The organism is Pseudoalteromonas sp. MT33b, from assembly GCF_014117385.1.
Taxonomy (GTDB): Bacteria; Pseudomonadota; Gammaproteobacteria; order Enterobacterales; family Alteromonadaceae; genus Pseudoalteromonas; species Pseudoalteromonas lipolytica.
In genome coordinates this window covers 1,939,804-2,862,549 of record NZ_CP059831.1, presented here as the reverse complement: position 1 = coordinate 2,862,549, position 922,746 = coordinate 1,939,804, and the positions used below count along the sequence as shown (strand labels likewise).

Here is a 922,746-nt window from a genome sequence, read left to right as displayed (position 1 = left end):
ACTGCACCTGTTGAGCTGAAAAATATGCATACTGAAATATCAACGGTTGGTTACGTTCAATATGATGAAGATAAGCTAATTCATATCCACCCACGTGTTGATGGTTGGATTGAAAAACTCTATGTCAAAGCGGCAGGTAACCCTGTAGAGAAAGGGCAGCCTCTTTATACACTGTATTCTCCTCAGTTAGTTAACGCGCAAGAAGAACTTTTAATAGCTTTAAAGCGCGACAATAGTTCCTTAATTTCGGCGGCGAAAGATCGCCTTAAAGCGTTACAGCTTTCAGCAGATTTCATTCAAAAGCTAGAAAAGACTAGAAAAGTTCAGCAAACCATCACCTTTTATTCACCACAAGCAGGTGTTGTTGACGGTTTGAAGATTAGAGAAGGCTTTTATGTCAAGCCGGGAAACACTTTATTAAGCATTGGTCAACTAGATCAAGTTTGGGTTGAAGCAGAAGTGTTTGAACGTGACGCAGCCTTAATTAAAGAAGGACTGCCTGTATCAATGACACTGGATTATTTACCCGGAGAGGACTGGGCTGGTGTCGTTGATTATGTTTATCCAACATTGAATAGTAAAACACGCACACTCAGAGTGAGACTGAAGTTTGACAACCCAGACTATCAATTAAAACCAAACATGTTTGCACAAGTCTCTATTCACGCTAATCAAGCTGATAGCACGATACTCGTACCTAAAGAAGCCGTCATTCGCACAGGTAAACAAGACAGAGTTGTACTTGCCTTGGGGGATGGGCAATTTAAGTCTATCGAAGTGACAATTGGCCGGGTTGATATCGATAGTATCGAAATCTTAGAGGGTCTTAATGAAGATGATGTTGTGGTGACATCTGCTCAATTCTTGATTGATTCTGAATCAAGTAAAAACTCTGATTTTAAACGAATGACTCATGACGAAGTGCCTAGCTCTGTTTGGATGGAAGGCGAAATCAACAGCGTCATGGCGGGACATCGTATGGTTAATATTACTCATGGTCCTGCTGAGGCTTGGGATTGGCCTGAAATGACAATGGACTTCGATGTAGGTGAAAAGGTAGATATTGATTCACTGAAGTCTGGTCAATCTTTGCACTTTGAAGTGAGCAAAACCGAAGAGGGTGGATATGAAGTTACTGGAATTCATATCATGAGTGAGCCTGCTGATATGAGTGAAGAAGTATCATCAGCAACAGTATCAGGTTTAATTAATGCGATTGATATTGATACACGGATTCTAAATATTAGCCGAGGCCCAATAGAGAAGTGGGATAGACCTGCTGCGACGATGGATTTTATCGTCGCGGACAATATAGAAATAGTTGATTTCAATGTTGGTGATAATGTCACTTTCACTTTTGAGGTTAGGGATGACTTAGTTATCACTGAAATCTCTCTTGAATCAGATGAACAACACGGCAAGGAAAATAAAGCTGCTGTTGATCATTCTAATCATTAAGTGGGAGAAAAATAATGATTGAATCAATTATTAGATGGTCTATCGGCAATCGTTTCTTTGTTTTGTTGATTACCTTAATTATCGCGTTTGGTGGTTTGTATTCATTACAAAAAACGCCAGTAGATGCACTCCCAGATCTTTCTGATGTGCAGGTGATAATTAAGACGAGTTATCCGGGACAGGCACCACAAGTTGTGCAGGATCAAGTGACATTTCCACTTACTACAGCGATGCTATCAGTGCCGGGGGCGCAAACTGTTCGTGGTTACTCATTCTTTGGTGATTCCTACGTCTACATTATTTTTGATGATGATACTGATTTGTATTGGGCTAGAAGCCGAGTACTTGAATACTTAAGCCAAGTAGCATCAAGCCTGCCTGATTCGGCAAAACCTCAATTAGGACCTGATGCAACAGGTGTGGGTTGGGTATACATTTACGCTTTAACAGATAAGTCTGGAAACCATGATCTAAGCCAATTAAGAAGCATTCAAGACTGGTTCTTAAAGTATGAACTACAAACTGTTCCGGGCGTGTCCGAAGTTGCCGCCGTTGGTGGTATGGTTAAGCAGTATCAAGTGCAAGTAGATCCTGACAAATTGAGAGCTTACGATATTCCTCTAAGTTTAATACAAATAGCCTTACAAAAAGGGAACAAAGAAACTGGCGCATCCGTTGTGGAAATGGCTGAAGCTGAATATATGGTTACCGCAACGGGGTATATTCAATCAGTTAGTGATATAGAGAAAATTCCACTTGGTATTAACGAACAAGGCACGCCGTTGCGTATTGGTGATGTTGCCAACGTTAACCTTGGTCCTCAAATGCGCCGTGGTATCGCAGAACTTAATGGCGAAGGCGAAGTTGTTGGTGGTGTTGTCGTTATGCGCTTTGGTGAAAACGCTCAACAAACCATAAATGGGGTAAAAGAAAAGCTTGAGTCGCTCAAATCTTCTTTACCAGAGGGGGTGGAGGTTGTCCCTGTCTATGACAGATCGAAGTTAATAGATCGTGCTGTTGATAACCTTTGGAGCAAGTTGCTAGAGGAGCTTGCGGTCGTGGCTATTGTCTGTGTTGCTTTCCTATTTCATCTTCGCTCATCAATTGTGGCAGTTGTTACTCTACCATTAGGTATATTGGTGTCATTCATCATCATGTATATGCAAGGCATCAATGCCAATATTATGTCTTTAGGCGGTATCGCTATTGCTATTGGTGCGATGACTGATGGTGCAATAGTGATGATTGAAAATATGCATAAACATATGGAGAAAACACCACTAACAGATGAAAACCGTTGGCAAATTGTAGCTAAGGCTGCGAGTGAGGTAGGCCCTGCATTATTTTTTAGCTTGCTGATCATAACTGTCTCATTCTTACCTGTGTTTATCTTAGAAGCGCAAGAAGGAAGAATGTTTTCACCGCTCGCCTATACAAAAACCTATGCAATGGCTGCATCAGCAGGCTTGGCAATAACATTGGTGCCTGTTTTGATGGGCTACTTTATTCGAGGCAAAGTCGTCTCTGAAAAGAAAAACCCATTAAATCGATTATTGATTGCTATCTACATGCCTGTTTTAAAGCAAGTCATGAAGTTTCCAAAATTGACAATAGTCGCAGCAGTATTAGTGACTATCGTTGGTTTTTGGCCTGTCGATAAAATTGGTAGTGAATTCATTCCGCCATTGGATGAAGGCGACCTTATGTATATGCCTACTACATATCCCGGCATTTCAATCGGTAAAGCAAGAGAGTTATTGCAGCAAACGGACAAGCTTATTCGCACTGTGCCAGAAGTTGAAAATGTATTCGGTAAAGTAGGACGAGCTGAAACCGCAACTGACCCTGCGCCTCTAACCATGATTGAAACCTTTATTCAATTGAAGCCACGGGAGGAGTGGCGAGAAGGCGTGACAACTGAGTCGTTAAAAGCTGAGTTTGATAAGTTGGTTAAATTTCCGGGCTTAACCAATGCTTGGGTCATGCCAATCAAGACCCGCATTGACATGTTAGCTACAGGTATAAAAACGCCTGTCGGTATTAAAGTCGCCGGACCAGAACTTGATGTAATTCAGGATATCGGCCAACAAATAGAACAACTCTTGCCAGAAGTGACAGGCACAGCGTCAGTTTACTCTGAACGAGTTGCAGGTGGACGATATATCAAGGTTGATATTTCACGAGATAAATCAAGTCGCTTTGGGTTAAATATCGAAGATGTCCAACAAGTAGTTTCTACTGCGATTGGCGGTATGAATGTGACACAAACGATAGAAGGTCAAGAGCGTTACCCTGTTAATCTGCGCTATCCGCAAGATTATCGAGATTCTCCTGAGCAGCTAGCACGATTACCTGTTGTAACACCAAGTGGTCAACGCATTGCACTAGGTGATGTTGCTGATATTCGAGTAGAGAATGGCCCACCGGGTATTAAAAGTGAGAATGCCAGAATCAATGGTTGGACTTTCATTGATATTGATAGCGTTGATGTAGGTACTTATGTTGAAAATGCTAAAGAACACTTAGCAAATAACCTGACATTACCAGCAGGCTATTCAATTACTTGGGCTGGACAATACGAATATATGGAAAGAGCGAAAGAAAAGCTCACCTATGTATTGCCTTTAACACTCGCCATTATTGTTATTCTGCTTTACCTGAATTTCAGAGCGTTTAGTGAAGTGGCTATCATTATCGTTACCTTGCCGATGGCAATGATCGGTGGGTTATGGTTGATGTATCTAGAAGGGTTTAATTTCTCAGTAGCTGTTGGTGTGGGCTTTATCGCTCTAGCTGGTGTTGCGGTTGAGATTGGCGTGATAATGCTGGTTTATCTTAATCAAGCACTTGCTGAGCTTAAGGAAAAAGCGGTGGAGCGAGCAGAACTCATCTCAGATGATGCATATCAAGATGCATTATTGCACGGTGCTGGCTTACGAGTTCGTCCAGTAATGATGACGGTAGCTACAATCATTATAGGTTTAATGCCTATTTTATATGGTACTGGTACAGGTTCTGAGGTCATGAGCCGCATTGCTGCTCCTATGGTAGGCGGAATGACAAGTGCTGTGCTGCTCACGCTTATTGTACTCCCTGCAATTTACTCAATCATTAAAAAGCCTGAAGTAAATGCCTTTAACAAAGAGCTTTCTAACGTGGAGCCTGAGAATAATGCTTAGCACGGCTAGAAAATATCACAAATGGCTAATGGCATTTGTCGGAATACAATTCCTCTTCTGGTCTATTACAGGCGTGTATATGGTGACTATGGATATTCACTATATACACGGCGAAACCTTGGCTAAGAGTGAGGAAGCCAAAATAGATTTAGCAAGTATGGATTACTCCATTGTAAAGCTAGCTGCGGATTATCCTAAAGCTAGCCAAGTTACACTTACTCAAAGTATGGGCCGTCCTTTGTATTCTTTTATTAATGGAGAAAATGGAAAAGTAGCAATAGATGCTAAAACTGGAGCTGTTCAGGCCCTTGTAGATGAAACCAAGGCTAAAGAAATCGCACAATACCATTATGCGCTGAATCATCAAATCGACAGCATAAGGTTGATTAAGTCAGCGACAAACTTGCCTGCTGAGTTGTCCCCAAGGCATTTACCTGTTTGGAGAGTGACGTTTGAGCAATTCTCCACACCGACATTTTATATAAGTCAACAAACAGGATCACTTGTTGCCAAGCGTCATGATTACTGGCGATTGTTTGATTGGATGTGGCGGTTCCACATTATGGATTACTATGATGGAGAAAACGTATCAAACTGGTTTTTGTTCTTGGTCGCAACTCTAGGTCTAATGGGAGCAATTACTGGCGCAGTATTGACTTATTACCGAGTGCTTTCCCCAAATAAAAAGAGAGTCATTTGATGCGACTATTTAAGTTAAATACAACGATACACAAGTGGCTTTCTTTATTTGTTGGTTTACAACTGCTTATTTGGTTGGGAACGGGCCTTTACTTCAATTTGATGGATCACAGTAAAGCCAGTGGTAATGAACTTAGAGTTCATTCTCATCATGAAGGTAGCATTACAGGCTTTGACCTATTCCCTATTAAAGACATTACTAGTAATGCTCCGCAGGAAGTAAACCTTATATGGGTTTTACATCAGCCTTACTATCATTTTGTGTTCGATAAGGGGCAGCATAGCTATCAAGAGCGCCACTCAAAGCTATTTGATGCTGTAACAGGAAAGCCATTTAATTTGTCTGAAGAACAAGTACTAACTTTGGCAAAAAACTCCTACTCAGGACAGGGTAAGTTAACTACTCCAGTGTTATCTCAACCTCCGTTTTCTGATCACGTAAGGCAGCAAAATCCTATGTGGCAAGTTGCCGTTGAGGATGAGAACAATACAACTATTTATTTAGATAGTATTACAGGTCAAGTACTTCGCCATGCCAATGATGATTTCAGATTGAAAGATCTGATGATGAAGCTTCACTTTATGGACTATGGCAATTCTGGAGGATTTAACCATTGGTTGATCATTGCATTTGCTTTTGCAACGCTATTCCTTTCAATTACTGGTGTTACTTGGCTGATACAACAGTATAGAAGTGGTTTACTGAAGCTAGGTTGGGGCACTAACAGGCAAAAAGTGGCAGTGACGTTTTCCAATGAAAATACTATTACTGACATCTCAGCAGTTGGTCGCTCAACTGTATTAGAAGGGCTAGCTAGTTCACATGTATACCTTCCTTCAGGTTGCGGTGGTGGCGGTACTTGTGGCAAATGCGTGTTCTTAAGTTCAACTAAATTACCTATCACACTATCTGAACAGGAACATTTATCTCAGGAGCAACTTAAGGAAGGTTATCGGCTTGGATGTCAGCATAGGTTCTCTGAAATTAGTTCGATTGAAGTTAATACTGATCGCAATATTGAAAATCATGAGCTAGTTGTGGTTGCGACTAATTTCATTACTCCTTTTATCAAGGAAGTGAAATTTAAGCTGAAATCAGGCAAACAGTTGGCATTTAAAGCTGGTGCATATATGCAATTTGATGTGCCAGCAGGGATGAATAGCTTACGTCCAGATGATATGCCAGAGTGCTATGAAAAATACTGGGATAGCTACTATCATGGAAAATTTTCTCATAACGGTGTAACTCGCCACTACTCATTAGTTAACTTTGACGAGGAGTCTGATGAGTTAATGTTTAATATCCGTTGGCAGACCGCAAAGAATGGTTTTAAAGCAGGAATAGGTTCAAGTTATTTAGGTTCACTCCAAGTAGGTGAAACGATAACTGCAAGAGGCCCTTTTTCTGATTTTTATGCCACTTCAAATAAAAAAGTTAGTCGCGTGTTTATAGGTGCGGGTTCAGGACTTGCACCACTGAGGTCTATTATTTTTGAACAGTTGAAAAAGCATAAAGATAAAAGTGGTTTGACTCTTATCTATGGTGCGCGAACTGAAGATGACTTGCTATACCATAATGAATTGAAGTCACTGAGTGAGAAGCATAAAAACTTCTCTTATATTCCTACTCTTTCTAATCCTTCAGAAGAATGGCAAGGGCACTCAGGCTATGTTCAAAAAGTACTTCTGCCGTATATGAACCAAAAAGCAGAACTGCATTTGGCTGAGTTTTACTTGTGCGGTCCAGAAGCAATGATGAGTGAAGTGGAAAAAATAATTACAGATGCTGGGATTCCAAGTAATCAAATTTTCAAAGATAAATTTAGTCGTTAATCCATTAAATAAATAGAGGTATATATGAAAACATTAATTAAACTTTTAACCATAATCAGTGTTGTTTTTAGTAGTGCAGTATTTGCACATGTGCATCTTGAAAAAAGCGTGCCTGCTGATAATGCAATGCTAATGAATACTCCAGAAAAATTGACATTGGGATTTAGCAAAGAGGTACGTGTAGTTAAAGTTACGTTGAAAAATAAAAAAGGTGAAAATATTAAATTTGACTTTAAACCATCAAAAGAAGCTTCCAGAGAGTTTTCATGGGAACTACCTAAATTAGCTCCAACAAACTATATCGTTGATGTGACCTATTTAGGTAAAGATGGACATAAAATGAAAGATAGCTTCGGCTTTATGGTTCATTAGTAAGGCTGTGTGATTGATATGGAAATGTATATCTGGAATACAGTCATTGTACTGTCAAAAATTGTATTTTACGTCGGCTTTGCCTGTATTGCCGGCTATACATTTTTCAGACAAATTTTTGAGCATAATGAATCTCATAGTAATGCTGTAATAGCGAATTTAACGTGGACAAGAACTTATATAGTTATGGCTTTGATCGCTAATATTACTTGGTTCTTTGCCAGTACTGGTGCAATGGCAGAAGAGGGAATTCAGGGGGCGATAGACGCTGATATATTGGCTATTATGTGGGACTCCTCTGTCGGCACTGGAGCTTTGCTTCGAGCGCTTGGGCTAGTTACCGCAATAATCGCTTTAGCTTTAAGGTTCAAACTCGCTGTGAACTCGTACTTAAAACAAAGCGCTTTAATGTTGAGTTTATTAATCCTTGCATACTCATTCACGTTACTGGGTCATATTTCTGAGTTAGGCACAATTGAAAAAGGCTTGCTTATTTTGCATGTGCTCGTTATGGCATGGTGGTTTGGGGCGTTATTGCCACTAAAACAGGCTTGCCATCAGCTAAGTTATGCAGAACTTCATTTGCTGATGGAAAGCTTTGGCAAACAAGCAAGTTTTACATTGAGCCTATTGTTGGTAGCAGGCCTCTGGCTCGTGATTCAATTGGTCGGAAGTCTTGATGCACTAATAAGCTCAAGTTACGGACAAACACTGTTGTTTAAATTGGCCCTTGTAGTGTCTATTTTGGCACTTGCTGCTAAACATAAACTAATACTCGTTCCACAACTTAAAAATAGTCAAGGCAGAGAGGCTTTATCTAAATCTATCTCGATAGAAATGGTAGTAGCTTTTGCCATTTTATCTGTAACGGCTGGGCTTACTAGTGTTGTTGGCCCTGCAAATTAAAACCTAAAAGAGAGAATGAAAATGAAAACAATAAATATATTACTCGTTTTATTAATGACGTTTAGTTTCGCAGCAAACGCTCATGGTGATAAGAACAAAGACAAAGGTTTGTTTAAAGGTATAGATACCCCAGCCGCAAAAGTTGTTTTGGCATTTCATCAAGCACTTGAAACTGGCAATCAAAAACAGGCTAGAGCGCAGTTAGCGGATGATGTCACCATTTTCGAGGGAGGCCGCGTTGAAAGGAGCGCTGATGAATATGCTCATCATCATATGTTGTCGGATATGAAGTATTTAGCAGCGATGAAGAGCGACACACTTGAACATCAAGTGACGATACTTGGAAATACCGCTATCTCTGCGTCGCGCAGTCAAACTACAGGTACTCATAAAGGTGTTGAACGCGATTATCAAGGCATGGAAACGATGGTGCTGGAAAAACAAAATGGTGAATGGAAGATTAAGCACATTCATTGGTCACATTAATTTATTGTTCAAACAACGGAGAGTAAAATGAGAAATAACAATCCATTACATCAAGTTTCTACGCCACGTAGACGCTTTGTACAAGGATTAGCTGCTGGCGGTGTATTAGCTGCTTTTCCAAGTGTTCTTCATGCAGCTTCATCTTTGCTTGCTGGAACTTCAACAGGTACTGCGCCCGAACTAAGTGGGGAAGTCATAGATCTGGTGATAGATGAGTCACCAGTAAACTTCACAGGTGTTGTAAGAATGGCTACAACAATCAATGGCTCAATACCAGCTCCTACCTTGCGCCTCAGAGAAGGTGATGACGTTACTATCAGGGTAACGAATAAATTATCAGTGCCGAGTTCAATTCATTGGCATGGGATCATTCTTCCGTATCAAATGGATGGCGTACCGGGTATTAGCTTTAAAGGTATAATGCCGGGTGAAACCTTTGTTTATAAATTTAAGCTGCAACAAAGCGGCACATATTGGTATCACTCACACAGTGGTTTTCAAGAAATGACAGGTATGTACGGCGCATTAATTATTGAGCCAAGAGAAAAGGATATTATTAGTGCTGACAATGAGCATGTCATCCAATTGTCTGATTGGACTGATGATGACCCAATGGATTTGTTTCGCAAGTTAAAAGTACAGAGCGATGTATTTAACTTTAATCAACCTACTGTTCCAGAGTTTTTTGATGACATTTCAAATAGCAGCGTTTCAAATGCGCTACAACGCCGGGAAATGTGGAATAAAATGAGAATGAACCCTACAGATCTTGCAGACTTATCAGCATCTGCAATGACTTTTTTAATGAATGGTTGTGCGCCTTTGACAAATTGGCGTGGAATGTTTAAAGCTGGCGAAAAGGTTAGGCTTAGATTTATTAACGGTTCTAGCAATACGTTTTTTGATGTAAGAATACCTGAGCTGAAGTTAACAGTTGTACAAGCTGATGGACAAAATGTTGAACCTGTGACAGTAGATGAATTTAGATTTGGTCCCGGTGAAACTTATGATGTACTTGTCGAGCCAAAAAATGACGCATATACGATTTTTGCACAAAGCATGGATCGCTCAGGTTATGCTAAAGGTACTTTATCAATGGCACCTAACGTTGATGCACCAGTACCTTCTTTAGACCCCGTTGAGTGGTTAACGATGACAGATATGATGGGCAATATGACCCATGATAGTGTGCATTCTACAATGGCTGATACGGCAGGTATGTCGGGCATGAATTCTAATAAAATGGATCATAGTGCAATGGGTCATGGAGCGATGGCAATGGATCATAGTAAACATGGAATGACTAAAAACCCATTAGCTGTTGCTAGCACTAAAGTGCGTCATGCAAAAACAGAGTATGGAGCTTCTGTTGATATGCGTGTTGATATGCCTAGAACAAACCTTGATGATCCCGGTATAGGTTTACGTAAAAATGGACGCCGTGTTTTAACACTTGCAGATTTACATTCTCTTGAGGGAATTACAAGCCAGCAAGAGCCTGAGGCTGAAATTGAATTACATTTAACTGGAAACATGGAGCGTTATAGCTGGTCATTTGATGGCTTGGAATTTGGAAAAAGCACGCCAGTTCACATGAAGCATAATCAACGTTTAAGAGTTATTTTACAAAACGATACAATGATGACACATCCAATGCACCTGCATGGTATGTGGAGCGATTTGGAGAATGAAAAAGGTGATGTACAGGTTCGTCGCCATACTATCCCTGTACAACCAGCGCAAAGAATTAGTTTTTTAACAACACCTCATGACGTAGGTCGCTGGGCATGGCATTGCCATTTATTATTCCACATGGATGCAGGTATGTTTAGAGAGGTAGTTGTATCATGAGAAAATTAATACTAACCAATACGTTAAAACTATTATTAATAGGTTTGCCCCTTATAAGTGTATCTGTATCTGCAAAAGATGAGATGACTGAGATGGGTGATTCTAAAATGCAAGCACAAGGTGGAGATGCACCTAAAGATGCTAGAGACCCTCATGCTTATGCCGCAGGTACAACATTGACTGAAGGTCCTTATGCACTCAATAGCGACAAACGACTGACTTTGGCAGATGAGCATTCATTTTACGCGCTACTAGGGGATCGTCTTGAATATAATGAGCAAACAAACGCAGGTGTTTTTGACTTTCAGGCATGGTATGGCACTACTTTTGATAGATTAGTCATCAAAACTGAGGGAGATTTTAGCGAAGGTAATTTAGAGGAGAACCAAACAGATTTTCTATGGGGCCACGCAATATCTGCTTATTGGGATACACAAGTCGGTATTCGACTTGATTACAATAACGAAGGTGAAAACCGCAAATGGCTAGCTTTTGGTTTACAAGGTCTAGCCCCTTACTGGTTTGAAATTGATATGACTGCGTATTTAGGAGAGCAAGGTAATAGTGCATTTTCGATCGAAGCTGAGTATGAGCTATTACTTACTCAAAAGTTAATTGTTCAACCACGAGCAGAGTTGACGCTTTACGGTAAGGATGACGTCCAAAATAACCTTGGTAGTGGCTTATCTAGCAGTGCTATTGGTTTTCGGGTTCGTTATGAGTTTACCCGCCAGTTTGCTCCCTATGTTGGCGTTGAGTGGACAAATAAATTTGGTAATACAGCCGAATTTGCGAAGTTAAATGGGCAAAGTACTCGTGATACTGCTTTTGTTGCAGGTATCAAGTTCTGGCTCTGATGTGAAGAAATACTATATTGACTTGATGAGAGCTACCGCAACTATATTGATGGTAGCTTTTGTTTTTTGGGATTTAAACCATTTTAGTTATGTTAGGAAAGGCCTAGCTAATAGTTTTTTTGGAAAGAACTAAGAGCAGTAATAGTAAGCTACTTCTTGTTTTCAGTCTGTGCCAGTCTGGTGTATACCTATCAAGGTGGAATATCAGCTAAGAAGTAAAGTTGGCGAATGGTAAAGGTTAAAGAGTCAAGCCAAAAAACATCGCCATTGAAAGACGTACAATAGACTATTTTATCACTTTTGATGAACGGGAATTGGGTGTGCTCGGGATAGAACCGATTGTTGCAAAGTACTGCGCTTAAAGCTGAACAATTGGAAAAATGATCCCTTACTCAATACCTAGTTATGAGCGTAGGGTTTTTATTTTTTTTATGGTGCTCATGCTTGGCTTCAATCTCATGAGTATAAATCAGACACCCCTTTTATACTTGTTAAGTTTAAGCTGTTTAAAAAAGTAAAAAGTTTAGGTTTTAGTTCAAAGGTTGATCAAGATCATAAAATTATTTTTATAAAGTGGCTAATATTGTAGGAGCTAAAGAAGGAATGATAATGTTTGGACTTTTCAGGTGGTTTAAAATAGTGATAATAACTGTGTTGCTTACGCAGCATAGTTTTGCTACAGCTAAGCCAATGAATTGTGAAGAACATCAAAATGGATCTTCCGACACGCATATTATGCAACGAAGCAAAAATATTCACCATCAATCAATGAATGACAATAGTCACTATCACACTGTAAACTCGCAAGACTCTAAACACCGTCATGGTGATGAAGTCTGTGAAAAATGTAAAGCTAGTGATTGTGTTTGTTGTGAGGGGGGATTTTGTTCAAGCTTTCATTTAAATCCCTATCTTGTGCAAGCGCAAGAGGAAGGTATTTGCAATATTTACTCTGAGCTATTTCTACAGCGTACACCTCTACCAAAATCTGGTATCCATCTCTTACTTTATCGTCCACCAATTATTGGCTAATCACGGGATCAGTGCGTCTTTTTTTCGCCACTCCCATCAAAAATAGAATGACTTATTCATTGATTTAAATAATCAATTGTTTTGAACGATTAGTACGATATTTTGAAGGCACTATGAAAATTCTCAAACTATTGCCATTTACAGTACTTAATGCTGTCGATTTTGGCCGAGATTTCTCTTTTACCAAAAAATTATTTTTTAGCTTATTCACTAGAATTAGTACTTGACCTGTGTCTTAGACACAGGTCTAAGCTGTAGGTGAGAGTACAAACTTAGGTGAAAAACTAAGGAGTAAATATGAAAGTAGCAGAACTGTCAAAAAGCCTTGGAACGACTGCTGATACGGTGCGCTATTACACGCGATTGGGACTGTTAAAACCTGCTAAGTCAGTGAACGGCTACAAGTCATACTCGAATAAAGAAGTATCGAGACTTAAGTTCATTTTAAGTGCCAGAAATCTTGGTTTTTCCGTTGCTGATATCAAGCAAATTCTTAATGAATCTGAAGATGGTACAAGTGCGTGCCCATTAGTCAGAAGCCTCATCAAAGAGCGGCTTGAAGAAACAGAAAAACAGTTTCAAGCAATGTTGGCACTTCGAGGGAAAATGTCTTCAGCGCTTTCTCAATGGGAAGAAATGGAAGACAAAGCGCCGACTGCAAACATGGTTTGTCATCTCATCGAAAACTTTGAACAAATTAAAAAGGCATAGGAGGAAAAATGGTAACTACTAATACAAATATAGAAACCGAATCAGGCTGTTGCTGTCAGGCAAAAACTCAATCCTCTTCGTGTAAAAGTAAGGAGAATACGTTGGAAAAAACATCACAAAGCCAACAGCTCATCATTGAAGGCGCTGGGTGTGCTAGCTGTGTAGGCAAAATTGAAGGGGCGTTAAAGGCAACTCATGGAGTCGTCAGTGCAGAAATGAATTTTGCTGATAGGACTGTAACAGTTTCTGGGACAGCTAAGACAGAAGAATTGATCAAAGCTGTTGAGTCAGTGGGGTATAACGCGAAGCCAATTGATGATAGCTCAGCAACAGATGCGCTTGACGAGAAAGAGGCGGCGGATTGGGCATATTACAAAAAGCTAATGCGCGATACGTTTATTGCCCTTTCACTCGGCGTTCCTTTGATGATCTACAGCATTGTAGTTGGAGAAATGACAGTTGAAACAAACCTTGAACGCATGTCTTGGCTGGTTGTCGGTATTTTAACTTTTGGTGTTATGTATTTTTCAGGTAAGCATTTTTATGTTGGCGCTTGGAAAAGCTTTAAAAACCACTCCGCTAATATGGACACACTAATAGCTTTGGGAACAGGTACAGCTTGGGTGTACTCAATGGTTGTTGTGTTTGCACCTGACGCCGTTCCATTGATGGCACGACATGTCTATTTTGAAGCTACCGCCATGATCATTGGCTTAATTGATTTAGGTCTAGCATTAGAAATAAAAGCCAGAGGTAAAACCTCTGAGGCCATTAAACGTCTTATCGGCTTGCAGGCCAAAACGGCAACTGTAGTTCGTGATAATAAAGAGGTTCAGATAGGTATCGAACAGGTTTTGCTTCATGATGTTGTGAAAGTAAAGCCGGGTGAAAAAATTCCCGTAGATGGCGTTGTATTGGAAGGACACACCTCTATTGATGAGTCCATGCTGACAGGCGAACCTATGCCTGTTGAAAAAGCCGAAGAAGATGAGGTTGTCGCTGGTACTTTGAACAAATCAGGCATGATTTTATTTAGAGCGACACGCGTTGGTAAAGACACGGCGCTTGCACAGATCATCAATATGGTGAAACGAGCGCAAAATTCAAAACCGCCGATTGGCCGCTTGGCCGATGTTATTTCCGCCTATTTCGTTCCTGTAGTCATGATCATCTCGGTGTTAAGTGCGTTAGCATGGCTTAACTTTGGCCCTGAGCCAGCAATTGCTTTTGCTATCGTATCAGCAACTACTGTGCTTATTATTGCCTGCCCGTGTGCTTTAGGCTTGGCAACGCCTATGTCTGTCATGGTGGGAGTAGGAAAAGCAGCAGAAGCCGGAGTACTTATTCGCAACGGTGAGGCACTGCAAACCGCCTCTAAAATCACTGCCATGATTTTAGATAAAACGGGCACTATTACTGAAGGGGCACCTAAGGTAACCGATATTGTTTTAGCAAAAGCTACTGACGAAAAAGACGTACTACAGCTTGCAGCAAGTTTAGAAAGCGGCTCAGAGCACCCTTTAGCGCAAGCGATTGTTGAAAGTGCTTTAGATAAGGATATTGAGTTACTAAAAATTGAATCGTTTAATGCTATTACGGGTTTTGGTGTAGAAGCAAACTGTAACAATAAAGTCCTGCTTTTTGGTAACGATAAACTAATGAAGTTAAAAGGCATAGACCTCACAGGCTTTGTTGGAAAAGCCCAGTCTTTAGCCAAAGAAGCCAAAACACCTATGTACTTTGCTGTAGATGGTGAACTTGCCGCAATCATTGCTGTCGCAGATCCCATTAAGTCAGACTCAATCTCTGCTATCAAACGGCTTCAGGCTAATGGTATACGCGTCATCATGTTAACAGGTGATAACAAGGAAACCGCTGCCGCTGTTGCCAAAAAAGCAGGTATTAGCGAATTTCTTGCTGAGGTGCTGCCAGAAGATAAAGCCAACAAGGTGAAAGAGCTACAAGGCAGTGGCGAAATTGTTGGTATGACAGGAGATGGCATCAACGATGCTCCTGCGCTAGCGTTAGCCGATGTTGGCTTCGCCATAGGCACAGGGACTGATGTAGCTATCGAAAGTGCTGACATTACCCTAATGCGTGGTTCACTTCATGGCCTTGCCGATGCCATAGCGGTAAGCAAAGCTACTTTACGAAATATCAAACAAAACTTGTTTGGCGCGTTTGTCTATAACGTAGCTGGGATTCCTTTTGCTGCGGGGGTTCTATATCCCTTCTTTGGCATTCTGCTTAGCCCTGTAATTGCAGGTGCTGCAATGGCGTTTTCGTCATTGACTGTGGTGTCAAATGCAAATCGACTTCGCTTTTTTAAAGCAAAAGAGCATTAAGGAGAAGAGCGATGATGTTAATTAACTTATTAGGCTTAATGTTAATCGCGCTGATTGTTTGGTGGTTTTGGCTATATAAACCCAATAAAACAATCGTTCAAGGTAATGAAGTACTCATTGAAGTGAGGGATGGCGTGTATTCCCCATCCTCAATTCAGGTGTCTGCTAGCCAACCTGTTACCTTGAAGTTTATACGCAAAGATCAATCCCCCTGCGCTGAAACAATGCTTATTCCTTCATTGGATATAAGCGAACAGCTTAAGTTAAATGAAATTACTCAAATTACCTTATTAAACTTGTCACCGGGAGAGCATGAGTTTCACTGTCAGATGCAAATGTATCGCGGTGTCTTAAAAGTCGTTTAGGAGGGCAATATGAAAAATCAACACCCTAATTTTTGGTCAACACCTACAGGCTGGGCTGCACTGGCACTTATTGCCGCAGTGACCTACTTCTTAGTGCTTGAGCATGGTCAACATACGCTGCAATTTCTTCCCTACTTGATTTTATTGCTATGCCCCTTGATGCACGTATTTATGCATGGCAGTCATGGTAAACATGGTCACGATCATTCACATGCGCCTGATGAAAAAAAGGAAGAGAGCTTTCAAGAACTCACGGATAAAAATGCAGCCTATCGCGATGGCTACATACAAGGCTTAGAAAAGGCACGTAAGGAATCACATAAAAAGGAGAGCAGTGATGAATGAAACATATGATTATGGCTTATGGTCAATGGTGATACTGAACTCAGCAATTTTTATCTTTTTTGCCTTTAGTTTTGTCAAACCAAAAACATCAACTGATTGGAGAAGTCTAAGCGCGTTCTCTGCCTTTATTGTTGCCCTATTTACTGAAATGTATGGCTTTCCTTTAACTATCTATTTTCTGTCGGGGTGGCTGACGGAGACCTATCCAGAAGTAAATTTCTTTGCGCATGAAAATGGGCATTTATTACATACTTTCTTTGGATTTCAAGGTGATGCCCATTGGGACCCATTTCATATAGTGAGTATGGTGTTTATTGTTGCAGGTTTCTTTATGTTGTCTTCAGCATGGAATGTATTGCATCACGCGCAAAAACATCATCAATTGGCTACAACTGGATGGTATGCAAGATGTCGCCACCCACAGTATGTAGCTTTCATTCTAATCATGTTCGGCTTTTTATTGCAGTGGCCGACAATCCCAACACTTGCGATGTTTCCGATCTTAGTCGTTGTTTACGTCAAGCTAGCGAAACGCGAAGAAGCACAGGCGATTGCTGAATTTGGTTCGGAGTACCACAGGTATATGGAATCGACACCAAGTTGGATCCCAAGTTTTAATAAAAGTGTAGAAGGTAAAAATCATGAAAACGTTAACTAAATCAATTTTATTTATTAGTTCACTACTGATAACCACTAGCTCATTTGCCCAAAACAATGAGCATAAACATGAAGGTGCGAACAAAGCTGATATGCATCAAGGCATGACAATACCACATGAGAACATGGGAGAAATGCATAAAAAAATGATGGAAATGAAAAAGGAAGTCCATGCCATTAAAACTGAAAAAGATCCTGACAAGCAACAGCAGATGATGGTTGAACATCACCGTTCAATGATGAAGATGATGCAATCCATGCACAAAAATATGGAAGAAATGCCAATGCATCAACAAATCAAGATGACTGAACATCATTTAGAAATGATGGAGAACATGATGCCGCAGATGAACCGGAAAATGGAAGAAATGAAAGATAGCAATCAACAGCATTCACACAAACATTAGGAGAAAAATTATGAGCGATTTAGATCATAGAGTTGGCGTTAGAGAGCAAAATTTAGTTGTTCGAAATCTAAAGCTTAGCAATGTCACAGAAGAAAGCTGTGACGAGTTAGTAAAAGAAATAGATCAGCTTTTTGGTATAGATGAAGTTAGTTACAACATCAAAGAAGGTGAAATACACCTTGCCTATGATGCCGCAAACGTAAGCCTTGATGGGATTGAGGAGGTAATCCGTAAGTATGGCGCAGATGTTCATGATGATTGGTGGACACATACTAAAGAAAGTTACTATAAATTTGTTGATCAGAACATCAAAGATAACTCTGTTCATAAGCCTTGGAGTTGTCATCAAGCACCTTCGGGGGCTGGCCGGAAAAACAAATGAATTCATAAAAAAGTGTATAGATAATTAGTTAGTCAAATGAGGTAACAGTGATGAAAACACCCTATATAAAAGCTCTTTTATTGCTTACATTCGGTTTATATTTAGTGGGTTGTTCTAATACCACTTTTTATCATAAATACATGATGAGAGGTCAGGTAGTAGAAAGTTCTGATAATCGAACTCTAATCTGTATTGGTGCTAAGCATGGCGCAGAGGTTGGGCAAAAATACAGTGTTATTAGATTCCATGAAAGAATAGTATTGAGTGAAGGTGACGATCCCTACACTATCGAAAAGGTAGGAACGGTACAAATTACTAAAATTGTGAATGATCATTTCGCAACTGTAAAGCTAGTGTCTGGTGACATTGCAGCGAAAGATATGGTGGAACTTGAAAACTAATAAAGTGGTGGCGAAAGCCACCACAAGAGCATAACAATAAAACTTAATGAAAAAGCTTTAGTGTTATTTTGTACAACCTTTGAGATTGTTTGCTCAGTTCTGGTTATCTTGATGCCAGTACGACAGAAAAAATGTTACATATGGATTAGAAAGGTGTGGGCTGGCATCCTAGGTCTAATCTTAACAGTTAAGGAGCCGCCGAATAGAGCTATACCTTTACATCAGCAGCATAATCAATGCTCCCGCGATCATAAATAAGTTTTCAGATAGCGATACAAATCCAAGTGGCACACTACTATCGCCGCCTACACAGGCACACTTTAACTGGCGTTTGTCAATGTAAACGGCTTTGAAAACTGAAATTGCTCCAACTGTGCCGATAAACAATGAAAATGGTGCCACTGCGAGAGGCTGTAGTTGGGCAACCATACCAATACCTGCATATGCTTCAATGAAGGGATAAATATAACCATATCTTATCCATCTCATCGCTAGTAAATCATAAGTAATAAACGAATTTGTGAAACTGTATAGGTCTTTCAGTTTTTGCACCGCTAAGAGCGTCATTGAAAAAGCTATAAATAGCATCAGTGTTCTGATGGAGATAAATGAGCCGGAAGCAAAATGTTGAGATGCGACAGCAAGAAGTGCAGCTATCGAGAAAATGGCTACAACTGGCGTGTAGGTTGTGCCAGTTTGACCTGCTTCATCTTTACCAAAATACTCTCTTAAGTCATCGTATCCTCCGACACGCTTTCCTTCAATAAAGGTTTGTGGCGTAGTTTTGACATCATGCTTATCTTTGAAGTCATCAGCTTGTTGTCTTGACGTGAGCTTATGATCTTCTACATCATACCCTTGCCTCTCCAGCAAATCTTTCGACCTTAAACCATAGGGGCAGATATGTTCGTCAGTGACCATTCTGTACAGGGTAGCTGTCTTAGTCATCTTAGTCTCCTTTGTTCAGTGTGCCTTCAAACTTTGGGAGCGGTCGTTGCTCAGCCTGAGCTTGTGAGCTGACCTTTCCATTTTCAGAAATATCCTTAATCAGCCATTCCATTTCTTTTATTTCTTTTCGTTGGGCTTTAATAATACCATTTGCCAATTCACGCACGCGTACATCCTCCAAAGTTGAATGCTCACTAGTAAGAATAGCAATGGAGTGATGAGGAATCATCGCTTTCATGTAGGCAGTGTCAGAAATTGTGCTTTGAGAGCGAACAAGATAAAGACATATGGCGAACAGTATTGTCGCCAATAGAAAAATAGCCATGTTGAGCTTCTTGTTACTGTACATGCCAAGCATAAAGGCCAGCATGATCATTGCCATACCTGCTCCCATATACAACGCCATATAGATACGCGTTTCACTAAACCATATATGTGATACTGCGTAAGTGTTGAGATACATCATGACAAACATAGCAATGGTTGAGGTGATGATCATTGCAGCAAATCTTGAGTATTTCATAAGTAATCCTTACATTGATAGTGTAAATATTTCCCACTGTTAGCCTATTATTCTCTACATGTGGTCATGTTCTCGAAAAATTGCAAGTAATGAGCCAGTATCAATAAGAGTATTTGTAATACGATTGACTCAATTTCAGCGCAATTATTGTGAATCAGTACTAATCTACACATTTCGGTGTAAGAGTTTATGGGCAAAAAATCTTCTTTGAAGGAGATCAAATCAGCTTATATTTAGAGTTTGAGTTTTGAACTTGTGATAGACACAGGCGGAATTGGCTTTAGTTAACAATCTAATGTGGGAACTCAAAGTACTACAAGCTGAGCTTCAACAAATGTAAGCTCGTGTACAAGTGAAGACACAGTTAAAGCATGTGGAAGAATTAATCTTGATAGTTAGAGTTGTCATTTATTTCACTTTTTAAATGAACGAATATTGATCTTTTATCTCGTTCATGTCCGAAAGCTAAAAGTTTCCTACACATGAAAGTGGTTTTGCAAGAGTATCTACTAGAGAACAAGATTTGAATGCTCAACTGTTCAGTTGGGCTATTATGGTTGTAAAAAAATATTATAAGGCAATGTGTCTGGTACTTCGGTTAGAAATGAAAAAAGTTAAAGAAGCTAATCGATTTCATCAGGTAGGGTGATGAGGTAATAGTTACTCGCCTTGATCGGCTAGGCCGATCATTAAAGTCTATTCTTGAGGACATTGAAAGTACTCACAAACGGGGCGATTGTTCAAAGATTATTAATGGTTCTGTCAGTACAAAAAATGATAATCCGTTTACCAGTTTCATTCATAATCTGCGCAATTAGCAATAATGACGTGCGTTCATAACGGTCATAAAGAGCAATCCCCCTGCGCTGAAATAATGCTTATTCCTTCATTGGATATAAGCGAACAGCTTAAGTTAAATGAAATTACTCAAATTACCTTATTAAACTTGTCACAGGGAGAGCATGAGTTTCATTGTCAGATACAAATGTATCGCGGCGTCTTAAAAGTAATTTAGTTTTAAATAGGTCTTTTTACACACCTGAACGAGCAAAAGTAACTTAACAAAAGGCTTCTCGAAAACATTACGAGAAGCCTCTAAATTAAAGTTAAGATTTGTATTTACTGTAAACAATTCTATATAGAACAGGCAAAACAACTAAAGTAAGTAAAGTAGAGGAAATAATCCCTCCAATTACCACCGTTGCTAATGGCCTCTGAACTTCAGCCCCAGTTCCGACGTTTAATGCCATAGGAATGAAACCTAAGCTAGCAACCAAAGCGGTCATTAATACAGGGCGAAGCCTGATAGTTGCACCTTCGATAATTGAGTTTATTAGCTCTCCTGTTTCAAGTAATCGCTGTTTAATGAATGACAGCATCACCAGTCCATTTAATACAGCTATCCCTGAAAGAGCGATAAATCCAACAGCAGCAGAAATTGAAAGAGGCATGTCTCTTAACCACAAAGCCAATACGCCGCCTGTAAGTGCTAAAGGCACACCACTAAATATGATCAGGGCATCTTTTATTGAACTAAATGCTATGACAAGCAGTGTCAAAATTACAAACAATGTGGCAGGTACTACGATGGATAATCTTTGCGTTGCACTCTCAAGTTGCTCAAATGTTCCGCCGTACTCAAGCCAATAACCAGCAGGCAATTCAACATTTTGTTGAATTTTTTGCTGTGCCTCTTGTACGAATGAGCCTAGATCTCGGTTTCTAACATTTGCTGTAATTACAATTCGTCGCTTACCATTTTCTCGGCTTATTTGACTTGGAACTGTCGTATAATTTAACTCTGCAACTTCGCTTACAGGTACAAACTCACCACTTTCTGTCGCGATTGGCAAATTACCTAGCTGATCAAGGTTGGCTCTCAACAGCTCAGGATATCTAACTACAATTTCAAATCGACGATCACCTTCGAATATTAACCCTGCGCCTTCACCTGACACGACTGTTTTTAACCAAGACTGTAAGTCGCTTGCATCCAACCCGTATAGCGCTAATGCTTCAGGCTTGGGGTTAACGGTAAAGATAGGCACGTCATCAACTTGTTCGAGCCGCGCATCAGCAACACCTGAAATTGTATTGAGTGTAGCCAAAACTTCTTGTGCAGAAATGACAAGTTGGGATAGATCATCACCGTAGAGCTTAATCCCTAAATCAGCTCTTACTCCGCTAATTAATTCGTTAAATCGCATCTGAATTGGTTGAGTAAACTCATAATTATTGCCGGGAATAGAGCTGAGATCTTTTTCCAGCCTTTCAACAAAATCCTCTTTCGTTAAATTAGGGTCGGGCCATTGCTCTCTCGGCTTTAATATCAGAAAAGTATCAGTCACATTTGGCGGCATCGCGTCTGTCGCAACTTCTGCTGTGCCCGTTTTTGAAAACACCGTAACAACTTCATCATATTTCATAATTTGTTGTTCAAGTACCTTCTGCATTTCTACAGCTTGGTCAATACCCGTGCCCGGAATACGCATCGCGTGCAGTGCAATGTCACCTTCATTAAGTTGAGGAACAAATTCAGATCCTAATTTACTACCAAGTAATATGCTAAATGTCACAAGTAAAGCAGCGCCGCAAACAACTAGCCAACGTAGTTTTAAAGCCCACTTCAAAACAGGACTATAAACTGACTTAGCGCCGACAATTACTGGACTTTCTTTTTCGCTGATTTTGCCTTTCAAGAATAAAGCAACCGCAGCGGGGACTAGCGTGAAGGTAAATACCATTGCAGACAATAGAGCGATTATCACCGTTGCGGCCATCGGATGAAACATTTTGCCCTCGACACCCGATAAGGTAAACAAAGGTAAATAGACAATCGTTATGATCAATACGCCAAAAACACTAGGTCGTATAACCTCATTGGTAGCAGAATAAACAATGTCTAGGCGTTCTTTCAGGGAAATGACAGAACTATTTCGTTTTTGGCTTTCTGCTAACCGCCTAATGCAGTTCTCAACGATTATTACCGCGCCATCGACAATCAATCCAAAATCTAAGGCTCCCAGACTCATTAAATTCGCAGAGACTTTGCTTTGAACCATGCCCGTGATTGTTGCCAACATTGCCAAAGGAATTACTGCGGCGGTAATCAAAGCGGCGCGTATGTTACCCAGTAATAGGAACAATACGAAGATAACCAGTAATGCACCTTCAATAAGATTTTTCTGTACGGTGCTAATTGCTTTATCAACCAGAGTTGTCCTGTCATATAAGGGAACTATGGACACGCCTTGAGGTAAACTGTTTTGGATTTCACTAAGCTTGTCACCAACAGCCAATGCCACCGAGCGTGAATTTTCTCCTACCAGCATCATTGCGGTGCCAATCACACTTTCCTTGCCTTCCAGTGATGCAGCTCCTGTCCTTAGCTCTTTTCCTATCGCAACTTCGGCGACATCTTTAACTTTTACAAGTGTGCCGTCGTCGCTTTTTATAATGACGTTTTGGATGTCTTGAATAGATTGCAACTGAGCTTGTGAACGAACAAGAATTTGCTGTCCGCTTCTTTCGATGAATCCAGCCCCTTGATTTGCATTATTTCGCATTATTGCATTTGATAGTGCTTCACTGGTAATACCGAAGTGCAACATCCTTAACGGATCGGGATTGATATGGTATTGCTTTTTATAGCCACCAATTGCATTGATTTCCGTAATCCCTTTAACCAATGCAAGTTGTGGTTTCACTACCCAGTCATGGATCTCCCTTAACGCCATCGCATCATAGGGTAAGCCATTATTCTGCTTTGCACTTTCGTCGGCAGTTATACTGTACATGTATATTTCACCGAGGCCCGTAGCAATTGGTCCCATTTCTGGTTCAATGCCAAACGGTAGTTGCTCCTTAATTGCGCTAAGTCGCTCATTGATTAGGTTTCTGGCAAAATACAAATCTGTGCCTTCTTCAAACACAACAGTCACTTGCGACAGGCCATATCGAGAAAGTGAACGGGTATAATCCAGCTTAGGTAAACCTGCCAAGCCCGTTTCGACGATAAACGTAATCCGTTGCTCTGTTTCCAAAGGTGAATAACCTTGAGCCTGCGTGTTTATTTGTACCTGTACATTGGTTATATCTGGCACAGCGTCAATAGGTAGCTTCTGATAGTTCCATATTCCTAAAGCGATGATAAACAAGGCCATAAGCAACATAGTACCACGTCTACGGATAGATAATTCTAGTATCCAAGCGATCATATTTTCACCTCGATAATACTGAAGCCAATATGTAGAGGACAAAAAGGTCGGAGATTAGTGTTCATGTCCAGCCTCCGATTTTTTTAGATCAGCAACTAGCAGATAACTGTTCTTTACAACCACACTTTCGCCGACGTTCAAACCGTCGATGATAGCAATATTGATAGCGTCTGAAGCGCCAGTTTTTACGGCGCTAGGGTGGTATTCATTGCCTTCTTTAATAAAAACAACATCTTTGCCTTCAAACTCTTGAATGGCTCCTTTTGGCACAACAACTGGAGCAGAGTGTTGACTGGTCGTAACCGCACCTTTAATTACAGTGCCAAGCGGCCACTTGTTGGTTTTGTTATCCAATTTTACAAATGCCAATGAGTATGGCTTGTCGTTTAGTGATGGTGTTAAATAGCTAATTTGCGCACTTTGATTAAATTCAGTGCTATGAATTAGCACCTGCTGGTTAGCGTTAACCTTACTTAGCTGAGTAGGAAACACTGATAGTTGTGCCCAAACCACGTCAAAATTGGCTATTGTCAGCAAGTTTTCACCATTTGTAAGCTCGCCAATATTGGCTTGCCTAGCGACTATACGCCCAGACATTGGTGCTTTTATCGAATATTGATTTAAGCTCTCATTGGATTCAATCACTACCAACGTTTCACCTTTTTTGACCTCTTCGCCGAGATTGACTTTTACTTCCTTAATAACACCATCGAATCTAGCGTTAACGTGCGCAAGTGAGGCAGGATCGGCAACGATTTTTCCATATACAACTTCTTCGTTATGAATAACACCGCTAGTTGCTGCTACTGTTTCAATGCTGTTTTGTTTAGCCATCTCAACAGACATAGAGACTATTTCATCTTTGTGTTCTTCACTGGCTGAGGTCGTGATGGAGGTGAAACCAATTACAGCAACAAGCATTAATTTGAAAAGGCTGATTGGTGAATTTAATATATTTTTCTTTTTCATGATTAATTCTCAATAAAGCTTGAAAGTTGGCTTTCTGTATTGCCGGAAGAAATTAATGGAATGCCTGATAAGGACTCAATGGAGGCGCTTTGTTTGTGAACCTCACTTGCGGCAAAAATAAGCGCATATTGCATCTCAATAAGCTCTTTTTGAACTGAAACTAGCTCTAAATAACTAAAGCGCCCGTCCGAATAGGCTTTTTGCACTAATGACAAAGCACTTTCTTGAGGCGGAATAATACTGGTTTGTAAGGTTTCAACCGTAAGGCGAGCCTCTTCCTGAGCCGCATAAAATGTCGCTAATTGGCTGTAAATTGCTCGCTCACTGGCTTTCCGTTGCTGCTCAACTTCATCGAGTTTTGCTTTTTGAGATTGATAGCTGCCTCTATTTCTATCACTCGTAAACAGAGGGACGCTAATTCCTGCAACCAACGCAGTCTCATTGCTACCTTCAAGTCTTTTCACACCTGCGCTCCACGTTATATTAGCGTGGCTTTGTGCGTTGATTGATTGTAATTGAGCTTGCTGAATTCTCGATTGCTCTGCATAAGCTAATATATGAGGACTTTGAGAAAGTTGAGCCATGATGTATTCGAGTGATATTGTTTTGGGAAGTGCAAATAAATCGCCTGATACACGAGAGAATTGCGGTGATTGTTCTCCCCACATAATAGCTAACTTACGAACACTGGCCTCTAACTGCTTGGAAATGGTTAGCGTCTTTAGTCGAGCTGTTGCTAAAGCTGCATCAGCTCGTTTTTGCTCTGATGACGGTGCCGAACCAACACGAACTTTTTTGGAGACAGTTTGATAGGTTTCTCGTGCTAGCTTTTCTGCATTTTCATTGACGAGCATGATTTGCTGTAACGTCAAAACATCGATATAGCGAGCTGCTACTTCACCCAAAATATCGAGTGTTTGTATTCTTTTTTCAACAGCTATTGCTTGCTGTTGGGCATTAACATAAAGCTTTCTGCTATTTACCTTATCTCCCAATTCCACCACGGAAGATATTGATAAGGTAAGTTCAGCGTCGCTGAATCCAGATACATCACCTGTACCTGCAAAGTTTTCCAATTCAGCGCTGACGTTATATTCAGGTTTTAACCCTGCGGTAGCTAACTCGCCGTCTAAACGCTTTTGTTTGTATTTAAAAGCTGTTAGCTGTGGGTTGTTTGCAAGTGTTCGTTGTATTGCCTCTGACAATGAAACTGAATCAACAGTTAAGTCATTTGCAAATACATTATTAGTTGTCACTAAAAACGACAACAGAAGCAACCGTTTTACTTTCTTCCAAGCAAGTACGGGGGCCTTAAAATAAGACATATTCATATTTTGTCCTGTTTATTTTATGAAACGAGCGTTGGCTTCACCGCCTAACGCGCCAATTAAATAAAAGGACTAACTTTTGGGAGGTCGAAGTAATCTGGAAGGGGGAGCTTCAATGACTACTTTTAAATAATCAAATACCTGACTTGATTTGAAATCAATGTCTCTACTGATGTAAACATGCGTAGCAAACTGTACATGCGAGCCATTGCAGTGTCCGCAATGATGACAATCAGCGGGGTTGTGTTGGTCATTATCTGCTGATGATTGTATTAATTTTTCAGAAGAAATGTGGTCATCTAAAGCATGAACATGCTCGGTTTTTATATGCTCGGAATCAACAATATGAACATCAGCAACTTTTGCCACAGCAGAAAATGACTGAAGTAATATCAGCACTATCATGATGTATGCAGGGAATTGTTTAATATTCATTTCGTTTCAACTATCTCTTAGTTATGCCAATGTTAACACTATCGTTTAGCTTGCGTCACGACATTGCTCGTCTATGAACTCTATTTCAATTGTTGTATGAGCAAAATCAAACTCTTTAAGCTCCTGTCGCAACTCTAGCTTGTACGATTTCAGCTCTTCGTTAGATATTTCAGTGTTTAAAACAATATGGGCGGTTAAAACGTTGTGTTCACCATCAAGTGACCAGATGTGTAAGTGATGTACTTCACCCACAATGGCTTTAGAAACTATTTTCGATTTAATATTTTCAATAAGATCAATATCTGGTGTCGCTTGCAAGAAGAGCATAAGTGTCGTTTTCAGTGTTCTTACAACATTAAATAAAATAAAAAGGGTAAACCCAATTGATAAAATAGGATCGAGTATGGGCCATTCAACAAACATCAATACGATTGATACAATAAATATAGCTATCCAACCTAAAACGTCTTCAAGCAAGTGCCAGTTTAAAACTCGTTCATTTAAGGTCTTTCCATGACTTAGCTTATAGGCAGCGTAACCGTTTACCACCATGCCAAAAATAGCTAATAAAAGCATTCCTTCGACTTGAGGCATTTCGGGGTTAGCTAATCTTGGTATGGCCTCAATTAGTATAAAAACAGAACCAACAGTTAATACCAAACCGTTAATCAATGCGCCAAGCAATGAAAAGCGCTTGTAACCATATGAAAACTGGCTAGAGGCAGGCTTGTTACTGAGCTTATTTAATCCCCATGCGGTGCCTATGGAGATGCTATCTCCTAAATCATGGATAGCATCTGCCATGATTGCCGTACTATTGGTTAACCAACCTCCGATAAATTCGATGATGGTAAACGTGAGGTTTAGAAAAAAAGCCCAGCCAATGCGTCTCGAAGCGTCCTCATCATTGTGAGGGTGATCATGACCGTGAGAGTGGTTATGCATGTTGAGCCTCGGCGGTTACATTTTTTCTTCTAAGCCTTTGTACATTCCAATTAATGATATGACGGATAAAGTTTTGGTACGCCCAACGTTTAATACCCGTTAGATTGGTTCCCTGCTCAGCATAGAATTCATCGGGTGAGTCATAAAAGCCAAAGTCGTCGTGTATGCCTTCTTTTTGAATATAAGTATCTTTACCAACCCAGTTCGTCTCTGGGTTACTTATGCAGGTAGTAGCTATTCCATAACCACAAAAATTATCTTTAGCTTGACTGAATTTGGATTGAATTGAACTTAGGTAAGCTTCGTCGAGAATGAAGCCTTCTAAATTGATCCACTTACCTTCATAGAGCACTTCTACCCAGCTATGGATAATGGATTTTGGGGCAAGCCAAAATACATAAGAAGGAATAGCGCCTTTCTGAAGCTGTTGGTCAATCGTGAAACCATGAAATCGGCACTGAATACCAAGCGCTCGGAATAGAGCCATTAACAAGTTTCCCTTGGTATTGCACTGTCCATAGCCATCCGCTAAAACTTCACTCGCAGATATATCATCGCTGCGGTTGTAACCAAACTGAATCTCATCTTTAACAAAGGTGTAAGCAGCTCCTATTGTGTTGTATTCATCCATTGTATTCCAATTCCGATCTGCTATTAGAGATTGGATGCTGTGATCATCTAAGTCTAATATTTGTGTTTTCTCTAAATAATTAGCACTCATTATCCATCTCCTTTAAGAACATGATTTTGATTTACTTCCACTACAGCTATTGTTTTCGCTTGTTAACTCTGCGTTGCTCAGCTCTTTCTTCGCATCAGTAATAATCAGGTAAGCCCCTCTTAAAATTAGGGTTGCAATCACACTACCAATCACAATGTCAGGCCAGCGAGAATCAAGTAGCATCACTAAAACACCAGCAGCAATGACCCCCAAGTTTGCGATCACATCGTTGGCTGAAAATATCCAGCTTGCACGCATATGGACTTCACCATTGCTTTGCATTCTGATTAAAACTAAACAAATGACGTTTGCTATTAATGCTACAAAACCAAAGCCGATCATGAACCAAGAGTGAGGCTCACCTTCTCCGAGTCTTCTTACTATGTCAAAGATTACCAGTATTCCGAGTGTCAGCTGAAAGTAACCGCTGATAAGGGCTGCATTGGCTTTATGCTTTAAAGATCGGCTCACGGCATATAGAGCAATACCATAGACAATTGCGTCAGCCAGCATATCCATTGAATCTGCTATCAAAGCCGTTGAGTTTGCATATAGGCCCACAGTAATCTCAACGCAGAACATAACCGCATTAATACCTAGCAACCAATACAGCACATGTTTTTGTTTCGCATCTTTTAGTTCGACTTCGCAACCACAACCACTCATTGCACGGCCTTAGTTATTTGCTTGATAACTTAACTATAAAGTCTATAGTGACTATAGAGTCAAGATTTAGGACTAAAGTTTTATGAAGATAGGTGAACTTTCAAAAACGACAGGGTGTTCGATACAAACAATTCGGTATTACGAGAAAGAAGGGTTGCTTTCAACTCCTGAACGTACTGAAGGGAATTACAGGTTATACGGTGAACGGGCTTTAAAAGAATTAGAGTTTATAAAGCATTGCCGAAGTTTGGATATCCCTCTAACAGATGTTAAACGCCTTATGGAACTGAAAAATAAGCCAGAAGAAAGCTGTGCAAGTGTTAATAAGCTCATTGCTCAACAATTGGCCTTAGTTAACAATCGAATGAGAGAACTCAAAGCACTAAAAGCTGAGCTTCAACAAATGGCAAGTTTGTGTACAACTGAAAACACCATTGAAGCGTGTGGAATAATTAAGTCACTTGATAGTTAGAATTGTCATTCATTTTCTATCCGTGTTGTGTACGAATAACTATATTTTATTACGTTCATGTACGAAATTTATTTAATGTACTTTCGTTCACTTGATTGTTAAGATGTACGAAAGTTACAGGTTTCGTACATATGAAAGTTGGTTTTGCAAGAGTCTCAACTAAAGAGCAAGATTTAAATATTCAACTGTCCAAGTTGGACGCTCATGGCTGTGAAAAAATATTTCAAGGAAAACAGTCAGGTGCTTCCATTAGAAATGAAGAAAAGCTAAAGGAACTCATCGATTTTATCAGGGAGGGTGATGAGGTAATTGTTACTCGCCTTGATCGGCTAGGCCGATCATTAAAGTCTATTCTTGAGGCTATTGAAAGTATCCACAAAAAGGGGGCTTGTTTAAATATTATCGACGGCTCTCTCAATACTAAAAATGATAATCCGTTTGCCACCGCCATGATCAACCTATGTGGAGTATTCGCTCAACTTGAGCGGGATCTTATAAAAGCCAGAACCGCAGAAGGTCGCGAAGAAGCGAAGGCTAAAGGCAAACATATGGGTAGGTTGCCTGCTTTATCAGACAAACAAGCGAAAGAATTATATAAAGATAAATTAAATGGTGAATCGATCTCTGCATTAGCGAAGAAATATTCTGTTAGCCGCCCGACGGTTCATCGAACTATTGAAAGAATGGAACAAAAAAATAATAAATAAAAGGAGATGTTATGTGGTCTGATAAAGAGTCAAAAATTGACTTCTTAAACTTTAATGAAACGGCTGAGTCGATTAAAGATCTTATCACTGAAAAGGAATTAATGCCTATTAGTATAGGTGTCTTTGGTGATTGGGGCGCTGGAAAATCCACGATTCTTGAACTTACCAAAGCATCTTTGGAAACTGATGAACAAGAATATATACAAGTGCATTTCGATGCATGGACTTTCCAAGGATACGATGACGCTAAAGCAGCGCTATTAGAAACAATTGCATCTACTTTAGTAAAAAAAGCAGCAGACGATAAAAATCTAAGTGCAAAAGCAATAGAGTTTGCTGGACGAATAGATAAGATCAGACTGATGGGACTGCTAATGGATGGTGGTGCAGCATTAGCTGGTATACCGACTATGGGTGGTATACAGAAGATCATGGGACTATTCAGTGGTGGTGACGATGGTGAACTTGATGTTGATGATGTAAAAGGTGCTGTCGATGGCGCTAAGGATGTTGCGAAGAAAAACAAAGGTTTGATCAAAGATAAGAAATCATTCTCACCTCCTAAAGAAATTAAAGAATTCCGAAAAGCATATTCTGATCTGTTAAAGGAGTTTGATAAGCCACTTATTGTCTATGTCGATAATTTAGATCGCTGCTCTCCATTTAATGCCATTTCAACACTTGAGGCGATCAGATTATTTCTATTTTTACCAAATACCGCATTTGTCATTGCCGCCGATGAAGACATGATCCGTTTGGCAGTACCTGAATATCACAAAGGTGCATCTCAACGACATCAAACTGATTATTTAGACAAGCTTATTCAAATTCCTGTGCATGTACCAAGGCCCGGTGTTCTTGAGATAAGGGCATATTTAATGATGCTCACCGCTCAAGACCACGGAGTGACAGATGCTCAGTTAGAAGCGATAAGATGTGCCCTTGAAGAATCATTAAGGCTTTCTTGGAAACAACCACAAATTACCGTTGATGAGCTTCTTCAGGATCACGATATCGAAAAGCATTCAGGACTCAGAAGCAAATTTGTAGTTGCTGAACAGTTAGCTCCACTATTAGCTGAATCCACAAACATTAACGGTAACCCTCGCATAGTTAAGCGATTACTCAATCAAGTTAAGATGAGAAAGAAAACGGCTCACCGTCGAGGAATGCAGCTTGACGAGAAAACTATCACTAAGCTGGTAATTTTTGAGAGGTGCTTAGGCACTCAGGCTACTAACAAGCTTTATGAATTAATTGATAAGGAAAACGGATATCCAAAAGTTTTAGCGGATCTCGAAAATTCAGAAGTTGAATTTGATGAAATAAAGTTACCTGAAGAGTGGAAACTCGACCTAGCTTTTATTGATAAATGGTCAAAATTACCTCCAATGTTTACTGAGATGGATTTGACCCCAGCGGCATACCTTAGCCGAGAAAGCATTCCAATGGGTGCTGTTAATGCGGTAATGTCGGGAGCTGCTCAAAAACTTGTAGAAGAATTAATGAAGCAAAAGGTAAGGGTCAGTGGCGTTAACTCTACTGCGATTACCACAACTCCGAAGGAAGAGTACATGTCAGTCATGGATGGTTTGATTGAAAACTTTAAGTTGATTGGTGATTGGACCGAAAAACCAACAGGCATCTATGGAGCCGTGTTACTTGCCAAGCAGGATGATAAATGTTGCTTAAGTCTTCTTACATTCTTAAAAAGCTTGCCTCGTCAAAGGTGGCTCAATCCAATCTTAAAAGAACTAGAGGGAATTAAGTAATATGGGTACGTCCGCATCGTCTACAGGACCGAATAACAAGAGTCCGCTAATTCCATCTTGGGCAGAGCAAGGAGATCCCGTCACAATAGAGCCTGCATCAGGTACTGATGGGGATGATCAAACTGGTTCTGATAACAATCAATCTGATGATCAGAATGACCATACCAACGATATTGACAATGACAAGGTTCAACAAGAAATCGGTGGTTCGCCAACAGCAACGCCACCTCCAAATAGGTTTGCCAGCGCCAGAAGAGCATTTGGTAAATATGCACAAACAGGTGGCTCAACCTCAGATCTAAGGCGTTCATTAAAAAGTTACTCTAGAAAAGGCTCTGGCGGAGGTAAAAGCACAAGCCGGAGACTAGCAAGCGGTATAACGGCTGGTTCTGGATTGCTTGGTGTCATGCGTGGCGACACCGTAACGGTTAATAATCAAAGCTTATCATTAGGTGATCTAACTGGGTTATCGACTGACCAAGCAATTGACAAAATTGCTAGTCATTTGGCACCTGATAATGCCGATTCGGATGCTGTAAGAGTTGCGTTGGATTACGCACTAGAGGAAGCATTACCCGATACAGAAGAATTTGACCCAAACAGTTTTACTGACGAAGTTATTCAAGAAGCCATAGGCTGTTATTTAACAGATCTTATTTTTCAGGATGTGGTTGAAGGCATGGGCAGAGCTTGGTTTCATGTTGAGCCTGCAAGTAAGCATCATCAAATGGAAGTAGAATTAAGGGAATTAATAAAAGTGATCACACAAGAGCAGTTAGACAAAGTAACTAATGGCAACCCTAGTACTATTAGCAAGGAAAATATTACTAAAATTCAAGCTGATGCAATTGCAATGACAGTGGATGAATGGGAGAGTTTTGATGACTAATTTTTATTTTAACCATGACCCAGCTAACTTGCCTGATTTTTCTGAAGACTGTCATCCTGTCCAAATGTTTCACACGCATCAAAATGACATCACTAAGCACAGCTTAGTGTCAAAACAACTACTACAAACAGTTCGTGATTTAGGATTGCATGTAGATGCTGATGCAATAGATCTGATAACAATTGCAACCGCCGTTACCGCCGCTGATACATTTGAATTGAGGGATAATGCAGAAAATGCATGGGCTAGAAAAATGCACTTGCATGTTCCTGTTACCGATGAGGATATGTGGAATACTGTTGAGCCTGAACTAAGTTCTTTGCTCAACTTTCTAACGGGCGATCAATGGCAGTTTACTTTTGAAAAAACAACTATGCCGATGCCGACTCCTAAAACAAGTGAGCAAGCGAAAGCAAAAGCAAAATCATTAATTGGACTCAACTCAGTCTGCCTTTTTTCAGGAGGTCTTGATAGCGCAGTTGGTGCAATTGACATTTTAAACGGAGAGTCAGCCTTAAAACCGCTTTTGGTTAGTCACGCTTATCGTGGTGATGGCGCAAAACAGGAAGATATTAAGCAATTATTGTCCCCGCCATTCGGCGAATTGTCCTATTCAATGTCTCCTCATATTATCAAGCAGTTAGAAGGTAAAACTGACATTAGCATGAGGGGAAGAAGCTTCAACTTCCTAGCTATGGCGGTACTTGGTATATCAGCCTTAAGAAATGCTAATTGCGATAGCAGTATTGAAACTATTGTCGTCCCTGAGAATGGCTATATTTCTATAAATCCACCGCTTACCAGAAGACGGATTGGTAGCCATAGTACTAGAACTACTCATCCTAATTTTCTAAGCAGGCTTGAATCTTTGCTTAGAGACACTGGGTTTCATGTCAAATTTGTAAACCCCTATCAATTCAAAACTAAAGGTGAAATGTTAGCGGAATGTGTTGATCAAGACGCAATTAGAAAAGCAGTTCCTCTGAGTGTTTCTTGTAGTCATTGGCACAGAGAGCATAAACAGTGTGGGCATTGTGTACCTTGCCTTATTCGAAGAGCGTCAGTTTTTCATGCTGGTTTTACACAAGATGCGCCATACAAGACAAAGCGGTTGAGAGGTCTTATTAAAGAAAAAGATACTCGCGATGATCTCCAAGCGGTTCAAACTGCCATTATTAGATTGAAACAATCAGATAACTATCGTTCTTGGCTTCGAAAGTCAGGACCAATACCACAAGAAAAAGATATACGAGAAAAATTAGAATCAACTATTAAGCGAGGATTGGCAGAGGTTGAATTATTTCTCCAAGCGGATAAATCATCATGATGGATCTTCATTGCCATGTTGATTTATATCCAGATTATCAAGAGGTATTGAACGACATAAAAAGCAGTAATTATTACGTGCTATCAGTAACTACGGTGCCGTCAGCTTTTGAAGGTACTGTCCAGTTAACAAGTGACATAAAACACTGTAAAACGGCTTTGGGTCTGCACCCTCAACTTGCTCATTTAAGGAAAAATGAACTACCTCTATTCGATAAGCTAGTTGATAGAACTAGATATATTGGAGAAATTGGGCTGGATGGCTCAAAAGGTTATGCTGATTACTTTGATGATCAATTAGAGGTTTTTACGCATATTTTGAAAAAATGTGAAGGCTTTGATAACAAAATATTAACTATCCATAGTCTTAATGCGACAGGTGAAGTACTTGAACAACTTAAGTTATACCCCGATGCTGGTACTTCTATTCTTCATTGGTTTTTAGGTACTAAGAAGCAAGTTCTAGAAGCCGTCGAGCTAGGCTGTTTCTTTTCTATTGGGCCAGCCATGCTTACTTCAGCCAGAGCTAAAAAAGTAATATCGTGGATACCTCAAGATAGGATTTTACTCGAAACTGATGGCCCTTTCGCCAAAGTGGCGGGGAATATTCTGTTTCCTTCAAGTGTTGGCACTGTTACTGAATATCTGGCTGAAATTTGGTGTAAAAATAAGGCTTCGATAATTGAGCAACTGTCAGCAAACCTTAGGTGTTTAACATCAGTCAAGTAACTAATTATACGTCACGTAATCTTATAACAATTTTATTCAGGTTTAATCGATTTGTTTGAAGTATTTGTATTAGCTATAGCACTCAGTATGGACGTGTTTGCAGTATCCATAGGCTTAGGTTCTAAAAAAGTAGCAAATGCTGAAAAACTCTTTATTAAAGCCGTTGCTTATTTTGGATTTTTCCAAGGCTTTATACCTCTTTTAGGCTATTACAGCGGTAAAGGATGATCATCTTGGATTGAAGATTATGCACCTTGGATAGCTTTTATTTTGCTATTATTTATCGGTGGCAAAAATGATTTATGAGTCCCAATCTGAAGGAATTGAAGAAGATATTGCTAATGTTACTCATCGTGTGCTATTTGTTCTTGCTATTGCCGCCAGTATTGATGCAATGGCGGCAGGTTATGCAATCACATTGCTTGAGGTAGACATAGCCGTAGCTTGCTTGATAATAGGCGTCACGACGTTTGCCTTTAGCTAGATTGGTGTGAATATCGGCGAAAGAAGTGGCGTATGGCTGGAGTCTAAAGCTGAACTATTTGGTGGTTTAGTGTTAATCGCAATCGCATTTAAGATATTACTTGGTTGGCACAGAACCACCGAATACTAGGCTACTTACCTGAGCAACATGCATTGCCTTCTTGAATAGGAGGACACTTAACTGTTCCATAAGAGCAGTAAACGCAACAATCACCTTTGAACGGTTTAAGTAGTGCTTTACAGCTTTCGCATTCGTAATACCATTGGCAAGCGTTTGTAGGCATGGTTTCAACTTTGCTAAATCCACATTCAGGGCAAGTTATCTTAGATTTTAATTCTATACCTTGCATACTGGTTCCTTAATGGGCTTAACAATATCTAAAATAGACATTACGACCATCCAAATGATCCCAAAGTAAAATAAGTAAGTGCTCCAGTCGTATTGCCATAAAGGATAAAGGGTCAGCAATACTGCAATTGGGCCAATGACACTTAAAATGCCTCTTAATGACTCTCGATGTTGATACCAATTATAGAAATTAACTAACAACGCTAGTGAAGCAAATAATGGCAATAAGGTGTTCACCGCTATCCCTTCAAAATGTGAAAGAAAACCTAACCCAAGCGCAGATGCCAATGAGCCGAGCGCAGGAAAACATGCTGTGCAACTAAGGGCGGCTAGCCAAACGCCACCAGAACCTACTTTATCTAGAATTTTATTGATCATAACTATCTACCTCAATTTTTAAGGTAGTATAAACTCCGTACATAAGTACGGGGTCAATAGCTATTTAAGTGAATTTATTACCGGGCAGGATTGAGGGTCTTGATTGGCCTTGCAAGAATCTGTCATATCTTGAATTACTTTCTCTAACCGCTGTAAATCAGCAATTTTATTACGGATGAGATTAAGTTTTTGCAATCCCATCGATTCTATATCAGCGCAACTGCTACTTAGTGACATCAGTGATTCAATTTCTTTCAGCGTAAACCCTAATGCTTTAGCTTTCAGAATAAATTTGAGTTGATTAGCGTGTGTCTCGTCATACTTTCGATAACCTGATTCGGGTTTTGGAGGCTGCTCTATTAAACCTTGGCGCTCATAAAAGCGGATCGTTTCAACATTGATATCTAAATCTTTTGCCAGTTTTCCAATGGTTCTCATAAACATACTCTTTAGAAGCAGAGACATCATTATACAATTAATGCGGATTGCCTAAACTCAATTTTATTGCATGAACGGGGTCGCTAAGCGTCCGCTTTGTAGAATTAAGTTCACATATCCAGATCACTCTGACCGTCTCTTGTTCGCTCTTGCTGCCTGTCAGGTGAAGTCTAAACCTAATCAACAAAACTGTAAGATGAGATATGAGCTACTACATCTAATCTATTGTTTCGTTGAAACTAATTCAATAATTTCACCAGTAGACGTATCCACTCTTATTTCTGTATGTTGCCCTGAGTGCTGAAGTTGATTTTTTAAATCAGCATTAATCAGTTTGAGCTTATCTATTTCAGCGTACATTTCTTGTAATCGCACCAGTAGCTTTTCAAAATCCTTATCGATTTCCTTAGGGTCAATCTCGTTTTTTTGCTTTTCTTTAGCAAGCTTGCTTTTTAGTTCGGCTACCTTTGTTCTGAGTTGTTTTATTAAATTATCTTTATTTTTTTCTTCCCAAGTTAATTGAGCTTTTTCAATATTTTCTCGTAACTTTACCCATTTTTCTTCTTCTTTAGATAGATTTGCAATATTTCTTTTAGCTCTCGTTGCTACTGCATTTTTGGTTATCTTGCTGCCATCAGATTTCATCTCTTCAAAAGCACGTTTTATATCATCGTATGCGCTACTCATGCTTGTTCTCCTTGGTTTGTATGCGCTTTGCCTTCATCTAATACATAGTCAGCTGCTGCTATATTATTTTTCCAGTGAATAGCAAATAGCTCGTAATCTTCTTGCTCTTCTTTGGTTAATGCCGCATATGCCTCTAGTTTCTGCGTTGCTTCTTTTTTTATTATTTGCCAATTGACCTTGTGGCGTTTGGTAATGATTTTACTACCACAATACACACAGCCACTAGGGATTCCTGCTCCTTTTATCTTGCAAGCTTCTCCCGCAGTGCAGTACCCCGTAGGTAAGCCACGTATGTTTTTAATATTTTTGACGAGAAATTTTTTCAGTTCTTCAATTGAACTGAAATGGATCTGCTTAATCACAGTCGAATCTTTACTTTGACTATCAGTAATACCTATTATCAGATCTTTAGATGTTTTATTAATTTGCTCACCAGCACCACCTTTAAGTGATTGTGACTCGGCTTCATCTATTAACTCTTCTGCAACACGGTCAATTAAAATCTCATTAAACTCTTCAGTAGTTTTAATTAAAGTTGTTGAGGCCAAAAATGCTCTTCGAGTATAAACAAACGTCATTAGGCTAGTTAAATGTTTAAATTGATATCTAATATCATCAAGCTCACCTAATTTATTGGCAATGACAAAGTAGGCCAACGTATGTCGAAACATGTGAGCGGTTAATCTAAACGTATCGCCTTCTTCGTATGGGACACCTCTATTCTCTCCTCTAACTTCTTTGTAGTTAGATTCAAGGCGTTCAAGCTCTGCTATATCATCATCGTCTAGAGTTAAGTCAAAAAGCTCAATGTTTTCACTGTTTTTAACCTCAAATTTTGTGAATCGCCCAGCATCGCTAAAACTAACACTACAGCTACTATGTGAAACCCCGAAAAGACGGTTTCTTTCTAACCCTTCTTTCAAATTGTGTGCTTGACTACTTGTTATATTGGCTCTGCATGAAGAAAGTACAGCTTTTGCCCTTTCTTGCATACCGATCACATATTTTTCGTAAATACCAACACACTCATGTACTTCAGCGTTTGAAAACCATTCCATCTCAACCTTACTGTTGTCGGTTTTGGTCATAATTGCCGTAATGTAATAAATATCATCTTTGTAATTGGCACAGCCAACCTTGCATGTAAGTACTTCGTTATATCTCATACCTGTATAGGCCAAGATATTAATGTATGTGGCTAATTTTAAATCTTCTAATTCTTCGGATAATTGAATGAATTCCTCTTCATTGGGTAAGTTTCTTACATGTTTTGCTATTAGCTCACCTGTATTCATTTTGGGCGGTGGTTCAATGGAGCCTTCATGTAAACTATCTATTAAGCGTGCATTTAATTCTAGCCATCGTTCTATCTTATCCTTAGAGTTTTCAACTATTTTTTCTGCAAACTTCAGAATTTTTTTCATTACTTTAGTAGGAATGACAGGGTGCGAATAAGTGACTGGTCTCGGATGGTGTAACTCGTTTAGTTGGTTAAGCACATCAATAAAAACACTACACACCTTAGGGCCAAAAAGACGAAAGCTTCGTTGCACGTCAAATAGTTTAGTAAATGAGTGTGATTGTCTGTAAATAGCTATTTTCCCGACTTCATATAAATAGTCTTTTATGAGATTCCTAATAACTAAGTCAGATTTGAACTCCAACTCATGAAATGAGTGATAACCTCTTTGTCTTAAGAAGGCTGCAATTAAATTTAGATACGTTACATCATTTTGAAGTGTAGAGATTTTTAGAGGTTTACCGCCTACAACATCACCATGTGTGAGTTTAATTAGTGAATAAATTCGAATTTGATATGCTAATTCATCAACACCTTTAAAATTCACATTTCTTTGCGTTTCTTCATAGCTTATCCAAGTGTCATCGCCAAAGTGAATAGTGCCATGTTTAGCAATATTCAATGCTCTGTTTTCCCACAAAGCAATCGAATTAAAAGCGCTAGTATCATCAACTTTAAAATCTTCTAACACCTGAACCAAAGGTTTTATAGTGATTTGACCTGTATGTGTTTTTACAACAGCGATATCAAGTAGTTTTGTTTTAGTTATCTCTTTGGTCATAGCAAACCTGTGTTTTTCCAATGAGGATGAATACCCTCTGTTCTCAATAATTCTTTTCCATCAATCACAGCTTGAGCATTAAGCTTGGCAATATCAGTTAATATTTCGTTAACTCTATTTTTCAACTGCTCTATGTTTTCCAGTTGCTCTGTTACAGAGTCAAATGTTGCGGCTGAGTTTTCCATATCAGCAACAACAAAATCCCGGTATGACAAAAGTTTCCAAACATGCAATGCGTCAGCAACACAGCGATAGAACGGACACCACAAGCATGCGTTAAAGTCGGCACATGCATGCTCGTTTGTATCTCGCTGGTCTAATAATTTCCTGTTTTGAGATTCGAATGCCACTACTGCGGATTTATCTTTTGAGTTAATGCATGTGCCATTCGGGACTTTTTTACCGTCTTCTGGTGGAGTCTGCAAAATGATTACTTTGTCGGTAACATCGCGAACAAAATAGTCTGCCATTGTTTTTGTCGCTCTGTTGATTGTCATTGCAACATCTTTGTTATCTTGCATTAAATAATGACGCAAGAACGTTTCATAAGAGTGCTTGCCAGCTTTTTGATACCACTTAAATTCTTTGGCAACTTTTCGGTAAATGTAGTTAAGCCCTGATTTTCTGATCTTTTGCGAATTAAATACGATATCACACCCAAGCTCAGTCAATATCCTATCTATAGAGGTCTTGAAACGTGATGCTGTTAATAATTGAATCTTTACTTCTCCAATACTATTTACTTTGGGAAAAACAAAAATTCTTTTTGATAGGTTCTCAATAGAAGGGCGGTAAATAGACGTAAGTCTAGTCGCAGCCTTAATATCAAATATTACTGGTTCGACAACGTCGCCGTATAAGACGCCTTCTTTTTCTAGATCTTCGGCTTTAATTTCAAATTTATGCCATTGAGTTTGATAATTAGCTCGGCGTTTAAATAAACGAAGAGCAGGAGTTTTACTTGAATGTAATGGCGTGTTAAAGAAAAATAAGTCGTCAGTATCAAGCTCTAGCGTAGGAGTTGAATTCCAACCAGTTTTCAATATGACTTTTGCTGCATAAAGTGTAACTTTGTCTTTAATTGTGAGTAAGGTCTCAGAAAGCCCTTTTTCTATGTAATATGCTAATTCTACTACTTCTCTATATGAGTAGAGTTTATCTTGATTCTGAGATAGTTGCTCTTGATGTTGTGCAGTTAATTCGGTGTTGACCGGAAAGCTTTTAATAGTATCTAGACCATAAAACGATAGTAATTTGTCGATAGCGCTCTGATATTGATTACCAACAAAAACCGACAAATCGCCTTGTTTTGATTTTAGTTGAATTGCCTCTCTTATAGCCTTTAGTATCTCACAGTTATTTTCAACAAAAGCATGAACCCCATGACTGGCAATAAGCTTCATTTGTTCATCTGTTAATGATGATGCATTTTCTTTCAATGCTCTAGCCATACTACCTATGTAACCTTTGAGAGTGACGATACCTATGCTCTCGCCATCAATTCGCTTTGTAAAAACTTTATGGTATTCGACTAGGTTTTGATAAAATTTATAGGCATTGTCATATACCCACTCATGCTTCTGCCATTCGGTAGTGTCACTTTCTTTAAGGTAATAGCCCAATGAGTAGGGTAATAAACTTTCCTTTGCGATTTTTTCACCCGTAACAAAGTGGTAAAGGTCCAATGCAGCGTTTAGTAGCAGTAAAAACTGCTGGTTATTTTGAGTTTCTTCTTGGTAATGCTTATAAAGGTATTTAAATCCCTGAAGGCCATTTTCTGCAAACCCTTGAATTCCACGCTCACTAAGCAGCTTAATTATTGGTGATGCTACGCTACCAGCACTATTCAACCACCTTGGAAATGATAAAGTTGAGGATCTAACTCTTGTTGTATTAGCTTCCGAAGCGCTTGCTATCTGATTTTTCAAAAAAGCATCAACTTCATTGCCAAATTTGGATGATATGCTTTGTGCATACCCTATTACTTCGGCTTCAGTTTTAAATTGATTGACTCTAGCTTTACCCCACACATCGGGTAGTATAAATTTTAAAAAAGTACGGAAGTTGTGATTGCATATAAATGATGAAACGAATTCCCTATCCTGTAATGTTGCCAATAATGGCAGTTTGACGCGTTCAGTATTCTTAAAAGTATCATGTAGACAAAGATTTATAATAGCTGTCGCAGTTTTGAGGATATTGTCCCTAATAGAAGAATCTTTGAGGCTTAATTCTGGAAGGACGAGATAGTCCAGATATTTATTTAGTAATTTACGAATCTCTTTTACTTGATGGAATTCAAGTTCGAATAATTTAGTTATGTCGATTGAAGTAGCCCCATTTACTAGCCTAAAAGGAGCGTTGATAGCGTTATCATAAAAATGAAACTTAGCTAAGTTTTCTAAGGCTTCTTCTATACGAGTAGCATAACTAGGTAGCTTGACATCATTTATTTCATTAATGCAAAAGTATTCCAGTTCTTGCCAAATTTCAAAGTCTGATAGAGCATTTAATCCCGAAGTTTGAATTGATGTCGCAGTATCTGTACTAACCTTATTAAGGGCTAGAGGAAGAGTATGTTGTAAACTGACACAAGCATTCCGCAAGCGACTCATTGAAATAGCAGTGTCGTCATCTGCGCTAATATTGTTTTCTTTGTCATATGCCCTGTTAAATAAAACGTCTAACTGTTTGGCTAGAACAATTGAATGAGGTTTAAATCTAGCAGGAATACGATTGGACTTCCGCGTTTTAACTTGCTGCTGCATCTTCAGCCTCACGCATCAGTAATTCGTCAACATCACCGTAGATATCTTTCACCCACTCTGACATTGCTCCGTATGCATCCACTGCTACACTTTTGGCAAAGTCGATGTAACGTTTGGTTGTTTTAAAACTTTCGTGACTCATCAAGGTCATTAGTGTCTGTCTGATGGAACTCTCCGATTCACCTTTGTCAATTAGGTATTTAGCGACATAAGTAGCAAAGGTAGCGCGTAAGTCATGGAATGTGCGTAATAGTATTTCTAATCCCTGCTTCCTTTGTTCTTTTCTAACTATGGAAATAGTATTCCCCGGTGTATCTTCGCTTATCCGCGATCCTGAACTATTCATAAACAAAGGAAGCGGATGTTCACTATTGTCCATACCATGATTAGTCTCATGTTTGGTACGTCGCTTCATATTTTGAATTGTCAAAGTGTGATTGTACAAAAGCTTCATTAGAACTCGCGCTATTGTTAATCTCACTGGCTTATGTCCTTTTCGTACAATGTTCAATTTTGGAATACGTTTCTCGTTTTCTTTTTCATCAGGATCAAAAAGGTCTTTCTGGTCGATGGCTGAAATCTCAAAAGAACGAAGTCCACCTAGCAAAGCACATTGCAAATAAAGCTTATAAGTCTCTTTTTGAGCCGTATCCGTCTCCAGCAACTGTTTAAGTTCTTTTGGAGAATATGGTTGTAGATCTTTTTCGGGTGAGTCTTCCTTTTGTTTCAATGTATTTGGAATGCTCAAATTACTAACCCACTTCCATAAGCCTCCAGAACGTGTGTTGCTAGTAGGTAATTGAAACAATGAACTTACACTTGATTTAGCTTTCGATTTAATACGTACCTGTTTGTATTCAAGTGAGAAGGGGAGGCTATCTATAGCCCCGCGCTTATGGCTCCATATATAGAATGCTTTAACAGCTCTAATTCGTTCTTGAGCGCTGTTAAAGCTTATGCGTTTAGACTTATCTTTGGTTTCGACTCTTTCACATAAATGTTTGTGATATCTCCACACAGGTAACCTAGAAATATCATCATCTACAGATTGTTTTGAAAGTGGTGCAGCTATTACTTCAAAATAGGATGCATCATCTTTATCCAACCAATCTAAGAAAGCTTTTAAGTGCTTAGCTATACTGCAAACAGACTTAACATCTAATGGCTTTCCCGGTTGGCTGGCATGATAAGCGTCACTAAAAGCCTCATTGTCTATTTGATTCTTTTTGAGACTGAAATGACCTTCAAAGCGGTGCATTAAAAATAAGTTCATTTCTTGGCATTCGGTGAAGCGAGTCGGGTGATATAGCACTGGAAAATTAGGTTCTATTTTATCGTGCCTATATGAGTGAGTTCTGATGCCTTTTTCAGTCTTAATAGGTTGCCCTGATTTATCGAGATGAAAAGACATTCCTTTTCCAAAGTTGACTGATGTTTTAATTATTTTAGTTTTTGTTGTATTTCGAAGTATCATTTTCGTTCACCTTTGATTCTTAGCTAGAGTATGTGTGTAAAAGCTTTTTTGTTCAAGTTTATTAAGGGTATGATAGTATTATATCAATTCGGGGGTGATATTAGATGAAAGTCAAAATTTAACCGCCTCTCAATTGAAGACCATAATCACCCGCTGTGGTGAGGGCACGAAGTTAATTTGCTCAGGAAACTTAGCGCAAATCGATAGTAACTATTTAACCCCTGTTACCTCAGGTTTAACCTATATTGTTGAACGATTTAAAAATTTTGAAGGAAGTGCAACCGTTAACTTGAATGGTGTTGTTCGTAGTCGCTTGGCAAGCTTCGCTGAAGAAAATTTATAACTTGCCAGTGAATCTTTGCCTCGTTAATCTAGGTGTTACCGAGGCAAGGTACTTAAAATCGAGTGAATTTTTTACCACTAAAGCATTATTATCGTTCTCTGGCCGTGGCGCTTATTGTGCCATTGCTGGTGGCGTTTATTCTGTGTTTACACTTATATAATCTAAAGTTAGAACGCTCACAAGAAAGCCGACAAAGTAGTTTTAATAATATCTCTGCTCAGCTTGGTCATGCAATGCATGCGGCTGATGGATTGATTGATACGATGTTTAAGTTGTATGAGCAGCCATTATCATATGACTTCGACCCCAACTGGGCCCGCAATGTAAATCAGTTTGATCACTACTATTATCAACCCATAAAGGGAGGAGTGGGTGAAATTGTGGGGCAAGGTAAATTTGCATCCACTGCCTTTGCTCTTACTCAGTGGCGTCAAGTGCTTGCATTAGGGCCCTCGTTCAACACAACGCTGGCATTGATTCAATCGTTGCAAGGTGTTGCCTATGTTAACGAACAGGGTTTTGTTTATATAAAGCGCCGTTCAACAGCTGAAAGTGAATTGCTGACGAGTGTGTTGGATAATAAATTTCGACCGTCGCGTTTAAATGATAAAGCGCTGGCCTCAAGTGCTGTTATTACTGTTAATGGCCACGCGTACTTTGCAATAGGAAAAAGACGAGCGTTACAAAGCGACGACTACATCATTTTAATTTATGACTTAGAGGCAATCTCTAAGTGGTTAATGAAAATTGCCCCGAGTAACGGCGAATATATTTTCATTAATCAAGATAACCAAGTAATAGCCAGCTCAAGTAAAGTATTAAAAACAGCGATTAATGCCGATGATTATTGGCCCGAAAGTGAGATAAACAAAAACACAAAAAGTCACAGTCACTTAGTGCAACCATCGTCTGATTTACCAATTTATACCCGTTACTTTGAATCTCAAAAAGCACTCAGTGGGCCTGTCCGCTACGACATGTTTATAGAATTTGTGTTCTTAAGTGTTTTTTTAGTCATGATGTTCAGCGCGGTATTTTGGTTGAGTCAGCGCATATTTGTAAAGCCAATGACTCACTTGATGAATTACCTAGAAAAACATGATGAAGGCCAACATACACTGGTAAATTATCGTATTCCTGCTGATTGGCAACCTTGGTTTAGCCGAGTTAAGCGGGTTTTTACCCGTAATGAAGAGCTTGTTCAATCATTGCAAGAGGCGAACAAAGCGCTTGATTCACAAGTGCAAGTTAAATCAAAACAATTGCGCCGCAGTATTGATGCCAAAGAACGTCATTTAGCCTTACTGAACACCATGCTTAATAATGTGCCAGATCTTATTTATTTTAAAAATATTGATGGTTCATTTTTAGGCTGTAACAAGGCGTATGAGAGTTATATCGGTTTACCGCAAGAAAAACTCGTTGGCCAGCAGTTATGTGATATCAGTGATGATAACGGCGAGCTAAGTGAACTTGAGCGACAAGTATTACAAGACCGCCAAGTGTATCAAAAACGTTTAGTAACCAATGATAAAACCTATCATTTGAGTATTGCGCCTTTTTATAACGAGCATCAACAATTATTGGGAACTATGGCGATAGGCCGTGATATTACTGAGCAGCACGCGGCATTAAACGCATTACAAAGCTCTGAAGCCAAATTACGCAGTGCAATGGAGTACGCTGCCAATGGGGTTATATTACTGTCTCTTGATTACCGCGTACTGCAAATGAATAAAGCGGCGCGTAAAATATTTTCACTAGAACGCAGTGACACCTTGAGCAGCCAATATAGGTTGGATGATTTGTTTGGCGAGCAATCACTAGACACGTTAAAAGGTACCTTACTTGAATTGCTCAGCGAAAAGAAAAAAGTGTATCACTTTAGTTTGCCCCAGCAAGAACAAAAATGTTGGCTACAAATTAGTGTTTCATTGGTATGGAATGGTGAAAAAAATCCAGATTACTTTGTTGTCCATGTCCAAGATATCACTGACTTAATACAAGCTAAAAATGACGCCGAGCGTGCCACATTAGCTAAAAGCCGCTTTATTGCCAATTTAAGTCATGAGATACGCACCCCACTTAATGCCGTACTGGGCCTAATAGATGTCATTGCGTTGCAAGGCTTGTCGTTGGAGCAGCGCACACATGCTGAGCAAGCGAAGTCAGCAGCCAACAGCTTATTGTCTTTATTAAACCGTATGCTCGATTTTGCCCGAGCCGAAAGTTCGCAAGTTAAATTAACTAAAGCCCCCTTTAGCTTGTCTGATTTAATTAATTATTGCGAAGGAATCGTCGCGCCACTGTGTAAAACGAAGGGGTTAGAATTCAGCGTTGAGTGCGATGAAAAGATCAATTCTAACCTAAGGGGCGATCAAATCTGTTTACAACAGGTGTTAGGTAATTTACTGACTAATGCCGCTAAATTCACAGAGCAAGGAAGCGTTAAATTAAGTTTAAACTTAGTCGAACAAACCTCTGAACAACAACTAATATGCTTTGCTGTAAAAGACACCGGTATTGGGATTAGCGATGCGGATCAAAGTCGCTTATTTGATGCCTTTACACAAGGTGATGAGTCACTAACGCGTTCACATCAAGGCGTTGGGCTTGGGCTTGCAATTGTAAAGTACGAAGTGGCGTTAATGGGCGGCGAAATAAAACTAGCAAGTCAACGAGGCAAAGGCAGTGAATTTAGTTTCTGCTTACAGCTAGATAAAACCAGCGAAACGGCGAAAAAGGCGGTTGTATCCCTCCCTTCAAGTGCCGATTTATCGGGTCTATTAGTGTTAGCCTTAGATGACAACCCACTTAATCTAAGCATTATTAAAAGTATTTTAGAGCAAGCCGATATCACCGTTGTGTGTGCAGACAGTGGTGAAAAGGGCATTGAGCTTGCTAATTGTCTCAGACCTGACTTGATCTTTATGGATATTCAAATGCCCCAGATGGATGGCTGCCAAGCTACGCGTATAATTCGCCAGTCATTCACGAAAGAGCAAATGCCGATTTATGCATTAACAGCACACAGCGAAGCGGCTGACATAGAGCAATCCGTTGCGGCGGGCATGAATAAACACCTCACTAAACCCATTGTTGCCAGTACACTGTTTTTGGCGATGAGTGAGCTTGAAGTACAGAAACAGGCTTTTTTTGACCGTACGTTTGTTTTCACTCAGTTTTCAAATAATACAGAATTAGTATTAACTATGCTGTCAAAGTTTGCGACCATGGCAGCACAACAGCTATTACAAATTTCAACATTAAAGACCACCGATGAGTTGATCAGAGTTGTCCATAATGTGAAAGGGTCGGCCGGTAATCTAGGCTTTAAACGTTTGTCAGCCTGCGCTCAGCAATGTGAGGCTAAGCTTAAAGCACAAGGCGAACTCCCTGAGTTATTAAACGATGAGTTGCAGTGGCAGATTAAACAAGTCATTGCATTTATCATCGAACAAGGATCTACAGATGCTAAAAAGAGCCAAGGTACTGATTGTTGATGACGATCCGTTGAACCGTTTGGTATTAGAAAAAACATTACAGCAAGATTATGATGTTTTTTGTGTTGAAAGTGGTGAAAAGGCACTGACGTTTTTAAAAACACAGTCCGTTGATTTACTGATTCTGGATATTGTTATGCCCGGTATTGATGGGTATGAGGTACTGAGCAAAATAAAAGAAAATACCGTCACAAATATGCTGCCTGTTATTTTTATTTCTGCTAATTCGAGCCATGACGACGAAGCAAAAGGCCTCGAGTTGGGGGCGATGGATTATATAACTAAACCCTTTAGTGCTGCGATTGTTCGTGCGCGTGTGCGTAATCAGTTATTAATCAAACAAAAAAATGACTTGCTCGAAATGCTAGCGTCAATCGATGGCCTGACTGAAATTCCTAATAGACGTTATCTAGATGAAAACCTTGCCCGAGAATGGCGTCGCTGTCGTCGCGATCAAACCCCTTTGTCTGTACTACTCATGGATGTGGATCATTTTAAACGGTTTAATGATTGCTATGGCCACCGAGCGGGTGATGATTGCTTAAAACGAATTGCTCATGCGCTTGTTGGGGCCTGCGAGCGAGGCAGTGACTTTGTGGCGCGCTATGGGGGGGAAGAGTTTGCGGCCGTTTTGCCTAATACAACGGCAACACAAGCAATCGCATTTGCTAATAAATTACGACATGCAGTGAGTAATTTAGGTATTCCCCATACCGCTTCGTTAAATTCGGATCATGTGACAATTAGTATCGGCATTGCGACCACAGAAACAGGCCAAGTATACGCTGAACAAACGCTGCTTGAAGAAGCTGACTTAGGGTTATATCAGGCTAAAGATGGCGGACGTGACCAAGTTGTGTCGCGATTAGTGAATGTGAGTGGGTAAAGAGTAGGCAAGGCCTACTCTGCCATTTTCGGCTAATTAGCCATTGCTCAGTGATTTATAAATGGTATCACCAACGCCAATTAGCTTATCGTTTTTAAATACCAGTGGTGTGCACTCATCTTTTGTCATTTTACCATCAGAGTGAATGCTATGAGTGGCATAAAACAATACTTGGTAAACATCGTCACCTTGTTTTAGTAATTCAGTGAAGTTAGGGGTGTGAAGTTTATTAAGTACCACTTGGTAGTTAGTATCAAGCGCAAGAGTCGAAATGATTTCGCGGTTATTTTTGTGCTGCTTTTGCCAGCTCGTCGATGAATCACCTGCCCAATGTGTTTCAGCTTCACCATCAGATACTGCAATGACACAGCCAGTTAAAAATGGTGCAGTAAGCGCTGCAATTAAAAGTGCTTTTTTCATTTTTTTATCCCTAGAATTTAATGTTTACGTTGCTCTTAATTAGCAATCAGCTTGCCACATTTTAAAAAGTAAATTAAATCAAGTGATTAGCTTTTAATTGGTCAATTGGCTAGGAGCTTTTTTGCAAACCATTTCGCTCAATTGACCAAAAAATTGCAATTTAGACCAACCTATTGCGCTCATTTCCTTGGTTAAATGCTTTGATATTTAACGCGATTTCTTTCACTAAGCGAATAATAGACTCTTTACTTGCCCAGGCAATGTGCGGCGTAAGTAATAAATTGTCGCCAGTGTATCGGGCAAGTGGGTTATCTGCCTCGGCGGGTTCTTTACTGAGTACATCAACACCCGCGCCAGCAATCACATTATTAGCAAGCGCAGATGCTAAATCAGCCTCATTAATAATCCCTCCACGGGCAGTATTAATAAGGATGGCAGAGGGTTTCATCATGTTCAGCTCATGAGCCGCAATTTGGTCGCGAGTTTCTTCTGTTAACGGGCAGTGAACACTGATTATATCAGCCGATTTTAATGCTTGCTCAAAACTAACGCGACCTTCACGCGGTGTATGTCCTTTACGTTCACTGATAATTACATGGGCACCAAATGCGGTTGCAACTTCAGCAACCGCTTTGCCCAACGAGCCGTAGCCAATAATTGCTAAGGTTTTCCCCGCTATTTCATTAAAGCTGTAATCTAAGCGACAAAACATCGGACTCTGCTGCCATAAACCTTGCTGGCAATCACGAATGTACTTGTGTGTGTTACCAAGCAGATTGGTGATCAATGTAAACGTGTGTTGAACCACTGAAGGTGTTGAATATCCGGCCACATTGGTCACGGCGATGTTATGGGCTTTTGCTGCTGGTAAATCAATATTATTGGTGCCTGTTGCAGCAACGCAAATTAATTTTAATTGAGGTAACTGCGCCATTGCTTGTTGATTTATAACTACTTTATTCGTTACTACTACATCAGCGTCTTGGCAGCGTTCAATTAATTCGTGCTGATTAGTTAGGTTATAGCAAGTGAGTGAACCTAATTGTGCCAGCTCATCTAACGAAGTGTCTGCTAATGTGGCGGCATCAAGGACGACGATATTCATATACTTTCCTTATTAATTTTTGCTTGACCTTAGGGTGTACTCCAAGGTTTATAGTGAGCATAATAAATAAACGCTTCACAATGGAGACAGTGATGAAAATAGGTGAGTTTGCCCGTCAATTAGGCGTCTCAACAGATACGTTAAGGTACTACGAAAAACATGGTTTGTTAACGCCAAGTTCGCGTTCTGAGGTGGGATATCGGTTTTACTCTGATGCAGATTACAAGCAAATGTCGTTCATTTTGCGGGCAAAAAACGTTGGTTTTAGTCTGTCTGAAATAAAAGAGTTATTGCAAATTAAGTTTCATAAAAATCAGCATTCATGCCATGAGGTTAAAGCAATGACATTACAAAAACGTGATTTAGTGGCCGCACGCATTGCTGAACTCACGCGTTTTTATGACTCTCTTTCATTATTAGCAGATAAATGTTGTGGTGGTGAAGAGCCCGCTGAGAACTGCTCGATACTGACGACACTGGAGGATATTGATGGACTTACTCAATAATTTTTGGCAGTTATTCTTATTATCTGCCCCATGGCTAATGTTAGGTTTATTGATTGCTGGTTTATTAAATGTGTATTTACCGGCCAATTTTCTCAATCGTCACTTAGGAAAAGAAGGGCTTTGGACAACCATTAAGGCTGCTTTTATTGGTGCGCCTATGCCATTGTGTTCGTGTGGTGTTATTCCAGCAGCAATTGGGCTTAGAAGAGCGGGAGCATCGAAAAGTGCGACGACGGCATTTTTAGTTTCAACACCCGAAACGGGCGTTGATTCAGTGTCAGTTTCGTATGTTTTATTGGGGCCATTTATGGCCATTATACGCCCAATCGCAGCGGTGTGCAGTGCGATAGCTGCGGGTGTCTTGGTTGGGAAAGACCATGAAATTCATTCTCAGCATAAGCATCAAGCCGCCACTGCAGATGATAATAGTGCAGGCTGTTGCAGCAGTAATACCGCAGCTGAAGTTAAAAAAGAGCCCAGCTGTTGCAGCAGTAATACCTCGGCTGAAATTAAAAAAGAGCCGAGCTGTTGCAGTAGTAATACTTCGGCTGAAGTTAAAAAAGAGCCGAGCGGCTTTAGCACTGAAGATTCTGCATCGATAAAAGCAGACCGTTGCTGTAAAAGCGAAAAGCCCAGTCTTTCGATAGAGAGCCGTGTTGCTAAATTTAAACGCGCTATTCGTTTTAGCTGCAATAAACTGTTAGAAGACACCATGGTGTGGCTGGTGATTGGTCTCTTTTTCGCAGCGCTAGTGCAAACGTATGTTCCTGAGTCTTATTTAAGTCAATGGGGAAGCGGTATTTTTGCGATGCTGGTGGTGATACTGATTAGTATACCAATGTACATTTGTGCGACTGCCTCGACCCCGATAGCAGCAGGGTTACTGTTAAGTGGCGTATCCCCTGGTGCGGTATTGGTGTTTATGCTTGCAGGTCCTGCGACGAATATCGCCACCTTGGGAGTGGTGGGTAAGGAGTTAGGTAAACGTGCGGTGTTTGCTTATTTAACTGGGGTAATCGGAATGGCTTTACTGTTTGGCTTTTTAACGGATTACTTAGTGGATGAATTTGGCTTTGTAGTGGCTCCCATGATGGGCACTGAACACGAGGTTCTACCGCATTGGTTAAGCCTTGCTTCGGGTATCATTTTGGCTATTTTAATGCTGAGATTAGTGCTCAAAATGGCATTAAAAAAGTTCGTTGATACTGGTAAGAGCATTGCCTAATTAATTGTTGTAAAAATAAAATTTTATCAATATAGGGAAATATTTAGGTTAACTATCGCGTCTCGGTTCGCATTTAAAATTGCCTGAGTTATAATCCGCCAACTATTTAAACGGTACGCCATGCGTGCCGTTTTTTAACTTAAGCAGTTTTTATGAGTGAATGTGTGGATAAATACGCCGATATTAGACCTTACAATGATGACGAAGTCGCTGATTCAGTCGCCCGATTAATTGCTGATAATGCCTTTGTGGATGTTATCGCCAAGTATAATCTGCCGCGCTTTTTATCTTATTTTCCATTTATAACTCGCCCATTAGTGCGCCAGCAATTAAGAAAAAAGTGGGGAAATACGCAATCTGTTGAGCAAGTTCAACAAGAGGTGGCCAGCTATTTAAATAAACTGATCACCCGTACCACATCTGAAGTGACATTTTCGGGTCTAGATAAACTGGATCCAAAACAAGCGTATTTGTTCATTTCAAATCACCGCGATATTGTCTTGGATCCAGCGTTAGTTAACTGGGGTTTGTTTAAACACAACATGCCGACAGTGCGCATCGCCATTGGTGATAATTTGCTGCAAATTCCGTATATCACAGAGTTAATGCGCTTAAATAAAAGCTTTATAGTGAAACGTTCAGCAAAAGCACCCAAAGAAATGCTCAAAGCGTTATCACAACTCTCAGCCTATATTTATGATTCATTGTCAGAGGGTCATTCAATTTGGATTGCACAAAAAGAAGGGCGTGCAAAAGATGGTTTTGATCAAACGGATCCTGCACTGCTTAAAATGTTGCAGCTACAAGGTCGTAAACAGAAAAAAGAATTTGCTGATTACGTTCGCGAATTAAAAATAGTGCCAGTCTCTATCTCGTATCAATATGAACCGTGTGCGATTGCGAAAGCGAAAGAGCTTTATCACAAACAGCATCACGGCCAATATGTAAAGCAACAAGGTGAAGACATTGCCAGCATTGTTGAGGGCTTTAGCACAGCAAAAGGGCATGTACATTTAGCGTTTGGTGAGCCAATTGAATCTGGCTGCGAGTCACCAGAAGAGCTTGCAAAAACGATTGACCAGCAAATTGTTGATTCGTTTTTCTTACACCCAGGTAACTATATTGCGGGGGGGTGTAAGCAGGCCGTGATTGATAAAAAAGATGCTGAAGCGTTTAATGCGCGTTTAGCTAAAGTACCTGAAGAGTTAAAGCCACTGGTTTTAGCAATGTACGCGAAACCTTTTCATCGCAAAGCAGAACTTTCTACGAGCGAATCAGATTAAATAATCTAAAGTTGATAGAATGCGTTCGCATTTAAATCAATGTGCTAATTACTTTTTTAAGCAATGTTTTGATTCGTTAAATGAGCCACTTTTTGAAGTGGCTTTTTTTATGATTAATTTTCGGGCTATACTTCTAAGATGATTAATTAACTGGCAATTGTGATGCAACAAATTGAAATATTTGAGATCCCAAGCCCTTGCAAAGGGATTTGTCAGGTTAATAATCGGGGCTATTGTAAAGGCTGTTATCGCAGTCGCGATGAACGGTTTTACTGGAATCAGCTGAGTAATGCTGAAAAACGCAAAGTAATCAGCTTATGTCAGCAGCGTTATAAGCGTTATTTACAGAAAAAACAGTTGGCAGAAAATAACCAACCGACACCTGAACAAGGCGGATTTGATTTTTAAAACTCGGTGAGATTGTATTTCGTTTTTAGCGTGCGCACCGTGCCATCGGCTTCAAGCTTTTTAAGAATATTTGTCAGTTGCGGAATAAGTGCTGCGTGGCGTTTATGCACAAAGTGAAAGCTTTGCATCGACATTAAAATCTCTTTATTAAAAGCCGCTTGGTTAAAGTCAGGGTGTTTTGTAGAGAGTAAAAAGTCTAATAAAATGGTGCCTTCAACGCGTTTTTGAGTCAATAAATTCAATTGAGCCGTGACGTTTCTTACCTTTATCACATCACCTTTAATGGGATTTTCTTCTATGTAGCTCTGTGCTGCGGGATAACTTGACTGAATAGCGAGTGACTTAAGATCACGATAATTGCATTGCTTGCAGTTTTTTAATAATACAAGGTTAAATTCGAACAGGGGAAAGTCGACCTTTAATAAATTTGGATAATCGCGGGTAACAAAATCAATACGCCCTAACTGTCCATCAAGCACACCTTGGTTTGCAGCTGCTAACGAACCTTGATGATTAAAATCAATAACGTGAAGCTCATAACCTATCTCTTTATAAGCGGTGCTCAATAAGTCAACCACATAACGTGCTTGCGGTGTGTCGGCTGGGCGATTAAAAATTAAAATATGAGAATTTGCGCTGCTAGGAAAGCAAAAAAACAGCAGAATAATGGTCAAACTAGGTATCAGAAATTTTGGCAACGTGCGTTCCTTGCGAGCATGTATTCGGCGTTAATTTACTGTTATGTGTTTCCAAAATCAAGGTTTAAAATAGGCGATTAATTTGAAGCAACTTTGTTATACTTCATAAATCAATACACTGTTGCTGAGAAAGTATGAGCTTTAATTTATGTAAATTGCCTCGAGAGCTAAAATATCAAATTCAATTAGACTACGAAGCCTCTTTTTGGGCCTACCAGATTAAGCGTGGAAAAAATACCCGCGAAGGGGTGTATACAGCAATTAATAATCGTCCTATGTCAGAGCAAGCCTTTTTAAAACAACAGTTTGAGCATTATTTATCCTTAATGAGTTAATCATGACGGAGCTGAAATTTTGTTTACTTGACGCAATCAAAACCCCGTTGGTAAATAAGTTTTACGATAAACACAATGCGCGGGGGCGTGCCACTAAAGCTGATCAAGTGTGGGTGGCGTACCATGGTTTGGATATCGTTGCGGCATGTCGGGTTCAAAATAAAGCGGGCTTTTTATTTTTATCAACTCTGTATGTTGATGCTGCATGGCGAGGTAAAAAAGTAGCCTCACAGTTACTCACCACGCTTATTGCTGAACAAAAAGGGACAGTTTTTACCTTTGCCTATGAAAATCTGATTGATTTCTATCTAGTAAATGGGTTTAACTATACATTAACATTACCCAATTCTTTGCAATCGTTGTTTGAGGTATATGCGCATCGCAATATCGTCGCGATGCACTTTACGTGTGACACCGCGCCAAGTTAGTAATTTGGAACGTCAATGACTAAGTTCTTTTCTTTATCAGCTCTGCTCATTATTGTGATTTGTGGTTTGTTTAGTCATTCCAGTTTTGCGCAAGTGAAACGCTTATCAACCAGCGAAGGGTTGTCGCAAAGTTATGTCAATACGATGCTTATCGATAACAGTGGCTATTTATGGTTATCCACTGAGGGCGGTTTAAATCGTTATGATGGCTATGAGGTTGTGCATATCAAAGGCCCTAATGGAGAGCTTGAAGACGCCATCATTGACCGCATTTATCAAGACCCCCAAGGTTATATTTGGATAGCATCTTTGCAAGCAGGGCTATTCCGTTATGATCCGAGTACTGACAGCTACCAACAATTTATTGCAAAGCCCACCACCGAAGAGCAAATTTTTATAGAATCTGTGTTTAGTATGGTTGCGGTTGATGACAAAACGCTCTGGCTAGGCCGAGGCTGGGATTTTGCAAAACTCGACTTAGAAACGCAGCAAGTCACGTCTATTTTTGAAATACCTGATCGTGTAAAAAGCAGCGTTATTCGTGAGTTGTATCCTTATCAAGGTTACATATTTATGGGCACGAGTAATGGGGCATTTGTTTATGAAATCGCATCGGGCCAGGTAAGAAAGCTTGAACATCTAAGCCAAGCGCCAACACACATGTATCAAAACTATGTGAAGTCGTTTGCCGTAATAGATGAGCATACTTTGTTGGTCGGGGCTGTTCGGGGTTTATACGAAGTCGATATTAGCAACTTACCAGAGATGTTTAACACGCCTGAGGTTCAGTTTAAAAATAAGACCCTAATTAGCGACTTAAATATTTGGGAAATTATTCCACAAAATTCAACGATTACCTTGGGAACCGATAAAGGCTTATTTAACTTTACCCGGGCAACCGGCGACTTGGTTAAAAGTACACGCTTAAAAGACAACGGTTACACCCTTGCTGATACAAGTATCATTGATATCGTAAAAGATCGCTCCGGAGGCATGTGGTTAGCCACCAAGAACGATGGCGCTTTTTATCTCTCGTATGATAATTATAACTTTGTAAATGTGGTGGCCAATTCGATTAAAGGTGACGGTTTATCGCATCATTCAATTTGGGGTATTGCAGAGTTTCAGGGCAGGCTGTGGCTTGCGACCCACAATGGTCTAACGGCCGTTGACTTAGACACGTATGAAAGCGAAGTCTTTTTAAAAGACTACCAAATAGATTTAATCACGACCGAATTCACTGTTTACCAAATAATGCCTTATAAAGCGCAACTTTGGTTGCACACGAATCGGGGAATTTTTAGCTTTAATCCAAAGACGGGTGAAGTGACTCCCGTTAAAACGGCAGACCCTAAACAGCAAGAACTCATTAACGATTGGGTGCATGGGGTTCTATTAATGCCGTCGGGCGATTTGTATTACGTTCACCCCGATTTCGGTATGTTTGTTTACAATATTGATAGCCAAGAGGTGACACGTTTAGGCGGTAAATTTGATGAATTTGAACCTTTCTTAGCCTATGGGTTCTTGCCTGCCTTATCAAGCAAGCCCGATGCACCGTTATTTTATAATGCGGGGATCTTATATCAGGTTGATCCTCACAGTTATGAACTGACCACCATTTATACGGTGCCTGAGCAGCATGAAAATGTTGCTGTGAATGTGATGTCTTACATTATTGATAACAATAATGTCTTGTGGTTATCGTTATCGAATTTTGGCTTGATTGGCCTAGATGCCACAACGTACGAGCATATCTACACCATTGATCTTGAAAAAAATAAGCTAGGCACTTTATTGTACGATATGGTGCTTGATGAAGCCGGAATGATTTGGATGAGTAGTCATAAAGGGCTGTGGCGACTCAACCCCGATAATATGCACTTTCAACAGTTTACTGGTTCAGAGGGGCTTTTTTCTACCGAGTTTAATAGTGGCGCATTTACCAAATTAAAGTCTGGGCAAATTGTTTATGGCACCCTTAAAGGCTTTACCTATTTTTACCCGATGGATAACCACTATCAGCAAGCTTTGATTGATCACGTTAATATCACCAACTTGGATTTAATGTCTCGTGACTTACCTGCTGAGCTTAAACAGCCAATAGACAGTGTGGTACTTGAGCATGATGACATCGGTCTCGAGGTTGCTTTCTCAGCCATGGCGTTCAATTACCAAGAGCGTATTATTTATGAGTATCAACTTGGCGATGGGCAAAAAACCTACACGCGAAATAATAACCGTGTTCTTTTTCCAAAATTAAGTGCAGGCAAGTACCACCTTAAAGTGTGGGCAAAAGACCCCTTAACGGGAGATTTAACCCCGCCGGCAACATTAAACATCGAAGTAAAATACCCACCATGGCGTGCGCCACATTTTATTTTGCTTTACCTTATATTAGCGGCGCTACTTGTAGCTGCTTGGCTCTTTAGACGTAATCGTATGCAGCAAATTTTGCTTGCCGCACACAAAGAAAGTAAAGAAAGTGAGGCGCGACTAAAACTTGCATTAGAGGGAAGTCATTCTGGTGTTTGGGATTGGTCGTCGCAAAGCCCGATTATTTATCAGCCTAGGCTGAAAAATGAACTGGGCTATGACAGTGACAGTGTTAATCTAGATGACTATTTGGCAAAGATTCACCCACATGATAAACAAACCTTTCGCTTAGAGTGGCTGGAGTTTTTATCTACTCAAAAAGGCTATTTTAACTGCACGTATCGTTTACGACACGCCGATGGTCAATGGCGTTGGTATAAAGATTTCGGCAAGGTGGTTGAATGGCAAGACAACACGCCTGAGAAAGTGGCTGGCACCTACACGAATATGACCCGAGAACTGGTATTTGAAGAAAACGCCCGTTTATTTGGTGCGGCGTTTGAACAAACCCGAGACTGGGTGTTTATTATGGATAAAAACTTGCGTATTCGTGCTACCAATCAGTCGTTCCAAAGTGCCTTTGGCTTTCCTGCTGATCCGCGTTCGAGTCGTTCTTTAACTCTCGGGTTGTCTATTCCGGCACGTATTCACTATTTACGAGTAATGCAAAAACTGCAATCAGGTGAACACTTTTCAGCAGAAGATGTTGTTGAAGTTGCCAACGGCGAAAAGCGTCAAGTGCTCATTAAAATAAGTGCTGTTGCGGGGAGTAATCGTCAACTCGACAGTTATGTGATTATTGTCACTGATATCAGCGCGCAAAAGCTGGCTGAGAATGAACTGCACTTATTAGCCAATTACGACACGCTCACCGGGTTGCCGAACAAAACATTATTCAGTGACCGTGTAAGCCATGCTATCGAGCAAGCTGATTACCATCAAACGAAAGTAGCCTTGTTAAATGTAAATATTAAGCGATTTAAATACTTTAATGATTCATTGGGTCACGAAGAGTCTGATGAGCTTATCAAGCGAGTTGCAAAGCGATTGAAACAAGTGCTGCGCCCGCAAGATAGTTTGGCAAGGTTTGAAGGTGATGAGTTTGTGATCCTCGCTGAAGATCTCAAACAGGTCGATGAGCTATTATCGCTGTGCGCGAAAGTTATGGACTGTGTTGAAAGCCATATTGAGCTTAATCAACAAGCGGTTAAAGTGAACTTAAGTGTTGGGGTTGCTGTGTATCCCGACGATGCCCTCGATACAAAAGCGCTGTTAAAAGCGGCGAATGTTGCCCTCTACCATGCTAAGCGGTCTGTGGAGGGACGTTATCAGTTCTATAAGCAAGAGATGAATTTACAAGTGCAGCGGACTCTGCATTTAGAGTCACAATTAAGCAAAGCGTATCAAGAGCATGAATTTTGTAATTACTATCAACCCATTGTTAGTTCAAAAACACGTCAAGTTGTAGGGTTAGAGGTGTTATTACGCTGGCCTAGTAATGATGATTATCAGCCTGAAGATTTTGCCAATGCTGCTGAAAGCTCAGGGCTTATCACTAAAATTATGCTGCAAACTTTATCGCGTGCATTAATCGAGTTACGACAATGGCGCGTGTCGCACCCCGATTTATATATCTCTATTAACTTATCGGCATTTGATTTTGAAAGTACTCATTTAGTCGAAAATATTCATCAAGCTTTAACACTCAGCCATGTACCCGCCAGTGCTGTTGTATTCGAAATTACTGAATCAGTGATGATGCGAGATTCAGAGAAAGCCCAATTAAGCATGAATAAATTAAAAGCATTAGGCTGTAAAATTTATATGGATGACTTTGGCACGGGCTACGCTTCTCTAACGTATTTAAAACGGTTCCCGGTTGATGTTTTAAAAATAGATAAAAGCTTTGTGCACGATATCGGGGTTGATAAAGATGACGAAGCTATTATTAATTCAACACTCACATTGGCGAAAAGCCTAGGCAAGGAGTGTGTTGCTGAAGGGGTTGAAAATACCACCCAGCTTCGCTTCTTACACGCTCGTGGTTGTGAATACTTACAAGGTTATTTGTTTAGTAAAGCTGTTCCTGGGGATGAAGTAAGCCCCTTGTTAAATGCGCAGTGGCATGCAGAATTTGATGACTAAAACAGATAAAGCCGCGGACTTTATCTGTTTTACTGTTAATCTTGGCGTTTACCGCAGTGACGGCAATAAAGATTACTGTGGCGATTTTTAAGTTCGTTATGAATCGCCTTGTTTGCTTCTTGCTTACTTAAACCGAGCTTGTAACGCAGATTCTCAAGGTGTTCTTCTTGAATCGCTGATAAATGACCATCTTCCATTGCTTCATGCACCGCATCAGTAAACAACAAACGGCGCTTACGAAGTTGCTCAGAAAAGCTGGATGCTAATAAACCGGTAGGAATTGCCACCATTCCCATACTGACTAAGGTAATGGCACCCCCAAATAATCGTCCAAGCGGAGTAACAGGCACCACATCCCCATAACCTACAGTCGTCAGAGTGACCATGGCCCACCACATAGCCGATGGAATAGAGCCAAACTTGTCGGGTTGCACATCGTGCTCAATTAAATAAATTCCGCATGATGCAATGATCAGCACAACCGCCATAATGAAAAAAGCGGCAAGCAAAGAGCTACTTTCATCGCGAAATGACTGTAACAACAGCTGCATAGCTCGAGAATAGCGGGTGAGTTTAAAGATACGCATTAAACGTAGTACCCGCAAAAAGCGCAAATCAACACTGACGAAAACCATTAGCAAGGTCGGTAAAATGGCAATAAGGTCGATGAGTGCTAAGGGAGAAAAAAAGTATTTAATACGAATTTTTGAGTTGGTTAGCGGGCTCTCTTTATGGGCACTTTTATCGACACATGACCAAAGGCGCAAAATGTATTCGAGCGTAAAAATACCGACAGAAATAAGCTCGAGCATTAAAAACTCATGCTTATACTGTTTAGCGAGGTGACTTACAGACTCTAAAACAATGGCCACCACATTGATCATGATAAGTGACATTAAGAACACATCGAGTGCTCGTCCTAGGCGTCGGTACTTGCCGTTTCCTTCAAAAACACGGGCGGTATAAGTTCTTAAGCGATGCAACGTTCTAATCCGTTTTTAAGTTAAATTTAACAGCATATTGATGCTGCCTTCTTCAAAGTCGCGGGTAATTTTAAAGCCCAGTTTACGCGCAAGTTCGATCATGCCGGTGTTTTCGGGTAATGTTATTCCGGCAATGCGTTTAACCCCTTGGCTTTTGCAATGTTCAATAGCGGCATTCATGAGTATAGTGCCAAGCCCTAAACCTTGACAGTCAGAGCGTACCACAATTGCAAATTCGGCTTCTTGTTTATCAGGATCCATTAATACGCGAGACACGCCTAGCGTGCATGCAGAGCCATTTTGCTCTTGGCTAACAATGAACGCCATTTCACGGTCGTAATCAATTTGTGTCATTTTTGCCAGTTGGTCGTGATTAAACTGTGGCAGTTCGCCAAAAAAGCGTTTGTAGCGATCTTCTTTTGTTAACGATTGATCAAACTCAAGGTGCGCCTGTTCATCTTCGGGTTTTATTGGTCTAAGTTGAGCTTGAGTATTGTTTTTTAAAGTTACTTCTTTGACCAACTCAATGGGATAAGGGCGTATACACAAGCGCTTGCGGTTTGCTTTTGCTTTGTAGCGGCTTAAGCTTATTGTGGCATCAAGAACTAAAAATTGCCCGTTGCTAGCAAGGATAGGGTTGAGCTCTACGCTGGTAATATCAGGCTGGTCTATTACCAATTGCGAGATACGAGTGAGTAGGGCACATAAACGGTATTTATCGACTTTTTCCGGTAATACGCGGTCTTTTAACACGCCTTTGTCGTGGGCTGCTGCAATTAAATATTTCGCAAGATTCATATTAAGAGGAGGAAGCGCGACCGCCGCTTGCCCAAACTCAAGGCCTGTGCCTGCTTCGCCAAGTAAAATAACAGGGCCAAAGTTTGGCTCTGTTTTAATGGCGATACGCAGTTCATTTGCGCCGGCACGGGGGGCCATTTTTTGCAGTGAAAATCCTTCTATATGCGCATCAGGATAGGTGTTTTTAATTCTAAGCAGCATCGCAAAGGCGGTTTGCTCTACTTCTTGTGCATCGTTTAAGTTAAGTACCACACCGCCTACTTCTGATTTAGACGGAATACTGGGGCTAATTAGTTTTAACGCCACTGGAAAACCAAGCTCAATGGCTTGTTCTTTCGCCTCTGTAGGCGTGTAAGCAACTTCGGTTTGAATACAGTCAATACCATAGTGGGTTAAAATTTGGCTTGCCTGATGTGTTGATAAGTAGCTTTGCTCATCGAGCAGAAACTCATTGACCAACGCCTTGGCAGCTTCTTTATTTATTTTCGCATCATCTGTATTTGATTCGGGTGTCTGTGTTAAATGTTTTTGATTTCGACGATAACTTACTAAGTGCATAAATGCCCCCACCGCGCCTTCAGGAGTACGGTACGTAGGAATCGCATTATTGGCACACACTCGACGCGCAGCGTAAGCAGCATCTTCTCCCATAAAATTGGTCATCACATAAGGGCGCGCCATTTTGGGAATTTTTTGCAGTGTTTCAACAATAATTTCAGCGTAATCTTCGCTAGGGGCAAGGGCCGAAGGAGTATGAATAATCAAAAGATTTTTAACTTCTTTTGCTTGCAGCAATATCTCTAGAGCTTGTTGATAACGTTTAGGTGCTGAATCGCCAAAAATATCCACTGGGTTTGAGGTCATCTCTGATTGTGGAATAACTTTATTAAGCGCTGCGCGTGTTTCATCGCTAAGCTCTGCTAACTTACCTGAACTTTGTAATAAGGTATCAACGGCCATCACACCAGGCCCACCGCCATTGGTGAGAATAGTGAGTTGCTCAACTTTTAGAAGTTTTGGGTGCATTGCCAGCGTTTGTGTGGCTGCAAATAGCTCCCGCAAATCGTTAACGCGAAGCATCCCCGCACGTTGAAAGAGTGCATCATACACAGCATCTGAACTTTGTGTTCCACCGGTGTGGATTTCGGCGGCCAGTGCCCCTGCGCTAGTTTTACCTGTTTTTATGGCAATAACAGGTTTGCTGAATGCTGCAGCACGGGCTGCTGAAATAAAATTGCGAATATCTTCAATGTTATCAATATATAAAAGAATGGCTTTGGTTTTAGCATCACGGCCTAAAAAGTCGAGCAGCTCATCAAAGTCAATATCCAGACAGTCACCAACAGAGACAAAATACGAAAAGCCAATTTCTTTGTTTTTAGCCCAATCAAGTATGGTTGAACACACCGCGGCTGATTGCGAAACAAAAGCGAGCTTACCTGGGCTTGCAATTGTGTGCGAAAAGCTTGCATTTAAGCCAATATGCGGAATTAATAAGCCAAGGCAATTAGGCCCAAGTAAAGATACATTTGCCGTTAAAGCGGCTTCTTTTAGAGCCAGCTTTTGCTCAGGGTTAAGCCCCGCAGCAATCACCACCGCGTGTTTACAGCCTATTTCACCCAGCTCATTAATAATATTTATTAAGGTATTTTTGTTAGTACAAATAACAGCAAGGTCTGGTATTTTTGGTAACTCGGCAATACTTGGGTAGGCAAGTACACCATGCACCGCCGTGTGATTTAGACTCACGGGCATGATTGGACCTTTAAAGCCTCCTTGCAAAAGGTTACGCATTACCACAAAACCGGCTCGGTTAGGGGAATTAGAGGCGCCAATAACAGCGACTGACGTTGGATTAAAGAATTGGCTAATGCGTTTAACGCTCATGCTGTGTCCTTTGCTTGCGCATTGTTGTAAACATTTCAGGGTCTGTTAAGTTTATATACATAAGATAACCCTTTTATACATATAAGATAACCTGTTTACTGTGACTTTTCGAGTCGAAAACAGTGACCTATATCAAGGAGAAAGGCATGAGTAAAGCACAGCCATTTAATATTGTTATTGCTGCTGTGGCATTGGCAATAGGTTTACTGGGACTTGGCTTTATATTGAAAAGTGCGGCACTTGATGTCAAAGCAATGGAGCGCACCGTCAATGTTAAAGGGCTTGCTGAAATGGAAGTGGCTGCAGACACCGTAATTTGGCCATTACAATTTTCAGATGCCGATAATAACCTAGAGAAGCTTGTTGCACGCATTGAGAATAAAAATGATGCGGTGGTGGCATTTTTAAAATTACACGGCTTTAATGACGAAGAAATTAGCAATGGCAGCCAATCAATTATTGATAAACAAGCCCGAGAGTATGGGGGAGAAAATCAGCAATTTCGCTACATTGCTCGCTCAAATGTGATTGTATATTCTAGCGATATTGAAAAAGTTCAGCATGCTTTGGGTCAAGTTAGTCAATTAGCCAAGCAGGGCATTGCCGTGGTACAAGATAATTACGAAACACGCATTCAATATTTGTTTAATGGTTTAAACGAAATTAAACCAAAAATGGTCCAAGAAGCGACCGAGAAAGCACGTGAAGTCGCCATGAAATTTGCCAAAGACTCACAGTCTAAATTGGGCAAGATAAAAACGGCGCATCAAGGCCAGTTTTCGATTAATGATAGAGATTCAAACACACCACAACTTAAAAAAGTACGCGTGGTGACCAGTATTGAATATTATTTATCTGACTAAGCCAAATACAACAGCAAGAGGCAGTCGCATGTGAGTGCACACTATCACCATGCGGCTCAGTGCACCTAATATAAACCCGCCACTGAATGCGACAGCAACTCCCAGCAAACCCCACTGATCTTTTAAAATGAATGCCATTAAAATTGTCACGCTGGTCGCCGCTAATAATACGTATAAATTAATCAGCGGATTGCCTTTTAATTTTATAAGACTGCTTGCGAGTATGCGTGCAGGCAGAAAAAGTTGCCCGAGTAACATGAGCATAAGCACCCAAAAACCTTGTTGTAATTGTGTTTCGCCATACAGGCTCAGCAGTGGCTTTGCTAATAGTGCTAGGATAATGATTGCGCCAAAATTAAATCGCCACAGTACACTCATTAATTCTCTAACGGCTTTTGAATTATCGTTTTCGGCCATTAATATCGGTTTTAAATACTGGTTGGCGGCATTGCCTAAAATAGTCAGCAAGCCTGCAATCACAACCGCAGGAAAAAACACACTTACGCCCTGCGCGCCAAACCAATGATGAACAAGAAGTACATCGAGCTTGGCAACCAGCACTGTGCCAGCACCGCTTGCTAACATGATTAAGGAATCTTTACACCACTGTTTCGTTTGATAGCGTGCGATACGTGGTTCAATTATGCCTTTGATGAGCCAGTATTGATAACACACTACGCAGAGCATACTGCAAAACAACAACACACAAATACTGACTAGTGATAATTCGCCATAGCTAAAATAAAGCAAAAGACATAAAAGTGCGCTGAGCAGTTCAAAAATGCATTGCTGGGTGATAAGGCCGATTTTAGGTTTATTTAAAGCCACTAAAAAAGCAGACTGACTTTGCATAATGGCACCAATCGGGACTAGTAGCAGTAAATAAATAACGTGTTCTTTGGCACTTTGATGCGGTGAAATTGCTTGAAAGCTAATAACGATAGAGGCCACAAAAAGCACCCCAAAAATAGCCGACGCTGCTAAATAAACATGCCTTAAACCACGTAATAAGTCATGTTGTTGGTGTGTGTATAGCGGGTAGCTAATGCGCATTAATGATGAGGAAAAACCCATGCTGGCTGGCAGTAGAAGAATTTCACACAGCGCTAATAAAGCAGCAAAAGTACCAAATTCATCAGTGGTAAGTAACCGTGCCAAGCACAAGGTAAGAATGATACGGCTGCCATGGTTAAGGGCCGTAAAACTACTTAAAGACAAAAAGCCTTTGACGACATCTTTGCTCATATTACGACTGTTTAAGTGCCGTGATTAATTGACTCGTTGATACTTGTAAATAGGCTGCACACAGCAAAACTTTACAGTCTGCATTTGTTGGCAAATGCGGCGCGTAAAACGCTTTTAGTTGAGAGATTAATGCATTTACGGCGGAAGGACTGTGGCGTTGGTCAACTTCCATCATGGCCAGCAGAGCTGAAAACTCATGCTTTGCCAGCATCTGGGTATTTTTATTACACGCGATAAAGCAGCCAATTGGCGCTAACTGATCATGGTTTAGGGTTGTTAGAGCATCAGCTAAACTTTCGTTACTTTCAAAGAGCATGAGTGAGCGCAGGTAGTTAAATGGTAGCGCGTCTGCTCTACATTGACTAAAAAGGTGATGTAACAGGGTATTGCCTTGCTGATCGGTGATACTAAACGCGTTTTGAAATTTCAGACCGGGCGTGAAAAAGCTAAGCTTATCAATATCATCGATAAAGCTCACCGCTTCGCGAGGCAAAGGGCTTGCCTCAAGTAAGTGCGCTGCAACATTTTGTAAAAACAGGTATTTTACTTCACTACAGCACGCTAGTTGATAGAGGTGTTGTAATTGCGCTGCCTGCAAAACCCCCGATAAACGTTGGTAATCGCTAAGCAGTTCTTTTAATTGATGATGCTGAAGTCGGCTGTTCAATTGATCAATAGCGCTTTGCATGAAAATACTCGTTTTTTATTATTTATACATTTATAGCTCAACGACTTGTTTAAATAAATAAAAAAGGCCGCTGAGCGGCCTTTTTAAAGTCTATTTAGTTTAAGCAGCTTGTTTTTTTGCAACCCACTGGTCAACAAATTTCTCAAGTACATTTAATGGTACTGCACCATTTTTAAGTACAACATCGTGGAACTCACGAATATCGAATTTATCACCCAGCTGTTCTTTTGCAGCTTCACGCAGCTCTAATATCTTTAACATACCCACTTTGTAAGCGGTTGCTTGAGACGGCATTACAATGTGACGCTCAACCATTTTAACGCCATCAGACGTTGCGTTTGGTGTGTTATTAACGTAATAGTCAATACCCTGTTGGCGTGTCCATTTCATCGCATGGATACCGGTATCAACAACTAAGCGACACGCACGCCATAATTCCATTGCAAGGCGACCGAAGTCTGAATATGGGTCTTCATATAAGCCCATTTCTTTTGGTACTAGCTCAGAGTATAAGCCCCAGCCTTCAACATACGCAGTGTAACCACCAAACTTACGGAACTTAGGCACGCCTTCAAGTTCTTGTGCGATGGCGATTTGCATGTGGTGGCCCGGAATACCTTCGTGATAAGCAAGTGCTTCCATTTGGTAAGTTGGCATTGCTTCCATATCGTAAAGGTTTGCGTAGTAAATACCTGGGCGAGAGCCGTCTGGCGCAGGTTGTTGATAGAACGCTTTACCTGCTGCTTTTTCGCGGAATGCTTCAACAGCTTTTACTTTTAAATCGGCTTTTGGTTTAACAATGAAAAGCTCATCTAAGCGAGATTTCATGTTATCAATGAGGGCTGTCGCTTCATCAAGGTAGCGCTGTTTACCTTCCGCTGTATTTGGGTAGTAGAACTGCTTATCAGTTTTCATGAATTGCATGAATGCTTTTAAGTCACCGTCAAAGCCTACTTTTTCTTTAATCGCGCGCATTTCGTCGTGAATACGTGCAACCTCAGCTAAACCAATTGAGTGGATTTCTTTTGCCGTTAAGTCGGTTGTTGTTGTGCGTGCAAGGGCATTGTTGTAGAACGTTTCACCATCTGGGAATTTCCACGCACCATCACGCTCGTCAGCGCGTTTTTCTAACTGCGCTAAATAGTTAATTAACTTCGTGTAAGAAGGCTTAACAGCCGCTTTTAGTGCTTTTTCTGCATCGTTGATAAGCGCTGATTTTTCGCTTTCACTAATTTCTAATGCGGCAACTTTACGTTTAAAGTCAGCTAAAAGAGTTGAGTCTTCACCTGTATCAAATGGTGCACCATGTAGAATGTTCTTACTTGAATCAATGACATGTGGGAATACAAATTTAGGTGCGATGATACCTTTATCAGCACGCACGTCGAGGTCTTTGATTAGCTGATCAATAACCATCGTTACGCCGTTTAAGCGAGAGATATACGCTTTCGCATCTGAGACATCAGCAATTTGATGTTGGTTAATTAAAAATGCAGGGATCATCGAATGAACACCAAACATTTGATTTACAGGGTAGTTGTAATGACGCCATTTGAAATCTGCAATTTCATTTTCAAGTGCTTGTTTTTTTAGGTCGTAGCTTACTTTTGTAGCGTCATCTAATAGTTCGCGGTTAATTGCTTTTAAAGCGACAAGATCAGCTTTGGTTTGCTCAAAGTCTGCAAGAACGCGTTCTTCGCTACCATCATCCCATTTATCGTAATCTTTTTTGATACCCATGTATGTTTGATAAACAGGGCTTTTCATTACATCACGGTTAAACGTGTCTTCAAAAAACGCATTCGCTTTATCGATTTCACTTTGTACAGGTTGGGTTTGTACAGTGGGCGCTGGGGTTGGTTGTTCTTGCATTTGTTGGCAACCGCCAAGTAATGCAACACTTACCGCTGCAGCGATGAAGGTCAGTTTACGCATTATCGTTCCTTTCTTGTTAGAAATTTAATTATTAATAGAATTCTTAAACGAACAATTCTAGCAGGTCATTTAAAAAGCGCTGGCCTTTTGCACTGACTTGCCAATTGTTTTTATTATCTGTTAGTAAGCCTTTTTTAATTGCTTCGTTCAAGGCTTGTTCTTGGCTTTGCAGTGACAAATTTGTAAGCAAAGATAAATCACCTTTTGGGCAAGGCTCAACTAAACGAAAACGATTCATAAAAAATTCAAACGCTAAATCATCGTCAGCAACCTGCCATTGTTCGTACAAATAAGGCTTTGCGAGATCCATATAACCACGCGGATGTTTTACTTTTACTGTACGCGTGATGATCTTCGTATTTGCGTCAGTCACCTTACCATGGGCCCCACAGCCAATACCGAGATAATCGCCAAATCGCCAATAATTTAAGTTATGTTGACATTGGTAGCCGGGTTTCGCATAGCCAGAAATCTCGTATTGCTGATAACCTGCATCTGCAAGGAGTGCTTGTCCCTGTTCTTGAATATCCCACAATATATCGTCGTGCGGTAACGTGGGGGGTTTTGAGGCAAACTGAGTATTAGGTTCAATTGTTAATTGATACCACGAAATATGCGGGGGATTTAATGCGATGATTTTTTCAAGGTCACTAAGTGCATCTTCAAGAGATTGCCCAGGTAAACCATGCATTAAATCTAAATTAAAACTGTTGAGCCCAGCTTGGTGTGCTTGTTTTGCTGCATAGCTTGCTTCATCCGCGCCATGTATACGGCCGAGGGCTTTCAGCTTGTCGTTCTGCATGCTTTGCACACCAATCGAAATTCGGTTTATGCCAGCCGCGACATACTCTTTAAAGCGGCCTGTTTCTACAGTGCCTGGGTTGGCCTCTAAAGTGATTTCGCAGTTTTCACTCAGGCCAATTAATCTATCGACCTCGCCAAGTAAGCGGGTGTATGCCTCACCTGTGAGTAAACTTGGCGTGCCGCCACCTATAAAAATACTGTGGATTTTACGCCCTTGTACTAAATGTAAATCCGCTTTTAAGTCATCAATTAGGTGTTGAACATACTCTTTCTCGGGGATCGTACCTTTTTGACCATGGCTGTTAAAGTCGCAGTAAGGACACTTTTGCACGCACCACGGTACGTGCACATATAAACTTAACGGGGGTAAACTCACAGGCCGCCTTTTTGCTGCAATTGCGCAAGTAGTTGCTTAAGTGCTTGGCCGCGGTGGCTCAGGGCATTTTTTTGCTCTTTTGTCAGCTGTGCGCTGGTGCATTGTTCTGAAGGCACATAAAAGATGGGGTCATAACCAAAACCGCCTTGGCCATCTTGGCTGTGCGTGATTTCACCTTCCCAGCTCGCACTGCAAATAAGCGGTGTCGGGTCACCAGCATGGCGCATTAAAACCAGAACACACCAAAAACGAGCGCTACGTACAGGGTTATCAGCCAGCTCGCTTAAAAGTTTATCAATGTTGTCTTGGTCACTGGCATTTTCGCCAGCAAAACGTGCAGAATAAACACCTGGTGCGCCATGTAAGCCATCGACTTCGAGGCCAGAATCATCTGCAATTGCAGGCAGCCCAGTAATCTTTGCTGCATGACGCGCTTTTATTATCGCGTTTTCAACAAATGTAGTGCCTGTTTCTGGCACGTCAGGAACCTGAAAATCGCTTTGTGGAACCACATTAATGTTAAGCGGGCTAAGCATGCTCGCCAGCTCTTTTACTTTGCCAGGGTTACCCGTGGCTAAAACTAAAGTGTTGTTCATAGGGGCATTAATCTACGTAAAATTTTTGCTGAAATGTCAGAGTTTGTACTTTGCCGTTTTTATTAATCTCGATATTAAAACGGTAAATTTCTTCATTGCTGTAGTCGATTTGTGCAAGGTAATAAATCGCATCGCCTTCAACAACTTCTTTAAATTCAAGTTGTTTACTATTGCCGAGTAGGTTACGTGCCGTGCCTGTTAGTGTGGCAGTTTGCGCCGTTTTATCGCTGTTTTTTAGCACCGAAATATTAATAATTCCTTTGCTTGGGCTGCGCACTAAATCGTAGTTTTTGGCAATGTCGGGTTGTATAAAGGTTGAAGGAAAAGCGATGTAATGTACTTCAAATGGACCAAGTATTTTATATTGTGCGCCGGCTTGTTGTTCAGCCTTCGCTGCTGTTGTGAATAAACTGAGGGCAAGTAAGGTAAAAAGAATAATCTGTTTCATGGTATTTCTCACTTAATAAAAGAGGCCTTACGGCCTCTAAATTAGATACTCAATGTTTAGCCAATCAAATCAATTAATAAAAATTGTAAGAACTGCAAGGCAATGATCAGTACTAAAATTGACAAGTCTAAACCACCCAGTGGTGGAATAACTTTACGAATAGGGCGTAACATAGGTTCAGTTAGCTGGTGGAAAACCGCTTCAATAGGGTTGTAGCCTTGGCTTACCCAGCTTAATAAAGCACGAATAATTAACACCCAAAATAGTAAGTTTAACCCTTCTTTTATGACCGTGATTAACGCAGTCACAAAGACAGGCGCGGCAGCCCAACCACCATAAAACAGTAAAAAGACGGCACTAAGCTTTGCCACTGCGACTAAATACGCAAGGACTAACGACGCGATGTCAAAGCCACCCAACCCTGGAATGATTTTACGTAATGGGTTTACTGCAAACGATGTGGCTTTTACCACAAACTGGCTAATTGGATTATAAAAGTCAGCTTTTGCCGCTTGTAACCAAAAGCGTAAAAGGACCACCATTAAAAAGAGATCAAAAATAATCTCAACGAGGAATTGCATGGCTTGCATAGTTTTACCTTCAACAAAGTAAGCTTAAAGTTCTTTTTCCATTTCTTCTGCGCGGGCAATACAGGCATCCATTGCATCGGCAACGGTACCAACAAGGCCTTGTGCTTTCAGGTGCTCAACGGCTGCGTGAGTTGTACCGCCTTTTGATGTGACGTTTGCACGCAGCTGTGAAATACTAATGTCTTGCTGAGAAAGCGCCATTTCAGCTGCACCTAGCGCCGTTTGTTGTACTAAGCGGCGTGCATCTTCATCACTAAAGCCAAGTGCTTTTGCCTTTTCTTCGATGGCTTCCATAAATAAGAAAAAGTAAGCGGGCGAAGAGCCGGTAACGGCGATGATATCGTTTATTTGCGACTCTTGCTCGACCCATACAACAATACCTGTACATTCAAAAACTTGCTGTACAAACTCATGCTCTTCTGCGGTTTCGTCAGCGCCAAATAGACCCGACACGCCACGACCAAGTAATGACGGTGTATTTGGCATACAACGAACCATTTTTACTTTTTGGCCCAGCATTTCACGTAAACGATTTACGGTTAAACCTGCCGCGACAGAGATAAATAGCTTGTCGCTAAAATCAACGCCTGAATCTTGGAATGATTGGCATAAATCGCCCATCATTTGTGGTTTAACAGACAATACAATCACATCTGCATCACGAAGTGCCGCGTTGTTATCCGCGGTGGTTTGCACCCCGAAATCAGCAGCAACCTTAGCTAATTTCTCTTGGTTGCGATTGGTTGCAATGATGTTTTTTGCTGCAAAACCGTTCTTTACCATGCCGCCAATAATGGCGTAGCTCATGTTACCCGTGCCTATAAATGCGATTTTTTTATCTGACATATGTCTGTTATCACCTTTTAATTTCGTTGGCCAAATATATCCGTGCCAATGCGTACCATGGTTGAACCAGCTGCAATTGCTGCTTCAACATCGTTACTCATACCCATCGACAAGGTGTCTACTTGGGGATATTGGGCCTTTAGTTTATCAAAGCAAGCGCTTAATTGCTCAAAATATTGTAATTGTTGCTGTGCATCGTCGGTTTTGGCTGGGATAGCCATCACGCCACGCAAACATAAATTATCGCAGCCACTAATAAATTCTGCCAGTGACATTAGCTCATCAGGGTGGCAGCCTGACTTAGCCTCTTCTAAACTGATATTAACTTGGATTAATACGTTCAGTGGTGTTTTGTCTTTTGGTCTTTGCTCGTTAAGACGTTTGGCTATTTTTGTACGGTCGACACTTTGTACCCAGTCAAAATGTGTGGCCACTTGGGCGCTTTTATTGGACTGAATGGGACCAATAAAGTGCCAAACTATGTCTGTTAAGTGGGCAAGTTCAGTGACTTTTGTCACGGCTTCTTGCACGTAAGACTCACCAAATTGGCGTTGGCCGTGCTGGTAGGCAGCCACAATATCTTCGACTGGTTTAGTCTTTGAAACTGCTAACAAGCTAATAGCGTGTTCATCGCGTTGATTATTTTTTGCAGCTAGGGCAATTCTTGCGTAGGCGGATTTGAGTCGTTCTGCTATTGTAACCATATAATTATCAGTTGGTTGTGGAGTCATAAATGGATATTACCGAATTATTGGCCTTTAGTGTGCAACACAAAGCCTCGGATTTACACTTATCATCGGGTGTGTCACCTATGATACGCGTTGATGGCGATGTGCGTCGTATTAATATTCCAGCATTAGAACAAAAAGATGTAAATAGTCTGGTTTACGATATTATGAACGATAATCAGCGTAAGGACTATGAACAAAACCTAGAAGTGGATTTTTCATTTGAAGTCCCTAATCTTGCGCGTTTTCGTGTTAATGCATTTAATTCAAACCGTGGTCCTGCGGCGGTATTCCGTACTATCCCCAGCGAAGTATTAACGCTTGATGATTTAGGTGCGCCAGATATTTTTAAAACCATTTCCGATAACCCGCGTGGTTTAGTGTTGGTTACTGGGCCTACGGGTTCGGGTAAATCAACTACCTTAGCGGCAATGGTTGATTACATTAATCAAACTAAGCATCATCATATTCTCACGATTGAAGATCCTATCGAATTTGTTCACGATAACAAACTGAGTCTGATTAACCAACGTGAAGTGCACCGTGATACTCACAGTTTCTCGAATGCGCTGCGCAGTGCGTTGCGTGAAGACCCAGATGTTATCTTGGTTGGTGAGCTACGTGACTTAGAAACTATCCGTCTTGCTATGACCGCGGCCGAAACGGGTCACTTGGTTTTTGGCACCTTGCATACGACCTCGGCACCAAAAACAATCGACCGTATTATTGACGTTTTCCCAGGTGAAGAAAAAGACATGGTGCGCTCAATGTTGTCTGAATCATTACGGGCTGTTATCTCGCAAACACTGCTTAAAAAAGTAGGGGGCGGGCGAGTGGCTGCACATGAAATCATGATTGGTGTGCCTGCAATACGAAACCTGATCCGTGAAGATAAAATTGCGCAGATGTACTCATCGATTCAAACGGGAGCATCTCATGGCATGCAAACCATGGATCAATGTTTAGCAAATCTAGTGAACTATGGGATTGTTACAAACGCGGATGCGCGTGCGAAGGCGCAAGATAAAACCCAATTTGGTGGCTAACGGAGAAAGTTGACATGTCTTTACCTTTAAATCATTACTTAAAAGTGATGATTACTAAAAACGGCTCTGACTTATTTGTTTCAAGTGAGCTGCCAGTAAGTGCGAAAATTAATGGTGAACTCATCCCGTTAAGTGACGAGAAACTTTCTGATGAAAGCGCACTTGCTATGGTTGAGTCAGCGATGAACGAGAAGCAGCGCAAAGAGTTTCACGACACCAAAGAGTGTAACTTTGCGATTGCTAACGATGAAGGCCGTTTCCGTGTTTCGGCATTTTGGCAGCGCGATCGGGCTGGCATGGTTATTCGTCGAATCGTGACAACCATCCCTGATGTTACTGATTTAGGCTTACCCTCTATTCTTACCGATGTGATCATGGCGAAACGGGGTTTAGTTCTGTTTGTCGGTGGCACGGGAACGGGTAAGTCAACCTCGCTTGCGGCACTGCTTGGTTATCGTAATCGAAACCAGCGCGGGCACATTTTAACTATTGAAGACCCGATTGAATTTGTCCATGAACATCGTAAAAGTATCATTACTCAACGTGAAGTGGGCCTTGATACCGAGAGTTTCGAATCGGCGTTGAAAAGCTCACTGCGTCAGGCGCCTGATGTCATTTTGATTGGTGAGATTCGCTCGCAAGAAACCATGGAATACGCATTAAGCTTTGCTGAAACAGGGCATTTATGTGTGGCAACACTGCATGCTAATAATGCTAACCAAGCCATTGACCGTATCATGCATTTAGTGCCAAAAGAAAAGCACGATAAGCTTAAGTATGACTTAGCACTTAACTTACGTGCCATCGTCGCGCAGCAATTAGTGCCGACCTCTGATGGGGAAGGGCGCGTTGCTGCCATTGAAATTTTACTTAATTCTCCTATGGTTGCGGAGCTTATTAAGCGCGGCGATATTGGCTCAATAAAAGAGACCATGGCAAAATCGAAAGAAATGGGAATGCAGACCTTCGACCAAGCTTTGTTCGAACTTTACAAGCAACATCGCATCAATTATGCCGATGCCTTGCATCATGCTGATTCACCAAACGACTTACGCTTGATGATTAAGCTGCAAAATAATGAACAAAAGGGCGCTGGATTCTTACAGGGCGTCACCATTGATGGCCTTGATGGTAAGAGTGAGGACTGATGTTGTTGCGAATAAATTTAATCGCTGTGTTATTGCTGTTGAGTTGTGCGCTGCCCGCGCACAGTATTGATGCAAATGAAGTGGTTATTTTTATTCGCGATGATGTGTTTGATGATTACAGCCGGTTTTTAAAAGGGCGAGAGCCTATTGAAGTAAAAGACTTTAGCGGCGCGTATATTCGTCGTGATGTGGTTGATATGATCATTGCCCAGCAAGCTTTGATATTGGGGGGATTTACCAAGCCTTTTCGATATCACAAAGGCAATATCAATTACCGAAACACCAAACTGTTAGAAAATGGTAAGTTGCTTATTAGTTTTGACAGTGTGTGGTCACTCGATGCAAATAAGTTGACACGGGATGTGTATGTGTCCGCCCCGGTGATCCGCGAAGGGGAGTATTTTGCGGGGGTATATACTTCGCCTCGTAATGAAAAAGTATTTAAGATAAACCAGCTGTCTGACTTTTCTCAGTTAACGGCGGTTTCTACACCACGCTGGCAAACCGATTGGCAGACACTGTCTGCGTTACCGCTAAAAGAATTACTGCGCGAAGATGAGTGGCTGAGCCAAGTCCGAATGGTATCAATGCAATGGGTTGATTTTGTGATGATGCCCTTAATGCCAAGTTTAAATAATCGCTATATTCTGGAAGATATTAACCTTGTCGCGGTGCCTGATGTGCTACTGCAGCTAAATGATAGTCGTCATTTTATTATTTCGAAGAAACACCCCGATGGCAAAGCAGCGTATACGGCTTTGCAAAAAGGCTTGCAGCAATTACGCGAGGCGGGTGCAATAGAAAAAGCCTACCGCGAGGCAGGCTTTATTCCTGATTTAACACACTATACGGTTATTAATAAACAACCTTAGTCGCCATAAAACTGTTCAAAGAAACTTTCAAGAATAATCACCGCAGACATATTATCCACGTTACCCTTACCTAGATTTCTGTAACCGCCTTGTTCAAATAAGCGCGCTTTGGCATCTGCCGTGGTGAGTCTTTCATCCTGGGTTTCAACCGGAATCGCAAAGTGATTGTGTAGTCGGTTTGCAAACTTTTTGGCTTTGAATGTGACATCTTGCGTGGTGCCATCCATATTGAGTGGCAAGCCAACAACCATCAAATCAGGTTGCCACTCATCGACCTGTTTTTTAATAAGTTGCCAGTCTGGGATACCGTCTTTTGCTTTCACTGCTTGTAAGCTAGAGGCTGTCCCTGTTAACTCTTGACCTATGGCGATACCAATGCTTTTGGTACCAAAGTCAAAGCCCATTACAGTGCGTTCACCGATGGGCTTAAAAGTGCGTTTTGTCATAGTTGCCGTTTAATTAGTGCGTTTAGGTTAAGCGTGACCGGCTTCAGAGCTTAGTTGACTGACATCAAAACCCAGCATAGAAACCGCTTTTTCCCAGCGTTTTTCTACGGGGGTATTAAAAATAATCTCAGGGTCAGCTTTAATGATTAGCCACGCATTTTCAAGTAGTTCTTGTTCAAGTTGTCCTTGATCCCACCCGGCATAACCTAAGGTGATAATAAACTGCTCGGGTGCTTGCGCTGTGGTGAGAGTTGCGAGCACATCTTTTGAGGTGGTGATCATAATATCACTACTGAGCTTTTGACTCGCCGTGTAGCCCGGCTTAGGCGAGTGCAGTACAAAGCCGCGATCCGTTTTCACGGGGCCGCCGGCGAACACTGCGCGGCCTGCGGCTTGTTGCGTCTTGTCGTTATCAATCTCGATTTTATCGAGTAACTCACCCACCGTGATATTGATAGGCTGGTTAATCACCAAGCCCATCGCACCATCTTGATTATGCTCACAAATATAAGTAACAGCACGCTTGAAAAAAGGGTCTTGCATGCTTGGCATCGCGATTAAGAAATGGTTCTCTAATGACTGCATAGGTCGCCCCTTTTGTTAGGTTTAATTAAGTATGGCTCAGTTTTCTCTCAATGGCATCAAATAAGTGACCAGTAATTGAAATGTCGTAAGCGGCTTCAATTTCTTTGACACAGGTTGGTGCCGTCACATTGATTTCTGTTAGGCGATCGCCAATAATATCTAAACCAACAAAAATAAGCCCTTTCGCTTTTAGTGTCGGTGCGACAGCTTCAGCAATTTTACGGTCTGAATCACTAATTGGACGTGCTTCGCCACGCCCGCCAGCCGCAAGATTGCCGCGCGTTTCGCCATTTTGAGGAATGCGAGCAAGGCAGTATGGCATGACTTCACCATCAACGACTAATACGCGTTTATCGCCTTGTTTTATTTCTGGAATATAGTTTTGTGCCATGGCAAAACGGCTACCATGTTCAGTCAACGTTTCGCAAATAACACCAATATTCGCGTCATCTTCTTTAACGCGGAAAATTGACGCTCCCCCCATACCGTCCAATGGCTTTAAGATAATGTCTTTATGCTCAGCTAAAAATGCACGAATATCGGCTTGGCTTCGTGTTACGAGCGTATCTGGAGTGTGCTCACTAAACCAAGCGGTGAACAGTTTTTCATTGGCATCACGTAAACTCTGTGGTTTGTTGATAACCAACGTGCCTGCTTGTTCTGCACGCTCTAAAATATAAGTTGCGTAAATATATTCGGTATCAAAAGGAGGATCTTTACGCATTAAAATTACGTCTAAATCAGCAAGGGCAATGGAGGCTTTTTCTTCAAGCTCATACCAATGATTTACATCATCAAATACACGGGCTTTTGCTGCTGTGGCATAGCCTTGACCTTGGCGCAGTGACAGGTCGTCCATTTCCATGTAGTAAAGTTCGTAACCGCGTTTTTGTGCTTCCATCATCATTGCGAAGCCAGTGTCTTTTTTAATATTAAAGCCACTAATAGGATCAGAGATTATGCCTAACTTAATTGCCATGTTTTTGCCTTTCAATGGTATTGCCATACTGTGGTTAGTGATCTTGATATATGGGTGTTTTTACGATTTTCAATTCGCTAAATCACCAAACTGTAATTGCAATGCACTCAGTACCGTTAATGCCGCGGTTTCGGTGCGCAGTACACGTGGGCCTAAACGAATATCAACGAACGCTTGTTGTTTCGCAATCTCAAGCTCTTCATCGGTAAATCCTCCTTCAGGGCCCACTAAGAACCGCACGCCTGACGAAGGAACTTGAATGGTCTTAATGCTGTGCTCTGCACGTGGGTGCAAGGTTAACTTTATGGCATCGCTGCTTTGTTCTAACCACTCTTTGATATCAATTGGAGGGTGCACCACAGGGACAAAATTTCGTCCAGACTGCTCAGCAGCTGCGATGGCTATTTTTTGCCATTGTTGGTGTTTTTTAGCTAAACGTTCACCGCTGAGTTTGACACCACATCGTTGACTAAAAATAGGAGTGATTTCAGTGATCCCCAGCTCCACTGATTTTTGAATAGTAAAGTCCATTTTGTCACCTCGTGAAACCCCCTGACCTAGGTGGATTTTAAGTGGAGACTCTACGTCATGATCAATAAACTCGAGTGGTTGTACAACGACGTTCTTTTTACTTACTTCAATGATTTCACTGAGGTATTCGCCACCTTCACCATTAAATATTGACACCTGCTCACCGACTTTCATACGAAGTACGCGACCAATATGGCCTGCAGCATCTTCATCAAGGGTGACGGGGTTATCTAATATGATAACGGAAGGTTGATAAATATGAGGAACTCGCATGGGCTGTCACTTATAAAATAATTTAGCGATATGGTAAGTAAGCAGCGGCTTAGGTGCAATTATTTATTTAAATCTTCGCTTAAAGTGAGGAGGTCAGCGCTTGTTTCGGCAATATCTGTTTGGCAAGATAGGTGGTTAATATGTGCGGGATCAGGGCAGGGAATGAAATCAAAGCCTTGCTCGTCTTGGTTTACTAAAAAGCGTATTTTATGCAGTGAGTTATAAATAAATTTTTGCGCGTCGTCTGCTAATTGGTAATCGGTTTGATTAATTAAAACACCTTGAATGTTATGGTGTTCATGTAAATAGCTGGCAAGCTCAGAGACACTTATTTCATTACTAAAATCACAGTAGCAATAATCTTTAATGAGTTGTTCGAACATCAGTTTGACCATATGACGGCTATTCGCACCTGCTACCACAAGGGTAGACCCTTGTGCGTTGGCAAAGTAATGTTGCGTAAATGCGCGACTAAAGTCACTGTCTACATCAACAAGTAAGTAATTGTTTACTTTAAATGGCATGGTGCCTCACGATGTACGTACTTCCGTATCAAATTGAAAACATACTAATAAGTAAATAGCCTATCGCGCCGAAAACGGCAAACTCTATGCATGCAATACCTATGTTATCTTGGTGATCCACTTCTAATGATGTATCTATATTGGGTAGTGAAATATATTTAATTATGTAGCTTAGCACATATAACAATACCCACATCGCACCACAGTGAGACACTAAAGTAAATAAGTTTTCAACCATCTTACCACTTATAAATGAAGCACTGGCAAGACCAGCGTAACCCGCCAATGCAAGGCCAATAGACTTACCCGCATAGCGAATACCAATAGAGGTGTTTTCTAAATTAAAGTTACTTTGTAATGAGGCACCTTGATTTGCTTTAGCAAAGCGGTATTCACGAATTTTACTGTCCAGCGCAAACATCCCTTGTAATACAAAGAAGCTGACCGTTGCGATTAATAAACTACTGTATCCTTGAGTATGGCACCAGTTGTAAAGTCCTAAACTGATAATACAGTTTGCGATTAACATACCGGAGTCTACAAGCGCGGCACACACGTTTTGCTTGAGAATGGCGGCCTCTTCGTTAAAGCGATATAGAATCCATTTGCGATGAATTAAGTGGCCGACTTTAATAAAGGCAAATAATAACACTATTAAAATAACCACCTTGAGTGGGTTAGACTGGGCTGCACTTAAACTAATTTCATCAAAAATGTACGCGATAGTCGCGATCACTACTAAGATTTCACTGGCAAAGCTGATCCCCATTGCAAAGTTATCATGCTGGGCTAGTTCTTCCTTAAGCGCTTGTTTTGCTTTGATTTGCGTTAGGATGCGTAGGAGCACGATGGTGACGCAAATTACAGCGAAACTAATGGCAATCGCAAGTAAACTAGTGTTAGATAGTGATAAATATTGCATGCAGATCCCTGCTAAAAAGATTCTTTGATAATCATTCTAGTACGGTTACAGGTAAGTTAAAAGAGAGTATTTAATGAGTAATTTACACCCGCTTCCAGAAGCGCTTCAGCAGCTAGGTCAGACACGCTTTGCTGATTTGTATCCAGGCCAAGATGTTGAACCAAGTATTGTTAACTTATTGTCTTTAAGTGACTTTGCCTGGAGCTGCTTACAATCGCAACCAACATTAAAAGCGTGGTTGTTAGATACCAATGAACTTGCTAATCGCACCACAGAACCGCCCCTCAATAGCAATGAACTCTCAACCCTTGATGATGCGGCGGCAATGGCAAAATTGCGTGTATACCGAGAAAAATATTGGCTAAAAGTCGCCTATTTAGACTTATGTTGCCAAAACCCGATTGATGACAGCATTGCTTATATCTCCGAGCTTTCAGATCAACTTATCGACAGTGCGAATCAGTGGGCATTTGCACAAGTAGCAAACGTGAGTGGCACACCGCTGAACAGTGCTGGAGAGGCCATTCCTATGATGGTACTTGGCATGGGGAAATTAGGGGGCAAAGAGCTTAATTATTCGTCTGATATTGATTTGATTTTTTCATACCCGCGAGATGTCGCAACCCAAGGTGGACGTCGCTCTGTCGAAGCACAGGTTTTTTACACAAAGGTTGCCCAAAAGCTTATTATGGCGCTAAATCAAACCACCGTTAATGGCCAAGTTTTTCGTGTTGATATGCGTCTGCGCCCATTTGGCGAAAGTGGCCCTCTGGTCATGAGCTTTCAAGCACTTGAAGATTATTACCAAGAACAAGGGCGTGAGTGGGAGCGCTACGCCATGCTTAAAGGGCGTTTAATTGGCGCTGAAAATGGTTACTGGAAAGAGTTTTATGAGCTACTAAGGCCCTTTGTATACCGACGTTATATCGATTTTTCGGTGATTGAATCTTTACGAAAAATGAAACAAATGATCGCACAAGAAGTACGCCGAAAACGTTTAACTAATAACATAAAACTTGGCGCAGGCGGAATTCGTGAGGTGGAATTTGTGGTGCAAGCACTGCAAATGGTTCGCGGCGGGCGCGAAGCTAACTTGCAAACTCAGTCGCTCTTATTAGCTTTGCAAGAGCTTGTTAATAATCAAGTGATTGAGAAAAAAGAAGCTGATTTACTTAAGCATAATTACTTAGCGCTTCGTCGTATTGAACAGTACTTACAAATTTTCGCAGACAAACAAACACAAACATTGCCAGATGACGCGCAAAATCAGCAGCGTTTATGCTACTTACTTAAGCAGCCCGATTTTGATAGCTGTCTTGTGGCTATTAATAAAATAATGGCCGACGTGCACGGTGAGTTTGAGCAGGTGATAGGCTTTGAAAGTGACAGTGCAGACCCATGTGAAAGTGAATTTATCAGTGCATGGGAAATGACCGACGTCAGTTTGATGTGCGAGCCTAATCTAGATTGGCAGACTGCGCTTGATGATTTTAAAGCACGCTTAACAAAAGCCAAAATAGGCACCCGTGGTCGTGATATTCTCGATAAACTCATGCCACTATTGCTTAAGCAACTTACGGTAACGAAAGCGAGTAGCGATGCCTTTACCATGATTTGCCAAGTGCTGAATAAAATTATCTCGCGAACGGCTTACCTAGAGCTTTTATATGAAAACCCAGGTGCACTTAATCAATTGGTTGCACTGTGCTGTCATAGTAAATGGATTGGCGAACATATTTCTCGTTATCCAATTTTGCTTGATGAATTAATTGATCCCCAGGTGCTATACAAACCAACGCCGTTATCTGCTTACAAAGATGAAATTAGGCAGTATTTTCTACGCATTGAGCATGGCGATCTTGAGTTACAAATGGAAGCTTTACGCCAGTTTAAGCAAACTCATCAATTGCGGATTGCCGCGGCCGATGCCACAGGTGTTCTTGATGTCATGAAAGTAAGCGATCACTTAACTGCGCTTGCAGAAGCGATTGTAGAGCAAGCGGTTAATATTGCATGGCATGCTTGTGTTGAGCGTTTTGGCCGACCAACAAATACCTCGGAGCAAGAAAAAGGATTTGCAGTTATTGCTTATGGAAAAACGGGGGGATTTGAAGTGGGCTACGACTCTGATCTCGATTTAGTGTTTGTTCACAACCACGATGGCAGTAGCTACACCGATGGCGACAAGTCGATTGATTCGCGTCAATTTTATTTAAAACTCGCTCAGCGATTAATGCACTTATTTAATACTCGTACAGCATCAGGCATTTTGTATGAGCTGGATACGCGTCTGCGCCCTGAAGGGGCGTCGGGGTTACTCGCAATTAATCTTGAAAGCTACTACCACTACCAGCAAACGCAGGCCTGGACATGGGAGCATCAAGCCCTTGTACGCTCGCGTATGATCTACGGTCAGGCATCGTTGAGTGAACGTTTTGCAGAAATTCGTCAAGATGTATTGTGCCAAGCGCGTGAAGCAGACAAATTACAAAAAGACGTGGTTGAAATGCGCGAAAAAATGCGTGCCCATCTTGCCAAGGGGACCGAAGAGTTATTTGATTTAAAGCAAGACCAAGGCGGTATAACCGATATCGAATTTATCACTCAATATGTTGTGCTCAAAAATGCGCATCAGCACCGTGCGCTGACATGTTGGTCTGATAATGTGCGCATTTTGGCTGATGCCGCTCGTTTTGGGTGTATTTCAGAACGTATGCAGCGCGATTTAGTCGCTGCATACATTGAGTATCGCTCGCGTTATCATATGATGAGTTTAAATCAGCAAGGCCGTTGTGCCCCTCGTGCTGAGCTAACTCAGCACATAGCACTTGTAAAGCAGGTGTGGCAGCAAGTATTAGCTTTTTAAACGACGGCAGTTTTCACGTACATAAGCAGAGGGCAGTTCAGTGATCACCGCTGCTCTTTGCTTAAAGCAGAAAAATGTATACACCTCGCTTTCAAAGTCGTCGTTAATTGCCCTGCCTACTTGGTACAGGGCAGAGACAAAATTACTATCAACACGAAAGTGATCTTTAACAACGTAATCTTTGCTTAAATACCAATACAACACAATGTCTTCGTTACGTGCGTAATCGGACAACACATCCTTGAGGGTTGTGCCGTTTTCAAAGCGACGCGGTTGCACATCACCCGTCCAGTTAGGTGAAGAGGGCTCAACGACTTTTTCTCGTTCAAACAACGCCATATCAAGGCTTGTTTCAGGTGCGGGCAACTTGAGCACGTATTTATCACGCTCGTTGTCTTTACTGTTCACTTGATTTCTAAGGGCAGCGTAAAAACGGGATAGTCCCTGTGCTGCAGCATTCTGAGTATCCTTGATATCAAGAACTGGCCCGCTGCCAAATAAAAAATAAATCGCAGCAGCAATTAAAATTACAGCTAATGATAAATGCTTAACCCAAAACCACATTTCTAATTCTCTTGTTGTTTACTCGTTTAATAAAACCATACAAATTAAAAATTGTCACTCTACTTATAATAAGAAGGGGCATTCTCATCAGGGCGTGTTTTAAAACGGCGGTGTAACCACATGTATTGTTCGGGCGCTAAGTCGATTGCCTGTTCCATACGTTGGTTAACACGCGTCACATCTGTCAGGTTATCGCCAGATGGAAAATTTTCAAGAGCCGGCAGTACCGTTAAATGATAACGCCCTTGCTCATCTCTGCGACTAGTCAAGCTCACCGTTTCACAATATTTACTGCTTGAAAAAAGTAATGTTCCCGTGGTGGTTGCTGCATCTTGAACAGCATAAAAGGGCGCAAACTCACAACGGTTACGGCCATAATCTTGATCAGGTAAGTAGTAGCATACTTTTTTGTTTTTAAGCGCTTGTAGTAAGCCTTTTACATCGCGTTTGCCAATTAGGTATTCGTTAGAACGCAACCGCCCGTTGGTGGTGAAGTATTCCATCAATGGGTTATTGTGTGGGCGATAAAAGCCTATGCCTTGGTGCTTTATTCCCATGATTCGACTGGCCATTTCTAAATGTAAAAAATGTGGAACCAGTAACAAAACTCCTTTACCCGATTGCTGCGCTTTTTCAAAGTGTTCAAGTCCTGTTACTGAACCAAACACTTTTTTAATTCGCCACTCTGGCCACCACCAAGCCATGCCTGTTTCCATCATGGCTATGCCGGTGTTTTCCATGTTTTTTAGTACCAACTCACGTTGCTCGTGTTCAGGCATATTAGGAAAACATAACCGAATATTTACTTCTGCAATATGGCGGCGGCGCTTCATAAAGCGATGCACTAAACGGCCGATGAGTTTGCCGAGAAATAATTGGAATTTATGTGGTAACCAAGAAATTAAATACAGAAAAAATACGCCAACCCAAGTAAGCCAATAACGAGGGCCTAAAAAAGACGCTTTAAAGGGAGATGAACTAACCACAAAAATTATCTCTAAAAATAAAAAAGCTAGTTTAACTGTAAGTGTTTAAAAATACAAAAAGCCAGCAATAGCTGGCTTATAGAATCGTCAAGAATGATAAGAAATACTTAGATTTCTTTTAATCCTTGATTAATCGCGACGAGGTCTTCACCTGTTAATGTACCCGCAGCTTGCTTCAAGCGTAATGTAGAAACAACATAACGGTAACGTACGTTGGCAAGGTTACTTTTCGCGTTATAAAGATTTTGTGTGCTGATCAGTACGTCAACAATGGTACGTGTACCGACTTCAAAACCTGCTTCAGTCGCTTTTAATGCACTTTCGGCTGACACAACCGCTTGTTGAAGTGCTTTGTATGTAGCGATATCTGAAACCACTTGGTTATAAGACGTAATAACAGAACGTGTAACTGCACGTAAGCTTGCTTCTAAATCTTCGCTTGCTGCAACGTAGAATGCACGCGCTTGATCTGTCGCAGCTACGGTTGCTCCGCCAGAGTAAATTGGTACACTGAAATTAACGCCCACTCTGGCCGTATCTGTGCGTGGCTCATGTGAGTTTTTATTTAAATCTTCTAGGCCGTCACTGTACGATGCGTTGAGTGTCAGCTTAGGGTAGTGTCCTGCTTTTGCTAAGTCGATTTGATCTTTTGCAATATCGACAGTCACTTTTGACACTTGCAGATTTAAGTTTTTCTCTTCAGCGATTTTTATGTAATCAGTTGACTGTTTACTAGGTGCAACCGTTGAAAAAGTGTCCGTGTTCAACATGTCTAATTTAGCATGATATTTACCCGTGATTTCACGCAGTTGCTCACGCGCTGTTTCGACACTGTTCTTAGCAACAATTTCTTTTGCGACTGAGTTATCAAACTGAGCTTGAGCTTCATGAACGTCAGTTATCGCGGTTAAACCCACTGCATACCGCTCTTTTGTTTGTTGAAGTTGGCGCTCAATGGCACGTTTCTCAGCTTGCACAAACTCTAAGTTATCAATCGCGCTCAATACATTGAAATAGCCTTCTGCCACACGCACGATAAGATCTTGTTTTGCAAAGTCGTATTGTGCAGATGCTTGTAAAGCCTGTTTATCAGCAATACCTAGGGTATTCCAAGCACCTAAATCAAATAATGTTTGGCTTAAGCTGATGCCACGGCTGAATACATCTGTATCGCGACTAAACTCAGCATAACCTGTCGCATCAGTGCCTTCGTATAATGTTGAATCTGTTGATTCATAGCCAAGGCTAAGACCAATTTGCGGTAATAGTGCACTTAACGCGCGATCGCTCTCATAAGCTTGCGCATCTGCTTGGGCTTTTGCTTTAAGTACGGTAGGATCGTTTGCTGTTGCAATCTCGTAAACTTGAAGTAGGTCTTCAGCGTAACTTGCTGTTGCAGTCAATGCGCTTGAAAAACCGATAAGCGCAGCGAGTAGTGTTTTTTTCATTGTTCGTTCAGTCCTTAGACAATTTTCGTACTGTCACCATGGTACTCTTTTTTAATGAATAACCAAAAAAAAAATACGTAAATCTGCATGTCCAAGTGTAACAGAATATAATTGGCCGTATTTTTTACGCATAATGTATAGGAAATAGAGAATGAAAATAACCGCAATCTCACAATTTAGCCATGACGACATAGAGTTAAAGCCTATTGAACGTGTTTATGATGGTTTTTTTAAGATCAATTTATATTGCTTTCGTCATGCACTGTTTGCCGGTGGACAGTCTGTCGAAGTAAAGCGTGAAATATTAGAACGAGGCCATGCGGTTGCCGTACTTCCTTATGATCCGGTGACTGATCAGGTGTTGTTAATTGAGCAAATACGCATTGGGGCATTGGCCTCAAAACACTCTCCTTGGTTACTTGAATGCATAGCGGGTATGGCTGATGGCAGTACTGACTATGAAGAAGTCGCCAAACGCGAAGCGTTTGAAGAGGCGGGGATTGAGCTTGATAAACTTGAATTCATGATGTCGTATCTTTCAAGTCCGGGTGGAACAACAGAGCGTTTGTTCTTGTATTTAGCCTATACTGACCTATCTCAATACCAAGGTGGTATTTTTGGTCTTGATAACGAAGATGAAGACATCAAAACACATATAATGTCATATGATGAAGCCATGCTGCGATTGGAGCAAGGTGAAATAGACAATGCTGCAACGGTTATTTCGCTACAATGGTTAGCACTGAACAGGCAACGTATAGTGTCTGATTTGCAAAACGACTAACGAGTAGGGGGCATTTTGACGTACGTCACGGCTGAACAACGTTACATTCAGAGCTTACCTAAGTACTTAACTTTGTGTGAGCACAATTATGTGCGTGCATTAAAGTTACTTCCTCAAGAGCGTCAAGTTGACCAAGAACGTAAAGTTCAGTTGGGAAGTAGTACTTTTGTGGTCAAAATTGACAATACAGCAAAGTACACCATGGATATCTCGATTAGCCAGGAAGCGGGGCACGTACATTCGGTTAAACCGCTGTATTTAACCGTTCGTATGTACCATGATGCGAAAGTCGCCGAAATAATTCATCATGATTTTCATCAGCGCATTAAACCTTCGTATGCTTATCCTAATCCAAATATGCATCAAAAAGACGAGAAATATCAGCTGAATGCTTTTTTATATGACTGGTTAGTGGCTTGTGTTGAAAATGGTCGCGCAGTATTAAATTGGGATGTTAACAATGGCTTGGTTTAGCGACGCTTACCATTTTGAAAAATCGCAGTTAACGGTTGCCCATATTACAGATTGCCACTTATTTAAAGATCAAAGTGGCGAGTACTTTGGGGTTAATACCGCAGAGTATTTTGCACGTTGTTTAGCCGCAATTGCAGAGCATCAAGTCGACTGCGTTGTATTTGGTGGTGACTTAACGCAAGATCATAGCAGCGATTCATACCAGTTATTCGCTAAACTAATTGCGGATTCACCGTTGTTGTGTCCCGTATTTTGGTTGCCGGGTAATCACGATGAATTACAGGAATACCATGCGATTGCGGGTTCTCACATTTTAAGCCATAAGCGAATTACTTTTCAGGGTGGGCAATTATTGTTGGCTAACTCGAAAGGCGCAACACCTGCGGGGTGGGTAAAGCAGGCGCATTTAGAGGAGCTTAGTAAGGGAGTGGATGACATACCTAGTGTGGTGTTTTGTCATCATAACCCATTACCTATAAACGGTTATCTCGATAAACACCTCCTTGAAAATGGCCCGCAATTGTTAAATGCGTTGGTGAACACTCATCACTGCATCGCGTTGTTTCATGGTCACGTTCATCATGATTATAAGTATGCATTTCGCGGCTTGAATATATACGCGACACCCGCAAGCTCCATCCAGTTTACCAAGCAAACTACACAGTGGCAGCAAGAGGATTTAGGGCCTGCTTTTCGTTTAATTACCCTAAACTTTGATGATACGCATAGCGTGCAGTTAACAACGGATGTAGTATGGCTAAACGGGTAATTTATATTCATGGCTTTAACAGCTCTGAAAAGTCCTATAAAGCGGTGCGTTTTGGTGAGCATATGGCGCAATTTGATGTTGACTATCAAGTGCCTCGTTTAACCCATGAGCCATTGCATGCCATGCTACAGCTAGAACAGCTCATCACGGCAGATACCGTGTTGTTAGGCAGTTCGCTTGGTGGGTTTTATGCGACGTATTTGTCGCAGCGTTATGGCCTCCCTGCTGTTCTCATTAATCCCGCGGTTCGTCCTTTTGAGCTGCTTGATAATCTCTTGGGGCCAAACTATAACCCGTATCAAAATGTTCATTATGAGCTTGATAAGCGGCATATGGATGCATTGCGCAGCTTGTATTTAGCGCAAATAAAAACGCCGTCATTACTCTATTTGTTACAGCAAACAGGCGACGAAGTACTGCCTTATCAAGAGGCGGTTAAATATTATTCTCAGTGTAAGCAACGCGTTGAATTTGGAGGCGATCATAGTTTTATCGGCTTCGAACAAACCTTTGCAAGTATTGTAGATTTTCTTAAAATCACGTAAAACATAGCTAAGCGCATAAAAGATATAAAAACTATGAGTCAGCAAAATTATAACGCCGAAGCAATTGAAGTCTTAAACGGGTTAGAACCTGTTAAACGCCGCCCTGGTATGTATACCGACACGGTGCGTCCTAATCATTTAGGCCAAGAGGTTATCGATAACAGTGTCGATGAAGCAATGGCAGGCCATGCAACAAAAATAGATGTCATTCTTCATGAAGATAACTCATTAGAAGTCATTGATGATGGCCGAGGGATGCCAATCGATATTCACCCTGAAGAAGGAATTCCTGGGGTAGAGCTTATTTTTACCAAGCTACATGCAGGCGGTAAGTTCTCAAATAAGAACTATCAATTCTCAGGTGGTTTGCACGGCGTAGGTATTTCGGTTGTGAATGCGCTATCTACTCGTGTTGAAGTGACTGTTCGCCGCGATGCGCAGCAATTTAGAATGGCCTTTGAACACGGCGATAAAGTCGAAGACTTAAACGTAATTGGCACGGTTGGTAAGCGTAATACCGGGACAACGGTTCGTTTTTGGCCTGATGCCAGCTATTTTGACTCAGCGAACTTTTCGATCACCAAGCTTAATCACTTATTAAAAGCCAAAGCCGTATTATGCCCAGGTTTGCGCATCAAATTTACCAATAAGCAAACTAAAGAAACACTCGAGTGGTACTACGAAACAGGCCTAAAAGACTATTTAAATGAGGCTGTAAAAGGCTTTGATGTCTTGCCTAAAGAGCCGTTTATAGGTGAGTTTGCCAGCTCAACAGAAGGCGCTGATTGGGCAGTTGTGTGGTTACCTGATGGTGGTGAATCGATTGCCGAGAGCTATGTAAACTTAATTCCAACCGCACAGGGCGGAACCCATGTAAACGGCTTGCGCCAAGGGCTTTTAGAGGCGATGCGTGAGTTTTGTGAGTTTAGAAACTTACTGCCACGTGGTGTAAAACTGACCCCAGATGATATTTGGGAGCGTTGTAGTTATGTGCTGTCAGTTAAAATGCAAGACCCGCAATTTGCAGGTCAAACAAAAGAAAAGCTGTCTTCGCGTTCATGTGCTGCATTTGTGTCTGGTGTGGTGAAAGACTCATTTAGTTTATGGTTAAACGAGCATACCGAAACTGCCGAGTTACTTGCCGATTTATGTATTTCTAATGCGCAACGTCGTTTACGTGCAGCCAAAAAAGTAGTGCGTAAACGCATTACCTCAGGCCCTGCATTACCTGGTAAGTTAACAGATTGCAGCGCGCAAGATAATGACCGCACTGAACTGTTTTTAGTTGAGGGTGACTCGGCGGGTGGTTCGGCTAAACAAGCACGTGATCGCGAGTTCCAAGCGATTATGCCGCTGCGAGGTAAAATCTTAAATACGTGGGAAGTAGAGTCTGGGCAAATTTTGGCATCGCAAGAAGTTCACGATATTTCGGTGGCACTCGGCATTGACCCTGATTCAAGTGACCTATCAGGTCTGCGCTACAATAAAATCTGTATCTTAGCGGATGCTGACTCGGATGGATTACACATTGCCACCTTGTTGTGTGCATTGTTTGTGCGTCACTTTCCTGCGCTTATCAAAAAAGGCCATGTGTACGTGGCAATGCCCCCTTTATTTCGAATCGACATTGGTAAGGATGTGTATTACGCCCTTGATGAAGACGAAAAAAATGGCATTTTAGCCCGGATAGAAGCAGAGAAAAAACGCGGTAAAGTTAATGTACAACGCTTCAAAGGTCTTGGTGAGATGAATCCGCTGCAATTACGCGAAACCACCATGGATCCTAATACACGTCGCTTAGTGCAGCTAACACTTGATGAGGAAGAGCAAACCATGGAAATGATGGACATGTTGCTTGCTAAAAAGCGTTCTTCAGACCGTCGTCAGTGGCTAGAAGATCACGGTAATCGTGCACAAGTTTAAATATAGAGCTGCAACTTAGTTGCTGAAAATGAATTAAAAGGCAAGAAAAATGAAAAAAATACTGACTTCATTATTATCACTGAGCTTGTTGTCAGCGCCAGTGATGGCAAAAGATATTTTAGATAAACTAACGGTTGCTGATGGCTTCAACGTTAGTTTATTTGCAGATGATGTTGAGAATGCGCGTCAAATTGCCGTTTCTAAAAAAGGCATTGTGTATGTCGGCTCGCGAAAAGCGGGCAATGTTTATGCGCTTATCGATCATAACAGTGATGGTGTAGCAGATAAGAAAATTGTGATTGCCAAAGGGCTCGAAATGCCGTCGGGTTTAGCAATAAAAGACGGCGATTTATACGTTGCTGAAGTGTCACGTATTATTCGTTTTAAAGAAATTGATAAACATTTAAAAGCACCCAAATTTGAGGTGGTTTACGATAAGTTCCCAACCGATCGTCACCATGGCTGGAAGTTTATTAGCTTTGCGCCAACGGGGGAGTTAATTGTTCCTGTTGGTGTACCGTGTAATATTTGTGCAGAAGATGACAAGTACGGCCGTATTTTCTCTTTGGATGTTGATACCAAAGAAATTAAAACGATTGCCAAAGGTGTACGTAATTCAGTGGGCTTTGATTATCACCCAACTACCCATGCTTTTTGGTTCAGTGACAATGGCCGTGACATGATGGGCGATGACATGCCTCCATGCGAGATTAACCGAGTAGGTGAAGGAGAAGAAGGCGCTCATTACGGTTTCCCTTATGTGCATGCAGGGGCTATTTTAGACCCTGAATTTGGCAAAGGTAAGCGTATTGCTGATTACAAATCACCTGCACTGGCGCTGGGGGCGCATGTTGCACCATTAGGTATTCATTTCTACAACGGTAAGCAATTTCCGGCCAACTACAAAGAACAGTTATTTGTTGCTGAGCATGGTTCGTGGAATCGTTCGAAAAAGTCGGGTTATAGAGTCATGCTAGCCAATGTTGAACAAGGCCGTATTACAAAGTACACCCCATTCATTACTGGCTTTATGCAAAATGAAGAAACATTTGGTCGCCCAGTTGCATTTGCAGAACTTGCAGATGGCAGCTTATTGATCTCAGACGATTACGCTAATGCGATTTACCGCGTTAGCGCTAAGAAAAAATAGGTAAGCGTTAATGAGTGATACAGATACCTTGCTGATGCAGGGCATAGAACAACAAACAATGGGGCGCTTTACTGAAGACGCCTATTTAAATTATTCGATGTACGTCATTATGGACCGCGCCTTACCGCATGTAGGCGATGGTCTAAAACCTGTACAGCGCCGTATTATTTATGCGATGAGTGAGTTGGGCTTATCGGCACAAGCAAAATATAAAAAATCAGCGCGTACCGTGGGTGATGTTTTAGGTAAATACCATCCACATGGTGACAGCGCATGTTACGAAGCCATGGTCTTAATGGCGCAGCCGTTTTCTTACCGTTATCCGCTGGTGGATGGGCAAGGTAACTGGGGGGCCGCTGATGACCCTAAGTCATTTGCTGCCATGCGTTATACCGAAGCACGTTTATCAAAGTTCTCAGAAGTTTTACTTAAAGAGCTTGGGCAGGGAACTGTTGATTGGACGGCTAACTTTGATGGCACATTAGATGAGCCGATGGTGCTGCCTGCTCGTTTACCGCATATTTTACTTAATGGTGTGACGGGTATCGCGGTGGGGATGGCAACCGATATTCCACCACACAATGTGCGTGAAGTGGCGAGTGCATGTTGTTTATTACTCGATAAACCAAAAACTGAAATCGAAGAACTGCTGGAATTAGTGCATGCGCCTGATTACCCAACAGAAGCTGAGATCATCACACCAAAAGACGATATTCGTAAAATTTATCAAACTGGTCGTGGTTCAATTAAAATGCGTGCAATCTACACCGAAGAACATGGTGATATTGTTATTACGGCGCTACCGCACCAATGTTCAGGTGCTAAGGTACTTGAACAAATAGCTGCGCAAATGAATGCGAAAAAGCTGCCAATGGTGGCAGATTTACGTGATGAATCTGATCACGAAAACCCAACGCGTATCGTTATTGTACCGCGCTCAAATCGCATTAAAGCAGAGCCATTAATGGCTCACTTATTTGCGACAACCGATTTAGAAAAGAACTACCGCGTAAACTTAAATATGCTGGGTTTAGATGGACGCCCACAAGTAAAAGATTTACTCAGCATTTTAACTGAATGGTTAACGTTCCGCCGTGAAACAGTACGTCGTCGTTTACAGTACCGTTTAGATAAAGTACTTGCGCGCTTACATATTTTAGAAGGTTTATTAACTGCTTTCTTAAATATTGATGAAGTGATTGAAATCATCCGTACTGAAGATAAGCCAAAGCCAGTGCTGATGGAGCGTTTCGCAATAACAGACACGCAAGCCGAAGCGATTTTAGAATTAAAACTACGTCACTTAGCAAAACTTGAAGAGTTTAAAATTAAAGGCGAGCAGGATGAGCTTGCCAAAGAGCGTGATAAATTAGAGCAAACGCTAGGCTCAGATCGTCGTATGTCGACGTTAATGAAGAAAGAAATTCAAGAAGCTGCTGAAATGTACGGAGATGATCGTCGTTCGCCTGTTGTTGAGCGTGTTGAAGCAAAAGCGTTGAGCGAGAAAGATCTTATTCCATCAGAATCAGTCACTGTTGTGCTGTCTGAAAAAGGCTGGGCACGTGTCGGTAAAGGCCATGATTTAGATGTGGAAGGACTCAGTTATAAATCAGGCGATAACTACAAAGCATCGGCGCGAGGTAAGAGCAACCAGCCTGCGGTGTTCCTTGACTCAAGTGGTCGAGCATTTGCCACGGATGCGCACAGCTTACCGTCAGCGCGAAGCCAAGGTGAGCCAATGACAGGGCGCTTTAATTTAAGCTCTGGGGCTAACTTTGAACATGTGGTGATGGCAGAAGACAATCAAGTATTATTGATGGCTTCAGATGCAGGTTATGGCTTTATTAGCGACTTTAAAGATCTTGTTAGTAAGAACAAGAATGGTAAAGCGTTGGTTAGTGTGCCTAAAGGCGGAGAACTACTTGCTCCTATCCGTGTGAGTGATGTTGCGACAGATTACTGTATGGCGATTTCAAATGAAGGCCGTATGCTGTTATTCCCATTACGTGATTTACCTAAGCTAAGCAAAGGCAAGGGAAACAAGATTATTTCTATTCCTAGTGCAAAAGTACAAGCCCGTGAAGAGTTTGTAAAAGTACTTGCGGTGGTGCCAGAGGGCAGCAGTGTGACACTTCATGCAGGCAAGCGTAAATTAACCTTAAAACCAAGTGATCTTGAGCATTATCATGGTGAGCGCGGTCGACGAGGTAATAAGCTACCACGAGGGTTACAGCGTGTAGATGAAGCGGTGGTAGAAATAACACACACCGATGAACCAGACGAATCCTCAACAGATTTGAGTGAATAAATTAAGAAGGCCTGCTAAGCAGGCCTTTTTTATTGCAACGAAAAGAGATTAATATCTTAGCGCACACATGTACGCCAAAAGCTATGGTAATGACATATTTCACGTTATAATGCGCGCTGATTTACTCGAGGAGAATCCGTTTGTTAGCTGTTTTTCGTATTATTATCATGGCGTTATTTATTGTTCTAAGCTGTGTGTTTGGTTTGCTTTTATGCATTTTTAAACCATTTCACAATAATAATGTGCACATTGTTTCAGGTTGGTTTAGTAAAATGGCGGTGTTGCTAGGCGTTAAGCTTGAGCTGACTTATCACCCTGACGCTAAAAATGTGGGTCCAGCAGTGTATGTAGCAAATCATCAAAACAACTACGACATATTCACCTTACCCGCGATGGTGCCAGAAAATTGCGTCAGCCTTGGTAAAAAAAGCTTAAAGTGGATTCCGTTTTTTGGTCAGCTATACTGGCTTTCAGGTAATATTTTAATTGACCGTGCAAACCGCTCAAAAGCAGCGGGTACCATTTCTAAATCAGCCGAAAAAATAAAGCAAAAAGGTCTGTCTGTGTGGATGTTCCCAGAGGGAACTCGGAGTTATGGTCGCGGTTTACTGCCTTTTAAAACGGGGGCATTTCATACCGCAATGAGTGCAGATGTTCCCATTGTGCCTGTTTGTATGAGTACCACGCATAAAACTATTAAGCTAAACCGCTTAGACAATGGTACAATTTACCTTGAAATGTTAGCGCCGATTTATCTTGATAAAGACGTAACTGCACGTGAGCATGCGTCGCATGTTCATAATATTATGGCTGCTAAAATAACTGAATTAGATGCTCAAGTGAGAAATAAATAATGGAAAATTGGCGCGAAATTAGTGAAGACATTGTTACTTCACTCCTTGAAGATGGCTCAGATCCTGAAGTACTGTATGAAGTTGAACATCACTTCGTAAGTGAAAACTTCGAAAAATTAGAGCAAGCTGCGCTAGCCGCATTTAAACTTGGCTACGATGTTGAAGAACCTGCAGAACTTGAGCTAGAAGATGGCCAAAAAGTATGGAGCTTTGACGTCGTTGTTGAAGCTGAGCTTGACGTTGAAGTCATAATGGAAGATGTTGATAAATTAGAAGCTCTTGCACAGCAATGTGACGTTGAGTATGACGGTTGGGGCACATACTTTCAGGAATAAAATGTAGCAGCGGGTTTACCCCGCGTTACTGTCTGAATTATGGCGCGATATACAATCGCGCTTATAATTTCCTAACCTCTAACCTCTAACCTCTAACCTCTAACCTCTAACCTCTAAAATTAACTCATACCTATTTCGTATTCGAGACTTGATCTATAGACATTTTTTTCGGTTGGGCGATAATGAAAACTCGATTTTTTATGCACTAACCTTTTTATGTTAATCACCTTACCGATTGCCGAACTTGTACCAGGGATGTTTGTTGACAGTGTCAGTAAGCAACAAGAACACATAAACAGCATTAAAATAAAAACGCGTGGTTTAGTGCGTGATAAAACCATTATTAAGCGTTTAATTTCTGAGGGCGTTGAAGAACTCCTTATCGATTTTGCTCAGAGTGATGTTGCGCTTCCTAAAAAATACCAACCAGTTGCAGAACCAAGCAAACCAATTGTAGAGCAAACTGACGCCCTTAATACTAAGTCGCACGCTGTAACGGTTGAGCAGGAGTTTCTTAAGGCGAGTGTTCACTACGAACAGTACAGCCGTAAATTACAAGCACTTTACTCAGACATCACCGCGGGTCTGAAAATGAATATGAGTTTATTAGATGATATTGCGGTTGATATTGTCGGCTCTGTGTTTCGAAATCACAATGCGCTGACGATATTAACGCGTCTTAAAGACAAGCATATCTATAATTGGCGTCATATGATTAATACCGCAATTTTAGTTAGTGTGTTTGCTAAGTATCTAGGCTACAAAGAAAAAACGATAAAAGAGCTTGCTATGGGGGCGCTTTTGCATGATATAGGGCAAGCAAAAATGCCGCAAGGAGTGCTATCAAAGCCCAGTGCATTGAATGACACAGAAATGCAGGTTGTTAGAAAACATGTCGCACAAAGCTTAGGTGTGATTAAAGGTGAAAAGGGAATTAGCCCTTTAATGCTTGATATGGTCGTTAATCATCATGAACGCTTAGATGGCAGTGGCTACCCGCGTGGCATTGGCGCTGAAAAGCTGAGTCGGCCAGCGCGAATGATGGCCATTGTCGATGTGTATGATGCAATGACAGCAGACCGCCCTCATCAATTAGGCGAAGAGCCTATCTCGGCATTACGTTACTTGTTGGCTAATAAGCACCTGTTTGACTCAGAACTTGTACAGCGGTTTATTAAGTGCTTGGGAGTACATCCAGTTGGCACAATTGTTAAGCTTAACAATGAACGCCTTGCGTTAGTGATGGAAGGGAATCACGAGAACCCTATAAAGCCTAAAGTAAAAATATTTTATAATGCTAAACACAAGCACCATATTACCGCTAAAGATGTTAATTTAAGCGAAAACCATGAATTAAAGATTGTTGCTAGTATCAAACCGCTTGATTATCAGCTTAATTTGGCTCGTTTGTTAAAAGAGCATTTGCTTGTTTAGCTTTAGTGCAGCGCTTTTTGGCATTACGTTTAGCTGAAATAAATGCACCACTAAAACAACTTACCATTAATACCAGCCACAATAATGTGCCTTTTTCGACATGCAAAGCAACACAACACAACAATAACGACATAACCGCGCTGCACATCGCACCTAACCAATACTGATTAACGGGGTTATCGCACTCACCGGCTTTGGTGCAAGCACAGTAGTTTGCTTTACAGAAGTAGTAAACACTGACTCCACATAAGAGCAATGCAGTAAAAATAAAAGCGATTTCCATAACCATGCCTGATCCATTAACACACTGTTTTTAGTCTAAAGCGATGCTAAAAAGATGTCAATGCAAATGATAATTGATATCAATTGCTGTTTGTTACCAGAGATCTGATGAGTTTTAATAAGTTGTTATCTTGTTGTTAAAATGTGGGTTTTTTACCTATTTCTAACGAAAAATTACAGTTTTTTGATCTTAATTAAGGTAATGTTCGAAAGTTTGTAATTATTAGAATAAAACATCTAATACCAACATCTAGCGCTAACTTTAAAAGCTAACTAGCTGGTTGCACTATAAATTGGTATCGCTAACGCATTAGATTGCAAGAGGACACAGATTTATGAAGTTCACTAAAACATTAATTGCAGCATCACTTGCTGTTGTTTCTGCTGACAGCTTTGCTGCAGCTTTCCAATTAGCAGAGCAAAATGTATCGGGTTTAGGCCGTGCATACGCAGGTGAAGCAGCCGTTGCTGATGATGCTTCAGTTGTAGCTCGTAACCCTGCACTTATGTCTTTATTCAAAGACAAGCAAATTTCAGTGGCAGGCATTGCTGTTATTCCAGACGTAAGCTTAAAAGGCCAGAGCGCTGCATATGGTTTAGATGCAAACTCAATTGATGATGATAGCATCGCTCCATCTGCATTTATTCCTGCGGGTTACTTCACCATGCCATTAAATGACAAAGTGTCGTTAGGTTTTGGTGCTTTTTCTAACTTTGGTCTTTCAACTGAGTTTAATGACGACTATGCGGCAGGCTCGATTGCGGGTGAAACTGAAATCGTAACTGTTAACATGAATGCCAGTGCATCGTACAAAATCAACGAGCAGTTCAGCGTAGGTCTTGGCTTAAACTATGTTTACGCTGATGCAAAAGTAGTTCGTAATGCCGGTGCTAACCCATTTGGTATCCCTGCGAATACGCAAATTGCTCACCTTGAAGGTGACGATTATGGTTTTGGTTGGAACGTGGGTGCAATGTACCAACTTGATGAAAATAACCGCTTTGGCTTTAGCTACCGCAGCGAAACAGATATCGATTTTGAAGGTGAGTACTCAAACCAATTACCTGCAGCTGTGGGTGGTTTAGCGGGCATGACTGTACCTGGCGAGCTAAAATTAACATTACCAGCGATTGCTGAGTTCTCTGGTTCACACCAATTAGACAAAAAGCTAGGCGTACACTACAGCATTTTATGGACTGGTTGGGATAGCTTCCAGAAATTAGAAGCGTATACACCAAGCCGTGAAACGCCTGTTTTCTCTAAAGAAGAGAATTTCTCTGATTCAATGCGTTACTCAATTGGTACTGACTATCAGTACAGCGATGCGTTATTACTTCGTGCAGGTATTGCTTACGATGAATCGCCAGCTGATCAATCACACCTTTCAATCTCTATTCCTGATACAGACCGTTTCTGGTTCTCGTTCGGTGGTAATTACGCATTCAGCGAAAACTCAAATATCGACTTAGGTGTGAGTATTCTTCGTGGTAAAACACAAAACTTCACTGAAAAAGATAGTTTAGCAGCGTCACTTGGCCAAAATGTTTCATGGGAATATGAATCAAAAGGTCATGCTGTACTATTAGGTGCTCAGTATAACTACACATTTTAATATTTAAGGCGGTTTTTATACTGTGTAAAAATCGCTGATACTTATTAGAAATTAAAAAAGCCGCATCATGAAATACCATGATGCGGCTTTTTTGTAAGCGCGAATTAATCGCGCTTAGTGTATGGCGTTATAGGCTTTCTATTTTCGCCTTTTGCGCTAATAGTTTGTCTTTTGCATCTGTAAACTCAGCAAGCTTAGCGTGCTCTTTAGCAAGAACTGCTTCAGGTGCGTTGTTCACAAACTTTTCGTTGGCAAGTTTATTTTGTACTTGCGCTAAGCCTTTTTCAGCTTTTTCTAGCTGCTTAGCAATACGACCAAGCTCAGCTTCAACATCAATTAAACCAGCCATTGGGATCATGATTTCCAAGTTGCCAACATACGATGTTGCACACGCTGGCGCATCGTCTTTATTTTCAAGCAGCGTGAACGCTTCAAGCTTAGCAAGTGATGCTAAGAATGCTTCGTTATCAGCTAAACGGCGCGTGTCTTCATCTGATGCATTAGCCAGTAAAACCGACAATGGTTTACTTGGGCTAATATCCATTTCACCACGGATATTACGGATAGCTAGAATGAACTGTTTAACCCACTCTAGGTCGTCCATTGCTTGGCTGTCGACGTTTGCAGCTGTGTATACAGGGAAAGCTTGCACCATAATACTGGTGTTTGCAGTTTCAATACCCGCCAGCGGAGCAACACGTTGCCAGATTGTTTCTGTGATATAAGGCATCATTGGGTGCATTAAGCGCAGTAAGCTTTCTAATACCGTGATAAGAGTATGACGCGTACCACGTTGTTGTGCTTCGTTGCCTTTGAATAATACCGGCTTAGTAAGCTCTAAATACCAATCACAGAACTGGTTCCATGTGAACTCGTAGATAGTGTTTGCAGCAAGGTCAAAACGGTAGTTTTCTAGGTGCTCTGTGTAGGTTTTAACCGTGGCTTCAAATTGACCTAAAATCCAACGGTCAGCCAGTGAATACTGCTTTTCAGCCTCAGTATTAAAACCACAATCTTGCTCTTCCGTATTCATTAATACGTAACGGCTCGCATTCCATAGTTTATTACAGAAGTTACGATAACCTTCAAGGCGGTTCATATCCCAGTTTATGTCACGGCCTGTTGAAGCCATTGCCGCTAATGTGAAACGTAGGGCATCTGTACCGTGTGCTTCAATACCATTTTCGAATGTTTTACGGGTATTCTTTTCAATCTTCTTCGCAAGCTGTGGCTGCATCATGTTGCCAGTGCGCTTTTCAACGAGACTTTCAAGGTCGATACCGTCAATCATATCGATTGGGTCAAGTACGTTACCTTTTGATTTAGACATTTTGTCGCCGTTTTCATCACGGATAAGACCGGTGACATAAACGGTTTTAAATGGAACTTGTGGCTTGCCGTCTTCATCTTTGATGAAGTGCATGGTCATCATGATCATACGCGCAACCCAGAAGAAGATAATGTCGAAACCGGTTACCAATACATCTGAAGGGTGGAAGGTTTTTAAATCATCTGTGTTTGCAGGCCAACCCTGTGTTGAGAAGGTCCACAGTGCTGATGAAAACCATGTATCAAGTACGTCTTCGTCTTGTTTAAGCGCCACGTTATCAGCAATGTTATTGTCGCGGCGAACTTCTGCTTCGTCACGGCCAACATACACGTTACCTTCGTTGTCGTACCAAGCTGGAATACGATGACCCCACCAAAGTTGACGTGAAATACACCAATCTTGTACGTCGTTCATCCACGAGAAGTACATGTTCTCATATTGTTGTGGTACAAATTTAATGTCGCCGTTTTTAACGGCTTCTTTGGCTGGTTCTGCAAGCGGTGCTACACGCACGTACCATTGGTCTGTTAGTAGAGGCTCAATTACCACACCAGAGCGGTCACCGTAAGGAACCGTTAGGCTGTGGTCTTCAATTTTTTCTAATAAACCCAGTTCTTCAAATTCGCTAACAATTGCCTTGCGTGCATCAAAACGGTCAAGACCGTGCAAGCGTTCAGGAATAGGTGCATCAAGCGCCAGCTCTTTACCGTCGAAAGTATAGCTTTCGCCTTGGCTTAATACTGCCGCATCTTTGTTGAAGATGTTGATCATAGGCAGTTGATGACGTTTGCCTACTTCGTTATCGTTAAAGTCGTGCGCTGGCGTGATTTTCACACACCCCGTGCCTTTTTCCATGTCGGCATGTTCATCGGCAACAATAGGAATACGACGATTGACGATAGGCAGTAAAATTTCTTTGCCGATCAGGTCTTGGTAACGCTCATCATCAGGGTTAACAGCCACGCCAGTATCACCTAACATGGTTTCTGGACGCGTTGTTGCTACGATGATGTAGTCTTTACCGTCTTGTGTTTTTACGCCATCAGCGAGTGGATAGCGAAGGTTCCACATATGGCCTTGCTTGTCTTTATTTTCAACTTCAAGATCAGAGATGGCTGTGTGTAACTTAGGATCCCAGTTTACTAGACGCTTACCACGGTAGATTAAATCGTCTTTATGAAGACGTACGAACACTTCTTTTACGGCTTCAGATAGACCTTCGTCCATAGTGAAACGTTCACGGTCCCAATCGACTGACGCACCTAAGCGACGTAATTGTTTGGTAATTGTGCCGCCAGAGTGATTTTTCCACTCCCAAATTTTGTCGATAAATGCATCACGACCTAAGTCATGGCGTGTTTTACCTTCTTCGGCAGCAAGCTTACGCTCAACCAGCATTTGTGTTGCGATACCTGCGTGGTCGGTACCTACTTGCCATAATGTGTTGTTGCCTTGCATACGCTTTAAACGTGTTAGCGTATCCATGATAGTGTCTTGGAATGCGTGGCCCATGTGTAAGCTACCCGTGACGTTTGGTGGCGGGATCATGATTGAGTATGCGTCACCTTGGCCAGATGGTTTAAAGTAGCCTTTTTCTTCCCAGTCTTGATATAAAGACTGTTCAATATCTTGCGGATTGTAGGTTTTATCCATTACACAGAACCTTAAATAAATGCTTAAATGTCAATTTCTTGCGTTGCAATATGGGCGCCCAGTTGGCGAAGCTTTTTAAACCGCTCACGGGCAGCTTGTTTAGCGGTTGGCTCAACGGGAACAAAGTCAAAAACTTGCTGAAAACGGCGAATAAAATCCGGCAGGTGTTCAGCTAAGTTGATTAATATCTTTCTGTTGCCGACAGGTGGCGTCATACCAATTTCTACTGGAGCGCCGCCTTTAGGGCCTTCACCTTGTAGGTTGTGTGGTATGAAACTATCTGGTTCAAATGACCAAATGATGTCGTCGATTGTGTGGGCCGTGTCGATGTTATCGGCGTAAATAAATACGCGATGACCAAGACGATACTGATCCGCAGCGATTTTAGCGGCAAGATCAAAACACGCTTTATCAGCTTGCTGGCTGTTATCATCTTGTTTTAGAACGTAAAATTGTGCGTTCATGCTCATTGTGACGGGCGTCCCCACAGATACACAGATCAAAGCAGAGATTTTGACATAGAACGCGTATTGCTTCAATTAATAAGGCGCCATTTGGCGCCTTATTTAGCGTTACTTACTCTGTAAATAACGTGCTTAGTCGTGGCTTGCTTCGCTAATGCCAGCACGGTTTAGTAAATACTGTGTCAACATTGGCACCGGACGACCCGTTGCACCTTTGTTTTTACCACCACTGCGCCATGCTGTACCAGCGATATCTAAATGCGCCCAATTGTATTTTTTGGTGAATTTAGACAAGAAACACGCAGCAGTAATTGTCCCAGCTGCACGGCCACCTAAGTTGGTGAAATCAGCAAATGGGCTTTCAAGTTGTTCTTGATAATCATCCCACAGTGGCAACTGCCATGCGCGGTCGCCACTTTGCTCAGATGCTTTAAGTAAGTCATGGGCAAGCGGGTTATGATTTGAAAGTAACCCCGTTGCATGCGAACCAAGCGCAATAATACAGGCACCCGTTAAGGTGGCTACATCGACCACGGTATCGGGTTCAAAGCGCTCAACATAGGTGAGTGCATCACACAGCACTAAACGGCCTTCTGCATCGGTATTTAATACTTCAACAGTTTGACCTGACATTGTCGTTAAAATATCACCCGGACGATAAGCATTTGAACCAGGCATGTTTTCACAACCAGCAAGCACACCAACCACATTAATAGGTAACTGCATTTGAGCCAATGCGCGCATTGTGCCAATAACCCCAGCGGCACCGCCCATGTCGTATTTCATTTCATCCATGGCTTCGCCTGGTTTGATTGAAATACCGCCAGAGTCAAAGGTTAAACCTTTACCAACGAGTACGATAGGGGCTTGGTCTTTGTCGGCACCTTGGTATTTAATTACCGACATCACAGACTCGTTCGCACTACCACGGCCGACAGCAAGGTATGAATTCATGCCAAGCTCAGCCATTTTTTCTTCACCAATAATTTCAACCGTGACATTGTCAAAGTTGTCGGCAAGCTCTTGTGCTTGCTCACCTAAATACGCTGGGTTACAGATATTAGGTGGCATATTGGCAACGTCTTTACATAATTTACTACCGGCTGCGATAGCTAAACCATGCTCAATTGCACTTTCGCCAATCGTGAGTTCACGGCGTGTCGGTACATTGAAGACAATTTTGCGTAATGGTCGACGAGGGTCGCTTTTTTTACTTTTAAGCTGATTAAATGTGTATAAACAATCTTGTGTCGTTTCAACGGCTTGACGTACTTTCCAATAAGTATCACGGCTTTTAACGTGCTGCTCTGTTAAAAAGCATACCGCTTCCATAGAGCCTGTCTCGTTCAGCGTGTTAATGGTTTTAGAGATGATTTGTTTATATTGTTTGTCGTCCAACTCTCGCTCTTTACCACAGCCTACAAGTAAAACGCGTTCGCTCAGTACATTGGGTACATGATGCAACAACAATACTTGACCAGGCTTACCCTCAAGGTCGCCACGGCGCAGTAAATTTGAAATATAACCATCGCTGATTTTATCTAGCTGTTCACCAATGGGCGATAAACGACGTGGCTCATAAACGCCAACTACAATACATGCGCTACGTTGTTTTTCTGGACTACCACTTTTTACGCTAAATTCCATTGTCACTCCTGATTTTGAGTCGTATAACCTTAGTAAATAAGGGTAAGAAATTCATTTTCGAGTCCTTTCTTACATTTTTTAGTTTATTAACACTAATATTAGCTCATAAACTATGACTCTATTTACGTGTTTTTGAACTTTATCTTATTGTGAATATCAATATCACATAATAGATGCCATCTGTACTATAAATGCAAGATTATATGTTCTTGCTAGGTATGATATTTAATTGTGATGGCATATAATAAAGTGAGTAAAATAACTAGTTTACTCAAAATTTCTTACTATTCCAGTGAAACACGATGTTTAACAGGGGCGAGCATTGCTAATTTTCCGTTATTTGACCACTGAAGTCTTAAAGTCGCAGGTCGCCGTATTTTTAACTTTAATGACCATTTTTGTGTCGCAAAAGTTTGTGGTGATTTTAGGTGATGCCTCAGATGGAGGACTTCCTGCAAAGCTTGTGCTTTCGATGATCGCGTTAAAACTACCGCAGCTTGCGTCGCTTATTCTCCCTTTGAGTATCTTTTTAGGTATTATTTTGGCCTATAGTCGTATTTATGCCGATAGCGAAATGACGGTGTTTAGAGCCTGTGGCGTCAGTGAATGGTATGTTGTGCGCGTCACGCTTATTTCAAGTACAGCGATGGCCATTCTTGCGGGTGCCTTAACACTGTACATTGCACCATGGGCGAGTGAGCAAGAGTATCAATTAAAAGAACAAGCAAAAGCCGATGCTGGTTTGTCTGCACTTCGAGCGGGTCGTTTTCAGCAAACAGGCAACGAAAAAGCCGTTGTCTTTATTCATAATATTGAAAACGGTGGTAAAGAACTTCACAAAGTTTTTGTTGCCCAGTTACCTGACCGTGAGAAAGGTGATTTGGCACGGTTAGTCTACGCAGAGCGTGGTGTCGTGATTGAACAAGATAACGGTGAGCAACAACTTATTTTGAATGATGGTAAGCGTTATGAAACAGACGGTGAATCTGCGGCGCTTAACCTGACAGAGTTTGATGGTTATAGCGTACAAATCCAAGACCAAGAAATTGAACATCAACGCCGTAAATTAGAAGCCGTACCAACGTTTGATTTATTTAAAATGAAAAGTGTAGAAGCGGTTGCTCAGTGGCAGTGGCGTATTGCAATACCGCTTTCGATTCCACTGCTTACTTTACTGGCCGTTCCGCTTAGTGTGGTTAACCCACGACAAGGTAAATTTGCTAAATTAGTGCCTGCAATCAGCTTGTATTTAGGGTATTTCATCCTTCTTAATGCCGCTAAATTTGCTGTTGAAGATGGTAAAATACCACCTTCAATTGGGCTGTGGTGGATTCATTTATCTGCCTTGTTTATTGGTGGTTTATTGATTATTAAAGGCCGCCCGCTCGGCGCATGGTTAAAAGCAGTGGTGACTAAGCGGGAGTTAAGCGCATGATGAAAACACTCGACTGGTATTTAGGCCGCAGCATTATTCAAACTACAGGATTTGCATTAATGGTGCTGGTTGGTATCAGTACCCTTATTAAATTTATTGAACAGTTAAAATCGGTAGGGCGTGGCAGTTATGATATTGCGACAGCACTGATTTACACTGTGTACAGCATGCCGGGAGACTTGGTTATTTTCTTTCCGATGGCAGCGCTCATTGGTGGCTTAACGGGACTCGGTGCTTTAGCATCAAACAGTGAGTTGGTGGTGATGCAGGCCGCGGGCATGTCGCGTTTACAGATTATTGCCTCGGTAATGAAAACAGCCATGTTTATGGCTATCTGTATGATGGCGCTTGGTGAGTGGGGAGCGCCCGAAGCACAGCTTAAAGCGAAAGAAATACGCAACCACGCTATTAACGGGGGCGATGTCTTTAATGCCAAACAAGGTGTATGGGCAAAAGATGGCAGCAACTTTATAAATATAGAAGATGTTGATCAGCAAGGCGTATTGCGTGGTGTACATATGTATCATTTTGATAAGTCATTGCAATTAACTCAAATAACGAAAGCAAAAGAAGCCGTAAACCGAAAAGATGGTTGGCTGTTGCGTGGCGTTAATAAAGTTAAAATCACGCCAGAACAGATTAGCACTGAACAGCAAACTGAAGAGTTTTACGATTCACAGTTAACAGCAGAAAAATTAGGGGTTGTATCGGTAAAACCAGAAGCGTTATCGTTTACTGGGCTTTGGTCATATTTGAGTTACCTAAAACAAAATGAACAAGATACCAGCACCTATGAGTTAGCACTGTGGCGCAAAGTAATGCAGCCTGTGTCTATCGCGGTGATGTTATTAGTGGCGTTGTCGTTTATATTTGGCCCACTGCGAACCGTTACAATGGGCGCTCGAATCATTATGGGGGTTATAACCGGCATTACCTTCCACTTAACCAATGAAATATTTGGCCCTGTGGTGATGGTATATCAAATTCCAGCGGTTGTCGGTGCGGTGTTGCCAAGCATTCTATTTATTGGTTTTGCGACCTACTTGCTAAATAAGCGTGTGTAGTAAACGTACTTAATTACAAAAAAAGCGTGACTATCTAGTCACGCTTTTTTGTATCTACTGTATCGCTTTACCAATCAGTGATTACACCAATAAGCTTAATTAAGCGAACTGCGCCTAATCCAATGAGCGATAAATGCGTTTATTTTCTTCTTTTGTGAGCGTAATTACTTCTGTTTTAGCTATGTAATCTTGCAGTGCACGTTTGTTTTTAAAATCAATCAGCACCACTAAATTACCCAAACCTAATAAAGCACATATTGCTCTTAGCGCACCTTGTTGCCAGCTAATCAGCTTACCATCGAGGGTTTGTACTTTTAAGCGCCATGCGCGCATGCCTATGGTTTGCCCGCTTTTAGCCCAAAAGTAACTAAAAAATGCCACGCTCACTAACACCAGTAATCCACTACGGATGCCATAAAGCAAAGGGGAGTTTTGAATATACGCTGAGACATCCTCAGCATTGCCAATACTCAACACATCAAGTGAAATAAGTCCCTGAACAGCCAGTAGGTATAGCACAGTTGTGAGCATTGCAAAGGCAATCACAACCAAGGTGTCGTAAATTAACGAGGCAAAACGGCGCCAAAAATCGGCACGAGGAAACTCAGCTGACATAAACACTCTCATCCTATTAAATTGCGCTGTAGTTTAGCAAAGTCCTTAGCAAACAAGAAATACTTAGCGAGGGTTTCGCTTGTCGACAAACAGGTCTGACCTGCTATAGTTGAAAAAATAATAAAAAAGAGAGCCCTTCTATGTCTGTTTCTTCGAGTGAAACCCACGTGGTATTTAATCAACCCAAACCGCTTGAAAACTATAACGCGTACGAGGCTGACGACGTGTTGCAGTATTGGCAAAATTGTTTTGCGGGACAATGGGGAACAGCGCATCTTTCTGCTTTTGGGCAACAGGTGGGAGGGGAACTGTTACAAGCTGGGTTCTTGGCAAATAAGCATTTGCCTGAACTTAATACACATAACCGCTTTGGTGAGCGTATTGACCATGTTGATTACCATCCAAGTTATCATCAGCTTATGCAGCATGCCATAGCGCAAGGACACTGTGCCTTACCTTGGCAGCAAAAAAAGCAAGGCAGTCATGTTGTACGCGCGGTGATGGCTGTACTACATAATCATGCTGACCCAGGGTCAGGTTGCCCGCTAACGATGACCTTTTCGAGTGTGCCCGCTATTGCCAGTCAAGCCAATATCGCTGAAGTTTGGCTGCCAAAAATACTGGCCAATCATTATGATGGCGACAACAAGCCGTGGTTTGAAAAACAAGGTGTTACGATTGGTATGGCCATGACCGAAAAGCAAGGAGGCACCGATGTACGAGCAAATACCACCAAAGCAACACCATTAAATGAAGGCGGTGCAGGGCAGCTTTACGTGCTTGAAGGACACAAATGGTTTTGTTCAGCCCCCATGAGCGATGCTTTTTTAGTGCTCGCCTATGCCCCTAATTCACAATTGTCGTGCTTTTTAGTGCCGCGCTGGCTTGAAAGTGGTGAAAAAAATGCCGTCTATATTCAGCGTTTAAAAAATAAATTAGGAAATCAGTCAAATGCCAGTTCTGAAATCGAGTTTAGATCAGCGCATGGCTGGATGTTGGGCGAACCAGGCAGTGGTATTAAGACGATTATTCAAATGGTCGCACTCACACGGTATGACTGTATGCTCGGCTCAAGTTCATTGATGATGCAAGCAGTAAAAGAAGCGGTATGGCACACATCAGAGCGCGCTGTTTTTGGAAAAAAACTGCATCAACAGCCATTAATGCTGAATGTCTTAGCTGATTTAGCATTGGAAGCAGAGGCCGCGTTGGCAATCTCGATGCGGATTGCCCACGCACTTGATAAACAAGACGATGATAGCGAAGCTGCACTCGTTCGCAGTGCGACTGCGATTGGAAAGTACTGGATTTGCAAGCGTGCAGTTCAGCACACCTTCGAGGCGATGGAATGCATTGGTGGAGTAGGTTATGTGCAAGACAATATTGCCAGTCGCCTTTATAAAGAAGCCCCTGTTAATTCAATTTGGGAAGGGTCAGGTAACGTGCAATGCTTAGATTTAATGCGCGTGTTTAACCGCGAGCCAGAATCGTTAACGGCGCTTATGAAGGAGCTTGAAAAAGCACGTGCACTAAACAGTGATTACGCCGATAAGCTTGATGAATTGCAGGCATTACTAACCGATACGTCACATTTAGAAATACAGGCTCGGCGGATCATTGAGCGCTTAGCACAGCTTTGGCAAGCCGCAACGCTCTTGCAGTTTGGTGAACCCATTATCGCACACGCATTTGTAACAAGCCGTTTGAAAGGTCCTCACTTTTCGCAGTATGGTTGTTTAAGCCATGAAATAGACTGTCAGGCCATTGTTTCTCGAATGATGCCAAAGCACACTGGTTAACAACTTGTTTAATAATTGTGCGGTTGATTCATCAGGCCGCATAAAACGCTTGCTGCCTCACCCATTCTTTGTATAATGCTTGGCATAGAGACAAAAGCAGTTAAAAAGCTTATTGCTCTAAAGTGGTTTTTCTTTATCTTCTCGTGTTTAGAAGGTTAAAGAAAAATGAAGCCAGTGTGATGGAATTGGTAGACATGACGGATTCAAAATCCGTTGCCTTCGGGCGTGGCGGTTCAAGTCCGCCCACTGGTACCACTTTTTAACCTCAGCACCTTTTGCTGGGGTTTTTTTATGTCTGAAATAAATCAGTTATGTGTCTTATGTTGTGTGTTCGCGTTTTTGAGTAACACACGGGGCGTGGCAATTAGGCAAGTAAAGTCTGCGCACCGTGTCTTTTTGCCACCGTACCTTTTAACCACTGTATCTTTTAGCCATCGTATCTTTTAACCACCGCAACTTTAAACATTCGTGCCTTTTGCAAGAGGGGGCATAAAGACAGCTTTCAGTATAATGCCATGGCTAACCTTTCATTCATTTTCTTCTGGCATGCTCTGATTGCCCCTATAAAATCCTTTTTGTTCTATTATTAATCACAGGTGTTCAAACAATGTTGAGTAATTAAATAACCCCTGATTTTGTGTGTCTACTTGATTGAAAATTAATCATAATGGACTAGAGTAGCATGGTATTTATAGGCTTCATGTAATACAATTTGAAACCTTAACTTTAAGTTAAGTCAAACACTTAGTGCATATAAGATAAGGCGGGAAGCGTGGGTACATTCGACCTAAAACGTATTGTTGAAAGTATATCTAATCTTAAAAGTGAAAACTTTTATAATGCTATATGCCTCTCTTTGTCAGAAGTGGTGGGTGCGTCACACGTTTTTTTAGCTCATGTTGATGAAGACACCATGCAGGCAACAACGCTAACGTTGGTGGCCAATGACGAAATCGTTGAAAACATTAGTTATGATATTCGCTGCACGCCTTGCAACGATGTAAGTTGCGGCGGTATCTCGAGCTATAGCTCAGGCGTACAGCAATTATTTCCAGACGATAAATTACTCGTTGATATGGGTATTGAAGCGTATGTCGGGGTGCCCTTGCAGAGTATGTCTGGTAAAACAGATACCATTCTCGTTGCACTTTTTCAGCATGCAATCAGTGATGCCATGCAAATTGAGTCTTTCTTTTCCTTATTTACAGGCCTTATTCAACGAGAGATTGAAAAAGATCGCTTTATTGCCAAGTTAGATTTTGCCAATCAATTGATAGAACAAAGTCACGAAGCTATTTTTATCTGCAATGAAAATGTCGAGATCATATACGCAAATACTGCATTTACGAATATGACTGGCTATTCGTTCGACGAGATTATAGGAAAAAATCCTAAAATATTGAGTTCGAATAAGCATGCATCGCATTTTTATCGTGCCATGTGGCATCACATTGATACCGAAGGTAAATGGTCTGGTGAGATCATGAATAAGAACAAGCAAGGGGACTTATACACCCAGTTTTTATCAATTACTAAAATGGTTAACAATGGTGAGGTGTGTTACGTCGCCTTCATTCTCGATATCACAGAGAAAAAAGAAGCTGAGCGGAAAATTTATTTTCATGCAAATCATGACCAACTGACGGGCCTCACAAATCGCTTTTATTTTAAAGAACGTATTTGTGATTTAATTTCGGCACCGTCGCATCAAAATGATGTTAATACGCACTTGGCAGTGATTTATTTTGATGTTGATCGATTTCAAGATATTAACACCGTATATGGCTTAACCTTCGGGGATAAACTGCTATGTGAAATAGCAAATCGGCTGGCATATACCTTTAAAGAGTGTGCATTTTCACGCATCGATGGTGACAGCTTTGCAATATTACAGACCTATCAGGATAGCCATGAGCTTGAACTTGTCTGTAAACAAATTAATGCTTTATTAATTGAGCCTTTTTCTATTGGCGGTATTCGTCAGCATGTAACAGTGACACTGGGTATCAGTCATTATGAATATAATAATGTACTGACATCGCAGGTTAAAATTGAAAAAATAGCCCGTCGTCTTATTAGGCAAGCTGAGCTGGCTAGCTTAAACGCAAAACAAACAGCGGATCCATATTTACACTTTTGTACTGAAATGGACGACAAGGTTAAAAAACACAATTTACTGGTAGAGCAACTGACACAGGCTGTTAAGAACAACGAGATAGAGGTTTATTTTCAACCAATTATTGATATTGAAAATAACACAGTTGCTAAATTCGAGAGCTTAGTCAGGTGGCAAAACCAAGGGCAGTGGGTGTCGCCTGTAGAGTTTATACCATTAGCGGAAGAGTCGCGTGTCATAATTCCACTCGGTGAATTGGTGTTAATAAAAACGTGTCAGCAAATTAAGGCACTTGAAGCACAAGGGTATGATCAACTGGTATTTAATGTTAACCGTTCATTATTTGAGTTTGCAGAGTACAACCCTGAACGCAATGTGTGGATTGACATCATAAAGAGTCAAGGTGTTAAGCCTTCGCAAATATCGTTTGAATTAACTGAAAGTGTACTTGCCCCCGAAAATACCAATCACCTCGACGTGCTTACTCAACTTAAAGCAGCAGGGTGTTTAATTTCGTTAGACGACTTTGGTACTGGTTACTCATCGTTAAGTTACCTGCGTCGTTTTCCGGTTGATGTGCTCAAGCTCGACAAGTCGTTTATTGATGAAATACATGTTGATTTAGCTGACGAAGCCTTAGTTAGATCAATCATTCAAATGAGTCGTGTACTGGGTATTAAAGTGGTTGCTGAAGGGGTTGAAGAATACGCTCAACTTGAAGTGTTAACGGATGCTGGTTGTGACTATATTCAAGGTTATTACTTTTCAAAACCTTTGCCACCCAGTCAGATACTTCCTTTTTTAGAGCAATTTGCTAGAGACCGCTGAGTATTCGCGGTATGATTTTGGTATACACAAACGAGCAAACGTAACTATGCCAAAATTAACCGCTAAGCAAAATATTCAGGCGATTGTCAGTGCTATTAAAACAGAAGAACAAGCACTGAGAGCGAAATACCCTGTTCTTAATCAACAAAATAGTATTGCTTTGGTTATTTTGTTGTTGTCACTATTGTCATTAATTGGTGTCGCGTCACTTTATTATATGAGCCTCATTCCCGCGTGGTTGTGTATTATTTTAGCGGCTGTGATTACGTCTATTTCTCACGAACTTGAACATGACCTTATTCATAAGCAATATTTTAGTAAACGTCCTTGGCTTCATAATTTTATGATGCTGGTTGTGTGGTTAATGCGACCAAATACGGTGAACCCGTGGTATCGACGTAAAATTCATTTGCACCATCATAAGGTCTCAGGAACCAATCAAGACTTAGAAGAACGTTTGGTCGGTAATGGCATAAAAAACCCGCTTGTTAGGGCTGTGGTGATTGTTGATGGTTTGTTGGGATTAGTAATCAGCAGTAAGCGCTTTAATAAAGAAATTAAAGGCTTTAAGTTTTTGACCGTATTTAACGCGGGGTTTCCAATTGCGACCGCCTATTTCGTTATTTTATATGGGGTAATCGCGTACTACTTACTGCAGTTATTTATGCCGTTAGAATCTATGTTACCTAGTTGGGGGGTAGATGTGCTGGCGGTTGCTGAGTTTTTGATGGTGGTGTTAATAATACCAAATATTATTCGTTCATCATCGCTCAATTTTATTACTTCATCGATGCATTACTACGGTGGTGTAAACAATGTGATTGAGCAAACTCACGTGATTAATAGTCGCTGGTTTATACCTTTTCAATTATTTTGTTTTGACTTTGGTCGTACCCATACTATTCATCATTTTGTGCCAAATCAGCCGTTTTATATTCGCCAACTTATTAGTCAAAAAATACTGCCTATTATGGCGCAGCACGGGGTAAGATTTAATGACTTACGCAGTATCAAGCGTGCGAATCTATACGAAACTAAACAAGAAGGAGTTTAATATGCAAATCACGGGTCGTTGTCACTGTGGTGAGGTAACTTACCAAGCGCAAGTTGATGAAAATAAAGTATTTAACTGTCATTGTACCGACTGTCAAATAATTTCAGGGGCACCATTTCGTACCGTTGTTATGTCAATGCCCGATGCTGTTACATTCACGGGTGCTACACCAAAAGAATATATAAAAATCGCTGAAAGCGGTAATCAAAGAGCACAGGGGTTTTGTGCTAATTGTGGTACTGCTTTGTACGCGACCTCAGTCGGTGAAGGCGAGCGCATTTATGGCTTACGTTTAGGGGCTGTTGAGCAAGCCGCTGAGCTTATCCCAAACACACATATTTGGTATCGTTCTCATAAACCATGGCTTGATAACTTAGCGGATATGAGCACATTTGAAATCACGGCAGCCAGTCAATAAGGGGCTGTACTATTTATTGTTGATAGTCACGTCATTGATAGTCACGTTTCGGCCACTCAAGTAACCAAATAGCGCGCATAACAGGCTTGATACAATACATAGCCATAGCGCGCCAGCCCAATTATTAAAAAAGCTATGTAATGTACCGGCCAAGATTGGCCCTGTTGCGGCCAGTAAATAGCCGATACATTGCGCCATACCTGATAAAGCAGCAGCTTGCTGCGCATTATGAGTACGTAAACTCACAAACGATAAACCTAAAATAAAACAAGCACCTGAGCAAAATCCTAAGGTGACAGACCAAAGCATAGCGAAGCTTGGGGCGTACAATAATCCAAATGAACATAGCGCACCTAATAAGGCCAAGCTAAAAGTGAGTATTCGCTGATCATTTAGTTTTGCTAATAAGGGAATAAGCACGATACCGGGTAATGCTGAGGCAACTTGAAACGCACCTTGCAAGGCTCCAGCGTGTTCAGCTGTATGACCAAACTCAATCAAAATACTCGGCAGCCAACCAAGCATAATGTAAGTAAAAAATGAGTTAAAACCGAGTAATAGTGTTATTTGCCATGCTAATGGTGAATGCCAAACTTTCGCCTGAGTGGTGTGCGATACCTGTGCTTTGCCAGGCATCGTATGCTGTTTTAACTGAGGAAGCCAAACAACAATGGCCAGTAACACCAGTAATGAGTAACTGGCTAAAGCCACTTGCCAGCCTATTTCTTTGTATTCTGCAAGGGGAGTGATCAGTGCTGAATAACTCCCGCCAAATATACCCATTGCAAGTACGTAGCTTGACGTCATTACCGCCACTTTATGCGAAAAATCACGCTTAATAAGACTTGGCAATAATACATTACCAATCGCAATACCAACGCCAATCACGGCGGTGCCAATAAATAAAACACTTGCAGAATCAATCAGGCGAGACAAAACACCCACGCCAATCAGGAGCAGAGCGATAAACAACGACAGTTCCAGACCATATTTTTTAGCCAAGCTTGCTGCCATGGGGGAGGCAATGGCAAAGGCTATCAGGGGTAAAGTGGTCAACATACCGGCTTGCGATGCTGTGAGCTTAAATTGCTCAATAATCTGTTCTAGTACTGGCGCAATGCCTGTGATGGGCGCGCGTAAGCTGGCTGCAATAAGAAAAATGCCAAGCACTAATAAAAGGGTGCGAATTGCGTTTTGAGAAGATGGCACGCTGTTTAGACACTTAAGTAAGAGATAAAACTATCATACCTAAATACTAAACAGCGTGGGTGAACTATGAGATAGCTCACCAAATAATGCGGTCACTTAAAACTGATAACGTGCTGATAACATTGCGTTGCGGGGTCTTCCTGGAAAATAGCGATCGCCGTTAAAGCTCGTGTAGTCTGCTCGTTCAGCATAGTGCTCATCGGTTAAGTTGTTCACGCGCAGAGTGACAGCAAACGTAGGGGTAAGCTGCCAAGCTGCTGTTAAATTAACCAGCGAGTGGCCTTCGTAACGATGAAGATTTTCAGGGTCGGTAAAATAGCCGCTGGTGCTGTAGAGCTCAAGCGCTACCCGTGTCATATCATTAGCCTGCCAAAGTAACTGTAAGTTAGCGATATTACGCGGGGCGGTATCAACCTCATTGCCATTGATATTAACCTCACCTAATAGTTGGTCATAGCTGTAGGTATGCTTAGCGTGCGTTGCAGCTAATTGCATTGAGATAGTGGGCGTAATGGCGTAGGCGAGTTCAAGCTCAATGCCGCGATGCTGGGTTTGCCCGTCATTGACATAGAAAAAGTCACTGTCGCGGAAAATCGTATTTTCTTTATTCATAGCATAAGCACTTATCACGTAATGGAGTTGTGCTTGCTGACCTTTGAAGCCAAATTCTAGATTTTTTGCAATTTCTGATTTTAACTCAGCAACGCTTTGTTCACGCTGAAGCTGATAAAGCTCAGCCGCTTGCGGCGCTCGAAAGCCTTCAGACGCATTGGCATAAATAAAGTGATTATTGGTAAATTGGTAGCTTATGCCAAGTTTAGGTGAGAAATTAGCAAAGCTATTAATACCGCTTTCTGGGCGAGAATAGCGACAGCCACCCATTCCGCACGGGGTGCCATCTTCTTTCGTGCGCCCTGCGAGCATATGGTTCGTGTAATCATAACGCATGTGTTCGTATCGGCCCCCTACAGTGACTAATAGTTCATCATATTGCCAGTCTAGGTTTATAAATGGTGCCAGTAAGCGACTCGTAACCTGATAATCATAATGTTTACCCTGAGGGACTGTTGCGACCAAAAAAGCAGAACCCTCTGTTGGCTTATCTTGGTATTGTAAAAAATCGGCATCGGTAAGCTCACCATCAAAGCCCACGGTAAGCGTACTTGCGTTTGCAAATTGGTGCTGCCACATTGATTGTATACCTACGCCTTGTTGCGCGTTTTCTTCCAAAGGTGTGCCGGGTAAAAAGTGTTTAAAAAAGGTCATGCTTTGGTCGCGCAGGTAAGGGGTTAGCGTGAAACTATTGTTGTCGTCTTTTGTCCAATTTAACTTGGACCACACACGCATCGATTGTGCTTTTCTAAAGGCATCGGGGTTTGGATTTGACTGTGCAATGTCTTCATCTTTGTAGCTTTCAAAGCCTTCAATATAGCCTGCGGTTTGTTGATCTAAATGCGTATAAGTAAGGCCGCTATTGAGCGTGAAATTGTCAGCATCATAACGATAACGCATGGTCACTTTTTCTTGGTCAACCCCTTCATCATCACGGTAGCCTGTGTCGCGAGTGATACTCACATTAATACCAAGGCCTTGTTTGCCAAAGTCGTGACCTTGCCCCAATTTATAGCGGCTATAGCCAAAAGAACCATAGTCTAAACCAAGTGTGGTGTGATCATAGGTTGTATCGGGCGTAATAACGTTAATAACCCCATGGACTGCATTGGAACCATAAAGAGCTGAGCCTGGGCCTTTTAATACCTCAATGCGCTCAGCCATTTCTGTGTGCGCTTCAAATAATTCGTTGATATTACAAAAACCAGCGGCACGCAGGGGAATACCATCTTCTGCTGTGAGTATCCCACCGCAGGCCCCAGCGCCCGATAGCACTGGCGAGCGAAGAGCGGGTAAGTACTCTTGTCCATTACCATGTTGTAAGTTTGCACCTGCAACCTGTTTAAGGGCTTGTTGAATATGCGTGGGCGCAATGAGTGATAATTGTTGTTTAGAAATACTGCTTACAACCACAGGAAGTGGATCAGCAAGCACTTCAGTACGAGAGGCGGTGGTAGTGATATGCTCAAGTTCATTTGTTGCGGCAAATGTATGGCAGCTAATTGAAAGAGAGCCAATAAGCGCTGAGATTAATGACAACTTCATGAAAACCCTTTGATTAAACAACGACAACGAGAATCAAAGGGTAACTGCTTTTAACGGTGTGTAAAAGCTTTCGCGATTAATGAATTGCTTTTCGTCGCAGACACACAGTCCCCAAAAGTAAAGCGATAAGCCAAAATAGGCTACTGCCACTGTGCCCCTTTTTATGGCTGACATTGGCAATTTTCTCGTCTTTAACGCGAATTTTAAATTGACCTAATTCGGTATCTAGATTTCCTATCATGTCGTCAACAGCAGCATTAAAACTTGCTAGCGATTGCTGTTTCGCGACCTCATCGATACCTATTGCTGTACTTCGTTTCTCTGCTTTATGGATACCTGGCGCACGGAACAACATTTTTCGGCTTTTAATATCAAATACCGCGGTATCGACGAATGTTTGCACCGTGTTTTCATTACCCGGAATGACATAGAGACCAACAATGGTGAGGTATAAGAAGGCTGCATTATTTTCTAAACTTTGTGACACTTGGTCATAAGACACCAGCGCCATAATGTCCACATCGTATAAACGTGATACCTGCTCTAAAGTAGTAAACCCCTCGCCTCCCTTTAAGTAGGTACTTGGGATGACTTCGATACGGTCAATATAGTCATACTGCATAAATTGTTTTTTAACTTTGTTGAGTAGTGCTATTTCGTCACTATGATGGAGGCCGTTGTTGTATTTGTTAGGAATAAAGGCAATACCCACTGTGGCGGGTAAGTTTAGAGTGGGCACACTGATTTGTTCGGCTGCTCGTTGTTGTTGATCTGGGTATAAATAGTCAACCAATGAGCTAGATTGAGTTTGCTGATTACCGTGTTGACTCAACATGGTACTGCAGCCAGTTAGCGTAAATATCACAATGATCAAACACCACTTTAATGAATTCATAAACGATCCTTTTTTATAACGTGTTCGAAAACAATGGGTGTAATTTTGGTTTTTTAATCACAGTCATTGTTCCTAATTGAAGCTTTCATTCAGACAGAGAAAGTCATGAAAAGTGCCAAAGAAGTTTAAAGAAATGTAAAGATTGTTTTTATAACGTATTGTTATTTATGATCTTGTTATTTTTAATTGTAACCCTTCATCTATGATTCAGGCTTGCTTGATAGGCTTTTCAACAAGAGCAAATGCAGAGGGTCTCTATTATGAATAAAATAATTACTATCTCGTTAGCCGTGCTAGGTTTGAGTTTGGTGCCTATAGAAGCGAGTGCTAAACATGATCGTGACCATGACAGATACGAGTACAAACACGAACGTAAAAAGCACCATAAACATAAAAAGCATCATAAGCATCATCGCCATGACCGTGATTGTCATCACGATAGGTATGACCGCTATAGCTACCGTGATTTACCACCCGGTTTATACAAAAAAGTAGGTTATGGCGGTGGATTACCGCCAGGTTGGTACAAACGCTATCATCATGGTGATATTCTCGACAGAGATATTTATCGCCACGGCCGAGTAATAAAGCGTCGCGATAGAAATGGCATTATTGCCATTGAAATTGATGACCGCTTAATACACTTAGTACATGACACACGAGAAATTTTATCCATCGTGTCGCGTCATCGTTAATCCTGTTTAAAGCCGCTTTGCGGCTTTTTTATACTCTTTCATTCCCAGTTCAGAAATAGTTGCTACGCTTAGTAGAATACATAAAAAGGAGAGTTCGTATGAAAACATTTTTAACAGTGGCTGTTTTAGGGCTTAGTATTGTTGCGACAGGCGCTTTAGCAAAAGACAAAGATAAGGACAAAGACAAAGGAAAAAGCTTACCGCCTGGTCTAGAGAAAAAACTTGAAAATGGTGGAGATCTTCCGCCTGGTTGGCAAAAGAAATACCGAAAAGGTGACATACTTGACCGTGATATTTATCGTCGAGGTAAGGTGATTAAATCGCGTAATAACGACGGGTTAATTTCAATTCAGGTTGATGGCACCATTGTTCGTTTGGTAGAGGATACCCGCGAAATAGTCTCGATTCTGAGCCGATAAATTGTGCCAATGAGTTATATGAGCCATGCATTGAGTGTACTGTCTGTACTTTTGCTTATTGTCTCACTATTGCCATTTTCGTACTCCCAGCATTATTTAATTCGAAGTTGTGATTTTGTGCGGCTGCAAGTAGCGTATCTTGCAGTTGCATGTTTGCTGGGAGCAAGCGTGTTATTTTACCTCTCCAACAGCCATTATTTACTCGGTTGTATTGTTATAAGCTTTGTGGTTTTGCTACTGCAAGCGAACTGGATTTACCCCTACACATGGTTCGCTAAGAAAGAAGTTGTCTCAAGTAGTAAAGATGATGCTCACAGTATTCGCATAATGTCTGCGAATGTGCTGATGTCGAATACGCACTACGGCAAACTTATTAAACTGGTAAAAAACCACCAACCAGATTTACTCATCACGCTTGAATCTAATGAAACGTGGCAACAGCAGCTCAGTTGTCTAGAAGCAGATTACCCATATCGTATCTATTGCCCTAAAGATAATCGTTACGGTATGCATTTATACAGTAAGTTTGAAATTAAACACCAACAGGTATGTGAATTAATCGAAGCGGATATTCCTTCGATTCATATCGTATTTGAAGATGCCAATAACACAGAAGTCGAGGCGCACTTTATTCACCCAGCTCCTCCAAGTCCCACCGAAAAAGACACCTCGCGTCCTCGTGATACCGAGCTTATTATTCTGGCCAAAGCCCTTAAAAATAGAACGCGCCCTTGCATCGTTGCAGGCGATCTGAATGATGTTGCTTGGTCACGGAGCACGCGTTTGTTTATGCGAGTTTCTAAGTTGTTAGACCCGCGTAAAGGACGCGGCTTTTTTAATACATTTCATGCGGGTTACTTTTTTATGCGTTGGCCGCTTGATCATTTATTCCACAGTGATGAGTTCAGTGTAAAACGAATTGAACGCCTTGCTAAGTATGGCTCTGATCATTTTGCACTATTAACCGAATTGACTTATGACCCCGCTGCTTCAAATCAAAAACAACATGAAGATATTGATAAAGATAAGGCGATTAAAGAGTTAAAAATGCCTATGGCATCTAAGCAGCAAGTTCCGACCTTTGATGAATGAGAAAGGGCTCAATGAGCCCTTTCAGTGTGTATTATTGGTTGATCATAATGGTTTTAATATTTACAAATTCGCGTAAGCCAAAACCACCATGCTCTCGGCCATAGCCACTGTCTTTCACTCCACCAAACGGCAAGTTTGGCTGAGCGAGTCCATAGCCATTTATATTTACCATTCCTGTATCAAAATGCAGCCTAGCCAGTTCAACAGCCTGTTTCTCGTTGCTAGAAAAAATACCTCCTCCTAATCCATAACGCGAGTCGTTGGCTATACGCATCGCGTCGTCATTATCTTTGGCGCGGATCAGAGAGGCCACGGGACCAAATAGCTCATCATCGTAGGCTGGCATTCCTGGTTTTACATTTTCAAGTAAGGTCGCTGGGTAGTAAAAACCAGTGCCTGTTGGCATGCTGCCACCGACAATCGCCTTCGCTCCAGCATCAATAGAGTCACTTACTTGTTGGTGAAGCTGTGCGCGTAAATCTTCACGTGCCATTGGCCCAAGCCCTGTGTTTTCATCATTAGGGTCACCCAGTTTTACTTGCTCAAACTGTTCTTTAATACGTGCTTTAAAGTCATTATATACTGCGTCAACCACCACAAAGCGTTTCGCCGCGACACATGTTTGGCCATTATTGATAAGACGACCTTGGGTACATGCTTCAATGGCGGTATTAAGGTCGGCATCATCAAGGACAACGTAAGCATCATTACTGCCAAGCTCAAGCACGGTTTTCTTGACATGCTTACCGGCACGCTCTGCCACTTTTTTACCCGTGCTGTCACTGCCAGTAAATGTGACCCCTCGAATAGCGGTATGCTCAATTAATTCGCTGGCTGTTTTACCGTCGATTAATAAGTTTTTAAAGCAATGGGTTGGAAAACCAGCTTCATTAAATAACTGCTCAATTTTTTCAGCCATTCCAAATACGTTACCGGCGTGTTTTAGCACGGTTGTGTTACCAGCCATAACATTAGCACAGGCATAACGAATAACCTGATAAAGAGGGAAGTTCCAAGGTTGAATACCTAAGATAACACCGATAGGTTGGTAGCTAATGATGGCGCGGCCACCTTGCATATCGCGTTTTTCTTCGGCGAGGACCTCAGGGCCTTGGTCGGCTGTGTAGCGACATATAGCAGCACAAAGTTCCGTTTCTTGTAAGCCTTGTTGATAAAGCTTGCCCATTTCGTCAGTCATTAACTGTGCTAATTCATGTTTATTATCGTCAATCAATTTTGCAAGTTGATTAAGGTATTTAGCTCGCTCTAATAAAGATGTCTCGCGCCATGATAAAAAGGTTTTATGGCATTTATCTATTTCAGCCTTAGCTTCTTGTAAAGACAAGAGAGTGTAGGTATTTAAAGTTTGCTCGTTTGTTGGATTGATTGTAGTTACTGTATCAGTCATCATTATCTCCTTACAAAATGTACATGACCTTGTGCAAAGCTAACACCAGCTTTTCAAATGTTTTTTAGATTTTTGTTTTTATTGGCTTTTATTTGTTTTTATCTGGTTTCTGTGTGTGTGGAAATATGTAAAAACTGCAAGAGGCTGCAAAACTTACAAGGATAGGCTATGAGTAATACATTGTTTAATACAGAGCTTGCGATTATCCAAGCGCCCATGGCAGGGGGGCAAAATGCACAACTGGCGGTTGCTGTGTGTGAAGCGGGAGGTTTGGGGTCGTTACCTTGTGCCATGCTCTCGAAAGAGCAACTGATTAACGAGTTGGACTATTTAACACACCATACTAATAAGCCATATAATTTAAACTTCTTTTGTCATCAAGTCAGCCCGTACAGCGAAGCTGAGCAACAGCAGTGGCATGAACTATTAAGCCCATATTTTGCTGAGTTTGAAATAGATGCATCGCAATTCAGTCGCAAAGCCTCACGACAGCCTGTTGATCAGCAGGTAATTGATACAATTGCGACTTATAAACCTCCCGTGGTTAGTTTTCATTTTGGCTTACCTAATCAAGAAATTATCGCGCAAATCAAAGCATGGGGTGGCAAGGTTTTGTCATCAGCAACGACTTTAGACGAAGCTCGTTGGTTAAAAGAGCGTGGTGTTGATGCAATCATTGCACAGGGCAAAGAAGCGGGTGGACATCGAGGATGCTTTCTATCGATGGATTTATCGTCACAGCCCAGCACAGAACAGCTCGTTCATGATTGTTTATGTTTGGATATACCGATAATTGCGGCTGGGGGCATTAGTACGCCAGAACAGGTAAAAATGTTTAAAGAGCTCAACGTGGCGGCAGTACAAGTTGGCAGTGCCTACTTGTTATGTGAAGAAGCAACGACAAGCGCATTACACCGTGAAGCATTAAAAACGACAGCGGCAAATAATACTGAGCTCACCACTCTTTTCTCGGGTCGTCCTGCGCGCGGGATACGAAACAGAATTATGCAAGAGCTTGGCGCAATGCCAACGCAAGCGCCTGCTTTTCCTTATGCCTCGATAGCCTTAACAGCCTTGCGCTTAAAAGCAGAAGCACAAGGAAGCAGTGGTTTTTCACCGCTGTGGTGTGGTGAGCATTTCAAAGCCAGAGAAGGCATTAACGCCAAACAAATAACCGCGCTATTAATGCAAGGGTGGCAATCTTGACGGATACTCAGTTACTGCCCTTGGGTGATAGTTACCATTACCTTGCTAATGAGTTTCGTAATAAGCTTGCGGGCATGATTGCACTCAAGCGATACGCTAAAGAGCATGTGCTGCTACAGCAAGGTGAGCAACAACAAGCGGGGTATTTAATTGTATCTGGAGTACTTGGTGCATTACATGTATCAGAGCAGGGCGCTCAAAAGTGCAAAGAGTTTTACTTTCAGGATGAGTTTGCACTGCTTTATGGCAACTGGCTAACCGAAACTAATGCGTTTTACCAACTTAAAGTAATGCGGGACGCTGAGCTTATCAAAGTGCCACTGACTTTATTTGATAACCCAGATTGGCAAGCAATGAAGCATAAATTAATCACTCAACAGCTATTATTTAAAGAGGCAAAAGAAGCCTTTTTATTACTGAATACGCCAGAGCAAAGGTATAAATATTTGCTGGATAACAAACCGCATTGGCTCGCACAATTGAGTTTAAATGAGGTCGCAATGTATTTAGGTATTTCAGCTATTTCATTATCGCGAATTAGAGGGCGTCTTAACTTAAGTTAATGTGCGCGATTTTAAGGAACATTACACTGCTGATTTTTCAGGAGTTGGTATGTTTATTTTATCGCAATGCTTGGTCGCTATTGCCACATTACTCGATTTAGCGTCATTTCAATTTAAGCAAAGGCAGTTTATTTTAGCCTGTTTGTTTAGTTCAGTGTTGCTCACTTCTGTGCACTTTTTGCTACTTGATAACTTAAGTGCCGCAAGCTTAATGCTCATAGCCGCAGTGCGCTACGTATATTGTATTTTTGCCCGTAAAACCAGGATGATGGTTGTTTTCATGTTGCTGAGTATCACTGCTGTAAGCCTGACTTGGTATAACTGGGTGAGTGTTATAGCCCTCGCCGCAACCTTAATTCAGACTTATGCTTCGTTCCAAAGTAAAGACTTATCATTACGGCTGATGATGGTGGTAGGTACGCTATGTTGGATAACACATAACGCGCTCTTGTTTTCGCCAGTCGCAGTGGTGATGGAAACGGTATTTTTATTGAGTAATTTAGTCGGAATATGGCGCTATTATGCGCCGCCTAAAGCTGTATGAGTATCAGTAAGGTATTAGCACGGCATTATAGGCATACCGTGCTTTTCCATCGAAAAAACCTCAAAGCGTGTTAGCAATCAGCTTGAGTAAGTAGGTTTCTCGTTGAATAGATAAACCTTGTTTTTCGCTCATAGCCAAGGTGGTCTCGTTATGAGCGATGGCGTCATAAATATTAATCCACTTTGGTTGCATGCCATTTTGTACTTCGTAGTGCTCCATTTTGGGCGCGGCTAGCTCACCGTTGATCTCGCAAAAGTAGCAGTAAGATTTAATATGCACACAATCAAAATCATCTTTATACCACGGCCTAATTTCTTCGTATAAGCCTAGTGGGTGCGTTATGTTTATCTGTTGTGCACCGGTTTCTTCTGAAAGCTCTCTGTACAGGCCTTGTTCAATACTTTCACCGTTATCGACCCCACCACCCGGTAGACTATAGTCATCATAGCGTGCGGTGTATAAAAGCAGTATGTGTTCACCTTTTAGCACGATTGCACGCGCGGTGTTGCGAATAAATACCGAACCATAATCATTACTGAGGCTTGGATGAATAACTTTTCTTAATAATTTCATTTAATTACAACGTAGCAACTTCGCTAAAGTACAGCTTAGCTTAATATTTGGTGAGTTATGATAACGTGTTATGAATATTCAATTCATTATAATTACCCCAAATTGAAACTTAATGCGATAATATAGTTGTAATTAATAATAACTTAGCTACCTAACGCTCGTTGTTTTATTTTCGGAAAAACTGTGCGTAGAATGGTAAAAAAAGGCTTAGGGAAAGAATATGTTAAATGTGCTTTTAGTTGATGATGACAGTGAGTTTAGTGATGTCGTGTGTCACATTGTAGAATTCCTCGGGCATAATATAAATACAGCTGCAAACCTTGCAGAAGCAGAGCAATGGTTCGAAAACAATACATTCGACCACGTCTTTTTAGATTTTATGTTACCAGATGGCAGTGGTCTGCACCTACTTGAACACCTTAAAAAAATTGGTCAATCCCCGCGAGTGACTCTCATTTCTGGCCACCCTTCGGTGAAGGGGAAATTAGCAGAAATGTGTGAGGCGAATGTAGGGCACTTAGTTAAACCCCTTCAGCGCGAAGACATCGAAAGGGTTCTCAACCCTAAAAAAGCAAATACAAAGAAAAAGTCAGCACCGAGTATTAAACGTCATTTTGGCACGCTCATTGGTGAATCTGATGTTATGCATAAGCTTTACACCATGATTGAACGTGTCGCAGCAACCTCTGCCAATGTCATGCTCATGGGGGAAAGTGGTGCCGGTAAAGAAGTCGTCGCACAAGCGATTCACAATGCGACAGCCTGCGATGGCCCGCTTGTTGCTACAAACTGTGGTGCATTTTCTAAAGAGTTGATTGGCAGCGAATTATTTGGCCACGAAAAAGGCGCTTTCACAGGGGCTGTTGCACGCAAAGAAGGGGTGTTTGAGCAAGCTGCTGGTGGTACGTTATTTTTAGACGAAGTCACCGAAATGCCCATTGATATGCAACCAAATTTATTGCGTGTCCTCGAAAATAAACGAGTGACCCGTGTCGGGGGGACAAAAGAGCAAGCGGTGAACTGCCGTGTTATTTCAGCAACCAACAGGACGTTGGATGACCTTGCGCAGAACAACGTGATCCGTGAAGATATCTATTTTCGCTTAGCTGTTTTTCCGATTGATATTCCTGCGCTACGTGAGCGTAAAGAAGATATCCCGCTACTTGCGAACGCATTTTTAGAGCAACTAAACGAAGAAAATGGCACAGACTTTAAATGGCAAGCAAGTCAGCTAAAAGAACTTGAAAGTCATGATTGGCCCGGTAATGTGCGAGAGCTTCGCCATGCTATTCACCGTGCTTTTATAATGAGCGACCCTAAAGGCAGTGCTATTACTTTACCTGAATCGCTCGAATCACCATTTTCTCGCGTCAATAAAGAAACACAGACCAGCCAGGTTATGGCTGGACAAACCATAGAAGAAGTCGAAAAAGAGCTGATCCACGCAACCTTGGATAAAGTACAAGGTAATAAAACCATCGCAGCACAAATGCTGGGGATCAGTACTAAAACACTCTATAACCGTTTAAATGCTTATGGCGGCATCGGAGAATACAAATAAAAAAAGGATAAAAAATGAATAATCACGAGTCTTTACGTCAGTTGGTACACGATGCTCGCGCACCACTTAACCGTATTTCAATGAATGCAGAGTTAGTTAAGCTCGTATTAGAAAACGATATGCCTAAAGAAAAAGCATTGGCCGCGCTTGATAAGATTATCGCCAATTGCCAGCAATGTAGTGAGCAACTTCAGCAAATTAGTGATACGCATACCAGCGATTAACGAATAAGCCATTGGGAAGAAAATGCATAAACAAAAGGGAAAAATCACATTAAATTGGGCAGGCTTTATAGCAATTGTGCTGTGTATTGTGATAGCCAATGCCATTTTGGCAGTAAACACGATTCGCTCACTGACAGAGACACAAAATAGTCTTGATAACACCAATTCGCTAAATACTGCCATTGAACGATTACATTTATCGGTGGTGCAAGCTGAGTCGGGTCAACGAGGTTATTTACTGACAGACCGTGAAGATTATTTGCTGCCATACAATGATGCGATTGCGTCTATGCAAGCGCAAATTATGCTGGTTAAAAGTTTACATTCAGAGATACCCGGTCAGGCTGAGCGTATTGCGCGGTTTATTTTTTTAGTGAATGACAAAATCGCAATAATGAGCCAAATTACGGATCTTGCTTTGGCCGATAAAAACGTGAAAGCTCGGCGTTTGCTTTTAACAGATAAAGGGCGCGAACTTTACAAAGACATTCGCGCTGCTGTTGATGAAATTCATATGCGCGAACTTAATTTTAAAGTCGAACAGTTTGCTAAATTATCGCAAATCAAAAACGACGCAAAACTGACTTTTGTGATCACTGCGGTGACCAGTACGCTATTGATCATTGGCATGTTTATTTTGACGCGGATCAACTCACTTAATGCAGCAAAATACCGTGCAGATTTAGAAGTGCAAAATGAAACATTGGCCGCTAAAGTGTCAGAACGTACCCAAGAGTTAACCATTTATTCAGACGAATTAAGTCGCTCGAACCGAGAGCTAGAAGAGTTTGCGTTTGTTGCCAGCCATGATTTACAAGAGCCTCTGAGGAAAATTCAGGCGTTTAGTGATCGGCTCGAAAGTATGTTCAAAGACGATTTGGGTGAAAAAGGCCTCGATTATATTAATCGTATGAAAAATGCGGCGCAGCGCATGTCTAATTTGATTAATGACTTATTAGAGTTTTCGCGAGTTACAACCCGTGGCAAAGACTTTATTGATACAGACCTTAACGAGGTCGTTCATGAAGTGTTAGATGACCTTGAGATTGCCATTAAAGAGTCAGAGGCAACGGTAAACTTAGATACGTTACCGCATATTCAAGCTGATCCGAGTCAGATGCTGCAACTGTTTTTAAATATTCTTTCTAATGCCGTTAAATTTAGACGTGAAAATGTGCCACCTATCATTACCATTTCCTATCAACGAACTGAAGAGTTTAGCCCTGCACACAACAGCGATGTTGCGTGGGAAATTATTACTATTTCAGATAACGGTATTGGCTTCTCTGAAGAGTACCTAGAAAAAATATTTGTTCCATTTCAGCGCCTTCATGGTCGTTCGCAATACAAAGGCACTGGAATTGGCTTGTCTGTATGCCGACGAATCGTAGAACGCCACGGTGGTGAAATTACAGCAACCAGTCAAGTGGGTGAGGGTGCAAGCTTCACTATTAAACTACCTGTGGAAACATCACTTTTCACATTGCAAGGAGAGGCTTAGATGCCACTTAATAAAGTAAAACCCATAACCATTTTAATGGCAGATGACGATGAAGACGATCGTTTATTAACCCAAGACGCTTTAGCTGAAAGTCGCGTACTCAATGAGCTGTTTTTTGTTGAAGATGGTGTTGAGCTACTTGAATACCTTGAACGAAAAGGCAAGTTCAGTGAGAAAGAAAACTCGCCGCGTCCAGGGCTAATATTGCTTGATTTAAATATGCCTCGCATGGATGGACGTGAAGCGTTACAAGCGATTAAGTCTAACCCTAATTTAAAAGGGATTCCGGTTGTTATTCTTACTACATCAAAGCAAGAGGAAGATATGATCAAAGGCTACGACTTAGGTGCAGCCTCTTATATCACCAAACCGGTTACTTTTGATGGATTAGTCGAGCTCATGAAAACCTTAGGAAAATACTGGGTCGAGTTTGTTGAACTACCGCCATCAAATAATGATTAAAGGATAAGCAATGTTAGATAAGGTAACCCGATTACTGTTAGTAGAAGACGATGAAGATGATTATATTCTGACCTGTGATTACTTAGAGCAACTGGGTTCCCATACATTTGATGTTGAATGGTTAAGCTGCCCTGAGCAGGCGATTGGTGTACTGAGTGAGAACAAACATGATATTTGTTTGTTAGATTATCGCTTAGGGGCATCGGACGGATTAGAAGTGCTAAAACGGGCTGTTGCGAATGGTTTTCGCGGCCCGATAATTATGCTTACGGGGCAGTCTGACGAAATGCTTGATTCCGCAGCGCTCGATGCGGGAGCTGTTGACTACTTAGTCAAAAGCGAAATGAGCTCAGGGCGTTTTGCGCGCGCGATACGTTACGCACTAGCGCGACGAGAAGTCGAAGATGAGCGTGTTGAGCGTTTAAAAGCCGAAGCTGAAAACCGCTCGAAAGACCGTTTTTTAGCGCACTTAAGTCATGAGTTACGCACCCCTTTGTCGTCAATTCTTGGCTACACTGAGCTATTAATGCAAAGTGAAAAAAACCAGCATGCGCAGAATGAGCTCGGGGTAATTTACAGAAACGGTAAACATCTTTTGAGTTTGTTAAACGATGTACTTGATTTGTCTAAAATTGCTGCAGATAAACTTGAGTTGAACTGCAGTGATGTAAACCTTGATAGCTTGATGGCTGATGTGTACACGCTGATGCGGGTATCTGCGATTGATAAGGGGTTATCATTGCGATTTGAATCGCAGCAAGCCCTGCCTTTGATCATTAATTCAGACGCCACGCGCTTACGACAGATTTTAATTAATATTATTAATAACGCGATTAAGTTTACGAACCACGGTGAAATTGTCGTGCGCGCATGGACTGCGTGGGTTAATGAGCGCGAAATGCTGTTTTTTAGTATTAAAGATACAGGGCTTGGTATTGCACCAGAAAAGCAAGCTATTATCTTTAAACCGTTTGAACAAATTGCCGATGTTGAATCACGCGATGTGGGCGGAGCAGGCCTAGGCCTTGCTATTTGTTCTGAGCTGTTAACGCGTATGCAGGGGTCAATCAGTTTGGAGTCAACTCAGGGAGTCGGGTCTGAGTTCACCTTGTCGATTTACCCTGGCAATATTCGCGATGTTGAACGCCAACGACTTCGCTTTGATTCGAATCCAGATTACCAACAAAAGTTAACGACCTTGACCACCCATGGCCGTGTGTTAGTTGTAGATGATTTAAAAGATTTGCGTATTTTAGTGGGCCATATGATCGCCAGCACTGGGGCTGATGTTGAATACGCTGAAAACGGCAAACAAGCGATTGAAAAAGTGGCCGCTGCTGAAAAAAATGGTAAGACGTTTGATATTGTTTTTATCGATTTGCACATGCCTGTTATGGGCGGCAAAGAAGCAACCATAGAGCTCAGAAAAATGGGTTACCAAGGTCCTATTATTGCGTTAACGGCCGCCACAATGAAAGGCGTAAAAAGCGAACTTACCGCGCTTGGCTTTAATGACATGATAGCGAAACCCCTTGATTCAGGTCTACTTTACCATGTGCTTAACCATTATATTTGCCAAGGAAAAACCGACCCCGTCGTGGCACGTGATGATTGCCCCGCCATAACACAACAAAGTACGCGCTACTTGCTGGTGGAAGATGATAGTGATGCCGCGCAAATTACGCAGCTATTGTTAGAAAGCTTGGGTGTCGAAACGGTGATTGCAGCCAGTTATAAGGCGTGCCTACAAACCTTACACACGGACCAACACTTCGATAAAGTGTTACTTGATATGCACCTACCTGATGGTGAAGGACTTGATTTAGCACGCGAAGTTAAACAGCTTTACCCCAACTTAACGTTAGTTATTGTCAGTGGGGCTGAGCCTGAACCAGAAAAAATTGAACAGTTAGATATTGATCAAGTGCTGTTAAAGCCGATTAACTTAGGCTTGTTAACCCAGCTTATTGAGGGTTAGTGGTTATCGACTGCCTTACAACCAGCTCAGGTTCAAATACGGTTTGCAAAGGAGCCGTTTGCTTTTGATAAACGTGGCTCAACACCCAATCTGCCGCCATTTTGCCCATTTCGTTAATAGGGTAGTTTATGGTACTGAGAGGGGGGTAAACATGGCGTGTAAAAAACACATTATCGTAACCCATTATAGAAAGTTGATCAGGGAGTGTGAGACCGAGCTCTCTGGCGCTCGCCATAGCACCGGTTGCCATCTCGTCATTGGCACAAATAACCGCACTAAACGGCTTAGCGTGTTGATAAAGCGTTTTTAGGCCTGTAAACCCGCTGGCTTCCATAAAGTCACCTTGATAAAGTAATTGTTCATCAAAGGGTAACCCATACTCTGCGAGTGCTTTTTTATGGCCTTCAAGACGGTCTTGCGCGTCTTTTTTCCAAAGTGGACCACTAATATATGCAATCTGTTTATGGCCTTGTTCAAGCACATGTTTCGTTGCAAGGTAGCCACCTTTAATATTGTTTAAAATAATGCACCGATCGCTTAATTCACTAATAAAGCGATTGATTAGCACAAAGGGCACTTGGCTTTTACTGAGTTTTATAAGGTAGTCATCACTTACGGCTTCAACATGTAAAATAAGCCCGTCACAATTACGACTAATAAGGAATTCAATACCTTGTTTTTCACGCTCTTCATTACTGTGGCCTGCGGCGATAATTAAGTGCTTTTTTTGATTGCGAAAAGTATTTTCTATACCGCTCATCATCGGTCCATAAAAGGGACCATGTAATTCAGATACCAAAAGGCCAACACTGTTTGAGCAATTCGACGCTAATGATTGGGCGATTGAGTTAGGTCTATAACCAAGTTCATCCATCGCTGCGGTAACTTTTTTGCGAGTGGCATCACTAACATTAGCGTTGTTATTCATTACTCTTGAAACAGTCGCAAGTGATACACCCGCTAGTTTCGACACCTCGTAAATGGTGGCCATGTTATTCCTTTTTAAAATCCAAATTATGGATGATTTTTCAGTGACAAGTCAGCACTGATCTGCTCAACTGTTTTATTATCGAGAATATACCTTTTCATGATTAAGGCGACAAGCACGCTGCCAATTGCAGGGTATAGCGTAAATGAAATCAAAATTCCCGACAGTGTTTGATTACTCAGCGTTGTGTTTGCTTCGTAACCGTAAAATGCGAGTAACCAGCCAGCAATAGCCCCACCCAAAGCAAGGCCAAGCTTAATGAAAAACACCACACTGGCATACACTAGGCCGGTTAATCGCTCACCGGTTTTCCATTGACCATAGTCAATCGTGTCGGCCATTTTGGCCCACAGTAACGGGGTGGCCATTTGGGTGAAAAAGCACCATAAAAAGTAAATAATAAAGGCAAGTGCTAACTGTTCGCTCGGTAACCAAAATGCCACGCAACTAATGATGGCCGAGATGTATTGTAAGCGAATATAGGCCGTTTTTTTATCGACACGTTTACTGAGTGGTTGCGCACAAGCACAGCCTAAAATATTACCTATCATGCCAATTGTAATAAAGTAAGTGACCAGTTCAGCTTCGCCAAGAACATACTTGACGTAATAAATTGCCAAGGTGGTACGAAGTACCATACTGGTTAAAAGCATAACGGCGGCAAAACAAAGTACCTTAAACGGGCCGTTTTGCAATAAGGTGCTCATGCGGCTTTTCCAGCTCAGAGAGCTGTTATGCTCGGCTATAACACGCTCTTTGGTAAAGCGAAAACAGATTAAAAATAACACCACACCCAGGCCACTCATCAGTGCCATAGTAAGCTGATAACCTAGGGCGTTATCACCTTTACCTAACCAATTTACCAGCGGTAAAGTACAGGCACTGACAATCAATCCTCCTAACATACCGAATACAAAGCGATAAGACTGTATAGATACGCGTTGCTTAGGGTCTGGGCTTAATACGCCCCCTAAAGCAGAGTAAGGGATATTGATAGCGGTATACACAAGCATAAGGAGTGTGTAGGTGATAAAGGCGTAAATGACCTTGCCCGACTCGGGTAAATCGGGGGTTGTGAAGGTGATCATACTAATCACCCCAAATGGCACAGCCAGCCACAGCAAATAAGGCCGGTAACTGCCATATTTAGTGCGTGTCGAGTCGGTTAATGCGCCCATAAGTGGATCGGTAATCGCATCAACGACTCTTACCACTAAGAACAAGGTGCCGACAACTGCTGGCGAGATACCAAAAATATCGGTATAGAAAAAAGTTAAAAATAACATCACCGTTTGAAAGATAATGTTACTCGCTGTATCTCCTAAGCCATAAGCTATCTTTTCTTTTGTTGTCAGCATGTGTGTTCTCGTTTGTTATTATTTTTTTCGCTGCTTTAACAGTGCGCGATACTGCTTTGCACTTTCTTTTAAAATGCGTTGTTGGCTTTGATAGTCGATATAAACTAACCCAAAACGTTTTTCATAACCATATGCCCATTCAAAGTTATCCATTAAGCTCCATGCAAAATAGCCTTGAATATTAACGCCTTGGCGAATTGCATTACACACAGCATTTAAATGAGTGTGATAATAATCAACGCGTTCAATATCGTATACTTCACCATCTACTAAACTATCAGCCATGGCTGCACCATTTTCGGTGATATACATTTTGGGTAAATTATAGTGCTGATGTAATGAAACAAGCAGCTCAGTCAGGCCTTCTGGGTATACTTCCCAGCCCATATCTGTGACACGCACATCGGTCAGCGGGGCTTCTTCAAACCAGCCATCAGGCGTGTTTTTGTAGTGTATGCGGGTATAGTAATTAACGCCAATAAAGTCGACAGATTGACTAATAATTGCCATATCATCGGCTTCGATAATGGGTTTTACATCCGCCGCTAAGTCATCAAAAAGCGGGGGATAGCATCCCTCTAAAACCGCTTTAATGTACCACTGATTATGGTATTGGTCAGCAAGCTTTGCTGCGTTGCAATCATTCTCTGTCAGTGGGTAGGTTGGACTGAAGTTTAATACGATACCTGCCTCGGTATTAGGGCAGTTTTTGCGTAATACTTGCATAGCCAAACCATGAGCCAGTAATAGATGATGAGCCGCTTGACGACCTGCTTGCTGGCTTTTTATGCCAGGTGCATGCACACCAATTTCGTAGCCTAAATACGCACTACAAAACGGTTCGTTCAACGTGGCAAAAGAGTCAACCAAGTCACCTAAGTGACGACTGACTTTGTCGGCATAGTCTTGGAACTTGTAGGCTGTTTCGCGATTCAGCCAGCCCCCTTTGTCTTCAAGGTGCTGGGGTAAATCCCAGTGGTATAAGGTGACATATGTTTTGATATTGCGTGCTTTAAGTGCGCTGAGTAACTCAGTATAAAATGCCATGCCTTGTGAGTTTACAGAGCCATCCTCGTTGATTACCCGAGGCCATGAAATAGATAAACGATAGGCATCAACGGCTAAATCAGCAATCATCTCAATATCGTGTCGCCAATGTGTAACATGATCGCACGCTACATCACCGTTACTGTTATCGGCAATGGCGGAAGGTTTTTCGCAAAAAGAGTCCCAAATACACGCTAAGCGTGTATCCCGTGCGCCTTCAATTTGAAATGAGGCAGTAGCAACACCAAAGGTAAACTCGGGCTTAAGTAAATACGAGTCGGGCAAAAGAGAAATAGTTTTAAACACAGTGGATAGTCTTCCTTCGCATTGATTGTGTAAGGCGGCTGGCATACAGCATAGTAGTCAGTTGTAAGCGCTTACAGTTTTTCTGCAAATAAATTGCTTAATATGATTTATATGTTATAAATGTAAGCGCTTACATTTTATGTTGCAACACTTTTTTGTTTTTTCTTTAACCATGAAAAAGCACTATATTTGCTGTAACAAACTGATAAATATAAATAACTAGAGAATAAAATTATGGCTCATGTTTCAACGCCTGTTGCGGCAACATCAAGTCAAGTGGCGATGCCCAAGCAAACTTTTGCACTGGCATCATTAACCACTTTGTTTTTTATGTGGGGATTCATCACGTGTTTAAACGACATTCTGATCCCGTATCTAAAAGGCATGTTTTCACTTAACTACACGCAAGCGATGCTGATTCAGTTTTGCTTTTTTGGCGCGTACTTTGTGATGTCTATTCCCGCCGGTAAGCTTGTAAGTCGTATTGGTTATCAGTTTGGTATTGTTGTAGGGCTGGTTGTAGCAGCAATTGGATGCGCACTGTTTTACCCTGCGGCTGTCGCACATGTGTATGAGTTGTTTTTACTTGCCTTGTTTGTGCTTGCATCAGGCATCACTATTTTACAAGTCTCTGCTAATCCGTATGTCAGTGTACTTGGACCACAAAAAACCGCGTCTTCACGTTTAACAATGACCCAGGCATTTAACTCGCTAGGCACCACGGTTGCACCTATTTTTGGTGGGTGGTTAATTTTAACGGAAGTGAGTCATGCGACTGCGGAACAAGTGAAGTTTCCTTATTTAATGTTGTCTGCCAGTTTGCTTGTTCTTGCCCTCATTTTTGCATTCTTAAAATTACCTAAGTTAGGCAGAGAAGCTGATAACGAAGCGGAGCATCAAGACCTTGAAGACTTTGTTGATTTAGGCAGCGTTTGGCAGTATCGCCATTTGATTCTTGGTGCTGTGGGTATTTTTGTTTATGTCGGTGCTGAAGTCGCCATTGGTAGCTTTTTAGTCGGCTTTTTAACCCTTGATAACATTGCAGGCTTAACTGATAAAGAAGCCGCTCATTACATTAGCTACTATTTTGCTGGCGCCATGATCGGCCGCTTTATCGGCGCGCTGGTAATGCAAAAGTTCAATGCAGGTAAAGTGCTTGCGTGTCATGGATTACTGGCTGTTGTATTGATTATTGTTGCAATGACCGGCGAGGGCAGCCTTGCAATGTGGGCGATTTTACTGGTTGGGTTATGTAATTCAATTATGTTTCCAACCATTTTTAGCTTGGCACTGCATGGCCTGGGTAAATACACCTCAAAGGGGTCAGGTATTTTATGTTTAGCGATTGTTGGCGGCGCCATTATACCGCTTATGCAAGGTATGCTGGCTGATTCAATCGGTGTACAGCTCGCGTTACTACTGCCAATCGCTTGTTATTTATATATTACTTACTTTGCGCTTTCTGGCTCAAAAGTAGTGTCTCAGAACCGTCATTCTTAAAGGTGCAGACTATGACAATAAAAAAACCATTAACGCTGTGTTCGATAATGATTGCCAGCATCAGCATTCTTGGCTGTACAGGGCAAGATAAGGTGGCAAAAATGAACGCTGAGAATGAAATCTGGCCTCGTATCGAAACGGGCATTAACGCAGACCCAGAAATGGAAGCGCAAATAGCTGCTCTTTTGGCAGACATGACGCTTGAGCAAAAAGTGGCGCAGATGATTCAACCTGAAATTCGAGATATCACGGTTGAAGATATGCGTAAATACGGGTTTGGTTCTTACCTAAATGGTGGAGGCGCATTCCCTAATAATGATAAACATGCCAGCGCCGCTGATTGGATAGACTTGGCTGAAAAAATGTATCAAGCATCAATTGACGATTCACTTGATGGCAGCAAAATCCCTACTATGTGGGGCACCGATGCTGTGCATGGTCACAATAACGTAATTGGGGCGACCTTATTCCCACACAACATTGGCTTAGGGGCGACAAATAACCCCGCCTTAATTGAGAAAATTGCAGCGGCAACCGCACAAGAAGTGATGGTAACGGGTATCGACTGGGTGTTTGCACCGACCGTTGCCGTGGTTCGTGATGATCGCTGGGGACGCACATATGAAGGCTATTCTGAAGACCCTGAAATCGTTAAAGCTTACTCAGCAGCAATTGTAAAAGGATTACAAGGCGCAGTTGATGAAGACTTTTTATCGGATAAGCGCGTGATCAGTACCGTTAAGCACTTTTTAGGTGATGGAGGGACTGAAGGGGGTGACGATCAAGGTAATAACACGGCATCTGAGCAAGAGTTATTTGATATTCATGCCCAAGGCTATGTCGGTGGACTAGGTGCCGGCGCACAAACGGTGATGGCGTCGTTTAATAGCTGGCATGGAGAGAAAATTCACGGCAGTAAGTACCTACTTACCGATGTGTTAAAAGGTAAAATGGGCTTTGATGGCTTTGTTGTTGGAGACTGGAATGGTCACGGCCAAATTCCGGGTTGTACAAATGGTAATTGTGCACAAGCTGCGAATGCGGGTCTTGATGTTTACATGGTACCAACAGATGCGTGGAAGCCATTGTATGAAAATTTAATCAAACAAGTTAACAGTGGCGACATAGCCCAAAGCCGAATTGATGATGCAGTAACGCGTATTCTGCGCGTTAAAATGCGTGCCGGTTTATTCGATAAACCAAGCCCGGCAAACCGTCCGCTTTCAGGCAAAACAGACATCATTGGCAGTGCTGAGCATCGTGCAATTGCCAAGCAAGCGGTGCGTGAATCGTTAGTGTTATTAAAGAATAAGCAACAGCTGTTGCCATTATCGCCTAAAGCAAATGTGCTTGTCGCGGGTCTGGGTGCTGACAACATTGGTATGCAGTCGGGTGGCTGGACAATTACGTGGCAAGGCACTGGTAATGAAAACAGTGATTTTCCGGGTGGATCATCAATTTACGATGGTATTAAACACACGGTTGAGCAAGCTGGTGGACAGGTTCAATACGATTTAAACGGTGAATATACAACAAAACCTGATGTGGCCATTGTGGTGTTTGGTGAACAACCATATGCAGAAGGCAATGGTGACCTAGATAACCTTGAATATCAGCGTGGTAATAAATCAGATTTAGCCTTACTTAAAAAGTTGAAACAAGCCGGAATTCCAGTGGTATCTCTGTTTATTAGTGGTCGCCCAATGTGGGTGAATGCTGAGCTTAATGCCAGTGATGCGTTTGTAGCAACTTGGCTTGTAGGCAGTGAAGGTGATGCCATTAGCGATGTCATCTTTAAACAGGCTGACGGTTCAATTAATCATGATTTTAAAGGGAAATTATCGTTCTCTTGGCCAAATAATCCGGTAGAAAATTATAATCGTGGCGATAAAAACTACGCACCTCTGCTGCCGTATGGCTTTGGCTTAACCTACCAAGATGCCAATACCTTAACTGATGAACTAAACGAGGTATCTGACGTGGCCACTAAATTAGAAGATTTAGTGTTATTTGAACGCGCAGTAAAAGCCCCTTGGTCATTGCAACTGCAAAGCGGCAATGAGCAACAAACAATGACAAGTAGCCGTGCATCACTCAATGCGGTAAGCGTAAAAACCTTTGATAAAGACGTACAAGAAGACGCGCGTGCGATTACCTTTAATGGTAAAGAGCCTGCTGCGGTACGTTTAATGGCTGCGTTCCCGTCAGATTTGCGTTCATATGTTGAAAAAGCGGGTCAGCTTGAAATGCAAATTAAGATAGACCAAGCAGCAGATGCACCATTGATGTTAGGGATGCAGTGTGGTGAAAATTGTGACGGTCAATTTGATATTAGCAAACAGCTAACACGCACGTCTGAGTGGCAAACACTCACGGTTGATTTGAACTGTTTTGTTGAGCAAGGCGTTAACCTTGGACAAATATTCTCACCATGGCAGCTTGCAACTGACGGTGCGTGGCATGTATCTGTTGCTAAACTTAGTGTGAGCAGTTCACACGCACAGGACTCAACAATTTCATGTCAGTAAAAACCTATGCTGTTATTTTGCTAACAGGCGCATTGAGTGCCTGTCAGCAAACAGCAGAACCCATTAAAGCCAGCCTAGGTGAAGGCTGGCAGCTTGTTTGGCACGATGAGTTTGAACAAAACACCATTGACCCAACTAAGTGGCAGCACGAAGTTAATTGCCGTGGTGGTGGTAATGATGAGCAGCAATGCTATACCGCCAGAAGCGAAAACAGCTTTGTTGAATCTGGCTTGTTGCATACTGTTGCGCGTAAAGAGCAATACACTGGGCCTTTACATAACGCAGATGAAGTTACTCGCGATGCTGAAAGGGCGTTGGTGGCTACTCAGCCTTTTACGTCGGCACGGCTTCGTACTAAGCACTTAGGTGATTGGCGTTATGGACGCTTTGAAGTTCGCGCTAAATTGCCAGCAGGACAAGGGGCGTGGCCTGCTATTTGGATGCTGCCTACGGATTGGCACTATGGTCGCTGGGCGTCATCAGGCGAAATTGACATTATGGAAGCGGTTAATTTAAACACTCAAACTGATGATAAAACAGCCCCAGCTGGTAGCTTAGAAACACGCGTGCATGGCACCTTGCATTACGGTGGACCTGCTCCTGAAAATGTTTACAGTGGCACGCCTTATCGTTTTAGTGATGCAGATAACCCCGCTGATAATTTTCATGTTTATGCGCTTGAATGGCAGCAAGATGAAATTCGTTGGTATGTTGATAATGTGCACTATGCAACGTTTCGCCATGACCAGTGGTATTCAACATCACAGCAAGCCGATGGCTCATTTGTAGAAAATAGCGGTTTTGCCCCTTTTGATCAGCGTTTTCATTTATTACTCAACTTTGCAGTTGGGGGTAATTGGCCCGCCAATGTGAATGATAAAGGGGTTGATATGAGTGGTTATCCAAAGCAAATGCTAGTGGATTATGTGCGTGTTTTTCAGTGTAGTCAAAACAGTGAAACGGGCAAGGGGTGCGCTTCTGTGCAGCCATCAGCAGTGCACATAAAAGGCAAACGTCAGTGAATTATGAGCCAAGAGCCTGCAGGTGTTTCGCCGAACTCGTTGCATCTGCTGGCTTTTGGCTCATTCTATCGGTTGAGCTTTTGTAGTAATAATTGTCTTATTTTTCTTGCGGTTAATTCATCAATATCAGCCAAAATACCGTGTGCAGGCTGTGCAATATGGCTGGTTAAATCGAGCTCATCATCAAATACATAGTGATTAAACAATTGCTGCCATTTTTGTTTATGCTCTTTTGGTAAGTCCTTTATCGCCAACATGCTATGCAACATAGCATCAAAGGGGTTGGCCAAATACTCCGGAGCTTGTCGCCACCAATAATTAACTAACACATTAAATGGCTGGGTTGCACTGACTTGGTGCCACCAAAGTGCAGGAATATAAATAGCATCCCCAGGTGTTAATGTCGCTGTTTGCGACTTTTCTGTTGCTTCTTTGAAACGTGGAAAACGCGTGAAATCAGGGTTATTAAAATCAACTAAGCTAATAGCCTGACCCGCGGGTGTAAACTCAAGAGGCCCAACATATAAATTATTTACCTGCTCAGTGGGTAGTAAGGTAAAGGTGCGCTTACCCGCAGCAACACACGCCAAGTTATCGGCATTGTCGTAATGAGCCGCAATATGACTGTGATTTCCGACCCAGAGACTTGTTAGGCAGTTATAATCGGTCACCTCTAATGGGTTGTCGAGGCTAAAGCCCGGCGCGCAGTATTCCACAGCGGTTGACCCCATATACAACGAGTCAGCCTGTGTGTGCGCTAATTTATCGACTAACTTGTCTAGCACGCTTTTAAGTGAGTCGGCGTGTTGTGAAAAATTAAGTCCCGATAAATCAGCATTATAAAAATAGCGGCCTTGATGCATAGCATCGGCACTAAAACTGCGAACAGGCGCATTATTGGCCAGCTCTAAAAGGTAGCTCAATGCCTGTTTTTCGCCTTTTTTGGCTGCTGCAACCTGAGGCCAGTGAGCACACAGCTCTCTTATCACCAAAGGCTCAGTTAAGTCGGCTAAAAACGCTTTGAGGTTGGTAATCTCTGAGGCATTGCACTCATTAATTGGCGCTGCGCTAAACATTACTGCTGCGCCCACTTCTTATTCAGTAAGTGTGGGATCTGTTCCATTGATGCAAGTACCATATAAATGGCTTGTAAGTCGCCTTGCTGTTGCAACTGCTTTAACTGTTGCGGTGTTAAATCATTTAGTGCGTGTTGATTAATGGTATAAAAACCTGTCACTGTGACTTTTTCGCCATTCTTTTGGGCATATTCGATACTGAATGCTTCCAGTAGGTTGGCGGCAAGTAGGCGCTCAAAAAAACCATTAATTGTTTGATGCTCTTGATGTAGGGTATTCAGTACTTGAGCAATGTGATTTAAGTAATCACTGTTACCGCCATGCTCAAGGAAAATGGCTTCCCCCTGACTTGTACTAACACGAGGGCTGTCTAAATCAATATGCACCACTAATGATTGCTCAGGAATTCCATTGTTATATTGCGTCTGTTGGCCTATTAAAAACGGTTGGCGCAGCATGCTAAGCGGTAAGTAACTTAGTTTTAATTCGCCTTTTTCATCAAGCAGTAGGTTTTCACCATTTTCAAAACCAAATAATGCCAATGCTTCAAACTGACCTGTTTGTGGTTGCTTACGAAATACGATAGGTTGGTTTGCTTGTATTTTTGCAAACTCGCTTGGGAAAATAGTGGCGCAGCTAATTTTATCGCCCCAGTCGGCACCGCGTGCGGTGATCACTTTCAGGTCTTTATGGCTAATATTATCAAGTAAAACGTGATTGGCCATTGGGCCTCCTAATGCTGATATTAAATAGGTTGAATACCAAATTGCTGAATATGGTTTAGCAGCTCACGATTTGTTGGTAGCTGCTGTAAAGCATGTTTGGCATGTTGTTGATTAGCAGTAAAGTGCTCAACAATTGCAGCAGGCATTGCCATGCTTGGAAATTTAGGCAGCTGTTTCATGCCATAGAGCACATACTGATAACTGGCCGCAGAGAATACCTCTTGGGCACGATCAAAATCGTTGAGCCATGGACTTTGATACTGCCACAGCGCTAAATTCTCTTGCAGTTGCGCCGGTACACTTGCGGCTTCTTTATGTGCTTGCCAGTATGGACTGGTCCGTTTTGATAACACGTAATGCAGTTTTAAAAATTCGATTATGCGCTGCCAGCGATAATGGCATTGGTCATCAAAGCGTTTGGCAAGCGTAGGCATCGCTGCACGGTGTGTGGGGAAATTAGCCAGTAAATTATTAAGACCAAGCTCCACCATCACGAGTGCAGAGGCTTCTAGCGGTTCAATAAAGCCAGCTGACATTCCGATTGCTAAACAGTTTTTATGCCAAAAAGTGCGCCTGTAGCCGGGTGTAAAACGAATCTCGCGAAATGTTAATTGGCTTTGGTCTGTGCCTGGCTGGGTGCTTTCAATGTAGCGGCCAAGCGCTTGTTTGGCATCATCACTGTTGGCAAAACGACTTGAGTAAACCATACCAAGCCCACGACGACTTTGTAGGCCAATATCCCAAATCCAGCCCGCATCTTGAGCGGTGGCTTTGGTATAAGACAAAATGTCTTGTTGTGGGCTTGCATAAGGTACTTGCACTGCCACTGCGCGGTCGTTAAATAGCACATCTTGTTGCTCGATTAATTCAACGCCGTAATGTTGATGTAAGAGCTTTGCGTGTGTCCCCGAGCAGTCAATAAACAAGTCGCCGGTAATTATTCCATGATCGCGTGTTTCTAATGAGCTGATGTAGCCTTCATCATCGTTATTAATGCTTTCAACATGGCTTACAATATGCTCGACATTAAGTTGAGTGGTGCAGTGAGTTTGCAATAACATCGCAAACTTTCCAGCATCTAAATGATAACCATAGTTTGCTTCGCCTTGGTAGGCGCTGTGTAGGTGGTTTTTTGGGGCTTTGTGGTGATCGCATAAGTAGGTTTGACTTGCGACGGCATGGCTAAAACTTACGGCCTCTTTATTGGCGAACCAATAGGGAGCAATGTTTAGCTGCTGATAGGCAACAGGTAAACTAAACGGGTGGTAATAATGGGTGCTGCCATCATCTTCGCACCAGCCATCAAAGCGTGAACCTTGTTTAAATGAAGCATCGCAGGTTTGAATAAAGTCACTTTCACTAATGCCGATGGTTTTCAGTGTTTGGCGCATTGTCGGCCAGGTACCTTCACCAACACCAATGGTGGCAATATCAGGGGATTCAATGAGGGTGATCTGTGCGTTATGGGTTAAATGTGGCTGTGCGGCAATTAAACCCGCGGTTAACCAACCGGCAGTTCCCCCTCCTAAAATGACCACTTTTTTTACATTATTCTGTTGCATGTTCAAAGCTACCTTAAACGCTATAAAGACAAACTAGCATATTTGTGAAAAAAAAAGCCGCTGTTGAGCGGCTTTTTTGACAACAAAATGCTAGAACGAGTAGCGGAAGCCGATGTTGTAGCGCGCACCGTACTGGTTTGCACGTAACAGCTGCTCAGAGTAACGAACGTAGGTACGCTGCGTTTCATCTGTCAGGTTTAGACCTTCAACAAACACCGTTAGCTTTTCGTTCACGGCGTAGTTCACGTTGATATCCCACTGGCCATAAGACTCAGTAAAAACAGGTGATGAGTGTTGATCAAAGCCTGTTAAGAATTCATCGCGCCAATTATATGAAATACGCGCCGATAAGCCGTTTAAATCATAAATAGCTGAGAAGTTTGCTGAATCACTTAAGCCCGGTAAGGCAAATTGATAACCGATAGCATCTCTGTCTGCTTCAACATCACCAAATACAAACGTTGCGTTGGCTGCGATACCAAATCCAGTTTCACCAAACATGTGCTGTGCAGCAAGCTCCCAACCCCAAAGGTTAGCGGTCTCAACGTTGTTATCACGAGATACAAAGAAGTTTGCCAGTGGGTCAGTGCTATTGCCCACAATCGGTGTGCCTTCTTCAGTGCCTTGGTTTTCGTTGATTTTATCGTGAATTGCTTGGTCAGACGGTTGCTCACCTGCCGCAGCTAGATCTTCACGCGCTTGCTCAGCACGGTCACCAATGAATGGGTCTGTGATGCCGTCAATTGTTTCTTCTGTGGTGATGTTCACTAAGAAGTTATCAACTTGCTTACGGTAGTAACCAGCAGAAACATAGCTGCCTTCACCGTAGTAGTACTCAAGTGATAAGTCGATGTTATCGGCTGTATAAGGTTTTAAGTTCGGGTTACCTACCGCAACTTTACGTTGACCCACTTTGGGGTTACCCAAGAAAGACGTTGTTGAACGCAGTGCGCCAACAGGTGGGCGAGCTAGGGTACGACTATATGAGAAACGAGCAATCACATCTTCAACCACTTCGATGTTCATATCGATATTTGGTAAAAATTCTTTCGTGCTGCCTTCACCGTTTGAGAATGTACGCTCATCAGCATAAATGTATGACCATTCGTTGCCGTTTACCCATTCCATTGCAACAGCAGGGCGCTCTAGGCTGTTTGCTGTAACATCTGTTGATTCGTAGCGTAAGCCTGCGGTAATGTTAATTGGCATGCCGTTGAATTCTGTTTCGAAGTTAGCTTGTGCATAAAATGCCGTCGTTTCTTCGCTAACACGGTGGTCATCATCAATTGGACCCGCTTGCACCTTGCCGTTTACATCCGCTGGCCAACTACATGCACCAATGCCGCCATCTGGGTGGTCACAGTCAATGCTTTCGGCGATTGCAACGATTTCATCAAAGTCAGCATCGTAGTAGTAGTTTAATAGCTTGTCGCTACCGCCACCTGAGAAGCCATCAAGTAAACCAGAGCTGTCAACACGCGTAAACATGCTGTCATCATACCAATCAGCAGAATTTAGCCACCAACCAGCCGCTAACTGACCTGAATAAGCCGTGGTAGTACGGAAATCAACTTTTGTATGTGATACACCAAAGTTAATGCTTGAAAGCGCGCCTGTGTTTTCATTGTACCAAGTACCTTTTAACTGGTACTGGTCTAGATCGTTAGTGTTCGTGTCTTTATTAACACCAGCGAATAGGGTTCCCATATCGCTTGGTAATAGCTCTGCTTGACCGTTGGTCAATGTCATATCGATCAGTGGGATTTCGCCTTGGCTGAAGTCAGCCATTTTCTCATCAATATTCACTGTTGGGTTTTCACACCATGAACACGATGTATTACCAATGATCATAAATGCATCATGGCCAAGACCAACCCCAGCACTTTCTGCTGATGAGTTGTGAGCATCAAACTCGATGTTTAAGTTATCAGTTACTTGCCAATCAATGTTTAAACCCAGTGATTTGTTTTCGTTTTCTGTGGCACCACGATTAAGGTTTGTCGAATAATCACCACCAATTTCAGTAACTTTTGTGTAAGTGCCATTTTCGTTGATGTTCGCTGAACTTACGTTACCACCATTATTGAACCACACACCGAAACTACGACCGTCTTTTTCAAATTCAAGTTTTGAGTAGGTGTAATCGAGTGTTGCTGTAATACGGTCTGTTGGCGCGTATTGCAATACAAGTTGACCGTTAGTACGTTTACGTGTGTTGTCCGAGAAGGCATAACCGGCATTTTGTGGATACCATGTTGCCCCATCGGCACGTTGATTGTTGTCTGTTAACGCTAAATCTGGAGATGACGAAATATCAACATTCGGGATCCAGTTATCAACCGCCATTGATTGCTCGCGGTTGTTACGCTCTTGCACTGAACCTGAAATTAAAACACCAAAACGGTCATCATTGAAAGTGTTACTGTAAATGCCAGAAACTTCAGGTGTAATATTATCGCCAGTTTCGTTTGATGTATCATGAACCGCTTTTGCACCAATTGATGCCTTAAGACCTGGGTTCGATAATGGTTTTGCTGTAGTGATATTAACGGTTGCACCGATACCACCACTAGGTATGTCTGAACGAGCTGTTTTGTAGACTTCAACACCGCTGACGCTTTCAGTCGCGATATCACCAAAATCAAATGAGCGGCCGCCCGTTGTTGGCATTTGGCGGTTGTTTAACGTGACTAAGTTAAACTCAGGACCAAAACCACGTACAGTGATTTTACTGCCTTCACCGTTACTGCGGTCTATAGACACACCTGTAATACGTTGCAGAGATTCTGCTAAGTTTGTGTCTGGAAACTTACCGATATCTTCTGACGTGATTGCATCAACAACACCTGCAGATTGACGTTTGATATCCATTGATTTTACAAGGCTACCGCGGATCCCCGATACTTGTATTACTTCAATATCACTCGCTTTCTCGGATTTTTCTTCGGCAGCAGCTGAGTGAGGAACTAGCGTGCTTAATCCCATTGCCATGGAAAGGCTAATGGCAAGCTGCTTTTTCTTGAATAGTGTGTGGTTCATGCAAATCTCCAGATTTGGTTTTATTTTTCGTGTTTGTTGTCTAAATGTAAGCGCTTACATTCTATTGCAAAAAAAATCGCCGAACCCGATTTTTATAAATGTAACCGCTTACAATAAGTTATTAGAAAGTTAAACAATGGTCAATATAAATCACTTTTTAGTTGGCAATTAATATGTATGTTCATGTTATTATAAGGAATAATTAAGTGTAACTTTTTGGCTTTTTAACGGGTTTTGCAGCTGTTTTAGGTAAAATTAGATAATTCAATTAATGTTAATATAGTACAAAAGGTGTTGTAGATTATAAGGAACCCACAATGCACTCAGTCAAATTTGTTAACGAAATAGTGACACCAAGTAAAGTGGTGTGTGTTGGTCGAAACTATGCCGCTCATATCGCAGAGCTCAATAACGAAACACCGACCAGTATGGTGTTATTTGTAAAACCGAACAGCGCATTAACGCAGTCGCTGTATGCTAAGCACGGTTCTGAGCAATTACATTACGAAGCAGAGTTGTGTTTTTTAGTTAAAAATAAACAGCTTGCTGGTGTTGGCCTTGGACTTGACTTAACCAAACGCGATTTACAAACTCAGCTAAAACAAAAAAGCTTACCCTGGGAGCGTGCTAAAGCCTTTGATGGAGCGGCACTTTTTACAGAATTTGTGCCAGTCAATGAGTCAGGGCAGTATCAATTTAGTCTACACATTGATGGTAAATTAGCCCAGCTTGGCGACACTCAGTTGATGATCCACACTGCTCAGCAGATTTTAGCTGAGATCAATGAATTTATGAGTTTACAGGATGGTGACATCATTATGACAGGCACCCCTGAGGGAGTGGGTAAAGTTATTTCAGGTGCCACTTTTAATGTGGCGCTAAAAGATGGCTCTACTCAAGTTCTAACCCATCAATGGCAGGCGATTTAAGTGGCGCTAAGATAAATCGTTGGTAGTAATTTAAAAAATCAGGAAAACTTTCCTCTAACCAAGCTCGTTGGTTTTGTTGATATTTTTCACTTGGTAATACGGTGTTTTTAAGCGCGTTATTAATGTCGACTAACACGCGTTGTGCATAATTATTGGGGGCGCTGGTTGAGCAGCCAATCGCACCCAGCACAACATGCTGTTCAGGGTCACCGATGGCGAGTTTTTTTATATCTTGCTGGTATTTATTATTGTAATAGTCTGCCACAAATGGGTAATCAATGGTGTAGTCAATATAGCCGTGATCAAGCTGCGTGAGTAGTGCATAACTTGCTTGACTGCCGGTACTGCTCAGTGCTGCATAGTCATAAAGCTTAATGTTTTTTGCAATGTTATCCAGTGTGTTGCCAAACTTGCGTGCATCATTTTGACCATACATAAAGTGTGCATCCGTTAACAGCGAAATTAATGACACGGGATTACCGTGAGCTTTATAAATTTTTTCAGCTTGCTCGCTATTACTTAAGATAGTAAACGGTGGGTAAACCGTGGTCGGAATAGAGTAAGTAACGCGATGTGTTTTTTGTTCACGATGAATCATACACGCATAACAAGCCATGTGGCCTTCATCTAAATATTTACTTGCTCGCTTTTGTGGGATTGTCACCTTGGTATGTTTTATGTGTGGCAGGGCGGTGATGAGTAAATCGGTTATTTCGTTACATAAACCCGCGTGAGGAGTTGTTTCATTTTTTTCGATATAAAAAGGCCCGCTATCGTTTTCGAGCCATGTAATTGATAGTTGTTCAGAAGCATGCACATACGAGCCAAGTAATAAGCTAGAAATAACATAGAATGCTTTTTTTAGATGTTTTCTCATCGTTTACCTTACAACTCAATAACGATGATTAACTATACACCAAAGTATTGAAAATAAAATAAACAGCAATTAAAAATGGTTATATAGTATTGGTTTTGGCGGGATTAAAGCCTATCAAACGATAGGCTTTACAGCATTAAAATGGCATTGGGTAGCGATTAAATACCTGTGCTATTTTTTCAAGTGCCTCATCGGTGAGCGTCACTGAGAAAGCATCAATATTTTCTTTTAACTGCGACATTGACGTGGCACCGATGATGGTTGAACTGACACCATCGACCTGATCACACCATGCAAGCGCAAGTTGTGAAGGGGTTAGATTAAAGGCATTCGCTATCTCTACATACTCTGCGATAGCTTGTTGCGACTGAGGCGTGTCTCTAAATAGGCCATTGCGTTGTACCAGTGTCCAGCGGCTACCTTCAGGGCGCGCACCATTAAGGTATTTACCACTTAACATACCACCACCAAGGGGTGACCAAGGTAAATACGCAATATCTTCGTGAATACATTGCTCGATTAAGTAAGGCCAGTCTTTGGCATGCAGTAGACTAAATTCGTTTTGAATAGACACCATGCGCGGCAAATTATGTTGCTCACTTAAACGCAAGTATTGGCTAATACCCCATGGACTATCATCAGAAAGACCACAGTGTTTAATTTTACCGGCTTTAACACAGTCATTCAGGCCTTCAAGAATATCGAGCATACCTGCAATATTTTGCTCGGTGTCGGCATCTGAAAAACGCACAATGCCGGGCCATTGTTTACCAAAATGCGGCGAGGTGCGGTTAGGCCAATGAAGCTGATATAAGTCGATAACATCAGTGTGTAATCGTTTTAATGAGGCATCAACGGCGTTAACCACCGCTTGACGAGTGATATCTTCGCCTTCACGAACCCAAGGTAAACCATTACCGGCAATTTTAGTCGCAATAACGAGGTTTTCACGTTTATCTTTATTACGTGCAAGCCAATGACCAATAATCTCTTCGGTCTTACCATAGGTGTCGGGCGAGGGCGGTACGGCATACATTTCTGCCGTGTCGATAAAATTAACGCCTTTATCTAACGCATAGGCAATTTGTTCATCGGCATCAGCTTGGTTATTTTGCATACCCCATGTCATGCTTCCTAAGCAAACACGGGAGACGTCAATACCACTTCGGCCAAGTGGGCTATAAAGCATATTAGTTCCTTGTTAATCGTTAGAGTGGGCTTTAAGTGCAGCTAAAAGCTCATCGCTTAGTTCTGCTTTTTTACCCGTAGTAAAGTTAAACATGACAACGTGTGATGAGCCAACAGTGGTAACTGCCTTTTGGCTCTCACTGAATACGGTGTAGTGCATCATAAAGCGATCTTTTTCAATGTCACTTATGGTTACACCAACATGCACGGAATCTGGAAACGTCACGGGGCGTTTATAGCGAGCATTGTTTTCGCTGATCACCGGACCCACGCCTGTTGCTTGTAAATCTTTAAGAAAGCCTAATTGTGTAAAAAAGTCGATACGAGCGGTTTCAAAGTAACGAAAATAGACCACATTATTCACATGCTGAAGGGCGTCCATTTCACCCCATGCTACATTAATTTTTGTTCTGATAGGGTGTTGTTCTATAAACGATTGCATAGCAAATCCAGGTTAATTGTGAGAAAAGCTAGGTTAGCAACATGCTGCTTTTAGCTCAAGAAAATTAGAAAACTAAGTATATTGTGCTAACTTTATAAGTTCACGCTTACGTAAAGTGTGAGTAAATCGAACACACATGAAGGACCTAGTTATGCAGCAACTAACAGCGAAAATGATAAAGTGGGCAGTATTATTCATCTTACTGGCTCTGGCTCTACTGTGCTACAGTATGGGCACAATGTCTGGGTTTATCGTACTAATTGTCTTGGGACTTTTTCTCGAAGCCGCCTTTTGGTTATTTGGAGCACGGCTGTTTAATCGCAAAAAAACACGCGAGCAAACACGTCAAACCTCTTAGTATGTTCGCTTGCACTATCAGGTAGATTAAACAATAATAACTGTATAAATGAACAGTTGTTGTATGCCTGATGAAAAAATTCATTCATATTGATATGGATTGCTTTTTTGCTGCAGTAGAGATGCGTGACAATCCTGCACTTGCCAGTGTGCCTCTTGCGATTGGTGGGAACAGTCGCCGTGGTGTGCTTTCTACGGCCAACTATATTGCGCGCCAATATGGCGTTCGTTCAGCTATGTCTAACTACCATGCTAAACAATTGTGTCCTGATTTAGTCATTGTGCCCGGACGAATGCATGTATACAAAGAAGTCTCTCAACAAATCCGTGAAATTTTCGCTAAATACACTGACCTGATTGAACCCTTATCGCTTGATGAAGCTTATTTAGATGTTACCCAAAGCAGTGCATGCAGAGGCAGTGCGACTCTAATGGCTGAGCAAATTCGACAAGAAATTTTTACCACAACAGGCCTAACTGCATCGGCGGGTATCGCACCGATTAAATTTATTGCCAAAATAGCCAGTGATGAGAATAAACCCAATGGTCAGTGCGTGGTACTGCCTGAGCAAGTGGATAGCTTTTTAGCCAAGTTGCCGCTAGGCAAGATCCCAGGTGTAGGGAAGGTGACGCTTGAAAAATTGCAACTTAAAGGCTTATACACGGGAGCTGATGTTCGCGAAAAAGGGGTTAATTGGATGCAGCAACACGTGGGGAACTTTGGTGTTTCGCTTTATCAAAAATGCGCAGGAGAATACGTAGGTAAAGTGTCTACGGAACGCGTACGTAAATCGCTGAGTGTGGAACACACTTATGAATTCAACAAAAATAGCTTAGCTGAATGTTTATCTGAGTTACCCCGTTTAATGACAGAGTTAGTACGCCGTTTAGAAAGGCAGCAACTGAGTAACAGAATCAACAAATTATCAGTTAAAGTGAAGTTCGCAAATTTCACAGTGACCAGTGCCGACCAAAGTCATCATCAGTTAGATGACAGCATTTTTACAGAGTTAATGAGTAAAGCGTATGAACGCGGAAATAATAAACCCGTCAGACTCTTGGGCATTGGTGTGGGAATAAAGAGTGAAGCCCACGAGCATTTTCAGTTAAGTATATTAGACTAAAGGTTAACACCTAGGTTGTTTAAAGTTTGTTAGTGTTCAGTGTGGGGTGTTGAACCATTCGTGTTCACGGCCTCTAGACAACATTATAACTACATAAGAGAGATGACTATGCAATCGGTCGTGATCGTGCTGCTCGGAATAGTCGGTATGTTATTCGGATGGTTTGTTTATTCGAAATTCATCGCCGAAAAAATCTTTAAAATGGATGATAACTTCGTCACACCTGCTCATGAGCTTGAGGATGGTGTGGATTATGTACCCACCAATAAGGTCGTGTTGTGGGGCCACCATTTCACGTCTGTAGCAGGTGCGGCACCGATAGTCGGTCCTGCTATTGCTGTTTATTGGGGCTGGGTGCCTGCCGTGTTATGGGTCGTATTTGGAACAATCTTTTTTGCTGGCGTCCATGATATGGGGGCTCTTTGGGCCAGTGCTCGCAACAAAGGTAAGTCGATGGGGGCTTTGTCTGAAAGCGTCATCGGTAAGCGTACCCGTGCGTTATTTATGATTGTGGTATTTTTAGTGCTACTGATGGTGAATGCGGTGTTTGGGGTTGTTATTGCTAAATCATTTGTATCCCAGCCAAATGCGGTTTTTCCTGCTTGGTCAGCCATTGTTGTGGCCCTTGTTATAGGCCAGTTACTGCGCCGTAAAGTTTCTTTAATTCCTCTGTGTTTAATTGGTGTCGGTATCCTTTATTACACCATTTATCTTGGCAGTAGTATGCCCATTGCGTTGCCAGATGAGATGTTTGGCTTAAGTGCAAACGCAAACTGGATCATTATCTTGTTCATCTACGCTGCAATTGCTTCTTTACTGCCTGTGTGGATGTTATTACAACCTCGCGATTTTATTAATGGTATGCAGTTGCTGGTTGGTTTAGTGCTTTTATATGGCGCGGTCTTTATTTCAATGCCAGATATCACCGCACCTGCATTTAATACACAAACGGCAGTGGATACGCCGAGTATTATTCCGCTGTTGTTTGTCACCATAGCCTGTGGTGCGGTATCGGGTTTCCATGGAATCGTGTCATCGGGTACCAGCTCTAAACAGTTAAACAAAGAAACTGACGGTCGCTTTGTTGGGTATTTAGGTGCTGTGGGTGAAGGCATGCTTGCACTTATTACGCTGGTGGCGGTAAGTGGTGTCGCATTGGCTGTATCACCTGAAGAATGGCATGAAATTTACAGCCACTTAGGAGCGGGGAGCGTGAGTGCCTTTATCAATGGGGGTGCAAACTTAATCGAAAGTGGTTGGGGTATTTCACAAGAAGTCGCGTCGACCTTACTTGCGGTAATGGTGGTGCTATTTGCAGGCACGACAATGGACTCTGGCGTTCGTTTACAACGCTACATTATTCAAGAGTGGGGTGATATTTATAATATCAGTATTATTCGCAATGGGATTGTCGCAACGCTTGTCGCTGTACTGTGCTGCTTGCTACTTGCCTTTGGTGCAGGTGGTGCCGATGGCAGCGGCGGAATGATTATTTGGCCGCTGTTTGGCTCTACCAACCAAATCCTTGCAAGTTTAACGTTACTGGTTATTTCGGTAATGTTAATCAAAGCGAATCGTCCTGCGAAGTACACGTTAATACCGATGAGCTTTGTACTGGTAATGGCATTCTTCGCGGGTGTGATTAAGCTAGGTGAATATTACCAACAAGGCAACTGGTTACTTGTAACGCTCGATTTACTGGTACTGGTGATCAGTGTGCTGGTGATGCTAGAAGCATGGTCTGTCATTGTGAAACATCGCAAAGACAACCAATCTGTGTCTGAGCAGTAAACTTTGCTTGCCAGCCGCTCATTTGCACGGCTGGCAATAGCGCGTTAAATCAATGATAATAAGGTCCTATGTTTCTAACAGCAGGACCTTTTTTTATGGCATACCCTCATGCAGTTGTCGCCTCTCAATTAGCTGATGCAGATCACGATGCATTGATTATTATCGGTGATAATTTTTCGTCTTTAGCCGATGCAAGCTTAAGCCACGCTATCAGTGCTCAACAAGCCATTGATGCACGTATCTCTAAGCAAGTCACATTACTTGTGATTGACTCAAAGCGCGTTATTTTAGCGCCTACAGGTCCGCTTAATCGCGATTATGACGATGTACGTCGTTATTTTGATGCTGCTAAATTAGCCGTGCTAGAAGCAAAAGCTTCGGGCAGCACCAAGCCTGCTATTTTACTTGCGAGTGCACACCACGATGCGCGTTACAAACATGCACTTGAAGTTGCCTTTTTAGGTGCTTGCCAAGCATTATGGCAGCCACTTGAAGCGCGTGAGTTTCATGGCCAAGCGATTGAGCCAATCAGTCAAATTAGCTTAGTGGGTGCTGATGAGGCCATGGTTAAAGCATTGAATGCAATTGCCGCAGGCCAATATGCTGCGCGTGACTTATGCGGTACAGAGCCTGAGCGCATGGCACCGCCACGTTTTGCCGATTATTGTGTTGAGTTATTTGCGGGCAGTAAAGTGTCTGTTGATGTGATTTCAGATATCGACACTATCGATAAAGATTACCCAATGATGAGCACTGTAGCGCGTGCATCATACGCTGTTGAGCGTCATCATCCACGTGTTGTTAAGCTTGAATATGTTCCTGAGGGTGACATTGAGCGTACGTTAATGTTCGTTGGTAAGGGGCTTGTTTATGATACCGGTGGTGCCGACCTTAAAGTGGGTGGCTTTATGGCGGGTATGAGCCGCGATAAAGGTGGCGCAGCATCGGTCGCTGGTTTTATGAAGTCAGTGGCTGATTATGCACCTAAAGGTGTCAAAGTGATTGCTTACTTAGCCGTGGTTCGAAACTCAATTGGTTCTGATTGTTTCGTGCCTGACGAAATCATTACGTGCCGTGAAGGCGTTCGTGTACGCATCGGTAATACCGACGCAGAGGGGCGTTTAGCAATGGGTGATTTACTCAGTGAAATGAAAGACCGCGCATTAAATGAAGTAAATCCAGAGCTATTCACTGTTGCAACGCTAACAGGTCACGCAGCACGTGCGATGGGTCCTTACAGCGCTTATGTTGAAAATGGACCCGCTCGTCAAGCGCAGGTTTCACGTAAAATTGCTGATTTAGGTGATTTATGGGCTGATGGCGCAGAGGTCTCTCGCAGCCGTCGTGAAGACTACGACTTTGTTAAGCCTCGTACATTAGCCGATGATGTACTTTCGAGTAACAATGCACCGTCAGCAGTGACTGCACGTGGCCACCAGTTCCCAATGGCATTCTTAGCGATTGTAGGTGGTTTAGATAAGCATGGCACTGAATCAGCACACCCATTACCGTATGTTCACATGGACATCGCGGGCAGTGGTGTAGAAGGCGGTGATTGGCAACATGGTAAGCCAACCGCAGCAGCTGTCAGCAGTTTATTTGCACGTTATTGCTTGTAATATTTAAGCATTAAAAAAGCCCCGCAAAAATGAAGCGGGGCTTTTTTTCGTTAAAATTTAGCTCAATCAAGTCTAAAGCGATTTACCACATCGCTCAGTGCTTGTGAGCTTTGCTTTAAGCTTTCACTGGCATCTGATAGCCCTTGGGTATTAGATAGTGACTGTTCGGTTGATTGTGACAGCTCATTGATACGTAAGTTAACTTCATCTGCCGCACTCGTTTGTTGTTCTGTGGCGCGGGCTATTTGGCTATTCATATCTTTAATAATTGTGACCAAACGCTCAATTTCACTGAGTGAGCTGCTTGCTTCACCTGCTTGTAAGACGGTTTCGCTCGACAGTTGTTGACTGGCAGATACCGCATCAACCGCAGCTTTAGCACCTGCTTGTAACTTACTGATCATGGCCTGAATTTCATCAGTACTTTTACCGGTACGGCTAGCCAGTGTACGCACTTCATCGGCTACGACAGCAAAGCCGCGCCCTTGCTCTCCCGCGCGAGCCGCTTCAATCGCGGCATTAAGCGCAAGTAAGTTTGTTTGCTCTGCTATGCTGCGAATAACATCCAGTACAGAGCCTATATTGTTACTCTCTGCAGCAAGGTCGGTGGTTACCTTACTAACCTGCTCAATATTATGCGACAGAGTTTCAATAGCGGTAATGGTTTTGTTGAGCACCTGTTTACCGGTTGAAGCATTTTGCGCCGCGTCGTTTGCGGCATGCTCAGCTTGATCTGCATTTTGGCTAACATCATGAATTTGATGAGTCATTTCTTCCATTGCGGTGGCAACTTGTGTTGAGCTGTCGTTTTGCAGTTCAATAAAAGAATGATTGGTTTTAGTGGCATCATCCACATTGTGGGCGTACTGATTGACCTGTTGAGCATTTTGCGCGACTTGCTTGAGTGACTCTCGCATTTTTGCTGTGTATAGGTTGAAGTAACGCGATAGCCGAGAGACCTCATCATTGCCGTTTTCATCAAGTTGTTGGGTTAAATCACCTTCACCTTGCGAAATGTCTTTCATCATATCAGCAGCCAATTGAGTTGGTCGTAATATGCTATTTGCAATTAAATAACTGAGCGCAATTAACAGACTAATAATAACCACCGCAGTGATAATGACGTGATTTCGTAGTGAAGCAAATGCATCTTCAATGGTGTCAATGTAGACACCCGAACCAATAATCCATTGCCATGGTGTGAAACCCTTAACATAGGCAATTTTATCAACGGGTTGATCCTTTCCAGGCTTAGGCCATTTGTATGGAACAAACCCTTCGCCTTGTCGTTTAACCACGTTCACCATGTCAACAAACAGGTGTACCCCGTCGGGGTCTTTATTGTTGGCAAGTGATTTACCTTCAAGCTCTGGTTTGAATGGGTGCATAACCATCGCAGGTTGATAGTCGTTTATCCAAAAGTAATTGCTTTTGTCATAGCGAAGTGCAGCGATAGTATCCAGCGCAGCTTGTTTTGCTTGCTGTTCACTGAGTTTACCTTGTTGGAATAAAGCATAATTGTGTTCAATAATGCTGTGAGCTGACTCCACTAGGTTTTGAGTTTTGGTGTATTGTTCTTGTTCTAAAGAATCATATTGCTTCATTAAGCTTGAGATACTTAAAAAGATCAATCCAACCACCACTACACTAACCAACATGGCAAGGCGTTGTAAGATTGTAAAACGGCGTAAGTAGTTCATGTGTATTCCTTGGTCATGCTTGTCTAAAAGCAATATGTTAAGTGTAGTTAAAACAGGTATTAAATCTAGTTGTGGATGGAATACATTGAGACAAAAAAAAGGCTGATTGGACAATCAGCCTTTAGTCTAAGTTACCGAATTTAAAGTCAACTATTGTACGTTAAAGTGACGGTTGAAAAAGCTTGTGATAGTTTGGTGCAAGTGTGTTTGCACACTCTTACCACGTAAACTGTGCTTAGAACCTGGGTACGTCATCATCTCAAACTGCTTTTCTTGATCTTGCAGTTGCTTAAATAACTTCGTGGCGTGAGTAAATAACACGTTGTCATCAGCCATGCCGTGGTAAATCATTAGCGGTCCTTTTAAGCCTTCAGCATAAGGGAAAACGGCACTTGCTTCGTAGCCTTTTGCATTTGTTGCAGGGTGGCCTACGTAGCGTTCTGTGTAGTGTGTGTCGTAAAGTGCCCAGTCGGTTACTGGCGCGCCCGATACACCCGCTTTGAAATAATCACCGGCTTTAAACATGGTCATTAGTGCCATATAGCCACCGTAACTGTGACCGTAAATACCTATGCGCTCAGGATCAACGTAATCAAGAGTGCGTAAGAACTCAACCCCTTTAATTTGGTCAGCGACTTCAGCAACCCCTAAGTGTTTATAGATAACGTCTTCAAACTTTTTACCACGGTTGTAAGAACCACGGTTATCGAGTTGAAAAATAACGTAGCCTTGCTGTGCCATGTATTGGAAATACAAGTTTTTGCTGCGCCAGCTATTTGTCACTCGTTGGGCATGTGGGCCGCCGTATACGTTTACAATAACAGGGTGCTTTTTACCATCTTGATAGTTAGTCGGCTTGAATAAACGGTAATGCATTATTTGGCCGTCTTCAGCTGTTAATGTACCGTATTCAGGAGTGATTAAATCGTCTAAGTACGGTGTAAGTGGATGCGACTTATCGAGTTTGTTTTCTTCAAGCCAGGTAATAAACTCGCCGTTAATTTTACGAAGTGCGGCTGAACCTGGTTTATTAACCGATGAGCTGTTGTCGATAAAGGTTTTATTATCTTTGGCGATAACCACATTATGATAAGCACCGAGCTCTGTTATGCGCTTAATATCCCCTTTTTTGAATAACGGTGCACTGTATAAATGGCTTTCAAGATCGGTGTCTTTACGCGCTGCAAAATACACAATGCCTTTTTTCTCATCGATTCCTTTTAAGCTATCAACCACCCAGTCACCTTGCGTGATTTGGCGGATCATTTCGCCATTTGTGCGGTACAAATAAAGGTGTTTAAAGCCGTCACGTTCAGAGGCCCACACGAAGTGTTTTTTATCGTTTAGGAACTGTAGATCAAAGTGTAAGTTAATCCATGTATCGCTTGTTTCTGTTAGGGCGACCTTTTGCTTTTTCGTTTCACTGTTGTAAAAACGCAGCTCTAACGTTTGCTGTGAGCGGTCTTGCCATTGATAAGATAACGTTTTGTTATCTTTTAACCAGTTGGCGCGAGCAATGTAGATATCTTCGTCTTCGCCTAAATCAACCCAATCAGTTTGTTGGTTGTTAATGCTAACAACACCGAGTTTAATTTTAACGTTGTCTGTACCCGTGAACGGGTAACGCTGGTTGAAAAGCTTTACTTCATCAGCGTAAATTTCGTTTCGAATCGCTTCTTTTACAGGGCTTTCATCGACACGCGTATAGGCAATTTTTGTTTCATCACCTGACCACCAGTAGCCCGTCATGCGGCCCATTTCTTCTTGAGCCACGAATTCAGCCATGCCGTTTTTAATAACGCCACCGCCGTCTTTACTTAACTGGATTTCTTGACCCGTTTTTAAGTTCAGTGCGTAAAGGTTTTGCTCGCGAATAAACGATACAAAATGACCTTTCGGTGAAAAACGTGCATCGGTTTCGAATGCTTCGGTATCGGTCAGTTTGCGGCTTTTAGCTGAGGCAAGTTCGTAGTAATAAAGGTCGCCATTCAGTGGGAAAAGCAGTGCTTTACCATCTTTTGACCATTTATACTCTAAAATCCCTTTACCAAAGATACGCTGACGCTCACGTCGTGCTTTTTCTTCATCTGATAGGTTTTCTGGGCCTGAGAATAGTGCCGCAGAGTCAACTAATAAGCGGTTTTTGTTATCTTTTAAATTGTATTCCCACAAGTCATAACGGTTGTAGTCGTCGGTTTTACCTTGTAAGTAGGTAACGCGGCTACCATCGGGTGAGAATTTAAGTTGTACAGGTGCTTTACCTGCTAAACTAGGATCGTCAAAAATACGCTCTAGTGATAGTGGTTCAGCATTCACACTCAGTGCTGTTGCCACTATTGGTAAGGCAAGTGAGAGAGATTTAATTTTTTTTAGCACAGGGGTACCTTCGCTCGAATAAAAACTGCCACGATGTTAATGGTAAGCTTAGGCAACTGCAACTAAATGCTATAAAGTAGCAGGGGTACAACTTAGATTTAAGGACTTATTGATGAAAAATGCTGATATGCCATTTTCCTTGGCACCTGAATTACAGCGTGATTGTATTGAATTAGCAGATTGGCCACTGTGTAAAGTATTGTTAATGAATGACAGCCAATATCCGTGGTTTATTTTAGTCCCGAGAGAAGCAGGTTTAAAAGAAATTATCGACCTTTGTGAAGCGCAGCAAGTGACACTTTTACGCGAGTCGGCCAAACTAAGTAAATTATTACAGCAGGTTTTTAATCCAGACAAGCTCAATGTGGCTGCTTTGGGAAATATGGTGCCACAACTGCATATTCATCATATCGCACGCTTTAAAACAGATGCTGCTTGGCCTGCACCTGTGTGGGGTAAGTTACCGGCGGTTCCGTATTCTGATGAGCAGATTACTTCGCTTAAAGCGTATTTTTAAACGGTGAATATCGAAAATATAGTCCAGCAAATATGAAAAAGTGGCACGTTAGCGCGGCAATAATAACACGTTGTTTTTTTGTGACGATGTTATCTTTGAGTGCCTTTGAGAGTGTGGCAAAAAGTTATTATTTTGTAGGAAGTCATTTTCCTGCCATTTTAGAACAGGATCAGCACGGTTCTCCAACAGGACTCGGGGCTGACATCGTTTATGAAATAGGCAAGCGATTGGGGCATACTATTGTGATTGATATTATGCCGCTTAAACGGGCTTTAAAAATGGTTGAGCAAGGTGATGCCGATGCCATTATTGGCCCTTATAAATCGTTTCAGCGTAACCAATACATGCTCTTTAGTGCATTACCCTTTTATGAAGACCCTATTGTTTTTTATACCAAACCGAATAATGAAGTTACTTGGCGAGGAAACTTCGCCAGTTTAAAAAAAGATGTAATAGGGGTTATTCGTGGCTGGGATTATGGGGTTGAATTTAAGCGCCATGAATCGAGTTTACTGTTATCGGAAGTCGCCAATGTGCGGGCAAGTTTTTTACAATTAATGTATGACAGGGTTGATTTAATTCTAACTCACCCCCGCGCAGCAAGGCCGGTGATAGAAAGTTTGGGTATTGCCGATAAGGTGATCATACTTTCTCCTATTTTAACGGTTAATCAAGGTTATTTTGGTTTTACTAAGCAGCGAGATTTAGCGCAATTTATTGATGAGTTTAATGCTGAGTTTCAAAAAATGTTGCTAAATGGGGAAATCGTAAAACTAAACAATAAATATGGGCTGAGCTTTGTGGCGCATTAATGACAGTTGTTTAAGCATAAAAAACGCTGCTCTAAAGCAGCGTTTTTTGTTTAAACTGGTTATTACTCAAATGAGAGTGCGTTTAGTTTAAACCTAATACCTCTTTACCTTGTTTAAAGGTCACATCAACAGGGATGTTTGCTTGGCTTAGCTTTTCTAAATCTTTAGCAAGCTCGGCTTTAATTTCACCATGAGTCGCGATTAATTGGTCGACTTTTTGATAATCGCCGTCACCTTGAATCGTTAAGATAAGGCGCGATAGTTTTGCCATCGCTAAGCTCATTTTTTCCATATTTACGCTGTATAAGCCATCTGCATTTTTAGAAAATGCACCTTCTTCGGCAAAAAAGTTAAAACGGATCATGTTTGCTTTACCATGTGCACTTGATGCACCAAAACGCACTGAGCGGAATATACCAGCCATAAAGGTGATGTAGTAATCTTCTAGCGTACCGTCAGTGATTTCACCTTTTTTAAGTAACTGCTCAACCATGTAAAGACCAAGGATATCTGCTTTACCTTCTTCAAGCGCGCTGGCATGCTCTTGCAGTGATTGACGCACAGTCCCTTTGTTGGTGATAGTGTTTTTAATTCCTAAGCCATGTGCGACTTCGTGGAACATGGTGTTTGCAAAAAACGCATCAAAGGTGATGTGTTTACGCTGCTCAGGCACAATTAATTGCTCTGAAATTGGCACTAAGATTTTGTCGAATTTAGCGCGCATCGCGTTTTTAAGCTGTAAACGGCGGGTGCCTTTTTCAAGCTGTACTTGCTCATCATTAGGCAAGTTAATAGCAATTGTTTTGCTGCCGGCATTTGAGTGGCCCGCATAGTAAACAACATCATATGCATTAAGGTCAGCGTCTGAACCCGGTACTTCTTGCTTGTACTTATCGTCTACGGGTAAGCCTTTTTGTAGCTCTGGTAAGAAAGCTGCAAACTTAGCTAAACGCTCACTCCACGCAAGGTCTTTAATTAACACGTAAGACTCGTAAGCGGCACGGTAACCAAAGAGTTGATCTTCGTAGGTTTCGATTGGACCAATAACAACATCAATTGGGTTGTTTTTCATGTCCATCCATGCGAAGTCAGAGGGTTGGAAGTTATCACTAACAAGTGCATCAGCACGCATGCTTAAGTAGTTTGCAAATTCTTTGTCATCGGCGAGTTTACTTGCTTCACGGAGTAAGTTTGCCGCTTTTTCTAGTTCCTGTGCGTATTCTACTGAGTAAGCCACGCTGTATAGTTTGCCATTTTCATCACGTTTAATAACTGAATAAAGGCCTGTTTTATCTTCAACTGTTGCGTTGTTTAACTCTTCTTTAGTGATATCGCTTGGGTAAAACTCTGCGCCAAGTGGTTTTTCTTCATAGCCAGATAAGAACACCTGATCGCCGTTTAAACGGTCCCATGGGCCGTAGTTGATATCTGCAAATTTTTGCACTTTTTCGTCATTAATTTTTGCCAAAAATGCTTCTTTGTTTTCACCAAATGCTTGACGCCAAAATAATGCATCCATGATTTTTGATGCGTCAATAAGTTTGCCAACCATTTGCTTTTGGTTATCGCTTAAGTGGCTCAAGTCTGAGGTTAATGTAAAGTCTGTATAGATATCTAAGCGGTTTCTGTCTGCATTGATTAGTTGCGGATTATTTTCTTCAGTATTTTGAGTCGTTTGCTCTGCAGCAGGCTTTGTTTGAGAAGGGGTCGCTTGTTGGTCAGAACATGCACCTAGAAAAACTGCACCAGATAAGATAAGTGCGTGGCTAATTTTATTTAATGTCATTTTTTTGCCCGTTAAAAAGAGAGAGTCGTTGCTTTGAAAATAAATGTGTAAGCATTAAAGCAAACCTAACATATAAATGGCAAGTTTACTGCGCAGTATGTGATTTTAAGCAATTAAATCGGTGTCTTAAAATATAAAAGTAGATTATTACTGTGAATTTCTTAACTTTAGCGCTAACTTAGACAATACTAAAACAATAATTAATCTAACAATGTCAGTCATTAGTTTGATTTTATAAAAGCAAGCTAATTCAAGAGGATGGCAAAGATATGTCAACAGAAAATGCACTACTGACCATTTTGGTCGACCGAATTAATAATGACACCCTAGTGTTGCCTACTTTACCTGAAGTGGCTGTAAAAGTCAGACAAGCTGCAGACAATCCTAATGTCAATTTGATGCAAATGGCCGATGTGATTTCACACGACCCCGCGCTTTCAGCCCGCATGATTAAGGTGGCGAACAGTGCCTTTATGGGGCGCTCGGTTAAGGTGACAAACCTACACCAAGCTGTAACGCGGATAGGTTTACGGCAAATTAAAAACATTGCAACGGCCATGGCAATGGAGCAACTGTTTGTATCGCACAATGAGTTAATTAAAGGCTACATGGACAAAGCGTGGCAAAAAACGCTGAAGGTGGCTTGCCACTCAATTACCTTAATGGATTTTTTCTTACGTGATAATAAGAAGACGTCATTAAATCGCGACACCATTACGCTAGCGGCTTTAGTGTATAACATTGGCGTGTTACCCATTTTAACGGAAGCCGAAAAACACCCCGAAGTATTTGCGAACCCCAGCTTTCTTGCGCATGCAATTCAAAAATTGGGAGGCAAAGTAGGGGGAGCGATTATGCGAGCGTGGGGCTTCACTGATGAATTTGTTGAAGTTGCTGAGAGCTGGGCAAACCCTAACTATCGTCCTGAGCATATTTGCTATGTTGACTTTATTCGCATAGGCGCGATCTTAGAGGGCATCCTGCAAGTATCAGATAAGTCTTCAGCATTACAGACCTATTTAGATAAAGGTGTTATTTCGTCACTTGATATGTTTAATTCAGATGAATATCACGACATGTTAAATGATGTAAAAGCGGTGTTTACTGAATAACGCATTAAAAAGCGCAGATTACGACTAATCTGCGCTTTTAGTGTCAACAAGCTGATTATAAATCGCTTGCATCTCCTAATCCTTGAGTTAGTTCTTCAAGTAATTGCTTAATTTCTTCTGATGCTAAAATGAAGTCTGCATCTAGTTTTACGGCCATATCTTCTTTAGGGATATCGGCGTTTTCTTCTTTAAGTGTTTCTGAGTAGCTTAGTCGTTTTATTGACCCATCGTTTTGCAGCATGAACTTAACTCGCTCTTGCCAATCAAGTGCAAGCTTAGTCACGCGCTTGCCATTTTCTAGATGCGATTTCACTTCATCACACGATAAATCATGGCCTTTAAGTTTAACCTGTGCGCCACTATCGTCTGCTTCTTCAAGTTCTGCATCGTTGCCAATAGCGAACCCCTCAGGCGCATTAAATTGTGTTAGCCAATCGGTTAGAAACACATCCAGATCATAGTTTGCAAATGCGGGCACTACAGGTAACGACCCTAACGATTTACGTAACAAGGCAAGAAGTTCTTCGGCTTTGTTAAAACTACCACTGTTAACAACCACCCAGCCATTCTTTTGGTCAATAAATGCAAACTGTAAGCTCGACTTTTTGAATGCTTGAGGAAGTAGGGTATGCAGAATATTTTCTTTTAGTTCGTCTTTTTCTTTTTTCTTAACTGGGCGGTTTTCTTCCGCTTCAATCTGCTCTACTTTTTCAGCAACCAGTTCGTTAATAACCGCTGCGGGTAATACTTTTTCTTCACGTTTTGCGCACACTAAAATGCTATCTTGAGAAAAGTGCGATAGGGTTTGACCATGTTTACCAAAGGCTTTGGTCCAACCAAACGTTGATAACTCTTGACCACCACATGAGCGAAACAGATCTTGTTCTAGGGCTTTATCGAAGTCTTCTTGGTTGTATGATACGTCTTGTTTAAAACGGTAACAGATAAGGTTACTAAACCACATAATTAGGCTAATCCTTTCATTAAATTTGCCCAATCATAGCAATAAAAAAGTGATGCCGAAATGAATGATTTCGGCATCAGGGGGTTTTGTTTATGTATTAAACATTGAAAGTGGCTTTGGCATGTTTTTAGGGAAACTAATGTGGTAATGCAAGCCTTGTCCAGGCTCGCTTGTTACTTCTATATCGCCACTGAGCGTTTGTTTTACTAAGTTAAAAGTAATGTGTGTGCCTAAACCGCTGCCGCCTTGGTCGCGCTTGGTAGTAAAAAATGGGTCAAATAGCTTTTCTAACTGCTCTTGAGTTACACCATTACCGTTATCTTTAAAGTCGATGATAACCTCATCGTCTTCTTCTTTTATAACAATTTCTATGATGCCGCTTTCTATGCCTTCGAAACCGTGAATGAGTGAATTCATGATTAAGTTAGTGAAAATTTGACTAATTGCCCCCGCAGGTAAATTGAGTGTTAAGTCTTCAGGGCAATCTAGGTTTATATGGTGCGATGTTTTTTTAAGTTTAGGGTGTAACGAGCGGATCACCTCGCCTAAATACTCTTTAAAATTAATTGTACGCACCGCTTCACTGGCTTGGTCTACCGCGATTTGTTTGAAGCTGGCGACCAGCTCAGAAGCACGGTCTAAATTACTGGTTAATAAGCTGGTGCTTTGTTTTGCGTCGTTTATAAACTCTTCTAATGCTTTCGGCGAAAGGGTTTTGTCTTTATAGGCTGCTTCAATTTGATTCAGGCGCTCTTGTAAAAAAGAGGTCGCTGTAACACCAATACCAATCGGGGTGTTTACATCATGAGTAATACCGGCAACAAGCCCGCCTAATGCGGCCATTTTCTCTGAGCCTACTAACCGCTCTTGGGCCATGTTCAGTTCATCAAGGTAACGCTGTAGTTCAGTTTGCTTTGTTATGAGCTCTTGTTCGGTTTGTTTACGTAAATCGATTTCTTCAGTTAAGGTGAACTTTTGTTTTTCTAGCTCGTATTTTTGTTGCTGTAAGTCCATCATTGCTTGGCTCAAGTTTGATGTCTTACGAGCGACTTCCTGCTCTAATTGCAGGTTTTGTTGATCCAGTTTTTCGTTGCTTATCAGTAATTCTTTTTGTGTATGTTCAAGCTCTTCTCGGTACAGTACCACTTTATCAATCAGGCGATTAAATGACTCTTCCATCACTTTTAATTCGTTATGCTCACTGGTTTGAATGTCGATATGGCGACCTTCTAAATCATTGAGTTCAAGATCTTCTATTTGTTCTGTGAGCTGGGCTAAGGGTTCTGTTAACTGTTTTCTAAAGGCAATTAAGAATAGGATGATCAAAAATGTTGTTTTGATCATCGCATTACCGATTAAGAAATAAATCGAGATCATAATACGGCTAAATACGACGTCTCTGCTTGAAAATAGGGTGACATCACCCACTTGGGTGGCTCTGCCTGAAAACTCAAAAATCAGCGGGAAAGTGTAACCAAATAAACCTGACGGGGTGTCTTCAATAATCGCCTCTTCTTGCACTAGCTGCTGACTGTATAACTCATGTATGTCTAAAGAGCGCCCTAATTGTGATAACACTTCACCACTGTCATCTCGCACAATAATGCCTTCAATCATAGGGATCGCAAGTAACCCCTCAGCTGTGGTGATCGTTTGCTTAGTGTTCAGCTCCCAAATGGCGCGTGTGAGGCTGCGACTGAATGTTTTTTGCAACGTGGTTAATTCATCGCGAATGTAATCTTTGGTATTAACGTACTCAGCAATAACCTGCCCACACGTAACGACAAACGTTAATAAAAAATAAACCGAGAGCACACTGGTTAATAATTTTTTTGACAGGCTTTTTTGTAGCATGGATTATCCATAGCTCCTTGGTGAGATTTGTAATACATTCAGCTAAATCTAAAGTTAGCTAATAAATGATTAAAAATAAATAAATATATCCTTTTTTACGGGATCATTTACAGATTGTAACTAAATCATGAAAAAACTTGACCTTACTGCCTTTTAAAAAGTGTGATATAAAATTAGTCATCTTTAATTTATCCTCTATTAACGCTGTGTTTGCAACAGCGAAGATGTATATTTCATGAGTAATTCTAATTTTTCAGTGCTTGTCTGTGATGATTCAAACGTTGCCCGAAAACAGGTCGTACGCTGTTTAGGTGACTGCATCAGTGCCGACATTAAACAAGCCAGTAACGGCCGTGAGGCACTTGCTTTATTGCGGCAGCAAAACTTTGATTTGCTTTGCCTCGACTTAACCATGCCAGAAGTTGATGGTGTTGCTGTACTTGAAACGATTAAAGCCGAAAAAATAGAGTGTTTTGTGTTGGTTATTTCGGCGGATATTCAAACAGAAATGAAGCAACGAGTCGCAAAACTTGGTGCCATTGATTTTATTGATAAGCCGATAGAACTTGTCCGCTTAAGAACAACCTTGCATAAATTTGGTATTCATTAAGTCTTTATATAACCTAATTGCATAATTTATCTTTTTATTAAGGGTTGACAGACTGGCTGTTTTTAAGGCAGTCTAGGGGCTATGAAAACATTTAATCACGCAACGACCATTATTATTACAACCATCATCCTTACGGGATAGTGGCATAGGTCGGTGCAACAAAATTAAAGGCCTGTGTTCACTAGAACACGGGCCTTTTTTCGTTTATGGGATGAGGAAACATAAATAATGCGAGTATTAAAATTTGGCGGGTCGTCCTTGGCTGACTTCGCATGTTTGCAACAGGTAGCTCAGTTAGTCAAACAAGAACTTAAAGATGAAATGCTATTAGTGCTTTCTGCACCGGGCGGCATGACTGATTCACTCGTTGCGCTAGCGAGTGCAGCAGAGGAGGGGCGTGATTATAGTGAGTTATGGCATGCACTGGTTAATCGTTGTGAGCAGTTAAAGGCGGATGTAGAAGCAGAGTTTGGCGCAGTTGATAATTGGCCTAATTTAAATGACCTAAAAAATAAATTGGATGGTGTTGCATTATTAACGTGCTGCCCAGACCAAGTTAAAGCTTATGTTATTAGCTTTGGTGAGCGAGTGAGTGTAGCGCTCATGCAGCGTATGTTAAAAGAGAGTAATGCGCACTACCTTGAGGCAACCGATTGTATTGCTTCTGTTGGTGGATATATTGATGCAGAAGCAGACTTAGCCGCGAGTAAGCTGCGTTTTCGTGAAGCATTAAAAGCAGCACCAAGTACCATTTACATCATGCCTGGTTTTACTGCGGCTAATGAGCAAGGCGAGCTTACAACACTCGGCCGTAATGGCTCTGATTATTCGGCAGCAATTGCTGCAGCCTGCTTAGAAGCCGATGTTTGTCAAATTTGGACCGATGTTGACGGTGTTTACAATGCGGACCCGCGTTATATCAAAAAAGCCTCTAAAGTAGATTCGCTGTCTTATAAAGAAGCGATGGAACTTTCTTACTTTGGTGCCAAGGTGTTACACCCAAAAACAATTTTGCCATGTGCTAAAGCTGGCGTACCTTGCGAGATCAAAAATACTCATAACCCTCGCGCTGAAGGCTCTGTGATCAGTAACGATAGCGTATCATCAGAACCGGTTAAAGCGTTATCAAGCTTACAAAACCTTGCAATGTTAACGGTCTCAGGACCCGGCATGAAAGGTAAAGTGGGTATGGCATCTAAGGTGTTTAATGCCCTTGCTCATGACAATGTATCGATTGTGTTAATTACACAATCGTCGTGTGAATTTAGTATCAGTTTTTGTGTTCACGAAAGTGATTTAGCGCTGGCTCTAGAAGCGTTGCAAACGGCTTTCGAACTTGAGTCGCAAGCTGGGCTTATTGAACCCGTTCAAGTACAACGTAATTTAGCGATTGTTACTTTAGTGGGCGACAATATGCGAGCGCATAAGGGTCTTGCAGCAAAATTCTTTGCTTCATTAGCACAAGCGCAAGTCAACATTGTGGCGATTGCCCAAGATTCAACAGAGAGTGCTATTTCTGCGGTTATTGATGGTGAGCTGTGCAATGATGCTGTGAAAGTGTGTCACGAGAACTTTTTTACACATATTCCATCAATCGATATGTTCTTATTAGGCTGTGGTTTAGTTGGTCAAGAGCTTATCCAGCAACTTGAGCGCCAGCAAGCATGGCTTGAAAAGCGCAATATTAAGCTTAATTTGTACGGTGTTGCTAACTCAAAACAACTCTATCTCGACAGTGACGGTATTGCCTTTAGTGATTGGCAAGAAAAATTAGCGGTATCGGAGCAAGGTTTTGACTTAAAACTCGTTGAGCAATTTGTGAAACAAAACCATTTAATCAACCCTGTTATTGTTGATTGTAGCTCAGCCGATAAACTCGCCGCGCAGTATGTTGATTTCTTAAATGCTGGTTTCCATGTTGTGGCTGCGAATAAAAAAGCAAATACCAGCTCATTTGCGTACTATCAAGATTTGATTTCTGCGACACAAAAGAATAACCGTAAGTTTTTATACGAAACCAACGTAGGGGCAGGTTTACCAGTCCTTGATAATTTAAAGTCATTATTTGGCGCGGGTGATGAACTTATTAAGTTCAGCGGCATATTATCAGGCTCATTGTCGTACATGTTTGGTGCTTTGCAAGATGGCCTCTCGTTGAGCGAAGCAACTGTAAAGGCAAAAGAAAGTGGCTTCACTGAGCCAGACCCACGTGATGACTTATCAGGTACCGATGTTGCTAGAAAGCTGCTGATCATTGCGCGTGAGTCTGGACTTGAACTTGAGTTAAGCGATATTGAAGTTGAATCTGTATTACCAACAGGGTTTGCAGAGGGAGATTCGGTTGCTGAGTTTATGGAAAAACTGCCCAGTCTTGATGCTGCTTTTAATGACCGTATCCAAAGTGCAGCAAGCGAAGGTAAAGTGCTGCGTTATGTTGGCACTATTGAAAATGGTCACTGCAAAGTAGGTATTGAAGCGGTTGATAGTAAGCATGCACTTTATGATATTCGTGATGGTGAAAATGCACTGGCGATTCTTAGCCAATATTATCAGCCTCGTCCGTTTGTTATCCGTGGCTATGGTGCGGGTGCAGAAGTGACTGCCGCAGGTGTATTTGCTGATATCTTAAAAACATTATCACGCTAGGAGAAGGTTATGATCCGTATTTACGCACCGGCTTCTATCGGTAACTTTGCGGTTGGATTTGATGCTTTAGGTGCCGCATTGGCACCTATTGATGGCAGCCTACTTGGTGATGTGGTTGAGGTATCTGCAGCTGAGCAAGACACATTTGTGTGCTCAGGAGAGTATGCCAGTAAGTTACCAGCTAACGCAGAAGAAAATCTTGCCTATCAGTGCCTTATTCATTTTAAAGCGCATGTTGCACCGGCCATGCCCACCGTGAAACTAGAGCTTAAAAAGAACTTACCAATCGGTTCTGGGCTTGGTTCAAGTGCATGCTCGGTGGTTGCCACATTTGCTGCGCTTGATCAGTTTGCTAAAACTGACTTATCGCAAGAGCAGTTGATTGAACTAATGGCTGATTTTGAGGCGATTGTGAGTGGTGGTCGTCATTACGATAACATCACGCCATGTTACCTAGGTGGTTTACAGTTAACAGGCGATCTTATTCCCAATAAATCCATTGCGTTACCGGTTGATGAGCGCTGGTATTACGTGGCAGCTTTTCCTGGCTTTTCTCTTAATACGGCAAAAGCTCGCTCGGTTTTACCCACGCAACTATCAATGCATGACAGTGTCGAGTTCGCACAAAGATTGTCTGCATTTAGTAGCTTGTTACTGACAGGGCGTTTTGATGATGCCTTATCAATTATGCGTGATGAAATTGCTGAGCCACACCGAGCGCCACTTATAAACGGGTTTAGCGAGGCGAAGCATGCTTTACCAGAACTTGGCGCTGAGATTGTGAGTATTTCGGGTGCTGGACCGACTCTTTTTACAGTGTGTAAAAGTCTAGAAGCCGCTAAGCAATGCGCAGCGTGGCTTAATGATAATTACATTAATGAACATGGTTTTTGCCATATTTGCCAGCTTGATCAGCTTGGCACACGACAGCTATAAAGAATTTAAGGAACTACAATGCAATTACATAATTTAAAAGATGCAACACAACAGGTGTCGTTTATTGAAGCTGTAAAAACGGGTTTGGGTCGTAACCAAGGCGTTTTCTTTCCAGATAGCTTGGCGCCTATTGCTGATATTGATGCTTTATTGGATTTGGACTTTGTTACTCGCAGTAGCAAAATCTTATCCCATTTGATTGGGGATGAATTACCCGCAGACACCGTTGCTGAGATGGTACAAAATGCGTTTAACTTTGATGTAAAACTTGTTGAAGTCGAAAAGGATATTTACTGTTTAGAGCTTTTTCACGGGCCAACATTAGCGTTTAAAGATTTTGGTGGGCGTTTCATGGCAGAGTGTCTTGCACAATTTAGCCAAGGAGAAAAAGTTACCATTCTAACCGCAACGTCGGGTGACACAGGTGCTGCGGTTGCGCATGCCTTTTACAACAAACCGAATATTGATGTGGTTATTCTATATCCGAAAGGCAAAATTTCGCTAGCACAGCAAAAACTATTCACTACGTTAGGCAACAACATTCATTGCTATGCGGTTGATGGCAGCTTTGATGATTGCCAAAGCATGGTAAAACAAGCGTTCCTCGATGATGAAGTAAAAGAAAAGCTAGGGTTAAACTCAGCGAATTCAATCAACATCAGTCGTTTAGTTGCACAGGTGTGTTACTACTTTGAAGCAATAGCGCAATTGCCAAAAGCGCAACGTGCTAAAGCGCACATCTCTGTACCAAGTGGAAACTTTGGTAACGTGTGTGCTGCGATGATTGGCGCTGTACTAGGGATGCCAGTGGCAAAACTCAGTGCAACAACCAACCAAAACGATACGGTACCTCGTTTCTTGCAAAATAAAGAGTGGGCTCCTAACGCAACGATTGAATCGTTATCGAACGCGATGGATGTGAGTAAACCAAACAATTGGCCGCGTGTTCAGCACATGTTAGATAATGCATGGTTTAGTTATGATGACTTTTATTCAAGCTGTGTCGATGAAGAGACAACCAAAGAGGTGATGAAAAAAATTCATCAAACAGGGTATGTTGCAGAGCCTCATACTGCGATTGCATACCAAGGCTTAAAAGAAAACATTGCACCGGGCAGTACGGGTATCTTTTTAGCGACAGCACACCCCGCTAAATTTAAAGAAAGCGTGGAAGAAATACTCGAGATTGAGTTACCGATGCCAAAGCCTTTAGCAGATGCATTAGCAAAGCAATGTCTTGCAGAAGATATTGTGTGTGATTACCAGCTTTTGCGTACTGAGCTGTTAAAAAAACTGGCGTAAAAAACCATAAAAAAGAGCGGCTGAGCCGCTCTTTTTTAATGCAATATTGAATGACTATGCCGGTTTAAAATCCGCATCACAAGAATCACCACAGCGGTAATACACAGTAACACGCCAATCACTGAAACAAGTTCATTTTGTGTCCATTGGATCAAGGTATATGCCGCAATAAAAACAATAAATGGTTTAAATTCATAGTAATAATAGAGCTTTCTTTGATTTACTCGTTGACTTGAATGATCTGTGCGTCTTGCATTTGAGCGCATTCGCCAAATATTTGCACCCAGTAAAAAGAGTACGATACCGATGACTGTAGGCACCACATTATTTGCTAATGTGATGCAACTAATGCCGAGGATAAAGTAGCCATAGGGGGCGGCTTCGTAAAGAGGTTTTGCTAACATGAGATTTTATACCATCCTTGATATTTATTAAGACTATTAGGGTAGTTTGAAAATAGTAAAAAGCAATGCCTGTGTGCTATTTTTTTATGCAAATGACATTTTAAAAACCTATGTAATATTTTAAATTCATAAATTTTCGTTATGTATCAATAAAAAAATATCATTATTAAAACACTGTGAAATAAATTCAATCCCTGTTTAAATATGTTCATCTTTACACGATAGGCAAATGTGCGTTTTCAGCGTACAATATAGCCTTCAAAAAAACACCATACACGTTGCCTTAGGAGACCCCATGTTAGAACGTAGCATGAATATTTCGGATTTCGATCCAGAGTTATTTGCAGCCATCACTAAAGAGACGGCTCGTCAAGAAGAGCACATCGAACTGATCGCGTCTGAAAACTACTGTAGCCCACGCGTGCTAGAAGCACAGGGTTCTCAGCTTACAAACAAATATGCTGAAGGTTATCCAGGCAAACGTTACTATGGCGGTTGTGAGCACGTTGACGTTGTTGAACAATTAGCAATTGACCGTGCAAACGAGTTATTCGGCACAGACTACGCAAACGTACAACCGCACGCTGGTTCACAAGCTAATGCGGCTGTTTTCCAAGCGCTTCTTCAGCCACATGACACCGTACTAGGTATGAGCTTAGCTCATGGTGGCCACTTAACGCATGGTTCACACGTTAACTTTTCTGGTAAAACGTATAACGCAATTCAATATGGCCTAAATGAAGAAACGGGCGAAATTGATTACGCTCAAGTTGAAGCGCTAGCACTAGAGCACAAACCAAAAATGATCATTGCGGGTTTCTCTGCATACTCAGGTATCGTTGATTGGGCTAAGTTCCGTGAAATCGCTGATAAAGTGGATGCGTACTTATTCGTAGATATGGCACACGTTGCAGGTCTTATTGCGGCTGGTGTATACCCAAGCCCAATCCCTCACGCGCATGTTGTTACAACAACAACTCATAAAACATTAGCGGGCCCTCGTGGCGGTCTAATTGTTTCTGCGTGTGGTGATGAAGAGATCTATAAAAAGCTTAACAGCGCCGTATTCCCGGGTGGCCAAGGTGGTCCTTTATGTCACATCATCGCTGCTAAAGCGGTTGCGTTTAAAGAAGCATTACAGCCTGAATTCAAAACATACCAAGCGCAAGTGGTTAAAAACGCACAAGCAATGGTTGAAGTGTTACAAGAGCGTGGCTATAAAGTTGTTTCTGGTAAAACAGACAACCATTTATTCCTTCTAGACCTAATTGATAAAGATATCACAGGTAAAGATGCTGACGCTGCCCTTGGTAATGCAAACATCACAGTAAACAAAAACTCAGTACCAAATGACCCACGTTCACCGTTTGTAACGTCGGGTCTTCGTATTGGTTCTCCGGCAATTACGCGCCGTGGTTTCAAAGAAGCTGAGTCTAAAGAACTTGCTGGCTGGATCTGTGACGTACTAGACAACATCAACGATGCATCAGTACAAGCAGAAGTAAAAGAGAAAGTTAAAGCAATCTGTAAAAAACTACCTGTTTACGCTTAATTGCTGGTTAAACCGTAATTAAGATAACAATAGTGTTGTTTTTTGCTATTATAAAGGCCGCTTATTAAGCGGTCTTTTTTTGTTTTTTATAAACGGAAGTTTAACCTTATGCATTGCCCTTTTTGCACAGCAAAAGATACTAAAGTAATCGATTCACGACTTGTTGGCGGTGGTCACCAAGTTAGACGCCGTCGCGAATGCAACGAATGTCACGAGCGTTTTACCACCTTTGAAGGTGCTGAACTTGTTATGCCAAGGGTGATAAAGCAAGACGGTAGTCGAGAACCTTTTAACGAAGACAAATTATTAAATGGCCTGCACCGCGCATTAGAAAAACGCCCAGTGAGTACAGAGCAAATCGAAGAAGTCGTTAACGTGATTAAATCACAGCTACGTGCCACCGGAGAGCGTGAAATCTCAAGCCATTTAATCGGCGAGTGTATTATGGAATCGCTCAAAAAGCTTGATAAAGTAGCTTATGTTAGGTTTGCCTCAGTATATCGCTCATTTGAAGATATTCGTGAGTTTGGCGAAGAAATTGCCCGTTTAGGTGATTAAGCATGTCGTTCACTGAACTTGATAGCATTTATATGGCACGCGCTATTGAGCTTGCCAAACAGGGCCGTTTTACCACGACGCCAAACCCTAATGTGGGTTGTGTACTTGTTAAAGACGGCCATATAGTTGGTGAGGGTTTTCATCAACTTGCCGGGCAGGGTCATGCCGAGGTGAATGCACTGGCCGTTGCTGGCGATAATGCCAAAGGGGCAACAGCCTATGTGACGCTTGAACCTTGCAGTCATTATGGTCGTACTCCGCCCTGTGCTGAAGGTCTAAAAGCGGCCGGTGTGAGTAAAGTGATTGCTGCAATGGTAGACCCAAATCCAGCAGTCAGTGGCCGTGGCTTACAAATATTGGCTGATGCAGGTATTGACGTTGCCTCTGGGTTACTTGAGCAACAGGCGCGCGATTTAAACAAAGGCTTTTTGAAGCGAATGGAAACAGGGTTGCCTTTTGTTACCTGTAAAATGGCCTGTAGTTTAGATGGAAAAACGGCACTTAATAACGGCCAAAGTAAATGGATCACGGGTCCGCAAGCACGCCAAGACGTTCAAGCATTTCGCGCACAAAGCTGCGCAATTTTGAGTGGTGCAGATACCGTTATCAGTGATAACGCCAAATTAAATGTGCGTACTGAAGAGCTGCCATTTGCAATGCCAACATCATTGCCGATACGTCAGCCAACACGTGTGATTATCGATTCGCAAAACAGACTCACCCCAGATCTCGCTTTATTTAGTATTGAGAGTCCGGTGATTATTTTCACAACACAGCTTGATAATCAGCAGCAATGGCCACATTTTGTAAAACACGAAGTGGTGGCAGCTAACAAGAATAAAGTTGATTTATCGGCCGTTTTAGCACGGTTAGCCGAATTACAATTTAATCATATTTGGCTTGAAGCAGGAGCAACCCTAGCGGGCGCTTTTGCACAGCAAGACCTAATAGACGAATACATTGTTTATATTGCCCCAAAGTTAATAGGTGATATGGGCAAAAGCTTACTAAACTTTGCAGAAGTAACAGCCATGGGTGATGTCACTCAATTAACGTTTACCGACACACAGATAATTGGCGACGATATCCGCTTAACAGCGTACAAAGCAAAGCAAGCCACACACACTGAAGATAAAGAGTAGCATTATGTTTACTGGAATAATTGAAGCAACAGGTAAAATTGTTGAATTAACACAAAAACAAGGTGATCTCGCTATTCGTATTCAAAGTAATGATTTGGATATGAAAGACGTAAAACTAGGCGACAGTATTGCAACAAATGGTGTGTGCTTAACAGTGGTTACTAAACATAGCGATGGCTTCAGTGCTGATTTATCAAATGAAACCATTAGCCTGACAGGGTTTGCGCACTATAAAAAAGGCCAAACCGTGAATCTAGAAAAGGCCATGCAGCCAATTTCTCGCCTTGGTGGGCATTTAGTGTCAGGCCATGTTGATGGCATCGCGACAGTTGAAAGCATTACCGCCAATGCTAGAGCAACAGAGTACTGGCTAAGTACCGACCATAATTTAATGAAATACATTCCGTATAAAGGGTCGGTATGTATTGATGGAATTAGTTTAACGGTGAATGAGGTCGAGCAAAATCGCTTCAAGCTGACCATTGTTCCACACACCGCTGAGCAAACGACGATTGCAGAATTTCAAGTGGGCACGCAGGTTAACTTAGAAGTTGATCAAATTGCTCGCTACTTAGAGCGCCTGATCAAAGGGGCTGAACAACCTTCCCGTTCAGACATATCTATGAGCTTGTTAGCGCAAGCTGGTTTTATTAAATAAGCGAAGATACGTCATTATTAATCATACTCTCATGGGCACATTATGAATTTACACAGCGCGCAAGAAATTATCGATGACATTAAAGCCGGTAAAATGGTTATTTTAATGGACGATGAAGATAGAGAAAATGAAGGCGATTTAATTATCGCAGCAGAGCACATAAGTGCAGATGCTATTAATTTTATGGCAACGCATGGTCGTGGTTTAATTTGTTTAACCATGACTCAAGAGCGTTGTCAGCAGTTAGAATTACCGTTAATGGTTAAAAATAACGGAGCGGCTTTCTCAACAAACTTCACAATGTCGATTGAAGCTGCAAAAGGCGTAACAACCGGTATTTCAGCTGCTGACCGTGCACGCACAGTGCAAGCGGCCATTGCGAAAGGAGCTGTGCCAAGCGATATCGTACAGCCGGGTCATATTTTCCCAATTATGGCACAACCTGGCGGCGTTCTTACCCGTGCGGGTCACACTGAAGCAGGCTGTGATTTAGCGCGCTTGGCTGGTCTTGAGCCTTCTTCTGTTATTGTTGAAATTCTCAATGCCGATGGCACCATGGCCCGTCGTCCCGACCTTGAAGTGTTTGCTAAAGAGCATGGTCTGAAGATTGGTACAATTGCTGATTTAATCGAGTACAGAAATCTAAACGAAACCACCATTGAGCGTGTTGCAAAATGTAAGTTGCCAACCGATCACGGTGAATTCGATTTAGTCACGTATAAAGACACCATTGATGGTCAGCTCCACTATGCATTGCAAAAAGGCGACGTATCGAAAGATGACGCTACGTTAGTACGTGTTCACTTACAAAGTACGTTTAACGATATTTTATTGTCAGACCGCAGCGCAGATCGTAGCTGGAGTTTATCAGATGCAATGGCCTATATTGCTGAGCATAACGGCGTATTGGTTATCTTAGGTAAACAAGAATCAACCGAAGATCTTGAAGCAACGGTCAAAGCATTTGCAGCAGAAGATGCGGGTGAAAATGTCAGTCATCGTAAATTCCAAGGCACGTCACGCACAGTGGGTGTGGGATCACAAATTTTAGCAGACCTTGGCATTGAGAAAATGCGCTTGATGAGTCGTCCGAAGAAGTATCATGCATTGTCTGGTTTCCACTTAGAAGTGGTTGATTACGTTGAGCCGCAGTCTTAATTAACGCACAGCTTAGTTAACAAATTTTACTAGCAAGCTAATTTTAAGGCCAAGGTATTCTTGGCCTATTGCATGTAAATTCAAGGCAGTAAGCGTTGAAAGTAACCGCTGGAGATAGATTTATTATCCAGAGTTCAGGTTAACTAGGCGACTTTTATATTTTTGTGGTATTATGCGCCGTAATTTTTGCGCAATCGCAACCGCTTAAACTTATTTTTTAGGGTTATTAAATGAAAATTATTGAAGGTAACAAATACGCACCGGGCAAAAAATTTGCCATTGTCATTTCACGCTTTAATGACTTTATTGGTAGCAGCCTTTTAGCAGGTGCTGTTGATGAGCTTAAGCGCACAGGTGGTGTATCTGACGACGACATTACTGTTGTTTACGTACCAGGTGCCGTTGAATTACCTTTAGCAGCGAAACGCGTTGCAGCAAAGAAAGAACATGATGCAATCATCGCCCTCGGTGTCGTGATCAGAGGTGGTACACCACACTTTGATTTAGTCGCTGGCGAATCAAACAAAGGTCTTGCACAAGTATCACTTGAGTACGATATCCCGGTTGCATTTGGCGTATTAACCACTGAAAGCATTGAACAAGCAATCGAACGCGCAGGCACCAAAATGGGCAATAAAGGCGGCGAAGCTGCTTTAGGCGCGCTCGAAATGGTTAATGTGTTAGACAAAATTTAAGTTTAAGGAATCTCTGTGAAACCAGCAGCAAGACGTAAAGCACGCATCTTAGCACTTCAGGCCGTATATTCTTGGCAGTTAAGTGCCAACCCAATTGCTGATATCGAACAGCAAATGTTAATTGAAAATGATGTGACTAAAATCGACGTCGAATATTTCAAAGACCTAGCACGTGGTGTTGTTGTTAACTGTAAGCAACTTGATGAGATTGTTGCACCACATTTAGCACGCCCTGCTGATGAGTTAGATATGGTCGAAAAAGCAATTTTACGTCTGTCTGCCTATGAGCTTAAGTTCCGTGAAGACGTACCCTATAAAGTAGCAATCAATGAAGGTATTGAGCTTGCGAAAATGTTTGGTGCTGAAGACAGTCATAAATTTGTCAACGGTGTACTTGATAAAGCAGTTAAAGAACTGCGTAAGTAAGTAACCCCGTAGAGGAGAGCCGGCTTGGGCCGGCTTTTTTGTGTATGAAGGAATTTGAATTAATCAATCGTTACTTTAAAGGTCGCGGTATTATCCGCCGTGATGTAAACCTTGGAATAGGTGACGATTGCGCGTTGGTCACCGTGCCTGAAAACTGTCAGTTAGCCGTGACAACTGATACCCTCGTTGCAGGAGTTCACTTTTTTGATGATATCTCTCCTCGTGCACTTGGACATCGAGCACTGGCCGTCAACTTAAGTGATTTAGCGGCGATGGGTGCAGAGCCTACGTGGATTTCGGTTGGTTTAACTTTGCCAGAAGCAAACGTTGAATGGCTTGAAGAGTTCACTGAAGGGATGCATGAAATTGCCGAATACTTTAATGTGCAAATTATAGGGGGAGACACCACGCAAGGGCCTCTCACCATTACTATTTGTGCAAAAGGTATCGTACCGCAAGGCAAAGCTCTGCGTCGCAGTGGTGCAAAAGTGGGTGACTGGATTTACGTGACAGGCCCCTTAGGTGATGCAGGTGTGGCGATTGAAGCGCGCAAGCAAGGTTTCAATATCGCACCAGAGCATTTATCGTATTTAAATAATCGCTTTGATTACCCCGCTCCTCGTGTTGCCGCAGGACAAGTATTGCGTGGTGCAGCATCTGCTGCAATCGATATCTCCGATGGCTTGTTGGCTGACTTAGGGCATATTTTAGCGCTTTCTCAAGTAAGCGCGGTTATACATGTTGATAAAGTTCCGGTGTCTGACGCCGTGAATGCGTCAATTCCGCGTGCTGAGCAGTTTGATTATATTTTAAATTATGGTGACGATTACGAACTACTTTTCACTGTGCCAGAAAGTAACAAAAGCATGGTGGATATGAAGCTTCGTCAGTATGGCGTTGAAGCCAGTTGTATTGGACAAATCAAAAATGGCGTAGGCGAAATTGAACTTTTACTTGATGGTGAAAAATTTAACTATCAAGGTAAAGGATTTCAGCATTTTACGAAGGAGCCGGTTTGAGCAGTAACCGTTTATTCAATTTAAAACGTCCACATCAATTTTTTGGTTTGGGTTTCGGTTTAGGTTTAGCGCCTAAAGCGCCGGGTACATTTGGTACTTTTGCTGCGTTGCCACTAATTTTTACTACAATGTACTTTCCACTGTGGTTGCAAATTGTGTTTGCTGTGGTGATTAGTGTGTTTGGTATTTGGGCATGCGGTAAAACAGCTGATGACTTAGGGGTACATGATCATCCTGCCATTGTATGGGACGAAGTAGCTGGTTATTATATCACCATGATTGGTGCTGCTCTCAGTTGGCAGTCACTGTTAGTTGGTTTTTTATTGTTCCGTTTTTTTGATATCGCTAAACCAGGCCCAATACGTATTCTTGATAGACGTTTACATGGTGGTCTGGGCATCATGGCTGATGATATTCTAGCAGGTGTATTTTCATTGATTTGTGTTCAAGCTTTGTTTAAAAGTGGCCTTTTACCTTTTTAAGCAATGAATTAAGGTTTTCTTGGTGGCAAAGGTATGATGCGATTTCTAGTGGTTTGTTTGTTGATGTTTTGTAGCACGTCGGTGTTTGCATCTATCACTGAGTACGTTGTCAAACAATGGAATATCCAAAATGGCTTGCCATCACAATCATTAAAAAGCATTGCGCAAGACGAACAGGGTTATATGTGGCTAGGCACCCAGTTTGGTCTTAGTCGTTTTGACGGTAATACATTTACTAACTTTAATACACAAAATAGCGATTTTTTACCAAGCAATGGTATCAACAAGCTATTAGTTGATAGTGATGGTTTGCTGTGGGTTGGCACCAAAAATGGGTTAGTCACACTCGACCCCGAAACCATGATGTCGCAAACTTTCAATGTGAAAGGCCCCGTGCGGGACATTTTAGAAGACTCAAAGGGCAGTATTTGGATTGCTGCGAATGGTCTTTATTATGTCGCTCGTAATCAGGTAGCACTGCAACAGAACTCAGCGTTAAGTGTTCCGGTGTCTAACGCAACCGCAATCACGCAAATTGTGGGTTCTGTCAGTCAAATGGCGCTCTCTCCTGAAGGAATTTGGCTGGTAAATGAACGTCACTTACTGCGCTTAACCAATACCTCATCTGATTTTGCGAAACTGCGCTTAGAGTTAACCGCAAAAGTCTCACTTCCCGAGCGTTTAGCACAAACGATTATCCATGATATGGCTTGGCTTGAAGGTAACTTGTATCTTGCTTCTGAGCTGGGTGCTTACTTTCTTGATTTAGACGATGAACTACGCCCATTTCCTTTGCCTAATGCGAGTAACTCGGCGGTGTATAAATTCATGAGTGACTCCGATGGGGCATTGTGGATCTCAACCTATGGGCGACTCTTGTTCCGTGATAACTCGGGTGACTGGCAATGGGTAGAGCCGAGCCAACTTGATCAAAGTATTTGGTTTGCAGATATCTTCCGCGATAACCAAAATAATATTTGGTTAGCAAGCTTTAGTGAAGGTTTATGGCTTGCACATGAAGGGCGTATTGAGCGCCACTCAGCAATTTCTAACATGACCGAGGCGGTAATGGCGATAAGCCAAGCCCCCGACGGCAAGCTGTGGGTTGCTAACCGAAGTGGTGTTGGCTATTTCGATTACAATAAAAACTTTGTTAACAAAATCCCTAGTAATCAATTTGGCCGTGCCGCCGTGCACGATTTGCAGTTTGATGGTGATCGCCTTTATATCGCAACAGGTCGTGGCGTTTTTTATTACGAGAACCAAAGTTTATATACGGTGCCCGGCCGTGCATTACGAGACAACCCAGTGTTTGCTATTAGTCGCTCCAATAAAGGAGGATTTTGGTTAGGGACTGGGCGCGGTATGTATCGTTTAAGTTACGGGGGGCTTACTCCATTTGCCTATAACGCGTTCCTTGGTAGTAAATTTATTACTTATGTACTTGATGAACAGAACTTTGGTCTTATCGGAACCAGTAAAGGAGCTTACTACTTTACCGACCGCGGTATTGAAAAAATAGGCGACCAAACAAGCTTAGAAAGTGCCTACGTCACCAGTATTTTAAACATTGAAGGGGTTGGCATTTTAATAGGCTCATTAAATGACGGCTTATTTTATCGCAGTACAAAAGGGCAGTGGCGGCAGCTTGATGCCACCGATGGTTTACCTTATGGCTCTATTTTTAGTCTAGTGTATGACAAGCAGTTGAAGCGTATTTGGGTTAGTACCATGAAAGGCGTATACCGTATGCCGGTTGAACAGTTTGGTACTGATATTGAAAGCTTGAAAGTGGAGCAGGTTATCTCATCGTTTGATCGTCAACTCGATGGTAAAGCGAGTCAATGTTGTGCGGGGCTTGGCCATGATGCGGTTGCAGATACAGGAAATTCAATTTGGTATCCAAGCTTGCAAGGTGTTGTTGAGATTCCGAAAAGTGTAGAGCTTTTTGGAGTGAAAGCATTAAAGCCACGCATTGAAAATATTGTTACTCCATTGCGCCATTTGAGCACCGCAACATTAGGTAACAAACCTGAGCTGCAAATAGATGAGCGTGACATAACGATTAAGTACACAGCGATTGATTACTATGCGCCTTCGAGTATTGAATTTCGTTATCGATTAAGCGGATTAGACAATGATTGGCGATACGCGAATACGCGACGTGAAGCTATTTATACTAACTTACCCCCAGGTTCTTTCTTATTTCAACTTGAAGCAAAACGCCGGGGTGAAGATTGGAAAAAAGCACGCCGAACAGAGTATTCATTTATTGTACCGCGCCGCTTTGATGAGACTATTTACTTTAGGTTGCTGATCACCAGCAGCTTTATTCTATTGTTTTATCTTGTATTCTGGGTGTTTAGAGCGCAAGAGAAGCGTAAGCAATTGGCGCTGGAAAGTTTAGTTACTGAGCGTACCGTAGAGCTTCGTGAGGCTAACGATAAACTTAACCAAGTGAACTCGCAGCTTAAGTTAGTCAGCCACTCTGATGAGCTAACGGGGCTTCGTAGTCGTCGCTTCTTATTTGATCAATTACCGAAAGACATTGAACACTTTCAGCGAAATTCACAGTCATTGCAGGCACAAGGTAAATCGTTGGTACTGTTAATTATTAATTTTGATAATTTTAGCCGTATTAATGACGCGTATGGTCCGCTTGCAGGCGACAGCTGTTTACAACAAATGGCTACGTTGCTTAATAGCCGTACTCAAGGTTCCGACTACGTGGCTCGATGGAGCGGCGATGAGTTTTTACTCTTACTGCGCGATTTTAAACGCACCGCGATAGATGATTATGTTGCAGAATTATGTGAAGCAGTGGCGAGTAACTCATTTAGGTTACCAAATGGTGAGTCGACAACAATCACCGCATCAATCGGTTGGTCGTTTTATCCATTGCCTTTATTAGGCGGCCAAGTAATTGGCTGGGAAACGTCTGTCAATTTAGCTGATATTGCACTGCATCAGGTTAAAAAGCGCGGGGGTGATGGTGTGGCTAATATTACCTTTGATGAGCAGCTAGATGCATTTGAGTTTGAACAAACCAATAATGTTGATCAGCAACTCAGTGTTTTACAAGAGAATGGCCTAGCAGACATCAAGATTTGGATGCGTTAAAAATGCCTTGTCTATTACTAGAGAAGGCATTGTGAGGCTAACCAGGGCGCTTGTTACCTAAGCCCCCTTTTTAGTTTTAATGGTTAAGCCAAGCCGGTAAAATAGCCACTGACTCTGGTGCCGTGAATGAGTAACTCACAGTCGCGGCAATATCACCACTTGGGCTATTTAAAATATTATCGAAGCGCATTACCAAACCATTCGACTTTTCAGCGACATATAAATGGTTGCCTGTATACATAATATCAACGGGGTTACCAAGCTGACTAGCTGGCCCTGCAATGTTGACGCTTACATTGGTTAAGCCGCTTGCTTTTGATGCGTTATTTAACACGTAAATTTTACCGTCGGTAGCATCGGCTGCACTGCCTACATCTGACACTATCAATGAATCACTTAGAGGATCATAATCAATACCATGAAGGTTAGTTGGCGCTGCAAACGCCGTACCGCCGGATGCTGGTGTGATCAAACGGTCTTCTCCAGTGATGGTTGTCATGCCTGCCATTAATTTGCTTTTCACTTCGTCAAATACTGCAACTGTGCCATTAGTCAGGGCAACAAATGCTTTGTCTGTTGCAGGGTCATAATCAACATCCCATGGGCGAGCACCGCCGTTGGCTGTTAAAGTCATGAGTGGGCTAACATTGCCCGTTGCACAGCTCGAAAAGATTAAAATACCAGGGGTTGTGGCATTAAATTCAGCCACAAATACCATGCCATTATCAGAGGCCACATCGATACCTTTAGGTGAAATGATACCTGTATTTGCTCCAGTGATTAGCCTGTCTTGGCTGGTTGTAAATGTGTCGCCATCACGATGGGTTGCTACTTTGTTCGAGACAACGAGACCGCCTATTGATGTCGTTGCATTATCGTACGTGGCATAGCTTGTCCCTGATTTGTCGAAGGCGACACTTTCAATGGTTTGACTTGCATTATAGCTGGCAAGCTCTGCAGTCAAGGGGGCATTAATGCGGCTAATTTGACCGGTTGTAGCGCCTAGTACAGCTGGGTTGCTACTGACAGCAACGCCCAATAATGGCATGTTAATCATGACGCTGTCAGAGCTATCTTGCATACCATTGTGCATGACTGTAGGTGTGATTGATTCAGGCTTTGTGGTTGCTGTCACTAAGTTAGGAGCAATATCACCGCTGTCACCAGCGAAAATATTGCTAAACACGAGTACGGCATCATTTGATTTTTCGGCAACACGTAAATCACTGCCTGTCAGACTAATATCAACCGGATTGCCAAGCATAGACATTGGGCCTGCGATATGGCGGTCAACTGTGACCATGCCATCAGCCTGTGATGCATTTGAAATAACAAAGAGCGCACCGTCGGTTGCATCAGATGCACTTCCTACATCAGAGAGCACTAATTTATTAGTATGTGATTCAAGCGAGATGCCATGAAGGTTCACTGATATTTTGGCGCCGGTTTCATCGCTAGGGGTAATTGTCCGCGCGGGTGTAGCTGCAAAGCCGCCCATCACATAGTTATCATATACGGCCACATCACCATTAGTGAGTGCAACGTATAATCGGTCGTTAATTTCATCGTAGGTTAAATCCCACGGTTTTGCGTCTGTCACTGTGCTGGCCAGTGGTGCAACATCTCCTGCGGCTTCTTTACCGAACACCGTTACTTGCATACCATTAAAGTCAGCAGCAAAAATTAGCCCGTGCTTGTTCGAAATAGTGATGCCTTTGGGGTTGACTAAGGTGCTGTTTGTACCTGATATCATTCTATCAACGTCACTGTTATACATCCCGCCATCACCTCGGCTGAGAATCTGACACACTGTGCTGATTGCCCCATTGCCCGAATCGGCTGCTTGTACAAGGTTACCTAAACTGTCGAATACGACACCTTCATTTGCCCCAGTGTTAAAACTTGAAAGCTTAGCGGCATTTTGATTGATAACATTGACTGTTCCCGCATTTTCTTGGCCATTATTAGCGAGAATAAAGGTGGCAGCTGCAAAACCGGGTGCACCATCGTTACCATCCATACCGTCTGAACCATCAGTGCCATTTGTACCATCTTGACCGTCAACGCCATTGGCTCCGTCAGCACCATCTTGACCTGCAACACCCTGAGCACCCATCGCACCGTCTTTACCGTCGTCACCACTACATCCACTTACGCCGAGCAACACGGCTAGTGTTAATGTACAAAGAGTAAATTTTGTTAGTGTTGAATCTGTGTGAGTATGTAGTGCTATTTCATCATTTTTAAACGCTTTCATTTGTTCATACCTTATTTAATAATCCATCAAAAAGTGAACAGACAACGTGTAGTGCTCAGAACCGCTTTCAAAAGCATAACCCTTGCTCACGAGTTAACCTCATTGAGTAAACGGGGAAGGAGGGAGATTGGATGCAGGAAAAAATAACTTTTTTAGTGTTTGTTTTTATATTATTGATTTTAAAATTAAAAAAAGGAGCATTATGCTCCTTTTTATTTGAACTGATTGTGTAAGTTAAGCAATAAAGGCTTTAATGCTGGCTAAAATACCGTTTGCATCTAGGCCCATTTCGGCATGCATTTCTTCCTGCGTACCGTGCTTTATAAACTCATCAGGGATACCCAAATTCAAGATAGATGCATTGGCTTTAATGGTAGCAAGGTATTCATTAACTGCAGAACCTGCACCGCCAGCAATCGCGTTGTCCTCGAGAGTGACAATCACATCGTGCTCGCTTAGTAAGTCGCTAATTGCCTGTGTATCGAGTGGCTTAATAAAGCGCATATCAAGCAGAGTTGCATTTAATGCTTCTGCGGCAAGCTGTGCATTATCTAACAAGGTTCCAAATGATAATATGGCCACCTTGTTTCCTTGTTTTATTGTACGGGCTTTACCAAGTTCAATTGCATGCATCTGTGCTTGCACTTCACAATGGCCAGCGCTACCGCGCGGATAACGTACCGCAACTGGTTGATTACATTGATAGCCAGTATAAAGCATTTGGCGGCATTCATTGGTGTCACTCGGTGCCATGATGATCATGTTTGGTATACAGCGCATAAAGCTTAAATCGTAAGCACCTTGGTGTGTTTCACCGTCGGCGCCAACAATACCTGCACGGTCAATGGCAAATAAAACAGGGAGGTTTTGCAGTGCAACATCATGAATTAGTTGGTCATAGGCACGTTGTAAGAAACTAGAGTAAATAGCAACGACAGGCTTTAAGCCTTCGCACGCAAAACCTGCAGCGAGTGTCACGGCGTGTTGTTCTGCAATGGCAACATCGAAGTACTGTTTAGGAAACTCTTTTGAAAAGCGTACCATGCCCGAGCCTTCTCGCATTGCAGGGGTAATTGCCATGAGTTTGTCGTCTTGTTTTGCCATGTCACAAAGCCAATCACCAAACACATTCGAGAATGTGGCTGCGCCCAGTTTTGATTTAGGCAATTTTGACATGCTAGGGTCAAATTTCGGTACCCCATGGTAGCCAATAGGATCCGCTTCAGCAGGTTTATAACCTTTGCCTTTTTGCGTTTTTATATGCAGTAATTGCGGCCCTTTAAGGTTACGCATATTACGCAGGGTATCAACCAACATATTCACGTCGTGGCCATCTATTGGGCCGATATAGTTTAAACCTAACTCTTCAAAGAAAGTGCCTGGAATGACCATGCCTTTCAAGTGCTCTTCCATTCGGCTGGCAAGTTCTTTTACGGGCGGTAAACCCGAAAGTAGCTTTTTACTGCCTTCTCGGATATTGGTATAGAAACTACCTGATAAAATGCGAGCGAAGTGGTTGTTTAATGCGCCCACGTTTTCTGAAATCGACATTTCGTTATCATTTAAGATAATCAGCACATTTGGGTTTACATCACCCATGTGGTTCATCGCTTCAAATGCCATACCCGCAGTAATGGCACCATCACCAATTACGGCAACTGTTTTTCGATCTTTACCTTCTTTTTCTGCCGCAATTGCCATGCCTAGGGCTGCAGAAATAGAGGTGCTAGAGTGACCTACACTGAATGTATCGTATTTACTTTCTTCACGGAATGGGAAAGGGTGTAAGCCATCCTTTTGACGAATCGTATGCATTTGGTCACGACGACCCGTTAAGATTTTGTGTGGGTATGCTTGGTGACCCACATCCCATACTAAACGATCTTCAGGGGTGTTATAGACATAATGCAGCGCAACAGTTAACTCAACAGTGCCTAATCCTGATGCTAAATGACCACTACTTTGCGAAACTGAGTTCAAAAGGTATTCACGTAACTCTTTACTAAACGCAGGTAATTTGTCTTGCGCTAAATCACGCAGTTGTGCTGGTTCGTCAACCAAACTTAATAATGGATACTTGCTACTATCAAGTGTCATGTTTTTTATACATCCTTCGCTAACCAGAGTGCATTATAGCCCATAGCGGCTCTGATTTTTTAGTTATTTTGTCTTTCTTTTATAGGCACTAATATTTACGTTCAACTATATAGCTGGCAAGGTTTGCCAACTCATTTGTGTCGTAATCTATTGCCTCAAGAGCCTGATGAGCTTGGGCAAGTAAATCTTGCGCTTTTTGTTTAGCACCTGCCATGCCTAATAAAGCAGGGTAGGTTGCTTTATTAGCCGCAATATCTGACCCTTGAGGCTTTCCTAATGTTTCAGTATCAGCTTCAACGTCTAGGATATCGTCTTGTACCTGAAAAGCCAGACCTATCGCTTGACCAAATAGATTTAGTTGCTGCAATGTATGCTGATCACAGTGAGTCGCGCACAAAGCTCCCAGTGTAATTGCACAATTTAAAAGCGCTCCAGTTTTCAGTTGGTGGATACGTTCCAATTGCTCAACACTGATCACTTGATCGGTATAGACAATATCCAGTGCTTGTCCCCCAACCATACCTTCAATACCTGAGGCTTTGCTTAATGAGGCTATCATTTTAACCTGTTGTGTCGCTGGCACCGTAAATTGATGATTAGCAATTAAATCAAATGCAAGCGTTTGCAGTGCATCGCCGGCTAAAATTGCCTGTGCTTCGCCATAAACAATGTGGCAAGTTGGTCGGCCTCGGCGTAAATCATCATCGTCCATTGCCGGCAAATCATCGTGTACAAGTGAGTAACTATGGATACACTCAATGGCTGCTGCAAGTACATCTAAATCGGCTTTGTTTGCTCCCATCATACGACCGGTTGCGTAAACAAGGTACGGGCGTAAACGCTTCCCCCCATTTAAAACACCATAATGGGTTGCGTCTTTAATTGTTTGTTCGGTATTAAGTGGCTGGTCAAAATAGCGATTTAACATGGCTTCAACATCGTGTTGAGCACGTTGTAGTTGTTCTTTTAATTGCACTGAATTAGTCCAGGTTTGAATCAAAGTTGCTCAGAGGAGCTTGGCTATCGTTGCCCATTAAAATGGCCACTTTTTGTTCTGCTTGCTGTAATTTACCTGATGAGGCATTTGCCAGTGCAATACCACGTTCAAACTGTTTAAGTGACTGTTCTAAAGACAGTTCACCTTGCTCCATTTGCACAACTATTTGAGATAATTCATCCAGCGCTTCTTCAAAGCTTAAGTTTTCTGGTTTCTTTGCCGCCATTGTGGCCTCGATAGCTATTAGAAAGTGAGGCCAATTTTAGGGGGAATGCTAAACTAGGTCAAAGAATGATGTGTTTTTTTACGCATAAAGCGATTTCGATATGCTATTTTTACGCTTTTAGATACAGCTTAAACTTGTAGCTTAAAAATCTTACATTAAAATAAAATTAATTCATTTAATGATTTAAGTAATTCAATTGCTTGCCGATAAGCAGTTAATAATAAAAATTTGATGCCTGAGGGTGTCGTGTTATTTTCCTCTGGAGGGGTATGTGGATTTAGCAACCATAATAGGTATTCTTGGTGCCATAGGCTTAATTGCTATGTCGATGGTGTTAAGTAGTGACGGCCAAGTTGCAATGTTTTACAACACACCTTCGGTGGTCATTGTATTCGGTGGCTCGATTTTTATTGTGTTATCAAACTTCACCATGGGACAGTTTTTGGGGATAGGGAAGGTTGCAGCTAAAGCCTTCATGTTCAAAATTGAATCTCCAGAAGAGTTAATTGAAAAAGCAGTTGAACTAGCTGACTCTGCACGTAAAGGTGGCTTTCTCGCGCTGGAAGAGGCTGATATCCCCAATGCGTTCATGCGAAAAGGGGTTGATATGCTGGTTGATGGTCATGATGCCGATGTTGTGAGGGCTACGCTACAAAAAGATATTTCTTTGACATCTGCACGTCATGAACATGGTGCCACTTTATTTAAATCGCTTGCTGATATCGCCCCGGCAATGGGTATGATTGGTACGCTGATAGGGTTGGTTGCGATGTTATCAAACATGGATGACCCTAAAGCGATTGGTCCTGCTATGGCGGTGGCCTTACTTACCACCTTATACGGTGCATTTTTAGCGAATGTTATTGCTATTCCTATTCAGGTAAAGCTTGAGCTTCGTAAAGACGAAGAAGCACTAAACCAGCGCCTCATTTTGGATGCGGTTTTAGGCATACAAGATGGTCAAAACCCGAAAGTAATTGAAGGGATTTTGAAAAACTATTTAGCCGAATCTAAACGTAAAGTAGATACTGAGGAGTAGGCATGTCTGATCAAGAGTGCAAATGTCCGCCCCCTGGCCTGCCAGCTTGGATGGGCACGTTTGCTGACTTAATGTCGTTATTAATGTGCTTCTTTGTACTCTTACTTGCTTTCTCAGAAATGGATGTACTTAAGTTTAAGCAAATAGCAGGCTCGATGAAGTTTGCTTTTGGTGTGCAAAATAAGATTGAAGTAAAAGATATTCCCAAAGGAACCTCGGTGATTGCAATGGAGTTCACGCCAGGTAAACCTGAGCCCACGCCGATTGAAACGATTCAACAACAAACCGTCGAAATGACTCAGCAAATGTTAGAGTTTCAAGCGGGTGATGAAAGCTCTGCTGGTGGTCGCCAAGAGCAACGAGGTAACAAGCGCGGTGGTGAATCGCAAAGTACTGCGCAAGAGCAAGCGATGGAGCAGTCAATTTCAGCGGCTGATCAAGAGCAAACTAATGAGCTTGTGAAAAAAATTGCTCAGCAATTAGAGCAACAGATTATGGATGGGGCGATTGAGCTTGAGTCGCTTGGTCAGCAAATTATTATCCGTATTCGTGAAAATGGCTCGTTCCCATCGGGCAGCGCATTTTTACAGCCTAAATTTAAACCTATCATTCGTGATATAGCGACCTTACTTAAAGACGTACCTGGTGAAATTACGGTGTCTGGCCATACTGATGATTTTCAGGTTTCTAATGAGCTATACACCAATAACTGGGATTTATCTTCGAAAAGAGCGGTGGCGGTTGCCAGTGAAATGGAAAAAGCCTCAGGTTTCGATAAGTCGCGCATGGTGGTTGTCGGGCATGCTGAAACACGGCCGCTTGTTCCCAATGTGACCGATGAAGATCGCCGACGTAATCGACGTGTCGAGATCTCTATAATGCAGGGTAAAGCGCACGAGTCAGACCCTATTGATGTGAGACCATAAATCCATTACAGTAAAACTTCGTTAACAGATGTAATGGAGTATACAAATGAAAAAAATAGATAAGTACTGCTACATGCCAGGTAATGGTAGTGGTGATGATGATGATAAAACTGATTAAGGTAGGTAATTTTGCCTGATTGGTTTGGCTCCATCATATCAATATTAAATAATAGCTGGGTATTCATGTTGAGCCCAGCTATTTTCGTTTTCTATCTACAAAAAGACTGGTTTGCCTTTCGGTTTGCACTAATCACAGCCTGCTTCTTTTTATACGGCACGTTGATTCATGACCATTTACGTGGTTTTGATGATATTTATGTCTGGCGCTATGTAGTGTGGGCTTTCAATGATATTGCTTGGATGGCTGTAATTGCGTATTTAGGGATCAAAGATAAAGTTTATTTGTGGCAGAGTGTGTTGGGTCAACTTGTTGTTATTATGGCCCCTATTTTACAACTCTTTCGTTTAGTCGATCGTCACCTTTGGGACTTATCGTACAGCACATATATGTATAAGACGCTGCTGCCTCTCATTAATATTGCTACTGTTATTGTGTGTTATTTACCACTGATTTACTTACTAACACGGCGAGCAAAGCACGCTTAACTTATTCCTAAGTTAAAAACCCTATGCTAGACTACTGTTCATATAAACAGTATCTAGTGTTGCTTTATGAAACTTTACATTGCCGAAAAACCTTCTTTAGCACGCGCTATAGCAGATGCGCTGCCAAAACCTCAAAAAAAGCAGGATGGTTTTATTGAACTTGCCAATGGTGATTGTGTTTCATGGTGTATAGGTCATTTACTTGAGCAAGCTGAACCTGATGAGTACGATGAACGCTTTAAAAAATGGCGTTTCGAACATTTACCTATCGTGCCAGAGCAATGGCAACTAAAGCCAAAACCAAAAACGCGCAAACAACTTACCGTTTTAAAAAAGTTAATCAAACAGGCTACTCAGATTGTACACGCAGGCGATCCTGACCGCGAAGGGCAATTACTTGTCGATCAAGTGATCGATCAAGTTAAACTTAGCCAAGCAAAAAAACAGCAAATACAACGTTTACTAATCAGCGATTTAAACTTAAATGCAGTAAAAAAAGCACTCAATAATTTGCGGTCTAATCGCGAGTTTATTCCTTTAAGTGTCTCTGCTTTGGCTCGTTCACGCGCTGATTGGTTATTTGGCATGAATTTGACTCGTGCTTATACATTAGCCGGTCAAAAAGCTGGATTTGGTAATGTGTTATCTGTTGGCCGTGTGCAAACGCCTATTTTAGGTTTAGTCGTCAACCGTGATAATGAAATTGCTAATTTTACAGCCAAGCCTTTTTATGAAGTATTGGCCCATCTAAAAACCCAAAACCAGCAAACATTTACAGCTAAGTGGCAACCGAGTAAAGCGTGTGAGCCGTATCAAGATGACGAAGGTCGCGTGTTGCACCGAGGACTTGCAGAAAATGTTGTATCGCGAATAACTGACCAGCCTGCAACGGTATCAGAACTTGAGCAAAAGCAAAAAAAACAACAAGCACCTTTGCCCTATAACTTATCCGCTTTACAAATAGATGCAGCAAAAGCGTTTTCGATGCCAGCACAAAGTGTGCTCGATATCTGCCAAAATTTATACGAGCGCTATAAATTAATTACTTATCCTCGTTCAGATAATCGTTACTTACCAAAAGATCATCACCGTGAGGCTGCGGGCATTATTGCTGCAATTGCGCATAATGATGGACAACCTAATGAAGCATGCAATAAAGCCGATAGCAGTAAGCGAAGTAAATGTTTTAATGATAGCAAGGTCGCTGCGCATCATGCGATAGTGCCAACAGTTAAACAATTACGTACTGCAGCCTTAAATGCCGATGAGCAAAAGGTTTATAGACTTATTTGTCGCCAATATTTAGCTCAGTTTTATCCAGATTATATTTTTAATGAAACCAAAGTGAGTGTGATGATTGCGGGCGGGCTTTTTAAAACAACAGCTAAGCAAGATGTTAGTCTGGGCTTTAAAGCATTAATGGGTAAAACAGAATTAAAGGACGAACAAACACTTCCTCCATTGGAAAAAGGCCAGCAACTGCATTGTTACGAAGCTCAGCTCGTTGACAAAATGACGTCACCGCCCGCGCATTTCACAGACGCCACTCTATTAAGTGCTATGACGGGCATTAGTCGTTATGTAAAAGATTCAGAAATCAAAAAAATACTGAAAGAAACTGATGGACTTGGAACAGAGGCCACGCGAGCGGGCATTATTGAGTTACTCTTTAAACGACGTTTTCTAAAACGCCAAGGTAAAAGTATTATTGCTACAGAAACAGGGCAAGCGCTTATAAGTGCCTTACCTCTTGCGTTAGCGAGTCCTGATTTAACAGCGAAGTGGGAAGCTTCTTTGAGTAACATTGCTGAACAGCAAATGAGTTATCAGCAATTTTTAACACCGCTACTTGATGAATTGCAGCAACTTGTTGAACAAGCCAAACACTGCGATAGCCAGGTATTCGCGCAACTACCAAAAACGCCACCTAAGCGGCGTTTTAAAAGAAAAGCAAAATTTAAGGCTAAGCCAGCTTAGCCTTAAAACGGTTATTGATTGAATAATGCGACAGCGGCGTTGCTCATCGCAGTTATTCCTGTAGGTAGGGCTTTTTTATAATCTGGCGCAAATTTACTGGAGTGCAGTGAAGGTAAAGTGCTACCCGATTTTATTGCATCATTGTACTGGTTAGGCTCGACACCCCCTAACCAAAATAGCGTGATAGGGACATGGTGCTCTGTACGACCATACAAACCAAAATCTTCACCTGCCATTACTGCATCTGCATCAAGTACATTTTCTTCACCAAGTGCACTGGAAATCGCATTACGTACAACATTTGTTTGTGCGGGATTATTATAAGTTGATGGAATAGACTCATCTTCATGAACGTATACCTCTGGGATTAAGCTTTCATCCAAACCAGCACTCAGTGCAATACCTTTACTAATTCGTTTAATCGCCGCAATTTGCTGCAAACGTACTTCGGGATTATAGCTGCGAAGTGTTAATTGCAGTTTCACTTCATCAGAAATGACATTATGTTTAGAACCACCATGAATAGAGCCAACAGTAATGACCGAGGGTTCTAATGGAGAAAGCTCGCGACTGGTTATTGTTTGTAATGCTAAAACAATGCGCGAAGCGATAACAACGGGGTCAATTGTTGTATGTGGGTAAGCACCATGGCCCCCTTTGCCTTTTACAGTGATATCTACAGAGTCAACACTGGCCATGGTATATTCATTTTTCATACTCACTTTCCCCGCAGGGACGCTCGCACTAACATGCAGCGCAATGACATGATCTGGGGTCGGATATTGAGAGAAAAGTCCTTCTTTTAGCATGGCTTTTGCACCGCCACCAACTTCTTCAGCGGGCTGTGCTACCATCATTAGCGTGCCTTGCCATTGTCTTTGTGAGATATTAATTGCTCTGCGGTCCCAATAAAAGAGCTCATATGGATATCATGGCCACAACCATGCATCACACCAACAGTCGCACCGCTGTCATTTTTCACAGTGACTTTAGAGGCGTAAGGCTTTCCCGTTTGTTCAACAATAGGTAATCCGTCAGTATCTGTGCGGATCATGATAGTTGGGCCTTCACCATTTTTATAAAGGCCTACAACCCCGTAACCACCCACATTATCAGTCACAGTAAAACCAAGCTTTTTAAGTTCTTTTGCTAGTTTTTGACCTGTTTGCTTTTCGTGATAAGACAATTCGGGTGTTTGATGTAAATCTAAATAAAGCTTTTCGATATTTGGCATTGATTGCGTTAGATTTAAATCCAATGATGCGGCGTGAGCAAGTGGACTAAGGAGTATTAATGCAGCACATATGCGCGATAATTTCATAATGACCTCGACTGAGTGGGCTTGTAATTGTTATGTTCGTCACCATATAAAAACCTAAATGAATATATAGTGCAATCGATCACATGAACAATATGATAAATCTTACACCGCAGAATCTGCAGCAAGCATTGGGTGAAACATCTTCAGAAAAACTAGTGCTACTTAGTTTTTATTCTGCACAAAACCCAGAATGTCATCAGCAAGCTGCAATTTTAGAGAAAATAGCCAGCGAATATGGTGAGCATTTATTAGTAGCAACACTAGACTGTGATGTGGAGCAAGCGCTGGCGTCGCAATTGGCACAACAAATTGGCTTGCAAGCTTTGCCTACATTAGTATTGCTAAAAGATGCTGCTCCTGTTGATATGTTGCCAGGCGCACAGTCTGAGCAGCAAATTCGTGATGCACTTGCAAAGCATTTACCTGCACAACATGAGTTATTACTTGAACAAGCTAAACAAGCCTTAATTAATCAAGATCTAAACAATGCTTTTAATTATGCCAAGAAAGCGTATGAGCTAGACCCAAGTCATACGCGCGTAAAATTAGTGCTCGCGGATATTTGTATTCAAATTCATAAATTAGATGATGCGCAAGCTTTATTAGATTCAGTTGATGAAAGCGAGCGCGATGCTTATTTTACAAACATTAAAGCTAAATGTGAGCAGGCATTGGCAGCAACAGACTCACCAGAGATAAAAGCGTTACAAGTAAAAGTAGAAAAGTACCCGAACGATTTAGAAATAAAGCTGGAATTAAGTAATGCATTTAATGGAGCAGGGCGCAAAGAAGAAGCATTAGAGTTATTGTTTAATGTACTTAAGAAAGATCTAAACTTTGCAGATGCAAAACCAACATACCTAGAAATTATTGCTTCATTACCAGATGGTGATGCGTTAGCTTCAAAGTATCGTCGTAAACTCTACAGTATCTTGTATTAATATTTAGAAAATGAAAGAAAGCGTCATTTAAATAAGGGCGCTTTTTTTATTTTTAAAACTTGCTTATTACCTAATTTCGATAATACTTAAGATCCTCTCGAGAAAAGTTGGCTGTATTTTGTACAGTAAACTGTGTTTTTTACTGCCTTTAGCTTGTTTTTTGCGCGAAAGGTAAGTTTTTAGTAGTTTTCTGCAAAAAAGTGCTTGCGTAAAAAATCCATCTCCCTATAATGCGCATCCACTGACACGGCGGGCAGCAACGAAAGACGCTGAACAACGTAGCAGAGAGTTAAGTAAAACTTCGGTTTTAAGTCTTCGAAAGAAAGTTTAAAATTAAGTGTTGACTCGAAAAATTAAGGATGTATTATACGCATCCCTCGAGACGCGAAAGCAACTCGAAACGTTCTTTAACAATATAAAGCAATCATCTGTGTGGGCACTCGTACAGATTGAGTTCTAACAGTCGAGCTACTTAGGTAGTAAGACAAACAAATTTAGAGTCTCAATTTAAACTGAGTGACCAACGGAAATAAGTTTACTTATTTCAGCACAGTCAATTCAACATCGAAAGATGTTAAATAAATTCAGAATTCATTGAGCATGTCCGCTCCCTTAATGGGAAGGACAGAAAAAACTTTTAATTGAAGAGTTTGATCATGGCTCAGATTGAACGCTGGCGGCAGGCCTAACACATGCAAGTCGAGCGGTAACAGAGAGTAGCTTGCTACTCTGCTGACGAGCGGCGGACGGGTGAGTAATGCTTGGGGATGTACCTTATGGTGGGGGACAACAGTTGGAAACGACTGCTAATACCGCATAATGTCTTCGGACCAAAGCGGGGGACCTTCGGGCCTCGCGCCATAAGATCAGCCCAAGTGGGATTAGCTAGTTGGTGAGGTAACGGCTCACCAAGGCGACGATCCCTAGCTGGTTTGAGAGGATGATCAGCCACACTGGGACTGAGACACGGCCCAGACTCCTACGGGAGGCAGCAGTGGGGAATATTGCACAATGGGCGCAAGCCTGATGCAGCCATGCCGCGTGTGTGAAGAAGGCCTTCGGGTTGTAAAGCACTTTCAGTAAGGAGGAAAGGTTGGATGTTAATAGCATTCAGCTGTGACGTTACTTACAGAAGAAGCACCGGCTAACTCCGTGCCAGCAGCCGCGGTAATACGGAGGGTGCGAGCGTTAATCGGAATTACTGGGCGTAAAGCGTACGCAGGCGGTTTGTTAAGCGAGATGTGAAAGCCCCGGGCTCAACCTGGGAACTGCATTTCGAACTGGCAAACTAGAGTGTGATAGAGGGTGGTAGAATTTCAGGTGTAGCGGTGAAATGCGTAGAGATCTGAAGGAATACCGATGGCGAAGGCAGCCACCTGGGTCAACACTGACGCTCATGTACGAAAGCGTGGGGAGCAAACAGGATTAGATACCCTGGTAGTCCACGCCGTAAACGATGTCTACTAGAAGCTCGGTTCCTCGGAACTGTTTTTCAAAGCTAACGCATTAAGTAGACCGCCTGGGGAGTACGGCCGCAAGGTTAAAACTCAAATGAATTGACGGGGGCCCGCACAAGCGGTGGAGCATGTGGTTTAATTCGATGCAACGCGAAGAACCTTACCTACACTTGACATACAGAGAACTTACCAGAGATGGTTTGGTGCCTTCGGGAACTCTGATACAGGTGCTGCATGGCTGTCGTCAGCTCGTGTTGTGAGATGTTGGGTTAAGTCCCGCAACGAGCGCAACCCCTATCCTTAGTTGCCAGCGATTCGGTCGGGAACTCTAAGGAGACTGCCGGTGATAAACCGGAGGAAGGTGGGGACGACGTCAAGTCATCATGGCCCTTACGTGTAGGGCTACACACGTGCTACAATGGCGCATACAGAGTGCTGCGAACCTGCGAGGGTAAGCGAATCACTTAAAGTGCGTCGTAGTCCGGATTGGAGTCTGCAACTCGACTCCATGAAGTCGGAATCGCTAGTAATCGCGTATCAGAATGACGCGGTGAATACGTTCCCGGGCCTTGTACACACCGCCCGTCACACCATGGGAGTGGGTTGCTCCAGAAGTGGATAGTCTAACCTTCGGGAGGACGTTCACCACGGAGTGATTCATGACTGGGGTGAAGTCGTAACAAGGTAGCCCTAGGGGAACCTGGGGCTGGATCACCTCCTTATACGATTTAGAACTTATTTGTTCGTAGTGTCCACACAGATGATTGTTAGTTAGTAAAGCCGTTGGCTTCACTAATTAATATGCTCTTTAAAAATTTGGAAAGCTGATAATAAAATTCTGATGAATGACAATTGTTATTTATCAAGAGTTTTCAAAAGTAAAAATATGCCAATTAATTGAAAAATTAATCGGTATCTACTTTAGTATTCTCATCATTATTTGATGAATTAACTTCTGGCGAAGTTAACAGCTGTCACTAACAAAGACTCGTTTGGGTTGTATGGTTAAGTGACTAAGCGTACACGGTGGATGCCTTGGCAGTTGGAGGCGATGAAGGACGTATTAACTTGCGATAAGCCTAGTCAAGCTAGTAAAAAGCGCTTGAGACTAGGATTTCCGAATGGGGAAACCCACCTGCTTGCAGGTATCTTACACTGAATACATAGGTGTAAGAGGCGAACGCGGAGAACTGAAACATCTAAGTACCCGTAGGAACAGAAATCAACCGAGATTCCGGAAGTAGCGGCGAGCGAAACCGGACCAGCCCTTAAGCTTATTATGTGTTAGTGAAACATTCTGGAAAGTATGACGATACAGGGTGATAGTCCCGTACACGAAAATGCATCTTAAGTGAAATCGAGTAGGTCGGAGCACGTGAAACTTTGACTGAATATAGGTGGACCATCATCTAAGGCTAAATACTCCCAACTGACCGATAGTGAACCAGTACCGTGAGGGAAAGGCGAAAAGAACCCCTGTGAGGGGAGTGAAATAGAACCTGAAACCGTGTACGTACAAGCAGTAGGAGCCCACTTGTTGGGTGACTGCGTACCTTTTGTATAATGGGTCAGCGACTTATATTTTGTAGCGAGGTTAACCGATTAGGGTAGCCGTAGGGAAACCGAGTCTTAACTGGGCGTTGAGTTGCAAGGTATAGACCCGAAACCCGGTGATCTAGCCATGGGCAGGTTGAAGGTTGAGTAACATCAACTGGAGGACCGAACCCACTAACGTTGAAAAGTTAGGGGATGACCTGTGGCTAGGAGTGAAAGGCTAATCAAACCGGGAGATAGCTGGTTCTCCCCGAAATCTATTTAGGTAGAGCCTCGGACGAATACTTACGGGGGTAGAGCACTGTTAAGGCTAGGGGGTCATCCCGACTTACCAACCCTTTGCAAACTCCGAATACCGTAAAGTACTATCCGGGAGACACACGGCGGGTGCTAACGTCCGTCGTGAAGAGGGAAACAACCCAGACCGCCAGCTAAGGTCCCAAAGTCATAGTTAAGTGGGAAACGATGTGGAAAGGCCCAGACAGCCAGGAGGTTGGCTTAGAAGCAGCCACCCTTTAAAGAAAGCGTAATAGCTCACTGGTCGAGTCGGTCTGCGCGGAAGATGTAACGGGGCTAAACTATGCACCGAAGCTGCGGATTCAAAATTTATTTTGAGTGGTAGGGGAGCGTTCTGTAAGCCGTTGAAGGTGTACCGGGAGGTATGCTGGAGGTATCAGAAGTGCGAATGCTGACATGAGTAACGATAATGCGGGTGAAAAACCCGCACGCCGGAAGACCAAGGGTTCCTATCCCATGTTAATCAGGGTAGGGTAAGTCGACCCCTAAGGCGAGGCCGAAAGGCGTAGTCGATGGGAAACGGGTTAATATTCCCGTACTTGGTATAATTGCGATGGGGGGACGGAGCAGGCTAAGCAAGCATGGCGTTGGTTGTCCATGTGAAAGTGAGTAGGTTGAGAGTTTAGGAAAATCCGGACTCTTAAGACTGAGACACGAGACGAGCCACTAAGGTGGTGAAGTTGTTGATGCCATACTTCCAGGAAAAGCCTCTAAGCTTCAGATTATACCGAATCGTACCCCAAACCGACACAGGTGGTCAGGTAGAGAATACTAAGGCGCTTGAGAGAACTCGGGTGAAGGAACTAGGCAAAATCGTACCGTAACTTCGGGAGAAGGTACGCTCCGATTGGTGATGAGACTTGCTCTTTAAGCTGATTGGAGCCGCAGTGACCAGGTGGCTGGGACTGTTTATTAAAAACACAGCACTGTGCAAAATCGCAAGATGACGTATACGGTGTGACACCTGCCCGGTGCCGGAAGGTTAATTGATGGGGTTAGTTTTCGGACGAAGCTCTTGATCGAAGCCCCGGTAAACGGCGGCCGTAACTATAACGGTCCTAAGGTAGCGAAATTCCTTGTCGGGTAAGTTCCGACCTGCACGAATGGTGTAACCATGGCCACGCTGTCTCCACCCGAGACTCAGTGAAATTGAAATCGCAGTGAAGATGCTGTGTACCCGCGGCTAGACGGAAAGACCCCGTGAACCTTTACTACAGCTTGGCACTGAACATTGAACCTACATGTGTAGGATAGGTGGGAGGCTTTGAAGCAGAGACGCTAGTCTTTGTGGAGCCGTCCTTGAAATACCACCCTTGTAGTTTTGATGTTCTAACGTTGGCCCCTAATCGGGGTTACGGACAGTGCCTGGTGGGTAGTTTGACTGGGGCGGTCTCCTCCCAAAGAGTAACGGAGGAGCACGAAGGTTGGCTAAGTACGGTCGGACATCGTACGGTTAGTGTAATGGTAGAAGCCAGCTTAACTGCGAGACAGACACGTCGAGCAGGTACGAAAGTAGGTCATAGTGATCCGGTGGTTCTGAATGGAAGGGCCATCGCTCAACGGATAAAAGGTACTCCGGGGATAACAGGCTGATACCGCCCAAGAGTTCATATCGACGGCGGTGTTTGGCACCTCGATGTCGGCTCATCACATCCTGGGGCTGAAGTCGGTCCCAAGGGTATGGCTGTTCGCCATTTAAAGTGGTACGCGAGCTGGGTTTAGAACGTCGTGAGACAGTTCGGTCCCTATCTGCCGTGGGCGTTTGAGAATTGAGAGGGGTTGCTCCTAGTACGAGAGGACCGGAGTGAACGAACCGCTGGTGTTCGGGTTGTCATGCCAATGGCATTGCCCGGTAGCTACGTTCGGAACTGATAAGCGCTGAAAGCATCTAAGCGCGAAGCAGGCCTCGAGATGAGTTCTCACTAGACTTTTAAAGTCTCTGAAGGGCCGTTGAAGACTACAACGTTGATAGGCAGGATGTGGAAGTGGTGTGAGCCATTAAGCTAACCTGTACTAATTACCCGTGAGGCTTAACCATACAACGCCAAACGCGTTTTATGACAGCGTAACAGACAGAAGTTAGTATACTAAAGTAGATTTACGATTATCAGATTTCCGAATTTTATGTAGGGTGAACCGCAGCGCTTAATGCGAAATCAGTTCACCTTGCGCAAAGGACTCGTAAGCGCGATGCGCTTTGTCGAGAATCCTTTCCACGCATTTTGCTTGGTGACAATAGCGTTTTGGACCCACCTGACTCCATGCCGAACTCAGTAGTGAAACGAAACAGCGCCGATGATAGTGTGGCATTTGCCATGTGAAAGTAGGACATCGCCAGGCTCCTAATTCAGTCGAAAGACTTTAAATTTAAAAATTAATAATAAGAAAATTGAAAAGAATTTTCTTGGTGACAATAGCGTTTTGGACCCACCTGACCCCATGCCGAACTCAGTAGTGAAACGAAACAGCGCCGATGATAGTGTGGCATTTGCCATGTGAAAGTAGGACATCGCCAGGATCCTAATTAAAGAAAGCCCGATTCGAAAGAATCGGGCTTTTTTGTGTTTAATGCTTTCTACTATATCGGATGTCAGAAAATAGATGTCTGATACCATTCCGCTTAATTAAGTGGTCTATTTTGAGGCAATAAAACCGCGTTGATAACAAGGCAAAAATTTAGTTATTTAGTTGTTCTAAATCAGAAATTTTTAACGCAGGTAGCGACTGGTTTGATCACTCAAAATGATTAAGTATTTTTGCGGATTGGTATGATCACACAGATTGAAAGGTTCTCTTAAATTGCTTATTTCACCTCACGCTGAGATAATTAGGACGTAAAAGGCACTTTAGTGCTGAAAAGTCTCTGAATTACCACTGTAGTGTATCTTTCAGGTTAGGACATTGTTGAGTTTTTAGCGCTTGCTACTCTACTTTAAACTCCTTGCTTCCCTATCTTTGTTATGCGATAAAGCGCTTTATATTTGTAATACAATTAAGGTGTTTTGTGTCTCGTAAGAAAACAACAAAATCGAAAGGCTCATCAGGTTTAAACCGTAAGAATAGTGAAGCATTTATCAGCAAATTTTCAGCTCATCCAGATACACAAGTGTGCCCATCGGGTTTGATGTATAAAGTTGTAGAGGATGCGGCAGGTGACAAGCTCACAGAGTTTGATACTGTTGTTATTAATCAACGAATTATGCTCGCTGACGGTCATGTTATTGCCGATAGCTATAAAGCGGGTATGCCGGAGGTGTTTGCTTTATCGGAAGCGATTGAAGGCCTAAGAGAGGGACTTTTGTTGATGAATATAGGATCTCGCTATGAATTTGTGATCCCTCCTGCGCTTGCGTGGGGTAAAAAGGGGAATGGTGGTAAAATTGGTGCAAATGCAGTGCTGCATTTTGATGTTCGCTTAATTCGTTTAGCCTAACTCGACACTGAGCTAGAAACGCGTTACCGTCTTGTATGGCTGATTAAGGATATTTATGGACGCATTTACTTCACGGGTTTACTTACTACGGCATGGCGAAATTGCAACTCCGGGCATTCTTTGTGGGCACGTTGATGTTGCTTTGTCAGATGTAGGCTATGAACAGATGCGTCTAGCAAGCGCAAAATTATCTCGCTTCGATGCTATTTATAGCTCTCCGCTAAAACGTTGTTCAACGCATGCAGAATTCTTAGCTCGTCAGCATACAATCAATGTGCAATATAACAATGCATTGAAAGAGTTTAATTTTGGTGATTGGGATGGCCAAGATTACCAACAACTTTGGCAACAAAATGGTAAACCTCATGTCGGTGATTTTTGGCAACATCCGTGGCAGGTTAAAGTGCCAAATGGTGAATTAATGGCTGACTTTTACGCGCGAGTCGAAGCATGGTGGCAGGCATTTTTAGTTTCGCTTACAGAGTCCAAACATACGCAATCATTAGTGATTAGCCACGCCGGTGTAATTAAACAAATCCTCGCTATTATTTGTCATATGCCTAAACAAACGAATACTCACCTTAATGTTTTTCATTTACCTTATGCAGGGCTAATAACGTTAGATGTATATATAGATGAACAAGGGCAAGCGTGGCCTAAAATAGTTTTTTAGCCATCTAGAGTGATATTCATTGAATTATTTACTTAGCCCGCCATAATATACCGAACTACCTCAAAATTTAGATTTCGGCGTTTTACAGGGGCTTTATATCAAGGCGTTACTTTGCAGCACGTTTATAAGTAACAACTTAGAAAGTAAGTTTTTGAACAACGTTCTGCGGGTTGGTTTAAAGCGATTAATTCCGCGTTATTGATTTTAGGAAAGGAATAACCATTCTGTGTAATCAATTTCTTGCCTATATTGCTTTAATTCCAACAGAAACTCGCATCATGAGGTCGTTTAGGTATATCTATATGCTATGGAATGGGGTGAGATTCTCCAGCTGTTCCCGCAACTGTAATCCATGATGAACATGGTCAGCCAGATACTTAGCAACAACAATTAGTCTTATTATGCTAATACAGTAGAGTGTTTATCGATTTGAGCGATTTAATATTCAAACTAATTAGTATCATTGAGCGGGTCAACTCACGTTATCTACTGATATAGGTCAGTGCTTTCTGGTGCGTTGATAAAACTCGCCAAGAGAGTGTAATTTGCAATTAAAAAGCCAAGGCACAACCCCTTTAATTTCAGTATCTGATTTAAGCTGGGGAATTGCTGATAAAACAATTCTTAAATCAATCAATTTGCAGTTAAATGCAGGTCAATTTATTGGTTTGCTGGGACCTAATGGCGCCGGTAAATCAAGTTTATTGCGTTGCTTATATCGCTATTTAAAACCACAACAAGGTGCAGTCTTTTTAGCTGGCGATAATATTTGGCAAATCAGTGCTGATGAATTCGCTAAAAATGTTGCTGTGGTTTTACAAGAGTCTCCTTCGCAATTTAATTTATCTGTTTTCGATGTAGTTAGTTTAGGTCTCACCCCACATAAAACCCTGTTTAGTGCGACTAATGCCGATGATAAAAAGCGTATTTATCAAGCAATCGAGCAGGTTGGTTTAAGTCATCATACACAGCAAAGCTTTGATTCACTTTCGGGTGGAGAAAAACAGCGTGCACTTATAGCCCGCTCAATTGTTCAGCAACCAAAGTTATTGATTATGGATGAGCCAACCAGCCATCTTGACGTTAAGTATCAAATTCAAATTATGGAGCTTGCTAAGTCACTTGATGTCACTGTGCTCGCTTCATTTCATGATTTAAATCTAGCTGCTAGCGTATGTGATGAGTTACTTGTTATCGATGAAGGTCAATTAATTACGCAAGGCACACCAAAAGAGGTGCTTACCGAGCAGCTGTTAAGTGATGTTTTTGGTGTTTGTGCAAGAGTGTCTGCTCATCCTCAGTCAACCTCGTTTGATGAGTTCGTGCCACATATTACCTACTATTACGGCTATAACAGACAGGAGCATCAAGATGACTGATAGGGTGCGTTTTAGTCTCTGTGTATGCGTTGCACTTGTCAGTTGCTTTTTAGCACTCAGTTTTGGTGCCGCGAGTACATCAATGAGTGATGTGCTGCATAGTTTAATCAGCCAGGGCAGTGATGAATTTATCCAACGTATTATTTTGCAACTGCGCATGCCACGTATGATATTGGCGTTTTTAGCTGGAGCTGGGCTCGCGCTTGCTGGGCTTATATTACAAACCGTAACGCGAAACCCGTTGGCAGACCCTTACTTATTTGGTATTTCTTCAGGTGCCTCATTTGGTGTGGTTTGCTTTATATCGCTTACCGGTGTGAGTTTTGGCTTTAGTATGTCGATTGCTGCATTTTTGGGCAGCTTACTCTCTATGTTTTTGTTGATTGGCATTGCTGGGCGTCGCCATGTAGGGCAAGTTGAAGCGATGTTATTGGCGGGGGTCGCACTGTCATTTCTGTTTAGTGCTTTAACCAGTTTATTACTTTATTTTAGCGATCCTCAAGCGATTACAGCTATCTTATTTTGGACTATGGGAAGTTTTTCACGTGCTGAGTGGGGAACGCTCTGGATCCCGCTCACCGTAATCATTGCGTGTATGACGTTAATAATCGCTTTTCGTCGTCAGTTAAACGCTATGTTGCTTGGTGATGAAAGCGCGGCAACACTGGGGATTCATGCTCAACGTTTCCGTATTTTAATGTTACTGCTTAGTTCGTTAATTACTGCTGTTTTGGTCGCTATGTGTGGGGGGGTTGGCTTTGTTGGGCTTATGATCCCGCATATTGTCCGCTACTTTACGTCGCAAGGCTCAAGCCACAACCTTTTAATGACGAGCCTTGTTGGTGGTACATTTATGGTATGGGTTGATGTGCTTTGTCGTACTTTACTGACTAATCAAGAATTGCCTGTGGGTGTGATCACTGCGGCTATAGGCAGTGTGTTCTTTTTATCTTTACTTTATTTTCGTAAACAGCGCAGGTAGCCCATGTTTAATATCGCACCTCTTAACTCGCAGTATGCATCTGTAATTCAACAAAAAATAGATCTTAAAACCAAACCCTTAGGAGCGCTTGGTCAATTAGAAGAGTGCGCAAAAACGTTGACACTCATTTTAAGTCAATCTCTTAACTCAGAGCACGCTGTAGATGAATTTAAACCCGTTATTAACGCGCCGACACTCGTCGTTTTTGCAGGTGATCATGGTGTTGCTAGCCAAGGGGTTTCGATTGCGCCAAGCAGTGTGACTTCACAAATGATTGCGAATTTTGCGCATGGTGGAGCGGCAATTAATGTATTTTGCCGTCAACTTGGATGGCAGCTTGAGGTCGTTGATGCAGGCACTTTGTCAGAACAGCATCATATTAGTGTTCATAATCAACGTTTAGGGCATATTACTGAGTCAATAAATACCTCAATGGCGATGTCGCCAGCGCAAGTTGAACAAGGCTTTAAGTTTGCTAAGCAGCGTGTGAATGCAATAAAAAATATAGGGTGTAATACCGTAGCATTCGGTGAAATGGGGATTGGTAACACAACCAGTGCGGCAGCATTAATGGCTGCTCTATTATCATTACCTGCCGCTCAATGTGTGGGTAAGGGCACGGGCGTAACGGATGAGGTGGTAGCTAAAAAAATTGCGGTTGTTGAACAAGCCGTTAATTTGCATCGGGCGCATCTAAACGATCCATTAATGACATTAGCGGCGCTGGGTGGCTTTGAAATAGTTCAAATAACAGGTGCTATTTTAGCCGCGGCAGAATTAGGCATGGTGGTGGTTATTGATGGCTTTATTTGCAGTGCCGCAGCATTGGTTGCGACACGTATAAACGCGCATGCACGTGATTATATGATTTTTGCTCACGCCTCAGATGAGCAAGGACATAAAGCCATGCTGGCAGCGTTAGACGCATCGCCATTATTAAACCTTAATTTGCGCTTAGGAGAGGGCAGTGGTGCCGCCTTGGCGTTACCATTATTACAATCATCGCTTGCATTTTATAACGCAATGGCAAGTTTTGCAGATGCACATGTTGAGCAGGTTGTTTAAGCAATGAATACACACAACCCATCGCCTTCTCAAAAGCAGCTATTATTGCTAGCTGTTAGTTTTTTAACACGTATACCTGTGACGCTCAATTTTGAGGTATCAACGACGGCATTGAACCAAGCCAGTCGCTATTTTGCTTTGGTAGGGGTTCTACTTGCGGGGATTTTAAGTTTAGGTTATCTCGTGTTTAGTTACTTTTTTCCTGCTTCAATTTCCGTGGCACTTGTTATGGCCTTAGGGTTAATTTTGACGGGGGCATTTCATGAAGATGGGTTAGCAGATGTGTGGGATGGCTTTGGTGGTGGCTGGAAAGTTGAAGATAAGCTGACCATTATGAAAGACAGCCGTTTAGGAACCTACGGAGCGGCTGCGCTTATTATTGTGCTGCTTATTAAGTTTCAAAGTTTAGTTGTGTTGTCTGAGTCACTAAATTTGCTACTCATTGCGTTGCTATTAGGGCAGAGTTTAAGCCGAATTGTCGCAACGAGTTTAATTGCTGACATGGATTATGTTAGTCACGATGCAACCAGCAAAGTAAAACCCGTTGCGATGTATTTAAGCACCGAAAGTTACCAAATACTGCTTGCGACAGGCGGGGCAGTGATACTTTTCGCATGGTTATTTTCAGTGCTCAGTATTTGGCACATCTTCACTGTAATCCTTGTACTTATTATAACGCGTTTTATATTGATTCACTGGTTCAAAAAACAGTTATCAGGTTATACCGGAGACTGCCTAGGTGCCGCACAACAAATTGCTGAGCTGGCTGTATATTTAACCTTAGTGAGCATGTTATGAAGCAACCACATACCTTGATTTTAGGTGGCGCACGCAGTGGTAAAAGCCGCTTTGCAGAGCAACTAGCTAGCAATTCAGGCAAATCGATTATTTATCTTGCGACAGCCAATGCGGGTGATAGTGAAATGGCTGAACGCATTGCACGTCATCAATTAGAGCGCGATGGTCGTTGGCAAGTTATCGAAGAGCCACTGCAATTGGCTAAAGTGCTCAAAGAGCATGGCAAAGCAGACCGCTGTATTTTGGTTGATTGCTTAACACTTTGGCTGAGTAATTGTTTATGTCAGCACGGTGAAGCATATTGGCTAGAGCAAAAAGCAGCACTACTTGATGTGCTTAAAGAGCTTCCCTGCGAGGTTATTTTTGTTAGCAATGAAGTAGGCCATGGTATTGTGCCATTGGGTGAATTGAGCCGCCAGTTTGTTGATCATTCGGGTTGGTTACACCAATCACTTGCCAAGCAGGTTGCTCGGGTTGAGTTTATTATTGCTGGCCTTGCACAAACATTAAAGAGGGAGCAATGATGAAAACCCTTATGGTGCAAGGCACGACATCTGATGCAGGTAAAAGCACTTTAGTGGCGGCATTGTGTCGCATTTTTGCTAAACGCGGCATTAAGGTTGCGCCTTTTAAGCCGCAAAACATGGCACTTAATAGTGCTGTAACCGCCGATGGAGGCGAGATAGGGCGTGCACAAGCACTGCAAGCAGTGGCAGCTAATGTGCCCGCTGAGGTTGATTTTAACCCTATTTTACTAAAACCAAATAGCGATACGGGTGCACAAGTTATTGTGCATGGAAAAGCGCTTTCGAATATGGAAGCCGGCAGTTACCACGATTATAAAAAGGTCGCTATGGACGCTGTACTCACCTCTCAAAAGCGCTTAAGCGAACGGTTTGAGCTATTAGTTGTTGAAGGCGCAGGCAGTCCAGCAGAAATTAACCTCAGAGAAAATGATATTGCTAACATGGGTTATGCTGAGGCTGTCGATTGCCCAGTGATCATTATTGCTGATATTGATAAAGGCGGGGTTTTTGCTCACCTGGTTGGGACGTTATCGTTGTTATCTGAATCAGAGCAAGCGCGCGTAAAAGGGTTTGTAATAAATCGTTTTCGTGGTGATATAGCACTGTTACAAAGTGGTTTAGATTGGCTTGAGCAATACACGAATAAACCTGTATTGGGGGTTTTGCCATACTTACATGATTTAGCCTTAGATGCCGAAGATGCCGTGGCTATTGCTAATAAAGTTGCTGAGCCACAGTTACACATTGCTGTTCTTCTTTTACCTCATATTAGTAATCACACTGATTTCGATGTCCTCAGACTGCAACCAGAAATAGACCTTCACTATGTCCGTCATACACAATCGATTCCTGATGTTGATCTAATTATTATTCCAGGTAGTAAGAATGTGTTAAGCGATTTAGCCTTTCTAAAAAATGAAGGGTGGGACAAACAAATACACCGCCATCTTCGTTATTCAGGCAAAGTGCTGGGGATTTGTGGTGGCCTACAAATGTTAGGGATGCGAATTGCCGATCCTCATTCTGTTGAGTCTAGACTAGGGGAAGCAAAAGGGTTGGGAATCGCTAATTTTGAAACTCAGTTAGGCCAACAAAAAGTGCTGACACAAGTAACTGGAATATTGCATTTAAACAGCAGCGAACAGCTAGTTTGTGGTTATGAAATACATGCCGGAATAAGTGAGGGGCCAGCGCTTGAACAGCCTTTTATAACGTTTGAACAGCATCCGAATGGCTTTACCCATGACGGCTTTATTAGCGATGATAACCAAGTAGCAGGTACTTACTTACATGGGCTTTTTGATACACCTGATGCAGTAAATCAGTTGGTCAGATGGCTAGAGCCTGAGACGAAATTGACACCTATCGATCTTAATCAACACCGCGAACAGCAGTTAAATAGACTCGCAGACGTAGTGGAAAAACATATGGATATTGAGCAAATTATCAATATTTATGACACCTTTAGTAAGGAAAAATAATGAGCGAAAACAACCAAGATAAGCACCAACAGCGCCAACAAAAAGTAAAACAAAAAGTAGACGAGCGCATCGCCGCGGCTCAAAAAGAGCAAGGTATTTTTCAGGTCATTACAGGTAACGGGAAAGGAAAATCAACCTCAGGCTTTGGTACTGTAGCGCGTGCTGTGGGTCATGGCATGAAAGCAGCTGTTTGTCAGTTTATTAAAGGCACTTGGGAGTGCGGTGAACGTAATTTACTCGAAAAAGCAGGCGTCGAATTTGTCATTATGAATACGGGTTTCACTTGGGAGACTCAAAATAAAGACTCTGACACAGCGGCAGCGCAAGTGACATGGCAAGAAGCAAAACGAATGCTAAAAGATGAGTCTATTAATTTAGTGATGCTCGATGAAATCACTTATATGATTACCTATGGCTACATTGATTTAGATGAAGTCATTGCTGCAATTAGTTCGCGACCTGCAATGCAATCAGTGATTATTACAGGGCGAGGCGCGCACCGAAAACTCACAGAACTTGCAGACACCGTGAGTGAAGTACGTAACGTGAAGCATGCATTTGATGCTGGCATAAAGGCACAAAAAGGGTTTGATTACTAATATGAAAGCACTGACCTTTAGTTGCTTATGGGCATTGATGTGGTTGGCTCAGTTTTCTTACGCACATGAAATTAAAGAGCCTCAGCGTATCGTTGCTTTGGCTCCGCATATAGTCGAAAACCTGTTTGCAATTGGTGCTGGAGATCGGATCGTTGGAACCGTCGATTATGCCGATTACCCTGCACAAGCCAATGAAATTGAACGAGTGGGAGGTTACTATGGCATCAATATGGAAAGGCTCTTATCGCTGAAACCTGATCTTGTTCTTGCATGGAAGACCGGTAATAAAGCTGAAGATCTTGCTTACATTGAGAAATTAGGTATTCCGGTTGCTTACAGTAACCCAGACCAAGTGGATAATGTGGCTGATGAGTTACGTAAATTAGGTGAGTTAACCCATTTAAAAACGCGAGCCGATAGAGTCGCCACTGAGTTTGAAGTAAAGCTTGCTGCCATCCGTGCTTCACAGCAGGATAAACCCCCAGTGAGTGTGTTTTATCAGTTATGGCCAGAGCCGATGATGACGGTGGGTGGTAACACATGGATTAATCAGTTACTAACGATTTGCCATGCTGACAATGTATTTGCAAACAGTGAAACCGATTATCCGCGTATCAGCATTGAAAATGTGCTGGTAAGTAAACCCGAGGTGATTATTATCCCCGATGAAAAATCGAAAAAGCCGCAACCTCAAATAGATTGGCGACAATGGCCTGAATTACCGGCCGTTCAGCATAACCAATTTATTAGTGTTAACGCTGATTTATTACATCGCTTTACAACCCGCATGCTTGATGGCTTGAGCGAGATGTGTGGTAAAATAGACATTTCAAGAAAGCAAATACAGGCTTCAAAATGACCAACTGGCAAGATTTTTTAAAGGCTGAATTAGCCAAGCCCTATATGCAAGACACACTAACCTATGTTGCTGATAAACGCGCTGCGGGTGTTGTTGTATTCCCACCTGAAGAACAGGTTTTCTCAGCCTTTAACGCCACTCCTTTAAACGATGTGAAAGTGGTTATTTTAGGGCAAGACCCTTATCACGGTGAAGGGCAGGCACATGGATTATGCTTTTCAGTGCAACCTGAGGTTAAAAAACTGCCACCTTCACTTAAAAACATCTATAAAGAACTGGCCACAGATATCGACGGATTCGAAATACCTGAGCATGGTTACTTACAAAGCTGGGCAGAGCAGGGCGTGTTTTTATTGAATACAGTACTGACCGTTGAGCAGGGAAACGCGCATTCACATAAGCACTTGGGATGGGAGCAGTTTACAGACCAAGTTATCGCACTGATCAATCAGCAATGTGAGGGAGTCGTGTTTGTTTTGTGGGGGGCACATGCACAAAAGAAAGGTAAACACATCGATACATCGCGTCATCACGTGATCCAAGGCCCACATCCTTCACCTTTGTCTGCACATCGAGGTTTTTTTGGGTGTAAGCACTTTTCAACGATTAATCAGCGACTGAGCGAACAGCATAAAACACCGATTAATTGGCACCTTCCTAAAATTTAATGCAAACAAAAGGCCCTTGCGGGCCTTGGTTTAAAAGTCTAGCTCATCAATCGCTATACTGTCTGTAAAGTAGTCTAACTCCTGTAGTTCTTTACGTAATCTGTGCTTGTCTTTCAAAGCTTCGATTTCGCGCCATTTTCTCTTTTTATTTTTTGTAGAGGTCTTTTTTGTTGTACTAGGACCTTCTAATATTTCTAAAATATCGTCTAGGCTATCCATGAACTTCTCCTATTGATTATTTTGAACCTCGGAAATACCTATACCACAGGCTAGACAAAAATAGAATAAAAAAGTGACGATATTGTTACAGAAATGTGATTGCTAGATGAATAGATCAAAATTTTGTATGGTATATAAACAAAAACGCCACCGAGAGCGGTGGCGTTCATTTACAATGATTTTTGCAGATTACATTGCTTTAAAGCGTGCTTCTAATTCAAGCTGCGCTTCGGCAAAAGAGCGAATGCCCTCAGCTAGTTTTTCTGTCGCCATGGCATCTTGATTATGTAACCAACGGAACTCACTTTCAGTCAGTGGTGCTGGTTTTGGTTCAACGGTAAAGTCGCTTTCAAGTAAGTACTCTTGTGCGTCTGTAAGCTCACCAAGCTCTTCAAGTAATGCAGGGCTGATTGTTAATTTATCACAACCAGTAAGCGCGATGATTTCACCTGTGTTACGGAAGCTTGCACCCATCACGACTGTTTTATAGTCATGGCGTTTGTAGAATTCATAAATACTACGAACAGACTGTACACCAGGATCTTGCATTGGATCAGTCGGTTTTTCCATACCATTCGCTACATGCCAGTCAAGAATACGGCCAACAAACGGTGAAATTAGAAATACATTTGCGTCGGCACAGGCACGTGCTTGTGCTTCTGAGAATAACAGCGTTAAGTTACACTTAGTGCCTTCTTTTTCTAATTGCTCGGCAGCTTTGATGCCTTCCCACGTTGATGCAACTTTAATAAGAATTTTATCTTTGCTTACCCCTTCTTTTTCGTAAAGGCTAAGTAAAGTATGTGCTTTATCAATCGTCGCTTGTGTATCGAAAGATAAACGCGCATCGACTTCTGTCGAGATATAACCCGGTACAATTTCGCTAATTTCTTTACCAATTAATACGGCAAAATAATCGCAAGCAAGTTCAAGTTGCTTGGCTGCATCTTGCTCTGTTTCTTTTGCGTATTGCCATGCCTTGTCTAGATAAGGTTTATACGCTTCAATTTCACTGGCTTTTAAAAGTAAAGATGGGTTAGTTGTTGCATCTTCTGGTTGGTGCTTTTTGATAGCTTCAATATCACCTGTATCTGCAACAATAGATGAATGCTGTTTAAGCCTTTGTAGTGCTGAAGTCATTTGCTTTCCTCATTCCAAGCAAGTTAAAAGAAAATCCATTATAGCCACCTTAATGCTGCAACACTATGACAGTGTTTAATAGGTCAAATGTCCTTAACTAAGAAAACTAAGGCATTAGATGTGAAAATGCAGCGAATTAAGGCGGGGCGAAACAAAACGTGCATTTTGATTCATTTAATGTTGAAATTGACATCAAACAAATTACAAGTCAATAGCTATCTATGATCACAGTTATTTCACCTGCAAAAAATTTAGATTATGAAACACCAGCCACGACCGACAAATTCACTCAGCCTGAATTACTCGAGCACAGCGAAGAGTTAATGTCAGTTTGCCGTGATTTAACCCCTGCTCAAATTGGCAGTTTAATGAAAATCAGCGATAAACTAGCCGGTTTAAATGCAGCGCGATTCGCACAGTGGTCACAGCCGTTTACAACAGAAAACGCAAAACAAGCCGTCCTTGCATTTAATGGAGATGTGTATGGTGGTTTAGATGCACAGTCGTTAACACACTCTGACTTAGATTATGCACAGTCTCACTTACGAATTTTATCTGGCCTTTACGGTGTACTTAAGCCGCTCGATTTAATGCAAGCTTACCGCCTAGAAATGGGCACTAAGCTTGAAAATCCACGCGGTAAAAACTTGTATGAGTTTTGGGGGAGTGTGATAGCCGAAAAACTCAATACAGTCTTGGCAGAGCAAGACAGTAAGTACTTAGTAAACCTTGCTTCAAATGAGTACTTTAAAGCAGTTGATAAAAAAGCCTTGAATGCACAAATTATTACACCTCATTTTAAAGATTGTAAAAACGGCCAGTATAAAGTGATCAGCTTTTACGCGAAAAAAGCCCGCGGCATGATGGCGCGTTACATTATTGAGAATAAAATTACTCAATTGAGTGATTTAAAAGATTTCACAGTAGCGGGTTATTACTTCAGTAGCGATGCAACCGCGAAAGAGCTCGAACCTGTTTTTCTGCGAGAAGAACAGCACTAGAAAAAGAGCCTACTTTAGTGTGTTAAAAGCCGTGCGATGCACGGCTTTTTTTATGGTTTTTATTTGTCTGATTAAACATGGCGTTCATTTTGCAAATTACCGAGTTAGTTAATATAAGATAACAAGGTATAAACATGCTAAAAATTCCATCCGTTAGTGAAGCTGAAAAGCTCATTGAAGAGAAGCTTGGTGGTTGGATTGATATTGTTATAAGTCATATTCCTAACTTCATCGTCGCAATCATAATAACCATTTTATTTTCGCTTTTAGCGCGAGTGTGTGGCTCAATGCTGCGTAAAATCTTACGTCGCTCTTTGGAATCAACGCAAATTGCTGATTTGATGTCGTCTATTGCAAAAGTGGTTATTCTTTGTGTAGGGCTGTTTGTTGCGCTCGATTTTTTAGGCCTCAGAGGCACCGTGACTTCATTACTCGCAGGTGCTGGTATTGTTGGTCTTGCTATCGGTTTTGCTTTTCAGGATATGACCGAAAACTTAATAGCAGGTATTGCCATGGGTATTCGTAAACCCTTTAAAGCAGGTGATGTCATTCGAACGGAAAGTGTATTTGGTACAGTGCGCGCGATTAACCTCAGAAACACCCTTATCGAGAATTTTTATGGGCAACTAATTCTCGTACCGAATAAAATTTTATTTAGAAACATACTTAGTAATTACAGTACGTTAGGCGTTCGCCGTATTGAGGTGCCTGTGGGTATTTCGTATGCCGATGACCCAGAGCAAGCTGCAGAGGTTATCGTTAAAAAAATCAATGAATTTGATTTTGTGATCAAGCAAGAAGAGACCGCCGTGTACGCCGAAAGCTTTGGCGATAGCAGCATTAATTTACTGGTGTGGTTTTGGATTAAGTACCCCGGTGAAGCTGACTTTATGACTGTACGCCACAAAGCTGTTGTGGCTGTTAGAAACGCCCTAAGCGAAGCTGATATGACCATTCCATTCCCAATCCGCACGTTAGATTTTGGTATCAAAGGCGGCGAGAAATTAAACACCATGATCAGCGAAAAACAGCCAGATAAGGCCGCGGATGCAAAGCCAGCCGATAAGTAAAATTTACTGACTCACCGGCGTGATTTACACAGGGAAGTGTACGTGAGCGGGTGGTTGTTAGGTTTTATTATGGGTGAAGGAAATCTAGTCGTTCTGTGTGGTTTATTTAAGTCATTGAGGGGGGGACCCGTTTTTCTTGTTCGCTTAACCAAAGCAAACTGTTTTTGCCCAAAGACGAGTTAACGTAAATGCTCTAAGGGCGGCTCTGAGCGAATATCGGAAGTTCAGATTTTGTCTAATAATGATAAAATGATGCTAGTTGTATAAGAGAACCTGCTTATGAAAACCATAGGAAAGCTGGCTAAAGAACTAGACGTTAACGTAGAAACAATCCGATTCTATGAGCGTAAAGGGCTAATAGTACAGCCACTAAAACCTGATAGTGGTTACCGCATGTATGACGAAACCCATGTCAGTCAACTTAAATTCATATTAAAAGCTAAAGCGTTAGGCTTTACACTTGATGAAGTCGCTTCGCTTATGTCGATGAGTGGAAACTGCTCTGATGTAGAATCAATGGGTTTACAAAAACTTAAGTTAATACGAGAGAAAATTGCTGACTTGCAGCGGTTAGAACATGTGATTCAAGATATGACAAACTCTTGTAAAGCCAACCAAGACCCTAATTCCTGTCCAATTATAAATTCGCTCAATTAGCTATTGACTCCGTACCTATATACGGAGTTTAAACTACCTCAAAAGTAGAGGTAATTATGATTAATAAAATTCTAGATAAAGTAGGCTCTGGTGGCGTTTGGCTAGCCGCACTTAGCTGCACTGCATGTTTTCCTGCACTCGGCTCACTAGCATCAGCCCTAGGGCTTGGTTTTCTGTCTCATTTTGAAGGAATTGCGGTTAATACTCTATTACCATTGTTTGCTGCGCTCGCTTTATTGGTCAACTCGTATAACTGGTATCAACATAAGCATATGGTAAGAGGCATATTAAGTGTAATTGGCCCAATTGCAGTATTGCTGACTCTTTATCCGTTGTGGCAATACGACTGGAGCACTTACTTATTTTACTTTGGGATCACATGGATGGTATTTATGTCAGTGTTGGATATCGTTAAGCCTGTTAAGGAACCTGTATGCAAGATATAGAATTAGAATCTAAGATTACTTGTCCCGAATGTGGATATAGTAAGGTCGAGACTATGCCAACAAATGCCTGCCAGTGGTATTACGAATGTGAAGGGTGTAAAGCGTTACTCAGGCCATTAAAAGGTGATTGTTGCGTTTATTGCTCTTACGGGACTGTAAAATGCCCACCTATTCAAGAAGGAAGCAGTTGCTGTAACAAACCTTAAGGGCTGCTATTGGCACAAAGCTGTCCTTAGTCTCTAACGTGTTTTTGTCCAAAATTGGCTTGAAATACCATCTGCTGTTTACTCAAGAATGGTTGGTATTTATTACTTATAAGTAACCGCCTCGCGCGAAATAAATTTACGTCTATGCTGAGCTATTTTTGACTTGGCGCTTAAAACTTAAAACTATCGGCTTACAGCGTGGCTTACTTTGCTGGGTTTCGCTCCGCTCTTATCTTCACACAAAATCAACTGAGAGAGGGCGGCTTAAGTTCAAGATCAAAAAAGCGCAATCAGTCAAACTGGTTGCGCTTTTTGCTTATTCGCTGTGTGAGCGATTAGTGTAAGATACGAGCTCTGATTGTACCTTCAACTGCACTTAGTTCTTTAAGTGCGACTTCTGAATGGTCTGTGTCTACATCAATTACTACGTAACCAATCGCTTCGTCAGTTTGTAAGTACTGTGCTGCGATATTGATACCGTGCTGTGCAAACGCTTGGTTAATTTGCGTTAACACGCCGGGTCTATTTTGGTGTACGTGCAATAAGCGACTGCGGTTAGCGAGTTCAGGCAGTGATACTTCAGGGAAGTTCACGGCTGTAATTGTTGACCCATTATCTGAATATTTAGCAAGTTTACCCGCAACTTCAATACCAATGTTCTCTTGTGCTTCTTGCGTTGAGCCACCAATGTGTGGGGTCAAAATAACGTTATCAAAACCACGCAGAGGTGAAACAAATTCTTCGTCATTCGATTTTGGTTCAACAGGGAATACGTCGATGGCAGCACCGCTTAGCTTTTTCTCGCGCAGTGCTTCTGCAAGCGCATCAATATCAACCACTGTACCGCGTGATGCATTGATTAAAATCGCGCCTTGCTTCATGACTTCAAGCTCAGCCATGCCAATTAGATTTTTAGTTTGCGGCGTTTCTGGTACGTGTAAGCTAATTACATCGGCACGTTGCAATAACTGGGTAAGGTTATGTACTTGTGTCGCATTACCAAGCGATAGTTTGTCTTCGATATCAAAGAACTCAACGTTCATACCGATGTTTTCAGCCATGATACCGAGTTGTGTACCAATGTGGCCGTAACCAACAATACCTAACGTTTTACCACGGGCTTCAAATGAACCGTTGGCTGATTTTAACCAACCACCGCGATGAGCGAGGGCGTTACGCTGTGGAATACCACGAAGAAGTAATAAGATTTCACCAAGCACTAACTCTGCAACAGAGCGCGTGTTTGAGAATGGTGCGTTGAATACAGCAATACCACGCTCACGCGCAGCTTGCAGATCAACTTGGTTTGTACCGATACAGAAGCAGCCTACTGCAACAAGCTTTTCAGCTGCTTCTAATACCGCTTGATTAATATGAGTACGAGAACGAAGGCCAACAAAGTGCACATCTTTAATGCGCTCAATGAGCTCGTCTTCAGGTAAGGACGTTTTCACGTAGTCAATGTTACTGTAACCATTACGCTTTAGCGTTTCTACAGCACTTTGGTGCACGCCTTCCAGCAAGAGAATTTTAATTTTGTCTTTTGCTAACGATACCTTACTCATATCCTCATTCCTATTTACTTGATTTGCGGCCCATTTTTGGTGCCGATAATAACTTTGTCTGCACCGCGATGGGCAAACAAGCCGTTTGTGACTACCCCAACAATCTGATTGATTGTTAGCTCTAATTCTTTGGCATTGCTGATATCAAGGTTATGCACATCTAAAATGATGTTGCCGTTGTCTGTCACTACACCTTGGCGGTACACTGGATCACCCCCAAGTTTTACGAGTTCACGAGCAACGTAGCTGCGAGCCATTGGGATTACTTCAACTGGCAGTGGGAATGCCCCTAATGTCTCAACTTCTTTTGATTCATCAACAATACATACAAATTGTTTTGCTACCGCAGAGACTATTTTCTCGCGTGTTAGCGCTGCGCCACCGCCTTTAATCATTTCGTTGTGTGGGTTGATTTCATCAGCGCCATCAACATAAACATCAAGGCTTTGCACATCATTAAGCTCAAATACTTCAATACCAAGTGCTTTTAACTTTTCAGTTGAAGCTTCTGAACTTGAAACAGCACCCACAAGGGTGTCTTTTACCGTGTCTAGTGCATCAATAAAATGATTTACTGTTGAACCTGTGCCAACACCAACAATGGTGTTTTCTTTTACAAATTCGAGTGCTGCCCAGGCAGCGGCTTTTTTTAATTCATCTTGCGTCATAATTATGTGCTCAGTTGGCTGTCAGAGAGATACTTATTCAAGTGTTCATAGTATACAGAGAGAAGTGCTACCATTGGTAGATTTTCTCTGGGGTGATGATGTGTTTTAGCGGAACATCCCAAGATTCTATTGGTAAAGAAGGCACATGCTGACATTGATGCGCCAGACCGATTAATATCGGCTTTTGCCAGTTCTCTTGGTAGTATCGTGCTAATGTTTTGTCATAAAACCCACCGCCCATACCTAAACGGTTACCTTGATCATCAAATGCCACGAGTGGCATTAATAAAATATCAAGCTTGTCTAAAGGACATATTTGACTGCAATTCAACTTGGGCTCCAAGATACCATAGCGATTTGCAGTCATGGGTGAATTTTCTTCATACCTTTGAAAGTACAAAGTAGTGCCATTAAACGGGTGGATTATAGGCAAGTAAAGGGGCGCTTTTTTGTGCCATAATTCTTTAATTAACAATGAGGTATCTAGTTCTCCATCATTGCTAAAATAAATGCCTATACGGGGATTTTGGGATGTATTTAATGATTTTAGGTGTTGAGTAAAATTCATTTTCAGCGCAATTGCTGCATTTTTTTGTTGCTCTTTGCTAAGAGAATTACGCTTTTTGCGAATAGATTGTCTTATTTCTGCTCGTATGTTGCTCATGTCAATATGTATATTAACTTTCTAAAAATGAGAATAGGTCAGGAAACAGTTCCACAATACCCAGCGCAATTAACAACACAACCACCATGGCAATCAATGAATAGAGCAGGGTGTTTGGACGCTTTTTAACAGGTTCGCAATATGCTTCTTCATCAAGCAAATCTTCTTCTTGCCAGTTATCGGTGCTGCTTAGTTCACTGCTGTTTTCAAGTTCAGGGAGCCGTTGTTCAAGGTCGTCTAGCTTTTCTTCTAAGCGAATAAGACTACTGGTTATGTAGTCAAGCGCATCAAAAATACGCTCATCACGTTGCTTTGCGTCAAGGCCAATACTCGCAGGCTGCTGACTAACTGGTTGTAATTTAGCTTTTATGCCAACACTGGCCAGTAGTTTAGCTTGCTTAAGTGCTTTTTCTTGATCGCTCGGAGCAAACAAAGGTTTGTGCTCAAAAAGCCCTGCAACTTTGTCTGTGCTGGTTTTTAATTTTGCGGCAAGTTGCTCAGTCGCTTGTGTTTGATCTATGCCTGATTCAAGCCCGGCAAACATCACACGAAATTTTTCTGCCATGCTGTGATTTCCAAATCTCTAGAGTGTATGGCTGAAAGTATAAACCTAAATAGATCAATGGATAAACAAAAGCCCGTAAAAACGGGCTTTTTTCTTTTTGGAATTTACTTTGCGTGATTAGTATTTGGCGGCTTTGCCTTCTGCTGGCAGCGATTTCAAAATAAATTCACGTAAGTCATTGTTTGATGATTCAAGGTCGGCATGACGTAAATACATCATGTGACCACTGCGGTAGCCTTTAAAGCTTAAGCGATCTTTCATTTTGCCACTTGGATCTAACTGCCACATTGTGTATTTAGCGTCAAAGTAGTTTGTTGCACCATCATAGTAACCAGATTGGATCATGACATTCAGGTACGGGTTTTGTGCCATTGCTAAACGCAGGTTTTCGCCAGTGTTATTACCTGAGCGGTCCCAAGGGTGAACATTACCAAATAAGTTGTATTTGATATCAGTTTTGTAATTTAACTCTTCACGTAGGTAGTAGTTAATTGCGGGTGTGAATGAGTGTAACCATGACGTGAGCTCTGCCCAGTAGTCTGGTGATTCACCCGCATCGCGTTTATCGATACCTAAGTAGCGTGAATCTAAACGACCCACCGTTTGACCGCGGTCACGTAGCAGCTCTTTCCAGAAAAAATCAGTTGGAATATCAAGGTTGTTTTGCTCAACAAATTTCTCTGATAAGCCAGCGTATTTAGCTGCTTGCTTGATAATAGCGCGTTTTTCATCAGCCGCTAAAAAGCCCCCTTTAGCAATCGCTGGAAGGAACTTATTTACCGTGAAGTCTTCAACTTCTGGTAGTAGCTCATCTAAGTCTTTAGCTTGTAAATCAGCACTTAAAGCTTTGTGATACCACGCGGTTGCTGCAAAGTAAGGTAAGCGGTTAGCGGCTTCTACAGGGCCTTCGCGCTTAATGCCAATTTCAGTTGGTGAGACTAAAATAACGCCGTTGATATACATCCATTGACGGTTTTGTAATTCGTGAGCTAGGCCTGAAACACGGGTTGTACCATAGCTTTCACCAATTAAGAATTTGGGTGAGCGCCAGCGTTCATTGCGCGATACAAAGGTGTTTAACCACTCCGCTAAGTATTTTATGTCGGCATTAACACCAAAGAACATTTTTTGTTGATCAGATTTACTTGGCAGTTCGCCTTTTTCGTTCTCTAATACGCGAGAGTACCCTGTATTCACGGGATTGATGTAAACAATATCTGCAACATCTAAAATTGAATATGGGTTATCTTTAACGCCATAAGGTTGCACAGGGTAACCTTCGTCATCAATTTTTAATACGCGTGGTCCAGTATAAGCAAGGTGCATCCACACTGACGCAGAGCCCGGTCCACCATTAAACGAAAACACCAGCGGGCGCTTTGTACGATCGTCTACTTTATCGCGCTGATAATAGGTGTATTGTAACGTGGCGACGGCATTTCCTTGTTCATCCCAAACAGGCTGGGTCCCAGTGGTTGCAGTGTAAGAGAAGCGCTCACCGTTTATACGTGCTTTGTGTTCAGTCACGACATTGCTGTCTACGTCGATACGACGTTCGTTCTCAGCAAAACTAGGCGTACTAAAGGTCAATGTTAGGGCGGTCACAGACAAACCAATAAAACTAACGAGTTTCATGTTGATTCCTTATTATTCGAATTGCAGTCATTAGAAAGAAAAGCGCGCGCGATGACAAACTATTGAGACTAGTCACCAATATTAGTCGTTAAACAGAGAAATAATGAGAATGGCTGAGAAAATACCAAAAAGCGCGTTTTTTTATTAAAGATAGTTTGGTTAAATATTTAGCTAAATTGAAAAATAACGTATATTTAGCAAGTTTTATGATTTGTAATACATGCTTATAAAAGAGAAGTTGCGATGCAAAGAGTGTTAGTGGTTGAAGACAGTAAAGTAGTACAGCAGGTGTTACGTCACTTGGCTGCCCACTATTTAGATGTGGATGTCGACTTTGCGTGGTCTCTAAAAGAAGGCATTTCCTTAATTGCTAAGCATGAATATACCTTGGCGCTGGTCGATTTAACCTTGCCCGACGCGATGAATGGTGAGGTGGCTAAATACACACTATCAAAAAATATCCCAACAGTGGTTTTAACCTCAAAGATTGACGAATACATTCGCCAACAAATGTTAGAGCTGGGTGTGGTTGATTACGTTGTGAAAGATAATAGAGACTCTTATCACTACGCTATTAAACTCGTTGCGCAGTTACTGCGTAATCATGGTTGTAAGGCGTTGGTTGCTGATGACTCTGTACTTAGCCGCACGTTAATGAAACAAATGCTCGAAAAACAGTTGTTTGAAGTGAGTGATGCCCACGACGGTGAACAAGCATTGCAAATGCTCAAAGACGATCCTGAAATTAAATTGTTGCTCACAGATTATGCCATGCCAACAATGGACGGTTTTGAGCTTGTTAAAGCGGTACGTAACTTTAGAGGCCGTGATGATTTAGCCATTATTGGGTTATCGGGGGCGGGCAAACACGGCTTATCTGCACGCTTTATCAAATATGGTGCAAATGACTTCTTAACAAAACCTTTTATGAACGAAGAGTTCCATTGCCGTGTTATGCAAACTATGGAGCAGCTCGCTTTAATTGCCGACATAAAAGAAAGCGCATACCGAGATCACTTAACGGGTTTGTATAATCGTCGTTATTTTTATCAATATGCAGAAAAAGTACTGAAACATGTTGAGCAAGACAATGTGCTTGCCTTATTAGACATCGACTTTTTCAAAAATATTAATGATCAGTTTGGTCATGAGGCGGGCGACCAAGCATTAAAACAGGTCACTTCATTCTTAAAAACAAAATTTGATGATTTTACGATTGCACGTATTGGCGGCGAAGAATTTGCGGTTGTGCTGGACAATATGGGGCTTGAAAAAGCAGAGCTGAGGTTGAATACCTTTAGAGAGCAACTGGCCGAGCACGCGTTTTCTATCAATGGCGAGCCTTATTCATTAACCATGAGTATAGGGATTACGCCATTTTCTAAAGTATCACTGACTGGTGCTATGCGCTTAGCAGATAAAGCGTTATATCAGGCAAAACAGCAACAACGTAATTGCGTGGTTAGCTTACAGTCCAATTAAGTGCACCAGTGCTGGTAAATTGTTAAAAAAATGCACCATGAGGGTGCATTTTTTTTGTTTGAACGTCGTGGTTATCTCTTAACTTATTGAAATTAATTAATAAAAAATAGTGGCACAAAGGTTGGATTACATAAACCAACAGGATAACAATAAGCGTCCGAAGGGGGCCACTATGAAAATGATTAGTGCAATAATAAAGCCATTCAAACTTGATGATGTACGTGAAGCGTTGGCTGATTTAGGCATTGAGGGGATGACAGTTGTCGACGTTAAAGGCTTTGGCCGTCAACGTGGTCATACTGAACTATATCGTGGAGCTGAATACCAAGTCGATTTTATTCCAAAGATCAAACTTGAAATTGCAACGCGTAGCGAAAATTGTCAACGCGTCGTTGATACCATCACAAAAATTGCTTCAACAGGCAAAATCGGTGACGGCAAAATTTTCGTTTACGACCTAGACCAAATTGTTCGTATCCGAACGGGCGAACTAGACGAAGAAGCAATTTAAGGGGGATTTATGGAAAACACGATAGTAGAGTTGAAGTTCTCGCTCGACACATTTTACTTTTTAATGTCGGGTGTATTAGTCATGTGGATGGCAGCTGGTTTTGCCATGTTAGAAGCAGGTTTAGTTCGTGCAAAAAATACAACAGAAATACTAACTAAAAACGTTGCACTGTTCTCTATTGCTTGCACTATGTTCTTACTGGTGGGTTACAACATTATGTATGTTGATAACGCAGAAGGGGGTTTTGTTCCTTCGTTTGGTGCTTTAATTGGCACGCAAGCGTCAGATGCTAATCACTCTTTAGAGTCTGATTTTTTCTTTCAAGTGGTATTTGTTGCAACGGCGATGTCTATTGTATCGGGTGCCGTAGCTGAGCGTATGAAGCTATGGGCATTCTTAATCTTCGCGGTTATTTTAACTGGTTTTATCTACCCAATTGAAGGTTATTGGACATGGGGTGCCGGGTTCTTATCAGAAATGGGCTTTGTTGATTTCGCAGGTTCGGCCATTGTACATGGTGCAGGCGCTGCAGCAGCATTAGCAGGGGTTCTTTTCTTAGGCGCTCGTAAAGGTAAATACGGTAAAAACGGTGAAATTTACCCAATTCCAGGTTCAAACCTACCACTGGCAACACTGGGTACATTAATTCTGTGGATGGGGTGGTTTGGTTTTAACGGTGGTTCACAACTGCTGATCTCTGATGCTGAAAACGCCACCGCTGTAGGTAAAATTTTCCTTAATACAAATGCTGCCGCTGCCTGTGGTGCAATTGCCGCATTGGTTGTCTGTAAAGTGTTATGGGGTAAAGCCGATTTAACAATGGTGCTAAATGGTGCATTAGCAGGTCTTGTAACGATTACAGCTGAGCCAGCGTCACCTTCTCCATTGCTAGCATGTTTACTTGGTTTATTAGGTGGCTCACTTGTGGTGTTTAGCATTGTTGCACTTGATAAAGCGAAAATTGATGACCCAGTTGGCGCTATCTCGGTTCATGGTGTGTGTGGTGCATTAGGTATCATGTTAGTGCCTTTATCAAACTCAGATGCAACCTTTGTTAATCAGTTAATTGGTTTAGTGTGTATCTTAGGTTTTGTGTTCATTACGTCATCAATCGTATGGGCAATTCTGAAAAATACCATGGGTATCCGTGTTACCGAAGAAGAAGAATTAAGCGGTATGGATCAACATGACTGTGGTATTGATGCTTACCCTGAGTTTGTATCAGTTCGCAGTAACTAATTTTAATGCGTGTGCCCAGCGCACACGCTAAATAATATCATTGTGTGTTCAAATCAAAGCTCTACTATTGGTAGAGCTTTTTTGCGTTAAAAATAAGTGTTTTCTTATAGGCGAGAGGTGGTTTTATTGACTATGCTAATAACACTTAACTAAAAAGGGAAAAACATGGATAACAAACTGTTACTAATCATTTTATCGTTATTTTTACCGCCTGTTGCGGTATTTCTGAAAGCGGGCGTAGGTAAAGATTTAATCATCAATATTATTTTGTGTTTTATCTTTTTCATCCCCGCTGTCATTCACTCACTTTGGTTGTGTACACGCTAACCGAGTTTAAGTGACTGTTAATTTTGCAGGTGTTAGTATTGCGCTGTTATGCAAAATATAACCCTGTAAAATTAACTGACCAATAGCGAACTCAATGGCTGATAAAAAAACTCCTGCAAAAAAGTCGTCAGGTAAAAAAACGACGGCAACGAAACGTTCAACTGCAAAGCGTTCAAACGCATCTCAACCGACAACTAAAGTACGCGTGCTTCGAAAAATGTGGTCAATTTTTTGGAAGCTTTCGTTGGCTGTGGTCATTACCATGGTGCTTTATCTTATTTATTTAGATGCCAAAATTACCCGTCAGTTTGAAGGCAACAAATGGCAACTTCCCGCCCAAGTCTATGCGCGCGCAATGAGCTTTTACCCAGGACAGTTCTTGTCTCAACAAGAGGTTGTTTGGGAGTTAAATCGTTTAAATTATTCGTCAGTAAATAAACTAAGTCGTACAGGTCAGTATGTAAAATCTGCTAACACCATTAAAGTATATCGCCGTGAATTTGAGTTTTACGATGGCCTTGAAGAGGCTCATGTTATTGAGCTGCGTTTTTCTGGGCAAAAGTTAGCAACCATTAAAGATAAATTCGGTCGTCGTTTAAACACCGCGCGCCTAGAGCCGGTGCAAATTGCGCGCATTGGTAACGACTCAAAACAAGACCGTGAATTTGTCCCGCTAGATAAGTTTCCTGCGATGTTAAAAGACACGCTGCTGGTGGTCGAAGATCGTAATTTTTATCAACATCACGGTGTGTCTGTTTGGTCAATAATGCGCGCTTTATACAGTAATATTAAAGCGGGTAGAACCGTGCAGGGTGGCAGTACGCTGACTCAGCAATTAGCAAAAAATATATATTTAACGCGTGAGCGTTCATTAGTGCGTAAATTTAATGAAGCATTAATAGCACTGATTTTAGATTACCGTTACAGCAAAGATGAAATCCTCGAAGCGTATTTAAACGAAGTGTACTTAGGTCAGTCCTATAACCAAGGTGTACACGGTATGGGGCTTGCCGCTGATTTTTATTTTTCAAAGCCTGTCGATGAACTTGAGTACGACCAAATAGCGCTACTTGTTGCCATGGTAAAAGGCCCATCGTATTACAACCCTCGTCGTTACAGTGAACGCGCCATGGAAAGACGAGATTTAGTATTGCGCTTAATGGTGGAGAACAAACTCATTGATACGCGTGAATATCGCGCCGCTTTAAAGCGTCCAATCGACATTGCACCTATGAAAGACAGCCTGCAAAAGTCGTATCCAGGTTATTTAGAACTGGTTAATCGTGAACTAAAACGATTACTGCCCGATCAACAGGTATTAGATGCGGGTGTGCGAGTTTTTACCTATTTTGACCTTCAAAAACAAACGGCGATGGAAGAGTCGATAGAAGCAAGTCTGCCTTACTTAGAAAAACGCCCTAAAACAGAAGAACTTGAAGCTGCCATGATCTCTGTAAATGTTGAGAAGGGGGGAGTATCGGCACTCGTAGCAGGCCGAGATGTGCGTTACTTTGGCTTTAACCGTGTACTTGATACAAAACGTAATATTGGCTCGTTAGTGAAACCCGCCGTTTATTTAACGGCCTTTGAAAGCGGAAAATTTAATGTAGCAACCTTAGTGGATGATTCACCACTACAAGTAACAAATGAACAAGGGAAAGTGTGGCAGCCTGAAAACTTCGATAAGCAATTCCGAGGCCCAATGCCACTCTATAAAGCGTTTAGTAACAGTGTAAATATCCCAGCGGTCAATACGGGGTTAGATGTAGGTGTTGATAAAGTGGCTGACACACTGAAGCGCTTAGGCGTTGATGAACGTATCGAACAATATCCGTCACTGTTATTAGGGGCGTTAGAGCTTTCAAGTTTTGAAGTGGCTCAGCTTTACACAACGCTTGCGGCAGATGGGCAATATCGTGAGCTTACGTCTATCTCAGCGTTAACAGACTCGGTTGGTAAAGTACTTTATAAACATGATGTTGAATCGCAGAAGCGTTTTGATGATGCCTCTGTATACATGACAAAATATGCCATGAAGCGGGTAACAAAAGATGGCACTGCTAAACGTTTGAATGCCCACTTTCCATCTATTCAACTGGCTGGTAAAACGGGTACAAGTAACGATTTACGTGATAGCTGGTTTGCAGGCTTCGATCAAAATACAGTGACGGTGGCATGGATTGGTCGCGATGATAACAAGAGCACGGGGTTAACGGGCAGTGTTGGCGCACTTGAAGCCTATATTCGTTATCTTAAACCGCTCAATCCTGAAGCGATAGCTGACACGCGTCCAGCATCAGTTCGCTGGGCATTCATTAATGAAGAAACCGGACTACAAGCACCGCCAGGCTGCGGCAAAGTAGTGCAGTTACCAATTCGCGCCAGTGAGTTTGAACCACGGCCGAACTGCCAGCGTTAAAAGTTTTTCATTGGTGGCTAAATGGAGGCAGAGCAACTGCCAAGAGTAACTAATTACTGGAACTTGGCTTAAAATAGCTCTTTTAATTAAGCAAATTGGTATACAGCATTTTAAAGAGTACTTGCAGAGTTTTAAGAGTTTCGTATGATTGCTGTTTTACCTAAATTAGTTTTTAAAGACGAGTAATTTGAAGTAGAGAAAAGTTTAATAGAGTTAAATAGTTAAACTTAGATACGCTTATCACCAGCCTCTTTGTAAAAGTACTAGCTTAAAACTATATAGAGTAGTTAATTCATACTCATAATAGAGAGGGAAAATCATATTTTTATTGAATACAGAGTCACTTAAAACATTAAAAATGAAATAAAAGCCTCATTGAGAGGCTTTTAGGTTATCTACTTATCTTGTTCAATTAACTGAGGTTAAAAGTCGTAAGAAGCAGATATTTGGACTCGACGAGGAGATTGATAACTTTGCGGTAGACCGAATGTTGCACTGTCATCACCAGCCGCTATTTCAGCGACTTCGTCGTAACGAGTTGCTGTAGCTGCATCAAATACATTGAAAATATCTAATGCGAAGCGCACTTTTTGGTCATTGAAATGCAAGTTGTACGTAAAGTTAAGATCTAATCGAGCTGTCCAGGGAGTTGTTCCCATGCTGCCGCGAGGGTAGCGTTTATCACCTACATAATAGGTATCGCCATAATCATATAAGTCTGGGTTTGGTGTATAGCCCGCACCTAATGCTGTCCAAGGGCGACCAGAAGAAACATTTAAGTTTGCGCCTACTAAGAAGTCTTCAGTAACTGCGAATGCACCGTAAACTTTAATATTGTGACGACGGTCTGCAGGTAAGTTACCGTTAGCACCATCCATAAGGTAAGGGTAATCCCAATCTTGTGTTAAACCAGCATCATCTTGACCATTATCAGATTTAACAAAACCTTCAGTGTTACCGTAGTTATGTGACCAAGTGTATAGTGCTTTTAAAGACCAAACACTGTCCCAGCTTTTCTCAATAGATAGGTCAACGGCAGCGTATCGACGTTTAGCTTCAGGATAACCTAGCTCTTCGGCGGTGAAACTGTATTCTTCAGTTACTCCATCACCATCTAGGTCAAAGTTAAATGTTGCACCATTTCCTGGGTTAAATAAGAACCAATTTTCACCAAGTTTTTCACCATCTTCATCAGTGAAGATATATGAGCCATCATCAATTTGATTGCCAAGTGTGCGGTATGTCCCTTTGATGCTCCAAGACCAGTCATCATTTATAGCCGCTTGATAACCTACAATAATTTCATCATTGTACATTGGCTCAAGATCTTTATCTGCTAAGGTATTTGATGGTTTTGCAGTACCATCACCCCCGTTTGAAATCGCAGGTTCACCTAACTGGTTACTTAGACCAATTGGAGTACCGTCAGCATTTAAACCTTCATATTCATACCAAGTTTGAATATAGGTTTCTGCGCCAGCTAAACGAATGTTCGTGTTTGCTGCAACAGGTAAATAATAACGTCCAGCAGTAATAAATAACTTACTGTCACCATCACCGTTGATATCCCAAGATGCACCTAATCTTGGTGCAATTTGGTTATCAATAGAAACAAACTCGTCACCATCAGCATTATAGTTTGTGAAGCTGTCATTACGAAGCCCTAAGGTAAGCGTTAAGTTTTCAGTAACGGCCCATTGATCTTCAAGGTAAATAGCCCAGTTTTCAACTTCAAATTCACCGCCATTACTATAATTACGTACGCGGGTTGTCTTCATATCCTCAGTAAGAACATAACCATTTGGGAGACGAGCACCTTCTTCGTATGTTCTGTAGTAGTAGTAAATACCGCCTGAGTTGATTGTCGTTGCATTCGATGAATTGGTTTCTGAGTCATAACCAAATCTTAGCGTATGCTCATCATTTAAGTACCAATCAAAGTCGACGCGCAATTGCTCGCGCTTATCTTCGTTAGCACCAACAGTGAAGTTTACATAACAAGTAGTATCAACACCTAAGTCTGCATCATAGCCAGTAGGGCAGTCATCAAAATCTGAATAATCAGTTTCTGAAAATTTAACTTCACCGTACATTGCAGACATGCTTAAGTCATCAGTCAAGTTACCTGTATAACGTACTGCAAAACTTTCACCACCGCGCTTGTGATAAGCTGTACCGCCGTCTAAAGTGTAGTTACCAGTGCCATTAGGATCTTCGATTGTGCTTTCTGAGTATGTGCGTTCATCACTAAATCCCCAGAGCATTAATTGATGATCCTCATTAATGTTCCAGTCAATACGCGCTAGATAATAAGGGTCATCATCTTTCTCTTTTGTTAGAGAGGTTTGAGAAGCGTTACCGTACTCTGTTTCATTATCACGGAATGTATAAATACCATAGAAGAAAAGTGTATCTTCAATCAACGCACCTGATGCATAAATATTTGTTTCAAATGAGTTTGCATAGTCATCTTGGTTGTTAACAAATAAGTCACCGATACAGTGGCCATCAGCATCCTCACAACGCTCATTTTGTAAGTAAACCGAATTTGGTGCTTGTTCTCTTAATGAATCAGGCGAATAAATTGATTCAACACCAAAGTGAAAGTCATTAGTACCTGATTTTGTAACTGCAGAGATTAAGCCACCCGTTGTTCGACCAAATTCAGAAGAATAGCCGCCAGTTTTTATCTGAAAACTATCGTAGGCTGAGAATGGGATGGTTGCACCGCCTAAGCCATTACGAAAGTTAGTCATGTTCAAGCCATTTACGTAATAAGCATTTTCGGCGACAGATGAGCCACCAAATGATGCTTGATCACCAAAGCGACTATCACCTTCAGTTGCTCCTGGCGCTAGTAAAGCAACCGATGTTAATGAGCGAGCAACTGGTAATAATTCAAGTTCTTCTGAGCTAATGTTTAATGATGATTCAGTAACAGAAACATCAACGGCACGAACTGCACCACCTACAACGGCGATACGTTCAATATTACCTTCGACTAATGGAATTTCGAGAAGGGCTGTTTTACCTACACCGATGATTACATCATTTATCTGTGCTTTTTCAAACCCAGCTTGTGACACCACTACATCATATTTACCAACAGGTACTTGGTTAAGGTTAAACTGGCCATTTGCATCTGCAGTAAGTGTTTTTTCATAACCTTTGCTTTTATCACTAATAGTAATTGTTGCGCCAGCTAAAGAAACACCTGATTGAGTTGTAATATTACCTTTTATTGCCCCATTAACATTATCAGCCATAGCAGGCATAGCTGCACTTAAGGTCATCGCAACGGCTGCAGCCGTGAACGAACGCTTAAATGTTTTTGAAAAGTTGTTTTTCATTGAGATTTCCCTGTGAAAATTTAATTGTAAATTGTTGTTATTTGTTAATAACTTTCACGCCTTGTATTTTTTTATTTGTGTTTTTCACTTTAAATAAAAGGGTGAAACAAATTGGTAACATGGCGGGAACATACAGATCAATCTTTTATATTATAAATACGATAAACCAACAAAAAAACGCCTTGGAACGATCTAATTTTTATTTATAATGTTTATTTACACATAAAATAAACATATGTAACTATATGTAATTGCTTTAATTTTTTCTTAATTATACTTTAAGTTATTTTAAAGTAAGGTTTTAGGTTCAAGTTTGCGAGTAGATTCTTTTATAAAGATAACAATCGGGAAGGAGAAGGTTTTTATGTATAAAATATGTTTTATTTGTAATTTATAATGTGTTTTTATCTGATTTTTTTGTATTGCTTATCTGATTATTAAGCGGATCATGATGTGACAAAAGAGATGAAGTTACTATTAGGATTAAGACCACCTTAAATAAGGTGGTCTGTTCAGATATTATAATTTAGCGAAAGCTCGCTCTGCTGCTGCAATGGTGTCTGCAATTTCTTTTTCAGAATGCTCTGCACATACAAAGCCTGCCTCAAATGCAGAAGGTGCTAGGTATATGCCTTCATCAAGCATTAAGTGGAAGAACTTTTTAAAGCGCTCTAAATCACACTCTGTTGCTTGTTGGTAGCTGGTTACTTTCTCTTTATCAGTAAAGAAGAAACCATACATGCCGCCAGCATAATTGGTTGTTAGGGGAATGCCTGCTTTTTTCGCTGCTGCTTCAAAGCCGTCACATAACGCTTTGCTCTTAGCTTCAAGTTCATCATGTAAACCATCAACACTTAATAGCTCAAGTGATTTTAAGCCGGCAGCCATGGCTATTGGGTTACCTGATAAAGTACCTGCTTGGTAAACCGGACCAACGGGCGCGATATAATCCATGATTTCTTTTTTACCGCCAAAAGCACCCACTGGCATACCGCCACCAATAACTTTACCAAGGCAAGTAAGGTCTGGTTTGATGTTGTAATATGCTTGTGCGCCCCCTAAAGCAACACGGAAACCTGTCATCACTTCATCAAAAATAAGCACTGACTTGTACTCATCACACACCTCACGTAGACCTTCTAAAAAGCCTGGTACTGGTGGGATACAGTTCATGTTGCCAGCAACTGGTTCAACGATGATACAGGCAATCTCGTCGGCGTATTTGGCAAAAATGGCTTTTACTTCGTCTAAGTTATTAAACGACACCGTTAATGTGTGTTTAGCAAAATCTTCTGGAATGCCCGGTGAGTTAGGCACGCCCATAGTCAATGCACCTGAACCTGCTTTAACAAGCAGTGAATCAGCGTGACCGTGGTAACAGCCTTCAAACTTTAATATTTTGTCACGGCCAGTGAAGCCACGAGCAAGGCGAATCGCACTCATTGTTGCTTCAGTGCCTGAGCTCACCATACGTACTTTTTCGATTGATGGAACAAGCTCTTTTACTTTTTCGGCCATTAAAATTTCGGCTTCAGTGGGGGCACCATAGCTTAAGCCATTTTCAACTGCGTCGAGTACTGCCTGTTTAATCGCTGGGTGATTATGCCCCATGATCATTGGGCCCCAAGAACCGACATAGTCAATGTAGCGGTTACCATCGGCGTCGAACGTAAACGGACCTTTGGCTTTGGTGATAAAAAGAGGGGTGCCGCCTACGCCATTAAATGCACGAACGGGTGAGTTAACACCGCCTGGGATTGATTCTTGCGCGCGATTAAAAAGATCTTGGCTAATTGTCATGAATAGTCCTATTTGGTTGTCACGTTAAATGAGAGGTTTGCAAGGGCTCAAGCGAGCCCTAAACGTAGATTATTAGCTGTTACGTTTACGGCTAAACCACGGTACGTTGACTTCATATTGCTCAACTTTGTCAGCAACATCTAAGGTCAGAGCAAACAAGGCCATGCGAATTAATACGCCGTTTTGAACTTGGCGGAAAATTGCAAGGTTATCGTTGCTGTTTAAATCGTTATCAAGCTCGTTTGCTTCTAAACGGCTGTCACGTGGAAGTGGGTGCATCAGTACTGAATTTGGCTTACAGTGTGTGTTGTAAATTGCTTGGCTGATACGGAAACCACCACGGTATTTGTTTGCTTCTTCTTGCGAAGGAAAGCGTTCTTCTTGGATGCGGGTTTGATAAACAATATCTGCCGCAAGGTTGCCTTCCATTTTGTCAACCAGTTGAATTTTATGACCCGCATTATCAACAGCATCTAAAACATAGTCTGGCATTTGTAAGCCGTCAGGCGCGACCATTGAAAATTTAATGTCTTTATAGTGGCACAGTAATTTAGATAACGAGTGAACAGTACGGCCATATTTTAAATCACCAACAAGGGCAATGTGCATACCGTCTATTGGTTGATTAAAACGCCCCAGTTCACGTTCGATAGTTAATAAATCGAGTAGTGCTTGAGTGGGGTGTTCATTAGGACCGTCACCGCCGTTAATGACAGGTACATCACAGCCTGTTGCAAACTCGGCTACCGAGCCTGCGTCTGGGTGACGCATTGCAACGGCATCAGCATAAGCTGAAATAACACGTGCTGTGTCGTACAGTGATTCACCTTTGGCTAACGCTGAGCTTTGCATGCCCGTAGTTTCACGCACTAAACCACCGAGTAGGTTAAAGGCGGTGCCAAAGCTGACACGTGTTCGCGTGCTTGGCTCGAAGAATAAATTAGCTAATATAGCGCCTTCTAACACATTGGTGCGCTTTTGCTTTTTAGCATAGGGCTCCATTTTCTTAGCAACTGCAAAAATACGTTCAATACAATCGCGATCAAGTTGATTGACCGACAGGATATTTTCACCTTGGAAACTTAACATGGGGCTTGTTCCTAATCACATTTATAAAGGCGCTGACACTCTGTATGGGAGGCCGCATAAATTTGCGCCGTACTATAGCAAATTTTTAGCGTACACAGCAGCAAATTATAAGCTAGGTTTAATAATTGCTAATGCGACAATCGCCAATAGAATCAGCACCGGAATTTCATTAAAAATGCGATAAAAACGATCGCTACGTGTGTTGCGATCATGCTTAAAATCAGCCAATAACTTAAAACAGTAGGCATGGTAGATATATAAGATAATAACGAGCACTAACTTATAGTGCAGCCACATGCTGTATTTGAACCATTCACGGCCATATTCAACAATTGTCAGTACCCCAAAAACCAGTGTTAATACCGCAAAAGGGGTAACGAATAACAGTAAGCGTCGCTCCATTACTTTTAACATTGAGTTACAGGCTTTTTCTTCGCTCATGGCGTGGTAAACAAATAATCGTGGTAAGTAGAAAATACCAGCGAACCAAGCAATCATAAAAAATACATGAAACGTTTTGTAAATTAATAGCGCACTCATTTATTGATCCATTTTAATTGTTATAACAGGCTATTGCGTATGGTCAGAATATGTCTAATTTGGTCCCAACGCAAAAGCCCCATAATTTGCTGATTATCAAGTAAGTTATATATATACACCGCACCGCTTCGTTTATCTTTAAGCAAGTCAAAGGCATCCGCGAGTGTGGCTTGGCTACTTAAACCTGCGAGACTGACATATTTAATATTACTGTTTTGATCTGACATCAAGCTCAAGTCATATTCTGCTAGGCGATAGCCATTTTCGTCATCGTGAACAATTAATGGTGTTTGACTGTCAATGGCATCGAGAGATGCTTTTATTTGTTCTTTATCATCGCTGTATAGCAGTTTGAAATGCTCATCCATTTCTTCCATCACACCCACTTTTTGCAACGCCTCGGTTGCTGGCGAAATTTGATATTCAAGTCCTTGGAAATCCAGTTGTTGCATAAAGATAGAGCGGTTACCAAAGAATTGCAGCGCGGTAACATACGCTGTTGAGATAACGAGCATGGCAGGCACAATAATCTCAGGACTTGAAGTTAGCTCCATCACGGTTGTAAGTGCGGCAAGCGGCGCATGTAAGGTGGCCGCAAGTAAGCCTGCCATTCCAAGCATGCTGTAAGTACCTGCAATATCAACCCCTGGGCTAATAAACTGCGCAAAAAATGCCATTAACGTGCCCATAAGTACGCCTAATCCAATCACGGGGCCAATAATACCGCCGGGTATCCCCAAGCCAATAGCAAATAAAGTTGCTAATAGCTTGGCAATTAAAATGGTCGTCAAAAACTGCACATCATCGGGTGATTCAATGGCAATGGTAATTGCACTCATACCAGAGCCCATCGCATGCGGCACCATGTAGGCAATTAAACCTGCAATTAACCCTGCAAGTAATAAACGTGGAAACATGCTTAATGGTTTAAAAGTGCGAATGATCAACATTAAGTTTTGATTAAACGCATACGCAACTGCTCCCAGCGCCATACCAAATAAGATTAAAAATGGGTAATGCCAGCCACTGAGTGGGTTCATGGTAATAAGCGCCAGTTCAGATGCATCACCAAACACAAATTGGGTGGCGAGTGCGCCTGTCACCGCGGCAAGCATAATTGGTACAAATATGTGTACTTTGTATTCCCTAAGTACGACTTCCATTACAAAGATTACTGCAGCAAGTGGGGTATTGAATGAGGCTGCGATACCTGCTGCAACACCGCAGCCAGTCAGGGTTCTCATGGCATTGTGGGGTAAATGCAATTTATCGGCAAGCAAACTTGCACCCGTTGCTCCCATGTGGACAGAAGGACCTTCACGACCCACCGAAAAACCACTAATTAACGCCAACGCTCCACCAACAAATTGGTTAACGGTGTTGTACAGTGGCATTTGGCCATAATGCTTTTTGATTCGGTGAATTACAAAGGGGATCCCTAAACGGTAGTGTTTAAAACCCGTTAATGCGGCAAATAAAGCAATTAATAAGGCGGCGCCGACAGGGAGTAATACACGTTCAAGTGTGGGAAGAGTCGTAAAGTCGTCAGGTTTTTCTAAAAATAAGCTTTGGAAAAACATGATCGTGAGGCGAAATAATATGATCAACACTGCCGCAATTAGTCCCGCACTTACACCAAGTAAGCACAATTGCACAGATGTTTTAGGCTTTGCTAATCGACGCCTTAGCCTTTCAAGCCACATGCATTCTTCCTCACAGCACTTTTGAGCCTGAAGTTTAGCAAATCAAACTCGCTAAGTCGTTGGGATTTTATAAATTTATCTAGTTTTTGGGTAAATTTGGCTGTTCTATGTTGTCTTTGTCTAGTTGCCTTTTTAATTCGGGTAGCCGTGCTTTAATTGCTTTTGAGAGTTCAGGTATCAGCGCTGCGTGTTTTTTATTTATCACGGTATTGACTGCTAACTGACGTAATACGATTACGTGAAATTCTTTTTTTAAAGAGGCAAGTTCATTTTCAAGTGCGGGATACAGAATATAATTTATTCGTTTTTTTCTTAATAAATCAAGGCTGTGATTGAGCGCTTCGTTGTGCGTAATACGCGCTTGAATATCAAACTCACTTAAAAGCTCAGTATTGCCAGTGGTGCTGATAATATTCTTGCTAGGATCGTACAATATTTCTCGACTGCAAGGTAACGCTTGTCGGCATAATAATACAATGTTTATCACGCTGAGACTTGGCTCTACTACAACGACATTTTCAAACTCTTTAATAATACTTTTAGCTCTGACAACGTCTGCATCAATGATCCCCGCGTTTAGCAACAAAAGCCCTCTTCGTGCTGGGGTTGCTTGTATTTGGGTTTTAATGCCAATGTCATCATATATTTGACTAATGAACTCATTAAACGGTGAGATACTCGGTATGTCTATATAGGTTAATAGCAGCTTTTTTGGTTTTGTGTAGACCATCGTTTCGAGGTTATTGATGTTAAATAACGATTGTAAACGCGTGGCTTTTTCGCGGTTTTCAGGCGCATTACGAATGCCTATCACTAAAGGGGAATCGACAAACTGGCTAACAATATGGGGTTTAGACACATTTTGCTGCGTGGCAAAGTAGTTGAATACTTCAGGGGCTGCAATGGCAAAGTTTATTTGGTTTGTCTGAAGTAAGTGAAAAAGCTCTTCATCATTTGCGGCGCGAATAATACTGCTTTCGTAAGCTTGGATGACTTTTTCAACTTCATCAGGGTAAATATAAGCACCAACGATACCCACTTTACTTTTACTAAATAGTTGCTCAATGCTTTCAAAGTGTTGCACGCTACTTTGGCTGGTCATCACAGCAAGTTGTGAAGTTAAAATGGGGGATGAAGCAATAAACCCTGCTTGTATCTCAGAAAGCCACGCGGGATAGTAACCTAGATACCCCGGTTGCTCTGCTTTTTTTAGTGCATCTTGCCACGGTAAATATTCCACGCTTAGCGCTATCCCTTCTGCGGCAAGTGAGTCTCTTAATAAGGCGATTGCATCTCCGCCATTGGCCATTTTACTGCTCGCATAAGGTGGCCATTCTAACGAGATTATTTTCCATGCTTGTTGCTCATTAGCGCTCGTGAAAGCAGCATGAAATATGCAAAGCAGAAATAGAGTGACGGATAAATAGGGTGCGCGCATGGAAAATATTTTTTATTAATCGTTTAATAAGTATACGCAAAAAAACATGTTGCAGACATTTTATCTTTTTAATTATTCATTTGTACTGGGGTATGCTTTCATGGCTACTGCGTTTTTGTTTATACATGCGCTCATCGGCTTTATGAAGTAGTTCATCAAGTGATTTAGCATCATCAGGATAGATGGCATAGCCAACGCTCGTGGCAATATTTAAATAGCCAACTTCAGAGGCGATAGGAGCCGAAATAGCATTGATAAACCGCGTAAGTGCCCGTTTCACTTGGCTAAGGTTTTCGATATCGGTTATGACAACAACAAACTCATCGCCACCAATACGCGCGACACAATCTGTTTTACGAGCCGTATCTTGTAATCGTTTGGCTACTTCAACAAGAACAAAGTCACCCATTAAATGGCCGTGGGTATCATTAATAGGTTTAAACTTATCTAAGTCAAAGTATAAACATCCCACCTTTGCCCCGGTGCGTTCACTGCGATCAAATTCGTGTTTTATGAACTTACTGAGAGCATTTCGATTAGCAAGGCCTGTTAAATGATCTGTTTGTGCTAACTGCCTTATTTTCTTCTCTGCCATTACCCGTTTAGTAATGTCAAAGTTAACCCCAATCATACGGTTGCCATAAATACGTCCATCGGCATTTAGGTAACGAGTTTGCCCAGAGGGTAATACTATTTGAAATTCAGCATGAAACTCTTCGTTGTTTAATAGAGCAAGCTTGAGTTTATTGGTAACTCGCTCATATTCATCAGGGTGCAGAGTATTAGCCCATGTTGCGTAATCGCCTTTAAACTGTGACTTGGGTATTTCGAACAGGGTATGCATCCAGTCATCCCAAATTAATTCGTTGGTTTCAAAGTTCCACTCCCAAATACCAATGTGCGCTGCATCGGCAGCCATCGACATGCGTTGATGCAAGTTTTCAAGTTCTGTTTTGGCTTGTTTTAGCTCTGTCACGTCTTCTGATACATCGAGTAAATATCGTGCTTTTCCATTACTGTCTTTAATAGCCAGTTTACGAGTACGTAAGTAATGTGTTTTACCGTCAACCGTTACTGGCTTTTCATCTAATGTGATTATTCCGTCTTTATTAAGCACGTCTCGGTCTGTTTGGGCAAAGTTTGCAGCTTCGTCATTACTAAAAATATCAAAATCATTCAGACCTATTAATTGCTCTTTACGTCTGCCAAGCAGTTCTTCGCCAGCTTTATTTACATGGCTAAAACTTAAATGCTCAGCTTCTTTTACAAACAGCATGATGGGCAAGTTATCAAAAATGGTTTGTGTGAATGCTTCCTGATTTTGGATGTCACTTAAATCTTTAATCGTGGCGACATAGGGGCCTTTTTCTTGTTTGCCTATCGAGCTGATTGTGAGTGTGATGGGAAACAACTGTTTATTTGCTCTTTGTCCTTTTAACAGTCGACTTTTACTTTTTTTTGCGTTTGGTATGTTAAGTTGAGAGCCGTTAAATATATCGCTGAGTTCAGCTGATTTTTCAGGGATAAGAAGGTGAATATGTTTACCAATTAAATCATCGGACCGGTAGCCAAATACAGGTAACACGGCTGGATTCGCAAATTCTATAATTCCCGTGCTATTAAAGCTTATAACGACATCTTGAACAGTGTTAAGCACGGCTTTGAGTTTGGCGGATAATAAACTTCGGGCTCTTAATTCAACAATCCCCAGCACAAGAAGGCTCAGCGCCAATAAAACAGTCATCACAAGTTGTGCAAGGGTGGAGTTGTCGTGTGTGTTTATATATACGGTGTGCTCTGTTTCAAATACAGACATCGAAATCATACCAATATAATGCATGCCCGATATAGCACTGCCCATTATAATTGCGCCAAGCAGATTAATGCGGGTGTGATGAATGCCTCGAGATTGTCTCAAATCGTTAATTTTTAACGCAATACCCGAAAGAACAATGGCAACCAAAATAGACAAAGAGAATAACCAAGGCTCATAAGCCATATGAGCTGGCATCATCATGGCCATCATGCCAACAAAATGCATACAGCCGATCCCAGCCCCCATTAAAATACTTCTGAATATGAGTCTTCGACCGTGGCTAAGTGCCGGTGACAATACAATGTAGCTTGCAAATACACTGGGTAGTACCGAGAGTAAAGTAATGGTGGTGTTGTATTCAATGGCAATGGGGAGGGTATAAGCCAGCATACCAACAAAGTGCATGCCCCAAATGCCAATCCCTAAAAAGCAGGAAGCCAGTATTGTCCATATTAAGCTTTCGTTTTTTAAGTGTGAGCTTTTAATGCGACTAGATAGTAAAAAAGACACATACGATGCGAACACCGCAGTAAGTATCGAGGCAAAAACCAATAAACCATCATAGCTTGCGGGGATAACCGGTGCGCTATCTATATTGGCATTAATAAAATGGAGCCTTAAATGATCTATCACTATGATGATCCCTCATCGTTAAATTTTGCTTAATTCAAAAGTAGTACAAATAAACATTAGCTCAATGCTAATGGGTTGGCCAATTCGGTCTCGTAAAATATGATGACTTTGTGGCGATACTTGATTAAAACACTCGGGTATTAGATAATCGTCATATCATAGGTTTTGAGGGTTTTGGTATGTCGGATGAGTTGCCAATAAAGTTCAGCGATGCAGCAGCTGTTCGTGTTAAACAGTTAATCGAAGAAGAAGAGAATCCAGATCTAAAATTACGTGTTTATGTAACAGGTGGTGGTTGTTCAGGTTTCCAATATGGTTTTACTTTTGATGAAAAAGCCAACCCTGGCGATTTAGAAATTGTAAAAAACGGGGTGACCTTAGTTGTTGATCCAATGAGTATTCAATACCTTGTCGATGGCACAGTGGATTACACTGAAGGCCTTGAAGGAGCACGCTTTTTTGTCAACAACCCCAACGCAACAACAACCTGCGGTTGCGGCGCTAGCTTCAGCGTTTAAAAAATAATTTGAAAAAAGCCACTTGATGTGGCTTTTTTATTGCTTACACTTCCTAATTATCCCAGCCTAACTATACTTACGCATCATTAGAAGGAATTTTGCGTTGCTAAATCTAAGAACAGCACTCGAAAAGAAACCTTATATTTTAGCTATTTTTATTGTACTCGTGATTGTACTTTGGATGCTTTCTGGCATGACTGAGTCACCGGAAGTCGATGATGAAAATAATCACCAAGTTACAAATTCAGACCGAATTGCCAAAGTACAGGTGGTGCGGTTAACCGCACAAAATATAAATAAAAACCTTACTTTTTATGGTAAATCAGAGCCAGATAAAACCGCCAATATTAGTGCCAGACAAGCAGGCCAAGTAACTGAAATTTTGGTTGAAGAGGGGCAGTTTGTAAAACAAAATGAGATTATCTTACGGCTTGATAAATCAGATTTAAAAGCTCAAATAACCTCGGCCAAAGCGCTGGTTGCTCAATATGAAACTGAATATGAAGGCGCATTAAAACTGAATCAGCAAGGGCTGCAAAATAAAGTACAAACGATGCGTGCTCAAGCATTATTGCAACAAGCTAAAGCGGCGCTTGCGAGTTTAGAGCTGATGTATCAGCGCACAGATATTCGAGCGGCATTTGATGGTGTGATCAACAAACGCTTAGTACAAATCGGTGATTATGTTGGCATTGGTGACCCAATTCTGCAATTGGTTGACCTAGACCCTCTGATAGTGAGAGCCGATGCGACACAAAAAGAAATTCAAGGTTTACAGGTTGGTCAAGCCACGTTTGCCCATGTTCTTAATGATAAAACCTACCCAGGAAAAATTCGTTACATCGCCTCCGTCGCAGATGAAAGCACAAATACATTCAGAGTGGAGGCTGCATTTGCGAACCCAGGTATGCACTACAAAGCCGGGTTTTCGACACAATTAAATATCGAGTTACCCGCAGAACCTGCCATGCTTTTAAGCCCTGCTTTTATGGCATTGGATGAGCAAGGCAATATCGGGGTAAAAATAGTCAATGATGATAATAGGGTAGAATTTAAATCGGTAAATTTAGCAAAAACTACCGAAGAAGGTGTGTGGTTGTGGGGCCTAGGTGAGCAAGCAAATGTGATAACTTTAGGGCAGGGCTTTGTCAGAGCAGGAGATAAAGTTGAGCCAGTATTTGCTGAGGTAGCGAGCAAGTAAGTATGAAAAACTTAATTGAGGCGTCGTTAACTCATACCCGCACGGTATTATCTATTTTTATTCTATTGTTGATATCGGGATGGGTGACTTATCAAACCATTCCAAAAGAAGCCAATCCAGATGTCACCATTCCTTTTATATATGTTTCGATTATTCATGATGGCATTTCGCCAGAAGATGCCGAGCGTCTGCTTGTAAGGCCTATGGAGATAGAGCTTCGCTCAATCGAAGGGGTCAAAGAGATGACAGCCGTGGCAAGCGAAGGCCATGCTTCGGTCACACTGGAGTTTCTTGCCGGTATGGACCCTAAAGAAGCGTTGGCAGATGTACGCGATAAAGTGAGTTTGGCAAAAGCGAAGTTACCCTCTGAATCAGAAGAGCCAGAAGTACATGAAATACTGATGGAAGATCAGCAACCAACCATTACTTTAACGTTGTCAGGTAATTCGCCAGAGCGAGGGTTACTCACATTAGCGCGAAACCTTAAAGATGAGCTTGAAAGTATTTCTAGTGTCCTTGAGGTCGATGTCGGTGGTGACCGAGAAGACATGGTTGAAATTGAAGTTGACCCATTAGCCATGATTTCATATGGGCTAGAACCAAGCGATATAATTCAACTGCTGTCGAATAATAACCGTTTGGTCGCAGCAGGAACCCTCGATACAGGCAAAGGTCGCTTTGCGGTAAAAATACCGTCGGTTTTCGAAACGATTCAAGATGTAATGGAACAACCTGTCAAAGTCGTGGGTGACCGCGTTGTGCGTTTTATGGATGTCGCAAAAATTCGCAGAGCCTATAAAGATCCAACCTCAATAGCGCGGATTAATGGTCAACAGGCTGTTTCGTTAGAAGTTAAAAAGCGCGCAGGTGAAAATATTATTGATACCGTTGAGCAGGTTAAACATGTGGTTAATGAAGCTCAAAAGCGTTGGCCTGAGCATGTTCGTGTGGACTACACCGGTGATATGTCGAAAGACGTTAAAATGATGCTGTCAGATTTGCAAAACAACGTGCTTTCGGCCGTTTTGCTGGTGGTGATTGTTATTGTGGCTGTACTAGGTGCTCGTACCGCTTTTTTAGTTGGCATTGCTATCCCCGGTTCATTCCTCACCGGGATTTTGGTCATCTCCATGTTTGGCTTAACGGTAAATATTGTGGTGCTATTTGCACTTATTATGGCCGTGGGGATGCTGGTTGATGGTGCGATTGTGGTTAGTGAGTTTGCTGATCGGGAAATGAGTGAAGGAAAACCTCGCAAAATAGCCTACCGTCATGCAGCCGAGCGAATGGCTTGGCCTATTATCGCGTCAACAGCCACAACCTTAGCTGCATTTGCGCCATTGATTTTCTGGCCGGGAATGATGGGCGAGTTTATGAAATACTTACCAATTACATTAATTGCTACGTTATCGGCATCACTGTTAATGGCCCTTGTATTTGTTCCTACTATTGGCGGCTTAATTGGTAAAACGAGGCCATTATCTGCACAGCAAAAACTTGACTTGGCACTGGCTGAGTCGGGCGATTTAACGCAAATAAAAGGTTTGCTTGGGCGTTATATCCGAATGCTTGACTTTGCTACGCAGCGACCGTGGTGGAGCTTAACTGCTGCGATTATATTCTCTGTTTTGGTGTTTTTTACTTTTGCCGTATCAAAATTAGGGGTTGAGTTTTTCCCCGATGTTGAACCTAATGGCGTCAATATTAAGGTGCGTTCGTACAGCGATTTATCTATTTATGAAAAAGATGTGATCATGAAAGAGATAGAATCAAGGATCTTAGAAGTCCCAGGTATAAAAACCTTGTATGCAAGGACAGGGGGCAAAGATCAGGTGGGAACGTTCAGAATGAATCTTAAAGAGTGGGATGAACGACCGCCAGCCGAGAATATTATTAGCCAAGTAACGGAAATAACAGCCGGTTTCGCAGGTGTTGAAATTGAACTACGCAAGGATGAAAACGGGCCCGGTGGCGGCAAAGCACTGAGTATTGAGCTAAGTTCAAAGTTTGTAGACGTATTAAATAGCGAAGCAAAAAGAGTGCGGCAAGCGATTGAAGATGACGGGGCGTTTCGTAATGTAGACGATACAGCGTCTAAGCCGGGGATTGAGTGGCAGCTTAAGCTTAATCGCTCAGATGCAGCGCGTTTTGGTGCCGATGCAAGTATGTTAGGTGCGAATGTGCAGCTTATTACAAATGGCTTGAAGCTCGGCGAGTACCGACCAGATGATGTCGATGATGAAATTGATATTCGAGTTCGTTTTCCTCACGATAAACGAGATTTAGGCCGCTTAGAAACGTTACGTGTCAAAACCATACACGGACAAGTGCCGATTAGTCATTTTGTTGAGCGCCAAGCCGCTCCTAAAGTTGATACAATTCGCCGTGTTGATTCACAGCGTGTAGTTACCGTTAATGCCGACATGAAGCCAGGTGAGCAGCTTGCCAAAGCGCTGCCACGCTTACAGGCGCAATTAGAAGAGCAAGGTCTCGACCCGCGAGTAAAAATTAAAGTGCGGGGTGAAACTGAAGATCAAGATGAGTCAGAGCTTTTTCTTGAGCAAGCATTTGTAGTTGCCTTGTTCGTGATGGGGATTATATTGGTTACTCAGTTCAATAGTTTCTATCAGGCATTTTTAATTTTAAGTGCCGTGTTATTCTCAACTGTTGGTGTATTCTTAGGTTTAATTGTACTTCAACAGCCCTTTGGTATTGTTATGTCGGGTATTGGCGTAATTTCACTGGCAGGGATTGTCGTTAATAATAATATTGTGCTGATTGACACTTATAACGTGTTGCGTCAGCAGGGCTTGGCTGCAAAAGATGCAATCCTCAGAACAGGGGCACAGCGTTTACGGCCCGTACTGCTTACTACCGTTACGACAATTCTTGGCTTAATGCCGATGGTGCTACAGGTCAACATTGACTTATTTAATCGCCAAATCGACTTTGGGGCACCTTCTACGCAGTGGTGGGTGCAATTAGCAACGGCCGTAGCGGGCGGGTTAACATTTGCAACAGTTTTAACGCTGGTGTTAACACCCTGCTTGCTTATGCTACGAGATCGCGCGCGCTAGTTAATAGAAAGTGACCCTAGTGTTGGGTCACTTTAATCATTAGTAAGAAAAAGCCTAAAACCACTCCAGATATGATCAAAATATAGACGAACCCTTTTTTGCCTTGCTTAATTGGTACACGATTTTGTTTTAAAAAAAGGTACCACGCTACACAGAGTACAATTGGCAACAAAAATAATATACGAAACATTTCCTAGCCTTTTTCAGTATTTACATACACTTTAAGCATAAGTATGCAATTTTTAAAGTTATATTTTCAATTTTACAAGGTTCCAATTGATCGATTTTTTGGTACAGTTAAGCAACTAACAATAGAGCTTGTGCTTTAATTTTAGCTTAAACTTAGACTTGTTCACAAAAACGGTCTATACCTAAAAAATGGACATTTGTATAATTAACCGTTCACAGAAAAAGTTATTAGTATATAATGTGTCCAAGAGTGAGACGGGCAAAATTTCGCTCTAAATTTATTAACTTGAATCATCTAGTAGGAGATGTATTTTATGATGGGTAAAACAGTTTCTTCTGAAGAAAACTCAAAATTAACAAAATGGTTAAAAACTAAACGCCATGAGAAAGGCCATACAATGCGCAGCCTAGCACAGGTTTTAGGTACGCCGCATTCGTTCATTGGTAAAATTGAAAACCAAGAACGTCGTTTAGATGTAATCGAATTTATGCGCTATTGTGATGCGCTAGAAGTGGACCCATACGAAGGTCTTAACTTACTTAAAGAAGCTTAATTATTCATTACACGCAGGCAGCCCTTAGCGTGCGTGGTAATGCAAATAGTGCATGGATGCACTATTTAAGACCCCTCTAAATACTGGTTACATTTAATCACATACGTTCTTATTTTGTTAATTGCTCTTATGATAGTTGCTTTCTAATGCATAAAGTTTGTGGCGTATTAAGAATAAAAATACCAGCGACGGAATAACCATAACGGCAGTAAGCACAAAAAACAGTGCCCAATTCCCTGATAACCAGTCATCAATCACCACACCACTGTAGCTTGAGAGTAGAGTTCGGCCTAAATTTCCTAATGAGGCAAGTAAGGCGTAGTGCGTTGCACTGAAGGCTCGGTCACAGAGCATTGATATAAACGCCACCATGGCAACGAGTGACCAAGCTTGTGTAAAGCCATCAACAATAATAGCAAACGCGTATAGGCTTAATTTAGGGCCTGCCACGGCAATCCACGCAAAGGCTAGGTTAGAAGCAGCCATTGCAATACCACTGATAAATAAGCCTTTTACAATGCCGTAGCGCTGATTGAATAGACTACCTACGAAAGTAAAAGCGATAGTAAGAAAAGCGGTACCCACTTTTGAGAAGGTAGCGATGTCGCTATTGCTAAAGCCAATCTCTTTGTAAAACACGATAGACATGCGCCCTAAAAATGCTTCCCCTATTTTAAATAAGAAGATAAACGCTAGTAGCGCGAGCGCGGTTTTTACCCCGTTGCGTGCAAAGAAGGTTCTAAATGGATCAAAAACGGTTACCGCTAACCATGCAAGTACTTTGGCCAATCGCGTTTGCTGTCCCCCAGCGAGTTTTTGCTGGTAGGTGTGCTCAAGTTCAGCTTGGACAACTTCACGGTTTGATTCAGGCTCTTTTGCCCAAAACACACTGCTCATTAATAGCAGCATGACAACGGATAAGAAAAAATAAACTTGGGGCCAGTCAATGGATGGAATATCTGCCATATAAAAGGGCAGGGCACCTAATAGTGCGTAGCCACTCCACCAACCTGATGTCGCCATAGCGGCGGCTGCCGTCGCTTTATGGCTTTCATTCTCGCTTAACGTATCAATACGAAACGCATCAATGGCTATATCTTGAGTGGCAGAGGCAATGGCGATAACTAAACACAGTGCAGCAGCAAACCAAAGGTTCGCTTTGATATCTAGTCCTGCCAGTGAAAAGGTGCCTATAAAAATCACTGACTGACAAAGCAAAATCCAGCTGCGACGCTGGCCAAGCCATTTAAATAATACTGGCAACTTTACGCGGTCGACCAACGGAGACCATAAAAAGTTAATACTGTATGCACCAAACACAATGCCAAATAAGCCAATCATGCTGCGGCTTAACCCTTCATCTTTCAGCCATGCTGACATCACCGAGCCAATCAGTACCCAAGGAAAGCCACTGCTAATGCCGAAGATAAAAATATTGATCAGACGTTTGTCTTTGAAGTACGAAAAGTACTCTGAGATTGAAAGGGTTTTTGTCATAGTGTTGCCGTGTTTGTGGGGGCGCCAAGCCCCCTAATTATTATTGATTAGCTTCGAGTACTTTTACATTTAAAATAACGACAGGGGTTTTAGGCACAAAGCTGTAACCTATTTTTTCATTGAATGCAGTTTCAACACGCATGATCTTGTCTAAGGTCTCATAACCATCCATAACCATACCAAACACAGCAAATCCCCAATCACGGCCCGGATTCAAGTGATCGTTGTCATCCATGTTAAAGAAGAATTGACGTGTACCTGAGTGCGGTTTACGGTCTTGATAGGCCATGGCGATACTGTACATGTCATTTTTTAGACCGTTACCGCTCTCGTTGAAGATAGGGTCGTTCTCGTGCAGACCGTCGTAGTCTTTATCGTAACCCCCCCCTTGAATTACAAAGTCGCGTTCATTATCTTCATCACGTTCAACGCGATGAAACACGCTTCCTTGATAGCTGCCGTCGGCCACATAAGTTAAGAAGTTATTGACCGTTATAGGGGCGCGAGAGCGATCCATTTCAACAACAATACTTCCCAACGTGGTCACTATTTCGACCCGTGGAAACATGTTGTCTTTTTGAATAAATTTACCTTCAGTTGCCGCGAATGAACTGTGAGCAAATAATAAAATAAAACTAAGTAATAAAATGCGCTTCATAGTTAACCTTCTAAATAGGCGATTAATTCTGGGTCAGATACAATGCGGGTAATTAATTGTTCAGTCAACTTATTCAGCTGACTCTCAATTTTGGCTCGGTCATGGCTTAGAGGGCCTTCAAGGTTCGCATTGCCATGGTAGACTTTACTGAAGCTACTGTCGTTTCTGATAACTCGCACACCAAACTCGATGCTTGCGGCGCTGGTGTGAGTCATCATTTTTTCAGTGACCACTGCTTGTAATTTATGGATATCAATTTCGAAACGCGTGGTGGCAAGATTAGAAATACTGACACCATTGCGGCTCAACGCGCTATCAAGTGCACTTTTAACAGAGTCGGTAATACCTGGGCTTGCAAGCGTTTTGGTTTTATCTGATTCAATAATTTTTAACGTCACATTGTCACCACGTAAATCAATGACACTGGTGCTCACATTACTATTAATTTGAGTGATTTTACCGCTTTGATATACGGGGTTTAAAATTAACTGATTTGGTTGATTGCTGCACGCAGCCAGCAAAAGCACCGCACATAAAGGAAGTATTTTTCTCATTTATATTGCTCCATTAATTATTTTTAATCGCACTAAGCACGACAAACTTTTTATTAGAACCTAATAACTTACAGTTGCCGAACATACGCTTTAATTTTTCATGATAGTCTAAATGACGATTACCAATTATTCTTAACTCGCCGCCAGGTTTAAGCGTCTGTTTAGCTTGTTTAAACATCTGCCAAGCAATGTGGTCTGTGACAGCTTGCGCCTGATGAAAAGGTGGGTTGCATAACACCAGGTCAACACTATTCGCTGCAAAATCGGTTAAGCAGTCGTTTTGCACAAACTCACAGTGTGCTAATTGTTCGGGTAAATTAGTTTCAACATTGAGTCGTGCTGACTCAACCGCCATATACGATTCATCAACAAACGTAAGCTGTGCTTTAGGGCAACGTTTTAAAGCCATTAAACCCACCACACCATTGCCACAACCTAAATCGATGATACTGCGCGCTTTACTGGTTTGTGGTAAATAGTTAAAGAAAAAGCGGGCGCCGATATCTAATGAATCGCGCGAGAAAACATTTGCGTGATTTTGAATTTCAAATTCGCTGCCCTCCAGTGGCCAGCTAACCGGAAATGCAGCGTGTTTATCTAATCCACTTGTTTTACTTATGACTAAGCGTGATTTTTTTACGGCTAAGCTGGTTGTTGTTTCACCGATAAACTGGCTAAACGCTTTTATTGTCGAGTTATGAATCTCTTTAGTTTTTCCCGCGGCTATTACATCAATACCAGCAGGTAATGCTGCACTAATCGCTGCTAATTGATGTTGCAAATAGCCTAAATTTCGTGGCACTTTTAAGATCACTAAATCAACGTGGTTTGGTAAACTCTCAAGTGAGTTTAAGCGCGTTAACGAATCCGCTTTTAACTCATTGGCGTTTAAATTATAAAGGGTGGCCTGATGGGCAATATACGAATCATTAACTGAATAAACGGTTAACTGGTTAAATGCACATGCCAATGCCCCAAAGCTGTCATTGAGAATAAGGACAGAATTTGCGTGTGGATGGTGTTCATGTACATAATCAATTAGGTACTCATCACCAGAGTCCCAGGCTTGGAGGCTACGATTTTTTTGATCTAAAGGAAAACGTTCAAGGGTATAGGTGCTATCACCGAGCTGTGCTTGGGTGGTCATCATGTTTTTACGATAAGTATTTAAGTATAGGTAAATTCTAACATGCAACAGCCAAACGCCAACCCTAATCATCTACCAAATGGCTTTTCTTATCAGGCCCAAGCTCTTAGTGCCCAAAAAAGCCTCGACTTATTTTATTACTTAGAGCAAAACCTACATTGGCAACAGCCCGAAATTACGGTGTATGGCAAACGTCATGTTATCCCACGCTTGCAGTGTTTTATTGCTGATGAAAACGTTAATTACGCTTACTCAGGATCAACATTGATTGTTGAACCTTGGCCTGATGTGCTGGATGCTATGCGAAAACGTTTAACGGCGCAGTTACAGATACCTTTTAATGCTTTATTGGTTAATTTGTATCGAGATGGCCACGACTGTATGGGGTGGCACAGTGATGATGAACCCGAACTTGGCAAGCAACCGACGATTGCGTCTATTTCGCTGGGGGCTGAGCGTGTGTTCAAAATAAAACATAAACACACCAATGAGCAACAGAGTATCGTGCTACAAAGTGGCAGTTGCTTAGTAATGAATGGCACAAGCCAACGGGATTATCTGCATAGTTTACCTAAGCAGCAAAAGCTTAAGCACCCACGAATTAACCTGACCTTTAGATCAATAATGTAAAATCATTGGAAAAATGAACCATCCCCTTGATATAGTAACGCTCAATTATTTTGCTAAAAGGTTTATGACAGATGTCAATGCAACAACAAATTGAGCAAAAGCTCGCCGCGGGTATTCAGTGCAAGCACCTGAATGTTGTTAATGAAAGTCATATGCATAGTCGCGGCACTGATTCACATTTTAAAGTGATTGTAGTGAGTGAAGAGTTCGCAGGTAAGCGCTTACTAGCCCGTCATCGTCAAATAAATGAGTTATTAAAAGATGAGCTTGCTAATCATATTCATGCTTTAGCGATACACACGTTTACGCCTGATGAATTTGCACAACATCAAGGGCAAGCGCCTGAATCACCTGCGTGTATGGGCGGTTCTAAGTTTGATTAATTGGATGGTGTGATCAGTTATATATTTTATATGACTGATCAGACCTGTATTTTTACTATTAGCCTTTAAACTAGCGCTAATTTTTATTGTGATAGATATAGGATGATCAATGGTCATTAAGCCTAAAATTCGTGGATTTATCTGCACTAACGCGCATCCAGTAGGGTGTGCTGAGCACGTACAAGAACAAATTAATTATGTGAAAGCGCAAGGACCACTAAGCAATGCACCTAAAAATGTATTAGTCATTGGTGCGTCAACAGGTTACGGCCTAGCATCACGTATTACGGCTGCATTTGGTGGCGGCGCAAACACCTTAGGTATCTTCTTCGAAAAAGAAGGGGCAGAACGTAAAACAGGGTCTGCTGGCTGGTACAACACCGCTGCATTCCAAGCCGCTGCGGAAGAAGCTGGTCTGTGGTCTAAAAACATCAATGGCGATGCGTTTTCAAATGAAATCAAGCAAAAAGCAATTGAGACTATCAAAGCAGACTTAGGTAAAGTTGATTTAGTTATCTACAGCTTAGCGTCACCACGTCGTACAGACCCAAATACGGGTGAGACATATTCGTCTACATTAAAGCCAATCGGTTCAGATATCACGACTAAAAACTTAAATACGTCTAAGCGTGTGATTGATGAAGTAACGGTTGAAGCGGCAAGCCAAGAAGACATCGACAATACAATTAAAGTAATGGGCGGTGAAGATTGGGAAATGTGGATTGATGCATTAAAAGAAGCCGATGTACTTGCTGATAACTTCAAAACAACAGCGTATACCTATATTGGTAAAGAGTTAACGTGGCCAATTTACGGTCATGCGACAATTGGTAAAGCAAAAGAAGACCTTGACCGTGCAACGCAAGCGATTAAAGAGTCAACAAAAGACTTAAATGGCGAAGCGTATGTGTCTTCTTTAAATGCTGTGGTAACGCAGGCAAGCTCGGCAATTCCAATTATGCCACTTTATATCTCTGCATTATTCAAAGTAATGAAAGCAGATGGTACGTACGAAGGCACCATTGAGCAAATTCACGCGCTATTTACTGAAAACCTTTACGGCGACACGCCTCGTTTTGATGACGGTGGTCATTTATTCCAAAACTACAAAGAGTTGGAAGACGATGTGCAAGCACGTGTACAACATGTTTGGGATACCGTTGATACAGAAACGATTGACGAATTAACCGATTACGTGGGTTACCATAATGAGTTTTTACGTTTATTCGGTTTTGGTATCGACAGCGTTGATTACGAGCAAGATGTGAATCCTGTTGTTGAAATTTCTCAGTTGATCGATTAATCGATAAAAAACGTTAAATTTATAAAAGTCGCTTTTTTAAGCGACTTTTTTGTTTTTTCTCTAAAATAAAACGGCATCAATAGCACTTTGGTCTATATTGAATTTTATTCAAATGGATTTTGTAGTCTAAATAATCACATCAGTCGTATAAATTTAATATTTGCTCTCGCATAGTCACCCTGATTGATGTTAAAATTCGGGCAATATATGTGAGGAGTTTACTGCGTTGCTTGTTTGGGGTGTTAAACAAGCTGTTCTTAGATACTAAGAATTTGACTTGAGCATATCAAAGAGCGACGTAGTTGGTACGATTTTTCAGTTTCTTTCCGTTAATGTAATGCAAGTGCGTATGATCAACATAAAAAAAGGTCTGGATTTACCGATAGAGGGCGCACCTCAGCAAGTTATTCATGATGGCTCTGCCGTCAAACGTGTAGCTGTGCTAGGTGAAGAATATATTGGTATGCGTCCAACCATGCATGTCCGCGTGGATGACCAAGTCAAAAAAGGCCAGGTACTTTTTGAAGACAAAAAGAACCCAGGCGTATTATTTACTGCACCAGCTTCTGGGGTAGTTAAAGAAATTAATCGTGGTGCTAAACGTGTGCTGCAATCTGTTGTTATTGAAGTTAATGGCAGTGAGCAAATCACCTTTGACTCTTTCAAGGCCGACGAGCTTTCGAGCTTAGACCGTGAAAAAGTGAAAGAAGTACTTGTTCAGTCAGGCCAATGGACAGCACTTCGTGCTCGCCCATTCAGCAGAATAGCTGCGTTGGATGCAAATCCTAGCTCTATTTTTGTAACGGCTATCGACACTAACCCGTTAGCTGCAGATCCTGCAGTTATTATTGCTGAGAATTCTGCAGCATTTGAAGCGGGTTTAGCGGTGGTATCTCGTTTAACTGACGGCAAAGTATTTGTTTGTAAACACGCTGGTAGCCAAGTGCCTAGTTCATCAATCCCTCAAGTAGAAGTACATGAGTTTGGTGGCAAACACCCGGCAGGCCTAGTGGGTACACACATTCATCACTTAGACCCAGTTTCTGCTAGCAAGCAGGTTTGGCACTTAGGTTACCAAGACGTTATTGCCTTTGGTAATTTATTCCTAACAGGTGAAATCTTCACAGATCGTGTTGTTTCGCTTGCAGGTCCTCGTGTTAAAAACCCACGCTTAGTGAAAACTCAGTTAGGTGCTTCTTTAGATGATTTAGTCGCTGGTGAATTAGAAGACGGTGATAACCGTGTTATTTCTGGTTCTGTTTTATCAGGTTCTATTTCACAAGGTCCACATGCGTTCTTAGGTCGTTACCATGTTCAAGTATCTGTATTACTTGAAGGTCGCGAAAAAGAATTGTTTGGTTGGATTGCGCCAGGTTCTGACAAGTTCTCAGTAACACGTACCTTCTTATCTCACCTAACGCCAAGCCGTCTATTCAACATGACGACTTCGACAGGTGGTTCTAAGCGTGCCATGGTTCCAATTGGTAGCTATGAGCGTGTTATGCCTTTAGACATCTTACCTACATTATTACTACGTGACTTAATTGCACGTGACCTTGATAGTGCTATAACGTTAGGTGCTCTAGAGCTTGATGAAGAAGATTTAGCGTTATGTACCTTCGTTTGTCCAGGTAAATACGAGTACGGTTCAATCCTACGCGATTGCTTGACTACGATCGAGAAGGAAGGCTAGAGAGATGGGTTTAAAGAAATTTCTAGAAGATATTGAGCCGCATTTTGAACCGGGTGGTAAACACGAAAAATGGTATGCGCTTTACGAAGCTGCAGCGACTATTTTTTACACGCCTGGTTACGTAAATAAAGGCAAAACACACGTTCGCGATAACATCGACCTAAAACGTATGATGATTTTAGTGTGGATGGCGACGTTCCCTGCTATGTTCTTTGGTATGTTCAACATCGGTCATCAGGCCGCAGGTGCGCTTGCACAAGGTTTTGAACTAGCAAACTCATGGCAAGTTGGTCTGTTCCAATTGTTTGGCGGTGAATTATCTGCTGAATCAGGTTGGGGCGCGAAAATGTTTTACGGTGCCTGCTTCTTCCTACCAATCTACGCGACAACATTTATTGTCGGTGGTTTCTGGGAAGTATTATTTGCTTCAGTGCGTAAGCACGAAGTAAATGAAGGTTTCTTCGTAACGTCTGTATTATTTGCACTAATCCTGCCTGCAACGATTCCACTATGGCAAGTTGCGCTAGGTATTACGTTTGGTGTTGTAATCGCTAAAGAGATCTTTGGTGGTACAGGTCGTAACTTCCTAAACCCTGCGCTTGCTGGTCGTGCGTTCTTATTCTTCGCATACCCTGCACAAATTTCAGGTGACACAGTATGGACAGCAGTAGATTCATTCTCTGGTGCAACTATGCTAGGTCAGGCAGTTGTTGGCTCACTTGATTACAGCAACATGGAACTATGGTGGAATGCATTCTACGGTTTCATTCAAGGTTCTGTTGGTGAAACATCAACACTTGCACTATTAATCGGTGGTTTATTCCTGATTTATGTGCGTATTGCTTCATGGCGTATCGTGCTAGGTGTTTTCCTAGGTATGGTTGCAACGTCATTCTTACTAAACACGGTTGGTTCTGAAACGAACGCTGTATTTGCTATGCCTTGGCACTGGCACTTAGTATTGGGTGGTTTTGCATTTGGTATGTTCTTCATGGCAACAGACCCAGTATCTGCATCATTCACAGACAAAGGTAAGTTCGCTTACGGTGCGTTAATCGGCTTTATGGTTGTAATGATCCGTGTTGTTAACCCGGCATTCCCAGAAGGTATGATGCTAGCAATCTTATTTGCTAACTTATTTGCGCCATTATTCGATCACTTTGTAGTGCAAGCTAATATCAAGCGGAGGTTGGCACGTAATGTCTAGTAATAACGAATCAATCGGCAAAACGCTAACCGTTGTTGTTGCACTATGTTTAGTGTGTGCAATCATCGTATCGTTTGCTTCAGTTCAGCTTCGTCCTTTACAGCAAGCTAACAAAACACAAGATATTCAGCGTAATATCTTAGCGGCTGCAGACATTGAAGTTTCGGGTACTGTTTCAGATACCTTCAACTCAAAAATTGAAGCACGCGTAGTAGACATGAGCACAGGTGAGTTTGTTGAAGGTGTTGATCCTAACTCATTTGATTTCGAGAAATCTAAATTCGACCAAGCGCGTAGCTTTGCGTTGAAAGCAGAAGGAATTAAAGACATCGCGGGTATCCAGCGTATGACGAAAAATTCACCTGTTTATATCTCGAAAAAAGCAGATGGTTCTACAGATGCAATCATTCTTCCTATCCAAGGTTACGGCCTTTGGGGTGTAATGTATGGCTTCTTAGCGCTTGAGAGCGATGGTGAAACTGTTAAGAACATCAATTTCTTCAAGCACAATGAAACGCCTGGTCTTGGTGGTGAGATTCAAAACCCACAATGGACTGCTAAATGGCAAGGTAAAGAGTTACCAATCAATATCATGAAGAGCGGTGCGAGCAATGAACATCAAATCGATGGTCTTTCAGGTGCAACGTTAACGTCAAACGGTGTTGATCATACAGTTGACTTCTGGACTGGCGAGCATGGCTTTGGTCCATTCCTTGCGAAAGTACGTGAAGGAGCGTTGAAATAATGGCTGATACTAAAGAAATGAAGTCGGTCCTATTTGGCCCGGTATTCGCAAATAACCCAATCGCACTTCAAGTACTTGGTATTTGTTCTGCGCTAGCGGTTACATCAAGCTTAAAAAATGCACTAATCATGTCAATCGCATTGACACTTGTAACTGCGTTTTCTAGCTTCTTTATCTCATGTATTCGTAACCAGATCCCATCATCTGTACGTATTATCGTGCAAATGACGATCATTGCGTCACTGGTAATCGTTGTTGACCAAGTTTTACAGGCATTCTCTTACGCAACTGCAAAAGAGCTATCTGTATTCGTTGGTCTAATCATTACTAACTGTATCGTAATGGGTCGTGCGGAAGCATACGCAATGAAATCACCACCACTGATGTCTTTCTTAGACGGTATCGGTAATGGTTTAGGCTACTCAGTCGTGCTATTGACGGTTGGTTTCATCCGTGAGTTATTCGGTAAAGGTTCACTATTCGGTGTTGATATTATCCCACTTGTACAAAATGGTGGCTGGTATCAACCAATGGGTCTATTGATTTTACCACCGAGTGCATTCTTCATTATTGGTTTATTCATTTGGGTACTTCGTACCGTTAAGAAAGACCAAGTAGAAGCAAAAGCGTAAGGGGCGAGCAGTGGAACATTATATTAGTTTATTTGTAAAAGCGGTTTTCATTGAAAACTTAGCTTTAGCCTTCTTCCTAGGTATGTGTACTTTCCTTGCAGTATCAAAGAAAGTAACTACATCAATCGGCCTAGGTGTGGCAGTTATCGTGGTATTGGGTATTTCAGTACCAGTAAATAACTTGGTTTACCACGCTGTTCTTGCACCGGGTGCATTAGAGTGGCTTGGCTACCCAGAAGCAGACCTTAGCTTCTTACGTTTCTTGACATTTATTGGTGTTATTGCAGCACTTGTACAAATTCTTGAAATGGCATTAGATAAGTTCTTCCCTGCACTATACAACGCGTTAGGTATCTTCTTACCTTTGATCACAGTTAACTGTGCAATCTTCGGTGCGGTATCTTTCATGGTTGAACGTAACTATAACTTCGGCGAGTCTGTTGTTTATGGTATCGGTTCAGGTGTGGGCTGGGCACTAGCAATTACATTACTTGCTGGTATCCGTGAAAAAATGAAGTACTCAGACGTTCCTGATGGCTTACGTGGTTTAGGTATTACTTTCATCACTGTTGGTCTTATGGGTCTTGGCTTTATGTCATTCTCTGGTATTTCACTTTAAGGTAGCGAGGATAAATCATGAATGAGATTTTCTTAGGTGTTGGTGTTTTCATCGCTATCGTTGTACTACTAGTTTTAGTCATCATTGGTGCTAAATCTAAGTTAGTTGCAAGCGGCGATATCATCATCGGTATTAATGGCGACCCAGAAAAAGCTATTAAAACATCTGCAGGTAGCAAGCTATTAGGCGCGCTGTCTGATTCAGGTATTTTCGTATCATCTGCATGTGGTGGCGGTGGCTCATGTGGCCAGTGTCGTGTACACATTAAAGAAGGTGGCGGCGATATCTTACCAACAGAACTTGATCACATCTCTAAAGGTGAAGCCCGTGAAGGCTGCCGTTTAGCGTGTCAGGTTAATGTTAAAAACGACATGGAAATTGAACTTGAAGAGTCAATTTTCGGTGTTAAGAAGTGGGATTGTGAAGTTATCTCAAACGATAACAAAGCAACGTTTATCAAGGAACTTAAGTTACAAATTCCTGATGGCGAATCAGTTCCGTTCCGTGCCGGTGGTTATATTCAAATCGAAGCCCCTGCGCACCACGTTAAATACGCTGACTTCGATATTCCTGAAGAATATCGTGGCGACTGGAACCACTTTGGTTTCTTCGATCTGGAGTCTAAAGTAGACGACGAAACAATTCGTGCTTACTCAATGGCTAACTACCCAGAAGAAGAAGGCATTATTATGCTTAACGTGCGTATCGCTACGCCGCCGCCAAGAGACCTAAGCCTTCCATGTGGTAAAATGTCGTCGTACATTTGGTCACTTAAAGCAGGCGATAAGGTTACTATTTCTGGTCCATTCGGTGAATTCTTCGCGAAAGACACTGATGCAGAAATGGTATTCGTAGGTGGTGGTGCAGGTATGGCACCAATGCGTTCACATATCTTTGACCAACTTAAGCGCTTAAAATCTAAGCGTAAGATGAGTTTCTGGTATGGTGCGCGTTCTAAGCGTGAAATGTTCTATGTTGAAGATTTCGACGGCTTAGCAGCAGAAAATGATAACTTTGTATGGCATACAGCACTGTCTGATCCACAACCAGAAGATAACTGGGAAGGTTACACAGGCTTCATCCATAACGTACTTTATGAAAACTACTTGAAAGATCATGAAGCGCCAGAAGATTGTGAGTTCTACATGTGTGGTCCTCCAATGATGAATGCAGCTGTTATCAACATGCTTAAAGACTTAGGTGTAGAAGACGAAAACATCTTATTAGATGACTTCGGTGGCTAACACCCATACACAAAACAATTAGTTTTGGTTAGAATACAAGCCTCGTAGCACACCGTGTTACGAGGCTTTTTTATTTCTATACCACTGTCGATTGGTATCCAAAAGGTGAGTTGCTATGAATAAAGTGTTTTATCGCCAAGGCTTTGTGGCCTTTTTCCTACTAACTGTTACTTTACTCATGGCTGGTTGCAGCCAAGCAGATAAAGCCCAAGAGCTCTACCTTGAAGGTAAGACCATGGGAACGACATACCACATTAAAGTATTTGCTGAACCTTCTAAGCTAGAAGGGATTGATTTGCACCCTGAAATTAAGCAAGTGCTGAAAGAGGTTAATCAATCTATGTCGACGTATATTCCAGACTCAGAAATTAATCAATTTAATCGTTTGCCTGCAGGGCAGGTTATGCCGATCAGTGATGATTTTCGTCAGGTCGTTGCGGAGTCTATTCGTTTGGGTGAATCTACAAAAACCCTTGATGTGACGATGGGTCCACTAATTGATTTATGGGGCTTTGGTCCAGATAAAAAACCGACTAAACGCCCAAGCGATGAAGCGCTGGCTGATATGGTCGCGAAAATTGGTGTTGATAAGCTTCAGTTAAGCGATGCTGGTCTTCTGAAGACGGTGGATGGCTTAGAATTGTCATTTTCAGCAACAGCAAAAGGCTACGGTATTGATAAGGTTGCGCAAGTAATTGAAAGCCATGGCTTAGAAAATTATATGGTCGAAATTGGCGGCGAGCTTCGTGTGTCAGGTATCAAGCCAGATAATATCACCTGGAAAATCGCTATCGAACAACCCGACGCTGAGCCGGGTGTGCGCAAAGTACATAAAGTGATTGAGCCGGGCACGAATGGCATTGCAACGTCGGGTGATTATCGCATTTTCTACGAGATGGATGGGGTAACCTATAGCCACTTAATCGACCCTGTGACGGGGATGCCAAGCCGCCATGATTTGGTGTCTGTTACCGTATTGCACCCTTCGGCAATGACGGCTGATGGTTTAGCAACAGCACTGACGGTAATGGGAATGGAGCGGGCACAAAAATACGCTGAACAACATGACCTGCCAGTGTATTTAATTGCTAAGTCAGACAATGGCTTGGTCACTTATTCTAGCCCTGCCTTTAAACCATATTTGTAGCAGAGCAAGAAGCAGTTTATAATACGTGCAGCCCAGTCGACTGGGCTTGATTTAATTGCTGACGATAGGGGCAAAGCAATGTCACTTTTTCTTCTTACTTTTGGTCTACTTATTTTAATTGTGGCAGCGATGGCTGTGGGCATGATTGTGCAAAAGAAATCAATGGCCAGTAGCTGTGGTGGCTTAGGTGCCGTGGGTATCGATAAAGCCTGTGACTGTGATGATCCATGTGACAAGCGTAAAAAGCGCATGGCAAAAGAACAAGCGTGGAAAGAGAATCAAATTCTGTAACCACACAAAAAAGCGCCTAAGGGGCGCTTTTTTAATGCCCGCGATTTTTTATTCTCGAATAGGCACCTAGTTCAACCCAATTAATTTAGCACCCAGGACTGCATATTGATTTGCATGGTTTGCTGTTAGCAAAAAGGCTGCAGGAGCATGAAGTGTTGGAATCGAGGTGAACACTCTTGGACACGTATATATAGGCCATTGTGAGTTATTCGTGAGTTTATGCACCTGACCTGAGAAACAGCTATAGCCTTCTTTTAATAACGCCTTATAAGTGCTGTCAGTCAATGTGATTGGTTTCGTAATAATGTAGCTGTTGCCTATATTAAAGCTCAATTTGCTGGCATCTAATGTCTGGTAACCTTGGCGAATACTACTTATATCGCCGAGTTCTTTGATGGTAGGCAATCTACCCTTATCATTTATGGCAATATCAATCTGATAGTCACCCATCTCACTGTTTACCATCACATCATCAATGAGTAGGTCGACCCAATTATCTTTAGCATTAAATGGGATTGCATGATACTGCGCTACAGTGGCTTTTTTCCAATCACCCGTTACTAAAGAATCAATCGCCTTTTTATAAAGAACACGGTTAACTTTTCGCGCTACTTGACGGTTTGGATCCTGAGGGTAAGCACCCGATTCAATTAAAATAGTGCGAATCCCTTTTTCAGAAAACGTATCACCAAAACTGCGGTATGAGTAGCTGTCGTTGTATTTGCCTAAGTGGCCGGGGATCATGTTTTCTACCGTGGCTGCTAAATGGGCCGTAAACTGCATCGCTTCTGCACGCGTGGTATTAATTTCACGAGCTTCATTATAAGCCGGTGCGAGCACAGAGATGGTTGCTTGTTTGCCTTTTTTGCCAGCCCCATAATAGGCATTTTGATCGTGTAAGTTAAAGCCAAAATCAGGCTTAAATTGCGTTGCAGCCGCCATTAAAATTTGCCCTTCTTGGGTGCGCAGAGCTTTCGCATCACGATTAAGATCGATCCCTTGTGCATTGTGGCGCGTTTGAATGGCGGCACCGTCAGGGTTAACCATAGGAATAATGCGCAGTGTAAGCTTTGTTTGCCACTCTTTTAACCATGCCGCGTTTTCAGGCGCTGTGATAAAGGTTAAAAAATCCATTAGTGCTGCTGTTGCGGTGTTTTCGTCGCCATGCATTTGGCTCCACATCATTACTTTAATAGCGCCAGAGCCAATATCAAGTGCATTTATGGGTTGCCCTTGGTATGAGCTACCTAGCTGTTGCAAAGTAATTGCAGGGTGCATAGCAGCTTTTTTTAGTTGGGGTTCTATATCGCTGTAATAAATTGCTGGCTTATCGAATCCATGAACTCTGGTGTCTTCAATGCTGTTTGCAAATGTATGTGAACTGCTAAGTAATAAGGCGGTGGTAAGTGCATACTGGTACATATATAACTCTATTATTCTTAATCGTGTTTTAATGAAGAATATTATATTTTATCTCTCTTGGCTAACCCTTGTTCAGTAACACAATACAAGTAGATACTGAGTAGGTATGTGTTTAAACGCCATTTTTATGCAATTTTCTTTTTAGGCATTGCTTTTTGCTATATTAAATACTCTAGCTTTTTTAGATGCTTAGCTTCATATTCTGGGGTTGTTTACATTTATTTATCAGTTGAATAAACAATGCTTAACGCAGTGCTGTTAAATTCTACTTGTACCGTACGTTGACTTTGTTATACTCCACATCGAAATTTCAGTAATTACTGAAACTTTATTGATGAAGATCAAGTTGCCGCGCTTAATTATAGGGTAGAGCGTCTACCTTTATTGCGGCCAAAGTTATAAAAAGGCATGTGTTTTGCGAGTAATTAATCCGTCACAAGGTGTTAAACAATCTAGTTTCGCTAGATTGCAATTAGCTGCGCGTGCGTTTTTTGCTGGCAAAGAACTGTTGTCTGTTTTAGCCTTGCTGATCATTAATTCAGCCATGCTAATTAACGGTGCGGTAGAAGATGCACATGAGTTAAGAAGTTTATTAAGCGAAGGTGCTTTGTATGAAACACCGTTACTTAATGTATTGAGCTTTTTAGCTTACCCCGTGGTGTCTTGCCAATTATTAATTGGCTTATGCTGGTTGGTCTTCCATTTCTTTCCTGCGCGTCGTGCAGGTGTCATTTTACGTAAAGCGGCCTTCGCTGCACGTGAAACGATAAAGTCTTTAGTAGTACACAGCGCACATGGCTGTCGTGCTCCTCCTCGTGTAAGTGGTTGTCTGTAAATAAGCTTTGTTGCTTAAGTTCAGCCATTTTAGTCGTTTTCTAAGTTGTCTTTACTAAGCACCTAGTGGGCTTTCTACGTCCAAATTTCAGTCAGCTAACCTAACTATTCCCTCTCTTAACGTGGCGATAAATTGTGCTCGTTATGTGGCTAGGGATATCTGTGGCCGTTCGTTGCTACAGAAAAGCGTCGTGTACTTATCGACAAGTGTTAACTTTTAGGTTGTAGGATATTCCTTTGTCAATTCGTAACCTTTGTAATATTGCTCTAGCGTCTTTAGTGCTGGTTTTGACTGGCTGTGAAGGCGGGGTACTTGATCCAAAAGGTCAAATTGGGGCCGACGAAAAGTATTTAATCATCGTAGCAACGGTATTAATGCTGATTGTTGTAATCCCAGTGATTGCCATGACAATTTATTTTGCATGGAAATACCGTGATGGACGAGACCAAGAAATTTATGCTCCTAAGTGGGCTCACTCTAACAAGATTGAAGCGGTGGTGTGGGCTATTCCTATTATCATCGTGGTTATTTTAGGTGTGATCACATGGCAGTCAACGCAAGAGCTTGACCCTTATAAACCGCTAGAAGGTAAAGGTGAGCATCTCACTGTTGAAGTGGTGTCTTTAAATTGGAAATGGTTATTTATCTACCCTGAGCAAGGCATTGCGACAGTCAACGAGTTGGTGTTTCCCGCTAACGTGCCTGTTCAATACAAGATTACCTCAGAAAGCACCATGAACTCGTTTTTCATACCTCAGCTTGGTAGCCAAATTTATTCAATGGCAGGCATGGAAACCAAACTGCATCTAATAGCTGATGAACCGGGTACTTTTAAAGGTTTCTCTGCTAACTACAGTGGGGCAGGTTTCACAGGCATGAAGTTTAATGCTATCGCCACGCCAACCCAAGCAGACTTTGATGCATGGGTAAATAAGGTGAAAAATTCAGGGTCTGCGCTTACTAAAAAGACCTATGTTGAACTAGCTAAGCCAAGTGAATACGACCCAGTTAAATACTATGCCAGTGTAGACAAAGATATGTTTCATTCAATTGTAATGAAGTATATGCAAGCGCATGGCTCACACGGTGCAATGCAACACGCAATGCCTGAGCACTCTGCTCATAAAGGGCACGGCGAGGACGAGGAATAATCATGTCGTTGTTAGGTAAATTAACATTAGACGCAATCCCGTTTCATGAACCAATTATCATGGTTACCATGACGGTGGTTGCTGTCTTAGGCTTGCTAGTTGCAGGCTTAGTAACAAAATATAAAAAATGGGGCGTGCTTTGGCACGACTGGATCACGTCAATTGATCATAAGCGCTTAGGGGTTATGTACATCATTCTTGCGCTTATTATGTTATTCCGCGGCTTTGCTGATGCCATTATGATGCGATTACAATTAGCAATGGCTACGGGCGGTGCAAGTGGTTACTTACCACCTGAACATTACGACCAAATTTTTACGGCGCATGGGGTGATCATGATCATCTTTATGGCGATGCCGTTCATGATTGGTCTAATGAACATTATTTTGCCACTGCAAATTGGTGCGCGTGATGTTGCTTTCCCATTCTTAAATAATTTAAGTTTTTGGCTAACTGCTGGCGGTGCGATACTAATTAATATTTCACTGTTTTTCGGTGAGTTTGCAAAAACAGGCTGGGTTGCCTATCCACCATTATCCGAGTTGTCGTTTAGTCCGGGCGTGGGGGTCGATTATTATATCTGGGCCTTGCAAATATCCGGCTTAGGTACCTTGCTAACGTCGGTTAACTTCTTAGTGACAGTTTTCAAGATGCGTGCACCCGGCATGACCTTAATGAAAATGCCTATTTTTACGTGGGCATGTACGTGGGCAAATATCTTAATTGCAGCCTCGTTCCCAATTTTGACTGCTGTGCTTGCAATGCTGACACTTGACCGTTATCTCGATTTCCACTTTTTCACCAATGAATTAGGTGGTAACGCGATGATGTACATCAACTTATTCTGGGCGTGGGGTCACCCTGAAGTTTACATTCTAATTTTACCTGCGTTTGGTATTTTCTCAGAGGTTATCTCTACTTTCGCTGGTAAACGTTTGTTTGGCTACAAGTCGATGGTTTATGCAAGTGGTGCGATTTCTATTTTAGGTTTCATCGTATGGCTTCACCACTTCTTCACTATGGGGTCAAGTGCAAACGTTAATGCCTTCTTTGGTGTCATGACCATGGTGATTGCAGTGCCGACGGGTGTAAAACTCTTTAATTGGTTATTCACTATGTACCGTGGTCGTTTACGAATCACAGTGCCCGTACTTTGGACTCTGGGTTTCATGGTGACATTCACCATTGGTGGTATGACCGGTGTATTACTTGCAATCCCTGGTGCTGACTATGTATTACACAACAGCTTATTTTTAATCGCTCACTTTCATAACACCATTATTGGTGGTGCAGTGTTCGGTTACTTAGCAGGTTTCGCATTTTGGTTCCCTAAAGCAATGGGCTTCAAACTTGACGAACGCTGGGGAAGAAGATCTTTCTGGTGCTGGTTAATTGGTTTCTTTGTGGCATTCATGCCGTTATACGTGCTTGGTTTCTTAGGTATGACTCGTCGTTTAAACCACACAAATAACCCAGATTGGAACATGTGGTTATACATTGCAGCAGGCGGTGCGGTGATCATCATGTTCGGTATCTTGTTCCAAGTAGTACAACTTGTTGTGAGTTTTAAAAACCGCGAGCAATTAGATGATACAACAGGTGATCCATGGAATGGTCATACGCTTGAATGGGCGTCTGCATCACCTCCGCAGTACTACAACTTTGCAAAAATTCCCCATGTTGATGACATTGATGCATGGACTGACATGAAAGAAAAAGGCTTAGCTTACAAACAAGAAGCATCTTATAGCCCAATTCACATGCCAAAAAATACGCCAGCGGGTGTATTGATGAGCGGAGCATTAACAACGTTCTGTTTTGCCATGATTTGGCATATATGGTGGCTTGCAGCCTTTGGTTTACTGGGTGCTATCGCGATATTTATTAAACGTTGTTATACAACTGATGTTGATTATTACGTGCAACCAGATGAAATTGTTGAACTTGAAACGGCGCACAATACCGCCGCGACTAAAGGGGTGAATGCATGAGTACTATCACTGCAGATTTAAACACCTTAAGTAATGCTCAAGGTCATGTTGAAGCACATGATAGTGAGCATCACGACACAGGTGGCAACACGGTATTCGGTTTTTGGCTTTATTTAATGACCGACTGCTTATTATTTGCTTCTTTCTTTGCAACTTATGCCGTGCTGTTTATGAACACAGCCGGCGGTGTGTCAGGCAAAGACATTTTTGAACTTGATTTTGTCGCGGTTGAAACCGCGGCACTCCTACTAAGTAGTATTACATTTGGCTTTGCGATGATTTCTGCACATTCGCAGAAAAAGGCAGCAACATTGACCTGGTTACTTGTCACTTTTGCTTTTGGTGCTGTGTTTATTGGTATGGAAGTGTATGAGTTTCATCACCTAATTGCGCACGGTAATGGCCCGCAACACAGTGCCTTTTTAACGTCGTTTTTCTCTTTAGTCGGTTTACATGGTCTGCATGTAACAGCGGGTTTAATTTGGATGACAATCATGATGATCGAAGTTGTTCGTCGTGGTTTAAACCCGCAAACAGTGACACGCTTAAGTTGTTTAAGTTTGTTCTGGCACTTTTTAGATGTGGTGTGGATCTGTGTGTTTACCGTTGTTTATTTAATGGGAGCAATGTAATGAGTCACAGTGAATCGCATGTCATTAATAACTTAGAAGTACACGCACACGACACACAATCACATGGCAGTATGAAAGACTATTTTATTGGCTTTGTGTTGTCAGTGATTTTAACGGCTATTCCATTTTGGGCTGTGATGAGTGGGTCGTTTTCAAAACCAGCCACCGTCTGGTGCATTGTGACGATGGCGGTTGTGCAAATTTGGGTGCATTTAAAGTACTTCTTGCATTTAAGCTTTAAAACTGAAGACGGCAAAGCCAGCTCATTGTCATTTATCTTCAGCGCCATAATTATCGTGATGGTGGTTGGTTTGTCGGTGTGGATCATCTACGAATCGAACGCCATGATGATGTATTAAATAACAATTATTTTTATGTAATTGATATAAAGATTTACGAAAGGAGCTGGTTAGTTTGAGATTGTGTCTCCAGTTCTTACAGTCTGTTATTAGCTAGTTTCTTTCGTAATTTTGCGTTTGTGCAGAATATTAGAGGAGTCGAGGAAGTGTTTCGACGTTATTTAAATGTCACTAAACCTGGCATTATCATGGGCAATTTAATCTCTGTTGCGGGGGGATTCTTGCTAGCCTCTCGTGGCGATGTTGACCCATGGTTAATGGTCGCAACTTTGCTTGGGTTATCTTTAGTTGTGGCATCTGGATGCGCTATCAATAATGTGATTGATCGTGATATTGATGTTGCAATGGCGCGCACTCGCAAACGCGTCACAGTCACTGGCGAAATGTCAGCAAAGGCCGCTATGGCACATGGCATCGTGCTGGGTGTTTTTGGTTTCACATTATTAGCCGTTTATACCAACGTGGTGGCACTCTTATTTGCTACGTTTGGTTACGTCATTTACGTCGGTGTATACAGCTTATATATGAAACGTCGTTCTGTGTATGGCACCTTTGTCGGTAGTTTATCGGGCGCAGTTCCACCTGTGGTGGGCTATTGTGCGGTAACGGGACAGTTTGATGCCGGTGCTGTGATTTTATTGGTAATGTTTAGTTTATGGCAAATGCCTCATTCATATGCAATTGCAATCTTTCGTTATAACGACTACCAAGCGGCCAGAATTCCCGTGTTACCCGTAGCGCAAGGGATCGAAAAGGCAAAGCATCACATTGTTTTATATATCGCCGTGTATGCGTTGGTTGTGATGTTATTAACCATTAGTGGTTATACAGGTTTAGCTTTCATGGCTGTAGCTTGTACAACGAGTTTTTGGTGGTTGCTTATGGCGCTCAGAGGTTATCGTCGCAATATTGATGTAAGCGGTTGGGCGCGCCAAGTGTTTGCTTTTTCGATAGTAAATATTACGGTTTTGAGCATAGCGATGGCTTTAGATTACCACTCAGTAGCTCCTCAGCTACTGGTTTTAACTTAGAGAAAAGTTGCTAACATATCCCAATGTTACAGTAGCAAAGGCCCGGTTTTTTCTCCACCGGGCCTTTTTTCGTTAGTTAAAAAACGAGTTAGACCAATTTTTTAACTAATCCCTCACTATCATTCCGAGTAATTACAAGTGGTATCACTAAAACTGAGCAGCTTGCTCTACCACTATGCCGTGACGAGCGGCTAAGCGGCGATGATCTTTATCATAGCCACCACCAATGACCGTTGCGACAGGCACATTATGTTCAAGGCAGCGTTTAAGTACTAAATGGTCGCGTTGTTCAATGCCTTGCCAGCTTATATCAAGTTTTCCTAAGCCATCTTGCTGCCATACATCAACACCTGCATCGTAAAGTACTAAATCTGGATTAAGGGTTTTTAGTAAGTAACTTAGCGTCTCATCAACGATGCCAATGTACTCTTTATCGCTAACACCCGGGTTTAAGCCAATATCGAGATCGCTGGCTGATTTGCGAAATGGAAAGTTTTTCTCACAATGAATCGAACACGTATACGCATAGGGTTGATGGGTGAGCATGGCTGCAGTGCCATCGCCTTGGTGAACATCTAAGTCAAAAATCAGCACATTGGTCACTTCGCCACTCTTTATCAGTGTTTCACTGGTGAACGCTAAATCGTTTACCATGCAATAACCCGAACCAAAATCATAATGGGCATGATGAGTGCCGCCGGCTAAGTGGCAGGCAAGCCCATGTTTTAAAGCGAGGCGTGCGGTTTGTAAGGTGCCAAGTGGGGCTGTGAATGTTCGTGCCATCAATTGTTCAGACCAAGGTAAACCAATTCGGCGCATGGCTTTTTCATCCAAGCGGTTATGCCACAGGTCATTAATATAGTCATCGCAATGCACCAGTTCTAGTGGTGCGGGGCTGCCTAATATCGGCTGTACTAAATTATCACTGATCAGGCCAAGGCTATGAACATGGTCATATAAATAAGCAAATTTACTCATTACAAAACGATGGTTAGGATCGAAGCTAAAGGAATAATTAGGGTGATATACCAAGGGTAAGTGTGGGTTTAAGTACATAACTCATTTAATAACGGGATTTGCTACAGCATAGCGAATTTATTCGCCGTTGTTTACTCTGGTACGTGAATTAAGTGTGCTAACTCACGATGTAATAGGCCTTCATCGCCTAAGTTCAGCTCAATCAGGCGCTTCAAATGACTGATACTGTCGATATCAATATGTTCGCAAATAAGTCCGGCATGCTGCTGTTCTACATGGCACAACTCGACTTGCATTTTAATCTCTACAGTTGAGTCGGGTAGGGTAAACGATAAAACGGCTTTACTGTGGATAGGAACTAAAAATGAATCGCTTTTGGTTATAAGCGCACCATGCAAGGATAAATCAAGCAGTTGACATTGATACTTATACTCATCAATACAAAGCGTTGCAGGGCAAGAAAATAATACCCGAGAAAACTGTCTACGCTCATTCATGGTGTGATCCCCAAGTCATTGTCGTTTCATTAACTTAATTCGCTAAAATCAGTATAGTTCAATATGCAAGGTGTGAGTGAAACGATAGCTGGTAAACGTTATCGGCCACAAAAAAGCCCCAAGAAGGGGCTTTCGAATAAGACGGTAAATTAACCAATCTTTTTATATTTAATACGCTTAGGTTGTGCGGCTTCTGCGCCTAAGGTTTTCTTCAACCACTCTTCGTATTCTGTGTAGTTACCATCGAAGAAGTTAATTTGGCCTTCGTCACGGTAATCAAGAATATGCGTAGCGATACGGTCAAGGAACCAACGGTCATGCGAGATACACATTACACAGCCTGGGAACTCTAGAATCGCGTTCTCAAGTGCACGAAGTGTTTCAACATCAAGATCGTTAGTCGGCTCATCCAGTAGTAATACGTTACCACCCGCTTTTAATAGCTTTGCAAGGTGTAAACGGTTGCGCTCACCGCCTGATAAGTCTTTAACGAATTTTTGTTGGTCGTTACCTTTGAAGTTAAAGCGACCAACATAGGCGCGGCTTTGGAATTCAAAGTTACCAATTTTTAATACGTCTTGACCGTTAGAGATCTCTTGGAAAACGGTGTTGCTTTCATCCATGTCGCCACGGAACTGATCAACGGTAGCAAGCTCAACAGTTTCACCCACAAGGATTTCACCACTGTCTGGCTTTTCTTCACCGCTTAACATTTTGAATAAGGTTGATTTACCCGCACCATTGGCACCGATAATACCTACGATTGCACCTTTTGGCATCGCAAAGTTTAAGTCGTCGATTAAAACACGATCGCCAAAGCTTTTCTTAAGACCTTTTACTTCAATAACTTGGTCGCCTAAGCGTGGACCCGGTGGAATGAATAGCTCATTCGTTTCGTTACGTTTTTGGTAATCGTTCTGTTGTAGCTCAGAGAACTGTGCCATACGCGCTTTAGACTTAGCTTGACGGCCTTTCGGGTTTGAACGAACCCATTCAAGTTCTTGTGCAATTGACTTTTGACGAGCTTTTTCAGATTTTTGTTCTTGTTGTAAACGTAAATCTTTTTGCTCAAGCCATGATGAGTAGTTACCTTCCCACGGAATACCTTCACCACGGTCAAGTTCTAAAATCCACCCAGCAACGTTATCTAAGAAGTAACGGTCGTGGGTTACAGCGACCACAGTACCTTCGTAGTCGTGTAAGAAACGCTCTAACCATGCCACAGACTCTGCGTCTAAGTGGTTGGTTGGTTCGTCAAGAATCAGCATGTCTGGTTTTTCAAGCAGTAAACGACAGATGGCAACACGGCGACGTTCACCACCCGAAAGGTGTTCAATTTTAGCATCCCACGGTGGTAAACGAAGAGCATCTGCTGCGCGCTCTAATACGTTATCGATATTGTGACCGTCGTGTGCTTGGATAATTGCTTCAAGCTCGCCTTGCTCTTTTGCAAGTGCATCAAAGTCAGCATCTTCCATAGCATACTCGTTGTATACTTCATCAAGACGGTTTAGCGCATTTTTAACTTCGCTTACGGCTTCTTCAACGGTTTCGCGTACTGTTTTGTTTTCGTCTAAAACAGGCTCTTGCGGTAAGTAACCTATTTTTGTGCCAGGTTGTGGACGAGCTTCACCTTCAAAGTCTTGGTCAACACCTGCCATAATACGAAGTAACGTCGATTTACCTGCGCCATTTAGACCAAGCACACCAATTTTTGCGCCCGGGAAAAAGTGTAAAGAGATATCTTTTAAGATAGTGCGCTTAGGCGGCACAACTTTAGAAACTCGACTCATCGAGAATATAAACTTATCTGGTAACACCATGAAAAGAGCCTTCAATTTATAAGAAAAATTAACAGCCACTATTGTATACCCAAACCACCTCAAAATACAGAATTCAGCGTTTATCAGGGGCTTAATATCATGGTACTGCTTTGCAAAAATAGCGCACGCATTTAAGGAGCATAAATGCAGAGTAAGCGCCTTGTAAGCATTGCACAAAGGCTTAAAACTCATTTTTACAGCGGTGTTGGCTTAAACACAGTAACAAGCCACTTTTTGAGATGCTTGCTCTTTTATCGTGATTAAACACAACCGTCATTCGTAGAGGCACTGCTTTTGGCAATTTAAGGGCCTGCGCATCAACGAAACTGGCTTCCTAAGAGGTTGCTTTAGCACAAATAAAAAAATCATTTGGACATCTAAACATCTAGAGGTTGAAATTTCTAACTATCCGTTCATAATTAGCAGTCTAATAAGTATGCTCGGAGCCCACTATGCCCATTACAGTCAAAGATGAATTGCCCGCAATTGTAAAATTACGTCAAGAGAACGTATTTGTAATGCCTAAAAGTCGTGCGAAAACGCAAGAAATTCGTCCAATGCGTTTGGCCATCTTAAACTTAATGCCGAATAAAGTGGAAACCGAAGTGCAGTTTATTCGGTTGTTGGCTAATTCACCGTTGCAAGTGAATGTTGAGCTGCTGCGTTTAGACACCCACCGAAGTAGCAGTACCTCAGAGCAACACCTCGATACGTTTTATCGTTACTTTTCTGAAGTAAAAGACAATAACTACGATGCCATGATCATCACAGGCGCGCCGCTTGCACATTTAGAGTATGACGACGTTGCTTACTGGGATGAGCTAAAAGTGATTTTAGACTGGGCTGAGCACCACGTTACGTCAACATTATTTTCATGTTGGGCGGCTCACGCAGGGCTTTATCATCACTATGGTTTAAAACGAGAGTTAATGCCTAATAAGCTCAGTGGCGTGTTTACGCACAAAAGTTATTTTGAGCATGCCGCGTTAACGCGCGGTTTTGATGATACCTTTTTAGTTCCGCACTCGCGCTATGGCCACATTGATATTGAAAAAATTAACAGCTGTGATGATTTAGTAGTATTAGCAGGGTCTGAGCGTGTTGGGGCGTATTTAATTAAGAATAAATCAGGCAGCCAAGTATATATAACGGGCCATCCTGAGTATGATGCGCATACATTAAAAGGGGAATATTTACGCGACTGCGAAAAGTCAGACGATGCGCCAAAACCAGAAAACTATTTCCCTGACGATAACCCAGATAACGAACCGTCGAAAACATGGCAAAGTCACGCCTTTTTATTGTTTTCGAATTGGTTAAACTACTACGTGTACCAAACAACACCGTATGATATTAACCTAGTTAGCCAAGACGTAAGGACTAACAACTATGCCGAGTAATGCAGTGAATAAACGCGAACAATTAACCGAGGCGCTCAAGCAGCGAATTTTGATCCTCGATGGCGCGATGGGCACCATGATCCAAGAACATAAATTAGAAGAACAAGACTATCGCGGTGAGCGTTTTAAAGACTGGCATGTCCTTATTAAAGGCAATAATGATTTATTAAGCCTTACTCAGCCAAAGATTATTGCTGATATTCACCGCGCATACCTTAATGCAGGTGCCGACATTATCGAAACCAATACGTTTAATGCCACCACTATTTCGATGGAAGATTATGACATGGCAAACTTAAGCCGTGAAATAAACCTTGAGTCGGCCAAGCTTGCGCGTGCAGCGTGTGACGAATTTACAGCAAAAACACCTGCAAAACCGCGCTATGTTGCAGGGGTCTTAGGGCCAACTTCAAAAACCTGTTCTATTTCACCTGATGTCAATGACCCTGGGTATCGTAATATCAACTTTGATAAATTGGTAAATGCGTATGTTGAATCGACCCTTGCCTTAATGGAGGGGGGGGTAGACATCATTTTAATCGAAACTATCTTTGATACGCTCAACGCAAAAGCCGCTTCGTTTGCTGTAGAAGAAGCGTTTGAACAAGCAGGACGAACTTTGCCAGTCATGATTTCTGGCACCATTACCGACGCCTCAGGACGAACGTTGTCGGGGCAAACAACCGAAGCTTTTTACAATTCAATCCGTCACATTAAACCACTTTCAATTGGTTTAAACTGTGCGCTTGGGCCAGATTTGTTACGTCAATACGTAGAAGAGTTATCGCGTGTATGCGAAACCTTTACCTCGGCTCATCCTAATGCGGGCTTACCTAATGAGTTTGGCGAGTACGACTTGGAAGCGCCTGAAATGGCGAAAGAAATTATTGATTGGGGACAATCGGGATTCATTAATATCGTGGGCGGTTGTTGTGGTACAACCCCTGCACACATTAAAGCCTTTGCCAAAGGCCTTGCAGGAGTTAAGCCTCGTCCATTGCCTGAGCTTGAAGTGCGTATGCGCTTATCGGGCCTTGAAGCGTGTAACTTAAACTAAGGTAGCCGAAATGACACAACAAATAGCAGTATTTACTAACGTCGGCGAACGTACCAATGTGACCGGTTCAGCCATGTTCAAGCGATTGATCATGGAAGAAGATTACGAAACCGCTCTTAATGTTGCCCGTGAACAAGTCGAAAATGGTGCACAGATCATTGATATCAACATGGATGAAGCCATGTTGGATTCAAAAGCCGCGATGGTGAAGTTTCTGAACTTGATTGCCTCTGAGCCAGATATTTCTAAAGTACCGATCATGATCGACTCATCAAAATGGGAAGTTATTGAAGCCGGCTTAAAATGTATTCAAGGCAAGGCGATTGTAAACTCAATTTCACTGAAAGAAGGTGAAGAGCCTTTTATTCGTCAGGCAAAGTTAATTAAACGTTTTGGTGCTGCTGCAGTCGTCATGGCGTTTGACACCGACGGACAAGCAGAAACCGCAGATCGTAAATTTGAAATTTGTGAGCGGAGTTACCGTATTCTAGTGGACGAGATTGGTTTTCCACCAGAAGACATTATCTTCGACCCGAATATATTTGCAGTAGCAACCGGGATTGAAGAGCACGACAACTATGCTGTTGAATTTATTGAAGGCACGCGCCGAATAAAGCAAAACCTACCGTACTGTAAAGTGTCGGGCGGGGTGTCAAACGTGTCGTTCTCGTTCCGTGGTAACAACCCCGTACGTGAAGCGATCCACTCAGTATTTTTATACCATGCCATTAAAGCGGGCATGGATATGGGGATTGTGAATGCAGGCCAGTTGGCTGTGTATGACGATATTCCGGCTGAGCTTAGAAAAGCCGTTGAAGACGTTATACTGAATACCGACCCCGGTGCGGGTGAGCGCCTTGTAGAGCTGGCTCCAAAATACTCAGGGATGGCGCAAGCTGAGCGAGTTGAAGATTTAGAGTGGCGTACATGGTCCGTTGAAAAGCGCCTAGAACATGCGCTTGTAAAAGGCATTACTGAGTATATCGACGAAGACACTGAAGAGTGCCGAGCTGCAGCTGATAAGCCTATTCATGTGATTGAAGGCCCGCTGATGGATGGCATGAATGTGGTGGGTGATTTATTTGGTGCAGGTAAAATGTTCTTACCGCAGGTGGTTAAATCGGCGCGCGTAATGAAACGCGCAGTGGCTTACCTAGACCCCTATATCGAAGCAGAAAAAGAAGAAGGTGCCACGAACGGTAAAGTGGTTATGGCGACCGTTAAAGGCGATGTACATGATATTGGTAAAAACATTGTTGGCGTAGTACTGCAATGTAATAACTACGACGTGATCGATTTAGGTGTGATGGTGCCTGCGGAAAAAATTCTACAAACCGCGATTGACGAAAAAGCCGATATTATCGGTTTATCAGGCCTTATTACGCCCTCATTAGATGAAATGGTGCATGTTGCTAAAGAAATGACTCGTCGTGGTTTCGACTTACCCTTATTAATTGGGGGTGCTACTACCTCGAAAGCCCATACCGCAGTGAAAATTGAGCCACAGTACGATAAAGGTGTGGTGTATGTAAATAATGCCAGTCGTGCTGTTGGTGTGGTCTCTAACCTATTGTCTAAAGAGTTAAAACCTGCGTTTTTAGAAAAAACCAAAGCGGAGTACGAAAAAGTACGTGAACAGCAATCGCGTAAAAAACCACGCTCGAAGCCTGTCACCATTCAACGTGCTCGCGATAATGCCGCACAACTTGACTGGGATAACTACACCCCACCCGTGCCTAAAAAGCTCGGAGTGACAGAGTTTAAAAATGTGTCGATTGCCACGTTAAGACAGTACATCGATTGGACACCGTATTTCATGACATGGTCAATCGCAGGGAAGTATCCGCGTATTCTTAACGATGAAATTGTGGGTGAGCAAGCGCAAAGCTTATTTGCTGATGCCAATGCGATGCTCGACGATTTAGAACAGTCAGGTGCGCTACAACCACTGGGCGTGATTGGTTTATTCCCGGCAAACCGAGTGGGTGATGACATTGAAATTTACACCGATGAAACGCGTACAGACGTGTTAACAACCTCGTGCCATCTGCGCCAGCAAACAGAAAAAACCGATTTTGCGAATTATTGTTTAGCGGATTACATCGCACCTAAAGGAGTCCCCGACTACTTTGGTGCCTTTGCCGTAACCGGAGGGCTTGAAGAAGACGACCTTGCTGATGCCTTCGATGCGAAACAAGATGACTATAACAAAATTATGGTTAAAGCCGTTGCAGACCGTTTAGCTGAGGCTTTTGCGGAGTATTTGCATGAGCAGGTGCGTAAAGAGTATTGGGGCTATGCAAGCGATGAAAACTTATCGAATGATGAGCTTATTCGCGAAAATTACCAAGGTATTCGTCCTGCGCCGGGTTACCCTGCGTGCCCTGAGCACACAGAGAAAAAGAAAATCTGGCAGCTACTCGATACTGAAAATCGCATAGGTATGAAGTTGACGAGCTCTTACGCAATGTGGCCGGGAGCGGCGGTGTCTGGTTGGTACTTTTCTCACCCGGATTCTAAATACTATGCTGTGGCGCAGATTCAAAAAGATCAGGTTGAAGACTACGCTAAGCGCACCAACATGACGCTTGAAGAAGCAGAGCGTTGGTTATCGCCTAATTTAGGTTATGAGCCAGAGTAAAAAATAATAATGTGCTATTCAAAAGCACCGTAAGTACTTAACTTACGGTGCTTTTTTGTTTTTATTTAAGGAAAATTGCATTTATATCTCCGTTAAAACGCGCTTTAAAATCATACTTTCTTCCTTTTAAGCAGCATTTAGCATGTGAAATGAGGCCAATATCCTTCAAATTTAAATATTTGTGTTAAAGTTATTAGTGTAAAGCAAGGTAATTAGGGTAAAGGTGTGATTGATTCAAGCAGCGCAAGTGACAAAGATAAAGCGCTATTTTTACGCGTATTTGCATTTATTGGTGCCATTACTTCTTTTGTAATGTCGGTTACAAGCTACCAAGATGGCTACATAACACTCAGTTTTTTACTGGTTATTGGCGGCTTTGTTTTTGTATCGCCCTTTGTCCTTAAAAATCGCGACCGAACTATTGCTGTGTTAATGCTTTATGCCTTGTACTCGATGATGTGCTTTTTGATTGTGTCGGGTGGTAATAATGGAACTGGGCCTTTGTGGTTATTTATTGTATCGCCTGTTACCTTTTTTATACGAGGTTTAAAACGCGGCGCATTTGACTTAATCATACTGGCTATTGTGATTTCAGTGCTGTTTTACTTCACCGATAAGCTTGGGTATTACAGCTATCCGAATCATTATTTTACGACCCGTGTCATGCTGTGTTTTTCGATTCTTTGTATTCTTGGTGGTTTCTACGAGTATTACCGTAATAAGTACAGTCGAGAGCTTATTGAGCAACTAAAAATAAATCAAAAATTAGCCCGTATTGATGCCATGACCGATTTGTTTAATCGCCGTTATGCTACTGAATGCTTGCAAGATGCGCGTTTTAACGAAGGGGCTGTCTTTTTGTTGATTGATGTAGATAACTTTAAACAAGTGAATGACACCTATGGTCATCAAATTGGTGATGATGTGCTCACTTTCATTGCTTCAATCCTCAAAAGTGTGAGTGGCGAAGAAGACATTGTTGCTCGCTGGGGCGGAGAAGAGTTCCTTATTGTGACCCCGCAAGGACATGAGCGTAGAGCAAGACAATTAGCTGAAAACATTCACCAGCAATTGGCGCAACATGCATTCCAACAAGGGGTTCATAATTTTAAAGTGACGCTGAGCATAGGGCTTCATCAGCGGGCTTCTAACGAGAGCATTGATCACTGTTTAAGTGTGGCAGATAAGTGTTTATACCTTGCTAAATCACACGGTAAAAACCAAACCGTTGCTGAGCTAGATAGTGAAACACATTCACCTGCTTAGGTAATAAAAAACCGCCAAAATGAAGTGACCCCCAATAGTTGGACATTCCAATTACTGGGGGTCTTTTTATGTGCAAAATTAGTGACTATTTTCAAAGTCACTGACTTCGCTCTCAGCTTCTTCTTTCGATTTGCCGTATTTTTGTTGGATTTTACCAACAAGCTCTTTACGGCTACCTTCAATTTTATCTAAATCGCCATCGGTAAGTTCACCCCATTTACGTTGTGCTTTACCTTTTAACTCTTTCCAATTGCCTTCTAAACGATCGCTGTTCATCATAATCTCCTTACTTTGTTAAACATTCACTTTAATAAAAGCAATCGTTATGCCATTCATGGTTTATATATAACCAACTGAATTACATCGTTTTTATTATTATGATTAGACATAGAGTGTTACATGCCTGCAATTTGTACTGGGTTTTAAGGAAAACCTTGTAATTCTTTCATTCAATGAGAGGCTGTTCATCGTTTTTTGATACAATGGGCAAAAAGAAAGTAAGAGATGCCAGACGTGCTGCCAGTTGAAGATATTTATCAATCCCTGCTAACAACAATAAAAAATAACCCTATGGCCTTATTACAAGCACCACCGGGCGCAGGTAAATCAACATGGCTGCCACTCACATTAATGCGTGAAGGGCACTTTAAACACATTGTCATGTTAGAGCCAAGACGTCTGGCTGCACGTAATATTGCCCAGTATTTGGCGAGCCAACAAAACGAAAAAGTCGGTGAAAGTGTCGGTTTGCGTATTCGAGGGGAGTCAAAAGTGAGCCCCGCCACTCGGCTTGAGATTGTCACCGAAGGTATGCTGACCCGTATGCTGCAAAACGATCCTGAGCTAAGTGGCGTTGATTTACTTATTTTTGATGAGTTTCATGAGCGTTCAATTGCTGCAGATACCGCGCTTGCCTTTGCCCTTGAAACGCAAGCGGCATTGAGAGACGACTTAACAATATTACTGATGTCGGCCACCTTAGACGGTGAGCGGTACAGTGAGTTTTTTGACTGCCCAATAATATCCTCTGAAGGGCGAAGTTACCCGATTGATGAAGTGTATATTCCACTCAAAGACGAAAGCCGATGGCTCGATGGTATACCCGCAATTATTAAACAAGCGCTCAATGAGCAAGCTGGCAGCGCATTAGTTTTTTTACCCGGACAGCGCGAAATATTACGGGTGCAGCAAGCACTAAGCGACCTTGCAGATCAGTGCGAGGTGTTTACTTTATTTGGTGAACAAAACAAAGCAGAACAACAAGCTGCAATCGCCCCTGCAACGAAAGGGAAGCGTAAAGTTGTGTTGACCACCAATGTAGCTGAAACCAGTTTAACCATCGAAGGTATACGTATTGTAATTGACAGTGGTAAGCGCCGTGCAGCCAGCTTTAATTTAAAAACCGGTGTTACAGAGCTTATAACGCAAAATATTTCGCGCTCATCGGCGGTGCAGCGAGCCGGTCGCGCAGGGCGTATTGAACCGGGCGTGGTGTATCGCTTAGGGAGTAAGCAAACCTTTGAGCGTCGCAATAATCACGACGCACCTGAAATTCTCACCAGTGATATTAGCCAGTTATTACTTGAGGCAAAGCAATGGGGCGCTTCACTTGAAGAGCTAAGCCTGCTTGATGTACCAAGCACGCAACAAATTAAGCAAGCAACAGCGCTGTTGAAAATGCTGGAAGCCATAGATGAAAATGACAAGCTGACACCGCTTGGCAGTCAAATGCTCAGCTTTGGTGCCGATATTCGGTTGTCACATATGCTGATTAAAGCACAAAAATTACAAGTAACGATGCCAGGCATATATGAGCTAGCGGCGTATTTAATCGCCTTACTCGAAAGCCGCATAACGATGCCTGCCGATCTTAATTTGGCGCTGCATAGCCAGCATACAAAGCCGCATCCCGTGTTTAAACAGCAATTAAACTATTGGTTATCACGTTTGCAATTAAAAGCAGCCTTTGAGCTTAAAACGCAATACCTTGCCTTGCTGGTGGCGTTTGCATTTCCTGATCGATTGGCGAAAAAACGCGGTAATGGTTACTTACTTGCCAATGGCGCAGGTGCTGATTTAAGTGAAGAGTTTTGGCATAACGATGACTACATTGCCATTGCCAGCATGGGCGGCCATAAAGGGAGTCGCGTATTTGCTGGCGTGGCGTTTGTGCCCAGTGAACTTGAAGATGAACTCGGCCATTTATTCACATCGCAGACGCGATGTGAATACGACGAAAAAACAGGACGTTTCATCCATCAAGATGAAGTAAAACTAGGGGCTATCACAGTATCAAGTCAGCCAAGTAAACAGCCGCTTGATAAAGCTCAGCGCACTCAAGCGTGGTTAAACTTATTTAGCAAGCATGGTTTTCAGTTATTTAATGAGCAAACTGACAATGAACAGTTACTCACTCGTATGAGTTTGGCAAGCACGCTGTTGCCAGAGTCATTCCCGACCATTAATCGAGATGAACTACGTGCACATAGCCAATGGCTAGCGCCTTACCTGAGTGATATTAAAAATCTTGAGCAGTTAAAAAAGTTTAATTACGGCGAAGCACTAAAAAATTGTTTCGATTGGCAGCAACAAAATGCATTAAATGAGTTACTGCCATTGCGTTTAACTGTGCCAAGTGGCTCTAATGTAAGAATTACCTACCAGCTCGATGGCCCTGCAAAGCTGAGTGTGCGTATGCAAGAAGTGTATGGCATGACCAGCACACCTTTGCTTGCACAAGGTAAGTTACCGTTATTAATGGAGCTTTTATCACCTGCAAAACGGCCTCTGCAGCTTACTCAAGATTTAGCGAATTTTTGGCAAACCAGTTACCGCGACGTACAAAAAGAGATGAAAGGGCGTTACCCAAAACACTTTTGGCCAGACAACCCAGCTACGAGCCAAGCAACAAATAAAGTAAAAAGTAAAATGTGAAGTAAATAGCAAACCAAGCGAGTAGCGGGGCTTTATAGTGACCCATCAAATTAAGTTTGCCATGGTCATAACCCGTTACAATTTCCTGCATTGTATAGGTTTCGTTTTTACTGTCTCTTTAGTAGTCTGATAAGGTCAATATCAAAAGAGAATGCCAGTGTCTACGCCTATAACCCTTGCTCAATACGTTAAAAAACGCACCGGTGTGCCGCTGGGGCATAAAGACTCGATGCGTAATATGCTGAGTCGTTCGTTAGGTGCAAGTTCGTTTTATTTATTTTGGCGTTATTGGAATCCCATTTGGAGCTACTACTTATCGCGCTACGTGATGAAACCCAGTAATGAGGTGCTGCCAGTTTGGTGTGCTGTACTGGTAACCTTTGCCGTTAGCGGCGCTTTACATGATTTAGCGGTGAGTATAGTAAAGTTAAAACCGGTGTTCTTTTTTACTCCCTGGTTTAGTGTCATGGCTGTGGTGGTGCTTATTACTCAATTTAGTCAATTACAGTTTAGCTTTGCCCCCTGGTGGGTAAGGGCGCTCGCCAACATTAGTTTTGTGGTGCTGAGCTATTGGTTGACGAGCTTACTGTTTTAAATGCTTTAAATATAATGTGGTTATTTTAATACTCAGCCGCAGTGTCTTTAACTAAGTAATTGCTAATTACAGTCTTTGTCGTTATTTTAGGTTTAAGATTAATAGAATAACGAACAAGGAATAACAATGAAGCATCTTTATTTTTTAGCTATTTGCCTGCTTAGCGCATTTAGCAGCCAAGCAAAGCAAGCTAACCCGGAGCTCGCAGCGCTGGCACAGCAATACTTTAATACCATGGTCGCAACGCAAGCGCCTAACGCCACTAAAAAAGAATTAGAGGCCTTTTTAGCTTTATTAACAGACGATGTAGCAAACCAACATTTACCTTATCAAACTGATGATTCAAGAGAGCCAGATGGTAAAGCGATGATGCGCAAAGGGATGACTTTTTACCTTGGTGCACACACTGAATATCAAGCCAACTTACTAGATACCTTCATTTTTAATGACTCAGCCATTGCGTTGCGTTACACCCATCACGCAAAAGGTATCCACCCGCAAAATCAGCAAGCCATTGAGTACACGCAAACCATCATGGATGTACTCGAAATAGAAAATGGCAAGATAGCCGTTATTCGAAAATACCATGAATGATCTTAGCTGTATTTTTAACGTATCGTGAGCGCTTGAATAAGCGCTTTTTTAATAAAAACAACCCGCAAAAAATAACCTCCGTTTCCTACTTATTTGCCTAAATTCATACTTTTTAGACTTTATTTTGCATAAATTTAAAACTTTTTTATATCTCGAATAATAAACTGAATAACAGAGGCTTAGCTAAACTTTAGTGGGTCGGTTTTCGGATGTTTACAATTTGTCAACCTTGAATTGGCAAATTGATTACCTTACCATTTATTTTAATTGAACGTTCAATCAATAAAAAATTATGCCGAAAGTTGGAATGGAACCTGTTCGCCGTCAGCAGTTAATTGACGCCACAATTGAGTCGGTTGCAGAGCTTGGTTTGCAAGGCACCACCATAAATAGCATTAGTAAAAAGGCCGGCTTATCGTCGGGTATTATCAGTCATTATTTTGGTGGTAAGCAGGGCTTGATTGAAGCCACTGTGCGTTATTTATTGTCGAGCTTAAAGAGTGCTTTATTGAATCGAGTAACGCAACAAACCAGCCCTGAGCAACGACTGATGTTTATCGTTGAAGCAAACTTTTCGCGTACTCAGCAGCAAAGCAATAACACCAAAACCTGGTTGAGCTTTTGGGCGCATTCAATGCACGACGCTCAATTGCATCGCTTACAAAACGTTAATAGTAAACGTTTGTTTAGTAATTTATTGAGCTCATTCAAACAGTTAATGAGCGATAGCGATGCTAATTTAGCTGCTGAGTTAAGTGCAGCCATGATCGATGGTTTATGGTTAAGAGCCGTATTAAGTAAGTCAGACCAAGATCAATTTGAACATTGTGAGCAATTAGTAAAAGACTACATTCGTTCACTAATAAAACAGTATGGAGCCTAAAATGACCACACCTGTTTACGAAAATTTTATAAATGGCCACTTTTTGAAGAATCAAAGTGGCGATACCTTTGCGGTAAAGAACCCAGCGACAGACGAGGTGATTTATCACGTTGAAGTGGCCGATGAGTTTATTCAAAACGCCGCTATTAAAAGTGCGAAGCAAGGCTTTGCTGCTTGGTCTGCAATGACCCCGATTGAGCGTAGTCGAATTTTATTAAAAGCGGTGTCTATTTTGCGTGAACGTAATGATGAACTAGCAAAAGTTGAAGTGCTTGATACGGGTAAACCATGGCAAGAAGCTGAGTGTGTTGATGTAGAAACTGGCGCAGACGTGATTGAGTATTTTGCTGGCCTTGCGCCTGCTCAAGTAGGTCAGCAGCAAATGGTCGGTAATGACTTTTATTACACGCGTAAAGAACCTTTAGGTATTTGTGCGGGCATTGGCGCATGGAACTACCCACTGCAAATTGCGTGTTGGAAATCAGGCCCCGCACTCGCTGCAGGTAATGCGGTGATTTTTAAACCATCAGAAGAAACCCCACTGGGTGCCATTAAACTTGCTGAAATATTTATCGAAGCAGGTGTACCAGCAGGTGTATTCAATGTTGTACAAGGGGCTGGTGAAGTAGGTCAATGGCTAACAGCAAACCCAGACATCGAAAAAGTGTCGTTTACGGGTGAAGTAGGCACAGGTAAAAAAGTGATGGCAAGTGCTGCGGGTTCACTAAAAGACGTGACCATGGAGCTTGGCGGTAAGTCACCGCTGTTAGTGTTTGATGATGCCGATGTTTCACAAGCGGTAAGTGCCGCAATGCTAGGTAACTTTTATACTCAAGGCGAAGTTTGTACTAACTGTACACGAATTTATGTGCACAAAAATGTGTATCAGCAGTTTATTGATGAGCTGAAAACACGCACTGAGCAAAATATTATTGCTGGCGACCCAATGGATCCTGAGGTGAATTTAGGGGCGCTGATCTCTAAAAAACACCAAGAGTTGGTGCTTAGCTATATCGATAAAGGTATTTCAGAAGGGGCGACGTTATTAACCGGTGGTAAGGCTTTATCACCTGCCTCAGCACCGAACGGCTATTTTGTAGAACCGACCATTTTCGTTGATTGTAAAGACGACATGACCATTGTTAAAGAAGAAATCTTTGGTCCGGTAATGAGCGTATTAGTCTTTGATGACGAAGACGATGTGATTCGCCGTGCGAACGATACTCACCTCGGTTTAGCTGCGGGCGTGTTTACGAAAGATATCCAACGTGCCCACCGTGTTATTCATCAATTACAAGCGGGTATTTGTTGGATTAATAGCTATGGTAACTCACCAGCAGAAATGCCTGTAGGCGGTTATAAGCAATCGGGAATTGGTCGCGAAAACGGCATTGAAACACTTGATCACTACACCCAAACAAAATCGATTTACGTGGGTATGAGCAATATAGAGAGTCCATTTTAATGAGTACACAGAACTATGATTACATCATAGTCGGTGCAGGCTCAGCAGGCTGCGTGTTGGCTAACCGACTATCAGCAGACCCTTCAAACAAGGTGTTATTACTTGAAACGGGTGGTAGCGATAAAAGCATCTTTATTAAGATGCCTACAGCGCTGTCAATTCCAATGAATACTGATAAATATGCATGGCAGTTTCACACTGAGCCAGAGCCTTATTTAGATAACCGCCAAATGCACTGTCCTCGCGGGAAAGTACTAGGTGGTTCGTCATCTATTAACGGCATGGTGTATGTCCGAGGCCATGCAAAAGATTTTGATGAGTGGCAGCAGCATGGCGCTGAAGGTTGGGATTACCAAGCCTGTTTGCCTTACTTTAAACGCGCTGAATCGTTTTATTTAGGGGGAGATAGTTACCGTGGTGATAACGGCCCATTAGGGGTTAATAACGGTAATGAAATGGCGAACCCTTTATACAAAGCGTTTATCAAAGCGGGCCAACAAGCAGGGTATGCTCACACCGATGATTATAACGGTGCACAGCAAGAAGGTTTTGGGCCAATGCACATGACTGTGAAAAATGGTGTGCGCAGTTCGGCAAGTCGTGAGTATTTAGACCCCGTTAAGTCACGTAAAAACTTAACCGTGGTAACCGGCGCATTAGCTGAAAAAGTATTGCTTGAAGGTAAAAAAGCAACCGGTGTTGAATTTTCTTTATCGGGTACTAAACAGCAAGCGTTTGCCACAAAAGACGTTATTTTAAGTGCCGGTCCAATTGGCTCGCCGCATATTCTTCAGTTGTCTGGCATTGGCGATAAAGAGGCACTCGCTAAAGCGGGTGTAGAGGTTAAACACCACTTACCAGGTGTGGGCAAAAACTTACAAGATCATTTGGAGTTTTACTTTCAATATAAGTGTAAGCAGCCAATTACTTTAAATGGCAAGTTAGGGCTTATTTCGAAAGGACTCATTGGTGCGCGTTGGTTATTAAACCGCTCAGGTTTAGGGGCGACGAACCACTTTGAATCGTGTGCGTTTATTCGCTCAAAACCCGGTGTCGAATGGCCAGATATTCAATATCACTTTTTACCAGCAGCGATTCGCTACGATGGTAAAAGTGCCTTTGATGGGCATGGCTTCCAAGTGCATGTTGGTCATAACAAACCTAAAAGCCGTGGTGAGGTGACGATTAAGTCGGCTGATCCTAGGGTTGCACCTAAAATACAATTTAATTATTTACAACACAAAGATGACATTGAAGGCTTTAGAGCTTGTGTTCGATTAACCCGTGAAATCATTGAACAAAACGCTTTTGATGCGTATCGCGATGATGAAATTCAACCGGGTAAAAATGTGCAAAGCGACGAAGAAATCGATGCATTTGTTCGTCAAGCGGTCGAAAGTGCTTATCATCCTTCGTGTTCGTGCAAGATGGGTGAAGACGAGATGGCAGTCGTTAACTCGCAAACTCAAGTACACGGCATTGAAGGTTTAAGGGTTGTAGATTCGTCTATCTTCCCAACCGTTCCAAACGGAAATTTAAATGCGCCTACCATTATGGTGGCAGAAAAAGCGGCAGATCTAATTTTAGGTAAGCCTTTATTAACGGCATCAAGCGCAGATGTTGCTATGGAAAAACAATGGCAATCAACGCAGCGTAGTTCGGAGATTTAATAAGGCCACCCGCAGTGTCGGCTGTGGGGCTTGCAGTGGCGCGCATCATAAGTTGTTTGTGATGCGTTAATGCGAGGGAAAAAAATGGGAGAAACAATGAAGTATTATTACTTATTTTGGGGGGGTAACTATGACCTTATGGCTTAGTGCTGGCATCATTTTTACCCTATTAGCAATTGCGGTTATTTTATTTAAATGGGGTACTGTAAGGTGTGTAGGTGTCACACCGGTGAGAACATTTACGTTCATAGCAATTTTATTTACATCAGGCCTAGACGTTGGCTTGATTATGTTTCCACTGACAGAGTTTGCAGGTTATGCAGACATAAAAGCAAGCCCAGAGTATGCGTTTGCCAATCCATTAGCCATTGAGTTTGGTTTTTGGGGCTTCTTGATCTGGGGATTTTATTTCCTTACGTGCTTTTATTTCTGTGTAATAGAACCCAAAGTGAAGTTTTTTGAAATCGCTTGGGTAAAACTAATTAATAACATCGTTATTATTGGTACATGCGCATTTACTGCATTTTTACTACTGTCGAACTTACCGTGGTATTTACCTTCATTAGGTGATGGTGAGTCAATTATTCCGACTTTCTACTTACTGGTGTTTGCAGCAATCTGTTTTGCGGTGTACTCAAGTACTGACATTAAATATGTCCGCTTTTTAAGTATTTCTACAACGTGGTTATTTATCGCATTAATTGCGTTTATGTGGGTCGGTGCATTTGTTGGCTCAGAAGCGCAAACATCTGCGTTTGTCGATAACTTAACCCTCATAGGTGGCTATTTTGGCAACATCGATGAGTTTGTATTACCTCTGAACGATTACCATGCTTTTTATCTATTTTGGTGGTTTGCGTGGAGCATAATGATTGGTCAATTTACGTCGCGTTTTGTGGGCGGGTTAAAAACTTATCACGTGCTGGCAGCCATGTTAATTTTTCCGTCTATTCCTATTGCTATTTGGTTTAGTGTTTTATACCAGTACCACGAAGCGGGTATTGCCACTGCGGGCCTTAAAAACATAGCGATGGTATTTGTTGGTGTGGTGTTTGTGATTAACTCACTCGATTCTTTGATCCGTTTATACACAGATAATCTAAACTTAACGGTGAAGCGATTAGGCAAACTTAATTATATTGCCTTAAATGTGGTTGCGCTTTCATTACTGACTCTGCTGTTTAAGTTCGACTTTTTACAGATCCAATGGGTTGGTGCGTTAGTTATCGCGTTATTTTTCGGCTGCGCCGTGTTTATTGGCTATAGCAAATATAAAACCGTGAAAAACATCGAAGGCTCGCCAAAAGACAACAAATTAGATTTTACAAAAATAGAAACAGTTAGCTAAGGGAAACCAACATGACAACAAGACAAACAGTATTAGCAACAGCGTTGCCATTGGCACTACTTTCGACATCAGCGATGGCTGACTTATCTACCACCGTTACACTTGCATCTGACTATACCTTCAACGGTGTTAGTCAAACGATGAACGACCCTGCTATTCAGGGCAGCCTAGATTATGCCTTTGCAGATTCAGGCATGTATGTCGGTACGTGGGCCTCAAATGTTGATTTTGGTGAAGGCACCGACATTGAATGGGATGCTTACTTAGGTCATTTTGTTGAGCTCAATGAGGCCCTCAGTGTTGATTATGGTATTGCATATTACTCGTACCACGGTGAAGATTATTCTAGCGATGGTAACTACTTTGAAACCTACGCTAAATTTGGTTATACCAACAGCTTAGGTTTCACAGAGTTGAACTTTTGGTATGCATGGGATTATTTTGGTACCGATGCAGGCCATGTGATTTCTATGATTGCCCACACGGTTGAAATTGCGCCGAATCATGCGATACGCGCAAGCTTTGATATTTCTAACTCGTTAGATGGTAATAAATTTGCGTGGGATGGCAACGATAAATCTTATAACCATTATCGTTTGGCGTACCAAACTAGTTTTGCAGGTTTTGACTTTGAGCTTGCAGGTGAAAACACCAGTCTAGACTGGGATACTGCCGATGAGCGTATCGTCGCGTCTATTTCGCGCAGTTTTGATCTGTAAAAAGAAACCCTCTATTTATCAAAACGGCTAACCTAGGTTAGCCGTTTTTTAATGCTGAAAATTAAAACTCTATGCCTTCGTGTTGCATGGCCAAGTCATCAAGCTCGGCTAAGGTATAATCAAACCCTGAGTTATCCGCTTCATAGCGAATCTTCACGCCAAAACCGCCTTGGCATAGGCTGGCTTTAACATTAGCCACAGACCAGTGTCTGAGTTTATTTAAAAAGCGGTTAGCGGTTTGTTGAGAGTCAAAGCGATAACGAACCTCTGATTCCATGTACTTATTAGCCTTTAAATTTTTTCGAGAGTGTATGTAATTGCTCCGCTTAAATCAATTGCTCGTTAAAAAATGCGAGTGTGCGTTGCCAAGAAAGCTCTGCCTGCTTTTCATCATAGCGTGATGTTGAATCGTTATGAAAACCATGGTTTGCCTTCTCGTACATATGCATCGTGTAGGGGACTTGGTGAGCTTTTAAATCAGCCTCATAATCTGGCCAAGTCTCATTCACACGTGTATCGAATTCAGCTAAATGTACCAATAACGGTGCTTTGATGTTTTTTCTAAGCTCTTTAACCGCGGGAGTACCATAGTAAGGCACGCCTGCATTAATTAACGTGCTATCGACGGCGGCTAAGTAATTCACCATATAACCCCCAAAGCAAAAGCCCACAGCGCCAAGTTTGCCATTGCTGTTTGGGTGTTGTTTTAAGTACTCTGCTGCGGCGACAAAGTCTTGCTGAATTTTTTCTTTATCCATTGAACGCTGCATTGCGCGGCCTTCATCATCGTTACCAGGGTAGCCACCTAACGGGTGCAACGCATCTGGGGCAAACGCAATAAATCCTGCTTTGGCAAGGCGGCGAGCGACATCTTTAATATAAGGATTAAGCCCACGATTTTCGTGAATAACGAGTACAATAGGGCGCTTAGAGGTTAAATTTGTCGGTTCGACTAAATAGCCTTTACCCTCGCCATGCCCTTTAAAGGAGTCGAAGGTTTTATAGCTGGCTTTTATGTCTGGGTCGTTAAAGGATACTTGCTCTGCTAAGGCGTAATTAGGCAGTAGAGCACTACTTAATACTGCCATCGAATAACCAAGAGCAACAAGACCACCGAGTTTTTTCATAAAAGTACGACGGTCTATCAAGCCATGGGCATATTCGTCGTACCAATCGAAGGCTTCTTGGGGAATGTGGTTGTGGCGTTGCTCAGTCATACTTATATCCTTTAAAAATGAATTCAGTTTATAACTTTAGACTAATTATCAGTGATTAAAAGCCTGTTCTTTTGTTTGCTTTATGACATCGATAAAACGGCGCTGCCAAATAGCGTTGAATGCTTTATTGAACAAGTATAAGAATATTAAAGGCATTAATAGCAGCTTTAAAATAAGCAACGACAAAATATTTAAAAAGTCGATAAACAAGTCTTCAACGGTGGCCACCATATTACTAATGCCCGAGGTGACGGTGTCGATAATTTTACTCACTTGTGATGATGAATCGTGGTTAAGCGACGCATTCAGGGTATCAAGTTGCTCGTTTAAGGCGTCTTTTTCTTGATTAAGCGCCATTTGTTGTTCAAGCACAGCATTAAACTTGCCGGTGAGTTGCTGCTTTTGATCGAGTAATGGTTTTGCTTTGGCTAGTTCTTTAAAAGTGATTACCTCAGATAAACTGCGAGTGGCTTGAATCGCTTCTATTTTTTTGTCGAGTTCAGCCATTTGTAGTTTGAGCTCGGTCGCTTGCTGGTGGTTTTTAATTTGTTGATCATTAAGTAACGATAGCTTGTCGAAAAGGGTCTGTTTTTGACTGTCTACTTCGGCTTTTAGCTTTGCTGACAGTGCCGACGTTGTGCTGGCATTATTATTTACGGTAGCCACTTTTTCGCTGACTTGTTCACTTTGTTGGTTTATTTGCTCGTCTAAAAATACTTGGCTTACCAACCCCGTCGTTAGCACCACCGCAGGAACTAAAAAGCGAATAAGGATCAGGCTCGCCATTAATTTATGGCGAAGCGTTGGGTAAAAATCACGCCACTCACAAATAAGGTATGCAATTACTGATACTGTAAAAACACTGCTAAATATGACGCCGGATGAAATCGTGTATAAAATTCGCTGTAAAAATAGTGAGCCAATGGCAAGACGCATCGCATCCGACATGTACTCCGCTAAATCGTTGACGGGGTCAAGTAGCTGAGCTGGTTGAATACTGGCTATACCAATACCGACTTCGGCGGATTGTAATAAAGAAATTGCTGCATTGACGGTACGTGAAGACGCATACACAAGAGTCGATTGCAGCAGGGCGCTGTCAATAAAGCTCATAATATACTGTTGAAACTGTTCTAACCAACACAGTAGTAACAGTACTATGAGGCTTAAATACTTGATAATATGTTGTTTACTTAGCATAACGCCCTCTGAAATTTGTACGCTTACCTACGCTACACTAATCATAGGCGTTGAAGCAATGAACTCAGATTGAATTATTTTAGTGGTTAACGGTCTATGAATGACGATTAACTGCGGTGAGGAACTATGAAAGAACCTGTATCTATTGGGCAATGCCGTATTGAAGACTTAGATCCCGTTCAAGATCTCGGGCGATTGGTGTCGTATTTGCGCTCTAATTTAGTGACTCACCTAGACTGTGCTCTAAAAAGTAAAGAACTGACTTCGGCACAATACATTGTGGTGGTACTGCTTGCTCGAGGAAAAGTAACAACGTTGGCTGAACTGTGCGAGCACATGGTGTATGACCGTGGTGCCATGAGTCGCCTATTAAGCCGTTTAGAAGATAAAGGGTTAGTAGCTAAACAGCAGTCAATAGAAGATCGCCGTTCAACCATTTTATGCCTTACAGAAAAGGGCAAACAGCTTTATCCTGAGATACTGCCCACCGTTAATGATATTTACCGTGAGGCACTAGCGGGCTTTTCTGAGGATGAGAAAAACCAACTTGCCAGCTTACTCTTTAGAGCGATTCATAATTTAAAAGCATAAATTTCTCTAAGCGGTACATTGTCGCTGCCGTGTCGTTTTGATAATATAGTTGCCTAGGCATTTAATTTAATAAATACTGGGTTGTTATGTTTGAATCATCGTTACTCGCTCAGCTTCAAGCTCAGTTTCCATCACATCAATTTAGTCGTGAAGGCTTGTCTGTATTGCACACAGGGCGCTTTGCCAATGCAATTGTGTATCGTTATAAAGACGCACAACACGATTTAATCATTAAAGATTTTCAGCATAGCCCGTGGTGGGTTAGAAAAACCATTGCTCCACTGTTTATAAATCAAGAGTACAAGGGATTGTCACGGCTTAAAGGTGTTGACGGTGTGGTAGACCACTTTTGTCGTTTATCGCCTATTGCCATTGCCTATGATTTTATTGAAGGTACACCACTAAGGGAGCTTGCATTGCAACAGCAGCAATTACCGCGCGACTTTTTTAAAGAGTTTGAGCGTTTAGTCGCAAAAATGCATCGCCACGGTGTGGTGCACTTAGACCTGCGTAATCTGGGTAATGTGATTTGTTCACAAGATGGTAAGCCTTATATCATTGATTTTCAGTCGGCAATTCGGTTTGCTCGTTTTCCGCGTTGGTTGCAGCGCTTTATGCGAGGGGCTGATATGAGTGGGGTTTATAAAGCATGGCAAAAACTAGCAAACGACTCATTACCGCAAGCAAAAGCGGCGTATTTGCATGACTTTAATCATGTTCGTAAACGCTGGATTTTTAAAGGATACCCGCTACAGCGAGCATATGTGTGGGGCAGTGGCGTTGTCACACAAATTTTAAACTCTGACTTTATTCGCAGTATTTTTGAAAGGTTCTAAAAAGCGCGTTTGCACGCGCTTCATGAAAGAAAACTAGTATTTAGGCCACCCATTCGCATCCCAATTAAGTGTGCTAATAAGCAGCTTTGGTCTGCCATTGTCACCCGCATCATATGCATGGCGCACAATCACATCGGTATTAAGGATATCTTGTCCACCTGGACCGACCCATTGGCTGTTACCTGCATCAAGGATACTACCGCCCCCTGATAGCATGTTGTTGCCATTTTTATCAAGGTAAGGGCCACGGATATCAGTTGAACGACCGTATGCAATTCGATAGGTACTGTTAGTGCCTTCACAACACTTACCCATAGAAACGAATAAGTAGTAGTAACCTTGGCGATAGATAATAGTAGGGGCTTCAATACCACCAGAGCGACTCGCTAATGAGTAAATTTCGCCAAAGGGTTTCATGGTCATTGGGTTAATGCGCGTAAGCTTGATCCCTGAATTCCATGAGCCAAATGTAAGCCAAGGCGCACCATCTTTAGCCACGATTAAATCGGGATCAATCGCGTTGTAATTATTGCTATTTGTGGTGTTGATCACTAAGCCATCATCACGCCAATTGCCTGCGGCCACGCTACTGGCTGATGCTAAACCGATGGCACTGACTCGTGAACCAAATGTCGAAATAGCGTAGTATAACCAGCTGCGATTATTGTAACGTTTTAATTCAGGCGCCCACACATCTATTCCATCATGATCAGGTACATAGTTGCCCCACCAAGCAAGTCCGTTTGGAAAAACAGGTAAAGCATCATTCCAATCTACGCCATCACTTGAGTATTTGCCGTAAATACCGGGACCTGTTTGAAAAATCCACCATGTGCCATTTTCGTAACCAATCGTCGGATCATGGGTCACTAAACTGCCTGTTAATGGCCAGTGATTGGCTGCACCATTGGTGGTCGATGGGTCAAAAGGAGTGGATTCTACATTGGCGAGTTTAGTAAGCTGCCATTGCTGAGCATCACTGCCGTTGTAACTCCACTGACTAATATTCGCGCCATCATTCCCATTAAATTCATATAAGTCGAGTGCTTTACCGCTGTGATCATTGATAAAGCTATAATAGCCACTGCCTTCTTCATTGATTTGCCAGTGCTGACTGGCAATGTTTGCATACTCATATTGTACAACGTTGCCTCCATCGTCAGTCGAGAAATCAAATACTTCGAGAGCTTTACCACTGTTCAAGTTAATGACCGAATAATTACTGCCGCCAATGTTGGTAATTAGCCAGCGCTGTGTATCGTGGTTCGTATTCCCCCATTGACTCACGTTTGCGCCATCATTGGTTTGGGCGTTAGCAACTTCGACAAGTTTTTCACTGTATTTCGATTTAATCGTATAAACGCCGTTATCAATGGCATAGGCACTCGGTAACAGCAAACTGGCGGCTAATCCGATAACGCCGACTGTATTTTTAGAAAGTATCATTGTGTCTCCAAATCATTGTTTTTGAGCTTTCCTTGGTGTGTTCTGATCCTTGGATTAGTTTGAAGAAATCAAACTATTTATAATACTTTATTATATTATTATTTTTGTAAAGGTTTTGGTGAAGTAAATTAACAAATAATTTACTTGGTGGCGGTTAGAGAGAGAAGTTATAAAAAAGCCACTCAGTGAGTGGCTTTAAAAATTATTGACTAATAAACTGATTAGGAATGTCCCATTGTAGGGTGTGTAATTGACCCTGCCATGTCTGAATTGTGACCCACAATTTGTCATCGGCCGAAATAGCTTTCGGGGCTATTGCATGTGCGTGTTGACCATGTGCCGTTCCATGCATAAGGCCTTCTTCATCTTTTGCAAATTCAGTGAGTGGCAGCGGCGCTTCACCTATATTTAAATAGGCTTGACGTATATTGCTAATATCACCTTGATTAAAGGCGATAAAGAAATCTTTTACATACTCGTTATGATGCGAATAGGGGGCATCTTCATTAAGTGGCATTGGTGCAATTTTAAACTCACCAGCTTGTTGCTCTTGCCAAAGAGCAGGGAATTGTGGGTTGAGCGATTGGTAAATAAACCACACCGGTAAGGCGAGCACAATTGCATGTAACAGGTACTTTTTACGTTGCCACCACGTTGCGTTTAAACGTGCCATTAGTTTGCCTCCTGAATGTTATTAACGGGCGCAGCTTGGCGTGCTTTTTCAGGTTTATTTTTTACCAATTTAGAGGTGTACATCATAAACCCTGTGACCGACATACCACTTAAAATTAAGCCAAAGATAAACCAGATAACTTTGGTCCAAAGGCCACCAATATTACCGTAATGAAGGGGGTCGGTAATGTGCGATAGAGTTTGTAATCCTGTCATTGTTTCTGGACTTTTGCTGGCTGCTATCTCACCGGTCCATGGATTAACAGAGGTTGAGTACGCATAGTTATCATAAAAAATCGTATCACCACTGCCCATAATGTTGAACATACCGCGATTATGCTCAGGTAGCATCACATAGCTCGGTTTAAAGTCGGGATACTTTGCTTTTGTGGCTGCTAATGCGGCTTTTAAATCAGTTGGTGGTGTTTGTTTTGTGGCGGGCAATGTCGACACCGCCACTAACGGGGCGTGCTCTTCAATATCAATTTCGTTGTGCCACATAAAGGCTTGTACAAAATACCATAAGCCAGTCAACGCCATGATTGCCATAAACCAAATTGACCATACTCCGCTGAGTGTATGTAAGTCCTTGAGGAAGGTTTTACGGCCTTGATTAAAGCGCAATTTTGGTTGCGTAAATGCACGCCAGAAATTCTTATAAATAACTAAGCCAGTGATTAGGGCACCCAGAATAACAAATGCCATTGCGCTTACTAAGTAATAACCAATGCTGTAGCCTTCTTGCCAAGGGAAAAATAACCAACCATGCAGGGTACGCATAAACTCAATAAACGAAATGGTGCTGTTTACAGCCTGCACTTCGCCAGTGTATTGATTGACGTAAGCAACAGCATAAGGTTTGTCTGTGTCGGTAAAAATGACTGCGTTTACAAGGTAAGGCTCATAAGTAAGTACACTCATAACATCGGCACTTGGGTAAGCACTTTCTACGCTTTCAATAACCTGATCAACAGGCATCGCCGGTAAATTATTAGGGTTAGTTGCGCGTGCTTCGCTGTTGGTTAACCACGTCAGTTCATGGCTTATTACTGAAATTGTGCCCGTAACACAGATAAAGCAGAATAACACCCAGATAGGCAGCGAAAACCAACCGTGTAGCTGGAACCAAAGACGTTTACTCATGAAAAATAGCCCGACATTTAATTGATGATAGTAATTGTTATCATTCAAATTGTACTACAAAGCTTTAATGAAACACAATCTCTGTCGTCGCGAGGTAAAAAAGGTGCTATTCAGCACCTTTCTCATGTGTATGATTAAGTGTAACGATCCGCTGTGGGAAGGGAATGTCGATATCTGCACCCTGAATAGCGCTGAATACTTTGCGGTTAACCGAGAGCTTGGTTTCAATAATTTTGGTCGTCGGCACCCAATAACGATAACTTAATGTCACGCCGCTGTCTGCAAAGCGCTCGATACCCACTTGTGAATGAGGCTCGTCGGCAACTAATTCGTGCTCTTTTAATACTGTTTCGATGAGTTCAATTGCTAAGTCTGCGTTGGCATCGTAGGCAATATCAATTTCACCTTTTACCAGTGAATAACTAAACGAATTATGTAAAATTTCACCAACAATGTGTTTGTTTGGGATAGTGATTTCGACTTTTTCTTCGTTAATCAAAATAGTATACCCAAGTTCAATAGTTTTAACTTGTCCGCTAACGCCCTTTACTTCAATCGTGTCGCCAACAACAAAAGGGCGCGTGGCAATGATTGCAAGACCAGCCCCATAATTTGACAGCATACCTTGCAGTGCTAAACCAGCCCCTAACGATGCAGCACCGATTGCTGCAACAAATGGCGTAACACTGATGCCTATTTTACCCAGTGCGATAACCAAAAACATAATAATAAGCAGTACTTTAACAACGTTACTGACAAAGTTAGTTAAGGTTATGTCAATGTTGTGCCGTTGCATTAATCCAGCAATCATTTTTGATACTTTTTGTGCGACCCATAAACCAAAGAACAGGATTAAGATGGCACCAAAAATTTGCATGCTGTAGGTAACGAGGTATTCGGTAATCAAGTGGTAGTATTTTTCAACTTGTTGTAATTCAGAATCGATCATGTGTTTTCCTAACAAGGTTACTGCTTGCCCTGACTATACCAGAGCATGTTGTAAAACAGGATAGAGTAAGGGCACTATTATAGCGCTTAAAAGCGCACTCAGTGCCATTGCGACCGATGCAAATGCGCCGGCTTTTGCCTCTTCAGTAATAAGTGAGGCGGTGCCAATAGCATGACACGCGGTGCCGATGGCAACACCTTTAGCTTGTGCATTACGGATGTTTAATAGCGAAAAAATTAAATTGCCAAAAATCCCACCCAGTACACCAATAAAAATAACCATTGCAGCAGCAAGAGAAGGAATACCGCCCAGTGCATCCGTGACAATTAACGTGATGGGCGTTGTAACAGAAAGGCTGGCAAGCGATGCACTAAGCTCAGCGGGGGCAGCAAAAAAATAGCAAATGAGTGAGGCAACAACAGTGGCGTTAATCACCCCTAAGCTACAGCTAATCACGATGAGTAATAGGTTTCTTCTTACGTGCACAAACTGCTGATACAGCGGCAAAGCGAGGGCGACTATCGCCGGTTCTAATAACCAGCTGAGTATTTTGCTGTGCTCAGCAAACGGCGCATAAGGTAAGTCGAGTGTTACAAGTAACGCAGCAATAATCAAAATAGCCCAGCAAACAGGGTTGCTAAGTGCTTTAGAAACACCGTGAGTTGTTTTGTTGTTGAGGACTCTTAGTAACAAAAAAAGGCAAATAATGACTGGAACGCTTAACCACCATAAATTAGTCGTCATTTTCACGCCCCTTAAAATAGGCGATAACGCCACCAATGAGCAATACGCTGCTCAAAGGCACAATAATAAATACAGTGAGCAGAAGCGACCAATGTTGACCAATTAAACCAAGGTGCTCAACGATGCCAACGCCCGCTGGAATAAAAAATAATGGCATGTAATTTAACAGAGGGCTGGCTGTCGGTTTTAGCTGATGCTCTTTAACAACCCCCGTTAATAGCAGTAAAAGTAACATGACCATAGCGAGCAATGGCGCAGGAAAAGAGCTGTTAAGTAACAGGCTTAAATACTTAGCGACCGCTAAGCACGCAAGAATAATGGCACTACTGAACAGGTATTTCATGATAGATGGAAAATGGCTTGTGAAAGTTCAACTACATCATACCCTTGTCAGTAGTACTATGCGACTTTAGCTTACCATGACTTGGCGTTGTTAAACTCAATATCATCTGCTCCTTTTGCTTTAGCAATGGCTTTTTTGGTATTTGGGTTCATTAATAAGCGAATTTGGCTCCAGGTTTCTTTTGCTAAGATTTTACGTTGCTGCGAGCGATAGCTCTGTTGAGTAAGCCGCTTAATTGCTGCCAATGTATCTGGTGAACGCGCCATGAGGGTTTCGAGCATTGCCGCGGTGTGTTTATCAACATCATCTGTAAGCTGGGTAACAAGCCCATAGTCTTTAGCGTCTTCAGCAGATACGGGACCGGCATGACTTGCCAGCCAGAGTGCTTGGTCACGTTTCATTAATCCTGCAAGCACCACATTTGCTCCCATATCGGGGCATAACCCCCAGCGTGCTTCCATAATGGCCAGTTTGGCGTGTTTATCTACAATTCGGTAATCGGCACCGAGTGCTATTTGCATCCCTCCGCCAAAGCAATGCCCCGAAATTTTTGCGATTACAGGAATACTTAAATCTTGCCAGCCTAAGACCACTTTTTGCGCAAGGTTCTGATTGCCCGGCAGCCACTTAAAAAGCAGCTTCATGATGTTACTGGGCTTTTTCATAACGGCTGCGACATCGAGCCCAGAGCAAAAGTGTTCACCTTCACCACTAATCACCACAGCGCGTAAGCGAGGGTCACGTTTAATTTTTTTGATGACGCGTGACAGCTCGACAAACATATCAAAACTAAGCGCATTTTGCTTTTCTGGACGAGCAAGGTAAACCCAAGCGACGTGTTGTTTTATTTCTAGCTTTATCATGGCAACTCCTCTGACCTGTGTGTTAGAGCTTACGAGCTAATGACAAGTATGTAAAGAAATGCTGATGTGTCGCAAAGAAACGTTAATTTTTTCAAAAAACGGTAACTCTGTCATATGCTTGATTACAAATTGATGTATATTTTTAAAACAAAGAAGCAGGTTTTCAACTAGCTCAATTTTGCTATCGGTAAGATACTGGCTCAAACTTTCGCAAAATACCACGACACGACTAGACTTAGCGTTAAGTCGCGCTACAAGGAGTATACATATGCTGATGCGCAAAACAGCTCGCATAAAGAATCAATCATCATCTTTTATAACAACCGCCTTATTTACCGTGGCTTTTAGCTCGGCTTTAGTAGGCTGTTCCGATGATAAATCAACGAAACAGGCTACGCCGCCACCGGCGGTATCTGTTTTTAATGTTGTTACCCAAGAAGTCGGAGATTATCGAGAGTTTGTCGCCCGCACTGAAGCGTTTCAAGAAGTTAAAATTAGAGCCCGTGTTGAGGGGGAGCTCATTGAGCGTCACTTTGACGAAGGATCTGCGGTTGAAAAAGATCAGTTATTATTGCGTATAGACCCGTCTGAATACCGCTCCACGGTGGCCGAGGTTGAAGCCGATCTTAAAAGTAAAAAGGCTGCTGCAAGTGCTGCTCAAAGAGACTTAAAACGGGGTCGAGATGTTGCCTCTCAAGGGTTTATTTCGCAGTCCGATTTAGACAAGTTATTAACTAACTTTGAACAAGCGACAGCCGCGGTGAAAGCAGCCGAAGCTGAGCTTGAAAAGGCAAAGCTGAATTTAAGCTACACTGAAATTCGAGCCCCATTCGCGGGTCGTATAGGTAAAGTGAACTACGATGTGGGCAACATTATTGGGCCCTCATCGAATGAACTGGCAGAGCTGACTGATGTAGACCCCATTTATGTGAGCTTTCAAGTTGAAGAGGCTGACTACATAAGCTACCGACAGCAACATCAAACCCCAGATCGCGACCCACGTGATGTACCTATTGATTTAAGTTTACGATTACCAAATAACTCCGTTTTTCCAGGCAAGGGAGTCCTTGATTTTGCGGATACTAAAATAAATCGAAACACGGGGACCGTTGAATTAAGGGCTTCGTTCGACAACCCCGACGGCATGGTTATGCCTGGCTTGTTTGTTACATTAATAGTCGAGAGCACCAACAAAAAAGAATTAGCCTTGATTCCACAAGTTGCAGTACAAGAAAATCAACAAGGTAAGTTTGTACTTGTTGTTAATGATGAAAACACAGTATCGATGCGCGTTGTGAAACTTGGTCGTCGTATTAACGCGATGTGGGTGGTTGAATCAGGCCTTGAAGCAGGCGAAAAGGTGATTATTGAAGGCTTACAAAAAGTCCGCCAAGGTGCAGAAGTCAAAGCCGTTGAAAAAAATGTTGATGCAACAACGGGCACTATTACTAGCAAAGCCAACTCTTAGGGGGCAGAGATGATTAGTAAAACGTTTATATCTCGCCCTAAATTTGCGCTGGTAATATCGATAGTCATTACGATTGCGGGTTTAATCTCAATGACATTATTGCCGGTGAATATGTACCCGCAGATCACGCCACCGCAAGTACAAATTTCGACAAGTTACCCCGGAGCCAGTGCTCAAATAGTGGAAGAGTCGGTGATCAGGCCCATTGAAGAGCAAGTCAATGGGGTTGAAGACATGATGTACATAGAATCGACTTCGACAAATAACGGCACGGCAAATATTACTGTTTATTTTAAGGTTGGTACTGACACAGACATAGCACAAGTGAACGTGCAAAATCGTGTTGCGCTCGCTGAAGCGGGATTACCTGAAGAAGTAAAGCGCCAAGGGGTATCGGTTAAGAAAAAGTCGAGCTCTATGTTGTTAGGGATTAACCTTTACTCAAGTAAAGATAATATCGACGCTATTTTTCTAAGTAACTATGCAACAAACTATTTAACGGAGCCACTTGGTCGTATAAATGGGGTTGCTTCTGCGGAGGTGATGGGTGAGCAAACCTATTCGATGCGTTTATGGCTTCGCCCAGATCGAATGGCATCATTAGGCTTAACGGTGGCCGATGTTCGAAGCGCATTGCAAGAGCAAAATACCATTGTTGCAGCAGGTAAGTTAGGCGCGGCTCCTACGGGGCCCAGTCAGCAATTTGAATATTCGATTCAAGCAAAAGGGCGCTTAAAAACCCCAGAGGAATTTGGCCAAACCATTATTCGTTCGAGTAAAGACGGTAATTTTGTTCGTTTACATGATATTGCCCGTATCGAAATGGGGGCGGCAAGCTACAGCACCTCCGCTAAATTGAATCAGCAAGATACAGCATTTATCGTTATTTATCAGTTAACAGAAGCCAATGCCACGCAGGTTGCAGAGGATGTTAAAGCCCGTATGGCTGAGCTGGCAAAGCAGTTACCCGATGGCATCGAGTATTCTATTCCTTACGATACAACCGAATTCATTAATCGTTCTATTGAAGAAGTAGTGGTAACCCTTTTACAAGCGGTTGGTTTGGTTATTTTAGTGGTATTTTTGTTTTTACAAAATTGGCGCGCAACCCTGATTCCCACTGTTGCTATTCCGGTGTCTTTGGTGGGGACGTTTGCTTTTATGATGATGATGGATTACTCCATTAACTTAATCACCTTATTTGGTTTAGTACTGGCAATCGGTATTGTGGTGGATGATGCGATTATCGTTATAGAAAATGTTGAGCGTATTTTAAAAGAAGAGAAACTACCAATAAAAGAAGCCGTTACTAAAGCAATGGAACAAGTGTCTGGGCCTATTGTTGCAACCACACTGGTGTTGCTAGCGGTGTTTGTACCGGTTGGATTTATGCCTGGCATCACCGGAGAGTTATATAAACAGTTCTCGGTGACTATTTCATTTGCAGTGCTAATTTCCTCAGTGAATGCATTAACCTTGAGTCCGGCGCTTTGTACGCTATTACTCAATGAAAAAGCGATGAAACCGATTAAGTGGCTAGCCCCATTTGAAAATATTATTACGCGCTCGACCAGTGGCTACAGTAAAGTCGTTAACTTTATTCTAAAGCGTAGCGCACGAATGGCGTTGTTTGCGGTTATCATTTTTGCGGCCGCGGGATGGTTAGTTAAAGCTGTCCCCACCGGATTCGTGCCAGCCGAAGACCAAGGTTTTCTATTTGTTGATGTGCAACTGCCAGATGCTGCGGCAAGTAACCGCACCAAAGAAGTCATGCATAAATTGGGTGATATTATTAAAAATGAACCCGCAGCAACTGATTTTATCGCCGTTTCAGGTTTTTCATTATTAGGCGGTGCAGGTTCAAATAATGCCTTGGGTATTGTGGTACTAAAAGATTGGGAAGAGCGCACAGACGCTAATTTAGGTCTGCGAGCGGTGTTAGGTCGTTTGATGGGGCAGTTTTGGGCGATGCCAGACGCACAGATAATGGCATTTAACCCGCCATCAATACCGGGGCTTGGCACCAGTGCCGGTTTTGAATTTAGACTGCAAGACAGTGAAGGGCGTGAACCCGCTGCGCTTTCTCAGGTGCTTAACGGCTTAGTATACGAGGCTAATCAACGGCCTGAACTGTCAAATGTGTACAGTACATTCAGAGCAAATGTTCCGCAGTACTTTTTAGAAATTGACCGTAATAAAGCCAAAGCACAAGGAGTTGCGTTGAGTGATATCTTCTTAACACTGCAAGCACAGCTAGGTTCTTTGTACGTTAATGACTTTAATCAATTTAGCCGAACGTATCGGGTCATAATGCAAGCCGAAAGTCAGTATCGTCAAAACCCCGCAGACTTACAGTACTATTACGTGCGTAACGACGAAGGGGTAATGGTTCCTTTAACAACACTGGCCAAACTTGAGCCGATTCTTGGCCCGACAAGTTTAACGCACTTTAATTTGTACCGAAGTGCCAGTATCAGTGGCCAGCCAGCGCAAGGGTATTCAAGTGGGGATGCGATTGCTGTTATGCAAGAATTGGCCGCTAAGCTACCCTCTGGGTACGTGTATGAGTGGGCAGGGCAATCTAAGCAAGAAATTGAAGCAGGCAACGTCGCGCCAATTTTATTTGGTTTAGCGGTCGTATTTGTTTACTTGTTCTTAGTTGCGCAGTACGAAAGCTGGACGATTCCATTTTCAGTTATTGCAGCTGTTCCTTTAGCTTTGTTTGGTGCCATGCTTGCACTGTACGTGATTGGGATGGAAAACAATATTTATGCGCAAGTTGGTTTAGTGTTGCTGATAGGTCTGTCGACGAAAACGGCCATATTAATTGTTGAATTTGCGATGGAAGAGCGTGCCGCCGGAAAAGGCATCGTTGAGGCAGCACTCAACGCAGCAAAATTGCGTTTTAGAGCGGTATTAATGACGGCCTTGTCATTCGTGCTTGGCGTATTACCGCTTGTGTTTGCGAGTGGGGCTGGGGCAGGCAGCCGAATATCATTAGGTGTGACTGTGCTCTTTGGTATGCTAGCGGCCACTATTTTTGGCACGTTGCTTGTTCCGCTATTTTATACGTTAGTGCAAGCTATGCGTGAAAAAGTGAAAGGCCAAAGGGTCGAAAACTAAAAAAGAGACACTAACGATAAAAAAGTCAGGGTAACCTGGCTTTTTTTTTGGCAAAACAGAAAAGAGGTTTGTTATCATACCTAAAATAACGCAGTTTGCATGTGCAGAGGGTTTAAGGAATGGCTGGTCCACGCTTATATAGTGAAGAAGAAGTAACACATCAGGCGTATGATATCTTTTTAGAGTTAGCACCCGATAACTTAAGCGAACAAGATATTAATGATTTTAACGAGCACAGAGAAGAGTTAGGTTTTATCGAAGAAAGTGAGCCTGACGATCAATGGCAAGATTTTGTTGCATTAGAAATTGAACCTGAGCTGTTTGTACAAGTCTTAGTAGGGCTTGAGTTTGATAACCAAGATATTTTATTTGCCAAGATTTTAATTAGCCGAGATAAAGATGCACCGTTTTGCCACATTCTCTGGAAAGATAGCGAATAACTCTCCAGCCGATGTTTGACTCTACTTTTTGTTGTCTTAGTACAATTAAACGTGTTTTTCTAGCCGCCTTACTGCTTAGCAGTTGGCAGGCTATTGCTGTTGATCCATTTGAAGATTTTCATGAATACGGGCAGTTGTCAGAAGAAGAAATCCATAAAATCCATAAAGGCGAAATGCTGTATGGTGATTTGGAGTTCGGTTTTATGGTAAGTAGAGGCAATACCAATTCAACGAGTTTCAAGTTCAAAGGTAACCTTTATCAAGACTTTGAAAAGTGGCGTAATCAATTCAAAATAGACACGCTTTACAAACGCGATCGCAATGAAGAAACCGGCGATGAAGAAGTATCAGCAGATCGTATTTTTGTCTCGGGGCAAGGAAACTATAAGCTGAACGTGAAAAATGAGTCTTTTTTCATTTACGGAGATTACGAAGAAGATAAATTTAGTGGTCTTGAGTTTAAGAGTACGGTTGCAACAGGGTATGGCAATCGTATTTATCAAGGCAGTAAAAATAAAGTCGATATAGACGTTGGACCGGGCCTTTATCGTTCAGTTGCCGATCAAGAAATTGCAACGGAAGAAGACGAAACAAAAACCGGTTATCTGCTCCGTTTAGCGTTGCAATGGGAGCGTACCGTTTCTGAGCGCACACGCTTTAATCAAGATGTGAGTTACGAGCAATCTTTGTCAGGTCTTAACTCGCGATTAAAGTCAGAAACATCATTGATCAGTAAGATTATGGGCGATGTGTCACTTAAATTTACCTATATGTATCGCTACAACTCAAAACCAGAGGAAGACAAGCTTAAGTATGACTCAGAGCTAAGTGCGACCTTTGTTTATAGCTTCTAATTAGAGAATTCTTTATGTATCAACATAAGCAATACGCAGTGTTTATTTTTGTTGTTTTGGGCTGGATAGGTGGTTTTCTTGCCTTGGCGTGGAACTTAATCGGCGCAGATGTGCCATTAATGGGGTTTTGCGCCATTTTAGTGTTAGTGGCTTTTTTATTTCATAGCTTAACTATTAAAGTAACCGATAAAACAGTGAGCTGGGCATTTGGGCCGGGTGTATTTGGTAAAACGGTGAGCTTTGACGACATTGAATCAGTCAGAGCGGTCAGTAATTCATTTCGCCATGGAATTGGTTTACGTATAACCCACGATGGCTGGGTTTACAGTGTATCAGGGTTTAAAGCTGTAGAATTAGCAATGAAAGATGGCACTCACTATCGTTTAGGCACCAACGACCAAGAAGGCTTGCTAGCGGCATTGCAGGCACACATAACTGAACCTGAATCTAAGCCAGAGCCGGAACATAAACCAGAACCAGAGCAAGTGGATGATTAATTAAGCTAATTGGTATAAAAAAAGCGCCTCAGGCGCTTTTTTTATACTGCGAGTTTAGTGGCTGTGACCACAACCGCCTTCACCGTGCACATGACCATGTGCTAACTCTTCTTCTGTTGCATCACGTACTTCAAGTACTTCAACATCAAAGTGTAAAGTAATCCCTGATAATGGGTGATTACCATCAACAATCACTTCTTCATCTTGGATATCGATGATCATCACTGATTGATCGCCTGCATCGGTTGTTGCACGAAACTGCATACCCACTTCAATGTCCATCCCTTCAAACATTGACTTAGGTACAGCTTGCATTAAGTCGTCGTGACGCTCGCCATAGCCTTGGTCTGGTTCAACGGTAACACTGAAAGTATCGCCAGCTTCTTTACCTAGTAGTGCGTTTTCTAGGCCTGGGATCAAGTAACCTGTGCCAACGATAAACACCAGTGGTTCACCATCAAACGAGTTGTCGATGGTGTTTTTGTTATTATCCAATACTGAATAATGCATTTTTACCACTTTGTTTTCTGCTGCGATCATAGTCATTCCTATTTATTCATCTTCGAGAGAGTAAGGCAGAGCTTGAATCGATAGCTCAACCTGAGGGAGGTGTTTAGCACGTAATAATTGGCCTGTTTCATTGTCATTCGGTAACACAACGAGTCCCATTAAAGTGCGCGTTTCTTGATTATAACTTTGACTGATAAGCTTGCCAGCGCGACGCCAGTTTTCACCCATTTGTGTTTCGAGTTCAAGCTCATCGAGTAAACCATCTGCTTCACCCGCAACGATATACATGGCGCGCTTGTTTTTGCCAAGATACTTCATACGGGCAACGGTTTCTTGGCCTGTGTAACAGCCTTTTCTAAAGCTGATACCGCCAATCGCGTGTAGGTTAACCATTTGCGGCACATATTCGCCAATGGCCTCACTGTTAAGTGAAGGCTCACCCGCGGCAATCGCTGCTTGTTGCCATTGGGCATCGTTATCGAGTGCGATAACGTTTTCGGGTAAACTAAAGTCACTATTGACCATGAGTAACACGCGGTTTTCTGCAAGCTTAAGGGCTTTTCCGTCGGCAAAATCGACAGCCGTTTGCTCATCATTAAATTGAATATTAAGTGCCTCTAGCACCTCTGAGAGGTCATCACCCATCAAACCAATTAATGGCTTTTCACAGGGGTCTATTTCAACAGCAGAAAAGACCGCATATTTTTTTAACTCAACCAGAGACTGCTCAACTTCGGCTTTAGAACCAACAAGGTAGTAACTGTCTTGGTAGGTAAACAAGCGAAAAACGCCCCAAAGCTTACCTTTGGCATTACAGTGACCCGCCCACAAGAACGTATCATTAGTGAGCTTATTGATATCCTGTGTAATTTGTCCGTGAAGGTAAGACAACTTATCTTTACCTGTTAGGCTGATAAGCGTATGAGATAATGGACTTGCGTAAACAGTCGACATAAAAACCTTCTTTACGATATAAATGAGTGCTAATGATAACTTAGTTAGGGTGGCAATTTAAATAGCTGTTTATTCGATAGCAATTTGTTAAACTGCTGACAAATAAGTACGAGGTTTAAAATGACTGAAATTCACAGTAAAGAACGTATTCGTTGGGCATGCCGTCGTGGCATGTTAGAACTTGATGTTTTATTTATGCCATTCGTTGAAGAAGCGTTTGACTCGTTAAGCAAAGAGCAACATGCCACATTTCAACGCTTACTAGAATGCGATGATCCAGACTTGTTTGCATGGTTCATGGGTCACGAAACGTGTAAAGATCCCGAGCTTAATAGCATGGTCTCATTAATTTTAGACCGAGTTCGTGTATAGATTTAGCGTTAAACAGAACACACCAGACCACAAACCCTTTGTGGTCTTTTTTTGCTTTGTAGCCATCATACTTAGCTTTGCGTATCAGCAACTCTTTTCTCAATGTCTTGTTTTCGTCTCAAGCTTTATTATTGGGGTGATTAGCTATAAAAAAGTAACGCAATTACAGCCAGCACATGGCGCTATTATTTTAGAACAGTCACAGCTTCGTTTTTTAAATAATCGTGTGCAAATGCAAGGTGCGATAAGCCCTAAGAGTAAGATCTTTTCGAGTTTTGTGGTTATAAAACTAGCGGGATTTTATAAATCACACTGGCTGATTATAACGGCAGCCAGTGTTGATGAGGTAAGCTTTTCACGCTTAAAACGGGCAATTATTGCTGTGCAGCAACCGACTTCGGTGTAAGTACCGTAGGCGTTGGGTTTTCATTTTGCGCTGGGTAATCAATGGTGTAATGCAAGCCTCGGCTTTCTTTACGTTCCAGCGCACTGCGAATAATCAGTTCAGCGACTTGCACTAAGTTACGTAGCTCTAATAAGTTGTTAGAAACTCTAAAGTTAGCGTAGTAGTCGTGAATTTCCTGTTGCAGTAATTCAACACGATGCAATGCACGTTCTAAACGTTTAGTTGAACGCACGATGCCAACGTAATCCCACATAAATAACCGTAGTTCATGCCAGTTATGCGTGATAACAATTTCTTCGTCAGAGTTCGTAACGCGGCTTTCATCCCACAGCGGTAGTGTTTCAAGTGCAGGACTTGCATCAATTTTACTCAGAATATCCTGTGCTGCTGCGTGGGCAAAAACAATGCATTCGAGCAATGAGTTGCTTGCCATTCGGTTTGCACCATGCAGACCTGTATAAGCAACTTCACCAACTGCATACAAGTTATCTAAATCAGTACGTCCATTAAAGTCAGTCATGACACCCCCACAAGTATAATGGGCTGCAGGGACGACAGGAATAGCTTCTTTGGTGATATCTAAACCAACACTTAAGCATTTTGCGTAAATTGTCGGGAAATGCTCAATAATAAAATCTTTATCTTTGTGGCTAATATCTAAATAAACACAATTAGCGCCTAAGCGTTTCATTTCAAAATCAATCGCGCGGGCAACAATATCGCGGGGAGCCAGTTCTTCACGTTCATCAAAGTCTTTCATAAAGCGTGTGCCATCGGGGCGTTTTAAGTACGCACCTTCACCACGCATTGCTTCGGTAATTAAAAAGTTTTGCAGCTCAGGGTGGTACAAGCTCGTAGGGTGGAATTGATTAAATTCCATATTGGCAACACGGCAGCCCGCTCGCCATGCCATGGCAATACCATCGCCACTCGATACATCGGGGTTAGAGGTATATAAATACACTTTACTCGCACCGCCTGTCGCTAGCGCAACAAACTTGGCTGCAATTGTTTCTACTTTTTTGTCTTCACAATTCCACACATACAGACCGTGGATGTGTTTACCTTTTCGGCCTAAGCTTTTATCACCAATTAAATCAATGGCATTGTAGTTTTCTAATAAAGTGATATTTGGGTGGGCTTGCACTTGGCTGATAAGCGTAGTTTGAACGGCGCGACCTGTCGCATCGGCAGCATGTAAAATGCGGCGATGACTGTGACCACCTTCGCGCGTTAAATGAAAACGTTCTTTACCTTTTGAATCAAACTCCATATCAAAAGGCACACCTTGCTCAATTAACCATTTTAAACATTTTTTGGCATTACTGGCAGTGTAGTGCACAGCGTCGCGGTCACATAAACCACCGCCAGCATCGAGCGTATCTTGAACATGTGACTCAATACTGTCATTTTTTTTATCAAAAACCGCGGCAATACCACCTTGTGCATATAAAGTAGAGCCTTCAGTTAATGCGCCTTTGCTAAGCACGGTGACGTTACAGTGATTAGCAAGTGATAAAGCAAGCGAGAGGCCAGCGGCGCCGCTGCCGATAATAGCGACATCAGTAATGTGATGTTTATTTTGGTTCATGTCTGTGGTCTTTGCAGTTACAATGCTCTGGAAATAGTGCTAAAAGTATGAGCAAAAAAAATTGTATATGATATACGTATATGTACCATATTTGCCGTAACACTATTAGTCATTTTAATACGTTATACCAATATTATTAGGTTTATCGTCACTTAAACAGCGAATTTTTAACTGTTTAGCATTGTGAATCAAACTGACTATGAATAGAGATAACCGTTGAATTATCAGCAGTTACTAGGATTGTCGAGTAATAAGATTGGTATAACTCACATTATTTGCGTGCTATTTTATAAAAAAATTATTTTAAACTGAACTTTTATATTCATGGTGCAGTCATAGTTTGTGTAAACAATGGCGAGTATATGAATAGCAAGCAAGAATCAAACAGAGGAGTACCGGCTCGAATGAGCGAGCAGGATTTGGATTTAGCGCTAGTAAAAAGGGTCCAGCAAGGAGATAAAAACGCCTTCAACCTATTAGTTAGAAAATATCAGAATAAAATTGCAGGTTTGATCTCACGTTATGTTTCAAACCAAGGTGATGTTGCTGATGTCGCACAAGAAGCCTTTATTAAAGCTTATCGTGCTTTGCCTAACTTTAGAGGTGATAGCGCCTTTTATACTTGGTTGTACCGTATCGCCGTAAATTGTGCTAAAAATTACTTAGTTGCTCAGGGGCGTAAGCCGCCAGCTAACGATGTTGATGCCGAAGAAGCAGAATTTTATGACAGTGCAGACGCAATGCGTTCAAACGCATCGCCAGAAAACCTGTTATTAAGTGACGAAGTACGTGCTGTAATTTTTAATACGATTGATAGTTTGCCTGAAGATCTTAAAACTGCGATTACCCTTCGTGAAATCGAAGGTATGAGCTATGAAGAAATAGCCGTGGTTATGGATTGCCCCGTGGGGACGGTACGTTCGCGTATTTTCCGTGCCCGTGAAGCGATTGACAATAAATTAAATCCATTAATAGGTGAGTCTTAGTATGACAAAAGCAGACGTTAACAAGTTGGATAATGAGCAGTTATCCGCATTACTTGACGGCGAGCAGCAGTTAACTGATGAAGCGATTACAAACGACGATGTAACTACATTTGGTCGTTATGCAATGATCGGTGACGTAATGCGTGCTGAGGCAAATAACAGCGCCTTCAATTTTGACATTGCTGATGCAGTGGCAGATGCACTCGAACATGAACCTGTGTACGCAGATTTCGCGAATAAAACAACGGCACCAAAAAGCGAAGAAATCGTGGCGGCAACAGGCACCGACAATGTCGTTGCATTTAATTGGCGTCGACCCTTTGCCCAAGTAGCGATTGCTGCAAGTGTGGCTATGTTTGCGATTGTTGGTGTACAAACCCTGCCGCAAAACAGCGAATCACCGCAGAGCGAAATTCCTTTATTACAAACAACACCACTAACCGGTGTGGCATCACCTGTCAGTTACTCATCTGAGCAACCTGCACTTGAAAATGCCCAACAAGGTTTACGCGAATTACAACAGCAACGTATTGGTGCGCTTGTACTTGAACACCAACGCCAAGCACGTGTTGCATATTCGCTTGAAAAGTCACAAACTGCGGCTAACGCAGATGAGGAAAAAAACTAATTAAATGAAAGTGTTTACTTTTATTTTGTCGCTGGTGTTAATAGCTCCCGCTTTTGCCAGCGACGAAAACCCCGCCAAAGCATTATTACTCGATATGGCTGAAGCCGTTCATACCCGCAATTTCGACGCATCGTTTGTCGTCGTTAAAGGCCAAGCAATGGAACCTTATCGCTGGCTGCATGCCAAGCAAGGTAATGTAGAGCTTGAACATTTAAGTTTACTAAATGGCGCAGGGCTTGAAATGGCTCGCGTAAACGATCAAGTGACTTATTTTGAGCCCCATTTAGAGCCATATTCTGTGCAAACTGATTCAATTGCAGGGCCTATTCCTGAAGTACTTTTTAAAGATATAGAGCGTTTAAGTGCGCAGTACGATTTTGTACTAGGCGGAAAAGGTCGTATAGCAGGGCGCTCAGCGCAGCTTGTGCGTATTGAGTCAAAAGATGAGTACAAATTCAATTATTGGATATGGTTAGATTTAGAATCATCACTGTTATTGAAATCAGCGTATGTGAACCACAAAGGTGAAATGCTTGAGCAATTACAGTTGACCCACATTAGTGTGACAGAGCAACCTGCACAGATGCTGTTAGAAATGCAAAATCGTGATTTTCCTCCTCCGCTTCCGGTCAGTGAAATTGATAACGAAAGCACAGGCAGTGCGGTTAATAATTGGAAAATTGGCTGGTTGCCAGCAGGCTTTAAATTATTAAAGTCAGACCGTCACAAGTTAGATTTAAATAACGAACTAACCGATTACTACTTGTACTCTGATGGTTTTGTTGAGGTTTCTGTGTTCGTACAAAGACCACTGCCTGGTAAACGACCCAGTGGGGCGCTGTCATCGGGTGCGACAACTGTGTATGTTCACAATGGTGGTAGCTTTGACGTGTCGGTTGTTGGTAATATCCCCGCTATGACAGCCAAAGCCATTGCAGAGTCGGTAGCGCGACCTCTTTAAATAATGATAGAACAAACACTCACTGTCGTGTCGGTAAAAGGCACGACAGCCGATTTAGAAGCCGAGCAAAAACAAGCCTGCGCAGGATGCAATGGTCGTTGTGGCTCGCAAATCTTTGCCAAGTTATTTGGTACTGCCAAAAAAACATTCCCATACACTTTCGACAGTGAGCTAAAAGTCGGACAAAAAGTCACCTTAGCATTAGACGATAGCCACCTTGTAAAACACGCAATGGCCGTGTACATGTTGCCGTTATTATTTAGTTTAGGGTTTGCTTTGGCTGCTTTTTCAGTGTTTTCGCTTGCTGAGGGGTGGCAAATTTTAGCTGCTGTATTAGGGGGCTTAACTGGCTATGCGATAGCTAAATCAAGGGTTAAGAGCCTAAAACATGATATTAAAGTAATAAAAATTCACCCAATTACTATTCCTTTCACTCAAATAGATGGTGATTAAAGCCAATTAAATGTAAAATTGCCGCTTTATACACTTAGTCCATTTTATATAGAAGTTTAGAATCCAGTTTATGAAGCATATCCGTAATTTTTCGATCATCGCCCATATCGACCATGGTAAATCGACTCTCTCTGACCGTCTTATCCAAGTTTGTGGTGGTTTAACAGACCGTGAAATGCAGCAGCAGGTGTTAGACTCAATGGACATCGAGCGTGAGCGTGGTATTACCATCAAAGCGCAAAGTGTAACACTTAATTATACAGCCAAAGATGGCGAGACCTACCAATTAAACTTTATCGACACACCAGGACACGTTGACTTCACTTACGAAGTATCACGTTCGCTTGCTGCCTGTGAAGGTGCGCTTTTAGTTGTTGATGCTGGTCAAGGTGTAGAAGCGCAAACACTTGCGAACTGTTACACAGCGATTGAAATGGATTTAGAAGTTATTCCAGTACTGAATAAAATCGACTTACCGCAAGCGGACCCACTTCGTGTTGCAGAAGAAATCGAAGACATTATTGGTATTGATGCGCTTGAAGCCGTGCGTTGCAGTGCAAAAACAGGCGTGGGTATTGAAGACGTACTCGAAGTTATTGTTAAAGATATTCCGCCACCAGTTGGCGACAAAGATAAGCCATTACAAGCGCTTATTATTGATTCATGGTTTGACCCATACCAAGGCGTTGTATCACTTGTGCGTATTAAACACGGTGAATTACGCGCGGGCGATAAAATTAAGATCATGTCGAACGAACAAGTTCATATCGCAGATAAAGTGGGTATTTTCACACCAAAACAAACTAACACGGGTTTATTAAAAACCGGTGAAGTAGGCTTTGTTATTGCTGGTATTAAAGAGATTCATGGTGCCCCTGTTGGCGATACAATTACGTTACAGCGCAACTCTGCACCAGAGCGTCTACCGGGTTTCCAACGCATTAAACCACAGGTTTATGCGGGTATGTTCCCAATTTCATCGGATGATTATGAATCATTCCGTGATGCGCTAGATAAACTTAGCTTGAACGATGCATCGTTATTCTTCGAACCAGAAAACTCAACTGCACTTGGTTTTGGTTTCCGTTGTGGCTTCTTAGGTATGCTACACATGGAGATTATTCAAGAGCGTCTTGAGCGTGAATACGACATTGATCTTATTACTACGGCACCTACGGTAATCTACGAAGTAGAAACCAAAGAGGGCGTTAAACAGATTGATAATCCATCTGATCTTCCGCCGGTAAACAACATTCTTGAAATCCGTGAGCCAATTGTTGAAGCTAACATATTAGTTCCGCAAGAGTTTTTAGGTAACGTTATTACGCTTTGTGTTGAAAAGCGTGGTGTACAAACTAAAATGAACTATCACGGCAAGCAAGTTGCGGTAACGTATGAATTACCGATGGCTGAAGTGGTTATGGATTTCTTTGATAAGTTAAAATCAACAAGCCGTGGTTTTGCTTCGCTTGATTATAACTTTAAGCATTTCCAAGCATCAGACATGGTACGTGTTGACGTACTTATTAATGGTGAGCGTGTAGATGCATTAGCTATTATTGTACACCGTGATATTGCACAATCGCGTGGTCGTCAGTTAGCTGAAGCGCTTAAAGAGCTCATTCCGCGTCAACAATTTGATATTGCAATTCAAGCGGCAATTGGTCAGCATGTTATAGCGCGTACAACGGTTAAACAATTACGTAAAAACGTAATTGCAAAATGTTACGGTGGTGACGTGAGCCGTAAGAAAAAGCTTCTTCAGAAGCAAAAAGAAGGTAAAAAGCGAATGAAGCAACTAGGTAACGTTGAAGTACCGCAAGATGCATTCTTAGCTATCCTCAAAGTTGGTAAATAATTAGAAGTAAATAAAGGAATTAATGCATGGCGGGTTACTTTTCGATTTTTTTAGTGTTGTTAACGCTAGGCTCAGGCTTAATCTGGTTAATTGACCACTTTATGTTTGCGCCTAAACGTCAACAGCGTATCGCCCTTGCTCAAAACGCGGCGGGCGGTGAATTAGACGAAGAAACCGCTGCATTAATTGCACCAGAGCCAAGTATTACTGAAACGGCTAAATCAATCTTTCCGATGATTGCGGCTATTACTATTTTCCGTTCATTTATTTTTGAACCGTTTCAAATTCCATCAGGCTCAATGATGCCAACATTACTTGTTGGTGACTTTATTTTGGTACAAAAGTACTCATACGGCATTAAAGACCCAATTTGGCGCACCCAACTAGTGGATGTGGATGAGCCAGAACGCGGTGATATTGTGGTATTTAAATACCCATTAGATGAGCGTATTGATTACATTAAACGTGCCATTGGTTTACCTGGCGATAAAATTGTTTATCGCAATAAGCACCTTTATATTCAGCCAAAATGTGAAGAAGGTGTCGAACAGCAAGGTGATTTGCTGTGTAATGAATACAATAAAATAGATATGGAAATTCTCAATAGTGACGAGTTCAAGCAAGGGTCAATGAATTTAGTGCGTTTAGAAGAAAACCTAAGCCCATTGAATCACAACATTTTGATTAACCCAGAGGCGCTTGAAATGAAAGGCCGTTATTATCAACAACCGGGTACACGCTCTGACGAGTGGGTTGTTCCTGCCGATCATTATTTTATGATGGGTGATAACCGTGATAACAGCCAAGACAGTCGCTTTTGGGGCTTTGTGCCAAAAGAAAACTTGGTAGGTAAAGCCGTCTTTATATGGATGAGTTTTGAATTTGAAAATGGCCCAGATGACTTTTTACCAGGCTGGGTTCCAACTGGTGTTCGTTTTGAACGCCTAGGTAATATTCAGTAACGATGAAAAAAAACGTAACAGAGTTATACAACAAAATAGGTTATACATTTACTGATCAAGCTTTGCTTGAACAGGCAATGACGCACCGCAGCCACAAAGGTCAACATAACGAGCGTTTAGAGTTTTTAGGCGATTCGATTTTGAGCTTCGTGATTGCGAATGCGCTTTATACTAAATTTCCAAAAGCACGTGAAGGCGACTTAAGCCGCATGCGCTCAACCTTAGTACGTGGTCAAACACTGGCTGAGTTTGGCCTTGAATTTGGTCTGGGCGATTACTTACGCTTAGGGCCTGGCGAGCTGAAAAGTGGTGGCTTCCGTCGTGAATCGACTCTTGCCGATGCAGTAGAAGCCATTATTGGTGCCGTGTTCCTAGACTCAAGCATTGAACAATGTGGTGAGTTAATCTTAGATTGGTATGAATCACGCCTTGATGCAATTTCTCCTGGCTTAAACCAAAAAGATCCAAAAACATTACTTCAAGAGTACTTACAAGCGCGCAAATTATCGTTACCGGGCTACACTGTCATTGATACAAAAGGCCAAGCGCACAATCAAACATTCACGGTTGAATGTATTGTTGAAGGGATGGATAGCATTATCTCAGTAGGAAGCTCGCGTCGTAAAGCCGAGCAAAAAGCTGCTGAAAAAGCCTTAAAGATACTTAAAAATGAATCTTGATGATTTAATTAGCAAAGAACCTGCAGAGCTTGATACGCACTGTGGGATGGTGGCCATTGTTGGTCGTCCAAATGTGGGTAAATCGACCTTACTTAACTACATTGTTGAGCAAAAGGTGAGTATTACCTCGCGCAAACCACAGACCACGCGTCACCGTATTATGGGTATTCATACCGAAGGTAAATACCAAGCAGTCTACGTTGATACACCGGGTCTACATGTTGAAGAAAAGCGTGCCATTAACCGTTTAATGAACCGTGCTGCATCCAGTTCGATTGGTGATGTAGAGCTGATTATTTTTGTGGTTGAAGGCACTCACTGGAATGAAGATGACGAGATGGTACTGAATAAAGTCCGTCAAAGTGGTCGTCCAGTGCTATTGGTTATGAATAAAATTGACCAAGTAAAAGACCGCGACTTAGTGCTTCCGCACATGCAGTTTTTAGGCAATAAATTTGATTTTGTTGGTATTATTCCTGTCTCAGCAAAACAGGGTAAAAACATTGAGCTTATAAAAGCAGAAGTAACTAAGCGTCTTCCGCTGTGTGAGTTTTACTTCCCTGAAGATTATGTGACAGACCGTTCGATGCGTTTTATGTCGGCAGAGGTTATCCGTGAAAAGCTAATGCGTTTTATGGGTGATGAATTACCGTATTCTGTTACCGTTGAAATAGAGCAGTTTAAATGGCTCGATAACGGCGTGTGGCAAATTAATGGCCTGATCTTAGTTGAGCGTGAAACGCAAAAACGCATGGTTATTGGCAATAAAGGCGAAAAGCTAAAAGTTATTGGCCGTGAAGCACGTAAAGACCTTGAAGAGATGCTTGATAACAAAGTATTTTTAGAACTTTGGGTTAAAGTGAAGTCTGGCTGGGCTGATGATGAGCGTGCGCTACGCAGCTTAGGCTATGGTGAAGATTAAGCTTAGCTTGAGACGCCATGGATAGCGATTTCTACACAGCATACTTGTTGCACCGACGTCCATTTAGTGACTCACAAGTAATGCTTGATATGCTGGTAGAAGGCGTGGGTCAGCTTAGAATGCTGGCCCGAATTAGTGGTCGCCAGGCCACTAAACATAAAGCACAACTGCAACCTTTCCAATCACTGCTGGTACAATACAGCGGTAAATCAGATTTAAAATACATTAATCGTTTTGAACCCCATGGCACGCAAACCATGCTCACGGGGACTGAGTTGTATTGTGGATTTTATTTAAACGAATTAACGAATCGTATCGTACCTATCAATGAACCTATGGAAAGTGTTTACCATTTGTATAAACAGCACTTGAGTGATTTATCGGGTACTCAACATTTGCAAGCAGTGTTACGTTCGTATGAATTTCAGTTACTCGAATTGCTCGGTTATGGGGTTGATTTTAGTGTCGACGCGCACGGTGATGAGATCATTGGCAGTGCCAGTTACCAGTACTTTGCTGAATATGGCTTTTTGCTGCATGACGACCCGCACAGTGGTTTTTCAGGTGCGCAATTAAATGCCATTGCTGCCCATGACTTCAGCGCGCCTGATGTGTTATATATGGCAAAGCAGTTAAGTCGTTACTTACTCAAGCCTTTACTCGGTAAAAAGCCATTAAAAAGTCGTGAGTTATTTATTAAGTAGGCTGAATAGCAGCCGTTAATCGTTGTTTTAAACAGGTAAAAAAATGAAAGATATTCTTCTTGGTGTAAACGTTGATCATATTGCCACTTTACGCCAAGCGCGTGGCACAAGTTACCCAGATCCTGCTCATGCAGCCAGTGTTGCAGAGCATGCCGGTGCAGATGGTATCACCATTCATTTGCGTGAAGACCGTCGTCATATTCAAGACCGTGACGTGTATGTAATGGCTAAAACCATTCAAACGCGTATGAATCTTGAGGTTGCCGTGACTGATGAAATGATTGATATTGCGCTTGAAGTAAAACCCGCTTATGTGTGTTTAGTGCCTGAAAAACGCGAAGAGCTAACAACAGAAGGCGGCCTAGACGTAGTGGGTAACTTTGAAAAAGTAAAAGCGGCGACTGAAAAATTAACGGCAGCGGGTATTAAAGTATCGTTATTTATTGATGCTGATAACGCGCAACTTGATGCTGCTAAAGCCTGTAACGCACCGTATGTAGAAATTCATACTGGCGCGTATGCTGATGCAGAAAACGACGAAGAGCTACATACAGAGCTTGAGCGTATTCGCAGCGGTGTACAATACGCCCACGGTCTTGGTTTAATTGTAAATGCTGGTCATGGCCTGCACTACCACAACGTAAAACCAATTGCTGCAATGCCAGAAATTTACGAGTTAAACATTGGTCATGCGATTATTGCGCGTGCCGCGATTGACGGCCTAGACAAAGCAGTACGTGATATGAAACGCCTGATGATTGAGGCGCGTTTGTAAATATAAGCTTCAAGCACTTTTAAGCAAGTATTGAATTGAGAGCGCGGTGGATGTTGTATCCAGCGCGCTTTTTATTTCATCAAATACGCAATAAATTGTGCAAGCAATGATGATAACAAAGGTGAAATACAGAGTAGGGTAACTATGTACTGATGCTTTTTCTTAAAGCTTTTTAAAACACCATCATCAATGGCCGACAATTCGCCTTGTTTAATTGAATGAAACACAATTGAGTTGGGTGTTGCTCTCATTAAGCGGGCTTTACTTTCGTATGTTTGCCACTGCTCAGCGTAATTGATTTTTACGTAGTTATTAGCTTCTTTACTTAGTTTTTTATAGCGAAGGAAAAACCACGTGAGTGAAATAGCGCTAAAGAGAATAAGTAAGATAAAATACAAAGCAGGCTCCCTTTAATACTTCACAATTCGCGTACCCGTAGAATAAATAATATCGCGACTAGGGCATGAATAATTAGGTTTTAGTGTTCTACAAGATTGCTCGGGTGTGTCAAAACAAAAATCAAAGCGAGTTTGGGTTTTCACCGCTTTATCAGTAATATTTTGCGGCAGCTCATTCCAGTGCCAATGCGTGATTACTTCTTTTGCTGCATCGGCAAATACAGGGTGAGTAGAGGCAACTACCTGAATATCTTTAATCTCATTGTGTGGCGTAATAACATACTCAATGGTCGCGCACCCTTCTGTTGCTTGGATAACTGCTTTTTTTGGGTATCTGGCAGGAAAGCGCTCAAGTTGCTGCCATTTTGGTGTTTTCAATTCATCATAGCTAACTGATAAATCCGCATACTCTAGTGTCATCGGTTTATCTGCAGTTGAAGCACAGCCAAAGGCAAGTAAACTGCCCGCTAGAATTAAATAACTTTTCATTTATATATTCCTTTATATCGTTTTATTGAGCGGCTTTTATCGTTGCTGCTCTACCATGCCTGCATCACTTAACAAATTATTCAGCTCGTCAATAAGCTCAAATAATTCAGGTTCAATATAATTTAAATCACAATCGCCTTTTAGTGACGTTTCAAGGGTTTCGGCAAGCGATTTTAGCTTTGGTACGCCGGTGTAACAACACGCGCCATGGAACTTATGCACGATGCTAAGTACATGCTCGCAATCTTCATTTTCTATTGCTTCATTGAGTAGACGCAAGGTCTCAGGCACGCTGAGTAACAGCATATTGAGCATTTCAAGAGCGAGTTCTTCTTTGCCGCCTGCGCGCTGTAGCGCAAGCTGCCAATCTAGGCGTGTGCTCTCAAATGGAGGTTCAGATTGAACGGCAACTGTTTTGCTTCGCTCTCGGTTAATAGGGGATTGTGGGCTATGATCACTAATGATCTGCTTTAGCATATCTTCGTCAATCGGTTTGGTTAAATAACCTTTAAAGCCATCTTTTAGCAGCTGCTCTTTTTCACCAGCCAACGCATGCGCTGTTACCGCAATAATTGGGGTGTCTTCATTAAGTGATGACTCACGAATAAGCTTACACGCTGTAATGCCATCCATAATAGGCATTTGAATATCCATAAATATTAAGTCGTATTTATGGCTTTTACTTAAGCTATAGGCTTGTGAACCATTATGGGCGGTATCAATAAGCTCAATTTGTTCATCTAATAGCGTACAAATAAGTTTTAGATTTGCGTCATTATCATCAACAACCAGCACTTTTAATGGCAGTAGTTTTTCATCGCCTTGCTCAATATTGTGTACCGGATGGTCAAGGCGATACGGGGCTGCTAATACTTCACATAATTTACGATGATTAAGTGGTTTACTTAAACAGGCATCAGCACCACTACCCACAAAGGCTTCACGCATATTATGCGACACCGTATTGAGCATAATGTATAAATAGTCAGTGACGGGTCTTACCGCTTTAACGTAGCCTTTAAGCTGCTGCATATCATCGATTGTTGCGGTGTGACCGATAATACAAATATCGTAACTAAAGTCTTTGTTTATCTCGTTTAAGAAACTTTCTTCATCAGTACAGGCGGTAACTTGTGTTTGCCACTCATTCAACAATGACAAGGTTGCTTGGTGCGTATGTTCGTGCGGTTCTAAGTATAGAATGCGTTTATTAATCAGTGATTGAGTTGGTAAGTCACTGGTGATTGAATTAGACGGCGTTCTAAACACCGCATTAAACGTAAAGCAGGTGCCATTACCGGGGGCTGAGTTTAAGGTAATGCGGCCATTCATGGCTTCAACAATATGCTTGGTAATAATTAACCCTAAGCCTGTGCCGCCAAATTTGCGGGTAATACTTGAATCGGCTTGGCCAAATGGTGTGAATAAAGCATCTTGCTTATCCATAGGTATACCCACACCGGTATCGGTTACCGACACCAAAATAGAGGCTCGCTCTTCATCAAGCAAACGATAACCGACATCGACTTTAATAGACCCTTTTTCGGTGAACTTTATCGCATTACTGAGTAAGTTAATTAAAATTTGCTTAAAGCGAGTCGGGTCGCCAGTTAAGTTATCGGGCACTTGCGGGTGAATAAATATAGATAGCTCGAGTTGTTTTTCGTGGGCGCTAGGAGCAAGCAATGTTAATACTTCATTGATGGTATCGCGCAGTTGAAACTGCATCGATTCGAGTTCCATCGCACCGGCTTCTAATTTCGAGAAATCTAAAATATCGCTGATAATGGTCATTAAACTGTTAGCAGACAACTCAATCGTATCGAGGTAATCCTTTTGGTGTTTATTCAGAGGCGTTTTATATAGCTGACGCGTAAAGCCAATAACCCCATTTAAAGGAGTACGTAATTCGTGACTCATTTTCGCTAAGAAATCTGATTTAACACGGTTGGCATCTTGAGCATCTTTTTTTGCAATACTCAGCTGAATATTTTGTGTTTCGTACTGTTCGAGTGTTTCTCGGTAATCTGCAGTGGCTTGGTCAATGTGCTTTTGCATTTCATCGCGTTGCATCACCATGGTGTCTGAAATCGTATTAAGTCCTTCACGAAGGAGCTCAAATTCGCCAAACATTTTTTGATCAAGGCCTGTATCGACTTTACCCTCATTAAGTTTATCTGTAGCAAGTACTAACTTATTAAGAGGTTGAATAAACATACGCGATAATCTAAACGCCAGCACGGTTGCTAAAACAAGCGCCAGTAAAATAACTACACCACTCACTAATAACGCACGTTGTTGACCAATAATGGCTTGCTGCTTATTGAGCATGATCACCACAGTGCCTAAAGAAGCCTGATAACTATGGTGATTCCATATCATGTCTTGGCGGCTATGATTAATAATAGCCGTTGAAAAGGTTAAATAATGTTCTGAGCTTTGCATATGAACACCGTCTAATATCGGTTTGTTCGTGTTCATCAGCTCTCTAAATTCACTTTGGTATTTACTGAAAATAACCAGCTCGTTATTTTCATCAAAAATAGCAATAGACTGAATAGCAGGCGAGTGTTTGTTGTGAGTATGACTAACTAAACGAGTTAACAGCGCTTTATTTCGTTTAAGTAAAGGTTGCTCTACAGCGATAGCAAGGGGCTCAATGATGGTCTCGCCTTGTTGATACAAAATTTCATCGAGCTCAATGTAACGATTTATTGTAAAATAACCGCCCAGCAACAAGCCTATGATCACAGTCGGTATAAGTGTGAGGGTTAAGACTGAGTCACGTAAGCCAAATTTAGTCATAAAAGATGTTGTTATCATTATTATCGTAGTTTAAGAGTATATACTTACTCCCGCTTTATCAATAATTAAGGTGTTGCCCGATGGCACAGATTTTCAAAGCTAAAAAGAAATCCGTCTCACAAAAAATGCTCACACTCACCGTTTCGGCCATGGATCACCAAGGACGAGGTGTTGCAAAGCAAGGCAGTAAAGTGTGCTTTGTGAACGGTGCGCTGCCCGGCGAGGAAGTTAAAGCACAGCTCATTGACGATAAGGCACGTTTTGCCAGTGCTGATTGCAAAAAAGTATTGCGCGCGTCAGCGCATCGAGTAACGCCTTTTTGTCAGCATTATCAAGTATGTGGTGGTTGTCAGTTACAACACCTCGATGCATCGCAGCAATTAGTTGAAAAGCAAGCAGCTGTGAGCCAGCTATTCAGTAAATTTGCCAAAGCAGAGAATTTAAATTGGCAAGCGCCGCTTGTTAGTGAAGCGCGTCATTACAGACGATCGGCACGTGTTGCCGTAATGCATGATAAAGCCGCGAAAAAAATGCGCGTTGGTTATCGTGCTCAAGGGTCAAAGCAGCTCGTGAGTATTGAGCGTTGTGATGTGCTTTCAACTAAATTTAGCGCGTTATTTACGGTCTTTGATGAACTGATAAATAACCATGCAGGGCTAAGCTGTATTAGTCACTTACAACTGTGCGAGGCAGACAATGCCGCTTATGTTGTCATTCGCCATACAAAACCAATTAGCAATGCGCTTAAAACGGTTGTTGAGAAAGCCTGTGATGAGTATCAATGGTGCCTAGTATGGCAATCACACAGTGGTGAGATTGATCACACTCATCATCCAATGCCGTACTACACTATACCAGAGTACGACTTAACCTTTGAGTTTGGCTTAGAGAACTTTGTGCAAGTAAATCCGCATGTTAATCAAGCCATGTTACATCAAGCAAAAGAGTGGCTTGATTTACAGGGTCATGAACAGGTATTAGATTTATTTTGTGGTATTGGTAATTTTTCATTATTGATTGCAAAGTATGCAAAACACGTTATTGGTGTCGAAGGAGTGGATTCTGCGGTTGCATTAGCGAAACAAAATGCGCAAACTAACTCATTATCGAATACCGATTTTTATTGCTTTGATTTAACTCAATCAATGCAATCAGCTGCGTGGTTCAGCAAAGACATTGATGTATTGGTGCTTGACCCGTCACGAACTGGCGCTATGGCTATTTTAGAGCAGTTACCACTTACTCAGTTTAAAACGATTTTATATGTCTCTTGTGATCCTGTTACTTTAGCCCGTGACAGTGCAATTATTTTACAAGCAGGCTTCAGCATTGAAAAAATGGGGCTTATGAATATGTTCCCGCATACAGGGCATATTGAAACGATGGCGTTATTTCACAGGAGGTAAAGCGCACTATGGTAGCCACTAGACAGTCACATCAGCTTACTAAGCCGAGTGATTTTACCAGCCGTATAGAGCTGTTAGCGCTAACAGAAGATAAATCTACCTTATTAGAACAGGCGCATCAATTGTGCCTGCATTGCGATGATGTTAAACGCCAGAATATGGCCATTGAAATGGTGGAGATTTTAGCTGAGCTAAATTTAGATGCTGATTCATTGGCAACCGCCTTTTTAACGCCGTATTTTTTAGCTGAAAAAATTTCTATCGACACAGTAACAGATAAGCTTGGTAACCACGTTGCCTTGCTGCTTACTGGTGTGAGCCAAATGGCAACCATCAGCACCTTAGCACATCAGGGTAAAGGCACCGTTCAAATTGATAATATTCGCCGTATGCTTTTGGCAATGGTTGAAGATGTGCGTGCAGTGGTTATTAAACTGGCTGAACAAGTGTGTTACCTACGCGAAGTGAAAAATGGCAGTGAAGAAGAGCGCGTAATAGCAGCAAAAGAAACGCGCGATATTTTTGCGCCACTCGCCAATCGTTTAGGGATAGGTCAGCTTAAGTGGGAGCTAGAAGACTTATCTTTTCGTTATTTGCACCCAGACACCTACAAAAATATTGCCAAGCAATTAGACGATAAACGGCTTGCCCGTGAAGCCTACATGGAAAATATGGTGGCACTGGTTAAAGCACGCCTCCAAGAGGCGGGTATTGCTGGCGAGGTGTATGGTCGCCCGAAACATATTTTTAGCATTTATAAAAAAATGGCGCAGAAGAACTACGAGTTCGATCAATTATTTGATATTCGTGCCATGCGTATTGTGGTTGAGCGTTTGCAAGATTGCTACGCGGCCTTGGGGATTGTTCACACAAACTGGCGTCATTTAAATAAAGAGTTTGATGACTACATTGCAACGCCAAAACAAAATGGTTATCAATCGATTCATACCGTGGTGTTTGGTCCTGAAGGTAAAACCGTCGAAATTCAAATTCGTACCAGCGAGATGCACCAAGATGCCGAGCTCGGTGTCGCGGCTCACTGGATGTACAAAGAAGGCGCATTACCGGGGCGTGGCTCAGGTTATGAGCAAAAAATTAGCTGGTTGCGTAAGTTACTGCAATGGCAAGAAGAAGTTGTTGATGGCAGCGACTTAGCCGAAGAGCTTAAAAATCAGGTGGTGGAAGACCGTGTTTACGTGTTTACACCGAAAGGCGATATTTTTGATTTACCACTCGGTGCGACGCCGCTCGATTTTGCCTACTACATTCACTCTAATGTAGGGCACCGGTGTATTGGCGCAAAAGTATTTGGCAAAATTGTGCCTTTTACGTACCAACTAAGTACGGGCGATCAGGTTGAGATTTTAACGCAAAAGCAAGCGAACCCGAGCCGAGATTGGTTAAATCCGTCGTTAGGCTATATTAAATCGTCGCGAGCACGTTCGAAAATTCATCATTGGTTTAAGCAGCTCGACCGCGATAAAAACTTAAGTGCCGGTAAAGAAATTCTAGAAACAGAACTACACAAGCTCGATCTTACAACCAAAGATCTTACCCCCGCGATAGAGCGCTTTAACTTACGGGGTCTTGAAGATTTAATGGTCGCTGTTGGCGCAGGTGATGTGCGTCTTAACCAGTTGCTTAACTTTATTAGTGACCGTGATGACGACGAGCCACAAATCAGGTTTAAAAAACCAAAAAGTGTCAACGGTGATAAAAATGGCATTGTGGTTGATGGCGTCGGCAGTTTATTGAGCCACGTGGCTAAATGTTGTCGCCCTGTTCCCGGCGATGAAATTATTGGGTATATCACGCAAGGGCGGGGGATTGCCGTTCACCGTGAAGACTGTGATTCATTTGAAAAACTGCGAGAAAAGCACCCAGAGCGTGTGATCTCAGTAAGTTGGTCAGACGATGTAAATGGCTCTTACACGCTAACCATTAAAGTAGAGGCAACCGATAGATCAGGGCTTATTCGTGATATTAGCTCTGTACTTGCCAATGAAAAAGTAAATGTGCTGAACATGAACGTCAACACAGTCGAAGACAAGCAATTAGCACTTTTCTCAATGCAGGTAGAAGTTCACGACTTATCAAGCACAAACCGCTTGTTATCTAAACTTCACCAAATTGAAGGGGTCCATGAAGCAAAACGTGGGCATGCGTAATGACAGATAAACACAGTATTGATGACTCATTAGCGATCATGGAAAAACTACGGGACCCAGATACTGGGTGCCCGTGGGATTTAAAACAAAATTTTAAATCGATAGTGCCTCATACCATTGAAGAGGCTTACGAAGTTGCTGACTGCATTGAAAAGGGCGAGTTGAGTGAGCTTAAAAGTGAACTGGGTGACTTACTCTTTCAGGTTGTGTTTTACGCGCAGCTTGCAAAAGAGCAGGGGCTATTTGATTTTAATGACGTTGTCAGCACATTAAACGAAAAACTAGTGCGCAGGCACCCTCATGTGTTCGCTGAAAAAACAACACTCACAGAGGCCGAATTATCACAGCAGTGGCAAGCAATAAAAGCACAAGAGCGGGCGCAAAAAGCACCCACACAGCAACTGAGTTTATGGCAAGACATTCCCGATGCGATGCCAGGGCTTACTAAGGCGAAAAAGATTCAGCAGCGGGTGGCAAGTCTTGGCTTCGATTGGCCAAGCTATCAGGGGGCACTTGATAAAGTGGCCGAAGAAGTCGGGGAAGTGAAAGAAGCGCTTGCACATGATCCGTACTCAGAACACAGCGCAGAAGAGCTGGGCGATTTGTTATTTGCAACGGTCAATGTGGCCCGTCATATGAAACGCGACCCTGAGCAATTATTACGCAGTGCTAACGCTAAGTTTATGGCACGCTTTGAAAAAGTGGCCGCTTATTTAAGTGAGCGCGGGCAATGTTTAGAGACCGCCAGTTTAGAAGAGATGGACAGCGCGTGGGAAGCCATTAAAAAGCACCCACAATGACACAGCATAGGGACAGGAATGCCGCGCTCGTTTTTTGTGCACTTATTTGCTAATTTTATCTGGATTGATAGCAGTGCCTTTGCTATAATATCGCCCCGTCTTGATTCTATATTATTCCTTTTAATTCCTGATATTCTAGGGTTCGCATGAGTACAAAATTTATCTTCGTTACTGGCGGGGTTGTTTCTTCGTTGGGTAAAGGTATTGCAGCAGCGTCGTTAGCCGCAATTTTAGAAGCACGTGGTTTAAACGTGACTATTTTAAAGCTGGATCCTTACATCAACGTTGACCCAGGCACTATGAGCCCAATTCAGCACGGTGAAGTATATGTTACTGAAGACGGTGCAGAAACTGACCTTGATTTAGGTCACTATGAGCGTTTCATCCGTACTAAGATGAGTAGCCGCAACAACTTCACACAAGGCCGTGTTTATGAAGATGTTTTACGACGTGAGCGTCGCGGTGAATACCTTGGTGCAACAATTCAGGTTATTCCACATATCACAAACGACATTAAGCAACGTGTATACGACGGTGCCGAAGGTCGTGATGTAGCCATCGTTGAAATTGGTGGTACAGTGGGTGACATTGAGTCACAACCGTTCTTAGAAGCAATTCGTCAGCTTGGCACAGAAATCGGCCGTGAGCGCGCATTGTTTATTCACCTAACGCTTGTGCCATTCTTAGGCCCTGCAGGTGAAGTTAAAACTAAACCAACACAACATTCAGTAAAAGAATTACGTTCGATTGGTATCCAACCAGATATCTTAATTTGTCGTTCTGATCGTAAATTACCTAATAACGAGCGCGCAAAAATCGCACTTTTCACTAACGTGGAAGAAAAAGCCGTTATTTCATTACCAGACGTAGAAAGCATCTACAAGATCCCAGCGTTACTTAAGTCACAAGAACTTGATAACTTTGTGTGTCGTCGTTTTTACCTTGAGTGCCCAGAAGCAGATTTATCTGAGTGGGAGCAAGTATTATATCAAGAGTCTAACCCAACGGGTGAAGTGACAATTGGTATGGTAGGTAAGTACATTGAACTACCAGACGCTTACAAGTCAGTAAACGAAGCATTAAAGCATGCGGGTCTTAAAAACCGTTTAACAGTGAACATCGAATACGTTGATTCACAAGACTTAGAAAGCAAAGGCACTGAGATGCTTTCTCACCTTGACGCTATTTTAGTACCAGGTGGTTTTGGTGGTCGTGGTGTTGAAGGTAAGATTTTAGCGGCTAAATACGCACGTGAAAACAAAGTACCTTACCTAGGCATTTGTTTAGGTATGCAAGTGGCACTTATTGAGTATGCGCGTAACGTTGCAGGCCTTGCAGATGCAAACTCAACGGAATTCAATGCAAAATCAGCACACCCAGTGGTTGGCTTAATCACCGAGTGGCAAGATGCCGACGGTAACGTTGAAGTACGTGATGAGCAGTCTGACCTTGGTGGCACAATGCGTTTAGGCGCACAAAAATGTCACTTAACGCCAGGCTCTAAAGTAAGTGAAGTATACGGTAGTGACGAAATTGTTGAACGTCACCGTCATCGCTACGAAGTAAATAACCACTACGTAGAACAGCTTGAAAAAGCAGGTTTAAGTTTCACTGGTTTATCTGAAGATAAGAAACTAGTCGAAATTATCGAAAATAAAGATCACCCTTGGTTTATTGCCGCGCAATTCCACCCGGAATTCACGTCAACACCACGTGATGGTCACCCGCTATTTGAAGGGTTTGTTGCAGCTGCACACACTCACCAAAAAGCGTCATCGTAATTTAAATAGGCCGTGCTATATGCACGGCTTATTTGTTTTAAAAAGCCAACGAATTAACAAAGTTGGCATAAACTCACCATTTTCGGGAAAAGAGGAATCAAGATGTCAGAAATCGTAAAAGTGATTGGTCGCGAAATCATGGACTCGCGTGGTAACCCAACTGTTGAAGCTGATGTACATTTAGCTGATGGTTCATGGGGCCGTGCTGCAGCACCTTCTGGTGCATCAACAGGTACTCGCGAAGCGCTTGAATTACGTGATGGTGATAAAGCACGTTACTTAGGTAAAGGTGTTTTAAAAGCGGTAGGTTATATCAATAACGAAATCGCAGCGGCTCTTAAAGGCCAAAGCGCACTTGATCAACAAGCTGTTGACCAAGTAATGCTAGATTTAGACGGCACTGAAAATAAAGAAAAATTAGGTGCTAACGCAATCTTAGCGGTATCTTTAGCAACAGCGAAAGCAGCTGCAAACTCTAAAGGTGTTGAGCTTTATGAGCACATCGCTGACTTAAATGGTACGCCGGGCGTTTACTCTATGCCATTACCAATGATGAACATCATCAACGGTGGTGAGCACGCAGATAACTCTGTTGATATCCAAGAGTTCATGATCCAGCCAGTTGGCGCTACAAACTTCCGTGAAGCACTGCGCATGGGCGCAGAAGTATTCCACAGTCTTGCAAAAGTACTTAAAGCAGACGGTCACTCTACATCAGTAGGTGATGAAGGTGGTTTTGCACCAAACCTTGAATCAAATGAAGCGGCACTTGCTGCAATTAAAGTGGCTGTTGCAAATGCAGGTTACGAGCTAGGTAAAGACATTACTTTAGCGCTAGACTGTGCTGCATCTGAGTTCTACGACAAAGAAGCAAACATCTACGACCTGAAAGGCGAAGGTAAAAAATTCACGTCAGAAGAATTTAACTATTTCCTTAAAGACCTAACAGAGCAGTACCCAATTGTTTCAATTGAAGACGGCCTAGATGAGTCTGATTGGGACGGTTTCGCACACCAAACAAAACTAATTGGCGATAAAGTTCAATTAGTAGGTGACGACCTTTTCGTAACAAACACGAAAATCTTAAAGCGTGGTATTGATAACGGTATTGCTAACTCAATCCTAATCAAGTTCAACCAAATCGGTTCATTAACTGAAACGCTTGCTGCGATTAAAATGGCAAAAGATGCTGGTTTCACTGCTGTTATCTCTCACCGTTCAGGTGAAACAGAAGATGCAACAATTGCAGATCTTGCTGTTGGTACAGCGGCTGGTCAAATTAAAACAGGTTCATTAAGCCGTTCTGACCGTGTTGCTAAATACAACCAACTTCTTCGTATTGAAGAAGCGTTAGGTGAAAAAGCACCTTTCAATGGTCTTAAAGAAGTGAAAGGTCAATAATAAACACACCGTTTATTTATACTGATAAAAACCTCCTGCGGGAGGTTTTTTTATGTGTGAAAAGTTAAGCTTGAAAAAAGCAAAATAAAAAGCCGCGTGACTTTCATCACGCGGCTTTCTTATTAGTACGCTTGGGTATTAAAAAGAGTAGCTGTAACCTACTTGAAGGGTACGTGGCTTACCAGGTTGAATACCTCCGTTTGCACGGTTTGCAACGTAGGTTTTGTCAAACAGGTTGTCGACCGTTAGGTATACTTTTTGTTTGTCGTCGATAAGGTATTTAGCGGCTAAATCCCACACTACACGGCTGTCAATTGCGTTACGACCTGAAGTTGATAAGTCAGCGTGTGCATCAGACACATAACGCATTTGCGTATCAAACACAAAGCTTGAGAACTCGGCACCAAACGAAAGCGCTAGCTGGTTTTCTGGTACATATGGCATAGCATCACCACTTTTAACGCTGCCCCAAAGATCTGATTCAAAGTCATTTTCAAACTCAGAGTTTGTGTAGGTATACGTTAAACGCACAGGGAATGAGGCTGTATCTGTTGCAAACACTTTACCGGCGCTCACTTCAAAACCAGATACCGACACTTCACCGTAGTTGTACTGGTCGCCAATGTTATTGTCGTTACAGCCTACAGCAGCAGTACAGTTACCGTGCATGTTCGTGTAGTCAGAGTTAAAGTAAATCACTTCACCATTAAAGCCTGCATAGTCGTAACGACCTCCAAGCTCAATGTTAACACTCTCTTCTTCTTCTTGATCCGCATTACCTGGTGCTGCTGGCGCATACCCTTTTTGAATACCAGCAAGTAGCGTTAAGCTATCGCTAACAGTGTATGTTGCGCCCAGTGACGGCACTAAAATTTCAGTGTCGTTGCTGATATTTTTAGTTAAACCGTTTGCACGTGTTGGATCTGATTTTGCCCATTCTTCACGTTTAATCGTGATATCTTCATAACGCAGACCCGCGCTAATTACTAATGCGTCTAATGACCACTCATCTTGAATGAATAGCGTTGTAGCTTCAGCGCTATCTACACGGTTGCTATCTGAACCTGGTACGCCTTTTTCAGTTAGCGTCATTGAAAGGTCTTGATTAAGCGTGTATTTGTCTTGCCATTGGAAGCGATCCATTTCGTCTTCGTGATAACGCGCACCCACTGTAATGTAGTGGTTACCCGCAGGAATATGGAACTCTGTTTGTAAACCTTTCGCTTGGTAGTCACGGTTATTTGCTTTAACAGCAACCCCTTCGATACCTTCGCTGGTTGGGTTTGCTTCAAATTCGCTGTACTGTTCAAGGTAGCTTGAGCTTACTTTGCTCGCTTTATACCAGTTACGGTGGAAGTCATTTAAGTAAGCAGTTGCAAGTAACTCGTAACCTTTACCAAAGCGATATGCATAGTTAACTTGGTATGCATTGTGTTGCGTGTTCATTTCATCATTTTGCGAGGCAGCATAACGACGATATGGGTTTTCTTGGTAGTCTGCATCGGTTAAGCCCATGTAAGTTTCATCAGAGCGCTCGTCTGAGTATTTAACTTTCATTTCAAGGCTGTGAGCTTCGTTATCACCAAAATCAAAACCAAACTTTAATAAGAAGTCGTTCTTTTCAAAACCAGAGTTATCGCTACCAACCGGTAATTCTTTAAAGCCATCTGCGCCGTAAGTGAATACTTCAACTAAGCCTGCTGCATTGTTTTTCTTTTTACCGAAGTATGCGTGGCCTTTGTAAAAACCATCGCTACCTAGTTCAGCGTTTAATAAACCTTTAGAACCTTCGGTCGGTAAGCTGCGTGATACTAAGTTTAAAACACCGCCCGTTGTACGTGGACCATATTTAACCGATGCAGCACCTTTAAGTACTTCGATAGACTCCATGCGGCCCATAGTAGGGAAGTAGTAAGCCGATGGTGCAGAGTAAGGAGCAGGAGCAACAAGAACGCCGTCTTCCATTACAGAGATTTTATCGTTACGGCCAGTACCTGTACCACGCATACCAATGTTAGGGCGTAGACCATAGCCATCTTCTTCTTGAACGTATACACCGGGTACCGCACTTAAAACACGTGAGATGTCGGTGTATTCAAACTTTTCAAGATCTTGCTCGCTGATGAAAGTAGCAGAACCCGGAATATCGTTAATAGCAGATGCAGAGCCAATGACAGTAATTTGCTCGAAGTTCTTTTCTTCTTTAGTTACATCTTTAGCAAAAGCATTAGCGCTAAGTGATAACGCTATGGCAGTAGAAAGAGTTGAAACAATAAACGTAGGTTTCATTGTGCGTCCTGTGTATGTTTAGATTTTTTTAACCGGCGCAATTTAAACATGTAAAGTAATACGAATCAATCCTATTTGTAATAAAATTGATATAAAGCATAAGTTCATGAATTAAAATGAAAATAATAAATACAGTAGTATTGTAGTATTATTTGTGTGCGAGACCTCGTTAAGTAATACTTAACGATGTGCTGATTGGGTGAGTATGATGCAAAGGTAATATGTGTTGCTGCATAACACGCTAACCCCTTGCAGGTTATAAGTTTAAACCTGCACGGCGAAAACGTGCCCACAAGTAGGGTATTGCAGAGGGGGGGATTAGGTGTCAGCGTGCAATTTATTTTGCTAGAAACGCCTTAATACGAAACATAGAAGGCGTTTTAATGCCGAAAAAAGACTTTCAAGGTGAAATAAAACAACACTCATCGAAATACTCATCCATCGAAACGCACAACGAAACACTCACATCCACATCGAAATACTCAATCAATGAATTAATCGCCACTCGCTTACGTTAAACGCAGCGCAATAAACTCGGCAAGTTTATCAACTGCATTGCCCGGTTCGTCAGCTCGCTTAATTAAACTAATTCCTATTTGGCCTAATTCAGGCAGATCCTTGGTGTGTAGTTGATAGTTTAGCTCATTCGGTACGGTGCTTTTTGCTAAAACAGTAATACCTAACCCTTCTTTTAATGCCGCAGTAAGGCCTGTTAAATCGGCATTACTGTACGCAATACGGTATTTAATCCCTGCGTGCTGCAATGCCTCAATCGCGCGGCGACGATAAATACAGCCCTCGGGAGCGGTAACAAGGGTAACTACATCGTTTTGTGCTAGGTTTAAATCACCTACCCACACCAGTTGATCTTGCATAAAAATAGGGAACTTGGCCGACTCGAGTTCTTCGTTTAGAGCAAGCACCAAATCAAACTGATCTTGGCGCGATACCGACAATAAATGTTTACTTAAGCGCGAGCGAACCTCTAGCGATACATCAGGGTAGAGCGCCACAAAGTCGCCAATAATAGAAGGCAAGATACGCGCAGCAAATTCGCTGGGAATACCTAAGCGCACTTTACCGGTTACGTTTTCGCTGGTGAACTGCTGCAAAATGGCATCGTTTTGTTGCAACATTTGTTTTGCCAAAGGCAGCAATAACTCACCGTATTGATTGAGTACTTGGCGTTGCCCTTGCTTTTTAAATAGCTTGTGGCCAAGCATATCTTCAAGCCGTTTTATTTGCAGACTAACCGCCGGTTGCGACAGCCCTAATAACTCGCCAGCTTTGGCAAAGCCACCTACTTCAACAACCGCAACGAGGGTGCGTAAACTATCGGTAGAAATATTTTTCATTTAAAAATTCTATTTATAGGGCTGCATATATAAGTATTATTTATCAATTGATAAATAATTACAATTTGTTGTTGCAAGCACGGGGCAATATACTTCAAGCATTAAAGATTGATAGGTGTCACATATGACTTTTACGCCAATAATGTTTGCTCGTCACAGCCAAGCTAATACGCCAGCAAACAACGTGCTACAAGCAAATAGCGATACTGCCATTATGGATTTTAGTGGCACTGAAGCAATCCCATTTTTAACGACTATTTTAGGTCTTGATATTAATAAGCTAACCGCCAGCGGTTTAGGCTTACGCAGCTCATTAGACGATGACCTAACAAGCAGCTACGCTTATGCGTTGTATTACTTTAACGAGACCGCTTTTCGTTTTGTACTCGCCAAAGACGCCAGCGTGCAGCTACAGTCGCTAATAAACGAGCAACAACTGCGTTACGATATTGATTATGTTATGCGTAACGACTTAAGCGCGTTAACCTTAAGTGGTGAGCAAGCGTTTGATGCCTTGGTAGATAACTTTAAGCTAACACCAGGCCTGCGTTTATCTGACATGCGCAGCTGTTATGGTGCACAAAGCGGTGAGGTATTTATTACCGCGATTGATAACCAAGATCAGCAGCAGTTTCAACTGGTAGCGCGCCAAGCAGAGCTTGATAAATGGCAAGCGCACTTACAGCAGCTCGGGTTTGATTTAACCTTAGCGGATGTTGCTTAAAGTATAAATTTTAAAAACAGCTACACACTTGGGTGTTTAGCTGTTTTTTGTAGTTACAAATCGCAATTTGGGTGTGACAACTGTGCAACTAATGTATAATCGCCGCCCATGTTATTCCCCCTCATTAAATTGAGGCCACGCCCACTCAGTGGGTTAATTTAAAAGTGAAGGAATATTATGACTTCTAAAACAGTTTTACATGCTAAGCACCTTGAAGCTGGCGCAAAAATGGTTGATTTTCACGGCTGGGAAATGCCAATCAACTACGGCTCACAAATCGAAGAGCATAATGCGGTTCGCACAGATGCAGGTATGTTTGACGTATCGCACATGACAATTGTTGATGTGCAAGGCGAACAAGCACAAGCGTTCTTACGTAAGCTAGTAGCAAACGACGTTGCTAAGTTAACGGTACCGGGTAAAGCACTTTACACAGGTATGCTTAACGAAGAAGGCGGCGTAATCGACGACCTTATCATCTACTTCTTCTCAGAAACTGACTACCGTTTAGTTGTTAACTCAGCAACCCGTGAAAAAGATTTAGCGCATTTAGCTAAAGTTTCGGCTGATTTCGCCGTAACGGTTACTGAGCGTCCTGAATTTGCAATGATTGCCGTTCAAGGCCCTAATGCACGTGCTAAAACGGCCACTGTACTTACTGCAGAGCAACAAGCTGCTGTTGAAGGTATGAAGCCGTTTTTTGGTGTGCAAGCTGGTGATTTATTTATTGCAACAACAGGCTATACTGGCGAAGATGGTTATGAGATCGTAGTACCTAACGATCAAGCTGCTGATTTGTGGCAACAACTTCTAGATGCAGGCGTAGCGCCAGCGGGTCTAGGAGCACGTGACACACTTCGTCTAGAAGCAGGTATGAACCTTTACGGCCTAGATATGGACGAAAGCGTATCACCACTTGCTGCTAACATGGCGTGGACGATTGCGTGGGAGCCAGAAGATCGTAAGTTTATCGGTCGTGAAGTATTAGAACAGCAACGCGCTGACAAAAGCACAGACAAACTAGTTGGTTTAGTGCTTGAAGAAAAAGGCGTATTGCGTAGCGGTTTAAAAGTCATCGTTGAAGGTGGTGAAGGGGTGATTACCTCTGGTACATTCTCACCAACACTTGGTCACAGTGTCGCTCTTGCACGCGTTCCGCGTTCAACTGGCGAAACAGCTCAAGTAGAGATGCGTAAAAAACTGGTTAACGTTAAGGTTGTTAAACCTTGCTTTGTACGTAACGGTAAATCAGTTATCTAAGTAATATAAAAAATTTGGTGTTATCACCCAATATAAACCAAAGGAACAAAAAAATGAGCAATATCCCAAGCGAATTAAAATATGCTACTTCACACGAGTGGGTTCGCGACGAAGGTGACGGTACGTTTACTGTAGGTATCACTGAGCACGCACAAGAACTTCTTGGCGACATGGTATTCGTAGAATTACCAGAAGTTGGTGATGAAGTTGACGCGGGTGAAGACTGCGCAGTAGCAGAGTCTGTTAAAGCAGCATCTGACATCTACGCACCAATCAGCGGTGAAATCGTTGCAATCAACGAAGATCTTGAAGATTCGCCTGAAACAGTAAATAACGACCCGTACATCGACGGTTGGTTATTCCGTATCAAAGCATCTGACACATCAGAGCTTGATAACCTGTTAGACGCTGAAGGCTACGCTAACACGATCGACGAAGACTAATTAATTAGTCACGCCGACTAAAAGCCCCGTCTAGATCCCCAGCTAATTAAATGCGTAGCTTGGGTTTCATAGGGGCTTTTATGATTTTATAGCTTACCTTTCCATACGCTGTAAGTTATTGAATCACCCTGTTTTTAAGTTATTGCCAGTTACCCATTGGCAGTAACCACTTTTTTTTGGATCATAGGAATCTGGACAAATGTCAAACGCCAAATCTCTTGAACAATTAGAGCAGAAGCAAGATTTTATTCGCCGTCACATTGGGCCAAGCCCAGCGCAAGTAAGCGACATGCTGAGCGCTCTTGGAGTATCGAGTGTTGAAGAGCTGATCGGTCAAACGGTACCTGCAAGCATTCGCTTAGAGCAAGGTTTATCAATTGGCGAAAGCCGCACTGAAGTTGAAACACTAAGCTACTTAAAATCTGTAGCAAGCAAAAATAAAGTGTTCAAATCTTACATTGGTCAAGGCTACCACCCAACTCACGTACCACACGTAATTTTACGTAACGTACTAGAGAACCCAGGCTGGTACACGGCGTATACACCATACCAACCAGAGATTGCACAAGGTCGTTTAGAATCATTATTAAACTTCCAGACTATGACCCTAGACCTAACTGGTCTTGACCTTGCAAGCGCATCGTTACTTGACGAATCTACAGCTGCGGCTGAAGCAATGGGCCTTGCAAAGCGTGTTGCTAAATCAAAATCAAATGCATTCTTCATCGCTGATGACGTACACACACAAACAATCGACGTTGTTGCGACACGTGCAGAGCAGTTCGGTTTTGACGTTATCGTAGGTAAAGCGGCAGAAGCGCTAGACCACGACATTTTTGGTGCGTTATTCCAATACCCATCAACAACGGGTGAAATTACAGACGTAACTGATTTAATCGCTGGTGTTCAAAGCAAAAAAGCAATTGCCTGTGTTGCCGCAGACATCATGAGCTTATTACTACTTAAAGCACCGGGTAAACTTGGCGCAGACGTAGTACTTGGTTCAGCACAGCGTTTTGGTGTACCTATGGGTTACGGTGGTCCACACGCTGCATTCTTTGCAACACGCGACAAGTACAAGCGTTCATTACCGGGTCGTATTATCGGTGTATCTAAAGACCGTTTAGGTAACGACGCACTACGTATGGCAATGCAAACACGTGAACAACACATTCGTCGTGAAAAAGCCAACTCAAACATTTGTACAGCGCAAGTATTACTCGCGAACATGGCTGCGTTCTACGCGGTTTACCATGGTCCAGAAGGCCTTAAAACAATCGCTCAGCGTATTCACCGTTTTGCTGATATTTTAGCGACTGGCTTAAAAGCGAAAGGCGTAAACCTTAAGCACGACACATGGTTCGACACCATTACCGTTGTTGCAGACAACAAAGACGACGTTGTTGCACGCGCAGTAGCAAATGGCGTTAACTTTGCGTCAAACCGTGCGGGTGAATACTCAATTTCTGTATCAGAAACAACAACGCGTGCAGACGTAGCAGAGCTATTCGACATCATTTTAGGTGACGACCACGGCCTAAGCGTTGACGCACTTGCGAACGAAATCGAAGTAAATGGCAGCAACTCAATTCCTGCAAGCCTAGTACGCGATGACGAAATTCTAACGCACCCTAACTTCAACTCGTACCACAGCGAGACTGAAATGTTGCGTTATATCAAGCGTCTAGAAAACAAAGATTTAGCGCTTAACCACTCAATGATCTCATTAGGTTCATGTACCATGAAACTTAATGCGACAGCAGAGATGATCCCAATCACTTGGCCTGAGTTTGCAAACCTACACCCATTCTGCCCACTTGATCAGGCAGCGGGTTACCAAATCATGATGACTGAGTTACATGATTGGTTAGTAAACATCACAGGTTACGATGCCGTTTCACTGCAACCTAACTCAGGTGCACAAGGTGAATACGCAGGCTTAATCGCTATTCGTAAATACCACGAGTCACGCGGTGAAGGTCACCGTAACGTATGTTTGATCCCAAGTTCAGCGCACGGTACAAACCCAGCGTCTGCACAAATGGCAAGCATGAAAATCGTGGTTGTTGACTGTGATAAAAACGGTAACGTTGATATGGCAGACCTTAAAGCGAAAGCCGAAGAGGTATCTGAAAACCTATCGTGTATCATGATCACATACCCATCTACACACGGCGTTTACGAAGAAACAATTCGTGAAATCTGTGACATCGTGCATCAGCACGGCGGTCAAGTGTACATGGACGGCGCAAACATGAACGCGCAAGTAGGTGTTACAAGCCCAGGTTCAATCGGTTCTGACGTATCGCACCTTAACCTACACAAAACATTCTGTATTCCACACGGTGGTGGTGGTCCAGGTGTTGGCCCAATCGGTGTTAAATCTCACCTAGCGCCATTTATGCCTAACCACAGCGTAATTAACGTTGCTGGCACAAACATTGGTAACGGCGCGGTTTCTGCAGCCCCTTACGGCTCAGCAGCAATTTTACCAATCTCGTGGGCATACATTGCCATGATGGGCTCTGAAGGCTTAAAACAAGCAACAGAAATGGCTATCGTGAACGCTAACTACTTATCAGAGAAGCTAAGCGAGCACTACCCAATTTTATACCGTGGCCGTAACAACCGCGTTGCGCACGAGTGTATTGTTGACTTACGCCCACTTAAAGAGCAAACAGGCGTGACAGAAATGGACGTAGCTAAACGTCTTCAAGACTACGGCTTCCATTCACCAACTATGTCATTCCCAGTAGCTGGCACACTGATGATTGAGCCAACTGAGTCTGAGTCTAAAGTTGAGATCGACCGTTTCATCGAAGCCATGGTGTCAATCAAGTCAGAAATCGACCGTATCGCATCTGGCGAATGGTCAATTGAAAACAACCCGCTAGTGTTTGCACCGCACACACAAGCTGACGTACTAGGCAATGAGTGGGACCGTGCATACGACCGTTTCTACGCAGCATTCCCAGTACCAAGCGTAGCAAAAGACAAATTCTGGCCTACAGTAACGCGTATCGATGACGTATACGGCGACCGTAACCTAGTTTGTTCATGCCCTGCGGTTGAGACATACCGTGACTAAGTTTTGATTAAATTCAAATGCCAAAAAGCCGTTGCAGCAATGCAACGGCTTTTTTGTTGGAGAAAGTTAGCGAGTTGCGAGGGGAAAGTTACGAGGAACGAGTTTCGAGATGTGAGTTGTAGGAGGCGTTTTAACGCCGAAAAAAGAGTTATTAGATATCAGTCGTCAGAAGTCAGATTAAGAATATAAGTTAGCGAGGGGAAAGCGTAAAGAAGCTAGTTTGTGCCTACACATAGCTAAGGCTAAACACGCTACCGTAGGCGTGAAATTTATTTCGCGCGAAGTTTTTTGATCGCAGAGAATTATGGTAAGTCGAGTAAAGTCAAAAAGAAAGACCTGACCCCAAACATTCTCGGGTCAGCGCTTCTTAGACAAAGTCATCAACCTCAATATTCCTGATGTTTATCAGTACGGTGAGTCTGCTTTGATAGAACAACTTGAAAAACGCAGAAAGGCAATGCAATTTGAAGAGTTGTTTGCTCGTATTGAATCGCCATCTTCTACTCGTGCGGCACTACGTCTTTTTAATGTTAGCAATGAAGAGCTTGCGGCAACTTTTAAGCCTAGCCCAACTGAAAGCTAATCTTAAAAATTAGTAACTAGTAGCCGAAATTACTCGTCGAAAAGAAGTTTATAAAAAATCTCTCGCTGATATGATCATCTTCAATGAGTTGGAGCTTACGATTTCTCAATAGTGCTTTTTTCCATTATTAATGACATAAACACGATACTACAGTGAAAAAAAACATTATTGTGTGTCTGGTTATTTGAGGAAAGATCAAACAAAAGGCATTGCTGCCGTAAAATTTTTCCGTTGCGCTCCAAAATTGCCGCAGTGTGTGGTGTTAGGACTTTGGTTAATAGAAAATAGAGGATTGTCTTGAAATATATTTCAATTGATGGAGATGACGTAGGCCGTAAGATTACGTCACTATATTTAAGTAACAATGAAAAAGGTCTTTCTCAGCTAAGCCAATTGCTAAAGGACTCCACAAAAGAAATTGCTGAGTTATTAGATGGGAATGAATTTAAGGTGATTTTTTGTGCTGCTGATGGAGTTGTAGCATCTATTGATAAAGATGTTGATATATCTAAGATCTTTGACGAGATACAAAAATTAGCTCCTCAAGGAATAACTTTTTCAGCTGGATTGGGAGCAAGTTTAAGGGAGTCATACATGGCCCTAACATTTGCTAAATGTAACGGAAAGAATTGCCTTCATGACTATTCTGTATTGTCAGCAGGTGAAGGCGGAGTTGAATGTGTTTAGGATAGTAAGATTTGATCTCCTTCTTAAATATATAGCTTTTGCAACCGTTGTGTTGAGCATGGGTATATATTCACTTATTCAAACATATTGGTTTCCACAGTTTTCTCTGTTTAAGGTTGTAACCATATCATCAATTGTAAGTACCGTTTTAGTGATGTTATTACTGACATCATTTGTGTCTAGAAAGGTATGGGCAGTTCTATCATGGTTTGACAAGTCAATGTATCCTGATTTAAATGGAACATGGGAGGGTGAGATAACTTTAGAAGATGGTAGTAATCTAGTCGCAAGAGCTGTTATTCGACAATCCTTACTTGCAACACAAGTTGATATGCATGGTGAAACTACAAAATCAATAACCTTAGAGACAACACCAACAATTGAGCAAGGCCAAAGAAAGCTATATTACGTATATCGTTCAACCCCTAAAAATCCTGAATGGCATTCCTATAATGGATCTACGTTGTTCGATATCCGAACAGTTGGCGATAAAAAAAATAAGAAATACGAGTTATCCGGAATTTATTATACAGATAGAAAAACAATTGGAAGGATTCGATTGACCCAAGTATGTACAAACTCAAACAAAGATGTTTCCTTTTATTGAAATGAGCCTGATAGAGGGTTTCAGGCTCGCGTCTTGCGCTGTGCATGAATTATCTGGCACAAAACACGCTTTCGCTATAACCTGCAATTAGTCACTCCAGAAGAAAGCTAAATGAAAAGCTGAATTCCGTTCGGGCTATTAAGTCAAAATATGGCTACTTAATTCACACATTAGATAGCCATTTTATCAATTGCTTATGCATTCAGCACATCATAATCTCCGCTATAAAAACGTCAAAGAGTACCAAAATCACTCTACTTTTAGCCCATTAACCTTCCTCGTAAAATTATTGCAATTAACCTCTTGAAAAACATATGGTTCGCTCAAATATTGATCAAATGATATTTGGAACAAAGGGATAATATGCACGATTACGCAGTATTTGGTCACAGTAGAGCCACTATAGGTAGGTGGTTAGGAGTTTCCTCGGTTGTTATTACTGGGGCAATTTCGAGTCTTATTAGTTACTTGCATCAATTAACGGGATTTCAGGCGGTAACAAGCGTTGCTATCACGACAGGTATTGTCTACTTCGCATTACACTGGTTGTTCAATAAGTATGCTTGGAAAATTCCGTTTTTTAGTATCCCTGACCTAACAGGCGTTTGGAAGGTCAAAGGAACAACTCTTGATGAGGATGGAAACAGTAAGTATGAATGGGAAGCAGAGATAGATGTTGAGCAAACTTGGGAAAAAATGGTTATCTGTTTAAAGACCAGTAAAAGTTCCAGTGAGAGCTATACCGCAACATTAGCAAAAGCTAATGGTAGTCGAGGTGGTTGGTTACTGAGTTATAGCTACAACAATAATCCAAATATAGATCAATTTCACGAGCTTAATTCACACAAAGGTTATTGTGAAATTTTGCTTAACAAAGAGCTAACTAGCGGTACTGCGGCTTATTTCAACAGCAATGGCAGACGTACTTTCGGTAAGATGGATTTAAGTAGAGAGCAACATGATTAATTTTGACAATAGACTAAAAAGCTTAAAAGACCGCAGACAAGGAACCCGTGAACGGATATTGCTTGAAAATAACCTTTCTCAGTATGACAGTCGTGATTTTAGGACTAGAGAGAGTTATGAACAATTAACTGAAAGCGCCTCAATAAAATACGCAATAGGAGCTATGGCAGCAGTTGACAATAATTCAACCCGAATTTCAATTCAGGAGGGTGAGCGTGTCGCGGATACTTTAATTTCCATGTTAGCTAGTGCAGGAATCCAAGCCGTGAAGGAAGTTCAAGGCTCTGTAGCTCTTGATATACATATTGAAGGCCATTCTGACGTAGACATGCTCATCTTAAAAGATGATATTGTATTAGTTCAAACTCCGAAGCTTGACGGTTCACAATGTGTTGCGTCTGATCAACGGCCCATGAAAGAGATAATAAAAGAACTAAGACTAAAATCAGAGGAAAAGTTAACATCACGGTATTATGAAGCCACGGTTGATTGTTCGGGAAATAAATCCATCGCTCTAAGCGGTGGTAGCCTTAAGAGAAAAGTAGATATTGTTCCTGCATGTTGGTATCACACACATGATTATCAACGCGGTAGACAAAAGCATGATAAAGAAGTCCAAGTTTATCATAAGGCAGACCATGCATTGATTGGCAATAAGCCATTTATGCATATTAAAAAAGTAAATGATAAAGATTCGCTATATTCTGGAAATCTAAAAAAAGTAACTCGGTTAATGAAGAACTTAGTAGCCGATATGCCAGATTATAAAAAGAACAAGGCTAAGCGTTTATCCAGTTATGACTTAACTGCGATTGCATATGCAATGAATGAACAACTTAGCTGTCCATCTTACATGTCGCTGGCGTTAGTAGAGCGCTTACGATCACATTTATCATTGCTTGTAGCATCAGAAGTGCTCAGAGATCAAATTATGGTTCCAGATGGTAGCCGCAAAGTTTTCAATGAGGAAGGTAAATTAGAAGCCTTGCAAATTTTATATAGCGAAGTTGATGATTTAGCTAAGACTATTTTTAATAGCTTGAGGCCGTTTGCCACAACTCATTATGATTCTAATGCACTAACGCAAAAGCATGTTTATCTATAATGCAATATCACTGATATGTGATGGTAATTATGGATATCTTTATCGGTGCTAATGCGCTTCATATAGCTCCTTAAACGAGGAGAGAGCGCTCTCCCCATTTTTTCGTCATAGGTGTTTTTGGCTTAGATATGGGATCTCCTGATGTCTGTTAAATGGATATCTGATAATAGGAAATGAGCCTTTTAAGGTAAGCAGGGTAATTGGAGAGAAAATTTTTAATTGATTTTCAGCGTTCAAGTCGTCACTAATTCAAAGCATGCAGCTGATAGTGGGGATGTAATTATGCAGTCTTTAGTTATGGAGTAATACTTTGATTTATCACGGATTAGATGACGAACACATAAATTTTGCTTTAGATCCTATTAAGCACAAGAGTGTTCTCGGTGTCTCCTCTAGCCCTTTTTTAAGAGCCATTGATTTTTGTCGAAATCTTTTGTTCCAGAACAAGACAGATGTGGAGGAATTCGAAGAATTCCTGTTCGATATACTCGTTCAAGCTGAACAGCAAATATGCTCTCTCTTAAAAAATCCGCCTAACCAACAGTACGATGGTGATGATGCTCGATTTCTCAGTAAGCTTAAGGACTATTTGCGTATCATCGTTGCAGTAAGCAATGAGGATGCTTCTAATCAGACGTATAAGCACGCAATCTTGAAATACATTGATGATCAAATAGTTGTCTCTTTCAGTTACCAAGTCGATAGGCTTTCTGAGCGCTATAAAATTAAGAGAGAGCACTTTTTGTTGGTTGATAGCTCTTTAGTGGTTTCAGCCATGATACTTAGTGAGATATATGCATTCATTAAAGCTGGTTATTTATGTGTTCAAAAGCTAAAAGGTGGTTTCCAACTCGAATTAAATGATGCCGCACATCATTATCGTGAAGCACATGGAATTTCAGAGCTGCTAGAAGATAAATCCAATAAGTCAGACTGTTTTAATCTGTATCAGGCTACGTCATGGATGAACCTCCGCTATACACCGCCAGAATTAGCCAGTCATCTGATAGATGAAGTATTCGATAAGGTTTTGTCCATTAAGACGAGATACATATCTGATGAAGTCAAGTCATCCAAGCACTACAGGTTTATGAGGGAGTGTGTCGCCATTCTTACATTTGCCGAATGTTTTAAGCTGAGAGATTTTGATGTACCGGCTACGTTTTTTATTGAGAACAAGCTCTGCCGTTCTGACTCAATGTCAATTATCATCAATAACTTAAGGGAGCTGAATACACTAGAAGGCAAACATTTTAGTGCGTTAACTTTTGATGGTAAATCTTTTAAATCCGGCAATTTAGAGTTCAAACTAGCAACTCGACATGTTGCCTATAATTCTTCCAAGCTGCTCACTAGAGATGCCGATGTGAAGAAGGACCTAATAAAGTTTGGGGATATCTTTGAAAAGGATTACATCTTTCGATATGTGCAAAGTCTCGATCCAGCTAGATATCATGTATATCCCAGTATAAGCCCTAATAATAATGCCGAAGTTAAAGGTTACGATATTGACTTGGTTATAGAAGATAAATCCTTTAATCAGTTTTATTTTGTACAGGTAAAGTATCGAACCAAATGGTTGCCTAAGTTTTACTCAGAACGTTACTGGGAGCTGAATACTGGCATACTAAAAGACTACGAACGTCAATTAAGGATTTTTAAGGATAATTTCAATCATCCGAGTATCCGACAAAAGCTAAATCATCAGAAATATAAAGGGTTGGAGAGAGCCACGAAAGAAAACTCTCACTTTGTATTTTTGCATAATCTACCATTCTTGAATTTTTACGAATTCGACGGAATTTATTTCTATGAGTGGAACTTGTTCCGCAACCTAATGCAGGGTGCAAAAACATACTGGAAGCAGGGAGCAACAAATGGAGTCGAAAATCGTAAATCATTCATGCTTCATGACACTGTAGCTGCAATTGCAGCCTATTCAGGCAATGATGAGGAGAAAACATCTATTGGGCCAGACCTTGGTGCTTACATTAACTCAGTGATGCAACTGAAAGTAAAACATCGTGGTACTACTACCCATGTAGACATGCCTTTGATTTAGAATTTCATGCTTGATTTTATGTTCTGCTGTAATCAAACAGGATACTTTGATCTAGGGAATCCCCTGATAATTCCTTTTACAATCAATTAGTAGATACGCATGGTGTTGTTTGATCTAATCAATTTCGCCAAAAACAAACTAGAACAACACCATGCGTGACATTACGATACTACATGACTCTCTTAACAATCAATGCGCTTCCATCCACAAAAAACGTCTTAATTCTCTTATGGTTGCCACTAAATCATTACTAGATGGTGCTCAACTCTCTTTGACCCAACTGGGCCGTAATATCTTTGGCATTGTTGCGCCTAAACACACTATCAAACGCATTGACCTCTTGCTTGGTAATTGCCACATCAATAACGACCGATTGACGATATATCGATGGCATGCAATGCACCTTTGCGGTGCTAACCCTATACCTATTGTGCTTGTCGATTGGGCCGATGTGAGAGAGCACTAAGTTTAATGATATTGCGTGCCTCCATTAGTGTTCAAGGACGCAGCGTGACCCTTTATGAGCGTACTTTTGAGTTCAAAGATTACAATGCACCTCGCAGCCACAATACTTTTCTGGCTGAATTGGCAAAGGTGCTTCCGAATAGCTGCTGCCCGCTAATCGTCACCGATGCTGGTTATCGCAATACTTGGTTCGCCCAAGTCGCTAGTCACGGCTGGTTTTGGTTAGGGCGTGTTCGTAGTGACATCAGTTATCAGCATGTTGGAACGCCTCAATGGCACTCCAATAAGTCGCTTTACCTAACAGCGACAAACAAAGCCAAATATATCGGCCGTGTTAACCTCGCCAAGAAAAGCCCATTGCCCTGTCATTTACACCTGTACAAAGCGAAAGAAAAAGGTCGTAAAGACCGCCGTTCATCTAAAGCAGGAAGAAACCATACCGCTCAAGCAAGATATGGAAGAAGCAGTAAAAGCTGTGGTTATTGGCAACCAACTTACCGCCTAACCATTTCAACTCAGTCCAAATCACAAAGCTCTACGCTAAGCGAATGCAAATTGAAGAGACTTTTCGAGACTTGAAGAGTCCACAATACGGCATAGGGTTGAGGCACTGCAAAAGCCGTTGTCCGAAGCAGCTAGATGTGTTGCTGCTCATCGCTATGCTGGCAGAAATTACCTTATGGCTCATTGGTATCATCGCCTTGCATCTAGGCTTGCAAAAAGCACTTCCAGGCCAACACCATTCGGCACCGGCCATTGATGTCAATTGTTATGTTGGGGAAAGAGGTACGGCGAAGAGAAAACTATCAAATAACAACGCAACATTTACGCTGGGCAATGCATGAATACATCAAGTTAGTTCACACTGCTGGGAGACCTGAATTATTAGGGTTTTCTAGATTAGGTGTGGTGAGTAACAGTTCGGTTTCCAACATGATTGGCTTTTGGAGCTAGAAAGTTATTCTCAAATTAGGCAGAAGTTTCCAACTTTATCTGTTCGATTTACTTTATTAACTCATTGATTTAGAGATATTGAAATTGCTGAATAGTTTCCAACTAGATTTGATGTGATCATGATTAAATTCAAATGCCAAAAAGCCGTTGCAGCAATGCAACGGCTTTTTTGTTGGAGAAAGTTAGCGAGTTGCGAGGGGAAAGTTACGAGGAACGAGTTTCGAGATGTGAGTTGTAGGAGGCGTTTTAACGCCGAAAAAAGAGTTATTAGATATCAGTCGTCAGAAGTCAGATTAAGAACACAAGTTAGCGAGTTAGCAAGGGGAAAGCGTATATAAGCTAGTTTGTGCCTGCATATAGCTTAGGCTAAACACGATACCGTAGGCGTGAAATTTATTTCGCGAGTAAATTAGAGTAAAGTCAAAAAGCAAGACCTGACCCCATTTCTTTTGACCCCATTTCTTTCCCCAGAGTAAAGCGCAACTCAACGGGCTATTCAGTATTTTGTTTTAAGTTATAAAAACGATTAAATATCAAAATACTAGGTAGACAAATTAGGATAGGTGTCTAACATCAATTTTAAGTGAAGATAGGGAAGTCCTAAAACACACTGTTTTTATACGGTAGTGAATAAACCGACCTTCAATGAACATGAGTTAGCTTTATAAAATATGCTGGGTAAAACGCCATAACTCGAATGGCGAGCTACTGTAACTAGGGAGTGTAAGTATGGGAATCTTTGAGCGCTATTTATCTGTGTGGGTCGCGATATCTATTGCCGCTGGGGTTGCGTTAGGCATTGTTTATCCGCCTTTGTTTGAAGCGATTGCAAAGCTCGAAGTTGCACATGTCAACGTGGTTGTTGCTGTTTTTATTTGGGTGATGATTTACCCAATGATGGTGCAGGTCGACTTTTCAACCATTAAAGAGGTCGGTAAAAACCCGCAAGGCCTAGTATTAACTTTAGTGATTAATTGGCTTATTAAGCCGTTCTCTATGGCTGCATTAGGGTGGCTGTTTTTCGAAGGATTGTTTGCCGACTTTGTTTCACCGGAAACGGCTCAAGAATATATTGCGGGTATGATTTTACTGGGGGTAGCCCCTTGTACGGCAATGGTGTTTGTGTGGTCGCAATTAACAAAGGGCGATGCTAATTACACCTTAGTACAAGTGTCGGTAAACGATATCATCATGATTTTTGCTTTTGCTCCTATTGCTGGTTTATTACTCGGTGTGACAGATATTCATGTACCGTGGGGCACCTTGTTTATATCTGTCGTGTTGTACGTGTTATTGCCTTTAATCGCGGGTGTACTTACACGAAAAAGTATTAATCGTTCAGGGCGAGACGAAGCGTCTATTGCTGGCTTATTGGATAAGTTAAAGCCGTTTTCTGTTATTGGCTTGTTGGCAACCGTGGTACTTTTATTTGGTTTTCAGGCGAATACAATTATTGAGCAACCTTTAAATATTGTATTAATTGCTATTCCATTAATTCTTCAAACCTACGGCATTTTCATTATTGCTTACTTTATTGCGGTAAAACTTAAGCTTAAACACAACATTGCAGCACCCGCTTGTTTAATTGGCACTTCAAATTTCTTTGAGTTGGCGGTAGCCGTGGCTATTTCTCTTTTTGGCTTACATTCTGGTGCGGCATTAGCAACGGTGGTTGGCGTGCTTGTTGAAGTACCCGTTATGCTTTCTCTTGTAGCTATTGTGAATAAAACTAAACATTGGTTTACCGAATAATAGAGATTTAGCGCCTAAACTAGACTGTAAACGTGAAATTTATTTTGAGCGAAATTTTATACTACAGAGAATTATAGTGGTTAGAGTAAAGTCAAAAAGATAGACCTGACCCCTTTGGATTTGTACATTAAACAAAAAACAACTTGTTATCATGTAAATCGTAAAGATATGATTTAACTAGAGGCTCTACAAAACTGAGCTCCTGTTATATAGGGCTTACGCATACATAAAGGGATATTATTTCATGGATGAGAACCTTTTGGCTTTTCCAATTAATTACAAAGCAACATTAAAACATCTCCGTCAAGATCTTAAAGATGATTGGTTTTTTGATACCGTTAGATATGAAGATTTACTTTCGAATACTCTAGATTTACATGAGATCTTGTCTAAAAACTTGGTAGTAAATCAAGGTGAATATAAGCCTGGCCATCGAACTATGTACGATGTACCGAAAAGATCTTTAGGCCTTCGGTATTCACTGGAAACAGACTTCTACGATAGATTTCTTTACCAAGCTATTTGCACTTATCTGATCCCATTTTTTGATCCAATTTTGTCACATAGAGTGTTTAGCCATCGTTATAATAAGCATGGTAGAGAAAAGTATCTTTTTAAACACAGAATTGAGCTTTGGAATACGTTTGAAAATATCAGTTACACAGCTCTTGAAGACGATAAAACGCTACTCATAACTGATCTGTTAAATTATTTTGAACAAATATCAATTGAAGCTATTGAGCATGCGTTTATTGAAATGATGTCTGAAATTGATGCCTCTGGGGCTGAGAAAAACAATATTAGAAGTGCCATTAATACCTTGAAAGTGTTGTTGCAAAAATGGTGCTACAACGACAGGCATGGTTTACCACAAAACCGCGATGCTTCATCTTTTATAGCAAATGTTGTTTTAGATGCCGTCGATAAAAGCATGGTCAATAAAGGATATGACTACTTTAGGTATGTCGACGATATTAGGATCATTTGTAGCGATGAATTTGAGGCAAAAAGAGCTCTTAATGATCTTATTTTTGAACTGAGAAAATTAGGCTTAAACATTAATTCCAAGAAAACGGAAATACTAAGCAATAACAGTAAAAATATAGAAGAGTTTTTCCCAAGTTCTGATGAAACGATGATCCTTATTGATACCATGTGGCGCTCAAAGAGTAAAAAAGTAATTACTCGTTCCATTCCTATATTGTTTCAATTTCTGCAAAAGCAAATCCAGGATGGTGAAACGCAAAGTAGGCCTTTTAGATACTGCATAAATCGATTTAAGACATTAATCAGTTCAAATATTTTTGATTCAAAATCAATTCTAGCCGGTGAAATTGCTGATGCTTTGATAGCAGAGCTACCGCATCAAGCGGTATCTTCAGATCAGTTCAGTAAATTATTGATGGATTTAGAACTATCTAATCTACAGTGTGAAAATATCGTAGATTTTATTAAAAACAAAGATGTAGCAATACATGGGTGGCAGAATTATCACTTGATTATGCTTCTAGCTTACAAAAAGTTTAAGTCATTAGCATTGGTTGAGCACTGTAAAAATCTAGTAAATTTAGACGCTAAAAGTCCAGAATCTCCAGCATGTTTTATTTATCTTGCATCAATTGGCCTTGAGCAAGAAGTTGAAAGCTTTATCCCACTATTTAATGAGTCATGGCCTTATCAACATCAAAGGTATTTCTTTATAGCATTACAGGAGACTGAACCTAAGAAGTTTAGGCCTATATTTGACAAAATTGGTTATCGTACAAAAGGAACAGTTAAAAGAATGAAGAAAAATAAGCACTTCTCAGGAGAAACTGTTTATCTTAAAGACTTTAATACTACAGTTATTACTGAGGTCTATAACGAGTTATCGCCTTATGAGTAACCTGAAAACGCACTTTTTACTTTATCAAAAAGATTTCTCTGAAAAGGGCGGAGATCGTTATTTTCTTTACGATGGTATTGATTTCTCTGAGGTGTCGTCAGAAGAGATCATTTTGATAGAGGGGGTTATTGTTACACATGATTATTGGTTGATTTCTAGTTCGATTTACAAAAAGCATCAATCTCTTCCGAATAAAGTAATAGATGTCGTTTTATTGTCGAGAATAGTTGCTGGACACAAATCTACTCAAGGAGATGTGCAGGCTTGGGATATTTCTCAAACAATAAAGCCGTTGTTTAATGATGTTGCTGACTTTGATAAATACCTGGAAATTTTCTACAGGCGTAAAAATTTAGAATTAGATGCGTATATGCTATTTGCTCACAAGTTGGCAGATTTTTTTGGTTTAGTTTCAGATAAAGCCTTAAATGCTGGAGAAAGCACGCGTTTTTATCAGTTGGAATTGCCTATTTATAATAAGTTGACGTTAGCATCTTGTAGAGGAATTAAAATTGATAACGACCGTTTAAGAGAACATAAATGTACTTTAAAGTATGACTTTTATAGGAATCTAAAGTTATTTGCAGAGAAGCATAATGTCATGTATGCGATTCCAAATGATGGTGAAATTAAAGAAAAATTAGCAAGTTTAGGGTTTAATGTTCAAGATTATAGTACTGAATATCTACTAGATTTTTTGCCAACTAAGACAGGATATGGCAAAGATTTACGCACGCTTCAAAAGTTAAATAAGAGTTATAGGATTTTTAATTCAATTTCATCAGGGAGCAATCGTTTGAGGCCAATAGTTGAAACCTATTGGACTACAACCTCAAGAATTTATCATCGTTCTCCGAATTTACAGAATATTTCTAAAAAATACAGAGATATATTCATCGCAGATGAAGAGTTTCAGCTTTGTTATGTTGACTATGATCAGTTTGAAGTAGGTATTATGGCAGCATTATCTTCTGATCCGAAGATGATGGAAATTTATGAAAACAAAGATGCTTATGCTGATTGTGCTAAAACTATTTTTGGTGATGAGGGTAAAAGGAAAAAAGCGAAAGTTTTATTTTTATCTTATACATATGGGATGACTTTGGAGAATATTCTTAAGTCAGTTGAAGTTAATGGCGGAGACAAGAAAGCTGCTCAAAAATATTTTGCAGATTTCACGGTGTATGAGGAATGGAAAGAGAGTATATATCGGGAATATTTTGATAATGGTCGTATTTCTTCAATCTCAGGCAATTTCTTAAATAGGGGTTCTGAGGGTGAATTAACTGAGAAAGAAAAAAGATCGGCCGTAAATCATGTAATTCAAGGTACAGCAACTTTCATCTTTAAAAAAGCTTTGCTGGAGCTTTCAAATTTAAGTGGAGCTCAAATACTTATTCCTATGCATGACGCCGTACTTTTTCAATATAATAATACAGTTGATCCTAAATCTGTAATTGATATTTTTGAACTAACTATGACTGAAGTTTTGGAGAACAAAGTCAATGGAAAAGCTTCTCAAGAACCGTTTTATTTAGAGTAACTTAGTTTGTTTGATAAAGTTTTTTATCCAAAACCGACTTCAGGGTAGGGCGGCGCTGCAGAATTAACGGGTTCATGCTCTTTTCCCTCCCCCTTACCAATCCAAAACCTAGCACCTAGCACTATAGGCGTGAAATTTATTTCGCGCGATGTCTAATTTATCGGGGTCAGATCAATTCATCTGACTTCTAACGACTGATATCTAATATCTCCTTTTTTGTTCGGCGTTAAAACGCCTCCTACGACTCGAATCTCATTCCTCGCAGCTCGCCCCTAAAGCCAGTTAGTTTGTTTTCGATCATTGCGCTATAAGGTACTCAAATCTATACTTTTTTGTATCGATGTTGATTAATAATATCAGTACTTTATAAGCGAATGGAAAATCTTACTATAGCCATGGCTGGGCTTACCGCCATTATTCTTTTTATTTTTGGTCTCGAGAACTTTTCTCGGGAGATCGAGAATATATCTGGCGAGCACTTTCGTAAGTCGTTAAGTCGCGCAACGAATATTCCTATTTTTGGGGTGTTAATTGGTGCGGTGGTGACGGCTTTTATTCAATCGAGCTCTGCAACCTCGGTGATCACTATTAGCCTGGTAAATGCCGGGGTGTTAACGTTTAAAAACAGTGTTGGTATTATCTTCGGTTCGAACGTGGGCACCACCATCACGGCACAGCTGGTGGCTTTTAAGCTAACTGTGTTTGCCCCTGTGATCATTATTATTGGCTTTTTTCTGTCGCTGACTCGTAACCGTTTTTCAATATTTGGAAAGGCTATTTTCTATTTCGGCTTTGTGTTTTTTAGCCTTAATCTGATTTCTTCGTCACTTGCGCCGCTGCAAAATAACCCCGCATTAATTGAAATTTTAACGCAGCCGCAAAATCCGCTTATCGCGATTTTAGTGGGCTGTGTATTTACTGCTATGGTGCAGTCGAGCTCGGTAACAACGGGGTTGGCAATCGTATTTACACAACAAGGTATTTTGGGGCTTGAGAATGCCGTGCCACTTATTATGGGCGCGAACATTGGCACCACGGCTACAGCCATGATTGCGGTGTTTGGCATGGATATCGCCGCGAAAAAAGCCGCGCTTAGTCACTTTTTGTTTAATGTGGGTGGGGTGCTGTTGTTTCTGCCTTTCATTTTACTGTTTGGTAATAAGTTAAGTGAAATCACCATGGAGCCAGCAATTGCGTTGGCGAATATTCATTTTATTTTTAATGTGGTTGCCAGCTTGGTTTTTATTCTTTTTCTTAATCCTTTTACGCGATTTGTGGATTTTCTGCTTGGCGAAGGCAAAATGGATTTTGAACGTCTTGAGTTACCTACCTACCAAGAAGATGAAGAGTTTCAGCACGTTGTTGATAAACTAGAGTCGGGGAACCAACAACTGCTTAAGTTTTTGAAAGAGAATTACAACCAAGTCACGCTTAGCCTTGAGACAAACTTTAAGGGTATTCAAGACACCGCGCAAAAGCGCTTGGAATATGCCAGTTTTGTTGAAAAGGAATACATTACTTATTTCACGACTATTGTTAGTAAAATCAATGATGAAGAGCAGTCACGAGAATTAATGCTGCAAATTAATCGCTTTGATTATTTGTTTCAAATTCACGACTCCATCATCGATCTGTTTGAAAGCAAACGCATTATGAATGAGCAATTTATTGAGCTAAAAAGCGATATATTGATTTTGATCCGCGAACTTTCGAGCGATACGCTTACCCTGTTTACCCATACGAGTGAGCACCTTGATCAACCTAAAAATGATGAAATAGAAAAAGCAGCGAAGTCACTGCAATTGCACCTTAATCAAGCGCAGCGAAAGTTGTTAATGCTGCTCGCCGATACCAATAGAAAAGACGCTGGCGCGCTGACAAATTTTGTGACTTACTCGCAACGACTTAAAGATAAACTATTGAACTTACATAAAATGTATTCACATAAAAATGCCGAATTATAGTGTAAACATGACTCTAGCTGTGTTGAGTGAATTGATAAATGACATATGTTTGGGTATGTATTAACTGCTTTAGGTGTTTTGATTAGTAAGCTGACAGTGCGGGTATTCAAGCGTACGGAGCGCATATTCTGTACGCTTGAATCTGGCTTTATTGAATTAAGCTTACTTGTTTTACATAGGTGTCGGTTTGCAAACCAAAATGCCCTAAAACATAAGTGTAAGTGGCGTTTTCATTCCATAAACGGCTACTGTGTATACCGTACACATAACATGTGCCCGTTGAGCATACGATTTGATCAGAGTAACTCTTTATAGAATACACTTTGTCGCCCAATGCCTCGCCATAAATACTGTTGAGTAAGGGGCTACCCACCGACAAACCATAGTAACCACATGTACTATTCCACACGTTGTACGGGTAAACGCCGCAGCTTAATAAGCCGCGAGCTGCACCGGCTACACCAACGAAGGTATCAACGTATGCTGCCATGCCTAATTTATAAATTTGTTGTGCGGCCAGTGTGACTCCCATTGAATGGCCAATAATATCAATCTGACCTGTGCATGATTGGTTAATAGCCGTAAGAATGGCGTTGCGTACTGGTGTTTCTTCACTGCCATTGTGATCATTGCAACTAGCGCAAGATTTTGAGCCCCAATCTGGGGTGAAAATTTCACTACTAGCATACCCTTTTCGTTTTAATTCATTGATGGTGTTGTTCCAGCTAGAGGGGGATGCAGTGTTGCCATGCACCAGTACCACATTATCTCGACATGCTGCAAAAGCAGTTGTACACATACCCAAGCAGAGGGTAAATAAAGTGAGTAGGCGTTTCATTGAGTGTTCTCCTGTTTAACAATTACTTTACAACGTATGAAATTTAAACAGGGCTGGATATAGTACTTTCGTGCAGCAGCACTATTTCATAATATGCAATGCATGATTTTTTATTTTGCTAACCGCTAACCGCTAACCTCCCTCCCAAAACCTAATAATTTGTACTTAAAAACAACACTAAAGTTAAATAATTGTAAATATTTTCTTGCAATCGTACCTGTTTAGTCTATTTTCTGATCGGAGGTCACTCCTCCAACCTGATAGATATAATTACAATCAACAGGAACACACATGAAAATAAAAACACTCTCACTAGTGCCGGCATTAGTACTGGCCGCGGGTATGAGCCACAGCGCGTTTGCGGCGCAAGGGGTTGCATTTGTTCACGGCACAGGCCAGCAAACAGATGCATATAACGACTATTGGACAGGCAGTTTTGTTAATACGGTACGCCAAGGTTTACCAAACACCAGTAACTACACGGTGATCAATTGTGACTTTGAGCAGTATATGTGGGCCGATGGAGCCGCGGGCTGTTTAGCTGGGCAGCTAACCACATTTATAAATAATAAAAATATTACTGACTTAACACTGATCACTCATTCTAACGGTGGCAATGTGGTGCGTTGGATTTTATCAAACCCGACATGGGACAGCCGTTTTCCAAATATTATAAATAAAGTAACGCGCACTATTGCACTGGCTCCATCAAGTGGTGGTACGCCGTTGGCTGATGCGGTTGTTGCGGGCAACTCGTTTGAGCAAAGCTTAGGCTGGTTACTGGGCTATGGCAACGATGCAGTAAAACAACAACAAGTATCGTGGATGGCATCGTATAACGCTCAGTGGTTGTACGGCACACCAAACCGCCCAAGTTTACCATCTCGTTTTGAAACGGTTGTCGGCAGTGATGTTGATTCGGCTGTGTGGGATAGCGATAGTTATTGCGGCGGATACCAAAATCAAGTGGCACTTGAAGTGACACAAAATTGGTTAGACAGCTGTTCAGATGGTTTTTTAAATTGTAGCTCTCAGTCGCTAGCTGGGACGGTGTGGTTTACAGATAAATCACGCACGAAAGGCAGTGAGCCTTTAAGCCACCAGCAAAGTCGTCGCAATTGTTTTGGCTTGCCAGACATGATTAAAAATCGAATTTAGGAGCCAGACAATGATCAATAATTTAAGCAAAATATGTGCTGCAATACTGCTTGTGAGCTCTGCGGCAAATGCAAATGAGCAAACCGTTTATCAATTTCCTGAGGTTCAATCGGCGTCTGTAGCGCAGTTACAAATGCTTGAAAAAGACAGCGTAGAGTATTGGCAACGCGTGTCAGGCAAAGAGCTAAAGCGCGGTGTACCGGTGTTTGTGAACCAAGCGGAACATTTTATTCGTATCGCCCCTAAAGCGCGTTTTGAGAGCGGTGAAGTGTTTAAACCGCGCGACTTGCAGCTCGATAAGTTTTCAGTGAGTGATGCCAATGCGCAACAGCTGCCAATGCACGCTATTGCGGCGCGGGAGCAAATGCAAAATGCCGGTTTTACTGATGGCAGTGTTGGCCTTAAGCTTGGCCAAGTTAACGCTAAGGCAATGTTAAAAACAAGCCAAGCGCTTAACGACAACGACACCTACTTAGTACATGTTATTGAAAAAGGCTCGCGTAACGCCTTACATGCCAAAACGCAATTTAAAGTAAACGACCAGCAGCAGCGCGTAGGCATGCAGTTGAGTATGGGGCAAAAGCGCGTTAAAGATAACGAGGTGCAACTTAGCTTATACAGCCCTGAAGGCGAGCAACTTGATGTACGCTATGAAAATGGTGAGGCAGTTTTCACATACCCGCTTGAAACCCTCGGTGCAGCAAATGGCTATTATGAGCTTGAGGCGAATGTCGAAACAAAAGTAAATGGGCAAACTGTAAAACGCTCTATAAAAATGCCGTTTGTGAACAGTTCGCAAACCATTACTATGGATAAGGCTAAAGTTACGGCACTTGGCAACAACCAGTACCAAGCATGGGTGCCTGTGCAAGTTACTGACTCTGGACGTTACGCTATTCGTGCCACTTTAACCGGTAAAGGCGATAAGGGCGAACGCGTAAAACTAGCAACAGTAGAAGTGGCTAAGCAAATAGACAATTATGATCAATTTTTGATGCCATTTTCTGTTTCAAAAGCTGCTAAAGCCCCGTTTGAGCTGGTGGATATTGAACTTACCGACCAAACGCGAATGTTAAAGTTTGCACAGGGGCAATAAACACAACTAACCAATTTGTAAGCCGGTGCATAAACCGGCTTTTTTGTGCCTTAAGGCTGAGCTATAAAGCAAATGACCCCCCTAAGTAAGTTGATTACACCTCTTAATCACTAAAGCCATTTCAGCTGTATCAAAGTGTTTTAAGTTATTTGAAGCCGTGAAATTTATTTCGCACTAAAGGGCTAAATATCTGTTTAATAATGCGCCTTTTATGTTTAAGATAAAATTTGGACATAAAAATGTGGGACTGACAATTTTACTAAGGAAAGGGAATGCCAGGTATTTATTTAGCAGTATTGGCCAATATTGGCTTTATAGCTTTCATTGTTTTGCTCTTAACGTTACTTAAAAAAGTGACCATTAGCCCTCGTTGGTTATGCATATCATTAGTCATTTTTATCTGTTATTGCTTCGCCTTATTTAATGGTAAAGCGATTATTCCACTCGACGTATTGTTCTCAGATCTTAGGTGGAATTGGTCAGGAAAAATAGCCGCCATTATCCTATGGGGGGGTGTATTACTTGCTTTAATTCGCTTTAAAAAAGACTTTAAAATTAAAGAGGCTGGTTTTACCTTTAAGCAAAATGAAGGCTCTATTGAACCTGCGTTTATGATGATGGGTTTGTTTATTATTTTGCAGGTAGTTATCACCCTGATTTTAGGAAGCGATCCTAACTATGATCTTGAAACATTACTGTATCAAGCAGTCATCCCCGGATTTGATGAAGAGCCTATGTTTAGAGGGGTATTATTGTTTTGTTTTTCTTTAGCAGTCATATCAACGCGTTTTAACTTGCTGGGTGCGCCAATAAATGTTGCTGGTTTACTGTTGGTTTTACTATTTGGTTTAGCGCATGGGGTCATGTATAGCGAGGGAGAATGGTTTTTTTCTACCTTTAGAATCGCATTAACGAGCACCTATGGTTTTATTTTACTGTGGTTAAGAGAGCGTACAGGCAGCCTTGTATTTCCTATTTTGGCGCATAATTCGGTGAATTTAGTTGGGCAGTTAGTGTAGCCGCAACGAGATTACTGTGTTTATAGGCGCTGGGCGCGTTATTTTAACTATTCACGGTTAAGCCTCTTTTAGGGTTAACCGTGATTTGGGATGCTTTTTGTAGCCGTGAAATTTATTTAGCGCTAAAGAGTCTTAATCCGCATTTTGTGGCTTTAACGTTTAGCCTTCACCCTAGATTCTACAGCCTGTTATCTTTTAAACTGTCATAAACACATTATCTTAGAGAATACGTTGAATTACTTGGCTCATCTTTATTTAGCAAAACCAACAGCTGATTCGCATTTTGGCAATTTGCTGGGAGATTTTGGTGGGCGTAGGCATTTGGCGCAGTTACCTAAGCCCGTTAAGTTTGGCCTTGAAAATCACTACCTCGTTGATAAATTTACTGATACGCATCCACTCGTTAAAGAGGCCAAGCAGTACTTTTCACCTGCACGTAAACGCTTTGCCAGTGTTGCACTTGATGTGGCGTTTGATCATTTTTTAATTCAACATTGGTCGCGTTTTAATAGCCAACCATTGCATGACTTTAAACACATGAGTTATTCGCTTTTAAATGCGCGACGCGCCATGATGCCTTTGCGTATGCAGCATGTTGTAAAAAGCATGACTGAAAACGACTGGTTTAAAGAGTACGAAACTCTCGATGGAGTAGGTCTTGCGCTCGATAACATTGCACGACGCATTCGCTTTGCTAATAACTTTGCGGGTGCAGCTGAAGACATTGCCCGTCATTACCATGATTTAGACGCCGTGTTTTTAGCTTTCTTCCCTGAATTGGTTGAACATGTTAAACAGCAGGCGATTGAAAAGCTGTAAGCAACTATAAATACCGAATTACAACCCCCACGACGAAAGCCCTTTATACCTAGATAACAATGGCCTGCTGCTTAATCGTCGCTTTAAAATTGCGATGTGCGCAAGGTTTTTAAAAATTCACTCGTTAGTCCTCACAGCCTCCCTTAATTTAGTCATTCAATACTTTTGTAATATTTATATGGAAGGGGGGTGGCGCTTTTTATTATGTTTAGTTATTATCTATCTAAATGATAATGGTTGTTGTTTTCATGCTCATAAACATACCTTTGCCTGTAAGTTTACCTTCACTCAACGCAGTATCTTATGGGTTTTATTGACACTATTTGAGTAAGAACCTAACCGATTAAGCTGTATTTATACCCAAGAGATAGAATGACTATAATTAACCGATACCACTTGTCAGCCCTTTCAGTTGCTATTAGCACGCTTTTAACTCCTACTGTTTATGCAACAACAGCGTCACCGAATATAGAGAAAATATCTGTATCGGGTGTTAGGCAAGCGTTCCGTGGGGACATTCCTCTGAACGAACAACCACAAAGTGTTGAATTTATTTCTACTGAAAGTCTTGATGATGCGGGTGTGAACACGCTCACCGATATCTTTGATTTAACCCCAAGTATTGCTGAGCAAAATGATTTTGGCGGTTTATGGGAAAGCTTTGCTATTCGTGGATTAGTCGGTGATGAGAGTATTCCGTCAGGCTTTTTAATTAATGGTTATTCATCTGGGAGAAGCTTCAGCGGTACGCGTGATACGAGTAATATTGATTACGTAGAAGTAATGAAAGGACCGGGTTCTGAGCTTTATGGTCGTTCTGAGCCTGGCGGTACAATTAATATTATTACTAAAAAGCCACAGTTTGCACAGCATGGTTATGTAAAAGTAACGGGGGGAAGCTGGCAAAATTACCGTGCAGAAGCCGACTATACTAACGCGCTTTCAGAGCACGTTGCTTTTAGAATAAATGGGGCTGTCGAAGATGGTGAAAGTTTCCGAGACTACCATGAGTCAAGTAAAAGGGTGGTTACTCCTTCAATATTATGGTTAATTTCAGACACATCAAAGTTAAATTATGAACTTGAGTATGTCGATCAAAGCACAACCTTTGACCGCGGTATTGTTGCCATTGATGGAAAAATTGATTCATTACCCATTGAGACTTTTTTAGGTGAACCCAGTGACAAGCCAACAGAGGTCGATGCTATTTCTCATCAACTTACTTTTGAACACCAAATTGGACAGTGGTCTCTTTTGAATGGTTTTAGTTACAGTGATTCGAAATTTTTAAGTGAATCAAGTGATGCCGAACTGGCACCCAGTAGACAAGTTTATTTTAAAGATGGCGAAACATTAAGTCGGCAGCATAATCAGCGCGACTTTCAAACAGCGTATCTTTCTGCGCGAACAGAGCTTAGCGGGAGTGTTGAGCTCGCTGGTTTTACACACCATTTATTAATTGGCGCAGATGCCAGCAAGTTCGACTTTGATAAACTGTGGTATCGATACCGTCCTACACTGGAAGATACCCGTTATGCCATTAACATGTACAACCCTGTGTATGGAAAAACAGCGCCAGAAGGGTCACTTTTATATAACAGCACTGAAGTACAGCATAGCTATGGGATTTATATTCAAGATCAAATAGATGTCAGTGAGCAATGGAAAGTACAAGTAGGTGGTCGTTTTGATTGGTTTGATCAGCAAATAGATAATCATATTAATCTAAAGCAGTCTAAAAGTGATCAAAGTACATTTAGCCCGCGTGTAGGTTTAGTGTATGCCCACTCAGACAACCTGCAGTACTACACAAGTTATTCTGAAGGCTTCAGACCCAACAGTGGTTACGACAGTAACGGCGATGCATTTGAGCCTGAAGAAACCGCTTCTTTCGAGGCCGGTATCAAGTTTAATACCGATAGTGTCAGTGGTAGTTTTACAGTCTTTAGTGCTGAAAAAAGCAATATGTTAACAACAGACTTGCAAGCAGGTGTATCAACGGCGTTAGGTGAAGTGACAAGTGATGGTGTTGAGCTTGATTTACATGGTGACATGACAGACAGTATGTCATTCGATTTTGCCTATACCTACACAGATGCCAAAACAGCAAACGACACTGTTAATCCTGACTGGTGGGTAAAACTGCCAAAGGGGAGTCCGTTACTTAATATTCCTAAACACAGTGCTAATGCTCAAATAAAAAGAGATTTAAACGACTTAGTCGATTTAAATGCAACGGTTGGACTCGCTGTACAATATGTTGGTGAGAGGTTAGGTGAAACCATTGATCCTACTTATTATTTACCTTCTTACACTTTAGTAAATATGTTTGCCAAATATCATGTGAACAATGATGTAAGCATACAATTTAATGTAAATAACTTATTGGATAAAAAATATTACGCCAACTCTTATTCTGCTATTTGGACTCAGCCAGGCGAGCCAATAAATTATAAATTAAGCTTAAAATATACCTTTTAACGAGGTTGGCGCTAAGCTAAGCCCTTTACGGCTAAAGTTACGCCTACGATTATTGCAACACGTTGCTATTTAATCGTAGGCGTGAATTTACTCTGCTTACAAGGACTAATAGGCTTACCCCTTGTAACCGGTATTATATTTTAACGATTAATCATCAGGCCCTTTAAGGGTAAATACTAAGTGCCTGCGCATGTCTTTTAAAATCACGCCTTTTTTTAGCATTGCGCCACTTAGGCGCTTTTGCCACGTTAATAATTCTGGGGTTGCAGCATCGAGTGTTTGTTGGTTTTCGAACTGAAAACAAAGCAATAATGAGCCAGGAAATAAGTGATATTCAACATCAAACCAGCATTGCACCATACCTTCAAGCTCTGCGCGGCCTTGAATTTCAAGGGCATCGGCAACGTTTAATACAAGCGCTTGTTGTTTTTGTTGTACTTTAGAAAGCTTTTTCATTTAAAAACCAAAATTCAGTCGAAAAAGAGATTATACCTAAGCTTTAACGAGGCCAACAATATTTTGCAGGATTAATTCGTTTTCAGAATAAGTGCAACTAATGGTTTGTTGCTTATTCAGCAAAGACGTTACTATGCTATTTATGTAGTTAAAGGTGTGCGCAGAGTCGAGAGTCGGTCATGCTTGTATCATTTATGAGGTCGGTCGCTTATCGACAATTCTTTTCACTGTTTGTTAAAAATGATGTTATATTTGTTTTCTTACTTAAAAGTAATAAAATAATACAAATTAAATTTAACGATCAGGTTTCAAGATGACATTAAAAACAAATAGCCCGTTAGTCGAGCAGCGTGCCGACCCGTTTGTACATAAGCACAATGATGGTTTTTATTATTTTACTGGCTCTGTACCAACCTACGACCGTATTGAACTTAGAAAATCACAGACTCTCGAAGGGTTAAAAGACGCAGAAACGTTTGATATTTGGTTCAAGCACGACAGCGGCCCTATGAGCCGTCATATTTGGGCACCTGAAATCCATTATCTTGATGGAAAATGGTATATCTATTTTGCAGCCAGCCAAGAAGACGATATTTGGGCATTACGTCCTTATGTTCTTGAATGTAAAGGCCAAGATCCATTAAATGATGAATGGGTTGAGCTAGGTATGATGCAAGCAGCAGATGGCGACGATAAGTCATTTACCGATTTTTCATTAGATGCCACAATTTTTGAAAACAACGGCAAGCGTTACTGCTGTTGGGCAGAAAAAACGGGTGGTCAATTTGCTGCATCAAACTTGTATTTAGCGGAAATGGAATCGCCAATAAAACTAAAAACAACACAGTTTATGCTGACCACGCCTGACTATGATTGGGAGCGTGTTGATTTTTGGGTTAACGAAGGTCCTGCCGTACTTAAGAATAACGGTAAAATCTTCATTGCTTTTTCTGCAAGTGCAACAGGTGCATGCTACTGCATGGGTTACATGGAAGCCGATGAAAACAGCGATCTGTTAGACCGCAATTCATGGACAAAAACGCGTATGCCGGTGCTTGAGACAAGTGTTGAAAAGAGAATATTTGGTCCGGGTCATAACTGTTTTACGGTGGCCGAAGACGATAAAACACCTCTGTGTATTTACCATGCTCGTGATTACGAACACGCAGTGGGTGAACCAAGTGTTGTGCCAAAAACCGATACACGTCCGCTTGAAGAGATTGTTAAAGATCCACTCTATGATCCAAATCGACATGCGCGTGTTATGGAAGTTAACTATGACGAAAATGGCAGACCGTTATTTGCGTTGTATTAATGAGCATTACGCTAAATTCAAAGCCACCTAATTAGGTGGCTTTGTTGTCTTTATATTAAGCAACGATAGCGGGATACCAGCTTGCAAGGACTACGCCGAATAAACCGGTCAAAAATATCGCAGATATCAGTAACATTAAGCAGGCACAAGTGAGTGTTATTATTGTATGTGAGGTTTTTTTAGCTGCATATCTCACTAACTCGGCAATTAAAATAGGGAACACGTAGGAGCATAAACTAATAAAGATGACCGTTGGTCCGGTGAAAGTGGCGGTATCTATTCCCAGTGAACCAAATACGATAAACCATGCAAAAATCATCAGCCTAAAAAATAACACGCCGTTAGCAGCAAGGTATAAACGAATAGCCCATATTTGATGAGCATTGATATTACACGCTCTAGCCGTTTTTACTGCAAATATGCTCGATACAATGACCAATAAGCCTCCAAACATGGTGAGCGCATGCATCAGTGTATTACCAACAGTTCCCCTTACTATAATTAAGTACAATCCTGCGAGTGAAATACAACACGCCAATATAACAAACACATAGCCATTATAGCGGTGAAATGTTTTATATTTTGCTCTTAATGTGGGGATTAATTGCAAACTCCCGCCGATGATCATAATAACAGCCAGTAAAACATGAGCAGCGTACATGACGTTACCGGTCATATCATTTGCTATGTACGCTGTATTATTCAGGCGAGTCCACTGTGATAAACCATGAGTAATACCTGTTACTGCATAACCGAGGATGAGGTAAGTTACAAAGCAGACTTGTGCAAGGAGTAAGCAAATAAACCAGAGTTTTTTACTTGTTTCGAGTAGGTTAATAGGGGTGTGTGTTGTTGTATGGGGAGCCATGTCTCTTTCCATTTCACTTTTATAATGCCTCAAATATAAAGGGCTGCAGCTTAATTTCTTCTCAAATTCGAAATTTGAGCAATGAAATCGTGTTAATTTTTTCCTGTGTGTTGAATTAATTAGACACATTCACTAACAAAGTCTTTTTGCTAAGATGAAAGTTAGTTTGTAAGATACGTGTAACGCTCGATAATTGAATAAGCACACTCTTTTTAAAGGCATAAATGGCTATGCAAAATAATTCCTCCTATTACTTCCTTGTGATTGTTTGTATGGTGCTCATGCTGGTTAATGCATTAAAAAACGATAAGCAGCTTATTCATTATTTATTTGCGATATTTTGCGGCTCGCTGTGTATGGTGGGGGTGCAAAAGCTCAGCGCTCCTACGATTGGCGTCTATCACTATTTAATTGGGTTATTTACGTGTGCAACGTGTAATGTTTCTTGGCTAGTATCACGAACATTATTTCGTAAAAGTAAGCCTATATCAGGTGTTCATATTGCAGTTGCAGTGTCTATTGCAGGGCTGATTATGTTCAACCAAACGTGGCATTACTTAGTCAGTATCGACGCTCAACCTTTCCCCGATAGCCAGCAAATGTGGCGTTTAAAGCAAGGCATGAATGAAATAACAGTTTTACTGTCATCCAGTATTCTTGTGCTGTCATTTTGGGAAGCATTGAGGGGCTATAAACAAAAAAATGAAAGCCAAAAATTACAGGCAATTATTTTTGCTAGTAGTTACGCTTTTGCCGTTTTTAATGCCAGCATTCTGCCTAAATTCCTGTTTAGTGAAGCCGATATCAAAGCATACGAGCCGTTTATCATTACTTCTTCTGCCTTATTAATTGTGTTAGCAATGCAGGTTGTCATGGTTTTACAAAGTAGAGATAAAACGCATTGCTGTAATCAAACTGAAAGCGAAACAAGCGATGAAGTGAATCGTGTTAAAGTTGATGAGCCATTTGAGGAAATGGATATATCACCAAAGCTCATTAAAGGGATAAACCAATTGATTAATGAGCAGCAATTATACCTACAAAGTAACTTAAAAATTTCAGATCTTGCGCAAGCCCTTTCAGTGCCAGAGTACAAAATAAGTCGCGCAATTCGACATTATTACAAAGTAGCTAACTTTAATTTATTTATTAATCAGTATCGGGTTAAGCATGCTCAGGCCTTATTACTAAAAGATGAAGCACGGCACTGGAGCATTTTGAGTATTGCATTGGAAAGTGGTTTTTCTTCTTTGGCTACGTTTAATCGTGTGTTCAAAAGCATCGTGGGCGTGATCCCAAATGAGTTTAGAAAACAAAATGATAAGGTGCAAAATTCAAGTTTACCTGAGCTTGCTGAGTAGATGAGTGAGTTTTTCCTCCTTTTATTTTTGTTGATTTTTTTTGCAATTATTTAATGCAAACGTGTGTATCCATTTAAAAAATACCCCTCAAGTGTTCACCTAAAGGGCACTCATACAAGGCACTCATACAGGGCTTTTTAGTGCATTTAACTACGTCTATTGCAGTGTATTAACAGCTTTACGACGATTGTTTTTGTATGTTTAAGGCCAAAAAACTCCACGATTGATTACCTAGTTTCAATTGTTACGTTCCCTTTTTCAAGGTCAAACCTTGATGGTTTGAGCTCGTTTAATTTACTGATTTATTGCAACTTGATAAGCAAACACACGAAACAGCGTTATACTTTTTAATACTAATTTCGTTTTTTACAATTTGGCATACTATTTTATGGTGATAGGCACAAAACTCAGAAAGCAATTATTACTGGCTTTTACAGCAGCCTGCATCGCTATTCTTAGTGCGCAAACGATTATTCGGCATTTTTGGATATTGCCTACCTTTGAAATGATGGCTAAACAAAATGATCGGATAGACATCCAGCGAGTTGAATCTCAGCTTCAACAGCAAATAGATGCGTTATCGAAAATGGTATTCGATAGTGCAGCATGGGATAGCATGTACGATGCAGCCAAAAACCGCCGTACAGCGTGGTTCAACAATGATTATGTAATAGCGGATGCACTTGAGCGTTTAGACGTTAATGGTTGGTATCTTTACGACACCAACGCGACGATCATTGGCGGAGGAAGCTTTGATAATAATTATCAACCTTACTCACCAGACATACTCGAAGTACCTCAACACCTTTTAGACAATGATTTAATTATTTTACCTGAAGAGATCATCGCAGATTCAAAAGCCATGACCTCTAAAATTCACTTTTTAAAAATTAATGAGTTACCTGCAGTGACGGTTGCTTATAACGTGACTAAATCAGATGGAACAGGTTCTCCTGTTGGTACGCTATTATTGTGGAGCTTTATTGATAAAGAATTTATTGAAAACCTCACCCCTGGCTTAGCTGACGATATTACGTATTACCAAGGTGAAAAAGCACAGGCTTTAAATGCGTACATCACGTCGTTTTTTGGCCATGAAAATACCGTTAATACGCCGATAGAGCATGACAAAAAGCTTTATATAGGAGTGCAAGATAAACACGCTAACTTGCTATTTGTTTTGTCTATTCCAATGCGTGAACGCACCTATGATAGAAGTTTATTTGACAGTTCTTTGATCACGGGGCTGCTTATATCGGGCTCGGTATTTATGTTGTTTTATTTATATATTAATCAGCAGTTACTGCGGCCATTGTCAGAAATGTTTGTGTCGGTGAGCAGTGCGCTTAATCATAAAGATTTCACTGTGCGCGCAGAATATAAAGGCGACAATGAGCTTCATCAGTTAGGTCGGGGGATGAATGAGCTATTTATGCTAATTGAAACTCAGCGAGCAGAAATTATAGAGCGACACGAAAAGTTAAGGCATATAAGCAACACCGATGCGATGACAAGCTTGGCAAATCGTCGTGCGCTGGATACTCACTTAGAAACGCTTGCGAATGACCCTGAGAATATAAACGAAAACGTGTCGTTGATCGTTGCTGATATCGATCACTTTAAACTTTATAATGATTATTACGGCCATGACCAAGGTGATAAAGCGCTTTGTAAAGTGGCTCAAGTTCTAAAAGCATTTACAAAACGAGGAACTGACTTTGTTGCACGTTATGGCGGCGAAGAGTTTGTTATTGTGCTTAGTAACACTGATGCGCAAGCAGCACTCGCTGTCGCTGAAACACTTCGTAAAGCAATAGAGTCTGCTGCCATTGTGCATGAGGGGCGAAAGGACGTTAAATTTGTAACATTATCGATTGGCATTGCTAGTAAACCTGTATCACAGCAGTTTGACTCAAATACACTGTTTAAGCAGGCTGATGAAGCGCTATACCAGGCAAAAGCCCAAGGCCGAAATTGTTGTGTGTTAAGTCGCTAATTTTATAATATTTATTGCTGTAATATAATTATAAAAACACGCCTTTTTGTAGTGGTAGGCTCTCCCTATTTATACATCTGTTTACAGAGCTTATACATTTTTGTTTTTAATTTTTTACATGTGAATTAATCTTAATGCTCAAATATGTAATTTAATAATACTATTAGAGAAGGGATTTGTTTTATGTATAAAGTGACACAAAAATCTAAAAAAACTTCACTACTGCAGTGGGGGTTTGCTTTGTTAGGAGCGCTATCCTGTTATTCAGTGCAGGCTGAAGATTGCAATGCTATGCCTGAATCGGGTCAATTGTATTCTGTTATTAACCGAGGCTCTGGCTTAGCGTTAGATATTAATACGACTGATTCGGGAGCTGCACCTAATGTCATAACGTATGACTATTGGGGGGGCAATAATCAAAAGTTTCAATTTATTAAAGAGAGTGATGGCTATTGGATTATCCGCTCTAAGTACAACAATAAAGTGTTAGATGTGCTTGATTCGTCTCAGTCTAATGGAGCAAACGTTATTGTTTATGATGATTGGCAGGGCGCAAATCAACGCTGGCAACTTAAAGCATCGTCATCAGGCGGATTTAATATTACGAATAAGCTAACGAATAAGTCATTGACTGTGGCAGGGTCAAGCAATGCGGCTAATGTTTATCAAAATGATGACGCAGGTGTCAGTTCTCAAAGATGGTTCATAAACCCTGTTGATGCAACATGTGGCAGCAGCAGTGGCGGCGGCAGCCAACCAACGCCAAGTAATTTAGTGGGATTTGCTGCACAACCAGGCCAAGATGGCTTATCAACAACGACGGGTGGCGGTAATGCAACACCTATTACGGTAACAAGCTGTAACGCGTTAAATACGGCGTTAAGCTCGACATCTCCTGCGGTGATCCACATACCTGATAACACGACGATTAACTGCCAGACCAGTAATAGAACTGTGCAGGCATGTCCCTTAGACTGTGGTCAATGGAACGATTACGGTAAAACATGGTACCGAGTGCCTGTTGGGAATCAAAGCTGTAGTGAATTGGGCAGCTCTTCAAATTCACCGGTTAATGTGACGCGTAATGAACGCCGTATTATTGTTCAGTCTAATAAAACGTTACAAGGTTTAGGTAAAAACTCAAAAATAGTGGGTGCCAGCCTCGTTATAAGCAAGCAACGAAATATTATTATTAAAAACGTCATGCTCGAAAACATTAATCCTGCACTTGTAGAAGCGGGCGATGGTATTTCAATTGATGATAGTAGCCATGTTTGGATTGATCATATGGCCTTTAACAAAATAAGTGATGGCTATATCGATATTGATAATAGTCAGAATATTACCCTGAGTTGGAATCGCTTCTATGGTTATAACACCCAAGTTTGCGCTAATCAGCATTGGTACACTCATTTATTCAGAAACTCTCAGGTGACTGCTCATCACAATTTTTGGGATACAGCAGCAGGGCGAAACCCTAAAATAGATGGCTATAATTCACGCGTTCATATGTTTAATAATTACTGGAAAAACATTACTTATTTTGCAATTAGTGCGAGTGATGGTGCTGAAGTACTTGTTGAGAACAATTATTTTGAAAACTCAGCAAAGCCTCATTGGAATCAAGGCTCTGGATATTTTAGTGCCTCAGGAAACATTTACACAGGACGTTCAGCAACAGATCAATATCGTGATAGTGGTGCAACGGTCTTTAGTGATGTGCAGCTTTACCCATATCGATTAGACAGTGCAAATACTTTGGGCAGCCAAGTAGATGGAGGAACGGGCCCTCAATAGATTCAGAGCCCGTTTTATTGCTCAGTGAATGTTTTTAACATGCGCTGAGCAAGTTTATTACAGTGCGACTAAGCTCTGTTCAAGCATGGCTTTTATTTGTGCAACGATTTTGGCTTCTGTTTCGGGCTCAAATTGTGCGATACGTGGCGTATGAATATGACCCGTTGGAATGTCTGAATTAAGCTCATCGCGTAGGCGAATACTCCGGTACGAAATTTCGTTTGATAGGTAGCCACCACCGCCACCTTTAACCGCAATTGCACCTTCAAGCTCTTTCAGTGATTGTGGTTCAAATGCTTTTTCAAGAGTGACCACTTTATGATTGTCGTTGATTGTGAATGGGCCTTTCGCTTTTTGCATATGCTCTACAGGTAGGCTGAAAGTCACAAATTCATTACCCGGCAATGGGCGGTCGTGAAGGTGTGATATTTTTGGTGCAGTTGCAGTACCGCCATACACTATATTCGCATTGTCTGGCGCAGTGACGCTACGGCGTTTACCCGGAAAGCGTTCAAGATCAAAATCTTTACTGCCCATGCTGATCGTAGCAATCATATCAACATTATTCAGCGCATAATATGGTGCAAGTAATGATTCAATAATACCTTGATCAAAGTCTTCATAGCGTACCGGCACCATTACCGTGTTTATTTCGGCACTAATACCTTGATAGCTAATCACTTGACCATCTAACAAAAGCGCTGCCACACCCGATGGGTTACTTTGGTTAATGTTTTTATCAAGTAAAAAGGGATCAAAGCCGGTAATTAAGATCTTTTTGTCGGTTTTTTTGCTGTAATCAAGATCGGTGCGACCACGGCTGCCATTTTCAAGCATGATTAATAATGCGGTTTGTTCGCTGTCTGTGATGGCAAACTGTGGTTTGCTGGTACGCATCACTTTGCTTGAAAGGAGGCGTGCCCAATATAGTTCGCGGTCATCAAAGCTATTTGTTTTGCTGATACGTGCTTTTGCATTGCGCCAAAGTTGTTTTGAATAATCATCTATAAGATCACTTGCTTGCTGGTAGCTCGACACCGCCTGCCAGTCTTTTTCAAATTGCGCGACCTCTTTCGAAAAAGCAGCTAACACTGTTGGCATGGCTTTTGTCGCTTTTTCGATACGAAGCTCTTCAACAGTTAGCTCTGCTGCAAACGCAGTAAATGATGAGGCAATAAGGCTGGTTGCAAGTAAAACGTTTTTCATAGTTATCCTGTTAAGTTACAGCAAGTTTTTAGACTAAGTTAACTATCCTATGGATAAAAGCCCAGCGCAAATAAAATCGTTCAGTGCCGCTATTGCCTACATTCAGACAAAAAAGCGTGCGTGCAACTATCTTAGGATCAGTTTTGTTTGTTTACTCTGTGAGTCTGAAAGCAGCTTTCGGTACTTGGCAGGTGTAATGTGCATAATCGCTTTGAACTCTTTAATAAAATGCGGCTGATCGGTAAAGCCACACGCTTGCGCTATATCGGCAAAACTCATAGAAGGGTGATCTTTTATGGCTTGTTTGGCCATTTTTACGCGATAAATGCGTTCAAAATACTTAGGTGTTACTCCGCACTGGTTTTTAACTTGTCGTTCAAGTTGTCTTTGACTGAGTGGTGCTCGCTGATAGGCGGTTTCGAGTGGGGTTAAATTAATTAGGTTACGAATTAAGTGCTTAGAGTGCTCAGTTCCGCGATTAATCACTTTGGGTAGGGTTAAGTACTCGCTTAAAAGAGCCACAAAAGCACTAAGGCTTGGGTCTTTTTTAAGGCCTGTTGCTATTGTATTGAGTGACTCAACGTTAACTAAAGAATGTGTTGTGGCGTGCAGCTGCGGCAGTATTGTGGGATTAAAACGTATGCCGCAAAATCGTGCCTCTTTTGAAAAACTCAATTTTGATGCATGTGTCGATGTTTGCTGAAAAGCATAGGGTGGGGCGACTGGCTGATCATCAAGAAAAAGCTCACCAGCCACAGGAAAAATAACCCCAGTTGCCCCATCGCACGCGAGCCATTGGTCACCCTCTGAATGCGCCGAAGCACACCAGATAGCTTGAATAATTTCGGCTATGTCACCTTGTGGCGTCATGAGCTCAAGTGTTAAATGATTATTCATTAAACTCGACATCAGGTTTAAATGTTTTCACTATACGATTCCAGCTATTAATTGCATTAATGGCAACCGTTAATGCAACAAGCCCTTGCGCTGAAAATGCGTCAGTCAGTGTTTGATAGAAAGTATCATCAATTGGTTGTGCTTGTGTCAATTTTTCGCACAGTTTTAACGCAAGGCGCTCATGCTCAGTATAAAGCGGCATGTCTTGCCAAGCACTTAAACCAATAATGCGATTAGGTAATTCGCCATACTCGCGTGCTTGTTTAGTATGCATTGCAATACAAAAAGCACATTGATTAAGCTGCGATACCCTCAGTTTTATTAGCTCCCATATTGTTAAGCCGAAAGTCGCTTCGGCAGCATTTTTAATTAATGATTCTTGGTTAATAAGGTGCTTTATAAGCACGGGGCATGAAGAAAGATAATTAGCACGTTTCATAACGGTTCCTTTTTGAATGTTATTTGTCTACAGTCATTCGCACCCGATTTTTAATCCTGTTATGCTAGCTTTATTAGCAATCACTGAGTGTTTAAGATGATTAATGATAATGATGTAATCGAAACATTAGATGAATTAGAGACATTTTTACGTCTTGTCGAAAATGGTGGCTTAGGCCTTGAAAATGTAGCAGGGGTCGCCTTGGCTACAAATAACAGTGATGGTCGCCCATTTGTCGCTGTTCTTGATGATAATCATCAACTATTACTGGGTCGGTATGTTAGTCATGACGTATACGAGAATGGTAAAGATATGGTGCGATATGGCGTGAAAAAACCGCATTAAAAACGGGTTTTGTACCTATAATGTTGTGCTTTTATGCCTGTAGTATAATAATATGTTCTTATCGAGCGCTAAATTAATTAAAAAAAGGGAAGTATATGAAGTTTTTAAGTGTTGCTTTTTTAGCCGTGTTAATGACCGGTTGTGCGAGTTCAAGTGATGAACAAGCAAGTAATGATGGTTTAATTTGTAAAATGGAAAAGCCAACGGGTAGCAATATACCTAAGCGTGTTTGTCGTACTCCAGAACAAATTGCAGCAATGGAAAAAGAAGGCCGAGATGGCATTCGTGATATTCAACGAAATAGCACAAATACAGTGAGACTATAATCGCTGAATAGATTTTTCTGAATCGAATTAATAAGGGCCACGTGTAAATACGTGGCCCTTTTTTGTTATAGTGCGGTGCGTATACCGAGGGCAATACTGCGACCTGGCTGCGGGGCTAAATATCGTAAATAGCTTTGATGTGGGCGTATTTCTTGGTTTGTTAGGTTGTCTATAGTTATAAACAGCTCATTATCAAATCCCAAAAGTGAATTTGCGTAACGCATGTTCATGCCCATACTGTAGTAGCTTGGTGATGCGTGTTCAAACTTTGCAAGCTGCTCTTGCGCTTTGCTGTGTTGGTAATCAATCGTGGTTTTTATATTTTCAAATTGCCAATGAATTGCTGCGCCATAGCTGTCGGCAGGTGTGCGAGGAATGCTATCTCCTTCGAGTCGACGGCGAAAATACTCAGCCTCTTGGGCTTCATCAGGGTTAAAAAAAGCCTCTGGTGTAAAAGGGTCATAGCTTCCGTCAAATTGATATACCGGTGTGTTTTTTGTTTCGTCAGCATACGCAGTAAAGGTGAAATCGCCTAAATTTTGCGTGTTGAGTGTATAGTTGAGCTCAACTTCGAAGCCTTTATTTAAGGTATCTGCTTGACGCCATTCTTTAACATACACACCTCCTCTGTATACTCCTGTGCTGCCTAGGTAAATATAATTATCGTAGTTATTTTCGTACCAACTCGCAGTCAGGCTTAGGTTGTCGAAGTGAAAACCTGTGCCAATTTCGTGCGCTTTATTCACTTCTTTTTCGAGGCTTGAATTACCTTGCTCTTCAATTAACAGTGCGTAATGTGGGTTACTTGCATACAGTTCATTGATACCGGGGGCGCGCTCGGCATGGGTCGTACTTGCATCGACATACCAAAACGAAGAAATATCCCAATTTGCAGACAATGAATGATTAAACAGCTCAAACTCATTATCTTTTATGGCTGCTCCTTGACCTCGTCCGGGCTGATAGTGGTCGTTAATAGTTGGCGTGTAATTGACTTTTTCGTAGCGTGCTCCAATTTGCAACGAAACAGGCCCAAGTGCTGCATCTTGCAGTATGTATGCACCTTGGCGTTTAGCGTTAATGTCGGGTAGGTAATTGTTTTTGCCACTGCCTTGTTTTTCACTTCTACCGACAACGAGTCCGAATGCACCAGCGAATTGTTCTGTAAATTGATAATTTAACGTTGGACTAAGTTGCCAGTTTTTTAAAACGAATGTGTTCACGCTGCTCTCGTCGAGATTTTCGTCGTCTAGCTGTTTTGAGTACACCGCTTTTATATTGAACTCATTTAAGTATGGATTAGCTGAAAAATGTTTTTGGTAAAGTGCATCAATACGATATTGAGATGAGTAAATACGAATATTTCCCGACTGTTCAGTCTGTTGTGCATCGTGTGAATGCACTGCTGGACGGGCTATGTGAACAAACCCCGGTATTGCCCTATTTGCGGAGTTGTAATTCACAGACATGCCAAATAACTGCTCATCGTCAAATCGCTGACTGCCACCAAAAGTTAAGTTTGTTTGGTAATAACTTGAATTGACTACTTTATTTTTAGAGTTAGCGAGTTGATGAGTAATTATTTGCTGCTCAATAGGGGTGACATCAACAAACTGAGTGCCATCATGCTCCCATGTTGGTCTTGCCAAAGAAACTTGGCATTGGCTTACCTGTTGGCTATTTAAAACCAGCGAGTCCCAATTTGAGCAGTCTGCTGCTTTGCTAGTATGAGGAACTTTATAATCACTCTGCTCGCGATAAAGAAGGTTAACGTTATACGCAAAGTCGTGTTCTTGACCGCTTGCGGTGCCAAGCACAGAAGACGGGGCATTGTAGCCCGTTTGAATTTCAAGTTTGTCTTCTTCTTCAATACCTTGTTGTAAGGGAATACGGCCATCATTTATATCAACAATCCCAGCCATGGCTTCACCACCAAAAGGAATTGTTGCACGAGCGCCTTTAAGTACCGTGATCGATTCTGCAAAAAAAGGCTCAATAGGTATGAGTTGATCGTCGCTCACAGCTGACATATCACGAATAGGCATGCCATTACTGGTGATCAGTACTCGTTGGCCTCCTTGACCACGAATTTGTGGCCGACTTGCCGAAGAGCCGAAAAAACTGGCACTAACACTGGGTATTTGTGAAAGCGTATCACCCAATGTTGTTGCTTTTTGTTGCTCTAAAAGATCACCAGACAATACAGACTTACCTACAGCAACCTGGTTTATGGGGGAATAGTCTTTTATGTCGCTTTTTATCTCTATGTGTTCGATTTCATTTGCGTGCATAGATGAAGAGATACCTAAGCATAAAAGGGAGATTTTAAATTTCATTACTTTCTCTTTGTTATGTTACATCATAACAATTGTATTCTGTATCTAAATACGGTTCAAACAATTACGTTCATTATTAACTTAATTTTTAAGTGGGCTTAAGTAGGGTCGGTTAGAGTGCTCCACTTACTAGGGAGCACTGCGACGCTGAAAAACCTTGCTAAGAAACTGTTGATGGATATTTTCTACGTGCTTTTTTCAAGGCACGATTGATTCGCCAATGCTTCTAAGTAAAGCACAGAGAATCAGATAAATGGTACAAAACACACCACGTCGCTATTAATTTAAGTCGACTTTTGCTTGCTTAAAATATCGTCATTACTATAAATTAAAGTGCCGATTAGTTTTACTATAAGTTGTCTTAAAATAAGGATAATCATATGACAGATAATTACACACCACCTGAAGCAAGCCTTGAAATTCCCACAGAGAATAACTCAGGACAAGGTAAGGTGGGCGAGTTACCAGAAGGCGTAAAGGGGTTTAGTTGGGGAGCGTTCTTTTTAAGCTGGATTTGGGCAATTGGCAACAGTACGTGGATAGGCCTATTAGCTTTAGTTCCTTATATTGGTTTTATTGTGTCTATTTACTTGGGCTTTAAAGGCCGAGAGATGGCGTGGCAAAACAAACGATGGGACAGTGTTGAGCATTTCCAACGTGTGCAAAAACAATGGTCATTTTGGGGTGTACTGATTGTTGGTGGCTTATTTATACTGGGTATCGTGGCAGCTATTTTACTTCCTGCGATGCAATCAAGTAGCTATTAAGCTTTATACTGACAAGTTTTGTTAATGCCAGTTTTTACTGGCTCAATATACCATCAGGATATTCGCTTTTTATAAAATACCACAGTGAACGGCGTCGATAATATAGAAGACTTTGTCAGTACAAATAAAAATGAAGTAGAACAAATGCAACAGCTCGGTGCATAGCAATACTGCCATTATAAAGTTTAAAGCCCCTTTGTTGGGGCTTTTTTTTAGCCTTAACAAATTGAGCATTGTTCATTATGACGAACAACTATAGTATTTCAGTAATTTGATTAATTAGGGCAGGGCGTATGTTACGATTTTTTTCTATTAACCAAGGTGTGATCACCGAAACTGAGCCAGCCCCCGATACACCTTTAGCAACCGCTATTAAAAATGCGCATTGGATAGACACCATTAATCCAAGTGAAGAAGAGCGCCAAGCACTTGCAAGCACATTAAATATTACGCTTCCTGCGGCGGATGATGTAGACGAAATTGAAGCATCATCGCGGTGTTTTATCGACCACGAAGGCTTGCATGTGCATGCATTGTTTATGTCGCCTAACGAAGGGCGTTTTAATACGGTGACGGTCGCATGTTTACTGCAAGATAACTGCTTACTAACGATTCGCGATGATGAATTAGCCGATTTTCGTTTATTGCGTTTACGTGCTCGCAAAGGGCAAGTGGCATGTGATAACCCTAAACAATTACTCGTGACTTTATTCGATCAAAAGGTCGAAAACCATGCAGATATGCTTGAAGATATGCATCATCAACTCGAAAAACTCAGTGCGTATGTACTCGAAGAGGATGACTCAGATCTTGAGGAAGCAGTGAGCCGAATTTCTCGCCTTGAGGACAACAACGGTAAAGTACGTTTATGTTTAATGGATACGCGACGAAACATTTCTTTTTTACTGCGTAATTTGGGAGCGCCCAGCGAAGACCGCGAGTCTCTGCGTGAAATTGTCCTCGATATCGATACCTTGATGTCTCATTGCACCTTTTTGTTTGATAAGGTGAACTTTTTAATGGATTCGACTCAGGGCTTTATTAATATTGAGCAAAACCAAATAATTAAGACTTTCTCAATCGCCTCAGTGGTGTTTTTACCTCCCACCGTGGTTGCCAGTATTTATGGTATGAACTTTAACTCTATGCCTGAGCTTAACTGGGCATGGGGATACCCGTTCGCGATTGGCGTGATGTTGTTGTCGGGTTTTGCCCCTTATTTATTTTTTAAACACAAAGGCTGGTTATAACGTTGTTTTAAAGAATAAAAAAGCCCAGCAGATGCTGGGCAAGGGGTCTTCGGATAGAAGGGAGGGTTTAACTTTTCAGTTCGCCCGTTGACGATTCGATGTGCGCACGAACAAACCACTGAAATTGCTCTAAGTCTGCTAATTGACCTGTGATCATATCTTCAGAAACAGGGTCAAGCTCGGCTAACTTTTCAATGGCTTGGCGGTGATCTTTATTCACCCCGTTATACACTTTATCAAGGGCTGACAAGTGGTCGGTTACGAGCCCTTTGCCAATTGAATAATCTTTCCAATTACGACGGTCGACAATCGATTGCGGTGTGCCTACGGGCACACCACCCATAGTTGCAATACGCTCTGCGATAGTGTCGGTCATTTCTTGTACGGCACTTACTTGTGGATCGAGCATTTCGTGCACACCAATAAAGTTAGGGCCGACTACATTCCAATGAATGTGTTTTAAAGTGAGGTGTAAATCGATTAAAGCGACCATACGTTGGTCTAAAATAGCAATCGTGTCAGCGGCTGATTGGTTATTAACACCGGGTGCTGTGAATTCTGCGACTTTCGATGATGTGTTACTCATTACTCCTCCGAGTTTCTTTAAAAAGTTGTTCCATGATGCTTTCTGTATGACCAGAAAGCGAAGTTATTTAAAGAGGAGCAAGCGTTGTACCAAAATTAATGATATTTATAAGTTGTTGTTTTTATTTGTTTGTTTTTTATTTTGAGGTGTGCCGTGAGGTTTGCGGGTTTAGCTCATTATGAAAACTCTGCACACTGAATGTAAAAAATTCAGTGTGCAGTGGTAGAAATAATTACTCGTTTATATATCAAGATAACAATGCAGCTGCTAAACGAACAAAGTCAGACGAGGTTAAAATACCTACTAGGTTATTGTCTTCGTCGACAACGGGCATACAACCATGACGATTCTCGACAAAGAATTTAGCCACCTCATGCAGTGGCTGCTTTGCAGAAATACTGGTGAAATCGGTTGCCATGATATCGGCTACTTTGGTTTGCTTTTCTTTTCGCTCGAGTGCGCTGGCGCTAAAGTTGGCCATAATGTTCATTACTTGGGCAATCATTATTTTCTGCGTGAGCATGCCTACTAAGCCACCGTGCTCGTTAATAACGGGAATGTGGCGGATGTTTTTTTCTTTCATTAAATTGTGGGCATCATGCAAGGTGTTGTGCGCACTAATCGCAAATGGGTCTGGAGTCATTAAGTCGGCGACGAGGTGTGTCATGGTTTATTCCCTACAAAGTAATTAATAAGGTATAAGTTTAGCTTTAATTGGGCTGAATACACTTTGTTCAGATCAAAGTTTTATTGATCGATGAAATTTTTTAGATCAGCAGTGACAGCCTGCCATTGTTACTTTCATTGCTTTTTAAATATAACTAAAAGTACTTTTTAACACGGCTGTATATTTGCTACTTTCTTAGAGCTTAAAAGGAGAAAGTTATGGCAATAAATAAATTATGGCGGCATCTCACTGAGCCTTGGCAGCGCGCAGCAGGTGCGTGGTTTGCTTTTTTTCTGTTATTCAATGCCTATTGCTTTTTTTGGCGTCACTATATTGGTGGCGGTCATTACCAATTTTTTGATTCACAATTATTTTGGTTAAAAGAGTGGGGAAGCTTATGCGTGCTTAGCATAGGAGTTGTTGCATTTTTTAATTTAAAAGCGCGCGTTAAAAGTAGAATTTACTTTTATCCTACGATGTTATTGATGAGCATCTCATTGATCATTAGCTTACGTATTTTAATAGATTTTGATTTTTATGGTTATGCGCTCGCAGCCTCGGTTACTCAGCTTTTTCCAAAATACTTCATTGCGAGCACTCTAGTATTAATACTGTGGCATGTTTTCACGGTACAAGCAGAGTCAACACCTGCGACGGTCCGACCTGAACACTCTGAGCATCTTGAAAAGACTGACTATATTGAAGTGAACCATAAAGGAGTCGCTAAAAAGCTGCCGTTAGCGTCAGTGGTTTTTATAAAGTCAGCAGGTAATTACTTAGAGATACAGACCGTTGAGAATCGTTACTTAAAGCGAGATACCATTAAACATCTATATTCTGAACTACCGTCTGACACATTTTGCCAAGTACACCGTAGTTATATTGTTAATGTTGCCCAGATTGCTGATTTTAATCTAGCGCTCAATAAGCGAAAATTGACGATGGCTGCAGGTTTTAGTGTGCCAGTGAGTAAGTCGTTTAAAGCCCGTGTATCTGATTTGCTCAGCGTCGAAGATTCATTCATCACAAAATAGGTGATTTCGTCACAGTTCTATATAAATCATAAGGTTAATCATTATTCTTGAACACATGAAAATCATTGTTTAAGGATTAATTAAATGAAAAACACCAAGCAAACTACGCATAAGTTCTTGCACTGGTTGAGTGCGCTATTGGTTTTGACTGTGATTGTAATGGGTTACTACATAACCTGGGTTACCGATTACAGCTTATACCACTGGCATAAGTCGATAGCGGTTATGATTGCGATGCTATGGGTAGCCAGAATTATCTATCGAATACGAAATCCGTTTCAATCAGCTGTGCAAAATCGCCTTACCAAATGGTTGCATGTTTATCATTGGGGGCTGTTAACTTTATTAGCTATCATGCTTGTTTCTGGCGCATTTTATAGTGGGTTTGGCGGCTTTGGTATTGGCTTGTTTTCGTGGCAACTCATTGCTAGTAACTACAATGAGGCAGGCGAGGCGGTTGCCTCTATTGCTTGGTTAAGTGAGGCAGGATGGCAAGTTCACATTTTGTGTGGTTATTTATTATCAGCCGCGCTGTCGTTACATATCTTAGCGGCACTTAAGCATCACTTTATTGATAAAGATATGACTTTAAAAGCCATGCTTTAAAGGTTTATTTCAACCCGGTTTCTGCCCTTATTTTTAGCCGAGTAGAGCGCTTTATCTGCTCGGTTAATTAGGTTATCGAATGTGTCATCTTGTTGCCAACGGGTTAGCCCGAAACTGGCAGTGAGTGTGATGTTATTTTCATGAAAAACAATTTCGCTGGTTTCAACAATAGTCCGAAGCGTCTCTAGCTTTTGTTGAGCAGCATTTTCGCTGGGCTCAAAACTCAGAATGAGGAATTCCTCTCCGCCCAAACGGCAACATAAGTCTTGCTTGGCTAAATGGTGATTTAACAGTTCAGAGAATACTTCAAGTACGAGATCTCCCCCTTCATGGCCATAACTATCATTGATACGTTTAAAGTAGTCTATATCTACCACGCTGGCATACAGTTTTGAGTTGTGTTTTGAGGTTAATAAACGCTGTTGTTCAAGTATAAACTGTAACCCTCGGCGGTTGTATAAATTGGTGAGGGGATCTTTTAAAGAAAGGTCTAAGTAACGTTTTTTCTCGTCGATAAGTAACGTTGTTATGAGGCCTAGTCCTATCATCACAAACACAGTGGCATGCCCAACAACCGTTAGCGAATAAAGCACCGCAACAGTTAGGTTCCCAGAGACTACAATGGCTAATTGGCTTATTGCGATGATCAATAAAATACACAGGGCAGTGGCGAGTACCCCATTGCCTATATTACTTTTTAGTATGGCGCGTTTGAAACTGACATAAATAAGAACGGGCAGAGTTATAAATGTATAACTTAGCTGCGCGATAGCTAATTGGTTTATGGTTTTCATAAAAAATATAAACACGGCGCATACGAGACTAAAGGCTATTACTTGCAGGTTGAAGCGAGACTTTTCGTCGTAATTAAAAATAGCTAACTGAAGCAACATAATAGAGAGCACGTACATGGCGACACCTGAGCGAAAGTCAGGTGTGAGCTCAAAAATATTCTGTATCCATAACCACGAAAAGCCCGCCATTCCTAAATAGAAATACAGGTTAAATAGTGAGATTGATCGACTGTTAAACCCACTGGTCATTAATTTTGTGGCAATAACCGAGCAGGTAATAACGGTGATCATTAAGAAAATATAGAACCCGTGATAAAAATAGTTCTCGATGCTACCAGTCATGAGTCACACTGAAATGCGCTGTATTAGTAAAGAGTAGCACAGAAAGTTTCCCCGCGAGAAAGAGATATATCCCTGATTATTCAGGGTGATGAATATGTGAATAAGCATCTATTGCATCAATACTGGGTTTGATCCCCTTTCCCAAAACAATGATTAACTGTGTTGTAATTTCACGCTTTGCAATGTGGGGTGGCGACTCACTAGGGTAAGGTGAAGCTTGCCTTGAACAGGTAAGTAAACCACAGCGTGTTGTATAAGTTGCAGTTTGTCTGTGCGAGTTAAGCGCTGTATTGTTGTGCGATATGTGTGTATCTTGCGTGGTGACAACGAACCAGTCGTAACCTTGTTTTAGAGTTAGTTTGGCGGCGTGATGCAAACTAGCATCAAGCACGCCTTGCTTTGATAGCCTATTACTTTTATAGCGAAGCACATATTGGTTTTCTGCGAGCGGCTTAATTGTCAGTCCAACATGATTATCAATGTCATTATGCTGATCTGTGCTGCTGCAGCCACTGAGAATAAGGGTTATTAATAGTGTGATTAAAAACTTCATGGTTATTTTGCCTATTGCCACTTATTCTCGCGTGCTTGCTGTTCTAGAGTGCGGTCGAGCGGCTGCCCCTTAATTGTATTATCGATAAAGGTGTCGAGCGCTGACGTGTTACTCGCGAGGCTATATGTTTGTTGATCATAGGGCTTTTGCTCAGTAGAGACTTTAAGTTGCCAAGTACCGTGTTCTTTACAGGCAATATGAGACTGCTGTGTTTGTTGTTGGTAAAGGGTGTACTGTCGACAAAAGTCCCCCGTCGAATTAATAAAACTTAATTGTGCTGTAAGTGAGCGTGCACTATCTATATTTGTTTTGTCACCGCTTAGTTGCTGCTCTAATGCATTTGCTATGGGCTGTTCAATATTTAATTGCTGTTGTTGCGTTAAACTGGCAACGCCCACAGTAAATAGCACTGCAATACCTGCTGCGACAGCGAGTTGCTTACGGCTGGCTTGTTTTATTTTTTGCCACTTCGACAGTGAAACAACCGTGTCGTTTGTTTGCTTGCCAAGGGTTTTTTCTAGCGATTTAGACAGTGGCATTGCATCAATTTGCTCAGCATGTTGCTTCACTAGTAAATCAACTTCGCTTAATTCGGCAAGGCGCATAGCAAGGTCTTCATTTTGCGCTATGGCGCTGCGAACTCGCTCCATTTCTTGCGCTGATAATTCATTGTCTAAAAAGGCACTGAGAGTTTGGTCGTCAATCATTAGGCGTTTTCCTTAGTGAAGTCAGGCTTTATTAATTGATACAAGGCACTTCGAGCTCGCGATAACTTACTCATAACGGTTCCAACAGGAATATCTAGCGTGTGTGCAACGTCTTTATAAGCCATGCCTTGTACTGCAACTAACGAGATGATTGCACGCTGCTCATCGGGCAGGGTAGTTAAAGCGTGGTTGACGCGTTTAAGAGTTTGCGAGGTCGCCAGGTGTTGCTGCCCATCATCGCATGTGGGTTCTTGTAAATCGGTATTTTGAACCGCTTTTAACCTTACTTTTTGCGAGCGATATTCATCAATCCATACATTACGGCATACTTTAAACGCCCACTTTAGTGGCTCAATATCGTCAGGAATTCCTTTTACCAACAGCTTTTCGATGGTAATTTGCACAACGTCATCTGCATCAGCTTGGTTGCCGGTTAGCGAAAATGCAAAACGCCTAAGTGCAGGTAATAAACTGGTTAGTGTATTAGTCATGTTTTCCCTTATTTGTTAGGGCGTGCGGCCTTATAAATTAAGTGACTCATGAATGATTCAGCCTACACGCACTACTATAACGAGTAGAAACTGTTTTTATTCCCTAAATATGCAATTTATTTTTATTTCAAACGTTATACCTTTAACCTTAGTCAAAAGAGAAGTGACTGTAACATGAAAATAAAAGATGTTGCCCTTGGCACGTTATTGCTCATGTCGAGTAATTTATATGCCACGGTTATAAAACCGATCAGCCCTATTATAGAGCAGATAGACCCAGCTATTGAACGTATTGAAGATAGGCTCGATATTCCACGTCGCGCATTGCCTAGCATTGATTCTATTCAACAACTTGCGACTGATATAAGCGCATTACCCAGCCGGTTGGCCATTTTGAATACGGTAGGAAAACCAGCATTCATAGAAATCGAAACAGAGCAGGGTTTTAGAGCCGTCGAACGACAATGGATTTTGTTAGCCAATGAGCAGCATAGAGCGAAGCTAGAGCACATTGGTGCACAGATAGTCAGTCGTCAATCATACGATGCTTTGGGAATGGTTTTACTACGATTTGTGGTGCCTGAACAGTTTGATTCAAAAGCTCAATTACAACGTCTTTTGTCGATAGATGATGCGGCCTTATTAGGACGTAATCACATTTATCAAGCGCAGCAAGGTCCTTTGCAAGGTGTTAACACACATAAAAACCTGCCCGTTTGCGACTTGCCTGTGCGGGTAGGCATGATCGACAGCGCACTTAACTTGGCGCACCCTGGTTTTGTGGGGAGCACCATTGAGACTCGGTCATTTCTACCCAATTCCGTGGCATCACCTGACTTACATGGCACTGCGGTCGCCGGTGTTATGATTGGTAAAACGGCCAAGTTATCGCCATTATTAAACCAAGCAACGTTATACAGCGCGGCGGTTTTTTATCGTCAATCAGACTTGTCACAGGGTGCCACATTGGCTGCTATTGTTGATGCCTTAAATTGGCTGGTGGCTGCGCAAGTTCCAGTGATTAACCTGAGTTTTACTGGGCCAGATAATGCTATTTTAGCGGCAGCAATTAAGGCGACAATTGCGCAGCAAGTGACTCTTGTTGCAGCAGCCGGTAATGATGGCCCCGCTGCATTGCCGCTTTATCCCGCGGCGTATGAAAATGTTATTGCAGTGAGTGCGGTTGATAAAAATGGGCAAATATACCGTTGGTCAAATAAAGGTGACTACATTGATTTTGCAGCCTTAGGTGTCAACGTATTAACACTAAACTCGGGCGGTGGTGCAGGGGTTGAATCAGGGACTTCAATGGCGGCGCCGCAGGTGACTGCGGCTGCGGCATGTTTGGCGGCGAATTCCGATTACACACCCCATTCTATCTATAAAAAGTTAGTTGAGCGTGCAGTCGATAGAGGAAAACCCGGAAAAGATAGCGTGTTTGGGCATGGCTCAATCACTTATTAAGGCTTAAAATTCAGCACGCAAAGAAATGGACGCAATGCTTTGTGTGTACGTATTTGCCTCTAATTGAGATTGATAATCCCCATACTCAGCCTCGGTAATTAAACTTAACGAATCAAGCAGCGATAGTTGCCAATGCGCGGTTAAAATATGGCGGCTTTCATCACGTGATGGGGTTGGCTCAGTGAGCATATCGTTTGGATTCTCTTGATAGTCTTTATCTTGATATCGCCAACCAATGCTCGCTTTATTTGTGTTGCCGAAAGCGGTGAACGTGTGTGAAACGCGCGTATTTAAAGTCCAGCCAGAAAAGTCATATTGTTGCTCAGTTGCCTCTTCTTTGTCGAGACTCGCACCCAGTAGCAACATGGTATTACCTTGATTTATAAAATAAAAAAGACTGGTGTTAAGGCCAAGGCTTTGTGCATCACGTGCAGGTTGAGTGGTAAATTGTTTTTCACCCGCTTTCAATGCTGCTCTTAAATATGTGGTGTTATTGACAAAGTGGCCTATGTAAAGACTTCCTTGGTCGAGCGTTAAAAATGTTTTGTTAGCCACTTGGGCTGTTGCACCATCATAACGAAAGCCAATGTCAGTGTGTGTTAGCTTATAATTTGTGTCTAACCCGTATTGATGGAGCGATAAGTCGTATTGATCCAAGGTATGGTAATTGGTGTTTTCATAACGATAACTGGGTGTGAACTTGAGCGCATCGGTTGCTTTAAATTCTGCACTTAGACCCGCAGACAGCAAGGTGCCAGTGTCACTTTGCGATGAAATGACATCGAGCTCTTTTATTGCTAAATCTGAGTTGCTCGTTAAACCAATCTGAGCATGTGTATTAAACGTTGCATCGGCTGCGGTTGCATGAATGCTTAACGTCATTGCACTCATTACAGCAAGTGTTGTTAGTGTACGCATAGCGACCTCCTTAAAAGTGCGCCGGGTAATAACCCGGCACAATACGACTTTAAAGGCCTAAATTAAGGCTATTTTGGATACTGTTAACCACTTCTGTTGTTGTGGTCGCGGTGACTTGATCAGCAACTTGTTGGCTGACACTATTACTCACTGTAGAAGTTACCGTTTGCTCAACACTACTTTGCACAGAGTCGATAGCGACTTGTTGCACATTCCCTGACAGGCTTGATTGTAGGTTGTTGCTAATAGCAGATACTTGGTTCACATCAAGCAGTGGGAGCTCGGTTATGTTCGCTTGAGTTAATGAACTTGTTTGCTGATCTAACTGATTTTGCAAGGTCAGTGCAGTAGGGTTAATCGCATTACTTGTGGTCATTGCATTAACCATCGATATGCTGTTATCAATAGTTGCACCTGCTTGGTTTGATATCGCTGTTACATTCACTGAGTTTGCAGACTCATTAATGCTATTAAGTGAGCTTGCGGTAGTTGCAGTGGGCGTTTGTTCTGCATTTTGAGCCGTGTTTGTTGTGTCTGTTTCAGTACTGGTTTGTGCACTGTTGCTCGTAGTCGTGTTTGTTTCTGTGGCTGAGTTTTGAGTTGTCGCAGAGCCTGAAACTTGGCTATTTTGCATCAATGATGTCGTGCTTGTTTGGCTTGCATTAGCCGGTGCAAGAGATGTTTGCATATTACTTGAAGCTTGTTGGTCGGTTGATACCGATAATTGCACATCTGCTGCGTAGCTCGCCGTTGTTAAACCTGCTGAAGTTACTACACACATTGCGATTAAAGTTTGTTTAAAGTGAGTCATTGTCTCGTCCTCTTTTTTACGAATTGACATAGAGGTAACGAACAGACGAGATATTTATTCCCAATTTTTTAGCAGATGCTAAAATTGTAATTTTGGTCTCATTTTTAAATAAGGCCCGTTACTAAAGCAAACTAAACAAGACCGACACGACTAAAAGTAGTGCCATTAAGTAGTTAAATAGTTTTAAACGAGTGGGGCTTGAAAGCCAGTGTTGTAGTTTTTCGCCTACTAAGGTCCACGAGCTCACGCAAGGTAAATTAATTAAACCAAATACGGCACTGACAATTAATACCGCTGATACGTTTTTGTTTGGAGCGTATAAGCTTATCGCACTAAGCGCCATTGCCCATGCTTTAGGGTTCACCCATTGGAAAAGGGCCGCTTGAATAAAAGTAAAAGGCTTACCTTTATTTTGTGTGTTGTTGTCCGTTGCTGGTGGCTATTTTATAAGCGAGATATAACAAATAAACAACACAAAACACTTTTAGAATGAGGTAGCTTAGCGGAAATAAGTCAAACAGCTGCATAATGCCGAGGCCAACTAAAAATAGCATCAACATAAAGCCTAACGTTACACCAAACATATGCGGTGTGGTCCTTTTAAAACCAAAATTGGCACCTGAGCTCATCAATATTAAGTTATTGGGCCCAGGGGTAATTGACGAAACGAGGGCGAATAACGCCAGTGCTGTCATCATCTCAAAACTCATCATAGTCTCTCCCTGTTTGTTAAGTTGCAATTATAGATTGAAATGCACGCAATTATCGCGCTTAATGTTGTTTTTGGTAGTTTGAAATCACAATTTAAAATGAAGAAAGATAGAATTAACGACAGAATATTGCATGAGTTAAGGCGTGATGGCCGTTTAGCAAATACTGAGCTGGCAGAGAAAGTGGGGTTGTCGCCATCGGCATGCCTAAGAAGGGTTCAAGAACTTGAGCGGCTCGGGGTGATTTCGGGGTACCGCGCAGTGATTAATCATCACGCTGTTGGTTTAGGTTTTATCGCTTATGTAGGCGTGGGTTTAAACGACCACTCAACAAGCTCGCAGCTCGCATTTGAGCAAGCACTCGCGTTTATTGATGAAGTTAAAGAGTGTCATAACGTGACCGGTGCGTTTGAATATTTACTGCGGGTAGAAACGGCAGATTTAAAATCATATAAAGCATTTCATGCTGATGTGCTCGGTTCAATTCCTCAGGTAAGAACCATTACGTCACATGTGGTGATGGGGTCTCCTAAAGATGAGCGAGCATAATAGGAGAGATTAAAAGAGTGATAAATGACTCTTAAGCATTTTAATAATCATGTTAATCACTCTATGAATACAGCAGACTGCTCATACGTTTAATCAATACGTTGAGAATGTACCTGTTAAATAAGGTTACTTATAAAGTCCAGAAATCCCCTGTTTTGTTAGGCATTTTTTGGCCGATACAGCATGGCGTTACTTTCTAAACTCATTTTTTTCAATGTGTTAAATGTAAAGTTGCTGTTTTTTTAGAGGCGGTTTTTATGAGAGGGCTTTTGTCTATAGGTAAAAATAACAAGTTATTTTTAAGTTATGGAAAAATATATTCAATTTTATATCTTTACGCTATAGAACAAATAATAGTCAATTCGAGGATTATATTCTAAGTTTGGCTATTGAACTTGCCTTAATTGTTGGTTTATTATCCACCCCCTAATTCTAATTAAGGGATAATAATAAGAATGGATCTCCACACATTGCTCGTTTGTACGGCACTGGTTAGCTTTATAATGATGTTAACAATGGCTGCTTTGTACATTGCGAGTCGTAACGAAAGTTATTTAATTGATTGGCTGGTGTGTGGTGCATTATTTTTCGCTTCCAATTTATCGGGTATTCTCGCGACTAATGTCGATTTTCCTTCGTTTTTCCATCCTGCTTTTGCGAATGCTTGCTATTTAGCTGGGCATGCAGCGCTTTTCAGTGGCGTATCTAAATGCTTATATAATCGTTCGATGTGGGGGGTTGTGCTGATCGTTTTTGTTGGCATTTTTGTTATGCATTTTGTGCCAGCAATGAATGAGTCAATTGAACTGCGTATTGTTGTTTTGTATCCGATGATTGCTGCACTTGATATTTCGGCGATGCTAGCACTTTGGAAGCACCGAAAAGAAGAGGCGGGTAAAGCGTATTACTTGCTCATTATTTTGTTGTTTATTTTCTCGGCGCAACAGTTATTTAGAGGCTATTTGTTACTGACAGGTATTGAAAATACGCCATGGATTGAAAAGCATCAACTTTTAAACATAGGTAGTTTAGCGGTTATCGCTTTTTACTTTTTACTGACGATAGCATTTTCTGTTGTGGTGACTTGGCGTAAAGAACTCGCGTTAAGAGAGTATTCTTTAACGGATCATTTAACAGGGTGGTATAACCGTAAAGCGCTTGAGGTATTTGCTAATAAAGAGCTAAAGCGATGTATACGCAATGACACCCAGTTAGCCTTTATAGTGTTTGATATTGACCACTTTAAATCAGTGAACGATCAGTTTGGACATATACTTGGCGATAAAGCTATCGCACATGTAACCGCAATTGCTAAACAGCAACTCAGGGAATATGACCAATATTTTCGCTTAGGAGGCGAAGAGTTTGCTGTGTTAGTGAGCCACATAAGCGGCCAAGACGTTGAATTATTGGCACAGCGTATTCGAAAATCTGTTGCAAAAACACCGCTTATTTTAGACGATGAAACTGTGTATCTGACAGTAAGTGTCGGAGTTGCAATGTTGAACCCACAAGAAACAAGTTGGCAAACAGTACTAAAACGTGCAGATGATGCGTTGTATCGTTCAAAGCATCAAGGTCGTAATCAAGTAACGAGTTGTGGCGACTTAGCAAAAATATAAGCATCTCGAAAATAATTGCTTATTCCGAGTTTGAAACACTCCACTAGAGAGAACATTAACTTTTCACAATACTGTGATGATGACTTTTAAGCGCATTCATAAAATGGCTAGTCTGGTTATGTGAATGGTTAGTTTTGCAGTTTGGAATATCACCGTTATTTAATTTTATTGTGCCTAATCAACAACTCGTAGTGGTTAAAGCGTCGTTATTAGGTGCTTTATGACATTTTCGTGAAGATTGTGATACTGTAACTTTTTATGATTTCTTTGCTTTATAATGCTCTTTTTATTTGTATGATAAAGCTGGTTTCAGCTTGGAGTTAGCATGGTTTCACGTCGAGAATTTTTGGTAGGGGCGGGTACGTTAGCCTTTTTAGGGTTATCAAAAAGTGCCATTGGCAAAGTGTCGCTTAATGATTTGCAAACAACGATCAAAGGGTTTGGTCCTTTATTGTCTGACCCTGATGCGCTATTAGATTTACCCGCAGGTTTTAGTTATCAGATTATTTCGAGCTTAGGTGAGAAAATGTCAGATGGCTTCACTGTTCCCGACAAAGCCGATGGTATGGGCTGTCTTGCCCTTGGCAATGACCGTGTTGCTTTGGTGCGTAACCACGAATTAAAACCAACAGATTTAACTAAAGCCGAAACCAGTATCGCACAGCATAAAACACCATTCGCCTTCGATACTAACCGCGAAGGTGTCGCACTTCCTGGTGGTACTAGCCACATTATTTATAATTTAAAAACCCATCAAAAAGAGCAAGAGTATCTTTCGTTAGTGGGCACTATTCGTAACTGTTCTGGTGGTATTACGCCTTGGGGCTCGTGGCTGACTTGTGAAGAAACAACCGACACCAAAGCCGATGGATTCAATCAAGATCATGGTTATATTTTTGAGGTGCCTGCCAATAGTAAAGGCCTCATTAAACCTGAGCCATTGAAAGCCATGGGACGCTTTAATCATGAAGCGGCCGCTGTCGACCCTCGCACTGGTATTGTGTATTTAACCGAAGATAAGGGTGACAGCGTTTTTTACCGTTTCATTCCTAACGAATATGGCAAGCTGCACAAAGGCGGCCAATTACAAGCAATGGTCGTTAAAGGGAAACCACAGTTCGATAGCCGTAACTGGCATAGTAAGACCATGCCACTGCATCAAGAGTTGGATGTTGAGTGGATTGACTTAGATAACCCAGAAAGCCCGAAAGATGACTTACGCTTACGTGGCTTTAAGCAAGGCGCTGCTTTGTTTGCGCGAGGTGAAGGCATTCACTGGGGTGATAAAGAGCTTTATTTTTGTTGTACTAATGGCGGTAAAAAGCAACTTGGTCAGGTAATGAAATACCAGCCATCAGAATTTGAAGGCACTAATAAAGAAGCTGAGCAACCTGGCAAGATATCGTTGTTTGTTGAGAGTACCAGCAAAACACTCTATAACTTTGGCGATAACTTAACAGTGTCACCAAATGGCCATTTAATTGTTTGTGAAGATCAATACACCGATGTGGTTGATAATCACTTACGTGGTGTGACTCCTGAAGGACAGGTTTATAATTTTGCGCGTTTGGTTGCGCAAACAGAACTTGCTGGAGCCTGTTTTTCGCCCGATGGCAGTACCTTGTTTGTAAATGTTTACTCACCAGCAAAAACACTCGCCATAACAGGTCCTTGGCATCAGTTTAGTGGTTGATTAAAGCGCGCTCATAACGTTTTTCATTCGTAATGAGTATGCGTTATTTAACGGAGCTTTTTTGATGCTCTACGGGCATGCTTTGCTATCCATTTAGTCATCTTTTTCATTAAAGCGGGTGGAAAATCATGCCCCATGCCGGGCACCACTTTTAATTTACTGCGTTTGATTATAAGTGCGGTATTAATGCCAGCTTCAAGAGGGATGACAGGGTCGGCACTGCCGTGAATAATCAAGGTCGGGGCTTTAATTTTTTTCAATAGTTTTTCGCGATAAGGGGTTGCTGCAATGGCTGCTAGTTGGCGTTTGAAACCCTGTTGATTATGAGCGGCACGCTTACTATAACGGTTTGCGTTTTCATACAAAGCGCATTCATCTTGCGGGTAAGCAGGGCTGCCAATTAATTGATTAAGGCGTACGTTGTATTTTATTTCGGCTTCTTTAGTTCGGTTTCGTGGCTGTATTTTAGCTAGTTTTATGAGTAAATTAATGTTCGAGCCTGAAAACGACCAAGGTGAACTACTCGACATAATGGTGGTTAAACTGAGTACGCGCTTTTTGTATTTTGCAGCAGCTATTTGTGCAATCATGCCCCCCATTGATGCCCCCACTAAATGCGCTTGTTTGATAGAAAGTGCATTCATCAACTCTTTTACATCACGGGCCATGTCATCTAATGAATAGGGGAGGTGGGTGCGTAGCGGTAAACGGCGGCTCAGCCAATGTTTTATAAGGCTTGGTTTGCCTAATTCATCGAGCGATGATGACAGCCCTGCATCGCGATTATCAAAGCGAATTACTCTAAACCCTTTTTCTACTAAACCACTATACAAGGCCTCTGGCCACACGGTAAATTGTGCGCCTAAGCCAATAATCAATATGATCACAGGTGCATCAAGGTCACCTTTATCTTGGTAACTAATAGATATACCGCTGGCTGTGAGAATATTTTCCATTCTTTAACTAACAGGCTTACGCAGGTTAATGAAGTATAAATGGCATTGTTGGCAGTTTAGTGACAGTCGGATGACCTGCTCGAAGTAGGCAGCACAACAGTGAGTGCTGCCTATATTCAGGGAGAAAAATATTAGAAGTAAGCGGTAACGCCAATCCAGAAATTACGGCTTTTATCTTTTACGTTGTAGTCATCAGTGAAAGTGACTTCACTCACTACGCCACGACCTGTTAGGTACTCGTACTCTCCATCCCCATTTAAGTCGGTATAGCTCGTACTATAAGAGGTGAAATCTTCGTCGAGTAAATTGTTTACGCGAGCGTTAATTTGCACGTACTCATTAACATAGAACTGTGCACCTAGATTAAGTAGGTTGTAGTTTTTGTAATACAGCGCTTTATCGTGCACGTTATCCCAGCCACGGTAACGATCTGAGCGATACACACCTTGTAAATAAAGGTTGATTGAGTCGGTGGCTTCCCAGTTTAGCGTTAAGTTGGCCATGTGCTCAGCACTGTTAGTTAATGGTTTGCCTTGTTCTGGTCCGCTCTTTTGTTCGCTGTCAGTCCATGTGTAGTTACCATTGATTGACACCGTGTTGGTTAGTGTATATTGGCCTGCAATTTCAACACCTTGTAGATCAACTTCATCAATATTAATTTTTTGGCTGTAGCTGTCATAGCCCAGTTGATCGTATTGGCCTAAGTTAACACACGGGCGCACACCATTGGTTTGCTCACAGCTTAAAATGGTATCGCCGCGGGCTATTTTATCTTCGAACTTAGTGTTGTAATAAGTGACATTGATGTTGTGATCACCTTCAAGTGATGTCCAATAAAGCGCGATTTCTGAGTTAACACTGGTTTCTGGTTCTAAGTCTGGGTTACCAGCAAATGGGCTGGTGCCTTGACCACCAAAACCAGTAATACCGTCGTATAGGTCGGTTGTTTGTGGGGTTTTATAGCCAGTGCTAACACCGCCTTTTAAAGTCCAAGTGTCGGATAAGTTGTACACAGCGTACACACGGGGTGATACTTGGCTGCCAAATACATCATGGTCGTCGTAACGGGCACCCAAAGTGAAAGTAAAGTTATCGGTTGCCATCCAGTTATCTTCGGCAAACACCGAGTACATGTTTTGTTCTTGAACTTGACCGGCTTGGTCACTTTCAAGACCAAATACACCATCTTTTAACTCACCATCAATTAACTGACCACCAATCGCTAAATTGTGGCTGCCAAAACCGCCAGTGATTGGAATATCAAAGCGTAAATCATACGTGTACTGACTGCTTTCGAGTGGGCGAGCTGGGCGGGGTAAGAAGGTGTCTTCGGCTAAATCTTTACGTGCTTGCTCATCCATACCTTCATATTCGCCAGTGCCATCGTACATAGCTTGCAGCTCTATACGCTCACTAACGCTTAGAGGCAAAGTGCGGCCGTTATTTTGCGTATCAACATACGATACCGACGCTTTAATAGTGGCCCATTCAAGCTCACCATCATAACTAAATGACCACCACTCACGGTCAAACTCTTGATCGGCGGCATAACCTGCACGTGGATTAACCTGACCGCGGCTGTCTTGCCAAATAGATTCAATATTATCTTTAGTGCCTAAAGGGTAAGTAATAGTGCCTGATTCAATATCGTAGCTTGGCGTGTTGTCATACACTTGGCTTGAGTTGTCATAATCAAACCGTAAATGATGAGAATCAAAAGGTGTGTAAGTTAAAGTAAAGCCGTATTGTTCGTTGGTATTATCAACAGTACGACCACCACTACCAAAGCCAAGTGAGCGAGTATGCACTACACCATTAGGATCGACCGCAGGTTCAAATGTTGGCGAGGAGGCTTGTTGCTCATAAATACTGCCGCGCACACCTAAGCTTAAAACATCTTTGATAAGCGGACCCATCACGCTAAAGTCGGTGGTTATGTCATCACCAAAGTCGTCGTTTTGCTGTAATGAACGGCTAAATGACACTGCACCGCTCCAGTTATCAGTGTGCTTTTTAGTGATGATATTAATAACACCACCAAGTGCGTCTGCTCCATAAAGTGTCGATGCAGGGCCGCGAATAACCTCAACACGTTCAATAGCGTCAACCGGCGGCACGTGATTAAAGGCGTTACCACCAAAGTTATTAGGGTATATATCACCGTGGTTGTTTTGACGTTTACCATCGATCAATAGCAGGGTGTATTCACCTGTTAAACCACGCATACTCACACTGCCTTGGCCTGTTTTGTCGCGGGTTGTACCAATGTCGATGCCTTCTAAATACTGCACTGCATCGAGCACTGAAGTAAAGGCGTGAGATTTAATATCTTCATTTGTGATAATTGAAATACTTGCAGGTGCTTCAGTTACTTTTTGCTCAAAACCAGTGGCTGTAATAACTAAATGTTCCATGTCTTGCTTAGGCTTTGCATCATCTGCTATTGCTGAAAATTGTGCGGTAATTGCCAGAGTTAATAAGCTAAGTCTTATTGATTTCATTGTTGATCCCAATTTTTTTTGTTAGTCCATATAAGATGGCGGTTATAGTATATAAAACACAAATAAGATCAAGAATAATTCGCATTTGAGTGTTTGTTTTAAAGCCAGCTTTCCACGGCGCTTATTTAAAAAGGGGCTGATAGCGGGTAATTAACTATCATTACTTTTATTGCAGAAAAGTAATGGCAGAAAAGTAATTGAAAAAGTGAAGTGGGGGAATAAGCTTACGAAACGCTGTTTAAACGTTTAAATTTTAATGAGTTATAAATTTTAATGAGTTATAAATTCCTTTATAAATTGTTTTATAAAAACATGAGATGCCAAAGCCTGCCAAAAACATACTGAACTCGGCACGTGCTTGCGCTTACACGAACAACCGAGAGCCATATTTGCACGGTAACGCTTTTAGCCGCTTTGTTTTAAGTGGCTAAAATTATAAGTTCAAATGGTTAGGCATTATTGCTGGTTATAGCGATGACTCAACGCGTGTAGTCGATGTCTTTGAAGGCATCATAAACCGCTAAATGCAATGTGTCGCCGTGCTCATGTTCGGAGAAAAACTGGAATTTCACTTGGCTTTTGTCTTTAAGTGAATGAGCAAGTTGTTTGTATAATTCTTTCGCAACTCGCTCCATTACATGGCCTTCTTTGCCAACTGCAATGTACACCGATTTAGGAGGGTGATTTGGTTTAAATTGGCTTTTTAATAACGCCTCATCGTCCCACCACAAGCTTGGGCTTATGATTAGGTAATGATCGAATAACGCACTGTGATTATACAATATTTCAGTTGCAAGCAAGCCCCCTAAAGATTGACCTATTAGGGTCTCTGTGCCGTTAGTACGGTACTCTTTGGCGATTAATGGTTTTAATTCATGCTGTAAAAAATGGATAAATTGTTCAGCCCCCCCATGGCTTGGAAGTTCTTGCTGGTCAAAGTGGTTGTTACTTTTTGTGGTGAAGTCGTGCTTTCTATCAATATTACTTATCCCGACAACAATGGTGTCGGGGATCATTTTGATCCATGAAAAATTCGCAAATTGCACCAGGCCCGCTATATGAATAAAGTCTTCATTTTTAGAACCATCTAATAAGTAAATGACCGGATAATATTTGCCTGTATTTTTTTCATAGCTTTGCGGCAAATACACATTTATAGAGCGAACTTGATGCAACACTTCAGAGTTAAAGCTTAGGGTTGTGGCAAAGTCAAAAGGGGTGGCGTTTATAGCAATGTCAGCTTTTGTGGGATAGCTGGTTATTAAAAAGAATAAAGTGATACATATCACGCTAATAGATTTCATGGTTTTCCAAATTCAAATTGCTCGTTTATTCCTTCATTAATACTAGCCCTAGTAAGGTTATTTTAATACATGACGCACACTCAGAAAATTCAGAACTTACTTGAGTCGGCTATTTTTTGAAAATGTTTTGATAGCGTTGTCAATTTACGTCTTTCGTGCGAGTTAATAGTGTGGCTCATCCCCTTATAATGTTAAAAAAATGTATACATCGAATATAAGATTAATGAGCAAACCTTTTTCTTCATACCAGCATGCGCTTTTAAGCACAGCAATACTCGCTTTAGTAACGGCGTGTGGCGGTGGTTCAGAGCCACAAGAAACGCCCGTTACACCTCCGGTCACTGAAACACCGCAAAATCAAGCACCTCAAATCAGTGGGCAGTCACAAACGTTAAAGGTCGGCGATACGCTAAACTTTAACCCACAAGTGTCTGATCCAGATAATGATCCACTCACAATTTCGGTGAGCAACTTACCTAATTGGGTCAATTTTGATAAAGCAACGGGGGCGATAAGCGGTATACCTGAGCAGGCAGGCGTGTTTTCAAACATAGAGTTTAATGTATCGGATGGGCAGTTATCAGCACAGCTGTTGATTGATATTACGGTGGAGAAAGCGCGGGAAGAAAACACATCGCCAACGCTTACTTCAACGCCAGCTAATGCGAATGAAGGCCAAGCCTACGCTTATCAGCTCACATTTAGCGATGCACAAAACGATACGATTATAGTGAGTGACGTTGCACAGCCTGATTGGTTAATTTTTGATAATAACACTCAGCGCTTTTCGGGGACTCCTGCATTTACTGACCGTGGCGAGCAGCTCATTCGTTTTCGTTATTCAGATGGTGAAGTATCGCAGCTTGCTGAGCAAATATTTACTGTGACCCCTCGCGCTAATTCATTGCCTAACATTAGCCCACTCGCTGCAGAGGCGCGTGCAGAAAACGCATTTAGTTTAACGCTTACCCATAATGACACTGACAATGATGAGGTAAGCCTAACGGTGGCAGGTTTACCTGCATGGCTTAGCTTTAATGCGCAAACAAATACCTTATCGGGCACGCCTAGCGATGAGGATGTAGGTGAACTTCGGTTCACTATCACAGCCAGTGACTCACGTGAACACGCGAACTATGAATTTGTGTTAAACATAGTGCAAAGTTATGTGGCACAAGCTCTTGCATCGGGAAACGCCCTTGATGTGCCAAACAGTGATTTATTACTTGATGCGGCACTGAATGAAATTGACACTCACAAAGCGCGCTTTCAAACGATTAAAAATCGTTTATTTGGTTTAGACACACAGTCACCCTTGGATGCACTAAGCTGGTATCCAACATGGGATGCAACGCTGTTAAGGGCCACTTATCCATTTAATGAGCCCGTACTGTTAACCAATAATAGCTGGCAAGAAGGTTATGAAGCAAAAGTAAGAAACCTTGCCGTGGTGGGTAGCAGTGATGCACAGCGCGGCCGCTACCTCGTATTCGGCAGTAACCCGTATCGCAATACGATTAATGAGCAAATGCTCAGCTTTTTGAAAAACAGCCATAGCTGGCTTGCAGGCAGAGAAGCAACTGAAGAGCAGCCTCTTAACCTTGTAATGGCACAGCTTGATCAGAGCTATTATTTTCAAGACCGCATTCTCACTAGAGAATGGTTCGATACGCATTACAAGGACCGAGTTCGTTATAACGAGAAAGCCAGCTGTGATAACGATGCCTTGGCGGGATGTTTAACTGATGACACTGATATATTAATTATATCTCAGCATGAACGCGAAGGATTAAATATTGATAATGTGGTTGCAGCAGTAAAGCAGGCGCTAGCGAATGATATTGCCGTGATTTATGTTCAGCGCGATGGTAGTCAAACAGCGTTGGGTAACGCCTTGTTTGAGTTATTCCATGTCAGTGTTGCTGGTGATAACTATTGGCACCGATTAGAACTCGCAGAATGGAACCCAAGTGTAATCAGCAACAGCCTACCGAGTGATGTGCTCACCATTAAAGCCCTATTGAACCGCTTTAAAACAGGTGAATTCACTGTAGATTTAAGCACCTGTGATAACCGTAGTTGTCCGAGTGATAGTCAATACCAGCAACAATTCAGCGATGCAGCCACTAAAGTTAACTCATTATTTAGAGGCTTTGACCAAGCAAAAACCGATATTTTTGCAGAGCAAGGCTATCGCTTTTATCAATTATTAGCGCTGCTTGGCGATCATTATCGCCAAGATGTGCGTTTTCCGATGGATAAGCTCAGTACTGATAATAATGCTTTTTTTCGTTCGTTATTTGCTGATCATGCGGTATTAAATGTGCGTAAAGTGAACCCAACCCAAAGTGATATGGGAAATTTTAGCCGCAGTGACTTTAGCCATGTAACGCCAAAAAGCGTGACAGTAAACATGCAAAGTAAAGCGCATTTTCGCTCAACAGGTGTGTATGCGCTGCCCGGGCAAACATTCTCGATAAAGCGCACCGACAACCAAGCCGTTAACACCAAGGTGTTTGTAAATACCTTACGTGATGGCGCAACGCACTATATGAGCAGTAATGGTTATAATCGTCCTGCTAAATTGCAGTCGGTGCATGTGCCAGTGACAAGCAATGAAACCGTGTACTTTACCTCACCCTATGGTGGGCCAATTCAAATTGCGTTCGATCAAAATGATTTAGACGTCAGCTTTGAATTTAACAATGTTGGTGAGCATCCGTATTGGCGAAGCAGCAGCGATGATACACGTTTTGCTGAGCTACTTGAAAAAGGCGACTACGATTGGGCCGAAGTAGCAACTGGCGGTTTTGAAGTACACTCAAAGCTTGAGAAAATGCGTATTTCGATCAACGAAGGTTACTGGTCAATTGCCTCTGACTTTGCCCATGCCGTGGAGCGTTATACTCATAACTACCCGCATGTATTAGCGGGTTTTAAAGGCCCAGGTATTGATGTAGTTACCGAAATTCATGACTTTGCTAGTGCACGCAATCTTGAAATACAGACCATTGATATTGTTAAGCACATGAATGCCGACCAACCCACATGCGGCTGGGGCTGCTCGGGTAACCCGTATGACGCGGGGTGGAATTTTAATCCGACTGGGCATGGCGATATTCATGAGTTAGGCCATGGTCTTGAAAAAGACCGATTCCGTATCGAAGGCTTTGGTGGTCACTCCAATACCAATTTTTACTCTTATTACAGTAAGTCTAAATTTGAAGATGAAACGGGATTCTCGGCGTCGTGTCAAAACTTGCCATTTGAAGGTTTATTTAATCACTTACAGGCCAGTCAGCAAACGGCTAATCCCTATGCTTATATGCAAGAGTTGGCAATGTCAGAGTGGTCACAAAGCCATGCAATTTACTTACAAATTATGATGGCGGCACAGGCATACAATACGCTTGAAAACGGCTGGCATCTGTATCCGCGTTTACACATTATTGAACGGGCTTTTAATCTAGCTGATAACAGTGATGCTAATTGGCAGGCACAAAAAGATGGGCTTGGTTTTTCGAACTACAGTTTGTCGGAGGCACAGAGCATAGGTAACAATGATTGGCTATTAATAGCGTTGTCAGAAGTAACAGAGCTCGATTTGAGCGACTACTTCAGCATGTGGGGCATGGCAACCTCAGATAAAGCACAGCAGCAAGTGAAATCCAAAGGCTACACGGTGTTGGGTGATGTTTATTTTGCTTCTTCTGCGACAGGCTATTGCACAACGCTTAGTCATCCTATGCTTACTGTTGACGGGGAGCAAAGCTGGCCTGAATAACCAATAAACCTTGCTAAAAAACGCCTGCGATCATGAATGTTCGTGGGCGTTTTTGTACATAAGCTAGTGATTTTGTGAACAACTGCTACCTTTAGAGAAGACATGTTCCAACACGAGGTTCAATATGGCTATATCTGCAATACCTAAAGGTTACCATGCGGTAACGCCTTATTTGATTATTGAAGGTGCCACGAAGGCAATAGAGTTCTATAAGCAAGCGTTTGCTGCTGAACTGGTGATGCAAATGCCTTTACCAGACGGTGGCGTGGCACATGCCGAAATTAAAATTGCCGATTCCTACATCATGCTTTCAGATATGTGCCCCGATGTGCAGTTTAAGTCTCCACATCAGCTTGGTGGTACACCTGTGAGTATTATGCTGTATGTTGAAGACGTTGACGCTGTATTTGCCAACGCGTTGTCGCTGGGTGCAAAAGAGCTGCGCCCAGTTCACGATCAGTTTTATGGCGACAGAGCTGGGACCTTAGAAGACCCTTTTGGTCATATTTGGACCATAGGCACACACAAAGAAGACCTCAGTGAGCAAGAGTTGATGCAGCGTATGAGCGAGTTGATGAGTAAAGAGCAGGATGCTTAAAAAGTTGTTTCAACCGACATTCCTATTTGCCATGAATCAACCTCTTGGTAACTGCCAAGTGGCGTACTAAAGTCGATATGTATAACGTTGTCGTTACTTGAGCGCGATGAATATAGGCGAATACCAAGACCTGCACTGGTTAGCATTGAATCTGATATATTCGCAGTTTCAGTGCTGCCAAATGCTTGGCCTACATCAACAAAGCCAACAAAGCCTACATCTACGAACTGATACAAATTAATATTAGGGTACATTCTTAGTTCCGCCGTTGCTTGTATGCTTGAAGTACCATGTTGATAACTTTCTGGGAAACCACGCATGCCTTCTTCACCGCCAACAGCCAGCGGTTTATCAGCAAATTCATGGTTTTGCCAATGACCATTTACATGCGCATAAAAAGCAAATGAGTCTGACCAGCGATAGTTCATTTGTGCTTTTGAATAAAGCGCTAAGCGGTCATCAAGCTCTGTACCAATATTGCCTTTGACCCCTGTGGCAAACCGATACAAGGCATTATTGTTAAACCACGCTTTGGTGAGGTTAGTATCAAATAAAAAGCCTTGCCCCAAATTAACCGTATCGATGGCAAACTTTGAGTTTAACTCCCAGCCTAGGTTAACGTCTTCATTGTGGTTTATTAGGTCAATATCGTGCAACACAGCGTAATTGTCTTCTAACCAATGCAATCCTAGCCAAGGTGCAGCAATGCTGTAATCGTTGAGACCTGCAAGTAAAGGTTCTGTTTGAAAAGGGCGGTAGCTGACATCTTGGTAGTCAATCCCTGCAAGCCAGTGGAAGGTTTGCTGACTGTCTTGCGATAAAATACCACCATAGGCAAACTGGGCGATTAATTCATCAGTAAAAAACTCTGAACGAGTTATACCATTTTGATAGATATAACTTTTTTTCTTTTGAGATTGTGCAAAGTAGCGCATTAGTGCGTCACTGCTGCGTTGATAAAAAGGCTGATGATAATCCACTAAAAAGACTTGCCCGTCATCGTAATCATCAGCTTGTAAAGTGAGGGTCGCATGAGGCTGCCAAGGTACTGGCATTTGCAGTACTGAATGGAAGCCCGAACGTTCGTGATCAGATTTATACTTTAATGATGCGCGAATACCGTACCCTAAAAAGTTTTCTTCTTTAAAGCCCAAGCTGTATTTATTGTTGCCACTACTTCGCCCAAAATTAACGGTTGGTAATAAACTCCAGGTATCCCAGGTATCTATTTGTACAACTTTAGGCTCATCCACAAGGCAATCTTTTGTATAGCTAACTTTGGCATCTCTTAAGTATTTTTTATTGCGCAGAATACGCTCTGCTTCTTGTAACTGACGCTCACTTACTTGCTCACCTTCTTTAAAGGTAATTTGCTCACTGATAACTTTGTTTTTGGTATCTATGTGTAACCAGTTAATAAAGCGGTGTAGGGCGGTCGTTTCAGGATCGTTTGGATCAAAAATAGTATGTGTATCAATGTTGAGTTTATCAACAGTGATGTCTTTGTCTTCGCTTAACTCAGCAGTGGGTTTGCTTTTTACCTCACAGACGACATCTAAGCTTAAAGGCTCGTTTGCATAAGCTGTCCCTGTAGCAGTGCATGTGAATAATAAAACAGGTGTTATTTTATACATTTGGAACTATGCCTACTTAATACTTAGCGATGAGGTTGTCATGCTACATCAACCTAAGTCGTTAAAAACGCTTCATTTTGAAAGCATAAAAGAACTAACTTAAGAAAAACTTAACTAAAACTGAAACTTAGTTGAAGATTGTAAGAGCTTGATAACTTTTGATTTAGATAATGCGTTAGCGTGAAATTAATCGGTAAAAGGCTGGCTTGCGTATGATTTATTAAGATTTCTAATAGAGTAAACAATGAAAAAGCGCGTTTTATATTGGCTGCAAAATGACTTAAGAATGAGTGATAACGTCATACTATCTGAACTTGAACACTTTAACGGTGAACTTGACCTTGTTTATGTGATTGAGCCTAGGTGGTTTAAACAAAGCAATTATCAGCAACGGCCTGTTGGTAAGCATCGATATCGTTTTTTAATACAGAGCCTACAGGCTTTTTCTAACGCTGTGGAGGCGCTTGGGCAAACCTTACATGTGGTCACAGGTGAGCCCGAAGTGGTTATTCACGGACGTATAAAAAAACATGGTATTTCAACGCTTGTCTGTACAGAGCAAGTGGGCTATTACGAGCAAAAACAGCTTAAAAAAATAACTGAGTTATGCCCAGAACTTGACATTAAAACCTACCAGCAAGACACTTTATTTACAGCACCTGATTTACCGTTCTCAGTTGCCGATTTACCAAAAAATTTCACGGCTTTTCGTAAAAAAGTTGAAGCAGAACCTGCGGCTATTGCTGCACCGCGTGATGCAGTTTCGCGTTTGCCACAACCAGTGCAGCTTTGCCCAGCTCAACCAATCCCAGATGCAGTGACAGAGCCTGAAAGTGTGTCTGGTGGCTTGTTTGCTGCTCAACAACATTGCCAGCACTATTTTTCATCGCCCGCACCGGCCTGCTACAAAGAAACACGTAATGAATTAGACGGCTTCAGTAACACGACTAAGTTTAGTTTGTGGCTTGCGGATGGGTCTATTAGTGCAAAACAAGTGTATGCTGAGGTTGAACATTATGAGCATATAAATGGTGCGAATGAGTCAACGTATTGGATTAAATTTGAATTACTCTGGCGTGAGTATTTTAAGTGGCATGCTAAGCATGTTGGCAGACAGCTATTTCGCTTTAAAGGCCAGAAAAAAACAGCGCCGCTAACAACATTTAATAGTCAACGTTTTGCATCTTGGCGCCAAGGAACCACACCTTTTCCACTGGTCAATGCAATAATGCATGAGCTCAATGAGACGGGCTATATTTCGAATCGTTCGCGGCAAATTGCAGCCAGTTGTTTGGTCAATGAGTTTGCGGTTGACTGGCGTTTTGGAGCGGCTTACTTTGAGCAACAGCTCATTGACTATGATGTCGCTGCGAACTGGGGTAACTGGCAATATATTGCAGGAGTTGGCGTGGATCCGCGAGGTGGGCGTCATTTCCACATTAATAAGCAAACGGCATTATATGACCCAACAGGGTGTTATATTCGCAAATGGCAGGGTGATAAAACAGTGAGTCGTGTTGTTGATATATACGATGCTGCAGATTGGCCCTTAAATGAGTAATTTTAATTTAAATCAAAAATCTAAATGTCATTTTTAGTCTTTTTTTATTTTGTTATCTAAAATAGAAATAAAGGCTTACTTTTTCACCGTGATCCAACTCAAAAGGTTAACTATGGCATTTAGTAAAGGATACGAGGGGATCCAGTCGAAGCTCGGAATAGACATCGCCCAGCTTATACTTGATAGTAGCGATGCGGGGATATGGCTATGGAATATAAAAACAGGTGAAACCATTTTTAATGAAAAATGGGCGGCAATTATTGGTTATAGTTTAGCTGACTTACAGCCGGTATCTATTGATACGTGGCTTGCGCATGCACACCCTGATGATCTCGAAAAATCGCATCGACACCTTCAAGCCCATTTTAGTGGCGAAACTGAGCGCTATATATGCGAAGTCAGAATGAAGCACAAAAAAGGGCACTGGATTAAAGTACTCGACAAAGGCCAAGTGCAAACATGGGATGAAGAGGGGGATCCTGAATGGATGTTTGGCGTTCACATAGATATAACCAATCAGTGGCGAAAAGAGTGCGAAATAGAGTCTTTACATAACAAACTGCAAAAATTTACTGATAACTTACCGGGCCTTGTTTTTCAGTACGTAATAGATAAAAAAGGTCACGGTTCATTTCCTTTCACAACGTCAAAAGTAATAGAAATTTATGGCTGTACGTCAGACCAATTGAAAGAGTCTGATGCTTTTGCCATGCAGGTAATACACCCTGATGATCTGCCTCGTGTGCTGACAAGTATTGAGCGTTCGCGAGTTGAATTATGTGACTGGCATCAAATCTATCGGGTAAATCACCCAAAAAAAGGGCTCATATGGGTTGAAGGTAAATCGTCGCCTATTGCGCGCCATGATGGTTGTTTTGAGTGGAATGGTTACTTAGAAGATGTCAGTGAAGAAGTGACGAGTAATGAAAAAATAAAATTGTTAACCGCCGTCTTTTCAACCACCAGTCGAGGAATTTTAATTACAACCCCAGAGCCACGCATTGTCGATGTTAACCCCGCATTTGAACAAATAACCGGATACAGTAAATCTGAAGTGGTAGGCCAAAGTCCAGCAATACTTTCAGCTAAAAAACAAGGAAAAGAAGTGTACCAACAAATGTGGGCAACACTACTGAGTAAAGGTCGCTGGCAGGGGGAGGTGTGGAACAAGCGTAAATCGGGCGAAATTTTCCCAGAGCTGCTTTCTATCGATGCTTTATATGATGAAAAAGGATGTGTAAGTCATTACATAGGTGCCTTTGATGATATTTCGCTGGCAGTTGAAAAACGTCAATTATTAACTGAGCTGGTTAATCAAGACCCGCTTACTAAGTTACTTAATCGGCGAGGGTTAGATATTCAGTTACGTGCAATCACGCAAAGTACAACGGCAAATAACCCTAAGTTTGCGTTAATTTACCTTGATCTTGATAATTTTAAATTGGTTAACGACACCTTTGGGCATGAACAAGGCGATAGTTTATTGCTTACGATTAGCCAGCAGATAGCGTTACAGCTACGTGAGCAAGATATTCTTGCACGCATAGGAGGTGATGAATTTGTGATTGTACTACCTAGTTTAGCAAAGCCTGAAGTATGCGAAGAAATTGCATTGCGTTGTCAAAAAGCGGTGGAAGTAATTGCAAAAAACTATGCCACTGCCCAGCCTGTCAGCGCAAGTTTTGGTATTGCGCTGTATCCGCATCATGGCAAAAATGTGAAAGAGTTGCTTACCATGGCTGATAAGCAAATGTATAAGATGAAATCGATACCAAAATCGTTACCATTCGGTTGATATTTCAACACTGGGCAGTTTATTGAGTAGCGGCAATAGCGCCCGTTCTTTGCGCAAGTCATTACGTTCATCTTCTAAACTTTTACGCTCATGGTAGAGGTTTTTACGCTGTTGATTATCGAGCTGATTACTGTTTAGTTCAGCACGAATAGTATGTAGCCGACGATCAATTTCTTCTATACGATCATCGATATCAATAAGCCGTTGCTGTACTTGGTAGCGGTCGTTACCTTCTTGCCATGCTTTACGAAACGCAGTGCTGTTACACACGCCGTTATAAGGCATGCCTTGCATGGCCAACGTAAAGCCGTTTTCGGGTTCACAATACACATTGAGACCTTGATCATAACCCGATTTATATTCGCTTATGTCTGCACGTACGCCAAACTCACTGCATTGTGCTAACGCATTTACGCCATCTTGGTATTGGGTGCCATTAACACCATGTTGATAGCCAATGCCATACCAATTTGCTTGCAAACATTCATCTTTACTCAGTGATGTACAACCCGTTAAAACAACCAAAGGCAAAAGAGGGTAAAGCCATTTTTTCATGTGTTTAAGGCTCATAAAAATACGAAATAAGTTCAATAAGTTTAGCGTGTTATTCGTTTTTTGGGTACGTTTAGTTTTATTTTAAAGCAGCTTATTCTCGGTAGGGTAAATAATACATAGCGTGGCTTTCAATAAAGTATAAAGGCCTTATTAAAAGGCCTTTGGTAACATTACAAAAGCATTTAGCGATTGTTTAGTTGTTGGTTGATCTCGTCAAAAATAGAGGCGTCATCAATCGTTGATGGAATGTTTAATTCTTCCCCATCGACTAATTGACGAAGGTTTTTTCTAAGAATTTTCCCTGAACGTGTTTTAGGTAATCGTTCAACATGCAGAATATTTTTCAAACAGGCGATTGCGCCAATTTGATGTCTAACAGCGTGGATTAACTCTTTTTCAACCTCTTTGCTATCACCGAGGTAATCATCTTTTAGAACGATCATCGCCATTGGCAATTGCCCTTTTAGTGAATCACTTACACCAAAAACGGCACATTCAGCAACGGCAGGGTGAGCCGCGACAATTTCTTCCATTTCCCCCGTGGATAGGCGATGACCCGCAACATTAATCACATCATCGGTTCGGCCCATAATGAATAAATAGCCATCGTCATCAATATAACCCCCATCACCAGAGAGGTAATAACCAGGGTACTCACTCAAGTAACCCGCTTTAAAACGCGCGTCATTTTGCCAGATAGTGGGTAAACAACCCGGAGGTAAAGGCAGTTTTATTACAACTGCACCGTTTTCATTTGGTGCGCAACGCTCACCATTCATATCTAAAATTTGCACATCGAAGCCCGGTGTGGGCACCGTTGAACTGCCAGGTTTTGTGCCTAGCTGCTCAATGCCAATTGGATTACAAGCAATGGCCCAGCCTGTTTCTGTTTGCCACCAATGATCTAGCACCGGTAATCCCGTGTGCTCTTTAAGCCACTCATACGTCGGAGGGTCAAGGCGTTCACCGGCTAAAAATAAGCGTTCTAACGAGGAGGTATCGTATTTTTTAAAGCCTTCGGCTGTTGGATCTTCTTTTTTGATAGCCCTAAATGCGGTAGGTGCACTGAATAACGCGGTTACCTTGTGCTCTTCTACCACACGCCAAAATGCGCTGGCATCGGGCGTTCTAATGGGTTTGCCTTCATATAAAACGGTGGTACAGCGATAAATAAGAGGTGCATAGACGATGTATGAATGACCGACTACCCACCCGATATCGGAAGCCGCCCAAAATACCTCGCCCGGCTTCATGCCATAAACCGTCTCCATGCTGTAATGCATTGCAACTGCATGCCCCCCGTTTTCTCTCACCACGCCTTTTGGCGTGCCTGTGGTACCTGAGGTATAAAGGATATAAAGCGGGTCATCCCCATTTACTGCGACAGGCTCTATAGGATCGGCTGCATCGCTGGCCGATTGCCAGTCAATATCGCGACCTGCTTGCATATCGGCTTTTGCTTGTTCACGCTGGTAAATAATGCAGTGTTCAACATGATGCTTTGCGGTTTCAAGGGCTTCATCAAGCAGTGGCTTATATTCAATGACATGATTGATTTCGACCCCACATGATGCGCTAAGCACAAGTTTAGGTTTTGCATCATCGATACGCACGGCAAGTTCGTGGGGTGCAAAACCACCAAAAACCATCGAGTGAATAGCCCCTAGTCGTGCACACGCTAACATGCCAATAACCGCTTCGGGGATCATCGGCATATAAATAACCACGCGATCGCCCTTACTAACGCCCAATGAATGCATTAGGCCTGCAAATGTTGCAACGCGACTTTGCAATTCTGAGTAGCTGATTTTTTGTTTTGTGTTTGTAACGGGTGAGTCGTAAATTAATGCTGTTTGTTCGCCGAAACCGGCATCTACATGCTGATCAAGTGCTAAATAACAGGTATTAAGCGTGCCATCGGCAAACCAATGATAAAAATTGTTTTCATCGTTTTGATACGGTGCGCTGGGGGCTTTAAACCACGCAATACGTTTACTTTGCTCAAGCCAAAACTGACCGGGATCGCGCTGAAACTGTTGATATTGTTGTTGATATTCGCCCGACATAAAGAGGCTCCTATACTTTATTTGTGAGAGATTTATATCCGCTCCCCTTGAAGATGCAATGTTAAGTGCTATCACGTGGGAGCGTGGATATTTAAAATGTAGGCGCTTTTTTGGTTAAATAATATGCGACCTTGGTCTGCACTTAATCAAGGCCTGAGAGGCGATAACAGGGTTGTTAGCAGTGTTTTAATCTTAATAATTTTTTAATTAATAAGGTTAAAGTGTTGGTGTGAATGTGTGTAAGAATAAGCGTGCTTGTTGCAGCATAAAGTAAAAAACTAATGTGGTTTTTTACTGCGTGGAGCACCCAGCAATATACCAATATGGCATAGACACACGGCGAGAAATGCACTGATCCCCAAAGCCCCACCATAGCCATTTAAAAGTGGGACAAGATACTCAAAAAGAAGAGAAAAAAGTAAGGCTGCAATGGTAATGGTAAAAATACCAAAGCGTTTAGGGGCACTCATGCCAATAAAAGTGCCGCCAAAAAATGCCACACTGTATAAATCTGCGTGAGGGGTGATATAAACCATCACACAGTAAGCAATAATTGTTAACGAGGCCGAGGCGCGGATGCCGTCAAAGCGATTTTGTTGTGCAAGAAGATAGGTGCCAAATGCGGCAAATATTGACAGTAAAGTAATCGCGAGGTTCATAAAAACGCACTTTTCGTAAACATGTAAAGAGCCACACTGGCAAATGCGACACTGCCTAAGCGACCACCAAAACCAGCAAAAAGATTCATTGTCATGACATATAAGCTCGCACCAAAAAATGAAATTAAACCCAGTTCCCAGTAATTATTAATTAAACTTGATGAGCACATACCCGCAAAGCTGCCCGCATAAATAGCTGCATAGGGGTGAGACTTATACACGCGTGAAAAAGGAATAAAAGTGCCAATTAACCCAGTGCCAGCTGCGGCCACTACAATGGGAACATTGAATTTATCGTGCAAAATAAAGCTTAAAAAGCAGCCACAAAAGAAACAAATATACTTAACTAAAAAAAAGCTGAAATGATATGAAATGCGCTGAGTGCACAGTTTAGACATGTGGGGTTGTAAAGCGGACTTAAGCGATTTCATACTTACTTTTAGGTAGTTATAAAGGCGCTAATTTTCACATTTTATACTCATAAAGTACAATACGATAAGGCACTGATTTACGCTCAGCGCCTTATTTTTTATATCGTATTGTTACTACTTATTCGTGTTTACGTGTATTTTTGGTGCCCCGAGTATGGTGGCCATAAAGAGAGACAATTAAAAAGCACAGAAGAGGAATAATAAATGAGCTGGCCGTATCCAATGTATCAATTAATGTTGCTTGGAGTAACGGTAAAAATGCACCCCCTAGAATCGCCATTACTAATCCTGCAGCGCCAATTTTTGCATCATCGCCGAGTCCCTCGAGTGCCGTGCCATAAATAGTCGGAAACATAAGCGATAAGCAGCCAGAAATACTCACAAGTGCCACCACTCCCAGTAAATTAACTTGAGTGATAACCAAAACACACAGTGCTGCTGCGACTAAGGCCATAATCCGCAGTAATTTAGCACCACTCAAAAAACGCATGAGCCACGTCATAATAAACCTAGAAATTAAAAAGACGAGCATCGAATACTGTAGCACCTGACCCCCAGTGACTTCATTTGTTGTGAGTGCCTCCATGGTGTAACCAATAGTGTAGGTCCAGACACATGTTTGCGCTCCAACGTTAAAAAACTGCGCAACAACACCAAAACGATAATGCTTATTTTGATATAAGGTTTTAAAAGCGCTTGTTAAATTGCGTGATGGGGTGTGGGAGTGCGTTATTGTTTTAGGAGATTTACTAAAAAAGATACACAGCCATAATAAGATTAAACAACCCGCCATCCCCACGTAAGGCACCATCACTGCACTGAGCTCACTGCTCACAATCGCCTTTAATTGGCTTTCACTCATGAGTGCTCGGTGTGCATTATCGGCCTGATTTAAACTGGGTAAAATTAACGTGGCGGCCAGAAATACACCGATATTGGTGCCCACTGGGTTGAATGCTTGCGCCAAATTTAGGCGGCGAGTGGCCGATTTTTCGCACCCTAGCTGCATTACATAAGGATTTGCAGAGGTTTCTAAAATAGATAACCCGCCAGCCAGAATAAATAAAGCAAGTAAAAAGTGGCTGTATAGCATTGTTTGGCTCGCCGGATAAAACAACAACGCGCCACATGCGGCCATGGCTAAACCAACCAGCAGACCTGTTTTGTAATTAAAACGACGATTAATTAGAGCCGCAGGCAACGCTAAGCAAAAATAAGCGCCATAGTAACTAAATTGCACCAATGCTGATTGCAGCGCACTCATCGAAAACGTTTTACTGAAAACCTTTACTAAAGGATCGGTCATGTTTGCTGCTGTACCCCATGCAGCGAAACAGGTGGCGAGCAAGATAAATGGCCATAGCATTTGGCGCGATACAATAGCTGATTGTGTTGGCATAGATCACCAGATTGTTGTGTTCATATTGTTGTGGCCGATAGTATTCACGACTCCAGATAATAAATCAACATAGTTGATTTATTATTTTAACTAGCGGATAGTATGGCAAAAAGGTCTAATAGGTGGGTCTTTAACCGTATTAAGAAGGATGCTATGAAGCGTAGTTTATTGCCGACAAGGCGAAGTAATAATGAACGAGCTATTTTGAGCTTGATTAGGCAATGTGAAACGCTGCCCAAAGCACAAATAGCGAAAGCGCTCTCGTTATCTGCACAAGCTGCTACGGTGAATATTAATAAGTTGGAAGAAGATAAATTATTGCTTCGTGATGCCCCTGTAAAAGGGCGAGTAGGGCAGCCAAGTGTGCCTTTTCGGCTGAATCCTGATGGCGCTTTTAGCTTTGGTTTAAAGATTGGACGCCGACGTTTTGATTTGATTGTAATTGATTTACAAAGCACGCAAAGAGCCAGTGTATCCGTTGAGGTCAATGTGCCTAACATTGACGAACTCAAGGCTTTTTTGAAAACCAATATCCCACAGCTATTGCGAGAGTTAGGCTGTGACTTAAGCACGCGAGTATGTGGTTTAGGAGTGGCAATGCCTTTTGATATTTGGCATTGGCATGCTGAGAATCCTGAGCAACAAGCGCAATTACTTGAATGGCAACATTTCGATTTAAAAACGTATCTAGAAACTGAATTTGAGCTACCCGTTTACATCAGTAATGACAATAATGCGGCGTGCTGCGCAGAGCTTAGCCTAGGTAATCGTCAAAATTACAGTGATTTTTTATATGTTTATTTGGGTGCGTTTTTAGGTGGCGCGGTCGTGATTAACCGCCAGCTTCTTGAGGGTAAAAGTGGCAACGCGGGCGCAATCGGTTCAATGTTAAATGCTCAGCATGAACAGTTGCTTACGTTATGCTCGTTGCTAGAATTACAAAAACAGTTTGACGCTGCACAGTTAAATTTATCGGTGTATCAGCTTACAGATAGTCAATTTAAAGAACATTATGCCCTGATACTACCTTGGCTTAAAAAGGCGGCTGAGGCGATAAGTGTGGCAATGCATCACAGTTTAAGTTTATTAGATATGCAGGCTGTTGTTATCGACTCACCGTTACCAAAAGACGCATTGGATGTTGTAAGGCAATTAACACTTGAAGCATTTGCACGCTTAGACAGCAGAGGGCTGCGTCTGTGTGACGTTAGTGTTGGGGTCTGTGGTGAAAAAGCGCAGTCAATAGGCAGTGCTCAACTTGCGCTTAGTCATCATTATTTTTGAGCAGCAATGAGTCACCCCATTACTGCTCAAAATGATTATTTCTTATATTGATTAAACCACGCAAGCGTGTATTCAATTTTAGAAATCATCCGTGATGGACGACCCGCAATACCATGCGGTGAACCCGGAACACGTATTAGTACTGTATCGACCTTACGTAGTTTTAAAGCTTGATAGAATTGCTCCGATTCAGAAATCGGTGTACGGCGGTCTTCTTCGCCAGTCATGATCAGTGAAGGTGTTGTCACATTTCCCACTAAAGACAGAGGCGAGCGTTGCCAATAGTGTTCAACATTATCCCACGGCATTCCTGGGAATTGGTTACGAATTTGACCAATGTAGCTGTCGGCTGTTAGCGTTTTACTTAACCAGTTGATAACCGGTTTTGTGATAGCAGCCGCATTAAAGCGATTTGTTAAACCCACCGCATACGCCGTTGCAATGCCGCCTGCTGAACCACCAGCAATGAACAAGTTGTCTTTATCAATAAAGCCTTTTTCAATCATGGCATCCACGGCGGTATTATGATCGGCAAAGTCTTCTTTTGAGCTGTATTTACCATCAAGAAGTAAGGCAAAGTCTTTACCGTAACTAGTTGAACCACGGTAATTTACATACACAACCACATAACCTTCAGCAGCATAGCGTTGCAGTTCGGCTGTAAAACTTGGGCCATAGGCTAAATGAGGACCACCGTGAATTTCAACCATCAGTGGGTACTGTTTGCTTTCGTCAAAGTCGGGCGGTGTGATGTACCAGCCTTGAATTGCTTGACCATCAAATTGTGATTTCACATTCAGTTCGTGCACTTTGCCCAGTTTTTTGTGGCCTAAAACATCTTCGTTTAACGAGGTTAACGTTTTGTTTTTGCCTTTGTACAAGTAACCTAAATCAGCAGGGCGGTATTCACTGCCGGTCGTGTAGGCAATGGCACCATTGCGTGCCATGCTAAAGCTACCACTGACATACGGGCGACCTATCGAGGTGCCTGAGACCGTGTCGGTTAAATCGGTGACTTTACCGCGGCTTGATACTTTAGCAAGCTTGCGCTTACCGAAGTCATCATACTGAATAACAAAATCGCCATCACCAAACCATTTGAAGTCAGCCACTGAACGATCCAGCTTTTCTGTTAGGTGTTTTACTGACTTATCATCTAAGTCAAGCACCGACAGTGTCGAGTTTATGTAAGGCACGGGGGCGTTATCACGGGCAATAAAGGCCAGCTCGTCTGCATCTTTAGCGTAATGAGGGTTACTTTCACGACCCGGAAGGTCTGTTAATTGCGTAAGTTCACCCGTTTTTACATTTATTTCGTATAAATCAGATTCAGTGGTGCGGTACTCCCACTCGTCATGGCGGTCTGAAGAAAAGACGACTTTGGTATTGGTTGGATCCCATGCTAATGGACCGCGGTGTTGGTAGTTGCCCGACGTTAATTGGCGGGGTGTACCACCCGAAACAGGAATCACAAATACATGGCGATAAGCGGGTTCTAAGAAACCAGCACCATCGGCTTGGTAACGCGCTTTTTCAATGACTTTGACCGGTTTTGACCAATCGGCACCTTTCGGTTTTTTTGGTAACTTAACCGATTTCGCAAACGCCGATTTACCTTCAGGAATGCTCATTGTAAAAGCAATGTGCTCAGCGTCATGTGACCACGTTAAGTCGCCTACTGATTTTGGTAATTGCGTTAACAGTGCTTGTTTGTCTTGTGCTAACCAGTAAACGTGTAATTGGTTTGAGCCACTTTTATTACTGGTGAACGCAATTTTTTGGCTGTCTGGCGACCACGTTGGCTGACTGTAATTGTGCTCATCAGAAAAAAGTGGAGTGTGTTGCCCTGATTTTAAATCGTAAAGCCAAAAGCTGCGTTTGTTACCATCTTTCATGATGTCGTAGCCACTTCGCACATAAACGATTTTTTTACCGTCAGGGCTTATTTGCGGGTCGCCCGCGTATTCAAGTTGGAAAATATCCTCAGAAACAAATTTGTCGTTCGCGTAAACCTGCGCTGTTGTTGCAGCACACAGCAAACTGGCCCCAATAATGAAGTGTTTTTTTAATTGCATGTTAGCGTCTTTTTTTAGCCGTAAAATTTCATCCTAAAAGCTGACCATAAATCACGCAAGGACAATGAGATAAAGCAGCACTAACTGAAGTTGAAAAACGCATCCCAGCGTTTATCTAAGCGTTGTTTTGCTGTTCTTAAATCAACGGCAAGGTATTGACCCTTGTTTTCACTGACCAATTCAAGATTGACCAGTTTATTAATTGCATCGTCTATTTCAAAATCAACAGTGCAGTGGTGATTGTTGCTAAACCAAGTTTCAATGGTGTCATCGAGTTGCTTGGCAGTCATGGCTGCGTTTGCGTGCAGTAAAAAGGTGTAGGCTAGGAGTGCTTCTTTTACGTCTTCTTCTTCGGCCGCATCGACCAAAGTATGAAACACGCCTGCATTATTATCGAGGTTTTTAAAGTACAGGTTATCGGCTAAGGCTTTCATAAAGCGAATTTTACGGTTTTTAAATTTACTCCACTCTTTAAAGATAAAACTGCCGAACACCCCCATACCAATGGCAAAGGTGATAAAGTGCTGTTGGCTCATATGCACTTCTTCGCTGCGCCAGCCACCCCAAAATGCAAGCATGGCAATTAACAGTAAAATTGATGCGCCAAGCTTAGTAACAAGCACCACCGCTCCCCCGATAAGGGCTGATGAGCCAATAATGAGTTTATCAATGGGGCGCATTTTTACTTCGCTGTTTGGAAACAGCATTTCTAAATCGGCTTTGGGGACGTTTTGAAACAATTTGACGATTGTTGAACTAGGCTCAAAACCCACCGGCATGCGGCCTTTATCGATAAAGTATTGTTGGTCTTTAAAGCGGATAAAAACCGCAACCCGATCGTAATTAGTAAACGATATGTGCTTTTTTTTCAGCCCCCACCAGGTACGTAACGTTTCGGTTTTTTGTGATTCGCCTCGGCGATAAAACACCACTTCAGCGAAGTCATCAAACTCGACTTCTAAACGCACTTTAAACAAAGACTCTTCGGTTAATGCCTCTTGTAAGTCTTGAGTCGTGATGGTTTCAAAATTAGCGGCATTGAGCACTGTGGCAAAGTGCTTAGCAAATTCGTTTTGGTACTTTCTGCGCGCCTCTTCATTAATCGACGTGAGTGAGCGAGTGTCTGAGTTAGGATCAAATGGCGCATAGCTATTTTTTAATGACTCAAGTAAGCCGTGATACTGATAATGAATAACACTTTGCAATAAGCTGCAAAACTCTAGAAATGAGGCACGGTGTTGCGCATCTAAATAATCATTGCATAGGGTGATAATGTCGTGCTTTCGAAAGGGAATAAAACGTGCGTTAGTCATTACATTGGGTATGAGTCGTTAGTGATGGCACAGATAATAAGAAAATATCGGCTTGAATGCGACACCTTATATCCTATGGTACTAATTTGGGTAATTTTATTACCCCTTATGTCTTGTTTTTAGATTAATTACTCCAGCCCAAATGCTGGTTTTTAGGTGAACAGAGTGTAATTTTCTGTACATCTATTTACCCTTTGATACTGTTTGTTCACTTGCTGTAAATTGTAGTTATGCCTATGAATGAGACGATGATTCCTCTTGAGGGGAGTGCTAATTCTGCTCCTGCCCCGATACTTTTGAAGCAATTATTTATTAGCTTCTTTATTGTAACTCTGTTGTGTATTGTGGTGGGTTATTTATCAATTTTTAATCGTCTAGAAGTCAATATTTATATAAATGGCGTACTCTCTGATGTGATTAATTTATTGATCCTAATTTTTATCTTTTCATTTGTACAAACGTCGGCGGTTGCTAAGTTAAGTTACTTATTTTTGAGCAGTGGGATCTATTTATGGAGTATTGGCTTAACCTTCGACTTTCTTGATGAGCTGGTTTATCAACCGGTATGGATTGGTATTTATATCGAAGACATGTTTAGAACAATTGGCATGTTAGTCACCAGCTTTGGGTTGTTTTTGGCTTTGTCAGACTTAGCAAAAGCGCACAAAAACTTAGCCGAAGAGCTTAAAACAGATGTACTCACCAAAGCCTATAACCGCCGCTATTTTTACCATTTTGTTCAGTTAAACCAAACCAAAACACACAGCTTAGTTATTATCGATATTGATCACTTTAAAGCAATTAATGATGAACACGGTCATGATGTGGGCGATCAAGTCTTGATCGACTTTGTTTATCAGTGCCGACAACAGCTTGATCCGAGTATTTTATTTGCCCGCATAGGGGGAGAAGAGTTTGCGCTTTATATTCCCACAGATGATCTCAATGTCGTGCAAACGATATGTGAGCAGTTATTAGGTTTAGCAAATAATGTGATGATTTCACCCGGTAAAACGCTCAGTGTGAGTGCGGGATCAGCGATAAAAAGAGCAACCGAAACCTTTAGCAGCACCATGAAACGAGCCGATCAGGCGTTGTATCAAGCTAAAAATCAAGGACGTAGCCGCTATATCCACGCACCGTAAGCGACGGTTAATCATTTTTGCTGTAACCTTAAAAGCAACACGATTGTTAAGGATAAATGATGGGTATAGCAAAAAAGCTTAAGCAAAAAACACGGCAGTTTGTTGATTCTAAACATATGCTGAGATCAATCACGATCGCCTCGTTTTTAGAATCGACTATTGTGCCCATACCTCTTGAAGCGGTGCTTGTGCCACTTATGCAAGCACGCCGCGAAAAGTTGTGGTTAATTGCGCTGATGGCGACAGTCGGGTGTATTATCGGTGCTGTATTTGGCTATGCGTTAGGGTATTACTTATTTGATGTAGTTGGGGATTGGGTTATCAATACCTTTTCAAACCCTGAGCAATTCGAGCAAGTAAAACAAAAGATGCAAGGGCAAGGATTTTGGTTTGTGTTGAGTCTTGGCATTATCCCCATTCCGTTTCAAATTGCGATGTTAGCCGCGGGGGCAACAAAGTTTTCGTTGGTGCTGTTTTTACTTGCGACCGTGATAGCACGCTCTATTCGATATTTTGGTTTAGCGCTTGTGGTGTATTACGCAGGTAATCATGCTGAACGCATTATTCAAAAGCATAAAACCAAAGCATTGGTAGGGCTGTCGATTTTAGTGTTACTACTTTGGTGGTTAAGTACGCTGATTTAATTTATTTCGTGCCTATAAATTTAGTTATTCTGTCTATACTTAGCGGGTTATGGACGCTAATTATAGACAGGATATATCATGAATACCTTTGTGGCTGCGTTGCCCATTTTTTTACTCATATGGATGATGGTTAAGCGCAGTCCCGTGCCTTCTTATGTTGCACTCCCTGTGTCGGCATTGGCTGGTGTGCTGCTTCAGTTACTTTATTTTCAAGCCGATCCTCGTTTACTCCTCGCCAACTCCTTTATGGGCATGTTGTCGGTACTGACTCCTATTTCAATTATCGCCGGGGCAATTTTACTTAATCGAATGTTAGCGGTGTCGGGTGGTGAAACCACGATTAAGCATTGGTTAGAGTCGATTAGCGGTAATCACGTTGCGCAGTTAATGATTATAGGGTGGGCGTTTGCATTTATGCTCGAAGGCGCGTCGGGGTTTGGCACCCCCGCGGCAATTGCGGCACCTATTTTAGTCGGGCTTGGCTTTTCGCCTTTTAAAGTGATTGTGTTTACGCTTATTTTAAACTCGATTCCTGTGTCGTTTGGGGCTGTGGGAACGCCAACGTGGTTTGGTTTTTCGGCACTTTCGTTAAACGAGCAACAGGTGTTGGCTATCTCTCAGTGGACAGCGCTGTGTCATGTGGTTGCCGCTTTGGTGATACCCATGATTGCGCTGTGTTTAGTATTGCCTTTTCACACGGTGCGCAAAAACAGCGTTTTTGTTTATTTAAGTGTGCTGTCATGTGTTTTACCTTATTGGTTGTTTGCGCAGTGGAATTACGAGTTTCCATCACTCATTGGCGGAGCAGTGGGGTTATTGGTGACTATATTTTTGGCAAAAAAGGGCATTGGACTGGTTAAGTCACAACAGCCCCCCGTCTCTAATAAGCCAATAGATGGCAAGGCGTTATTCTTGGCTTTTTTTCCGCTTGTGTTATTGATTTTGGTGCTTGTGCTGACGCGTATTCATCAGTTAGGTATTAAAGCACTTTTAAATGATGAAACCGTTTGGTTGAGTATTCATTTAGGATTTGCCCAATTTGAGCTCAGTAAAGCACTGATAATATCGTTGCATGAGCTGTTCGGTACAGCCGTTAGTTGGTCATATAAAACCTTGTTTGTGCCAGCACTGATCCCGTTTGTGTTGGTGGTATTGGTGAGTGTTCCGCTGCTTAAGATGAATAAAAAGCAGGTGTCGCACATGGTTCATGACACCTTAAGCCGAATTGCATTGCCTTGTGTGGCATTAATTGGCGCGTTAGTGATGGTGAATGTGTTAATGCAAGGAGGGCATAAGGCGCCGATATTTTATATCGCCAATACGTTTGCTAATTTAACCGGTGAGCATTGGGTGTTATTTGCATCATACCTTGGTGCGCTAGGTACGTTTTTTTCGGGGTCTGCGACAGTTTCTAATCTTACTTTTGGGGGGATTCAATATGGTATTGCCCAACAGGTTGGGTTATCAGAAACCTTAGTGCTGGCTCTTCAATCGACAGGAGCGGCAATGGGCAACATGATTTGTATCAGCAACATTATTGCTGTGGCCAGTATTGTTGGGGTGAACAATCAAGAAGGCCCCGTGCTTAAAAAAACCTTTTTCCCAATGCTGATTTATGGGGCGCTGGTGGGCTGTTTTAGTTACCTGTTTTATCGCTAAGGTAATGCCACAGGTCGCCTTACTTAATAAAAAAGGTGTTGAGATAAGCCCAACACCTTAGCGGAGTCACTTTAGCGGTTATTTCAGCGCTTTTTTCACTTCACGCCAGTCAATAATCTTAAAGTTTTGCGGTGCTTGTGGCATGCGGTTATAGCCATCTTGCACAATTAACACTCCTTCAGGATAGCCCGGCAGAGGGGTTGCTGTGACCGTTAATCCGTCGGTTTCTGAAACGCCGTCAATGGCACGTTCAAGGTTATTACTAATTGCGAATTTACCAGCAAATTCAAGGCGTGGCACGTTGCCGTCGATGATTTTATACAGCACATAGCTGTTATCTCCTTGACTAGACACGACTAAATAACGCGTATCTGTGGCGTGATAAATTTCCATGCCTTCTATGTCATCAACCAACATGTCGTTGATTGTTTGTAACATCACGGGCTGTGTGCCTGCTGTTGGTTCAGCGCCAATAAACCAAATACCTTCGTCTTCTTCACCTAAAAAGAGTTCCCCGGTTTTATCATCCGCGCTGCAACCCTCTGGTTGGCTCGGTACATTAAATTCTCGCACCAGCTTGGCATTAACTGAGGTGGCGTTACCGGTTAATTTGTACTGTTGAAATAGCCCCGATTTATCATTCATGAACACGTAGTTACCCGTGGATGATGAATACATACACATACCGTAAATCTCAGTCAGTGTGGTTGGCAATTCGGCTAAGTGTTGCACCTTGTTTTGTGTATCAACGGTATACACACTGATACTGTTATGAGTGCGGTTACTGCCGGTGATCCACGTATGGGCTGGGTTATCAATGCTATTATTCTGGCGTACATCAACGTTATTTAAACGGCCCGTTTCTAATGCTTGAAGCTCGTTCCCTGCAAGGTTATACACCATTAAACCGCGGCGTTTATCAGTGCCAAGAATTAAGCTGTGCGCTTTATCATGTGTGTTGATCCATATTGCAGGATCGTCAGCGGCGTCTCCAAAAGCTCGCACAGCATCTGTTTGCGCTTGTGCGGTAATGTAAGTGACCGCCTGTTTGGTAGGTTTTACCTGTTCTTGATACGGCGTGTTGATGAAGCCTTTTACATAATGCCCCGATTCATCATCGTAAAAAACAATATCAGCTTTGGTGTTGTTAAAGTGGACCGCTGCTGATTCGAGTGCTAAGTCACCTGCAAATTGCCAGCTGCTGAAGCGTTTATCTTTGCTCTCATAGCGATGTAGCGTGTTATCTTCAGTGGTTGTAAACCACAGGCTGCCATCGCTTGTCATGCTTAAGCCGCCAATCTCAGGAACCAAGTTGCCAAATGGGGCCATAAGTGCGACAGGCGTTTTATCTGCACGCGACTCGGCATCGGCATTAATTCGCCAAATACCCACCTCTCCCTCACTTAAGTAAAGGGTTTTATTGTGATCGTCGACCGCACAGCCAGATGTGTCACTTATTCCTGCAAATTCACGTAATTCAAGGTTTAAAGGGTGATTGTTTTTGACATCATAAACCAAGGTTTCGCGAATAAGGCCGCGCGCATCACTCACAAACGCCGACACCGCGTGTGTGGTTGAGTTTGAAAATAAACACACCGCTTCGGGTTTCGCTTTTGGTGGCGTAATTCTGCTTAACGTTTTTAATTGCCATTGGGCATCTTTTTGAAGTTTAAATATAACGGCTTGGTCTGTTTCATTGTCAATACTTGCGACAAGGTAGTGGCCGTTATCAAGCGCCTTCACCGACAAGGTTTCAAAGTTACCGCTTTGTAAAGTATGGCTGTTGCCCATTTCATCAATGAGTTGTAACCCTTGGCTTTCTGAGCTTATTAACCATGTGTTATTGGTGAGTGCTGCTGCTTGTGAACCTTGTACATTTTCAGTGGGTCCAAATGCGCGAACCTGATTAGCACTGTCGACAGGGGCGTTTGTTTGGCTACAAGCCGCCACTGTACTGAGCAAAATAGCACTGGCGATAAGGTTAAATGATTGTGTGATATTCATGTGATTTCCCAAGATAAAACAAGGCAGCAATGAGCTGCCTTAAAACGGTCTATTAAAATTAAAATGCGTAACGCAGCATTAATTGAATAACAGGCCCTGCTTCTTCAGACTCCAGCTCATACTCGTCAAAGTCACGGTTGACTTGATCATCAAGCGTATCGAATTTGTTGAACGTTTCGTCTTTGCTTGCATCGAGCAAATTTGAGCCGACTAATCGTAGGGTGATGTCTTGCCAGCGTTTTTCTACGAATACCTCAAGGTCGGCTCCGTAGTGTGTTGTTACTTCTTCACCCACTATGCGGCCATACGCATCGCCTTGTTTACGGTATGTGGCACCAAATGAAGCGCCCAGATCTGGTAAGTCTTGAATAAAGCCAACGTTAAATACGTAGTCAGATTGGTCATTAAACTTACGTGAACCAAAATTGTCATTAACGTCAGAGTCAAGCCATGAATAGTTAAAGAAAATCCCTGTATTTGGCATACTTAAGGCTGTTAAAGGTGTTGATAAATCAAGCTCAATCCCTTTTACATTACCATCACCGGTGTTGCGCGGTTGCAAAATATAGGTGCCTTCGCCTTCAGAACCTTGTTGGCTGGTATTGGCAACTTCAATTAAGTCACTTACATCACGGTAGAACACGTTAACACCCACTACACCGCTTTTACCTAACCGGTATTCGTAGCCAAGATCCATCCCCCACGATGATTCGGGTTGTAGGTCTGGATTACCTAAAAAGTCGTTATCACCCAGCTCTTTTTCAAGCAGAGCAGGGGTAATGTAGTCAAAATCTGGGCGACGTAAGCTACGAGCCACAGAGGCGCTAACACGGCCGTTTTCAGAAACGTTGTAGCGTAAGTGGGCCGATGGTAAGAAAAAATCGTAATCATTTTTCGCCGTCACATCATTGACATTATCAGTGATGGTTGAGTCGGTTGTTTCGTAGCGTACCCCCATTTCCCACGAGAAATCTTGGTCTTCGTGTTTGATGAGTGCGAATACATCTAGACGGTCTTCTTTAAGCTTATTAACACCCCCCGCGGCGGCTTCAAATTCATTGTTAAAGCCGGCAAGTGACAGTGGGTTTTGACTAAATTGATCCCAACTTGCAAAACTTTGCTCATTTTCATCTTCTGCTTGATAAACCGCTGTATCACGCTCTTTACCTTGCACAAATGCACCAAACTGAATGGTTTTATTTTCACCAGCAAATAGGCTATGTTGCCATTGCAGTGACCACTCTTTATCGTCGATATCAACGGTTTCTTCCTCTTCTTCGAACACCATTGGGAGTTCTGAGGTATCAATTTCGACCTCTTGCTCGTAGACCGACTCTTCGAAGCGGGCATAACCTACTTTAAATTTACTGGTGCCACCAAATAGCGGTAACTCGTACCCAGAGTTAATGTTGTAGTTAGTTTGATCAATGAAAGACACATTGGCGTTATCGGTTTCGAGGTTTCCGCCTTCTACAATTGCGTTACTTGTTGCTGTTGGGTCATCGTATTCAAATGAGCGTTCATCTTCAGTCCGGTCGGTATCAACCCAAATGGCACTGATGTCAAACTTGCTGCCATTATCAAAGGCAATTTCGTAACTGGCATTCAGTGATGTGTCGTCGCCATCGCGAATATCAGATTGATCTTCGCGGTTATCAAATTCTTCAGTTTTGTAATTTTCGTTGTTTTCAGGGCTGTCGCCATACCGCAAGCTAGATTTTTGTTTTGGGTTATAGCGTCCTTGTAAGTTTGCGCCAAGTAACAAACGCCCACCGGCAAATTCAGTACCGTACACACCTGCAAAGCTTTCTTTTAATTCGCCGTCGTCGTAACGCAGGCCGCCAGCACGAATATAACCACCGTCTAAGCTGTAGCCATCACGCAGAACAATATTAAGGGTTCCTGCAATTGCATCGGCAGAACGATTAGCACTCGAAGCGCGAATGATTTCTACACGCTCGATCAGTTCAGCAGGAATGCGGTCAACAAAGAATGAGCGATCAGCGCCTGCCCCTGGTACTTCTTCACCATTAATAAGTACTTTAGTGTAAGCCGGGCTCAAGCCACGCATACGGGCGCCATCTGACTCTAATACGTCAGATAAAAATGTCACACTAGGAACACGTTTTAAAGCATCACCAGCGGTAAGTGGCTCAAAACGTTGAAAATACTCTTGTGAGTATTCAAGGGTTGGGGCCAGCTCTTGTGAACGGTTGCGATAACCTATTTCACCATACACAACGAGCTCTTCTGATACTTTTACTTTCTTTTCATTGTTGGTGTCTGACTCTTGTGCAAAGGCACCGAATTGACATAAGGCGAGGGCGCTTACAAGTGCCTTCGTTTTAAACTGTTTCATGGATTTGCTCCTACTTGTCCTTGGTTTGGTGAGCAAAGTACCCAGCTTAAATGACGCAAATGTGACAGAAAACCGCTGGCAGCCTTTAAAAACAAGCTATTAGAGGCGTTTATAAAGCATTTTGAGCTGTAATCACCCCGCTTAATCAAGGTAAATACAGCGATTAAAGTCATCAAAAAGGGGGGAGTGTCGTTTTGCTGTCACATCATTGAGCTAATATGACCCTGCTGCTAAAAATGCGAACGGGTTAGCATGGCAGCACGATTCATAGTTAGGTGTCTTTCATGCGATTTAATCCTTTTATTCATCACCGGTTTTTAACAAATGCGGTTATAGCGCTATTTGTGAGCGCTTTTATCCTCAGTGCATATGACGGAGAGCGAAAAGCGCTGGCCGACATATCATGGCTGGATATTGTCGGCGAGGGCGGCATTGTGATGATGACGCTAACATGGATATTTGCACTGCTCATTTCCAGACCCCCCGGAAAAGTCACCTGCTTTTTAGTGTTAGGGCTTGGTCTTTTTATGTTTTCGGCCTCGCTGGACTTATTTGATGAATGGTTACATCAGCCAACAAATACATGGCTAAGTCTGATTGAGTCTTTACCTGCCCCCATTGGTATGGTTTTCACAAGCCTAGGTTTGTATCAATGGCACCAAGAGCAGTTTGTGCTTAATCGTCAGTTAAAGCGCCGTGAAGCAATGCACCGTGAGCATGAATTAGTGTGCTCAATTACTGGGCTTTATAAAGCCGATTATTTACAAACGGTGTTAAAAGAGCAGTTGAATGAGTCGCAGCCGTTGCAACTTGCGGCCATTGATATTCGTGGATTTGCCGATTTTAATGCCGAGTTTGGTTTTATCGAAGGTGACAGGTTACTGCGAGAAGTCAGTGAGCTTATGATAATGAATTGTCGTCTTACGGATGTGGTATGTCGCTATGCGGGTGATTGTTTTATGGTGCTAATGCCAAACACCACCGCGTTACAAGGCAAAGAGCTGGTGGCACAAATATCTTCGGCACTGAGTCACTGCGCATTTAAGGTTGAGGGCGAAAAACACGCGAAGTTTCAGCATGCAACCGTTGCGTTAGTGAGCAGTGAGCAAGGAGATACAGCGCACTGTTTGAGCGCGCGTTTACACGCCGCATTACAACAACAAAAACAACACAGAGTCAGCCATTGTGAAGCAGTATCTTAATCAAGATGATAAGTATTTAACCGCGCAAGGTCTGATTACGACTCTGGTAGAGCTTGCTCTAAGTCGCGGTATTGGTTTACATAAATTACTCAGAGGCACGGGGGTATTTGAGCAAGACTTAATGAGTGTACAGCATCAGTTTAGTCTCTCTCAGCAATTGCGTTTATTGATGCAGTTTAAGCTGTTAATGAAATCGGCCGACAGTGGCTTTTTGTTAGGTAGCCAACTTGCTAATGACACCTCGGTTGTGGCACAAGGTGTTTTGCAAAGTTTGAGCATTGGTCAAGCTCTAAAGCAACTAAACGCCTTGCGTATGCAACTTGCACCGCTGTTATTTAGCCACAGTTATGTGCATAACGAGCAGTATTATATTGAGTTGCAAAATGCTGTGGGTCTTGATGATGAAATGAGCCAATATGTGCTCGAAATTTACAGTGCTGCATTTTATCAAACGCTTAAAAAAGTGGCTGGCGAGCGGGTGCCTTGTCAGTTTGATTTCGCTTATAAACGGGCAAGGCACAGCCAAGAGTATGAGCAACATTTAGGGCTAAACGTTGCGTTTGAACAGCCCATTACTCGCTGGGTATTAAGCAAACAAGCATTAAGGCTTACAAACCCTACCTTTAGTAGTTTTCGCTTTTCACAAGTTAACTCTCAATTGGCAACATTAAACACAGCAAACAGCACCTTTGTTGAAGCGGTGAGCAGAGTCATTTATCAAAACCCAGCGCTTAATTTAGAACAAGTCGCAAGCCAGTTTGCAATGAGCTCAGCGACGTTTAAGCGAAAGTTAAAAGCTCACGGTGTACGTTTTTCAGCGTTGTATGAAGAACAAAGTAAACGCAAAGCCATATACTTACTGACTATGCGTGAACAATGTAATGAGCAGGTCGCAATGCGCTTATCGTTTTATGATATTGCTAATTTCAGGCGCGCGTTTAAGCGCTGGACTGGGCTTACCCCAAGTCAGTTGAAGGTATAAGCCGGTATTTCGTTATAAAGATTAATAAGGTATACAGCGAAAAGTTAATGCACATGACTGAGATGATACAAGGAAAAATAAATCAATGATGGGGCAGTTATTTTAATAAAGCTGCGTTAGACTGTTGTTATTGATGTATTTAACCGAGCTCTTAGATGATTGAGTATCCTGTTGATCAACTTCCACAACTCATTGATGAGTTGCTTCAGTGTGACACCACAACGCGAAAAAATAAGTTACTTGCCGACGCCAAAGAAAAACTGTCGACAGAACATCTCTCGCTGCTGTTTGAAGCATTACCCAAAGAACAACGATTAGAAATTTGGCAACTGCTTGACGAAGACACACAGCATGAAATCTTCATTAATTTGGGGGGAGACAGCTGTCGGTGGTTATTACAAAGTTTAGACGAAGCGCAAGGGTTTAAATTACTTGATGAAGTGAGCGTAGAAGAGCTACTCGAACTTGAAGAAATTATTCCAGAGCGTTTTGTTGATTATGCGCGTCGCCAGCTTGATGAAGTACAAACAAAGCGTTACGAACTTGCTCAGCAGTATAACCCTGAGCAACTAGGACACTGGTTAGACTTTGATGCGTTAAAAGTGTCAGAAAAGCAGACGGTGGCGGGCGCTCGTAAAATTTTACAAAAAGGCTTGCCGCAATACACCGAAGTAATTTATTTGGTAAGTCGTAAAGGCACATTGATTGGTGAAGTCCCTGTAAACGCCTTATTCAAAGCCAATGATGCCGATACCTTATTAGAGCATGCGAACCTAGATACATCAGCCTTACATGCTGATGATGACTTATATGAAGCGGCAGAGGTGGTGATCCACAGTGAAAAAATGGCAATGCCAGTGGTGAATGCCGACAATAAGTTATTAGGGCGTCTAGCGGTGTCATCGGCCTATGAATTACGCCAAGAAGTAACCGACGAAGCCGCTGCGAAAGCGGGTGGTCTACGTGAAGACGAAGACCTGTTCTCAAGTGTCACCAAATCAGCGAAAAACCGCGGTATTTGGCTAGGCATTAACTTAGCGACTGCATTTTTAGCATCTTGGTTTATTGGTTTGTTTGGTGCCACCATTGAGCAAGTCGTGGCACTTGCGGTATTGATGCCAGTGGTTGCGTCGATGGGAGGCATTGCAGGTAGCCAAACATTGACCGTGATTGTGCGCGGTTTAGCGCTTGGACAGGTTACCGACTCTAACCGCAGAGCTTTATTGCAAAAGGAGCTTAGGGTAGGGGCATTAAATGGCTGTGTATGGGCATTGGTGATTGGTGTACTCACTTATTTTTGGTTTAACGACGGGATGTTAAGTGTGACTATCACTATTGCCATTTTACTTAATTTAGTGGCTGCCTCGCTGTCTGGCGTTGTGATACCGTCTATTCTAGATAAGCTTAAAATTGATCCTGCATTGTCTGGTTCTGTAATTTTAACCACGGTGACAGATATTGTTGGTTTTGTGACCTTTCTCGGGTTAGGAAGCCTGTTGCTACTATAAATCACAGTGAAGCCAATAGTTCTTCATACTTATTGGCTTCTATTTAACAGTATCAATGGATACGTTGTTTACTTATCTTGTGTAAAACTAAAAATTGATACTAATAATTTTTGTATATAAAACGGATACTTAGGGTTAGAGCAGTCTACAATAATACGCAATTTAGCCAATGGGTATAATAAACACGCGATTGCACGTTAAAATTATCAAACACGTCAAAAAGAACTGTCATAAAGTATTACTTTTTGTTATTTTTTTGGTTGTGTTCTCACTGAGATGTTAGTGAATGAAGAAAACGTTAACCTTATTGTTAGGCTTCGGCTGTTTTTATGCAGCCGCGTCTGAAAATTTTAGCGATCACGAGGTATATTGCGCTCAGCAGTCGCAGGTAAGCTGCTTAGACTTCATTGATCAGCAATTAGCCAGTGCGCAGCTTTATTCTGATAAATGGTATGAGATAAAGTCATACCAATTTGATTATTATTACGACAAACTGGCTTATCAAACGTTAAAAGACAGTACCGAACCTTTTATTGAAAAATCCGATTTACCCATCGTATTTCAAGTCCAAGTGTATTTTTACTATGCTAAATCAATGCACTATTTAGGTGACTATGAAACGGGTCGTAAATACGCAACGAAAGCCTTTGATAAACTACAAGCCATTTATGACTCGTTTGGTAACCCTATGCGTATGGTCGAATTGGCTAACTTACAGCATGTGTTTGGCAACAAAGAAACTGCTTTGCATATTCTTGATAGAGCTGAGCGTCGTTTTGGTAAAAGTAAAGATCCTATTTTTCATTTTGAGCTGGCGTCAAACAAAGCAAATGTGTTCCATTCGTTAGGCGATATTGAGCGCGCTTTGGTTAGTCGGGTTTCTGCGGTTGAATGGATTTTGAAAACTGACCATAGCCGAAAAATATCAGTGGCAATGGGGAATCTAGCCCGCACTCATCAATTATTGTCACAATACGATAAAGCAAATCACTTTTATGTCGAGTCGCTAAACTACATGGACGCGAAGTCAGACCGACTTGTAATAGCAATCTATAAACTTCGTTTGGCACAAATTCACTGGCAAGCGGGTAACCGAGCTCAAGCTGCACATTGGTTTAAGCAAGTGCATAAAGAAGACATTCGCCCATCTCATGCCAAACTTTATACACAGCTCAAAACGCAGCTTTAGGCTTTATATAGTGTAAAAACACCCCGATTTTTCAGTTTCACCCGGCGCTAAAATTTGCAAATGGGTCGTCTCACCTTGCTCCATCATTGGTTTCATAGCCTCATCAAATAACGTGGCAGCTTTTTCCATGTGCTTAGCTTGTTCATCTAACGCTTTGAAGTCGGCATCATGCGAGGCGATTAATTCATCAAGCTGTTTAGTTAGTTTATCTTGTTCTTTTAACAGACTTTTATTTATTCTAAGGTGGTTTTCATCTTCGACCACAGCTTTTTTTGTAATCGCTTCTATTTGCTGTGAATAGGCCGTGACTTGCTCTTCCATGTCGCTTAGTGGCAACTCCAGTGATTCAAGCTTTTCTTGTTCACGTTTTAATTGTTGATAGGCGGCAATTTGCTCGTTGTTTAACGTGCCTTCATGAACTTTTTTACAGTCTTTAAACGTGATAACACGGTAGTTGTTATCGTCAATAGTCGTGCTTGCGCTTGAAAGGCCAATACAGGCTGTGGTGGCTGCGGCTAATAGAGCTGATGTCGTAATGCGTACTAAATTCATGATGCTGTCCTAATGGGTTAAGTTATTAAGTTAGTCGCAGCAGGTCTGAAAAAAGTTGGTTACAAGCGAGATATTTTTACTCGCGGGCTTTACTTACAAAGTAGGACGCGGTGCCAGCCTAAGCCAGCACCGCTTATTTTTAGAAGCTATAGGTGATGTTTCCGTAGATAAAACGGCCATCTAAGCTATAAGGTGTGAATGCACTGTAGGTGAAAATTTGATTAAAGTCGCTGTAGCCTATATTGCTTACAGTATCTTGTGGATACTGATCAAATAAGTTGTTTGCGCCAACAGCAAATTTCCACTGTTCAGATGGGCGGTACGCGACTTCTAAGTCCGTGATCCATTTTGCATCAATGACTTCATCACCTTCTGGTGTGCTTGATGTATCCACAACTTCACCATAACGCGTAGCACGTAATGTTGTTTGAAAGTTTTCAAAGTCCCAGGTTGCCGACAAGTTCCACTTATCTGCTGGCGTGCCATCTTCAAAGCGGGTGATTTCACGGCGTGCAAAGTACTCGTAGCTGTCACCAAGCGCTTCCAGCTCAGTGGGGTTTTCTTTGACATGAGTCACTTCAGTATCATTAAAGTTAACAGCCGCACTTAAGCGTAAATCGCCGTAGCTTTCTAAGCCTAATGAATAGGTTGCAACAATATCGACACCTTGCGTACGTGAATCAATGGCATTGGTAAAGTAGCGAACACTTTGAGTATTAACTTCGCCTGCTTCGGCTAAAATAGCTTCTACTTCTGGGCCGCTTAAGTTTTCAGACAAGACGATACGGTCATCAATGTCAATGCGATACGCATCAAGTGTTAAACTAAAACCGCCTTGCGTAAAGATAAAGCCTGCAGTCATGTTGACTGATTCTTCTGCATCAAGGTCACGAGCACCCAGTGCTTTTGCGGCAGGTTCATCAACAGGGAACAAACCAACTTCACTTGGAATACCATTTTCAAACACTGTGCTTACCGATTTGTAAGACGTTTGTGCAAGTGATGGTGCTCTAAACCCTGTGCTGATTGCACCGCGTAGCGACAATGATTCATTAATGCTGTAACGCGAAGCCAGTTTCGATGTAAAGGTACTGCCAAAGTCACTGTAATCTTCAAAGCGACCCGCAAGAACCACATTCCAGTCGGTTGTTAGGTACGTATCAAACTCAGCAAATACCGCGACATTATGGCGGCTCTTGTCGGTGGCACTTTCTGGTGAAAAGCCCGCTAAAACTTGTGCGCCACCCGCCGCAACAGGGTTGCCTTCTTCATCAAGTACAGTGATGTAAGAGGCTTTTTCACCTGCTTTGATTTGGTAGTTTTCGTGGCGATACTCTGCACCAATTGTCACAAATACATCGTCGGGTAAACCTAAATCAAGGGTATTGCTGGCATCCATGTTAACGAGGTATTGCTCGTAGACAAGCGCACCGTTATCAAACTCAGTTGGGCTATTTACACCCATTGAGGTGTTCAAGCTATTGCTTACCCCTAACGCAAAGTCATTACGACCATAATTGCTGCTTATATCCCATGCCCAGTCATTGGTTTCGCCGTTAAGGCCAATAGCAAATGAGTAGTCATCTACGTCGGTATCAATTTCTGGTAAGAAACCGTCTGGGTAAACCTCAGTTAAGTTACGAGAGTCTTTGGCACGACGGTAAAAACCTGCTGAGTTACCTTTACGGTTTGAGTAACTGGCAAATGAGTAAAGTGATAGCGAGTTATCAAACTCGTAACCTAGGTTATAAAACACAGCAATATCTTCGATATCAGCTTTACCAAAACGGTGGTTGTAGCGGTCAAAGTCAAACTCACGTGGGTCTAGGTTACCGTTTGCATCGCGGCTATATTGCTCGCGCTGGTCAATACCTGAGCGGTTAGTTGGCTCGTTATTACGTGATTCAACTGAGATATTAATAAAGCCATTATCTGCAAATGAAAAACCCGCATTAGCGCTTGCGGTGCGCGAAATACCATCGTTTAATTTACGGTTAGCGCCTTTTGCAAAGCTTAAGTTGCCTTCGCTGTCTGCGCCTGTGCTTAATAACTGTGGCGAGCCTGCCATTTGCGTGTCGTACTCACCATAGGTGTAGCTTACACTACCGCCTTCATCGGCATCTTTTAGTACAATGTTAATTACACCAGCAATGGCATCGGAGCCATACTGTGCCGCTGCGCCATCACGCAGTACTTCTACGCGCTTAATCGCAGAGGTAGGAATATTATTTAAATCAACTGCCGTTGAACCACGACCCACTGTGCCACCTAAATTCAATAGCGCACCTGCATGACGGCGTTTGCCGTTAACAAGTACTAAGGTGTGATCAGGAGCGAGGCCACGTAATACAGCAGGTTTAGCGTGGTCGGTACCATCAGCAAGGGTCGCACTTGGGTAGTTGAAGCTTGGTAATTGAGAGGCAAGTACTTGGCTAATTTCAAGCTGACCTGTGCTTGCTAAGTCGCGGCTTGTTAATAAATCAACCGGTACTGTACTTTCAGACAGGCTACGTAAACTACGACGTGTGCCCGTCACTGAAATAACTTCAATGTCTTTTGCTGTATTTTCAGCAGGTTGCTCAGCAGCGATTGCAGTCACTGATGCAGCAAGCGTACTTGCAATTGCAAGTTGCAAAGGTAATTTGTTGAATAATGCCATTGTTGATTCCCATCTGACTTATCTATTTTAGCGCAGTGTAAAATGCAAAGTGGGAACAAACAAATAATATTAAAGTATAGTATATGCGTAACTAATACGACTTGTTAATTAGGTTTTTGGTTTGTTAATTAAGTGTTTATAGGCTCGTGCTGATTTTATTTCTGCCTTCTGTCTTTGCTCGATATAACGCGGTGTCGGCTGCACAAATTAGCGCTTCTGATGTGCGATATTGATTATTATATTCACATGCAATACCTTGGCTTACACTTATTCTAAAGTCGCTCGGTAAACCAATGTCGGTAAATAGCGTATTATTTATTTTAATTTGAATATGTTTAGCGATGGCCTCTGCGGTGTCTTTTTGGCAGCGAGGTAATATAATGGCGAATTCTTCGCCACCATAACGCGCAGCTAAACAATCGCGAGAAGGCAATGATTCGGCAATTATACTCGCGACTTTTTGTAAGCATTTATCGCCTTTAACATGACCGAATCGGTCATTAAATAATTTAAAATAATCAATGTCGATTAATATAGTGCTAATCGCTTGATTAGTTTGTACGCTTTCTTGCCAATGTTTTTTTAATGACTCTTCTAATGTAAGGCGGTTTGCAAGACCGGTTAAATGGTCAGTGGTGGCTTGTTTAACTAAGCGATTATATTGCTCTTTGTGTGATGATAAATCATGTAATACACAAATAAATAAGTTTTCTGCAATAGCTATATTTTTTGGCAAGCTTGAAATACATAAATCCGCTTCAAGGGTTTTACTATCGGCACGGTTAATTTTAACTTCGTTTGGCCCAAGGCTAATGGGCGAGTCTTTATGGTCTAACCAACTGAGTAGGGTATACATGTATTTGTCACGGTCGGTGTCGTGTAGGTAATGTAACAGGTTTTGACCGATTAACGCTTCTTGGTTGTCACCTAAAAGTTGTGCCGCCATCGGGTTTGCAAATTCAAACGTGCCTTGACCATTAATGATAAACACTCCCTCAGGAATGTTCTGAAACATTTGTACAATTAGTGCAAGTTGCTCTGAATTGATAGACTGCGACAGTGCATTTTTCACTTCTGATTTAGCAGTGCTTGGTTGTTCATTTTTGTTAGTAGACACGTTCGTTTCCTTTTTGCCGATGCAAACGATTTTGGTGTCTATAAAGTTACTTAAAAAAGTGCAAATTAACCTTCCGGTAATCTTCTGGTTTTAAGTTATTGTTTATAAGTAGTAAAAGGCTCCTTGATGGAGCCTTATGTGGGTGTTGTTTAGTTTTCTTTTTCATTGTTTACTTGCGGATCGGCACTTTCATAACTTATGCCATTGCACTCTACAGTGAAAACCATACATGCTTTACCGCTATTCTCATCAGAATCTGAAATCTGAATCGTTTGGCCATTATCAGTAACAGAGTGGCTAAAGTCTTGCGCACATTCGCCCTCAATATTTGAAAAGTTAGCACCTGTAAATACAAATCCTGCTGCACTCGTTGCTTCATCTAATGTATAGATACCTAGGCTGTTTCTTTGGTTAACAGTACCGCCACCAGAAACTTGCTGACCGTCTTGGAAGTATGTAAATACAGCTTCATTTTCAGTGTTAAGTGAAACATTCACTGTAAAATTGTAAGTTTGATTTTCGCTCATGTTTTTCCCTTTAATTTTTATAGTTCAAAGTTAGTGATACCTAACTCAATCAGTTTGTTTTTTAGTGTATTGATTTCACTTTCTTTATTTAAGCAAGTATATGCTTGAATTAGGGGGTAGGTCATTTTAATGCTTTTACTACCATTATTGTTTTCTTCGATTGTATTAATAGTTTCTTGGCATGCTTGTTGTTTTGATATTTTGTCTTTAGCGAGCTTTGCTTTAATTAAATTAGCTTTTATTAGTGCAGAGTTGTTTTCTATTTTGCTAGTGTCAGATATTCTCTCAATAAAATCTGAGTTGCTTTCTAGTTTTAATAGTAGTTCTTCAGCTTCATTTAAAAGGTTTCGATTTATTAAATAATGAATAACACCTATTTGAACGTTTATTAAAGTCGTATCTGAAAATCCCTGTTCATCAATGTAACTTAAAACTTCTGGTACTCTGTCACTTGTTTTACTTTTATCTAATAGCATTAATTGATATGCAAGCGTTCTATAAAAAGTGCGTTGAAACTTTTGATTTTTTGGATCTTGGATCCTAGCTCTATTAATCGCATTAGTTGCTTTTTCTGCTTTTAAAAATGCCGCTCTCTTATTTGGGAAGTAGCTCAATAAAAAGCTTTGTTGCATATAAGTGTTTGCTAAATAATTATGTAAGCTTGCATCATTCGGTGACGTTTCAAGCATGTTGACTAGTTCTTGAGTGGCTTGTTCAAGCAGTTCGAGAGCTGCGTTTAAATTACCTAGCCTTTCTTCTGTGGTTGCAATCCAACTTATGGTGTCTGTTTTATCGCGTAATAAATTTTTGTTATTAGGTTTTAGCTCAAGGGCTTGGTTTTTAAGTTTTAAAGACTCAGTAAAGCTCTGCTTTGCGAGTGCGTAATTAAACTGCTTTAAATACAGTGAACCCAGTGAATTGTGTGAGTAAGATAGCTCCATAATCGAATTAAAGTCATTAGGGGCAAGCTGATACATTTTTTCGCTGTAAGCCAAGTAACGTTTAAACATTGGTTCAGTAGCTAGGTAATTACTTTGCTCATAAGTTAAGTTACCAAGCCAGAAAGCATTGGCCCCTGCAAGCATTAAAACATCAAGGTTGTTGGGTTGAATTTTTAGTAAAGATTCTAGGCGCGTTCGCGCATTTTCAAAGGCGGTGAAGGCTTCGTCGGTTTTGCCGCGCGAATAGGCGACTTCGCCCATGGCCTCTAAGGTTTGAGCGTATTGAAAGCGGTTATTAAACTGAGCTTGTTTATCGCTAAAGTCAAACAACGAGGCAGCTTCTTCGTCTTGATTGGAAAAATATTCAAGAGCCTTATTGCTAATACCATCCAGTAAATCCATACGCTTAACGCTTCTGAGTTTGTCGGCAAATTCACCGACCATAAAACCCAATAAACTCTCAGCTTCTTGGCGTTTTTGTTTTGCTACTTGCTCTGCATGGTAGCTGCGCACGCTCATAAATGTAGCAATAAAGGTTAAGCAAACAAGTGCAGCCACCGTTATTTGTAATACGCGTTTTTTACGTTTGGCTTTATTGTTAGAAGCTTTAATTAACGCTTGTTCGTCGCTTGATAAGCTAAACATAGGGTTTTTAACTAGGCTGTGTGCTTCTTGCAGCGGTTTGCCTTGGGCTAATAAAAAGTCGCTATGTTTTTGTTCAAGCAGCCAACGCTCGGTAGCTATTTGCACGCGGCTTTGAATTGCTAAGCTTTGTTGGTGTTCTTGCACCCAATCGATAGCGCGTTGCCAATGGCGCAGCAACGCTTCGTGGGCAAGACTAAAGCAGGCTTGCTCATTTTTAAGGTGCGATACAAACAAGCGGCTGTCGACCATAGCCTGAACAAGTTTGGTTGCAGCTGGGCTGGTTAATTCGCTCCAGCGAGCAGCGCGGCTGGTGAGTGTTTCGCCATCTGGGTTTAGCGTGATCAGCTTTGAAAGGACTGCGGCAAGTTCTGCTTGTTGGTCTTTGGGTAATTGGCAAAATACCTGTTCGGCTTTTTGACCGATGGCTCCTTCGATGGTGCCTAGGGCTTGGTATTCAGTAAACAGCAGTTCGTTGTCTGGGCTGCGCTGCAAGTAAAGCTGTTGCAACGTGTATTGCAGCATCGGCAGTGCATCAGGGTTATTGGCGGTGTCGTTACAAAGTTGTTCATCAAGCGGTGTGTGATGCTCTGGGTGATGTTGCCAACTTAAGCCTGCTGCCAGTGCTGGCAAACGGATCATTTGCTTAAGCTCTGAGCGCGTTGGCGCTAATAAGTCAAAGTGTGCGCCATTGGCTTTGCCCGCCATTAAACTTGGTTGGCTCACTACTTGCGGGTAAAAGTCATTACGACAGGCACTAAAAATGATCATGCAGTCACTTGTCGCTAAGCATTCTATGAGTTTTAAAAACTGACTGCGCTCGTCGTCGCTAAATACCGGTGATGACAATAGCACTTCGAGCCTGTCGATAAATAAAAATAAATAGGGCGTAGTGTGCTCTGTATTTAGCGTTGCAAGGGCTGCTTTACAGCGGGTAATAACCTGTTCTGGATCTGTTAATAACAATTCAGCCAGTGTATCGGCGCTTATATCGCGAAGTACAGGTGCGTCGTTTATTTCTAAATCGAGCAAGGTTGAGGCTAAATCAAGCAGTAAGCGCTCTTTGCTGACATCGGCAAAGTCGAGTTGGCAGTAACTGTGTACTCTAATGCCATCGTAGCCATTACTCGACATTAAAGCGGGCAATACACCTGCGTTAACTAACGACGATTTACCTGAACCACTGGCGCCTAAAATTAAGCAAAATGCGCGACCAAACTCAATTTGAGCTGACACTCGCTGTAACAAGGTGGCAATTTGTTTGTTACGGCCAAAAAACACATCGGCTTGCTCAGGTGCAAACGCACTTAAGCCAACAAAAGGTGAGTCACCTTGCCAACTGGTTTGGCTGGCTTTTTGTTCTTCGTTGAGCACAAAGTTGATTTCGGCAATAACGCGGTAACCGCGTTTACGAATGGTCTCGATGTACTGCGGGTTACTTGCTTTATCGTCAAATGCTTTGCGTAGCTGCGTGATGACTTTATGTAGCGGGTTATCGCCAAGCGCTACATTTGGCCAACAGTGATTGATAATTTCATCGCTGGTTAACAGTTCACCTTGTTTTTCGCATAGCAGCAATAATACATCCATTGCTTTTGGTTCGATGTGTTTTACTTGCTCGCCACGTCGTATTGAATTTGTGCTGGGGGTAACTTGCCACTCACCAACGAAAAACAGCGCCGTACTCATAGTGTTATCTTCTTTTTATTAAAATTAATCGCCTGGACCGATTTTGTTCATGCCACGCACACTCTTGATTAATACTATATTATGAGATTGACGGCAAGTGTGTTGCCTTTTTTGAAACAAAAAAGTCAACATATCGAGTGTATATACGTTTTTATAAAGTGTATTTAACGTAAGAATCGAAGAGGTATTACGGGATCAATAAAAAGAGAGTAGCAAGTTGAAGGAGGCGTTTTAACGCCGAATGGTAAGCCATTCTTGGTTAAACGCCACTCCTTCTACGCGATATGAAATCGCGGCTACAAATTTGACTAACTGGTTAACTTTCAACGCGTATTTTTTTCATTTGTATTGCGCTTAATGACCACATCATAAAGCCGCCTAAAAAGAGGGCTGCCGAGACATAACCCGTTTGACTGGGCAATGCACCTTGGGCAATGGCCATACCACCAAGCCAAGGGCCAATGGCATTGGCTGTATTAAATGCGCATTGTACGAGTGCACCTATCATGGCATGGCCTTGTGGTGATACATCCATTAATAGTGATTGAATAACAGTACCCAAACCAACACTAAAACCAATAAAGAAAATCACCGTATAAAGTAGCCAAATATTGTGGCTGGCACTGACATAACTTGCTGCAAATACGACGGCACCTATAAGTGCTGCCCCTGTGGTTTTTAGTGGTGAATGGTCGGCTGCCTTTCCTAACACATAGTTGCCTAAGGTGCAGCCAATACCAAACATGATCATAGCGATTGATATCGTGTAAGCGGGCGTATGAGTCACAATTAAAATAGTGTCGGCAATGTAAGTGTAAACACAAAATACGCCGCCAAAACCAATAATAATGATGCCTAAAATAGTCCATACTAGCTTGTTTTTCAGCACACTTAATTCATCTAGAATTGAAGTGGGTGATGAGTTCTTAACGTTTGGTACGTATTTTACAATTAGCACTAAAGCAACAAGAGCAAGCACTGCGGTGCCAGCTAAACAATAGCGCCAACTAAAGTTCTGTCCCACTAACGTCACCATTGGTACACCCACGATGGTCGCCACGGTTAAGCCCATAAATACTTTTGACATAAAGCTGGCACGTTTGTCGGCAGGGGCAATGTCGGCGGCCAGTAAAATAGCGGCGGCAAAATAGGCTCCATGGGGCAAGCCACTTAAAAAGCGAAATAAAATCAATTGATCAAGAGAATGTGAAAAAGCACTTAAGCCATTGAATAAAAACATCATAGTAACAAACAGAAGTAGGGCATTACGTTTTCGCATATTGGCTGTGGTGATCATAAAAAGTGGCGCACCCACCACCACACCAATAGCATAGGCGCTAATGGCATACCCACTTTGTGCCGGAGTTGATGAAAATGTTTCGCTAATAAGCGGCAGCATTGGCATCATTGAAAACTCAGAGAGGCCAAGAATAAATGTTCCTAAGGCTAATACGATTAAGATTGTAAAGGTGCTTTCGCGGCCTTGAGTTTTGGTGACGTTAGTCATGTAACTCCTTTAAAACATGTTTTAAGAGAAATAGAAAATGCCAGAACCATGTTGCGTTCTGATGATAAGAGGTGCGATGCGCTATTGTAATACAAATAAAATAGAGTAAACCAGCACTTTTTGGAACGTTCTATATTAGTTAGCTATAACGAATAAAGTTGAACTTCTTAAGGCTGAGCATTTCAAAATAAATACAAATATAAATCCCAACTATACTGTGTATATAGACTTGGCTTTGGAGGGAGTGGCAATGGAAAAGATATTCGCCTGTATTGATGGTTCAACTATCACCAGTGCAGTGACAGAGGCTGCTATTTGGATAGCCAAACGTACTTCGCACCCCATACGTTTTTTACATGCGCTAGAGCCTCCTTTGCAACAGGGTAGTGATGACCTAACGGCGATTATTGGCTTAGGTTCGCAAACATCATTACTTGAACAGCTTGCCAAACTTGAACAAGAGCGCAATAAAGTCGCTTCTCAACATGGCCATTTACTGTTAGAGGAAGCTGTAAAGAAAGCTGAGCATGCAGGGCTGACCGCTGTTGAAAAACAACAGCTTTCAATGAGTTTAGTCGATGCGTTACTGACACATGAAGACAGTGCCAGAGTAATGATTATTGGCCGTGCAGGAAAAGGACACGGTGATAATTTTAAGATGCTAGGGTCGCATATCGAAACCTTAATTCGTCAAGTTCATACTCCTGTGGCAATTGTGCCGCCGCAGTTTCATGCTCCCACTAATTTTATGCTGGCTTACGATGGCAGTGACAGTACTGACCAAGCAATAAGCCAAATTATTAAAGGGGGGATTTTAAAAGGCTTAGGTTGTCATTTAGTCATGGTCGATAAGCATGATGGTCATTGTCAAGATAAGCTGGACACCGCATCGGCACGCTTAGCAGAGCATGGGTTTAATGTGAGAGCACGCATGCTCGATGGCGATGTATATGAGGCGTTATGGCGTTACAAAAGCGACCATGCCGTTGATCTTATGGTGATGGGGGCATTTGGTCACTCTAAATGGCGACAATTCTTTTTGGGCAGCACCACATTAAAAATGCTTGAAGATAGCCGTATTCCGTTGGTGGTATTACGCTAGTATTTTACGTATTTTTTGTATTCTGTAAGTTTTGACTGCGCAGCGGGTGCGACAATATGTCACGTGTTCAGCCAAATTAATGCGTTTTATAATCGGTTTATAAATTAACTTTTTGTTTTATAGACTTATGAACACGCATTTAACTCCCCCTCGTTTTTTAGTTACTAAAGTTGCTGCATTGATTTGCGCTATTTTAAGTGTCTCTGCTGTTGCTGATGATTCGATTGAAGTGATCGAAGTGCAAGGTCATGCCCAAAATAGTCATCAATTGCTTGGCTCTGCCGATTCACTGTTATCTGATTTAGGCGTTGATTTTTCAGCGGCGGGTGGTGTATCAAGCTTACCTGTATTAAATGGCATGATGGGAGACAGGGTTAAAGTATTAGTGGATGGTGCGGATGTCACTGCGGCGTGCGCTAATCAAATGAACCCACCCTTGTCCTATGTCTCTGCTAATCAAGTAACATCGTACAGTGTTGTTGCGGGGGTATCACCGGTTAGCAGCGGGGGCGATAATATTGCCGGGGTTATTCGTGTGAATACTATTGCGCCCGAGTTTAGCGATTCGGAACAGCTCACTTGGCGCTCAGGTTATACCACCGCACAATATAAAAGCGTTAGCGACAGCCAAGCCTATGGGCTAGGTATGGGTATTGCGAGCAACAATGTAAGCGTGTCTTATCAAGGCAGCTTTGAAGAGGCTAACAGTTATAACGATGGTCATGGGGAGCGTGTACTCGACACGTTATATCGTGTGCAAAATCATGCATTAACAGGTGCTATTCGTGATGATAAACAGCAGGTTATAGTAAAATTTAGTCATCAAAAAATTCCCTATCAGGGTTTTCCAAATCAATACATGGATATGACCGATAACACCAGCTATGGCTTAGTTGCTCAGTATAAACGAGAGCTTGAAAATGGTGATTTGCAGGTGCAAGTGAATGCGCATGATGTAAAACACAAAATGGGTTTTTTTAGTACAGAGAAACCCGGCATGATGCCTATGAATACCGACGCACAAGACTACAGTTATCAGTTGCACTGGCGTTTAGACTTATCTGCAGAATCGTCACTTTTGTTTGGGCACGAATATTACAGTTATCGTATCGATGATTGGTGGCCTGCTGTTGAAGGGTCAATGATGATGGGGCCGAACGAATACGTAAATATTAATGATGGTAAACGTAATCGTCTGGGTGCATTCGCAGAGTATGAAAGTCAAGTTAATCAAGCATGGTGGCTGTCGGCAGGCATGCGTATTGAACAGGTAACAACAAATACAGGCGACGTACAAGCCTATAACAAAGGGGCTATGGGCGGTGTGGGTCATATGAACTCAATGATGGACATGTCAAAAACCGATGCACAGGCTGCGATGGAATTTAATCAGCGGGATCGCAAACGTGACGATACTTTAGTTGATATTAGTCTGCTTGCACGCTACCAAATAAGTCGCAATGATGAGCTGCAATTTGGTTTTGCTCGTAAAAACCGAGCCCCTAATTTATATGAGCGTTACAGCTGGGGTGTTGGCACTATGGCAAGTACCATGATTGGCTGGTTTGGTGATGGTAATGGCTACATTGGTAATCCTGATTTAAAAGCCGAAACCGCTCATACGCTAAGCGCTAGCTACACTAAGCTGGCAAAAGATGATAGCTGGCAAATAACGGCGAATGCCTGGTACACGCAGGTAAATGACTATATTGATGCTGAAGTGACGCAAAGCTTTAACCGCACTGACAGTGCTCATACCAAGCGACATATTCTTACTTTTACTAATTTAGATGCGACGTTGTATGGGCTAAAATTAGCAGGCCTTATTGAGCTGTATAATTCGAAGCAAGCAGGTAAATGGCAGTTAAAAGGAGCGTTTACCAGCAATTATGGCGAGCGCGATGACAGCCACGAAGATTTATACCAAATTATGCCATGGCACACAGAGCTAAGCCTTGAACACGCATACAAAGGCTGGGAAAGTACCCTGAGTTGGCAATGGGTTGACAGTAAAGACAAGGTGGATGAGCGCCGATTAGAAAATCAAACCGATAGCTACAATTTATTAGCTATCTCAAGTAAAAAAACATGGCAAAATTTAACCTTTAAGTTAGCAATTACCAACTTACTTGATGCGTATTATCAGCAGCCACTTGGCGGAGTGAATATTGCTAATTATAAGCACGATATACGCACTGGCTTTGAGCAGCTAGCAGGACAAGGTCGCTCCTATAATGCCAGTATCAGTTATCGGTTTTAGGCAAGGGGTTTTGTATTTGTAGGCGCGATGTCAAATCGCGCCTACAACCTGCTTACACGCTTCGTGTCACTTAATCGGCAAATAAATATCAGTTTGCAAATCACATTCATCCACCTCATGAATTAAATTGAGGTAATGAAAGAAACACGGAAAATCACGCACTTCTTCACCACTTTGTGGTAGCCACTCGCGGTATAAATAATACACTGTATCGCTAATCGTATCGTGTGAACCATTATGGCGCACTACGGCACAGCGTCCCGCTGGGATCTCGCCATTTCTGACTCCTTGTGGGTTATCAGGAATTGGCTTTGTAATGCTGCCGGCAAAGTCAAAACGAAAGGCATGATCTTCAGTTGTTGCAGGGTCACTGTATGGAATACCATAGGTGTTGCTGGTTTTAACCGGTGATAATCCTGAGCTTTTTCGCCAATCAATAAAATGTGCGGCGGTATTCATAAGGGTATTTGCAGCGCCTTGATGGGTTAATAAAGCAACGGGCTGGGCTTTTAAGTCGACAATGTTTACATTCATAAAACAGTCCTTTTTATCAGGTAAAGAAAATTCAAACTGAGAGTGCCAGTTAGGCCAGTTTGGTTTGCTTCTGAATTCACTAGGAGACTGTGTAAAAGTGCGTTTAAAGGCGCGGCTAAATGCCTCTGGGCTATCAAACTGTGCTTCGAGTGCAATATCAATCACTTTGACTTGATGCTCAAATGCTAGTCGAAATGATGCACGTTTTAAGCGAGCAAGTTGCGTGTACTTAGTCACACTGACTCCCACTGAAGCGGCAAATAAACGGTGAAAATGATATTTTGAACAACAGGCTACATCACTCAAGGTGTCGAGTGATAAAGAGTCATTGAGATGCTGACTAATATAATCACAAACATGCTCAATACGTTGTTGTTGCTTCGTTTTCATGATGACTCGTTAATGCTTATTCAGAAGTGTGTTAAGTGTGTCATGACCCTTAAATGGTTACCTGATTGAAATTGCGCATTTTGAGTTTAATTGATATTGAGTAAATAGGTAGCGTGCTAGCAGGTGTTGCTTTAGGGCAAAATAAAGACGCGCTAAAGCACGACCTAAAAATAGCGGGGATGAGATGTGCCCCAGGTTTATGCTAAAAAATTATGTGATGTAAAATCGCGGCTACATCTCATTTTCTTGTTGCGCTAGTTTTTCACGCTCAGCTTTTGAAACATACGCAGGCTTACTGCTTTTGTGTAATTTAGCATTGGCGCGTTTGTCTTTTTGTTTCAGTTTAGTGAAGATCTTTTTTCTACGGTTCATGGTACTTTGTAAGTTATGGGATAGGCCAGTCAGTATTGTACAGAGCAATTGCTCAGAAGCCGAGCAGTTTTCGTCGCACAAGAGATATCATGTCGCGATTATAACCGTTACAATCAAGGTCTACTTGCGAAAACCTTCTAAAACTCTGGAGCTTATCTTGAAACATTCATTACTTGCTGCATTCTTATTTAGTGCCTTTTCTGGTCAGGCTGCCATCGCTGAACAAAGTGAACAACTGGCTAACTATGCGGTCGAGCGCTATCAACAAGCACAAATTCATACCCTCGAAAATCTAGTTTCGTATCCAACGGTCAATAAAGAGGGCCTAGCTACGCCCGATAATCCAGACTTTATTGGCTTTAAATCATTTTTAAAAATGAAAGCGGCGCAGTTTGGTTTTGATTATCAAGATTTAGGCTACACAGTATTAATAGGCATGGGCAACCAAGCTGAGAAAGTAACGATTGTTACGCACGGGGATGTTCAACCTGCTGATGCCAGTAAATGGCAACAAAGCCCGTTTAAAATGGATAAAACCTCTGAACCTGGAAAGCTGATTGCCCGTGGTACTGAGGATGATAAAGGCGCAATTGCCACAGCACTCCATGCAATGAAAGCCATTAAAGATAAAGGGGTTACTCTAAATAACCGTATTGAACTGATGGTATACCTTGCTGAAGAGTCGGATTGGGCGCCACTTAAAGAGTTTATGAAAACCTACCAGCAACCTAAGTATGCGGTGACGATTGATGCGTCGTATCCGGTCGTAGTGGCAGAAAAAGGCTGGAGTTTAATTGCGCCAACATTTTCAGCCACTTCAGCGCAAACAGGCTTATATGTCACTGATTTAAAAGGCGGTGCTTTTGTAAGTCAAATACCAGAAGATGCCAGTGTGTTAGTGCATAATGCGGATGCCGCGACTGTGGCAAAATTACACGATAACGTTGGTAAACTTAAAAACGTGAAAGTGGCGATAAAAGAACAAGAAGAAGGTTTATTGGTGCAAGTAAAAGGGACCTCAGCTCACTCGTCTGAGCCGGAGTCGGGCGAAAATGCCATAGCGCATCTTGCTGAAATATTTAAAGGACTAGACCTTGAAAACAACAGCGACGGTCAAGCAATCGAGTTTATTAACCAGTTAATTGGCCTTGACTTATATGGCGCTCAGTTTGGTGAAATTGCTTATCAACATGATTTTATGGGGCCTATGACTGTGTCGCCAACATTGTTATCACGTGATGGGAATGAAATTAAGCTGTCGGTTAATATGCGTCGCCCTGTCGGAAAGCAAGAAGACGTATTAAAGCAGCAAATTAATAATGCGCTGACTGCGTGGCAAACACGTAATAACGTGACATTAAAAGACACTGATATTGTTATTGGCACGCCTATGCTGTTAGACAGCGCACCGCATGCACAAGCTTTATTGGATATTTTTAAGCACTTTACGGGTGATGAAGACGCGGGGTTTGTGTCGATTGGCGGGGGCACAAATGCAAAGCTGTTTGATAATGCTGTATCGTTTGGGCCATCAATGCCAGGTAAAAAATACACGGGTCACTCAGAACATGAGTTTATTACTGAACAGCAATTAGCGCTGAATTTAAAAATGTACACCGCGATGATGATAAAGCTCGGAAATATGTAATCATTTGCAAACGTAAAAACGCCACTTCAATGAAGTGGCGTTTTTGTTTAGTTAATTTAATTTTTGGCTAAGGGAAATTTCTGCATTCATGAGTTTTGATATAGGGCAACCTTGTTTAGTTTGCTGGCACAGCTCGTTAAACGTCTCTTCAGAGATATCAGCTATTTTTGCTGTTACCTCAAGAGCGATGTGGCTGACCTCAAAACCATCATCGACTTCATCAAGACTGACGGTGGCTTTGGTTGTAATGTCATCGGCAGTATACCCTGCTTCTGTTAATGCCAGCGACAGTGCCATACTGAAGCAACCACTGTGTGCTGCTGCAACTAATTCTTCGGGGTTCGTACCAGCCTTGCCCTCAAAGCGGGTATTAAACCCATACGGTTGTTTATCTAAAGCACCGCTTTGGGTACTAATACTTCCTTTACCTGATTTAATGTCGCCAGACCAGCTTGAATGTGCGGTTTTTTTAATCGTCATAGTCATCTCCTTTGTAATTATTTCGGCGAGTGTGAAATGCTTTCATGGTTTTCGCCAAAAAAAGTGTCACTTACACGATACGTTGCAACTTAAAGGCCAAGGTGACTGTGCACAAGCCGTTCGCTATGAACAAGTTAGTATGGCGTTAGCTGATTGGTAAGACGTTATTTTGCTGTTTGCGTTCAACTTAAGTTGGGGCAATTAACACCACATAAAAATAACGTCGATTTATTTTGTAAATTTAGAGGACCTGATAGGGCGATGTTAACTGGCGGTTTTGGAATGACAAAATAGCCTTATTTTTTACTATTCCGTTTTCAATATTGATGGCGCGTCGAATTGTTTCATCTTTTTGCCATTGCGCTCTTCCCGCTAACACGCTGGGTAGATAAACAATTAACGCAGCAGAGATTGAACGTGTTGCACTTTCCCATAAATAGCTAGGCGTGTGGTCAACAGCGTAATAATCAATGGTTTTATAACGAAACATTGGTTCGGCAAATGACGTGGGTTTAGCAAAAAAGAACCCCATACCTTCATCGCAACTTACATCTATAATTAAGCTATTCGGTTTAAGGCAGTCAGCCTCTGACTCAATCACAAAATGCACTGGGTTCGCTGTTTCTTGAAAAGTGCCATTAACAATAATATCGGCTTCACTAATGAGGTCGATTAAGGGTCTGTGTGTTCCGTCGTGTTCTACGACCATCATTCGGGCTTCTCCCTCAGAGCCTTGACGTACTTTAACGTAATGACAGTTTAAAACCTCTTCACGAACTTCATGATCAGGGCGTTGAATACAAATTGTAATGTCTCTAAAACCATGAGCTTGTAACGCATAAATTGCCCCACGACTAACAGCACCAAAACTAAAAATAACGGTTTTGCGTTGATTTCCGTAATGACCGTCAACCCCTTTTAATTGCAATGCATGGATAACGGCGCAGTAACCAGCCATTTCGTTGTTTTTATAAAAAGTGTGACGACCCGCATGCCCATTTGGTGACCAAACAAACATATCTTCAAAGGCTATTAAGGTTAATTTTCTATCTAATGCTGCTTGGGTAATATCGCGTTGTTGAACACAGTGAGCATACCCCCACAGAGTCCCGCCTTCTTTTAATTCGTTTAAATCGGCAAGAACGGGTTTAGCGATAATCACTGTACCAAGGTCTTTTAAAAGTGCGCTGCGAGAGGCGATACCACCTGTAAGCGCTGCGATTTCATCATCTGTTATATTAAAGTCTTTTCCGTAGCCTTGTTCAAAAATAAGCTGCTTTCTGTGTTCTTCAGGAATCCGTTTTAAGTGCTCTGGGTGAATAGGGTAACGTCGTTCATCTGTTTTGCGTGAAGTGCCAATGACGCCGATCTTTAATTTATTCATGCTACAACCTTGATTATATGTTCATTAACGCATGTGTTAATAAACTCGAAAAGGACTCACAGGCAAGCGAAAGCCTACGCTGTAAAGTGATGCATAGTAAAAGGTGTTAATAAGTGCTGAATGTTAAGCAGTGATAAATCAGGATTTTAACGTGCTATGAGTAACACGTTGGTTGTGCTGTAGTGTGCGCACACCGTGAGTATAACAGGATAACTGTTTGCTTTGTGAGCTTTAAGCCTCCTTTTAAATTGTTTTATTCCGCTTTGTTTTTAGTGTATTTACAACGTTCTGAGCAGTATTTAACGTGTTGCCAGTCTCGTTGCCATTTTTTACGCCATGCAAAAGGGCGCTGGCATACAGGGCATATTTTTGTCGGTAAGTTCACTTTTTTATGTGCCATTGTGCTGCCTTTGTAAACTGAGGATGTGCTTTTTGAGTACCGCTCTGGCACCATGTTTTACATCATCACGCTCTCTAAACGCCCACAACCTTTCGCGGGCTTCCTTTGCTGCTTGCGTTAAATCAACCATGGGCTCAGGGTAATCTTCACCCAATTTAAAATTATTAAATAACGCTTCCATTGGTGGCTGTTGCCATGGCTGGTGGATATATTCGATGGGTAAATTACTAAGCTCTGGGCACCATGTTTTAATAAATATGCCGTCTGCGTCTTTATCTTCAGATTGTTTTATGGGGTTGTACAGTCGAATCGTATTAGTGCCAGTGACAGAGGCTTGCATTTGTATTTGAGGATAGTGAATCCCGGGCTCAAAATCTAAAAAGTAGCGCGACAATATAAGACTGACACAATGCCAGTGAATATTTAAATGATGGGTCATAAAGCTGACTAACATCGCCCGCATTCTAAAGTTAATATAGCCTGTAGCTGCAAGACATCGCATACAGGCGTCAATAAGCGGGATGCCTGTGTTGCCGTGTTCAAACCGTGATAGGTGCTCGCTAACCTTGTCGTCATTTCGATAGGGGTAGTGTTGATACGCAGGATTTTGCGGTGCGAACTCCATGCTGCATTGAGTTTCAAACTTTTGCATAAAATGACAGTGCCAATGCAATCGTGATTCGAATGCATGCAGCGAACGGCGCCAACTCGAAGGGCGTTTGGGTAAGTAGTATCTGAGAGTTTGATACACTTGACGAAGGCTTAAGTTTCCCCATGCTAAATAGGGTGAAAGACGTGAGCACGACTCTTTGCTTTTTGATGGGCTCGAAATACCTTGTTGATAGCTCTGAGCTCTTGTCTCTATAAAGCTTTTTAATACGGCTCTGGCTGCGTGGGGTCCTCCGTGCTGAAACTGCTCATCATTTGTTTGATACTGTTTTACATGCTCGCAAGCACTGTAGCCCGAAGGTAAAATAGCATTAAAAGAATGCCAGTTAGGCGTGATTAAAGGTTGCTGCATCACGGTTTGCCAATGCTGCTGCCAATCAAATTGTGCTGGTCGTGCCCTTACGACTGCGCCTAAGGGCGTTTCATGCCAAACAATAGCTTTTTCTTTGAGCCATTTATGCACTGCTTTATCACGTTCAAAGGTATTGAGTAAGCCAATTTCTTGATGACTGTATATGGCCTTAATATCAAACTCATTAGATAAAGATTTAAGCAAGGAGATCATGTCTTGATTGTAAATTGCAATTTCGGCTTGTTGTTTTTTTAGCTGTGCATTGAGATCGCATAATGACTGATAAACAAATCGCCAGTGACGGTGGCTATAATGAGGATCATCTAACAAAATTGGCTCAAAATTATAGATAAGCAAACAGGGTAAAGGTGAATCGGCGGCCTGTGCGAGTGGTGCATGATCAGAAAGCCGTAAATCACGTTTAAACCATACTATATTGATTTTTTGTTTCCCTGCAGTGGGCATAGCTTGATAGTTAATTGCTTGAACACGTGATTGATACGTATGAGAACGCAGATATGATTATTCAAGGAGAGAAATAGTTGATTATGAGGAGGCGTACGATTGAATGGCTTTTACTAAAAGTAAAAGCGGCCACTGTCATCGTGGCCGCTCCATTTTTTACAGGTTATCTGTAAATGAACTAATTTGTTGCTCTGCAGCTTGCAAGCTTTGCTCTGCTCCCGGCATTGCTAAGCCTTCGGCATAGATAAAGTTAATATCTGAGATACCCACAAAACCAAGTACATCTTTTAAGTATTTAGTTTGTGTATCCATGTCGGTGCCTTGATATATACCGCCACGAGCAGCGAGTACAACGACTTTTTTGTTTTCAAGCAAACCGACAGCGCCTTGCTCTGTGTATTTAAACGTAATACCAGCGCGTGCGATACGGTCAATCCATGCTTTGAATGTTGATGGAATACCAAAGTTATACATAGGCATACCAATAACAATTAATTCGTTATCAGTAAGTTCTGCAATTAACTCGTCAGAGATAGCCGCCAGTGCTTTTTGCTCGTCGCTACGTTCGTTAGCGTCAGTCATCCATGCTGCCATTTCTGTTTGCGTTAAGTGAGCAATAGCATCATTGCTTAAATCGCGAGTGGTGACAGCAATTTGTTGTTTGCTTGATAGTTGCTCAACAAATAGCTGGCTAAGTTTAGTCGAATTACCTTGTTCACCATTTAAAGATGAATTTAACACAAGTACTTTTTTCATCATGTCACCTAAGAAACTGAATTGATGTAACGATTATAATGAGGGTATGAATGAAATAATAATGGTAAAAATTGAGTGATACGTTCGCTTTAATAGAACGGTTGCAACGCTGCTATAATTTCTGTTCGCATTTTTTAAATGCTTAATGTTATGCTCATTTAACAATTTTAAAAAAGGACTTTTATATGAAATACTTAATGCTAAGTATTTTTGTAGTACTGTGCTTGACTGCTCGCGCAGAAGAAAAGCCGTCACTGTCTGTTGAATCATTTGCTTCATTAAGAGCTACCAGCCAGGTTAAATTGTCACCAAGTGGCACGCACTTATCCTTTATTCGTAATATAAAAGGTGAGCTGGTGTTAATGGTGTATAACCGCAAAACACAAGAAGCTGTTCCCATTATTCGCGCTGATAATCATACGATTTTCTTTGATTGGTATACGTGGGCAAACGATGAGGTATTACTTCTCGGTGCACGCTATATACAACGTCAAATTGGCGGCCCTAAATATTCATCTACTCGCCTTTATGCGTACAATATTAATGATAAAGGCAAAGCAAAGCTTGCCATTAAGCCTAACTATGGACGTGATGAACGCCAACCCCAGTTTGCTGATCAAGTTATAAGTTTTTTACCTGACAAAAAAGATAAAATCTTGATTCAAGGCGACTTTGAAATAGCAAATACACCAGGAGTCTATGAGCTCGATCTTAACACGCTGAGAAAGAAAAGAGTTCAACGCGAGCGCAGCAAAGTGACCGATTGGATAGCTGACCGTCAAGGTAATGTGCGTATTGCTCGAAAAATGGATGAAGATGAATTTGAATATTTCCTGTATGACGAAGGTTCATTAGACCGCCGCTCATTATTCAAATTTAAAGCATTTAGCCAAGAGAGTGTGACAATATTAGGCTTTGATAAAGACCCCAATATTATCTATTTTAAAGCGCTTCAAAATGGCTATGACGCATTATTTAAAATGGATTTAACCACGAAAAAGCAAGAGCTCGTTTTTAGTGATGATAATTACGACTTTGATGGAGGGATTTTTTACTCTCCTCTGACGGGCGAAGTTGCAGGGTTTACTCATTCAAATATTGAAGAAGGGATCCGTTATTGGGATGACGATTTAAATAAGCTGTATACATCACTGCGTGCGGTATTACCGGCTGATAAGTTTGATATTGATATAATCGATACCAGTGAAAACCAGCGCCAATATGTACTTTACCTGACAGGTGATGGAAGCACGGGAACATATATGCTTGGTAACCGTGACACCAATGAACTCACCGTGTTCGCCAGCGCGTACCCAGACATTGATGACCGTGTTTATTCAGGGAAAGAAAAAATTAGTTATAAGGCACGTGATGGTTTAACGATTGAAGGGTACTTAACCTTGCCCGTGGGCTATAAAGAAGGGGATACGTTACCAACAATTATATTCCCTCATGGGGGACCTATGGCGCGTGACTACTCAGGTTTTGATTATTGGACTGCTTTACTTGCATACAATGGGTATGCCGTTTTACAACCGAATTTTAGAGGCTCAAGTGGGTATGGCCATGAATTTGAAATGGCAGCAGTGCAAGGGTTTGGTAAAAAAATGCAAGATGATTTGCAAGATGCCGCTCTTTGGTTAGTTTCACAAGGTATCGCTAATAAAGATAAAATTTGCATCGGCGGTGCAAGTTATGGTGGTTACGCCGCGTTGATGGCTGTTGTTAAGCATCCTGAAACATTTACATGTGCCGCGAGTTTTGCGGGTGTCACCGATTTAGAACGCATTGTGAGTAAAGCGCGTTACTTTACAAATAAAGAAATTGTGCGTAAGCAATTTGGTACCGACGACGATGAGTTGGCAAAATACTCACCGGTTAATTTTGCAAAGCAAATTAACCGTCCAGTTTTGCTCGTGCATGGTTCAGACGATAACGTTGTGCCTGTTTATCATAGCCGTGAAATGGAAGATGAGCTGAGCGATGAAGGAAAAAATGTCACGTATATTGAACTCGAAGAGGGAGATCATTATCTGTCACATCAGCCTTATCGTATTACAACATTAAAAGCGTTTTTAGATTTCTTTGATGAACATTTAAAAAGCGACTAAAAAAGGCGACTTAGGTCGCCTTTTTATTAATAAGCTAATTCTGCATCAATATTTCTGACTAAGTTTGAAACCCAGTTAATGTATTGGCGGTGAATTTTATCGCCATCATAATCTAAGTTGATCGAGTCTTTGTAATCAATTGAGTACTCAGTGGCGTTGTAGTTAATATCAACACGCAGCTGGTGCTTTCTAATATCAAGCTTTCCTAATATTTTACCGTCTTCGCTCGCGCGACATGTCCAGCCAAGTTTCATACATGCTTTGAGAATATTTGTTTTAACGCTGTCAGCAGTGTGTGTTTTATTGGCGGTTTGTGGGACAGGGTTACTGTCGAAGTTACGAATAGGTACACTTGTACTGCACGCTGATAAAACAAGTGTAGCCGCAAGTACTAAGCAGAGCTTTTTCATGATAAATCCTTTTTATGTAATAAAAACGGCATGATTATGCGTTTTTTTTGAGGCGGGGTCTAGGCATCAGGTAAAAACCAAGCACTGATAGCACCAGCAATACCCAGCACACTGTAAAATAGAATCAGCTCTGCGGTGCTTAAATATGCATTTAATAAGCCAACACTCCCAAGTACCAATAATATAAGACCGATCACCGTATTGCTCACCGATACATAATCGGTTCGTTTGTTGCCTTCAGCCATATCTACCAAGTACGTTTTACGACCAAGACGAACTCCCTGATGAGCAACAGTGAGCAAAAAATAACATAACGGGAGAAGCCAAAACTCACGGAGGGTTGCAGGGCTAAAGTGTGCGATTAAATAAACGGCTAAGCCATTGAGAGTGACTAACATGGCTGCAAAAATTAAAACGCGTCGACTTGATAGGTCACTCAACCTACCCCAAATGGGTGCTGACACGAGACTCGCAAGCCCAGAAAGGGCCATAAAAGTAGCAAGCAAAGAAAAATCAAAAGCCTGTTCGCTGGCTAAAACAATATAAAAAGGAGCGCTAAGTGCAGAGCAAAGCAATAAAGCACGCGTAACAATGAAGTGGGCAAATTGTTTATCTTCGTACAGTAGCTTTAGTTTCTTAAACGCATGCAATAAACCATTTTTAGCTCCTTCAGTCGCTCCTTCATATTCTTTGATGCGACTGTAGCTCAGGGCAGCAAATATCCACATGAGGGCTGCCAGCATCAACGCAACATAAACACCATTTTCGTAGCCTAACGTTTGTAAATACCATAAGCCTAAACCAAACGTAAGTGTCGCAAAGCCTGCAAAACTGGCGGCAAGACCACTAATGTTGCCACGTTGCTGTTTGGGAATCACTTTTCCAAGTACATCTTTAGCGGCGATAGAGTTAAAGCCCCGAGCAAGGCTAAACACAACTAAAAGAGTGAGAATGGCATACCCGGCACTGCTTCCTGTTAGGGTTAATGCGGTAATGAGCATTGCTACAATGCATAATGCTTGCACAATGGCGCCGACAACCCACACCCACTTGCGTACTTTAAGTTGGCGGATAACGTTGGCAATAGCAAGTTGCGGCAACATTGAGCCAGACTCTCTAATAGGAACCAGCCACGCAATGAAGCTGCTGGGCACATTAATGCTGTGTAATAACCAAGGCAAGGTTACTTTTGGGTTGAGCAGAGCATCGGCAAATTTACTAAATAGTTGACTCACTAAAAGGGTAATAAAGTTGCCTGGCACAACCTTACACGCGGCCTCATCAATGGCCTTGCAGGCGCGCGCGTCTTCGGTATTGCTGAGTCTTTGATAGATGTCTTCTTTACTGAGCTTTTTCATCTTTGAATCGGATAGAGGAATTTATGTAGCAAAGGGCTGCATAGCAGCCCCACTGTTAAAAATCGTTCTTACTGTGGCGTTCTAAAAGTTGCTCAGCTTCATCACCCCACGTACGATTTACACGGCGACCTCGTTTAACTGCAGGGCGACGTTCAATTTGTTTTGCCCAGCGTAATACATGGCTGTATGACTCAACATCTAAAAACTCAGCAGCATCGTATAAATAACCCAGTACCAAACTGCCGTACCATGGCCAAATAGCAATATCGGCAATGGAGTATTCGCTACCAGCCATGTAATCATGATCACTTAAGTGACGATTTAATACATCTAACTGGCGCTTTACTTCCATGGTGAAACGGTCAATAGGGTATTGCATTTTAAACGGTGCATAACTGTAAAAATGGCCAAAACCACCGCCTAAGTAGGGTGCTGAACCCATTTGCCAAAATAACCAATTACGGCACTCTGTTTTACTGGTATGGTCGCTGGGAATAAGCGCATCAAACTTTTCTGCTAAATACTGTAAAATAGCGCCCGATTCAAATACGCGGGTAACTGGCGTGGTGCTATGATCCATTAAGGCTGGAATTTTTGAATTCGGGTTGACACTAACAAAGCCAGAAGAGAATTGATCGCCATCCGCTATTTTAATTAAGAACGCATCATAATCAGCGTCGTCGATACCAAGCTCTAATAGCTCTTCGAGCATAATTGTCACTTTTTGACCGTTTGGTGTCGCAAGTGAGTACAGCTGCAAAGCATGCTTACCAACAGGTAAGTCTTGTTCATGGGTTGCACCCGCTACAGGACGGTTTGTTTTAGCCCATTCTCCCCCATTTTCAGCGTCCCATTGCCACACTTTAGGTGGCGTATAACTGTCGGTATTACTCATTGAAACTCCCTAAATTGTGCTTTAATGAATGTTGTTACGAGATTACCATCCTAGTTGATCAACCTAGTCAAGGGAAGTAGAGTTAGAAAATAGCATTATTACTGAGTGTAATAAGTACCTAAGTAATTAAATTGAAAGTAATTTAATACCGAAGTCGACGACTGTTAAGGAGCATGAGATGAAAAAACACGGTTTGGCCATTGGTTTAGAGCGCATAGGTAGTACCTTTTACCTAACTTTTAAAGTCGTTGGTAAGCTTACCCACGCTGATTACGAAACGCTCACCCCTTTAGTGGATAATGCACTTAAAGCAGTGCCTCGCGCAAAAATTAGAGCATATGTAGATATTACAGAACTGGAAGGGTGGGAATTACAAGCGGCTTGGGATGACTTTAAATTAGGGCTGAAACACAACAAGGAATTTTGTCGTGTTGCGGTACTGGGTAATAAAAAGTGGCAAAAAGTAGCCAGCAAAGTGGGTAATTGGTTCACAACGGGTGAAGTGAAGTATTTTGAAGATGCAATAATTGCAACCGAATGGTTGCACGAAAAGGTAATCAGTGACAGCAACTAATCAATTAAAGGTAGCGACATTTAATTTATACAATTATTTAGCGCCCCCCGATGCGTTTTATGATTTTCAGCGTATTTATAGTGCTGAACAATGGGCTAAGAAGCAGCGTTGGTTGGCTGATTATCTTCACAATCAGCAACCGGATATTATTGGCTTTCAAGAAGTGTTTAGTATTGATGCATTAAAACAGCAAGTGAACGATGCAGGCTATGCGCACTTTGCGGTGGTTGATGAGCCGAGCGTTATCGATGAGTTTATATATCGAGACCCGGTTGTTGCAATTGCTTCTCGCTATAAAATTATGGCTTTAACTGAGGTTGAACCCGACCCTCACTATGCACAGCAAATGGGGCTTGTCGGGGAGTTTTGTTACAGTCGTCGGATTATTCGCGCCACGATAGATGTGCCACATATTGGTTATGTAGATTGTTATGTTGTGCATTTTAAATCAAAGCGTAGCCTGCTTAATAGCGTTGAAGATAACAGCAAAACCGAGGAGCAAAATCTGCTTTTGCAGCTAAAAGACCAAGTAGCAGGGCGCTGGGCGTCAAGCATACAAAGGGGCAGTGAAGCGGCGTTATTATTAATTGAAATTATCAATCGCAGATCACAGACAGACAATCCTGTTATTGTGATGGGAGATTTTAATAATGAACTGCATGATGGCGTGCTGAACCATTTAATTACTGACTCATTGCGATTCACCGCTAGTCGACATAGCAAGGCGTTTACCGCCAAGTATGCGCTGCAAGATAGTTGGCAACTTTATCAACGCCATGTTGTAACGGACAATGAGAGAGAGGCAACCCATTACTTTGGTAGCAGTAGTTCGGTGTTTGATTACATTTTGCTTTCTAGAGAATTTGATGCAGGCTTTCAAGGTAGCTTCTACGAAGTCATTGACTATCACACCTATGATCAGCACTTAATCAATCCACAATTTGCCTATGACGACCAAAGCACCGACCATGGTGTGGTAATGGTTACATTAGCATTAAGGAGTTAAATTCATAACTCCTCAAAATTATCGAAGATGCTGTTTGTCTCGCTTTGCAAAGAGATAACCGATAAATGCACCGCTAATAGCGCCGAACAAGTGGCTTTCGAACGAGATATGAATACGCTGCGGGAATACACCCCAAATTAAGCCACTATAAAGTATGACGACAGCAATACTGATGAGAATCGCTTTGAATGAGCGATGCATAATACCATAGCAAATTAAGTAGCCCCACAAGCCATAAATTACGCCACTTAAGCCCACATGTATATTGCTGCGGCCAAATATCCACACTAACAATCCTCCAAGCAATGCAGTACTGACAAATACCAGCCAAAAGCGTTTTACACTGTATTGACATACTAACCATGCGAGAATCGCAAAGGGCACTAAATTACTAAAAAGGTGTGCCCAGCCACCGTGTAAAAAGGGGGCAAAAAATATGCCTGAAAGGCCCGATAGTTGGCGAGGCAAGATACCTAAGCCATTAAGGTTTATACCGGGCAGTGTATTGATAATTTGTAGTACAAGACACAGTAGCATTATGCCCAGAATAGCGAACCGTTTACTGCTGATAGGGGGAAGTTTAGTAGCTGATTTTTCAGTCATGGTTGAAGGCTCTTAAATCAATTCGACTGAATCAGTATAACGTATTAAGAGTGAAGGTAAACACCTTGTTTTGCAAGGTGTTTACTGGTTGTTATCTCGCGTTTTTAGCCAAGTTTAGTAAGTAGTTTTTTAGCTGCAAGTTCTGAGCTTGCTGGGTTTTGACCGGTGATCAATAACCCATCTTCGATAGCCAGCACGCCCCAGTCATCGGTTTTTTGGTACTGACCACCTTGTTTAATGAGTTCATCTTCAACAAGAAGTGGTACAACATTCGTTAGTTTTACAGCCTCTTCTTCAGAGTTACTGAACCCCGTCACTTTTTTGTCAAACACTACCGACTTACCCTCGGCATTTTTGGCATTTAATAAGACGGCACTGGCATGGCATACCGCACCAACAGGCTTATTAGAGTTTAAAAACTGTTCAATTAAACGAATAGAGTCTTGGTTATCAACTAAATCCCACAGCGGACCATGGCCGCCTGGGTAAAATACAGCGTCGAATTCATCGGCATTCATTTCGCTCAACGGTTTGCTGTTTGCCATTAAGGTTTTTGCGGCGCTGTCTTCTTCAAAGCGTTTAGTTGCCTCTGTTGCAGCATCAGGAGCGGCACTATTTGGGTCTACAGGCGGTTGCCCCCCTTTCACTGATGCTAATGTAACGTCAACGCCTGCATCAATAAAGGCATAATAAGGGGCTGCAAATTCTTCTACCCAAAACCCTGTTTTATGACCCGTGTCACCTAATTCATCGTGTGAAGTAAGTACCATTAAGATTTTCTTCGCTGACATAATTAATCCTCGTTAATTGTTTAATGAATAGCGTTGATATCACTATAGGGGTTAAAGCTAAGTTTAACAACGCAGATAAAATTGACTTCATTGGTTTAATTATTGATACAATTGAGCGAGGTTTTAGGAGAATGCCATGAATGTATCGTTTGAACAGTTAAAAAGTATGGTGGTATTTGCACATATTGTGCAGCAGGGGAGTTTAACGAAGGCAGCCGAGCAACTGGGTCTTTCGCGCGCTGTGGTGAGTTATCATTTAAAGAAACTAGAGCAGCAATTACAGCTTACCTTATTAAACCGCTCAACGCGTACTATGACCTTAACAGAAGCGGGTAAAGTCTATTATGAGCGTTGTCACGCAATTGCTGAACATGCCCAAGCGGCTAATTTGCATCTAGAAAACTTAAAAAATGAACCTGTCGGGGTGATAAAACTCAGTTGCCCAGTGAATGCTGGTTTGCAGCTTATTGTGCCTGCGCTTGCACAATTTAAACGCTTGTATCCAAAAATCGATATTGATCTGCAACTAAGCGATGACGTTGTCGACATTATTAAAGAGGGGATAGATTTAGCGATCCGAGGTATTGCGCTTGCTGATTCAAGTTTACAAGCAACTAAACTGGCAACAATGAAAACGTGTATATGTGGCTCTGTTGATTATTTTGCCAAGCACCCAGTGCCCGAAAGCATAGATGATTTAGCGAACCATACTTGGGTTGTTTATCAGCGAAGTAGCGCCACGCTGAGCCTAGAAAAAGATAAGCGTCGCTTTGATGTTCCCCTTAAAGGCGGGATTAGCACTAATAATGCCGCAGCGCGCACGGCATTTGTTGAAGCGGGGCATGGTCTTGCAAAAATCCCTGTTTATGACGCGTGGCCAAAAGTAAAAGCCGGGCTTTTACGTACCGTGCTTGATGAGTATAAATCGGCTGATATTGAATTGTATGGTGTCTTCCCGCCGGGGGCTGCGGGAAGCAAAAAATTGCGAGTATTGCTTGATTACTTAAAGGATTATTTTGCTAATCAAGTTGCCACGATGGGTATTTAAGCAAACAGGGTTAACGCAAAGTACGATTAAACAATGCAACAGCTTGTTGGTACATAGTTAAAGCGAGAGCTGGGTCGTAACGATCTCCCTCATCGCGCATAAATGCATGTTGTGCGTTAACTTCTTGCCACTGGTAATTAATTCCGGTAGCAACGGTTTGTTGGTAAATTTTAAGGCGGCCTTCTTTTGGTACATGTGGGTCTTGTTTGCCCCAAATAAAGTGAATTTCTCCTTGTATATCTGCCATGCGCTCAAACGAGTTATTGCCTGATTGTGCGGGCAATGTGTCACTGTGTATGTCTGTTGCATATAAACAAAATGCGGCTTTGATATCAGGATTCAGTGCGGCACGATAAGCAAGGTGACCACCAATACATACACCCATCGCTCCCACATAGCCTGTGCAATACGCTTGCGCGCGGGCAAATGCGATAAGGGCTGTGGTATCAGTGTCGTGGCTTTCAAGTGGTTTAGCCCATTTGTCGGCATTGCCTTTATCTTTGCCTTCATCATCGTAGGCAAGCACCGTGCCGAGTGGGTTTAACTCATGAAAAACCTCAGGCACTAACACGATAAAACCATGGCCTGCGAGCATAGCGGCAGAGCGTGCAATGGGGGCTGTTTCTTGAAAAATTTCAGAGTAGAAAATAATACATGGGAATTGGCCTTCGACAGCTGGGCGGTAAATGCTGGTTCGCATCAGACCTGTTGGGGTATCTATGTCGTGGCTATGGTGTTGAATAATCATGTTAATCCTCTAAAAACGGTTTAACCAATAATACCTCAGCCCCATCTTTTGGACGAGTAAAAGCCCTTGAAATTTATTGATGCTCAGTTAATTCTCTGAGGCAGGGTACTGCATACAGCTTGCGTAATAGGTAAGAGTAGCAGGCCAATCAGAGAAAATAGCCATCACTCCCACTTGCTTAGCAAGGACGTCTATCACAGTCATCATTTGCCCATCTTGTTTAATCACAGGGGCAATCGACTGGTAATAATATCCACCACCATTATTTAATGGGCCTGAGCGCTCTAAACTCCAAGTAATGATGTTCAGTCCGGCTTGTTTAGCTTTCATAGCATACAGCGAGGGCACGATTTTACCTGACTGATCAAGACTTAATAGCATCCACATTGGCGGTGCAATAATGCGTACTCCATCGTCATACAGAGCCTGCATTGATGGCTGCCAGCTTGTTTCATCCATAGCATTAAAGTGTGCTTGCTCATCTCGGCCATCAAGGTAAATACTGTTGTTTGCAAATTCAGGGTGATTGTTTAGCCAATACTTCACATCGTTAAGATTAAATGATTGCGGATAAACATCTTGGCTATTCACGCCTAAGGCCTGATATTCATCAAGCATTTTTTGCGCGTAATCTTGCTGGCTAAAACCATCAAAGGGCATGCTAACTGCTGGGCTTTTTAGCTCAGGGGTCATTTTCACACCCAGTTCTTTAAACAGCGCAATACTTTGCTGGTGGGTCATTACAGTACCACTGTTTGCATATAAATCAGTGCGCCAGTTTGGCGTCCCTTGCAAATACTCTGCAACCGTTTTGGCATTTGGATTGGCGCCATCCATTTTTGCTTTTAACGTTAAAAACTCAGCTTGGGTGATATCGCTAGTGCAGCATTTAGCCTGAGCCGGTTGGCCGTCTTTGGCCGGGGTAAAAGGTTGGCTGCATTTTGCAGCGAGTTCTGGAATAGCTAAAATGTTGGTAGTGGTGTGTAAATCACATTGTGAATGACGACACACGAGTTGCTTATCTTTGGTAAAGGCAACGTCACATTCAAGTACGCCAGCCCCCATTCTTGCTGCGGCTAAATATGACTCTTTACTATGCTCAGGAAACTGCATGGGGGCACCGCGATGACCAATGACAAAATCAGTTTTGTAAAAAGGGCCATTACCGCATGCCGCAAGTTGCTGCTTTAACGGCCCATCAGGCATATTGTCGATTAAATAGTAAGGCCTAGCGCCAACTTGCACTGCCTGCTCCTCTGGCAGACTCTTACAACCTTGAATAATGAACACTAAACAACATAAAACCAGTGCGCGCATAACAGCATCCCTCTAATCGAATAGAGTTTAGCTTATCAATACTACGTGGCAGTTTTATTAAGTTTCTGATTTATAATAAGTGCTAATAAGATAATCGCCGCGCCGATGGCAAGCTTGATGATATCGGCATCACGATTCCAAATAACAATGTTAACTATTATCCCTGCTGGGATCAGTAAGTTATTCATTACCGCAAGCGCGCCAACATTCACAATAGTTGCGCCTTTATTCCATGCAAAGTAGCCAAGCCCAGAGGCAATCGTGCCTAAGTAAATGAGTACGCCCCATTGTGTCGTTGTGGTGGGCAGCTTGCTGGTATCGCCAAACAAACCGTAACAAATCAGTGCAACAATTAGGGCACCAATAAAGAACCAAGCAAACACCCGAGAGTGAGGGTGCTGCTCATCTTGCATCAAACGTTTGTAGGTTACTTGCCCGGTAGCAAAACAGATATTGGCAGCCTGAACCATTAACATACCAATGAGGTAGTTCTCATCAACGCCTTCGTAACGTATAGCGACGGCTCCCAAAATAGCCAGCATTGCGGCGAATAAAAATTTGGCATTAAAACGTTTTTCAAGCAAATCGTTTAATAAGGTGATGTAAAGCGGCGTCATTACCGTGAATAGTAGTACCTCTGGCACACTGAGGTACAAAAACGAATGGTAATAAAAGCTGTACATGACACCAAGCTGTACCGCGCCTATTGCCATGAGCTTTAGTGCTAAGGCTTTAGGGGTTTTTCGCCATTGTAAAAAGGGTAAAAACACGCACGTTGCTAAGCCTATTCGCATTAACACACTAAACCACGCATCTACTTGCCCTGCTAAATACACGCCAATAAGACTAAATGAAAAGGCCCACAGAAGGGTAACAGCGAGTAAGTAAGTCATGTTGTTTTAGTTTTGTTATAAAAGGGGCAGTGTATATGAGATAACAAAGAATTAAAATTGCCCATGACAATAATACGCAGCCATGGGCAATGGGGGGGGTTAGGGTTGGTTTGCCACGAACGCTTTTGCTTGCTGTTTTAATCTATCCAAAGCATTACGGTCGTAAAATGTGTTATGACTGATCACACCGCTAAGCGTTTTGGTGTTTCGAATATCTGTTAGGGGATTTTGTGAAAGCAAAATGATGTCGGCCACTTTACCTTTGGTAAGTGCCCCATACTGTTTCTGTTTATTTAAAAATTTAGGCCCCGCAAGTGTTGCTGATTGAAGCGTTTGCAACGGTGTAAGACCATAATCAGTAAAGATTGCTAACTCTTGGTGTAAAGAAAGCCCAGGATAGATAAACGAATTTAAAAAGCCTGCATCGGTGCCTGCAATAATGCTTACACCCGCTTGTTGTGCCAGTGGTAACAATTGTGCCGTTTTTGTGAAGCGAGCTTTTCGCTGAATGATTTGTTCAGGGGTATCTTTATTAGCTCTGTCTACACGCCATTGGTAGGTCGCTTTTAAGCCCTTGCCAATGTAATTTAAAAAAGCGTCTTGCTGATGATTATCTTCATCGAGATAGGCGGTGATCTTGCCACCAATTAAAGTAGGCACAACCGCTGTGTCGTTGCTAGCGAGTACCGTAAACTTTTCTCTGGCTGTAGATTCATCAAATTGAGCGGTAATAATAGGCAGAGCGGTGCGATAGGTGAGTTCTTTAGAGGCTACTTTGGCTGAAATATTCGCTTCGTTTTTGGCGGCTGCTTTTAGCATGTAAGTCATATGCTCGATGGCATCAAGACCTGCCTTGGAGACATCAGTCACAGACAACGAAAACGGGATATGACCTGAAATTTGGTAACCCCGTTTTTTAACCTCTTTTACTGCCTTTAGATAAAGCTCAGGCGTTAATGCACTGTCGGTAATTTTGATAAAGTCGACATTCATGGTGTCTAGCAAATCCATTGCTGCGTGCATTTCTTCAGTCGTCTCAACTTCTAAGTCGCCGGGCCAAATAGAGCCTTTTCCTTCAAGTTTGGGGCCTGATGTAAAAATAGTTGGGCCGACTAACTGACCTTGTTTGACTTGTTCACGCCAACTGAGAACTGACTCACTCAGATCAGCCGCAGCATCACGCACCGTTGTCACGCCGTGGGCTAAATAAAGGGGGAGTAATTGTTTGTTTTCTTCTATGAGCTTTTCACCACCGCCAAAATGGACATGCATATCCCAAAGACCCGGCATGACATACTGACCTTTTGCATCTATAAACGTTGAACTTTGATATTGGGCACTCAGTGGCTGGTTACTGCGTTGTATGATAATGCCATCACGAATAGCCAGTGATTGGTTTGCTGCGATTTCTCCAGTGCGCATATCAATGATCTGAGCGTTATCGATAACAATGTCGGCGTGCTCATCTGGGATTGATGAGCATGCAGCTAAAGCTGAGCAAAGTCCTAAAAGTAAAGGGTTTTTCATGTGTGAACTTATGTTTTTCTTTGAGATTAGCAAAAACGAGTTAACTGACAATTGCTTTGAGGTGAATAGGAGTAAAAGCGGGGTGAAAAATCAATTAATACTTAAAAAGTATGAGGGGTGCCCCTCATACTCTAAACAACATTGTGGTTATTCAACTAAGCCACGACGCTTTAATAACGCGTCGGTTGTTGGCTTTTGACCACGAAATTCAATGTAGCTTTGCATTAAGTCGCGGCTATTACCTTTAGATAAAATCTCTTTACGGAAGTGATCACCGTTTTCGCGAGTTAAGCCGCCTTTTTCAGTCATATGAGTGAATGCATCTGCAGCGAATACTTCAGTCCAAAGATAAGCGTAGTAACCTGCTGAGTAACCACCGGCAAAAGTGTGGCTGAAGTAGCAAGATTTATAGCGCGGCGGCACGGGGTAGTACGCAATACCATGTTTGTCTAACGCATCATGTTCAAACTTTTGTACGTCTGTGATATCGGCATCAACACCGAATGAGTGCCATTCCATATCAAGGAGTGCCGCAGCTAAATACTCAGTTGTATCGAAGCCTTGGTTGAACTTTTGTGACTCAAGTACTTTTGCAAGTAACTCTTTTGGAATTGGCTCACCTGTTTTGTAGTGCTTGGCATAGTTCGCAAGTACTGTCGGCTCAACATTCCAGTCTTCGTTTGCTTGTGATGGGAATTCGACAAAGTCACGAGACGTTTTTGTCCCCGCCAAACTTGGGTATTTTACGTCAGAGAATAAACCATGAGCAGCGTGACCAAACTCATGAAATAAAGTTGTCACCTCAGAGAAGGTCATCAGTGTTGGTTGGCCTTCTGCAGGTTTGGGGATATTTTGCGCGTTGTAGATGACAGGCTTGGTGCCTTTTAAACCACTTTGACCTACATAGGCACTCATCCATGCACCCCCTCGTTTGCCTTCACGTGCATATGGATCCATGTAAAATAGGCCAATGGCACTGCCATCTTCATTGAATACTTCGAACACCGTGACGTCTTCGTGATATACAGGCAAATCTTTACGCTCTTTAAAGGTGATACCATAGAGTTTATTCATGGCAAAGAACAAGCCATCGTGGATCACTGATTGCATTTCAAAGTAAGGCTTAACTAAAGCTGGGTCTAAGTCGTACTTTTCTTGACGTACTTTTTCTGCATAAAATGCCCAATCCCAAGGTTGTAGAGCAAACGTTTCACCTGATTTATTGATTACCTGTTGAATTTGCTCCGCTTCTGCTTCGGCTTTAGCAACTGCCTTTGGTGCTAAGTCATCTAAAATACCGTATACATTTTCTGGCGTTTTCGCCATTCGCATCGTCAATACATAAGAAGCCCAATCTTTGAAACCAAGTAATGCCGCTTTTTCAGCGCGCAATTTGGTTTCCTTGAGAATAATAGGGCCGTTTGTTGCTTGCGCACGATTTGCAGATGTAGTCCAAATTTTTTCACGCAGTTTACGATTTTCAAGGCTTTGTAAAATAGGTTGGCGAGTGGTGTTCACCAGTGTGATCATATAACCTTCTTTACCCGCTTTGTCAGCCGCGGCTGCAAGGCTTGCAATTTCACCGTCAGATAAACCAGCAAGTTCGCTTTTATCTGTGACTAAAATTACATCTTCTTTGAACGATTTTAAGAGATTTTGTGAAAACTCGGTTGAAAGTTTTGCAAGTTCAGCGTTGATTTCACGCATTCTTACTTTGTCTGCTTCGTTTAGTTTAGCGCCCGCGTTGATAAACTTTTTAAAATAAAAATCGACTAAATGTTTGTCTTCAGCACTGAGGTTTTCTGCATTGTCGTAGATAGCTTGCACACGATTGAAGAGCGCTTGGTTTAGATAAATATCGTCGGTATGAGCAGATAAAATTGGCGCCATTTTAGCGTCAATACGTTGGTACTCGCTGTCAGAAATTAATCCAGATAAGTTAAAAAAGGCATCGGATACGCGATCTAATAGCTCACCTGATAACTCCATTGCAACGAGTGTATTTTCAAATGTTGCAGGCTCTGGGTTATTGGCAATCTTTAAGATTTCAGCTTTTTGCTCGGCAATACCTGCTTCAAATGCAGGTTCGTAGTCGTTTGTTGATATTTTATCAAACTCAGGAGCCATATATTGCAAAGGGCTCGGCTTGAAAAATATAGACTCAGTATTCTTTTTTTGTGTTTCAACAATAGGTTGATTTTGTGTGTTAGCTTGCTCTGGACTACAAGCTGATAATAAAAATACACTAGCAACGGTGGTGGCTATTAGGGTCTTACGCATGATGGCTCCAATAATGTGGATAAATTTTCTATAATCTATCAAATTTTTGATGCCAAATAATAATATTTATCTTTCATTTTTCGTGTTTTAGAAATAATTAGTCGATTTGGTGTGGTTGGCGCTAAAAAAGCCATCAATTAGTGTGATGGCTCGCTAGATAAAAAGTGGTATACGCTGTCCCATATTGATGGATGCTTTAAAGCGTGCCATAAGTTAGTTGTAACCTAAGACAAACTTTTTCTCTGAACCAAAATTTTCTGGCATGGCGTTGCCGAACTCTTTGTTAATTAATGCTAATGAGTGTTCTTGTTCGGCAAGTAAGTTCAAAATGCGGTTGCGATACTCTAGACTTGATTCAAAAAGGTTTAAGTCAACGAGTGGCTGTAATGTTGCAAGTTTTTGTGTAAGTGTCATTTGTGACATTGTGCTCTCCTCATGCTATTAAAAGCTTTCACTATGTATATAGCACTTATGGTCTAAAAGAGTTAATAAATAGCGCTTTTTGCGCATAAAGATCTTAGAATTTACTAAGATTTCATCTATTATGCCGTGTTAAACTTAGTGACAACTGAATCAAACACGACTTTTTACTAGGAATGTTCATTTATGACCCTTGCTGATTTGCAATCTGCATTATCGTTTGTTTTGTTTACATATAACGATGTACAAATCACTGTGCTAAAAGTTATTCAAGTACCTTTGGTGCTGTTTTTAATGTGGTTTGTGGTCACATGGATAGGTCGATTAATTAAAAAAGCACTGTTGGCAAAAAACCTAGGGCCAGACACAGTTCATTTATTCACCCGTATTTACCTTGTTGTTACCATCGCAGTGCTTGTGTTTACTTCACTTGAGGTACTGAATATTCCGTTAACGGCATTTGCATTTGTCTCTGGTGCGATAGCCATTGGCGTCGGTTTTGGTGCACAAAATATCATTAACAACTTTATTAGTGGCTGGATACTCATGTGGGAACGCCCGATTAGAATCGGTGACTTCTTAGAAGTGGGTGATGCAAAAGGCGTGGTTGAGACAATTAATACCCGTTCAACTCGTATTCGTCGCAATGATGGCGTGCATATGTTGGTACCAAATAGTCAATTGCTCGAAAACACAGTCACTAACTGGACGTTGATTGACCGTAATGCGCGTTCATCGGTAAACGTGGGTGTTGCATATGGCTCTGATGTGGTGTTAGTTGAAAGGCTGATTAAGCAAGTGCTAGATGAGCATCCTGCTATTTTAAAAAAACCAGCCTCGTCAGTATTGTTCGATGACTTTGCTGACAGTTCACTCACGTTTAGTGCAATATTTTGGGTGTGTGCTGAGTCTGAAGCGCCGCTTCGTCAGGTACGCAGTGAATTACGCTTTAGCATTTATAAAATTTTTGCTGAGCATAATGTAACGATAGCTTTCCCACAGCGCGATATTCATATTGATGGGCAGATAGCCTTGAAAAGAACACATTCAAAATAACAATAAGAAAAGCGGCATTTGCCGCTTTTTTTACGTTGCCTCATGCAGTTTTTTAAGTTTAAACGACAGAAGCACCATGATGAGTCCAAACACAATCGCATAGCTTGCAACGAGCCATAGTAATGTAATGATACCGGCACCCGGATTAAACATAAGGTAGCCACCAAAAACAATTGAGATAACCCCACTGCCAATCAAAAGCCATTCATTGCTTATTTCTTTACGTAGCTTACTTGCAATGACAATTTCAATGACACCAATAGCGATAGCCCAAGCTGCAATAAAATAAAGCATTAGAATCGCAGTGACATTGGGGGCAAATAAGGTCACTAAAGCTGCTGCAATAGAAATTAGACCGCCTATGAGGAGCATCCACCATAGCGGGTTATCTTTTTTAGAAGCAAACGCTAACCAGGCTCTAATCGAGCCATCAACAAAAAAGTATGCAGCAAAAATAAACATCAATACGGCGAGGGATGCTTCAGGCGCAAGCCAGCCGCATAAACCAAAAATAATAGCGATAACACCGTGAATGAATAAGGAGGACCAATGTGGAACCAGCGAATTTGAAATGTGCATGATAATTTTCCTTTGCTTAAGTCTCTCTATAACTAACATTTCAGATACAGCTTGCAAAGAAATTTAATTATTTTTTGTACAGTTAATGAAAGCATGCTCTAATTTAAAAAGATAAATTTTTCTATGGTTTAAAGTTTTTCGGACAAGGAAAGAAGTGTGAAGAGTATAGCTAAGAAGTTTACGCTAGAGCTAGTTGGGTTATTACTGTGTTGCATGGTACTGTTTTCGCAGCCTGTGACTGCAACGACAACTCCCGAAGTGACCGTTAAGTCGCTTATCGATAAAGACAATAAAGAAGAGCACACCGAAACAAAACCCGAGAACCAAACTCAACAAGCCGTTACCTCACAACCTGATCCTAAGTTAGTTGAACCGACTGATGAATTACCGTTCGATGCCTTTTCTCGGATGACCCCGCGAAGTTCAATGCAAGGTTATTTAAAAGCAACCCGTGCTCGTGACTTTGAACGTGCCAGTTTTTACCTCGATTATCGTAATCTGCCGAAAGATGTTGAAGCTATTGGTAAGGCACAACTTGCCGAAAACTTATCTGTGGTCCTCGACCGAACCTTATGGGTTGATGTTGATAGCTTAAGTAATAAGCCAAAAGGAAAGCAAAAAGAAAGTGTACCGAGTTATCGTGACTTAGTGGGTGAGATCACGACATCACAGGGCAAGGTGCAAATTTTATTGCAAATCGTGCCAGATGAAAAAACAGGCAACCGTATTTGGAAAATTTCAAATGCAACGGTAAGTCAAATCCCCTTACTGACGAAAGAGTATGGATATAATCGAGTGGGTGAATGGTTATATAAGCGCTTGCCTGATGTCGAATTTTTAGGGGTAATGCTCTGGCAGTGGATTTATTTTGCATTCACATTTTTGTTATTTTTAGTGGTTGCAGTCATTTTAACGCGCATAGTGACCTTTGTGCTTGCGCATTTAAAGGTCCCAGTCGAAAAAGATGTAGTACGGTTTATTAACGGGCCTGTTTGTTTATTACTGGCCGTATTAATGTCGCGATCGTTAAGTGATCAATCTAATGTGACCATTGCCGTACTGGCTCTATTTCATGGCGCAACGGTGTTATTAATAGCTTGGGCATGGGTATGCTTAAGAGCGGTTGATATCGCCAAGCATAGGCTAAGTAATCGCTTCATTATGCAAGATAAACCACAGGGAGTGTTCTTATTACGTCCTGTAAGCAATGTACTTAAAACCAGCATCGTCATTATTGTGCTGTTTATGTGGTTTGAGAATTTGGGGTTTAATGCGACGACGTTATTGGCTGGTTTAGGGATAGGTGGCTTAGCAATTGCGCTTGCAGCACAAAAAACGGTCGAAAATATTATAGGCGCAATTACCTTATATATCTCGGCACCGGTCAAAATTGGTAGCTTATGTAAATTTGGCAGCCACCTTGGAACAATTGAAGAGATAGGGCTTAGAGCCACGCGTATTCGTACATTAGACCGCTCTGTTATCTATGTGGCCAATGCTAAATTTGTTGATATGCAACTGGAAAATATTTCTGAGCGAGAGCGTATTTCGTATCGGCCAAAGCTGATGCTTAGTGCAAACACACCCAAGCAGAACTTAGAAAGCTTCATGCAGGCAGTGAGAGAGTTATTAGAGAAACATCAACACATAGCGTTTGAGCCATGTCGGGTACGCTTTAAAGGCTTTACACCTTGGGCTTTGCAAGTTGATGTACTAAGCTACGTAGAGACTGTTGATTTTGCATTTTATATGGAAGTAATTGAGGAGTTGAACTTGGCTATTTTGGGGTTGTTGAACGAGCATCATTGTGAGCTTGCTAACCCAGAATTTGCGCGAGTAACCGATTAGTGGACAATGAACGCTTAAATGACAGTCGTTATCATTTGCGCATAATGTATACACATTCTTGCATTTAATTGAACAGGACATATGTCCGCTAAAATAAAAAATATTTGCATAAAATCCTCTAAATGTGTCGATGTTGTCGCTAACTGTTGTAAAAAACTTGTTTATTTATCATTTTTAATGCAGTAAAAGTGTCATAAAGTGTTATAATTGTCAGCGTTCGTTCAGCCTCTTTACCTCGTTTTGCACTCTCGATTAAGAGGTCCGCGCAGCTTATTACAAGGCGCGAAAAATTGGCCGAACCCGTCAAATGAATTGACGCAACATCATCACCGTTGAATAAGAGTGCATTAAAAAGGTTAAAACCCGACATGAAAGCAATGAAAAGATCTACGTTAGCAACCCTAATTAATGCGACGTTGTTCTCTGCAGTAGCAGGTACTTCATTTTCAACTCTTGCTGCAGACGAAACACCTGCAGTAAAAAGCAACCAATTAGAAGTCATTCAAATCACCGCGCGTAAGCGTGTAGAGAATGCACAGGAAGTGCCTGTTGCAGTATCTGCACTGCAAGGTGACAACTTAGATGCTTATAGCTCAGCAGGTATGGATATTCGCTTTATGAATGCGAAAATTCCAAGCTTATCAATCGAATCTTCGTTTGGTCGTTCTTTCCCACGCTTTTATGTTCGTGGTCTAGGTAACACTGACTTTGACCTAAACGCTTCTCAACCAGTATCACTTGTTGTTGATGAAGTTGTTCAAGAAAACGCAATCTTAAAAGGTTTCCCTGTATTTGACGTGGCTCGTGTAGAAGTATTACGTGGCCCACAAGGTACGCTGTTCGGTCGCAACACGCCAGCGGGTCTTGTTAAATTTGATACCGTTAAACCAACTCAAGAATTTGAAGGTTATGGCTCAGTTTCTTACGGTAGCCGTGGCGCAGTTGATTTTGAAGGTGCTGTTGGCGGTGGCCTAACAGATCGTCTATCAACACGTGTTTCTGTACTCTGGCAAGAAAAAGACGATTACATTGATAATCGTGCGCCAGGTTTTGAGCAAAATGATGTACTTGGTGGCTACACTGAAAAAGCAGCCCGTGTACAGTTCTTGTATGAAGGTAATGATTTCACCGGTTTATTCAACTACCATGTTCGTGATATGGATGGTAAACCAATCGCATTCCGTGGTAACGCAATTAAAGCAGGTACTAACGATTTAGTTGATGGCTTTGAGCACGATGTTGTTTACCATGATGCGGCTTCTCGTGCGACTCAACAAGTTGAGTCACAAGGTGCGAGTTTAAAGCTTGAGTGGGACATTAATGATTTAACACTTACGTCAATTTCTGCATGGGAAAGTGCTGAAATCTATTCACGTGCTGACATCGACGGTGGTTACGGTGCAAGCTATTTACCAGATATGGGCCCAGGTTTTATTCCGTTCTACTCTGAAAGTGCTGACGGCATCCCAGACCAAGACCAATATACGCAAGAGCTTCGTTTATCGAGCAACTATGCGGGTGATGTAAACTTTCAAGTGGGTGTTTTCTACTTTGACGAAGCGTTAACAATCGAAAACTTTAGCTATGATACCTATGGCGCTACACCTGGTGAGTTAAACGGTTATGTTATTCAGCAGCAAGACACTAAAGCATGGGCGGTATTTGGTTCATTAGATTACACAATCACTGATGACTTAAAAGTGACAGCGGGTCTTCGTTACTCAGATGACGAAAAAGAATTCTCAGCAAACCGTACTTTAAGCCCTGCTGGTGGTGGTGCATTATTCCTTACACAGAACCCAAGCGATGACCACGTAAGCTGGGATTTGTCTGCTAACTACAAGATTAACGATGACGTTAACTGGTATGCGCGTGTTGCAAATAGTTTCCGTGCTCCTAGTATCCAGGGTCGTATCTTATTCGGTGATGAAGTTACGGTTGCAGAGTCTGAAACGGTGACATCATTCGAAACAGGTATCAAGTCAGATGTACTTGACGGCCAAGGTCGTGTTAACGCAACTGTGTTCTATTACACGATGGATGACCAACAGTTAACTGCTGTGGGCGGTGGTGCGAACTTCAACCGCTTGCTAAATGCAGATAAAACAACTGGCTATGGTTTTGAATTAGATACTGAGTGGGTATTAACTGACAACCTAAATGCAACCTTTAACTTAAGCTACAACAATACAGAGCTTAAAGATAAAGACTTATCGGTAGCAGTATGTGCGCAGTGTACAGTAACAAACTCACTAAACAGCGCAGGTCAAGCTATCCTCGATGGTAACAGCTTACCACACGCGCCAGAGTGGATCTCTAACGTAACATTACGTTATAGCCGCGAAGTTGCTGATGGTGAGTTCTTTACGTATGCTGACGTGTCTTACCGTAGCGAAATCAACTACTTCTTATATGAGTCAGTTGAGTTTGAAGGCAAGCCATTAACAGAAGTGGGTTTACGTGCTGGTTATGCTTGGGCGCAAGGCGATAACGAATATGAAGTATCTGCATTCGTTCGTAACATGTTCGACGAGCAACAATCAATCGGTGCTATCGACTTCAATAACAACACAGCAATGGTTAACGAAGAGCGTTATATTGGTGCTGAGTTTAAAGTAAGCTTCTTCTAAGCTTAAACGTTACGTTTTTAAAACCCGCTTTATAGCGGGTTTTTTCGTTTATAAACCTTCTTGTTACTGATAAAGTACGGGTTATAACTTAATTTATAAGAGAACTATCATGGCTGGATTTTGGAATTACCGTGTCATTTTTTGTGAAGCGACTAAAGATGAGGCTGCACAATATCAAATTCACGAAGTTGAATATAATCTCAATGGCAAAGTGACCAATTGGTCTGAAACAGGTGCCGCACCGTTTGGTCATACTGTTGAAGAACTAGAAGCCGATGCAGACCGTTTAAAAACCGCTTTTTCAAAACCTATATTGAAAGTGGTAAGAAAGCAGCGTGGCTATGAGTTGGTTGATGTTGAAACGGGTGAAGAAGCTTTTGCAGAGCCACCTGCGGGTTTAACTGAGTAACATATTATATTTATCGAAGGTGCCAAATGGCACCTTTTATCTTTTAGACTGTAAAAGGAATGAGGATGACTTTAAAAGCAGTATTGTTTGATATGGATGGCACACTTGTCGACTCTGAAAGTGTGCATTTTAATATCTGGAATGACATTTTAGCGCCATTTGGCGTTCACTATGATGAAGCCACTTTTTGCCAGCGATTTTCGGGCAGGCCAACCCTTGAGGCAGCGAAAGAAGTGGTTGAAAACTATCAATTAACTATTTCGCCTCAGGCGCTTACAGACGCGAAATACACTGCATTTGGTCATTTTGTGAGTGCAAACTTACCGGCTTTAATGCCACATGCAAAAGACGTGCTTGAGCAAGTTAAAGAAAGTGGTTTAAAAATGGCCTTAGTAACAGGAAGTGCTAAAGATGAAGCGTATCCGATTTTAAAGGGATATGGCATATTTGATTGGTTTGATTGTATTGTCACGAAAGACGATGTTAAAAACCCTAAACCTGCAGGTGAACCCTATCAACTCGCCCTTAAAAGTCTGAATATTAATGCCGATGAGGCTATCGCTGTTGAAGATACATTTACCGGTGTTACAGCAGCAAATAACGCTGATGTTAGTGTGTTTGCAGTGCCTAATCACTTTACCGTTGAACACGATTTTTCAAAAGCAGCCGCGGTTATGGCAAATCTTCAAGAAGTTTTCAAATGGGTACAAACTAAACTATAATAAAGGAAAACGTGACTACTCGATTATGGTCACGTTGTTATTAATTACTGCAAGGAAGCAATTATGATTACCTTTATTAAAAAGCACCTGTCTGTGTTTTTACTCGTTATCAGTTTTTCATCCACCGCAGCAGTCACCCCAGATGTTCTCCTTGCTAATGTTTATGATGCAGACAAGGTAAATATTAATGATTACTTAGTGAGCGAAAAATATGATGGTGTAAGAGCCATTTGGACAGGAAGTAAACTTGTCACTCGTAATGGTCACCTCATCCATGCACCCGTTTGGTTTACAGCCCCATTGCCTGATGTTTGGCTCGATGGTGAGTTGTGGACGAAACGCCAAGATTTTGCCAACCTTAGCGGGATTGTTCGCACACATCAACCGAACGATAGTGAGTGGCACACAGTAAGTTATCAGGTATTTGATATGCCTGATGCTACGTTGCCATTTAGTCAGCGGTATCAGAATTACGCAGGCTTAGTAACGCAAATTAACGCAGAGCATATCAGAGCAGTCAAACAAAGACGGTTTACCGATAACCATCAGCTAAGCTTATTTATGGATGAGCTTGTTGCGAAGGGCGCTGAAGGCGTAATGTTGCACCTTGCTTTAGCTACACATAAAGCGGGTCGCAGTGATGCTTTGTTAAAGCTTAAGCCTTATCTTGATGCAGAAGCGGTCGTGATTGCTCACTTTCCAGGCAAAGGTAAGTATAAAAATATGTTAGGTGCAATTAAGGTGCGCAATGCCGAGGGTGTCGAATTTAAAATAGGTTCGGGGTTTTCTGATAAGCAACGGCAATTTCCTCCTGCGATAGGTAGCACCATTACTTATAAATATCATGGATTTACTAAAAATGGTTTGCCACGTTTCGCGAGCTTTTTACATGAGCGAGTACCGCTGTAACGTTTAAGCATTCAAAAATGGCCGCGACTATGGTAAATTTCGCGGCCTTTTTGTTGATGTATAGGTGATAGAATGTTTGCAGGCTTTGATTACGGAAGCTCTAATTGTGCAATAGGTGTGATGAATAATGAGCAGCAAGTATCATTGGTGCCGCTTGAGCAGGGCAAACACTATTTACCATCAACGTTATATACCCACCATAGTGCACTTGTTGTTGATTTTGTTGCGAAACATTTGACAGGGAGCGATCAAGAAGCTGAATTTAAGGCACAGCGCCAAGCGCTACTCAATACCATACCTCGTGTGAAGTCTGATTTAGATATTCAAACAGGCGATGAAACCTTATTTATTGGTCGTGAAGCGATTAGCGAGTATGTTCAATTTCCTGAAGAAGGTTATTTTGTTAAATCACCCAAGTCATTTTTTGGCGCAGTCGGCTTAAAGCAAGGTCAAATTAACTTTTTTGAAGACATAGCCACAGCGATGATCTTAAAAATTAAGCAACGTGCAGAGCAGTCTTTACAGCAAAACTTAACTGAAACAGTGATTGGTCGGCCTGTAAACTTTCAGTCAGTGGGCGGAGAAGAGTCAAACCAACAGGCACTGGGAATTTTAGAACGAGCAGCAAAACGTGCAGGTTTTAAAGAGGTATCATTTTTATATGAGCCACTGGCTGCGGGGATTGATTATGAAACGTCGCTACAGGCGGATAAAAAAGTACTGGTAGTTGATATTGGTGGGGGCACCAGTGATTGCTCATTTGTGCAGATGGGTCCGGGCTTTCGTCAAAATCAATGTCGCGACAATGACTTTTTAGCACACAGTGGTAAACGAGTAGGGGGCAATGACTTAGACATCGCCCTGAGCTTTCATGGCTTAATGCCATTATTAGGCTTAGGCACTGAGTTTAAGTCGGGCTTACCTTTACCAAATCAGCCATTTTGGCAAGCGTGCAAAATTAATGATGTGAACCTGCAAAGCCAATTTTATAGTGACGCTCATCATCGAGAACTTGTTACGCAATTGCGCGAAGTGCAGCAACCTGATTTATTTAAGCGCTTAATTCATTTACAGCAAAATAAGCAAGGTCACCAGTTGGTTCAGCAAGGTGAGGCTGCAAAAATAGCACTTTCATCAACAGACACATTCAATACTGATTTAAGCTTTTTAGATTCAGAGTTGAGTCAATGTTTAACGCTCAATGATTTAGCTTTAGCGGTAGAAGATTCAATAAACCAAATTGTGGCACTGGCTAAACAGGCGATACAAGAGGCCGGCACTTCACCCGACGTAATTTATTTAACGGGAGGCAGTGCCCAGTCGCCATTAATTAAAGCAGCGTTAAAAACACATCTGGGAAATATTGATATGCTCAATGGTGACCATTTTGGTAGCGTAACAGCCGGATTAACTAAATGGGCACATACGCTTTATCGCTAAATGTGCTCATTGATAAAAATTACAATGCTACTTGGCGCGTAGCTAAGTACTTCTCGTAATCAGGTAGCGTACGATTAAGCTCACTTTCCATCATTGGTGAGCTTAAGAGCATATCTGCACTGACTTCATTACACGCTACAGGTATGTTCCACACTGCAGCTAAACGCAGTAACGCCTTTACATCGGGGTCGTGAGGTTGAGAAGCCAGTGGATCCCAGAAAAATACCAGCATATGCACTTCGTGTTCAGCGATTTTAGCCCCTAGTTGCTGATCTCCACCCATTGGGCCACTTAACAGCTTAATAACCTCAAGACCTGTTGTACGCTCTATTAAATGGCCTGTTGTGCCTGTGCCATATAAAGTGTGTTTACTTAATATCGCTTTGTGTTTTTCACACCATGCTTTCAGTGCTGCTTTTTTACCATCATGGGCAACAAGGGCAATATTTTTTTTGGCGGGTAAGGCTTGTTGTTTTTGTTCCATAAGTGCTCTTATATTAGAAGGTTAATTGCCAGTGCAATAAAGACCAGTCCTGTGATTCTATCAATCCAAAGTTGGGTTTGCGGGTGATCACGAAAGTAACTGGCTATCTTATCGCCGAAATAAATATACGTGCAGTCGATAGGAAAAGCAAAAAGAGGATAGAGTAATCCAAAAAATGCTAACTGAAATGTGGTTGACGATAAGCTTGGGTCGACAAACTGCGGTATAAAAGCAATAAAAAACAACGCAACTTTTGGGTTAAGCACTTCGGTCATCATGGCTTGAAACATGACATTCTGCTTTTTACTGGTGCTTACATGGGGCTTATCTTCGCATTGTGGATTAGGCTGACTAACCGTTGCTTTTAACGTCGTTAATCCTAAATAACACAGGTAGGCAGCACCTAAATATTGAACCGTGGTATAAGCAACTGTAGAGGCTTTTAAAATAGCGGTTAAACCTATTACAGCAAAAAAGGTATGCACAACCCCGCCTAACGCAAAACCAAATGCGCTTTGCAAGCCTGCCGCTCTTCCATTAGCAAAGGTTTGTGCCATTAAAAAAGCGTTAGAAGGACCGGGGGCAATAGCGATTAAAAAACTGGCGCCTAAAAACGACAGTAAAAACTCAGGATTGATCATTGGCACAGGTGAATAAAGCTAGGTGCTTGATGTTAACAAGTTTTCAAGAAAAGAAAAAGCGGGCAATGTTGCCCGCTCATCGAGGTTGGGGAAAGTATTAGAACGCGACTGTGCTATTGTTTGAGCAAACAGTTGTGCTTTGTGCTTCACATACTTGATAAGTGTAAGAACCGCCGCCTTTCGCTGTAATTGTGTCTGTGTAACTGTTGTTATTTGCTACAGACGTTACTTTGCTGCCGTTACGGTAAATATCTACATTACTGGTTGCTGCGCCATTCCAGCTAAGATCAACATACGCAACACCTTTTGATTTATAACCTGATGTTGATAAGCTAATTTCGTCACCACCCGGTGTCGTACCGCCACCGTTATTACCACCCGCACAGCCATTAGCTGTTAGGTAGGCATCAGCCGCAGCCGCTTTAACAATACCGTGGCCGAAGTAAACGTCGTGACCCGCAGCGCCTTGGTCTTCGGCTGTTGCTTTAAGTGCAGCACGGATTTCAGTACCAGTACATTGTGGATGATTTGACCAAACCAGCGCTGCCACACCTGAAACTGCAGGGGTTGCCATTGAAGTGCCGCTCATGTAGCCGTAATCGCTAGTACCAATGTTAATGCTAATGTTCGTGCTTGCAAGTAAAGCTGCACGGTCTTCAAGTGCTGCGCCTACGGCTGGAATGCTTGTGTTGTTCGTATCGCCTAACGTACCGTATAACATACCCGCTTCGTTATTGATGATAACTGCACCAATACCGCCAGAGTTTTCACAGTTTGCCACTTTGTCGTAGAACGAAATGACACCACGGTCAATCATACATACTTTGCCTGATGCTGCTGTATCAACGCTTTCTGCTGTGCCCATATAATAAGCCGTGCCCGCAGCATTTCCTGAGTTTTCCATTGCAGATGTAGCATAGCCGGTATTATCCGCGGTTAAGCTTGCAGCCGTTGCCATGCCAGCAGGGTATGTAGATAAGGTATCAACACCACCCGCAGTAACTTCTACACAGATTGTTTCGTCAGTCGTTACATTTTTACCACGGCCCGACGTACAGCTTGGGAATTGTGAGAAATCAGCAATTTGATTGTTTGCATCGTTAGCACCTACCATCATTACTGATGGGTAACCAGCAGGGTATGAACGAACACTGTTTCCATCATTACCCGCTGCTGCTACAACAAGGCCGCCAGCGTTTGTGAAGTTTGCGAATGCATTTGATTCTGTGCTGTTTGAGCCACCACCGCCTAGGCTCATGCTGATAATATTAGCGCCTGCTTGAGAACATAAATCAGCTGCATGAGCTAGATCAGACGAGTAACCCCATCCCTCAGCGTTAAATACTTTGATGATGTGCATAGCAACACCCGGAGCCATACCAACAACACCTAGGTTGTTGTCAGCAGCACCAATAGTGCCTGCTACGTGAGTACCGTGAGGACCGCCGTTGTCAAACCAGTTGCCTGTGCCACTATCGTTATCACCTGTGATATTACCCCACACAAAATCAGGGTTTGATGCATCAAGGCCTGAGTCAATGACACACACTTTCATACCAGCATTGGCATCAAATGTTACTTGATCAGCTTGTGACTGATAAACTGCATAGGGAGTTAACTGTTGCTGCATTGCATTGCCAGCATCATCATTGTATACCGCCATGGGTACACGTTTATGATCTTCTTCAATGAGTTTAATATGTGGGTTATTAAGTAAGCCTTTAACGCTTGCTAAATCGTGACCAGTAAATTGTGCTGCAATAAAGCCATTACCATCAACTTTGATATCACCACCCAGTTTTTTAGCAAGGGCTTTCACCACGCCTTTTTTATTGTTGTCTACTTGGATGATATAACGGTCGTTTGCTGCGTGTGCAGTTCCTGCTGCACACAGACCACTGATGATTAACGCTAAAGCTAATTTATTCTTTTTCATATTTGTATCCCAAACGTGTTATTGAGTTAACTAAATGTTAACTTACTTAAACAATAATTTAATAAAACCGTGGGTACAAGTAAAATTATCCATAAAAACGGAACAAAAAATTCTAGAAACAGGTCTTTTATAACCTAATGTTATATTGAGAAGTCTAAACGGGTAAATAGAATATAACTATTCTCATTTACCCGTATTTGGTAACGAATGTGAACTAAACTCTATGACAAGTGTTTATGTTTTAAGAGTAAATAAGCAAAGGGTATAAGCATTAAGAAGTGCACACCGATTAAAACGGGCGTAGCTAAGTTTAAATACTGTGTTATAAACACCAGTAAACTTGCGCCACTCATTTGCATTAAACCAATAAGTGCAGATGCAGTCCCCGCTTGTTTTGGGTATAAGCTTAACGCTCTACCGGCTGATGACCCTAAAGTTAATGCAAAGCCAAATGCAGCTATAAACATGGGGAACATGAGGGCAATAGCGCTACGCTGCTGGCTTAAAATGAGCATTAAACCGCCAGAGAGCACTAATAACATAAGGCCAATTTTTAATGCGCGTTTAGGTTGTCGCTTTATATACAGAGGCATTATGAAACTAGCTAGAATGCTAAGCACGGCGTTACAGGTAAACCAAAAAGTAAAATCGCTGACGCTACCGCCTAATTCAGTAATAAGCCAGCCGGGTGCTAAGGTTACAAACACCAAAATTGCTGACATAGTCACTAAACAAATTAAGCTATGAAATAAAAACAGAGGGGTGCTGATTATGGGAATAAAGCGCCGTAAATCAAGAATGTGACCACTGTATACACTGTCGGCAGGGCGTGTTTCTTTATAAAGTATTAGCGTAATAAGTAAGCCTGCGAGGGCAAAGGCAGCCATAAATAAAAAGTTCATACGCCAGCCAAATTGCACCGTTAACCATGCACCTAAAATAGGGGCGAGGGCAGGGATAAAACACACGATACCATTGAGGTAAGTAATTATCTGACCGCTGCGCTCACTGCCAAATCTGTCTCTAACTATGGCAAATGCCACGACAAAGGTTGCACAGGCGCCCAAGCCTTGCAGTGCTCTTGCGATCATAAGACTGGTAAAGTCAGGAGATAGGTAAGCGCCATACGCAGCCAAACCATATAAAGTTACTCCTGCAATGGCGACAGGTTTACGGCCAAACTTATCTGCTAAAGGACCTGCGATTAACTGCCCAAGTCCTACGGTCAGCATAAAAATTGCGACGGTTTGTTGTACTTGTTTCTCCGATGCATGAAACTGGTCTGCAATAGTTGGAAAAGCCGGTAAATAAATATCAATAGCTAACGGGCTAAAGATAACCAGAAGGCCTAAGATGAATAGTAAACTGGGGTTTTTGTGCTGGCGTGACTGCATTCGCTCTCCTTAAAACGGTATTTTATGTGCCCCTTAAAGAAAAGAAAAGCGTTGATGCGGGTTATTGTGTGATACATACGTTGTCATTATGTTTGCGCGAGTAATGGTTACTTTAAATTTTCATTTCGCTATCTGGTCTGATGTGTTAGTTTTTATTTCTAATAAAAAAATTGGATAGATGTCGTGAGCTCACAATCGAATCTGTTAAAAATTTGGTCGAAGTGCCAGTCTTTGCCAAAAGGAAAATGGCTTTTTAGTAAAGCCGTGTGTTTTAAAGCGCCTTACTTTGCTTCAATAAAGCCTGTCGTCAATGAATTGAAATTGGGCTATTGCAGTGCAACGGTTAAAAATCGCCGTGCGATACATAATCATATTGGTACGATACATGCCATTGCTCAGTGTAATATTGCTGAATTATGTGCAGGGCTAATGGTTGATGCCACCGTACCTGCTAAAACGCACCGCTGGATCCCAAAAAGTATGACGGTTAATTATTTAGCAAAAGTGGATAGTGATATGCGCGCAGTGGCTGAGATAGATTTCCCTCGGCAATGGCTAGATAAAGAAGATTTAGTTGTACCCGTTAAGGTGTATAACAGCCGCGATGAATTGGTATTCACCGCAGACATTACAATGTATATAACGGCTAAAAAGCGTTAAGACTTGTCAGCGGCTTGTTTATTAACAAATGACAAGTCGTTGTCATCATCGACTAGCAGCGAGGATGTACTTTCTTCGCTCGCTTCAGGTTTAATAGGGGCAACGTTGTCTTCTTCGTGTCGATGTTTTAGGCTGCCTTCTATCATTGCACCTGCTTCAATGCTTAAAGTGTCGTGAAAGACATCACCATGCACTTCGGCACTACTTTCAATCATCACTTTGTTTGCAATCAACGAACCAATAATTTTACCTTTAACGACCACGCTATCAGCTTCGATCATGCCTTCAATCATACCGGTTAGGCCAATCACTAAATGCTTTACACGCAAATCACCTTCAATGCGACCATCAAGTTGAACTTCACCTTGGCTGGTGAGTGAGCCTGTCAAACGCATATCTTCTGCAATGATAGAGGGAGTGTGGTTGGTTCTTTTTAAAGATGAGCTACTGCTGGTTGCTGCTTGTTTTTTCTTACCGAACACGAGAAAGCGCCTTTGTTATTTTAACTGGATTGACATGTTTACCATTCACTAAAACTTCGTAATGTAGGTGCGTGCTGGTGCTTCGACCAGTGCTACCCATTAAACCAATTACATCGTCTTTAGTGACTGTTTGGCCTTTTTTCACCTTAATTTTATTTAAGTGACCAAAGCGTGTTACGAAGCCATTTTTATGTTGTAGCTCGATAAAATTACCATAGCCGCCATTGCGACCTGCGCGAAGTACGGTGCCATCAGCAGGCGCAAAAATTTCTGTTTTGTGCCAACCTGCCAGGTCTACTCCTTTGTGAAAAGCGCGACGGCCATTCATTGGATCTTTACGTAAACCGTAACTGCTTGAAATATAGTAATCGGCTGCAGGCAGTGTTTGCGGTAGTTCACTTAATAAATTTTCTAAATTGTTTAATGCCAAGAGTTTGTCTGCAATGGCCAAAAATTGACTGGGTATTTTAGACTCATCAAATAAGTCTAACGGACCCCCTTGTGCAGTGTCGGTATCTTCAGCTACAGAACTGCGAGCAAGTGCGCTGTCTAATCCTGCCCCTTCAAGCATTGCGATAATCTCTTCGTGGCGTTGCTTAATTTGCTGATCTAAAAAATTGAAGGTGTAGTCATAGCTCTTATTAAGGCGTGTAATGCGCATTGAGGCGCTTTCGTATTGTTTTGCCTGTGCAGGTAGTTGCTCGTCTTCTAATGGGGCATGAAACTCGTCTGCGTTCTCTTGAATCGGCAGTAGGATAGGTTCAGCCTCATTATTTAATGCTGGTTTGTTCATTGACTCAGGTAAAGACTCAATCATGCTTTGCAGTAAAGCTTGTTTTTGCTCTAACACCGCCAATTGTTCAAGTTGTTTTGTGTAAATGGCTTGCTGTTGTTGGTATTGCTTTTGCCATTCTTGTTGTTTGCTAAGCTGGGTTTGCTCTATTTGAGACATTTTGTCAGCTTGCGAAATGATTTGTAATGTTGACACGCTCAACCAAACAAGAGCGGTTAAAACGACGAGTAAAGTCGTTAATTGTACCCAAGGTGCTAATATAAGGTGTTTTACTTCGCCGTTTTGACGGATCAGCAGCTGTCGAGCTGGAAAAAACGTGCGATAAAAAGACTTAAGTTTAACTAACATGGCGTACATAAATCGGCTAATAACCGAGCTAAGATAGCAATCTGAACTAAAAAAGCTAGCAAAAAATTGTAACTCAGTTAAAAAAAGTACAAAAAAAAGGGCAAAAAATGCCCTTAGTTTATGAAAATAGATAAGTATTTCTATTTAGCAGGTAATACGGTGCCTTCAACTCTGCCGAAGCCAATACGTGCAAAACCTTCTTTTTCACACCAGCCACGCATAATAACGTTGTCACCATCTTCTAAGAAAGTACGTTGTTCACCGTTCTCAAGTGTGATTTTTTCTTTACCACCACGTGAAAGCTCTAATAAAGAACCCGCTTCTTCATGCTCTGGGCCAGATTGCGTACCCGAACCAAGCATGTCACCAGGTTGGAAGTTACAGCCGTTTACCGTGTGGTGTGTGACCATTTGTGCCACTGTCCAGTATGAGTGCTTGAAGCTTGATTTAGAAACTAGCGTTGGAGCGTGACCTTCTTTACGCATTTTTTCAGTTTCAATTTGCACATCCATCTTAATATCGAATGCACCAAATTCACGGTTGTGCGTCGATTCTAAGTAGTCCATTGGTTGCGGATCATTTTCATCGCGCGTCCACTGTGTTCTATACGGTGCAAGTGCTTCTGTTGTTACAATCCATGGTGATACAGTTGATGCAAAGTTTTTCGCAAGGAATGGACCTAAAGGTTGGTATTCCCATGCTTGCAAGTCACGTGCTGACCAGTCATTGAATACACAGAAACCAAATACATGGTTTTCAGCGTTTTCGATGGCAATTGCATCGCCCAGCTCGTTACCTTTACCTAAGTAAATACCAAGCTCTAATTCGTAATCTAGGCGTTTACACGGGCCAAATGAAGGTACTTCAGCGTCAGGTGCTTTTGTTTGACCATTTGGACGGTGGAATGTTTGACCTGATACATCAATTGATGAAGAACGACCATGATAGCCAATGGGTACCCATTTATAGTTAGGCAGTAAAGGATTATCAGGACGGAATAAGCTGCCGACAGCCGTTGCATGGTAGATAGAGGTATAAAAATCTGTGTAATCACCAATGCGACATGGCAGTGCAAATTCTATATCAGCCTGTGCAATGAGGGCGTCAGTAAGCTGAGCTTGCTCCTTGGCGCCTTCGCGAAGTGCGTTTGATAATGCAAGACGCAGTGCAGACCAGTATTGCTGACCTAAACCCATAAACTCATTAAGCGTTGCTTTGCTAGCCGCTGCAACAGCAACCTGTGCATCACCTGAGAAGATACCAAGTTCATTCACTTTCGCTAAATCAATTACTTGATCGCCAATAGCAACGGCACCACGAAACGCTTCGTCTGAGTTTTTACGACGAACTTCTGCGAATGGTAAGTTTTGAATCGGGAAGTCACAGTTCGCTTCGTTTGCTGAACTCACCCAGCTTTTTAAATTAATATCATGGGTTTCGTTAATTAGGCTCATACTCTTTCCTTATTAGTTCGCGCTGATGTGTTAGATAGTGATATGGAGGCAATCTGCGCAATTTAAACAGTTACGTTGAAAACAGAAATCAAAACGACAAAAAGCAGCGTGTTAAACACGCTGCTTTTTTGATTACGTGTGGTTTAGATTACACCACGACGCTCTTGATCACGTTCAATAGACTCAAACAATGCTTGGAAATTACCTTCACCAAAACCACCGTCGTCTACACGTTGGATCATCTCAATAAAGATAGGACCAAAAAGGTTCTTCGAGAAGATTTGTAGCAAGTAGCAGTTTTCGCTCTGGCTATCGACAAGAATTTGGTGCTCACGGATTTTTTCTTTGTCTTCTTTAACCCAAGGTACACGGTCAAAAATGGTGTCGTAGTACTCAGGGATGATATCTAGCGTTGCAATTGTTGATTGGTCTAGCTTATCAAGTGAACCTACTAGGTCATTCGTTAGGAATGCTAAGTGTTGTACACCCGGACCATTGTACTCATTTAGATACTCATCGATTTGGTTGTTGTTGTTATCTTTACCTTCGTTGATTGGAATAGAGAAGGTTCCGCACGGTGATTTAAGTGCATAAGATAATAACGCTGTTTTTTGACCTTTAATGTCGAAATAGCGAACTTCAGTAAAACCAAATACATTTTTATAGAAGTTAGCCCATGTTTCCATGGTGCCTTTGTAGACGTTATTTGTTAAATGGTCGATACGAAGGAAGCCCTTGTCTTCAACAACGTTTTGCTCTTCTAAGTCTTCGAAATCAGACTCATAGATTGAACCTTTGTCACCAAATTGTTCGATGAAGTAGATTAAGCTGTCACCAATACCGTAAATTGCAGGGTAAGGTAAGTCTTTGTGTGCTGAATCAGTGGCAGGTTTTGCGCCACGTTCAACCGCTACTTCAAATGCTTTTTGAGCATTCTCTACACGCCAACCCATTGAACAGATTGCTGGGCCGTGGCTTTTAGCAAATTCGGCCGAGAAACCTTCACGCTCATTGTTTAGTAAGAAATGAATGTCGTGCTGGTTATAGTAAACAATGTCTTTACCTTTGAATTTTTTGAGTTTCGAGAAACCAAAATCAGTAAATACTTTGTCCATGTAATCTGCATCAGGTGTTGCGTATTCAGTGAATTCAATGCCCACTAAACCTAACGGATTATTTACTTCGCTCATTGTCATTACTCCCGCAATTATAAGCACTGCGCTAAAAAAGTTATTGTTGTGTAATGAGCGGATGATTAACCAGAAAACCGATAAGGGGAAGATCTGAGGCTTATTTAGCGACGGTGTGTTTTGTAAATTAAATGGGACAATGATTTTAATTTCAACAATCACCCTAGGCTTAAGCAAATAGAAAGGCTTAATAGGACGCATGATGCACACTGTTTTTTGTTATTAAGCTTTTGAATTTAAATGCTTTAAATGCTTCTTTTAAAGGAGTTAAAAAGGCCAATATTGGCCTTTTTATTTAGCTTGTGTGTATTAATTAGTTTACACTTTGGCGTTGTTTGTTAAAAAACTTACTGCGTTGCTGTAACCACGGATTATTCATTATGTGTGGTGCCGTTTGGTAATGACGTTCAACAACGTGATTTAAGATGCGTGTTGAACGGACATAATTCAATTGTTGTTTTGCTGCGCCTAAGGTGGCTATTTCATTGTCTGTCATGGCTCGGCCTGCAAACAGCAGCGCATTTAAATACCCAGGCTCCGTTTCATAGTCATTATCGGTCAGCAGTAAGGTTGCTTTATCAATCGCCCAGCGCTGGTTTATTTCGCCTTCGTCTTTCACACCGATAAGCTTACCATCTAGGTAAATTTTTAGTGCTCCGTTAGTCGGCGCTGCATAGAATACAAAAGCAAGGCGATGCCACTCACCAGCGTTTAGGTTACCAAAGTAACCACTCTCAGTTGTAGCAATACCTATCGCGTTAGCTTTATTCGTATATAAGTCGGCATCGCTTATATTGGTGATATCGGTTTGTAACAGAGCGCGCCATTGTTGACTGCTTTGTTCAGGCCACAGTAAATCCATGACGAGTGTGTAATCGGCAATCAATCCGTCATTGGTAAAGTCGCCATTGGCAGCACTATTTGCTGTTAGTAGTAAGCCTTGACTTGGACTGTGCCGAGAAAACGCTAATACCCCTGAGATACCGTCTTTTAAATCAGCAATTTGTAATGCGCTGGTCGTCGAAAATTGGCTGTTTTCTTCTCCCCAATTACGTTGTTCTGGGTCGAAGAAGTTAAGAGTTGCGGGACCTAAGTCACTTTTAAACCCTTGGCTCGGATCATTAAAATTCCAGACAGTGACTACATCCTCATTTTCGCAGGCACTCAGTGTATTCTCAGTGTCTAAATATAAACACTGGCTGGTACGAAAACGGGCATAGTTATCCAGTATCCACCAACTTTCGGCCAATAAATTTGCCTCTAATGCTGGCACAGTCGGGAAGAATAAGGTGCTATTGAGGGCAGGGCCTTTAAAAAGTGCCACTTGATACTGTGCAGCATCGTCAATACTCGCGGGGGCTAAGTAAACCCACTCAGGTTGGCTTTGTACCATGGCTTTAAGCTCAGCGCCTGTGACATTGACTTGGTAAATTGCATTGAAGCCTGATGTATTTGAGGGTTGGCGCTCAACTTTAAACGCGGCATGAAAATCTTCTTGTGTGAGTGTGCCGGGCAACCAGCGATCTTGTACTTGGCTTGCATCAAAAAGGGCTGCATCAATAGCTGCAAATTGTTGTTTTGTTGCTTTCGCTGTGAGCAGGGCTACTTCCTCCGCGCTTGGGTAGTTTTCAGACACAGCAATTTCGGTATTGGCGTCGGGGGCATAGCGGCCCATAATTTCGTCTATTGCTGTTTTTGTGTCTGTGCTAACTGTCATTATGTCGCTGGTCGATACCGTATTGTAATCAACATCGGTGATACTTTTATCTTTAAGGTCGAAGGTTAAGGTTAAATCGGTTAGACCTTGGGCAAAAAAGTTTGGCTGAATTACAAGACTGCCGTTTTCGAGAGTTTGATAATTTTCGCCGCCATGGGTGTGCCCACCGAGCACTAAGTCAATGCCAGATACAGTGGTAGCAATACGCGTATCAGTGCCTTCCCCAAGGTGGCTTACCATCACCATGTAGTCTACGTCTTGTCGATATTGATTAACGATTTGCTCTGCCACTTCCTGCCATTGCCAGTTCATTTTGAAGTTAGCAATAAAATCTGGAATTGGATCATCTTCAATCGGATTATCAAGCTCATTCCATGGCACTGAAGTCATGCCAAAAAAACCAATACGCAGACAGCCTACCTTTACCACTGAAAAATCAACTGCTGCAAATTCAATGTCGGCATTACCGTCGTATTCCGTGTTGCTGGCAAGCACAATGGCATTATCGTCATCGGCAAAATCAAGTAATTGCTCAGGACCCCAGGCGTAATCGTGGTTACCAATAACCCTCACATCAAATGCCATTGCTTTAATGGCTTCAACCGTAGCTAAGCCTTGCGATGTTTGTTCAGCAACCGTGCCTTTTTCATAGTCATCCCCACCATTCGTAAAGAGGGTGTTTGGGTTCGCTTGCTTTGCATTGTCGTAATAACTGCGGATACGACTAAAAAGCTGCTCTTTAAACCCAAAGCGAGCATGTAAGTCAGCTACATGGATAAAGCGGACGGTTTGTGATGTTGCGTTATCATCACATTGTTCACCAATCGTTTTACTGACCGCAGGCACACTGCGCGACTTTAAAGCAAATGTGCCAAACTCAGTGATTTGACTGACTGCAAAGTCATCGTCATTTTTTATTGTAGTAAGGGGCTGCCATTGCTCATTTTTTAAAATTACGATGCTAAAAGCAACATCAGCTTGTTGCTCTGGTAGCTTAATCGCTAAGGTTAGTGGGTCTGAAAAAACCACATTATTCGGTCTGAATGTATAGCGCGCAGAGACAATGCCTTGGTCAGTATCGGTAGGTGTCGCAGCTGTTGATGTATACGTGAACGTTGTGTCTGTTGTGACGGTATTCTTTGGGGCTGTGAGAATGACTTTGCCATTATCAAACTGCTCAGTTAAGCCATTATCGGCAGAAATAATTAACCCGGTTTGAGTAGGGGGGACTGCTGTTTCTTTTGTTGTTTTGTCACCCCCGCAGGCTGCGAGTAATGAAATAGTTAAAAAAACTGACAGTTGAATTAAAAAGCGCAATGTAACGTCCTTGCCGATATACCGATTAACGTTGGATTATAGTATCAGTATTGAGGACGGGGAAGTAGCCTTTAGAAAGAAAATCCCCACAGCAGGCGCTGTGGGGAAACGTATTATTGCTTTTCAGCAGTCACTTCTAGCTCTTCTGCAAGAATGTGTTCTTGTGTGTGAGGCACATGCTGACCTTCAGCACCGTGCATCCACTTAACAAGTTTATCGCTTAATAAGTACATGATGACAGCAGAGATAATTGCTGTCGCACCTAAACCAATAAAGATACCCATTGCATTTTCAACGGCCGCTTCGCCTTCGCCTAGGAAAGAACCTACGAAACCAGCAATCTTGTTTGCAACAGCTGTACACAGGAACCAAATACCCATAAGCATTGACGCTAAACGCAGTGGTGCTAGTTTACTTACCATTGATAAACCAATCGGTGATAAACATAGCTCACCTAGTGTATGGAATAAGTAAAATAACACGAGCCACATCATGCTGATTTGCAGGTTATCGCCTTGACCTTGCGTCATTAGTGCCAAAATCATGGTGATAAAGCCAAGTGCTAAGAAGATAAGTGCAATAGCAAACTTAACAGGTGAGTTAGGCTCACGCTTATCAAGTTTTAACCAAATAATGGCAACGAGCGGTGCAAATACAATGATGAAAATAGAGTTTAACGATTGGAACCAAGATGCAGGTACTTCAAAGTCAAATAGCATACGGTTAGTGTAGTCGTTGGCAAATAGGTTCATAAGACCACCTGCTTGCTCAAACCCCATCCAGAAGATGATACTGAATACACTCATTGTGAAGATAACTTTAATACGGTCAGTTTCCACTTTAGTCAGTGGCTCTTTCGTGTTTGATTCTGATTGTGCTTGTGAAAGCTTAGCAGAAGGAACCACACCGATATCGCCTAGGTATTTGTTGCTCAGTGCAAGTTGCATTAGTACAGAGATCACCATACCGATACCTGCCACTACAAAGCCCCATTGCCAGCCCATTGATGCAGCAGCATAGCCAGCGATAAGTGGACCAAGCGCACCCCCTAAGTTGATACCCATGTAGAAAATAGTGAACGCGCCATCACGACGTTGATCACCTTCTTTATATAGATCACCTACCATTGTTGAGATGTTTGGCTTAAATAAACCATTACCTAAACACAGTAGTGTTAAACCAAGATAAAAAACGTTTTCTTCTTGGCCTGCTAAATAGCTGTGAGGAATACCCATGGTAAAATGGCCAGCAGCCATTAATAAACCACCTAGGATAATTGCTTTACGCTGACCTAGCACGTTATCAGCTAACCAACCACCAAGTAATGGCGTAATATAAACAGCCATAGTGAAGGTACCGTAAAGGCTCAATGCATCAGCATTTGACCAACCAAAACCACCTTCTTGAACAAGTGCAACTAAGTACAGCACTAAAATGGCACGCATGCCGTAATAACCAAATCGTTCCCACATTTCTGTGCCGAACAACAGGAATAACCCCTTAGGATGCCCTAAAAAGTCACCTGCTTTAGGTAATGAACTCATATTTACTTCCTAACTTTAAGTTTTTGTTGAGGCCTTGTTATTTTTGCATTGGTCGTTCTGTGTATTTTATTGTTGAACGGGCGGCCATGTGTGTGATGCAGCTAAGATAATGGTTTGTTGTTCAAGTTATGAACTTGAGGGTAAGAGACACACCCTTATCCTAGCTACATGCGCGCTACAGTATACATAGACCTTCAGTTCAGGGGAAGGGTTATAGGCCAGTGTTTAGTAGCTTTGGTAAGGTACAACGGGCTTTCCAGGGAAGGTCAGTTCACTATAAACCGGCTTAAAGTAGTACCTAAAATAGAACTGTGCATAGTTTGGTTCGTAAAAATCTGCACGATCTAAATTTAAATACCCGCCAAAAAACCAATGGGGTGTAAAACGGTATTCAAAACTGGCTCCTAAGTTATAAGAAAGCCCATTACTTTTATCATCTTCAAAAATAGGCGTCACTCCGGTTACATCTGTTTGCGCGTGTGCTTGAGCCTGCAAAAGAGCATCGTTCGGGAAAAATTCAATTTCGTCAGTCGTTGTTGTTGACCACGATACACCCGCACGAAGACGATAAATAAAATTGTGACCAATTCGGTGATCATAAACCACGGGAAAAGAAGCCCCTAAGTAGTTTTGCGGGCTGTAATAGCCACCATGACCCCACGTTTCTTCACTTAAATTATATTTATAAGACCAGTGTAATAGGTTAATGCCCAAGCTTAACTCTTGATCCCGCTGTCGGATGGCTCGGTAGTAACTGCCCCCCATAAGACTGTAACTTTGATTGTCTTTAACGTTTTTACCTTTGAGCAATTGATAGTTTGTGCTGCCCCAAAATCCCCAGTCGAGTCCTAGATCGTGAGAAAGGCTGAGCTGAAGTTGTGTAGCGCGTACGCCACCCCACACTTGGTTAGTGAATACATCTTCTAGACCCGCATACGATAAAACTGAGCTGGTGACAGGGCGTTTATTCACTGTAACACCATAGCCAAAATCACCAATATCGCCGTTGTAATCAATGCCCCAAACAATGTCCTCAACTAAAAAGCCCAGTGGGGTCGTGCCAATATCAAAGCGCCACTGTTCGTTTTGCCACGCAAGGCCAATATCGATACCTTGTTGCTTCGGCTTAATGCTGGTCAATGGGCAATCGAAAATACACAACGCACCTTGTCCGTAGCGGCTACCCGCGAAGGTTTCATCAAAACGTGTTTCTTGACTTGAAATCGTCATCGGATCGAGCTTTACAATACCGGTGCCACCAAAAAGCGGGAAACCAGCCTCTATGGGAGTGGCGCCTGCCCCTAATGATGACTCATTTTGAGTACTGGTTTGGCTGCTAAGGTTGATGGCCGCAGTAATATACGCCTGCTCATTGCGCTCAATACGCTGCAACTGGCGTTTCGCATTATTGACGTACCAAGGTGCATCGTCGTTCAGCGCGTAAAGCGCATAATTTTGTTCATCACTGAGAGTGGTCTGGTTGTGTGTTTGCGGGGCGATTGCAGTACGATACCAATTCTCTGCACGGGTAGTTTGTTCAAGCGAATCGGCAACGGATGCCGCTTGATAATAAAGCTCGGCATTATTGTTTGACTTGGCGAGTAATTGTTGAGCGAGCTTGAGGGCTTTTGACTGGTTTTCAACATTACCGAGGGCAGCCATTAGCTGTTGTTGGCGGTATGCCTCTTGTGCATTAACAGCATGGACCTGTTCTGCAATGATGTGATCCGCTAAAAGGTGCTCACCTTGCTCTCGACTTAATTTAGCAACTGCCAATGCGGTATCAATCGAAACACTGAATCCGGCCGCAGTGTGTTGTTGGTATCGGTTGATTGCAGCGTTGCCTTCACTTTGTTCAATATACGCAGTGATAAGGGCTTCAGCTAATTGGGGATTATTATTGTGTTGCTGATCGAGTGAGCTCAGTTTTGCAATACGACGTTGTCCTTGCTCAAAGGTGTTAATGTAGTTAATTTGCAAAGCTAACCACTGCGCTTGCTCGGCCTCAGTTGCCTTAGTGGGTAATTGGTAATGCGCAAGCCATGTGTCGGTGTCTGCTTGATTAGCGCTTTCGATAAGCCAGCCACCATAGAGCATATGCCAGTAAGGGTTGAGACTTGGATCGCGCGTAAGCGCCTTCTTTAACTGTCGAATAGCATAGTTATTTTCATTAATTTGTCGCCACTGAGTTGCCAGCTCTGCCTGCATAAGCGGGGTGAGTGGTTGCGCTTCTAATTCCGTGAGTTTATAAATAATTGTAGCTTTATTCGTTGCCGTATTATTTGTCGCGAGTTTTTCAAGTTTGGCATTAATACTCAGTTGCTCAGTTAATACATTAATTTGCTCAGTGCGTGCGTTATTTGGAATATAATCAAGGGTTGCTAATGCCCCCTCGTAGTCATTCAATGAGCGTAAAAACAAAGCATGGCTGTAGCGAAGCTCAGCATCAAGAGGGAATTGCCATAAGGTTTTTTTGTAAAGAGCTTTGGCATGATCAACCAACCCCTGTTGTTGGTATAAGTTTGCTAGATCATAGTACAACCAACTTTGGCGCGGGCTTTGTTTTATGGCGACTAATAAGCGTTGTACTGCTCCATCGAGGTCTCCTTTGGCGGTTAATTCATCGGCTTGTTCACGTAATTGCTGAGTTTGTAAAAGTGTATAATCTTGGGCTATAAGCGCTTGCTGCTGAGTGCTTAAGCCATTATAAAACTGATGGCTTCTCGTATAATTACCATCTGACGCACTGAGGCGAAGCATTGCGCTTAGGGTCGACTCTGCCAGAGGATCGTTTTTTAATACTTGCTTATACAAATTCATAGCCGTTTGATATTGACCACTTTGTTCAGCAAGTTGTGCGCGGTAAAACAGCACGGTGTCTGGGTCTTCATCGAGAGTGTCGGCTAAATTTAGCTTAAGTTCAGCACGTTTAAAGTGTGATGCACTGAGTGCCGATTTTGCCTCATCGATGTACTGCCAAAATCGTGCTGTGTTTGCTAAGCCTTTTAATACGGTAATACGATTTACATCTGTGCTGAATTGTTGTGCTTTTTTAAAAAAGTTGTAAGCCTGCTCATTATTGCCTTGCCGAAGATTAAGCAAACCCAAACTATTATAGATTTCTGGGTCTGTTGGACGCCCTGATAACGCAGAATTAAAATACCTCTGTGCTTTTGAAAAATCTTTCTTTTCAAGTGCTTGGTTGCCTCTAACCCACGCTTTGTAGGCAGGATCTGCAAGCTTTCTTTGCTCTGCTTGGTATTTTTTTTCAAAATCACTAAATTGTAACTGCCCCTTACTGCTTTTTGGGTACGCTTCAAAATAACGTGCATAGGCACGCATGGTTTGTTGGGTAAGCGGCATGTCTTCGAGTGCTGAAAGCCAAGCAAATTCGGCTTCTACACCATATTGATTACTGTGTGCGTAGTGACTTAGCAGGTCAATCGCGTGTGCATTTTCAGGATTTTTCTTAATAAGATGACGGGCATAAGCCAACTCAAAACGGCCGCTATTTGGGTAGCGTTTCATTAAAGAACGATACCCCCTTAGGGCGTGTTGATATTGGCTGCTGTCTTGGGCTAGCCAATTAATATGCTCAAGCTCGAACTCGATATTCGGATAAGTCGATTTAAATAACGTATTGTAAATTTTAACTGCTGCAGCATATTGACCCGCACGCGCACGCAGGCGAGCCTGTTGAATCGTGGCTTTATCTTCGTTATTTACTCTGGCCAAAAGCGCAAGGCTGTCAACACAGGGGTGGGGCTGTTGAGCAATACCTGCAAGCAAGTTGTTGGCTTGCTCTGTTTCTTTCAGCGCATACAGCACGCGTATCTCTGCACACTGCACTTGCGTGTCTTTAGGCGCGATACTCAACAGCTTATCTAAACTATTGGTCATAAGTTCAGTGTCTAGCTCTATCTCACCGAGTTGCACTTGGCTTATTAACCAATCAATAGATTGGGTATCAAGGCTGTTTTGTGTCGAAGAGGCGATTGCACTCGGACTTGCTATAATTGCAGCAAGTAACCATTTTATTGGCATTTAGCACTCCAGTTCGTAATGAGTTCGCCATTTTTATTAATGCTGAAGCGTTTGCTTAATGCGCTCGTGCCAAATAAATACAACACACTGTCATAGTAGCGGCTACTAATAAAACCGGTGTCCATCATCATTTGCTGTTGTAATGCGGTGATTGATTGCGATGCATTCTCTGCCGCTAAAAATGGCAACAGTGCAGCCCCAAAGCCAATAGGTCCCGTACCTGATACTTTCCCCGTGACAGCCTGTGTTTCTAGGGGCACTTTGCCTGAAGAAACAATGTGCTCAACCATGGGGGTTAATTGTTTCATTAATGCTGATTTGTAAGGCGCATCTTCAGCCATCAAACTGGCCCATAAATAAACCCGTATTGCATTATAACTTCCCAGAGCAGGTGCGTGTTTATCATGAAAAAAGCCTTGCTCTGCATTGTAATTAACCCAGTCAGGGCTAAACCCTTTAGCGGCTGTGCTAATAAGCATATTGGCAGAGTTGTCATGCAATTGCTGCCAAGGAGAGTGCGGATAAAGTTCAGCAAATTGCTTAAGGATAAACAGTGGGGCATAGCTTGGATTAAGCTTCCAAGTGTTTCCGTCCTTAAAGCCATTAGGTCCAGGCAGTAATGTAATCCCCAGTTTAGGAAGCTGTGCGGTTTCTTCACGAATAATACGTTCTGCAAGCACACTGCTTAGCACTGCATAGCGCCTGTCTTGCCATAGTTTGGCTGCTTGAGAGAGAGTGTATGCTATCCATAAATCAGAGTCAGAGGCTGGGTTTGAATCTAAAATTTTACCTTCACCTTCCTTTATACCCCATTTCCATGCAGGCAGGCGCGTACTTAAATCGCCTTCAGAAAGATTAACTTCCGTCCACTCTAATAATGTATCAAAGCTGGCTTGATCGTTGGCAACTAAGGCGAAGAAAAGTGAATATGATTGACCCTCCGATGTCGTTATATCATATTCGCTGCCTAAATCGATAACACGTCCTTTAGGCGAAATAAAATGCGTTTTAAACGTATTCCACTGTGGCCACGCTGCACAGGTTAATTGTGCAAAAGCGGGTGTTGAAAATGCTAAAACGAATAGCAAAGAAGCAAGAGTTTTCATTATGCTTTATCTCCTTCAGATAAACGTTTCTTTGTTAACAACATTAATAGTCGCCATAACATAAATGAAATGAGCAGTAGGGTAAGAATTGATAAAATAGCCAACAACAAAGGTTGGTCTGAAAAATGGAACCAAATTAGCGTGTGGATTGGCACGTGGCCAACAAAATACTGGTCATCGGTTTTTATGGTTTTAATGCCTTGGTTATTAATAATTGCAGAGCTACCCATTATTTGTGATGTTTTCGCGTTATCTAATAGTGCATCTGTAAGCAATGAGTAAGCATTGTCGTTAGTGGCAATTAAAGACACTACTGAGCGGTCAGAATCAAAAGGCGATTGGAAACCAGATATAATGGCTAAACGGCCCAAACTCCGTATATTGACTTTAATTTTTTCGGCATCGGTACTGTCATAAGCACCATTATAAATAGCTTGATCGACAATACGTTGATTATTATCAATCAATACACTGAGAGAGCTGTTTTCGGCGACCGAGCTTAAAAATGAATCTGGTTTACCAATAATGACAATATCTTTGTCAGCAAAATCTAGCTGACTACTTGGAAATTGAATACTCAAACGATGAGCAGGATAACCGGTAATCGCCCCTAAATGGCCTGTAAAATTCAGCAGTAAGCTAATCGCATTTGTAGAGCTATTAGCCTCCATCACTAAAGTGCTTTGATGTAAATCGGCATATTTCGTAAAGGGGAAACCGCCACTCGCAAATGCTCGTAAATTGGGTAAAGCAATATAGTGATGGAAGTTACTCACATCAATTGTAGAGCTGCCATCGATAGCACCAAATTCGCCACCGGCAGGAATCGCACTGCATTCGCCTGTTTTTACAACGGCAAAGTTAAAGTCATAAGTGAGTTGATTGTTAGTGGTTAAATCAAGCCCTGTTAGCTCAAAATCTTGGCGTGATTGGCTCGGGTTTATGTCTGATAATAGCGGCAGTAAGGTTTGCGTAGTAATGGTTTTACCATGGTCGTTCTCAAGAATAAAACCATCTACAAATTTGCCATTTATAAGCATATTTAAGCGCGACAACATGCCATGCTCAACAGGGGTATTGCGGTAGTTTAGCGTAATGGGAATGCCATTTTCGCGCCATGTAAATAAGTCGGGCGCAAAGCGTAAGTCTAAACGGACAGGTTGTCCACGAAAGCCTTGTGATTGTAATTGGGTCGGGTATTCGATAAATTCATCAAAACTCACAGCACGGTCTGAACGAACCCACAGCGGCGCATCGTAAGCTTTTCTTAAAGGCAGGCTGGCAATTGCGTCAACGGTGGCGCTTCGACCTGTCATGACTTTATAGCCAAACACTAATCCAACAACTGCCTCTTTTAATTGCTCTGTGTTTTTGCCTAACACTAATAAAACTTTTGCATAGCGATGTGTCGGGCTGCTGATGATTTCGATTGTTGGCTTATCGACATCGGGATAATTTAGTAAAAAGTCAGGCTTATTATCATTGGTTGCAAACACCACACTATGCTCAGTGGGCGTACTATTGATATGGACAGGAAACTGCGCTTTACGCCATTTCGCTTGCGCACCAAAAAAACTTGATAGTGCAGCGGCAGCTTCCAGTGTTGGCTCATCGGGTTGCGAAGAAAAAATAAATGGCAATGTCAGCTTGGTGTAATCACGCGAGTCAAAAAACGGCGCCGGGAAATACTCAAGTAAACTTTCAAGTGCAAGTGATTGTCTCTCAATGCTGATATGACTACTTTTGCCAATTTCTGCCCAAATTGTTTTACTGTAATCGTCTTGGCACACTAAATCGTAGTAACCGATGAGTTCAAAACGCACTTGGTTAAAATCTTTAATTAGCTTGGGATTAAGCGCAACACTGTGCTCGGCTACACTGCCGAGTACCGTATTTTTATCGTCAATAGGTAATACAGTGACTAAGTTTTCATTGAAAAATATTTTTAGATGCGAGACTCGGCCTATTAAAGAAGGTGAGTAAGTATATGAAAAGTTGAGCGTTAACTTTTTCCCGAGCCTGTCTAAACGGTTGGTAAACTCAACACGTGTATTACTACTCACGCCATCGAGTTTAAACTTACTAAGCCCTAATTGTTCAAAACTGAGCGTTAAACTCTCGACAGGGGCACTTTCAGGGTAACCATCATCAAAAATAGATTTATCAGGGAGTGGCTCTGCGCTCATAGCCCAGCCAGATAAACTGAGAGTGCCAACTGCTAATAACAAGGTTAATAGTGATTTCATCATGATGGTTTAAACGCTTTTGTTGGTTTTTTAGGTAATAACGAGGCCACAAAATATAAGACCTGCGATACAAATACAATGACGGGTCTTAATTCATTTGGAGCGTGGAAAATCAAGTTCTTAAAGCCTCGAAGGCTGGTGTAAAATACATTTGAAAAACTGTATGACGGTTTATCGTGTTTAAAGTTTTCTTGCCAATCAAGCCAGGCATCTGCACGAGAGAAGGTGCATTGAATAAACGCTTTTTGTTTTTCTAAATCTAGATCACGAAGCGTTAAGCCCAATTGTTTGTCGCGTGTGTTGCAAATGTAGGTGGCAAATGAATACTGCTTAAAGCCTCGGCTCATTAGTAGTTCAACTTTATCGTTTACACGGCACAGGTGGCTATGTTCTGTTTCAAGCCCGACGCCGTTATCAGAGTAATCGGTGATTTTGACCTTTATCGTGTGTCCGTTGGCTAATCTAATTGCAGCAGGGAAGTTAGCTTTAATTCGGTGTGAGCTACGTACTTGTTTTGCTTCAGCTGCAACGGCAACCGCAGCACCCAGAATTATAACGTTGTAGCTTGCCCATAACATACTGATAATTAACACACCTATCTGTGATGTATCACCAAAAAAGAGTCTGAATACGCCATAAGTCATGCCGATAACATTGATAAGTAAAAGGATGATGTAAGGCCTTGAAATAGTCCAGTCGTAATGATCGGTGTCGTTTAATCCCCCTTTTTCAGTCACATTAAACTTTCCTTTATTAGGGTTAATTAACGCAACTGTGGTGGGTTTTAAAATATACCACGCAAGAACAGACTCATAGACCTCCCCCCAAAAAGAGTAACGATACTTACCTTGAATACGAGAGTTAGTAATTTTTACCTGCAATAATGTTGGCACTATATATAAGAAAATAGCCACAAAAGGCGCATAGATAATTTGTGCATTGAAGTAAATTAGTGCAAGCGGGGCCGTTAAAAAGACAATGCGAGGGATACCAGATAAAAAGTGTAACATTGCATTGAGATAACAGAGTCGTTGAGCAATATTCAGGCCTTTACCAAACAACGGGTTATCTAAGCGGAAAATTTGCGCCATCCCTCGTGCCCAGCGAATTCTTTGACCCACATGTGCCGATAAACTGTCAGTAGCCAACCCTGCAGCTTGTGGAATATTGATATAGGTGGTTTTGTAGCCTGCACGCTGCATTCTTAATGCAGTGTGAGCATCTTCGGTGACGGTTTCAACGGCAAAACCGCCTATTTCTTCAAGCGCACTTCGCCTGAGTACAGCACACGAACCACAGAAAAATGTAGCGTCCCACATGTCATTTCCGTCTTGAATTAAGCCATAAAACAGCATGTTTTCATTCGGGATTTTTCGATGGTTTTTTAAATTTCGTTCAAATGGATCCGCAGAGAAAAAGTGATGTGGAGTCTGCACTAGACACACTTTGCTGTCGTTAAGAAATTGCCCCATAGTCATTTGTAAGAAAGAGCGGGCAGGGATGTGATCGCAGTCAAAAATAGCGATATATTCGCCCTGTGTCACTTTCATAGCCTGATTCATATTACCCGCTTTAGCGTGATTATTGTCTGAGCGAGTTAGGTAGCCAACCCCAATTTGTCTTGCAAATTCAGCGAATTCAGGACGCTTACCATCATCTAAAATGTAGATGTTTAACTTATCAGCAGGCCAGTCGATGCTTTGGGCAGCAATAGTGGTAGGTTTAACGACACTTAATGGCTCATTGTAAGTCGGAATATAAATGTCGACGGTTGGCCACGTTGACGTGTCTTCATTAAGTGGTAAAGGCTTACGTTTTAGTGGGTTAATGGTTTGAAAAAAGCCTAAAATAAGCACCAGCCACGCATAGCTTTCAGCTAATAATAAGCCAATACCTAACGCTAATGCGACGGGGTCATCCCAGTTAAGCGTGTCGGTGTAGCGCCACCATAAATAACGTGTTGATGTTGTGACTGCCAGCGTGATCATGGTGATGGTGGCCATCTGTCCTTCAACGCGCCTTAGCGAGTAGGCAACGATAAGCAGTAAACTAATGAACACCGCTTGTGCTTCGATACTGAAAGGCACCGTGACAAAAACTGCCACAGCAAAAATGAGTATGGTGAAAAACGCGATTTTCAGTATGCGATTGTTCCAAATTTCAGCTTTACTAATACGCTGGTAAGATTCTGCTGATGGGTTTGTTTTAGCAAACAGCCAAAGTCGCTTAAATGCACGCACTAATTTTTTGTCGACAAGGCGCAGTATTCTGAGTGAATGCTTTATTTTTCGCCATGTTTTACGCTGCTCATAGCTTATCTGTGCCTGTGATGTTGTTGTGGTGTTGAACAAGGCTAAATAAATACTTTGCAATAAAATGCGTACACAGTTACTGGGTGTGACAACGGGGCGCGTTACATGCGGATAAAAGTACTTTAACTTTTGTTTTATTTGGTTTTTTCTGTTTTTGTCCAGTTTTATAAACAAGGATAAAAATAACACCAAAAAAGGCAGAATAAATGCCCCAAGTAGGCTTATTTTATGCTGATTAAAGTAGCCATGAAATTTAAAAAACACAAAACGAGTTATCTTCTTTGTAAATAAGAAGCCTAAGCAGGTTTTGATGATACGTTCAGGTAATTTCATTGCTGTTGGCTTATGATTCATTATTGTTTGCACGACTAACGAGCCAACCGGCTAAGGTTTCAAAGTCATCGTTGGCAACACTGTATGGAGCACAATTAATCGCCACATTACGAAATGCGGTTGCTTCCATGATAGCTTCGTCTTTGTTGATGTATAAAGGCGCAAAAAGAGGTAATTCAGATTGCCATAGCTGTAATAAGTCAGACTCTAATTCAGACGCTGAATTAAAACGATTAGTCAAGAAGTAGTGCTGCCACGATGAACCAGACTGCTTTAAAAAATTCAGTTGCTTATACATCAAACTATGGCATATGGCGTCACAATTGATGACTTCAAGAAAAATATCTTCAGAGTCAAGCGGGTATTCAAGTGCATTAATATGTGCAGGGCAATCAAATAAGAACCACGCGTCATCGCTGTCATGAAGTTGCTGGCAATGATTTATTATATCTTTAAAGCTGCTTTTTGTGTTTGAGCCACTTCCGTACGGTAAGAACGTGACGCCGTCATTATCTTGATGGAACTGCTCACTGGCAGATGCAAAATCGGCGTAATCACTCCATCCTAGTAAATGGTCCCATGCAAGCCCTAGGTGTAAGCCTATGTCGCTTTTAGGATCGAGATCTATTACATAGACTGTTTCATGTGATTTTCTTAAAGCACACGCAAGGTTTGCCACTACCGATGTGGTTCCAGTACCTCCTTTTATCCCTTTCACGAAAATCTTTTTCATTCTTTAGTATGTGCTTTTGTTAAATAATTTATCTTGTTGTGTATCTTTAATAGATAAAGCGATATCTTTAATTAAAGGATATTTATCGATCGTTTGACGGTTTTTTTCAACGTCGACTATTTCAATATAACCTTGATTTTTTCCGCCAAATTGGCGTAATAAATTGTCAATGTCATTTTTTGTTAAAACAGTTGATTTTTTAAATGCAAAGTCATTCATCTAATAGACCTATAACGGCAAAAACTGAATTTAATTTGTCTACGATACATGGACATAAGCCGCATTATATATAGAATAGCGCTTAAAACTAGCGCTAAAGTATCTTTTAAAAGGATTTTCTGGTGCCCCATTTACAAATTACAGGATTACAAAACGCTTACTCAGCGCTCAAGCGCTGTGCAAATTATGCACTGTTGGCATCTTTAGACAATCAGTTATTAGAGTTAGTAAGACACCTATTAGCTAGTAATAAAGACCCTGTTTTCCTGCTCTCTGAGCACGTTGAGGTGTTTTTTGAGAGTGAAAATAACACGCTATTATTTAGCCTTTTTGAGCAAGGTTTGCTGCATCCTTTTCATTTACATCACGATGCAAATTTAGCAAAAAACTTACATTTCTCTCGCGGCGTGATTCAGGAATTAAAACAATATAAAGAGCTTCGAAATAGTACACTGATTTTACACTTGGATTCAGAGCTGCTAGTACCTCTTACTGAAGCGCAATTAACTAAAAAGCTCGGGTTTTACCGTGATTTATCTATTGCTAAAAACGTAACAGTTATATTCTTGATTTCGGGCTCGCGTATTAGTGATGTAAGGCGCCAGTTTCTGGCTTTAAATACGCTTTTTGATGGCCAAATTTTTATTACTCAAGAAGCCTCAATTCGTACCTTAGAATATGACTATTGGAGCCATAAAGATGGCGTAATTGCGGGTCATTCTATAAATTGTGAGCTTTTGCAGGGGCAATTGAGCGTTTTTGATGCTCATTTAGAAGAGTCGAATGAGCAAACATCATCGCAACAAGGATTAGATGAAGATGAGGTATGGCTTGTTAAACATGCGTTGCCGCAAGGGACGAAGTTACCGCTGTCTTATAAAATAGTCGAAGATAATAATGCACTGTATAAACTAGGCCTTACAAAAAAAGCTGCTACATTAGTGTTTTCGGTAACGCGCTACACTGATTTGTCTGCATTGGCTGGTGAGTGCTTTTCGCTTCGCAAACAATGTGGTCGAAAGTTAAAGCTAGTCATTCAAAATGTAGATGGCATTATTCGCCATCAAGATGAGTGCCTCTTTTTAACGTTAGGCGTGAACCTTATTTTATACAGTTTCTCTGAGCCTTCGCGGTTACAATCACAAATTCAATCAATCCAAGGATTCCAGTTTTCAAGACCACTTCCTAACTCAATTGATGAGGTATTGAAATACAGTGAAAACGTACTGACTAAAGGGTATCTGCCGATAAATAAATTTGTTGAACAAGTTGCTAAGCATAGTGACTCAGCTGCAAATTTAGGTGTTAGCGGGGTGCTTGTTATGTTACAACTTTTACCCCGTATAGATGCAATACACCCGCTGCATTTGTTTCATGTAAAACGTGAAGGGGATATTTTTAGCTTTGCTGACGATTATATTTACCTGTATTTACATGCGTGTCGTGAGCATGACGTAGAAAGTGCGATTAAGCATTTATTTAAGCTTGAAATTAGCGACTTTTTTATGTCGAAAAATGTGATTGCAGATCATTTCTACATTCAGCAAGAATGCCGTCATCTGCAGCGCAGGTATACCAATGTTGACGTGCCTGATTACACCGAGCAATTAAAAGAAAATGTCAGTTATGTTTTTGATGCTAAAACAGCTGATATTTCTTCATTGAATAAGGAGACTCCTGAATTTAAAAAGGTGATTAGGCCTATCTCTAAACCCGTAAAAGTAACTTTAAAAGGTGAGCAAATATGAGTTTAAATCAGTTCTTTATTACTTTTATTATCGCTTTATTATTGGGGGTTTTGATTAGTAATACAGGTAAAATCTTGTTTAAAAAAATAGTAAGCATTTACCGTACATTGACTTTTAGGCATGTGTTATTAACGCCCTATACTCCCAAAAAACAGAAAAAGGATTCTCAGTGAGGCTTTCAGGATTAGGTGTTTGGAACTTATACTTTTTAGTAAAGTTTTTTCTTTATAGTCGTGGTGATATTTCATTTGATCTCGTCGCAAATTTAGCGTTTTTTGCTTTTTTAGCCGTGTCATTTCAAATCAAATGGTTAACGTATTTAAAACAGAGTATCAGTGTCGTAGTTGGGGCTGCACTTTTGTATCACGATTCGTGGCTCCCCCCCATTTCACGTTTAACTAAACAAGCTGAAAATGTACAAGACTTCAGCTTTGCTTACTTTGCGGAGATTGCGACGCGAGTGATCAGTGTTGATATATTACTGGGGCTGTTTGTTTTAGTCGTGGTGTATTGGTATTCAGTAAAATGGATACGCTACACCAGTATTTCAGTGGTCGGGTTTATTTACGTTTATTGGCTGAGTGCGACGACAGTAACAGATACACTCTCAACCCCTGTGGTTGTGAATAATCAATCAACGAAAAAACAGGTACCTGTCGCAGTGTCGAGTTCGTCACCACAAAAAACGTTTGATCAACAACTCGATGATTTTTATCAGCAACAAACTCAACTAAAAAGCCAATTTCCGACTAATTTCAATGGACAACCCTTTGACGTGGTTGTGCTTAATATTTGCTCTTTGGCCACTGCGGACCTGGACGCCATTGGTGTGAGACCGCGTGATTTATTTGATAACTTTGATATTTTGTTTAGTAATTTTAATTCAGCAACCTCATACAGTGGTCCTGCAGCAATAAGGTTACTGCGTGCGAGTTGTGGGCAAACTCCTCAAGACCAATTGTTTAAACCTGTAGCTAAAGAGTGTCAATTATTTAGTAACTTATCGCAGCTAGGTTACAACACGAGCGTGGCATTAAATCATGATGGTCATTTTGATGACTTTATTGGCTTGATCAAACAATACGGTGGCGTGTCAGTGCCTAATTTGGATTTTAGTCAATTTCAAGCTGCGCAATATGGTTTCGATGGAAAGCCTATTTATTCAGATGCCGCTATCTTAAGTAATTGGTTGGAGAGCCATAAAAATACCAAGCAGCCACGTGCGCTTTATTACAACACGATTAGCTTGCATGATGGTAATCAGCTAGCGGGCCGCTCTCGCATGAATAGCCTAAAGAGTTATCCAATTCGCCAGCAGCATTTATTTAGTGATATTGATGACTTTATTAGTCAGCTTGAAAGAGAAGGGCGCAATGTACTGTTAATGGTTGTGCCTGAACATGGCGCAGCATTAGAGGGTGATAAACTACAATTTGCAGGTCTTCGTGAAATCCCAAGCCCGTCAATTGTGTCTGTACCCACTGCCGTGAAGTTTATTGGTCCTGATGTTAAACACAGCGGTTTGAATGATGTACAACAGACGATGAGCTATTTTTCGTTGTCTGAACTTATCAATAACACCATGAAACTGGATGTATTTGCGGGTACGGTGCCTGTTAAGCGTGTGCTTGATAATTTACCAAGTGCTCCGGTAGTCGCTGAAAACCAAGATACCGTTATGATGTACATTAAAGGACAGCCTTATATCCAATTAGATGGCCAAGAGTGGACCAAGTACCCAAGCAATTGAGTTTTTTGCACACGTTTGTCCAAAAATCTTTACAATAGACTACCCAGAAATGGGGAGTTAGCGTATTATTCTCATACTATAGGTTCCCGTTCTTTGAGGATGTAATGCGTTTAGATATTCACTGTGCCGACCGAATTGGTATCGCACAAGAAATTCTCAATATTTTGGTAAGTTACCAGGTCGATTTAAAAGGTATCGAAGTTGATTCGGTTAATTGCCGAATGTATGTGAGTTTTCCACCGATAGAGTTTGAGCAGTTTCAAAAAATTATGCCATCAATTCGTTTAATTGATGGCGTAAAAGATGTGCGAACAACTGCATTCTTACCTTCTGAGCGAGAACATAATGAGCTAAATACACTGCTGAGAGCCTTGCCCGACGGCGTTATTTCTATAGACGCAAAAGGATGGGTGCGTTTATGTAATGATGCAGCATGCCGTGATTTACAGTTATCAGAAAAAGAAGTCATTGGCGCTAATATAAATAATTTATTGAAAGGCTTTAACTTCACCCGCTGGCTTGAGGGTAAAGAAGTATTAGGACAAACCACGCGTGTTGAAGTGGCAGGTGAAGACTTTATTGCCGATATTCTGCCTATTTCAGTTCCCCAAGGCGTTGAAGGGGATGTGCTTGCAGGTGCTGTTATTAATATTAAATCGCAAAGCCGTCTTGGTCAGCAGGTCAGTGCTTTTCGTCGTTATGGGCAAGAAAGTTTTGCCACTATTCATAACTTTAGTACTGCTATGCGTCGTGTTGTCAGAGAAGCACGGAAAATGGCGCAACTCGAAGCACCTATTTTAATAACCGGTGAAACAGGTACGGGTAAAGAGCTTTTAGCGCGTGCTTGCCACTATGCGTCTAATCGTTCTGTAAAACCTTTTATTGCTTTATCGTGCGCCTCGTTACCAGATGATGTTGCTGAATCTGAACTGTTTGGCTATGCAGGTTACGAGGAAAATGCAGCCCCAAAACGAGGCGTGTTAGAGCAGGCTGATGGCGGCACCGTATTCTTAGATGAAGTGGGTGAAATGTCGACTCAGTTGCAGACTAAGTTATTACGCTTTTTGCAGGATGGAACTTTTAGAAAAGTAGGCGATGAAAACGAAGTTAAAGTGAATGTTCGTATTATTGCGGCGACTCAAAAAGATTTGCCAGCCATGGTTCAAGAAGGCACCTTCAGAGAAGATCTTTACTATCGTATCAACGTTTTGACTCTTGAAATAGCGCCACTTCGTGATAGAAAAGCGGATGTGGGTCCACTTGCTGAGCATTTTATTCAAAAATACGCTCAGCAAAACGGTCATTCGGTGCCTGTTTTATCGGAAGAATGTTTACGGTTTTTACAGGATTATCCGTGGCCGGGTAATGTGCGACAATTAGAAAACGCGATTTATCGCGCTGTTTCATTGTTAGATGATAATGAGCTTAGAATTGAGCATTTACAATTACCAACATTTACACATGATTTAGGCTATTTGGAGTCAGACTTTGAGGGCACACTTGACCAAGCCGTAAAACGCTTTGAAGCCACGTTACTTCGTAAGTTGTATCCGGCGTATCCAAGTTCTCGTCAGCTAGCGAAGCGTTTAGGGTTAAGCCATACCGCGGTGGCTAATAAGCTTAGAGATTACGGCATTAATCGTAAAACGGTGAAAGTGTAATTACCCTATGGGCACTATTGTTTAGTGCCCATGTCTTTTGTGACGCCATCAATGGCGATGTTTTTTATACCCTCGTTATCAAATTTAATAACAATACTGATATTGTTGCGCGCAAAAAAGTAGTCTCGGTTATCTAGGCTTATCACATAATCGCCCTTGACTGCTTCAGAAAACTGACGTTTTTCTAATGCCAGAGTGTGCTCGCCAATTTGCCAACGAAACCCTTCGAAGAACCCATTATTAAATTCCTGTACCCATATTTGTTGCTCATCTTTACTTAATGTAATGGCGACAGAGTAAGACTCAGGCAACGACATATCATAGGTTTTATTACCAATGGTGAATTTCTCTGTGTCTTGTTGCCAGCCAAAACCAAACTTAAAGGGTTTCTCAACCCCAGTAGGGTAACTTAAAGTCCCTTCGCCCGGGTAATTAAAATCAGCAAAGGCAGATTGAGTATATAAGCTTGCAGTCAACAAGGCCGCTAAATTAATAAATTTCATTAGATTATTCTTTTTTTATACTAATATATGCACAGATTAGAGCAGAATATTCGCCATAGCAATATGCTGTGATACACTTTGCTCATTAACAACTGGTTAGACCTTTATCGTGAACCTCTATTTCCGACTCATTTTATTGTTTTTTAAAATTAAACGTAATCGTGATTACCAAGACTTACTTGATACGATTGATATTGAATTTAAAGCATTACCCACTGATTGTGATATAAATTTTCATCTGACTAACTCTCGGTATTTAGGCATCATGGATTTAGCGCGTACTTGGATGACTGAGCGGGTTGGATTGTTGCAGCATATTATGAAGCGTCGTTGGTTTCCAATCGTTAACGCAACGGCAATCACCTACATTCGAGACATTAAACCGATGCAAAAATACACAGTAAGCACGCGTTTAGTCGGATGGGATCATAAGTATTTTTATATTGAGCAAAAGTTTCATTCAGAGCGTGGCTTACATGCCATTGCTTATGTACGCGGTGTATTCAAGCGTAAGAAAGGAGTGGTTAGTGTTGAAGAAATGCTTGAAGTTGCTGGGTTTAAAGGTGTTGCGCCTATTTTACCGGCAGAGATAATGCATTGGAAAGAAATGCTTGAGCAAAAAAAGATCACTAATCAATGATGTTAATACGCTGCCAAAACACTCACTATTAGCACGTATAAGTATAATGCTCAAAGTAAAAAAAATGCCAGCGATTTGCTGGCATTTTTGAGGCTTTGAACACAATTTATTTCGCTGTACACACCGTGTGGCTAACAAACGTTAAGTCGTTTTATAACGAATACTGTCTCTGCAATGATCTATTCTGAACAGGTATCATCTTACTGCTTTAGAGTAAGTGTATTCAAACGAGGAACGGTCCTGTTTATATGCGAAATACCCTAATAATTAGGTAACTTATTGACGATAAAACAGTTGTTTTATCTTTGGGAAAATTCTGATTTTTCAATTACTTTGGAGGTTTAAAATGCTAAACCTCCTTTAGTATGATTTTTATTTTACTTTGTCATTATTTAGTTAATCTTGTTCTGACTTGTTCGCAAACCACCCCGCTTTTTGATTTCGATTTAACTTACCCAATACTTTTATGGCTTTTTCTAATGTGATGCGTTGATCAGCAATGTCTTGGTAAATTTGATTTGCGCGCTTTTTACGTTTAACAGCAGCCCCAGCATCTAAAAAAGATTCAACGACTTGGTTAAAGTAACGTGTAAAAGCATGTTGATGTTGTTGTGTGTGTTGTTGCTTGTTATCTGTTTTATCTAGTTTGTTGAATAGACTTGTGATCTCAGCTTGGCAAAACTCATTTTGCGCCAATGCACTTTTCTTTAAAAGCGCTAGTTTTTCTTGAAGATAATCAATATCTAAACGATTGAAAGACACAATCATATTTAAATTAGACAGTGTACTTCTAAACTCTTTGGCCGTGCATTGCTCATCAAAAAGGTGTTCTACCGAGTGTGAAATCTTTTGCCACTGTTGCCATGCATAAACATAATTGAGGCCGACACCTTTAATATTTTGCATCCCAACAATGACTTGATGAGTATTTGCTAATGCTAAGTCAGAGATTGTGTCGGTGAGTGCATCCGCAGATAAACTACTATCATCAAGCAAGGTCACTTTTGATTTTGCAATACTGAGTAGTTGCTGCTTGATTTCTTCACTGTGCTTAGATATGTCTTGTTTTAAAGAGTCTAAGGTTGTTCGGGCTTGATAATGTTTTAGGTTTAATAGGATTGTCGAAATTTCCTTTTTACTCGCATCCGTGAGTACTTCGCTGATATCGGTTTTATTTACAGAAGTGCGGTGCGCTAACAAGAGTAATTTCTCAGCAATATCTTCATCATAGGCGATAACTAAACGTGCCTTTAGTTGACAAGATGACATTAAATTAAGCTGAGTGAGTAAAATCTCAAGGGCCTTGGTGTCATTATTGCTGATAATTTTATCGATGCGCTCTGTGAGTGCTTGCAGGTAATAACTATAAAAGCCATCGACGTTAGTACCAATGACAACGATGCGGTCAAATCGCAAATCATGGCTTAAAATGCCGGCAAACACCTTGGAGCGTGCCACACGATCATTACGGTTATTGATTAAGGCGATCACTTGCGTATCTGCTTTATTATTTAAATCATAAAGGCTCAATCGCTGCCAATTTTCTAGTGTTGCTAGGCGCTCATTGGCTGACATGCTATTAACAAACGACTGAGATATTGCGCCTATGCGTGCCTGTGGATAGTGTTGCAATACGCCGATATCAGGAATAATGCGTGCAGAGGTTTCTTTAAACACATAGTCTTTACTAAGGCCGATGTGTTGCGCCATTTTACACACAAGGGCAATATTAGCGGGGTGTTCTTGATATGGGTATAAAGCACGAATATCGTCAGTAACTTGCATACCATCTGCCCAATGCACTTGAATTAAACTGGCATTTTTTCGTTTGGCATTGAGTTCTAAAATCGGCGCCATATTTTGTTCACTGGTAAAAACAAGGCTATTCTCACCAATGAAATGACTTGTTTCGTTTGCAACATCAATGCCTGTGGGGCCTAATATATCTTCATGATCTGGGTATGCATTGGTTATTGTTGAAAAGTTATCTTGCATCCAGTTTCTCAGAATACGGACATAACGAGGTGTTAACCCCATGCATTCCCACAAAAACACATCGGCCTTAACATTTTTTGCAAAATGAAGCACATCACCTTGCTCCCAAATACTGGCTTTATCGAATGGTCTGAACAAGGGGATTTCGAATTGCTCACCACTGGCTCTTGCATAAATTAATGTGGCTTCACAGCCTGTTGTTTTACTGATTAGCTTTAAACTCAAGCTACTAAACAGTGCTGCTTTTAATCGCTCTGTACCTGATTTTCCGCGAGTACCCCAACCACCAATAGATACAGGAATTTGCGCTCTGTCGGCGCGAATTTGGCGGCTCACTTTTATGTGGCGTGTCCAAAAGTAACCTATGAAAGCCAGCACGAAAAATACCAGCTGACCAATACTGTTTTGATAAATTGAATAGGCATATTCTTTAAAGCTCACCCAAATATTAAACATAAAAGGGGTAACGGCGAGTTTTTTATACAGAGTCGCAATACTTGATTCTACCGGGAAGTCGCTATCGAGTACCGCACCATATTGTTGGAAATCAAATGTAAATCCTTTCGCTCTTAAAGCATTTAAAAAATTATTTTGCTCTATGTCTGAGCCGTTTCGTAAATTATTAAGTTCTTCAAAGTTAAATGAAATCCAGCAGTATGCTTGAAGGCGTTTAAATACTGTTTTGGGTGGTGTTACGACTAATATGCCGTCAGGGGTATAGGTTTTCGCTGGGGATTTTAAGTTATCTTGCGATAAAGTACTTAAAAGAAAGTCGAGCAATGGCAAATGAGGACGCGAACTAAATTGTAGGTCATCAAATCGCGGTTCGCCGGGGACATCTGTTTGGCTAATTTCTGTGACAGTGCAGCTAGGAACATGCATGTATGCACTGGGTTTTCTTGCTTGTAAATGGTTATAGCTTTGGCGCTTACCTGTACTGGGGTTTTTAAATTCATGCCAAAAGCGCCAAAAGCGGAAGCCGCGTTGATAACCTTGATTTATGTGCCAACCTTGTTTCTTTTGACTCACATTGTAGGCTTCATATTTTTGCGCCTGTTGACTTAAAAGCCGGCCTAGTAGTGCCTCGTCAATGTTTTGGTTATTGATTGACGAATGGGTGTTTAAGTTTGCCTCGAGTTGAGCAACGTGTTGTTGGTGCATAAAACTGACAAGTTGTTCACGGACACGGCTAATAATCCGCTTTATGGCAAGGTTTTGTTGTGCTTCAAGGTGTTTATTTAAGGTGTCGATGAAGCGCTTGAAAATCGTATTGGCTTGTTGCTCCTCACACTCAACCTGTAAATTAAACATAATACGTGGTGCAAGTTCGAGCAATAAACGTTGCTCTGCAAAATGTTGAGCTTGCATCAGTTGCTGTTGCCAAATAATCAAGCTGTGTTGCCCATCGCTAAATCGGGTTGCGGTTAATTGTTTAATTAATGTGAGCCTGATTGCGAGGTGGGTTTCTTTTTCTAAACGCTCGGTTATTAGTGCAAGTGCGAATGAGCACGGCAAAATAAAACATTGTTCTATCACACTTTGACGCACGCGCGGGTAGGGGTGAGCTGCCAGCAACTGTAACAGGTTTTGATTTGCCTCATTGAGCGTTTGTTGTTTACTGATGATGGCTGAAAAAGCGCTTAATAAAAATAATTGCTGGCGGTCAGCTTTACCCGTCTTTGGGACCTCTAAGTCAATGTGCGAACGCATGAAATAACGGGTAAAGGTGGGGCGAAGGTTGATCAATATTTCTAATATATCCACTTTGGCTGCATGTGGTGTGGTTGATTTCTCAAGTGAGAGTAACAGCATTTCAACCAGATCCGCGCTAAATTCCGGATCGTCCACATGCTCGCTTAATAAAGTAACTTGGTTTGCCAAGGCTCTAAAAAGAGAGTTTTTTATTGCATCATTATCAGTGTGTTCGAGTAAATCTAAAAAAAAGCTTTCTAAATTTACGGTTTGCCATGACTGCTCTATTTCATGTAAATGAAGGCATAAATAACGGTGCGTTAAGTCGCCCAGTTTACCAATTAAAAACTTTAATGATTGCTCAAGTTCAGACACTTTATCTTGATAACGGTTGATCATGGCCCCTTCATCAAACCAACGTGTGAAGGCTTCTTGATCTTGTTGTAACTGTTGTTTATCAGCCCCTAACGTGGCCGCATAATCCAGTATATGGAACTGTCTTTCTGCTTTGAGTTCGGCATGACTTAGCTTTTCTATAAAACGGCTGTGATCTGCATCTAACTTTGTAAGTTGATGTTGTAGGGTATCTATTTTATGAGTTAAAAAGGCAATTGCTTGCAGTAATAGCCAGTCATCTTCGTCGTGTCCGTCTGGTTGGTTCTTGATCAATTCCCATTGACTTAGCTCGTTGACTAATTGACGGTATTTTTGCCTGTAGAGATCTAACCAAAAGCTTGCGATATCTGCAAAAAGTAAGGTTTCTAAGCGTTTTTTAAGTTCTTTACTGCTCATAATCTCTTCGCTCTAGCAAATGGTTAAGTTGAAGTGTCGGAAAAATAATTTCATCATGGGCATAGGGAGCAAAGCCAGTATGCTGATTATTGCCCGATGAAAATTCCAGACTGATATTATGGTTATTCCATCCCCAGTCTTGCTGCCAACTGATTTTTAGCCAACCCTGTGAGAAGGAGCCTATATCAATTTGCTTTTGCCAAGCTACCCGACTGATGTACTGCCACGTGGCTGTTGCACGATGATCATCGGCAAAACGGTAGTAGCTATCAAGACCAACTTGCAAAATGTGACCATGGTAATATTGGTTCCAACTGCTGTTAAACCGCAAATAATCAAGACTTAGCCAATCATCATTTGAGCCAGATGCAACACCAAAGTTGAGGTAGTTATCTACCCAAGGTTGGTAGCGATATTGGTAAGAACCTTGCCAGCCAGAAGCATGATTTTCACGATAAAAATTAAAAATATTAGAGTTTAGTTTCTCGTCATTGAGGTAGTCGTTTAAGTCTGCGCTACTGATGTGAATAAAGGGGGCAACAGACCATTGATGCCGATGCACTGTATCTTGGCGCCATACTTGTCCAATACTAATAGCGCCATTTAACGCGTATTGGCTATCTGAGTTATCACGACTAAGCTGCCATCGACTTGTGATCTGTGAATCGATAAACCAATGGCTCGTGTCATCAAGCCAAGAGTGGTAACCATTTAAGGCAATGAAGTCATGCTGCTTTTCGTCAAACGCATAATAGCCTTCTAATTGATACCAATGTTGTTGATCATTAAAGCGAAGCCTCACACCTATGTCGGTTTCTTGTTGTGCAGGAATGTCTTCTGCACTTTGAAATATATGTTGTCGATCAAAGCGAATAAAGCCTTGTAGGTTGGTCTCATCGCTATGCAAAGTGGCTTGCTTATTCACTATTTTAGGTGCTGATGGTGCCTGATAAGTGATTAGTTCTGGCAGCGGCGTATTGATGTCAGAAAAACTCGTAATCTTGTTGTTTCTTTCACTTAAATGCCAACGATAGAGGCGTACATACTTTAATTGATCCGTGCGCACTTCAATTTTACCTGCTGGATGGAAAAAACGACGCTCGCTACGTTTGTTTTCATTCATCTCTTCTAGTTTTACTAATGTATCGGCAGGTAAGTTAGCAATAAGTGGCGTATCAGCTGATACAGTATAAAACGCTAAATTTGTTGGTAGCGGCAACGCTCTCCATTGCCCCGCAATATATTGCTCTGCTTCAATAGCAAGCTGTTGCGACAAGTATGGGTTGAGCCAACGTACGGCAATTGTATTGTTGTTTAACTCTCGCTTATTAAAAGTGAATGGAATGCTTTGCTGCTCAGAAACAGACCACACCTTTTGTTGATTTGCTAACTGAAAAGAGATATTTGCTCTATTTGCACGCGCTAATTCTGCGCTAGAAAAGTTAAATTTAAAGCGAATTTGTGTGCCTTCAGTCTTCGTTAAATCAACGTATAAAGTATGAAAAGGGCGTAATAAGATCCCTTGCTCTGGTGCGGATTGAGTCGTGTGTTGAGCAAACCTGTCGGCAAAACTACGTTGTTCAGTCTCTTGCATATTAAACAGACGTGTACCAGCGAAATCGAGCATGCTTTCAATGGGCTGCCACTGACCAAAGCGTTCAATTCTATTTTGTAAGAAAACCGAATGGGCAGAGGGGGGAAGCGTGTCGATTCGTTGCAGCAGTTGTGTGTACTGATTATTGATGAGACGTTTTTCAGATAGTAGATACAACCCATTGATAAGGAGTTTGTTTGGCGTTGTATCGTACGCATGAATAAGCGAGCTAATATCATCGCTAGTTGCTTGAGTGGTGGCATCAGAATAATAATCAAAAAGTGCAAATAACTGCTTTGGAATAACACTTATATCAAGGTAAGCAGCTTGATTGGTGGTCACAGTGAGCGTTTCACCGGCTTGCAAGCTAATAACCAAATTAGCGGCAATAGAGACTGCTTGCTGATTACTGACGAATTGGGATGTGGCCGCTATATCACTAAAAATGGGCATTAACTTATGCTGATACTGACTATCAGCTTTTAACCACGCGGTATGATATTCACCACTTTGATCGGCTTTAGTCCGCGCCTTTATGCTTAAATGCATTGCGTGGTTAGCGGTAAATACCCAAGGTATATCGTTATTAACGAGGGTGCTTTGTTGCTTTCCTTCTGGGTTAATAAACGCGTATTGCGAGCCAATAAAGCGCTGGTAAAGTGCCTCTTCAGGTTTTTCAAGTTCCGTTAAACTCTGATAATTGAGCGCACTAAAACTGTGTTCAACCTGTGTTTGCGCCTGGGTGTGATGTGCAAGCCATACTGCTAAACGGTTCTTTTGCTGTTTTACTGCGAGGTTTATAAGTTGAGCTTCACATTGCTCTATTGTCCTCACGTTCCCCGCACATAATGCAAAAAGTTTATGCTCGATTTGTTCTGCTTGATAGGCACGAACAAGGGCTTGTGCGGCATAGTGTTTTAACTGAGCGTGCTGCGCGCTTTTATACAAGCCTTCAAGGTAACTGTTGGCAAGGTGAAACTGATGTTGTTCACGCAGTATGGCTACTCTTAGCTGCCATGCTTGAATTGCAATATCAGGGTCTGGGCTTGTGCTCAACGGTTTTAACAAAGCCAGTGCTTCTAGAGGCGCTGATGTAGCAATATGTTGTGCTTTTGTGAGTGACGCTTGCCAGTCTATATCGGGGTTATTTTGCAAAGCCGGTGTATAGGGTTCGATTGAAGCCACATAGTCGTCATGTTGTTTGTTTAAATAACGACTCAATAAATTAGCGATAATAGGGCTTGTTTCACTGAGGTCTCCCTGTTGCTGATACAGTAATTCGTCACTCGGTAAGGAGGCGAGTGTTCTCGCATACAGGGCAAAATCGATAGGCTTCGAGGTGTTGGTTAGCCTTTTAATCGTTACCGATGAGGTTGAAATAGGCACCGAAATCATAAGTGTTTGATAATGTTCGGTCGCTTTTAGGTTTATAAGCCAATTACGCTCACCCGCGGTTAACTGAAATTGGGTGTCTTGTTGTGTTTTTGCATTAAGGGTTAACCACGGCGTTGCACGTTGTTGAATGCTTAAATCGAACTCAATGGGTTGGTGTCCAAGGTAGGTTAATTCGCGCACTTGTTGATTAATACGTGGGTAAAACCGCTCATCAACGAGGCGTTGCTCCACTAATTCGCTAATGGTTTTGCTATGCATTTGTAGTGATGAATGCTCTGTGCTGCCTGTGAGTTTTGATTGCACTGTCATCATCGATAATAAGTTGTAATGACGTTTTATAGAAAGCGGGTTGTTTTGTGTGTACACATCATCGCTAAACACACTAAAAGAGTGTGTGTTATAAACCGATTCAATCGCTTCATTTGCGGTTGTTAGCCAATAGGGGAGTAACAGTTTTTCTTGTTCTTTTTCGGCTGCGCGGTCATCATAAATAGCGCGGTGGCTTTGCTCTATTTTAATATACGCATTGGTGTGACTTTTAAGAGTTAAATACTGCCCAGCCGCAATGGCAAGGTAGTCACTGTTTACAAGTCCAACATCGTATTCGCTAAATTCAAATGCTTGGCTATTTATGGTATTTACTCTGGCAACCAGTTCGTTATCAATAGATGCGTACACCACACCATTAGGATCGGGCTGCTGCATATTTTGACGTACAGAGATCGTTAGTTTTTTTGCGGCAGGAAAAAACAGCTTCACTTCTTCATTTTTTTTGAGCGCATAATACCGTTCATTTCCTTGGGCTGAGCTTAGTTGTATGGAAGGAGCGGCTATTTTTATGGCGCGCCTAAAGCTGTCTCTTGCGCCTTGGTAATGGCCTATCATGGCAGTAAATTCAGCACGCTCGTCGAGATGATTTTGTATGGCAATAATGCGGTTATGCCCAGTGGCTGGCAGCTGACAGCGTTTGGTATTACAAAGTAAGTCGCTGTGAACGCGTAAGCGTTGTTGTAAATACTGCGTGTTCCCTGCACTTAGAATAAACTGATTTAAAAGTGCGGGGGCTATTTCAAGCCAATGACCTTCTGGTAGCCACAAATAACGGTGCTGTTTGGCATCAAAAGTTAGGTGCTGCGTTGTCGCCAAAGGCGATAAGTGTGGTGATGTGTTTAACCAAGTAGGGGGCATCAGCACGGCGTGTTTTGGCTGTGAGGCTTTGGCTGGCTGACATAGCAGCAGCGTTATACTAACGAGAGCAATTACGAAGTAAGGCATTGTTTAAACAGCTTTAATAAGTGGTTATCAGTAATTAATTTTTCGCGAATTTCGCGGCTTAATTCAATATGGATAAATTGACTATTGCTTGGCGCAAGGGTTGTGAGTATATTTTTTGTTCCTCCAAGCTCATAAATATCTCGGCCATAGAGCATCACAGTAACGTTTAGTTTTTCATTTAGGCAGTCGGTGATATTACGTGTAAATAACGATGCATTTTCACGACCTTGACTGACAATAATGTCGGCTTTTCTGCCTTGATTAGTTTTACGTTTTTCTTTGGCGAATCCATGTAATTGGAAAATGGTAAAAGACTCAACGGTATCCGCATAAGCTAAAATAAATGCATTTGCAGCACTTTCTTTATATTTACCAAAGTCAATCAGCACGCCATTTGCGTCGCGACTTGTGCGGTGCTTGGTATTGGTAAGGAGTACCTGGCAGTCATTAAATAGGGAGCGTGCAATATCTAAAGTATGCAGGTCATAGAAGCGGTGTGGGGCATACGCAATACAGGCATATCCGGTTTCTTTAAAATGTATTTCACCGCCAGAATCTAATGATTCCTTTGCGTATAACCCCCCATCCTTTAACGTGAAATGGGAAGGGACGGCCTCGCTATTTTTTAACCACTGTTGAAAGTCGGTATGAAGTTCAGAGATGTTTGATTCAGCTTGGCATGCCGAGACCAATAACCCCATGATAATGATGATAAACTTAATATTCATTGTTCCACCACCTTACTTTTTGCTCCCCCAGCGGGTACTCCTGAAGTATCGATAACCAGACTGTCTCAGATGCGCTAATTGTCAGTGAGTGCAGTTTATTTATGTCACTTGATACCGTATGCGTGACGCTAGGGTAGCTATTTAATTGGCTATTTTTTGGATGAATTAGAAACGCGTTAAGTAATTCTGAGCTATGCAATTGAACACGCTGTTTAGCGATACTGTACTCGCTGGTTAATCCTGATTTGTAATTAGCTTTTTCAAGAATGTTAAACTCAATAGGCTGTGCACTGCGCGAACGAAACAGCTTAAAGACCACACTCATTGGTTGTTCTTGCGCATCAAAGTTGAGTGTTAAAGGCGTATTTTTATTGAGTTGATAGAGGCGTTGTTTAATCCACGGTCTCTCACCATGCCAGTTTTGATAGGTTGCCGTTGCTTTATTTTGTAATTGTTTTAACTCAGTCGCTGACACATCTGATGCATTACGTTCTTGAGCACGGGTATTAGACAACCTAAAAATCAGTTTGTTATCACCCGTATCAGAATAACTGGCTGGGGTCTTAGGTGTGTAAAGTCCAAAGTTAAAAATTTGTGCCGGTTGTTTAGGTATAAAGTAACGGTCAGGGCTAAGTGCGAGGGCCACATTTGAAATAGGCAGTAGAGTGTAAAGCTCTCTTGGCTGATAAAAGGTCGTCATTGGCTCAACTTCAGCAGGGGGCGTAAAGGTTCGAATATTGGCAAAACGTGCCTGCTGTGTTAATTCAAAGTGATTATTCGCGCGTAGTTCGTACCACGCTGCAATATCATAAAATTGATCAATCGGCGTTGTGATATTTTGATGAGCAACTACACGCTGATAATGAAATTGTGCGTAACGAGCGCGCAACAGGACATAAGCGTCTTTATTCGCGTTTATTTGTACTCGATACGCATTAGCTGGCGTGCGCAAATAATACGAGGTGAGTAAACCAATACGCTGCCTTTGTGTTGTATCGTCGATAAGGCGATCGTAGTGTGAGACGTCGCCTTTATGCGCTAAAGAGTAGCGTTCGATTTCTGTGTGTGTTTGATCAAATAAAACGACCTCTAACTGACTTGTTTCTAAAGCACGTACGTCTAGCTTTAAGTCACTTTTGGGGTCAATATCAAACTCGACATTACCTTGCTCATTTATTAAATAACTGCCAGCATAACTCGTTAAAATTGGGGTGTCTGAGAGAGTTTGCCATTGAGTAAGTATCGCTTCATCACTACAAATACTCACTAATCCAGCTGCAATGAGCTGTGTTTGATAGCGGTTTTCAATATCGGTAGGAGCAAAGCTGACAGGCGTCGGCGCCGAGAATTGCAGTTTGTCATACCAAATTAAATGTGGCAGTTTTGCGCCTTCTTTGACGGTGAAAATAAGGCTGTCGGGTTCATCTAAGCGAACGCTGGCGCATAAACCCTCTTCGGTAAAGTAAGCACCTAAATCGTGCTGCTCAGCACTAAAGTCATAGGTCAACACGTTATAGGGGAGGCTTTCGTAGAGAATATCAGATTTAAAGTCGATATCTGGAATACCTTGCGGGGCGATTTTCTGCCACCAATAAGCCATCGCATTACTGATTTCGTTACTGGTTAAGGCATTTTCACCTAACGTTAAATAGTTTGTTGCCCGTTGACGGCGATCTAATGGTCTTTTAAGCCATGTGTTAAGAGGATCAATACTTTGTTCAGGGGTTTTAGCATGCACACGAACGACCACTCCTTGAAGATTAGCCTGTTCGGGGATCATAGTCAGCTCTAAGCTGGTCGCATGTGGGTAATGAGCTATGGGTAAGTAAAAAGATTGTCCCGAGGCAACACTCAAGGATTGTTTGTTTTCAATAATTTGCTTAACTTTTTGGCCGTCTAAGTCGGTGTACAGCTTAGACGCATGATGATAAACATCGTCTAAAATCACACGCTCTTGTTGGTCATACAGAACATACTTAATAGCGTAGTTAACCGGTTGATCAAAAGAAATCGAGTTATCAAATACGGCATTAGAAAGAATGCGCAACGAGTGGGTCCGCTGATTCGAAAAATTGAATCGCAGCGGCTTATCGCTACTCAACCATTGCACATTAGAGCGTGTTTCTTCGCCTGTGCTGGCACCAATAGGCTCAGCTGAATCGAGCCAAACAAAAAAGTGTCGACCTAAGAACAGTAGGAAGAATACCACACTGACAATAACAAGTAGCGCAAGCAAGCGTTTAATTAAATACACTGTCGCCTCCGCTCATCATAAGATTAAACCCATCTAGGTCAAATAGCTGATTTTTAGTGGGGTAATATATGGCTGTGATTTTGCTGTTGTGTTTGAACATTAAAGCATATTTATTGACATGCTCTAACTCAATTGTGTGCAGTGAACATTTATTCATTTCGTTGCATAATCGTGCTAAAGACGTGAGACGTTGGTTCGCGGCGTAGCTATCAATAATGCTCTTCATATTTTGCTTATCAAGGTCGCTTAACGCTTGCCAGTTCGATGGCGACAAAGTAGCGAGATTGATCACTGTTAGTGTTGGTGTGTTCGAAATAGCCAGTAAACGCTGTAACAAACTGGTTTGGCTTACTGAAAATTGTGTTTTGAAATCAGACGCTAACCACAAGGTTGCCAGCTCGCTATTCGCATTAAATTGTTGATAGCCCGCTTGAGGAGAGTTACCAATTTCAAGCCCTCTGGTTGCTGCTTGTCCTTCAACAACTTGATACTTAATTCCCAAAGCTGTTAACTGATTACTCAGTTGATTCATCAGTGGTGTGGCAAGCTCATTAATCTGTGTCGTCGAGAACGCGATAGCATTCGGGCGCACCCAAGAAGGCGCGCTGTGGCTTCTTATCTGAATGTTTAAACTGGGTGTCATTTCATTAAAGCGTAAGTAGCTTTGATGAACGATATTAAATAACGACTCTACATTATCGACGGCTAATACATTCGCTTTTGGATGTGCATACGGATGAGCACCCGCAATTGCTAAGTAAGCTGCATTGGTGCGGCTGAACAACTCGCTGGCAACAGCCAATGTATTACTTTCAAATAAAGGGCGGGGAACACTAAGAGTGATAGACTCATGTTCACTTAACTTAAAGATATATAAGCCCTGACCTTGCTGATACGCTTGGTTTTTGTCCTGAGGGCTCAATAGTAAATAGCGGCCGTTCATTGTCTGGACCTGTTGTAATTGGTAGTTAAGTAACTCAGCAGTGCCATTAATTTGTTTTAACTGATTTAGGTTATTCTCATTGAGAGGATCATTTCCTATCTGTGCAATTAATTTATACAGTGGTTTGAGTATTTCGAACTCCCAAAGGGCCACTTGGTTTTTAGACAGTGGTTGATATTTAAAACTGCCTTTTTCACTGATATGCACAGAAAAATCATCAATTATTTGGTTAATGTCTCGTTCTAATTTATTAAACTGAAGTGTGCTGTAGCGTTTATTATCGCGATAAGCATTGGCTAATATGCTCGCGTAGTTGTCGCTATCTAAAAACACCTCAAGCAAGGAGCCCGAAAATTGTGAGGTGGGTAGACTATTTACTGTTGCGCTACCAAAGAACGTTTCTTCAGACCCCATAAATTGGTGAATTTCTCGTTGGCTTATTGATGCAGGAAGTTGATTATAAATCCAATATTGGCTCTGTGATTTTGCTGGAGAATCATTTAAAGAGACTTTAGTAAAGTGGTTAGACTCACGTACCTGCAATACTTCATCAGTGTTAAGTGCCGTAATAAATGCCTGATAGAAAGGACTTTGTTGATTCTCTTGCGCTAACGTTTGTTGTGGTGTCTTTGCGGTACCATAAACCAGCGCTTTGCTATTGAGGTGCTGAAATATAAGCCCTGCTGAATCACTTGCTAAACTTTCGGTGATAGGAAATGGTACGGTGATCAATAAAGGCGTTGATTGCGGATTTTTATTTAATACGAAAAGGCCGCGCTGCTGATCTTCAAACGTGTCTATTATATAAATATAGTCTTCATCACTTTCAAGTCTGAATCCTATCGGGTTAAACAGCGCGTTAAGACTGGCTATCGATTGATTATTTTTAATCGCCTGATTAACTTGGTAAACCCCATATTTAAAATCAGTGACAGCTTGATTTGCTTTATAGCTACTCACGGTGACTTTGCTTGACTGTGCGGTATATAAATAACTTTTGTAACGGCTGATTTGCTGGTCAAGGGTGAATACGTGGTGACTCTGAATGTCTGAAGTCTCAGTGTGTTTTGACAGCATTGACGGAACAAGCATCACAATAAAACCAACCAAAATGGCAAATGCCCCCCCAACGACTGAAGTTTGAAACGTTGCCCTGATCACCAGCCCTAATGCGTTTTTTTGGTAAATTTTGAGTGCAAGTAAGGTGGCAAGCATATAACCAAATGCAAACGTATCGGTGACCTTTATAGCGGGGAAATACCACACCACAATGTAGTTGAGAATAAGTTTATACACGAAGCCAATAGTGAAGAAGAATAGCAGTAATCGAGCGCCTTCAATATTGGCGTGCTTAAGGCGAGTAAAGTGAATTAACGAGCCGCCTAACACTAAAATGACCGCTGTTTCAGCGAAAGAGGTCAACAGTTTACTGGGTTGAGTTAACTGAAGTGCTAATAAGGCGGGTAGCATTATTCCGTTAAATTCCCAGCCGTATTTTATGTTTGCTCTTGAGGCAATAAAGGCCGTGATCACTAAAATAATATAGGCCTTGGGAGCGGCAATAATGGATGCCGCAACGGCTTCGTACATAATACCTAAATTAGCAATACTGAAATTAGTAAACGGCATCAGTACGAAGCGAACGAGCACAAAGGTGATCACAAGTTGAATAAAGGTGACTTTTAGACCGTATTTGAAGCCGCCATTCCACATTACATTTGCTGTTAAAGCAATAATCACAAGACCCAAAGAGTACAGTTGTGACGCGTAGTCTAGGGTAATATCCCACTGACTTAATTGATTGGCAACGGGAGGCCACACTAACGTGTCCATACAAACACGTACTAAAATACTCAGCAATATAATGGCAAAAAACCGGTCACGACCAAACATCTCGCCATAACCACATTTTTCCATTATGTAATGGGCGCTAAATCGCATTAAGCCATAAACAACGATTGCTTCAATAATGATAACGACGGCAGATGTGGGACTGATGATGAGCAAAGGCACGATATAACCTGGCACCACAAGCCCCGTTAATGGGAAACCAAAACGTAAGTTCAATAGACAAACAACGGCCGTACCCACCCACACGGTGGTAATAACTGACTGTCCAAGGCCACTGCCTGCGGGAAAGAGAGCTAAGACAAAGTCCATTATTGCTCACTCAGGGTTTCATTATAACCGTCGTCGAGTTGTGGCTCATTCTTAAAGGTATCGAGAAATTCAAATAAAATACCCGATACTTGAAATGGTTCACCCGAAGCGGTTTGCGATCCATCGGTATGAATCGCTTTTATATTTAAAACATAATGTTGATTATTAAGGACTGCCGGTAAATGAATATCCGCCTTATTTAATGTGACATAGCGCAATTTACCTTTGGCTACTTCGCTATCAAGGGCGCAGCTATGACATAACAAATCTAAGGCTGTCATTTCAAAAATGGTAAGCTGATGTTGCTTAGCAAAGTGTTCTAACGCTGCATTTGTTTGTACGACTTGACCGAACAGGTTAAAGAGAACCGTTGCGCAGCGTGTATGATTAAACACCAACTCTAAGGTTGTTAACTTTTGCTCCATGTCATTGAGCGAACGTTTAACTTGCTGATCGATTGGTTCATGTAGTTTGAACGAGACAAGTCTATTGAGTAAGTTCTGATTCTTCGCCTGAGTTGTTTTATAGATATGATAATGAAAGAGCAGTTCAGCGACTTGTGCTGCAAATTTGTTCACATTTTTCTCAAAGGCGTGTCGATCAAAAGTCTCATTTGGAATAACCGATAAAGCCCAAAAACCCCGAACATCACCCGCGTAAACAAGGGGGACCATAAACTCTATTTCGGTGTTGAGCACATTTTTAAAAAAAGGTCGGCTAATCTTTACAATACCCAGTGCTTTTAATGCGTCACTGTACGGGGATCGTTTGTAGTCACGGCGCATTTCTTGGATATTGTCGAGTTCGCAATTGATCGCTCTTATTTCAACAATGCGATGATCATCTTCTTTTCTCGCCAAAAAAATTGATTTTTCGAGATCTAATTGCTGGCTTATTAGTTGAATTATTGGATCCCATGGAGAGGCTTGCTCAATAAAGGTTTGCGGTAAAAAACGGCCCATCATTTTCTGTTGGATATTATTTACAACCCCTGTTAGCGCTTTATCTTCAGATAGTTTTCGTACAATCAAAGCCGAAAAAAGGGTCGAAAAGATAACAATAATGTATTGGCCAACAGGGATATAAACAGCAGCAAACTCGATACCAAGGTAACTGACCACGACCCAGAAAAGGCAACTTGCCAAGGCAATGACAAATGAGTAAATAACAGCCAGTTTTTGAAAGCTAAACAGCAGGCTAATTACCAGAGCAAGTTCAATGAGGGCGCTATAACTAGGTTTAAGCTCTATCACCGTGGTTGTTTTTTCGATACTGTCTGCGGCATAGGCCATAAGCAGGAGAGGATCGTTCAATCCCGTTAACTTAGGAGCATGAATATTTACATTAAACGCAGAACTTGTTTGGCCAACAATAATGACTTTATTCTTTAATTGTTCACTCATAACATCAGAGCTTAGAACCCGCTCAGCACTGAATTTAGGAAGAGCACTGACCGCTAACTTAAAATCAATTAGCCGAGGTTGCTGACCTTCATAGCCAAAAACAGTTTGCCAGATGCTATTACACAGAGATTCTTTATCATTGGCTGGGATTCGCATGTGGTAACTTGACCACATTTCAACACGTGGTACACAGTATTCGCTTTGCGTTATAGGATAATAAACACGGTTGGTAATTGAAGGTGGTATATTTTGGTTTGATAAAACGATAACGGCCTTGGGGTTATATTCAGTTATTTTTTTTATAAGTTCTGAATGGTTTTTAGCCAAGTTCTTACTTGTTATAAGTACGATATTGGTGTGCTGTGTTTCACCAAACGATACTAACTTTTGATAGAAATAAGCATTACTAGCTTGAAAAAGATTCAAAACATTATTAATCACCACTAAAGCAAACAAGCCAAGCGTAAGCCAAAAAATATGGTGATTCTTTAATAACAATAATCGTTGAGTGACAGCCACGCTTCTTCCTTAATCAAGTGAAGTAAAAGTGAGTGTTAAGCTTGCTGTATCGTTTACAGAGACCTTTAAAAAGTCATATCCGTGCATTTTATCTGTGTTCCACTGACTGTTTTGCAGTGCAACGCTTTTTTGCCATGAAATCATCGCAATATCATCAAAGCGAGTCATGGCCTCTCCCTTATTAGGAGCATAGTGCCTAAATTGTAGTTTTACACCCCGAGGTGGTTGTTTTTTTTGACCTAATGTAAATTCATCAGATGGTAATGTGAAATCGTGACTAAAGGATTGCCATGCTCTGTCACCACCTTCACTAATTAAGACCTGATGTTGTGAAAAAGCCAGATCATCTACCTCTGTGGTATAGGTGAGTAAGCTTTCTAGCTTGCCGCCGTTTTCAGATTGAATGTAACCAAATAAAGAAAACTGCTTGCTAAGCATTGGTTGAAAATTTTCATCAGTTAGCTCCATCACACGCATTGTGTGTCTAAAGGGAATGATTGAGGGGGTATTATCAAACTCATCGCGTGTTGAGCATAAAGCTTGAATGCCATTGTGCGGGTTTTCAGTGCAGGGTAAAACGCTATTACTGCTATGATCCCAGCGGCTAATTTCAAATGCCTCGCTGTCGTTATCCCAATCTTCAAAGTCCCCAAAGACCATTAAATCTCGCCCAAAAGTAAGCTCATTTAAAGTGCCATTGGTGACTTCTATTGCCGATAGATAGGCGGCAGAAGAGGGAGCATACTCACGTAAATCAAGGATAGGAGTCTGTGAATTTACTTCAACGCTGACTTTGTGATTGCGTTTGGTTGCGTGTGCTTTTTTAAAGTACACCTCAGCATAATTATCGCGGGGGATAAGCGTAATATTATCGTCTGAAAATTCGGCTAGGCGCCTTAATAAATAGTGACTTAAAAAGCCCGTTGTAAAACGTGGTTTGTAATCTTCAATAAAGATAGGGTAGGCAAATGCACGCTGAACGGTTTGAGTTTGTGAGTCTAATTCGACCATCACCGTTACCCCTAATAAGGTATCGAGGCGAGCTTGATCAAACACGAGGTTACCTAACCCTAAAATGGCAGGCACATTATTATATACCGCAAAACCTTGTGCTACATGAGGGTGGTGAGCAATGAGTAAGTCGGTATTTTGCGTTGATAAATCATCTAAGCGACTTGCAATAAAGCGCGAAGGAGAATAAGTGTATTCGTCGCCACCATGCATTTGCGCAATAACAAAATTACTTGGGTGTATTTTCTCAAGCGTTTCTTGCACATACTCTGCATTTGTTAAATCTGCAGCACCGCCTTTCATTGCATCGGTGACGTAAGTAAATTCGTGCTCTTTTCCGGTAATTGATGTAGCAGCAAAGAGTACTAAATTGAATGTGTCGAGCTGTGCTGTAATAGGGCTGAATGCAGCAAATTCATCAAGACCTGCACCACTATACAGCAGCCCTGTGTTTGATATTTCAAGTAGTGTGTCTTCTAAACCTGTTTGTAAATAATCGTAGATATGATTATTACCAAGTCCTACGTAATCAATCCCAATTTCTGTTAAGCCTTGTAACGAATCAGGTAACGAAAAAAAGCTAAATTCTTTGGTCGGATGAACGACAGCAGGGTTACTGGTAATCGGTGACTCTAAATTGACTGAAGCAAAATCTGCGTATTTAAACAGGGGAGCAACATCTTTAGTAATTGCGATGCTATCTGCTGCGGCTGTCGCTGGACGAATGAGTGCGTCACTCACATTGGGGATTGTGGTGCCCATTGTTGCGAGACTCGGGTCTAAGTAACGACGTCCAAACATTGAATCACCCCCAAATACCAGGCTTTTACTCGTTGCAGGTTTGGCGTGGAGTTTGATTTGTGTGGTTGTCGAGTTTGGGTGATTTACAAGAATACCTACTTTGGTAAAGTAACCATTCTGTTGAATTGTAATGGCATGATTACCGTAACCCAGCTTATCAATAAATACCTGACCACTATTGTCAGTCGTATATTGTTGCTCTGCAATAGTCAGCGGAATGTTACTTAAGGGAGTTAAGTCGTCATTAACGACAGTCAGCGAAACACTAGCATGGCCTGTTAAAAGTGATTCACGTGCGTCGATCACATCTTGCTTTTGTTGTTGAGGTTTATCTTCATTTGGATCTTTTACTTTGCATGCCGCTAAACCAAGACAAACAAATAAAAGCAAAAAACTCACAACTACTTTAAACAAATGATCCTCGTTTTTACTTTATTTACATTTCTTTAGGGCAATATTTACTGCGGACGCATTCTATCGACGTTAACAGATTGGAACAACCAAACATTGACTCTGAAAATTCAGATATTGTCCTCATAAATGCAACATGCCATCTACTTTTATAACCAAAACTGTAATTTTAGTGCTTTGTTTGTGCACCGAGTGTTAAGTGTAGTTTAGATTTAATACTTCGCAGATTTTTACTTTTAATTTTATACAACTAGCGCTGTGAAGAAAGGAATAAAAAGACAATAAAAAAGGCCTTTGCGGCCTTTTTGTGCGTATGGGCTTTTACAAAATGAAAGTTAGAATTTGTATTTAACACCAAGCATAGTAACAACTGGATCGATTTCTACCGTTGATGTGAGTGCTTTTGCGCCATCTGCATACACGGTTGCATCAGTATCGATATCGATTAATGCAACCATACCGTGTAGACCCCAGTTTTCATTCATCATGTAGTTGAAACCAGCTTGTGCTGCAAAACCAAATGAATCATCTAATTTTACTTCTACATCGTTTGTACCCAGCGTTGCTTTTAACGCTGCTGAAGGCTGCTCATCAAAGAACGTTGTATAGTTGATACCGACACCCACAAATGGACGGAATTTGTAAGTTGAATCTAAAAAGTGATATTGCGCGATCAATGACGGTGGTAATTGTTTAATGTCAGCAATCTTGTTGCCTGCTAAGCCACCCGTGCCTTGAACATCATGACTAAATGGGGTTGCTGCAACTAACTCAAGTACCCAATTATCATTAAATGCGTAATCGATAGTGATACCCACTTGTGTATTGTCATCACCACGTAAACCTAAAGTAGGTGCTTCGTTGATTTTTGAACTGTCGTTATCAGGGTTAACATTAATCGCACCGACGTTGACGCTTAAGTTAGCGTTTGCAACAGGAGAGAGTGCTAATAATGAAGTCAGTAATGCAATGCTTAATTTAGTTTTCATGCTGTTCTCCACGAACTACTTGTCTTGTTTGGTTGAGGCTATTATTACCGAGTCGACACAGCTAAAACCTGTTCTAGATCAAAGTTTCAAAAATGTTTGAACGAAGTGAAGCTTTTTTTTGATTTAGATTAAGTTTTTAACCAAGAACAGAAAAAAAGTAATTGACTTTTATCGGTTTTTTGAACCTCTATAGCCGCTCTTTTTTATTGTTTATTTGTATTTAGTACATCTTAATCATTACTAAAAAAGGGCCTGCAATTGTGCCCTTCCTTGGCAGAGAGGGGCATTATTCATCATGGTTTTCGCAACAGTAACGTGCTGTGCAAAGTAGGCTTATTAATGAATGCAAATGACGATAATGCATGGCGAACAGTCATTACTTTCACTTTCACATTGCGGTAATAAAAGCGCGCTGTAATACCCTTACTTATCTCAGTGGCTAGGGTTATTATGAACTGCGTACTAAATTCACACGTTGAGCAACATTTATCTGCCTATGATGAGGTGGTTGATGTTTTACAAACCTTAATTCGATTTAAATCTGTCACACCCGCACAAGCAGGAGCGATTGATTGGTTAGCAAAAAAATTAACCACGGTTGGTTTTGAGTGTGATGTGTTTAGCGATAATCAAGTAACGAATCTAATCGCTAAAGTCTCATTTGGTGATGGACCTGTAGTGGCTTTCTCAGGGCATATTGATGTTGTTCCTGCTGCACAGGGGGATTGGAAAGTTGATGCGTTTTCGGGTGACATTGTTGATGGCGCTGTGTATGGACGCGGCGCCGCAGATATGAAAGGCGGTGTAGCTGCCATGTTATGTGCAACACAGGCGCTGCTGCAACAACGCAAAAACGTGCGAGGAACCTTTTATTGGTTGATCACCTCAGATGAAGAAGGCGAAGCCGAGTATGGTTCTCTTTTAATTGCACAGAAACTGGCTCAACAAGGCGTCATACTGGATGGGTGCCTCGTGGGTGAGCCAACCAGTCATTTGCATGTTGGTGATACGATTAAAAATGGTCGCCGCGGAGCGCTTTCTGCACGTTTATTTATAAAAGGGAAAGCGGGGCATGTTGCTTATCCTGAGAACACCGTGAATGCGGCACATATTAGCGCAGAGGTCGTAAAGCGACTCATCGCCATTAACTGGTTTAAAGATGAACCAAGCTCAGAAACGACATTACAAGTAACCGGTATTAATATTGCCAATGTGGTCGATAATCTTGTGCCTGCACAGTGTGAATTAACGTTTAATGTACGTTACAGCCATGGCTATAAAAGTACCGATATAAAAAATGAAATTCAGGCTGCCTTGGCTGACTTTTCGCAGCACCTACAGGTGCAGTGGGAGCGCCCATGTGAGTCTTATTACACCCCCCATAAATCAGGCGGCTGTTTGCTCAAACAGGTTGAGCAGGCGATACATCAAGTAACAGGCACATTTCCAGTCTTAAGCACTCACGGTGGTACATCAGATGGCCGTTTTTTTGCGAGTGAGCATACGCAAGTAATTGAATGTGGTGTGCGAAACCACACTATTCATCAGGTGAATGAACATGTTCCTGTGGCCGACTTACAACTCATTGAAAAAATTTACAGCGAGCTGTTGGTTAATATCTTTAGCAATGTTAACACCTAAAAAGCTTAGATAATCGGCCGATTGGCCGATATCCACTGTGTGTTTTAGCGAGACTCGCCCAAATAGCGTTTAGCTTTACTGGCCTTTACTTTATTAAGATCAACCAGTACAAGACCATCGATACAATTATTAAACTCAGGATCGATACTAAAGCTGAGAAATTGTACGCCGCCGGGTTCGCATAATTCGGTATATTGTTTAAACAAAGTGGGGACTTGAGCGCCAATATTAGCCAGAATATGCTTCAGCTCTACAAAATCCTCTTTAATATCATTTCCTGAAAATAACTGAGTACATTGTTCACGCTGTTGTTCAGTATGACGAAATTCATTGTTGGGTATCGCTAATGTTTGCTGCGCACCGTAATAATGCTGATAGTAATGAACGAGTAAAGATTTTGCTTGTTCAGGTAAGGCATTTGATACACTAACAGCACCAAATAAATAGCGATATTGCGGGTACCTATTTACAAATGCACCAATACCAAACCATAAGTAATCGAGGCTTTTTCTGCCCCAATATTTGGGCTGTACAAAACTGCGACCCAGCTCAATACCTTGTGCGAAATATGGCGCCATTTCGTCGCTGTAACTAAATAAGCTATCGGTATACAGTCCCTTTTGGCCATGTTTTTCTATAATATCTTTTGCACACGCAAGACGATATGCACCAACTAGTTCCAGTTGTTTTGCATCCCACAGTACGAGGTGCTGATAATCCATATCGTATTTATCAATATCACGTCGCTTACCACTGCCTTCACCGACAGCACGAAAGGCTATTTCGCGTAAACGACCGAGTTCACGAAAAATCGGAGAGCTACCGCTATATTGATAAAGATAAATTTTCATTCCGTCTGATGTTTCACCGAGCAGTTCGCACTGTTCAATGGCTTTCTTTAAATCCTTAGTGGCCTCTGGGCTTGCGATTGGCGTTTGTGTTTTTAAAGGTAATGGCTTTTTAGTGATCAGGCGATAAAGCTGCTTTCTGATTAATTGCGCAATTTCTTTATCTTTTAAATTCTCAATTAAATATGACTCAGGCGGTATTGATGCACCAATTTCAAACTCTAACGATTTTTGTCGTTGTTTAAACATTTCTTTGACCAATAACAAGCTTGCTAATGGTTTGTAGATCATCGAAGTGCCATAAAATAGTGGGCTGTTTTTGGCTTTAATATAAATTGGCAAGATCGGCGCGTTGGCTTTTTTTGCCATGCGTAAAAAGCCGCTGTTCCACTTACAATCTTTGATACCTGTAGGGCTTAGTCGTGACACTTCACCAGCCGGAAATATTAACAATGCGCCTTCTGATTTTAAATGCTGTTGAATATTGGCCAGCTCTTTCTTTTTACTTGTCCCCGATAAGTTGTCGACGGGTAATAACAATGAGTGCATTGGCGTGATTGACATCAGCATGCGGTTAGCAACGACTTTAAGGTCGGGTCTAATGCTGGATAGCACTTTGATTAATGCTAATGCATCGAGCGAGCCAATTGGGTGGTTCGCAACAATAACAACATGGCCCTCACTGGGGATGTGTTCCATTTGTTTTGGTTTGTAACGTGTATCAAAGTCAAGTTCATCGAGTACTTGCTCAACAAACTCGAGTCCCTGTAAGTGAGGGTAGGCATCGCCAAAGGCAACAAACTCTTGTTCATGTAATAAATAGCCTAACCCCTTTTTTACCAACCCTTTTACTTTTGGTGAATTTTCTAACTGTGGTAAATTTGCTTCTATTACTTTATCAACACTGATCATACACACCTCAATCTTAAACGCATCTAGCGATATAAGTAGGGTAAAAGCTCGCTGTGACAGTTAAGTTGCAGTTGTGTGACTTTTTAAAGAGCGCTAACGATAAGCGGAGAACAAAATGATTTTACTTGTGGCAATCACTGGCCGAGATTGCAGTCAATTAATTGAACGATTACGTACTTTATTACCCGAAGTGGAAGTACAGTTGTGGTCAGAATGTACAGATTATAGCGCCGTTGAATTTGTATTGGCGTGGAATGCGCCTGCAGACTTATGGGCGAAACTCCCTAATTTAAAAGCTGTGTCGTCGTTTGGTGCAGGCGTAGACAGCATTGACTTAACGGCGATTGCACCCTCTGTTCCTGTGGTACGTATTGTCGACGAGGCCCTTGCCAGCGATATGGCTGAATATGTGTTGACCCATGTATTAGCGCAAAAATTAAGATTGAAAGAATATTTTTTAAAACAATCACAAGGAGCATGGAAACCCAAACGAGCCTATGCACATCAGCATGTGGGTATTTTAGGCTATGGTGAGCTTGGAAAGGCATGTGCCAAACGTTTAGTGGCGAATGGTTTTACGGTAAGTGCATGGTCAAATAGCGAAAAACAAGAACAACAGGTTACTTGTTACCATACAGAAAATGGCTTGAATACAATGCTAAAACAGGTTGACTACTTGGTGTGTTTGTTGCCTCTTAATCAACATACTACAGGCATTATTGATGCTGCATTATTAAGTAAGCTGCAAAATCATGCGGTGCTCATTAATGTCGCCCGTGGTAAGCATGTCGTTGACGCCGATTTGCTGGCGGCTTTAGATAACAATTCCTTACGTGGCGCAACGCTTGATGTGTTCGCTGAAGAGCCTTTACCTGAAGGGCACCCATTTTGGTCTCATGATAAAATTACACTCACTCCTCATTGTGCTGCTTTATCGGATATAAACACGGTAACTGAACAAATTGCAGGTAATGTAAAAAGATTACTAAATGGGGAATGGCTAGTAAATCTGGTTGATAGAACAAAAGGTTATTGACATCTAATAAATTATTTTATTAAACAGCTTGTTAACATCTGTAACTTTGCTATGCTGTTGGTGGACAATAAACCAACAACAATAATAATAAGAGGTGTTATGAAATCTAATCAAGGTGGGGCAAAACTTAGCTTAGTGGTGGTGTCTGTAATCGTATTAGGTATATCTGCATGGTTTAATCAAGCCAATGCTGCAGGTGTTGACGTACCAGAAATTGTACAAAGTCAATCATAACGTTTTAAGAGGTGCTTCGCAAAGTGAGCGTTGCACCTGATTACATCTAAATTATGTTATTAACTTCTCTTAGAATGGCGCTCTCTATTCTCGTGCTTTTTCTCATCTGACTTTTTGATCATTACATAGGTAGCACCGTTGCCACCATGCTGCTTAAGTGCGCTGTGAAACGCAAGTACAGCGGGTATTTCTTGTAGCCACTTATTGGTGTAGCTTTTTAAGATACCCGGTTTTGATTTATTTTTAATACCAATTCCATGGCGAATTAACACCACGCGAATATTGCGCAGGTGGCAATCATTAATAAAATTGAATAAGGTGCTACGGGCATGTTGGAGTGCCTGTCCATGCAAATCTAGGGTTGCATCAAGCTGATATTTCGCTAAGCGAAGATTTTTATAAACTTGGGCTTGAACGCCATCTTTCTTGAACGCTAAAACTGCGTGTGGATCAAGTAATTCAACGAACTCACTGCGAAGGTAGTTTTCATCGATTGCGAGATCAGACTCAGCGGCTTTACGTTTTTCTTGTTGTGACAGAGAAGGGCCTTGCTTGGTGGTATCGAGTTTTACAGTATCGTGCTTGAGAGGCTTTACATCTTCCATAGAAGAGAGAAATAAGTCGAAGTCGTTTAATGACATAAGGCACCTCTAAAATATCTTTATACGGAATATATGGTATCTCAGTTCAGTCATATTGTAAGTAAAAAAAAGCCCAAACATAGCGATGTTTGGGCGTAAAGGATGATAGAAGCGTTAAAGTGTTCTATCAAATAATCTTGGGAGAAGATTAACCTTGATTAATATTCAATTGGCCAAAAGTGTAGACCTTGAATAAATAAAATGTGTTGATCAACACTAAGCTCATATTTGAGATCACACTTGATGACATCAGATCTAAACTAAACGATAAAAATAATAAACTACACGCGCTAATAGCAGCAAAACGCAATAAGGTTAACTGATTAATAAAAAAAGCACCTAATCCTAGTGCAAGTAACGTAAAGTTTAAAAGCCAATCTAGCTCGTTTAGCATGGTCGTATCTAATAGTGTCTGTGTTGAAAAAGGAGCGCCATTATGGTGATCTTTTACACAGCTTTCAACCAAGTAATTTTTTATTTTCAGATTAGATTTTTTAATCCATTATTAGCTTTTTCATTGCCGCAAAAAAACCGCTTTGCTCTGTTACACGGTATTTTTGGCAGCTCGCAGGGTCGCGTTTATCTTGGCATAAGTAAATCACATTACGGCTAAGGTCTGCACGGGGTATAAGGGTTGAGTCAAAGAGGTTTGCCCCGAAGCCAAAAACACCTGGCCAATACACGCTTTGAGATACCATCCCTAGTTTTTCATAGGTAATGAGAACGGGCTTGGGCGTAATTAGCATAATTAATACAACAGCGGCAATTGCATACCAACGGCTTGCACTTTTTTTAACCGGTTCGGAGGCGCCAGCCTGCTGCACCGTTTGGGGGGGGACACGTTGCGGGTTTGCAGGTCGTCGTTTTGTTGTCGATGTTGGTTTTTTTCGTGCTGGTGTTTTACCTAACAGCGATTGTTTTTTTATTTTATTAGACATAAAGCTTATCTGGCCTTTTATACATAGCTCTCTATAATGAGATTATAACGAAGTTTTTGATATAATAGTCAAATTCAGATCATATAACACTGATTGTCTTATTGCGTCACAGAGTTACATTCAATTAGTGTGAACCTTTATTGCTTAAGAGGAATAGTATGGATACGCAGCTTTCAATTCTTATTGTTGACGATGTGGGAACAGTCCGTAGCTTTTTAAATCAAACGCTCATGCACTTGGGGATTGATGACGTGCGTGAGGCTTCAACGGCTGCGCAGTGTTTAAGTGAATGTAAAGAGAAAGAGTTTAATATCATTTTTTTAGATATTGAATTGCCAGATGGCGATGGTAAAGAAATTATTTCTCATATTAACGACATTTCACCAGAGGCGAATGTGGTGATGGTGTCAGCCCATTCAACAGTTGAAAATGTGAAAGATGCAATTGATAAAGGCGCTAAAGGGTTTGTTGTTAAGCCGTTTACACCGAAGAAAATTGCGGCAATGTTGAAAAAGTTCTACCCAGAGCTGGAAATTGTGTAACGTCAAATTTCAGGTAAAAAAAAACCGGCAAAAGCCGGTTTTTTTATATCTTTCAAAAACAAATTATAGCGCTTTGATTTTAGCTGCTAAACGGCTCTTATGACGAGCTGCTTTGTTTTTGTGGATTAGACCTTTAGTTGCGTAACGGTCTAGGATAGGTGTTGCAACAGCAAATGCTGCTTGTGCAGCTTCTTTGTCGCCCGCTTCAATTGCAGCAACTACTTTTTTGAAGTAAGTGCGCATCATTGAACGACGGCTTGCGTTATGTTGACGATTTTTTTCGCTCGTGATAGCGCGTTTTTTTGCAGACTTGATGTTAGCCAAGGTTTGCTCCTAACAATCTTAAAATAAGCTTAATTTAAAGGCCGTGGAATATGCCTGTTTTTATCATGAATGTCAATGAATTTTTGACAGCTCAAGAAAAACTGCTCCTTATAACGAACATCAATTTGCCGCTTTAGCAGTTAATATCGCCATTGTAACAAAGCGTCGTGTCCGAGCCTAGTGCTTTAGAGATATTTTAGGCATAATCGCCCATCTTAAAGGTTTTTTGATAATAGGTTTAAGGTGGCAAAAGGATTATTTCGTTCCGGGATGATTGTCAGTGCGATGACGATGATTTCGCGTATTTTAGGGTTAGTTCGCGATGCGGTTGTTGCTAACTTGCTGGGTGCAAGTGCGGCAGCTGATGTGTTTTTATTTGCTAATAGAATCCCTAACTTTTTACGACGTCTATTTGCCGAAGGCGCATTTGCACAGGCATTTGTGCCCGTATTGTCTGAAATAAAAGAGCAGCAAGGTGACGACAAGGTTAGACTCTTTGTCGCGCAGGCTGCGGGCACTTTGGGCACAATTTTGCTGCTCGTCACTTTATTTGGTGTGATAGCCTCGCCAGTGATTGCCGCTTTATTTGGTACTGGCTGGTTTATTGATTGGTGGCAAGGGGGAGAGGATGCCGCTAAGTTCGAATTAGCGAGTGCGTTATTAAAGCTCACGTTTCCGTACTTGTTTTTTGTGAGTCTTGTTGCTCTTAGTGGCGCAGTAATGAATGTGTATAACCGCTTTGCCGTGGCCGCATTTACCCCTGTATTATTGAATATTTCAATTATTGCCTGTGCTATTTTTCTGCATGATAAATTTGCAGTAGGTGCTTATGCATTAGCAATAGGGGTGTTCATTGGTGGCTTGGTGCAACTGATTTTTCAGCTGCCATTTTTGTATCGAGCGGGCATGTTGAGCCGACCTAAGTGGGGGTGGCAAGACGAAAATGTCGTGAAAGTACGAAAGTTGATGTTACCGGCCTTGTTTGGTGTATCGATTAGTCAAATTAATTTATTGCTCGATACCATGATTGCCTCAATGCTTATGACAGGCTCTATTGCGTGGCTTTACTATTCAGACAGATTGATAGAGTTCCCTCTTGGGTTATTCGGTATTGGTATTGCAACAGTGATTTTACCGGCACTGTCTAAACTACATAGTACGAAAAGCACGCTTGATTTTCAGCATACGCTTGATTGGGGGGTGCGATTTGTTATTTTCTTAGGTTTACCAGCCATGTTTGGTTTAATGGTGATAAGCCCGTTGATCATCACGGTGCTTTTTGACCATGGTGCGTTTCAAGACGGTGAAATTGATCACGTTCAAGCGGTTAGTTATGGCGTGATGGCGTACTCGGTAGGGTTAGTCAGTTTTATGTTAATCAAGGTGTTAGCGCCTGGTTTTTACTCGCGACAAGACACTAAAACCCCCGTGAAAATAGGCATAAAAACCTTGGTTCTAAACATGGTATTTAACATCATGTTAGCGCCTTTTATTGGTTATTTAGGGTTAGCTTTAGCCACGTCTATGTCGGCCAGCTGTAACGCGTTTTTACTTTATCGGCAGTTACGCAAAGAAGGGGTTTATCAGTTTTCTTCAATGAGCGTCGGTTTTACATTTAAGTGTTTGTTTTCGAGTATTTTGATGGCGACTGCGGTATGGTATGCAGGTCAGCACTTTGCATGGCGAAGCTGGCACTTTAGTGAACAAGTTATGTTGTTGGCAGGGCTGCTTGTGCTGGCTGTATTGGTATACTTTGTTGTGCTCTTTATTTTAGGAATACGACTAAATACGATAAAAAGTGTTGCAACTACTGAATCCAACTAAAAAAAAGATTATAATCGGCGCTTCAAGCCCGATGAACATGTTTTGGGCGTGCTGACAAAGGCAAATAGGTGGCATGGAGTTAATTAGAGGTATTCATAATATTCGCGCACAACACTATGGTTGCGTGTTAACGATTGGGAACTTTGATGGTGTGCATTTAGGCCATGCTGAAGTGATTAAAGGCTTGCTACTTGATGCGCAAAAACATCAGTTACCCAGCACTGTTATGTTATTTGAGCCTCAGCCACAAGAGTTTTTTGCTAAAGATAACGCACCCGCTCGATTGACACGTTTGCGTGATAAGCTTCGATTGTTAGCAGAGCTGGGTGTTGAACGCGTAATTTGTATTAGTTTTAATCAGCAGTTTGCTAACATGGAAGCAGAGCAGTTTGTTAACGAAGTCTTGGTTGATAAGCTCGGCGTGAAAGCGCTCACTGTCGGTGATGATTTTTGTTTTGGAAAACGTCGCAGTGGTGACTTTGCGTTGCTAAAAAATATGGGTGCAGCGCTGAATATAGATGTTAAAAGTACGGCCAGCTTTCGTCGTCTTAATGACAGAGTAAGTAGCACACTAATCCGCCATGCGCTAGCAGCAGGGCAATTAGAAGAGGCTAAAACGATGCTGGGTCATGGGTATGCGATTTCTGGACGTGTTATTCACGGTTGGGCAAAAGGCCGTGAGCTTGGTTTTAGAACGGCAAATATTGCCTTGAAACGTCAAGTATGCCCAGTAAATGGCGTATTTGCGGTGAAAGCGACCGTTGGCAATGAACAGCTGTTTGGGGTTGCAAATATTGGCAACAAACCCACATTTAACGGGACACGCGCATTATTAGAAGTTCACCTTTTTAACTTTGCGCAGGACATTTACGGACAATTTATGCATGTGGAGCTTGTAAAAAAGCTTCGCGATGAGAAAAAATTCGAGACATTAACACAACTGACGGCGCAGATTGCAGATGATGTAACCGCCGCTAAGCAGTGTTTTGGTTTAAATTAGGTAGCCGATACGGAAAGTAGGATTAATGAGCGACTACAAACATACTTTGAATTTACCGGAAACAGCGTTTCCAATGCGCGGCAATTTGGCACAACGTGAACCAACTATGCTTAAAACATGGTATGAAGACGATCTATATGGTCAAATTCGCAGCGCTAAAAAAGGTAAAAAAACCTTCATTTTGCATGACGGCCCTCCGTATGCAAACGGTGACATCCATTTAGGCCACTCTGTAAACAAAATTCTTAAAGACATTATTGTTAAGTCAAAAACCTTGTCTGACTTTGATGCACCTTATGTGCCTGGTTGGGACTGCCATGGTCTACCTATTGAATTAATGGTTGAAAAGAAAGTTGGCAAGCCTGGTGTTAAAGTGTCAGCGGCTGAGTTTCGTGAAAAATGTCGCGAATATGCTAAAAAGCAAGTTGAAGGTCAAAAAACAGACTTTAAACGCTTAGGGGTATTTGGTGATTGGGACAAGCCTTACCTGACCATGAACTTTGACTTTGAAGCGAATGCAATCCGTGTATTAGGCCGTATTATTAAAAATGGTCATTTACACAAAGGTGCTAAACCGGTTCATTGGTGTACAGATTGTGGTTCAGCACTTGCTGAAGCAGAAGTTGAGTACCAAGACAAACAATCACCTGCTATCGACGTACGCTTTGAGTTTGCAGATCAAGATGCCGTTATTAACGCATTTGAACTTGCCGATGGTCATCAAGGTACAGGCGCTGTAAGCACTGTTATCTGGACAACTACACCGTGGACACTTCCTGCCAACCGCGCAGTGGCTGTTCATGAGAAGCTTGAGTATGCATTAGTTCAAGTTGATGACGAGGGCGCGCAACAGCGTTTGATCTTAGGCTCTGAACTCGTTAAAGATGCGATGGATCGTTACGGTTTCAATCATTACCATGTACTGGGTTATGTTAAAGGTGCTGCCTTAGAAAACTTACACGTTGCTCACCCTTTTTATGACTTTACAGTGCCTGTGATTGTTGCTGATCACGTAACGACAGATTCGGGTACGGGGGTTGTTCACACTGCACCTGGTCATGGTCAAGAAGATTTCGCGGCTGGTCTTGCATATGGTTTAGAAGTAGCAAACCCGGTGGGTGCAAATGGTGTTTATTTACCTGATACGCCACTGTTTGCAGGTCAACATGTATTTAAAGCCAACGCGAGTGTTATTGATGTATTAACAGAAAATAACGCGCTGTTGCATCATCATGCACTCAATCATAGTTACCCACATTGCTGGCGTCATAAAACGCCAATCATCTTCCGTGCGACACCACAATGGTTTGTAAGCATGGATCAAGCGAACCTTCGTCAAGATTCATTGAGTGAAATCAAAAAGACAGAGTGGTTACCTGAGTGGGGTGAAAGCCGCATTGCGAACATGGTTGAAGGCCGACCTGATTGGTGTATTTCACGTCAGCGTACATGGGGTGTACCTATTGCGTTGTTTGTTGATAAAGACACAGGGGCGTTACACCCGAATACGCAAGCATTAATCGAAGAAGCGGCTAAGCTAGTTGAAAAATCAGGTATTCAAGCGTGGTACGATTTAGACCCCGCAACATTACTTGGTGATGACGCTGATCAGTACATGAAAGTACAAGATACCTTAGATGTTTGGTTTGATTCAGGTGTGACTCACGCGTGTGTTGTTGATGCACGTGAAGACTTGACGGGCCCAGCAGATCTTTACCTTGAAGGGTCTGACCAACATCGTGGTTGGTTTATGTCGTCAATGATGACATCGGTTGCAATTAATGGCCATGCACCTTACAAGCAAGTGTTAACGCACGGCTTCACCGTTGATGAAAACGGCCGTAAGATGTCTAAGTCACTGGGTAATGTTATTTCACCGCAAAATGTGATGAACAAGCTGGGTGCTGATATTCTTCGCTTATGGGTTGCATCAACTGACTTTACTGCAGAGATGACGGTTTCGGATGAAATCTTCAAGCGCTCGGCAGATCGTTACCGTCGTATTCGTAACACGAGCCGTTACTTACTTGCTAACTTAAATGGTTTTGATCCAAAAACAGATCATGTTGCTATCGACGATATGGTTGAACTAGACCGCTGGATTGTTGGTCGTGCTGCCGAGTTACAAGATGAAATTTTAGCTGCTTACGACAAGTACCAAATGTTACTTGTAACGCAAAAATTAATGAATTTCTGTACGGGTGAGCTTGGTTCATTCTACTTAGATGTAATCAAAGACCGTCAATACACAGCGAAAAGCGATAGCCATGCACGCCGCTCATGTCAAACAGCGCTTTATCACATTGCAGAAGCAATGACGCGTTGGATGGCACCAATCTTAAGCTTCACTGCACAAGAGATTTGGGAAGCATTACCGGGCGAACGTGATAAATTTGTATTCACATCAGTGTGGTACGATGGGCTTAAAGCCTCTACGCAAGGTAAGTTCAGTAACGATGATTGGCTCACAATTCTGAATGTACGTGATGAAGTGAACCGCGTATTAGAAGCGGCGCGTAAAGAAGACATCATTGGTGCGACTTTACAAGCAAATGTCAGTATTTATGCAACTGAAGCGTTAAGTTCAAAACTTGCCGCATTAGGTGATGAATTACGCTTTGTATTATTAACTTCTGGTGTCACTGTTGAAACGGTTACTGAACAACCACAAGGTAGCCAAGCAACTGAAATTGATGGCTTGTTCATCAACGTTACAGCAACAACGGCAGAAAAATGTGAACGTTGTTGGCATTACTGTGATGATGTAGGTGCTGAGCCTGCTCATCCTGAAATATGTGGCCGTTGTGTTAGCAATGTTGATGGCGACGGTGAACAACGTCAGTTCGCATAGGAGTTGTTTGTGAGCAAACTAGCCGGAAAAAGTGGCTTAGTATGGTTATGGCTGAGTCTACTACTTTTAGTAGTAGACCATGCGACAAAAACACTTGTTGTAAATACTATGACCTACAAAGAATCTATTGAAATTTTGCCATTCTTTAATTTTACCTATGTGCATAACTATGGTGCTGCCTTCAGCTTTTTAAGTGATGCTGGTGGTTGGCAACGCTGGTTTTTAAGCTTAATTGCTGTGGTTATTAGTGTGCTTTTAACATGGTGGTTAAAACGTTTACCTGCCAGCAATAAGGTGTTGTGCTCTGCGTATGCACTTGTACTCGCGGGTGCGATTGGTAATTTATACGATCGTATTGTTTATGGTTATGTCATAGACTTTTTGCATGTGTATTATGAAAATTGGCACTTCCCAGCATTCAATATTGCCGACAGTGCAATTTGTATCGGTGCAGCATTACTTTTATATGATGCCTTTACAGGCGAAAGTCCTAAGGAGCAAAAAGCATGAGCCAAGCAGTAATTGGTGAAAAGTCTGAAGTGATCTTCCATTTCTCAATTAAATTAGAAGATGGCTCAGCAGCTGATTCGACGAAGGTGCACAATAAGCCGGCAAAATTAAGAATGGGCGATGGTAGTCTAACCGCCAACTTTGAAAAGTGTTTGTTAGGCCTAGCCGCAGGCGAGAGTAAGTCATTTGAACTTGAACCTGAAGATGCCTTTGGGCAACCAAACCCAGATAATATTTACTATGTAGACCGCAGTAAGTTTGGCGCTGACACTCCAGCTGAGGTGGGGAACATTATTGCCTTCACTCAACCTGATGGCACTGAATTACCAGGACTTGTCCGTGAGGTACAAGGTGAGTCTGTAACGATTGATTTCAATCATCCACTTGCTGGCCAGCGTTTAACCTTTGAAGTCGATATTTTAGAGGTAACAGGGTAATGGATATTTTATTAGCTAACCCACGTGGTTTTTGTGCAGGTGTTGACCGCGCAATCAGTATCGTTGAGCGAGCACTAGATATCTTTGAAAAGCCTATTTATGTGCGACACGAAGTGGTGCATAACCGCTATGTAGTAGACGGTCTTAAAAACCGCGGTGCTGTATTCGTTGAAGAACTTGATCAAGTTCCTGATGACAGCATTGTTATTTTTAGTGCTCACGGTGTATCTCAAGCGGTACGCAGTGAGGCTAAGCGTCGTGAATTAAAAGTTTTCGATGCAACCTGTCCGCTAGTTACCAAAGTACATATGGAAGTAACGCGCGCGAGCCGTAAAGGCATCGAGTGCATTTTAATAGGTCATCATGGTCACCCTGAAGTAGAAGGCACCATGGGGCAATATAATAACGAAGCAGGGGGGATCTACTTAGTAGAAACACCGGAAGATGTTGCAAATCTGACGGTTAAAAATCCTGACAATTTATTTTATTGCAGTCAAACAACCTTGTCGGTTGATGACACTGCCGATGTTATTGATGCTTTACGTACAAAGTTTCCTGCAATTGATGGTCCGCGTAAAGATGATATATGTTATGCGACACAAAACCGTCAAGATGCGGTGCGTGACTTAGCAGATAAAGTTGATGTGTTACTGGTTGTGGGAGCTAAGAATAGCTCAAACTCAAATCGTTTACGTGAACTTGCAGATAAAATGGGCACTAAAGCGTATTTAATTGATGATGCAAGTAACGTTGAAGCTGATTGGTTTAACAACGTCAATGCCGTAGGGGTTACTGCGGGCGCATCTGCACCAGAAGTGTTAGTGCAGCAAGTAATTACTCGTCTAAAAGAATTGGGTGGAAACCAAGTTGTTGAAAACCCTGGCGAAGAAGAGAATATAGTATTTGCCGTTCCTGTTGAGCTACGCTAATCTAAACGAGTAGTTAACAACAGATACTAGGAGAGCCCATGAGCACACAGCCAAATCAAAACGGCTTGTTGATTGCGGCTCTTTTTCAATCCCGAGGTGTGCTTGCTACACTCGTGGTAAGTCAAGTTATTGCTATTTTACTAGCGTTTGCCCCTGCAACCGAAGGCGATGTATGGCTTCGTCTTGCCATTTTCAGTTTCTTTTTGCACTTAATCTTTCTGACAAGTGTTGCCGCACTGTATATTTTTAGAAAATACTTGGCACGCTGTTCTAATAATTTCCAACTACTTATCCTGACTATTTCATTATTGCTATCAACGTGTTTTTACAGTGTGGCTGTATTATCTCTCTTTGCAGATATTTATTATATTGAATCAGCAGGCTATTTTATCGCGAGTAATGTACTCATAATCTTTTTAGTGGCGGCATTATTTAGTCAATTTGTTGTTATACAAAACCAAAAAGAGCTACAAACCAAAGCATTAGCGCATGCTGAGTTAGATGCGTTACAAGCACGTATTCGTCCACACTTTTTATTCAATAGCTTGAACACAGCTGCCGAGCTAACGCATTATGATGCCGAAGCCGCCGAGCAAGCTATTTTGGCTTTAGCTGCGTTATCACAAGCTGCAATGAAAAGCGGTAAAGCGATTTCTTTGCAAGACGAGCTGATATTATGTGAGCAATATATTGCACTTGAGCGTTGGCGTTATGGCGAGCGATTAACGGTTAATTGGCAGATGCCAGCGTGCGTCCCAGACGTTGAAATTCCGTGTCTAACGATACAGCCTATTATTGAGAACGCGGTGTATTATGGCCTTGAACCGGCTTCTGAGGGCACAAAAATTACCATAGAGATGCATATAACCGATAAAAGCTATACGTTTATTATTATTAATCCTGTGGTTGAAAATGCAGAGCAGCGCCGCGCTGGCAATGGCATGGCACTTGAAAACATTCGCCAAAGGTTGGCGCTGTTTTATCACTATCGCGCCAAGCTAACCACCACACATCGCGATAGTGAGTTTAGAGCTAAACTCGTTATTCCAAGGCAGGAAATTACATGAGCAATGTTTTGATTGTTGACGATGAACCGCTCGCTCGGGCACGTGTTAGGCGTTTATTAACCATGCATCCTAACTACCATGTTGTTGGCGATGCAGACAATGGTGAGCAGGCGGTAAAGCTGTGTAAAGAGTTGCAACCAGATATCGTGTTATTAGATATTAATATGCCAAAATTAAGCGGCTTAGAGGTCGCAAAGGCATTAAAGCTGCTTGCTATACCTCCGGCTGTGGTGTTTTTAACGGCCCATTCTGAACATGCTCTAGAAGCATTTGAGTTAGCGGTAGATGGCTATTTAGTAAAACCTGTAACCGAGCAAGCACTTACAAAAACCTTACTGCAACTTAGCAAACTAAATCGTACACAAGTTAATAGGCCTGTTCATTCACATATCACTTATCAGTTAGCGGGTGCTATGCGCCGAGTCAATATCGACGATGTGGTGTGCTGTGTTGCAGAGCAAAAATATACGCGACTCATTTTTGTTGGCGGTGAAGCTATTATCGAGCATAGCTTGAAACAGCTTGAAAGTACGTACTCACAACAATTATTGCGTATTCATCGTAATACCTTGGTTAATAAGCTGCATATACAGAGCCTTCATTGCTCTGTGTCAAGTGGTCATCATTTAAGAGTGCGACATTATGATGAACCTCTCACCATTAGCCGCCGAGCACTTAAAACCGTAAAACAAGCGATGGGTGAATAGTTTTATCACACAGTTTTACGGTGCCAATTTTCGATGCTTTTTAGTCGGTATGTACGGACCGCTTATCAATTAATTTGACCGTTCATCTAAACCCTCATTGCTATTTATTATTGTCCTTTTATGCTTATTGTATGGAAATCTATGAGCTGATTTTAATATGACACGGCATTCACATGTTCAAGGCTTTACCTTAGTTGAAGTACTTATTGCTTTTGTGATTTTAAGCTTTGGGTTGTTAGGCGCTGTAGCGCTGCAGGCAAAAGCTAAGCAAGCTAGTTTTGATTCAATGCAGCGTGCTGCAGCGGTGGCGTTAGGGAACGATATTATTCAACGGATGCGAGCAAACGATTCCACAGGATTTGCAGCCCTCTATAATGGCACTTTCACAAGTGACACTGCGTTAAATACCAATTTACAATGCTACAACGCAGCGTGTAATGCTCAGCAACTTGCAGCCCTTGATAAACAGCAATGGGTGCGGGCTATCCAAGCGCGTGAAAATACCGGGGCGCTAGATGATGCAACGGTGTGTATCAAGAGCACGCCTGTCGCAGCGGGTAATGCAAGTGAATTTAATATTAACGTGGTGATCAGTTGGCAAGGTCGACAAGCAATTAAAGCAAATGCAGGTACGTCGGCAATTGAATGCGGTGCAGCCAATGATAAGCGTCGTTTAATTGTACTTGAAAGCTATATTTACTTAAGGTCTTGATATGAGAAAGCATGCAGGATTTACGTTAGTTGAAATGATGGTTGCGCTATTTATAGGCGGACTTGTTTTAGGTGGCGTTATGTTCACCTATATTAGTATGAAAGTGACCACGCGTGACACCATGACAATTGGTGAGTTACAAGAAACAGGCCGATTAGCGATTAATATTATGCAACGTGATATTGAGCAAATAGGCTTTTGGGGAACGTTTTATGAAGACTCGTTTTCGCCAGCAAATACAGAGTCAACCGCTAATCCTACTCCCGATTGTTCTCAGGGGCTTAACAATGGCAGTTTCCCGGTTAAAACAGCTACGAGTAACTTTCGCTCGGTGTATGCAGTGTTAACCGCGACTGGTGATGCATTAGGCTGCATAAAAAACGCTAAAAAAAATACAGATGTTCTGCAGTTAAAGTTTCTTGAAGGTTTGCAAATTCGACCTGATGATACAGGTGCTGGCAGTTATTACTTTGTTGCCGAACAAGAAAGAGCTCAGTTTGTACAAGGGCCAATTGATGGTGCCTCACTTAATGTTAACGCGACTGTGTGGCGTTATCGTCATCACGTTTATTATATCTCAGAGCAAAATTACACAATAAATGACCAACCTGTCACTGTGCCCGTTTTAATGCGCAGACGTTTAAAACCAGGCTCAGGCATGGTTACAGAAACGATAATGGAAGGTGTTGAGGACATGCATTTTGTATTTGGTCTCGATACAACCAATAATAGTCGTGTTGATACGTATAAAAGTATTAACCAAATGACGAATACTGATTGGGAAAACCGTCATGGCATCTTAACTGTGCAAGTTTTCCTATTAGTCAGAGCGCTTACCCCAGATGGCGATTTAAATATTCAAAATCAAACGTATACCTTGGGTGAAGATCAAAGTAGTAGAGAGCTAACTTTTACTGATAATTACCGTCGAGCATTGTTTACCACGACTATTCGCTTAAATAATGTGGGAGCTAATTTATGGCGTATATAACGTTAGCAAAAAGACAACAAGGCGTTGTGTTAATTGTTGCTCTTATTATGGTTGTCGCGGTTACAGGCATTGCAGTTACTCTCATGAGTAGCAGTAGTATTGACATTAAAATCACCAATGCAGCACAAGAACGTGAAGCTGCAGAAAATGAGTTAATTGGCACGGTACAGCGCGTAATAGCCAACCAAGCTGCTGCAGGGGCAAATAGTGCCTTTTTTAAAAGAGCATCAGCAATACCTGGCGGAGTTCATGATTTAGGGAATATTGGCGATGCATCAAGTTCGATGGTTAATTTAAATAACGGCCCGAGTGATATTCCTTGTCCACGCAAGTTTAATTTTACAGCGGGTGTGTCATGCAACATGTTGCAAATAGATACGTCAATTACCTATGGCTCTAAAAGTAATCACACACTCACAATCACAACGGGTGTTGCTCAAGAGATGGTAGGCCGTAATTCAGGCCGTTAACGGAGACTCATGATGAAAATGAAAACGTTAGTGCGCAGTATACTGACTGGTTTTGTAACCTGTATGGTTACTGCAGTGTATGCTGAAGACATTGAGCTATACGTTAACTACAATGTTAGCAAAAATGAAAAACCGCGTGTTTTACTTATTTTTGACACCTCTGGAAGTATGGCATTTTCCTCTACAACAGGTGATGATTGTGGGCAAGATCGTAATGGCTGGATTGTCTGTAGTGATAGCCGTTTGGCTGCAGCAAAAAATGCAATGAATCAATTAATTGATACAAATCCGGATATTGACTTTGGGTTAATGCGTTACAGAGAAGTAAGTGGTGGTTATGTATTAAAAGGGATTGGTAGCCCTGCATCTGAAATTAAAAATTCTATTTCGAACTTACCTGCCAACGGAGGCACGCCACTGGCTGAAACACTCTGGGAAGCTTACTTATATATAACAGGCAAAGACTTGTTATACGCACAAAATGTAAATGGTAGAGACACTAGCATTGAATCAGCAATAAATAATCCGATAAAAAAGCAGGAGTGTAGATGGACTTGGTCAGGATATCGTTGTAAAGATGTCTGGATAGATAATTTTACTTATTCATATATCTCTCCCTTTGCTGATAGCGTCGCAGAAGCCAAACGATGTGATAACTCCGTTAATATCATTTACATGACTGATGGAGACCCCTCTACAGATAATGACAATGACAGTGATACAGATATTAGTAATCAACACAACTCATTATTTGGTAATGCTTTGGGGAGAAATGATTATATTTACAATAATTATCTTCACCAATTAGCCAAGGTGATACATGGTACAAAAGATATAAAAGTAGATTTATATCCTGCCACACCTGATATTCATGAAACAGGGCGTCTTTACACCATTGGTTTTGGCTCTGGTATGAGTGCTGAGGGCCAAAATTTATTGAAAGCAGCCTCAGAAACCTACGGTGGAGGCAAACATTTAGTGGCAGGCACTCCTGAAGAGTTGGTAAAAGCGTTGAATCAGGCTGTTTCGGCTATAAGAAAAGTGAATGATACTTTCACATCACCGTCCATTGCCAGTAATAATGTAGACCAAACACGTAGTCGTGATGGTATTTATTACGCGATGTTTTTTCCTAAAGAAGGCGCTCGTTGGCGAGGAAACCTCAAAAAGTTAAAAGTATCGGGTGATGAAATTGTTGATTTAAACGGTAAACCAGCACTTAATGAAGATGGCCTGATTGACGATGAGGCAAAAACGTTTTGGTTGCCTGTAAATGAAAGTGCAGATGGGAATAGCGTAGAACAAGGTGGGGCTAATTTGATGCTCTCTAACCTTTCATCGCGGACCATTTATACCGATGCCGGGAGCGCTGGATTAGTTGATTTTACTAAATCTGCAGTTTCCTCGGCACTAGGTGGCGACTTAGCGGCAGCGTTAAAGTTTAATTTAACTACAGCAACAAGTGTCAATTCGTTGACTCTTGGGCTCTTATCGACCGAGTTAGATAAAACGATTAAGTGGAGCCGAGGAATAGATGTGGATGATGAAGACGGTGATGGCAGTACCAGTGATCAACGACAAGATATTTTTGGTGATCCTCTGCACTCAAAACCTGTGACAATTGATTACGGTAATGATGATGTGCGCATTTTAATTGGCACCAATGCAGGTTACCTACACTTTTTTCAAGATAAAAATGATGTATTAAAAGAAAGCTGGGCTTTTATACCCAGTAGCTTATACAAAATTATTAAACCATTACGAGAGAATCAAGAAAAATCAAAGGTCTATGGTGTTGATGGACCTATTTCTGTGTTCTTTGATGATAAAAATGGTGATGGAGTTGTAAATGGCACTGATCGTGTTTGGGCGTTTTTTGGCTTAAGACGTGGCGGCAATAATTATTATGGACTGGATATTACAAACCCAGATTCACCTCGACTCATGTGGGGGGGACCGATTATTGGTGGAACGGGAGACTTTAAAGAACTTGCGCAATCATGGTCTAAACCTACGGTGACATACATTAACTTAAAAGGGTATGAAAATCGACCACTGCTTGTTTTTGGTGCAGGGTACGACACCAATAAAGACAATGTTCTGCGTACTGAAGACACAAAAGGGCGCGGTATTTATATTGTTGATGCACAGAGCGGCAAAAAAGTGTGGGCTTTAACGTCGAGTGAAAATGGCTTTGCAGGTAAACACAGTATTGCTTCTGATATTAGTGTTTTGGATTCTGATTATGACGGTTACACTGATCGATTATATGCATCCGACACAGGCGGTGATGTATGGCGTATTGATATGCCTTCAAATAGCCCAACGAGCACAGAAAGTCCTTGGACACACTTTAAACTTGCGAGTTTAGGCAGTGCACTTGCATCTCAAGATCGTCGTTTCTTTTATAAACCGATGGTTGCGAGAACAATGTTTAGTAAGGTCTCTGAAACAGACGTAAATGGTAAGTCGGTTAAAACACGTATTGATACCCCCTTTGATGCAGTATTACTAGGTAGTGGGAATCGCTCTAAACCAACGGGCACCACAACGAGTGATCAATTGTTTATGATCCGCGATATCAATACAGTGACGCGCTCATTCCAAAGCGATGAGATTCCAGCGGCGATCACCCAGGCTAATTTAATGAATATGGATGCTGACCCGTTTGGTAATGCACTTGATAGTGTAGATAAATTTACCGATTTAGAAGTTGAATTAGGTCAATACCATGGTTGGTATTATACCCTTCCAATGGCTGGTGAAAAATCACTGGCAGCAAGTACGGTTATTGGAGGAGTCGCTTATTTCACCAGTTACGCACCCGCTTCTTCAACAGAAACAGCGAATCAGTGTTCATTAACGGGAGGCTCAGGGGGATTATATGCGTTCCACTTACACTACGGTACAAAAGTGTATGATAGTCTAAAATTTACGACCTCAAATGATGTACCTGATACACCTCAGCTTTATTTCGGTGTTGGTGATAGCTGTGTTGATAGTAATAACAATGGTTTTTGTGATGGAAGCCCGGATGCTGATAACCCAGATGAGATTAAGGATACAGACGAAAAAGTCAAAGAGATGAGTCAGTTCTTAACCATAGGACCAGGTCTTAAAGGCGAGCAAAACCCCTTTAAAGTGAAAGAAATACAAGGTCCGGGTTTAACGGTTAAAGATGGAAAAATACAACTGGTTAATGATGCAACTCCGATTGGTTTTGGTTTTAAAACACAGCAAACCTATATTTATAAGCGAGAAGTAAATGACAAGAGTAACTAATAAAGTAAAAGGGTTTACCTTAATCGAACTGATGATTACCGTGGCAATTTTAGGCATTATAGCCAGTATTGCGTTACCAAGTTACTTTGAGCATGTTAAACGCACTGCCAGAACAGAAGCCATTACTGCATTACTTGATGCTGCCAATAAGCAAGAGCAGTTCTTTGTCGATAACAGGCAGTATACAACAACTTTGGCTAACTTAGGGGTCAGTGCTACAACTGAGAATAATTTTTATAAAATTTCAGTTGTTGTCGATAACAGTGCCGGTACATTCGCGTTTACTGCCACACCTGCAGCAGGACCCGTTTTGCAAGATGGTGAATGTGCAACATTAACTATTTCAGATACAGGATTAAAAACCTCAACGGGCTCTGCGAGTGCGAGCACCTGCTGGGGTAAGTAATCCCTCATTGAATAATTGAAATATCAGGATTGGCATTTGTTGGTGTCTTTTAGCCGAGTACGCCCAATAGAGCTTATTGAAATAGCAAGCCCTTTAAGGCTTGCTATTTTGTATTCAGGGCAGTACACAAAGGTGCCATTATTAAATCCCACAGGCATGCCATCTGAACGAAATGTGATTGAATGGCGGGGGTAAGTTAGCATATCAAGTTTATCGACTGCTTCAAGTTCCCAAATAATAGTATCACCTTCATCAAGCACTCCAATATCGCCCCTGTCGACAAATACGGTGAGTGCTTTGTGCCAATGCTCTCGATTGCATTGATTTTCTTGTAGCCCACAAAAAGTAACGTATGTGCTGTGGGTTTTTGCGTTATGGCGGCTTACGCTTAATGCGCGTTTAACTAAGTGAGTGCGGTTTTCTAGGCGACTTTTAGCTAGATAAGGCTTATATTCAAACAGCGCAATATTCATAAGTATTGCGACTATTGATAGCACCACTAAGCTTTCAATGAGTGTTGCACCATTTCTATGGTGCAACGTGTTTAAGGTCTCCATCCGTGAAGACTCCAAATTGTGACAGTTTAATTAACTATAGCTGGACCTAAAATGGTGTCAAATTATGGGGCTTAATCACAGGTATTTGTTGTATCACCTAGGTATAAAGCAGTGCCAGATTTAAATACCTGCAATGCTTTGTTGTTATCATTTGCGCCAGAAGGACAAAAAGTAAAGGTACCTGGATCAGAGGTGATCATACCGCTAGTATCAAAGATAAGTGCGTTATTGCCACTGAAACTCAGTTTACTCGTTTTAGGGATTTCTTGGAGGACTCTCAAAGTGGTATCGCCATTAGCAGGGTTATAACTGCCATTCTGATCTGAATCAAAAAATACAAAGACCGTGCCTTGGTCCCAATCATTAGAGCAATTCATTTCTGTATTACTCTCAATATTAGCTGTTGCTCCACTACAGACTACAACAATTGCATCGCTACTGGTGGCTTTTGCCCGTGCAAAGCTAATACTGCGCTTTAATTCTTGTAAGTAGCTTTCGGCGCGGTCATTTTCTAGCAAATCAGAGCTATCCCACAGTGCTATGGCAGCCACAATGCCCACGATTGCAATGGTGACCATCAGTTCGAGGAGTGTAAAGCCCTTTTGTAATGATTTCATTGTTGTCTCTACTTTTAATACTTTATTTAATAATATCATGATTGTTGATTTTATCACCGTATTTCATAGCTTTGTTTGCTATAGAGAGCCGTATTGTCTAAAATCGAGGCAATCAAGAAATAATAAGTAGCCTTAAAATGAAAAAAATCGAAGCAATTATTAAACCATTCAAGCTTGATGATGTTCGAGAAGCATTATCAGAGGTAGGCATCACCGGGATGACGGTTAGTGAAGTTAAAGGTTTTGGCCGTCAAAAGGGGCACACAGAACTTTATCGCGGTGCTGAATACATGGTTGATTTTTTACCCAAGGTAAAACTAGATATTGTACTAAGTGATGAAGACGTAGATAGAGCCATTGATGTGATTGTTAAAACGTCACAAACGGGCAAAATTGGTGATGGTAAAATATTTGTCACAGATGTTGAGCGTGTTGTGCGTATTCGTACCGCAGAAGAAGATGAAGACGCAATTTAACGAAATAGCAGTCACACACACTGTAAAAAAGGCGCCAAATTTGGCGCCTTTTTAATGCTTATTCAGCGCTTAGGTTATTTACGCTTATTTGCTTCGCGCGTTTCTTTAGCATGCGCACTTAGCCCAGGTAAACCTAGCTTCTCGTAGCTTTTCTCCATGATCTCTAATGCTTGATCTAGATAACTGCTTTGCGAGTAGTGTTCAACGACATATTTACCTCGGTTTGCAGCGGCAAGATAAGCTTCACGCTCGTAATAGTACTCTGCTACTTTTAGTTCATAACGCGCCATTTTGTTAAGTAACCATACTAAACGTTTTTTCGCTTCTGGCGCATAAACGCTATTTGGGAAACGTTTCAGTAAGGTTGATAAATCGGTAAATGCAACCCGAGTGCGATTTGCATCTCTATCCGCACGGTCTACACCAAAGTATTCTTGGAATGCGTTTTTGTCTGCTTTGATATTAACCAAGCCACGCATGTAGTACATGTAATCTAAATCTTTGTGATTTGGGTTTAAACGAATGAAACGGTCAATTGTTGCGAGAGCTTGTTCAGTATTGCCTGCTTGATAATGTGCATACACGAGATCCATTTGTACTTGTTTTGATAGTGGACCAAATGGATAGCGTGAATCAATAGCGCTTAATAACTCAATAGCTCGTGCATAAAGGCCCGAATCTAACGTTTGTTTCGCATCTTCATATAAAGCTTGTGCAGATTTATTCGGAACGCGTTGAATATCTTCTTGATCAGGAGCAGATGAACAGGCTCCTAGGCCAAGTAATGAAACTGAAAAAACAATGGCGAACGCACGTTTCCCTATTTTATTTATCATTTTATTTATTACCTTCGATGTCTTCGGCTAGGCCAAGTGAGGAAAACCGAGTAAACTATACATACAATGCTAATTAAAGCGATTCTAACCCAGTCGAGCAAAGCTTGCACTGGTAAATTGGGTAAAGTTACTAATGTCAGAGCAAATTTCTCTCCAAGCCGAGGTTCCAATTGACCTTGGCGGTAAACGTCTAGACCAAGTATTGGCGCAATTGTTCCCTGATTATTCTCGTTCACGTATAAAAACGTGGATTTTGGATGATAAAATCACCGTGAATGGTGAAATATTAAACACCCCGCGTGAAAAATTACTCGGTGGTGAACTGGTCAGTGTTGAAACAACCATTGAAGCACCGCGCGAGTACGAGGCACAAAATATCAAATTAAACATCGTTTATGAAGACGATGATATATTAGTAATCAATAAACCGATGGGATTAGTGGTACACCCAGGGGCTGGTAATCCAGACGGTACAGTATTGAATGCCTTGCTTCATCATTACCCCGATATAATTAACGTGCCGCGTGCAGGTATCGTGCACCGTCTTGATAAAGACACCACAGGTTTAATGGTGGTAGCAAAAACAATTCCTGCGCAAACGCACTTAGTGTCTGCACTGCAAAAGCGTGAAAACTTCACACGTGAATATGAAGCAATTTGTAATGGCACTATGACGGCAGGCGGTATGATTGAAAAGCCAATTGGCCGCCATGCAACAAAACGTACTCACATGGCTGTTCATGAAATGGGCAAACCTGCGGTGACTCATTACCGTGTTGCTGAAAAGTTTCGTGCACACACACGCTTACGTTTACGCCTAGAAACTGGCCGTACTCACCAAATTCGTGTGCACATGGCGTATTTAAACCATCCACTGGTTGGTGATCAGTTATATGGCGGGCGCCCACGTCCACCGAAAGGCGCAACGCCAGAGCTATTTCAAATGCTGAGAGACTTTAAACGTCAGGCATTGCATGCGGTTAAATTGTCAATTGCGCACCCTATCACAGGTGAGTTAATGACTTGGCAGGCGCCTATTCCAGACGATATGGCCGCTATGACAGAAGCATTGCGAGCTGATACGAAAGCCAATCCAAATATTGAGTATTAAACATTATGATTACGCCAACATGGACTGCCCCTGACACTATTGGGGCCCTCAGTACAACTCGTGAAAACGGGGTATCTAAGGCACCGTTTAATAGCTTTAATGTGGGGTTTCATGTTGGTGATGATGAGCAAGCTGTGCAGGCAAATCGCACTGCTTTAACGAGGCAATTGCCAAGCCCAGCTGTGTGGTTAAATCAAGTACATAGTGCGGATGTGGTGGTGGTTGATGAACGCGTTGATATTCATTCAGTAAGTAGCGCTGATGCACTTTATACTCGCCTAAAGCAGCAACCGCTTGCCATCATGACGGCCGATTGTTTACCCGTGCTATTGTGTTCAACGTCAGGGGATGAAGTTGCTGCGGTTCATGGTGGGTGGCGCGGATTAGCGAAGGGAATTCTTGCCAATACACTGAGTAAGTTTAAGGCTGAGCCTGCTGACATCATTGCCTGGTTTGGTCCTGCTATCGGGGCTTTGCAGTTTGAAGTCGGGCAGGATGTTAAAGATTGTTTTTGCGATCAAAACCAGATTCATCAGCATGCATTTACTGCCCAAGGTGAAAAATACTTAGCGGATATTTATTTACTTGCCAAGCAGCAACTCACTCAGCTTGGTGTTGTGGGTATTTATGGCGCAGAGTATTGCACCTACTCACAGCCATCATTATTTTTTTCGTATCGACGAGATGGTCAAACAGGGCGAATGGCAAGCTTGATCTGGCGCAAATAATCGCACTTTTTAGTGATTAAATTTTCATCTCTTACTTGAACAAACTACATATCATACCCATTAATTAAGCAATTAGTTTTTTTAATAGGTAAACCTTCATGCGTTTAGATAGATTTACAAGTAAATTTCAATCTGCGCTTTCAGATGCGCAGTCATTAGCACTTGGGCGCGATCATCAATTTATTGAGCCCGTGCACTTAATGTATTCATTACTTCAGCAAAGTGGCTCTAGTGTTCGTGCACTCCTTGCGCAAGCTGGTGTGAGTGCAGACGAGTTAAATACAAAATTATCACAAGAAATCGAAAAGCTTTTTAAAGTAGAAGGCGTTGGTGGCGACGTACAGCTATCGAATAATATGGTTTCGTTAATTAACTTATGTGATAAATATGCTCAAAAGCGTAAAGATAAATATATATCGAGTGAACTTTTTGTACTTGCTGCGTGCGATGATAAAGGCCCGCTTGGAGATATATTTAAAGCGCTCAATATTACTTCAACAAAAATTGAAGCGGCCATAGAGGCTATTCGTGGCGGTCAAAAAGTGGATGACCCGAATGCGGAAGAAACCCGTCAGGCATTAAAAAAATTCACCATCGACCTTACTGAGCGTGCCGAGCAAGGTAAGCTTGATCCTGTGATTGGCCGCGATGACGAAATACGCCGTACCATTCAGGTTTTACAACGTCGTACGAAGAACAACCCCGTGTTAATTGGTGAGCCAGGCGTGGGTAAAACAGCCATTGCTGAAGGCTTAGCACAACGTATTATTAATGGTGAGGTACCCGAAGGGCTCAAGAGCAAACGCGTGTTGTCGCTTGATTTAGGGGCATTAGTTGCGGGTGCTAAGTACCGTGGTGAGTTTGAAGAGCGTTTAAAATCAGTTTTAAATGAATTAGCCAAAGAAGAGGGCCAAGTAATCCTCTTTATTGATGAAATTCATACCATGGTTGGTGCAGGTAAAACTGATGGTGCGATGGATGCAGGGAACATGTTAAAACCTGCTCTTGCACGTGGTGAGCTTCACTGTGTGGGAGCCACAACGCTTGACGAGTATCGCCAATACATTGAAAAAGATGCAGCACTTGAACGTCGCTTTCAAAAGGTATTCGTAGCAGAGCCATCGGTAGAAGACACTATCGCGATTCTTCGTGGTTTAAAAGAGCGTTACGAGCTACATCACTCTGTTGATATTACCGATCCGGCAATTGTTGCAGCGGCGCAGCTATCGCACCGTTACATTAGCGATCGTCAGTTACCCGATAAAGCGATTGATTTGATTGATGAAGCGGGCTCGTCAATTCGTTTACAAATTGACTCTAAACCAGAGTCACTTGATAAACTTGAGCGTCGTATTATTCAGTTAAAACTCGAAGATAATGCACTTGCCAAAGAAAAAGATGAAGCAAGTCAAAAGCGTCGTACTGAAATGCAAGAGCTAATAGCTGAACTTGAAGTGCAGTATCGTGAGCTTGATGAAGTATGGAATGCCGAAAAAGCTTCTTTGCAAGGCACACAAGTGATTAAAGCGGAGCTTGAACAAGCTCGTTTAGACTTAGAAGTCGCGCGCCGAGCAAGTGATTTACAACGGATGTCTGAATTACAGTATGGCCGTATTCCTGAACTTGAACGCAAGTTAGATCTTGCATCGCAAGCAGAAATGCAAGAAATGAGCTTACTTAAAAACCAAGTTGGTGAAGATGAAATTGCAGAAATTTTATCGCGCTGGACAGGTATACCCGTCTCTAAAATGCTGCAAGGCGAGCGAGAAAAACTACTGCAAATGGAAGATCAACTTCATCACAAAGTCATTGGCCAAGATGAAGCCGTGGTTGCTGTAGCGAATGCAATTCGTCGGTCACGTGCAGGGCTTGCTGATCCAAACCGCCCAATAGGTTCTTTTTTATTCTTAGGCCCAACAGGGGTAGGTAAAACAGAGCTTACTAAAGCGCTTGCAAGTTTTATGTTTGACACTGAAGATGCCATGGTGCGTATTGATATGTCTGAGTTTATGGAGAAACACTCAGTGGCACGCTTAGTGGGAGCACCGCCGGGTTACGTTGGATATGAAGAAGGTGGCTATTTAACAGAAGCTGTTCGTCGTCGTCCATACTCTGTTATTTTGCTTGATGAAGTAGAAAAAGCGCACCCCGACGTGTTCAATATACTTTTACAAGTGCTTGATGATGGCCGCTTAACTGATGGACAGGGTCGTACCGTTGATTTTAAAAATACGGTGATCATTATGACCTCAAACTTAGGATCAGACATCATCCAAGAGCAAGCTGGTTCGAACGACTATGCAACGCTAAAAGAGAAAGTGATGGGCGTGTTGGTAAGCCAATTTAGACCCGAGTTTATAAACCGGATTGATGAAACGGTGGTATTCCATCCACTTGCGAATGATCATATTAAAGAAATTGCCGATATTCAGTTAGGTAAACTGCGTGAACGCTTAACCGAAAAAGGCTATCTTCTGGAGGTAACTGATGCTGCCCTTGACCGTATAGCAGAAAGTGGTTTTGATCCTGTCTATGGTGCACGACCGTTAAAACGTGCAATTCAGCACACCATAGAAAACCCGCTAGCGCAGCGCTTGCTTGGAGGTGAATACCTACCTGGTGCTATTATCCATATTGATGCAGATGAAAATGGGTTGGTTTTTTCAACCCGTTAATATCGGCAAATAAAGAAGCCGCATCAAATGATGCGGCTTTTGTGTTTGATTAAACAATTTAAATAAATCGCTTATTTAAGAAACACTAAACTTTAAACGTTAATAGCATATCGTTTACTTTGCGCGACCCCTCAACGAGGCCTGCGGCATCTTTAGCTACGTTATAGCTGAGCTTTAAGTTCTCTTCGCTGTGTCCTTTAATACTTTCAACGTTTTCGCGTATATCTGCACTGACAACTTGTTGCTCTTCGGCTGCGGTAGAGATTTCGGTCGCCAAACCAGATATTTCATTTATCTGTGCGAATATACTCGCAAGCTCAGCTTGAGTATGTGTGGTTGTTTCAACACAACTATCAGCTTGTTGCTTAGTTGACTGCATTACTTTAGACCAACTAAATAATGTATCTTGAATTTCTTTAATTGAACTATGAATTTGCGCAGTGGCGTTCTGTGTTCGTGAAGAAAGTGCACGCACTTCATCGGCAACGACAGCAAAACCTCGACCATGATCACCTGCACGGGCAGCTTCAATTGCGGCGTTTAAGGCAAGTAAGTTTGTTTGCTCAGCTATACCTTCAATTTCAGTCATCACTTGGCCGATTTTATCGGCTTCACTGGCTAATGAATTAGCGGTTGTTGCTGCTTGTTCAACTTGGTTAGCAAGGTCTGATACCATTGCGCTATTGTCTTCAATATGCAGTTTGATATCTGTACAGCTTTGGTATGTATCATTTACTTTTTCAGCTGTATGGTGCGTATTTGCTGATATTTCACCAATGGTTGCGCTCATTTGTGTCATTGCAGTCGCAATATCACCTAAACGCTGACCTTGTGCCGCTATACCCTGCTCAGTAAGCGATGACTGCGTATCTAAGTTTGTAGCGATATTCTTAAAGGAGTAGGTCGAGTCTTTAACGCGACCCAGCACTGTTCGTAATTTTGCAAATAGCATCTGCTGGTTATATTGCGCAATACTAAATGGGTGTGCACCGCAATACACATAGCGTGACACAGAATCAAACTCTGCACGCTGTGATTTAAGTGCTGAAGGAGTCACTATTAACTCATCATAATTAAGCGCAGCAAGCAGTAAAATAATGGCAAGTGTCGCTAATACAGTCATCAACGATGTGGTAAAACCAAGTGCAATAACCCCCGCAAGAATAATAATCAAAGACACTATTTGCCTTAGTGACACATTTTCGCGAAACGAGGCGATTGATTTGCCATCATTAATCTTTTGATACAAAGCCGTAGCGCGTGTTTTCAAGTGTTCAGAGGGTTTTGTACGCACTGATTGATAGCCGACTAATTGTCCATGTTCGTAAATGGGTGTGACAAAGGCATCAACCCAATAATAACGTCCATCTTTACAGCGGTTTTTTACCATGCCTCGCCAAGAGTGGCCTTGTTTAAGCTTTTCCCACATTTCTTTAAATGCGGCTTTAGGCATATCTGGGTGGCGCACTATGTTATGGTTTTTACCTAATAGCTCATCTTCGGTATAGCCCGCTATGTTACAAAATTCTGTGTTTACGTAGGTAATTACCCCGCGTAAATCGGTTGTCGAGACAAGCTCCTGTTGTTCAGAGTATGTCACTTCTTGATTAATGATTTCTTGCCCACGACGCATATGAGTCCTTGAAATATACTTTATTACGGTGTGCGGATTATAATCTCAGAAAAATGTAAGGGAAGAGGGGACAAGCTGATTACTGCTAAAGTTTTAGAAATTTTATTCATCCCTTGATCTAAAACAATAACTTGTCTGATAAATTATGCTTAAACTAACCCTTTTGTATTGCATGAAATGAATGTCAAAAATAATCGGTCTTGCTGATGGGGGTGATGAAGCAATTTAGCATCAATGAAGTGCCCTCAAACCAATTGTATAATAGTATTCACAATGGCAAGATGAGCTATGAGTGACGGAGCATAAAATCAAACAACTATTTACTCTTGAGTATTTATTTTTTGCCCCCATACACTTAGGATTAAAGCCACGCGGCTCGAGGAAGCATTTTTGATAAAACATAATTTAAATAAAACGCTAGAAGCGTTAACAGCACATTTTCCACACGCAATAAATGGGATTAAACGTGGCATCGAGCGAGAAGCATTAAGGATTAAACCAAATGGTGTTATCTCAAAACAGGGTCACCCACAAGGAGTGGGAAGCGCCTTAACCAATGACCATATCACCACTGATTTTTCTGAGTCTTTATTAGAATTCATTACGCCTGTTAGCACATCGGCTGAGCAAACATTAGCGCAGCTTAAAGATTTGCAAAAGTTTACCTTGTCACAGATGGATGATGAGCTGCTATGGCCTATCAGCATGCCATGCTTTATTGATAATCAAGATGACATTGTGTTGGCTCAGTTTGGTGACTCAAACATAGGGCGCATGAAAACGTTGTACCGAGAAGGGTTAAAGAATCGGTATGGCAGCATGATGCAAGCTATTGCTGGTGTGCATTTTAATATCTCTTTTCCTGATGAGTTATGGCAGAGCTTGCACGTGTTGAGTGCCAGTGAGCAACCACTTAGCACCTTTATTTCAGATGGTTATCTGGGGCTTATTCGAAACTTTAAGCGTGAGCTTTGGTTAATAAGTTACTTATTTGGTGCGTCACCTGCATTATGTAGCTCATTTTTACAAGGGCGAAAAACTGATCTGCCATTTAAAAAGTTGGGCAAAGGCACATTGTACCTTGAGGTTGGCACCGCACTGCGATTAGGTAATTTAGGTTACACAAACAGCGCTCAATCATCGTTGCGAGTGATGTATAACTCGCTTGAGGAGTACGTAGCAGGTTTGAAAGCTGCCATTCATACGCCTTCAGATATCTACGGTCATATTGACGACTACACCCGTGCTGAACCAAAGCAGCTTAATAAAAATATCTTACAGATAGAAAATGAGTTTTACTCGCCAATTCGACCAAAACGTAATGCTACATCAGGCGAAACACCGACAGATGCCCTATTACGAGGGGGCATTGAGTACATAGAAGTGCGTGCACTTGATGTAAATCCATTCAGTGAAACAGGGATCGATTTACAGCAAATCCGTTTCCTCGATGTCTTTTTAACGTATTGTCTTTTAAGCGAATCTCCAACAATGGATTGGCAAGAGCAACAGTTAAGCACGCAGAACCTTGATGCGGTAGTTAATGAAGGGCGCAACCCTGAATTACAATTAACAAAACAAGGTGAAGCAGTTAGCTTGGTTGATTGGGCATCGACTATTTTTGAGAGTCTAATCCCTGTTGCGCGTTATATGGACAGTGCGTATGGCGTAAGTTATTACAGCGAAACAATTCATGAGCTGTCGAGTTGGGTAATTGAGTCAAGTAAAACGTTTTCAGGGCGTTATGTTGCAACACTTGCAAAAGAAAACCAAGATAACGGCCAGTTTGCTTTAGCACTTGCACAGCAATATAAAGAAAATCATTTAGCTGCGGATTATCAGTATTACGATCCGGCTTTTTTAAGGGAACAAGCCGTCAATTCGATTGCAAAAGAGCGTGAAGTAAAAGCAGCAGATACGCTATCTTTTACGGCCTTTTTAGATGATTACTTTGCTAAAGCTTAGCGGCTTTTAGGCATAAAAAAACGCAGCCTAGGTTGGCTGCGTCAAAGATTCTTCAGGGATGAAACAATGCTATACTGCTGCATTCATAAAGTCAGACTGACTCAATAAGAAAAAGTTCAGCGAGATATTAAAAAAATGAAAAAAAATTTAATTATTTTATCGCTGGTCGCTTCTATGGCGGGTTGTGCCACGGCTCCACCAGAGCAACCGCATGATATTTGTAAGATTTTCGAAGAAAAACCTGATTGGTATTATGATGCACGTGATGCACAAGAAAAGTGGGGCTCGCCAAAACATGTGCTGATGAGCATGATGTATCAAGAAAGTTCATTCCGTCATGATGCCGCTCCACCGATGGAATACTTTTTATGGATTATTCCTATCGGCCGAGCAAGCTCTGCCTATGGTTACTCGCAAGCAAAAACACCAACGTGGTCAGACTATATTCGTGAAACCGGCAACAGTGGCGCTGACAGAGATGACTTTGATGATGCCATCGATTTTATGGCTTGGTTTGTTTATAAAACACATAAAGTGAATGGTGTATCAAAGTGGGATGCTTACGCACAATACCTAAATTACCACGAAGGGTGGGGCGGGTATAAGCGCGGTACCTACAAAAGCAAAAAGTGGTTAATGAGTGTAGCTAATAAAGTAAAACACCGTGCGAGCCGGTATGGTGCTCAGCTTAAACAGTGTGAAGATGAGCTTGATAAAAACTGGTTTGAGCGCTTATTTGGTTAAACAGGTACAAAAATATAAAAAGCCCGCAACTACGTAATGCCAGTCAGTTAAGCAGTTTTTTGAATAAATATGTGAATATTATTCAGTTAAAGCTGCTTAAAGCAGGTGGGGACAAAATTAGCTAAAGACCATATAGCAAAAGGGCTTCAGTAAGATTTTTATAAATCATCGCTGTAACCCTTTATTTTATTGGTTTTTCCTTAACTGATCTGCATTACGCAACTACGGGCTTTTTTATTGCATTCAATTGCACTACAAAGAGTACCCATTCTGTTACTGTTAGGTACACTTGTGCATGTGATTACTTGCCAGGAAACTGGTGAATATGCACATCGCGCTGCGGGAATGGGATAGTGATATCTGCTGCATCGAAAGCAATTTTCACTTTTTCATAGAGGCCAAAATACACAGGCCAATAGTTATCAGAATCAACCCATGCCCAAACGAGCATACCAATGTGGCTGTCACCATGTTGACTAACATGCACAACAGGTTTCTTCGCTTCTTGGTCTTTAAGCACTAATTCGTAGTCATTAAGGACACTCAGTAGTACTTCACGGGCTTTATGAACGTCATCGCCATAGCTAATACCAAATTCAATGTCGACACGGCGAGTGGCTTCCGCAAACTTATTCTTCACGCAGCCGTTTGACAGGGCCCCATTCGGAATGATTATTTTTTCATTATCGTAGGTAAGCAAAATAGTGACGAAAATCTGAATTTCAACGACTTTCCCCATGTAACCTTGTGCTTCAATAACATCGCCCACTTTAAAAGGTTTAAAGAATAAGATCAGCACACCACCTGCAAAATTAGCCAGACTGCCTTGCAATGCCATACCCACAGCTAAACCTGCAGCACCGAGCATTGCGATGAATGAGGTGGTTTCTATGCCAATCATTGAGGCGACAGAAATAAGTAATAGTATCTTCAGAATGACAGAAATAAACGACACTAGAAAGTGTGTCAGGCCTGCTTCAAACTTTACTTTATACATTGATTTTTCGGTCATCTTGGCAATTCTGCCAATTAGCCACCAACCAATAACAAGCACCAAAATCGCTAAAATAAACTTTGGTCCATACGTCATGAGTAGCTCAATTGCTTGGTTATATACTTTTTCGATCGATATTTCGTCCATTTTTGCTCCATGTAACGAGACGTTAAAATATGCAAGCCATAGTAGACGAATTAGCTGCTTAATGTGTGTTTATAGGTATGAAATAGGAAACTTCGGGGTAGAATTATGAAATAAGCTATAAAAAAAGGAGTAGCAAGCTACTCCTTATCTGTTATTCAGTTCGTTTACTGGGAATAACTTTCACCAGTTTTACCATATTCTCTTTCACTTCCAATACTTCTATTGGGTAGCCTGCTATTCGTAGGCTTAAATTCGAATCTGGGATATCTTCAAGGTATTCAACAATTAAGCCACTCAAGGTTTTAGGGCCATCGATAGGTAATTCCCACCCCATCTCTTTATTTAGATCACGGATGTTTGCACCACCATCAACAAGCACTGTGCCATCATCTTGAGTTGTCACTTCTTCACTTGGAGTACGTGTTTGCGTTGTGGTGAAATCACCTACCACTTCTTCAAGAATGTCTTCAAGAGTTACAAGGCCTTGAATATCACCGTATTCATCAACCACTAAACCAATTCGTTCTTTTGATTGTTGGAATTTCAAAAGCTGTGTGTTCAGCGAGGTACCTTCAGGGATAAAGTAAATCTCGCGGACCGCACGCAGTAATGATGGTTTATCAAACTGCTCTTTCGTCAATAGACGAAGTGCATCACGTGAGTGAATAAAACCAACCGCATCATCAATTTGGTCGCGATAAAGTAATACGCGAGTATGCTGTGCATGTGTTAGTTGGCGACTGATTAGTTTCCAATCGTCATTAATATCAATGGCGACAATTTCGTTGCGTGGGATCATGATGTCTTCGACGGTCACTTGCTCTAAATCTAAGATAGACGTCAGCATGCTTTGGTGACGTGCAGGCAATAAGGCACCCGATTCATTAACCACGGTTTTTAATTCTTCTTTACTTAAGCTGTGCTCTTCGATTTGCGCGGTCGTAATACCAAATAAACGTAACATACCATTGGTCAGCCAGTTTACCATTACAACGAACGGGAAGAGTATTTTAAGCAAGCCTTTAAGCACGATAGAGCTAGGAAACGCGACTTTTTCAGGGTAGAGAGCCGCGAGCGTTTTTGGTGTAACTTCAGCAAAAATTAACACCACTAAAGTCAGAGCACCTGTCGCAATAGCCAAGCCAACATCACCGTATAAGCGAATACCAATAATCGTCGCAACCTGTGCTGCAGCGATATTAACTAGGTTGTTACCAATCAAGATCAGACCAATAAGTCTGTCTGGGCGACTTAAGAGTTTACTGACGCGTTTCGCTGCGCGATGGTTTTCTTTCGCAAGATGGCGTAAACGAATACGGTTAATTGACATAATTCCGGTTTCAGAACCCGAAAAATAAGCAGAAATAAGTATCAATAATCCCAATACGATAAACAGGGTACTAGTCGATATGTCGTCCAACGATGGATCCTTTTTTTATAAACCAATGCATATTAAGCTAGAGAGAGCTTGCTGAGTCAAGTTAAAACTTATTTAGTATCACTTCTTGAATGAAACGGCTGCCAAAATAAGCAAGTGATAGGATAAATGCAGCTATCATGATCGAAAATACCACGGGTTTTCCTCGCCAACCTTGGCGTAAGTGACCAACCGTAACAACCGTGAAAATAAGCCACGCAATCAATGATAAAACCGTTTTATGGATAAACTCACTGGCAAACATACCGTCTAAGAATATAAAACCAGACAGAAGTGCGAAGGTGAGTAAAATAGTGCCTAAAGTTAATAGTTGGTAGAGCTGACGCTCGACCACCATTAGCGGGGGTAAATGGCTGTGCACAATGGCCAAATCTTTACGCTTTAAGCGTTTATCAATAAAGTAAAATTGTATAGCGTATAAAGTCGCGATAATAAGTACGCAATAAGCTAGCAAAGATAGCGAGATATGTGTCACCAAGCCTAGTTCTACATCAATGGTATGAATAATCACATGATGCGGTATAAATAGGCTAGCAAGCGTTAAAATAGCTGCAAAGCCATAAACAACAGGCAATAGCAACGTTGCAGGAAACTTAAGCGACACCGCCGTGACAGACACCACAATGACCCAGCAGGTTAAAAGTGCCACATTAACAATGCTTAAATCTTGGCCGTCTGCTCGAAAAACAGAATTCACCAGTAATAACATATGTGCAAGGATTGCTACGGTGCTTAAAATCACCGTGAGCTTTTGGCTTGGGCCTTGTTTGTGAAAAAGGCGTGAAAGCACATGCGACGTTGCTAACACATAAAACAAACTAGCAATAATAGTTAAACTAATAATCATCGTGTTTTGGCCACTTAATTTATATCAATAAATCCTTGTCTCATTGATGCCATTGTATTTTATAGCAAGGCAAAAGCATAGAGTTTGTAAAAAGAAACTCAAACAGCGCACTTGAACACTGTATTGTCGACCACCATTTACGGTATACTGCTAGGAATTGAAATTTAATATTGCCTGTATTGCAACTTAAATTGTGTTTTTTGCGCGCTTTACAGGTGAAACACGTTTTATCGGAACCTTTACATGTTTGAGAATCTCCAAGAACGCTTAGGTAAAACCTTAAAAAATATCAGTGGCCGCGGACGCTTAACTGAAGACAATATTAAAGATACATTACGTGAAGTCCGCATGGCATTTTTGGAAGCGGATGTTGCGTTACCCGTTGTTCGTGATTTTGTTAAGCAAGTTAAAGAACGCGCAGTTGGCGTTGAAGTAACTAAAAGCTTAAGCCCGGGCCAAGTGTTCATTAAAATCGTTCGTGAAGAGCTTGAAAAAGCCATGGGCGAAGCAAATGAAGAGCTAAGCCTGAATGCGCAGCCGCCAGCAGTTGTGATGATGGCGGGTTTACAAGGTGCCGGTAAAACGACCAGTGTGGGTAAACTTGCTAAGTTCTTAAAAGAACGCAAAAAGAAATCTGTGCTTGTGGTGAGTGCTGACGTATATCGTCCTGCGGCAATCAAACAGCTTGAAACCCTAGCTACTGAAGTAGGGGTTGAGTTTTTCCCAAGTGATATTTCGCAAAAGCCTGTTGATATTGCCAGTAATGCGATTGCCCACGCGAAGAAAAAGTTTATTGACGTTGTTTTAGTTGATACAGCGGGCCGTTTGCACGTTGACAGCGACATGATGGATGAAATCAAGGCACTACACAGTGCGATTAATCCTATTGAGACCTTATTTGTTGTTGACGCAATGACAGGTCAAGATGCTGCAAATACAGCAAAAGCGTTTGATGAAGCATTACCACTCAGTGGTGTGATTCTAACGAAAACTGATGGTGATGCCCGTGGTGGTGCTGCTTTATCTATTCGCCATATCACCGGTAAGCCGATTAAGTTCATGGGTGTGGGTGAGCGCACCGATGCTCTTGAACCATTCCATCCTGACCGTATAGCGTCGCGTATTCTAGGCATGGGTGATGTACTTTCATTGATCGAAGAAGTCGAAATGAAAGTCGACAAGGAGAAAGCCGCCAAAGTTGCTGAAAAAGTATTTAAAGGCGATGGCTTTACACTTGATGATTTTGCTGAGCAGCTGCGCCAAATGAAAAACATGGGCGGTATGATGTCGATGCTTGATAAATTGCCAGGTATGCAAAATTTACCCGATGCAGTAAAAGGGCAAATGGGTGATAAAACATTTGTGCAAATGGAGGCGATTATTAACTCAATGACGCCAAAAGAACGCGCCCGTCCTGAAATCATTAAAGGCTCACGTAAAAAACGTATTGCAGCGGGTTCTGGTACTCAAGTACAAGAAATCAATAAATTGCTTAAGCAATTTACGCAGATGCAAAAGATGATGAAGAAAATGAAAGGTAAAGGCGGCATGATGAAAATGATGCGCGGCATGAAAGGGATGTTACCACCAGGTATGATGGGTGGCGGACCTAAGTTTTAATTTTCAAAAAGTCCGTTACGTATAAAAAAGGAGCAAATAGCTCCTTTTTTAATGGATAAATTATGCCGAATTTAGGCGCAGATGTAAGATCTAACGCACAGATCAGTGTTTAATCAACTAAACTTACATTTTGCATCACTTCTTACTTGCAATGTTGCAAAAAACTCGTACAATTCCCCAGCTCCCCGTACTGGGGAGTAAATCTTATTAATGAAAACAGTCAATCTATTTAGAGGACGGTATGGTAACTATTCGTTTGCAACGTGGTGGCGCTAAAAAACGCCCTTTCTATCAAATTGTGGTTGCGGATAGCCGTTTCTCGCGTGACGGTCGCTTCATCGAGAAAGTAGGTTTCTTTAACCCAATCGCTTCTGGTCAGGAAGAAAAAGTACGTTTAGATTTATCTCGTGTTGAACACTGGGTAGGTCAAGGCGCATCTCTTTCAGATCGCGTAGCTAAATTAGTTAAAGACGCTCGTAAAGCGGCTTAATAGGCGTAAGTGTAACCATGAGTCAAGAGAACACCTCGATAATTGTTGTAGGAAAGCTCGGCGCCCCCTATGGTATAAAGGGCTGGCTTAAGGTGCATTCATTTACTGATGATCCCGAAGGGATCTTCGATTTCAGCCCATGGTTGATAGGGCAACAAGGTAAATGGCAGACCTTAGAGGTGGTCGACTGGCGTCGCCACAACAAAGGCTTTATCGCTAAAGTTGCGCAAGTAAACGATCGAGACCAAGCAATGGCTTTCACCAATGTTGAAATCTCTGTTGACGCGGCGCAACTACCAGAATTACCGCAAGGTGAATTCTATTGGCGAGATCTCATTGGCATGTCTGTTGTAACCGATAAGGGTTACGACTTAGGCACGGTTGATGACCTAATGGAGACAGGTTCAAATGATGTTTTGGTTGTGAAAGCAAACAAAAAAGATGCATTTGGCCAAGCTGAGCGTTTAATTCCTTTTTTAACAGACTCTGTTATTAAAGAAGTTAAACACGAAGCAAGAGAAATTACCGTAGACTGGGACCCAGGGTTTTAATGTCACAAACGAGTTCGTTATGGGTAGGGGTGATAAGCCTTTTCCCGGACATGTTTGATGCTATTACCACTCAAGGGGTAACAGGTCGCGCAGTTAAAAATGGTTTAATTGACTTTAACTGCTGGAATCCACGTGACTACGCTACTGATAAGCATAGAACCGTGGATGATCGTCCTTATGGGGGCGGTCCCGGCATGTTGATGATGGTTGAACCATTGAAACAAGCCATCCTTGACGCTAAAAAAGCGGCAGGCGATGGTGCAAAAGTAATTTATATGTCCCCGCAAGGGCGCAAATTAGATCAGCAAGGTGCGGCTGAATTAGCCAATTCCGATAAACTGATTTTGATTGCCGGTCGCTATGAAGGTATAGATGAGCGAATCATAGAGTCATATGTTGACGAAGAATGGTCAATAGGTGATTTTATTCTGAGTGGTGGTGAACTACCCGCTATGACATTAATTGACGCTGTTGCGCGATTAGTGCCTGGTGTACTAGGTCACAATCAGTCAGCAGAGCAAGATTCATTTTCGGATGGATTGCTTGATTGTCCTCACTATACACGGCCAGAAACATTGGATGATAAACAGGTGCCTGCTGTATTGCTCAGCGGAAACCACCAAGAAATTGCTAAATGGCGCTTAAAGCAGTCATTAGGTAGAACTTGGTTACGTCGTCCTGACTTGTTGCATAACCTAGCTCTGACTGAGGAGCAAGCGGCACTTCTTGCAGAATTCAAGCAAGAGTACCAACAAGCTTGTGGCTAGAAGACAGTTACACCTAGGAAAGTGAGAAATATAATGGCAAAAGTAAACCAAAATATTATTAAAGCGCTTGAAGAAGAGCAGCTTAAAACAGACGTACCAGCATTCGGCGCTGGTGATACAGTAGTTGTACAGGTACGTGTAAAAGAAGGTAACAAAGAGCGTCTACAGGCCTTTGAAGGTGTTGTAATCGCTAAGCGTAATCGTGGTCTTCACTCAGCTTTCACAGTTCGTAAAATCTCGAGCGGTGAAGGTGTTGAGCGTGTATTCCAAACGCACAGCCCTCTTATCGACAGCGTAACAGTTAAGCGTCGCGGTGCAGTTCGCCGTGCGAAGCTTTACTATCTACGTGAGCGTTCTGGTAAATCTGCACGTATTAGAGAAAAACTTAACTAATACGCGCTGTTTATCAACGCAAAAAAAACGGGTTGCAGCCTTCGGGTTGCAACCCGTTTTGGTTTTAAGGGAACAATTTTTCTATTGTATTAATTCGCTTAATTAAGAGAGCAGTTTTGAAGCGATAAAACGTCATTGATAACAAGGCAAAAATGTCGTTATTTAGTCATTCTCGGCAATAGCTCCTGCATTGCTCTACCTTCTGCATCCATGCAGTCGTAAATCAGACATTTTTAACGCAGGTAGCGACAGGTTTAATCCCTCAAAATGATGAAGCATTATTGTGGATTGAAATTAGCTGGCTTCTTCTTATTTTACTTTTCACACCTCTTTCAATAATTCCCGTACAGCAATATTTGAACTGGCGTATTTCCCCTGCGTGATTAGCCCAAGGACTTTGTACTTTGCTGCTTATGCTGGTACTATATTTCGTATTAAAAGGTTTACTTTTTTGTATATTTTAGTTTACGTTTTGGGTTTGAGGTGTAGTAACAGTGGATAAGCTAGCAGAATTAAGAGCAGGGATCGATGAATGTGACGCGCAATTAGTCGCGTTATTAGCAAAGCGTAATGGTATTACAGAACAAATAGGGGCTATTAAGCAGCAAACAGGGGCGCCATTACATGCGCCTGACCGTGAAGCCGATTTGCTGGCAGCTCGTCGCCAAGAGGCAATGAGTCAAGGCGTTAACCCTGAGCTTGTTGAAGATATCCTGCGTCGTATGATGCGAGAAGCGTATCAAAATCAGCAAGGGAGCTTGGCCTGTTCTGCTCCTCAGCTATCTCCGATTGTCATTGTGGGTGGTCAAGGAGCTATGGGGCAATTATTTGCCCAACAATTTATTCGTTCTGGGTATGAAGTCCGTATTTTAGATAAACAACAGCAGGCTGATAGTGAAGCTATTTTAGCAGGCGCAAAGTTGGTGTTAGTGAGTGTGCCAATCAATGCGTTAGAACAGGTAGTAGCTGCATTACCAACGCTTGATGATGAGTGTTTATTGGTTGATATAACCTCGGTGAAGCAAAAGCCATTAAAAGCATTAATGGCAGCTCATTCAGGCCCTGTTGTTGGTTTACACCCAATGTTTGGCCCCGATATATCTCATTGGGTAAAGCAGACTGTTGTGGTATGTGAAGGACGTAATCATGAAGTAGCGCAAGGATTATTGGCACAATTACAAGTGTGGGGCTGTCAGATAGTGGAAATGGATGCTAAAAAGCATGATGAAGCAATGCAAATTATCCAGGTCATGCGCCACTTAACGACTTTTGTTTATGGTCAGTTTTTAGCAAAACAAAGTCATACACTCGCAGAACTGAGAAGTTGTTCATCACCCATTTATCAGCTAGAGCTCATGATGGTTGGTCGTTTATTTGCGCAATCGCCAGAGCTTTACTCTGATATTATGCTTGCGCAATTTGATGATGTCGAAGCCTTATTGGCTAACTACCAAGATACGTTTGCGCAAACATTAGAAAAATTAAAAGCGGGTGATAAAGCCGCTCTTATAGATGCCTTTGCAGAAGCTAAAGCGTATTTTTCAGATGCAACGGCACATTTCTTGACACAAAGTCGTAGCTTATTGAATAAAGCGAATGATGCTAAAGTACTTGATTAACACTGTCGCATAAGTAAAAGCGAGCACATTGTATGCTGCTCGCTATACATTGCTTATTAGTGACCGCCTAATGAGCCAGGTAATCCACCCGAATGGTGTTGAATAAGTCCCCATTGATAGAGTAATTCAGTCATATCAGACAAACTAAATAACGTCATACTTAAACCTACAACAGTCAATACGATTGTATAGGGCAGTGCCATAAAGACCATTCGTCCGTAAGAAAGCCTGAGCACGGGGGCGAGTGTCGAGGTGAGTAAAAATAAAAATGCAGCTTGACCATTTGGTGTCGCCACACTAGGCAAGTTAGTCCCTGTATTAATTGCAACGGCTAACAAATCAAATTGATCACGACTGATTTGCCCCGCCTCTAACGCGGCAGCGACTTCATTAATATAAACTGTACCAACAAAAACATTATCGCTCACCATAGAAAGTAATCCATTCGCAATAAAGAACATCACCAATTGTAACTGCCCTTCAAATGTCAGCACACAACTGATAACCGGCGTAAACAAATGTTGGTCGATTATTACTGCAACAATTGAAAAGAATACACACAGCAGAGCGGTAAAGGGGAGTGCTTCTTCAAATGCTTTTCCTAATTGGTGCTCTTCAATGATCCCTGCACTGGCAGTGGCAAAAATAATCACCGATAAACCAATTAACCCGACGGTTGCTAAGTGTAAAGCAAGTCCAATGATGAGCCACACCGCTATTACTGCTTGAATAGCCAAATTGACTTTGTCACGCGTTGTTCGTTTTTTCTCAAGCTTTTTAGCATGCTCAGATAATATGGTGTGAATAGGAACTGGCAATTTAGCACCGTAACCAAATGTCTTCGTTTTTTCGAGTAGAATAGTTGTCGCTACACCTGCAATCATTACAGGCAAGGTGATAGGGAGCATGCGAAAGAAAAACTCTCCGAAAAACCAGCCAGCACGTTCTGCAATAATTAAATTTTGCGGTTCACCAACCATGGTGCATACGCCCCCTAATGCAGTGCCTATTGAAGCATGCATCAACAAATTGCGTAAAAATGCCCGAAATTCTTCCAATTCTTGACGATTGACAGGACGCACTTGATTATCATCGTTTATATCATGTTCACTGCTGGAGTCTTTCCCCGAAGCAACTTTGTGGTAAATGCTGTAAAAACCCATTGCAACGGCAATAACAACCGCCATGACAGTCAGGGCATCAAGAAATGCAGATAAGAATGCAGCAGCAAGTGTAAAAGACAGCGACAGCACTGTTTTACTGCGAACTGAGACAACTAACTTAGTGAAAATATACAGTAACAGATCTTTCATAAAGTAAATGCCCGCAACCATAAAGATCAACAGTAAGATGACATCCACATTTTGAACTATTTCATGTTCAACCTGACCTGCTGAAGTCATTCCAATAAACATCGCTTCTATCGCCAGAAGTCCACCGGGTTGAAGCGGGTAGCATTTTAATGCCATAGCAAGGGTAAAAATAAACTCTAGTACCAGCACCCAGCCAGCAATATAAGGGTTTAATTGAAATAAAATCGGATTTAACAATAAAAAAGCAAGAATGGTGTATTTATACCATTGTGGCGAATTCCCTAAAAAGTTTTTAAAGATTGCCGGCAGAACTCGTTGCTGCATTGCAGTACCTTATTAGATGGGATGATAACGCTAATAAGTTAATTCACTTAGCGTTAACAGTAAATATGCTGTTAGTGTAATTTTAGTATAGCTAAAGTACGATAACGATTGTTAATTATTAACTTAAGTGTGGTTTATTAATACTAGGCTAATTATTTCGTTATTATCTTTAGATTTTTATGTACACTGGATGGACTTTACTTGTTAGTTACAGAGCATCTGGTACAATCAGTGGGTTGATCGCTTTGTGCGATAGAAGTATGTGCTAACTCAAGTGGAAATTGAATGAGAATTTTTAAAGCGAAAAGTCCAGCAGGTTTTGCTGAAGAATACATTGTTGAATCTATTTGGAATGGTGACTTTCCGCCTGGCTCAATTCTTCCAGCAGAACGAGAGTTGTCAGAGTTAATAGGTGTTACACGTACCACTTTGCGTGAAGTGCTACAGCGTTTGGCGCGTGATGGCTGGTTAACGATTCAACATGGTAAACCAACTCGCGTTAATAATTTCTGGGAAACCTCAGGTCTTAACATTCTAGAGACGTTAGCACGACTAGATGAAGACAAAATGCCAGAGCTTACTGATCAACTTCTATCGGCTCGCACTAACATTAGTGCCATCTACACTCGTGCTGCAATAAAATTAGCACCTGAACGCGTGATCGAAATTTTATCGCAAAGTGAGCAGCTTGAAGACAGCGCGCAAGCATTTGCAGACTACGATTACAAAGTGCATCATGAACTTGCTGTCGCAGGTAACAACAGAATCTATGTACTTATCTTAAATGGCTTTAAAGGTTTTTACTCAAAAATCGGTTGCCATTACTTCTCTGATTCGCGTACACGTGAGCTTGCTCGCCAATTTTATAAAGATTTAACCTCGCTTGCTGAGCGTCATGAACACGACGGGGCTATTTCGCTTATGCGTAAATACGGCCATCAAACGGGTGAAATCTGGCAGCAGATCCGTGGTGATATGCCAGAAGATATCATGGACTAACAGCCCTTAGTTATGCGCCTTTTTATATTTGAGAACCCAGCCTTAAGCTGGGTTTTTTGTATTTATTTAACAATAAGGTGGGTTCATAATCACCCTGCATCATAAGGTAATTCGATAGGCAAAGCGCATATCTTTTTTATATCAATTTTTCCGATTGCATATATCGTTTTTTTCGATTGTTCATTTGCCTGTAACCTCTTTAAACTATCTTGCTAAATATCGATACTTACTCTTGGTTTTTGTTTTTTCGGAACCATATATATGTGAGTATTGCGTAGGCAATTGGAAATAAACTCAAATATTTGGAGATAAAAATGGGTGTATTAGTTGGCCGTCAGGCACCAGACTTTACTGCAGCAGCTGTTCTTGGTAACGGTGAAATCGTTGAAAACTTCAACCTAAAAGACACTATCAAAGGTAAAAAAGCAGTTATCTTCTTTTACCCGTTAGACTTCACTTTCGTATGTCCTTCAGAGTTAATCGCTTTCGACAAGCGTTTTGAAGAGTTCCAAAAGCGTGGCGTTGAAGTAATCGGTGTTTCTATCGATTCACAATTCTCACACAACGCATGGCGTAACACTGCTGTTGCTGACGGCGGTATTGGTCAAGTTAAATATGCACTAGTTGCAGACGTTAAGCACGAAATCTGTCAAGCGTACGACGTTGAGCACCCAGAAGCAGGTGTTGCTTTCCGTGGTTCTTTCCTAATCGACGAAGAAGGTACAGTACGTCACCAAGTAGTTAACGATTTACCATTAGGCCGTAACATTGATGAAATGCTTCGCATGGTTGACGCACTAGCGTTCCACAGCGAGCACGGTGAAGTATGTCCAGCAGGTTGGACTGAAGGTAAAAAAGGTATGGATGCAAGCCCTGAAGGTGTTGCTAAATTTCTTTCTGAAAACGAAGGCGACCTATAATTTAGGCCTTTGTTGAAAGTATTTAAAAAACCCGCCAATTGGCGGGTTTTGTTTTATCTGGTATGCGTTTAGTTAAAGCGCATTGTTAGCTTAGTATAGAAATAACGTCCACGAGGGTTATGCACGCTTGATACATAGCCATATAAGTCGCTATCACCATCACCAATTGCAAATGGAGGATCTTCGTCAAATACGTTATTAACGCCCACAGAGAGTTTTAATTTTTCTGAGAAGTTATACGCAGTTTGTAAATCAACCAGTGTTTGAGAGTCAACCATGCGTGATGTGTTGCTATCAAAGTCTAGGTTACCGTCAAAGTCGATATCAGGGGTATCTTCAAACTCACCGATGTAACTCACATTCACATTCGTATTAAAGTCACCCATTTCCCAGTTAGTGCTGAATATCCAACGATTTTCTGGGTAACGATATTCACCCGTATAATCACGGCCATCTTTCTTAAATTCATTTTGGTATGCCCATTCAAGATTGAATTTTAAGAACCCGTAGTCATTCATTGCATGCGTGTAATTAGCAGAGACATCAACACCAGATACTTCTTGTGAGGATACATTTTCGAAAGTGCTATGTACTTTTTGAATAACCCCTAAGCTTAGGCCGCCTTGAGGCGCAAGTCGTACACACACTGTGCTATTTTGATCATTACAATTTTGATCGTAAATAGGGCCGAATTCTTGCTCATCAATTTTATTGTCTTGCGTTATGCTCCACACATCAATACCGAAACCAAATTCAGCTGTGGGTGCCCAAATAAAGCCAACGTTCCAAGATTCAGATTCTTCAGCTTCTAGGTTTGGATTACCTGCAAACTGAATGTTGTAATCAAGTGCATTACAATCAAGCCCTGTCGCTTGGCATCGGTAAGTATCTACAAAGAACTGACTTTCTTCTGAGGGACCTAAACCAATTTGCGCTAATGAAGGTGCTCTGAAACCTTGTGCCCAAGAACCACGAACAGTGATTGAATCGGTTGGTGCCCAACGTACAGCTACTTTTGGATTGGTTGTTGAGCCAAAGTCACTGTAATCATCATAGCGACCCGCTAATTGTAACTCTAGGTTATCTGCAAGCGGGATTGAAAACTCAATATACGCAGCATACTGGTCACGCTCAGCTGCTGCTGACACTGACTCGGTACCAAAAATTAAACCACGTTGAAATTGATCATCAGGAATATCACTTACATCTTCCTCACGGTATTCAATACCGGCGGCCATCATAACGACATCATCACCAAAGCTAAATGCTTCACCACTGATATTGGCATCGAATGAGGTCATATGCGACTCACCACGGCGCACCAGACTTGTTGTAATTCTGTCGATAACCGCAGGGTCGTTATAGGTGCCACCAAATGGATTGTAATTACCCGCATCAATTTCTTGCTGAAGAAAGTCGGTACGCACCCAGCCCTGGCTTCTACTGCCTGTTTGCATTGATTTACTGCGGCCTTTTTGAACGGCTGTCTCCCAGCTCCAATCATTAATTTCACCTTTTAAGCCAGCCACAAAACGCAGTGTATCTGATTCGATATCCCATTGGCGAGGACCTGCATCAACGGTACGATACCGACCAATTTCAATATCTTGACCAAAAGGATTGTTTGGGTGACTTGCTGGTACCGTGAGTCCTGCGTCTTCATCAAGAGGAGTGGGAGCACCCGCTGCCTGTGAGGAGTTATGCTGTACTGCCATTTCCATAAATGCAGTGATGCCATTATCAAAGTTATATTCAAACTGTGAAATAGCGCCAACACGTTCAGACGCCGGTGTTATATAGCCATAGGGGCCATAGTCAAATAAACAGCTACCACTGGCGGTTGCATTTTCTGCAGGGCAAGATGGGTCAATTGTTTTTTCGCCATCGACGTAAAAGTAGCCTGGAAAACCACGCGAAGAGCGGAAATCCATACCACCATATGGTTCTTGGTTAGCGGTGCCTAGGCGTCCCATTTCATCTGACGATAATGCCGTATTATTAAAATAATCAATAATAACAGACGCACTACTTTTTTCTGTGCTTGTTCCCCATACTAAACTCGCTGTTTTTTCTTCATAATTAGGTCCGTCAGTACCACCATAACCTAAGTTGACCTCTAGACCATTAATGTCTTTTTTAAGAATAATATTAACTACACCAGCAACCGCGTCAGAGCCATAAATAGCAGATGCACCGTCTTTTAAAATATCGATACGCTCGATTGCTGAAACAGGAATAGAGTTAATATCAACAAATGAGTTGGTAATACTTTCTGCGAAAGCACTAATAGCAACACGGCGTCCATTGATAAGTACTAAGGTTGCATCCGAACCTAAGCCACGTAAGCTCACGGCAGCAGCGCCATTTGCTGTTGAATCTTGGTTATTCCCACGGGTTGAAAATGTGCCATTACCGGCAACTGGCATACGCTCTAAAAGCTGTTGTAGGTTGTCATAACCCATATTATCAATATCTGCGCGACTGATTGATTGGATAGGTGAGGGTCCCTCAATATCTGAGCGTTTAATACGTGAACCGGTTACTTCGATGCGCTCAACTTTTTCAGCGCTTTCTGATGATTCGGCAGCAACTGAGGTGAAAGTTGTGCCCGCTAATGCGGCAATGGTAAAAACAGTAAGAGGTCGTCGAATAAAGTGATGAGTTTTCTTCATAAATTTCAATCCTTGTTTAATTGTGAGATTTTTGTGAAATAATCACAGTAAAGATTGATACCATGTAAATGGTTGGTTTTGAAATACTACAAAAGAATGAGGTTGACACGTGGAAACGTTTCAAAATGTTAAAAGTGAGGTAGAGTAAGGGGGTCAGAGCCTAACAGAAAGTTAGGCTCAAGCAGGGATTTTATGCTTTATGTTTCATCAGGCGTTCTTTTTCACGCGCCCAATCTTTGTTTTTCCCATCTTCACGTTTATCGTGCATCTTTTTACCTTTAGCGAGGTGGAACTCCAACTTCACCCAGCATTTTTTCCAGTACATGGCAGTGGCGATCAGTGAATAACCATCACGCTCTGTTGCACCGATAAGACGATCGATTTCACGTTTGTTCAAAAGTAATTTGCGATACCTAAGCGGATCACAAATTACATGTGTTGAAGCACTGTTGAGAGGCTGAATTTGACTGCCAAGTAAAAATGCTTCGCCGTTTTTAATGTGAATATAAGTCTCAGAGATGTTTACTTTACCAGCTCGGATACTTTTTACTTCCCAGCCCTGTAGTTCAACCCCTGCTTCAAACTTATCGTGTAAAAAATACTCATGACGCGCTTTTTTGTTAAGCGCGATAGTATTGCTTGTCGATTTAGATGATTTTTTCTTAGCCATAGTGGTTCATATTATACGTAAAAACAGCGTTTTTACATCGCTTTTTTAAGGCTTTATACAAATAATCCCGTTACTAAAATTTGGGGAAATAGCCAAAGCTTGCTAAAATTCGCCGACACAGTTGGGAGTGAATATGCCACAAATAGAAAAAAGTGCGCTGGTAATGTACAGCAGTAAAGAAATGTTTGATTTAGTGAACGATGTTGATGCGTACCCTGAGTTTTTACCACATTGTTCAGACGCTAAAATTATTGCACAACAACCCAGCGGTATGACGGCCAGTTTAGAAATATCGAAAGCGGGTTTAAAAAAGTGGTTTACCACAGAAAATACCTTTATTGATGAGCAAACCGTTGCTTTACGTTTAGTTGATGGTCCTTTTAAAAGCTTGCAAGGGAAATGGCATTTTTTACCTTTAGACGATAAAGCGTGTAAAGTGCAATTACACTTAGAGTTTGAATTTGCGAGTAAACTAATTGAGCTTGCTTTTGGTAAGGTGTTTAACGAAGTGGCAAAGAATATGGTGAATGCTTTTACCCAACGTGCGAAAACGGTGTATGGAGTCCGCTCATGATAAGTGTTGAAGTTGTATTTGCGTTACCTACAACCGCGACAAGTTTACTTGTCGAAGTACCAGAGGGAACCACTGTTGAGCAAGCTGTTATTAAATCGGGCATTATCGAAAAGTGCCCCGAAATAGATGCAAATAACCTCACATTAGGTGTGTGGAATCGCACTTGCAAGTTAACACAAGAGGTTAAGCAAGGGGATAGAATTGAAATTTATCGCCCATTAATTGCAGACCCCAAAGATGCACGCAGACGTCGTGCAGAGAAAGCCAAAGAAGAAGGTAGAGCTAATAAAGTTACCGGTGGGCGCCCACTGAATAAAGCATAGTAACCTATTGAAAGTGAATCACTTACTGCACGTTTTAACCGGTGGTTTTATCTATTTAGCATACAAAAAAGGGTCGCTTTTGCTACCCTTTGTTTTTATATTTACTCTTGTTCAAGTGGGGTATTGAACTCACTTGGTTGCTCATAATCACCTGATATTGACACGAGCTTATTATCTTCAAAATTAACCGTTAACGATTTGCGTTGTTCATTGCTACGGCCTAGATTAAAAACATAAAGATAATGCCAAGTATTCTTGTCGAATGAATCTTCTGCAACCGGTTTACCAAGTACGTAAACTACTTGCTCACGAGTCATATTAACGCGAAGCTTATCAACGTCAGATTGTTCTAAAAAGTTACCCTGAGGAATGTTGATGCGATAAACCCAACTAGAACACCCAGCGGTAGCACTTAAAGTAAGGGTAAGTACTAACCAAAAAGAAAAAGTTTTAAACGACTGCATTATTTGTTTGAATCCTTATTTTTTATACACTGCATGATACCGATTAGTCACAGAAGGTAAAACCCTTTTCAATAATTGTTTTACTGAAACATGATTAATGCTCACGAGGCACAGATTTGACCACCGACACGACAAAAAGTTTACCTGAATCAATAAAAAAGCGCGACAGTTCTCAATCACACTGGCATTTGTATATTGTGCAGACTCGTTTTGGCCACTGGTATACAGGGATCAGCACCGATGTTGAAAAACGTTTTGCAGCTCACCAAGCTGACAAAGGGGCAAAAAATTTAAAAGGAAAAGGACCTTTAACCTTAATTTATCAGCAACCGGTTGGCTCTCGCAGCGAGGCTAGTAAGCTTGAGATTCAGGTTAAAAAGTTAAACAAAGCGCAAAAAAGGCAGTTTGTTATCACAGCCAAATTACCTGGTTAGGGCACTAACAAACTCTGCAATTTTGCTCACTGCGTGTTCAAATAACCTAAAGTCAATGTGCTCTAGGGTATCACTCGGTTGATGATGGTGCTTATCGTGTCCCATGCCAAAATAAATATAAGGGACACCTGCTTTTGCAAACGAATAATGATCGCTGGCTCTTCGCCAATCAACGTTAAGATTAAATAATCGATTAAGTCGGGCAGATGAACTGGTTGCAAAAAATGTAATGTTTTCATCAGAAAGTCTAGTAATTGCTGTTTTATACTGCGCTATTGATTGGCCGTCTAAAAAGGCATAAATGCGAGGTTTTCGCTTGTTAACCACGAGCATATCCAGATTAATATTTAATGCGATATCTGCGCTGTTTAATTGTGACACTAAATAGTCACTGCCATGTAAGCCATTTTCTTCTGCATCGGTGGCAACGAACATTAATTGGTTCTGATGGGGCTTATCGGCGAAATACGCTGCTAAATAGAGTAAAGCAGCAACACCGCTGGCATTATCGTTTGCGCCAGGATAGAGCTTAGTCCCGCGTTGCCCTAAATGGTCATAATGTGCAGTAAAGATAATCTTTTTACATTGAGCGCAAGCGGATGGTTTAGTCGCAATGATATTGCGGGCAGTGGCTTTTTGATAAAAAGTTGCGGGGTATTGAAATGTTTGTTCTTGAACTTCATAGCCTAATGAGGTTAAGCGGCTTGCAATGTAATCAGCGGCACGCTTTGCGCCGATTGTATTGGTTTTTCGGCCATAAAATTGCGTTGAAGTAAGCGTTGTGACATCTTGTTTTAAATGAGAGTCAGCACTGGCAAATGCAGCATCACAGTAAAATAAGCTACTGGTAATCAGTAAGCTTTGCAGTATGCGAACGCAGTGCCTGTAGTTTACTTTCATAACGCTGTTTATCATGATCAAAATCTGCTTTATTGTTCGCCATGGTCAGGTATTTTTTGGCTAGTTTCAAGTCACCTAGCTGAAAATATATACGTGCAAGGCCAAAGTCACTGTCATGTAAGTTATTATCTAAAGTGCGTGCTTTTTTAAAATGCGCTATCGCATCTTCATAGCGCCCAGTTGCGTAGGCATCATTGCCAAGCGAAATATGATAATACGGATTAGTTTGACGCTTTTTATCTAGCTGTGTGAGGATGGCATTACCCTGTTGTTCACGATTCGTCAAATTGTAAAGCAGTGCTAGGTTGCCCAAAGCCGTGTTGTTATCAGCATCTAAGGTTATGGCATATTGGTAGGCTACTTCTGCCTCTGGGTAGAGGTTTGTTAGCCTTAAGAGCACACCTAAGTTCCCCCAAGCTCCTGAATAAGCGCTATCTGTATTGATAGCAGCTTTGTAATAACTGTATGCACGACCATAGTCATGGCTAAGCATGGCCGAAACCCCTTTGTTGTTATAAAACATGGCGGTGATACGTGCTTTATTAATATGACTGGTTTTAAATGCTGCCTGACGGCTATTTGGATCAAAATCAATCACTAATGAACGTGAACCAGGATAAATAATCGTGCGGTTTATGGCGTGTTTGTCGTGTTCTCTTACCTTTAAATTTATGTGTCCTGTCAGTAAGCTAAAGCCATTATTTCGTGCCCAATACTCTGGAATGTGAACCTTTTGAAATTGCCCTTCAAGACCAAGATACTCGGCTAAGCTGTACGCTAATATTGATAAAGAGAGGCAGTTGGCATTTAAATCAGCATAGGCTTGGTTCGCGGTTAGTGTCGCGCCTGATTGATAAGACAGTGAGGCATCACCATTTTCTAATAAAAAGTGCAGTAAACGTTTAGTTGTCTCGAGTGAGCGAGTGTCTTCAGGAAAAGCACTGTCTAACTGACGTTTAATACGCGGAGTTAGCGCAAAAATTTCTTCCTGACTTTCGACTTTTGAAAGCCTAAATTCATTAAGCTCAGTGAGTGCTAATGGCGCAGGGGCCAACTGCTTAGGTGTATTATTACATGCTGATAAAAAGCAAAGACTTGATAATAGAGCAATCGTAGGCGCGTTCATAAGGCCCCCTTTAATTAACAGCCTAGGGAATCACATGTCTGTAAGTATAGGCTGTAATTAAAAAAGGGTCAGTGTTTACTGTTACAAAACGTGTCAGCGTTTATCAAAGGTCGCAACAAGATCGTCTAGCGTTTGCGCACTGCTTGCTAAATCCTTTATTGCTTGCTCAGTGTCAATCTGCTCATGCATCACGGTATCGCTGATATCGCTAATTTGCTCAATATTGCGTCCGACATCAGCAACGACATTGCTTTGCTCCTCTGTGGCCGTCGCGATTAATGTTGCCATATCATTAATCTCATTAGCTGCATTGGTGATCGTGTTAAGCAACTCAACAGAGCTTTGCATGGCATTAACACTCAATTGAGCGCGTGATTTAGAATGATTGATATGTTCGACAACAAGATCGGATGTGCTTGTTAATTCACTGATCATCGTTTGGATTTCATTTGTCGATTGTGAGGTTCTGCTGGCAAGTGCGCGTACTTCATCTGCAACAACAGCAAAACCACGACCATGCTCACCAGCGCGAGCAGATTCAATCGCTGCGTTAAGCGCTAATAGGTTTGTTTGCTCAGAAATACCACGAATAGCATCAACAATGCTGGCAATTGCCTGCGTTTTGTTTGCAAGTTCGTTAACTTGTTCCGTAATGTTGTCGATGTCGGTTGCTAATTCTATTATTGCTTCTTTACTTTGGGTCACCTGCGTATGACTTTGTTCGGTACTGTGTTTACTGGTTTCTGTCAGTTTTGCCGTATTCGTGGCGCTTGAGGCAATTTCTTGTACCGTCGCGCCCATTTGATTAATTGCGGCAGCAACTGAAATTGTCTGTTCTTTTTGATTATCAAGCGCTTCAGAGTTCTTTTGGGCCTGCTTAAATACATGGGCCGCGCTTTGTCTTATTTCGCGACTTTCTTGCGCTACTTGCATGATGGCCGTTTCAATTTTTGAAATGAATTGGTTAAAGCCCGTGCTTAAGTTAGCCAGTTCAGGCTGCTCAGATTCTGGCAAACGGTATGCTAAGTTTGCATCACCAGAGCCTAAACGCATGAACAGCTCTGCCATTTTTGATAGGGGGGATGACAGTGTTTTTGCTAATAAGAAACCGGCGAAGCTGGCAACTAGCGCAATGACAATTGCAAAGCTGATTATCTGCCATTGTAACACTTGAATACTGGCAAATACCTCATTTTTGGGCACTTGAGCAATGACAAATAAATCGGTATTTTTAATTGGGCTGGCAGCAAGCAGTGTTGCTTCGCCATTCAGGTCGAGTTCGTGTAAATTAAAATCTTGATTGGTTAGTAAAGAGTCTGTAATACCTGGCTGGTACACCGAATCTAGTTTTGCCTTAGCCACTTTACTGGCATCTTTATGTAATTGAATTAAGCCATTTTTATCTGCTATGAACACAAACCCAGTTTCTTCAATCTTAAACCTTTGCAGCATGGCTTGCATGTCATCAATGCTTTTTGCCAATCCTGCAAGACCAATACCATTGGTTTGCTGGTGGTTAACAAACATTTTTACATCAGTGGGCGACTCTTGATAAATACTGATAGAAAAAGGCACTGATGATTGCGTGAAGGCAAAAAACCAACTGTCTTGCTCTTTTGTAAGCACACGTAAAAAACCGTCTTGATTCCAATATTGTGCAGTTTCACGATTGGCCCAAGATGCCGTGGCTAAATCATACTGTTTAACAAGGCGGTTGAGCTCTTTGAGCAGCGTATTATCGTTATTATTTCCTGAGCGAGCCCATTCTAAAACGAACTCGTTGCTAGAAAGCTGTTCTGCAGCGCTGATCATTTGGTTTATATCGTGGGTGATATAGTTATCAATTGCTTGCAATTTACTTGGCAGTTCAGATTCAATCATACGGTGTTCGATGATTTTTTTTGCACTATAAAGGGCTGTTGCACCGATAAGTGCTGCAACGATAAGAGCAATAGAACTGCCTAGTAGAGTTATTTTTTTGGTAATGGTAAGTTGATTTAACGCCATGAAAGTGTCTTAGTTTACAACAAATAAGAGAGTAATTTTAGCATACACTTTGCAGATGACGAATAAATGTAGGGACAAAAAAAAAGCCCAAAGCATATGCAATTGGGCTTTGTTTCTAACAAGCGAAACTTACTTTCCAGGGTTAAACAATTTTCTTCATTGCTGACATGTAACCGCGTAGTTTACTGCCTACCACTTCAACAGGGTGCTCTCGAAGTGCTTTATTCACAGCGATCAACGTTTGGTTATCAACCTGATTGCTGGTGCTATCAAGGCCTTTACCAATGACATCAGTATCCATGTTTTGCATAAAGTCTTTTAGCAGTGGTAAACACGCATGGTTGTATAAGTAACAGCCATATTCTGCGGTATCGGAAATAGTTCTGTTCATTTCAAAAAGTTTTTTACGCGCAATCGTATTAGCAATTAGTGGCGTTTCGTGCAGTGACTCATAGTAAGCCGATTCAGCAATGATGCCCGCTGCGGTCATGGTTTCAAATGCCAGTTCAACGCCTGCTTTTACCATTGCAACCATTAGAATACCTTGGTCGAAGAAGGTTTGTTCATTGATCTCTTCATCAGTATTTTGTTGCTTTTCGAATGCTGTTTCTGCTGTTTCTGCGCGCCATGCGAGTAATTTTGCATCATCTTCAGCCCAATCAGCCATCATGCCACGAGAAAACTCGCCGCTGATAATATCGTCCATGTGCTTATTATAAAGAGGGCGCATGATTGTTTTTAGCTGCTCGCTTAACTCAAATGCCTTTACCTTTGCAGGGTTCGATAAGCGGTCTAACATGTTTGTTACACCACCATATTTTAGTGCTTCGGTGATTACTTCCCAGCCGTATTGAATCAATTTAGAGGCATAACTAGGATCAATCCCTTTTTCAACCATTTTGTCAAAACACAGTAATGAGCCGGTTTGTAACATGCCGCATAAAATAGTTTGCTCACCCATCAGGTCTGACTTAACTTCAGCAATAAATGATGATTTTAGTACACCTGCGCGGTGGCCACCGGTGCCAGCCGCGTATGCTTTTGCTTGTGCTAGGCCATGTCCTTGCGGATCATTTTCAGGGTGAACAGCGATAAGCGTAGGGACACCAAAGCCGCGTTTGTACTCTTCGCGTACTTCAGAGCCTGGGCATTTAGGCGCTACCATAATGACCGTTAAATCTTCGCGAATTTGCATACCTTCTTCAACAATGTTGAAACCATGTGAGTAGGCAAGGGTCGCGCCTTGTTTCATAAGTGGCATGATGGCATTCACAACGGATGTATGTTGCTTATCAGGTGTTAAGTTTAATACTACATCGGCAGTTGGGATAAGTTCTTCGTATGTACCAACAGTAAAGCCGTTTTCAGATGCATTTAAGAATGATTGACGACGCTCAGCAATAGCCGACTCGCGCAATGTATATGAAACATCTAAACCTGAATCACGTAAATTTAAACCTTGGTTAAGACCTTGTGCGCCACAACCGACAATAACGAGTTTTTTCCCTTTTAAAGCGTCTACGCCATCAGTAAATTCTGATGGATCCATAAATTCACATTGCGCTAATTGCGCTAACTGCTCACGTAAAGGAAGAGTGTTGAAATAATTCGCCATTGTTAGTGTCCTATTAATACTAGTTTGTTAGAAAACAAAGAGTCGTTCTTTGTATGGGTTAACAGTATGCAATTTTAAACCTTGCGTAAAATGATATATTTGCATTAAAGTGTTTCATAAAATGAAATGGTGAGATTATGGATCACAAGCATCTACATTACTTTTTAGCATTGGCGAAAACATTACACTTTGCGAGGGCCAGTGAGCTGTGCCATATCAGTGCTCCGACACTGAGCCGAAACATTAAGCAGCTTGAGGAGGAGGTTGGCGTCGTCTTGTTCAATCGAGATAATCGCACGGTTAAATTAACTCGAGAGGGTGAGTCTTTTATTGAATATGCTAACGCAACGTTAGCGAATTGGCACCGTTTCAAAGCGAATGTACAAGAGCCACAGCAGCATATATACGGTAATGTGAGTGTTTATTGTTCGGTCACCGCCTCGTATAGTTTTTTACATCAGATATTAGAACAGCTACGGATGCAGCATCCCTATATTGAAATAACTTTAAATACGGGTGATCCAGCACTGGCTATTAATCGGGTTTTAGATGGTCATGAAGCCATGGCCATTGCAGCAAAACCTGCTAAGTTACCTGGGCAAATAGCATTCACCAGTATTGGTTACTCGCCTTTGGTACTCATTGCTCCTAAAATTGTGTGTCCTATTAGTGAGCAGCTTAAAGATGAAAATAATATTGCCTGGTCAAACCTTGAGTTTATCGTGGCAGAGCAGGGGTTATCTCGACAGCGTTTAGAGCAGTGGTGGCGTAAGAAAAGCATTCATGGTCGAATTTATGCGCAAGTAGCGGGGCATGAAGCCATGGTATCAATGGTGAGTTTGGGTTTAGGGGTGGCAATGGTGCCGAAGATCGTGCTCGACAACAGTCCGCTAAAAGATAAAGTTCAAATTATTAGTGATGCCGAACAAACTATTCCCGGTTTTGAAATTGGTTTAGCGGTACTCAATAAAGAGCGGCATGACCCGGCACTGAATGCGATTTGGAGTATTGCGCAATCGTTAACTCAACAGGCAATCTAATACCGTTGTGTTCGCTTATTTGATTGGGCGTATGAGCTTGATTTGGTTCTTTTTGTTGTTCTGTTTTTGTATAGGTACATTGCTTTTTTATAGTTATTTAGTATGGTTTTTTTAAGTTTAACTCGTGGTTTGTACTGGTTTATATCTGTGAAATTGCTTTTTTATTGATTTTTTTCAATGTGTTGCTACCGTAATTTAAAATAATAAAAATTCATGGCAACGACACATGGTATTGTCTGCTCAAGCCGCTCATTCTTTAGGTTATTCTAGCCACTGTTTAAAGCTAGCCATTCCATTAATGGTGAAATATAAAATTCCCATAACGCCGCTTAATTATGCAATTTGGTATTGCTATGTTAGTGACAAGAACCATGATTTAAATAAAGAGCTGGATGGCTTTATTAGCAGATTTAATGGCTGTAGTTATGAGCAAGCTAACTACTTATTTAACAAGTACCTTTCAGCCAATGACCTATCCTTATTTAATCAGCTTTCGAATAGTTTTGATGATGTTGTAGGGCAAGTCCAACATGATTTAACTGCAGCGCTTAATCAATCAACGCAGTTTAATCAGGTATTATATGCATGCAGGGAGAAGTTACACGATGCTGATATTAGTAAAGAAAGAGGCTTCGATGATGTACTTCACTGTGTTGAGCGTTTAACTAACGAATCAGCCGCATTACAAAATCGCACGCAAGATTTTCAAAATCAACTAGCCCTAGCATATGCAAAAATTATAACGCTAAAACAAGAGCTGATTGATTCAAAAAGAAAGGCTGAAAAAGATACGCTCACTGGGCTTTTTAATCGCGGCAAATTTGATGAAGATATTACCGTTTTTTGTCAGCGTGATGATTTAGCCGAAATCGCTGTGCTAGTGATGGTCGATATTGACCACTTTAAAGTATTTAACGACACTTTTGGTCACCAAAAAGGTGATCAAGTCTTACGTGCTGTTGCGGTAAAATTACTGAAGTATGTCGCAAGTGTTGGCCAAGTTTATCGTTATGGGGGAGAAGAGTTCTGTTTCACTGCGCAGTTTACCAGCATCAGTGATATGACTAACTTTACTCAACAGCTGCGTTTAGCCATCACAAAATTACACATTAAAGATCCTGCTTCCACGACTGTACTGGGTTATGTTACCGCAAGCTTTGGTGTTGCAATTAAATCAACAAATAGTCAACCAAATCAACTCATTAAAAAAGCTGATAAGGCACTTTATCTCGCTAAAAAGCACGGTCGTAATCGCATAGAAATTATTGAAGAGTAACAAAGTGACAGACTTACTGCGTATAAATGTATCAAATTTGTGAATAGTTGTAACTTGCTAAGGACAGTTTATTCACAACTTGGTAGTATGGTGTCATTGCATAATTCTCTTTGGTCGTAACAATAATAATGAAGTCTCAGACGATCAGGATGTGCGTAATCGTTTTTTCTGTGCTGCTTTTGCTTTCAAGTAAAGTCTATGCCGATGAATCAACACGCACTGAACGTGAAAGCCGTGTGGCTAGTCAAGAAATCGATATTAATCGCTGGCACGTAAGTGTTAATGCGGGTATTGGTGTCATGACGAACCCGCTACATGGTGGTAAAAATTTACCCTTAGTAGTGCTACCTGAAATAGCCTATTACAGCGAAAAGTGGTTTTTTGATAATGGCCGCCTCGGTTATTCTTTTCATGAAAGTGCTTCACACGTTGTTAACTTTGTGACCGAGTTTAATCCTGAAACTCGCTTTTTTATTGATTTTCATCCAAGTAATGTGTTTGCACTGCAAACATCAAATAGCTTCATGGTTGAATCAACGACCAGTGACGAACTCGTTAAGAAAAGGGTGACAATTGACGATGTACGTAAACGTCGTTGGGCACTTGATGCGGGCGTGAGCTACCACTACGTACGTGATAACCATATTTTCTCTTTTCAAGCTTTAGCTGATGTATCTGGGGTCTACCAAGGAATGCGAAGTGCATTACAATGGCAAGCACATTATCAAGTCGATGACCTTGAAATAATGCCGAGCGTAGGCATTTGGTACAAATCAGCCAAACTAAATGATTATTTTTATGGTTTATTTGCCGAAGAGTCTTTAAATGGGGTAATTGGTGTTGGCAGTAGCTGGCAACCTTATGCTAAAATCGACGCCCGTTGGCCTCTGAGTGAGACTAACTCTCTTCGTTTTCATTTAGCATATTATGACTACTCAGCCGTGGATGACAGTCCGCTTTTTGAACACACGTATTCAATGACTGCTTTTATAGGATTCAATCATATTTTTTAATATGAAGTATTTTGTTTTAAGTCTGTGTGTGTTTGTTGCTGTTATTTGGGGGTTCCCGAGTCACGCACAAGCGACTCACTTAGCTATCTCACCCAAAGTGTGTGTTGTTTTACAGCAGCATGATTTTTGCGATCTTCAGTTAAAAATAAGTTGGCAAGTGGCGCAGCCTGAAGATGTGTGTTTGTACCAAAATAATCAGCAAATTCAATGCTGGAAGAACACTCGAAAAGCGCAGTTACATCATAAAGCGCGTGTTCAGGTTGAAACAATATACTCCTTAATCAATCCGCACACGGGGAGTAAAATTGCAACAGCTAAAGTTGAAGTGCAAAGCACTGAAGCAAAAACAACGAGACGCAGATTACGCTCACCGTGGAGCTTATTTTAATTCAGGAGCAACCAATGGCAAAGATTTTACTTGTTGAAGATGATCTCGGTTTACAACAGTTAACACGGGACTATCTTCAGCATAACGGGTTGGATGTTGCGGTCCTTGAACGCGGCGATGAAGTGTTTGATTACCTTGAAAACAACCCGGTAGATTTAATGATTCTAGACGTTATGTTACCCGGTAAAGATGGCTTTAGTGTATGCCGTCAGGTACGCGATAAATATAGCCTACCGATTTTAATGCTGACAGCAAAAGGTGAAGACTTTGACCAAGTTATTGGTCTTGAGCTTGGTGCTGATGACTACGTCATTAAGCCGGCTGAGCCGCGTGTTTTACTTGCACGAATTAATGCATTACTTCGCCGTGGCCAAGCAACAAACAAAACCCCTGAAGAAATTACCTTTGGCGATTTAAGCATTGATAAAACCAGTCGCATTGTTACACTCAAAGGTAATGAAATTACACTTACGTCTCATGAATTTGAATTGCTTTGGTTATTAGCGTCAAATGCAGGTGAGGTGCTAAGTCGTGAGCATGTTCATCAACATATGATTGGTCGCCAATACGATGGTTTAGACCGTACAGTTGACGTACGTGTATCACGGATCCGTAAAAAGCTGGGTGATAACAGTGATAAGCCTTATCGTATAAAAACGGTGTGGGGACAAGGTTATTTGTTCGTATCTGATGCATGGGAAATGTAAGTATTAATGGGGAAACTGTTTGCAAGCTTATACCTTTATATAATAGTTTCTTTGTTTCTGGTTAGTGGGGTCATTGAGCAACTTTGGCCCTATGAAGATACTCAACAACACATCGCCCTCGACCAAGAGTTTGGGAAATCTCTCTGGCTCTTAAGTCAAACAGAAGAGGGACTAGAAAAATTACAGCAAGCGTTTAATAGCGAACGCATTAACCGTAATGATGTCGCTTTACCTGAAGAATTAAACGCCAAGTTAAACGCTGATAAACACCTTTATCTTTTTAATCACCAACAAGAAGTCATTTGGTACATAGCACTGAATGATAAGCAGTTGTTGCATGTGGGTCCTTTTTCAGTGTCCAATCCAAGTCTTAGCTCGGTTTGGCCTTACTTTCTATTATTAACCGTGATTGGTGTGCCTGTAGGCTTATGGAGTTTCTTACTGTGGCGCGACTTCAATAAGCTGACACTTGCTTGTGAGGCGGTCGGTGGCGCACAAGATTTTGAACTTCATGATGCGTCTAAATCATTTTTCTTACCAATCACCGATACCTTAAGCGCGATGCAAGAACGCATCCAATATTTGCTTGCAGCCCAACAAGAGCTTACTTCATCAGTTTCTCACGAGTTTAGAACGCCTTTAGCACGGTTAAAATTTGCGGTTGCTATGCTTGAAGAGCAAATAGAAAATGAAAAGTCATTCGATTACATCGATAACATGCAAGCAGACATTGCTGAGCTTGAAGCCTTAGTGTCAGAAATGCTTGAATATGCCCGCCTTGATTCCCATCAGCCAAGTTTAACGCGTCGCCCTTGTGATTTAACGGCATTGATTAATAGTGTTGTGAATAAACTAGAGTTTGCCACTAACATTGATGTGCAATTGAATGCGCCGGCAGAGCTCTACTACGAATGTGATGAGCACTTTATGGCACGCTGCATTCAAAATTTACTGGGGAATGCTCAAAAGTATGCAGCCCATAAAATTCAAGTGAGTTTGCAAGAATTTCCTGATTATATACAGCTCAATGTTGAAGATGATGGCCCAGGTATTGCCCCAAGTGAGTGGCAGAGTGTATTTAAGCCATTTACACGTTTAGATAAGAGTCGAGATAAAAAAACCGGTGGATTTGGTTTAGGTCTTGCTATCGTGGCAAAAATTGTAAGCTGGCATCAAGGGCAATCAGAACTGGGTAATTCTGAGCTGGGTGGGGCAAAATTTATTATTCGCCTCTATAAGCTAGACTATACCACTGTGCATTAATACGTCATCATTTTGAGTGACTAAACCTAACGCTTGACGTCAGTTGTGTTAAAAACTTCTGGTTGGCGACTGCATGTGTAGGAAGTCGAACAGTGCAGGAGCAATTGCCAAGGCACCTCAATCACAAAGTATTACCTTCGTTATTACACGGTTTTTTACTTCAGCATAACTCTCTTCGTTAAGCTAACGTGTAGTCACTCATTAGCAGACATAAAAAAAGCGCCTTAGGCGCTTTTTCTGTGGTTAAAACCAAAAATAAACAAGTAGCAAAGTAATAGACTACGTTCAAAAGTAAAAGTTCACGAAAATTGAAATTATTTTTCATCTAATAATGGCATCAGCATTTTCTCTAAACCATTGAGTTTTACTTCGTACATCATTGCTAGTTGCGCGCCAAGTTGTGTGTCTGGAAATCCTTGCTGTTTAAACCATACAAGATAGGGTTCAGGTAGCAATAAGAGGGGGCGACCAGCGTACTTTCCAAACGGCATTTTTGTATTTATCGCGAGCTTTAATTGGGCTGTATCCATTACTGTCTCAATTGGACTTATATTTATTATGAATGATACGGCAAATAGGAAAGAGAAAATAGGCTGTGACGGGCAAGAAACAGCCTATTTAGTGAGGGAGGTAGGCCCTCGGAATGACTACTGCAAAATAATACTGAATGCTAATGTAGTTGTTGGCGACTCTTTTTCGAAAACCCAAGCTGCTTGAGCCTCGTTACGATAGTCGGGTCGTCAATTCGCTCAGGTGTTTCACTGTCACGAAGAAAATGATCACGCGGAACTTGATAAACATCGAGCATCTTGTTGAATAGCACAGTTCTAATATCCATCGCTGTCATGCCATTTTGTTGTAACTCATCAAGCTGCTGTTGAATATCTACAAGTTTCCCGGAATGTGCATCATCCGTGTTTGCTAAAGATTCTCTGGTAAACTTATTTTTCATTTAAACAACCTTAAACAGTCTAACAGTAGTGCATAAATCATGAAGTACGCAAGCAGACTGATAAACTTTTTTTGTGTTAAAAATAGATACTTAGCGTAGTATCTAAGCCCAGTTTACTCCTTTTTTGACAATGATTGCTAATTTGCATGTAAAGCTTTGTAAATAAGAATGACCTAGGGCGGGTACGTCAGGTATGGGGTTAATTTTTATGTCTAAGCAAGTATATGAATATAATGAAAATAATTCTCAGTACCATAATTAGGTGCTGAGAATTATTTTTTACATCAAGAAAAAAGTTTTTGTTTTACATGTTCAGCAAAGCCACTACCGGCTTCTAAATAGAAGTTATAGGTTGAATCTACGCCCATATCTTCTAGTTCTTTTTGCTGATCTGGATAGTTCGCAATAGCAGTAACTTGGCCTTGATAACCCGAGGCACGTAACTGTTCAAGGGCAAAAATATTCTGCATATGTTTTGGCATTGCGAGCATAACCATGCCCACATGAGAATGATTTACGCGTTGCCAAAAATCAGGGTCAGTCGCATCTGCTATGAGTACCCGTCGGCCACGCTTAATATGTTTTTCTACCACATCGGGCTTAATATCAATACCTGCAACGAGATTAGGGTGTGTTTGACTAATCGTTTCGTACGCACCAGTGCCAATACGACCCATGCCAAAAATAACAATTTTTGTGTCATTTAGGTTTACTGGTAACTCTTCGGCAAGTCGCGTATCGCTTTCAAATTTGAGCAGCCAGTTTTCTAGTTTGACATAAATTTCGTTTGAACGTTTGTTTAAAGGAGACGCCAATATAAAGGTAACAGATACGGCAATAGCCATTACAGCAAGCCATTCACTGGTGATCATATTGCTACTTGCTGCAACAGCACACACAATTAACCCAAACTCACTGTAGTTAGAGAGACTAAAAGCACTTAACAGTGAGGTACGCGCGCGTAGTTTAAAGAGATTAGTCAGTACATAATAAAGCGCCACTTTGATAGGTAATACAAATACAATCACCATGGCAACTAACACGGCATGAGTCGTTAGTTCTGCATTTAAGCCAATATTTAAGAAAAACCCTACAAGAAGAATATCTTTCAAATTAAGTAGTGATTTTGATAACTCACCGGCTTTCTTGTGCGACGCAAACATCATACCGATGATAAGCGCGCCTAAATCACCTTTAAGGCCTGCAAATTCAAATGCTTGATATCCAAGTACGAGTGCAAAGAAAAAACCAAATAAAGGCAATAGTTCACCGTGTTTTGAACGGTTGAGCACCCAAAACATAAGGGGGCGTAAAACAGGTAAGCCTATTAATAGTGCCAGTGCCCACATATTAGGTGCTTTGCCCGTACTAATGGCTAAGAAAATAACCGCGAAGATATCTTGCATCACTAAGATACCGATAGCGATTTTACCGTGTAGGCTTGCCATTTCTCCGCGCTCTTCAAGTACTTTAACTGCAAATACAGTACTTGAGAAACTAAATGCAAAGCCAACGAGTAAGGCACTTTGCCACGTGAGCTGATCAAAAAGGGGCAGTGCAAGCGCACCCAGCAATAGCATAAAAGCACTGAATAACGTGCTACTAAGCACAATGTGAATAGAGGCTGGTGCCCAGACTTGGGGTTTTATTAAGTTAGAGACTTTCAGTTTTAGGCCGATGCTAAACAGAAGAAGTGTTACACCTAAGCTTGCGAGAGTATTGAGTAGTTCTGTTGTTTTGTAGCCATATAAGTTGAGGGCGAAGCCCGCCAACAAAAAACCAATAAGGGGAGGAAGCTTTAGCTGATAAACAGCAAAGCCACATACAAACGCGGTAGCAAAGTATATAAGTTCCATAATTCTTCTTTTGACTTCATTTGTTATGAGTGTAGCGAAATATTCTATATTGGAAAACACTAACGAATATAAAGAGTTTAAAAAATAAACACTTTTGCGTTATTTATTGATTAATGCGCCAAAAGTAACATTTTTTCGCTGACATTAGCTTTTAATTGTGGTTAAGATGCAGTAACGAAGGAATTTAAGCCAATTTGTTATAGAACCTGGCTTAAGGAGAAAAGATGTTTAAGAAAATCCTTGCATCAGTTGGTATTGGTGCAGCAAAAGTAGACACTGTACTAGAGACAGAACATTTACAACCCGGCCAAAAATTTAACGCTGTCATTGTGATTAAAGGCGGGGATGTTGAACAGGAAATCGCGGGCTTAGACTTAGCGTTAATGACGCGCGTGAAGGTACAAAGTGATGATGGAGATTACTTCACCAATCACATTATAGAAAAGTGGCGTATTAACGAGATTGGTACAATTGGCGCGGGTGAAGAAAAGCACATTCCTTTCGAGGCGCGTTTACATTCTGAAACGCCAATGACAGAGATCAACGCGGGGTATAATCAGTCGCATGTTTGGATTGAAACAGGCTTAGATATTGATATGGCACTTGACCCAACAGACCGTGATTCGCTCCATGTGTATCCGAATGATGCGGTAAGCACCTTAATGCAAGCAATGGACAAGCTTGGTTTTAATTTGGTGAAGGCTGATGTCGAAAAAGGGTACTTGCGAGCGCCTACCTTTCAATCACATTCAGGTTGCTATCAAGAACTAGAATACAGACCGAATAGCCGCAGTTTATTTGGATTACAAGAAATCGAATTGTCTTTTGTGCCTGAAGCCCATAAAACACATGTGTTGATTGAACTTGACCGTGCCTTTAGAGGCGATGGATATGTTGATTTAACCATTGAACATGATCATGTGAATTTATCGCAATTGTGTGATCAGCTTGAACGATTGTTCGCATAATACGCCAAGCTAAAAACCTAGAAACCCAGCTTTGGCTGGGTTTTTTGTTATTAAAGGGGAGTTATGTTTTCAATTAAGACTTATGGTGCGTTAAACAAAGATGAGTTATTGAGTATACTTCGCGCCAGAGTGGATGTATTTGTGGTAGAGCAAACCTGTCCATACCCTGAAATAGACGATATTGATAACCATCAAGAAACGTTGCACTTGTGTTTATTTAAGGACAATAGGCTTGCGGCTTATGCTCGTTGTTACCCAAAAAGTACTGAATTGAGTGCATTTGGGCGGGTGTTAGTGACTGCTGATTTTCGCGGTCAAGGTCTGGCAAAACAGTTAGTGCAAACGGCCATTGATACTTGCCAGCAACATTGGCCTGAGCGAGCTATTACAATTGGCGCGCAATGCTATTTAGTCGATTTTTATCAACAGTTTGGTTTTAAGTGTGTGGGTGAAGATTACCTTGAAGATGGAATACCACACCAAGATATGTGTTTGCAGTAGCCACAGGGCTACTGCAAAATTTGTTAACTTAACAGTGAGTTTGCAAACACGAGTGCGATAGCAATGGGGCATACAAACTTGATATACCAAGGCCATACTTTCCAAAAAAAGCTATTGCCGGCTTCTGGGCAGCCCTGTTGAATCTCTTTTAGTAACGCACTGCGATGCCAAATCCAGCCAACAAAAATACAGCACATTAAGCCAAGCAGTGGTTGCGCTATTTTTGTGGTCAGTGTGATCACAAAGCCAAATAATGAGCCAAGGTTACACACAATAGTAAAACTAACGAGCGCAATTAACCCGCCTATTAACCACGTTGCTTGCAGACGTTTCAGTGCAAAACGTTCAACAGCGTATGATACCGGCGCCTCAAGCATCGAGATTGACGATGTTAATGCCGCAATACTCATTAGTGCAAAAAAGGCGAAGCCGACAAAAATACCCACATAGCCCATGCTCGTGAATAGGGCCGGTAACACTTGGAATACCAATGTATCTTCAGAAAGCAGGGTGCCCTCAGCTGAGAAAATTTGCACACCTTGCGCTTGCGCAACATACATGGCTGGAATAATTAGTAAACCCGCGACAAACGCAATAAATACATCAATCAACGTGACATAGGCGCCAAGTGAAACGAGGTTTTCTTTTTTACTTATATACGAGCCGTAAATGATCATTACGCTGGTGCCTAAAGACAGTGAAAAGAAGGCTTGTCCTAGCGCGTTGACTAACAACTCAGGGTTCAAAATAGACGAAAAATCAGGCACTAAATAAGCTTTAAGACCTTCAACAGCACCTTCTTGTGTCATTACGTAAATGATCAACATAAACAGAATACCCAGTAACGCAGGCATTAAGCGCTTTGACCATTTTTCAATACCGTTTTCGACACCTTTTGAAATAATAGCAATCGTTAAAATAATAAACGCGGCGGTAAAAATGATGTTTCTTGAGAGTGACTGCTCACTTAGCCAGGTCTGGGCTTGCTCTTGCCCTGTTAATTGAGCAATGGGTTCAAGTGTTGCACTTAACATCCATCCGGCAACAATGGCATAAAAACTGAGGATTAAGCCTGCACAGATAATGCCCCCAAACCCAACTAAAAACGCAAACTTCTTTTGCCACGCTTGATTGGTTACCTTACGCAAAGCGCTAACCGCATTTGCTTGACCATGACGTCCTATGACAAGCTCTGCCATTAACGCCGGATAGGCTAAACAAAATGCTAAAATTAAATAAGCAACTAAAAATGCGGCACCGCCATTACTTGCTGTTTGAGTGGGAAAACCCCAAATGTTTCCTAGGCCAACCGCAGAGCCTGCAGCTGCCATAATAAATCCAAAGCGAGAGCTGAACTCCCCGCGTGATGCGCTCATATTATTTTTACTTCTCTATTTGTGACGGCGCTGACAATCTACTTGAATTAACGCTAAATAAAAAGGGTTAATGACGGGCAATTTTGCTCTATGTCTTACCGTGTGTCGTGTCAGCGTAGATTTCAATCTATTGGGCGTAACAATACGAAAGAATTAACACAATTGAAACATTTTTAGGGGCTTTTATTCTGAATTGAAAGTGTAAAGCAAGCGCCACCGAGCTTTTTGCTCTTAGATACACTGATGGTTCCGTGGTGCCAATCTGCGACTTTGGCTGCGATTGCAAGGCCAAGCCCGTAACTTTCTCCATCACGGTTACGGTGAGTTTGTTCTTGGAAAAAGGGACTAAATACTTTATGCCAGTTTTGCTCATTGACCCCCTGTCCGTCATCTTCTACGTTTATCACCACGAGCTCTGGTGAGCAGTGCGCTGTAATGAGGATGTCTGAGTGTGCGAAATCGCATGCATTACTTAATAAATTTACAATTGCGCGAGCTAACCAATGAAGATCAGCGCAAATATATCCTGTCTTAATATCATGCTCTAAATGTAAAGCGCGTTGCTCTAACTTTGGCTCTACTTGATGGATTACAGTCAGTAAGTAACTGTGTAAATCTGATTTATTAAAAGTTAACTGGTTCGCTTTTTGTTCTAACGTTGCAAATGCGAGATAACTTTTTAGCATAGACTCCATTTGATCAAGGTCTTGTTCCATGCGTGCTAAATACTCAAGACGTTTTTCTTCATTTGGACAGTCTTGTGCGGCTTCTAAACCAAATCGTAAACAGGCAATAGGCGTGCGGATATCATGAGACAAGCTCGACGCCATTAATTTATTTTCGTCTAATAGCTTCTCAATTTGGCTCGCCATTCGGTTAAATGTCAGCTCAACATCTCGTATATACGTGAAATGAGACACATGAATACGGCTGCTTAAGTCTCCTTTAGCAAATCGTTTTGCCGCTTCATTTAATACTGTTAAGCGTTTTGCGAGAGGGGTAATGATAAAGCCCATAAAAACACACAAGCCAGCATAAAATAAAAGCGTAAGTAACACGTCGTTGCCTTGGTCGTGTATAGGGTCTTTACCAAGGCGCATTTTTAGATGATGTGCTCCAAGAGAGGCTTCACTGTACAGTAAATAGTAACCTTGTTGATCTTCAAGAATTAAGCCGTTAGGTTGGGTTATTTGCTGCAGTAATGTATGAGGCAGTGCGAGTGATTGGGTGGGTCTATATTCAAGTTGCACATTAAAGTCGCTGTTTAACTGTTTTATTGCCCGTTCACGCTCGGTCGGGGCCATAGCAGCCAGTTGTTTAGCAAAGCCTTTAATCATTTGTGTTTGGTTATAAAACTCATCCTGTGGTGTATGAGTTTGCTGACTAAAGGCGTCAATTAGCCAGCCCAATACAATAATTGAGATAAGTGCGCTGCCAAGAAGAGAAATATAAAACTTTTTCACAGGTTTAAATCTATTGCCAAGCCGTGGCGACCAGTAGATAACCTCGTCCCCAAATTGTTTTTATTTTTTCGGGATGTTGAGGATCATCACTGAATTTTTTCCGCAATGATGAAATAAGCACATCAACGCTACGGTCCAAACCGTCGTATTCTCGCCCTTTTGTTGCTTTGAAAACGGCGTCTCTTGAGACAACTTGGCCGGCATTACTCGCAAGGTAGTGCAGTAATAAATATTCGGCACTTGATATATGAACTTCTTCATCATTAAAGTAAACCGTGCGAGAATCGGTATGAATCGCTAACTTGCCTACTGTAATAATACTCGATTCAGTGGCTGAGTCTTGTTTGTCAGACTGAGAACGAAGAGCCGCTTTAATACGGGCGAGTAATGCTCGAGGACGCACAGGTTTCATCATGTAATCACTGGCACCCACTTCTAGACCAATAACCTCATCCATTTCATCATCTCGGGCGGTCAGCATAATAATGGGGGCATGATAAAACTGCCTTAAGTCGCGACAAACGCTGATGCCATCTTGCCCCGGTAGCATAATATCCAGTAATACGAGGTCGGGCGGTGAGGTGCGAACTTGTTCAACAACGAGATCGCCACGCTGGCAAAGTGTGGTATTGTAACCTTGCTCTGTTAAGTATTCGGCTACCCAATTCGCCAAAGAAATATCATCTTCAACGAGTAAAATTGTTCCGTAATGCTCCATTATCTACTCCTAATAGTTATACCAATCCGCAAAAATACTTAATCATTTTGAGTGATCAAACCAGTCGCTACCTGCGTTAAAAATTTCTGATTTAGAACAACTAAATAACTAAATTTTTGCCTTGTTATCAACGCGGTTTTATTGCCTCAAAATAGACCACTTAATTAAGCGGAATGGTATTAGAACAGTCGCCAACGACGTTTTTTCTGACGGTTTTTATATACCCACTGTAACTGTATTTCAGTAGAGGCGACAATTTTTCCATTATCACTATTAATCAACTCAAATCCGACCGTTTCTGTAGAGTCAAACTCATACCTAAACAGCCCTTTGTGCTGCATAAGCCAGCATTGAATAATATGTTTGCTGTCGGAATTACGTAAACAGTAGTTTCCTATTTGCTGCTGTCGCCAAGAAACCTCAACATCAGCGTAACAATTTCGTCCTTCACGCAGTGCCACACAGGTATCAGGTATTGCAACAAGAGTATTGCTATCGGCTGTCTGTTCTTGTGCATTGACGGGTGCAATGGGTAAGGCGAACAAAAAGTAGTATTTAAAAAACATAGCGCAGGCCTACCTTGGCTTTATGCTGATACTCTTGCGATATAATAGGGCTTTGATGAATGTCATTTGAAAACCAAGTTGATAACCAACCCGTTAAAAAGACCCAGTGCTGATTAAGCGGGTATTCCGCATGAAACTCAAAAATGAGACTGTATGATGTATCTGGGATATACAGAGGTCTGTCAGCGCGTGATTCGGGCTGCGAAATCCCAAAATAGTAATTGGTAAAGTCACTTGAGTAGGCACTTAGGCCAACACCTGAACGAAATTCCCAGTTTCGCCATGGAATGATCTGACTAAAAAATGAATTCATTACCCAGCCATTATGAGTGCCAGATACATCGTGTAAATATTCAAAAGAAATGTGTGAATTTTCAAAGCGGCGGGACAGGCGAAGACCAACATCAAAATCATAATTACGGCGTTTTATTCCCTCAAGTTCCGCGATAACATCGTCGCCGTAAAACGTTAAACCTGTTTCGTCAAACCCTGATTGAACATTCGTCCCGACAATATCAAGACCCCACTCAAATTTATCTATAATGCTGTAGCCAAGAGAAAGGCCACCACTTAATTGGCTTTGGTCGTAATCGAGGTAAAATTTCTCGTAAGAGACAGCAAGATGGATATCGGGCTCAAATCCATCATTATAGGAGTCCATGCCAACAAGGTATGAATCTTCAGCATAATACCCTGCACCAATTCCCCAATCCCAGGCAAAACCTTGGCTTGGTTCGAGTGTATTGTCGGCGTAATAACGATTACTTGCTTGGCTCGACGTGCTAAAAATGCATAAGTAGATAAATAAAAGGGCGCTGCAGGCTCGCAAGTTTGTCATCCTTGTTACTAATAAAAATAAGCTCGTACTAGGATATAGTATATTGTTAATGAGTTCCCGAAATCTGTAAAAAAATGTAGGGGTGTAATCAGGTGTGTTAAAAAGTGTGGCTTAAATTAAACGCTGCTTTCCTTGAGGGTAGTAGGTAAGAAAAGCAGCCACATTAACAGTGTGAGCGTTTATAGATGACTCACTGGACTTTAATTTTGTCGATTAAAATACTGGTGAGGTAGTATTGCATCATCGGTGTCAGCGCGCTTATCTCTGTACGATTACACGGGCCTTGTTCTTTCGTTAGAGCTGTCATACGTGAAATGGTTTGATAAGCAGGTATCTCAATGTTTTTGTTAATGCGCTCAAGACGAGCTTGCTCAGTATTTTGCTCATGAATGAAACTGGCAACTTCGAGTTCATTTTTAATCATTTGCTGCTGTTCAAAGCTGTAAATAAGTGGCTCGCGGTGAAAGCTTGCGCTATCGATAGACGATTTTGCAAACCAAACTACATCACCGGTTTTTTTATGTGTTAAACGCATACTCACTTGTCCAAGCATTGTTGCACACTGCTTAGTTGGGAACTGAGCCGCGATATCATCAAATAAAGGAAATGGTTTTTGTGGTTTTACGAGTGTGTACTCAGTGTCAGCAACCAACTCTAAATCTAATTGATGGATTGAGAGCGTGTAATCCGCTTGACCTTCATCAACAACCTTTAATTGTTTTGCCACTAACGATTCAGAAATTTGTGAATAAAGCGTATCTGTCACGCTCGTTTTGTCGGCAACAATCGTCACTGTTTGATTTTTACTGACAGTATGAGCCGGTAACTGTACAGACTTAACTTTAGGTGCTGCATGGTCTGTTTCATACTTTATTTGATAACGTTGGCTTTGTAGCAATGGCTTTTCTGGCATTACTAACAACGGAGCTGGTTCTGGTCTTAGGGCACAACCGGCTGAAATTAAAGTAAAAAGCAAAACGACAAGTAAGCGCATAAAAATAAGTCTACCCATGAAAAAAGTTAAGATTGTGCGCATTGTACGTTAGTCGAAGCAAAAGTTCATGATATTATGTTATGAGAAACTTCCGAAACAGATTAAAAAAATAAATAATGAAGTACTCAGCACCTATTATCATTTGTCTATTTTCATTTCTTTTACTGCTCTCTTTTAGCAGTCAGGCTGCAGGTAGCGGTTCACAATGGCAGACATTTTTAGACGATTACAATACGTACTTATCTCGAAAATTAAGAAGTAAAGGTATTCCAGGTGGAGCGCTTTCAATTGTTAAAGTCGGAGAAGATGATTTTGTGCGGGGGATAGGCCGCACAAAAATAGACAATGGCCGAAAGGTTGATAAACACACGCGTTTTCGTTTGGCATCCGTATCAAAAACTTTTGCAGGGTCATTAACCTCAAAACTTGCTGCGCAGGGGGAGTTTAATATCGATGATCCTCTGAGTAAGTTTATTCCTGAGTTTTCCAATACCGTTTATAAAGATGATTTAAAAATTTACCATATTTTAAGTCATTCAAGCGGCTTAGTGCCGAATGCGTATGATAATCTGATTGAATCGCGAATGAGTTACCCTGATATCGTCGAGCAACTGCTGAGCGTGCAACCAATATGTAAGCCGGGTGAATGTTACGGTTATCAAAATGTGATGTTTAGCTTAATTGACTCGGTGATTTTAAAGTCGACTCAAATGGACTACACGCATTGGATTTCTGAATATATCTTTGCCCCCCTTAAAATGGTCGATGCGAGTGTGGGTTATGATGGCATGGTCCGCGACGATAATTTTGCTCACCCTCATGTTCGTGGCCGAAAACGGTGGTATACATCTCGGTTAAAGAAAAATTACTACAAGGTTGCAGCTGCCGCAGGGGTTAATGCCAGCGCAAACGATATGGCTATTTGGCTTAACGCGCAGCTAGGTCAATACCCCGAAGTATTGCCTTTAGATGCACTAATCAAACAAACCCGACCGTATACACACACCAAAAAAGAGACGCGTCGAAGAGTGTGGCGCAGTCATGTTAAAGATGCATATTACGGGCTTGGATGGCGGGTATACAACTATGATGATGAAGTACTTTATTATCATAGTGGCTGGGTGCAAGGTTACCGAAGTGATTTAGTGGTGTTTCCTTATTTAAATATTGGTTTTAGCTTAGTACTCAATGCCGAGACAGGATTGATCAACGAATTAACCACCGAATTTATAAATCGGACGCTTAAGTTCGTTAGAGAAGATAAAACGCTTAAGTAATAAAATTTAGTTACAAAAAAGCCAGCTCTGCGCTGGCTTTTAGTTTATTGCATGACTTTGTTGCAAAATTAGCCGCGAGGAAGCTGAATTTTTTTCTCTTCGCTTTGGCGATAAAGCACAATTGTATGACCAATTGTTTGTAATTTTTCTGCGCCGGTCTCGCGAACAATTGCATCAAAAATCAATGCTTTAGTCTCACGCTCGTCGGTAGGTACTTTTACTTTGATAAGCTCGTGAATATTAAGTGCGCTTTCGATTTCAACTAAAACGCCTTCTGTTAAACCATTTGCACCAAGTAATACAACCGGTTTTAAACTGTGTGCTTGACCTTTTAAAAACTGCTTTTGTTTGTTCGATAATTTCATGATGTTACAAATTTTGCTGAATATGGCTTGAATTAAGGGTATTCTAACGCCATCTAGAGAATATTACTAATTAGTTACGTATTAATTTTATGGCAAACAAAAAACATTCAGCCAGTTCTAAGCGTTGGTTGAAGGAACATTTCGACGATCCTTATGTTCACGAAGCGCAAAAGAAAGGTTGGCGTTCTCGTGCGGTATTCAAATTAGACGAAATTCAAAATAAAGATAAATTAATTAAACCGGCTATGACAGTGGTTGACTTAGGGGCCGCACCCGGCAGCTGGTCTCAGTATTTAGCTGAAAAAGTAGGTGATAAAGGGCAGGTTATTGCCTGTGATATCTTACCGATGGATTCTTTAGCAGGTGTTGATTTTTTGCAAGGTGACTTCCGTGAAGAAGCTGTGCTTGATGCATTATTAACACGTATTGACGGTAAAAATGTTGATGTCGTTTTTTCTGATATGGCACCGAATATGAGTGGCAATACATCAGTTGATCAAGCTGGTAGTATGTATCTTGTCGAACTTGCGCTCGACATGTGTCATCAAGTTTTGAAGAAAAATGGCGCTTTTTGTGTCAAAGTATTCCAAGGAGAAGGATTTGATCAATACTTACAGGACGTACGTAATAGCTTTAAGGCGGTAAAAATTAGAAAGCCCGATGCTTCGCGTGCCCGTTCTCGGGAAGTTTATATAGTGGCGACAGGCTACAAACTGTAGTACAGTTGTGCTGCGTTAAGTTGAATTTAAATTAATTGGATACAAGAGGTTAACCCCTTGAGCGATATGGCGAAAAATCTAATACTCTGGCTGGTCATTGCAGTTGTGCTAATGTCAGTGTTTCAGAGCTTTAATGGTGGTGATCAAGCAGATCGCCAAACAAGTTACACTCAATTTGTTAGTGACGCACGTAGCGGCGCTATTCAAGAGGTCTCTATTGAAAGCACAACCGGCACCATTACAGGTACCAAAACAAATGGTGAGCGCTTTCAAACTATCATGCCAATGTATGATAAAGACATTTTGAATGATTTATTGAAAAGCAATGTAAATGTTAAAGGTGTTAAGCCTGAAGAGCAGTCTTTCCTCGCCAGCATTTTAATCTCTTGGTTCCCAATGTTACTGCTTATTGGTGTGTGGATTTTCTTCATGCGTCAAATGCAAGGCGGTGGCGGCAAAGGGGCGATGTCTTTCGGTAAGAGTAAAGCCCGCCTAATGAGCGAAGATCAAGTTAAAACAACGTTTGCTGATGTTGCCGGGTGTGATGAAGCGAAAGAAGATGTCACAGAGTTAGTGGACTTCTTACGTGATCCATCAAAATTCCAAAAGCTGGGTGGTAGTATCCCTAAAGGCGTACTTATGGTAGGTCCTCCGGGTACGGGTAAAACTCTTTTAGCGAAAGCGGTTGCTGGTGAAGCAAAAGTACCATTTTTTACAATTTCAGGTTCTGATTTCGTAGAAATGTTTGTTGGTGTGGGTGCATCACGTGTCCGTGACATGTTCGAACAAGCGAAAAAAGCAGCCCCGTGTATCATCTTTATCGACGAAATTGATGCGGTAGGTCGTAAACGTGGTGCAGGCATGGGGGGCGGTCACGATGAACGTGAGCAAACTCTAAACCAAATGCTAGTAGAAATGGACGGCTTTGAAGGTAATGAAGGTATTATCGTTATTGCAGCGACAAACCGCCCAGATGTACTTGACCCCGCGTTATTACGTCCGGGTCGTTTTGACCGCCAAGTTGTAGTTGGTTTACCTGATATTCGTGGTCGTGAGCAAATCTTGAAAGTGCACATGCGTAAAGTGCCATTAGGCGATAACGTTGAGGCCGCTGTGATTGCACGGGGTACACCTGGTTTCTCAGGTGCTGACCTTGCAAACTTGGTAAATGAAGCGGCGCTATATGCAGCGCGCGGCAACAAGCGTGTTGTTAGCATGGCTGAGTTTGATGCAGCAAAAGATAAAATCATGATGGGCGCAGAGCGTAAGACCATGGTGATGAGCGAACAAGAAAAAGAGATGACCGCTTATCATGAAGCAGGTCACGCGATTGTGGGCCGTATGGTGCCAGAACACGACCCTGTTTATAAGGTGTCTATTATTCCACGTGGTCGTGCACTAGGTGTTACGATGTACTTGCCTGAACAAGACCGTGTGAGTCACTCTAAAGAGTTACTAGAGTCAATGATTTCTAGTCTTTACGGTGGTCGTATTGCAGAAGCTCTGATTTATGGTGAAGACAAAGTAACCACAGGGGCAAGTAACGATATTGAGCGCGCGACAGACATCGCACGTAAAATGGTTACTCAATGGGGCTTAAGCGAAAAGTTAGGTCCACTGCTGTATGCTGAAGATCAAAACGAGATGTACATGGGTGGCGGTGGAAGCCGTGCCATGAGCATGTCAGATGAAACAGCAAAAGTTATCGATAGCGAAATTCGTTTGTTCTCAGATCGTAATTACCAACGTGCTGAGCAAATCTTAAAAGACAATATTGATATCTTACACGCGATGAAAGATGCATTAATGAAGTACGAAACAATTGATGCGGGTCAGATTGACGATTTAATGGCTCGTCAGCCAGTGCGCGAACCGCGTGACATGCATGACCGTCGTCCAGATGATAAAAAACCAGCTGCCAAGGCTGAACCTGTTGCTGAAGAGTCAAAATCGGATGATTCAGTAAAAAAGGATGAAACAAACCTTGATGACAAAGCTGAATAATCGTTAAAATACGATTAGCAAAAGCCCCGCTTGCCGGGGCTTTTTTGTAGCGACATAAAAAATCGTTTAGGTGCAGCACCTAAACATTCGCCATGGAAGCAGTATAGGTGATAGATGACCACTGTTAGTTTACCTCGAGGCCGCACTTTACACCTCGATACCCCTGTTGTGATGGGGATCTTAAATGTCACTCCTGACTCTTTTTCAGACGGCGGCAATTATTGCCAACTAGACAGCGCTGTCAAACAAGCTCATACACTCTTAGAACAAGGCGCAAAAATCATTGATATTGGCGGTGAATCGACACGCCCTGGTGCCCCTGACGTTTCATTGGAAGATGAGCTTGACCGTGTTATCCCTCTGGTTAAAGCGCTCAGAAAAACAAGCGACTGTATAATTTCTATTGATACCAGCAAAAGTGAGGTCATGCGTCAGGCTATTTTAGCGGGTGCAGATATCATTAATGATGTTAGGGCATTACAAGAGCCCGGTGCTATTGAAGTATTATCTGCATACCCTGACGTTGCAATTTGCTTGATGCATATGCAAGGACAACCTCGCACGATGCAAAGTAATCCACAGTATGAGGATTTATTTGCAGATATTAATGACTTTTTTTCCGAGCGTATCGAAGCATGTGAGCAAGCGGGGATTCAGCAACAACGTATTATTTTAGATCCCGGTTTCGGTTTTGGGAAAACGCTCGCGCATAACTACGAAATTCTTAATAGGTTTGACGAGTTTAATCAATTCAATTTACCGGTCCTTGCGGGTTTATCACGCAAATCCATGATTGGTAATTTATTAAATAAAAGCACGGATGAGCGTTTAGCTGGCAGTTTAGCAGGTGCTTTAATTGCTGCCCAAAATGGGGCAAAAATCATTCGTGTGCATGATGTTTCAGAAACTTTAGATGTGTTGACCGTATGGCAAGCATGTAAGAAAGGAATTATAAATGAGTAAAACAAGAAAATTTTTTGGCACGGATGGCGTTCGTGGCATGGTGGGCGAATACCCTATTACTCCAGAGTTTGCATTAAAACTTGGTTGGGCAGCTGGACGCGTATTATCAAAAATTGGTACCAAGAAGGTTATTATTGGTAAAGACACGCGTATCTCTGGGTATATGTTAGAAACTTCACTGGAAGCAGGTCTTATTGCTGCAGGCATTGATGTTGTTTTACTTGGCCCTATGCCGACCCCTGCGGTTGCTTATTTAACGCAAACTTTCCGTGCTGAAGCTGGCATCGTTATTAGTGCATCACATAACCCTTATCATGATAATGGGATTAAATTTTTCTCTAGTCGTGGTTTGAAGCTAGCGGATGAAGTTGAGCTTGAAATTGAAGCCATGATGGAAGAGCCAATGACTTGCGTAGCTTCAGATAAATTAGGTAAAGCGCGTCGTTTAGAAACGGCTGATGGCCGTTATATTGAGTTTTGTAAAAGCCAATTCCCTCAAGGTTTATCATTAGAGGGTCTAAAAATCGTATTAGATTGTGCTAATGGCGCAACTTATCATATAGCCCCGTCTGTTATGCGTGAGCTTGGTGCAGAAGTCATTTGTCATGCGTGTGAACCAAATGGTGTCAACATTAACCTTGAATGCGGTGCAACTCACGTTGAAACACTCAAGCGCAAAGTACTTGAGCATGATGCCGATGTTGGTATTGCGTACGACGGTGACGGTGACCGTGTGATGATGGTTGACCACAACGGACGTGTCTTCGATGGTGATGACATTGTTTATATTATTGCATGCCAAGCTGCAAACGACGATATGTTGGGTGGGGGTGTTGTTGGCACGGTCATGTCAAACATGGGGCTTGAAAATGCATTAAAAGCGCGTGGTATTGATTTTGCTCGCAGTAAAGTTGGCGATCGTTATGTCATGGAGCTTTTGCAAGAGAAAGGATGGAAAATCGGAGGCGAAAGCTCAGGCCATGTATTGAATCTTGATTTAATTAGTACTGGTGACGGTATTATTTCGAGTTTGCAGGTGTTAGCTGCCATGGTTGCACAGAATAAAACACTGCAAGACTTAGGTGCTGGCTTTACAAAATACCCGATGAAAATGATCAATGTTCGTTACCCTCAAGGTACGGATCCAACGCAAGCACAAGCTGTTATCGATATTGTGGCACAAATCGAAGAAAAATTAGGTGATACAGGGCGTGTTCTACTTCGCAAATCGGGGACAGAACCTGTTGTTCGCGTAATGGTAGAGGCTGATCAAGAGAAAACAGTACTAGACAGCGCACAAAAAATTGCTGAAATTGTCGAATCTGTGAGCAAACAAACCGAGGGATAACAATAACCTCTTGTAACTTTGGGCAAGTCGAGTTAGTATCTTGCCCGCTTTCTAATGTGGAGTGGAAATATGGCAACACGTAAGCCAATGGTAGCAGGCAATTGGAAAATGAACGGTTCGTTAGAACTTGTTGAACAATTAGCAAACGCTATCAAAAATGTTCAGTCTGATGAACTTGATATTGTGGTGTTTCCACCATTCCCGTTGATAAGTTCGCTGCAACAACAAAATGTTGTTGTCGGTTCGCAAACGGTCTCAGAAAACCAAGCGGGTGCGTTTACGGGTGAAGTAGATGCTCAGCTGATTAAAGACTTAGGCGCAACGTATACCTTAGTAGGGCATTCAGAGCGTCGCAGTATTTATGGTGAATCTGATGCGGTAGTTGCGGATAAATTTGCTCGCGCTCAACACGTTGGTTTAACACCTATCTTATGTGTTGGCGAAAGCGAAGAACAACGTGAAGCGAATGAAACCGAATTAGTGGTTGCAGCACAAATTGATGCTGTAATTAACAAATTAGGTGTAGCAGCACTGAAGAATTCTGTGGTAGCATACGAGCCCGTTTGGGCCATTGGCACAGGTAAGACTGCTTCTCCTGAGCAAGCGCAAGCTGTACATAAATTTATCCGTGAGAAAATTGCTTCTGCGGATAGTGATTTAGCTGAACAGCTAACCATCTTATATGGTGGTAGCGTGAATGAAAAAAATAGCGAATTATTATTTGCACAACCAGATATAGATGGCGGCCTAATAGGCGGCGCAAGTCTAAAAGCAGAATCATTTACTGCTATTTGTGAAAGTGCAAAAGGGACCGTATAAGATGTACGAAATTTTATTAGTAGTTTATTTAATTGTTGCTTTAGCGCTTGTTGGTATGGTTTTAATCCAGCAAGGTAAAGGCGCTGATATGGGTTCATCATTTGGAGCAGGTGCGTCTGCTACAGTGTTTGGCTCATCAGGTGCAGGCAACTTCATGACAAAAACAACAACAATTCTTGCAACGATTTTCTTCGTGTTAAGTATTGTTTTAGGTAACCTGACTGCCGGTCAAATTAAAAAGACGGACGAGTGGGAAAACCTAGAGGCTGCGCCAGCTGTTGAAACTGTTACTCCAGCACAAACTGATGTGCCAGTGACAGAAGAGAAAAGCTCTGACGTACCAAATTAATTAGCGTTGCTAATTATTGTTAAGCGATTTATCTCCTCAGTAAATCAAACAGCTTAACATCATACAGAATTGTATGCGGATGTGGTGGAATTGGTAGACACGCCATCTTGAGGGGGTGGTGGCTTCGGCCGTGGGGGTTCAAGTCCCCCATCCGCACCAAATTTAAAAAGCCGTGACCTAAAAGTCACGGCTTTTTTCGTTTCGGTATGTTTTTGCACTTTTTTGGTGCTGTTCGCCCTCTGTTAATACTCTACCTCATTGATTTGTAAGATATATATAACTTGGTTCTCTCCTTGCTTGTTATCTTGTGTGTGTTCACCAGAGGATGCCATTATGGCAAGAATGAGTTATTTAAGCGCAATAGAACGATATGAAGAATACCAAGGGCTGATTCAAAATTTATTGCTTTCAATTCTGGCAAGTGTGCATACAGCGCTTGCTCAAAAAAAAGATGTTCAACCCCTCATTAAGCAGTATCCCTTTTTAGAGTTGCAGTATTGTTTAGATGAGCAGGGGATTCAGCTAGGTAATAATGTGTGCTTTAAACCCCAGTATAAGAAAGACTTAGCTAATAGAGGGGCAGGGCAAGATTTAAGCGCTCGACCCTACTTTACAGCGATATCAAACTCGACAGAGGCACATTTCACCTCACCCTATGTATCAACGGCCACGAGGCATTTATGTATTTCGGTTATAAAGTCTGTTCAATTCAAAGAAGGCGCTCCGTGTTACGTCGTTATTGATGTGTGCCTCACCGAACTTATCGAGTTCATCATGGGGGATACGAAACGAGCGAATATGACGGCTTACTTTAAAGTAGGGTATGGGCTTATTGTCGCTTGCTTATTTTGCTTGGTATTTTATTTATTATTTAAAGTATTCGAGGGCATGTTTTCTTTGGTTACGAGCGAGCAGGCACATTCAGATCCTCTAAAGCCCTTTACTATTATTATCTTTGTTACCTTAGCCCTTGCTATTTTCGACCTAGGAAAAACGATTTTAGAAGAAGAGATTTTAATGCACAAAGATATCTTTCGTCACAGTTCAACACGTCGCACTATTACCCGTTTTATCTCAACCATTCTTATTGCAGTGTCAATAGAGGCGTTACTTACGATGTTTAAAGCCGCTTTGGGTCAAACAGAATATGTGATGCCTGCGGTATTGATGATGTTTGCGGTGGTGGGTTTGTTAATCGCATTGGCTATTTATGTCTATTTAGGTGCGAAAGCCGAAGGCATATTAACCCAAGTTCAGCGTGCCAAAATTAATACCTCTTTACAATAATTAGACGGCGAAAAACACATAACTTAAAGCAATACCGTCACAGGGCGCATGAGCCCTATGACGGTCGTTTTTATAACGAACCACCTACACCAATGCTTGGGTTAACATAAACAGGGCCCACTTTAAATGGGGCGTTTACATTAAGGCTTGCATAAGGTGAACATGCATTTAATAGAATAGCTGCTGCGACTACTGTGATGACTTTAATTAAACGCTTTTTCATTTTATTTCCTCTTGAATGACCAGACCTGCACCCGCTGGGTCTCTAATAATAGCAACACTTCCTTTGCGAACGGTTTCATTTGGTGCCATTAATATAACCCCGCCTGCAGCCGTTACTTTAAGTAATGTTGCATCAACATCGGCGACTTTAATGTAGTTAACCCATGTGTTACCGATTTCAGCATCGGGCTTTTTAACAAAGCCAATGGCAGGTTTATCCTCGACAGCGAGGTAGCTGTAATTGAGCTGTTGCAGTGATTTTTCCTTAGAAGAGTAATTGCCGAGGCGTTGGTAAAAAGCTTTGCTTTGTATTGGGTCATCACTCCATACTTCTTGCCAAATCCACCCATTGTCATGTGTGCTCACTGTGGGGTCGCCGTTCACAGTATTAATTAATGAAAATACAGCGCCTTGAGGGTCTTCTAATACGGCAATTGTGCCTCGCCCTTTGATTTCAGTGCTTTTTACTAATACTTTACCGCCTGCAGCAAGTGTTTTATTCGTGGCATCAGTTATATCTTGGCTACTGATAAGGCTTAACCAGAGGCTTGCATTTTGTGTGTTATCTAACTGTGCCATGCCTGCAATTAATTTACCGTCGAGTTTGGCGAAAGTGTAGCTGTCATTTACCTGTTCAAATTGCCAGCCGAACACCTTGCCATAAAAAGCTTTAGACTCCGCTAAATTTGGCGTAATCAAGTCATGCCACACCACATGGCCCGTGTTTTTTGTACCAGAGTCACTAATAGCGGGGAGTTCATTGGAGGTAAGTTGGCAGCCCGTGAGGGACACCGTCGATACAGCAACAATAATCGCAGCGCGTAATGGGGATAGTAATTTCAAAGTATGCTCCTTGCAAAATAGGGTCAAGTAACAGCATAGACTATTTTTTGTTTATTATTCAATCAAAAGCAGTGCACTTTAATATTTTCTAAAGGAACTATGATAATGCGCATAGCGTGGTGATTATTTAGACGGAAAGTGGGTTACTCTTTGAATTTCTGCAATTATTTTTCTTTAAAAATTGGGTTTGTGTGAAAAAGTTATCCAATTTGTCATACATATTATGCATTTAGTTTATAAAAAATAATAAAATATAAAATAATTATACGTATTTTCACAAAATTGACATATAATGTCCCTCCAGAGGAAAGATGCTTATACCTAAGCGTCTTTTTTTATGCCTGCGATTTACAGGTAAAAATACACACACGGTATCCTTTGGAGTTTTAATTGAAATTACGTCATTTCTCACAATTAAGTGTGGCTGTTGTAGCTGCCTTATCTTCATCAGCTTTCGCTGAGCAAGAAAAAACCACCGCGAAACAAGATGCATTCGAAAAAATAGAAGTCACAGCTCGCAAACGCACAGAAAGTATTTTTGAGTCGCCAACAGCGGTTACTTCAATCGGTGAAAACCTGATTGATAAAGCCAATATGAGCAACTTAGAAGATATTGGTAAATACGTGCCTAATTTAAATATTACCCGTTATGGTGTGGGTAATGCAGCGCATGCCTCTGTGTTTATTCGCGGTATTGGTTTACAAGATCACGTGATCACCACAGATCCTGGCGTAGGCGTATACTTAGATGGTGTCTACCTTGGGCGTCAAATGGGCTCAAACTTATCACTCCCGAATGTAGAGCGTGTTGAGGTGTTGCGAGGCCCACAAGGTACTTTATATGGCCGTAATACACTTGGTGGTGCAGTTAACATTATTACTAAACAACCTGGTGACGAAGGGATTGTAACCACAACGGCTAAAGTTGGAAGTCGCAATCGTTTAGCGGGTGATGTTTATTTTAATAACAGCCTTACAGACACTGTCAGCATGTCGGCCAGTGTGTCGTACAAACAACGTGATGGAGTCGGTGAGGCAATTAACCTTGTTAATCCAGCAAACGAAATTGGTGAAGAGCAAGAGCTAAGTGGTCGTATGGCGTTGAAATGGCAAGCTAACAGCGACTTATTTTTTGTTTTCTCTGTTGATGGCGTCGACAATGAATCAGGTCAATCACCTTACACAATCGAGTTAACGGCACCGTTGGACGCTAATGATCCATTTAATGGTGATTTTCCACTTTTAACTGAAGACATGCTACCAAGTAATCCAGATGATTTAGCAACGACTGTCGCAGGAATCGAATCAACGGCTTACTCAGGCTGGGGGACATCATTATCAGCTCATTGGGACATTAATAATACTTACACGACTAAATTTATCACCAGTTACCGCAGCTCAGAATATGAAGGCGGCCTTGATGATGATGCCGTGGCACTTAATTTATCTGAATTCCCAGAAGAGGGGGGGGCCGATCAGTATTCTTTCGAAATCCAGTTAAACGGTAGCTACGATAATATGGATTTTGTGTCTGGTTTGTATTTCTTTAATGAAGATGGATTTACAAGCTCAGGGCCTTTTGTATTTAGCCCATTCAACACGCCAGACGGATTATTGAATGATGGTACAACGGCTTCATTTGGTAATTATGGTTATTTTGATATTAACCAAGAAACAAATTCATACGCAGCGTATATCAACGCAAGTTACGATTTAAGTGACGACTTAACAGTAGGCGGTGGTCTTCGTTATTCAAAAGACAAAAAAGAAGCCGATGCACAATTTCCAAGCTTTGCAACGCGTAAATACGTAAGTGCTGACTTTGATGCGGTAACATGGGACGTAAACGCGTCTTACCAGCTCAGCAATAACATGAACCTGTATGGGCAAATTCAAAAAGGCTATCAAACAGGTGGCTTTCCGCCACGTCCATTTGGTGGTCCTGATCAATTTGTCTCATTTGATGAAACAAAAGCGATTAACTATGAGCTAGGCCTTAAAGGTCAAGTGCATGAAGATATTTCTATGATGCTTGCTGTTTTTGTCACAGATTATACCGATTTAGCACTGCCATTCTCTGATCCAACAGCCGGGGGTGGTTTTGTAACGATTGTTGAAAATGCTGGCGAGTCAAAAGCACAAGGTATCGAGCTTGAAACAACGATAGCATTTACGGATGACTTTACACTGCGTAGTGCGATTGGCTACTTAGATTCAGAGATCACCGAGGTTGACGAAGGAGTGCAAGGCATTGGTAAAGGTGACTCACCTGCATTAACTCCGCGCTGGACTGTTATGCTTGCCCCATCGTACTTTGTTGACTTAAGCAACGGTGGTACGGTGGCGATTAACGCAAACTATTCGTACCGCAGTGACATGCAAGGCCAATCAGTTTACAACCAAAGTGAACATATTGAATCGCGTGAACTTGTTGGGTTTAACATTTCTTATTTAAACCCTAATGGCGACTTTGAAGTGACGCTATACGGTGAAAACGTATTGAATGAAGTTTACGATGTTGGTCGTTTACAGCAGTCAGGTTTTGTTGGTGTTATGCGCAGTAATGACCGCAGTGAATTTGGCTTAAAGTTCAAAAAAGAATTTGAGCTTTAATCGCAAGGTGAATGAAAAAGGGTAAGCATGGCTTACCCTTTTATTTTTTACAGTTTAATTCTTTTCTTGTTCAAGCTTTTCGCGGGCTGCTTTTAATTCTTCAGCCAACTCTTTTGCTTTTTGCTTGGTTTTTTCAGAAAGTTCACCAGCGGCTTCTTTACTCTCGATCCATGCATCTATGGCAATTTCTTTACCGTCGTCATACATGCTTAAACCCATTTCTTTGCTTTCTGCTAGCAGTGCTTGTAATGAGTCATCGTTAAACTCACTGGTTGCCTCTTTTACATCTTTCCATGCATCATTGACAGCTTGCTTAACTTCTTCTTTCGCTTCGGCTGCGTCTTTTTTTGCTTCATCAGCATCTTCACACCCCGTTAGGGCAATACATCCTAGTAAAACTAAACTTGCTAATTTTTTCATATTTTTCTCTAATGGTTAATTAACACCATAAGCAGTATAAGCATTTAAAAATGAATATAGCTAGAACAACACGGCTAAGTTTTCGTTTAATGGACGAAAATGATGCAGAATTATTATACGAGCTTGATAACGATCCTCAGGTAATGAAATATTTAACCCGTGGTAAAGTATCAACAATGCAAACAATTAAAAACACTTTTATCCCCCGTTTAAATGCTTTTCGCAATGAACAAAAGGGCTGGGGGCTTTGGCAGGTAAGCGTTACCGACAACAACATGTTTATTGGCTGGGTGTTAGTGAGGCCAATGGGATTTTTTGATAAGCCAGATTATAGCGACCTTGAAATTGGTTGGCGTTTTAAACGTGTTAGTTGGGGGCAGGGTTATGCATCTGAAGCTGCTTTGAGTGTTGCATTGGCGGTTAGTCAACACCCCGAAGTTAAAACACTCTCAGCAACAGCCCTAAAAGATAACCTTGCATCGATTAGTGTAATGAAAAAGCTAGGGCTAAAATTTATAAAAGAATACCTGCACCAAGATGAACACGGAGAATTACCAGCGGTGCTTTATTCATGTCCGAAAACAGAATTAACCTCACTTAAGCGTAACTAATTGACCTTAGTAGTTTGGCATGTATAAATGAGTATAAAAACGTCAAAAGGAATTAGTATGCGAACTTTAATAAAATACACGGTCAGTGTCTCGCTTCTCGTTGTATTATTTTTTCATCCGCCATTATTAGCCAAACAAGCGGCTGTGGCGATGCCAGACAGTTACAGTAGCGATACTGCACGGGCAATTTTAGAGCAAGGCGGGAATGCCATTGATGCAGCCATAGCAGCCCAATTTGTGTTGGCTGTCACGTTACCTGAGGCCGGTAATATTGGGGGCGGCGGTTTTATGCTGATTCAAAAAGACGGCAAAGGTGACTTTATAGATTACCGTGAAACTGCCCCCGCAGCAGCTCATCGCGATATGTATCTCGATGAAAAAGGGAATGTGATAGACAACATGTCAGTGTATGGTATTCACGCAAGTGGTGTGCCGGGCAGTGTTGCCGGAATGTGGCTAGCACACCAAAAGCATGGCAGCTTAGAGTGGAAAACCCTCGTAGATCCTGCGGTAAAGTTGGCAGAAGACGGTTTTATTGTGCACCCGAAACTTGCTTCAAGTATCCAAAAATATATTTCGCGAATGCAGAAAAAGTCGATAAAAGTTAACTTTGCTGATTATTTTTCTGATGCTAAAGCTAATAAAACCTTTAAGCAACCAGAGCTTGCGGCAACGCTTAAGCGCATTCGTGATAATGGCAAGGCGGGTTTTTATGAAGGCGAGACAGCTAAAATAATTGCCACGTTTATGAAACAGCATGGCGGTATCATTTCAGAGCAAGACCTTAAAGACTATCAGGCCAAATCGCGTATGCCTATTAAAGGTCATTGGCGTGGTTTTGAAGTGCTTACTTCACCGCCACCCAGTTCAGGGGGCATTGCTATTTTACAATGGCTAAAAATGTATGATCTTGCTAAACCAACAGGCCCTTTAGAGCATAACTCGACCCGCTATGTGCACATTCTTGCAGAAGTCGGCAAACGAGTCTTTGCTGATAGAGCAGAGTATTTAGGCGATCCTGATTTTTACGATGTACCAAAAACAGCCTTACTCGCGGATGATTATCTCGCTAAACGTGCAACGGGTATTCGTAATGATGTAATTTCGACAACTGAAAACATCAAACCAGGTTTACATGAAAGTGAGCAAACAACACATTTTTCAATTATTGATCAGTGGGGTAATGCGGTCGCAAACACAACAACAATCAACTTAAGCTTTGGCAGCGGTGTGGTTGTTTCTGGAGCAGGCTTTATTCTTAATGATGAAATGGATGACTTTAGTGCTAAACCAGGTGTTATGAATGTTTTCGGTGCATTAGGCGGTGAGGCCAACGAAATTCAACCACACAAACGGATGTTAAGCTCAATGACACCCACCATTTTATTACAAGACAATAAAGTGAAAATGGTAACCGGTTCACCGGGCGGCACCACCATTATTAGTTCAGTGTATGAATCAATCTTAAATGCGGTAGAGTTTAATATGTCTGCTGAGCAAGTCGTAAATAGCCCGCGATTTCATCATCAACTGTGGCCTAAAAACGTGATAAGACACCATAAAGGGCTTGAGCCAAAGGTTATTAAAGCGCTTGAAAAAATGGGCTACAAACTTGATGAGCGTCACTTTGGTGATATGCATGTGATCATCAATAAAGATGGCAAGCTCGATGCCGCATCTGAAGAATCTGGTCGTGGTAAAGCGATGGTATTTGATACCCTTAATTCGTCTAATTAAGTGAGCAATTTTTAACGCAGGTAGCGACCCGTTTAATCCCTCAAAATAATGAAAAAAGGCACCAAAGGCGCCTTTTTCAGTGTGTGATTTTTATTAACCAATAGCAGGGATTACACCAGCCATCTGTAAACCTTGGGCGCTAATGATTAGCACACCAAATAAAGCCGCCAGTGCTAAACCAACATTTCCCCCTTTTACTTGGTAACCTGTTTCAGGTTGGCTTCGGCGTTGTTTGTAAACCATGGCGACAGGCAAAAATACGGCCAGAATAACCAAAGCAATCGCAGCGTAGCCAAGGGCCATAATAAAACCTTGTGGGTAAAATAATGCAAAACCAAGGGGCGGTACAAAGGTAATTAATGCCGTTTTAATACGGTCTTTGCTGCCATCACCTTTTTTAAAGGCATCGGCAAAAAAATCAAATAAACCCAAGCTCACACCTAAAAATGACGTGGCGAGTGCTAAATCTGCGAAAACATTGACCGCAGTCGCAACATGAGGGTTATGTGCAATACTTGCTACACTGCTAACAAAGCCAGATAAACCTTGGCTTTGCATTAAGTCATTTTGGCTCATTATGCCTTGGCTCAACAGTTGCCAAAAAATGTAAATGACGAGCGGTAATGCGGCACCTGCCACCATGACTCTTCGTAAAGTCTTAATGTCGAGACCCACATATTTAACAATCGATGGAATGGAGCCATGAAAGCCAAAAGATGTAAATACCACCGGAATAGCTGAAAGAATTAAACCTTGCTCAATAGGCATTTCGAGTAGGTGCTGGCCATGCACATACGGTGTGAGCATATAAAATAAGCTTGCCAGTACACACACTTTAATTGTGAAAAGCACTCTATTAAGCTTATCAACCTTACTTGTGCCAAGTGTTACTACAGTACCAATGACCACGGCTAAAATAACGGATCCAACTTGGGGGGCCAGCGAGAGTGACAAGCCATTATTTAGCTTTTCTTGCAACTGTGCACCACCGCCTGCTATGTATGCGGCGCATAGGGCATAGAACAAGAACATAACTGAAAAGTTAGCCACCCATTGCCCTCGCTTGCCCAACCAAGATTTAGCCAAGGTGTTGAGTGTCGCGTCTCTGTCTGCATATTGATGAAGCTCTAACATTAATAGAGCCGTGTAAGTCATTAAAAACCAAATTAATAAAATGAGTGACAGCGCGGTGGTGAATCCAAGCCCCGCAGAGGCGATGGGCAATGCCAGCATCCCTGCTCCTATGGTGGTGCCAGCAACAATTAACATGCTACCTATTGTTTTATTTTTAAGCACTTTTTGACCCTTAAACTTCGTGAGAGGCATGCAAGATATAACTTGTTTAATAAAACTTAAATAGTTTTGTTATAAATCAAAGAAACTTATTGTAACTTATGATTTACAAGCACGGTTAGGCGCGTAAATATTAGGCTTAATTTTATTCTACATTGTCGTAATTTTGAGTTGACAAAATAATCATATAGGCAGATTCTTAACGCTCTTCTACTTACTTTTTTATGATGATGATGCAGCTAAATAAACGACCAAATAATCGCAGTATGCGTCTGGCAACGCCAGCCGTGTGGTCAGTTATGTGCTGCGGTTAATTAAGTAAGTTTTACTAACCGCGTTCAAAGCGGTTGGCCATTCTTTGTTTTTTTCCTCCGCTTTTTTCGCCTTATTAAAGGAATAAGCTTGTGCCAGTTAAAGCCTCATATTTTTTAATGGTGGTGATTTGGTCTACAACCCCTCTAGGTATTGTTTGGAGTAGTGAAACCGTTGCGCCCACATTGGCAGTCTTGTTAAGAATGCTGGTGGGTCTTGTGCTTGCTGCATTGGTGGTTGCTATCGCTAATATCCGAGTGCCTTGGCATCGTCGCGCCTTATTCTTATATGCATACTCGAGTATCGGCATATTTGGGGGCATGCTACTGAGCTATATGGCCGCCAAAACAGTGCCTTCTGGCTTAATATCGTTAATGTTTGGTTTGGCACCTATTTTATCGGGATTACTGGCGCAGAAAATTTTAAATGAGCCAAAATTCAGCACACTAAAACTCGCTTCACTTGGGTGTGCACTAATCGGTCTTTTTTTAGTAAGCCAGCGTCATATTCAAGGTGGGGTAGAGCAGCTAAGTGGGTTGCTGTATGTATTTATGGCGGTGTGTTTTTTCAGCCTAAGCGGGGTGATGATCAAACGTGTTCGAATCGCTATTCACCCAATGGCGACGACATTCGGTGCTTTAGTCTTTGTAACGCCTTTATTTTTTATAACCTGGTTATTGGTTGATGGTCAACTCAATAGCGAGCTTTGGAGCGTAAAGTCGCTTTACTCGATTGTGTACTTAGGGGTGTTTGGATCGTTAATCGGTGCATTGGCGTATTTTCATGTTTTGCAAAAACTGAATGCCAGCACGGTAGCCTTGACCACCTTAATTACACCAAGTTTTGCTATTGCAATTGGCGGCATATTTAATAATGAGCCGATTGATCAAGCACTGATTGTTGGCGCAACTGTCATTATGATTAGCTTGGCGTTTTTTCAATTTGGTGACAAGTGGCTTAAGCGCTTTAAACGCGTTAAGCCAATTAAAATGAATTAGCAGTGTAGTCGCCGTATAGCGGCGACTACATTTTTGCAATTTGAATAACCAAGCGACGGTTTGTATTTCGCCCTAAAATATTGTCATTAGTGGCAACATGGCGTTTTTCACCAAACCCTTCGGTATCCACTTTATTTTCATCGATGCCTAAGCTCACAATATACTCTTTGATTGCTTTAGCCCGCTTTTTAGAAAGCTCAAGGTTATTCCAACGACCACCGTAGCTATCGGTATAAGATGAAATTGAAATAGCAGAAATACTGGTGTCATATTTGAGGTATTCGGCTATTTTATCTAAGCGTTTTTGAGATGATTTTGTCAGCTTACTGGAGTTAGGTTCATAGTTCATTACCGTGAATGAGATATCTTCAAAGCTGTAAGGCAGCATGGCATCTCGGCATTGTAAAAAAGCCCAATAGGCTTGTTTAAAATTAACACTCGACAAGCCTACGGCAATTTTATCGGCACGGTTTTGCCAATCTTGGTAATAAAAAGTAGGCTGATAGCCTTTTTCGAGCTCTGTCAGCATTTCCCAAGCCGTTTTATTGCCTAGCTCACCGTCAAATTTACGTAATAATTTCATATTCGCAATATCGCGTGCTGGTAGGCCTGCACGCCAACTGGGCGGCACAGCTTTTAAACCAGCAATACTGTAATTTTCTGGACGTACAACCATGTCGAGATTAAAGTTGACGTCTTTATTCTTGCTGGCAGAAGTGCTAAAAATGGCTTCGCCATAAAAAGGAACTTCATGATTTAATTGGCATTCTAAGCGCGATGTTTTAACCATTTGCCAATTTGAAGTATCTGCGGTAGCAGTGTATTCGCGCATGGCACTGCTTGCATGCGTGGCTGCAAACGTTGTTAAAAGGCCGAGGCTTAAAGAAAGTAATGAAAGCTTCATCACAGTAAATCTCCAACAAATCATCAATGCCAAATAATTGGCAAGTTTTATAGCAAGCAGTCCAAAACTGCCTGACAGCGTGTTAGCTCATTAAGTTAAAGCAATTATTGTGCCTAAAAACCCTGTAAGAATCTGTGATTTAATCGCTTTTGCTCTAGCAGAGCAGCTGTGGTTTTTGACATAATAGCCAGCTTACACTGGCAAACCAAGAAGACTATGGAAAATACTGAACAAACTCTTTTCGCAAAACGCTTTCGTGGCTTTTTCCCCGTGGTTATTGATGTTGAAACGGCAGGGTTTAATAAAGACACTGATGCGTTACTTGAAATCGCTGCTTCTGTTTTAAAAATGGATGACGATGGAGTGTTAAGCATTGACCATACGGTGCATTTTCATGTTGAGCCATTTGAAGGCGCGAATATAGAGCAGGCCGCGATTGATTTTAATGGCATAGACCCATTTTCGGCGTTACGCGGTGCGGTGCCTGAAGAAGAGGCCATTAAAGAAATCTGTAAAGCCGTACGTAAAGCACAAAAAGCGGCAGGTTGTCAGCGCTCAGTGGTGGTTGCGCATAATGCGGCTTTTGATCATGGCTTTTTAAATGCGGCGATTGAGCGTTGTAAAATTAAACGCACACCTTTTCATCCGTTCGTGAGTTTTGATACGACCTCACTAGCGGGGCTTGCGTTGGGGCAAACTGTATTAGCGAAAGCCTGTCGTGCAGCGGGTATTGAGTTTGATAATAAACAAGCCCACTCAGCGCTCTATGATACAGAGCGCACAGCAGAATTATTCTGTCTAATTGTTAATCGTTGGCAACAACTAGGCGGATGGCCATTGCCAGAGCAAGCTGAAGAGAATGAAAAGCCAGACTCAGCCGCTAAAACGACTGAGTAATTTTCCCTTCGAAGTATCGCACTAAGTGGGGAGGGTAAATACGTGAAAAATGTTTACTCTCTTGTGCTATTTTCAGCTCAACGCCCGGATGCATTAACTCATTCACTTTTAAGCGACTGGTTGCCAACAAACGCGCAATCTTTTGCTTAACAAGGTATTTCTTTTTCTTAGTGCTTGCGGTTTTAATTTTTATTTGTTGTTCACTGGCTGTTATTTTATTGATGTAATGCGCACGTTGAGCTGCATTGGTTATTTTATTCGCTTTTTTTCGAGCTTGTTGTAAGGCGGCTGCTTTACTGGCAAGCAGCTTTTCAAAGTCATTGATTTGTTGTTGCTTTTGTCTTAAATCATGCCAGTACTGCGCTATAAAGACACGGGTTTTAGTGCCTGATGGCGCACCTAGCTCACCGGTTTCGATACGCATTGCATCTAAAATATTCCCGCCAATAATTTTGCCGCGAGGGTTATTCGCTTTACCGACACGAATTAGACGACGTGCACTTAAATCACAGTGCAGAGCTTGACGCTCTATAAACAGATCTTGCTCACTTTTAATATGGCAAAACTGTGCATACCCAACCGAAATAGTGCGTGTTGCGCTTATATTGCATGTAAAGTGATCTTCATTTTCACGGTGCCGGCCAATGGCCCCGAGCATAATAGTGACTTCGCTTTTACTTTCGATTGTTGCTGATTCAACAAATCCCAGTACTGTAATATCACCTGTAGCTTTAACGCACATACCATCTTTAACATCGCCACTAATGATAACACTGCCATCAAACTCAACATGGCCTGTACTGATATCAACATGATGAAAGCACAACACATCGTCTACGCGCATGCCGCGGGGCAGTGCAACGGGCACTCCTTTGGTGTCGGCAATGAGTAAATTACTGTTCATCGGATCAAGACGGGTCCCTTCAAAGGGCTCTAGGGGGTAATCTTTACCTGCTTGCGCGGGTAAAGTATCGCCAAATACAGTAAAGCCATTTTCACCCGCAGTTGCAGGAATACGTTGCATAAGTGGCGCACCGGGCTTAACCGTGATAATCGCGCCCAAGTTTCGCATATCAACTTTGCCACCCGATGTGGCTTGTGGGCTAAGAACGCGATCTTGTGCTGTTGAACATAATCGGACAAACCGTGCATCGTTCCCATCTTTTGGGTTACGGCCATGCGCAACAATAGCACTGTAGTGCGCACCAGCAGGTTGTTTAAACTGCTGACCTAAAAAAGTATCAAGCGCAGAGTGACTTATGCCGCGCTTAACTCCCGCAGCAGATAGCGCTGCTTGTGCATCATCCATACTCACAACTTTGCCACCACGTGCTGTTGTCAGGCTCGCTTCTGCAATCATATTTTTTTCATCAACGGTGATTTCAATATGTGCATCAACGGCTTTTGCAACAACCAATGATTGATTTTGATATTGACTGCTAGGTGTAAAAAGTTTGCCAATATTTGCATCAACAAGTTCACAGTCTGCGTAAGACGATTGCTCAATTAACTCAATGAGTTGTGAACTCGTTATGGGAAAGCCAGCATCGCGCGGATGCTCACACAAGGATACATATCCACTTTGCTCATCGAACAAAAACATCGACATCAAGTAAGTCCTGTAAAAGAGGCCTGTTATTATTATTTTTTCGTTGCTACAGGATTGTTTTAAGAAGAGGTAACAACGTCTCCCATTTCAGCACAACTTTTGTATGATGTTAAGAACTTGTATGCTTAATATGTGAAAATTCGTATAAAAACTGACTTTTCCTGTTTGGTTTTTCAGCACTCAAAGGGGTTATGCCAAAATAACCTGATTAATGCCTTGAGTATAAAGGGTTTACTCAGTTATACTTCACATACACTCTGAATGAGATACCAAATTCAGGGGCTGATTAGGATTCGACGGAATTCAAGACGCCCGAGGTGCATGTCGAGGTGCGGTTGGCCTCGTAAAAAAGCCGCAATTTAAAGTAATCGCAAACGACGATAACTACTCTCTAGCAGCTTAGGCTGGCTAGCGCTCCTTCCATGTATTCTTGTGGACTGGATTTTGGAGTGTCACCCTTACACATGATCGCGACGGAAACCCTGGCCGGGGTTGAAGCGTTAAAACTAAGCGGCCTCGCCTTTGCAGATCGTGTTCGTCCGAGCTGTAAAGGTTAACTAAAAGACGATACTAAGCATGTAGTACCAAAGGTCGAGGCTTTTCGGACGGGGGTTCAAATCCCCCCAGCTCCACCAAACATAAAAGGCCGCTCTCAGAGCGGCCTTTTTTATTGCCTAAAATACACCCCTTATTCATTGAGTCTGAAGGGGTTATTCACGTTAAATCACACAACCAACTGAACGGCATCGATGATGGGTTTGTTTTCAACATCAATCGTTTCGATGATGTGTTTATGAAGGCGCTTTTTATGTTCGGCAAATATAGGGCGTTTTTTATCGAACTGGCTGGCAAATTCGAATGCGGTATTAAACAAGCTTTCGCTGTCGGGGCAGGCTTGTTCGATAACATGGTCTGCAACAAGCTCGCTTGCAGTAACCCGGCGTCCTGTCAATTTCATTTCGTTAAAGCGGTAATAGGGCATCGATTTTTTTACAAATTCAATCATGCCTGGTAAAAACGGAATCGATAAATCAACTTCAGGAAAACAGAAAAAGCCGCGGTTACTTTGCATAAATCTAAAATCGCAGGCGCACGCTAAAATAGCCCCATTACCAAATGCATGGCCATTAATAGCGGCAATAACTGGCATTGGGTAAAGTAACAAACGTTTAAATACGGCATCCATAGCGTGCATAAAACCACTTACTTCTTCATATTTTTGTGCTTTTAAAGCGGGCATTAGCCAGTCGGTGTCTATACCTAAACTCCACGATTTTTCATCACTTGAGGTAATAATCAGTGCTTTGTGTTCTGAGTTAGCTTCAATGCCATCAAGGCAATTTAAAAATGCTTCTGCAAACGTAGGATTATGGCGGTTTTCACCTGCGGTCATTGTGAGAATAGCAACACTGCCTTGTGTGCTTACGGTTATAGGGGTCATGGTGTGCCTTTATCGTTTTCTTTTGTTATAGATATAGTTATATACCATCAGTTGCACAAAATAAACCTCGAGTCCGACCAGTTTGAGTGCTGAGGGGGTTCTCCGCTTTTAGTCGAAATGCAGTTTCAAACAGTCGCTAATACTATCTTGCCATGGTAATTTTAGTCTAAACACTCTATTTAAAGCGCGATAATGGAACTGGTAAGTTGGGATTTCTTTAGTGGGGGGTTGTTAAGCCCGATCAGCACAATTATCTTAATTATATTGGCAGGTTTTACCTCGATGGTGTCTGCTGCATTTGGTGCTGGTGGCGGGTTAATGTTGTTAGTCATTATGGCGTCAATGATGCCTATGAGTGTGGTGATCCCTGTGCACGGCTTAGTGCAGCTGGGCTCTAACGCGAACCGCTTTTTATATACTTTTAAGCATATCGATGGCGCTATGTTTTTATATTTCTCGTTGGGAGGAATCTTTGGTGCACTGGTAGCGTCAACTATCGTCACCGCTATTCCGCTTGAGTTAATGAAAATAGTGGTGGCAGCTTTTGTGCTCTATTTGCTTTGGGGTGTGACACCTAAGATCAGAGAAACATCAACGCTTTGGCGCATTTTAGCAGGGCTTTGGACCTCGTTTATTTCGATGTTTGTGGGTGCCAGTGGGCCGCTGGTTGGTAGTTGTTTGTATGTAAATAACTACAATAAGCTGCAATTTACCGCGACATTTTCGAGTTGTATGACGGTGCAGCATACTTTAAAGGCTATTTTGTATGGTGCTGTCGGGTTTGCATTTTGGCAGTGGTTGCCGCTTGTAATGTCGATGATTATGAGTGGTGCAATAGGCACTTGGCTGGGTTTGAAGCTATTGCACCGTATCTCATCAGATAAATTTAAACAGATTTTTCGTTTAGTTCTGACGTTACTTTCCCTGCAACTTGCGTGGCAGGGAATCTATTTTGTGTTTGCTTAGTTACCTGCTAATAGTTCGTCGAGTGGTTTGTCACCATTAAATAACTCGAATAGTTGCGATTTATCAGGTTTATGACTGGCGATATAAACCAGTGCATCAGCAACATCTTCTCGGTTTATCACGGCATCTTGGCGTGTTGCAGGACGATTTATGGTGAATAATCCAGACGCCGATTCGTTAAGGAGTGTGCCTGGTCTTACTATGCTGTAATGTAAGCCACTGTGTAGTAGATGCTCATCGGCCATGTGCTTAGCCACTAAATAAGGTTTGATGCTGCTTTCAATGCCATCGGGATCATCAGCGCCAATGGAGCTTACCATGATAAAGTGCTCAACCTGTGCATCAACTGCATAGTTAATTGCTTTTACCGCAGCCCATAAATCAATGAGCAAGGTTTTATCGGCACCGGTTGCACCACCAGAACCGGCACTAAAAATAACTTGCTGTACCCCTGTAAGTGCGTGACTAAAATCATTTTCTAGATCCTGCTCAACAATGCTCAGGTTTGGGTGCTCAATGTCAGTCAATTTGCTTTTATCACGTACTAATGCCACGACTTCATGCTCTTGAGCGAGCATTTTTTGGGTGGTCATTTTACCTATTTGTCCGCTTGCACCTATGATTAGGGTTATCATACCAAACTCCTTCCAGTTGCGTTAACTTTTACGTGTAACTTACTACTTTGGGGTGTGATCTTAATTTTAAAGGGACAAATTAAACTAATTTGTAATCGGCTTGAAAAAGAAGGGGGACTTTTTAGCCCCCTGCCTTTTTAGATTTTATTACGAATTAGGTCGCGAATAATAAAGCGAGCAGGGTGAATTGCTTGGCTAACACGTTCGCTAAAAGGTCTGGGTTCATTGTTTAAGCAGGCGACCAAGTGTTCGGCACACAGTGGCGCACTGCACAGACCTCTTGCCCCAAACCCTGTAAGCACATGCAAGCCTTGTTGAGGTTTTGCTAAGGGCTGATATTGGTAACGTTTTCCGAGTCTTAAATTCGCAAAGGCATTGACATAATCGTCTTGCTCCGCCCACTCGCCAGCCATTGGTAGGTGATCAATAAAGCTGCATCTTACTGCTGCTTTGGCTGCGGTAATTTCGCCTAATGATGTGGCAAAGTCACTGTCTTTATAGAAGCTAAGCAGTTGTTCTCGGTTTGTTTGGTTATCTTGCTCTTTCACTTCGCGGCTTTTTGAGTTTTTCTCAAATGTTGCCCCCATGCAGTGATGCTCTTGAAACTCAGGGGTAAAATATCCTTTATGACACAGCACCGTTTTTAATTGTTTGGATTGCTCACTTGCCTCAACATGCGATACCTGACCACGCACACCTACAACGGGCAATGCCTGGGTTTGCTTAAATTGGTCGCTATGCTCGCCCGCACATATTATTACATCGCTAAATGGACCAAATTGCTGTGTTTTTGTGTGTAACACCCAACCTGATTCTGTTTTTTCAAGTTGTTCAATATGGCAGTTAAAATGGGTTTTAATTGGATTGAGTGAGTATGCCTTATTAAAGAGGGCGGTCACTAAGGCAGGCGGGTTTACCCAGCCACCTTGTTCAAAGAATACGCCAGAGTAGCCTGTGTTTACTCCCGCAATATCATCGCCTTCAGTCGCACTGACATTGCGCATTAATTCAGTTGGCCAAAGGGCTTTGTCGGCTAAATTTTGGTGTTTATCAGCCAAGCCCTGTTTTACTGCGTGTTGCAATACACCACACCATTGGTGAGGGTAGTCGAAGCCGTCATCGAGTAATTGTTGATATAGGCGTTTTGCGTATAAAAAGCTATGCGCAAACATTTCGCTGTGCGGTGAGTTCTTAGCTTGCAGGTGCGGGTAAACAGCGCCCTGAACATTGTGTGAGGCCCCCATAGCAAGTGCGTCATCTTGGCAAAAAAGTGTCGTTGTAATGCCCCTTTTTGCTAAAGAGTACATCACACTACTACTGGCGATGCCGCCACCAATAACAGCAACGTTATTTAATGTACTTGCATGATGAGAAAAATACGCAGGGCCAGATTGCTGCTCTGTGGGTGTTGTTAAGGTGCCAATCAGCATTTCACGTTTTTTGCCGTAGCCTTTGGCTTTGGCCATAGCGAAACCGGCTTCATTTAAACCGCGTCTAACAAATCCTGCAGCTGTGAACGTAGCTAGGGTGGCATGTTCGCGTGAAATTGCACGCATCTTATTAAACACACTTTGCTGCCACATGTCGGGGTTTTTACTCGGCGCGAAACCGTCTAAGTACCATGCATCAACAACGCCTTCACATGGATAACTCATGGCATCAATGCTGTCTTGTACGTCACCAAAATAAAGGTCGAGTACGACTCGCCCGTCGGCAAATTCTAATCTGTGGCAGCCAGCAAGGTTAATGGGGTATTGAGCAATTAACTGGGCACTAAATGTGTGTAAGCTAGGCCACGCCTTTAGTGCATGGGCAAGGTCATCACGTTTAATTGGAAATTTTTCGAACGAGATAAAATGCAAGCGTCTAACCGAGCTATTGTCACTTTTATTTACACTAAGGTCGTGTTGATTTTGAACTTCTTGCTTGTCATGCTGCCTATCAAGGTGAGCAGCAAATTGCTGCCAGGTATTTAAAAAGTTAAGCCCTGTACCAAAACCCGTCTCGGCAATAACAAAATGCGCGCGGTCATGATTTTGTAACCGTTGCGAGATATTGTTTTGTTGATAAAACACATAATGCGATTCAGCTAAGCCATCGTCATTGGAGAAGTAAACATCGTCAAACTGATCGGCGACGGGTGTACCAAGGTGATTAAAATGTATATTTGCGTTTTTGATCATGGTTTAACTAAATAACTACAACTTTTTTTCATTATTTTACGTGTTTTCTTTGAAATAGTCTGGCGTTATTTATAAGCTACACATTCAGAGTACATGTGTACGCTAGAAAGCTGACCACTTAACGTGTATTTTCAGCGTAAAATAGAACACAATTTAGTATAGAGCTAAGGTAATTACCCATGAGAAGAGCCGTTATTACGGGCATCGGTGTTGTTTCAAGCATCGGTAACAACAAAGAAGAAGTATTAGAATCATTAAAACAAGGCCGTAGTGGTATCGCGTTCAACCAAGAGTTTGCTGATTACAACCTACGTAGCAACGTTTCAGGCAAAATCGATATTGATGTTAAAGAATTTGTTGATCGTAAAGCGATGCGTTTTATGGGCGATGCAGCAGCATATGCTTATATTTCAATGGCACAAGCAATTGAAGATGCAGGCCTTAATGAAGAGCAAGTTTCAAACGAACGCACTGGTTTATTAGTGGGTTCGGGTGGTGGTTCATCTAAATGGCAAGTTGAAGCGGCTGACATTCTGCGTGAAAAAGGCGTGAAGCGTGTAGGTCCATACATGGTACCGCGCACGATGGCGAGCACCACGTCGGCATGTCTTGCAACACCATTCAAAATTAAAGGTGTTAACTACTCAATTAGTTCTGCTTGTGCAACATCTGCACACTGTATTGGTCATGCGGTTGAGCAAATTCAACTTGGCAAGCAAGATGTGATCTTTGCGGGTGGTGGTGAAGAGCTTCACTGGACACTGGCGATGGAATTCGATGCAATGGGCGCATTGTCGACTAAATATAACGAAACTCCTGAGAAAGCATCGCGCACTTACGATGCAAACCGTGACGGTTTTGTTATCTCTGGTGGTGGCGGTATCGTTGTCGTTGAAGAACTTGAGCATGCACTTGCTCGTGGCGCACACATCTACGCTGAAATCACAGGGTATGGTGCAACTTCTGACGGTTACGACATGGTAGCACCATCAGGTGAAGGTGCGGTACGTTGTATGAAGCAAGCAATGCAAGGTCTTGAAGGCGGCATTGATTACTTAAATACGCACGGTACTTCAACCCCAGTTGGTGATGTTAAAGAGCTTGGCGCAATTCAAGAAGTGTTTGGCGGTAACTCACCGATGATCAGTGCAACAAAAGCAATGACGGGTCACGCATTAGGTGCGGCAGGCGTTCATGAGGCTATTTTCTCGTTGTTAATGCTAGAGCACAACTTTGTTGCACCTTCTATCAATATTGATGAGTTAGATGAGCAAGCAGAAGGTCTAAACATTGTTACTGAGCGTAAAGACGTTGAACTGAATACAGTAATGTCTAACAGCTTTGGTTTCGGTGGCACAAACGCCACACTAGTAATGAGCAAATATAAAGGTTAAACCTCTCCAGTATTTGCCAAAGCCGAGCGTTTGCTCGGCTTTTTCGTTTCTAACTCTGCACTGTATTCTTTGCCTTTTATATTTATTAAGCGTGAGTCTGTATGAGTAGTTACGCTATCCGTATAGCTATATTTTCGTTACAATAGCGCCACTTTTCTGCTTCTCGGACACACAGATGAAAATTCTTGCAGATCAAAATATGCCATTGGTTGAGCAGTACTTTGCCGATTTTGGTGATGTTGAGCGATTTGATGGCCGTAACTTACAACCTGAGCAGTTGGCTGGGGTTGATATACTATTAACTCGTTCAGTGACAAATGTTGATAACGCGTTATTAACTCAGGCAGATAAGTTGAAGTTTGTTGGTACGGCAACCATAGGTGTTGACCACATTGATACTGAACTACTGGCTGAGCGCAATATTGCATTTAGCAGTGCGCCGGGCTGTAATGCCGTTGCTGTAGCAGAATATGTTATTAGTAGTTTATATGCTTTATGTCAAGAAAATGCTGAGTCACTGCAAGGTAAAACCATTGGTATTGTTGGGGTAGGCAGCATTGGTAGTTGTCTGCGCGATAAGTTAAACCTACTGGGTATGAACGTATTGCTCTGCGATCCTCCTAAGCATGAGACGGGTGAATTAGTAGAACATACTGATTTTGATACCCTTCTTGACACTGCCGATATTATTACGTTTCACGTGCCGTTGGTGAAGCAGGGGCCGCATAAAACGTTGCATATGTTAAACAAACAACGTTTAGCGAAGCTTAAAGATGGCACGACGCTTATTAATGCAAGCCGTGGTGATGTTATCGATAATCAGGCTTTGCTAGAGTTATTTGAGCAAGGAGCGAAACTTGATTGCGTGCTTGATGTTTGGGAAAACGAGCCAAATATACTCACTCCGCTACTTAATTATGTGCGTTTTGCGAGTGTGCACATTGCAGGCCATACCCTTGAAGGAAAAGCCCGTGGTACTCAAATGTTGTACCAAAAAGTGTGCGAACTTGAGGGGGTTGCAGCACTGAAGTCGCTGGAAGATTTTTTACCTGAACCAATTAGCCATGCTGTCTCGCTCGGTGAAACCTTTACGTTAGATGACATAGGCCGCTTAGTACACCTTATTTACGATGTTCGTCGTGATGATGGCATCTTGCGTAGTAAGTTAAATCAAGAAGGGTTTGATAGCCTACGGAAAAATTACCCGCCACGACGTGAGTTTAATACACTGTCGGTGGCTGCAAATAGTGCCTGTGAAGCCGCTTTAGCTGCACTGGGATTTAGAATTAACGAATAAAGTCAGTACTTTATTCATATGAGGAAAACACATGTCGCAAAAATTTAATGTTGCTGTCTTAGGCGCCACAGGTTTAGTGGGTCGTCAAATTATCGAAACTTTAGAAGATCGTAAATTTCCGGTTGGCGAGTTGTTCTTGCTTGCGAGTAGCCGCAGTGCGGGTGAGGAAATACAATTCCGTGGTGAATCGATTGAAGTACTCGACGTAGAAGGGTTTGACTTTAGCCAGGCACACATAGGTTTATTTTCAGCTGGGGGAAATGTTTCTGAAAAGTACGCCCCCATTGCTGCAGACGCAGGGTGTGTGGTGATTGATAATACCTCGCATTTTCGCAATGACTTCGATGTACCATTAGTGATACCTGAAGTGAATGCATCGAGCTTAGCGGATTTTAGAAACCGCAATATCATTGCAAATCCTAACTGCTCAACTATTCAAATGTTGGTCGCGTTAAAGCCTATTTACGATGCATACGGTATTGACCGTATTAATGTATCGACTTATCAGGCTGTGTCGGGTGCGGGCAAAGAGGCCGTTGATGAACTTGCTAAGCAAACCGCTAACCTAATGAATGCGCGTCCAATGGATAATGCTGTTTTTCCTAAGCAGATTGCCTTTAACGTCATCCCACAAATCGATACTTTTGAAGACAACGGTTATACCCGTGAAGAAATGAAAATGGTGAACGAGACACAAAAAATCTTAGGTGACACGAGTGTCGTGGTAAACCCAACGTGTGTTCGTGTTCCGGTTTTCTTTGGTCACAGTGAAGCGATTAATATTGAGACACGTATGCCAGTTGATCTTGAGCATGTAAAACAGTTACTGAATGATGCACCGGGTGTAGAACTGATTGATGACTTGGGTGATTACCCAACAGCGGTATCTGATGCAAGTGGTAATGACACTGTGTATGTTGGTCGTTTACGTGCAGACATTTCTCATCCACACGGCTTAAACATGTGGGTAGTGAGTGACAACACGCGTAAAGGGGCTGCAACGAACAGTGTGCAAATCGCTGAAGAGCTAATTGCAAACTACCTTTAAATCTGATGATTTTGACTGAGTCATTCAGTAAAGAGAGCGGCTAATTGCCGCTTTTTTTATGTTTTCAGTGCCAAATTATTGCCGCATACGCTGTAAAAGCGTATAAACTTAACATAACAATAAAAAAGTCTCTCAGCCGCTAATATTTAAGCTATTTACTATCAAAGTGTTGCAATAGATATTGCTCACCAACTGGTTTATAGTTTGCAGCTGGAATAGAGCTTGCAAGAAAGCATAATTAAGAATCAATTCTGCAAGAATTACTTGATGTTTAAGCAACCAACGTTGCTGCGTTAACATTTAAAACATAAAGGATCAGCATGCGCGGTTTAGCAACACTCTTCATATTAGCGTCTGCCTTGGTGGTAACACCGACTTACTCTGATGAAGGCTCCACTCTTAAAGGCCCTAAAGGCGTCGATTATGGTGCGCAGGGGCGATCAATTGGTCCGATAAAACCGACTGATACTCTGTGGCGTATTGCCGCTAAAATTCGACCTGATAACTCTGTAAGCATTTATCAGGTTATGCAAGCATTGTACGACAAAAACCCGTCATCGTTTTTAGATCAAAACCTGAATCACATGCGTGATGGCGCGTATCTTAAAATTCCGACTATTGCAGAAATGCGTGCTGTTAACCCGACCCTAGCGAAAGCCCGATCTGAGCAAGACGATGAGCTGTGGGAGAAAAAGAAAAACGGCACATTAACAGTCGCCGAAATAAACGAATCGCAAAAAAAAGTGACGCAAGCTCGTAAAGTCGATTTAGACGAAGCAAAGCAAGAGCTTAAACAAGAAATAAACACAATCAAAACTGAGCAAGGCACGCAGCTTGTTGAATTGCAAAAGCAATTTAAAACATCGGTCGATAATGTTGAAGAAATTCTTGCCGAAAATAATAAGTTAAAACAACAGCTAACAGGTATTTCGAAAGAGCTAGAAACGGTTCGTGACCAACTCGGACAAGACAGTGAAATTCAAAAGCAACTTAAAGAGTTAATTGCCAAACAGAATGAGATTATAGAGCAGCAAAAAGCAAAAAAGATTGAAGAGGACAGTGGGCTTAACGTGTCGTCAATTTTAAGCAACCCATTTGTTCTCGGTGCTCTAATGTTCATTCCTGCGTTACTTATTATTGCGGCTGTTGTGTTGTTTTTGAAAAAAAGAAATAACAACGAGCCAGAAGCCAGCGATGACGATGAGTTTCTACCACAAAGCCCAACTTACACTGAAAATGATGAGTTAGACCCTCTAGTCGATAATGATCCGCTTATTCCTGACCCCGTTGAAGATAACGATGATCTGAGTGTTCGCTTAGATGATGACTTAGACCAAGATATGCTGCCAGATGATGACATTATCTTTGATGACAGTATTGATGATAGTTTTGACGACGATGACAGTGTTTTAAATCAAGATGAACTCGAAGGGCTTTTAAGTGACGATATTGTGTTTAATGATGAGTCAGAAGGCAGTGAAGATGATGATTTAGACGCATTTTTACAGCAAGATTTTGATCAATCTGATGACGACAGCTTAGGCGATGAAATTGATTTAGAAGGTGAACAATCACAAGTCGACTCTTCAGGAGATATTTTAAGTGCGGATGATATTGATGATCTATTCGCTAGCGACAACACCGATGATTCGCAAGACAGCAACAAAAACGATGATATGGCGGCATTAAGTGAAGAGCTTGCCGAAGACGATTTTGATATTGACAGCCTAATTGACGAGCAAAACAATACTACCAGCTCAGAGCAAAATGAAGATGTTAATTTAGATGACATTGACGACTTACTCGATGAAGCGGACGAGACCCCAGCAGAAACTATTGATGCTGAATTAATCGATGAAGATGACTTTGATATCGATAGCTTAATTGATGACGTGCAAACGGATGAACAGCCAGCACACTCATCGAACACAGTGGAAGATGAATCGGTCGATGCTGACGATATTGATGCTTTATTAGATGAAGCGAGTGATGATGATGCGCTAGATGTTGATGACATTGACTCACTACTTGATGACGTTGCAATGGATGAAGCTGCAACCGAACAAGCACTCAGTGAAGAGCCTGAAGTTGAAGAGCTAGTTGATGAAGATGAACTAGACGATGCACTCGATGTTGACGACATTGACTCATTACTTGATGACGTTGCAATGGATGAAGCCGCAACAGAACAAACTCTCAGTGAAGAGCCTGAAGAGGATGACCAGCCTCAAGTTGACGAGCTAGTTGATGAAAACGCGCTAGTTGACGAAGATGAACTAGACGATGCACTCGATGTTGACGACATTGACTCACTCCTTGATGACGTTGCAATGGATGAAGCCGCAACAGAACAAACTCTCAGTGAAGAGCCTGAAGTTGATGACCAGCCTCAAACTGACGAACAGGTCGATGAAAACGAGCTAGTTGACGAAGATGAACTAGACGATGCACTCGATGTTGATGACATTGACTCACTCCTTGATGACGTTGCAATGGATGAAGCCGCAACAGAACAAACTCTCAGTGAAGAGCCTGAAGAGGATGACCAACCTCAAACTGACGAACAGGTCGATGAAAACGAGCTAGTTGACGAAGATGAACTAGACGATGCACTCGCTGTTGACGACATTGACTCACTCCTTGATGACGTTGCAATGGATGAAGCTGCAACAGATGAAGTCATGACTGAACAAGCACTCAGTGAAGAGCCTGAAGTTGATGACCAGCCTCAAACTGACGAGCTAGTTGATGAAGATGCGTTGGTTGATGAAAACGCGCTAGTTGACGAAGATGAACTAGACGATGCGCTAGATGTTGATGACATTGACTCACTCCTTGATGACGTTGCATTGGATGAAGCCTCAACTGATGAAGCTACGACTGAACAAACACTCAGTGAAGAGCCAGAAGAGGATGACCAGCCTCAAGCTGACGACCAACCTCAAGTTGACGATCTAGTTGATGAAGATGCGTTGGTTGATGAAAACGAGTCTGTTGACGAAGACGTGCTAGACGATGCACTTGATGTTGACGACATTGACTCACTACTTGATGAGGTTGCAACGGATGAAGCTGCAATTGAAGACGCACAGAGTGAAGAGCCATTAGTCGATGAAGAACCTGAGTTCGATGAACAGGTTGATGAAAATGAGCTTGATGACGCGCTTGATATTGACGACATTGATTCCTTACTTGATGAAGTCGAAACCGATCAAGATGAAGCCGATGAAGAGACAGGCGTCGATACACTTGATGATGAAGATGAGTTAGATGATTCGCTGATTACTGAAGACGATGATCTCGATGATATTGATGAACTCATTCAAGAAGCAAATGAGCTTAAGCAAGAGACAGAAGCGCAAATCTCTGACCTATCGAACGAAGAAGACAGCAACGCGCAGCATAACGAAAATCTACAAGACTCATTAGCTGATCTTGCTGATGCTGATCAAGCTATTGATGATATGAATGTGGAATCAGTGGCATCTGAATTAGTTGATAGCACAGAAGAAGTAGACATTGATGAAGCTCTGCATCAGGAATTTAATGAAGACAGTGATGAGCTGTTAGACGAAGATGACCGCTTAGATGAATATGATGATCCGGCATTAAAAAGTGTTGATGAACTGCTCAACGAAATCGGTGAAGACGAAGACTATGTTGCCCCACCAGATTGGTCTATTGATGAACCTGAGCAGGACTTTGAAGAGGTTGAAATTGATTTAGGTGACGACCCGCTTGCCGAGGACGAGTTAACCGATGAATTTGATTTAGACATTGAAGACGAACCTTTAACGCAAGATACGGTGACACCAAGCCAAGAACTGGAGGAATACCCAGAACTTGAGTTAGATGAAGCAGGTTTTGAGTTAGATGATAATGACACAGAGCTCAAAAACGAAGATACGATAAAGCCGAGCCAAGCAGAGCAAGATCTAGCTAACTCACTCGCAGGTGGCAATGAACTTGACCAGCTTGAAGATGACTTTGATGATGATCTTTTGCTCGATAATGAATTCACTGAAGCTGATGCATTTGAGCCTGAAAGTGACTCTGCTGAACTTGAAAATAAAGTAACAGTAGATGACCCGCTACCAGAGCTTGATGATTTACAAGAGTTTGAGTTAGAAGAGGCTGAACTAGAAAGTGTTGCAGATAATGCGCAAACACTGGCTGATATTGAATCTACGCTTGCGGATAGTGACGGTATCGGTGAGCTTTCAGATGATGAAATCGATGATGATTTTATGGCAGATCTGACGCAAACAGATTTTGATGCATTGCTTAATGAGCTAGCCGAACCGGATGAAACAGACATAACGGATGCCAGTGAGTTCGACGTTGATTTCAATGCACTGTTAAATGAAGACCTGCAAGTTGAAGCCGCAGACGAAAGTGACTTTTCAACTGATATTGAACCCTCAGATGAACAAGCCTCTAAGCAAACAGACGATGAGTTTGTTGATATAGATTCATTGCTTGAACAGAGTGATGATGAAGCGCTTGATTTTGAACCATATGACGATGTTGATATGGATGTGGGTCTTAGCGATTTTAATGACTTGCTTGCAGGTGATAACCCTACAGATGTTGATGCTGAAAGTGGGGGTTACTCTGCCAAGCTTGATTTAGCGCGAGCGTATATCGAAATAGATGATTTTGATTCTGCGTTAGAGGCAATTGAAGATGTGATTGCCAATGGCCCAGAAGAAGTGCAAGAAGAGGCGCTATCTTTAAAAGCTAAAATTAAGTCATAAAGTATCAAAGTAATAAAACCGAGCAAGTCGCTTAATGCAGATCAGTTAAGCATATTTTTATGATCACTTGACTGATCTTTTCATAGCTTCACAATCCGATATTAGAAATAGTATCGGATTTTTTTATGTCTCTAATTCAACACTTCGATGATATGTCCTCCTTTTTAGATGATGTACATACACTCGACAAACTTAAGCAGGTTCTTGACCCTGATATTCTTGAACAAGCATTTGAACATGCGGGAGTTGCCACTGTTCGTAAAAGGCGGTTACCGCTAGAAGCTATTATGTGGTCTGTAATTGGTATGAGTTTATTCCGAAACGAAACTGTGTGGGATATTGCTAACAGACTCGACATATCCTTGCCTGGAAAAAACAAATTAGTAGCGCCGAGTGCGCTCGTGCAAGGTCGCCAAAGGTTGGGTTACGAAGCAGTCCAACAAACATTTCAATTACTTTCACATAAAGTGTTTGCCACCCAGCCTTTTGAGCAGTGGTGTGGACTTAATTTACTTGCAGTGGATGGCGTTAGCTTCCGAACTCATGATAATCAAGAAAACCGAGAAAAGTTTGGCAGTGACAGTAATCAGCATGGAGAAGTCAGCTATCCACAAATTCGAATGTGTAGCTTAATGGAAGTATCTAGCCACTTATTGTTAGACAGTAGTTTTGATGCCCGTTGTGTAGGCGAAATGAGCTTAGCTCAACGTCTATTACCAGCCGTACCGGATAACTCTCTGACCTTGTTTGACCGTGGTTATTACTCATTAGGGCTACTTTATCAATGGCAAAGCCAAGGAAAAAACTCTCACTGGATGTTGCCAGCAAGGAAGGATTTACAGTATCAAGTTGAACACAGTATCAGTGACAATGATAAGATTGTTACCTTGTCTACAAGCCTTCAGGCGAGAAAGAAGTTTGAGTCATTACCAGATACCATAACGGCAAGATTAACCACTTATAAAGCTGATGGAAAAAGCTATCGTGTTCTGAGTTCTCTTATTGACCCTTTACGATTTCCGTATGACGAATTAATAGAGGTTTATACACAACGCTGGGAAATTGAGCTGGCGTTTAGAGAAATAAAGCAGGGATTGAATCACAGCAAACATACATTACGTAGTAAGAAGCCAGACATGGTACGCCAAGAGTTATGGGGATTACTACTCGCTTACAACTTAATACGCATAATCATGCTTGATGCAACTAAAGAAGAAGATATCTTGCCTACTCAATTAAGCTTTAGCCAATCTATGCGGCAGGTAATCGCTTTCTTCATGTTTACGCCAATACATAGTGCAAGTAAGTTACCTGTTCATTATGATGAGTTACTGACAACACTTAGGTTGTTTATCTTACCCGATAGGCTACCAGACAGGCATTATCCAAGGGTGATAAGAAGGAAACCAAATAAGTATCCTTACAAAAGAAAATGCCAGTCAGCTCTTAACTGACTGGCATTAAGCAAGTCGCTCGGTTTTTTTGTATTTAATATAGGGTATTACCTATCTTGTAAACGACGAGCCTTGAAATCAGACTCGGCTTTCCATTTTGGCCAATCACCGTTATTTGCAAGCTTGGCTGCAATATCAACAATCAGTTCAATGTCTTGTTTCACACCGCCCATTGACCATTGCGGCGAATAGTCGTCAGCTTCTTTATGGTATTTATGAGCAATATAGTCGGGGTCTGTATCGCCTAAGCTCATAAATAACAAGCTTGGCACGCCTTGTTTAGCCAATGAAAAATGATCTGAGCGGAAGAACAAGCCATTCTGTGGTCTTGGATCCATCTTTACGTGACGTCCTTGTGACTGTGCTGCCTCAGCTAGGTAGTCTTCCATTTCAGACATGCCTTTGCCGTATTGTAAAATGTAGTCAACGCCATCAAGTACGTTCATACCATCGATATTAAGCAGTGCCACCATTTGTTTGGTGGGGGCAATTTCGCCGGTAGCGAATTGCTCTGAACCAATTAGCCCCGTTTCTTCTGCGGTGAAATTTGCGAAGATTATTGAGCGTTTGAATGGCTTTTTCTTATGCATTTCACTCAAAATGCGGGCAATTTCAATAGTGGCTGCGGTGCCTGAAGCATTATCGACAGCACCATTATAAATCTTCAGCCCCTCTTCGGTTTGCTTCGTACCAAAATGATCCCAGTGAGCGCCAATAACGATGTATTCATCAGGTGTTTCACTGCCTTTAAGTGTTGCTACAACATTATGCGATTGTGCTTGGGAGATATCACTTTTCAATGTCAGCTCCGCTTTCGCTTTTAAATCAAGCGGTTTAAAATCAGCTTTTAATGCGTTGGCTTTTTCGGTTTGATAATCAAAGCCTGCTTGAGCAAAAATTTCATTTGCGGCCTGCTCATCAATCCATCCCATGACAGGAATGTCTGATGCATTATTGTCTTGGTCGATAAGTGTGTATTTACTGCCTGTGTTCGAGCTTTCAACAACTCCCCAAGGGTAAGCGGCTGGTGCTGTTTCGTGCACGATAAACACGGCTTTTGCACCTTGGCGTGCACCTTCTTCGTATTTGTAAGTCCAACGACCATAATAGGTCATGGCATTGCCTGTAAATAGCGTGTCGTCTTGAGTCGCAAATCCTGGGTCATTGACAAGTACAATAACTGTTTTGTCTTTTACATCAATGTCAGCAAAGTCATCCCAGTTATACTCTGGGGCATTAATACCATAGCCAACAAACACCACGTCAGAGCTAGCAATGTTGATCTCTGGATTAATTTGTTGCGTGCGTGCGGTAAAATCACTGCCAGCATTAAAGCTTAACTCGCCAACCTTTAGCGTCATATTCTGATCAGGCGTGAGTTTTGCCATTGTCACTGGCTGTAAAAAATTGCCATTAAAACTGCCCGTTAAGCCTAGCTTTTTGTATTCGTCAGCTAAGTAGTTAATGGTCAGAGTTTCGCCTTCTGTGAGTGGACCACGGCCTAAAAACTCATCAGAGGCAAGCGTTTTAATGTGTGAGCGTACTTTGTCAATGTTGACGGTTTCAAGCGTGGATGTGCTTAGTTTATCAGTGCTTGCTTCATCAGCGCTTGGGGTTGGTTGCTCAGAGCAACCGAATAAACCCACGGCAAGCGCTAAACTTGCGTATTTAAGGTAAGTTGTCATAGTTTTTCTGGTTGATTGTACAGAGTTTCACTATATGGGACGAGAAGAGGGCTGTCCAGAAAGACGCTACAAACAACTGATTATTCAGGATGAGTAGATAATAATTCAATTTTCAGCCATGAAAAATTTACCACCAGGTTTTGTTTATCGCAGGATCGTGAATACTGAATACCTCGCCAACTAGTGGGGTGCTTAGCGAGACATGCTCTTGTACAGCCTTTTTAGTCACGCGGTTGAGTGGTTCATACCAGGCGTGAAATGCTAAATCGAATGTGCCATTATGCACTGGGACCATAATATTTCCGTGTAAATCTAAATGCGCTTGAACAGATTGCTCTGGTGTCATGTGAATATTCGACCACTCTTGGTCGTAAGCCCCAGTTTCAATAAAGGTAATATCAAATGGCCCATAGCGTTTGCCAATTTCTTTAAAGCCCGCGAAATAACCAGAGTCACCACTAAAATAAAAGCGTTTGTCTTTTACTTTTATAGCCCATGAGCCCCACAGTGTTTTGTTTCTATCCGTTAAGCCTCTGCCTGAAAAGTGCTGTGTGGGTGTAAAAACGATTTGGCTGTTTGTAGTCGTATGGTCTTGCCACCAATCAAAGCTAAGCACTTTTTGCTTTTTTACCCCCCATTTTATGAGATCATTTTCTACACCGAGCGGAACATAAAAAGAGTCGGTTTTGTCGGCCAGTTGCTTGATAGCTGCTTTATCTAAATGATCATAATGGTTGTGCGAGATAAAAACCTTCGCAATGTGAGGTAACTGTTTAATGCGTATTGGCGTAGGTTGAAAACGCTTTGGTCCCATAAACGAAAATGGCGAAGCTCGCTCGGAAAATACAGGATCAAACAGCCAAAATTCACCATACACTTTAGCTAAAATTGATGAGTGGCCCAGTTTCACAAAATGGACGCTGTCATTCGATAAAGACGCAAGCTGCTGTGTTGATAAAGCATACATGGGCAGTTCGTGTTTGGGTTCTGCATCAATTTTCTTTTCTGTCATGAAACGTATGAAGATTCCCAGCGTTTTTCTAAAACCAGGCTGCTCAACCTTTGCATTATTATAGAAGGTGCCATCTACTAATTGAGCTGAGTGACTGTCATCACTTACGCCTTCAGCGGCAATTTGATTATTCATAATTAACACGCCGACCATGAGGCATACTGTGGCGATTACGAGCCATCTTAGAAATTTCATATCGTTACCATAAGTAAACTGAGTGGTGTAGTTTTTCATTGTTTGCTTTAAAAGTAAACTATCTAGTGCATTTTTTATTTTTGCGTTACACTATTGATGTCATGGGGGAAGTACATGAAATTATCACAAAGAAAACGACTCGATATTTTGAATGCAGCTGAAACGTTGTTTTTTCAACAAGGTTTTGAACAGACGAGTATGGATCAGGTTGCAAGCTTAGCGGGCGCTTCTAAACGCACTGTTTATAATCATTTTGAAAATAAAGGTGTGCTGTTTCAGGCTATTCTGGTGTTTATGTTTGAAAAAGTGCGTCAAGAAAAAGCCGTTATTTTTAATAAGCAACACCCGATTGCAGAGCAGTTAACACAAATTGCTGTGCAAGAGGTGGCTTTGCTTACCTCGGAAGAGTTTCTAAAAATAGCGAAAGTGGCTTTTATGCAAATGCTCCAACAGCCCGATTTAGCTAAGTCGCTCGCCAACAACAGTATGGGTTGCATGCAAGATTTAGTGGCTTTTTTAGAGGCGGCCAGTGACGCGCATGTGTTACATATTGACGATGCTGAATTTGCGGCTAAACAGTTTGTGTATCAATTAAAATCGCTGATCTTTTATCCTCTTTTGTATGGATTTGAGCGCCAAAATGGCGACACAGAAGAGAAAGTGATTAGCGAAACCGTGAAAATGTTTTTAGCGCGTTATCAACGATAGTATTTCAGATGAAAACGGCAATTGTACTATTAGGCGCTCCAAATGAACCTGACGGCAGATTATCTGTTATTGCAAAAGCACGCTGTGATAAAGCCTACGCCGTTTTTCGCGATCATCAACATGTAAGTCTATTGTGTACAGGTGGCTTTGGCAGCTTTAATAAAAGTGCGTATCCGCATGGCGAATTAACCAAGCGGTATTTAGTTAAACAAGGTATTCCAGTATCTCGCTTTTTGGCGCATGCCCCAAGCCGTTTTACCTTTGAAGATGCGACACTTGCACAGCCTATTATAGACCGTGCAGAGATTAAAAAAGTACTATTAGTCAGCTCTGAGTTTCATATTGAACGTGTTCATTATGTTTTTCGACACATTATGCCTTTGATGGAATTTGAGTGTGTGCCTGCAGTCACGCCTTTACCAGCTGAGGAGCTTGCTTTGTTACGTGCTCATGAACAGCAGGCAATGTTAAGAGAAGAGCAAAATATTTTAAGCTACAAAAAAGCCGCGCTATAAAATTTTATAGCGCGGCTTTTAAATGTTTAATAATACCAATCCGCAAAAATACTTAATCATTTTGAATGATCAAACCAGTCGCTACCTGCGTTAAAAATTTCTGATTTAGAACAACTAAATAACTAAATTTTTGCCTTGTTATCAACGCGGTTTTATTGCCTCAAAATAGACCACTTAATTAAGCGGAATGGTATAAGAAGTGTTATTTAACTTCTTTACCTGCTGCCTGTTGATCAGCATGGTAGCTTGAGCGAACAAACGGGCCACATGCAGCATGTGTGAAGCCAATTTCGTCAGCATAAGCTTTTAAGCCATCAAACTCGGCTGGTGGCACGTAGCGTTTAACCGGTAAGTGGTGCTTTGAAGGCTGTAAGTATTGACCTACCGTGAGCATATCTACGTTATGTTCACGTAAATCACGTAATACTTCTTCAATCTCACTGATTTCTTCGCCTAGACCGACCATTAGGCCAGACTTTGTTTTCACTTCTGGGTGCGCTTCTTTAAAGCGACGAAGTAGCTCTAATGACCATTTATAATCAGCCCCCGGACGCGCTAGTTTGTATAATCGTGGTGCCGTTTCTAAGTTGTGGTTGAACACATCTGGCGGCGTTTCAATTAAGATATCAAGCGCTCTGTCCATACGGCCACGAAAATCAGGTACTAGAATTTCAATGGTGATATTTGGGTTATGCTTACGAATTTCACGAATACAGTCAGCAAAGTGTTGTGCACCGCCATCACGTAGGTCATCACGGTCAACAGACGTAATAACAACATAGCTTAACTTCATATCTTTAATCGTTAGAGCTAGTTTTTCTGGTTCTGCTGCATCAGGCTTTAATGGACGCCCATGCGCAACATCACAAAACGGGCAGCGACGCGTACAAATTGCACCAAGAATCATAAAGGTTGCTGTACCGTGATTAAAGCATTCTGATAGGTTAGGGCACGATGCTTCTTCACACACAGAGTGTAAGCCGTGTTTACGCATGGCACTTTTAATACCATCAATACGCTCTGTTGATTTTGGTAAACGAATTTTAAGCCATTCTGGCTTACGTAACATTTCGTTTTTTTCTGTTGGTAAAACTTTCACTGGGATCAGCGCCATTTTCTCAGCATCACGCAGTTTTACGCCTGGTTCCATTTTGACTGGTTTATTCATTCGTTTTCAAACCCTTCAGTGTGCTTAACCACAGTAGCATTAAGCTTTTTAATCATGTGTTTAATAAGCCCTGAACCTGCTTGCTCTAGGTTCTGTGGGCCATTGAGATCGGTTGTCTGCACCATGTTCATACCAGCATAACCGCATGGATTGATACGTAAAAATGGGCTTAGGTCCATATTTACATTCAGTGCTAAACCATGGAAAGAGCAGCCGCGACGAACGCGTAAGCCTAACGATGCAACTTTACTGTCGTTAACATAAACGCCAGGTGCATCCGCCTTTGCATAGGCTTCAATATCATAATCTTTAAGTGTATCGATAATACACTCTTCCAACCAAGTGACGAGTTCACGAACGCCAATATTTAAACGGCGAAGGTTAAACAGCACGTACATCATTTGTTGACCCGGTCCGTGATAGGTCACTTGACCACCTCGGTCTACTTGAATCACTTCAATATCACCGGTGTTTAAAAGGTGCTCTGCCTTACCTGCCTGACCCTGTGTAAAAACAGGTTCGTGTTCCACAAGCCAAATTTCATCAGCTGTGTGCTCATCGCGGGTATCGGTAAATGATTGCATTTTTTGCCAAATTGGCATGTAACGCTGTCGCCCTAATTGGCGAACGATTAATTCTCTCTCGCTCACGACTTACTCCGTAATCAGTCTATAGCATATGACGTACGTCATCGATGTTGCTGATCACGTTATAGATTTCTTCGATGTGCTCTTTGCTTGTTACCGTAGCAACAAGTGTGACTGACTCATAATTCCCTTTACTGCTTGGTTTGATCTTAGGTGCGTAATCGCCCGGTGCAATGGGTTGCAGCTTTTCTAGGATCTGATCTGTCAGATTTACATTAGCTAAGCCCATGATTTTAAATGTGAATGGGCAAGGGAAATCTAAATACTCGTCAAACTTAGTATCTTTTACAGGTTGAACCACGACGGTGACTCCTCAAACAATGGTCTGCTTAATAGACGTTTTCTTTGCCATTTCTTGGCGTTAAGCAAACTGGATTACGACGCACTCGACCCAGCGCGACTGATATGGGGCGCATTCTATCATTTTTCAGGCAAAAAAAAACGCCTTGCAGTGCAAGGCGTTTATAATCTTTTTTACGGGTTTACATTATTTGTAAACGTAAGTAATCGTAAATTTTGCTAAAGAAGCTACCTTCTTCCACTTCTTCTAAGGTAACAAGTGGATATTGCGCAATTTCTTCACCTTCAAGCTGTAAGAAAAGTGTGCCTACTTTAGTGCCTTTCGCCAGTGGGGCTTCTAAGGTTTTATCAAGCTCAAAGTTCGCTTTTAAGTTTTTACGTTGACCGCGTGGGATAGTAATGGGTGTATCTTCTAAAATACCTAACGATACGTTTTCTTTATTACCCATCCAAATACGTTGCTCTGCAAAACTGTCACCTGCTTTATAGGGTGTGATTGTTTCGAAGAAACGGAAACCGTAGTTAAGTAGTTTTTTACTTTCTACCTTACGTGCACGCTCGCTTTCAGTTCCCATTACAACTGCAATTAAACGCATATCATCTTTGGTTGCTGAGGTAACTAAGCTATAACCCGCTTCTGAGGTATGGCCTGTTTTAATTCCGTCTACGTTTAAGCTCTCATCCCATAACAATGAGTTACGGTTGTATTGTTTAATGCCGTTATAAGTAAATGATTTTTTTGCATAAACTTCATATTCATCAGGTACGTCACGGATAAGTGCAGCGCCTAATGTTGCCATATCACGTGGCGTGGTAAAGTGCTCGTTGGTATCTAAACCATGGCTATTAACAAAGTGACTGTTGCTCATGCCTAGTTTTTCAGCATGGGCATTCATTAAATCAGCAAATGCACTTTCGCTGCCTGCAATGTGCTCTGCCATTGCTACGCACGCATCATTTCCTGATTGGATTATGATACCGTGGTTAAGATCATCAACACTGATTTGTTTACCCACTTCGATAAACATTTTTGATGACTCTGGAAAGTTCTTTGCCCATGCTTTTTCGCTCACTGTTACCATATCGGTCGGTGAGATATTACCTGCTTTAATTTCTGTACCAATGACATAACTGGTCATCATTTTGGTCAGACTTGCTGGTGCTAGTTTTGTATCAGCTTCGCCTTCGGCAATTACTTTTCCTGTGGTGAAATCAACCAAAAAGTAACCTTTAGCATTAACTTGAGGTGGGGCGGGGATGATTTGGGCTGTTGCAGAAAATACGCTAGCAGTGCAAACAAGGCCACAAACGCCACTTAAGATTTTATATTTTATAGATTTCATCGTACTCATTAATGGTTGAAGTTAAACATGTCGCGTTAACCTATTCTAAAGGTCTTACTCACTGTAAAGCAAGAACGCGTTCTGAAATTGGTTTTGTTTTAATTTATCTAAAACGGATTGTGCTTCTGCAGCATCTTTAATTGGCCCTAGACGCAGACGATAGATCCCGTCTTTTTCAACAATGTTTGTTGGCACATGGTATTGCTGGCGAAGTTGAAACGCGAGCGCTTCGACATTAGAAAGAGTACTTCCCGCTGCAACCTGTATGTAACTTAAACGAGGGGCAGAATTTGCAAGTGTAATGGCTTCAACCTTAACACGGGCTGTACCTTGACGATAGTAGCCAAGCTTATATGCTGCAGAATAAGATAAATCGATCAGTCTATCGTCATGAAAAGGGCCGCGATCATTAACACGCACAATCACTGATTTGCCGTTATCTAAATTCGTTACGCGAGCAAAACTTGGCAGCGGCAGTGTTTTGTGAGCTGCAGTCATGGCAAACATATCGTATATTTCGCCGTTCGAAGTGTGGTAGTTGTGAAATTTTCGACCATACCAAGAAGCGATGCCTTCTTCTGAGTAGCCCGTTTCATCTAGCATGGGCGTGTAGCGCTTTCCTCTCACCTCGTAGGGGCGGCTTGCACTGGCGCTTTTGATAACAGCAGTGACCACAGCATCTTGCATTTCAAGTTCTGTCGGTGTTCGCAGTGGCGCTGCATCATGCTGCATTGCATAGCGCCCTTGTTGTGACGACGGTGAGCTACATGCGCTGAGGACAACACAGATAAGCGCGATTAAAAGGGCATTTATTAAGTGGGTCATTATTTTAACAGCATCCTTTTATCGGTGGCGATAGACATAATAATGCCAAATCCAGCCATCAGGGTCACCATAGAAGTCCCCCCGTAACTAATTAAGGGTAAGGGGACACCAACGACAGGTAATAGGCCAGAAACCATTCCTATATTCACAAACACATAGACAAAGAAAGTCAGGGTTAAGGCCCCAGCGAGTAGTTTACCAAATGCGTCTTGTGCATTTACGGCAATGTACAAGCCACGACCAATAATAAATAAATACATGCACAGCAGTAAGCAAACACCAAATAGACCAAATTCTTCACTGAGTACCGAAAAGATAAAGTCAGTATGGCGTTCGGGTAAAAACTCAAGTTGCGATTGGGTCCCTTGCAACCAGCCTTTACCTTCAATTCCCCCGGAACCAATGGCTATTTTTGATTGAATAATGTGATAACCCGAGCCTAAAGGGTCACTTTCAGGGTCTAAAAAGGTGAGTACTCGCTGACGTTGATAGTCATGCATTCCGTAATGCCAAAATGGCCATGCAGCGAGTGCAACAACGGCTGAAAAAAAGCCAATTAAGCGCCAGCTTAAGCCTGATAAAAACAACACAAATATACCTGAACTGGCAATTAAGATTGACGTTCCTAGGTCTGGTTGTTCTTTAATTAAAATGGTCGGCACCATCACAATTACAAAACCAATGATTAAATGAATCGCGCGTGGGGGCAGGTGATTACGGCCAATGTACCAGGCAACCATCATTGGCACGGCTATTTTCATTAATTCGGAAGGCTGGAAACGCGTGATACCTAAATTAAGCCAACGTTGCGCGCCTTTGGAACTGACACCAAAGAACAACACGCCAACGAGCATTAATAAGCCCAAGCAATACAGAGGAATGACCATGCTTTTTAAGGTATTCGGTGAAAACTGCGCCAGAATAAACATGCCCAGTACAGCACCAAACATACGTGTAGCATGGCGGATCATCATCGCAGAATCTTGACCACTGGCACTGTATACAATAGCAAGGCTTGCGACCATCATGAGCATGAGCGCAATCAGTAAAGGTACATCAAGATGAAGGCGCTGCCAAATCGAACGTTTTTTATTTAATGGGATCATGGCGCATCACTTTGAGCAAGTTTTATAGGGTTAGCAGAAAAGTAGTAATCCATTAATTGGCGCGCAATTGGCGCACCAACAGTACTTCCCCCACCGGTATTTTCGACGACCACCGACACCACAATTTGTGGGTCATTATAAGGGGCAAAGCCAACATATATTGCGTTATCTCGTTGGCGTTCTTTGAGTGATTCTGCATCATATCGCTCGCCTTGAGCAATACTGACTACCTGCGCCGTTCCGGTTTTACCGGCTGGGTCATAGGTTGCACCTTTAAACGCTTTGTGTGCTGTACCGGTTACTTTATGCACTGTGTTGTGCATTGCATCGAGGGCTATTTGCCAATGATGTGGGTTTTTAAGTTGTACAGGGGGCTTTTCATCATTATTGATTTGCGTTACTTCGTTTTCTTTTTTGGCTACTTGCACAAGGTGAGGTGGATGATCAATGCCTTTATTAACCAAAATGTTAGTTGCATTGGCTATTTGCATCGGGGTCGCGGTCCAATAACCTTGTCCGATACCCACCGAGATTGTATCGCCTCGCCACCATGATTCTCTGAAACGGGCTTCTTTCCATTCTTTAGATGGCATAATTGCCGTTGTTTCTTCATGAATATCAATACCAGAGAGCTCGCCAAAGCCAAATTGAGTCATAAAGTCACTGATTTTAGTGATGCCTAGTCGGTAGGCAACATCGTAAAAGTAGGTATCACATGACTCTTCAATCGCTTTGTAAACATCGACATGACCATGGCCCCAACGTCTCCAGTCACGCCATTTGTGTTCAACATTCGGAATTTGGAAAAAGCCCGGATCCCACATCTGTGTTTGTTCTGTTACCAAACCTTCTTCGAGGGCTAAAATGGCCATATGGGGCTTAACCGTCGATGCTGGAGCATAGCGACCCTGCGTAGTACGGTTAATAAGTGGGCGGTCTGGATTTAATAATTCTTTGTAGTTTTTACTGCTAATGCCATGCACAAATAAGTTTGGGTCATAACTTGGGTTTGAATACATTGCCAGCACGCCCCCGTCTTTTGCATCAAGCACGACCACTGCGCCACGCATGTCTTTTAAGGCATGCTGGGCTATTTGTTGCAAGCCAATGTCCAAGGTTAACACTAAGTCGTGGCCCGGCTCTGGCGGAGTCAGACTGAGAGTACGGATAACGCGACCACGGTTGTTTACTTCAACGCGTTGTGAGCCAACAACACCGTGTAGTAACTCTTCATAGTATTTTTCGATACCAAGCTTACCAATGTCATGAGTGGCGCGGTAATTCGTTGCTTGGTCTTCGGCTTCAAGTTTAGTGAGTTCTTTTTTGTTTAGCTTGGCAACATAACCTAAGGCATGAGTGAGTGTATCGCCATACGGGTAATAGCGGGCTAAACGCGCTTCAATACTGAACCCTGGAAATTTATGTTGGTTTACTGAAAACGTGGCTACTTCGGTTTCGTTTAACCGTGCTTTAAGCACTTGGCTTTTAAAGCGGCGATTATGTTTTATATCGTCTAAAAAGTCGGCTTTTTGTTGTTCGCTTATCGTAATTAGTTGCTCAACAGCAGCCAATGCTTTGTCAAGATCATCAACTTCTTCAGGAATGACTTCAAGGTTGTAAACGGGCTTGTTCTCGGCAAGTAACACCCCATTTCTGTCGTAAATCAGGCCTCTATTAGGCGCAATTGGTATTACTTTTATGCGGTTGTCGTTTGAACGTGTTTGATAGTCTTGGTGATCAATAACCTGAATGTTATATAAATTTGATAACAAGACACCAATAAGCAGGGTAACAAACACAAAACCCACAAATGCTCGACGGGCAAATAAATTTGCTTCAGCCGAGTGGTCTCGAATGGTGGGTCTGTGTTTTCGCATAGGCTTTACTACTCGCGATGATAAGGGTGGTTGTTATTTAAGCTCCAGCCACGATAAAGGCTTTCAGCAACAATAATACGCACCAACGGATGCGGTAGCGTTAGGTTCGATAAAGACCATTTTTGCTCTGAGGCTGCGATACACTCAGGTGCAAGCCCTTCAGGACCGCCAATCAGTAGGCTGACATCTCGGCCATCAAGCTGCCATTTTTCCATACTTTTAGCGAGCTGATGCGTATCCATCGGCTTACCGGTTACTTCAAGTGTAACAATGCGGTTTCCTTTGGGGATAGCCGCCAATGTCTTTTCACCTTCAAGTTGTAAAATACGTTTGATATCCGCATTTTTACCACGCTTTCCTGCTGGGATTTCAATGAGTTCTAACGGCATATCACGCGGAAACCGGCGTTGATATTCTGTAAACCCTGTTTCTACCCATGCTGGCATTTTCGTGCCAACGGCAATCAATTGTATCTTCAAAATGCTTTACCTATGTCCTTGCTAAGGGTTAACCCCAAAGTTTTTCTAGATCATAGAAGTCGCGAGTTTGGTCTTGCATTACATGCACAACCACATCACCCAGGTCTACCAGTACCCATTCACCTTCATTTTGGCCTTCGTAGCCGAGTGGCTCTTCACCAGCATGGCGTGCTTCTTTTGCGACATGATCAGCAATAGACTGAACGTGGCGTTTAGAATTACCTGAACACACCACCATGTAGTCAGTAATGTCAGATTTTCCACGAACATCAAGTTGTACCACGTCACGGGCTTTCATATCGTCGACTTTATCAAGGGCAAATGCGAGTAGTTGTTTAGAATCCAAAGTGTTTTCTCAAAAGTAAATAATCGTAATGTGTTATTTTATCACGCAGATAGTATTTATTCATCTGTTTGGTAAAGATGATGCTGCGCAATGTATTGACTGACGCTAGCGGGTAAAAGTTCCGCGGCCTGTTCATTTAAATATAATTGTTTTCGAATCTGACTCGATGCAGCATCAACTTGTAAGCCATTTAAAAAGAATAACTTGCCAGCAGGTGATTGTTTTAGTTGCGCGAGTTTGTCAGTCAACGCATCGGCTTTGTAAGCGGCCAGTTCACCCTCAACATGGCATATTTGGCCAGGGCGCTGATACACCACAATATGGCACAGTGTGACTATTTCTTGCCATTGATACCATTTATCTAAGTTATTAAACGAATCCATGCCGATTAAAAACAGAATAGGGGCGCTCGGGTGTTCGCTGCGAAGCTCTTTTAAGCTCAGTAATGAATACGATGCACCGCTGCGGTTAAGCTCTCTGTAGTCGATGGCAAATTGCGGGTTAGACGCTATCGCAAGCTTGAGCATATTAATCCGATGCTCGTCGCTTATCCCCGGTTTTGCTTTATGAGCGGGGATAGCGCAAGGCATAAAATAGAGGGTATTCAATTGGCACTGTTTAACACACTGTTCAGCCATATTTAAATGACCTAAGTGAATGGGATCAAACGTGCCACCGAAAATAGCAATCATCAGTTACGACTCTCAGTCAGAATGTGGATGACAAGGTAAGGGGATTGATAACGGCTGACAAAACACTAAACAAATATGAGTCAACGCTTGATAAGGGGTAATTAAGTTACCTTGTTTGTAAGCGGCATCAAATTGAGCGAGTTGTTTAATTATTTGCTCAAGTACTTTGCTGTTTAAACGATTCAGCGCGTGTTGGATTGTCGCTTGTTGATTCTTCCAAATATTAAACTGCTTGTATAAGTCAGTCATATTGGCGCCCGTTAGTCTGGCATGCTGCATAGCAAGTAGGTTGCTGGCTTCTTTATTAATAGCCCAAAAAATACTCATGGCTTCGGTATTATCCGCAGCGAGTTTGGTCATGACTTTGACTGCTTGCTCAGCGTGACCTTTGAGTAATGCATCGCTCAAATCGAAAATATCAAACTTTGATTGATTGAGCAGCCCTTGCATCACGGCTTGTTGGTCAACTAGGTCACTGCCATAAAGCAGTGAGAGCTTTTCAAGCTCTTGATGACACGCAAGCAGGTTGCCTTCAGTTGCTTCTATGAGGCTTTGCTTAGCATTGTTATGCAGGTTTAAATTTAAACGATAACATTGCTCATCTAACCAGCGGGTTAGGTGATTACCTGTTAGCGGATAACAAGGCACAAAGATGCCTTGTTTATCGAGTGCTTTAAACCAAGCACTACGCTGGATATCTTGGCTGGCTTTGGCGCCTTTTAACACTAAAATAGTGTCATCATTGACCAGCTCAGTAAGCTGTTTAAATATTTGACTGCCCGTGGTGCCCGGTTTTTGCTCGTTTAAATCAAATTCAATCAGGGTGCGTGCGCTGAACAGTGACATACTTTGATATTGAGCAATAATCTCTTGCCAATCAAAGCCCTGCATCAATGTGAATTTGATGACTTCGTCAAAACCGTGCTGTTTAGCTGCTTGACGTATCTGTGATACGCATTCCGCTATTTGGTAGGGCTCCTCACCAAACACCATGTAGAAAGGGGCGAGGCCTTTTTTTAGTTGGCTGGTGAGTTGATTCGCATAACAACGCATTACAGTTGCGATAACTCTCTAACAATACGGCGGCTTGCTTGCTTTCTGATTTCACTCAGCAGCAGCTCAAGTTCTTTGGCTTTTGCAAGTGCGTTATCAGGATCGTCTTGATAGTTACGATACAGCTCAAAACGTTGGTTAACTGCTTCTTGGCCCGGGCGTTTAAGGGTGTAACTGACACTATAAGCAAGCTCATATTCTGCGACCTGACCGTTATCAAATAACGACAATATTTGGCGTTCTAAGCGGTCTTTGTGAATAGTGAGTTCAGGCGTTGAACTGTCGCCGTGGTCAAATTCCACTTTACTGGCTATTAGCTCTTTTTCGACTAACTCGAACAGGGTTGATTTTTCGTCATCTCCAACCAGCGAGATCACCTTTAAGTCATCCGGTAAGTTAGAGGCTTTCTTTAAATGAAAGCCACAGCTTGTTACCAGTAAACAGACTAGCACTAAAGCTAGTCTGTTTTTCAGTGCATGAAGCGCTGCCATCTTAGTTAGCAACCACATTCAGAAGCTTGCCTGGTACGTAAATTACTTTACGGATTGTCACGCCGTCTGTGAATTTAGTCACATTATCTTCGGCGAAGGCGAGGGCTTCAACTTGCTCTTTAGTGGCATCTGCTGGCACTGTTAACTTAGCACGAAGCTTGCCGTTAACTTGTACGATGATTAGCTTTTCATCTTCAACAAGTGCCGACTCATCCACGGTTGGCCAAGAAGCATCTAAGATGTCACCTTCTTTGCCAAGGTCTTGCCATAGTTGATGACACATGTGCGGCGTAATAGGTGCAAGCATGATAAGCAATGCTTCAAGCGCTTCGTTTGCTATCGCGACATCTTGTTTATCAGCAAGTGGCGCTTTTAATAACTTGTTTGAAAGTTCCATAATGGCAGCAATTGCTGTGTTGAACGTTTGACGGCGCTCAACATCATCGGTCACTTTTGCAATGGCTTTATGAAGCTCACGACGAAGTACTTTTTGATCGTTGCTTAAAGCAGCTTTATCAAGTGCTTGATAACCTACGGTTTCAACATCGACTGCGTATTTCCAAACACGTTTTAAGAAACGCATTGCGCCTTCTACACCTGAATCAGACCATTCAAGAGTTTGCTCTGGAGGTGCTGTGAACATCATGAATAAACGCACCGTATCGGCACCGTATTCGGCAATAACTTGTTGTGGGTCGATACCGTTGTTTTTCGATTTCGACATTTTACTCATGCCTGCAGAGAATACCGGCTCACCATCTACTTTATGCCATGCTTTTGTCACACGACCTTTTTCGTCAGTTTCAGTTTGTACGTCGGTTGGTGATATCCACACATCACCGCCTTTCTCATCTTTACGATAGAACGTTTCTGCTAATACCATGCCTTGGCACAGCAAACGCTCGAATGGCTCGTCAGAGTTAACTAAGCCAAAATCACGTAATAGTTTGTGGAAAAAGCGAGAGTAAAGTAAGTGTAAAATCGCATGCTCAATACCACCGATGTATTGGTTTACAGGTAACCAGTAGTTTGCAGCGCCAGGCTCAATCATTCCCTCGTCAAAACGAGGGCTACAGTAACGTGCGTAGTACCACGATGATTCCATAAAGGTATCGAATGTATCAGTTTCGTGAAATGCAGGTACGCCATTTACGGTTGTTTTAGCCCATTCAGGATCCGCTTTGATTGGCGATGTAACACCATTCATCACCACATCTTCAGGTAAGCGTACTGGTAACATGTCTTCAGTAGCGGCAATCTCTTGGCCATTTTCGTCGCTTAACATAGGGATTGGAGAACCCCAATAACGCTGACGGCTCACGCCCCAATCACGTAAACGGAAGTTTACTTTACGCTCACCAACGCCCAGTGCTTCTAACTTGTCTGCTACCGCATTAAATGCTGCATCAAACTCTAGACCATCAAACTCACCTGAGTTTACTAACACGCCTTTTTCTGTGAAAGCTTGATTTGCAAGGTCAACCGTATCTTCGCTGCCAGCTGCAGGTGCAATAACTTGCGTAATTTCTAGGCCGTAAGTACTTGCAAACTCGTAGTCACGTTGGTCATGCGCAGGCACCGCCATTACCGCACCTGAACCATAGTCCATCAGTACAAAGTTAGCGACCCAAATAGGGACTTGCTTGCCTGTTAATGGATGGATTGCGTAAAAGCCAGTTGCAATGCCTTTTTTGTCCATGGTTGCCATGTCGGCTTCAGCAACTTTGGTGTTTTTACACTCATCAACAAACATCGCAACAGCATCGCTATTTTTAGCCGCTTCTTGTGCAATTGGGTGACCGGCTGCTACAGCAACGTAAGTCACACCCATAAAGGTATCTGGGCGTGTTGTGTAAACACGGAATGTGTCATCGTTGTCGGCACGTTTGAATTCAATTTCTAAGCCTTCAGAACGACCAATCCAATTGCGTTGCATGGTTTTAACTTGCTCAGGCCAGTGATCAAGTTTATCTAAATCATCTAAAAGCTCTTGAGCATAATCAGTGATTTTGATGAACCATTGTGGAATTTCTTTTTGCTCAACAATCGCACCTGAACGCCAGCCACGACCATCGATTACTTGCTCGTTGGCAAGCACTGTTTGGTCAACTGGATCCCAGTTTACTGTTGACATCTTTTTGTATACTAAGCCTTTTTCATACAGCTTAGTGAAGAACCATTGTTCCCATTTGTAGTACTCTGGGTGGCACGTCGCGATTTCGCGATCCCAGTCATAACCAAAGCCTAATTGCTTTAATTGGTTACGCATGTAGTCAATGTTTTCGTATGTCCATTTAGCCGGTGCCGTATTATTTTTAATTGCGGCATTTTCAGCTGGAAGACCAAACGCATCCCAACCCATAGGTTGCATTACGTTTTTACCTTGCAAGCGTTGGAAACGTGATACTACGTCACCAATAGTGTAGTTACGAACGTGACCCATATGCAGTCGGCCGCTTGGGTATGGGAACATTGATAAGCAGTAATACTTTTCTTTGCTCTCATCTTCAGTGACTTTAAATACTTGGTTTTCATCCCAGTAGGCTTGTACTTTTGACTCTATGTCTTGCGGGTTATATTGCTCTTGCATCTACGATTCCAGACTTCTTGCAAATTGATAAAAAATTGTCGCTAAGGATAACCCAAAATACAGGCTAATCACAGCGGCAAATAAGGGCTTTTCCGAAATTATCACTTTCAGGGCAGGTTAACCTATACTCAACTATAGTAAGTACTGATTTTTCATCACTTTTGAAGGAGTAAACGATGGCAGATTATAAAACATGGCTCAGCGATTTAAGTGCATGGCTTAAAGATGTAAAAGACCACGAGTTGAAGGAGGCAATGGAGAAGTTTGTTGAATCTGAGCAGGCACTTAAAGATCTAGGAAAAGAAAAACTTGAGCTGTATCGCGACTACCTTAAACGCGATATTGATCACATCAAAGAAAACGATAAACATTATGACTCCTTAGCGTGGCTTGAACTAAAAGAGTCGCTTTGGTACGAGTTATCGCACATCGAAGACAAAACCCAGTTAGAATGGCAGGCCCTAAATCAAGATTTTAAGCACAATGGTGTCTATCATCAGGGAGAATGGATAGCCATGGGCACATTAGTATGTAAAAATTGCCAACATAGTTACGATGTTTACCATGCTACTCAAATTACCCCTTGTACTGAATGCGGTGGTATTTACTTTAGCCGTAAGGCATTACAACCTTAATCTGTAACGCAAGCAAAAGCTGGGCGTTACCCATAATGCCCAGTTAATCCTGGGAAATAAGAAGTTAGAATGACAAAAAAACTAATCCCATTGCCAGTCTCTACCTTAGCGCCAGAAATTGCCGCCAGTCATGTTGCTACATGCATGAATAATCCATACCCAGAGGCTTTAACGTTTATTGGCCAACAACGTGCTCAAAGTGCGCTCGATTTTTCATTAGGTATGGAGCTACCTGGTTACAATGTTTATGTTATGGGTGAGGCTGCACTGGGTCGTTTTACCTTAGTGAAAGACAAGCTAACAGCCCATTCAAAAGGCCGCCCAACGCCTAATGAGTGGCTGTATGTCAATAATTACGACGACCACCGCGAGCCTATCGCGCTGTTTATGCAAGCTGGGCAAAGCAAGCAGCTTGCAGATGATATTGATTCATTTATTGATGAAGTGCTTGATACATTCCCTGCTGCATTCGATAACCCAGGTTATCAGCGTAAGAAGAAATCAATAGACCGTGAATTCACCGATACTTACGATGCAGCTATAACCGCAGTAGAAATTGCCGCGCTTGAGCAAAGTGTAGCGCTTATCGAAGAAAATGGCGTGGTGGGGTTTGCACCATTGGTTAATGGTAAGCAATTAAGCGACAGTGAGTTTGCGGCACTCGAAGAGCCATTGCGTATTGAATTTTATGACGTGATTGAAAAGCTCGAAGATGCGTTAATCGAAGCGCTGATTGAGTTACCGCGTTGGAAACGTGAATCATCTGAAAAACTGCGTAATCTTAAAAAATCAACGGCTGAGTTAGCGACCAAGCCACTTATTAAAGCGCTTGAGCACAAATATGCAACGCATATTGGCGTGCTGCGTTATTTAAAAGACATACGTGAAGAAATCATTGATGCGGTGCTGGAGTGGCTCGACGATGATGACAACGACGAAAACAAAGAAGATTTTGACCGCAAGGGCATGTTAACCGACTTTTTCGCACCCAATATTTTAGTCGAATTTAAAGAAGGGGATGCAGCGCCTGTTGTTTACGAGCCTAACCCAACGTTTGGCAATATTTTTGGCAAAATTGAATACGCGACATCGCAGGGCTCGCTCATAACCAGTTATCGCTCAATTCAGCCGGGTGCACTGCACCGTGCTAATGGCGGTTACTTGATTATGGACGCTGAAAAAGTAATGGCGAATCCACAAGTGTGGGATGGCCTAAAACTGTCTTTAAAAACGCATCAAATTAAGAACGACTTACCATATCAAGACAGTTCAGTGGGGAGCAGTTTTACTTTACGTCCACAGCTTATTCCGCTGGATGTAAAAATTGTGCTGCTGGGTTCACGTGATTTGTATTACACCATTGGTGAGTACGATGAAGAGTTTGCTGAGCTGTTTCGTGTGCTTGCTGACTTTGATTATTACTTACCAAGCAGCGATAAGCTGCAGTACCAGTTTATTACCAAAGTGACTGAATACTGTGAGAAAACCTTAAATTGTACTGCAAACGAAGCGGCAATGGCACGTTTACTCAAGTTTAGTTATCGCCAAGCTGAGCATCAAAATAAGCTGTCTGCACGTTTTGCAGATGTCCTTGAGTTGGTGGCCGAAGCCAGTTTTTATGCCAAGCAAGATGGACATACACTGATTGATGCGCACCACATTGATGAAGCCATTCTTGGTAAACAGTACCGTACTGGGCAAATTTCAGAAACCATGCTTAGCGATATTAAAGAGGGGCAGATCCTCATTGCTACCGAAGGTCAGGCTGTGGGTAAAGTAAACGGCTTAACGGTGCTGCATATCGGTGATACATCGTTTGGTACGCCTGCACGTATTACTGCCACGGTTTATGCCGGTGCCGATGGGGTAATTGACGTTGAGCGTGAGGCCGAGCTGGGTAAAGCAATTCACTCAAAAGGCGTGATGCTTCTAACCGGCTACTTAGGTAACAAATATGCGCAGCAATTTAGTTTAACGCTCAGTGCTAATATCGCGATTGAACAGAGTTACGGTTATATCGACGGTGATAGTGCATCACTGGCCGAGCTCTGTGCGCTTATCTCGGCAATAACCAACTTACCTATTAGCCAGTCAATTGCGCTTACAGGCTCAATTAACCAACATGGTGACGTGCAATCTATTGGTGGTGTTAACGAGAAAATCGAAGGCTTCTTTAAACTCTGTAAAATGCGTGGCTTAACGGGCGAGCAAGGCGTGATCATTCCAAAGTCAAACCAAGTGAACCTGGTGCTTGATGATGAAGTGCTCGACGCCGTTGAAAAAGGCCGCTTTAATATTTATGCCGTTGAAACAGTAGACCAGGCGTTAAGTCTATTAATGGACAAAGACGCGGGTGAAATGACGGAGCAGGGCTATCAAGACGGCTCTATTAATGCCTTGGCATTAGCCCGACTTGCAAATATTGCCGATATTGTTAATGGCGATAATGATGATGAAAAGGAAGCGGAATGATTAACTTAATTCTTTTATTGGTCATAGGTGTATTTTGTTTTTTGATTTTTAAAAATAGCAAAAAAGCGAAATTACAAGCACTCGAAAATGAAACGTTGGCCGCTGATTTTTTAGCGACAAATGGTAAAGCTGATGATGTCCATGAAACAACTTCTGGGCTGCAATACAAAATTGAGCACAGCGCGGGTAATGAAGCTAAGCCACATGCTAGCAGTAAGGTGAAGGTGCATTACCATGGTACGCTCATGGATGGCAGTGTATTTGACAGTTCAGTCGTACGCAATTCGCCAATTAGCTTTGGTTTAAACCAAGTGATTGCCGGCTGGACTGAAGGCTTACAGTTAATGAGCGAAGGCGATAAGTTCACCTTTTATATCCCGCCACAGCTTGCCTATGGGCGTAAACGTGTTGGCAGCATTCCGCCAGGCTCGTTACTAATATTTGAGGTTGAACTTCTTAAGATTGAATCGTAAGCGCCAGCCAAACGACAAAAAAGAAAGGGCTTCATAAATGGAGCCCTTTTTTGGTTTAATTCCGCGGGATTAATGAGGCTATACCCATTAGGTATAGCCTCAAAATAGTACTCTAATTAAACGCAGTCGTATTCTTTACGCGTTTGCTTTGGTTTTTCTTACTAACCCTATGACAGTTAGTAATAAAACAGCCAGCCATACCGGCCAATTACCTAAACGACTGTATAGCGTGTCACCTTGAATTAGGGTGATATTCGCTTCAAGCACATCGGCTTTAAACTGTGGCATGCTCAATTGCGATTTTGCGATAGGGTCGTACACAGCGCTAATACCGGTATTCGTTACGCGAATAAGCGGGCGCTGAAGCTCAAGGGCGCGCATACGGGCTATTTGCATATGCTGATGCGGGCCATGAGAATCTCCAAACCAGGCATCATTACTAACAGTAAACAAAATATCAGAATCACTTCTGTAGTTTCCACGCACTAAATCGGCAAAGGCAATTTCGTAGCAAATAGCAGGCAAAATATTTAAACCATTGGCGCGCAAGTTATCTTGTACTTCATCACCACGGGTGAACGATGACATCGGTAAGTCAAATAGAGGGGCGATAGGGCGCAGTAAATCTTGAAATGGCACAAACTCACCAATGGGTAACAATTGATGCTTTTGATAGCGGTTATGCCCTAAATACTGATAGTGACCTTCATTGTCACTGGGCTCTTTTTTACCAAGTACAATGAGGGTATTAAAAATATTGCGGGTGTCGTACTGGTAATCAACAATGCCAGTGATAAGTGCGGTGTTATTAAATGTCGCGGCACTGTCAAGGCCAGATAAATATTGCGTCGCAAGGGCTTCTAGTTCAGGCACGGCGGCTTCAGGCCAAACGATTAAATCAGCATTCCAATGCAGGCGTGTCATGTCTTGGTATTTGCTCATGGTATTCCAAAACTCAGACGGCTCAAACCGTAAATGTTGCTTGATGTTACCTTGTACGAGCACGGTTTTAATCGTTTTATCTTGGTATTTAACTGGGCTGTTACCTGCAATAAAATATAAGCCAATGAGCACAGCGACAGAGACTATCAAAGGTTTAATGTCTTTACTGATTAAGCGATATAGCGCAAAGGCGATTAATACACATATAAGCGTGATACCAAACTCACCAATCACTGGGGCTAAAAAGTTTAGTGGGCTGTCTGTTTGTGTATAGCCAAAACTAAGCCATGGAAACCCAGTCAGTAGCGTGCCACGCAGATACTCAGTGACCGCAATACTTGCCAATAATAAGCACACAAAACTATAAGGCCCTGAAGCCAGTCGAGTACTAAGCCAAGCAGCTAAAGCTGGATAAAGTGCAAGGTAGGCGCATAAAATACCCATTAAACCAAGAGAGGCAATTAATGGCATTCCACCAAAGGTGGCTATTGAAACATGCACCCAGCTGATACCGGCACCAAACCACCCTAAACCAAAGATGAAGCCATATTTTGCGCTGCGCTTTGCTGCGTCTTTACCGTTTGCAAGAGGGTTGATGCAATAAAGCAGTGCACCAAGAGAAAGAAAGGCAATGTGCCACAGATTAAAGGGGGCGTAACTTAAGGTTAAAAAGAGGCCCGCAATAAGTGCGAGCCAGGCTTTTTTATCTTTTGCAAGAACGCAGAGGTTAGTTAGCAGTTTCTTCACTGTCGTTATCATCAGCCTTAGGAATGGTGACTTGCAATTGTAAGATGCGACGATTGTCAGAATTGGTGACTTTAAATTGTAAGCCTTCAATGTCTATCGTCTCACCACGGCTTGGCATATGACCAAACGCATGTAAAACCGTACCACCAATTGTATCGGCGTCAGAGGTGCTGTAACCCGTTTTAAAATATTCGTTAAAGTCATCAACAGGTGTTAGAGCTTGAACTGCGTAAACATGTTTCGCAACTTGTCGAATATCTTGTTGTTCCTCTTCTTCATCGTGTTCGTCTTCTATTTCACCCACAATGATTTCGAGAATATCTTCGATGGTTACTAATCCTGACACACCCCCGTATTCATCAATAACGATGGCCATGTGATAACGTTGTTGACGAAACTCATTTAACAGCGTATCAACTCGTTTGCTTTCAGGAACCACCATAGCAGGACGTAAATAGTCACGTAGTGATGGCAATAGTTCATCTTTATTTAGAATTAAAGGCAATAAATCCTTTGCGAGTAATATACCTTCGATGTGATCTTTATCTTCACAAACCACGGGGAAACGAGAATGTGTAGAGTCAACCATCATCGGGAGTAGCTCTTCTAATGGGGCGTCAATTTCAAGCGTCACCATTTGAGAACGTGGTATCATGATGTCTCGAACTTTTAGTTCTGACACACCTAATACCCCTTCAATCATTTCTTTTGTTTCAGGGTCGATAAGGTCGCGTTCTTGCGCATCGGCAATTACTTCTACCAGCTCTTCTCTATTCTGGGGTTCCCCTTGTAACATCTGGGCTATGCGGCCCAGCCACGTTTTACCAGAAGAACCCTGGCTAGTTTGCGAGTTGTCGTCGCTCATTGCGTCTAATTGCTCCGTAAATTTAAATATCGTCTCGATATGGGTCAGCAATGTTCAGATCGGCAAGTAATTGCTTCTCTATGCTTTCCATTTCGAGTGCATCTTCGTCCTTTATATGGTCAAATCCAAGTAAATGCAAGCATCCATGGATCACCATATGGGCAAAATGGTCGTGAAAGGTTTTTTCTTGCTCAATTGACTCAGCTAAAACGATAGCTGGACATATGATTAAATCACCCACTAAAGGTAACTCAATACCAGGGGGGGCTTCAAATGGAAACGATAAGACATTAGTCGGTTTATCTTTACCACGGTAGTCATTATTGAGTTGTTGGCTTTGTGCCTCATCACTGATCACAATTGTCAGTTCAGCATCTTCACGGTAGTGACTGAGGGCTTTATCAGCCCACAGTTGAAATTGTTCAAAGCTTGGTAAGTTGTCAAACTCACACGCTATTTGTAAATCTAATTCGGTCACGAGTTTGCTTCTTGTTGGTTTGCTTGCGCTTCTTTTGCGCGTTGTTTTTCAGCCCGTTTTAAACGTTCAGCTTCATCGTTGCGCTCATAGGCTTCAACAATACGCGCCACAACAGGGTGGCGTACCACATCATGTGATTGGAAAAAGTTAAAGCTAATTTCATCGACACCGTTAAGTACCTCAATCGCATGGCGAAGGCCTGAGCGCGCACCACGCGGTAAATCTACTTGGGTGATATCGCCTGTAATAACGGCCTTAGAATTAAAACCAATACGGGTTAAGAACATTTTCATTTGCTCTGCGGTGGTGTTTTGGCTTTCATCAAGGATGATAAATGCGTCATTCAATGTACGGCCACGCATGTACGCTAACGGTGCTACTTCGATAATATTTTTTTCGATCAGTTTTTCAACGCGCTCGAAGCCGAGCATTTCAAATAATGCATCATAAAGAGGGCGTAAATAAGGGTCGATTTTTTGGCTCAAGTCGCCAGGTAAGAAACCCAGTTTTTCACCTGCTTCAACGGCAGGGCGAGTAAGCAGAATACGGCGAATTTCTTGACGCTCAAGTGCATCAACAGCAGCAGCAACGGCAAGGTAGGTTTTACCTGTGCCTGCAGGGCCAATACCAAAGGTAATATCGTGATGCAGAATATTAGCCACATACACGCCTTGGTTATCGTTACGCGGTTTAATAACGCCACGGCGAGTTTTTATCACCATGTCTTTACCATAAACGCCCGGGTTGTCGTCTTGATCAAGGGCGTTTGATTCGCTAATCGCTAAGTGCACAGCGTCGGGTTCAATTTCGCCAATTTCACCACGAACTGGTTGAGTATCAACATAAAGGTTTTTTAAGATTTCGACACTGGCTGCTGCACAGTGAAGTTTACCAGTGACTCTAAAAAAATTATCGCGATGGGCAATTTCAACACCTAGTCGGCGTTCAATTTGTTTGATGTTTTCGTCAAACGGACCACATAAAGATGAAAGGCGTTTGTTGTCGGCGGGTTCTAAATAAATCTCTAAAGTTTTTAATTGATTACTCAAAATTGCTTCCTATTGATGGGTGCTGGCAAGGGCCAGCACCAAAATTCACCCTAAGGGACGAAAGTTGCAACGCCAATTTCGTTAGGGGCTTGTGCAGCGTCTGCTTCGGCTGCTTTACTAAGAATAGACGATGGCGCGATATCACGGCGCAGATTCATTTCTGATTCTGTACGAATTAATTCACCGCGTAAAGAGTTTGGCAACGCTTCAGTAATACGTACATCAACGAATTGACCGATCACTGAATGTGGGCCTTCAAAGTTAACCACACGGTTGTTTTCAGTACGGCCACGTAACTCCATAGGGTTCTTCTTAGAAGGACCTTCAACTAAGATTCGCTGTTCAGTGCCAAACATTTGGCGACTGATTTGCTGTGCCATTTGCGTAATACGGTTTTGTAAAAGGTATAAACGCTCTTTTTTCTCTTGCTCTGATACGTCGTCCGGTAAATCAGCTGCTGGTGTACCAGGGCGTGCACTGTAGATAAAGCTGAAGCTCATATCAAAACCAATATCATTGATAAGGTTCATTGTTGCTTCAAAGTCTGCTTTGCTTTCGCCAGGGAAACCAATGATAAAATCAGAAGACATACTTAAGTTAGGGCGAATTTTACGTAATTTACGAATCGTTGATTTGTACTCTAGAGCTGTATGACCACGTTTCATTAAATTAAGAATACGGTCAGAGCCACTTTGCACTGGTAAATGTAAGTGGTCGACAAGCTCTGGTACATCGGCATATGCATCGATGATGTCAGGAGTAAACTCTACTGGGTGCGAAGTGGTGTAACGAATGCGGTCAATACCATCAATCGCGGCAACATAACGCAGTAGGTCAGAGAAGTAACAAATTTCGCCATCATGCGTTTCACCGCGGTAAGCGTTTACGTTTTGACCTAGTAAGTTTACTTCACGTACGCCTTGCTCTGCGAGCTGGGCGACTTCGAGTAGTACGTCATCAAGTGGACGGCTTACTTCTTCACCGCGCGTGTATGGCACAACACAGAAAGTACAGTATTTAGAACAGCCTTCCATAATCGATACGAACGCACTTGGGCCTTCTGCTTTTGGCTCAGGTAAACGGTCGAACTTTTCGATTTCAGGGAATGATACGTCAACAACAGATGTGCTGTCGCCACTTTGCACTTGCTTAATCATCTCTGGTAAACGGTGTAACGTTTGCGGGCCAAAAATTACATCGACAAACGGCGCACGTTGACGAATTGAGTCACCTTCTTGTGACGCTACACAGCCACCTACACCAATGATAAGGTCAGGTTTATCGTCTTTTAATAGCTTCCAACGGCCTAGCTGGTGGAATACTTTTTCTTGCGCCTTTTCACGAATTGAACAGGTGTTGAGTAAGATCACATCTGCATCTTCAGCTTCATCAGTTAACTGATAGCCGTTAGTCGCATCCAGTAGATCCGCCATTTTCTGAGAGTCGTACTCGTTCATCTGACAACCCCAGGTTTTAATATGCAGCTTTTTACTCATTGAAATATAGCCTCGTTTTCAATTCGGTAGTGACACAAAAATGTGTTAGAAACAGGATTAAGCGGCTTTAATGCCGACTTAAAGGACGCGTATTTTAGCTGGATACCCGCACAGATCCAAGTATAGTTTTTATCTTTGTGGTGTGAAATCAAACAAGTCACTGTTTTAAAATTCTTAACGCGTAAATGCACTGACACAGTTTAGTGAATTACGTTACAATTTATGCCGTATTCAAATAGCCAAATGAGCGACTATTAAATGAAGAAAAATAAGGTAATTGTTGTTGGTGGTGGCATGGTAGGTGCTGCCACAGCTGTTAAACTGGCACAGCAGGGCAGGGACGTCACTATTATTGAAAAGCACCTTATCGATGCTGATGACATTCTCAGTTCAGATAAGGTGGATATTCGCATTTCGGCTATTAATCGTTTTTCAGAAAACTTACTTGATGAGCTGGGGGCAATGCCGTTATTGCGCCAAAATCGTATCGCTCCATACCAACAGCTTGAGGCGTATCAGCAACAAGGCGAAAACTTATTGTTTGATTGCCATGATATTGGTGAAACACATCTGGGTCATTTAATCGAAAATAGCCTAATTCAAGCGAGTCTTTGGCAGCAATTTTCTCAATATGGCATTGAGGTTATTGAGCAGACAACACCGGTTACAGAGATAAGCCAAGAGAGTGATTCAATCACGCTTCATTACGGTGACACCCAATATACGGCTGATTTAGTGGTTGCTGCAGATGGCGGACAATCACAATTACGTAGCAAAGCTGGCTTAGGTGTAACAGGGTGGCAATATGGTCAACACTGTATGGGTGTGTTAATTAAACTGGATGCGCCGCAACAAGTTAAAACGTGGCAACAATTTACACCAACGGGCCCTGTGGCGTTTTTGCCTATGCAAGCCCCGTATGCAAATTTAATTTGTTACCACAACGCGTCGGTTTTAAACCGTTGGAATAAACTCCCCACAGAACAACTAAAAGCCCAACTCATTGCGCATTTTCCTGAGTTGCCGGGTGAATTTGAGTTACTTGAGCATGCTGTTTTTCCATTGGCTCGTCAGCACGCAAATGATTATTCGCAAGGGCGCTTAGTCTTAGTGGGCGACTCAGCACACACTATTAATCCCTTGGCAGGCCAAGGGGTTAATTTAGGTTTTCAAGATGTGGTTGCACTTGCAGAGGTTCTTGCTGGCCACGATGATGTTGGTCAGCATGCGGTATTAAAGCAGTATGAGAAGAAACGTCGTCGCGCTAATTTACTTATGATGAGTATGATGGATGCCTGTTACTTCGGATTCTCAAATGAACTACAGCCACTCAGTTGGGCACGTAGTAAGTTTTTAAAACTAGCGAACAATATTGGCCCGGCTAAGAACTGGGTATTAAAATATGCCATTAGTGGGACACTCAGTTAAACAAAATAATACACATAAACGATAAAGAAACGGGTTAATGAAAATTAGCCTGTTTTTTTTTGCGCTAAATAAAATGAATTAAATTTTGGAGAAATTAGAAATTAGAAATTAGAAATTAGAAATTAGAAATTAGAAATTAGAAATTAGAAATTAGAAATTAGAAATTAGAAATTAGAAATTAGAAATTAGAAAGGAAGTTGGCTGGGATACCAGGATTTGAACCTGGGAATGGCAGGATCAAAACCTGCTGCCTTACCGCTTGGCGATATCCCAACGCTAAACTTGAAGAGTTTTAGTTCTACTTAAGAACATGGTGCGGAAGGAGAGACTTGAACTCTCACAACCGAAGTTACTGGAACCTAAATCCAGCGCGTCTACCAATTCCGCCACTCCCGCATCATTAAGTTGTATTTTTATACTCTATACAGAGTTTTTCTTATTCACTCTCTTGGTAGAGAAAGTGGCTGGGATACCAGGATTTGAACCTGGGAATGGCAGGATCAAAACCTGCTGCCTTACCGCTTGGCGATATCCCAACAAATAAAAAGTTGATAGTTTTGGTTCTTATCTAGAACATGGTGCGGAAGGAGAGACTTGAACTCTCACAACCGAAGTTACTGGAACCTAAATCCAGCGCGTCTACCAATTCCGCCACTCCCGCATCATTAAGTTGCATTTTTATACTCTATACAGAGTTTTTCTTATTCACTCTCTTGGTAGAGAAAGTGGCTGGGATACCAGGATTTGAACCTGGGAATGGCAGGATCAAAACCTGCTGCCTTACCGCTTGGCGATATCCCAACAAATAAAAAGTTGATAGTTTTGGTTCTTATCTAGAACATGGTGCGGAAGGAGAGACTTGAACTCTCACAACCGAAGTTACTGGAACCTAAATCCAGCGCGTCTACCAATTCCGCCACTCCCGCATTTTGTGTTTAAAAACACTGGTAGTTATTTTTAACTCTTCATTGAGTGCAGTTTAAACTCCTGCAGAGCCATTCTAAAAGAAGAATGGTGGCTAAGACGGGATTTGAACCTGTGACCCCATCATTATGAGTGATGTGCTCTAACCAACTGAGCTACTTAGCCATTGTGGCTGGGATACCAGGATTTGAACCTGGGAATGGCAGGATCAAAACCTGCTGCCTTACCGCTTGGCGATATCCCAACAAAAATTTGATAATTTTAGTTCTTATCAGAACATGGTGCGGAAGGAGAGACTTGAACTCTCACAACCGAAGTTACTGGAACCTAAATCCAGCGCGTCTACCAATTCCGCCACTCCCGCATTTTGTGTTTAAAAAACACTGGTAGTTATTTTTAACTCTTCATTGAGCAACAAAAAGAATGGTGGCTAAGACGGGATTTGAACCTGTGACCCCATCATTATGAGTGATGTGCTCTAACCAACTGAGCTACTTAGCCATCTTTTTTGTTAGCACTTCATCGCTGAGTGCGGGGCGTATTATGCTGATATGACCTAAATCCGTCAACACCTTTTTTGCAAAAAAACGCTTAACAGGGTTTGTTTGCATTAAAATTAAGCTAAGCGGCTAAATTTTATTTAAATTGCTGTTTTTTTGACAGACAAAGACAACACTAAAAGTATATTACGTATTGTTGCTAATAAAAGCCCACTTTTAATCTGTTTGATTTTCATACAAAAATTAAGTGTGTAAATTTAAAAACTATTTTGTTGAGAGTTTTTATAACACATAAACGTATTTACAGTGATAGGAGTAGAATACTATACACAGAGCAAATAGATAAAATGGCTCTGTTTACAGCGTTAAAAATAGCCTGCGAGTCGTGGTGTCAATTCAGAAAACAAAAAAGGCTCGTGATAACGAGCCTTTTAAATAGAGTGTGCTACACAACTTATACGTTAAATAAGAAGTTCATAACATCACCGTCTTTCACGATGTACTCTTTACCTTCTTGACGCATTTTACCTGCTTCTTTCGCACCGCTTTCACCTTTGAACTCAATATAATCATCAAAAGCGATAGTTTGTGCACGGATAAAGCCACGTTCGAAATCAGTATGAATTTTACCTGCCGCTTGTGGTGCTGTTGCGCCGACAGGAATTGTCCATGCACGTACTTCTTTTACGCCTGCTGTGAAGTAGGTTTGTAATTTAAGTAATTCGTACCCGCCACGGATCACTAAGTTAAGGCCCGGCTCTTCAAGACCTAAGTCAGCCATAAACTCAAGCTTGTCTTCTTCTTCAAGCTCAGATAGCTCTGATTCGATAGCCGCACAGACAGGAATAACAACCGCATCTTCTGCAGCTGCGATTTCACGCACTTTGTCTAGGTATGGATTATTTTCAAAACCATCTTCTGCCACGTTTGCGATGTACATTGTTGGTTTAATTGTTAAGAAGTTTAAAGGCTTAATAGCTGCTTTTTCTTCTTTAGTTAGTTCTAAAGAACGTAACGTTAAACCTTCATCAAGGTGTGCTTTTACTTTTTCGAGAACAGCGTTTTGTTCTTTTGCATCTTTATCGCCACCTTTCGCTTTTTTCGCATTACGGAAACTTGCTTTATCAGCGCTGTCCATATCAGCCAGTACTAATTCGGTGTTAATGACATCAATATCGTCAGCAGGGTCGATAGTGCCGGCAACGTGAACGATGTTTTCGTCTTCAAAACAGCGCACTACATGACCGATTGCATCAGTTTCACGAATATTCGCAAGGAACTGGTTACCTAAACCTTCACCTTTTGAAGCGCCTTTTACAAGGCCTGCAATATCAACGAATTCCATCGTTGTTGGTAAAATGCGTTGCGGATTTACGATTTCGGCTAATGCATTTAAGCGTGCATCAGGCACCGGTACCACACCTGTGTTCGGCTCGATGGTACAGAAAGGGAAGTTAGCGGCTTCAATTCCCGCTTTAGTTAGTGCATTAAATAATGTTGATTTACCAACGTTTGGCAAGCCAACGATGCCACATTTAAAACCCATAGTAAGATACCTTGTGTAATTTCATTAAAACGGATTAAGGTTTAAATGAATGTAGTCTGTTTTGTGCTTTTAACACACCATCTTTTGCAAGAATTTCCATACAACGAACTGCCTCATCAATAGCGGCATCCATTTTTTCTTGATCTTCTTTAGCGGCTTTACCAAGTACCCAGCCTGTCACCATTTCTCGGTGACCCGGATGACCAATACCGATACGAAGGCGCATGAAATCTTTTTGGTTTGCCATTTTCGCAATAATATCTTTTAAACCATTGTGACCACCGTGGCCGCCACCTTTTTTTAGTTTAGCAATGCCGGGATCAAGATCCATTTCGTCGTGCGCTACGAGAATGTTCTCAACAGGGATTTTAAAGAAATTAGCGAGACTACTCACCGCCTTACCGCTTAAATTCATGTAAGTAGTTGGGATCAGTAATTTAAATTCTTGGCCTTGAATGATCACTTTGCCAGTGAGGCCGTGATATTTAGGATCGTGTTTGAGTGTGCAGTTATAGCGTGCTGCGAGTTCTTCAATGAACCAAGCACCTGCATTATGGCGTGTATTTGCGTATTCGGGGCCTGGATTAGCCAGGCCCACAAGCATTTGAATAGAATTCAAGGTGTGTACACCTTAAAAATTATTCTGCAGCGTCTTCTGAAGCTTCTTCAGCAGGAGCAGCTTTGTTAGCTTTTACAGTAACAATTGACTGATCGTGGTCTGCACCTTTAGCTAGCTCAACAGATGAAACACCTGCAGGTAGTTTAAGGTCTGAAAGGTGGATTGAATCACCTGCAACTAAATCAGCAACGTTAACTTCAACGAACTCAGGAAGTGACTTAGGAAGACACGTGATTTCGATTTCAGTTAATTGGTGAACAACAGTGTTACCTGCTTTAGTTACTTTCTCTTCACCGATGAAGTGTACTGGCACTTTAGTGTGAAGTTTGTGAGAAGCATCTACACGTTGGAAGTCTAAGTGAGTGATCTTAGGCTTGAACGGGTGACGTTGAATATCTTTAAGGATAGCTTCAACTGACTCACCGCCAATGTTTAAAGTAAGGATGTGCGTGTAGAAACCTTCGTCTTCTTGCGCTTTGATCATATCTTTGTGTGCAAGAACGATTGATGCAGCTTCTTTGTCAGCACCGTAAAGGATTGCAGGAACTTTATCTTCACGGCGTAGGCGGCGGCTCGCACCAGTACCTGTTTCTGTACGTAATTCTGCATTGTATGTATAAGTTGACATAATGTCTCCAAAAATTAAAAGTCTTAGGGCCTTTGCGACCAAGGTCCCCAGCCAAAAGGCGCGCTATCATACCACCACTTTGAGGGAAAATAAATAACGACCACAAAAAAAGCACCTAGACGGTGCTTTTTGGCTATCACTGCGTGTTTATTAGTGTTCAAACATCGCTGAGATAGATTCTTCGTTGCTGATACGACGAATTGTTTCAGCAAGCATATCTGCAAGCGTAAGCACTTTGATTTTATCCAGTGCTTTAAGCTCATCAGACAGTGGAATTGAGTCAGTAACAATCACTTCGTCGATGACCGATTCACGGATGTTTTCAGCTGCGTTGCCAGAAAGTACAGGGTGAGTTGCGTATGCAAATACACGCTTAGCACCATGTTCTTTAAGTGCAGCTGCCGCTTTACACAGTGTCCCGCCTGTGTCGATCATGTCATCTACGATGATACAGTCGCGACCTTCAACGTCACCAATAATGTGCATTACTTGTGAAACGTTAGCTTGTGGACGACGCTTGTCGATGATAGCAAGGTCTGTATCGTTTAATAGCTTCGCGATTGCGCGAGCACGAACAACACCACCGATATCGGGTGAAACAACAACAACGTCATCGAAGTCGCGTTCTTTCATGTCTTCTAATAGCACTGGGCTACCGAATACATTATCAACCGGCACATCGAAGAAACCTTGAATTTGTTCAGCGTGTAAATCAACCGTTAGAACACGGTCAACACCTACACTTGATAGGAAATCTGCAACGACTTTAGCTGTGATTGGTACACGAGCAGAACGTACGCGACGATCTTGACGTGAGTAACCAAAGTATGGGATTACTGCAGTAATACGTCCAGCAGACGCACGACGTAGGGCATCAACCATAACGATAAGTTCCATTAGGTTATCGTTAGTAGGGTTACAGGTTGATTGAACGATGAAAACGTCAGAGCCACGAACATTTTCATTAATTTGAACACTGATCTCACCGTCACTAAAACGGCCAACAACAGCATCGCCTAATTCAATATACAAACGTTTTGCAACTTTTTGAGCTAGCTCAGGTGTTGCGTTACCAGCGAAGAGCTTCATGTCAGGCACGGTAGGGTTCCTCAGGCACTGAATTTTGGGACTAACAGGCTTTGGTAGGCACCAAAGCAGGTTAACTTTTACATTTACTTGTACGTTACTTCATTTCAAAGTGAGCATTTAATGCTGTATGAGCAGGAGAAAGTGTAGCACTAGTTGCTACAAAACCTGTCCACTTTTCTGGCAACTGAGCTAAAACTTGTTCTGCCTCGGCCTGAGTTGAAAACTCAGCAAAGCAGCAAGCGCCCGTACCAGTCATCTTTGACGGAGCGTATTTTAGCAACCACTGGAGGGCTTTTTCAACCTCGGGGCAGAGCTTTTTGACCAAAGGCTCGCAATCATTGCGTAAATTTTCTGTTTGCCAATCAGCTTTTAGCTTGGCTGTGTCGCGTTTTAAATCAGGGTGAGTAAAGATTTCTGCCGTACTCACATGCTCGCCAGGATGCACAACACAGAACCAACCTGGGGTTAATTCAACATTATGTAATTGCTCGCCAATGCCATGCGCAATTGCGGTATGACCATTAATAAATACGGGCACATCAGCGCCAAGCGTGACTCCTAGCTGTGCTAATTCAGCCAATGACAGATTACAGTTCCATAATCTATTGAGTGCCAGTAAGGTGGTTGCCGCATCTGATGAGCCACCACCAACACCGCCGCCCATAGGCAAGCGTTTAACTAAATGAATGTTTACACCTTGCTGGCACTGACAATGTTGTTGCAATAAAAATGCGGCTTTATATATGAGGTTGTCGTGAGTAGGAATGCCTTGTGTGTCACCCGTGACGGTAATTTTACGGTCATCGGTGAGTGAAAACGTTAAGTCGTCACCAAAATCTAAAAACGTGAACAGGGTTTCGAGTTCGTGATAGCCATCCTCACGACGACCATTAATATGTAAAAACAGATTTAGTTTTGCGGGTGCTATTAAGGTGAGTGGAGCGTGCGAAGTTTCTGTCATGATTAATTAAACTGCCAATCATTAAGTTGAATTTTAATACGAATTTGCGGGTTTTTAAGGCTCAGCTTTGTTGGAAGCCAATAGCCATCTTGTTTTATATAATGAGAATAGGTGATTTGCCATTGCTGGCCGTTTTCAGCGTGCCAAATTAGACTTGTTAAGCGATTGAGTTCGTCAAATTGGGTGTGTTCGTTGTTAGCGGTCCCTTTGAGCCATGTCGCCGCGTTATCGAGCGGAATAGTGAAACCCGTCAGCCGGTAAAGTAATAAGGAGGCATCGCGGTCTGTGTAAACATCACCGTCGTATTCAATTTCAGCGCCATATGCATTTTGTTTTAACGACAAAATACGGGTACCGATAAAACTGGTTAAGATCATGTCGCTGTGTAACTCGTCGTGTTGCCAATTGACGTTAGCTGATTGTCGTTGCTCTGAACTAATAAAGGCAATTTTTCCTTGTACTTGCCACTTGGCATGGTGATCAAGGCGGGTTTTCCAATCAGGGTAAACGTAGTCAATCGTTGATGTTTTTTGGGCGCAACCACTGATAAATAAAAAAAACATGAATAAAATCAAATATTGTTTAATCAAATGTCGTTCCTTACTTTCCATATTCCGCTGATTTTTGGTAAAATTAACGCCTTTACAGCTGGGCTTAGCAATATTTGGTACATATGACCATCGTAGCACTTGGTATAAATCACAAAACCGCATCCGTAGAATTACGCGAAAAAGTCGCGTTTTCGCCTGAGCAAATGTCTGAGGCGTTACAACAATTAAGTGGCCATGCGCATTTTAATGAAGCGGTTATTGTTTCGACCTGCAACCGAACCGAAATCTATTGTAGCCTTGCTGAGCGTAATTCCCAAACACTGTTGCACTGGTTAGCCAGTTTCCATGGTTTGGATGAACAAGAACTGAGCAGTAACATCTATTATCATGAGGGCGAGCAGGCTATTAATCATTTAATGCGTGTGTCGTGCGGCCTTGATTCCTTGGTATTGGGCGAGCCACAAATTTTGGGGCAAATAAAGCAAGCCTACCATAATGCAAAAACGCATGATGCCATTGGTGTGACATTTGACCGCTTGTTTCAAAAAACGTTCTCGGTAGCAAAACAAGTTCGCACAGAGACAGACATTGGTGCCAGTGCGGTATCCGTGGCTTATGCTGCTGTTAATTTAGCCAAGCATATTTATGGTAAGTTAGATAAAACCAACGTATTGCTGATTGGGGCAGGTGAAACCATTGAACTGGTGGCTAAACATTTATACCAAAATGATCCGCAAAAAATCACGGTGGCAAACCGCACCATCGAGCGTGCAAAAAGTTTAGCTGTCGAAGTTGACGCTGATGTTATCGCTTTGGCGCAACTACCTGAGCGTCTCCACGATGCCGATATTGTTATTAGTTCTACCGCGAGTACTTTGCCAATTATTGGTAAAGGGGTGGTTGAGCAGGCTTTAAAAAAACGTCGTCACAAGCCCATGCTGTTTATTGATATTGCTGTCCCTCGGGATATTGAGAGCCAAGTAGGCGAATTAGATGCGGCCTATTTGTATTCAGTAGATGACTTACAAGCGATAGTGAGCGAGAATATCGCCGCGCGCGAACAAGCGGCGCAGCAAGCGCAAATAATTATTGATGCGCGCACCAATGAATTTGTCATGTGGCTGCGCTCTCTCGATTCGGTCGATATTATTCGTCTGTATCGAAATGATGTACAAGATATTAAATCAGAACTTGTCGAAAAAGCACTTGGCCAGCTGCAAGCAGGCAAAGACGCAGAAAAAGTGATACTCGAGTTGGCAAACAAACTGACCAACCGCTTGATGCACGCACCTACCCGTGCTATTCAAGATGCGGCTAAAAATGGTGAAGCCGCTGAGTTAAGTCAATTAAAGAAAATGTTAGGTATTGATCAGGAATAGCCGTTAAATGAAAGAGTCTGTTTATAGAAAGTTAGAAACCTTAGTCGAGCGTTATGAGGAAGTGCAAGCGCTGCTAAGCGACCCCTCTGTGATCAGCGATCAAAATCGCTTTCGTGCCTTATCTAAAGAATATTCAGAATTAGAAGAAATTGTTAAAGCGTTTTTAGCGTACCAGCAAGCACAAGATGATGTCGCTGCAGCAGAAGAAATGCTAAAAGACTCTGATCCTGAGATGCGCGAAATGGCGCAAGAAGAATATAAAGAAGCAAAAGCACAAATTATTGCATTAGAAGATGAAATTCAGATTTTAATGCTACCAAAAGATCCGAAAGACAATAACAACGTCTTTTTAGAAGTGCGCGCAGGCACGGGGGGCGATGAAGCCGCTATTTTTGCGGGCGATTTATTCCGCATGTACAGCCGCTACGCAGAAACGAAAAAGTGGAAAGTCGAAATAGTGAGCACCAACGAAGGTGAGCACGGTGGCTATAAAGAAGTCATCGCACATATTTCGGGTGAAGGCGTGTACGGCCAGCTTAAGTTTGAATCAGGGGCGCACCGTGTTCAACGTGTACCTGAAACTGAGTCGCAAGGCCGTGTTCATACCTCGGCGTGTACCGTTGCGGTTATGGCAGAAGTGCCTGAGGCAGACGCTATCGAAATTAACCCTGCAGATATTAAAGTCGATACATTCCGTGCGTCGGGTGCCGGTGGTCAGCACGTAAATAAAACTGACTCAGCAATTCGTATTACCCACCTTCCAACGGGTGTGGTCGTTGAATGTCAGGATGAGCGTTCACAACATAAAAACCGTGCGAAAGCGATGTCGGTACTTGGTGCACGTTTACAACAAGCTGAAGATGAAAAACGCCAAGCGGCTGAAGCATCAGAGCGTCGTAATCTAGTGGGCAGTGGTGACCGTTCAGAGCGTATTCGTACTTATAATTACCCGCAAGGTCGTATTACTGATCACCGTATTAATTTAACATTGTATCGTTTAAATGAAGTTGTTGCAGGTGATTTAGGCTGTGTTATCGAGCCCCTAATGCAAGAACACCAAGCTGATTTACTTGCTGCGATGGGCGATGAATAATCGTGCCACAAAGCATAGAACAAGCACTGATTGCTGCGACGGCGTTATTAACGCCTAGCAGCGACAGCGCGAAACTAGACGCGCAAGTCCTGCTACTTTCTATTCTCGATAAACCCCGTAGTTACTTATTTAGTTGGCCTGAAAAACACCTAACGGAACAGCAAGAAGCTGAGTTTAATCGTGCATGCCAGCGTCGCTTGCAAGGTGAACCTGTCGCGCATATCACCGGCATTAGAGAATTCTGGAGTTTGCCACTAAAGGTGAATGCCACCACTTTGATACCTCGTCCTGATACGGAAACGCTGGTTGAGTATGCACTGGGGCTTGAATTACCCCATGCTGCAAACGTGCTCGATTTAGGAACCGGGACGGGGGCAATTGCGCTTGCACTCGCCAGTGAAATGCCCAATTGGCAAGTATTAGGGGTTGATAGAGTACCCGAAGCCGTTGCGCTTGCTAACGAGAATCAACAACGACTTAATATTAACAACGCCACTTTTGCTTTAAGTAATTGGTTTAGCGCTGTAAACCATAAAAAGTTTGATCTGATTGTTAGTAACCCGCCGTACATTGAATACGATGATGAACATTTGAGCCAAGGTGACGTGCGTTTTGAGCCCTTGTCAGCCTTGGTGGCTGATGATGATGGCATGGCTGATATTAAGCAAATAATTACAATGGCACGTGACTATTTAGCAACAAATGGCTATCTTTTAATTGAACATGGCTACCAACAAAGTGTTAAAGTTCAAGAATTTTTTGCACAAATGTCGTATAGCCATATACTTACAGTTAAAGATCTTGGCGGTAATGACCGTGTAACGTTAGCACAATGGCCTAAATAAAATAACAGAGCACTGTGCGCATATAGCCTTTGAGGGTCCCAAACAATGGATGATTTTTTGTTTTCGGATGAAGCACTTGATGATGTATCAGAAGTGGTTCAGGGTAGTTGGAAAGTCATCGTCGTTGATGACGAACCAGAAGTACATGCCGTAACAAAGCTTGCGCTCAGTGACTTTGAATTCCAAGACAAACGTCTTGAATTTATTAGTGCTTACTCAGGTGAAGAGGCAAAGCAATTAATAGAGCAGCACCCAGATGCAGCCATCGTATTACTCGATGTAGTAATGGAAACCGATGATGCTGGCCTGCGGGTTGCAAAATATATTCGTGAAACTGCAAAGAACAATCATATTCGTATTATTCTTCGTACAGGCCAACCCGGTCAGGCACCGGAAAGACAAGTAATCGTTAATTATGATATTAACGATTACAAATCTAAGACAGAGCTGACAGCACAAAAGCTCTTTACAGTGGTGATGTCGAGTTTGCGTTCGTATCGCGATATCTTATCTATAGAGCAATCACGCCAAGGCCTTGAAAAAATTATAAAAGCATCGCGTGATATTTTTTCTACTCATTCATTAGAGCACTTTATTGAAGGGGTGATGCAACAACTCACCTCATTGCTCGGTACAGTAGAGCAAGCCGTGTATGCTACGAGTCTGGTGGCAAGTAACCCGCTCGATAACCAGAAAAAGCTCGTTGTATTCTCAGGCAAAGGTGAGTTTGAACGCAGCGAAGGCAAAGCGATTGAAGAGGTGCTCAATGAAGAGCAGCTACAAGCTTGTCAGGAAGCGCTAAGAGAAAAAACCATCGTTTACCGTGAAAACTACTTATTTGCGTATTGCAGCAGTGAATACAATCATAATTCTATGCTGTTTATTTCGGGTATTCCAAAGCACTTATCCGATACACAGCGCCACCTCATCGAGATATTTTCACAAAACGTGCAACTTGCTTATGAAAACGTTCAGCTTCAGGCTGAAATAGAAGCAACTCAACAAGAACTGGTGTTTAGATTAAGTGAAGCGCTTGAACAACGCTCTACCGAAACAGGAAACCATGTAAAACGTGTGTCGCACATTTGCTACGAATTGGCTGTGGGCTATGGATTACCTAAGCGCGAAGCTGAATTAATTCGACATGCAGCTCCTCTTCATGATGTTGGAAAGGTTGGGATACCCGACGCTATTCTCAATAAACCAGGGCCACTCAGCGATGAAGAGTGGGCAATCATGAAACAGCATGCAGAAAAGGGGCACCGAATATTAAAAGACTCGTCACGTGATATTGTTAACACAGGAGCTGTTATTGCGTTATCTCACCATGAGCGTTGGGATGGCACAGGCTATCCTGCAGGCTTAAAAGGGGACGATATCCCGATTGCTGGGCGCATTGTTGCACTGGCCGACGTGTTTGATGCACTACGACACAAGCGTTGTTACAAAGAGCCTTGGTCTCTTGAAGATGTTGTAAAAGAGATAAACGCTCAGCAAGGAAAACAGTTTGATCCAAAGTTAATAGATGTGTTTAATCAACGCATTAAAGAAATAGAAGACGTACTTGTACGTTACCCAGATTAATGACAATTAGAATTGAGGCATATGGATTATTTAGCAGTTAAACACACTCACATGTTACTCGCTGTGTTGAGTATCATTTTATTTTACGTTCGCTCTTTTTCGCGATTAAAAACAGCCACATTAGCAAAGAATAAAATCGTTTTTATTGGCAGTCATAGTATCGACACGTTGTTGTTGGTTTCTGCTATTGCATTGATTGTAATGGCTGGGTTTAACCCGCTAGAGCAGTCGTGGTTGCTTGAAAAAATTATTTTAGTGATTGCCTATATCGCTTTAGGAATTGTTGCAGCCAGACAAAGCTCACAATCGGCACGTGTCATTTTACTTGTTGTGACAACCTTCATTTTACTTGCGATTGGTTATCTCGCCTCTGCAAAGAACGCTTTTATCCTGTAAACATTGAAACGCGGTATATCGACTGTTAACCGTTATACCGCTGCTCACTTTCTCTTTTCAAGATTGGCAACTGACGCTAAAAGTAGGTAAACTAGCCTCTCGTTTTCGAAAGAGATGTTGCAGTATAAATGACCACCCCTTGGTTTGAAGATCACAATGAATCCTATCAAGATGAGGCCTTTGACGCATTTTCTTCAAACGTGCTTTATCGTTGTATCGATGCTGAATTAACGTGGGACACACAGGTAGATTTAACTGCTTGTTATGACACATTAAATGAGTTTGAAGATACCGTATCAGCACTTTGTACTGAATTTAAAGAGCCACACGAGCGTCTAGATAAACTTCTTGATACCTTTTATCAGCAATGGTTGTTCAGTGCCTCAAGCCTAAAAGTGCCTGAGTACACGTTAAACAGCTTTAGCTACACCATTACGATGCGTAGTGGTACACAAACCACACTGGCGATATTACTTTGTCACTTATTACAGCACGCTGAATTTGATGCCACAGTGACTTTAAGTCAAGGTGAAGTTCATATTCATGTCGCAATAAGCGAAGAAGAGGGCTATTTAATTGAGCCAAGTACGGGCCAGCAAAGTTGGTATATTACCCCCGAAAATGCCTGTGAAGAGAATGGTGATGAACAAGAACCACTTGAGCTAATTTTTGAAGAAGAGCTTTATAAGCTGTATTTAGCACAGCAAAAGTGGTCGTTTATCAGCGAGAGCAAGTTTGGTCATGCCCTTCATTGCGTTGACATGTTAATGGAACTACTCGGTGATGACCCCTATGAACGCCGTGACCGAGGGTACCTGCTTAATCAATTAGATTGCCCTAAAATGGCCCGTGACGATTTGCAGTATTTTATTAATGAATGCCCAGATGATCCGGCCATAGAGATTATTCAGCATCAAATTGCTGAAATCGAAGATAACAATAATACACACCACTAAATTAAAGGAACATTTATGACTGACGCCCACAGTGCGCTTATTACCAATGACGCAGTCGTACTTGGTTTGCTTGCCGTTATTTTGGGGTTTATCTTTAAAACCTCACACAGTAATAATGCGGCATGCCGAAAATTTTATAAATATGTACCCGCACTCCTGCTGTGCTACTTTTTACCCTCGTTATTAAATACTTTTGGGATTGTTGATGGTCACTCGTCGAATGTTTATTTTGTAGCATCTCGCTACTTATTACCGGCTTGTTTAATTCTGTTAACCATCAGCATTGATTTAAAAGCCATTTTAAACCTTGGTCCGAAAGCGTTAATCATGTTCTTAACCGGTACCATGGGGATTGTGATTGGGGGTCCGTTAGCGATTTTAGTGATGAGCGCGGTCTATCCTGAAGCCGTTGGTGGTCATGGCCCCGATGCGGTTTGGCGCGGTATGACAACTATCGCAGGTAGCTGGATAGGCGGGGGCGCTAATCAGGCCTCAATGAAAGAAATGTTTGAAGTTGGTGGGGATATTTTCTCGGCAATGGTAACGGTTGATGTCATTGTGGCTAACTTATGGATGGCTGTACTGTTACTGATGGCTGCTAATCACAAAGCCATTGATGCCAAAACCGGGGCAGACACCCGTGCAATTGAAGAGCTTAAAGAGCGTGTTGAAGCCTATCATGCTGAACATGCACGTATGCCCACACTTAATGATTACATGACCATTATTGCGATTGCCTTTGGTATAACGGGCTTGGCGCATTTTTGTGCGGACTTTTTAGGGCCGTATTTTGGCGCTAACTTCCCATGGGCACAAGAATATAGTTTAAACAGTAAGTTCTTTTGGCTAATTGTAATTTCGACGACAATCGGGATTAGTTTATCGTTTACTAAAGTACGTCATATCGAAGCATTTGGTGCATCAAAAGTGGCTTCAAGCTTCTTATATATTTTGGTGGCATCAATTGGTCTTCACATGAATATTACGGCTATTTTTGATTCGCCAATGTACTTTGTTTTGGGTGTGATCTGGATGTTAACACACGCAAGCTTAATGCTGATTGTAGCGAAATTAATTAAAGCGCCTTTATTTTATATGGCCGTTGGGTCTCAAGCGAATGTAGGCGGGGCAGCATCAGCGCCCGTAGTTGCCTCAGCGTTTCATCCATCACTTGCCCCTGTAGGTGTTTTACTGGCAGTTTTGGGCTATGGTGTCGGAACCTATATGGCATATATTTGTGGATTAATGCTGCAAGCTGTTGCACCTTAAGGAATAAAAAATGAACAACCAGTTAATTAAAATTAACGAGATTGAATTAGCGAACGACAAACCCTTTGTGTTGTTTGGTGGTATGAACGTGCTTGAGTCTCGCGACCTAGCAATGCGCATTGCTGAGCACTATGTCGAAGTAACCTCGAAGCTAAATATCCCATATGTTTTTAAAGCGTCATTTGATAAAGCAAATCGCTCATCAATTAACTCTTATCGTGGCCCGGGGATGGAAGAAGGGTTAAGAATCTTCGAAGAAATTAAAACAACGTTTAACGTGCCACTCATCACCGACGTGCATGAGCCACACCAAGCTGCGCCAGTGGCAGAGGTTGTTGATGTTATTCAATTACCTGCTTTCTTAGCACGCCAAACTGATTTAGTTGTCGCGATGGCGAAAACAGGCGCAATTATTAACGTGAAAAAACCACAGTTTTTAGCACCGCACGAAATGCGTCATATCATTAAGAAATTTAATGAAGCAGGCAACAATAATGTTGCGCTGTGTGAGCGTGGTACAAGTTTTGGTTACAATAACCTTGTTGTTGATATGCTCGGTATGGATGACATGAAGCCAATGGCTCCGGTTATTTTTGATGCAACGCATGCGTTACAACGCCCGGGTGGCCGTGCTGATTCGGCTGATGGTCGTCGTGCGCAAGCGGCAGAGCTTGCTCGCAGTGGTATGGCACTAGGTATTGCGGGTCTGTTTATTGAGGCGCATCCTAACCCTAACGAAGCAAAATGTGATGGCCCTTGCGCCCTTGCACTAAGTAAGCTTGAAGGGTATTTAACACAAATGAAAGCGGTTGATGATTTAATTAAAAGCTTTGCACCGTTAGACACCAGCGCAAGCGATTTATAGAATACTCAGTATTAATGAGTATTTAATGACGAAAAAGGCGACCAAGGTCGCCTTTTTTTATTTGTATCGCTATAATCGACGCATAAGAAAAACTAATTCTAAGCTTGGTGTTTATGTCTCGTCGTGTCCCTCCCTTAAATGCACTAAAAGCGTTCGAAGCTGCAGCGCGTCACTTGAGTTTTACCAAAGCAGCTGAAGAGCTGTATGTGACACAAGCCGCGGTCAGCCACCAAATTAAAACGCTGGAAGAGCATTTAGGCCTTAAATTATTTCTTCGTAAAAATCGTTCGCTATTATTAACGGAAGAAGGGCAAGGGTACTTTCTCGATATTAAAGAGATATTTACTCAGCTGATTGATGCCACTGAAAAGTTATTAGCACGCGGGGCAAAAGGGTCTTTAACGGTTAGTTTAACGCCCAGTTTTGCTATTCAATGGTTGGTGCCAAGGCTTAGTTTATTTAATGAGTTACACCCTGAAATCGATGTGCGAATAAAAGCACAAGACCAAGACGAAAATTCATTGTCTGATGATGTAGACATTGCCATTTACTATGGTCGTGGTCATTGGAGTGGCGTACAAACTTACAAGTTACACACAGAATACCTTGTGCCGTTATGCAGTCCCATGCTTCTAACAGGGCCTAAGCCTTTAAATCAGCCGAGTGATTTGGCTAACCATACTCTGTTGCATGACACAACGCGTAAAAATTGGAAAACGTGGATGAAAACAGCCGGAGTGCGTAATGTCCAAGTAAACCAAGGTCCTATTTTTAGTCACTCATCAATGGTGCTCCAAGCGGCAGTGCATGGTCAAGGCGTGGCAATTGGGAATAGTGTCTTAGCAAAACCCGATATTGATGCCGGGCGCTTAGTGATTCCGTTTAATCACTCATTAGAAAGTAAAAATGCCTATTATTTAGTGATACGCGAATCGCAAACAGAACTGGGGAAAATAGTTTCTTTCAAAGACTGGATGCTGAGCTTAGTTGAACAAGAACAAGAGTATTAACATGTTACAGTGGTTTAAAAGTGCAACGGGTGATGCCCGTGCACAGTTTATATTTGCTCATGGCGCAGGGGCGGGAAGTGACTCAGCGTTCATGCAAAATATGGCAACGTTAATTAGCCAGCATCAGATTGATGTGGCGTTATTTGACTTTCAGTATATGCAAATCGCAAAACAGACCAATAAACGCAGGCCCCCAGATCGTGCCCCTAAACTGCTGGCTTATTTTGCTGAAGTGTTAGCGCATCGTCAGCCAGATTTACCTGTATTTATTGGCGGAAAGTCGATGGGCGGTAGAATGGCTTCTATGCTTTGCACACAAGAGGACGCTGTAGAGGTTGCTGGTGTTGTTGCGTTTGGCTACCCGTTTCACCCTCCCGGAAAACCCGATAAGCTTCGTATCGATCACTTCAGCGATATGCCATGCCCCTTTTTAGTACTTCAAGGTGAACGAGATACTTTTGGTAATCAGCAAGAATTAGCCGAGCTTGAAATGAATAATCCGCCAGAAATTAGCTGGCTAAAAGACGGTGATCATTCATTAAAACCGCGTAAGAAAAGTGGTTTAACTGAAGACGATAACTTACAACACGCTGCGAACCTTGCGGCCCAATTTATACTTAAGTTGATTGATGGAGATTCACAATGATCAAATTTTATTTAATCGCGGGGAGTCTGTTTTGCATGCTGTCGGTTGTGCTAGGCGCGTTTGCTGCGCATGGTTTAAAAAGCCGCGTATCCGGCTATGCATTAGGTATTTTTAAAACAGCTGCAGAATATCAAATGATGCACGGCTTGGGCTTAATCGCCATCGCGATTTTAATTAAGTGGGGAATGAACTTAAGTTGGGCTGGTGGCTTTTTTATCGCCGGTATTTTGTTATTTAGTGGCAGCCTATATTTACTCGCATTAACAGGTGCGAAATGGCTTGGCCCAATCACACCCCTAGGCGGTGTGTGCTTTATTATTGGTTGGACTATTTTATTAGTTCAAGCCGCACGGTATAAATTTTAAGGGTTATCTATGTCGAGTGTTGTTATTTATTGTCGCAGTGGATTTGAAAGCGACGCTGCCGCTGAAATCACTTTTCAGGCTGCGGAACAAGGGTTTGCGGGCTATGTAAAAACGAAGCCGAACACTGGAATTGTCGTCTATGAATGTTTTGATCCGAGCCATGGCGATGAAATTATAAAAAAAATAGATTTCAAAAACATGGTCTTTGCCCGCCAATGGTTTACCGGTACTTTAGTCGATAATATGCCGCTTGAAGACAGGGTCAGTGCGATTGTGAATGCAACCGTTGATTTTCCATCCTGTGGTGACTTACGAGTTGAAACCCCAGATACCAATGAAGGTAAAGAGTTGTCTAAATTTTGTAAAAAGATTTCGACACCGCTAAAAAAAGCCCTCGAAAAACGCGCGACGGTTACGCGTGAACTTGCTGATAAAAAGCCTGTGCTGCATGTACTCTTTTTAAGTAATGACACTGCGTATGTAGGGTATTCGTATACTTTTAATAACTCGCCATTTTTTATGGGTATCCCACGCCTGCGTATGCCAAATGACGCACCAAGCCGTTCAACTCTTAAACTTGATGAAGCGTTTAATGTGTTTATTCCGCCTCATGAAGCCGAAGACCGTTTGCAGCCAGGAATGCGAGGCGTTGATTTAGGGGCGTGTCCGGGTGGTTGGACATACCAATTGGTTCGTCGTGGTATGTTTGTTAGTGCCATAGATAACGGCCCAATGAACGATGATCTAATGGAAACTGGACAAGTAAAACATTTCCGTGTTGATGGCTTTAAATACCGTCCTGAAAAGCGAAATATTCATTGGTTAGTATGTGATATGGTGGAAAAGCCAGCAAAAGTTACTAATCTTATGATTGATTGGGCCGTGAATGCATACGCAAAAGAGCTTATTTTTAATCTTAAACTGCCAATGAAAAAACGCTTCGACAGTGTTTATGAATGTTTAAAGATGATTAAGGAAGAGCTTGAAAAATACGGCGTTAGTTATGAGCTTCAGGCAAAACATTTATACCATGACCGTGAAGAGGTTACGGTTCATTTAAATGTCACAAAGGTGCCGCAAAGCCTATACAGTTAAATAGAGGATAGCAAAATGGGGAATAGAATAGTAACGGTTTGGTTGTGTATTTTATTCCTTATTTTCTTAACCGCGTGTGGGGGCGGAGGCGGCAGCGATGAGCCTGCATCTGCCAGCAACCAAGCGCCACAAGTCACGGTGTCGGGCAATAGCCAAGTTAATGAACTTTCAACACTGACAGTTTCGGCATCAGCAAGTGATTCAGATGGCACTATTAGCCGCTTTACATGGCAGCAAACAAGCGGCCCTACAGTCAGTATAACCAGCAGTAATGAGCAACTCACTGTTGCTATTCCCGCCGTAAACGAAAATACCCCCATCAGTTTTTCAGTCACCGTGACTGATAATCAAGGTGCGACAGCCAGTGCCTCGTATACAGCGACCATTGTTAATGTTAATCAAGCACCGAGTATCGTTGTACAGGGCCCACAAACCTCCCCCTCTAGCAATATAATAACACTCAGTGCAAATGCCACCGATGTTGACGGTGAAGTCCTGAGTTATAACTGGAGTCAAACAGCTGGGCCAAGTGTGGCATTTAGTAATGGCAGTAGTGAAATCAGTTTTACGACCCCTTCAGTGAGCAGTAATACAGAATTGGCATTTACTGTGCGCGTGACAGATAACTTTGGTGAGCAAACAAGCACAGATTTTAGTGTTGTGGTCAGTGCCAATATTGCTCCTACAGTATCAATTTCTGGGCAGCAAACAATCCGAGAAGGGGTGGAGGGCACATTAAGTGCGGTTGCCGTTGATAGCGATGGCAGCATTACAAATTACAGTTGGAGCCAAGTATCAGGCCCTACAACTTCATTTACTGCCAGTGGTAGCGAATTGATGTTTACAGCCCCTGAAGTCGATGCAGATAGCGGCGTGCGTTTTCAAGTCATTGTTACAGATAACGACGGGGCTACACGCTTGGCCGAATATGATGTCTTGATTGAAAATTTTGTAAATGTAGCCCCAGTGATTACGGCTGACCCTATTGCCAATATTACCGAGCTCACTGAGGCGTCAATCAGTGTTATTGTGACCGACACTGATGGCACAGTCACTGAAATTGCGTGGCAGCAACAAAGTGGACCCACACTAAACTTTGTTCAAAATGGCCAAGCAATTAGTTTTACAGCCCCCGAAGTGTCTGTAAATAGTGAGGTCGTATTGTTAGTCACGGCAACCGATGACATGGGGGCGATATCATCGTTAACGCTGACGTTTACGATTGTACATGTCAACAAAGCGCCCACTATTGACGCTATTGCCTTTACTACGGAGTTTAATCAACCGAGGGATTTCACGGTTAACGTAAGTGATGCTGACGATGATGAGTTATCGGTTACTTTTGCCAGTGACATTGGGGGAGCAACCATCACTACGCTCAATGCGACACGTTTTAATTACCAATATCAGCCAGCAGAAAATAGTATTGCTCAAGCCCCCTTCAAAGTGACCGTATCAGATGGCGTTGACAGTAACGAGGCGACAGTCAGCGTTACAATCACAGACACAACAGCAGCCACTGTCGTGAATGTGAGCCCACAGGATAACAGTCAGGCGGTGAGTGCAAACACGCGTATCTCATTTTCGTTATCTGACGTAATGAAGACCACAAGCTTATCGTTTAATGAAAATGAAGGGGTGTGTACTGGCTCAGTGCAATTATCAGCAGATAACTTTAACCGTTGTTTAGCGCTTAGCTCACTGGTCTTATCAGGCCCAGAAGCGAATACCAGTGAATACTTTAACGGTGCTGAATTTACGGCTGCTTTAAGTGAGTCAACACAGTATCAATTAAGGCTGACCAGTGACTTAGTTAATTTTGCCGATACGCCCGTGTCTGCGCAGATTATTACAACATTTACGACGGGCAGCGAAGATTTAAAAATCACCGAAGTGGTGGCGATTCGATTTACAAACGACACCCCATGGTTTGAACTTTACAATGGCACTAACAGTGAAGTGAATTTGGTTGATTACAGCGTCAGGGTTAAGAGTCGTGATAGCGCGGATAATAGCGTTGCGGCTTCTACGATTTTTACTCTACCTAATCAAATTCTTGCTGCCGGTGAGTATGTGATTATTCACAGTCGCTTTGGGGATTCATTATTTTATGATGCTGCTGATCAGAATAAATACATTGCCTTTATTGGAGACGTTGGTTCCACTGTTCGCCCTTATTGGTTTTTGAATGGGTTTATTGAATTACTGACGAGCGATCAAGCTCAAACTATTGACTTTGTTCGCTTTGGAAATGATACAACGGAACCGACATCGGTGGGTCAATGGCAAACGGGAGCGGCACCCACAATCTTGAACTTTACGGGCTCAAGTATCAAGCGTGACCAGAGCAGCACAGATACGAATAGTGCCACCGACTGGACATACAGCACCTTTACCACTCCTGGGGGGGTCAATGATATCACGTGTTCGTTAGATGAAGACGAAGACGGTATTCCTGATTGCTCAGAGCAACCAGGCTCAACATTTGCTGGATTACCACTTTATGATTGGGGAGCCAGAGCAAATCAAAAAGATATCTTTATTGAAGTAGATTACATGGACAGCAGTGATGCAGGCATTACACCTCACAGGACGGCGCTTGAAAAAGTGGCCTCGTCATTCGCTGCAGAAAACATCGTGGTGCATTTTGATGTGGGTGATTTGTTTCACCAAGCTGAGGGGGTATCACCTGCTGATCATGATTTAGGTGGCGGTGACCGTGTTATCTTTAGGCAATATACACCGTACAGCTTTAACCAAGGCGTTGAGAGTTTATTTCATTATAAAATGGCTAATTTCGATATGCGCCGTAAACCGATTTTTCATTACATGTTAATGGCGAATAGCCGCAATGTTGATGGCAGTGCAGGGTCATCTGGCGTTGCCGAAATTAACGGTAACGATTTAATGATAAGCCTTGGCAACTGGGGCTTGTCGTTGGACAATCAAATCTCAACCAATTTAGCCTATAACTACCAGGCTGCGACAATCATGCATGAACTGGGTCATAATTTAGGGCTTGATCATGGCGGTAATAATGCCGTGAACTATAAGCCGAACCATCTAAGTATTATGAATTATCTTTATCAATTACGCGGTTTAGCGACAATAGGAAATAATGAAGGTGACCGTTATTATTCAAGTCGTTATAGAAACAACCCAAATTGTGGTGTGCAAACAGCCGACCTTATTAATGGCCCACAAGGGTCGCCCGATAACTTTGTGATGTCGTTTTCTCATGGGTTGGGAAATGCACTCGACGAAGCAAATATTAATGAAGCAAATGGCTTGGGCTACCCAGGTTCCACTGCGATAGACTATAACTGTAATTTAGATCTTACTGAAACCTTAAGCCAAGATACCAATGGCGATAGTAACCTTTCAACGTTGAGTGATGTTGATGAGTGGAGTCTTATTGAGCTGCGCTTTTATACCTTTTTCTCGGGTAACCGTTTAGGAATTAATACTGTTCAAAATGATCAATTAGATGTGTCTCAAGTGCCTGTTCAACACATCATTGAAGAGCAAGCTCCTCCACGTTATTTATTAGAAGAGATCAAAGCAGTAAGAACATCACAAGGTGAAAACCCATGAAGTCCTTCGTGTATATAAGTGTGATGTTCGCGCTCTGTGGCTGCAAGCCTGCTGCAGATTCTGCATGGCAAATGTCATCAAGACTTAGCTTTGATGGTTACCCGATTAATTGGCAAGCAGAATCAATAAAAGGGTGTGAACAATGTGAGTTTAAAAAAGAGCGTCTGTTGGAGCCCGATGGTGTCAGTGATGTTATTACTGTTTTTCAGCAAGGGCATTGGCGTGCAGAGCACCGACAATCTCATCAAGCTCGTATTGTCTTTGAAAATGGCGCGCATTTTTTACTTGTTAAAACACGGGAAGATGGCTTATTAGAATTAGAAAACAAGCACGCTGAACTTAAAATAATTACCAAGCTTGCACAACCGTTCACAGTCAATATCGGTGAAAATACGTATGATGCGGTTATTAGTAAATTTGAAGAACCGCGTTCTGATTTAGGTCTTTCAGACCCTTTACCGGTGAAACTCGATTACACGGTACTAAAAAGCCAATAGTGTCACTATTGGCTTAATGGCTTTTAAGATTTAACGGCGGTATTTACTGCGGTAATTATCAACCCATAAACGGGTGCCTCCGCAGACTGCAACAGGCATCACAATTAAATTAACAAAGGGGATTGCTGTAAGCACCATAACGGCAAGGCCAAAACCATAAGAGAGAGTTTGTTTTTCTTTTAAATCATCTTTCATATCATTAAAGCTGACTTTGTGATTGTCAAATGCGTAATCCTCATATTGAACAGCATACATCCAACACGTAAACAACACCCATAAGAGTTGACCAATAACAGGTAGAATCCATAGCAAGATAAAAAAGCCAATTGCTCTTGGTAAGTAATAGCAGAGTTTTGTCCATTCACGCCCAAGCATGCGTGGCACATCTTTCATGGTATCAAGTAGCCCATCATCATTGACTTTTTGACCCGTCAAATATAGCTCGACTTTTTCACTCAGCAAGCCATTAAAGGGGGCGGCAATAAAATTGGTGATGACGGTGAACAACATACTGTAGCTAAATAAAATCACTAATACGGCAATAGGCCACATTAACCATTCAAGCCAGCTAAGCCACTCTGGTAACAGCGAGTTTAAATAGGCAAAGCCATCGGTAAGCCAGCCGTATAAAAAGAACAGTGAGCTGCCAAAAAGTACGATGTTGATTAATAAAGGAATAAGTACAAAACGTTTTAACCCTTTTTGGCTAATTAATTTAAAGCCAGAAAAGAAGTATTCCATACCTTGAGTAAACTGCACGCGATAACCTCTCATTATTACTTCGTGTTTGCAGTATATGATTTTCACTGTATTTGAACAGCCTTTTTCCGTAACAAAGTGTTTTTTCAGTTACATAGCAAGGAACTACGCGGTAGTATGGTAGTCATACGTACCGATAAGAACGAATAATGAAAACAGCACTAGAGGATCAGACGATGATCCGATATTATTGTTAACAGAATTAACAAAAATGACATATTCAAGATGGGAGTTTTATGCAGTTAGTCGATTTAAATCCACATGATCCTGAAGTAGTACACGTGTTTTCTGATATAGACCGACTTATAAACTCTTTATATCCAGTTGCAACCGCACAATCATTAAGCGTCGAAGAATTAGCAGAACCTAACGTGTATGCAATTGGCTTAAAAAACGAGGATGGTATTGTTGCCTGCGGTGCTATTGTGATGCAAGAAGGGAATCCGCCTTATGGCGAAATTCGCCGTTTGTATGTAAAACCAAGCTATCGAGGTAAAGGGTTATCACGTCGTATTATGCAAATTTTACTGCATCATGCGGGAGAGCAACAAATTCCCCTTATTCGCTTGGAAACAGGCCCTAAGCAAACAGAATCAATTAGTTTGTATGAGAACTTGGGGTTTCATCGTTGTGGGCCGTTTGGTAATTACACTGAAAACCCACAAAGTTTATTTATGGAATTAGGGCTTAATCAATAACGAGTTAACCTAATCACATTATTTATGGGGTTATTGTTATAGTTAAATTATGTGCGCGTCTGTTTGGCTTTTTGTCGCTTATTGTACTCAGTGCATGTGGCGATAATAAACAGTCAGACACGGTGCGTGTATCCCCCGAGCAACGTAATAAACATAGCCCTTCTGACCTTGTTGTTGGCAGTAATACCTTTTATTTCAATTCATGCCATTCGGTAACTGGTGTTTTTAATGACAAGGGTGAAATTACCTCGCGAATTATATTGAAAATACCGCCTCGCTTTTTGAGTACTTGCTCCAGTTCAACTGAAAACCCGCGCCAATTAGAGTTTGATGGCACCTACCTGATTGTTAAACTCTGTCGTGTTGCCTTTGGTGCCGGAGGGTGTGGGGTTGAAAAATACAGAAGTAAAGACTTTGAACATTGGCAAGAGTATATCGGTATCACGTGGCGTAATGGTGAGCAATATGAAGCGTGGCGACAGTTAGGGTCTTCCTCTGCAAAGGCTGACGAAATTATTCACGTTAAGCACTGAGAACGCCACGTACTAAACACGTTATTAAATACGCTGATTCTTCAGCCAATGTAATCTACAACTTAATCAGTTTCTCACATCAAAAATCACTCGTTACGAGTAAAAATACTTGTTGGACTTAAGTCACTATTTTTCTTTTAATGCGCGGCAATACCCTTGCCGATTTTGGCACCATTAAATAAAAGAGAAAGATAGATGAAAGAGACAACATCACTAGAACAAGCTCGCACGAGCTACAATGTTCGTCATTGGAGCCAAGGATTCTTTGGTATAAATGATCAAGGTGATGTGTATGTTGCGCCAAAGGCCCATGCCCCAGAGCAAACCATTGCACTTATCGATATAGCACAGCAACTACAAGACAAAGGTTTAAGTTTGCCGGCGCTTGTGCGTTTTCCTCAAATTTTACATCACCGTGTACACAGCCTGTGTCAGGCATTCAATACGGCGATTGAAAACTATGGTTATCCGAGAGATTACCTGCTTGTTTACCCAATTAAAGTGAATCAACAACGCGAAGTGGTTGAGGAAATTGTGGCAAGCCAAGCCGATGTTGAGAAAAAGCAATTAGGTTTAGAAGCGGGCAGTAAACCCGAACTACTGACTGTTTTAGCGATGGCAGAAAAAACCAGTGCAGTGATTGTATGTAATGGCTACAAAGATCAAGAGTATATTCGTCTGGCACTTATCGGCGAAAAGCTGGGTCATAAGGTTTACATCGTACTAGAAAAACTATCTGAATTAGACATGGTGCTTAGCCAAGCAAAAGAGCTAAACGTGAAGCCTCGTATTGGTATTCGTGTTCGTTTAGCGTCACAAGGTAAAGGCAAGTGGCAAGCGAGTGGCGGCGAAAAATCAAAGTTTGGTTTATCGGCATCGCAAGTACTGAGCGTGGTAAATCGCTTAAAAGCGTCTGAACAATTAGATTTAATTCAGCTTGTGCATTTTCACTTAGGGTCGCAAATGGCCAACATTCGTGACGTACGTTTAGGCGTGAGCGAAGCGGCACGCTTTTACTGTGAGTTGCGCAAGTTAGGTGCGCAAATAGAGTGCTTAGATGTGGGTGGTGGCTTAGCGGTTGATTACGATGGCACACGCAGTCAATCTCATAACTCGATGAACTACAGTCTTAGCGAATATGCGAATAACATTGTTTACACCATTGGCGATACCTGTAAGCAGTATGAGCAACCAATGCCGCGTATTATTTCTGAATCTGGCCGTGCGCTGACTGCGCATCATGCGGTATTGATTTCGAATGTGATTGGTACTGAAAGCTACGAGCCTGAAGATATTCTTGCGCCTGCGGCCGATGCACCTCTTTTATTAAACAATATGTGGACATCGTGGCAACAGCTAAGTGGTGATAACGACGACCGTGCGTTGATTGAAATCTACCATGATAGTCAAAGTGATTTAGCCGAAGCGCATAATCAGTTTGCACTTGGTTTACTCGATTTAACAGAGCGTGCATGGGCGGAACAAGTTAACCTTCGTGTCTGTTATGAACTTAACAAACACATGGATAATAAAAACCGCTTTCATCGTCCAATTATCGATGAATTGAACGCGCGTTTAGCAGACAAGTTTTTTGTGAACTTTTCATTGTTTCAATCTCTACCCGATGCATGGGGTATTGACCAAGTGTTCCCTGTTTTACCATTGAGCGGTTTAACAGAAACACCACAAAAACGTGCTGTACTACTTGATATTACGTGCGATTCAGATGGTGCCATGGAGCACTATGTGGATGGCCAAGGCATTGAAAGTACGCTACCTGTGCCTGCATATAGCGAAGAAAAACCATATTTAATGGGCTTTTTCTTAGTGGGTGCTTATCAAGAAATTTTAGGCGATATGCACAATTTATTTGGTGACACACACAGCGCAATTGTGAAAATGGATGAGCAAGGTCAGGCAGAGATCACTGAAATTAACGAAGGTGATTCGGTGGCTGACATGATGCGTTATGTGCATTTAGATGTAGAGAGCTTCCAGCAGTCTTATGCTCAGCTGGTGGCTACAAAACTGCCAGAAACTGAACAGCAAAGCGTGTTAGACGAGCTGCAAGCTGGCTTAAACGGTTACACTTATTTAGAAGAGTTATAAGCAATGTCGACATTGTTTGACCATACAGATCATTCGTTATATTCAAACGGCATGACGTTTTTACGCCAGCCAATGGTGCAAAACATCACTGCAATTGATGCGGATGTCGTGGTATTAGGTTTACCTTTTGACTTAGCAACATCGGGGCGTCCAGGTGCACGACTAGGTCCAGACGCTATACGCCGTGCCTCTGTACACCTTGCATGGGAAGAAACCAAATACCCTTGGACGTTCCCATTGTTTGAGCGCTTAAAGTTAGCGGATGCAGGGGATTTTACCTACCCCGTAGGCGACCCTGAGTATTTCACTGCGCAGCTTGAATTAGCGGCTGAGCAAATTTTACGTCAAGGTAAAACGTTACTAGGTTTAGGTGGCGACCATTTTGTGACGTTGCCATTGTTGCGCGCACATGCCAAACAGCATGGTAAAATGGCTTTGGTGCATTTTGATGCGCACACAGACACTTACAGTAATGGTTCACGCTATGACCACGGTACTATGTTTTATCATGCGCCGATGGAAGGGCTGATTGACGTTGACCACAGTATTCAAATTGGTATTCGCACTGATTTTGATCAGAGCAAACATGAATTTGCGGTCATTGATGCCATGGCAGCAAATGACCTGTCTGCAGATGTGATTGCAGAGCAAATTAAAGCGCGAGTAGGGGACTTACCTGTTTACCTGACTTTTGATATTGATTGCCTTGACCCCGCATTTGCACCAGGAACTGGTACACCAGTATGTGGCGGTTTAACCAGTGATAAAGTGTTAAAAATATTAAGAGCGCTTAAAGGCATTAATATGGTGGGTATGGATGTGGTTGAGGTTTCACCCTCGTATGATCAAAGTGAGCTTACAGCCATTGCGGCAGCCACGATTGCTAATGAATTACTGCATTTGTGGGCCTTAAAACACAAATACTAAATGTGAGATGCAAAGAGCGCCCTTAGGCGCTCTTTTTTATTGGCAGTAAGTTTAAACTTAGGCGCTGCGAACATCGACCCTTAATTTTAACTTTTGGCCTGGTTGAATGTATTTTTGCCCAGCCAACGAGTTCCACTTTATAATATCATCCACAGAGACATTAAACTTAGCAGCGATACGTGCTAATGAATCGCCACGGCGAACTTTATAGGTAATGGTGCGCTCGGTCGTTTGAGTCGCTGCAAGCTGTGTTTTTTCATCTTTATACACCGTTAGTGTTTGACCAACACGTAACACTGCATTTTTCTTAAGATTATTCCACTTAGCAAGTTCAGCAATTGTGACATCGTATTCGCGGCTTATGTCCCACAACGTGTCACCACTGGCTACTTTATGGCTCAGTTTTTTTCGCGTTGCTTTATTTGCAGCCATGCGAACAGAGTCTGGCAGGTGTTGGCTGTTAATTTCGCCATCACTTAAAGGCACTAATAATTGTTGCCCAACACGTATTGTGTTTGATGACAATTTATTGAGTGTTTTAATCGCTCCCGCACTGGTTGAAAACTTTTTCGCAATAACCGATAAGCTATCGCCGCGCGCCACAACATACTGTTGCCAGCGTAAACGATCTTTTTGCTCTGTTTTTGCCAATTTCTCAGAGAAGGTGTCTATTTTATCTGATGGTAATAATAAGAAATGCGGCCCATTCGGATCGGTTGCCCAGCGGTTAAAACCGGGGTTCAAACGGTATAACTCCGTTAAGCTAATACCTGCCATATCTGCAGCGAGGGCTAAATCAATTTGACTTCCTACGTTAACGACATCGATAACTTGTGCATTAATAATCGGTTGCCACTTAATGCCAAATTCATCGCTACGTTTAACAAGATCAGAAAGTGCGAGCAGCTTTGGTACGTAAGAGGTGGTTTCTTTGGGTAAATCTAACGACCAGAAATCGGTCGGTAAATGCTTCTTACGGTTCTTTTTAATCGCTCTTAGTAAACGACCTTCACCTGAATTATAGGCTGCAATTGCATTTAACCAGTCACCTTCTAAGGTCTTGTGCAAATAGGATAAGTAATCTAAAGCAGCCCGCGTTGATTGCACGATGTCGCGACGACCGTCATACCACCAGTTTTGTTTTAAATCGAAACGCTCGCCTGTTTGTGGCATAAATTGCCATATGCCTGATGCACTGCGATGTGAATAACCAAAGGGATCAAATGCACTCTCAACAATTGGCAGCAGTGCAATTTCGATAGGCATTTCACGTTTTTCGACTTCTTCAACAATAAAGTAAAGATAAGGCTCGGCACGTTTGGCGATACGATCTAGGTATGCTTGATGGCGTGCATAGTAGTTACGCTCGGCGACAACAGGGCGATTTTGCGGTACATCAATAGACAGCTGGTAGCGAATACGCTCCCATACATCATCAAATACTGGGGGGGGCTCATCAGTATCAGCTAATTGCTGATACTGTGCGTTGAGCATCAATGCATCATTGATGTCACTGGGGCTTGCGCCTGCAAGCTGTTGCTCAACACGGTTGTCATTATCTGACCCAGCAGTGTCAGTTGCTGTTAATTGACAGCCACTCAAAACCAGCGCAAGCGTTAAAACTAAAGGAGACTTATACATACATACCCATACATCAGGTAAAAAAACTCGGCGAATATTACCTGCTCAGAGAACATATTGCCACTTTATGACCAATTTATGTCAGCTTATTTTTACAACGTACTGATCTAAAAATACAAAATTGTAACCAAGATAATACACGTTTTAAAAATTATCTTTCCACGCCCTGAGACTAGCAAAACGTTGCCAAGGTTCATTTAAGTTAAAATTAACTTTTAGCGTGTCGGGTAACTGGTCAGTTATGTGGGGCAAATGACTGCGTAAAAATGGATTTAGCTGTTTTTCAATGGCAATGGTGGTGGGCAGACTGATGTCATCATTTGCTCTTAATGTGTCTATTTTATCACTGTACCTCAATAATGCTTCATTTGTTGGCTCAACCGCCTTAGCGAACGCTAAGTTGGCTTGCGTATATTCGTGGGTACAGTAGATTTTACAGTCATCAGGCAGCGATTTAAGTTTACATAACGAATGCCACATTTGTTCTGCACTGCCTTCAAATAAGCGGCCACAACCAGCACTAAAGAGTGTATCGCCCGTAAAGCTCAATTCATCATTAACATAACAAATGTGATCCAAAGTGTGGCCAGGTGTAGCAAGCACTGTAAATGTGCGATCATAAACCGTGACTTTGTCTGCTTCTGAAAGCGGGTGATTAATCCCTTTAAACGGACTGTGTCTTGGCCCGTATACGGGAATGTCACGGTTGGTTTTGAGCAATGGCTCAACACCATCAGTGTGATCATAATGGTGGTGTGTAATTAAGATACCTGCCAAGGTGAGGTTATGCTCATCAAGATACTGGTTGACGGGGTCTGCTTGGCCTGGATCAACGACCCAAGCGCTTTGTTGGTCATTATTTACAATGCACCAGATATAATTATCAGAAAAGGCTTTAATTGCTTTAACTTGCACCATGTTTAATTGCTCTATAAAGTGACAGTTAAGATACAGTATAACGAGCTCAGAAAATGAAACCAGCCCTTAGTTTTCAAGAAGGTCCTAAGCCGTACTCGTGGCAGCAGTTCCCTCATGGGGACTATTTGCGTGCTGAAATTGAAAGAAAGTTAACACCTTGGTTGCCACGCATGTTTGGTTACCACATGCTTAAATTAGGTAATTTAAGTGGCGAGCTTGCTACGAGTGAGAGCCCCATTAAGCATCAGGTTTGTGTTGCTGAGCCGGGCTTATTTACCGGTGTTATTGCCGATGTTGATGAACTGCCTTTTTATGAGCACAGTGTCGATGCGTGTATTTTATCTCATTGCTTAGAGTACCATTCTGACCCGCATCATATATTGCGAGAAGCACACCGTACGCTGATCCCAGGTGGATACATTGTTATAAGCGGTTTTAATCCATTTAGTTTATGTGGCTTGGCTCAATTGTTGCCGTTTAGCCGTCAAAAGCTGCCTTGGACGGGGCGCTTTTTTACCCCTTCACGCGTGAAAGACTGGCTGAATTTATTAGGGTTCGAAATTATTTCTGATGAGCGATTTATCCATTCGTCGCTTGCACGAGGTAATCGATTATCGCGATTTGCGGCATGGCGTCGCTTCGGTAAACATTACTTAAAGCCTATGGGCAGTGTCTATTTACTCGTGGCACGCAAGCGAGTAGCACCACTGACGCCAATTAAACCTAAATGGCACGCAAGACCTCAATTTTCACCTGTAAAAGGCGCAGGTCTTCGCCAAACATCAAAGCAGCACTGTGAGCGGGATAGCTAAATAGTGCTGTTTGTCATCGCTTTTAAGCGGGTACTGGCCAGCGCGAATATTTAATTGAATCGACGGATGCAACAATTTTGGCACTGCTAACGTTGCATCTCGGCTTTCACGTATTGCAATAAAACTCTGTTTATCACCTTTTAAATGCTCGTTTTGCTCTCGCTGTTCTTTAACCGTTGTTTTATACGCGAGTGCTCGGCCGTCGGGTTGATAGTCGTGACACATCCAAAGCACGGTATCATCCGGCAGTGATAAAATACGTTGTAAAGAATCATATAACTCAGCCGCACTGCCGCCTGGGAAATCACAACGTGCTGTGCCGCTGTCTGGCATAAAGAAAGTGTCGCCAACAAATACATTGCCATTTATGTGATAACACACGCTATCAGGGGTGTGGCCGGGGGTGGCAATAACATCGACTGTAAATTCCCCTAACTGAAACTGTGCTTTATCAGCGAATAGTTGCTCAAAGGGTTCGCCATTACATGGCATATCAATATTATAAAGCTTACTGAAATGTGCTTGTACGTGAACAATGCCTTCACCGGTGCCCAGTTTACATGGGTGAGCGTGTTGCAGTTGCTGTTTAATATAGCTTGATGCGGTAATGTGATCTGCATGAGCATGTGTTTCGAGCAACCACTGTAATGAGAGCTTATGCTGCTTTATGTAGGCGATAATTTCATTGGCAGTGCTAAAACTTAATTCTCCACTTGGCATATCAAAATCAGCTGGTGCATCAATAAGTAGGCAGTGTTTGCTGTGTTCACACCATACTAGATAGCACAAAGTTGCGCTTTGTTGATGAAAAAAAGAGTGAATGCGCAGAGCCATAATGAGTCCTTAATTATTGTTATAGCTAAATCTTATAACATATAACAAAAACTTTAAATGCTCTGCGTTAATTTTTAACTTGCTTCGTCGTAACCGGTGTCTTCAAGTAGGGCATCGCCACCTGCTGCTTCACGGGCAAGGTCATCAACGAGTTCATTGTATTTATTCCCGCTGTGACCTTTTACCCAGCGCCACTCAATGGTGTGTCGTTGGCAAGCTGCATCAAGGCGTTTCCACAAGTCGACATTTTTGACGGGTTTTTTGGCTGCGGTTTTCCAGCCTCGTTTTTTCCAGTTTTCAACCCATGACTCAATACCTTGTTTGACATATTGGCTGTCGGTGGTAAGGATAATATGGCAGGGGCGGGTTAATGTTTCGAGTGCAACAATGGCTGCGAGCATTTCCATCCGATTATTTGTAGTAAGGGTATATCCTTGGCTTAATTGCTTCTCATGACCGTTATACCGCATCACTGCGCCATAACCTCCTGGCCCCGGATTACCTAAACATGACCCATCGGTGTAAATCTCTACGGTTTTTTGCACTGTTTTACCTTGATATTATGTACAATAAAGTGATTATAGAAAGATACCAGAGTCAGGCTTAAGACGATATGGCACATAGACAAATAGTTTTAGATACAGAAACCACGGGTATTGACCCAAAGCAAGGCCATCGGATTATTGAAATCGGGTGTGTAGAGCTTGTAAATCGCCGCCTTACTGGCAACAATTTTCACGTGTATATTAATCCACAGCGTGACATTGAAGAAGAAGCCATCGATGTTCACGGTATTACTAATGAGTTTTTACGTGATAAACCGTTGTATCACCAAATAGCGCATGAATTTCTTGAGTACATAAAAGGCGCAGAACTTGTCATCCACAACGCGGCGTTCGATATCGGCCATATGGATAATGAGTTTGCGCTGTTGAATCAGGGCTATCCGAATACTGAAGATGTCTGTCAAGTTCTTGATACCTTGAAGATGGCGCGTGATTTGCATCCTGGTCAAAAGAATAACCTTGATGCGTTATGTCGTCGTTATGATATTGATAACTCAAAGCGAACCTTACACGGCGCATTACTGGATTCCGAGATTTTAGCCGACGTTTACCTCGCCATGACAGGTGGGCAAGTTAAGCTAAATTTAAATCAGAATAAAGATGAAGGTTCAGAGCAACAAATGGGTGGTATTCGACGCGTGAGCGCTGATAGAGCGCCACTGGTTGTATTAAAGGCCACAGAGCAAGAGCATGCCGCTCATGAAGAGCGTTTAGACTTGGTCGCAAAAGGCGGTCAATGCTTATGGCGTGCAGAATAAGGTAATAAAATGAGAAAACAGCTTCTAGCAGGATTAGTGTGTGTATTGCCCTTGATGGGACTTGCCACTGAGCAAGATAAAATAACCCCGTTACAGCGTGACGGGATTCAAAATGAAATTCCTCTACTAGATAACCGTTTTCGCATTGATCACAACGTTGATAAAATTACGTTATTATTTTTCCGTAAACGCGGTGCACCCGCCGTGGTGCTTGTACGTCCAGATGGCAGCAAGTACTACGCGACTGACTCGGTGAAGAACGCCAACTTAGACTGGCATGATGAACTAAGCTACGATTTGATCACCATCACAGACCCGATGCCTGGCCCTTGGCAAGTCGTTGGCAGTATTTTGCCAGACAGTCGAGTAATGGTATTAGGCGAAATTGAATTACGTGTAGACCCTCTCCCTCCCATGTTGTTTCGTGGCGAAACCATTAAATTAACAGGCCGAGTACTCAATGATGGTAAGCCAATTGAGGTGGGGCAATTTCGAGATGTCATAAGTCTACATGTTGATTTTGTAAGTACCAATAACAGTGACTTCGCTAATTTTGGAGCGGGCACGCAAAGTGTTACCGATTTTAAAGATGATGGTCGTGGGTTTGATGAGCGCCCCCTTGATGGTGTGTTTACCGGGGAGTTTAAATTGGTCTTCCCAGCAGGGGAGTGGCAACCAGAGTTATATATAGAAACACCGATATTAAAACGTACAGTAGTACAAAAGCCGATTGTTGTTCATGAGCCTCCTTTTAGCTATGACATGGCATTAGCAGAACAAGATACCGATGAGCATACCTTAACGATTACTTTAAACCCTGAAATCGTCAAACCAGAAACAGTGCTTATTCAAGGTAAAATCTATTACCCCAATAATGAAGAGCAAATGTTTTCAATTGATGCTGATAAATCTCAAACCAGAGAATTAGCAATCAAAAATTATGATTGGGGTCGATACAGTGTCGAGCTATCGGTGTTTGGTAGCAATATAAATGACCGTGAATTTATGGCGACGCTGCCGACGTATAAATTTGAAATTGAACGACCCATTGAGATTGTACCTGAAATTGTTCGTCCAGAAGTCGATTTAGCAGCGCAAGCTGAGCAGCAAAGAATCCTAGAAGAAGAAAAAAAAGCATCCACTGTGCTAATGGTGACACTTATTGTTGTTGGAAATTTAATCGTTCTTCTATTAGGGTGGTTAGCCATTCGTATTTTTGTGCAAAAGAAACCACTTAAATTCAAATTATCGTTACCGTTTTTAAAGAAAAAAAGCTCATCTGAAAATGTTGAGCAAGCAACGAATGAAAATGAAGTTGGCAAAAATGGTTCAAAAAATGACAAATCAGGTGAAATTTTAAACCTTTCGATGTCAGATGACTAAAAAACCTGTAAAAATACAAAAAAGCCCTTGACGAACCAGAGGGTGATTCGTATTATTCACGCCGCTGTCAGGGGAGACTCAGTCAGCAACGAAATTGTGGAGTGGTAGTTCAGTTGGTTAGAATACCGGCCTGTCACGCCGGGGGTCGCGGGTTCGAGTCCCGTCCACTCCGCCAATTTTCGACAATTTGTAAGTACGCGCTGGAGTGGTAGTTCAGTTGGTTAGAATACCGGCCTGTCACGCCGGGGGTCGCGGGTTCGAGTCCCGTCCACTCCGCCAATACTTACACAACTAATGGTTGTAAAACATTTTCCTTTGCGGAGTGGTAGTTCAGTTGGTTAGAATACCGGCCTGTCACGCCGGGGGTCGCGGGTTCGAGTCCCGTCCACTCCGCCAATAGGAAAAAATAAATAGCATTAGATACTGCGGAGTGGTAGTTCAGTTGGTTAGAATACCGGCCTGTCACGCCGGGGGTCGCGGGTTCGAGTCCCGTCCACTCCGCCACTATTTAACAGCTATTTAATTACAAAATTTGTATCGCGGAGTGGTAGTTCAGTTGGTTAGAATACCGGCCTGTCACGCCGGGGGTCGCGGGTTCGAGTCCCGTCCACTCCGCCAACAAATTAAGTAATAACAATGATATCTCTGCGGAGTGGTAGTTCAGTTGGTTAGAATACCGGCCTGTCACGCCGGGGGTCGCGGGTTCGAGTCCCGTCCACTCCGCCACTTGATATCATGAACAAATTTAGTGCATTACCCCATGCACATACCACTGCGGAGTGGTAGTTCAGTTGGTTAGAATACCGGCCTGTCACGCCGGGGGTCGCGGGTTCGAGTCCCGTCCACTCCGCCATTTATTTTCCTCAAACAAATGATTGATTTTAAAAAACACCCCTTTATTCTGATAATCTCGTATCTCGTATCTCGTATCTCGTATCTCGTATCTCGTATCTCGTATCTCGTATCTCGTATCTCGTATCTCGTATCTCGTATCTCGTATCTCGTATCTCGTATCTCGTATCTTTCCAATTAACTTGCTAATATTCTTCACTATTCATATTTATTCAGCTTCTTATTTCTGCATGAATAGCAAAGAATGACCGCTCCACAATAGAAAAGGACATGCGTTATGAGTACATTCGGTTCACAACTAAAACACTATCGTAGTGAGCTTAAACTAAGCCAACCAGAATTTGCTGAGCAAGTAGGGATAGAGCAAAGCTACTTATCAAAACTTGAGAACGATAAGTCAGTGCCTTCTAATGACACATTTCGCTCTATATTAGCCGCACTCAATTTAACCATTTGTGATTTTATGCAGCCATTAAAACACTCAGTAGATAAAGCTCGGCTGATTAATGTGCCTGATATTGAAGCTTGGTATAAGCAACAAACTAACAAACAATTTTAAACAGCGTTCACTGATTTATAGCGCCATACTGATAAGTGCTTTAGGTTGTGCGCTATTTTATTTAGGCCATCAAGAAAAGTTATTTAACACAGAATTTTATGAGTACAAATCATACGGTGTAGTGAAAGATAATGAGCCGGATGGTATTTTTTATGATTGGCGAACACTACTCGTAGATAAAAGCGGGGAAAATATAGATGCAAAACATCGCGAAATGACTAACAGACGTGATTTTAAATTTATTATTTCACCTGACTATAAAGGCACTTCGTTCGTCGAGTCAGGCGAACAGGGTAGGCGTTTATTTAGTGTAACTTCAAAAACACCTATTATTAAGTCGCATAAAGGCCATGTATGGCTTGAGTTTGTTGGTATTTTATTGGTTGTGATAGGCGCAGGGCTTATCGCCTTTGAGAGCAAACTGACAAAACACTCGTAATTAGCAGTGAATCCTGACGCTTGTTAATTGGCGTCAGGGTTGTGTGGAATAAGGTGCGAAAATTGTTGCTGGTGGATTTGTTCATATAGCGTTGCTGCATAGCTTTGTGCGTCTTGCAGACGGCGAGTACTAATGTGCTTTCTTAAATCATTTAGGGCAGCGGTTGCAGGCTCGTAACCTTGGCTGCTGGCGAGACTCAACCAGACTGAACCATGGAAAACACTGTGCGGCACGCCTTGGCCTTTTATAAAAAACAGCCCCATGTAAAATTGTGCTCTATGATTACCTGCCATTGCAGCTAAACGCATCCACTTTGCGGCAAGTGGCGCTTGTTCGTTTTTAAGATAATACAACGCTTTGTTTAGTGTTTTTTCAACTGATTGCGTACTTTTTTGTGGCTCATCCCCTGTATCAGGCTGCGTTATAAAGGCAAGTACGTTGTCAAGTTGTTGCTCTAAATCTAAGCCTACTGGCGATTTATCAGACATAGTTTAGTTATTTTCTTGAAATAAAAGACCTTATTAGTTTAGAACATTGCAAGGTAAATTGTCCTCTAATTATGAGAAAATATGATAAAATTAGCCAATTAATCTTAACTTAAAGTTCAACATGTTCGAAAGACTTTTCAAAATACGTGAAAACAACACGTCAGTCCGCCGTGAAACCATTGCGGGTATCACAACATTTATCACTATGGTTTATATTGTTTTCGTTAATCCAGCCATGCTAGCAGAAGCAGGTATGGACCAAGGTGCTGCGTTTGTAGCAACCTGTATTGCGGCGGCGATTGGGTGCTTTATTATGGGGTTGTGGGCAAATTACCCATTAGCGTTGGCTCCAGGCATGGGCTTAAATGCATTTTTCACCTATGGTGTCGTACTTGGTATGGGTTACAGTTGGCAAGCAGCGCTTGGTGCGGTGTTTATGTCGGGATGTATTTTTTTATGCTTGAGCTTATTTAAAGTCAGAGAATGGATTATCGACGCGATTCCTTTGGTTTTAAAGCGTGCTATCGCAACGGGTATTGGCGCTTTTTTAGCGCTAATCGCATTAAAAAATGCAGGGATAATCGTCGCAAGTCCTGCCACACTGGTGCAATTAGGTGATATTACTGCGCCTGGCCCTTTATTGGCTATCTTAAGCTTCTTTGTGATTGCTGCGTTATTGTATCGTGATATGAAAAGTGGGGTGTTGATCAGCATCTTGTTAGTGACGGGCATCGCATTAGGTTTAGATCTTGTTGAATACAAAGGCATTGTTTCTATGCCACCTTCAATTGCGCCTACGTTTATGCAATTAGATTTTGCAGCCGCACTAGAAATTTCGATGTTGACGGTTATTTTTGCGTTTCTCTTTGTAGATCTATTTGATACGTCAGGCACGCTTGTCGCTGTAACACAAAAAGCGGGTCTTGCTGATGAACAAGGCAAAATGCCACGTTTAGGCCGAGCGCTGAGTGCGGACAGTACTGCCACGATTGCAGGCTCTATGCTGGGAACGTCGACAACCACATCATACATTGAGTCAGTGGCCGGTGTATCTGTAGGTGGGCGTACAGGTTTAACGGCGGTAGTCGTCGGAATTTGCTTTTTGCTTATGATGTTCTTTGCACCGCTTGCCAGTATGATCCCAGCCTACGCAACAGCAGGCGCGATATTGTACGTGGCTGTTTTAATGATGCAAAATTTAAAGCTGGTTAATTGGGATGACATGACAGATGCAATTCCTGTAAGCGTAGTGCTATTAATGACCCCGCTAACATTTTCAATTGCGCATGGTATTGCACTGGGTTTTATTGCGTATACTGCGGTTAAATTAGTGTGTGGTAAAAAAGATGAAATCAGTGTGAGTGTATGGGTACTAACTGCACTATTTATTATTAAATTCGCGTTTTTATCGTAATGAATGCAGACCAAAGAAAAAGTGGATTACCACTTTTTCTTTGGGGCAAATAACACATCTAAATCGTCTTGCTCTTGCTCTGCTTTTTTCTTTCTTGATGTTGCGTTCGACGCCTTTAGTTCCGTGCTGATAGCTTCTAAGTAATTTTCGATTTCCTGCTTTTTAGTATTTATGTAGTCATCGCTGTAGCTTACAGAAGCAAGTGTGGCTAACGCTTTTTCAAAGTACTGACGTGCTGAGCCAACCATGTTTGCTGCACGCGCTGAAATACCGCGCTTAATTTGGCTTTCAACATTGATTCTTAATTGCAACTTTTCTAAACGCTTATCCTCGGCCACAAATACCTGACTATCTACTTTGCCTTTACCATGTTCAGAGCGCAGTAATGCACGTAACTTTTTGATACTTTGGATCAGTGAAATTAATTGTTTGTCATTATCGGGTAATACAAGTGCATCAGAATTATTAGAGTCAATTGGCAAGGTCAAGCGCTGCTTAGCTTCGTTTAAGCGACTTTTTAGTTCTTTTGAGTTAGGTGATAGCTGCACCATGCTCGCTAATGCATCATAAACACGGCGTTGAATAATACGTAAAATATTTTCAGACATCGGAATGTTTGTACTATTGAGCAGTACTTCTTCTGCTTCTTCGATGATTTTTTTCTGTTTTGTTAGTTCTTTGCGACGCTCTGACTCTTGTTTTTCTTTATGTTGTTGCACCGCGCTTACCCACAGTGCAATGACAATCAAGGCAACAATGAGCATAATGATGATAGAAACAATCATAGCTAAATCTCAGTTTTCACTATCTAATTTTTTTATCTTACATTAAAAATATTACATCTGGATAGTTTTGCGCATACTTATGTGCAATAAACTATCAATCAACCATTCTTTTTTATTAGGGTCGTGTTAAGCAAGCATGTTTATTGAGTATTTTATGAATAAACATCGCTACCGAGTCACAGTTGAATGTGGTAGCCTTAGAAAGAATCGCGATAAAAGTAAAAAATGACAGTGCGATGAAATATCACTTGGCATTGCGCTTAGCAGCCTTTATAAATAAAGAATAACAACGTTTACAATGCAGCCATGAAACTACAACAACTCAGATATATAGTCGAAGTCCAAAATCATAAACTCAATGTCTCTGCGACAGCTGAAAGTTTATTTACATCTCAACCAGGGATCTCAAAACAAGTTCGTATGCTAGAAGACGAATTGGGTGTTCAGATCTTTGGCCGTAGTGGTAAGCATTTGACACATGTAACCAGTGCTGGCAATGAAATCATTAATATTTCACGAGAAATCTTGTCGAAAGTTGAAGGTATCAAAGCCGTCGCAAATGAACATACTTTGCCAGATCAAGGTAAATTGAACATTGCAACCACGCACACACAAGCCCGTTATGCGCTGCCAAATGTCATTCAGGGGTTCATGAAAAAATACCCCGCGGTGTCACTGCATATGCATCAAGGCACGCCGCAGCAAATTTCTGATGCGGCAGCACGTGGTGATGCTGACTTCGCTATCGCGACCGAAGCATTACACTTATATTCTGACCTTGTCATGCTGCCTTGTTATCACTGGAATCGCAGTATTGTGGTTGCAAAAACACACCCGCTGGCGAAAAAAGCAGATAACCTGACTGTTGCCGATGTCGCGAAGTATCCGTTAATTACCTATGTGTTTGGCTTCACAGGTCGCTCTGAACTTGATAAAGCCTTTAGTGCACATGGGCTTGAACCGCATATTGTGTTTACAGCCACGGATGCCGATGTTATTAAAACCTATGTGCGTCTTGGCCTTGGGGTTGGCGTGGTAGCGTCGATGGCAATTGATCAAGTGACAGACAACGATTTAGTGTGTATTGACGCAAGTCATTTATTTGAAGCGAGTACCACTAAGATTGGCTTTAGAAAAGGCAGCTTTTTGCGTAGTTACATGTACGACTTCATTGAGCGCTTTGCCCCTCATTTAACAAAAGAATTGGTTGAACGCGCCAGTTTGCTGCGTAATCAAGAAGACGTAGATAAGCTGTTTGAAAATATTGAATTGCCAATCAAGTAGTGAAGTTATTAAATTAAAAGCCGCTTAAGCGGCTTTTTTGATAATGGGCATGTGTCATACCATATATGGTATTAATTAACACTCAATGATATTAACCGCTAAACCGCCGCGTGCGGTTTCTTTGTATTTAGTTTTCATATCATTCCCTGTGTCGAGCATGGTTTTGATGACTTTATCGAGCGTTACTTTTTGTTCACCAGAACCGCGCATAGCTAAACGAGAGGCGTTAATCGCTTTAATTGCCCCCATAGCATTGCGTTCAATACACGGAACTTGTACAAGACCGCCTACGGGGTCACAAGTTAAACCTAGGTTGTGCTCCATGCCAATTTCAGCGGCATTTTCTACTTGTACTACGTTACCACCCATTATTTCGGTCAGGGCGCCGGCAGCCATAGAGCAAGCAACCCCGACTTCACCTTGACAGCCAACCTCTGCGCCAGAAATTGACGCATTCTTTTTATATAAAATACCAATTGCAGCCGCTGTTAATAAATAACGTGTCGCAATATCACGGTCTACTTCTTTGATGAAGGTGTTGTAATACATTAGAACCGCAGGAAGAATACCGGCAGCACCATTTGTTGGCGCAGTGACCACACGGCCACCCGCTGCGTTTTCTTCGTTTACTGCAAGCGCAAATAAATCAACCCAGTCCATAGCACGCAGCGGATCATTGTTTACTTCAATGTTTAGTTTAAGGTGTAAGCTGGGGGCACGACGTTTAACTTTTAAGCCTCCAGGGAGGATACCTTCGGTACGCATACCACGCTCTATACAGGCTTTCATTACTTGCCAGATATTAAAAAGGGTGTCTTTTATCTCATTTTCGCTGCGCAACGTTTTCTCATTATGCATCATTAATGTCGATACACTAAAACCTGATTCGCGACATAACTCTAGCAATTCTTTGGCTGTATTAAAGGGATAGGGGGCTGGATTTTCTTCACGAACATCAAGAGCTTTTTGTTTTTCATTTTCAAACTCTTCATCTGTAACAATAAAGCCACCACCAATAGAGTAGTACACTTTACTAAAGAGCTTTTCGCCATTTTGACTTGCTATGATTTCCATCGCATTTGAATGCTTAGGCAAGGTTTTTCTACGATGAAAAACAATCGCACCTTGTTTAGGGAACTTCGCTTTGTGGCTCTGATTTAAGTAGATAACTTGTTCTTTTTCGATTTTAGCTAATATGTCATCAACTAAGTCAGCATCGATTGTTTCAGGGTCGTAACCTGCTAAGCCCAAAATAACGGCTTTGCCAGAACCGTGGCCGATACCTGTTTGGCCAAGCGAGCCAAATAGCTCAACTTTTACATCGGTTACCTGAGACAATAAGTTCTTTTCTTCTAGCTCATTTACAAATAAACGTGAAGCGCGCATTGGACCAACAGTGTGAGATGATGATGGGCCAATACCAATACTAAACATATCGAATGCACTGATCATAATTTGCTACTCATTTTTTATTAAATACGGCGTATTTTCTGCCTTTGAACGGTGTCACATAATAACGTGTATGTGAGCGTGTGTAACCCTAAAAGCATGATAATTAAACTGGTAGGGCGAGTTGTTTTATAAAGTTATTAATAATACTGGCTGTTGCTCCCCATAGAAGACCATGCGGTGTCATTAAGCCTTTTAAAACGAATGTTTTACCGTTTCGTTGAAAGCTTAGCGGTTGCCAGTTTCTGTGATCGCTTAAATGTGAAATAGGCAGTAAAAAGCTCACTTCGACTTCGTTGGGATCTGCCTGCCAACCGGTTCCTGCAGCAAGGCTGCATACATAGGGGGCAATCGTAAACCCTGTTAATGTTGAGTACTGATGAAGTTGCCCATGCACTGTAACATTATGTGCAGCAATATTAAGCTCCTCATGGAGTTCCCGCAGTGCCGTGTGCATTAATGACTCATCCTGCTTCTCGAACTTACCACCCGGTAAACAGATCTCCCCTGGATGGTGAAGTAAATGACGAGGACGCTTACACAATATTAAATGTGCGTCGTTTTCAACATCGATGAGCGGTAACATCACCGCACTGGCACGCTTATCCGCATTTATGTGAATTTGCTGTGCAGGCTCAGTGGCCATACTTAAGCTGAAGCGGGTGATTAATTGCTGACTATTCAAGGTTATTACTTTAGTAAAGGCAATATTTTATTTACTTTATCGTATGTTTCTTGGTACTCCAAGTCGACCTGTGAATCTGCGACAATACCGCCTCCGGCCCAACAGTATATCGTACCCTGATGGCACACTAAGGTACGAATGGTGATACTCGTGTCCATATTACCGCAGGCACTTAAGTAACCAATTGAACCACAGTATACGCTTCGGCGATGTGGCTCGAGCTCTTCTATTATTTCCATGGCACGAATTTTAGGTGCGCCTGTGATAGAGCCCCCAGGAAATGCAGCGTGTATTTGATCTACAGCATCTTTACCGTGCGCTAATTCGGCTCGAACAGTGCTGACTAAGTGGTGCACCGCAGGGAAGCTTTCAATGGCAAATAAGGCGGGAACAGTAACCGAGCCCGGTTTTGCCACTTTGCCTAAGTCGTTACGTAATAAATCAACAATCATGACATTTTCGGCACGGTCTTTTTCAGACTGTTGTAGGCGCAGTGCTTGTGCCTCATCATCGGCGTGTTTGGCTAAACGTGGTAGTGTGCCTTTAATTGGCTTGGTTTCAATTTTTCCTTGGTTTATGGCAATAAAACGCTCTGGAGAAATCGATAAAATGGCGCCGTCTGGGTGGTTTATATAACTCGAAAAAGGTGCTTTGTTGGCGTCTCTTAAGGTGCGATATGCATGCCATGTTGAGCCTGAAAACTCAGCGCTAAAACGCTGTGCTAGATTAATTTGATAACAGTCGCCACTTTTTAAGTAGGCTTGAATTTGTTCAAACTTTTCAGTGTAGCTGGCTTTTGTCATGTTCGACTGCCAATCACTATTGAGAGTGAACGGTACAGAATCTGTGGGTGTTTGAGATAAAAAGTGTTGATATTGAGCTAAACGATTATGGTGTCGCTGAGCAACATAAAACCAGCTTTGCTGCTGTTTATCGAAAATCAGTGCATCAGGATATAAACCCAGTGCCATTTGTGGCATCGCAATATCATTGTCGGCATGCGATGGCATGGTTTCTATTACACGACCAAAATCGTATCCAAAGTAGCCCAGCCAGCCCCCCGTAAAAGGAAGCCCGTTTGGATTGGCTGTATTATCAAAATCATTAAGTGCTGATTTCATTAGCGTGAAGCAATCACGGGATTGCGCTTCGCCATTTAAAAAGCATTGGTTGTTGCTAACTTCTAATGTGTTTAGTGGTTCAATGGCAATGATATCAAAACGACTGTTTACATGATTACTATTTGCTGAATCAAGTAACACGGCATAGGGCAAATGAGCAAAATGAGTAAAGAGTGAGATACAATCATCGGTTAAATCTAATTTTATGCACAAATTTTCATCGTTTATCATTTACATTGCCTTGAATAACTAGCCCGAAACGGGCGAGGAGGTTATCATAAGTTAAATTTGATTGGCAGCGTTATGATTTCCTTTATAGTGATGCCATGACTAACCCGTAGAGTAAATCTTCGTCACCGGTTTACTCAGGATCACGTACTAAGCGACGTGATAAAAACTTAAGGAACCCGTAATGAGTACAATTCGTCAGCAAGACTTCATTGATAGCATTGAAGATGCATTGCAATACATTTCTTTTTATCACCCTCTCGATTTCGTCCAAGCCTTAGAAAAAGCGTACAATAAAGAGCAAAGTAAAGCGGCAAAAGACGCTATTGCGCAAATCTTAATTAACTCGCGCATGTCTGCTGAAGGTAAACGTCCACTGTGTCAAGATACCGGTATTATTACCTGTTTCGTTAAAGTGGGTATGGATGTTAAGTGGGATAAAACAGACATGACTGTTCAGCAAATGGTTGATGAAGGTACACGTCGCGCTTACTTAAACCCAGATAACCCATTACGCGCATCAATCGTTGCAGACCCTGCTGGTACGCGTAAAAACACGAAAGATAATACACCTTCTGTGGTTCATATCGACTTAGTGCCAGGTGGCGAAGTTGAAGTGATGGTTGCAGCTAAAGGTGGCGGCTCAGAAAACAAAACAAAAATGGTCATGCTGAACCCATCGGATGATGTTGCGGCGTGGGTTGAAAAAACACTCCCAACAATGGGGGCTGGTTGGTGTCCGCCGGGTATGCTAGGTATAGGCATTGGTGGTACCGCTGAAAAAGCAGCCGTGCTTGCTAAAGAATCTTTAATGGATCCGGTTGATATTCACGAGCTAATTGAACGCGGCGCTGAGACAACAGAAGAAAAAATGCGTATTGATATTTTTGAGCGCGCGAATAAGTTGGGCATTGGTGCTCAAGGTCTAGGCGGTTTAACAACCGTTGTTGATGTAAAAATTAAAACGGCACCGACGCACGCGGCATCTAAGCCTGTAGTAATGATCCCGAACTGTGCGGCAACGCGTCACGTTCACTTTACCTTAGATGGCTCAGGTCCAGCAGAGCTTAAAGCTCCTAAACTTGAGGATTGGCCAGAAGTGACGTTCGAAGTTGGCGAGGGCACACGTCGTGTTGACTTAAACACGCTAACTAAAGAAGACACACAAGAGTGGAAGATGGGTGAAACTGTGCTTCTCTCTGGCACTATTTTAACAGGCCGTGATGCGGCGCACAAACGCCTACAAGATATGATCCAATCAGGTGAAGGTTTACCTGAAGGTGTTGATTTCGATAATAAATTTATCTATTACGTCGGTCCTGTTGATGCGGTTCGTGATGAAGCTGTAGGCCCAGCAGGCCCAACAACGGCAACGCGTATGGATAAGTTCACTGACATGATGTTAGAAAACACGGGCATCATTGGTATGATTGGTAAAGCTGAGCGTGGTCCTGCAACGGTTGAATCAATTAAAAACAATAAGTCTGTGTACTTAATGGCGGTAGGCGGTGCTGCTTACTTAGTATCTAAAGCTATTAAGAAAGCGCGTGTAGTGGCGTTTGAAGATTTAGGTATGGAAGCAATCTACGAGTTTGAAGTTGAAGACATGCCTGTGACTGTTGCTGTTGACAGCGAAGGTGCCAATGCGCACACGCAAGGCCCAGCAATTTGGAAAGCCAAAATCGAAGAGCTTGATGGTAAATTAAAATAATCGTCATTAAATCGTTTATATGAAACGGCGCCCAAGCGCCGTTTTTTTTCAGCTCTGACCAGTCTCTTTCTCATCCACACTTTTGACTTAAAGTGTGTGTTTTCAGGCTTTTGCTACTGAATTACTTTGTCACTTTTTCTTTACGCTATACTTGACCTTTACGTTCACGTAAAAAAGATTTAGTAGATTTACTTTTGTTTTGAATTAATCATGCTTTATGTGGATTTATGTAGGTATATATTTCCTGTTTTAACGTGTTTTTTGCGTTGTTATTTCAATCGCGTAACTTAGCTTAGTTTTATCATCTCATATAGTGGCATGGGAGCAAACGAAGTGATAAAGTCTCGGCAATTTCAGCGCTCACACCCCAAAAAGGGTAAGAAAATTTCGGAGTATTTAACTGTGGCTGTATTTAATAAAGTCGACTTTGATAACCACGAGCAAGTGGTGTTTTGTTCAGATAAAGAATCAGGCCTTAAGGCTATTATCGCGGTTCACAATACCAAGTTAGGTCCAGCTGTAGGTGGCTGTAGAATGTGGGACTATGCGACTGACGAAGACGCAGTAACCGATGCCCTTCGTTTATCGAAAGGTATGACATACAAAAATGCGGTTGCACGTTTACCATTCGGTGGTGGTAAGTCTGTTATTATCGGTAATGCAAAAGAAATTAAATCAGAGCAGCTTTTCCGTGCGTTTGGCCGTCAGCTAGAGCGTTTAAGTGGTAGTTATTATTCAGCAGAAGACGTAAACATCACGTGCGATGACGTTGCAATCATGAATAAAGAAACTAACTATGTGCTGGGTCTTGAAGGTAAAAGTGGTAATCCATCACCTTTCACTGCTTACGGTACATTTTTAGGTATTAAAGCCGCGTTACAGCATCAACGTGGTCATCAAGATTTATCGGGTATAAAGGTTGCTGTGCAAGGTTTAGGTGCCGTTGCATATGGTCTTTGTAAACACCTTCATGAAGCAGGCGCAACATTGTTTGTTACTGATATTAACGAACAAGCTGTATCACGTGTTGTTAATGACTTTAATGCGACAGCAGTGGGTATCGATGAAATTTATGACCTAGATGTTGATGTCTATGCACCTTGTGCGTTAGGTGCAACAGTAAACGACATGACAATTCCACGTTTAAAAGCAACGATTATTGCTGGTTGTGCTAACAATCAACTCGCAGAGTCTCGCCACGGTGAAATCATTCGTGAAAAAGGCATTCTTTACGCGCCAGACTATGTAATTAATGCTGGTGGTATCATTAATGTGTATTACGAAACAGCACCAGAAGGCTACAGTGCAGAGGCGTCAACGAAGCACGTTGAAGGTATTTTTGATACGCTAACAGAAATTTTTGCTCGCTCAGAGAAAGAGCAAAAATCAACGCATTTAATTGCTGATGAGCTTGCATTAGAAATCATCGAAAACGGCTTATAATTTAATTAATTTGCTGTTTAAAAAGGTGCGCATGGCGCGCCTTTTTTTGTGCCCAAATAGGCTTCAATACCCATTTGCAATATTATTCCAAATAAACCGCTTAATTAAGCTTACAGCTATAACATATTACGCCAAATACCTTTATAAGCGACAACATGCAAACAGCCCTAAAAAGCCAATAGACTATCGCGGATTTTAATCGCAATTACATGACTTAATGAATGTATCTGGCTACACTGTTTTTTTATTTCACAGGGCCACCCAATGCATTCTCTTCCAAATGACTGTCACGTAATTGATCTTGAGTCATGGCCTCGTAAGCAACATTTTGCTTTTTTCAAAGAATTTAGTCTCCCTTACTTTAATGTTTGTGTGTCGCTCGACATGGCTACACTTTATGAGCAGTGTAAGTCAGCGCCGTATTCATTTTTTCATAGCTATATTTTTCTGACTTTAGAGGCTTGCCACGATTATGCGCCCATGCGCCAGCGTATTATAGATTCGTGTCCTATTCAGCTATCAACTGTACGTGCTAGTGTGGTTGAGTTAGCTGATGATGATACATTGCGTTTCAGTTACTTTGAAAAACATGATTCTATTCAACGCTTTTCTGAGCATGCATTGCAGGTAGCAAAAGAAAGTAAAGGGCAACCTTTCTTCTCAGAAGCGTTTGCAGCGACAGAAGGGCAACCCGATCTCATTCATATTTCTGTTTTACCTTGGCTAAATTTCACGGGGTTTTCACATGCCGTTAGTGAGGGGCACGGGTTAGGTATTCCTAAATTGGTGTTTGGTCAATACGATAAGCGAACCGGCAAGATCCCGCTATCCATTGATGTCCATCACGCTTTAATGGATGGTTTACATGTCGCTCGGTTTGTTCAAATCTTGCAAGAAAAAATTAATGATTACTGTAATTGATTGTTGCTAAATGTGATTAAAGTGAGTAAGAATTGCAACTAATGTAGTAGTAATGGAAGTGTTGGTTGACGATATGAGCACCACACAGCATCACTGAAAAGAACAATAATTAAAGGTTAAGCTTTATGGCGCGGGTAGTTAGTCTCATTTTACTGTGTGTATGTTTTAGCGCTTTTGCAGAATCAACTCGCCTTTCATTGAGTGACTATTTTACTGAGACATGGAATACACGCTCAGGTTTACCTCACAATAGTATTAACAGTGTTGCACAAACGAAAGATGGCTATATCTGGATAGCAACGTGGGAAGGGTTGGCGCGTTTTAATGGTCGAGAGTTTAAACTTTTTACACGAACCGAGATCCCAGGATTGCCTGATTCAGGTTTAAGAAGTCTGATAGCCATGGATAATGGCGATTTATACATTGTTGGAGCACGAGGCGGGATTGCCGTGCGCTCACAGGGCCAGTGGCGGTCGCTTCCAAGTTCATCGACCATGATTAATCATGCATTGATCTCAGAACAAGGCGAAATTTGGCTCGCTCTTGAGGGACAAGGTATTGTGTATCGTGCATCAGAAAAAGCAACAGAACACACATTGGTTGATAAACTGAGTGCATACAGACTAATAAAAGACAAACAGAATGTCATTTGGGCTGCAACCAGTGATGGCTTATACAAAATTGAAGGTAAAAAGGTCAGTAAAGTTGGTCAAGAAGCCGGTTTACCTGATGTCTCTGCTTTTACGCTGTTATTGACTCAGTCGGGTACCTTAATTGTCGGCACAGAAAAAGGAGCATGGCAAAAGCAACACGATAAATTTGTCTCTGTTGATGCAACGCTCAATCATGAATCCATATCGAGTTTGCTCGAAGATACCCAAGGAGACATTTGGTTCGGTACAATCAACAAAGGTGTTTTTAGATTGAGGCAATCAGGCCTTGAAAATCTCGATGCCGATGATGGCTTGCCGAATAACCGTATTCTGTCATTACTGCAGGACCGTGAAAAAAGCATTTGGGTTGGTACTAATGCAGGGCTATTCAGACTGCGTGAAGCCCCGTTTACGAATTGGAGCCAAAGCCGTGGTCTTGCTTCAGATTATGTTCGCACCGTATTGTCTCATTCTGATGGTAGTTTGTGGGTAGGCAGTAGCAATGGTTTAAACCGAATTATAAATGGGGAAATAACCACCTTAAACCAAGCATATGAACGTGATCCCCTGTCAGTGCTAAGTTTAACTGAAGACAAAAATGGGGATGTATGGCTGGGCACGTACACTGGTGGCCTCATGAAAGTGGTGAATAACAAAATTTACCCAGTTAAGAATCGCACTAATGGGCTTCTTAATAATGAGGTACGAGCGGTATTATTCGATAGCTCACATAATTTATGGATCGGTACTGCCAGCGGCCTTACAAAGCTCACAGACGACGGACAAATTCATTCTTACACTACTGAAGAAGGCTTAGCTGGCAATTTTATTATGGCACTTTCTGAAGATAATCAAGGCCAGCTATGGGTTGGTACGGGTGTTGGAGTGTCTATTTTTGATCCCGCATTAAACACATTTTCTAACATAGAATTTCCTGAAAAATTTAGCACTGAATATGCGTTTGGTTTCTATCTTGATGGCGAAAAAATGTGGCTCGCAACGGATCGAGGCCTCATACGTTACGATTTGAAGACCGATGTTATGCATTTGTTTGGACGTGAACAGGGCTTACCCGTTGATAAATTATTTCAGGTTATTGAGCAAGGTGACTCGTTGTGGTTAACCAGTAATCGAGGTGTTATTCAGCTCAATAAAACCCAGCTTACTGAATTTTTAGATAACCCTACGGATGCGGAGTCAGTTGTTGTTTCTATGCAGTTGTATGATGAAGGCGATGGCATGCTGAGCGCGCAAGCAAATGGCGGTTCTAACCCTGCAGCAGTGACACATTCTGATGGTCAACTCTGGGTTGCAACGGCAAAAGGGGTTGCGATTGTAAAGCCTGAGCGATTAAAAGAAGCGAGTAAACGCCGTTTGTCAACAGTCATAGAAAGCTTTGAAGTTGATGGTAAGCCCGTTGCATTGCCCGCTAAAAGTGATGTACTAAGTTTACCAGCGGGTATTTCAAGGGTGTCATTTAATTATGCAGGCTTAAGTTTTATTATGCCGCAGCGTCTAAATTATCAAACTCACTTAAGTGGCTACAACGAAGAATGGGTTGATAGAGGCCGCTTAGCTATTACTGAGTATACAAACTTACCTCCGGGAGAATATACATTTAAAGTCCGTGCGGGCTATCCAAATAGTGAATGGCAAAACAATGAACAAACGCTACGATTCAGAATTGCGCCATATTTTTGGCAAAAGACCAGCTTTAAATTAGTGCTTATTTTGGGCTTATTTTTAATAGCCTATGCAATATATAAATACCGTTTATATCATTATAAACGCATTGAAATAGAGCTGACGGAGAAGGTCGAGCAACAAATGCACGATTTAAAGAACCAAGCAGATGCATTCGCGCATCTCGCTAATCATGACCAATTAACTCAGCTACCTAATAGACGAGCATTCGATAGTTGGCTATTCGAGAACTTTAGTCAGTTCCAACATAATAAGCAAAGCTTAAGTGTTGCGATTATGGATATTGACCACTTTAAATTAATTAATGACAATTTTTCACATTTGATTGGTGATCAAGTGATTTGTGAAATTGCCCGTTTGTTACGTATCAACTTTCCAGATGAAGGTTATGCTGCGCGTTGGGGGGGCGAAGAGTTCACTTTACTATTTCCTCATAAAGGTGCTGATGAAGCCGCGCGTTTATGTGAAATTATTCGCTTAGAAATCGCGGATTATAATTTTTCTGAACTTGCGAAAGAACTGTCTGTCACTGTAAGTTTCGGTGTTGCAGATAATGCAAATGTTACCGACTATGATCGGCTACTTTCTCATGCCGATACCGCGCTCTACCACGCTAAAAATAATGGCAGGAACAAAGTGGTAATTTACAATAAAGAAACATCAATTTTGTAGATTGGTCACAAATGGCTTTTTTATTCATTTTAAGTTCATTATAATAGTAGACCCCATAAGGGAAACAAAAATAATTAAATGGAGTTTTTATGTTTAAAAAACATACTATTGCACTCGCAATTTCTGCGAGTTTTTTATTATCTGGTTGTTTAGAAGTTGAAGACAATAATAACGATGAACTAATCAGTGCAATTGAAGAACAAAATAAGGCCACTCAAGAAGCTGAAACAGCGACTTTAACAGGAACGGTTAAAAATTACGTCACTGACAGTTTAGCGGCTAACGCACAAATTCAAATTAAAATTGGCAATACTTGGTCTGAGGCAGTTTCGCTGAGTGATGGAATGTTTGAATTGAAAAATATTCCAAAACATTCTGATTACGTGTTACTTGTGACAAGTACTGATGGTTCGTTTCAACAGCGTGCATTTTATGGTAACTCAGGCTCTGGAGTCAGCCAACTAGGCTCACTTTCAGTTACTACAACAGAGACCATTCAATTCACAGCATTGCTTGATGGTGAAAATACACCCATTAAAGACCTTCAATTTACTTATACTACATCATTAGGCCTGACAGATAGCACGTGGCAATCTCGCAATGAGCACTTTTTCAGTGCGACCTATAACGAGCAAACTAATCTTTATTCAATTGAGAAACCCGTTGGTTTGGGAAATGCAATTGCTCTTCATATCGATATGGATGTTGATAACGATGCTATTAATGATTATGAGCTTGTACAAAATTATTACAATCAAAGTTCTGTCTCATTTAGCACATTGAATGATGATGCAACCATTTTGTTTAAAGATACAGATGCGACAAAAGAGTATCAATTACGTGTTAAAGTCATCGATGAAACTGGTCAAGTCTTTTCAAATATTGAATTAGTGGCATCAAGCAATGATTTTGAGTCTAATCCTTTGACCTTTGATGCGACAGAAAATGAGTATGTTTATGACTTTAAAGGCAGCTCATCACTTACTGTAAGAATGTCGGCTTTTACAGATGTAAATGGTCAGAATTATTTATCTGATTCATTTTCTGTTAGAGAAGAAAATGGTGAGTTGGTGGTCGGCAATATCTATAACCAAGGTAATTTCCAAGTCGAAGACGGTGTTGTGTCGGTGATTTTTAAGGCCAATAAAGGCACACAAACGACGCAAGTAGATTTGCTTAGCCAAACTGTTAATGCGTTGAATAATGGTTATTACTTGTTCTTCTCAAAACCAATAGAGCTTACACAAGATAGTTTTTCATTGGTGAGAAGCAATTCACTTACAGTGATCCGTGGTAATGAATCAACAACAGATTCAGTCCCTGCTGGCAGTACATTTTTTATTAGAAAGGATGTAGACATTACAACGACTTCATCATTGTCATTAAATGATACCTTTGTGGAAGTATTGCCTGAGCAAGCGCTTAGTGTTGGTCGTTATAAGTACCGTTTAAATTCAGTAATTGATAAAGAAACTGCTTTAACTGCTAATTATTCATTTGAAAATGAATTTACGGTTGCTGATAAAGCTGCGTTTTCAATCGAAGATGTTAAATTCGATAATAATAATGGTTTGAAAGCTGGCCAATTGATTCACGCTACTAACTCAGCGGGTGAGAGTGCAGCATCATCGAGTCGTGGTAATAACGTGAGATTGTATTTACCAACGTCTATTGCATCACTTGCCGAACTTGATATTACCTTAACGGGTTATACAAACAATGGCACTATGAATCCTGTTTACGAAGAGCTTACAATTGTCTCTGGTGAGTATATTTATAATGATAGTTTAAGAAACCTAGTTTCAATTGCATTAAATGAAACGGCCTATGGTGATTCGGGCAATGCAATTAAATATACTTCTTTACCAGATGGCTTAATGTATATGCATGGACTACCGTGGGATGTAACATACCTTGATGATAACGCGTCTGGTAACGTTAATACGATTACCTTCGACTATGAGTATCGAGTCAAAGGTAGTAAAGAAGTGGTAACTGGTTCGGCAACGGTTCCTGTCCTGTAACTTTTTACTGCAACTTAAATAAAAATGTGTGCAGACAATTGATCTTTTTTTGTTTGCACACATTAAAGTAACAAGATTATATTTTAGGCGATGATAATGCTTAACCTTGTTTTGTTACTTTTTTTGCTCATTTTTATTGTCGGTTACTGGCGCTGGGATGATATTCGAAATCATTTTTGGCATAAAAAGTACCTGACCTATTCCCTTACTTCAGAGCAGAAGTCATTGCTGTTGAAGTACATGCCTATTTATCAAAAAATGACGGACGCTGATCGTGAAAAATTAGAGCGTCATATTGTTTGGTTCTTAAATGAAAAGCGATTTATTGGGTGTGATGGCCTGCAGTTAAATGATGCAATGAAACTCATTGTTGCTGCAGATGCATGTGTTTTAGTGCTCAATAAGCCTTGGCCTTTATATCGTAATGTGAAAGACATTTTATTATATCCAAGTGCCTATTATGCACCACAAACATCACGCGATGGTGCAGGTCTTGTTAGTTATCACAATACCGTGAGACAAGGTGAGTCATGGCCTGGTGGCACCTTGGTCTTAAGCTGGCACGATGTGCTAGAAGGAAGCCGACTCCCTAGTGATGGCCACAATTTGGTATTCCATGAATTTGCTCATCAACTAGACCAAGAAACAGGAAAAACGACAGGCACGCCATTGCTTGCTAGTAATGCTGACTATCAACAATGGGCCAAAGTATTCAGTCGTGCTTTTAATCAGCTTAAAACACACATTGCTTACGGTATGCCCCATGTTATTCATAGTTATGGGGCGACCAATGAAGCCGAGTTTTTTGCCGTGATCACCGAAACTTTCCTTGAAAAGCCTGCTGCACTTAGGCAATTCGATCCTGAAATTTATCATTTATTGGTAGGCTATTATGAATTTGATCCCATTGCGTGGCATTAGTCGCCAATTTACGACTGTTTAACACGTAATGCTGGAATCTTGCTATGCTATTTGATGCAATCAATATGTGTGCAAATAACAAAACAATAACAAGTGAGAATTCCATGAAGAAAATGCTTCATACGGCTTTGGCTGTTTCGATTTCACTCGCCTTTACAGGGCAAGTAATAGCAACCGAGCAGTCAGGTGATGAAAAGTGGCGAGTTGATGCGCCAGCAGGTCAGTTTTTAGATGCCAAAATCAGTGTTGAACAAGGCACGTGGATGAATGTTGATATTAGTCCTGATGGTGAAACCTTGGTGTTTGATCTGTTGGGTGATATTTACACTATGCCAATCTCGGGCGGTACGGCAAAACAATTAACAAGTGATATTGCGTGGCAGATGCAACCGCGCTTTAGCCCTGATGGTAAATACATTGCGTTTACATCCGATCAAGGTGGTGGTGATAACATTTGGATTATGGATGTCAACGGTGAAAACCAAAAGGCCGTCACTGACGAAACGTTTCGTTTATTAAATAGCCCTGCATGGAGCCCCGATGGCGACTATTTAGTTGCGCGTAAGCACTTTACAGCAAGCCGCTCACTCGGTGCGGGTGAAGTTTGGCTATACCACAAAGCCGGTGGTAAGGGGGTGCAGTTAACGGCACGTGAAAACGATCAAAAAGATTTAGGTGAACCGATGTTTTCACCTGACGGTCGTTATGTGTATTTTTCACATGATGCTACACCAGGTAAAACATTCCATTACTCAAAAGATTCAGTTGCGGGTATCTACAAAATTAAACGCTATGACCGTGAAACCGGTGAAATTGAAACTATTATTGATGGAATGGGGGGCGCTATTCGTCCAACTCCCTCACCAGATGGTAAAAAACTGGCTTATATCAAGCGTGATGATTTTCAAACAAGCTTATATTTATATGACCTTCACACTGGTGAGCATACAAAGTTATATGGTGAGCTTGAGCGAGATATGCAAGAAACATGGGCAATACACGGTGTTTATCCGACCATTGCTTGGACGCCAGATAATGCGCAATTAGTGTTTTGGGCTGGTGGCACAATTCATAAATTAGATGTTGATGATAAATCAGTATCACGTATCCCATTTAAGGTAGAAACCAATAAACAAATTCAAAAAGCAGTGCGGTTTACACACAATATCGATAGCGATAATTTTGCGGTAAAAATGCTGCGCAATGTGCAAATTTCACCAGACGGTGAAACAGCCATTTTTGAAGCTTTGGGTCATATTTATAAGCGTGATCTTGAGTCAGGTAAAGTGAAACGCTTAACTAAACAAGACGATCATTTTGAGTTATTTCCACAGTTTTCCCGCGATGGTAAAAAAGTAGTTTATACAACGTGGGATGACAATGAACAAGGCTCTGTGCGTGTCGTTTCTGCAAGAGGCGGACGAGGTAATAAGTTAACAGAAGAACCAGGTAAATATGTAGAACCTACCTTTAGCCCAGATGGTAAAACGGTTGTTTATCGTAAAGCATCGGGTGGCAGTATCCTCAATCCAACCTGGTCATTAGAGCCGGGCATTTATTCTGTTAGTGCCAAGGGCGGTGAATCCTCACTGATCACTAAGTCAGGTTACCAGCCGCAATTTGGCGCAATGAATGACCGTATTTATGTAATGAGCCCATGGCCTAAACCTACGCTGAGTGTGGTTGAGCTTGAGTCAAAAGAAGTACGTAAGCTGTATGAGTCTGAGCATGCAACGGAGTTCAGAGTGTCGCCAGATGGTAAATATTTGGCATTTGCTGAGCGTTTTAAAGTGTTTGTAACCCCTTTTGTTGAACGCGGTAAAACCATTAATATTGGCCCGAAAGATAGTCAATTCCCAATTGAACAATTATCAGTTCGTGCGGGCGAGAATATTAGCTGGAGTGGAACCAGTGATAAACTGTATTGGAGTCTTGGTCCTGAGCTTTATCATGCAAGTTTAGCGGGTTTATTTGACATAAATAAAAACGCAGGCACAGATTTTAAAGTGAAAAGTGGTGACAACATTGGCTTTACCAAAACAATGGCTGAGCCAAAGGGGATGTTTGCACTAACGGGCGCACGCATCATTACCATGAATGGTGAGCAAGTTATTGAAAATGGTGTGATTGTAACTGATGGAAAACACATTCAAGCAGTCGGAAGCAAAGACTCTGTAACTATTCCTAAAGGTGCAGAAGTTATTGATGTGACCGGCAAGACGATTATGCCAGGCATTGTTGATGCCCATGCTCATGGTGCGCAAGCCAGTGATGAAATAATCCCGCAACAAAACTGGAAAAACCTTGCTGGTTTATCGCTGGGTGTTACGACGATTCATGATCCATCGAACGACACCACCGAAATTTTTGCTGCGAGTGAAATGCAAAAAGCAGGCATGATAGTGGCACCACGCATTTTCTCTACCGGTACAATACTGTACGGTGCCAATATGCCGGGCTATACATCGCATATTGACTCGCTTGACGATGCTAAATTCCACCTTGAACGCTTGAAAAAAGTGGGTGCATTTAGTGTTAAGTCATACAACCAGCCTCGCCGTGAACAGCGTCAGCAAGTAATTGAAGCTGGGCGTGAACTTGAAATGATGGTCGTGCCAGAAGGGGGCTCATTATTGCAGCATAACTTGACCATGGTCGTTGATGGTCATACCGGTATTGAGCACTCAATTCCTGTTGCGAACATTTATGATGATATTCGCCAACTATGGTCGCAAAGTGATGTAGGTTATACACCTACGTTAGGTGTTGCTTATGGCGGTATTTGGGGTGAAAACTACTGGTATGATAAAACGGATGTGTGGAACCACCCACGCCTAAGTAAATTTGTGCCTAAAAACCAACTTTTACCACGCTCAATGCGTCGAGTAAAAGCACCCGATCATCATTACAACCACTTTAACAACGCACGCGTTGCTAAAGAGCTACAAGACTTAGGAGTATTGGTTAATTTGGGCGCTCATGGTCAACGTGAAGGCTTAGCTGCGCATTGGGAAATCTGGATGTTTGCTCAAGGCGGTATGACGCCGCTAGAAGCAATTCGTGCGGCGACACTCGATCCTGCTAAATACATCGGCTTAGATAAAAATATTGGTTCATTAGAGCCGGGTAAGTTAGCGGATCTTATCGTTATTGATGGTAACCCGTTGACGAATATTCGTGATACCGACAAAATCGACTATACCATGGTGAATGGTCGTTTATTTGACGCGGCAACGATGAATGAAGTCGGCGGAAAACAACGTGATAAATTATATTTTGAAAAGATATAAATAGCGTAAAGTGAAAAGCGGCCATTGAGCCGCTTTTTTTATGGTTTTTAATTTAGCAGGCGAGGGAATTGCTTCATACCAGACACTTTTGCTTGGCAAATCATTCCCTCAGTGAGTGTCATTAAATAGTGGCAAAGAGAATCAATTTTCTCGGCTTTTACGTCTTTACATTCTGACAAACGCTGTTTGATGAGTGAAGAAACAGCGGCTTTATGTGCTTTACATGCAAGGTTGACTGGGCTTTGCGGCGCTGAGTATTCTGCCGCTGCGTTAATGAACATACAGCCATTAAAGTTTCCAAGCTCTGCAACCTTAGAATGAAACCAATCTTCGAAGCTTGTAAATAAACGTTCTTGAAAATCGTGTAATGTCGTTTGTTGGTTGGTGGCGTTCTCAAGCCACGTGATGAATGTAGTGTGCCGTTCGTTTAGGCACGCTAAAATTAATTCATCTTTACCTGCAAAATGATGGTACATCGTTTTTTTAGCTACATTTGCTGCACTAATAATTTCATTAATCCCCACGCTGTGAATTCCTTTATCGTAAAACAATTCGAGTGCAGTCAATGTAATGTGTGTTCTTTTATCCATGCTTGCTCCTAGATAGAAATTCTAGCTTGACATAAGTAGACCGAGTTGTCTACTATTTGCAGGTAGACAACTCGGTCTACCTTGAGCAATGGAGATATGATGGACAAAACAATTAACAAAGCGGTTATTGCAGGTGGATTTGCAGCGCTGGCTATTTTTGTACTTGCTTACTTACAGCAACGAGGGGATTTTGGCATATGGTTAATGGCTCCATTTGGAGCGACTGCCGTTTTAGTCTTTGGTGTACCTACAAGTCCACTTGCGCGGGCCAGAAATGTGATTGGTGGTCACCTTATAACGGCGTTTATAGGAGTCGTATTTGTAAATTTTGTTGGTGTCAGTCCTTTTGAGATTGCTATTGCCAGTGGGTTGGCTATTTCATTAATGATGCTAACACGCACAGTGCATCCTGCCGCTGGGGCAAACCCTATTTTAATAATGCAATCGTTGCAAAGCTGGGATTTTTTAGTAATGCCCGTATTAACAGGTACCGTATTTATTGTGCTTTGTGGTTTTGTTTCACAATACTTGATAAATATCTCGATAACTGGGCATAAAAAAACCGCTAATTGATAGCGGTTTTTTCTCAATGTGTAATTAGTTACACAACACCACGAGGTAAACGACAATCGTGGTCTTTTTCAGCTAGGTTAACAATCCACAGCTCTTCAGCTTTGAAACCATCATCATTCGCTTTCACTACAGTGAATGGTGACTTTTTAACTGACTTAGCTGGCGCAGCGGTTTTAGTTTTGGTTTTTTTTGCCGGTGCTTTTGGTGCTTCTTCTGCTTTAGGCTCAGCTGTTTTACCAGAAGTGAGCTCTTCAGTCAGCGCTGCAACATCAGCAAGGCGCAAATTTTTGCCACCGTCGATGCTATACCAACCAGGTTTTGTTGTGATTTCAGGTTTTTTACCATTCGCTGCTTCATAAGCTGCTTCGAAGGCATTTAACACTTCTGTTTTGTCTAGTTTGCTCATCAGAGACCCTATACGTTGTAAACACAGATTAAGAATATATATTTATACCTATTTTCAGCTTACTTTTCAATTTTTTGCGATTTTCCTTCCATTTTTGACTTATAAACGCCAAAATTTGCACAAATTTAAGGGGTAGAGGACGATTTCTATATGCAACGTAAACAATTTACTCAGTTATTAAACGACATTCTAAAACCCGACTCAATCGCAGATTTTTGCCCGAATGGGCTTCAGGTTGAAGGTGCAAACGAGGTAAAAAAAATAGTGACAGGGGTCACGGCAAGCCAAGCATTGATTGATGCGGCTATTGATCACGGCGCGGATACTATTTTGGTTCACCATGGATATTTTTGGAAAGGTGAGTCTCAGCCAATCACAGGTATGAAAAAACGGCGTGTAGCGGCGTTACTTGCTCATGATATCAACTTATTTGCTTATCATCTGCCATTAGATGTTCATCCCGTCATTGGCAACAATGCGCAACTTGCACACTTATTAGATATTGAACTTAGCGCGGGCCTTGAAGCGGGACCAAACAGCGTCGCAGTAAAAGGATTTTTAAAAACACCTTTAACGGGCAAAGAGTTTGCAGACAAAATTAGCACAGTGCTACACCGTGAACCTTTAACGAGCTTAGTGCGCGATGACAAGATTGAAACCATTGCTTGGTGTACAGGGGGCGGGCAAGGTTATATTGACTTAGCTGCTGCTCAAGGTATTGATGCCTATTTGACAGGTGAAGCATCTGAGCAAACTATTCATAGCTCGCGAGAGCAAGGAATTGATTTTTTCGCTGCAGGTCACCATGCTACGGAGCGATACGGAATAAAAGCGCTTGGCGAGCTTTTAGTTGAGCAGCATGGTTTTGATGTTACTTTTATAGATATTGATAACCCTGTTTAATCTAACAGGGTTAAGTGATTACAACGCCTCTGGATCAATCCAGCGGCGTAATTTAATCCACAGACTGCCTACCTTTTCGTGGCTCACTCGTGTAACTGCAACGAGTACATCGGCACTGGGGATAAATTGTTTGTACATGGGAAATTGGCTGTAATCTTTATAATCTGTTGCTGCGGGTATTACCTCGATTCCTTGCGCGTTGAAGAGATCTTTTGCGCGCGGCATATGGCTTGCAGATGTGACTAAAGCACTCTTTTTGTCGACCAAATATATCGCCAGTCTTTTCGCTTCTTCTGCGGTGTCCATCGCAAGCGGGTTTTGTTTGATCCTTGATGCTGCGATACCTAATGTCTTGGCTGTTTCAAACATCAATTGGCTGTTTGTGGTATTGGCAAAGCCACCACCAGAGACAAATAAAATAGCATCCGGGTATTGATGCGCAAGTTTTACACCCTCTAATAAGCGGCTTATAGCACAATCGCCCAGTTGGTTATTAGCAACAAGTTGTGGATGCGGCATGATGGTACAACCTAAAACAACAATGTTATCAATCTGGGAGTGTTGGCGTTTATTAAATTGCCATTGTGGGTTATTACTTGAAGCAATCAGCGTTTGACCAACATAAGGGGTGCTTACAATTAGTAGGCTTAATACACTGATAAACCCTAAATAGAGCGCTTTTCGTCGCTGTGTTATCGCTAGAAATACCATTAATAATGTTATTATGCCAAGCAACGGGAGTGGCATTAACAATGAGCCAATTATCTTCTTAATTTCAAACATAGTAAATACAAGTGATTGTAAGATATAACGATGTTAGATAGTTTATCTGTGTTTAGCGACCATTATTTAGTTTGCAAGTATTCAAAAAATGGCGATATACAGGATTATCTTTCATATTTTTTTTCATTGCTAAGTACATAGGACGTGTAAGACCTAGAGCACCTAATGGAATTGATTTTATCAAGCCTTGGCTTTCATAAGGTGTAACTAACCAGTCTGGTAGCGCAGCAACCCCCATTCCAGCACTAACAAGCTGAAAAATTAATAAGCCTTGGTCAACGGTTTTAAGTGTGCCGTCAAAGCGTGCATTTTGTATAAAATGCTTAAAAATGTCCTGACGTTCACGTGGAATAGGGTATGAAATGATTGTTTCGTTTTTCAGATCCAGGGCGGTCACATAGGCTTTTTTTGCAAGCTCATGATCAGGTGCCACGATTAATTTTAATTTAAAGTCGAATAGATGTGCATATTCGAGCTGATCTGGTTCACGAATATCTGATGTAAGCACAAGATCGAGTTCGTCATTCATTAAATCAGGAATAGCATCGTAGCTAAAACCGCGTTCATAATCGACTTTAATGTCTGGCCAAAAATTATTAAATTCTTTAATTGTTGGCAGCAGCCAATGGAAACAGGCGTGACACTCAACACTTAATCTCAAGTTTGATATTGGTTGATTAAGACTCTCTTTTAATCGACACTTTGTGGCTTCTACCCGAGGAAGCACCTCGTTGGCTAATTCAAGTAAGAGCATGCCCTGCGGTGTGAAACGAACCGGTTGTGTTTTCCGTTCGAATAACTGGCAGTCGAGTTTATTTTCGAGATCTTTAATCTGATGTGATAACGCTGATTGCGTTAAGAAGAGTTCTCGGGCTGTATTAACTAAAGAACCGGTCTCTTTAAGTGTCGCAATTGTTTTAAGGTGCTTTATATCAATCATCTTTAAAAAATCTCATGAAAAATGTGAGTCAAACTCAGATTACAAACATACTACGCTTTCGTTTATATTTTTTCAACGTCTAGACGTCTAAAATGGCGTTGTTTTTTACTGCGTGTTTACAATAACCTTTCTAATTAACAAATGACAGCGTTGTCAGTTTGTTTTTTTACACTTGCTGCGATATTTCCATGAATTTACCTCAAGTTTATAAGTGGCGAATTTAGCAGTCATAGGAAAAGCGACAAAAAAGAGAAAACTCAATAAAGGTATCCCGAGTGCCGCCAGTGCCAAATTTAGCTTTTGAAGCCTAAAAATGTGAACTAGGCATAAGGTGTACTCAGGTATAAAGGTAAACTTAAGGTATAGAGTGAGAAAGATTAATGTGCTGTGTAGAGGGGAGTGGCATGTATATATTGCTCAATAGAGGGCTCTGTGTTCAGTGTTAGCAAGTTATATTAACAACCGATATAAAAAAGTATACGTTGAGTCATCCCGTTGCTAGCAAGGCGTTTAATTTAGGGCAATAAATGTGAGGTAAGAACACCGCGTCGTTAGCAAGCACATTATGTTATGTAGCTGTGTTATTTGTGTTTGGTAATCGCCTTTGCATTGCTGTAACTCCTGCATCCATGGAGGCGTTAATCAGACATCCTTAACGCTGTGTATGTCAGGTTTAATGCCTGAAAATGATTGCGTATGGTTGCTAAAGGTTATTACAGCAAGCTTATCAATAAACAAATCCGTCTTTTTACAGTAAGGTCGTTTTTTTCATGGCTTATAAAGGCGAGTATGCTTTTTATAAGCCATGTAAAATAACGTTTTTAGCATCCTTTGCCGGCATTGGCCTTGCTTTTAAAAAGCCTTGACCAAATTTACACGGTGTTTGTTTTAAGATGGCTAGCTGTTGCTCAGTTTCAATTCCTTCTGCAACCACATCAAGCTGTAATGATTGTGCTAAAGATAATATGGCATCTATTAATGGGTTATGTGATTTTGTAATATGATCAATAAAGCTCTTATCAATTTTTAAGATATGAATCGGTAATTGGTGTAAATAGCCTAGGGCAGAGTAACCTGTCCCAAAGTCATCTAAGCAAAGTTTTACTTCAAGGGGCGCTAACCCTTTTATTATTTTAGTTGCGAGTTCTAAATTACCTATTAGCCCTGATTCTGTAATTTCTAGACAGAGTGACCCTAACGGAAGTTGATACTTTTTATATAAAGCATGCATTTGGGCTACAAAATCAAGACTCGCAAAGTGTCTAGACGAGACATTAACAGTGACTCTGGTAAAGGGAAGTCCGTGTTGATACCAATGTGAAATTTGCTGAGCTGCTAAGTCGAGTAAATGCAGGTCTAAGTTGATGATTTGCCCTGTATCTTCTGCAACGGGGATAAAATCATTCGGTGCTACAAACCCTTTGGTTGGATGGTGCCAGCGTACCAGTGCTTCGAAGCCAATGACCTGTGCCTCTTGAATTGTAAAAATTGGTTGATAATACAGTTCAAATTCATTGTGTTCGATGCCATGCTGTAAATCATTTTCGATATCGGCATGGGTTTTTAGCTTTTTACGCATTGTGTTATTAAAAAACTTTACGTGTCCACGCCCTGAAGATTTAGCTTCGTACATGGCTGCATCAGCATGTTGCAATAATTTGTAAGCTTTGTCGTTTTCACTTTCACAAAATGCAACGCCAATACTGGTAGAAGCCTGTAATAAGTGGCCGTCAATATTGAGGGGATCAGCTAGTGCAGTTTGAATTCGCTCTAGGGCATCATTTATTTGCTGCTTATCGGTTATATTCTCCATAAAAATCGCAAATTCGTCTCCCCCTAAGCGGGCAAAAGTATCTGTGTTACGAATGGTGCCTTGAATTAACTCACAAATTCTCACTAAAAAATGGTCACCCACTTCATGACCTAATGAGTCATTAATACTTTTAAACCGATCAAAATCTAAGTACAACAACGCATGTTGGGTCTCTTTATTCGCACGTGCTAAACGCAATATGCCGTGTTTTATGCGTTCAATTAATAATGAACGGTTTGCTAACCCTGTTAGTTCATCATGTAATGCACGGTGCTCTAATTCTTGACGTGATAATTGACGGTCAATAGCCATGCTAATTTGGCGACTTACATAGGTAAGAAGCGCGCGATCATGCTCACTGTAGTGATAACGATCACTGTAGCTTTGCACCGCAATGACCCCGCTAATTCTGTCATTTACTTTAAAGGGAACACCTAACCATGACTCGGCTTGCCGGCCCACCATTTTAAAATGGCCTGCATCAATATGTTGCTGGAATTCTTCCTTATTGAATAATAGAGATTGCTCTGTTGTGAGCAGATAATAGGAAGCCGTGTCTTTTAATAGATCCTTAGAGATTTTTTTGTGTGCGTTAGAGCGCACTCCTTCTTCGATAATATAAACGATATCGAGCACATCACATTTTTTGTCATAAAGCCCGATGAAAAAGTTATCAGCCCTGAGTAGCGTGGTAATAATGGCATGAAGTGACTCAAAAAAGCTGTCGAGTTCGCTAGATTGATAGGTAAGATTGGCTATCTGTAGCATACAATTTTCAAGTTTTTGCGCATCGTTTAACTGATTAACAGTTTGCTTTAAGTTTTTAACGGTTCTGACTTGGTCGATTTTTGCACTGAGTAAATGGGCAACCGTTGATAAAATCTCAAGGTGAGCATCATTATAGTAATGTTTTTGCGGATGCTCGCAGTCAATGACCCCTAAGATTTTTTCTTTATAAACCAGCGGCACACATAATTCAGACAGGGCGGGGCGCGCATCTGCGATATAACGTTTTTCGTGTCTTACATCGCCTATCATTAAAGGTTTGCCAGTGGATGCAACATACCCGGTTATACCCTGATCAAAACTAATTTCTGTGCGGTCAATGTAATAAGAGTTATCACCGCTATTTGTTTTACCCATCGAAGCAACTTCTTTGAGGGTACGTGCTTCATCATCTGCTAAGTAAATGACACACTCAATGAACCCGAGTCTGTTTACAACATGTGATGTGACGTACTCAAGTAGCTCTTCTATGGTGTCTAACTGCATCAACGATGATGAAAACTGATTAATGATATGCAACTGATCTGTTTTGACTTCAAGTGCACTCGCGGTATCTAAATGTTTAGGCATAATAAAGAAAAATGAGCCAAATAATCTGTTAATTAATTACGTTAACCTACTATCAATATATCCACAAAGTTATTTTCAAAAAAAACTGAAACTGGTGTAAACTACGCACCTGAATATAAACGAAAGTAAGTCAATTAGTGATTTAACCTCGTTTAAGCTATCCCTCTAACTCTTAGCCGTGGAAACCAGCAATGTCAGATTTAAATACGATTCAAACCCTCACCATTACACGACCAGACGATTGGCATATTCATTTACGCGACGGTGATCAATTGGTCGATACTGTCCGTGATGCAAGCCGCTACATGGGTCGTGCGATTATTATGCCTAATCTTGTTCCACCGGCTACCTGTACCGATAGTGCATTGGCGTATTATGAGCGTATTAAAGCGGCTGGCCCACAGGGTGATTTTGAACCACTAATGGTGCTTTATCTCACTGATAAAACGAGCCCAGAAGAGATAAAAAAAGCAAAAGCAACAGGAAAAATTGTTGCTGCAAAGCTTTACCCTGCAGGTGCGACAACAAACTCTGACTCGGGTGTTACATCAATTAAGAATATTTACCCAGTTCTAGAAGCGATGCAAGACGTCGGTATGTTATTACTTGTTCATGGTGAAGTGACAGATTCATCGATAGATATATTTGACCGTGAAAAAGTGTTTTTAGAAACCATTCTTGCCGATGTTGTGAATGATTTCCCAAGCTTGAAAATTGTCCTTGAGCATATCACCACAAAAGATGCGGTAGAGTTTGTTAATAGCGCACCAGATAATGTTGCTGCAACAATTACAGCTCATCACCTTTTATACAATCGTAACCATATGTTGGCAGGCGGCATTCGTCCACATTATTACTGTTTACCTATACTGAAGCGCAATATCCATCAGCAAGCGCTGATTGCGGCGGCGACAAGTGGCAGTAAAAAGTTTTTCTTGGGAACCGACTCTGCACCGCATTATAAAGATAAGAAAGAGGCTGCTTGCGGTTGTGCGGGTGCTTATACCGCACATGCAGCGATTGAACTCTATGCAGAAGCGTTTGAGGAAGCGGGGGCTTTAGATAAGCTAGAAGGCTTTGCGAGTCATTATGGCCCTGACTTTTACGGTTTGCCGCGCAATTGCGATACCATCACGTTAGTGAAAGAAAGTTGGACAGTGCCTGCTACTTATAAATTAGGCGATTCGCAGGTAGTGCCTATTAAGGCCGAAGCGCAAATGGACTGGCAAGTAAAGTAAGATAAAATAAAGAAATAAAAGCCCATCAAAGTTGATGGGCTTTTTTCATTGTAATTTAATTGTTTAGAAATACGCCTGTCATATTTTTAAAACTGAAGGTTGACCTTAAAATAATTTTCGATTAATAGAGCTAAAAGACATTTATTGTGTTAGTCTTAAGTTGCTTTGAGTTTTTGCGTATTGAATTTACGGATAATGTGCGGCTTGTACGGTTACCGGTTGGTTATTAGTTCTTCCTGTACTTTACCCCAAGTTTATTGGGCATTCACTCAGGGAGGATAGAGCCATTATGGCTGAATTTTAATAATTGACTTACAGGAAAATTTGGTATGTCAAACACGGTTACTGGTAAAGTTAAGTTCTTCAACGAAGCTAAAGGCTTTGGTTTTATTGAACAAGAAAATGGTCCTGACGTATTCGTACATTTCAGTGCTATCACAGGTACAGGCTTCCGCACTCTTAGCGAAGGCCAACAAGTATCTTTCGGCATCAAACAAGGTCAAAAAGGCCCTGAAGCTGAGAACGTAGAAGTAGCATAATTTTTTATGTGAAACTTAGTACATTTTGGTGAAACAGTTTCTGTTTCACCAAAATTCATTCTTAATAAACACACTTCCTCTGCATAATTTAATCAATTACTTCTCATGTACCGAAATTATATTCCTCCAAAGGCATTAATTTAGGTTTTTTATATCAGCCATTCGGCTATAAGTTAAATAACTATTCCTTAAAAGCTACTCTCCATAACTAAAGTATTATATGCTTTGCGCAGGATCTATTTAATGTGACATTGATAGTTGTGTAATTTGGTAGTTTTTATCACTCAAGTTACGATTTCAAACTGGCGATAATAAGTTTGAAGATATTTTCAACAATCTGAAAATTTCCCGCTAAACTTAGTACAACTCGAACGTAGAAAAAATACTGAGTAATTCATACTTGTTTGATAAAATATAATGAAGGTTTGCTAATTGATGAGCATAGGAAACAATATTCTGCTGGTAGACGATCACCCGATGGTGGCAACAGCAATTAAAATGGTGCTAGCGAAGTCAACTCTCGTAAACGAAGTTCAAGCTGTTGCAAGTCAAAAGGAGGCGCTGCAGTTTTTAAAGAATAATAATGTTGCGCTAGCGATTCTAGATATTGAACTAGAAGACTCCGACGGCTTTAGTTTATACAAGCGAGCTGTCAGTGGCGGTTTTACTGGGAAAGTGTTGTTTTTGTCAGCTAAGCAAGACAAACACATTATTCGTACCGCTGCTAAATTAGGTGCACAAGGCTTCGTTAATAAAGCAGAAAGTTTAGAAGACATTTCGTCAGCTGTTGAAATGATTTTGCGAGGTTACACGTTTTTTCCACAAGACCACTTAGTGGCCTGTGAAAAAGACATTGATGAGCTGCTTACTGAGCGTGAACTTGCGGTAATGAATTATTTATTGCAAGGGCTATCCAATAAAGATATCGGTGAGAAGCTATTTATTAGCAATAAAACAGTGAGCACCTATAAAGCAAAGATTTTTGAAAAGCTTGAGGTAGACTCAATAATATCGTTGGCAAAGCTTGTAAAAGATCGCGCGGTATTCTAACCAATTTCTTGATGACACATAACACGCTCACTGTATTCATCCTTCCAGTCGGAAGGGTGAATTGCCTGCTTATTGAACATTAATCTCTTTTTAATGCATAAAAATTCTTCAAAACCGTTTTGTTCGAAAAAAAAGAGATTTTTTTTTTCACTTATCTTTACCTATTTAAACTTTTATTAAATGTTACATTTATGTTTAAGTTTGAATCTAATCTGAACGGAATGATTGCCAATCAAGGGTTATAGAACCTTAACGCGAACACCTCTGTTATATTTTTGTTAATTCATTGTTTTGGCTATTTTCATAGCAACGACGAGTGACCAAATTTTTCCGATGAAACCCGAACATCAAGTTGACAGACTCTAATGCATTTAGCATTATTGGAGGGTTGATATCTATTAAAAGATATCAGGGTTGTCCTCTTCGGAGGATAATTAAATTATAAAAGTAACATTACTTAATTGGTTGGGAACTATGTCTGTTAAAATCAGAAAGAGTCTTGTAGCATCTGCGTTGGTTGGCGCTTTTGCATTTGCAAGCAGCAATGTGATTGCAGATCCTTTGAAAGATGTGCAAGATGCAGGTCAACAAATTCAAAAGGCTGCTGTTAAGTCTCAAACTAAAATTGACAATGTATATGGTCAAACTCAAGAGCTAATCGCTGAGTACCGTAGCGTTGTTGATGAAACTGAGCTAATGAAGGTTTATAACGATCACGTAGCACGTTTGGTCGCTGACCAAAACGCTTCTATCGAATCGTTTGACCGTCAAATCGCAACAATCGATAACACGAAACAAAACGTTGTGCCTTTGATGTATCGCATGATCGATACGCTTGAGCAATTCATCAAAGCGGACGTTCCGTTTAATCTTGAAAACCGTCTAGCACGTGTTGAAAGACTTCGTGACATCATGGCGTCAGCATCAGTTACTACATCTGAAAAATTCCGCCAAGTTCTTGAAGCTTACACTGTTGAAACTGCGTACAGCTCAGCTGTAACTGCTGCTCAAGGTACTCTTGAGATCGATGGTAAGAGCATCAACGTTGACTTCGGTCGTTTAGGTCGTATTACTTACGTAGCTCAGTCTTTTGACCTTAAGCATGCGTGGGTATGGGATAACAACACTAAACAGTGGAAAGAATTAGGTGAAGAATACCTAAAACCTGTTAAAGAAGTTATTCGTATGGCGCGTAAACAAGCGACATTAGAACTTGTTAAACTACCAATCTTTGGCGCGGAGTAATCAATAATGAAGAAACTATTTAAAGGTTTTGCTGTTGCAGCAGTACTATCTGTTTCTGCAGGTACCGCGCTTAATGCACATGCAAACACTGATGCTTTAGACAAAATTCTTGAGCAAGTTAAGCAAGAACGTATCTCTGAAGGTAAATTAAATAAGCAACGTGAACAAGAGTTCCTTTCAGCTCGCGCTGACAAGCAAGCGTTACTTAACAAAGCGAAAAGTGACCTAGCTGCTGAAAAAGCGCGTGGTGACCGTTTAGCTAAAGAATATGCTCAAAACGAAAATACTTTAGCTGAGAAAGAGCAAGCTCTTTTAAATGCACAAGGTACGTTAGGTGAGATGTTCGGTGTTGTACGTCGTGCAGCAGCTGATGCAATCGGTTCAATCGAAGCATCACTTGTTTCTGCTGAAAAGCCAGGACGTGCTGAAGTACTTCGCTCATTAGCTGCAGCGAAAGAGCTTCCAACAGTTCGCGAATTAGAAGAGCTTTGGATTTCACTTCAAACTGAAATGACTGAGTCTGCAAAAGTTTCAACATTTGAAACTGAAGTTGCTGGTCTTGACGGTTCATCTTCTGTGAAAAAAGTAACGCGTATCGGTAACTTTAACTTAGTAACTGATGATGGTTATTTAATTTACTCTCCAGAAACAAAAGCAATCCAACCTCTAGGTAAGCAACCTGATAGCTACATCCTAGCGGGTATTAGCGATTTAGAAAATACATCTGCTGACAACTATGCTGGCGTATACATCGACCCGACTCGTGGCGCGATCTTACGTATCAATACGCAGAAGAAATCGTTAATGGAATACTATGAGCAAGGTGCTGAAGTTGGTTATATCATCACAGTATTATTACTTGTTGGTCTACTAATCTTCGTAGTACGTTTCGTTGATCTTGCGCTTACTAGCACTAAGATTAAGAGCCAGCTTAAAAACCTTTCTACTCCGAATACAAACAACCCACTGGGTCGTATTCTTAAGGTTTATGCTGACAACAAGAATCAAGACGTTGAAAACCTTGAGCTTAAACTTGACGAAGCTATCCTACGTGAAACGCCTCGCATCGAAGCTGGTATCAACATCATCAAGATCTTGGCAGCAATCGCACCATTACTTGGTCTATTAGGTACGGTAATCGGTATGATTCTTACGTTCCAAACAATCACATTGTTCGGTACGGGCGATCCGAAGATCATGGCTGGTAATATCTCTCTAGCACTTGTAACTACAGCGTTAGGTCTAATTGCAGCTCTACCACTTATCCTACTTCACTCAATTGTTGCTGGTCGTAGTAAGTCGGTTTTACATGTCCTTGATGAGCAAAGCGCTGGTATCATCGCAGCTCACGCGGAGAAGGAGAAAGCCTAATGCTAGTCCTGATGGAGATCTGGGAATCTATCAGGGATTTTGTTGGCACAGGCGGCCAGGTTTTATACGTGGTCGCGATAGCACTCTTTCTTATGTGGGTTTTAATGATTGAGCGCTATTGGTTCCTACTAGCTGAGTTTCCTCGTATGACGAAGGATATTGTAGCTCAGTGGGATGCCCGCCAAGACACTACGTCTTGGTACGCACACAGAATCCGTGAAGCATGGATTTCTGAAGCGTCTGAAAAATTAGATCAGCGTATGTTGTTGATTAAGACATTGGTAGCTATTTGTCCTTTAATCGGTTTATTAGGTACTGTAACGGGTATGATCGCGGTTTTCGAAACCATGGCTACTCAAGGTACTGGTAACGCACGTTTAATGGCATCAGGTATTTCAATGGCAACAATCCCAACAATGGCTGGAATGGTTGCGGCACTATCTGGAGTATTCTTCAGCTCACGCCTTGAAGCGAGAGCAAGAATGGCGAAAGCTAAACTTGTAGATAGCATGCCTCATCACTAGAGAGAGAATTAAATATGGCACGTAAACAACGTTTTCGTGAAGAAGAAGAAGCAGCGGTTGACATGACGCCAATGCTTGACATCGTATTTATCATGCTTATTTTCTTTATCGTAACTACATCGTTCGTTAAAGAGGCTGGTATCGAAGTCAATAAACCTAAGGCAGCCCAAGCTACGAAGCAAAAAAATGCAAATATTTTTGTTGCTATTCGTGCTGACGGTGCGATCTGGATTGATAAACAACAAGTAGACGTTGAACGTGTTTCAGCTAAACTTGAAAGTTTATTAGCAGAACAACCTACTGAAGTTGTAATTTTGCAAGCTGATAAAGAAGCAAAACACGGCGTAGTAGTTAAAGTTATGGACCAGATCAAAGCGACGGGTGATAACCTTAAAATTTCAATAGCTGGAGATCAGTAATGATTCGTTTTCTGTTTTCACTGATTGCAGGTGGGGCAGTTACTTTCGGCTTGTTCTACTTCATGGCGTACCTCATCTCCGGTGGAGCTGATCGTGCGACTGAACAAAAAGAACAGATTGTAGTCGAAATTATGACGAATCCGCCTGAATCTAAGGTGCAGGAGAGGAAGCGTGTTCCGCCTCCGCCTCCGCCACCGCCAAAGCAGCCGCCTAAGCCGCAGCCGCCTCAGCCGGAAAACAGCAACCCTAACACTGGTGGTTTGTCATTTAATATGCCAAGCATTGATGTGGGTGGCACAGCTGGAGGCCTAAGTGGTCCAGGTGCATTTGGACGTGATGGTGATGCGACACCTATCGTTCGTATTGAACCAAAATACCCTACGCAAGCAGCGCGTGACGGTAAAGAAGGTTGGGTTCAACTTTCATTTACTATCAATGAAGTAGGTGGTGTAGAAGATGTTGAAGTGATCGACGCTGATCCAAAACGTATCTTTGACCGCGAAGCTAAACGTGCACTTCGTAAGTGGAAATACCGTCCGAAAATCATCGATGGTAAACCACAAAAACAATTTGGTCTTCAAGTACAACTAGACTTTAAACTTAACCAAGGCAACTAAGGAGGCGAGTAATGAGAAATTTATCTAAAGTAACAGCACTTGCGCTTCTTATGACTCTTTCAGGTGTGGTTTTCACTGCACCTGCTTTAGCAGCGCCAGATTACGCGAAGATTGAAGCGCGTAAAAAAGCAAAAACTAAAGTAATGGGTGAGCGCGTTGGTAAGAAAGTTATTAAAGCATTCGACCTGTACAATGAAGAGAAGCTTGATGAAGCGATTGCATTACTTAAAGAAATTGATCCATCGGATGAGTTTGATAAGGCAACTGTTGATCGCTACCTAGGTCAAATGTACGCTCAAAAAGAGCAGTATAAACTGGCTATCAAGCATGTCGCAGCGGCGGTGAAACCTGATGTATTAAACTTTGCTGACCAATCGCAAGGCTTAAAACTATTAGGTGACATGTACGCGGGTACTGAGCAATACGCAAAAGCAAAAGATGCGTATTACGCTTGGATGGACTTCACAGGTGAAGAAGACGACAAAGTTTACACTCGTATTGCGCAAGCAAACTATGAGTTAAAACAGTTTAACGACGTTCTTCCTGCTGCAAACAAAGCAATCAAATTGGCGGAGGAGCCTTCTAAAGCTTCTTACCAATTAAAGCTAGCTGCCTATTTTGAACTTAAACAGTACAAAAACATGGTAGAAGTAGCGGAAGAGATTGTTCGTGTTTGGCCTGAAGACAAAAAAGCCTGGGTTGGTTTAGGTAAATACTACCTTCAAACTGAAGACTTCAAGAAAGGTCTAGCGACCATGGAAGTTGCCTATAAAAATGGCTATTTTGAAAACGAAGTTGAATACAAAGTACTTTCTAACTTTTACTCGTTAAACGAAATTCCTTACAAAGCAGCTATTGTGCTTGAAAAGGCAATTAACGAAGAAAAAGTGGTTCGTAACAAGCAAAATATCAGTGCAGTGGCATCTAACTATCACCGCTCAAAAGATATTGAGAAAGCAGCTAAGTACTATGAAGAAGCGGCTAAATTTGATGACGATGCAGAGCTTTATCGCAAAGCAGGTTCATTACTTTTACAATCGCAAAATTATGGTGCAGCCGTTGTTCGTTTGAACAAGGCATTAGAGTTAGGTTCTGATAAAACGGGATCTATCTATACAGACTTAGCTGAAGCTTATTACTACCAAGAAAAGTATAAGCAAGCGTATGCTGCTATTACAAAAGCAATGGATGATCCGCGCACGCGCAAATTTGCGAAGAGCTGGTCGACCTACATCAAAGATAAAGCCGCTCGCAACGGTGTAAAAATCTAATTGATGTTGTTTTAAAATAAAAAGCCCCTCTGGGGCTTTTTTTATGGAATTTTATTATGATAAGACAGATCGTTTTGTTGTTATTAGTCAGTGTCATGTTATCTGCTTGCAGTGAGCAAAGTGATCGCTTTAGCACGTATACCGAAGGACAACAGCAAATTGGCAATATAAATAATCTTTTATCAACCCAGCTAGACAATGGTGGCAAAACATATTGGCCATTTTCTGAAGCGTACTTACAGGCTCGTCATCTTGCTTACCAAGGCTTAGCAAATGTTGAGTTGAGTGATTCACAGCAAGCGCAGTTAAATTATTTAATTATTGCGCAGCGATATCCAGAACGATTTTTTGTATGGCCCGTACAGCGTGATGTGATAAGTAATGCTATAAAGCAAGATGATTACACACCGGAAGCGCTCGGCAAGTGGATAGAGCGAGTAGAAACAAAACTCATAGAGGCTGAGCAAAGTAATTTAAGGCTTAATAAGCTTGAGCTAAAGTTGTTACGCAGTATGGTGAAATCTCACCTCGATAATAATAATGAAAATGTCGTGATGGCACTAACGAAGCTTAATCAATATTTAGCGCAATACAAGCCTCGAACAAAACTGGGGTTAGTTGGGCTTGCGAATGGTAAGGATTGGTATCAAAGTAAACTTAATTATTTTGCCAATACAACAAAGCCACCCTTGTCTTGGTTAAGTGAGATTCAGCATTTACTAAAAGAAAAGCCCACAGTCGATTTGTCATTACCTGTTTTTTCATCACATAACAAGCCACTCGTGTTGCAGTATTTAGAGGACGGCGATTTACATGCTGGGCTTGACTGGCAATTAGATTTCATTGATGCCAAACAAAGTAAACGTCAATTGAATCAAGATGAACAATACTTTTGGTCTGTAATGATGGAAACCGATTTAGGGATTCATTATCACACTTGGAATGAGCAACAAGCACGTGTAAATTTAATGAAGCGTTTAAGTGTTAATCAGCAGCAGGCTGATTGGCTAATCGAAGATATTGTACTTTATCCTGCAATGAGCTTTATTTTTGCGCGTTAACTAGGTTATCTATTCAACACTGCGCTTTAAGGAGCGCAGTGTCGGCAGCGTTGGCTTGCAGGGTCTGCAATTAAACGCTCATTATCAATTTTTTCCTCACAGTCACAGCAATAACCATATTGACCAATATCAATTTGGCACAGTGCTGCTTCGAGTTTTTCTAACCGAGATATCAATATTTGAAATTCGGGTCCGAGATTATTCGCTGTCATTTCTAACCAAACAGAAGGCGGGTTATCCTTAAGTTGCGAGAGTAGTTGCTGATGGTGACCTTGATTAGAACTAGCCAACATATCAAGTAAACGTTGTCTAACCTGCGCCAGTTCCGCAGATAGCTTTGTTTGGATTTCAGTATTGTTCATCGCGTTTGTTCCAAGTGGGCAATACTTTAATTATCCAACAAAAGCGATCCATTAGTTATGATTTGCATCAAAACTAGGCGCTTTGGCATACTTTCTTAGTACATTTGCAACGTCATCTTTCGCTTTTAAACGTCTAATTTCATCAAAAAGTGTATGTGCTTGTGGGTATTGGCGTTTCAGATAACCAAGCCACTGCTTGGTGCGAGAAGCAAAATATTTTTCACACTTACTCTCGTCTTGGTGCATTGATGAGTGAATAATGTGGTAAATAACATGCTCCCATTGCAGTGGGGTATATGTTTCATTGTTTACATGCGCTTTAATTTGCATTGCGAGATCTGGCATTGCCAAGGCGCCTCTGCCAAGCATTAAGTTTTGACATTGACTACGAATTTGGCACAGCATTGCGTCTTCGACTTGCCATATTTCACCATTAGCCACTACAGCAATATCTTTATTTTTAATTAATGGCGGGATTTTTTCCCAGTATGCAGGAGGGTTGTAGCCATCACGTTTTGTTCTTGCATGGATAGCGAGGCTAGATGCACCCGCGCTGACTACCGCATCAACGATTTCTTGGCTATTACTATCATCATCAAAGCCCAGTCTAATTTTAGCGCTTACTTGATGTTTGCTATCTACAGCATCGCGAACCGTTTTAATGATGTCGTACATATGCTCCGGATCTTTCAATAATACTGCGCCGCCTTTACTTTTATTGACCGTTTTTGCGGGGCAACCAAAATTTAGATCAATACCGTGTGAGCCTAAGCTAATCGCCTTTACAGCATTTTCAGCTAATGCATCTGCAACTTGGCCAAGTAGCTGAATTCTCACTGGTGTTCCAGCACGGGTGTAGCCATCTGTTTTTAATTCAGGGCAGTAGCGATGAAATACACGTTCTGGAAGTGTTGCATCAACAACACGCACAAATTCAGTCACGCATAAATCAAACCCACCTATGTCAGTAAGAAGCTGTCTCATTTTAAAATCGACAACGCCTTCCATTGGTGCTAAAACTAGTTGCATAATACCATTAAACTTAATGAAAAATTGGACGCGTATTTTACCTGCAATTAGCAACTTGATAAATCGTAATTTGCTTTGTAGGGCGATTTACTAAAATAATTGCATAAATATGAAATTAATTTTTAATCGTCGGGTCTTGTTTAATATACCTTATAAAAAAGAGAGTCATCGTATGAACACAGTTAAGAAAAACTCAATTGCATTAACATTAGGCGCCGTTGTTGTGGGTGCATCAAGCTTTGTAGCCACCGATGTAAATGCAAACCCATTTGAGTTCCAACAAATGCAAGCGGGTTACCAGCTTGATGCTGCTGAAGGCAAATGTGGCGAAGGTAAATGCGGTGCCGAGAAAAAGGCTGAAAAAGAAGGTAAGTGCGGCGAAGGTAAATGCGGTGCCGAGAAAAAGGCTGAAAAAGAAGGTAAGTGCGGCGAAGGTAAATGCGGCGCTGACAAAAAAGCAGCCAAAGAAGGTAAGTGTGGCGAAGGTAAGTGCGGCGCTGACAAAATGGCATCTAAAAAAGCAGCCAAAGAAGGCAAGTGTGGCGAAGGTAAATGTGGCGCTGACAAAATGGCATCTAAAAAAGCAGCTAAAGAAGGCAAGTGCGGTGAAGGAAAATGCGGCGCTGACAAAATGACATCTAAAAAAGCAGCCAAAGAAGGCAAGTGTGGCGAAGGTAAATGTGGCGCTGACAAAAAGGAATCTAAAAAAGCTGCTAAAGAAGGTAAATGTGGTGAAGGTAAGTGTGGTTCAAACCACTAAGCTTTTACTTAGCGAGTAAAAGGGCCATTTAGGCCCTTTTTAGTAGGAGATGATATGTCATTTGAATCGACCTTGGATTTTGGCCAAATTGGTTTAGGACTTCGACGTGAAATGCTTGATGATATGCTCGCAGATGTCCCAAAGCCAATTGATTTTTTAGAAGTGGCACCAGAAAACTGGTTGAAGCTAGGCGGTCGTTTTGCTAAACAGTTTAAGCAACTTACAGAGCAACATGCATTTATTTGTCATGGTTTATCGTTATCAATCGGCTCACCCGCCGCGCTGGATGTCGAGTTTGTAAAATCATTAAAAGCCTTTTTTAAAGAGCATAACATACGCTTGTTTAGTGAACATTTAAGCTATTGTTCGGGAGAGGGTCATATGTATGATTTAATGCCAATTCCTTTTACTGAAGAAGCTATTAAACATGTTGTTTCACGTATTAAACAGGTTCAAGATATTTTAGAGCAGACTATCGCTATCGAAAATGTGTCGTACTATGCGGCTCCAGGCCAAGAAATGACGGAGCTTGAATTCACAAAAGCGATACTTGAAGAAGCCGATTGCCAACTCTTACTCGATGTTAATAATATCTATGTAAACTCAATAAATCATGGCTACGATGCAACGCATTTTTTAATGGGCTTGCCTAGCCATCGAATAGCGTATGGACATGTTGCGGGGCATTATACTGAAGCTGAGGATTTATTAGTCGACACGCATGGCTCACCCGTTATAGACCCTGTTTGGCAGCTGCTAGAAAAGGCGTATGATGTGCACGGTGTGTTTCCAACACTGCTTGAGCGTGACTTTAATATACCGCCAATGAATGAGCTTCTTGCTGAGCTGGCAATTATCAATAACTTACAACGAGCAGCTTTAAAAACAAATCAACCAACGGTGAAACAAAGTGCCTAGTCATTTTATTGAAGTCCAACAGCAATTTATGGCGCATATCCGTGATCCTGCTCACAACGCAAAACCAGCTGATGTTGAAGAGCGACGAATGGCGATTTATCGTGACTTATTTTTCAATAATGTTGATGGTTTTGTAAGTTCAGCATTTCCTGTATTAAAAAGTTTGTATAAAGAAGATGATTGGCAACAAAGAGTGCGGCAGTTTTTTAGTAAACATGATTGCAGTTCTCCGTTTTTTTTAGACATTGCAGGAGAGTTTTTACAGTTTCTTGCTGGCAGCTACACAAAGCAAAAAAACGATCCGCCATTTATGCTCGAATTAGCCCATTATGAATGGGTTGAACTCGATGTATCGGTGTCACATCAAGGTAGTCATGAAATAAATTTAGAAGCTAACCAAGTTGCGCGTGCAGGTTTATATTTAACCAGTTTGGCACGTAATTTAAGTTATCTTTACCCAGTACATACAATCAGTCAGGATCATCAACCTACAGTGCCTGCCAGCGAACCCTATTATTTTGTTGTGTATCGCGATAACAACGATGAGGTACAATTTCTCTCAACAAATGCAATGACCGCTTTATTGTTAAGTATTATCGAATCACAACCCGGTATTGATTTAGCTGAGGTATGTCAGCAGGTTGCAAAACATGCCCCACAATTTACATTAGAACAGCTGTATCAAGGAGCATTAAGTACACTGAGTTCAATGGCTGAACGAGGCGTCATTGTCACTCAGCGAGCACCTTAAAAAACAGCATAAACGCTTTATTGATGTAAGCACTTCGACTATTATGTGCGCTTTGTTTTATCGTGCTTAATAGAAAGGTAGTAATTATGTCGAATGATAAAGACTTTAAAGATCCGTTCAACGCAACGTATTTTATTGCGTTCCTAGCAGTGTTTGCTGGTATTGGTTGCCTTAACGCTATCCTAGGCTGGATCACCGCTTTATCTTAATATGCGTATGCAAATTTAAGACATCAGGCTGCATTATGCAGCCTTTTTTGTGCTTATTTCAAAACTTGCTACCGACTTTTAAATAAGGCGATGTTATACTCGCAAGCTTTGTTATATTAACTATTGAGCAGTATAAATTATGACTCAAGCAACTTCAGCGCTCATTAAACAGAGCATTGCAACTATCGCTGATTACCCTAAGCCAGGTATTATGTTTCGTGACGTAACAACCTTAATGGCAAACGCAGACGCTTTTAAAGCAACAATTGATAGCTTTATTTCTGCGTATAAAGATCAAGGATTTACTAAAATCATTGGTACAGAATCACGTGGCTTTATTTTTGGTGCACCCCTATCTTATGCGCTGGGTATTCCGTTTATTCCTGTGCGTAAACCAGGCAAGCTTCCGCGTGAAGTCATTTCGCAAAATTACCAATTAGAGTATGGTGAAGATACACTTGAACTTCATACTGATGCTATCGTTGCAGGTGATAAAGTGTTATTAGTAGATGACCTACTCGCGACAGGCGGCACAATTGAAGCAACGGCTAAACTTGTTGCTAAATTAGGTGGTCATGCAACCGATGCTGCTTTCGTTGTTTCATTACCAGAGCTTGGTGGAGAGCAGCGTGTTGCACAAATGGGCATTAAAATTCTAAAGTTGGTTGAATTCGAAGGCGAATAATTAATGAGTTATCAGGTTCTAGCAAGGAAATGGCGACCACAAACCTTTCACGAGTTAGTGGGACAGTCTCATGTTAAGCAAGCGTTAGTGAATGCATTAACACAAAACAGACTTCATCATGCTTATCTCTTTACTGGAACCCGTGGGGTGGGTAAAACAACCATCGCACGTATATTTGCTAAAAGTCTAAACTGCGATAAAGGAATTTCTGCAGAACCTTGTGGTCAATGCTCAAGCTGTACCGACATTGAAGCGGGTCGCTATATTGATTTATTAGAAATCGATGCTGCATCGCGTACCAAGGTAGAAGACACCCGTGAAATCCTTGATAACGTGCAATATGCACCAACGCGAGGTCGTTATAAGGTTTACCTTATCGATGAAGTTCACATGCTTTCAAAGCACAGTTTCAATGCGCTACTTAAAACATTGGAAGAGCCGCCAGAGCATGTGAAATTTTTATTAGCCACGACTGATCCACAAAAACTGCCAGTGACAATTCTATCGCGCTGTTTACAGTTTAATTTAAACGCGTTATCACAATCAGAAATTCATGATCAACTTGCTCATGTTCTTAATCAAGAACAATTAAGCTTTGATGATAAATCGTTGTCTATCCTTGCTAAAGCCGCCGATGGCAGTATGCGAGACGCCTTAAGCTTAACCGATCAGGCTATTGCTCAGACAAACGGTAATATTAATCATCAAGCTGTTCAAACCATGCTTGGTTTGATGGATACACATTACAGTCAAACCATGTTAGCAGCCGTTTTATGCCAAGATGGTGATGCACTTCTGGCCGAAGTGAAAGCGGTTGTCAGTCGAAACCCAAATTTTGTCGCCTTATTGGATGATTTAATTGCACTTACTCACCTTATTCAGCTTGTGCAATTAGTCCCCAGTGCCGCTGCACTTGATGAGACTAACCGAGACTTTATTGAGCAGGTTGCACAAACAACCGATGCTCAACAAATGCAAGTGTATTACCAGTTGCTGTTAAATGGTAAAAAAGATTTGCAATGGGCACCGGATGCAAAACTAGGGTTTGAAATGATCATGTTGCGTTTGTTGGCATTCCAACCGACACAATTTGCGCAAAGCCAAACACCGACAAATAGTCAACAGCAGGTGAAACCAAGTGGTGCAGGTGCACTACGTGATATCTTAAAAAAATCATCAGCTCAGCGTGAACAAGCAGCATCCGAGCAAACGTCTACGGCAGTAAACCAAGCACCTTTGCAGCCACAGCCAATAAAAGCCGAGCCTACGGTTACACAAGCGGCAGCACCACAGATTGACCTAAAACCTGAACAAAAAGTCGATAATACAGCTGAGCAGTCACAACAACCTAGTCAATCTTTTGATACGTCAGGGAGTTCTGATAAACAGTCAGCGGCTTCTTTGTATCAACAAAATAGTACCGATACGCCTGATATGCCAGCGACAGAATACTATGATGATTACGATGCTCAAATGGACTCATCGCTTGCAGCGCAATATGATGATGTGATGAGTAGCGCTTATGATCAGGGTTTTATTGCTAACGAGCCAGATGTGCAACCACTGCCGCAGGCAGAGCAAACAGCGCCTGTGCAATTACAACAGCAGCAAAGCTTGGCTCAATCGGCAATTGCACGTATTTTAAAAGATCGTAATATTTCTGGTGCAGGGCGTTTAAGCGGTGCTGCAAGTCAAACTGACATAAAGCCAGAGCCCGCGGAATCGACAGTACATGAGCCAACGCAACATGGTTCAGCATCAACGAATTTTCAACCTCAGCAGCAAACAGTGGCTGCTGATGTAAAAAAGCCAAGCCCCCAGCCGACGGGGGAGAGCAGTCATAAAGTAAAAAAAGTCGACTTTAAAGCAAAGCATCAAACCATAACAGAAAATTTAGCCCCTGAGTTGCTTGAGCAGATTAATCCACAAAAAGCACCGGAGCCTGTAGCAGAAGAGCCTAGTATTCCTGTTCCTGATGATTTTGAAAGCCCGATCAGCAGTATTAAATTTGCACACGAACAAGATGAATGGGCTTATTTAATAAAACGTATGGGACTAGGTGGGCGTATGCGTCAATTTGCGCTACATTCTATTTTCACAAAGAATGATCGTCAGCTTCATATTGAAGTCGACTCTTCACAACGTCACCTCGACAGCGCCGTACTAAGACAAAAGCTCAACGCAGCGTTAAGCGAGATTTATGGCCATAATGTAGAGCTCAATATCGACTTTGCAGATGGGGTGATAGATTCGCCTTATTTGATTCAGCAAAAGATTGATGCAGGCCGTCATCAACAAGCAATAGATGTAATAAATAGCGATGAGAACATTGTGCAATTTCAACAATTATTTAGCGCAATAATCGACGAAAACAGTATTCAGGCATTGTAATTACACACAATAGCCCTTATCTTCATGCCAATTAAAGTAGTTTAGAAAGAGAGACAGTTATGTTTAAAGGTGGAATGGGTAACATGATGAAGCAAGCGCAGCAAATGCAAGAGCGCATGCAAAAAGCCCAAGAAGAAATCGCAAACCTAGAAGTTGTAGGTGAAGCAGGTGCAGGCCTAGTTAAAGTAACGATGCTAGGTAACCACAATGTACGTCGTGTAGAGCTTGACGAAAGCCTAATGGAAGACGACAAAGATATGATCGAAGATTTACTTGCAGCAGCATGTAATGACGCTGTACGCCGTGTTGCCGAAGAAACACAAGAGCGCATGAGCAAAGTAACTGGCGGTATGCAATTACCACCAGGTATGAAAATGCCATTCTAAGTGAACATTTATGCAACTATCGCCTAGTTTAACACAGTTAATTGAAGCACTGCGCTGCCAACCGGGTATTGGCCCGAAGTCAGCACAGCGTATTGCTTTTCATTTACTTGAACGCGACCGCCAAGGGGGTAAACAACTTGGCCACGCACTCACAAAAGCAATGGATGAAGTAGGGCACTGTCAGTCTTGTCGTACCTTCACAGAGCAGCCTGTGTGCGATATTTGTTCAAGTGTTAAACGCCAAGATAGTGGTTTATTGTGTGTGGTTGAATCGCCAACCGATGTACTTGCTATTGAACAAACCGGACAATATCAAGGGCTTTACTTCGTTTTAATGGGTCACTTGTCACCAATTGATGGCATAGGCCCCAAAGAAATCGGCCTTGATATCCTAGAAAGTAAACTGCAAAACGGCGGCATTAATGAGGTGATCCTCGCAACCAACCCAAGTGTTGAAGGTGAAACCACAGCCCATTATATTGCAGAGCTTTGTCACAAATACCAAGTGAATGCTTCACGCATTGCTCACGGTGTGCCAGTTGGTGGTGAGCTTGACTTGCTTGATGGCATGACCCTAATGCATGCCTTTAGCGGGCGACGCGCAGTAAATCAAAACTAATACCCAAAACGGTATCAAAAGCCTGCTTAATGCAGGCTTTTTTGTGTTTTATCTCCAATTTACCTGCAAATTTAATTTTTTGCCTTGAAGTTCCTAAAGCCTGCCCCATATATGAGTCATAGTGCAGATAAGACACTTTGTTAATTGGAGATTTACACAATGACTGCAGCACAAAAAGAAACATTAGGCTTTCAAACAGAAGTCAAACAACTATTAAACCTGATGATTCATTCTCTTTATTCTAATAAAGAGATTTTCCTACGTGAACTCGTATCAAACGCGTCAGATGCGGCAGATAAATTACGTTTCCTTGCGCTTTCAAATGGCGATTTATATGAAAACGATGCCGACTTAAAAGTACGTATCAGTGCCGATAAAGATGCAAACACAGTGACTATTACTGATAACGGTATCGGTATGAGCCGTGAAGATGTAATTAACTCATTAGGTACGATTGCAAAATCAGGCACGGCAGAGTTTTTTCAAAACTTAACGGGTGACCAAAGCAAAGATTCACAATTAATTGGTCAATTCGGTGTAGGCTTTTACTCAGCATTTATCGTTGCGGATAAAGTAACGGTACGCACCCGTAAAGCCGGTGAGAGCCAAGGTATTGAATGGCAATCAGCTGGTGAAGGCGAATACACGCTACAAGAAATTGATAAGCCAACCCGTGGTACTGAAATTATTCTTCATTTACGTGAAGACGAAAAAGAATTTGCTGATGAATATCGCTTACGCAGTATCGTTACTAAATACTCTGACCATATTTCAATTCCTGTTGAAATGTACAAAGCAGAAGTACCAGAATCTGAAGGTCCTGATGGCGAGAAAATCCCAGCACAACCAGGCGAATGGGAAGGTATTAACCGCGCAACGGCACTGTGGACTCGCGACAAGTCAGAAGTAACAGACGAAGAATACAAAGAATTCTATAAACATATTGGTCATGATTGGGAAGAGCCATTAAGCTGGGCGCATAACAAGGTTGAAGGTAAAACTGAATACACAAGCTTGTTATACATCCCGAAAAAAGCACCATTCGATTTATGGAATCGTGACCGTCAAACAGGTTTAAAACTGTATGTGCAACGCGTTTTCATTATGGATGATGCTGAGCAATTTATGCCAAGCTACCTGCGTTTTGTGAAAGGTCTACTTGATTCAAATGACTTACCACTTAACGTATCGCGTGAAATCTTACAAGATAACAAAGTGACACAAGCAATCCGTAAAGGGTGTACATCGCGTGTCCTTAAAATGCTTGAGCGCATGGCTAAAAACCGTGAAGAAGATTATCAAACGTTCTGGAACGAGTTTGGTCAAGTGTTAAAAGAAGGCCCAGCAGAAGACATGGCAAACAAAGAAGTTATTGCTAAGTTGCTGCGTTTCTCTTCAACACACACAGACGAAAGCACACAAAATGTATCGCTTGATCAATACATTGAGCGTATGAAGCCAGAACAAGATAAGATCTACTACGTGGTTGCCGATTCATTTGCTGCGGCAAAAAATTCACCGCACCTAGAAATCTTCCGTAAGAAAGGCATTGAAGTATTGCTACTAAGTGACCGTGTTGATGAGTGGATGATGAGCTACCTAACAGAGTTCAACGAAAAATCATTCCAGTCAATCACTCGTGGTGACTTAGACCTTGGCAACATGGATGATGAAGAAACCAAAAAAGCGCAAGAAGAGTCAGAAAAAGAAGTGGCAGGCTTAGTTGAACGTATTAAGACAGCCCTGGGTGATAGTGTTAAAGATGTACGCTTTACGCACCGTTTAACCGACTCGCCTGCCTGTGTTGTTGCTGATGAGCATGACATGAGCTCGCAAATGCAAAAACTAATGGAATCAGTAGGTCAAACAGTGCCTGAGCAAAAGCCAATTTTTGAGCTTAATCCAGAGCACCAACTTGTGAAGCATTTAAATGTTGAACAAGATGAAGACAAGTTTACTCAGTGGTCACATGTCCTACTTGACCAAGCATTACTGGCTGAGCGCGGTACCTTAAAAGACCCTGCTGGCTTTGTAACTCGCTTGAATAAACTAATGCTAGATTTAAGCAAGTAAGCGTTTTTACAGTTTGAATTAGAAAAGGAAGCCCAGCTTCCTTTTTTATTGCCGCTAATATAGGCAATTGGTATAAGTTACTTGAGGTATAGCCTCAGTTGTGGAAGAATTCAGGCTCTAAAAACAAAACTCCACTGATCGACCATAATTAAAGATTAGTATCACACAGAGGACAATGATATGCGCATTATTCTTTTGGGCGCGCCGGGTGCAGGTAAAGGTACTCAAGCTCAGTTTTTGATGGACAAATACGGTATTCCACAAATTTCTACGGGCGATATGCTGCGTGCAGCAATCAAAGAAGGTACACCGCTTGGTCTTGAAGCTAAAAAAGTAATGGATGCAGGTCAATTAGTATCTGATGAAATCATTATTGGTCTTGTTAAAGAGCGTATTGCAAAGCCTGATTGTGAAAAAGGTTTCTTGCTAGATGGTTTCCCACGTACTATTCCTCAAGCTGATGCAATGAAAGAAAATGGCGTGGTTGTTGACCATGTTATTGAATTTGATGTTGCTGACGAAATCATCGTTGAGCGCATGGGCGGTCGTCGTGTACACCCAGGTTCTGGCCGTGTATATCATGTTGTTTACAATCCACCAAAAGTAGATGGTAAAGACGATATCACAGGTGAAGACCTTATTATTCGTGATGACGATACTGAAGAAACAGTACGTAAACGTTTAGGTATTTACCACGACCAAACTAAACCACTTGTTGACTATTACCAAGCTGAAGCAAAAGCGGGTAACACTCAGTACCACAAACTGGATGGTACACAAGCTGTTGAAGCAGTAAGCCAACAACTTGGTGAACTACTTGGTTAATCTTAGGATTAACTAAGCAAAAAAACCGCCTGTTGGCGGTTTTTTGTTTTTAGTATCGCTGAGGTTATAGCTTTTTCAGTGCATCAATTGCGCTGTCGTAATCGGGCTCTTTAGAGAGGTTATCGACAAGTTGTTTGTAAACGATTTTGTGTTCCTTATCTAAAACGAACACTGCACGGGTTAATAACCCCATATCCTTAATGATCAAACCATAGTTTTGACCAAAGTCACGCCAAACAGAGTCAGACAATGCCGTGACCTTATCGATATTTTCGGCTTTACAAAAGCGTTTTTGCGCAAAGGGTAAATCAGCACTTAATGTTAGCATTGCAATGCTGGGAAACTCAGAAGCTACTTTTTCATTAAAATGTTTTGTTTGAATACTGCAAACGCCCGTATCAAGGCTTGGCACAACACTTAATAATACGGCTTGCCCTTGATAGTCGTTGAGAGTGACAGGGGTGAAATTACCATCTACGACCTTGAAGTTAGGGGCTTGCTGACCTACTTTAACACCTTGTCCAAGTAATGTGACGGGTTTCGATTGTGCAGAAACTTTGCCAGCATCTAAACTATTTTCTACTAAATCATTGGCATAACTGAATGTACAAACTGCTCCAAGAGCAAACATAAGAGGGCGTAACAACATTACTTCATTCCTTCAAATTAACGCATTTAACATCAGTGTATTATACTGAACCAATAGCTCCAAGGTTTACCACAATTTAAAATTGTAAATAACCTGTAGTTTGATTAACATGTGTGCGTAGTCCGATTTTTGTTTATAAAAATAATAATAAAGTTAGTGCATTTTGTATTAGCTAGTTCAAAAGTGCGTATTTAGAGAGAATATATGTCAACATCGGTATTAGTTTGTGATGATTCAAAATTAGCGCGTAGACAATTAGCGCGCTCTTTACCTGATGATTGGGATATAAAAGTCGAATTTGCTGAAAACGGCATTCACTGTATTGAACAAATTAAGCGTTTACAGCCCGAAATTTTATTTCTTGATTTAAATATGCCCGAAATGGATGGTTATGAAGTGTTGCAAGCCATTCAAGATCAAGGCTTACATGTATTAACCGTTGTCGTCTCGGGCGATATCCAGCCAAATGCGCATCAACGCGTGCTTGAACTTGGCGCAATCGATTTTATTCAGAAACCCTGCTCAGCAGAAAAGCTCGCGAACATTATTGAACATCATGGTATTAAAGACAAAGCCATGCGGGAGCGCTTAGCAAATAAGCTAGGTGAGCAAGTCGACCCCGATGTACGTGACATATACCAAGAACTCACCAATGTTGCTATGGGCCAAGCAGGGGACTTATTAGCACGTTTATTGAATGTGTTTGTAAAGCTTCCAATTCCGAACGTAAATGTACTTGAAGTCAATGAGCTTGATATGGCCTTGCGGTCGATTGATGCCAATGCCTCAACGTCAGGTGTGTGCCAAGGCTTTATTGGCGGTGGCGTGTCGGGTGAAGCGTTATTGCTGTTAAATGATTCGAGTTTTAAAGAAATTGCTTCGTTAATGAATTACGAAGGAGAGCTTAACAATAAAGTTGAGCTTGAACTGTTAATGGATGTCAGTAACATCTTAATAGGCGCTATTTTGAGTGGGCTGTCAAAGCAACTTGATATGCGTTTTAGTCAAGGTCATCCGGTGGTGTTAGGTCAGCATTGTGATGTGTCTGATTTGGTTAAAGCCAATAAATCACGTTGGCAACGAACTCTCGCCATTGAGATCAGTTACGGCATTGAAAATCACAACATTAATTGTGATCTTATGTTGCTGTTTACTGAGGACTCATTAAAAACTTTAAAATATAAAGTAGCTTATTTATTAGAAGACTAAACTATGCCTGCAGCCGATTTTAATATGAATGAACTCCATTGGTTAATGGATATGTTTAATACCGTTGATGTAGGCCTTGTGGTGCTTGATAGAGACTATAAAGTCTGCATTTGGAATGGTTTTATGGAAAACCATTCGGGTTTATTGCCAAGCGCAGTAAAAGACAAAGACTTATTTGATCTCTTTCCATCAATTGATGAAAAATGGTTTCGTAGTAAGTCTGAATCTGTGTTTATTCTTAATAATCGCTCGTTCACGATTTGGGAGCAGCAACCCTATATTTTCCGTTTTAAAAATTACCGTCCAATTACCGGTAAAGCGGATCATATGTATCAAAATGCTACCTTTATTCCGCTCACCACAACGACCGGCGAAGTATCACATATCTGTATTATTATTTACGATGTGACCGATGAAGCGGTGAATAAAAAAGAACTTGAAGACGTTAATGCGAAGCTCGAACAAATGAGTCGCACTGATGCATTGACACAGCTAACTAATCGCGGATTCTGGGAGCAAAAACTACGTAAAGAATACATGCGTATTTCCAGAAGCGGTGGCTGCAGTACGTTATTAATGTTTGATATCGACCATTTTAAAACCGTTAACGATGAGCATGGGCATCGTGCTGGTGATGAAGCACTGCGTCATATTGCTGATTTATTGAGAAAAACATTACGTGAAACTGATTTAGCAGGCCGTTATGGTGGTGAAGAATTTGCCGTAACTTTGCTTGATACGGATCATGAAGGTGCAATGATCTTTGCAGAGCGTTTACGTGCTCTTATTGAAAATTCGTCAATTTATTTTGGTGATAAACAAATTAAACTCACGGTGAGTATTGGCTTTGCGTGCTCTGATGAGAAAAAGTTTGAGCGTTATGAAAAGTGGATTGAAGCAGCTGATCAAGCCTTATACCACTCTAAACAAAATGGCCGTAATAAAGTGACGGCTTATTCAGACTTATGACACCAATTGCAAAACAAGACTTAATCTTTTTGAGGCATTAAACCTGTCGCTACCTGCGTTAAAAATGTCTGATTTACGACTGCATGGATGTATGCGCAATTGCCGAGAACATCTAAATAACGACATTTTTGCCGTGTTATCAACGCGGTTTTATTGCCTCAAAATAGACCACCTAATTAAGCTAATTGATATTAAGTCTGGCTTTAGTTATCGAAAGGAGGGATCACTAAAATATCCGTTTTTAGTAATTTCATAACCTTTTCTGCTGTATTACCAATAAGATGCCCTTTAATTCCTGTATTACCCACCGTACCCATTATTACAAGGTCTGCACTGAGTTTTGCGGCGATACTGGGGATCACTTGCTCGACGATACCTGCCTTAATTTCTAGCTTTTCTTTGAGGTTATATGACTCAATCAGTGCGCGTTGGGCACTGGGGAGTTTTTCATAAGCATTAATAACTTGCTCATCAGAAAAAACTAACCCCAAATCGCGTAAAAAGGGCGATACATGCACGGTATAACAAGCAAAAAAATCACTTTCATAATCAGCGGCATACGCTAGACCCATTTTTATCATTGCTTCGTTAAGACGATATTTAGTGGCTTTCTCACTGCCTAAGTCGAGCGCAGCGAGCACATTAGTATTGTTTTTCCACTTGTTATCAGCAGCTAAATAAAGCGGTAGGGGACTGAAGCGTATAAGCTGCCAATCAAGCTCACTAAACTGTGTTTCTGCATCAATATGACGCGTTTTAATCACAAGCTCGTACGCTGACGTATCAAGCTCATTAGCAAGCCACTGCTCAGGACTTTCATGCCAAAGCGTTTGGAATGTGTAGCTACCTTGCTCTAAATGGCTGTCAATTAAAGGTGATAGTGTGTCACGAATTTTACCTAATTCTTTATCCTGAATAGCAAGTGCTTCTTCGGGTGGAATCGAAAATAAAATACTGTTGGTATCTTCATAGCTAAATGCGACGATATCAATATGCCTAACCCCCTTCGCTTTTTGTTTGGCGTGAAGTATCGAGGTTTTGGCATCGGCGATAGCGTCGATGATGACCAGTATTTTTTTATCCATGTGATCTACTCTGTTGTGTGTCGTGCATCACTTTTTGGGCATTCACCAAGTAGTGAAATTTCACCGGTTGAAGATTCTTGTTCCAGTTTTACCTTAAACCCCCATAACCTGTAAAGGTGTTTCAGCACTTCATCTTTTGAGCCAGCTAACGGAATGTTTTTATGCGGTACATAGCGTAAGGTTAGAGAACGATCTCCTCTAATATCAACATTATAGATTTGTATATTGGGTTCATGATTACTTAAGTTATATTGTGCAGATAACGTTTCACGTACTTGTTGATAGCCCACTTCGTCATGTATCGCGCCGACATTAAGGGTTGGCTCTTTTTCATGATCAATAATAGTAAATAGCTTGAAGTCACGGATAATTTTAGGTGATAAAAACTGGCTAATAAAGCTCTCATCTTTAAAGTTTTGCATGGCAAAATGCAGGGTTTCTAGCCAATCGGCTCCAGCATATTCAGGGAACCACTTTTTATCTTCATCAGTGGGATTTTCACAAATTCGGCGAATATCAACCATCATATTAAAGCCCAATGCATAGGGATTAATACCAGAATAATAATTGCTGTTATAAGGCGGCTGATAAACCACATTGGTATGGCTTTGTAAAAACTCGAGCATAAAGGCATCGGTGAGTTTTCCCTCATCATACAAGTGGTTTAAAATCGTATAATGCCAAAACGTTGCCCAACCTTCATTCATCACCTGCGTTTGCTTTTGGGGGTAAAAGTATTGTGAAATTTTTCGCACAATACGGATTACTTCACGTTGCCATGATTCAAGTAGCGGGGCATTTTTCTCTATAAAATACAGAATATTTTCTTGTGGTTCCTCAGGAAATCGACGCTCGTGTTTTTTCGACTCTTGTTGAGATGTTGGAATAGTTCGCCATAATTCATTCACCTGCGATTGCAGATAATCTTCGCGTTCTTGTTGACGCTTTTGCTCTTCATACAGCGAAATTCTTTGCGGGCGCTTATACCGGTCAACCCCATAGTTCATTAAGGCATGACAAGAGTCGATAAGGTTTTCTACCTCATTAATACCGTACTTCTCTTCACAGCGCGCAATATAATTTTTCGCAAATAATAAGTAGTCGATAATAGAACCTGCATCGGTCCAGGTTTTAAATAAGTAATTACCTTTAAAAAATGAGTTGTGGCCATAGCACGCGTGCGCCATCACGAGAGCCTGCATTGGCAAGGTGTTTTCTTCCATTAGGTAAGCAATGCAGGGGTCTGAATTTATAACAATTTCGTACGCTAACCCCATTTGCCCGCGTTTATAATTTTGCTCTGTTTGAATAAACTTTTTACCGTATGACCAATGACTATAACCGATAGGCATGCCTACGCTTGAGTAAGCATCCATCATTTGTTCAGCAGTGATCACTTCTATTTGATTCGGGTAAGTATCGAGCTTATAGATCTTTGCGACTCGCTCAATTTCACTTTGGTACTGTGCTAATAAATCAAACGTCCAATCCGGTCCGTCACTAATACGTTTATCGGCCATATTTTACCTCACTCGCAAGGCTATGCGGCGCCTTGCTGCTGACGATTCTTTTTAAATAATTCACGGAAAATAGGGTAAATGTCCTCTACACCACGAATATGTTGCATGGCAAAGTTGTCGTGTGTTTGTGCTATAGATTGATACTCACGCCATAAACTTTGATGCGCACGCGCCGTAATTTCTATGTACGCATAGTAACGTACTGCTTTGAGTAATTTATTGCGGAGTATTTCACCGCAATGAGGAGAGTCATCGGCCCAGTTATCACCATCAGATGCTTGTGCAGCATAAATATTCCACTCATCTGCATGGTAACGTTCAGCGATAATTTCATTCATTAATTTCAGCGCACTCGACACAATAGTGCCACCGGTTTCTTGTGAGTAAAAAAACTCCTGCTCATCAACTTCTTTAGCTTGTGTATGGTGGCGAATGTACACGACTTCGATATCTTTGTAGCTGCGAGTCAAAAACTGATACAGCAAAATATAAAACCGTTTTGCCATATCTTTTGTTGCTTGATCCATCGAACCTGACACATCCATAAGGCAAAACATCACGGCTTTACTCGTCGGGTGGGGACGTTTTTCGTAATTGCGAAAACGTAAGTCGTAATTATCAATAAACGGCACGGCTTTTATGCGACTTTCAAGCTCTTCAATTTGACGCTCAAGCAGGGCAATGGCGGCTTTGTCGGGCTCTTCCTCTGCTTTCAAAAGCGCTAATTGTCCTTGAAGTTCGCTCAGATGTCGTTTTTTGCCCGCGGTCATTGCAACACGGCGAGCGAGCGAGCCTTGTAATGAGCGCACTATATCAATATTACTGGGCATACCATCGCTACAAAAACCAGCGCGATGCGTTTTCATTTGCACGAGTTTATCAAGTTGATTTTGCTGTAAGTTTGGCAGCTCTAAATCTTCAAATAATAAATCTAAATACTCGTCTTTAGAGATAGAAAAAACAAACTCATCTTGGCCTTCGCCCGAATCACTTGCGTCACCTTCGCCACTGCCACCCCCTTGACCGCCTCCTTGCGGGCGTTTAATTTTATCGCCCGTTGAGAATTGGTCATTTCCTGGATGTATTTGCTCCCGATCGCCCCCACGTCCTTGATGAAATACAGGCTCACTAATATCGCGCTGTGGAATAGAAATACTCTCGCCACTGCTCGTATCGGTTACGCTGCGTTTATTAATGGCATCAGATACGGCTTCTTTAATCTGTTTTTTATAACGCCTGATGAAACGCTGACGGTTCAACGTACTTTTGTTTTTTCCATTCAGGCGTCGGTCTATAAAATGCGCCATAACAACCCCCTTGAAACAAACGTTTTTTACTGCGATTTTCTAACGCGTAAATACCATTCAGAAAGTAAACGTACTTGTTTTTGGGTATAGCCTTTTTCAACCATACGGTTGACAAAGTCTTCGTGTTTTTTCTGATCTTCGGCAGAGGTTTTCGCATTGAAAGAAATAACCGGAAGCAGATCTTCGGTGTTCGAGAACATTTTTTTCTCAATCACCGTGCGAAGTTTTTCGTAACTGGTCCAAAGCGGGTTTTTGCCTTGGTTGTGCGCACGGGCGCGCAGTACGAAATTGACAATCTCGTTACGGAAATCTTTCGGGTTCGAAATACCTGCTGGCTTTTCAATTTTTTCGAGCTCTGCATTTAATGCTGCTCGATCAAAAAGTTGGCCTGTATCTGGGTCGCGATATTCTTGATCTTGAATCCAAAAATCAGCATAGGTTACGTAGCGATCAAAAATATTTTGCCCGTATTCAGAATAAGACTCTAAATAGGCAGTTTGTAGTTCTTTGCCAATAAACTCGACATACTGCGGGATTAGATAGCCCTTTAAGTGACTTAGGTAGCGTTCTTCCACATCGGCTGAGAACTGTTCGCGCTCAATTTGCTGCTCTAAAACATAAAACAAGTGAACAGGGTTTGCTGCGACTTCTGTGGTATCAAAGTTGAACACTCGCGATAAAATTTTAAAGGCAAAACGTGTAGAGAGCCCAGTCATGCCTTCGTCAACACCTGCATAATCACGGTATTCTTGGTATGACTTCGCTTTCGGGTCGGTGTCTTTTAAGCTTTCACCGTCGTAGACACGCATTTTTGAATAGATGCTTGAATTTTCTGGCTCCTTAATACGTGAAAGAGTGGTAAATTGTGCCAATGTTTTTAATGTGCCTGGTGCGCATGGCGCATCGTGAAGTTCACTGTTTTCAAGAAGTTTGTTGTAGATTTTCACTTCTTCAGAAACGCGTAAGCAGTAAGGTACCTTAACAATATAAACACGGTCCAAAAATGCTTCGTTGTTTTTGTTATTTTTAAATGTTTGCCACTCAGATTCATTCGAGTGAGCTAAAATCATGCCGTTGAAGGGAAGGGCACTAATACCTTCGGTGCCATTATAGTTACCTTCTTGGGTGGCAGTGAGTAGCGGGTGGAGTACCTTAATAGGTGCCTTAAACATTTCCACAAATTCCATCAACCCTTGGTTCGCTAAACAAAGTGCACCTGAATACGCGTAAGCATCAGGGTCATTTTGTGCAAAATGTTCAAGCTGACGAATATCGACTTTACCGACTAATGCCGAAATATCTTGATTGTTTTCATCGCCCGGTTCCGTTTTGGCGATCGCAATTTGATTCAAAATAGAAGGGTAGCGTTTTACCACTCTAAATTGGCTTATATCACCATTGAACTCACTTAAGCGCTTGGCTGCCCACGGCGACATCACTGTTTTTAAATAGCGTGGCTTAATGCCGTATTCTTTCTCGAGTAGTTCAGCATCTTCGTTTGGATCAAACAAAGCGAGAGGGTGATCATTGACAGGGGACCCTTTTATTGAATAAATAGGCACTTGTTGCATCAGGTATTTTAGTTTTTCGGCAATAGATGATTTACCCCCGCCCACAGGGCCAAGTAAATACAATACCTGCTTACATTCTTCTAAACCTTGCGCAGCATGCTTTAAGTAAGAAACGATTTGTTCAATGGCATCTTCCATACCATAAAAATCGTGGAATGCAGGGTAGCGCGCAACGACACGATTGGAGAATAATCGGCTGAGCCGCGCATCGGTCGATGTGTCAATAATTTCAGGATCACCAATGGCCATTAACAGGCGCTCAGGTGCGCTTGCGTAAGCTGATTTGTCCTTCTTACAGATCTCGAGAAATTCCTCAATACTGTATTCTTCTTCTTGCGCTGCTTCGTATCGTGATTGGTAATGCTCAAAAATACTCATAGAGACCTCCGAAAACCCGCTAAAATGACGTGTAATTAGATTAAGAAAAAAGCAAAGGTTAATTAAAGCTTAGTCACGATTTTGAATTTTTGCGCAAGAAAATTAAGAATTTAATTGAAAAAAGATCATCTTGGTACGCATTTATTATGGCGCTTGGGCTGCGGCTGAACAGTGATATAAAAAAGGCAATAAAAAAGACGCCGGAGCGTCTTTTTTGAATTACTGCAAGTTAAACAGAATTAAGCGAAGTTAGCGTTCGCGAAATCCCAGTTAACAAGTGCCCAGAAACCTTTTAGGTAATCAGGACGAACATTACGGTAATCGATGTAGTAAGCGTGTTCCCACAGATCCACAGTTAGGATTGGTGTAACACCTTCATCAGTTAATGGTGTAGCAGCATTTGATGTGTTAACGATATCAAGTGTGCCGTCAGCTAGTTTAACTAACCAAGTCCAGCTTGAACCAAAGTTGTTTACAGCTTTGTCGTTTAACGCGTCTTTGAATGCTTCGAAAGAACCCCATTTAGCGTTGATAGCGTCTGCAATAGCGCCAGTTGGTTCGCCACCACCGTTTGGAGATAGGCTGTTCCAGTAGAATGTGTGGTTCCAGATTTGCGCAGCATTGTTAAATACGCCACCTTCTGAAGAACAAACGATTTCTTCTAGAGATTTGTTTTCGAATTCAGTGCCTGGGATCAGACCGTTTAATTTTACAACGTATGTGTTGTGGTGTTTACCGTGGTGAAACTCTAGAGTCTCTTTTGAAATATGTGGCTCTAATGCATCGATTGCGTATGGTAGTGACGGTAGTTCAAATGCCATTTTTTATCTCCATCTTCTTGGTTGATAGTCCACTCAGTTATAGGTAATAGCGAGGTAAACAGCGTACTCACCTATACCAAATGGTATTATAGTGTTACTATAATTGTTGAGTATTTTACTCAAGTTTTAGCAAACAGCAATGCTATTGCTAAAGACTCTTTAAAATTGTGACTGTGATAGTCCATTTTAAGTTATATATCTGAGGCCACAGTGAATATTTTTCAAGGCCAGTGTAGTAAGTCAATGTCTTTTGAGGTTGTAAATGGAAACCATCGATAAAATTAAACAGCAAATTTCTGAAAACCCAATCCTTTTATACATGAAAGGATCACCAAAATTACCTAACTGTGGTTTTTCTTCTCAAGCATCACAAGCTTTAATGGCGTGTGGTGAACCGTTTGCTTACGTTGACATTCTTCTTAATCCAGATATTCGTGCAGAGTTACCTGCTTACGCTAATTGGCCAACATTCCCACAACTTTGGGTTGAAGGTGAATTAATTGGTGGCTGTGACATTATCATCGAAATGTTTCAACGTGGTGAATTACAACCATTAATCACAGAAACAGCAGCAAAGTACAAAGAACAAGACGCTGAGTAATCTTACTTAGTTTGCCGAGAAAGCCGCATAAGCGGCTTTTTTATTGCGCTAAAATCACATGCACACTTAAGCCACCTTGCTCGCGGTTATGAAGGCTAATTTGCCCGTGATGTGCTTCAACTATTTCTCGGCACAGCGCTAGCCCTAAACCACTGCCTGTTGATTTAGTGGAGTAAAAGGGGATCAGTGCATTCGCCATTACAGTTTCGCTCATGCCTTTGCCTCTGTCGCTCACAGTAATGTGGGTGCTGGCCATTTCTTGTTGAATACTCAGACTGATGTCTTCAGGTTTAGTACCCGATTCGTACGCATTTTTTAATAAATTAATCAGCAGTTGCTCAAGCTGAGTATGATCGGCTTGTGTATTTACGTTATCGCCAAGAGTAATATTGACTTGCCATTGGCTTTTTAATTGCTCGACGATTGATGGCCAGTTAACCGCTGATAACTGAGGAGTGGGTAATTTGGCAAATTTACCATAGCCTTGAACAAATTCGTTAAGGTGTTTGATACGGTCTTCAATGGTGGTGAATACGCGTTTTAAACGAGGCTCGTCGACTTCTTTTGTTAATAACTGTGCGCTGTGGAGCATTGATGACATTGGGCCTAGCGAATTATTGAGTTCGTGGCTGATGATACGGATTACTTTTTTCCATACTTCAACCTCTTGGCGGCTGAGTTCCCGTGTGAGCTGTTTGAACACATACAGTTGGTGGTATTGATTATTAAGTAATAAGCGGCCCGTTGCCATATGCCAAGTTTGTGATTCTTGTTCCGTTTTATCGAGGGTAAATAAGCCATCAATCCCTTTGTTTATAGCACGTGTCAGTTGTTCAGAGCAGGTACTAATCACATTTTCTAGTTTAAGTCCTTCGATAGCTGATTTTGCTTCAAACAAGCTACGAGCACTGTGATTACTGTAAACAATAAAACCTTGATCGTTAATAAGTAGCACCGCTTGCTCAGAGCTTTGCAGTACTTTGTCGAGCATTAATTCACGCTGGTATATCCATTGCTTTTCTTGGCGAAGTTGCTTTGCTGTTTGGTTATAAAGTCGGCATAAGTCACCCAGTTCATCTTTGCTATCATAGGCCAAAAGGGTGGCCAGTTCACCGTCTTTAAAGTTCAGCAATCCAGATTCAAGAGACGCTATACCGTCAGCTAAAGGGCGGCTTAACTGGTACGCCAAAAGGCCAGCTAGCAAGGCGCAACCAATGACCGCAAGCAAAGTATATAACCCAGGAAGAGCAGCAAAATAGCTTACCAGTAATAGAGGGACTACCGCTGCAACAACACACAATAGAATAATCTTATTTCTTAACATTAGTAATCTATCTTAAATTTATCGAGTCTGCGATACAGCGCTTGTCGGCTAAGACCAAAATGTCGCGCAACTTTAGCAATCACCCCTTGGTGTTCGCGCATTGCCAGTTCAATATCGTGCTTTGTCGGTTCACTTTTGGGTGATGTCGCTTTAGTGGTATCGACGTTTAAGCCAAAGTCGGCAAGTTCAATATTGCCAGTTGGTTTTAATACGGCAGCCCGTTTACACGCATTTTCAAGTTCACGTACATTACCCGGCCACGGATGGGCAAGCAGGGCTTTCTCGGTGCTTAGAGACACACTGCGATGTGGTAAAAAGTGTGCCACTAGGGCAAGAATATCATCGGGTCTGTCAGCTAGGCTAGGCAGGTTTAACTCAATAACATTGAGACGATAATATAAATCTTCACGAAAATGACCCGCTTTAATCGCGTGCGTTAAATCTTCGTTTGTTGCTGATATAACCCGCACATTTACTTTTCGAGTTTGCGTTGATCCTAAACGCTCAAATTCACCGGTTTGCAGAATACGTAATAGTTTCATTTGACCGGACAACGGTAGGTTGCCTATTTCGTCTAAAAATAATGTGCCCCCATCGGCGGCTTCAAAACGGCCAATGCGTTGCTTGGTGATACCTGTGTACGCGCCAGCTTCAGCGCCAAACAATTCAGCTTCAATGAGTTCATTTGGCAATGCACCGGCGTTAACAGTGATAAAAGGATGGTCTGCAAGCAGAGAGTTGGCTTGGACTATCTGTGCTATGCGCTCTTTGCCACTGCCATTTGGGCCAGTGATAAGCACTGATATGTCTGACTTTGCCACCTGAATAGCAAGATTAACAATATGCTCCATCGCTGTGCTTTTATAAATAAGGCCGACAAGGTTGGCAGTTTTAATAGAATCTTCGCGTTCTTGCTGGTGGCGTGCGAAAGTTTCATTTTGTTGTTTCGCTTTACCAAGTTCGAGTAAATTATTGATACAAGTAAGCAGTTTTGTATCGTCCCACGGCTTTGGTAAATAGTCTGCGGCACCCGCCTTTACAAGCTCAACAGCTGTTGCAAGCTCGGTCCATGCGGTGATTAAGATAATAGGCAGTAATGGGTTTATATCGCGTAAGTCATAAAACAGCGCCTTGCCTTCTTCACCCGAGGTGGTGTCGGCGGTAAAGTTCATATCTTGAATAACTAATGAAATACGCTGGTACTGTACTGCTTGGATTGCTTCAAATGGGGTGCTTGCAGTAACCACGGTAAAATTGTGGATCTCTAATAATAATGACAAGGCGTCTAATATCGCGGGGTTGTCATCAACAATAAGTATTTTTTCCATATTATTATTTTTTTGCTGTTTTCCTAAATATGTTAAGTAAGTCCGGTGCAAGAGCCAACTTAAGTGTGTACTTATAAATGCTACACTGTAAATCCAGTGTAGCATAGCTTGGGAGAACTAAATGGTGCGTGTTGCAATGCTGGGTGAAATGTTCGCAGCTCGTTTGGCTGGCGCAAGAACCGCAAGCAAACTCATAATAAACACAGCGCTTGCAGTGGCAATTACATAACGCACATCTAACTGAGCAATCGAGAAATGTTGCATCAGTAATTGGCCTAAATACATCGCTGCTATCATGCCTATTACTAAACCTACACTGCAAATCATGGCATTTTCGACTAAAAAGTAGCTAATAATGGCGGACTTTCTTGCTCCTAGAGCACGGCGAGTCCCAATTTGTTTCGTGCGTTTACTAATATTAAAGAGTGTAAGACCAAAGATACCCAGCGCAGTGACCAACACTAAAATTGTGATTAAAACAATTAACATACGCATCATAAGCGTGTCTTCAGCCATGTACTGCTCTTTGTCTTCATCAAGGCCGCGAATGCGCGAGATAACGCGTTTGTTGTAGTTTTTAAGCATGGCTTCTTCAACACGGTTCATTACAGACTGGCGTTGCCCAGGCTCTGTTCTTACGACAAAGCGTGCATTGCTACCTGCTTTAATGAACGGAATTAATGCCACATTATCTGGGCGACTATCTTTAAGCCATGGGCCTTTAATTACATCGACAATACCAATAATTTTTAAAGGAATATCACCAAAGTAAATAGATTGACCTAAGCCATTACCATCAGGGAAAAGCTCATCAGATAGACTTTTACTCACCACAATGACCTTCGAAAGCTCATCGTAATTCTCTGTTACGATCACTTCGTCTTTGCTGTAATTACGCCCAGCAATTAAGTTAACACCGTACGTGTTAATGCCGTGCTCGTCGATAAACATATATGAGCTACGTGCCGATTTACTCTCTTGTGGCGCCGGTTTTAAACTAAAGTCAGATGATGAACCACTGCCCGAAAGAGGTGTGGTACTAGAGTAAGCAGCATCAACCACCCCAGGAATTTGACGTAACATAGCTTCATCAAGCTCGTATTGTTGGCTTGGCGAGGTGTCTTGGCCGAACATCATCACATTAAAAATAAAAATGTCTTGTTCTGGGTAGCCTGTTTCTTGGCTTAAATAGCTAATTCTATCTTGAATAATAAACGCGGCGTTACTGACGATTGCTGTGGTAATGGCAATTTGAATTAGTAACAGAATAGCCCCAACCTTTGAGCGGCATAAGGCATGAAATATAGGTTTAATTTCTAACATAACACAGTTCCTTATTGGCTCTTAAGGTAAATAGCAGGGTTGGTTTTACACACCAGCCACGCAGGGTAAAGACCTGCGATTACACAGGTGCTAATTGCTATTACAGGGGCGCTAAGTAACATGGTTAAATCCATGGTGGCTAAGCTTTGATAGTAGCTGTAGCTTTGGCGCACACCCAAAAGTCCCACTTGGGCTAAAATAACCCCGAAAATACCGCCTAAAAATCCGAGCATGGCCACTTCGACAATGTGTTGAAAGAAAATTTGGCGTTTGCTTGCGCCTAAAGCTCTGCGTACGCCAACCTCTGGCGCACGGCGAAGAAATTTAGCCAGTAATAAGCCTAGAATATTTGCCAAACATACCGCTAAAAACATAAAGCTTAGGCCAACGAGAATTTCGTTATCTTCACTTACCACATTGTTGTATTCCATCCATTCGTTTACATCACGCAATTTCGCTTCAAGCTTTTCGCGGTTAAAGCGACCACGCTTTTGCTGTTCTTGCATATAAGCCATTAAGAAATCTTCATACGCTTGCTTTTCTGCGGGTGTTTTTAGTTCGACCCAAAATTGCAGCCAAACTAATTCAGAATTAAGCTTGTCGTTAAACGTATTGGTTTTTTCGTGCTTCCAGCCGTTTGTATTGCCCCAGTTTTCAAGCTCACGTGCTTTTAATAAGCTAAAAGGCAGGTAGAGTTGTTCGGTTTTATTAAATGCGCCGTTATTTAAATCGTAATATTTGGTCGTAATATTCCAGTCATCCATAACCCCAACCACTTCATAGCTTGCATCATCAAGGTAGATAATTTTGCCAACTGAGTTTTCTCCTGCAAATAGTTTGTCGTTGAGCTTTTTACTGATAACGACTACAGGTGCAGCAGTTGCTTCTTGTTGCTGACTCCACACGCCACCGTATAAAAATGATAAGTTAAACATGTCGAAGAAGTCGGGGGTTGTTAAACGCGCCTGACCAATAAATGGTTTTACCGTATCGGAGTCTAAATAAACAGAAAACCCAGTGCGCACCATCGTGACGCGCTTACCACCGGCTTCTGCCTTATTTAAATTAACCGCGTCTTGATAGGTTAATTGCATTGGTAAATTATCTTTTGTCCACCAAGTTGAACCCTCGTCCATTATTTGCAATTGCACACTGTATAGTTGGCTACTCTTTTGCGGGATCGGATCGGCAGACATCATGTGATACACCGACAAGCTTGTCATCGTTACACCAATGCCAATGGCAATCGCTAATACCATTAAAAAACTCACTAAGGGCGTGCGCTTAAAGCTTCGCCAACTTAAATCTAGATAATGAAGGAACATGACTATACTCCTGCCGCTTTGAGGTTTTGCGTGCCTTGGTAAAGCGTGAAATCGGCAAGTTGACCGTCCACCACTTGGATATTACGCGGGGCTCTTCGGGCAAGTTCAGGGTCGTGAGTAACCATGACAATGGTGGCGCCATCACGATTAATTTGTTCGAGCAATTCCATTACTTGGCGCGCCATTAAGCTGTCTAGGTTACCCGTTGGTTCATCGGCAAGTAAAAAACGGGGTTCACCCGCAAGTGCTCTGGCAATAGCCACGCGTTGCTGTTGTCCACCTGAAAGTTGTTGCGGTAAATGCTTAGCACGTGACGCTAAACCTACTTGCTCTAAACATTGTTCAATACGACGTTTACGCTCAGCAGCTTTAATTCCTCGATATCGCAGAGGTACTTCAATATTTTCGTATAGATTTAAATCAGGTATCAGATTAAACCCCTGGAAGATAAAGCCTATTTTTTGGTTCCGTAAATCAGCACGCTGATTATCGTTTAGACCACCTACATCAATACCATCTAAAAGATACTGGCCTTCTGAAAACGGTTCTAGCATACCGGCAATATTTAAAAAGGTCGTTTTGCCTGAACCACTCGGGCCAGTAACAGCAATAAATTCACCTTCTTCTACATGGAGATTGAAATCACGTAATGCATGAGTTTGTACCATGTCTGTTTGATACACTTTGCTGATGTTGTTCATTGTAAGCATAATAATTATTCCTTGTTGCTGTTAGCGTAATACGAGAGTCGGTGCTTGTTTATAACGGTCGTAGTTAGAGATGATTAGCTTGTCGCCTGGTTTTACCCCTTCTAACAGTTCAACGGCATTGATACTGCTAGCACCTGTTTTTATATCGATTAAATAGGCCATGTCGCCGTCTACTTTATAGGCGCGGGTACCGCCTTGTTGTAAAAACGCACCACGTTTAACTTGTAAAACATTGTCGCGGTTCTCCAAAAGAATGCGTGCGGTTAAACGTTGATTTTGGCGAATGCCGGTAATTTCTTTATCGAAGCGAACACGTGTTGTGACTTCACGGTTATTCACCTCCGGCGAGATTGCTGATAATGTCCCCATGACTTGGCGGGCACCGAGAGTTAATTCTACTTGCATGCCAAGGCCTAGCTCATTGGCAAAGCTTTCAGGTACTTGCAACTGTGCTTCAAAATTACTTAAGTCAACCAGTGTCATTAATGGTTGGCTTTGTGTAACCGCTTCTTTAGGTTGCACGAGTAAATTACCGACAATGCCACTGACGCTGGCTTTAATTGTTAACTCATTAACTTGGCGTAATAAGTCATCCACAATGAGCTGTTGACGAGCAAGGTCTCGCTCTGCAGCTTTTAGCTCGAATGCCAGTGTGTCTTTAGCAAGGCTGACTTCTTGTTCTGCATGCTTGAAGGAGAGTTTCGCGCGAGCTAAATCGTCAACGGCTTTTTCTAAATCGATCTGACTTATAAGGTGCTTCTCGATAGATAATTGCGCGCGGCGGTTTTCTCTATCAGCGGCATTTAGCTCTACCTGTGCCAAATCAAGTGCTTTTGTTAAGCTTAATTTTTGTCTACGTGCTTCAAGTTGCTTTCGTTGTAATTCGCCATCTAAACGCGCCAACACAGATTGTTGTTGTTTTAATTCATTGGTAAGCTCTGGGCTTTTAACTACAGCAATAATTTCGTTTGCTTCAACACTGTCGCCAGCCTTTACGTTAAGATCGACAAAGCCGCGCTCGGGGCTGTAAACTTTAGGTGCATTAGCCGCGACAATTTTCCCGCTTGCTGCCACATCTCTAATTAAGGTTTGCTGAGTCACTTCACTTATTTGTAAGCTGGCTTTATCAACAGACACACTCCCATCGTTGCTCGCAAAGAGTGCTTGAAAGCCAAGGGCACTCACAATAAGAACACTCACAGTGAACAACAGTGGTTTTTTAATGTTTCTTTTTTTAGCCACGGTTATATCTTGGGCACTGGTATCTTTAATCATCATACTTCCTTACGATTCTCAAAAAATATAATCATGAAGCCAATGGCAATCATGGTAAGTGGTGATGTCATAAACAAACTCATAGTGAACATGTTTCGATCCTCTAATTTGATAATGTCCTATCTATACCAATAGTGCGCCAATATTTAACTTGCTGATTTTTAATGTTTTTATTTTTATTTGAGGTTTTTATTCTGTCCGCGGACAGAAAAAGTGTCCGCAGCGGACACTTTTTAAAGTGCATTGGTTGACGCAGAGGTAAACACCTAAAGGTAAGTAAGACTAAGGTCGGCTGCTATAAAGTGCTATTTGTAACTAAGCTTAATGTATTGGTAAATATTTAAGCAGCTAACAGCTGAGAGAGCGCAAAATAACTGCATTACTATGCATGATTTGAATATTTATGCAAAATGAGTTGTCAGTTTACGTTAACGTAAACTATCCGTTTTTAGAATGATTTTTTACAAACTGTTAAAATTGACACCAGTGTCATAAAAAAATAATGGTTAAATAGCGTCTAAATGTAAAAAAATAGCATAGACTTTAAAGTGCGTCCTCAAGTGAGAAATATTCATAAATATGAATATGTATTCAAAACTCTATTGACTCATGGTTTATTTGGCGATAGTTTTGTTCGTCTGCTAGCACTGTCACAAAAGACTGAACCGCTAGTCGTTGTAGCAAGGGGAGGGGTCTATGTTATACGACTCAAAATTAGAAAAAGATAATTGTGGCTTTGGCTTAATCGCCCAGGTCAATGGTCAGGCGAGTCATCGCTTGATTCGAACCGCAATCACAGGCCTAGATCGCATGGAACACCGTGGTGGTATTTCTGCTGATGGTAAAACAGGTGATGGCTGTGGTTTATTAATGCAAAAACCCGATAGTTTCTTTCGTGCAATTGCCAGTGAACACGATTGGCATTTAGGGAAGAACTACGCAGTCGGCATGGTGTTTTTAAATGCCGATCCCGTGCTTGCACAGACTGCTAAAGATGTTTTGAGTGAAGAGCTCGAAAAAGAAACCTTAAATATTCAAGGATGGCGAGTCGTTCCGACAGACGCATCTTGTTTAGGGCCAATTGCAAAAAAACAACTACCTGGCTTTGAACAAATTTTTGTCAGCGCACCTGAGGGCTGGCGTCCAAAAGATTTAGAACGTCGTTTGTATGTTGCGCGTCGCCGTGCAGAAAAGCGTCTAGAAAATGATGAGCATTTCTATATTGCGAGCTTGTCTGGCTTGGTAACGGTTTACAAAGGCTTGATGATGCCTGTGGATTTACCGAATTTTTACCTCGATTTAGCTGACATGCGCATGACGAGTGCGATTTGTGTATTTCATCAGCGTTTTTCTACCAATACGCAACCTCGTTGGCCATTGGCGCAGCCGTTCCGCTATTTAGCGCACAACGGCGAAATTAATACCATTCAAGGTAACCGCCAGTGGGCACGTGCCCGTGCTTATAAATTTGCATCTCCACTGATCCCTGATTTGCAATCAGCAGCCCCATTTGTCAACGAAAGTGGCTCTGATTCATCAAGCTTAGATAACATGCTTGAATTGTTCTTAGCGGGTGGTATGGATTTATTCCGTGCGATGCGTATGCTTGTTCCGCCTGCATGGCAGAAAAACCGAGCCATGGATGACGATTTACGTGCTTTCTACGACTTTAACTCTATGCATATGGAACCATGGGATGGCCCTGCTGGTATTGTTATGTCTGATGGTCGTTTTGCGGCCTGTAACCTTGACCGAAATGGCCTTCGTCCAGCGCGTTATGTCATTACGCAAGATGGATTTATTACGCTTGCTTCTGAGGTGGGTATTTGGGATTACGCGCCAGACGAAGTGGTTGAAAAAGGACGAGTTGGTCCGGGTGAATTATTAGTAATTGATACTCACCAAGGTAAAATTTGGCACTCTGACGAAATTGACCAAGATCTTAAATCACGTCACCCGTATAAAGCGTGGCTAGAAGCTAACGTTAAGCGTTTGACTCCGTTCGAAAAACTGGCTGAAAAAGATGCAGGTAATCGCTCGTTTGATGACGAAACACTGCTGAAATATCAAAAAATGTTTGGCTTTACTAACGAAGAACTCGACAGTGTTGTTCGTGTCATGGGCGAAAACGGTCAAGAAGCAACGGGCTCAATGGGTGATGACACCCCATTTGCCGTGCTGTCTGAAGGGCACCGTTCATTATTTGATTACTTCCGCCAAAAGTTTGCACAAGTAACCAATCCACCGATTGATCCTCTGCGTGAGAATCATGTTATGTCACTTGCCACGTGTATTGGTAGTGAGCAAAACGTGTTCAATGAAACCACGGGTCATGCGAAACGTCTGCAATTTGAAACACCGATTTTGATGTACGCAGACATGAAACAGCTGTTAAGTGCTGACCAAGCGCATTACAGCTACTGCAAAATCGATATTACTTACACAGCCGAAGAAGGCCTTGAAAAAGCGATCACACGTATTTGTGACGAAGCGCAAGAAAAAGCCGCATCAGGGTGTGTGATGTTAGTCTTGAGTGACCGTAACTTTAGTGAAACGCACCTACCCATTCCTGCTGCAATGGCGGTAGGATCAATTCAAAAACGATTAGTTGATAATAACTTACGTTGTGAATCAAACATCATTATTGAATCAGGTAGCGTGCGAGATGCTCATCAATTTGCTGTGTTATTAGGCTTTGGTGCGACGGCGATTTACCCTTATTTGGCCTATGAATCGCTGGTTGCAATGAGCGATAAAAAAATTATCAACAAGAGCTATTGTGAAGTCACGTTGGCGTATCGTAATGCGATCAACAAAGGCCTTTACAAAATCATGTCGAAAATGGGGATCAGTACAGTTGCCTCATATCGTTGCTCGATGCTGTTTGAAGCGGTTGGTTTGTCAGAAGCGGTTATTGAAACCTGTTTCAATGGTGTAGCAAGCCGTATTAAAGGTGCGTGTTTTACTGACTTTGATGATGATCAACGTAAGCTTCATAAGCTCGCATTTAGTAAGCGCAAGTTATTAAGCCATGGTGGTTTATTAAAGTATGTTCACGGTGGTGAATATCATGCTTACAACCCTGATGTGATCCAAACTCTGCAAAAAGCAGTGCGCTCGGGTGAGTACAGTGATTACGTTGCTTACGCTGATTTAGTTAATAACCGCCCAATCACAAATTTACGTGACATGTTGGCGCTTAAAATTCCTGATGCCGGAATCAGTATCGATGATGTTGAACCAGCAACAGAGCTGTATAAGCGTTTTGACTCGGCGGCAATGAGTATTGGTGCACTATCACCTGAAGCACATGAAGCATTGGCTATTGCCATGAACCGCTTAGGTGGGTGTTCTAACTCAGGTGAAGGGGGTGAAGATAAACTTCGCTATGGCACCGAGAAAAATTCACGTATTAAACAGGTCGCCTCAGGCCGATTTGGTGTAACACCGCATTATTTACGCAGTGCTGATGTGATTCAAATTAAAGTAGCACAAGGTGCAAAGCCCGGTGAAGGAGGTCAGTTACCGGGTGAAAAAGTAACGCCTTATATCGCTAAACTGCGTTACTCAGTACCGGGTGTAACGTTGATTTCACCGCCACCGCATCATGATATTTACTCTATTGAAGATTTAGCCCAGCTAATTTTTGATTTGAAACAAGTGAATCCTGAAGCTCTAATTTCAGTGAAATTAGTGTCTGAACCCGGTGTCGGTACGATTGCAACGGGTGTAGCAAAAGCCTATGCAGACCTCATTACGATTGCGGGTTATGACGGTGGTACAGGTGCAAGCCCGCTTACTTCTGTTAAATATGCAGGCAGTCCTTGGGAGTTGGGCCTAGCTGAGACACAACAAGCTTTGGTTGAAAATGGCTTACGCCACCGTATTAGATTACAAACGGATGGTGGTTTGAAAACCGGTCTCGATATTATTAAAGCCGCTATTTTAGGTGCTGAAAGCTTTGGCTTTGGTACGGGTCCTATGGTGGCACTGGGTTGTAAATACTTACGTATATGTCATTTGAATAACTGTGCGACTGGTGTAGCAACGCAGGACGATACACTTCGTCAGAAGCACTACCATGGCTTACCAGAAATGGCGATGAACTACTTTAAGTTTATTGCACAAGAAGCGCGTCTAATCATGGCAAGCTTAGGGGTAACCCATTTAACCGATTTAATTGGTCGCTTAGATTTACTTGAGGCGATTGAAGGCAAAACGCCGAAGCAAAAGAAAATTGATTTATCGTCAGTTGTGGCTGTGCCGAACAACCCAACCGGTGAAACCTTGTATTGCAGTGCGCCAAACAGCTCGCACTATTTAGGTCAGCTTAATGAAACCTTGCTTGATAAAGCCAAGCAAGCGATTGATGAAAAATCGGGTATTTCATTAGTGAGCCGCGTGTGTAATACAGACCGCTCTGTGGGGGCGATGCTATCAGGATACATTGCATCTAAGCACGGTAACCAAGGTATGGCTGCCGATCCTGTATCTATAGAGTTACACGGCACTGCAGGTCAGTCGTTTGGTGTATGGAATGCTGGAGGCCTAGAAATGACGTTGGTGGGTGACGCTAACGATTATGTTGGTAAAGGCATGGCGGGGGGCAAACTTGTCATTCGCCCACCGATGGGATCATCATTTGAAAGCCACAAAGCAACCATAGCAGGTAATACGTGCTTGTACGGTGCTACTGGCGGCAAATTGTTTGCAGCAGGATGTGCGGGTGAGCGTTTTGCTGTTCGTAACTCAGGTGTGCAAGCGGTTGTAGAAGGTGTGGGCGATAACGGCTGTGAATACATGACAGGCGGTGTTGTGTGTGTCCTTGGCAAAGTCGGTATTAACTTTGGTGCGGGGATGACGGGCGGTTTTGCTTATATTCTTGATGAAAGCAATGACTTTGAAAAACGCATTAACCCTGAGCTTGTTGAAATTGTTACGCTGGAAGATTTAGCGTCTCATCAAGAGCATCTTCGTGGTCTTATTGCAGAGCATTTAGAGCTAACGGGGTCTAACCGCGCTGAGCAGATTTTAGCGAACTTTGATTTATACATTCCGATGTTTAAATTGGTGAAGCCAAAATCAAGTGATGTAAAAAGTTTACTCGGACACCGAGCACGCAGTAGTGCAGAGCTTCGTGTTCAGGCTCAGTAAGGGGGTAGTATGAGCGAAAATGTATACCAGTTTATCGATGTACAACGTGTTGACCCGCGTAAAAAACCGATTTCGGCACGTAAACAATCATTCGTGGAAATTTACGAGCCGTTTTCTGAGACGCAAGTAAATTCACAAGCGGACCGTTGCTTAGATTGTGGTAACCCGTATTGTGAGTGGAAATGCCCAGTACATAACTATATACCGCAATGGTTAAAGTTAATTCGTACAGGCCGTATATTAGAAGCGGCTGAGCTGTCACATCGTACAAATAGTTTACCTGAGGTCTGCGGTCGAGTGTGTCCACAAGACCGCTTATGCGAAGGCTCATGTACACTTGACGAAGAGTTTGGTGCTGTAACAATTGGTAATATTGAAAAATATATTACAGACACTGCTTTTAAAATGGGCTGGAAACCAGATATGTCTTATGTGGTTTGGTCTGATAAAAAAGTGGCGATTATTGGTGCAGGTCCAGCCGGGTTAGGTTGTGCTGATATTCTAGTGCGTAATGGTGTTAAACCGGTGGTATTTGACCGTCACCCTGAGATAGGGGGGTTACTTACTTTCGGTATTCCTTCATTTAAGCTTGAAAAAGAAGTGATGCAGAAGCGTCGTGAAATTTTCACTGAAATGGGGGTTGAGTTTAAACTAAACACGGAAGTCGGTGTTGATATTACCCTAGATGAAATTCTTGCTGAATATGATGCAGTCTTTTTAGGCGTAGGGACCTATCAAAGTATGCGCGCAGGATTTGAAAATGAAGATGCCGATGGCGTACATGATGCTTTACCGTTCTTAATTGGTAACACAAATCGTGTTATGGGCTACGCTGAAGACAAGCAAGCTTATATTGATATGGCCAACGAAAAAGTGGTTGTATTGGGCGGGGGTGACACCGCAATGGACTGCGTAAGAACGTCAATTCGCCAAGGTGCAAGCAAAGTAACATGTGCTTATCGCCGTGATGAAGAAAACATGCCAGGCTCTAAACGTGAAGTTAAAAATGCCCGCGAAGAAGGGGTTGAGTTTACTTTTAACGTGCAACCTAAAGGCATTGTAGTTGACGAGCAAGGTAAAGTTGCAGGCGTAAGAATGGTCAAAACGCAACTGGGTGAACCAGATGAAAATGGCCGCCGTCGTGCTGAAGAAGTGGCTGGTTCAGAGCATGTGATAGAAGCCACTAAAGTGTTAATGGCATTTGGTTTTAAACCGCACAAAATGGATTGGCTTGAACCATATGGCGTTGAAATTAACCATTGGGGTGGTATTAATGCACCTGAACAAGGTGAATTTACCCATCAGACAACGAACCCTAAAATCTTCGCTGGTGGCGATATTGTTCGCGGCTCAGATTTGGTGGTAACGGCTATTTTTGAAGGTCGCAATGCGGCAGAAGGAATTATGGATTACCTAGAGGTGTAATAGCTATCTGCAATACTCCCCATTCATAATTTTGTATAGATACTAAAGCAAGCCTGCGGGCTTGCTTTTTTTGTGCCTGTAAAATATTGATTGCGTACGCAGGGGCTATTCCTAAAGCCTTATGAGGGTTTTCCCCTATATCGGTGAGTGTCACTCGCTGCGAGTATATGTTCTGTAGTTACAAAAAAGTAACAAACTAATCCAGGAGATAAACCAATGCGAACTAAACTTTCTAGTATACTCATCGGTCTTGGCATGGTTGGCAGCTTTGCCACCCAAGCACAAGCCTTACTAGGCCCAGAATTAGCAGAAAAATTATCAACAACAAGCCTAACTCAAAGCCTTACTGAACCAAGTATCAAAGTCATTATAAGCTTTAAAGATAAACAGCAGGTTTATAATGTAATGCAGTCACTCGGTGTGCCGTACTTAGCCTTAAAAGAATTACCCATGGTTGGCGCTACGCTGACTCCTTCACTCGTCACACAGTTACAAAATAACCCTGCCATTGAAAGTATTTATTATGATGCGCCACTGCGCTATTACAACTATAACTCGGGTGAGATCACTGGCGGTCATTTTGTACATGATAACTATTTATTTACAGGCAAAGGTGGCGTTGTGGCTGTACTCGATTCAGGAGTCGATGCGACACATCCCGATTTAGCTTACGGTGATAAAACCATTCAAAATGTAAAACTAATAAACGATCTTGATTTATACGGTTTGACCGCCGATATCGAAGGGTTACCAAACACCGATACATCATCAGGACATGGCACCCATGTTGCTGGCACTGTTGCGGGCAGTGGCGCTGCTTCTGCGAATGATCCTACACGTGCTAATTTGCATGATGGCATTGCCCCAGATGCAAAGATTGTCGGTATTTCTGCTGGTGAAGCCATTTCAATTTTACATTCTTTAAAAGGCTTTGATTATGCATTAGCTAACCAGCACAAATACGATATTGATGTTATTACGAATAGTTGGGGAGGGGGAGCAGGAAGTAACTTCGACCCTAATAACCCTGTAAACAAAGCATCGTTTGAGGCATACAAACGCGGCATGATTGTCACTTTTGCTGCGGGTAACGATGGCGACGGTGATGATACCCTCAATGTGTATGCCGTCGCTCCTTGGGTTATTGACGTCGCAGCAGGCACGCCGAGTAGAATGCTGGCTGATTTTTCTAGCCGAGGTGTGCCAGGTGATGCGATTAAAACACCCGACATTACAGCACCTGGCTCAAGCATATATTCGACGCGAGCACTCAATACCCCTTTGCCCGCTTTAGGACCGGTCATCGATTTAGATAACCCTGATTATTATGTTTACTATGCAACGATGAGTGGCACGTCGATGGCAACCCCTTTTGTTGCAGGTGCTGCGACTGTGCTGCTTGAAGCAAACCCGCATTTATCGCCTGATCAAATTGACGAAATTCTAAAAGCCAGTGCCGATGACATGTTTGATGAAACTGGGCGACAGTACTTACCGCACGAAGTAGGGGCGGGTCATATTAATGTGAAAAAAGCAGTTGAGCTTGCATTACAAACTGAAGGTAATATGCGCCAGTTTTTAGCTGGAGACACTGAATTTTCGAGTCAAGGTGCTTGGCAGCAAGCAGACAACACTGCTGATAAAGTCTACTTTGCCGGCAAGTGGTCAGAAACAACGGATAGCAGTGCTTATAACGGCACACTGGCAAAAGCAAAAGGGCCTGGAAATATTGCTTATGTTGGCTTTAAAGGTGAGCGTGCGAAAATACACTTTGCGGCAACTAACCGAGGAGAGGTCAGTATATTAGTGGATGGAGTTGAGTATGAATCGTTGAGCGTCAGTGGTGAAAAAGGCGAAGCCATTACCGTGGCAATTAACCAATTAGACGACTCAGCACATACACTTGAAGTGCGCACTATATCAGGACAAGTTGCATTAGATCGATTCGAATTTGACGGTATTGTCACCCAGCCCGGTGTGTCATTTACTACACAGTTAATGCCAAGTATTGAGGGTACAATGGGACCATCAGTAAGTTTAGATCTTGCTGGGCTTGGTGTTGACCCAGCCTATAGCATTATTGAGCATTTAGTTTCAGTACCTGATAATGTTGTGGGCGTGACTGCGGTCTTAAGTTGGCAACCGTTTGCAGACCTTGATTTTTCAATAGCAAACAGTCAGGGAGAAGACCTCGCAAGCTCTGCGACACTTGATAACCCCGAAACAGCACAGTTATCGATTACAGAAGCTGGAGACTATATTTTCAAAGTAAAAGGATATACCAGCGTCGTGACTAATTATCGTATCGACTGGCAGATAGTCATTCAAGACTAATATAAACAGCGGGTAAACATTACGCTTACCCGCTAATTTCTTTAACTACGTTACCAATATTATAATTGCTTATTCTTATTAACCGACTCTGTTTAAAGCTATTTTGTAACGATGGCTAAAAATCAGTAGGTTTTTTTAAATGAGAGAAAAAGCCCGACAAGTTAAAACAGACTACCAGCAGCCTGATAACGTGTTTTTTACTTTATTGCTGTGTTGTTTTAATAAAAAGTAAGCAAGGCTTACCACGATAAAATGACAAATCATTACAACAACAGACCAAACAGAAATTGTCTCTGATTGCTGGCTCACTATTACAAACAGTATGAGCATCATTGCTGCAGAAGCATATAAATATGTTTGTAAACGTTGTTTAAACCTTAGGTGCTTCCATCGGCTCCATAGCACCAAAAGTAGCGCCACGATAGGAAACGCAAATAAAGTGCATTGTAGTAGAGCGAACATATAATTTTGTGACACGACAGGTGTATATGACACAGAGGCGTGCAGTAAAGGTGAGCTTAAGCTCAATAATAACCCGCTTGCTAACCCAAACTTACGTTGTTTATTCATTGTATAATCCGGTCGAAGGCTATGCACAATAGCCTTAATTACTTACTAAAACGTTAATGTCATTAAGTGCGAGAGTGGTTATGCATGCGCACTAATCAGCTCTTTCGCATTTGCTCTGGCCATTTTGCTAATATTATCGCCAGCGAGTAGACGGGCAATTTCATCTATTCGTCCATCTTTACTGAGCTTATTCATTTGTGTGTAGGTTTCACCATTTGCAATTTCTTTCGCAACAAAAAATTGCTGATGCCCAGAGCTGGCAACCTGTGGCAAGTGCGTAACACAAATAACTTGGGTTGACTTGCCAAGCTGGCGCAATAACTTGCCAACCGCTGAGGCCGTTGGGCCAGAAATACCCACATCGACTTCGTCGAATATGAGTGTTGGCGTTGTCACGCGCTGGGCGATAATGACTTGTATCGCTAAACTGATACGCGAAAGCTCGCCACCCGATGCAACTTTCGATAAAGCTTGCATTGGTTGCCCAGGGTTGGTCGATACCAAAAACGCCACGGTATCAAATCCCATTGCACTGGGGGCTTTATCACTTGTTTGTTGAATATCAATCGCAAACTGGCCATTTTCCATTGATAAGTTAGCCATGCTATCGCTGATCAATGTGTTGAGTGTTTTGGCATAACGCTGGCGGCTATCACTTAAAACCTGTGCAGCGTCTTTATATTCATCAAGGGCTGTATTTATCTCGGTTTCTAACGATGCTAAGCGGTCACTATTGTAGCTAATTGAAGCAAGCTCTTTCGCAATTGATTGGTGAAATTCTACCAGCTCTTCCGGTTTTATATGGTGCTTGCGTGCTAAATCCATTGCCCCAGTTAAACGAGTTTCTACTTCGTTGAGGCGAGCAGGATCTAAATCTGTTATATCTACGTAGCTGCGAATTTCACGGCTTGCTTCTTCAACTTGAACAGCGGCTTCACTTAAAAGCGCTGCAATGCTAGATAGGCTATCATCGTAGCCAGCAAGTTCAGCAAACTGCTGTGCACTGTGTTGCAGCATTGAGCATGCACTTTGCTCATCACTTTCGTATAAGTGCTGAAGTTCACGCTGGCACGACTCTAAAATAGTTTGGCTGTGGCTTAACTTATGGTGCTCAGCTTCTATTTCTTCAAACTCACCGGGTTGTAAGGCAAACTCGTCTAATTCAGCAACTTGGTATTCAAGTAGCTGTTTTTGAGCCGCTTGTTGCGCTTGTTGTTGTTCTAAGTGGTTAAACTCTTTTACTAGCGCCTGATAGGCTTTAAAACGTTCTTTAACATTGGAAAGCAGGTTTGTATGGCCAGCATATGCATCCAGTAAATGCAGCTGATGCTCGGCTTTTAATAAATGCTGATGCGCGTGTTGACCATGAATAGAAATGAGGTACTGCCCAAGCTCTTTAAGCTGCGCAGCAGTGACAGGGCTGCCATTAATATAGCTTTTACTCCGGCCATTTTTACAAATAACACGGCGCAGTAAGCATTCACCTTCTGCATTAGACAGTAAGTGATGTTCTAAAAACTGTTGAGCAAGGGGTAATTGGGTAATATCGAATTGCGCGCAGATTTCTGCACGCTCAGTTCCTGGACGAACAGCACCCGCATCGGCGCGTTCGCCTAAACACAACGATAGGGCATCAATAGCAATTGATTTCCCTGCACCTGTTTCACCTGTAATGGCTGTCATGCCATTGTGCCACTCAGTACTCAAGTTACTTACAATGGCAAAGTTTTTAATTTCTAACCCGATTAACATACTGTTTATCCATCCAGCTAATTAACTGTTAATTTATACAGTGTTTTCGGGTTTTGCAAATTAAATTTTTATGCTTTTGTTAATTCTGATATCTGTTTTTCGTGATTTAATTCATCAGGCATTGATGGACTCTGGCTTTGCGCAGGGTCATCATGTTGATTAATAGGTGGCGCGTATTTAATAACTTCAATTAATGAGGGTAATACTTCTTGATAAAACGCTTTATTGTATTCAATGCCATTATAAGGAAGTTGTGCCATAAAGTATTGTAATCTATCGGCAAGTTGGTCATGTTCATGCGGGCTTTGTGCTTTGTTTGCTTCCATGATTATGGTGCTGATAAACAACTCACTAATAAACTCTAAATGCGTTAGATTTTCTTCGTTGTGAGCTTGAACGACAAAGTAATTACTGGTGATTTGGTTCAAACGTGCAACATTTTTAGGGCGAATGAGCTTTGCTTCACTAAATTCGATTAATTTAGTTTTGAAGTCGTTATTGATCTCTTTTACACGTTGATGAAAGCGTTTTTTTTCGGCTTCTATCGCTTTGCGACGGTTGCTTTCGATGATCCAATAGCAGCCTAGTAGAGTGATCAACAATAAAAGAGCAAGAAAAACTATATAGCTCATTTTTGCTTAGGTTCCTTAAATGTGTACTACGGTAAAGTGAATTATTTTGCGCTAATAGATTTCACTTGGCAATTACTTAAGAAGAAAATTGCTGTTTAAAATAAGCGGCTACCCCAGTTCAGTTTTTTTCGCAGTACATTGTAATAAGAATATTCTTTTGGATGAATTAAGCGTAACCGTTTGTCAGCTTTTTTGATAACCACTTCATCGCCAGGTAAAACGGCCAAAACAACGTGGCTGTCACAGCTCACTTGTAAGCTGTCGGTATTTTCTAAGCTGAGTTTAAGGCGTACCTCGTTATCGGCATCAACGACTAAAGGGCGACTCGAAAGAGTATGAGGAAACATGGGTACTAACGAAATAGCATTCAGTTCTGGTGTCAAAATAGGCCCGCCACCAGAGAGAGAATAGGCCGTTGACCCCGTCGGTGTAGATACGATTAAACCATCAGAGCGTTGTGAAAATACAAAATCATTATTTATGAAGGCTTCGAACTCAATCATGTGAGCGACTTTATCGGCATGGAGTACCGCTTCATTAACCGCTGAATTTGCGCTTTTAAGTTCAGCATGTCGGTATACTTCTACTTCTAGCAGGAAGCGTTTTTCTTCAATGAATTGACCGCTTAGAACCTGCTCTAAACTTGCTTCAAAACCTTCTGGGTTTAAGTCGGTTAAAAATCCGAGGTTACCACGGTTTACGCCAATCACTGCAACGTCAAAACGCGCTAAAACACGTGCAGCACCTAACATGTTGCCATCGCCACCGACAACGATGGCTAAATCAGCACGCTCGCCTAACTCAACGAGTTTAACGAGGTTGTTCGCAGGCACATCTTCTAATTGCCGACCCGTTCGTTGCTCAACGAGCACCTCAAAACCTAACGCTCGTAAAAAGGTGTGTAATCGCTGTAGCGTTGTAGCCGCGGCGCTGTGGTTAGGTTTACCAATTAAACCTATGGTTTTAAACGGTGAGTCCATGGTACGTGCACTTAACTATTTCATAGGGATAGATTACATTAAAAATTAATGCTTTGAAAATAACTTGAAATAAACTTGCAGTGCCCAAATATCTTAGGACAAGAGTCAAGATGTAAGAATTATGAAATTAAACCCCCGCGATCAACAAATTTTTTCAGCCGTAATGAGCCTATATTGTAATGGCGAGGGCCAACCAGTGGCTTCAACGCGTATAGCAAAGCAAAAGGGCATGGCTGTGTGCTCTGCCACAGTGCGAAATGCAATGGCAAGGCTTGAAAAAGAAGGGTTGCTTTATTCGCCACATACCTCGGCAGGCCGCGTGCCAACAAATGCTGGGTTTGACTATTGGTTAACCGAATTTTTCTCTTTGCCCGAAATTGCGACGTATTGGCAACCTCAACAAGCACAACTTGTTGAGCTGGCCCACGGCTTGAGCCAACGTTATAAAGTATGTTGTTGTGTTGGTTTACCGCAAGTGAGTTCGCAATTGGTTTTTAGGGTTGAAGTGCTTGACTTTGATGGCAGTGATTGGCTTATTTTACTGATTGATAGAGCAGGGCAAAGTCACAATATTTGTATTAGTAAACCTGAGGACGCCAGTGATTCGGTTCGCTATCAGTTTGCAACGTGGCTTAATACGGTGTTTAGTCAACAAACTCTGATGGAAGGTCTTTACCGTATGCAGGCAATGGCGAATACTGCACCGCGCAACTGCCATGACTCGTTGACCCAATGGACTCGCCAATTGAGCCAGAAACTGGGGTCTGATAACAGTATTGTGGTAGGTGAAAATTATTTATATAAGCAAGTAGACTGTCAAACGAGCTTAAATATAGGCGTCTCATTTCTAAATTTTGTTGAAGATAAGCTCGCATTTAGAAACGGTTTGTCGGTATTAAACACAGAACAACTTCCATTTACCGATTGTGATGAGTTAATGGTGATCAGCCTTCCTTACTTTAATAACCTCGAATATCAGAGTCGTTTTTGTGTTATTTGTCCAAAATCAGCACAAATTGAAGCAATCATCCAAGAATTTGAGTTAATCGGGTCATCAACCTCTTGAATCTTTTTATTCAATCCCCATAATTACCGCAGTTGTAAAGAATTGGAGCATTTAAGCTATGTCTGAGCAGACAAAATCACCAGAGCAAGAAGTTGAACTAAACGAAGAATTTGAACAAATGCAAGCGGATGTTGACGCAGCCGTTGAAGCAGCAGAGCAAGTTGAAGGCGAAGAACTAAGCCCTGAAGCTGAAATTGCACTACTTTATAGTGAACTAGAAGCTGCAAAGCAAACTATAAATGATCAAAAAGACAGTGTTGTACGTGCCGCAGCAGATGTTGAAAACATGCGTCGCCGTGCCGCACAAGATGTTGAAAAAGCTCACAAGTTTGCACTTGAGAAGTTTGCTAACGAATTATTACCCGTGATTGACAATTTAGAGCGTGCGATTGAGTTTTCTGACAAAGAAAATGAGCAGCTTAAGCCTGTACTTGAAGGTATCGAGATGACGGTAAAAAGCTTCAACGATGCCGTGTCTAAGTTTGGTGTAGAAATTGTTAACCCACAAGGTGAGCAGTTTAATCCAGAATTCCATCAAGCGATGTCTATTCAACCAAGCAATGATGTAGCACCTAATACGGTACTTGCAGTTATGCAAAAAGGGTACACGTTAAACGGTCGTTTACTGCGTCCTGCTATGGTAATGGTATCGAAAGAAGCTGAATAAACGCTTTTAGAGAAAAATGCCTGTCATAGACAGGCATTTTTTTTGTCTAATTTTCGATGCCAAAGCTGCACAAGTAGTATAAGGATAAGCGCACTGAACATCATGGCTGAAAATGGCACCGCACTTTGTGGGTGAATAAACGCGAGGATAGGTCCTACGAGTGCGCCACTGCCAAAACGTAACGTACCAATTACCGCCGTTGCAGTCCCTGACTTTTCCTCGAATTGCATTAAAATCAATGAGTCGGCATTACTTGCCACAATCCCCAAACTCATCATTAAAGGCGCTATGCTTGCGACGATAAAATACAGCGACAAATGCATTAAACTAAACAGCAGTAATGCTGAGCCCGATGCAAAGCCAATACCTAAGCCTATAAACAGTAATTTGCGCGATCCTAAGCGTGGTACAAGTCGGGTATTCATAAAGTTACCGAACATTAAGGCAAGTACGTTAAAGGCAAATAAAATACCGAAGAGTTGTTCATCTACTTTAAAAAAGTCCAAATAAACGTAAGGCACAGACGTTAAAAAGCAGAAAAATGCGAACGAGGCAAACATAGAGCTAGCGATGTCGGCACGTGCACTTTGACGTGAAAAGACGGTTTTATAGCTGTTAAAAAATAACGCTAAACCACGTTGCTGACTTTTGAAAATAGGGATATCAATTAAGTAAAGTTGCACAAGTGCTAAAATCGCAAAGCTATACGCAGCTAACACTAAAAATATAACCTGCCATGTCGAAATGCCCATAATTAAAGAGCCAAGCGTGGGGGCGATAAGGGGCGCTACCATCATGATCATCGATACATACGACATCCCCTTTGCCGTATTCTCACGGTAAATATGACGAATAATACCCGGTACAACCACGGTTGCCGCGGCACCAGTGAAAGCCTGTACTGCCCTAAGTGACCAAAAAAGCTCTATGTTATGGCAAAATGCCAGTGCTAACGAACTTAAACCAAACAGCGCTAAGCCTACTTTAGCCAGTAATCGTCTACCAAGCTCATCGGCAATAGGGCCAAAAAATAGCATACCCAGTGCATAGCCAGCTAAATAGATACTCAATGAAATTTGTACATTTGGCATGGTTGTTTGTAAGTCATTGGCAATGACCAACATCGCAGGTAGATACAAATCAATTGCCAGCGGAGTAATGGCGACAATACTTGCCAGTAACGGCAATAAAATGCGTTTATTTAATGTGTCGGGGGAAGGCATTGGAAACTCGTTTATCAATCAATAGACCCCTATTGTAGCAGCGAGTGGTTCGTTGGTGAACTTAGTTTGCCTGCTAACTAAAAGATTTAACTGAAAAATCACATTTGCACGGTGGGAAATGTATTTTCATATAAAATTAATGAATGCTTTGCTATATTAGCAACAATTGCACTAATAGTATTTGTAAGGATTCACATGAAAAAGTTAATGATGGTCGTGTTAGCCACCGCTGTTTTAGCAGGGTGTAAAACGTCTCCAACGGGACGTACACAGATCGCGCTCTACTCAGATCAACAAATGAGTCAAATGGGCCAAGCAAGTTTTGCTGAAATGAAGAAAACACAGCCGATTAACTCCGACCCAAAAGTTAATGCGTATGTAAAATGCATCGCAGACGATGTGATTTCTGTTTTGCCGCGTGAATATGCTCAACAAGCATGGGAAGTGGTGGTGTTCGAAGAAGATTCTGCGAATGCGTTTGCATTACCAGGCGGCTACATTGGCGTACATACCGGATTATTAAAAGTAGCGGTTAACAGGGATCAACTAGCGACCGTGTTAGGCCATGAAGTTGCACACGTTATTGCTGAGCACTCGAATGAACGTGTATCGCAAAACTCCTTGATTCAAACAGGTTTACAAGTCGGTGGTGCTGCGCTTGATATGGGTAATGTGCAATATCGCGGTGAAATTATGCAAGCACTTGGACTCGGCGCACAATTTGGTGTGGTGTTACCTTTTAGCCGCTCACATGAATCTGAAGCTGATATTGTAGGTTTAGACTTAATGGCAAAGGCCGGCTTTAACCCAGAGCAGTCAGTGTCATTATGGCAAAACATGAGTGCAGCTGGCAGCAGCGGCACACCCGAATTCATGTCGACTCACCCAGCACCGGGTAATCGAATTAAAGAGCTACAAAAACACATGCCAACGGCTTTAAAAGCACAACAAGCGGCAAAAGCGCAGGGCAGAAACCCACAGTGTAAACTGTAAATTAGGACTATTTTCTTAGCTTTATACTTTAAACATAAGCCTAATCAATATATGGTTAGTCTTATGTTTTCAAAATAAGTACAGAGCATTTAGGGATGAAAAAAAAAGCTTTATCAGTAATTGTTTTAGCTAGCGTTGTAACAACGTTAATATTTTATGTAACCAATACTGAAACTTCACACACGAACGAATCAAAAAAAACCGTCAATACAACAAATGACATTAGCTCATTAGATAAAAATACCGAAGCGACTTCAGAAAAAAAAACCTACAAAAAACGCCCTTTTCCAAATGAAGTTCCAGACGAACAACTGTGCAGAGATTTAAATCTTAAGCAAAGCAATTTACACTATGATTTTTCAGATGAGATAGAACTTAAAGCACTGCACGCTTTCAAAAATGGTTATTCAGCAAAGCAGGTTGCGGATGCAATTTGGTTTGTTAGCAGTTGGTCACAAGCGCAAGATTGGTATGAAAGGGCTATGTTGCATGAATCCGTTTCTGAATTGATACCAGTTATAAAATCATTGCCGAATAATGAACGGTTTCTTAGTCAATATAATTTTGTTAATGGACCAAATTCATCGGCGACGGAAGTTTTGGATTATAAGGATTCATTAGACAGACTTTGGGCAGACTTACCACTTGAGGAGCTTAATCGGAAGATTACATCGACTAATATTTCATCGGTCGAAACTTTCAATGAAATTGAACGGGTTTTTTCAAATTTCCCATACGAAATACTTAATAGTGAATCTATTTCCCCTTTAAATTCCATTTTAGGTTTTTTAGTTGCTAAGAAACGCATTCCTACTGCCATAATGCTTTTACAGCGCTATCCTGGACTTGAGTTTTCAACGGCTAACTTTACTAACGAAGCAGCAACTCAACTCCTTATGATAATCGGTAATGAAGGTTATGAGATTGAAGACTCTGAAAGTTATCAGCAACTCTTTGATTTGTTGGGCTTGAGTGGAAAAGGTATTTACTATCAGGAAATTAATCATCCTTTGTTTAGTAATGTCGAGGTCAAAAATGCAGTAGAAAAGTTAAATCATGAAGGTATCGTTGTTAACTTAATCCCAGTAGAGGATTTAGAAAAGCCAGAACCTATTTTTGTATTGAATATTGATAAGAATGAATTAACTGATGACGAAAAACGTAGTTTAGATAAATGTAATTTAACAAGGGAGTGGCTTGAAGGACGTCAACTCAATTATTTGCAGCTTGATACATTCGAATCAACGCCTTTTATTGAATCAATTAAATCGTCACCTGAATTTTATTTTTGTAAAAATCAACAGCACCCAGATGATTTTCCCCTCATTAAAAGTCAGTTTACTGAAATGAGAAAACAGATCACTCAAACAATAGCGAATCAGAATACTTCACTAGAAAAACTTGATTTAACAACGTTAGATATACCAGACACGATGTTACCAGAAGTTAAATCTATTTTAGGAATCATTCTTGCTCGCGATTATTTACAAGCGACATCACTCAATGAGCAAGAAATTATGATGAGATTGAGTAATGTTGGCTTAAAGCCGTCAAGCAAGCATATTACAAGTTTTTCGGGATTGGCTAGTTTGAAAGGTTTCACAATGTGGCTTGAAACGCTTTCTTTCGACGAACCAAAGGACGCTAAAGCCCTTTTAAATGAGTTTGCCAATAAAGGTGCATATAAAGCATTTTCTGATCTTAATAGTATGGTAGGGGCTGAGTTTGATTTAGAGACTGAGCTGGATCCATTTTATTTTTTTATAAAAAACTATTCTTCTATGACATTACACTTTGGTGATATTAATGCTTATGAACAGAAAGATAATGCGGCTTTCATAAACTATTTTAAGGTGAGTGGGGTAAAAATTAAGCCTCAGCATCGGCGAGCTATATTTAAACGTAAAATATCTGAGCAAGATGCTTATAAAGCACTAATTAGTCATTTCCCAGAGTTAAAGGTCGAAAATGTAGATGAGTTCTTCTCTTTAAGTTGCTTATGAGTACTTTTAAGTAAAAGTATTGCTATAAATTCTAAAACTGCGAAATAAATAACTATTTCGCAGTTTTATTGATAACGTTTAGAACGTCCACTCAACATGAAGTTGTGGGACTGATTCAGTGGTATCTGTGCCTAGTTTATTATGCCAGTATTGCCACTCAAGGCCAAGTAACAGGGTATTTTCTTTCATGCTGATTGCATGACCTAAATCCCATGTAATAATAGGCTGTGCTAAAATCCATGCTTTAACGTCTTGACCGAATTCGTTTTCACGCTCTGCAATGTACTCAACATGGCCTGTCACATTAAATTTTTGTGAGCCAATAGTGAATGGGTAGCCCCATGCTACATCAATCATCCAGCTGTTTGTTTCAGTAGGAGCACCACCACGAGCAACACCTTCACTGTCATCAATGTAGGCTGTAAACAACGTTGATAAAAAGCTAAAACCTGGTGCTTGCCAGCTTAGTTTTACACCGGGTAAATATTTTAGAACCTTTGAGTCTCCAGCAGCGTTAAAGCCCGCAGTTAAACCTACGTCAGCAATCGCACCATATGAAAAATCGTTGCCTGAGATTTTTGACAGGCTAAAGGTTGAATACCATTCACCATAAAAGTCTTTATCTTGATATCCATCTTGTAAATCATCATCACTGTAGTCAATAAAAAAGAAGTTATCGCCATAGTCATAACCAGATGCATGCTGTAATGACACAACCGTTGTGTTTGATTTAGCCAAAGAAAACGGATTTTTGTGCTCACCGTTATTGATGTGTAATTGCGTTGAGCTCCAATTAGCCGCATAGCTCGAAGTACTCGCTGCACATAGCGCAGCAATAGAAAGGATCTTTTTCAAGTTCATATCTCAATATTGATGTAGTCATAACAATTCACTTGATTAAGCGAATTAGTATATAAAGGGGGATACAAAGTGAGGATTATAGCAGATACGTCCTTAAAATGACGTATCTGCTCAAAAATATTTAACTTAGGCTTTATTACGGCGTAAGCATATTACCGCAATCGCAGTAAACGCGAGAATAAAACAATAATATGACGATGTAGATACTTGCCAAGGGCTGATTTTAAACGTTGCACCTAACAATAAGGCTTGTGCGCCGTAGGGCAAAGAGCCTTGTGTTACACAGGCAAAAATATCTAATAAACTGGCTGAGCGCTTGCCAGTGATTTCACCGTCATCGGCCAGTTTTTTCGCAATAGGGCCTGCAACAATAATAGACACCGTATTATTAGCAATACATACGTTACTCGTCATTACGAGTGCTGCAATACCTAATTGATCAGCAACTTTACGATGCCATTTAGCAATAATTTTCGTGATTGCCTGAATTTTGTTAGCAATGTAATCAAGGCCACCGTTTATACGAATAAATTCTGACAGGCCGCCAATAAACATAGATAACAAGAAAATTTCCTGCATATCGGTAAAGCCTTTGTAGATATCTTTTACAAAGCTTGCGCCTTCATAACTGCCTGTAAAGCCCATTAGTGCTGCGAAAATAATCCCGCTAAACAGCACCACAAAGACATTAAATCCCATCACCGCTAGCACTAAAATAAAGGCATACGGAAGCACGAGTAATATATCGTAATCCTGTGTTTCAACCGCTTCAGCTGCCGGTGTTAAAAAGAACAATAATGCAATGGTGAGTGCAGCAGCAGGCAGAGCAATCTTTAGATTCTCGCGAAATTTATCTTTCATTTCACAACCTTGAGTACGGGTAGCCGCAATTGTTGTGTCAGAAATGATTGATAGGTTATCGCCAAACATTGCACCCGATACAATTGTACCGGCCATCAATGCCGGATCGATACCCGTTTTTTGCGCTACGGCGTAGGCAATAGGGCCAATCGCGCCGATGGTGCCCATTGATGTGCCCATGGCAGTTGAAACCACGGCAGCGATTAAAAATAAGCCCGGAAGTAATAAAGCTGGGGGAATAAGAGATAAACCGGCATTCACGACGGCATCAACACCCCCGGTTGCGCCTGCGACGGCAGAAAACGCACCTGCAAGAAGGTAAATCAAGCACATAGTAATGATATTGCTATGACCTGCACCTTTTATAAACGTTTCAACACTGTGGTTAATCGTGTTTCTATTTAAAATAAAGGCCAACATAATGGCAGGTAAAATAGCGACCGGTGCCGGTAGTTGATAAAAGGCGTAATCAACACCTTGAGATTGTAAGTATAAGCCTGCGCCTAAAAATAAGCCGACAAACACCAAAAGCGGCAGCAAAGAAAGTTTTGCTTTTGTTTTATTAAATGATGGCTGCATCATATTCCTCGTTAGATAACCAAAAACACAGCCAAAAACTTCTTTTAGCTGTATTTAGTTGTTGTTTTATGAAAATAAAAACAACAACAGCGCCCGCAAGCCAAAGACCAAATCGGCGCAAAGGAAGAAGTTTAAATGTATAGATGGCTAAATGCAAAGGCTATCTGTTATTATTGTTGTTATTTTATAAATCCAAAAAATTAGCGCTGTATTTTTTATAAGCTAACCTGACTATTACATGAGTTTTCGATAAAATCTAGCCAGCTAATAAGAATAGATAAGGTAAAAGTATGAACCGTATAGGTGTATTTGGTGCCAATGGCCGCATGGGGCTTGCACTATTAGAGGCTGTTACAAAAAATGAGCACTCTGTGTTAACGGGGGCGTATGTCCGTGAAAATTCACCGCTTATTAATTTAGCTGTTAATCAATTAAACAGTGCCGCTGATGCGGATGTGCAATTTAGCAAAGAAACTGATGTAAAAGAGACTGACGTACTTATTGATTTTACTTTACCCGCGGGGATGCGTAATCACCTCAAAACAGCGGTAGAAAAAAATATAGCCATGGTGATCGGCACGACAGGCTTAACCCACGACGACCTTGAAGCGTTAAACGATGCAGCAAAGTATATCCCGATTGTTTTTGCTCGTAACTATAGCGTAGGCGTTAATTTACTGCTTAACTTAGTGCAGACTGCAGCTGTGAAATTTGGCGATGACATGGACATTGAGATTTTTGAAGCGCACCATCGTCATAAAATTGATGCGCCCTCGGGCACGGCTTTGGCTATTGGTGAGGCTATTGCAGAGGCAAAAGGCTGGCAACATGATGACGTTGCACGTTTCGATAGAAGCCACGATGAACAAGCAAAATCGCAAAATGAAATCGGTTATTCGGTCATGCGAGGCGGAGATATAGTAGGTGAACACACCGCATATTTCGCAACTTCTGGCGAAAGACTAGAATTAACTCATAAAGCAAGTTCTAGAATGACCTTTGCCTTAGGTGCTGTAAGAGCTGCGGGCTGGTTGAAAAATAAGCCGGCTGGACTTTATGACATGCAAGATGTGCTTGACTTGAAGTAGTTTAGTTTCTTTTTTGGCAGTTTCAGTGAAAATTAAGTTAATAACGCTTATTTTTACTATTTTATTAATTATGATTAGATCTGAAAAGCAAATTACTGTAAAATAGCGCCAATTTGCCAAAAATTCATAAATGCGTGTTTCCAATCGCTTTAAACGGGCAGTAGAGCAAATGACTTTACTCCCGTTTTTTACTGTTAGGAGGTTAACTTGACTAAATCCGCTCTGTTAGTCCTAGAAGACGGCACAGTGTTTCGCGGTACTGCAATCGGCGCTGACGGCATGTCAGTCGGTGAAGTAGTATTCAATACGTCTATGACTGGTTATCAAGAAATTTTGACTGACCCTTCATACGCGGAACAAATCGTAACTTTGACGTACCCACATATCGGTAATACGGGTACTAACAGCGAAGACGAAGAAGCGGGTCAAATCTGGGCTAAAGGCCTAGTGATCCGTGATTTGCCACTGCTAGCAAGTAATTTCCGTAACGAGCAATCGTTAAGTGATTACTTAAAAGAACGCAATATCCTAGGTATTGCTGACATCGACACTCGTAAATTAACACGTATCTTACGTGATAAAGGCGCTCAAAATGGTTGTATCATTGCAGGCGACGAGTTAGATGAGAATAAAGCGCTCGAAGCTGCGCAAGCCTTCCCAGGCTTAAAAGGCATGGATTTAGCAAAAGTTGTCTCAACCAAGGAAAATTTTGAGTGGCGTGAATCAAGCTGGACATTAGGTGAAGGCTTTAAAACGCTAGAAGCAGCAGACGAGAAATTTCACGTTGTTGCTTATGACTTCGGTGTTAAACGTAATATCTTACGCATGTTAGTTGACCGCGGTTGTAAATTAACCGTTGTGCCGGCACAAACATCTGCTGAAGACGTACTCGCACTTAACCCAGACGGTATTTTCTTATCGAACGGCCCTGGTGACCCTGAGCCTTGTACCTACGCCATTGACGCAATTAAGACCTTTTTAGAAACAGATACGCCAATTTTTGGTATTTGTTTAGGTCACCAATTACTTGCGCTTGCCTCTGGTGCAAAAACAGTAAAAATGAAGTTCGGTCATCACGGTGGTAACCACCCAGTTAAAGACCTTGACCGCAATGTGGTTATGATCACTGCGCAAAACCATGGTTTCGCAGCGGATGAAGCGACATTACCAGCGAATTTACGTGCAACTCACGTTTCATTATTCGATGGTACGCTACAAGGTATTCACCGTACTGATAAGCCTGCATTTAGCTTCCAAGGTCACCCTGAAGCAAGCCCAGGTCCTCACGATGCAGCACCTTTATTCGACCACTTCATCGACTTGATGCAAGCTCGTTCTAACTAATTTAACCGGAGTAACAATGCCAAAACGTACCGACATAAAAAGCATTCTTATCTTAGGCGCGGGCCCGATCGTTATCGGTCAAGCTTGTGAATTTGACTACTCTGGTGCACAAGCGTGTAAAGCACTACGAGAAGAAGGCTATCGAGTTATTCTTGTAAACTCGAACCCTGCAACTATCATGACTGACCCTGAAATGGCCGATGCGACGTACATCGAACCAATTCACTGGGAAGTGGTAGAAAAAATTATTGAAAAAGAAAAGCCAGATGCTGTACTCCCAACAATGGGTGGTCAAACAGCATTAAACTGTGCGCTTGACCTAGACAAGCACGGTGTGTTGGCTAAACACGGTGTTGAGCTAATCGGTGCAACTGCGGATGCCATCGATAAAGCAGAAAACCGTGAGCGTTTTGACGCTGCAATGAAAAATATTGGCCTTGAGTGTCCGCGTGCTGAAATCGCTCACTCAATGGACGAAGCACACGATGTACTTACTCGTATCGGCTTCCCATGTATTATCCGTCCATCATTCACCATGGGTGGTACCGGTGGCGGTGTTGCATACAACCAAGAAGAATTTGATGAAATTTGTGAGCGTGGTTTAGATTTATCACCAACAAATGAGCTTCTAATTGATGAATCATTAATCGGTTGGAAAGAGTACGAAATGGAAGTTGTTCGTGACAAAAACGACAACTGTATCATCGTATGTTCTATCGAAAACTTTGACCCAATGGGCGTTCACACGGGTGACTCAATCACCGTTGCACCAGCACAAACGTTGACGGATAAAGAATACCAAATCATGCGTAATGCATCGATGGCGGTACTTCGCGAAATCGGCGTTGAAACAGGTGGTTCAAACGTACAGTTTGGTGTGAATCCAGTTGATGGCCGTATGGTTATCATTGAAATGAACCCTCGTGTATCTCGTTCATCGGCTCTAGCGTCTAAAGCAACGGGTTTCCCAATTGCTAAAATCGCTGCGAAACTAGCTGTAGGTTATACGCTTGACGAGCTTCAAAATGATATCACGGGTGGTAAAACACCTGCTTCATTCGAGCCTTCAATCGATTACGTTGTGACTAAGATCCCACGTTTTAACTTCGAAAAATTCGCAGGTTCAAACGACCGTCTTACTACACAGATGAAATCTGTGGGTGAGGTTATGGCTATTGGTCGTAACCAACAAGAATCACTACACAAAGCATTACGTGGTCTTGAAGTGGGTGCAACAGGTTTTAACCCAATTGTTGCGCTTGATGACCCGAAAGCGAAAGAGAAAATCATTCGTGAATTGCGTGAGCCAGGTGCCGAGCGTATTTGGTATGTTGCTGATGCAATGCGTCATGGTATGAGCGTTGAAGATGTATTCGAATTGACTAAAATCGATCCATGGTACTTAGTACAAATCGAAGATATCTTAAAAGACGAAGAAACAATCAGCGAAGTAGGTATGGCTGGTTTAAATGCCGAGTTCTTACGCAAGCTTAAACGCAAAGGTTTTGCTGATGCACGTATCGCTGAAATTGCGGGTGTATCTGAAGCTGAAATTCGCAAAAAACGTCACCAATTAAATATCGTGCCAGTCTACAAACGCGTTGATACGTGTGCGGCAGAATTTAGTTCAGACACAGCTTACATGTACTCAACGTATGACGAAGAGTGTGAAGCGAACCCGTCTGACAAAGATAAAATCATGGTAATTGGTGGTGGTCCTAACCGAATTGGTCAAGGTATCGAATTCGATTACTGCTGTGTTCACGCGGCATTAGCGCTACGTGAAGACGGTTACGAAACAATCATGGTTAACTGTAACCCTGAAACTGTTTCTACAGACTACGACACATCTGACCGTCTATTCTTCGAGCCAATTACGCTTGAAGATGTGTTAGAAATCGTTCGTGTTGAAAAACCAAAAGGCGTAATCGTTCAGTACGGTGGTCAAACTCCACTTAAACTGGCTCGTGCACTTGAAGCGAATGGTGTGCCAGTTATTGGTACGTCACCTGATGCAATCGACCGTGCTGAAGACCGTGAGCGTTTCCAACAACTTGTTGAGCGTTTAAACCTTCTTCAACCTGAAAATGCAACAGTAACGTCTCTTGAAGAAGCGATTGTAAAATCGGCTGAAATCGGTTTCCCTCTGGTTGTACGTCCTTCATATGTACTTGGTGGTCGTGCGATGGAAATCGTTTACGATGAAGATGACTTACGTCGTTACATGACTGAAGCGGTATCTGCATCAAATGAAGCCCCAGTATTGCTTGACCGTTTCTTAGATAACGCAATCGAAGTTGACGTTGATGCTATCTGTGACGGTGAGCAAGTTATTATCGGTGGTATCATGGAGCATATCGAGCAAGCAGGTGTTCACTCAGGTGACTCAGCATGTTCATTACCTGCTCATTCATTAACTGCTGAAGTACAAGACGTAATGCGTAAGCAAGTGACAGACATGGCACTTGAGCTTGGCGTAGTGGGTCTTATGAATACACAGTTTGCAGTGAAAGACGGCCAAGTTTACTTAATCGAAGTAAACCCTCGTGCAGCGCGTACAGTACCGTTTGTATCAAAAGCAACGGGTGTAGCACTTGCTAAAGTAGCAGCGCGTTGTATGGCAGGTCAGTCATTGGCAAGCCAAGGTATCACCAAAGAAGTGATTCCTCCTTACTACAGCGTTAAAGAAGTTGTATTACCGTTTGCTAAGTTCCAAGGCGTTGACCCAATGCGTGGCCCAGAAATGCGCTCAACGGGTGAGGTAATGGGTGTTGGCGAAACATTCGCCGAAGCGTTCGCTAAAGCACAATTAGGTGCAAGCAACACTTTACCACGCGGTGGTCGCGCGTTACTATCGGTACGCAACAGTGACAAACCACGTATTGTTGAACTTGCTAAAACTATGACTGAACTTGGTTTTGAGCTAGATGCAACAGGTGGTACTGCCAAAGCACTTGAAGACGCTGGCATTGCAGTTCGTCGCGTAAACAAAGTATTCGAAGGTCGTCCTCATATTCTTGATAGAATTAAAAATGGTGAATACAGCTACATTGTAAACACTACTGAAGGTCGCCAAGCGATTGAAGATTCGAAGGTGTTACGTCGTGGTGCGTTACAGCACAAGACTAACTACACAACGACACTGAACGCGGCATTTGCTAACTGTACTGCAAACCAAGCAGACGACCGTAGCAAAGTGACGTCAGTTCAGGAACTACACCAGCGAATGAACTAAGGAAATGTGCCAAGGGCGAGTGATTCGCCCTTGGGATTAAGTGAGAATAATATGCAATCAATTCCGATGACGGTTCGTGGTGCAGCATTACTGCGCGAAGAACTTAACGAATTAAAAACAGTTACCCGTCCAAAAATCATTGCTGATATTGCTGACGCACGTGAGCATGGTGATTTGAAAGAAAACGCGGAATATCATGCTGCTCGTGAGCAACAAGGTTTTTGTGAAGGTCGTATTCAAGAAATTGAAGCGAAGCTTTCAAATGTACAAATCATCGATATAACTAAGATGCCTAAGACAGGTAAAGTTATTTTTGGTACAACGGTTACTATCGTTAATGTTGAAACCGACGCTGAGGTTAAATACCAAATCGTGGGTGATGATGAAGCAGATATCAAAAATAACCTGATCTCTGTAAACTCGCCAATCGCGCGTGGTTTAATTGGTAAAGAGGTTGATGACGCCGTTACCATTAAAACACCTAATGGTGAAGTTGAATACGAAATCATTGAAGTTGAGTATATTTAATAGCTTAACCAAGCATTGATGAAGCCGCGGTTTTATACCGCGGTTTTTTTATGCCTGTTTACAGCCACCCAATTATTCGTTACGTTGGCGTTCTATTAACGATTATATAGAGGTGACAATGGCAAAAATTCACTACCCTAAAGCGCTTTCAAAAGGCGATAAAATAGCCATTTGCGCTTTTTCATCAGGGGTTGATCAAGCATATCACGCACGTTTAGATCTTGTGTTGGCGGGCTTAAAAGCAAAAGGCTTTCAAGTTATAGAAGGGGCATGCTTACGCGAAGCCCATAGTCCTGCAAAACAGCGTGCAGATGAATTAATGCAGTTTTTAACAGATGACTCAATTGCCGCTATCATGCCGCCATGGGGCGGCGATCTCACCATGGAAATTTTATCTTTACTTGATTTTAATGCGATAAGCCAAGCACAACCGAAGTGGTTAGTGGGATTTTCAGATATCAGTACATTTGCATGTGCTTTAACGACACGATGTGGTTGGGCAACACTGCACGCAGCAAATTTAATGCAAATTCACCCAGACGATCCTGATGAATACTTAGCAAACATTTTCAAAGCACTACAATTAGGTGAAAAAGGTCAATTAAATCAAGTGGCCTCACCTTATTACCAGCAGTCTGTTATAGATTATTCGCACCAGCCGCAGGCACAGTTTGATTTAACTGCACCGAGCCAATGGCGTTGTATAAACTACAAAGACACACGTAAAATTGAAGTGTCAGGGCGCTTGATAGGCGGCTGTTTGGATACGTTAGGTTTACTATTACCTTCTAATTACTACGCATTACATGAATTTAAAAAACAGTATGCACCTGAAGGACTTATTTTATATTTAGAAAATGCAGAGCTCAGCCCGATGGCACTTGCACGCTGTTTGTTATCGTTAAAATTGAATGATGTTTTTACCGATGTAAATGCCGTTGTGTTTGGTCGCAGCCCTGCAATAAATAACGACTGCTACTTTGATGAATCTCAAGCAATTGAGCTCGCATTTAAAGGCAACTTATTTCCGGTTATTGTCGATGCAGACATTGGACATGTTGCGCCAAATTTAGCGCTTATTAATGGTGGTTTTGCAACGATTACTGCTGACTTAAGTGAAGGTATGGCGCGTAATGTGAAGGTCGATACAACGTTAAATTAAATATTACGCCTACGAGAGTAGGCGTAATAGAGGGCATGTAGCGCTTAAATCACTGAAATAACAGTATCTTTATCTAAACGCGATTTTGGTAATGCAGCATTATAATCTTGCTCAGGTTCGTGATAGCCAATTGCCAAAGCAACTTCACAGACATACCCATCTAGCTCATAAGCGAAAAGCTCACCGAGTAAATCTTTATCAACCCCTTCCATCGGAGTAGAGTCAATGCCTAAACGAGCCACGGCATGCATGGTATTGCCTAACGCAATATACGTTTGTGACTTAGTCCACTGTGCATTATTACCTTGTTCATCGGTATTTAAATCAACAAAAGCAAAGGCACCAAAAGCGCTTTCTTTGTTTTCTGCTTTTGTACGGCCATTAGCAATGTCTGCCTCTATGACTTTTTCATAATCTTCACGTTTGTAGCGAGGGTTATAAGCAAATAATATAGTGTGTGAGGCGGCCTTTGCATGTAATTGATTAAACTGAAACTTGTTTGCAAAGCTGTCGTGTAAACGCTGTTTTGCTTGGTCTGATTCAATTACTACGAATTTCCATGGTTGCGAGTTAATCGATGAAGGAGTTAAGCGCAGTGCTTCTAAAATAACGGCCAAATCATCTTGGCTAATGCGTTTAGTTGCATCGTAGCGCTTGCTTGTATAACGGCGTTGTAAGTCTGAAATAATAGGGTGTGTCATGTAATTGCTCCCGCATGTTTAACAATATGTCTGAGTGTACGCCTTGCATACTTAGCGATAAAGCGCATAATTCAATAAACATTATCAAAAAATTTTAGTTAATATGTTGGTTGAAGATCTGAAATTAATCCTCAAGGTCGCTGAATTCCGCAGCATTACTACCGCTGCTGCAAAACTAGATATGCGCTCAGCAACAGCGAGTGCAGCAATAAAGCGTGTTGAAGCAGCACTCGGTACTGAGTTATTTGTGCGAACAACGCGTCACTTGCGTTTATCAGCAGCTGGTGAGCGCTTTTTGCCTCAATGTCAGCAGGCAATTGCCATGCTTGAGCAAGCAACTCTTGCATTAAAAGGCGAGCATGATGAAATTGAAGGGGAGCTTAGAGTGGCGTTATCATCTGATCTGGGCCGTAATATGATTATTCCTTGGCTTGATGAATTATTAGATGAGTACCCTAAACTCAGCTTGAGACCGCATATCAGTGATAGTAATGTTGACTTTTACCGTGATTCAGTCGATTTTGCACTGCGCTATGGCTCGCCATCAGATTCCAATCTTTATGGTTTCAAAATTTGTAATGTGCCACGTATATTATGTGCAACCCCAGACTATTTAGCCAAGCATGGTATGCCTAAGCACCCAAATGACTTAAAACAACATCAGGGGCTTTTTTATCAACTGCAAGATATCATTAATAATGTCTGGGATTTTACTGACGGCACAGAACGTTTTAAGGTAAAAATGCAAGGTCGCCGTGCCTCTAATGATGGTGATTTAGTCAGACGATGGTGTGTTGCAGGTAAAGGCCTTGCAGTTAAATCATGCATTGATATCAGTGATGATTTGCTTAATGAACGTGTAATACCTGTTATGCAAGATTATCCGCATTTGTGTGCAGAGCTGTGGCTTATCTGTCCAAGTCGGCAATCAATTACACCTGCTGTTCGTTTAGTTCGGGATATATGCCGCGAAAAAACCAAAGCTATACTCAATCAACTGATTGAAAAGGGTATTTTAGATAAGCGGGTACTCGATAACTAATTATTTTAAGTATAGAATAACGAGGCTTTTTCATCTTTATGGCTAAGCAACATTCTCAGAGCAGGGTGAAATTCCCCTCAGGCTTTATACTTTAAATTAAAGTGAGCCCGCGAGCGCTTTAGTCATGCTAAAAGTAAAAAGAGGCCACGTGGCGTGTAATGCAGATCAGTTAAGCATATTTTTATGATCACTTGACTGATCTTTTCATAGCTTCACAATCCGATATTAGAAATAGTATCGGATTTTTTTTATGTCTCTAATTCAACACTTCGATGATATGTCCTCCTTTTTAGATGATGTACATACACTCGACAAACTTAAGCAGGTTCTTGACCCAGATATTCTTGAACAAGCATTTGAACATGCGGGAGTTGCCACTGTTCGCAGAAGGCGGTTACCGCTAGAAGCTATTATGTGGTCTGTAATTGGAATGAGTTTATTCCGAAACGAAACTGTGTGGGATATTGCTAACAGACTCGACATATCCTTGCCTGGAAAAAACAAATTAGTAGCGCCGAGTGCGCTCGTGCAAGGTCGCCAAAGGTTGGGTTACGAAGCAGTCCAACAAACATTTCAATTACTTTCACATAAAGTGTTTGCCACCCAGCCTTTTGAGCAGTGGTGTGGACTTAATTTACTTGCAGTGGATGGCGTTAGCTTCCGAACTCATGATAATCAAGAAAACCGAGAAAAGTTTGGCAGTGACAGTAATCAGCATGGAGAAGTCAGCTATCCACAAATTCGAATGTGTAGCTTAATGGAAGTATCTAGCCACTTATTGTTAGACAGTAGTTTTGATGCCCGTTGTGTAGGCGAAATGAGCTTAGCTCAACGTCTATTACCAGCCGTACCGGATAACTCTCTGACCTTGTTTGACCGTGGTTATTACTCATTAGGGCTACTTTATCAATGGCAAAGCCAAGGAAAAAACTCTCACTGGATGTTGCCAGCAAGGAAGGATTTACAGTATCAAGTTGAACACAGTATCAGTGACAATGATAAGATTGTTACCTTATCTACAAGCCTTCAGGCGAGAAAGAAGTTTGAGTCATTACCAGATACCATAACGGCAAGATTAACCACTTATAAAGCTGATGGAAAAAGCTATCGTGTTCTGAGTTCGCTTATTGACCCTTTACGATTTCCGCATGACGAATTAATAGAGGTTTATACACAACGCTGGGAAATTGAGCTGGCGTTTAGAGAAATAAAGCAGGGATTGAATCACAGCAAACATACATTACGTAGTAAGAAGCCAGACATGGTACGCCAAGAGTTATGGGGATTACTACTCGCTTACAACTTAATACGCATAATCATGCTTGATGCAACTAAAGAAGAAGATATCTTGCCTACTCAATTAAGCTTTAGCCAATCTATGCGGCAGGTAATCGCTTTCTTCATGTTTACGCCAATACATAGTGCAAGTAAGTTACCTGTTCATTATGATGAGTTACTGACAACACTTAGGTTGTTTATCTTACCCGATAGGCTACCAGACAGGCATTATCCAAGGGTGATAAGAAGGAAACCAAATAAGTATCCTTACAAAAGAAAATGCCAGTCAGCTCTTAACTGACTGGCATTACACGTGGCGTGGCTTCTTTTGTTATTGCAGTTTTTCAATTGCGTCGTGTGCACTGTTACTTTCTGGGTCTAGCGTGAGCGCTTTTTTGTAACTTGCTAATGCTTTTTGTTTATCACCGGCTGCTAAATATGCTTCACCTAAACTATCAAACGTATTTGCGGAATCTGGATAAGATTGATTGTTGAGTTCAAACACCGTGATTGCGGCGTCTAGCTCACCCATCTGCATTAATTCATAGCCAAAGTAGTTTAGCGACCTTTCTCTTGGCGTATTACCATCACTCACCATTTGCTGATAGGTTTTCTTTAGCCCTTCAATACCTTCACGTTTAAATACGTTATAAAGTTTGCTATCTACATGCTCTGTCGCTTTTTCGTAGGGTTTGTCATAGTAGATTGCAAGTAAGCCATTAGTCATGGGGGTGAGTGGCGCACCACCGGTATTATTTAAAATGATAACCAGTAATTTGTCTTCGATGATCCTACTTATAAATGCATTAAAACCATTGATGCCACCGCCATGTTGAATACGTGTCAGGGGTTTTCCATAGGTGCTTTTATCAAGGTTAGTTACTTCCCAACCAAGCGCATAATTTCTTTGCTCAGACACGTGATACATCTGCTTTTTATATTCTTTGTTCAATAACTTATCTGAGTAAAGGGCTTGATCCCATTTTAGTAAATCTCGTGCTGTTGAATACATAGACCCAGCAGCATACGGGATAGACATATCTAAGTAGTCTGTATTGCTGTAGCCAGTTAGGCCATTGTCGTAACCCGATACGCGAAATTTAATTATTTTATTGTGAGAATCATAGCCAGTGTCGTTCATTCCGAGTGGATCTAAAATATTCTTCTGTAATACGTCTTTGTATTTTTGACCCGTTACCTTTTCAATTACTGCACCTAAAATAAAGTAGCCTGAGTTGCTATAACGAAATTCAGTGCCGGGTTCGAACAATAGATCATCACTGCACAATAAGCGGATAAATTCATCAACGCTGTAGTTGTTTTTACTATATTCGTCGCGAAATGTTTTTAATTGAGTGTAATTACTAAGCCCAGAAGTATGGTTGAGTATTTGTCGAAGAGTAATTTTTGCTGCGATATCTTGCCTGTAATCAGGAAGGTACGTTGCCAGAGGTTCATCAAGTTTGAGCTTACCTTGTTGCGCAAGTTGTAAAATGAGCATGGCAGTAAATTGTTTTGTAATCGAACCTATTCTAAATTTACTTTTCTCGCTGTGCTCAATATCCCATTCAAAGTTTGCGTAGCCATAACTTTTTTCAAACAGTACTTTTCCATCTTTAGCGACTAGTACATTGCCATTGAACTGCTTGTAGTCATGAAAACCTTGAATAAAGTGAGCCATCTCAGTTTGCATATCTTGGCTGCGGGCAAGGCTTGTAAAAATAATTATTGAAATGATAAAGAGTAGTTTTATGTAATTTATAAATGTTTTCATTGCTGTCCTTATGATGAATCTAATCCATTCTAATTCCAAAAGAGGCAGTCTCGTTTTAGCCGTGACACTATGTGAGCGATGGATTTTCTATTTAGTGTGATTTTTGTACTAATTCACAATAGCTTAGTCTTTATCTTATTGGAATATAATAGAAACATTCTATTACAATTCATTTATTAATAGAGTGTCTTACCACCTTGCGGTAAAGCCACGGTTGTCTATGTGTACAAAACCACCATGATGAGCCGCAGGTTTATAGCGGCCAATACCGCCAGTGTAGCGGCTTTGCTTTTGAAATTTTTCGAACAGTTTATAAAGTACATCGACATCGGCAATGGTGAGCTTGCCATCACCGTTTAAGTCGTCCATGCGTCCATCGCCGTTTTCATCGATGTATAAATCAAAGGCATCACCATATTGATGACGACTGTGTCGTCCATTACCAATAGAGCGGTTGTAATGAGGCGTACGGTAGCCACTGATAAAGGCAAATTTAGTTACTTTAATTCCTTCACGTTGCACAAATTTAAGTAAATCTTCGAGCATCATTAACCCATCGTTATTAACATAAAGGTATTTTGGGAAACCACTCACTTGTTTACAAATCACATTTCTAACTTGCACATGAGGTGTTAATTGGCGTGTTAAATCCTGCTCTGTTATTTCAATAAGCCCTGATGGGGCACTGTACTGTGGGTTGTTTTTGTATGGAGCAGGGTACGTGCCAATTTGGTAATTATTCAGTACTTTGTTTTTGGCGTTAAACGGCTTTTTTACAATAACCATTAAGGTGCGTTCAGCGTGTGAATTTGCCAGTACTAAAGAATAAAACCCTGCTTTTTCAGGAGCATAAACGGCGAGGCTTGTAGGGCCTAACCGTTCTGTTTTTACATCTGACACATCGGTAGCAGAAAAGTCGGCCGTGTTATCAAGGGTGAGCACTTCATTCGCATCCATTACAATACTGTGCAGCGATTTGTTGAGCTCAAGTGCACTGATAGGCAGCGTTATGCATGCAAACAACGTACTGATAACCACTAGGCTAAATTTCATAGATACCTCTAGATTGAATCATTTGAAAGTGGCTTAGTGAGTTTTTCTAGTAATACAGGATCGCGATTATACACATCAGAGTAAAAATGCAGTCCATCATCTGTATTTGCAGCCACGGTCCAATACATTAAAAAGACATCAAGCGGGTTTGACAGGGTTACTTTTTGTGTCTCTTTAGCTGAGATAGCGTCATCAATTTTACTGCGAGACCAACCATCCGAGGTTCCTAATATTTTTTCAGCGAGTGTGAGTGGCTCATCAACCCGCACACAACCATGACTGAATGCACGTTGGTCTTGCTGGAATAAACTTTTTGCAGGAGTGTCGTGCAAATAAATTGAGTATTTATTTGGGAACATGAATTTGATTTGTCCCAGTGAATTATTTTCTGAAGGTTGCTGTACAAACCAATACGGGAAGTTTTTGCGGCTCGCATTAGCCCAGTCAATGCTCTTGCTATCTACGGGGTTACGGCGGCTATCTACTACCACAAAGTCCTTTTCATTCAGATAGTTGGGGTTATCTTTCATTTTCTTAATAATCCCTCCAGAAATACTCCGTGGTACTGTCCAAGTCGGGTTCATTACTATGTAACTCATTTGCCCTTTGAATATGGGGGTTTTTGTGTAGTTTTGGCCTACAACTACATTGGTTTTCCATTGAAGTTTGTTATCTTCGAACAGATAAAGCATATACCCCGCAATATTAACGATTAAAAAACGCTCGGTAATGGTGTTGTCTACCCAGCGAATGCGCTCTAAATTAACTAAGATATCATTAACATATTCACTGTAATCTCTATTGAGCAGCTTTATGGTTTCATTTCCTATCACACCATCGTCAGCAACTTGATGTAAATATTGGAATTTTTTAACAGCTTCAACAAGTTCAGTGTCGTAACTGGTTTCATCTGAAATACCAGAAGAGTAGTAGTTTAAGCGTTGTAGTTTTTGTTTTAATAGTGGAACAGCGGGGTCTGATTGACCGGGTTTTAATACCTTATTTTGTAATGTGATATTTGCAAGCTCACCTTTGGTGTCAAGTTCGCGATAAAAAACCAATGCATCTTTCAAGGTTTTATAGTGGGGCAGAGTGGGTTTTAAATCATTAAGGCCTTTTTCGAGGCTTTTTGATTTTACATGTTTAAGCAGCGCTTTTGCAGCGGCATCTGGGGTGACATCAGACTGCTCGTAATTCCATGTGTCGGATAGTAGTTTAGAGTTCACTTTACCGCGAATCAGGTGTTTTGCGTAAGTCATGATGGCATCGGTCATCAGCACATCGAATTGTGCTTCGACGGCTTGCGTGCCGCGCTTGTCAATTTCTTTTGCCAATGCCATCAGCGTGTCAAAGTGGTAATCGTTAGGGAAAAGTCCTTCAAGCTCAGCTTGTGCAATTAAATTAAGAGCTTGTTTTGTGTACGCAAAATCAGACCAAACACGTTCAAAGTTATTTGCTTTGTAGGTGGCAACAGTCATTTCAGGGGAGTGGATTAGTTCGCTTTCTACAGAATGAGATTCGCCAATTAAAATAGGTTCAAGCTGTTGTTGTAAATATGGGTTTTCAGCCAGCGCAGGAATACAAAAAGATAAACAACTAACCAAGGCAGTGTAGCGAATAAATTTCATAGCTATGTCCTTATAACGTGTTTGTAAGAGTGACACTAATTAGCATTAATACTTAATTATTCAGAGGGGTAAAACCTGATGCTGACAGCGTTAAAAATTTCTGATTTTGAACAACGAAATTTTGCAGTGCTCGCGACGAGGGTTTTCGCCTAAAAATAACTCTTAGAATAAGCAAATTAGTATTCTTTGAATTTGTTTCTTTTTTACACACTTAAGCTTAGCAAAGTTATGAAAATTTTAGGAACATATTTGTTTATTTTTTAACAAAAAACGCTTGGTAAGAAAGCTTACCAAGCGCTTGGTTGGGATAAGGAGAGGGCTTAGTTACTCGATGTCTGTAGTGGGGCATCAGGCGTTGTTTTTTTGCCTCTTAGTTTAGCAATTAAACGCTTGAAGTCTTCTAATGCTACGTACTGACATGGAATTAAAATTAATGTAATTACGGTCGCAAATAACACACCAAACGCCAGCGATACAGCCATTGGGATAACTATTTTGGCTTGTAAACTGGTTTCCATAATTATTGGCAATACACCTATAAATGTAGTGATCGACGTTAATAAAATGGCTCTAAAGCGGCGTGCCCCTGCTTGCATTACTGCTTCTTTAATTGCGACTCCTTCTGCTCGGGCTTTATTAACAAAATCGACCATTACGAGCGAATCATTCACAACAACACCTGCAACCGCAATAATGCCGAACACCGACAGGCTGCTCATGGTCATCCCTAAAATCATGTGACCAAACATGGCACCAATCACACCAAATGGAATAACCGACATGATAATAAATGGCTGAGAATATGAGCGAAGTGGAATCGCTAATAATGCAAAAATAATCATCATCGACAGAGCAAAATCACGTACTTGCTCAGCCACACTGTCCATTTCTTCTTGAATACGTCCTGCTACATTACTTTCTACACCTGGGTAGTTTTTAAGTAGGCTGGGTAAATACTCATCACGAATTTCTTTTGCGATTGCAAATGGTTCTGCTTGCTCGGTATTAACCGCAGCCCACACATTAACAGTACGCTTTGCATTTTCTCGGCGAATACGGTTAACCCCATCTACGATATTTACTTTAGCAACTTCTGCCAGCGGCACTTCAACACCCGTTGGCGTAATGATACGTGCATCGGTAATGTCGCTCACAGCATTGCGTGATTCTCGTGGATAGCGAATCATGACTTTGATCTCTTCACCTTCGCGAAGAATACGTTGTGCCTCTAATCCGTAGTAACTAAAGCTCACTTGCGAAGCAACATCAGACAGTGTAAGACCTAAGCTATACGCAAGAGGTTTAAGTTCTAGCTGTACTTCATCGGTCGCCGATTGTAGTGAGTCATTAACGTCACCAACACCTTCCATGCTGTTAAGTTTCTCTTTAAGTTTTGCTGCGACTTCTTTTAGTTTGTTAATGTCTTTGCCTTCTAAGCGAAAACTTACATCGCCATCATCACGGCCGCCATTCATTATGCTGTCTTGAATGTTAAGTGTTTTTACACCAGGCAGTGGCGGCATTTGTTCACGCCATAACGCACTTAACTGAAATGTATCGATAGGGCGTAAGTCAGGCTCAACTAAAATAGCCATAATATTGGCATTGGTGCGACCTCGTAAGCTGACTGATAAGTCACGGATCATCGATTGACCATACTGCTCTTGCAGTTGCTTATCGACATTTAATATGACGTTTTCAATTGTTTTTGCTGTCTCAAGCGTTGCTTGCTCAGATGACGATAAGTTCATTTCGACTGAGATGCGCGGGAAGTCATGCGGAATTTTAGGGTTCGCAACAAACTTCACTAAACCACCTGCAAACATACCACCGCTCACAATAAGGACACAAATAAAGCCAACAATAACGGTATATCGATAGTGAATACAGTGACCAATAAATGGCGTGTAATAATTATCGACAAAGTTTTTCAAACCGTTATCCATACCTAAACGCAAACGATGTAAAGGGTTTTTAGGGTTGGCAGGTTTATTTTTCATTGCCGCTAGGTGAGCTGGTAAAATAAGTTTCGATTCAATCAAAGAGAAAATTAAACATAAAATAATAACCCCACCAATGGCTTTAGAGAACGCAGAACCAGGCCCCGACGCCAGTGTTTGCGGTAAGAATGCAGCAATGGTTGTTAGTACACCAAATGTAGCAGGAATGGCAACGCGTTTTACACCACGCACAACGTTATCAAGGCTATGGCCGTGTTTTTCAATTTCAGCACTGGCTGACTCACCGACCACAATGGCATCATCAACGACGATCCCCAGAACTAATATGAAGGCAAATAAGGATGCAAGGTTAACGGTGATATCTAAAAAGCCCATTGGCATCATTAAAAAAGCACCTAGGAAAGATACAGGCAACCCCATCATGACCCAAAATGCTAATCGCAATGGCAAGAATAGGGCGAGTACCACCATCACCAAAATACCCCCCCAAATCATATTATCGATCATCATATTTAGACGACCTTCAAGGTAGTAAGTTAAATCGACAATAGGTGATAATTTTACACCCTCTGGTAAGAGTGGGGCTTTATCAGCAAGGTACTGTTTAAGAACCGCTGCAACTTTGGTGATATCTTGATCTTTAGAGGCATTAACTTCAAACGTTAATGAGTTTTTGCCATTGTATTTTGAGTATTGCAGACCCTCTTCAAAGCCATCGTTTACGGTGGCTACATCGCCAAGTAGCACTTGTGCGCCATCGGGTAGGTGCAATAACGGGAGGTTCTCAAACTCTTTACCACGGTAAGCTTGGTTTTCAACACGCATTGAAATATAACCATTTTCAGAGCGAATTTGACCCGCCGACATATTTGCCGAAAAGCTACGCACGGCAGTCGCAATATCCCGGAACGTTAAACCATACTCGCGCAGTTTATCAGGGCTTATTTCAATGCCAATTTCATAATTTAGGCCACTGTGAAATTCAACTAAGTTGATTTGCGGTAACGCTTGAAGTTCATCTTTTATGTCGTTACCCAGCTCTTTTAGTTGGTAATTGCTCATATCGCCATAAAGCGCCAAGATCATGACTTCTTGCTCGTACTTATCACGGCGAACAATAGGCCGTTCCATCTCTGCAGGAAAGGTATTAATTGAGTCAACTTGCATCTTGATTTCGTCAAGCACTTCCTGCGGATCGTATTGTTCTTCAATTTCGATCCAGGCTTGTGAAAACCCGCGGTTCGAATAGGTAATTAAGCGTTTAATACCTTCGAGTCCTTCAAGTGACTCTTCGACTTTTATGGTGATGCCTTCTTCGACTTCTTGTGGAGCAGCACCCGGATAAACAGCTTGAATGCTGATCCAGTTACTTTCAAACTGTGGGAACATCTGTTTACGAACAGACATAGCGGTCAGCAAACCGCCCACTAAAATAAAGATCATGAGGAGATTTGCTGCAACAGGGTTGCGAGCAAACCACGCGATTAAACCTTTTTCTCTTTGCGTGGTCATGGCTTAGTCCTCTTTTAACGCGAGTTGCGTGGTTGGCGCGCTTAACTCAGCGTTATCTAACTTTACTGCCATCCCCTCAGTGGGGTACTCAAGGGCTGAGGTAATGAGTTTTTCACCATTCGCAAGGCCGTTATCCGCGATCACCATACCATTTTGTTCACGCACGATATGAAGGGTTTTAAATGTCAGTGTTTCGCCTTCTTGTAAAACGGCGATTTTGTTGTCTTTTACTAAGTGGTGTGGCACAACAATGGCATTATCTAAAGCGCGACCTTGAATAGTCGCGTTGATGTATGAGCCAAAACGTAATGGATTTTTTTGCTGGTAGGGCGTAGCAACTTGGGCAACTAAATAATTCATTCGACTGCGTTGGTCTACCACACCTTCAGTGCGAACAATGGTCGCTTGCCATGTGGTTTGTTTACCAGCAAACTCGGCGCTAATAGAAACGTTTGCACCAATACCTTGATTATCCAGATACTGTAAGTCTTTATCGGCAACGGGTAAGCGGATTTCAGCAAGTGAGGTAGAACTTAAACTGCCAAAGCTGTTACCCGGGTTAACAACACTGCCTAAACTAATTAAGCGTTCTTCGATAATGGCATCGTAAGGGGCTTTAATATAAGTACGTTCTAAGTTGCGTTTAGCACGCTTAACGCTTGCTTGCGCTGCACGGTAATTAGCAAGTTTTTCAGCGAGTTGTGGTTTACGTAGGTAAAGTTCAGAGGGAATAACTTGATGAGAGTCGCCTTTGATACGATCCCACTCAGCTTGCGCAACAGAAACTTGTGCACGTTCAATCTCCAGAGCAGAACTTGCTTGTGCAAGCCCAGCTTCGGCTTCGATAAGTGCTGCTTCGTAATCATTTGGGTCAATTCGTGCTAGAATATCGCCTTGCTTAACAAAACCGCCTTGTACAAACTGATCAGAAAGCGATACAACTTGGCCGCTAACTTGCGCTACAAGCTCGGTGTGATTCTTTGGCTTAACAATGCCGTACGATTTTACATCGAGAGTAATCGTATCGAAGCTCAATGGTTTAATCGATACAAGCGGACGCGTATCTTGTTCTGGTTTTTCGACAGGGGCTTGCTTCATTGAGGCAAACGCAAAAGCCATTCCTAAGCCGCCGACTAAAACGGCAATAGGGAGAATGATTTGTTTTTTACTAGCCACGGGATATTCCCTCACGGTTGACGGTAATGATTAAATTTAAAATTTGTTAGGCTAAGCATACGCAATAAAGTGTTTACAAGGCGTTTGAAGATGTAACAAACCATTACACATATTACAAAGACGCGATAAAAGTTCTTAAAGAGGTACGTGATGACAGATAAAATGGCATGTAGATTAGGCTGTGGCGCCTGTTGTATTGCACCTAGTATTAGCTCACCCATTCCAGGGATGCCAAAAGGCAAAGCGGCCGGAGAGCGCTGTATCCAGCTTGATGAGAATAATTTGTGTAAATTATTTGGTGACGAATCAAGACCCAAAGTATGCAGTGATTTTTCTGCCACGATAGATGTGTGTGGCACGACTAACGAACAAGCATTGTATTTAATTACCGAACTTGAACAGATGACATAAATTTGGCTGTTGTTTCTGAAAAGCTTTAAACAATATTTATCATAAAACATTTAGCAAGCTGGTTCTATTTTAGTTACGATACACTGATTTTGTAATTAAGGAAGAATATGAGACACACATCCAATGAAGCGTGGTTATTTTTGTTGTTAGTTGTATTAGCTATCGTCATGCCATTCATTATCGGTTTAGTGGTGGTAAAAACTTACCGAAGATTTAAACCCATAGAACAGGCTGATACGGATTCTGTATCGATTATGAGTTCGATTGAAAGCAAAGATAGTTTTTTTAAAATATTATTTGTGGGTTTTTTAGTTAGCTCTCCGATATTTTATGGCTTATATCATTCATTTTTAGCCTAAGAATGTTACCGAAAATGCCAGTCTTATTGACTGGCATTTTTGGTTTGTGAACTACCAGCTATACGTAGCGCTTAGTGTATATTGCTCGCCACGTCCTGGAGTGCCGGGGACTTCTTCGAATGATTCATCCCATATGTTGTCTGCTGCTAAAGTAATAAACACATTTTCAAGCTGAGCTGGAGTGAATTTTAGCGTCAGTTGCGTAAAGAAGGCTTCATCGCTTGAGCGTCTCAGGCGATTGCTGTGCTGTTTACGCCATTCATTATCAATACGCAGTTCAAGTACGTCCATTGGTTGCCAAACTGCACCGAGTGTTACACGGTGATCTGGATAGTTTAGGGCGTAAAAACTCGCATCAATATCCGCTGCGCCATAATCTTCTGACTTTTCTAAATAGGTGTAGCTGGCAATAAGGTCGGTGGTGTCAAACGACTTATTAGCTAGGAACTCAACCCCTAAAGTATCAATATCAACAGGGTTGGCAAAACGCGCTGAGGTTGCATCAAAGCGGTAGGTCCAGTCAGTGAGGTTTTTATCTTTACGATAAAATATCGCTGAATCTAAGCGCCATGTTTGCTCTTCAATTAGCAAGCCTAACTCGAGGTTGTCGGTCGTTTCGCGCTCAAGGTTGTAGTTACTTCTGAATAAACCACCTGTTTCGCTGCCACCAATCGCTGTATAACCTGGTACTTGAGTTGCCTCTGCGTATGACGCATACCACGTGTGTTCACTGCCATTTTGATTGACAACTTTAAGGCTCGCATCAGCAATGAAGGAGGTATCTGAACTATCACGATTTGTGTTATCAAATGCTACACCCGCACGCACGGTAAGCTGTTTGTCAGTAGCAAGTGCTGTTGTGTATTCTGGCAATACGCTTAACTTTGTGTAATTGCGTGAAGTAAAGTTGTTTTCAAGAGAAGTAGACTCAATAGAATCTGCAATAAATTGCCCTGAGTAGTTAATTGCATATGCCGTGTTGAGTGCGTGGCGGCCCGATAACCCCAGTGATTTTACCGTTGTTTCGTGAAATGCTTCAAAAATAGCGGGGTTTTCACGTGATAATACATAGTGATCGTTATGTTTACGATAATAACCAGTCACTTCAAATGTATTGCTCGCACCGTACAAGTGTTTGTGGTTTAACATTACCAATGTGGTTTCAAGATCTTCGGTTTCATTAAAATTAAACGGCGTGTATAAGTTGGGCCAACCAAAAAACTTTGCTTGTTTACCGAACATTAAATCAGTTTGTGAAGTGTCACTTGCCAGTTGAATGCGTGCCGATGCGCGTTCAAAATCATGGTCACCATTCTTAATAGAACCATCACTTTTTGAATGCGAATACTCACCTTCAAAGCCTAAGCGCCAATCAGGCATGCTCTCAAGCTTTTGGCTGTGCGCTGCATGAATACTCTGTAAGTTAAAGCCATTGCTACCAACCCCTAACGAAGCACTCCCTGTGCTTGTAATAGGTCGCCAGCCAAATGAAACGGTCCCTACAGAGCTATTCATGCCATATAGAGCGTTATCAGCACCGGTTAGAACCGCTGGGCCTGCTAGCATCTGCGGTGCAATAGGAATTTCTGCAAAGTAATGCCCTGACTGTGGATCGAATAAGGTGCTGCTGCCAACACGAAAGCCGGTATTTTCAAAAATACCACCCCGTATCGTCACATCGGCTTGTGCCTCAGCCATATTACGTGATTGTAAGTCGACACGTGGGTCGTATTCTAAATTTGAAACGGGCGCATCAAAGGTGCCAACAGGTTCTTTATTGGCTGTTGCTGATACTTCAACGGTGATTTGTTCAATGTTGTTTGCTTCTTCTGCAAACAGTGAGCAAGTGACGAATAATGCAGGAAGTGTGAAGTGTACCGCTCGTACCATCTAAAACTCTCTTATGATTACTGTGTTGAGAGCAGTGGGGTTAATTACCGTATAAACATGGCAAACCACTGCAAAATTGCGGCTATTGTATCTGAATCACTGAGTTATACCACTCCAACCAGCATTGATTTAGGCATAAAAAAACCGCGAATTAATCGCGGTCTTTTATCGAAACATGTAATTATTGCTTCACTGACTGTGGCGGAAAGTTACTTAAAATATTCGCGACAGTTTCTTTGATCACTTCAGTACGTTTTTCTGGTGACTGGTTCTTTTGTAAACGACCTTCTTTAGCTCCACGCCAAACAAGTTGGTTAGAAGCGCGGTCGACAACATCTAAAATTAATGTGCCTACTTCGTACTCACGCGTTGTTGTTTGCGTGTTGTAGCCCATGCCCCAATAATTCCAACGTGCGCCATAACCAACATTAAACGTATCTACATCGATTTTAGTATCAACAGATGCATGGTAGTTAATAAGTACATCAGCTTGTGCAACGTCAACCAGTTGCATACCACTTTTTTCAAGTTCAGCATTTACCGCTTCGCGGACACGCTTTTCCATTAATGGACTGATTTGGTAGTTTGCAACATTCTTTGTTAGGCTCGCGTTAGGAACCCACGAGAAAGTTTTATAGTTGCTAAAGTCAGCTGATTTATCGTAATCCCAATCAGGGGTTTTAGCACAAGCCGCTAAAAATAAAACAGCCGTTGCGATTAATAAGTTCTTCATACTGTTTGCTCCTTGGCAAAAATTTCCACTACTTGATTGATAACATAACACAAAAATAATTCAACTGAATGATTATTTAGTTACTATGGCACATTTCAAAAAAAGTAATGTAATAGAATGTAAATATAGTCATCCTTGACTGAATCATTTATTAATTTATGTGATTAGGCGCTGTGTTCGACCTCAATCCAGTCTTTTTCATCGACCCAGTTTTGTGCCCCATCTTTTACTGTCCGAATAGGCACAATATAGTCACAACTCACTTGTGGCTTAACAGATGCAAAAATTGGCACAAAGCCAAAACTCAATGCGGTTTCTATTATTGCTTTTTGGTTTTGTGGGTCGATATCCGCCGCTTCATCAATATAAATAGGGATACGGTATAAGTTTTGTTCTTGATCACTTAACAGGTAGCGAATAAACAGCATGCCACATAGTAACTTAATTGTTATACGTGTGCCGTTAGAGCCCGCGGAGTCAATTTTTTCAAAGTGCTCTGTTTCACCTGCACGGTTTACTACCTCAAAGCGAATATCAAATAAATCGGTCAGTGTTAATCCCGCTTTATCTGAAGCGAGCTTAATTAAATGATCTTTTGCTTCGTTTACTGCCGACTCACTGTACGGCTCTTGGCTTAATAAATCGAGAGTATCACCTTGCTCAAACTGGTTTGAGGTACTGATAATGGTGTCGATACTATCAACCAACATTTTTCGCGGGATCACATTGATCTTAAAGGCTTGTAAGTTTGAAATACGATGCTGACTAATGCCTTTGTTAAAGCTATTCATTTCGCGGCGAAGGCGATCTAGGTCTTCACGAAGGCCTTTAATGGTGGCGGCTACTTCGGTAAGGGCAACTCGGCCTTGGCGCTCAACCGCATCGCGTTCGTTATCAATATTGTTAAACGCGCTTATTAGTTTTTCGTACTTAGTGAACTCATCGTTTTCGTTATCGAACTTTGTAATTCCTGCATTGTAAATATGCATGTAGGTATTGCGCACGTTGATATCAAAGTTTCTCAGCTCTTGGCAATCTTTATTAAAATGATGAATGAGATCACTTAAGTTATCAAAATCAATGCTGATTTCGATCATGTACGGCGTTACTTTGCCTGAGTAAAAATCGAGAGTATGGTCAATTCGCTCCGACTTAACTTGACGTAAGCGGTCAGCTTGGCGGGCGAGTAGATCTTTTTTCGATTTGATAATTGAACGACGATCACTAATTGACCCACTGTTTTTTTGGATATCTTGCAGGTAGTCGTCCACTTGTTCGCGTTCAGCATTTAGCTGCTCTTTAAGCAGGGTTTGCGCATCAACAGATTGCTGCATGATTTCAAATTGTTCAAAGCGTTTTAACGCCTCTTCAGAGGCCATTAGCTCATCATAAAGCGCGTCTTTCTCTTTTTGCTTTTGGGCGACATTGGCAGCAACTTCGCGCTGCTGTTTAAACTCTTTTAATGAGTTTTCAAGTGCGGCTAATTGTGCGGTTAATTGCTCTTTGTTTTCGCCAGTTTGCATTTGCACTGGGCTAAGCTTTTTGAGCTTAATCGTTGCACCCGGTAGGGTAAGAATACCGCCTTTTACGTTGGCTGATAATTGCTCTAAAAATTCCCCAAAGGCATCTTCGTCAGTAATCTCGACATCCCCATTGCTGGTGGTCGCAAACGAGAGAATATCGGGATTGAGAATACGCGAAATTTCTTCAACCTCTTTTAAAGACAAGTCTTCACGCATACGAGTAAAGAGGTTGAACTCTAAGTTTTTCAGCTGCAGCTTTAAGCTTTTAATTTGCTTTTGTGTTTCGCTGATGCGGTAATCAAGCGTGTGTAAGCTTTGCCCTTGTGCGCTGTTTAATGAATGCGACAGCGACTCATAGTCCTGCTTAAGCTGGGTAAGGCTTACTTTTAAAGTGGCTTTATTAACCAGTTCAAACTCAGATTTTAATGCTCGGTAGTCTAAAAACCATTGCTCAATTTGCGTTTGTTTGCGTTCAATATCGCGAGACTGTTGAATGTATAACTGTTGCTTTTGTTCAAATTCGTGTTTTTCGTGCTCGATATCTTCAAGGGCAAGATTGAGCTCTGTTAGCTGCTCTTGTTGATAGCTTTCAAAGTCAATTAAAGCTTGGTCAATCTTAGGTGCGTACGCAGCCAGTTTACCTTTTAATACGGTTTGATTTTCAAGCATAGATTCAAGGGCTGCAATAGGCTCTTGCATTGATTCAAGGGCTTTTAACTCGCGTTTGGCACGGTTTACTTTGTCGAATGAGCGACGCCATACTTCATAAAAGTCTACCCGAGAGTTTGACATATGGCGCTCAAACACACGCAGCATAAAGCGTTTAACATCACTGGCACCGAGCTTGTGCAAGTTAAGAATACGGCGGAAGATTTCTTTGTAAATTGCCGAGTCTTGTACGTTATTCAGCGGGATCATTTTTAAATTGATATCGCCATCAAACGGCGTCGCACCACCAGTTAAAAGGGCGTTGAGCTCTTGTGCTTTAAGTTCAATAGGATTGAATCCTTGCTCTTTTAAATGATTAAACAGCTTAGTGAACTTAACAATAGTTTTGCCTTGGGTGTAATGGTCAAGGTGTAGTTTGCCCTGATAGCAAAAAAACTGATGTGCGAATCCTGCAATTTTACCCAAACCAGCAACCCCAATGACCACTGGGCCGTTTGGTAAGTCGGCTTCAAGTAATATATATGATTGGTCGGATGAAAAATAAAACTTTCGGGTTTCATCTAAATCGTGACCATCCCACTCGGTAAGGCGTAAATCATTAATTAGCGGAAACTGCAGGGCATTAATAACAGAGCTTTTACCGGTATTGTTAGGGGCACAAATCGAGCTACTTTTATCAAGCGGGATCACGCATTTTGCATAGCCAGCGGTATTTAATAGCGCAAGCTTACTGAGTCCGTATAGGCTTTGGCTTTGCATTATTCGTCATCTCCTAGGTAGGTTTCTTCGTTTACTTCCATTAATGCATCGATATAACGATAAATAGGGGCTTGTAGCATAAAGCCGTTTTCAACTTCGCGGGCAAGTCCTAAGCGCACCATACGTAGATACACATCTTTACGTAAATCTGAGCCAGAGAAAATTTCAAGTTGATCAAACAAATGTTTATTAATTTGCACAAGGGTTTGCATGAGCTCTAAGTCATTAACTTCGTCGAACAAAGCGCGCATCGGGTCTTTACCTGTGTTGGCATAGTGTTCAATCAAAATGTAAATAGTCAGTGCAATAGCGCGCGAGATCTTGCCCATATTAGGTGTGCTTTCATCGCTGCCAAAGTAGTAATAGCCACGGCTATCGTGTTGTAAATCATGACCGAGTGCATTGAATAGGGCGCGATAAGCATCAATGTGTTGATCAAGCTCTTGCCACATTAAGGTGTCTTGCTCGCTAATGTGATAGCCTGAGGTGAGCTTTTTATTAATCGCTTGTAGATGTGTTAAATCATCTAAATTAATATCTGTCATAGTTATTGCTCTGTTGCTTGTTTGTCATCAGCAGGCGATGAATTAAACGGGTAGAGTGAAAAGTGCTGCTGGGCAATCTTTATTTTTACTTTTTCTTGGCTTTGGCTGATTTCAAGGTCGCCATCGCTAATGAGTTTTTGATATAAAAACAGCATTTCGTCAGCGTCAAGGTCGGGGTAGCTTTCATCTAAGAAACTAAGCAGCGGTTGTGACTTTTTGGTGGCCTTTTTGAAGCGCTTTTTAAACTGTGATTTTACATCGTTGTAATCGGGGATATTAGGGCTTTGGTACGCCGGCACATCTTGATGCTCTGGTAGCTCGTATTCATCGTGCTCAAAGTCAACTAAACCTGCCATATAGGCGATAATATGGCGTTGTTGACCAAGTGAAAAGCGTTGTGAATCAGAAACAAAATTAGGTTGCACGGCGCTCAGCATGTTATCAACGCCATTTTTACGCACAAGCCCAAGTACTTTCGCTGCTTGGCGGGTGATCAAGTTATTACGGCGCAGCTCTTCACGCAGTGGCATTAGCATATCAGCACTTTTACGCAGGCTTTCGCGACCCACTAAATGCATTTCTAAAATACGCGTTCGAAGTTGCTCAAGCATGCGTTTGTCTTGGTATGACTTTCCGAGCCGATCAATTTGTTCAATCTGAAGGCTTATTTGCGTTTCAATGGTGTTAAAACAAGCATGGAAATCGCCGCGTATATCAACCATTTCAAGCATTGGCTCTATGTATTCGTCAAATGCTTCTATAACAGCTTGATAGCGTTTTTGTAGCGATTGTACTGCGTTATTAGCTTTAGCTTGTTCAACAATATTTAAAATAGCGTTTTCGTTATGGCTAAACAGTTTCATTATTTTGCGAACCCGATCATCCATAATTCGGCTAAAGCGACGCAGCTCGTCGTAATCTTCAATTTCTCCGGCTTTTGCTAAGCGGTTGCCCAAGCGTGCTAAGTCATCAACTAATACGTTGATCTCTTGTGCTAAACCCAAATGTTCTTCTTGCAATAAAAAGGTTGCAAAGTCAGCAATTGCGCGGTTGATTTCTAATTGCGAAGATTTTGCCAGTGGAATAATAATATCTTGATTCAATAAACGATTTGTTTCTTTATAAATGCGTTCATTTGACCAGCTTGGCTGTTTTTGTTTTATCGCATTTTGCACGTCTTTTAAGCTGAAATCAGCCATCTTAAAACGTTTAAATAAGAGTTCTAACACCCCCCAATGCTCTGTAAGGGTATTTAATAACTTTTTAGCTGGGATCATACGGCTCCAGTAAATCAAAATTTTGGTGTTAGCGTTTAGTAGTAATTTATGTAATTGAGAATAGTTTTATGACTTAGATGCTGCTAGAATCCGCGCCGAAACACTCGACTTACAATTTTTACATTTTTATAAAGGTTGTTCAAACACCATGGTAACCCCACTTATCCTAACCCTGATAGCGGTGGCATTTTTGCTTATCGTTATAGAGGATATTATCCATGTAAACAAGGCCAAAACGACGCTTTTTTTTGGCACTTTATGCTGGATTATCTTGTTTATCTCTCCAATTCATGGGCAAAGCCCAGAAACTATACAACATCAACTTGATCACAATATTTTAGAAATTGCTACTTTGTGGTTATTCCTAATGGCTGCTATGACCTTTGTTGCTTATTTAAACTCGAAAGGGTTTATTCAAAATATTGTTCACAAAATTATGCCAAATCAAATCAGCGAACGAAAGCTGATGTTTTTGATTGGTGGTTTTGCGTTTTTGTTTTCTTCTATTTCCGACAATATCACAGCAACATTAATTTCGCTTGCAGTAGTGATGTCGCTAAAGCTTGATCCTAAAAAATTAATAAAATACGCGACCCTCATTGTATTCAGTGTGAACTCTGGTGGGGTATCACTTATTACGGGTGATGTAACGACCTTAATGATTTTCCTTGATGAGAAAGTCACCATCGGTAACTTGTTATTGCTTATTGTGCCTTCACTTGCAAGTGTGGCGCTATTGGCTGTTATGCTATCTACGGGGATGTCAGGGAATGTCGTATTCGAAAAACAAGCTGCCCGCCGCATAGAAAAGACCGACATCACCATTGCGGTGATCTTTTTCTCGACGATTATCGCAACCCTAACACTCAGTGTGCTTTATAGTGTGCCACCACTATTAACCTTTTTATTTGGTTTGTCGTTAATGTTTTTAGTGGCGCAATTTTTAATGCGCAAGAAAGACGTTAACAAAAAAATTATTGATTATATTCGTGAAATTGAATACGACACGCTCTTATTCTTCGTGGGGGTATTGCTACTCGTAGGTGCGCTTAAAGAAGTGGGTATGCTGTCTAAATTTACGCACTTATATGAGCTTATGGCGCCTGAGTATGCAAACTACTTAATGGGCTTGTTGTCGGCTGCGGTTGATAACGTGCCGCTAACGGCTGCATTACTGAAAGCCGATATTGTCATGAGCCCTCAGCAATGGTTATCGTTTACCTATGCGACAGGTGTCGGAGGCTCAATGCTTATTATCGGCTCTGCAGCGGGTATTATCGCAATGAGTAAAGTAAAAGCATTAACGTTTATGAGTTATTTAAAAATGTCGCTGTATTTATTAATAGCTTATACAACGGGTTATTATGGCTCATACCTAGCGGGAAGTTTTATTTAATACTTGACAGCTAGACGTCTAAACGATAAGTTTCAAAGCCTGCTTTTTATAGCAGGCTTTGTTATTTTAACCAGGTGTTAACTTAACATTCAGAAGAGGTGCGATACTTAGGTATTTAATGTGAGGTGACGATTGCCAATGACCATTAAAGAGGGAAGTACTCGCCGAGGAAAGTAATCGGTCGTCGCGGTTATTTTTCGGTTTATGGGGCTGAATCCTCAAAACTGTCACCAAACTAGGTGGAGAGCTTCTGGCAGTGGACTACTCTTTTTTATCAAAGCACCCCTTGCCGAGTTCTTCTTGAATTAATGTGGATTGTTACCCACAAAAGGAGACGACATGAATACCCAATTAGCCGCCAACTCGAAATCAGATTATGTAGTTGCAAAATTTGGTGGCACCAGTGTAGCTAACTTTGACGCCATGAGTCGTTGTGCAGAAATTGTCTGTGCAGATAATCAAGTACGCGTTGTTGCAGTGAGTGCAAGTGCGGGCGTAACCAATCATTTAGTTGCACTGTGTAAAGGTGATTTAAGCGCAGCACAGCGCGATGAACACATCACAGGTGTTATTGCTATTCAAGAAAATATTTTAGCCGAGCTGTCGCTGGATGCTGATTTAGCTCATGGCTTTGATGAAACCTTAAAAGCATTTCAAACGCTTGCAGCAGCAGGGGCTAAATCGGCCGCTGAGCAAGATGAACTGCTGAGCTTTGGTGAGCGCCTGTCATCTTATTTATTTACTCAAGTACTGCGTGGTCAGGGCTTAGATGCTGTGCGATTTGATGTGCGTAAAGTCTTAAAAACAGATAGTCAATTTGCAAAAGCTACCCCAAACATTGCTGCAACAGCCGCGGCAGCGCAAAAACATTTAGTGCCCTTATTAGCAGAACAAGTTGTGGTAACCCAAGGCTTTATTGGCAGTGATGAGCATAACCAAACAACCACGTTAGGCCGTGGTGGTTCTGACTACAGCGCGGCATTGCTTGCAGAAGCAATTAACGCTAAAAGTGTGCATATTTGGACTGATGTAGTGGGTATTTTCAGTACAGATCCGCGTTTATGTGTAAAAGCCACGCCTATTGCTCGACTAAGCTTTGACGAAGCCGCTGAAATGGCAACCTTTGGGGCAAAAGTATTGCACCCCGCGACTATTTTACCGGCAAGTCGCAGCCATATTAGCGTGTTTGTTGGCTCAAGCCGTGAACCGCAATTAGGGGGCACATGGATTGAAAAAGAAAAGTCAGAGCAGCCTGGTATTCGAGCAGTCACACAGCGTAAAAACCAAATTCTTTTAACGGTTAAAAGCCCAGAAATGCTTTTAGCCAGTGGTTTCTTAGCGCGTGTTTTCACTATTTTAAGTGAGTTTAATATCTCGGTTGATTTAGTAACAACCTCTGAAATCAGTGTGGCAATTACCTTAGATAACGCACCTAACGCATCACGCCCAGAGCTTGATCAAGCCTGTTTAGATAAACTCTCTGAGTTTTGTCATGTATCGGTTGAGAATAACTTAACGTTGGTAGCATTAATTGGTTCAGAAATTCAATTACGTCAGCAAGAAACTAACTTAATGCAGGTATTGAGTGATTTTAATATTCGCTTAATCTGCCATGGTGCAAGTAAACATAACCTGTGCTTTTTAGTTGAGCAGAGTGAGTCTGACCTTGTTGTTCAAGCTATTCATAGTCGTTTATTAGAAAGCCAAAACGCGGCGTAAGTCGTCAAATGTCATAAAAGAGCACTGCCAGTCAGTGCTTTTTTGTGCCACCACGCTAATATCAAAATCATTTACGGTTCGGCTTGATGCGGTCAAGCTATGTTTTTCAATTTCCTCAAACACATTTGGGCTCAAGAGCTTAGCGATAGGCTGTGCAGTTGCTTTGGCCAACGCTTCTTTGAGTGTCCAAATTCTAAAAAAACACCCAGCTTGCTCGTTTATATCGTTAAAGGCGCTAATTAGGTTGACTTCTTCTTGGTGATAAAAGTGTTTGGCAAGTTTTACAAAGGGGCGTGTTTTTGTGTAGTGTTCAATATCGAAACCAAATTTATGTTGCTCAGGGTTGAGTGCTGCGCCGATAAAACCACGCGAATGCGATAAACAGGCCCAAATGGGCTCACCCTCAGGCGTGTGTAGTTTAAGCTTGCTGTCTGCGTCATCAAATTGGCTTGAAATGTCGCAAAGAGGTGTGTTTTTAAATGCTGGAACGCTGAGCTTTAATAAATACTTAAGTGTTAACCGTGTGGCAATGTACTCTTGTTTTGCTGCTTGTACTTTGCGCTTTGCAAGTACGCTTTGCTCAAACTGGCTGAGTAATTTACTAACCGGCAGGGCACTAATATCGATATGTGAAGCATCCACAAGTACGATTTGTTTATCAGCTGAACTTACTGCTGAATCAATTTTTAAAGTGTTAGAAAAATAGTGACTGCTCATGGTTTGCGGCTTTCGCATATACTCAGAATTAGATTTGTTTATTTTTACAGCAAATGCACGGTTGCAGGCACACACAAACGCAAATTGTTTACGCAGTTGACTGTAATTATGGTTTAATGAGGAAAAATAATAACAGAAATGTAGATGTATGGCACAAGTTCGTGACGGCTTCCAAAGTCGTATTGGTTTTGTTCTCGCCGCTTCTGGTGCGGCAGTAGGTTTAGGTAATATTTGGGGTTTCCCAACGCAAGCGGCAAACCATGGCGGCGGTGCATTTTTACTTGTTTATTTTATTGTTATTTTCTTATTAGCGCTTCCAGCCTTGTACACCGAACTGTATTTAGGTCATCAAGCGCAAGCAAATCCTGTTAAAGCGTTATCAAGTGCATGGCAAGATACCTCGCCAAAAGTCGGTGCCGCAGCGGGTTACATAGGCCTATTTGGCGCCATTGTGATGCTAAGTTTTTATTCGATTGTTGCAGGTTGGATGCTTGCATATGCGCTTGAACCAATCGCTAGCTTTTTTGGTTTAGCTAAGCTCAGTGACTTTTTACACAGTGATTCAATGGCGCGCAATTTTGTGTTTACGCCACTCATGCTTATCTTAACAGCCAGTATTATTTTAAAAGGGGTTAAATCGGGTATCGAGACCTGGTCACGCCGCTTAATGCCACTATTGTTAGTGTTGCTGGTGGCTTTAATTGCTTATATTGCCACCCTTGATGGCGCAATGGATGGCTTTGCTGCTTATTTAGTGCCTGATTTTAGTCAAATTTTCGATGCAAACTTAATTATTGCCGCGATGGGGCAAGCGTTCTTTTCATTGTCGTTAGGTGTGGGGTGTATGATGGTATATGGCTCATATTTAAAGCCAGACGCCAACTTACCAAAACTAACAGGCACGGTTGCATTGCTTGATACGGGGGTGGCATTTTTAGCAGGGTTATTAATTATTCCTGCCATTTTTGTTGCTCAGCACAACGGCGTTGAGGTATTCAGTAATGGTAAGCTAGTCGGTGAGGGGCAATTAATTTTTGCAATATTACCTGAGCTTTTTAGCACTATGGGGCAAGTAGGCTTACTGGTTGGCTTGTTGTTTTTTGTGTTGATGTCGATTGCATCGGTGACCTCAACTATTTCATCAACTGAAATTCCTGTCGCATTTTTAGTTGAAAATCACAGCATTGAGCGTAAACAAGCCACGTTATTTGTAACCTTAGTTGTGTTTGTTGCTTCATCTTTGATCATTCTTAACTTTGATTGGTTATTTGGCTTAGTGATTATGGTATTAACACAATACCAATTACCGCTGATGGGGCTGTTTTATTTCATTACTGTAGGTTGGTTATGGAAACGTGGTAACAAATTACACCAAGTGGCGAGTGGCCCACATTATTGGTTCGCTCAGTACATTCGTTTTGTGTGTCCGTTACTGATGACCGCAGTGTTCGTGAATGTGGCGCTGTTGAAATAAAACTATCAGCTTTAATTCGAGAGTCACTTGTTTAAAAGGCGTAGGGCGCAAACCTTACGCCCTTATTGTTTAAGTGCATAGAGTTATTTTAAGAGCATAGAACTATTTTAAGCGCATAGAGTTAAGCGCATTTAAATAACTTCATTAGTCAGTGGCAAGCCTTGGCTTAACTCATTAGCACTTTGCAGTGTGGTGCAAGCTATTTCGTTAAGGGCTTCTTGAGTGAAAAAACCTTGGTGACCTGTAACAAGTACGTTTGGGAAACTGACTAAGCGAGAAAAAATGTCATCCTGCATAATTTCTTCACGGTGATCTTTAAAGAACAGTTCTGATTCTTGTTCGTAAACATCAAGCCCCAGATAGCCAATTTTTTTTGATTTTAGCGCATTGATACAGGCTTTACTGTCTAGTAGCGCACCGCGTGAGGTGTTGATTAGCATGACACCTTCTTTCATTTTTTCAAATGCAGCTTCATTAATTAAGTGATGGGTATGCTCATTTAGTGGACAGTGCAAAGAAATGACATCACTTTGCGTGAGTAGGGTATCTAAGTCACATAGCGTAAATGGCCCTGCTTTTACTTTAGGATCACACACTAAAACGTTAGCGCCAAAACCATTTAAAATATTTACCAGTGCTAAGCCAATTTTACCACAGCCAATAATGCCAATGGTTTTTTTAAATAGGTTAAAGCCGAGTAAGCCATTTAAATCAAAGTTGCCTTCGCGAACGCGATTAAATGCTTTATGTGTTTTGCGATTAAGTGTCAACATGAGCGCAATACAATGCTCTGCAACTGCTTCTGGGCTGTAAGCGGGTACGCGGCAAACTTTTATTCCATGCTCTTTGGCGGCTTCAAGGTCAACATTATTAAAGCCAGCACAGCGTAATAAAATGGCTTTAACACCATCGTTCGCTAAAGCAGAAATGACGTGTTTATCAACGGTATCGTTAACAAACACGCATACAGCATCAAAACCTTTGCTTAATGGTGCGGTTGTTATATTCAGTGATTGCTCAATGAAGCTCAGAGAAACAGACTCACTGTAATTAGTTGAGTTATTGTCAAAGAAGGGTTTCTCATATTTTTGCGCACTGAATAAGGCCAGCTTTATCATTTAAATTACTCTCTATCACCATTTTGAGGGTTTCAGGTTTGGTACGCGGGGCGTACCGTGCAATGAGTTGACCTTCTGAGTTTATAAGAAATTTGGTGAAATTCCATTTAATTGCGCGGTTTTGCGCAATTCCACGTGTATGGCATTTTAAATAATTAAATAACGGATGCGCCTCAGGCCCATTAACGAGCACTTTATTAAAAAGAGGAAAGCTTACATTAAAGTGTTGCTGGTAATACGCTAATAATTCTCCACCTTCGAGTGGCTCATTATGACCAAATTGGTTACAGGCAAAACCCAGCACAGTAAAATTATGGTCTTTATATGTGTTGTAAAGTTTTTCGAGACTTGCCATTTGCATCGAAAAATTACATTTACTGGCAATGTTAACAATAAGAGTGGTTTTGCCTTGTAGCGACGCAAGGCTAAAATTTTCACCAGACGCAAGCTGGGCATTAAAACGATATATACTATCCATGTTTTACCTGTGTGTTTTTAACTTACTTAAAATTAATGAACGCTTTTTCATTCGCTTTTTAGTTATTCGATTGAGATAATGAAATTGTTACTAATTTATCACTCAAATAGGTCAGTTTTATGTCAATGAAAGTCGCCTTCATCGGATTAGGTGTCATGGGTTACCCTATGGCGGGTCATCTTGCTAACGCAGGTCATCACGTGACTGTTTATAACCGCACAACAGCAAAAGCACAAAAGTGGGTATCAGAATATCAAGGTCACTACAGCGAAACGCCAAAAGAAGCGGCAAAAGACGCTGACATTGTGTTTATGTGTGTTGGTAACGACGATGATTTACGCTCAGTGGTGTACGGCGAAAATGGTGTACTGGCTAGCATGCAAGCCGGTAGCTATTTAGTTGACCATACAACGACCTCAGCAGAAGTCGCTCGTGAAGTGGGTGCTAAAGCTAAGCAACAAGGTATTGCGTTTTTAGATGCCCCGGTGTCTGGTGGTCAGGCTGGTGCAGAGAATGGTGTTCTCACTGTGATGGTGGGTGGCGCAGAGGCTGACTTTGGTGTTGTGCAACCTGTCATGGCTGCTTTTAGTCGTTTTAGCCAACTATTAGGTGAAGTAGGTTCAGGTCAGCTTTGCAAAATGGTGAACCAAATTTGTATTGCCGGGGTAGTACAGGGCTTAGCAGAAGGACTTCACTTTGCTAAACAAGCTGGCCTTGATGGTGAAAAAGTGATTGAAACAATTTCTAAAGGTGCCGCAGGTTCATGGCAAATGGAAAACCGCTACAAAACAATGTGGGCAGGTGAGTACGAATTTGGCTTTGCAGTCGATTGGATGCGTAAAGATTTAGGCATTGCTCTTGATGAGGCAAAAGCGAACGGCGCAACGTTGCCTATGACGGCAACAGTTGACCAGTATTATGCCGATGTACAAGCCTTAGGCGGCGGCCGATACGATACCTCTAGTTTATTAGCACGTATTGAGGCGTTGCATAAAAAGTAATGGGGTATTGGTCATAAAAAGTGCCTAGCATTGCTAGGCACATGTGAACTCTTATAAAAACTATTTTAATAGCAGCTAACTTGCGAGACTAATCTTTGCCCATTTTCAGCTCTCGTAAAGGCAATTTTACAATGAGTGCCTATATTAAGTGAGCCCCCATAGACAATATCTACAAAAGGCTGTGTATTACTGGTACTTAGGTTTGCATTGAAGAGTGTTGAACCATCTGAGTTCTTAACTGTTTTCGTTAAATCTGCGACTAAGCTATATTTGCCATTTTTTATCTCTATTAGTGCAAAAGGTTCGCCGCGACTGTCTTTTACTAAGACGATATTTTGGTCTCCACTATCAAACAAGGATGCAAATACATCTTTGAAATCTATAGTTCCGCTTGCAAAGTTTTTGAAGTCTTCACTGAAACTTGTTCCATTATTTTGCACACTTGGCTCTGAGGTATTGCGGTTATTTCTGGTTACAACTGTGGAAGTAAATGCGCTATGTAATGCACTTGATTCAAAAGCTTTTTTAAAGCGAGTGAAGGCACTGAAAGTATCAGAAACACTTGTTGGTGCTGAGCAAGCATTACAATTAATTATAAAGCCATGGTGGAACTGTTTAAATATAACTGCCCTAGATTTAATGACATTTGTAGAAAATGAGATTGAATCATTATTTTCAGAATAAAGTGTTGTATCAATCTTCTCGTAATCTACTCCCATCTCATTACACTGACCCATATAGCTAGCATCAGGTTTATATATACAAGCGCGTATGTAAGTTTCGAAATCCATTTTGGATTCAAAAGAGTAGGCATGGCTTATGCCAATGAATAAAATGACAAATAGGGTAAAATGCATACTTTTTTTCATAAATATTCCTTTATTTATATAATGTTAGAGCATTGCTTTTTGTATAAACGGTTTAATCTTATAAGGTGCCATTTTCACAAAAAGCATGGTAATTGATGGTTATATTACATACTTTGTGCGTAGTTATACAGTGCTTTTAAAATGTGCAGATTTTTTTCATTATCGTCGTGCTCATGAGCTAAATTTTCGAGCGTAATCATAAAATCGTGTGCGCTAATAGAAGGACTGTCATCGCCGTGCATTAATTTATTTTGGCAATACATACGCCACTGTGCAAGTTCGTCTTGGCTTAAGGTGTGTGGCCAGTTGCGAGCACGGTATCTAAACAACAAGGTGTTAAACTTTTTGTCTTCAAAATCTAACTGCATTGTGGCCAGTTGCTCAGGGCTTGCATCGCGAATAATGGCAAATTTGGCTTTATCGGCATGGCTCGTAAAGCCATCATATAGTTGATAGTCAGGGTTATGTGTTTCACCGTAGTCACGTTGTTCGTTAAATACTTCGGTTACTTTGTCGCGAAGTTCAGTATTGGCTTTTAATATAGCAAGGTTTTGCAAACACTTTTCGCGGTCTATCCCTAGGCGTGCGGCATTTTCTGGTAATAGTGTTTTAGCGGGCGCAAGAATAGGGCACTTATTTAAGTGAACTAGTTTTAAGCCGACAGGGGCCTCGTTTTCGCCAAGGTCGGTGTGTTTGGTGTAAAGGCGTGTCCGTAACTCTTCAACCGATAAATCTAATAACACCTGCGGATCATCTGTTAAATTAAAGCAGATGATGGCGTTTTTGTTTACTGGATGAAAACTCATCGGCGCTATCCAGCTAGTACAGCCTTGGCTTGCCGGTATGCGTGATGAAGTATGTACCAGCGGTGTCATGTTGAACACATCAACTAAATCAGCCAGCGCTTTTTTAGAGCGTAAACCAAAAAAGAATTGATACAGCTTGGGTTGTTTTTCTTTTATAAGCTTTGCAAGCGCAATGGTTGCAGTAACATCACTTAACGCGTCGTGAGCTGCGGCATGTTCTATGCCGTTAGCAACAGTTAAATGCTCAAGTTTAAAGCTGGGTGTGCCATCATCTTTTAATGGCCACTCAATACCTTCTGGTCGCAACGCATAACAAGCACGAACAAGGTCAATAATATCCCAACGGCTATTATTGTTTTTATACTCTCGCTCGTAAGGGTCATAAAAATTACGATATAGACTGTAACGTGTTACTTCATCGTCAAAGCGAATACTGTTATAGCCAGCTACACAGGTGTTAGGCTGACTAAACTCGGCATGAATTTTTGCCATAAATTCGGCTTCAGGCAGTCCTTTTTGCATGGCTATTTGTGGTGTAATGCCGGTTATTAAACACGCCTCTGGGTGCGGTAAATAGTCTGCCGCGGGTTTACAATATTCAATGAGCGGCTCACCAATAATATTTAAATCAAGATCGGTACGTATGCCAGCAAATTGACTCGGGCGGTCTTTTTGCGGGCTGGCGCCAAAGGTCTCGTAGTCATGCCAGTAAATTGTTGGTTGCTGTTGTTCTTGATATGCCATGCATTAAACCTTGCTAAGCGTATGTGCGCTTACCATTAAATTTATTAGTTAACAGAATTATGGCATAGAGCCTTATTAGTTTATAGAGCAAAGCGTAAAGGTGTTAGGGAATGTCTATTTTACCAACAAGGGTAGAACAAAAAATAGCCTATCGATTGTTTTTTATGCTTATATAGAGATTAAGAGTGTTGTGTTACTAAAATAGCAATATAAGTGGCGCAGTACTTGCTAAGAAACAGCATCTTTAACAATGAAGGAACAAAAAAATGACTTTATCAGCCCTATTACTATCTACTTTAGCATTCGACGCAGCACCAGCAACAAGTTTTGATACTCAAAAACTTCAGGGGAGTGGCGGAATTATTATTATTAAAGATCCAAAGAAAAAGCAAGAGTTACAAGGTTCTGGCGGTATCATCATTATTAAAGATCCTAAGAAAAAAGAAAACTAATTCTCTAAGTCAGCTGAATTGCTGGTTTTCTTTTAAATATAGTTATATCCTACCCGCGGTTTAAGGGTGGGATATGATTGATTACATCTCTGATTTATATAATGAATTTATGTTTGCTAGTGAAAGTAGAGATGCTTTTTCATTGCAAGTCATAATTTCGTTGATGTATTTAGTTGCTTTAGTTTTGTCTGTTTATAGAGCAGTAAAAAACAAAGAGCTATTTAGTGACTTTTTATCAATTGCTGTAGTAGTAACTAAGTACTTAATTACGTCGCTTTTAATGGAAAAAGTTCTTCTTTACATACATGAAAGCCACGCTGTTAATAATGCACAGAATGTATATTTAGCACTATGTTTGTTTAACCTTTTGAGTATATGGTTGCTTTACATACTGCATGTGAAGCTTAGCTATAAATTTGGCTTATTATTTTTTTGTGTGCTCAAATTAACAATCATTATTGCTTTATCTCATTTTATTTTATGGTTTAAATTTGTTGTCTTGGATATCCAAGCCGAGCACGCCTATATTCATTACATTTACAGTTTTGTCGTCCTTTACATTAGTATTGCCTTAGCTGTGGTGATGCTTTTCCCCAGTTTGCTTAAAACGAAGTTAAAATTTTTGGTGAGTCCAAGTTGGCCACACTAGAGATTGGGCGCGAATCAGATATTTCTTATATATCAGCCTCGTACTATCATTTATAATGCTTTTTCCTGATGTATTACGAACCAAGTTTGGGTGTATAGTAACATTTAGTTTACCGAGGGAACGTGATGCTTGAACTAATTTACAGTGCAATTGCCGTTTTAGCTATCCTGCTTATAGCGAGTACATGGCTAATTGCGCGTAAAAACATATTTGAAGATCAAATAAGAAGCAAATCGGTTGAAGTCGTTTGGTGTACCATTCAGGCTGAAAATGAAACCGATATAAATAAAGCGCTCAAATTATTTAATAAAGCCGAAGCTTTAAAAAGTGAAATTGCGGCTTTACTAGGCGAGTCGCCAAATGTAGCCAACTTTAAATTTGCCGAACCAATAGATTTTACTGATGATACGTTAAAAGATTTATCGCTGGGCGAATTGCAGCGCTACTATGATAAACAAAATAATATTGCCGATATCTATAATGAGTTATACAAAGGCAAGAATTAAAAAAAGCCAAGTTATTTAACTTGGCTTTGTATTTTTAACTCGTTTTCAATCTGTTCTACATGAATTTCTGCCAGCTCACCCAGTGTTTCTTGATTGTGATTTTCACCCTTAATTAAGCCAGCCATAGACATTTTTTTGATACTTTTGATAATGCCGTTCTTAATCGCTTTTAATTGGTCATTACTTAATTGCACCGTGTGTTGATTTTGACCATTAAGTAAATAGTCAAAACTCACGTGTGTTGCTTTACTCGTTTTATCAATTAATGAATAAGGGATGGTGGCACTGAAAATACAGTGCTCACTAAATCCGCTTTGTAATGATAAATGGTGCTCAAGTTCTGCATTATTTTGCACATTGTATTCAGCACATAAGCGCTTAAAAATGTTACTCACATGCTGTTGCTCTGTGCTGAGAGATTGATCAAACATATAGCAAGTCCTTGCACATTTTTTCTTTATATTAAACGACTTTAGTCCAAATCGCATTCATAAAGTGATGTTTAAATTCACTTTTTTATGAGATTAGTAATGCCATATGATGATACAAACCTATACCGACTAATACATTAAACGGAAAGGTTATCCCAAGCGAGCTTAACATGGCTAAGCCAATATCTGCATCGGGGATTGCTGCTTTAATCGCTGCAGGTGCTGCAATGTAAGATGCGCTAGCAACTAAGCTTCCTAAAATTACGATTGAGCCAAGCTCAAGCTGCAATGCGGTGCCAACCCCAACACCAATCGCACCTAATAAGTTGGGTGTAATAAGTGCAAACAACGCTAATCGCCAATGATGCCATGGAATAGGGCGTAGTGTTTGTGCTGCCATAAGACCCATTTCAAGTAAAAATAAGGCTAATACAACTTTAAAGCTATTGGTTAGTAAGCTCGTAACTTGGCTGCCTTGTTGTGTGCCATACATCATGCCTATAATAACGCCACCTACAAGCAGAATAACACTTTTGTTTGTTAAGGTTTCATGCCACAGCGCCTTAAGCGATAGGTTACCTGCAGAGGCTTTATTTCCTAGTCGGCGATAAAGCAATAAGCCAACAATAATGGCCGGCAGCTCAAGCATGACGAGATACAGGGTTACTTCGGCACCTACCACAAGTGAATTTGATTCGGCGTACGCCAAAGCAACAGCAAATGTACCTGCACTCACCGAGCCATAATGTGCTGCAATACTTGCACTGTTTGCGACCGATAAATTAAGTAAGCGTTTGAGTACGGGGTAAAGTAGAAGAGGGATACACGCTCCGAGTAACAATACCGATCCCATTTCAGGTAATAATTGCCAATGTATATTTCCGTGTAGCACCATGCCACCTTTTAAACCAATTGTTAGCATTAACAATAGGCTGAGAGTTTCATAAGTTGCTTGCGGAATTTTTAGATCAGATCGTAATAAACCTGCGGCTAACCCTAAAACAAAAAACATGACAACAATATCAGGCACTTTTTTCTCCTCTTAGTTAAAAGCGCCGCTATTCTAAATAAAAAAACACATAGTAAATAATTAAATGAATGCTACCATCATATAGGTTTTTATCTATGAGGTGAGGTTGTGGACTTACGACATATTTCTTTTCGGCTATTAGAAGTGTTTATGTGTGTAGTTAAAACACGTTCAATTAGTGAAACGGCAAGGCAATTACATTTAACGCAGCCAACAGTATCGCAGCAAATAAAGCGACTGCAAGAAACTGTAAACGAGCCTCTCATTGTGGTTAACCAGCAGCGTATTCATATTACCGAAGCGGGGTTTGCTTTATTTCAAACTTGTCAGCAAGTGTTTGGTCATTTTGACGATTATCAAGATTATTTGGTTGAATTGAGAGGCGGTGAGCGGGGACGTTGCAAAATAGCGATTGTAAATACAGCGCAATACATCCTGCCAAAACTATTAGGGCCATACAGTAATTTACATCCGCATGTAGAACTTCCGTTAGAAATAGGAAACAGGGCCGAAGTATTGGCTCGGTTTGAAAGAGGTGAAGATGATATTTATGTATTTAGTCATCCACCGTCGCTTGAGCACGCGAAAGCAGGGCGTTTTTTACAAAATCCCTTAGTGTTTATCGCCCCAATGAATCACCCTCTGGCTAAATCTTCACACGTAACACTGCATGATTTAATGACTGAGCGCTTTTTATTGCGTGAGCCAGGTTCGGCGACACGCATGTTATTCGAAAGTGAGTTACAAAGCCGTGGCTTTGTACTTAGTGACACCGTGCAAATGGCAAGTAATGAGGCTATTAGGGTTGCCGTCGGTTCTGGAATGGGATTAGGTGTTGTGTCTCGTCATGTATTGCCAGCACACGATAAAAGCTTTTGTATGCTTAATGTTGTTGATGTTCAGCTGGCAAGTCATTGGTATTTTGTTGTTCGGACAGATCGGCATTTGTCCCATGCTGCACGTAATTTTTTAAGATTTGCAGAACTTAATTTAGAACAGTGCTTAGACAAAGAATGGGTTACAAATGAGCTTCATACGCTAAACCACAGTTTAACCATGAAGACGTAGCTACATGTATATTTTGGTACGTCGCTGGTTTGCCATGATAGTTAGAAAACCTTTACTGCATAACAGTATACAGTAAAGGTTTATACAAATTTAATTTTACTTATCAATGTATTACAGTTTTAAACTTTCCAGCGCAGGTTTTAGCTCAGGGTAATGAAAGCGATAGTTATGCGCGAGTAATTTATTCGGCATGACGAACTGACCATGGATAAGTAAGTCTGACATTTCACCCATCATCAGCTTAAGTAACCAACTAGGCATTCTGAGCATGGCGGGGCGCGAAAGTACCGTCCCTAATGTTTGGCTAAACTCATTATTGTCAACTGGGTTTGGAGCTGTGGCATTAATTGGCCCATGCAAGTCGTCGTGGGTCAGTACAAATAATATCAGCTGAATCATATCGTCAATATGGATCCAAGACATACCTTGGTGACCATGCCCTAAAGGCCCACCAAAACCAAACTTGAATGCAGGTAACATTTTACTCAGTGCGCCACCTTGTTTGGCAAGAACAACACCCGTTCTCAGCAAGCAAACACGGGTTTTGCTTGATTGCGCTTTGGTGGCTGCATGCTCCCAATCTCGACAGAGAACATGGCTGAATTCTGGGTATATATCATTAAATTCCTCATCTATATGTTTGTCGCCTTGACGACCATAAAAACCAATGGCGCTACCAGAAATAAAGGTATGAGGAGGCGTTTCACACCGGCTAATCGCTTTAGATATTTGCAATGTTAGGTTTATTCGACTGTCGAGCAAACGGCGTTTTTGTGACTCGCTCCAACGTTTGTTAACAATAGGCTCGCCAGCCAAATTTATCACTGCATCTATATCTTCAAAATCAACCTCATCCAACGACTTTACAGCATGCACTTGATGAGTCAGTAATACATTGGCTTGAATAGGATTTCGGCTCAGTACTGTGACTTTATGATGGTTTAAAAGAAATGGGCACAAATGCTTTCCAATGAGGCCTGTTCCACCTGTTAATAAAATATGCATAGGGCACCTTAATTAAATGAGTGTATGTTTTTTATACATAGCGACTGAGCTTTTTGCAAATTTGTACGTAATAAGCATTGAATAAGTTCAGTTATCTCCCTCAATTCCTTGAAAAATTTTATATGTGTGTAACTGGCTTTGCTTGGCTTCGTACATTGCCTGATCAGCAAATTTTAATAATTGTGTATGGTCAGTTGTGTGATCGGGTGAGACAGCAATACCAATACTTAAAGTGACTTTTAAGTTATGCTGCTCTACCTCAAAGGGGCTGTTGAACTTATCGAGCAAGTGCTTGATCATCGCATCAATATAACTTAGTTTTCTGAGGTGGTGAGCCACAATAATAAATTCATCACCGCCATAACGATATACATCATCATCAGCACGCACAGCGCCAGTTATTCTTTTAGCAGCTTCAACAAGCACTTTATCACCAATGACATGACCGTATTGATCGTTCAATTGTTTAAACTGATTAATATCGATAAATATAACAGCCATCTTATTGTTCTTTGAGCTTGCACTAATGGCGAATTTTAATTGACGGTCAAGCTCTGTTCGGTTCAACACACCTGTAAGGTGGTCATGACTTACCAAAAAACTTAACTTGTTGGTGCGCCTGTAAATAATGTTGCTCATACGATGAAAACGTCGAAGTAAATAGCCAATTTCATTGGTGTCACATTTTTCAATACGATCAGGTATTTCGCCTTTTTCTAGCTTTTCGGTATTTTTAAGTAATCTCTTTAGCGGTTTAAACAGCTTATTGTTAATGTAAAAAGCACAAAAAATGGATAGGAAAATAAATAACGGAATTTGCACAGATACGACTTGCGTAATAAGTAACCGGTTATTCTGGAAATCTGCGTTTCGCTCAGCCAACCTTGTACGCTCAACATTTTGAAATTGTTTTATTAACGCCTCAATTTGCTCCATTAACGCTTTACCTTCGTTGGTGTAAACAATGCTTTTTGCCTCTTCGGCTGCATCGGGCGTATTTTGTTTTATTAAATTAATCGTTAAATTCAGTTCGGCGAATTTTTTCTCAATCAATGCATCGAGTTGTGCAAGGTTTTGTTGCTGTTTTTTGTCATTCAGAGTCAGCTTATTGAGTATTAGGAATTGTTCTTTCGTTTTTTCTAAACCACGGTAGTAGGGATCAAGATAATTGAGGTTCTCTGTTAAAAGATAACCTCTTTGGCCCGTTTCAGCATTAATAATATGGTTATAGAGTCGTTCAGATTGATCAATAATCTCATGAGTACGATTAAGTACATCAAATTTTAAACGGCCTTCTCTGTCGAGAATAAAGACAATAAAAGTGTTTATCAAAACGACAATAAACAAAGTGCTCAATAATAATATTAATTGTGTTCTAAGAGACATTGAGAGGCCAGAGCTGAGAAATGAGTGATTTATAATAATAAAGTATTGTCGATACTTAGAAATTTTCCAATTTTCGCCTCAATTTAGTGGCTTAAAATGACGTAGTTTGAGTGATAAATGACGAAATCACTTTTTATCTTCACTACAAGTTAATTGATTTTTATAGCGTGTATTGTGTCGCGTTTAAAATTACATACATTGTTAAAGCTCAATACAAAGGGGATCTAAAGTTCTTTTACTTACGTATTTAAAACATGATACATAAAATACGTGACACGCTATGACTATTAAACAAAGTGCAGTGCCTACATCAAGGTTTTCAAGGGCTGCAAGCCTTGGTGCTTTAGTCTCGAAAGTGGCGGGAAATATGCTGTTTTCAAGCGCAAAAGCATGGGTCGCTGGCAAGGAAACCTCTCGTCAAGAATTATTATTACAGCCTAAGAATATTCAGCGTCTTACCGAGCAGCTTGCCCATTTACGTGGTGCCGCGATGAAATTGGGCCAACTGTTGTCGATGGATAGTGGTGAGTTACTTACGCCCGAATTGTCGGCAATTCTCGCTCGGTTACGTGCTGAGGCGACACCTATGCCACACAAACAGCTCGTACAGGTAATGCGCAACCATTGGGGGGATGCGTGGCTAGAGCACTTATCGCACTTTGAATTACGGCCGTTCGCTGCTGCGTCGATAGGGCAAGTGCATATTTCCTACACTGAAATGGGGAAAAAACTGGCGGTGAAAGTTCAATACCCAGGCATTGCAAAAGGGATTGCCAGTGATGTTGATAACCTTGCTTATCTACTCAAAATAAGTGGCTTGCTCCCAAAAAATGTGGACCTGCAACCCCTTATTGATGAAGCTAAACAGCAATTGATAAATGAAGCAGACTACGAGCTTGAAGCACGATACCTAACACGTTATCGCGCTTGCTTAGCCGATGATGAAAACTACGTTATTCCAAAAGTGGTTGATGAGCTCAGCTCAAAGCAGATACTAGTCATGCATTTTGTTGAAGGGCAAGAGATAGAGGCACTTGTAGATGCACAGCAAGCGTTAAGAAACAAAGCGGTAGAACAGTTACTGCGTTTGTTTTTGAATGAGCTATTAACCTTTAAGCTGATACAAACAGACCCGAACTTTGCTAACTATCAGTATCAAATGGACCAGCAGCGTTTAGTGTTATTAGACTTTGGCGCAACGCGTGAATTACCACAACATATAAGCAATGGTTATTTGCAATTATTATCTGCAGCCGCCAAAAATGACAGAGCAGAAGTTGCAGCAGCAGCCAAGCGTATCGGGTATTTTGGGCAAGAACTAGCGCAAGAATACATTGATAACGTTGTCGATATTTTTCTACTCGCGTGTGAGCCACTTAGCCGTCAAGGCGAGTACGATTTCGCTAAAAGCGATTTACCAAAACGCATCAAAGAACTCGGTCTTGAAATGAGCACTGCATCGCAATACTGGCATGCACCACCAGTTGACGCACTATTCGTACACAGGAAGTTAGCTGGGTTGTTTTTAATCGCTGCAAAGTTAGGCGCAAAAGTAGATGTGAACCAAATATTCACTGAGTTTAAACTGCAACGCAATAAAGAAAGCGATTAGAGATACAGTGGGGGAGGAAAATGGTCGGCATAGCAGGATTTGAACCTGCGACCCCTGACACCCCATGACAGTGCGCTACCAAGCTGCGCTATATGCCGACATTTGAGGCAATAGTACGTCTTTTTTTATAAAAATCAATACACCTGTGGTCTGATTGCTTGTTTATTGTTCATTTTAAGCAATAAAACAGAGGCTAGGTGTTAATCTAGCCAATCATTGATCGTTTTATACATGAAATCACGTATTAATGGTTGGGCATCAGCGTTTGGGTGTAAATTGTCGTTTTGCATGAGCTCCGGGCGACCTGCTATGTCTAACATAAAGAATGGCATAAGTTCGCTGTCGGTTTCATTGGCAATACTTTCAAAGCTGTCGGTAAATAACTTAGTGTAGCGGGGGCCATAATTTGGTGGAATCTGTACTTCCATCACGGCAGTTTTGGCACCTGCTTGTTGGCTTTTGTTAATTAAATCACGTAAGTTAGCGTGTAAACGTTTGATTGGAAAACCACGTAAACCGTCATTTCCACCAAGCTCAATAAGTACATGAGTGGGTTCAAATTCGGCTAGCAGGGTATCAAGTCGTCTAAGTGCTCCGCCAGTTGTTTCACCGCTAATGCTTGCATTAACTAAGTTAACAGGTTGGCTTTTTTCATCGTACTTATCTTGTAACAATTTAACCCAACCTTGCTCTTGTTTGAGGCCGTAAGCGGCGCTTAAACTGTCACCTAAAATTAAAATTGTGTTGTCAGCTGCTGCCGTAAGTGGTTTGATTACTAACAGTAAAACGAATATAAAACGTAGGATTGGATGCATCATATGTCAGCGCTTTCTCAATTAAACATCATTCAAGTTAATGGACTTACTAAAACAGTCACCACAGTGGAGGGTGACCTAACCATCCTCAGTGACATCAGCTTTAATGTCAAGTCGGGCGATTCTGTTGCCGTTGTTGGCACATCGGGCTCGGGTAAGTCTACGTTACTGAGTTTATTAGCAGGTCTTGACCAGTCAACCAGTGGCAGCATTCATTTAGACGGCGCTGCTTTGCACGATTTAGATGAAGAAGCCCGCGCGGCATTACGCGCTGATAAAGTGGGGTTTGTGTTTCAGTCTTTTATGCTTGTGCAAAGTTTAACCGCGCTTGAAAATGTGATGCTACCGGCAGAGCTTGCAGGTAGTAAAAATGCAAAACAACAAGCCCTAGAGTTACTCGAAAAAGTGGGTCTTAGCCACCGTGTGGGGCATTATCCTTCGCAACTTTCTGGTGGTGAGCAACAGCGTGTTGCAATTGCGCGTGCATTCATTGGTACGCCTAAAATTTTGTTTGCGGATGAACCCTCAGCAAACCTTGATAGCAAAAATGGTAGATTGATCGAATCTTTGCTTTTTGAACTGAATAAAGAACACGGTACCACGCTTATTTTAGTAACCCATGACGAACAGCTTGCTGAAAAATGCCAACAAATTTTACACATTGAAGCAGGTCAATTAGTAACAGTAAAAGAGAGCGAAGAGGTGCAAGCGAATGTGGGCTAAGTTAGCACTTAAATTGTTTTCACGTGAGTTTAAACGGGGTGAATTAACGGTGATCAGTGCAGCTATTGCTTTGGCTGTGCTCACCGTATTAACGCTTTCTATGGTAACAGACCGAATTGGTCAAAGTATTGCGCAAAAAAGTAGTGCCTTTATCGCTGCGGATCGTGTGTTGGCCAGTAATCATCAGTTACCAACAGAGTATTTGCAAAAAGCGCAGGAACAGAGCTTACGCACTGCAAAAATTACGTATTTCGATACCATGCTATTTGCAGGTGACGAAATGCAACTTGGCTCAGTAAAGGCGGTTTCTGATAGTTATCCATTAAAAGGTGAACTTAAAGTAAAAACACGCTTAACTTCAAATGCTATTGTTACTGACGAAGTGCCAAAAACAGGTGAGGTATGGCTTAGTGAGTCGGTGTTTTATGCGCTTAATATTCAGGTTGGTAGTCAAGTTGAGCTGGGCGCTGCAACGTTTACAGCAAGTCGAGTGGTTGCCGAAGAACCCGATGCTCCTTTTAATGTTTTTTCCAGTAGTCAACGCATTTTAATTAATGAACGTGACATAGACGCGACACAGGTGATCCAGCCGGGGAGTCGCGTGTTTTATCGTCAATTGTATGCCGGTGAGCAAAGTGACTTAGACACCTTTTATGCATGGCTTAAACCCCAAATGAAAGAAAACCAACAGTGGTATGGTGTTAAAGACAGGCAATCACCTATTGCGAACAGCTTAAATAGAGCGGAGAGCTTTTTATTACTGGCAGGTTTGTTAGGTATCATTTTAGCGGCAGTGGCAATTGCGGTATCGGCAAAACGCTACTGCGAAAGGCAATATGACCCAGTCGCAATGATGAAAACTCTTGGTGGCAGTAGGGCAACTATCCGTAAAATTTACTTATTACATTTAAGTTTAGTTTGCACAATGTCGGTCATTTTGGGGTTAGTTATTGGTTATTCTTTACAAATGATAGCCAGTGATTACCTTGCTCAGTCAATGGGCACAGAGCTGCCAAGCGCATCGGCAAAACCTTGGCTTATCGCAGTCAGTACAGGCGTGATTTGTGCCGTTATGTTCTCGATTAAGCCGCTGCTGGATTTATTTGATATTCCCCCATTGCGTGTACTTCGTCGCAACTTGGGAGACCGTTTATTAGTGAGCAAAATTCACCTTGCAATGTCGGCGCTAACGGTGTTTTTGTTAATGTGGTTGTTCAGTAATAACATTAAAATTACGGCCATTTTATTTACCTCAACAGCGTTTTTAATCGTGGTGCTATTTGGTCTATCGAAGCTTATTTTTGGTGGGGGTCGTAAGCTAGGCTTAAGTCCTGGTAATAGTTGGTCTTTAGCGATTGCTTCAATTCAAAAGCGAGCGAATGTAAACGCGGTGCAGCTTATAAGCTTTGCGCTTGCTATTAAATTACTGTTGTTTTTAATCGTACTTAAAAACGACATGATTTCAGATTGGCAGTCACAATTGCCAGCCGATGCGCCAAACTCATTTTTAGTGAATATAACAGAAGCTGAGCTTGAACCTATCACGTCGTTTTTAGCAGAGCGTGACATGCCTACGTCAGATTTTTACCCGATTGTTCGTGGTCGTGTTAATGCCGTTAATGGTGAGCTGGTGGCTCGCGAGGTATCATTAGAAGACAATGAGAAAAAAGATGAAGAAGCACGTTCAGGTATTGGCCGCGAGTTAAATCTTACATGGCGCGCTGAGCTACCCAAGCAAAATGAGTTAATTGACGGTACATGGTTTACCGAGAGCTCAGTGGCAGAGGCGTCATTAGAAGAGTCAATGTTAGCGCGTTTAGATGTAGAGTTGGGCGATACACTCACCTTTTTAATTGGCGCTCAGTCATTTGATGCCAAAATTACCAGTGTACGTAAAGTAAATTGGAACACCTTAAAACCGAATTTCTTTATTATTTTGAGCCCCGATGTGCTGCAAAGTTTCCCTGCGACGTACATTTCATCGGTGCGTGTAAATAAAGATCAAAAGCGAGAGTTTAGTGAGTTATTACGTCAATACCCAACGGTGAATGCGATTGATGTTGAAAGCTTTATTAAGCAAATACGCTCAACAATAGAGCAAGTATCGTTAGCGATTGGCTTTGTACTCGCGATTGTTGTTGCGTGTGGTGCTTTAGTGCTTATTTCGCAAGTGCAAGCCAGCCTAGGTGAGCGTATGCAAGAAATTGTTATTTTGCGTACACTGGGCGCTAAAGGGCGATTAATTAAAAACGCGACCTTGTATGAATTTTTATTATTAGGCTTTACGGCCGGTTTAGTCGCGGCTGTTGTCAGTGATGTTGCTTTGTTAATTGTACAAAAACAAATGTTCGAATTAGCAGGTAAGTTGCATCCACATATTTGGTTAATAGGCCCCGCAGCAGGTGGGTTATTTGTTGCGTGTTTAGGGTATTTAATGATAGCGCGTACCATGCGAAAAAATACTCAAGGTTTACTGCGGTCGCTAGGATAAAGACAATGTTTAAAAAATGCTCGCAATTGCGGGCATTTTTTATGAACTGCAATTAGTTACTGGTAATTTATACAGTGCTCTGGCATTATTAAATGCAGATGATGATTTTATAGATGGGTCAGTTAGTTGGCGATTATTTTAGGGATTGATCCTGGTTCACGATTAACAGGTTATGGGGTAATAGCCCACCAAGGTACTAAATTTACTTATTTAGGGAGTGGCTGTATAAAGCTTGCTGATCACGACTTTCCTATACGCTTAAAAATGATTTATCAAGGTGTTAGCCAGTTAATTGAACAGTTTTCGCCTGATAATTTTGCCATTGAAAAAGTGTTCATGGCACATAATCCTGACTCAGCACTCAAACTTGGTCAAGCCCGAGGGGCCGCCATAGTCGGTGCGTCAATGGCAGAGTTGCCCGTATTTGAGTACTCAGCCAGACAAATAAAACAGGCGGTCGTGGGGAATGGTGGTGCCGATAAATCGCAAGTACAGCATATGGTTAAAAATATTCTAAAACTGCCGGGAACCCCGCAAGCCGACGCTGCCGATGCGTTAGCAATTGCCATTTGCCATGCTCACTCAGAACAAAATTTAATTAAACTTGCGGGCAGCGCGAGCAAAACCGTAAGAGGACGATTAAGGAAGTAATATGATAGGTCGATTAAACGGGTTACTTGTTGAAAAGCAGCCACCAGAAATACTTATAGAGGTAAGTGGTGTCGGTTACGAAGTGCAAATGCCAATGACCTGTTTTTATGATTTACCCAATGTGGGTGAACAAGCGGTTATTTATACTCATTTTGTTGTTCGCGAAGACGCACAGTTATTATTTGGTTTTAATAATAAAACTGAGCGTGCTTTATTTAGAGAGCTGTTAAAAGCAAATGGGGTAGGCCCTAAACTTGGCCTTGCCATTTTGTCGGGCATGTCGGCGCAGCAGTTTGTTAGTTGTGTTAACAATGAAGATGCGACAACCTTGGTTAAACTTCCTGGGGTGGGCAAAAAGACTGCAGAGCGCTTGGTACTTGAAATGAAAGACAGGCTAAAAAATTGGGGTAATGACTTATTCACACCATTTAGCGATAATGCCATTATTGAGCCTGCAAGTAATGATACGCTAGTAGCGAATAATGCTGCGGATGATGCTGTTTCAGCACTTGAATCTTTAGGCTATAAACTACCGCAAGCGCAAAAAGCGGTTAAAGCTGTAAATAAACCAGGTATGACAACAGAGGTTCTTATTAAAGAAGCTCTAAAGTCAATGTTGTGAGTACACCATGATTGAAGCAGATCGCTTAATTGATGCGAGTGAACAAAGTAATGAAGACAGTGTCGATCGTGCAATACGTCCAAAACTATTAAACGATTACACAGGCCAGCCGCATGTTAAGCAACAAATGGAAATTTTTATTGAAGCCGCTCGTCATCGTGGTGAGGCGTTAGACCATTTACTCATTTTTGGTCCGCCGGGTTTGGGTAAAACAACACTGGCTAATATTGTAGCGAATGAGCTTAATGTAAACATTAAAACGACTTCAGGGCCGGTTCTTGAAAAAGCGGGCGACTTAGCCGCGCTATTAACTAACCTTGAAGAAGGCGATGTACTGTTTATTGATGAAATTCACCGCTTAAGTCCGCAAGTAGAAGAAATACTTTACCCCGCAATGGAAGATTATCAGCTCGATATTATGATTGGTGAAGGTCCTGCGGCACGATCAATTAAGCTCGATTTACCGCCTTTTACATTAATAGGGGCTACAACGCGTGCTGGCTCGTTAACATCGCCATTACGAGATCGTTTTGGCATTGTGCAACGCTTAGAGTTTTATTCGGTTGAAGATTTATCAAAAATTGTTGCCCGCTCTGCTCGATATTTAGATTTAATCATGTGTGACGAAGGCGCCGTTGAAATTGCTAAACGCTCACGCGGTACACCACGAATAGCAAACAGACTTTTGCGCCGAGTACGAGATTACACGCAAGTTAAATCAGACGGTAAAGTAAATGCCGAAGTCGCTGAACAAGCACTTGATATGATCGATGTTGATAAAAGCGGTTTTGATTACATGGACCGAAAATACCTTCTTGCCATCATTGAAAAGTTTATGGGTGGCCCCGTGGGTCTCGATAATTTAGCGGCTGCCATTGGCGAAGAAAAAGAGACTATTGAAGATGTCATTGAGCCATTTTTAATTCAACAAGGATTTATTCAACGCACGCCCAGAGGGCGACTCGTTTCTGATATTGCCTACCTTCATTTTGGTCTTACCCCAGATAAATAACAAAACCCCGCTTAGCGGGGTTTTTAGTTTTTAGACGTTAGATATTAGAAAGAAAGTAGATACTAGAAGGTAGATACTAGAAGGTAGATACTAGAAGGTAGATACTAGAAGGTAGATACTAGAAGGTAGATACTAGAAGGTAGATACTAGAAGGTAGATACTAGAAGGTAGACCGAGCGGGGGTTACTGTAGCGATTAAATATAAAAAGCTTGCCTAAGGTTAATGTGGATTTATTTTGCACAAACCACAAACCACAAACCACAAACCACAAACCACAAACCACAAACCACAAACCACGATTGATGGTCTCATTTTAACATCTGTAATTCACATGCTGTTAAGTTATCTGTAGGTATTCTCATTGACGTTTGTGCAGGCAAAAAAAAGCCCGCATAAGCATGCGGGCAAACAACAAGTTGAAGGAAGTAATCCAGGGAACTACGGTTTTCTTAAAGAGGTTTTATCCTGTTTAAGTCAACCAAGTGCAATACGAAACTTCATATTGCAAAAAACGGAGCTTAATGAAAAAACTTTCAAAGGTTGCAGCTCGGTATGGGGAAATGATACGCAATGGTGGATTTTTCTTCAAACTAGAAAAATTTAATTTTCAGATAAAAAAAACTAATGTGAGTGAATTGTTGGTTTGTTTTCTTTTTGTTCACTTATTGAGTGTTTTTACTTTAAGTTTATGAATAAAATGATTTTTATAATATTAACAAACATTGTTCAGGATTAGTTTAAGTATTCTGTAGTAGATTTGCAAAACATGTTTTGGGTGTTTATGCGTAAAATATGAATAAACGCTGTATTTTATGAGGTTTTGCTATATTTTTAGTTGCCTAATGGTGGTACTCATTTTTGCAGTGAAAACACAGCAAAAATAAGTTTTTAAAGGATTGTGAGCAAAAAATAGCTAAGCTGAGTGCTTTTCACCGTTATTTGCCGCTATTTCACAGCAAGAGCGTTGTCAGTTCATTATTGACTAGATACACTAGATGTAACTTTTGGCCAAGTTTGTGGTCAATAAATGCAAGTGTAAAAAATATAACAAATTATATAGAAATCTATTTTAGGAGTTTAACGTGGGATCAGGGCTTAACTTTTTAGATCTTATTCTAGAAGCCAGTGTACTTGTCCAATTAGTGATGTTGGCATTAGTGGGTATGTCGGTCATGTCATGGGCAATTATTTTTCAACGTAAAAAAGCGATTTCTGATGCATTAAATGGCGCAAAGCGTTTTGAGCAAAAGTTCTGGTCAGGTGTTGATCTTAGTAAATTATATAATGAAGTGTCTGCCCGCCCAGGCGGAGCTTCGGGCGTTGAAGCTCTTTTTGTTGCCGGTTTTAAAGAATTTGCACGCCACAAAAAAAATACGTTCCAAAGTGCCAGTATCGTTATGGAAGGCACGCATCGTTCAATGCGTGTTGCTTTGTCGCGTGAAGTTGAAAAATTAGAATCTAGTTTATCGTTTTTGGCGACCGTTGGTTCTATTAGTCCTTATATCGGCTTATTTGGTACTGTATGGGGTATCATGAATGCATTTATCGCACTAGGTGAAGTGAAACAAGCTACATTACAAATGGTTGCACCGGGCATTGCCGAAGCACTTATTGCAACTGCAATGGGCTTATTTGCGGCAATTCCAGCCGTTATTGCTTACAACCGTTTTGCAAATAAAGTAGAAAAGCTGGAGGGTAATTATATTAACTTCATGGAAGAGTTCGCCAATATTTTACACCGCCAAGCAGCTACGCAAATAGAGGCAAAAGCGAATGTATCAGCGTAAAAAACGTCGCCCAGTAGGGGAGATAAACGTAGTACCTTACATTGACGTTATGTTGGTACTACTTATTATATTTATGGCAACAGCCCCATTAATTACTCATGGGGTGAAAGTAGATTTGCCAAAAATGGAAGAATCTGATCTTGTCGATACAAAAGATACACCGCCTATCATTGCGTCAATTGACGCTGAAGGTAAGTATTATGTCAGTATCGGCACTGACCCAGAAGCACCGATGGAAGCATTAGACGTCGCTGCTGTGATTAAATTACAGTTGCAAAAAAATCCCGATACTCCGGTTATGATCAAAGGTTCAGGTCGTGTATCTTATCAAGAAGTATTGTTGTTAATGGATTTTCTTAAAAATGCAGGGGTGCCTTCAGTTGGCCTTATGACCGAATCGTTTGAGGGGAATAAAGGCTAGTTATGGGTGCATCAGTAATAAAATCAGTTCTTTTGCACTTGGCAATTGCAGGTTTATTAGTGGCGACAGCCAATTTTCATATGCCAGCACCAAAAGTAATGGAGGTGACTTTAAACCCTGCATTACCTGAGCCTGAAAAAGCGGTGTCAGCTGTCACGGTTGATCAGCAGAAGGTTGAGCAAAAGATTGCCGAGCTAAAAAAGCAAGAAGAAGCTAAAAAGCAAGCAGAAGCAAAACGTATTCGTGATTTAGAGCGTCGTGCTAATGACGCGCGCAAGCAACGTGAAGCTGAAGACCGCCGTCTGAAAAAATTAGAACAGCAGCGTCGTGCGAAAGAGAAAGAAAAAGCCGAAGCTGAAGCTCAAGCAAAGAAAGCGCGTGAAATTCAAGAGAAAGAACGTGCTAAAGCGCAGCAAGCTGAAAAGCAAAAGCAAGAAGCCGAAGCAGCAGCAAAAGCCGCGGCACAGAAGCGTAAAGCCGAAGAAGAAGCATTGAAAAAAGCGGAAGAAGAGCGCAAGCGCAAAGCTGCAGAAGCTGAAGCTGAACGTAAACGCAAAGAGGCTGAAGCAGAGCGTAAGCGTCAGCAGGCATTGCAAGAGCAAATGCTCCAAGAGCAACTGGCTGCAGAACAGGCTGCACGTGATAAAGTGCGTCAGCAGCAGGTTGTTGGCGAAGTTGAGAAATATAAAGCGTTAATTATGGCGCGTATTCAGCAAAACTTCTTAAAAGATGAGAAGATGAAAGGCAAAGAATGTCGCCTTAATATTCGCCTTGGCTTTAATGGTTTGGTGACCCAAGTTAAATCATTGGGTGGAGATACGTTAGTGTGCGAAGCTGCGATGCGCGCAGTGCGTATGGCCGACACGCTACCTGTATCACCAGATCGTGAAGTATTTGAGCAATTAAAAAATATTAATTTAACAATAGCGCCTCAATTTTAAAGGAATGATATGTTTAACCAGATAAAAACAGCATGTTTTATTGTATTACTGGGCTTTCATGGCATTGCCAGTGCTGCATTAGAAATCGTGATCACCGATGGTATCGATGGTGCGCGCCCAATTGCGGTTGTGCCTTTTAAATATCAAGGTGTGGGTCCTATCCCTGAAAAGTTAAGTTCAGTGATTGCTGCCGATTTAATGCGCAGCGGAAAATTTAAGCCGATCGACGTTAATACTATGCCTCAGCTTCCTGCTAAAGATTCAGATGTTGATTACGGCGCGTGGGTTAATAAAGGTGTCGAAGCTGTGTTAGTGGGTGAGGTAGAGCAACAACCTAATGGCCGTTACCGTGTTAAATATGAACTTATTGATGTGATTCGTGGCCAAATTACGGGCGGCGAAACACAATTAATGAGCAACGGTAAATTGGTTAAAAGCCAAGATCATATTTTAGATGCACGTGAAAGTGTTATTGGTGAAAATGGTTTTCGTCGATACGCACACCGTATCAGCGACGTGGTTTACGAAGCTCTTACGGGTGAAAAAGGCGCATTTTTAACAAAAATTGCCTATGTCATTGTGCGTGAAAATGACGCTAAACCTTATCAATTGGTGGTTGCTGATTATGATGGCTTTAATGAGCAAGTGTTGCTTCGCTCTAAAGAGCCGCTTATGTCACCAGCGTGGTCGCCAGATGGGACTAAGTTAGCGTATGTAACGTTTGAAAATCGCCAAAGCCAAATTTACATTCAAGACTTATATACAGGAAAACGCGAACTAATTACCAGTCACCCTGGTATTAATGGTGCGCCTCAGTTTTCTCCTGATGGTAAAAAACTACTGTTAGTGTTATCAAAAGACCGTAATGGCGCAACAGAAGTGTACTTATTAGACCTTGCAACACGCAAAGAAACTCGACTTACAAATCACCGCAGTATAGATACTGAACCATCATGGTTTCCAAATGGTCAAGATATCGTGTTTACCTCTGAAAGGGGTGGTAATGCTCAGATTTATAAGTTAAATTTGCAAACAGGTAGGTCAAAACGAATGACCTTTGATGGTGACATGAACTTAGCAGGTTCGGTTTCACCGGATGGAAAAGAATTAGTGATGGTGAACCGTACAAACGGTCAATACCATCTTGCTAAGAAAGAGCTAGCTACAGGTGCGTTCCAAGTATTAACGAGAACACGCCTAGATGAATCGCCGAGTATTGCACCCAATGGCTCGATGATTATCTACAGCACGCTTCATAATAATAAACAGGTGTTAGCGTTAGTTTCTATGGATGGTCGCTTTAAAGCACGCTTACCTGTGCTAGACGGACAAGTTAAGGCACCGGCTTGGTCGCCTTATTTACAGTAATTTTACTGGTTTACTCAATATAGGAATCAATTCAATGCAACTTAATAAAACTTTAAAAGGCCTGCTAATTGCTGTGCCAGTGATGACTTTAGCAGCATGTAGCTCTTCTTCAGGTGTTGACGAAGGTGCTGCAAACCAAACAAACCAAGGTGCGGTTGAGCAAGCAAACAACAATGATACAGTTGAAGTTGCAACGCTTACTCCAGAGCAACAAGCTGAAGAAGCACTTCGTGAAAAATACGAAGCGTTACGTCAAGAACAAATCATTTACTTTGGTTTTGATAACGCTAAAATCCAAAGCAAATACGCTGAGCTTCTACAAGCACACGCTGAGTTCTTAGTACAAAACCCTTCAGTTAAAGTACTAATCGAAGGTCACGCAGATGAGCGCGGTACGCCTGAATACAACATCGCATTAGGTGAGCACCGTGGTCAAGCAGTAGAAAAATATCTACAAAGCTTAGGTGTTTCTGCTAGCCAAATGTCGGTAGTGAGCTATGGTGAAGAGAAGCCAATGGTTAAATCTCGCACTGAAGAAGCGTTCGCTAAAAACCGTCGCGCAGTATTAGTTTACTAAGAAAGAGACATTATGAAGCCGAAAATTATTTTGGCAGCAATGATCTTAAGCGGGAGCACCCAGTTATGGGCTGCTCCCGCTCCTGTTTCAGAAGCTGCAAGCTCGCAATCGAGCATAGAGAAACGTTTAATCGCATTAGAAAACATGATGAAGTCACGTAATTTATTGCAAGCTGAGCTTCAGCAGCAGTTGAATATTTTACAAGACGAAGTGAGTCAGGTTCGTGGCATTACTGAAGAGCAAAGCTATAAGCTTGAAAAAGTGCTCCAACGTCAACGTGAGCTTTATCAAGAAATTGAGAATCGCGTTAGTCAGGCCTATTCTCAGCCTGCGGCAGCAACTCAGCCAACGAACACTTACACAGATATAAATGCATCACAGACTATCAGCTCAGACTTATCTGAAAATGAAGCCTATGAGCGTGCTGTGGCGCTAATTATGAAAGATAAGCGTTATGAGCAAGCAATTCCTGAGTTCCAAACATTCTTAACGACTTATCCAAATTCAGTGTATGCGTCAAACGCGCATTATTGGTTAGGGCAGCTTTTAACAATTCAAAACGATCCCGCTGCTGCAACCAAACACTTTAAAGTGGTTGTGAATGAATTTCCGAATTCGAATAAACGCCCTGATGCTATGTTGAAGTTAGGCAACTTACTTGTTGATCAAGGTTTAGGTGAACAAGCCCTTAAAACCTTTAATGATTTAATTAATCAGTACCCAAGTACAACCGCTGCTAAATTAGCCACAGAACGTCTGTCGCAACTGTAGATTTGACCTGATTAGACTGCTTTTTGACTTAAGCGGTCTAAAATTAGGCAACTAGACATAAAAACTTAAAAAAAGAGATATTTTCTGTTGCACTCAGCATTTAAATAAGTATTATAAGCGCCCGCAGCAGGCGATTGGTAACAACAGCCAAAATGCGGCTAAAAGAGCGGGTCATTAGCTCAGTTGGTAGAGCAGTGGACTTTTAATCCATTGGTCGATGGTTCAAGTCCATCATGACCCACCATTATTTTTAATGGTATACTTTTAGATATCGGCGGATTTACGCAGCTTTAATAACGTAACAGAGCGGGTCATTAGCTCAGTTGGTAGAGCAGTGGACTTTTAATCCATTGGTCGATGGTTCAAGTCCATCATGACCCACCATTCTTTGAATGGTACAGTTACATATCGGCGGATTTACGCAGCTTTTAATAAGCAGCAGAGCGGGTCATTAGCTCAGTTGGTAGAGCAGTGGACTTTTAATCCATTGGTCGATGGTTCAAGTCCATCATGACCCACCATTCTTTTTGAATGGTACTGTTAATATCGGCGGATTTACGCAGCTTTTAATAAGCAATAGAGCGGGTCATTAGCTCAGTTGGTAGAGCAGTGGACTTTTAATCCATTGGTCGATGGTTCAAGTCCATCATGACCCACCATTCTTTTTAGAATGGTAATCTAAAATCGACGGATTTACGTATAGCTTTTAGCAAGCAATAGAGCGGGTCATTAGCTCAGTTGGTAGAGCAGTGGACTTTTAATCCATTGGTCGATGGTTCAAGTCCATCATGACCCACCATTCTTTTGAATGGTTATTTATATCGGCGGATTTACGCATCACACATCAAGAGCGGGTCATTAGCTCAGTTGGTAGAGCAGTGGACTTTTAATCCATTGGTCGATGGTTCAAGTCCATCATGACCCACCATTCTTTTCGAATGGTCATGTATATCGGCGGATTTACGCATCACATATCAGAGCGGGTCATTAGCTCAGTTGGTAGAGCAGTGGACTTTTAATCCATTGGTCGATGGTTCAAGTCCATCATGACCCACCACGCTTAATTTATCTTTTTTATCTAAGTTATCCCTTAATTATCTTTAACAGCACTCAGCAATACTGTTCTTTAGCGTTATATTCTCGTATAATTCGCGCCATGAATGCACTGTGGACTAAGTGGTCGAGAAATGAGTCTAGCTGAACAAATTATGCCTGAGGATTATATCTTTCCTCCAAAGCCAGCGCCGTTATCAAAAGATGAGCAAGCTGAGTACAAAGCACGTATTAAACAATTACTAATAGACAAGAATGCAGTTCTTGTTGCCCATTACTATACGGATCCTGAAATTCAAGCACTTGCTGAAGAAACAGGCGGCTGTGTGGCCGACTCGTTAGAGATGGCACGTTTTGGTGCTAAACACGATGCGGATATTATTGTTGTCGCCGGCGTGCGTTTTATGGGCGAAACAGCAAAAATCTTAACGCCAAACAAAACAGTCGTAATGCCAACTTTGGCTGCGACCTGTTCATTAGACGTAGGGTGCCCAATTGAAGAGTTTTCTGCGTTTTGTGATCAACACCCAGATCGTAAAGTAGTGGTGTACGCTAACACCTCTACGGCGGTAAAAGCACGCGCCGATTGGATTGTTACCTCCTCATGTGCGCTTGAAATCGTTGAGCACTTAGATGAGCAAGGCGAAAAAATCATTTGGGGTCCAGACAAGCACCTAGGTTCTTATATTCAAAAGAATACCGGTGCCGATATGATTATGTGGAATGGCGCGTGTATCGTTCATGACGAGTTTAAAACCAAAGCGTTAAAGGACATGAAAGCCCTACACCCAGATGCAGCGGTGTTAGTACACCCAGAGTCTCCTGCTGAGATTGTTGCCCTTGCTGATGCTGTTGGTTCAACAAGCCAACTAATTAAAGCTGCGCAAACCATGGACAACAAAAAGTTCATCGTGGCGACAGACCGCGGTATTTTTTATAAAATGCAGCAGTTATGCCCAGAGAAAGAATTCTTTGAAGCACCTACAGCCGGTGAAGGCGCAACATGTAAAAGCTGTGCACATTGCCCGTGGATGGCTATGAACGGCTTAAAAGCGATTGAAGAAGCCCTAACAGACCCACAAGGCAAAGAAGTGTTTGTTGATATGGACTTACGCGAAGGCGCGTTAAAATCGCTTAATCGCATGTTAGAGTTCTCTGCGACACTACAACGCTAAGAATTGTTGCGATAGAAATGAAAGGCAAGGTGTACATACCTTGCCTTTTTTGTTTGTTTACTAGCCACTTAAGTTCGCTATTTTAAAAACCCCTTGCGTATGTAGGGTTGTTTTCATACTATAACGCCGCGTTAATCAGTTAACGCTTTAGGTGACGTGTCCGAGTGGCTGAAGGAGCACGCCTGGAAAGTGTGTATACGGCAACGTATCGAGAGTTCGAATCTCTCCGTCACCGCCATTTCCTTTTTATATACTTGTCTATTTTTATCAAATTTTCTTTATAAAAAAATAAACCCCGCAATTGCGAGGTTTATAGCGTAATGCGAAATGCACTATTGAATGCTTATTTCATCCAATGTGATAGTCGCTTCACTTTCCGTTCTTATGGTGATGAATGAAGTGCTGGTTGCAACGAGTCCATCCACAGTATAAGTTTGGCCTGCTGTTAAGTCAGACAGCGGCACAGAATAAAACTTAGACGCAGTGCCATGAATTGAATTGCTACTACCCGAAGTATTGTTATCGACATAAATTTGAAAGTTTTTGGCTGTGTTTCCAGCTACCCCTGCAACTTTGAACGTTACTTGGTAGTTGTTTGATAAATCAAGCAAGCCTGTTGTTTCGGTGTCATTTCCTGTCGTACTGGTACTTGGGGTTGTGTTAGCAATGCTAATTCTAGCGCCAGTCATTGTTAACTGTCCGCCTGCGACGTCAACATTACCTGTTACACGGTAGAACAGCGCTTGTTCGTTACCCGCAGATCCTGAAATATCACGATAGCTGTTACTAAAAAACTCATCAGTATTAGCAGCAGAGAAGTTTTCAGTAAAAGGCAATCCAAGTGGTTCTTGTATAGGAGGCTCCGTTGGAGACTGAATATCAGGAATGTCTAAATCACTTTGATCCAGCTTACCAACACCTGCATGAGCAAGTACATGTGCTTTAACATCCATTACAGGCGTAAGCGTATATTCATAAGGTGCTTTATATGAGCTGGTTGGCGTCATGCCGTTTTCAGTCACTTCTGCTCGTACATCCCCATCTGCCGCATCACTCCATGTAATGCCTTCGCCTAGATAATTACCTGATGTGTTCCAATAACCAATCTGTGCTGAATAAAAAGAAACCACAGGGTTCTTGGTATTTTCAAAGTAATTATTCTCTATGTGTAGCTCAGCTCCCATGCGTGAATTAATTGCACTTGAAGTGATATTGTTATAGTAGTTATTGAAAATATGACCATTACCGAACCTAAATAAAGGGACCCGAGAGACAATATTTTCAAAGCGGTTGTGATGGAAGGTGATATGACGGTTTTTATTACTGCTGTCGTCATTGTCACTATGGCCATGTAATGAAGTTTTCCAACTATCATGTATATAGTTGTAAGAAATGGTAATGTTCTCAGCACCCGACTTAGAATCAATTAAGCCATCATAATAGTCTTGATCCACGGAGAGCGAAGAATACAACTCATTATGGTCAATCCAAATGTTTGCTGTTGTTTCGTTTTCATCACCTTCAATTGAAATTCCGTCTTTACCACCAGTGAGTACTTCATGAATTTTTAAGTTTTGGATGATAATGTTGTTAGCGCGGCGAATAGCAATGCCAATCCCACTAAACTCACCTCTATCAGCCACACCGATAATTGAGACATTATTCATATCTTTAATTTCAATAGATTTATTATCACCGCCACTGTTAGCATCTGTGATTACACCATCAACATAGATAGTAATAGCGGATGCTGAAGACTTCGCTTGTGCTAGGGCTGCTTTTAATGAAGCCCCATTATCAACAGTAACAACAGTACCGCCTTCACCTCCGGTGATATTATAGTTATACCCTGCAAACCCTCGACTAGGATTGATTGGCGCAATGCTGACAGGCTCATCCGGTAGTTGAGGAATAGCAAGTGGTTTTGGACTCCATCCTTGACCGTCGTTATAATCTGCAAAAATGTTTTCGCGGTCTAGTAGCTCGCTGACTTCTGAATCTGAAAGAATATAGCCACCTTCGCGTTCAGATAAATCAAGTGGATTACTGTCTAAATCCATACTGCCATATTCGCGCCAACCACTGGTTGCTGTGGCAACGCTAGGGTTAGGAGCAGGTTGATTATTTACACCTTGAACAGCCCAGCCAATTTTAGCGATATGTGTATCAAACCTATTGTTTATTAAGGTTATATTATCAAAGTATGTATCGCTGCCTCCACTTCTTGCAATGTATGTTGAGTTATCTAAAACATCATTGCCAATGGGGCCAGGACCGTGTGTGAATCGACTATTCAAGAAAATAAAACCAGGGTCTGTTTCTACAGGTACACGCGCTTGTAAAACATAGCCACCCGCTGAGTCAGTTAAAGGATCACCGTCTTTTGAATCACCGATTGTACGGATCTCTGAACTCTCGAATAACGCCGTTGTTGGGTAACCCCAAATAAAATCAACATTCCCTGCAACAAGCGTGTTGTAGAACCATGAGTATCCTTTTAACAGGAGGGTATCTTGTTCACTTTTAAAGCGGGCATTGTTCGCAACTAGGCGGTACGGGCTATTGAAATAAATAGTTTCTGCTTGGTTTGAATCCACTTTATTACGAATATGCGTATTTTTAAGGGTGAGATTATTAAGGGTCAGCATGTCGACACCTTCTACTAAAAACACACTTCTACCTCCGTTAGGTGTTCCTGTGCTAATAGGTGCACTGCCACCCGTGCCGCCATTCATAGACTCGTAATTCTCATATTGAATAACGGTGTTTTCTTGGCTTTCACCTTGAATAGTGAGGTTGTTTTTATCGCGTAAAAATAACAGTTCGTTATAGATGCCGTCTTTTATGGAGACAGTGGTGTGCTCATCTTTGCCCAAGTACTGCATAGCAAAATTAAGTGCACCTTGCACAGTTCTAAAGTCTGCCGCACCTTCATCATCAACGAGCAGCTGATTACCTGCAGGCATGCTTACTTTAGTGACAAAGTCCCATTGACTGTTATCACCTAGGCCACTAAATTCTTGACCATTTAGCATTGCACCAACCACGACATCATCACCAATTACAACACGGTATGTATGTCCATACTCAAGGGTATTATTGCGTGGTTTAATGGTGAGCGTGTTCCCATTTAGCTGTAGTGGATAGTAGTAAACAGAGCGAACTTTAGCTTGTCCAGCAAAACCAATGTGGTCAATGTTTTTACCAACGGTAAGGGTATCGACTAAACTGTTATCGCTGACTTTATAAATACGTACTTCACCTAAAGCGCCTAAACTTGGTTCATTATCAAATGTAAGGCTAAATTGCGTATCAATAAATTGATTGGCACTGTTTTTTTCAGGAAATAATTTTCCAGTTAAGTCGCCATAGTCAGTTGTTGGCATGACAAAACCTTCAGCCACACTCACCTCTATTGTTCGGGTTATGGTACTATCAGAACCAGAGACGAACGTAATCGTGGCATTACCGGCCGCCATTGGGGTGAGAGTAATTACACTACCATTGATATCGACACTGACAATTTTGTCATCAGTTGAAGTCACTGTGAATTCATCAATTGTTACCCCATCATTTTTAATGGCGGTGACATTAATTGTTAATGGTTCAGCTGTCGTTGAGGTGTCCCAGTTAGGGTCCTTGTAATCCAGTGTGAGTTGAATGGGTTTGATAGTCGGATCGCCAACTTTTAAGTCATCCAATTCAAATGAACGGTTATTAGTAAATAAACCTATTAGCCCACGTGCGCTATAATTTGTATCACTCACTGAGCCTAAGTTTTCACCATTTAAGTAAATGGTTAATTGATCATTGATTAATTCAAAACGGGTGGTGTACCAAACACCGTCTTCTGTGCCCCCTTTTTCGCCGAGTAAAATAGGTGTACTTGCCTGAACAGGGCGTGCAATAGAGCCCTCGGTGCTGACAGCAACTTCTACTCGCGTGCTACTAGATGAGTTTTGTACATTTAAACCGCCACCGTACCAGTTTCCTGTATCTTGATAACGGGCCATCATATACAACTGTTTGTTTGCTGTTGTACTGTTTTGACGAGGACGAATTTTCGCTTCTACAAAATAATTACCTGTTTGTGGGATATTTTGCATTGCTTCGTCTGTGGCTAAAATAAGTTCACCGCCTGCGTTGCCTGCGGTGTATCGCATCATGTTATTACCGTTGATATTTAAAATATCGAATTCACCCATGGCACCGTCTACGTTAGTAGGCGTTGCTAAAATTTTCCAGTTGCTCAAATCACCACTTTCAAAATCATCACAAAAATACAGTTCAGGTGCATCTGAACACTTAAAGATACTTGGGTCTTCAACGTACTCAATGCGTAAATTATTAATCACTACTTTACCGCCTGTCTCGGTACGCAATTGTAAAAAAGAGTTCTTGGTAGCGAGTTTTCCGGGTACGACTAAGGTTTCGCCAACAACTAAGTCATTGATTAACTCGTTGAAGAATCGAGATTCACCACCGTGCATCGATTTAGAGCTACTTGATGTATTGTTGTCGACATAGATTTGGAACTTGTTGTCACCTTCAGGATCGCTGGCACTGACAATATCCATGACGACTTGGTAAGGCCTTGATAAATCAAATACCCCCGTTGAGTTTGTATCATTTTCGCTGGTTTCCACGCCCGCAGTGGTATTACCCAAAGTGAATCGGCCCCCGTCCAGTTCTAAGCCGTTTTCGACGACGGTGACGGATCCTCCAGTTTTTGAAAACATCGGAACTTCATTACCTTGACTATCAACTATTTTTTGATAGTCGACAGAAAAAATATCACCAGTAACAGTCGTAAAATCGTTTGTGTAAGGCAGTTCAACAGTGGGGATCTCGCCTGTTGCAGGTGGATCAATTGGCGGTTCAACAGGTGGCTCAACTTCTGGCACATCTGTCGCAACTGTTTCTATTTTTAGATTATCTATGACTAATAAGGCGGCTGAATCGGTTCTGATTTGAAAGTAAGAGTTTTTAATATCTGCGCTCAGGATACCGCGTGCATCTGGGTGCGTTAATTCAGTTCCTGTATTAACATCTTGCCCAGGTATATAAGTATAAGAGAAGCGTTGTCCGACAGGCAGGTTGGTTTCATCAATCGATTTTCCATAAAACTTTGATGCATCAGCATGCACAGAGTTACTTTGGCTTGTTGTATTGTTATCAACGTATAAAGAAAGAGAGCCTGCACCATTATGGCTAATGACGTCAAAGCTAATAGTGAAGCCTTCGCTTAAATTGTATATTCCCACACCCGTTGTATCGCTTGGCGATGATTCTTTACCAGGCAGGGTATTACCGATTGTGAAACGGTCACCTTCCAAAACAAGCTGACCCAATTCATTGATAATGGCACTGCCGCCAGATTTAAAATAAAGAGGCCCACTTCCTTGCTCATCAGAGAGGCTCTTATAACTGGATGAGAAGAATGTATCAGTGTCGGTATCGAATTCTTCGTTTAACGCAAGACCGGTTTGTTCAGCAAGTTCACTAAGCTTTACCAACTCATTTTGGGCTTGCTGTTCATCAAATGCTAAAATATTGTTGTATGCATCATCGTTGTTATCACAGCTAAGTACTAACGTTGCAAGCTGTGCTGCATCATTTGTAGAGCACACACTAAAGGTATTATTGACAGTGTTGTGCGAGCGAGAAATTAAATAATGCTTACTCGGTGTATCACCTTCACTGGTTGTTAATACTAAAACGCGATTACCAAACTGAAACTCATAGCTGCCAACAAGCGTTTCATTCCCATCGACTAGCTTAGTGAATGACCCCGTGCTTGCTCCTTCTTCACTGGGTGTAAACTGCCACATTTCAATACTCGCTTTTGCCCCTTTTACAACGGGGTTATAAATTGTTCCCGTGAAGTCGGCAGGAGTGAAGGCGAGAGGCTGTGTACTGTTATACTGCTCAAAAATAAAATCTACAAAATGCATAATGGCAGTATCAGCACTCACTAAGCTGGTATTTGCTCCCCCAGCGTTAGCAAGCCATTGATTTACCTTTTCGTCAAAATCGTCACTGGCAAAGAATTCTGCAGGTGTTTGTCCTTGGGCTAATTCCATTACGGCAGCCTGTGCTGCTGCGTCACTAATGGTAATACCGTTACTGGTGTCACCATCCACATCTAACGACTGCAATAAACGCAAACTATTGATTACAGCAGGATGAAATACGGTGTCTGTAGAGAATACGCTCAGTGGAGTGACAACATTGCTGGCCGCGACACTTGGAAATGTCAGCTCACCAATAGAAAATGTGATCGCTTCACCACGGAAATAATCAAATTGGCCATTACTGTCCGTTTTACCGTTTGTCACAGACGGGCTGTTATAGGTCAATCCGGCGACAGGGCTATCTATAAAAACCCCTTGAATAGGGGGGAGTGGCGCCTCTTTTACGTTGACAGAGCTTTCTTCGCCGCAGCCTGCAAGTACGGCAGCAAGCAATAAGCAAGATGGAATTTTAATTGTGCTATTCATACATCCCTCCAAGGATGAACGCGTTTAGCAACACAAACGCGTGTGTTCAGTGATTATTGTTGTTTTAAGTAGTTGAATTATTAGTAGAACTTATAATTCATTCCTAGTTGATATGTCCGACCATAATCTTCTCGTTGATACAAAATCTCGCCGCCAGACTGATCATTACCGGTGAAATAACGAAGGTCTGACTCGTCGGTGATATTGATTGCATCAAAGTAGAATGAAAGGTGTTCGTTGAAGTCGTAAGTCGCTTTTATGTCAAAGGTTAATATGTCATCTTGGTAGATATCAGCCCATGTTTTACATGCTTTAGCATCATTTTTGTCTGCTGAAATAGGGCAAGAGCCTACTTGCTCTAAAATATCGGAACGATAATTACTGATTAGCCTAAGTGACGCTGTTTTATTCTCCCAACCCAGCGCAATATTAGCGGTAATATCTGCTTGGCCTGGTAACGGCATTTTTTCATAGCGTATGGTGTCATCGAGTTTTGACTCACTACTGACGACGGTCATATTACTTTGCCAAAATAAGCCGTTTTCAAAAAACTGGTTATAACTGAGCTCCATACCATACACGGTTGCTTTATCACCGTTTAAGGTGATATCAACTTGATTTATGACTAAGTCTTGTGGAATCGCGAAGTCAGAAACATGATCAACAGGTAATGTAAGAGGTAGCTCATCTAACCCCATTTGAATACCACTGACATCAACAATGAAGTTATCAATATTTTTATAGAAAACGGCTACTTCAACGAATAATTCTTTGGAAGGATACCAACCAAATGAGGCGTCAAAGTTGTCTGATGTCATTGCGACAAGATTTGGGTTACCAACTTGAAGTGCATTGTCGGGCCCCAAAATATAGTTTTGTAATTCTAATGCACTTTGCCCATCGGGTTCGCTATAACATGTATTGGTTGTGGGGTCGCATAAACTGATATCATCATCAAACCGTGCATATCCTCGTGCTTGTTTAAACGAAGGGCGAGTGTAGCTGGTCCATAAAGAGGTTCTAACTAACATCGTTTCATTTGGTTCATAACGAAGATGCATACTAGGGAAGTATTCACTGTAAGTTATTGATGATTCAGGTAACGGAACTGCAATATCTAAGGTATGCTCACCACCAAATGACCAATCGTCATTTTCAAGTGACATAAAACCAGTCGACGAAAACTCGGTATGCGCATAACGCACACCCGTTATTACGCTTAGTTTTTCTGATAACTGCAGTTCTGCCATAACATAAGCGGCATACGTGTCCTCGGTGAGTACATAGTCTTCTTTAGTGCTGTCGATTGACACTTCGCCACCGGTGGCATTTTCGCGCGTGATTTTTGTTGAATCAACCATGTACTCAACATCCTGCGCGGACACTAAAGGGTAGGTGAATAAATCACCAGCGGGCACACTATAGTCATAATCGGTAATATTAGAGTTAGCAACAGCGATACAGGTTTCATTACCATCGCAATCATCAGCATTTATCGTGTAACTCCAACGATCTTTATCTCTATAGTGTTCACGTTCGTTATAGGTGCCCCCAAACTTTATAGAATTTAAAAACTGACTATCAAACTCCTTTTGAAAGTTAAGTTTAAAGCTTGTGATTTCGTCTGTGCGGGTGCTGTCTTCCATGAATAGGTTATCGTATTGCATATTAGAAAGATCGCTTAAATCACCGTCGGCCTCACCAGCAAAAACATCATTGTCTGGGTCAAGCTCAAAACCACCAAGAGCCGCAGCTTCAGAAGGCGTTAATACTTTCGCAGTAATAAAATCACGGCCAGCCTTGCCATAAACGATATTTTCTCGTTCGCGGAATTGCACACGACGATCACCCACTGATTCATCGTCTGTTTTAGAGTAAGCATATTCATAATCTACGCGCCACGACTCAGCAAAGTAGTTTTCACCACCAAAGCTATAGTTGGTGGTTACAGTTTCACCTTCTTGAATAAAATACTGGTTGTAAACATCAATATCTGAAAGTGCAAACTCCTTAGTTTGTGGGTTAACATAAATAACTTCGTCTTCTTGATCGCCATTATAAAAGTTATAAAATTCACGTTGAGCGATATCGTCGTCGGTGTATTTTGAATAATTACCACGAATATAGTAAAAGCTGTCTTCATTTGGTTTGAATTCGACATTCAGTGTGGCATTGGTACGTTTACGATCCGCTATTTCGCGACGGTTTTCGAGCTGTGCAGGGATTAAAATTTCTTCTGCATTTGCTAATTCTGTTTCAGAGAGACCAATACCCCCTTTTAAAAAGTTCATATCACGAGAGCTGTGATGACGTACTTCATCGACTTGTGTTTGTCTGTCTTCATAGCTGGCTGCAAAGCCAATACCAACTTTGTCATCAAATAACAACTGTGTACCATCAATACTAAACTTCGGTGAATGTGCCTCTCTCATTTCATTGTAAGAATCTTGAAGTTTTATTTTCAGTGTATTGTCACCACGGTCATAAGCCGAAATAGCTTTTACGTTTACTGCGCCACCGATTGAGTTTAAGTTCATATCAGGTGTGAGCGTTTTAAACACCTCAATTGCACCAAGAGAGTCACCCGTTATGCCATCAAGACCGACTTTTCGGTCATCACCTGCACCAGAAAGTTCCGCGCCATTCATATTTACCGACACAAATTTGGGACCAAGACCACGTACTGCTACATATTTACCTTCGCCTTCGCTTCTTTCTAAGGTGACACCGGGAACACGACGTAGAGACTCAGCGACATTTTGGTCAACTAAGTTACCTAAATCATCTGTAGCAATCACAGAGCTAAATGCTTTGCTTTCACGTTCCATTGCTCGGGCTTTTAAATCAGCCTGATAAATGCCTGTTACAGCGATGATCTCCATGTCATCATCTTCATCTTGGGCTTTCTTTATCGCTGTTTTTTCATTACTACTAGACGCTGTTTGCGGTACGGGTTTGGTTGTCTGTGCGTCTTGTGCATAGACGGGCAGGGCAACCAAAAGTGCTGCTGCAATACCGCTGAGTTTTATCGTTTTCATTGTTGTTCCTTTTTAAAAGGCTTTTATTGTGTTCTATTTTCTTTTTAAAAATCCATTTGCCACCGGTGGCAAATGAAGATAACATAAAGTTAACACCGCATTAATTAAACTGTCAATTTTTTAATCAGCATAAAGGCTGGTTTTTTTCTATAAGGTACAAAAAGGTGGGTTTGAATGAAAAGTGAACAATACCGGTTTCGTCGAAATGTCCTATTGCTACTGTTTGGTGCATTGAGTGTGTCATTATTTAGTGCAAATAGTATGGGTCAGTCGTTAACGCCTAGGTCTATTGCCTTTGATGGTGCTGAAGGGTTTGGTAAATTCTCTCGAGGTGGCGCAGAGGGGAAATTGTATATTGTAACGAGCCTCGAAGACAAAGATGAGCCCGGAACCTTACGTTACGCAATTAATCAAAAGCATCCTCGCGTTATTACATTTGCTGTGTCTGGGGTGATTAAGCTGTCAAAAGAATTAAAAGTAAACCACGGTCGAATTACGCTAGCAGGGCAAACCTCTGCGGGAGGCATTACCATTTCAGGTGCGCCATTTACTGTCTCAAATGCAGAGGATGTGATTATTCGGTTTATTCGTTTTCGATTAGGGACATTTAAGGTGGTAGAAGACGCACTAACTGTGCGCAATTCTAACAATGTTATTATAGATCATTGTTCATTAAGCTGGTCTGTTGATGAAACGGGTAGCTTTTACAATAATCGTAATTTCACATTACAAAACTCTATTATTTCATATAGCTTAAACGACTCTATTCATCCTAAAGGAAAGCATGGTTATGGTGGTATTTGGGGAGGAGCTAATGCCTCTTTTATTAATAATATAATAGCAAATCATGCAAGTAGAACTCCCCGTATAAATGGACATAGACTAAAATCTCCTTACCCTTACACAGATGAATTTATCGAAGTGAGTAATAATATTATTTTTAATTGGGGACACAATAATGTGTATGGCTCTGAGAATGGGCGATTTAATCTGATAGCGAATTATTACAAACCGTGTAAAGCGAGCAAGCGCATTCAATTTGCGGATATTTGGTTCTCCCCATTCATTAGCAAAAACCAAGCTTATATCGCTGGAAATATTCTAGAAGGGTACCCAGAGTTTGATGATAAAAACTGGTTAGCTGTCAATTATAGAAATAAAAAAGAAGGGAAACGTATCGCCAGCCAAGCAAACAGCCCTTGGTTGAGTGATAAAAAAATTATAGTTGAGAAAGAGTCTGATTTTAAAGCAAAGAATGCGAAGCAGGTGTTTTATGACATCGCACAAAATCAGTTAGCGGGAGCGAATAGAAATGCAAATGGCGTGTTCATAGACAGCGTTGATCAGTTAGTTTATGACCAACTCAATGACAAGCGTCCCGTAACAGGGGATGGGTTAATTAATCATGAACTTGACGTTATTCCTAGCTGGCAAGCGTATGAAGCTCAATTTAAAGATGTTGCTGTTGTTCAAGATAAAAATAACGACGGTATTGCCGATAGCTGGTTTGCACAACAAGAAGCGGTGTTAAAAACATTAAACGAATCACAAAAATTAGAATTATATTTAGAGCATTTAGCAAAGTAGTCAATAATTTTTGTTAAATTTGCAGGATTAGGTATTTTACGGATTGGTATCATAGCCTATCGGTAAATGCCGCATAAAAAAGGGAGCTATTGCTCCCTTTTTTAAGTTATAAGCATGATTTAAAAACGTCTTTTTGGCACTCTTAGTTGCGAGTCAAATTCGTCAGGGAATAAAATAGTACCGTCATCTTGTTCAGTTGGAAAAACGGCAATCAGTAAGTCATCTTGTTCAAGACCTGGCGTCCAGCGGCTCAACCAATCTTTGACGGGTATCGCTTTGGGCTCGCAATCTTGCCACTCTCCGGTTGCCCAACTTTGTGCAAACTCACGGCTAGGCCAAACGGGTACGCAGTCATCGTCTTCATTGGTAAGCATTACACAGCCGTGCTCATCATTAAGGATCCAAATCTGTTTAAATTCGTGAACCATTTCAAACATATAAGCGAGTCGTTTTTTTGTACCAAGGGCAAGGATTTCGTCTAATTCTGTTTCAACACGTTTTGCAGTTGCATTATTCATGACAGGCTCACTCTTTTTAGTTATACACAGCATCATCTTAATCATAAGGTGATAAATTAATATGACAAGTAATAAAGCGATTATCTCTGTGCAATGAATGGTGGTTAATGCGCCTTCCCGGCTATTAACGTAAGCGGCAAGCCATTGGTGCATTCGCTGTTTATAAATTAGATAGTTGTTGGTTCGGTATGTGTTGATTTTGCACGTATCGATTTAGATTTAAGTATCTGAAATCGTTCACTGGAAGGTGGCACCAATGCAAAAGATAAATCATTTATCCACGAAGAATTAATATTAACAGTGACATAAGCAGGGTACACGTGCACTTTTTCTACAACAGTAATCGTGCTGATAACGCTGTGAGTTGGGTCGTCAGGAAGGGTCAATTTATCGAGATGAGTAAACCTACAAGGTGGGATTATGGGGTAGGACAGTTAATTTAACACTGAGCTGTTCAATGAAGTCATGGTTACTTGCTGTGATTGTAAATATATATTTTCCAGGCTCAGTTGCTTTATGTGTATGTGTAATAAGAGAAAAGTGGTCTCCTAAATTGATCTGCTTTTTTGTAAGATAACTATTCGCTATTGGCGTGGCGACATAGTAGTTATTAATAGTGCGAATGCCGTGAGTTAATTAAGAAGGGCACAATATAAATCATCGGCAAGCAGCTGTAGCGCTTTTGGATCGCTATTAGTGAGCGCATAAGTACGGATACCATAAATACCCATAACTAAAAAGCGAGCCAATTGCTGCGCGGTTTTACTGCTTTTAAATTCGTTGTTATCAAGGGCTTTTTGAATTTGTTCGGCAAGCGTATTTTCGTAGGCATTTAAGTTGCCACGTAGCACGCTGCAAATTTGCGGATCGTTGCCTTCTACCTCTGAAATACTCTTGGTGAGTAAGCACACTTTTGCTACTTCGCCTTTGATACACTCATCAACAATGAGGGTCAGATAATTTTTAAGTGTTTCTAAAATAGGCTGTTTATTATGAAATAACGCTGTGAACTGTTGATTACGATCTTTTTGATATTGTTCTATAGCTCTTAAAAATATCGCTTTTTTATTGCCAAAGGCGCCATACAGCGAACCGGGGTGAAGGCCAGTAACGTGCGTTAGTTTTTGCATGCTGGTTTTAGCATACCCAAACTCCATGAAGGCTAGCATGGCTTGTCTTAACACATAGTCATTATCAAATTCAGCAGTTCTCATTACATCAACTTTTTGAGGTCATTATTTGCAGTCTACTTAATCTTGAACAAATATTCAAAAATAGCCTTGAATAATGATTCAAGAATCCCTATCTTGAATGTACATTCAAAAATAATTGAGACATTTATGGCTACTGATTTATTAACTCCCTTTAGGTTAAACGACACAATTGAACTGCAAAACCGTGTATTAATGGCGCCGCTTACGCGCTGTATGAGTGATGATGATTTAGTCCCCACTCAAGCAATGGTTGACTACTATGCACGCCGTGCCGATGCCGGTTTAATCATTAGTGAAGCGACAATTATTCGCCCTGATGCACAGGGTTACCCAAATACCCCAGGGCTATTTACCAGCGAACAGATTCAAGGCTGGAAAAAAGTCACCGATGCAGTGCATGCGAAAGGCGGCAAAATGTTTGCTCAGCTTTGGCATGTAGGGCGTGTGGCTCACCCACATTTTTTTGGTGGTGATGTACTTGCTCCTTCGGCAATCGGTGTAGAAGGGTCTGTGCCACGCATGCGTGAATTAACTTACGTGACACCAAAAGCAGCAACCATTGAAGACATTCAAGGTTTAATTGCTGATTACGCTAAAGCGGCTGAAAACGCTATAGAAGCGGGCTTTGACGGGGTTGAAATCCATGGTGCAAATGGGTATTTAATTGATCAATTCTTACACTTTGCTGCCAACCAACGCGATGACCAATACGGTCAAACACCAGAAAATATGTCACGTTTCGCCTTAGAGGTGGTAGATGCTGTAATCGCAGCTATTGGCGCAGATAAAACAGCATTACGTTTATCTCCGGGTGCGTATTTTAATATGAGTGAAGATAACCGCGATAAGGCCGTGTTTGATTATTTATTAACAGCGCTTGAAAGTCGCAATCTTGCCTATCTTCATGCGGGTATTTTTGATGACAGCATGCGTTTTGCAAGCCTTGAAAATAAAACGACATCTGAATACTTACGCAGTGCATATAAAGGGACATTAGTGGGTGTAGGTAGTTATACGTTTGAGTCAGCTAATCAGGCAATTGATAACAACCAATTTGACTTAATCGCGATTGGACGCCCCTTTATCGCAAACCCAGATTACATTAGTAAAGTTACCCATGGTGAAGCATTAACACCTTACAGCGAAGAAATGCTGGCAGAACTTATTTAATCTGCAGATCGCTTAAATTGTCACCTAAGAGCGTACTTAGGTGACTCTTATACCTATCCCATCTAATTAAAATATCTTACACTGTGTCAATTAGTTAGTTTCAAGCAAGGACAGTGTAAAGTGCTGAATATAATTCAATCAAATCGCATGGAAGCACTGCAAGCGCGGTTTCACGCTCTTCTTAAAGTTAATCCGTTAACGAGTCCATTCAAAAAAGAAATTGTGCTTGTGCAGTCACCCGGTATGTCGCAGTGGCTAAAAATAGGCTTAAGTGAACATTTAGGCATTGCCGCACAGGTTGATTTTCCACTGCCATCTAGTTTTATTTGGCAGCTGTATCAGCAACTATTGCCCGATGTGCCCAGTGAATCTCCCTATAATAAAGCAAACCTTGCGTGGAAGCTGTTTGCTATTCTGCCTGATTGTATTGACGAGCCGTTGTATTTACCTCTAAAAACGTATTTAGATGGCGATACTGATGGCCAAAAGACCTTCGCATTATGTGAAAAAATCGCCGATGTGTATGACCAATACCTAATGTATCGTCCACATTGGATTGCCACGTGGGAGCAGGGCACAGATCAACTTGATGATGTTGATATAGGCATAGCACCTTGGCAGCCTGACCTTTGGCGTAGGCTGGTGGCGCACAGTAAACAACTTGGCCAAAGCCAATATCATCGTGCCAATATGCAAGACCAATTACTCGCTGCGCTTCAAACGATGGATAGCAGCTTATTACCCGAGCGTATTAGCTTATTTGGTATTTCGGCGATTGCCAGTAGTCAGCTTGAAGTGTTCCAAGCCATTGCGAAAAAAACGCAGGTGTTTCTGTTTTTCTTCAATCCAAGCGAGCACTATTGGGGTGACACTTTAGATGAAAAAACGGCTGCTAAAATTGCTGCAAAATATGCCAAACGTCCGCACCTAGATGCGCTTGAAGACCATGCAAAAAATCCCGACCATGAGTACTTTTTTATTGGCAATCCGCTGCTATCGTCGTGGGGGAAATTAGGCCGAGATTACTTTGAGCAATTATTGCAGCTAGACGCGCAGTGGTTAGATGGTTTTGAGAATGAATTTGATGACACTTTATTATCGCAAATTCATGCTGAAATTTATCAATTAGCGTTTAAAGGCGAATCGCTTACACCCGATAAAGAATGGTTTATTAACGATGAAGGTAAATTGCCAATTAAAGCAGGTGATACCAGTATTGTGCTCAGTGACTGTCACACGCCACTGCGTGAAGTAGAGCGGCTTCATGATTACTTATTAAATTTGTTTAACCAAAACCCACACTTAACGCCGAAAGATATTATTGTGATGATGCCCGATGTTGGCACTTACAGCCCGTATATCGAGGCCGTTTTTGGTGGTGCAGAAGGTCGTCGTTTTATTCCTTATGCGTTAGCCGATTTAGCCATTGAACAAGAAAAGCCTGTACTGAGTTCATTTGCAAGTTTGGCCGATTTACCTTACTCACGGTTTGGTGTGTCTGACATTCTTGATTTACTGCAAGTCACACAAATCGCCGAAAAGTTTAACTTAGAGGCTCATGAATACGAACAAATTGGCTTTTGGCTTGAGCGAGTGGGTGTTAAATGGGGTTTAGATGCCGCGCATAAAGACAGTTTTGGTCTTCCTGCTATTGATTTAAATACCTGGCAGCATGGGTTAAACCGGTTACTGCTAGGGGTGGCACAACGTGATGAACACCTGCCATTTTCGGGAATTTACAGTGCCGATGAAGTCGAAGGCATGGCGTTAAATACCCTTAATAAATTAATTGAATTTATTGATGTATTGGCTCGTTATAAAGAAAAACTACACGATGATGCACCATTAAACGAAAAAGCCGCGATTTTAAAAGCCCTGCTTGGCGAAATTTACAGTGATGAGGGCGAGCAAAGCTGGGATTTACTGGTACTGCAAAAAGTGCTTGATACGCTCATTAAGCATTACGAAAACGGTGATTACCAAGGGGATGTTTCGCAGCGTATTGTTAGCTATTTAGTGAAGCAAGGTATTCAAGAGAAAGGCGTAGGACAGCGCTTTTTAGTTGGGCAAGTGAACTTTTGTACGCTGATGCCAATGCGTGCCGTGCCCTTTAAAGTGGTGTGTATGCTGGGTCTGAACGATGCTGATTACCCTCGTACCGTGCAGCCCATTGGTTTTGACTTAGTGCCGTATTCAAAACGCCAAAAAGGCGACCGTTCGCGTAAACTAGATGACAGGTATCTGTTTTTAGAAGCCATTTTAAGCGCCCGTGAAAACTTATATATCAGTTATATTGGGCGCTCGTGTTTTGATAACCAACCAAGAATGCCCTCAACACTCGTCAGTGAGCTGTTAGAATACATCGCCCGTAGCTTTAAATTTGACGATGAAAAAGACTGTCACGCAGCACTGCCCGAGGCGCTGATTAATTATCAGCACTTGCAACCGTTTAATCCTGCCTATTATCTTAAGGCTAAGCAGCCTGCGGTAACGCAATTGCACAGCTATAACCCGGTGTGGATACCCGCTCAAAGTATTACGCCAGAGCCACAGCAAGACCTGTGTGTATCACCCGATCAAATTGTTGAGCTAAACCAGTTTATTCGCAGTGTGTGTCAGCCGCACGAAAGCTTTTATCAGCAGAGTTTGGGCTTAAGGTTGCCGCAATTTAATGATATTGCGAAAGATGAAGAGCCATTTAGCCTTGATGCACTGCGTCGCTATTTCTACTTAGATGAAATTTTAGAGGCCAGCATTCTTGAAACGCCACTTAATAAAGCGCAAATCATGCAACGCGGTGAGTTGCCCCAAGCGCATGTTGGCGATTTGGTGTTTGAAAGTATGCAGCACCGTGTTGATGCGTTAGCAGGGCAGGTGAAAGCCCATATTCAAGATGATGAGTTGCTGCCAATTGAAGTCAAAATAACTCTTGAAAATACCACCTTAGAGGGCTGGCTTAACCACATTTACGGGCAAAAACAGGTATTTTATCGTACCGCAAGCATTAAAGCCAAAGACGTGATTAAGGGCTTTATTCAGCATTTAGCTGCACAGATCATGGGCCAACATGTTGAAACCTTAATACTTGGTTTAGATAAACAAATTAGTTTTTCAGCGCTTTCACAAGACGATGCACGTGGTTATTTGAACGATTGGTTTATGCTCTATAAAGCATTACTTACACGGCCAGTGGCATTTTTTCCAGTAAGTGGCTACGAGTACATTAAAACAAATAAAGACATGGCAAAAGCGAATAATAAATTTGCCCCGCAATATATCGGGGTGGGTGAAGGAGAAAACCCCTATATTCGCCTAACCATTCGGAATCTAAAAGACTGCGAAGACGAGTTTATTCATTGGAGTGAGCTGCTTTTATCGCCGCTGGTTGAATTAGCGCAGGAGGCTGACCATGCAAACGCTTAATCCTATTAGCATGGAGCTTTGTGGGCAAAGCCTGATTGAAGCCAGTGCCGGTACAGGTAAAACGTACACTATAACGGGGTTGTATTTACGTTATTTATTGGGCTTACAAAAAGCGACGCACGTAGACGGCACTGCGCTTTTAAATACCCCGCTCAGTGTTGAACAAATATTGGTTGTTACTTTCACTGAGGCGGCTACCCAAGAAATAAAAGACCGTGTGCGCGCACGCATAATCAATGCCAGAGATGCACTGCTGGGCAAAAATCCTGAAGATGAATTAATTAGTCAAATTATCAATGAAGTTAATGACAAACACGCGGCGTTTGATTTACTCGACGCTGCGGCCAAATCAATGGACGAAGCGGCGATTTTTACTATTCATGGCTTTTGTCAGCGCATGCTCAAACAGCACGCGTTTGAGTCGGGTGTAGCGTTTAACTTAGAATTTATTTTAGATGAGCGAGAGCTCATTCAAGAAACACTCAATGATTTTTGGCGTGCCTTTGTATACCCACAGTCAAAAGCGCGCACAGAAGCGATTATTGATATTTTCCCGGTGCCAGCGTCGATGTATTCGCACGTGGTCAGCTTGCTCAGCAAACAAGGGGCGATTATTACCCCTGAATACAACCTTGATGAAATATGGCAAGCACGCGATAACTTTGTCGCAAAAGTACCTGCTTTTAAAAAGGCATGCCGTGACAGTGAATTTATCAATGCTGTAAAAGCGTCTGATCTGAGTGGTTCTAAAACGCCAGGCCGCAAAAACAGCCTTGCAGCGCTTGAAGAATATCTAAACAATGACGACACCTTTTTTGTATTTGGCACCAGCAAGTATTCGTTTGAAGTTTGGAGCACAGAGAATTTAAGCGACCCTGCGAATTATAAGAAAAACGGCAGTTTGCTTAGTCACGCAATGACGGCACAGTTTGATGAAATGGCCAAACTGAGTAGCCTTATTAATAACGGCTTGAATATTGCGATAGTGCAATATGCAACAAAATGGGTTGCGAATGCACTTATAACACGTAAGCAGGAGCAAGGGGTTATCACCCCTGATGATTTGCTAACTAACTTGCATCAGGCACTTTGTAGCGACCAAGGAGACGTGCTAAGCGAAAAAATAGCGGCCTTATTTCCTGTTGCCATGATAGACGAATTCCAAGATACCGACCCAGTGCAATACGGTATTTTTAGCCGCATTTATAACGCCAAAAATACCACACTCGCTATGATAGGCGACCCAAAGCAGGCTATTTATGGTTTTCGTGGTGCAGATATTTTTACCTATATTGGTGCCAAAAAAGCGGTTGTTGCGCAAAAACAATACACATTAGACACTAACTTTCGCTCAAGTGAAGGGGTGGTCGAGAGTGTAAATCGCATTTTTTCTAAAAACGCTAATAGCTTTATTTATAACGATGCGATTCCGTTTCAAGCAGTTCATGCAAAGGGGAAGCCTGAAAACAAAGCGTTTTTAATCAATGGCGAAACCACCAATGCATTTGAGTTTTCAGTGTTTGTTGATGAATACGCTCAGGCTAATAATAAGCCAACCAGCAAAGGGGTTGCCCAGCAGGCGCTTGCCCAGCACTACACACAAAAAATCACACGCTTACTTAAGCAGGCGCATTCAGGTGAAGCCACAATTGCTGGCAAAGCGGTCACCGCTGCCGATATTTGTGTATTAGTGCGAGATAGAAACGAAGCACAACTGATGAAGTCGGCGTTGAGTGAGGCAGCCATTGCCAGCGTGTATTTATCTCGCGATAGCGTGTTTCAGCAAGAGCTTAGTCATCATTTATTAAACTTTTTAACAGCGCTTCATGGTCAGTACGATGAATCATTATTGCGCGGCGTACTGGCAGGCCCCTTGTTTTGCTTAAGCTATAACCGTATTTATGCGTTACATGAAAACGAAAGCGAATGGCAAGAACATTTAAACTTTTTCGCTCAGCTTTCACATATTTGGCATAAGCAAGGTGCGATGGCGATGCTTGAGCGCTTACTGAGCCACAATCAACTCGCTGCACGCTGGCAGGGGCTTGGTTATAACGTGGAACGTTGGCTGACAGATTTTCGCCATTTAGGTGAAATCTTGCAGCAAAAGCAAATTGAACTAGAAGGCACTCACCGATTATTGCGCTGGTTTGCGCAAAAGGTCAGCCAACAAGAGGGTGAAGCGGTGCAAGTTCGTCTTGAAAGCGATGCCAATTTAGTAAAAATCGTCACGATGCATGCTTCAAAGGGCTTGGAATATCCGATAGTGTTTATGCCGTTTGCTTGTGGCTACCGTGAAACCAAAGAAGCGCTTTATCATCATAACGGAAAACTGGTTTACGACCTTGCTAACAGTGATGAGGCCTTACAAAAAGCAGAGCAAGAACGCTTAGCTGAAGACTTGCGTTTATTGTATGTGGCGTTGACCCGTGCTGTACATTTTTGCTCAGTCGGTGTGTATAACATTGCACAAGGGCGCAGTAATCGCCCTGGTATACAAAGTACCAGTATTGGTCATGTACTGTTTGCAGGGGAAGAAATTAAATCGGCTGATGAGTGGCACAGGTTATTAAGCGATTTTTGTGCTCAGTCGGCGCATATGCATTTTGAAGCTTTTACGCAACCCGATGAGGTCACTGTGCTTGACCTAACAAGCACAGATGCTGAGCAGTCATATCAAGTCAACACACTCGAAACCCACATTGAACGAGATTGGCGTTCAACCAGCTTTAGTGCATTAACCTTTAAAAAGCAGACTGATCATATTGAACTGGGGCGCAGTGATGAAGATCACGAAAAAGATGAATTTTTAGCGCAGCAAGCAGTGCAACTAACCCCCTATAGTTTCCCGAAAGGTGCAAAGCCGGGCAGTTGTTTACACGAAATATTTGAGCAATTGGACTTTACGGATCCCTATGCATTGAAACGACCTGACAACGAGCGTGACGACCATGCTCTTGATAAGGTAATAACAAAACTGTTTGCCAAGTATCACATTGATGATAGTTGGGAGGCAATGACCGAAAGCTGGATCAATGCCGCTTTAAAGTGTCCACTAAACGATAAAGGGCTTTGTTTATCGGCGCTTTCGCCTGAAGTGTGTTTAGTCGAAATGGAATTTAATTTACCGTTATTATCGCTTTCAAGTGATAAGTTAAATCAAATTTTGGTAAAGCATTTTGGTTTACCAGGGAAACTCGACTTTACTGATGTGCAAGGTTTACTAAAAGGCTTCATCGATTTAATTTTTTGTTGGCAGGATAAGTATTACATTCTTGATTATAAGTCGAACTTTTTAGGCAACAGCGCAGCTGATTATCAACATGATCAGCTTGAGCAAGCGATGAGCAGTCACCAATATCATTTACAGTATTTGATTTACACTGTTGCACTGCATCGCTTATTACAACAACGTGTTAAAAATTACGACATAGAGACCCATTTAGGCGGCGTGTATTACACCTTTTTACGGGGCATGAGTGATGGCCAAGGGGTGTACTTTAATCAGCTTACAAAGCAGCAAGTACTTGAGCTGGATAGTTTATTTGCACGAGGAGCAATGTTATGAGTCAGATGACATTTGGCTTTGATGAACGTGAACCAGAGCAACCTCGCAAACACAAAGAGCCGTTAAAGGAGCCTGTACAGGCATTAGAGGGGACTGAGGTTGAAATGAAAACACAGCCCTTACTGGACTTTTTGTTAGAGACGAAACGTATTCGCTTAGTGGATGTAAAACTTGCTGAGCTTTTAATAGGCACTGATACCTCCCAGAAGAATGAGGTGTTTTATCTTATTTTGTTGCTTGCCGTCGCTCAGCAAAGCCAGCATAGTTGCTTAGATTTAAACGCTATTAATTGGCAAAATCCGTTTGCAATTAGAGAACAGGCAGTATCAGACGCAAGCATTGCTGCACCTGATATTATTTCGCCGTTTTCAGAAAACTATGACGCGCAGCAAGCTGAAACACAGCTCATGGCTGCAGCTTGTGTGGGTGATGACAAGCCACTGCTGCTGTTTGCTAATAAGTTATATTTTGCGCGATTAGCTCAGTATGAAACTGTGTTAGCGTCACGTTTGAGTCATTTGGCAGCAAAACCACTAAACATCGATGAAACGGCTTTAACTGCGCTTTTGACAGAGTATTTCCCTGATGAAGCTCACCGTGAAGACCCCGCAGATCCTATTAAAACGTTAAATTGGCAAAAAGTAGCATGTGCCATAGCCGCCACCAAAGGCTTTAGTGTGATTACCGGAGGGCCAGGCACCGGTAAAACCACAACTGTCACCAAATTATTAGCTATTATGCAGTCGTTGTATGCCAGTGCACCGTTGACAATTAAGTTGGTTGCACCAACGGGTAAGGCCGCGGCTCGTTTAAGTGAGTCAATTTTGGGAGCGAAGCAAAAACTCAGTATGATCCCAAAAGACATCGCACCGCTTATTCCTGAAACGGCACAAACGATTCACCGCTTACTTGGCGTGATTCCGCACACGAATAAATTTCGCCATAACAAACGTAATCCACTGCATTTAGATGTGTTGATCATTGATGAAGCCTCCATGGTTGATTTATCGTTAATGGCAAAATTAATTGAGGCGCTGCCAAGTCATGCTCGGTTAATTCTGCTGGGAGATAAAGACCAATTAGCCTCAGTTGATACTGGCAGTATTCTCAGCGATTTATGCCAAGGATTAACACTTGAAAAAATGCCCGCCTACAGCCAAGCGCGGGCAGAGCAACTCAATCGGGTGTGTTTTAATAATCGCGCCGTGCTTTCACACAGTGAAGACAGTTACTTGTTAAGCGACTGTATTGCGTTTTTACAGCAAAGCTACCGTTTTGACGGCAAAAGCGGCATAGGTCAATTAGCGCAAGCTGTTAATACCAATAGCCAAGGGTTACTTGGGTATGTTGAGCAAACGGTGAACGAGGGTGGCTTTAGCGACCTTAAACTTAATTACAATGTGATTAACAAACCGATTGAACATTTTGTTCAGTTAGCAGCCCAGCATTATCAGGCGTATTTAACACTGATACGCGAAGGTGCTGGGGTGGCTAAAGTGCACAATGCTTTTTCTGACTATCAATTACTGGCAGCGGTGAAAGAGGGCGATTATGGCGTAAACAGCCTTAATCTTCGAATTGAAAAAGCACTGTCACAACAAGGGCTTATTTCACCGTATCAGCGCCATTATCTGGGCATGCCCATTATGATCAGCCAAAATGATTATCAGTTAAAACTGTTCAATGGTGATATTGGTATTTTAATGCACGATGAGCAAGGTCAACTAAAAGCAATGTTTATTGATGAGCAAGAAAACATTCGTGCTTTTTCGCCAGCTCGTTTACCCGCTCACGATAAAGTGTATGCCATGACTATTCATAAATCGCAGGGCTCTGAGTTTGCGTATACGGCGATGATTTTACCGCCAATAAATCAAGCAAACCAAGGGATTAACAGACAGCTTGTGTACACGGGGATCACTCGTGCAAAAAACACCTTTGAGCTGGTGGCAGATAAAAACGTGTTACTAATGGCAATGAATAAATCAGTTACCCGAGCATCGGGTTTATTCGATAGGTTAAAACATGCAGCTAGTTAGCGTGACTGATGAGCATTTAACTAAGCTAATGGGTTGGTTTAACACAGAGGCGGAGCTGCGTATTTGGTCTGGGCCATTTTTTAACTTCCCATTTGATGCACACAGCTTTAAACAAGATTTAAATCTTGATGAACTGAACTCATACGCGCTGGTAAATAATGAAGGCCAGATGTTGGCTTTTGGCCAATATTATTTACGTGAAGGATGCTGTCATTTAGGACGTTTGGTCGTGGCTTTGAATATGCGGGGGCAAGGGCTTGCAAAAATACTGATTAATTTATTAAGCGAGCAAGGCAAACAGCAATTGCACTGTAATACAGTGTCGCTGTTCGTATATACCCACAATACCTTGGCCATTGCAGCTTATAAAAAATTAGGCTTTCAAGAATCCAAGTACCCAGCGGTAATGCCTTTGGCAGACTGTATCTACATGGTTAAATAAAAAGAGCCGATTAGTTCGGCTCTTTTCACAAGATTATTATTTAAGATAATCAACTATTTAAGGTAATCAACCACTAATTGCGTCATGGCGTTGACACCCAATTGTAATGCTTTCTCGTCTGCAAAAAAGTGTGGTGAATGGTTACTAGGCGCTGTTACGGCATCTTGACCTTTTGGCGTAACTCCTAAAAAGAAGAACATTCCTGGTGTTTCTAAGGCATAGTAACTAAAGTCTTCTGCCCCTGTTATTAATGGCGTTGTGATCAGGTTTTCTTTGCCAACCACACCTGCAAGTGTTGGTGTCATTTTCTTGGTTAATTCAACATCGTTCACGGTGACTGGGTAACCGTGATCAATGTGAACATGCGCTTCTGCGCCACCAGATTCAGCCACCATTTCGGCGGTTTTAGCTAAGCGTTTTTTAATATCAGCACGCATGTCTTGATCAAAAGTACGAATTGTACCGACCATTTCAACTTGATCAGGGATTATATTATTACGTACACCCCCATTAATGGCACCAAAGGAGACAACAGAAGGGGCTTTTGTTACATCAACTTGGCGTGATGCAATGGTTTGCGTTGCCATAATAATTTGTGATGACGCGACAATGGGGTCAACCCCATTCCAAGGACGCGAGCCATGAGTTTGGCGACCTTTTACAGTAATCGTAAATTTATCGGCGCTGGCCATTAGCGGTCCTTCACGAAAACCAATTTGCCCTGTGTTTAGTGAGCTGGTGACATGTAAACCAAAGATGGCTTCGGGTTTTTCTTTAAATAAGCCTTCTTTTAGCATTAGTTCAGCACCCCCTTCTTCGCCATCGGGTGCACCTTCTTCTGCAGGTTGGAATACAAATAGAATATCGCCAGCGAGATTATCTTTAATTTTTACCAAAGACTCAGCAGCAGCCATTAAGATTGCAACATGATTATCGTGGCCACAGGCATGCATAACACCCACGGTATTACCTTTATATTCAGTTGTTTGTGTTGATGCAAAAGGTAAATCAACTTGCTCTTTAACCGGCAGGGCATCCATATCTGCACGAAGCGCGATAAGTGGCCCTTTTTTGCCGCCTTTTAATTTGGCCACCACACCGGTGTGAGCTACGCCTGTTTGCACTTCTAGTCCTAATGAGCGAAGGTGTTTAGCAACATACTTTGCCGTTTCAAATTCACGATTGCTCAGTTCTGGATATTGATGCAGATGGCGGCGCCATTTTATGACCTTTTCACTGACACTATTGTTGGCTGATTTAAGTTCTGCCTCTATATCACTGGCAAATGCAGGAGCAGACATAGCACTGAGCAGTAAGCTGGTCGAAAGTAGTTTGTTAAACATCCTGTATCCTCTTATTATAAGTAATTGCACTCATAACAATGTAAGTATAAATAATTGAATGAACAAGACCTTTCGATAATTAACCACGATAAATGGTTTAAAAATCGCAGCCAAGAGTTTAAGCAACACTTACTTAAAAACGCTAAATTAATCACGTGTAATGCAGGTGATGCCTTATTTTTGCGCGGTGATGAAAATACGGGTTTGTATTGTGTAATAAGTGGGGTGTTACGTGTATCGGGCGTAAACAAACAAGGTAAAGAAGCGGTGCTTAGTTTTGTAACAAGTGCCATGTGGTTTGGTGAAGTGGCGCTTTTTGATGGCGGCAAACGAACCCACGATGTGTATGCCCATACTTCAGTGCGCCTTATACATGTGTCTGAACGAGCACTCACTCAATTGCTGAACGAACACCCGATATACTGGCATGACTTTGGGGTGTTATTAACCGAGAAAGTGAGAAGTTTGTTTGATTCTTTAGAAGATCATGCGTTACTTACGGCAAAGCAAAAAGTCAGTAAGCGACTGTATATGTTGTGCCACTCATCGGGGCAAACTAGGTTGCCACTTTCTCAGCAACAACTTGCCGATATGACTTATTTAACACGGCAAACAGTGAATCAAATATTACAATCATTGCAAACAGAGTCAGTTATTAGTCTTAAATATCAGATAGTTGAAATAGAAAATTTAGATAAACTCTTAGCTCAATGTTAGCTTGGAACTAAAATTGCTACATCTTTTCAGACAAGTTTAAAGGACGATTACGTGTGGCTATTACTTTTCATAACCAATATAAAGCTTATCATTACTCAGGCACTAATAAACTTGAGCGAGCAGTGGATGTATCAGAATCAAAATTGATGCCTCAAACGTCTTCTGATGCACAAAGTCTATTAAGAAAACAACCCGAACCAAGTTCATTTTTAGAGACAGCAAACGAAGCTCTTGTTTATTAGCGCTTAGGGGTAGATAAAGAGAAAATCGATGAAATCAAAGCGCAAATAGAAAAGCTTGCGGAACAAATGCAACAACAAGGTGCAGATACCAAAGCACTGCAAGAAAAAATGAATGAGTTGCAAGGCATGCTTGATGAAGAATATCAAAAAGGACGCGAGCGCATGGATATGCAGCCAGAAGCCGAAAAAGGCAAGGTCATCGATGCGCTAGTTTAATGTAGTTACTTTAAAATGTCGGCTAGATGACATTCTTAGTGGTAAATTTTCTGCTAATCTGAGTTTTGAACACAGTTTTGGCAGGAATAATAATGAAAACTCTCAAACAACAGCTGAGCAATTACGCCCTTTATCACCGTTCAAAACGCAATATCTATACACATTTTATTGGTATTCCCTTGATTGTGTTTGCCATTATTTGTTTATTGCAACGCGCAACAATCATGCTTGAACCCGTTACGTTAACAGTGGCAAGTATTGTTATTGCGATTACGTGCCTGTATTACTTAATGCTCAGTGTTTCTATGGGGCTAATTATGGCTGTGTGCTTTGCTTTATTGAGCATTATTGCACAGCCTGTCGTTTTGCTTTCAACATCAATGTGGCTGGCTGTGAGTGTGGGCTGCTTTGTGGTGGGTTGGCTATTTCAATTTATGGGTCATTACTATGAAGGTAAAAAACCCGCCTTTGTTGATGACATTATTGGCCTCGTTATTGGCCCCTTATTTGTTGTCGTAGAAGCCTTAATCATACTTGGTTTTTATAAAGATGTTGCTGATTACATTGAGCAACATGCAGGTCCACATAAAGCGTGATAACAGCAATAATAACAATAAGAAAAGGAACACACATGAATTTAAAAGATAAAATAGTTTGGGTTACGGGGGCATCATCAGGTATTGGTGAAGCACTGTGTGAACAATTGGCTGCAAAAGGGGCAATCTTGGTTTTATCTGCCCGTAATGAAGATAAATTAAAAGCGCTAAATACACGTTTAGGCGGAATGCATCATGTTGTGCCACTCGATTTAGCAGAGCCTGAGGCGCTGCTTAAAGAGATGCCTGCGGTTGTTGAACGTATTAAGCGCATTGATGTGCTAATTAATAACGGCGGGGTGTCGCAGCGCAGTTTGTTTTTAGAAAACGATTTCAGTGTGTATCGCCAGTTAATGGAGGTGAACTACTTTGGCCTTATTGCATTAACGAAAGTGGTCGTGCCGCAGATGGTTAAACAAGGTATGGGCATGGTGGTATCGATAAGCAGTGTGGCGGGTAAAGTTGGCTCTAAATTCAGAACCGGTTACTCGGGCTCAAAATATGCGGTTGTGGGGTTTATGGATTGTTTGCGTGCTGAACTGGCAGATAAAAATGTCAATTGTTTAACAATCTGTCCCGGGTCAATCAAAACAGCCATTGCGCATAATTCGTTGGATGGGCAAGGTAAACCACAAAATAAACCCGAAGAGTCGATTGAAAATGGGATGGATGTTGGCAGAGCTGCTGCGAAAATGATCAAAGCCATAGAAGCGGAAAAGGATGAGGTTGTCGTTGGTGAAGGGATCAGCGGTTTAGCGCCGACAATTAAACGCTTTTTCCCTCGCTTTTTTAATCGACTAACGGCACGAATGAATTACCGGTAAAAGCAAAAACGTGACCGTGAATGATTATTAATAAAAAACACGCAATTAAATTGCGTGTTTTTTATACTGCGAGGTGAAATTATTTGCACTTTAATCGATAAAAGGCATGCGTTAGCTATGGTTAAACGGGGATGTATTAGCATACAATGGAGAAAAAGTAGTCCAAACAAGAGAGAACAACAATGGCCGCATTTGGTACTGTATTTATGCCACACATGATCCAAGCACGCTTTGCAGACAACACATGGAGTGAAAGCGCGCTGGTCCCATCTGATAAAATCGAATTACACGCAGGTGCTCACGTATTACATTATTCAAGCACGTGTTTTGAAGGATTAAAAGCATTTCGTCACGAAGATGGCTCGGTCTATATCTTTCGTATGGACGCAAATATTGCCCGAATGAAGCAAAGCTCAAAGCTATTAAACTTGCCTGATTTTGATGAAAGTATGCTTGAGCAAATGATCAAAGACATTGTTAAAGAGTACGCAGACGAAACGCCAGCCCCTCCGGGTTCAATGTATATTCGCCCAACTCATATTGGTACAGAAGCGGCAATTGGTAAAGCGGCTGCGCCTTCAATGAGTTCATTACTGTATGTGCTTCTTTCGCCTGTAGGTGATTATTTTGCAGGGGGTGCAACAGCACTTCGTGTATTACTTGAAGAAGACGGCATGCGCTGTGCGCCTCATATGGGTATGGTAAAAAGTGGTGGTAACTACGCCAGTGCATTAGGGCCTATTTTACAAGCACGCTCTGAGCATCAGGCTGACCAAATATTGTTCTGCCCAGGTGGTGACGTACAAGAAACGGGTGCTGCCAACTTCATTCTTATTGATGGTGATGAAATTATCACCAAGGCACTTGATAGCACTTTCTTACACGGTGTTACGCGTAATAGTATTTTAACTATTGCCAGAGATTTAGGTATGACGGTGTCTGAACGCAACTTTACCGTAAGTGAATTACTAGAGCGTGCCGCTAAGCCAGGTACTGAAGCTGCGCTTTCAGGCACTGCTGCAGTGCTGACGTCTGTTGGTACACTTATTCATAACGACCAAGAGTATAAAGTAGGCTCGGGCGAGCCGGGTGAGAAAGTGGCGAAGTTACGCCAAGCATTGAATAATATTCAATGGGGTAAATCACCGGACAACCACGGTTGGTTGACTAAAGTATAGGCACCCTTTTTATTGCAGAGCCACGCACTTGCGTGGCTTTTTTATTGGTATTTTACATTGGTTTACAGCCTAGGCTGTGTTTAACCGCAAATTGCTAGACTTTCTATTTCATTAACTCTATTTTCTGTTTGTTAACAATAACTAAAAAGTATGAAGATTATGATTAAGAAGACGCTTGCATGTGCAATTCTAATTGCACTGGCTGGTTGCAGTGAATCAACCACAACGAAGACAGAACAAACAGTAAAAACCGCAGAGGTAAAAGCTGCCGTGAATTATCCTGAAACTAAAAAAGGCAATGTTGTTGACGAGTATTTCGGTGAAAAGGTTGCCGATCCTTACCGTTGGCTTGAAGACGACATGAGCGAAGAGACGGCGCAATGGGTTAAAGCCGAAAATGAGGTGACATTTTCTTACCTAAAGAATATTCCTTATCGAGATGAATTAAAAACGACTCTCGAAAAGCTAATGAACTATGAAAAAGTCACTGCGCCGTTCACTGAGGGCGAGTACACCTATTTCTACAAAAATGATGGCCTACAAAACCAATACGTTGTTTACCGTAAAAAAGGTGACTCAGAGGCTGAAGTTTTCCTTGACCCTAATACATTCAGTGCTGATGGCACAACCTCTATGTCGGGATTAACGTTTACCGAAGATGGCACGCTAGCAGCGTACCAGATTTCAGAGGGTGGAAGCGACTGGCGTAAAATTATTATTATTGATACTGCCACTAAGCAGCCTATTGAAGAGGCGTTAGTTGATGTGAAATTTAGTGGTATTTCGTGGTTAGGAAATGAAGGTTTTTATTATTCAAGCTACGATAAGCCAAAAGGGAGTGAGCTGTCGGCTAAAACTGATCAACATAAAGTGTATTATCATAAGCTTGGCACTTCTCAAGCGGATGATCAGTTAGTTTATGGTGGCACAGAAGAACAAAAACATCGTTATATTGGGGCTGCTGTTACCCGCGATAATCGCTACTTGATCATCTCGGCAAGTACCTCAACATCTGGTAATAAACTGTTTATTAAAGACTTATCTAATCCAGATAGCGAATTGGTGACAATTTTAGACAACACAGATTCTGATACATCCATTATTGATAATGATGGCAGTAAATTGTATTTGGTAACAAACTTAAATGCACCGAATAAACGTGTTGTGACAGTTGATGCGAATAATCCAAGCCCAGAAAACTGGCAAGATCTTATTCCCGAAACAGACAATGTATTGAGCCTGACTAAAGGGGGAAATTACTTCTTCGCTAAGTATATGGTCGATGCTATCTCGCAAGTTAAGCAGTACGATAAATCAGGTAAGTTAGTTCGCGAAATCAGTTTACCAGGTGTAGGCACAGCCTATGGTTTTAGTGGCAAGCATGACGCTGACACGCTGTATTATTCTTTCACGAATTACACGACGCCGGGTAACACTTACTCATTTGATATTGAGTCAGGGCAATCGGATGTATATCGCAAGTCGGGTGCTAAATTTAACAGCGACGAGTACGTGTCTGAACAAGTGTTTTACACATCGAAAGACGGCACGAAAGTACCGATGATTATTTCGTATAAGAAAGGCACTGAACTTAACGGTAAAAATCCAACGATTTTATATGGCTATGGTGGCTTTAATGTAAGTTTAACACCAAGCTACAGCCCAACAGTTGCAGCGTGGCTTGAGCACGGTGGTGTGTATGCAGTTGCTAATATTCGTGGCGGTGGTGAATATGGTAAACAGTGGCACATTAATGGTACACAGCTTAAAAAACAAAATGTATTTGATGATTTTATTGCGGCTGCAGAATATCTAAACGATAAAAAATACAGCTCGCCAGACTATTTAGCTGTGCGTGGTGGTTCAAACGGTGGCTTATTAGTTGGTGCGGTTATGACCCAGCGCCCAGAGCTATTCAAAGTAGCATTACCGGCTGTTGGTGTACTGGATATGCTGCGCTATCACACATTTACAGCGGGTGCAGGCTGGGCGTATGACTACGGTACTAGTGAACAAAGTAAAGAGATGTTTGACTACTTGAAAGGGTATTCACCTGTTCATAACGTAAAAGAGGGGGTAACGTACCCTGCAACGCTTGTGACGACAGGCGATCACGATGACCGTGTTGTACCTGCTCATTCATTTAAATTTGCCGCTGAGTTACAAGCAAAAGGTGCAAAACAGAACCCTTACCTGATCCGTATTGAAACTAACGCGGGTCATGGCGCGGGTACACCAACCAGTAAGATTATTGATCAGTACGCTGATATCTATGGTTTCACGCTTTATAATATGGGTGTTAAATCACTTTAATTTAATGAGTGGTAACAAAAACGCCGAGCAAAATTGTTCGGCGTTTTTTGTTTTAAACGATCGTTTTTAAACGCGTATTTTATAAATCGATTCCCAAAGCAAAAATCATTTTATAGTCTTCCTTTTCAGGCACCACGGCATTCTCGTCGGCAATCGGGTCTGCTAAGTAATCCCAAACCAGAGAGATATCAAAATCAATGTCGTCAGTAATATCAATCTCGAAACTTGCCATAGCGTATTGAGAATCTCCTCCTGTATCACTTTTGGCCGTGAGGTAGCGATAATTGAAGGTAAAGTCGATTTTTTTAGTAAGTTCATGCTCAAAATTAGTGCCAATAAAGTAAGACATTGACGCATTACTTTTGTCTTCACCGGTGGTGACAGTATCAAATTCAGTTTTTTGATACGCAGGGCCAGTTGAAAAATCCCACTCAGTTTTGTCGGTATCCATCACGTAATAACCGACACCTGCGCCTACAGTGTATTTATTAGCAATGTTTTGAAAAGGGTCACGGTAATATTCAAAAAAGATAGGACGGAAATACATTTTTTGAGTGTAAAACCAGTCGAACGTGCCATTGGCTCTAATGTTGTTTTTAGTTACTTGTTCATCGCTGGTGGTACGGTAGCCTAAAAACTCGGCTAAAAAGCGACTCGATGCCGTACGACGTTTAATATCGGCTCTGGCAGAGTATTCTGTTTGGTCTGTATTACCTCGCGATAAATCAGCACCCAAGGAAATTTTTACTGTCCACGCGCTGAGCTCACTGTCGATTGAAGGGGCAATCGACACTAAATCACGATAGCGATACTTTGCCGGTAAGTCACCGACCTTTACATAACCGCCTGATATATTAAGTGTGCCACTGAGTTCTGTGCCGTCGTTAAAGCGTACTGTGTGATGGCGGTCAGAGACAATCATATAGATATCTTCACGGTCAATTACGAGGGTGTCGAGTACATCACTGTCAAATTCAAGCTCTTTATCGTACATTGCGATAAGTTCACCTTTGAGCCATTCACCTGAGTTGAGCCTTACCCAGTCAAATTGACTGGCATCTTTAATGATGACACCACGCTCTTCTAACAGTGGATCAGGCAGGGATTCATTTGCGAAGCAAGTTAAAGGAGAGAGTAAAAGCGTGCTAATAAGCAGGTGTTTTTTGAGCATTATTCCAATCCATGTTTAATAAAATGCGAAAGAAAGTTGTTATAGTAATTAGGTACTAATTAAATACTAGCTCAATATTTTACCCTCTTCAAAGTCCTTAAGCAGAGGGTAAAAATAGGCGTTGATAGGTTTTATATGCGTATTCGTCACTCATCCCCGATAAGTAATCGCAGATAATACGCATTGCATTATCACCTTGTTGGTGTGCATTTAGCCACATTTCTTGGGTGGTTTCTGGCAGTAAACGCATAGGATCACTTGCAAACGCACTGAACAGTTCAATGAGTAAATTTTGCCCTTTAAATTCAACTTGCTGCATTTTCGGTTCACGAATTAAACGTTTAAATACAAAGTGTTTTAACACATTAAGAATGCTTGCAAATTCGTCGGGTAAACTAACCGTGTATTGCAAGATTTCTGATTCGAAATCAGCATTTTGCACCACTAAATTGGCGTGAATTATAAAAGTATTAACAAGCTCACCGATGGCATCTTTTCGCTCATATTCATGGTGTGAAAAAAGGCGCGCCGTAATAGAGCTTAAATGCGTTGTTAACCATGGTGAGTTTAGTGCTTGTAACTGCGTTAATGCATGGTTTTGCCAATCAGCTAATGTGAGTACTTCTGTGGCGATAGCATCTTCCAGGTCATGAACAGCATAAGCTATATCATCGGCGAGCTCCATGATGGCAGAGTCAATCGATTTATAATGTGTTTTTGCTCTGAATTCATCAACGTTATAATGGCGACTTAAAATGTGCTGGTCGTTTTTTGATAGTGGCGCGACAATCCAATCAAACACATCTTTGTCGTCTTTGTATAAGCCTTTTGCAGGACGCCAGTGATCAGCTTTAATAAAGCTGCGCTGCTCAGAGAGCGGTGGAATGGTGTGCCATAAGTCATCAATAAAAGCGGGGTATTTTATAAAACCAAGCAAAGTGCGGCGTGTTAGGTTCATACCATAGCCATTGCTGTATGGCTCAAGCTTAGAAACAATTCTTAGGGTTTGCGCATTTCCTTCAAAACCACCGTGTTCACGCATCATGTAATTAAGGGCTATTTCACCACCATGACCAAAAGGAGGGTGCCCAATATCATGAGCAAGGCACAAGGTTTCAAGTAAGCTACCACTGGGGAAATGGCTAAAATTTGGGTGTTGTTTTTTAAGGTGGCGCAGTAGACCACTGCCTATTTGTGCGACTTCAAGAGAATGGGTGAGGCGAGTACGATAAAAATCGTTTAGGCCAATGCCCATTATTTGAGTTTTAGCTTGTAAACGTCTAAATGCTGCCGCGTGAATTATACGAGAGCGGTCAACCTGCCAGGCAGTGCGGTTGTCGTTTGGGCGATATTTTTGCTGATCAATGATACGCGCTTGCCAAGACTGGCACATAAATAGAACCTTATAATTACTCGCTCAGTTGCCCTTTAGTATACGCAAGCACTTGAAAATTGCGAGTAAATTGGACGTGATTCGCAGCAAGTCATGTTGAGTTAGGGCAAAAAAATACGCTGATATTCGCGAAAAAATTAGCTCTTTGATATAATCCGCCTTTGTGTGTGCGTGGCTTTACCGCACATGAGTTGTAGTTTATTTGAGAGAATACATGCTTAAGTACGTTTTTCGAGGTTTACTGACCGCTTTTTTTGCATGGGCGTTATTATCGCCTTTCATGAATCAAGATGTTGCAGTGGAGGAGGCCGACCAAACCGAGGCAACTCAGCAGGGTAAACAGCGAGTAATTAAAAAAGAAAAGCCATTACATAATGTAAAGCTGCCTGACTTTGCGGGCTTTACTGATGTAAAAGAAAAGAAACAGGCGTTTTTTGATTTTATTCGTCCCCATGTTGAAGCTGAAAACAAGAAAATTCTACAGCAGCGTGCCAGCTTAGAAATTGCACGTATGATGCTAGAATATAATGAGCCTCTGACGAGTAAGCAGCTGTCTGATATTAAGAAAATTCTTACCAGTTATAAATTACCAACAAGTATTGATGTGTTGTCTTTGACACAAGCACTGCGTCGTGTTGATATCATTCCAAAAGAACTTGCCTTAATGCAGGCGGCGAATGAGTCAGCATGGGGAACATCGCGTTTTGCGCGTATTGGCTTAAACTTTTTTGGCCAATGGTGTTATAACAAAGGCTGTGGCATGGTACCACGACGTCGTGCAAATGAGGCGGCTCATGAAGTGACGGCATTCAAATCTGTTCGTGGTGCTGTAAGCTCTTACTTTAAGAATATTAATACCCATGCGGCGTATAAAGATTTACGCACAATCCGCGCAGATTTACGTCGCCAACAAAAACCGATTGAAGCGACAAAACTAACCCAAGGGTTGTTATCGTATTCTGAGCGACGTGAAGCATACATAGAAGAATTAAACACGATGATTAATCAGAACAGAGCATATTTTGATGAATAAAATCTTTTTATTGTTAAAAGTGGTGGGTGTGATCAGTGCATTAAGTGTTACGAGCTTTAAAGCAACTGCCAGTGAGTTTGTGATTGCATATGACGGTTTTTACGACCGTTTAAAAGTCGTAAACAAGGGGGAGTTTCAGTACGCACAAGTTAACTTTTATTTAAGTGATATTGCCACTAACGAAGTATGTACGATTAAGTCAGGTAAAATCCTAACCGAAAAACAAGAGTTCGATTTAACCTACACCGACAATGCACAGCTGTTATTGCCTTTTGATAAGCAGTTAGACACGGATAAAGCTGTGATCGTCGTACAGCCTAAAAACCCTCAGCATGATTGCCAATTAAAGCTGCAAATTGAAGCAACAGAGCTTAGTAACTTTGCACTAACAAAAGCGAATTTATTTGAGCTTAACCAAGAGTTTGATGAGCTTTTATCTGATTTATCGGGCTTTTTTGTTAGCAAACTAATGTGGTTTTTATTACCTGAGCAACAAGGAGTCGTACTTAAATTTGACGCTCCTGCAAGTATGTCGGGTGAGGGGGTTAGCTGTAAAGAAAACCGCTGCACGATTAAAATCACTGATGAGTGGCAAGATGACAAAACTCTACTTAATAGCAGTGCAAAGCTTATTAGTGCAACGCCGTGGATTGTAAAATAGCTGAGTCATCTTTTTTATAGCATAGCTAATTATTCAAAAAAGGATCTTTACAGGTCCTTTTTTGTTGCTTTTAAATTACGCTTTAATGATTTATACCATTTTGCAAAAATACTTCATCATTTTGAGTGATTAAACCAGTCGCTACCTACGTTAAAAATTTCTGATTTACGACTGCATGGATGCAGGAGGTAGAGCAATGCAGGAGCAATTGCCGAGAACAACTAAATAACTAAATTTTTCCCTTGTTATCAACGCGGTTTTATTGCCTCAAAATAGACCCCTTAATTAAGCACAATGGTATTAATCTGAAAAATCTATATCTAACACTATCTCTTAAATACAAACAAAGCATGTCACATAAATTGATTTGGTGGATAAGGACGTTCGAATGTATCTCAATGAGGCATCTAAACTGTCTGGGGCAACACAAAGAGCAATAAGGCTCTATGAATCAATGGGTTTACTGACTGTTTCTAGGGTTGGAAAGTATCGAGTTTATAATCAAGAGAATATTTATTTAATCAAATTAATAAAGAGGCTCAAACTCTGGGAGTTGCACTGTCAGATATGGTTGCTTTGAAGGGAGAAAACGAGGATTTTGATTGGCAGGCTGTCAGCCATTACCTTATTCAAAAGCAAGCTGTAGTCGAAGAAAATATAAAGGAGCTTGAACTTCAAAGAGAGCGCATTAAAAATTACCGAATTTCAATTGATAAGTGTATTCAAGAACTTGACTCTTACCCTTAGGTGAGAGTTTACACTGTGTCCTCACTCTAAATGGATATGTCAGTGTATGAAAAGAATATTAGTAATCAATGCTAACCCGAAACTAACCAGCCTGTGTAAATCTTTAGCGGAACAGTATGCAGCAGTTGCCATAAAAAAACATGACGTTAAGCACGTTAATATCGGTGACTTGAATTTCGAAATGAACTTAGCCGAAGGCTATGACAAAGTGATTGATTTAGAGCCTTGTTTAGCAGATCTCCAAGAGAAGATTCTGTGGTCTGAGCATATTGTGATTGTTAGTCCTGTTTGGTGGGGAACCATGCCTGCTAAGTTTAAAGGGGCGATTGATAGAGTTTTTTTACCGGGGTTTTCGTTTAAATATGTCGAAGGTAAATCAATACCGAAAAAGTTATTAAAAGGACGTACATCAGAGTTATTAATAACGTTAGATACCCCTGCTTTTTGGTATAAATACATTCAAGGGAATGTTATCTATAAGAATTTTAAACATTGTATTTTGGACTTTTCTGGCATTAAAAATAAAACCACTACATACTTTGGGCCAGTTATAAATTCCAGTAGCAATAAAAGAAAAGTCTGGCTTGAGAAAGCAGCTCGATTAGGAGCGAAAGTTAGTTAGATAATTTTTTACCAAAAATAAAAAGGAGAGCTTCTTTGCTCTCCTAATAATTAGTTAAATGTTTTTTTAAACCATTAGCTTAGGTTAATTGTCACAACGTCACTAATGTGTTCGTCATCAAGCGCAGGCTGTTTTGGGATATCTGGCTTATCAAGGGCGATATCGCCACCATCAATTACATCACCTGTTTGCAGGTCTTTAAAATTGAATAAGTCTTTATCAGCTAAGTGCGACGGCACGACGTTTTGCATTGCCGTGAAAATGCTTTCAATACGACCCGGATGCTGTTTATTCCACTCAGCAAGCATGGCTTTTGTGTGTTTACGCTGCAAGTTTTCCTGAGAGCCACATAAGTTACATGGAATAATAGGGAATTCCATACGCTCTGCGTATTTTTCGATATCGACTTCTTTACAATATGCCAGTGGGCGAATCACCATATGCTCGCCGTTATCGCTCATTAATTTAGCGGGCATACTTTTTAATTTACCGCCGTAGAACATATTTAAGAACAACGTCTCTATCATATCATCGCGGTGGTGACCAAGGGCAATTTTAGTCGCGCCCATTTCTTTCGCTGTACGGTATAAAATACCGCGACGAAGGCGTGAGCACAGTGAACAGGTTGTTTTACCTTCAGGAATAATATCGGTAACAATGCTGTAGGTGTCTTCTTCAACTATTTTGTATTCAATACCGAGTTTATCTAAGTATTCGGGTAAAACGTGCTCAGGAAACCCTGGTTGCTTTTGGTCTAAGTTAATCGCGAACAAATCAAACTTAACCGGTGCGACACGTTGTAGATGCTGTAATGTATCTAATAGGGTGTAGCTGTCTTTGCCGCCTGATAAACAGACCATGATACGATCGCCATCTTCGATCATATTAAAGTCCATAACGGCTTGGCCGGTTAATCGACGTAAGCGTTTTTGTAACTTATTAAAGTTATATTGCGCTTTAGCTTCTGCTGAGTGAGACACTACGCCCCCTTATAAATACATGGGTAAAATAAAGGGGCGTATTATATTTGAAGCGCGGGTAAACAACAATTATTTGTTTCCCGCAACGATGAGAATTATTTTGCTAAAGGGCTCACGTAGCCATCTGGTTTTAGAGCCAATACGTCGCAATCTAGGCTATCAATTACATGCTCAGCTGTATTACCAACCAATGCAGCACTTAAACCGGTGCGGCCTACAGTGCCAATAACCACAAGCTCGCTGTTAAGTTTTGCAGCAACATCAGGGATCACATCTTCAGGAAGGCCTTCTTCAATGTGGCATTGTGCTTCATCAATTTGAAAACTTTTTGCTAGTTCTAAGGTTGATTCAAAATGATGCTTTTTAACCGATTCGTTGTATACACCCGGGTTAAACTCAGGAATTTCGATAGCAATATTTACCGGTGTAGCAGGGTAGGCATTCACTAAATTAAGCTGCGCATTAGCAAGGTCACAAATAAAGCGTGCATCATTGATAATACGTTTGTTCAGCGCAAGGTGTTGCTCATTTTCACTGACTGCATTCACTGCTGCGAGTATGTTGCCATGTGCAGGCCACTCTTTTTCTTTAACCAATAACACCGGTGCAGGGCACTTACGAATGAGGTGCCAATCAGTCGGTGTAAAAATCACTGATTTAAGGGTGTCATGCTGATGTGTGCCTTTAACCACAAGATCATAACCGTCATTGATCACCGTATTAATAATGGCTTCGTAAGGGCGATTGTGCCAAACAACACAACTATCAATTGATAATTCAGGGTAAAGGGCGATTTGTTCATTTAACCAGACTTGACGGTCTTTGATGACAGCTTCGCGCATGGCTTCACGCTCATCAGATGAAAGCATTGTGGTCATTTCGTAGGAGAAGTCATAAATACTAAGAAAAGCAGTGATGGTTGCGCCTGACTTTTTGGCTAGGTCAATTGAGCGGCTTAAACTATGCTGCTGTTCCTTGGTGGGATCTATTACTGCTAAAATTCGTTTTATTGCGTCCATATGCTGCTCCTTAACTGTTCTGCAAAAAGGTATACCTTTGAGTGTAACCTAAATTCTGAGCAGTTAAAGGGGCAAGCAATAGAAAGTTGCGCTATATCAAACTCTATTTACATTTAATCGCGGCTGTTGAAGCAAGCGCCTGTTGATCTAAAATGGTAATAAATTTACCTTCAACTTTGATAGTGTCGGCTTTTTGAAAGCGGCTTAGTAGGCGGCTAATTGTCTCGACGGTTAAACCAAGATAATTACCTATTTCGCCACGAGTCATTGTAAGACGGAACTCTTTACGCGAGAAACCACGCTCACCAAATCGTTCTGCAAGGTTGTAAATAAAGCTGGCTAAACGCTCTTCTGCTGATTTCTTATTAAGCAGTAACAACATTTCTTGGTCGTAATTAATTTCGTTACTCATCAAGCGCATAATTTGTTGGCGTAACTTTGGTAGTTTACCTGCCAATTCATCTAATGTATCGAATGGAATTTCGCATACCATTGATGTTTCAAGCGCTTGCGAAAAACTTTGATGAGACATTTTATTGATAGCATCAAAGCCAACGAGATCACCGGCTAAATGAAAGCCTGTGATTTGCTCATCACCTTGCTCCGAAAGCGTATAAGACTTAAATGAACCTGAGCGAACTGCATAAATTGCATTTAGCTTTTCACCCGACTCAAATAAAAAGTCGCCTTTGTGAAGAGGCTTTTTACGCTCGATAATCTCATCAAGACGATCCATTTCTTGGCCGTTAAGCGAAAATGGTAAACACAGCTGACTAATACTGCAATTATTACAGCTAATAGTGCATAAGCCTTTTGACTTGTTTTGTGAAAAGTCCATACATCAAATCCATTCTAATAAGTTAACAACTCGTAAGGTTAATGAACGAGCCTGTCAGTTGCTATAATTAATAAGTATACACCGTACCATATTATTACGCTTCCTAGAATAACCCTAGTCCAAACATGGTTTAAAAAAACGTTTATTTTTTGACTCGCGAGGCCAACACTGACCATCGCTGGAAATGTGCCTAGGGCAAAAAATAGCATAACCCCTGCACCATGAAGCGCAGAAGGGCTCGTCAGGGCCCATGTCAGTGCAGAGTAAACTAATCCACACGGCAGCCAACCCCAAAGCGCACCATAAAGCAGGGCTTTAGGGGTTGTATTAACCGGCAATAAATAGCGATTTAATTTTGCTAAATGTTGCCACACGAGCGTTTTCCCAAGTTTTTCTAACCACTGTAATGTGGCAGCCAAACGCATAATATAGATGCCTACAAGTAGCATAAAAATGCCACTCAAAAATGATAAAGCGAGGGCGATACTGGTGTTCTGTGCTGCAAAGCGACTGCTGATACCCGCGACTAAAGCACCCGCTAACATATAACTCAGCGCGCGCCCTACATTGTAGGCAACAGAAAAGCTCACAGCACGATTTTTGTCGGCGGCAAGCTGTAAGCTACTTGCAATGCCACCACACATCGCTAAGCAATGGCCACTGCCAAGTAACCCCATAACAAATGCACTAATGAAAAGGGGATCAATCATTACTTTTGTTGTGCTGCTCTTTGTCATCTTCAAACAGGATACTGTGGCCCTGTTTATTTAAATCTGAGAATTGTTCACTTTTTACAGCCCAAAAAAATACACCAATAGCGATTATTACAAACAAAATCGCAATCGGGATTAACATGTAAATGATACTCATAGTTTTAATAACCTTAATGAGTTGGTAATAACCAAAATGGAGCTTGCAGACATGCCAATAACAGCCATCCAAGGCGCAACGAGCCCCAATGCTGCTAAAGGTAAAATCGAACCATTGTAAATAAGTGATAACGCCAAGTTTTGTTTCACAATTCTGCGCGTTTTTTTCGAGACGCTAAGCAGATGCTCAATGGCGCTTAAATCACTATTGAGTAATACCACATCAGCACTGTTTTTGGAAATATCTGCCCCAGTTTCCATCGCAATTGATAAGTGTGCACTTGCAAAAACTGGACTGTCATTAACGCCGTCTCCAACCATAGCAACCACAGCACCTTTACTTGCAAGGGCATCAACATGCGTTTGCTTATCTTGTGGGCTGCAGCCAGCGTGAACAGTGTCGAGATTTAGTTGTTTAGCCAATCGCTCCCCACTGTTTGAGGCATCCCCAGTTAACATATGGCACTTTATGTGTTGCGCATGAAGGTTTTTAATGAGTTTATCGGCATTATTACGCAAACTATCCGATAGGTAGAAGCGTGCAACAATCTGTTTGTTTGCATATAAAGTGGCTTGGGCGTCTGCTTTATCGGTTTCAAACCAGCCACTTTTACCAATCGCAAAGTGCTCATTATTAAGGTTAGCAATGATACCTTTGCCTGGTTCAATAGTGACATTTTCGAACGGATTGACGCTATTGTTAAACCCTGCAAAGGCATTGGCAATCGGGTGCTCGGAAAAGCTCTCTAGCTGAGCAGCAAGAGTTAATGCTTCAGCTTCTGAGTACGTATTATCTATTAACTCAATGCGCTCAATTGTAAAACGACCTTGTGTGAGTGTGCCTGTTTTATCAAAGGCGATATCACTTAGTTGAGGGAGTGTCTCTAAGACGTGGGCTTGTTTTATTAATATACCGCGTTTAGTTAAGCTTGCCACGGCGCAAGTGAGTGCCGTAGGAATCGCTAAGCTGAGCGCACACGGGCAGGTTGCAACCAATACAGAAATGGTGATCCAAAATGCATGTTCAGGATCAACTTGATACCAGCCAATAGCGGTGATTGAGGCAAAAAGCAATAAGCATGCGACAAACCATTGTGCCACTTTATCCGTTATCTCAACAAGTCGTGGACGCTTAGTTAAGGCTGTATGTTGCAATTTTATAATTTGATTAATAAGGGTGTTTTGGCCAATTTTATTAATCTCAATGCTGATCACGCCATCGTGGTTAATGGTGCCAGCAAATACTTGATGATTAACAAACTTATTAACGGGTTGATGCTCGCCTGTCATCATCGCTTCATCGACCGTTGTTTTACCTTTAATAACTATCCCGTCAGCAGGGATTGTTTCACCAGCTTTTATAAGCACCACGTCGCCCAGTTTGAGTTTTTTAGCGGCAATGATTGATTCTTGATGGGTGTTATCAATAATGCGTGCGGTAAGCGGGAGTAGTTTTTGTAGGTTTGCTGTGAATTCGCTGGCTTTTAATCGTGCTCTGAACTCTAAATACTTACCCAACAATAATAGAAAGGTAAACATACAGATTGATTCAAAATACACTTCGCCAACCGACATTATGGTTGCATAACAACTTGCGCCATACGCGCCAAAAATAGCCAAAGAGACGGGTAAGTCCATATTCAGCTGTTTTGCTCTTAATCCATTAATTGCATTCGTTAAGAAGGGTAATGCACTGTAAAGAATAACCGGCGAAGCAAGTACGAGGCTTATCCAGCGAAAGTATTGTTCAAAGTTTTCTTCCATGCCAGAAAACATGCCAAAGTACATTGCAAAAGCAAACATCATTACCTGCATAGTCATCAGGCCGGCGACACCTAAGCGGCGAATATAGGCCTTTGCAGCTTGTTGCTTTTGGCTGGCTTCTAAGTCGGCTTGAAAGGGGTAGGCTTTGTAACCTATTTCATGTAATGCAGTAATTATTTTACTCAGTGGGGTGACTGATTTATCCCACTGGATCATGGCACGATTTGTTGAGGTATTTACATCTACGCGTCTGATGGCTGACAAATTAAGTAGCTGCTTTTCAATAAGCCAAGCACAGGCGGCACAGGTAATACCTTCAACGGTGAGTAAAACCTCAGATAACTCATGGGAGGTGGCAATAAACTCATCTTGAATATCTTCGTTATCGTAACTTTTTATAAGCTCTAATTGCTCTGGAACAAGTTGTTCAACTTTCCCAGAGCGAACAGTTCTAAACTTATAGTAATCGGTCATGCCTTGGGCAACGATATTCTCGGCCACTGTTTGGCAGCCAATACAACACATAGGCTGTGCCTTCCCATCTATTACGACAGTTGCATTAAAGCCTTTTGGCACACTTTCAAGACAATGAAAGCAATTATCAGACATGAGCGTTAACTACTTATATTCAGGGCTAATCGAAATTGTTTTAGCTGTTGGAAGAATAATATCTTCTTTTAGTTTCCAACTGTTATCGACAGGTTCAATAAATACGGTATACGCACCATCAACATGAGCATCGAGCAGGGCTGTAAAGTCACCATGAGCATTTTTCATCAAGCTTACATCAAAGTCGTTAGCTTTAATGGTGCGATGATAAAATGACATTTTTAAAGAATGAACATTACTGGCATCACCTTTAGTAAAAACAAACGTGACTTTGTCATCAGTAACGTTTAAATCACCATGTAAATAAAGCGCTTTGGCTTTATTAAATTTACTAAGCTCTAAATTGATTGCTTTTCCTTTTTTATAATAATCATCAACAACCATGTCAGGTCCGTTGCCTATTGCCATATAAATAAGACCCGCACAACCGATGATAGCGGCAAGTGGAAAAGAGATTAAAAACCATGGCCAGAAATTTTTATACCAAGGAGTGGGATTCATAGTACTTACTACCTCAAAAAACGTTATACGCATTTTATCGGATCTAAAAGCAAAAGACTAAAAAAAAGCCTCCAGATGGAGGCTTTTTTGATCTTAATTAATCTATTGAATTAAAAGATTAATTGTATATACATTTTATTAACCGCGCGGTTATTTTTCTTGTGACAGACTGTAAACGTACGCTGTTAAAAGGTGTACTTTGTCTTCACCAAGAATGTCTTTCCATGCTGGCATCACACCTGCACGACCATTTCTCAGTGTTTCTTCAACAGCACGTTTAGAACCACCGTATAACCAGATATTGTCGGTTAGGTTAGGCGCACCAAACGGTAAGTTGTGAGCAACCGAACCTTTGCCGTCAGCACCGTGACATGCAGCACACATTGCAAATTTAGCTGCACCAGCTTCAGCGTCTTTTTGGTTAACTGTACGACCCGAAAGGCTAAGTACGTGAGCAGTCATTTCTTTAATGCCTTGCTCGCCAAGTGCATCACCCCAAGGTGGCATTGCTGCAACACGGCCGTAAAGAAGCGTTTCTTTAATTTTGTCTGGTGAACCACCGTATAACCAATCGTTATCCGTTAGGTTAGGGAAGCCTTGACCACCACGCGCATCTGAACCATGGCATTGAGCACAGTTTTGAGAGAATAAACGTTGACCAATCTCAAGCGCTTTTTCATCTTTTACAAGTGATTCAATGTCTTGTTTCGCGAACGACTCAAAGATAGGGCCAAAACGCTCATCTGCTGCAATAAACTCTTGGTCTAATTGAACGTTTACACCATTGGCTAACGCTTCTTCAGTAGCCTTTTTAGACTCTTCTAAAGACGTAATACCTTGGTTTGAACTTGTCCATTTACCTAAACCTTCCCAGTTACCTAAACCCGGGTAAGCCGCTAAGTAATAAACTGACCAAACGAATGTTGCAAAGAACATGTAAGTCCACCATTTTGGCAGTGGGTTATTCAGCTCTTCAATGCCATCAAATTCGTGACCACAGCTTTCGCCTTCTTTAACACCTGTGTAGTTTTTTAAGTTCCACAGAAGTAGGCCGAAGATGATAGCAAGACACGCAAGGGTTAATACAATAACCCATATACTCCAAAAGCTAGTCATTTCTCAGACTCCTTTTCCTCGTTAGAGATTGTGTTGTTGTGTTTTTTTTCATCTTCAAATATGGCATTAGCTGCGTCATCAAAACGACGTTTGCTACGCTTACTATATGCCCATACAACAATCACAATAAACAGTACTAAAATTACCAGAGTTAAAATGCCTCTGTATGTTCCGTAATCCATAATAATTACTTCAAGTGTGTGCCAAGCTGTTGTAAGTAAGCAATTAGAGCTTGCATCTCAGTTGCGCCTTCACCATTGTTCATGGCTTCAATTTTCGCAATGTCAGCTTGTAACTCTTCATCGCTTCCATAACCTTTACCGTCGTAACGGGTGCTTGCTTTATCAATTCCGAAGCTATCACGGAATATTTGAAGCTTTTTAAGAGTATGGGTCGTATCGACTCTGTTTTCGTCTAACCAAGGAAACGCTGGCATATTTGATTCTGGAACCACAGCACGTGGGTCCATTAAATGCGCATAATGCCAATCGTCTGAGTAACGCTCACCAACACGTGCTAGGTCTGGACCAGTACGTTTAGAACCCCATTGGAATGGGTGATCCCATACTGATTCACCAGCAACAGAGTAGTGACCATAACGCTCAACCTCGTCACGGAAAGGGCGAATCATTTGTGAGTGACAGTTGTAACAACCTTCACGTACATAAATATCACGACCTTCCATTTCTAAAGCTGTAAGAGGGCGTAGGCCATCAACAGGCTTAGTCGTATCATCTTGGAACATCAACGGTGTAATTTCTACAAGTGCACCGAAGCTGATCGCAAAGACAGTCAAGATAGCCATAAGGCCAACATTTTTTTCGACTATTTCATGTTTGTTTTGTGAATTATTATTGCTCATCATCCTACTCCGTTATGCTAATTGTGCGTCAGCGTCTAATTGAAGCGAATCTTTCTTCGCAGCAATTGTACGGTAAACGTTGTAAGCCATAATTAGCATGCCCGTTACGATGAATACACCGCCAAGGAAACGCATGATGTAGAACGGATACGATGCTTCTAGTGATTGTACAAAGCTGTACATTAACGTACCGTCTGAGTTTACTGCACGCCACATAAGACCTTGCATTACACCTGAAATCCACATTGCTACGATATATAGAACAACCCCTACAGTGTGTAACCAGAAGTGTGTATTAACCAGTTTAACACTGTACATACGACCCTGAGAGAATAGTGCAGGGATTAAGTGATAAATTGCACCGATTGAAATCATCGCAACCCAACCTAGCGCACCTGAGTGAACGTGACCTACTGTCCAGTCTGTGTAATGTGAAAGTGCATTAACAGACTTAATAGCCATCATTGGACCTTCAAACGTAGACATACCGTAGAAAGACAGTGAAACAACTAAGAAGCGAAGTACTGGGTCAGTACGAAGTTTGTGCCATGCACCTGATAACGTCATGATACCGTTAATCATACCACCCCATGATGGGACGAATAAGATAACTGACATAACCATACCTAAGCTTTGCGTCCAGTCTGGAAGCGCAGTGTAGTGAAGGTGGTGAGGACCTGCCCAGATGTATAAAGAAACAAGCGCCCAGAAGTGAACAACCGATAGACGGTAAGAGTATACAGGGCGACCCGCTTGTTTTGGTACGAAGTAGTACATCATACCTAAGAAACCAGCAGTTAATAAGAAGCCAACAGCGTTATGACCGTACCACCACTGAACCATCGCATCTACTGCACCCGCATAAATAGAGTATGATTTAGTTAGTGACACTGGAATTGCCATGCTGTTTACAATGTGTAATACGGCAACAGTGATAATGAAACCAGCATAGAACCAGTTTGCAACATAAATGTGCGATACTTTACGTTTGATTAGCGTACCAAAGAATACAACGGCGTAGGTTACCCAAACTACCGCGATAAGAATATCAATTGGCCATTCAAGTTCTGCGTATTCTTTTGAGCTCGTGATACCTAACGGTAAGGTAATCGCGGCAAGTACGATAACAAGTTGCCAACCCCAAAAGGTAAAGGCCGCTAGTTTATCTGAGAAAAGACGCGTTTGACACGTACGTTGTACGACGTAATAAGACGTCGCAAAAAGTGCACTTGTACCAAATGCGAAAATTACTGCGTTCGTATGTAACGGACGTAGTCGAGAGTAAGTTAACCATGGTGTATCAAAGTTAAGTGCTGGCCAAGCTAATTGGGCAGCAATCAGAACCCCAACACTCATGCCAACGATGCCCCAAATCACTGTCATAATAGCGAATTGGCGTACAACTTTATAATTGTACTCAGTTTGTGATGCTACTGTTTGGCTCATTTTCTGGCTTCCGCTGCAATTAATGCGTTTTAGAAATGAATTACCCACTTAGTAATAAGTGGGGCCTACTATTACTTCACAAGCGTGTTACCCAAAGCTAGCTGTAGATGATAGCTTCAGAAAACAAACTCGAGAAACCCTTATTTTGCGATGGAAATGATAAAATTTTTGACCTTAAAAAGATAGGTCAATTGCATAAAATTATGACATCAATCAAATTTTCCCGCTTTGTTGGTTATTTTTTGTCAGTCATTGTATTTTTATTAACTTATTCTACTTAGCCTAGTTGTTTTTCATAGACGAGCGGACTAGTATCCGCTTTTATTTTATACAGGTAAGTTGAGTGCGAACTACAATAACCAGCTACATTTTGTTTTTGAGTGTTTTCATAGTTGCTTGTGACAGGCAAAGTATAGATGAGCCACAGACAAGTGCAACGTGCGAAAAAAATACACATTGTCAGTTTGCGAACGGTGTGGAAATTTGGTTGCCCAATTCAGTCATTAGCCCAGAAACTCCCTTTTCAATTAACCTTAAATTACCTCCAAATGCTTATAAAGTTTCGGCAAAACTAGAAGGGGTTACGATGTATATGGGGTATATCCCTTTACAGTTTACCCAAAAAGGCAGTTATTGGTCGGCCCAGACGATGGTAGGAGTGTGCTCCGAACCTGTGATGACTTGGAAAATGACAGTCGTTTTTACCGATGCGCAAAACCGTCAACAGAGTGTTTTTTATTACTTTGACTCTCGCCATGCTGTGTAAATAAGGTTGAGCATTAACAGCCTCCTCATTGCCTTATAATAGGTAATAGCTTTTTACGTTTGCCACTTATGTTGAATAACACGCTCTCACTGCTTTTTTGCATGGAAATTTAATCCGTGTGAACAAAATACAAAAACCATCCTCTAATACCTTGTTTAAAAGCTAACTTTGCCAATTTAGTTATTTTTTGTGAATAACTATGGTTAGCAGACATATTGACCTATTACGGTTTTTATAACGTTGTGTGATCAACTTGTAAAATTTTCATTTAAAGACAAATATCCATCACAGTTACACTTGATTACAAAGTGTGTGTAATTGATTTCAATCGTGTTTTTTTTGTTTTGAACATTTTGTACCTGTTTGTTTTGTATTGGTTTTTTATTGTTAACATTGATACATAGTGAAACCTTATTACCTTAAATGGGTACGTAATTTTTGGGGTGTTTTTTATTTAATCTAACATTCAGTTTTCGTTCAGTTAACTGCGCCTAAGTTGCCCTCCGCTGACTCGTGATTCTAATAATAACGAGCGCTACCTAACTAAAGGTAAATTTCCAACAAGTAGGGTTTCACATGAAAAAATCAATTCTTGGTTTAGCTGTTGTTTCAGCAATCCCAATGTTCTCAAGCATGCAAGTATTAGCTGCTGATAATGCAGCAGAGTCTATTGAAAAAATTCAAGTTACGGGTTCTCGCATTAAGCGTTCAGATATGGAAAACGCAAGCCCAGTAACAATTATCGGCGCAGACGATATTAAAGCGATGGGTGCAACAAGCATCGATAGCGTACTACAAAAAATGACTGCCACTGGCGGTGCGATGACTAACCCAGGTATCAACAATGGTTCTGGTGGTAATGCACGTATCGATTTACGTGGTCTAGGTAGCAGCCGTACATTGGTTCTTGTTAACGGTCGCCGTATGATTGCATCGGGTACTGGTGCAGCTTCTACTGTTGACTTAAACACAATTCCTGTATCAATGATCAAATCAGTTGAAGTGCTTAAAGATGGTGCTTCTGCTGTTTATGGTACTGATGCGGTAGCAGGTGTTGTTAACATCATTCTTAAAGATGATTTTGAAGGCCTAGACATGAACGCAAATACTGCGATCACTGGCGAAGGCGATGCAACAGAAAACTCAGTTGACTTCACTGTTGGTACATCATTCGATAAAGGTAATATCGTAATCGGTATGCAGTACACTGACCGTGGTAAAGCATCTCAAGCTGACCGTAGCTTCTCTGAGTGTCCACTAGCTGAAGGCAGCAATGGTCTTTACTGTACTGGTTCATCTTACAACGAAGGTGGTCACATCTGGAATGGTAACGGTGAGAAAGGTCTAACGGTTAATGCTAAAGGCGAAGATACACCAGTATCTCTTATCGACGACAGCGGTGTAACGGGCCGTGGTGGTGAATATCACCGTTATGGCAATGCTGATGCATATAACTACTCACCAGCAAGCTACCTTTATACGCCAATGGAGCGTTTAAACCTGACTGGTTTAGCGACTTATGAATTATCAGATGATACATCTCTATTCACTGAGTTCACTTACACGAAGCGTTGGTCAGAGCAACAAATGGCACCACAGCCAGTATGGTTTGACTTTGAATACACTGAAAACATGGGTAATTCACTTCTTAGCCAAAGCTATGATCAACGTGTTGATCTAGATGGTGACGGTTACTTAGATAAAAATGCTGATGGCAGCTACGTGACTCAAGAAATGAACTACAAATATGGCGACAAGATCTCTTACGGTCGTCGTATGTCTGACACCGGTGCTCGTTTCTTCGAACAGTCTGTAGATACAGTTCGTGCTGTTGTTGGTGCACAAGGTTTTGTAGGCGACTACTCATGGGATGTATCTGCTAACTTCGGTCGTAACGACTCTGTAGATAAGCTAAGCAACCTTCACAACATGGGTGCTATCCAAGATCAAATCACTGCGGGTACTTTTAACCCATTAGACCAAGCAGCATGGGTATCTGAAGATTTCCGTAAAAATGTTTACACAGAAGTAAACAATGGTGGTAGCCAATTATTCATCCTAGCAGCATCAGTATCTGGTGAAATGTTTGAAATGCCAGCAGGTTATGCTGCATTCGCTGCAGGTGTTGAGCGCCGTCAAGAGAAAGCATGGTACACACCAGACTCTTTAACAGCACAAGGTCTTGCAAATGACCCTATGGTTGAGCCGACAGCAGGCGGTTTTGATGTAAATGAAGCATATATAGAATTTGCATTACCACTACTAGCTGATGCACCATTTGCACAAAATGTTGAACTAAGCGCAGCAATCCGTGCGTTTGATTACAGCACATTCGGTTCAGATGAAACATGGAAACTAGGTTTAACATGGAAAGCAAACGATGAATTAATGCTACGTAGCGTTGTGTCAACTGCGTTCCGTGCACCAACTGTATCAGAGCTTTACTCAGGTAACTCACCATCGTTTGAACAGATCACTTTCCCAGGTGCTCAGGACCAAGCTGAAGTAACTGTTGGTGGTAACTCTCTACTTACTCCAGAAGAAGCTGATACGTTCACTGCTGGTATCGTGTACGAGCCAGAGTGGTTTGAAGGCTTCAGCATGACACTTGATTACTACAAAATTGAAATTGAGAATGCGATTGCGTCAGTTAATGAGCAATACATTGTTGATCAGTGTTTAGCAACGTCTGACAATGCTAATACAGTGCTATGTCAATCAGCGAATATCAGCATGGATAGCACGGGTCGTGTTAAATTCAACAACCAATTACAAAACATTGGTTCTGAGAAGACTTCTGGTATCGACTTAAACCTAACTTACAGCTTTGAAGCTGCAGGTCTTAACTGGAAAGCGGGTCTAGATACTACTTACCTAGACGAGTACGTTGTAACAGTACTTGATGATACGACTGATTACGCGGGTCTTATCACTTCTGGTTCTGGTGGCTACGCTGATATCAAGTCTAACTTTACATTATCAGCACGTGGCGAAAGCTGGGATGCAACATACAAGGCACGTTATATCGCAGGAATGGATAGCTACCTATGTAAAAGTGATCCATCAAGCTGTTTAGCACCTACAACACCATCAGTTGTTTATCATGACATCAGTGGTTCATACTTACTATCTGATACAGTGACTCTATCTGCAGGTGTTAATAACTTGTTCGATAAAGAGCCACCTTACTACACAGGTAACAATGACTCAAACACTGACCCGTACACATACGATGTACTAGGTCGTCGTTTCCACGCTGGTGTGAACGTTAAGTTCTAATCTAGTTTGAAATGATTATTAAGGCCCGGTTTTTACTGGGCCTTTTTTATTGTCTGAAAAGCTATCTCGGCGTAAACTTACAGTGTAAAAGTAAACAACGAGGTGATATTGCTTAAACAAGACGAAAACCTATCTTTTATTATCGAACCTGAGCTAAGTCCCCGCGCAGAACAGCGTCTCGATCTGTATTTTTCTATTCCAAATGAAATGAGTGTCAACCCGCAAACACTCAGTGAAGAAGCGTACTTCAACAACCACTTTAAGTCGCACCTAGCTTATAATGCGAACAATATTCACTTGCCACTGGTGCGAAGTCGGTTTGTGAGTAAAAACAAAGGTGAGCAACAAGATTATCGGCAAAACCTAAATTTATATTGTTATCAGGTTCGTCTAGCACTCAATGCAGATATTAAAGACACCCTAAAACATAACGAAGCTGACGAGTTTTACCCTGCGGCGATGGAGTTGTGTGAGCAAACTGAAGGGTTACTAAAAAAACTACGTCGTTATACCCCAGATGATGAAAAGTTGCTGCCATTTTATAAAAATGCCGATAACTATTTAAGCTGGCATGTTGAACAATCATTTTTAAAGTTATTAGACGAAGGGCCGCGCAGTAGCGATTTTGCAAAAGAGCGTGGTGAGTTGCTCGATTTCTGTAAAGCAGAAAACAGCTACCGAGAAGAACAAGAGTATAATTCGCAATCAACCCTTGAAGATGCAAACCGCATTACAAATAAAATGCGTTTATTACAACGCTTAATTGAGCATGGCGTTATCTTAAATCGCACCACACGGCATCTTAATAGTTATCTAAAGCGAATGGTTAAAGGCACTGTCACTGCCGTTATAATGGCTTTTGTGATGCTGGTTGTACTTAATGCACGCTCAACCTTTACTGAAGTGACAGCGACATTAATTTTGATTTTAGGGGTGATCTACGGGCTGCGTGAAATATTTAAAGAAGATATAACACGTGTTATTTGGCGTGCCATTGTGAGAGGCAGGCCGAAATGGCGTTTTCAGTTTAAGAACAGTATTACAAAAGACAGGATCGCCAGTCAGTACATTTGGCTCGAATACACCTCGTTCAAGCGGATCCCAAAAAAAGTGCGTCAGATATTTTCTAAGCGTCGCCATCAAAATAAACAAGCAGCACAATGGTTACACTTTGCCAGTGAAACACACGTCAATGCAAAAGAGTTTTTGCCCGGGTATGATACGTTGCAACAAACTGTTAGCTTTAGTTTAGCGCCGTTTGCGCGTTACTTAAAACGTGGTGAGGGAAAACTCTATCATCTCGACAGTAATAAAATATCAAAGCAGGCTGTTGAGAGGCGTTACCAATTAAATTTGGTGTTAGTTTTTTCAGAAAATGAGCACGAAACTAGGTATGAACGCTACAAAATTACGTTAAATCGCAGCAAAATTATTAATATAGAGCTGATCCACAGTCAATTAGATAAGAGTGAGTAGGGTGGCTATATGCCACCCTTACAGGATTATTTAGCGTCTAAACCTGTTTTACTATAAAGCGATACTTTATCTGAAACTAAAGTGATTTCGATATTTTTATCATTATCACCCCAGATACAGTTCGTATGCAGTGTTTTCTCTTCGCACTTATCAGCCGAGCCTAAGATAGCTTCAACTTCTGCTTTATCCATACCGATTTTTATTTTTTCATAGTTCTCAAGGTTTACTTTAGAGCAGCCAGCTAATGTTAACACTGCAGCGGCAGCAGCAATTGCCATATATTTTTTCATAATAGATTCCATTAATGGTTGTAGCGTCTTATTTGCACGATCATGCCCATACGAGGATGATCGAAATAATGTATTTCGTTGCTGATCACACGCTTAAATTGTGAAAAGCGGGCTTTTTCATAATCACCGGTTTCTAAACGCTGACTAATATCAAAATCAGCATTTATAAAAAGGTAATGACGAACGTAAATTTTCATTAAACCATCTAATTCCCAATCAGGCGTTTGTTGCAAACTCTCTGGAATATATTGCTCTGATGGAGTTACTAGGCTAATAAAGTCATTGTTATCTGGTTCAATAGCAGGTGAACTTGCTGCTAAATGTTTGCCTGCAAATAACCGAATACTTTGAGCGCGTGATTCACTCATTTCAGGAAAACGCCAACCGGTGTGTAATAACGGTGTTAAACCTTTTCTATCAAGCTGGTTTTTCTGTTCAGTAAATTGCAGTTGCTCAGGCGCCATTAAATAAATTTCGTCGGTGTCTTCACGTGGTTCGACAGGGGGAGAGACAGGTAATTCGTTGTAGCTTGCTAAAAAATCAACGCTGTCGTCACAGACATTCGAATGTGGGTTTGAATTAATCAATTCATCAGTAAATGACTGTGAACGAAAACGACTATCACCGTTAATACAAGCTTGTTTAGCGTGCGCTTTGTAGACAGGTGATAATAAGTCTTTCGAACGTTTTGCATTGATTTCATCATGTTTTAACGAGAAATCTTCTTGTAAGTAGGGCGCTGGACGTTGTTTATAAATAAGCACTTCTATTTCGAACCAGCGTGCTGCAAACGATGAGCTTGTAAATAAGCAACAAAGTAAAATAAAACTATTTCTAAACAACATTAATGGCTAACCTTTTTTTCGAAATCTGCAATCATTGCAGTGACCATTTTCAAGCGTTCACGAGGGTTCGCCTCGCTGATCGCAAAACGCAATTTATTTGCGCCGTCCATTTTATATATATGCGGAGCACTTTGTATCAAACCTATAATGAAGCTAGGGTTAACCTTTGTATGCTGGCTAAACTCAAAATAGCCGCCTTTCGGGTTTGCTTCAATCTTTTTGATGCCAATATTGCTGGCTTGCAATTTCAGTTGTTGCAAACTAAATAAGTTTTTCGTGGCATCTGGGAGTAAACCAAATCGGTCTATTAACTCGACCTGTAGCTCGTCCATGTCATTGAGATTAGCACAGCTTGCGATGCGTTTATAGATTCCTAAGCGTGCATTTACATCATGAATATAATCATCCGGTAATAAGGCTGGCAGTTTTAAATCAACCTCAGTCTGTTGACCTAGCAGGTTCTCCAGTGTTGGCTCTTTGCCTTCTTTTAGTGCGTTAACGGCTTGCTCAAGCATTTCCATATAAAGGCTAAAACCGATGCTCTGCATTTGCCCTGATTGATCATCACCGAGTAGCTCACCCGCGCCACGAATTTCTAAATCATGCGTCGCTAACGCAAAGCCTGCGCCTAAATCTTCTAAAGACTCGATGGCCTCAAGGCGTTTTACTGCATCTTTGGTTAATGACTTTGGATTGCCTGTTAATAAATACGCGTACGCTTGGTGGTGACTTCGACCAACGCGGCCGCGAAGCTGATGCAGCTGAGCTAGGCCAAGCTTGTCGGCTCTATCCATTATGATGGTATTTGCAGTCGGAACATCAATGCCGGTTTCAATGATTGTTGTACACACAATCACATTGTATTTTTGGTGATAAAAATCACTCATGATTTGCTCAAGCTCGCGTTCACGCATTTGGCCGTGTGCAGTGGTAACGCTCGCTTCTGGTACCCACTCAGTAATTTCTTCAGCAACACGGTCGATAGTTTCAACATTATTGTGTAAGAAATAAACTTGGCCGCCGCGCTTAATTTCACGCAGAATAGCTTCGCGAATGAGCTCAGCATCACGTTGTCTTACAAAGGTTTTAACGGCCAATCGTTTAGCCGGTGGTGTGGCGATAATCGATAAGTCGCGCATGCCGCTCATTGCCATATTCAGTGTACGCGGAATCGGGGTGGCGGTGAGGGTTAAAATGTCGACATCGGCGCGCAGTGCTTTTATCTTTTCTTTTTGACGAACACCAAAGCGATGTTCTTCATCAACGATTAATAAGCCTAAGTCTTTAAATTTAATGTCTTGCTGAATTAATTTGTGTGTACCTATGACAATATCTAGCTTGCCTTCGGCCATTTTATCCAGTGTTTCTTTTTGTTCTTTTGTCGAATTAAAACGCGATAAAACACCGACTTCTATTGGCAAATCAGCGAAGCGATCTTTAAAGTTTTCAAAATGTTGCTGTGCAAGTAACGTGGTCGGGACTAGCACGGCGACTTGCTTGTTATCATTTACGGCAACAAAGGCAGCGCGCATGGCGACTTCTGTTTTACCAAAACCCACATCACCACACACTAATCGGTCCATAGCCTGTTTACTTTGCATATCGCCCAGTACAGCTTCGATGGCGTTGCGTTGGTCGTCTGTTTCTTCAAATGGAAAGCTGTCGCTAAATTGGCGATAAGCACTGCCGTCAAGTTTAAACATATTGCCAGGTTTAGCTTGGCGTTTTGCGTAAATATCTAACAGCTCAGCAGCGACATCGCGTACTTTTTCTGCGGCGCGTTTTTTCGCTTTTTCCCATGCATCTGAACCCAGTTTATGAAGTGGGGCACTTGCTTCCTCTCCACCTGAATAACGGCTCAACATATGAAGTGCAGAAACGGGCACATAGAGTTTGGCTTCGTTTGCGTAGATGATCGTAACAAACTCGGTAATCACCCCCGCAGCATCAATGGTTTCAAGACCTTGATAACGACCCACACCGTGATCAAGGTGCACAATTGGTTGACCTTGACGCAGTTCTGCCAGATTGCGAATTAATGCATCTTGGCTTGCTTCGTATTTATGTTTTCGGCGTCTGCGCTGAGACACCTTAATACCTAATAACTCTTGCTCTGTAATGATGGTTAAACGGGGTTTACCATCCAGTACCACACTTTGCTCAAGGGGCGAGACGATTAAACCCACATCACTAGAGCTTTGGGTAAAGTCGGTGAATGAATTAAATTCTTTAAACTTTAAACCACTTGGTTTTAACAGTGTCAGCAGCGATTCACGTCGTCCGTCAGACTCTACAGACAGTAGCACACGGCCTTTTTGTTTTTTTTCACTGGCAACATAGTCAATTAGGCCTTGATACGGCTCATGCAATTTATGATCAATACGTACATTGGGTAAATCGTTGCTGGCTAAATTTGTGTGTCCTGCTTTCGTACCAAGCTTTGCCTGTGATAAACGTATTCGCGCGTAGTGTGCAAACTCACCAAACAGTTCATTGACACTTTGATAAAGTTTTATAGGCTCAAGAAGCGGTCTAAGAGGGTCTACACGGCGGTTTTCATAGCGTACATTTACATCATGCCAAAACTGCTCAGCGGCATGCTCAATATCACCAAAGTGCATGAAAGTGGTATTGTTGGGAAGGTAATCGAAAATTGTCGCTAGTTGATCGAAAAACAGCGGCATGTAATATTCAATCCCCGCAGGCCAAGTGCCTTTGGTTACCTGCATGTAGATAGAATCTTGCTCGGAGCTGGCACCAAATTGTTCACGATAATTAATTCTAAACCGTTCTATATCTGCATCGTTTGTCGGGAATTCGTGGGCCGGTAAGAGCTCTATTTTATCGACTTTTTCATCAGAACGTTGGCTTTCTACGTCAAACAAGCGGATGCTGTCTAGTTCATCGTCAAAAAAGTCTAATCTGAATGGGTGAGGACTCCCCATCGGGTATAAGTCAACAATTGAGCCACGTATTGCATATTCACCATGCTCCATCACTTGTTGAACATGTAAGTAGCCTGCTTGCTCAAGGTTATCACGTAGGGTGTGAGTATCTAGCGTGTCACCCACCGTAAAATTAAGGGTTGAACCATAGATAAATGACGCGGGAGCAGTGCGTAGCATCAAGGTCGACACGGGCACAATTAACACGCTTTGTTGTTCTTTTTTTAAGGTGTTAAGAGTGGCAAGACGCGCAGAGATAATATCCTGATGCGGTGAAAAATGATCATAAGGTAACGTTTCCCAGTCAGGGAAGACCATGACTGGGTTTTCAGGTAATAAAAATTCGAGTTCAGTTTCAAGGCGAAGGGCGCTTGGTGTATCTGGGGTGACAATCACAACAAGTTCGTTATGTTGTTTCACACCTTCGGCTATTGCGATACTCAGCCCGCTGCCGGTTAGTTGTCCCCAGTGAATTTTATCTTTCTCAGATTTTACCCAAGGCAATGCTGCCCATTGCGCAAACGCCATTTACTACTCCTTTAAACTGTGTTTAGTCTCGATAAATTTTTGTTAGATCCTGATAGTGGTCGATGCGACGATCACGTAGGTATGGCCAAATACGGCGAATGTTTTCGCTGCGTTGTTGGTCAAGTTCAACAACAAGTAACTGCTCGTCGCTGTTATTTGCGTGTGCAAGGATTTCACCTTGAGGGCCTGCGATAAACGAATTACCCCAAAACTGAATACCCTCGCTTTGCGCACTTGGATCACTTTCATGACCAACGCGGTTACAGCTAATAACGGGCACACCATTGGCAACAGCATGCGCACGCTGTGAAATAACCCAGGCGTCTTTTTGACGCGTTTGCTCGTCTTTATCATCACGAGGATCCCAGCCGATGGCTGTTGGGTAAATTAAGATTTCAGCTCCCGCCATCGCCATTAAGCGTGCGGCTTCAGGGAACCATTGATCCCAACATACTAGCACACCGAGTTTACCCACTGAGGTTTGAATTGGTTGAAACCCTAAATCCCCCGGTGTGAAGTAAAACTTCTCGTAAAACCCCGGATCATCCGGAATATGCATTTTACGGTATTTACCCGCAATGCTGCCGTCTGTTTCAAGTACAACGGCGGTGTTATGGTAAAGGCCTGTGGCACGCTTTTCGAATAATGATGACACGATCACCACATTTAACTCTTTTGCCAGCGCACCCAGTGTGTCTGTACTTGGGCCTGGAATTGTTTCTGCTAAATCGAAAACATCAACGTCTTCTGTTTGGCAGAAATATAAACTGCGGTGTAGTTCTTGAAGAACAACCAGTTTAGCGCCTTGGCTTGCTGCATCACGAATGCCTGCAATTGATTTTGCCATATTTTCTTGGGCGTTATCAGAATTAGATTGCTGTACAAGGGCAACCTTTAAATGCGTTGGTTTAGTCATTGTTTGCTCCTGCTAAAAAGCCGCGCGGTAATTGCATCGTAATGCAGTGTAAACTGCCAAACTGATGGATAATTGGTAAACAGTTAATACCCAGTACGGTGTGTTCTGGGTAGGCCATTGCAATTTGAGCTAATGCCAGTGAGTCATGTTCATCACCGTAAATTGGCACAAGCACTGTTTTATTGATGATTAAATAATTGGCATAAGTGGCGGGTAATCTGTCACCGTCATCGTTAAACACCGCTTTAGGCCAAGGAAGAGCGATAAGCCTGTAATCTTCACCTTGGTGTGTTTTAAACGTGTGTAACTGTTTTTCCATCGCGTCTAATGCAGCAAAATGCTCATCATTTTCGTCATCACACTTAACGTATACAAGCGTATTGTTTGGTGCAAAACGCACTAACGTATCAATGTGGCTGTCTGTGTCATCACCCGCTAAATAGCCGTGATCAACCCATAAAAACGATTCGGCACCTAATTGTTCTTTAAGGATTTGCTCGATGTCTGTTTTAGATAACGATGGATTACGATTCGGGTTTAACAAACATTCACTGGTCGTCAACAGCACACCGTGCTCATTAATTTCAACGCCGCCACCTTCAAGCACTAAATCACTTTGCTGATAAGCCGTGTTTGGGTTTGCTAGTTGTTTGACGAGCACTTGATTAATATGGTTATCAAGCTGGCTTTCGAATTTATTACCCCAGCCATTAAAAATAAAATCCATGATTTTTAAATCAGCTGCGTTATCAAGGTTCGCACAGGTTAACGGTCCATGGTCGCGAGCCCATGTATCGTTGCACGGGGTAACGACAAAGTGAATACGGTGTGCATCAACACCCGCGTCGGCCAGTAGGGCACTTATGTGGTTTTTAAGTGCGTCGTTATGAGCAACAATCACCACATCTTGTTGTTGGCTAATTGCTTGACATAGGGCGACGTAAACGGGTTCTACAACCGTTAAAATTGCAGCCCAATCGGTATCTTGGTGCGGCCAAGTGAGCATTACAGCGTCTTGCTCAGCCCATTCAGGTAAAAGTCTAAATTTCATGAAGGTATTAAACAAACAAAGGTGGGGCTAGTTTAGCATTTTAGCCATAGATGTCAGCTTTTTGTGCGCGATAAAGCAGGATTTTTAACTGCTTTGCGACGTGTTTTCTTGTTGACGTTTTTTAAGCTGGCGAGTTTGTGCATGCAATGCTGCCCGAACGACTAAATCTTGGTCTGCATCGCGAATGGCAGTGAATAATAAAGTGTATTGGTATTTATCATCATCGCGCTTTTCAATCGCAACTAATTCGGTATAACAATATATCGCTGATGCTTCATGCTGCAAAAATAGTTTGGTTCTAAACGTTTGCCCTAATTCGTATACCTCAGTCGATGTGAGTTTTACGCCACCGCCACCATAACTATCACAATAATTTGCGTTATCTTCGGGCTGTTCAGAGGCCAGAATGTGGCTCATAATCAAGTCTATTTTACGTGATTGAGCTTGTAAAAATATGGCCAGCTCTTGAGCTATGTCACCTAAATTACGCAGTGGGCGTAATGTACTTTGCTCAAGTTCATTCACTTCATTTGCAAGCTTAAATAGGGCGGGAATATCGGCTTCAAGTTCAGCATGCGTTTTCGGCACAACATGTGGCTCAACAGCGTATAAGTTCACGCGGTTGCTTTCTTCTATCTGAAAGTATTGCTCAAATTCGCTTAATTTTTGATTGTTCATGCTGTACTCCACACATATTTAGTTAATATTAGCGCCGCAAAGCACAAATTACCAGTAATGAAATACTGACAAATGACTTATAAAAAAAGGGCAAACTTATTGTTTGCCCTTCGTTTTTTATAAGTTGCCTTCTTGCGTATCGACATGCTCTTGCTTATGGTGCGCAGCAATTTCATCAGCAAGCTCTTGCCTTGAACGTTTTTCAGTTAACTTACGCTCAGTCAGCCAATAAAAGAACAGCGGTACAAAGAACACTGCGAGGAAGGTAGCCGCCATCATGCCGCCCATTACGCCTGTACCAACGCTGTGACGGGCTCCAGCACCGGCACCTGAGCTTAACACCAATGGTACAACACCCAATATAAAGGCTAATGAGGTCATAATAATGGGTCTAAAACGTAAGCGAGCTGCTTCCAATGCAGCAGTACTTGCGCTCCACCCTTGTTGATGTTTCATTAGCGCATACTCAACGATTAATATGGCATTTTTACTCGCTAGACCGAGTAGGGTGACTAAGCCAATTTGGAAGTAAACGTCGTTAGTCATGCCTACCAGCCAAACAGCAATCAATGCACCAAACGTACCAAAGGGTAATGCTAGCATCACTGAGAGCGGTAATGACCAACGTTCATACAATGCTGCCAGAATTAAAAACACCATGATCACAGCAAGCCCTAGTGCAATACCCGTTGTCCCTGAACTGCGTTTTTCTTGGTACGCAGACCCTGTCCATTCGTAGGTCATGTTAGGGGGGAGCACTGCGTTTGCGATCCGTTCTACTTCGGCAATTGCTTGGCCTGAGCTATAACCTGGTGCTGCATTACCCATTAGTTTTACGGCTGGTAAGTTATTGTAGCGGTTTAAGTTCTCAGGGCCTCGGCTGTATTCAATTGTTGTAAACGCTGACAAGGGCACCATATTGCCTAGGTTGTTTTTAACATAGATACGTTTGATGTCATCAGGTTTCATTCTAAATTCAGCATCCGCAGACATAAGCACTTGCCATGCACGGCCAAACTTATTGAAGTCGTTTACATAATAGGTGCCTAGGTTACCAGCCAGTGCGGTAAAGGCATCGTCTATTTCAACCCCCATTGCACGAGCTTGCTCGCGGTCAACATCAACACGCAGTTGCGGGGCATCTGGGCGCCACAGAGTTTGAAGGCCACTAATGATAGGGCTCTTTTGTGCTTCTGCTGTCATTAACTGCATCGCTTGTTGCAGTTTATCAGGGTCACTGTCACCTTTGTTTTGAATATAAAACTCAAAACCACCTGTATTTCCCAGACCAAAAATAGCGGGGGGATTAAAGGCAAGTACCAGTGCTTCTTTTATCCCGGCTGTTTTCATAAACAATTCTTGAACAAGCGCTTTCGTGTCGACCTCGCGTTCATCCCAATGTTTTTGAGTGACAAACAAGGTTGCAGCGCTGTTTTTATACCCGCCACCGATAAAGTCAAACCCCGTAAATGCCACGACGTTTTCGTTGGCAGGGTTTGATTGCACCGCTTTAACAACTTGTTGAGTAACGTGCTCTGTACGCTCAAGCGATGAACCATCGGGTAAGAAAATAGCCGATATGTAATAGCCCTGATCTTCGTCTGGTACTAATGAACCGGGTGTGTTCTGCCACAGTCCGATTGTGGCAGCAATCATTGCTGTCATGAGTATTAAGCCGAGTAATCCACGACGCACCATAAATCCGACGGCACCAACATAACGGCTCGTAATTTTTGTGAAGGTTGCATTAAACCATAAGAAAAACCGCGCGGTTTGTTTATGCTCTTGTTTTAAGATTAGGACGCACAGTGCAGGTGTCATGGTTAGCGCAACTACGCCCGATAAGCTCACCGCAATAGAGATGGTGATCGCAAATTGACGGAACAATTCACCGGTTAAGCCGCCTAAAAATGCAATAGGCACAAACACAGAACACAGCACTAAAACGATTGCAACAACAGGGCCACTGACCTCACGCATTGCTTTAATTGCCGCTTCGCGTGCACTTAAGTGTTCTTCGTGCATAATACGCTCAACGTTTTCGAGTACCACAATGGCATCATCAACCACGATACCTATCGAGAGCACCATACCAAATAATGTCAATGAGTTAATCGAATAGCCAAGCATGTACATGCCGGCAAATGTTCCAAGCAGAGACACAGGCACAGCAAGGGTGGGGATTAATGTTGCGCGCCAGTTTTGCAAAAATAAATACACTACTAAAAATACCAGTACCATGGCTTCGAGCAGTGTTTTAACAACTTCACGAATAGAGACTTCAACAAAACGTGTCGTGTCGTAAGAAGTTAAATGTGAGAGACCAGTTGGAAACTGGCTTTTCATCTCTTCGATTACAGTATTTACTTCGTCTGCGACATCAAGTGCATTCGCGCCGGGTTGTAAGAAAATACCCAACAGGACCGCTTCTTTACCGTTGATTGTGCCTTTAAAGTTATAATCTTTGGACCCGAGCTCAACACGCGCGACATCCTTTAAGCGTAAGCTACTGCCATCGGGGTTTGAACGAATAATAATGTTTTCAAACTGTTCAGGCTCAGAGAGTCGGCCTTGTGCCGTTACACTATAAACAAGCTCTTGTGGTGAGGATGCAGTGGGGGTAGCGCCAATTTTACCTGCGGCATATTGGGAGTTTTGAACGCGAATCGCTCCGGCCACCTCTTCGACAGTCACGCCTAATTGACTCATAACATCAGGACGCAACCAAATGCGCATAGCGTAGTCTTTGGCACCAAAAATCTGCACACTCGTAGTGCCTGGAATACGTTTTACACGGTCTAGCACGTTCATGGTGACATAGTTTGATGTCCATAAACTTGAGCGAGAACCATCTGGTGAATAAAAGGCATGCACTTGTAAAAAGCTGGATGAACCTTTTTGAACAACCACACCTTGACGGCGTGTTTCTTCTGGTAAACGCGCTTCAACTTGTTTAACACGGTTGTTCACATTTACTGCGGCTTGGTCTACGTCTGTGCCAATTTCAAACGTGACTTCAATAGTGGTTGAACCCGCACTCGTCGAGGTTGATGACATATACATCATGCCTTCAACACCGGTGATCGCATTTTCAATTGGGGCAGCAACTGTTTGCTCAAGTACGTCTGCAGACGCACCTGGGTATGCAGCTGTTACTTGAACGACTGGGGGCGCAATTTCAGGGTATTGGGCAATGGGTAAACTGCGCATGGCAGCAAGACCTGCCAAAACGATGACAATAGATATAACAAACGCAAAAATAGGTCTGTCTATAAAATAACGAGAAAACATAAGACTCCCTGTGTTTATTCTGCGTGGTTTGAGTTTGCAGCCGATTGGCCAACATTCACTGGCATACCAGGGAAGAAAATACGCGCCATTCCATCAACTATCACGTTATCGCCTTCTTTTAGGCCACTTTTAATCAGCCAAAAGTTCTGATATTGCTCGTTATTTGGTTGTTTAACCCATTCTCCTACCGTTACGGGAGCCGGCAGGGCAACATCCATGCCTTGCTCATTTTTACTGACAACGTACACAAACTTACCGGTGCCGTTATCCAGTACAGCACGCTGTGGCACAATGATCGCATTTTTACGCACGGCACCACTTAACTCAATACGGACGAATTGACCAGGACGTAATTGAAAATCAGGGTTTGGAATAATCGCTTGAAATTCACTGGTGCCTGTATTTGGGTTAATACGCACATCTGAGAAGTTAACTTCACCTGTTTTGCCGTACACAGAGCCGTCTTGAAGTTTAATTTTTGTTTGCCAATGGCCTTGCTCAGGTAAGGTCAGAGAGCCATTTTGAACATCTTGACGCATTTGTAACTGCTCTCGCTCAGATAAACCAAAGCGGATACGGATTGGATCAAACTGTGTCATTTGTGTAAGCAATAAATCGGGTCCCGATACAAAGGTCCCTTCTGAGACAAATTCACGACCCATTACACCGGCAACCGGGGCTTTAACTTGTGCATATTCAAGGTTCAACTGCGCTTGTTTTAGGGCAACTTTCGCCGCCTCGAGATCTGTTTTTGCAATGTCGTAAGCTGAACTTGCATTATCGTAATCGCGTTGCGACACAGATTTTTCTGCGCGTAATTTAGCTAAACGTTTTACATCTCTGTTAGCTTGTACTAACGCTGCATTGGCTCCATCAAGTGCAGCTTGAGCACGGTCAACCGCTAATTGATAAGGTTCAAGGTCGATAGTAAATAAAGAGTGACCTTGTTCAACACGTTGACCTTCTTCAAAATTACGTGATTCAAGAATTCCCGCAACGCGAGCACGAACTTCGACTTCTTTTGAACCAGACAACGTAGCAGGTAATTCGATAGTAAAGGGGGCATCTTGCGGTGTCATTGTCATAGTTGCTACCGCGGCAGGGTGCATTTGACCTTGTTGCTGCTGAGGTGCTTCTGAGCAACCTTGTAATAGTAAAGGTGCAGTTACAAAAAACAACGCAGATAATGATAATTTGGCAGACGCGAAAGGCAGGCGCATGTTTACTCCACAGTCCAATTGTTAAGTAGGTAAGCATAGAAAATAGCCTATACACTATCGAAAGGCGATACTATGCAGAAATTAAGCGCGTTTAGTTTATACCCAAATTAGCGAAAGGTACACCCTTTAGTTTACTTTTTACAGGTGAGATAAGCAGAGAATTAAATGCTATCTTCACAAAGAGATAGCGCACATACAGTGTACTCTAATTGCGGGTTAGTGTTTAAATAATTTAGCCAGTTCATCCATACCAATTTGCTTAATGAAGTGAGCTATTTTGAGGCGATAAACGTCGTTGCTAACGAGGCAAAAGAGTCGTTATTTAGGTGTTCTCGGCAATTGCTCTTACATTGCTCTACCACCTGCATCCATGCAGGCGTAAATCAGACATGTTAGCGCAGATAGCGACAGGTCAATCCCTCAGAATGATTCAGTATTATGACAGATTGGTATAATTGTATTGACTTGATAGTCTGGTTTTTTGCCTGTCGGCACAGTGGCTCACAGGAGGCTATATTAAGTTGTTTTGTAGTTTAGCAACTCGTAAAAACAGACTTTGTATGAGTTTATGAAATCTTTGTTTACGTGAGGAACAAAAATTTAACAAATACGCTTGTATTTATAATGAAAACTCGTACCCTAAAGTAATAAAAATAATAAAGGTGAGTTAGGGATGACGAAACACATTGGGGTAACATCAACGTTTGCTGAAATATCTAATAAACTAAGGCGCTTTGTATCTCGCATTGTGAGCCCAGATGATGTCGAAGACATAGTTCAAGAAACCTTTATTAAAAGTTATGAGGCTGATCTCAAGCAAAATATTGAATTTACACACAGTTATATACTTAAAACAGCGAAGCACTTAGCACTTAATCATGTAGCTAAATGGGATAATAAATACAAAGATTCATTGGATGAACAGCAGCAAGTTGAACGTCATATGCGCACAATGGCGTTGGAAGATGAGGTTACCTCTAAAGAGCGATTTTTGTTCTTTTGTCGTGTAACAAATGAATTGAGTCCACAAGTTAAAAAGTGTTTTATCCTTAAAAAAGTATATGGTTTGAGCCAAAAGGAAATTGCTAAAGAAATGAACCTAAGTACGAGCACTGTTGAAAAACATATCGCTAAAGGATTGTTACATGCGCACCGTGCGATGAAAGCCCACGATATTCAACAAAACAATTATCCTGAAACAAACACATTTACAGCCAAAGAGGTGAATAAATGAGTAATGTTCACCCATTTACCTCACACGACATGATTCAAGCGCAGGCAAGCCGTTGGATAAGCGCGATTGACCGTGGCTTATCAGATGAAGAAGTTAAACAATTACAAGTTTGGGCAAGTCAAAGCCGAGCGCATCAGGATGCATTGTTTGAGTTAGCACAATTATGGGATGAAATGAGTGTGCTAAATGAATTAAGCAGTTTGTTTCCACATAAAGCGCCTACAAAACAAAGTACTTCATTTGGGATGGCTACCGCTGCGAGCTTTTTAGTGGTGATGCTACTTGGTTGCATCATGTTAATCTATTCAAGCTATTGGCATTCAGCTGAAAACGATCATGCTAAATTTACAAAAATTTACCGAACAAAAGTCGGCGAACAAGCCACCTTTGTCCTGCCAGACAGTACTATTGTTCAGTTAAATACCAACACAAATCTTGAAGTTGCATACACAGGTAATCGTCGCCAACTCATTTTGAATCGAGGTGAAGGACGATTTAATGTTGCAAAAGATGCGAGTCGTCCATTCACTGTGATAGCGGGTGATAAATCGTTTACAGCATTAGGCACTGTGTTTAACGTGCAGCGGAACACGGCATCAGATCTAGAACTCGTTGTAACAGAAGGCAAAGTAATGATTGCCGACCCCAGTACTCAGGTTGACGCCACTGATTTTAATCGTCTTAAAGATGCAACAGACACCAGCAACGATATTAAAAAACTTAAAGCGAATGTTGTTGTTTCAGGTGAAAAAGCATTGATTAAACACAGTAAAACAGAGCCAATAAAACAATTATCAGCAGATGATGTGCAACGTGATTTAGCGTGGCAACATGGCATGCTTATTTTTAATGGTGAGCCCCTCAGCGACGCATTACAGGAAGTGAGTCGATACACCGCAACACGCTTTGAACTCCTTGACCCTGAACTCTCAACATTGAAAGTGGCGGGAGTATTTAAAGCTGGCGACATTAAAGGGTTACTTGATTCTTTGGCCGCTAACTTAGCTGTTGAACATCAACGATTAGGTGAACATCGTGTTACTTTGACCTTAGCGACTAAAAGTTAATATTGCCTATGAGAGCACACTTATTTCATGCAGTTAATGGTGCAGACGCTGCTTGTCATAAAAAATTAAATACAAAAAAATTAAATTTATGTAGTGGATTTTTCTTTCTCAACTGTTTGGTTAAGTTGCGCAGTAAACATGTGTATTTGTTACCAGCGGCCTGTTTTGTTTATGGACTGAATGTAAGTCAAACAGTCATCGCTGCTGAAAAACAAATGCTGCAATTTGATATTAAAGCGCAACGAGCTGATTTGGCTTTGATTGAATTTGCAAAGCAAACCGACCAAACAGTCATATTTTCGTTCGATTTAGCAAAGCAATATCAAGCGCAATCTGTGTTTGGTTTTTACACCAAATTAGATGCGTTAGATGCCATGCTAAAAGGCACTGAGCTCGATGCGGTTGTTGATCAAAATGGTTTACTGAGTATAAAACTCAAACAAATCAATAGGAAAGATAACAACATGAAAAACCTTTCAGGGATCAGCGCTGCAGTCGTGCCGTTACTGCTTGCTTCGAATACACAGGCGGTAGCTGCTGATCAAGCTGCACAGGAAAATATTGAGAAAATAGCTGTCGTGGGTAGCCGTGTCGCAGGGCGTTCAGTTGAAGATTTACCTGTACCGGTAGATATTTTAAGCGCAGAAGCACTGGAAAATACAGGTCAAACTGAGGTTGGCCGTATGTTGCAAGCCATTGCGCCTTCATTTAACTTTTCCAGCTCGTCTATCAGCGATGGTACAGATGCGTTAAGACCAGCAACATTGCGCGGTTTAGGGCCCGATCAAACGTTAGTTCTGATTAATGGTAAGCGCCGTCACCAGGCAAGTATTATTCATATCAATACCTCTGTTGGTCGTGGTACGGCCGGTACAGACATGAATGCGATTCCTGCTGCATCCATCAAACGTATTGAAGTCTTGCGTGATGGTGCCGCAGCACAATATGGTTCAGATGCGATTGCGGGCGTTATCAACATCGTATTAAAAGACGCAGAAGAAGGCGGTAAAGCGACGATTAATTATGGTGAGTACTCAGAGGGCGATGGCGAAACAGTTAATATCGATTTTAATAAAGGGTTTGCGTTAGGCGACGAAGGGTATTTAAATACGACGATTAATTATCGAGATCGTGCGCCAACAAACCGTGCAGGCTTACATGGTTCATGTCAATTTTATGGCTGTACTGAGCTTGAAGATGGCACATTACTCGCGGGCGATCCTCGTGAGCTAACAGCCCCGCGCGATACTTTTAGAATTGGTGATGCAGATTCACAGCAATTTGCCCTCACAGTTAATACAGGCTATGAACTTGCTGGTGGTGAGCTTTATGGTTTTATTACTTATTCGAACCGTGAAAATGAATCAGCTGCATTCTTCCGTCATAATGCCAATGCAAGTGGTAACCCTGTTTTACAAGATGGCGATGCAACCATTCCTATGGGGTTTCTACCAAAAATTAACACAGTAATCGATGACGTGTCCTACAATGTTGGTTTCAAAAAATCATTTGATAATGACGCGAGTATTGATTTGTCATACACCTATGGCGAAAACAGCATCGATTACACCACAAGCGATACGATTAATGGCTCGTATGCTAATTACCTTCGTTATGAGCAAGGCTTAACGGCTGACGAAATTCGAACTACGATCCCGCGCTCGGCGTATGCCTATGGTCTTGAGTTATCACTACAAACACTGAATCTTGACTACACCAAAGATTACGAGCACTTTTCGCTGGCGTTGGGTGCTGAGCTTCGTACCGATGAATTTCGCATCCTAGAGGGAAGTGAGTATGCGTATCGTGATTACGATACAGTTGATGGGGTAAGTATTTATGCAGGCCTTAATGACGGCATAGGAAGTGTTGATGCTGCAAGTGGTGCTCAAGGGTTTGGTGGTTCCGATCCGGCCTCGTCAGTGGATGAGTCACGCGATGTAATTTCATTTTATTTAGACGCCGAAACGTATGTAATTGATGATGTGATTATCTCAGGTGCACTTCGTTACGATAACTATAAAGGTTTTGGCGATACCGTTAACTTTAAACTGGCGGGTAACTGGTCAATCACTGAAGATGTTTCGTTACGTGGGGCTGTGAGTACAGGATTCAGAGCGCCTTCAATGCAGCAGTTGTACTTTAATAACGTAAGCACACAGTTTGTTGTTGGACCAAATGGTGACTTAATTGCAGAGCAAGTGGGCACCTTTAGAAACGACAGTACGCTGGCGCAATCTATTGGTATTCCTAAACTTAAAGAAGAGAAATCGCAAAATCGTAGTTTAGGGATTGTTTACAACGTCACAGATAACATCAACCTGACTATTGACTACTATGCGATTGATATCGATGACCGTATTGTGATCAGTAATCGTTTAGGGAAAGGATTATCCGACACATTAGATGCAGCGTTAGAAAGCGCTGGCGCGGGAGCTGGACAGTTCTTCTTAAATGGCGCTGATACAGAAACCGAAGGGGTTGATTTAGTCGCAACGTGGAATACCGAGGGCCTTGGTGGAACACTTGATTTTACTTTTGCTGCTAACTTTACAAAAACGGATGTCGTTGATTTATTCACCCCTGCAGGCAGTGGGCTTGAAACGATTCCGGTTGAAGATGTGTTTTCTGCGCAAGAAACATCGATTATTGAAGAGTGGCAACCCGAAGACCGCATTAACTTAAGTGCACTTTACCGACTAGAAGACTGGACGGTCAATTTATCACTTAATCGTTACGGTGAGTACACGGTAGAAGATGGAGGTCGCCAAACGTATGGCGCTGAAATCTTAACTGACGTAAAAGTTAACTACTTCTTTAACGAAAATCTGTCGTTTAATATTGGTGCAAACAACTTATTTGATGTTTACCCCGATAAGAATACCATTGGTAATTCGCGTTCGGGTACCATTGTTGATGCAAATGGAAACACTATTGTTTCAAGCCCGGGTGTGTTCACTTATTCACGTCGCTCAGCACCCTTTGGCTTTAACGGTGCGTACTACTACGTAGGCGCAGAATATAAGTTCTAAAAATCCTATCGATTCCTTTATTATTTAACCTTCAAAGGGCCGTTAGGCCCTTTTTTAGTTATAGAGACGTGCTTATAGAGATTGGAACATCTTGATATTGTTTTATTTTATCAAGCAAGGTGACTAAGGTTTTGTGGCTGCTTTGCTCACTTGCAGTTACTTGCACCTGTGTCATTTCAAACTGTGCGGCAAATAACGCGAGGTTAGCTATAATTTGCTCTGGTGTTATAAGTCGGTTTGCAAAGTAAATACTGTCGTTTTCAGTAATAGTAAATTGCGCTTGTTTTTTTGGGTTTTCAAGAGTTGGTTTTGCTAAAGGGCGATTGACTTCTATAGCGCGCTCTTTAACAAATGAGGTTGTAACGATAAAAAATATCAGCAATATAAATACAATATCGAGCATCGGGGTCATATCTACATCAGCGTTTGCAGTGGTTTTTTTAGGTTGTTTCACCATAATTAGGTCCTTGTTGTTTTTGACCAAGCCACAAAATTTACGATTAAGTGGACTAGCCATAGTCGTGTTAAGAACACGGATTATTTTTAAAATGCTGGGCGCCACAGCCATTTTTCGGATCCTAAATTTAAAGTTAGCAGCTTTTAAAAATACTGTAGTTAAATAAATATTCTTAGTTTATTAAATGTTTGTAGCGTTTTTGTTGGTAAAAATATTTATTAACTTTGATGAAATCATTTCGAGGTTTGTCAGGTCATTGTTGTTGGAACTAAGTTTAAAGGATGGATAAATGCTAAAAATTAAGTCTTTAGTTTGTGCTATGTGCCTTGTTTTACCAACAGCAAGTTTTGCTGAGCAATCAGTTAACGGGCAAGATTTCATAAATTTATTTGAGAAGCTGTCAGGTAAGCAGCCCGGAATTAGAAAAGGTCACGCCAAAGGTGTATGCGCTGTGGGCACATTTACACCTAATCAAGCAGCAAAACAGTATTCAATCAGCCCTTTATTTAACGCACCATCAAAAGCAAATATTCGTTTTTCTATGGGTGGGGGTAACCCCAATGCTGATGAAACATCACGTTCTCCGCGAGGAATCGGGGTGCAGTTTGTGCTAGAAAATGGGGATGTGCACAATATTGCAGGGCTAACTACGCCCGTATTTGCAGGTAATAGCCCTGAAGCATTTTTTGGTTTGCTAAGTACCTTAGTACCTGATGAAAAAACAGGTGAAATCGATTTTGCAAAAGTGAAAGCATACAGAGAGCAAAACCCGAGTACGTTAGGACAATTTAATTGGCTACAAAGCCATAACCCGCCAGCATCGTATGTGTCTTCACGTTATTTTGGTGTGCATACCTTTTACATGGTTGATGAAAAGGGCACTAAGCAAGCTTTTAGATGGACCATGGTGCCAGAAGCGCCAGAACAAGTACTAACTGAAGAACAAATGAAAGCATTACCTAAATCATTTCTTGCTAAGCGACTTGAAGAGGATTTAGCGAAAGGGAAAGTTCATTACCGTTTTCAAGCTGAATTAGCCGAGCCGGGTGATGCATTAACGGATCCTTCAGTGCAATGGCCTGCTGATCGCAAAACAGTTAATTTAGGAAAGCTCACGATAGAATCCACGGGTGAATCAGGGTGTGATTTAACTAATTACGACCCAAATCTGCTTTCACAAGGCTTTATGCCAAGTGAAGATGAAGTGTTAAAGCTGCGCTCAACTGCTTATGCTATTTCATTTTCAAAACGTATTACTGGGCAATAACGTTCTTTAAATTTTCAATATGAAGCCCAGTTATGCTGGGCTTCATATGATTAGCAGTTAATGCTTTTTCATTTTGCTCATTTCGGCATGACAGCTTTGAATAGTTAGCAGGGTTTTTGATAACGCTGCTTCACAGTCGTGGGGTTGAGGTTTTTTGAGCGCACTTTTTATTTCTGCGAGTGTTTTGTCTTCGACTTCTTCAAGCTCACTGACATAGGTTGCATCTTTGTCTGCACCGAGTTTAGTGATTAAAGATGTGTAAGCTTTACGAGCTTCTACCGCAAAGTCTGAGCCATTTTCACGGTGACCTGTTTGGTTTATGGCGTATGGCTGTAAACGTTCAATACTTACTTTACGGGCATCGATCATGCGCTGAAATAACGCGACGATACTGGGGTCTGAAACTTTTTCCTGTGCTTTTTCATAAAAATCGATACCACTGTTCATAACTTGAATGATATCTGCAATATGATGAACGTCATGTCCTTGATGTGTTTGCATAATGACCTCTCTAATAATATAGACTGAATTAAAACAATGCTCTCTACATGAAGCAAAGCATGTTCCAATCCCTAACATAAAAGTATTATCATTAATAATCAGAGTGTTACATTTTTATTTTGAGATAAAGCGAGTTTGGTACGCCCATATAAAAAGGCGTACCAGCAATAATTACAGGTTAATAGGTAAAATATTACTTAAGCTCATTGGCCACTTCAGCCACTTTTTGTCTAAGCCAAATATGGCTGGCATCACGGTGTAAAAGAGGGCTCCAAATCATGTCGAGTTCAAAAGGCGGAATAGGGAAAGGTGGCTCAAGAATTTTTAATCCCGGATCATCTAAATAAATATTCGCCGCTTTTGATGGCAGTGTGGCCACTAAATTCTGCTCTTTAGCCAGGTGAATGGCGACATGATAGTTTCGAGTAAAGGTTGCAATATTCCGGTGCTTACCAAAATGAGCAAGCGCTTCGTCTACCCAACCTAACTTTTGGACATCTTTTGGGTCCATACCTACGCCAACACCAAAACCTGTTTTACTTACCCAAATATGGCGCGCTTTTAAGTAACTATCGAGACTGAAGTCTTTAATGATAGGGTTGTCGGCTTTTACTAAGCAGCAAAAACTGTCTTTCCAAATTTGTTTGTAGTGAAACGATTGGGGTAAGTTTTCAAAGCGGTTAATTGCCATGTCGACCTTGCCGTTTTCAACGTCATGAAACGTAACGTCACTGGGGGTCAGGATATCAAGCGTGGTGTCAGGTGCTTCTTCGTGTAACTTACTAAGTAGTTTGGGCGCAAGGGTACTGGCCGCATAGTCACTGGCCATAATACGAAATACACGTTTACTTTGAGATGCTTCAAATTCACGGTTAGGAGCGAGTGTTTCTTCTAACGTCATTAAAATACCGCGTATGACTGGTTGTAGCTCTTTAGCACGCTCTGTCGGCACCATTCCTTCACTGGTGCGTACCAAAATCGGATCATTAAATAAATTTCTCAGGCGCTTTAAACCGTTACTCATTGCGGGTTGTGTAATGCTTAACTGATTAGCCGCTTTGGTTACATTGCACTCTCTGAGTAATGTATCTAGGTAAACAAGTAAGTTTAAATCTATTTTACTTATATTCATTCTGTGTCCTTGGTGTTTACCAATAATGGATAAATCGTTGTGCAGCAGGGTAAGGGTAAATGTGGCTTACCACGCCTTGCTTAATATTATATTGAGCTTGTCGCCAATAAGCGGGGTCTTCAAGCTCTGGGTGTGTACTTAATAAATAGTGTTTGTACACAGGGTTAGCCGTAACAAAGGTGCACAATTGCTCAGGAAATACGTCTTGCGGTGCCACTGAATAACTTTGCTCATTCGTTAAGTAGTCATCGTATGACTTGGCTTTTGGTAAGGCACGAAAGTTCATATCAGTTAAATATTGCACTTCATCGTAGTCATAAAAAATAACGCGGTTATGCTTACTTACCCCAAAGTTTTTCAATAGCATGTCGCCTGGAAATATATTCACGGCTATCATTTCTTTTAATGCTTGACCATATTCTTCAATGGCTTCAAATGCTTGTTGTTCACTGGCATTTTCAAGGTAGATATTTAATGGTGTCATGCGCCGCTCAATATATAAGTGTTTTATGATCAGCCAGTCACCTTCAATAATCATTGAAGAGGCGATTGTTTTATGCAGCTCTGCTAACAATTTACTATCAAAACGACTCAGAGGAAATACGACGTTAGAATACTCTATAGTATCGGCCATGCGTCCGACACGATCATGACTTTTAACTAATTGATAGCGTTTAAGCACGGTATCGCGCCCAAACGGTTTGCTTTCGCCAAAGGTGTCTTTAATCACTTTAAACACATAGCCAAAGGATGGCAGAGTAAATACCATCATCACCATACCCGGTGTGCCAGGGGCAATAACTAATTGATCGTTTGAGTTATTTAAATGCTGTAAGAACTCACGATAAAACTCGGTTTTACCTTGCTTATGAAAGCCAATTGCATTGTAAAGCTCTGCCAATGTTTTGTTGGGCATTAATTGATTTAAAAAACGAACTAATGCAGAAGGAGCATGCGTTTCAACCATAAAATAGGCGCGGGCAAAACCAAAGATAACCCGCATTTGCGATGATTTCGTCAGCAACGCATCAAGGTATAAGCCTTTATCCTCATGGTGTAAAACAGCAATGATAAAAGGTTGTACGCCACTTTCAGACACCACTCGGCCAACAATGTAAGCGGCTTTATTTCGGTAAAAAGGGGCTTGAAGGATATCAAAGCGCATGTGCCACGCTTGGTGGTGTGTATCGGGAGCTTGCTTATAAAACGCCTTAACCAACAATCGAATATCACGCTCAAGGTCCACAAAAGGGGCTTTAAAGTCAAATTGATTAATAATTTTACGTATTGTGGGTCTTAGCCCATCTACGACAGGAAAATAACTGCGATATTCAGCTTCCATTGGGAGGGCGGGAGCATCTGCGAGAGTGGCTTTTACAAATATAAAGTCGTTATTAAAATAGCGGCGGTGAAATAAGCGACAAAAAACGGAGTTATAGAAAGTTTCAGCCAGCTCGGCTTGTGGGTGAAAGCTTAAAAATTGTTGGTATATTTGTTTGGTTTCGAGCCAGCAAGTCTGATTGAGCTCAATAATTTGTTGTTCATTCAGCGATTTTAGCTTGGTAATGGTTTCGTTAACCCGATCATCATAATGGCTAATTCTGAGCTTACTAATTTCATTAATTTTTTGCCAATCTCGGTTGGCAAATGCGATAGGGGCTTTGGCTGTTATTGCTTGGAAGAGTTTATAGTGATTACGAAAGCCAGATAAAATTAACTCCGCAATATGTTGTGGCTGCATACAAACTCCTTCGAAACGGCTGAAATGTCGTGTTTAGAGCATTAACTCTATCTATGTTAAGAATATGTTATTTATTAGTGAAACCCAATAGTAAAGTTAATTAATTATAGCGTGCTAATTTTTTTTCTAAGTCAGTCAGCTTTTTATTAGCCTTTTTTACGTCTCGTTGGTATTGCTTATTGATACTGTTTAGCTGCTTTTGTATGTCTTTGCTGATTTGCTTGCTTTGTGAATCAGACAAAATGCGGTTAAGCCGTTGCTCTTGTTGGTACTGCGCTCTATCACGTTCGCGACTTAAAATGTCTAAGCGATGTTTTTGACTACGAATTTCGGCTTCTAATCGCTTTATTATTTGTTCTCTTTCCAGTTCATTAAGTTGTTTAACATAATTATCAGGTGCTTGTATATCAGGATCAGTTACTGTAATGCGGTGTTTAGTTGCGCGATTCCCACAAGGAAATTGGCTAAATACGGTGCCCTTATCTGTTACGCATTTATAGTATTCCGCCGCTGTAAGTGCGGGAGAAAAGGTAATGAAAAGAGAGGAAAATAACGCGGTGATTGAGGCTTTCATGACATCCGTGTCCTTACTTTAATACGTGTTATTAAATATAATAAAGCCAGCTCGTATAGCAAATAATCAAAAGGGCTAAGGTGTATAGCGTTTTAGTTTTTTAATGCTTTGCACTAAAAAGGGTACATCAAGTCGCTGCTCTATTGCAAAGCCCTGAGCTGCAGAGATGTTTTTAAAATTACCATCCGAGTCAATTAAAGTAATTCTATCTTTCTTAAATGCAATAAACACATTTTGAGAGTAGTTTACGCCGGTATCATCATGGCGTTTATATAAATTACTGCCTAGCATGCTTTGTTTCGCGAGCGTTTGGCAATTTAAATAATGCCCAACACTGGTGGCTATTATGTCACTTGGTTGAATAAGCCCGTCTGTTTGCACAACTTTTTTATCTGAGCTGTACAGGCGAGACGTAGTCACAATGCCGTTGCTATGCTGAGCAAGGCTAAATGCGAAAACAGCGTGTGCATTATTACGCACTGTGGTTGTTTCATCTGCGCTGACTAGTCTTATTGATGAGTCTTCATTGGTTGAATTGATAAATTCAAATTGTTCGAAGCCCTCTACCTGTAGTGAGCGAGATTCGCTTAACCAAACAGGCGACTGCTGTTTTTCAAATATAGGTGATTTGTAAAAAGCCGGTAAGCCATAAACAAGGCTAAATAACGTATCTTCAACTTCAATAGGTTGTAAGAATAAATCAGTTTTACGTAAATTTGGTTGAGTATTTACAAAGCTTTCAAGGGCGTCGTTGTTTGAAAATACTAAAATATCGATTTTTGCTGTAGTTTCATCAACACATTGTGCTGGAGGCGTCGGTGCTAAATAATCAATATTGTGCGGATCTAGCCTAACATCATGAGCTTCTTTATAGCTGTCAAGGTCAAGTAAATCGTTTTTAGCCAGCAGGCTTTTTGCAGTTGTTGGGTACGATAATGGCAGTACGTTATCTTGCTTAGTAATATCAAATTTTAAATTAGCATCGGCCCAAATATGAATACTGTGACTAAGAGCAAAACACACTAAGATTGTGCTCGTAGCATAACGTGCGAATTTATACTGTTTTAAGCGTGCCAGATGATGCCAAGTGTAATTACTGACTAATAACTGGAAAGCTAAAATGAGTAGTACGATACCGCCCGCAAAAATAGTCGTGAGTGCAGGGGAGTCTGTAAGACGGTGCCATAATAACGACACAATCTCAGGTAAAGCTGATGAATTCAAATGATAGCCTAGGTTGAAATAAACGTAGGCATCAAGTGTCAGCAGTGATGCACCAAAGGTCGCAATTACAGCGGCCATCCCCCGAATATGTCGAGGGTAAGGAAACACCAAACTCAGCGGAAATATCGTCAGAACAAAGGCAATAAACGTAATAAAGCTTGTGTGGCTTAACCAAGTTACAAACATGTACAGGTAACCCACAAAAGTAGTGGGGGCACTGTCGGCAAATAAATAACTTAAGCTGATAAACAGCAGTAAACCTATATTTGCGAAGGTGAACCAATGGCCCCAACTAAGAAGCTGACTTACTTTTGATGAAAATTGACTTTGTTGCGATAAATTCATAAATCTTATTTAACCGACTGCGCTAATGCTTTGGCAAAGTTGTCGGCAACCGCTTGTCTTTTCTCTGAAGGTACATGCTCTTTTAAAATATGCGTGATAGAATTTCCTAAACACATAAGGCTTAAATCTACAGGCGCTTTATGCTCTGTAAGTACATCAATCAGCTGATCAACGATTTGTTCTACTTGCTCATTAGAATATTTTGATATGATAGGCATCAGTTGGTTCGATAAAAAGAGTTATATTCCCGTATTTTAACACCAGAGGCGTGAAAAACAAAGATGACAATAGATGTTAAAAAATTAGTCGTTCATTATGTAGACAAAAAAGACGACGATACTGAAATTCATTTACGCAATGATGAAATGGTTGTTAACGACAAAGTCGCTGTATTCATAGAACAGCTTCACCATGCTTACAATGGTAAACCGGGTAAAGGGTATTGTGCATTCAGTGGCGAGAAAAACAGTGTTGTAGCTTCTGCAATGCAGAGCTATCGAAACAATGAGCTGGGCTTTTGGCACATGACTGAGCAGGCCACAAATGTATTAAAAGAAGAGCTAAATAAGTATGCGTTTAACGAAACTGGTTATTTAGTTTTTTGCCATTATCAATATGTTGCAAGTGATTATGTGTTAATTGCGCTGATCAATATTAAAGAACATTATTCAATTACTTCGGAACTTGATTTAGCGTCATCGCGTCACTTAGATATCTCACGCATGCAATTAGCTGCGCGTGTCGATTTGACAGCCTGGGACACGCAAGCGGAAGATAATCGCTATATTTCTTTTATTAAAGGGCGTGCGGGTCGTAAGGTTGCGGATTTCTTTTTAGACTTTTTAGGTTGTGAAGAGGGTATTGACCCTAAACAACAAAGCCAAGTAATGCTTAACGCCGTTGAAGACTACTTATCAGAGCAACAGTTTGATAAATCAGAAAAAGATGAGCTTCGTAAACAAGTTTTCGATTACTGTAATGACTGTGTGACCACAGGTGAAGATGCCAACGTTAAAGAATTATCGGCGACATTATCTAAAAGTGATGACAGCCCATTTGAAAGCTTTTGCCAAGAACAAAACTATGATTTGGAAGACTCGTTCCCTGTTGATAAAAAGACGGTAACGAGCATGGTTAAGTTCTCTGGTATGGGTGGTGGCGTAAGTGTGAGCTTTGAGCGCAAACACCTAGGCGAGCGCGTTACATACAACGAAGCAACAGACACACTTGTCATTAAAGGTATTCCACCTAACCTAAAAGACCAACTGCAACGCTTTATGGAGCAAGAAGAAGGTTAAATAAAGTCATGCGTTAAGGCATTAGACAGTTGGGTAAACCTCGACAAAATTGACAGACTTTTGGCCCAGTTACTGCTGGGCTTTTTATTGTTTAATAATTAAGGCTTGCAGTAAGACAGTTTATCATTGTGTATTAATCGTTTAGGGTATTATCGGTCATTATTGGTAAAAATCTGGCGTATACGTAAGGATGAATAGGGACTTTTCTAAGGCGTTTCACTACAAAAAGTGGGCAAATACTCAATTGCTTGATTTAGGAGAACAGCATTTTTCAAGACTTCCAGAAAGTGATGCTACCTTTTTCGTCAGAATTTTAAATCACACAACTGTCGTCGATAGCCTGTTTATTAGCCGAATTTTGAGAGAACCTGAAAAATACAGTGATGATAATACCGTTGAAACACCAACATTTTTAGAGTTGCGCGAGAGAGTAAATGATAATGACTCATGGTTAGTTCAGTATTCTAAAACAGTAGAGCAAGAAGAACTAGAGCGGGTTGTTTCATTTAAATTTGTTGATGGTGATACAGGGCAGATGTCAGTGACAGAGATTCTAATCCATTTGTTAACTCATGGCAGTAATCACAGAGGTATGGCATCTAGGGTACTTGCGGCAAATAATTTAGAGAGACCTAAGGATACATTCACTCGCTATCTGCATCAATTAGAGCCATAAAGAAGAGTTATAGTATAGCCTCTTCTTTATGGGGCGTTATATGCAAAACCTCAAGACGACATAAAGCGTATATCCAGAGTTTAATTGTCACTGAAAGTGAAGATAACAGAGATAAATGAGATGAGTCTTTAGATTTATTCGACCCTCAAATTAAATTTATAAATAGGGATTTTATGACTTACAAAGCAATTAATTTTAAAGAGAAGTTTTCTAAATTTACTGAACATTGGTCACCGCGAGTAATTGCAGAAATGAACGACTATCAATTTAAACTCGCTAAAGTTGAAGGTGAATTTGTTTGGCACGATCACCCTGATACTGATGAAGTGTTTATTGTTATTGAAGGCGAGCTAGAAATCGAATTTAGAGATGGCATTGTAAATTTAGAGTCGGGTGAAATGTTTGTAATCCCTAAGGGGGTTGAACATAAACCCCATGCGAAGACTGAATGTAAAATTATGCTTGTTGAGCCGAAAGGCGTGGTAAATACCGGTGAAGCTGGTGGTGAACTTACCGCAGCGAATGATGTTTGGGTGTAACAAACAAGTCTGATGGTGTCAGATTTGAATCAGCAGCAATTACAAACCCTGAAAAAGGCAGCACTGCGCAGTGTGTGGGTGTTTTTGCTATTAAATAGCAGTCTGTTGTTGTTGTTTTTCTTAGGTAATACAGAGTTTGTGTTTATCGCTTTAGTGATACAGATTAGCATTGTTGTTATTTGGCAATTACCCGTATTTATATTTCACGTAGTTTTTAAAAAACAGCCAATATTAATATCGTTCTATAAAGCATTGGCGTCATATCGTTACGTTATGGAGCAAGTGCAATGGCCTTAGTATTTAATTTATATAAAAGAAGCGTGTAATGATGGTAACTGCATTTGTAGCAAATTTGCAGGTGGTACAGTCGCGAACCTTGCAGGCGTTGTATTAAATGCGGATAAGCTTTCTGATGCTGAAAAATATAATTGCCTAATTATTAATATTTATCTGTAACAGAGACAAAATAACCGCTAATCTACTGAGATGATTACGACGTATTCTAAGAAAAGGTTTTGAGGTGTAAATTTCTTTTAATACTGCTCTTTATTTTGAGCACATTTAACCCATTTTTTAGCAAGTTGTTAAAATGAAAATGTTAGTTAGGAGAACTAATGCCACACTTTATAATGGACTGCTCTGAAAGTATCCTGAAATCCCATCATGAAGAATGTATTATTGAACAAATCTATCATGTCGCTAATTCTACAGGATTATTCGATGAAGGTGATATTAAGTTAAAAATTAATCCATTTCAAAAGTATTCCGTGGATAATATGAGAAGGTTTTATCCCTGTTTTTTCTCAAATTGATTATTCCATTATTTAGTTTTAGTTAGAAAAGGATGTCTAGCCTATGTATCAACTTTATTTTTCTCTTGCTCTAATATTTATTATTTTTAGTTTGCCCATTTATATTTACTATATAACATTAAAACTTGAACAGTTCGAAGATAAAGGTTCAAGTTTTTTCTCTTTATTTTTTGCAGAGCCAAGCTTGAGGGTAGTACTAACAGTTTTGTGCTTTCCGTTTATAGGCATTATAAGTGTTCTAAGCACTATTAAGACTTTATGTAGACGGAAGCCAGTTAAACCATATTTGTTATTTTCTGCAATAGTCTCATTACTGTGGTTGGCATTTTTACTTGCAGGGCTTGTGCAATATTTAGGCGAATAGAAGTTAAATAAGCACGAAAATATTTAAAATTTTTATTCGCTTTTTAATGCTATTGTTTTTCTGTTATGACTATTGAGTTGTTTACAAGGAGATTTTAAAAGCATGAATATATTTCTTATTATTGCAGGTGTATTAAGTGGAATCGTTGCAATTTTGCATCTTGGGTGTATTTATTTTGGCGCACCGTGGTATCGCTTTTTTGGTGCGGGGGAACAAATGGCGCTACTATCTGAGCAAGGTAGTATAAAACCAACCCTTATAACCAGTGGCATTACACTCGTGCTCTCAATGTGGTCAATGTATGCGTTTTCTGCTGCTGGGATTATTTTCAAACTCCCATTAACGCGTTTAGCGCTTATATTAATTACATTCATTTATATTGCCCGGGGCATCGTCGGTTTTTTGTTTGTAAAGTCACCCCAAGGTCGAACTCCCGAGTTTTGGATTTGGAGTTCAATTATTTGTTTATCTTTAGGCGTTGTTCATCTAATAGGACTGAAACAACAATGGGCTAGTTTGTAGGCAAATTTAAATAAAGTCATTGTGATTGCAGCACATATCCAAAGTGCCATCTCGTCAACAGATAAGGTGAGACAAGTTGCACTGCGCAAGATTTGATAGTGCTGTTTGAGAATAAGGTGCAAAGCTATAAATTAAAACTACGGATATTTAACGTCTATATCGGTACTCTCTATATCGGTACTCTCTATATCGGTAATCTCTATATTGGTACTGACTATAACAATACTATTTATATTGACACTATCTGTAGCTTTTATTCGTTAAATCTAAAAAGAGAGTTGTGTGAATGAAAGTAGAAGCATTTTTAGTTAACTCGTTTACTGCAGATGGAAGCGGAGGTAACCCTGCCGGTGTTGTATTCAATGCGGATAAACTTTCTGATGCGGAAAAACTGACTATTGCGAAAGCCGTGGGCTTTTCAGAAACGGCCTTTGTATCAGACGATGAAGAGGTCGATTTTTCGGTGTCATTTTTTACCACAACAGAAGAGGTCGATTTTTGTGGTCATGCTACGCTTGCTGTATTTTCGACTCTATTCAACCAAGGTGTGATAGCTGCGGGTAATTACACGCAGAGAACCAAAGCGGGTCTACTCGGAATAACGATTGCCAATGACGGTCAAGTTACGATGGAGCAAACCTTACCTAAATATCTCGGCAGCTTTGCGTATCATGAAGTCGCTGGATTATTGGGGGTTGATGAAGCGGTTTTAGCATCAACGGCTTTACCGATAGACGTAATCACAACAGGTTTACCCGATATTATCGTTCCTGTACCACGGGGCTATCTCGATAAAATTGAAGTTAATAACGCTGCTCTCAGTGATTTTTGTAAACAACATGAAGTGATTGGTGTGCATGCATTTGAGCTTTACGATGCGCATGAAAAGCTGACTGCAAGTTGTCGAAACTTTGCACCTTTAGTGGGTATTCCAGAAGAATCGGCAACAGGGAGCGCGAGTGGTGCGCTTGCTTGTTACTTAACTAGGCATCTTTATTCTGAACACATTAATCATTTCAAATTTGAACAAGGACGACTTATGGGGTGTGCTTCACATATCTCAGCATGCGTTAGATCAGACAAACAAGGTGTGAGTCAGGTGTTAGTGGGTGGATACGCCAGTGGCTTCGGAACACAAATAATCGAAATATAGTGTATATATTTAAAACAAAAATCTAAAACAAAAAAGCCGCGTTATTTTCATAACGCGGCTTTTTTCGTATAACAGCTAGACTAGTCAGCCGATAATGTTTTAGCCATATCAGCACGGGCTTTACCGGCAGGTTTAATTGAACCTGCGCGTAAACCACTGTCTGGAATAGCTTCACGCTTATCGTGTGCCATAGCACCTGGTGTTGGTACTGGCTCGCTGTCTGCAACTGGTGCAGGTTTTGCCATTGCAGCGCTTGCTGAACCCTTAACTAACACTGTTCTTTCATTGTTAGGTGCTTGTTCAGCTTGCACTGGTTCATCAGCTTTAACTGCTTCGTTAGCTTTAACAGGCTCTTCAGCTTGCACTGGTTCATCAGCTTTAACTGCTTCGTCAGCTTTAACAGGCTCTTCAGCTTGCACTGGTTCATCAGCTTTAACTGGTTCATCAGCTTTTACTGGTTCGTCAGCTTTTACTGGTTCTTCAGCTTGTACTGATTCGTCAGCTTGCACTGGTTCGTCAGCTTGCACTGGTTCGTCAGCTTGCACTGGTTCGTCAGCTTTTACTGGTTCGTCAGTTTTTACTGGTTCGTTAGCTTTTACTGGCTCTTCAGCTTTAACTGGCTCTTCAGTTGTTACTGGTTCGTCAGCTTTTACTGGTTCGTCAGCTTTTACTGGCTCTTCAGCTTGCACTGGTTCGTCAGCTTGCACTGGTTCTTCAGCTTTTACTGGTTCTTCAGCTTTTACTGGCTCTTCAGCTTTTACTGGCTCTTCAGCTTTTACTGGTTCATCAGTGTTAGCTGATTCAGGCGCTTCAACTGGTTTCTCAGTTTGCGCTTGTTTAGCTTTTAATTCAGCTTCATATTCAGCAGCAGCTTGATCCGCAACAGGAATAAAGGCAGGTGTGTCACCTTTATCTTCATTTTGCTTTTCATCTTGCTCAGGACGACGACGGCGTTGTCCAGCTGCACGAAGGTGACGAGGTGAACGACGTGAGCGTGTGCGCGGCTGTGCTTGTTCATCATCAGCAACTGACTCAGCGTTTACATTTTGCTCCTCAACCGGTGTGTTGGTTTCTTCTGTTTTAACCGATTTAACGTCAGCTTTTGCAGGTTTTTCTGCTTTAACCTCAGTCTGTGCAGGCGTTTCAGATTTAACCTCTGGTACTACATCGTCTTTCGCTTCTTTCGCCTGTTTGGCAGGTTTTGCTGCTTTGTCTGTTTTCTCAGCCTGAACAGTATCACTGCTCTGAGTTGATTTTACTTCCTCGGCATTTTCGTCTTGTAAACGCACTTTCTTACGAATATTACGACGTTGACGGCGAACCTTAGGTTTAGTCTCTTTCGGTTGCTCCGTTTGCGTTTCTTGAACTGCCTCTGTTGACGTTGTTTCTACGTCATCAGTACGCTTTTCATTTCGCTTTCGGTTAGTCGAATTGCGACGGCGCTTATTACGGTTTTCGTTACTTTCTTTTTGCTCAGGAGCTGAAGTAGTGGCCGGTTTCTCTTCTTTCGCTTCAACGTCTGAAGGACGCTTATTACGAGAGTTATTACGACGACGTTGGTTATTGCTTCTGCGACGGTTGTCGTTATTACGACGGTTGTTGCTGCGCTGTTGTGCCGCTTTTTTCTCTTCTTGCTCTTTTTCAGTCTCTTCTTCAGAGTTGCTGAAGAGTGATTTAAACCATTTACCAATGGCTGCAAATAAACCACCGTCACTTTTCTTAACGTCTTGAGCTGGTTGTTCAGCTTTTGGAGCAGCTTGTGGCGCTGGGTTTGTTGGCATAACAACACCCTTTAACACAGGCTCTTCACGAACCGGTGCTGTGGGTGCTTTAGCCATTTCAAATGCTTCTGGCTCTGGTGCAACGACTTGCTCATAGCTAACAGTTTCAATCGTTTCATCTTTGCGTAAACGAACTACTTCATAGTGCGGTGTTTCCATGTGTTGATTTGGAATAATGACCACATCAACACTATGGCGTTTTTCTATACGGTGCACACTACGGCGTTTTTCATTTAATAAGTAAGCAGCTACCGCAACAGGTACTTGTGCGTTTACTTGCGATGTATTGTCTTTGATTGCTTCTTCTTCGATTAAACGAAGGATAGACAATGCAATTGATTCGTTTGAACGAATAGTGCCTTGACCATTACAACGCGGACACGGACCTTGGCTTGCTTCACCTAGAGATGGACGCAGGCGTTGACGCGACATTTCAAGAAGGCCGAAGCGTGAAATTTTGCCTATTTGTACGCGAGCACGGTCTGGACGTGCAGCATCTTTCAGGCGATTTTCAACTTCACGTTGGTGGCGAGGTGGTGTCATATCGATAAAATCGATAACAATAAGACCACCTAAGTCACGTAGACGTAATTGACGTGCAATTTCATCAGCGGCTTCTAGGTTCGTGTTAAGCGCGGTCTCTTCGATATCACCGCCTTTGGTTGCTTTTGACGAGTTAATATCGATAGAGGTAAGCGCTTCTGTTGGATCAATAACGATTGAACCACCAGAAGGTAAGCGAACTTCTCGTTGGAACGCTGACTCAATTTGGCTTTCGATTTGGTAATGTGTGAATAATGGCACATCGCCTTGATAAAGCTTAACACGGCTCATGAAATCAGGGCGGAAGCGTTCAATGTGCGCTTTAGCTTCTTCAAAAACACGGGCTTTATCAATTAAAATTTCACCAATATCACGACGTAGATAGTCACGGATAGCACGGAAAATAACGTTACTTTCTTGGTGAATTAAGAATGGAGCAGGGCCGCTATCTGCAGCTTGTTGAATGGCATCCCAGTGAACTAAAAGCGCTTTTAAGTCGTAGTCTAGTTCCTCGAATGATTTGCCAACACCCGCAGTACGGACGATGAGCCCCATACCTTTAGGAAGTTCTAAACGGCTTAGCGCTTCTTTTAGTTCAGTACGCTCATCACCTTCAATACGACGTGAAATACCGCCGGCACGAGGGTT

Annotated in this window: 781 protein-coding genes, 28 tRNA genes, 4 rRNA genes, 1 other RNA gene, 4 pseudogenes and 2 riboswitches (2 of these 820 cut by a window edge); of the genes and pseudogenes, 460 read left to right on the top strand and 358 right to left on the bottom strand. The window is 41.7% G+C overall.

All coding sequences use genetic code 11. The annotated features are described in order from the left end of the window. From H3302_RS12945 to H3302_RS12860, 18 genes are all read left to right on the top strand, one after another. Positions 1 to 1,458: the 3' portion of an efflux RND transporter periplasmic adaptor subunit gene (locus tag H3302_RS12945; protein WP_055022008.1), read on the top strand. Its footprint begins 300 nt before the window's first position; the window shows 1,458 of its 1,758 coding nt (coding positions 301-1,758); its start codon lies off the left edge, out of view; the stop codon is at positions 1,456 to 1,458. A gap of 14 nt (positions 1,459 to 1,472) precedes the next feature. Next, positions 1,473 to 4,637 (top strand): efflux RND transporter permease subunit, encoded by a 3,165-nt coding sequence (locus H3302_RS12940; protein ID WP_055022009.1) that lies wholly within the window; start codon positions 1,473 to 1,475, stop codon positions 4,635 to 4,637. Positions 4,638 to 4,665: 28 nt separating this feature from the next. Then, on the top strand, positions 4,666 to 5,337 hold the full coding sequence (locus tag H3302_RS12935) for a PepSY domain-containing protein (RefSeq protein WP_249328008.1): 672 nt from the start codon (positions 4,666 to 4,668) through the stop codon (positions 5,335 to 5,337). Then, on the top strand, positions 5,337 to 7,169 hold the full coding sequence (locus H3302_RS12930; RefSeq protein WP_045979604.1) for a 2Fe-2S iron-sulfur cluster-binding protein: 1,833 nt from the start codon (positions 5,337 to 5,339) through the stop codon (positions 7,167 to 7,169). The genes H3302_RS12935 and H3302_RS12930 overlap by 1 nt, the downstream gene beginning before the upstream one ends. A 24-nt stretch (positions 7,170 to 7,193) precedes the next feature. Then, a complete protein-coding gene (locus tag H3302_RS12925; RefSeq protein ID WP_016708251.1) occupies positions 7,194 to 7,541 on the top strand; it encodes a copper resistance CopC family protein in 348 nt (115 codons plus the stop codon). An 18-nt stretch (positions 7,542 to 7,559) separates the two neighbouring features. Next, the gene (locus tag H3302_RS12920) at positions 7,560 to 8,447 is read left to right on the top strand and encodes a copper resistance D family protein (RefSeq protein WP_045979603.1); all 888 of its coding nucleotides are present in this window, start codon (positions 7,560 to 7,562) and stop codon (positions 8,445 to 8,447) included. A 15-nt stretch (positions 8,448 to 8,462) separates the two neighbouring features. After that, the gene (locus H3302_RS12915; RefSeq protein WP_008467847.1) at positions 8,463 to 8,933 is read left to right on the top strand and encodes a DUF4440 domain-containing protein; all 471 of its coding nucleotides are present in this window, start codon (positions 8,463 to 8,465) and stop codon (positions 8,931 to 8,933) included. Between the two features lie 27 nt (positions 8,934 to 8,960). Further along, entirely contained in the window at positions 8,961 to 10,784 is a 1,824-nt protein-coding gene (locus H3302_RS12910) for a copper resistance system multicopper oxidase (protein ID WP_045979602.1), read from the top strand. Continuing rightward, complete coding sequence (locus tag H3302_RS12905) at positions 10,781 to 11,641, top strand: copper resistance protein B (protein WP_045979601.1); 861 nt, start codon at positions 10,781 to 10,783, stop codon at positions 11,639 to 11,641. Before H3302_RS12910 ends, H3302_RS12905 begins: the two co-directional genes overlap by 4 nt. Positions 11,642 to 12,250: 609 nt before the next feature. Beyond that, positions 12,251 to 12,673, top strand: coding sequence for a hypothetical protein (locus H3302_RS12900; protein WP_045979600.1), 423 nt, complete (start codon positions 12,251 to 12,253; stop codon positions 12,671 to 12,673). A gap of 297 nt (positions 12,674 to 12,970) precedes the next feature. Beyond that, positions 12,971 to 13,384, top strand: a complete 414-nt coding sequence (locus tag H3302_RS12895; RefSeq protein ID WP_045979599.1) for a MerR family transcriptional regulator — start codon at positions 12,971 to 12,973, stop codon at positions 13,382 to 13,384. A gap of 101 nt (positions 13,385 to 13,485) precedes the next feature. Continuing rightward, a complete protein-coding gene (locus H3302_RS12890; protein WP_045979598.1) occupies positions 13,486 to 15,729 on the top strand; it encodes a heavy metal translocating P-type ATPase in 2,244 nt (747 codons plus the stop codon). Between the two features lie 11 nt (positions 15,730 to 15,740). Continuing rightward, positions 15,741 to 16,094, top strand: a complete 354-nt coding sequence (locus H3302_RS12885; RefSeq protein WP_045979597.1) for a cupredoxin domain-containing protein — start codon at positions 15,741 to 15,743, stop codon at positions 16,092 to 16,094. Positions 16,095 to 16,103: 9 nt separating this feature from the next. Further along, a complete protein-coding gene (locus H3302_RS12880; protein WP_016708242.1) occupies positions 16,104 to 16,439 on the top strand; it encodes a DUF2933 domain-containing protein in 336 nt (111 codons plus the stop codon). Further along, positions 16,432 to 17,097 (top strand): isoprenylcysteine carboxylmethyltransferase family protein, encoded by a 666-nt coding sequence (locus H3302_RS12875; RefSeq protein ID WP_016708241.1) that lies wholly within the window; start codon positions 16,432 to 16,434, stop codon positions 17,095 to 17,097. Before H3302_RS12880 ends, H3302_RS12875 begins: the two co-directional genes overlap by 8 nt. Continuing rightward, on the top strand, positions 17,081 to 17,503 hold the full coding sequence (locus tag H3302_RS12870) for a hypothetical protein (RefSeq protein ID WP_062566152.1): 423 nt from the start codon (positions 17,081 to 17,083) through the stop codon (positions 17,501 to 17,503). Before H3302_RS12875 ends, H3302_RS12870 begins: the two co-directional genes overlap by 17 nt. Positions 17,504 to 17,513: 10 nt before the next feature. Beyond that, a complete protein-coding gene (locus tag H3302_RS12865) occupies positions 17,514 to 17,885 on the top strand; it encodes a hypothetical protein (RefSeq protein ID WP_019677951.1) in 372 nt (123 codons plus the stop codon). Positions 17,886 to 17,935: 50 nt separating this feature from the next. Next, positions 17,936 to 18,286 carry a hypothetical protein gene (locus H3302_RS12860; RefSeq protein WP_062566151.1) on the top strand — a complete coding sequence of 117 codons (351 nt, stop codon included), beginning with the start codon at positions 17,936 to 17,938 and terminating at the stop codon, positions 18,284 to 18,286. A 216-nt stretch (positions 18,287 to 18,502) separates the two neighbouring features. Here the strand turns inward: H3302_RS12860 and H3302_RS12855 are convergent, their stop codons facing one another. Continuing rightward, positions 18,503 to 19,234, bottom strand: coding sequence for a MauE/DoxX family redox-associated membrane protein (locus H3302_RS12855; RefSeq protein ID WP_016708238.1), 732 nt, complete (start codon positions 19,232 to 19,234; stop codon positions 18,503 to 18,505). 1 nt (position 19,235) lies between these two features. Continuing rightward, positions 19,236 to 19,757 (bottom strand): DUF305 domain-containing protein, encoded by a 522-nt coding sequence (locus H3302_RS12850; RefSeq protein ID WP_008109672.1) that lies wholly within the window; start codon positions 19,755 to 19,757, stop codon positions 19,236 to 19,238. Positions 19,758 to 20,413: 656 nt separating this feature from the next. On the opposite strand from H3302_RS12850, the gene H3302_RS20010 reads away from it, so the two are divergent. Together H3302_RS20010 and H3302_RS12845 are read left to right on the top strand one after the other, a co-directional pair. Further along, a complete protein-coding gene (locus tag H3302_RS20010) occupies positions 20,414 to 20,575 on the top strand; it encodes a hypothetical protein (protein ID WP_353956868.1) in 162 nt (53 codons plus the stop codon). Positions 20,576 to 20,580: 5 nt separating this feature from the next. Next, positions 20,581 to 20,772, top strand: coding sequence for a cupredoxin domain-containing protein (locus tag H3302_RS12845; protein WP_227006812.1), 192 nt, complete (start codon positions 20,581 to 20,583; stop codon positions 20,770 to 20,772). Positions 20,773 to 20,863: 91 nt separating this feature from the next. Here the strand turns inward: H3302_RS12845 and H3302_RS12840 are convergent, their stop codons facing one another. The 7 genes from H3302_RS12840 to H3302_RS12810 form a co-directional block, all read right to left on the bottom strand. Further along, on the bottom strand, positions 20,864 to 23,974 hold the full coding sequence (locus H3302_RS12840; protein WP_016708236.1) for an efflux RND transporter permease subunit: 3,111 nt from the start codon (positions 23,972 to 23,974) through the stop codon (positions 20,864 to 20,866). Between the two features lie 54 nt (positions 23,975 to 24,028). Beyond that, positions 24,029 to 24,943, bottom strand: coding sequence for an efflux RND transporter periplasmic adaptor subunit (locus H3302_RS12835; protein ID WP_016708235.1), 915 nt, complete (start codon positions 24,941 to 24,943; stop codon positions 24,029 to 24,031). A gap of 2 nt (positions 24,944 to 24,945) precedes the next feature. Then, on the bottom strand, positions 24,946 to 26,268 hold the full coding sequence (locus tag H3302_RS12830; RefSeq protein ID WP_231387283.1) for a TolC family protein: 1,323 nt from the start codon (positions 26,266 to 26,268) through the stop codon (positions 24,946 to 24,948). Between the two features lie 75 nt (positions 26,269 to 26,343). After that, on the bottom strand, positions 26,344 to 26,676 hold the full coding sequence (locus H3302_RS12825) for a hypothetical protein (protein ID WP_227006811.1): 333 nt from the start codon (positions 26,674 to 26,676) through the stop codon (positions 26,344 to 26,346). 75 nt (positions 26,677 to 26,751) lie between these two features. After that, complete coding sequence (locus H3302_RS12820; protein ID WP_016708232.1) at positions 26,752 to 27,651, bottom strand: cation diffusion facilitator family transporter; 900 nt, start codon at positions 27,649 to 27,651, stop codon at positions 26,752 to 26,754. Beyond that, the gene (locus H3302_RS12815; RefSeq protein WP_016708231.1) at positions 27,644 to 28,372 is read right to left on the bottom strand and encodes a transglutaminase family protein; all 729 of its coding nucleotides are present in this window, start codon (positions 28,370 to 28,372) and stop codon (positions 27,644 to 27,646) included. The genes H3302_RS12820 and H3302_RS12815 overlap by 8 nt, the downstream gene beginning before the upstream one ends. A gap of 12 nt (positions 28,373 to 28,384) precedes the next feature. Next, the gene (locus H3302_RS12810; RefSeq protein WP_016708230.1) at positions 28,385 to 29,038 is read right to left on the bottom strand and encodes a cation transporter; all 654 of its coding nucleotides are present in this window, start codon (positions 29,036 to 29,038) and stop codon (positions 28,385 to 28,387) included. 82 nt (positions 29,039 to 29,120) lie between these two features. On the opposite strand from H3302_RS12810, the gene cadR reads away from it, so the two are divergent. The 7 genes and pseudogenes from cadR to H3302_RS12775 all read left to right on the top strand — a co-directional run bounded on the left by cadR (position 29,121) and on the right by H3302_RS12775 (position 35,546). Further along, positions 29,121 to 29,510, top strand: coding sequence for a Cd(II)/Pb(II)-responsive transcriptional regulator (gene cadR, locus H3302_RS12805; RefSeq protein WP_016708229.1), 390 nt, complete (start codon positions 29,121 to 29,123; stop codon positions 29,508 to 29,510). Between the two features lie 131 nt (positions 29,511 to 29,641). Continuing rightward, the gene (locus H3302_RS12800) at positions 29,642 to 30,217 is read left to right on the top strand and encodes a recombinase family protein (protein WP_062566150.1); all 576 of its coding nucleotides are present in this window, start codon (positions 29,642 to 29,644) and stop codon (positions 30,215 to 30,217) included. Between the two features lie 11 nt (positions 30,218 to 30,228). After that, positions 30,229 to 31,989, top strand: a complete 1,761-nt coding sequence (locus H3302_RS12795) for a P-loop NTPase fold protein (RefSeq protein ID WP_082079326.1) — start codon at positions 30,229 to 30,231, stop codon at positions 31,987 to 31,989. Position 31,990: 1 nt separating this feature from the next. Continuing rightward, on the top strand, positions 31,991 to 32,878 hold the full coding sequence (locus H3302_RS12790) for a hypothetical protein (protein ID WP_016708226.1): 888 nt from the start codon (positions 31,991 to 31,993) through the stop codon (positions 32,876 to 32,878). Further along, positions 32,871 to 34,205 carry a Qat anti-phage system QueC-like protein QatC gene (gene qatC / locus H3302_RS12785; RefSeq protein ID WP_063702034.1) on the top strand — a complete coding sequence of 445 codons (1,335 nt, stop codon included), beginning with the start codon at positions 32,871 to 32,873 and terminating at the stop codon, positions 34,203 to 34,205. Before H3302_RS12790 ends, qatC begins: the two co-directional genes overlap by 8 nt. Then, on the top strand, positions 34,202 to 34,933 hold the full coding sequence (qatD, locus tag H3302_RS12780) for a Qat anti-phage system TatD family nuclease QatD (RefSeq protein WP_062566148.1): 732 nt from the start codon (positions 34,202 to 34,204) through the stop codon (positions 34,931 to 34,933). The genes qatC and qatD overlap by 4 nt, the downstream gene beginning before the upstream one ends. Before the next feature lie 51 nt (positions 34,934 to 34,984). Next, a pseudogene (locus H3302_RS12775) lies at positions 34,985 to 35,546 on the top strand (manganese efflux pump MntP family protein). A gap of 1 nt (position 35,547) precedes the next feature. Here H3302_RS12775 and H3302_RS19840 read toward each other — a convergent pair. The 7 genes from H3302_RS19840 to H3302_RS12745 form a co-directional block, all read right to left on the bottom strand. Continuing rightward, positions 35,548 to 35,766: a GDCCVxC domain-containing (seleno)protein gene (locus tag H3302_RS19840; protein WP_062566147.1), complete on the bottom strand. Its 219-nt coding sequence runs from the start codon at positions 35,764 to 35,766 to the stop codon at positions 35,548 to 35,550. Then, entirely contained in the window at positions 35,754 to 36,143 is a 390-nt protein-coding gene (gene merC, locus H3302_RS12770; RefSeq protein ID WP_016708222.1) for an organomercurial transporter MerC, read from the bottom strand. Before merC (H3302_RS12770) ends, H3302_RS19840 begins: the two co-directional genes overlap by 13 nt. Positions 36,144 to 36,203: 60 nt before the next feature. Beyond that, entirely contained in the window at positions 36,204 to 36,581 is a 378-nt protein-coding gene (locus H3302_RS12765; protein ID WP_016708221.1) for a MerR family transcriptional regulator, read from the bottom strand. A 222-nt stretch (positions 36,582 to 36,803) separates the two neighbouring features. Continuing rightward, the gene (locus H3302_RS12760) at positions 36,804 to 37,268 is read right to left on the bottom strand and encodes a hypothetical protein (protein ID WP_016708220.1); all 465 of its coding nucleotides are present in this window, start codon (positions 37,266 to 37,268) and stop codon (positions 36,804 to 36,806) included. Continuing rightward, on the bottom strand, positions 37,265 to 39,349 hold the full coding sequence (locus tag H3302_RS12755) for a hypothetical protein (RefSeq protein WP_130049666.1): 2,085 nt from the start codon (positions 39,347 to 39,349) through the stop codon (positions 37,265 to 37,267). The genes H3302_RS12760 and H3302_RS12755 overlap by 4 nt, the downstream gene beginning before the upstream one ends. Beyond that, complete coding sequence (locus H3302_RS12750) at positions 39,346 to 42,117, bottom strand: hypothetical protein (protein WP_074988938.1); 2,772 nt, start codon at positions 42,115 to 42,117, stop codon at positions 39,346 to 39,348. The genes H3302_RS12755 and H3302_RS12750 overlap by 4 nt, the downstream gene beginning before the upstream one ends. Next, on the bottom strand, positions 42,101 to 43,591 hold the full coding sequence (locus H3302_RS12745; protein WP_016708217.1) for a site-specific integrase: 1,491 nt from the start codon (positions 43,589 to 43,591) through the stop codon (positions 42,101 to 42,103). Before H3302_RS12745 ends, H3302_RS12750 begins: the two co-directional genes overlap by 17 nt. An 85-nt stretch (positions 43,592 to 43,676) precedes the next feature. Here H3302_RS12745 and H3302_RS12740 point away from each other — a divergent pair. The 3 genes and pseudogenes from H3302_RS12740 to H3302_RS12730 all read left to right on the top strand — a co-directional run. Then, positions 43,677 to 43,934, top strand: a pseudogene (locus H3302_RS12740) (PhoH family protein); the annotation flags it as partial. A gap of 62 nt (positions 43,935 to 43,996) precedes the next feature. Beyond that, the gene (locus tag H3302_RS12735; RefSeq protein ID WP_182395448.1) at positions 43,997 to 47,437 is read left to right on the top strand and encodes a PAS domain-containing hybrid sensor histidine kinase/response regulator; all 3,441 of its coding nucleotides are present in this window, start codon (positions 43,997 to 43,999) and stop codon (positions 47,435 to 47,437) included. After that, positions 47,406 to 48,323 (top strand): diguanylate cyclase, encoded by a 918-nt coding sequence (locus tag H3302_RS12730; protein WP_036966017.1) that lies wholly within the window; start codon positions 47,406 to 47,408, stop codon positions 48,321 to 48,323. The genes H3302_RS12735 and H3302_RS12730 overlap by 32 nt, the downstream gene beginning before the upstream one ends. A 36-nt stretch (positions 48,324 to 48,359) precedes the next feature. Here the strand turns inward: H3302_RS12730 and H3302_RS12725 are convergent, their stop codons facing one another. Next, positions 48,360 to 48,743, bottom strand: a complete 384-nt coding sequence (locus tag H3302_RS12725) for a DUF3192 domain-containing protein (RefSeq protein WP_036966020.1) — start codon at positions 48,741 to 48,743, stop codon at positions 48,360 to 48,362. A 160-nt stretch (positions 48,744 to 48,903) separates the two neighbouring features. Continuing rightward, positions 48,904 to 49,848, bottom strand: coding sequence for a D-2-hydroxyacid dehydrogenase (locus H3302_RS12720; protein WP_182395446.1), 945 nt, complete (start codon positions 49,846 to 49,848; stop codon positions 48,904 to 48,906). A 92-nt stretch (positions 49,849 to 49,940) separates the two neighbouring features. Between H3302_RS12720 and zntR the strand changes: the two genes are divergently transcribed. The 4 genes from zntR to H3302_RS12700 all read left to right on the top strand — a co-directional run bounded on the left by zntR (position 49,941) and on the right by H3302_RS12700 (position 53,270). Beyond that, positions 49,941 to 50,354, top strand: coding sequence for a Zn(2+)-responsive transcriptional regulator (zntR, locus tag H3302_RS12715; RefSeq protein WP_083202809.1), 414 nt, complete (start codon positions 49,941 to 49,943; stop codon positions 50,352 to 50,354). Beyond that, complete coding sequence (locus tag H3302_RS12710) at positions 50,338 to 51,579, top strand: SO_0444 family Cu/Zn efflux transporter (protein ID WP_182395443.1); 1,242 nt, start codon at positions 50,338 to 50,340, stop codon at positions 51,577 to 51,579. Before zntR ends, H3302_RS12710 begins: the two co-directional genes overlap by 17 nt. Before the next feature lie 152 nt (positions 51,580 to 51,731). After that, entirely contained in the window at positions 51,732 to 52,862 is a 1,131-nt protein-coding gene (locus H3302_RS12705) for a 1-acyl-sn-glycerol-3-phosphate acyltransferase (RefSeq protein WP_074988933.1), read from the top strand. A 162-nt stretch (positions 52,863 to 53,024) separates the two neighbouring features. Next, on the top strand, positions 53,025 to 53,270 hold the full coding sequence (locus tag H3302_RS12700; RefSeq protein ID WP_036966031.1) for a DUF1289 domain-containing protein: 246 nt from the start codon (positions 53,025 to 53,027) through the stop codon (positions 53,268 to 53,270). On the opposite strand, the gene H3302_RS12695 is transcribed toward H3302_RS12700, so the two are convergent. Continuing rightward, positions 53,267 to 53,968: a transporter substrate-binding domain-containing protein gene (locus tag H3302_RS12695; RefSeq protein ID WP_230235931.1), complete on the bottom strand. Its 702-nt coding sequence runs from the start codon at positions 53,966 to 53,968 to the stop codon at positions 53,267 to 53,269. The two genes, H3302_RS12700 and H3302_RS12695, sit on opposite strands and share 4 nt — an antisense overlap. 134 nt (positions 53,969 to 54,102) lie before the next feature. Between H3302_RS12695 and H3302_RS12690 the strand changes: the two genes are divergently transcribed. The 3 genes from H3302_RS12690 to H3302_RS12680 are packed head-to-tail and all read left to right on the top strand — an operon-like array spanning position 54,103 to position 59,252. Next, positions 54,103 to 54,303 (top strand): DUF3283 family protein, encoded by a 201-nt coding sequence (locus H3302_RS12690; protein ID WP_182395440.1) that lies wholly within the window; start codon positions 54,103 to 54,105, stop codon positions 54,301 to 54,303. 2 nt (positions 54,304 to 54,305) lie between these two features. After that, positions 54,306 to 54,731, top strand: a complete 426-nt coding sequence (locus H3302_RS12685; RefSeq protein WP_065979683.1) for a GNAT family N-acetyltransferase — start codon at positions 54,306 to 54,308, stop codon at positions 54,729 to 54,731. Positions 54,732 to 54,746: 15 nt separating this feature from the next. Then, positions 54,747 to 59,252: an EAL domain-containing protein gene (locus tag H3302_RS12680; RefSeq protein ID WP_182395438.1), complete on the top strand. Its 4,506-nt coding sequence runs from the start codon at positions 54,747 to 54,749 to the stop codon at positions 59,250 to 59,252. Between the two features lie 35 nt (positions 59,253 to 59,287). Here the strand turns inward: H3302_RS12680 and H3302_RS12675 are convergent, their stop codons facing one another. Both H3302_RS12675 and H3302_RS12670 read right to left on the bottom strand, forming a co-directional pair. Beyond that, a complete protein-coding gene (locus H3302_RS12675; RefSeq protein WP_036966045.1) occupies positions 59,288 to 60,235 on the bottom strand; it encodes an ion transporter in 948 nt (315 codons plus the stop codon). Positions 60,236 to 60,250: 15 nt separating this feature from the next. Continuing rightward, entirely contained in the window at positions 60,251 to 62,920 is a 2,670-nt protein-coding gene (locus H3302_RS12670; protein WP_074988931.1) for a bifunctional acetate--CoA ligase family protein/GNAT family N-acetyltransferase, read from the bottom strand. Positions 62,921 to 63,066: 146 nt separating this feature from the next. Between H3302_RS12670 and H3302_RS12665 the strand changes: the two genes are divergently transcribed. Further along, positions 63,067 to 63,783: an SIMPL domain-containing protein gene (locus tag H3302_RS12665; protein ID WP_036966051.1), complete on the top strand. Its 717-nt coding sequence runs from the start codon at positions 63,067 to 63,069 to the stop codon at positions 63,781 to 63,783. On the opposite strand, the gene H3302_RS12660 is transcribed toward H3302_RS12665, so the two are convergent. The 9 genes from H3302_RS12660 to H3302_RS12620 form a co-directional block, all read right to left on the bottom strand. Continuing rightward, positions 63,772 to 65,028, bottom strand: coding sequence for a lipopolysaccharide biosynthesis protein (locus tag H3302_RS12660; RefSeq protein ID WP_182395435.1), 1,257 nt, complete (start codon positions 65,026 to 65,028; stop codon positions 63,772 to 63,774). The two genes, H3302_RS12665 and H3302_RS12660, sit on opposite strands and share 12 nt — an antisense overlap. Position 65,029: 1 nt before the next feature. Then, positions 65,030 to 65,716 carry a hypothetical protein gene (locus H3302_RS12655; protein ID WP_182395432.1) on the bottom strand — a complete coding sequence of 229 codons (687 nt, stop codon included), beginning with the start codon at positions 65,714 to 65,716 and terminating at the stop codon, positions 65,030 to 65,032. Positions 65,717 to 65,815: 99 nt separating this feature from the next. Next, positions 65,816 to 67,651, bottom strand: a complete 1,836-nt coding sequence (locus tag H3302_RS12650) for a DUF885 family protein (protein ID WP_036966060.1) — start codon at positions 67,649 to 67,651, stop codon at positions 65,816 to 65,818. Between the two features lie 43 nt (positions 67,652 to 67,694). After that, positions 67,695 to 68,831: a radical SAM family heme chaperone HemW gene (gene hemW / locus H3302_RS12645; RefSeq protein WP_036966064.1), complete on the bottom strand. Its 1,137-nt coding sequence runs from the start codon at positions 68,829 to 68,831 to the stop codon at positions 67,695 to 67,697. Beyond that, on the bottom strand, positions 68,828 to 69,427 hold the full coding sequence (locus H3302_RS12640; RefSeq protein ID WP_182395430.1) for an XTP/dITP diphosphatase: 600 nt from the start codon (positions 69,425 to 69,427) through the stop codon (positions 68,828 to 68,830). Before H3302_RS12640 ends, hemW begins: the two co-directional genes overlap by 4 nt. A gap of 7 nt (positions 69,428 to 69,434) precedes the next feature. Continuing rightward, positions 69,435 to 69,875 carry a DUF4426 domain-containing protein gene (locus tag H3302_RS12635; protein WP_065979690.1) on the bottom strand — a complete coding sequence of 147 codons (441 nt, stop codon included), beginning with the start codon at positions 69,873 to 69,875 and terminating at the stop codon, positions 69,435 to 69,437. 56 nt (positions 69,876 to 69,931) lie between these two features. Further along, positions 69,932 to 70,465, bottom strand: a complete 534-nt coding sequence (locus H3302_RS12630; protein WP_036966072.1) for a YggT family protein — start codon at positions 70,463 to 70,465, stop codon at positions 69,932 to 69,934. A 24-nt stretch (positions 70,466 to 70,489) separates the two neighbouring features. Further along, on the bottom strand, positions 70,490 to 71,311 hold the full coding sequence (proC, locus tag H3302_RS12625) for a pyrroline-5-carboxylate reductase (RefSeq protein WP_036966075.1): 822 nt from the start codon (positions 71,309 to 71,311) through the stop codon (positions 70,490 to 70,492). Positions 71,312 to 71,328: 17 nt separating this feature from the next. Further along, complete coding sequence (locus tag H3302_RS12620; protein ID WP_036966078.1) at positions 71,329 to 72,042, bottom strand: YggS family pyridoxal phosphate-dependent enzyme; 714 nt, start codon at positions 72,040 to 72,042, stop codon at positions 71,329 to 71,331. Positions 72,043 to 72,044: 2 nt separating this feature from the next. Here H3302_RS12620 and H3302_RS12615 point away from each other — a divergent pair, with 2 nt between their 5' ends. The 3 genes from H3302_RS12615 to H3302_RS12605 are packed head-to-tail and all read left to right on the top strand — an operon-like array spanning position 72,045 to position 75,105. Further along, entirely contained in the window at positions 72,045 to 73,085 is a 1,041-nt protein-coding gene (locus H3302_RS12615; RefSeq protein WP_036966081.1) for a type IV pilus twitching motility protein PilT, read from the top strand. Between the two features lie 14 nt (positions 73,086 to 73,099). Then, entirely contained in the window at positions 73,100 to 74,233 is a 1,134-nt protein-coding gene (locus tag H3302_RS12610; protein ID WP_036966084.1) for a PilT/PilU family type 4a pilus ATPase, read from the top strand. After that, the gene (locus H3302_RS12605) at positions 74,233 to 75,105 is read left to right on the top strand and encodes a hypothetical protein (protein ID WP_065979692.1); all 873 of its coding nucleotides are present in this window, start codon (positions 74,233 to 74,235) and stop codon (positions 75,103 to 75,105) included. The genes H3302_RS12610 and H3302_RS12605 overlap by 1 nt, the downstream gene beginning before the upstream one ends. Here H3302_RS12605 and ruvX read toward each other — a convergent pair. From ruvX to H3302_RS12575, 6 genes are all read right to left on the bottom strand, one after another. Continuing rightward, positions 75,102 to 75,551, bottom strand: a complete 450-nt coding sequence (gene ruvX / locus H3302_RS12600; protein ID WP_036966089.1) for a Holliday junction resolvase RuvX — start codon at positions 75,549 to 75,551, stop codon at positions 75,102 to 75,104. The genes H3302_RS12605 and ruvX overlap by 4 nt on opposite strands. A 27-nt stretch (positions 75,552 to 75,578) precedes the next feature. After that, the gene (locus H3302_RS12595; protein ID WP_036966093.1) at positions 75,579 to 76,136 is read right to left on the bottom strand and encodes a YqgE/AlgH family protein; all 558 of its coding nucleotides are present in this window, start codon (positions 76,134 to 76,136) and stop codon (positions 75,579 to 75,581) included. 25 nt (positions 76,137 to 76,161) lie between these two features. Next, a complete protein-coding gene (gshB, locus tag H3302_RS12590; protein WP_182395428.1) occupies positions 76,162 to 77,115 on the bottom strand; it encodes a glutathione synthase in 954 nt (317 codons plus the stop codon). 69 nt (positions 77,116 to 77,184) lie between these two features. After that, positions 77,185 to 77,919, bottom strand: a complete 735-nt coding sequence (gene rsmE / locus H3302_RS12585) for a 16S rRNA (uracil(1498)-N(3))-methyltransferase (protein ID WP_182395426.1) — start codon at positions 77,917 to 77,919, stop codon at positions 77,185 to 77,187. Between the two features lie 59 nt (positions 77,920 to 77,978). Beyond that, the gene (locus H3302_RS12580; RefSeq protein ID WP_182395424.1) at positions 77,979 to 78,443 is read right to left on the bottom strand and encodes a hypothetical protein; all 465 of its coding nucleotides are present in this window, start codon (positions 78,441 to 78,443) and stop codon (positions 77,979 to 77,981) included. A gap of 28 nt (positions 78,444 to 78,471) precedes the next feature. Further along, the gene (locus H3302_RS12575) at positions 78,472 to 79,365 is read right to left on the bottom strand and encodes a hypothetical protein (protein ID WP_182395422.1); all 894 of its coding nucleotides are present in this window, start codon (positions 79,363 to 79,365) and stop codon (positions 78,472 to 78,474) included. Between the two features lie 73 nt (positions 79,366 to 79,438). On the opposite strand from H3302_RS12575, the gene glnE reads away from it, so the two are divergent. Next, positions 79,439 to 82,231, top strand: coding sequence for a bifunctional [glutamate--ammonia ligase]-adenylyl-L-tyrosine phosphorylase/[glutamate--ammonia-ligase] adenylyltransferase (glnE, locus tag H3302_RS12570; RefSeq protein WP_182395419.1), 2,793 nt, complete (start codon positions 79,439 to 79,441; stop codon positions 82,229 to 82,231). Here the strand turns inward: glnE and H3302_RS12565 are convergent. From H3302_RS12565 to tolC, 3 genes are all read right to left on the bottom strand, one after another. Further along, positions 82,220 to 82,795 (bottom strand): TcpQ domain-containing protein, encoded by a 576-nt coding sequence (locus tag H3302_RS12565; RefSeq protein WP_036966110.1) that lies wholly within the window; start codon positions 82,793 to 82,795, stop codon positions 82,220 to 82,222. The genes glnE and H3302_RS12565 overlap by 12 nt on opposite strands. Before the next feature lie 59 nt (positions 82,796 to 82,854). Further along, complete coding sequence (gene lpxL, locus H3302_RS12560; protein WP_180311072.1) at positions 82,855 to 83,781, bottom strand: LpxL/LpxP family Kdo(2)-lipid IV(A) lauroyl/palmitoleoyl acyltransferase; 927 nt, start codon at positions 83,779 to 83,781, stop codon at positions 82,855 to 82,857. Between the two features lie 107 nt (positions 83,782 to 83,888). After that, positions 83,889 to 85,229: an outer membrane channel protein TolC gene (gene tolC / locus H3302_RS12555; RefSeq protein ID WP_036966116.1), complete on the bottom strand. Its 1,341-nt coding sequence runs from the start codon at positions 85,227 to 85,229 to the stop codon at positions 83,889 to 83,891. A gap of 151 nt (positions 85,230 to 85,380) precedes the next feature. Here tolC and H3302_RS12550 point away from each other — a divergent pair, with 151 nt between their 5' ends. The 10 genes from H3302_RS12550 (at position 85,381) to H3302_RS12505 (ending at position 95,805) form a co-directional block, all read left to right on the top strand. Continuing rightward, positions 85,381 to 86,013 (top strand): NUDIX domain-containing protein, encoded by a 633-nt coding sequence (locus H3302_RS12550; protein ID WP_036966119.1) that lies wholly within the window; start codon positions 85,381 to 85,383, stop codon positions 86,011 to 86,013. Positions 86,014 to 86,028: 15 nt separating this feature from the next. After that, entirely contained in the window at positions 86,029 to 86,487 is a 459-nt protein-coding gene (locus H3302_RS12545) for a DUF1249 domain-containing protein (protein WP_036966122.1), read from the top strand. Beyond that, positions 86,474 to 87,256: a metallophosphoesterase gene (locus tag H3302_RS12540; protein ID WP_182395417.1), complete on the top strand. Its 783-nt coding sequence runs from the start codon at positions 86,474 to 86,476 to the stop codon at positions 87,254 to 87,256. Before H3302_RS12545 ends, H3302_RS12540 begins: the two co-directional genes overlap by 14 nt. Further along, the gene (locus H3302_RS12535) at positions 87,241 to 87,801 is read left to right on the top strand and encodes a YqiA/YcfP family alpha/beta fold hydrolase (RefSeq protein ID WP_182395414.1); all 561 of its coding nucleotides are present in this window, start codon (positions 87,241 to 87,243) and stop codon (positions 87,799 to 87,801) included. Before H3302_RS12540 ends, H3302_RS12535 begins: the two co-directional genes overlap by 16 nt. A 33-nt stretch (positions 87,802 to 87,834) precedes the next feature. Beyond that, positions 87,835 to 89,724 (top strand): DNA topoisomerase IV subunit B, encoded by a 1,890-nt coding sequence (gene parE / locus H3302_RS12530; protein ID WP_036966132.1) that lies wholly within the window; start codon positions 87,835 to 87,837, stop codon positions 89,722 to 89,724. A gap of 49 nt (positions 89,725 to 89,773) precedes the next feature. Next, on the top strand, positions 89,774 to 90,874 hold the full coding sequence (locus H3302_RS12525) for a sorbosone dehydrogenase family protein (RefSeq protein WP_036966136.1): 1,101 nt from the start codon (positions 89,774 to 89,776) through the stop codon (positions 90,872 to 90,874). Between the two features lie 10 nt (positions 90,875 to 90,884). After that, positions 90,885 to 93,182, top strand: a complete 2,298-nt coding sequence (gene parC / locus H3302_RS12520) for a DNA topoisomerase IV subunit A (RefSeq protein WP_036966139.1) — start codon at positions 90,885 to 90,887, stop codon at positions 93,180 to 93,182. 140 nt (positions 93,183 to 93,322) lie between these two features. Beyond that, positions 93,323 to 94,036 (top strand): 1-acylglycerol-3-phosphate O-acyltransferase, encoded by a 714-nt coding sequence (locus tag H3302_RS12515; protein ID WP_036966142.1) that lies wholly within the window; start codon positions 93,323 to 93,325, stop codon positions 94,034 to 94,036. Continuing rightward, positions 94,036 to 94,371, top strand: coding sequence for a ribonuclease E inhibitor RraB (rraB, locus tag H3302_RS12510; RefSeq protein ID WP_036966145.1), 336 nt, complete (start codon positions 94,036 to 94,038; stop codon positions 94,369 to 94,371). Before H3302_RS12515 ends, rraB begins: the two co-directional genes overlap by 1 nt. A gap of 216 nt (positions 94,372 to 94,587) precedes the next feature. Next, the gene (locus H3302_RS12505) at positions 94,588 to 95,805 is read left to right on the top strand and encodes an HD-GYP domain-containing protein (RefSeq protein ID WP_074988927.1); all 1,218 of its coding nucleotides are present in this window, start codon (positions 94,588 to 94,590) and stop codon (positions 95,803 to 95,805) included. Here the strand turns inward: H3302_RS12505 and H3302_RS12500 are convergent. Beyond that, a complete protein-coding gene (locus H3302_RS12500; protein ID WP_182395412.1) occupies positions 95,765 to 96,088 on the bottom strand; it encodes a hypothetical protein in 324 nt (107 codons plus the stop codon). The two genes, H3302_RS12505 and H3302_RS12500, sit on opposite strands and share 41 nt — an antisense overlap. Before the next feature lie 334 nt (positions 96,089 to 96,422). On the opposite strand from H3302_RS12500, the gene H3302_RS12495 reads away from it, so the two are divergent. Further along, positions 96,423 to 97,700: an outer membrane protein transport protein gene (locus H3302_RS12495; protein ID WP_036966153.1), complete on the top strand. Its 1,278-nt coding sequence runs from the start codon at positions 96,423 to 96,425 to the stop codon at positions 97,698 to 97,700. A gap of 127 nt (positions 97,701 to 97,827) precedes the next feature. Here the strand turns inward: H3302_RS12495 and H3302_RS12490 are convergent, their stop codons facing one another. From H3302_RS12490 to pepA, 3 genes are all read right to left on the bottom strand, one after another. Beyond that, entirely contained in the window at positions 97,828 to 100,683 is a 2,856-nt protein-coding gene (locus tag H3302_RS12490; protein ID WP_065979700.1) for a valine--tRNA ligase, read from the bottom strand. 23 nt (positions 100,684 to 100,706) lie between these two features. Next, entirely contained in the window at positions 100,707 to 101,153 is a 447-nt protein-coding gene (locus tag H3302_RS12485; protein WP_036966161.1) for a DNA polymerase III subunit chi, read from the bottom strand. A gap of 126 nt (positions 101,154 to 101,279) precedes the next feature. Then, positions 101,280 to 102,794 (bottom strand): leucyl aminopeptidase, encoded by a 1,515-nt coding sequence (gene pepA, locus H3302_RS12480; protein ID WP_036966165.1) that lies wholly within the window; start codon positions 102,792 to 102,794, stop codon positions 101,280 to 101,282. Between the two features lie 322 nt (positions 102,795 to 103,116). Between pepA and lptF the strand changes: the two genes are divergently transcribed. Both lptF and lptG read left to right on the top strand, forming a co-directional pair. Beyond that, positions 103,117 to 104,229 (top strand): LPS export ABC transporter permease LptF, encoded by a 1,113-nt coding sequence (gene lptF / locus H3302_RS12475; protein ID WP_036966168.1) that lies wholly within the window; start codon positions 103,117 to 103,119, stop codon positions 104,227 to 104,229. Then, positions 104,226 to 105,293, top strand: coding sequence for an LPS export ABC transporter permease LptG (gene lptG / locus H3302_RS12470; protein WP_036966171.1), 1,068 nt, complete (start codon positions 104,226 to 104,228; stop codon positions 105,291 to 105,293). Before lptF ends, lptG begins: the two co-directional genes overlap by 4 nt. Before the next feature lie 114 nt (positions 105,294 to 105,407). On the opposite strand, the gene H3302_RS12465 is transcribed toward lptG, so the two are convergent. After that, the gene (locus H3302_RS12465; RefSeq protein ID WP_182395410.1) at positions 105,408 to 105,908 is read right to left on the bottom strand and encodes an RDD family protein; all 501 of its coding nucleotides are present in this window, start codon (positions 105,906 to 105,908) and stop codon (positions 105,408 to 105,410) included. Positions 105,909 to 106,048: 140 nt separating this feature from the next. Between H3302_RS12465 and H3302_RS12460 the strand changes: the two genes are divergently transcribed. The 5 genes from H3302_RS12460 (at position 106,049) to H3302_RS12440 (ending at position 112,123) form a co-directional block, all read left to right on the top strand. After that, entirely contained in the window at positions 106,049 to 107,707 is a 1,659-nt protein-coding gene (locus H3302_RS12460; RefSeq protein WP_182395408.1) for an acyl-CoA dehydrogenase family protein, read from the top strand. A 170-nt stretch (positions 107,708 to 107,877) separates the two neighbouring features. Further along, positions 107,878 to 107,962: transfer RNA gene (locus tag H3302_RS12455), tRNA-Leu, on the top strand. A 517-nt stretch (positions 107,963 to 108,479) separates the two neighbouring features. Continuing rightward, the gene (locus H3302_RS12450; RefSeq protein WP_074988925.1) at positions 108,480 to 110,651 is read left to right on the top strand and encodes a bifunctional diguanylate cyclase/phosphodiesterase; all 2,172 of its coding nucleotides are present in this window, start codon (positions 108,480 to 108,482) and stop codon (positions 110,649 to 110,651) included. A gap of 46 nt (positions 110,652 to 110,697) precedes the next feature. After that, positions 110,698 to 111,705 (top strand): fatty acid desaturase, encoded by a 1,008-nt coding sequence (locus H3302_RS12445; protein ID WP_074988924.1) that lies wholly within the window; start codon positions 110,698 to 110,700, stop codon positions 111,703 to 111,705. A gap of 1 nt (position 111,706) precedes the next feature. Continuing rightward, on the top strand, positions 111,707 to 112,123 hold the full coding sequence (locus H3302_RS12440) for a GFA family protein (protein WP_180311069.1): 417 nt from the start codon (positions 111,707 to 111,709) through the stop codon (positions 112,121 to 112,123). A 9-nt stretch (positions 112,124 to 112,132) separates the two neighbouring features. Here H3302_RS12440 and H3302_RS12435 read toward each other — a convergent pair whose 3' ends face one another. The 3 genes from H3302_RS12435 to rhlP all read right to left on the bottom strand — a co-directional run bounded on the left by H3302_RS12435 (position 112,133) and on the right by rhlP (position 116,384). Further along, positions 112,133 to 113,332: an MFS transporter gene (locus H3302_RS12435; RefSeq protein ID WP_182395406.1), complete on the bottom strand. Its 1,200-nt coding sequence runs from the start codon at positions 113,330 to 113,332 to the stop codon at positions 112,133 to 112,135. Between the two features lie 96 nt (positions 113,333 to 113,428). Further along, positions 113,429 to 115,489, bottom strand: a complete 2,061-nt coding sequence (locus H3302_RS12430; RefSeq protein WP_182395404.1) for a TonB-dependent receptor — start codon at positions 115,487 to 115,489, stop codon at positions 113,429 to 113,431. A gap of 76 nt (positions 115,490 to 115,565) precedes the next feature. Further along, complete coding sequence (gene rhlP / locus H3302_RS12425) at positions 115,566 to 116,384, bottom strand: rhombotarget lipoprotein (RefSeq protein WP_180311067.1); 819 nt, start codon at positions 116,382 to 116,384, stop codon at positions 115,566 to 115,568. Between the two features lie 260 nt (positions 116,385 to 116,644). On the opposite strand from rhlP, the gene H3302_RS12420 reads away from it, so the two are divergent. From H3302_RS12420 to H3302_RS12410, 3 genes are all read left to right on the top strand, one after another. Next, positions 116,645 to 117,079, top strand: a complete 435-nt coding sequence (locus H3302_RS12420) for a hypothetical protein (RefSeq protein ID WP_036966195.1) — start codon at positions 116,645 to 116,647, stop codon at positions 117,077 to 117,079. Between the two features lie 98 nt (positions 117,080 to 117,177). Beyond that, complete coding sequence (locus H3302_RS12415) at positions 117,178 to 117,498, top strand: hypothetical protein (RefSeq protein ID WP_036966198.1); 321 nt, start codon at positions 117,178 to 117,180, stop codon at positions 117,496 to 117,498. Between the two features lie 18 nt (positions 117,499 to 117,516). Then, complete coding sequence (locus H3302_RS12410) at positions 117,517 to 118,590, top strand: endonuclease/exonuclease/phosphatase family protein (protein WP_182395401.1); 1,074 nt, start codon at positions 117,517 to 117,519, stop codon at positions 118,588 to 118,590. Positions 118,591 to 118,621: 31 nt separating this feature from the next. Here the strand turns inward: H3302_RS12410 and H3302_RS12405 are convergent, their stop codons facing one another. Further along, positions 118,622 to 119,998: an NAD-dependent succinate-semialdehyde dehydrogenase gene (locus H3302_RS12405; RefSeq protein WP_118844598.1), complete on the bottom strand. Its 1,377-nt coding sequence runs from the start codon at positions 119,996 to 119,998 to the stop codon at positions 118,622 to 118,624. Between the two features lie 168 nt (positions 119,999 to 120,166). Between H3302_RS12405 and H3302_RS12400 the strand changes: the two genes are divergently transcribed. The 3 genes from H3302_RS12400 to H3302_RS12390 are packed head-to-tail and all read left to right on the top strand — an operon-like array spanning position 120,167 to position 122,311. Then, a complete protein-coding gene (locus H3302_RS12400; RefSeq protein ID WP_182395399.1) occupies positions 120,167 to 121,204 on the top strand; it encodes a nitronate monooxygenase family protein in 1,038 nt (345 codons plus the stop codon). Then, positions 121,201 to 121,767 (top strand): Crp/Fnr family transcriptional regulator, encoded by a 567-nt coding sequence (locus tag H3302_RS12395; protein WP_182395396.1) that lies wholly within the window; start codon positions 121,201 to 121,203, stop codon positions 121,765 to 121,767. Before H3302_RS12400 ends, H3302_RS12395 begins: the two co-directional genes overlap by 4 nt. Positions 121,768 to 121,816: 49 nt before the next feature. Further along, entirely contained in the window at positions 121,817 to 122,311 is a 495-nt protein-coding gene (locus tag H3302_RS12390) for a YgjV family protein (protein WP_182395394.1), read from the top strand. Between the two features lie 60 nt (positions 122,312 to 122,371). Here the strand turns inward: H3302_RS12390 and H3302_RS12385 are convergent, their stop codons facing one another. Beyond that, entirely contained in the window at positions 122,372 to 122,884 is a 513-nt protein-coding gene (locus tag H3302_RS12385) for an NUDIX hydrolase (RefSeq protein WP_036966217.1), read from the bottom strand. Positions 122,885 to 123,104: 220 nt separating this feature from the next. Between H3302_RS12385 and H3302_RS12380 the strand changes: the two genes are divergently transcribed. From H3302_RS12380 to H3302_RS12360, 5 genes are read left to right on the top strand one after another with little or no spacing between them, the layout of a single operon-like run. Further along, positions 123,105 to 124,445: a sigma-54 dependent transcriptional regulator gene (locus H3302_RS12380; protein WP_036966220.1), complete on the top strand. Its 1,341-nt coding sequence runs from the start codon at positions 123,105 to 123,107 to the stop codon at positions 124,443 to 124,445. Positions 124,446 to 124,459: 14 nt separating this feature from the next. Then, positions 124,460 to 124,669 carry a histidine kinase gene (locus H3302_RS12375; protein WP_036966223.1) on the top strand — a complete coding sequence of 70 codons (210 nt, stop codon included), beginning with the start codon at positions 124,460 to 124,462 and terminating at the stop codon, positions 124,667 to 124,669. 22 nt (positions 124,670 to 124,691) lie between these two features. Further along, on the top strand, positions 124,692 to 126,170 hold the full coding sequence (locus tag H3302_RS12370) for an ATP-binding protein (protein WP_036966226.1): 1,479 nt from the start codon (positions 124,692 to 124,694) through the stop codon (positions 126,168 to 126,170). Continuing rightward, entirely contained in the window at positions 126,171 to 126,632 is a 462-nt protein-coding gene (locus H3302_RS12365; RefSeq protein ID WP_036966232.1) for a response regulator, read from the top strand. Positions 126,633 to 126,642: 10 nt separating this feature from the next. Next, positions 126,643 to 128,610 (top strand): response regulator, encoded by a 1,968-nt coding sequence (locus H3302_RS12360; protein ID WP_065979714.1) that lies wholly within the window; start codon positions 126,643 to 126,645, stop codon positions 128,608 to 128,610. Here the strand turns inward: H3302_RS12360 and H3302_RS12355 are convergent. From H3302_RS12355 to H3302_RS12345, 3 genes are read right to left on the bottom strand one after another with little or no spacing between them, the layout of a single operon-like run. After that, positions 128,597 to 129,601, bottom strand: a complete 1,005-nt coding sequence (locus tag H3302_RS12355) for a LacI family DNA-binding transcriptional regulator (RefSeq protein ID WP_036966238.1) — start codon at positions 129,599 to 129,601, stop codon at positions 128,597 to 128,599. The two genes, H3302_RS12360 and H3302_RS12355, sit on opposite strands and share 14 nt — an antisense overlap. 23 nt (positions 129,602 to 129,624) lie before the next feature. Beyond that, complete coding sequence (locus tag H3302_RS12350; RefSeq protein WP_036966243.1) at positions 129,625 to 130,956, bottom strand: glycoside-pentoside-hexuronide (GPH):cation symporter; 1,332 nt, start codon at positions 130,954 to 130,956, stop codon at positions 129,625 to 129,627. An 18-nt stretch (positions 130,957 to 130,974) separates the two neighbouring features. Then, complete coding sequence (locus H3302_RS12345; protein ID WP_259369860.1) at positions 130,975 to 132,309, bottom strand: GH1 family beta-glucosidase; 1,335 nt, start codon at positions 132,307 to 132,309, stop codon at positions 130,975 to 130,977. A gap of 234 nt (positions 132,310 to 132,543) precedes the next feature. Between H3302_RS12345 and H3302_RS12340 the strand changes: the two genes are divergently transcribed. Genes H3302_RS12340 through H3302_RS12330 form a run of 3 tightly spaced genes read left to right on the top strand, consistent with a single transcriptional unit; the run spans position 132,544 to position 137,359 of the window. Continuing rightward, complete coding sequence (locus tag H3302_RS12340; protein ID WP_074988914.1) at positions 132,544 to 133,809, top strand: sugar MFS transporter; 1,266 nt, start codon at positions 132,544 to 132,546, stop codon at positions 133,807 to 133,809. An 11-nt stretch (positions 133,810 to 133,820) separates the two neighbouring features. Continuing rightward, complete coding sequence (locus tag H3302_RS12335; RefSeq protein ID WP_036966252.1) at positions 133,821 to 136,337, top strand: exo 1,3/1,4-beta-D-glucan glucohydrolase; 2,517 nt, start codon at positions 133,821 to 133,823, stop codon at positions 136,335 to 136,337. After that, positions 136,328 to 137,359 carry a family 16 glycosylhydrolase gene (locus H3302_RS12330; RefSeq protein WP_182395389.1) on the top strand — a complete coding sequence of 344 codons (1,032 nt, stop codon included), beginning with the start codon at positions 136,328 to 136,330 and terminating at the stop codon, positions 137,357 to 137,359. The genes H3302_RS12335 and H3302_RS12330 overlap by 10 nt, the downstream gene beginning before the upstream one ends. Before the next feature lie 65 nt (positions 137,360 to 137,424). Here H3302_RS12330 and H3302_RS12325 read toward each other — a convergent pair whose 3' ends face one another. The 4 genes from H3302_RS12325 to H3302_RS12310 form a co-directional block, all read right to left on the bottom strand. Beyond that, positions 137,425 to 138,435, bottom strand: a complete 1,011-nt coding sequence (locus tag H3302_RS12325) for a cupin-like domain-containing protein (protein ID WP_182395387.1) — start codon at positions 138,433 to 138,435, stop codon at positions 137,425 to 137,427. Beyond that, positions 138,435 to 139,160, bottom strand: a complete 726-nt coding sequence (locus H3302_RS12320; RefSeq protein ID WP_074988912.1) for a SapC family protein — start codon at positions 139,158 to 139,160, stop codon at positions 138,435 to 138,437. Before H3302_RS12320 ends, H3302_RS12325 begins: the two co-directional genes overlap by 1 nt. A 20-nt stretch (positions 139,161 to 139,180) precedes the next feature. Next, positions 139,181 to 140,722 (bottom strand): tryptophan halogenase family protein, encoded by a 1,542-nt coding sequence (locus H3302_RS12315; RefSeq protein ID WP_036966265.1) that lies wholly within the window; start codon positions 140,720 to 140,722, stop codon positions 139,181 to 139,183. A gap of 90 nt (positions 140,723 to 140,812) precedes the next feature. Further along, on the bottom strand, positions 140,813 to 143,761 hold the full coding sequence (locus H3302_RS12310; RefSeq protein WP_259369859.1) for a TonB-dependent receptor: 2,949 nt from the start codon (positions 143,759 to 143,761) through the stop codon (positions 140,813 to 140,815). Between the two features lie 317 nt (positions 143,762 to 144,078). On the opposite strand from H3302_RS12310, the gene H3302_RS12305 reads away from it, so the two are divergent. After that, a complete protein-coding gene (locus H3302_RS12305; RefSeq protein WP_036966270.1) occupies positions 144,079 to 144,690 on the top strand; it encodes a fumarylacetoacetate hydrolase family protein in 612 nt (203 codons plus the stop codon). Here H3302_RS12305 and H3302_RS12300 read toward each other — a convergent pair. From H3302_RS12300 to H3302_RS12290, 3 genes are all read right to left on the bottom strand, one after another. Next, entirely contained in the window at positions 144,653 to 145,567 is a 915-nt protein-coding gene (locus H3302_RS12300) for an ABC transporter substrate-binding protein (protein WP_182395385.1), read from the bottom strand. The two genes, H3302_RS12305 and H3302_RS12300, sit on opposite strands and share 38 nt — an antisense overlap. Positions 145,568 to 145,703: 136 nt before the next feature. Next, entirely contained in the window at positions 145,704 to 146,756 is a 1,053-nt protein-coding gene (locus H3302_RS12295; RefSeq protein ID WP_036966273.1) for an aldo/keto reductase, read from the bottom strand. 12 nt (positions 146,757 to 146,768) lie between these two features. After that, positions 146,769 to 147,197: a thioesterase family protein gene (locus tag H3302_RS12290; protein ID WP_036966275.1), complete on the bottom strand. Its 429-nt coding sequence runs from the start codon at positions 147,195 to 147,197 to the stop codon at positions 146,769 to 146,771. 151 nt (positions 147,198 to 147,348) lie between these two features. Here H3302_RS12290 and H3302_RS12285 point away from each other — a divergent pair, with 151 nt between their 5' ends. From H3302_RS12285 to H3302_RS12270, 4 genes are all read left to right on the top strand, one after another. Further along, positions 147,349 to 147,555 carry a hypothetical protein gene (locus H3302_RS12285; RefSeq protein ID WP_075594054.1) on the top strand — a complete coding sequence of 69 codons (207 nt, stop codon included), beginning with the start codon at positions 147,349 to 147,351 and terminating at the stop codon, positions 147,553 to 147,555. Between the two features lie 70 nt (positions 147,556 to 147,625). Beyond that, complete coding sequence (dinB, locus tag H3302_RS12280; protein ID WP_036966279.1) at positions 147,626 to 148,678, top strand: DNA polymerase IV; 1,053 nt, start codon at positions 147,626 to 147,628, stop codon at positions 148,676 to 148,678. 108 nt (positions 148,679 to 148,786) lie between these two features. Continuing rightward, entirely contained in the window at positions 148,787 to 150,469 is a 1,683-nt protein-coding gene (locus tag H3302_RS12275; RefSeq protein WP_036966280.1) for a carbon starvation protein A, read from the top strand. 95 nt (positions 150,470 to 150,564) lie between these two features. Next, the gene (locus H3302_RS12270; RefSeq protein ID WP_180311057.1) at positions 150,565 to 152,088 is read left to right on the top strand and encodes a leucyl aminopeptidase family protein; all 1,524 of its coding nucleotides are present in this window, start codon (positions 150,565 to 150,567) and stop codon (positions 152,086 to 152,088) included. A 62-nt stretch (positions 152,089 to 152,150) separates the two neighbouring features. On the opposite strand, the gene H3302_RS12265 is transcribed toward H3302_RS12270, so the two are convergent. After that, positions 152,151 to 153,788 (bottom strand): methyl-accepting chemotaxis protein, encoded by a 1,638-nt coding sequence (locus H3302_RS12265; protein ID WP_182395382.1) that lies wholly within the window; start codon positions 153,786 to 153,788, stop codon positions 152,151 to 152,153. A gap of 150 nt (positions 153,789 to 153,938) precedes the next feature. After that, positions 153,939 to 156,164: a S9 family peptidase gene (locus H3302_RS12260; RefSeq protein WP_074988906.1), complete on the bottom strand. Its 2,226-nt coding sequence runs from the start codon at positions 156,162 to 156,164 to the stop codon at positions 153,939 to 153,941. Between the two features lie 112 nt (positions 156,165 to 156,276). Between H3302_RS12260 and H3302_RS12255 the strand changes: the two genes are divergently transcribed. Together H3302_RS12255 and H3302_RS12250 are read left to right on the top strand one after the other, a co-directional pair. Further along, positions 156,277 to 156,681, top strand: coding sequence for an HIT domain-containing protein (locus tag H3302_RS12255; RefSeq protein WP_036966288.1), 405 nt, complete (start codon positions 156,277 to 156,279; stop codon positions 156,679 to 156,681). Between the two features lie 32 nt (positions 156,682 to 156,713). Then, entirely contained in the window at positions 156,714 to 157,493 is a 780-nt protein-coding gene (locus H3302_RS12250) for an ABC transporter substrate-binding protein (RefSeq protein ID WP_180311056.1), read from the top strand. Between the two features lie 82 nt (positions 157,494 to 157,575). Here H3302_RS12250 and H3302_RS12245 read toward each other — a convergent pair whose 3' ends face one another. Further along, positions 157,576 to 159,279, bottom strand: coding sequence for a dipeptidyl-peptidase 3 family protein (locus H3302_RS12245; RefSeq protein WP_065979727.1), 1,704 nt, complete (start codon positions 159,277 to 159,279; stop codon positions 157,576 to 157,578). A gap of 269 nt (positions 159,280 to 159,548) precedes the next feature. Here H3302_RS12245 and H3302_RS12240 point away from each other — a divergent pair, with 269 nt between their 5' ends. After that, the gene (locus tag H3302_RS12240; protein WP_036966295.1) at positions 159,549 to 160,391 is read left to right on the top strand and encodes an HDOD domain-containing protein; all 843 of its coding nucleotides are present in this window, start codon (positions 159,549 to 159,551) and stop codon (positions 160,389 to 160,391) included. 55 nt (positions 160,392 to 160,446) lie between these two features. On the opposite strand, the gene rdgC is transcribed toward H3302_RS12240, so the two are convergent. Together rdgC and H3302_RS12230 are read right to left on the bottom strand one after the other, a co-directional pair. Beyond that, positions 160,447 to 161,355 (bottom strand): recombination-associated protein RdgC, encoded by a 909-nt coding sequence (gene rdgC / locus H3302_RS12235; protein WP_036966297.1) that lies wholly within the window; start codon positions 161,353 to 161,355, stop codon positions 160,447 to 160,449. 90 nt (positions 161,356 to 161,445) lie between these two features. Further along, complete coding sequence (locus H3302_RS12230) at positions 161,446 to 163,209, bottom strand: sensor histidine kinase (protein WP_036966299.1); 1,764 nt, start codon at positions 163,207 to 163,209, stop codon at positions 161,446 to 161,448. A 235-nt stretch (positions 163,210 to 163,444) separates the two neighbouring features. On the opposite strand from H3302_RS12230, the gene H3302_RS12225 reads away from it, so the two are divergent. From H3302_RS12225 to thrC, 4 genes are all read left to right on the top strand, one after another. Next, positions 163,445 to 163,819 carry a response regulator gene (locus H3302_RS12225; protein WP_182395377.1) on the top strand — a complete coding sequence of 125 codons (375 nt, stop codon included), beginning with the start codon at positions 163,445 to 163,447 and terminating at the stop codon, positions 163,817 to 163,819. 228 nt (positions 163,820 to 164,047) lie between these two features. After that, positions 164,048 to 166,465 carry a bifunctional aspartate kinase/homoserine dehydrogenase I gene (gene thrA, locus H3302_RS12220; protein ID WP_182395375.1) on the top strand — a complete coding sequence of 806 codons (2,418 nt, stop codon included), beginning with the start codon at positions 164,048 to 164,050 and terminating at the stop codon, positions 166,463 to 166,465. Between the two features lie 9 nt (positions 166,466 to 166,474). Beyond that, the gene (thrB, locus tag H3302_RS12215) at positions 166,475 to 167,401 is read left to right on the top strand and encodes a homoserine kinase (RefSeq protein ID WP_074988905.1); all 927 of its coding nucleotides are present in this window, start codon (positions 166,475 to 166,477) and stop codon (positions 167,399 to 167,401) included. Positions 167,402 to 167,419: 18 nt separating this feature from the next. Further along, positions 167,420 to 168,703 (top strand): threonine synthase, encoded by a 1,284-nt coding sequence (thrC, locus tag H3302_RS12210; RefSeq protein WP_182395373.1) that lies wholly within the window; start codon positions 167,420 to 167,422, stop codon positions 168,701 to 168,703. Positions 168,704 to 168,738: 35 nt separating this feature from the next. On the opposite strand, the gene H3302_RS12205 is transcribed toward thrC, so the two are convergent. Next, positions 168,739 to 169,107: a hypothetical protein gene (locus H3302_RS12205; protein WP_036966310.1), complete on the bottom strand. Its 369-nt coding sequence runs from the start codon at positions 169,105 to 169,107 to the stop codon at positions 168,739 to 168,741. Positions 169,108 to 169,402: 295 nt separating this feature from the next. Here H3302_RS12205 and glyA point away from each other — a divergent pair, with 295 nt between their 5' ends. From glyA to H3302_RS12155, 10 genes are all read left to right on the top strand, one after another. Continuing rightward, positions 169,403 to 170,659 carry a serine hydroxymethyltransferase gene (glyA, locus tag H3302_RS12200; RefSeq protein WP_036966312.1) on the top strand — a complete coding sequence of 419 codons (1,257 nt, stop codon included), beginning with the start codon at positions 169,403 to 169,405 and terminating at the stop codon, positions 170,657 to 170,659. A gap of 108 nt (positions 170,660 to 170,767) precedes the next feature. After that, positions 170,768 to 171,217, top strand: a complete 450-nt coding sequence (gene nrdR, locus H3302_RS12195) for a transcriptional regulator NrdR (RefSeq protein WP_036966316.1) — start codon at positions 170,768 to 170,770, stop codon at positions 171,215 to 171,217. Between the two features lie 2 nt (positions 171,218 to 171,219). Next, a complete protein-coding gene (gene ribD / locus H3302_RS12190; RefSeq protein ID WP_036966319.1) occupies positions 171,220 to 172,359 on the top strand; it encodes a bifunctional diaminohydroxyphosphoribosylaminopyrimidine deaminase/5-amino-6-(5-phosphoribosylamino)uracil reductase RibD in 1,140 nt (379 codons plus the stop codon). A gap of 4 nt (positions 172,360 to 172,363) precedes the next feature. Next, entirely contained in the window at positions 172,364 to 173,017 is a 654-nt protein-coding gene (locus tag H3302_RS12185; RefSeq protein WP_036966322.1) for a riboflavin synthase, read from the top strand. A gap of 42 nt (positions 173,018 to 173,059) precedes the next feature. Next, on the top strand, positions 173,060 to 174,175 hold the full coding sequence (gene ribBA, locus H3302_RS12180) for a bifunctional 3,4-dihydroxy-2-butanone-4-phosphate synthase/GTP cyclohydrolase II (RefSeq protein ID WP_065979732.1): 1,116 nt from the start codon (positions 173,060 to 173,062) through the stop codon (positions 174,173 to 174,175). 230 nt (positions 174,176 to 174,405) lie between these two features. Then, the gene (gene ribE, locus H3302_RS12175) at positions 174,406 to 174,870 is read left to right on the top strand and encodes a 6,7-dimethyl-8-ribityllumazine synthase (protein WP_036966328.1); all 465 of its coding nucleotides are present in this window, start codon (positions 174,406 to 174,408) and stop codon (positions 174,868 to 174,870) included. Between the two features lie 15 nt (positions 174,871 to 174,885). Beyond that, the gene (nusB, locus tag H3302_RS12170; RefSeq protein ID WP_036966330.1) at positions 174,886 to 175,296 is read left to right on the top strand and encodes a transcription antitermination factor NusB; all 411 of its coding nucleotides are present in this window, start codon (positions 174,886 to 174,888) and stop codon (positions 175,294 to 175,296) included. Between the two features lie 44 nt (positions 175,297 to 175,340). Continuing rightward, positions 175,341 to 176,315, top strand: coding sequence for a thiamine-phosphate kinase (thiL, locus tag H3302_RS12165; protein WP_182395371.1), 975 nt, complete (start codon positions 175,341 to 175,343; stop codon positions 176,313 to 176,315). Next, positions 176,312 to 176,797 (top strand): phosphatidylglycerophosphatase A, encoded by a 486-nt coding sequence (locus tag H3302_RS12160; protein WP_036966334.1) that lies wholly within the window; start codon positions 176,312 to 176,314, stop codon positions 176,795 to 176,797. Before thiL ends, H3302_RS12160 begins: the two co-directional genes overlap by 4 nt. 33 nt (positions 176,798 to 176,830) lie before the next feature. Next, positions 176,831 to 179,917, top strand: coding sequence for a ligand-binding sensor domain-containing diguanylate cyclase (locus tag H3302_RS12155; protein WP_065979734.1), 3,087 nt, complete (start codon positions 176,831 to 176,833; stop codon positions 179,915 to 179,917). A gap of 76 nt (positions 179,918 to 179,993) precedes the next feature. Here the strand turns inward: H3302_RS12155 and H3302_RS12150 are convergent, their stop codons facing one another. The 4 genes from H3302_RS12150 to H3302_RS12135 all read right to left on the bottom strand — a co-directional run bounded on the left by H3302_RS12150 (position 179,994) and on the right by H3302_RS12135 (position 185,494). Continuing rightward, complete coding sequence (locus tag H3302_RS12150) at positions 179,994 to 182,174, bottom strand: hypothetical protein (protein ID WP_182395369.1); 2,181 nt, start codon at positions 182,172 to 182,174, stop codon at positions 179,994 to 179,996. 234 nt (positions 182,175 to 182,408) lie between these two features. Next, positions 182,409 to 184,271: a 1-deoxy-D-xylulose-5-phosphate synthase gene (gene dxs / locus H3302_RS12145; RefSeq protein ID WP_182395367.1), complete on the bottom strand. Its 1,863-nt coding sequence runs from the start codon at positions 184,269 to 184,271 to the stop codon at positions 182,409 to 182,411. Positions 184,272 to 184,359: 88 nt separating this feature from the next. Then, entirely contained in the window at positions 184,360 to 185,199 is an 840-nt protein-coding gene (gene ispA / locus H3302_RS12140) for a (2E,6E)-farnesyl diphosphate synthase (RefSeq protein WP_409076803.1), read from the bottom strand. A 52-nt stretch (positions 185,200 to 185,251) separates the two neighbouring features. Beyond that, positions 185,252 to 185,494 (bottom strand): exodeoxyribonuclease VII small subunit, encoded by a 243-nt coding sequence (locus H3302_RS12135; RefSeq protein ID WP_036966344.1) that lies wholly within the window; start codon positions 185,492 to 185,494, stop codon positions 185,252 to 185,254. Positions 185,495 to 185,765: 271 nt separating this feature from the next. Between H3302_RS12135 and pomA the strand changes: the two genes are divergently transcribed. The 4 genes from pomA (at position 185,766) to H3302_RS12115 (ending at position 190,042) form a co-directional block, all read left to right on the top strand. Next, on the top strand, positions 185,766 to 186,533 hold the full coding sequence (gene pomA, locus H3302_RS12130) for a flagellar motor protein PomA (RefSeq protein ID WP_036966347.1): 768 nt from the start codon (positions 185,766 to 185,768) through the stop codon (positions 186,531 to 186,533). Positions 186,534 to 186,535: 2 nt separating this feature from the next. Then, on the top strand, positions 186,536 to 187,459 hold the full coding sequence (locus tag H3302_RS12125; protein WP_036966350.1) for a flagellar motor protein MotB: 924 nt from the start codon (positions 186,536 to 186,538) through the stop codon (positions 187,457 to 187,459). Between the two features lie 129 nt (positions 187,460 to 187,588). Further along, the gene (locus tag H3302_RS12120; protein ID WP_036966353.1) at positions 187,589 to 188,065 is read left to right on the top strand and encodes a hypothetical protein; all 477 of its coding nucleotides are present in this window, start codon (positions 187,589 to 187,591) and stop codon (positions 188,063 to 188,065) included. 66 nt (positions 188,066 to 188,131) lie between these two features. Beyond that, complete coding sequence (locus H3302_RS12115; RefSeq protein WP_182395362.1) at positions 188,132 to 190,042, top strand: DNA topoisomerase III; 1,911 nt, start codon at positions 188,132 to 188,134, stop codon at positions 190,040 to 190,042. 11 nt (positions 190,043 to 190,053) lie between these two features. Here the strand turns inward: H3302_RS12115 and H3302_RS12110 are convergent. Next, a pseudogene (locus H3302_RS12110) lies at positions 190,054 to 191,363 on the bottom strand (M20 family metallopeptidase). 83 nt (positions 191,364 to 191,446) lie between these two features. On the opposite strand from H3302_RS12110, the gene H3302_RS12105 reads away from it, so the two are divergent. The 16 genes from H3302_RS12105 to ung all read left to right on the top strand — a co-directional run bounded on the left by H3302_RS12105 (position 191,447) and on the right by ung (position 208,076). Continuing rightward, a complete protein-coding gene (locus H3302_RS12105; protein WP_075594062.1) occupies positions 191,447 to 192,304 on the top strand; it encodes a tetratricopeptide repeat protein in 858 nt (285 codons plus the stop codon). 638 nt (positions 192,305 to 192,942) lie between these two features. Next, positions 192,943 to 194,483 (top strand): 16S ribosomal RNA (locus tag H3302_RS12100). Between the two features lie 281 nt (positions 194,484 to 194,764). Then, positions 194,765 to 197,650 (top strand): 23S ribosomal RNA (locus H3302_RS12095). 187 nt (positions 197,651 to 197,837) lie between these two features. Continuing rightward, positions 197,838 to 197,952 (top strand): 5S ribosomal RNA (gene rrf / locus H3302_RS12090). A gap of 63 nt (positions 197,953 to 198,015) precedes the next feature. Continuing rightward, positions 198,016 to 198,130: ribosomal RNA gene (gene rrf / locus H3302_RS12085) — 5S ribosomal RNA — on the top strand. Together the 16S, 23S and 5S rRNA genes form the textbook arrangement of a ribosomal RNA operon. A gap of 486 nt (positions 198,131 to 198,616) precedes the next feature. After that, the gene (locus H3302_RS12080) at positions 198,617 to 199,045 is read left to right on the top strand and encodes an FKBP-type peptidyl-prolyl cis-trans isomerase (protein ID WP_065978673.1); all 429 of its coding nucleotides are present in this window, start codon (positions 198,617 to 198,619) and stop codon (positions 199,043 to 199,045) included. 55 nt (positions 199,046 to 199,100) lie between these two features. Then, on the top strand, positions 199,101 to 199,718 hold the full coding sequence (locus H3302_RS12075; RefSeq protein ID WP_074989058.1) for a histidine phosphatase family protein: 618 nt from the start codon (positions 199,101 to 199,103) through the stop codon (positions 199,716 to 199,718). Positions 199,719 to 199,991: 273 nt separating this feature from the next. Then, positions 199,992 to 200,114: riboswitch (cobalamin riboswitch) on the top strand. A 149-nt stretch (positions 200,115 to 200,263) separates the two neighbouring features. Beyond that, on the top strand, positions 200,264 to 201,097 hold the full coding sequence (locus tag H3302_RS12070) for an ABC transporter ATP-binding protein (RefSeq protein ID WP_074989057.1): 834 nt from the start codon (positions 200,264 to 200,266) through the stop codon (positions 201,095 to 201,097). Continuing rightward, the gene (locus H3302_RS12065) at positions 201,090 to 202,079 is read left to right on the top strand and encodes an iron ABC transporter permease (protein WP_259369858.1); all 990 of its coding nucleotides are present in this window, start codon (positions 201,090 to 201,092) and stop codon (positions 202,077 to 202,079) included. The genes H3302_RS12070 and H3302_RS12065 overlap by 8 nt, the downstream gene beginning before the upstream one ends. A gap of 3 nt (positions 202,080 to 202,082) precedes the next feature. Further along, positions 202,083 to 203,144: a nicotinate-nucleotide--dimethylbenzimidazole phosphoribosyltransferase gene (gene cobT, locus H3302_RS12060; protein WP_182395358.1), complete on the top strand. Its 1,062-nt coding sequence runs from the start codon at positions 202,083 to 202,085 to the stop codon at positions 203,142 to 203,144. Positions 203,145 to 203,147: 3 nt separating this feature from the next. Further along, a complete protein-coding gene (locus H3302_RS12055) occupies positions 203,148 to 203,942 on the top strand; it encodes an adenosylcobinamide-GDP ribazoletransferase (RefSeq protein WP_182395356.1) in 795 nt (264 codons plus the stop codon). Continuing rightward, complete coding sequence (gene cobU, locus H3302_RS12050; RefSeq protein ID WP_075594420.1) at positions 203,939 to 204,466, top strand: bifunctional adenosylcobinamide kinase/adenosylcobinamide-phosphate guanylyltransferase; 528 nt, start codon at positions 203,939 to 203,941, stop codon at positions 204,464 to 204,466. Before H3302_RS12055 ends, cobU begins: the two co-directional genes overlap by 4 nt. Further along, a complete protein-coding gene (locus tag H3302_RS12045; protein ID WP_182396418.1) occupies positions 204,466 to 205,950 on the top strand; it encodes a cobyric acid synthase in 1,485 nt (494 codons plus the stop codon). Before cobU ends, H3302_RS12045 begins: the two co-directional genes overlap by 1 nt. After that, the gene (cobO, locus tag H3302_RS12040) at positions 205,950 to 206,549 is read left to right on the top strand and encodes a cob(I)yrinic acid a,c-diamide adenosyltransferase (protein ID WP_036966385.1); all 600 of its coding nucleotides are present in this window, start codon (positions 205,950 to 205,952) and stop codon (positions 206,547 to 206,549) included. The genes H3302_RS12045 and cobO overlap by 1 nt, the downstream gene beginning before the upstream one ends. A gap of 37 nt (positions 206,550 to 206,586) precedes the next feature. Continuing rightward, the gene (locus H3302_RS12035) at positions 206,587 to 207,408 is read left to right on the top strand and encodes a cobalamin-binding protein (protein ID WP_231387333.1); all 822 of its coding nucleotides are present in this window, start codon (positions 206,587 to 206,589) and stop codon (positions 207,406 to 207,408) included. After that, on the top strand, positions 207,405 to 208,076 hold the full coding sequence (gene ung / locus H3302_RS12030) for a uracil-DNA glycosylase (protein ID WP_036966388.1): 672 nt from the start codon (positions 207,405 to 207,407) through the stop codon (positions 208,074 to 208,076). Before H3302_RS12035 ends, ung begins: the two co-directional genes overlap by 4 nt. Before the next feature lie 30 nt (positions 208,077 to 208,106). Here ung and H3302_RS12025 read toward each other — a convergent pair whose 3' ends face one another. After that, the gene (locus H3302_RS12025; RefSeq protein WP_036966391.1) at positions 208,107 to 208,295 is read right to left on the bottom strand and encodes a DUF3545 family protein; all 189 of its coding nucleotides are present in this window, start codon (positions 208,293 to 208,295) and stop codon (positions 208,107 to 208,109) included. Between the two features lie 189 nt (positions 208,296 to 208,484). Next, the gene (tal, locus tag H3302_RS12020; RefSeq protein WP_036966394.1) at positions 208,485 to 209,435 is read right to left on the bottom strand and encodes a transaldolase; all 951 of its coding nucleotides are present in this window, start codon (positions 209,433 to 209,435) and stop codon (positions 208,485 to 208,487) included. A gap of 221 nt (positions 209,436 to 209,656) precedes the next feature. On the opposite strand from tal, the gene yaaA reads away from it, so the two are divergent. The 5 genes from yaaA (at position 209,657) to H3302_RS19935 (ending at position 212,815) form a co-directional block, all read left to right on the top strand. Next, on the top strand, positions 209,657 to 210,436 hold the full coding sequence (gene yaaA / locus H3302_RS12015) for a peroxide stress protein YaaA (protein ID WP_036966396.1): 780 nt from the start codon (positions 209,657 to 209,659) through the stop codon (positions 210,434 to 210,436). Between the two features lie 134 nt (positions 210,437 to 210,570). Continuing rightward, positions 210,571 to 211,506 carry a mechanosensitive ion channel family protein gene (locus tag H3302_RS12010; protein ID WP_182395354.1) on the top strand — a complete coding sequence of 312 codons (936 nt, stop codon included), beginning with the start codon at positions 210,571 to 210,573 and terminating at the stop codon, positions 211,504 to 211,506. A gap of 279 nt (positions 211,507 to 211,785) precedes the next feature. Continuing rightward, a complete protein-coding gene (locus H3302_RS12005; protein ID WP_074989051.1) occupies positions 211,786 to 212,163 on the top strand; it encodes a MerR family transcriptional regulator in 378 nt (125 codons plus the stop codon). A 56-nt stretch (positions 212,164 to 212,219) separates the two neighbouring features. Then, positions 212,220 to 212,609 (top strand): organomercurial transporter MerC, encoded by a 390-nt coding sequence (merC, locus tag H3302_RS12000; RefSeq protein ID WP_074989050.1) that lies wholly within the window; start codon positions 212,220 to 212,222, stop codon positions 212,607 to 212,609. After that, positions 212,597 to 212,815 carry a GDCCVxC domain-containing (seleno)protein gene (locus tag H3302_RS19935; RefSeq protein WP_074989049.1) on the top strand — a complete coding sequence of 73 codons (219 nt, stop codon included), beginning with the start codon at positions 212,597 to 212,599 and terminating at the stop codon, positions 212,813 to 212,815. The genes merC (H3302_RS12000) and H3302_RS19935 overlap by 13 nt, the downstream gene beginning before the upstream one ends. Before the next feature lie 335 nt (positions 212,816 to 213,150). Here the strand turns inward: H3302_RS19935 and serA are convergent, their stop codons facing one another. The 5 genes from serA to H3302_RS11975 form a co-directional block, all read right to left on the bottom strand. After that, a complete protein-coding gene (gene serA / locus H3302_RS11995) occupies positions 213,151 to 214,380 on the bottom strand; it encodes a phosphoglycerate dehydrogenase (RefSeq protein ID WP_065978662.1) in 1,230 nt (409 codons plus the stop codon). Between the two features lie 14 nt (positions 214,381 to 214,394). After that, the gene (gene rpiA, locus H3302_RS11990) at positions 214,395 to 215,048 is read right to left on the bottom strand and encodes a ribose-5-phosphate isomerase RpiA (RefSeq protein ID WP_065978661.1); all 654 of its coding nucleotides are present in this window, start codon (positions 215,046 to 215,048) and stop codon (positions 214,395 to 214,397) included. 67 nt (positions 215,049 to 215,115) lie between these two features. After that, positions 215,116 to 215,712, bottom strand: coding sequence for a 5-formyltetrahydrofolate cyclo-ligase (locus H3302_RS11985; RefSeq protein WP_182395352.1), 597 nt, complete (start codon positions 215,710 to 215,712; stop codon positions 215,116 to 215,118). A gap of 13 nt (positions 215,713 to 215,725) precedes the next feature. Next, entirely contained in the window at positions 215,726 to 216,277 is a 552-nt protein-coding gene (locus tag H3302_RS11980) for a hypothetical protein (protein WP_182395349.1), read from the bottom strand. Positions 216,278 to 216,394: 117 nt separating this feature from the next. Next, positions 216,395 to 217,912 carry a S10 family peptidase gene (locus H3302_RS11975; RefSeq protein ID WP_036966423.1) on the bottom strand — a complete coding sequence of 506 codons (1,518 nt, stop codon included), beginning with the start codon at positions 217,910 to 217,912 and terminating at the stop codon, positions 216,395 to 216,397. 243 nt (positions 217,913 to 218,155) lie between these two features. On the opposite strand from H3302_RS11975, the gene H3302_RS11970 reads away from it, so the two are divergent. The 5 genes from H3302_RS11970 (at position 218,156) to mrcB (ending at position 223,890) form a co-directional block, all read left to right on the top strand. Next, entirely contained in the window at positions 218,156 to 219,394 is a 1,239-nt protein-coding gene (locus H3302_RS11970; protein WP_036966426.1) for a diguanylate cyclase domain-containing protein, read from the top strand. Between the two features lie 172 nt (positions 219,395 to 219,566). Further along, positions 219,567 to 219,905: a P-II family nitrogen regulator gene (locus H3302_RS11965; RefSeq protein ID WP_036966429.1), complete on the top strand. Its 339-nt coding sequence runs from the start codon at positions 219,567 to 219,569 to the stop codon at positions 219,903 to 219,905. Between the two features lie 9 nt (positions 219,906 to 219,914). Continuing rightward, positions 219,915 to 221,144 (top strand): ammonium transporter, encoded by a 1,230-nt coding sequence (locus H3302_RS11960; RefSeq protein WP_036966432.1) that lies wholly within the window; start codon positions 219,915 to 219,917, stop codon positions 221,142 to 221,144. 165 nt (positions 221,145 to 221,309) lie between these two features. Then, a complete protein-coding gene (locus H3302_RS11955) occupies positions 221,310 to 221,471 on the top strand; it encodes a YqaE/Pmp3 family membrane protein (RefSeq protein WP_074989046.1) in 162 nt (53 codons plus the stop codon). 94 nt (positions 221,472 to 221,565) lie between these two features. Further along, positions 221,566 to 223,890: a penicillin-binding protein 1B gene (gene mrcB, locus H3302_RS11950; RefSeq protein ID WP_075594426.1), complete on the top strand. Its 2,325-nt coding sequence runs from the start codon at positions 221,566 to 221,568 to the stop codon at positions 223,888 to 223,890. 422 nt (positions 223,891 to 224,312) lie between these two features. Here mrcB and H3302_RS11945 read toward each other — a convergent pair whose 3' ends face one another. The 7 genes from H3302_RS11945 to H3302_RS11915 all read right to left on the bottom strand — a co-directional run bounded on the left by H3302_RS11945 (position 224,313) and on the right by H3302_RS11915 (position 236,259). Continuing rightward, positions 224,313 to 227,240 (bottom strand): TonB-dependent receptor, encoded by a 2,928-nt coding sequence (locus H3302_RS11945; RefSeq protein WP_075594427.1) that lies wholly within the window; start codon positions 227,238 to 227,240, stop codon positions 224,313 to 224,315. 519 nt (positions 227,241 to 227,759) lie between these two features. Then, complete coding sequence (gene hemL / locus H3302_RS11940) at positions 227,760 to 229,040, bottom strand: glutamate-1-semialdehyde 2,1-aminomutase (RefSeq protein WP_182395347.1); 1,281 nt, start codon at positions 229,038 to 229,040, stop codon at positions 227,760 to 227,762. A 72-nt stretch (positions 229,041 to 229,112) separates the two neighbouring features. After that, entirely contained in the window at positions 229,113 to 230,129 is a 1,017-nt protein-coding gene (locus H3302_RS11935) for an aspartate carbamoyltransferase (protein ID WP_036966441.1), read from the bottom strand. 105 nt (positions 230,130 to 230,234) lie between these two features. Beyond that, positions 230,235 to 230,669, bottom strand: coding sequence for a CopD family protein (locus H3302_RS11930; protein WP_036966443.1), 435 nt, complete (start codon positions 230,667 to 230,669; stop codon positions 230,235 to 230,237). A gap of 20 nt (positions 230,670 to 230,689) precedes the next feature. After that, complete coding sequence (locus tag H3302_RS11925) at positions 230,690 to 232,372, bottom strand: chloride channel protein (RefSeq protein ID WP_036966445.1); 1,683 nt, start codon at positions 232,370 to 232,372, stop codon at positions 230,690 to 230,692. A 79-nt stretch (positions 232,373 to 232,451) separates the two neighbouring features. Then, positions 232,452 to 233,681, bottom strand: a complete 1,230-nt coding sequence (locus H3302_RS11920; protein ID WP_162898052.1) for a transporter substrate-binding domain-containing protein — start codon at positions 233,679 to 233,681, stop codon at positions 232,452 to 232,454. A 205-nt stretch (positions 233,682 to 233,886) separates the two neighbouring features. Next, positions 233,887 to 236,259 carry a diguanylate cyclase domain-containing protein gene (locus tag H3302_RS11915; RefSeq protein ID WP_051501723.1) on the bottom strand — a complete coding sequence of 791 codons (2,373 nt, stop codon included), beginning with the start codon at positions 236,257 to 236,259 and terminating at the stop codon, positions 233,887 to 233,889. Positions 236,260 to 236,438: 179 nt separating this feature from the next. Here H3302_RS11915 and erpA point away from each other — a divergent pair, with 179 nt between their 5' ends. The 4 genes from erpA (at position 236,439) to H3302_RS11895 (ending at position 241,798) form a co-directional block, all read left to right on the top strand. Next, complete coding sequence (gene erpA, locus H3302_RS11910; protein WP_036966451.1) at positions 236,439 to 236,777, top strand: iron-sulfur cluster insertion protein ErpA; 339 nt, start codon at positions 236,439 to 236,441, stop codon at positions 236,775 to 236,777. A 103-nt stretch (positions 236,778 to 236,880) separates the two neighbouring features. Continuing rightward, on the top strand, positions 236,881 to 237,978 hold the full coding sequence (locus H3302_RS11905) for an efflux RND transporter periplasmic adaptor subunit (protein WP_036966455.1): 1,098 nt from the start codon (positions 236,881 to 236,883) through the stop codon (positions 237,976 to 237,978). A gap of 2 nt (positions 237,979 to 237,980) precedes the next feature. Beyond that, positions 237,981 to 241,055 carry an efflux RND transporter permease subunit gene (locus H3302_RS11900; protein WP_065978657.1) on the top strand — a complete coding sequence of 1,025 codons (3,075 nt, stop codon included), beginning with the start codon at positions 237,981 to 237,983 and terminating at the stop codon, positions 241,053 to 241,055. Between the two features lie 503 nt (positions 241,056 to 241,558). After that, positions 241,559 to 241,798, top strand: a complete 240-nt coding sequence (locus H3302_RS11895) for a helix-turn-helix transcriptional regulator (RefSeq protein ID WP_036966461.1) — start codon at positions 241,559 to 241,561, stop codon at positions 241,796 to 241,798. A gap of 117 nt (positions 241,799 to 241,915) precedes the next feature. Here H3302_RS11895 and H3302_RS11890 read toward each other — a convergent pair whose 3' ends face one another. Genes H3302_RS11890 through H3302_RS11875 form a run of 4 tightly spaced genes read right to left on the bottom strand, consistent with a single transcriptional unit; the run spans position 241,916 to position 245,654 of the window. Next, positions 241,916 to 243,295 carry an AmpG family muropeptide MFS transporter gene (locus H3302_RS11890; protein WP_182395345.1) on the bottom strand — a complete coding sequence of 460 codons (1,380 nt, stop codon included), beginning with the start codon at positions 243,293 to 243,295 and terminating at the stop codon, positions 241,916 to 241,918. Positions 243,296 to 243,335: 40 nt separating this feature from the next. Then, positions 243,336 to 243,953, bottom strand: a complete 618-nt coding sequence (locus tag H3302_RS11885; protein WP_036966468.1) for a peptidylprolyl isomerase — start codon at positions 243,951 to 243,953, stop codon at positions 243,336 to 243,338. Positions 243,954 to 243,955: 2 nt separating this feature from the next. Next, positions 243,956 to 244,507 carry a YajG family lipoprotein gene (locus tag H3302_RS11880; protein WP_036966471.1) on the bottom strand — a complete coding sequence of 184 codons (552 nt, stop codon included), beginning with the start codon at positions 244,505 to 244,507 and terminating at the stop codon, positions 243,956 to 243,958. 13 nt (positions 244,508 to 244,520) lie between these two features. Further along, the gene (locus H3302_RS11875) at positions 244,521 to 245,654 is read right to left on the bottom strand and encodes a methyltransferase (RefSeq protein ID WP_182396417.1); all 1,134 of its coding nucleotides are present in this window, start codon (positions 245,652 to 245,654) and stop codon (positions 244,521 to 244,523) included. Between the two features lie 42 nt (positions 245,655 to 245,696). On the opposite strand from H3302_RS11875, the gene H3302_RS11870 reads away from it, so the two are divergent. From H3302_RS11870 to nqrM, 11 genes are all read left to right on the top strand, one after another. Further along, the gene (locus H3302_RS11870; protein ID WP_075594431.1) at positions 245,697 to 246,284 is read left to right on the top strand and encodes an alpha-ketoglutarate-dependent dioxygenase AlkB; all 588 of its coding nucleotides are present in this window, start codon (positions 245,697 to 245,699) and stop codon (positions 246,282 to 246,284) included. A gap of 71 nt (positions 246,285 to 246,355) precedes the next feature. Further along, entirely contained in the window at positions 246,356 to 246,667 is a 312-nt protein-coding gene (locus H3302_RS11865; protein ID WP_074989043.1) for a BolA family transcriptional regulator, read from the top strand. Between the two features lie 109 nt (positions 246,668 to 246,776). Continuing rightward, positions 246,777 to 247,970, top strand: coding sequence for an enoyl-ACP reductase FabV (gene fabV, locus H3302_RS11860; RefSeq protein WP_065978656.1), 1,194 nt, complete (start codon positions 246,777 to 246,779; stop codon positions 247,968 to 247,970). Positions 247,971 to 248,319: 349 nt separating this feature from the next. Continuing rightward, entirely contained in the window at positions 248,320 to 249,663 is a 1,344-nt protein-coding gene (locus H3302_RS11855; RefSeq protein ID WP_036969071.1) for a Na(+)-translocating NADH-quinone reductase subunit A, read from the top strand. A gap of 4 nt (positions 249,664 to 249,667) precedes the next feature. After that, positions 249,668 to 250,870 carry an NADH:ubiquinone reductase (Na(+)-transporting) subunit B gene (locus H3302_RS11850; protein WP_036966483.1) on the top strand — a complete coding sequence of 401 codons (1,203 nt, stop codon included), beginning with the start codon at positions 249,668 to 249,670 and terminating at the stop codon, positions 250,868 to 250,870. Further along, on the top strand, positions 250,863 to 251,615 hold the full coding sequence (locus H3302_RS11845; protein WP_036966485.1) for a Na(+)-translocating NADH-quinone reductase subunit C: 753 nt from the start codon (positions 250,863 to 250,865) through the stop codon (positions 251,613 to 251,615). The genes H3302_RS11850 and H3302_RS11845 overlap by 8 nt, the downstream gene beginning before the upstream one ends. After that, on the top strand, positions 251,615 to 252,247 hold the full coding sequence (locus H3302_RS11840) for an NADH:ubiquinone reductase (Na(+)-transporting) subunit D (RefSeq protein ID WP_036966488.1): 633 nt from the start codon (positions 251,615 to 251,617) through the stop codon (positions 252,245 to 252,247). Before H3302_RS11845 ends, H3302_RS11840 begins: the two co-directional genes overlap by 1 nt. 10 nt (positions 252,248 to 252,257) lie before the next feature. Next, the gene (nqrE, locus tag H3302_RS11835; protein WP_016708692.1) at positions 252,258 to 252,866 is read left to right on the top strand and encodes an NADH:ubiquinone reductase (Na(+)-transporting) subunit E; all 609 of its coding nucleotides are present in this window, start codon (positions 252,258 to 252,260) and stop codon (positions 252,864 to 252,866) included. Positions 252,867 to 252,883: 17 nt separating this feature from the next. After that, entirely contained in the window at positions 252,884 to 254,110 is a 1,227-nt protein-coding gene (nqrF, locus tag H3302_RS11830) for an NADH:ubiquinone reductase (Na(+)-transporting) subunit F (protein WP_036966491.1), read from the top strand. Between the two features lie 115 nt (positions 254,111 to 254,225). Next, positions 254,226 to 255,257 carry an FAD:protein FMN transferase gene (locus H3302_RS11825; RefSeq protein ID WP_036966495.1) on the top strand — a complete coding sequence of 344 codons (1,032 nt, stop codon included), beginning with the start codon at positions 254,226 to 254,228 and terminating at the stop codon, positions 255,255 to 255,257. A 78-nt stretch (positions 255,258 to 255,335) separates the two neighbouring features. Next, entirely contained in the window at positions 255,336 to 255,548 is a 213-nt protein-coding gene (nqrM, locus tag H3302_RS11820) for a (Na+)-NQR maturation NqrM (protein ID WP_036966498.1), read from the top strand. Between the two features lie 66 nt (positions 255,549 to 255,614). On the opposite strand, the gene H3302_RS11815 is transcribed toward nqrM, so the two are convergent. Beyond that, positions 255,615 to 256,970 (bottom strand): M14 family zinc carboxypeptidase, encoded by a 1,356-nt coding sequence (locus H3302_RS11815; RefSeq protein ID WP_182395343.1) that lies wholly within the window; start codon positions 256,968 to 256,970, stop codon positions 255,615 to 255,617. A 415-nt stretch (positions 256,971 to 257,385) separates the two neighbouring features. Here H3302_RS11815 and H3302_RS11810 point away from each other — a divergent pair, with 415 nt between their 5' ends. The 6 genes from H3302_RS11810 to cyoE all read left to right on the top strand — a co-directional run bounded on the left by H3302_RS11810 (position 257,386) and on the right by cyoE (position 262,969). Further along, positions 257,386 to 257,805 (top strand): hypothetical protein, encoded by a 420-nt coding sequence (locus H3302_RS11810; protein ID WP_036966501.1) that lies wholly within the window; start codon positions 257,386 to 257,388, stop codon positions 257,803 to 257,805. A gap of 236 nt (positions 257,806 to 258,041) precedes the next feature. Next, positions 258,042 to 258,956, top strand: a complete 915-nt coding sequence (cyoA, locus tag H3302_RS11805) for a ubiquinol oxidase subunit II (RefSeq protein WP_182395341.1) — start codon at positions 258,042 to 258,044, stop codon at positions 258,954 to 258,956. 2 nt (positions 258,957 to 258,958) lie between these two features. Next, a complete protein-coding gene (cyoB, locus tag H3302_RS11800; protein WP_036966505.1) occupies positions 258,959 to 260,947 on the top strand; it encodes a cytochrome o ubiquinol oxidase subunit I in 1,989 nt (662 codons plus the stop codon). Continuing rightward, positions 260,944 to 261,579 (top strand): cytochrome o ubiquinol oxidase subunit III, encoded by a 636-nt coding sequence (cyoC, locus tag H3302_RS11795; protein ID WP_036966507.1) that lies wholly within the window; start codon positions 260,944 to 260,946, stop codon positions 261,577 to 261,579. The genes cyoB and cyoC overlap by 4 nt, the downstream gene beginning before the upstream one ends. After that, entirely contained in the window at positions 261,579 to 261,938 is a 360-nt protein-coding gene (gene cyoD / locus H3302_RS11790; RefSeq protein ID WP_065978652.1) for a cytochrome o ubiquinol oxidase subunit IV, read from the top strand. The genes cyoC and cyoD overlap by 1 nt, the downstream gene beginning before the upstream one ends. A gap of 146 nt (positions 261,939 to 262,084) precedes the next feature. After that, a complete protein-coding gene (cyoE, locus tag H3302_RS11785; RefSeq protein WP_036966514.1) occupies positions 262,085 to 262,969 on the top strand; it encodes a heme o synthase in 885 nt (294 codons plus the stop codon). Positions 262,970 to 263,116: 147 nt separating this feature from the next. Here cyoE and H3302_RS11780 read toward each other — a convergent pair whose 3' ends face one another. The 3 genes from H3302_RS11780 to ettA all read right to left on the bottom strand — a co-directional run bounded on the left by H3302_RS11780 (position 263,117) and on the right by ettA (position 266,267). Further along, positions 263,117 to 264,025 carry a histone deacetylase gene (locus tag H3302_RS11780; protein ID WP_182395339.1) on the bottom strand — a complete coding sequence of 303 codons (909 nt, stop codon included), beginning with the start codon at positions 264,023 to 264,025 and terminating at the stop codon, positions 263,117 to 263,119. A 53-nt stretch (positions 264,026 to 264,078) separates the two neighbouring features. Continuing rightward, on the bottom strand, positions 264,079 to 264,444 hold the full coding sequence (locus H3302_RS11775) for a PilZ domain-containing protein (protein ID WP_036966520.1): 366 nt from the start codon (positions 264,442 to 264,444) through the stop codon (positions 264,079 to 264,081). Between the two features lie 149 nt (positions 264,445 to 264,593). Further along, complete coding sequence (gene ettA / locus H3302_RS11770; protein WP_036966523.1) at positions 264,594 to 266,267, bottom strand: energy-dependent translational throttle protein EttA; 1,674 nt, start codon at positions 266,265 to 266,267, stop codon at positions 264,594 to 264,596. A 452-nt stretch (positions 266,268 to 266,719) separates the two neighbouring features. Between ettA and metA the strand changes: the two genes are divergently transcribed. From metA to H3302_RS11750, 4 genes are all read left to right on the top strand, one after another. After that, a complete protein-coding gene (metA, locus tag H3302_RS11765) occupies positions 266,720 to 267,667 on the top strand; it encodes a homoserine O-succinyltransferase (RefSeq protein ID WP_036966526.1) in 948 nt (315 codons plus the stop codon). Continuing rightward, positions 267,657 to 268,724, top strand: a complete 1,068-nt coding sequence (locus H3302_RS11760; protein ID WP_182395337.1) for a homocysteine S-methyltransferase family protein — start codon at positions 267,657 to 267,659, stop codon at positions 268,722 to 268,724. Before metA ends, H3302_RS11760 begins: the two co-directional genes overlap by 11 nt. Before the next feature lie 10 nt (positions 268,725 to 268,734). Beyond that, positions 268,735 to 271,365, top strand: coding sequence for a methionine synthase (metH, locus tag H3302_RS11755; RefSeq protein WP_180311040.1), 2,631 nt, complete (start codon positions 268,735 to 268,737; stop codon positions 271,363 to 271,365). Positions 271,366 to 271,590: 225 nt separating this feature from the next. After that, on the top strand, positions 271,591 to 272,631 hold the full coding sequence (locus H3302_RS11750; protein ID WP_051501725.1) for a GGDEF domain-containing protein: 1,041 nt from the start codon (positions 271,591 to 271,593) through the stop codon (positions 272,629 to 272,631). Between the two features lie 78 nt (positions 272,632 to 272,709). Here H3302_RS11750 and H3302_RS11745 read toward each other — a convergent pair whose 3' ends face one another. Beyond that, a complete protein-coding gene (locus H3302_RS11745) occupies positions 272,710 to 272,907 on the bottom strand; it encodes a CsbD family protein (RefSeq protein WP_036966535.1) in 198 nt (65 codons plus the stop codon). Between the two features lie 237 nt (positions 272,908 to 273,144). Between H3302_RS11745 and hrpB the strand changes: the two genes are divergently transcribed. The 8 genes from hrpB (at position 273,145) to H3302_RS11705 (ending at position 282,839) form a co-directional block, all read left to right on the top strand. After that, positions 273,145 to 275,565 (top strand): ATP-dependent helicase HrpB, encoded by a 2,421-nt coding sequence (gene hrpB, locus H3302_RS11740; RefSeq protein ID WP_182396416.1) that lies wholly within the window; start codon positions 273,145 to 273,147, stop codon positions 275,563 to 275,565. A gap of 157 nt (positions 275,566 to 275,722) precedes the next feature. Next, on the top strand, positions 275,723 to 276,160 hold the full coding sequence (locus H3302_RS11735; protein WP_075594449.1) for an acyltransferase: 438 nt from the start codon (positions 275,723 to 275,725) through the stop codon (positions 276,158 to 276,160). Between the two features lie 126 nt (positions 276,161 to 276,286). Next, complete coding sequence (locus tag H3302_RS11730) at positions 276,287 to 276,754, top strand: nuclear transport factor 2 family protein (RefSeq protein WP_065978648.1); 468 nt, start codon at positions 276,287 to 276,289, stop codon at positions 276,752 to 276,754. A gap of 292 nt (positions 276,755 to 277,046) precedes the next feature. Further along, positions 277,047 to 277,637 (top strand): transcriptional regulator BetI, encoded by a 591-nt coding sequence (gene betI, locus H3302_RS11725; protein WP_036966541.1) that lies wholly within the window; start codon positions 277,047 to 277,049, stop codon positions 277,635 to 277,637. 1 nt (position 277,638) lies between these two features. Then, positions 277,639 to 279,102, top strand: coding sequence for a betaine-aldehyde dehydrogenase (betB, locus tag H3302_RS11720; RefSeq protein WP_182395335.1), 1,464 nt, complete (start codon positions 277,639 to 277,641; stop codon positions 279,100 to 279,102). Then, positions 279,102 to 280,772, top strand: coding sequence for a choline dehydrogenase (betA, locus tag H3302_RS11715; protein WP_036966546.1), 1,671 nt, complete (start codon positions 279,102 to 279,104; stop codon positions 280,770 to 280,772). The genes betB and betA overlap by 1 nt, the downstream gene beginning before the upstream one ends. A 130-nt stretch (positions 280,773 to 280,902) precedes the next feature. Next, on the top strand, positions 280,903 to 282,120 hold the full coding sequence (locus H3302_RS11710) for a choline transporter (protein WP_036966549.1): 1,218 nt from the start codon (positions 280,903 to 280,905) through the stop codon (positions 282,118 to 282,120). Between the two features lie 11 nt (positions 282,121 to 282,131). After that, the gene (locus H3302_RS11705) at positions 282,132 to 282,839 is read left to right on the top strand and encodes a TorF family putative porin (protein ID WP_036966552.1); all 708 of its coding nucleotides are present in this window, start codon (positions 282,132 to 282,134) and stop codon (positions 282,837 to 282,839) included. A gap of 61 nt (positions 282,840 to 282,900) precedes the next feature. Here the strand turns inward: H3302_RS11705 and H3302_RS11700 are convergent, their stop codons facing one another. Genes H3302_RS11700 through H3302_RS11690 form a run of 3 tightly spaced genes read right to left on the bottom strand, consistent with a single transcriptional unit; the run spans position 282,901 to position 285,256 of the window. Beyond that, entirely contained in the window at positions 282,901 to 283,116 is a 216-nt protein-coding gene (locus H3302_RS11700; protein ID WP_036966555.1) for a hypothetical protein, read from the bottom strand. Between the two features lie 49 nt (positions 283,117 to 283,165). After that, entirely contained in the window at positions 283,166 to 284,056 is an 891-nt protein-coding gene (locus H3302_RS11695) for a dienelactone hydrolase family protein (protein ID WP_036966557.1), read from the bottom strand. Positions 284,057 to 284,104: 48 nt separating this feature from the next. Beyond that, the gene (locus H3302_RS11690) at positions 284,105 to 285,256 is read right to left on the bottom strand and encodes a hypothetical protein (protein ID WP_051501726.1); all 1,152 of its coding nucleotides are present in this window, start codon (positions 285,254 to 285,256) and stop codon (positions 284,105 to 284,107) included. Between the two features lie 126 nt (positions 285,257 to 285,382). Between H3302_RS11690 and H3302_RS11685 the strand changes: the two genes are divergently transcribed. After that, positions 285,383 to 285,847 carry a MarR family winged helix-turn-helix transcriptional regulator gene (locus H3302_RS11685; protein WP_036966560.1) on the top strand — a complete coding sequence of 155 codons (465 nt, stop codon included), beginning with the start codon at positions 285,383 to 285,385 and terminating at the stop codon, positions 285,845 to 285,847. An 86-nt stretch (positions 285,848 to 285,933) separates the two neighbouring features. After that, positions 285,934 to 286,683 (top strand): RIO1 family regulatory kinase/ATPase, encoded by a 750-nt coding sequence (locus H3302_RS11680; protein WP_036966563.1) that lies wholly within the window; start codon positions 285,934 to 285,936, stop codon positions 286,681 to 286,683. Between the two features lie 33 nt (positions 286,684 to 286,716). Here the strand turns inward: H3302_RS11680 and H3302_RS11675 are convergent, their stop codons facing one another. The 7 genes from H3302_RS11675 to H3302_RS11645 form a co-directional block, all read right to left on the bottom strand. Continuing rightward, a complete protein-coding gene (locus tag H3302_RS11675; protein WP_036966567.1) occupies positions 286,717 to 288,129 on the bottom strand; it encodes a family 43 glycosylhydrolase in 1,413 nt (470 codons plus the stop codon). Positions 288,130 to 288,331: 202 nt separating this feature from the next. Then, positions 288,332 to 288,802, bottom strand: coding sequence for a hypothetical protein (locus H3302_RS11670; protein ID WP_036966570.1), 471 nt, complete (start codon positions 288,800 to 288,802; stop codon positions 288,332 to 288,334). Continuing rightward, positions 288,802 to 289,944 carry a PepSY domain-containing protein gene (locus H3302_RS11665; protein WP_036966573.1) on the bottom strand — a complete coding sequence of 381 codons (1,143 nt, stop codon included), beginning with the start codon at positions 289,942 to 289,944 and terminating at the stop codon, positions 288,802 to 288,804. The genes H3302_RS11670 and H3302_RS11665 overlap by 1 nt, the downstream gene beginning before the upstream one ends. A gap of 106 nt (positions 289,945 to 290,050) precedes the next feature. Next, positions 290,051 to 290,893 (bottom strand): mechanosensitive ion channel family protein, encoded by an 843-nt coding sequence (locus tag H3302_RS11660; protein ID WP_075593798.1) that lies wholly within the window; start codon positions 290,891 to 290,893, stop codon positions 290,051 to 290,053. 33 nt (positions 290,894 to 290,926) lie between these two features. Further along, on the bottom strand, positions 290,927 to 291,637 hold the full coding sequence (locus tag H3302_RS11655) for an LrgB family protein (RefSeq protein ID WP_036966578.1): 711 nt from the start codon (positions 291,635 to 291,637) through the stop codon (positions 290,927 to 290,929). Further along, positions 291,627 to 291,980 (bottom strand): CidA/LrgA family protein, encoded by a 354-nt coding sequence (locus tag H3302_RS11650; protein WP_036966581.1) that lies wholly within the window; start codon positions 291,978 to 291,980, stop codon positions 291,627 to 291,629. Before H3302_RS11650 ends, H3302_RS11655 begins: the two co-directional genes overlap by 11 nt. Positions 291,981 to 292,051: 71 nt before the next feature. Next, complete coding sequence (locus H3302_RS11645; protein ID WP_036966584.1) at positions 292,052 to 292,843, bottom strand: crotonase/enoyl-CoA hydratase family protein; 792 nt, start codon at positions 292,841 to 292,843, stop codon at positions 292,052 to 292,054. Between the two features lie 268 nt (positions 292,844 to 293,111). On the opposite strand from H3302_RS11645, the gene H3302_RS11640 reads away from it, so the two are divergent. The 5 genes from H3302_RS11640 to H3302_RS11620 all read left to right on the top strand — a co-directional run bounded on the left by H3302_RS11640 (position 293,112) and on the right by H3302_RS11620 (position 299,225). After that, a complete protein-coding gene (locus H3302_RS11640; protein ID WP_230235559.1) occupies positions 293,112 to 294,311 on the top strand; it encodes an efflux RND transporter periplasmic adaptor subunit in 1,200 nt (399 codons plus the stop codon). Positions 294,312 to 294,320: 9 nt separating this feature from the next. Beyond that, positions 294,321 to 297,434 carry an efflux RND transporter permease subunit gene (locus tag H3302_RS11635; protein WP_036966587.1) on the top strand — a complete coding sequence of 1,038 codons (3,114 nt, stop codon included), beginning with the start codon at positions 294,321 to 294,323 and terminating at the stop codon, positions 297,432 to 297,434. A gap of 119 nt (positions 297,435 to 297,553) precedes the next feature. Then, positions 297,554 to 297,874, top strand: coding sequence for an HI1450 family dsDNA-mimic protein (locus H3302_RS11630; RefSeq protein WP_036966590.1), 321 nt, complete (start codon positions 297,554 to 297,556; stop codon positions 297,872 to 297,874). A gap of 11 nt (positions 297,875 to 297,885) precedes the next feature. Further along, entirely contained in the window at positions 297,886 to 298,728 is an 843-nt protein-coding gene (locus H3302_RS11625; RefSeq protein WP_182395333.1) for a YdiY family protein, read from the top strand. A 14-nt stretch (positions 298,729 to 298,742) separates the two neighbouring features. Beyond that, on the top strand, positions 298,743 to 299,225 hold the full coding sequence (locus H3302_RS11620; RefSeq protein ID WP_074989039.1) for a hypothetical protein: 483 nt from the start codon (positions 298,743 to 298,745) through the stop codon (positions 299,223 to 299,225). A gap of 54 nt (positions 299,226 to 299,279) precedes the next feature. Here the strand turns inward: H3302_RS11620 and H3302_RS11615 are convergent, their stop codons facing one another. Continuing rightward, entirely contained in the window at positions 299,280 to 299,765 is a 486-nt protein-coding gene (locus tag H3302_RS11615) for a peptidylprolyl isomerase (protein ID WP_036966596.1), read from the bottom strand. Positions 299,766 to 299,777: 12 nt separating this feature from the next. Beyond that, positions 299,778 to 300,689 (bottom strand): tRNA-modifying protein YgfZ, encoded by a 912-nt coding sequence (gene ygfZ, locus H3302_RS11610; protein WP_036966598.1) that lies wholly within the window; start codon positions 300,687 to 300,689, stop codon positions 299,778 to 299,780. Between the two features lie 120 nt (positions 300,690 to 300,809). Between ygfZ and H3302_RS11605 the strand changes: the two genes are divergently transcribed. Together H3302_RS11605 and H3302_RS11600 are read left to right on the top strand one after the other, a co-directional pair. Continuing rightward, positions 300,810 to 301,061: a succinate dehydrogenase assembly factor 2 gene (locus H3302_RS11605; RefSeq protein ID WP_036966599.1), complete on the top strand. Its 252-nt coding sequence runs from the start codon at positions 300,810 to 300,812 to the stop codon at positions 301,059 to 301,061. After that, the gene (locus H3302_RS11600) at positions 301,054 to 301,467 is read left to right on the top strand and encodes a hypothetical protein (protein ID WP_182395331.1); all 414 of its coding nucleotides are present in this window, start codon (positions 301,054 to 301,056) and stop codon (positions 301,465 to 301,467) included. The genes H3302_RS11605 and H3302_RS11600 overlap by 8 nt, the downstream gene beginning before the upstream one ends. On the opposite strand, the gene nadB is transcribed toward H3302_RS11600, so the two are convergent. Then, positions 301,436 to 303,058 (bottom strand): L-aspartate oxidase, encoded by a 1,623-nt coding sequence (nadB, locus tag H3302_RS11595; RefSeq protein WP_036966601.1) that lies wholly within the window; start codon positions 303,056 to 303,058, stop codon positions 301,436 to 301,438. The genes H3302_RS11600 and nadB overlap by 32 nt on opposite strands. Before the next feature lie 404 nt (positions 303,059 to 303,462). On the opposite strand from nadB, the gene rpoE reads away from it, so the two are divergent. The 10 genes from rpoE to pdxJ all read left to right on the top strand — a co-directional run bounded on the left by rpoE (position 303,463) and on the right by pdxJ (position 311,987). Then, on the top strand, positions 303,463 to 304,044 hold the full coding sequence (rpoE, locus tag H3302_RS11590; RefSeq protein ID WP_036969086.1) for an RNA polymerase sigma factor RpoE: 582 nt from the start codon (positions 303,463 to 303,465) through the stop codon (positions 304,042 to 304,044). A 1-nt stretch (position 304,045) separates the two neighbouring features. Continuing rightward, a complete protein-coding gene (locus H3302_RS11585) occupies positions 304,046 to 304,672 on the top strand; it encodes a sigma-E factor negative regulatory protein (RefSeq protein WP_036966603.1) in 627 nt (208 codons plus the stop codon). A 4-nt stretch (positions 304,673 to 304,676) separates the two neighbouring features. Then, on the top strand, positions 304,677 to 305,633 hold the full coding sequence (locus H3302_RS11580) for a MucB/RseB C-terminal domain-containing protein (RefSeq protein WP_182395328.1): 957 nt from the start codon (positions 304,677 to 304,679) through the stop codon (positions 305,631 to 305,633). 3 nt (positions 305,634 to 305,636) lie between these two features. Next, a complete protein-coding gene (locus tag H3302_RS11575; RefSeq protein WP_036966606.1) occupies positions 305,637 to 306,086 on the top strand; it encodes a SoxR reducing system RseC family protein in 450 nt (149 codons plus the stop codon). A 70-nt stretch (positions 306,087 to 306,156) separates the two neighbouring features. Then, positions 306,157 to 307,944 (top strand): translation elongation factor 4, encoded by a 1,788-nt coding sequence (lepA, locus tag H3302_RS11570; RefSeq protein ID WP_065978641.1) that lies wholly within the window; start codon positions 306,157 to 306,159, stop codon positions 307,942 to 307,944. A gap of 26 nt (positions 307,945 to 307,970) precedes the next feature. Continuing rightward, complete coding sequence (gene lepB, locus H3302_RS11565; RefSeq protein ID WP_036966610.1) at positions 307,971 to 308,906, top strand: signal peptidase I; 936 nt, start codon at positions 307,971 to 307,973, stop codon at positions 308,904 to 308,906. Between the two features lie 2 nt (positions 308,907 to 308,908). Then, complete coding sequence (gene rnc / locus H3302_RS11560) at positions 308,909 to 309,586, top strand: ribonuclease III (protein ID WP_182395325.1); 678 nt, start codon at positions 308,909 to 308,911, stop codon at positions 309,584 to 309,586. Then, on the top strand, positions 309,576 to 310,508 hold the full coding sequence (era, locus tag H3302_RS11555) for a GTPase Era (RefSeq protein WP_036966614.1): 933 nt from the start codon (positions 309,576 to 309,578) through the stop codon (positions 310,506 to 310,508). The genes rnc and era overlap by 11 nt, the downstream gene beginning before the upstream one ends. A 17-nt stretch (positions 310,509 to 310,525) precedes the next feature. Further along, the gene (gene recO / locus H3302_RS11550; RefSeq protein ID WP_182395323.1) at positions 310,526 to 311,212 is read left to right on the top strand and encodes a DNA repair protein RecO; all 687 of its coding nucleotides are present in this window, start codon (positions 310,526 to 310,528) and stop codon (positions 311,210 to 311,212) included. Positions 311,213 to 311,255: 43 nt separating this feature from the next. Next, the gene (pdxJ, locus tag H3302_RS11545) at positions 311,256 to 311,987 is read left to right on the top strand and encodes a pyridoxine 5'-phosphate synthase (protein WP_036966619.1); all 732 of its coding nucleotides are present in this window, start codon (positions 311,256 to 311,258) and stop codon (positions 311,985 to 311,987) included. Positions 311,988 to 312,058: 71 nt separating this feature from the next. On the opposite strand, the gene H3302_RS11540 is transcribed toward pdxJ, so the two are convergent. Genes H3302_RS11540 through barA form a run of 3 tightly spaced genes read right to left on the bottom strand, consistent with a single transcriptional unit; the run spans position 312,059 to position 315,679 of the window. After that, on the bottom strand, positions 312,059 to 312,385 hold the full coding sequence (locus tag H3302_RS11540; RefSeq protein ID WP_036966622.1) for a hypothetical protein: 327 nt from the start codon (positions 312,383 to 312,385) through the stop codon (positions 312,059 to 312,061). Positions 312,386 to 312,397: 12 nt separating this feature from the next. Further along, positions 312,398 to 312,874, bottom strand: coding sequence for an energy transducer TonB (locus H3302_RS11535; RefSeq protein ID WP_075593794.1), 477 nt, complete (start codon positions 312,872 to 312,874; stop codon positions 312,398 to 312,400). A 36-nt stretch (positions 312,875 to 312,910) separates the two neighbouring features. Continuing rightward, positions 312,911 to 315,679 (bottom strand): two-component sensor histidine kinase BarA, encoded by a 2,769-nt coding sequence (gene barA / locus H3302_RS11530; protein ID WP_036969088.1) that lies wholly within the window; start codon positions 315,677 to 315,679, stop codon positions 312,911 to 312,913. An 80-nt stretch (positions 315,680 to 315,759) separates the two neighbouring features. On the opposite strand from barA, the gene rlmD reads away from it, so the two are divergent. From rlmD to eno, 5 genes are all read left to right on the top strand, one after another. Next, complete coding sequence (gene rlmD, locus H3302_RS11525; protein WP_182395321.1) at positions 315,760 to 317,085, top strand: 23S rRNA (uracil(1939)-C(5))-methyltransferase RlmD; 1,326 nt, start codon at positions 315,760 to 315,762, stop codon at positions 317,083 to 317,085. 8 nt (positions 317,086 to 317,093) lie between these two features. Then, positions 317,094 to 319,253, top strand: coding sequence for a GTP diphosphokinase (gene relA / locus H3302_RS11520; RefSeq protein ID WP_036966631.1), 2,160 nt, complete (start codon positions 317,094 to 317,096; stop codon positions 319,251 to 319,253). Continuing rightward, the gene (gene mazG / locus H3302_RS11515) at positions 319,253 to 320,053 is read left to right on the top strand and encodes a nucleoside triphosphate pyrophosphohydrolase (protein WP_182395309.1); all 801 of its coding nucleotides are present in this window, start codon (positions 319,253 to 319,255) and stop codon (positions 320,051 to 320,053) included. The genes relA and mazG overlap by 1 nt, the downstream gene beginning before the upstream one ends. A gap of 146 nt (positions 320,054 to 320,199) precedes the next feature. After that, on the top strand, positions 320,200 to 321,834 hold the full coding sequence (locus H3302_RS11510) for a CTP synthase (RefSeq protein WP_036966637.1): 1,635 nt from the start codon (positions 320,200 to 320,202) through the stop codon (positions 321,832 to 321,834). 102 nt (positions 321,835 to 321,936) lie between these two features. After that, on the top strand, positions 321,937 to 323,235 hold the full coding sequence (gene eno / locus H3302_RS11505) for a phosphopyruvate hydratase (RefSeq protein ID WP_182395307.1): 1,299 nt from the start codon (positions 321,937 to 321,939) through the stop codon (positions 323,233 to 323,235). Between the two features lie 138 nt (positions 323,236 to 323,373). Here eno and H3302_RS11500 read toward each other — a convergent pair whose 3' ends face one another. Beyond that, complete coding sequence (locus tag H3302_RS11500) at positions 323,374 to 325,524, bottom strand: TonB-dependent receptor domain-containing protein (protein WP_036966643.1); 2,151 nt, start codon at positions 325,522 to 325,524, stop codon at positions 323,374 to 323,376. 383 nt (positions 325,525 to 325,907) lie between these two features. Here H3302_RS11500 and H3302_RS19930 point away from each other — a divergent pair, with 383 nt between their 5' ends. Beyond that, on the top strand, positions 325,908 to 326,042 hold the full coding sequence (locus H3302_RS19930) for a hypothetical protein (RefSeq protein WP_259369857.1): 135 nt from the start codon (positions 325,908 to 325,910) through the stop codon (positions 326,040 to 326,042). Here H3302_RS19930 and H3302_RS11495 read toward each other — a convergent pair. Then, positions 326,034 to 326,879, bottom strand: a complete 846-nt coding sequence (locus H3302_RS11495; RefSeq protein ID WP_036966646.1) for a LysR family transcriptional regulator — start codon at positions 326,877 to 326,879, stop codon at positions 326,034 to 326,036. The two genes, H3302_RS19930 and H3302_RS11495, sit on opposite strands and share 9 nt — an antisense overlap. Positions 326,880 to 327,003: 124 nt before the next feature. On the opposite strand from H3302_RS11495, the gene H3302_RS11490 reads away from it, so the two are divergent. The 15 genes and pseudogenes from H3302_RS11490 to H3302_RS11420 all read left to right on the top strand — a co-directional run bounded on the left by H3302_RS11490 (position 327,004) and on the right by H3302_RS11420 (position 346,967). Beyond that, positions 327,004 to 327,603, top strand: coding sequence for a hypothetical protein (locus H3302_RS11490; protein WP_036966649.1), 600 nt, complete (start codon positions 327,004 to 327,006; stop codon positions 327,601 to 327,603). Between the two features lie 177 nt (positions 327,604 to 327,780). Further along, complete coding sequence (gene gcvT / locus H3302_RS11485; protein ID WP_036966652.1) at positions 327,781 to 328,863, top strand: glycine cleavage system aminomethyltransferase GcvT; 1,083 nt, start codon at positions 327,781 to 327,783, stop codon at positions 328,861 to 328,863. Between the two features lie 53 nt (positions 328,864 to 328,916). After that, entirely contained in the window at positions 328,917 to 329,306 is a 390-nt protein-coding gene (gene gcvH, locus H3302_RS11480; protein ID WP_036966655.1) for a glycine cleavage system protein GcvH, read from the top strand. Between the two features lie 199 nt (positions 329,307 to 329,505). Then, positions 329,506 to 332,394 (top strand): aminomethyl-transferring glycine dehydrogenase, encoded by a 2,889-nt coding sequence (gene gcvP, locus H3302_RS11475; protein ID WP_036966657.1) that lies wholly within the window; start codon positions 329,506 to 329,508, stop codon positions 332,392 to 332,394. A 424-nt stretch (positions 332,395 to 332,818) separates the two neighbouring features. Further along, on the top strand, positions 332,819 to 332,977 hold the full coding sequence (locus H3302_RS11470) for a hypothetical protein (protein ID WP_182395305.1): 159 nt from the start codon (positions 332,819 to 332,821) through the stop codon (positions 332,975 to 332,977). 297 nt (positions 332,978 to 333,274) lie between these two features. Further along, positions 333,275 to 333,664, top strand: a complete 390-nt coding sequence (locus tag H3302_RS11465; protein WP_182395303.1) for a mCpol domain-containing protein — start codon at positions 333,275 to 333,277, stop codon at positions 333,662 to 333,664. Then, positions 333,615 to 334,271 carry a hypothetical protein gene (locus H3302_RS11460; protein ID WP_259369856.1) on the top strand — a complete coding sequence of 219 codons (657 nt, stop codon included), beginning with the start codon at positions 333,615 to 333,617 and terminating at the stop codon, positions 334,269 to 334,271. Before H3302_RS11465 ends, H3302_RS11460 begins: the two co-directional genes overlap by 50 nt. A 363-nt stretch (positions 334,272 to 334,634) precedes the next feature. After that, on the top strand, positions 334,635 to 335,237 hold the full coding sequence (locus H3302_RS11455; protein WP_173359072.1) for a pancortin-3: 603 nt from the start codon (positions 334,635 to 334,637) through the stop codon (positions 335,235 to 335,237). Continuing rightward, on the top strand, positions 335,230 to 336,342 hold the full coding sequence (locus H3302_RS11450) for a hypothetical protein (RefSeq protein ID WP_182395301.1): 1,113 nt from the start codon (positions 335,230 to 335,232) through the stop codon (positions 336,340 to 336,342). The genes H3302_RS11455 and H3302_RS11450 overlap by 8 nt, the downstream gene beginning before the upstream one ends. A 310-nt stretch (positions 336,343 to 336,652) precedes the next feature. Beyond that, positions 336,653 to 338,404 (top strand): hypothetical protein, encoded by a 1,752-nt coding sequence (locus H3302_RS11445; RefSeq protein ID WP_182395299.1) that lies wholly within the window; start codon positions 336,653 to 336,655, stop codon positions 338,402 to 338,404. Positions 338,405 to 338,555: 151 nt separating this feature from the next. Beyond that, a pseudogene (locus tag H3302_RS11440) lies at positions 338,556 to 339,823 on the top strand (IS4 family transposase). A 729-nt stretch (positions 339,824 to 340,552) separates the two neighbouring features. Then, on the top strand, positions 340,553 to 341,575 hold the full coding sequence (gene arsB / locus H3302_RS11435) for an ACR3 family arsenite efflux transporter (RefSeq protein ID WP_065978635.1): 1,023 nt from the start codon (positions 340,553 to 340,555) through the stop codon (positions 341,573 to 341,575). 244 nt (positions 341,576 to 341,819) lie between these two features. Continuing rightward, positions 341,820 to 343,460, top strand: coding sequence for an RNA-directed DNA polymerase (locus H3302_RS11430; RefSeq protein ID WP_182395297.1), 1,641 nt, complete (start codon positions 341,820 to 341,822; stop codon positions 343,458 to 343,460). After that, positions 343,453 to 345,003: a DNA polymerase gene (locus tag H3302_RS11425; protein WP_182395295.1), complete on the top strand. Its 1,551-nt coding sequence runs from the start codon at positions 343,453 to 343,455 to the stop codon at positions 345,001 to 345,003. The genes H3302_RS11430 and H3302_RS11425 overlap by 8 nt, the downstream gene beginning before the upstream one ends. Before the next feature lie 374 nt (positions 345,004 to 345,377). Continuing rightward, entirely contained in the window at positions 345,378 to 346,967 is a 1,590-nt protein-coding gene (locus H3302_RS11420) for a Na/Pi cotransporter family protein (protein ID WP_182395293.1), read from the top strand. 148 nt (positions 346,968 to 347,115) lie between these two features. Here the strand turns inward: H3302_RS11420 and H3302_RS11415 are convergent, their stop codons facing one another. Then, complete coding sequence (locus H3302_RS11415; RefSeq protein WP_036966687.1) at positions 347,116 to 347,805, bottom strand: alpha/beta fold hydrolase; 690 nt, start codon at positions 347,803 to 347,805, stop codon at positions 347,116 to 347,118. Between the two features lie 291 nt (positions 347,806 to 348,096). On the opposite strand from H3302_RS11415, the gene H3302_RS11410 reads away from it, so the two are divergent. The 5 genes from H3302_RS11410 (at position 348,097) to H3302_RS11390 (ending at position 354,378) form a co-directional block, all read left to right on the top strand. Then, positions 348,097 to 348,963 (top strand): hypothetical protein, encoded by an 867-nt coding sequence (locus H3302_RS11410; protein WP_074989025.1) that lies wholly within the window; start codon positions 348,097 to 348,099, stop codon positions 348,961 to 348,963. 10 nt (positions 348,964 to 348,973) lie between these two features. Next, positions 348,974 to 350,059: a DUF4785 domain-containing protein gene (locus H3302_RS11405; RefSeq protein WP_182395290.1), complete on the top strand. Its 1,086-nt coding sequence runs from the start codon at positions 348,974 to 348,976 to the stop codon at positions 350,057 to 350,059. A 272-nt stretch (positions 350,060 to 350,331) separates the two neighbouring features. Further along, the gene (locus tag H3302_RS11400) at positions 350,332 to 351,078 is read left to right on the top strand and encodes a type II CAAX prenyl endopeptidase Rce1 family protein (protein ID WP_182395288.1); all 747 of its coding nucleotides are present in this window, start codon (positions 350,332 to 350,334) and stop codon (positions 351,076 to 351,078) included. A 231-nt stretch (positions 351,079 to 351,309) separates the two neighbouring features. Then, a complete protein-coding gene (locus H3302_RS11395) occupies positions 351,310 to 351,897 on the top strand; it encodes an ACP phosphodiesterase (RefSeq protein WP_065978629.1) in 588 nt (195 codons plus the stop codon). A gap of 372 nt (positions 351,898 to 352,269) precedes the next feature. Beyond that, a complete protein-coding gene (locus H3302_RS11390; protein ID WP_182395286.1) occupies positions 352,270 to 354,378 on the top strand; it encodes a TonB-dependent siderophore receptor in 2,109 nt (702 codons plus the stop codon). A gap of 147 nt (positions 354,379 to 354,525) precedes the next feature. Here H3302_RS11390 and H3302_RS11385 read toward each other — a convergent pair whose 3' ends face one another. Next, positions 354,526 to 354,834 carry a hypothetical protein gene (locus tag H3302_RS11385; protein WP_036966705.1) on the bottom strand — a complete coding sequence of 103 codons (309 nt, stop codon included), beginning with the start codon at positions 354,832 to 354,834 and terminating at the stop codon, positions 354,526 to 354,528. A 313-nt stretch (positions 354,835 to 355,147) separates the two neighbouring features. Between H3302_RS11385 and H3302_RS11380 the strand changes: the two genes are divergently transcribed. Then, positions 355,148 to 356,149, top strand: a complete 1,002-nt coding sequence (locus H3302_RS11380) for a family 43 glycosylhydrolase (protein ID WP_075593783.1) — start codon at positions 355,148 to 355,150, stop codon at positions 356,147 to 356,149. Between the two features lie 55 nt (positions 356,150 to 356,204). Here H3302_RS11380 and H3302_RS11375 read toward each other — a convergent pair whose 3' ends face one another. Next, entirely contained in the window at positions 356,205 to 357,017 is an 813-nt protein-coding gene (locus tag H3302_RS11375) for a DUF2306 domain-containing protein (RefSeq protein WP_182395283.1), read from the bottom strand. A 230-nt stretch (positions 357,018 to 357,247) separates the two neighbouring features. Between H3302_RS11375 and H3302_RS11370 the strand changes: the two genes are divergently transcribed. The 3 genes from H3302_RS11370 to H3302_RS11360 all read left to right on the top strand — a co-directional run bounded on the left by H3302_RS11370 (position 357,248) and on the right by H3302_RS11360 (position 362,171). Next, positions 357,248 to 358,378 (top strand): AraC family transcriptional regulator, encoded by a 1,131-nt coding sequence (locus tag H3302_RS11370; RefSeq protein WP_259369855.1) that lies wholly within the window; start codon positions 357,248 to 357,250, stop codon positions 358,376 to 358,378. Between the two features lie 388 nt (positions 358,379 to 358,766). Then, on the top strand, positions 358,767 to 360,374 hold the full coding sequence (locus H3302_RS11365; RefSeq protein ID WP_182395281.1) for a diguanylate cyclase domain-containing protein: 1,608 nt from the start codon (positions 358,767 to 358,769) through the stop codon (positions 360,372 to 360,374). Between the two features lie 183 nt (positions 360,375 to 360,557). Then, positions 360,558 to 362,171, top strand: a complete 1,614-nt coding sequence (locus tag H3302_RS11360) for an RICIN domain-containing protein (protein ID WP_182395269.1) — start codon at positions 360,558 to 360,560, stop codon at positions 362,169 to 362,171. Positions 362,172 to 362,228: 57 nt separating this feature from the next. Here the strand turns inward: H3302_RS11360 and H3302_RS11355 are convergent, their stop codons facing one another. The 3 genes from H3302_RS11355 to H3302_RS11345 all read right to left on the bottom strand — a co-directional run bounded on the left by H3302_RS11355 (position 362,229) and on the right by H3302_RS11345 (position 364,713). After that, a complete protein-coding gene (locus H3302_RS11355; RefSeq protein ID WP_182395267.1) occupies positions 362,229 to 363,377 on the bottom strand; it encodes a hypothetical protein in 1,149 nt (382 codons plus the stop codon). 126 nt (positions 363,378 to 363,503) lie between these two features. Then, the gene (locus H3302_RS11350) at positions 363,504 to 364,274 is read right to left on the bottom strand and encodes an AraC family transcriptional regulator (protein ID WP_182395265.1); all 771 of its coding nucleotides are present in this window, start codon (positions 364,272 to 364,274) and stop codon (positions 363,504 to 363,506) included. Further along, positions 364,267 to 364,713 carry a carboxymuconolactone decarboxylase family protein gene (locus H3302_RS11345; protein WP_036966718.1) on the bottom strand — a complete coding sequence of 149 codons (447 nt, stop codon included), beginning with the start codon at positions 364,711 to 364,713 and terminating at the stop codon, positions 364,267 to 364,269. Before H3302_RS11345 ends, H3302_RS11350 begins: the two co-directional genes overlap by 8 nt. A gap of 96 nt (positions 364,714 to 364,809) precedes the next feature. Here H3302_RS11345 and H3302_RS11340 point away from each other — a divergent pair, with 96 nt between their 5' ends. Together H3302_RS11340 and H3302_RS11335 are read left to right on the top strand one after the other, a co-directional pair. Then, entirely contained in the window at positions 364,810 to 365,058 is a 249-nt protein-coding gene (locus tag H3302_RS11340; RefSeq protein ID WP_036966721.1) for a hypothetical protein, read from the top strand. A gap of 95 nt (positions 365,059 to 365,153) precedes the next feature. Next, positions 365,154 to 365,384, top strand: a complete 231-nt coding sequence (locus H3302_RS11335; protein WP_182395262.1) for a hypothetical protein — start codon at positions 365,154 to 365,156, stop codon at positions 365,382 to 365,384. Between the two features lie 65 nt (positions 365,385 to 365,449). Here H3302_RS11335 and H3302_RS11330 read toward each other — a convergent pair whose 3' ends face one another. Further along, a complete protein-coding gene (locus H3302_RS11330; RefSeq protein ID WP_182395260.1) occupies positions 365,450 to 367,720 on the bottom strand; it encodes a TonB-dependent receptor in 2,271 nt (756 codons plus the stop codon). Positions 367,721 to 368,100: 380 nt separating this feature from the next. On the opposite strand from H3302_RS11330, the gene H3302_RS11325 reads away from it, so the two are divergent. Both H3302_RS11325 and corA read left to right on the top strand, forming a co-directional pair. Beyond that, entirely contained in the window at positions 368,101 to 368,487 is a 387-nt protein-coding gene (locus H3302_RS11325) for a hypothetical protein (protein WP_051501730.1), read from the top strand. 293 nt (positions 368,488 to 368,780) lie between these two features. Further along, positions 368,781 to 369,737 (top strand): magnesium/cobalt transporter CorA, encoded by a 957-nt coding sequence (gene corA, locus H3302_RS11320; RefSeq protein ID WP_065978620.1) that lies wholly within the window; start codon positions 368,781 to 368,783, stop codon positions 369,735 to 369,737. A 67-nt stretch (positions 369,738 to 369,804) separates the two neighbouring features. Here corA and dps read toward each other — a convergent pair whose 3' ends face one another. Both dps and H3302_RS11310 read right to left on the bottom strand, forming a co-directional pair. Beyond that, positions 369,805 to 370,323, bottom strand: coding sequence for a DNA starvation/stationary phase protection protein Dps (gene dps, locus H3302_RS11315; protein WP_036966733.1), 519 nt, complete (start codon positions 370,321 to 370,323; stop codon positions 369,805 to 369,807). A gap of 247 nt (positions 370,324 to 370,570) precedes the next feature. Beyond that, positions 370,571 to 370,990 (bottom strand): HPP family protein, encoded by a 420-nt coding sequence (locus tag H3302_RS11310; protein ID WP_036966736.1) that lies wholly within the window; start codon positions 370,988 to 370,990, stop codon positions 370,571 to 370,573. A 218-nt stretch (positions 370,991 to 371,208) separates the two neighbouring features. Between H3302_RS11310 and H3302_RS11305 the strand changes: the two genes are divergently transcribed. Further along, complete coding sequence (locus tag H3302_RS11305) at positions 371,209 to 372,024, top strand: LytTR family DNA-binding domain-containing protein (protein WP_182395258.1); 816 nt, start codon at positions 371,209 to 371,211, stop codon at positions 372,022 to 372,024. An 84-nt stretch (positions 372,025 to 372,108) separates the two neighbouring features. Next, complete coding sequence (locus tag H3302_RS11300) at positions 372,109 to 372,630, top strand: cytochrome b (RefSeq protein WP_182395256.1); 522 nt, start codon at positions 372,109 to 372,111, stop codon at positions 372,628 to 372,630. Here the strand turns inward: H3302_RS11300 and H3302_RS11295 are convergent. From H3302_RS11295 to H3302_RS11280, 4 genes are all read right to left on the bottom strand, one after another. After that, positions 372,627 to 373,766 (bottom strand): GGDEF domain-containing protein, encoded by a 1,140-nt coding sequence (locus H3302_RS11295; protein ID WP_065978617.1) that lies wholly within the window; start codon positions 373,764 to 373,766, stop codon positions 372,627 to 372,629. The genes H3302_RS11300 and H3302_RS11295 overlap by 4 nt on opposite strands. A gap of 76 nt (positions 373,767 to 373,842) precedes the next feature. Beyond that, a complete protein-coding gene (locus H3302_RS11290) occupies positions 373,843 to 374,319 on the bottom strand; it encodes a CC0125/CC1285 family lipoprotein (RefSeq protein ID WP_180311016.1) in 477 nt (158 codons plus the stop codon). An 11-nt stretch (positions 374,320 to 374,330) separates the two neighbouring features. Further along, positions 374,331 to 375,026 carry a hypothetical protein gene (locus H3302_RS11285; protein WP_182395254.1) on the bottom strand — a complete coding sequence of 232 codons (696 nt, stop codon included), beginning with the start codon at positions 375,024 to 375,026 and terminating at the stop codon, positions 374,331 to 374,333. Continuing rightward, entirely contained in the window at positions 375,026 to 375,517 is a 492-nt protein-coding gene (locus H3302_RS11280; protein WP_065978614.1) for an RNA polymerase sigma factor, read from the bottom strand. The genes H3302_RS11285 and H3302_RS11280 overlap by 1 nt, the downstream gene beginning before the upstream one ends. A 174-nt stretch (positions 375,518 to 375,691) precedes the next feature. Here H3302_RS11280 and H3302_RS11275 point away from each other — a divergent pair, with 174 nt between their 5' ends. After that, positions 375,692 to 376,981, top strand: a complete 1,290-nt coding sequence (locus H3302_RS11275; protein ID WP_182395252.1) for a S8 family serine peptidase — start codon at positions 375,692 to 375,694, stop codon at positions 376,979 to 376,981. Between the two features lie 3 nt (positions 376,982 to 376,984). Here H3302_RS11275 and H3302_RS11270 read toward each other — a convergent pair whose 3' ends face one another. From H3302_RS11270 to H3302_RS19995, 4 genes are all read right to left on the bottom strand, one after another. Beyond that, positions 376,985 to 377,899, bottom strand: a complete 915-nt coding sequence (locus tag H3302_RS11270) for a surface lipoprotein assembly modifier (RefSeq protein ID WP_182395249.1) — start codon at positions 377,897 to 377,899, stop codon at positions 376,985 to 376,987. Between the two features lie 49 nt (positions 377,900 to 377,948). Then, the gene (locus H3302_RS11265) at positions 377,949 to 378,710 is read right to left on the bottom strand and encodes a hypothetical protein (protein ID WP_182395247.1); all 762 of its coding nucleotides are present in this window, start codon (positions 378,708 to 378,710) and stop codon (positions 377,949 to 377,951) included. Positions 378,711 to 378,831: 121 nt separating this feature from the next. Further along, a complete protein-coding gene (locus H3302_RS20000) occupies positions 378,832 to 379,074 on the bottom strand; it encodes a hypothetical protein (RefSeq protein WP_310735036.1) in 243 nt (80 codons plus the stop codon). Positions 379,075 to 379,117: 43 nt separating this feature from the next. Next, positions 379,118 to 379,423, bottom strand: a complete 306-nt coding sequence (locus tag H3302_RS19995) for a LysE family translocator (protein ID WP_310735035.1) — start codon at positions 379,421 to 379,423, stop codon at positions 379,118 to 379,120. A gap of 96 nt (positions 379,424 to 379,519) precedes the next feature. Between H3302_RS19995 and H3302_RS11255 the strand changes: the two genes are divergently transcribed. From H3302_RS11255 to H3302_RS11245, 3 genes are all read left to right on the top strand, one after another. Beyond that, on the top strand, positions 379,520 to 379,969 hold the full coding sequence (locus H3302_RS11255; protein ID WP_036969104.1) for an Lrp/AsnC family transcriptional regulator: 450 nt from the start codon (positions 379,520 to 379,522) through the stop codon (positions 379,967 to 379,969). A gap of 503 nt (positions 379,970 to 380,472) precedes the next feature. Next, positions 380,473 to 381,591, top strand: a complete 1,119-nt coding sequence (locus tag H3302_RS11250; protein ID WP_180311014.1) for a GGDEF domain-containing protein — start codon at positions 380,473 to 380,475, stop codon at positions 381,589 to 381,591. Between the two features lie 325 nt (positions 381,592 to 381,916). After that, positions 381,917 to 383,284 (top strand): alkaline phosphatase PhoX, encoded by a 1,368-nt coding sequence (locus H3302_RS11245; RefSeq protein WP_182395245.1) that lies wholly within the window; start codon positions 381,917 to 381,919, stop codon positions 383,282 to 383,284. Between the two features lie 47 nt (positions 383,285 to 383,331). Here the strand turns inward: H3302_RS11245 and H3302_RS11240 are convergent, their stop codons facing one another. The 3 genes from H3302_RS11240 to H3302_RS11230 all read right to left on the bottom strand — a co-directional run bounded on the left by H3302_RS11240 (position 383,332) and on the right by H3302_RS11230 (position 388,045). Continuing rightward, the gene (locus H3302_RS11240) at positions 383,332 to 384,240 is read right to left on the bottom strand and encodes an alpha/beta fold hydrolase (RefSeq protein WP_065978607.1); all 909 of its coding nucleotides are present in this window, start codon (positions 384,238 to 384,240) and stop codon (positions 383,332 to 383,334) included. A 131-nt stretch (positions 384,241 to 384,371) separates the two neighbouring features. After that, positions 384,372 to 386,741 carry a TonB-dependent receptor domain-containing protein gene (locus tag H3302_RS11235; RefSeq protein ID WP_036966763.1) on the bottom strand — a complete coding sequence of 790 codons (2,370 nt, stop codon included), beginning with the start codon at positions 386,739 to 386,741 and terminating at the stop codon, positions 384,372 to 384,374. Positions 386,742 to 387,220: 479 nt separating this feature from the next. Continuing rightward, complete coding sequence (locus tag H3302_RS11230) at positions 387,221 to 388,045, bottom strand: alpha/beta hydrolase (protein ID WP_182395240.1); 825 nt, start codon at positions 388,043 to 388,045, stop codon at positions 387,221 to 387,223. A gap of 223 nt (positions 388,046 to 388,268) precedes the next feature. Here H3302_RS11230 and H3302_RS11225 point away from each other — a divergent pair, with 223 nt between their 5' ends. Together H3302_RS11225 and H3302_RS11220 are read left to right on the top strand one after the other, a co-directional pair. Beyond that, entirely contained in the window at positions 388,269 to 391,829 is a 3,561-nt protein-coding gene (locus H3302_RS11225) for an ImpA family metalloprotease (RefSeq protein ID WP_182395239.1), read from the top strand. A gap of 124 nt (positions 391,830 to 391,953) precedes the next feature. Continuing rightward, positions 391,954 to 392,427, top strand: coding sequence for a VOC family protein (locus H3302_RS11220; RefSeq protein ID WP_182395238.1), 474 nt, complete (start codon positions 391,954 to 391,956; stop codon positions 392,425 to 392,427). On the opposite strand, the gene H3302_RS11215 is transcribed toward H3302_RS11220, so the two are convergent. After that, on the bottom strand, positions 392,424 to 394,061 hold the full coding sequence (locus H3302_RS11215) for a hypothetical protein (protein WP_182395237.1): 1,638 nt from the start codon (positions 394,059 to 394,061) through the stop codon (positions 392,424 to 392,426). The two genes, H3302_RS11220 and H3302_RS11215, sit on opposite strands and share 4 nt — an antisense overlap. Before the next feature lie 244 nt (positions 394,062 to 394,305). Here H3302_RS11215 and H3302_RS11210 point away from each other — a divergent pair, with 244 nt between their 5' ends. Then, positions 394,306 to 395,622: a DASH family cryptochrome gene (locus tag H3302_RS11210; protein ID WP_182395235.1), complete on the top strand. Its 1,317-nt coding sequence runs from the start codon at positions 394,306 to 394,308 to the stop codon at positions 395,620 to 395,622. Positions 395,623 to 395,734: 112 nt separating this feature from the next. Beyond that, a complete protein-coding gene (locus H3302_RS11205; RefSeq protein WP_065978602.1) occupies positions 395,735 to 397,417 on the top strand; it encodes a sensor domain-containing diguanylate cyclase in 1,683 nt (560 codons plus the stop codon). Here H3302_RS11205 and H3302_RS11200 read toward each other — a convergent pair. The 5 genes from H3302_RS11200 to fucP form a co-directional block, all read right to left on the bottom strand. Then, positions 397,403 to 397,972 (bottom strand): DUF2799 domain-containing protein, encoded by a 570-nt coding sequence (locus tag H3302_RS11200; RefSeq protein ID WP_083202730.1) that lies wholly within the window; start codon positions 397,970 to 397,972, stop codon positions 397,403 to 397,405. The genes H3302_RS11205 and H3302_RS11200 overlap by 15 nt on opposite strands. A 182-nt stretch (positions 397,973 to 398,154) precedes the next feature. Beyond that, positions 398,155 to 400,038 (bottom strand): propionyl-CoA synthetase, encoded by a 1,884-nt coding sequence (locus H3302_RS11195; RefSeq protein ID WP_182395234.1) that lies wholly within the window; start codon positions 400,036 to 400,038, stop codon positions 398,155 to 398,157. Positions 400,039 to 400,316: 278 nt separating this feature from the next. Beyond that, a complete protein-coding gene (locus H3302_RS11190; protein WP_075593768.1) occupies positions 400,317 to 400,697 on the bottom strand; it encodes a hypothetical protein in 381 nt (126 codons plus the stop codon). After that, positions 400,694 to 400,999 carry a hypothetical protein gene (locus H3302_RS11185; RefSeq protein WP_075593808.1) on the bottom strand — a complete coding sequence of 102 codons (306 nt, stop codon included), beginning with the start codon at positions 400,997 to 400,999 and terminating at the stop codon, positions 400,694 to 400,696. Before H3302_RS11185 ends, H3302_RS11190 begins: the two co-directional genes overlap by 4 nt. A gap of 247 nt (positions 401,000 to 401,246) precedes the next feature. After that, on the bottom strand, positions 401,247 to 402,527 hold the full coding sequence (fucP, locus tag H3302_RS11180) for an L-fucose:H+ symporter permease (protein WP_182395233.1): 1,281 nt from the start codon (positions 402,525 to 402,527) through the stop codon (positions 401,247 to 401,249). Between the two features lie 153 nt (positions 402,528 to 402,680). On the opposite strand from fucP, the gene H3302_RS11175 reads away from it, so the two are divergent. Then, positions 402,681 to 403,811, top strand: coding sequence for an ROK family transcriptional regulator (locus H3302_RS11175; protein WP_065978599.1), 1,131 nt, complete (start codon positions 402,681 to 402,683; stop codon positions 403,809 to 403,811). A gap of 35 nt (positions 403,812 to 403,846) precedes the next feature. Here H3302_RS11175 and H3302_RS11170 read toward each other — a convergent pair whose 3' ends face one another. Together H3302_RS11170 and H3302_RS11165 are read right to left on the bottom strand one after the other, a co-directional pair. Further along, positions 403,847 to 405,886: a S9 family peptidase gene (locus tag H3302_RS11170; RefSeq protein ID WP_075593766.1), complete on the bottom strand. Its 2,040-nt coding sequence runs from the start codon at positions 405,884 to 405,886 to the stop codon at positions 403,847 to 403,849. Between the two features lie 80 nt (positions 405,887 to 405,966). Then, positions 405,967 to 407,199, bottom strand: a complete 1,233-nt coding sequence (locus H3302_RS11165) for a TMEM143 family protein (protein ID WP_075593765.1) — start codon at positions 407,197 to 407,199, stop codon at positions 405,967 to 405,969. A gap of 236 nt (positions 407,200 to 407,435) precedes the next feature. Here H3302_RS11165 and H3302_RS11160 point away from each other — a divergent pair, with 236 nt between their 5' ends. From H3302_RS11160 to H3302_RS11150, 3 genes are all read left to right on the top strand, one after another. Next, positions 407,436 to 408,344 (top strand): GGDEF domain-containing protein, encoded by a 909-nt coding sequence (locus H3302_RS11160; RefSeq protein ID WP_162898042.1) that lies wholly within the window; start codon positions 407,436 to 407,438, stop codon positions 408,342 to 408,344. 59 nt (positions 408,345 to 408,403) lie between these two features. Continuing rightward, entirely contained in the window at positions 408,404 to 408,988 is a 585-nt protein-coding gene (locus H3302_RS11155; protein WP_036966814.1) for a YqaA family protein, read from the top strand. Between the two features lie 78 nt (positions 408,989 to 409,066). After that, positions 409,067 to 410,647 (top strand): L-lactate permease, encoded by a 1,581-nt coding sequence (locus H3302_RS11150; protein WP_230235390.1) that lies wholly within the window; start codon positions 409,067 to 409,069, stop codon positions 410,645 to 410,647. Positions 410,648 to 410,725: 78 nt separating this feature from the next. Here H3302_RS11150 and H3302_RS11145 read toward each other — a convergent pair whose 3' ends face one another. Together H3302_RS11145 and H3302_RS11140 are read right to left on the bottom strand one after the other, a co-directional pair. Then, positions 410,726 to 412,651: a phytase gene (locus tag H3302_RS11145; RefSeq protein WP_182395231.1), complete on the bottom strand. Its 1,926-nt coding sequence runs from the start codon at positions 412,649 to 412,651 to the stop codon at positions 410,726 to 410,728. Between the two features lie 58 nt (positions 412,652 to 412,709). Beyond that, positions 412,710 to 415,010, bottom strand: coding sequence for a TonB-dependent siderophore receptor (locus H3302_RS11140; RefSeq protein ID WP_074988990.1), 2,301 nt, complete (start codon positions 415,008 to 415,010; stop codon positions 412,710 to 412,712). A 284-nt stretch (positions 415,011 to 415,294) separates the two neighbouring features. Here H3302_RS11140 and H3302_RS11135 point away from each other — a divergent pair, with 284 nt between their 5' ends. From H3302_RS11135 to H3302_RS11120, 4 genes are all read left to right on the top strand, one after another. Next, on the top strand, positions 415,295 to 416,212 hold the full coding sequence (locus H3302_RS11135; RefSeq protein ID WP_182395228.1) for a sensor domain-containing diguanylate cyclase: 918 nt from the start codon (positions 415,295 to 415,297) through the stop codon (positions 416,210 to 416,212). Continuing rightward, positions 416,196 to 417,194: an AraC family transcriptional regulator ligand-binding domain-containing protein gene (locus H3302_RS11130; protein ID WP_036966829.1), complete on the top strand. Its 999-nt coding sequence runs from the start codon at positions 416,196 to 416,198 to the stop codon at positions 417,192 to 417,194. The genes H3302_RS11135 and H3302_RS11130 overlap by 17 nt, the downstream gene beginning before the upstream one ends. A 155-nt stretch (positions 417,195 to 417,349) precedes the next feature. Then, a complete protein-coding gene (locus H3302_RS11125; protein WP_036966832.1) occupies positions 417,350 to 418,702 on the top strand; it encodes a magnesium transporter in 1,353 nt (450 codons plus the stop codon). A gap of 286 nt (positions 418,703 to 418,988) precedes the next feature. Next, entirely contained in the window at positions 418,989 to 419,891 is a 903-nt protein-coding gene (locus H3302_RS11120) for a lipopolysaccharide assembly protein LapB (protein WP_074988987.1), read from the top strand. A 3-nt stretch (positions 419,892 to 419,894) separates the two neighbouring features. Here the strand turns inward: H3302_RS11120 and H3302_RS11115 are convergent, their stop codons facing one another. From H3302_RS11115 to H3302_RS11090, 6 genes are all read right to left on the bottom strand, one after another. After that, on the bottom strand, positions 419,895 to 420,443 hold the full coding sequence (locus H3302_RS11115) for a hypothetical protein (RefSeq protein ID WP_118844491.1): 549 nt from the start codon (positions 420,441 to 420,443) through the stop codon (positions 419,895 to 419,897). 139 nt (positions 420,444 to 420,582) lie between these two features. Then, on the bottom strand, positions 420,583 to 423,102 hold the full coding sequence (locus tag H3302_RS11110) for a TonB-dependent siderophore receptor (protein WP_182395218.1): 2,520 nt from the start codon (positions 423,100 to 423,102) through the stop codon (positions 420,583 to 420,585). A 136-nt stretch (positions 423,103 to 423,238) separates the two neighbouring features. Continuing rightward, positions 423,239 to 424,219, bottom strand: coding sequence for a GGDEF domain-containing protein (locus H3302_RS11105; protein WP_074988984.1), 981 nt, complete (start codon positions 424,217 to 424,219; stop codon positions 423,239 to 423,241). 149 nt (positions 424,220 to 424,368) lie between these two features. Next, positions 424,369 to 424,746: a DP-EP family protein gene (locus tag H3302_RS11100; protein WP_065978591.1), complete on the bottom strand. Its 378-nt coding sequence runs from the start codon at positions 424,744 to 424,746 to the stop codon at positions 424,369 to 424,371. 17 nt (positions 424,747 to 424,763) lie between these two features. Then, complete coding sequence (locus H3302_RS11095; protein ID WP_182395216.1) at positions 424,764 to 428,018, bottom strand: winged helix-turn-helix domain-containing protein; 3,255 nt, start codon at positions 428,016 to 428,018, stop codon at positions 424,764 to 424,766. Between the two features lie 316 nt (positions 428,019 to 428,334). Beyond that, on the bottom strand, positions 428,335 to 429,525 hold the full coding sequence (locus H3302_RS11090) for an MFS transporter (RefSeq protein ID WP_182395213.1): 1,191 nt from the start codon (positions 429,523 to 429,525) through the stop codon (positions 428,335 to 428,337). Positions 429,526 to 429,775: 250 nt separating this feature from the next. Here H3302_RS11090 and H3302_RS11085 point away from each other — a divergent pair, with 250 nt between their 5' ends. Both H3302_RS11085 and H3302_RS11080 read left to right on the top strand, forming a co-directional pair. Further along, positions 429,776 to 430,627, top strand: a complete 852-nt coding sequence (locus H3302_RS11085) for a universal stress protein (RefSeq protein WP_182395211.1) — start codon at positions 429,776 to 429,778, stop codon at positions 430,625 to 430,627. Positions 430,628 to 430,754: 127 nt separating this feature from the next. Beyond that, a complete protein-coding gene (locus tag H3302_RS11080; protein ID WP_182395209.1) occupies positions 430,755 to 432,887 on the top strand; it encodes a TonB-dependent siderophore receptor in 2,133 nt (710 codons plus the stop codon). 66 nt (positions 432,888 to 432,953) lie between these two features. On the opposite strand, the gene H3302_RS11075 is transcribed toward H3302_RS11080, so the two are convergent. Both H3302_RS11075 and H3302_RS11070 read right to left on the bottom strand, forming a co-directional pair. Next, positions 432,954 to 433,811, bottom strand: a complete 858-nt coding sequence (locus H3302_RS11075) for a GyrI-like domain-containing protein (protein ID WP_065978586.1) — start codon at positions 433,809 to 433,811, stop codon at positions 432,954 to 432,956. 231 nt (positions 433,812 to 434,042) lie between these two features. Continuing rightward, positions 434,043 to 434,183, bottom strand: coding sequence for a DUF2986 domain-containing protein (locus tag H3302_RS11070; RefSeq protein WP_074988980.1), 141 nt, complete (start codon positions 434,181 to 434,183; stop codon positions 434,043 to 434,045). A gap of 214 nt (positions 434,184 to 434,397) precedes the next feature. Here H3302_RS11070 and H3302_RS11065 point away from each other — a divergent pair, with 214 nt between their 5' ends. Then, complete coding sequence (locus H3302_RS11065) at positions 434,398 to 435,831, top strand: dipeptidase (RefSeq protein ID WP_230235588.1); 1,434 nt, start codon at positions 434,398 to 434,400, stop codon at positions 435,829 to 435,831. A 51-nt stretch (positions 435,832 to 435,882) separates the two neighbouring features. Here H3302_RS11065 and H3302_RS11060 read toward each other — a convergent pair whose 3' ends face one another. Further along, positions 435,883 to 436,311 carry an OsmC family protein gene (locus H3302_RS11060; protein WP_074988979.1) on the bottom strand — a complete coding sequence of 143 codons (429 nt, stop codon included), beginning with the start codon at positions 436,309 to 436,311 and terminating at the stop codon, positions 435,883 to 435,885. 31 nt (positions 436,312 to 436,342) lie between these two features. Here H3302_RS11060 and H3302_RS19925 point away from each other — a divergent pair, with 31 nt between their 5' ends. Beyond that, on the top strand, positions 436,343 to 436,471 hold the full coding sequence (locus H3302_RS19925; RefSeq protein ID WP_259369854.1) for a hypothetical protein: 129 nt from the start codon (positions 436,343 to 436,345) through the stop codon (positions 436,469 to 436,471). An 81-nt stretch (positions 436,472 to 436,552) separates the two neighbouring features. On the opposite strand, the gene H3302_RS11055 is transcribed toward H3302_RS19925, so the two are convergent. The 4 genes from H3302_RS11055 to H3302_RS11040 form a co-directional block, all read right to left on the bottom strand. Then, a complete protein-coding gene (locus H3302_RS11055; protein ID WP_036966867.1) occupies positions 436,553 to 437,695 on the bottom strand; it encodes a N(5)-(carboxyethyl)ornithine synthase in 1,143 nt (380 codons plus the stop codon). 253 nt (positions 437,696 to 437,948) lie between these two features. Beyond that, entirely contained in the window at positions 437,949 to 438,095 is a 147-nt protein-coding gene (locus tag H3302_RS11050) for a DUF2256 domain-containing protein (RefSeq protein WP_074988977.1), read from the bottom strand. Next, complete coding sequence (locus H3302_RS11045) at positions 438,085 to 439,581, bottom strand: cryptochrome/deoxyribodipyrimidine photo-lyase family protein (RefSeq protein WP_182395206.1); 1,497 nt, start codon at positions 439,579 to 439,581, stop codon at positions 438,085 to 438,087. Before H3302_RS11045 ends, H3302_RS11050 begins: the two co-directional genes overlap by 11 nt. A gap of 156 nt (positions 439,582 to 439,737) precedes the next feature. Continuing rightward, on the bottom strand, positions 439,738 to 440,337 hold the full coding sequence (locus tag H3302_RS11040; RefSeq protein WP_036966872.1) for an FMN-dependent NADH-azoreductase: 600 nt from the start codon (positions 440,335 to 440,337) through the stop codon (positions 439,738 to 439,740). A 185-nt stretch (positions 440,338 to 440,522) separates the two neighbouring features. Between H3302_RS11040 and H3302_RS11035 the strand changes: the two genes are divergently transcribed. Further along, positions 440,523 to 442,448, top strand: a complete 1,926-nt coding sequence (locus H3302_RS11035; protein WP_182395204.1) for a S9 family peptidase — start codon at positions 440,523 to 440,525, stop codon at positions 442,446 to 442,448. A gap of 26 nt (positions 442,449 to 442,474) precedes the next feature. Here H3302_RS11035 and H3302_RS11030 read toward each other — a convergent pair whose 3' ends face one another. From H3302_RS11030 to yghU, 3 genes are read right to left on the bottom strand one after another with little or no spacing between them, the layout of a single operon-like run. After that, entirely contained in the window at positions 442,475 to 442,858 is a 384-nt protein-coding gene (locus H3302_RS11030) for a hypothetical protein (RefSeq protein ID WP_036966879.1), read from the bottom strand. 59 nt (positions 442,859 to 442,917) lie between these two features. Continuing rightward, positions 442,918 to 444,216: an MFS transporter gene (locus H3302_RS11025; RefSeq protein ID WP_182395202.1), complete on the bottom strand. Its 1,299-nt coding sequence runs from the start codon at positions 444,214 to 444,216 to the stop codon at positions 442,918 to 442,920. A 55-nt stretch (positions 444,217 to 444,271) separates the two neighbouring features. Beyond that, a complete protein-coding gene (yghU, locus tag H3302_RS11020) occupies positions 444,272 to 445,111 on the bottom strand; it encodes a glutathione-dependent disulfide-bond oxidoreductase (protein ID WP_182395201.1) in 840 nt (279 codons plus the stop codon). 178 nt (positions 445,112 to 445,289) lie between these two features. Here yghU and H3302_RS11015 point away from each other — a divergent pair, with 178 nt between their 5' ends. Both H3302_RS11015 and H3302_RS11010 read left to right on the top strand, forming a co-directional pair. Then, a complete protein-coding gene (locus H3302_RS11015) occupies positions 445,290 to 445,685 on the top strand; it encodes an STAS/SEC14 domain-containing protein (protein ID WP_036966888.1) in 396 nt (131 codons plus the stop codon). Next, a complete protein-coding gene (locus tag H3302_RS11010; protein WP_036966891.1) occupies positions 445,672 to 446,691 on the top strand; it encodes an endonuclease/exonuclease/phosphatase family protein in 1,020 nt (339 codons plus the stop codon). The genes H3302_RS11015 and H3302_RS11010 overlap by 14 nt, the downstream gene beginning before the upstream one ends. An 18-nt stretch (positions 446,692 to 446,709) precedes the next feature. On the opposite strand, the gene H3302_RS11005 is transcribed toward H3302_RS11010, so the two are convergent. Together H3302_RS11005 and H3302_RS11000 are read right to left on the bottom strand one after the other, a co-directional pair. Then, positions 446,710 to 447,294, bottom strand: a complete 585-nt coding sequence (locus H3302_RS11005; protein WP_065978581.1) for a rhomboid family intramembrane serine protease — start codon at positions 447,292 to 447,294, stop codon at positions 446,710 to 446,712. Between the two features lie 104 nt (positions 447,295 to 447,398). Further along, entirely contained in the window at positions 447,399 to 448,085 is a 687-nt protein-coding gene (locus H3302_RS11000) for a type 1 glutamine amidotransferase domain-containing protein (RefSeq protein WP_065978580.1), read from the bottom strand. A gap of 136 nt (positions 448,086 to 448,221) precedes the next feature. Between H3302_RS11000 and H3302_RS10995 the strand changes: the two genes are divergently transcribed. Beyond that, on the top strand, positions 448,222 to 449,133 hold the full coding sequence (locus tag H3302_RS10995; RefSeq protein WP_118844482.1) for a LysR family transcriptional regulator: 912 nt from the start codon (positions 448,222 to 448,224) through the stop codon (positions 449,131 to 449,133). 10 nt (positions 449,134 to 449,143) lie between these two features. Here H3302_RS10995 and H3302_RS10990 read toward each other — a convergent pair whose 3' ends face one another. The 6 genes from H3302_RS10990 to H3302_RS10965 all read right to left on the bottom strand — a co-directional run bounded on the left by H3302_RS10990 (position 449,144) and on the right by H3302_RS10965 (position 456,321). After that, positions 449,144 to 449,881 carry a dienelactone hydrolase family protein gene (locus tag H3302_RS10990; RefSeq protein WP_182395200.1) on the bottom strand — a complete coding sequence of 246 codons (738 nt, stop codon included), beginning with the start codon at positions 449,879 to 449,881 and terminating at the stop codon, positions 449,144 to 449,146. 87 nt (positions 449,882 to 449,968) lie between these two features. Next, positions 449,969 to 451,198 carry a glycerophosphodiester phosphodiesterase family protein gene (locus H3302_RS10985; RefSeq protein ID WP_182395199.1) on the bottom strand — a complete coding sequence of 410 codons (1,230 nt, stop codon included), beginning with the start codon at positions 451,196 to 451,198 and terminating at the stop codon, positions 449,969 to 449,971. A 41-nt stretch (positions 451,199 to 451,239) separates the two neighbouring features. Continuing rightward, positions 451,240 to 452,091 (bottom strand): carboxylate/amino acid/amine transporter, encoded by an 852-nt coding sequence (locus H3302_RS10980; protein ID WP_182395198.1) that lies wholly within the window; start codon positions 452,089 to 452,091, stop codon positions 451,240 to 451,242. A 99-nt stretch (positions 452,092 to 452,190) separates the two neighbouring features. Then, positions 452,191 to 453,618 (bottom strand): amidohydrolase family protein, encoded by a 1,428-nt coding sequence (locus H3302_RS10975; protein WP_182395196.1) that lies wholly within the window; start codon positions 453,616 to 453,618, stop codon positions 452,191 to 452,193. 147 nt (positions 453,619 to 453,765) lie between these two features. Then, complete coding sequence (locus H3302_RS10970) at positions 453,766 to 455,898, bottom strand: M3 family metallopeptidase (RefSeq protein WP_182395186.1); 2,133 nt, start codon at positions 455,896 to 455,898, stop codon at positions 453,766 to 453,768. A gap of 213 nt (positions 455,899 to 456,111) precedes the next feature. Next, the gene (locus tag H3302_RS10965; protein WP_036966917.1) at positions 456,112 to 456,321 is read right to left on the bottom strand and encodes a hypothetical protein; all 210 of its coding nucleotides are present in this window, start codon (positions 456,319 to 456,321) and stop codon (positions 456,112 to 456,114) included. Positions 456,322 to 456,504: 183 nt separating this feature from the next. Between H3302_RS10965 and H3302_RS10960 the strand changes: the two genes are divergently transcribed. Further along, a complete protein-coding gene (locus tag H3302_RS10960) occupies positions 456,505 to 457,374 on the top strand; it encodes a mechanosensitive ion channel family protein (RefSeq protein WP_036966919.1) in 870 nt (289 codons plus the stop codon). A gap of 30 nt (positions 457,375 to 457,404) precedes the next feature. Here H3302_RS10960 and H3302_RS10955 read toward each other — a convergent pair whose 3' ends face one another. Further along, positions 457,405 to 457,953, bottom strand: coding sequence for an HdeD family acid-resistance protein (locus tag H3302_RS10955; RefSeq protein WP_036966921.1), 549 nt, complete (start codon positions 457,951 to 457,953; stop codon positions 457,405 to 457,407). A gap of 156 nt (positions 457,954 to 458,109) precedes the next feature. Between H3302_RS10955 and H3302_RS10950 the strand changes: the two genes are divergently transcribed. The 6 genes from H3302_RS10950 to yegD all read left to right on the top strand — a co-directional run bounded on the left by H3302_RS10950 (position 458,110) and on the right by yegD (position 465,911). Next, entirely contained in the window at positions 458,110 to 459,801 is a 1,692-nt protein-coding gene (locus tag H3302_RS10950) for a mechanosensitive ion channel family protein (RefSeq protein WP_259369853.1), read from the top strand. A 368-nt stretch (positions 459,802 to 460,169) separates the two neighbouring features. Then, positions 460,170 to 462,431 carry a TonB-dependent receptor gene (locus H3302_RS10945; RefSeq protein WP_182395184.1) on the top strand — a complete coding sequence of 754 codons (2,262 nt, stop codon included), beginning with the start codon at positions 460,170 to 460,172 and terminating at the stop codon, positions 462,429 to 462,431. A gap of 109 nt (positions 462,432 to 462,540) precedes the next feature. Continuing rightward, a complete protein-coding gene (locus H3302_RS10940; protein WP_036966929.1) occupies positions 462,541 to 462,840 on the top strand; it encodes a hypothetical protein in 300 nt (99 codons plus the stop codon). 65 nt (positions 462,841 to 462,905) lie between these two features. Further along, on the top strand, positions 462,906 to 463,562 hold the full coding sequence (locus tag H3302_RS10935; protein WP_182395181.1) for an HAD family phosphatase: 657 nt from the start codon (positions 462,906 to 462,908) through the stop codon (positions 463,560 to 463,562). Positions 463,563 to 463,625: 63 nt separating this feature from the next. Then, positions 463,626 to 464,471: a DNA ligase gene (locus tag H3302_RS10930; RefSeq protein WP_182395179.1), complete on the top strand. Its 846-nt coding sequence runs from the start codon at positions 463,626 to 463,628 to the stop codon at positions 464,469 to 464,471. Between the two features lie 72 nt (positions 464,472 to 464,543). After that, positions 464,544 to 465,911 carry a molecular chaperone gene (gene yegD / locus H3302_RS10925; RefSeq protein ID WP_182395177.1) on the top strand — a complete coding sequence of 456 codons (1,368 nt, stop codon included), beginning with the start codon at positions 464,544 to 464,546 and terminating at the stop codon, positions 465,909 to 465,911. A gap of 19 nt (positions 465,912 to 465,930) precedes the next feature. Here yegD and H3302_RS10920 read toward each other — a convergent pair whose 3' ends face one another. The 4 genes from H3302_RS10920 to H3302_RS10905 form a co-directional block, all read right to left on the bottom strand. Beyond that, entirely contained in the window at positions 465,931 to 466,395 is a 465-nt protein-coding gene (locus H3302_RS10920; protein WP_036966937.1) for a methylglyoxal synthase, read from the bottom strand. A gap of 8 nt (positions 466,396 to 466,403) precedes the next feature. Next, positions 466,404 to 467,036, bottom strand: coding sequence for a LysE family translocator (locus H3302_RS10915; RefSeq protein ID WP_036966939.1), 633 nt, complete (start codon positions 467,034 to 467,036; stop codon positions 466,404 to 466,406). Positions 467,037 to 467,133: 97 nt separating this feature from the next. Continuing rightward, a complete protein-coding gene (locus H3302_RS10910; RefSeq protein ID WP_036966941.1) occupies positions 467,134 to 468,972 on the bottom strand; it encodes a S8 family serine peptidase in 1,839 nt (612 codons plus the stop codon). Between the two features lie 221 nt (positions 468,973 to 469,193). Next, positions 469,194 to 470,366 (bottom strand): multidrug effflux MFS transporter, encoded by a 1,173-nt coding sequence (locus tag H3302_RS10905; RefSeq protein ID WP_182395174.1) that lies wholly within the window; start codon positions 470,364 to 470,366, stop codon positions 469,194 to 469,196. Positions 470,367 to 470,549: 183 nt separating this feature from the next. Between H3302_RS10905 and H3302_RS10900 the strand changes: the two genes are divergently transcribed. Next, on the top strand, positions 470,550 to 471,026 hold the full coding sequence (locus H3302_RS10900) for a hotdog fold domain-containing protein (protein ID WP_036966946.1): 477 nt from the start codon (positions 470,550 to 470,552) through the stop codon (positions 471,024 to 471,026). On the opposite strand, the gene H3302_RS10895 is transcribed toward H3302_RS10900, so the two are convergent. From H3302_RS10895 to bcsR, 12 genes are all read right to left on the bottom strand, one after another. Beyond that, positions 471,023 to 471,508, bottom strand: a complete 486-nt coding sequence (locus H3302_RS10895; RefSeq protein WP_182395172.1) for a polymer-forming cytoskeletal protein — start codon at positions 471,506 to 471,508, stop codon at positions 471,023 to 471,025. The two genes, H3302_RS10900 and H3302_RS10895, sit on opposite strands and share 4 nt — an antisense overlap. Continuing rightward, on the bottom strand, positions 471,498 to 472,649 hold the full coding sequence (locus tag H3302_RS10890; RefSeq protein ID WP_036969122.1) for a M23 family metallopeptidase: 1,152 nt from the start codon (positions 472,647 to 472,649) through the stop codon (positions 471,498 to 471,500). Before H3302_RS10890 ends, H3302_RS10895 begins: the two co-directional genes overlap by 11 nt. Before the next feature lie 140 nt (positions 472,650 to 472,789). Continuing rightward, positions 472,790 to 474,103, bottom strand: coding sequence for a fumarylacetoacetase (gene fahA, locus H3302_RS10885; protein ID WP_065978848.1), 1,314 nt, complete (start codon positions 474,101 to 474,103; stop codon positions 472,790 to 472,792). A gap of 143 nt (positions 474,104 to 474,246) precedes the next feature. Beyond that, a complete protein-coding gene (hppD, locus tag H3302_RS10880) occupies positions 474,247 to 475,293 on the bottom strand; it encodes a 4-hydroxyphenylpyruvate dioxygenase (RefSeq protein ID WP_036969124.1) in 1,047 nt (348 codons plus the stop codon). Positions 475,294 to 475,606: 313 nt separating this feature from the next. Further along, positions 475,607 to 478,327, bottom strand: a complete 2,721-nt coding sequence (locus H3302_RS10875; protein WP_182395170.1) for a metallophosphoesterase — start codon at positions 478,325 to 478,327, stop codon at positions 475,607 to 475,609. Positions 478,328 to 478,440: 113 nt separating this feature from the next. Then, complete coding sequence (locus H3302_RS10870) at positions 478,441 to 479,871, bottom strand: peptide MFS transporter (protein WP_075593749.1); 1,431 nt, start codon at positions 479,869 to 479,871, stop codon at positions 478,441 to 478,443. 225 nt (positions 479,872 to 480,096) lie between these two features. Then, a complete protein-coding gene (locus tag H3302_RS10865) occupies positions 480,097 to 483,915 on the bottom strand; it encodes a cellulose synthase subunit BcsC-related outer membrane protein (RefSeq protein WP_182395168.1) in 3,819 nt (1,272 codons plus the stop codon). Further along, positions 483,906 to 485,021, bottom strand: coding sequence for a cellulose synthase complex periplasmic endoglucanase BcsZ (gene bcsZ / locus H3302_RS10860; protein ID WP_065978851.1), 1,116 nt, complete (start codon positions 485,019 to 485,021; stop codon positions 483,906 to 483,908). Before bcsZ ends, H3302_RS10865 begins: the two co-directional genes overlap by 10 nt. After that, positions 485,021 to 487,270 carry a cellulose biosynthesis cyclic di-GMP-binding regulatory protein BcsB gene (gene bcsB, locus H3302_RS10855; RefSeq protein ID WP_182395166.1) on the bottom strand — a complete coding sequence of 750 codons (2,250 nt, stop codon included), beginning with the start codon at positions 487,268 to 487,270 and terminating at the stop codon, positions 485,021 to 485,023. The genes bcsZ and bcsB overlap by 1 nt, the downstream gene beginning before the upstream one ends. Then, positions 487,267 to 489,933: a UDP-forming cellulose synthase catalytic subunit gene (gene bcsA, locus H3302_RS10850; protein WP_081759708.1), complete on the bottom strand. Its 2,667-nt coding sequence runs from the start codon at positions 489,931 to 489,933 to the stop codon at positions 487,267 to 487,269. The genes bcsB and bcsA overlap by 4 nt, the downstream gene beginning before the upstream one ends. Next, positions 489,923 to 490,645, bottom strand: a complete 723-nt coding sequence (gene bcsQ, locus H3302_RS10845; RefSeq protein ID WP_036966968.1) for a cellulose biosynthesis protein BcsQ — start codon at positions 490,643 to 490,645, stop codon at positions 489,923 to 489,925. Before bcsQ ends, bcsA begins: the two co-directional genes overlap by 11 nt. A 3-nt stretch (positions 490,646 to 490,648) precedes the next feature. Continuing rightward, complete coding sequence (gene bcsR, locus H3302_RS10840) at positions 490,649 to 490,864, bottom strand: BcsR/BcsP family cellulose biosynthesis protein (protein ID WP_036966971.1); 216 nt, start codon at positions 490,862 to 490,864, stop codon at positions 490,649 to 490,651. A gap of 122 nt (positions 490,865 to 490,986) precedes the next feature. Here bcsR and bcsE point away from each other — a divergent pair, with 122 nt between their 5' ends. The 3 genes from bcsE (at position 490,987) to tyrR (ending at position 496,023) form a co-directional block, all read left to right on the top strand. Then, complete coding sequence (gene bcsE, locus H3302_RS10835) at positions 490,987 to 492,612, top strand: cellulose biosynthesis protein BcsE (RefSeq protein WP_036966973.1); 1,626 nt, start codon at positions 490,987 to 490,989, stop codon at positions 492,610 to 492,612. Between the two features lie 169 nt (positions 492,613 to 492,781). Further along, positions 492,782 to 494,362: a cellulose biosynthesis protein BcsG gene (gene bcsG, locus H3302_RS10830; RefSeq protein ID WP_065978854.1), complete on the top strand. Its 1,581-nt coding sequence runs from the start codon at positions 492,782 to 492,784 to the stop codon at positions 494,360 to 494,362. 104 nt (positions 494,363 to 494,466) lie between these two features. Further along, a complete protein-coding gene (gene tyrR / locus H3302_RS10825; RefSeq protein ID WP_036966980.1) occupies positions 494,467 to 496,023 on the top strand; it encodes a transcriptional regulator TyrR in 1,557 nt (518 codons plus the stop codon). A gap of 14 nt (positions 496,024 to 496,037) precedes the next feature. On the opposite strand, the gene H3302_RS10820 is transcribed toward tyrR, so the two are convergent. Then, positions 496,038 to 496,526, bottom strand: a complete 489-nt coding sequence (locus tag H3302_RS10820; RefSeq protein WP_036966984.1) for a hypothetical protein — start codon at positions 496,524 to 496,526, stop codon at positions 496,038 to 496,040. 109 nt (positions 496,527 to 496,635) lie between these two features. On the opposite strand from H3302_RS10820, the gene H3302_RS10815 reads away from it, so the two are divergent. Continuing rightward, positions 496,636 to 497,166, top strand: a complete 531-nt coding sequence (locus tag H3302_RS10815) for a thioesterase family protein (RefSeq protein ID WP_036966987.1) — start codon at positions 496,636 to 496,638, stop codon at positions 497,164 to 497,166. 396 nt (positions 497,167 to 497,562) lie between these two features. Here H3302_RS10815 and H3302_RS10810 read toward each other — a convergent pair whose 3' ends face one another. From H3302_RS10810 to H3302_RS10775, 8 genes are all read right to left on the bottom strand, one after another. Then, positions 497,563 to 501,645 (bottom strand): poly-gamma-glutamate synthase PgsB, encoded by a 4,083-nt coding sequence (locus H3302_RS10810; RefSeq protein WP_182395164.1) that lies wholly within the window; start codon positions 501,643 to 501,645, stop codon positions 497,563 to 497,565. Next, entirely contained in the window at positions 501,635 to 505,909 is a 4,275-nt protein-coding gene (locus H3302_RS10805) for a hypothetical protein (RefSeq protein ID WP_182395162.1), read from the bottom strand. The genes H3302_RS10810 and H3302_RS10805 overlap by 11 nt, the downstream gene beginning before the upstream one ends. Next, positions 505,894 to 506,637 (bottom strand): hypothetical protein, encoded by a 744-nt coding sequence (locus H3302_RS10800; RefSeq protein ID WP_036966995.1) that lies wholly within the window; start codon positions 506,635 to 506,637, stop codon positions 505,894 to 505,896. The genes H3302_RS10805 and H3302_RS10800 overlap by 16 nt, the downstream gene beginning before the upstream one ends. Then, positions 506,627 to 508,891 carry a hypothetical protein gene (locus H3302_RS10795; protein ID WP_182395160.1) on the bottom strand — a complete coding sequence of 755 codons (2,265 nt, stop codon included), beginning with the start codon at positions 508,889 to 508,891 and terminating at the stop codon, positions 506,627 to 506,629. Before H3302_RS10795 ends, H3302_RS10800 begins: the two co-directional genes overlap by 11 nt. After that, entirely contained in the window at positions 508,878 to 511,994 is a 3,117-nt protein-coding gene (locus H3302_RS10790) for a poly-gamma-glutamate biosynthesis protein PgsC/CapC (protein ID WP_182395158.1), read from the bottom strand. Before H3302_RS10790 ends, H3302_RS10795 begins: the two co-directional genes overlap by 14 nt. Then, positions 511,994 to 513,916, bottom strand: coding sequence for a hypothetical protein (locus tag H3302_RS10785; protein WP_182395156.1), 1,923 nt, complete (start codon positions 513,914 to 513,916; stop codon positions 511,994 to 511,996). Before H3302_RS10785 ends, H3302_RS10790 begins: the two co-directional genes overlap by 1 nt. Before the next feature lie 9 nt (positions 513,917 to 513,925). Further along, positions 513,926 to 516,127, bottom strand: coding sequence for a CapA family protein (locus tag H3302_RS10780; protein ID WP_220469615.1), 2,202 nt, complete (start codon positions 516,125 to 516,127; stop codon positions 513,926 to 513,928). Positions 516,128 to 516,474: 347 nt separating this feature from the next. Then, on the bottom strand, positions 516,475 to 517,128 hold the full coding sequence (locus tag H3302_RS10775) for an OmpW family protein (RefSeq protein ID WP_074989548.1): 654 nt from the start codon (positions 517,126 to 517,128) through the stop codon (positions 516,475 to 516,477). 450 nt (positions 517,129 to 517,578) lie between these two features. Between H3302_RS10775 and dapE the strand changes: the two genes are divergently transcribed. Next, entirely contained in the window at positions 517,579 to 518,769 is a 1,191-nt protein-coding gene (dapE, locus tag H3302_RS10770) for a succinyl-diaminopimelate desuccinylase (RefSeq protein ID WP_074989547.1), read from the top strand. Positions 518,770 to 518,813: 44 nt separating this feature from the next. On the opposite strand, the gene H3302_RS10765 is transcribed toward dapE, so the two are convergent. After that, positions 518,814 to 520,529: a lysophospholipid acyltransferase family protein gene (locus H3302_RS10765; RefSeq protein ID WP_036967009.1), complete on the bottom strand. Its 1,716-nt coding sequence runs from the start codon at positions 520,527 to 520,529 to the stop codon at positions 518,814 to 518,816. A 115-nt stretch (positions 520,530 to 520,644) separates the two neighbouring features. On the opposite strand from H3302_RS10765, the gene H3302_RS10760 reads away from it, so the two are divergent. Both H3302_RS10760 and H3302_RS19920 read left to right on the top strand, forming a co-directional pair. After that, complete coding sequence (locus H3302_RS10760; RefSeq protein ID WP_074989546.1) at positions 520,645 to 521,565, top strand: glyoxylate/hydroxypyruvate reductase A; 921 nt, start codon at positions 520,645 to 520,647, stop codon at positions 521,563 to 521,565. 99 nt (positions 521,566 to 521,664) lie between these two features. Further along, entirely contained in the window at positions 521,665 to 521,799 is a 135-nt protein-coding gene (locus H3302_RS19920; protein WP_036967016.1) for a hypothetical protein, read from the top strand. Positions 521,800 to 521,858: 59 nt separating this feature from the next. Here the strand turns inward: H3302_RS19920 and smrA are convergent, their stop codons facing one another. From smrA to H3302_RS10745, 3 genes are all read right to left on the bottom strand, one after another. Then, the gene (smrA, locus tag H3302_RS10755; RefSeq protein WP_036967020.1) at positions 521,859 to 522,440 is read right to left on the bottom strand and encodes a DNA endonuclease SmrA; all 582 of its coding nucleotides are present in this window, start codon (positions 522,438 to 522,440) and stop codon (positions 521,859 to 521,861) included. A 148-nt stretch (positions 522,441 to 522,588) separates the two neighbouring features. After that, the gene (locus H3302_RS10750) at positions 522,589 to 522,834 is read right to left on the bottom strand and encodes a hypothetical protein (RefSeq protein ID WP_036969134.1); all 246 of its coding nucleotides are present in this window, start codon (positions 522,832 to 522,834) and stop codon (positions 522,589 to 522,591) included. A gap of 100 nt (positions 522,835 to 522,934) precedes the next feature. Beyond that, positions 522,935 to 523,378 (bottom strand): hypothetical protein, encoded by a 444-nt coding sequence (locus H3302_RS10745; RefSeq protein WP_036967023.1) that lies wholly within the window; start codon positions 523,376 to 523,378, stop codon positions 522,935 to 522,937. Positions 523,379 to 523,536: 158 nt separating this feature from the next. Between H3302_RS10745 and H3302_RS10740 the strand changes: the two genes are divergently transcribed. Further along, positions 523,537 to 523,920, top strand: a complete 384-nt coding sequence (locus H3302_RS10740) for a response regulator (RefSeq protein WP_036967027.1) — start codon at positions 523,537 to 523,539, stop codon at positions 523,918 to 523,920. A 63-nt stretch (positions 523,921 to 523,983) separates the two neighbouring features. Here the strand turns inward: H3302_RS10740 and rpsT are convergent, their stop codons facing one another. Further along, positions 523,984 to 524,244, bottom strand: coding sequence for a 30S ribosomal protein S20 (gene rpsT, locus H3302_RS10735; RefSeq protein ID WP_036967030.1), 261 nt, complete (start codon positions 524,242 to 524,244; stop codon positions 523,984 to 523,986). Between the two features lie 285 nt (positions 524,245 to 524,529). Between rpsT and murJ the strand changes: the two genes are divergently transcribed. The 13 genes from murJ (at position 524,530) to H3302_RS10670 (ending at position 539,430) form a co-directional block, all read left to right on the top strand. Beyond that, the gene (gene murJ, locus H3302_RS10730) at positions 524,530 to 526,068 is read left to right on the top strand and encodes a murein biosynthesis integral membrane protein MurJ (protein WP_036969136.1); all 1,539 of its coding nucleotides are present in this window, start codon (positions 524,530 to 524,532) and stop codon (positions 526,066 to 526,068) included. A gap of 73 nt (positions 526,069 to 526,141) precedes the next feature. Beyond that, a complete protein-coding gene (gene ribF / locus H3302_RS10725) occupies positions 526,142 to 527,068 on the top strand; it encodes a bifunctional riboflavin kinase/FAD synthetase (RefSeq protein ID WP_065978564.1) in 927 nt (308 codons plus the stop codon). 25 nt (positions 527,069 to 527,093) lie between these two features. Continuing rightward, positions 527,094 to 529,919 carry an isoleucine--tRNA ligase gene (ileS, locus tag H3302_RS10720; protein ID WP_065978563.1) on the top strand — a complete coding sequence of 942 codons (2,826 nt, stop codon included), beginning with the start codon at positions 527,094 to 527,096 and terminating at the stop codon, positions 529,917 to 529,919. 9 nt (positions 529,920 to 529,928) lie between these two features. Next, the gene (gene lspA / locus H3302_RS10715; RefSeq protein WP_036967038.1) at positions 529,929 to 530,429 is read left to right on the top strand and encodes a signal peptidase II; all 501 of its coding nucleotides are present in this window, start codon (positions 529,929 to 529,931) and stop codon (positions 530,427 to 530,429) included. Then, complete coding sequence (gene fkpB, locus H3302_RS10710) at positions 530,426 to 530,866, top strand: FKBP-type peptidyl-prolyl cis-trans isomerase (protein ID WP_036967041.1); 441 nt, start codon at positions 530,426 to 530,428, stop codon at positions 530,864 to 530,866. Before lspA ends, fkpB begins: the two co-directional genes overlap by 4 nt. After that, on the top strand, positions 530,866 to 531,795 hold the full coding sequence (gene ispH, locus H3302_RS10705) for a 4-hydroxy-3-methylbut-2-enyl diphosphate reductase (protein WP_036967044.1): 930 nt from the start codon (positions 530,866 to 530,868) through the stop codon (positions 531,793 to 531,795). The genes fkpB and ispH overlap by 1 nt, the downstream gene beginning before the upstream one ends. Before the next feature lie 38 nt (positions 531,796 to 531,833). Further along, positions 531,834 to 532,862 carry a sensor histidine kinase gene (locus tag H3302_RS10700; RefSeq protein WP_036967049.1) on the top strand — a complete coding sequence of 343 codons (1,029 nt, stop codon included), beginning with the start codon at positions 531,834 to 531,836 and terminating at the stop codon, positions 532,860 to 532,862. Further along, positions 532,859 to 533,569: a LytTR family DNA-binding domain-containing protein gene (locus H3302_RS10695; protein WP_036967053.1), complete on the top strand. Its 711-nt coding sequence runs from the start codon at positions 532,859 to 532,861 to the stop codon at positions 533,567 to 533,569. The genes H3302_RS10700 and H3302_RS10695 overlap by 4 nt, the downstream gene beginning before the upstream one ends. Before the next feature lie 157 nt (positions 533,570 to 533,726). Further along, complete coding sequence (gene pilV / locus H3302_RS10690; protein WP_036967056.1) at positions 533,727 to 534,281, top strand: type IV pilus modification protein PilV; 555 nt, start codon at positions 533,727 to 533,729, stop codon at positions 534,279 to 534,281. A 1-nt stretch (position 534,282) separates the two neighbouring features. Further along, the gene (locus tag H3302_RS10685) at positions 534,283 to 535,272 is read left to right on the top strand and encodes a PilW family protein (protein ID WP_036967059.1); all 990 of its coding nucleotides are present in this window, start codon (positions 534,283 to 534,285) and stop codon (positions 535,270 to 535,272) included. Further along, positions 535,260 to 535,742, top strand: a complete 483-nt coding sequence (locus tag H3302_RS10680) for a type IV fimbrial biogenesis protein PilX (protein WP_036967062.1) — start codon at positions 535,260 to 535,262, stop codon at positions 535,740 to 535,742. Before H3302_RS10685 ends, H3302_RS10680 begins: the two co-directional genes overlap by 13 nt. Before the next feature lie 18 nt (positions 535,743 to 535,760). Then, positions 535,761 to 539,024 carry a PilC/PilY family type IV pilus protein gene (locus H3302_RS10675; protein ID WP_405127520.1) on the top strand — a complete coding sequence of 1,088 codons (3,264 nt, stop codon included), beginning with the start codon at positions 535,761 to 535,763 and terminating at the stop codon, positions 539,022 to 539,024. Then, positions 539,008 to 539,430 carry a type IV pilin protein gene (locus tag H3302_RS10670; protein ID WP_036967068.1) on the top strand — a complete coding sequence of 141 codons (423 nt, stop codon included), beginning with the start codon at positions 539,008 to 539,010 and terminating at the stop codon, positions 539,428 to 539,430. The genes H3302_RS10675 and H3302_RS10670 overlap by 17 nt, the downstream gene beginning before the upstream one ends. Before the next feature lie 23 nt (positions 539,431 to 539,453). Here H3302_RS10670 and H3302_RS10665 read toward each other — a convergent pair whose 3' ends face one another. Together H3302_RS10665 and H3302_RS10660 are read right to left on the bottom strand one after the other, a co-directional pair. Next, on the bottom strand, positions 539,454 to 539,987 hold the full coding sequence (locus H3302_RS10665; protein WP_036967071.1) for a GspH/FimT family pseudopilin: 534 nt from the start codon (positions 539,985 to 539,987) through the stop codon (positions 539,454 to 539,456). Positions 539,988 to 540,058: 71 nt separating this feature from the next. Continuing rightward, entirely contained in the window at positions 540,059 to 540,604 is a 546-nt protein-coding gene (locus H3302_RS10660) for a GspH/FimT family pseudopilin (RefSeq protein WP_036969138.1), read from the bottom strand. A 137-nt stretch (positions 540,605 to 540,741) separates the two neighbouring features. On the opposite strand from H3302_RS10660, the gene glnB reads away from it, so the two are divergent. After that, the gene (glnB, locus tag H3302_RS10655) at positions 540,742 to 541,080 is read left to right on the top strand and encodes a nitrogen regulatory protein P-II (protein WP_036967074.1); all 339 of its coding nucleotides are present in this window, start codon (positions 540,742 to 540,744) and stop codon (positions 541,078 to 541,080) included. A gap of 74 nt (positions 541,081 to 541,154) precedes the next feature. Here glnB and H3302_RS10650 read toward each other — a convergent pair whose 3' ends face one another. Next, a complete protein-coding gene (locus H3302_RS10650; RefSeq protein ID WP_065978560.1) occupies positions 541,155 to 541,916 on the bottom strand; it encodes an outer membrane protein assembly factor BamD in 762 nt (253 codons plus the stop codon). Positions 541,917 to 542,049: 133 nt separating this feature from the next. Here H3302_RS10650 and rluD point away from each other — a divergent pair, with 133 nt between their 5' ends. The 3 genes from rluD to clpB all read left to right on the top strand — a co-directional run bounded on the left by rluD (position 542,050) and on the right by clpB (position 546,430). Beyond that, complete coding sequence (rluD, locus tag H3302_RS10645; RefSeq protein ID WP_036967080.1) at positions 542,050 to 543,027, top strand: 23S rRNA pseudouridine(1911/1915/1917) synthase RluD; 978 nt, start codon at positions 542,050 to 542,052, stop codon at positions 543,025 to 543,027. 5 nt (positions 543,028 to 543,032) lie between these two features. Then, positions 543,033 to 543,755, top strand: a complete 723-nt coding sequence (pgeF, locus tag H3302_RS10640) for a peptidoglycan editing factor PgeF (RefSeq protein ID WP_180310976.1) — start codon at positions 543,033 to 543,035, stop codon at positions 543,753 to 543,755. A gap of 98 nt (positions 543,756 to 543,853) precedes the next feature. Continuing rightward, a complete protein-coding gene (gene clpB / locus H3302_RS10635) occupies positions 543,854 to 546,430 on the top strand; it encodes an ATP-dependent chaperone ClpB (protein WP_118844454.1) in 2,577 nt (858 codons plus the stop codon). 85 nt (positions 546,431 to 546,515) lie between these two features. On the opposite strand, the gene H3302_RS10630 is transcribed toward clpB, so the two are convergent. Next, the gene (locus H3302_RS10630) at positions 546,516 to 548,063 is read right to left on the bottom strand and encodes a PAS domain-containing methyl-accepting chemotaxis protein (protein ID WP_036967088.1); all 1,548 of its coding nucleotides are present in this window, start codon (positions 548,061 to 548,063) and stop codon (positions 546,516 to 546,518) included. A gap of 390 nt (positions 548,064 to 548,453) precedes the next feature. On the opposite strand from H3302_RS10630, the gene gshA reads away from it, so the two are divergent. Next, positions 548,454 to 550,028, top strand: coding sequence for a glutamate--cysteine ligase (gene gshA / locus H3302_RS10625; protein WP_180310972.1), 1,575 nt, complete (start codon positions 548,454 to 548,456; stop codon positions 550,026 to 550,028). Positions 550,029 to 550,163: 135 nt separating this feature from the next. Continuing rightward, positions 550,164 to 550,772, top strand: coding sequence for a transglycosylase SLT domain-containing protein (locus H3302_RS10620; RefSeq protein WP_036967095.1), 609 nt, complete (start codon positions 550,164 to 550,166; stop codon positions 550,770 to 550,772). Between the two features lie 301 nt (positions 550,773 to 551,073). On the opposite strand, the gene H3302_RS10615 is transcribed toward H3302_RS10620, so the two are convergent. From H3302_RS10615 to H3302_RS10605, 3 genes are all read right to left on the bottom strand, one after another. Then, the gene (locus H3302_RS10615; RefSeq protein WP_065978556.1) at positions 551,074 to 551,913 is read right to left on the bottom strand and encodes a mechanosensitive ion channel family protein; all 840 of its coding nucleotides are present in this window, start codon (positions 551,911 to 551,913) and stop codon (positions 551,074 to 551,076) included. Between the two features lie 151 nt (positions 551,914 to 552,064). Then, positions 552,065 to 553,333, bottom strand: a complete 1,269-nt coding sequence (locus H3302_RS10610) for an HlyC/CorC family transporter (protein WP_141687232.1) — start codon at positions 553,331 to 553,333, stop codon at positions 552,065 to 552,067. A gap of 61 nt (positions 553,334 to 553,394) precedes the next feature. Further along, positions 553,395 to 554,198, bottom strand: a complete 804-nt coding sequence (locus tag H3302_RS10605) for an inner membrane protein YpjD (protein ID WP_065978555.1) — start codon at positions 554,196 to 554,198, stop codon at positions 553,395 to 553,397. A 243-nt stretch (positions 554,199 to 554,441) separates the two neighbouring features. On the opposite strand from H3302_RS10605, the gene ffh reads away from it, so the two are divergent. From ffh to tyrA, 6 genes are all read left to right on the top strand, one after another. Further along, entirely contained in the window at positions 554,442 to 555,818 is a 1,377-nt protein-coding gene (gene ffh / locus H3302_RS10600; protein ID WP_036967108.1) for a signal recognition particle protein, read from the top strand. A 241-nt stretch (positions 555,819 to 556,059) separates the two neighbouring features. Continuing rightward, positions 556,060 to 556,308 carry a 30S ribosomal protein S16 gene (rpsP, locus tag H3302_RS10595; protein WP_036967110.1) on the top strand — a complete coding sequence of 83 codons (249 nt, stop codon included), beginning with the start codon at positions 556,060 to 556,062 and terminating at the stop codon, positions 556,306 to 556,308. A gap of 17 nt (positions 556,309 to 556,325) precedes the next feature. Beyond that, positions 556,326 to 556,859, top strand: coding sequence for a ribosome maturation factor RimM (gene rimM, locus H3302_RS10590; RefSeq protein WP_036967112.1), 534 nt, complete (start codon positions 556,326 to 556,328; stop codon positions 556,857 to 556,859). Beyond that, positions 556,859 to 557,626, top strand: a complete 768-nt coding sequence (trmD, locus tag H3302_RS10585; protein WP_036967113.1) for a tRNA (guanosine(37)-N1)-methyltransferase TrmD — start codon at positions 556,859 to 556,861, stop codon at positions 557,624 to 557,626. The genes rimM and trmD overlap by 1 nt, the downstream gene beginning before the upstream one ends. Before the next feature lie 33 nt (positions 557,627 to 557,659). Further along, positions 557,660 to 558,019, top strand: coding sequence for a 50S ribosomal protein L19 (rplS, locus tag H3302_RS10580; protein ID WP_004587324.1), 360 nt, complete (start codon positions 557,660 to 557,662; stop codon positions 558,017 to 558,019). 494 nt (positions 558,020 to 558,513) lie between these two features. Further along, complete coding sequence (gene tyrA / locus H3302_RS10575; RefSeq protein WP_182395153.1) at positions 558,514 to 559,638, top strand: bifunctional chorismate mutase/prephenate dehydrogenase; 1,125 nt, start codon at positions 558,514 to 558,516, stop codon at positions 559,636 to 559,638. A gap of 56 nt (positions 559,639 to 559,694) precedes the next feature. On the opposite strand, the gene nhaB is transcribed toward tyrA, so the two are convergent. Further along, positions 559,695 to 561,275, bottom strand: a complete 1,581-nt coding sequence (nhaB, locus tag H3302_RS10570) for a sodium/proton antiporter NhaB (RefSeq protein WP_182395145.1) — start codon at positions 561,273 to 561,275, stop codon at positions 559,695 to 559,697. A 285-nt stretch (positions 561,276 to 561,560) separates the two neighbouring features. Between nhaB and fadR the strand changes: the two genes are divergently transcribed. Then, positions 561,561 to 562,274 (top strand): fatty acid metabolism transcriptional regulator FadR, encoded by a 714-nt coding sequence (gene fadR, locus H3302_RS10565; protein WP_036967119.1) that lies wholly within the window; start codon positions 561,561 to 561,563, stop codon positions 562,272 to 562,274. A gap of 314 nt (positions 562,275 to 562,588) precedes the next feature. Then, positions 562,589 to 563,194 carry a peroxiredoxin C gene (locus tag H3302_RS10560; protein ID WP_036967121.1) on the top strand — a complete coding sequence of 202 codons (606 nt, stop codon included), beginning with the start codon at positions 562,589 to 562,591 and terminating at the stop codon, positions 563,192 to 563,194. A gap of 68 nt (positions 563,195 to 563,262) precedes the next feature. Here H3302_RS10560 and H3302_RS10555 read toward each other — a convergent pair whose 3' ends face one another. Continuing rightward, a complete protein-coding gene (locus H3302_RS10555; RefSeq protein ID WP_118844450.1) occupies positions 563,263 to 565,866 on the bottom strand; it encodes a TonB-dependent receptor in 2,604 nt (867 codons plus the stop codon). Positions 565,867 to 566,056: 190 nt separating this feature from the next. Further along, complete coding sequence (smpB, locus tag H3302_RS10550; RefSeq protein WP_036967136.1) at positions 566,057 to 566,536, bottom strand: SsrA-binding protein SmpB; 480 nt, start codon at positions 566,534 to 566,536, stop codon at positions 566,057 to 566,059. 133 nt (positions 566,537 to 566,669) lie between these two features. Here smpB and H3302_RS10545 point away from each other — a divergent pair, with 133 nt between their 5' ends. Together H3302_RS10545 and H3302_RS10540 are read left to right on the top strand one after the other, a co-directional pair. Continuing rightward, positions 566,670 to 567,110: a type II toxin-antitoxin system RatA family toxin gene (locus H3302_RS10545; RefSeq protein WP_036967139.1), complete on the top strand. Its 441-nt coding sequence runs from the start codon at positions 566,670 to 566,672 to the stop codon at positions 567,108 to 567,110. Continuing rightward, a complete protein-coding gene (locus H3302_RS10540) occupies positions 567,107 to 567,433 on the top strand; it encodes an RnfH family protein (RefSeq protein ID WP_036967142.1) in 327 nt (108 codons plus the stop codon). Before H3302_RS10545 ends, H3302_RS10540 begins: the two co-directional genes overlap by 4 nt. 101 nt (positions 567,434 to 567,534) lie before the next feature. Here the strand turns inward: H3302_RS10540 and H3302_RS10535 are convergent, their stop codons facing one another. Continuing rightward, positions 567,535 to 567,897, bottom strand: a complete 363-nt coding sequence (locus H3302_RS10535) for an outer membrane protein assembly factor BamE (RefSeq protein WP_036967144.1) — start codon at positions 567,895 to 567,897, stop codon at positions 567,535 to 567,537. Positions 567,898 to 568,013: 116 nt separating this feature from the next. On the opposite strand from H3302_RS10535, the gene H3302_RS10530 reads away from it, so the two are divergent. Then, positions 568,014 to 568,331 (top strand): GIY-YIG nuclease family protein, encoded by a 318-nt coding sequence (locus H3302_RS10530; protein ID WP_036967146.1) that lies wholly within the window; start codon positions 568,014 to 568,016, stop codon positions 568,329 to 568,331. On the opposite strand, the gene H3302_RS10525 is transcribed toward H3302_RS10530, so the two are convergent. The 4 genes from H3302_RS10525 to ilvC form a co-directional block, all read right to left on the bottom strand. Continuing rightward, the gene (locus tag H3302_RS10525) at positions 568,320 to 569,246 is read right to left on the bottom strand and encodes a M28 family peptidase (RefSeq protein ID WP_083202703.1); all 927 of its coding nucleotides are present in this window, start codon (positions 569,244 to 569,246) and stop codon (positions 568,320 to 568,322) included. The genes H3302_RS10530 and H3302_RS10525 overlap by 12 nt on opposite strands. Beyond that, complete coding sequence (locus H3302_RS10520) at positions 569,173 to 570,357, bottom strand: tetratricopeptide repeat protein (protein ID WP_065978112.1); 1,185 nt, start codon at positions 570,355 to 570,357, stop codon at positions 569,173 to 569,175. Before H3302_RS10520 ends, H3302_RS10525 begins: the two co-directional genes overlap by 74 nt. Before the next feature lie 93 nt (positions 570,358 to 570,450). Continuing rightward, positions 570,451 to 572,364 (bottom strand): methyl-accepting chemotaxis protein, encoded by a 1,914-nt coding sequence (locus H3302_RS10515; protein WP_065978111.1) that lies wholly within the window; start codon positions 572,362 to 572,364, stop codon positions 570,451 to 570,453. Positions 572,365 to 572,506: 142 nt separating this feature from the next. Continuing rightward, positions 572,507 to 573,979 carry a ketol-acid reductoisomerase gene (gene ilvC, locus H3302_RS10510; protein ID WP_036967155.1) on the bottom strand — a complete coding sequence of 491 codons (1,473 nt, stop codon included), beginning with the start codon at positions 573,977 to 573,979 and terminating at the stop codon, positions 572,507 to 572,509. A gap of 137 nt (positions 573,980 to 574,116) precedes the next feature. Here ilvC and ilvY point away from each other — a divergent pair, with 137 nt between their 5' ends. The 6 genes from ilvY (at position 574,117) to H3302_RS10480 (ending at position 579,666) form a co-directional block, all read left to right on the top strand. Next, a complete protein-coding gene (gene ilvY, locus H3302_RS10505) occupies positions 574,117 to 575,019 on the top strand; it encodes an HTH-type transcriptional activator IlvY (RefSeq protein ID WP_182395133.1) in 903 nt (300 codons plus the stop codon). A gap of 226 nt (positions 575,020 to 575,245) precedes the next feature. Beyond that, entirely contained in the window at positions 575,246 to 576,295 is a 1,050-nt protein-coding gene (locus H3302_RS10500; protein ID WP_182395130.1) for a GGDEF domain-containing protein, read from the top strand. 149 nt (positions 576,296 to 576,444) lie between these two features. Further along, the gene (locus H3302_RS10495; protein ID WP_182395128.1) at positions 576,445 to 577,308 is read left to right on the top strand and encodes a MipA/OmpV family protein; all 864 of its coding nucleotides are present in this window, start codon (positions 576,445 to 576,447) and stop codon (positions 577,306 to 577,308) included. Between the two features lies 1 nt (position 577,309). Further along, positions 577,310 to 577,696: a DUF3019 domain-containing protein gene (locus tag H3302_RS10490; protein WP_036967167.1), complete on the top strand. Its 387-nt coding sequence runs from the start codon at positions 577,310 to 577,312 to the stop codon at positions 577,694 to 577,696. 14 nt (positions 577,697 to 577,710) lie between these two features. After that, positions 577,711 to 578,403, top strand: coding sequence for a response regulator (locus H3302_RS10485; protein WP_036967170.1), 693 nt, complete (start codon positions 577,711 to 577,713; stop codon positions 578,401 to 578,403). Between the two features lie 6 nt (positions 578,404 to 578,409). Next, complete coding sequence (locus H3302_RS10480) at positions 578,410 to 579,666, top strand: ATP-binding protein (protein ID WP_182395126.1); 1,257 nt, start codon at positions 578,410 to 578,412, stop codon at positions 579,664 to 579,666. A gap of 314 nt (positions 579,667 to 579,980) precedes the next feature. Here H3302_RS10480 and H3302_RS10475 read toward each other — a convergent pair whose 3' ends face one another. The 3 genes from H3302_RS10475 to H3302_RS10465 form a co-directional block, all read right to left on the bottom strand. Then, a complete protein-coding gene (locus tag H3302_RS10475) occupies positions 579,981 to 580,196 on the bottom strand; it encodes a DUF3820 family protein (protein WP_065978107.1) in 216 nt (71 codons plus the stop codon). A gap of 140 nt (positions 580,197 to 580,336) precedes the next feature. Further along, positions 580,337 to 580,618, bottom strand: coding sequence for a hypothetical protein (locus tag H3302_RS10470; RefSeq protein WP_036967185.1), 282 nt, complete (start codon positions 580,616 to 580,618; stop codon positions 580,337 to 580,339). A 284-nt stretch (positions 580,619 to 580,902) separates the two neighbouring features. Beyond that, complete coding sequence (locus H3302_RS10465; protein ID WP_036967189.1) at positions 580,903 to 582,474, bottom strand: cation:proton antiporter family protein; 1,572 nt, start codon at positions 582,472 to 582,474, stop codon at positions 580,903 to 580,905. A gap of 224 nt (positions 582,475 to 582,698) precedes the next feature. Here H3302_RS10465 and H3302_RS10460 point away from each other — a divergent pair, with 224 nt between their 5' ends. Both H3302_RS10460 and H3302_RS10455 read left to right on the top strand, forming a co-directional pair. Continuing rightward, the gene (locus H3302_RS10460; RefSeq protein ID WP_065978106.1) at positions 582,699 to 583,442 is read left to right on the top strand and encodes a sporulation protein; all 744 of its coding nucleotides are present in this window, start codon (positions 582,699 to 582,701) and stop codon (positions 583,440 to 583,442) included. A gap of 63 nt (positions 583,443 to 583,505) precedes the next feature. Beyond that, positions 583,506 to 583,943 (top strand): GNAT family N-acetyltransferase, encoded by a 438-nt coding sequence (locus tag H3302_RS10455; RefSeq protein ID WP_065978105.1) that lies wholly within the window; start codon positions 583,506 to 583,508, stop codon positions 583,941 to 583,943. 23 nt (positions 583,944 to 583,966) lie between these two features. Here H3302_RS10455 and H3302_RS10450 read toward each other — a convergent pair whose 3' ends face one another. The 6 genes from H3302_RS10450 to H3302_RS10425 all read right to left on the bottom strand — a co-directional run bounded on the left by H3302_RS10450 (position 583,967) and on the right by H3302_RS10425 (position 589,898). Beyond that, complete coding sequence (locus H3302_RS10450) at positions 583,967 to 585,319, bottom strand: sodium-dependent transporter (protein ID WP_182395124.1); 1,353 nt, start codon at positions 585,317 to 585,319, stop codon at positions 583,967 to 583,969. Between the two features lie 173 nt (positions 585,320 to 585,492). Continuing rightward, a complete protein-coding gene (locus H3302_RS10445) occupies positions 585,493 to 586,782 on the bottom strand; it encodes an ATP-binding protein (RefSeq protein WP_182395122.1) in 1,290 nt (429 codons plus the stop codon). Between the two features lie 10 nt (positions 586,783 to 586,792). Beyond that, positions 586,793 to 587,500 (bottom strand): response regulator transcription factor, encoded by a 708-nt coding sequence (locus H3302_RS10440; protein ID WP_036967204.1) that lies wholly within the window; start codon positions 587,498 to 587,500, stop codon positions 586,793 to 586,795. 179 nt (positions 587,501 to 587,679) lie between these two features. After that, positions 587,680 to 588,066 carry a DUF3019 domain-containing protein gene (locus H3302_RS10435; protein WP_036967206.1) on the bottom strand — a complete coding sequence of 129 codons (387 nt, stop codon included), beginning with the start codon at positions 588,064 to 588,066 and terminating at the stop codon, positions 587,680 to 587,682. Continuing rightward, positions 588,056 to 588,904 carry a MipA/OmpV family protein gene (locus tag H3302_RS10430; RefSeq protein WP_036967207.1) on the bottom strand — a complete coding sequence of 283 codons (849 nt, stop codon included), beginning with the start codon at positions 588,902 to 588,904 and terminating at the stop codon, positions 588,056 to 588,058. The genes H3302_RS10435 and H3302_RS10430 overlap by 11 nt, the downstream gene beginning before the upstream one ends. 190 nt (positions 588,905 to 589,094) lie before the next feature. Next, complete coding sequence (locus tag H3302_RS10425; RefSeq protein WP_036967210.1) at positions 589,095 to 589,898, bottom strand: hypothetical protein; 804 nt, start codon at positions 589,896 to 589,898, stop codon at positions 589,095 to 589,097. A 116-nt stretch (positions 589,899 to 590,014) separates the two neighbouring features. Here H3302_RS10425 and H3302_RS10420 point away from each other — a divergent pair, with 116 nt between their 5' ends. Beyond that, a complete protein-coding gene (locus tag H3302_RS10420) occupies positions 590,015 to 591,175 on the top strand; it encodes a serine hydrolase (protein ID WP_036967213.1) in 1,161 nt (386 codons plus the stop codon). A gap of 68 nt (positions 591,176 to 591,243) precedes the next feature. Here the strand turns inward: H3302_RS10420 and yhbY are convergent, their stop codons facing one another. Continuing rightward, positions 591,244 to 591,540, bottom strand: coding sequence for a ribosome assembly RNA-binding protein YhbY (yhbY, locus tag H3302_RS10415; protein WP_036967216.1), 297 nt, complete (start codon positions 591,538 to 591,540; stop codon positions 591,244 to 591,246). An 89-nt stretch (positions 591,541 to 591,629) separates the two neighbouring features. On the opposite strand from yhbY, the gene rlmE reads away from it, so the two are divergent. The 8 genes from rlmE (at position 591,630) to H3302_RS10375 (ending at position 599,029) form a co-directional block, all read left to right on the top strand. Then, complete coding sequence (gene rlmE, locus H3302_RS10410) at positions 591,630 to 592,259, top strand: 23S rRNA (uridine(2552)-2'-O)-methyltransferase RlmE (RefSeq protein WP_036967218.1); 630 nt, start codon at positions 591,630 to 591,632, stop codon at positions 592,257 to 592,259. 57 nt (positions 592,260 to 592,316) lie between these two features. Next, the gene (ftsH, locus tag H3302_RS10405) at positions 592,317 to 594,263 is read left to right on the top strand and encodes an ATP-dependent zinc metalloprotease FtsH (RefSeq protein ID WP_176714535.1); all 1,947 of its coding nucleotides are present in this window, start codon (positions 592,317 to 592,319) and stop codon (positions 594,261 to 594,263) included. A gap of 114 nt (positions 594,264 to 594,377) precedes the next feature. Then, complete coding sequence (gene folP, locus H3302_RS10400) at positions 594,378 to 595,226, top strand: dihydropteroate synthase (protein WP_182395120.1); 849 nt, start codon at positions 594,378 to 594,380, stop codon at positions 595,224 to 595,226. After that, positions 595,219 to 596,574 carry a phosphoglucosamine mutase gene (gene glmM / locus H3302_RS10395; RefSeq protein ID WP_182395118.1) on the top strand — a complete coding sequence of 452 codons (1,356 nt, stop codon included), beginning with the start codon at positions 595,219 to 595,221 and terminating at the stop codon, positions 596,572 to 596,574. The genes folP and glmM overlap by 8 nt, the downstream gene beginning before the upstream one ends. 69 nt (positions 596,575 to 596,643) lie before the next feature. Then, complete coding sequence (gene tpiA, locus H3302_RS10390) at positions 596,644 to 597,393, top strand: triose-phosphate isomerase (protein ID WP_036967226.1); 750 nt, start codon at positions 596,644 to 596,646, stop codon at positions 597,391 to 597,393. A 1-nt stretch (position 597,394) separates the two neighbouring features. Next, positions 597,395 to 597,742 (top strand): preprotein translocase subunit SecG, encoded by a 348-nt coding sequence (gene secG / locus H3302_RS10385; protein WP_036967228.1) that lies wholly within the window; start codon positions 597,395 to 597,397, stop codon positions 597,740 to 597,742. Positions 597,743 to 597,817: 75 nt separating this feature from the next. Next, a tRNA-Leu gene (locus tag H3302_RS10380) sits at positions 597,818 to 597,901 on the top strand. Between the two features lie 174 nt (positions 597,902 to 598,075). Continuing rightward, positions 598,076 to 599,029: a general glycosylation pathway protein gene (locus H3302_RS10375; protein ID WP_180310968.1), complete on the top strand. Its 954-nt coding sequence runs from the start codon at positions 598,076 to 598,078 to the stop codon at positions 599,027 to 599,029. A 70-nt stretch (positions 599,030 to 599,099) separates the two neighbouring features. On the opposite strand, the gene H3302_RS10370 is transcribed toward H3302_RS10375, so the two are convergent. Together H3302_RS10370 and H3302_RS10365 are read right to left on the bottom strand one after the other, a co-directional pair. Continuing rightward, positions 599,100 to 599,252, bottom strand: coding sequence for a hypothetical protein (locus H3302_RS10370; RefSeq protein WP_162898041.1), 153 nt, complete (start codon positions 599,250 to 599,252; stop codon positions 599,100 to 599,102). After that, entirely contained in the window at positions 599,249 to 600,094 is an 846-nt protein-coding gene (locus tag H3302_RS10365; RefSeq protein WP_074989697.1) for a VOC family protein, read from the bottom strand. The genes H3302_RS10370 and H3302_RS10365 overlap by 4 nt, the downstream gene beginning before the upstream one ends. Positions 600,095 to 600,484: 390 nt before the next feature. Between H3302_RS10365 and H3302_RS10360 the strand changes: the two genes are divergently transcribed. After that, entirely contained in the window at positions 600,485 to 602,707 is a 2,223-nt protein-coding gene (locus H3302_RS10360) for a TonB-dependent receptor (RefSeq protein WP_074989696.1), read from the top strand. 54 nt (positions 602,708 to 602,761) lie between these two features. On the opposite strand, the gene H3302_RS10355 is transcribed toward H3302_RS10360, so the two are convergent. Beyond that, positions 602,762 to 603,127 carry a hypothetical protein gene (locus H3302_RS10355; protein ID WP_036967240.1) on the bottom strand — a complete coding sequence of 122 codons (366 nt, stop codon included), beginning with the start codon at positions 603,125 to 603,127 and terminating at the stop codon, positions 602,762 to 602,764. Positions 603,128 to 603,177: 50 nt separating this feature from the next. Here H3302_RS10355 and H3302_RS10350 point away from each other — a divergent pair, with 50 nt between their 5' ends. After that, positions 603,178 to 603,738, top strand: a complete 561-nt coding sequence (locus tag H3302_RS10350; RefSeq protein WP_182395116.1) for a GNAT family N-acetyltransferase — start codon at positions 603,178 to 603,180, stop codon at positions 603,736 to 603,738. A gap of 57 nt (positions 603,739 to 603,795) precedes the next feature. Then, positions 603,796 to 605,475 carry a gamma-glutamyltransferase gene (gene ggt, locus H3302_RS10345; RefSeq protein WP_074989694.1) on the top strand — a complete coding sequence of 560 codons (1,680 nt, stop codon included), beginning with the start codon at positions 603,796 to 603,798 and terminating at the stop codon, positions 605,473 to 605,475. A gap of 93 nt (positions 605,476 to 605,568) precedes the next feature. Here ggt and H3302_RS10340 read toward each other — a convergent pair whose 3' ends face one another. Further along, positions 605,569 to 606,771, bottom strand: coding sequence for an aromatic amino acid transport family protein (locus H3302_RS10340; protein WP_074989709.1), 1,203 nt, complete (start codon positions 606,769 to 606,771; stop codon positions 605,569 to 605,571). A gap of 401 nt (positions 606,772 to 607,172) precedes the next feature. Here H3302_RS10340 and H3302_RS10335 point away from each other — a divergent pair, with 401 nt between their 5' ends. Then, positions 607,173 to 608,078: a DMT family transporter gene (locus H3302_RS10335; RefSeq protein WP_036967245.1), complete on the top strand. Its 906-nt coding sequence runs from the start codon at positions 607,173 to 607,175 to the stop codon at positions 608,076 to 608,078. A 25-nt stretch (positions 608,079 to 608,103) separates the two neighbouring features. Here H3302_RS10335 and H3302_RS10330 read toward each other — a convergent pair whose 3' ends face one another. Continuing rightward, on the bottom strand, positions 608,104 to 608,982 hold the full coding sequence (locus H3302_RS10330; protein WP_036967246.1) for an OmpA family protein: 879 nt from the start codon (positions 608,980 to 608,982) through the stop codon (positions 608,104 to 608,106). A gap of 216 nt (positions 608,983 to 609,198) precedes the next feature. Here H3302_RS10330 and rnt point away from each other — a divergent pair, with 216 nt between their 5' ends. After that, complete coding sequence (gene rnt, locus H3302_RS10325; RefSeq protein ID WP_036967250.1) at positions 609,199 to 609,879, top strand: ribonuclease T; 681 nt, start codon at positions 609,199 to 609,201, stop codon at positions 609,877 to 609,879. Here the strand turns inward: rnt and H3302_RS10320 are convergent. Continuing rightward, entirely contained in the window at positions 609,863 to 611,488 is a 1,626-nt protein-coding gene (locus H3302_RS10320) for a FapA family protein (protein WP_036967253.1), read from the bottom strand. The genes rnt and H3302_RS10320 overlap by 17 nt on opposite strands. Positions 611,489 to 611,766: 278 nt before the next feature. On the opposite strand from H3302_RS10320, the gene ssrA reads away from it, so the two are divergent. Continuing rightward, positions 611,767 to 612,123, top strand: a transfer-messenger RNA (tmRNA) gene (ssrA, locus tag H3302_RS10315). An 89-nt stretch (positions 612,124 to 612,212) separates the two neighbouring features. On the opposite strand, the gene H3302_RS10310 is transcribed toward ssrA, so the two are convergent. Then, complete coding sequence (locus H3302_RS10310; protein WP_074989693.1) at positions 612,213 to 612,929, bottom strand: enoyl-CoA hydratase/isomerase family protein; 717 nt, start codon at positions 612,927 to 612,929, stop codon at positions 612,213 to 612,215. Positions 612,930 to 613,121: 192 nt separating this feature from the next. On the opposite strand from H3302_RS10310, the gene H3302_RS10305 reads away from it, so the two are divergent. Then, positions 613,122 to 613,895 (top strand): sulfite exporter TauE/SafE family protein, encoded by a 774-nt coding sequence (locus H3302_RS10305; protein WP_065978089.1) that lies wholly within the window; start codon positions 613,122 to 613,124, stop codon positions 613,893 to 613,895. Here H3302_RS10305 and H3302_RS10300 read toward each other — a convergent pair. Further along, positions 613,892 to 614,530, bottom strand: a complete 639-nt coding sequence (locus tag H3302_RS10300; RefSeq protein WP_182395113.1) for an SDR family oxidoreductase — start codon at positions 614,528 to 614,530, stop codon at positions 613,892 to 613,894. The genes H3302_RS10305 and H3302_RS10300 overlap by 4 nt on opposite strands. A 137-nt stretch (positions 614,531 to 614,667) precedes the next feature. Beyond that, positions 614,668 to 616,713, bottom strand: a complete 2,046-nt coding sequence (gene mnmC, locus H3302_RS10295; RefSeq protein WP_074989691.1) for a bifunctional tRNA (5-methylaminomethyl-2-thiouridine)(34)-methyltransferase MnmD/FAD-dependent 5-carboxymethylaminomethyl-2-thiouridine(34) oxidoreductase MnmC — start codon at positions 616,711 to 616,713, stop codon at positions 614,668 to 614,670. A 179-nt stretch (positions 616,714 to 616,892) separates the two neighbouring features. On the opposite strand from mnmC, the gene fabB reads away from it, so the two are divergent. The 5 genes from fabB (at position 616,893) to H3302_RS10270 (ending at position 626,663) form a co-directional block, all read left to right on the top strand. Beyond that, positions 616,893 to 618,107, top strand: coding sequence for a beta-ketoacyl-ACP synthase I (gene fabB, locus H3302_RS10290; protein WP_036967312.1), 1,215 nt, complete (start codon positions 616,893 to 616,895; stop codon positions 618,105 to 618,107). 175 nt (positions 618,108 to 618,282) lie between these two features. Beyond that, positions 618,283 to 619,404, top strand: a complete 1,122-nt coding sequence (locus H3302_RS10285) for a 4-phosphoerythronate dehydrogenase (RefSeq protein ID WP_036967315.1) — start codon at positions 618,283 to 618,285, stop codon at positions 619,402 to 619,404. Between the two features lie 31 nt (positions 619,405 to 619,435). Continuing rightward, entirely contained in the window at positions 619,436 to 620,452 is a 1,017-nt protein-coding gene (locus tag H3302_RS10280; protein ID WP_036967318.1) for an aspartate-semialdehyde dehydrogenase, read from the top strand. 320 nt (positions 620,453 to 620,772) lie between these two features. Beyond that, a complete protein-coding gene (locus tag H3302_RS10275; RefSeq protein ID WP_182395111.1) occupies positions 620,773 to 625,209 on the top strand; it encodes a FimV/HubP family polar landmark protein in 4,437 nt (1,478 codons plus the stop codon). A gap of 125 nt (positions 625,210 to 625,334) precedes the next feature. Next, complete coding sequence (locus H3302_RS10270) at positions 625,335 to 626,663, top strand: IS4 family transposase (RefSeq protein WP_036973019.1); 1,329 nt, start codon at positions 625,335 to 625,337, stop codon at positions 626,661 to 626,663. Positions 626,664 to 626,710: 47 nt separating this feature from the next. On the opposite strand, the gene H3302_RS10265 is transcribed toward H3302_RS10270, so the two are convergent. Together H3302_RS10265 and H3302_RS10260 are read right to left on the bottom strand one after the other, a co-directional pair. After that, positions 626,711 to 628,348: a M28 family metallopeptidase gene (locus H3302_RS10265; RefSeq protein WP_182395109.1), complete on the bottom strand. Its 1,638-nt coding sequence runs from the start codon at positions 628,346 to 628,348 to the stop codon at positions 626,711 to 626,713. 127 nt (positions 628,349 to 628,475) lie between these two features. Next, the gene (locus H3302_RS10260; RefSeq protein ID WP_182395106.1) at positions 628,476 to 629,555 is read right to left on the bottom strand and encodes an MBL fold metallo-hydrolase; all 1,080 of its coding nucleotides are present in this window, start codon (positions 629,553 to 629,555) and stop codon (positions 628,476 to 628,478) included. A 114-nt stretch (positions 629,556 to 629,669) separates the two neighbouring features. Here H3302_RS10260 and H3302_RS10255 point away from each other — a divergent pair, with 114 nt between their 5' ends. Together H3302_RS10255 and H3302_RS10250 are read left to right on the top strand one after the other, a co-directional pair. Next, positions 629,670 to 630,263 (top strand): TetR/AcrR family transcriptional regulator, encoded by a 594-nt coding sequence (locus H3302_RS10255; RefSeq protein ID WP_036967326.1) that lies wholly within the window; start codon positions 629,670 to 629,672, stop codon positions 630,261 to 630,263. 8 nt (positions 630,264 to 630,271) lie between these two features. Further along, positions 630,272 to 630,778, top strand: coding sequence for a YdcF family protein (locus H3302_RS10250; RefSeq protein ID WP_182395104.1), 507 nt, complete (start codon positions 630,272 to 630,274; stop codon positions 630,776 to 630,778). Positions 630,779 to 630,980: 202 nt separating this feature from the next. On the opposite strand, the gene lipA is transcribed toward H3302_RS10250, so the two are convergent. From lipA to leuS, 13 genes are all read right to left on the bottom strand, one after another. Beyond that, on the bottom strand, positions 630,981 to 631,946 hold the full coding sequence (gene lipA / locus H3302_RS10245; protein WP_036967331.1) for a lipoyl synthase: 966 nt from the start codon (positions 631,944 to 631,946) through the stop codon (positions 630,981 to 630,983). Beyond that, a complete protein-coding gene (gene lipB / locus H3302_RS10240) occupies positions 631,943 to 632,596 on the bottom strand; it encodes a lipoyl(octanoyl) transferase LipB (RefSeq protein ID WP_036967333.1) in 654 nt (217 codons plus the stop codon). Before lipB ends, lipA begins: the two co-directional genes overlap by 4 nt. Positions 632,597 to 632,615: 19 nt before the next feature. Next, the gene (gene ybeD, locus H3302_RS10235; protein WP_036967336.1) at positions 632,616 to 632,894 is read right to left on the bottom strand and encodes a DUF493 family protein YbeD; all 279 of its coding nucleotides are present in this window, start codon (positions 632,892 to 632,894) and stop codon (positions 632,616 to 632,618) included. Between the two features lie 181 nt (positions 632,895 to 633,075). Next, positions 633,076 to 634,236, bottom strand: a complete 1,161-nt coding sequence (locus H3302_RS10230) for a serine hydrolase (RefSeq protein ID WP_036967339.1) — start codon at positions 634,234 to 634,236, stop codon at positions 633,076 to 633,078. A 54-nt stretch (positions 634,237 to 634,290) separates the two neighbouring features. Continuing rightward, positions 634,291 to 635,061: a septal ring lytic transglycosylase RlpA family protein gene (locus H3302_RS10225; RefSeq protein WP_036967342.1), complete on the bottom strand. Its 771-nt coding sequence runs from the start codon at positions 635,059 to 635,061 to the stop codon at positions 634,291 to 634,293. Next, a complete protein-coding gene (gene rodA, locus H3302_RS10220) occupies positions 635,061 to 636,167 on the bottom strand; it encodes a rod shape-determining protein RodA (RefSeq protein WP_036967346.1) in 1,107 nt (368 codons plus the stop codon). The genes H3302_RS10225 and rodA overlap by 1 nt, the downstream gene beginning before the upstream one ends. Beyond that, complete coding sequence (gene mrdA, locus H3302_RS10215) at positions 636,164 to 638,044, bottom strand: penicillin-binding protein 2 (RefSeq protein ID WP_036967349.1); 1,881 nt, start codon at positions 638,042 to 638,044, stop codon at positions 636,164 to 636,166. Before mrdA ends, rodA begins: the two co-directional genes overlap by 4 nt. Positions 638,045 to 638,052: 8 nt before the next feature. Further along, the gene (gene rlmH / locus H3302_RS10210) at positions 638,053 to 638,523 is read right to left on the bottom strand and encodes a 23S rRNA (pseudouridine(1915)-N(3))-methyltransferase RlmH (protein WP_036967350.1); all 471 of its coding nucleotides are present in this window, start codon (positions 638,521 to 638,523) and stop codon (positions 638,053 to 638,055) included. 28 nt (positions 638,524 to 638,551) lie between these two features. Beyond that, complete coding sequence (gene rsfS, locus H3302_RS10205) at positions 638,552 to 638,869, bottom strand: ribosome silencing factor (RefSeq protein WP_036967352.1); 318 nt, start codon at positions 638,867 to 638,869, stop codon at positions 638,552 to 638,554. A 56-nt stretch (positions 638,870 to 638,925) separates the two neighbouring features. Next, positions 638,926 to 639,561 (bottom strand): nicotinate-nucleotide adenylyltransferase, encoded by a 636-nt coding sequence (gene nadD, locus H3302_RS10200; RefSeq protein ID WP_182395102.1) that lies wholly within the window; start codon positions 639,559 to 639,561, stop codon positions 638,926 to 638,928. Between the two features lie 12 nt (positions 639,562 to 639,573). Further along, on the bottom strand, positions 639,574 to 640,614 hold the full coding sequence (gene holA, locus H3302_RS10195) for a DNA polymerase III subunit delta (RefSeq protein WP_182395100.1): 1,041 nt from the start codon (positions 640,612 to 640,614) through the stop codon (positions 639,574 to 639,576). Then, positions 640,614 to 641,105 (bottom strand): LPS assembly lipoprotein LptE, encoded by a 492-nt coding sequence (gene lptE / locus H3302_RS10190; RefSeq protein WP_065978078.1) that lies wholly within the window; start codon positions 641,103 to 641,105, stop codon positions 640,614 to 640,616. Before lptE ends, holA begins: the two co-directional genes overlap by 1 nt. Position 641,106: 1 nt before the next feature. Beyond that, on the bottom strand, positions 641,107 to 643,695 hold the full coding sequence (gene leuS / locus H3302_RS10185) for a leucine--tRNA ligase (protein ID WP_075593703.1): 2,589 nt from the start codon (positions 643,693 to 643,695) through the stop codon (positions 641,107 to 641,109). A 176-nt stretch (positions 643,696 to 643,871) separates the two neighbouring features. Between leuS and H3302_RS10180 the strand changes: the two genes are divergently transcribed. The 3 genes from H3302_RS10180 (at position 643,872) to H3302_RS10170 (ending at position 647,275) form a co-directional block, all read left to right on the top strand. Further along, positions 643,872 to 644,330 (top strand): zinc ribbon-containing protein, encoded by a 459-nt coding sequence (locus H3302_RS10180; protein WP_074989684.1) that lies wholly within the window; start codon positions 643,872 to 643,874, stop codon positions 644,328 to 644,330. Positions 644,331 to 644,399: 69 nt separating this feature from the next. Continuing rightward, a complete protein-coding gene (locus tag H3302_RS10175; RefSeq protein ID WP_065978076.1) occupies positions 644,400 to 646,802 on the top strand; it encodes a Lon protease family protein in 2,403 nt (800 codons plus the stop codon). Next, on the top strand, positions 646,799 to 647,275 hold the full coding sequence (locus tag H3302_RS10170) for an FKBP-type peptidyl-prolyl cis-trans isomerase (RefSeq protein ID WP_182395098.1): 477 nt from the start codon (positions 646,799 to 646,801) through the stop codon (positions 647,273 to 647,275). Before H3302_RS10175 ends, H3302_RS10170 begins: the two co-directional genes overlap by 4 nt. 135 nt (positions 647,276 to 647,410) lie before the next feature. Here the strand turns inward: H3302_RS10170 and lnt are convergent, their stop codons facing one another. Genes lnt through miaB form a run of 5 tightly spaced genes read right to left on the bottom strand, consistent with a single transcriptional unit; the run spans position 647,411 to position 652,852 of the window. Further along, the gene (lnt, locus tag H3302_RS10165; protein ID WP_182395096.1) at positions 647,411 to 648,964 is read right to left on the bottom strand and encodes an apolipoprotein N-acyltransferase; all 1,554 of its coding nucleotides are present in this window, start codon (positions 648,962 to 648,964) and stop codon (positions 647,411 to 647,413) included. Beyond that, complete coding sequence (gene corC, locus H3302_RS10160) at positions 648,945 to 649,829, bottom strand: CNNM family magnesium/cobalt transport protein CorC (RefSeq protein ID WP_036967376.1); 885 nt, start codon at positions 649,827 to 649,829, stop codon at positions 648,945 to 648,947. Before corC ends, lnt begins: the two co-directional genes overlap by 20 nt. A gap of 22 nt (positions 649,830 to 649,851) precedes the next feature. Further along, the gene (gene ybeY / locus H3302_RS10155; RefSeq protein ID WP_036967379.1) at positions 649,852 to 650,307 is read right to left on the bottom strand and encodes an rRNA maturation RNase YbeY; all 456 of its coding nucleotides are present in this window, start codon (positions 650,305 to 650,307) and stop codon (positions 649,852 to 649,854) included. Beyond that, complete coding sequence (locus H3302_RS10150; RefSeq protein WP_074989681.1) at positions 650,304 to 651,356, bottom strand: PhoH family protein; 1,053 nt, start codon at positions 651,354 to 651,356, stop codon at positions 650,304 to 650,306. Before H3302_RS10150 ends, ybeY begins: the two co-directional genes overlap by 4 nt. Before the next feature lie 50 nt (positions 651,357 to 651,406). Further along, positions 651,407 to 652,852, bottom strand: coding sequence for a tRNA (N6-isopentenyl adenosine(37)-C2)-methylthiotransferase MiaB (gene miaB / locus H3302_RS10145; RefSeq protein ID WP_036967384.1), 1,446 nt, complete (start codon positions 652,850 to 652,852; stop codon positions 651,407 to 651,409). 258 nt (positions 652,853 to 653,110) lie between these two features. Here miaB and H3302_RS10140 point away from each other — a divergent pair, with 258 nt between their 5' ends. Then, entirely contained in the window at positions 653,111 to 654,280 is a 1,170-nt protein-coding gene (locus tag H3302_RS10140) for an FAD-dependent oxidoreductase (protein ID WP_182395094.1), read from the top strand. A gap of 198 nt (positions 654,281 to 654,478) precedes the next feature. On the opposite strand, the gene H3302_RS10135 is transcribed toward H3302_RS10140, so the two are convergent. The 16 genes from H3302_RS10135 to lolB form a co-directional block, all read right to left on the bottom strand. Next, positions 654,479 to 654,553: transfer RNA gene (locus tag H3302_RS10135), tRNA-Gln, on the bottom strand. A gap of 38 nt (positions 654,554 to 654,591) precedes the next feature. After that, a tRNA-Leu gene (locus tag H3302_RS10130) sits at positions 654,592 to 654,676 on the bottom strand. Positions 654,677 to 654,741: 65 nt separating this feature from the next. Continuing rightward, positions 654,742 to 654,816 (bottom strand) — tRNA-Gln (locus tag H3302_RS10125). A 40-nt stretch (positions 654,817 to 654,856) separates the two neighbouring features. Next, positions 654,857 to 654,941: transfer RNA gene (locus H3302_RS10120), tRNA-Leu, on the bottom strand. Between the two features lie 65 nt (positions 654,942 to 655,006). Next, positions 655,007 to 655,081 (bottom strand) — tRNA-Gln (locus H3302_RS10115). Between the two features lie 40 nt (positions 655,082 to 655,121). Beyond that, a tRNA-Leu gene (locus H3302_RS10110) sits at positions 655,122 to 655,206 on the bottom strand. 86 nt (positions 655,207 to 655,292) lie between these two features. Continuing rightward, positions 655,293 to 655,369, bottom strand: a tRNA-Met gene (locus tag H3302_RS10105). Between the two features lie 4 nt (positions 655,370 to 655,373). Then, positions 655,374 to 655,448 (bottom strand) — tRNA-Gln (locus tag H3302_RS10100). Positions 655,449 to 655,483: 35 nt separating this feature from the next. After that, a tRNA-Leu gene (locus H3302_RS10095) sits at positions 655,484 to 655,568 on the bottom strand. 60 nt (positions 655,569 to 655,628) lie between these two features. Next, positions 655,629 to 655,705, bottom strand: a tRNA-Met gene (locus H3302_RS10090). Positions 655,706 to 656,158: 453 nt separating this feature from the next. Next, positions 656,159 to 657,250 carry a redox-regulated ATPase YchF gene (gene ychF / locus H3302_RS10085; protein ID WP_036967393.1) on the bottom strand — a complete coding sequence of 364 codons (1,092 nt, stop codon included), beginning with the start codon at positions 657,248 to 657,250 and terminating at the stop codon, positions 656,159 to 656,161. A 34-nt stretch (positions 657,251 to 657,284) separates the two neighbouring features. Next, positions 657,285 to 657,869, bottom strand: a complete 585-nt coding sequence (pth, locus tag H3302_RS10080; protein WP_036967395.1) for an aminoacyl-tRNA hydrolase — start codon at positions 657,867 to 657,869, stop codon at positions 657,285 to 657,287. 19 nt (positions 657,870 to 657,888) lie between these two features. Continuing rightward, a complete protein-coding gene (locus tag H3302_RS10075) occupies positions 657,889 to 658,497 on the bottom strand; it encodes a 50S ribosomal protein L25/general stress protein Ctc (protein WP_036967397.1) in 609 nt (202 codons plus the stop codon). A gap of 150 nt (positions 658,498 to 658,647) precedes the next feature. Further along, positions 658,648 to 659,595, bottom strand: coding sequence for a ribose-phosphate pyrophosphokinase (locus H3302_RS10070; protein WP_036967404.1), 948 nt, complete (start codon positions 659,593 to 659,595; stop codon positions 658,648 to 658,650). An 85-nt stretch (positions 659,596 to 659,680) separates the two neighbouring features. Further along, on the bottom strand, positions 659,681 to 660,547 hold the full coding sequence (ispE, locus tag H3302_RS10065) for a 4-(cytidine 5'-diphospho)-2-C-methyl-D-erythritol kinase (protein ID WP_182395092.1): 867 nt from the start codon (positions 660,545 to 660,547) through the stop codon (positions 659,681 to 659,683). A gap of 2 nt (positions 660,548 to 660,549) precedes the next feature. Then, positions 660,550 to 661,137 carry a lipoprotein insertase outer membrane protein LolB gene (lolB, locus tag H3302_RS10060; protein ID WP_182395090.1) on the bottom strand — a complete coding sequence of 196 codons (588 nt, stop codon included), beginning with the start codon at positions 661,135 to 661,137 and terminating at the stop codon, positions 660,550 to 660,552. A gap of 83 nt (positions 661,138 to 661,220) precedes the next feature. Here lolB and hemA point away from each other — a divergent pair, with 83 nt between their 5' ends. The 14 genes from hemA to H3302_RS09990 all read left to right on the top strand — a co-directional run bounded on the left by hemA (position 661,221) and on the right by H3302_RS09990 (position 676,692). Next, positions 661,221 to 662,477 (top strand): glutamyl-tRNA reductase, encoded by a 1,257-nt coding sequence (hemA, locus tag H3302_RS10055; protein WP_182395088.1) that lies wholly within the window; start codon positions 661,221 to 661,223, stop codon positions 662,475 to 662,477. Positions 662,478 to 662,484: 7 nt separating this feature from the next. Continuing rightward, positions 662,485 to 663,570 carry a peptide chain release factor 1 gene (gene prfA, locus H3302_RS10050; protein WP_182395087.1) on the top strand — a complete coding sequence of 362 codons (1,086 nt, stop codon included), beginning with the start codon at positions 662,485 to 662,487 and terminating at the stop codon, positions 663,568 to 663,570. 2 nt (positions 663,571 to 663,572) lie between these two features. Next, positions 663,573 to 664,415 (top strand): peptide chain release factor N(5)-glutamine methyltransferase, encoded by an 843-nt coding sequence (prmC, locus tag H3302_RS10045; protein ID WP_074989265.1) that lies wholly within the window; start codon positions 663,573 to 663,575, stop codon positions 664,413 to 664,415. A gap of 45 nt (positions 664,416 to 664,460) precedes the next feature. After that, positions 664,461 to 665,999, top strand: a complete 1,539-nt coding sequence (locus H3302_RS10040; RefSeq protein ID WP_180310936.1) for a DUF3369 domain-containing protein — start codon at positions 664,461 to 664,463, stop codon at positions 665,997 to 665,999. 21 nt (positions 666,000 to 666,020) lie between these two features. Then, entirely contained in the window at positions 666,021 to 666,395 is a 375-nt protein-coding gene (locus tag H3302_RS10035; RefSeq protein WP_036967427.1) for a SirB2 family protein, read from the top strand. Between the two features lie 128 nt (positions 666,396 to 666,523). Then, entirely contained in the window at positions 666,524 to 667,351 is an 828-nt protein-coding gene (locus H3302_RS10030) for a tetratricopeptide repeat protein (protein WP_036967428.1), read from the top strand. Between the two features lie 15 nt (positions 667,352 to 667,366). Further along, positions 667,367 to 668,620, top strand: coding sequence for a DUF819 domain-containing protein (locus H3302_RS10025; protein WP_036967429.1), 1,254 nt, complete (start codon positions 667,367 to 667,369; stop codon positions 668,618 to 668,620). Between the two features lie 10 nt (positions 668,621 to 668,630). After that, on the top strand, positions 668,631 to 669,485 hold the full coding sequence (gene kdsA / locus H3302_RS10020) for a 3-deoxy-8-phosphooctulonate synthase (RefSeq protein ID WP_036967432.1): 855 nt from the start codon (positions 668,631 to 668,633) through the stop codon (positions 669,483 to 669,485). A gap of 113 nt (positions 669,486 to 669,598) precedes the next feature. Next, on the top strand, positions 669,599 to 670,495 hold the full coding sequence (locus tag H3302_RS10015) for a transcriptional regulator GcvA (RefSeq protein ID WP_036967434.1): 897 nt from the start codon (positions 669,599 to 669,601) through the stop codon (positions 670,493 to 670,495). Position 670,496: 1 nt separating this feature from the next. Further along, positions 670,497 to 671,141, top strand: coding sequence for an alpha/beta family hydrolase (locus H3302_RS10010; protein ID WP_182395086.1), 645 nt, complete (start codon positions 670,497 to 670,499; stop codon positions 671,139 to 671,141). Further along, positions 671,138 to 671,506, top strand: coding sequence for a DUF423 domain-containing protein (locus H3302_RS10005; RefSeq protein ID WP_182395085.1), 369 nt, complete (start codon positions 671,138 to 671,140; stop codon positions 671,504 to 671,506). Before H3302_RS10010 ends, H3302_RS10005 begins: the two co-directional genes overlap by 4 nt. Before the next feature lie 9 nt (positions 671,507 to 671,515). After that, positions 671,516 to 672,601, top strand: coding sequence for a 23S rRNA (cytidine(2498)-2'-O)-methyltransferase RlmM (gene rlmM, locus H3302_RS10000; RefSeq protein ID WP_065979332.1), 1,086 nt, complete (start codon positions 671,516 to 671,518; stop codon positions 672,599 to 672,601). A gap of 15 nt (positions 672,602 to 672,616) precedes the next feature. Further along, positions 672,617 to 676,195 carry a PKD domain-containing protein gene (locus H3302_RS09995; protein WP_182395084.1) on the top strand — a complete coding sequence of 1,193 codons (3,579 nt, stop codon included), beginning with the start codon at positions 672,617 to 672,619 and terminating at the stop codon, positions 676,193 to 676,195. After that, complete coding sequence (locus H3302_RS09990; RefSeq protein WP_075593694.1) at positions 676,192 to 676,692, top strand: hypothetical protein; 501 nt, start codon at positions 676,192 to 676,194, stop codon at positions 676,690 to 676,692. Before H3302_RS09995 ends, H3302_RS09990 begins: the two co-directional genes overlap by 4 nt. Before the next feature lie 30 nt (positions 676,693 to 676,722). Here the strand turns inward: H3302_RS09990 and cysZ are convergent, their stop codons facing one another. Further along, positions 676,723 to 677,433: a sulfate transporter CysZ gene (gene cysZ, locus H3302_RS09985; RefSeq protein WP_182396412.1), complete on the bottom strand. Its 711-nt coding sequence runs from the start codon at positions 677,431 to 677,433 to the stop codon at positions 676,723 to 676,725. Between the two features lie 254 nt (positions 677,434 to 677,687). Here cysZ and H3302_RS09980 point away from each other — a divergent pair, with 254 nt between their 5' ends. The 4 genes from H3302_RS09980 to speB all read left to right on the top strand — a co-directional run bounded on the left by H3302_RS09980 (position 677,688) and on the right by speB (position 681,718). Then, complete coding sequence (locus tag H3302_RS09980; RefSeq protein ID WP_036967450.1) at positions 677,688 to 678,149, top strand: GNAT family N-acetyltransferase; 462 nt, start codon at positions 677,688 to 677,690, stop codon at positions 678,147 to 678,149. Positions 678,150 to 678,220: 71 nt separating this feature from the next. After that, entirely contained in the window at positions 678,221 to 678,682 is a 462-nt protein-coding gene (locus H3302_RS09975; protein WP_051501748.1) for a hypothetical protein, read from the top strand. Positions 678,683 to 678,877: 195 nt separating this feature from the next. Continuing rightward, complete coding sequence (speA, locus tag H3302_RS09970; RefSeq protein ID WP_182395083.1) at positions 678,878 to 680,791, top strand: biosynthetic arginine decarboxylase; 1,914 nt, start codon at positions 678,878 to 678,880, stop codon at positions 680,789 to 680,791. A gap of 3 nt (positions 680,792 to 680,794) precedes the next feature. After that, on the top strand, positions 680,795 to 681,718 hold the full coding sequence (speB, locus tag H3302_RS09965; RefSeq protein ID WP_036967455.1) for an agmatinase: 924 nt from the start codon (positions 680,795 to 680,797) through the stop codon (positions 681,716 to 681,718). Positions 681,719 to 681,775: 57 nt separating this feature from the next. Here the strand turns inward: speB and H3302_RS09960 are convergent, their stop codons facing one another. Both H3302_RS09960 and gloB read right to left on the bottom strand, forming a co-directional pair. Then, a complete protein-coding gene (locus H3302_RS09960; RefSeq protein WP_180310934.1) occupies positions 681,776 to 683,359 on the bottom strand; it encodes a LysM peptidoglycan-binding domain-containing protein in 1,584 nt (527 codons plus the stop codon). Between the two features lie 144 nt (positions 683,360 to 683,503). Next, a complete protein-coding gene (gloB, locus tag H3302_RS09955; RefSeq protein ID WP_182395080.1) occupies positions 683,504 to 684,277 on the bottom strand; it encodes a hydroxyacylglutathione hydrolase in 774 nt (257 codons plus the stop codon). A 53-nt stretch (positions 684,278 to 684,330) separates the two neighbouring features. Here gloB and H3302_RS09950 point away from each other — a divergent pair, with 53 nt between their 5' ends. Next, complete coding sequence (locus H3302_RS09950; protein ID WP_036967464.1) at positions 684,331 to 685,089, top strand: class I SAM-dependent methyltransferase; 759 nt, start codon at positions 684,331 to 684,333, stop codon at positions 685,087 to 685,089. On the opposite strand, the gene H3302_RS09945 is transcribed toward H3302_RS09950, so the two are convergent. After that, the gene (locus tag H3302_RS09945) at positions 685,060 to 685,923 is read right to left on the bottom strand and encodes an MBL fold metallo-hydrolase (protein ID WP_036967466.1); all 864 of its coding nucleotides are present in this window, start codon (positions 685,921 to 685,923) and stop codon (positions 685,060 to 685,062) included. The two genes, H3302_RS09950 and H3302_RS09945, sit on opposite strands and share 30 nt — an antisense overlap. A 74-nt stretch (positions 685,924 to 685,997) precedes the next feature. Next, positions 685,998 to 686,468, bottom strand: coding sequence for a ribonuclease HI (rnhA, locus tag H3302_RS09940; protein WP_036967468.1), 471 nt, complete (start codon positions 686,466 to 686,468; stop codon positions 685,998 to 686,000). Between the two features lie 68 nt (positions 686,469 to 686,536). Here rnhA and dnaQ point away from each other — a divergent pair, with 68 nt between their 5' ends. From dnaQ to H3302_RS09885, 11 genes are all read left to right on the top strand, one after another. Further along, positions 686,537 to 687,247 (top strand): DNA polymerase III subunit epsilon, encoded by a 711-nt coding sequence (gene dnaQ / locus H3302_RS09935; RefSeq protein WP_036967470.1) that lies wholly within the window; start codon positions 686,537 to 686,539, stop codon positions 687,245 to 687,247. A gap of 9 nt (positions 687,248 to 687,256) precedes the next feature. Further along, entirely contained in the window at positions 687,257 to 688,630 is a 1,374-nt protein-coding gene (locus tag H3302_RS09930) for a TIGR03503 family protein (protein ID WP_182395077.1), read from the top strand. Positions 688,631 to 688,728: 98 nt separating this feature from the next. After that, a tRNA-Asp gene (locus H3302_RS09925) sits at positions 688,729 to 688,805 on the top strand. A gap of 27 nt (positions 688,806 to 688,832) precedes the next feature. Next, positions 688,833 to 688,909: transfer RNA gene (locus tag H3302_RS09920), tRNA-Asp, on the top strand. A 40-nt stretch (positions 688,910 to 688,949) separates the two neighbouring features. After that, positions 688,950 to 689,026 (top strand) — tRNA-Asp (locus H3302_RS09915). Between the two features lie 31 nt (positions 689,027 to 689,057). Further along, positions 689,058 to 689,134, top strand: a tRNA-Asp gene (locus H3302_RS09910). A gap of 37 nt (positions 689,135 to 689,171) precedes the next feature. Further along, positions 689,172 to 689,248, top strand: a tRNA-Asp gene (locus tag H3302_RS09905). Positions 689,249 to 689,279: 31 nt separating this feature from the next. Next, positions 689,280 to 689,356, top strand: a tRNA-Asp gene (locus tag H3302_RS09900). A gap of 50 nt (positions 689,357 to 689,406) precedes the next feature. Beyond that, positions 689,407 to 689,483: transfer RNA gene (locus H3302_RS09895), tRNA-Asp, on the top strand. A gap of 276 nt (positions 689,484 to 689,759) precedes the next feature. After that, positions 689,760 to 690,041 (top strand): helix-turn-helix domain-containing protein, encoded by a 282-nt coding sequence (locus H3302_RS19915; RefSeq protein WP_182395075.1) that lies wholly within the window; start codon positions 689,760 to 689,762, stop codon positions 690,039 to 690,041. Next, positions 690,001 to 690,480 carry a transcriptional regulator gene (locus H3302_RS09885; RefSeq protein WP_182395073.1) on the top strand — a complete coding sequence of 160 codons (480 nt, stop codon included), beginning with the start codon at positions 690,001 to 690,003 and terminating at the stop codon, positions 690,478 to 690,480. The genes H3302_RS19915 and H3302_RS09885 overlap by 41 nt, the downstream gene beginning before the upstream one ends. Positions 690,481 to 690,503: 23 nt before the next feature. Here H3302_RS09885 and H3302_RS09880 read toward each other — a convergent pair whose 3' ends face one another. Then, complete coding sequence (locus tag H3302_RS09880) at positions 690,504 to 690,968, bottom strand: sel1 repeat family protein (protein WP_036967474.1); 465 nt, start codon at positions 690,966 to 690,968, stop codon at positions 690,504 to 690,506. 121 nt (positions 690,969 to 691,089) lie between these two features. Here H3302_RS09880 and H3302_RS09875 point away from each other — a divergent pair, with 121 nt between their 5' ends. After that, on the top strand, positions 691,090 to 692,382 hold the full coding sequence (locus H3302_RS09875) for an NCS2 family permease (protein ID WP_065978728.1): 1,293 nt from the start codon (positions 691,090 to 691,092) through the stop codon (positions 692,380 to 692,382). A 26-nt stretch (positions 692,383 to 692,408) separates the two neighbouring features. On the opposite strand, the gene H3302_RS09870 is transcribed toward H3302_RS09875, so the two are convergent. After that, a complete protein-coding gene (locus tag H3302_RS09870) occupies positions 692,409 to 693,167 on the bottom strand; it encodes a hypothetical protein (protein WP_065978727.1) in 759 nt (252 codons plus the stop codon). A gap of 306 nt (positions 693,168 to 693,473) precedes the next feature. Here H3302_RS09870 and cysB point away from each other — a divergent pair, with 306 nt between their 5' ends. Continuing rightward, entirely contained in the window at positions 693,474 to 694,451 is a 978-nt protein-coding gene (cysB, locus tag H3302_RS09865) for an HTH-type transcriptional regulator CysB (protein WP_036967477.1), read from the top strand. A 75-nt stretch (positions 694,452 to 694,526) separates the two neighbouring features. Here cysB and H3302_RS09860 read toward each other — a convergent pair whose 3' ends face one another. The 3 genes from H3302_RS09860 to pabB all read right to left on the bottom strand — a co-directional run bounded on the left by H3302_RS09860 (position 694,527) and on the right by pabB (position 697,937). Continuing rightward, positions 694,527 to 695,903, bottom strand: coding sequence for an L-serine ammonia-lyase (locus H3302_RS09860; protein ID WP_036967478.1), 1,377 nt, complete (start codon positions 695,901 to 695,903; stop codon positions 694,527 to 694,529). 103 nt (positions 695,904 to 696,006) lie between these two features. Beyond that, positions 696,007 to 696,585 (bottom strand): NUDIX hydrolase, encoded by a 579-nt coding sequence (locus H3302_RS09855; protein WP_409076796.1) that lies wholly within the window; start codon positions 696,583 to 696,585, stop codon positions 696,007 to 696,009. A gap of 5 nt (positions 696,586 to 696,590) precedes the next feature. Next, positions 696,591 to 697,937 (bottom strand): aminodeoxychorismate synthase component I, encoded by a 1,347-nt coding sequence (pabB, locus tag H3302_RS09850; RefSeq protein WP_182395071.1) that lies wholly within the window; start codon positions 697,935 to 697,937, stop codon positions 696,591 to 696,593. 181 nt (positions 697,938 to 698,118) lie between these two features. Between pabB and H3302_RS09845 the strand changes: the two genes are divergently transcribed. The 7 genes from H3302_RS09845 to H3302_RS09815 all read left to right on the top strand — a co-directional run bounded on the left by H3302_RS09845 (position 698,119) and on the right by H3302_RS09815 (position 711,273). Next, positions 698,119 to 699,645, top strand: a complete 1,527-nt coding sequence (locus tag H3302_RS09845; RefSeq protein WP_036967485.1) for a fumarate hydratase — start codon at positions 698,119 to 698,121, stop codon at positions 699,643 to 699,645. A 402-nt stretch (positions 699,646 to 700,047) separates the two neighbouring features. Beyond that, positions 700,048 to 701,088 (top strand): Glu/Leu/Phe/Val dehydrogenase, encoded by a 1,041-nt coding sequence (locus H3302_RS09840; RefSeq protein ID WP_036969160.1) that lies wholly within the window; start codon positions 700,048 to 700,050, stop codon positions 701,086 to 701,088. Positions 701,089 to 701,352: 264 nt separating this feature from the next. Beyond that, entirely contained in the window at positions 701,353 to 702,009 is a 657-nt protein-coding gene (locus H3302_RS09835; protein ID WP_182395068.1) for a CatA-like O-acetyltransferase, read from the top strand. Between the two features lie 125 nt (positions 702,010 to 702,134). Continuing rightward, positions 702,135 to 705,038 carry a two-component regulator propeller domain-containing protein gene (locus H3302_RS09830; RefSeq protein ID WP_182395066.1) on the top strand — a complete coding sequence of 968 codons (2,904 nt, stop codon included), beginning with the start codon at positions 702,135 to 702,137 and terminating at the stop codon, positions 705,036 to 705,038. 89 nt (positions 705,039 to 705,127) lie between these two features. After that, entirely contained in the window at positions 705,128 to 707,062 is a 1,935-nt protein-coding gene (locus H3302_RS09825; RefSeq protein ID WP_118844420.1) for a hypothetical protein, read from the top strand. A gap of 96 nt (positions 707,063 to 707,158) precedes the next feature. Continuing rightward, positions 707,159 to 707,983 carry a M90 family metallopeptidase gene (locus H3302_RS09820; RefSeq protein WP_075593148.1) on the top strand — a complete coding sequence of 275 codons (825 nt, stop codon included), beginning with the start codon at positions 707,159 to 707,161 and terminating at the stop codon, positions 707,981 to 707,983. 104 nt (positions 707,984 to 708,087) lie between these two features. Further along, a complete protein-coding gene (locus tag H3302_RS09815) occupies positions 708,088 to 711,273 on the top strand; it encodes an amidohydrolase family protein (RefSeq protein WP_182395055.1) in 3,186 nt (1,061 codons plus the stop codon). Positions 711,274 to 711,320: 47 nt separating this feature from the next. Here H3302_RS09815 and H3302_RS09810 read toward each other — a convergent pair whose 3' ends face one another. Then, on the bottom strand, positions 711,321 to 711,863 hold the full coding sequence (locus H3302_RS09810) for a TetR/AcrR family transcriptional regulator (RefSeq protein WP_036967499.1): 543 nt from the start codon (positions 711,861 to 711,863) through the stop codon (positions 711,321 to 711,323). 96 nt (positions 711,864 to 711,959) lie between these two features. Between H3302_RS09810 and H3302_RS09805 the strand changes: the two genes are divergently transcribed. Next, positions 711,960 to 712,436: an HPP family protein gene (locus tag H3302_RS09805; protein WP_036967502.1), complete on the top strand. Its 477-nt coding sequence runs from the start codon at positions 711,960 to 711,962 to the stop codon at positions 712,434 to 712,436. A gap of 28 nt (positions 712,437 to 712,464) precedes the next feature. Here H3302_RS09805 and H3302_RS09800 read toward each other — a convergent pair whose 3' ends face one another. Then, entirely contained in the window at positions 712,465 to 712,842 is a 378-nt protein-coding gene (locus H3302_RS09800) for a hypothetical protein (RefSeq protein ID WP_036967506.1), read from the bottom strand. A 150-nt stretch (positions 712,843 to 712,992) separates the two neighbouring features. On the opposite strand from H3302_RS09800, the gene H3302_RS09795 reads away from it, so the two are divergent. Beyond that, a complete protein-coding gene (locus H3302_RS09795) occupies positions 712,993 to 713,745 on the top strand; it encodes a Nif3-like dinuclear metal center hexameric protein (RefSeq protein WP_182395052.1) in 753 nt (250 codons plus the stop codon). Positions 713,746 to 713,763: 18 nt separating this feature from the next. Here H3302_RS09795 and H3302_RS09790 read toward each other — a convergent pair whose 3' ends face one another. From H3302_RS09790 to H3302_RS09780, 3 genes are all read right to left on the bottom strand, one after another. Continuing rightward, positions 713,764 to 714,528, bottom strand: a complete 765-nt coding sequence (locus tag H3302_RS09790; protein ID WP_036967513.1) for a YdcF family protein — start codon at positions 714,526 to 714,528, stop codon at positions 713,764 to 713,766. 52 nt (positions 714,529 to 714,580) lie between these two features. Then, positions 714,581 to 715,468 carry a LysR substrate-binding domain-containing protein gene (locus H3302_RS09785; RefSeq protein WP_036967517.1) on the bottom strand — a complete coding sequence of 296 codons (888 nt, stop codon included), beginning with the start codon at positions 715,466 to 715,468 and terminating at the stop codon, positions 714,581 to 714,583. Between the two features lie 796 nt (positions 715,469 to 716,264). After that, positions 716,265 to 718,637: an EAL domain-containing protein gene (locus H3302_RS09780; RefSeq protein WP_036967520.1), complete on the bottom strand. Its 2,373-nt coding sequence runs from the start codon at positions 718,635 to 718,637 to the stop codon at positions 716,265 to 716,267. A 191-nt stretch (positions 718,638 to 718,828) separates the two neighbouring features. Here H3302_RS09780 and pyrC point away from each other — a divergent pair, with 191 nt between their 5' ends. From pyrC to H3302_RS09730, 10 genes are all read left to right on the top strand, one after another. Continuing rightward, positions 718,829 to 719,875 carry a dihydroorotase gene (gene pyrC / locus H3302_RS09775; protein ID WP_075593165.1) on the top strand — a complete coding sequence of 349 codons (1,047 nt, stop codon included), beginning with the start codon at positions 718,829 to 718,831 and terminating at the stop codon, positions 719,873 to 719,875. Between the two features lie 329 nt (positions 719,876 to 720,204). After that, positions 720,205 to 720,414: a cold-shock protein gene (locus tag H3302_RS09770; protein ID WP_036967526.1), complete on the top strand. Its 210-nt coding sequence runs from the start codon at positions 720,205 to 720,207 to the stop codon at positions 720,412 to 720,414. Between the two features lie 435 nt (positions 720,415 to 720,849). Next, complete coding sequence (locus H3302_RS09765; protein ID WP_036967529.1) at positions 720,850 to 721,464, top strand: response regulator transcription factor; 615 nt, start codon at positions 720,850 to 720,852, stop codon at positions 721,462 to 721,464. Positions 721,465 to 721,938: 474 nt separating this feature from the next. Next, positions 721,939 to 722,709, top strand: a complete 771-nt coding sequence (locus H3302_RS09760) for a DUF3450 domain-containing protein (protein WP_036967533.1) — start codon at positions 721,939 to 721,941, stop codon at positions 722,707 to 722,709. Positions 722,710 to 722,715: 6 nt separating this feature from the next. After that, positions 722,716 to 724,080 (top strand): MotA/TolQ/ExbB proton channel family protein, encoded by a 1,365-nt coding sequence (locus tag H3302_RS09755; protein WP_036967535.1) that lies wholly within the window; start codon positions 722,716 to 722,718, stop codon positions 724,078 to 724,080. Then, positions 724,080 to 724,604 (top strand): MotA/TolQ/ExbB proton channel family protein, encoded by a 525-nt coding sequence (locus H3302_RS09750; protein WP_036967538.1) that lies wholly within the window; start codon positions 724,080 to 724,082, stop codon positions 724,602 to 724,604. Before H3302_RS09755 ends, H3302_RS09750 begins: the two co-directional genes overlap by 1 nt. Positions 724,605 to 724,618: 14 nt before the next feature. Further along, the gene (locus H3302_RS09745) at positions 724,619 to 725,023 is read left to right on the top strand and encodes a biopolymer transporter ExbD (protein WP_036967540.1); all 405 of its coding nucleotides are present in this window, start codon (positions 724,619 to 724,621) and stop codon (positions 725,021 to 725,023) included. Then, positions 725,023 to 725,640: an energy transducer TonB gene (locus tag H3302_RS09740; protein ID WP_036967542.1), complete on the top strand. Its 618-nt coding sequence runs from the start codon at positions 725,023 to 725,025 to the stop codon at positions 725,638 to 725,640. Before H3302_RS09745 ends, H3302_RS09740 begins: the two co-directional genes overlap by 1 nt. A gap of 11 nt (positions 725,641 to 725,651) precedes the next feature. Next, on the top strand, positions 725,652 to 726,911 hold the full coding sequence (locus H3302_RS09735; protein ID WP_036967545.1) for a lipopolysaccharide assembly protein LapB: 1,260 nt from the start codon (positions 725,652 to 725,654) through the stop codon (positions 726,909 to 726,911). Between the two features lie 56 nt (positions 726,912 to 726,967). Next, positions 726,968 to 727,972 (top strand): hypothetical protein, encoded by a 1,005-nt coding sequence (locus H3302_RS09730; protein WP_182395040.1) that lies wholly within the window; start codon positions 726,968 to 726,970, stop codon positions 727,970 to 727,972. Positions 727,973 to 727,998: 26 nt separating this feature from the next. Here the strand turns inward: H3302_RS09730 and H3302_RS09725 are convergent, their stop codons facing one another. Next, complete coding sequence (locus tag H3302_RS09725; protein ID WP_074989275.1) at positions 727,999 to 728,334, bottom strand: TraR/DksA C4-type zinc finger protein; 336 nt, start codon at positions 728,332 to 728,334, stop codon at positions 727,999 to 728,001. A gap of 51 nt (positions 728,335 to 728,385) precedes the next feature. Further along, entirely contained in the window at positions 728,386 to 729,363 is a 978-nt protein-coding gene (locus H3302_RS09720; protein ID WP_065978731.1) for a tRNA-dihydrouridine synthase, read from the bottom strand. Between the two features lie 172 nt (positions 729,364 to 729,535). Between H3302_RS09720 and H3302_RS09715 the strand changes: the two genes are divergently transcribed. The 10 genes from H3302_RS09715 to adk all read left to right on the top strand — a co-directional run bounded on the left by H3302_RS09715 (position 729,536) and on the right by adk (position 738,980). Continuing rightward, positions 729,536 to 730,123 carry a hypothetical protein gene (locus H3302_RS09715; RefSeq protein WP_065978714.1) on the top strand — a complete coding sequence of 196 codons (588 nt, stop codon included), beginning with the start codon at positions 729,536 to 729,538 and terminating at the stop codon, positions 730,121 to 730,123. Between the two features lie 54 nt (positions 730,124 to 730,177). Beyond that, positions 730,178 to 731,041 carry a DUF692 domain-containing protein gene (locus H3302_RS09710; RefSeq protein WP_036967556.1) on the top strand — a complete coding sequence of 288 codons (864 nt, stop codon included), beginning with the start codon at positions 730,178 to 730,180 and terminating at the stop codon, positions 731,039 to 731,041. A 28-nt stretch (positions 731,042 to 731,069) separates the two neighbouring features. Next, positions 731,070 to 731,792 carry a DUF2063 domain-containing protein gene (locus H3302_RS09705; protein WP_118844804.1) on the top strand — a complete coding sequence of 241 codons (723 nt, stop codon included), beginning with the start codon at positions 731,070 to 731,072 and terminating at the stop codon, positions 731,790 to 731,792. 86 nt (positions 731,793 to 731,878) lie between these two features. Beyond that, positions 731,879 to 732,001 (top strand): hypothetical protein, encoded by a 123-nt coding sequence (locus H3302_RS19910; RefSeq protein ID WP_256213662.1) that lies wholly within the window; start codon positions 731,879 to 731,881, stop codon positions 731,999 to 732,001. A gap of 139 nt (positions 732,002 to 732,140) precedes the next feature. After that, on the top strand, positions 732,141 to 732,686 hold the full coding sequence (gene apt, locus H3302_RS09700) for an adenine phosphoribosyltransferase (RefSeq protein ID WP_036967559.1): 546 nt from the start codon (positions 732,141 to 732,143) through the stop codon (positions 732,684 to 732,686). 3 nt (positions 732,687 to 732,689) lie between these two features. Continuing rightward, positions 732,690 to 735,077 (top strand): DNA polymerase III subunit gamma/tau, encoded by a 2,388-nt coding sequence (gene dnaX / locus H3302_RS09695; RefSeq protein WP_075593167.1) that lies wholly within the window; start codon positions 732,690 to 732,692, stop codon positions 735,075 to 735,077. A gap of 59 nt (positions 735,078 to 735,136) precedes the next feature. Beyond that, positions 735,137 to 735,463: a YbaB/EbfC family nucleoid-associated protein gene (locus tag H3302_RS09690; protein ID WP_036967566.1), complete on the top strand. Its 327-nt coding sequence runs from the start codon at positions 735,137 to 735,139 to the stop codon at positions 735,461 to 735,463. A 10-nt stretch (positions 735,464 to 735,473) separates the two neighbouring features. Continuing rightward, entirely contained in the window at positions 735,474 to 736,082 is a 609-nt protein-coding gene (recR, locus tag H3302_RS09685; RefSeq protein WP_036967569.1) for a recombination mediator RecR, read from the top strand. 159 nt (positions 736,083 to 736,241) lie between these two features. Continuing rightward, entirely contained in the window at positions 736,242 to 738,155 is a 1,914-nt protein-coding gene (gene htpG, locus H3302_RS09680; RefSeq protein ID WP_036967589.1) for a molecular chaperone HtpG, read from the top strand. A gap of 180 nt (positions 738,156 to 738,335) precedes the next feature. After that, positions 738,336 to 738,980 (top strand): adenylate kinase, encoded by a 645-nt coding sequence (adk, locus tag H3302_RS09675; protein ID WP_036967590.1) that lies wholly within the window; start codon positions 738,336 to 738,338, stop codon positions 738,978 to 738,980. A gap of 64 nt (positions 738,981 to 739,044) precedes the next feature. Here the strand turns inward: adk and tpx are convergent, their stop codons facing one another. After that, positions 739,045 to 739,626 carry a thiol peroxidase gene (gene tpx / locus H3302_RS09670; RefSeq protein ID WP_065978729.1) on the bottom strand — a complete coding sequence of 194 codons (582 nt, stop codon included), beginning with the start codon at positions 739,624 to 739,626 and terminating at the stop codon, positions 739,045 to 739,047. Between the two features lie 207 nt (positions 739,627 to 739,833). Here tpx and H3302_RS09665 point away from each other — a divergent pair, with 207 nt between their 5' ends. Both H3302_RS09665 and H3302_RS09660 read left to right on the top strand, forming a co-directional pair. Continuing rightward, positions 739,834 to 740,838 (top strand): response regulator, encoded by a 1,005-nt coding sequence (locus H3302_RS09665; protein WP_036967595.1) that lies wholly within the window; start codon positions 739,834 to 739,836, stop codon positions 740,836 to 740,838. Positions 740,839 to 740,841: 3 nt separating this feature from the next. Next, entirely contained in the window at positions 740,842 to 741,807 is a 966-nt protein-coding gene (locus tag H3302_RS09660) for a diguanylate cyclase (RefSeq protein ID WP_036967597.1), read from the top strand. A gap of 203 nt (positions 741,808 to 742,010) precedes the next feature. Here H3302_RS09660 and H3302_RS09655 read toward each other — a convergent pair whose 3' ends face one another. From H3302_RS09655 to H3302_RS09635, 5 genes are all read right to left on the bottom strand, one after another. After that, positions 742,011 to 742,892 carry a universal stress protein gene (locus H3302_RS09655; RefSeq protein WP_118844414.1) on the bottom strand — a complete coding sequence of 294 codons (882 nt, stop codon included), beginning with the start codon at positions 742,890 to 742,892 and terminating at the stop codon, positions 742,011 to 742,013. Between the two features lie 5 nt (positions 742,893 to 742,897). Further along, positions 742,898 to 744,412, bottom strand: coding sequence for a SpoVR family protein (locus H3302_RS09650; protein ID WP_036967604.1), 1,515 nt, complete (start codon positions 744,410 to 744,412; stop codon positions 742,898 to 742,900). A 20-nt stretch (positions 744,413 to 744,432) separates the two neighbouring features. Continuing rightward, on the bottom strand, positions 744,433 to 745,719 hold the full coding sequence (locus H3302_RS09645) for a YeaH/YhbH family protein (protein WP_036967607.1): 1,287 nt from the start codon (positions 745,717 to 745,719) through the stop codon (positions 744,433 to 744,435). Positions 745,720 to 745,745: 26 nt separating this feature from the next. Further along, positions 745,746 to 747,668, bottom strand: a complete 1,923-nt coding sequence (locus H3302_RS09640; protein WP_065978710.1) for a PrkA family serine protein kinase — start codon at positions 747,666 to 747,668, stop codon at positions 745,746 to 745,748. A gap of 239 nt (positions 747,669 to 747,907) precedes the next feature. After that, positions 747,908 to 748,489: a superoxide dismutase gene (locus H3302_RS09635; RefSeq protein WP_036967613.1), complete on the bottom strand. Its 582-nt coding sequence runs from the start codon at positions 748,487 to 748,489 to the stop codon at positions 747,908 to 747,910. A gap of 262 nt (positions 748,490 to 748,751) precedes the next feature. On the opposite strand from H3302_RS09635, the gene H3302_RS09630 reads away from it, so the two are divergent. After that, positions 748,752 to 749,090, top strand: a complete 339-nt coding sequence (locus H3302_RS09630) for a Grx4 family monothiol glutaredoxin (protein WP_036967616.1) — start codon at positions 748,752 to 748,754, stop codon at positions 749,088 to 749,090. A 40-nt stretch (positions 749,091 to 749,130) separates the two neighbouring features. On the opposite strand, the gene H3302_RS09625 is transcribed toward H3302_RS09630, so the two are convergent. The 6 genes from H3302_RS09625 to H3302_RS09600 all read right to left on the bottom strand — a co-directional run bounded on the left by H3302_RS09625 (position 749,131) and on the right by H3302_RS09600 (position 756,375). Next, positions 749,131 to 750,414, bottom strand: a complete 1,284-nt coding sequence (locus tag H3302_RS09625; RefSeq protein WP_182395038.1) for a PAS domain-containing sensor histidine kinase — start codon at positions 750,412 to 750,414, stop codon at positions 749,131 to 749,133. Next, complete coding sequence (locus H3302_RS09620; protein ID WP_182395035.1) at positions 750,414 to 751,742, bottom strand: sigma-54 dependent transcriptional regulator; 1,329 nt, start codon at positions 751,740 to 751,742, stop codon at positions 750,414 to 750,416. Before H3302_RS09620 ends, H3302_RS09625 begins: the two co-directional genes overlap by 1 nt. Before the next feature lie 117 nt (positions 751,743 to 751,859). Continuing rightward, positions 751,860 to 753,065 carry an ABC transporter permease gene (locus H3302_RS09615; RefSeq protein ID WP_182395033.1) on the bottom strand — a complete coding sequence of 402 codons (1,206 nt, stop codon included), beginning with the start codon at positions 753,063 to 753,065 and terminating at the stop codon, positions 751,860 to 751,862. Between the two features lie 11 nt (positions 753,066 to 753,076). Then, positions 753,077 to 754,390 (bottom strand): ABC transporter permease, encoded by a 1,314-nt coding sequence (locus H3302_RS09610; protein ID WP_036967626.1) that lies wholly within the window; start codon positions 754,388 to 754,390, stop codon positions 753,077 to 753,079. Positions 754,391 to 754,392: 2 nt separating this feature from the next. After that, positions 754,393 to 755,100 (bottom strand): ABC transporter ATP-binding protein, encoded by a 708-nt coding sequence (locus H3302_RS09605; RefSeq protein ID WP_036967628.1) that lies wholly within the window; start codon positions 755,098 to 755,100, stop codon positions 754,393 to 754,395. A gap of 21 nt (positions 755,101 to 755,121) precedes the next feature. Next, positions 755,122 to 756,375, bottom strand: a complete 1,254-nt coding sequence (locus H3302_RS09600; RefSeq protein ID WP_182396410.1) for an efflux RND transporter periplasmic adaptor subunit — start codon at positions 756,373 to 756,375, stop codon at positions 755,122 to 755,124. Positions 756,376 to 757,071: 696 nt separating this feature from the next. On the opposite strand from H3302_RS09600, the gene gltB reads away from it, so the two are divergent. From gltB to H3302_RS09585, 3 genes are all read left to right on the top strand, one after another. Continuing rightward, on the top strand, positions 757,072 to 761,529 hold the full coding sequence (gene gltB, locus H3302_RS09595) for a glutamate synthase large subunit (protein ID WP_036967633.1): 4,458 nt from the start codon (positions 757,072 to 757,074) through the stop codon (positions 761,527 to 761,529). A 9-nt stretch (positions 761,530 to 761,538) separates the two neighbouring features. Next, complete coding sequence (locus tag H3302_RS09590; protein WP_065978706.1) at positions 761,539 to 762,954, top strand: FAD-dependent oxidoreductase; 1,416 nt, start codon at positions 761,539 to 761,541, stop codon at positions 762,952 to 762,954. A gap of 216 nt (positions 762,955 to 763,170) precedes the next feature. Next, a complete protein-coding gene (locus H3302_RS09585) occupies positions 763,171 to 765,288 on the top strand; it encodes a S8 family serine peptidase (protein WP_074989290.1) in 2,118 nt (705 codons plus the stop codon). A 171-nt stretch (positions 765,289 to 765,459) separates the two neighbouring features. Here H3302_RS09585 and H3302_RS09580 read toward each other — a convergent pair whose 3' ends face one another. From H3302_RS09580 to nadK, 4 genes are all read right to left on the bottom strand, one after another. Then, positions 765,460 to 765,858: a hypothetical protein gene (locus H3302_RS09580; RefSeq protein WP_036967641.1), complete on the bottom strand. Its 399-nt coding sequence runs from the start codon at positions 765,856 to 765,858 to the stop codon at positions 765,460 to 765,462. Between the two features lie 78 nt (positions 765,859 to 765,936). Next, positions 765,937 to 767,610 carry a DNA repair protein RecN gene (gene recN, locus H3302_RS09575; RefSeq protein ID WP_182395031.1) on the bottom strand — a complete coding sequence of 558 codons (1,674 nt, stop codon included), beginning with the start codon at positions 767,608 to 767,610 and terminating at the stop codon, positions 765,937 to 765,939. A 68-nt stretch (positions 767,611 to 767,678) separates the two neighbouring features. After that, positions 767,679 to 768,242, bottom strand: a complete 564-nt coding sequence (locus tag H3302_RS09570; protein WP_182395029.1) for a hypothetical protein — start codon at positions 768,240 to 768,242, stop codon at positions 767,679 to 767,681. 95 nt (positions 768,243 to 768,337) lie between these two features. Next, positions 768,338 to 769,222 carry an NAD(+) kinase gene (gene nadK, locus H3302_RS09565; protein ID WP_036967648.1) on the bottom strand — a complete coding sequence of 295 codons (885 nt, stop codon included), beginning with the start codon at positions 769,220 to 769,222 and terminating at the stop codon, positions 768,338 to 768,340. Between the two features lie 121 nt (positions 769,223 to 769,343). Here nadK and H3302_RS09560 point away from each other — a divergent pair, with 121 nt between their 5' ends. Together H3302_RS09560 and grpE are read left to right on the top strand one after the other, a co-directional pair. Next, complete coding sequence (locus H3302_RS09560) at positions 769,344 to 770,288, top strand: HrcA family transcriptional regulator (protein WP_036967651.1); 945 nt, start codon at positions 769,344 to 769,346, stop codon at positions 770,286 to 770,288. Between the two features lie 58 nt (positions 770,289 to 770,346). After that, positions 770,347 to 770,955, top strand: a complete 609-nt coding sequence (gene grpE, locus H3302_RS09555; protein ID WP_036967654.1) for a nucleotide exchange factor GrpE — start codon at positions 770,347 to 770,349, stop codon at positions 770,953 to 770,955. A 23-nt stretch (positions 770,956 to 770,978) separates the two neighbouring features. On the opposite strand, the gene H3302_RS09550 is transcribed toward grpE, so the two are convergent. Further along, entirely contained in the window at positions 770,979 to 772,178 is a 1,200-nt protein-coding gene (locus H3302_RS09550; RefSeq protein ID WP_036967656.1) for a multidrug effflux MFS transporter, read from the bottom strand. Positions 772,179 to 772,373: 195 nt separating this feature from the next. Between H3302_RS09550 and H3302_RS09545 the strand changes: the two genes are divergently transcribed. Continuing rightward, a complete protein-coding gene (locus tag H3302_RS09545; RefSeq protein ID WP_065978701.1) occupies positions 772,374 to 773,171 on the top strand; it encodes a M48 family metallopeptidase in 798 nt (265 codons plus the stop codon). Between the two features lie 95 nt (positions 773,172 to 773,266). Beyond that, positions 773,267 to 775,174, top strand: coding sequence for a hypothetical protein (locus H3302_RS09540; protein WP_182395027.1), 1,908 nt, complete (start codon positions 773,267 to 773,269; stop codon positions 775,172 to 775,174). Between the two features lie 78 nt (positions 775,175 to 775,252). On the opposite strand, the gene H3302_RS09535 is transcribed toward H3302_RS09540, so the two are convergent. Both H3302_RS09535 and H3302_RS09530 read right to left on the bottom strand, forming a co-directional pair. After that, positions 775,253 to 776,035 carry a nucleoside-binding protein gene (locus H3302_RS09535; protein WP_065978699.1) on the bottom strand — a complete coding sequence of 261 codons (783 nt, stop codon included), beginning with the start codon at positions 776,033 to 776,035 and terminating at the stop codon, positions 775,253 to 775,255. Between the two features lie 126 nt (positions 776,036 to 776,161). Continuing rightward, the gene (locus H3302_RS09530; RefSeq protein WP_036967666.1) at positions 776,162 to 777,475 is read right to left on the bottom strand and encodes a Na+/H+ antiporter NhaC family protein; all 1,314 of its coding nucleotides are present in this window, start codon (positions 777,473 to 777,475) and stop codon (positions 776,162 to 776,164) included. Positions 777,476 to 777,765: 290 nt separating this feature from the next. On the opposite strand from H3302_RS09530, the gene dapB reads away from it, so the two are divergent. The 5 genes from dapB to H3302_RS09505 all read left to right on the top strand — a co-directional run bounded on the left by dapB (position 777,766) and on the right by H3302_RS09505 (position 784,832). Next, positions 777,766 to 778,563, top strand: a complete 798-nt coding sequence (dapB, locus tag H3302_RS09525) for a 4-hydroxy-tetrahydrodipicolinate reductase (RefSeq protein ID WP_065978698.1) — start codon at positions 777,766 to 777,768, stop codon at positions 778,561 to 778,563. A gap of 207 nt (positions 778,564 to 778,770) precedes the next feature. Further along, entirely contained in the window at positions 778,771 to 779,907 is a 1,137-nt protein-coding gene (gene carA / locus H3302_RS09520; RefSeq protein ID WP_036967672.1) for a glutamine-hydrolyzing carbamoyl-phosphate synthase small subunit, read from the top strand. Between the two features lie 16 nt (positions 779,908 to 779,923). After that, a complete protein-coding gene (gene carB, locus H3302_RS09515) occupies positions 779,924 to 783,142 on the top strand; it encodes a carbamoyl-phosphate synthase large subunit (protein ID WP_036967675.1) in 3,219 nt (1,072 codons plus the stop codon). A gap of 51 nt (positions 783,143 to 783,193) precedes the next feature. Then, positions 783,194 to 783,670, top strand: coding sequence for a transcription elongation factor GreA (gene greA / locus H3302_RS09510; protein WP_036967677.1), 477 nt, complete (start codon positions 783,194 to 783,196; stop codon positions 783,668 to 783,670). Positions 783,671 to 783,788: 118 nt separating this feature from the next. After that, positions 783,789 to 784,832 carry a S66 peptidase family protein gene (locus H3302_RS09505; protein ID WP_036967679.1) on the top strand — a complete coding sequence of 348 codons (1,044 nt, stop codon included), beginning with the start codon at positions 783,789 to 783,791 and terminating at the stop codon, positions 784,830 to 784,832. 44 nt (positions 784,833 to 784,876) lie between these two features. Here the strand turns inward: H3302_RS09505 and H3302_RS09500 are convergent, their stop codons facing one another. Beyond that, entirely contained in the window at positions 784,877 to 785,533 is a 657-nt protein-coding gene (locus H3302_RS09500; RefSeq protein ID WP_182395025.1) for a nitroreductase family protein, read from the bottom strand. Positions 785,534 to 785,636: 103 nt separating this feature from the next. On the opposite strand from H3302_RS09500, the gene H3302_RS09495 reads away from it, so the two are divergent. Next, positions 785,637 to 786,575 (top strand): LysR family transcriptional regulator, encoded by a 939-nt coding sequence (locus tag H3302_RS09495; protein ID WP_036967684.1) that lies wholly within the window; start codon positions 785,637 to 785,639, stop codon positions 786,573 to 786,575. A 250-nt stretch (positions 786,576 to 786,825) separates the two neighbouring features. Continuing rightward, positions 786,826 to 788,154 carry an IS4 family transposase gene (locus H3302_RS09490; protein ID WP_182395023.1) on the top strand — a complete coding sequence of 443 codons (1,329 nt, stop codon included), beginning with the start codon at positions 786,826 to 786,828 and terminating at the stop codon, positions 788,152 to 788,154. A 30-nt stretch (positions 788,155 to 788,184) separates the two neighbouring features. On the opposite strand, the gene H3302_RS09485 is transcribed toward H3302_RS09490, so the two are convergent. The 5 genes from H3302_RS09485 to H3302_RS09465 form a co-directional block, all read right to left on the bottom strand. Further along, a complete protein-coding gene (locus H3302_RS09485) occupies positions 788,185 to 789,627 on the bottom strand; it encodes a serine hydrolase domain-containing protein (protein ID WP_182395020.1) in 1,443 nt (480 codons plus the stop codon). Between the two features lie 189 nt (positions 789,628 to 789,816). Beyond that, positions 789,817 to 790,680, bottom strand: coding sequence for a D-Ala-D-Ala carboxypeptidase family metallohydrolase (locus H3302_RS09480; protein WP_074989302.1), 864 nt, complete (start codon positions 790,678 to 790,680; stop codon positions 789,817 to 789,819). Between the two features lie 8 nt (positions 790,681 to 790,688). After that, positions 790,689 to 792,308 carry a murein L,D-transpeptidase gene (locus H3302_RS09475; RefSeq protein WP_182395018.1) on the bottom strand — a complete coding sequence of 540 codons (1,620 nt, stop codon included), beginning with the start codon at positions 792,306 to 792,308 and terminating at the stop codon, positions 790,689 to 790,691. A gap of 320 nt (positions 792,309 to 792,628) precedes the next feature. Further along, positions 792,629 to 795,781, bottom strand: coding sequence for an efflux RND transporter permease subunit (locus tag H3302_RS09470; protein WP_036967697.1), 3,153 nt, complete (start codon positions 795,779 to 795,781; stop codon positions 792,629 to 792,631). Positions 795,782 to 795,784: 3 nt separating this feature from the next. Next, positions 795,785 to 796,957, bottom strand: coding sequence for an efflux RND transporter periplasmic adaptor subunit (locus tag H3302_RS09465; protein ID WP_036967700.1), 1,173 nt, complete (start codon positions 796,955 to 796,957; stop codon positions 795,785 to 795,787). 162 nt (positions 796,958 to 797,119) lie between these two features. Here H3302_RS09465 and H3302_RS09460 point away from each other — a divergent pair, with 162 nt between their 5' ends. Both H3302_RS09460 and H3302_RS09455 read left to right on the top strand, forming a co-directional pair. Continuing rightward, a complete protein-coding gene (locus H3302_RS09460; RefSeq protein WP_182396409.1) occupies positions 797,120 to 797,368 on the top strand; it encodes a YkgJ family cysteine cluster protein in 249 nt (82 codons plus the stop codon). Between the two features lie 107 nt (positions 797,369 to 797,475). Continuing rightward, complete coding sequence (locus H3302_RS09455) at positions 797,476 to 797,727, top strand: hypothetical protein (RefSeq protein WP_065978689.1); 252 nt, start codon at positions 797,476 to 797,478, stop codon at positions 797,725 to 797,727. Positions 797,728 to 797,778: 51 nt separating this feature from the next. Here H3302_RS09455 and H3302_RS09450 read toward each other — a convergent pair whose 3' ends face one another. From H3302_RS09450 to H3302_RS09430, 5 genes are all read right to left on the bottom strand, one after another. Continuing rightward, positions 797,779 to 799,617 (bottom strand): TonB-dependent siderophore receptor, encoded by a 1,839-nt coding sequence (locus tag H3302_RS09450; RefSeq protein WP_182395016.1) that lies wholly within the window; start codon positions 799,615 to 799,617, stop codon positions 797,779 to 797,781. A gap of 181 nt (positions 799,618 to 799,798) precedes the next feature. Further along, a complete protein-coding gene (locus H3302_RS09445; RefSeq protein ID WP_036967710.1) occupies positions 799,799 to 800,350 on the bottom strand; it encodes a DUF4136 domain-containing protein in 552 nt (183 codons plus the stop codon). 164 nt (positions 800,351 to 800,514) lie between these two features. Next, a complete protein-coding gene (locus H3302_RS09440) occupies positions 800,515 to 803,301 on the bottom strand; it encodes an ATPase (RefSeq protein ID WP_180310915.1) in 2,787 nt (928 codons plus the stop codon). Next, a complete protein-coding gene (locus tag H3302_RS09435) occupies positions 803,301 to 803,846 on the bottom strand; it encodes a condensin complex protein MksE (protein WP_062564547.1) in 546 nt (181 codons plus the stop codon). The genes H3302_RS09440 and H3302_RS09435 overlap by 1 nt, the downstream gene beginning before the upstream one ends. 2 nt (positions 803,847 to 803,848) lie before the next feature. Next, positions 803,849 to 805,123, bottom strand: coding sequence for a hypothetical protein (locus H3302_RS09430; RefSeq protein ID WP_036967717.1), 1,275 nt, complete (start codon positions 805,121 to 805,123; stop codon positions 803,849 to 803,851). Between the two features lie 148 nt (positions 805,124 to 805,271). Here H3302_RS09430 and nhaD point away from each other — a divergent pair, with 148 nt between their 5' ends. Then, on the top strand, positions 805,272 to 806,519 hold the full coding sequence (nhaD, locus tag H3302_RS09425; protein ID WP_074989311.1) for a sodium:proton antiporter NhaD: 1,248 nt from the start codon (positions 805,272 to 805,274) through the stop codon (positions 806,517 to 806,519). 85 nt (positions 806,520 to 806,604) lie between these two features. Continuing rightward, a riboswitch (Lysine riboswitch) is annotated at positions 806,605 to 806,777 on the top strand. Positions 806,778 to 806,858: 81 nt separating this feature from the next. Further along, positions 806,859 to 808,238, top strand: a complete 1,380-nt coding sequence (lysC, locus tag H3302_RS09420; RefSeq protein WP_065978684.1) for a lysine-sensitive aspartokinase 3 — start codon at positions 806,859 to 806,861, stop codon at positions 808,236 to 808,238. Here the strand turns inward: lysC and H3302_RS09415 are convergent. Next, entirely contained in the window at positions 808,215 to 808,955 is a 741-nt protein-coding gene (locus tag H3302_RS09415) for a 4'-phosphopantetheinyl transferase superfamily protein (protein WP_180310913.1), read from the bottom strand. The genes lysC and H3302_RS09415 overlap by 24 nt on opposite strands. Positions 808,956 to 809,103: 148 nt before the next feature. On the opposite strand from H3302_RS09415, the gene H3302_RS09410 reads away from it, so the two are divergent. Further along, on the top strand, positions 809,104 to 810,429 hold the full coding sequence (locus tag H3302_RS09410; RefSeq protein ID WP_065978682.1) for a sodium-dependent transporter: 1,326 nt from the start codon (positions 809,104 to 809,106) through the stop codon (positions 810,427 to 810,429). Positions 810,430 to 810,560: 131 nt separating this feature from the next. Here the strand turns inward: H3302_RS09410 and H3302_RS09405 are convergent, their stop codons facing one another. Together H3302_RS09405 and H3302_RS09400 are read right to left on the bottom strand one after the other, a co-directional pair. After that, the gene (locus tag H3302_RS09405; protein ID WP_180311636.1) at positions 810,561 to 811,544 is read right to left on the bottom strand and encodes a 2-hydroxyacid dehydrogenase; all 984 of its coding nucleotides are present in this window, start codon (positions 811,542 to 811,544) and stop codon (positions 810,561 to 810,563) included. After that, positions 811,510 to 812,025 (bottom strand): glutathione peroxidase, encoded by a 516-nt coding sequence (locus tag H3302_RS09400; protein WP_065978532.1) that lies wholly within the window; start codon positions 812,023 to 812,025, stop codon positions 811,510 to 811,512. Before H3302_RS09400 ends, H3302_RS09405 begins: the two co-directional genes overlap by 35 nt. 119 nt (positions 812,026 to 812,144) lie before the next feature. Here H3302_RS09400 and H3302_RS09395 point away from each other — a divergent pair, with 119 nt between their 5' ends. Further along, a complete protein-coding gene (locus H3302_RS09395) occupies positions 812,145 to 813,026 on the top strand; it encodes an NAD(P)-dependent oxidoreductase (RefSeq protein WP_036967732.1) in 882 nt (293 codons plus the stop codon). A 65-nt stretch (positions 813,027 to 813,091) separates the two neighbouring features. Here the strand turns inward: H3302_RS09395 and H3302_RS09390 are convergent, their stop codons facing one another. Next, positions 813,092 to 813,895, bottom strand: coding sequence for a hypothetical protein (locus H3302_RS09390; RefSeq protein ID WP_180310912.1), 804 nt, complete (start codon positions 813,893 to 813,895; stop codon positions 813,092 to 813,094). A gap of 104 nt (positions 813,896 to 813,999) precedes the next feature. Beyond that, positions 814,000 to 815,445, bottom strand: a complete 1,446-nt coding sequence (gene sbcB / locus H3302_RS09385; protein WP_074989316.1) for an exodeoxyribonuclease I — start codon at positions 815,443 to 815,445, stop codon at positions 814,000 to 814,002. Between the two features lie 266 nt (positions 815,446 to 815,711). On the opposite strand from sbcB, the gene H3302_RS09380 reads away from it, so the two are divergent. The 3 genes from H3302_RS09380 to H3302_RS09370 all read left to right on the top strand — a co-directional run bounded on the left by H3302_RS09380 (position 815,712) and on the right by H3302_RS09370 (position 817,052). Continuing rightward, complete coding sequence (locus H3302_RS09380) at positions 815,712 to 815,897, top strand: hypothetical protein (RefSeq protein ID WP_075594361.1); 186 nt, start codon at positions 815,712 to 815,714, stop codon at positions 815,895 to 815,897. Positions 815,898 to 815,970: 73 nt separating this feature from the next. Continuing rightward, positions 815,971 to 816,546: a hypothetical protein gene (locus H3302_RS09375; protein WP_075594360.1), complete on the top strand. Its 576-nt coding sequence runs from the start codon at positions 815,971 to 815,973 to the stop codon at positions 816,544 to 816,546. A 125-nt stretch (positions 816,547 to 816,671) separates the two neighbouring features. After that, a complete protein-coding gene (locus H3302_RS09370; protein ID WP_036967741.1) occupies positions 816,672 to 817,052 on the top strand; it encodes a hypothetical protein in 381 nt (126 codons plus the stop codon). An 11-nt stretch (positions 817,053 to 817,063) separates the two neighbouring features. On the opposite strand, the gene H3302_RS09365 is transcribed toward H3302_RS09370, so the two are convergent. Continuing rightward, complete coding sequence (locus tag H3302_RS09365) at positions 817,064 to 817,483, bottom strand: hypothetical protein (protein WP_065978526.1); 420 nt, start codon at positions 817,481 to 817,483, stop codon at positions 817,064 to 817,066. 85 nt (positions 817,484 to 817,568) lie between these two features. Continuing rightward, positions 817,569 to 818,513 carry a sodium-dependent bicarbonate transport family permease gene (locus H3302_RS09360; protein ID WP_065978525.1) on the bottom strand — a complete coding sequence of 315 codons (945 nt, stop codon included), beginning with the start codon at positions 818,511 to 818,513 and terminating at the stop codon, positions 817,569 to 817,571. 108 nt (positions 818,514 to 818,621) lie between these two features. On the opposite strand from H3302_RS09360, the gene H3302_RS09355 reads away from it, so the two are divergent. Further along, the gene (locus H3302_RS09355) at positions 818,622 to 819,581 is read left to right on the top strand and encodes a LysR family transcriptional regulator (RefSeq protein WP_036967747.1); all 960 of its coding nucleotides are present in this window, start codon (positions 818,622 to 818,624) and stop codon (positions 819,579 to 819,581) included. 111 nt (positions 819,582 to 819,692) lie between these two features. Here the strand turns inward: H3302_RS09355 and H3302_RS09350 are convergent, their stop codons facing one another. Both H3302_RS09350 and H3302_RS09345 read right to left on the bottom strand, forming a co-directional pair. Continuing rightward, a complete protein-coding gene (locus tag H3302_RS09350; protein WP_036967749.1) occupies positions 819,693 to 820,586 on the bottom strand; it encodes a TIGR01777 family oxidoreductase in 894 nt (297 codons plus the stop codon). An 87-nt stretch (positions 820,587 to 820,673) separates the two neighbouring features. Further along, on the bottom strand, positions 820,674 to 821,972 hold the full coding sequence (locus tag H3302_RS09345) for a diguanylate cyclase domain-containing protein (protein WP_182395014.1): 1,299 nt from the start codon (positions 821,970 to 821,972) through the stop codon (positions 820,674 to 820,676). A gap of 280 nt (positions 821,973 to 822,252) precedes the next feature. Here H3302_RS09345 and H3302_RS09340 point away from each other — a divergent pair, with 280 nt between their 5' ends. After that, complete coding sequence (locus H3302_RS09340; RefSeq protein WP_182395004.1) at positions 822,253 to 823,584, top strand: AarF/ABC1/UbiB kinase family protein; 1,332 nt, start codon at positions 822,253 to 822,255, stop codon at positions 823,582 to 823,584. 21 nt (positions 823,585 to 823,605) lie between these two features. Here H3302_RS09340 and H3302_RS09335 read toward each other — a convergent pair. Continuing rightward, positions 823,606 to 823,682 (bottom strand) — tRNA-Pro (locus tag H3302_RS09335). A 102-nt stretch (positions 823,683 to 823,784) separates the two neighbouring features. Then, complete coding sequence (locus tag H3302_RS09330; protein ID WP_065978522.1) at positions 823,785 to 824,402, bottom strand: arylesterase; 618 nt, start codon at positions 824,400 to 824,402, stop codon at positions 823,785 to 823,787. Here H3302_RS09330 and H3302_RS09325 point away from each other — a divergent pair, their 5' ends adjacent. The 21 genes from H3302_RS09325 to H3302_RS09225 all read left to right on the top strand — a co-directional run bounded on the left by H3302_RS09325 (position 824,403) and on the right by H3302_RS09225 (position 838,230). Then, the gene (locus H3302_RS09325; RefSeq protein WP_036967761.1) at positions 824,403 to 825,122 is read left to right on the top strand and encodes an ABC transporter ATP-binding protein; all 720 of its coding nucleotides are present in this window, start codon (positions 824,403 to 824,405) and stop codon (positions 825,120 to 825,122) included. Continuing rightward, entirely contained in the window at positions 825,112 to 827,613 is a 2,502-nt protein-coding gene (locus H3302_RS09320; protein ID WP_182395001.1) for an ABC transporter permease, read from the top strand. Before H3302_RS09325 ends, H3302_RS09320 begins: the two co-directional genes overlap by 11 nt. 126 nt (positions 827,614 to 827,739) lie before the next feature. Then, positions 827,740 to 828,264: a crossover junction endodeoxyribonuclease RuvC gene (gene ruvC, locus H3302_RS09315; protein ID WP_036967765.1), complete on the top strand. Its 525-nt coding sequence runs from the start codon at positions 827,740 to 827,742 to the stop codon at positions 828,262 to 828,264. A gap of 1 nt (position 828,265) precedes the next feature. Next, positions 828,266 to 828,886 (top strand): Holliday junction branch migration protein RuvA, encoded by a 621-nt coding sequence (gene ruvA / locus H3302_RS09310; RefSeq protein ID WP_036967766.1) that lies wholly within the window; start codon positions 828,266 to 828,268, stop codon positions 828,884 to 828,886. Between the two features lie 7 nt (positions 828,887 to 828,893). Then, positions 828,894 to 829,898: a Holliday junction branch migration DNA helicase RuvB gene (gene ruvB / locus H3302_RS09305; RefSeq protein ID WP_036967767.1), complete on the top strand. Its 1,005-nt coding sequence runs from the start codon at positions 828,894 to 828,896 to the stop codon at positions 829,896 to 829,898. 362 nt (positions 829,899 to 830,260) lie between these two features. After that, positions 830,261 to 830,503 carry a hypothetical protein gene (locus H3302_RS09300; RefSeq protein WP_036967770.1) on the top strand — a complete coding sequence of 81 codons (243 nt, stop codon included), beginning with the start codon at positions 830,261 to 830,263 and terminating at the stop codon, positions 830,501 to 830,503. A 478-nt stretch (positions 830,504 to 830,981) separates the two neighbouring features. Next, positions 830,982 to 831,686: a protein TolQ gene (tolQ, locus tag H3302_RS09295; RefSeq protein ID WP_036967773.1), complete on the top strand. Its 705-nt coding sequence runs from the start codon at positions 830,982 to 830,984 to the stop codon at positions 831,684 to 831,686. Then, positions 831,673 to 832,107 (top strand): protein TolR, encoded by a 435-nt coding sequence (gene tolR / locus H3302_RS09290; protein ID WP_036967776.1) that lies wholly within the window; start codon positions 831,673 to 831,675, stop codon positions 832,105 to 832,107. The genes tolQ and tolR overlap by 14 nt, the downstream gene beginning before the upstream one ends. Positions 832,108 to 832,109: 2 nt before the next feature. Next, entirely contained in the window at positions 832,110 to 833,048 is a 939-nt protein-coding gene (gene tolA, locus H3302_RS09285; RefSeq protein ID WP_036967778.1) for a cell envelope integrity protein TolA, read from the top strand. A 9-nt stretch (positions 833,049 to 833,057) separates the two neighbouring features. Beyond that, positions 833,058 to 834,416, top strand: coding sequence for a Tol-Pal system beta propeller repeat protein TolB (tolB, locus tag H3302_RS09280; protein WP_036967780.1), 1,359 nt, complete (start codon positions 833,058 to 833,060; stop codon positions 834,414 to 834,416). Positions 834,417 to 834,450: 34 nt separating this feature from the next. Beyond that, positions 834,451 to 834,993 carry a peptidoglycan-associated lipoprotein Pal gene (gene pal, locus H3302_RS09275; protein ID WP_036967784.1) on the top strand — a complete coding sequence of 181 codons (543 nt, stop codon included), beginning with the start codon at positions 834,451 to 834,453 and terminating at the stop codon, positions 834,991 to 834,993. 12 nt (positions 834,994 to 835,005) lie between these two features. Then, positions 835,006 to 835,764: a tol-pal system protein YbgF gene (gene ybgF / locus H3302_RS09270; protein WP_036967786.1), complete on the top strand. Its 759-nt coding sequence runs from the start codon at positions 835,006 to 835,008 to the stop codon at positions 835,762 to 835,764. Between the two features lie 168 nt (positions 835,765 to 835,932). After that, a tRNA-Lys gene (locus H3302_RS09265) sits at positions 835,933 to 836,008 on the top strand. A gap of 64 nt (positions 836,009 to 836,072) precedes the next feature. Then, positions 836,073 to 836,148: transfer RNA gene (locus H3302_RS09260), tRNA-Lys, on the top strand. Between the two features lie 61 nt (positions 836,149 to 836,209). Continuing rightward, positions 836,210 to 836,285 (top strand) — tRNA-Lys (locus H3302_RS09255). A gap of 62 nt (positions 836,286 to 836,347) precedes the next feature. Further along, a tRNA-Lys gene (locus H3302_RS09250) sits at positions 836,348 to 836,423 on the top strand. 64 nt (positions 836,424 to 836,487) lie between these two features. Further along, a tRNA-Lys gene (locus H3302_RS09245) sits at positions 836,488 to 836,563 on the top strand. 53 nt (positions 836,564 to 836,616) lie between these two features. Then, positions 836,617 to 836,692: transfer RNA gene (locus H3302_RS09240), tRNA-Lys, on the top strand. A gap of 53 nt (positions 836,693 to 836,745) precedes the next feature. After that, positions 836,746 to 836,821: transfer RNA gene (locus tag H3302_RS09235), tRNA-Lys, on the top strand. A gap of 130 nt (positions 836,822 to 836,951) precedes the next feature. Continuing rightward, entirely contained in the window at positions 836,952 to 837,992 is a 1,041-nt protein-coding gene (nadA, locus tag H3302_RS09230) for a quinolinate synthase NadA (protein ID WP_036967789.1), read from the top strand. A 150-nt stretch (positions 837,993 to 838,142) separates the two neighbouring features. Continuing rightward, positions 838,143 to 838,230 (top strand) — tRNA-Ser (locus tag H3302_RS09225). A gap of 94 nt (positions 838,231 to 838,324) precedes the next feature. Here H3302_RS09225 and H3302_RS09220 read toward each other — a convergent pair. Together H3302_RS09220 and H3302_RS09215 are read right to left on the bottom strand one after the other, a co-directional pair. Then, the gene (locus H3302_RS09220) at positions 838,325 to 844,492 is read right to left on the bottom strand and encodes a pectinesterase family protein (protein ID WP_182394999.1); all 6,168 of its coding nucleotides are present in this window, start codon (positions 844,490 to 844,492) and stop codon (positions 838,325 to 838,327) included. A gap of 80 nt (positions 844,493 to 844,572) precedes the next feature. Next, positions 844,573 to 847,530, bottom strand: coding sequence for a TonB-dependent receptor (locus H3302_RS09215; protein WP_182394997.1), 2,958 nt, complete (start codon positions 847,528 to 847,530; stop codon positions 844,573 to 844,575). A 174-nt stretch (positions 847,531 to 847,704) separates the two neighbouring features. Between H3302_RS09215 and H3302_RS09210 the strand changes: the two genes are divergently transcribed. Beyond that, positions 847,705 to 849,117 (top strand): polysaccharide lyase family 1 protein, encoded by a 1,413-nt coding sequence (locus H3302_RS09210; RefSeq protein ID WP_182394995.1) that lies wholly within the window; start codon positions 847,705 to 847,707, stop codon positions 849,115 to 849,117. 119 nt (positions 849,118 to 849,236) lie between these two features. Here H3302_RS09210 and H3302_RS09205 read toward each other — a convergent pair whose 3' ends face one another. Both H3302_RS09205 and H3302_RS09200 read right to left on the bottom strand, forming a co-directional pair. After that, positions 849,237 to 849,635 (bottom strand): DUF2750 domain-containing protein, encoded by a 399-nt coding sequence (locus H3302_RS09205; RefSeq protein ID WP_074989413.1) that lies wholly within the window; start codon positions 849,633 to 849,635, stop codon positions 849,237 to 849,239. Between the two features lie 632 nt (positions 849,636 to 850,267). Further along, positions 850,268 to 850,849: a TetR/AcrR family transcriptional regulator gene (locus H3302_RS09200; protein WP_036967802.1), complete on the bottom strand. Its 582-nt coding sequence runs from the start codon at positions 850,847 to 850,849 to the stop codon at positions 850,268 to 850,270. A 126-nt stretch (positions 850,850 to 850,975) separates the two neighbouring features. Here H3302_RS09200 and H3302_RS09195 point away from each other — a divergent pair, with 126 nt between their 5' ends. The 5 genes from H3302_RS09195 (at position 850,976) to H3302_RS09175 (ending at position 861,491) form a co-directional block, all read left to right on the top strand. Beyond that, a complete protein-coding gene (locus H3302_RS09195; RefSeq protein WP_065978515.1) occupies positions 850,976 to 852,019 on the top strand; it encodes an alkene reductase in 1,044 nt (347 codons plus the stop codon). Positions 852,020 to 852,139: 120 nt separating this feature from the next. Beyond that, complete coding sequence (gene recC, locus H3302_RS09190) at positions 852,140 to 855,442, top strand: exodeoxyribonuclease V subunit gamma (protein WP_182394993.1); 3,303 nt, start codon at positions 852,140 to 852,142, stop codon at positions 855,440 to 855,442. Further along, positions 855,429 to 859,010: an exodeoxyribonuclease V subunit beta gene (gene recB, locus H3302_RS09185; RefSeq protein ID WP_182394990.1), complete on the top strand. Its 3,582-nt coding sequence runs from the start codon at positions 855,429 to 855,431 to the stop codon at positions 859,008 to 859,010. Before recC ends, recB begins: the two co-directional genes overlap by 14 nt. 5 nt (positions 859,011 to 859,015) lie before the next feature. After that, entirely contained in the window at positions 859,016 to 861,049 is a 2,034-nt protein-coding gene (gene recD / locus H3302_RS09180) for an exodeoxyribonuclease V subunit alpha (protein ID WP_081759723.1), read from the top strand. Then, positions 861,036 to 861,491 carry an N-acetyltransferase gene (locus H3302_RS09175; protein WP_182394988.1) on the top strand — a complete coding sequence of 152 codons (456 nt, stop codon included), beginning with the start codon at positions 861,036 to 861,038 and terminating at the stop codon, positions 861,489 to 861,491. The genes recD and H3302_RS09175 overlap by 14 nt, the downstream gene beginning before the upstream one ends. 53 nt (positions 861,492 to 861,544) lie before the next feature. Here the strand turns inward: H3302_RS09175 and H3302_RS09170 are convergent, their stop codons facing one another. Continuing rightward, entirely contained in the window at positions 861,545 to 862,834 is a 1,290-nt protein-coding gene (locus tag H3302_RS09170; protein ID WP_118844383.1) for an amidohydrolase, read from the bottom strand. A gap of 54 nt (positions 862,835 to 862,888) precedes the next feature. On the opposite strand from H3302_RS09170, the gene H3302_RS09165 reads away from it, so the two are divergent. From H3302_RS09165 to H3302_RS09140, 7 genes are all read left to right on the top strand, one after another. Next, entirely contained in the window at positions 862,889 to 863,551 is a 663-nt protein-coding gene (locus H3302_RS09165) for a Crp/Fnr family transcriptional regulator (protein ID WP_065978513.1), read from the top strand. 53 nt (positions 863,552 to 863,604) lie between these two features. Next, positions 863,605 to 863,793 carry a hypothetical protein gene (locus H3302_RS19905; protein WP_259369849.1) on the top strand — a complete coding sequence of 63 codons (189 nt, stop codon included), beginning with the start codon at positions 863,605 to 863,607 and terminating at the stop codon, positions 863,791 to 863,793. Positions 863,794 to 863,859: 66 nt separating this feature from the next. Then, positions 863,860 to 864,009 carry a hypothetical protein gene (locus H3302_RS19900; RefSeq protein WP_259369848.1) on the top strand — a complete coding sequence of 50 codons (150 nt, stop codon included), beginning with the start codon at positions 863,860 to 863,862 and terminating at the stop codon, positions 864,007 to 864,009. Positions 864,010 to 864,101: 92 nt separating this feature from the next. Beyond that, positions 864,102 to 864,605 (top strand): DUF962 domain-containing protein, encoded by a 504-nt coding sequence (locus H3302_RS09155; RefSeq protein ID WP_118844381.1) that lies wholly within the window; start codon positions 864,102 to 864,104, stop codon positions 864,603 to 864,605. Between the two features lie 35 nt (positions 864,606 to 864,640). Next, positions 864,641 to 865,429, top strand: coding sequence for an SDR family oxidoreductase (locus H3302_RS09150; RefSeq protein ID WP_065978510.1), 789 nt, complete (start codon positions 864,641 to 864,643; stop codon positions 865,427 to 865,429). Positions 865,430 to 865,611: 182 nt separating this feature from the next. Beyond that, on the top strand, positions 865,612 to 866,607 hold the full coding sequence (locus H3302_RS09145; protein ID WP_182394986.1) for a branched-chain amino acid aminotransferase: 996 nt from the start codon (positions 865,612 to 865,614) through the stop codon (positions 866,605 to 866,607). 159 nt (positions 866,608 to 866,766) lie between these two features. Next, entirely contained in the window at positions 866,767 to 868,920 is a 2,154-nt protein-coding gene (locus H3302_RS09140; protein ID WP_036967836.1) for a prolyl oligopeptidase family protein, read from the top strand. A gap of 79 nt (positions 868,921 to 868,999) precedes the next feature. Here the strand turns inward: H3302_RS09140 and H3302_RS09135 are convergent, their stop codons facing one another. After that, a complete protein-coding gene (locus H3302_RS09135) occupies positions 869,000 to 870,091 on the bottom strand; it encodes a YdiY family protein (protein WP_083202724.1) in 1,092 nt (363 codons plus the stop codon). Positions 870,092 to 870,188: 97 nt separating this feature from the next. Beyond that, positions 870,189 to 871,484, bottom strand: coding sequence for an anti-phage deoxyguanosine triphosphatase (locus H3302_RS09130; protein ID WP_036967839.1), 1,296 nt, complete (start codon positions 871,482 to 871,484; stop codon positions 870,189 to 870,191). A 214-nt stretch (positions 871,485 to 871,698) separates the two neighbouring features. Between H3302_RS09130 and H3302_RS09125 the strand changes: the two genes are divergently transcribed. From H3302_RS09125 to H3302_RS09110, 5 genes are all read left to right on the top strand, one after another. Further along, positions 871,699 to 872,517 carry a glucosaminidase domain-containing protein gene (locus H3302_RS09125; RefSeq protein WP_180310903.1) on the top strand — a complete coding sequence of 273 codons (819 nt, stop codon included), beginning with the start codon at positions 871,699 to 871,701 and terminating at the stop codon, positions 872,515 to 872,517. Positions 872,518 to 872,599: 82 nt separating this feature from the next. Next, complete coding sequence (locus H3302_RS09120) at positions 872,600 to 873,178, top strand: DUF2987 domain-containing protein (protein ID WP_405127523.1); 579 nt, start codon at positions 872,600 to 872,602, stop codon at positions 873,176 to 873,178. Between the two features lie 388 nt (positions 873,179 to 873,566). Beyond that, positions 873,567 to 873,758, top strand: coding sequence for a MerR family transcriptional regulator (locus H3302_RS20005; RefSeq protein WP_220469614.1), 192 nt, complete (start codon positions 873,567 to 873,569; stop codon positions 873,756 to 873,758). Next, on the top strand, positions 873,746 to 873,925 hold the full coding sequence (locus H3302_RS19830; protein WP_220469613.1) for a hypothetical protein: 180 nt from the start codon (positions 873,746 to 873,748) through the stop codon (positions 873,923 to 873,925). Before H3302_RS20005 ends, H3302_RS19830 begins: the two co-directional genes overlap by 13 nt. 46 nt (positions 873,926 to 873,971) lie before the next feature. Next, positions 873,972 to 874,547, top strand: a complete 576-nt coding sequence (locus H3302_RS09110) for an NAD(P)H-dependent oxidoreductase (protein WP_182394983.1) — start codon at positions 873,972 to 873,974, stop codon at positions 874,545 to 874,547. Positions 874,548 to 874,621: 74 nt separating this feature from the next. On the opposite strand, the gene ttcA is transcribed toward H3302_RS09110, so the two are convergent. The 11 genes from ttcA to ccoN form a co-directional block, all read right to left on the bottom strand. Beyond that, positions 874,622 to 875,527, bottom strand: coding sequence for a tRNA 2-thiocytidine(32) synthetase TtcA (gene ttcA / locus H3302_RS09105; RefSeq protein ID WP_065978506.1), 906 nt, complete (start codon positions 875,525 to 875,527; stop codon positions 874,622 to 874,624). Positions 875,528 to 875,622: 95 nt separating this feature from the next. Continuing rightward, positions 875,623 to 876,546, bottom strand: coding sequence for a universal stress protein UspE (gene uspE / locus H3302_RS09100; protein WP_036967857.1), 924 nt, complete (start codon positions 876,544 to 876,546; stop codon positions 875,623 to 875,625). Positions 876,547 to 876,649: 103 nt separating this feature from the next. Continuing rightward, positions 876,650 to 877,384: an FNR family transcription factor gene (locus H3302_RS09095; protein WP_182394981.1), complete on the bottom strand. Its 735-nt coding sequence runs from the start codon at positions 877,382 to 877,384 to the stop codon at positions 876,650 to 876,652. A gap of 38 nt (positions 877,385 to 877,422) precedes the next feature. Beyond that, positions 877,423 to 878,094: a sulfite exporter TauE/SafE family protein gene (locus H3302_RS09090; RefSeq protein ID WP_036967863.1), complete on the bottom strand. Its 672-nt coding sequence runs from the start codon at positions 878,092 to 878,094 to the stop codon at positions 877,423 to 877,425. Further along, on the bottom strand, positions 878,087 to 878,254 hold the full coding sequence (gene ccoS / locus H3302_RS09085) for a cbb3-type cytochrome oxidase assembly protein CcoS (RefSeq protein ID WP_036967866.1): 168 nt from the start codon (positions 878,252 to 878,254) through the stop codon (positions 878,087 to 878,089). The genes H3302_RS09090 and ccoS overlap by 8 nt, the downstream gene beginning before the upstream one ends. Continuing rightward, entirely contained in the window at positions 878,251 to 880,626 is a 2,376-nt protein-coding gene (locus H3302_RS09080) for a heavy metal translocating P-type ATPase (RefSeq protein WP_182394979.1), read from the bottom strand. The genes ccoS and H3302_RS09080 overlap by 4 nt, the downstream gene beginning before the upstream one ends. A 9-nt stretch (positions 880,627 to 880,635) precedes the next feature. Further along, positions 880,636 to 881,127, bottom strand: coding sequence for a FixH family protein (locus H3302_RS09075; RefSeq protein ID WP_065978504.1), 492 nt, complete (start codon positions 881,125 to 881,127; stop codon positions 880,636 to 880,638). Between the two features lie 150 nt (positions 881,128 to 881,277). Then, a complete protein-coding gene (gene ccoP, locus H3302_RS09070; protein WP_065978503.1) occupies positions 881,278 to 882,243 on the bottom strand; it encodes a cytochrome-c oxidase, cbb3-type subunit III in 966 nt (321 codons plus the stop codon). Further along, positions 882,240 to 882,425: a cbb3-type cytochrome c oxidase subunit 3 gene (locus H3302_RS09065; RefSeq protein ID WP_010373992.1), complete on the bottom strand. Its 186-nt coding sequence runs from the start codon at positions 882,423 to 882,425 to the stop codon at positions 882,240 to 882,242. The genes ccoP and H3302_RS09065 overlap by 4 nt, the downstream gene beginning before the upstream one ends. A 5-nt stretch (positions 882,426 to 882,430) precedes the next feature. Then, positions 882,431 to 883,105 (bottom strand): cytochrome-c oxidase, cbb3-type subunit II, encoded by a 675-nt coding sequence (ccoO, locus tag H3302_RS09060; protein WP_182396408.1) that lies wholly within the window; start codon positions 883,103 to 883,105, stop codon positions 882,431 to 882,433. Positions 883,106 to 883,117: 12 nt separating this feature from the next. Further along, on the bottom strand, positions 883,118 to 884,551 hold the full coding sequence (gene ccoN, locus H3302_RS09055) for a cytochrome-c oxidase, cbb3-type subunit I (RefSeq protein ID WP_036967883.1): 1,434 nt from the start codon (positions 884,549 to 884,551) through the stop codon (positions 883,118 to 883,120). A gap of 475 nt (positions 884,552 to 885,026) precedes the next feature. Here ccoN and H3302_RS09050 point away from each other — a divergent pair, with 475 nt between their 5' ends. From H3302_RS09050 to H3302_RS09040, 3 genes are all read left to right on the top strand, one after another. Further along, entirely contained in the window at positions 885,027 to 885,317 is a 291-nt protein-coding gene (locus H3302_RS09050; protein WP_220469612.1) for a hypothetical protein, read from the top strand. Between the two features lie 576 nt (positions 885,318 to 885,893). Then, positions 885,894 to 888,596 (top strand): TonB-dependent receptor, encoded by a 2,703-nt coding sequence (locus H3302_RS09045; protein WP_182394975.1) that lies wholly within the window; start codon positions 885,894 to 885,896, stop codon positions 888,594 to 888,596. Positions 888,597 to 888,704: 108 nt separating this feature from the next. Continuing rightward, complete coding sequence (locus H3302_RS09040; protein ID WP_036967889.1) at positions 888,705 to 890,072, top strand: hypothetical protein; 1,368 nt, start codon at positions 888,705 to 888,707, stop codon at positions 890,070 to 890,072. Between the two features lie 26 nt (positions 890,073 to 890,098). On the opposite strand, the gene H3302_RS09035 is transcribed toward H3302_RS09040, so the two are convergent. The 8 genes from H3302_RS09035 to H3302_RS09000 all read right to left on the bottom strand — a co-directional run bounded on the left by H3302_RS09035 (position 890,099) and on the right by H3302_RS09000 (position 901,836). Then, positions 890,099 to 890,362 carry a lipoprotein gene (locus H3302_RS09035; protein ID WP_036967891.1) on the bottom strand — a complete coding sequence of 88 codons (264 nt, stop codon included), beginning with the start codon at positions 890,360 to 890,362 and terminating at the stop codon, positions 890,099 to 890,101. Positions 890,363 to 890,373: 11 nt separating this feature from the next. Further along, on the bottom strand, positions 890,374 to 891,207 hold the full coding sequence (locus tag H3302_RS09030; protein ID WP_036967893.1) for a CsiV family protein: 834 nt from the start codon (positions 891,205 to 891,207) through the stop codon (positions 890,374 to 890,376). Then, positions 891,207 to 894,680, bottom strand: a complete 3,474-nt coding sequence (mfd, locus tag H3302_RS09025; protein ID WP_075593486.1) for a transcription-repair coupling factor — start codon at positions 894,678 to 894,680, stop codon at positions 891,207 to 891,209. Before mfd ends, H3302_RS09030 begins: the two co-directional genes overlap by 1 nt. Before the next feature lie 22 nt (positions 894,681 to 894,702). After that, entirely contained in the window at positions 894,703 to 895,596 is an 894-nt protein-coding gene (locus tag H3302_RS09020) for a carbon-nitrogen hydrolase (RefSeq protein ID WP_036967897.1), read from the bottom strand. Next, complete coding sequence (locus tag H3302_RS09015) at positions 895,589 to 896,647, bottom strand: agmatine/peptidylarginine deiminase (protein ID WP_118844375.1); 1,059 nt, start codon at positions 896,645 to 896,647, stop codon at positions 895,589 to 895,591. Before H3302_RS09015 ends, H3302_RS09020 begins: the two co-directional genes overlap by 8 nt. 84 nt (positions 896,648 to 896,731) lie before the next feature. Further along, positions 896,732 to 897,325 (bottom strand): hypothetical protein, encoded by a 594-nt coding sequence (locus tag H3302_RS09010; protein ID WP_065978500.1) that lies wholly within the window; start codon positions 897,323 to 897,325, stop codon positions 896,732 to 896,734. Between the two features lie 117 nt (positions 897,326 to 897,442). Next, positions 897,443 to 900,616 (bottom strand): efflux RND transporter permease subunit, encoded by a 3,174-nt coding sequence (locus H3302_RS09005; RefSeq protein WP_036967904.1) that lies wholly within the window; start codon positions 900,614 to 900,616, stop codon positions 897,443 to 897,445. Between the two features lie 14 nt (positions 900,617 to 900,630). Further along, positions 900,631 to 901,836, bottom strand: coding sequence for an efflux RND transporter periplasmic adaptor subunit (locus H3302_RS09000; protein WP_065978498.1), 1,206 nt, complete (start codon positions 901,834 to 901,836; stop codon positions 900,631 to 900,633). 673 nt (positions 901,837 to 902,509) lie between these two features. On the opposite strand from H3302_RS09000, the gene H3302_RS08995 reads away from it, so the two are divergent. The 3 genes from H3302_RS08995 (at position 902,510) to H3302_RS08985 (ending at position 907,169) form a co-directional block, all read left to right on the top strand. Then, positions 902,510 to 903,070, top strand: a complete 561-nt coding sequence (locus H3302_RS08995; protein ID WP_182394973.1) for an RNA polymerase sigma factor — start codon at positions 902,510 to 902,512, stop codon at positions 903,068 to 903,070. Further along, on the top strand, positions 903,067 to 904,137 hold the full coding sequence (locus tag H3302_RS08990; RefSeq protein WP_036967913.1) for a FecR family protein: 1,071 nt from the start codon (positions 903,067 to 903,069) through the stop codon (positions 904,135 to 904,137). Before H3302_RS08995 ends, H3302_RS08990 begins: the two co-directional genes overlap by 4 nt. Positions 904,138 to 904,262: 125 nt before the next feature. After that, entirely contained in the window at positions 904,263 to 907,169 is a 2,907-nt protein-coding gene (locus tag H3302_RS08985) for a TonB-dependent receptor plug domain-containing protein (protein ID WP_409076795.1), read from the top strand. A 58-nt stretch (positions 907,170 to 907,227) separates the two neighbouring features. Here H3302_RS08985 and H3302_RS08980 read toward each other — a convergent pair whose 3' ends face one another. Further along, complete coding sequence (locus H3302_RS08980; protein WP_036969180.1) at positions 907,228 to 907,626, bottom strand: biopolymer transporter ExbD; 399 nt, start codon at positions 907,624 to 907,626, stop codon at positions 907,228 to 907,230. A 289-nt stretch (positions 907,627 to 907,915) separates the two neighbouring features. On the opposite strand from H3302_RS08980, the gene H3302_RS08975 reads away from it, so the two are divergent. Then, positions 907,916 to 908,893: a catalase family peroxidase gene (locus H3302_RS08975; protein WP_182394969.1), complete on the top strand. Its 978-nt coding sequence runs from the start codon at positions 907,916 to 907,918 to the stop codon at positions 908,891 to 908,893. 57 nt (positions 908,894 to 908,950) lie between these two features. Here H3302_RS08975 and H3302_RS08970 read toward each other — a convergent pair whose 3' ends face one another. From H3302_RS08970 to H3302_RS08945, 6 genes are all read right to left on the bottom strand, one after another. Further along, complete coding sequence (locus H3302_RS08970) at positions 908,951 to 909,394, bottom strand: PA2169 family four-helix-bundle protein (protein WP_036967916.1); 444 nt, start codon at positions 909,392 to 909,394, stop codon at positions 908,951 to 908,953. 193 nt (positions 909,395 to 909,587) lie between these two features. After that, entirely contained in the window at positions 909,588 to 910,526 is a 939-nt protein-coding gene (locus H3302_RS08965; RefSeq protein ID WP_036967919.1) for a LysR family transcriptional regulator, read from the bottom strand. Positions 910,527 to 910,542: 16 nt separating this feature from the next. Next, the gene (gene aceK, locus H3302_RS08960) at positions 910,543 to 912,267 is read right to left on the bottom strand and encodes a bifunctional isocitrate dehydrogenase kinase/phosphatase (RefSeq protein WP_036967922.1); all 1,725 of its coding nucleotides are present in this window, start codon (positions 912,265 to 912,267) and stop codon (positions 910,543 to 910,545) included. Positions 912,268 to 912,367: 100 nt separating this feature from the next. Continuing rightward, on the bottom strand, positions 912,368 to 912,841 hold the full coding sequence (locus H3302_RS08955) for a DUF4124 domain-containing protein (RefSeq protein ID WP_182394966.1): 474 nt from the start codon (positions 912,839 to 912,841) through the stop codon (positions 912,368 to 912,370). A 75-nt stretch (positions 912,842 to 912,916) separates the two neighbouring features. Beyond that, on the bottom strand, positions 912,917 to 914,410 hold the full coding sequence (locus tag H3302_RS08950) for a DUF3413 domain-containing protein (RefSeq protein ID WP_065978494.1): 1,494 nt from the start codon (positions 914,408 to 914,410) through the stop codon (positions 912,917 to 912,919). A gap of 5 nt (positions 914,411 to 914,415) precedes the next feature. Further along, positions 914,416 to 914,628 (bottom strand): DUF1414 domain-containing protein, encoded by a 213-nt coding sequence (locus tag H3302_RS08945; protein ID WP_036967930.1) that lies wholly within the window; start codon positions 914,626 to 914,628, stop codon positions 914,416 to 914,418. 63 nt (positions 914,629 to 914,691) lie between these two features. Between H3302_RS08945 and yejK the strand changes: the two genes are divergently transcribed. The 6 genes from yejK to H3302_RS08915 all read left to right on the top strand — a co-directional run bounded on the left by yejK (position 914,692) and on the right by H3302_RS08915 (position 919,774). Next, positions 914,692 to 915,708 carry a nucleoid-associated protein YejK gene (gene yejK / locus H3302_RS08940; RefSeq protein ID WP_075593491.1) on the top strand — a complete coding sequence of 339 codons (1,017 nt, stop codon included), beginning with the start codon at positions 914,692 to 914,694 and terminating at the stop codon, positions 915,706 to 915,708. Between the two features lie 190 nt (positions 915,709 to 915,898). Next, positions 915,899 to 916,384, top strand: a complete 486-nt coding sequence (locus H3302_RS08935) for a DinB family protein (RefSeq protein ID WP_182394964.1) — start codon at positions 915,899 to 915,901, stop codon at positions 916,382 to 916,384. A gap of 173 nt (positions 916,385 to 916,557) precedes the next feature. Continuing rightward, positions 916,558 to 916,923: a cupin domain-containing protein gene (locus H3302_RS08930; protein WP_074989399.1), complete on the top strand. Its 366-nt coding sequence runs from the start codon at positions 916,558 to 916,560 to the stop codon at positions 916,921 to 916,923. 24 nt (positions 916,924 to 916,947) lie between these two features. Next, positions 916,948 to 917,220 carry a hypothetical protein gene (locus tag H3302_RS08925; RefSeq protein WP_155950827.1) on the top strand — a complete coding sequence of 91 codons (273 nt, stop codon included), beginning with the start codon at positions 916,948 to 916,950 and terminating at the stop codon, positions 917,218 to 917,220. A 981-nt stretch (positions 917,221 to 918,201) separates the two neighbouring features. Further along, the gene (locus H3302_RS08920) at positions 918,202 to 918,621 is read left to right on the top strand and encodes a hypothetical protein (RefSeq protein ID WP_036967950.1); all 420 of its coding nucleotides are present in this window, start codon (positions 918,202 to 918,204) and stop codon (positions 918,619 to 918,621) included. A 286-nt stretch (positions 918,622 to 918,907) separates the two neighbouring features. Further along, entirely contained in the window at positions 918,908 to 919,774 is an 867-nt protein-coding gene (locus H3302_RS08915; protein WP_182394962.1) for a PhzF family phenazine biosynthesis protein, read from the top strand. 80 nt (positions 919,775 to 919,854) lie between these two features. Here H3302_RS08915 and rne read toward each other — a convergent pair whose 3' ends face one another. Then, on the bottom strand, positions 919,855 to 922,746 hold the 3' portion of the coding sequence (gene rne / locus H3302_RS08910) for a ribonuclease E (protein ID WP_182394960.1). The gene runs 396 nt beyond the window's last position; the window shows 2,892 of its 3,288 coding nt (coding positions 397-3,288); its start codon lies beyond the right edge, outside the window; the stop codon is at positions 919,855 to 919,857.

What these genes read in the sequence shown, in the direction of transcription:
- H3302_RS12940 (WP_055022009.1), top strand. Translation starts at nt 1,473, where the DNA reads ATGATTGAATCAATTATTAGATGGTCTATCGGCAATCGTTTCTTTGTT.
- H3302_RS12935 (WP_249328008.1), top strand. Translation starts at nt 4,666, where the DNA reads ATGGCATTTGTCGGAATACAATTCCTCTTCTGGTCTATTACAGGCGTG.
- H3302_RS12930 (WP_045979604.1), top strand. Translation starts at nt 5,337, where the DNA reads ATGCGACTATTTAAGTTAAATACAACGATACACAAGTGGCTTTCTTTA.
- H3302_RS12925 (WP_016708251.1), top strand. Translation starts at nt 7,194, where the DNA reads ATGAAAACATTAATTAAACTTTTAACCATAATCAGTGTTGTTTTTAGT.
- H3302_RS12920 (WP_045979603.1), top strand. Translation starts at nt 7,560, where the DNA reads ATGGAAATGTATATCTGGAATACAGTCATTGTACTGTCAAAAATTGTA.
- H3302_RS12915 (WP_008467847.1), top strand. Translation starts at nt 8,463, where the DNA reads ATGAAAATGAAAACAATAAATATATTACTCGTTTTATTAATGACGTTT.
- H3302_RS12910 (WP_045979602.1), top strand. Translation starts at nt 8,961, where the DNA reads ATGAGAAATAACAATCCATTACATCAAGTTTCTACGCCACGTAGACGC.
- H3302_RS12905 (WP_045979601.1), top strand. Translation starts at nt 10,781, where the DNA reads ATGAGAAAATTAATACTAACCAATACGTTAAAACTATTATTAATAGGT.
- H3302_RS12900 (WP_045979600.1), top strand. Translation starts at nt 12,251, where the DNA reads ATGTTTGGACTTTTCAGGTGGTTTAAAATAGTGATAATAACTGTGTTG.
- H3302_RS12895 (WP_045979599.1), top strand. Translation starts at nt 12,971, where the DNA reads ATGAAAGTAGCAGAACTGTCAAAAAGCCTTGGAACGACTGCTGATACG.
- H3302_RS12885 (WP_045979597.1), top strand. Translation starts at nt 15,741, where the DNA reads ATGATGTTAATTAACTTATTAGGCTTAATGTTAATCGCGCTGATTGTT.
- H3302_RS12880 (WP_016708242.1), top strand. Translation starts at nt 16,104, where the DNA reads ATGAAAAATCAACACCCTAATTTTTGGTCAACACCTACAGGCTGGGCT.
- H3302_RS12875 (WP_016708241.1), top strand. Translation starts at nt 16,432, where the DNA reads ATGAATGAAACATATGATTATGGCTTATGGTCAATGGTGATACTGAAC.
- H3302_RS12870 (WP_062566152.1), top strand. Translation starts at nt 17,081, where the DNA reads ATGAAAACGTTAACTAAATCAATTTTATTTATTAGTTCACTACTGATA.
- H3302_RS12865 (WP_019677951.1), top strand. Translation starts at nt 17,514, where the DNA reads ATGAGCGATTTAGATCATAGAGTTGGCGTTAGAGAGCAAAATTTAGTT.
- H3302_RS12860 (WP_062566151.1), top strand. Translation starts at nt 17,936, where the DNA reads ATGAAAACACCCTATATAAAAGCTCTTTTATTGCTTACATTCGGTTTA.
- H3302_RS12855 (WP_016708238.1), bottom strand. Translation starts at nt 19,234, where the DNA reads ATGACTAAGACAGCTACCCTGTACAGAATGGTCACTGACGAACATATC.
- H3302_RS12850 (WP_008109672.1), bottom strand. Translation starts at nt 19,757, where the DNA reads ATGAAATACTCAAGATTTGCTGCAATGATCATCACCTCAACCATTGCT.
- H3302_RS12845 (WP_227006812.1), top strand. Translation starts at nt 20,581, where the DNA reads ATGACGTGCGTTCATAACGGTCATAAAGAGCAATCCCCCTGCGCTGAA.
- H3302_RS12840 (WP_016708236.1), bottom strand. Translation starts at nt 23,974, where the DNA reads ATGATCGCTTGGATACTAGAATTATCTATCCGTAGACGTGGTACTATG.
- H3302_RS12835 (WP_016708235.1), bottom strand. Translation starts at nt 24,943, where the DNA reads ATGAAAAAGAAAAATATATTAAATTCACCAATCAGCCTTTTCAAATTA.
- H3302_RS12830 (WP_231387283.1), bottom strand. Translation starts at nt 26,268, where the DNA reads ATGTCTTATTTTAAGGCCCCCGTACTTGCTTGGAAGAAAGTAAAACGG.
- H3302_RS12825 (WP_227006811.1), bottom strand. Translation starts at nt 26,676, where the DNA reads ATGATAGTGCTGATATTACTTCAGTCATTTTCTGCTGTGGCAAAAGTT.
- H3302_RS12820 (WP_016708232.1), bottom strand. Translation starts at nt 27,651, where the DNA reads ATGCATAACCACTCTCACGGTCATGATCACCCTCACAATGATGAGGAC.
- H3302_RS12815 (WP_016708231.1), bottom strand. Translation starts at nt 28,372, where the DNA reads ATGAGTGCTAATTATTTAGAGAAAACACAAATATTAGACTTAGATGAT.
- H3302_RS12810 (WP_016708230.1), bottom strand. Translation starts at nt 29,038, where the DNA reads ATGAGTGGTTGTGGTTGCGAAGTCGAACTAAAAGATGCGAAACAAAAA.
- cadR (WP_016708229.1), top strand. Translation starts at nt 29,121, where the DNA reads ATGAAGATAGGTGAACTTTCAAAAACGACAGGGTGTTCGATACAAACA.
- H3302_RS12800 (WP_062566150.1), top strand. Translation starts at nt 29,642, where the DNA reads ATGAAAGTTGGTTTTGCAAGAGTCTCAACTAAAGAGCAAGATTTAAAT.
- H3302_RS12795 (WP_082079326.1), top strand. Translation starts at nt 30,229, where the DNA reads ATGTGGTCTGATAAAGAGTCAAAAATTGACTTCTTAAACTTTAATGAA.
- H3302_RS12790 (WP_016708226.1), top strand. Translation starts at nt 31,991, where the DNA reads ATGGGTACGTCCGCATCGTCTACAGGACCGAATAACAAGAGTCCGCTA.
- qatC (WP_063702034.1), top strand. Translation starts at nt 32,871, where the DNA reads ATGACTAATTTTTATTTTAACCATGACCCAGCTAACTTGCCTGATTTT.
- qatD (WP_062566148.1), top strand. Translation starts at nt 34,202, where the DNA reads ATGATGGATCTTCATTGCCATGTTGATTTATATCCAGATTATCAAGAG.
- H3302_RS19840 (WP_062566147.1), bottom strand. Translation starts at nt 35,766, where the DNA reads ATGCAAGGTATAGAATTAAAATCTAAGATAACTTGCCCTGAATGTGGA.
- merC (WP_016708222.1), bottom strand. Translation starts at nt 36,143, where the DNA reads ATGATCAATAAAATTCTAGATAAAGTAGGTTCTGGTGGCGTTTGGCTA.
- H3302_RS12765 (WP_016708221.1), bottom strand. Translation starts at nt 36,581, where the DNA reads ATGAGAACCATTGGAAAACTGGCAAAAGATTTAGATATCAATGTTGAA.
- H3302_RS12760 (WP_016708220.1), bottom strand. Translation starts at nt 37,268, where the DNA reads ATGAGTAGCGCATACGATGATATAAAACGTGCTTTTGAAGAGATGAAA.
- H3302_RS12755 (WP_130049666.1), bottom strand. Translation starts at nt 39,349, where the DNA reads ATGACCAAAGAGATAACTAAAACAAAACTACTTGATATCGCTGTTGTA.
- H3302_RS12750 (WP_074988938.1), bottom strand. Translation starts at nt 42,117, where the DNA reads ATGCAGCAGCAAGTTAAAACGCGGAAGTCCAATCGTATTCCTGCTAGA.
- H3302_RS12745 (WP_016708217.1), bottom strand. Translation starts at nt 43,591, where the DNA reads ATGATACTTCGAAATACAACAAAAACTAAAATAATTAAAACATCAGTC.
- H3302_RS12730 (WP_036966017.1), top strand. Translation starts at nt 47,406, where the DNA reads ATGCTAAAAAGAGCCAAGGTACTGATTGTTGATGACGATCCGTTGAAC.
- H3302_RS12725 (WP_036966020.1), bottom strand. Translation starts at nt 48,743, where the DNA reads ATGAAAAAAGCACTTTTAATTGCAGCGCTTACTGCACCATTTTTAACT.
- H3302_RS12720 (WP_182395446.1), bottom strand. Translation starts at nt 49,848, where the DNA reads ATGAATATCGTCGTCCTTGATGCCGCCACATTAGCAGACACTTCGTTA.
- zntR (WP_083202809.1), top strand. Translation starts at nt 49,941, where the DNA reads ATGAAAATAGGTGAGTTTGCCCGTCAATTAGGCGTCTCAACAGATACG.
- H3302_RS12710 (WP_182395443.1), top strand. Translation starts at nt 50,338, where the DNA reads ATGGACTTACTCAATAATTTTTGGCAGTTATTCTTATTATCTGCCCCA.
- H3302_RS12705 (WP_074988933.1), top strand. Translation starts at nt 51,732, where the DNA reads ATGAGTGAATGTGTGGATAAATACGCCGATATTAGACCTTACAATGAT.
- H3302_RS12700 (WP_036966031.1), top strand. Translation starts at nt 53,025, where the DNA reads ATGCAACAAATTGAAATATTTGAGATCCCAAGCCCTTGCAAAGGGATT.
- H3302_RS12690 (WP_182395440.1), top strand. Translation starts at nt 54,103, where the DNA reads ATGAGCTTTAATTTATGTAAATTGCCTCGAGAGCTAAAATATCAAATT.
- H3302_RS12685 (WP_065979683.1), top strand. Translation starts at nt 54,306, where the DNA reads ATGACGGAGCTGAAATTTTGTTTACTTGACGCAATCAAAACCCCGTTG.
- H3302_RS12680 (WP_182395438.1), top strand. Translation starts at nt 54,747, where the DNA reads ATGACTAAGTTCTTTTCTTTATCAGCTCTGCTCATTATTGTGATTTGT.
- H3302_RS12670 (WP_074988931.1), bottom strand. Translation starts at nt 62,920, where the DNA reads ATGAGCGTTAAACGCATTAGCCAATTCTTTAATCCAACGTCAGTCGCT.
- H3302_RS12665 (WP_036966051.1), top strand. Translation starts at nt 63,067, where the DNA reads ATGAGTAAAGCACAGCCATTTAATATTGTTATTGCTGCTGTGGCATTG.
- H3302_RS12660 (WP_182395435.1), bottom strand. Translation starts at nt 65,028, where the DNA reads ATGAGCAAAGATGTCGTCAAAGGCTTTTTGTCTTTAAGTAGTTTTACG.
- H3302_RS12655 (WP_182395432.1), bottom strand. Translation starts at nt 65,716, where the DNA reads ATGCAAAGCGCTATTGATCAATTGAACAGCCGACTTCAGCATCATCAA.
- H3302_RS12650 (WP_036966060.1), bottom strand. Translation starts at nt 67,651, where the DNA reads ATGCGTAAACTGACCTTCATCGCTGCAGCGGTAAGTGTTGCATTACTT.
- H3302_RS12640 (WP_182395430.1), bottom strand. Translation starts at nt 69,427, where the DNA reads ATGAACAACACTTTAGTTTTAGCCACGGGTAACCCTGGCAAAGTAAAA.
- H3302_RS12635 (WP_065979690.1), bottom strand. Translation starts at nt 69,875, where the DNA reads ATGAAACAGATTATTCTTTTTACCTTACTTGCCCTCAGTTTATTCACA.
- H3302_RS12630 (WP_036966072.1), bottom strand. Translation starts at nt 70,465, where the DNA reads ATGCAAGCCATGCAATTCCTCGTTGAGATTATTTTTGATCTCTTTTTA.
- proC (WP_036966075.1), bottom strand. Translation starts at nt 71,311, where the DNA reads ATGTCAGATAAAAAAATCGCATTTATAGGCACGGGTAACATGAGCTAC.
- H3302_RS12620 (WP_036966078.1), bottom strand. Translation starts at nt 72,042, where the DNA reads ATGACTCCACAACCAACTGATAATTATATGGTTACAATAGCAGAACGA.
- H3302_RS12615 (WP_036966081.1), top strand. Translation starts at nt 72,045, where the DNA reads ATGGATATTACCGAATTATTGGCCTTTAGTGTGCAACACAAAGCCTCG.
- H3302_RS12610 (WP_036966084.1), top strand. Translation starts at nt 73,100, where the DNA reads ATGTCTTTACCTTTAAATCATTACTTAAAAGTGATGATTACTAAAAAC.
- H3302_RS12605 (WP_065979692.1), top strand. Translation starts at nt 74,233, where the DNA reads ATGTTGTTGCGAATAAATTTAATCGCTGTGTTATTGCTGTTGAGTTGT.
- ruvX (WP_036966089.1), bottom strand. Translation starts at nt 75,551, where the DNA reads ATGACAAAACGCACTTTTAAGCCCATCGGTGAACGCACTGTAATGGGC.
- H3302_RS12595 (WP_036966093.1), bottom strand. Translation starts at nt 76,136, where the DNA reads ATGCAGTCATTAGAGAACCATTTCTTAATCGCGATGCCAAGCATGCAA.
- gshB (WP_182395428.1), bottom strand. Translation starts at nt 77,115, where the DNA reads ATGGCAATTAAGTTAGGCATAATCTCTGATCCTATTAGTGGCTTTAAT.
- rsmE (WP_182395426.1), bottom strand. Translation starts at nt 77,919, where the DNA reads ATGCGAGTTCCTCATATTTATCAACCTTCCGTTATCATATTAGATAAC.
- H3302_RS12580 (WP_182395424.1), bottom strand. Translation starts at nt 78,443, where the DNA reads ATGCCATTTAAAGTAAACAATTACTTACTTGTTGATGTAGACAGTGAC.
- H3302_RS12575 (WP_182395422.1), bottom strand. Translation starts at nt 79,365, where the DNA reads ATGCAATATTTATCACTATCTAACACTAGTTTACTTGCGATTGCCATT.
- glnE (WP_182395419.1), top strand. Translation starts at nt 79,439, where the DNA reads ATGAGTAATTTACACCCGCTTCCAGAAGCGCTTCAGCAGCTAGGTCAG.
- H3302_RS12565 (WP_036966110.1), bottom strand. Translation starts at nt 82,795, where the DNA reads ATGTGGTTTTGGGTTAAGCATTTATCATTAGCTGTAATTTTAATTGCT.
- tolC (WP_036966116.1), bottom strand. Translation starts at nt 85,229, where the DNA reads ATGAAAAAAACACTACTCGCTGCGCTTATCGGTTTTTCAAGCGCATTG.
- H3302_RS12550 (WP_036966119.1), top strand. Translation starts at nt 85,381, where the DNA reads ATGAAAATAACCGCAATCTCACAATTTAGCCATGACGACATAGAGTTA.
- H3302_RS12540 (WP_182395417.1), top strand. Translation starts at nt 86,474, where the DNA reads ATGGCTTGGTTTAGCGACGCTTACCATTTTGAAAAATCGCAGTTAACG.
- H3302_RS12535 (WP_182395414.1), top strand. Translation starts at nt 87,241, where the DNA reads ATGGCTAAACGGGTAATTTATATTCATGGCTTTAACAGCTCTGAAAAG.
- parE (WP_036966132.1), top strand. Translation starts at nt 87,835, where the DNA reads ATGAGTCAGCAAAATTATAACGCCGAAGCAATTGAAGTCTTAAACGGG.
- H3302_RS12525 (WP_036966136.1), top strand. Translation starts at nt 89,774, where the DNA reads ATGAAAAAAATACTGACTTCATTATTATCACTGAGCTTGTTGTCAGCG.
- parC (WP_036966139.1), top strand. Translation starts at nt 90,885, where the DNA reads ATGAGTGATACAGATACCTTGCTGATGCAGGGCATAGAACAACAAACA.
- rraB (WP_036966145.1), top strand. Translation starts at nt 94,036, where the DNA reads ATGGAAAATTGGCGCGAAATTAGTGAAGACATTGTTACTTCACTCCTT.
- H3302_RS12505 (WP_074988927.1), top strand. Translation starts at nt 94,588, where the DNA reads ATGTTAATCACCTTACCGATTGCCGAACTTGTACCAGGGATGTTTGTT.
- H3302_RS12500 (WP_182395412.1), bottom strand. Translation starts at nt 96,088, where the DNA reads ATGGAAATCGCTTTTATTTTTACTGCATTGCTCTTATGTGGAGTCAGT.
- H3302_RS12495 (WP_036966153.1), top strand. Translation starts at nt 96,423, where the DNA reads ATGAAGTTCACTAAAACATTAATTGCAGCATCACTTGCTGTTGTTTCT.
- H3302_RS12490 (WP_065979700.1), bottom strand. Translation starts at nt 100,683, where the DNA reads ATGGATAAAACCTACAATCCGCAAGATATTGAACAGTCTTTATATCAA.
- H3302_RS12485 (WP_036966161.1), bottom strand. Translation starts at nt 101,153, where the DNA reads ATGAGCATGAACGCACAATTTTACGTTCTAAAACAAGATGATAACAGC.
- pepA (WP_036966165.1), bottom strand. Translation starts at nt 102,794, where the DNA reads ATGGAATTTAGCGTAAAAAGTGGTAGTCCAGAAAAACAACGTAGCGCA.
- lptG (WP_036966171.1), top strand. Translation starts at nt 104,226, where the DNA reads ATGATGAAAACACTCGACTGGTATTTAGGCCGCAGCATTATTCAAACT.
- H3302_RS12465 (WP_182395410.1), bottom strand. Translation starts at nt 105,908, where the DNA reads ATGTCAGCTGAGTTTCCTCGTGCCGATTTTTGGCGCCGTTTTGCCTCG.
- H3302_RS12460 (WP_182395408.1), top strand. Translation starts at nt 106,049, where the DNA reads ATGTCTGTTTCTTCGAGTGAAACCCACGTGGTATTTAATCAACCCAAA.
- H3302_RS12445 (WP_074988924.1), top strand. Translation starts at nt 110,698, where the DNA reads ATGCCAAAATTAACCGCTAAGCAAAATATTCAGGCGATTGTCAGTGCT.
- H3302_RS12440 (WP_180311069.1), top strand. Translation starts at nt 111,707, where the DNA reads ATGCAAATCACGGGTCGTTGTCACTGTGGTGAGGTAACTTACCAAGCG.
- H3302_RS12430 (WP_182395404.1), bottom strand. Translation starts at nt 115,489, where the DNA reads ATGAAGTTGTCATTAATCTCAGCGCTTATTGGCTCTCTTTCAATTAGC.
- rhlP (WP_180311067.1), bottom strand. Translation starts at nt 116,384, where the DNA reads ATGAATTCATTAAAGTGGTGTTTGATCATTGTGATATTTACGCTAACT.
- H3302_RS12420 (WP_036966195.1), top strand. Translation starts at nt 116,645, where the DNA reads ATGAATAAAATAATTACTATCTCGTTAGCCGTGCTAGGTTTGAGTTTG.
- H3302_RS12415 (WP_036966198.1), top strand. Translation starts at nt 117,178, where the DNA reads ATGAAAACATTTTTAACAGTGGCTGTTTTAGGGCTTAGTATTGTTGCG.
- H3302_RS12410 (WP_182395401.1), top strand. Translation starts at nt 117,517, where the DNA reads ATGAGCCATGCATTGAGTGTACTGTCTGTACTTTTGCTTATTGTCTCA.
- H3302_RS12405 (WP_118844598.1), bottom strand. Translation starts at nt 119,998, where the DNA reads ATGACTGATACAGTAACTACAATCAATCCAACAAACGAGCAAACTTTA.
- H3302_RS12400 (WP_182395399.1), top strand. Translation starts at nt 120,167, where the DNA reads ATGAGTAATACATTGTTTAATACAGAGCTTGCGATTATCCAAGCGCCC.
- H3302_RS12390 (WP_182395394.1), top strand. Translation starts at nt 121,817, where the DNA reads ATGTTTATTTTATCGCAATGCTTGGTCGCTATTGCCACATTACTCGAT.
- H3302_RS12385 (WP_036966217.1), bottom strand. Translation starts at nt 122,884, where the DNA reads ATGAAATTATTAAGAAAAGTTATTCATCCAAGCCTCAGTAATGATTAT.
- H3302_RS12380 (WP_036966220.1), top strand. Translation starts at nt 123,105, where the DNA reads ATGTTAAATGTGCTTTTAGTTGATGATGACAGTGAGTTTAGTGATGTC.
- H3302_RS12375 (WP_036966223.1), top strand. Translation starts at nt 124,460, where the DNA reads ATGAATAATCACGAGTCTTTACGTCAGTTGGTACACGATGCTCGCGCA.
- H3302_RS12370 (WP_036966226.1), top strand. Translation starts at nt 124,692, where the DNA reads ATGCATAAACAAAAGGGAAAAATCACATTAAATTGGGCAGGCTTTATA.
- H3302_RS12365 (WP_036966232.1), top strand. Translation starts at nt 126,171, where the DNA reads ATGCCACTTAATAAAGTAAAACCCATAACCATTTTAATGGCAGATGAC.
- H3302_RS12360 (WP_065979714.1), top strand. Translation starts at nt 126,643, where the DNA reads ATGTTAGATAAGGTAACCCGATTACTGTTAGTAGAAGACGATGAAGAT.
- H3302_RS12355 (WP_036966238.1), bottom strand. Translation starts at nt 129,601, where the DNA reads ATGGCCACCATTTACGAGGTGTCGAAACTAGCGGGTGTATCACTTGCG.
- H3302_RS12350 (WP_036966243.1), bottom strand. Translation starts at nt 130,956, where the DNA reads ATGCTGACAACAAAAGAAAAGATAGCTTATGGCTTAGGAGATACAGCG.
- H3302_RS12340 (WP_074988914.1), top strand. Translation starts at nt 132,544, where the DNA reads ATGGCTCATGTTTCAACGCCTGTTGCGGCAACATCAAGTCAAGTGGCG.
- H3302_RS12335 (WP_036966252.1), top strand. Translation starts at nt 133,821, where the DNA reads ATGACAATAAAAAAACCATTAACGCTGTGTTCGATAATGATTGCCAGC.
- H3302_RS12330 (WP_182395389.1), top strand. Translation starts at nt 136,328, where the DNA reads ATGTCAGTAAAAACCTATGCTGTTATTTTGCTAACAGGCGCATTGAGT.
- H3302_RS12325 (WP_182395387.1), bottom strand. Translation starts at nt 138,435, where the DNA reads ATGTTTAGCGCAGCGCCAATTAATGAGTGCAATGCCTCAGAGATTACC.
- H3302_RS12320 (WP_074988912.1), bottom strand. Translation starts at nt 139,160, where the DNA reads ATGGCCAATCACGTTTTACTTGATAATATTAGCCATAAAGACCTGAAA.
- H3302_RS12315 (WP_036966265.1), bottom strand. Translation starts at nt 140,722, where the DNA reads ATGCAACAGAATAATGTAAAAAAAGTGGTCATTTTAGGAGGGGGAACT.
- H3302_RS12310 (WP_259369859.1), bottom strand. Translation starts at nt 143,761, where the DNA reads ATGAACCACACACTATTCAAGAAAAAGCAGCTTGCCATTAGCCTTTCC.
- H3302_RS12305 (WP_036966270.1), top strand. Translation starts at nt 144,079, where the DNA reads ATGCACTCAGTCAAATTTGTTAACGAAATAGTGACACCAAGTAAAGTG.
- H3302_RS12300 (WP_182395385.1), bottom strand. Translation starts at nt 145,567, where the DNA reads ATGAGAAAACATCTAAAAAAAGCATTCTATGTTATTTCTAGCTTATTA.
- H3302_RS12295 (WP_036966273.1), bottom strand. Translation starts at nt 146,756, where the DNA reads ATGCTTTATAGCCCACTTGGCCGAAGTGGTATTGACGTCTCCCGTGTT.
- H3302_RS12290 (WP_036966275.1), bottom strand. Translation starts at nt 147,197, where the DNA reads ATGCAATCGTTTATAGAACAACACCCTATCAGAACAAAAATTAATGTA.
- H3302_RS12285 (WP_075594054.1), top strand. Translation starts at nt 147,349, where the DNA reads ATGCAGCAACTAACAGCGAAAATGATAAAGTGGGCAGTATTATTCATC.
- dinB (WP_036966279.1), top strand. Translation starts at nt 147,626, where the DNA reads ATGAAAAAATTCATTCATATTGATATGGATTGCTTTTTTGCTGCAGTA.
- H3302_RS12275 (WP_036966280.1), top strand. Translation starts at nt 148,787, where the DNA reads ATGCAATCGGTCGTGATCGTGCTGCTCGGAATAGTCGGTATGTTATTC.
- H3302_RS12270 (WP_180311057.1), top strand. Translation starts at nt 150,565, where the DNA reads ATGGCATACCCTCATGCAGTTGTCGCCTCTCAATTAGCTGATGCAGAT.
- H3302_RS12265 (WP_182395382.1), bottom strand. Translation starts at nt 153,788, where the DNA reads ATGAACTACTTACGCCGTTTTACAATCTTACAACGCCTTGCCATGTTG.
- H3302_RS12255 (WP_036966288.1), top strand. Translation starts at nt 156,277, where the DNA reads ATGAAAAATGCTGATATGCCATTTTCCTTGGCACCTGAATTACAGCGT.
- H3302_RS12250 (WP_180311056.1), top strand. Translation starts at nt 156,714, where the DNA reads ATGAAAAAGTGGCACGTTAGCGCGGCAATAATAACACGTTGTTTTTTT.
- H3302_RS12245 (WP_065979727.1), bottom strand. Translation starts at nt 159,279, where the DNA reads ATGACATTAAATAAAATTAGCCACGCACTTATCTTATCTGGTGCAGTT.
- H3302_RS12240 (WP_036966295.1), top strand. Translation starts at nt 159,549, where the DNA reads ATGTCAACAGAAAATGCACTACTGACCATTTTGGTCGACCGAATTAAT.
- rdgC (WP_036966297.1), bottom strand. Translation starts at nt 161,355, where the DNA reads ATGTGGTTTAGTAACCTTATCTGTTACCGTTTTAAACAAGACGTATCA.
- H3302_RS12230 (WP_036966299.1), bottom strand. Translation starts at nt 163,209, where the DNA reads ATGCTACAAAAAAGCCTGTCAAAAAAATTATTAACCAGTGTGCTCTCG.
- H3302_RS12225 (WP_182395377.1), top strand. Translation starts at nt 163,445, where the DNA reads ATGAGTAATTCTAATTTTTCAGTGCTTGTCTGTGATGATTCAAACGTT.
- thrA (WP_182395375.1), top strand. Translation starts at nt 164,048, where the DNA reads ATGCGAGTATTAAAATTTGGCGGGTCGTCCTTGGCTGACTTCGCATGT.
- thrB (WP_074988905.1), top strand. Translation starts at nt 166,475, where the DNA reads ATGATCCGTATTTACGCACCGGCTTCTATCGGTAACTTTGCGGTTGGA.
- thrC (WP_182395373.1), top strand. Translation starts at nt 167,420, where the DNA reads ATGCAATTACATAATTTAAAAGATGCAACACAACAGGTGTCGTTTATT.
- H3302_RS12205 (WP_036966310.1), bottom strand. Translation starts at nt 169,107, where the DNA reads ATGTTAGCAAAACCTCTTTACGAAGCCGCCCCCTATGGCTACTTTATC.
- glyA (WP_036966312.1), top strand. Translation starts at nt 169,403, where the DNA reads ATGTTAGAACGTAGCATGAATATTTCGGATTTCGATCCAGAGTTATTT.
- nrdR (WP_036966316.1), top strand. Translation starts at nt 170,768, where the DNA reads ATGCATTGCCCTTTTTGCACAGCAAAAGATACTAAAGTAATCGATTCA.
- ribD (WP_036966319.1), top strand. Translation starts at nt 171,220, where the DNA reads ATGTCGTTCACTGAACTTGATAGCATTTATATGGCACGCGCTATTGAG.
- H3302_RS12185 (WP_036966322.1), top strand. Translation starts at nt 172,364, where the DNA reads ATGTTTACTGGAATAATTGAAGCAACAGGTAAAATTGTTGAATTAACA.
- ribBA (WP_065979732.1), top strand. Translation starts at nt 173,060, where the DNA reads ATGAATTTACACAGCGCGCAAGAAATTATCGATGACATTAAAGCCGGT.
- ribE (WP_036966328.1), top strand. Translation starts at nt 174,406, where the DNA reads ATGAAAATTATTGAAGGTAACAAATACGCACCGGGCAAAAAATTTGCC.
- thiL (WP_182395371.1), top strand. Translation starts at nt 175,341, where the DNA reads ATGAAGGAATTTGAATTAATCAATCGTTACTTTAAAGGTCGCGGTATT.
- H3302_RS12155 (WP_065979734.1), top strand. Translation starts at nt 176,831, where the DNA reads ATGATGCGATTTCTAGTGGTTTGTTTGTTGATGTTTTGTAGCACGTCG.
- H3302_RS12150 (WP_182395369.1), bottom strand. Translation starts at nt 182,174, where the DNA reads ATGAAAGCGTTTAAAAATGATGAAATAGCACTACATACTCACACAGAT.
- dxs (WP_182395367.1), bottom strand. Translation starts at nt 184,271, where the DNA reads ATGACACTTGATAGTAGCAAGTATCCATTATTAAGTTTGGTTGACGAA.
- ispA (WP_409076803.1), bottom strand. Translation starts at nt 185,199, where the DNA reads ATGTTAAATCGCTATTTTGACCAGCCACTTAATACCGAACAAACAATT.
- H3302_RS12135 (WP_036966344.1), bottom strand. Translation starts at nt 185,494, where the DNA reads ATGGCGGCAAAGAAACCAGAAAACTTAAGCTTTGAAGAAGCGCTGGAT.
- H3302_RS12125 (WP_036966350.1), top strand. Translation starts at nt 186,536, where the DNA reads ATGTCTGATCAAGAGTGCAAATGTCCGCCCCCTGGCCTGCCAGCTTGG.
- H3302_RS12115 (WP_182395362.1), top strand. Translation starts at nt 188,132, where the DNA reads ATGAAACTTTACATTGCCGAAAAACCTTCTTTAGCACGCGCTATAGCA.
- H3302_RS12105 (WP_075594062.1), top strand. Translation starts at nt 191,447, where the DNA reads ATGAACAATATGATAAATCTTACACCGCAGAATCTGCAGCAAGCATTG.
- H3302_RS12075 (WP_074989058.1), top strand. Translation starts at nt 199,101, where the DNA reads ATGGACGCATTTACTTCACGGGTTTACTTACTACGGCATGGCGAAATT.
- H3302_RS12065 (WP_259369858.1), top strand. Translation starts at nt 201,090, where the DNA reads ATGACTGATAGGGTGCGTTTTAGTCTCTGTGTATGCGTTGCACTTGTC.
- cobT (WP_182395358.1), top strand. Translation starts at nt 202,083, where the DNA reads ATGTTTAATATCGCACCTCTTAACTCGCAGTATGCATCTGTAATTCAA.
- H3302_RS12055 (WP_182395356.1), top strand. Translation starts at nt 203,148, where the DNA reads ATGAATACACACAACCCATCGCCTTCTCAAAAGCAGCTATTATTGCTA.
- cobU (WP_075594420.1), top strand. Translation starts at nt 203,939, where the DNA reads ATGAAGCAACCACATACCTTGATTTTAGGTGGCGCACGCAGTGGTAAA.
- H3302_RS12045 (WP_182396418.1), top strand. Translation starts at nt 204,466, where the DNA reads ATGAAAACCCTTATGGTGCAAGGCACGACATCTGATGCAGGTAAAAGC.
- cobO (WP_036966385.1), top strand. Translation starts at nt 205,950, where the DNA reads ATGAGCGAAAACAACCAAGATAAGCACCAACAGCGCCAACAAAAAGTA.
- H3302_RS12035 (WP_231387333.1), top strand. Translation starts at nt 206,587, where the DNA reads ATGTGGTTGGCTCAGTTTTCTTACGCACATGAAATTAAAGAGCCTCAG.
- ung (WP_036966388.1), top strand. Translation starts at nt 207,405, where the DNA reads ATGACCAACTGGCAAGATTTTTTAAAGGCTGAATTAGCCAAGCCCTAT.
- H3302_RS12025 (WP_036966391.1), bottom strand. Translation starts at nt 208,295, where the DNA reads ATGGATAGCCTAGACGATATTTTAGAAATATTAGAAGGTCCTAGTACA.
- tal (WP_036966394.1), bottom strand. Translation starts at nt 209,435, where the DNA reads ATGACTTCAGCACTACAAAGGCTTAAACAGCATTCATCTATTGTTGCA.
- yaaA (WP_036966396.1), top strand. Translation starts at nt 209,657, where the DNA reads ATGATCACAGTTATTTCACCTGCAAAAAATTTAGATTATGAAACACCA.
- H3302_RS12010 (WP_182395354.1), top strand. Translation starts at nt 210,571, where the DNA reads ATGCTAAAAATTCCATCCGTTAGTGAAGCTGAAAAGCTCATTGAAGAG.
- H3302_RS12005 (WP_074989051.1), top strand. Translation starts at nt 211,786, where the DNA reads ATGAAAACCATAGGAAAGCTGGCTAAAGAACTAGACGTTAACGTAGAA.
- merC (WP_074989050.1), top strand. Translation starts at nt 212,220, where the DNA reads ATGATTAATAAAATTCTAGATAAAGTAGGCTCTGGTGGCGTTTGGCTA.
- H3302_RS19935 (WP_074989049.1), top strand. Translation starts at nt 212,597, where the DNA reads ATGCAAGATATAGAATTAGAATCTAAGATTACTTGTCCCGAATGTGGA.
- serA (WP_065978662.1), bottom strand. Translation starts at nt 214,380, where the DNA reads ATGAGTAAGGTATCGTTAGCAAAAGACAAAATTAAAATTCTCTTGCTG.
- rpiA (WP_065978661.1), bottom strand. Translation starts at nt 215,048, where the DNA reads ATGACGCAAGATGAATTAAAAAAAGCCGCTGCCTGGGCAGCACTCGAA.
- H3302_RS11985 (WP_182395352.1), bottom strand. Translation starts at nt 215,712, where the DNA reads ATGAGCAACATACGAGCAGAAATAAGACAATCTATTCGCAAAAAGCGT.
- H3302_RS11980 (WP_182395349.1), bottom strand. Translation starts at nt 216,277, where the DNA reads ATGGCAGAAAAATTTCGTGTGATGTTTGCCGGGCTTGAATCAGGCATA.
- H3302_RS11975 (WP_036966423.1), bottom strand. Translation starts at nt 217,912, where the DNA reads ATGAAACTCGTTAGTTTTATTGGTTTGTCTGTGACCGCCCTAACATTG.
- H3302_RS11970 (WP_036966426.1), top strand. Translation starts at nt 218,156, where the DNA reads ATGCAAAGAGTGTTAGTGGTTGAAGACAGTAAAGTAGTACAGCAGGTG.
- H3302_RS11965 (WP_036966429.1), top strand. Translation starts at nt 219,567, where the DNA reads ATGAAAATGATTAGTGCAATAATAAAGCCATTCAAACTTGATGATGTA.
- H3302_RS11960 (WP_036966432.1), top strand. Translation starts at nt 219,915, where the DNA reads ATGGAAAACACGATAGTAGAGTTGAAGTTCTCGCTCGACACATTTTAC.
- H3302_RS11955 (WP_074989046.1), top strand. Translation starts at nt 221,310, where the DNA reads ATGGATAACAAACTGTTACTAATCATTTTATCGTTATTTTTACCGCCT.
- mrcB (WP_075594426.1), top strand. Translation starts at nt 221,566, where the DNA reads ATGGCTGATAAAAAAACTCCTGCAAAAAAGTCGTCAGGTAAAAAAACG.
- H3302_RS11945 (WP_075594427.1), bottom strand. Translation starts at nt 227,240, where the DNA reads ATGAAAAACAACTTTTCAAAAACATTTAAGCGTTCGTTCACGGCTGCA.
- hemL (WP_182395347.1), bottom strand. Translation starts at nt 229,040, where the DNA reads ATGACAATTAGCCAAGATCTTTTTAATCGCGCGCAAGAATCAATCCCA.
- H3302_RS11935 (WP_036966441.1), bottom strand. Translation starts at nt 230,129, where the DNA reads ATGTTAAGTTTCCAAGGTGAAAATATCCTGTCGGTCAATCAACTTGAT.
- H3302_RS11930 (WP_036966443.1), bottom strand. Translation starts at nt 230,669, where the DNA reads ATGAGTGCGCTATTAATTTACAAAACGTTTCATGTATTTTTTATGATT.
- H3302_RS11925 (WP_036966445.1), bottom strand. Translation starts at nt 232,372, where the DNA reads ATGTGGCTTGAAAGGCTAAGGCGTCGATTAGCAAAGCCTAAAACATCT.
- H3302_RS11920 (WP_162898052.1), bottom strand. Translation starts at nt 233,681, where the DNA reads ATGGCCAATGGCGGAGATGCAATCGCCTTATTAAGAGACTCACTTGCC.
- erpA (WP_036966451.1), top strand. Translation starts at nt 236,439, where the DNA reads ATGTCGGATGAGTTGCCAATAAAGTTCAGCGATGCAGCAGCTGTTCGT.
- H3302_RS11900 (WP_065978657.1), top strand. Translation starts at nt 237,981, where the DNA reads ATGAAAAACTTAATTGAGGCGTCGTTAACTCATACCCGCACGGTATTA.
- H3302_RS11895 (WP_036966461.1), top strand. Translation starts at nt 241,559, where the DNA reads ATGATGGGTAAAACAGTTTCTTCTGAAGAAAACTCAAAATTAACAAAA.
- H3302_RS11890 (WP_182395345.1), bottom strand. Translation starts at nt 243,295, where the DNA reads ATGACAAAAACCCTTTCAATCTCAGAGTACTTTTCGTACTTCAAAGAC.
- H3302_RS11885 (WP_036966468.1), bottom strand. Translation starts at nt 243,953, where the DNA reads ATGAAGCGCATTTTATTACTTAGTTTTATTTTATTATTTGCTCACAGT.
- H3302_RS11880 (WP_036966471.1), bottom strand. Translation starts at nt 244,507, where the DNA reads ATGAGAAAAATACTTCCTTTATGTGCGGTGCTTTTGCTGGCTGCGTGC.
- H3302_RS11875 (WP_182396417.1), bottom strand. Translation starts at nt 245,654, where the DNA reads ATGACCACCCAAGCACAGCTCGGTGATAGCACCTATACCCTTGAACGT.
- H3302_RS11870 (WP_075594431.1), top strand. Translation starts at nt 245,697, where the DNA reads ATGCAACAGCCAAACGCCAACCCTAATCATCTACCAAATGGCTTTTCT.
- H3302_RS11865 (WP_074989043.1), top strand. Translation starts at nt 246,356, where the DNA reads ATGTCAATGCAACAACAAATTGAGCAAAAGCTCGCCGCGGGTATTCAG.
- fabV (WP_065978656.1), top strand. Translation starts at nt 246,777, where the DNA reads ATGGTCATTAAGCCTAAAATTCGTGGATTTATCTGCACTAACGCGCAT.
- H3302_RS11855 (WP_036969071.1), top strand. Translation starts at nt 248,320, where the DNA reads ATGATCAACATAAAAAAAGGTCTGGATTTACCGATAGAGGGCGCACCT.
- H3302_RS11850 (WP_036966483.1), top strand. Translation starts at nt 249,668, where the DNA reads ATGGGTTTAAAGAAATTTCTAGAAGATATTGAGCCGCATTTTGAACCG.
- H3302_RS11845 (WP_036966485.1), top strand. Translation starts at nt 250,863, where the DNA reads ATGTCTAGTAATAACGAATCAATCGGCAAAACGCTAACCGTTGTTGTT.
- H3302_RS11840 (WP_036966488.1), top strand. Translation starts at nt 251,615, where the DNA reads ATGGCTGATACTAAAGAAATGAAGTCGGTCCTATTTGGCCCGGTATTC.
- nqrF (WP_036966491.1), top strand. Translation starts at nt 252,884, where the DNA reads ATGAATGAGATTTTCTTAGGTGTTGGTGTTTTCATCGCTATCGTTGTA.
- H3302_RS11825 (WP_036966495.1), top strand. Translation starts at nt 254,226, where the DNA reads ATGAATAAAGTGTTTTATCGCCAAGGCTTTGTGGCCTTTTTCCTACTA.
- nqrM (WP_036966498.1), top strand. Translation starts at nt 255,336, where the DNA reads ATGTCACTTTTTCTTCTTACTTTTGGTCTACTTATTTTAATTGTGGCA.
- H3302_RS11815 (WP_182395343.1), bottom strand. Translation starts at nt 256,970, where the DNA reads ATGTACCAGTATGCACTTACCACCGCCTTATTACTTAGCAGTTCACAT.
- cyoB (WP_036966505.1), top strand. Translation starts at nt 258,959, where the DNA reads ATGTCGTTGTTAGGTAAATTAACATTAGACGCAATCCCGTTTCATGAA.
- cyoC (WP_036966507.1), top strand. Translation starts at nt 260,944, where the DNA reads ATGAGTACTATCACTGCAGATTTAAACACCTTAAGTAATGCTCAAGGT.
- cyoD (WP_065978652.1), top strand. Translation starts at nt 261,579, where the DNA reads ATGAGTCACAGTGAATCGCATGTCATTAATAACTTAGAAGTACACGCA.
- H3302_RS11780 (WP_182395339.1), bottom strand. Translation starts at nt 264,025, where the DNA reads ATGTACTTAAACCCACACTTACCCTTGGTATATCACCCTAATTATTCC.
- H3302_RS11775 (WP_036966520.1), bottom strand. Translation starts at nt 264,444, where the DNA reads ATGAATGAGCGTAGACAGTTTTCTCGGGTATTATTTTCTTGCCCTGCA.
- ettA (WP_036966523.1), bottom strand. Translation starts at nt 266,267, where the DNA reads ATGGTGTTACCAGATAAGTTTATATTCTCGATGAGTCGAGTTTCTAAA.
- metA (WP_036966526.1), top strand. Translation starts at nt 266,720, where the DNA reads ATGCCCATTACAGTCAAAGATGAATTGCCCGCAATTGTAAAATTACGT.
- H3302_RS11760 (WP_182395337.1), top strand. Translation starts at nt 267,657, where the DNA reads ATGCCGAGTAATGCAGTGAATAAACGCGAACAATTAACCGAGGCGCTC.
- metH (WP_180311040.1), top strand. Translation starts at nt 268,735, where the DNA reads ATGACACAACAAATAGCAGTATTTACTAACGTCGGCGAACGTACCAAT.
- H3302_RS11745 (WP_036966535.1), bottom strand. Translation starts at nt 272,907, where the DNA reads ATGAACAGCGATCGTTTAGAAGGCAATTGGAAAGAGTTAAAAGGTAAA.
- H3302_RS11730 (WP_065978648.1), top strand. Translation starts at nt 276,287, where the DNA reads ATGAAGCATCTTTATTTTTTAGCTATTTGCCTGCTTAGCGCATTTAGC.
- betI (WP_036966541.1), top strand. Translation starts at nt 277,047, where the DNA reads ATGCCGAAAGTTGGAATGGAACCTGTTCGCCGTCAGCAGTTAATTGAC.
- betB (WP_182395335.1), top strand. Translation starts at nt 277,639, where the DNA reads ATGACCACACCTGTTTACGAAAATTTTATAAATGGCCACTTTTTGAAG.
- betA (WP_036966546.1), top strand. Translation starts at nt 279,102, where the DNA reads ATGAGTACACAGAACTATGATTACATCATAGTCGGTGCAGGCTCAGCA.
- H3302_RS11710 (WP_036966549.1), top strand. Translation starts at nt 280,903, where the DNA reads ATGACCTTATGGCTTAGTGCTGGCATCATTTTTACCCTATTAGCAATT.
- H3302_RS11705 (WP_036966552.1), top strand. Translation starts at nt 282,132, where the DNA reads ATGACAACAAGACAAACAGTATTAGCAACAGCGTTGCCATTGGCACTA.
- H3302_RS11700 (WP_036966555.1), bottom strand. Translation starts at nt 283,116, where the DNA reads ATGGAATCAGAGGTTCGTTATCGCTTTGACTCTCAACAAACCGCTAAC.
- H3302_RS11695 (WP_036966557.1), bottom strand. Translation starts at nt 284,056, where the DNA reads ATGACTGAGCAACGCCACAACCACATTCCCCAAGAAGCCTTCGATTGG.
- H3302_RS11690 (WP_051501726.1), bottom strand. Translation starts at nt 285,256, where the DNA reads ATGCTAAGTAAACAACATATTATCAAGTATTTAAGCCTCATAGTACTG.
- H3302_RS11685 (WP_036966560.1), top strand. Translation starts at nt 285,383, where the DNA reads ATGAAAGAACCTGTATCTATTGGGCAATGCCGTATTGAAGACTTAGAT.
- H3302_RS11680 (WP_036966563.1), top strand. Translation starts at nt 285,934, where the DNA reads ATGTTTGAATCATCGTTACTCGCTCAGCTTCAAGCTCAGTTTCCATCA.
- H3302_RS11675 (WP_036966567.1), bottom strand. Translation starts at nt 288,129, where the DNA reads ATGATACTTTCTAAAAATACAGTCGGCGTTATCGGATTAGCCGCCAGT.
- H3302_RS11670 (WP_036966570.1), bottom strand. Translation starts at nt 288,802, where the DNA reads ATGGCACGTTTAAACGCAACGTGGTGGCAACGTAAAAAGTACCTGTTA.
- H3302_RS11665 (WP_036966573.1), bottom strand. Translation starts at nt 289,944, where the DNA reads ATGAGTAAACGTCTTTGGTTCCAGCTACACGGTTGGTTTTCGCTGCCT.
- H3302_RS11660 (WP_075593798.1), bottom strand. Translation starts at nt 290,893, where the DNA reads ATGATCGATTCTGAATTACAACAAGTTGAAAAATACTACCACTTGATT.
- H3302_RS11655 (WP_036966578.1), bottom strand. Translation starts at nt 291,637, where the DNA reads ATGACGACTAATTTATGGTGGTTAAGCGTTCCAGTCATTATTTGCCTT.
- H3302_RS11650 (WP_036966581.1), bottom strand. Translation starts at nt 291,980, where the DNA reads ATGAAATACCTGTTCAGTAGTGCCATTATTCTTGCGTGCTTAGCGGTC.
- H3302_RS11645 (WP_036966584.1), bottom strand. Translation starts at nt 292,843, where the DNA reads ATGATAAAGCTAGAAATAAAACAACACGTCGCTTGGGTTTACCTTGCT.
- H3302_RS11640 (WP_230235559.1), top strand. Translation starts at nt 293,112, where the DNA reads ATGCTGATGCGCAAAACAGCTCGCATAAAGAATCAATCATCATCTTTT.
- H3302_RS11635 (WP_036966587.1), top strand. Translation starts at nt 294,321, where the DNA reads ATGATTAGTAAAACGTTTATATCTCGCCCTAAATTTGCGCTGGTAATA.
- H3302_RS11630 (WP_036966590.1), top strand. Translation starts at nt 297,554, where the DNA reads ATGGCTGGTCCACGCTTATATAGTGAAGAAGAAGTAACACATCAGGCG.
- H3302_RS11625 (WP_182395333.1), top strand. Translation starts at nt 297,886, where the DNA reads ATGTTTGACTCTACTTTTTGTTGTCTTAGTACAATTAAACGTGTTTTT.
- H3302_RS11620 (WP_074989039.1), top strand. Translation starts at nt 298,743, where the DNA reads ATGTATCAACATAAGCAATACGCAGTGTTTATTTTTGTTGTTTTGGGC.
- H3302_RS11615 (WP_036966596.1), bottom strand. Translation starts at nt 299,765, where the DNA reads ATGATCGCAGCAGAAAACAAAGTGGTAAAAATGCATTATTCAGTATTG.
- ygfZ (WP_036966598.1), bottom strand. Translation starts at nt 300,689, where the DNA reads ATGTCGACTGTTTACGCAAGTCCATTATCTCATACGCTTATCAGCCTA.
- H3302_RS11605 (WP_036966599.1), top strand. Translation starts at nt 300,810, where the DNA reads ATGACTGAAATTCACAGTAAAGAACGTATTCGTTGGGCATGCCGTCGT.
- nadB (WP_036966601.1), bottom strand. Translation starts at nt 303,058, where the DNA reads ATGAACCAAAATAAACATCACATTACTGATGTCGCTATTATCGGCAGC.
- rpoE (WP_036969086.1), top strand. Translation starts at nt 303,463, where the DNA reads ATGAGCGAGCAGGATTTGGATTTAGCGCTAGTAAAAAGGGTCCAGCAA.
- H3302_RS11585 (WP_036966603.1), top strand. Translation starts at nt 304,046, where the DNA reads ATGACAAAAGCAGACGTTAACAAGTTGGATAATGAGCAGTTATCCGCA.
- H3302_RS11580 (WP_182395328.1), top strand. Translation starts at nt 304,677, where the DNA reads ATGAAAGTGTTTACTTTTATTTTGTCGCTGGTGTTAATAGCTCCCGCT.
- H3302_RS11575 (WP_036966606.1), top strand. Translation starts at nt 305,637, where the DNA reads ATGATAGAACAAACACTCACTGTCGTGTCGGTAAAAGGCACGACAGCC.
- lepA (WP_065978641.1), top strand. Translation starts at nt 306,157, where the DNA reads ATGAAGCATATCCGTAATTTTTCGATCATCGCCCATATCGACCATGGT.
- lepB (WP_036966610.1), top strand. Translation starts at nt 307,971, where the DNA reads ATGGCGGGTTACTTTTCGATTTTTTTAGTGTTGTTAACGCTAGGCTCA.
- rnc (WP_182395325.1), top strand. Translation starts at nt 308,909, where the DNA reads ATGAAAAAAAACGTAACAGAGTTATACAACAAAATAGGTTATACATTT.
- era (WP_036966614.1), top strand. Translation starts at nt 309,576, where the DNA reads ATGAATCTTGATGATTTAATTAGCAAAGAACCTGCAGAGCTTGATACG.
- recO (WP_182395323.1), top strand. Translation starts at nt 310,526, where the DNA reads ATGGATAGCGATTTCTACACAGCATACTTGTTGCACCGACGTCCATTT.
- pdxJ (WP_036966619.1), top strand. Translation starts at nt 311,256, where the DNA reads ATGAAAGATATTCTTCTTGGTGTAAACGTTGATCATATTGCCACTTTA.
- H3302_RS11535 (WP_075593794.1), bottom strand. Translation starts at nt 312,874, where the DNA reads ATGAAAAGTTATTTAATTCTAGCGGGCAGTTTACTTGCCTTTGGCTGT.
- barA (WP_036969088.1), bottom strand. Translation starts at nt 315,679, where the DNA reads ATGACTAAATTTGGCTTACGTGACTCAGTCTTAACCCTCACACTTATA.
- rlmD (WP_182395321.1), top strand. Translation starts at nt 315,760, where the DNA reads ATGGCACAGATTTTCAAAGCTAAAAAGAAATCCGTCTCACAAAAAATG.
- relA (WP_036966631.1), top strand. Translation starts at nt 317,094, where the DNA reads ATGGTAGCCACTAGACAGTCACATCAGCTTACTAAGCCGAGTGATTTT.
- mazG (WP_182395309.1), top strand. Translation starts at nt 319,253, where the DNA reads ATGACAGATAAACACAGTATTGATGACTCATTAGCGATCATGGAAAAA.
- H3302_RS11510 (WP_036966637.1), top strand. Translation starts at nt 320,200, where the DNA reads ATGAGTACAAAATTTATCTTCGTTACTGGCGGGGTTGTTTCTTCGTTG.
- eno (WP_182395307.1), top strand. Translation starts at nt 321,937, where the DNA reads ATGTCAGAAATCGTAAAAGTGATTGGTCGCGAAATCATGGACTCGCGT.
- H3302_RS11500 (WP_036966643.1), bottom strand. Translation starts at nt 325,524, where the DNA reads ATGAAACCTACGTTTATTGTTTCAACTCTTTCTACTGCCATAGCGTTA.
- H3302_RS19930 (WP_259369857.1), top strand. Translation starts at nt 325,908, where the DNA reads ATGCCGAAAAAAGACTTTCAAGGTGAAATAAAACAACACTCATCGAAA.
- H3302_RS11495 (WP_036966646.1), bottom strand. Translation starts at nt 326,879, where the DNA reads ATGAAAAATATTTCTACCGATAGTTTACGCACCCTCGTTGCGGTTGTT.
- H3302_RS11490 (WP_036966649.1), top strand. Translation starts at nt 327,004, where the DNA reads ATGACTTTTACGCCAATAATGTTTGCTCGTCACAGCCAAGCTAATACG.
- gcvT (WP_036966652.1), top strand. Translation starts at nt 327,781, where the DNA reads ATGACTTCTAAAACAGTTTTACATGCTAAGCACCTTGAAGCTGGCGCA.
- gcvH (WP_036966655.1), top strand. Translation starts at nt 328,917, where the DNA reads ATGAGCAATATCCCAAGCGAATTAAAATATGCTACTTCACACGAGTGG.
- gcvP (WP_036966657.1), top strand. Translation starts at nt 329,506, where the DNA reads ATGTCAAACGCCAAATCTCTTGAACAATTAGAGCAGAAGCAAGATTTT.
- H3302_RS11460 (WP_259369856.1), top strand. Translation starts at nt 333,615, where the DNA reads ATGACTATTCTGTATTGTCAGCAGGTGAAGGCGGAGTTGAATGTGTTT.
- H3302_RS11455 (WP_173359072.1), top strand. Translation starts at nt 334,635, where the DNA reads ATGCACGATTACGCAGTATTTGGTCACAGTAGAGCCACTATAGGTAGG.
- H3302_RS11450 (WP_182395301.1), top strand. Translation starts at nt 335,230, where the DNA reads ATGATTAATTTTGACAATAGACTAAAAAGCTTAAAAGACCGCAGACAA.
- arsB (WP_065978635.1), top strand. Translation starts at nt 340,553, where the DNA reads ATGGGAATCTTTGAGCGCTATTTATCTGTGTGGGTCGCGATATCTATT.
- H3302_RS11430 (WP_182395297.1), top strand. Translation starts at nt 341,820, where the DNA reads ATGGATGAGAACCTTTTGGCTTTTCCAATTAATTACAAAGCAACATTA.
- H3302_RS11425 (WP_182395295.1), top strand. Translation starts at nt 343,453, where the DNA reads ATGAGTAACCTGAAAACGCACTTTTTACTTTATCAAAAAGATTTCTCT.
- H3302_RS11420 (WP_182395293.1), top strand. Translation starts at nt 345,378, where the DNA reads ATGGAAAATCTTACTATAGCCATGGCTGGGCTTACCGCCATTATTCTT.
- H3302_RS11415 (WP_036966687.1), bottom strand. Translation starts at nt 347,805, where the DNA reads ATGAAACGCCTACTCACTTTATTTACCCTCTGCTTGGGTATGTGTACA.
- H3302_RS11410 (WP_074989025.1), top strand. Translation starts at nt 348,097, where the DNA reads ATGAAAATAAAAACACTCTCACTAGTGCCGGCATTAGTACTGGCCGCG.
- H3302_RS11405 (WP_182395290.1), top strand. Translation starts at nt 348,974, where the DNA reads ATGATCAATAATTTAAGCAAAATATGTGCTGCAATACTGCTTGTGAGC.
- H3302_RS11400 (WP_182395288.1), top strand. Translation starts at nt 350,332, where the DNA reads ATGCCAGGTATTTATTTAGCAGTATTGGCCAATATTGGCTTTATAGCT.
- H3302_RS11390 (WP_182395286.1), top strand. Translation starts at nt 352,270, where the DNA reads ATGACTATAATTAACCGATACCACTTGTCAGCCCTTTCAGTTGCTATT.
- H3302_RS11385 (WP_036966705.1), bottom strand. Translation starts at nt 354,834, where the DNA reads ATGAAAAAGCTTTCTAAAGTACAACAAAAACAACAAGCGCTTGTATTA.
- H3302_RS11380 (WP_075593783.1), top strand. Translation starts at nt 355,148, where the DNA reads ATGACATTAAAAACAAATAGCCCGTTAGTCGAGCAGCGTGCCGACCCG.
- H3302_RS11375 (WP_182395283.1), bottom strand. Translation starts at nt 357,017, where the DNA reads ATGGCTCCCCATACAACAACACACACCCCTATTAACCTACTCGAAACA.
- H3302_RS11370 (WP_259369855.1), top strand. Translation starts at nt 357,248, where the DNA reads ATGCAAAATAATTCCTCCTATTACTTCCTTGTGATTGTTTGTATGGTG.
- H3302_RS11365 (WP_182395281.1), top strand. Translation starts at nt 358,767, where the DNA reads ATGGTGATAGGCACAAAACTCAGAAAGCAATTATTACTGGCTTTTACA.
- H3302_RS11360 (WP_182395269.1), top strand. Translation starts at nt 360,558, where the DNA reads ATGTATAAAGTGACACAAAAATCTAAAAAAACTTCACTACTGCAGTGG.
- H3302_RS11355 (WP_182395267.1), bottom strand. Translation starts at nt 363,377, where the DNA reads ATGAAAAACGTTTTACTTGCAACCAGCCTTATTGCCTCATCATTTACT.
- H3302_RS11350 (WP_182395265.1), bottom strand. Translation starts at nt 364,274, where the DNA reads ATGAATAATCATTTAACACTTGAGCTCATGACGCCACAAGGTGACATA.
- H3302_RS11345 (WP_036966718.1), bottom strand. Translation starts at nt 364,713, where the DNA reads ATGAAACGTGCTAATTATCTTTCTTCATGCCCCGTGCTTATAAAGCAC.
- H3302_RS11340 (WP_036966721.1), top strand. Translation starts at nt 364,810, where the DNA reads ATGATTAATGATAATGATGTAATCGAAACATTAGATGAATTAGAGACA.
- H3302_RS11335 (WP_182395262.1), top strand. Translation starts at nt 365,154, where the DNA reads ATGAAGTTTTTAAGTGTTGCTTTTTTAGCCGTGTTAATGACCGGTTGT.
- H3302_RS11330 (WP_182395260.1), bottom strand. Translation starts at nt 367,720, where the DNA reads ATGAAATTTAAAATCTCCCTTTTATGCTTAGGTATCTCTTCATCTATG.
- H3302_RS11325 (WP_051501730.1), top strand. Translation starts at nt 368,101, where the DNA reads ATGACAGATAATTACACACCACCTGAAGCAAGCCTTGAAATTCCCACA.
- corA (WP_065978620.1), top strand. Translation starts at nt 368,781, where the DNA reads ATGTTACGATTTTTTTCTATTAACCAAGGTGTGATCACCGAAACTGAG.
- dps (WP_036966733.1), bottom strand. Translation starts at nt 370,323, where the DNA reads ATGAGTAACACATCATCGAAAGTCGCAGAATTCACAGCACCCGGTGTT.
- H3302_RS11310 (WP_036966736.1), bottom strand. Translation starts at nt 370,990, where the DNA reads ATGACACACCTCGTCGCCGACTTAATGACTCCAGACCCATTTGCGATT.
- H3302_RS11305 (WP_182395258.1), top strand. Translation starts at nt 371,209, where the DNA reads ATGGCAATAAATAAATTATGGCGGCATCTCACTGAGCCTTGGCAGCGC.
- H3302_RS11300 (WP_182395256.1), top strand. Translation starts at nt 372,109, where the DNA reads ATGAAAAACACCAAGCAAACTACGCATAAGTTCTTGCACTGGTTGAGT.
- H3302_RS11295 (WP_065978617.1), bottom strand. Translation starts at nt 373,766, where the DNA reads ATGACTGGTAGCATCGAGAACTATTTTTATCACGGGTTCTATATTTTC.
- H3302_RS11290 (WP_180311016.1), bottom strand. Translation starts at nt 374,319, where the DNA reads ATGAAGTTTTTAATCACACTATTAATAACCCTTATTCTCAGTGGCTGC.
- H3302_RS11285 (WP_182395254.1), bottom strand. Translation starts at nt 375,026, where the DNA reads ATGATTGACGACCAAACTCTCAGTGCCTTTTTAGACAATGAATTATCA.
- H3302_RS11280 (WP_065978614.1), bottom strand. Translation starts at nt 375,517, where the DNA reads ATGACTAATACACTAACCAGTTTATTACCTGCACTTAGGCGTTTTGCA.
- H3302_RS11275 (WP_182395252.1), top strand. Translation starts at nt 375,692, where the DNA reads ATGAAAATAAAAGATGTTGCCCTTGGCACGTTATTGCTCATGTCGAGT.
- H3302_RS11270 (WP_182395249.1), bottom strand. Translation starts at nt 377,899, where the DNA reads ATGCGTACACTAACAACACTTGCTGTAATGAGTGCAATGACGTTAAGC.
- H3302_RS11265 (WP_182395247.1), bottom strand. Translation starts at nt 378,710, where the DNA reads ATGACTCACTTTAAACAAACTTTAATCGCAATGTGTGTAGTAACTTCA.
- H3302_RS19995 (WP_310735035.1), bottom strand. Translation starts at nt 379,423, where the DNA reads ATGATGAGTTTTGAGATGATGACAGCACTGGCGTTATTCGCCCTCGTT.
- H3302_RS11255 (WP_036969104.1), top strand. Translation starts at nt 379,520, where the DNA reads ATGAAGAAAGATAGAATTAACGACAGAATATTGCATGAGTTAAGGCGT.
- H3302_RS11250 (WP_180311014.1), top strand. Translation starts at nt 380,473, where the DNA reads ATGATGTTAACAATGGCTGCTTTGTACATTGCGAGTCGTAACGAAAGT.
- H3302_RS11245 (WP_182395245.1), top strand. Translation starts at nt 381,917, where the DNA reads ATGGTTTCACGTCGAGAATTTTTGGTAGGGGCGGGTACGTTAGCCTTT.
- H3302_RS11240 (WP_065978607.1), bottom strand. Translation starts at nt 384,240, where the DNA reads ATGGAAAATATTCTCACAGCCAGCGGTATATCTATTAGTTACCAAGAT.
- H3302_RS11235 (WP_036966763.1), bottom strand. Translation starts at nt 386,741, where the DNA reads ATGAAATCAATAAGACTTAGCTTATTAACTCTGGCAATTACCGCACAA.
- H3302_RS11230 (WP_182395240.1), bottom strand. Translation starts at nt 388,045, where the DNA reads ATGAAATCTATTAGCGTGATATGTATCACTTTATTCTTTTTAATAACC.
- H3302_RS11225 (WP_182395239.1), top strand. Translation starts at nt 388,269, where the DNA reads ATGAGCAAACCTTTTTCTTCATACCAGCATGCGCTTTTAAGCACAGCA.
- H3302_RS11220 (WP_182395238.1), top strand. Translation starts at nt 391,954, where the DNA reads ATGGCTATATCTGCAATACCTAAAGGTTACCATGCGGTAACGCCTTAT.
- H3302_RS11215 (WP_182395237.1), bottom strand. Translation starts at nt 394,061, where the DNA reads ATGTATAAAATAACACCTGTTTTATTATTCACATGCACTGCTACAGGG.
- H3302_RS11210 (WP_182395235.1), top strand. Translation starts at nt 394,306, where the DNA reads ATGAAAAAGCGCGTTTTATATTGGCTGCAAAATGACTTAAGAATGAGT.
- H3302_RS11205 (WP_065978602.1), top strand. Translation starts at nt 395,735, where the DNA reads ATGGCATTTAGTAAAGGATACGAGGGGATCCAGTCGAAGCTCGGAATA.
- H3302_RS11200 (WP_083202730.1), bottom strand. Translation starts at nt 397,972, where the DNA reads ATGAAAAAATGGCTTTACCCTCTTTTGCCTTTGGTTGTTTTAACGGGT.
- H3302_RS11195 (WP_182395234.1), bottom strand. Translation starts at nt 400,038, where the DNA reads ATGTCGGGCGAATATCAACAACAATATCAACAGTTTCAGCGCGATCCC.
- H3302_RS11190 (WP_075593768.1), bottom strand. Translation starts at nt 400,697, where the DNA reads ATGAACCTCGCGATTACTTTACTGTCAATATTTGCCGCATTTGGCACC.
- fucP (WP_182395233.1), bottom strand. Translation starts at nt 402,527, where the DNA reads ATGCCAACACAATCAGCTATTGTATCGCGCCAAATGCTATGGCCATTT.
- H3302_RS11175 (WP_065978599.1), top strand. Translation starts at nt 402,681, where the DNA reads ATGAAGCGTAGTTTATTGCCGACAAGGCGAAGTAATAATGAACGAGCT.
- H3302_RS11170 (WP_075593766.1), bottom strand. Translation starts at nt 405,886, where the DNA reads ATGCAATTAAAAAAACACTTCATTATTGGGGCCAGTTTGCTGTGTGCT.
- H3302_RS11165 (WP_075593765.1), bottom strand. Translation starts at nt 407,199, where the DNA reads ATGACTAACGCACGTTTTATTCCCTTTCGAAAGCACGACATTATCACC.
- H3302_RS11160 (WP_162898042.1), top strand. Translation starts at nt 407,436, where the DNA reads ATGAATGAGACGATGATTCCTCTTGAGGGGAGTGCTAATTCTGCTCCT.
- H3302_RS11155 (WP_036966814.1), top strand. Translation starts at nt 408,404, where the DNA reads ATGGGTATAGCAAAAAAGCTTAAGCAAAAAACACGGCAGTTTGTTGAT.
- H3302_RS11150 (WP_230235390.1), top strand. Translation starts at nt 409,067, where the DNA reads ATGAATACCTTTGTGGCTGCGTTGCCCATTTTTTTACTCATATGGATG.
- H3302_RS11145 (WP_182395231.1), bottom strand. Translation starts at nt 412,651, where the DNA reads ATGAATATCACACAATCATTTAACCTTATCGCCAGTGCTATTTTGCTC.
- H3302_RS11140 (WP_074988990.1), bottom strand. Translation starts at nt 415,010, where the DNA reads ATGAAACAGTTTAAAACGAAGGCACTTGTAAGCGCCCTCGCCTTATGT.
- H3302_RS11135 (WP_182395228.1), top strand. Translation starts at nt 415,295, where the DNA reads ATGCGATTTAATCCTTTTATTCATCACCGGTTTTTAACAAATGCGGTT.
- H3302_RS11125 (WP_036966832.1), top strand. Translation starts at nt 417,350, where the DNA reads ATGATTGAGTATCCTGTTGATCAACTTCCACAACTCATTGATGAGTTG.
- H3302_RS11120 (WP_074988987.1), top strand. Translation starts at nt 418,989, where the DNA reads ATGAAGAAAACGTTAACCTTATTGTTAGGCTTCGGCTGTTTTTATGCA.
- H3302_RS11115 (WP_118844491.1), bottom strand. Translation starts at nt 420,443, where the DNA reads ATGAATTTAGTACGCATTACGACATCAGCTCTATTAGCCGCAGCCACC.
- H3302_RS11110 (WP_182395218.1), bottom strand. Translation starts at nt 423,102, where the DNA reads ATGGCATTATTCAACAAATTACCTTTGCAACTTGCAATTGCAAGTACG.
- H3302_RS11100 (WP_065978591.1), bottom strand. Translation starts at nt 424,746, where the DNA reads ATGAGCGAAAATCAAACTTACAATTTTACAGTGAATGTTTCACTTAAC.
- H3302_RS11095 (WP_182395216.1), bottom strand. Translation starts at nt 428,018, where the DNA reads ATGAGTACGGCGCTGTTTTTCGTTGGTGAGTGGCAAGTTACCCCCAGC.
- H3302_RS11090 (WP_182395213.1), bottom strand. Translation starts at nt 429,525, where the DNA reads ATGACTAACGTCACCAAAACTCAAGGCCGCGAAAGCACCTTTACAATC.
- H3302_RS11085 (WP_182395211.1), top strand. Translation starts at nt 429,776, where the DNA reads ATGGAAAAGATATTCGCCTGTATTGATGGTTCAACTATCACCAGTGCA.
- H3302_RS11080 (WP_182395209.1), top strand. Translation starts at nt 430,755, where the DNA reads ATGAACACGCATTTAACTCCCCCTCGTTTTTTAGTTACTAAAGTTGCT.
- H3302_RS11075 (WP_065978586.1), bottom strand. Translation starts at nt 433,811, where the DNA reads ATGAAAACGAAGCAACAACAACGTATTGAGCATGTTTGTGATTATATT.
- H3302_RS11070 (WP_074988980.1), bottom strand. Translation starts at nt 434,183, where the DNA reads ATGAACCGTAGAAAAAAGATCTTCACTAAACTGAAACAAAAAGACAAA.
- H3302_RS11060 (WP_074988979.1), bottom strand. Translation starts at nt 436,311, where the DNA reads ATGACGATTAAAAAAACCGCACATTCAAGCTGGTCTGGCGACATTAAA.
- H3302_RS11055 (WP_036966867.1), bottom strand. Translation starts at nt 437,695, where the DNA reads ATGAATAAATTAAAGATCGGCGTCATTGGCACTTCACGCAAAACAGAT.
- H3302_RS11050 (WP_074988977.1), bottom strand. Translation starts at nt 438,095, where the DNA reads ATGGCACATAAAAAAGTGAACTTACCGACAAAAATATGCCCTGTATGC.
- H3302_RS11045 (WP_182395206.1), bottom strand. Translation starts at nt 439,581, where the DNA reads ATGCCCACTGCAGGGAAACAAAAAATCAATATAGTATGGTTTAAACGT.
- H3302_RS11040 (WP_036966872.1), bottom strand. Translation starts at nt 440,337, where the DNA reads ATGAAAAAAGTACTTGTGTTAAATTCATCTTTAAATGGTGAACAAGGT.
- H3302_RS11035 (WP_182395204.1), top strand. Translation starts at nt 440,523, where the DNA reads ATGAAATACTTAATGCTAAGTATTTTTGTAGTACTGTGCTTGACTGCT.
- H3302_RS11030 (WP_036966879.1), bottom strand. Translation starts at nt 442,858, where the DNA reads ATGAAAAAGCTCTGCTTAGTACTTGCGGCTACACTTGTTTTATCAGCG.
- H3302_RS11025 (WP_182395202.1), bottom strand. Translation starts at nt 444,216, where the DNA reads ATGAAAAAGCTCAGTAAAGAAGACATCTATCAAAGACTCAGCAATACC.
- yghU (WP_182395201.1), bottom strand. Translation starts at nt 445,111, where the DNA reads ATGAGTAATACCGACAGTTATACGCCACCTAAAGTGTGGCAATGGGAC.
- H3302_RS11015 (WP_036966888.1), top strand. Translation starts at nt 445,290, where the DNA reads ATGAAAAAACACGGTTTGGCCATTGGTTTAGAGCGCATAGGTAGTACC.
- H3302_RS11005 (WP_065978581.1), bottom strand. Translation starts at nt 447,294, where the DNA reads ATGACTGAAAAATCAGCTACTAAACTTCCCCCTATCAGCAGTAAACGG.
- H3302_RS11000 (WP_065978580.1), bottom strand. Translation starts at nt 448,085, where the DNA reads ATGTCAGCGAAGAAAATCTTAATGGTACTTACTTCACACGATGAATTA.
- H3302_RS10995 (WP_118844482.1), top strand. Translation starts at nt 448,222, where the DNA reads ATGAATGTATCGTTTGAACAGTTAAAAAGTATGGTGGTATTTGCACAT.
- H3302_RS10990 (WP_182395200.1), bottom strand. Translation starts at nt 449,881, where the DNA reads ATGATTATTCAACACCATAGCCACGACATAGATACCCCAACAGGTCTG.
- H3302_RS10985 (WP_182395199.1), bottom strand. Translation starts at nt 451,198, where the DNA reads ATGCGCGCACTGGTTTTATGTTGTTTAGTGTTCATTATTCAAGGTTGT.
- H3302_RS10980 (WP_182395198.1), bottom strand. Translation starts at nt 452,091, where the DNA reads ATGACTTACTTACTCGCTGTTACCCTTCTGTGGGCCTTTTCATTTAGT.
- H3302_RS10975 (WP_182395196.1), bottom strand. Translation starts at nt 453,618, where the DNA reads ATGAAAAACCCTTTACTTTTAGGACTTTGCTCAGCTTTAGCTGCATGC.
- H3302_RS10970 (WP_182395186.1), bottom strand. Translation starts at nt 455,898, where the DNA reads ATGCGTAAGACCCTAATAGCCACCACCGTTGCTAGTGTATTTTTATTA.
- H3302_RS10965 (WP_036966917.1), bottom strand. Translation starts at nt 456,321, where the DNA reads ATGTCACAAATGACACTTACACAAAAACTTGCAACATTACAGCCACTC.
- H3302_RS10960 (WP_036966919.1), top strand. Translation starts at nt 456,505, where the DNA reads ATGACCCTTGCTGATTTGCAATCTGCATTATCGTTTGTTTTGTTTACA.
- H3302_RS10955 (WP_036966921.1), bottom strand. Translation starts at nt 457,953, where the DNA reads ATGCACATTTCAAATTCGCTGGTTCCACATTGGTCCTCCTTATTCATT.
- H3302_RS10945 (WP_182395184.1), top strand. Translation starts at nt 460,170, where the DNA reads ATGAAAGCAATGAAAAGATCTACGTTAGCAACCCTAATTAATGCGACG.
- H3302_RS10940 (WP_036966929.1), top strand. Translation starts at nt 462,541, where the DNA reads ATGGCTGGATTTTGGAATTACCGTGTCATTTTTTGTGAAGCGACTAAA.
- H3302_RS10935 (WP_182395181.1), top strand. Translation starts at nt 462,906, where the DNA reads ATGACTTTAAAAGCAGTATTGTTTGATATGGATGGCACACTTGTCGAC.
- H3302_RS10930 (WP_182395179.1), top strand. Translation starts at nt 463,626, where the DNA reads ATGATTACCTTTATTAAAAAGCACCTGTCTGTGTTTTTACTCGTTATC.
- yegD (WP_182395177.1), top strand. Translation starts at nt 464,544, where the DNA reads ATGTTTGCAGGCTTTGATTACGGAAGCTCTAATTGTGCAATAGGTGTG.
- H3302_RS10920 (WP_036966937.1), bottom strand. Translation starts at nt 466,395, where the DNA reads ATGGAACAAAAACAACAAGCCTTACCCGCCAAAAAAAATATTGCCCTT.
- H3302_RS10915 (WP_036966939.1), bottom strand. Translation starts at nt 467,036, where the DNA reads ATGATCAATCCTGAGTTTTTACTGTCGTTTTTAGGCGCCAGTTTTTTA.
- H3302_RS10910 (WP_036966941.1), bottom strand. Translation starts at nt 468,972, where the DNA reads ATGAAAAAGAATAAATTAGCTTTAGCGTTAATCATCAGTGGTCTGTGT.
- H3302_RS10905 (WP_182395174.1), bottom strand. Translation starts at nt 470,366, where the DNA reads ATGCAGTCACGCCAGCACAAAAACCCCAGTTTACTATTCATCTTAGGC.
- H3302_RS10890 (WP_036969122.1), bottom strand. Translation starts at nt 472,649, where the DNA reads ATGTTAGTTAAACTTAAGTCTTTTTATCGCACGTTTTTTCCAGCTCGA.
- fahA (WP_065978848.1), bottom strand. Translation starts at nt 474,103, where the DNA reads ATGAGCCTAATTAACGAAACCCATGATATTAATTTAAAAAGCTGGGTG.
- hppD (WP_036969124.1), bottom strand. Translation starts at nt 475,293, where the DNA reads ATGAGCGAAGTAAATAATCCGTTAGGTTTAGTGGGCATTGAATTCACT.
- H3302_RS10870 (WP_075593749.1), bottom strand. Translation starts at nt 479,871, where the DNA reads ATGAGTTCATTACCTAAAGCAGGTGACTTTTTAGGGCATCCTAAGGGG.
- H3302_RS10865 (WP_182395168.1), bottom strand. Translation starts at nt 483,915, where the DNA reads ATGCCAATAAAATGGTTACTTGCTGCAATTATAGCAAGTCCGAGTGCA.
- bcsZ (WP_065978851.1), bottom strand. Translation starts at nt 485,021, where the DNA reads ATGAAAACTCTTGCTTCTTTGCTATTCGTTTTAGCATTTTCAACACCC.
- bcsB (WP_182395166.1), bottom strand. Translation starts at nt 487,270, where the DNA reads ATGATGAAATCACTATTAACCTTGTTATTAGCAGTTGGCACTCTCAGT.
- bcsA (WP_081759708.1), bottom strand. Translation starts at nt 489,933, where the DNA reads ATGAATCATAAGCCAACAGCAATGAAATTACCTGAACGTATCATCAAA.
- bcsQ (WP_036966968.1), bottom strand. Translation starts at nt 490,645, where the DNA reads ATGAAAAAGATTTTCGTGAAAGGGATAAAAGGAGGTACTGGAACCACA.
- bcsR (WP_036966971.1), bottom strand. Translation starts at nt 490,864, where the DNA reads ATGAATGACTTTGCATTTAAAAAATCAACTGTTTTAACAAAAAATGAC.
- tyrR (WP_036966980.1), top strand. Translation starts at nt 494,467, where the DNA reads ATGCGTTTAGATATTCACTGTGCCGACCGAATTGGTATCGCACAAGAA.
- H3302_RS10820 (WP_036966984.1), bottom strand. Translation starts at nt 496,526, where the DNA reads ATGAAATTTATTAATTTAGCGGCCTTGTTGACTGCAAGCTTATATACT.
- H3302_RS10810 (WP_182395164.1), bottom strand. Translation starts at nt 501,645, where the DNA reads ATGAGCAGTAAAGAACTTAAAAAACGCTTAGAAACCTTACTTTTTGCA.
- H3302_RS10805 (WP_182395162.1), bottom strand. Translation starts at nt 505,909, where the DNA reads ATGCCTTACTTCGTAATTGCTCTCGTTAGTATAACGCTGCTGCTATGT.
- H3302_RS10800 (WP_036966995.1), bottom strand. Translation starts at nt 506,637, where the DNA reads ATGAATATTAAGTTTATCATCATTATCATGGGGTTATTGGTCTCGGCA.
- H3302_RS10790 (WP_182395158.1), bottom strand. Translation starts at nt 511,994, where the DNA reads ATGGACTTTGTCTTAGCTCTCTTTCCCGCAGGCAGTGGCCTTGGACAG.
- H3302_RS10775 (WP_074989548.1), bottom strand. Translation starts at nt 517,128, where the DNA reads ATGAAAACTAAATTAAGCATTGCATTACTGACTTCATTATTAGCACTC.
- dapE (WP_074989547.1), top strand. Translation starts at nt 517,579, where the DNA reads ATGAACTGCGTACTAAATTCACACGTTGAGCAACATTTATCTGCCTAT.
- H3302_RS10765 (WP_036967009.1), bottom strand. Translation starts at nt 520,529, where the DNA reads ATGATCAGTGTTGATAAAGTAATAGAAGCAAATTTACCACAGTTAGAA.
- H3302_RS10760 (WP_074989546.1), top strand. Translation starts at nt 520,645, where the DNA reads ATGATTTTACTTGTGGCAATCACTGGCCGAGATTGCAGTCAATTAATT.
- H3302_RS19920 (WP_036967016.1), top strand. Translation starts at nt 521,665, where the DNA reads ATGAAATCTAATCAAGGTGGGGCAAAACTTAGCTTAGTGGTGGTGTCT.
- smrA (WP_036967020.1), bottom strand. Translation starts at nt 522,440, where the DNA reads ATGTCATTAAACGACTTCGACTTATTTCTCTCTTCTATGGAAGATGTA.
- H3302_RS10750 (WP_036969134.1), bottom strand. Translation starts at nt 522,834, where the DNA reads ATGCTAAACGAGCTAGATTGGCTTTTAAACTTTACGTTACTTGCACTA.
- H3302_RS10745 (WP_036967023.1), bottom strand. Translation starts at nt 523,378, where the DNA reads ATGTCTAATAAAATAAAAAAACAATCGCTGTTAGGTAAAACACCAGCA.
- H3302_RS10740 (WP_036967027.1), top strand. Translation starts at nt 523,537, where the DNA reads ATGGATACGCAGCTTTCAATTCTTATTGTTGACGATGTGGGAACAGTC.
- murJ (WP_036969136.1), top strand. Translation starts at nt 524,530, where the DNA reads ATGACGATGATTTCGCGTATTTTAGGGTTAGTTCGCGATGCGGTTGTT.
- ribF (WP_065978564.1), top strand. Translation starts at nt 526,142, where the DNA reads ATGGAGTTAATTAGAGGTATTCATAATATTCGCGCACAACACTATGGT.
- ileS (WP_065978563.1), top strand. Translation starts at nt 527,094, where the DNA reads ATGAGCGACTACAAACATACTTTGAATTTACCGGAAACAGCGTTTCCA.
- fkpB (WP_036967041.1), top strand. Translation starts at nt 530,426, where the DNA reads ATGAGCCAAGCAGTAATTGGTGAAAAGTCTGAAGTGATCTTCCATTTC.
- ispH (WP_036967044.1), top strand. Translation starts at nt 530,866, where the DNA reads ATGGATATTTTATTAGCTAACCCACGTGGTTTTTGTGCAGGTGTTGAC.
- H3302_RS10700 (WP_036967049.1), top strand. Translation starts at nt 531,834, where the DNA reads ATGAGCACACAGCCAAATCAAAACGGCTTGTTGATTGCGGCTCTTTTT.
- H3302_RS10695 (WP_036967053.1), top strand. Translation starts at nt 532,859, where the DNA reads ATGAGCAATGTTTTGATTGTTGACGATGAACCGCTCGCTCGGGCACGT.
- pilV (WP_036967056.1), top strand. Translation starts at nt 533,727, where the DNA reads ATGACACGGCATTCACATGTTCAAGGCTTTACCTTAGTTGAAGTACTT.
- H3302_RS10685 (WP_036967059.1), top strand. Translation starts at nt 534,283, where the DNA reads ATGAGAAAGCATGCAGGATTTACGTTAGTTGAAATGATGGTTGCGCTA.
- H3302_RS10680 (WP_036967062.1), top strand. Translation starts at nt 535,260, where the DNA reads ATGGCGTATATAACGTTAGCAAAAAGACAACAAGGCGTTGTGTTAATT.
- H3302_RS10675 (WP_405127520.1), top strand. Translation starts at nt 535,761, where the DNA reads ATGAAAACGTTAGTGCGCAGTATACTGACTGGTTTTGTAACCTGTATG.
- H3302_RS10670 (WP_036967068.1), top strand. Translation starts at nt 539,008, where the DNA reads ATGACAAGAGTAACTAATAAAGTAAAAGGGTTTACCTTAATCGAACTG.
- H3302_RS10665 (WP_036967071.1), bottom strand. Translation starts at nt 539,987, where the DNA reads ATGGAGACCTTAAACACGTTGCACCATAGAAATGGTGCAACACTCATT.
- H3302_RS10660 (WP_036969138.1), bottom strand. Translation starts at nt 540,604, where the DNA reads ATGAAATCATTACAAAAGGGCTTTACACTCCTCGAACTGATGGTCACC.
- glnB (WP_036967074.1), top strand. Translation starts at nt 540,742, where the DNA reads ATGAAAAAAATCGAAGCAATTATTAAACCATTCAAGCTTGATGATGTT.
- H3302_RS10650 (WP_065978560.1), bottom strand. Translation starts at nt 541,916, where the DNA reads ATGATAAATAAAATAGGGAAACGTGCGTTCGCCATTGTTTTTTCAGTT.
- rluD (WP_036967080.1), top strand. Translation starts at nt 542,050, where the DNA reads ATGTCAGAGCAAATTTCTCTCCAAGCCGAGGTTCCAATTGACCTTGGC.
- pgeF (WP_180310976.1), top strand. Translation starts at nt 543,033, where the DNA reads ATGATTACGCCAACATGGACTGCCCCTGACACTATTGGGGCCCTCAGT.
- clpB (WP_118844454.1), top strand. Translation starts at nt 543,854, where the DNA reads ATGCGTTTAGATAGATTTACAAGTAAATTTCAATCTGCGCTTTCAGAT.
- H3302_RS10630 (WP_036967088.1), bottom strand. Translation starts at nt 548,063, where the DNA reads ATGCGTCGTGGGCAAGAAATCATTAATCAAGAAGTGACATACTCTGAA.
- H3302_RS10620 (WP_036967095.1), top strand. Translation starts at nt 550,164, where the DNA reads ATGAAAAAAAATTTAATTATTTTATCGCTGGTCGCTTCTATGGCGGGT.
- H3302_RS10615 (WP_065978556.1), bottom strand. Translation starts at nt 551,913, where the DNA reads ATGGACGAAATATCGATCGAAAAAGTATATAACCAAGCAATTGAGCTA.
- H3302_RS10605 (WP_065978555.1), bottom strand. Translation starts at nt 554,198, where the DNA reads ATGATTATTAGTTTAACTATTATTGCTAGTTTGTTTTATGTGTTAGCA.
- ffh (WP_036967108.1), top strand. Translation starts at nt 554,442, where the DNA reads ATGTTTGAGAATCTCCAAGAACGCTTAGGTAAAACCTTAAAAAATATC.
- rpsP (WP_036967110.1), top strand. Translation starts at nt 556,060, where the DNA reads ATGGTAACTATTCGTTTGCAACGTGGTGGCGCTAAAAAACGCCCTTTC.
- rimM (WP_036967112.1), top strand. Translation starts at nt 556,326, where the DNA reads ATGAGTCAAGAGAACACCTCGATAATTGTTGTAGGAAAGCTCGGCGCC.
- trmD (WP_036967113.1), top strand. Translation starts at nt 556,859, where the DNA reads ATGTCACAAACGAGTTCGTTATGGGTAGGGGTGATAAGCCTTTTCCCG.
- rplS (WP_004587324.1), top strand. Translation starts at nt 557,660, where the DNA reads ATGGCAAAAGTAAACCAAAATATTATTAAAGCGCTTGAAGAAGAGCAG.
- nhaB (WP_182395145.1), bottom strand. Translation starts at nt 561,275, where the DNA reads ATGCAGCAACGAGTTCTGCCGGCAATCTTTAAAAACTTTTTAGGGAAT.
- fadR (WP_036967119.1), top strand. Translation starts at nt 561,561, where the DNA reads ATGAGAATTTTTAAAGCGAAAAGTCCAGCAGGTTTTGCTGAAGAATAC.
- H3302_RS10560 (WP_036967121.1), top strand. Translation starts at nt 562,589, where the DNA reads ATGGGTGTATTAGTTGGCCGTCAGGCACCAGACTTTACTGCAGCAGCT.
- H3302_RS10555 (WP_118844450.1), bottom strand. Translation starts at nt 565,866, where the DNA reads ATGAAGAAAACTCATCACTTTATTCGACGACCTCTTACTGTTTTTACC.
- smpB (WP_036967136.1), bottom strand. Translation starts at nt 566,536, where the DNA reads ATGGCTAAGAAAAAATCATCTAAATCGACAAGCAATACTATCGCGCTT.
- H3302_RS10545 (WP_036967139.1), top strand. Translation starts at nt 566,670, where the DNA reads ATGCCACAAATAGAAAAAAGTGCGCTGGTAATGTACAGCAGTAAAGAA.
- H3302_RS10540 (WP_036967142.1), top strand. Translation starts at nt 567,107, where the DNA reads ATGATAAGTGTTGAAGTTGTATTTGCGTTACCTACAACCGCGACAAGT.
- H3302_RS10535 (WP_036967144.1), bottom strand. Translation starts at nt 567,897, where the DNA reads ATGCAGTCGTTTAAAACTTTTTCTTTTTGGTTAGTACTTACCCTTACT.
- H3302_RS10525 (WP_083202703.1), bottom strand. Translation starts at nt 569,246, where the DNA reads ATGATAAACAGCGTTATGAAAGTAAACTACAGGCACTGCGTTCGCATA.
- H3302_RS10520 (WP_065978112.1), bottom strand. Translation starts at nt 570,357, where the DNA reads ATGAACGCGCCTACGATTGCTCTATTATCAAGTCTTTGCTTTTTATCA.
- H3302_RS10515 (WP_065978111.1), bottom strand. Translation starts at nt 572,364, where the DNA reads ATGGCGTTAAATCAACTTACCATTACCAAAAAAATAACTCTACTAGGC.
- ilvC (WP_036967155.1), bottom strand. Translation starts at nt 573,979, where the DNA reads ATGGCGAATTATTTCAACACTCTTCCTTTACGTGAGCAGTTAGCGCAA.
- ilvY (WP_182395133.1), top strand. Translation starts at nt 574,117, where the DNA reads ATGGATCACAAGCATCTACATTACTTTTTAGCATTGGCGAAAACATTA.
- H3302_RS10500 (WP_182395130.1), top strand. Translation starts at nt 575,246, where the DNA reads ATGGTATTGTCTGCTCAAGCCGCTCATTCTTTAGGTTATTCTAGCCAC.
- H3302_RS10495 (WP_182395128.1), top strand. Translation starts at nt 576,445, where the DNA reads ATGTGCGTAATCGTTTTTTCTGTGCTGCTTTTGCTTTCAAGTAAAGTC.
- H3302_RS10490 (WP_036967167.1), top strand. Translation starts at nt 577,310, where the DNA reads ATGAAGTATTTTGTTTTAAGTCTGTGTGTGTTTGTTGCTGTTATTTGG.
- H3302_RS10485 (WP_036967170.1), top strand. Translation starts at nt 577,711, where the DNA reads ATGGCAAAGATTTTACTTGTTGAAGATGATCTCGGTTTACAACAGTTA.
- H3302_RS10480 (WP_182395126.1), top strand. Translation starts at nt 578,410, where the DNA reads ATGGGGAAACTGTTTGCAAGCTTATACCTTTATATAATAGTTTCTTTG.
- H3302_RS10475 (WP_065978107.1), bottom strand. Translation starts at nt 580,196, where the DNA reads ATGGATACAGCCCAATTAAAGCTCGCGATAAATACAAAAATGCCGTTT.
- H3302_RS10470 (WP_036967185.1), bottom strand. Translation starts at nt 580,618, where the DNA reads ATGAAAAATAAGTTTACCAGAGAATCTTTAGCAAACACGGATGATGCA.
- H3302_RS10465 (WP_036967189.1), bottom strand. Translation starts at nt 582,474, where the DNA reads ATGGAACTTATATACTTTGCTACCGCGTTTGTATGTGGCTTTGCTGTT.
- H3302_RS10460 (WP_065978106.1), top strand. Translation starts at nt 582,699, where the DNA reads ATGTTTAAGAAAATCCTTGCATCAGTTGGTATTGGTGCAGCAAAAGTA.
- H3302_RS10455 (WP_065978105.1), top strand. Translation starts at nt 583,506, where the DNA reads ATGTTTTCAATTAAGACTTATGGTGCGTTAAACAAAGATGAGTTATTG.
- H3302_RS10450 (WP_182395124.1), bottom strand. Translation starts at nt 585,319, where the DNA reads ATGAGCGCATCACGCGGGGAGTTCAGCTCTCGCTTTGGATTTATTATG.
- H3302_RS10440 (WP_036967204.1), bottom strand. Translation starts at nt 587,500, where the DNA reads ATGGAGCATTACGGAACAATTTTACTCGTTGAAGATGATATTTCTTTG.
- H3302_RS10435 (WP_036967206.1), bottom strand. Translation starts at nt 588,066, where the DNA reads ATGTTTTTTAAATACTACTTTTTGTTCGCCTTACCCATTGCACCCGTC.
- H3302_RS10430 (WP_036967207.1), bottom strand. Translation starts at nt 588,904, where the DNA reads ATGACAAACTTGCGAGCCTGCAGCGCCCTTTTATTTATCTACTTATGC.
- H3302_RS10425 (WP_036967210.1), bottom strand. Translation starts at nt 589,898, where the DNA reads ATGCGCTTACTTGTCGTTTTGCTTTTTACTTTAATTTCAGCCGGTTGT.
- H3302_RS10420 (WP_036967213.1), top strand. Translation starts at nt 590,015, where the DNA reads ATGAAGTACTCAGCACCTATTATCATTTGTCTATTTTCATTTCTTTTA.
- yhbY (WP_036967216.1), bottom strand. Translation starts at nt 591,540, where the DNA reads ATGAAATTATCGAACAAACAAAAGCAGTTTTTAAAAGGTCAAGCACAC.
- rlmE (WP_036967218.1), top strand. Translation starts at nt 591,630, where the DNA reads ATGGCAAACAAAAAACATTCAGCCAGTTCTAAGCGTTGGTTGAAGGAA.
- folP (WP_182395120.1), top strand. Translation starts at nt 594,378, where the DNA reads ATGACCACTGTTAGTTTACCTCGAGGCCGCACTTTACACCTCGATACC.
- glmM (WP_182395118.1), top strand. Translation starts at nt 595,219, where the DNA reads ATGAGTAAAACAAGAAAATTTTTTGGCACGGATGGCGTTCGTGGCATG.
- tpiA (WP_036967226.1), top strand. Translation starts at nt 596,644, where the DNA reads ATGGCAACACGTAAGCCAATGGTAGCAGGCAATTGGAAAATGAACGGT.
- secG (WP_036967228.1), top strand. Translation starts at nt 597,395, where the DNA reads ATGTACGAAATTTTATTAGTAGTTTATTTAATTGTTGCTTTAGCGCTT.
- H3302_RS10375 (WP_180310968.1), top strand. Translation starts at nt 598,076, where the DNA reads ATGGCAAGAATGAGTTATTTAAGCGCAATAGAACGATATGAAGAATAC.
- H3302_RS10370 (WP_162898041.1), bottom strand. Translation starts at nt 599,252, where the DNA reads ATGAAAAAGCGTTTAATTAAAGTCATCACAGTAGTCGCAGCAGCTATT.
- H3302_RS10355 (WP_036967240.1), bottom strand. Translation starts at nt 603,127, where the DNA reads ATGAAAAAATTAGCAAGTTTAGTTTTACTAGGATGTATTGCCCTAACG.
- H3302_RS10350 (WP_182395116.1), top strand. Translation starts at nt 603,178, where the DNA reads ATGAATATAGCTAGAACAACACGGCTAAGTTTTCGTTTAATGGACGAA.
- ggt (WP_074989694.1), top strand. Translation starts at nt 603,796, where the DNA reads ATGCGAACTTTAATAAAATACACGGTCAGTGTCTCGCTTCTCGTTGTA.
- H3302_RS10330 (WP_036967246.1), bottom strand. Translation starts at nt 608,982, where the DNA reads ATGAAGCTTTCATTACTTTCTTTAAGCCTCGGCCTTTTAACAACGTTT.
- rnt (WP_036967250.1), top strand. Translation starts at nt 609,199, where the DNA reads ATGGAAAATACTGAACAAACTCTTTTCGCAAAACGCTTTCGTGGCTTT.
- H3302_RS10320 (WP_036967253.1), bottom strand. Translation starts at nt 611,488, where the DNA reads ATGTCGATGTTTTTGTTCGATGAGCAAAGTGGATATGTATCCTTGTGT.
- H3302_RS10310 (WP_074989693.1), bottom strand. Translation starts at nt 612,929, where the DNA reads ATGACCCCTATAACCGTAAGCACACAAGGCAGTGTTGCTATTCTCACA.
- H3302_RS10305 (WP_065978089.1), top strand. Translation starts at nt 613,122, where the DNA reads ATGGAACTGGTAAGTTGGGATTTCTTTAGTGGGGGGTTGTTAAGCCCG.
- H3302_RS10300 (WP_182395113.1), bottom strand. Translation starts at nt 614,530, where the DNA reads ATGATAACCCTAATCATAGGTGCAAGCGGACAAATAGGTAAAATGACC.
- mnmC (WP_074989691.1), bottom strand. Translation starts at nt 616,713, where the DNA reads ATGATCAAAAACGCAAATATACATTTTAATCACCTTGGTACACCCGTC.
- fabB (WP_036967312.1), top strand. Translation starts at nt 616,893, where the DNA reads ATGAGAAGAGCCGTTATTACGGGCATCGGTGTTGTTTCAAGCATCGGT.
- H3302_RS10285 (WP_036967315.1), top strand. Translation starts at nt 618,283, where the DNA reads ATGAAAATTCTTGCAGATCAAAATATGCCATTGGTTGAGCAGTACTTT.
- H3302_RS10280 (WP_036967318.1), top strand. Translation starts at nt 619,436, where the DNA reads ATGTCGCAAAAATTTAATGTTGCTGTCTTAGGCGCCACAGGTTTAGTG.
- H3302_RS10275 (WP_182395111.1), top strand. Translation starts at nt 620,773, where the DNA reads ATGCGCGGTTTAGCAACACTCTTCATATTAGCGTCTGCCTTGGTGGTA.
- H3302_RS10270 (WP_036973019.1), top strand. Translation starts at nt 625,335, where the DNA reads ATGTCTCTAATTCAACACTTCGATGATATGTCCTCCTTTTTAGATGAT.
- H3302_RS10265 (WP_182395109.1), bottom strand. Translation starts at nt 628,348, where the DNA reads ATGACAACTTACCTTAAATACGCAAGTTTAGCGCTTGCCGTGGGTTTA.
- H3302_RS10260 (WP_182395106.1), bottom strand. Translation starts at nt 629,555, where the DNA reads ATGAAATTTCTAAGATGGCTCGTAATCGCCACAGTATGCCTCATGGTC.
- H3302_RS10255 (WP_036967326.1), top strand. Translation starts at nt 629,670, where the DNA reads ATGAAATTATCACAAAGAAAACGACTCGATATTTTGAATGCAGCTGAA.
- H3302_RS10250 (WP_182395104.1), top strand. Translation starts at nt 630,272, where the DNA reads ATGAAAACGGCAATTGTACTATTAGGCGCTCCAAATGAACCTGACGGC.
- lipA (WP_036967331.1), bottom strand. Translation starts at nt 631,946, where the DNA reads ATGAATAAACCAGTCAAAATGGAACCAGGCGTAAAACTGCGTGATGCT.
- H3302_RS10230 (WP_036967339.1), bottom strand. Translation starts at nt 634,236, where the DNA reads ATGAAATCTATAAAATATAAAATCTTAAGTGGCGTTTGTGGCCTTGTT.
- H3302_RS10225 (WP_036967342.1), bottom strand. Translation starts at nt 635,061, where the DNA reads ATGACCCACTTAATAAATGCCCTTTTAATCGCGCTTATCTGTGTTGTC.
- rodA (WP_036967346.1), bottom strand. Translation starts at nt 636,167, where the DNA reads ATGATCCCATTAAATAAAAAACGTTCGATTTGGCAGCGCCTTCATCTT.
- mrdA (WP_036967349.1), bottom strand. Translation starts at nt 638,044, where the DNA reads ATGCGAAAACACAGACCCACCATTCGAGACCACTCGGCTGAAGCAAAT.
- nadD (WP_182395102.1), bottom strand. Translation starts at nt 639,561, where the DNA reads ATGATTGCTATTTTCGGTGGCACGTTTGATCCCATTCACTTAGGTCAT.
- holA (WP_182395100.1), bottom strand. Translation starts at nt 640,614, where the DNA reads ATGCGTTGTTATGCGAATCAACTCACCAGCCAACTAAAAAAAGGCCTC.
- lptE (WP_065978078.1), bottom strand. Translation starts at nt 641,105, where the DNA reads ATGGCAGCGCTTCATGCACTGAAAAACAGACTAGCTTTAGTGCTAGTC.
- leuS (WP_075593703.1), bottom strand. Translation starts at nt 643,695, where the DNA reads ATGCAAGAGCAATATAACCCGCAAGACATAGAGTCAAAAGTACAAGCC.
- H3302_RS10180 (WP_074989684.1), top strand. Translation starts at nt 643,872, where the DNA reads ATGGCAGATTATAAAACATGGCTCAGCGATTTAAGTGCATGGCTTAAA.
- H3302_RS10175 (WP_065978076.1), top strand. Translation starts at nt 644,400, where the DNA reads ATGACAAAAAAACTAATCCCATTGCCAGTCTCTACCTTAGCGCCAGAA.
- H3302_RS10170 (WP_182395098.1), top strand. Translation starts at nt 646,799, where the DNA reads ATGATTAACTTAATTCTTTTATTGGTCATAGGTGTATTTTGTTTTTTG.
- corC (WP_036967376.1), bottom strand. Translation starts at nt 649,829, where the DNA reads ATGAGCGACGACAACTCGCAAACTAGCCAGGGTTCTTCTGGTAAAACG.
- miaB (WP_036967384.1), bottom strand. Translation starts at nt 652,852, where the DNA reads ATGAGTAAAAAGCTGCATATTAAAACCTGGGGTTGTCAGATGAACGAG.
- H3302_RS10140 (WP_182395094.1), top strand. Translation starts at nt 653,111, where the DNA reads ATGAAGAAAAATAAGGTAATTGTTGTTGGTGGTGGCATGGTAGGTGCT.
- ychF (WP_036967393.1), bottom strand. Translation starts at nt 657,250, where the DNA reads ATGGGTTTTAAATGTGGCATCGTTGGCTTGCCAAACGTTGGTAAATCA.
- H3302_RS10075 (WP_036967397.1), bottom strand. Translation starts at nt 658,497, where the DNA reads ATGTCAACTTATACATACAATGCAGAATTACGTACAGAAACAGGTACT.
- ispE (WP_182395092.1), bottom strand. Translation starts at nt 660,547, where the DNA reads ATGACAGAAACTTCGCACGCTCCACTCACCTTAATAGCACCCGCAAAA.
- hemA (WP_182395088.1), top strand. Translation starts at nt 661,221, where the DNA reads ATGACCATCGTAGCACTTGGTATAAATCACAAAACCGCATCCGTAGAA.
- prfA (WP_182395087.1), top strand. Translation starts at nt 662,485, where the DNA reads ATGAAAGAGTCTGTTTATAGAAAGTTAGAAACCTTAGTCGAGCGTTAT.
- H3302_RS10040 (WP_180310936.1), top strand. Translation starts at nt 664,461, where the DNA reads ATGGATGATTTTTTGTTTTCGGATGAAGCACTTGATGATGTATCAGAA.
- H3302_RS10035 (WP_036967427.1), top strand. Translation starts at nt 666,021, where the DNA reads ATGGATTATTTAGCAGTTAAACACACTCACATGTTACTCGCTGTGTTG.
- H3302_RS10030 (WP_036967428.1), top strand. Translation starts at nt 666,524, where the DNA reads ATGACCACCCCTTGGTTTGAAGATCACAATGAATCCTATCAAGATGAG.
- H3302_RS10025 (WP_036967429.1), top strand. Translation starts at nt 667,367, where the DNA reads ATGACTGACGCCCACAGTGCGCTTATTACCAATGACGCAGTCGTACTT.
- kdsA (WP_036967432.1), top strand. Translation starts at nt 668,631, where the DNA reads ATGAACAACCAGTTAATTAAAATTAACGAGATTGAATTAGCGAACGAC.
- H3302_RS10015 (WP_036967434.1), top strand. Translation starts at nt 669,599, where the DNA reads ATGTCTCGTCGTGTCCCTCCCTTAAATGCACTAAAAGCGTTCGAAGCT.
- H3302_RS10010 (WP_182395086.1), top strand. Translation starts at nt 670,497, where the DNA reads ATGTTACAGTGGTTTAAAAGTGCAACGGGTGATGCCCGTGCACAGTTT.
- H3302_RS10005 (WP_182395085.1), top strand. Translation starts at nt 671,138, where the DNA reads ATGATCAAATTTTATTTAATCGCGGGGAGTCTGTTTTGCATGCTGTCG.
- rlmM (WP_065979332.1), top strand. Translation starts at nt 671,516, where the DNA reads ATGTCGAGTGTTGTTATTTATTGTCGCAGTGGATTTGAAAGCGACGCT.
- H3302_RS09995 (WP_182395084.1), top strand. Translation starts at nt 672,617, where the DNA reads ATGGGGAATAGAATAGTAACGGTTTGGTTGTGTATTTTATTCCTTATT.
- H3302_RS09990 (WP_075593694.1), top strand. Translation starts at nt 676,192, where the DNA reads ATGAAGTCCTTCGTGTATATAAGTGTGATGTTCGCGCTCTGTGGCTGC.
- cysZ (WP_182396412.1), bottom strand. Translation starts at nt 677,433, where the DNA reads ATGGAATACTTCTTTTCTGGCTTTAAATTAATTAGCCAAAAAGGGTTA.
- H3302_RS09980 (WP_036967450.1), top strand. Translation starts at nt 677,688, where the DNA reads ATGCAGTTAGTCGATTTAAATCCACATGATCCTGAAGTAGTACACGTG.
- speA (WP_182395083.1), top strand. Translation starts at nt 678,878, where the DNA reads ATGAAAGAGACAACATCACTAGAACAAGCTCGCACGAGCTACAATGTT.
- speB (WP_036967455.1), top strand. Translation starts at nt 680,795, where the DNA reads ATGTCGACATTGTTTGACCATACAGATCATTCGTTATATTCAAACGGC.
- H3302_RS09960 (WP_180310934.1), bottom strand. Translation starts at nt 683,359, where the DNA reads ATGTATAAGTCTCCTTTAGTTTTAACGCTTGCGCTGGTTTTGAGTGGC.
- gloB (WP_182395080.1), bottom strand. Translation starts at nt 684,277, where the DNA reads ATGGTGCAAGTTAAAGCAATTAAAGCCTTTTCTGATAATTATATCTGG.
- H3302_RS09950 (WP_036967464.1), top strand. Translation starts at nt 684,331, where the DNA reads ATGAAACCAGCCCTTAGTTTTCAAGAAGGTCCTAAGCCGTACTCGTGG.
- H3302_RS09945 (WP_036967466.1), bottom strand. Translation starts at nt 685,923, where the DNA reads ATGGCTCTGCGCATTCACTCTTTTTTTCATCAACAAAGCGCAACTTTG.
- dnaQ (WP_036967470.1), top strand. Translation starts at nt 686,537, where the DNA reads ATGGCACATAGACAAATAGTTTTAGATACAGAAACCACGGGTATTGAC.
- H3302_RS09930 (WP_182395077.1), top strand. Translation starts at nt 687,257, where the DNA reads ATGAGAAAACAGCTTCTAGCAGGATTAGTGTGTGTATTGCCCTTGATG.
- H3302_RS19915 (WP_182395075.1), top strand. Translation starts at nt 689,760, where the DNA reads ATGAGTACATTCGGTTCACAACTAAAACACTATCGTAGTGAGCTTAAA.
- H3302_RS09880 (WP_036967474.1), bottom strand. Translation starts at nt 690,968, where the DNA reads ATGTCTGATAAATCGCCAGTAGGCTTAGATTTAGAGCAACAACTTGAC.
- H3302_RS09875 (WP_065978728.1), top strand. Translation starts at nt 691,090, where the DNA reads ATGTTCGAAAGACTTTTCAAAATACGTGAAAACAACACGTCAGTCCGC.
- H3302_RS09870 (WP_065978727.1), bottom strand. Translation starts at nt 693,167, where the DNA reads ATGATTGTTTCTATCATCATTATGCTCATTGTTGCCTTGATTGTCATT.
- cysB (WP_036967477.1), top strand. Translation starts at nt 693,474, where the DNA reads ATGAAACTACAACAACTCAGATATATAGTCGAAGTCCAAAATCATAAA.
- H3302_RS09860 (WP_036967478.1), bottom strand. Translation starts at nt 695,903, where the DNA reads ATGATCAGTGCATTCGATATGTTTAGTATTGGTATTGGCCCATCATCA.
- pabB (WP_182395071.1), bottom strand. Translation starts at nt 697,937, where the DNA reads ATGATAAACGATGAAAATTTGTGCATAAAATTAGATTTAACCGATGAT.
- H3302_RS09845 (WP_036967485.1), top strand. Translation starts at nt 698,119, where the DNA reads ATGAGTACAATTCGTCAGCAAGACTTCATTGATAGCATTGAAGATGCA.
- H3302_RS09835 (WP_182395068.1), top strand. Translation starts at nt 701,353, where the DNA reads ATGCATTCTCTTCCAAATGACTGTCACGTAATTGATCTTGAGTCATGG.
- H3302_RS09830 (WP_182395066.1), top strand. Translation starts at nt 702,135, where the DNA reads ATGGCGCGGGTAGTTAGTCTCATTTTACTGTGTGTATGTTTTAGCGCT.
- H3302_RS09825 (WP_118844420.1), top strand. Translation starts at nt 705,128, where the DNA reads ATGTTTAAAAAACATACTATTGCACTCGCAATTTCTGCGAGTTTTTTA.
- H3302_RS09820 (WP_075593148.1), top strand. Translation starts at nt 707,159, where the DNA reads ATGCTTAACCTTGTTTTGTTACTTTTTTTGCTCATTTTTATTGTCGGT.
- H3302_RS09815 (WP_182395055.1), top strand. Translation starts at nt 708,088, where the DNA reads ATGAAGAAAATGCTTCATACGGCTTTGGCTGTTTCGATTTCACTCGCC.
- H3302_RS09810 (WP_036967499.1), bottom strand. Translation starts at nt 711,863, where the DNA reads ATGGATAAAAGAACACACATTACATTGACTGCACTCGAATTGTTTTAC.
- H3302_RS09805 (WP_036967502.1), top strand. Translation starts at nt 711,960, where the DNA reads ATGATGGACAAAACAATTAACAAAGCGGTTATTGCAGGTGGATTTGCA.
- H3302_RS09800 (WP_036967506.1), bottom strand. Translation starts at nt 712,842, where the DNA reads ATGAGCAAACTAGACAAAACAGAAGTGTTAAATGCCTTCGAAGCAGCT.
- H3302_RS09795 (WP_182395052.1), top strand. Translation starts at nt 712,993, where the DNA reads ATGCAACGTAAACAATTTACTCAGTTATTAAACGACATTCTAAAACCC.
- H3302_RS09790 (WP_036967513.1), bottom strand. Translation starts at nt 714,528, where the DNA reads ATGTTTGAAATTAAGAAGATAATTGGCTCATTGTTAATGCCACTCCCG.
- H3302_RS09785 (WP_036967517.1), bottom strand. Translation starts at nt 715,468, where the DNA reads ATGATTGATATAAAGCACCTTAAAACAATTGCGACACTTAAAGAGACC.
- H3302_RS09780 (WP_036967520.1), bottom strand. Translation starts at nt 718,637, where the DNA reads ATGCCTAAACATTTAGATACCGCGAGTGCACTTGAAGTCAAAACAGAT.
- pyrC (WP_075593165.1), top strand. Translation starts at nt 718,829, where the DNA reads ATGTCAGATTTAAATACGATTCAAACCCTCACCATTACACGACCAGAC.
- H3302_RS09770 (WP_036967526.1), top strand. Translation starts at nt 720,205, where the DNA reads ATGTCAAACACGGTTACTGGTAAAGTTAAGTTCTTCAACGAAGCTAAA.
- H3302_RS09765 (WP_036967529.1), top strand. Translation starts at nt 720,850, where the DNA reads ATGAGCATAGGAAACAATATTCTGCTGGTAGACGATCACCCGATGGTG.
- H3302_RS09760 (WP_036967533.1), top strand. Translation starts at nt 721,939, where the DNA reads ATGTCTGTTAAAATCAGAAAGAGTCTTGTAGCATCTGCGTTGGTTGGC.
- H3302_RS09755 (WP_036967535.1), top strand. Translation starts at nt 722,716, where the DNA reads ATGAAGAAACTATTTAAAGGTTTTGCTGTTGCAGCAGTACTATCTGTT.
- H3302_RS09750 (WP_036967538.1), top strand. Translation starts at nt 724,080, where the DNA reads ATGCTAGTCCTGATGGAGATCTGGGAATCTATCAGGGATTTTGTTGGC.
- H3302_RS09745 (WP_036967540.1), top strand. Translation starts at nt 724,619, where the DNA reads ATGGCACGTAAACAACGTTTTCGTGAAGAAGAAGAAGCAGCGGTTGAC.
- H3302_RS09740 (WP_036967542.1), top strand. Translation starts at nt 725,023, where the DNA reads ATGATTCGTTTTCTGTTTTCACTGATTGCAGGTGGGGCAGTTACTTTC.
- H3302_RS09735 (WP_036967545.1), top strand. Translation starts at nt 725,652, where the DNA reads ATGAGAAATTTATCTAAAGTAACAGCACTTGCGCTTCTTATGACTCTT.
- H3302_RS09730 (WP_182395040.1), top strand. Translation starts at nt 726,968, where the DNA reads ATGATAAGACAGATCGTTTTGTTGTTATTAGTCAGTGTCATGTTATCT.
- H3302_RS09725 (WP_074989275.1), bottom strand. Translation starts at nt 728,334, where the DNA reads ATGAACAATACTGAAATCCAAACAAAGCTATCTGCGGAACTGGCGCAG.
- H3302_RS09720 (WP_065978731.1), bottom strand. Translation starts at nt 729,363, where the DNA reads ATGCAACTAGTTTTAGCACCAATGGAAGGCGTTGTCGATTTTAAAATG.
- H3302_RS09715 (WP_065978714.1), top strand. Translation starts at nt 729,536, where the DNA reads ATGAACACAGTTAAGAAAAACTCAATTGCATTAACATTAGGCGCCGTT.
- H3302_RS09710 (WP_036967556.1), top strand. Translation starts at nt 730,178, where the DNA reads ATGTCATTTGAATCGACCTTGGATTTTGGCCAAATTGGTTTAGGACTT.
- H3302_RS09705 (WP_118844804.1), top strand. Translation starts at nt 731,070, where the DNA reads ATGGCGCATATCCGTGATCCTGCTCACAACGCAAAACCAGCTGATGTT.
- H3302_RS19910 (WP_256213662.1), top strand. Translation starts at nt 731,879, where the DNA reads ATGTCGAATGATAAAGACTTTAAAGATCCGTTCAACGCAACGTATTTT.
- apt (WP_036967559.1), top strand. Translation starts at nt 732,141, where the DNA reads ATGACTCAAGCAACTTCAGCGCTCATTAAACAGAGCATTGCAACTATC.
- dnaX (WP_075593167.1), top strand. Translation starts at nt 732,690, where the DNA reads ATGAGTTATCAGGTTCTAGCAAGGAAATGGCGACCACAAACCTTTCAC.
- H3302_RS09690 (WP_036967566.1), top strand. Translation starts at nt 735,137, where the DNA reads ATGTTTAAAGGTGGAATGGGTAACATGATGAAGCAAGCGCAGCAAATG.
- recR (WP_036967569.1), top strand. Translation starts at nt 735,474, where the DNA reads ATGCAACTATCGCCTAGTTTAACACAGTTAATTGAAGCACTGCGCTGC.
- htpG (WP_036967589.1), top strand. Translation starts at nt 736,242, where the DNA reads ATGACTGCAGCACAAAAAGAAACATTAGGCTTTCAAACAGAAGTCAAA.
- adk (WP_036967590.1), top strand. Translation starts at nt 738,336, where the DNA reads ATGCGCATTATTCTTTTGGGCGCGCCGGGTGCAGGTAAAGGTACTCAA.
- H3302_RS09665 (WP_036967595.1), top strand. Translation starts at nt 739,834, where the DNA reads ATGTCAACATCGGTATTAGTTTGTGATGATTCAAAATTAGCGCGTAGA.
- H3302_RS09660 (WP_036967597.1), top strand. Translation starts at nt 740,842, where the DNA reads ATGCCTGCAGCCGATTTTAATATGAATGAACTCCATTGGTTAATGGAT.
- H3302_RS09655 (WP_118844414.1), bottom strand. Translation starts at nt 742,892, where the DNA reads ATGGATAAAAAAATACTGGTCATCATCGACGCTATCGCCGATGCCAAA.
- H3302_RS09650 (WP_036967604.1), bottom strand. Translation starts at nt 744,412, where the DNA reads ATGGCCGATAAACGTATTAGTGACGGACCGGATTGGACGTTTGATTTA.
- H3302_RS09645 (WP_036967607.1), bottom strand. Translation starts at nt 745,719, where the DNA reads ATGGCGCATTTTATAGACCGACGCCTGAATGGAAAAAACAAAAGTACG.
- H3302_RS09640 (WP_065978710.1), bottom strand. Translation starts at nt 747,668, where the DNA reads ATGAGTATTTTTGAGCATTACCAATCACGATACGAAGCAGCGCAAGAA.
- H3302_RS09635 (WP_036967613.1), bottom strand. Translation starts at nt 748,489, where the DNA reads ATGGCATTTGAACTACCGTCACTACCATACGCAATCGATGCATTAGAG.
- H3302_RS09630 (WP_036967616.1), top strand. Translation starts at nt 748,752, where the DNA reads ATGGAAACCATCGATAAAATTAAACAGCAAATTTCTGAAAACCCAATC.
- H3302_RS09625 (WP_182395038.1), bottom strand. Translation starts at nt 750,414, where the DNA reads ATGTTAAGAAATAAGATTATTCTATTGTGTGTTGTTGCAGCGGTAGTC.
- H3302_RS09620 (WP_182395035.1), bottom strand. Translation starts at nt 751,742, where the DNA reads ATGGAAAAAATACTTATTGTTGATGACAACCCCGCGATATTAGACGCC.
- H3302_RS09615 (WP_182395033.1), bottom strand. Translation starts at nt 753,065, where the DNA reads ATGTTAGAAATTAAACCTATATTTCATGCCTTATGCCGCTCAAAGGTT.
- H3302_RS09610 (WP_036967626.1), bottom strand. Translation starts at nt 754,390, where the DNA reads ATGTTCCTTCATTATCTAGATTTAAGTTGGCGAAGCTTTAAGCGCACG.
- H3302_RS09605 (WP_036967628.1), bottom strand. Translation starts at nt 755,100, where the DNA reads ATGCTTACAATGAACAACATCAGCAAAGTGTATCAAACAGACATGGTA.
- H3302_RS09600 (WP_182396410.1), bottom strand. Translation starts at nt 756,375, where the DNA reads ATGATTAAAGATACCAGTGCCCAAGATATAACCGTGGCTAAAAAAAGA.
- gltB (WP_036967633.1), top strand. Translation starts at nt 757,072, where the DNA reads ATGTTATACGACTCAAAATTAGAAAAAGATAATTGTGGCTTTGGCTTA.
- H3302_RS09590 (WP_065978706.1), top strand. Translation starts at nt 761,539, where the DNA reads ATGAGCGAAAATGTATACCAGTTTATCGATGTACAACGTGTTGACCCG.
- H3302_RS09585 (WP_074989290.1), top strand. Translation starts at nt 763,171, where the DNA reads ATGCGAACTAAACTTTCTAGTATACTCATCGGTCTTGGCATGGTTGGC.
- H3302_RS09580 (WP_036967641.1), bottom strand. Translation starts at nt 765,858, where the DNA reads ATGAATAAACAACGTAAGTTTGGGTTAGCAAGCGGGTTATTATTGAGC.
- recN (WP_182395031.1), bottom strand. Translation starts at nt 767,610, where the DNA reads ATGTTAATCGGGTTAGAAATTAAAAACTTTGCCATTGTAAGTAACTTG.
- H3302_RS09570 (WP_182395029.1), bottom strand. Translation starts at nt 768,242, where the DNA reads ATGAGCTATATAGTTTTTCTTGCTCTTTTATTGTTGATCACTCTACTA.
- nadK (WP_036967648.1), bottom strand. Translation starts at nt 769,222, where the DNA reads ATGGACTCACCGTTTAAAACCATAGGTTTAATTGGTAAACCTAACCAC.
- H3302_RS09560 (WP_036967651.1), top strand. Translation starts at nt 769,344, where the DNA reads ATGAAATTAAACCCCCGCGATCAACAAATTTTTTCAGCCGTAATGAGC.
- grpE (WP_036967654.1), top strand. Translation starts at nt 770,347, where the DNA reads ATGTCTGAGCAGACAAAATCACCAGAGCAAGAAGTTGAACTAAACGAA.
- H3302_RS09550 (WP_036967656.1), bottom strand. Translation starts at nt 772,178, where the DNA reads ATGCCTTCCCCCGACACATTAAATAAACGCATTTTATTGCCGTTACTG.
- H3302_RS09545 (WP_065978701.1), top strand. Translation starts at nt 772,374, where the DNA reads ATGAAAAAGTTAATGATGGTCGTGTTAGCCACCGCTGTTTTAGCAGGG.
- H3302_RS09540 (WP_182395027.1), top strand. Translation starts at nt 773,267, where the DNA reads ATGAAAAAAAAAGCTTTATCAGTAATTGTTTTAGCTAGCGTTGTAACA.
- H3302_RS09535 (WP_065978699.1), bottom strand. Translation starts at nt 776,035, where the DNA reads ATGAACTTGAAAAAGATCCTTTCTATTGCTGCGCTATGTGCAGCGAGT.
- H3302_RS09530 (WP_036967666.1), bottom strand. Translation starts at nt 777,475, where the DNA reads ATGCAGCCATCATTTAATAAAACAAAAGCAAAACTTTCTTTGCTGCCG.
- dapB (WP_065978698.1), top strand. Translation starts at nt 777,766, where the DNA reads ATGAACCGTATAGGTGTATTTGGTGCCAATGGCCGCATGGGGCTTGCA.
- carB (WP_036967675.1), top strand. Translation starts at nt 779,924, where the DNA reads ATGCCAAAACGTACCGACATAAAAAGCATTCTTATCTTAGGCGCGGGC.
- greA (WP_036967677.1), top strand. Translation starts at nt 783,194, where the DNA reads ATGCAATCAATTCCGATGACGGTTCGTGGTGCAGCATTACTGCGCGAA.
- H3302_RS09505 (WP_036967679.1), top strand. Translation starts at nt 783,789, where the DNA reads ATGGCAAAAATTCACTACCCTAAAGCGCTTTCAAAAGGCGATAAAATA.
- H3302_RS09500 (WP_182395025.1), bottom strand. Translation starts at nt 785,533, where the DNA reads ATGACACACCCTATTATTTCAGACTTACAACGCCGTTATACAAGCAAG.
- H3302_RS09495 (WP_036967684.1), top strand. Translation starts at nt 785,637, where the DNA reads ATGTTGGTTGAAGATCTGAAATTAATCCTCAAGGTCGCTGAATTCCGC.
- H3302_RS09490 (WP_182395023.1), top strand. Translation starts at nt 786,826, where the DNA reads ATGTCTCTAATTCAACACTTCGATGATATGTCCTCCTTTTTAGATGAT.
- H3302_RS09485 (WP_182395020.1), bottom strand. Translation starts at nt 789,627, where the DNA reads ATGAAAACATTTATAAATTACATAAAACTACTCTTTATCATTTCAATA.
- H3302_RS09480 (WP_074989302.1), bottom strand. Translation starts at nt 790,680, where the DNA reads ATGAAATTTAGCCTAGTGGTTATCAGTACGTTGTTTGCATGCATAACG.
- H3302_RS09475 (WP_182395018.1), bottom strand. Translation starts at nt 792,308, where the DNA reads ATGAAATTTATTCGCTACACTGCCTTGGTTAGTTGTTTATCTTTTTGT.
- H3302_RS09470 (WP_036967697.1), bottom strand. Translation starts at nt 795,781, where the DNA reads ATGACCACGCAAAGAGAAAAAGGTTTAATCGCGTGGTTTGCTCGCAAC.
- H3302_RS09460 (WP_182396409.1), top strand. Translation starts at nt 797,120, where the DNA reads ATGGCATGTAGATTAGGCTGTGGCGCCTGTTGTATTGCACCTAGTATT.
- H3302_RS09455 (WP_065978689.1), top strand. Translation starts at nt 797,476, where the DNA reads ATGAGACACACATCCAATGAAGCGTGGTTATTTTTGTTGTTAGTTGTA.
- H3302_RS09450 (WP_182395016.1), bottom strand. Translation starts at nt 799,617, where the DNA reads ATGGTACGAGCGGTACACTTCACACTTCCTGCATTATTCGTCACTTGC.
- H3302_RS09445 (WP_036967710.1), bottom strand. Translation starts at nt 800,350, where the DNA reads ATGAAGAACTTATTAATCGCAACGGCTGTTTTATTTTTAGCGGCTTGT.
- H3302_RS09440 (WP_180310915.1), bottom strand. Translation starts at nt 803,301, where the DNA reads ATGCAAAGCCAAAGCCTATACGGACTCAGTAAGCTTGCGCTATTAAAT.
- H3302_RS09435 (WP_062564547.1), bottom strand. Translation starts at nt 803,846, where the DNA reads ATGACAGATATTAATTTAGATGATTTAACACATCTACAAGCGATTAAT.
- H3302_RS09430 (WP_036967717.1), bottom strand. Translation starts at nt 805,123, where the DNA reads ATGATCCCAGCTAAAAAGTTATTAAATACCCTTACAGAGCATTGGGGG.
- nhaD (WP_074989311.1), top strand. Translation starts at nt 805,272, where the DNA reads ATGGTAACCCCACTTATCCTAACCCTGATAGCGGTGGCATTTTTGCTT.
- lysC (WP_065978684.1), top strand. Translation starts at nt 806,859, where the DNA reads ATGAATACCCAATTAGCCGCCAACTCGAAATCAGATTATGTAGTTGCA.
- H3302_RS09415 (WP_180310913.1), bottom strand. Translation starts at nt 808,955, where the DNA reads ATGAGCAGTCACTATTTTTCTAACACTTTAAAAATTGATTCAGCAGTA.
- H3302_RS09410 (WP_065978682.1), top strand. Translation starts at nt 809,104, where the DNA reads ATGGCACAAGTTCGTGACGGCTTCCAAAGTCGTATTGGTTTTGTTCTC.
- H3302_RS09400 (WP_065978532.1), bottom strand. Translation starts at nt 812,025, where the DNA reads ATGGATAGTATATATCGTTTTAATGCCCAGCTTGCGTCTGGTGAAAAT.
- H3302_RS09395 (WP_036967732.1), top strand. Translation starts at nt 812,145, where the DNA reads ATGTCAATGAAAGTCGCCTTCATCGGATTAGGTGTCATGGGTTACCCT.
- H3302_RS09390 (WP_180310912.1), bottom strand. Translation starts at nt 813,895, where the DNA reads ATGAAAAAAAGTATGCATTTTACCCTATTTGTCATTTTATTCATTGGC.
- sbcB (WP_074989316.1), bottom strand. Translation starts at nt 815,445, where the DNA reads ATGGCATATCAAGAACAACAGCAACCAACAATTTACTGGCATGACTAC.
- H3302_RS09380 (WP_075594361.1), top strand. Translation starts at nt 815,712, where the DNA reads ATGACTTTATCAGCCCTATTACTATCTACTTTAGCATTCGACGCAGCA.
- H3302_RS09375 (WP_075594360.1), top strand. Translation starts at nt 815,971, where the DNA reads ATGATTGATTACATCTCTGATTTATATAATGAATTTATGTTTGCTAGT.
- H3302_RS09370 (WP_036967741.1), top strand. Translation starts at nt 816,672, where the DNA reads ATGCTTGAACTAATTTACAGTGCAATTGCCGTTTTAGCTATCCTGCTT.
- H3302_RS09365 (WP_065978526.1), bottom strand. Translation starts at nt 817,483, where the DNA reads ATGTTTGATCAATCTCTCAGCACAGAGCAACAGCATGTGAGTAACATT.
- H3302_RS09350 (WP_036967749.1), bottom strand. Translation starts at nt 820,586, where the DNA reads ATGCATATTTTATTAACAGGTGGAACAGGCCTCATTGGAAAGCATTTG.
- H3302_RS09345 (WP_182395014.1), bottom strand. Translation starts at nt 821,972, where the DNA reads ATGTCTCTTAGAACACAATTAATATTATTATTGAGCACTTTGTTTATT.
- H3302_RS09340 (WP_182395004.1), top strand. Translation starts at nt 822,253, where the DNA reads ATGACTATTAAACAAAGTGCAGTGCCTACATCAAGGTTTTCAAGGGCT.
- H3302_RS09330 (WP_065978522.1), bottom strand. Translation starts at nt 824,402, where the DNA reads ATGATGCATCCAATCCTACGTTTTATATTCGTTTTACTGTTAGTAATC.
- H3302_RS09325 (WP_036967761.1), top strand. Translation starts at nt 824,403, where the DNA reads ATGTCAGCGCTTTCTCAATTAAACATCATTCAAGTTAATGGACTTACT.
- H3302_RS09320 (WP_182395001.1), top strand. Translation starts at nt 825,112, where the DNA reads ATGTGGGCTAAGTTAGCACTTAAATTGTTTTCACGTGAGTTTAAACGG.
- ruvA (WP_036967766.1), top strand. Translation starts at nt 828,266, where the DNA reads ATGATAGGTCGATTAAACGGGTTACTTGTTGAAAAGCAGCCACCAGAA.
- ruvB (WP_036967767.1), top strand. Translation starts at nt 828,894, where the DNA reads ATGATTGAAGCAGATCGCTTAATTGATGCGAGTGAACAAAGTAATGAA.
- tolR (WP_036967776.1), top strand. Translation starts at nt 831,673, where the DNA reads ATGTATCAGCGTAAAAAACGTCGCCCAGTAGGGGAGATAAACGTAGTA.
- tolA (WP_036967778.1), top strand. Translation starts at nt 832,110, where the DNA reads ATGGGTGCATCAGTAATAAAATCAGTTCTTTTGCACTTGGCAATTGCA.
- tolB (WP_036967780.1), top strand. Translation starts at nt 833,058, where the DNA reads ATGTTTAACCAGATAAAAACAGCATGTTTTATTGTATTACTGGGCTTT.
- pal (WP_036967784.1), top strand. Translation starts at nt 834,451, where the DNA reads ATGCAACTTAATAAAACTTTAAAAGGCCTGCTAATTGCTGTGCCAGTG.
- ybgF (WP_036967786.1), top strand. Translation starts at nt 835,006, where the DNA reads ATGAAGCCGAAAATTATTTTGGCAGCAATGATCTTAAGCGGGAGCACC.
- nadA (WP_036967789.1), top strand. Translation starts at nt 836,952, where the DNA reads ATGAGTCTAGCTGAACAAATTATGCCTGAGGATTATATCTTTCCTCCA.
- H3302_RS09220 (WP_182394999.1), bottom strand. Translation starts at nt 844,492, where the DNA reads ATGAATAGCACAATTAAAATTCCATCTTGCTTATTGCTTGCTGCCGTA.
- H3302_RS09215 (WP_182394997.1), bottom strand. Translation starts at nt 847,530, where the DNA reads ATGAAAACGATAAAACTCAGCGGTATTGCAGCAGCACTTTTGGTTGCC.
- H3302_RS09210 (WP_182394995.1), top strand. Translation starts at nt 847,705, where the DNA reads ATGAAAAGTGAACAATACCGGTTTCGTCGAAATGTCCTATTGCTACTG.
- H3302_RS09205 (WP_074989413.1), bottom strand. Translation starts at nt 849,635, where the DNA reads ATGAATAATGCAACTGCAAAACGTGTTGAAACAGAATTAGACGAAATC.
- H3302_RS09200 (WP_036967802.1), bottom strand. Translation starts at nt 850,849, where the DNA reads ATGAGAACTGCTGAATTTGATAATGACTATGTGTTAAGACAAGCCATG.
- H3302_RS09195 (WP_065978515.1), top strand. Translation starts at nt 850,976, where the DNA reads ATGGCTACTGATTTATTAACTCCCTTTAGGTTAAACGACACAATTGAA.
- recB (WP_182394990.1), top strand. Translation starts at nt 855,429, where the DNA reads ATGCAAACGCTTAATCCTATTAGCATGGAGCTTTGTGGGCAAAGCCTG.
- recD (WP_081759723.1), top strand. Translation starts at nt 859,016, where the DNA reads ATGACATTTGGCTTTGATGAACGTGAACCAGAGCAACCTCGCAAACAC.
- H3302_RS09175 (WP_182394988.1), top strand. Translation starts at nt 861,036, where the DNA reads ATGCAGCTAGTTAGCGTGACTGATGAGCATTTAACTAAGCTAATGGGT.
- H3302_RS09170 (WP_118844383.1), bottom strand. Translation starts at nt 862,834, where the DNA reads ATGTTTAACAAACTACTTTCGACCAGCTTACTGCTCAGTGCTATGTCT.
- H3302_RS19900 (WP_259369848.1), top strand. Translation starts at nt 863,860, where the DNA reads ATGCAACAACAAGGTGCAGATACCAAAGCACTGCAAGAAAAAATGAAT.
- H3302_RS09155 (WP_118844381.1), top strand. Translation starts at nt 864,102, where the DNA reads ATGAAAACTCTCAAACAACAGCTGAGCAATTACGCCCTTTATCACCGT.
- H3302_RS09150 (WP_065978510.1), top strand. Translation starts at nt 864,641, where the DNA reads ATGAATTTAAAAGATAAAATAGTTTGGGTTACGGGGGCATCATCAGGT.
- H3302_RS09145 (WP_182394986.1), top strand. Translation starts at nt 865,612, where the DNA reads ATGGCCGCATTTGGTACTGTATTTATGCCACACATGATCCAAGCACGC.
- H3302_RS09140 (WP_036967836.1), top strand. Translation starts at nt 866,767, where the DNA reads ATGATTAAGAAGACGCTTGCATGTGCAATTCTAATTGCACTGGCTGGT.
- H3302_RS09135 (WP_083202724.1), bottom strand. Translation starts at nt 870,091, where the DNA reads ATGCTCAAAAAACACCTGCTTATTAGCACGCTTTTACTCTCTCCTTTA.
- H3302_RS09130 (WP_036967839.1), bottom strand. Translation starts at nt 871,484, where the DNA reads ATGTGCCAGTCTTGGCAAGCGCGTATCATTGATCAGCAAAAATATCGC.
- H3302_RS09125 (WP_180310903.1), top strand. Translation starts at nt 871,699, where the DNA reads ATGCTTAAGTACGTTTTTCGAGGTTTACTGACCGCTTTTTTTGCATGG.
- H3302_RS20005 (WP_220469614.1), top strand. Translation starts at nt 873,567, where the DNA reads ATGTATCTCAATGAGGCATCTAAACTGTCTGGGGCAACACAAAGAGCA.
- H3302_RS19830 (WP_220469613.1), top strand. Translation starts at nt 873,746, where the DNA reads ATGGTTGCTTTGAAGGGAGAAAACGAGGATTTTGATTGGCAGGCTGTC.
- H3302_RS09110 (WP_182394983.1), top strand. Translation starts at nt 873,972, where the DNA reads ATGAAAAGAATATTAGTAATCAATGCTAACCCGAAACTAACCAGCCTG.
- uspE (WP_036967857.1), bottom strand. Translation starts at nt 876,546, where the DNA reads ATGGACGCAATAAAACGAATTTTAGCAGTAATAGATCCCACCAAGGAA.
- H3302_RS09095 (WP_182394981.1), bottom strand. Translation starts at nt 877,384, where the DNA reads ATGGACTTTTCACAAAACAAGTCAAAAGGCTTATGCACTATTAGCTGT.
- H3302_RS09090 (WP_036967863.1), bottom strand. Translation starts at nt 878,094, where the DNA reads ATGATTGATCCCCTTTTCATTAGTGCATTTGTTATGGGGTTACTTGGC.
- ccoS (WP_036967866.1), bottom strand. Translation starts at nt 878,254, where the DNA reads ATGAGTATCATTTACATGTTAATCCCGATTGCGATTTTGTTTGTAATA.
- H3302_RS09080 (WP_182394979.1), bottom strand. Translation starts at nt 880,626, where the DNA reads ATGTCTGATAATTGCTTTCATTGTCTTGAAAGTGTGCCAAAAGGCTTT.
- H3302_RS09075 (WP_065978504.1), bottom strand. Translation starts at nt 881,127, where the DNA reads ATGAATCCCACTCCTTGGTATAAAAATTTCTGGCCATGGTTTTTAATC.
- ccoP (WP_065978503.1), bottom strand. Translation starts at nt 882,243, where the DNA reads ATGACTAGCTTTTGGAGTATATGGGTTATTGTATTAACCCTTGCGTGT.
- H3302_RS09065 (WP_010373992.1), bottom strand. Translation starts at nt 882,425, where the DNA reads ATGGATTACGGAACATACAGAGGCATTTTAACTCTGGTAATTTTAGTA.
- ccoO (WP_182396408.1), bottom strand. Translation starts at nt 883,105, where the DNA reads ATGAGCAATAATAATTCACAAAACAAACATGAAATAGTCGAAAAAAAT.
- ccoN (WP_036967883.1), bottom strand. Translation starts at nt 884,551, where the DNA reads ATGAGCCAAACAGTAGCATCACAAACTGAGTACAATTATAAAGTTGTA.
- H3302_RS09045 (WP_182394975.1), top strand. Translation starts at nt 885,894, where the DNA reads ATGAAAAAATCAATTCTTGGTTTAGCTGTTGTTTCAGCAATCCCAATG.
- H3302_RS09035 (WP_036967891.1), bottom strand. Translation starts at nt 890,362, where the DNA reads ATGAAAAAATATATGGCAATTGCTGCTGCCGCTGCAGTGTTAACATTA.
- H3302_RS09030 (WP_036967893.1), bottom strand. Translation starts at nt 891,207, where the DNA reads ATGTTGTTTAGAAATAGTTTTATTTTACTTTGTTGCTTATTTACAAGC.
- mfd (WP_075593486.1), bottom strand. Translation starts at nt 894,680, where the DNA reads ATGGCGTTTGCGCAATGGGCAGCATTGCCTTGGGTAAAATCTGAGAAA.
- H3302_RS09020 (WP_036967897.1), bottom strand. Translation starts at nt 895,596, where the DNA reads ATGACTAAACCAACGCATTTAAAGGTTGCCCTTGTACAGCAATCTAAT.
- H3302_RS09015 (WP_118844375.1), bottom strand. Translation starts at nt 896,647, where the DNA reads ATGAAATTTAGACTTTTACCTGAATGGGCTGAGCAAGACGCTGTAATG.
- H3302_RS09010 (WP_065978500.1), bottom strand. Translation starts at nt 897,325, where the DNA reads ATGAACAATCAAAAATTAAGCGAATTTGAGCAATACTTTCAGATAGAA.
- H3302_RS09005 (WP_036967904.1), bottom strand. Translation starts at nt 900,616, where the DNA reads ATGTTTTCTCGTTATTTTATAGACAGACCTATTTTTGCGTTTGTTATA.
- H3302_RS09000 (WP_065978498.1), bottom strand. Translation starts at nt 901,836, where the DNA reads ATGCGCCTGCCTTTCGCGTCTGCCAAATTATCATTATCTGCGTTGTTT.
- H3302_RS08995 (WP_182394973.1), top strand. Translation starts at nt 902,510, where the DNA reads ATGACGAAACACATTGGGGTAACATCAACGTTTGCTGAAATATCTAAT.
- H3302_RS08990 (WP_036967913.1), top strand. Translation starts at nt 903,067, where the DNA reads ATGAGTAATGTTCACCCATTTACCTCACACGACATGATTCAAGCGCAG.
- H3302_RS08980 (WP_036969180.1), bottom strand. Translation starts at nt 907,626, where the DNA reads ATGGTGAAACAACCTAAAAAAACCACTGCAAACGCTGATGTAGATATG.
- H3302_RS08975 (WP_182394969.1), top strand. Translation starts at nt 907,916, where the DNA reads ATGCTAAAAATTAAGTCTTTAGTTTGTGCTATGTGCCTTGTTTTACCA.
- H3302_RS08970 (WP_036967916.1), bottom strand. Translation starts at nt 909,394, where the DNA reads ATGCAAACACATCAAGGACATGACGTTCATCATATTGCAGATATCATT.
- H3302_RS08965 (WP_036967919.1), bottom strand. Translation starts at nt 910,526, where the DNA reads ATGAATATAAGTAAAATAGATTTAAACTTACTTGTTTACCTAGATACA.
- aceK (WP_036967922.1), bottom strand. Translation starts at nt 912,267, where the DNA reads ATGCAGCCACAACATATTGCGGAGTTAATTTTATCTGGCTTTCGTAAT.
- H3302_RS08955 (WP_182394966.1), bottom strand. Translation starts at nt 912,841, where the DNA reads ATGAAAGCCTCAATCACCGCGTTATTTTCCTCTCTTTTCATTACCTTT.
- H3302_RS08950 (WP_065978494.1), bottom strand. Translation starts at nt 914,410, where the DNA reads ATGAATTTATCGCAACAAAGTCAATTTTCATCAAAAGTAAGTCAGCTT.
- H3302_RS08945 (WP_036967930.1), bottom strand. Translation starts at nt 914,628, where the DNA reads ATGCCTATCATATCAAAATATTCTAATGAGCAAGTAGAACAAATCGTT.
- yejK (WP_075593491.1), top strand. Translation starts at nt 914,692, where the DNA reads ATGACAATAGATGTTAAAAAATTAGTCGTTCATTATGTAGACAAAAAA.
- H3302_RS08935 (WP_182394964.1), top strand. Translation starts at nt 915,899, where the DNA reads ATGAATAGGGACTTTTCTAAGGCGTTTCACTACAAAAAGTGGGCAAAT.
- H3302_RS08930 (WP_074989399.1), top strand. Translation starts at nt 916,558, where the DNA reads ATGACTTACAAAGCAATTAATTTTAAAGAGAAGTTTTCTAAATTTACT.
- H3302_RS08920 (WP_036967950.1), top strand. Translation starts at nt 918,202, where the DNA reads ATGAATATATTTCTTATTATTGCAGGTGTATTAAGTGGAATCGTTGCA.
- H3302_RS08915 (WP_182394962.1), top strand. Translation starts at nt 918,908, where the DNA reads ATGAAAGTAGAAGCATTTTTAGTTAACTCGTTTACTGCAGATGGAAGC.